The following is a 922,746-nucleotide window of genomic DNA, read 5'->3' as shown; positions in this document are numbered from 1 at the left end:
CGCCAGCGCCAGCAAGTCGGCCAGACGCTGCTCGTCATCCGCGCCGCGATGTAACTCCACGCCGAGCCAGAGGCGCTCGGCAAAGCGCTCACGCAACCAGCGTCCATGCGCCAGACAGGCTTGTGCGTCGCCTTCGATGTCCGGCAACCAGATGGCCAGCAAACCGTCCGGTGAAGGCTCGAAATCTTCACGCAACAGCCGGTATTCACCTTTTCTGGCTCTGCGGCGTGCCACCGTGATCAATTTGCACAGCGCCTCATAGCCTGTCTGGCTTTCCACCAGCAGCACAGCTTTCGGCCCGTTCTCGATGTGCATTTCGCTGCCAATGATCAACGGCAGGCCGGTGCTGATGGACGCCTGCCACGCACGTACGATACCGGCCAGCGTGCACTCGTCAGTAATGGCCAGCGCCTGATAGCCGTGGCGCGAGGCACGTTCGAACAGCTCACGGGCGCTTGAGGCACCGCGCTGAAAACTGAAGTTGGACAGGCAATGCAGCTCGGCGTATTCGCCTGTCATGCGAACCAGCCATGCAGCAGCAGTTCACCCTGCTCACCCACGCTGCGATAGGCCCAGGCGCGCTGGCCGCTGGAGGTTTCGACCAGATAGTAGTCACGACGTACATCGCCGCCGTCCCACCAGCCTGATTCGATTCGCTCGGGCCCGGCCACAATACGCGTTGCATGAAGCGGCAGCGGCTGGGGCTCTCGCAACAGCCAGCCCGGGCGCATACAACCTTTGGCCGGCAAGACCGGTTTGCTTGTGCTGTGCGGTTGCCAGGCGCATTCAGGGCGGTGATCTGCCTGAGCACGCAAGCCATTGACCGACTCGTCGCCCAGTCGCGCACGCAGGCGCTCGCGCAGTTGCTCCCAGGGCAAGGTCTGTTGCACGCGCTCATCAAACAACTGCCGGTGTGCCGGAACAAAATCCGGCAAATCCTGCGCCAGCAAGCGCACGGCACGTACCGGCGACGTCACCAGCATTTGCTCCAGCCTGCCGCGGGCCAGTTCGAACAACATCGACGCATCGCGCTCGGCACTCAGTAGCCCGACTGGCACCACAGTCTCCGGACCTTCCACGTGCTCCAGATGCAGGGAAAATCGCTGCACACCGCTGTCACGTCCGGCCAGAAACAAAGCCAGATCGGCGATCAGCCGCTTTAGAGGAAACAACAGGGCCTGATGCGACTCGACGTCGAAATTCAGCTCGATGCGTATATCGAAGAAGTCCGGCGGTGTGTAGTACTCCAGTGCCACCGGTCGCTCGCCGAGCAGTGTGTCGAGATGCTGCAGCACGCTGGCCGGAAACCGCCGCGCCAGTGTATCGCGCGGCAGGGCCAGCACCTGCCGCACAGAGCGCAGTCCCATGCGCGTCAGGGCCGTGGCGGCTTCGCGGCTCAGGCCGATGCGTTCCAGCGGCATCTGCTCCAGGCTGCGGCGCAACGCCTGCGGGCAATCGATGTTCAGCCCGTCATGCAGGTTGGCCAGCATTCGTGCGGCTATCGGGTTGGGCGCGACCACGATGCGATGCCGAAAGCCCTGCGCGGTCAGTTCTTCACGCAGGCGCGCTTCGAATACCGGCCAGGGGCCGAACAGCTTGAGGCTGGACTCGATTTCCATCAGCAGTACCCGAGGGTACTTGAGGCTGACATTGGAGCTGAAGCCGTACGCCCAGGCCGCGAGCAGTTGCTGCAAGCGCTCAATGTCGGCTGGATCATGCTCGACCGTGGTGAACTTCGACACCAGCGCCTGCGCGGCTGTCAGCGACTGCCCGGCTTTCAAACCCAGCGCGCGCGCCGCTGGGTTGGCGGCTTGCAACACGCGACGTTGAGCACTGCCGCTGATCAGCGCCAGAGGCTCATCGGGATCACTGCAACGACGCATGACGCCGTCGAGCGCCAGTTGCGGCAGCAAGACACAGGCCCAGAGCATAAGAACCTCAAGCGTCGGTCGGGAATGGAAGGGGAAAAGGCGGCGCAAGCCCGCCCCGGCACTTGAGCACCCGCAGCTGCGCAGGACGGGTATCGATAGCTATCCGCAGGGCTGCAGGTGAAGGGTTGGCGGCGGCCTGCTGCGGACGACAGGCAAAGGCCAGGGTCTGACCGGTTTCAGCAGCGACCTGCAAACGTCGCAGCGCGCGGTCATCAACCAGGCCGGGCCAGCACACGACCGCGCCACAACTGCCAGACCGCAGGCATTGTTCGGCGGCCCAAAGGGCATCGCGAGCACTGGCCTCGATGACGACAAGCTGGCGCAGGTCGACCCCCGCAGCCAGCCAGGCCTGCGGGTACGGAATATAGGGCGGTGCGACCAGCACGATACGCTCGCCCATGCCGGACAATCTTGCCAGGCTTGGCCACAGCAAGCGTAATTCGCCACTGCCATTGGCCAGGATGAGGATTTCCGTCAGCGCCGCCGCAGGCCAGCCGCCGGTGGGCAAGGCGCTGTCCAGCAACGCATGGCCACTGGGGTGCGGACTGACCTGCGGCGCGCCCTGCTGGCGCCCTTTCCAGACCCTGCGCTCATCCAGCAAGGCGTCCAGGCTGACCACCGCGCCCATCATTCGCGGCGAACCAGCCCGCAGAACACACCCTCGATGGCGAATTCCTGATCAGGCGTGACAACAATCGGTTCGTAGGCCGGGTTGCGCGGCAACAAGCGCAACTGATCGGCGCTGCGTTGCAGGCGCTTGATGGTGACTTCACCGTCCAGACGGGCGACGACAATCTGCCCGTCACTGGCCTGTGGGTTACGGTGCACGCCAACCAGGTCACCATCGAGAATACCGTCCTCGATCATCGAATCGCCCTGCACGCGCAGAAGGTAGTCAGGCACACGAGTGAACGTGCTGCGATCCAGATGCAGTGTGGTGTGTATATCGAGATCCGGCCCGATAGGCGCACCTGCTGCCACACGCCCCAGTACCGGGATTTCCAGCAATTCAGGCCGAGGCTCACTGTTCAGCAGGCGGATACCACGCGCCTGATGCGGTACGACTTCGATCAGACCCGCCTCAGTGAGGGCTACAATATGTTTGCGCGCCACGCTGCGCGAAGCAAAACCGAAAGCCTCGGAGATTTCCGCCAGGCTCGGCGATTGCCCTTGCTGCGCGATGCGATCGCGGATGAAGGTAAGAATTGCGCTGCGACGGGGAGATAATCTGCTCATGGAGTACATTTGTACTCCATTGGGAATTTTGTGACTAGTACGGTTTGTCGGATTGACGCCGCACGCTCTTGCGCTTCGTAGACGTCAATTATTCGGATTTTCACAACGGTGAAATAAGAAACTCCCGGTTTATTGCGCCAGCCAAAGCGTAGAGACTCAACGGCTCTTTCAACGCTCAGGAGCACTCATTGTGATCACGCGCCAATTGGGTCACCACGGTCCGCAGGTTTCTGCCATCGGGCTGGGCTGCATGGGAATGTCGGATTTCTACACCACCGGCATCGACGAGAAGGAATCCATCGCCACGCTGCACCGCGCACTGGAGTTGGGTGTCACCTTTTTCGACACGGCTGACATGTATGGCCCGCACACCAATGAGGCCTTGCTCGGTCGTGCACTCGAGGGCAAGCGCGAAGGTATTTATCTGGCCAGCAAGTTCGGTATCGTGCGTGGCGATGACCCGCATGCGCGTGGCGTGAATGGCAGCCCGGCGTACATTCACCAGTCGATCGACGCCAGCCTGAAACGGCTGAATACCGATTATCTCGATCTTTACTATCAGCACCGTGTCGATCCGAGCGTGCCCATCGAGGACACCATTGGTGCCATGGCTGAACTGGTCAAGGCGGGCAAGGTTCGCCATATAGGCATCTGCGAAGCCAGCGCAGCGACCATCGAAAGAGCCCACAACGTGCATCCGCTGGCGGCCGTGCAAAGTGAATATTCGCTCTGGTCGCGCGATCCGGAGCATGACAATGTGCTCGTCACTTGCCGTCGTCTGGGTATTGCTTTCGTGGCCTACAGCCCGCTGGGGCGTGGTTTTCTGACGGGGGCATTGCGCACCCCGGACGATTTTGCTGCCGATGATTACCGTCGCTTCAGCCCACGCTTTCAGGGCGAAAACTTCAATCGCAATCTGGCACTGGTAGAAAAAGTCAAAGCGCTGGCTGCGGCCAAGGGCGTCAGCGCATCGCAATTGGCGCTGGCCTGGGTACTTGCTCAAGGCAATGACATCATTCCCATCCCGGGGACCAAGCAGCGCAAGTATCTGGAAAGCAACGTGTCAGCTGCTTCATTAACGCTGAGTACCGATGAGCTGGCCCAACTGGATGCGATTTTTCCGCCGCAAGGGGCCGTGTCAGGCGAGCGCTACAGCGCGGAATCGATGAAGTCGCTCAACGGCTGAGGCTTATGAGCTCTGTGCGTGCCCAGCGTCAGGTTGTCGTGGGGCACGCCACAGTGCCATTGTTCAGGCCTTGCTTGTGATTCTTGTAATCCAGCGTGGCCTTGCCGTCGACCCACTTGAGGGTGACAACGACCACTGAGTCGAAATCATCATTCGTCCAGTCATCCAGCAAATTGGTGCTCTTGCCGGACGCTTCTTCAGCAACCTTGTTGATCAGTTCCGGCAGGTAGCCATGAGACCAGGCGGTGTAGATGATCGAGTTATGGTACTTGTCGCGCATCAGTTCGTCGGCCAGGTCGCTGGTGTCGTTGGCGCCGAAGTCGATGTTGACAGGCAGTCCCAGCTTGATGGCGCTAGGCCCCACTGTCATCAGAGGACGAACGTAGCTGTAGGACAGATCGCCCTCACCCTCTTCCACGTGCCGGCTTGGATTGGCTGCGAAGATGAAATCGGCCTTGCCGAACTCCCTCGGCAGGACCTCCGACAGTTCGATGGCCCGGTTGAGCCCCTGGCAGTTCAGTTGCCCCAGGCCCATGGCCGGTTTTTCCGCATGACGAAGAAACACCAGCGTCTGTGTGCCGTTCTTGGGCTCGGCATGAACGCCCTTGCCCATGGTGAACAGGGCCAGTGCAGAAGCCACCAGCAAAGATGGGAAAAAGCACCATGCGATGCGGCGCTGGAGTCGGGTAATAACAGGCATTTTCGGCATATTCATTATTTTCTGAGTCCGGTGCGTATTGAAAAGGGATCAGCCATCTGGCTTGTGCGAATACGCAGGCTTTGTACAGCTCGCCCCAGGAATTCTGCGGATCGGTCGAACGAAGGCGCGATCGGCGCACGCTCATGGATCACGCGCGAATCTTAGTGCGCACATGTTTCGAAATTAAGAATGTGGACGTTTAGGAGTGTCAAAAAACGATTCTGTTGCAAACCTTGCGAAAAAAAATCACTCGGCAAGCAGAAAAACTGCCAGAAAATCGTCGAAAGGTGCGTCATTAGCCGACTGCTGCTGTAGCAACAGCGATTCAACAGGCTGCTGCCAGATCAACATCATTCCAGCAGAGAAATCCCCCGAAACCGCGCTCGTTCAAGCTGCAAAGTGTTTGGCACAGAGCATGCAATATTCCATTTGTGAATTTCATGCTCTCCGGACTGCTTTTTTTGAAATATGCAAACCAGTCTGGCAGCCCTGTATCCCTGATCTGGATGCCCACTATGCCACAACCCTTTATCTCTTTTCGGTTGCAGACGCCTCGAGCCCTGATTCGCTGGATGACAGCCACCTGCGCATTGGCATTGAGCCTGCAGGGCGCAGCACAGGCCGCTGAAGCTGCACCTGCCGAAGTCCGTCTGGATTACGCCTATTATTCGCCGGTCAGCCTGGCACTCAAGCATTTCGGCTGGCTGGAAAAAGCGCTTCCAGATGCGAAAGTCACTTGGGTACTGAGCCAGGGAAGTAACCGTTCACTGGAATACCTGAACAGCGGCAGCGTCGACTTTGCTTCGTCGGCCAGCTTGTCTGCAGTACTGGCCAGAGCCAACGGCAGCCCGATCAAGTCAGTGTATGTATACAGCCGGGCGGAGTGGACGGCACTGGTCGTGCGTAAGGACTCACCTCTGCAATCGGTTAGCGAGCTGAAAGGCAAGAAAATTGCCGCCACCAAGGGCACTGACCCTTACCTGTTCACATTGCGCGCCCTGCAAAAGGCCGGTCTGAAAAAAGACGATGTCGAGCTGCTGCACCTGCAACATCCCGATGGCCGTACAGCCCTTGAGAAAGGTGACGTAGACGCCTGGGCCGGACTTGATCCGCACATGGCCGCCAGTGAAATCCAGTCCGGCTCGCGCCTGCTTTACCGTAACAAGGACTTCAACAGTTATGGCGTACTGAGCGTCACGGAAGCTTATGCCAAAGAGCATCCGCAGGCGATCAGGACGGTATTGGGCGCATATGAAAAAGCCCGTGACTGGGCCGTGAAAAACCCTGACGAACTGGCCAGGTTGCTGGCTACCGAGTCAGGCTTGCCGCTCGAAGTCGCCAAGCTGCAATTGACCCGCACAGACCTGAGCAACCCACAGTTGAGCGAGAAAGATGTGCAGGCATCCAAGTCTGCGGCGCCGATTCTGGTGTCCGAGGATCTGGTGCGCAAAGGCGTGAATGTGGAGCAGGTCATTGATCAGTTGATCACCCCCGAGTTTTCCAAAACCGTGATCACCGCCACATGATCAGCCGGAACGAGTCCTTGCCTGCTTCGGCGCAGGCAGCCTTGCCTGACAAGCAGCGCACGCTCTGGCAGCGCTGCAAAACGCCACTGAAAGGTCTCGTGGTGCCTGCCGCAATCATTTTATTACTGGAAGTTGTCGTACGCGTCGGCTGGCTGCCGTCCTACCAGATGCCTGCCCCCAGCGAGATCGTCCTGACACTGCGTGATCTGGCAGATGGCGCACTGTGGAAACACCTCAGTGCCAGTCTCTTGCGTGTGCTCAGCGGCTTTGCAATCGGCGCAAGCCTGGCCCTGGGATTTGCCGCATGGGTGGGGCTCAGCCGTGAGGCGGAGGCGTACCTTGAGCCGACGTTCGCCGGACTTCGCTCTATCCCCAGTCTGGCCTGGGTGCCGCTTCTGCTGCTGTGGCTGGGTATTGGCGAAACATCCAAGGTTGTACTGATTGCCATTGGTGCATTTTTTCCTGTCTACCTCAATGGCGTGGCCGCGATTCGAGGTATCGACCGAAAGCTGGTGGAAGTCGGCCAGGTGTACGGCTTCAGCCGCTATCGCCTGACCCGACGCATTCTCCTGCCCGCCGCCCTGCCCGGCCTGTTTACCGGATTGCGCAGCGGCATGAGCCTGTCATGGATGTTTCTGGTGGCTGCCGAGCTAATCGCCGCCACCAAAGGCCTGGGCTACCTGCTCAGTGACGGGCGCGAAACATCACGTCCGGACATCGTGCTGGCGGCCATCATCGTTCTGGCCACGCTGGGCAAGTTGAGCGACGGCTTGTTGGCGGGGCTGGAAAAACGCTTTCTGGCCTGGCGGGACACATTCACCGGTCAAAGCCGTGAGGGTTGATAAATGCCGGACTCATTGATGGACATACGCGTAGACCGCAAAGCGTTTGCTGGCCATACCGTGCTGCATGACATTGATCTGTCACTGCAGTCCGGTGAAATAGTCAGCCTGCTGGGCCCTAGCGGCTGCGGTAAAAGCACGCTGCTCAGAATCGTCGCCGGGCTGGAGCAGGAGTTTCATGGCTCGGTGAAACGTATTCAGGGCGAAGTCGCGTTCGTGTTTCAGGAGCCACGTCTGATGCCCTGGCTGACCGTCGAACAGAATATCGGCTTCAGCGACGATGACGGATACGACCGCAAGTGGGTAGGTCAGTTGATCGAGGAAGTGGGCCTGGCCGGTTTTGCCGACGCCCTGCCGAAGGCGTTGTCCGGGGGCATGGCGCAACGTGTGGCCATCGCTCGCGGCCTGTATTCTCATCCGACGATATTGCTGCTGGATGAACCGTTCAGCGCAGTGGACGCGTTTACCCGCATGAAGCTGCAGGACCTGTTGCTGCAACTGGCCGAACGTCATGCCATCACCCTGCTGCTGGTGACCCATGATGTCGATGAGGCGCTGTACTTGAGCGATCGTGTACTGGTGATGGGCAGCCGTCCTGGCACGATTACCCACGAACTGCCGGTCGGACTGCAAGCGCCAAGGGATCGCCGTGATCCGCTACTGGCCCGGCTGAAGGCTCAGGCACTGACCGAACTGCATCAGGCTCATATCATCTGACGCCCGTGATCAGTCGGGCTCCCTGCTCATTTACCGGCCAGCTTTGAACTCCTTCCAGAGTCCTTGACGCAATGCTTCGATATTGACCGGGACCTGAGACATCACGAACAAACGGCTCAACATGTCGGCGTCCGGGTACACCGTGGTATCTGTCCACAGACCAGGGCTGATCAACGCGTCTGCCTTTTCGTTGCCGTTGGCGTAATGCACGGTATTGGTGATGTTGGCGATCACTTCAGGGCGCAACAGGTAGTTCATGAACGCGTAGGCAGCCTTGGTGTCCGGAGCATCAGCCGGGATGGCTATCATGTCGAACCACATCAGCGCGCCCTCTTTTGGAACGACGTAGCTGACTGTGAAGGCGTTGCCACCTTTTTGTGCCTGCTCCTGCGCCAGTGAAATATCCCCGGAATAGCCCACCGCCACACAGATTTTGCCTGTAGCAAGATCGCCAATGTAGTCGGCAGAGCTGAAATTGCGCACATATGGGCGTACCTCATCGAGCTATGCCTTGGCCTTCTTGTAGTCATCCGGTGCCTCACTGTGCGCAGGCAAGTCGAGGTAATTCAGGGCGATGGGCATGAGTGCCGGTGCACTGTCCAGAAAGGCGACACCGCACTGGGCAAGCTTTTTCATGTTCTCCGGTTTGAGAACCAGATCCCAGGAGTCGAGCGGCGCATCCTTGCCGAGAATCGCCTTGACCCTGGCGACGTCATAGCCGATTCCGGTACTGCCCCACAGGTACGGGAAACCATGCTGATTGCCGGGATCACTGCCCTCCAGCGCCTTGAGCAGGACCGGGTTGAGGTTTTTCCAGTTGGGCAACTGGCGCTTGTCGAGGGTCTTCAGCAAACCATTCTCGATCTGTCGCCCCATGAAATGAATGGACGGAAAAACCAGGTCGTAGCCGGAATGGCCTGCGACCAGTTTTGCATTCAGCGCCTCATTGGTGTCATAGGTGTCGTAAGCTGTCTTGAAACCGGTGGCGGCTTCGAAATTTTTCAGGGTGTCCGGGGCAATGTAGTCCGTCCAGTTGTAGATATTGACCGTCTCTGCCGCATGGCCGGTCGAGGCCAGCAACATGAGTGCAGCAAGGGATTTTCTCAGCATGTGCAGTTCCTCGGGTCAATAGCGACAGCTTGCCCCAGACCGGGCATGAAAACCATCCTCGTCAAAGCAGATTCAGTTCATTGCAGGGGCTTTCGACAGAGCCTTGGCACATGCATGAAACCTGCCCATCAATACCTTCTGATGACGCGAGTCATATAATTGATTTTTTTGTGCTGCGTCATAAAAAATTTTTCCAGATCGGTGCTGGCAAGTGCTACTTTCAGTATTCGTCAGACCGCTCAGCGATCCTGCTGGAAAGCAACCCGATCGATCGATAGTCTTTTGCACGGATCTATCGCCTCGTCATCATGGCTTTACCGGACGAATTCTGGCTGTCTGCCTACCCATTGGAGCAAGGGAAGTGCTCGATTGATTCAGGTGGGCCATTGTCATGAACAAAGTCACATTCCCCAATGCATGCCAACTGATGCGCTGGCACTTTCATCCGGTGGGCTTTGAAGCTTCGATGGATGCGCCAGGCAGCATGATTGCGCGACTTTTCGACCGTGCCAGCGGTGAAACAGTCGTTGCCATTGCCGGTCTTCCCTGCTCCACCGTCATGAATGCCGCAGACGTAGAGCGCATCATCGAGGCAATCGAGGATGAGCTGGAACTGTTCGGCACCCAGGTCCATCAACAGGTCGCCGGTTTTTCCTGAAATGACAGCCTCAGCCTATGCGGACCCTGTTTCTCAAGTCTTCGAAGAAAGGCTTGTCCTGCGCGATCCTGTCTGACGCTTTGGGCATCTGAGCGCTTTCCCCTGCGCCTGTGCTTTCATCGATATACCAATAACAATGCCTCGCCGAACGAGTAATGGCTACATACGCCAGGCGCAAGACTTCATCCTTCTGTGCGGTATCGAATGGCTGAAGATCGTTCGCGTCACCCAGCCCTGCCAAACGGTAAACCTGATTCTTGTAAGACGAGACGGTCAGATGCTGGCAATCACCCAACAGAAATACGGCATCCGCCTGCAAGCCTTTGGAGCTATGGTAAGTCAGCGTCCTGATGCGACGGCCTTGCGCGCCCAGCGCTGTATCAGCATCAATCAATGCCTGCAGACGTTCCGGGAAGCGTGCTTTCTCGCTGCCTTTGCGGTACAGCAGCAAGATTGAGTCACCGTCGTTGTAATGCTCGGCTACACGCTCGGCAAGTTCGTCGTCGTCGCGATCCAGCACTTTGACCGGCAGCAGCTCCTGAGGCGCACCACTGGCACGAGCCTTTTTGCCTGGGATCGCTGGCGCTGCACGGACGACATGCTCAGCCGCGTCGATAATATGCTGATGACTGCGGAAGTTGTCGCTGAGCATGACCTTTGTGGTTGCCGGAGACGAGAACTCTTTGGTGAATTCCATGAAGTACTTCGGCGAGCTGCCGCGCCAGCCATAGATGGATTGCCAGTCATCACCGACGCACAGCAGCGAAGAGTGCTGAGCGGTTCGTCCCACATGCAGGGCCGGGCCACGACGCCTGATTTCGCGCAGACTGACCCGAATCCATGAGACGATCTGCGGCGAAACATCCTGAAACTCGTCGATCATCAGATGCGCCAGAGGCCTGAGCATCTGATCACTGACGTGCTTGAGGTTATCGGGTGACGTTTCACCGAACAACGCAAACATTCGGTTATAAGTCATGATGGGTGGCGATTGGGCCAGCAGGTGAGTTTCGAAGGCTTTCCAGAACAGGCTGAGCGCTTCGAAAAAGAATCGGTCCGGGTCATCGCTGGCAAAGCTCATTCCGGCCACGGCGCTCGGCACATCCAGCCCCAGGTTCTCGATGAAGCTCGCAGCTGTCACAAAACAGTCGAGCAGTGGTGCGGCGCCCAGCTCGCCCTTGACCCGATAGTCGAACCCGGGCCCGGCCACTGCGTCCCCCGCCAGAGACTGTAAAATCTTGCCGGCAGATTGATAGTTATCCATCCATATCAATGGCTTACTGCAGAAAGCTTGAAGCAGTGTGCGCTTTATGACCCCCTCAGCCCATACCGGTAATTTGGCCCCCGGTCGCTTGAGTTGCTGGTCTTCGCTGGCGTCCAGGCCCAGTACGACCCATGCATCCAGCTCAGCGATATAGCCATGAAAAAAGAATGGAAATCCATTTATTTCAACGACTTGTCGCATAGGCTCAATGCCTTTTATAGGCCAGGCACCGGCACGAATCCACAAGTCCTCGATGGTGTCACACCACTCTTCATCCCGTTTCGAGGATAGCTCGGTCACCGTAATGCGCTTCTGCACGTCAGGGTGATCGCGATCCAGTTCCTTGAGCTGCAAAGCATGGCGATAAAGCGGTGCCATAACCTCACGAAAACGCTGATTGTTGACGTAAAGGTCGCGATAGCAGAGGTTGAGTTGCTGACGCTGTGCATCGTTGATCCGCAGGTCGAAAGGATTGCTGTCAGCCTCCTCCAGACTGGATGGCTGACTGCTCAGGTTCTCGAACGCCCGCACTTGCTCGAACCCCGGAAGGCTGCGCACCAGTGGCAGAATACGCGAGTGAAAGGTGCGAACCAGATCCCGTGCCTGCTTCTGCCCCAGCACATGTCCCCACAAAGCCATGACATCAATCAGCTTGCCGATGAAGTCCTTGCGCGACTCGCGAGTGAAGGTCACGACCGTCATCGCGTTCAGTTCGAAGCCCAGGTAATGATGCAACAGCAAAATGCGCAGCACCAACGACGTGGATTTGCCCGCACCGGCCCCGGCAATGACATAGGTGGACGGTGTGTCGCTGAAAATCATCCTCCACTGCGCGGTGCTGGGCTGAGCATGTACGGGAAGCTTTTCGGCGACATCGGCTTTGATGCGCTTTTTCAGTTCTGGCGTGAGCGCCAGGCGCCAGTCGTCGAACAGATGATCGTCAACCTTGGGACCTCGATGCCGGGCTGGCCGGGTATCGTTGATGACCAGCACCTGACGGCTCAGCTCCTGGCCATCCAGATAACCGTCGGCATACCCTTCGCGCATGCCTTCGATGTGCCCGTTCAGGTAGCCGTCGGCGTGCCCCTGAAACCATGACGGAGTGTGTTGCGAGCCAAGACCGGTAAGGCCACGGCCTATCAGGCGCGATAACAGACGCTTGAAAAAAGGCAGTTGCCGGGGCGGCACGAGATCGACATCCAGGTCATGGGGAAGCGTAGAAGGAAGGTCGTCAGGCACGCAGACTCCGGCGGGTGGCTTGCAGGCAAAGGTCGCCTATGGTGGCCGGAATTGCGTACAGGTTCCAGCGAAATGCTTGCCTGTCAGTGTGTTAGCCGATCAACTGCATGTTCTGTGATAAGTGCTATCAGACTGGCATGACCGATTTTGGCACCAGCGCGCCTGGGTGCTGAATTACGATGCTGGCCAGACGGTGCCCTGCTTCGGCAGCCTGTCGCGGGTGTTCACCCATGAGCCGTGCGGCCAGATAGGCTGCGCTGAACGAGTCACCCGCAGCGGTGGTATCGACGACACGCTCTACCTGTTGCGAGGCGATTTCGAACCGTTCGCCGCCAGCCTCAACAAGGCAGCTTTGCGCACCGCGCTTGACGACCACCTCACCCATGCCGCGGTCCCGATAGGCCGCCAGCAAGTGCTCACTGTCTGCGTAGCCATACAGTGCCTGTTCATCGTCTTCGGTGAGCAAGGCCAGATCCACATGCTGCAGGCACGCCTGATAAGCCTCGCGAGCCTGCTCCACGCTGGCCCACAACCGGGGCCGGTAGTTATTGTCAAAAGCCACCCTGACGCCGCGCTGGCGAGCACGGCCAAGCGCCTCCAGCAATCGCGCCCGTCCCTGCTCGCCAAGCACCGCCAGAGTAATGCCGCTGAAATACAACACGTCGTAGCTGGCCAGCGCCGCGAGGATCGGCTCTGCCGCTGCGGTCATGAAACAGTCACGCACGGCGGCTTCGTTGCGCCAATAGAGAAAGCGGCGCTCACCGTTGGCATCGGTCTGGATGCAGTAAAGCCCCGGCAAGCGCCCTGGCAGGCGTTGCACTTTGCCCAGTCCAATGCCCTGGTCCGCCCAGACCCGGCACATCGCATCGCTGAAACTGTCATCACCCAGCGCCGTGACGTAGTCCACCTTGGCCCGTTCACCCAGCAGACGGGCAAGATAGACCGCGGTGTTGAGCGTGTCGCCGCCGAAGCTCTGACGCAAGCTGCCGTCGGCATGCTGCTGCAGTTCAATCATGCATTCGCCGATAAGGGCGACCCGTGGAAGACTCATGTGATGATGACTCCTGCAAATACCTGGACTAGAAATAGGTGCTGAAAGGCTCGATCACGCGCATTTCATTATCCACCAGACAACCTGAACGCCACTTGTCGAACGTCAGACACGGGTGTGAAGTGCCAAAGGAGATGATATCGCCGACCTTCAACTCGCATCCGGATGCAACCGTCATGAACGCGTGCTGGTCCATGACGGCGGTCACCTTGCAGGCACTGACATCATCGCCTGACGCAGGCAGCACACCCGCCTTGTAACGCAACAGAGGGTTGGGTAGTCCGGCATCGTAAGCGACATCGCGCTTGCCCATGGCGATCACCGCAAAACCCGGCTCCGGCATGGACTGTACATGCGCCCAGACCTCCAGCGCAGGACGCAGCGCTTCGCTCAATTCGGCACGTCGATCCAGCACGCAGCATTGTGCGTCCTTGTAGATACCGTGGTCATGCACCACATAACTGCCGGGTCGCAGCACGCTGAGGAATCGCTCGCGAACAGCCTGGGCGTCAAAGGCTTCGGCAATCAGGTCGTACCACGCCGAGCCGGAGGCGGTGACGATCGGGCGGTCCAGAGCGAAGGCGCCTTTGTCCTGCAGCTCGACAGCCAGGCGTACCAGTGAGGCCGCGAACGCCTTGATGCCGTCAATCGCGTGGTCGCCGTGGATAACACCTTCGTATCCCTCGATGCCCGTCAACGCCAGCGCCGGTTGTGCCTGAACAGCGTTAGCCAATGCCAACACCTGTTTTTCGGTACGACAGCCACAACGCCCGCCGGGCACGCCGTATTCGATCATTACATTCAGGCGCAAACCGCGTGCTGCGAAGAACTCGCCCAATGCCGCGACGTTGTCCGGATGATCGACCATGCAGTGAAACTCGAACATCGGATCAGCCAGCAGTTCGGCGATCACGGCCATGTTCGGCGCGCCGACGAGCTGGTTGGCCATCAATACCCGCCGTACGCCATGCGCATAAGCGGCCTGGGTCTGGACCGCTGTGGCGAGGGTCATACCCCATGCGCCTGCGTCCAGTTGCCGCCGAAACAGCGCCGGCACCATGCTGGTCTTGCCGTGTGGTGCCAGCTCCGCACCACTGTCGGTGACAAAGCGCTGCATCCAGCGAATATTGTGATCCAGTGCCTGGCGGTGAATGACCAGTGCGGGCAGGCTGATATCACTGACCAGGCTGTCACCCGGTTGTGCGGTGCCCTTGTCCATGACGGCGATGCTCATCGGTAATCTCCTGCAATTATTCGTTGATTCGGCGGGCCAGGCCATTGGCGCTGTCGATCAGCACCCGCCGATAGTCGTCGTAATGGGTCTTGGCGTCGGCGCGCGGCGCAACAATGCACAACGTCGCGATGCACTGACCGTGCTCGTTTTTCACCGGTGCGGCAAAACAATGAGTGAAGGTATCGGCCACGCTATCGAAGGAAAAGAAGCCCTCTTCGCCCGCCTTGCGGATTTCCCGGAGGAATGTTTCCAGTGGCAGACGCTCACCACCCGGCAGGATGAAGTCGTCTGGATCGATCAGGTCGACGATCTGTTGATCGCTCAGGTGACTGAGCAACAGCCGCCCTGAAGCGGTCCACGGGATGGGCGCGTTTTCACCGATGTCCGAAGAAATCCTGAAATGCCGCTCACCCTCTTTCATCAGCGCGACGGTGTATTTGCGGCCATTGAGCAGGCACATCTGCGCGGTTTCCCGTGTCTGGCTGACAATGTCGCCCAGGCAGGCCTCTGCCTCGCGAGTAAAATCGAAGTGCCGCAAATGCGCCTGCCCGAGAAAATACAATTGACGGCCAAGGTAGACGTGGCCGTCCTTGCCGACTGTTTCCAGAATACGCCGCTCCAGTAATGACGCCACCAGCTCGTAGACCGTCGACTTGGGACTGCCGATCCCGCTGGCAATTTCATTGGGGCGCATGGGCCTGGCCTTTTCCTTGAGAAAGTCCAGAATATCGAACGCCCGGTCCAGCCCACGCGCCCGGCGCTTGATTGTGTCTTCAGTCATGGATCATTCCTGATGAAAGCCTCAAGCCCACTGACCTGAGGCTGAAGCCTGCAGCTGTTATTTGCGCTTGTAGGCTATGCAGTCGATTTCAACCTTGCAATCGACCATCATGCTGGCCTGCACGCAAGCGCGTGCCGGTGCATGCTCGGGGCTGAAGTATTCGCCGAATACCTTGTTGAAACTCCAGAAATCCCGCGGATCCTCCAGCCATACGCCGACACGCACCACGTCCTCAAGCGCGTAACCGGCTTCATTGAGGATTGCGATCAGGTTACGCATGGTCTGGTGCGTCTGCTCGACGATGCCGCCGACGATGATCTCGCCATCCTGCGCGGGCACCTGGCCGGAAACGTGCAGCCAGCCGTCGGCCTCGACTGCTCGGGCGAATGGCCGCGGTTGGCCGCCCCCTGCGGTACTGCCTGCGCCATAACGGGTAATAGTCATGAGTTTTTCCTTGTCTTGAAGCATTGGACGTTGTGAAACGTTAAAAACGGATGTTCTTCAGAAACTCGCTCAAGCGTGCCGATTTTGGCTGCTCGAACAAGGTCTTGGGTGACCCCTGCTCCTCAATGCGACCCTGATTCATGAACACGATCTGGTCCGACACCTCGTAGGCAAAACGCATTTCGTGCGTCACCAGCAGCATGGTCATACCGTCCTCGGCCAAGTCCTTGATGACGCCCAGCACTTCGCCGACCAACTCCGGGTCGAGTGCCGAAGTGACCTCATCGAACAGCATCAGGCTTGGGTTCATGGCGATGGCGCGGGCAATCGCGACCCGCTGCTGCTGACCACCGGACAACTGGCCAGGAAAGTGATTGCGCCGCTCCAGAAGCCCGACGCGGTCCAGCCACTTTTCGGCCAGGGCAATGGCCTGGTCCCTGGGCATCGTCTTGACTTTGAGCAGCCCCAACGTCACGTTCTGCAGGGCGCTGAGGTGCGGAAACAGGTTGAATTGCTGAAACGCCATGCCGGTCATTGCCCGGTGCTGTGCAATCACTCGCTCCGGATGGCGGGTGCGCTTGCCGTCTACCTCGCTGTAACCGATGTCCTGGCCCTCAAGCCGGATATGCCCGCCCTGAAAATCTTCCAGCAGGTTAACGCAGCGCAGCAAGGTGGTCTTGCCCGAGCCGCTGGAACCGATCAGCGTCACGACGTTGCCTTTCTGCATGCGCAAATCGACGCCTTTGAGCACTTCCACTGCGCCGTAGGACTTATACAGGCCTTCGATGCTGAGCAGCGCCGGGCCGGGGGTTGCGGTATGAGTCTGTGTCATGGCAATGCCACCCGTTTTTCGATGTGCCGCCCAAGAAGTTCAATGGCGTAGTTGATGAGAAAGAACAGAAAACCGGCGAAAAGGTAGAATTCCAGTGTCATGAACGTACGGGCGATCACCTGCTGCGTACTCAACAACAGTTCAGCCACACCGATCACTGACAGCAGTGTCGACGCCTTGACGATCTCGGTCGAGGAGTTGACCCATGTAGGCAGGATCTGGCGCATGGCCTGAGGCAACAACACGTAACGCAGTGACTGGTTGAAACGCAGGCCGATGGCCTTTCCAGCCTCCAGTTGGCCGCGGGGAATGGCCTGCAGTGCGCCGCGTACGATTTCCGAAACGTGAGAGCCGCAGAACAGCGTCAAACCGATTGCCCCGGCCTGAAACGCGCTGATCTGCCAGCCCAGCGCCGGCACCATGTAAAAGACGGCCAGCACCAGCACGAATACCGGCGTACCGCGAATCAGATCCACATAGAGCCGGATCGGCAACCGTGCGAAAAATCCGCCGTAGGTCAGCACCAGACCAGCCAACATGCCAATCAGCGTTCCCGCAGCAATCGCCAGCGCCGAGCACTGGATGCTGGTCAGGAAGCCGGACCAGAGCACTTCTCGCGCCGTCCACAATTCCTGAAGCCAGCCAGGGGGTTGATACATTGCAGGCTCCTAGCGGCGAATCGCCAGACGTTGTTCGAGGGTGCGCAAAAGCAGGGCAATCACATAGCAGGCCACCACATACAGTGCGGTTGTCACCAGCCAGGTTTCGATCACCCGATAACTTTCGACGTTGATTTTGCGCGCGTAATAGGTCAGTTCCGGTACCGCAATGGCGGCCGCCAGCGAGGTGTCCTTGAACAGCGAAATGAAGTTATTGGAGAGCGCCGGCAACACATTGCGCAACATGACTGGCACAACGATGTACGCCCTCACCTGCCATTCCCCCAGGCCGATGGCCAGCCCGGCTTCGCGCTGGCCCTTGTGGATACTCAGCAAACCGGCACGGAAGACCTCAGTCAGATAGGCACCCGCGTACAGCGACAGCGTAACAATGAACGACGCCAGCTTGTCCAGGCGAATGCCGAGTCCAGGCAGGGCGAAATAGATCAACAGGATCAACACCAGAATTGGCGTGTTACGCACTACCGTCACGTAAATCGACGCCACGATTCGCAGTGCCTTGTAGCGTGACAGCAGCGCAAATGCATTCGCCAAGCCGATGACACAGCCAATGACGATCGAGATCAGCGCCAGTTCCAGGCCAAGCCCCAATCCCGCCAGCAAGCTGGGGAAGTCACGCCATACGGCATCAAAGTTCAATTGATAATTCATGCGTGCCCATACCTGGCAGGGAAAGCCCGATGGCCTGCCCTGCCCTCGAAGGTCAGAGTGGACTTATTTGTATTCCATTGGAAAACCGATTGCAGGCACAGGCAGGTCGACCCCGAACCACTGCTTGAAAGACGCAGCGTAGGCCGGGAACTCGACACCTGTCATCGCCTCATGCAGGGCAGTATTGACGAAGTTCAGCCAGTCCTGATCGCCACGCTTGACGGCGCAGGCATAGGTTTGCGGGCTCCAGGCAAAGGCAGGCGAACGGTAGCGGCCGGGGTTCTGCACCATCAGGTATTTCACCGAAGACTGATCGGTGGCGGCAGTGTCGGCGCGGCCCGAGTTGATTGCCTGGTACATCAGGTCGACGCTGTCGTACTGATCGACCTTGGCTTTGGGCAGCGCCTGGTGCACCAGTTCTTCGGCGTACACGTTTTGCAGCACAGCAACGGTCACATCGTCACCAGCGGCCTTCAAATCGTCGATTTCCTTGTACTTGCTGTTGGCAGGCAACAGCAGCGCCACGCCTTCGCGGTAGTACGGCAAGGTGAATGCCACCTGCTGTGCACGGCTGGCAGTGACGGTGATGAACTGGCAACTGATATCGACCTTGTCGGTCAGCAGATTGGGAATTCGAGCATCCGAGGACTGCACCACGAACTCGACCTTGGCCGGATCATTGAACAGGCCCTTGGCGATAATCCGGCCGATATCGATATCGAACCCCTGCAACTTGCCGTCCGCGCCTTGAAAATGCCATGGGGCATTGGTACTGCCTGTGCCCACGACCAGATTGCCACGTTTCAACACTGCATCCAGCTTGCTGCCTTCCGCAGCCTGAGCCGTATTGGCCAGCGCGAATGAGGCTGCAAGCAAAAATGCACAAGCTTTCACAAAGGAAGGTCCGCGATGCATGACATAAACTCCGCCGAAATATAGTTGTTCCGCTATAGCGGACTCTAGTATGTAACAACGGAATAGACAGCAGAAAGTGTGCCATACATGGCCTGCGAAAAACATCGACTTGAAATACCGAGACAAATCAAAAGGCTGGAGACAACGACGGTGATGGCTGTGTGACAGTGCGCTCCGAGAGCAGCGCTACCCTTTGTCACAAATGAGTGACAAGGCCCCACTCTTGTGCGAGCGCTGCAATTTGGAACGCAGCACGGATGCAGACGCGATGACCGACATCTGTCCGCGCAGCAGCAAGGACGAGACGCGAACTGTCACGGAATGCGTGCCAACGCGGGAACGTTGGCTCTGCAGTCAGCCGGGTAGATATGTGACGACCAGCCTGACTCAGAGGCAGGTCGCAATCGCTGCCGATCGCAAGGCCGCCTGAGAGTCGCCTTGCGGAGCGTAGAATTCGACAAGGGTGGCAGGACCTTTACCGTGCACGTCTGCGAAATACCTGGATTCAGTGGTAAACACAGTGAAACCGCCACCGGAAAGATCATGCAGGAACACGTCCGAAGAGGTACCGAACATGGCTTCGTTCTGCCAGGTCACCTGAATGCACTGGGCTACAGCGGCATCCTGCTTGGCGCTAGACAGGACCTTGAACGGCCCCGCCGCACGTGCAGAACCTGACGGCGCTGCGCACCCGGCCAGCATTGTTGCCGCAATCACGGTTGCGCTCGTCAAAAACAGAAACTTCATGTCGTGCCTTCGCTGATAAAAAAGCCGATTCTAGCACTGCACGGGTTTGTTACCCCTCGGCCAATTGCTCCTCGTACTCCTTGACGTATTCACCCGCCAGGCTTTGTTTCTGCTTTTCATCGAGCAGTTTGCCCGCCATCTGGAAGAACTTCTGCTCCTCTTCCTTCAAATGATGGTGCACTTTTTCCGACAGTTTTTTAGCCGTCGCCAGCCAGGCCGGGCTCGACATCTCGGTTTCATCGAGCTCTTCCATCATCTCGTCCATTTCATGATGCTCGGAAATGGCATGACGGCTCAGGTCCACACCATTGTCGTGGGCCATCAGAGGGATATAGAAAAAACGTTCTTCGGCGGTCTCGTGCGCCTGGAGCTCGTCCTTGAGCTGCTTGTAGGCTTTCTCTCGCTCGGTGCTGTCGCCGCTGGTCTGAATCAGTGCGTCAGCGTAGCCGCGTTGACGATCATGGCTTTCGCGCAATGCTTCGAAAATATTCAAGGTCTTGTCTCCAGGTCGGCTTCCGGGAGCTGGAAGCATTGTGGACTAGACCCCAGGCGAAGATCAGCAGTTCCGAGAAAAGCTGGCAAATGACTATTGCCCAGTACCGGAAGGTTCAGGCCAGCTCGAACAGCACATCCTGAGCGCCTTCCCAAAGTGTTTTCACGCCCAGTTTGCGCAGGTTTTCCTTGCCTTGGGTGATGGTCAGAAAATGATTGCCTGCCAACTGCCCCATCTTGCTGGCGAAACAGCATGAGCCATACGCCAGAATGATCTCCGTTTCGCTATAACCGCCTGGGTAGAAAAGGATGTCGCCAACCGATGGATGACTGGTCGCGTTCTCGAAACCGATCAACGTGTCACCCAGCTTCAACTGGTAATCGTCGAGCGGTACCCAGCAACCCTCGCCGCTCCAGCGTACATGGATGAATTTCTGTCGGTACGGCAGCAACTTGAAAAACGCTTCCACCGTTTGCGGCGCATCCGGATTGGCTTCAGCCAGAAACTCGTATCCGCCCGCGGTAATTTTAATGGTGGCCACTGCAACGACTCCTCACAGGCAACAATAATCAGAATGGTGCGCAAGGATAAACGCGCGCCTCGTCGGGCGTCACGGAGTTCCGTTTCTTCCATATAAAAGATAGCCGGGACGCTGGCTCAGGCGCTCATAGTAGGCATTGACCGCAGGCAGATCAGGGTGATCAAACGGCGTCTCGAACCAGCGATTGACCGAAAGCCCTATGGGAACATCGGCCAGCGTGAATTGCTCGCCGCTGACATAGGCACCTGTCGTTTCGAGCTGTCGATCGAGTATCCGCATATGCCTGGCCCACTGGGCGCACGATGTGGCCACTGCCACAGGGTCCTGATGTTCTGTCGAGCGCCTGACCAGCGACATGAAGGCATAAGCCCATGATCTGTTCAGGTCTGAGCCTTGCCAGTCGATCCACTGATCGGTCCGCGCCCTGGCGCGTGAATCGACCGGGTAAAGGTCGCTGCCATCATAGCGGGTAGCCAGATAGCGGATAATGCTGTTCGACTCCCAAAGCACGAAGTCGTCATCAACGATGACCGGCACCATGGCGTTCGGATTAAGCGCCATAAACTCCACAGTGTCGGTGGGTTTGAAGCCAGCCCCCCAATCTTCCTGAGTGAACGGTAACTGCAGTTCTTCACACGTCCACAGTACCTTTCGTACATTGATCGAGGATGTCTTGCCAAGTATGCGCAGCATTGAATGTCCTTGTCGCAGGGCAACATCTGTCGTTAGTCAATCGCCATCAACTGTTTGGAAAACAGCCGATTCTCATGTGTTTCACTCTGAAACACATAGTGTGGCGAGCCTTTTACTTCATAACCTCGACGAGGGTAAAAAGCCAGCGCCCGGGGGTTGCCAATCCAGACCGTGGCCCAGAGCAACGAAGCCCGGTCAGCAATCGCCAATTGCTCAGCAGCGTCGAGTAATCGTCGCCCTGCTCCACATCCAGTAAAGCGTTCCTGCACATAGAGGCGTTGCAACTCGGCAGCTGTCGATACGCCCAGCATCGGGTGAGCGGCGCGTAGTTTTATCTGGGCAAAACCAATCAGATGCCCCTGAGATTCGGCCACGATGATGGGTGTTGCCGGTTCGGCAAGTAAACGGGCAAACGCCTGAGGGGAAAAAGCGTCGAGGGCCTCGCGTGCGATGGGCTCCCGAATGCCCTGGGTTGCGTAGGTGTCGAGAAATACTTGAATGCCCAGCGCACTCAGGCAGACAGCGTCCGCAGGCACCGCGTCACGCAGGGTAATCGTCAATGAAGAAGGATTGATTATCAAACAGGCAGGTCCCGGGTCAGGTAGACAGACACGCGGATCATACCTGACCCACTGACAGGCCCGGCAACGAGGCCGGGCCGTCAGTTCAGTCTCAGCGTCCCGTCATCAGCGATTGCAGTCGACCCTGAGCTTGCTGGGCGTTTTTGCCCTGCTCGTTCAACTCTTGCAACAGCTTGTTGAGTTCGGTCTGTACGACCGGGTCTTTGACCGTTATCGCCGAGCCGGATATATCGATCTGCGACTTGTGGGCGTCTACATAATCGGCGACCTTCAGGCCACTCGAAAACGTGCCTTTTATCTGCGGCAAGACGTCACGAAACGTGTTGGCCGGTACGCTGACAGTCCTGTCATAGGCCTTGTCGTAAACGGCTTTCAAGTCATCGGGTTGCTTGAGTTTCGCATGTGCAGCATCTGCCTTGCCCTGCTCGATGGTCAACTTCTCACCCACCTCATCAAGACCTGTCTGCACGGCGGCCAGGTCAGCGCGGCGCTGAATGACATCGCTTACCGAACGAAAAGAGCCTTTCTGCATCAAGCCGGCAAGCGGCTGTACAGCAGCGTCCATGCCCGCGCCAAAGTCGGAGATGACGGCATAGTGCGAGGTGTAGTCGCCAAACGCTTTCTTTTCTTCATCCGTCAGCTTGGGAACATGCACGCCCGGCTTGTCGATGATGCGGCTTTGCAGGAATTGAGTGAACGCAGTGCGTTGCTCAGGCTCCTTGTCTCCGCAGCCAGCCAATAACAGGGGTAAAGCAACAGCCAGCAGCAAGACTGGACGAAAAAGGGACTTCATGTCAGGAACCTCCAGGGTGATGAAAATGTGCGATCAGAGGCACTGCCTGCCAAACGCGAGCGTGCTTATAGTCTCGTCATGACATCATGTAGTTCCGCACCACGTGAATGACGGGGTACGCCCTCACCGGTACGCCTGACGGAAAACCTTTCTGGTGATCGCTATTTGCCCCGTAAATCCGGGCACTTCGAGAAACCAGCACCGCCAGATCAAACGCGTCAGTGCTTCTCGGATCGGCCCGTTCAGAAGAGTTCATTAACATTTCTTCATGAGGTGAAACGTTTCAGCGACTAGTCTTCACCGGACCAACAAAGTGAACAACAGGAGTCAATCACTATGTTTGCACACGAGGGCCTGGGTCTGATCCTTGTCTCCATCGTCTTTCTGCTCGGAGCGGTTGCGATGTTCATTCACCCTTTCCATGCGCTGGGGAACTGGTTCAAGAGGAAAAGACAGGAACGAAAACCCGATTGACCATCGACCATTCACCAGAAAAGTAGGCCCGGTGGCGACCGGGCCTTGCAACAAATTCTTATCTACCTATCTCGATCTTTTCTCGATAGTGCTGAATGCTGATTGCCCGATATCAGGAGCATTCATCACGACCTTATAGTGGCAAATCAGTATTAAACAGTGCCACACATCGTGCGTTCCATCCGAAAACCCGCGGGTAAAAGAGTAAATTCTCAGATTTGAGCCACTTACCTGTAGCATGATGTTTCCAGTGTGATACGCTTTCGAGACTCTTTGATATTGAACTAATGGCCACCAGCCAATAGTATTGCGCGCAAAATGTCCTAACTAATTTGCCACTAGTGCTTATAGGGTAGTCATGACTAGTCACTCTATCAACGCCACCCGCTATCATCGAAACTCCGTCGACGCACACACATGGAAGTCGACGCGAGTACTTGATTTCAGCCAATGCAAGGGCATCAGAAAGGGCCCGGTTTTCCTGATAGGCTCAGGAAAATCTGCCAGGGACTTCCCGATCCGGGAGTTCTCGAACATCCCCATGATCACGATGAACGGTGCGTTCTCGATGTTCGCAGGGACAGACATCAAGCCGTTGTTCTACGTGTGCTCAGACAGGGACTTTCCCAACCAGCAGCCTGAGCTGTTCGCCGCCGCAATGCGCGGCAGCGAAAATGTAGGCCTCTGGGAAGACCAGTTGAGTTCCTGCGTTCCCCAGCCTTCGGGACGCGCTTATGCGCTGAAGAAATCGCCGAGGTTATCGACCGTTGCGGCGCTGTGTTCTCGAGAAGATGCACTGGTCAGGAAGCTGTCGTTATGGAGTAACAGAAGCAGAGACATCGGCTTCAGCAAGAACCTGGAGCTGGGCTTCTTCGACGCCCGCACTGTCATGTATCTGGCCTTGCAGTTGGCTTATCACCTGGGTTTCGAGAGTGTCTTTCTGGTGGGGTTTGATATGAATCAGTCTGCAGGCCGATTCTATGAATCGTCGACAGATGCCTGCTCGCCCTGTGGTCTGGACCAGCACTACGAATCAAGAATTCTTCCCTCGTTAGAGCTCATGTCGAAACACGTAGTCTGCAGTAAATTTCAGGTTTTCAACTTGTCCGACCGCTCAAGAGTTCCACATGAACTCATCCCCAAATTAAGCATTGATGAAGCTCGACACAGAATCAGTGCCGCCAGGAATAACGTCATTCAACGGTAAAAATCCGTCATGTCAGGTGCCCTGAATATGCGTTTTCTCCTCTTTAGCGCACCTTGAAACAGCACCTGCCTCTGCTGCTCACTTACTCTTTTTGAAGGTGCCTGCACCCGGATGACCCGGCAAACTCGGGAATCCTGCACCGTTCACCATGTCACTGCCGCCCGACCTATGCGACAATGCGCGCCAATGTCTGGCATGAACCCCCACATTCATATCCCGGCAACGCAGCCATGGCAGGCTGCCGTTGCTGTAGACGTATGCCCGTTGGATCAGCTCATGCTCAGGCGGAGCAGGCTGAACAGCTCCGGTCGGGTCCCGAACACGGCACCCGCTGACACCAGCGCTCCCCTGTTATTGCCCAAGTTATTGATAGGTAAAGTAATTGATCTCCACAGCTAACATCACGATGCAGTTCGGCCCTAAACCCTTGTTCGAGAACGTCTCGGTCAAGTTTGGTGCCGGTAACCGTTATGGCCTGATTGGCGCAAACGGCTGCGGCAAGTCCACCTTCATGAAAATCCTCGGTGGCGACCTTGAGCCTTCGGGTGGACAGGTGATGCTGGAGCCGAACGTGCGACTGGGCAAGCTGCGCCAGGATCAGTTCGCCTACGAAGAGTTCACGGTGCTCGATACCGTGATCATGGGTCACGAGGAGCTGTGGAAGGTCAAGGCCGAGCGCGACCGTATCTACTCGCTGCCGGAGATGAGCGAAGACGACGGCATGGCCGTGGCCGAGCTGGAAACCGAATTCGCGGAAATGGACGGCTACACTGCCGAATCCCGCGCCGGTGAGCTTCTGCTGGGCCTGGGTATCGGCATCGAACAGCACAACGGCCCGATGAGCGAAGTTTCGCCTGGCTGGAAGCTGCGTGTCTTGCTGGCACAGGCACTGTTCTCCGATCCGGAAGTGCTGCTGCTCGACGAGCCGACCAACCACCTGGACATCAACACCATTCGCTGGCTGGAAAACATTCTTACCCAGCGCAACAGCCTGATGATCATCATCTCCCACGACCGTCACTTCCTGAACAGTGTGTGCACGCACATGGCTGACCTGGATTACGGCGAGCTGCGCCTGTTCCCGGGCAACTATGACGAGTACATGACCGTGGCGACCCAGTCCCGCGAGCAGTTGCTGTCCGACAACGCAAAGAAGAAGGCGCAGATCTCCGAACTGCAGTCGTTCGTCAGCCGCTTCTCGGCCAACGCCTCGAAAGCCAAGCAGGCTACATCGCGAGCCAAGGCGATCGACAAGATCCAGCTGGCCGAGGTCAAGCCATCCAGCCGAGTCAGCCCGTTCATTCGTTTCGAACAGACCAAGAAGCTGCACCGCCAGTCGGTTATTGTCGACCGTATGGCCAAAGGCTTCGACGGCAAGACCCTGTTCAAGGACTTCAGCTTCCAGGTCGAAGCCGGCGAACGTGTTGCCATCATCGGTCCGAACGGCATCGGCAAGACCACTCTGCTGCGCACCCTGGTCAACGAATTGCAGCCGGATGCGGGCACGGTCAAATGGACCGAGTCAGCGGAAATCGGTTACTACGCTCAGGACCATGCGCACGATTTCGAAGATGAATCCACCCTCTTCGACTGGATGGGCCAGTGGACGCAAGGCGGCGAGCAAATGGTGCGCGGCACCCTGGGCCGCATGCTGTTCTCCAACGACGAGATTCTCAAGTCGGTGAAGGTGATTTCCGGTGGTGAACAGGGCCGGATGCTGTTCGGCAAGCTGATCCTGCAGAAGCCCAACGTGCTAGTGATGGACGAACCGACCAATCACCTGGACATGGAATCCATCGAAGCGTTGAACCTGGCGCTGGAGAACTATCCGGGCACGCTGATTTTCGTCAGCCATGACCGTGAGTTCGTGTCCTCACTGGCAACCCGCATCATCGAACTCAGCCCAAGCGGCGTGATCGACTTCAGCGGTACGTACGATGACTATCTGCGCAGCCAGGGCGTATCGTTCTAAGCCTGTCTGGCCCAGCAAAAAGCCCTGTCTCGCGACAGGGCTTTTTTGTTTTCAAACCGGCTACCGGCCCGGCTGGCTGAGCATTTCAATCCACAGTGCGCCTTTGCCCGACGGCGCCTCGCTGACCCGTTGCAGGGCGCCGTTTGCGCCGATGGCGTAACTGCCGACCTTGTCGCTTTTCTCACCGCTGACCAACAGCCAGCGACCGTCAGGTGACACCGCGATATTACGCGGTTGCTTTTCCTGAACCGGGTAGTTTTCGGCGAATGTTACCTTGCCGCTGGCCGGATCGACCTTGAAGACAGATACGCTGCTGGTGGTGCGCTCGCTGATGAACAGCCATTTGCCGTTGGGCGTGATGCGTATGTCTGCAGCCCAGATACGTGGCGTAGGGTCGTCCTTGAGATCATTGTTGCGTGCATCACGCGCCTGCCCCGGTGCCAGTTTCAAATGCTTCGGTATACCGTCTGCCTGGCTTGTCTGCTGCAGCGCACCGGTCTTCTTGTTGATCGCAAAGGCAGTAACAGTACCGCTCATTTCGCCGACCACATACAGAAATCTGCCATCAGTCGAGAATGCAAGATGACGCGGACCGGTATTGTCCGGAACGGCAACGTAGCCCTCACCAATGGGGACAAGCTTGCCGTCCTTGGGCTCCAGTCGGTATTGCAGTACCCGATCAACCCCCAGATTACCCGCGTATACAAAGTGGTTACTCGGGTCGGTGCGTACTGAATGCGCATGCATGCCGGTCTTGTAGGTCTGGATGCTGTCGCTTGGACGATGCTGCGCATCGATAGGCTGGACGCTGAGCAGGTCGGCACCGTAGGAAGCACCGAACAGGAAGCGTCCGCTGCGATCGGTAGACAGGTAAGCCAGACTCTCGGCCAGTGGTGCCTGGCTCAACGGCTTGAGATAACCTGTTGCAGGCTCGATGCTGAAACTCAGCACCTGATAAGGCTTGGAGCGCAACGCTGCGAATAAAGCTCTGCCGTCCGGTGAGATGGCCATCGGATTGACCTGCTCCCCGGCCCTTGTCTGTTCGACCAGACTGAGCGCGCCGCTCTGCTCGTCCAGGCGGTATTGGGAAATGAGTCCATCCACGGGACTGGAAATGTAGGCGAAGGTGGCTGCCTGGACGGACATGCCAAGCGAACAACCGACTGCAGCAGCCAGTAACCAGGTATTTTTCATGACGAACCTTTTTATTATTGTGTTGTGATCAGTCATCCTATGACCAACTTCGCGTAACAGCAACTGCCTGATAAAACCCACCACGTAAAACCGTTAGCCTGCTTTCTTTTATCCACCGCGCACGCCATGATGAGGCACTCCCACCGCCTGCCAGCGAAGAGCCCAATGCCTGCCGCACACTCCGGTTCCATGACGATCACCTTGCAGATCGTTTCCATCGTCTTCTACACGTTCATCGCGTTCCTGTGCATTGGCCTGCCCATTGCCGTATTGCCCGGTTATGTTCATGACCAGTTGGGTTTCAGCCCATTGATTGCGGGCCTCACGATCGCCTCGCAATACCTTGCGACGTTGCTCAGCCGACCGTTTGCCGGCCGGGCGACCGATACGCTGGGCAGCAAGCGCTCTATCGTGTTCGGACTCTGGGGCATCGTCATCAGCGGCAGCATGACGCTGCTGGCAACACTGCTTCAGGAAGTTGCCACGCTGAGCCTGTCGATTCTGATCGTCGCGCGGCTGTTTCTAGGGGTCTCTCAAGGACTGATCGGGGTCGGCACCATCAGTTGGTGCATCGGCAAGCTGGGCCCGGAACACACTGCCCGCTCGATTTCGTGGAATGGTATAGCTTCCTACGGTGCGATAGCGATTGGTGCGCCACTCGGCGTAGTTGTCATTGATGCCGTGGGCTTCAACAGCCTGGGAGTCGCCTTGACCGCCATGGCAGGACTGGCGCTGTGGCTGATCCGCAACAAACCATCGGTGCCGATCATTGTCGGTGAGCGCCTGCCCTACTGGTCGGTGTTCGGTCGAATCGCGCCTTACGGTCTGGGACTGACGCTATCCTCTATCGGCTACGGTACGCTTACCACGTTCATCACCCTGTTTTATCTGAACCGTGGCTGGGAAGGCGCGGCCTATTGCCTGAGCGTGTTTGGCGTGTGCTTTATCCTTGCTCGCCTGCTGTTCATCGGTGCTATCAATCGGCTCGGCGGCTACCACGCGGCCATGCTCTGCATGGCGGTGGAAATCTGTGGGTTGTTGATGCTCTGGCTTTCGCCAAGCAGCGGCATCGCTCTGGCAGGTGCCGGGCTGACCGGCGTCGGCCTGTCACTGGTCTACCCCGCCCTGGGCGTAGAAGCGATCAAAAGCGTGCCGACTCCCAGCCGCGGTGCGGGACTGAGTGCCTACGCCGTGTTCTTCGATCTGGCTCTGGCGATCGCAGGTCCGGTGATGGGCGCTATCGCTTCAGGTCAGGGCTATGACTGGATCTTCTTTTACGCCGCGTTGCTATCAGTCTGCGCATTGGCCCTGACAATCTGGTTATCACGCCGCGCCGTTCATCAACCAGATTCAGCATGAGCACTGCCTTTATTGCATAAGCTTTTATCTTGTAGTTCCAATAGTTAGCAGAAAATACTGAAAGCCTTCCATTGGTCGGTCAACTTCTTGACGCATCAATCAATGACCTCTTGACTTGATCCTGCAGGCCTTGAAACAGGTGTGCAATCCGACCGTCGCCAGCGTTGGTGCGACGTCACCGAGCGTGGCAGTCTGGCGCCTTGATCCGTTTCGATTGCCTCCCTGCTGCCCATCTGGCCGGGAGAGCTTTCATGAAAATTCGCTGTATTCATTTTTACCGTCCCCATAGTGTCCTGCCGGTCGTGATGCTGGCCATCATCCCGTCCTGTGCCGACGGAGCCTGTGTACTGTCTTCCTCGGCATCATCCGGTGTTCAAGTCTGTGACAGCGGTATCAGCGGGTCTTTTATCGGCCTGAGCGGCGATCACATGCTTGTATTCCCGGCAGGCGGAACAGGTATTGTTTCCGGCGACATCACTTACGGTACGGGAATGGACAACGTCGACCTGCAGTCGGGCCGTGTTTTAGGCAACATCTCGCAAGGTGCCGGAGTCGACCAATTCACGTTGTCGGCGGGCGAGATCAGCGGCGACCTGAGCCAGGGCGACGACCCGGACGACTTTGTCATGACCGGTGGCACGCTGGGCTCGTTGGCTCAAGGCGATGGGCAGGACACCTTTCTGATGACAGGAGGCACCATCACCCGCGCTTTCGAGGACGGGGATCAAGCAGTGATGACCGGTGGCAGCATCGGCCGCGTAGATATGAAGCTGGACAATAATGTGTTCGACATGTCAGGCGGCACTGTCATCAACAACCTGGTGACCGGCTTTGGCAGGGATACGATCAGACTGTCGGGCGGCATTGTGGGCGGCAACGTCAGTGTCAGTGGCGGCGACGACCAGATCAGCCTCAGCGCCGGCGAAATTCGCGGCGAAGTCCGTGCCAGCGCAGGCAATGACACCTTCAACTGGCTTACCGGAGGCTATGTACGCAATAGCGTGTTGATGGCCGAAGGTAATGACACGGCTCGCCTGTATAACCTGAGCGAATACTACCTGAGCGCCAACCCACTGCTTGACGGTGGCCCAGGCAACGACGTATTGACCTTTGACAACACCGTATCTTCGCGGCCGGGTCGTTATGCCAACTGGGAGACAGTCAACGTGAGCAACGGCTCGCAGCTAGGTCTGACCGGTACGCTTGTGCTCGGCGACAGTGTGACTGACACCGGCGTTCTGAACATAGACTCCAGCAGCAGGCTGATCTCGACCTCGGGCAGCGTTGTCCCCTTCAGCGCTGGATTCCTTGCCTCAATGCAGAATGCCGGAACGCTGGACTTGAGCGATGCAGGAACATCAACCGCTGGCACATTGACCGTAACCGGCGATTACACCGGCCAGAACGGGCGGCTGCTGTTGCTCTCGGCGCTGGGCGATGATGCATCCGCCAGCGACCGACTGGTGGTGGCACAGGGTCGTATCAGTGGTTCTACACGTATGATCGTCAGCAACTCGGGTGGGCTGGGTGCCCTGACCCGTGGCAATGGCATCGAAGTGGTGCAAGCCATCAACGGTGCAGCCAGCGACAACACAGCCTTCTCGTTGCAAAATCCGCTGTCTGCAGGCGCTTATCAGTATTACCTGTTCAAGGGCGGCGCTACTGCCGGCTCTGAGAACAGTTGGTTTCTGCGCTCTGCGGTGATCGCTCCGCCAACCCCAGCGCCGCTCCCTGTCGAGCCCGCCCCAGAACCTGCACAGCCAACGCCGCTGCCCGCACCTGAACCAGTTCCCGAGCCGACACCGACACCGCAACCTGTGCCTCCCCCGCCTCCAAACCCTGAACCAGGCAGCCCGCCCCCTGTCACGCCAGCAGCCACACTGCCAGTCCCGGCGATAGGAACCCCGCCACTGCCCGAACCCGTTCGCGGAGCCGCGACCATCGCGCTGTACCGCCCCGAGGTCGCCAATTACTCCGTTGTGGCACCTGCCGCTGCGGTCCTGGCCCTGAGCTCACTGGGCACGTTTCATGAGCGTCAGGGAGATCAGGCCTTGCTGACGCAAAACGGCACGACGTCGGCCGGTTGGGCACGCGTGTCCGGCAGCGACTTCAGGCAACGCTGGTCGGGAGACGTGAGCCCTGGCCTGGACGCTTCATTCAAGGGTTATCAGATAGGCCATGACCTGTATGCCTGGCAACGGGACAGCGGGCGGACTCAGCGCCTTGGCCTGTTCGTCGCGCACAACCGTCTGGAGGGCAAGGTGCAGGGTTTTGCAGAAGGTTTCAGCGACTACCAGACAGGGCGCCTGAAACTTCAGGGCGAGAGCCTGGGCGCATATTGGACGCTGACCACACCGAGCGGCGGATACGTCGACGCAGTAGCAATGGGTACACGCCTGGATGGCCGCAGCCGCTCGGTCAGGGGGATAGGTGTCGACACTGAAGGCCACGTCATGAGCCTGTCTGTCGAGGCAGGTTACCCGCTGGCGCTCTCGCAGCGCTGGGTTGCAGAGCCTCAGGTACAGATCATCTACCAGCGCGTAGATCTGCAGGATCAGCATGACGGCATTGCCCATCTCGGGTTCGACAGTCAGGCTTACCGCACAGGGCGCATCGGCATGCGCTTCAAGGGCCGCTATCATTTGAGCAGCGTACCGATAGAGCCCTATCTGCGGGGCAACCTCTGGCACACCGTTGACGGTCACGACACGCTGACCTTCAATCATGCAGAGCAGACAAGGACCGAGCATCGATCAACGACGGGCAGTGTTGGCGCAGGGATGGTAGCCACATTGAGCAGCAACGCCAGTCTGCACTGGATCGCTGATTACCTCGTTGATCTGGACGACCACGGAGCGCAGGGGGTGAACACCAGCCTGGGGTTCAGGCTGGCGTGGTAACGCGACCGTCAGCGCGGAGACGCGCCTTGATCAGTGTTTCTTCGGCTTGAGGATCAGCACCGCGAGTGGTGGCAGATTCAGTACCAGCGAATCCTCCATCCCATGCGCCGGCTCGGCTTCAGTCAGGACCTCGCCACCATTGCCAAAGTTGGAGCCCGCGTAGGTTTCCGCGTCACTGTTCAGCAGCTCTGTCCAGGCACCTCGCATCGGCGCGCCAAGACGATAGTCCAGGCGCGGCACCGGGGTCATGTTGGCGACCACCAGCAGCGGTTCGCCGTCGTTACTCCAACGCAGGTACGCAAACACGCTGTTGCCACTGTCATCGCCGACCAGCCACTGGAAGCCGGCAGGGTCTGCATCGCGCTCGTGCAACGCCTTCTCTTGTCGATAAAGGCGGTTCAAGTCGCCGACCAGTTTCTTCACACCCACGTGCTCGGCATATTGCATCAAGTACCAGTCCAGCTCCCTGTCGTGATTCCACTCGCGCCATTGGCCGAATTCGCAGCCCATGAACAGCAGCTTCTTGCCGGGGTGCGTCCACATGAAGGACAGGTAGGCGCGCAGGTTGGCAAATTTTTGCCAGCGATCGCCCGGCATCTTGTCGATCAGCGAATGTTTGCCGTGCACCACTTCGTCGTGCGAAATAGGCAGTACAAAACGCTCAGACCACGCATACACCAGGCTGAAGCTCAACTTGCCATGGTGATGCCCGCGGTTGATCGGGTCCTCTTCCATGTACTGCAGCGAGTCATGCATCCAGCCCATGTTCCATTTGTAATTGAAGCCAAGCCCACCTTGCTGGGTGGGCTTGCTGACACCCGGCCATGCAGTCGACTCTTCGGCAATCACCATGGTCCCGGGGGCTTCCAGCGCGACCACGTTGTTCAAATGACGCAGGAAGTCGATGGCCTCGAGGTTTTCGCGGCCGCCGAAGCGATTTGGCACCCACTCACCCGCATTACGCGAATAGTCGCGATACAGCATCGACGCCACAGCATCCACGCGCAGCCCGTCGATGTGGTAATGCTTGAGCCAATGCAGTGCCGAGGCCAGCATGAAGCCATGAACCTCGGTGCGTCCCAGGTTGTAGATCAGAGTGTTCCAGTCCTGATGAAAGCCTTCCTTGGGGTCGGCGTACTCGTACAGGCAAGTACCGTCGAACTGCGCCAGGCCATGGGTATCGGTCGGGAAATGCGCCGGAACCCAGTCGAGAATGACGCCGATTTCAGCCCGGTGACAGGCATCGACGAAGAAGGCGAAATCTTCCGGCGAACCATAACGCGCAGTTGGCGCGAACTGGGCCAGCAACTGATAGCCCCATGAACCACCGAACGGGTGCTCCATGATCGGCATCAGCTCGATGTGCGTGAAGCCAAGTTCCTTGACGTAAGGAATCAGGCGGTCAGCCAGTTCACGCCAGTTGTACTGCCGCCATTGGTTGTCGTCGACCTGCTCCATTTGCCAGGAGCCTGCGTGCAGCTCGTAGATCGACAGCGGTGCAGTGACTTCGTGGCGCCCTGCCCTTGATTGCAGCCACTCCTGGTCATTCCACTCGAATTGCAGCGGCGCAGAGATCTTAGATGAGGTATCGGGCGGCAATGTGGTGGCCAAGGCCATCGGGTCGCTTTTAAGCGGCAGAATGCCGTGAGCACCGAGAATCTCGTACTTGTAGAGCTCACCTGGCTGCAGACGCGGGACGAACACTTCCCATACGCCGGTCGGGTGACGCAGGCGCATCGGATGGCGACGGCCATCCCAACTGTTGAAGCTGCCGACCACCGAAACACGACGCGCATTGGGCGCCCAGACTGCAAAACGAACACCGTCCACGCCATCGACGCTGGTGACTTGTGCGCCCAGGCAACTGCTCAAATCGCGATGATTACCCTCGGCAAACAAGTAAAGGTCCATCTCGCCCAGCAATGGACCAAAGCTGTAGGGGTCCTCGGTGATCTGTTCACCGCCAGCCCAGTTGATTTTCAACAGATAGGGCTGTGGCTGCTCAAGATGACCGACAAAAAACCCCGGCACCTCGCTCATTTCCATCTCGCCCAGCTCGCGACCATCGTCTTTGGCCAGCAGGCGTACACTCAGCGCAGCAGGCAGATAGGCGCGAACGTACTGCCCGCTGCCGCCATCACCGTGCGGCCCGAGGATCGAGAACGGATCACGGTGTTCAGCGCGGATCAGCGCGTCCAGGTCCACGGCAGCGGGAATCGCGCGGCGACCTGTGCCGGTTTTGTCAGGCACATTCATACAGGTTCTCCATCAGACGGTTGCAGCAATCCACGCAAGCCTTGCAAGGGAACGGCCAACCAGGCTGGACGATTCTCGGCTTCGTAGATCACTTCATAGGCAGCTTTTTCAAGGGTGAACAGTTCCAGTGCGGCGTCCTCCCCTTTTGCATCTTTCCAGCTGTGGGCGATCCCGGCAGTTGCCGAGCGATAGCCTTCGATAAAGGCCTCCCGCGCCTGCGCAAGGTAAGTATCGGCGACACGTTTGCGAGCACCGGCAGCTTCCGGGGATGTATCGACGCTTTGTGCGCTGCGCACTGCCATCGCGGCAGCGTAGTCGAACGAGCGCAAAACACCGCTGACATCCTTGAAGGGGCTGTGCTTGGCACGGCGCTCTTCAAGTGCGCGGGCCGGCTCACCCTCGAAATCGATCAGATAAGCATCGCCCTTGACCACCAGCACCTGGCCCAGGTGCAAGTCACCGTGTACGCGGATACGCAGGCCACCTGCCGAACGCTTGGCCAGGCCATCGACACGCTGACGAATCTGTTTGCGTTGTGCAAGCAAGTCGCTGACCAGTTGCTGATCGTCCTTGTCCAGATCGCCCTTGCGCTGCTCAAGCAGTTGCATGGCGCGCTCGAGCTGAGCGTTGACACTGGCTGCAGAAGCTTTGCTGTCCTGGCTGCTGGTGACTTCAACGGCAAAGTCCGCATTATCGGTCGGCGATGCCAGAATCTGGTGCATTTCACCCAGGCGCTGACCAAGACTGCGAGAAAAATCCGCCAGCTCCAGCAACGCATTGTAGTGCTGTTCCTGACCGGAGACGCCGTGCGCCAACTCATCACGCACGGCGCGTTCCAGATTATTCTGCGTCCATTCCCAGGCGTCCCCCTGATTGCTCAGATAGCCCTGGGCGATCATCAGCAAGTTCGGCTGTCCGTCCTTGCCGACGCGTACCACAGAACCGAGCAGCGGCGAGATATTCTTGAAACCGGCATGGGTCAGAAATGCGCCCATTTCCAGCTCCGGATGCGTGCCGGCGCTGACTTTTCGAATCAGCTTGAGCACCAGACTCCCACCAACGACCACCGAACTGTTCGACTGCTCGGCAGACAGGTAGCGTACTTCCGACTCGTTGTTCAGGGCGAGTGGCGCAAGCTGCGAGCTCTGTTCGAAACGCAACTCGCCGTCGGCACACGGAATGACCGTATCCGCCTGCATGCCCTGAATCACCGCGCGAATAAAGGTTTCCAGGGTAAACGCGTCGGTGATCAGTCCGACGTCACGGCTGCGACGCACTCTGGCAAGCGCCAGTTGCTGTGGCAATGCACTGCTGATGTCGTCTTCGGCCAGCAACCCGAACGGCAACTGATAACGGTCAGTCTGACCACCTGCAGTCACCTCTACTTCGCTGAGCAATACGGGATGCGCATCGTCACCGAAACGTACTGCGTAAGCGATGTTGACCTGTTCGATGGCTTTGTCCTTGCCCGCAAACCAGCGGCGCTTGGGCAAATAGACGGCCAGTGACGTGTTTTCCATAGTGCTGCGCAGCGGCTCTTCGAGCAATTCCTCAAGACGCTTCTTGAGCACCAGGGTCGGGAAGTCCGGCATGCTTTGCGCAGGTTCAACGTGCCAGCTGGGCATTTGATTCTCCGAAGCCAGTAAAAACCAATAAAAACCATACGGCGGAAGCGTCAGCAGATAGCTCAACTGGCCGATAGGAGGGAATGCACTACCGCCCAGCATTTCCACCGGCACTGTGCCCGCATAAGCCGACAGCTCAAGCTCTGCAGCCTGGGCGGCACTGGAAACGTTGGCGACACACAACACCACCTCACTGTGACCGTCAGGTGCCGTGTACTCGCGGGTATAGGCGAGAATGCGACGGTTCGACGGCGACAGCATCTTCAGCGTGCCACGGCCGAATGCTTTCTGCTGCTTACGCACAGCCAGCATGCGTCGGTTCCAGTTCAGCAGCGAGTGTGGGTCGCGCTCCTGGATTTCGACATTGACCGACTGGAAACCGTACATGGGGTCCATGATCGGTGGCAGCACCAGGCTGGCCGGGTCGGCGCGCGAAAAGCCGCCGTTGCGATCGATCGACCACTGCATGGGTGTACGAACACCGTCGCGATCGCCGAGATAGATGTTATCGCCCATGCCAATCTCGTCGCCGTAGTACAGCGTCGGCGTGCCGGGCATCGACAACAGCATGCTGTTCAGCAACTCAACCCGCCGCCGATCCCGATCAACCAGCGGCGCGAGGCGTCGACGGATGCCCAGGTTGATCCGTGCGCGGCGGTCGGCGGCATAGTAGTTCCAGAGATAATCGCGCTCACGATCAGTGACCATTTCGAGGGTCAGTTCATCGTGGTTGCGCAGGAAAATCGCCCATTGGCAGTTCTCCGGAATCTCCGGGGTCTGGCGCAGAATATCGGTGATCGGGAAACGGTCTTCCTGCGCCAGCGCCATGTACATGCGTGGCATCAGCGGGAAGTGAAACGCCATGTGACACTCGTCGCCATCCGGGCCTTTACTGTCGCCGAAATACAGCTGGGTGTCTTCAGGCCATTGGTTGGCCTCAGCCAGCAGCATGCGGTCCGGGTAATTTGCGTCGATTTCGGCCCGGATACGCTTGAGCACCTGGTGGGTCTCGGGGAGGTTCTCGTTATTGGTGCCATCGCGCTCGATGAGGTACGGGATAGCGTCCAGGCGCAAACCGTCTATACCCAGATCCAGCCAGAAACGCATGACCTCGAGCACGGCATCAAGCACATGCGGATTATCGAAGTTAAGGTCTGGCTGGTGGGAGTAAAAGCGGTGCCAGAAATACTGACCGGCAACCGGGTCCCAGGTCCAGTTGGAGGTTTCGGTGTCAAGAAAGATGATCCGCGTACCATCGTACTTTTGGTCCGTATCTGACCAGACATAGAAATCCCGTGCCTTGGAACCGGGCTTGGCGTTGCGCGCTTTCTGAAACCAAGGATGCTGGTCTGACGTGTGATTGATGACCAGCTCGCTGATGACTCGCAAGCCTCGCTTGTGCGCCTGAGCGATGAAGCGCTTGGCATCGGCCATCGTGCCGTAATCGCTGTGCACATCACGGTACTCGGAGATGTCATAGCCATCGTCCCGGCGTGGCGACGGGTAAAACGGCAGCAGCCAGATGGTGTTGACCCCCAGCGCAGCAATGTAGTCGAGCTTTTCGATCAGGCCAGCGAAATCACCGATCCCGTCATTGTTGGAATCGAAAAACGATTTCACATGAACCTGGTAAATCACCGCATCCTTGTACCAGAGCGGGTCTTTGATAAACGTCGCGTCACCGGGCTTCTTGGCCATTACTGACTCCTTGGGAGTGTTATTGCGCAGCCTGGATACGCCAGATTCCAAACGGTTGTGATGGATCGAGACGCGTGTGCTGATACTTGCCGTACCAGGTCCAGCGGTGCCCAGTCATCAGGTCTTCACCCGAAGTCGCTGCGTCATCCGGCAGGCCCATTTCCCAAAGCGGCAGCTCGAAATCGGCTTCCTGTGCGTTGTAAGGATCCAGATTGACAGCTATCAGAATGAAATTGCTGCCATCCGCCGAACGCTTGCCAAAGTACAGAATGTTGTCATTCCACGCGTTATACAACTTCAGCCCCAGGTGCGTTTGCAGTGCTGGGTTCTGCCGGCGAATGCGATTGAGCTGGGCAATTTCGGCAATGATGTTGCCCGGTGCTGCATAGTCCCGGACGCGAATCTCATACTTCTCGGAGTCCAGGTACTCTTCCTTGCCTGGGATCGGTGCTGCCTCACACAATTCGAATCCTGAATACATGCCCCACAGCCCGGAGCCCATGGTCGCCAGCGCAGCACGGATCAGAAATCCGGGACGCCCGGACTCATGCAGGAAGCGCGGGTTGATATCTGGTGTATTGACGAAAAAATTCGGGCGATAACAATCACGCCAAGGCACTTCGTTGAGCTGGGTGAAGTACTCCGACAACTCTGCCTTGGTGTTGCGCCAGGTGAAGTAGGTGTAGCTCTGGCTGTAACCGACCTTCCCCAGGCGCGCCATCATGGCAGGCTTGGTGAAGGCTTCAGCAAGGAACATCACTTCAGGGTGCTGACTGCGCACCTCGCCGATCATCCACTGCCAGAATGGCAATGGCTTGGTATGCGGGTTGTCGACGCGAAAAATCTTCACACCTTCGCTGACCCAGCCCAGAACGATGTCACGCAACTCCAGCCACAGCCCGGGAATGGCATCTGGCGCGTAGAAGTCGACATTGACGATGTCCTGATACTTTTTCGGCGGGTTTTCTGCGTAACGAATCGTGCCGTCCGGGCGCCACGAGAACCAACCCGGATGCTGCTTGAGCCACGGATGATCCTGTGAACACTGAATGGCGAAATCCAACGCAATTTCAAGTCCGTGGTCGGCAGCAGCCTTCACCAGATTACGGAAATCCTCACGACTGCCCAGCTGCGGATGAATGGCCTCATGGCCTCCATCTTCGCTGCCGATTGCATACGGGCTGCCCGGATCATCCGGCCCGGCAGTCAGGGAGTTATTGGGTCCCTTGCGATGCGCGCGACCAATGGGGTGAATTGGCGGGAAATACAATACGTCGAAACCCATGTCGCGAATGATCGGCAGACGCGAATGGACATCGTTGAACGTGCCATGGCGCGACGGGTCGTCGGTGATAGAGCGAGGAAACAGCTCGTACCAGCTGGCGAACTGCGCCAGCTCACGCTCGACGTCCAGCGGAAACTCAACACTACGACTCAGGAATGCCTGATTGTCCGCCAGCTTCATCAGGTTGGCGGTCTCGCTGTGCAACAGCAACGCAACTTTCTCGTCTTTATCGCCCTGCGCCAATTGGCCCAACAGGCCTTCAATCTGCTGGCGCTGCTCGTCCTTGCTACGTTCTGCTGCGTGTACCAGATGAATACGCCCTTCTTCCAGCTCCAGGTCCACAGGCACGCCAGCTCCGAACTTTTTCTCCAGTTCATAACGGTAGCTGCCGAACTGGTCAATCCAGGCTTCCAGGCGAAACACGTAACGGCTGACAGAGGTCGGGGTGAACTCACCGACCCAACTGTCATTGCCCAATTCACGCATCGGCGCGCTGTGCCAGGTTTCTTCATCGGCAGCACGCCAGCGAATGTTTACCGCCATCTTGTCATGCCCGTCGGCGTAGACCTTGCTGGTCACGGTAACCGGTTGCCCGATGATCGCCTTGGCCGCAAACAGTCCACCGTCAATCACCGGCAACGTGTCTTCGATTACGATGCGGGGCAATTGCAGCGCCTGGGTCAGTGACAGCGGAAGGGTTGGGTGCGGGACATCGGTGGCCAGGGAATCCGGACCGTATGGCTGTTCATTCATCGAGCATCACTCCTCACGCCCCAGGGACGCTCCTGTGCATTCCATGCAATGGAAAAATTGACGGTATGGCAGCGGACGAGCAAAAAATGCAGAAGACTCGTCGAATTCGGCTGCTTAGGTTCCGAGCGGTCAACGAAGGTAAAGTTCAAAGGTTTTGCGGTTGTTTGGTGCGCATATGAAGATGTGCCAAATGCCGAGCGCAGCGATGGGGAGATCGGTGAGGACGTCGTTACGTGACGCTGCGTGACGCAAATCAATTGAATCATCAGTCAATTCGGCGGGTCGTAAAAAAGGTCGACAAGGAGGCTGCAACCATGACGTTACCCAATCCGGTAGAAGTACCTGATCCGAACATAGATGACCCTGCCCTGCCCGAACCTGTGCCCGAGCAGGAACCACCCCCAACAACACCACCCCCCAATGAAAAGCCGATAGGTGACCCGCCACCCGACGCCCCACCGGTGACCGGGTAACGTCTCAGCAAGAGAAACTGAAGGTGTCCGCCAACCCGTGAACGCCTTCAGCGCCCGCCTGCCAGATCAATGAATGTCCCCGTGGCATATGACGCGTTGTCCGAGAGTAACCAGAGAATTGCTTCAGCCACTTCCTCGGCAGTGCCACCGCGCCCCATAGGCAATGCGCCTTCAAGCTTGCTGACGCGGGAAGGGTCGCCGCTCAAGGCATGAAAATCAGTGAAGATGAAGCCTGGCCGGACCGCGTTGACGCGAATATTTTCTCCGGCTACTTCCTTGGAAAGCCCTATGGTAAACGTATCAAGAGCGCCTTTGGATGCTGCGTAGTCCACGTATTCGCCCGCCGAACCCAGCCGGGCGGCCAGCGACGATACGTTGACGATGCTGCCACCGTGCCCTCCATGACTGGGCAACATGCGCAGCAAGGCATGTTTGCTGCACAACATAGGCCCGACCACGTTGGTCATCATCATTTTGAGCATGCGAAACTCCGACATGTCCTCGACTCTTGAAGCCTGAGCCAAGGTGCCCGCATTGTTGACCAGATGAGTGACCCGGCCGAGTTCGGAATCGACTCGGGAGAACAGCCGCATGATCTCGTCTTCGTTGCTGACATCGGCCTGCAGGGTGATTGCCTGAGCCCCGAGCGCCCTGACCTGCCCGGCCGTGTTTTCCGCTGCGCCATGATCGGACAGATAATTGATACAGATCCGATAGCCCTGTGACGCAGCCAGACGCGCAGTGGCGGCGCCTATTCCGCGTGAACCACCCGTGATAATAAGGACTTTTTCCATGATTTTTCTCAGAAGCCAGCATCGAAGTGCAGCTACTACACGCAAGGTAGCCAGACACTTCTGATCGTGCCAGCCTTTATCGTCCAGCGCCATCCATGCGTTTCAGAAAGCCGGTTGTCCGGTATCGGGAAGGTTGGCTGCGGCTTTAGCTTCAGCAGCCCGGATTTCGTCGAAAAACTGCTGAGCAGGCAAAGGGGAACCGAGCAGGAAGCCTTGCAGCGAATGACATCCAAGGTGCGTCAGAAAGCGCTGCTGAACAGCGGTCTCAACCCCTTCAGCAACAATCCGCAGGTTCAATGCCTGCCCTACCGCCACGATAGCTGACACGATTGCGGCATCATCGGTGTCGTGTTCCAGGTCACGCACGAAACCTCGATCAATCTTGATTTCATTGGCTGGCAGGCGCTTCAGGTACATCAGGCTGGAGTAGCCGGTGCCAAAGTCGTCAATCGAAAGATCTACGCCCATTTCGGAAAGTTTCTGCAGGACAGCCAGACTGGCATCGGCATTATGCATAGCCGTGGTCTCGGTGATTTCAAGAGTCAGGCAGTTCGCCGGAAGCTGATGCCTGGCCAGGGTATCGGCCACCGCAGTGACCAGCCCGGAATGGCAGAACTGCAATGCCGAGAGGTTGACTGCAATGCGCCAGTGCGGGTAGCCCTGGGTGTACCACTCGCGCATCTGCCGGCACGCCTCGTCCAGCACCCACTCGCCGATCTGGATGATCAGGCCGGTTTTCTCTGCCATGGCAATGAACAGATCGGGACCCAGAACGCCTTGTTCCGGATGATTCCAGCGCAACAAGGCTTCTGCGCCCAAGGGCAGCCCCGTCAATGCGTCGAACTTGGGCTGGTAGTAAATACAGAACTGCCGTCGCTTGATCGCCTTGCGCAAGTCCTGCGACATTTGTAACTGATTACGTGCGTTGCTGTTCATCGACGCATCGAAAAAACTGTAGCCGTTCTTGCCAGCCGCCTTGGTGTGGTACATGGCGGCATCGGCATTGATCAGAAGCTCGTGCTGGGAGCTGCCATTACCGGGGTACATGCAGATGCCAATACTGAGCGAAATCTGCAACTGATGCTCGCCTATGGTAAATGGATTGCCTATTTCGTTGACCTGACGCGTTGCGACAGTCACTGCATCCTGGGGATCATGCAGTTCGACCAAAAGCACAAACTCATCACCGCCGACTCTTGCCAGAGTGTCGTACCGGTGCAGATTCTGGCGAAGGCGCAAGGCGATCTGGCGTAACAGCAGGTCACCCGTGTGATGACCGAATGCGTCATTGACTGGCTTGAAGCCATCAAGGTCCATGAACATCAACGCAAAACAGCCACCGTTCTCGCGGACCTTCTTCATCGCCTGCTCGATGCGATCCGTCAACAGCACGCGGTTCGGCAGCCCGGTCAGGTTGTCATGCAGAGCGAGATGGATAAGCTCCCGGTTGGCTTCAGTCAGGGAGTTGGCCAACACAGCGGTACGCGTTTCGAGGTGAGAGTCGAGAATACAGCTGAGCAGCGCGATACCCAGAATCGACAGACTGGTGACCACAACAATCCTGTCCAGTCTATTGCTGCTCAGCCCTGCGGGCAGCGAACCACAAACGCTGCCGTCGACGAAACCGGCCGCCGCCATGCCGGTGTAATGCATGCCGATGACGGCCATGCCCAGCATGAGCGCCACTGAAGCGCGCGTCAGGTATATCCTGGAACGTTGCTGACGAAGACGGAATGCTATCCACAATGCCGCAGCAGATGCTGCAATGCCGATGATCAGGGAGCAAGCGACCAGCCATGGCGTGTATTCGATGCCCGGCTGCATGCGCATTGCCGCCATGCCGGTGTAATGCATGGCACTGATGCCAAGGCCCAGCAACAAAGCACCCAGGCCTAGCTGCACTGCAGGCAATTGCGGCTGCGTGACCAGCCACAGGGCGAAACCCGCCGACAGGATTGCAATCAGCAGCGACAGCATTACCAACGGCACGTCATAGCCGAGATCGATGGGCAGCACGAAAGCCAGCATACCGATAAAATGCGTCGACCAACTGCCGACGCCCATCGCCAGCGCTCCTCCAGCGATCCATACATGAACAGCGCGCCCTTTCGCCGAAATGATGCGGCCCACCAGATCGAGAGCGGTGTAGGCAGCAAGAATTGCGACGAGAGCGGATATCACGACGAGCGAGGGGGTGTAACTGCCAATCAACATAAACGCACCTGGAGCCCAATGAGCGCGTCCATGCCAATACTGCGTGGGTGATTGTACCCAATAGCTGCCAAATGTCCCGGTACTTGGTCGAAAAGATGGCAACTAGCTATGTTTTTCTTTTATCACGCCCCACTGAGGGAAAACTGCACTGGCCGCTTGAAACCTTTACTCCCTGAGCGCCAGACCGGTGTCGGCGTTCCAGCCCCCGCCCAGTGCAGCAATCAATTGAACGCTGGCAACCAACCGGCTTTGCAGCACATTCAACACACTGCGCTCGTTGCTCAGCGCGGTGGCCTGTACGTTGACGACGTCCAGATAGCCGATCAACCCTGCCTTGTATTGATTATTGGTCAAACGCAGCGAATCACGAGCCGATACCAGTGCTTCCTGGCGCACAGCGGCCTCCTGCTCGTACACCTTGAGTTGAATGAGGTAGTTCTCGACTTCCTGAAAACCATTTAACACGGTCTGCCGATACTGGGCGACAGTCTGGTCATACACCGCCTCGGTGCGTTCGACCTCGGCCGAACGCCTGCCACCGTCGAACAGCGTCAATGCAAGTTGAGGTCCTACCGACCAGAAGCGGTTGGGCAGGCTGATCCAGTTCGCGAATGTACTGCTGTTGTACCCCCCGCTCATGCTCAGCGTGAAATCTGGATAGTAGGCTGCCCTGGCAACGCCGATGTTGGCATTGGCAACCATTACCGAACGCTCTGCCGCAGCAATGTCCGGGCGGCGCTCGAGCAATTGTGATGGCAGGCCTGGCGGGATCTGTGGCAGTTGCGGAATCGAAGTGCTGACGGGCAGGTTGAAATCTGCGGGAGCCATGCCCATCAGCACGGCGATTGCATTTTCGAATTGCGCACGCTGCCAGGCCAGATCGATCAGGTCGGCCTGAGTGCCTTTCAACTGTGTCTGCGCCTGCGCGACAGCGTCACTGCCGGAGATACCGGCGCGGTATTGATTCTGGGTCAACGTCAGTGAGCGCTGGTAGGCATCCACGGTAGATTCCAACAAGCGTTTTTGTTCGTCGATAACCCGCAATTGCAGATAATTCTGCACCAGCTCCGATTGCAGACTAAGGCGCATCGCTGCCAGATCGGCAAGGCTCGCCTGCGCATTGGCAGTGTCGGCCTCCAGCCCACGACGCAACTTGCCCCATACATCCGCTTCCCAACTAACACCCAGCTGCGCGTTATAGCTGTTTCGGATCCCCGAGACGCTGTTACCCGTCCCGGTGTTCGACGTCCCGGTGCCCTGCCCCGAACGGGTCTTGCCGGTGGTGAGGTCCAGTGTCGGCAGAAATGCGCCTCTGGAACTGCGCACCAGCGCTTGTGCCTGCCGGTACTGCGCTTCGTATTGGGCAACGGTCTGGTTGGAGGTGTTGAGCCGCTCGACCAGCGAATTCAGTTGCGGGTCCCTGTACACCTCCCACCATGCGCCTTTGGCCATCGCGTCACTTGGTGTGGCCGCGCGCCAGCCTGCGGCAGCCTTGAACTGGGAAGGCGCGGCCATGGGCGGCTTCTGATAGTCCGGACCGACGGCGCAGGCGCTCAGCAGCACAATGCAGAGCCCCAACGCGAGTGGACGAATCAGCCCTGTCGGGCGGGATGTAAAAACCAGGCGTTCGGTCATAGCGGAGTTTCCAGAGCAGCATCGGTGCGCACGCCACGCCATTTGTTGTAGCGATGGCGCAGACGGTCGAGATAAAGGTAAACCACCGGGGTGGTGTAGAGGGTCAGGACCTGGCTGAAGATCAGCCCGCCGATGATGGTCAGGCCCAGCGGCTTGCGCATTTCAGCGCCTTCTGCGGTGCTCAAAAGCAGCGGTAAGGCACCCAGAATGGCGGCCATCGTTGTCATCAGAATGGGGCGCAGACGTTGTAGACAGGCGCTGCGGATCGACTCTTGCGGCGTCATTCCCTGATCGCGCTCAAGGTGCAAGGCCAGATCGATCATCATAATTGCGTTTTTCTTCACCACACCAATCAACAAAAACAGCCCCAGGAGGGAAATCAGGCTGAATTCGCTACCCAGTATGTAGATCGTCAGCAGCGCGCCCACGCCTGCCGAAGGCAGCGTCGACAGGATCGTCAGAGGATGAATGTAGCTTTCATAAAGAATCCCCAGTACCAGATACACCGCCAGCAGCGCCCCGAGAATCATCCAAGGCTGGCTTTTCTGGGTGGAGGCAAAAGCGTTGGCGGTCCCGGCCATTTTTGAAATGATGTCGGACGGCAGCCCGATGGCGGCAATGGCGCGCTCGATCGCCACCGTTGCTTTATCCAGGCTGGCACCTTCGGCCAGATCGAAAGAGATGTTTTCGGCAGCGAACTGGCCGTCATGCGATACCCGGTCATTCGCCAGACTGCGCTCGTAATGAGCGATGCTCGACAGCGGTACGCGCTGCCCGTCGGCTGTAATCACCTGGACCTGCTCCAGCGTCACCGGATCCTGAGCGTATTTGGGATTGACCTCCATCACCACCTTGTACTGGTTGAGGCTGTCATAGATGGTCGATACCTGACGCTGGCTGTAGGCATTGTTGAGCACAGCCGTAACCATGTTCATATCGATACCCAGCCGTTTGGCGGTATCACGGTCAACCACCAGCGTTACCTGCTGCGCCCCACGCCCTTCCCGGGCGTCGATGGCGGTCAGCTCCGGTATCGACTTGAGCGCTGCGACGATTTTCGGATACCACAGCCGCAGGCTGCTCAGGTCTGCGCTTTGCACAATGTATTGGTACTGCGAGCTGGTCTGCTCGCGACCACCGCCCAGTTGCAGGTCCTGATCCGGAGCCAGGAACAGTCGACCGCCCGGCACATGCGGCATGTTCTTGCGCAGGCGTTCGACCACTTTCTCGGCGGACAGCTTGCGCTCGGCAACAGGCTTCAGGCGCACGATCATGAATGCGTTGTTGGTACCACCGCTGCCCCCGATAAAGCCGGCAACGCTTTCCACCGCAGGGTCTGCCAGAATCGAGCGGCGGAAGATTTCCATCTTCGGTTGCATGATCGAAAATGAAAGACCGTCGTCACCGCGCACGAAACCCATCAGTTGCCCGGTGTCCTGCTGTGGCAGAAAAGTCTTGGGCACGACCACATACAGCGCAATATTCACTACAACGGTGATCAGCAGGCTGAGCAGCGTGAGCCGCCGGTGCCGCATGACCCAGCCAAGCGAGCGGTCATAACCGGCGACCATGCGATCATTGATCCGCTCGCTCCAGCGTTGAAAGGCGTTCTCCCCGCTGGCTTCGCGTGGTTTCAGCCAGCGCGCGCACAACATAGGGGTCAGCGTCAGGGATACGATCAGCGAAACGACGATCGCCACCGACAAGGTAATGGAGAACTCGCGAAACAGGCTTTCGACCAACCCTCCCATGAACAGGATGGAAATGAACACCGCTACCAGTGAGACGTTCATCGACAACAGCGTGAACCCCACCTCTTTGGCACCAAGAAAGGCTGCCTTCATTGGGTCCAGACCGTTGTGAATATGCCGGGAGATGTTTTCCAGCACCACGATCGCATCGTCCACCACCAGCCCGGTGGCGAGAATCAGTGCCATCAGCGACAAATTGTTCAGGGAAAAGCCGAACAGGTGCATGATCGCAAATGTGCCTACCAGCGAGACAGGAACCGCCAGCGTGGGGATCAGCGACGCGCGAAAACTGCCGAGAAACAGGAACACCACCATCACCACCAGCACCACGGCAATCAGCAGGGTCATTTCTGCTTCGTGCAGCGTTGCCTTGATCACCGGGGAACGGTCCATCGCAACATTAAGGCTAACGCTGGCAGGCAGCACCGCCCGCAGCGCCGGCAACTGCGCCTTGATCTGCGCCACGGTTTCAATGATGTTGGCGCCCGCCTGCCGGTTGACGACCAGCAAGACCGCACGATCACTGTTGTAAAAGCCACTGTTGTAGCGGTCCTCTACGGCATCACTGACTTTCGCGACATCCTTGAGGCGCAAGGTCGCCCCGTCCTTGTAGCGAATGATCAGTGGCGCATAATCCTTGGCCGTTTCCAGCTGGTCGTTGGCCTGAACCTGCCAATTATGCTGATCGTCCTCGACGAAGCCCTTCGGTCGTCGAACGTTCGCACCCGTGATCGCGGTACGCACATCGTCAAGCGATACGCCGTACTGCGACAGCATCCGTGGTTCCAGCTCGATACGCACCGCAGGCAGCGAGCTGCCGCCGATCTGCACTTCACCGACCCCGGAAACCTGTGAAAGGCTTTGCGACAGGATGGTGGACGCCAGATCGTAAAGCTGACCTTTTTCCAGCACCGTCGAGGTCATCGACAGCACCATGATCGGTGCCTGGGACGGGTTGACCTTCTTGTAGGTCGGCATGCTGCGCATCCCGCTGGGCAACAGGTTGCGCGAGGCATTGATGGCCGCCTGCACTTCCCGCGCCGCGCCATTGATGTCGCGATCCAGATCGAACTGCAGAATGATCCGCGTCGTACCCTGGCTGGAATTGCTGGTCATGCTGTTGATACCGGCGATACTGCCCAGAGATCGCTCCAGTGGCGTTGCCACAGTGGAGGCCATGACCTCGGGGCTGGCCCCCGCAAGACTCGCGGACACCACAATCACCGGAAAATCCATGTTCGGCAAGGGCGCGACCGGTAACAAACGGAAGCTGACAGCGCCCAGCAGCATGATCGCCAGGCTCAGCAGAACGGTCGCAACCGGGCGACGGATAAAAGGCGCCGACAGGTTCATGCGTCAGCCCGCTCCAATCGGTCCGGGTCGGCAGGCTTGCGCCTCCAGCGACGGCCAAGCCGGTCGAAATACAGGTAGATGACCGGCGTGGTGAACAGCGTAAGGACCTGACTGACTAGCAAGCCACCGACCATCACCAGCCCGAGAGGTTGACGTAGTTCAGCGCCGGAGCCGCTGGCAAGCATCAGCGGGATGGCACCAAACAGTGCCGCCAGGGTGGTCATCAGAATCGGCCGGAAGCGCAGCAGAGCCGCTTCGTAGATCGCCGTTTCCGGCGCTACACCTCGGTTGCGCTCGGCATCGAGCGAAAAATCGATCATCATGATGGCGTTCTTCTTGACGATGCCGATCAGCAGAATAATGCCGATGATCGCAATCATGCCCAGATCGTTGCCGCTGATCAGCAAGGCCAGCAATGCGCCTACGGCCGCCGACGGCAGCGTCGAGAGAATGGTGATCGGGTGGATATAGCTCTCATAGAGCACGCCCAGGACGATGTACATGGTCACCACGGCCGCCAGAATCAGCAGCAGCGTGCTGGACAACGAAGCCTGAAATGCCTCGGCAGCGCCCTGGAACTGGGTTTGCACGCCAATCGGCATGCCGATCTCCTGCTCAACCTGCTCGATCACCTGCACGGCGTTGCCCAACGCGATCCCGGGCGCGAGGTTGAACGACATCATCACCGCCGGAAACTGCCCGAGATGAGCGATGGCCAGCTGTGCCTGGCGCTGTTCGACGCGCGCCAGACTCGACAGTTTTACCTGCGCGCCGTCGGTGGTCTTGACATGAATCTGGTCGAGCGCGGCAGGACCGAGTTCACTGCCGGACGCTGCCTGCAGGACCACGCGATACTGGCTGGCCTGCGTATAGATAGTGGAAATCTGCCGTTGCCCGAAAGCGTCGTACAGTGCATCGGTAATATTCGCAACGGTGACCCCTACCCGACTGGCCGCATCACGATCGATGTTCAGATAGACCTGTAAGCCCTTGTCCTGCAGGTCGCTGGCGACATCCGTCAGTTCGGGCCGTTTGCCGAGCGCGTCCACCAATCTCTCGCTCCACAGCGCCAGCAACTCGGCATCAGGCGAGGACATGCTGAACTGATACTGAGTGCGACTGACCCGGTCTTCAATGGTCAGGTCCTGCACCGGCTGCATGAACAGACGGATCCCCGAGAGTTTGTCGACCTCGGGCTGCAGGCGCTGGATCACCTCGGGCGCGGTGATATCGCGCTCCCCGTGAGGTTTGAGGTTAATCAGAAGACGCCCGCTATTGAGCGTTGCATTATCGCCGTCGACGCCAATATAGGAAGACAGGCTGACCACCGCAGGGTCCTTGAGAATGATATCGGCAAGCGCTTGCTGACGCTGGCTCATGGCAGCAAACGAAACTGACTGGGGCGCTTCCGAAATACCCTGGATCACACCGGTGTCCTGCACAGGAAAGAAGCCCTTGGGTACAACGATGTACAGCAGCACAGTCAACGCCAGAGTGGCCAGTGCGACCAGCAGGGTCAGAGGCTGATGCTTGAGCACCCAGCGCAACCTGCCTGCGTAGATATCGATCAGCCAGTCAATCCAGGCACCGCTGGCACGGTAGAAACGGCTCTGCTCTTCTTCCTTCGGCTCGCGCTTGAGCAACCGCGCGCACATCATCGGCGTCAGGGTCAGCGATACCACCAGCGATATGAGTATCGCGACCGCCAGAGTGATGGCGAACTCACGAAACAGCCGCCCGACCACATCAGCCATGAAAAGCAGCGGGATCAGTACCGCAATCAGCGACAAGGTGAGGGAAATCAGGGTGAAACCGATCTGTTTTGCGCCCTTGAGTGCCGCCTGCAAGGGGGTTTCGCCCTCCTCGATATGCCGGGAGATATTTTCCAGCATCACGATGGCGTCATCGACGACGAAGCCGGTCGCGATGGTCATGGCCATCAGCGTCAGGTTGTTCACCGAGAAGCCTGCCAGGTACATGATGCCAAACGTGCCTACCAGCGACAGTGGAACGGCAATTGAAGGAATGATCGTTGCACTGAAGCGACGCAGGAACAGAAACGTGACCAGCACCACCAGAACGATCGCGATCAGCAACTCGTGCTGAACATCAGTCACCGAGGCGCGGATCGTCTGCGTGCGATCCGTCAGCACCACCACATCAAGACCGGCCGGGAGGTTTTCGGTGATCCCTGGCAGCAGAGCCTTGATCCGGTCGACCACATCAATCACGTTGGCACCCGGCTGACGCTGAATATTCAGCAGCACCGCCTGACTGCGGTTGGCCCACGCCGCCAGCCGTTCATTTTCGGCCCCATCGACGATTTCGGCCACATCCTTCAGGCGCAAGGGAGCCCCGTCCTTGTAGGCCAGAATCAGGTTGGCGTATTCCTCCGGAGACTTCAGTTGATCGTTGGCATCCAGCATGGAAACCCGAGTCGGCCCGTCGAAGTTGCCCTTGGGCTGGTTGACGTTGGACGCGCCGATCAGCGTTCGTACATCGGACAGATTAAGGCTGTTGGCGGCCAGCGCCTCCGGATTGACCTTGATACGGACCGCCTGACGCTGCCCGCCGGCAATGCTGACCATGCCGACGCCGCTGATCTGAGAGATCTTCTGCGCCATGCGCGTATCGACCAGATCATTAAGCTTGGGCAGCAACATTGTTTTCGAGGTGATGGCGAGTGTCAGAACCGGTGTATCGGCGGGGTTGACCTTGTTGTAGACCGGTGGTGCCGGAAGGTCGGTCGGCAGCAGATTGGTGGCGGCGTTGATCGCCGCCTGCACCTGCTGTTCAGCCACATCCATATTGATATCCAGGCTGAAACGCAGCGTAATGACCGATGCGCCGCCCGAGCTGGTCGAAGCCATCTGGGTCAGTCCGGGCATCTGTCCGAATTGACGCTCGAGAGGCGCAGTGACGGAGCTGGTCATGACTTGCGGGCTGGCACCGGGGTAAAGCGTCATCACACGAATGGTCGGATAATCGACCTGAGGCAGCGCCGAGACCGGCAGCAAGGTGTAGGCGATCAGACCCGCCAGGACAATTGCCAGCATACTCAGTGTGGTGGCAACCGGACGCAGGATGAACAGACGCGACATGTTCATACGTTTGGTTTTTCCACCTTGCCGAGTGCTGCCGACTTGTCGGTCTTGCTGTCAGGCTTGCCTTGCAGTTTCTGAACCGGGCCTGCCGGTACATCCTTACTGTCGTTGACGACCTCGACTTCAGCACCGTCGCGCAGGCGATCGGTGCCTTCAAGCACCACCCGCTCGCCTGCTGCGAGCCCTTCGGTGATGACCGTTGAGGTCTCGTCGCTCGGACCGGTCTTCAACAGCTTGAGCTTGACCTTCCTGTCCCCGTCCAGCACATAGACAAAGGTCCCGTCGGTGCCGAACTGAACTGCGGCGGTAGGTACCAGCGTCGCCTGTTTCAGCGTATCGGCGCGCAGACGCACATTGACGAACTGGTTGGGGAACAGGATCTCGTCACCGTTATCGAAACGGGCCTTGAACTTCAGGGTGCCGGTCGTCACGTCGATCTGGTTATCGAGACTGGCAAGTACACCGGCAGCCTGCATTTTCGTATCGCCACGGTCCCAGGCTTCGACCGGCAGCTTGTCGCCGGTGCGATAGCGGGAAATGACTTTGGACAGGTCTTTCTCCGGCAGCGTGAAGGCGACCGAAATGGGTTGGGTCTGGGTGATCACCACTAAGGCGGTTGTGTCGTTGGCGGCAACCAGATTACCGACGTCCAGCTGTTTGAGGCCGACACGACCGGCGATGGGGGCGCGGATGCGGGTGAAATCCAGACTCAACCGGGCATCAGCCACGGCCGCCTGATTGGTCTTGATCGTGCCCTTGTACTGATTGACCAGCGATTCGGCCGTGTCGAGGGTCTGTTTTGCAATACTGTCCTCTGCATACAATCCACGGTAGCGCTGCACGTCGAGCTGGGCATTCTTGAGCAGCGCCTGATTGGTGGCCAGCGTACCTTCGGCCTGCTGCAATGCCACCTGATAGCTGCGCGGATCGATTTCAGCCAGCAGATCACCGGCCTTGACCATCTGCCCTTCCTGGAAATAAAGCTTGACCAGCTCTCCCGCCACCCGGCTGCGCACATTGATGGTGTTCATCGCCGTCACAGTGCCAAGCGCCTTGTAATAGATCGGAAAATCGCCTTCGGTTGCCGGTGCCACTCGCACCGGGACAGCAACAGCCGATCCACCAAAGCCTGGCCGCGCCATGCCGCCCGCACCAGGCTTCCTGCCCTCGGCGCCTTTCCCAGGGGTGGACGCAGGCCAGAGCCACCAGCACAGGGCAACAATGACCAACAGGATCAACAAACTGATCAACCAGCGACGGGATTTACGAGAGCCAGACGATTGCATGAATAAATCAACCATTACAGGTGGGGGCTTGTTCAGAAGGCTGAACAATAAGCACAGATGCGTTACAAGCAAAGCGCCTTTACCAAGCGCTTACTTTTGATAAACGTATGAAGCACAGACAAAAAAACGGCCTGAGCGGACTCAGGCCGTCGAGGTGTTGCGGGAAGTTACTTCAACACAGCCAATGCCGCGTCGTAGTCGGGTTCTTGAGCGATCTCTGCGACCAGTTCGCTGTGCAGCACATTATCGTTTTCGTCCAGAACAACCACTGCACGGGCAGTCAGACCTTTCAGCGGACCGTCTGCAATTGCAACACCATAATTCTTACTGAAGTCGGCACTGCGGAAAGAAGAAAGGTTCTTGACGTTCTCAAGACCTTCGGAGCCGCAGAAGCGCGCCTGGGCAAACGGCAGATCAGCGGAGATGCACAGTACGACGGCATTGCTCAGCTCGTTCGCCTGGGCGTTGAATTTGCGTACAGACGTTGCACAGGTCGGCGTGTCGACGCTAGGGAAAATGTTCAGTACCTTGCGCTTGCCAGCGAAATCCGCAAGGGTCTTGTCGGCAAGACCTTCGCCCACCAGCGTGAAGGCGTGTGCCTTGCTGCCGACTTCAGGCAGGTTGCCATCGACCTGAACGGGGCCGCCTTTGAGGGTCACTTGAGCCATGAAACACGTTCCTTTTTGAAATGAATAAAAGAGTTCGGAAGTTAAACACGAAAGTGTGCCGGGGCCTATATCGGATAATTCCGAATTTTTCTCAGGAAACCAGTCTGTCCCTGATATCAGGGTGGGCACATAATTCCACCAGCCAATCGACGAATACCCTGACCCGCCGCGACAACTGTCGATGAGGCGGGTAAAGCGCCGTCAACGGTAAAGGCGGCGGACGATACGCGCGTAATACTTCGATCAGTACTCCGCTGCGCAATTGCGCGGCGACATGATAACGCGGCACCTGTATCAGGCCGAAACCTGCCTCGCAAGCCGCCACATAACCATCGGCACTGTTGACGGAAATAGAACAGGCCAACGCTTGATCAACCTGAACGCCCTCGGCCATGAACTCCAGACCATAACGTTTGCCGGTACTGGTCGAAAAATATTCGATTACCTGATGTTGCATCAGGTCCGGCAGGTTCAGCGGCGTCCCATATTGCTGCAGATATTCGCGACTGGCACAGGTGATCTGGGTCAGATTGCCCAAAGGTCTTGCGACCAGCATTTCGTCCAGAGCCGCTCCAGCGCGCAATACACAGTCCACGCCCTCGCGGATCAGATCGACAGGCCTGTCACTCATGCCGATTTCCAGCCTGATTTGCGGGTAGCGCAGGGCAAATTCAGGCAAGGCAGGAATCACGATCATGCGCCCCAGACTGACCGGCAGGTCGATGCGCAACAACCCCCTGGGCTCAGCGCCCGCCGCAGAGAAGGAGGCTTCGGCGTCATCCAGATCGGCCAGCAGGCTTACGCAACGCTGATAGTAGGCCCGGCCGTCAGGCGTGGTGTTCACCTGGCGCGTGGTGCGTTGCAAGAGTTGCACACCCAAATGAGCTTCCAGCTGTTTGATCAGCATCGTCACTGATGCACGGGGCATGTGCAGGCTTTCGGCCGCTTTGGCGAAACCGCCCAGCTCGACGATACGGGTGAAGACGCGCATGGCGTTGAATCGGTCCATGATTACCGGCAGCCTGATAGAGAGGGTAGCGTGTGAAGGGTCACACTGTTTTGGCAGGGTAAACCGGTTGGCACAGGCCAGTGCCATGACAGCGGCTGGCCCGTGCTCAGAAGTCCCTTTTATAGAAAATATCCAGCGAACTGGCAACACCGCTTGCCGCCTCAAGGTACACACGCTTGCTGAGCAGATAGCGCAACGCAATGGTATTGGCCGGTTCAAATACACCGACACCATAGCGCAGACTGAGCTTCTCGGTGATCTTGCCGCTGGCAACCACATTGGTCTTGTCACCGGTGCCCGAGGTGTCCAGTTCGAAGTCCTTGATACCCAGATTGTCCGCGAGCTTTCCGGTTGTGGAAGAGCTGCCTGCAACGCCCAGCGCCAGCGCGGCCTGGGCGACCATGTTGTTGTCTTCGCCCGAAGTGCTTAGCGGCCTGCCCATGACCAGATAGGACAGCGCCTGCTCCTGGCCCATCGCGGGCTCGGAAAACACTTCAGTGGCAGGCTGCTCGGCACTGCCGGTCAGACGAATACCCGCGATTACGTCATCTGTCTGCCGAATCGCTTCAATATCCAGATAGGGCTGGTCAACCGGGCCTGCAAACAGCAGGCGTGCCTTGCGGATGGTAAGCCGTTGGCCATAGGCACGGTAACGCCCGTCATTGAGGTTCAGCTCGCCACGGGTGTCCAGATTGTCACCAATGTGTACGCGACCGACCAGGTTGGCGGTGAGCCCGAAACCGCTGAAACCGAGTTTTTCCTGGCCGACTTCAACATTTACATCCATCGCCACGGCCAGCGGTGGTGCACCCTCCTCGGTCTGCTGCCCGACGATCACCGTATCGCCTGACAACTTGACGGTGGAAGGCGGCAGCTCACGTACGGTGATTGTGCCCTTGGGCACCAGCACTTTGCCGGACACGGCCAATCGTTCTCCCTGCATGGAGATTTTCAGATCAGGTGCAATTTCCACAGCAACATAGGGCTCGACATTGATGGGCAGTCGCGCGCCCTTGAGGCTGACGTCGACGCTCGGACTCTGCCCCCAGGCCGCTTGGCCGCCTATGCTTCCCTGCCCGGTATCGCCACTTTTCCAGCCACCGTTGAGTTGTACGCTCTCTCCGGCGATAAGCGCCTGAACCTTGAGGTCATGCAGCTCCATCGGCAACTCGGCCCCTGCCACTTCACCGCCTTCCAGCGTCACGCTGCCGTTGACCAGAGGCGCGAGCAGGCTGCCTGACAATCGACCGTTACCGTTCAGGCGTCCGTTGAGTTTCTGCACCATTGGTGCAAATGGCCGGGCTGCCGAGATGTCCAGCCCGGAAAGGCTGAAGTCGCCTGAAAGGGGCTTGTCTTTGCCCAAGGGATCGATCTGCGCGTTGAGCAGCAACCGCCCCAACTTGCCACCCTCGAAGTTCAGACGCGTGTCGATACGTCTTGGTGTCAGGGAGGTGTCGAGCTTGAACGTCTGGTACGGGAAGTCCAGCCACTGCGCGTTATTGCGTACGCGCAGAGTGCCGCCTCCGGCATTGATCGTCACCTTGCCACTGGGGCCTGCTGCCGGAATGTCGAGCTGAACGTCGGCGTTCAGCGCACCTTTCCAGGCAAAATCCCTGGGCATCCATTGCCCCAGACTGTCGAGCGGGAAATTCTTCAGTTGATAACGCAGGCGTGGTTCCGGCATCAGCCGCTGATCGCCACCGCACAAGCTGGCCGAACCGGACAGCCAGCAATGTGCGCCGAAGTCGAGCCTGCCGTCAGCCAGGCGCTCGATCTTCGCTGGTTGCTGCAAGCGCCAGTTCTGCCCGCCGCTCTGCACCGAACCACTGGCCAGCCGACCCCGCCAGTCGCCTTTTTCCAGTCCCCCGTCCAGCCCGATGGCAAGCTTGAGCAGCGGTCCTTGCAGGTCCAGTTTCAACTGTTGCGTCTTGAGCGTCCCCTGGCCGTCCACCAGCAAGGTCCCAAGCCCGGTGTCGCCGACTTGAATACCGACGCCCTTGAGGTTGACGGTGGCACGTTGCGATTGATCCAGCCGGGCATTGAGCGACAGGGTTTGCAGGCGATTATCCTGCAACGCGAGCTGACTGCCCTGTAGCGCCAGTTGCCCTTGAGGTGCCTGCAGCGTTCCGTTCAGATCCAGGCGACCTTTGACCTGTCCCTGCAAACGTGGCCAGAGTTGAGCCAGACGCGGCAGATCGAGATCCAGCTGCCCTTTGAGACGCTCCTGCAAACTGCCAGCGCCCTGAATCCGGTTGTCGCCCAAACGCATGTTCAGGTTGCTGAGGCTCCATTGCTGATCACCACCCTCGGCCTTGGCTTGCAGCAGCGCAGGCTGGCCACGCAGACGCCCTTTAAGGTCGAGGTCAGCAGTGAGTTCGAGCCGCTCGTTGATGAGTTGCCCCCTGCTGCGCAAGGGTCCCGCGAGTGTACCGGGCAATTCAGCGACCCAGAATGAGGGGTCCAGCGCGATCAGATCCAGGGCCGTGTCCCAGCCAATGCCGTTGGCGAATTGCAGATTTAGAAAACCGCTGGCCTTGCCCTGCCCTGCAACCAGTTCCAATTGTGGCAGGTGGATCTCCTGCAAGTTGCCGCTGAAGGGGCTGACCAGCGTGAATGCACCGGCGGGCCCTTGGAGGCTGGCGTTGAAATTGCCTAGATAATGACCGTCGGTATAGGAAATCTCGCCCTTGAATGCGTGCAACGAGACCTGCGGTTCGGATTCCACGGGATAAAGACGATGCCAGGGGAAATCCAGCCAGTCGATGCTTGCATCGGCCGAGAAGCCATTCTGCCAGTTGAACGTGCCATTTACCGCCAGACGCTGTTGGTCATTGGCGCTGAGATCAAGCGCAGCGATGCTCGCACCATTGGCGTCGGCGCTGCCCCGCAAGGACAACGCCACGGGGCCTTTCTCTGCAGGCAGGCTGGCGGAGCCGTTGATCCGGTAACCCGAGTCGAGATTGCCCTCGGCAGTCAGCAGCAAGTGATCGAGTTGCAAGGTGTCGGGCAATGCAGCGCTGGGCTTGAAGCGTTCGGCAGTCAGTTTCAGTCGCGCGGGCACATGCTCAGCCAGCGGTTGCAACTCGCCAGTCAGCAGCCCTGGAAGGTAGCCGCTACTGTCAGCCTTGAGTTGCAGGGTCTTGAGCACATCCCCCTGAATATCCAGCGCCAGCGTCCAGGGCTGGCCGTCCTGCGGCGGAAGTTGCAATTGCCCGCCAATGCTCAGCGGCCAGTCGCCTTCGGGCTTCAGCAGGCCCTTGAGGTCCAGCACCAGCGCATCGCGCTGCAGGTGCGCGCTATCGATCTGTAAGCCTTCCGAGGTCCAGTACGCCGTCAGCTTGAGATCGCGCAACTGTTCGACGCCGTCCAGTTGCAGACTGCCCAGCTGTATATCACCCAGTTGCAGAGCCAGCGGCAGTCTGAGGGCTGGCAAATTGACAGGACCGCGATCGCTTGGTGCACCGCTCGGAGGAAAACGCAGGAGTACCTGTGCAGCATGCAAGCGATCGATACACAGGGTCATTTTCAGCAGGCAGGCGGGCGTCCAGGCGAAATCGACAGATTGCACCTCCACACGGTCTGCGCCTTGCTGCCATACCAGCCGCTCTGCACTCCACTGCCCGCCCAGTCGTCCCTGAAAGTTTTCCAGGTGTACGCCAGGCACACGTGCCAGCGCCCACTGGCTGCCAGCCTGGGTTCCCAGCACCAGGCCGACGCCGACAAGCGCCAGCAGCAGTAATGCGATAAGGCTCAATCCGGTAACCTTCAGGCCGCGCTTGATGTTCATCCTGTTCAAAGCTCCGGCCCCATCGAGAAATGCAGGCGAATACCGCCGTCGTCGTCCAGCGCGTGCGCCAGATCAAGACGCAAGGGGCCTACGGGAGAAACCCAACGTACCCCGAACCCGACTCCGGTCTTCAGATCCGGCTTGTCCAGATTGTTGAACGAGTTGCCCTGATCAATAAAAGTCGCCAGACGCCATTTGTCCGCGATGGAATACTGGTACTCGACACTCCCGGCAAACATGTAACGCCCACCGATAAGGTCGCCGTCGGAATTGGTTGGTGACAGATTCTGGTAGTCGTAGCCGCGAACGCTTTGATCGCCACCGGCAAAAAAACGCAGCGATGGGGGGATCGCGGTGTAACCGTCTGTAAGGTTGCCACCAAACTGCACGCGGCCCAGAAGACGGTGGTTCTGCGCGACTGTCGTCAGCCCCTTGAGCAACACGTTGGCATGCACCAGATTGGCGTCCGATAACATGCCTTCCTTTGCCACCTGGGTGTCGAACTGCAAGCGGTAGCCCTGGTGGGGGTCGATACGGTTATCGCTGCGCAGGTACGAGTAACTGATACCGGGCATCAGCAGGGTACTCAGGCCCGAATCGTCACCCAGTCGGTATTCTTCGCGTTGCCATTTCAAGGATATGACCCGTTCCCACCCGCTGGGCAGCTTGCTGTGCCATTCAGGCCCGGCAGTCAGCAGCTTGCTGAGGCTGTCGGTGCCGGCAATCTCTTCATATTGATAGCCCCCGGCATAACGCAATTTATCGGTCAGGGGCGGATCGAGCGGCACGTCGTACCACAATCCGATGTTCTGACGTGGCGCGGATATCTCCGATTCGAATCCATAGCTGTGACCCTGCGGATTGGCCCAGTGGCGGGTCCAGTTGGCCTTGCCACGCGGGCCGACATCGGTCGAATAGCCCAGCCCCAGCCCCATGGTGCGCGGTTTGCGGGTCTCAAGCTGGACGGTCACCGGAATAATCCGGTTTTCGGCTGCCGTAGGGGCGGCATCGACCCGTACACCTTCGAAATAACCACTGCCCTGCATGGCCTGGGTCAGTTCGGCGATGAGCTGTGAATCGTAAGGTGTATTTTCCTTGAACGGCACCATGCGCTTGAGCAGGTCATCATCGAAGGGGGCATCGCCGCTGAACATGACCTTGCCAAGCGAGTAGCGCGGGCCGCTGTCATAAACCAGCTCAATGTCGGCAACCCCGGCCCTTGGGTCGATCGCCAGGCGCTGGCTGGTGAAGTGGCCACTGAAGAAACCGTAGCGTGATGCCTGATTCTGGATCAGCCGCTTGGCATCTTCATAATTGCCGTGATTGAGCACCGCGCCGGTTTTCAGTGCATCGCTCCTGGGCACACGGAAAGCCTTCAGCGACGCTGCAGGTCCTTCGACCCGAATCACCACATTACGCAAATGGACGGGCTCGCCCGGCTGGATATTGATCACCAGACGTAGCGGGTCTCCGTCTTTTATTTCGCTGTCGATCTGCGCCTGATAATAGCCGAGCGCCTGAGCTGCCTTTTCCGCTTGCTGCTCGGCACCCAGGCTGTAGTTGCGCAATGCCTGAACGTCACGCTCACCCAAATCCCCCACATACCCTTCGACGTTGGCTTTGAGTTCCGGGTTGGCGGGCTTGATCCTGACGTCAAGGCGAGACTGCGCAAGCGCCGCTGCACTCATGGTCATCAGGAACAGGCTGCTGAATAGTCTGAAAAGCTTCATGGGCGTAGATGCTAACACGATCGACGGGCTGCACTGGAAGCCCACGAATTGTCGAATATTCAGACCGTTACATCAGGCACCGGCAGTGAAACCTGAGGGTTCGGATGAAAAAACACATGCTCTCGGACCGGGCCTACGGCAATCTCGCCGATTTCCTCGTAACCCTGTCGCTTATAGAACTCAAGATAGCGAGGATTACCCGTGTCTACGACGATGCCTTGGGACTGTTCGTCTACTGCGCACCAATCGTGCAGAGCCCCCAGCAGTTGCTCACTCAAATCCTGCCCCAGCTTCTGGCCCTGAAATTCCGGGTCGAGCCCTATCAAAGGCAGCACATGCACGGTTTCGGACGGTACACAGGCGAGCACAGCGTTGTAATAGGCAAGGTAGCGCTGAGTGCAGCCCAGACCGGTATCCATCACCATGCGCAGACGCCAGGCCCAGCTTTCGGTGACCCCAAGACGACGCTGAGGTGGCGCGATCAGCGCCACGCCAACCAGCCGATCATCCAGAAACAGACCAAGCGCCGGCTGATTTTGCAGGAAGTGTTGTTTGACCAGTTGGCGAATGGTCGCCAATACGCGTTGCTCATATCCCTCGCGCTCGGCATTGAACAGATAGGCGAAGGTCGGATCGTGCCGATAGGCCCTGAACAGCAAGGAGCGGGTTTCACGGGAATAACCACTGTCGAGTTGGCGAATTTCACCCGTGATGGCAGCAGGTAGGGACATAAAGGGCCTCGTGTTAACGGAACTGCGTTTGGCGCAGCAGTTTTGGCAAGCAGGCTTTCGAGTGATGGCACTTGATAACAGTTCCAACGATTTGTGCGTGCACGCAGCCGGGCAGTGTCGGACATGGCGCTGGTCCTGAAACGACAGGTCAGCTAGCATCGCTGTTTGTTTTTGCTCAGGACCGCTGTTTTATGAAAATCGTCTCGTTCAACATCAATGGTCTGCGCGCTCGACCTCATCAGTTGGCGGCATTGATCGACAAACACCAGCCGGACGTGATCGGTCTTCAGGAAACCAAGGTTTCGGACGAGCAATTCCCACTCGCGGACGTCGAAGCGCTGGGCTATCACGTGCACTTTCATGGCCAGAAAGGCCATTACGGTGTTGCCCTGCTGTCGCGCAATCCGCCAATAGCCCTGCACAAGGGGTTCGAGGGAGACGACGAGGAATCCCAGAAACGCTTCATATGGGGTACCTACGCTGACAGCAATGGCCAGCCGGTAACCATCATGAATGGCTACTTTCCGCAGGGCGAGAGCCGCGATCACCCCACCAAATTCCCGGCAAAACAGCGTTTTTACGAGAACCTGCAAACGCTGCTCGAAAGCCGCTTCAGCAACGACCAGCCGCTGATCGTCATGGGCGACGTGAACATCTCACCGCAGGACTGCGATATCGGCATCGGCGCCGACAATGCCAAACGCTGGCTGAAAACCGGCAAGTGCAGCTTCCTCCCGGAAGAGCGCGAGTGGATGGAACGCTTGAAAAACTGGGGCCTTGTGGACAGCTTTCGTTACCTTTACCCGGAGGTCATCGACAGGTTCAGCTGGTTCGACTACCGCAGCCGGGGCTTTGAAGACGAGCCCAAACGCGGGCTGCGCATTGATTTGATCATGACTTCTATCGGTCTGCAGCCGCGCATCAAGGCGGCCGGCGTGGACTACGACTTGCGCGGTATGGAAAAGCCTTCGGACCATGCGCCGATCTGGCTGGAGTTGAACTGAGCAGGCACCATGTCGCGCGACCCAGAATCGGGTCGCACGCAGCGGTCGAGCAATCGTCATGTTCCTGCAACCTTTCTGTCTTATTCTCCCGCAACCTCCCGTGACTCATGGTGACGCCGATGTTGCGCGCTTTGCTAACGGCGCTGACCCTGTCGAGCGCTACCCTGCCCGCCATTGTGCTGGCGGCACTGCCAGTGCCTGCTGGCGAGATACCTGCCTTGCGCATTCAAGGCTCCAACACCATCAATGCCCAGTTAGGTCCCGCGCTGGTTGAAGGGTTGATGCGTCAGCAAGGCCTGCAATCGGTACAGACTCTTGCTGGCAACGTCATCAATGAACAGCGTGTCGTGGGCACAACTGCAGCCGGGCAAACGGTCAGCGTCGAGATCGCCGCACACGGATCAGGCACCGGATTTGCTGCGCTGAAAGCAGGCAACGCCGATATCGCGGCCTCTTCCAGGCCGATCAAGGATCAGGAAGCCAAGGATTTGGCAGACCTTGGCGATCTGAAAAGCGCGGCAAGCGAGCAGACCATTGCCATTGATGGCGTTGCCGTGATTCTGCATCCCGGCAATTCGGTGAGACAGCTGGATACACTTCAACTGGCGCGTATTTTCAGCGGGGAAGTCAGGAACTGGAGCGAAGTGGGCGGCAATCCGGGCGTGATTCATCTTTATGTGCGTGATGAAAAGTCTGGCACCTACGAAACGTTCAAGGAGCTGGTACTGACCAAGTACGGCAAGAATCTGTCTGGCGCAGCCGCGCGCTTCGAATCCAGCGAACAGCTCTCCGACGAGGTCAGCAAGGATATCAATGGCATTGGCTTCACCGGACTGCCTTCCGTCAGGCATGCCAGAGCGGTGGCCATTGCCGATGGCGATTCCAGGCCCATGCTGCCGACCGTGAGCCTGATTGCCACCGAGGACTACCCGCTGTCGCGACGACTGTATTTTTATGTGCCCGCCTCGGCTCATCAGCGCTGGGCCCAGGCGCTTGTGCGTTTCGCGCAGAGCGCCGGGGGTCAGGACATCGTGGCGCAGAGTGGTTTCGTCGCACAGACTGTGCAGGCACTCAAGGTGCAGCCAACCGCACAAATGCCCGTGGATTATCAGGCGCTGGCGCGCAAGGCCGAACGCCTGTCAGTCAACTTTCGCTTTGCCCAAGGCAGTGCGAGGCTGGACAACAAGGCGCAGCAGGACCTCAAACGGGTAGCCGAGTACCTCAAGGCCAGCGACAAGCTCAATCAGCATGTGACGCTGGTCGGCTTTGGCGACGCCAAGAGTGACCCGGCACGCGCAGCGCTGCTTTCAAGGCTGCGTGCCATGGCCGTGCGTCGAGAACTGCTGAAAAGCGGCGTAACGTTCCGCGACATCGTTGGCATGGGTGACGAAATGCCAGTAGCCACCAATGATATCGACGACGGGCGGATCAAGAACCGCCGGGTCGAGGTCTGGGTGCAGTGACCGGCCAGCGGTTCAGGTCCGGCTACGCACCACATCAGTTGGCAGGTACTTGCCCAGCTCATACTTGCCGACTGCGGCCCGATGCACTTCATCGGGGCCATCTGCCAGGCGCAGTGTGCGTTGCATGGCGTACATATAGGCCAAGGGGAAGTCATTGGAAACACCCGCCCCGCCATGTATCTGAATCGCCCGATCTATGACCTTCAGCGCCACGTTCGGCGCGACGACCTTGATCTGCGCGATTTCACTCCGGGCGACCTTGTTGCCAGCCGTGTCCATCATGTAAGCCGCTTTCAAAGTCAGCAGGCGGGCCATGTCGATCTCCATGCGGGAGTCGGCAATCCTGTCGATGTTGCCGCCCAGCCGCGCCAGCGGTTTGCCAAAGGCAACCCGGTCGATAGAGCGCCTGCACATTAACTCGAGTGCCCGCTCGGCCATGCCGATGGAGCGCATGCAGTGATGGATGCGGCCTGGCCCCAGCCGCCCTTGAGCGATTTCAAAGCCCCGCCCCTCACCCAGCAATACGTTTTCAAAAGGGACCCTGACGTTATCAAACAGCACTTCTGCATGCCCGTGTGGTGCGTCGTCGTAACCGAACACCGGTAGCGGTCTGACGATCTTCACACCCGGCGTGTCGACCGGGACGAGAATCATCGAGTGCTGCTGATGACGCGGCGCATCGGGATTGGTCAGGCCCATGAAAATCAGGATTTTACAGCGCGGGTCGCAGGCACCGGATGTCCACCATTTGCGCCCGTTGATCACCCATTCGTCGCCCTCACGCTCGGCACGTGCAGCCATATTGGTGGCGTCCGATGAAGCGACTTCAGGTTCGGTCATGGCAAAGGCGGAACGAATCTCGCCGCGCAACAGCGGCTCCAGCCATCGCGCTTTCTGCTCCTCACTGGCGTAGCGAACCAATACTTCCATGTTTCCGGTGTCCGGCGCCGAGCAATTGAACGGCTCGGGACCGAGCAGCGAACGCCCCATGATCTCCGCCAGCGGCGCATATTCCAGATTGCTCAGCCCGGCGCCAAGGCCGGACTCCGGCAAAAACAGATTCCACAGACCCTCCGCTCTGGCACGCGCCTTGAGTTCTTCCATGATCGCAGTGGGCTGCCAGCGGTCCCCTTCGGCCACTTGCTGATCGAAAATCGGCTCGGCTGGGTACACGTAGGCGTCCATGAACGCTGTAACGCGCTCACGCAGGGCCTGCACCTTCGGGGAATACGCAAAATCCATGGGCCACTACCTTCTCGATCAGGGTGTCGAATTCATCAGCCTGATGCTAGAGAAACACCGTACATTTATCTAATCTATTCTCGGCGTGTATAAACATTTATAACCGATATATGATCCACCATCGTTGCGGCATCCCAGCCTGCCGAACAGCGAATCACAATAACAGCACGAGGCGCCCATCAATGAACCTGAGCAAGGTCGATCTCAATCTTTTCATTGTCTTCGACGCCATCTACACCGAAGCCAATCTGACCCGCGCCGGGCAGATCGTCGGCATTACCCAGCCTGCGGTGTCCAACGCTCTGGCGCGGTTGCGAGAAACCTTCAATGACCCGTTGTTTGTGCGTACAGCACAGGGCATGGTGCCTACCCCCATGGCGCAGAACATTATTGGCCCGGTGCGCAACGCGCTTTCATTGCTCAGGGTGTCGGTGCAGGAAAGCCGAATATTCAATCCGCTGCAGGCCAACAAGAACTACCGCATCAGCATGACCGATCTGACCGAGGCGGTAATCCTGCCGGTGCTTTTCCAGCGGCTGCGACGCCTTGCGCCCGCCGTCACTATCGAGAGTTTTCTGTCCAAACGCAGGGAAACTACCAAGGAGCTGGCGGCCGGTCGCCTCGACTTCGCCGTGGATGCGCCGCTCAATACCGACCCGCAGGTCCGGCATGTCAAGCTGATGGAAGATCGCTATGTGTGCGGCATGCGCAAGGCTCATCCTCTGGCCAACAAAGTCACCCTGACACTGGATGATTATCTGAGCCAGGCGCACATTCATATTTCCAGTCGCCGCAGCGGGCTCGGCCACGTGGACCTGGCGCTCGGCAAAATGGGCATCCAGCGCAGAATCGCGCTGCGCTCGCAGCATTACCTGATGGCCACACAAGTATTGCAGCAAACCGACATGGTCATGACAGTGCCGGAACGCTTCGCCCGGCGTAACGACTTGCACTATGTCCACCTGCCGGTCAACGATGTTCCGTCCGTCGAAACCCACCTGTACTGGCATGAAAGCACTGATCAGGATCCGGCCAATCGCTGGATGCGCGAGCAGATCATCGAGCTCTCACAACGGGTAGTGGCACAGGAACACAACCTTGAAAAATCATGAAATACAACCCCCAAGGTTATGTTTTTAAAGTAGTTATTGATCAATATTAAAGTGTTTTCGAGCCAAATGGGCGCGGCCAGACGCGCCCATTCACCACGACTTCTGCTTGACGCTTACGTAAAGCAACCTTTAGGTTTAGTGCCATGTACTCCGCCGAGCGATGCCATGAGCAGTCAGACCTACAGTATCTCCGAGCTCGCCCGAGAGCTGGATATCACCACACGCGCGATCCGCTTTTACGAGGAGCAAGGCATGCTCAGCCCTGAGCGCAAGGGTATGGAGCGTATCTACACCGCCCGTGACAAAGTCACTCTGAAATTGATTCTGCGCGGCAAGCGCATCGGCTTTTCACTGGCTGAATGCAAGGAACTGATCTCGCTTTATGACCCTGCCGGCGGCAACCAGAAACAGTTGCAGACCATGCTCGGCAAGATCGCCGAGCGCCGCGAGCAGCTTGAACAGCAGTTGCTGGATATCCGGCAGATGCAACTGGAGCTGGACACCGCCGAAGAGCGCTGTCGGGCTGAAATGGATAAGACTATTGCCACTGCTCACTGACCTCGTCCGCACTGACTGACTATAAGGCGCTGCCATGGCTTTTCCGCAAAAGGTGAATATCGTTGAGGTCGGTCCGCGTGACGGCCTGCAGAATGAAGCGCAACCCATCAGTGTTGACGACAAGGTGCGGCTGGTGGATGACCTCACGTCCGCTGGAATGGGCCACATAGAAGTCGGCAGCTTTGTTTCGTCCAGATGGGTGCCACAGATGGCTGGCTCTGCCCAGGTTTTTGAACGGATCCAGCGCCGTGAAGGCGTGATCTACTCGGCCCTGGCACCTAATCTGCGCGGGTTCGAGGATGCACTGGCGGCGGGTGTGAGAGAGGTCGCAGTGTTTGCGGCGGCGACCGAAGGGTTCTCCCGACGTAATCTCAACTGTTCGATCAGCGAAAGTCTGGAGCGCTTTGCGCCCATCATGGCTGCGGCGCAGATGCATGGCGTGCAGGTCAGGGGTTACGTGTCGTGTGTGCTGGGCTGTCCTTACGAAGGCAATGTCTCGCCTCGACAAGTCGCCGTCGTCGCCAACGAGCTGCACGTAATGGGTTGCTATGAAATCTCGCTGGGCGACACCATCGGTACCGGTACGCCGCAAGCGACCCGGGCACTGTTCGACGCTGTCGCTGCGCAGATCCCGCGCGGCAGGCTTGCCGGACACTTCCACGATACCTATGGCCAGGCGTTGGTGAACATCTATGCAAGCCTTGAGGAAGGCATCCAGGTCTTCGACAGTTCCGTCGCGGGCCTCGGTGGCTGCCCTTACGCCAAGGGTGCGAGCGGCAACGTCGCCACGGAGGATGTGCTGTACATGTTGCACGGTATGGGCATCGAAACCGGTGTTGATCTGGAACAGGTCATTGCGGCGGGCCAGCGCATCTGCGAAGTGCTGCAACGCGACAATGGCTCGCGCGTGGCCAGGGCTCGGCTGTCAGCGTAAGGAATGTCACCTGTCGGTAACAGGGTGCGACAACTTGTCACAGAGTGTTACCCTGCCGCCGCAGCACATCGAGACAAACGGGTAACACAGAAACACTCGACGACAGAATCAGATGGCCCGCTGCATTGCACAAACGCTCAGCCCCTGGCTTTACGGGAGGATTTAAAAACTGGCACGGGTCCTGCTATATCCTTTGTACAACAAAAATAAAAACACGCATCAACCCAATAAAAACAACACGTACCGGCTCTGACATAACAAGAACAACACGGACAGAGGCGTAGCTAACAGATTTTTTTGAAGTGGACAGCTTTTCAGAACTACGTGCAGTGATTGCAGGTTGTTCGCAGCCAGGCAGAGAACAATAAAACTGCCCTCAGGCAGCTCCGGAACTGGCTGGATCAATACGATGAAAGTCTGATCAGCGCTCAAAAAAATACGTTTGCTCTTGGTCCCGCCTGCGGACCGCTCGAAAAAAGAGATAAAGGGTCAGGTCGCCAAAAGCAACAACAGGCCTCCCGAAAAACAATAAAGAGCATAGCAATACACCTTGAAGGGGAGCCCAGGCTCCCCTTCGTGCTTTCCGCCAGCCAGACGCTCCCTCATTCCTTCGCCCCTCCCCCTGCCAGGCAGTCCTCGATCGTTTTGCGCATGCATTGGCATCAACGTTGACAGCTTAATCCGACAGGTTTACGTTAACGTAAAGGTCATGGCTTGTTCGCCCTCTATGCGCCTTCAAGAACAAACGCCACCCAAGAACAAAAAAAGGAACGTTCCATGAGTTACCCCAGCCTGAACTTCGCCTTGGGCGAAACCATCGACATGTTGCGCGACCAGCTGCAATCATTCGTTGCCGCAGAACTTGCCCCACGTGCTGCGCAAATCGACAAGGACAACCTGTTCCCCGTCGACATGTGGCGCAAATTCGGCGAGTTAGGCGTGTTGGGGATCACCGTCAGCGAGGAATACGGTGGCGCGGGTCTGGGTTATCTTGCGCACGTCGTGGCAATGGAAGAAATCAGCCGCGGCTCTGCATCCGTAGCGCTTTCCTACGGTGCCCACTCCAACCTGTGCGTGAACCAGATCAACCGTAACGGCACCCCGGCACAGAAAGCCAGATACCTGCCGAAACTGATCAGCGGCGAGCATATCGGCGCACTGGCCATGAGCGAACCCAATGCAGGCTCGGATGTGGTGTCGATGAAGCTGCGCGCCGACAAGCGCGGTGATCGCTACCTGCTCAACGGCAGCAAGACCTGGATCACCAACGGGCCCGACGCCAATACCTATGTGATCTACGCCAAGACCGATCTGGAAAAGGCTGCGCATGGCATCAGTGCGTTCATCGTCGAGCGGGACTGGAAAGGTTTCTCGCGCGGAAACAAGTTCGACAAGCTGGGCATGCGCGGCTCCAACACCTGTGAGCTGTTTTTCGACGATGTCGAGGTGCCCGAGGAAAATCTGCTCGGTGTACTCGACGGTGGTGTCCGAGTCCTGATGAGCGGTCTCGACTACGAACGTGTAGTGCTTTCCGGTGGGCCGACCGGGATCATGCAGGCCTGCATGGACGTGGTGGTGCCCTACATCCATGACCGCAAACAGTTCGGCCAGAGCATCGGCGAGTTTCAGCTGATTCAGGGCAAGGTCGCCGACATGTACACCCAGCTCAATGCCAGTCGGGCCTACCTGTACGCAGTCGCCCAGGCCTGCGATCGTGGCGAGACCACACGCAAGGACGCAGCGGGCGTTATCCTCTACAGCGCTGAACGCGCTACGCAGATGGCGCTGGATACCATCCAGATTCTGGGCGGCAATGGCTACATCAATGAGTTCCCGGCGGGACGGCTGCTGCGTGACGCCAAGCTCTACGAGATCGGCGCAGGCACCAGCGAAATCCGGCGCATGCTCATCGGTCGCGAACTGTTCAACGAAACCCGCTGATTGTGGAGCTGCCATGACTATTCTGCAGACCCGAATCAACGCCCGCTCGCCGGAATTTGCCCTTAACCGCGCTACGCTGCTCAAGCAGGTCGAAGAGCTCCGCACGCTGCTGAGCAAAGTCCGGCAAGGCGGCGGCCTCAAGGCCCAGGAGCGTCACACGTCACGTGGCAAGTTGCTGCCCCGCGAGCGTATCAACCAACTGCTGGATACCGGTTCACCATTTCTGGAAATAGGCCAGCTCGCCGCGCATGAGGTGTATGGCGAAGAGGTTCCGGCGGCCGGAGTGATTGCCGGTATTGGCCGTGTCGAAGGCGTCGAGTGCATGATCATCGCCAATGACGCAACGGTCAAAGGCGGCTCCTATTACCCACTCACTGTCAAAAAGCATCTGCGCGCGCAAACCATTGCCCAGCAGAACCGCTTGCCCTGCATCTACCTGGTTGACTCCGGTGGCGCCAACCTGCCCCGCCAGGACGAGGTGTTTCCGGATCGCGAGCACTTCGGGCGGATTTTCTTCAATCAGGCCAACATGAGCGCGCTAGGCATTCCGCAGATCGCCGTGGTCATGGGCTCCTGCACTGCGGGCGGTGCCTATGTTCCGGCGATGGCCGACGAGGCGATCATGGTGCGTCAGCAGGCGACCATCTTTCTGGCAGGCCCGCCACTGGTGAAAGCGGCCACCGGAGAAGTTGTCAGCGCTGAAGAATTGGGCGGTGCCGATGTGCATTGCCGCACCTCTGGCGTTGCCGACCACTATGCCGACAACGATGCGCATGCACTGGCGTTGGCACGCCGCAGCATTGCCAACCTCAACTGGCGCAAGCAGGGTCTGTTGAACGCCGCGCCCTCCACAGCGCCGCTGTACGAGGCTGAGGAGCTTTATGGCATCATTCCGGCCGACACAAAACAGCCGTTTGACGTGAGGGAAGTCATCGCGCGTCTTGTGGATGGCTCGGTGCTGGATGAATTCAAGGCGCTATTCGGCACCACGCTGGTCTGTGGCTTCGCCCGCCTGCATGGCTACCCGGTCGCGATACTGGCGAACAATGGCATTCTGTTCGCAGAGGCGGCGCAGAAAGGCGCGCACTTCATCGAACTGGCCTGCCAAAGGGGAATTCCGCTGCTGTTTCTGCAGAACATCACCGGCTTCATGGTCGGCCAGAAGTATGAAGCCGGCGGTATCGCCAAGCATGGAGCCAAGCTGGTGACGGCGGTGGCCTGCGCGAAAGTACCGAAATTCACGGTGATCATCGGGGGCAGTTTCGGCGCAGGCAATTACGGCATGTGTGGCCGCGCCTATGATCCGCGCTTTCTGTGGATGTGGCCCAATGCGCGAATCGGCGTGATGGGCGGCGAGCAGGCTGCCGGCGTGCTGGTGCAGGTCAAATGCGAGCAGGCAGAACGTGCCGGCCAGGCGTTCAGCGCCGAACAGCAAGCCGGGTTGAAGCAGCCGATTCTCGATCAGTACGAGCATCAGGGACACCCTTATTACTCCAGTGCCCGTCTGTGGGACGACGGGGTTATCGACCCGGCACAAACCCGCGACGTTCTCGCGCTTGCCCTCTCCGCCTCGCTCAATGCGCCTATCGAACCTACCACTTTCGGCCTGTTCCGGATGTGAGCCGGGAAATGACCATGACTTCGACTTCATTCGCAACCCTTGAACTGATCATCGACCCGCGCGGCTTTGCCACGTTGTGGCTGAACCGGCCGGACAAAAACAATGCCTTCAACGCGCAGATGATCCGCGAGCTGATTCTCGCGCTGGAGCGGGTACAAGCGGATGCCAGCCTGCGTTTCCTGCTGTTGCGTGGGCATGGCAGGCATTTCAGTGCCGGTGCCGATCTGGCGTGGATGCAGCAGGCAACTGACCTGGACTACAACACCAACCTGGACGATGCACGCGAACTGGCAGAGCTGATGTACAGCCTCGCCAGGCTGAAAATCCCGACGCTTGCGGTGGTACAAGGCGCGGCATTCGGCGGCGCACTGGGCCTGATCAGTTGCTGTGACATGGCCATCGCTGCGGTGGATACGCAGTTCTGCCTGTCGGAAGTGCGCATTGGCCTGGCACCAGCGGTTATCAGTCCGTTTGTGGTGCAGGCCATCGGCGAGCGTGCGACGCGACGCTATGCCCTGACTGCCGAGCGTTTCGACGGTCAGCGAGCACAGCAGATAGGTCTGATCGCCGAGTGCTGCCCGGCCGCCGAATTGCAAGCCCGCGCCCAGGACTGGATCGACAATCTGCTGCTCAACAGCCCGCAGGCCATGCGGGTCAGCAAGGAACTGTTGCGCGAAGTCGGCAGCGGCGAACTGACACCCGCATTGCGTCGCTACTGTGAAAGCGCCATCGCCCGTATCCGCACCAGCGCCGAAGGCCAGGAAGGCCTGCGTGCGTTCCTGCAGAAACGCACGCCCGGCTGGCAGGGAGGCGACGATCAACCTGTCGCAGAGCCCGCAGCCCGAAAAGCCTCCCAGAAGGACTCGCAACCATGAGCACGCCCGAGCTGACTTCATTGCTGATCGCCAATCGTGGTGAAATTGCCTGTCGCATCATGCGGACCGCGAAAAGCATGGGGCTGACCACGATCGCCGTGCACAGCGCCATCGACCGGAACGCACGTCATAGCCGTGAAGCCGACATTTGCGTCAACCTGGGGGGCAGCAAGGCCACAGAGAGCTACCTGGCGATCGACAAGCTTATCGACGCGGCCAAGGCTAGCGGCGCGCAAGCGATCCACCCCGGCTATGGTTTTTTGTCCGAAAATGCCGACTTTGCGCGCGCTATTGAAGAGGCCGGGCTGATCTTCATCGGGCCGCCCGCCTCTGCCATTGACGCCATGGGCAGCAAATCCGCAGCCAAGTCGTTGATGGAACAGGCAGGTGTGCCGTTGGTGCCTGGCTATCACGGGGATGAACAAGACATCGAGACGTTCCGCGCCGCCGCCGAGCGCATCGGTTACCCGGTGCTGTTGAAAGCCACGGCAGGTGGCGGTGGCAAAGGCATGAAGGTGGTTGAACACACCGGCGAACTGGCCGAAGCGCTGGCCTCCGCTCAGCGAGAGGCGCTCTCCTCGTTCGGCGATGCGCGGATGCTGGTGGAGAAATACGTACTCACTCCACGCCATGTCGAGATTCAGGTATTTGCCGACCGCCACGGTCACTGTCTCTATCTGAATGAACGCGACTGCTCGATTCAGCGTCGGCACCAGAAAGTCGTTGAAGAAGCGCCAGCACCCGGCCTGACACCACAATTGCGCAAAGCCATGGGTGACGCGGCGGTCAAGGCTGCTCAGGCCATCGGCTATGTAGGTGCAGGCACGGTGGAGTTCCTGCTGGATGCACGCGGCGAGTTTTTCTTCATGGAGATGAATACGCGCCTGCAAGTGGAACACCCGGTGACCGAGTACATCACCGGACTGGACCTGGTCGAATGGCAGATCAGAGTCGCCAGAGGTGAGCCGCTGCCCATTACCCAGGAGCAAGTGCCGCTGATCGGTCACGCCATCGAAGTCCGGCTGTATGCCGAAGACCCGGCCAATGACTTTCTGCCAGCAACCGGCACGCTGACGCTCTACAAAGAGCCTTTGCCCGGCCCCGGCAGGCGTGTGGACAGCGGCGTTGCCGAGGGCGACAGCATTTCAACCTTCTATGATCCTATGCTCGGCAAGCTGATTGCGTGGGGCGAAAACCGTGAACAAGCGCGCCTGCGCCTGTTGGACATGCTGGATGAGTTCGCTGTGGGTGGTGTCAGGACCAACCTGGCGTTCCTGCGCAGAATCATCGCCGATCCAGCGTTTGCTGCCGCCGAACTGGATACCGGCTTCATCCCTCGCCATCAGACCGCATTGTTGCCGCCAGCCAGCGAGCTGTGCGCAACGTTCTGGCAGGCCGCTGCCGAGGCCTATCGCCAGAGTGAACCGGCACGAATCGATAAGGCCGATGTGCACTCGCCCTGGGCCGTTGCTACAGGCTTCCGCGCCGGACTGCCTGCGGAAACAGATCTGCAACTGAACTGCAACGGCCAGAGGCGAAGCGTCTGCTTGCGCGACAGTAGCGCCCCGCTGTTCAAACTCGTCGGCGAGCATCTGCATGTCGAGCACGACGGAACGCGCCGCACACATCTGGCGATACGTCGTGGCGATAAACTTTATCTAGCCTGGCAAGGCGATCTGTACAGCGTCAGCAGGCTGGACTCCATTGCTCAGACAGATGCCGCTGAGGGTCAGCACGGCGGTCTGACAGCGCCGATGAATGGCAGCATCGTGCGTGTGCTGGTTGAAGTGGGCCAGGCGGTCGAGTGCGGAGCGCAACTGGTGGTGCTGGAAGCCATGAAGATGGAACACAGCATCCGCGCAGCCAGGGCCGGCGTGATTTCAGCGCTCTACTGCCGCGAGGGTGAAATGGTCACAGAGGGCGCAGTGCTGGTGGAGATGGACTGACATCCGCTGGCTGCCGAACATGAAAACGCCCTGAATAATCAGGGCGTTTTTTATGCAACAAGAACCCGCCTAGTAATAAGCGTTTTCTTTCTGCGTGTGGTCTGTGACATCGCGAACGCCGGACAGCTCGGGAATGCGCTCAAGCAACGTGCGCTCGATGCCTTCCTTCAGCGTGACGTCAGCCTGACCGCAGCCCTGGCAACCGCCACCGAACTGCAGGACGGCAATATTCCTGGTTTCTTCTTCAACCACATCGATCAGTGTCACCTGACCACCATGGCTGGCAAGGCCCGGATTGATCTCGGTTTGCAGATAATAGTTGATGCGCTCATTGATCGGGCTGTCGGCATTGACCATAGGCACTTTGGCATTGGGTGCCTTGATGGTCAGTTGGCCGCCCATGCGATCAGTGGCGTAGTCAACCACGGCATCATCCAGAAAGGCTTCACTGAAACCATCGATCCAGGCAGTGAAGCTTTTCAGGCCGATGGCCTTGTCTTCCGGCTTTTCTTCACCCGGTTTGCAGTAAGCGATGCAGGTTTCGGCATACTGAGTGCCGGGCTGGGTGATAAATACTCGGATGCCTATGCCCGGGGTATTCTGCTTTTCCAGCAGATCGGCCAGATAATCGTGGGCGGCGTCGGTAATAGTGATAGCGGTCATGAAAATTCCTCGCAGACGTGCCAGCAGTTTACGCCAATCGGCCGCGCCACACAAAGTCCCAGTATTTTTGTCAGGTTAATGCTTGCGCGCGACTGAGCGTTCGACGTCCATCCAGCCAGCCCTTCATCCGACGATAGAGGCCTTTCTCGATCCACTCGTAACTGACCCAGGCACCGATGGCGATGATCGGAACGCAGAACGCGAAGACCACATAGGGGCTGAGCCCAAAGCGCTGCGCCATCAGCAAGCCGCCGTACAGCACTAGCACGTGCAGCAGGTAGACCGAATAAGAACAGTCCCCCAGCACCTTGAGCAGACGATTGCCCTGGAAATAAGGCTCCAGCGAGATACACGACAACACAATCAAGGCGCTGGGCAGGCCCCAGTTGAGCAGGCGCTGCTCGTTGGTCAGGTGGTTGATCGCATACAGCCCTACCGCAATACCCGCCAGCGGCAGCCATCGCGCCTGCCTGATCCAGCCACGGCGGTAGAGAATGCCAATGCCGATACCCAACAGGAATTCGTAAATGATGTCATTGCCATAGAACCGGCTGATCAATCCGGCACGTGCCAGAACCTCGCTGACGGCAAACAGTGCGGCAGCAATGATCAGAGGTCGATGACGTTGCCGAAAAAGAAACACCATCGAGAACAGAAGGTAGAAAAACATTTCATAATTGAGCGTCCAGCCGACGTTGAGCGTCGGATACAGCCCGTAGCCCCCGGGATTCTCGGACGGAATGAACACCAGCGACAGGAGGAAGTTCTGCCAGCCGATCACCTGGTGCGGGAGCATCGGTGCAGCGATCAGCAACAGCAACGCCATGGCGGCGGTGTACAGCCAGTAAGCGGGAACAATGCGAATCAGACGATGCAGAATGAACCGCCTTGCAGGCATATCACTGTTCTGCGTAGACAAAAAGATAACCAGACCGCTGATGACAAAAAAGATATCGACCCCGACCGCGCCTTTTGACACAAAGAACTGGCCCACCGGGCCACTGGCCTTGAAATCGAAAAAAATCTGCATGAAGTGATGGCACACCACGACCCACGCTGCGAACGCCCGTAGGGCCTGAACTGAAATCAACATCACAAAAAACCTCTACTGCCTGACTTTCAATCATCGACGGTTCGACGGACCGGTCGATGACGCGCACCATTTCGGACCACTGTTTCAAAAAAAAGGTCGCCCAAGATACGTTTCGTTCAGGAAGTAACGATGGCTGCAGGCCATGTTCCACGTGGGGTCTGCGGCGCAAGTCCCCTGTTTTCAGAGGTTTTCGTAGCGATTCATGTCCAGTACACCTGCTTCGCGTGGTTCAGTTTCCTGAATATAGCGGTTCAGATCGTGAAAATAGATCCAGAACAGCGGATGAGTCCGACGCACACCCCAGCGCTGCACGATTTGCTCGAAGCTCGTCTGATCCTTGCTTTGCTCCATGGCATCGACAAAAGCAGGCATCTGGGCGACCGGAATGTTGAATATGAAGTTCGGGTAGCTGCTGAGTACCCCAGGATAGACAGTCAGTGTGTCCAGACCCGGTATATAGCGATACGACTCGCCCAGCAGAAACGCTACGTTGCTGTGCGCGCGGTTACGCAGCATGCTGTAGATCAAACGCTTGCCGTTGCTGCCCTCCATGCGCAATATGCTCGCTTCCGGCAATTGATCGATGACTTTCAGGGCCGCCGCCGGGCGTGACGTCAAACGGCTGAGCATCTGCTCAGCCTGGGCAAAGCCGCGGTCGAGATCCGGACGCGAGCAATACGCCCCGCTACAGCGATTGATCGGATCTGGCGCGGCGTTCAGGCTGCCCGAACGCTCGATCAGTTTGAACGCAAAGTCGCGCTGCGGTGCCTTTTCATTGAGCTTGATGCCGCTCGGCGTATCGTCATCGATCTTCTGGTAATCCAGCCACATCTTGATCTTGCCGCCGTCCTGGTAAAGATCGTCGAGCATGCCTTCACGCAGATCGGCAGGCATCAGGCGCAGGAAGTTGATTTCAGCACCGTTGCGAATCAGGTCGAAATACAAACGCGTCTGGGCTTGATGCGACACGTTGCCATAGACGTCGAAGTTCACTGCCAACTGGTAATAGGTGCGCTCCAGCAGCGGGAAGTCGAACAACCACATGGAGTGCGGCACATCGCCAATCAGGCCTTTATTGACAGACGCACTGTCGAAATGACGGAAAACAGTCAGCAAGGCGTTGTCATTGCCAGCCCACAGCGTACTCCACCCCGGCGCGGGCATTTTCGCGTAGTTGTCGCGACGCAGGTCTTCATACTGGTTGCGCCGGTCCCGATAAGACAGCCACAGGCTGAGCACGCTGCCAACGTCGTCGTTCTGACCTGGCATGGCCAGTAAAGGCGTCGCCTGCCCACGATAGCTAGCATCGGTGATATACCGGTCGCGCGACGGGTCCTGAAACAACACCCAGAACTGATCACGAATCACATCGGTCGCAATCTGCCCGCGACAGACCGGCCCGCGAATGAAGGTGCGGACAAAGTACTCAGCGTTATCGAGCATGAACTGATAACGCGCCGCTGCTGGAATCGCTTCGAAGGTCAGAAACGGATTGGCCCGATGACCCGGCCCGTAGCCCGGCAAGGCGTTGACTTTCCAGTCGCTGCCATAGAACAACTGCCTGACCCTCCCCAGCTTCTGCGGGCTCATGGCATAGGTAATGTGAGTCTTGTGAACGATCACACCCTGTACGGGGACGAGTCGGTAATAGACGTCACTACCCGGATCGTCGTCGGGACGCCGGGTCGCGATCAGATCGACAGGTTTGCCGCTTGGAGTACGCGAGCGTACCCACTGGAAAAAATGCCCCGCTTCACCGTCTTCGAAATAGATATGCGCCAGAAACAGGTGCTCGAACAGCCAGCGGCCGACCAGTGCCTGGTTCGCGCCTGGCTGATTGAGCAGCGCCTCCCAGGCATTGATTTGCGCTGTCTCGGCAACGCTCGGAGTAATAGCCTGTTGCTCGACTGGCGCACCGGCAGCCAGCCAGCGCTGCAGCGTCTGGTATTCGGCGTCGGTAAGGCCGGCCACGGCCAGCGGCATGCCTTGTTGCGCATGAGCAGCAGCATAGGCGTCGAATTCGCCGGGCAACGGACAGACATTTTCGCGATTGATGCCCAGTGCAATCTCATTCGGGATTTTGCTGTTGGCAGGTAACGGCGCGCTACGCCCGAGATCAATCATGCGCGCCATCAGTGCTGCCTGGCTGCCCTGAGCCTCCAGCACTGAGTAGAAGCCTTTACCGCGCCATGCATCGGTATCACGTGCGTCGTAAAACAGCCGGGTCGGCGCCACCGCCTCACTGCGTTCGCCCTGATACACCGGGGTTTTGCTCGCACCACGGCTCACGCCCTCTCCACTGCCCAGATTCAGTTGGCAGGGAGCATCGTTGCAGGCATGGCAAGCTACGCATTTCTGGGTGAGGATCGGCTGAATATCCTTTACGTAGGAGATGGCCGGGGGTGCAGGTGTAGCGGAGGGTGTCTGGGCCTGGGCAGCACAGCAGATAAAAAGCAAGATGACACTTGCCAACAAACGGTGCGGCATATCCCGTAGGCCCTGATATTAAAATGGCACAATTCTACTCGGGCCTCATTGCGATCAACATGAATGATTTTCATGCAAAAGGCGCAACACCACCAAAACCTTTCCGGTTTGCTATCATCCCGTCCTTTAAAGTATCGACCTTCTCAAGGTAGCCCCCATGTCTGACCGCAGCGCCCGCCATCAAGCCTTTCTCACTGCTCTGAAACAGAGGATCCTGATCCTCGATGGCGGCATGGGCACCATGATCCAGAGCTACAGGCTCGAGGAGCAGGACTACCGCGGCAAGCGCTTTGCTGACTGGCCGAGCGATGTCAAAGGCAACAACGACCTGTTGATCCTGACTCGCCCCGACGTGATAGGCGCCATTGAGAAGGCTTACCTGGATGCCGGTGCCGACATCCTCGAAACCAACACTTTCAACGCTACTCAGGTGTCTCAGGCCGACTACGGAATGGAGTCGATCGTCTATGAGCTGAACGTCGAAGGCGCACGCCTGGCACGCAGGGTCGCCGACGCCAAGACCCTGGAGACACCGGACAAGCCTCGCTTCGTCGCCGGCGTGCTCGGCCCTACCAGTCGCACGTGCTCGCTGTCGCCGGACGTCAATAACCCTGGGTATCGCAACGTTACGTTCGACGAACTGGTCGAAAACTACACCGAAGCCACCAAAGGACTGATCGAGGGCGGTGCCGACCTGATCCTGATCGAAACCATTTTCGACACCCTCAACGCCAAGGCGGCGATCTTCGCCGTGCAAGGAGTGTTCGAAGAGCTGGGCTTCGAACTGCCGATCATGATTTCCGGCACCATTACCGACGCCTCGGGGCGTACCCTCTCGGGGCAGACCACCGAAGCCTTCTGGAACTCGATCAGCCACGCCAAACCGGTTTCAGTCGGTCTTAACTGCGCATTGGGGGCCAGTGAGCTGCGCCCTTACCTGCAGGAACTGGCCAACAAGGCCAATACACATGTTTCCGCACACCCCAACGCCGGCCTGCCGAACGCCTTCGGCGAATACGACGAACTGCCGAGCCAGACGGCCAAGATCATCGAAGAGTTCGCTCAGAGCGGTTTTCTGAACATTGTCGGCGGTTGCTGCGGCACGACTCCGGCGCATATCAAGGCGATTGCCGAAGCGGTCTCGGGCTATGCACCGCGCGAAATTCCTGACATTCCCAAGGCATGCCGCCTGTCAGGCCTTGAGCCGTTTACGATTGATCGCCAGTCGCTGTTCGTCAACGTCGGCGAGCGGACCAATATCACCGGTTCTGCGCGCTTTGCCCGCCTGATCAGTGAAGACAACTACACCGAGGCGCTGGAAGTCGCCCTGCAGCAGGTCGAAGCCGGGGCTCAGGTGATCGACATCAACATGGATGAAGGGATGCTCGACTCGAAGAAGGCCATGGTGACCTTCCTCAACCTGATCGCAGGCGAGCCGGATATTTCCCGCGTACCGATCATGATCGACTCCTCGAAGTGGGAAGTAATCGAAGCAGGCCTCAAGTGCATCCAGGGCAAAGGCATCGTCAACTCTATCAGCATGAAGGAAGGCGTCGAGCAGTTCATACATCACGCCCGCCTGTGCAAGCGTTATGGAGCCGCCGTGGTGGTGATGGCCTTTGATGAGCAGGGTCAGGCCGACACTGAAGCGCGCAAAAAGGAAATCTGCAAGCGCTCCTACGACATACTGGTCAACGAAGTGGGTTTCCCGCCGGAAGACATTATCTTCGACCCGAACATCTTCGCCATTGCCACAGGGATCGAAGAACACAACAACTATGCCGTGGACTTCATCAACGCCTGCGCTTACATCCGTGACGAGCTGCCGTATGCCCTGACCTCGGGCGGGGTGTCCAACGTTTCGTTCTCGTTCCGCGGTAACAACCCGGTGCGCGAGGCGATCCACTCGGTATTCCTGCTGCACGCGATCCGCAATGGCCTGAGCATGGGTATCGTCAACGCCGGACAACTGGAAATCTATGACCAGATCCCTGCCGAGCTGCGTGACTGCGTCGAAGACGTGGTGCTCAACCGCAATGCCGAAGGCACAGATGCGTTACTGGCGATTGCCGACAAGTTCAAAGGCGATGGCAGCATCAAGGAAGCCGAAACCGAAGAATGGCGCAGTTGGCCGGTCAATCAGCGGCTGGAACATGCGCTGGTCAAGGGCATCACCACACACATCGTTCAGGACACCGAAGAGTCGCGCCTGGCATTCAGCCGCCCCATCGAGGTAATCGAAGGCCCGCTGATGTCGGGTATGAACGTGGTCGGCGACCTGTTCGGCGCAGGCAAGATGTTCCTGCCCCAGGTAGTGAAATCCGCGCGGGTCATGAAGCAGGCGGTCGCGCACTTGATTCCGTTCATCGAACTGGAAAAAGGCGACAAACCCGAAGCCAAGGGCAAGATCCTTATGGCGACGGTCAAGGGCGACGTGCACGACATCGGCAAGAACATCGTCGGTGTGGTGCTGGGCTGTAACGGTTATGACATCGTCGACCTTGGCGTGATGGTTCCTGCCGAGAAGATCCTCCAGGTGGCTCGCGACGAAAAGTGCGACATCATCGGGCTGTCCGGTCTGATCACACCGTCGCTGGACGAAATGGTTCATGTCGCCCGGGAAATGCAGCGTCAGGACTTCCATCTGCCCCTGATGATCGGCGGCGCAACCACTTCAAAAGCACACACGGCGGTCAAGATCGAGCCTAAATACAGCAACGATGCGGTCATCTACGTCACCGACGCGTCGCGTGCGGTAGGCGTCGCGACCCAGTTGCTATCAAAAGAACTGAAACCGGCCTTCATCGAAAAGACCCGCCTGGAATACGTCGAAGTACGTGAACGTACTTCGGCACGCAGCGCGCGCACCGAGCGCTTGAGCTACGGCGCAGCGGTGGCGAAAAAGCCCCGGTTCGACTGGGAAAACTACACCCCTGCCCGACCGACGTTCACCGGAACCCGCGTTCTGCAGGACATCGACCTGAACGTCCTGGCGCAATACATCGACTGGACACCGTTCTTCATCTCCTGGGACCTGGCCGGCAAATACCCGCGTATTCTCACCGACGAAGTGGTCGGCGAAGCAGCCACCGCACTTTATGCAGACGCTACGCAGATGCTGCGCAAGCTGATCGACGAGAAACTGATCAGCGCCCGCGCGGTGTTTGGCTTCTGGCCAGCCAACCAGGTCAACGACGATGACCTGGAAGTCTACGACGACGAGGGCAAGCCGCTGGCGAAGCTGCATCACTTGCGCCAGCAAACCATCAAGCCCGACGGCAAACCGAATTTTTCCCTGGCCGACTTTGTCGCCCCGAAAGGCAGTGGCCTGACCGACTACATCGGAGGCTTCATCACCACGGCAGGCATTGGGGCCGAAGAAGTTGCCAAGGCATATCAGGACAAGGGCGACGACTATAACTCGATCATGGTCAAGGCACTTGCCGACCGTCTTGCCGAAGCCTGCGCCGAGTGGCTGCACGAGCAAGTGCGCAAGGAGTACTGGGGTTACGCGAAAGACGAGGCGCTGGACAACGAGGCCTTGATCAAGGAGCAATACATGGGCATTCGACCGGCTCCCGGTTACCCGGCGTGCCCGGATCACACCGAAAAAGGCACCCTTTTCGCCTTGCTCGATCCACTGCCTGAAGGGTCGCCCGAGCACACGCCCGGCAAAAGCGGCGTATTCCTCACCGAGCACTACGCAATGTTCCCGGCTGCGGCGGTCAGTGGCTGGTACTTCGCCCATCCTCAAGCGCAGTATTTTGCGGTGGGCAAGGTCGACAAGGATCAGGTCGAAAGCTACACCGCCCGCAAGGGCCAGGATCTGAGCATCACCGAGCGCTGGCTGGCACCCAATCTTGGCTACGACGACTAAGCGCCGACCGGTTATCTGCCGCCCGAGCGATCAGGCGGCAGCATGCTTTTCAAGGAAAACGGTGATTCTTCGCCAAAAGCCCCCACATTGAACGCCTGGGTGTCGAGCCGATAGCGCTCGTCGCGAGTCGCGCTCAGAAAGCGTTGCGTGTCCTGTGGCTCGACCAGATGCAGTACGTCAATCGTGCGTGCGCCCACGTGTTGCCAGGCTTGTCGATAGGCCGTGTCATAGCGATGCAGCAGGATGATGGCCCATCCACCCAGGGTGAAATGCCCGGTAGCCACTACGCTCAGGCTGCCAGTCAGTTGTGCCTGCAGGGAAAGCGACGTGCCGTTGATGGCACTGAACAGCACTTCATTGCCCGGCTTTCCTCCTTTTTCCCGCAGTGCGTCCATCGCACCGAACGCCATCTGCTCGTTGGCAGCCCACACCAGCCGAGTGTTCGGGTAGCGCTTCAACAATACACGCGCCTGTTCAAGCGCGCGGTCACGCCGCCATCCCCCCAGCGCGATTTGCCGCAGGTGCACTTCGGGGTGTTCTGAAAGGGCGCGCAGCATGCCCTTTTCACGCAAAAGGGAAACCGGCGTAGTGTTGGTCCCGGAGAACGCGAGCATTTCGATTACCTGACCGTCTGCCGGCGGGTGAGCCAGACTGATAAGCCTTTTCGCGGTCAGGTAGCCGCCGTCTTCATCGTTGCCCACAAGACTGCCGATAAAATCCGGATAGCGTGACGGCAAGTCACCCAGGATACGAATCTGATCCGCCGTCAGCGTGTTGTTGACCGCAAACAGCTTTACCCCGCTGCCGGTAGACATACGCAGGATCTCGGGGGCGACATTCAGCTCGTTGGAAAACATCAGGTAATCCGGACGCACGTACCCTTGCAGCACCTCTCGCGCTATGGCGAGCAGCTTTCGGGTGTCGCGATCGGTATAGAGAATTTTCAGCGACATACCGGTGGTATCGGCTGCCGTCTGCATCACTCGGGCGTGGCTCTGCCAATAGCCATCGGTTTCCGAACCGGGACTGAGAAATATCACCGAGGCGGCAGGTGCAGACGCAGCCCATAAAAAGCTGCACAGCAACAGATACCGCGCAAATAGCACCTTCATATCAACGAACCTTGAAGTAGCACGAATTTGTCGCTACACGCAGGTTATCGGCTGCTACAGCAAGGTTCTGGAGACTCCGGCAGATTGTTTATTCAGCTTGTCACTGGCTACTGGCCCAGAACATTGCGGCGCCCACTGCCAGAATGACAATGAATAGAATGGCCCAAGTGTCCACGGATCTGCCCGGCTTGGTTACTTTCGGGTGCTTGCTCATCGCATCGCCTCTTGTCGGTCTTGTGGGTGATTGCATATGAAATGTAGGGTTACGACACTCATTCGGCATCGGTCAACGCTTAGTTAAGTCGAGTCTTGCCCACACGGCAAGCAGGGACATGAACAGCCCCTTTTTTGCTTATCGCTTTTAGTGATTTGCATATATGTAAACATCACTTTTATCGATATCTGCAAACTGCTATCGTCGCCTTCGCTCCCAGGGGAGTGCGCGGCCGTGCGCGCAGAATTGACCAGATGAAGCAGGCAACAGCGGGCTTGTGTCCGCAATGACGCCACCGCCCTGCTTCATGACGAAGCCTGAGAACAGGACCTATATGTACGTATACGACGATTACGATCAGAAGATCATCGAGGACCGCGTCAAGCAGTTCCGGGATCAGACCCGACGCTATCTGGCCGGGGAGCTGAGCGAGGAAGAGTTTCGACCGTTGCGCCTGCAAAACGGCCTTTATGTCCAGCGCTTCGCGCCGATGTTGCGCGTCGCTGTTCCATACGGCCAGCTGACATCGCGTCAGGCCCGCATGATGGCAAAAATTGCGCGTGACTACGACAAGGGCTATGCGCACATCAGTACCCGCCAGAACGTGCAGTTCAACTGGCCTGCGCTTGAAGATGTGCCAGACATTCTTGCTGAACTCGCGACCGTCCAGATGCACGCCATCCAGACCAGCGGCAACTGCTTGCGCAACGTGACCACCGACCAGTTTGCCGGCGTCGCCGCAGACGAACTGGTGGACCCACGGCCATGGTGTGAAATCGTCCGTCAGTGGACCACTTTCCACCCGGAATTTGCCTACCTGCCGCGCAAGTTCAAAATCGCAATCAACGGTTCGACCAGTGATCGCGCGGCCATCGAAGTGCATGACATCGGCCTTGAGCCGTTGCGTAACGAAGCCGGCGAGCTGGGTTTCCGCGTTCTGGTGGGTGGCGGCCTTGGCCGTACGCCGGTTGTCGGCGCGTTCATCAATGAGTTCCTGCCCTGGCAGGACCTGTTGAACTATCTCGATGCCATTCTGCGGGTCTATAACCGTTATGGCCGTCGTGACAACAAGTACAAGGCGCGGATCAAGATTTTGGTCAAGGCACTGACGCCTGAAGTGTTCGCCGCCAAGGTAGAGGCCGAAATGGCTCACCTGCGTGGCGGTCAGACCACCCTGACCGAGGCAGAAGTGCAGCGCGTTTCCCGGCACTTTGTCGATCCTGACTATAAGACCCTGAGCGACCAGCACACCGAACTGGCTGCGCTGGACGCTCAACACCCCGGTTTCGCTCGCTGGCGGCAACGCAATGTGCTGGCTCACAAGAAGCCCGGCTACATCGCGGTGACCCTGTCGCTCAAGCCCACCGGCGTTGCACCAGGCGATGTGACCGACAAGCAGCTGGATGCCATCGCCGATCTGGCCGACCGTTATAGCTTCGGTCAGTTGCGCACTTCCCATGAGCAGAACATCATCCTTGCCGACGTCGAGCAGGCCGAGCTGTTCACATTGTGGAACGAACTGCGCGATAACGGCTTCGCCACACCCAACATTGGTCTTCTGACCGATATCATCTGCTGCCCAGGCGGCGATTTCTGCTCGCTGGCCAACGCCAAATCGATTCCGATTGCAGAATCGATCCAGCGCCGTTTCGACGATCTGGATTACCTGTTCGATATCGGTGAGCTGGACCTGAACATTTCCGGTTGCATGAATGCCTGTGGTCACCATCATGTCGGCCATATCGGCGTGCTGGGCGTGGACAAGAAAGGTGAAGAGTTCTATCAGGTCTCATTGGGCGGCAGCGCGAGCCGCGATGCGAGCCTGGGCAAGATCCTCGGCCCTTCCTTTGCTCAGGAGGCAATGCCGGACGTGATCGAGAAGTTGATCGATGTCTACGTTGAAAAACGTACCGAAGACGAGCGCTTTATCGACACTTACCAACGTATTGGCATTGACCCTTTCAAGGAGCGCGTCTATGCAGCGAATCATTAAGAACAACGAAGTCATTGATGAAACCTGGCATCTGCTGCCCAAGGAAACCACCTTTGACAGCCTGTCGAACGCTGATGACCTGATCGTGCCCTTGGCACTGTGGCGTGAACACGCTCATGCGCTCAAGGCCCGCGACGGGGGCCTGGGCGTATGGCTGGACAGCGATGAAGAAGCCGAAGAGATCGGAGCGGACGTCGACCAGTTTCAGGTCATCGCTCTCAACTTCCCTGCCTTCACGGACGGTCGCAGCTTCTCGAATGCGCGCCTGTTGCGTGATCGTTTCGGCTACAAAGGTGAGCTGCGTGCCATCGGTGATGTGCTGCGCGACCAGCTGTTCTATATGCGCCGTTGTGGCTTCGACGCGTTTGCGGTGCGTGCCGACAAGGATCCGTACGAAGCACTGGAAGGCCTGAAAGACTTTTCGGTCACCTATCAGGCCGCGACCGACGAGCCACTGCCGCTGTTTCGCCGTCGCTGAGTCAGGCACCTGATACTTGGTCGACGTGCTCATGGCTGGGCACGAGACTTTGATTATCGTGCCGACGCTCTGCTTCGGAATGCAGTCGTGACGCTCTGCGTCACACAGCGGTTCTGTGGTGTCAGGGGTATTTGCGTTCGGCTCAGACCAGCTTTTCGCCCCTCGGCGACTCACTTTGAGGGACCAAAGTGAGCAAAGTCCCGGCTCCGTTTCCGGCCCGACTTCGTCGGGTTCCTTCGCCCCGGATCAGCGCCAGGACTCAACCGTCATGTACGTCGCATTCTGCGTCGTTTGTGCCATCGCGGTTGAAAAGCGTTTTAGAACAGTGTGGTTAAAGGCTCGGGGCGAAAGCTGATGTCTATCGTGCCGACGCTCCGCGTCGGAATGCAGTTCGTGACGCTCTGCGTCACACGGCGGTTCTGTGGTGTCAGGTGGATTAGGCGTCGACTCAGGTCAGTTTTTCACCCGCACCTACTTTTCACCCGCACCTACCAGAAACGCTGCTGGGTCAAACGCCCCCACCACTTCGCCGCCATCTGATCCGCTGATGTAGCCGCAGCCATACCAATGCGCTCCGGCAGGCTCTTGCGTTGCACGTAGTGCAGGTGGAACACGTCTGCCTCCCTGGCTCGCTCGGCCAGGTACTCGTCGCTGGTCTTGAGTTCGTCGACCAACAGTTTGTCTACGGCTGCCATACCCAACCACACCTCGCCCGTCGCTACTTCGTCGATGGACAATTGCGGGCGGTAGCTGGCAACGAAGTTCTTGAACAGGTCATGGGTGATGTCCAGGTCCTGCTGGAATTTCTCACGACCCTTCTCGGTGTTTTCGCCAAAAACGGTCAGGGTGCGTTTGTATTCGCCGGCGGTCAGCACTTCGAAATCGATGTCGTGCTTTTTCAGCAGGCGATTGACATTGGGCAACTGCGCCACAACGCCAATGGACCCGAGGATGGCGAACGGTGCGCTGATAATCTTGTTGCCGATGCAGGCCATCATGTACCCGCCGCTGGCGGCTACCTTGTCGATGCATACGGTAAACGGAATACCCGCCTGCCTAATGCGCGCCAGCTGCGAAGATGCCAGACCGTAGCTGTGTACCATGCCGCCGCCGCTTTCCAGACGCAGGACCACTTCGTCCTTGTCGGTGGCCAGCGTCAGCAGTGCAGTGATTTCATGACGCATGCTTTCAGTCGCCGAAGCCTTGATGTCGCCGTCGAAATCCAGCACGTAGACTCGGGCCTTGGGCTCGGCCTGCTTTTTGTCTTTCTTCAGGGCTTTGTCCTGCTCCTTGCGCAGCGCCTTGAGGCGATCCTTGTCGAGCAACGACTGCTCGAGCCGCTCACGCAGCCCCTTGTAGAAATCATTGAGCCGGGTGACCTGCAACTGCCCGGCCGACTTGCGACGCCCCTTGCCACGCAGGGAGGCAATTGCAACCAGCACCACCACAATGGCGATTACCAGCGTCACGGTTTTAGCCAGAAAACTTGCGTAATCGACAACGAAATCCACGGATATCCCTCATGTGCTTCAGGCCCTTACCAGTCAAGGGCCGCGATGAATGCAGCATACCGACGCCCGGTGCGGTGCACCAGCGACCGAGCCGTTACAAACCATTAAAACGATGATTTCAAACGAGCGTATGTTTTTTCATTGACAGTTCCCCGGCATCCCTCATAACCTCGACGAACCTTCAGCGTACCGAGAAGATACGGACGTGGGCAGCATCTACCTCATACGACATGGCCAAGCCTCATTTGGTGCAGACAATTACGACGTCCTGTCGCCTGTTGGCATTCGTCAGTCTCAAGTGCTGGGCGCCCACCTTGCCCAACTGGGCCTGACGTTCGACCGTTGCGTATCCGGTGAACTCATGCGCCAGAAAGACACCGCGCAGCATGTGCTGGGCCAGTACACCGAAGCCGGTCTTGAAGCGCCGCCCCTGCAAATGGACAGCGCTTTCGATGAATTCGACGCCGAAGGGGTGATCCGTGCTCTGATCCCGGCGATGCTCGGCGACGAACCCCAAGCGCTGGACATTCTGCGCGACGTTGTCGGCAACCCCGCAGGGTTTCAACGGCTGTTCAACCTGATAACCAAGCGCTGGCTCAGTGGCAGCCATGACACGCCGGGGCTGCAAAGCTGGCAGGGTTTTGTCGCCGGTGTTGAAGCAGGTCTGAAGAGAATCCTCCAGACCGCCGGCCCTCATGAGCGCATTGCTGTATTCACATCCGGCGGCACCATTACCGCCCTGCTGCACCTTGTTACCGGAATGCCCGCATTGAACGCATTGGCGCTTCACTGGCATATCGTCAACACTTCGCTGCATCGGCTTAAATTCAAAGGCAACGACGTTACCCTGGCTTCCTTCAACGGTTACACGCATTTGCAACTGCTGAAGACGCCGGAGCTCATTACCTATCGCTGAGCCCGGTCAATCGCGTCCCTACGGACGCAAGCACTCACCACAAAAGGATCAAGACATGACCTCAGTAGCAGACGCCGTACAGACCATGAAAAAGAAGTTCAACCCGGCTGCGGCTGCCGGGCTGGATCTGGTCTTCGGCTTCAACATCACCGACGAAGACAAACACTACGCCCTGATCGTCAAAGACAGCACCTGCGAATTGCAGGAAGGCGAAAACCCAGACGCCAACGTGACTCTGGTCATGGACAGCGAAACCCTCAAAGGCATCGTCAGCGGCGAGACAGATGGCATGCAGGCGTTCATGGGCGGCAAACTGCGCGCCGAGGGCGACATGATGCTGGCCATGAAGCTCAGCGAACTGTTCCCGGTTTAAACGCCTGGCGGGTCAGATGCTGCACCCCTGAAAGCCGAAGCCCGCCAGCTTCGGTTTTTTTGTACGTAACATTTAGCAATCAGAGCCACTGATTGCCCGGCAACACGCTAGCCTATAAAGCTGTCACCAGCTTGCTCAGGGCCTGGACGCTCATTAGATTAGTCAATAGTTTGAGCTGACCATAATAAACACCAGGGATACGTATGGCACTGACTGACCAGTCCACCGAGATTCGCGCCGGCGAAGAACTGTACGCTTCCCTGATAGATCCGTACCTGAAGATGCATATGCCGGATCTGCAAGGCGCTCCGGCAATCAGCCAGTTCCCGGGTGGAGCATCGAATCTGACCTATCTGATTCAGTACCCTGAGCGAGAGTTGGTACTGCGTCGCCCCCCTTTCGGACACAAGGCACGATCGGCGCACGACATGGGTCGTGAATACCGCATTCTCAACCAGCTAAAGCGTGCATTCCCGTATTGCCCCGAAGCTTATCTGTACTGCACGGACGAGTCGGTGATCGGCTCGGAGTTTTACGTAATGCAGCGCGTCAGAGGGGTCATCCTGCGCTCCGACCTCCCACCCGGGCTGGCTCTTGACGCACAGCAGACCGAAGACTTGTGCAAGAGCTTCATCGACAAGCTGGTAGACCTGCACCGCGTGGATTATCAAGCCTGCGGGTTGGGTGATCTTGGCAAGCCGCAGGGTTATGTTCAGCGGCAGATCTCCGGCTGGTCCCAGCGCTATGAAAAAGCACTGACGCCGGATGCCCCGGCATGGGACCAGGTCAAACGCTGGCTGGTCGACAAAATGCCCGCCGACTCGCCTGTTTCCAGCATCGTGCATAACGACTATCGCTTCGACAATGTGATCCTCGATCCTGCCAACCCGATGCGCATCATCGGCGTACTGGACTGGGAGCTGACCACGCTCGGCGATCCGTTGATGGACCTCGGCAACACGCTCGCCTACTGGGTCCAGGCTGACGATCCGCTACCGGTTCAGTTGACACGTCGCCAGCCCAGCAATGCCCCAGGCATGCTGACACGCCAGGCATTCGTCGACTATTACGCCGAACGCTCGGGCATCCGTATCGACAATTTCGATTTCTATTACACCTACGGCCTGTTTCGTCTGGCCGGTATCGTGCAGCAGATTTACTACCGCTTTTTTCACGGCCAGACTCAGGACAAACGCTTTGCCCGGTTCATCGACATGAACAGGCTGCTGGAGCAAATGAGCCTGAACGTGATCGCCAGATCGAGCTTGTAACAAACCGCACCAAGACAAGGAGATGACATGTCCAGAACCCAGCTTTTCGACCTTGATGGCAAGGTTGCATTCGTTTCAGGTGCCAGCCGGGGAATCGGCGAAGCCATTGCCCGACTACTTGCCCGACAGGGCGCACATGTCGTTGTTTCAAGCCGCAGGCTCGACGGCTGCCAGGCGGTCGCCGAAGCCATTGTCAATGAGGGTGGCAAAGCAACGGCGATTGCCTGCCACATCGGTGAGATGGAGCAGATAACCGCCGTCTTTGCCCAGATTCGTCAGCAATTCGGGCGCTTGGATGTGCTGGTCAACAACGCGGCCACCAACCCGCAGTTCTGCAATGTACTGGACACTGATCCCGGCGCCTTCCAGAAGACAGTCGACGTCAACATCCGTGGTTACTTTTTCATGTCAGTGGAGGCCGGTAAGCTGATGCGCGAAGGTGGTGGCGGCAGCATCATCAACGTTGCATCCATCAATGCGGTGTCGCCTGGTGCCTATCAGGGTGTCTATTCAATGACCAAGGCGGCGGTGGTCAACATGACCAAGGTGTTTGCCAAGGAATGCGCAGAGTTCGGTATCCGCTGCAACGCACTGCTCCCCGGGTTGACAGACACCAAGTTCGCCTCAGCGCTGGTCAAGAATGATGCGATCCTCAACATGGCGCTGTCGCAGATCCCGTTGAAACGCGTCGCAGCCCCCAGCGAAATGGCTGGTGCGGTCCTTTATCTGGCGAGTGAGGCATCCAGCTACACCACTGGCGTAGCGCTGAACGTAGATGGCGGCTTCCTGTCCTGAGAGCTTGATCTGAACGTCGCACCAAAAAAATGAATTAATTTTCCATATTCTATCCATATGGAATATATTTTCCGCATAACAACAATCCTCTCTGGAGAATGTCATGCGGGAATCCTCTTTTACATCTCAGCCGCAATTGGGCGTCGGGCTGATCGGCACCGGCTTCATGGGCCGCGCCCATGCCTTGGCGTTTGGCAATGCCAACGCCGCCCTTGAGCTGCCAGCACGCATCCGGCTGGTCGCCGTCGCAGATGCCGACAGCGCCAGGGCTGAACAATGTGCGAACGCCTGGGGCTTTGATCGCAGCCATGCGGACTGGCAGCAATTGATCCATGATCCGCACGTACAGATCGTGGCGATCACCACGCCCAATCATTTGCACTTCCCCATGGCAATGTCCGCCATCGCTGCGGGCAAGACAGTTTATTGCGAAAAGCCATTGGCGGTGAGTCTCGCCCAGGCTGATGAGATGCGCCAGAGCGCCAAAGCCGCCGGAGTCATCACTCAAGTCGGCTACAACTACCAGCACAACCCGATGATCGGCCTCGCCAGAGAAATGATCGAAGCGGGAGAGCTGGGCGATATCGTCAGTTTTCAGGGCGAGTTCAGTGAAGACTTCATGGGCAATCCGTCTTCACCATGGTCCTGGCGCTGTGAAGCCGCGCATGCGGGTGGCGCGCTCGCCGATCTGGGCAGTCACTTGCTGGCCATGGCTCGCCATTTGCTGGGCGATGTGCAAGCGGTCTGCGCCGACGCCAGCACCGTCCACCGCCAACGGCCTGCCAGCACCGGCAGTCATGAGATGCGTGCCATCGCCGTGGATGATCAGACCCATGCACTGCTGCGCTTCGCCAACGGTGCGCGCGGCACCTTCAGTAGCAGTTGGCTCAAACACGGCTACAAAAACCACCTGAGCTTCGAAATCAGTGGCACCAAGGGCACACTGGCGTTTGATCAGGAGCGCCTGAACGAGTTGCGTATCTACCGCACAGGTGCAACCGGACGCGATGGTTTTCAGCGTCTTCTGGCGGGCCCTGCGCAATCCGGTTACGCGGCATTCTGCCCTGCTCCCGGCCATCAGTTGGGTTACAACGAACTCAAGGCCCTTGAAGTACAGGCGCTCGTCCAGGCGGTATGCGGTCAAGGCTGCCGTGGTCCGGACTTCGAAGAAGCCTGGCAGATCGAGCGTCTGGCGACAGCCATTCGCCTTGCCGCCGCAGAGCAACGCTGGGTTGCACTCAGCGATATCTGACTTCCTGCAACGCTTGCCAGGGGGTAGAATGCGCCACATTCCGGCAGCCATTCTGCCCTCTCGCCTCTCCCTGCAAGCACGCCTGCAACCATGCCTTTTGAACTCAGCGTCGACCTGCCCACCCTTGCCATCCTTGCTGCTGTCGCCTTCATCGCGGGCTTTATCGACGCCATTGCCGGTGGCGGCGGACTGCTTACTACGCCGGCCTTGATGACGGCGGGCCTGCCGCCGCATCTGGTGCTGGGGACCAACAAGCTCAGTTCGACGTTCGGTTCGGCAACCGCCAGCTTCACGTTCTACCGCCGCAAGCTTTTCCATCCGCAGCAGTGGATACACGCGGTGGTGGGCACTGCGGTGGGTGCAGCAGCAGGTGCAGTCATCGCCCATTATCTGCCAGCGGAATGGTTGAACCAGATGTTGCCGGTGATCGTGTTTGGTTGCGGGCTTTACTTGCTGTTTGGCGGCACGCCCAAGGCACCGCTGGACAGCAATGCACCGATCAAAAAGAAATGGCAATTGCCGCAAGGGCTGGGGCTAGGTTTCTATGATGGCGTTGCAGGACCGGGCACCGGTGCCTTCTGGACGGTCAGCACGTTGCTTCTCTACCCGGTCGACCTGGTCAAGGCGAGCGGTGTTGCACGCAGCATGAACTTTGTCAGCAATGCCGTTGCGCTATCGGTATTCATCTTTTCCGGCCAGGTGGATTACATCATCGGCCTGAGCATGGGGCTTGCGGTGATGCTAGGTGCCTACTTCGGTGCAGGCACCGCGATCAAAGGCGGTGCAAAATTCATCCGTCCGGTGTTCATCACCGTCGTATTGGGCCTGACTGTGCGCCTAGCCTGGCAACACTGGTTCGGGGGCGCCTGAGCGCTCGGCCAGATAAGCCTCGATGAGGTAGCGAGCGATGGAACGGTTGGCCGGCAACGGCGGCAAGTCATCGACATGAAACCAGCGTGCATCTTCGATTTCTTCAGCCTGAGGCACGATTTCTCCGCTGTCATATTCAGCATGGAACCCGAGCATCATTGAATGTGGAAACGGCCAGCACTGACTGCCCATGTACTTCAGGTTCTTGATGCGTACCTGCACCTCTTCCATCACTTCGCGGTGCACACAATCTTCAGCAGACTCTCCCGGCTCCACAAACCCGGCCAGCGCGCTGTACATGCCGGTGACAAAACGTGGCGAGCGGGCCAGAAGGATTTCATCGCCTCGGGTGACCAGCACGATCATGCTTGGGGAGATACGCGGATACAGACGCAGGTTGTCGTGCTCGCAAAACATTGCCCGCTCTCCGCGGATCTGCACCGTCGCACGACCACAGGCCCCGCAAAAGCGATGCTCCCTGGCCCACGTGCTCACCTGAGCGGCGTACCCCAGCATCTGGAAGACCGCAAAATCGCCCTCAAGCATGAACTGACGCAAGCCTTGCCAAGAGCAGCCCTCGACCGTAACCGAACGATCAAGCACCAGCAAATACACCGGCTCACCTTCAAAATAGCCGATGCCATGCTCGCTCTGTACCGGCAGGTCCAGCCCCGCCAACCAGCCTCTGGGGAACATTGCCCCGTTGGCATCCAGTAAAAAACCCTGTTCGCTCTGAACCACGGCCAAACCACCATCGGCCTCGACATCCAGAACTGCAGTTGTCCAACGCTCCGGGCGTGCCATGGAAAAACTCCTCTGCTCAGACTTGAGCGCTGTCATGTATCAGTTATCGAAGACCGGCTTCTGCTTGCTCATCTGCGCAACCATTGCCAGTTTCAGGTCAGGTGATTGCAGCATGGCTGCGTTCCAGATGGCAACGTGTTCGAGGCCATCTTCCACTCGATGATCGCGCATGTAGCTGATCATCTGCTTGGTGCCTTCAATGGCAAGAGGGGATTTATCGGCTATTTCCCGGGCCACTGCGAAGACGCCCTGCAACAGACCTTCCAGGTCATCGAAGGTGCGATTGACCAGCCCGATCCTCTGCGCCTCTTCAGCACCCACAGTACGGCCGGTATAAGCCAGTTCACGCAGCATGCCGTCCCCAATGATCCTGGGCAGACGTTGCAGCGTTCCCACATCCGCCGCCATGCCCATGTCGATCTCGCGAATGGCAAATTGAGCGTCGGCGGCCGCATAACGCATGTCGCAAGCCGAAATCAGGTCAATTGCGCCCCCCAGACAATAGCCCTGAATCGCCGCCAGCACGGGTTTTCGGCAATTAGCCACTGCCGTAAAAGAAGCCTGCATATCCCGGATCTTGCGCCTCAACAGCCGGGCATTGCGACCTGCGTCCTTGCCCAACTGGCTGGCGACCGAGGCCAGTAATGCCAGATCGATACCTGACGAAAAATGCTTGCCCGCTCCGCTGAGAACGACCACCCGAACTTCGTCATTGCGTTCGATCCAGTCGAATATCGCAATTATTTCAGTCCAGAACGCTTCGTTCATTGCATTGAGCTTTTCAGTCCGGTTGATCTGCACGTGAGCAATGCTGTCAACCAGCTCGACCCGGAAACTTTGATAATCGGTCACGACTTGATCCTCAGGCAGATTGCGTGTTCAGGCGCTGGACTATAACAACAGCAGCGCAGACATCGTAACCGGACTGAAGTGACATTTGCCGGACCGCCCACCAACTACCTGTCTATTCTGGGCGTACCGGCTACCGTTAAATACTGTGAACGGTCAGAATGCCGGGAGGTCCAGTAATGAGCGACAGCAAAACCTATATGGGTGACTAGAGGGCGATACTTGAATACGTCAAAAGCGGCAACCGGGATTGAAGGTCTGGATGACATCCTTTCGGGTGGTCTTTCACGCAGTCATGTTTTTCTTCTTGAGGGAGAACCCGGAACCGGCAAGACAACCGTGGCACTGCATTTCCTGCAGGCAGGTGCGGCAGCGGGCGAAATATCGCTGTATATCACCTTGTCCGAGACCGAGAGCGAGCTGCGCTCAGGGGCTGCCTCACACGGCTGGGAACTTGACGATAAAATCAATATCTTCGAGTTGACGCCACCTGAAAGCCTCCTTGATGCGGATCATCATCAAAGCCTGCTGTATTCCTCGGACCTGGAGCTGGGGGAAGCAACGCGACAGATATTCGAGGTGGTTGAACGGGTCAAACCTTCTCGCGTGGTGATCGACAGCCTTTCGGAAATCCGCCTTCTTGCGCAAAGTTCATTGCGCTACAGGCGTCAGATTCTGGCCATCAAGCATTACTTCACCCGGTATAACGCAACGGTACTCCTGCTGGATGACCTGACGACCGAAGCGCTGGACAAAACCGTACACAGCGTCGCTCATGGCGTTATCCGGCTTGAAGCGTTGACGCCTACCTATGGTGCAGAGCGCAGGCGTTTGAAGATCGTCAAGTACCGCGGCCAGAAGTACCGCGGCGGTTTCCACGACTTCACCATCGCTGAGAACGGCATTCGTGTGTTCCCACGCCTGGTTGCCGCCGAGCATCGTTCCAATTACGCCCGCACCCAGGTCAGCAGTGGCATCAAGGAGCTGGATAACCTGCTGGGCGGCGGCATAGAGGGAGGCTCCAGCACCCTGATTCTGGGCCCTGCCGGTACCGGTAAATCCCTCATCTCACTGGTGTTCGCCGTGCAGGCGGTGGCCCGTGGCGAACGCGTGGGCCTGTTCATATTCGATGAAGAAATGGGATTGCTGTTCGAACGCATGCTCAAGCTCGGGATCGACCTGCGCGCGCTTCAGGAAACCGACAATCTTGTAGTGGAGCAGATTGATGCGGCGGAGCTTTCTCCTGGCGAGTTTGCGCATCGCGTAAGGCGCGCCGTGGACCGCAAGCAGATAAAGACAGTGATCATCGACAGCATCAATGGTTATCAGGCTGCCATGCCGGAAGAAAGCGCATTGGTTCTGCACATGCATGAGCTGCTGCTCTATCTCAATCGCCAGGGCGCATCGACTTTCATGACCGTCGCGCAGCACGGACTGGTCGGTGACATGCGCTCTCCGGTCGACATCACCTATCTGGCCGACAGCGTGATTCTGCTGCGTTACTTCGAAGCGTTGGGCCAGGTGCGGCGTGCGATATCCATCATCAAAAAGCGTACGGGCACGCATGAGTCGACTATTCGTGAATACCGCATCAGCTCCAACGGACTGAAGATAGGTGAGCCGCTCGAGGCCTTTCAGGGTGTGCTGCGCGGCGTGCCTGCCTACCTTGGCGACAAGAAACCACTGCTGGAGGATGACGACCTGTGAGTATTCCAGGTCTTTTATCAGAGCGTGCAGTCATTCTGGCACCCCGAGGGCGAGACAGCCAGATTGCCACACGCATTCTCAATGAAGCCGGTTATCCCGCGACGGTAGCCCGTGATCTGTTCGAACTGGTAAGAGAACTGGACACGGGCGCAGGCCTTGCGATCATTGCCGATGAGGCTCTGCGCAACGGGGACATCACGCCCTTGCTGGAGCTTCTGGGTCGCCAGCCGGCGTGGTCGGATTTGCCGATCGTCCTGCTCACCCATCACGGTGGCCCGGATCACAATCCGTCTGCACACATGGGCAACCTGCTGGGCAATGTGACCTTTCTCGAACGTCCTTTCCACCCTGTAACGCTGGTCAGCCTGGTGGTTACCGCAGTGCGCGGTCGCAGACGTCAATATGAAGCCCGGGCTCGCATGGAAGACCTGCATGAAAGTGAAGGCAGACTGCAAAACGCGCTGAAGGCCGGCAGGCTGGGTTCGTGGTTGCTGGAAGCGGAATATCTCACGCTGACCTGTTCGGCGATCACCAAAAGTCACTACGGCCGCGACGAGCAGGACACGTTCAGTTACGACGACTGGCTCGCGGCTGTCTATTTCGAAGATCAACCCAGAATGCAGTCGGCGCTCCAGCGCAGCCTGGATACCGGTGTCGACCTGATCATCGAGTACCGCAACGTCTGGCCGGATGGCTCGCTCAGTTGGGTAGATGTGCGCGCTCGCGCCATTCGCGCCAAGAACGGTTTGATCAGTTCTCTGGCCGGTGTCACCTCCGACATCACCGAGCGCAAGCAAGCCGAGTCGCAGTTACGCCGACTCAACGAAACACTGGAGCAGCAGGTCGAAGAGCGCACTTCCCAGTTGCGACACAAGGAAGACATTCTTCGCCAATCGCAAAAAATGGAAGCGGTCGGCCAGTTGACAGGCGGAATCGCCCACGACTTCAATAACATGCTGACAGGCATCATCGGCAGCCTGGAGTTGATAAGAAGGCGTCTGGCACGCGGCCATACAGAAGACCTGAACACCCTTATCGATCTTGGCGTGACCTCGGCGAATCGTGCTGCGGCACTTACCCACCGCTTGCTGGCATTCTCAAGGCGTCAGTCGCTGGACTCCAAGGCGGTGGAGATGAACCATCTGGTCAACGCCATGGACGAACTGCTGCAGCGCAGCGTCAACGAAAGCATTCATTTGCAGTTGCGCCTGGCAAACGATCTATGGACGGCGGAAGCAGACCCCAATCAGCTGGAAAGTGCCCTGCTCAATCTGGTGCTGAACGCCCGCGACGCCATGCCAGACGGCGGCACACTGGTAGTTGAGACCTTCAATCAGCAATTGGACAGGTCGTTCACCAATGCCCACGAAAACCTGCTGCCCGGCGACTACGTGGTGCTGAGCGTCAGCGACAACGGCTGTGGTATGCCTGATAACGTTATCAGCCGGGCCTTCGATCCATTTTTCACCACTAAACCTATCGGCCAGGGCACCGGCCTGGGTCTTTCAATGATTTACGGGTTCAGCAAACAATCTCACGGCCATGTGTCGATCAAGAGTGAAGTGGGCCTGGGCACAACTGTGCAACTGTTCCTGCCGCGGTTCAAGGGGCTTGCAGACGAAGTCGAGCAAAGCTTCCAGAGCAATGCCGTTTACGCCGAAAATGGCGAAACGGTGCTGATCGTCGAAGACGATCCAGCTGTCCGGGCGCTGGTCAGTGAGGTATTGAGCGAATTGGGTTATACCTTCATCGAGGCGGGCGAAGCGCTGGATGCCGTGCCTATCCTGGAGTCGGGTCAGCGCATCGATCTGCTGATCAGCGATGTAGGGCTGCCGGGCATGAATGGCCGACAGCTTGCAGAAATCGCAAGGAAACTGCGACCGGAGCTCAAAGTGCTGTTTATCACCGGTTATGCGGAACATGCCGCTGTCCGCGGAGGCTTCCTCGACACCGGCATGCAACTGATCACCAAACCCTTTGCATTCGACCACCTGACTTCGAAAGTGCGGGAAATGATAGAAGCCTGAGAAATGCTCAGGCTTCGGGCAGCGCGATCCTGCGAAGCGACCTGCTCGTCCGGCTGGCGACTTACATTCTCAGGCCAGCAATTCCTGAATTCGCGAATGCAGCGTTTCCATAGTGAACGGCTTGGCGAGAATAGGTGCCTTGAGCGCAATAGGGCTGCCTGAATCAAGGATTTCGGCGGGGTATCCACTGATGAAGATCACTTTCAATTCAGGTCGAAGCATCACCGCAGGCTCGGCAATCTGTACCCCCGAAATGCCCCCCGGCAGCCGATAATCCGTGATCATCAGATCCAAGTGAGGTTTTGTCGCCAGAATCTCGAAGGCCTGCTCGCCGTTCTCGGCTTTCAGGACACGATAACCCTCACCCGACAGATAATCTGCCAGAAGCATCAGGATCAGGGGTTCGTCTTCGACGATTAGTACGACGTTTTCTGCATCAGCGCTCATTGAACTGCCTTTGATCTTATAAATAGCTGCCATTACGACCACGGCATGCGTGGGAGGTTGCGCCAATGTGTGATTAAACTTGATTGCCAGTGGCTACCCTATGTATCGCCCACGGCTGTCATTTATAAAGGCAGACAAATACGGAACACAGAACCCTTGCCCTCTTCGCTTTCCACCTCGATACGGCCGCCATGAGCCATGACGATCTGGTCGGAAATGAACAGCCCCAGGCCAAGCCCGGCAACAGCATGGCTGCTCGATACCCGCTCGAATTGCTGAAAGATGCGCTTCTGGTTCTCGATCGTGATACCGATACCCTGATCGCGGACTTCAATGAAGGCCTCGCCGTCCTTGCTGTACACATGCACTTCAATCGGCTTGCGCGCACCGTAGCGAAGAGCATTGGTCAACAGATTGGCAACCACCTGCTCGATACGGAACTCGTCCCAGACACCGATGACAGGTGCATCGGCAAACAGCGTAATCGTGGAATCGGCGGCGGCGATCTGTGCGGCAAAACTTTCCAGCAACTGGCTGACGAGTTCGCTCAAGTCAAACGGACTCGGCCTGATCGACAGCTTGCCGGTACGGATTCTCGATACATCCAGCATGTCTTCGATCAGACGGATAAGACTCTGTATCTGTCGCTCGTCACGGTCGACCATCGCGCGTAACTTTTCCATGGTAAACGCCGATGCGTTGTCCTTGGCCAGGTGAAGCTTGCGTAACTGGGTTTCCAGAATCAGGCCGTTGAGCGGCGTACGCACCTCGTGGGAAACGATGGACATGAAGTCATCACGCATGCGGATCGCGTGCTCCAGCTCGCCCTGCGTCGACTGCAGACGCTTGAGCAAGGCTTCCTGTTCCTGACGGCTGCGCTCCAGCTCCTCAACCTGTATTTTCATGGCCTTGCGCTGTCGATACAGATCGACGAACACATTGACCTTGCTTTTGACCGCATGGATATCCAGTGGCTTGTGCAGGAAGTCCACGGCGCCGCTTTCATAGCCCTTGAAGGCATAATTGAGCTCGCGGCCGGCAGCGCTGACGAAAACAATCGGAATGCTCTTGGTTTTCTCGGTGCTGCGCATCATCTCGGCCAGCTCGAACCCGTTCATTCCGGGCATCTGAACATCGAGAATGGCCAGCGCGAATTCGTGCTGCAACAGCAGTGACAGCGCTTCGTCCGCCGAGAGCGCCTTGTAGACGATTCGATCGCCGCGTTTGATCAGCGCTTCAAGGGCCAGCAGGTTTTCCGGCAAATCATCGACGATGAGCAGTTTTGCCTGAATTTCACTTAACATGCGGTTCGTTCCAGCTCGACCAGCAAGCGGCCAATATCGTTCAGGGAAAGAAGGTAATCCGGCGAGTGCAGCGCCAGGCCAGCCTCGGGCATGGTCGACGCCTGGGCCTGCGAGGGGTCCTGTATCACCGTGAAACCACCATACTTCTTGATCTGCAGCAAACCCCGGGCACCATCATTATTGGCTCCGGTCAACAATACGCCAGCCAGTCGCGGGCCATAGGCATCGGCGGCCGAACCGAAAAGAATGTCGATACTGGGCCTTGAGTAAAACACCCTGTCCTCCTGGCTCAATGACAGGGAAAAATCAGACTCCACCGAAACGTGATAACCCGCCGGCGCGACATACAAAGTACCGGGCACAATGTCTTCCTTGTCGTCGGCTTCCTTGACCGGAATCGCAAGACGGTTCTGAAACACGTGGGCCAGTTGGCTACGCCGGTCATCCGGCAAATGCAAAACCATCAGGATCGGCAAGCGGAAACCCGGGCGCAGGTTGCCGAATATTCTAAGCAGGGCCTCTACCCCGCCTGCCGATGCGCCCACGACAATAGCATCGACCTCAGGCAACGGGGTGCCAGACACGTCGGCGTCGAACGTGGTTTTCATAATTTCCGGTAGATCCGCTCAGGTTTGACCAGCGCCTCGAAAGCACCGCCGTACGCAGAAAAGTCCAGGGTCTCCTTGCTGCCCAGCGCCAGAAAGCCACGATGACATAGCGAGTCGTGGAACAATCCAAAAGCGCGATCCTGAAGCTTTTTATTGAAGTAAATCAGCACGTTACGACAGGAAATAAACTGCGTTTCGGAGAATACACTATCCGTGGCCAGACTGTGATCGGCAAATGTGACGTTTTCGCACAGTGTCTTGTCGAAAATCGCGTAATCGTAGGCGGACGTGTAGTAATCGGCAAAATTGCGTTGCCCGCCCGAGTTACGGTAGTTCTCGGTATAGGTGCGCAGATTGTCCATTGAAAAGATGCCTTGCTTGGCTTTTTCCAGCGAGCTGGGATTGATGTCGGTGGCATAAATGATGGTCCGCTCCAGCAACCCCTCTTCGCGCAGCAGAATAGCCGTGGAATAGACCTCCTCACCCGTGCTGCACCCGGCAATCCACACCTTTATCGACGGGTAGGTGCGCAGCATCGGCACGACTTCGTTGCGTATCGCCAGAAAGTGCGAGGGATCACGAAACATCTCGCTCACCGGGATCGTGAGAATCTGCAACAGCTGCATGAACGCAGCTGGATCGTGAAGCACACGCTCCTGCAGCGCCGAGATGGTCGCACAGTCGAACTGACGCAGCGCATGGATCACACGCCGCTTGATCGATGCACCGGAATAGTCGCGAAAATCGTAGCTGTACTTGAGGTAAATCGCCTCGATCAACAGGCGCAGCTCGATCTCGATGCCTGGATCAAGGTGCATGATACCATCCGGTTTTACGCTCCAAGGCACGCCGCCATTGAGTCGTCATTCAAATACGCTCCATCTTAGGCAGCCAGACACGAATCAGTGAAAACAGTCGATCAAGGTCAATGGGCTTGGCCAGATAGTCGTTGGAACCTGCCTGCAGACAACGCTCCTGGTCATCCTTCATGGCCTTGGCCGTGACGGCGATGATAGGCAGTTTGCGCCAGCGCGGGTCTTTACGGATTTCGATAGTTGCTTCATAACCGTCCATTTCCGGCATCATCACATCCATCAGGACCAGATCGATGTCTTCGACCTCATTGAGCTTTGCAATCGCCTCAAGACCGTTGCGGGCAATTTCCACCACCGCGCCCTTGTGCTCCAGCGCACTGGTCAGGGCAAAGATGTTACGGACATCATCATCAACCACGAGGATCTTGCGCGCCTCGAAGACTTTGTCACGGCTGCGTGCAGTCTTGAGCATCTTCTGCCGTTCGTTGGACAGCTGCGACTCGACCTTGTGCAGGAAAAGCGTGACTTCATCGAGCAGGCGTTCAGGTGAGCGCGCTCCCTTGATGATGATGGAGCGCGAATATTTCATCAGCTCGGCTTCTTCATCGCGGGTCATGTTGCGCCCGGTATAGACAATAACCGGCGGGAAGGCGCAGATGTCTTCCGTGGACATGCGCTTGAGCAATTCATTACCGAGCATGTCCGGCAGTTTCAGGTCGATGATCATGCAGTCGTAGACATGATCGCGCAGCAGATCCAGTGCTTCCTGGGCAAAGCCCACCGCCGTGATTTCGATATCATCGTCGCCGATCAGACGCGCGATGCTGTCACGTTGCAGCGCATCGTCTTCGACCAGCAGGATACGCTTGACCTTCTGGGTCAGCTTGGCTTCCAGTTTGGCAAAAACGTCCTTGAGTTCCTCTCGCGTGGTCGGCTTGACGGCGTAACCGATGGCGCCCATATGCAGCGCAGCTTCCTGGCGATCCTCGACCGAGATCACATGCACCGGGATATGCCGGGTGGGTGCCAGCTCCTTGAGACGCTGCAGCACTGTCAGACCTGAGTGATCCGGCAGGCGCATATCCAGCAGAATCGCATCGGGCGTGTAGCGCGACGCCAGGTTGAAACCATCGTCAGCAGCATGCGCGACCAGGCAGTCATAGCCCAGTTCATGGGCCAGATCGAAGAGAATCTGAGCAAATCGCACTTCATCTTCGATGACCAGAATGCAGCGTCGCGTGAAAGGTGCCTTGTCCCGATCGTCGTTAAATACTGCGACGGGGATTTCCATCGGCGTCGGTTGCTCGATGACCGGTGCGGCCAGCACCGGCATGTGCGGTGCAGGGGGCACAGAAGGTGCGAGCACGACCGAAGAATCGCTGTCTGGCACCTGAGAACCTGACTCGACGTAGCTCTCTGGCAGTACCAGGCTGAAAATACTCCCCTGCCCGGGCGCACTGGTGACGCTGATGGACCCGCCCAGCAACGCTGCCAGGTCACGGGAAATCGACAACCCCAGCCCGGTACCGCCATAACGCCGATTGGTGGTGCCATCTGCCTGACGGAACGCCTCGAAAATACCCTGCTGATGCTCCTCGGCGATGCCGATGCCCGAATCGCGGACAATGAACACAATGCCTGCGCCTGGCTGGCGTGAGACAACCATGCTGACAGCGCCGGCTTCGGTGAACTTGATCGCGTTGGACAGCAGATTCTTGAGGATCTGTTCCAAGCGCTGACGATCCGTGAACAGCATGGTCGGTGCACCTGCCTGTATGTCGACCGTGAACGCCAGCTTCTTCTCGGCAGCCAGCGGTTGAAACAGGCTGCGCAGGCCTTCGACAAGACGGGACACGCTGCAGTTTTCCGGGCGCATTTCAAGCTTGCCGGCTTCGACCTTGGAAATGTCCAGAATATCGTTGATCAGATTCAACAGGTCATTGCCCGCCGAATAGATCGACTCGGCAAACTTGACCTGCTCGGCGGTCAGGTTTTCACCCGGATTTTCGGCCAGAAGCTTGGCGAGGATCAACGAACTGTTGAGCGGCGTGCGCAGCTCATGTGACATGTTGGCGAGGAATTCGGACTTGTATTTGCTGGCACGCTGCAGCTCGTCCGCTCGCGCCTGCAACTCGGCCTGAGCGATGCTCAACTCCTCGTTATTGCGGTCCAGTGCATCGCGCTGATCAGCCAGTGCCTGACTCTGATCGGCAAGTTGCTCGTTGGTCTGCTCCAGCTCCGCCTGCTGAGTCTCCAGATGCGCCTGGGACTCCTTGAGAATGCGCGACTGTTCTTCCAACTCTTCGTTGGCCGTGCGCAACTCTTCTTGCTGAACCTGCAACTCTTCATTGAGCTGCTGGGTCTCGGCCAGCACTTCCTGCAGACGCTGGCGATAGCGCGCTGCTTCAATGGAGGTGCCGATGTTGTCCGCCACCAGTTCAAGAAACTCAACATCCCGCTCAGTCAGGGGACGCAGGAAGCCCAGCTCGATCACGCCGTTGACCTGATCGTCATTGCTGGTCGGCACCACGACCACGCTGCGCGGCGAGCCATCTCCCAGGCCGGAAGCGACCTTGAAGTAGTTTTCCGGCAGATCGTCCAGCGTGATGATCCGGTCTTTCTGTGCGGCCTGCCCTACAATGCCTTCATCGCTGTGAATGGTCTGTTCCTGCTGCTCTTGCTCACGGGAGAAGCCGAAGGATGCAGCACGCGTCAAGCCGCCGTGATCCTGGCGAATGTAGACAGCCGCCACCGAAGCACCCAGGTACTGGGTCAGAAACTGAAGGATATTTCGACCCAACATGTTGAGTGTCAACTGGCCCAGTACCTGTTCGGCCAGTTCGCTCTGACCGTTGCGCAGCCACGCAACCTTCTGCAGGCGCTCGGAATTGACTTCCTGCAGCCTGAGGTTTTCGCTATAGGTCGTCGAAAGCGACAGCAAGTCCCGTCGGCCGATATAGGCCAGAATGGCGCTGACAATCACCACGAAGATCAAATACAGGGTGACAGAGAGAATGGTGCTGCGCGTGACCTCGGCATTGCGGGTCAGACGAAGTTGCTGCTCCATTTCCACAGCCTGATCATATTCGGTACGAATCTGGTCGGTGATTCGCTTGCCACGTCCGGCCATCACGGGCGTCTGAAAGTCGCCATTATCGCGCCGCAGGTCAATCATCTGCTGGGCAAATGCATTCCACTCCTGCTGCAGAGTGGCCAGGCGTCTGAACCGGTCCAATTGCGTCGGATTGTCGTCTACCAGCACCTTGAGACCTTCCAGTTCGGCCGCCAGCAAGGGCTTGGCGACTTCGTAAGGATCAAGAAAATGTTGATCACCGGTGAGCAGAAAACCGCGCATGCCGGTTTCCATGTCTATCGACAGTTTCATCGAGCGGTTGGTGTTATTAATGACCCGGTCGGTGTGCTCGACCCACTGTATGGCCGTGAGCAGGTAACTGATCAGCAGAATGAAGAAAACTGCGCTCAGTACACCGACCCCCAGTGGCAAGCCAACGTTACGCCCCAGCAATTTTCGAAAGCGTTGTTCATCGACAACAGACGTCCGATTCATGAAATATCCCTGACGAGTGGATCAAAACCATAGAGTTTGCCGCAAAGTCGCGAAAAACACTCTTATTTCTGACATAGAGGATTGAAATTTCACACATAAATCGGCGATAAGCTCACGCGCATATTGCGTTCCTGACGCAAAGTCCCGAATCGCTTTCACGATTTACGGTATTTGTGCGTCGATTGAACTTCCACCCGGTTTTTATTTACTGATACAGGGACAGTATTGAAAGTGGACAGGCTTGCGCTCGGTTACTCTGAGCTGCCGGAAAAGGATGCATGGCATTCCATGCTGTCTGCGCTATCACCATTTTTCAGGTTAAGGAGTCAACCATGCCGGACACAGCCCGCACCATTCTCGTGGTCGAAGACGACGCCATTGTGCGCATGCTGATTGTCGACGTGCTCGAAGAGCTGGAATACAAGGTACTCGAAGCCGAGGACGCCACCTCTGCCCTGACCTTCGTTACAGACGATTCCCATCACATCGACCTGTTGATGACTGACCAGGGATTGCCCGATATGAAGGGCACCGCACTGGCCAAAAAGGTCATCGAACATCGCCCTCAATTGCCGGTGTTGTTCGCCAGCGGCTACTCGGAAAATATCGACGTGCCGCCAGGCATGCACTCGATCGGCAAGCCATTCTCCATCGATCAGTTGCGTGACAAGGTAAAAAGCATTCTTGGAAGCAGCCTTGACTGACATCGACACTGTTTTGCGTAGTACTGACACGCCCGCCAGTACACGCTTGCTGATCATAGGTTACGTATGGCCCGAGCCTCGCTCTTCGGCCGCCAGCGGGCACATGATGCAACTGATTCAATGCTTTCTTGAGCAAGACTGGCAGATCACCTTTGCCAGCCCGGCTACAGAAGGCGAGCACCGGGCGGATCTGCTCAGCCTGGGTATCAAAGAAGTACGCATCGCCCTGAACGACAGCAGTTTTGACGTGTTTGTCAGCGAAATTCAGCCCGACGTGGTGCTGTTCGATCAATTCATGATTGAAGAGCAGTTTGGCTGGCGCGTCGAGCAGCAGTGCCCCGGCGCCTTGCGCATTCTGGAAACATCGGACTTCCAGAGCCTGCGCCACGCGCGTCAGCAACTGTTGAAGGACTCGCTGAACAGTGATCCGGCAAACGATCTGCAGGGCGTTTTCGACGAATCGGCACCCCGCCTGTTCAAGCAGATTGCGTCCAGTGACCTGGCGCAGCGCGAGGTTGCATCGCTGTATCGCTGCGACCTGAACCTGATGACATCCGACGTTGAAATGGCGCTGCTGACCGGCTCGTTCGGGCTGCCTGCCTCGCTGCTGCACTGGTGTCCGCTGATGATCGATGGCGTCCCGGACAGCTTTCGGCCTTTTGCGGAGCGCTCACACTTCCTCAGCATCGGCAACTTTCGTCATGCGCCCAACTGGGATGCAGTGCTGTGGATGAAAACCGCGATCTGGCCGCTGATCCGCCAGCAACTGCCTGAAGCACAGCTGCACATCTATGGAGCCTATACGCCCCCCAAGGCAACAGCGCTGCATAACGCGGCCCAGGGGTTTCTTGTAAAACACTGGGCCGAAGACGCACTGGAAGTGATGTCAACTGCGCGTATCTGTCTCGCTCCGCTGCGTTTCGGTGCCGGCATCAAAGGCAAGCTGATGGATGCGATGCTCTGCGGCACGCCGTCGGTCACGACCCCGGTCGGCGCAGAAGCCATGAGCGGCGGGCAAGCCTGGCCAGGGATTATTGCCAGTAATCCGAAGGATATCGCAGACGCTGCGGTCAGACTGCATCAAGACCAGAGTCTCTGGCTTGATGCGCAAAACGCCGGCCTGGCGCTGCTGCGCTCGCGCTATCAGCATCGGCAGCACTGTGCGAGCCTCGTCGAGCGTATCCAGACCCTGCGCGACAACCTGGCAGAGCATCGCCTGGCGAATTTCACAGGGGCCATGCTGCGGCATCATCACCACAAGAGCACCAAATACATGGCGCAGTGGATCGAAGCGAAGAATCGCAACAAGGATGAAAAACCGGCCTAAGCCGGTTTTCGCAGCAGATACGTATCCATGATCCACCCCTTGCGCTCGCGGGCCTCGCTGCGCAGCCGCATGATCTGCGCACAGACATCATCAAGCCTGCCCGCCACCAGCATCTCGTCCGGTGTGCCCAGGTACGCGCCCCAGTAGATGTCCAGCCCCTGTCCGATATAGCGTTCAAATGTGCACTGCGCATCCAGCATCACCACGACGTTGCGCGGCTGCTCCAGCGGGGCGGTCGCCAGGCGTCGGCCGGTGGTGATATGGATCGACTCGCCGATGCGATTGAGCGGTATGCGGTGCCGGGCGACCAGGCTCTGGACGCTTGTGATGCCGGGAATCACCTGATACTCGAAGACCGCCCTGCCCCGCGCCAGCACGCGATCAAGGATGCGCATCGTGCTGTCGTAAAGCGCCGGATCTCCCCAGACCAGAAATGCCCCGACCTGATCTGCGCACAGCTCGTCGCTCAATAATCGCTCGAACAATACCGCGCGCTGTTCGTGCCACCCCTCGATACCCCGCTCGTAAATGTCCGGGTCGTTTTCGCGTCGTGGGTCCTGAACCTGCACCAGACGGTAGCCCTGATGACTGATATAGCGCTGGCAAAGCTCTTTGCGCAGGCATAGCAACTCATCGTCGACATAGCCCTTGTCGAGGATGAAAACCACGTCGGTACGGTTTAGCGCAGCAATGGCCTGCAGGGTGATCTGCTCCGGATCTCCGGCACCCATGCCGATCAGCAGGATCTGTTTCATCCGACGAGCACTCCGCGGCGGCACCCAATACCAGGCGCTGATCGTAGTCGATTTTTTCCAGCAACCGGGCATTGAAGGAAAAAATCAGGCACATTATCGTTCTGGCAACAGCTGAATACGACATAGCCATGAGTAAAATAACAAGAATCGCCGACCCTTCCTACGAACTGATGGACGACCATAACGGTCTGTCGATCATCTATCGCGAGCATGGATTCCCTTGCCCGCTGGTACGTTGGCATTTTCACAAGGAATACGAGCTGCACCTGATTGTTGCCAGCTCCGGCAAAGTCTTTGTCGGCGACTACATCGGCAATTTCAACCCTGCCAGCCTGTTTCTGACCGGCCCCAACCTGCCACATAACTGGATAAGCCAGATCGACGAAGGTGAAGTGGTGCCCAAGCGCGACATGCTGGTCAACTTTACCGATGAACTGCTGGAAAGCGGCAATCAGGTGTTTGCCGAGCTCAGGACCCTGACGCCATTGCTGGAGCGCGCCCGCTACGGCATTGAATTTCGTTGCAAGCGCACGATTCGTCAGGCCATGAAACAGATGCAGAAGATCGCCGATTCAAGCGGCATCACCCGCCTCGGCCATTTTTTCATTCTTCTCGAGTTGCTGGCAGCCAGCGAAGATTATCAATTGCTGTCCGGTACTGCGGTTGCCCATACGGCTGACGAGCACAGCATCGATCGCACCAACCGGGCGGTGGATTACATTTTTGCCCACTATGGCCGAGAGCTGCCGCTGGAGGAAGTCGCCGAGTATCTGGGCATGAAGCCGACCTACTTTTCCAGAGTGTTCAAGCAGGCCACGGGACGATGCTTCGTGGAGTTCGTCAATCGGCTGCGCATCAGCAAGTCGTGCGAATTGCTGGCCGACGGCGACAAACCGGTCACTGACGTGTGCTTTGAATCGGGCTTCAACAACATTTCCAACTTCAATCGGCGCTTCCAGAAACTCAAGGGTATGACGCCTTCGCACTATCGCCGCCTCGCCGTTCAGCGTCTGACAGAACAAAACCTGTACTGATTCGCCTTGCTTGCGCGCCCATCGTCTACGCTGGAATTGCGGTGATGCCAGCCCATGGGCGACTCGGCGCTGTGGCCTGCTCATGCGCCAGTGCAAAATAGTATCAGTCACAGTGCTGTGCAGGATTTGTCTTTCAGATCGAACGCCGGTGTAATCAATCCACATCTTCCTCACCTCCGGAAGAGAAAAAAACAATAACCATCCTTCTACAGCTCATTGGGCGTGGAAGAGGAGTGATCAATGAAGAACTCAGCAAAACTTCTGCTCGCCAGTTCCGTCCTCAGCAGCTGTTTCGTGTTCAGTGGCAGCGCCAGCGCCGGGACCGTGACCATCGCCACGGTCAACAACAGCGACATGATTCGCATGCAGCGCCTCTCCAAGACTTTCGAAGAAAAACACCCGGACATCAAACTCAACTGGGTGGTGCTTGAAGAGAATGTCCTGCGTCAGCGCCTGACCACCGACATCGCCACTAAAGGCGGTCAGTTCGATGTGCTTACCATTGGCATGTACGAAGCGTCACTCTGGGGACAGAAAGGCTGGTTGCAGGAAATGAAGGACCTGCCTGCCAGTTACGAGCTGGACGATGTATTCCCCTCGGTGCGCGACGGCCTTTCAGTGGATGGCAAACTGTTCGCCCTGCCTTTTTACGCTGAAGCGTCGATCACTTATTACCGTACCGATCTGTTCAAGGCCGCCGGCCTGACCATGCCCGAGCGCCCTACCTGGACGCAGATCGCCGAGTTCGCTGGCAAACTGACTGACAAGTCCAAGGAACAGTACGGCATCTGCCTGCGTGGCAAGGCGGGCTGGGGCGAGAACATGGCGCTGATTACCACTCTGGCCAACGCCTATGACGGACGCTGGTTCGATGAGCAATGGAAGCCGCAGTTCGATCAGCCAGAGTGGAAGAACGCTCTGAACTTCTACGTCAACACCATGAGGCAGTCCGGCCCGCCGGGCGCATCCAGCAACGGTTTCAACGAGAACCTTGCGCTGTTCAACAGCGGCAAATGCGCCATCTGGGTAGACGCGAGCGTTGCCGGTTCATTCGTGACCGACAAGAAGCAGAGCAAAGTGGCTGACAGCGTCGGCTTCACCTACGCCCCGCATGAAGTAACCGACAAGGGCTCGTCGTGGCTTTATTCGTGGTCGCTGGCGATCCCGACCAGCGCCAAGAACACCAAGGATGCCGCCGAATTCACCCAGTGGGCCACCTCGAAAGAGTACGCCAAACTGGTTGCCGATACCGACGGTGTGTCCAACGTACCGCCTGGCACCCGCGCTTCGACTTACACCGATGAGTACAAGAAGGCAGCACCGTTCGCCAACATCACGCTGGAATCACTGAAAGCAGCTGATCCCAAGTCGCCGACGAAGAAAGAAGTGCCTTATGTCGGCATCCAGCTGGTCACCATACCTGAGTTCCAGGCCATCGGTACCAGTGTCGGTCAGCAATTCTCGGCGGCGCTCATAGGCCAATTGACTGTTGAGCAGGCTTTGAGCAACGCGCAAACCGCCACCGAGCGGGATATGAAACGGGCGGGTTACCTGAAAAAGTAATCGCAATGCGGCAGGGTGAAATGCCCTGCCGCCCATCTGCGCAACAACTCTGGTGCAACCGGTTCGGAGCTCCCAATGAATACCTCAGCCTCCCCTGAACGCACGGACCTGTCCGGCGAACAGCCACCGCTCAAAAACCGTCGATTCAAGCCCGGCTGGTTTCTGGTCAGTCCTTCAGTGGCGCTTCTGCTGGTGTGGATGATCGTGCCGCTGGGCATGACCATTTATTTCTCGCTGATCCGCTACAACCTGCTGTCACCTGGCGAAAACGAGTTCGTCGGGCTGGAAAACTTCCAGTATTTCGTCACCGACAGCGGCTTTCTGCCCGGTGCCGGTAACACTTTGTTGCTGGTCGGCAGCGTGCTGGCGATCAGTGTGATACTCGGCGTGTTGATCTCGGCGCTGCTCGAAGCCAGTGAGTTTTTCGGTCGTGGCATCGTCCGCGTGCTACTGATCTCGCCCTTCTTCATCATGCCCACGGTCAGCGCGCTGATCTGGAAAAACCTGATTTTCCATCCGGTGTCCGGCGTACTCGCGGCGGTATGGAAGTTCTTCGGTGCGCAGCCCATCGACTGGTTCGCCCATTACCCGATGCTGTCGATCATCATCATCGTGTCCTGGCAGTGGCTGCCGTTCGCGATTCTGATTCTGATGACCGCCATGCAGTCGCTGGACCAGGAACAGAAAGAGGCGGCGCGTCTGGACGGAGCCGGCCCCATCGCGATCTTCTGGCACTTGACCCTGCCGCACCTGGCGCGACCGATTGCCGTGGTGGTCATGATCGAGACGATCTTCCTGCTCTCGGTGTTTGCTGAAATCTTTACCACCACCAATGGCGGACCCGGCTTTGCCTCGACCAACCTGGCGTACCTGATCTACATCCAGGCGCTGCTGCAGTTCGACGTTGGCATGGCCTCGGCGGGCGGGCTGATCGCGGTAGTCATTGCCAACATCGCGGCGATCATCCTGATCCGGATGATCGGCAAAAACCTCACCGACAATTCATGAGGACCTTGCCATGATGACCCTCAAACAATCACGCCGCCTGCAAAGCCTGCTGCTCGGGAGCCTGTCCTGGCTGATCGCTGCGCTGGTGTTCTTCCCGATCTTCTGGATGGTACTGACCAGCTTCAAGACCGAAATCGACGCATTTGCGACACCGCCGCAGTTGTTCTTCACCCCAACCCTGGAAAACTACTTGCACATTCAGGAGCGCAGCGATTACTTCCACTTTGCCTGGAACTCGGTGCTGATTTCCTTCAGCGCCACGGCCCTGGCCATGCTGATCGCCATTCCTGCGGCGTATTCCATGGCGTTCTTCGAAACAAAGCGCACCAAAAGCACCCTGCTGTGGATGCTCTCGACCAAGATGCTCCCGCCGGTGGGCGTGCTGATGCCGATCTACCTGCTGGCCAAGACCTTTGGCCTGCTGGATTCGCGACTGGCGCTGATCATTATTTACACGCTGATCAATCTGCCCATCGTGGTCTGGATGATTTACACCTATTTCAAGGACATCCCCGGCGAGATCCTTGAGGCGTCCAGACTGGACGGTGCCAGTACACGTCAGGAGATCTTCCGCGTGCTGATGCCGATCTGCAAGGGCGGGCTGGCTTCCACGGCCTTGCTGTCGCTGATTCTGTGTTGGAACGAAGCGTTCTGGTCGCTGAACCTGACCTCGTCCGCCGCAGCGCCACTGACGGCCTTGATCGCGTCGTATTCCAGCCCCGAAGGGCTGTTCTGGGCCAAGCTGTCGGCGGTCTCGACACTGGCGTGTGCGCCCATCCTGATTTTCGGCTGGATCAGTCAGAAGCAACTGGTTCGCGGCCTGTCGTTCGGCGCTGTCAAATAGCCCCGGCCCAAAGAACAAGAAGGAGTCAAACATGGCTAACCTGAGCATCCGCAACCTGCAAAAAGGCTTTGATGGTCACCAGATCATCAAAGGTATCGATCTGGACGTGAAAGACCGCGAGTTCGTGGTCTTCGTCGGGCCTTCGGGCTGCGGCAAATCCACGCTGCTGCGACTTATCGCGGGCCTGGAAGAAGTTACCTCGGGCACCATCGAACTCGATGGCCGCGACATTACTCAGGTCACTCCGGCCAAGCGGGACCTGGCAATGGTGTTCCAGACCTACGCGCTGTATCCACACATGACGGTGGGCAAGAATCTGTCGTTCGCGCTGGACCTTGCAGGTGGCGACAAGGCCGAAATCAAGAAGAAGGTCGATGAGGCTGCCCGTATTCTGGAGCTCGGACCGTTGCTGGAGCGCAAGCCCAAGCAGCTTTCCGGTGGTCAACGCCAGCGTGTTGCGATTGGCCGGGCCATCGTGCGCAACCCGAAGATTTTCCTGTTCGACGAACCGCTGTCCAACCTCGACGCCGCGCTGCGCGTGCAGACTCGCCTGGAGTTGTCGCGCCTGCACAAAGAACTGCAGGCCACGATGATCTACGTGACCCATGATCAGGTCGAAGCCATGACCCTGGCTGACAAGGTGGTGGTGCTCAATGGCGGCAAGGTCGAGCAGGTCGGCTCGCCACTGGAGCTGTACCACCATCCGGCCAACCTGTTCGTCGCAGGTTTTCTCGGCACACCGAAAATGGGCTTCCTCAAGGGCAGGATCAGCCAGGTGGACAGCGCCCGTTGTGAAGTCGAACTGGATGCCGGTACGCGCATAAGTCTGCCGGTCAACGGCGCAGGACTGAGTGCCGGTGCACCCGTGACGCTGGGCATCCGCCCGGAGCACCTGAATCTTGCCCAGAACAGCGATTGCCAGTTGCAGGTCATCGCCGATGTCAGCGAACGCCTGGGCAGCGACACCTATTGCCACGTGCGCACCCGCTCGGGCGAAGCGTTGACCATGCGGATCCGCGGTGATCTGGCCAGTCAGTATGGCGAGACGCTGAACCTGCATCTCGATAGCGCCCAATGCCACCTGTTCGACGCGCAAGGCCTGGTGATTGCCAAAGCCTTGCAGACTGCCGCCGCCTGAGTTCCGGAGAGCCCGTCATGAAACTGAACAAAAATAATTTGTCACAGCTGGGCGCCGACATTGCCCTGCCCGCCTACACCGTCGATAACACCCGTCAGGGCATTGCCCACATCGGCGTCGGCGGCTTCCATCGGGCGCATCAGGCGTTTTACACCGATGCGCTGATGAACAGCGGCGAAGGCTTTGAATGGAGCATCTGCGGCGTAGGCCTGCGCCCTGAAGACAAAGCCGTCCGCGACGCACTGGCACAGCAGGATTATCTGTACACGCTCTACGAACTGGGCGACACGCCTGACACCGAAACCCGCATCATTGCCTCGATCAGCGGCATGCTGCTGGCCGATGACAGTCCACAGGCGCTGATCGACAAGCTGGCCAGCCCGGACATCCGCATCGTCTCGCTGACCATCACCGAAGGCGGCTATTGCATCGATGACAGCAACGGTCAGTTCATGGCGCATCTGCCACAGATCCAGCACGACCTGGCCAATCCTGACCAGCCCGGGACGGTATTCGGCTTCCTTTGCGCCGCACTGGCTCGCCGTCGCGCCGAAGGTACACCAGCCTTTACCTTGATGTCCTGCGATAACCTGCCCCACAACGGCGCAGTCACCCGCAAGGCGCTGCTGGCTTTTGCAGCCTTGCGCGATGCCGATCTGCATGAGTGGATCCAAGACAACGTGAGCTTCCCCAACGCAATGGTCGACCGCATCACGCCGATGACCAGTGCCGCTCACCGCCTGCAGCTGGCGGACGAAAAGCACATCGACGACGCCTGGCCGGTAGTCTGCGAACCCTTCGTGCAATGGGTACTGGAAGACAAGTTCGTCAACGGACGCCCGGCGTGGGAGAAAGTCGGCGTACAGTTCACCGACGATGTAACACCCTACGAGGAAATGAAGATCAAGCTGCTCAACGGCAGCCACCTTGCCCTGACCTATCTGGGGTTTCTCAAGGGTTACCGTTTTGTGCACGAAACCATGAATGACCCACTGTTCGTGCGTTACATCCGTACTTATATGGACCTGGACGTCACCCCACAGCTGGCGTCCGTGCCGGGTATCGATCTGGAAGTTTACAAGGACACTCTGATCGAGCGCTTTTCCAATCAGGCAATTGCCGATCAGCTGGAACGGGTCTGCTCGGACGGTTCATCCAAATTCCCCAAGTTCACCATTCCGACAATCAATCGTCTGATCGTCGATCAGGGCAATCTCGAACGCGCGTCTCTGGTGGTCGCTGCATGGGCGCTATACCTGAAGGGTGTTGACGAAAATGGCACCACTTACAAGATTCCCGACCCGCGTGCCGATTTCTGCCAGGCGCTGGTGGCTGATAACACGCTGATTACCCAGCGCCTGTTGCAGGTGGAAGAAATATTTGGCGTGGCCATTCCGAAATCCGCCGAATTCGTCGCCGCTTTCGAGCAGAACCTCAATAACCTGCGCGAACTGGGCGTCAGCGCCACGCTGGAAAAAATTCTGGCCAAAAGCCTGTGAGGTGCGTCCATGTTTCTTGGAGTTGACTGCGGCACACAAGGCACCAAGGTGCTGGTGCTGGATACCGGGAACGGCACTGTACTGGGCGAAGGTTCTGCCCCGCACAGTTTGATCAGCGACCATAACGGTCGCCGCGAGCAGGACGTGCAGCAGTGGCTGAGCGCCCTGCAGCAGGCTACCCGTGAAGCGTTGGCACAGTCTGGGGTTTCAGGGCAGCAGATTCTCGGCATCGGCGTTTCCGGCCAGCAACATGGTCTGGTGTTGCTCGACGCTCAAGGTGAGGTGCTGCGCCCGGCCAAACTGTGGTGCGACACCGAATCGGCCCCGGAAAACCAGCGTCTGCTGGATTATCTGGGCGGCGCACAGGGATCGCTGCAGCGCCTTGGACTGGTCATCGCGCCAGGCTATACCGTATCCAAACTGCTGTGGACCAAGGAACAGTACCCGCAGTTGTTCGAGCGTATCGACAAGGTGCTGCTGCCCCACGATTACCTCAATTATTGGCTGACCGGTCGCTGCTGTACCGAGTTCGGCGACGCCTCGGGCACCGGCTATTTCGATGTGCGCACGCGCCAGTGGGACCTGCCGTTGCTGGCGCACATCGAGCCTGGAGGCCAGTTGGCCAAGGCACTGCCAGAAGTGCTGCCAGCTCGCGAAGCGGTAGGTGTATTACGCCCTGAAATCGCCCGACTGCTGGATCTGAACCCTGAGGCGCTGGTGTCCAGTGGTGGCGGCGATAACATGATGGGGGCGATCGGCACGGGCAATATCCAGCCGGGGCTGATCACCATGAGCCTCGGTTCGTCAGGCACTGTCTACGCCTATGCCGATGAGGCGAGGGTCAGCGAGCATGAGTCGGTCGCTACCTTCTGCTCATCTTCTGGCGGCTGGCTGCCACTGATCTGCACCATGAACCTGACCAATGCGACCACGGCGATTCGTGAGCTGCTTGCACTCGACGTCGCCGGATTCAACGAAACCGTTGCCCAGGCACCGATCGGTGCCGAAGGCGTGTTGATGTTGCCTTTTCTGAACGGCGAACGTGTGCCCGCACTGCCCGATGCCACCGGCAGCCTTGTCGGACTGGACAGTATCAATCTGACCCAGGCCAACCTGTCCCGCGCCGTGGTCGAGGGCACCACCTTCGGCCTTCGCTACGGACTTGACTTGCTGCGCGACAGCGGCATCAAAAGCGAGAACATTCGCCTGATTGGCGGAGGCTCCAAAAGCGCGGTGTGGCGACAGATCGTGGCCGACATCATGGACACTCCGGTGATCTGCACGGATCACGCTGAAGCCGCCGCGCTGGGTGCTGCCATTCAGGCCGCATGGTGCTGGTCGCATGCCAATGGCAAGGTTCAGGATTTGCAAGCGTTGTGCGAGCGCTGTGTAAGTCTCGATCAGCGCAGCGAGACGCATCCGGTCGCGCAGAATGTGATCGCTTATGAGCAGGTCTATCAGCGTTATCAGGCACAATTACGCAAAATCTGACCCCTGTTTTTCATGGAGCACTTATGTTTCTGGTTTGCGGTGAAGCACTGTTCGATATATTTACCCGCGCCGACAATGGCGGGTCCCTGAACAGACTGGGGTTTGATGCCATTGCCGGCGGCTCGCCGTTCAACGTGGCCATCGGTTTGCGCCGTCAGGGGGTTGAGGCAGCATTTTTTGCCGGGCTGTCCACCGATTACCTGGGGCGACGTCTGCGCGCAGTGCTCGAGCAGGAAACCGTCAATACCGGGCACCTGATCGAATTCGATGCACCCACGACCCTGGCCATGGTTGCGGTAGGCAGCGACGGCTCGCCGACTTACAGTTTTCGCGGCGATGGCTGCGCGGACCGGCAGTTGCGCCTGGAACATCTCCCGGAGCTGGATGAGCAGGTACGCGGCATTCACGTTGGCTCGTTTTCACTGGTGGTCCAGCCGATAGCCGACACACTGCTGGCACTGGTCGCCCGTGAAAGCGCCACGCGCCTGATCTCGCTGGACCCCAACGTGCGCCTCAACCCGGCACCGGACATTCAGCGCTGGCGCACGCAGATTGCCTCGTTCGCCGAGCATGCGCACCTGATCAAGGTCAGTGATGAAGACCTGCACCTGTTGTATCCGGACAGCAACCCGCAAACCATCGCCGAGGGCTGGCTGGGCAAGCGAACCCAGTTGGTAATCGTCACCCGAGGCACTCAAGGTGCCAGCGTCTTTACCCGCCAGCACGGCACGTGGTCGGTGCCCGCCAAAACCGTAGTGACCGCTGATACTGTGGGGGCCGGAGACACGTTTCAGGCTGCGCTGCTGACCTTCCTGAGTGAGCGTCGGCTGGACACACCACAAGGTTTGTCGATGCTTTCGAAAGAAATGCTGAACGACATGCTGAATTTTGCCGTCGGCGCAGCCGCGTTGACCTGCACGAAGGTCGGGCCGGATTTGCCGTATCGGCATCAGCTGGGTGACAAGGCTTAAACGCTACCGCCATACATCCGCATTCTCAGCGGTATACGGACGATAGTCTCGGTGAGCAAGCTCAAGCCCACCCTGGCAGCGCACTGCAGTGGCAAGCGGGCCTGAGCCCTCTTGCCACTGGCTGTACGCTCCGATCGTGGGAACGGGCTTGCCCCGAAAGGGTCGTTAAAGCCGCTGGACAAGCCACTGAGTAGAGTGACTGATCAAGCCACCATCCCGGCCTTGATGCCTCTGATGCGGGTGTTGATGTCATCCGCAACATTGTTCTGCTTGTCCTTGAGCGCGTCCTGGACTTTCTGGTCGATGGCCAGTTGGTCCTGAGGTGCCATGGCGTCGTAGTCTTTCTGGGTGACGCCCGTCAGTTTCTCGCGCACTTTCTCTTCGGCTGTCTGCTTCAGAGAATCCATGAATTTCTGTTCTACCGAATCCGTCGATGAGGTGTCAGCGGTGCTGGTGGCGCTTGCCACTGAACCGATGAAACCGTTGTCCCGATCAGCCGTTTTTTCCGACAGTGACGTATCACCGGCAGATTTGAGGTTGATCATCATCCGCGCAAAGGATTCGTTGTAACCACCACTGTCCTGCTTGCTGTCCTGCGATGTCGAACTGCTGACCTGCCTGGTAACCGGTGCCGAACCTGATGTCAGGCCAGCGGCAGCGACCGAGCTGAAAGCGTCCTGAGACACCTCGTCTACGGTCTTGCGCCCAACGACAGCCCGAGAAACAAGCTGCTCAAGCGCACTTGTGCCAATAATCATCTTTCACCTCCTGATGAACGTGTTGCGCAGGTTCAAAAGCAAGTCCAGTGCCAAGTGTGCAATAAACTCATAACACCTTGATTTAAAACAGTTACAGTCAGATCAATCCAGCCTGCACCGTCAAAGAAACAGATACGCCCTGCCGTTTACGGCAAACATTTACCGCAAGAAACCGTCTTCAACCTGCCGCACGCCCGACGTTAATGCCCAACAGCTCGACCGGCAACGGTTCGGAGAAGTAGTAACCCTGGGCCTGTGTCGCGCCGATTTCACGCAGCAGCTCCAGGGTCTCCAGATCCTCGACCCCCTCGGCAACGACAGTCAGGTCGAGGGACTCGGCCATGCGCACGATTGCACGCACGATAGCCCGGCTGCGAATACTGGAGGCCAGGCCGAAGATAAACGACTTGTCGATTTTCAAACCGCTGAAATGGTACTGATGCACGTAGCTTAGCGAAGAGAAACCCGCGCCAAAATCGTCCAGCATGACCGACATGCCCTGCTCGGCGAGCTGCTTCATCGACAGACGTGCCTGTTCGGGGTCGGCAACCAGTGCGCCCTCCGTGAGTTCCAGGCACAAACGCTGAGGCGCAACATTCTGCTCGGCAAGCATCGCCAGCACTTCAGCGGCAAAAGCCGGGCGGGTAATGCTGTAGCTGGAACAGTTCACATGCACAGGCGGCCAATGGCTGTTTTCTGGTTGCGCCAGAATGTTCACCACACATTTGAGCATGTAGAGGTCCAGACGGCCTATCAGCCGCAACCCTTCCAGCGCAGGTAGAAAACTCTCTGGCGCAACGATCCGCCCATCCGGCAGGCGCCAGCGGATCAGCGCCTCGAACGCCAGCAACTGCCCGGTCTTCACACAAATCACTGGCTGGAAATAAGGAATCAACTGATCCGTGCGTTTCAGCGCCGCGCGCAACGCACCCTCTTGCTCAACCTGGTCAGACACTTCCCGGCGCAGTGCCTGATTGAACACCGCGAAACTGTCACGTCCCCCATTCTTGACCCGGTACATGGCGGTGTCGGCATCGCGCAGGAGGTCGGCCGGCTCCTGATGGAAGCGGCTGTCGGCACCTACCACACCAATGCTGCAAGAAGAAAAGACGCTGTGATCGTCGATCACGAACGGCTGCTCGAACGCTGCGAGGATCCGCTGGGCGATGTCGGCGCCGGTATGCAGGGGCGTATCGATGCTCAGCACCGCAAACTCGTCCCCTCCAAGTCTGGCCAGCAGGTCCCCTTCACGCATGCAACTGCGCAGTCGCTCGGCGGCCTGCACCAACAGGATATCGCCGCAATGGTGACCAAGGCTGTCATTGATCATCTTGAAACGATCCAGATCGATGAACATGACAATCAACTGCCGGCCGTCCAGACAGAAGTTCTGCCAGGCCTGTTTCAGACGATGTTGCAGGTGACTGCGATTGGGCAGCCCGGTCAGGGAGTCGTGGGAGTTTTCATGCTGAAGCCTGGCATTGGCCTGATCCAGCTCCCGGGTGCGGTCCCGAACCCTGGCTTCCAGAAGAACATTGGCGGTATGAATCGCCTCAGCCGCGGTGCGTCGGGACAGCGCGGTATCGATATGGCGTGAGACAAAGGTCAGCAGTTCCTGATCACGCAAGGTATAGCTGACATCCTTCGAATAACTCTGCACTACCAGCACGCCGCGTACCTGATCGCCATCGAACAACGGAATGCCCAGCCAGGAAGAAGAGCGACCGGTGTTTTTCTGCATTTCGATTTCGCCAAGGCTTTCCAGCCTGCGCGCATCGTCGTAATCGATCAGGCACGGTCGCCGCTGGCCTATCACGTATTCGGTGAAGCCACGTTGCCCACGCCGTGAGCGCGGCGGCGTGGGCTGATATTCATCTATGTAATACGGAAATGTCACTTCGCCCGTGGTGCTGTCGTACAGGGCAATGTAGAAATTGAGTGCCACCAGCAGCTCGCCGACAATCATGTGCAGGCTGCGAAAAATCTCATTCATATCGCCAGGCTGGCTGGAAAGCTCGGCAATCTGAAACAGCGTGCTCTGCAAATGCTCGGCGCGCTCGCGATCCCTCACTTCCTGGCGCAGCGCATCATTGGCAGCAGAAAGCTGTTGGGTGCGCAGCGCCACGATCTGCTCAAGGTCGGTACGGCGCAGCAACCGGTCCAGCGCCATCGCCACATGCCGCGACACCACAGAGAACAATGCACGATCCTGGGCACTGTAGACGCGAGAGACGTCATAGACCTGCATCGCAACCATCCCGAATACTTCGTCCGACGCATTTTTCAAAGGCGCGCCCATCCAGAACTCCGGAAGACATCCGACCCAGAAAAAACGACCTTCGGCTTTCGCCTGCTCAATACAGGAAGCATCGAGAAACAAAGGCTGTCCGGTGCTCAAGACATAGCCGGTGAGCGACATTCGATCAGCGTCGAGAAATTCGAATGTCTCATGCCCCATCGCTTCGTCATCGAAACGGTCGATGTAATACGGATACGTGATCTTGCCGCTCTGCCGATCATAAAGCGCGACATAAAAATTCTCGGCGTCGATCAGCGCACCCAGTTGTTCATGAATGCCCTGCAGAAAAGCACCGCGATCCAGTGTCGAACTAGCCAGCAGGCTGATCTCATACAAAACCCGCTGGGTGTTCTGCGCGCGTATCAATGCTGCGGTCTGTAACAGGGAGCCCAGCCTGGCAGCCAGATCCACCAGCACCGGGTGGTCCTTGTCGGCCATTGGCACCAGCACCCAACCGAGCACACCCTCGCCTTGCCCGGCGACTCTGCAGTGAAGCTGCAATTGAGCACAACACGTGTCGAAGTCCTCGGCAGCGATGTGGGCGGGCCAGACGACTGCGGCGTCTCCCTGTCCCAGCAGACATTTCAGCTCGCCCGCGGCGTATGCGGCCCAAGCGATATCCGGCACTTGCTCCCGAGCCGCGCTGAGCAGGGCATCGATGGGGGCATGACTGGAAAATCTGTCATGGTTGGCAGCCAACGTGGTGTCTGGGCTGGAAGCTACGCTCGGGCACAGGCCCGTGGCCAGGTGTGAGACTGTCATGGAAACACCAGATACATGAGCCGACGGCGGTCATCCTTAAAAACCATGACCAAAGGTTACAAGCATGTAGTGACGTTATTGCAAAGTTCATACCTTTTTGGCAGACCCTTTGAATCTTTGGTGAGACCTGCATGAGACGGATCAGAACCAGGCATGTCGCAATACCGGCACGGTAAGTGAGCGAGAGGCTTACTGTGCTGATATGCAGCAGTACACCTATCCCCCACAACTGCCAGCAATGTACACCCTATACAGAGGGTGACGCGCACTATCGTATTCCTGACCTTGGTCAGGTATCCCGACCAGTTCTCGCTGCTGCGTACAAGGCAGGGCCAGTAAAGGCGCTTGAAGCAAGCGGACCACACGTGACTGCATCACGGCCGCGCAGGCCTCGCTGAGTGCAGCGTTTAAGCCCTCAGCTCCATAAAAACAGACCTTTTCTGTTGCACAGGCGTCCAAACCCGGGATAGCCATTCCCCTATTGCTGACGCTCAGGACACTCCCTGACCTTCTTGATCTTTCTTCTGGCATGCTGCGCCGCCGGCGCAACCGGCATTATCTTCAAACCAGGTGCATGGTACGAATCGCTTCAAAAACCGAGCTTCACTCCGCCAGACTGGGCATTTCCGGTGGCCTGGACAACGATCTACCTGCTCCTCGCCTGGGCAGGCTATCGCTTGACCCTGATCCCCGGCAGCGAGACCGTGCTCGCCTTGTGGGCAGCCCAAATCGCGCTGAACACCTTGTGGACACCGGTGTTTTTCGGGGCAAACCGGATCGGCGCTGCGATGGTGATTCTTGCGATCCTGTGGATTGTCGTCGCCACGATGATCGTGATGGCATTGCAGCTGGATATCATTACGGGGCTGATTTTATTCCCCTATCTGGTATGGCTCTCGGTAGCAGCGGCGCTGAACGTTTCCATTCTGCGCCACAATAGATAAACGCCCTGGTTTATCGTCTGTCGGCGTCGTGCATAAAGCGCTACAGCGCGTAACGTCGACAATGCTCCAGATAGCCCTGCTCGTGGCTGCCCACCAGTTGCACGACGCTTGACCACAGCCAGGACGGAGCATCCAGGGTCTGGGACCGATTCGATTGCAGATCCCGAATCCATGCTGCCCGTGTCGCCAGATCCATCTGCCTTGCATGGGCATTGCCAACGACCTTAGCGAGATACGCTGCTGCTTGCATGGCCTCTGGCTGCGTTAGCTCATCCAGTTCCAGCTTCATATCCTGGGGAAGCAGTTCACGGATGAAGAATGAGTGATCCAGCATCCTGACGGCCACCATCCGGCTACCGAGGCCGGGCGATAGATGCCGGGCACCTTCCACGACCCTTTTGCCGTTATCTCTGGGCATGGCAGCTCGGGCGGTACGGGGTGCCGCTGCAGCTATTGCTTCCTTTACATCCAGCAGACAGAACTCTTGATCATCTTCATCGCCAACGCCCATCAGCACCGCGTAACGAAGCAGTCCCAAAGAACTGCATCCCTTTACCCAGTAGGCAGAGTCGAGTAATTGCACCCGGTCATCCTGGGATCTACCTTTGAGCGATGTCACCAACGCGTGAATCTCAGGCGTCGCACACAGCACTTTAATGGCGTCGCGTTCGGCACGGGACAGTGCCCAGAAATGCTTGCCCAGTGGAATGCTGGGCTGAATATCTTCGAAACGCTCTTTGGCAAGATGCTTCCACGTACGTTGCACGGCGCTGCGCATCCCGGCTTTTACCTGGGCCGGGCGAACAGGCTCTTCATCGTCGTTACTCAGAAAAGCCTCTTCGTAGCCTTGCATCATCTCTTCCAGCATACGTGCGGTCGTGACCCCAGGCAGATCCGAGCCACGAGCGGCCGTTGCCAACGACAATCCCAGCCTTACCAGGTCGTGGGCGGGATTACCGATAACGGCTTGATCAAGGTCGCGTATGTGCATGTCGATGCGTCCTTTCGAATCCCCCGTTGGACCCAGGTTGCCGGCATGGCAATCTCCGCAGATCCAGACCGGCGGGCCGCTGGGCAGACGCCTGCCGGACTGGCTGTGGAGCCATTCGTAAAACTGGGCGGTGTTGCCCCGAACGAATGCGTGTGCAGATCGCGCCATCTTTAGATTGCGCAGGTTTGTAAGGGATTTAAACCGTGCATCGGGGCGAGGCGTTTTCATTGGAAAACCTTGAAGAGAGTTATTCCATTGACTCGCGTTACTGCACGAATGTTTCAAGATATTTCAATATTACCAATCTCGCCCGCTGGCTCATCGGGACGCTATTTCAAACGCCAGATGCCCTCCACTTTATGCGCCAGCCCGCGCTCGCCGAGCGACTCGATGTACTTCTTCATGCCCTTTTCGCCCCGTTTCTACAGTAGACGAGTGGCTTCTCATCAATATCAGCCAGTACCAGTTGCATCGCCCTTTGGATCAACTGCGCACAGATCGCCTGGCCGATGCCGCCGGCCGCGCCGGTGATCAGGACGACAGCTTTCATGAACAGGTCTCCTGAAGGGCGACTGTCTGTTGTTGCAGGGGCGCCGGATGTAACCAGCGCCGTTGCGCAGGCTTTTGTAATACCCTTCGTCGACCGCTGGCCAACCCATATTATTGAACAGCTTGCGCAAGTATTTCTTGAGCGCATGCGCCTCCAGATAGACCTCATGTCGCTGGGATTTGACGAACTTGATGCCGCCGGACAGATCAGGATTGTCAGAAGCGATCAACTGATCAAATTGATGGGCCCGGGTCTTTTGATGCAATTGGTCGCGCAAGTAGCAGGCCACTGCATGCGCCTCGCTATCAAACAACTTATAGGCGCTGGAGTTGGTCTCGACGTACCCGATGCCGAACAGGCTGTGATGCGGCGTGCCACTTGATTCAGCAGTTGCTCGTCAGCGGCATGACCGTCAATACCACCGTTCGTAACCTTGCCCATACGGCAAAAGTGCTTCCTTTGTTTGCCTTGCAGAAGCAGTACCCGGGTCATCTGAATCTATTTGAGGCGGACCTGCTGGTGGACGGTGCATTCGACACGCCCATGCGCGATTGCATAATCGATCATCATGTTGCCTCACCTTTTCTGCTGCCTGAAAAAATCAAGGACGGCCGACGGGAAATGCTTGAGCCGGCACTGAGGGGCACTCGGAATGTGTTGAGCAGTGTCGATAAAACGCCCAGCGTCAGCCGCGTCGTCATGACCTCCACTGTCGGCGCAATCTTCGGCGATTACAGTGATGTCCTGCACATGAAGAACGAGACCCTGAGCGAAAGACTATTTCAACACCAGCAGCACACTTGAAACCAACCCCTATCACGACGCCGAGGTGGAAGCCGAGAAAGAGGCATGGCGTATCTGTGAGGCACAGTCTCGCTGGAGTCTTGCCACTATCAATCCCGGCATGATCCTTGGCCCTTCTCTTACACCCGCTTCGGATTCCGGAAGCCTCTTCCTTCTGGATGAAATGTTCCGGGGTTACTTTTTTATGGAATGCCTGATCTAAGCCTGACTACGGTCGACGTCCGGGACATCGCGGCCGCTCACATCATTGCGGCAAACAAGCCTGATGCACATGGACGTTAAATCCTTGCCGAAAAACGGATGATTTCTTTTGTGGAAATCGCCAGCATTGTGCGCCGCCTGCACCGACGTCCGTGGCTATTGCCCCGCTATCAGATCCCCGACGCTATTGTCAGGCTGATCGGGCCGTTCTTCGGGCTCACTCAGGATTACCTGAGCAAGCATCTCGGCATTCGTTTACCGTGGACAACCAGCGCAGTGTGGACGATCTGGGCATTCGCTATCGATCAATCGCGCAAACGCTGACCGATCATTATCATTGCTGGGATATACAGCGCCAACGCAAAGGCCAGGCAACTGAATATCCTCGGTACTGATCTTTCCAGTTGCGCCATCTCCAGTAACGGAATGGAACGTGCATGGGCCTCGTTTATAACGTTTCATGCGAGGTATTCCCATGCGCCATCTCGATACCGATTGTCTTGCCGCTTTTGTTGCTGTCATTGATTGCGGCGGGTTCACTACTGCTGGCGAACGCATTGGCAAGACTCAGGCAGCTGTAAGCCTGATGCTGGGACGACTGGAAGCCAGGGTCGGGCGCAAGCTGCTGGAACGTTCTCGCCGTGGCGTCACGCTGACCGAGCACGGTGAAAGGCTGATCGGCTATGCCAGGCGCATCCAGATGCTTGAAGACGAGGCGCTTGCCGCACTGGAGTGTGGTCAGGAAGCGACTCGCGTTCGCATAGGCATGCCGGATGACTACCTTGAGTCTCTGGGTTGCGAACTCATGCAGGCGTTTACCCTGCGCCACCCCCATTTGCAGGTGGAAATCATCTGTGATTTTTCTTCTCGCCTTGAAGCCATGATTACGGAAGGTAGCATCGACCTGGCGATAATCACGCGCTCTAACGCCAAGGTACGAGGTGAATTACTTAGGTGCGAACCCATGCTGTGGTGCGCAGCGCCGGGGCATTTTCCCGAACAACAGAAGGTGCTTCCATTGTCGTTGTTTACCGAGAGCTGCCGTGCCCGTCCGCAAATAATCGAGGCTCTCGATCTGCTTAGCACCCCGTGGCGGGTGATCAGTTCTTCATCTCACCTGCCGGGCGTGATGCATTCTGTCCGGCTGGGCACCTCGGTGACAGTATTGCCAGCGTCAGTCGTGCCCTCTGACTGGCGCATCCTGGAATGCGAGCAGTTGCCCGGATTGCCAAGCATCGAGCTGGAGCTGCTGGTGCCCGAGCATGCCCTGCTTAACACCCGACGCCTGGCGCATTTCGTTCGCGATTGCTTTCAGGCCGAGAACCGCTCTAAAAGTGAGTCTCAAAGCGAAGCGATGGCGGCCTTGTAGCCGTCAAGCAGCGCTTGCAGTGCGTGCTCCTCATGGGCAAAGGTCAGGTAAGTGCGGCCAAAGGCAAATGGCATGCTCATGACCCGCTCACGGCGCAGCGCCTTGTGCAGTGCGAGCGTCCAGTCGCTGTCTGCCATTTGCGCCGCATCGGCATAGGTCCTGGGTGGCACTGCCGAAGGCCATAACGTGAACACTGACCCATATCCGGTGCTGCTGACCGCCATGCCTTTGCTGGCAAAGGCCGCAACCAGTTGGGCGCGTAACCGGTCCCCTCGCGTCCGCAGTGCAGCATAGTTGGCTGTTGCCAATTGCTTGAGGGTCGCCAGCACTGCCGCGCACGCCGGCGGCGCTCCGCTGTAGGTGCCGGCGCGTACGATTTTTCCTTGCTCGAAAAGACTCATGTACTCGGGTTTACCGACCAGAGCCGCGACCGGAATCCCACTGCCGATTGCCTTGCCGACTGTCGCCAGATCAGGCTCGGCCCCCAGCAGCGTACCGGACAGCCCGGGGCACAGGCGCAACCCCATCAACACTTCATCCAGGATAACCAGTGCACCATTGCGATGGGCCAGATCGCTGAGGTGCTTCAAATACCCTGGTGCGGGCTCGATGCAGCCGGCGTTGGCCAGCACGGGCTCCACCACCAGCGCTGCAATGTCGCTGTAATCGCGAAACAGCTGTTCGGCATCCTCAAAATCGTTGTAACGCAATAGCAGCACGCCATCCTTTTCAGGACGCAGCGAAGCGTTCATCAATGCCGAGGCGTGTCCGGCATTGCCAAAGGCTATAGAGTCGTACCAACCGTCATAGCCTGCGGCAAACTTGACGATGCGCTGGCGTCCCGTTGCGATGCGGGCCGTCCGGCAGGCCAGGTGTACGGCTTCGCTGCCGGTGTTGAGGAATATGACTTGGCTGAGATCTCCCGTGAATGTTGCCAATGCAGCCGCCGCCGCCTCTTCGTTGGCGTGAGCGAAGGAAGGCATCGGGCCATTGAGCATTGCCGCGCTGGCCGCCGCCATAACGTCCACCTGAGCGTGCCCGAGCATGGTTGCACCAAACCCCATCGCTGTATCCACGTAACGCACACCGTGGCTGTCCCAGAGCCATGGCCCGCTGGAGCGCACGACGCTGAAGGCTTCACCATCGATTTCGGGCAAAGCGCGGCCACCGCTGGAAATTCCACCGATCAAATGTTTCATCTTTTTTTCTCAGGAAATGGGAAGGATCAATAGCCCATGACGCGGGGCAACCATTGCGTCAGGTTCGGGAAAAACACGAGCAAGGCGATGGCAAACGCCGTTGCAATCCAGAACGGTATCAATCGTCGTGAAACGGCACCGATGTCGATACGACCGACGTTGCACACCACAAAGATGTTGGTACCGATGGGCGGAGTGAACAGCCCCCAACCCAGGGTCATGGTGAAGATCAGGCCGATCTGGTAAGGCTCGAAGCCTGCTGCCTTGGCGACGGGGACCAGAATGGGCGCCAGGATGATCATTGCCGGTCCCAGGTCAAGCCAGAATCCGACCACTTTGAGTACCAGAATCACCAGCAATATAGTGACTAGCGGACCGGTATGCAGCCCCACGATCCAGGTAGCCACGGTATGCGGCACCAATTCAAAAGTCAGGATCCAGCCAAACGGCATGGCCACGGCCATGATGATCATGACTGACCCGGTGGTGGTCACCGCTTCGGTCACGGCCGGGAAAACGTCGCGCCAGCCCAGTTGCCGATAAATCACAGTGCCGACGAACAGCGCGTAGAGTACCGACAGGGAAGCCGCCTCGGTGGCCGTGGCAAAGCCGGTGACTATCGAGCCGAGTACCATGAACGGCATCAGCATTGCGGGTAACGCGCCACAGGTGTCGCGCAGGAAAAGGCCCCAGTCCATCTTTCCCTCGGCCTTTGGAAAACCCTCGCGAACGCCTACTACGTAGGCAGTAACCATAAACACCGCCGCCAGCATCAGGCCCGGGATCACGCCAGCCATGAACAGGCCGCCGATAGACGTATTGGTCAGTACACCAAACATGATCAGGATAACGCTTGGCGGGACGATGATGCCCAGCGTGCCGGAGGCTGCGGTGACAGCGGCGGCAAAGGCTCGTGGGTAGCCGCGCGCTTCCATCACCGGAATCATGACCTTGGCGACAGTACCGGTATCGGCGGTGGCTGATCCGGTCAGACCGCCATAGACGAACGCGGTAGCCACGTTGACCAGCCCAAGACCTCCACGCAAACGCCCGAAGCAGTGTTCCGCTACCCGCATGATGCGCAACGTAAGGCCGCCACGGTTCATCAGCTCGCCCGCCAGCAGAAACAGCGGTATCGAGGCCAGGGTAGACGAGTCGGCACCGCGTAGTGTTTGCTGGGCAAGCCAGGCCAGCGGCATGTGCAGATCGCCCCATAACAAGGCCGCGATACTGCCACCAGCCATTGCCCAGACGACGGGCAAACCCGCCATCAACAAACAGAAGAACGCCAGAAAAAGAATCAGCACGGTCATGGGCGTACTCCCTTGCGAATCAGGCGTGCCAGACGAACCACGGCCAGTAACGCAAGCATCGCGGCAGCGCTGATCAGCGCCAGTGAACTCAGCCCGGCAGGCCAGCGCAAGACCGGGGTCGGCATCCAGCCGGAACGAGAAATGAACGCGGCACCGCTGCTCAACAGCCATACGCTGATACCCAGCAAGGCAACGCTGGCGAAGGCATCGAGTGCTCTTTGCAGGGGCACGGGCAACATGCTCACCAACCCCTGGAATCGCACATTTTCGTGCCTGAGTTCGGCGATGACTGCACCAATGAATGTCACCCAGATAAAGCCGATGGTGGCTATTTCAAATGACCACTCAAAGCCATGCAGGTTGAAGTAACGGGAGAACACTCCTGCCAGTATGGCCAGGAAGGTGACGCCAAACATCAGCGAGCCGAACACGGCAAGGCAACGCTCAGCCCGACTGCTGGGCGGTTGATCCGGATGTGGGCTGATAGACATGGCCGTCACTCGCCTTGAGCGTCGCGTCGCAACTGGTTGACGAAATCCTCACCCCATACCTTGCCGAACTGCGCGTACACCGGATTGCTCAACTCGCGGAATGGCCGGGGGTTGACGTCGTTGAACTTCACGCCTTTGCCCTGCATTTCCTGCTGAATCTTGCTGTACACCGCCTCCAGTTGAGATCGATACCAGGCAGTGGTAGTCACGACAGCCTTGTCCAGGGCAGCCCGGTCCGTTTCACTCAGGCTTTCATACTTGTCCTTGTTGATGAACCAGAAGTTTGCCGACCACACGTAATTCGACAGCGAGACGTACCTGGCGACCTCGTACCACTTCTGATCGTAAAAATCGCGCAGTTCGGGCTCTACTCCGTCCACTACACCGGATTGCAGTGAGGTGTAGACCTCTCCGAATGGAATCGATTGCCCCAGGCCGCCCAGTTGCTTGATGGTAGCGAGGATCACCGGATTGGGCGGCGTGCGTATTTTCAGGCCACTGAGGTCCGCTGGCTGGAGTATCGGGTGCTTGCTGTTGGCGAACTGGCGAAAGCCAGAGTCCAGGGCTGAAAGCATGACGAAGCCATGATCCTGGCCCATGCTCAGGAATTTCTTGCCCGCCTCGCTATCGAGGTAGGCATGCACGGCGACCGAGTCTTCGAACAGAAATGGTAGCGACAAGGCATTGAGCCTTGGGTCGATACCGTCCGTTGATCCGCCCAGGCCGATATCGATCGCACCGGCACCGACCGAGTCGACAATAGGCGCTTCATCACCCAATTGGCCGTCGGGGTAGATCTGTACGTTCAGTTCGCCTTTGGTCTCGACGCTGACCTCTGCCGCAAAACGCGTCATCGCCTGATTGATCAGACTGCTGGAGCTAGAAGCATGAGCCAGACGCAGGGTCTGCCCAGCCATCGCCAGGTGGCTGCCGAGGAGCAAAGCCAGCCCGGCACAGGCCTGTAGAACAGCGGTTTTACGAGACAGAAATCTGAGCATGGCGGCGAACTCTCGTGGATAGCGTTGAAGCTATTAATCACGACGCGTTGGCTTAGCGTCAATCGAGAGATGGCGTTTTGCGATTAGGATGCGTAATGCATCCATACATTTATTTATAGGTACCACTTGCGCCCTCTTGCGCCTGGTCTGCCGGTCACTGATCGAAGGCATCAGGAGACTCAGGACCTGCCGGATTTCTGCGCCGAATACAGCATCGGTTTCGTCGTGGGATAACCATTACCTGCTGGCCCAAACGCTGCACGATGCAGCCTGAATGCGTCTGGCCTGCCTGGTGGCAGCGGAGCGCTGTACCTCCGAAAACACGCCGTACGTCGTATTACCTGAACCGATGACTGGCAATCGCCCCCTGATGTCCATAATCACTCAAAGCGTCGACACCAACACGACGTCTGCATTTGCGACTCGCTCATGCCGCTTCACAGCGCTGCCTGATTGTCGCGGTCGCAAAAATGAACTATTTATTACATTTTAGTGACTATTGCTGACTGCCCCTGAGTCTCAAGTTCACGAAGTCCTTGCAGATACTCATGTCAACGGACGTTTTAACAGGTGAACGAATCATGAAACAACGAGCGACAGTCATCTGCAAACGTGACGGCCAGGTCCTCTACGTGCGCAAACCCAAGTCCCGCTGGGCACTGCCGGGCGGCAAGATCGAAGCCGGGGAAACTCCTGCGCAGGCTGCAATGCGTGAACTCTGCGAGGAGACGGGGCTGGAAAACCTCGACCTGCTATACCTCGCGGTGTACGAAAAGGATCAGGTTGCCCATTACGTGTTTACAACGCAGGTTCCGGATTCAAGCGAGCCGTCGCCACAGAACGAGATTGCGGCTTGCAAGTGGATTGCGCCGGAAAAGCTCGCCGACCTTAAAGCCAGCAGCGCGACCAAGACCATCGTCAAGTCATACGCCCAAAGGTCCTGAGAAATGCCAGGCGCACGAAGTCATGCCACAACGTGATCAGGACGATCGGGTTGAACGGTATGGCCTGATGCTGTTCTGAAACAGCAGACGGTTCATTACTTTCACCCCCGTCTCAGGAGATCCCCATGACTCAGACCGCCCTGGTTGTTGGCGCAAGTGGCATTGTCGGCAGTGCAATCACACAGTTGTTACTGGAAAACGATTGGCAGGTTGCCGCTCTCTCCCGCAGCCCATCAGCGCGGCCCGGCGTGATCCCGGTGGCTGCAGACCTGCAGAACCGGGAGTCCGTCAGTGCGGCCCTGGCTGATTTGAAACCCACCCACGTTTTCATTACCACATGGTCGCGTCAGGCCACTGAGGCGGAAAATATCCGCGTCAATGCTGCGATGGTGCGCAATGTGCTGGACGCCGTGCGCCCCGCTGGCAGCGTGCAGCACGTAGCGCTGGTAACAGGGCTCAAGCATTACCTCGGCCCGTTCGAGGCCTACGGCAAAGGCACCCTGCCCCAGACGCCGTTCCGGGAGACGCAGGCGCGCCTGGACATCGAGAACTTCTACTATGCGCAGGAAGACGAGGTCTTCGCTGCCGCTGACAAGGACGGTTTTACCTGGAGCGTTCATCGTCCGCACACTGTAACCGGTGTAGCGGTCGGCAACGCGATGAACATGGCGACCACCCTCGCCGTGTACGCCTCGATCTGCAAGGCAACCGGGCGGCCTTTCTTGTTCCCAGGCTCGCGTGTGCAGTGGGACAGCCTTACCGACATGACCGATGCACGCCAGTTGGCCCATCAGCAGCTGTGGGCTGCGACGACACCTGCAGCGGCCAATCAGGCGTTCAACATTACCAATGGCGACGTCTTCCGCTGGAGCTGGATGTGGGGGCAGATTGCTGAATACTTCGGCCTGCAACCAGCCGCCTTCCCGGACCAGCCTGCTCCGCTGGAAACGCAGATGGCCAACGATCAGGCTGTCTGGACTGATATTGTCCGCGAGCATCAGCTCAAGGAAAGTGATATCAACCGCCTGATTTCGCCGTGGCACAGCGATGCCGATCTTGGGCGTCCCATTGAGGTGGTCACCGACATGTCGAAAAGCCGCAAGCTGGGCTTTACTGCGTTTCAGGCCAGTGACGATGCGTTCTTCGACGTGTTTGACAAGCTGCGCAAGGATCGACTGATCCCCTGAGGCTGCCCGCCCTCTCGTGCCAACGCTCGCATTGGCATGAGAGCTGGCACTGGCGATAGGTAGGGCAGGCACAACAAAAAAGGGTCAACCTCTCGGTTGACCCTTTTCTTACCGCCCAGCAGAGCGGATTTTGTCTGGTAGGCGCGATTGGACTCGAACCAACGACCCCCACCATGTCAAGGTGGTGCTCTAACCAACTGAGCTACGTGCCTGCTGTGGGTCGGCATTCTACGGATATTCGAATACCTGTCAAATTCTTTTTTGCAGTAACTCTCTGAATACGTGAATTTTTTAAGGCCGATGATCAGTGATCAGGCGGCATCAAAAATTTCGTTCGGCGTTGCCGGGGTAGTGCTCAAGCGATTCATGACATCGTTGCGCATCCACCCTCACTTTGTCCCGGCATCGTCCATGCCTTACCTAGCAAATTTAGCAGTATCACTCATCATCAAGTCGCCATAACCTTATTAACACACCTGTGCCTCGATCCTTGAATAGATAGGTGCATTAAACTGACCCCGCCTGGCCGTTAGCAGAGATAATTTAGCGAGTAAAGGATTGAGTTCATAGTTAACGCGCCCGGAGCCATCAATGACTACTGGGCTAAAATTTTATATACGTTACGCTGGAGAGAAATCATGGACGAAGAAGTGGCCGCAATAGTGGTTGATAACGAATCAGGCTCGGATCAGATCGGCAATGAAAGCAGGCCTGCCTCTCAAGAAAAACCAGCAAGCCCGAAGTCTTATGCAAAAGTAGGAGCTAACGGGATCGTCATTGCCATTAAAGACATCTCAGGCCCTCCCCCATCGCCTGATTGGAAACCATGCAAAGCAGATACAAAGGTAGGCTCAAAGTACTGATGAAACCTTTGAATTTTGTTTTGTCTCCCCCTTTGAAAATCTGTCGGCAATAGAAAGCATCCCGAGCACTGTTTATGAAGGAATCCAACCTGCTACCTGCAGAAATCCAGACAGAGCGCCTGCTGATTCGCGTTGCAAAGCCAGGTGACGGCATCGTGTTTAATCAGGCCGTTACCGAGTCGGCAGCGCATCTGAAGAAATGGCTGGCTTGGACTACACCTACACCAAGTATCGAGCAATCAGAACTGTCTTGCCGCCACGCCTATGCCCGATTTTTGATGAATGAGGACCTCATGGCATTTCTCTTCCTGAAAACCAACGGCGCATTGGTAGGTGGCAGCGGTTTGCATTATGTGAACTGGACCTTGCGTAGTTTCGAAGTGGGTTACTGGGGCAGGACTCAATACCTCGGTAAAGGTTTGATCAGGGAGGGCGTTGCTGCATTGGTCAGCTATGCAATTGAGCATTTACTGGCTCGTCGCGTGTTTTTAACGATGGATGAAAGAAATCTTGCAAGCCGGCGACTCGCTGAGCGCGTAGGATTTGAATATGAAGGCACTCTTCGACAAGACCGAACAAGTGTTGAAGGCGGGTTGCGCAATACACGAATCTATTCAGTCATCGGTACCTGAAAAACAAAAAAAGGGTCAACCTCCCGGTTGACCCTTTTCTTACCGCCCAGCAGAGCGGATTTTATCTGGTAGGCGCGATTGGACTCGAACCAACGACCCCCACCATGTCAAGGTGGTGCTCTAACCAACTGAGCTACGTGCCTGCTGTGGGTCGGCATTCTACGGATATCCACCTACGTGTCAATCGGTTTTTTTGCTAACCCTATGAATTAAAGCGTTTTTTGCCAGCTTGCAAGGAATGACTCTTTTGTCTGTTGCTGGCAGAGCTTTTATATCTCGGGTAGGATCGGCGCAATCGTCAAGAATATTAAACGGAGTCTCAGGATGGCTAACACGCCCTACCCTCAATCCTATTACGCAGCTTCGGCCAATCCCGCCCCGCAGCGTCCGGCATTGCAGGGTGAAGTCGAAACCGACGTGTGTGTCATAGGCGCTGGCTATACAGGCCTGTCCAGTGCTCTCTTCCTGCTGGAGAACGGATTTCGGGTCACGGTGCTGGAAGCCGCCAGAGTCGGCTTTGGCGCGTCGGGGCGCAATGGCGGGCAGATCGTCAACAGCTACAGTCGTGACATTGATGTAATCGAGCGCACCGTAGGGCCACGCCAGGCACAATTACTGGGACAGATGGCTTTTGAGGGTGCATCGATCATCCGCGACCGGGTTTCCCGTTATGGCATTCAGTGCGATCTGAAGGATGGAGGCGTGTTCGCAGCGTTGACCGGCAAGCAACTGGCGCATCTCGAAGCCCAGCAGCGGTTGTGGGAGCGTTACGGCCACACCAGCCTTGAACTGATGGACAAACGGCGGATAAATGAGGTCGTCGCCTGCGATCAATACATCGGCGGATTGCTGGACATGACCGGCGGCCACATTCACCCGCTCAATCTGGCACTGGGTGAAGCGGCCGCAGTCGAAACCCTGGGCGGCACGATTTACGAGCAGTCGGCGGCCATTCGCATCGAGCGTGGTGCCAACCCTGTGGTCCATACGGCGCAAGGCAAGGTCCGCGCGAAATTCATCATTGTGGCCGGCAATGCCTATCTGGGTAATCTGGTCCCGGAGCTGGCAGCGAAGTCTATGCCTTGCGGGACTCAGGTCATTACCACAGAGCCGCTGAGCGATGAGCTGGCCAAGGCACTTCTGCCTCAGGATTACTGTGTCGAGGATTGCAATTACCTGCTGGACTACTACCGCCTCAGCGCCGACAAGCGCCTGATCTTTGGCGGCGGCGTAGTCTACGGTGCCAGAGATCCGGCCAACATCGAAGCCATCATTCGACCGAAGATGCTCAAGGCCTTTCCCCAGCTCAAGGATGTCAAGATCGATTACGCGTGGACCGGCAACTTCCTGCTGACCCTGTCCCGCCTGCCTCAGGTAGGAAGACTCGGCGATAACATCTATTACTCGCAAGGCTGCAGCGGACATGGTGTGACCTACACCCACCTGGCGGGCAAAGTGCTGGCTGAAGCGCTGCGCGGTCAGGCAGAGCGTTTCGATGCCTTCGCCGACCTGCCGCACTACCCGTTCCCTGGCGGGCAAATGCTGCGCACGCCCCTGACTGCGTTGGGCGCCTGGTATTACAGCCTGCGTGACCGACTGGGTTTTTGAGTTCGCCGGCAGTTAAACGGCACCTCATGGGTGCCGTTTCGTTGACCGCGTTGATTTCATTTAACGCTGCGTGCCAATGTTCGCTTCGCCTCGCCCGCCGCTTGCTCCTGTCCCGATGCAGACAGGCTGTCGGCTGCCTGCAACCAACGCTGCCGGTCGACATTGGCCGGCAACTGTCGGGGCGACTGGATCAGCACCGCCCAACTGCCCGCGTCTTTCCAGGCCGACGCAAAGCTGCTGAAACTCATTGAGTAACGACGATCCATTCCTGCGTTGAGCAGAACAGTCTCTTTGATGCGGTTGTAGCCGATCAGCACGGCATAACGCGGTCCTTTCCAAAGCGCGGAGCCCTGGGCAAAACGAAGCATGACCGGATAGCCCGCCGAAACCTGAGTCAGCAGGTCCTGTAACTGGCTGTCGAGCGGATACACCATGAAACCGTATTCACGCGCGACTTTCTGCATGTTCTGCTCGAGTCGATCCTCGGCACCCGGCAGTTGCAACGGCTTATCGAGCAAACCAGGCGTCGTCTGCACCTGCTGGTTGGCCAGCATGCTTGCCAACACCATCGGCCCGCTCTGATACGCGTTACCCCGGAAGAAAGGCACCGATGTCAACTCGACCCGGTCCGGAAGGCGCTTGATTTCGGGGGTGACCATTGACGAACAACCAGCAAGACCCACCAGCAAGGCAGCGATCAGCCATGAACGCAGCGCACTGGCTTTACCGGAAAAGAAAGAAACCGACAACATGCTCACTCACTTCAACTGTTTCGGGCAACCCGCGACCCGACCTGAGCAGCGATGATAGAGCCGACAGCGTTCCGGGTATAGCAGCGCGCGAGCCCCCGCCCAGCGAAATGGCAAAAATAGTTCTCAGCCTTAAGCCACTGGTCAATTAACCGAAACATGCCCCGTACTAGACTGTCAGTTATCAAGACCGTGAGAAAAAGCAGGAATGTGGAGGCACTTATGAGCCTGGAATTGACAATAGTGATGCTGATCGCTTCGTGGCTTGCCGTCGCCAGCGCGATGCTGTGGGGAGTGATGCGCATATCCCGTCGCCATCATCAGCCGCGCAGTATCGAGCCACGCGTGGCCAAGCTGCCGGTCCTTGCAAAACACGTCAAGGCCCACGTTGTAGCAGCCAACTGACTTGTAAGGGCATGAGCAGCGTATTGCTGATCTGCCCTCTTCAGCGTATTTGTCAGCTCCTTGAATGCAAAAAGTCGACCCTGTTACCGGGGCCGACCTTTTTTACACCTTCGCCAGCAATCAGTGCGAAGACACCTGAGCAGCGGCTTTCTTACGTCTTGCCCTGCGTACCAGCATGTTCAGGCCCTCAATAGCCGCTGAGAACGTCATTGCCGCGTAGATATAGCCCTTGGGTACATGTGCGCCAAAGCCTTCAGCGATCAGCGTCATACCGATCATGATCAGGAAGCCAAGAGCCAGCATGACCACCGTCGGATTGTCGTTGATGAACTTCGCCAGCGGGTTGGCCGCGACAAGCATCACGACGACGGCAGTGATGACAGCGATGACCATGATCGGCAAGTGTTCGGTCATGCCCACGGCAGTGATGATACTGTCGATGGAGAACACCAGGTCCAGCATCAGGATCTGTACGATAGCCGCGCTCATGCTCAAGGCCACGACCGACCCCAAAGCTTTCTCTTCCTCGGTCTTGACGTCCATGCTGTGATGAATTTCCGTCGTCGCTTTCCAGACCAGGAACAGGCCACCGGCGATCAGGATCATGTCCTTCCATGAAAACGCCTGGCCGAATACCTCGAATACCGGCTCTGTCAGTTGCACGATGTACGCCACGGTACTGAGCAAGCCCAAGCGCATTACCAAGGCCATACCGATACCCAGTTTGCGCGCCTTCTCGCGTTGATGTTCAGGGAGCTTGTTGGTAATGATCGAGATGAAGATCAGGTTATCGATGCCCAATACGACTTCCATCACGACCAGTGTCGCCAGCGCGATCCAGGCTGCCGGACTTGTTACGAGTTCCAATAGGTATTCCATAGATCACTGCCCTGCCTGAGCCAATAGTTGTCAGTTAGATTTCTTTATCGGACGTGTTTTCAGTTTCAGCCGAGCTTGGTGGTGGCTCTTGCACCGAAAGTTCCTGCCTGGCCTCATCAAGCGCCTTGGTGGCGGCCTGGTGGGTCTCGTCGATGGCCTGTCTGGCAGTGTCAGCGGCAGCATTGACCAGCTGTTTGGTAGAAGACTCTATCTGATCGCATCCTGCCAGCACCAGTAGCGAACAGCTCAACAATGCGGCGTAAAAGGTTTTAGTCATGGCTTCCTCGGTGAGCAAGGCCGGGCGACATGTTCAGCCCGGCGTTGGAAGCGAATTCTAGACATCTTGAAACATAAGGAAAATTCGATTTTATAATGCTTATACTTCGGTTTTAACGAATCGGCAGTGACCATGCTCAATTATCGTCAACTTCATTACTTCTGGGTCGTGGCCAAAACCGGGAGCATCGTGCGCGCGTGCGAGCAGCTGAACCTGACCGCACAGACTGTCAGCGGTCAGATCAGCCTGCTCGAGGCATCGCTGGGTGTCGATCTGTTTCGGCGCGCAGGACGGCAACTGGAAATGACCGAAGCGGGTCGTCTGGCCCTGCCCTACGCCGAACAGATGTTCCAGTTGGGCAATGACCTCGAAAACCTGCTGCGCTCTCAACCGGATGAACAACAATTGCTGTTGCGCATTGGTGTGGCGGACGTCGTACCCAAGTCAATTGTGTATCGGCTGATCGCCCCGACCATGGGCCTGGATGAGCCTATTCGCATCACTTGCCGGGAAGACAAGCTGGAAAGGCTGCTGGCAGACCTTGCAATCCAGCGCCTGGACCTGGTGATTTCGGACAGCCCGATGCCACCGCATCTGGATATCAAGGGCTACAGCCAGAAACTGGGAGAATGCGGGGTCAGTTTTTTTGCGACCCGCGAAATGGCAGAACGTATCGGGACCGGCTTTCCGCAGTGCATGCACGCGGCACCTCTGCTGATTCCGGGTCAGGAAACGGTTGTTCGAGGCAGGTTGATGCGCTGGTTTGCCGAACAGAAAATCCAGCCGCGTATCATTGGCGAGTTCGATGACAGCGCGCTGATGAAGGCATTTGGCAAATCCGGCAGCGGGGTCTTCGTCGCGCCCAGCGTGATTGCCGATGAGGTGCAGAGCCAGTACGGCGTGCAGGTGATCGGCCACACCGACGCGGTAACCGAATCGTTCTACGCCATTACCGTGGAGCGCAAGGTCAGGCACCCAGGCGTTGTCGCCATCGCCGAAAGTGCCCGAAACCAGCTGTTTACCGATGCAGGCCAGAGTTGATGCTCAGGCCGCGAGCGGACCAGGATCACGCCTCATCAACAGCAGCGCCAGCACAATTGCAAGCACGATAATGCCGGCGGCGGCAAAACCGACGTTACCCAGGCCCAGATGATCGATGACCCTGCCGCCAATAACGGCTCCGATCCCGATGCCAAGGTTCGCTCCTGCAATGTTCAGCGAAGCCGCGAACGCGGGCGCTTGCGGCGCAGCCTTGATCAATCGGACATGACTGACCAAAAACAGGGCTGCCTGGGTGATCCCCCACAGGGCCAACGCGAATGGCAAGGCAAATACCGAGTGGATGCTGGGCACCACCGCGACCATGCCGACAACCATAAACACGCAGAACACCAGGCTGGCAATCAAGGGATGGCGGTCAACCATACGTCCGCCCAGCGAGTTGCCCAGCAGCCCGACCGCGCCGAACCCCATCAGGCACCAGCCGACCAGACTGCCGTCGAAACCGGCGAGACGCTCCAGCATGTCTGCCAGATAGGTATAAGCAGTGAACATGCCGCTGAATACCAGCACCGACAGCAGTACATGCCCCTGCATCATCCGGCTGCGCAAAATACCGAATTGTTTGAGAATCGACACCGGGTTTTGCTTCGCGACAGTCCGTGGCAGGTAGACCGCCAGCAGCAGTGCCTTGGCAAACGCCAGGCCGGCCAGCGCCAGAAACGCAGTGCGCCAGCCAAAGGCATCGGAAATCAGGGTGCCTATGGGTATGCCGAACACGGTGGCACAAACGATCCCGAAACCGATTCTGGCAATCGCCCGGCCGGCAAACTCCGGCCCGACGATGTCCACAGCGGTTTCGCTGGCCAGCGCCCAGAACACCGGCAGCCCCAGGGCGGGGATCAGCCGTGCCAGGCCCATCACGGCAATATTGGGTGCCAGCGCTGCGAGGGCATTTGAAAAGCCGAACAGCACCAGGATGCTGATAAACAGACGCTTGCGCTCGAAGCGTGAAAAATAGGCGGTTAGAAAAGGACCAAAAGCCGCAACGTTGAACGCGAATAGCGTGACCAGCAGCCCTGCCTGCGAGACCGTGACATGCAGATCGCGGGCAACGGCAGGCAGAAGACCGACAATGACGAATTCTGTGGTCAGCACGGTAAACCCGGCGGCTGACAGCAGAAGTATGGGCAACAACATGAACACTCCAGAACAACGATACAGACCGCTGCAACAGCGCGGCCTCTGGGAGGGGGTTAAAGCGGCTTGAAGATGACTGTCATGCCAATGCCGCGCACTGGCATGCATTTCGTGAGGCAGAGCCCGAAAAACAGGGCTGACACCCCGACAATTCTCGTTCCCACGCTCCGCGTGGTAATGCATTTCGTGACGCTCTGCGTTACCCACTAGATGCCAATGCAAGCATTGGCACGATAGTCAGTGGACTTGTGCATAACGCCGAGAGACAAGAACACTAGCGAGGCTTGAGCCCCGCACTGTTTAGAACTTGCCCATGAAGTCACGTTTGCCGATTTCAACGCCGTTATGGCGCAGCAGGTCGTAAGCGGTGGTGACATGGAAGAAGAACTGCGGCAAGGCGTAGCTGAGCAAATAAGCCTGACCGTTCAGGCGCTTTTCCTTTTCAGTGCCGGGGCGCAGGACGATTTCGATGCCTTCCTTGCCGTCGACCTGCTCGGGCGTGATGCTACCGATGAACGCCAGGGTTTTGGCAAGCAGTGCCTGCAACTCGGCAAAGGTGGTTTCGGTGTCTTCGTACTGTGGAATCTCGACGCCTGCCAGGCGGGCCGAGGCACCCTTGGCAAAATCGACGGCAATCTGCACCTGCCGGGTAAATGGCAGCATGTCCGGGAACAGACGCGCCTGCAGCAGCGCTGGCGGCTGGATTTTCTTCTCGGTCGCGTAGGCTTCAGCCTTGGTCAGGACGTCACTCAGCGCATTGAGCATCTGCTGAAAGACAGGAATGGAAGCGGCGTACAGGGAAATAGACATGTCATATCCTGATTGAGAAAGGCGCAATTATAGACCCACCTGACGTCAATCACCGTGACACTTTTCAGCGCCGATGCAGATGAGTGCAACTGAGACTGGCAATAATGACCGCCACGCCCTACGCTGATCCACCGCCATCACTCAGGGAAGCGTCATGTCCATCGAATCGTCCTCCTCCGAATCGTCCCCGACAGCCGAAGCGCTACAACTCAACAGTTCTGAGGCACGCGTTCTGGGCTGCCTGATCGAAAAACAGGCGAGCCATCCGGAAACCTACCCGCTGACTCTCAATGCACTGGTGATAGCCTGCAATCAGAAAACCAGCCGCGATCCGGTCATGAACCTGACTCAGGGCCAAGTCGGCCAGAGCCTGCGCGCGCTCGAGGGCCGTGGTCTGACACGTCTGGTGATGGGCAGTCGCGCCGATCGCTGGGAGCACAGGGCTGACAAAAGCCTCGAACTGGTCCCTGCGCAGGTAATACTGACCGGCCTTTTGCTGCTGCGCGGACCGCAGACCGTCAGCGAATTGCTGACTCGCAGCCAGCGCATGCACGATTTCGAGGACAGCGAACAGGTCATCCACCAGTTGGAGCGCCTTATCGCCCGAGGCCTGGCGATGCTCGTGCCGCGCCAGTCCGGTCAGCGGGAAGATCGCTACATGCACCTGCTGGGCGATCGCGAAGAACTGCAGGCGCTTCTTGCAGCGCGCCAGCAGACAACGGAACGTCACTCGGCAACTCCGGCTGCCAATCAGCGTCTCGATGAACTGGAGGCGCGCGTTGCGGCCCTTGAAGAACGCCTGGCCAGACTGGAGTAGTGCGGAAATTCGTCCCTCCCCGCCCGGCCGTGCGGTAATTAGCCGGCTCTGGCGAACGCCGCAGCCTGTTGATACTGCTCATCAGTCGGGCGAACGCCGGTATAGAGCACAAATTGCTCCAGCGCCTGAATGGCTGCAACCTCATCACCACTCACCAGACGCTTGCCCAGCCGTCGCGCAGCCTGGATCAGGGGCGTTTCGGCCGGGGTAGCCACCACGTCGAAAATCGTCTCGGCCGCACCGATGGCCTGCAGGTCAAACGCCAGTTCGTCAGCTTGCGCACCTTGCATGCCTAGCGGCGTGACATTGACCAGCAAGGGGGGTCGTGCGCTGCCCAGTGTCGCCTGCCAGCGAAAACCGCACGCGTCGGCCAGACGCCGGCCTGTCTGTTCGTTGCGAGCGACGATCAGCCCATCGGTGAAGCCTGCATCGCGCAGCGCAAACGCAACCGCCTTGGCCATGCCACCGCTTCCGCGCAAGGCAAATGCGCTGCGCGGGACGGCGTGACTCTCCATCAACTGGGCTACGGCAATGTAATCGGTATTGAACGCCTTCAGATGTCCATGGGTATTGACGATGGTATTGATCGACTGGATAGCGGCGGCTGAAGCGTCAAGCTCGTCGACCAGTTCAATGCAGGCCTCCTTGAACGGCATCGAAACCGCGCTGCCACGTATGCCCAGGGAACGTATACCCGCGACAGCAGCGCCAAGATCATTAGGCGAGAATGTCTTGTAATAAAAGTTGAGGCCCAACTGCTGAAAAAGATGGTTATGAAAACGCACACCGAAGTTTCCAGGACGTGCAGCCATAGACATACACAGCTGCGTGTCTCTGTTGGCGGTGACAGGCATTTAATTTCCTCCGGACGGTAATGGCTTGACTCTTCAGTAAAAGCGTATGCTACGCCGCATCGAATGCGAGTACAGGTGCAACGCCGTTGCCAGCGCACCTTACATAAAATTTACTCAGCACTTTCGCAGATTCTTACAATTTCGATGTCATAGTGTTATCCCGTGGCAGTGCTTGAGAGTGATGCAGGCGCGCGACAACGGGTTGAGAGCGAGGAACAGTCATGATTCGTCAAATCCCCAAGATCGCCTTGTTTGTAGGTGCCCTGGCCCTTGCTGGCCAGGCGAATGCTGACCGTGGCTGGGGTGGCCCTGCCGTGGTAGGTGCTATCGTAGGCGCTGCCGTTGTCGGGGCGGCGGTGTCTTCAGGTCGCGACAGAACGGTGTACGTCGAGCGCGAGCCGGTGTATGTGCAACAACAACCGGTCTACTATGCGCCACCACCGGTCTATTACCAGCCGGCCCCGGTTTATCAGGTTGTCGAGCGCTACCCACCGCCTCCACCGCCAGGCTATTACCATCGTTACGGGCCACCACCCGGCCCTGGCTACTACTACGGTCCGCCACGCGGCCGCTGGTAACAGTACAAAAAACCCGCCTCTCCAGGCGGGTTTTTCATGGGTTTGCTCACACTATCGCCTGCCAATGCAATCTGCCCGACCCTCGCTGTTGTCAATGACCACTATTGAGACTGTCGATTTCTACCGTGCCCGATCGGCCTCTACAGTAGCGGCATGGATTGAGGAGGCAGTTATGACCAAGGTACACATCATGTCCGTCGTCGGTAGTGCGGTTCCAGCGCCGCTCAGAGAGCGAGGCCTGCTGGCCTGCTGGTACCTGATTCAGGATGGCGAGCCGGTCAGCGGCCCTCTAGCGTCTTTGCCTGTGGCGCAAGCCTTGTCACGGCAGATGCAGTGCCAGCCCCTCAACAGTTGATTTTCCCTGCGAACCTCGTGCGTTGCTCCGCACATCCCCCTTGCCCGCCTCTTTGAAGGCGGGTTTTTTTGAGCTCGGGAAAGCAGGCGATCCGCCTCAGCTGCGCTCTGCCATAGCGGCATTGACCTGACAGCGATGCGCAAGCTTCTGCAGGCGCTTTTCCAGTGCCATGAACACCACACGATCAGTACGACCGCTGTCCAGTTCATCGATCAGGTCATTGGCGACCTGACGCAACTCGTGAGCAAGCACCACGCGATCATCGTTCAGGTCTTGTTTATGAGACTCGAAGAGACGATGCAGATAGTCCTGCAAGGTGTATTTCAGACTGTGCCGGTCACTGGCACGCAAATGCGGCAGGTTGAGACTGATACGCCCCTGCAACTCACTCAGTTCGCCACACAGATACTGCATTCGCCGAGCATAGCCAACTTCGCGGTCGCGCAGCTGCTTGCGGGCCTGTTCCGCCTCCTGCCTGCGTTGAATGGCCGGTACGGCCACAGCGGCCATCAACCCGACGATCAGGCCGATTGCCTGCATCCAGCCTGCCCAGTCACTGGGACGTGATGTAAAGCCGACACCGAGCAGCAAAATGACAACCAGTGAAGCGACAATCACCAGCACCGCATAATCCTTGCTGACAAACCCCTTGAGCATTGCGTGACTCCCTGAATCGCTGACCTGAATGGCATGGAATGCTAATCGGTGCGGACCTTTCACACCACGACTATTCAATGGTGCTCCGGTTTTAGGCAGATTCAGTATCAAAAAGCCACTTAACAGCAACTTAACGAAATCCCGATTCCTGCATTTATTGATCAATCGTCCTGCGCCCCCATCGACAGACCACAAAGTCTGCTCATAAAATGCAGCGTTTTGACGCGATCCCTTCCATTACCACCCTTTATCGAGTGAGCCTTGCTCTTGAAAATTCGTCTGTCTCTTCTGGGCCTATTATTTGTACTTACCGGCCCGGCGCTTTCCACTACTACGCTGGCAAACGAATCCGCTGTTCTGAATCGTGATCCTTCCAACCTGCACCTTGCCTCAGGCAGCGCAATGGTTATCGACCTGCAGACCGACAAGGTGCTGTACTCCAGCAACCCGGACGTGATTGTGCCGATAGCCTCGGTCACCAAGTTGATGACCGCAATGGTTGTCCTAGACGCCAGGCAATCGATGGATGAAGTCATTCCGGTCAATATTTCTCAGACGCCGGAAATGAAAGGCGTTTTCTCACGGGTCAAGCTCGGCAGCGAAATGAACCGCCGGGACATGTTGCTGATCACCCTGATGTCCTCGGAAAACCGTGCTGCCGCGAGCCTGGCGCATAGCTATCCCGGTGGCTATCCGGCGTTCATCCTGGCAATGAACGCCAAAGCCAAGGCGCTGGGCATGAAACATACGGCCTATGTCGAACCTACCGGGCTGTCGGTGTACAACGTATCGACCGCACGTGACCTCACCAAGCTGGTTATGGCCGCGCGCAAATACCCGATGCTCAGTGAATTGAGCACCACCGAGCAGAAGACGGTAACGTTTCGCAAGCCGACCTACACCCTCGGCTTCAGCAACACCGACCATCTGGTGCGCAAGGACAACTGGGATATCAAGCTGACCAAAACCGGCTTTACCAACCAGGCCGGCCACTGCCTGGTGCTGCTGACCAGCATGGCCAACCGTCCGGTTTCCGTGGTGATTCTGGATGCGTTCGGCAAGTACACCCATTTCGCCGACGCCAGCCGGATACGCAAATGGATGGAAACCGGTCAAAGCGGCCCGGCTCCTGAAGTTGCACTGCAATACAAGAAAGAAAAGAATCTGGTCATGAGACAGACCGGTATTCAAGCCAAGGACTGATGGGCAGGCGCAAAAAAACGGTCGCGATGCTTGCACATCGCGACCGTTTTTATTTACCCGAACCGCACTCAGCTGTATTGAGTGACCAGTTTGGTATTCAGGTAAGCCTCGATGGCCTCGGTGCCGCCCTCGGAGCCGTAGCCGGAATCCTTGATCCCGCCAAACGGAACCTCCGGCAAACCGATGCCCTGATGATTGATCGACAGCATGCCTGCTTCGATATGCGTACTCAGTGCCTGAGCCGTCTTCATTGAGGTCGTGAACGCATAGGAAGCCAATCCGAACGGCACGCGGTTCGATTCGGCAATTGCCTCTTCAACCGTGTCGAACGGCACCAGCAGGGCGACGGGCCCGAACGGCTCCTCGTTCATGATGCGCATTTGCGGTTTGAGGCCACTCAAGACGGTTGGCTGGAAGAAATAACCAGGCCCCTCGACAGCCTTGCCCCCGGCGGACAGCGTCGCACCACCGCGCACGGCGTCCTCGATCAAATCCACCAGCGCAGGAATGCGCCGATCGTTGGCCACCGGCCCCATGGTCGTGCCCGCTTCCAGACCGTTGCCAACCTTGATTTCGTGCGTCAGGCCCACGAACTTCTCGGTGAACGCGTCCAGCACCTTGCGCTGAACCAGAATCCGCGTTGGCGATACGCAGACTTGCCCGGCGTTACGGAACTTGGCGGTCGCCAGCACGCGAGCTGCGAGGTCGATGTCGGCATCGTCGAACACCAGTGCTGGCGCGTGCCCGCCCAACTCCATGGTCGCGCGCTTCATGTGCTTGCCGGCCAACGCAGCGAGCTGCTTGCCGACTGGCGTAGAGCCGGTGAAGGTTACTTTGCGAATGACCGGATGCGGGATCAGATAACCGGAAATCTCCGCCGGGTCGCCGTAAACCAACCCAATGACGCCCGCAGGAACACCTGCATCGGCAAAGGCCCGAATCAATTCGGCAGGTGACCCTGGCGTTTCTTCCGGGGCCTTGAGGATGATCGAGCAACCGGCTGCCAGCGCCGATGAGAGCTTACGCACCACCTGATTGATCGGGAAGTTCCAAGGCGTAAACGCAGCGACCGGGCCAACAGGCTCCTTGATGACCTTTTGCTCTATGGAAACCCCGCGCGACGGCACGATACGGCCATAACTGCGACGTCCCTCTTCAGCCAGCCAGTCGATGACATCAGCAGCAGACAGGGTTTCCATGCGCGCTTCGGCCAATGGCTTGCCTTGTTCCTGAGTCATGATGCGGGCAATGCTGTCGGCCCGCTCACGGACCAGGTTGGCAGCTTTCTGCATCAGTTTGTAACGGTCATACGCTGAGGTCGCTCGCCAAGTGGCAAAGCCACGCTCGGCTGCCTTTAGCGCCTCGTCCAGATCGGCAATACCCGCATGCGCCACGTTGCCCAGCGACTGGCCGGTAGCAGGGTCGATCACCGGAATGGAACGGCCATCACGGCTCGCGCGCCATTGGCCATCAAACTAAAGCTGTACGTCTGGATACATGAAAAATCTCCATAGATAGATAGTTGAACGGAATGGCGACAGGTCAGATGCGCTGATCGGCACCCGCCATTGGTAAAGGAGCATGAACATCATGCTCGCCGCCGATGGCCTCGTATTTCTTGCGCAAGGCCCTGAGGTCTTTCTGAGTGAGATCGTCAAGGTTCAACAGCGAATTCTGCGCATCCTTGGTCACACGCAACAACTCGTCCACCTTCAGGTGCAGGACATCATTGTCGCGGTTCTGCGTGTTCTGGATCAGAAACACCATAAGGAACGTAATGATGGTAGTCGAGGTATTGATGATCAACTGCCAGGTATCGTTATAGTGAAACCACGGACCGGTGACTGCCCAGAGGCAGATCAGCACAACGGCTGATGCAAATGTGGCCGGGCTGCCGGCCCATTTCGAAAGGGACTGCGAAAATCTGGAAAACTTCATCAACGGCTGCCTAAACACGGGAGACTTGAATGGACACCTGCAGGCCTTGAAATGTCCTGCTGTCAGTCAGCCGTTCAGGTTATCGACAGCTTTGTTTGATCAATCGCGCTTGCCCATCGCCCCATAGAAGCGGCAGCCCGCTTTGCGCGAGCTGTTTACACGACGTATCAGGAAGGCAAATTGCCTTGCCCACTTTCGATAATTTTCGCGAAATTCAACACATCAGCAGGGTAACTGCTGCCACCCACGCCTCCTGTGTCGCTGAGATCGGCTTTATTGACCTTGTCAGGCCCGGAGTTATACGCGCGCAGCGCTGCGCCGATGTCGCCGAACGCCTTGTTCTGGTCACGCAGGTACAGCGAGCCCGCCATGATGTTGGTGTGCGAGTCATTGACATCATTACCCAGTAACCCGGGGTTTTGTTGCTGCAATGATTTGAACGTATCAGCGTTGACCTGCATCAGGCCCGCATCGGCCTTGCCGTTGACGTTAGTGGTGGCTGCATTCAACTGACCACGCGACTCTGCCCATATCTGCCCGGCAATCACACTGGGCGGCATACCGGTGGCGTTGGCAGCGTCCATGATATCGCCTCGATATTGCTCAAGCTGCTGGGGCAAATGCAGCCCACCGCTACCACGGAGTGAAGTATCCGGGGGTACGCCATCAAGCGCGCTGGCGTTCGACGTACTGCCCTCGCCACCCAAACCACCCTCGCCACTCCCTATACCTGCCCCATCGTCGCCAGTGCCGCTGCCTGCAACGCTGTTTCCAGCACCGCCGCCTTGGGGTGACGGATCATTCTGAGGGTTGCTGGAAACATTCTTGTTTTGCGCAAGCATCTGCATCAATTGTTGCAACAGGCTCATAATTTGCTCAACCAACCCGGACGCACTGGTGCCTGACGCTGCGTTCACATCGCTGGACGAAGAGTCCGTGCTATTGGGCGGAGCAAAATTGACCTGCGTCTGCCCCTGATTGGCAAATAACAATGTGCTCGGATCGATAGTCGAGTTGCCTCCACTGCCCAGCCCGTTATATTCGCCACTCTTTGCGCTCAACGACGAAAAGTCGAGGGGTACGGAGTTTGAGTTACCAACAGGCGTAATACCCATAGTCATAGCCAATTACCTCACTCATGCGACAGATCAATACCTCCTGGCATGTGCCTTGGCGCGATAGAGGCATAATCGGGATAAAACAGACACAACTGGGTGATTCAATGAGCGACTCGGTTCCCACGTAATTGCGAACTTTCTGATACTGGATAAAAAACGGTGCCTGCTCGGGCACCGTTTCAACTGCGCTGACTTTCGTTGCAACTACAGAATCGGCTTGCCGCCCGTCACCGCATAACGCGAACCGGAGATGTAGCTGGCTTCGTCCGAGGCCAGCAGCACATAGATCGGCGACACTTCTACCGGCTGCCCTGGGCGACCCAGCGGCGTCTCGCTGCCGAAGCTTTTCACGTCTTCGTCGGTCATGGTCGCGGGGATCAGTGGCGTCCAGATCGGGCCTGGGGCCACGCTGTTCACGCGGATGCCCTTCTCGCCCAGCAACTGCGCCAGGCCACCGGTGAAGTTGGCGATTGCGCCTTTGGTGGTCGCGTAGGCCAACAGCGTCGGCTTGGGCATATCCGAATTCACCGAACTGGTGTTGATGATCGAACCGCCCTTTGGCATATGCGGCACCGCAGCCTTGCAGATACGAAACATCGCAGTGATGTTGATATCGAAAGTCTTGACCCATTCCTCATCGGAGATTTCGTCCAGGGTTTCATGGGTCATCTGGAATGCCGCGTTATTGACCAGCACATCGATGCGGCCGAACTCTGCAACGGTCTTGCTTACAATGTCTTCGCATTGCTGCTTCTGCGCCAGATCACCGGGCAGGAGAAGGCATTTTCTTCCAGCCTCCTCGACCCAGCGCCGGGTTTCTTCGGCGTCCTCATGCTCATCCAGATACGAGATTGCAACTTGGGCGCCCTCGCGTGCAAACGCTATGGCGACGGCACGACCGATACCGCTGTCAGCACCGGTAATCAGCGCAATCTTGCCCTGTAGACGCCCGGAACCCTTGTAGCTTTTTTCACCGCAATCAGGATACGGGTCCATTCTGCCCTGCAAGCCCGGAACCTCTTGCGGCTGACTGGCAAACGGCGGCGTTGGGTATTCTTCGTTCATCTGAATAAATCTCCCTGACTCAATAAAAGCGAAATCAATAAAAACTGGTTCAACACACATAGCGCCCCCTGTCGCCGGACTCGGCCGGACGCGACAGGGGGATTGATCACAGGCAGCGATCAGGCACCCGGCTTGAGCACCACTTTGGTCCAGCCGTCATCGCGTGCGTCGAAGTGCTGATAGGCCGCAGGACCTTCTTCAAGCTTCAGACGGTGGGAAATAATCTGCGATGGTTTGGCGCGGTCGTGGTGAATCAGTTCGGCGAGGCGGCGGTTGTAAGCCTTGACGTTGGCCTGACCGGTGCGGATCTGCTGGCCCTTGAACCAGAACGAGCCGAAGTCGAAGGCCATCTTGCCTTCTTTCGCCAAGTCGTTATGGGCCCCTGGATCCTGCGGCACGAACACGCCGACGACACCGATTCCGCCAGTCGCCTTGGTCGAGGCTACAAGGTTGTTCATGGTCACGTGATTGGCCTCATGACCATGACGGTCACAGCACTGATAGCCCACGCATTCGCAACCGCGGTCGGTGCCTTTGCCATTGGTCAGATTGAGGATCTGATCCACTGCGCCCTGCTCCAGCGAGTTGATCGGCGTCGCGCCCATTTTCGCCGCGAGCGCCAGACGGTCCGGGTGATTATCGACCACGAAAACCTGCGACGCCCCCTTGATCATTGCCGAGTGCGCAGCCATAAGGCCAACCGGGCCAGCGCCATAAATGGCTACGCTTTCGCCCGGCAGCAGACCCGCCAGCTCGGTGGCATGCCAACCGGTAGGAAAGATATCCGAGAGCATGACGTAGTCGTCTTCGCGCTCGGCGGCGTCTTCCGGCAACAGCAGGCAGTTGAAATCGGCATAAGGCACGCGCAACAGCTCGGCCTGTCCGCCTTCGTGGTCGCCCATGTCGGCAAACCCATAGGCCGCCCCGGCACTGCCGGGGTTGGCGGTCAGGCAATAACCGGTCAGGCCCTTTTCACAATTTTCGCAAAAGCCGCATCCAATGTTGAACGGCAGGCACACCCAGTCGCCAACCTTGATACGGTCGACACCCGCGCCGACCTCAATGACCTGGCCCAGATTCTCGTGGCCGAAAATACGCCCGGTCTCGAACGACGTACGACCTTCGTACATGTGCAAGTCCGAGCCACAGATGTTTGTGGAGGTCACTCTGACAAGAGCGTCTGTCGGCTTCTCTATTTTCGCATCCGGCACGTTTTTGACGCTGACGTCACGCGGACCGCTATAGACGATGGCTTTCATATTGGGACTCTCCTGAAGTGAAAATTCGGTGGAGCTTTTCATGACTCACCGAATGTCTGTCACAACGAGAACAGTCATGTTCAAAGCGATTGCCCTCGTACCTGACGAGTGGTCATCACCAGACGCTGCGCAGAGCGATGCAGACCTGACGATTCAAGCCCGATCAGCCGTTTCACGGCCCTCCTCGAGCCGTAAATAAAGCATTTGCATGCACAATCTTATGGTATACCATCATACGAAATACAATAGTGCTCGCCTCAGGAGTCGTTCATGAGCTTTGAAATTCGCAAGATCGTTACGTACACCGAAGAAACCTTCATCGAAGGCGCAAAGGCTACTGACAAACCAGTCACCATGACCGGGCTGGCGGCAGTCATCAAAAACCCCTGGTCGGGCCGCGGGTTTGTCGAAGACCTGAAGCCGGAAATTCGCGCCAATTGCTCCGAACTCGGCGAGCTGATGGTCAAGCGTCTTACTGATGCGATTGGCGGAGCGGACAAGATCGAGGCCTACGGCAAGGCTGCGGTCGTCGGTGCGGATGGTGAAATCGAACATGCGTCAGCAGTGATCCATACCTTGCGCTTTGGCAATCACTACCGTGAAGCCGTAAAGGCCAAGAGCTACCTGAGTTTTACCAACAAACGCGGTGGCCCCGGCACGTCCATTCAGATTCCGATGATGCACAAGGACGATGAAGGATTGCGCTCGCACTACATCACCCTGGAAATGCATATCGAGGACTCACCGCGCGCAGATGAAATTGTCGTCGTCCTCGGCGCGGCCAATGGAGGACGCTTGCACCCGCGCATCGGCAATCGCTACATCGACCTGGAAGAACTGGCCGCCGAAAAGGCTCAGTAATCCATAACGGCTCATTGATCCATTCCTCTGAATGTCTGTGCAGGAGCGATCCATGATTCAGCTCACCGCTGAACACACCTCGGCGGGTACCAGCTATCTGGCGACCGGCCAAGGCCACCCCGTGGTGTTGATTCACGGAGTGGGCCTGAACAAAGAAATGTGGGGTGGCCAGATCGTCGGACTGGCCTCGCATTATCAGGTCATTGCCTATGACATGCTCGGCCACGGTGCCAGCCCGCGTCCTGATCCGGATACTGGCCTGCAGGGCTATGCCGAACAATTGCGTGAGCTTCTGGAGCATTTGCAATTGCCCGGGGCGGCGGTCATCGGTTTTTCGATGGGCGGGCTGGTGGCACGTGCGTTTGCGCTGGAGTTCCCGCAGCATCTGTCGGCGCTGGTGATCCTCAATAGCGTGTTCAATCGCAGCCCGGAACAGCGTGCAGGCGTCATTGCCCGTACCAGCCAGGCCGCGGAGCACGGTCCGGACGCCAACGCAGGCGAGGCGCTGTCGCGCTGGTTCAGCCGTGAATATCAGGCGGCCAACCCGGCGCAAATCGCTGCCATTCGACAGAATCTGGCCAGCAACGATCCGCAAGGCTACCTGACCACGTACAAACTGTTCGCCACTCAGGACATGTACCGCGCCGAGGATCTGGGCGATATTCGCTTACCGACGCTGATCGCCACAGGCGAACTTGACCCTGGGTCAACTCCTGAAATGGCCCGCGAACTGGCCATGCGCATCCAGGGTGCCGAGGTCGCGATACTGCCCGATCAACGCCACATGATGCCGGTTGAATCACCGCGCCTGGTCAATCAGGTGTTACTCGATTTCTTCGAGAAAATCGGTCTCGACAAGTCGGCGACTGTCCAAAACTCGATCAAGGGGATTGTTGCATGAGCCTTACCCGCTTTCAGATGTGCATCGACGGTCAATGGGTCGATGCACTGTCCGGCAAGACGTTCGACAGCCTCAACCCGGCACTGGCCGAGCCGTGGGCTCAGTTGCCCGACGCCGACGAAGCCGATGTCGACCGAGCCGTGCAGGCTGCTCAGAAAGCGTTCGAGGGCGTAGCGTGGCGTAGCCTGACCGCGACCGCACGGGGCAAGCTGCTGCGCCGGTTGGGCGACCTGATCGCTGAAAACAAAGAGCAACTGGCGCAGTTGGAAAGCCGTGACAACGGCAAACTGATTCGCGAAACCCGAGGTCAGGTCAGCTACCTGCCGGAGTTCTTTCATTACACCGCAGGGCTGGCGGACAAGCTCGAAGGCGGCACCCTGCCCCTCGACAAGCCGGACCTGTTCGCCTACACCGTGCACGAAGCAATGGGCGTGGTGGCCGGGATCATTCCGTGGAACAGCCCGCTTTATCTGACCGCCATCAAGCTGGCCCCGGCACTGGCTGCCGGCAACACCATCGTGCTGAAGCCGTCGGAACACGCCTCGGCCACGGTGCTGGAGCTGGCACGTCTGGCACTTGAAGCAGGCATACCGCCCGGCGTGGTCAACGTCATCACCGGTTTCGGACCGACCACTGGAGCTGCCCTGACCCGCCATCCGCTGGTGCGTAAAATCGCCTTTACCGGTGGCGCGGCCACTGCACGCCACGTGGTACGCAGCAGCGCAGAGAATTTCGCCAGACTGTCGCTGGAACTGGGCGGAAAATCACCGAATATCATCTTCGCCGATGCCGATCTGGACAGCGCCATCAATGGTGCCGTCGCAGGCATCTATGCCGCTTCCGGACAAAGTTGCGTTTCCGGCTCGCGGCTGCTGGTGCAGGAAGAAATCTACGATGAGTTCGTCGAGCGACTGGCAGAGCGCGCCAGCCGCATTCGTATTGGCAATCCGCAGGATGAAACGACTGAAATGGGACCGATGGCCACGGCCCAGCAACTGGCCGTCGTGGAAGGTCTGGTGGCTGATGCGCTGGCCGAAGGTGCACGCCTGCGTCTGGGCGGCAAGCGCCCGGAGCTGGACAACAACGGCTGGTTCTATGAACCTACGCTGTTCGAGTGCGACCATAACTCGATGAAAATCATGCAGGAAGAGGTGTTTGGTCCCGTTGCATCGGTGATTCGTTTCAAGGATGAAGCCGAAGCGCTGGCCATTGCCAACGACTCCCGGTTCGGACTCGCCGCAGGAATCTGGACCCGCGACCTGGGCCGGGCACACCGATTGGCGCGCGATATTCGCTCGGGGATCGTCTGGGTCAATACCTATCGTGCCGTATCGGCCATGGCGCCTATCGGAGGTTTCAAAAACAGCGGCTACGGCCGTGAGAGCGGGATAGACTCTGTACTGGCCTACACCGAACTGAAAACGGTGTGGATCAACCTTTCGCAGGCCCCCATGCCTGATCCATTTGTCATGCGTTAACGAGGCCGCTGCGATGATCGAACCCGGTATTTACAAAGAAGTCATGGCGTCATTCCCTTCGGGCGTGACCATCGTCACCACGCTGGACCCACAGGGCAATCTGGTCGGTATCACTGCCAGCGCGTTCAGTGCGCTGTCCATCGACCCGGCACTGGTGCTGTTTTGCCCCAACTACGCATCGGACACTTACCCGGTGCTGCGTGACAGCAAAAAGTTCGCCATTCACCTGTTGTCTGCCGATCAACAGGTTGAAGCCTATGCATTCGCCAGCAAGGGCAAGGACAAAACCAAGGGCATCGAGTGGCACCTGAGCGAGCTGGGCAATCCGCTGCTGGGTAAGGCGACGGCCATCATTGAGTGCGAGCTGTGGCGCGAATACGACGGCGGCGATCACGCAATCATTGTCGGCGCGGTGAAAAACCTGATATTGCCTGCAATACCGGTCACCCCGATGGTGTATCACCGCGGCAAGATGGGCGCACTGCCAGCCATCGTCTGATGGCTGCGCGGGGCTGTTTTGGTGGTTGCAGGCATCGGCATGATAAACTCCGCCGCGATCCCGGTTTACACCTCCGGGCCATGCAGCAGCCTCGTGGTTCCAGGGCTGCCGACATGAGCGAGACATTGTTTCCAGTCACGTTTTTACTTTGACAGCCCCATTCCGAGCACACCCGATGAAACGCCTGCCTCTCGACGACACCTTCAAGGTCAACCGCAACCCCGTCACCCTGCGGGAGATCGTGCTGGACAAGCTGCGCAGCGCGATCATGAACTTTCAGCTGCTGCCGGGAGATCGTCTGGTCGAGCGCGATCTGTGTGACCGTCTGGGTGTCAGCCGCACCTCGGTACGCGAGGCGCTGCGTCATCTGGAATCGGAAGGACTGGTCGAATTCGCCGATGCCAAAGGTCCGCGTGTGGCCATCATCACACTGGCAGACGCATGCGATATCTATGAGCTGCGGTGCGTACTGGAGGGGCTGATCGTTCAACTGTTCACCCTGCGTGCCAGACCCAAGGACATCCGCGCACTCGAAAAAGCCCTGGAGGAGAATCGCCAGGCGCTCAAGGAAGGCGAACTGCAGCAAGTCATCGATTCGGTCCAGGGCTTCTACGATGTACTGCTGGAAGGCTCGGGCAATCACGTTGCCGCTACCCAGTTGCGGCAGTTGCAGGCGCGCATCAGCTACCTGCGCGCCACCTCGGTCTCACAGGAAAACCGTCGCGGTGCCAGCAACAAGGAAATGGAACTCATGGTCGAGGCCATCAAAAGCGGCGACCCTCTGGCCGCGCATCAGGCCTCGGTCGACCATGTCCGCAATGCTGCACGCGTCGCGCTGGAATACTTGAAATCCAAGCAGGACGAAGACACCAAAGTCCGCGACATCGTCGCGCCCGTCGCACTCAAAGAACCCCGCATAGGGCGCTGACATGGCCGCACCGCGCTTCTGCCCTCAGTGCGGTTGCGCTGACCTGATTCAGCGCGTCCCCGAGGGCGATACCCATACGCGGTTGGTATGCAGTGCGTGCCAGTACATTCATTACGTGAACCCGAAGATCATCGCCGGCTGCATCATCGAGCAGGAAGGCAAATATCTGCTCTGCCAGCGCGCCATACCGCCGCGCCCCGGCACCTGGACTCTGCCGGCCGGGTTCATGGAAAGCGGCGAAACGACCGAGCAGGCAGCGTTGCGCGAAGTCTGGGAAGAAACCGGAGTGCGCGCCGAAATTCTCTCGCCCTATTCCATATTCAGCGTGCCGCAAATCAGCGAAGTCTACATCGTGTTCCGCGCCATAGCGCTGGAAGTCACCGGCCATTTCGGCCCGGAAACCCTCGACTGCACATTCTTCGCCGCCGAAGACATCCCTTGGGACAGCATCTATTACCCCGCCATCCGCCAGATACTGGAACGTTACATCGAAGAGCGCCAGGCGGGGGTCTACGGCATCTACATCGGCAACGATGACACCGGCAAAGTCCACTTTATCAGGTAAAAGCGCAGCGCAACGGTAGCTAAAAGCGAAGCCGTCCGATGCTTGCCTGGATTGTGCTTCCGCCTCGTGATCAAGGCTGCCCTTCTACTATCACGATCTCGGCTTTTGCCGCGCCTTGCCGGTGGCTCATTGCATTCTGATACTCGGGCGACTGATAACAGGCCACTGCCTTTTCATACGACTCGAATTCGATGATCACCGTGCGCTGCGGTGTGTTGCGCCCTTCCGCCGCCTCGGAACGCCCGCCTCTTGCCAGAAACCTGCCACCAAACAGCTCGAACGCTGCTGGGGCACGCCGGGTGTATTCGCTGTACTGCAGAGGGTCGGTTACATCGACGTGTGCAATCCAATAAGCCTTCATCGCGATCTCACTGTTTCAATGATGGGGAATCTGTGAAATATTCTGTCTTATGGTATACCACGATCCATCCAATCATAAAACCGGGATACTGAACATGGCATTTGATCGTATCGAAGACATCATTGAAGACTACCGCCAGGGCAGGATGGTGTTGCTGGTCGACGATGAGGACCGGGAAAACGAAGGCGACCTGCTGCTCGCCGCCGATTGCTGTTCGGCACAGGCGATCAGCTTCATGGCCCGGGAAGCACGTGGGCTGATCTGCCTGACACTGACCGACGAGCATTGTCAGCGTCTGGGCCTGGAACAGATGGTGCCAAGCAACGGCAGTGTATTCGCCACTGCGTTCACAGTGTCCATCGAAGCCACAACGGACGTCACGACCGGCATCAGCGCGGCAGATCGCGCACGCACCGTCCAGGCCGCAGTCAATCCGGATGCAGTGCCTGAAGACCTGGTGCAGCCGGGCCATATCTTCCCTTTACGCGCGCGCGACGGCGGTGTGCTGACCCGCGCCGGACATACTGAAGCCGGTTGCGACCTGGCCAGGCTGGCCGGTTTTACGCCCGCGTCGGTCATCGTCGAAGTCATGAATGACGACGGCAGCATGGCAAGAAGGCCGGACCTGGAACTGTTCGCCGAGAAGCACGGCATTCGTATCGGCACCATCGCCGACTTGATCCATTACCGACTGAGCACCGAGCACACCATCGTGAGGATCGGCGAGCGCGAACTGCCGACAGTCCACGGCATCTTCCGCCTGTTCAGCTATGAAGACCGCATTGAAGGCGGCGTGCACATGGCGATGGTGATGGGCGATATCCGCCGCGACGAAACGACCCTGGTGCGCGTGCATGTAGTCGACCCGCTGCGCGACCTGGTCGGTGCCGAATACACCGGTCCGGCCAACTGGACACTCTGGGCCGCACTGCAACGCGTCGCAGAAGAAGGTCACGGGGTGGTCGTCGTGCTCGCCAATCACGAGTCATCCCAAGCGCTGCTTGAGCGCATTCCGCATCTTACCCAGCCGCCTCGCCAATACACCCGCTCGCAATCACGCATCTACTCCGAGGTCGGCACCGGCGCACAGATCTTGCAGGATCTGGGTGTCGGCAAGCTGCGCCATCTCGGTCCGCCACTGAAATACGCAGGCTTGACCGGCTACGATCTGGAAGTGATTGAAAGTATTCCGTTTCCCGGCTGACCTGAAAAAACTCCGCAGACAGCCCCTGTTACCTATCGTCAGCAGCTGCATGTATTTGCCATAAAAACACTCAGTGAAGGCATTTTGGCGGGGCAAAATGCTTGCAGAAAGTTTGGAATACCATAATATGACATTCCATAAATACAAGATTCGGTCAGACGCGCCCTGCAAAGGACAGCACTAATAACAGCACCTGACCCGTACCAGGTTTCAAGGCCCACTGGACCTACTGCTCCCGATTACGCGGGCAAGAAAAGCCCGCTCAAAACACAACAAATGAGGGCGTGAAAATGGTGTTGAACAAACGTGCAACAGCAGTCCTGGCGGCTAGCGTGCTGGCTTTTTCGAGCTTCGCCGCCGTCGCCGCCGAGAGCGTCAACTTCGTGAGCTGGGGCGGTTCCACTCAGGACTTCCAGAAAGAAGCCTGGGCGACTCCATTCAGCAAGGCCAGCGGCATCACGGTGGTGCAGGACGGCCCCACCGACTACGGCAAACTCAAGGCCATGGTCGAAAGCGGCAACGTTCAATGGGACGTGGTCGACGTCGAAGCAGACTTTGCCTTGCGCGCCGCCAGCGAGGGCCTGCTTGAGCCTCTGGACTTCAACACCATCAAGCGTGACGAGATCGACAAGCGCTTTGTAAACGATCACGGTGCCGGTTCGTTCTTCTTCTCCTTCGTGCTCGGCTACAACGAAAGCAAAGTGGGCGCCAAGCCACCGGTCGACTGGGCCGCCATGTTTGACACAAAAACCTACCCCGGCAAGCGCTCGCTGTATAAATGGCCGAGCCCCGGTGTACTTGAACTGGCCCTGCTGGCCGACGGTGTGGCACCCGATAAGCTGTATCCGCTGGACCTCGACCGTGCCTTCAAAAAACTCGACACCATCAAGAAAGACATCGTCTGGTGGGGCGGCGGCGCGCAGTCTCAACAATTGCTGGCCTCCGGTGAAGTGTCGATGGGGCAGATGTGGAACGGTCGGGTCTATGCCCTGCAACAGGACGGCGCCCCCGTGGGTGTGAGCTGGAAGCAGAACCTGGTCATGGCTGATTTTCTGGTCGTGCCAAAAGGCGCAAAAAACAAGGATGCTGCGATGAAATTCATTGCCAACGCAACCAGCGCCAAGGGCCAGGCCGACTTCTCCAACCTCAGTGCCTATGCCCCGGTAAACACTCAGAGCGTTGCGCGCCTGGACTCTACGCTGGCACCAAACCTGCCAACCGCCCATGTTGCCGATCAAATCACTCTCGACTTCGCATACTGGGCCAAGAATGGCGCTGACATTGCGACACGGTGGAACGAATGGCTGGTCAAGTAAAGATGACAGCGGCTGCTTCTCGTCCATCCTTACCGGCCAGTGGTGCGTCCGGCACCCCTGGCGCGGCGAGTCAAAAGGCGACGAGCATGCAGCGCCCCCCTTCCCTTGCTCAGCGCTGGCGGGGCAGCCGCAACCTGCTTCCGGCGCTGATCTTTCTCGGCCTGTTCTTCTTCGCCCCGCTTATCGGACTGCTGCTGCGAGGTGTTCTTGAGCCGGTGCCGGGCCTTGGCAACTATGAACAACTGTTTGCCAACTCGGCCTACTCGCGGGTGCTGCTCAATACCTTTTCCGTGGCCGGTCTGGTGACGCTGTTCAGCCTGCTTCTGGGCTTCCCGCTGGCCTGGGTGATCACGCTGGTGCCGCGCGGCTGGGGACGCTGGATTCTCAACATCGTGCTGTTGTCGATGTGGACCAGCCTTCTGGCCCGCACCTACTCCTGGCTGGTGTTGCTGCAGGCGTCCGGGGTCGTCAACAAAGCGCTGATGGCGATGGGCATCATCGATCAGCCTCTGGAAATGGTGCATAACCTGACCGGCGTAGTGATCGGCATGAGCTACATCATGATCCCGTTCATCGTCCTACCCCTGCAGGCAACCATGCAGGCCATTGATCCGATGGTGTTGCAGGCAGGCTCGATCTGCGGCGCAAGCCCATGGACCAATTTCTTCAGGGTGTTTCTGCCGCTGTGCCGTCCGGGGCTGTTTTCCGGGGGGCTTATGGTGTTTGTGATGTCGCTTGGTTACTACGTCACCCCGGCGCTGCTTGGCGGTGCGCAGAACATGATGCTGCCCGAATTCATCGTCCAGCAGGTGCAGTCGTTCCTCAACTGGGGGCTGGCCAGTGCCGCCGCTGCGTTGCTGGTCCTGATCACGCTGGTGCTGTTCTACTTCTACCTGAAGCTCCAGCCGGAATCCCCGGTCGGTGCCAGCAACGCGAGGTAAACCGCCATGCTCCTGACTCCCAATGCCATGAGCCCCGGACTGCGGACGGGCTTGTACCTCACTACTGCTCTGATCGCGCTGTTCCTGCTACTGCCGATCCTGTTCATCGTTCTGCTGTCATTCGGTTCATCGCAGTGGCTGGTGTTTCCGCCGCCAGGCTGGACGCTGAAGTGGTACCAGCAGTTCTTCTCCAACCCCGACTGGATGTCGGCTGCCATGTCCAGCTTCAAGGTCGCGATCCTGACCACCCTTGTGTCGGTAGCGCTGGGCTTGCCCACCGCGTTCGCACTGGTACGCGGCCGTTTTCCGGGTCGCGACTTCCTGTATGGCGTCTTTACGTTGCCAATGATCGTGCCGCTGGTGATTATCGCCGTGGCGGTCTACGCACTGTTTCTCAAGCTCGGTTACACCGGCACGCTGTTTTCCTTCGTCGTCAGCCATGTGATCGTCGCTTTGCCGTTCACCATCATCTCGATCATCAACTCACTGAAGCTGTTCGACCAGTCCATTGAAGATGCCGCAGTAATCTGTGGCGCCTCGCGCCTGCAGGCGATTTACAAAGTGACCTTTCCTGGCATCCGTCCGGGCATGATGGCCGGCGCACTGTTTGCGTTTCTGGTCTCGTGGGACGAAGTGGTCTTGAGCGTGATGATGGCCAGTCCGACCTTGCAAACCCTTCCCGTAAAAATGTGGACCACCCTGCGTCAGGACCTGACGCCGGTCATCGCTGTCGCCTCGACGCTGCTGATCGCCCTCTCGGTGCTGATCATGTTCATCGCCGCGACCCTGCGTCGTCGCAACGAAGCCAGGAGTACATCATGAGTGCCGTGATCAAAAACCCTGCTCATCAGGAGCAGAAAACGCTGGTCAGCCTGTGCAATCTGGACAAGCATTACGGGAATTTCGCCGCGGTAGACAACATTTCCCTGGACATCCAGAACGGTGAATTCCTGACCTTCCTGGGCTCCAGTGGCTCGGGAAAAAGCACCACGCTGTCGATGCTTGCCGGTTTCGAAACGCCCAGCTCGGGCGAGATACTGGTGGGCGGCCAGTCACTGGTGAACGTCCCGCCGCACAAGCGCGACATCGGCATGGTGTTTCAGCGCTACTCGCTGTTCCCGCACCTGTCGGTACGCGACAACATTGCGTTCCCGCTGGCGATCCGCAAGTTGCCTGCCGCCGAACGCGAGAAGAAAGTCGATGCGATGCTCAAACTGGTCCAGCTGGAAGCATTTGCCCATCGCCGCCCTTCGCAGCTATCCGGTGGCCAGCAACAACGGGTAGCCATTGCCAGAGCGCTGGTCTACGAGCCTCGCATCCTGCTGATGGACGAGCCGCTGGGCGCACTGGACAAGAAGCTGCGCGAAGACCTGCAGGACGAACTGCGGCAATTGCATCGTCGACTGGGCATCACCATTGTCTATGTGACCCACGATCAGGAAGAAGCCATGCGCCTGTCTCAGCGCATCGCCATTTTCAGTCATGGCAAAATCGTTGGCCTGGGATCGGGTTACGACCTGTATCAGGATCCGCCGAATGCGTTCGTTGCCTCGTTTCTGGGCAACTCCAACTTCCTCAGGCTTAAAGCCCAGGGCAACGCCGTGGCCACGTTTGAGGGCAACCCACTGGCGATTCGCCTGACCTCGGGCCTCAAGACCGATCAGGACCTGCTGCTGATGATCCGCCCGGAGAAAGCTCAGGCGCTGAGCGTTTCCCAGGCAGCGGCCACGCCACTGGAAGCAGGCTGGAACGAAGTCAATGCCAGCGTCACCGAAGTGCTTTTCCTCGGTGAAAGCCAGACGTGTTCAGTGCTGACCACTGGCGGCACCGCCATGACTGTCAAAGCGCTTTCAGCGACCGGCATGCTGCTCAGGGCCGGCGATCCGGTGCGGGTACGCTGGGCTGCTGCTGACGCGTGTATCTACACTGAATGGACAGACAGCGATCTGAACAAGGCGGCTGGTGCCCACTGACATTGATCTGCGCAGGTCAGCGGTTTGCCGGGGACGGATGCAGAGCAAGGTAATCGCGCAGAAACTCCACTGTTACACGGACCTTGGCCGAACTCATCAACGGCGAAGTATGCACCGCCCAGATGTCCGCATCTTGCCGGTATTCCGGCAGGACCTGTACCAACCGGCCTTCAGCCAGATCAGTGCGCACATCCCATAGCGAACGCAGCAGTACTCCACGCCCGTCCAGGCACCACTGGCGGGCGATTTCACCATGATTGCTGGAAAGGCTGCCCGTTACCTTGACGGTTTCAGCACCCTGTGGCCCATTGAGATGCCAGATGCCGAACGGCCGGTCGCGCTCCTTGATCACCAGACAATCGTGATTGGACAGCTCGCCAAGGTTCAGCGGCGTACCGTACTGCTTCAGATAAGCCGGGCTCGCACACAGAACCCGCCAGTTACTGGCCAGATGCCTGGCACGCAGATGCGGCGAAATTTCGTTGCCCACGCGGATGTCCAGATCGACGCCTTCCTCGATCAGGTCGACCAGACGGTCCTGAATATCCAGGCGTATATCGAGTTTGGGATAACGCGCCGCCAGTTCTGACAAGGCAGGTGCCACGAAACGGCGACCGAAACCCTGACTGCTGACCACGCGTAGCAGACCGCTGGGCTCGCCGTGCAACGCGGCGACCTCCTCGCCCATCTGCTGTACCGACTCCAGCAAGCCTCGGGCCCACTCGTAAACCCGCTCGCCGTCTTCGGTGATCGACACCTGCCGGGTCGAGCGGTGCAGCAGTACGACACCCATGCCCTGCTCCAGGACTCTGATGCGCTTGCTGACATAGGCAGCAGACATGCCCAGCTCGTCAGCCGCTCCGATGAAACTTGAACGTCGCGCCACATGGATGAACACATTCAAGTCATCAAGACTGGGATAATTATTCACGATTCGTGTTTTCTAAATCAATTAATTCACTGATTATCTTTATATCGTGTGCTTATAACATGGGCCGTCCCAAACAGCCCATGGATCGACTCAGCATATGAACAACAAGAAACTGCGTATTGCGGCCATTGCCGGTGACGGCATCGGCCTTGAAGTGCTGCCGGAAGGTGTGCGTGTGGTACAAGCCGCTGCCGCGAAGTACGGACTGGAACTGGAATTCGAATACTTCGAATGGGCCAGCTGCGACTACTACCTGAAACACGGCAAGATGATGCCGGACGACTGGTTCGAACGACTCAAAGGCTTCGATTCGATCTTCTTCGGTGCCGTAGGCTGGCCGGAAAAGGTCCCGGACCACATCTCCCTGTGGGGCTCGTTGCTCAAGTTTCGCCGCGAATTCGACCAGTACGCCAATATCCGTCCGGTGCGGCTGTTCCCAGGTGTACCCTGCCCGCTGGCCAATCGCGCACCGGGCGATATCGATTTCATCGTGGTCCGGGAAAATACCGAAGGTGAATACTCGTCGCTGGGCGGGATCATGTTCGAAAACACCGAAAACGAATTCGTCCTGCAAGAATCGGTATTCACCCGTCGTGGTGTGGACCGTATTCTCAAGTTCGCCTTCGAGATGGCCAGCAAGCGCGAGCGCAAACATGTCACTTCCGCGACCAAATCCAACGGCATGGCAATCAGCATGCCTTACTGGGACAAGCGCACCGAGGCCATGGCCAGCCAGTATCCTGGCATCAGTTGGGACAAGCAGCACATCGATATTCTGTGCGCGCGCTTTGTGCTGCAACCCGAGCGCTTCGATGTGGTGGTGGCGTCCAATCTGTTCGGCGACATCCTCAGCGACCTCGGCCCGGCGTGCGCGGGCACCATCGGCATTGCGCCGTCAGCCAACCTCAACCCGGAGCGAACATTTCCTTCACTGTTCGAGCCGGTGCATGGCTCAGCACCGGATATCTTCGGCAAGAACATCGCCAACCCGATTGCCATGATCTGGTCAGGCGCGCTGATGCTTGAATTCCTCGGTCAGGGCGATGAGCGCTTTACAGCCGCTCATGACGAGATCATCACCGCCATCGAGCAGGCTATCGCCAATGGCGAAGTCACGCCGGATCTGGGCGGCAAATGCTCGACACAGGAAGCGGGCGCAGCGATTGTCGGGCGGCTGTCTGCGGCCCGGTGAGGCCGACATTGCCTCATCCGGATTTCGACGGCCTGGCCTGCGCTTCCAGTAACTCCACAAAGCGGGTCAGGCTGCGCGATACGGTGCCTCGTCGCCAGATCAGCCAGGTGTGCAGGCAGCGAAATTTTTCGGACAACGGCCAGACACTGACCGTGGCACAACCGGGCATGCTTTCCAGCATGCTGCGTGGCATCAGCGCCAGACCGGCACCGGCGCTGACGCAGGCCAGCATGCCGTGGTAAGACTCCATTTCGTGGATCTTGCCCGGCACTGCAGCGTCCTCGGTAAACCAGCGTTCGAAATGGTGCCGGTATGAGCAGTTGGCACGAAACGCGTAGATGCTTTCCCCGCTCACATCCCGCCCGCGCTTGAGCGGGGCGTGGTTGAGAGGCGCGATGATGACCATTTCCTCTTCGAACACGGGCACGCCGTCGAGCGATGGATGCAGGACAGGGCCGTCGACGAACGCCGCCACCAAGCGTCCGGCGAGCACACCGTCAATCATGGTTCCGGACGGCCCGGTGGACAGGTCCAGCTCGACCTTCGCGTTTTGCTGGTTGTAAGCCGCCAGGAGCGCAGGAATCCTCACAGCAGCCGTGCTTTCCAGCGAGCCCAGTGAAAACGGTCCTTGCGGCTCCTCACCCGAGACTGCCAGCCGTGCTTCGTGTACCAGATCCAGAATGCGCCGCGTGTAATCGAGAAAATTCCAGCCCGCAGGTGACAGTCGTAAACGGTGTTTCTCGCGAATGAACAGGTCCACGCCCAGGTCTTGCTCCAACTGCTTGATGCGCGTAGTCAGGTTCGAGGGCACGCGATGAATATGCTGCGCGGCGGCGCTGATGCTGCCGTGCTCAGCCACCGCTTTGAATATCTCCAGTTGAACCAGATCCATTTCATTCTCCAAACATGAACGATACGGTCATTATTATTCAGTTTTTCAAAGTATTTCACACCTATATTCTGGTCCCACTTCCCACCTCAACAGGATGGCGCAATGACTACTGTCAACAGCAATACCCATGCAATTTCGATCAACCCTGCCTCAGGCGAACAGATCGGCCACTATGCCTTCGAGTCCGATGCAGCTCTGGACGCCAGCCTTTCGCGAGCGGCTGCCGGCTTTGCCGGCTGGAAGCGCACGCCGGTTCAGGAGCGTGCACAACTGATCGTTGCCATGGGCCAGGCTCTGCGCGACGACGTCGAAAACATTGCCCGGATGATCAGTCGGGAAATGGGCAAGCCCGTGGCGCAGGCCAGAGGCGAAGTCGAGAAATGCGCACAGTTGTGCGACTGGTATGCAGCCCAGGGCCCGGCGATGCTGGTGGCTGAGCCGACTCAGGTCGAAGATGACAAGGCACGCATCGAGTACCGCCCGCTAGGCCCCATTCTCGCCGTAATGCCATGGAATTTTCCGGTCTGGCAAGTGCTGCGTGGTGCGATTCCGACGTTGCTGGCCGGTAATACTTACGTGCTCAAACATGCCCCTAATGTAATGGGCTGCGCTTATCTGATGCTGGACGCTTTCAAGCGCGCCGGTTTCCCGGACGGTGTGTTTGAAGTGATCAATGTGACCGCACAAGGCGTCTCAAAGGCCATTGCCGACCCGCGCATCGCCGCCGTCACCCTGACCGGGAGTGTTCGCGCCGGCCAGGCCATTGGTGCTCAGGCCGGTGCGGCGCTCAAGAAGTGCGTGCTGGAGCTGGGAGGTTCCGACCCCTTCATCGTGCTCAATGACGCCGACCTGGATCAGGCGGTAAAGGCTGCGGTCATCGGCCGTTTCCAGAACACTGGCCAGGTATGTGCTGCCGCAAAGCGCCTGATCATCGAGCAAGGTGTGGTCGAGGAGTTCACCCGCCGGTTCGTCGAGCAAACGCGTCAACTGGTTACCGGCGATCCTCTTTCCAGCGAGACTTACATCGGTCCCATGGCCCGCTTCGATTTACGTGACGAGCTTGATGCCCAGGTTCAGGACACCTTGGCCGAGGGGGCAACGCTGTTGCTGGGTGGCAAAAAGGCAGAGGGCCAGGGCAATTACTACGAGCCAACGGTGCTGGGCGATGTCAGCGACCAGATGACCTCGTTCAGGCAGGAACTGTTCGGACCGGTCGCGTCGATCATTACCGCCCGGTATGCTCGGCACGCACTGGAACTGGCCAACGACAGCGACTTCGGCCTGACCGCAACGGTTTACACCCGCGACCTGAAACTGGCAGAGCGTATGACCGAGGAACTGGAAACCGGCGGTGTGTTCATCAACGGTTACAGCGCCTCAGACCCGCGCGTGACCTTCGGCGGCGTGAAGAAAAGCGGCTTTGGCCGTGAGCTTTCGCACTTTGGCGTACGCGAGTTCTGCAATGCACAGACCGTGTGGCGGGATCGTCACTGAGTGTCAAAAACGTTTGATCACAGCAGTCTCCATTCGCAAACAAGCTCGCTGCCACGAAATCCATTGGGTGCTTGTGCGGGAGTGAGCCTGCTTGCGAAGAGACCTTTATGGCCGGTGACGATATCCAGCGCTAGATACCGCAATCAATCCTCGCCAACGTCCACCACTGCTGGGTCGCCAATCGTGTAGAAATGCCCGCCCGCGACATAATGCAGGCTGCGCCATTTTGGGTCGGCTTTTTCAAACTCCCAGTGCCCGTCGTTGAACACACGGTCGTCGGCCCAGGCCCCCACTACCTCGCCAATGAACAGGTCGTAGGTCTGCTGGTTGTGCGGCTCGGGAATAACCTTGCAGACCAGCCAGGCCGAGCATCCTGCGACCAGCGGCGAGTCGTGACCGTCGATGCGGAACAGGTCTACATTCGCCTTGTCCAGCTTGTCCGGAGTGAAGACCTTGCTCTGGGTACCGACGTCGAAGGTCATCTGCAATTGATCCAGATTGGGCACCTGCAATGCAAAGTAGCCGCTCTTCTCCACCAGCCCGCGGGTCTTGGTCATCTTGTCGATTACCAGCGTGACCTTCGGCGGCGAAAAGTCCAGCGCACAGGCCCAGGCCGCAGCCATGACGTTGTGTGTACCCTCGTAGCTGGATGACACCAACACGGTCGGACCGTGGTTAAGCAGACGGTAGGCTTTTTCCAGCTCGACAGGACGAATGTGATTGTCCACTTGAAACCCTCGGAAAACATGATTCGTACCGCTACCGGCAGAGCAGCGAAATAAGGCATTCTGCGTACGCCAGCCGCACTGAACCGCGCGGCTGCAAGCATCCTTTCACCCACTCGAAGGCATCGGATTGAGCAGCATAGACAGCCAGAACCCCAAAGTGTTCGCCTTGGTCCTCGCGGCAGGCAGCAGCAGACGTTTTGAGGGGGATAAACGACAGGCGCTACTGCCCTGCGGACGTACTTTGCTGACGGCAAGTCTTGGTAACGCCAGAAAAGCATTCATTCATGTAGCGGTGATACTGCGTCCGGACGATGACACCGAATCACTCGGTATTCCCGCAGATGTAGCGATCATCCGCAGCGAACATGCAGCCCTGGGCATGGCCCACAGCCTGGCCAGCGGAACCGCCGCCGTGCTGGAGTCGTCAGCCGACGCAGTAGCAGTACTGCTCGCAGATATGCCGTGGATACGCCCGCAGACCCTGCAAGACCTGGCCGGAATGGCCAATCCTCAGCGCATCGTCTTGCCGATGCATGAAGGCCAGCGCGGCCACCCGGTAATCATTGGCCGACAGTTCTGGCCAGCGCTGCTGAAGCTGCAAGGCGATCAAGGCGCGAAGGCCCTGATCATGAATAACCCCGAAGCCTGTGACGCACTGCACTGCAATGACCGTGGCATCCTGTGCGACGCCGACACCCCGTCAGCGCTGGCAGAAGCCTGCCGGCATCACCTTACACCTCGGCACGACTGACACCGTTAGCCACCCGCAGGATGTCAGCCATCACCGCAACGGCGATTTCAGCAGGCGTCTTGCTGCCCAGGTTCAGGCCGATCGGGGCATTGATCCGGTCAAGAACCTCTGCATCCAGCCCGCCGATCCGGCCCAGACGTTCCAGGCGTTTGCTACTGGTACGCATCGACCCCATCGCCCCTATGTAGAACGCCTCGGTACGCACGGCCTCGAGCATGCTCAGATCGTCCAGTTTCGGATCATGCGTCAACGCCAGTACCGCCGTCGAACTGTGACAGCCCCCTTCGGCAATGAACACGGCAGGCAAGACACCACGAACCTCCACGCCCGGCATCGAGAACCCGGAAGTGACCTCGACACGCGGGTCACAGACAATGACTTCATAGCCCATCGCGACGGCAAAACTGGCGCAGAACTCCGCCACCGGTGACAGCCCGGCGAGCAGTACGCGATACACTGCGCCCATGCGAATACTGATGCGCTCGCCGCTCACGTGTATACGCGCTTCGCGCATAGTGGCCGGCCCGATCTCTCTCAGGCCAGTGCCCAATTGCACCTGCCTGCTGACCAACTCACGTCCGGCGAGCGCCTGCTCGATGGCCGCCAGATGTGCATCTGCTTCAGGGCTCGGCGCGATAGACTCGATCAGCACATCCAGCACACCGCCGCACGGCAAAGCCCGCGTTGGCGCGAACCCGCCGTCGCCGTAGCGAACCACCTGATTGATCGGCTGAAACTGTCCTGCAGCGACCCGTTCGAGAAAGTCCTCCTCCACGCAGCCACCCGACAGCGAACCACGATGCTCACCCGAGTTCAGGGCCACCAGCATCGCGCCCGGCCCTCGCGGTGCCGAGCCAAATGTGGAGAGAACCGTGCACAGCCAGACGGCCTTGCCGCTGGCCAGCCAGTCACGTGCCTGTTGTACGACCTGCAAATCAAGCTGTTTCATTGCTACAACCCTGCCATCAGTTTTTCCTTGCTGATCGGCAGGCTGCGCACCCGTTTGCCAGTCGCGTGATACACGGCATTGGCGACCGCCGCTGCGAGCCCGGCCACACCGATCTCGCCAATTCCCCGCGCTCCGAACTCGCCCAGGTTATAGTCCGGGTAATCGAGCAACATGACGTCGATGTCGGGCTGATCCGCATGCACTGGCACCACGTACTCTGCATAGTTGTTATTGACCGGCATGCCGCTGCGAGGGTCGTATTCACCGGCTTCGAACAACGCCATGCCGATGCCCATCACAATGGCCCCCTCCACCTGATTGCGCGCTGCCAGCGGGCTGACGACCTTGCCCATGTCGATGGCGCTGACGACCCGTGATACACGCAAGCTGGAGATGCCTGGATCCCAGCGCACTTCGACAAAGTGCACACCAAAAGAGCGGAATGAATACTTGCCCGCTTCTGGCATGCCGCTCTGGAAGTTGCCCTCGGCGCGCGACAGACGCTGGCGATTCAAAACATCGGCGAAACCGACGCGCTGCTCGCCCATCACCAGTTGCCCGTTCTCGACCTTGATCGATTCGGCGTCCTGTCCGGCAAATACAGCATCCTTGCTCACAGCGTACTGGCGAAGCTTTTGCAACGCTTCGCGCGTAGCTCCGGCAATTGCCGGCATCACGCTGGCGGTGACCCACGAACCACCGGACACAGGGCCCGCGGGGAAAGATGAGCTGCCCAGCTCCACCTCTACACGCTCTACGGGAATGCCGGTCAGTTGACTGACCGTCTGCGCGACGATCGTGTACGTCCCGGTGCCGATATCCTGCAAGCCACACTGAGCAAGGGCAGTACCGTCGGAACGCAGAATGACTCGTGCATCGGTGGGCACTTGATAGGCCTCCCAGTTGCACGCGCCCATGCCGTAACCAATGATTTCGTCGCCTTCACGCATCGAGCCGATATCGGCCTTGCGTGCGTGCCAGCCAAATCGCTCGGCAGCTTTGTCGATGGCTTCCGGCAAGTGGTTACTGGACCACGGCAAGCCGACGCTTTGATCCTTGTCGGCCAGGTTCAGCTTGCGAAATGCCAACGGGTCCATACCGCTGGCAAGGGCCATTTCGTCAATGGCCGATTCCAGCGCAAACAGCCCCGGTGCCGCCCCCGGTGCCCGCATGGAAGTCGGTGTCCCGCGGTTGATCGGGCTGATCTTGTGACTGACCAGCACGTTATCGCAGGCATACAGGCTTTTGGTCACGCCACCGCAGTTTTCAGTGTAGTCATCGAGCATCGAGGTGTTGTTGAACGACTCATGACGAATCGACACCAGCTTGCCGCTGGCATCGGTGGCCAGACGCAAGCGCTGGCGTGTTTCCGGACGATGGCCCACGGTGGTAAACATCTGCGCTCTGGGCAACACCAGTTGCACCGGTCGACCGGTGACTCTGGCAGCGGCACAGGCCGCCACAGAATGCGGCCATGGCCACAGTTTGCCGCCAAAACCGGAGCCTATGAACGGTGCCCGCACTTCGACGCGGTCGGGTGAAAGGTCGAAAACGTTGGCCAGCAGGTTGCGATGGTTGACCACGCCCTGGGTACTTTCATAGACAAACAGCTTGCCGTCCTGCCACCACGCGGTACTGGCGTGCATCTCCATCGGGTTATGCACTTCGACCGGTGTGGTGTAGGTCTGATCGACCTTCACTTGCGCGCCGTCAAATGCGCTGTCCGGTTTACCCCGGTTATGCCCGGCGCCACCGTCGAGAGCACCATTGACACGCATGCCTTCGTCGAGGTCCTTGACCGCCGGGCGCTCGTCATACTCGACCGTCACGCGGTAGGCAGCCGCCCTCGCCTGCTCGAAGCTCTCGGCCACCACCAGCGCCACAAACTGGCCAGGGTAATAAACCCGGTCATCCTCGAACGGCAGGCGATGCTCGTCTGCCTTGCTCGCCGAGAGCATCTTGGCAAAGCTCAATTTGGTGTTGGGGGTACGGTGCAACGAGGGAAAGTTGTCATGATGAAAGATATCGACCACGCCAGGCATCGCCTTGGCCTGCTGATCCTTTATGGCCACCACACGCCCGTTGGCGATGGTGCTGTAGACGCCATAGGCATAAAGCATTTTGCCCATCGGGTGATCGGCGGCATAACGCGCCTCACCACTGACTTTCTTGCCGCCGTCGATGCGACGCTGCGGCATACCAATAATGTTTTCGCTCATGAGAATGTCCTAGGCCGTGAGGTCGCGAAGATTGCGGACAATGACCTGCTGACCCAGCGGGATCTTGAAGGCGTTGTGCTCATAGGCGCGTGCGCACTTCATCGCCAGCTCTGCGACCTGCACAAAGGTGTTCATATCGGCACGCTGACCGATCAATGCGCGTTCGGCCTCCACGGCACGCCAGGGTTTGGTCCCCACACCACCTAAGGCGATGCGTGCATCGGCAATACGCTTGCCGTCCATCACCACAATCACTGCACTGGAGGCCAGGGCAAACTGGTAAGACGTGCGATCGCGCAGCTTGAGGTAAGAGGAACGAGCGCCTGACAGTGGCGCGTCAAGGGTCACGTGAGTGATCAGCTCGTGGGCTGCCAACGCATGTTCGCGCTGCGGCGTGTCACCGGGCAGCAGATGAAAGTCGGCATACGGGATGTCCCGAGAACCGTCGGCCCCCTGCACAGTGACCTGTGCGCCAATGGCTGCGATGCCGACACACATGTCCGACGGATGCGTTGCGATGCAGTGATCACTGGTGCCCAGCACCGCATGCACGCTGCGGTTCATGCCACCTATTGCCGCGCAACCGGAGCCCGGCTGGCGCTTGTTACAAGCTGAAATACCGTCACGAAAATACGGGCAGCGTACCCGCTGCATCACATTGCCAGCAGTGGTGGCTTTGTTGCGCAGTTGTGTTGAAGCGCCCGCGAGAATGGCTTCGGACAAGACCGGGTAGCGCTGCTGTACCAAGGGGTGGCTGGCCAGATCGGTATTACTGACCAGCGCGCCAATGCGCAAGCGGCCATCGGGCAGAGACTCGACCTGCTTAAGCGAAAGATGGTTGATGTCCACCAGTTGCTGCGGCTGCATCACATCCAGTTTGACGAGGTCTAGCAGCGTGGTGCCACCCGCCAGATAAAAGCGCTGCCCGTCAGCCGACGCGGTGCTGAATGCCTGCGCGGGCGACGCCGCCCTGGCGTAATCGAAGGTTCGCATCAGGCAGCCCCTCCCATCTTCGAACGTGCAGATTGCACAGCCGAGAGAATATTTTTATAGGCACCGCAGCGGCAGATATTGCCACTCATGGCTTCCCTGACACTGGCGTCATCGGAGGGAATGTTCGGATCCTTGAGAATCGCGACTGCGCTCATGATCTGTCCGGAAGTGCAATAACCGCACTGGTAGGCGTCGTGCTCCCAGAACGCTTCCTGAACCGGATGCAGCGTGCCGTTCTCGGCCAGACCTTCGATGGTAGTGATGCTGTCACCCTGATGCTGGACAGCAATGGACAGGCAGGAGTTGATCGCAATGCCATTGACCAGCAGCGTGCAGGCACCGCACTGGCCGTGGTCGCAGCCCTTCTTGGTGCCAGTCAGTTGCAGGCGGTCACGCAGTACATCAAGCAGAACCGCATTGGCCGGAACGTTCAGGGTATGCACCCGACCATTGACCTTCAACTGAATGCGCTGTTCACCCGCTGCAGGCGCGTCACTGTCTTCGACCACGGGCGCCACAGGAGCCGCCTGCAGCATGCCTTCGGAGGGTATCCAGGTAGACAGCGTGGCGGCAGCAATGCCGGAAGCACCGAATTTCAGAAAGTTTCGGCGCGAGGGCTGCACGGCACTGCTGTCCACAGCAGATTCCTTGTGCTTCTTGGGTTCACTCATCAGGATCACTCGGTAATAGCCGACGCAGCTGTAGAGCGACGGGCGTTATTGTGTGGTCGGCGGCCTGGCGCGTACTCCTGCTCACAGGTGCGCTGCCTTCATCTTTTTTCATCGGTCTTTCGGGGGTGATCAAAGCCAAAACGCTATCACCAGTTAAGTGTTTAACTGGTCAGCGCTTCTAAAGTTCCAACTGTTTGACGGGCGTCTGTATCCAGTGATTGCAGCCGCTGAACACGAAAGCTGTGTATCGACCCTAGCAGGTGGCCGGGACGCTGATTAGCCACGCAAATTGAAACGCTCTTATGAGAGCTGCTCATGAATGCACGCGAAGCACGTGCAAATGCTCGCACGCAAAGGGCTCAGTTCGACTGAGTTCCCCTGTTTTGAGCAGCGATTAAAGACTCGGGCAAAAAGGACGATATAGACAGAGGCTGGTTGTGAAGCGTCTAAATCAAGGCATTCGCGCCCGATTTGATGATGGCATCTCGCAACTGACGCACACATTATGCGAAAATGCTGCGTCTTTGCCGGTGTGCCACCGTGGGTATGACGCAGCACGCGCGTAAAAAATGCGCGTCAGGCGTGCCTCCATGCCCCGATGCGGCGTCTCAGACTCCGTGAACAGGCTGACCAGGTGTGTCTTCAGAATGTACCCAGGACAAGATTCCCGGGCATCGCAGTACACCAACAGAGCAAATGTCACTCATGACGCTGAATCCAATGATGATAAGAAGTCAGCGCAGCAGGACATAAATTGAGGTCTCGAGCGGTATTATATTGGCCTTGTATGTCCACCTCTAGTCCCTGTGGGTGCGAGCGTTTGTCGCAGGCTTCGATGCGTGTGACAGGCCTTTTTCTTCAGGAGTAGTCGGCGGATGGCGTTTATCAGATGGATGACAGAATGTTTAAACAAGTGAACACGGCCCTCCTGGGTCTGGCCATTTCCATGGGCTTGATGCCTGTGCAGGCGGCTGAAACCAAGAAAGTCGACGTCCTGCTCGTCGGCGGCGGCATCATGAGCGCAACCCTGGCGGTCTGGCTCAATGAACTGGAGCCAAGCTGGTCGATGGAAATGGTCGAGCGCCTCGATGGCGTGGCCGAAGAAAGCTCCAACGGCTGGAACAACGCCGGTACTGGCCACTCGGCTTTGGCCGAACTGAACTACACCCCGGAAGACAAGAACGGCAACGTCGACATCTCCAAGGCCATCGAGATCAACGAAGCGTTCCAGATTTCCCGTCAGTTCTGGTCGTGGCAGGTCAAGACCGGCGTCCTGAAAAACCCGCGTTCGTTCATCAACTCCACGCCGCACATGAGCTTTGTGTGGGGCGACAACAACATCCAGTTCCTGCGCAAGCGTTACGCGGCATTGCAGGCCAGCCCGCTGTTCAGCGGCATGCAGTACTCCGAAGACCACGAGCAGATCAAGAAGTGGGTCCCGTTGATGATGGAAGGTCGTGATCCGGCGCAAAAGCTGGCCGCAACCTGGAGCCCGATCGGCACTGACGTCAACTTCGGCGAGATCACTCGCCAGTTCGTCGCCACCCTGAAAGCCAAGCCTAACTTCAACCTGCAGCTGTCGAGTGAAGTCAATGACATCACTCACAACGACGATGGCACCTGGCGCGTCAAGTACAAGAACCTGAAAGACGGTACGGTCACCGAAACTGACACCAAGTTCCTGTTTATCGGCGCCGGCGGTGCTGCCCTGCACCTGCTGCAAGAGTCCGGTATCCCTGAAGCCAAGGAATACGGCGGCTTCCCGGTTGGCGGTTCGTGGCTCGTCACCGACAACCAGACCCTGGCCATGCAGCACATGGGCAAGGCCTATGGTATCGCGTCGACTGGCGCGCCACCCATGTCGGTTCCTCACCTGGACACCCGTGTCCTGGACGGCAAGCGTGTGATCCTGTTTGGCCCGTTCGCGACCTTCTCGACGAAGTTCCTGAAAAACGGTTCTTACCTGGACCTGCTGACCAGCACCACGACTCACAACGTGTGGCCGATGACCCGCGTTGGTATCGAACAGTACCCGCTGATCGAATACCTGGCGGGCCAGGTCATGATGTCTGACGACGATCGCTTCGCTGCTTTGCAGCAGTACTTCCCGAACGCCAAGAAAGAAGACTGGCGCCTGATGCAAGCCGGTCAGCGCGTACAGATCATCAAGCGTGACGAAGAGAAAGGCGGCGTTCTGAAGCTCGGTACCGAAATCGTAGCGTCCAAGGACGGCAGCATTGCCGGCCTGCTGGGTGCTTCTCCAGGTGCCTCGACTGCAGCACCGATCATGCTGGGCGTGCTTGAGAAAGTATTCAAGGACAAGGTGGCGACTCCGGAATGGCAGGCAAAACTGCACCAGATCGTACCTAGCTACGGCACCAAGCTGAACAACAACCCGGATCGCGTTGCCGAGGAATGGGCTTACACAGCCGAAGTCCTGCAACTGACTCCACCACCGCCGGTGAACAAGACAGGCAACGCTCCAACGCTTGCTGCACAGCCAGCGAAAAGCAATCCAGCCAGTGACATGGCGCTATAAGGCTTTCACAGCTTGAAGCGAAGCCCCGCCAGGCTCTGTCTGGCGGGGCTTTTTTGTGACTGTTGAATACCGGCCATAAAACACTTAAAGCCACACATCTGACTGGCACTTGTCACGTTGACCGGGCCAAACGATTTCTGCAGTCGGCTTTTCGACTAATCAGGGAGCGCCAAAGAGCATGGTCCAGTACACGCCGTAATCAGTGTCCGTGCCCGTCGCATAGGCTGCGCCGACTTCGGTGAACATCGGGTTCATCAGGTTGGCGCAATGTCCCGGGCTGGCCAGCCAGCTCGCCATCGCTTTGCTTGCGGTGCTCTGCCCTGCAGCGATGTTTTCACCAATCTGTCGCCCGCCGTAACCTGCGGCCCGAGCGCGATCGGCCGGTGAATCGTTATCGAAACCGCGATGCGTAAAGTAATTCTCGCTGGCCATCGACTGACTGTGCCCCTGCGCGGCCATTTCCAGAGTTGGGTTCCAGCTCAACGGTCTGGCCGACGGGAAAGGTCGCTTGCCACACAGACGCGGTTTGGCTCGCGCAGCATTCACTTGTGCCAGGAGCAATCGACCCGTTGATCGTGCATCTTCAAGGTTTTCGTCAATCAACGGCTTAGCCAGCACCACACGCCAGTTGTTACGCGCTTGAGTAACGCCGATGTCGGCGTATTGCGGATCAAGCAGAGCACTGCAGTAACGGTCCTTGAGCATATCGAACGCTTCATTGCCGCTCTGCGCGCCGACCAGCCTTATGGTGCGGACAGTCACCGCCTGATAGCCGGATGCCTTGAGCGCATCACGTGAATTGCCGGCGAAATCGATCGGCAGCGCTACAGCGGCATTGAGCGTCAGAGCTCTGGAGATTTTGCTTGTACGTGCGTCGCAACGCTGAGGCTGACCGCGAAAATCATTGATGGCCTGGACCAGTTGTCGCTCGTCACCGGCACTGGCATGGCTGACATACAGGGGCAACAAAGCCATGAAGTACAACGAGGTGCGCCAGGCAAAACGGGGTATATCAGGCATAAGGGCGGACTCGATCAGGATAAGACACGCCATGGATTTCAGGGCCCGGATAGGACCCTGAAAAGCTCTTATAGTTCCTGCTGCACTGTCCGAGACCGTCGCAGGGCAGGCTCAGAGCTTGCCTGTCTCACCCGTCGCTTCACCAATACTGGCAAGTGTGATCTCTATCTCATTGATGGACTGTTCAAGGGCGTCGAACGACTGTTGAATGACCTCCCTGTCATCTACCGTCTGATGGCCGCGCAGGCTCTCGACACGTTCCAGTTCGCTGAGCTGCAGATCACCAATCCCTTTGCGCAGCGATTGCAGTATTGCCCACACTGATCTGAATTGCTGCTGACTACTGTCCGTCATGCTCTGCTCTCCTGCCAAGTCGTCGAATGTGTTACTGAGACCCTTCGCGCGCAACATGTGCTCCACGCTGAGCAACGTGTTTATTCCAGCGTCGACCGGACAAAAAACCGCTGGTCCAGGCCATTTTCGATCACGTTGAATTTACCTGCGCAGCGATGATCTTTGTTTGACACCTGTATCTGCACAGAAAGGATTCTTTCGACATGACCACCGTTCCCGAAACTCCATCGCTGCGCCGGGCAATCACGGCGCCCATGCTGACATTGTTCATCCTCGGCGACGTGCTCGGTGCCGGTGTCTACGCATTGGCAGGCACAATAGCCGGACGGGTCGGCGGAGCCATCTGGGCCCCCCTGCTGATTGCCCTTTGCTTTGCCCTGTTGACCGCAGCGTCGTATGCCGAACTGGTGACCAAGTACCCGCGTGCAGGCGGTGCGGCGGTGTATGCCGAAAAAGCTTTCGGTAAGCCGTTGCTGTCATTTCTGGTGGGCTTTTGCATGGTCGCGGCAGGCGTCACCAGCGCTGCCGGGCTGGCGGTAGCGTTTGCCGGCGACTATTTCCAGGCCCTGGTAAACTGGCCCGCGCAATGGGTATGTGTCGGTTTTCTCATCGTCGTCGCGCTGCTGAACGCGCGCGGTATCAAGGAGTCGCTGTCGGCCAATCTGGTGATGACCTTGATTGAGTTGAGCGGGCTGGCGATGGTGATTGCCGCCGCAGCCTGGTTCGTCAGCCAGGGCAATGGTGTACCACAGCGCGTATTCGAACTGGACACAGGCTCACCGGCCACGGCGATTCTCGCCGCATCGTTGCTGGCGTTCTATTCTTTTGTGGGCTTTGAGACATCCGCCAACCTGGCCGAAGAGATCAAGGATGTGCGCAGGGTTTATCCACGCGCACTGTTCGGCGCATTGCTGATTGCCGGTGCGGTTTACATGCTGGTCGGCGCAGGCGCGGCAATGGTGTTGCCTGTCGAACAGCTGAAGGTTTCGCAAACACCCTTGATGGATGTCGTCAGCGCGTCCGGGCTGGGAATACCCGCGCCTTGGTTCGCGGTGATCGCACTGATTGCAGTTGCCAATGGTGCGCTGCTGACCATGATCATGGCCAGCAGACTGACCTTCGGGATGGCACGTGAAGGGCTGCTGCCTTCTGTCATGGGCTCTGTTCTGCCTCGACGGCGCACACCGGGCGTGGCCATTCTCGCGACCACAGCGGTAGCCATCGCGCTGTCGTTTACCAGCACCCTGACAACGCTTGCGGAAACCGTGGTGCTACTGCTGCTGTTCGTCTTTCTCAGCGTCAATATTGCGGTGCTGGTGCTCAAACGCGACAAGGTCGAGGCTGGTCATTTTCAGGTTCACTGGGTGATTCCGGTATTGGCAATCCTCTCCTGCCTGCTTTTGCTGACGCAGCAAGGCCCCGAAACCTGGCTACGTGCTGCAATGATGCTTGCTGTGGGAGCCGCGCTTTATGGCTTGGCCCGACTGGGCAGTTCCACGCTCGTTTCACACCCTCATTGAGGTGCGCAAAGGCCATGTCCGGCTCGTCGAAGACAGGTGAAAAGAGCAGCAGGAAACTTCGCCCAAGAGGGAGCACGCACACTGAGTGAAACTTTATTCACGTGCGGTACATCACCCCTTACTGTTATAAAACAGAGCCAGGATTCATCGGTCAGATACGCTGCCGTCCGGCAACCTCGGGCGCAGTTTATTTGCAGTCATTCATTCACTCAGAGGAACCTCCCATGAAGTCAATACTGAAAAGTGCAGTTGTGACTACTGTTGCAGTCATAGGCCTGCAGGGCATGGCGTTTGCGGCTGACCACACGCAAAACGCGCCTGCTGCGGATGGAAAAAATACGTTTGTACAGGTTTCGGGTAAAACCGCTGTTCCTGATACCAATACTGCCCAGACTCAGTTGGCCTCCAGGTTGAGCAGTGGCCTTCGCATCAACACCGCTTGTGACGACGACGGTCTTCCCTGCCGGCCTCGCGGCTGAGATAACCTGCCTCAAACGGCAGCCGCAAGGTCACGACCTTGCGGTTGCATTGATTTTTCATTCACTCATTCGCAGCTGCGCCTGAGTGATACACCTGCTTGTTTCATGACGGCCACGCTGTTCAGGATCAAAGTGCAGCCTCTCGATGACGCCCCAGCACTCGATGGTATTCGCTGCGCGCGGTCTGCTCGGTGAACTCACCCGACCATTTGGAAACCACCACCGTTGCCACGCTGTTACCGATGGTATTGCACGTCGCGATGGCCATGGACATAAATCGGTAGACCCCGAACAGCAGCGCCAGGCCCTCGGCGGGCAGCACACCGATGGCGGTCACTGTGGCGGCAAATACCACAAAGCTGCCACCTGATACTGCCGCTGCGCCCTTGGAGGTCACCAGCATGATGGCGATGATACCCAGCTGTTGCTCCCAGCTCAGCGGTACGCCGTAAGCGTTGGCTATAAACAGCACACACAACGACATGTAGATCGACGTGCCGTCCAGATTGAACGCATAACCGGTGGGCAGCACCAGACCGACGCTCTGTTTCGAGCAGCCGAACCTCTCCAGTTTTTGCAGCAGACGCGGCAAGGCACTTTCCGAAGACGCAGTACCCAGCACAATGAAGATTTCATCCTTGATGTACTTGAGGAAGCGCCACAGGCTGAATCCCGAAAGACGGCAGACAATCCCCAGTATGACAAAGATAAAAAATGCGATGCACAGGTAAAACATCAACACCAGATTGGCCAGCGACATGAGTACCGCAGTGCCGTTGCTGCCCACTGCGTAGGCCACTGAACCGAACGCACCCAGTGGCGCAAACTTCATGATCAGGTTGATGAACTCGAAAAAACACTCGGAAATCCGGTTCAGGCCATCTTCGATCACCGCTCGACGCTCCTCCTTGAGTGCCAGCAAGGCAAAACCGAAGAGTACGGAAATCACCAATACCTGTAACAGTTGCCCACCTGCGAACGCACCGACAAAATTGTCGGGAAAGATGCCGTAAATGAAATCCATGGTCGACGCTGGCGCATGCCCTTTGGCAACCGCTGCGGCCGATGCGGCAGCCGTTGCGCTGCTGGGGTGTGCGTCATGCATGCCCGAGCCGATCTGCAGCAGATTGCCCCACAGCAGACCGATTGCCAGAGCGATGGTCGAGACCACTTCGAAATAGATCAATGCGCGCAACCCGACCTTGCCGACACGCTTGATATCACCCGCCGAGGCAATACCGTGCACCACGGTGAAAAACACCAGCGGCGCAACGGCGGTCTTGATCAACTTGAGAAAGATGTCGCCAAGGATCTTGAACTTGGCGGCCAGCTCAGGCGCGATAAAGCCAAAGGCGATACCCAACAGCATGGCGGCGACTACCTGAAAAGTCAGGTCCCTGTAGAAAGGTTTTTTGCTGGATGAAGACATGTCTGCGATCTCGTTGTTGTTATTAAGAGCGGCTGCAGGACTGTTTGCCCCGGGCATGACCCGGAGCGAGATGATTCAACGCTGCACAGCACCCGGACGAGCCAGAGCGATGTCCACCATTTGCGGAGCAAGGCCCAGGTAATTGGCCGGGTCGGTCAGGCGCTTGAGCTCTTCGATGTCCAGTTGCGCAGTGGCCTCGCCTTGCGCGAGCAGCGCATCCAGCAGACTGACGCGTTGATCGTTGGCCATGCGGCAGGCGGCATACACCACGTCGTGGGCAACCTGGCGGCCGAGCGCAGGGGCAAGCCCCATCATCACGGCTTCGGCGACGATCAGGCCCTGTGTCATGTCCAGGTTTTCACGCATCCGTTCAGTACGCACTTCCAGCCCGGCCAACATGAATTTCGCCTGTCCCAAAGAAGCTGCGCTGAGGGCGAAGGCCTCGGGGATGGCAATCCACTCGGCCTGCCATGGGCCTGTGGAACGCTCGAAATCCTGGATCATGGCATCCAGCATCAGCCCTGCGTGCTGGCGTACCCCCTTGGCGGCGGCATACATCAGTTCACAGGAAATAGGGTTGCGTTTCTGCGGCATGGTGCTGCTGGCACCACGCCCCTTGACGAATGGCTCATACACTTCACCCAGCTCGCTGGTCATCATCATCATGACATCCAGCGCGACCTTGCCGAGTGAGCCGGTGACCAGTCCGAGAAAGTTGAGTGTTTCCGCAAGGCCGTCACGCGCCACGTGCCAGGTCGCCTGCGGCACGCCAAGCTGCAATTCGTCCATCAATGCTTCCTGAACGTCCAGCCCCCTGTCGCCCAATGAAGCCAGCGTGCCCGCCGCCCCGGCAAACTGACCCACTTCAACACGCGGGCGCAATTGCACCAGACGTTCAGCATGGCGATCGAGCATGCTCAGCCATACGACGCACTTGTAACCGAAAGTGATCGGCAGCGCATGCTGCAGGTGGGTGCGCCCCGCCATCGGTGTGTCGCGATAACGCAATGCAAGGTCGGCAAGCAGGCCGCGCACGGCCTGAATATCACGTTCGACAATGACCAACGCAGCACGCACCTGCAACACAACGGCGGTGTCCATGATGTCCTGAGTGGTCGCGCCCCAATGCACATAACGGCCAGCCTCGCCGCAGGTTTTTGACAACTGCTCGACCAGCGGCAGGATGGGGTAACCGACGATCTCGGTTTCGTGCTGCATCAGCGCCAGATCAAGCGATTCATAGTTGGCCAGTGCAGCGATCTGTTCGGCGGCGGCAACCGGAATTACCCCGCAGCGGGCTTCGGCACGGGCCAGCGCCACCTCGACTTCAATGTAACGTTCAATGAGGGATTTATCGGAAAACACAGCGCGCATTTCGGCGGTGCCGAACATGTCGCGAAACAGGGCGGAGTCAAAAACGGTGCTGGACATGAGCGAAGTCCTGAATATGTTGTTATTGATTGTACATATTTAATATGTCCGTACATAATTCTTACGCCTGCACTGATACACTGTCAACTCGCTTAATCGACAGAGCTGACAGAAGGCATGAACGAAACACGTTACGCAGTGGTTGCCAAAGATCTGATCGAGGCCATTGCCAGCGGTCGCTACCCGGTTGGCTCGCTGCTGCCGACCGAGTTCGAGCTGTGCGAGCTGTATGCCGTCAGCCGCCACACCGTGCGCGCCGCAATCACCCAGTTGCAGACTCAGGGCCTGGTGTCGCGACGCAAACGTGTCGGCACCCGGGTCGAGTCCGCGTCGCCCAGAGGCGGATATTCACAATCGCTGGCGACCGTCGCAGATCTGGCGCATCTGGCTGAAACCCAGGTGCGCAGCATCCGCAATGTCCGCCACTTCGTCGCGGACATTGCCGAAGCCCGTCGGCTGGGGCTGATACCGGGAGAGCATTACTTTTGCGTATCAAGCATTCGGGTCGACTGCGAAAACGTGCTCGCGCCACTGTGCTGGACGGACGTGTACGCCCAGGATAGCTATAGCGAGGTCATTGAGCTGGCGCGCGAGCAACCCGGCGAGCTGATCGCCGCGCTGATCGAACAGCATTTCGGTCGCCATATCGAGGTGATCGACCAACAAGTGCGCGCCGTACTGTTGACGAGCGAAATCGCCAAAAGCCTGAACGCCGAAACAGGTTCGCCGGGGCTGAAAATTCTGCGTCAGTATCGTGATGACACTGGCGGGGTGATGGTTGTGTCAGAGACGGTTCATCCCGAGGACCGCTTTACATTGGTCACACAGATGAAACGCGAGAAGGCCGTGAATCCAGTGTGAAGTCAAGGCGCTGGCGGGTGGGACCAGCGCCTTGTCGGTCAGCGACGTTTCAGCCGGTCGATGATCACCGCCAGCAACAGGATCGTGCCGCGAATCACGTACTGGTAGAAGGTGTCGATGTTCTTTAGATTCATCGCATTCTCGATAATCGCGAGGATCAGGACCCCTGCGATCACATGGCGGATCATCCCGATGCCGCCGCTGAGCGAAACACCACCCAATACGCAGGCTGAAATAATAGTCAGTTCGAACCCCTGACCAATCATCGGCTGACCCGAGGTCATGCGTGAAGCCAGTACCACGCCAGCCAGTGCACCGACGAGGCCGTGGACGGCGAAGATGATGATCTTGGTGCGATCAACATGAACACCGGCCAGCAACGCAGCTTCCTGGTTGCCGCCGATGGCCATGGTGTTACGCCCATAGGTGGTGTAGTTAAGCAGCCAGCCAAAGAACATGAAGCAGGCAATGGTGATCAGGATCGGCACTGGCACACCGTATATCTGGCCATTGCCGAAGACGAAGAAGTCCTCGTTGGAAACACCGACCGCCTTGCCGTTGGAGAAGATGTACGCCAGACCGCGCACAATCTGCATCGTCGCAAGCGTGGTGATCAACGCATTGATACGCAATTTGGCGATCACGATGCCGTTGATCAGGCCAACCACCAGCCCCAGCGCCAAGGCAGCGGAAACCCCCAGAAACACGCTGTCGGTATCGCGGATGACGATACCGGCGATGACTCCGGAGCAGGCCAGTACCGAACCGACCGACAGGTCGAAGTGCCCGGACGCCAGGCAAAACAGCATGGTGCAGGCGGCAATACCCACGGTGGAAATCGCAAGGCCGAGACCCCGCATGTTCAGCGGTGACATGAAGTTGTCGATGAACACGGCACACAGCAGGAAGATTCCCACGGCGGCCAGTAGCATCACCCAGTCATCGGCAAAACGACGCAGGTTCATGCCCTGACGGGGGGCCTGCAGGCTGGATTCGGTAGACATACGTACCTCTTTTTTATTGTTCATGGTCAGGGGACCGGTTATCAGCCGCGCGTGCGTGGCAGAGCCAATTGCAGGAGTCGCGACTCGTCAGCCTCGTCGCGGTTGAGTTCACCGGTGATCGCACCTTCGCTCATCACCAGAATGCGGTCGGAAATACCCATGACTTCCATCAGATCACTGGACACCACGATGACCGCAATTCCGTCGGCAGCCAGGTTGTGAATGATCTCGTAGATTTCGGACTTGGCACCGACGTCAATCCCGCGGGTAGGCTCGTCCAGCAACAGGACTTTCATCGGCATCGACAGCCAGCGACCGAGAATCGCCTTCTGCTGATTGCCGCCGGACAGAAACATGATTTGCTGCTCGGGCGATGGCGTCTTGACGTTCATCGACTTGATCTGGCTGCGCGCGTTATCGCGCTCCCAGCGCCCCTGAATCAGGCAACCGAGGTTCACATGCCGGGGGCGTGCACCGATGTTGATATTCTCCGCGACGCTGGACAGCGGCACGATACCTTCCTTCTTGCGGTCCTCTGGACACAACAGAATGCCTGCCTCGATCGAATCGCGCGGCGACTTGAGCGTCAGCGGTTTGCCGTCCAGTTGCAGAGTGCCCGCAGTGCTGCGGGTCAGCCCTGAAAGCAGGCGGAACAGCTCGGTACGTCCCGCACCGACCAGACCGAAGAAGCCCAGTACCTCGCCCTTGTGCACGGCAAAGGTGACCGGCTCGTGCAGACCTGGCCCCAACAGGCCGGTTACACGCAGGCTCGGCCCTTGATGCTGACGCGGTCGATAGTTGTAGATGTCCTGAATATCGCGGCCGACCATGCAGGTCACCAGCCGGTCATGATCGAGATCGGCCATCTGCTCGAAGGTTTTTACAAAGCGACCGTCCTTGAACACCGTCACGGCATCGCAGACGCGAAAGATTTCTTCCATGCGATGGGACACGTAGAGAATCACCCGTCCCTCATCGCGTAACCGCACAATGATCGCCATCAGGCGGTCAATCTCGCGCGCCGACAGGCTGCTGGTGGGCTCGTCAAAAGCGATGACGTGCGCATTGCGGGACATGGCCTTGGCAATTTCCACCAATTGTCGCTGGCCCAATGAAAGGTCGCCCAGACGAGTGCGCGGATTGATTTCGTCAGCCAGCCCTTTGAGCAGCTCGCCGGCCCGACGATACATCGCGCCGCGATTGATCAGGCCAAAACGATTGGGCATGTGCCCAAGCAGAAGGTTCTCGGCGACCGTCATCTCAGGCACCAGATGCAGCTCCTGATGAATCACCGCCACACCCGCCGCAATGCTCTCGGCGGTGGATTTGAACTGGTAGCTGTGCTCTCCGATCTGCAAGGTGCCACTGTTGGGCTGATAAGAGCCGCCGAGGATTTTCAGCAGCGTGGATTTACCGGCACCGTTCTCGCCCATCAAGGCGTGAACACTGCCGGGGCGCGCTTCGAAGCTGATGTCCGAAAGCGCCTTTACGCCGGGAAAGACCTTGCCGATGCCGTTGAAGCGCAAGGCACCGTTTATGGATGTTTGCTCGATAGCCTGTTGCATGAAACCAACCTCCTCGCACGTGCGAGGGGCCTGAAAATCAGGCCCCTCAGTCAACTCACTTCCACAGACCGATCTTGGTCAGTACTTCCTGGAAGTTGGCGCGGGTGATCAGTGTCACATCGTCCATAGCGGTATATTTAGGCGGTTCAACGCCCTCGGTGACCCACTTATACACATACAGCGCGGTGTTGTAGCCTTCCTTGTCCGGGCTTGGCAGCATGGAGCCAAAGAAACCACTCTCTTTTTTCTTCAGCTCATCAATGGCATCGGTGCCGTTGATACCGATCCCGATGACGTTTTTCGCGCTGAAACCATTGCTCGCCGTCGCGCGTACGCCCCCCAGCACGGTGTTGTCGTTCATGCCCCCGATGATCAGGTTTTTGGCATCGCCCGGCAGTTTTGGCAGCGCCGAGTTGGTGGCGTCCATGCTGCCTGGTACATCAAGGGTTTTCTGCGCGGTGAACAGGATGTGATCTTTCGGCAAACCGGCCTCTTCCAGCGCCTTCACAGAACCATCAGTGCGTTTCTTACCGGTGTCCAGCTCGTTGTAAGTGTTGATGATCGCGTAGGTGCCTTTCCACCCGCTCTCATCCCACTTGCGATTCTTCGCTTCGGTGGCCATGGCGGCACCTTGCTTCTGGCCCACTTCAAAGGCTGCCATGCCAAGATATGGCACGTCCTCCATGAAGTTGCCTTTGGCGTCGACAAAGCGATCGTCCACGGCCATGACCTTCAGGTTGTTAGCTTTGGCCTTGGCCACAATCGCAGGGCCGAGAGACACGTCAGGCGGGCAGATCACAAAGCCCTTGGCATCGTTGGCGGCCAGGCTGTCGATAGCGGAAAGGGTTTTTTCACCGTCTGGCACGGCGATCTTGAGCACAGTAAAACCATGCTCCTTGCCGGCTTTTTCGGCCGCGGCCCATTCGGCCTGGAACCATGGTTCTTCAGCCTGCTTGACCAGAAAGCCGATTTTGACTTCTTCGGCAGCGGAGGTGATGCCACTCATGCCCAGGATGGCGGTAGTGACGGCGGCACAGCACAGGGAACGAATCCCGTGACGACTCAACATAGCTAACTCCTTATTTTTATTGAATAGCTACAGCGACCAGCGAGGTGGCGGTTGCAAACGCGAAGGCGTCTGAAAACCGATTAAATAGTCATACCATATAATGAATGACCGCTATGTAACCGAATGTCACTCTGGATCTGCCGCCGCCCTGTCCGTTTCCGTAAAGCACGTCGACACTCTGATTTTCTCAACCGGCAAAACGCCGACAAGGCATTCCGGTCACGCCGACGTGCGCCATCAGTAGCGAGCCGTCGAACTGACCATGGGCATCGGCAGGTGCGGCACTGGTGACGTACAGCGTCTTCAGGTCAGGACCGCCGAACACACAACTGGTGGGATGACTGACGGGCAGTTCGACAATCCGGTCAACGCCGCCATTGGGGGCAAAACGGATCAGGCAGCTGCCGTCCCAGCGTGCATTCCAGACATACCCTTCGGCATCCATCGCCGAGCCGTCGGGTGAGCCTCGATCGTGTTTTGCCGCCCATACCTTGCGTGCCCCCAAAGCACCGTCTGCGAGCACCGGATAGCGATAAATGACGTCGTCGAGGGTATCGGCGCTGTACAGCACGCTGCCGTCCGTGTTCCAGAGCAGTGTGTTGACGATGCCCTGCCCGTCCAGCAAACGCGTTACGCGAGCGTCAGGGTCGACGCGGAAAAGCCCGCCCGAACGGCGAACCAGGGGCACATCGTCACCTTCGGCATCGATATTGTTCTGCATGCTGCCCAGCCACAATCGCCCACTCGCATCACAACGGGCCTCATTGGCTCGATTGCCGAGGGTCGGGTCTGCCACACAGAACAGCGCCAACGAAGTCTTTTCGGATTGCAGGTCAAGACGATAGACACCGCTGGCCAGTGTCACCAGCGCGTCGCCCTTCCCGGTTGGAATAAAAGCAGAGACCGGCTCGGGCATGCGCCATTGGCGATATTCTCCGGCAACCAGCCGGCAGACCAGAAAACCGGCAATATCGACCCAATACAGACCCTGCGTCTCGGCATCCCAGAAGGAGCCCTCGGCCAGCTTGAAACGGTGCTCGGAAACGGGCAGCCAATTCATGAAAAATGTCCTTTGTTATTGTTGTAAAGGCACTTTCGGATATTTGTGTCAACGTCTTGTCCAACCTGCGTGCCCGATCGACGTGCTACATAGGCATCCGTCGGATCGAACAGCGCTGAAGCCAGACGGCAGTGACGCTGCCACTACTAAATAGTATTACAATTTATTTTTCAAGTGGCATTTTATAGGCTATAAATCCATGCATCGGCTTGAATCCGATCAAATAGTCTTACCAATAAAAATAAAAGCAGGCAGATCAGATGAAAACACATGCTCTCCTCAGCACCCTCGGACTGTCCTTGATGATCAGCACCTTGACTGCACAGGCCGCTGCGCTCTCCAGCGAACACAGCCACTTCGGCCAACTGCCCGACGGCACCACCGTCGAGAAATACACCCTGCGCAACAGCCATGGCGTGCAGGCCAGCATCATCACCTATGGCGCAACGCTGCAATCGCTGCTGGTGCCTGACAAGGCCGGAAAGGTCGAAGACATCGTGCTGGGCTTCGACGATGTTCAGGGCTATCAGAACAACGGCACAGTTTATTTCGGCGCGACCATCGGCCGTTTCGGCAACCGGTTGGCGGGCGGCAAATTCAGTCTGAATGGCAAGACCTATCAGGTCCCGCTCAATGACAAGACCAACGCCTTGCACGGCGGTACCCAGGGTTTCGACAAGCGATTGTGGAAGGCCGAAGAAACTAAAAACGGCGATTCGGTCGGCGTAAAACTGACCTACCTGTCGCCGGATGGAGAGATGGGTTTTCCGGGTACATTGAAGACTGAAGTCACTTACAGCCTGAACGAGAAAAACGAGCTGAAGATCGACTACCGCGCCACCACCGACAAACCGACGGTGTTGAATCTGACCAACCATAGTTACTTCAATCTGGCAGGTGCAGGCAGTGGCGATGTTCTCGAGCAGGTCGCTACGCTGCACGCTTCGCACTACACCCCGGTCAACGACAAGCTGATACCAACCGGTGAACTGCCTGCCGTCGCGGGCACACCGATGGACTTCCTCAAGCCCACTGCGTTCGGCAAGCACATCAAGGACGATCATCAGCAATTGAAATATGCCGAACCCAAACAGGGCGGCTTTGACTTCAACTGGGTACTCGACAGCAAGGGTGATCTGAAGAAGCTGGCTGCGGAGGTCAGCGATCCGCAATCGGGCCGCAAACTGCAGTTATTCACCACAGAGCCAGGCGTACAGCTGTACACCGGCAATTTCCTGGATGGCAGCATTCACGGCAAAGCGGGCAAGGTCTACCCGCACTGGGGTGCGTTCACCCTGGAAACCCAGCACTATCCCGATGCGCCCAACCAGCCGAAATTCCCCAGCACACGGCTGGATCCCGGCAAGGTCTACACCCAGACAACCGTGTTCAAGTTCCTCAACAACTGATGCGTAGTGCCGCCCGGCCTCGGATACTCAAGAGCCGGGCGACTCACAAGCTTACTGGTTGCGCTTCATTGCCGTCGTCAACGTATCCACGTTGTAGCGGAACATCTTCGCGTAGGTTGGCGCAGGGCCGTCTGCTGGCGACAAGGATTCTACGTACAACTCACCACCCGGCTGCGCGCCGCTGGCTTCGGCAATCTGCTTGACCAGTCGCGGGTCACTGGAGTTCTCGAAAAAGTAGGCACTGACATGCTCGGCCTTGATCTGACGGATCAGTTTCGAGACATCGGCTGCCGACGCTTCCGATTCGGTAGACAGGCCCAACGGCGACAGGAACGTCACACCGTAGGCATCGCCGAAGTAACCGAACGCGTCATGAGAGGTGAGGATCTTGCGCTTGGCGTTCGGAATCGAATGAATCTGATCGCGGGCATAAATGTCCAGCTGCTGCAGCTCGACAATATAGCGATCGCCGTTGGCCTGATACACGCTGGCGCCTTCAGGGTCGGCTTTCTTCAGCGCAGCGATAATGTTGCGCACATAAATAACCCCATTGGCAGCGCTGTTCCAGGCGTGCGGGTCGACAATGCGCTTGCCATCCTCATCCATACTGCGGGTTTTGACGCCCTCAGAGAGCACCACCGGCTTGCCCTTGTAGCCTGACGCCTTGATGAGACGATCCATCCAGCCTTCCAGATGCAGGCCGCTGACAAACGCCAGATCGGCGTTTTTCAACGCCTGGGCGTCACTGGGCGTCGGCTCGTAGACATGCGGGTCGCCGTTCGGACCGATCAGCGATTTGACGTGAACACGGTCACCGCCGACGTTACTGACCATGTCGGCAATGACCGTGAACGACGCGACGGCTTCCAGCGGTTTGGCCTGGGCCAGGGTGGCGAATGCAGACAGCGCCAGTGCAGCTATGGAACTCAACACCATCAATCGTTTCATGACGTACCTTTTCAGTGAGCCAGGTGAGGTTTGGGAAACAGCCGACGCACGATGCCCGTGCGTCCGAACAACAGGGACAGGCCATAGAACGCGCTGGCGGTGAGCACGATGGCCGGCCCGGAGGCAACGCCAAGGTGGTAGGAAACGATCAGGCCGATCAGGCCCGACAACGTCGCCAGCAGCGTCGAAATCACCATCAGCCCACTTAACGAGTTGGTCCAGAAACGTGCGGCGGTTGCCGGCAGCATCATCATGCCCACCGCCATCAGGGTGCCCAGCGCCTGAAAACCTGCAACCAGGTTCAACACCACCAGCAGCAGAAATAAAACGTGGTACAGCGAACCACGACCGCCAACCGCCCGCAGGAAGCCCGGATCGAAACACTCCAGAACCAGCGGTCGATAAATCACCGCCAACAGAATCAGCGTGAAGGACGCGATGCTGCCGACCATATAGATAGCCGTGTCATCAATGGCCAGGATCGTGCCGAACAGCACATGCAGCAGATCGACGCTGGAGCCGTGCAGCGAGACGATCATGACCCCGGCCGCCAGCGAGGTCAGGTAAAAGCTGGCAAAGCTGGCGTCTTCACGCAACGCGGTCAGTCGACTCACCAGTCCGGACAGCAAGGCCACTGCCAGACCGGCGATCAGTCCGCCAAACCCCATTGCGGGCAACGACAGGCCGGCGAGTATAAACCCCACCGCAGCCCCCGGCAGCACCGCATGGCTCATGGCATCCCCGACCAGACTCATGCGCCGCAGCATCAACAACACGCCCACCGGCCCCGAACCAACGCCCAACGCCAGGCACGCGACCAGTGCGCGGCGCATGAAGCCGAATTCGATAAACGGCTCGACGACCAGGCAGTAGAGCATCATCAGCGCACGTCCTCGGCATCACACAGCATGGCGTCAGGGCTCCAGTACTCGGCCATATTGCGTGCCTTGCGCAGGTTGGCGACGCTGAGCACCTGCGATGTCTCACCCCAGGCAATGGCCTCGCGGGCCATCAGCAGCGTCTGCGGAAAGTGCTGACGAACCTGTTCGATATCGTGCAGAACGGCAATTACCGTGCGCCCCTGCCCGTGCCAGGCGCGCACCAGTTCCAGAAGATCACGCGTAGTGCGTGCGTCGATGGCGGTGAACGGCTCGTCCAGCAGGATCACCGAAGCGTCCTGCAGCAACAGCCGGGCAAACAGCACCCGCTGGAACTGGCCGGATGACAACGATCCGACACTGCGTCCTTCAAACCCGTCCAGACCGACCGTGTGCAGTGCCTCTCCGGTGAGTCGCGCATGATTGCGTGTCAGGCTGCGAAACGGCCCGATGCTATGCCACGCCCCCATCGAAACGGTGTCGGCGACACTCAGCGGAAAGCTGCCATCGATTTCTGCGGCCTGAGGCAGATAGCCAATCGTCCGGGTTGCCAGGCGGCCCCGGTCGACGTGCCCCTGAGCAGGCTTCATGGTGCCGGCGATGGCCTTGATCAGGGTCGATTTGCCCGCCCCGTTCGGCCCTACGATGGCCGTCAGGCTGCCCGCCTCGAAACGCCCGCTGATGTGATGCACCGCCGGCCGGCGCTCATACGCCACGGTGAGGTTTTCCAGAGCGATGGCGGCACTCATGGGATAGCCACCGACCAGCCGATGGCCAGCCAGAGCAATATCAGTATCGCCAGAGAAAACAGGACCCGTTTCCAGGCCGATTGAGCCAGCACGGAGCCCGCTATGGAAGAGCTTGCTCTTGAAGAGGTGGAAGAAGTCTTCACGCGAAAGTAACCTGCAACTATTTGTTACAGTATTACATACCAATCCGATAAATGTTATTAAATAACATTCATCCGTGAACGCCCTTGTCCAGACAAGCCTTGAACCCGTGTTGCAGGTCGTTGATCAGTGCACCTGCCAAGTGAATCTGTCCGGCGCACGACCTCCATGCTCCCGGCGAGCCGCTGCCGCTGATTGCGGTGAAAATGCCTGGCCCGAATAGGCGCGTGCCGGGTGAAAACGATGGTCTGCCACGCCTGCCGGATGTGACCTACCCCTTATGGATCAGGCCTAATACCCTGAAGGCCCATGAGCCGACAAGGACAAGCCCGGGCTTATAACTCCGCCGTGCGGTACTTGTAGAGCTGCACCCGACTCTATACTGTACATGCAAACAGTAAAGGGGCACTTCATGCAGCTTATCGACAAGCTCAGCATTCTGGCGGACGCCGCCAAGTACGATGCGTCGTGCGCCAGCAGTGGAGCACCCAAACGCAGTTCGCAGGACAAGTCCGGGCTGGGCTCCACCAACGGCATGGGCATCTGCCATAGCTACACGCCCGATGGGCGTTGCGTGTCGCTGCTGAAAATCCTGCTGACCAATTTCTGTCTTTACGACTGCCAGTACTGCGTCAACCGCCGCTCCAGCGATGTGCCCCGCGCGCGCTTCACTCCCGAAGAAGTGGTCACCCTGACCCTGGACTTTTATCGTCGAAATTGCGTGAGCGGGCTGTTTTTGAGTTCCGGAATCATTCGCTCTGCGGATTACACCATGGAGCAATTGGTCGAGGTCGCTCGGCTATTGCGCGAAGTGCATGAGTTTCGCGGCTATATCCACCTCAAGACCATTCCCGACGCCGATCCGGCGTTGATCGAAAAAGCCGGCCGCTATGCCGATCGTCTCAGCGTCAACATCGAGTTGCCGACCGACCTGAGTCTGCAGACCCTCGCCCCCGAAAAAGACGTGGCATCCATCAAACAGGCCATGCAGACGATCTATACCGGCGAGCAGACAGTGCGCAACGAGCCGCGCTCGCCGCGCTTTGCCCCGGCCGGGCAAAGTACCCAGATGATTGTCGGTGCCGACGCGACCGACGACAGCACCATCCTGCACAGCGCACAATCGCTGTACAGCAATTTCAAACTGCGCCGGGTCTATTATTCGGCCTTCAGCCCGATTCCCAACAGTCCCGACAGCGTACCGCTGGCAGCGCCGCCTTTGATGCGCGAGCACCGGCTGTATCAAGCCGACTTCCTGCTGCGCGGCTATGGCTTTACCGCAGGTGAACTGCTCAGCGGCCCGGGCGATCTGGCGCTGGACATCGATCCCAAGCTGGCCTGGGCACTGGGCAACCGGCAGGTGTTCCCGCTGGACCTGAACAAGGCAGACGCGGCACTCATTGCCCGAGTGCCGGGCATCGGAATCCGAACCACTCAGCGGCTGGTCGAGTTGCGCAGACAGCGACGCATCCGCTACGAAGACCTCACCCGTATGCGTTGCATACTCGCCAAGGCGAAACCGTTCATCATTACCAGCGATTACCACCCGCCGCATGCGGAAACCACCAGTGAGTTTCTGCACCACCAGTTGCGTGATCGGCCGCAGCCTCAACAAATGGGGCTGTGGGGATGATCTGCCTGGATTGCGACGACCTGTTCGACACCTGGCGGCAACAGGCGCGCTGGCTGTTGAGCCATGAAATAGACCCCAGCCAGGTCAGCTGGAAATCACCGGACGCTGCCGACCTGTTTGGCAGCGAAGAAGAATACCCCCGCGAATCAGGGCCCTTTCAGGCGCGGGTTCCGCTGGAGTTGTTGCAGTTGCTGGAAAGCGCCTCGCGTTATAGAGGTGATCAGCGCTGGAGCCTGCTCTACGAGGTGCTGTGGCGCGTGACCCACGGTGACCGTACCGCCATGATGGCTGGCGACAGGCTTGGCAGTGAGCTGCATCGTCGCCTCAAGTCCGTCAGGCGCGAGGCGCATCACCTGCACGCGTTTCTGCGTTTTGTCGCGTTGCCGCCTGTCGATGCAGCGATCATGCGTCCGCAATACGTGGCATGGCATGAGCCTGCTCACGATATTCTGCTCAGTGCCAGCGAGCACTTCATCGGCCGCATGGGCCAGCACCGCTGGATGATCGCCACGCCCCATGATGGCGTGTACTACGACGGCAAACAGTTGATTCACGAACGCCGCTGCCCCGAAGCGTGGCAAACCATGGCCCGGCAGGTCGAAGATCCGCACGGCGAATTATGGCTCACGTATTACAGCCACATCTTCAACCCGGCCCGCCTGAACCCCAAGGTCATGGAAGGCCACTTTCCTTCGCGCTTCTGGAAGAACCTGCCCGAAGGCCCGTTGATTCCTGCGCTCATTACCCAGGCGCGCACCGGCAAACAGCGGGATGGCCAGGCCAGCAATATCGCCGCCCGCCCTGGCAAAAAGATTGCCCTCAAGGATTGAGGGCACAAAAAGCTGGCCCGCAGCAGAGCGTCAAGAACGGTGGTGCTAGGCTTTCTAAATCGTCACCCGCCCCTCGATACAGGTGAGGGTCGATCCACCTACCCAGATATCCTCACCGGTACGCTGGATGAATACTCGCCCCTTGCGCCCGAGCGCAGCGCCCTGACTGACGATGTAATGGTCCGGGGCCAGCCCCTCCTCCAGAAACCAGTGGGCAATACCAGCGTTCAGGCTGCCGGTCACCGGGTCTTCAGCCATGCCGTCGCCCGGTATAAATGCCCGTACTTCAAAGTGGGCTTCTTCGCCATCTACCGCAGGATCCCATGGCCCTATGACACCGATCTTGAGGCCGCTCAATTGCGCATAATCGGGTTGCAAAGCCAGAACACTGGCGCGATCTGCCAGCCTGAACGCAACCCAGCCAGGACCGTTGTCCACCCAACGGGCACCGATAATATCGTCTGCGCCAAGCCCCATACCCAGACGAACCCGCTGGACAAGGTCAGCGTCTACAGCACCCGAACGCAGCAACGGCGGCGCAGTGAACGCCAGACCGGAGCCCTCACGGCGGATACGTACCAGACCGATGCCGCACTCCTGAATAATTTCTTCGCCGTCTGCCACACCACAACTTTCCAGCCAGGCATGGCAGCTGCCCAACGTTGGATGTCCAGCGAAAGGCAGTTCTCCAAGCGTGGTGAAAATACGCACGCGGTAGTCGGCTCGCGGGTCTGTCGGCTCGAGCAAAAACGTGGTTTCACTCAGGTTGGTCCAGCGTGCAAAAGCGGCCATCTGCTCATCGCTCAGTCCCTCCGCGCCAAGCACCACAGCCAGCGGGTTGCCGAGCAAAGGCTGATCGGTGAAGACGTCCAGTTGTTTGAAATCAAACGAGCGCATCAGGGCTTCCTGTCCGGGAATAAAAACCAAGATTGACACGCATCCTGCGGGGTGGACAACGGGAAATTGAACCAACGTCCGCGCTGACCGCTCACAGCTGTTGCAGGCACAAGCAATATTCACACAGCACCTGCTGTCAATGTTCACACACCAGAGGCAGGCTACTCGAGGTTCATCCATGCTCGACAGTCCAACCCGACATTTGCTCGGCACGTTATGCCAGACAATGGCCGACAAGCCGTTTCTGGTTGTGACCGGTGCAGGCATCAGTACCGCATCCGGTATTCCGGACTACCGCGACGAGCAAGGCGTGCGGCGTGGCAAGCAGCCGATGATGTATCAGGAATTTGTCGGCAACCCCGCTGCGCGTCAGCGCTACTGGGCGCGGGCGATGCTGGGCTGGCCGCGCATCTACGCAGCTCAGCCCAATGCAGCCCATCAGACACTGGCTGCGCTACAGGCCGATGATGTCATTACCGGCCTGATCACCCAGAACGTCGATGCGCTGCATACCCAGGCCGGAAGCCGGGACGTCGTCGAACTGCACGGCAGCCTGCACCGCGTGCTCTGCCTGGATTGCCAGCAGGGTAGCGACCGGGCAGCTATTCAGGAGCAGATGCTGGAGCACAATCCTTATCTGGTCGGCGTTCATGCCATTCAGGCCCCCGATGGCGACACCCTGCTGGACCCGACGTTCGAGGCGGGTTTCAAGGTGCCACGCTGTGCCTATTGTCGTGGCGACAGGCTCAAGCCGGACGTCGTGTTCTTCGGTGAAAACGTCGCTGCACAGACCGCAGCCAAAGCAACACTGAGCGTCGAGCAGGCTGAAGGTCTGCTGGTAGTCGGCACCTCACTGATGGCCTGGTCGGCGTTCCGCCTGTGCAAAGCGATGGTCGAACAGGGCAAACCGGTCATCGCTATCAACCATGGCAAGACCCGGGCGGACGAACTGCTTGAAATGAAGATTGAGGCGCCCTGCGAGCACGCACTGCCGTGGATTGCCGAGCAACTGGATGCCCGTTAAAACAACCCCAGTTGCCCGCCGATCAGTGTGCTGAAATCATCATCCACAAACGGCAGGATTGCGTCGGCCAGCGGTTGTAGCTGACGAGTCACGTAGTGATCGTAGTCAATCGGCGCATGACGGATCTCCAGAGGTTCCGGCCCGGCGGTGGTTATCACGTAGCTGATCCAGCCACCACTCTGATACTGCCGCGGACGCCCCTGCTGGTCGTTGTACTCGTCGGCAAGTCGTGCAGCGCGGACATGCGGCGGCACGTTGCGCTGGTAGTCATCCAGCTTGCGGCGCAAGCGCTTGCGGTAGATCAACAGATCATCCAGCTCGCCTGCAAGGGTGCGCTGCACGTAGTTACGCACATAGTCCTGATAAGGCTGACGCTTGAAAATGCGCAGGTACAGCTCCTGCTGAAACTGCTGAGCCAGTGGCGACCAGTCGGTGCGGACGGTTTCCAGCCCCTTGTAAACCATCTCTTCGGAGCCGTCAGCGCGTGTTACCAGGCCGGCATAACGCTTTTTGCTGCCCTCCTCCGCGCCGCGCACAGTGGGCATCAGAAACCGGCGAAAATGGGTTTCATATTGCAGTTCAAGGGCGCTGTTCAAGCCATATTCAGTGTGCAGATGCTCGCGCCACCACTGGTTGACCTGCTGCACCAGTGCCTTGCCAATGTTTGCCGCCTCTTCCTGCCCATGAGGACGGCCCAGCCAGACAAATGTCGAGTCGGTATCGCCGTAGATCACGGTATGCCCCTGCGCCTGGATAAGGTCGCGGGTCTTGAGCATGATTTCATGCCCGCGCAAGGTGATCGACGAGGCCAGCCGCGGATCGAAAAATCGGCATCCGCTCGACCCCAGCACACCATAGAAGGCATTCATGATGATCTTCAGCGCCTGCGACAACGGCGCATTCCGCTCGCGCTTGGCGGCCTCCCGACCTTGCCATACGCGCTCGACAATCGCCGGCAGGCTATGGCGAGTGCGGGAAAAGCGTGCGCCGCGAAAGCCTGGTACCGACGCGCTGTCCTCCGGATGGCGCATGCCTTCGATCAATCCCACCGGATCAATGAGAAAGGTGCGAATGATCGAGGGATAAAGGCTTTTGTAGTCCAGCACCAGCACTGATTCATACAGCCCTGGCCGGGAATCCATCACAAAACCGCCGGGGCTGGCCTCCGGCAAGCGCTCGCCCAGATTGGGCGCAACGAACCCCTGACGATGCATCAGCGGGATATACAGGTGACAGAAGGCCGCGACCGAACCACCGCTACGGTCGGCGGGCAGGCCCGTTACGGTGGCACGCTCGAGCAGAAAAGTCAGTAACTGGGTCTTGGCGAAGATCCGCGTCACCAGCTCGCAGTCCTTAATGTTGTAACGCGCCAGCGCAGGCTTGTCCTCAGCGAACATACGGTTGATTTCGTCCATGCGCTGGTAAGGCGTATCAATGGCCTTGCCCTCACCCAGCAGCGTCTGCGACACGTATTCGAGGCTGAACGACGGAAAGCTCCAGGTCGCCGAACGTAATGCCTCGATGCCATCGATGATCAGCCGCCCGCTGACCTCGGCAAAAAAATGGTTGTTGCGGCTGCCATGCTCACGCCAGCCCATCGTTTCACCGCCACGCCCGAGCCGCAACGGCACGTTCAGGCGCTGTGCATGCTCATGCAGCACGCGCAAATCGAACTGCACAACGTTCCAGCCGATAATCGCGTCAGGATCGTGCAGCGCCAGCCAGTCGTTCAGACGTTCCAGCAACTGTGCGCGGGTGTCGCAATAATCCAGCTGGAAATCCAGCGCCCCGTCGCCGCCGTTGACGGGCCCCAGCATGTAGACCTGACGCTGACCACAGCCTTCCAGCGCAATGGAATACAGCTCACCACGCGCGGTGGTTTCGATATCCAGAGACACCAGTTTGAGGCTGGGACGGTACTCGGGGGCTGGTCTGATCTGGGCATCGCAGATCAAGCCCCCGGCGTCTGGCGTGCCACTGAACTGCACCGGCGCAGTGATGAAGCGCTCCATCAGGTAGCGTTCGGGCGGTCGAATGTCTGCTTCGTAAACGTCTACATTGCCTCGGCGCAACAGTTTCTCGATGTTCATCAGCTGGCGGTGCTGCTGGCAATACACCCCGAGCACCGGGCGATGGCGAAAGTCGCAGAGCTCCAGCGGGCGCAACTCCACACCACGCTCGGCACGCAGCAATGACCGGGCGCGCTCGCCCTGCTCGGCGGGAATAAAGGCGACAGAGGGCTGACAAGGCAGGCGGATATGACGAGGCCCCTGATCGGTGGCCAACCAGAAGTCGACCTCGGTCCCGGCAGGCGTATCTTGCCAGTGCCGACTCAGAATGAAGCCCTGCTGTACATCCAAAGCTGTTACCTCGACCGCATGGTGAAACGGATGATTCTACTTGGCTATGGGTTTAAAGGCGCGCGTGGGGGGCGAATTCGAGGCATATTCCGGACACGGATAATTGATTCCTCCTATTCCCTTGATCTTTATTTACTTCTTGATCGATTCTGCGCACTGCACGATTCTGTAGTGCCCCTGAAAATGCACTACAGTCTTTCAGGTCCCGATCACGGAGAGCACCATGAAAACCGTCGCCCAGCTATTGAAGTTGAAAGACCTGCAAAACCAGCATGTGCATACCATCGGCCCGGATCAGATGGTCCTCGATGCGCTCAGGCTGATGGCGGAAAAGAACATTGGTGCATTACCGGTGGTCGAGGGCAACCTGGTGGTCGGTGTCGTCAGCGAACGCGACTATGCGCGCAAGGTCATCCTCAAGGGACGCTCATCGGTGGGCACGCCGGTCAGGGACATCATGAGCAGTAAAGTCATTACCGTCGACTCGCAACAGAGCGTTGAAGCCTGTATGGGGATCATGACCGACAGCCATCTGCGCCACCTGCCGGTCGTAGAAGGCGGCCAGCTGCTGGGCCTGCTGTCGATTGGCGACCTGGTCAAGGAAGCCATTGCCGAACAGGCCAGCCTGATACAGCAGCTCGAGCAGTATATTCGCGGCGAGTGACCTGAACGATGCGTCAGGCGCAGCGCGCGATTGCCGCGCGCTGCGCAGGTCATTCAGTCATCCAGCGTCTTGCCAGGTGCCCCACCCTTGACCGGCTTGCCCGGTTTCTCGGCCGGCGCAGGCTTGGCTTCCGGCTCAGGTGGTGGCGCAGATGCCTCTTTCTCGCGCATCGGCATCTGGTCAATAGTGGCAAAGATCTCTTTGGGGTCTATCGACTCTGACTTGCCGATGGTCTTATCAATCTTCTTCTCACCGTCCTTGCCCACCAGAATGACCTTGGTGCCTACCCCGGCACCCAGTTTCAACTCACGAATCAAGGCCATGGTCGACTGGGGGTCCATGCTCTTGCCGTTTCGTTCGCCGATAGTGTTGACCACCGTGAACAGCACCATATTGCGCTGCGCAAAGGCTTCGCGATTGGCAGGCTCGTCCAGCGCTTTCTTGAGGCTGACCAAAGCCGGATCGACCGGGCTGGGCGCGATGACGATCAAGGGGCGCGACTTTCCGCGCTCCTGCGCCAGAGGGTTGTCGCTGTCAGCGGCAAGCGCTGTACCGGCAGCGACAAGCAGGGTGGCAAGGGTCAGGGACCGGATCAACATGGTGGGCTCCTTTCAAATCCATTGGGTAGCCATCGCGTGCAGACAGACACGATGCTGTTCTGTTCTACCGCATATGGGTCATCCCGGTACAGCCCGATGTAGTCCTTTTCCTTAATCCCTTGCTTCAGCCAGCCCGTTCAGGCGACCGATAACAAGCACTGTCGAGGCTCGCCAGCAGGCGTTCAACGATCTGCTCTGCCTCTGCTGCGTCGAGCACCAGAGGTGGCAAAAGGCGGATGACCTTGCCCCGGGTGACGTTGATCAGCAAGCCGTGCTCTTCAGCCGCAATGCGGGTCAATGCAGGTATCGCCTGGCGCAATTCGATACCGATCATCAGCCCCAGGCCACGAATTTCCAGTACCTGCGGGTGAGCGCCAAGCGCCTCGCGCAGCCTGTCAAGCAAGTGCCTGCCTTGCAAGACGGCGTTTTCTACCAACGCCTGCCGCTCAATGATATCGACCACCGTACAACCGACCCGGCAGGCCAGCGGGTTGCCGCCGAAGGTGCTGCCGTGACTGCCAGGAGTGAACAGTTCCGCGGCTCTGCCGCGCGCCAGACAGGCACCGATCGGTATGCCGTTGCCCAGCCCTTTGGCCAGGGTCATGACATCCGGCACGATGCCTTCATGCTGAAAGGCAAACCACTTTCCGGTGCGCCCCATGCCAGTCTGAATTTCATCAAGCATCAGCAGCCAGTCGCGCCGCGTGCAGCGCTCTCTCAGTGCCTTGAGGTAGCCGCCCGGCGCCATCTGCGCGCCGCCCTCGCCCTGAATCGGCTCAACCAGTACGGCGGCGATCCGATGCCCGTGAGTCAGACAAACCTTATCGAACGCTACCAGATCGCCAAATGGGACTTTGACGTAATCCCCCGGCAAGCTGCTGAAACCCAGGCGCACGGCCGGTCCGTCGCTGGCCGACAGCGTGCCCAGCGTGCGGCCGTGAAAGGCGTTTTCCATGACCACCACCAGCGGCCGCTCGATGTACTTGTGCCAGCCATGCAGACGCGCCAGCTTGAGTGCAGTCTCATTGGCCTCGGCACCTGAATTGTTGAAGAACACCCGGTCCAGCCCCGACAAGCGGGCCAGCTTCTGCGCCAGACGCTGCTGCCAGTCGATGGTGTAGAGATTGGAGGTGTGCAGCAGCAGACCCGCCTGATCACGAATTGCCTCGACCAGCAACGGATGCGAATGGCCGACGTTGGTCACCGCCACGCCCGCCATGGCATCCAGGTATTCGCGCCCGCTTTCATCCCACAGACGCGTACCCAAGCCACGCGTAAAACTCAGGGCCAGAGGTTGGTAAGTGCTCATCAGGCAGGCAGTGGTCATGGCGTGAAGCTCCTTGGGTACGTTTCGGTTTTTGCAGTATCGTTAACCACCCCTTATGGATAAATATCAAAATACTTCAATCATTTTAAAGCAGGGCTTGATAATGGATTTGTTTCAGGCGATGCGTGTGTACGTAAAGGTCGTTGAGTCAGGCAGCCTGACGGCAGCAGCGCAGGGGTGTTCGATTTCCACCACTATGGTCGGCAACCACTTGCGCGCGCTGGAGCAGCGCCTGGGCGTCAGCCTCTTGCAGCGCACAACCCGGCGCCAGCGCCTGACGGAGTTCGGCACTGCGTATTACGAGCGTTGTCTGGAGGTGCTGGGGCTGGTGGCCGAGTCCGAACAGCTGGCTGAACAGGCACAAGGCGATCCCACCGGCACGCTGCGCATCACCGCACCGCTAACCTTCGGTTCCGAGGAGCTGGCCCCTGCCCTGGTCGAGTTCTCGCAACGCTTTCCCGACGTCAGGCTCGATCTGGTGCTGACCAATCAGCGCCTTGACATGATTGATAATGGTTTCGACGTCGCCATTCGCCTGGGCAACATTCCAGAGTCCTCGCCACTCATTGCACGCCCCCTGCAGGACTACACCCTGACCATCTGCGCCGCGCCGGATTATCTGGCTCGCCACGGAGCACCGGCGCACCCCGAGGATCTTTGCGCACACAATTGCCTGGCATTTGCTTACCCGGCAGGAGACGAGTGGCGCACAGCGGGTACCCAGTGGCGTATGACCGGGCCGAAAGGTGAAGTACTGGTGGATGTAAGTGGTTCGATGGTTGCCAACACGTCGGCCGGTCTTTATCAGGCGGCTCGTGCAGGAATGGGGGTGGTGATGCTCCCGGACGCGTTGGTTCAGAGAGACTTGCAGGAGGGCCGGCTGGTTGCACTGCTCCCGGACTACCATTTGCCCAGACGACCGATGAACCTGCTGTACGTGCAGGACCGTTACCGATTGCCCAAGCTGAGAAGTTTCGTGGAGTTCGCGACGGGGCGCTGGGGGCGGTAAAGGCTTACCGCCGGAATGTGATCAAAATCGACTCCGGTGCGCAGCGTTGCCCGCTGCACCGGAGTCTACCTGGGCTAGTATCAGACCTTGAATCGGCTGACCAGACTTTGCAGATGCACGCCCAGACGAGCAAGCTCTACGCTCGACGCGGCAGTCTCTTCACTGGCAGATGCGGTTTGTTCGGAAATGTCACGCACATTCAACACACTGCGATTGATCTCTTCGGCGACCGCACTTTGCTCTTCAGCGGCAGCGGCAATCTGGTGGTTCATCGTCTCGATCGTCGAAATCGCCTGGGTCATGTTATTGATGGAAGCGCCAGCATTGCGTGTCAATTCTACACTGTTTTCAGTCAGCGCCTGACTGTTGTCCAGAATCGTGGCCACCTGCGTTGTACGGGTGTGCAAGCCGCTGATCAATGCCGCGATCTCTTCTGTAGACGTCTGCGTGCGCTGGGCCAGGCTTCTTACTTCGTCGGCCACCACCGCAAAGCCTCGGCCCGCCTCGCCTGCCCGCGCCGCTTCAATGGCCGCATTGAGCGCCAACAGGTTGGTCTGCTCGGCAACGGCCTTGATCACGTCGAGCACGCCACCGATCTTGTTGCTTTCGCTCTTGAGCTCGTCCATTGCAGACTTGGAGTGCTTGACTTCAGTGGCGAGCCTCTCGATCTGGGCAACAGCCTTGGAAACCACGCCATCACCCTCGCGAGCTTCCTTCGAAGCGTTGACTGCAGCATGCGACGCCTGCTCTGCATTGCGGGCGACCTCCTGAACAGTCGCTGACATCTCGTGCATCGCCGTGGCGACCTGATCGGTTTCGTTCTTCTGGCTGTTGACGCCGGCGCTGGTCTGTTCGGTGACGGCCGACAACTGTTCGGCGGCACTGGCGATTTGTGTAACGCCGTCGCGCAGGCCACCAATCAGCTCGCGCAGGTTGCCGGTCATGCGCATCATGCTGCCCTGCAGCAGGCCTAACTCATCCTTTCGGGTGACCACCTGGTTGTGCGTCAGATCACCATCAGCGACACGCTCGGCCAGTTTCAGTGTTTCACGCAACGGGCCTACGATAAGGTTGGTAATTACCCATGCCGCAAGGGCGCTCATGATCAACGCTGCAATCAGCCAGACAGAGAGCAACATCTTGGCCTGACTCACATCCTCCACTCTCAGGTTAACCTGGTTCTCGGACAGCTTGTCAGCGCATTCAAACAGGATGCCGATGTCTTTGCTGATGCCTGCCTGAGCCAGATCAATCCTGGCCTGCGCCGCGGTAAACTGATTCAAGGTGTTTTGATAGCTCAGCATGGAGTCCACAAGGTGCGTGATGATCGCCGACTGGCCATCGAAACCTTGCAGATTTCTGACAAACTCGATAACCGTGTTCATCGATGTTTCCGCTGGAGCACGATTTTCCGGTTTCAGCGAATAGGTGTAGCCACGCAAGTCGAAGCGCATTTTCTGGAATAGCGTCATCGCCTGGACGATGGTGTCGCGCTGCGCGGGAGTGCCGTCATCGGATCGGGCAATGGCGTTCAGCTTTTGCAAATCGTCAGCGCCTGCATCGGCGTACTGGCCAAACACCGATCGGGTTGCCTCACGGGCAGCGGTTGCCTGCATGAGGTTGTCGTAGTGGATACGGTAATCCTTCAAGGCGTCTGCGGCAGTATTCACCAACGGTGTATTCAACGGCGAGTCAAACACCTGCTGCGCGTACTTCACATGATTTTCGAGACTTTCGAGTGCTTTCAGCCAGTTGCTGGCGCGCTCGGCGTCATAGTTGACCGAATAGGCCAGCCGGGCAATGCGGACATCGCGCGTGAGCGAGCCCAGCTTGCCGATATCGGCAATCCGCTCGCTTCGCTCGCTCAGTGAGGTGATGCCTGTCCAGCCCGTCAGCGCGATAAGCACCGTCAGTACGATGACCAAAGCAAACCCGAGCACAAGCTTGGACCTGACAGAAATATTGCTCAGCATAGTGTTCACCGTAATTCGCTCTTGTCGGGCCGTCGCGGGAGGTAAATAAGAGGCTTGCCCTTGCCCTTGATACAACTCAGAGATGTCGGCAGCGCCGCGTAAAACTTTAAAATTTGGCGTCAATATTTCTGCTCAAAAATAATCCGTGACCGGCCCAATAACCCCTGTGGCCTTTCAGGCGAGTCGGTTAGCATTAGCCGCTGCACACACACACATTGAGTATTTCGGAGAATTGCATGAGTTTGGAATTGACAGTTTCCAGCGGCGGCCTGACCACCGAGGAACGCTCTGCGATTGCCGAGATCGAGGCAACTACCAACGTTTTAAGGTTGGTCACCCGACTGACAGGCATGCGCTTCGCCGGTATTGCGAAGTTCACTGACGCAGACTGGATCGCCTGTTCTGTGTACGACCCGACTAATCTGGGTATCGAAGACGGAGACGTGTTCGAGCTGGAAACCACGCTCTGCAATGAGTTTTGCGTCAATCCGCACGCCTTGTTTGTACCGCAGATCAGTGACAACGGCAGGTACGCGAACCTGCCGGTCGTAAAGCGGTACGCCATCGAGAGTTATGCGGGTGTACCGATCTATCTTCCGGACGGTCAACTGTATGGCGCGCTGTGCGCCCTGGATTCGAGCATGACGCTGTTTGACGATCCTGATCTGGCGGAAACGCTGACCCTGTTTGCCAGACTGATCGGGTGTATTTTCTTCGCTAACATTAGCGAAACCGATTAACCAACGGCGTTGCTTGAAGCAGGTGAACAGCGGGCTTCATGCATGAAAAACGTTGATTTTGCAGGAAAGCATGAAGCCGCTTGACTGATAATTCTCCTCTCTCTGTGTGAAATTTCCGAGAAGGCTCAAGTCGGTTGCGCGAGGTGTATCGAGGATCTAAGGTGCGCCGTCGCTGCCCAACCAGCGGCCGGATTTAGCGATCCGAATCTCTATTCTCGACATCGCGTTTCATGTTGAATTTCTGCGCCACCGTTGCCTGTTGCGTGCCGTCGTCATGCACGCAGAAGCGTGGTTTCCGCTGGAAGACATTGCCCGCCTGATGGGCAAACGCCTGGACGAGCGCAACACTCGCAAGCTCGACGCCGACCAGCGCCGTACCGCGTGGTTACTGACCTACGGCGAATGGCAAAAATGCCTGCTGATCAGCGAGTCTGCAGTCTTCGCCCTGCTGATTCACCATTACATTCCGGAAAACCGCGCGTTGCGACGCTGGCTGACCCAGGACGTCCTGCCCGCCCTGTGCGCTCGTCCGGTGGATACCCATATCGACTGTCCCGTTCACTGCCAGATGAAATGGCAGGGCACCACACTGGGCACCTTGAAATGGCGCGGAAATATCTGGGTGAAGTTGCGCGAAAGGCTCTTCGCCCTGCAACTTGGTGCGGTGCATCATCCGTCCGCACTCAGGGTCGTAGGCTTCCGCACGGTGCATGGTGCCGGTGTTGTCCCATATCACCAGATCACCGACCTGCCACGCGTGGCTGTAACTGAACGTCTCGGCCGTGGCCCACTCGCGAAGGCCGACCAGAATCTGCGCACTTTGCGCCAGGCTAACGCCGACGACTTGCTGCGCAGTGCATCCCAGAATCAGCGACTTGCGACCGGAGCGATGCCGCCAGACCAGCGGCAACTCCTTCTCGCCGATAGCCTGCATGGCCTTGAGCATCGCAAGGCCAGGCTCCGGATTGTAATAGAGTAACGATGCCCATGGCGCGTGAATTACTCTTAAGCTTTCGTAACGTTGTTTATCAGCGCTCGATAACGCCTCGTAAGCCGCATAGGTATTACAAAACCCGGTATTGCCGCCCCAACTGGCGGCCACCTTGCAGGACAGCAGCGACGCCAGGATGGGTGAATCGCTACTCGTGCCGTCGATATGCCAATAGAGCGAGCCTTTAAGAAACTCGGCACCTGCCGGGTTCTCTTTCACATCGAGGCTGATCTTGGTGATGTTCTGCCCATCGCTGGCTTCCGGGCAGAACGTGCCCAGCGTACGAGTAAAAGCAATCTGCTCCGTATCGGAAAAATGGATCTGCGGAAACACCAGCACACCCCGTTGCTCCAGCAGTTCTCGGATTTCCCTGGCGAATTGACCCGACAGCAGCTCTTGCTTGCTGTTGAAAACGCGCGCGCCAATACCTGGCTTGATGGATTCCTGTGACAGCTGGGCGACCGAAGTGGCTAACATGACGCGACCCTCTTCATAAGTGAACACAACGGCACACTTATGAAGAGGCGGAAGCAATAGCCTGTTTTGCAGAATGGCAAGCGGTGGGCAAAACCGAATATATTGTCTGACCCGTATGACGCGGGGCAGCCGTGCCACAAGAATGCCCCTTTAACCTGAACGCCAAAACGCAATTCAAGGAACGAATCAACGTGTACGCCCCTGCCCCGCAAATTCTCATCCAGCGCATGTCCGAAATTCACCTCGAAGGTGTCACTGCACTCTATAACGAACCTGCGGTGTGCCGTCAGGTACTGCAAATGCCGTATCAGTCCATCGAAGTCTGGCGCAAACGCCTGGCTGCCAGTACCGAGCGACACGTGAAACTGGTCGCACTCAATGGTAACGAAGTGATTGGCAGCATTGGTCTGGAGCAATATTCGCGCAGTCGGCAAAGCCATGTCGGCGCTATCGGCATGGGCGTCGCATCGGCCTGGCAGAGCAAAGGCATCGGCTCGAACTTGCTGGCAACAGCATTGGACATCGCAGACAACTGGATGAACCTGCGCCGGGTGGAATTGACCGTGTATGTCGACAACGAAGCAGCCCAGGGTCTGTACCGAAAATTCGGCTTCGAAACAGAGGGCCGGCTGCGCAACTACGCCGTACGCGATGGCCTGTTCGTCGATGCCTTGAGCATGGCGCGGCTCAGATAAACCGTGTCCGTCAACACCGCTACTTGAGCGATGCGTTAAAGCGTGCAAGGATCAGGCATGAATCAATTTTTCCGAAACAACCGACATCACCACCACAGCCCGCTTCAAGGTGCTGCGGTTGCTTGTGCTCATCGATTGGCCAGATATAGGTCCACCTTCTGACCCATCAGTGAAACCGACCAAGGCGCCTATGGCGCCTTTTTTATTGCCTGAAAAAACTGGAGATCATCACCCATGACCATGCTACGCGGAACCCGCATCGTGACCGGAACAGAAGCTGCAATGCTGCGTGACACAGAAAACCGTTTCCGGAGCTATCTTCATCGAAGCCGGAGCTGAGGAAGCGATAGTGCCGGCCTTATGGGGCCAGGACACTTTTATCGAAAAAGCCGGCGGCAGCGAAATCATCGGCCAGATGTGGGCCTTCGAGGACAAGGCCGGGCGCGCCTGTTGCCTGATACCCGAAGCCACGGCGCTGTTTCAGGAACGCAGCGAAGCACTGCTGGACGGTCGTCGTGAGGCGCTGTTTTTCTACGTGGCACGCTGTTATCGCTACGAGCGCCCACAAGCCGGACGCTACCGCGAATTCACCCAGCTGGGGCTGGAAATCCTCGGCCCGTCACCGCAGCAGGCCTTGCAACGCAGCCAGACCATATGCACAGGTTTTCTGGACTCGCAGGGGCTGGACTATGAACTCAATACTGCCGTCAAACGCGGCCTGAGTTACTACCTGAACGGCAACGGCTTCGAGGTACGCTGCTCACGCCTGGGCGCACAGCAACAGGTGGTCGGCGGCGGAGCCTATCGAGAGGGGGCCGGGTTTGGCATCGGACTGGAGCGGCTGGTATTGGCGCTTGGCTCTGACTGACCTCACTCGACTGGAGCGCCTCAGTCAGGAGGCGCTTCTTTGACCGTTTCACTTGCTTCAGCGTACTTCAAACCAACACGGATGGAGCTTGGGAAAATGCTCCCTCAGCCAGTCCACAAATGCCTGAACCTGCGGCGCAAGATGCGTGCGGCTCGGGTGCAGCACAGAAACCGGACGCGGCGATGGAAGAAACTCTTCAAGCACTTCGACCAACTCCCCGCTGGCCAGAAACGACTCAACGGTAATGCCCGGGGCCTGAAGAGTACCGAACCCTGCAAGGCCGCACTGCACATAGGCGTTGGACTCGTTGACAGTAATACCGCCACGCGGCGGGACAGGAAAATCATCGCCATTCAACGAAAAATGCCAAGGTAACGGCCGGTTGCTCTGACCAGACAGAAAACTGACCCCGCAATGACCTGCAAGCTCGTCCAGCGTTTCCGGCGAGCCGAAGGCTTGCAGGTAGGACGGCGCGGCGCAGGTGACCATCGTGGCCTTGCCGATTTCCCGGACCACCAGACTTGAATCGGGCAGCTTGCCGATGCGCAGCGCACAGTCGATGCCCTCTGCGACCAGGTCCACCGTGCGGTCCGTTACTCCCAGCGCCAGCTCGATGTAGGGGAATGCCTGGGTAAAGCCTTTCAGGCTCTCCATAAAACTGCGCTGGCTGAACGCTGCCGGGATATCAATCCGAAGCCGCCCCCGCAGGGTCGAGCCATTTCGGTCGAACATGGAAGTAGTTTCGGCAAGATCAGCCAGATTATTCTTCACGCGCTCATAAAAACGCTGGCCCTCGGCGGTAAGTTTTACACTGCGGGTCGTACGTTGAAACAGCCGGACATCCAGCGACGCTTCAAGGTCCTGAGTGATCCGGGTCACATGGGGACGCCCTATCTGCGTGGCCTCCGCTACTTTAGTAAAACTGCCCAGCTCGGCAAGTTTCGCGAATACCTGCATTGACTGTAAAAGGTCCACCGACGATCCCTCTGAATAGGTGCCGAGCCATTGTTGCCTGGCAGGATAACAATCCTGTCGGTTTCCGCCCATTTATCTGCAACTGCGCTTTACCAACAATGACTTCAGCGCCCACAAGCCAGACAAGCTTTGCGTGCACCTACATGATCGCTGGAGACATCAAATGAAAGCATGGCTGTTAAACGACTTCGGTCTCGACAATCTGATGCTGGGAGAAACGGCGACGCCAGTTCCCAAAGCCGGAGAACTGCTGGTCAAAGTCGGGGCTGTATCGCTCAATTTCCGCGACAAAGCAATTGTCGACGGCATCTACGAACCGCATCGCGTACCCAAACCACTCATCCCGGTCAGTGATGCAGCCGGCACTGTCGTGGCGTCAGCCGCTTTGCAATAGGCGACCGAGTAAACTCGCACCTCTACTCGCGCTGGATCGACGGCCCGCCAGGCCCGGACGAGCCGGACTATTGCTTTGGCTCGCCTTTGCCGGGTGGTCTGGCTGAATACATGATCATCCACGAACACAGTGCCGTACGTGCACCGCATGCGATGTCGGATGAAGAAGCCGCCACATTGCCGATTGCCGCACTGACGGCCTGGTACGCACTGGTCGACTTCGGTCAGATCGAAGCGGGGCAAACCGTCCTTACAGGGCTCAGGCGGCGTATCGATCTTTGCTGTGCAGATCGCGACAGCCCTGGGTGCCAAGGTCATCGCGACTTCCAGCAAGGACGAAAATCTGCAAGCGGTGAAGAAGCTGGGCGCTGTCGCCGGGGTGAACTATCGAACCCATCCCGGGTGGGCAGATGAAGTATTGAAACTCACCGACGGCAAGGGTGTGGACCTGTTACTGGACGTAGCCGGTGGCGACGGCATCAATCAGTCGATTGCGGCCACCAAAGCGGGCGGGCGCATCGCGCAGATCGGTTTCTGACCGGCCAGACTTCGGCGCTGAACCTGATGCCGATGATCTTCCGCCAGACCACCCTTCGCGGTATCGCCGTAGCACCTCGCTCGTCGTTTGACCGGATGAACGCGTTTCTCAACGAGCACAGGATTCGTCCGGTGATCGATCACGTCTACCCGTTCGAGCAGGCTCGCAAGGCATACGAGCACTTGGCCAGAGGCGCGTTTGGCAAGGTGGTGATCAAGGTTGGTCAGGCCTGACACGGTCTTGAGGTTGCGACGCGCGGGTACTTCCTGAGCGTCGCACGCCACTCAACCATTCGAACTCAAAGGGTTACACTGCCTCCCTACTCTGCCCCTGACCCGAGGTCCCTGATGAAAGTTGGCGTGATTTCCGATACCCACGGACTGCTTCGTCCTGAAGCCGTTAAGGCGCTTGAGGGCTGCGAAGCCATCATCCATGCCGGTGACATCGGCAGCCAGGACATCGTCGAGCAACTCAGCGCCATCGGCCCGCTGCATATCGTGCGCGGCAACAACGATGTAGACGCCGAGTGGGCAAAAAACATTGCCGATCACCTGCGCTTCAACATCGAGGGCTGGCAAATCCTGCTGGTCCACGACATCGCCGACGTTCCAGCGCTGCTGGATGACAGCGTGAAACTGGTCGTGACCGGCCATTCACACAAACCCCTCATCGATTGGCGCGGCGACATACTGTATCTGAATCCGGGCAGCGCCGGACGGCGGCGTTTCAAACTGCCGGTGACCCTGGCAATACTTGAAATGAATTCAGATGGGATGAAGCCGAGTCTGGTGCAGCTGGTCGACTGACAACGGGGCTAACGCTGAGTATTTCTTCACGCAAAAACGGGGTTTCGATCACGGCGATTATCGTCCCCACGCTCCGCGCTCATCGTATACACAAGCCTTGAAAAGTCCGAAATACAGGGCTGACACTCCGACGATTCTCGTTCTCACGCTCCGCGAGCTAATGCATCTCGTGACGCTCTGCGTCACATTGCAGCCATGGTGCATTATTCAATCCTGCCCGAGATACCGGCAGCAAAGCCTGAGACTTCTTTGCATTTTATACCGCGCAAAGCGGCAGATTTATGACGCAGAGCGTCACCCGATATATGCCGACGCGGAGCATTGGCACGATAGTCAAGCCTCTGCCCGAGACTCATCCCCCGTGCCGATAAGCGCTCCAAGTGCCGATGAAGCCACAGCGCCATCGTCTCACTGTGATGCATGTGGTTGCCGAGCCAATTTAGAGTGAGCATGTGCAGACCTTGTAACGAGTCCGAGCTGCACCCTTACAGAACTTGCGGCACAGCAATAGACAAGTACCATTCCCAAAAGGCACGTCGTAATTTTGGATCTCCATCCTCAGACAATCCGCCTGCAAAAGCTGACGCGACTAGGTAACTAGTCTCGAAACTTTCGGGATCCAGGTCACGATCCATACGATGATCGTACGGATCGAATTTAAAATCATCAACAGCTGTTGCAATTGTATTAGCGGCAGCATGCCCAACAAACATTGCCGGATACTCTTCGGCCTCGTACTCTTGATCTTCAACTATTGAAACATAGAATTCATCCCTGAGACCAAGTGCTTTCGCCTCATCAAATTTTCCCTCAGCCGCTTCAAGAGCGATATTCAGAATATAATTTAACGGCTCGTTATCTCCGAACTTTTTTATCCAAAAATTCACACCCTGCCTAACGCACATCACCTCTAAAGCAGTCAAGATAACTTTTTTCTTAGCCGCTGTCTCATCTTCAGTAATGGCATTCCACAAAAGCTTTCTGAGAGGAAGTATCACCTCCCCCTCAGGCGACTTCGCAATTTCAAGAAGAAGTTTTTTCAATTAATACTTTACTTTTTTATTCATTCCGACCTCATAAGTGTTCCGACAGAACCATCGGTCTTAAAATACGTATCGCTTTAGGAGATTATTGGGCTTGCGGTTGCCCTTTCTTCTCTGCATGAGATGAGCAGTATTGACCTTTATAATTTCTGTTGTGTGGATGCGATTGAACCGAGATGGGTGTAGTTAGCTGACTGACAGGTCAGGTCGACGCCGAGCGCAAATGCCAACCTGAACGGCATCAAAGCTGAGCAGGCATACGAAAATCGCGCAATGCGGTCATATCGAACGGATTGGGTGCCCGCTGACCCGACAGCAAATAGTTGGCGCGCATCCCCCCCAAATCGGCTTTGAGCATTAGAACATCACGTCCCTTCACAGGCTCGGTCTGCATCAGGTCAATGAGGCGGAACAGCGACCATGGGCCGTTATTCTTTTCAATGCCTAAAGGCCGACCGACCATGCCTTCCATTACCAGACTTGCACGTCCATCTTCAGTATCGGCAGGCCATTTGAACAGCGTCGGCACGATGGGCCCGTGACGATACTCCAGCGACTGATCTCCCAACCGGAATTCGGCGCGACGCACACCTGGGTCGAGGGTGTGGGGTTGGAGGGTGAATTGCACCTGCGGCTCTGTCGTGCCGTGGCCAAAAAAACCTCTGCGAATTTTATAGACACCCGCCATTTGATCCAGATAGGCGCGACTCATCGGCAGACTATAGCCATCAATGGTGCGCAGTCGGTAACGACCGGGATCACCGCTGACAAAGGCCTTCAGGTAGCTATCGAAGAAGCGCTCTGCTACACCCTGAACGCCGAAGAACTCACGAAAATCACTGAGCGCAACATCGCTGCTGCTATGCGCATGAAATGGATAACGTTTGGCGAGAGACTGTTCGTAGAAACTGTAAAGTTCGGCCTTGTAGCGTTGGTTGAGGTACTGGTGAGACTGATACAGCACAAAGCTCCACGTATCTTCAGCCAAAACGTTGAACCAGCCACCCAGAGGCTGTGGCAGAACCGCTGCGGCGTTGCGCAGGTTGCTCAGCGCGTCTCGCTGCCCGGACATACGTCCCTTTGCCATCTCGTAGGCAGCCAAGTCAGGCTGACCGGAGCGGCCCAGAGCAGACATCTGCATCTGTAACTCATTGATGGCGTTCAATGCTGTAACCAGATCAGCGGCAGGGCCGTTGTCGTCATCCAGCAAGCGGTGTAACGGATCGAAGCGACGCTGCAATGACTGCTTTGCGGTGGCGGGCAGATGGTCGGTAACCGCCCGCTGCAACGTCTCGCCAATCGCAGCAACCCGGGCGAACGCTACAGGGTTCGATGCTGCCTCGTCAGCCTCGGCTCTCATAGTACCGGGACTGTCGGCGAGGACCGGGAAAAGAGTGTTGTCACGCACCTCGATCAGCAACTGCAGCAAAGGCGAATGGGCTGCCGTCAGACCAGCCATCTGCACTGCGGCCTGACTGGGTCCTTCAAAGGGTTGCAACGAAACCCGGCCGATCGCTTCGGCCCAATGATCAGCGTAATCACGAAAGTACAACTTTTCCAGTTCGACCATCAGTGCGCGCAGATGATGTGCACTGTACTGTGCACGTTCACCCAGAACCCAGTTGTCACGCATGATTTCAGTCACCACCCCTGTGCCACGGGCAATGAAATATTGCTCGTAGCCTTGGCGAGTATAGAGTCCGGGAATCCGGTAGTCAGTACCGGCCAACTGTTTTACCTGAGGCCCGGTATGATGGGCCAGACTGTAGTCCGGAAGTACACGCGCTTTTTCACGCAGTACGCGATAAACCACATTGGCGAAAGATTCGTTACGCAGCACCTGCCGAGCCTGCGCCACTAATGCCTCGTTTACCGGGTAGGCAAAAGGCTGTGCAAGCAAACGCCCAAAATGCTGATTCAGTTGCTGCTGAGCCTGAGCATGACCGACATAACGAATTGACCAGTCAGCCGCAACCCGCTCCTGCAACGCAGACGTTACCCGATGTTCACGCTGAACCAGCATCAGGTAGGCGCGCAGGTTGTCCAGCAATTGCTCGCGATCCTGCAGACTGGCCATTATGCGGGCTTCGAACATCCGCGCCACTCGTGGCAGCAACTGGTCGTGCAACTCGGCATGATAAACGCGCAAAAGGACGTCGTTGACAGGCTCGCCCTGATAAACGCCGCTGCGCTCATACGCAGCAACGTCATTACTGTCCGGAAATACCTGAGAGGCCTGGTGAAGAGTGTTCAGACTGTCGAGGATTGTCAGCAGATCATTCTCGGCGTTGAGCGATGAGCGTTGTTGCACCCACTGCTCACCCAGAAGACGAAGTTTTTCCAGCCTGTCGTGGTTGGCATTGAAACCGGTCGCCCATAACACACCGAATACAGATAAAAACAACAGCGCAGTAGAATACACTGCCCTCTGACGCCACATAATCGTTCTGCGCGCTTCTTTATTGAGGACAGCAAGATCGGATTCAGGGAAAATCACATGTCGCAACAGATCATGAATGAACCTTGCGTTTCCAACCTGGAATTCAGTATCGCCCTCCCCGCCAACATATGCATTGCGCTTAGCAAGTTGCGGCGCCCGGGTCAGGTAGAACCCACGAAACTGACTGGCGCGCTGATAGCGATTTCCGGAGAAGGCGAGCTCTACAAATACACCCAGTCGGTGTGCGATGCCTCCAAGCAGATTAGGGAATTCAAGCATTTTTCCGCGCCGCTGGCTGTCTCGTTCCTGGTGAATGCGAGTGATCACCTGACTGCCAAGCCGTTGCAACAAGGCCTCAAATTCCTGAAACAGAATATCGCTATCAGTGCCGCTTTGACCTCTTTGAAACGTGACTCCAAGGACCTGCTCACTTTCCTCACGGGACAGTTGATAAAAGAATTCATCGAAACCTGCTATCGAGTCAGCTTTGGTCAGCACGAGATAAATCGGCACATCAACGTGCAATTGCTGAAATACTTCGTCCAGGCGCGCGCGCACATCTTCAGCGACTTTTTCCAGACGCCTGTCACGCTCGTCAAACAGGAATTCCACTGGCAATGTGACCAGCACGCCACTCAGCGGATGTGCGCGTTGACGGCCTCGTAACAATCCCAGAAGGGTCATCCAGGCGCCGCCGTCCACTTCCGGTACAGGCTGATCAAGATAACGGCCCGATGTGTCCAGTAAAATGGCCTGCTCGGTAAAATACCAGCCACAACTGAGAGTGCTGCGCGTATCGTGCGTCAACTTGCGCCCGCGCCTGTCGAGAGGGAAGTCGAGCCCGGAAAAATCCAGCAGGCTGGTCTTGCCGCTGTCCTGCGGGCCGATCAGTGCATACCAGGGCAGCTCGGTTCGGCTCCGGGCATTCAATTCGCCATACAGAGCAGAATCCTTGAGCACGCGCAAGGCATCCTTGAAACGACTGACCAGTTCCAGACGCTCTTTTTCTACGGCAACGGACTTACGCAAACGCTCTTGACCTTCCGGGCTGTCTTGGGTCTTTTTTTTCTGTAAGCCACTGCGCCAGTTGGTAAAGACAACGCCAAGGCCCCAGATCAGAAACAACGCACTGATCGATACCAGGCGCGCAGTCGGGCTTGCCCAAAATCTTTTATCCGCCACCGCCAACAATGGACCGAGTACCCAGATACACGTGGCCAGTACACCTATCAACAACAGCGACCAGGCCCAAGTGCTGCACAGCAGCGTTATGAGTTTTTTGAACAGGATTTTCATTGCATCTCTCATTTCAGGACCGCAGCTCAAGCGCTGCCCGACCCACTGACTGATAGGGATTGAGCACGGCCTCACGCTGCTCGTCGAGCACCCAGGAAAATCCGGAATACAGCACGGCCAGGCTAATAACAGTGAACAGCACAACGAGCGACACAGGCACGATACGCAGTCGCTCAGAAGCCGTGGATTGTTGACCCTGCCAGCGAGGCGAGAGTCTGTGGGACACGTCGCCTCTCACATGCCGTATCTGTCGATAGAGGCTGTCGCGGATGTCCTCCAGCTCATGGCCGTTAAGCCGATGAGAGCGGTATTTCCCTTCAAAACCGAGCGCCAGACACAGGTACATCAGCTCGAGCATTGGCAGATGCCTGAAGGGGTTGGTGGAAAGCTTTTCGAGGAGCTGAAAGAATTTTTCGCCGCCAAATGTTTCCTTGTGAAAGCGGCTCAGCAGACTGATCTTCGACCAGTCACTCGCACTGCCCCAAGGCGTGTTCAATACAGCCTCATCCACAACCGTACACAGCACGTAGCGCGCAGTCAGCAACTGATCATTTTCTATTGCGTGGTGCCGCCCCTTGGCCTCGAACAGCTTGACCTGGTCCGATAGCTGTACGTTCAGCAGCGCAATATCGCCAACGTCTTCTGCTGCAGACAGCCTTGCCACCTGAGCCAGCAATTCGCTCGCAGCAGCAACCAGCGGATTGACATGGGTACTGACCCGCTTTTCGGATACCCGCCGGGTGTTGTTGATCAACCGCTCTTGCAGACCTTCGAAAAGATTCGCATCGTGGGTGCTTGTGAACGCGCTATCCACCGACCAGACACTGTCCGGGCCATCGGTCATGGCATGGTCTTCGCGACTGCTTTGTATGCCCGTCACACTTCTCAATTTCGGATCGCCCAAAACTGCAACTCAAGTCCAGGAAACTCACCTGATACATGGAAAGCAAATCCCCCGGACTTGTTGATTCCGGTCTGCTCCCGGTCATCGACATCAAGAATGAAATAGGTCTTTGCAGCATGAAAAGGTATCTGCCGCGGAGCCGCAGCCAGCGGCCTCAGCCGCATACCAGGCAAATGCAGACCCACCAGTTCGCGAATACTTTCCACAGAACCCACCTTGAGGTGCGATGGCAATCGCAGACGCAACTCTTCGGCATCGCAATCTGCGCGAGCGGCAATAACAAATGAGGCATCGCCCAGCAACTCACGATCCACCCGAGGCGACACCAGAACGCCATATTGCCTGGGCTGCAACTCGAGTTCTTGCGCATGCTGCTCGATAACCATCGACAGCATCTGTCGAATGGCGAGCATTAAACGTTTGAACGTTGCGCCCTGATCACTGTGCTGATAATTACCCGCCAGTCGAGGTCGCCTGCTGTCATCACCGAACGTCGACAGCTCGCCCAACAGAGACAACAGCGCGCGATACAGCTCCTCGGGGTGCACATGCGGGATATTGAGATAGTGTTGAAGCACCAACGCATTGCGATTGACCAGTTGCAGCATCATGAAATCGCCCATCTCAGCACCGCTCGCCTGGCCGTATGCGCCGATACGCTCTGCGATCACATCTCCTCGATGCTGTAGCAGACCCACGATTTCCTTGAGGCATGACATCAAGTAGCGTGAACCACTGACGCTGATGAAAGCAGGTGAAAATCCAGCGTCCAGCGTTATTGTCCTGTCAGGGCTGCAGATAAGGACATGACCCAGCTTGAGCAGGGTGTAGGCATATTCTCCCTGCGGCTCTCCGAGCAACAGACGGAACTCCGGACGCGCGCAAAACACCGGGGTAGAACAGTCTGCTCCAGCATTCGAATCCAGAACATCAGCTGCGTAGGCTGTAAAGCGTGCAACCACCTCGGGCTGTTCGAGACTGCGTGCCTCGATGCAATTGCCCACCATTGCCGGGAGTGCTATGTAAATCGGCATATTTGAAGTGTTTGCAGGAATATCCAGTGCCAATGGAGTGTTACGCTCACGTATGTCGAACACGCTGCCATCCGGGAGAATGCCCGAGGCCTGAGCAAGTACGATCTGCCCCGAGCCCAGAAATTGCGGATCAATTTCAAGGGTTGTAAACCCCCAGTTATAGGCTCCCGCCAACTGAGTACGAATCCGCAATTGATGGTCGTAATAACGATCATTATGTTGAAAGTGCTGCGGACGCAGCAGCATGCCTTCCTGCCAGATAACCTTGTGCGAATTCATGTCGGATTTCCTGCGTCATGCGGGGTGTCTGCCTGGTAAAAACCGGATTCACCCAGTACGAGAACGGCTCGATTCTGCTGTTTGGGGTGCACCTGAATCACCTGCCGCCATTGGGTTTCCGGCAGATTTCGATAGGCAGCCAGTACACCGATGTAATGACTGCTGTGATCCAGCTTCAGCTTCAGTTCAATACTGTCGCCGGGGAGAAGTTCAAACTCTTCGCTTGCAACCAGGTCCAGCCCGAGTACCAGATCAGTCCGTTGGTAAAGCGAAAAGAAATCCATATTCGCAAAGGTGACCGGACGCCTGAGTTCCAGCACCTTGAGAACAATGGGCGAGGGTCTGCCATTGACATCAGGATTAAGCTGATGGTCTGCATTCAGCCTGATATCCAGACGGGTTTGCGTTGAGTAGGGCGAAAGTGCTGAACAACCGTTGAGCATGAGCAACAGTAGTAACAGCAGTGACCGATTGACTTGGCTCATGCAGATACTCATTGAAGTCATTCTTGTGAATCCTGATGGAGACAGCGACAGAACAGAACTGCTACTCATAGCTGCTCACGACCATCGAGTGGGGTGGCAGATGCGCGGTCAAGGCCCGAGATATCAGCGCGCAATGAGTCTGTTATCTCGCTTCGGTTGCGCAAGCTCTGTTGCAATCCATCTATTAGTCTGGTGGGTTCCGGGCTGCCCAGGGCGCGATATTGGTCATCGCTGAACCTGAAATGGCCATTGCATCCCCCCACGCAAATCGCCGCAGCAAACATAAAAGGCACAGTGCGCCAACAATGAACGTTCATTGAAAAAAGTCTCCAGACAAGAAGTTAAGCAACGATGGTGATTCGGCGATTAATCTGGCCGTCCATGAGCGGCACCGATCTTCAGATGCGCCAGGCGATAAAGCAGGGTGCGCCGAGACACGCCGAGAGTGCGTGCCGCAAGACTCCGGTTGCCGTTGCTGTCACGTAAACACTCAAGCAGGACGCCGCGCTCGAACTGCTCGATGCGTTCGCGTAACGAGAGGCCGGCCGAATGGCTTATTGATTGAGCCGGGATGGGAAAGTGTTCAGGTTTCAACTCTCCGTCTTCGCACAGCAACACTGCACGTTCGACGAACCCCTTCAACTGCCGAACGTTCCCCGGGAAGGTGTATTCCGATAATGCACTCAACGCGGTTTGAGACCACTGCACCGGATCTCGCTGTGACTGCTGACAAGCGTTTTCGGAAAAATGCCGGGCTAATATTTCGATATCACCCACGCGTTGACGTAGCGGAGGGAGCTCAATGGGAAATTGCGCCAGACGGTAGTAAAGGTCTTCACGAAAGCGTCCTTCTGCAATCAGTTTCGGCAAATCACGATGAGTCGCCGCAATGATTCGCACATCTACCTTGCGAACCTTGTTGGCACCCAGCGGACGAATCTCCCCCTCCTGCAACACCCGCAAAAGCTTTGCTTGCAGCAGCATTGGCATATCGCCGATTTCGTCGAGTAAAAGCGTGCCGCCATGAGCAAGTTCGAACAGACCGGGCCGATCTCGATCAGCGCCGGTAAAGGCGCCCTTGCAATAGCCAAACAGCTCGCTCTCCAGTAAAGCTTCGGGAAATGCAGCGCAATTCTGTACAACAAATGCGTTGGACCGACGAGGTCCGTGCTCGTGGATAGCACGAGACACAACCTCTTTGCCCGTCCCGGTCTCGCCAGTGAGCAATACTGTGCACGTGCTGTCGAGGATCTTGCTCAGAAGATGGATTGTTCGGCCCAAGGCAGCACTGCGCCCTGTAAGCCCATAGCGCTCTGACTGTGCGGAGCGTCTGCGCGAATGATGAATTGCGCCTGCGGGCTTGGCTGACAACTCCATGAGGGACAGTTGTGAAATGACGAATGAGCCCAGTGCCGCTAGTGATTCTGTGTAACCTTCCAGCTCTCCAGGATGACTGCTCACACATACCAAAACCCCAACGGGCACCTGTCCGCGATTGTGCAGCGGAATGCACAACAGTGATCTCCACTCTCTCGCCTGGGCAGGTAGAAAGCTGGTGACGTGAGGACTGCTGCTGATTTCCGGTACGCTGACCGCCCTGTTCTGAAGTAGACAGAATTGCAGCAACGGCTGATCGTGGTAGTCATCCGCAGGGGCTTTTCCCTTGCCTTGCTGGATAACGCTGTCAACTACTTCAGCTACCAGACAGAGGCTTTTGTGGTTAGCGTCGAACAGAAACAACTGACTTGCTTCGCAGTTGCTGAGTCTGACAGCAGACAGTGCGAAATCATGCTGCAGTGACTGGCTGTCGGCAGACTGCGCGAGAACCGCATAATGCGAAATCAAGGTTTGCGCGTAATCTTGCGAATTCTGTAGAGAATTGAACGACGAGGTCATTTTATTCGAACTCACAAACAATTGCGCCCGAGCCGCCGAGCGTCGCATGAACCCTGCAGACGGGATCACCACTGTTCATGGTGCTGAGCAATCGATCTGCTATCAACGGGGTCAGGCGGGACTCTAGTAACTGATCGATAAGTCGGGCACCGCTGTCGCCTTGAGTGCAATGCTCGGCCAGATGACAAGCCAGATCAGGCGAGTAGCTGAAAGTCAGGCCACGGGATTCAAGTTTCTCTCCGAGACGACTCAGCTTCAGCTCGACCAGTTCGCGAAGCGCTACTCCAGTGACGGGGTAATAGGGCACCACGCGCATCCTTGCCAGCAATGCCGGTTTGAAATGTGCGCTCAATATCGGCTTGAGTTGCACTGCCAGTTCTCTGGCATCCAGACACCTGTTCTCGTGGCAACTGGCATGGATCAAATCAGCGCCAAGGTTGGAGGTCATCAGAATGAGCGTGTTGCGAAAATTGATTTCCCGGCCCTCTCCGTCGTTGGCTACACCCTTATCGAAGATTTGATAAAACAGGTTCATTACATCCGGGTCCGCTTTCTCTACTTCATCAAGCAGAATCACCGAGTAGGGCTTCTGTCGAACAGCGTCAGTCAACATGCCTCCCTCGCCATAACCGACGTAGCCCGGCGGTGCTCCGATCAAACGGGAGACGGTGTGTTTTTCCTGAAACTCGGACATGTTGATCGTGGTCAGAAAACGCTCGCCGCCGTACAGCAGATCAGCCAGAACAATGGCCGTTTCAGTCTTGCCGACACCACTAGGGCCAACCAGAAGAAAGACTCCGGTGGGAGCACCCGGTGTGTTCAGACCGGCAGCCGATGCCCTTACCGATTGTTCAATGGTCTGCATCGCCTGCTCCTGTCCCCTGATGCGCAAACGCAGCGCTGAGGAGAAGCAGTCAATTCCTTCACTGTGCTCCTGAGCCAACCGCGACACCGGTATCCCCGTCCAGGCACTTACCACTTCTGCGATCAGCCTGGGACAGACTTCAAAGCTCACCAGACGGTCATTGATCTGAGTATCGACCAGGGCCTTTCGAACCGTGGTCAACTCGAGCTCCAACGCGTGCGTGGATTGGGTGTCACTGACCTCGCCGGCCTGCTGCACTGCCCTATCAGCCAGTTGACTGCGCAGACCAAGAAGCCGCTCGACAACGGCCCGTTGATCAGTCCACTTGCACTCCAGCGCAACTGTCTCGCTCTGAATCCGTGTCAGGTCAGAAGCAAGTGAATCCATTACATTGCTATCAACCGTAAGTCCGGCATCGGCATCACGCCGTATTGCCTCAAAATGCCTTCGTTGCCGAGTAAGCTCACCTCGCAAATGCTCAAGACGTTCAGGCACGGCAGCCAGACCGATTCGCACACGAGCGCAGGCTGTATCAAGCAGATCGACTGCCTTGTCCGGCAACTGACGCCCGGAGAGATAACGTGCCGAAAGGCGGGCAGCGGCAACTACAGCGTCATCGCGCAGATAGACACCATGGCTCCGTTCGTATAACGGGGCTATCCCGCGCAGAATGGTGATGGCCTGCTCTACTGTAGGTTCCAGTACGCGTATGGGTTGAAAACGACGCGCAAGCGCCGGATCTTTTTCAAAGTATCTTCTGTACTCGGCCCATGTCGTCGCAGCAATGGTTCGCAGCTCCCCTCGAGCCAATGCCGGCTTTAATAGATTGGCTGCATCTGACCCTCCAGCCTGCACACCGGCTCCGATGAGTGTATGGGCCTCATCAATGAACAGAATGACGGATCTGGACGAAGAACGGACCTCCTCAATGACACCCTTCAGGCGACGCTCGAATTCTCCTTTAATACTGGCGCCTGCCTGAAGCAACCCCATATCCAGAGACAGCAACTCGACATTCTTCAAAAGATCAGGGACTTCACCCTGCGCGATTTTCAGCGCCAGGCCTTCGACAACTGCGGTTTTGCCGACACCCGCCTCCCCCACCACAATCGGATTGTTCTTGCGTCTGCGAGCCAGGATATCGACCATCTGGCGCAGACAGTCATCACGGCACAGCACCGGATCAATCAGGCCTTCTCTGGCCTGCTGTGTCAGATTATGAGTGAAGCGTTCGAGAAACGAATCACCTTGATTCACCACTGGCTTCGCTACGTCCGTCACCTGCTCGGCGAGGGCGTAATCGCGAAAGCGTTCAATATTGATCTTTCTCAATAACGGCTGGTATGGACGGTCCGCATAGCGCAAAGGGTTACGCAGCAAGGCGAGAATCAGCGCAGCTTGGTCAATAATGTTTTTGCCCAAATCCAGATTGGAGATCAACAGCGCATCCTGGAGCCACTGCACAAGCTCGGCAGAAAAGACCGGGTTAAGGAGCGCATGGTGCTCGACTGGCGGACGGAGAAAGCCTGCAAATTCGTCAGGCGCAACATTGGCGTCCAGTAGCGCACGTGCGAGCATCCCATCGGGCCGCTCCAACAGAGCAAGCAACAGATCATCAACCAGAATCTTGCTGCTCCCTCTGTAAACGCAGCGCTCGGCGGTTCCCTCAAGTTCTTTGTGTGTTGGGCCATCAAGGGCTTTGACGAGTTGCTGCAGGTCTACATCGATCATGAATAGTCCTTATGAATCGGTCTGTTGAGCATCATCAGACCCAGGGCATGCTCTCGCCCGAGCCAACTGGTCCAGCCCAGGTGACAGGTGTTCAACTCACCAATGCGTAGATCCCGGATATCCGCTTTCAGAAGCTCAAGGCAAACGTCGTAATCCAGAGGGTCGCGCAACGTGAAGCGGACAAGTGCACCTAGCGCCCGGTAACTCGAGCCGGAGGGTAAAAACTCGTGGAAGCGCGCCCAATCGAGCTGTTTTATATGAATGCGAAACTTGCCGCCCCGGTCTGGAACCCGAAGTCCCAACACCACATTCCGTCCTAGCTGGTGATTGGCTTTTCCGAGGCTACAACGCTGAGCGCTACTGACCTCAACCGTTCGCTCGACACATTGTTCGATGAACAACTGAGCATGCTTGAAGTAGTAACGAAGCACCGACTCGATCAGCGCGGCAGAATGGGCACGCAGGCTCAACAGTCCCAGATAGGGCAATAGCCGCTTCCAGTTCAATTCGGTGGTCTCGCGAATACGCTCGCCGTGTAACCCGATCAATGCAAAAAGATGTTCGGAAAAAGGATCTGTAGCGCCACTGGCGAACACAGCGTGATAGCGATACTTACGCCAGACGGGCAGCATCAGTTTTTGCAGACGCTGATTAAAAATATCCAGGAAATCACGTGTGGTATTAGGCTTGTCCCGCTCCCCCAAAGCCTGCTCGACATAAAAGGCCGGTAGCGGTGAGCCAGACCCGACCAGGCCCATCACGTTGAGATACAGCCGTACATACAGCTCAGCGTGCTCATAAAAAAAATCCAGGCCATCAATGTCGCTACACGGAAATCCAAGACTTGGATGTGCCCGTAGTTCAAGAAAGGCGTGCAGTTGCTCATCGCTGGCATTCGGGTGAACTTCACGTAAAACCCCGAGGATTAGAGGTATCGCCTGATAAACCGAATACTCGCGTATGTGCTGGCTGAGTGTGGTCAGAGCAGCGGCTGCTGTCCCATACGTGGCGTCCATTCGTAGCCACCTCCTTGAGCGGTTTTCACGTGCAGTTCATGGAAAGAATTCAAGCTGGCATAAAGCGCAAAAAATTCGTTGAGGACTGAAGCAAAAAGAAACAGACCGGCTTCGTCTGCGAGACCGTCGGGTGAAATAAGAAGCTCGGTCTTGACCCCTCGCACAGGGCGCCCATGATGTAACCGATCTACAGGCTGGTGCCGGATGGACTTGAGCCCATTCAACAAACGCTGGCTGACCTTCTCTGCGCGCTTGTCGTAATACCGCGGCAGATCATAAGTCTCGAGAATGACCTTTAACGCTTCAATACTCGCCAGGGAAAGATAATTCAGAGACATGTTACTGATGACACGCCATAGAAAGTCTTTGCCAATGGGAGGCGAATAGCTTTTCGTCGCAGGTGTAATATTTCTGAATCGCAGCAAGTCAGGGGTGCCCTCGCACGGCTTGCATATCCCACCTGCCCGAATCTGTTGCGGGAGGTTATTATTGGTGCAGGTCAATACAATCGAAATCGTTTCATCGTCACGATCGCCACGCTTATCGAAACTCAGAAATGTATCAAGGCCATCGTGCGCGATGGCGTCACGATGACGCACACTGTAGTAAGAGGAGCTGCTTTGAACATCGACAGCCGGGTCGTGTTCAAACGATTCAAAAGGCACATAATGCTGATAGCCCCTGCCGCCTGGCTGCCATCCGCTGACGTCATCAACCGAATAAACCCCACAGCCCTCATGACCATAGTGCGCAGGTATCAGTAGATATTCATCCTGTCGTCCATCGGCCAGAATGGGCAGCGCATCCTGTTTGAACAGATTGACCACAGGCGTGCAATATAACTTTATATGCTCGACCGTCGGCCTAAGGTGCTGCATATCCTCGCCGTGCATTTCAAAGACAAGTTGAAAGCCGCGAGCTTTTTTCAGCTGAGCTTCGTTCACTGACTTGATAATCTGAAGGCCATTAATATCAGAAAAAAGGAATTTATCCGGAAAACAAAAATATTCTTGCAGGTAGCGGTAACCCCGAAAAGTGTTCAGCGGATAAGGAATCAATGATTCTTCTTCCGCAAAACCCACTGGCTGCACCTGATCTGCCGAAATACTCAATTCGTGCGATGTGCCATCACCCTTCAAAAGCGGGGATCCCTGCTCATCCAGCAGTAATACCCTGACGCTTTTCAATTTACGCATGAGGCCGAGATACAGCAGATGGCTGATAGCGCGATCACCTGCAAAGTGCAGACGTAGTGTGTTCAGCTCCAGCGCCCCCAAGTGTCCCTCACCTGTCATTTCGAGAGACAACACCAACGTCACCGCCTCCCCGCTAACCGGGCAAGAAACACGTGCTAGCCTCAGTGGTAGGATTTCCGTTGAGAAACAGGTGCGAAATTGACACGTCAGCCCGTTAACAGGCTCACTTTCTACCGGCGTATGACGCTTCACCGTTACACCACCTCCCGAAGCAAATAGCGGGTCGAATTGCAACATACTCACCGCAGGCATCGGCCTCATGTAGTTGGGCCATAACAATTGCATAAGCGAATGAGTCAGTTCAGGTAAACCGTCGTCGAGCTTTTGACGCAAGCGTCCTGTCAGGAAAGCAAACCCTTCAAGTAAGCGCTCAACATCGGGATCCTGACCTGTCTGTCCTAAAAAGGACGCCAATGCCGGATTGCGTTCAGAGAACTGTCGTCCCGACTGACGAAGCGCCATCAGTTCCTCATGATAATAATGATTAAATGACACGCTTCACCTACCAGAATTTTTTCATGAATGGCAAACCGTTTTCAGGTAGAACCCGAAAACGGCTGATTCGAGATAACACTAACGACCTCAACTCACACTCACCTTTCCGGTGCCACTGACAACAGCAGTGAACCGGGCAGCTTTTTTAATTCCGCCAGACTTTACAATTGCGCGAATAGAAAACTGCAGACTTAATATGTTCTCCGAATACTCGCCAGACATAACATAAACCTCTGACAAGCGAGGCTCATAGGCCCTGATAGTTTTCTCGATGGCAGCCCGCGACTGCTTTAATGTCTCGTGAGCGCTCATATTCATATTATTCAAGTCAGGCAAGCCATAATCAGGCAGCATTTTCACACTTCCTGCACGGGTAGCCAGCACGTTCGATAAATGTGTCGCTATCGACGTCATTAACTGTTCTTCCTCAGAACATCCTGGCAGCCGTACCGTCTCCCCGACAAGGCGTTGAAAAAGGCTTTCTAGGGGGCTCATAGGGTTGTTTATTCCTTCTCCATCTTCCCGACCAGAGACAGCGTAAAATCAGCACCCATGTATTTAAAATGGGGGCGGACATTCAAACTGACGCGGTACCAGCCAGGATCACCTTCCACGTCACTGACGACGATCTGCGCCGAACGCAACGGGCGCCTTCCTCGCACTTCTGAACTTGGATTTTCCTGGTCTGCAATATACTGACGGATCCATTTATTAAGTTGATTTTCCAGATCCGCTCGCTCTTTCCAGGACCCGATCTGCTCTCGCTGCAGCACCTTGAGGTAGTGGGCGAGGCGGTTGACAATCATCATGTAGGGCAGTTGGGTTCCCAGCTTGTAATTCAACTCGGCTAGCTTACCCTCCGGATGGTTGCCAAATAACTTGGGCTTTTGCACCGAGCTGGCGGAAAAAAAGGCGGCGTTATCGCTTCCTTTGCGCATGCTCAACGCAATAAATCCCTCCTCTGCGAGTTCGTATTCACGGCGATCAGAGACCAGAACCTCCGTCGGAATCTTGGTCTCGACTTCACCCATGCTCCGAAAGCGGTGTAGAGGAAGGTCTTCAACTGCTCCGCCGCTCAATGGTCCGATAATGTTGGGACACCAACGAAACTTGGCGAAACTGTCTGTCAGCTTCGTCGCAAACGCATAGGCCGTGTTACCCCACAGATAGCACTCATGGCTATTCGTGACGTTTTCTTTGTAGGCAAACGTTTTTACGGGGTTTTCTTCTGGCTCGTAAGGGCTGCGCAAGAGAAAGCGTGGCACCGTCAATGCAAGATATCGAGCGTCTTCTTGCTGCCGAAAGCTTTGCCATTTGGCGAACTGTGGTCCCTCGAAATGATCTCTCAGGTCTTTGAGGTCAGGCATGCCGGTGAAATGCTCAAGCCCGAAAAAATCGGCACCCGCAGCGGCGATAAAGGGGGCATGCGCCATGCAGGCAACGCTTGAAACGTATTGCATGGTTTTGACATCTGGGGCACTTGGCGAAAAGAAATAGTTGGCGATGATTGCGCCAACGGGATTGCCGCCAAACTGACCGTATTCAGCGGTGTAGACGTGTTTATAGAGGCCAGACTGAACGACTTCAGGGGAGTCCTCGAAGTCGTCCAGGAGATCTTGTTTGGAGACGCTCAATAACTCGATTTTGATATTTTCTCGAAAATCGGTTCGATCAATCAGTAGCTTTAACCCACGCCAAGACGCCTCCAGCGCTTGAAATTCTGCGTGATGGATAATCTCGTCCATCTGACGACCCAGTTTGGTGTCAATTTCCGTAATCATCCGATCAACCAAAGCTTTCTTTACCGGCTCGTTGCGATTGTGCGGTTTAAGCAGCTCTTCGATAAAAGCGGCAACTCCACGCTTGGCGATATCGTAGGCCTCGTCATCCGGGCTCAATCTGGTCTCTGCGATGATCTGGTCAAGTATCCCGTATTGAGCTTCGCTGACACTGCCTTGTTGTATAGCATGGGTGGTCATACACTAACTTCCTGAAAGTACGATCAACGTAACGGTTGTTCTACTGCGCCGAGACCCAGCTCATCCAGTATCCGGCTATGCGAATCCTTGTCGACAAGGACTTTTTCGATTGCCTTGCGAAAGGCAGGCGTATTACCGAGGGGGCCCTTGAGCGCTATCAGTGCATTGCGCAGTTCCATCAATTTTTTCAGCTCAGGAATTTGCTCGACAAGACTGGCCGGATTGAAGTCTTTCATTGAGGCCACCTTGATGCTGACAGTCAGGTCGTCGACCTCGCTGTCAACCTGCAAACGATTAGGTACTGCCAATGAAAGTTTCAGCTCTTGCTTGGCCATCACGTCATCGAAATTATGCTTGTCGATATTGATCGACTTACGGTTTTCCAGTTTTCGTTCATCGGCGCGCTGTATAAAGTCGCCTAAAACCAGAAGCTTCAGCGGTAACTCTATCTCCTCCTGTACGCCTCCGATGGCTGGTTTGAATGTGACATTTATCCGTTCTTTAGGCGCAACAGAGCCTTCTCTGGCCATCTTATTTCCTCTCGATTAATTCGGACGTTAAACTGGCTAGGCAATCAAACCTTCAAGATCGTAGTGACACAACCTTTGATACACCTCCTCTTTACGCAGCGCTGACTTGCTGTTTTGAGGAATCTGTTCGTAGCAGTTGTGCAGCAAGCGCAATACATCAAGAAAAATCAAAGGCTCCCACGCATCCAAACCTGACGTTTGAAGTTCCCGATCAAGGAACTCGAGTTGAATACTGGCAAGCTCGTATTTTTTTGCCTGATAACACATCCGTGCCAGACACAATTTCCAGAAAAACATCTCCCGACCGCCCTTGGCATCGCTCATTCGCTGCGTCAGTACCTGGACGACGGCCTTTAAACCATTGTCCTGCAACGTCGGAAGGAGTTCTTCATAGGCAGAATCCCACTCCGGCGAACTTTGCCGTGAGTCGATATCAAAAGTGCGCTGGACAGGCGGTACAGGCGGAACGATCTGTGCCGAGATCCACTGAAGCGTTTGAGCATTGGCAAAGGGTGTACCGTCGCTAAAATAAAGTTGAACGACCTCTGGAATTCTTTTAAGGAGCACAGCAAATTGCGCTTCCACTTCCTGCTTTGCAGCGTCGTCCCCCAGAGCATTCAGACAACTCCATATCAGGTATTGACCATCGAACCAAAAAGGTGAGGTGGCGAGGCTTGCCTCCACATCCACGATCAAGTCGGCGAAGAGTCCCTGCTCGAATCGCGCCTGATAATTTTTCAGCCTGTCTACAGGCAGGCCTTTTTGTTGGGTTATTTTCTGCGCATTGCTCACGGGCAACTTGTCCACCGACAGCCATACCAACGTCCTCGCAAGACGGAACGCTCGCGGATCCGTGGTCTTTTTCCCCAACCACCATTTACAGAGGCTTTTCACAGAGTGCTCATACTGACTCAACGTTCGCTCTGCATCTTTTTCGCAGTCAATTTTGGCGGGACTGGAGAATAGCTGGGTTGCAACTTGCTTGACCTGCTGGACCACCGTAACGGGTGTTTTTTCGACCTGTAGGGCACGTTGAATCATGCGTGTCAGACGCCTCCGTAAAGGCAGCAGCAAGACCGATTCATCTACGAGGTACCGACCAAATAATTCATCCAGGCTATCGAGGTAATTGATCATCTCCTGAAAAACAGGAAGCTGACGGGAGATGGAGATGTCCTCCACCAGCAACTTATCAAGCCTGATTATCAACCACCCAATAGCGGCAGAACGGGTTCGTGGCTTTTCGGGAAACAGTGTCTGCCAATGCTGATCACAAAGATAATGGATAAGCCTCAAGCCGGCCAGCAAGCCGGGAAAAGACTCGCACTCGTACAGGGCCCAGGCCAGCCAGCTGGCAACACGCAGATCCTTGGACTGGCTGATGAGGATCTGCTCACTGCGCTCTCTGATTCTCGACCAGTCGATACTCAAGGGCTTCAGTACAGATTGCGCACCGCCCAGCTCGCTCTCCAACTGTTCAAAAGCCGTCGAGTATCGTATGTCATCGCCCGCGTAGTTGTGTTCTGCTATTGGATGCCGGGCAATATTCATATAACGAATGGACAACTCGTCTTTATCACTCATCTCCACCCCGGCATTATGACTATCGTAGAGTGCAAGGTATCGAACCTGGCAAGAAAGTAGCCAACACCTTATCTGCCGCCCACCGCATAAACAAGCGGATAAACATGCAACTGTTATATTTCAGAAATTTCCTACACGCAATGAGAATAAAATGTAGGAAACACGGACCTAGACTGCATGAATAACCCATTTTAACCATTGTCCTGCAAGCGCAACTTTTTGCACATCACTGCTTATTATTCAAGATAAAAACATGTGAGCGCCCCGCCAAACGGCATAATTGACGCTGCGCAAGAAGACACTAAAACCGCGCAATAAATTGCGCATTTTTCCTGATAAAACTCGCAGAAACTTATCTTCCGACAGCCATGATCACGCCAAACCCAAGCGCCGTCGGTCCTTGTCACTACATGGCATGGTATTTGTTATAGCGATAGCTCGCTGCGGACATATTCGGTTGCGCAGGGCTGATGCTTTTCAGGAGAACACAATGCCTACACCCGCTTATCTTTCCATCACAGGCACCAAGCAGGGCAACATTACAAAAGAGGCTGGTTCCATTAATTCTATAGGGGGCCATGGTCAGAAAGATCACCCGGACGAGTCAATTGTTCACGCATTCAGTCACGAAATCATATCGCCCTATGATCCTCAGTCGGGTGAAAATACAGGGCGACGCAGGCATAACGCTATTTGCATTACAAAAGTTTTTGACCGAGCGTCCCCGTTGCTGCTGGAGGCATTATGCAGGGGTGAAAAATTAACAGACGTTGTAATAAATTGGTACCGCACCAATGATGGCAAGGAACAGAACTACTACAGAACAACGCTTCACGGTGCTCTGATTGTGGCTGTAAAAGACCACATGCCAACCTGCGACGACCCTAACAATTCACATTCCATCCATCTGCAGGATGTGCACTTTACCTACCGCCAAATAGTGTGGGACCACCTGATAGCAGGCTCGACGGGTTCTTATGACCTGGATGACCTGGGTCTGGACTAATACGTTAACCCCATCGCGTCTGAGGACCGATGGGGATCACTCTTAGGCAAACAGGGAAACTCATGCAGTCCGAAACAATCCCCCTGCCCCATTTCAGTCTGAGCCTGGCCGTTGAAAACCATGATTTTCAAGTTCTTGCCTTCAGGGGCCATGAAGCCATCAGCCAGCCTTTTTCCTTTGCCCTGGATCTGGTCAGCGAATGCACATCGCTGAATCTTGAGAGTCTGCTGGGGCAGCCGGTTTTCTTGCAGTTCGCTTCCGATGATGTCGGTATTAACGGGTTGATCGATCAGATTGCCCAAGGCGATTCAGGGCATCGTCTGACCCACTATTCGATCACGCTGCGCCCGCAACTGGCACGACTTGAACATCGCACCAATCGGCGTATTTTTCAGAATCTGACGGTGAGCCAGATCATTGAGCAGGTCATGCACGATCATCGCCTGCGGGACTACGAGTTCAGACTCAACCCCGGGACTACGTACCCGAAACGCGAGTATTGCGTGCAGTACGGCGAGTCTGATCTGCACTTCATTCACCGGCTTTGCGAAGAGGAAGGCCTGCACTATCACTTTGAACACAGCCCGACTGCCCACAGGCTGGTGTTTGGCGACGATCAGACGGTGTTTCCGAAACTGGGTCCTGTGATCTACAGACAGGAAACGGCTTTGCTGGTCAGAGAGCCGGTCATAAAGCGCTTCAAGCTGCGTCTGGAAACCCGCTCCAATCGCTCGACTTGCCGTGATTACCATTTTGAAAAGCCGCATCTGACCCTGGATGGTTCGGCGCATGATGAGGCTTCTCTTGATCTTGAGCGTTACGATTATCCCGGCGGTTTTACACAGCGCGACCGGGGTGCTCATCTGGCGAAGCGCGCCCTTGAACGCCATCGTCATGACTACCGACTGGGTGAAGGGCAAAGCGACCAGCCCCGAATAGTCAGCGGTCACTTTCTGCAATTAAGCGGGCATCCCAACGAAGACTGGAATGCACTGTGGCTGGTGACCGAAGTCCGTCATGAAGGTCGCCAGCCGCAAGTTCTTGAAGAGTCAGCCCATGAAAGCCAGAACCTCGAAAACTTTCATCAGGGCTATCGTAATACCTTTTTCGCGACCCCTTGGAAGGCCCCGTATCGCCCATCTCTGCGTCATCCCAAACCGAGAATATTCGGCAGTCAGACCGCAGTAATCACCGGACCGAAAGATCAGGAAATCCACTGCGACCGGTACGGCCGGGTGAAGGTACAGTTTCACTGGGATCGTGAAGGAGCCGGCGATGACAAGAGCAGTTGCTGGCTACGCGTGTCGTCCAGTTGGGCTGGCAATCGCTACGGAGGCATGACCATCCCGCGCATCGGCATGGAAGTTCTGGTGACGTTTCTGGAGGGTGACCCTGACAGGCCGTTAGTCAGTGGCTGCCTGTACCACGCCGAACACATTCCGCCCTATGAGCTGCCCGCTCACAAGACACGCAGTGTATTCAAGACTCTGAGCAGCCCCGGCGGCAATGGCTCCAATGAGTTACGCATCGAAGACCGAACCGGTCAGGAGCATATTTACATCCACGCTCAACGAGACCTTGAGCAGAACATCGAGCACAAGCACACCACTAGAGTCGGCCACGAGCGGCATGACCGGGTCGAGAGCAATAGCTACAGCGAGTTCAAGGCCGAGAAGCATTGCACTGTCGATAGTAACCGGCTGACCGAAGTCAAAGCCGATGATCACCTGACGGTGGGCGGAACACAGCACATCTGGGTGGGCGATGGATTACTGGCACACGCCGGGCAGGAAATTCATCTCAAAGCCGGTAACAAGCTGATCATCGAAGCAGGGCTGGAGATCACTCTCAAAGCAGGTGGTTCCTTCATCAAAATCGACGCTGGCGGCGTGACGGTGATCGGGTCTCAGGTGAAACTCAACTCGGGAGGAAGCCCTGGGACAGGCTCAGAGGCGGCACCGCTTTTGCCGGGTTTCACAGAACAGCTCAATAAGGGTGAGTCGGGTGAGATGCTGACTCCCGCACAGAGACAGACAATGAGACGCACGCCATTTTGTGAGCAATGTGCACGGGTAACCGAAGAAGCAAAGAAATGAACCAGGCCAATTATCTGTTGATTGACGGAGCGTTACGACCTGACGCCATAAAGCAGCTTTATCAGCTCGAAGAGAGTCTTGAAATCGCTCCGCTGTATCTCGACACACCCTGGACAGAGGTCATGGGTCTAGGGCCGATACTTGTACATGCACCTCATCCCTCCAGTCTGATACAAGAGTGGCAGGGACATTCAGAGCAAAGGGCCGATGCCTGCGTTTTTTCCAGCAACGCATCTCTGAAAATCGTCTCGGCACATTTGCAGCAGTTTCTGAGCCCGACCGATGATCTGGGTAACTCGAGTCTGCTGCGTTTTGCAGATCCGTTGGTGATGCATTACTGGCTATCCAGCTATGGGGCTGAATATCTGAGCGCCGTGCTCGGGCCTATAGATCAACTATGGGTCCAATCCCCTTTTCGCAGTTGGCAACATTGCCCCGGCTCAACCATCACCACCTTTGTTAATCAACGTGCGCAGCAGGCTTCTCGAAAGGATTTCACCCTGCTGGGCGATCCGCAACTGAAAGCCTTCGCGCGCTGTTATCGATGGTTATTCGAGGAGCGCATTCATGGCTGGGTCAGTAGGCAATATTCACAAGCTTTCGTGGACCAAAGCGATGATCAGATCGAAGACTGGCTGAGCCGTGCTTTGGACAGCGCGCTCGAGTGGGGACTTACCAGTGAATACGCATTGGCGACCTGGGCCGATATTTGTGGCCACTGGGGTCTGGATTTTATCACTTCGCCGCAAGGTCACTACTTATCGTGGCAGACCCTGCACCCCGAGCATCAACGTTTGGCCCCGGAACTGCGCATAGACGCACTTGATGAATACCGTCAAAAAGTCCGCAACGGCAGAGGTGCCCCGCATGACCAATAAACACGGCACACACCGGCAACGACGTGCTGCACTGTTCCCCAAGACACCCGCCACGGCCACCAGCCTGTGCCCCTTCAGAGGCCCTAATGTCGCCATCGTACCGGTGCGCTACGCGCTGGATCGCTCCCGTTACGATGCCGCGCCCGATACGCTGAAACCGCTGCTCAAGGCCAGCAAATGGACGCTGATGCCGAGCCTGAAAACACGCAGCTATACCCTTCGCCAACTGTACGATGGCTATGTCTATGTGTTCGACGAAACGGCCGGGACCTTTCATGAGTACGTTTCGTCAGCCGCCAATGGCCATCTGAGCCGCATCGTCTGGACAGACGCGCAGATCGGCAGCGACCGGCGAAGCGGTGCCGACGATGGCAAACCCTTCCTGTTCTATCCGCGAAACAACCGGCTTCACATCGCTTTTTCGCCGCAGCAATGGACGTGGCGCATCTGCGAACACCTGCGCTCGAACCCTGCAAGCCGTGCGTCGTGGATGAAGTCCCTGGACCTGAAGCGCTACTGCACGACCATGGCCGAGCCGGATACCTTGCCGTTGAACCGTATCGCCGAAGCGGTGGCGGACATCGACAAGGAGTATGTGGTCGATGATGACCGGTTTGCAGACTCGGCGATTCCTGCATCGCAGGCCTCCAGCGAAAAAAACCAGCCGCTGTTTTCGCCAATCGGCGCTGACGTCTTCTGGCAAGGCAGCGTCGACGATCAGGACAGTTCCCTGCTCATTGCTTTGGATGACCCGCTGGCAATTTTCGACGATCTGGGCATGCAGCTGGCGGCCGATCAGGCCGCTTACCGCAACTGGCAAGCCGAGCACGAACACAAGGTACAGATCGCCCAGACCGTCACCACGCTATGTGGCGCAGAGAGCGAACCGGAGAAACTGCCTGCATCGGTGCGCGGCAATGCGGCGCTCACCCAGCAGTATCTGGGCGAGCTCGAAGCTTACTTCGAGCAGTGCATCCTTGAGCAAGCGCAGATCAACAGCAGTAACGTTCCCGGCGATTTTCTGCTGATGCCGGACATGTTCAAGAGCCTGGACATGCGCAGATCGATTGAAATGCGTTACGGCAGCGCGCCCTCCGACGAGGCCCTGCAAGCCTGGAAAGATCGCCACAAATGGCGGCGCGAGGTCGATCTGAGCGGTGCGCGTCAGTATCTGCAACAGCACCTGCCAGCCGGAGACGCATTGCTGCAGCAGGTGCGTGACACGCAAAGCGATTTTCAGCGTTGGGCAACCCATATCGGTACAGACCCGCTCAAGCTGTTTGTCGATACCACTCACCCTGAAAGCCTGCTGTACCTGCAAACGGTCATGCTCAACCTGCAGATCATCTACGCTCAGGACAAAGCCGCCAGCGCCTGGCTCGCCGAGCAGGAAGCCAACGCCACTACGCTGTTCGGCAACTTGCGCTACGGCTTCTCACCCGCGCTCAAACACGCGCTGCACCAGGAGGCCAACGCGCTGCTGAACGGCCTCGGCGACGTCACCAACCTGGCCACCCGCATCGGCGAACTTAACGGCGCACTCAATCACCAAGGTTTTGCCGACAAGCCGTGGATGAAGGCGCTGAAGCAGCCCGTTCAGGACACCTTCAAAGCCCTCGGCCAACTGGCCAGCGGCGCAGGCAAGGCGACGCTCGAAAGTGTCCTGCTGGCCTGGGTGCCCATCGACAGCCGCCTGACGATGGGCAAGCAGCAGAACACCGTTGCACTGATTCGCACCCTGTTGATCGGTCAGATCCTGCTCGACTCGAAGGCGCGTATTGCGATCGATCAAAAAATGCTCGCGAAACTGAAAACCTGGATCAGTGAGTGGCAGGTACTCAACAAACAGATCAGCGCAACCCGTCGCAGCTGGCTCTACCCAACCGCTTACAACCCCCGCAAAAGCATCGCCAAGCACCTGCGCGCCCTCGAGAACAAACTTCGCCTCCACGAACTGAGCATGCCCGCCCTGCTCGACTTTCAGAACAACCAATACGCCAAGCAGTTGCAGGACGAGATTCGCCTGCACTTCCAGTCCGGCAAAGCCATCGCCAAAGACTGGCTGAGCACCGCCAGGCGCTGGCTCGACGGACTGGGAGGGATTGCCGGCTCGATCACCTGGGGCGTGATCATGCTCAACTTCATCAACACCGCCTTCACCTATCGCGACCTGACTCGGGACGGAGACTTCAGCGCCAAGGACATCGGCAAGGTTGCGTATGGATTGGGGTATAGCTTCAATCTGTTGATGGCGGTGTTTGTTGAAGCGCCTTGGAGCGTGATCAGGGATGCAACGCCGGTACTGATTGATGGCAAGAATGTGGGGATTCTGGACAGGTCCAGTGCGTACTGGAGAGCCAAGGGCAATACCGTGTGGGGTGACGCGATACGTGGGTTCAGGGTTTCGATGGTGGCTATGGGTGGGTTTGGGCTGGCGGCGGTTACGCTTGAACTATTTGATGTCAAAAATGATTTTTACGCAGCGAAAACATCAGAGGAAAAGGACGCGATTATTGTAAAGGGCATTTCTATATTCGCAATGGGAGTAGGCTCAACTTTTCAATTGATGGCCGGGTTGTCCCCTGCAAGCGTCTTCACAATTGTTGCGATGAGCCCATGGTTCAGTGTGGCGCTGCTCGTAATAGGTTCTATATATCTTTTTACTACGATGGCTTTGAGTTATTTCAAGCAAGACAGCGTGGGCTGGTGGCTACGCAAGTGCTGTTGGTCAAGAACCTTAGACTATCGCTACCCCGAGACTGCCAAAGGCAAGAGTGACGAAGTACGCGCATTGATAGAAATTCAATTGTCTCCGCAGATTCATGTCAAAAGCACCGTGCACTATGAGAATCGTTATCTTGGCAAAGGCGATTACTACAACGTAGCGGTACAAAATGGCGCTGGAGTACAAGTACGCTTGCCAAATCTGGTACGCGGGGAGTCCGTGCACTTCAACATAGTGAGCAGCAAGCGACCATGGGGCGTGCTACCTATAGAAAAAATAGACGACGCACTGCATCAAGCTTTTCTGGACCGTGGGCAATTCAGGAAGGCCGAACAGTTCGGGATGCTTACCAACAAGCCAGCTGGCGAGGCAAGTGAAGATTTCACTTATCCTCTCATGCCACCTGAAAATGAAGACCTCATCTGGGAAACCTGGGTGCCGCTCGACAAGGACGCAACATATTTGGAGCTGCAAATATGGTACCCGGCCACTCTGATCAATCCTGGCGAGGACGATAGAAGCTATCTGTTTCAGATGGAGCTTGGCACAAGAGGCGATACTGCTATCGATGGTTTGGCTGCTGTGGAGCTTGAAGTGAAGGCATCAAGCAGAATTGGCACACCGACTCTGGAAGTAGCAGACGGTATACCTGTATGAATCAGCAAGAAAAAGCCTTGTATCTGTCGATAAGTAAAGACGTTCTGAACTGGAAAATCAAAACACTTGCGAGATCGCCCAGAGAAATGATGATAACTCAGTCAATATTTATCGCAGTCTACCTAACAGGAAGCACACTTTTCATTTGGGGAGGTTGGATAATGTTTTCAGACAGTCTCTACTCATTAGTGGGCACGATACTCGCGCTTGCGGGAATTCTTGCTTATTACCTATGCCTGCTCATCCGCCAAAAAACCATCTACAACTACACCATCACCACCAACCACGCCCTCGTAGAGTACTACCTTCACTACCCCGACTTCGCCTCTTCCTTTTTCAAAGGCATCGCCATTGCCGTGATTATGCTGTTCGTATTCGTAGCCATACTCACCGGCTCGCTGCTTTTCCTGGTCGGCCCGGTAGCCATGGCCTGTATCGCAGCCATCAAGCTACTCAACTGGGAAAATCCCATCCACCACGAACAAAGCCTGCCATGGGGCGAGTACAACTTTGTCACCGTCGACCGCAAACGCTTGATGATCATCACCCACCGCACTGACGTCACACTTGGCTTCGAAGCCCGCTTTCAGCACGAGGTACTGTTCAACAAGTACCTGAATTTTCTCCATACAGTGCTCCCCCCCACTGCCGAGTTCACTGAAAAAGCCTGGAAGTAGTAGCACGCCCAAGCTAACGTACACGCCGGAATTCAAGCCCTACCCACCAAGGCCTCACCATGATCCAGATTCGCCCCATGACACCGGAAGACTTCGAGCGCTTCTGGCCCACCTTTCAGGCTGTCGTCATCGCTCAGGAAACCTACGCCTACGACCCTGCCCTCACTCAGGAGCAGGCTCGCGATGTCTGGATGAAGCTGCCTCTGCATACCCTGATAGCCGAGGAAGATGGCCAGCTTTTAGGCAGTTATTACCTGAAGGCCAATGCGGCAGGCCCGGGCAATCACGTCTGTAACTGTGGCTACATGGTGACGGACGCGGCGCGTGGTCGGGGTGTGGCGCGGTTGATGTGCGAGCACTCGCAGCAACTGGCACGCGACAGCGGGTTTCTGGCGATGCAGTTCAATTCGGTAGTCGCCGGCAATGAGGTGGCGGTCGGGTTGTGGAACAAGCTGGGTTTCGAGACCGTCGGGCGGTTGCCGAAGGCTTATCGTCATGCCCGTTTGGGCCTGGTGGATTGTCTGGTGATGTTCAAGTGGCTGGCTAACGAGCCGGTGGCCGAAGAGCCTGCGCAGCCCAAGCTGATCGGCCGCAAGAATATCGAATCCGTGGTGTCGCGTCCGCGTCGAAAATAAGCATGACGCACACATGAAAACGGGGCCAGCTCACCATGAGAAGGCCCCGTTTTTGTTATTGCTCAGTGCTTATTTGCCAGAGCCTGCATCGGGCTGCTTCTGCAACAAGACCCGAGTCACTCGGCGCTCTTCCACACCAACAACGTGCAGGTCCCAGCCCTGCCAGCTGAGGCTGTCGCCGGTGGAAGGCAAACGATCCAGCAGGCTCATGACCAGTCCGGCCAAAGTCTGGTAGTCCTCGGTCGCCCTGGCCTGAAAGCCGGTGCGCTCGCGAATCAGACTCAAGTTCAGGGCTCCCGACACCACGAAGTCCTCGCCCTGCTCGACGATGTCCGGGCCTTCCACTTCGCTGGCGTCAGGCAGTTGGCCAGCGATGGACTCGAGAATGTCGGTCATGCTCAACACGCCGATGAAGTCACCAAACTCGTTGACCACGAAGGCAATGTGCGTCGATTCCTTGCGCATCTGCTCCAGGGCATTGAGGATGGTGAAGCTTTCCAGCAGGTTGATTGCCTTGCGCGACATCAGTTTCAAGTCGGGCTCGTTGCCGGACAGCAGCTCCTTGAACAGTTCTTTCTTGTGCACGAAGCCCAGCGGCTCATCGATACCGCGCTCGCCAATCAGCGGCAGGCGCGAGTAGGACGAGTGCATCAGTTTCAGACGGATCTTCTCGGCGCTGTCGTTCAGGTCGATATAGTCGATTTCGGCCCTTGGCGTCATCACCGTGCGAATCTGCCGCTCTGCCAGTTGCAGTACGCCACTGATCATCACTCGCTCACGACGATCAAACACCGGCTCGCTGCTTTCGCCCTCAAGCATGTCGGTGATTTCTTCATCCACATCACCTGACTCCAGCTTGCGTCCGCCCAACAGACGCATCACCGCATGGGCTGCACGCTCGCGGCGTGGCAGGTGCCCGTTAGCAGACTTCTTGCTGCGTTTGCGGGCGATCTGGTTGAACACCTCGATAAGAATCGAGAAACCGATGGCCGCATACAGATAGCCTTTGGGAATATGGAAACCCAGGCCTTCTGCAGTCAGGCTGAAGCCGATCATCATCAGGAAGCCCAGACACAGCATGATCACCGTGGGGCGGCTGTTGACGAATTTGGTCAGCGGCTTGCTGGCAATCATCATCAGGCCGATGGAGAAGATCACAGCGATCATCATCACCGACAGGTGCTCGACCATGCCGACGGCGGTAATCACCGCATCCAGCGAGAACACGGCATCCAGTACGACAATCTGCGCAACGATAGGCCAGAACAACGCATAGCCCGCATTACCGGCGCGTTGGGCGACATGGCCCTCCAGCCGTTCGTGCAGCTCCATGGTGGCCTTGAACAACAGGAACACACCACCAAAGAGCATGATCAGGTCACGGCCGGAGAACGTCTTGCCGAATACCTCGAACAGCGGCTCGGTCAGCGTCACCATCCAGGAGATGCTCGCCAGCAGGCCAAGGCGCATGATCAACGCCAGCGACAAGCCGATGACGCGCGCCTTGTCGCGTTGCTCAGGGGGCAGTTTGTCCGCAAGGATGGCGATAAACACCAGGTTGTCGATACCCAGTACCAGTTCCAGCACGATAAGGGTCAGCAGGCCAAGCCATGCCGTGGGATCAGCGATCCATTCCATGGTTTATGCAGCCTCACGATAAAAATGACAGGGGTTGGTATGGGTCACTGTAGACCAGCCACCATGGCTGAACGTCAGGCATGGCGTTGCAGCGTCAGGACGCGAAGGTCTGCCGGAATCCAGGCAGTACAGGAGGTTAAATAGAGAGAGGTTCGAATGAAGCGGCCTGCTCGGTAACAGTGAGATCACCGGCCAGCCATAAGCGATGGGAGGAGGACAACTCGGAGGCTCCTGGAGGGTATTCATACAGTCCTGAAAATTAATACGGGCGCTGATCGTACAATACCTGTAGATGTTTCGTACGTTGAGAAAGTATTACAAGACTTGACCGCGAGGCATGCTGCTTGCCGAGCAGCAAACGCACATGGGGCGACGTTTTGTCACACCTCCAGGCACTACCAGTTGTCTGACAACAGAATGTCGCGGGTAGATGCCCCCCGCCATTTGTTTTAAAATGTTTCCATAACGTCATGCATGCGCAGTGCTCCTCGCGATCAGCTTCACATCGCTATCCACTGCTCGCCTGAACAGAATCATAAAAAGAAAGCCCGTCATAGACGGGCTTTTTTCGTTTTCAGCTTTTGCATCTGATGTCTGGTTGGCATCCCGGCAACCCGTTTTCTTGACCTTTGAGGTGATTTACCCATGCTGCGCATCGTTGTTGTTCATTTTTTCCAGTGGCTCAAGCGCCTATCGTCCGCGCTGTTTTTTCGCAACGCAGAGGACAACTATTCGCGCAGCTTCACACGTGAAAACGATGATGAAGGCCGCTGGACCTTCGTTTCGATCATCATCGTTTTGACCCTCAGCCTTTATTGCCTGGCTGGCCTGGGTTACTACGCCAAGACCAACATCTGGGACGGCTTCACTCAGGAGCAGAAAGAGGACATCGCCCAAGCCATGGTCGTCAGCTCGCAGAATCTCTGACAGCTGCTGGGTTCAACTAAACGGGGGAAGCGAAAGCTTGCCCCATTTTCGTTTCAGCGGCTTGTCATGGGCACGCTTTTCTGCGAGAAAGCCCGCTCGCGCCAATGACAGAGCGCGCTGTAACCGGAAGCCGCGTAATGACCAGAGAATTACAAATTACCGATCTGCACCCCGGCGAGGGCAAGGCAGTGGTCAAGGGTGCGCTGATCACCACGCACTACACCGGAACCCTGGAAGACGGCACCGTCTTTGATTCCTCACACGAGCGCGGCAAACCGTTTCAGTGCGTGATCGGCACCGGACGCGTCATCAAAGGCTGGGATCAGGGCCTGATGGGCATGAAAGTGGGAGGCAAACGCAAGCTGTTCGTCCCGGCACATCTGGCTTACGGCGACAGAACCATGGGCGCGCACATCAAACCCGGCGCAGACCTGACGCTCGAGATCGAACTGCTTGAAGTGCTGACCCGCGACGATTGAGCACCACGCCTTGCAGATCGTCTTGAATCTGCCGATAACCTGGGAGATACAGGCACACGCCTGATTGCTTGTTATCGCGGAAAAAGCCATGCTCCGGGTATGGAATTCAAGGTCTTGGCACAGGAACACGTATGGCGCTCAATAAGTCGACTCAGGAGCTGAAGCGGCACCTGAAAGGGACAGCAACCAATCTGGAAAACACGGCGGAAGAAATTCTCAAACTGGCCTCGCAAATGAACGATGTGGACGTCACTGCAGTGCTGCAGATGGTCAACCGCCTCTACAGCGATGCCGATCAGCTCAAAGCCTATGCCGATGAGGTCAAGGCCAAGAGAATCGTGCGCGCCAAGCCGCTGTAAATCGCAGTACCCGAGTTCAGTCGTGCTTTCGGTCCAGAGGGCCTTCGATGCTGCCACAGCCCGCCAGAATCAGCGCCAGCCCACGGCACCTGAACATGCAGAAATGGCGTGGACGGGTCGGCATGTGTCTGGTCGCGAGCCTGTCGGTGCTGGCTGGCATGACCGATGCCATTGGCTTTATGGCAACCGGCGATTTCGTTTCATTCATGAGTGGCAACACCACCCGGCTTGCAGTCGCGATCAGTGATGGCGACCTGAGTGTGACGGTACGTCTGACCCTCGCAATCCTTGCTTTCATTGCCGGCAACGCGCTGGGCGTGGTAGTTGCGCGGCTTGGCGGCAGACGCGCCCTGCCCTTGCTGCTGGCGATCGCCACGCTGCTGTGCGCCGCCGCAGCGTGGCCACTGGAAAGCAATATGCTGGCATTGGTCTGGGCCATCCTGGCGATGGGCATGCTCAATGCTGCTGTCGAACAGGTCAACGGGTTACCGGTCGGCCTGACCTACGTGACCGGTGCACTGTCGCGTTTCGGTCGTGGTCTGGGCCGCTGGATGCTGGGTGAACGCCGAGATGGCTGGCGCGTGCAGCTGGTCCCGTGGGTCGGCATGTTTGTCGGCGCGGTGGTCGGCGCAATCCTCGAGCAACACCTGGGGCTCAATGCCCTGCTGATCAGCGCAGGCCTGTCGGCATTGCTGGGGCTGGTTTCACTGAAAATTCCCCATCGCTGGCAACGCCACTACATCCCACGCTGAACCCTGCGATTCCCATCCGCTGAAATACGTTTACCATACGCCGCCGTTCACAACCGACCTTCGTCATGACCTCTGAAGCACTCGCCATCCTGCAACAGCAGCTACTTGCCGCCTTGAACAACGTCCCGACTGAAACCCGCCGCCTGTTTCACGGCCGTGGTCGAGTATGGCCTGGACTGGAGCACATTACCGTCGACTGGATGCAGGGGGTGGTGCTGGTCTCGCTGTTCAAGGCCCCTCTTGAGCACGAACTGGAAGCACTGACACAGCTGCTGAATAAATTGATCGACACGTCGCAGTGGCAGCAAAGTCAGGCTCACACCCTGCTGCTGCAACACCGCTATCTGCCGCAGAGCACCACGCAATGGCTGACCGGCGAAGTCGTGGATGAATGGGTGATCACCGAAAACGGCCTGCGCTACAAAGTCGACTTCGGCAAGAAACAGAACAGCGGTCTGTTTCTCGATATGCGCTACGGCCGTGAATGGGTACAGGCTCAGGCAAAAGGCAAACGCATCCTCAATCTGTTTGCCTACACCTGTGGCTTCTCGGTGGCAGCCCTGGCCGGCGGTGCCGACCATGTGGTGAATCTGGACATGGCCCGGGCAGCCCTGAATCGTGGCCGAGAGAATCACCGGCTCAATGATCAGGACCTCAGCCGCGTCACCTTTCTCGGGCATGATCTGTTCAAGTCGTGGGCTAAAGTCACCCGTTCCGGCCCTTATGACCTGATCATCATTGACCCGCCGTCTTTTCAGAAAGGCAGCTTCATGCTCGACAAGGACTACCAGCGGGTATTGCGCCGCCTGCCGGAACTGCTCGATGAAGACGGGTCGGTACTGGCGTGCATGAACGACCCCGCGCTGGGGCCGGAGTTTTTGATTCAGCACACCGCAATCGAGGCGCCCTGCCTGCGCTTCGAACAGCGCCTGGAGAACCCGCCGGAATTCCCGGATGCTCGGGTCGACGGTGGTTTGAAAGCCCTGGTGTTCAAGGCAGAAGGGTTGAACCGCTCGGGATGGGCTTGACGGCGAAAATCCCGGCCAGCGGCACTCGGGTGCCGCTGGCGACTGCAACGATGCATGTAACGTGACGGGAAGTACACTGACAACCTTTTCTCACTCAAGAATATGCCTCTATAAAAGTCTGACTATTAACCAACTTTCCGCTCCTTGATACTTCCCGAATAAAGAGTAAAAATTTTTACGCTGGGCAGTAGTTTTTTTTAAACCACGCCACTAGAGTGATATCAAGTCGCCCACATTTGTACAATGGCCCCCGCCATGAAGTGGTGACACAAAGGGGATCCATAATGCCAATAAGAAATATCGGATTGAACCTCAGGGCGTTTCTCGGCTTCGGCATTATTTGCCTGCTGCTCGCCGGTCTCGGCGCCCATGCGCTCCTCAAGATGGACGGGCTTCACCAGTCCGCCAAACAACTGCAGAACGACTGGTTGCCCAGCGTAAGGCAGGCGGGCCGTATCGAGACCGCCGGTCTGCTTTATCGCCTCGACGCTCGGCGTTTTGTCATGGATGACGACAGACGGTCTGCCGAGTCAATGAACAAGCTCAATGGATTAAAAAACTCGTTACTGCAAAACGCTGACACTTACGGTCCTCTGGTATCGAGTCCGGAAGAAGAAGATGCCTACCGTAAAGTAAAGGCCGACGCCGTGGCCTATATCGCCAAAATCGATGAACTTGTTGAACTCAGTACGCGCAAATCCGACAGTGAATTATTCGTATTCATTCGCGACGTCACCAGCCCGCAGGCAAAGGCATTACAGGCCTCGATAGAAAAGTTGATAGAGGTCAATCTCAAAGGGGCCGAACAATCTGGCCTGGTGTCCGACAGGAATTATGAAAGCGGGCGAACCGTCACCTTCACGCTGATTATTCTTGCCGTCGTCATTACCCTGATCGTGGCAACAGTGTTCACCCGCAGCATCGCAAGACCGGTCAAGACACTGCTCGATTCCACACGCCGTATCGCCGAAGGTGATTTGCGTACGACGGTGGAAATCAACGGTGCCGACGAACTGACCGAATTGCAAAAAGCCAGCGCGGCAATGCTTTCCAGCCTGAAGGACACGATTCAGCATATTTCCGACGCTTCCGGCCTGCTCGCCTCGGCAGCCGAAGAAATGAGCTCGATCACACAGGATTCCACGCAGGGCATACAACGCCAGACCCAGGAAACCGAGCAGGCGGCCACCGCGGTCAACCAGATGACGGCGGCCATCGAGGAAGTGGCACGCAATGCCGTCGCGGCCTCGACCTCTACCCAAGCGTGTGAAAAGTCGGCGCAGACCGGCCAGGATTGCGTGGGCCAGACCATTGCCGCACTGGAAAAACTCAGTACTACGGTGGACAGAACCGGCGCTGAAGTTGAAGGGTTGGCCAGCCAGGCACAGAGCATCGCCAAGGTCGTGGACGTGATTCGGGCCATTGCCGAGCAGACCAACCTGCTGGCGCTCAACGCCGCCATCGAAGCCGCACGCGCCGGCGAACAGGGCCGAGGTTTTGCGGTCGTCGCCGATGAGGTGAGGGCATTGGCGCACCGCACGCAGACGTCCACCCAGGAAATTGAACAGATGATCCAGGGGATCCAGAAAAACTCCAATGAAGCCGTCCAGTCGATGAAGCAGAGTAATGCGGAAACCGACGCAACCCTGCTGATCGCCCAGCAGGCCGGCATCGCGATCAAGGACATCACCTCATCGATCAGCCACATCAATGAACGCAACCTGATGATTGCGACCGCCTCTGAACAGCAGGCGCACGTGGCACGCTCGGTCGACGAAAACCTGGTGAGTATTCGCGACCTGTCGGCGCAGAGTTCTTCAGCTTCCAGCCAGACTTCTACTGCGAGCCAGGAGCTGTCCCGCTTGGCCGTGGACCTGAATCGTATGGTGGCGAAGTTTTCAGTCTGACCAACAGCCGACTTGAGCTGCGCCTTTGCGCCTTACCAGGGCCGGAAAGGCGCAAGCGCATGCGAAGTGGATCACGCGAGATCACATTGTCGATGCGCGTTGACCGGTCTTTCAGCTCATGACCGGCGTTCTGGGTACCTTTGACGTTGTCCTGGCGGGTCGCTGCAATCGCGATAATTTCAGTCAGGCTGGGCGAGATATCCTCATCGCTGCGCTATTCCGCCTGCCCGAATACCTGGCTGGGTCGTCGCAGCGAAGGGTCGAACGGGTTGATTCTGGCACTGATCACTGCCGCTTCGCGCTTGAGCAACTCGACCACGGTCGTCAGGCGATCAGGCCCCAATCGATCAGCGATGGTCGCCACGCTGAGCGCCGCCACGGCCCGACCGCTGCGGTCCAGGATCGGCACTGCCAGCCCGGCCATGCCAGGCAGCGCCCCGGTATTACGCCCGGCGTAGCCGAGGCGGCGCACGTTTTCGACCTCCGAACGTAGAAACACCTCGTCGTACAGGTGAAAATCCTTGAGGCGCGGCAGGTTGTAGGCAATGACTGTCTCCCGCTCTTCCTCAGGCAGAAAAGCCAGAATCGCCAGACTCCCCTGCCCCACGCCCAACGCGACACGGCCACCAATGTCGCCGGTAAACGTGCGGATCGGGTAAGGACCTTCACTGCGGTCCAGGCAGATTGCGTCGAAACCGCTGCGTGCCAGTAAAAACAAAGAGTCCCCTAACGACGCAGACAGGCGCAGCAGGCTGGGCCGCACCACGTCGCGCAGATTACCGGTGTTGCCGGCTTTTGCAGCCAACGCAAAGAACTCGATACTCAACCGATAGCGCTTGCTGAGCAGGTCCTGCTCGACCATGCCTTCGTCCATCAGACTGCGCAGCAAGCGGTGTGTGGTGGGTTGTGACAACCCGACCCGCTGCGCCAACTGCGTGACCCGCTCGCCGCCTTCGTCACAATCGCCCAGGCACCGCAATACGGCGAACAGCCGGGAAACAGCGCCAACACCGACTTGCGCAGCGTCACTATTCCGATCAGTGAAATTTTTCATTTATACCGCCCGCTATTTTTTCACTGAGAGAATTAACTAAAAGAAAAATGTTATTCAGTGAAATTCCTTATTGAGCCCATCCTAGCCTTCGTCCTACTCTCAGTCCACAGGGGCGATTTGAACAATCATCGGTAGCCGACTCAGAGCGAGCACCAACGTCCACAGAGCTGTATGACTTCATTTCGCATCTGCCCATGACAAAAGCGTGCCTCGGCGCGCATGCATAAAGGTGGAAGCAGGTATGGCATTTCTGCAGCTCGAAGGTCTCTCCAAGCGCTACGGTTCCATAGACGCAGTGGTCGCCACGAATCTGGCCGTCGACAAGGGCGAATTCGTTTCACTGCTCGGCCCATCCGGCTGCGGCAAGACCACCACCTTGCAAATGATCGCCGGCTTCGTTGAAGTCAGTGACGGGCGCATCGTGCTCGACGGTCGCGATATCACTCACGCCAAACCCAGCAGTCGGGGGCTGGGCGTGGTTTTTCAAAGCTATGCGCTGTTTCCCCACATGACCGTCGCCAACAACGTTGCATTCGGCCTGCGCATGCGCAAAGTGCCTGCCGCCGAGTTGCAACAGCGAGTCAACCGGGTGCTGCAACTGGTGCGTCTTGGCCAGCATGCCGAGCGCTACCCGCGCGAACTGTCTGGCGGGCAACGGCAGCGCGTCGCATTGGCGCGGGCGCTGGTAATCGAACCGCCGGTGCTGTTGCTCGACGAACCGCTGTCCAACCTGGATGCCAATCTGCGCGAAGAGATGCAGTTCGAGATTCGCCGCATTCAGAATGAAGTGGGGATTACCACGCTGATGGTCACCCACGATCAGGCCGAGGCCCTGTCGATCAGTGATCGGGTGGTTGTCATGCAGGCCGGGCGCATCACCCAGATCGACGAGCCTTACACACTTTACGAGCACCCGCGTACACGCTTCATCTCGGGCTTTGTCGGCAAAGCCAATATGTTGCAGGGCGATCTGGACAGCACTGGCAGCCCACAGGTTCGTCAACTGCCCGGCAATGGCGCGCTGACCCTCAGCCTGCGTCCGGAGAAGATCGATCTGATGGCACCTGGCTGCGGACGGCTGTCCGGGCGCATCGTCATGCGTTACTTTATCGGCAGCCAGTGGCTGTACCGGATTCACACCGACATCGGCGAAGTGACCGTGGTACGCCGCAACGACGGCCAGGCACCGCTGGAACAAGGCGCAGCGGTCGACATGGACTGGCCCACCGAGTTGCTGCGCGTGCTGGATGCCGACGAGGTGCGCGCATGAGTCTGCTGACCGAAATGCGTCAGGGCGGCCGCGGTTACTGGCTGTCGGCCCCGGCACTGGCGTTGTATATCGGCTTGCTGGTGCTACCGCTGGGATTGACCCTGCTGCTGTCGTTCAACGTGTTCGACTACCAGGTCGGGGTGAAAAGCGACAGCTACACGCTGACCAACTATATGGCCGTGGTCAGCGACTCGTATTTCTATGAAATCTTCCTGCGCACCTTCTGGATCAGTGCGCTGGTGACCCTGCTGTGCGTGCTGATCGGTGTGCCGGAGGCCTACATTCTGAGCCGGATGGGGACACCGTGGCGCTCGATCTTCCTGATTCTGATCCTGACACCCTTGCTGATTTCAGTCGTGGTCAGAGCGTTCGGCTGGAGCCTGCTGCTGGGGGCGGACGGGTTGATCAATCAGGCTATCCAGTTTATGGGCGGGCGGCCGGTGAAGCTGCTGTACACCCCGTTTGCGGTGATCATCGCCCTGGTCCACGTCATGTTGCCCTTCATGATCATTCCGGTCTGGACATCGCTGCAAAAGCTCGACCCCACTGCCGAACAGGCCGCGCTGTCGCTGGGTGCCAGTCAGGCAAGAGTCATGCGTTCGATCGTGCTGCCGCAGGTCATGCCCGGCGTGCTGTCCGGCTCGTTGATTGTGTTCGGCCTCGCCGCCAGCTCTTTCGCCATTCCCGGCCTGCTTGGCGGTCGACGCCTGAAGATGGTCGCCACGGTGATCTACGACCAATACCTCTCGGAACTGAACTGGCCGATGGGTGCGACCCTGGCCGTGGCCCTGCTGCTGGTCAACCTGCTGGTGATGCTGTCCTGGAACCGCATGATCGAAGGCCGTTACAAAAAAACTCTGGGGGAATGATCCATGTCCAAGAACGGTCCTTTGGCCCTCTCGTTTCATGCGCTGGTGGTGATTTTCATGATGGCCCCACTGGTCGTGGTGTGTCTGGTGGCGTTCACCCCGGAAAACACCCTGAGCCTGCCCACCACCGACTTCTCGCTGCGCTGGTTCAAGGCAGTGTTCGAACGTGCAGACTTTATCGACTCGTTTTACAACAGCCTGATGCTGGCGTTCGTCTCCGCGACTCTGGCGACCTTGATAGCGGTGCCTGCCGCCTTGGCAATCACCCGACATACTTTCCCTGGCCGCAATTTTTTCAATGCGCTGTTTCTTTCGCCGATCATCATTCCGCATCTGGTGCTGGGAGTGGCCATGCTGCGTCTGTTTGCACTGATGGGCGTGAACGGCAGCTTCACCTGGCTGATTTTTGCCCATGTGCTGGTCATCACGCCCTATGTGCTGCGTCTGGTGCTCGCTGCGGCGATCGGTATCGACCGCAGCGCCGAACACGCCGCCGAGTCATTGGGCGCAAGCCGTTTCATCCTGTTTCGGCAGATCACCCTGCCGATGATCCTGCCCGGCGTAGCGGGCGGCTGGTTGCTGGCATTCATCAACAGCTTCGATGAGGTCACGCTGTCGATCTTTGTCACGTCACCCGCCACCCAGACCCTGCCGGTGCGCATGTACGTCTACGCCACCGAATCCATCGACCCGATGATGGCCGCCGTGTCGGCACTGGTCATCGCGCTCACCGCCGCCACCATGACCCTGCTCGACCGGGTCTATGGACTGGATCGCGTGCTGGTCGGCAAACACTAACCGGAGCTTTGACGTTATGGCATTGCTGAAACGACTGACCGAACATGACCGCCCGGTTCTGCCCTTTACCCTTGACGGCCAACCGGCCAGCGGTCTGTTGGGCGACACCTTGCTGACCGCCGTATTGACCGCCAGCGAGTACGTGCGAGGCAGCGATTTCAGTGCCGAGCCCCGCGCCGGGTTCTGCATGATGGGCGCCTGCCAGGACTGTTGGGTAAGGTTGGGTGACGGACAGCGAGTGCGTGCCTGTTCGACGCTGCTGGAAGCCGGCCAGGCGGTGATTCGTGAACCAGGGCGCTGCGTATGAGTGATCAGGCCATTGCCATTATCGGCGCAGGCCCGGCTGGCATTCGCGCCGCTCAGACCCTGCTGGCCCACGGTATCAAGGCCTGCCTTATCGATGAAGGCTTGCGCGGCGGCGGCCAGGTCTACCGCCGCCAGCCGGAAAACTTCCAGCGCTCGGCCAAGGCGCTTTACGGTTTCGAAAGCAGCAAGGCCGTCGCAGTGCACCAGACTCTCGACGCGCTCGCAGAGCAGATTGACTACCGCCCGCAAACGCTGGTCTGGAGCGCCGAGGGCCATCAGCTCGACACCCTGCAAAACGGAACAGCCGGGACTATCGATTTTACCCAGCTGATTGTCGCTACAGGCGCAACCGACCGAATCCTGCCAGTCCCCGGCTGGACCTTGCCTGGCGTTTACAGCCTGGGCGCCGCGCAGATCGCGCTCAAGTATCAGGGCTGTGCGATTGGCGAACGCGTGGTGTTTTGCGGCAGCGGACCCTTGCTGTATCTGGTTGCCTACCAATACGCCAAAGCCGGCGCAAACGTGCTGGCAGTGCTCGACAGCGCGCCGTTTTCGGCGCAGTGCAAAGCATTGCCTGCGTTGCTCGGCCAACCCGTAACCCTCGCGAAGGGCCTGTATTACCGCGCATGGCTGAGCGCCCATGGCATTCCGGTGCATCAAGGCGTACACCTCAAGCGCATAGAGGGTGAACAGCGTGCGACCGGCATTCAATGGCAACGTAATGGCCAATCTAACCTGCTGGCCTGCGACGCAGTAGCCTTTGCCCATGCGTTGCGCAGCGAGACACAACTGGCCGACTTGCTCGGCTGTGCATTCGACTGGAGCCCGCTCAACCGCGCGTGGCTGCCTGCTCGTGATAACTGCGGGCGCAGCAGCGTGTCAGGCGTGTATCTGGCAGGCGACGGCGCTGGAATCATGGGCGCGGACGCTGCGGAGATGGCCGGAGAACTCGCCGCCCTCGGGCTGCTGCAAGACATTGGCATCACTGTCGACGCCCTGCGTATCCGGGATCTGCAAGCTGCACTGCAACGCATCGAACGCTTTCGCCACGGACTGGAAACCGCCTTCCCGTTCCCAGAGGCCTGGGCCGCCCGCGTGGCGGATGACACCGTGGTATGCCGCTGTGAAGAAGTCTCCGCGGGTGAGATTCGCACAACCGTGCAGGATGGCCATTGGGAGATCAACCGGGTCAAGGCCCTGTGCCGAGTCGGCATGGGCCGCTGCCAGGGACGGATGTGCGGCCTGGCAGCGGCAGAGATCATCGCTCGCGAGAGCGGTCGGCCGGTGGAGCATATAGGCCGTCTGCGTAGCCAGGCCCCGATCAAGCCGCTGCCGTTCGGACTGGCGCTTCAATCAGTTGAGAAACAACCATGAGCACACTGATTGAAACCGATGCGATTGTCATCGGCGGCGGTATTGTCGGCTCGTCGGCAGCCTTGGCGCTTGCACTGAAGGGCAAGCGTGTGGCCGTGCTGGAGCGCGACTTTTGCGGCTCGCACTCCAGCGGTGTCAACTACGGCGGCGTACGCCGTCAGGGCAGGCCATTATCGCAGTTGCCCTTGTCGCAGCGGGCACACCAGATCTGGGGCAACCTGCGCGAACTGATCGGCATAGACGGCGAATACCAGCGCTCGGGCCACCTCAAACTGGCACGCAGCGAACAGGACATGAATGCCCTGCGCGCCTACGCCGAAGTCAGCCAGGTATTCGGCCTCGATTTACAATTGCTCGATCGCGATCAACTGCGCGCCCGCTATCCCTGGGCAGGCGACGTCGCGGTGGGCGCATCGCTGTGTGCCGACGACGGGCACGCCAATCCGCGCCTGGTATCGCCCGCCTTTGCCCGCGCTGCTCGACGGGCTGGGGCACAGGTATTCGAGCAGGCGCAGGCGAGCGAAGTCAGCCATGACGGCAACGCCTTCATCGTCACAACGGCCAGCGGCCTGAACCTGAGAGCTCCCTGGCTGCTCAACTGCGCCGGGGCGTGGGCTGGAGAACTGGCGGCGCAATTTCACGAACCGGTGCCTATGTATTCAGGACATCCGGCGATGCTGGTGACAGAACCGTTGCCGCTGTTCATGGACGTCAGCACCGGTGTCGAAGGTGGCGGCATCTACGCCCGGCAAGTAGCGCGCGGCAATTGCGTACTGGGCGGCGGACAAGGTTTTGCCATCGATCCGGCGCGCGCCCGACCGGGACAGGCGGCAGTACTGGACATCCTGCGTAACGCCGTCGAACTCTACCCGCCACTTGCCGGTGCCCAGGCCATCCGCACCTGGAGCGGCACCGAAGGCTATCTGCCGGACCGTGAACCCGTGCTCGGTCCGAGCCTCACCCAAGCGGGCCTGCTGCACGGCTTCGGTTTTGCCGGGGCAGGTTTCCAGATCGGTCCGGCGGCCGGCGAAGCGCTGGCCGAATGGGTTTGCGACGGCGCATCACTTATCTCGCTCGAGGCGTTTTCCATCGGCCGCTTCCGGCAGGCAACCGCTCAATTCAAGGCTATCGAATCCGCTACGAACATCATCCCATTGCACAGAGGAAGGTCGTCCCCATGAAAAACACCCAACGTCTCGCCCTCACCGGCCTGTCATGCCTGCCCTTGGCGGCTGCACTGTTTTGTATGCCTGCCCAGGCCGACACCACGCTGTACCTTGGCATGAACGGGGGGACCATGGAGCGCCTGTATGCCGATCAGGTGTTGCCCGCCTTCGAGAAGGCCAATAACGTCAAGGTAGTGATCGTGCCAGGCACGTCAGCCGATATCCTCGCCAAGGTGCAGGCATGTAAAGACAATCCGCAGATGCATGTCATGTTTCTCGACGACGGCATTATGTACCGGGCTATCTCCATGGGCCTGTGCGCCCCCCTGCAACCCAGCGCCAGCCTGGCCGATCTGCCTGCCAAGGCCAAAATCAAGGAGCAGGCCGCCGCCGTCAGCCTGGGTGTAACCGGCCTTGCCTACAACACGCGAATGTTCAAGGAAAAGGGCTGGAACGCGCCCACCTCGTGGATGGACCTGGCCGACAAGCGCTTCAAGGACAAGGTCGTGTTCCAGTCACTGGCCTCTTCGACCTTCGGCCTGCATGGTTTCCTGATGTTCAACCGGATCCAGGGCGGCAGCGAGAAAGACGTCGAACCAGGCTTCAAGGCCTGGCCGAAAACCATCGGCCCGAACGTGCTGGAGTACATCGCCAGCTCGGCAAAGATCTCGGAAATGGTCCAGACCGACGAAGCCGCGCTGTTCCCGTTGACGCCGACGCAGGTGACCGCCTTGAAGATCAAGGGCGTGCCAGTGGAGTACGCATCGCCCAAGGAAGGCGGTGTGGTGTTGAACGTGGCTGAATGCACAATCGCCAATAATAGCCAGCCGGAACTGGCCCAGAAGCTGGCCGCCTATTTGCTGACGCCGGAAGCACAGGCACCTGCGCTGGAGTTTGGCGATCAGATCCCGTCAAACCCGAAAACACCAACCACGGACAAGACGCGTGCCCAGGTCGAGGCCATGGAGAAATACCTGGAAACAGCCGTAACCATCGACTGGGATCAGGTCAATCAGATCCGCCCGGAGTGGAACGCGCGCTGGAGCCGCAGTATCGAGCGATAGACGTTTGCGGCGAGCTCGACAGGTATCGCCGCCTGCAAAACGTCACCCGTTGATTGCCACCTGGCAAATTATTTCAACTTATTACCGCGCAAGGGAGTCCCACCGTTACGCCCACTTTTTCGGGCGCATTCAACGGTGGTTCTTTCTGTATGAGTTTTATTGTCTGCATGGGCGTGCTTGGCGTGCTGTTGATGCTGTTGGCGCTCACCTCCTCCTATTTGCGCTGGATGCCGGTCACCACCTCGGCGGTATGCCTGGGGTTCGGTTTTGGCATCGGTCCGATGGGCCTGGATATCGTCGATCTGGATTTCGAAAAATCCTATGAGTGGCTGGAACGTCTGACCGAAGTGGCGGTGCTGTTTTCCCTGTTTGGCACAGGCATCAAGTTGCGCCTGCCCCTGCGTGGCAAAGCCTGGCACTCAGCCTACTGGCTGGCCGGACCGGTCATGCTGGCGACCATTGGCGGCGTGACGGTGGCAGGTCACTACATCATCGGCCTGGACTGGGGCGTGTCGTTGCTGCTCGGTGCGATGCTGTCGCCGACCGACCCGGTGCTAGCCGGGATGGTTCAGGTCAACAATGCTCAGGATCAGGACCGCCTGCGCTTCGGCCTGTCCGGCGAAGCGGGCCTCAACGACGGCACGGCATTTCCATTCGTGATCTTTGCCTTGCTGTACCTCAGTTCCGGGGGCGCGATGAGCGACTGGGTCCAGGGATGGCTGATCAAGGACCTGATCTGGGCGGTGCCGGCCGGTTTGTTGATTGGTTACGGCATGGGCCGTGGGGTCGGCCATCTGATGATCTTTCTGCGCATCAAGAACGCCGACAGCACCACCTCGCCCAATGACTTTCTGGCACTGGCGCTGATCGCCCTGGCCTATGTGGTCGCGCAAGGTGTCGGGGCGTTCGGCTTTCTCTCGGTGTTTGCCGCCGGATTCGGCCTGCGTCAGGCCGAAGTCAGGGTCACGCGTTCTGAACTGCCCTCTGAGCATGTTGCACAACCGGTCCTCGGGCATATGACTGCGTCCCTGGAACAGGGCACTGTCGCGCAAGGCGACGACATGAGCGGTTCGCAGCTGGCCGCCGGCGTGATGATGGGCGACATGCTGGCGTTCGGCAGTCTCGTCGAGCGCGCGATGGAAGTGTTGCTGATCACCCTGCTGGGTGCAGCGCTGGCGATGTACTGGGACTGGCGGGCCATTGGCCTGGGGCTGGCATTGTTTTGCGTCATTCGCCCCGCGAGTGTCTGGCTGCTGGTCAGCCGCCGCCTGCTCAACGTCAGACAAAAAGCGCTGGTGGGCTGGTTTGGCATTCGGGGCATCGGCAGTCTTTACTACCTGTGCTTTGCCTTGTCGCACGGCCTGGCGCACGATGTCGGCCACGTTGTGATCGGCATGACTCTCTCGGTCGTCGCGCTGAGCATCCTGGTGCACGGCATCAGTATTCAGCCTTTACTGGAGCGTTATGAGCGCAGTACCGCCGCCAGTCCTGATTGATTGCCCGTTACGGCAAAGGGCCATAGAGCAGCTCGATGAGCGTATTGGAACAAGCAATTGGACTGCGGCATTTCGACTCGGTAGCGTGGCCGCCATATAGCGATGCATGGCAAAGCGATAAACCGCAGATCAGTGCAAATCTGAAAGCGGCCAGCTAATATGCAAAACAGCTAAGGGCACTTTGCCAGCCTGCAAGCAGGCCTGATACACCAAGTCCTGGAAAAGAGCTGAACCCCTGTAGCCCGCTGTCCTCCAAACCCGATAATACAGCCCACTCGATCATTTAGAAGGTGAAATGTCAGAACCCGTCCTGATGGACCGCTTTGCACGTAAAGTCGATTATCTGCGCATGTCGGTTACCGACCGGTGCGATTTTCGCTGCGTGTACTGCATGGCCGAAGAGATGACGTTTCTGCCTCGGCAACAGATTCTGTCACTGGAGGAAATCCTTCAGGTGGCCGAGCGCTTCGTGGCGCTGGGCACGCGCAAAATTCGCCTGACCGGCGGTGAACCGTTGGTACGCTCGGGTATCGTCGGTCTGTGTGAAAAGATCTCTGCGCTGCCCGGCCTGCGTGAACTGTGCATGACCACCAATGGCTCGCAGCTGAAAAAACTGGCCGCGCCGCTGTTCGAGGCGGGCGTCACGCGTCTGAATATCAGCCTGGACAGCCTCGACCCGCACCGTTTCCGCGAACTGACCCGCACGGGCGATCTGCACAAGGTCATTGCCGGTATCGATGCGGCCAATGCTGCCGGCTTTGTGCACACCAAACTCAACTGCGTGGTCATGCACGGTCGCAACGACCATGAGATCAACGACCTGCTGGCGTTTGCCATCGATCGTAACCTCGATGTCTCGTTCATCGAAGAGATGCCGCTGGGCATCATCAGCGAACACAGCCGTGCCGAATCCTTCTATTCAAGCGATCAGGTTCGCGAACGTATTGCCGAACGTTACACGCTGGTGCCTTCCACCGACTCGACTCAGGGGCCGTCGCGCTACTGGCGTCTGGCCGAAGCGCCGGGCATTCGCATCGGCTTCATCTCCCCGCACAGCCATAACTTCTGCGGCACCTGCAATCGTGTGCGTCTGACGGTCGAAGGCCGATTGCTGCTGTGCCTGGGCAACGAGCACTCCGTGGACCTGAAAGCGGTACTGCGCGCCAACCCCGGTCAGCCCGAGAAACTTGAAAAAGCCATCATCGATGCCATGCAGATCAAACCGTGGAGCCACAACTTCACGCATGACGATGGCGTTCAGGTCGTGCGCTTCATGAACATGACGGGCGGCTGACCGCCGCCCTGAAGAAGAACGCCTCACACGAGGCGCTATTTATTTTCCGGCTTTGCGAAAGAACAAGGTGATCTGCCCTACTTCGACACCCAGCTTGGTCATCGACGAACGATTGGCCATGGTCTGCTCGTCGATCAGGTACATCCAGTCATCCAGGCTGACGTCATACTCGGTGCCGTCCACCGGCAGTCTGAGCACGTAGTTCCAGTGGAAGCTGTTGCCCGCCACTTCGCCGTAAGCCTCACCGACGACATCGCCTGCCGTGCCCTTCCAGCGTCCCGGACCGTCAGGACGCAAACGCCACTCGCGAACCTGTTTGGTCCCATCGCTGTAGCTAAAGGCCTCGTGCATAACCAGCACTTCGCCTTCACTGTGCCCGTCAATCACCACCGTAAAGCGCTTGGTGACCTCGCCAGAGCGCTTCTGGAACATTCCCCAGGCTTCGACGCGCCCCGTGAAGTATTTGCGAAGATCGAGTTTCGGTGCTTCCTGGCTGTAATGGGTCACCGGCACCCCACCGCAGCCGCTCAAAATCAGCCCCATACATAACATCAACATCCACTTTCTCAACATGCACCCTCCTTGACGGGTCATGAGCCTTTACTGCCGAGCAGTTGTTCACGAAGCTCGGGGTTACGGGTTTTCGGGTCAAGCCAGATAGAAAAGAAAGCCTTGGCGAACTGGCTGTCGGGCACTACATGCTGAAGCGTGTCGCCAACGTAGAAACGTGCTTCCCGTCCAGGCAGGTAGACACCGGTAATCTTCATGCCCGGCTGGACGTCGACAAATGACTGGTTCATCTGCTGACGCCATTCAGTCAGTTGCCGTTCGTTCACCTGATTACCGGAAATACGCTTGATCTCATCGATACTGGCGTCGACCAGATCTTCACGATCAATGGCGCGATGGTAAGTCAGCTCGAGGGCCAGCGGGGCATCGGCGACGAAGGGCCTGGAGGGACTGAGCAACCGGGCTGTATAGATACGAAAGCCGAACAGGCTGAGGTCCCCGCCGCCGACGACCTGAGCATTGGGCAGTGCTTCGCGCCAATCCGCCGAAGCGCTGCCGCTAAGCACAATCAGCAACCATAGCCATCGTGGCACGCGCATCGGTAACCTCTGTTAAGGACTGTACAGACGCTGCCGTGGCACGCGCGGCAGAGAGAATCAGAAAGGTCAGAGTAGCTGACTGATGGCCGGAATCTATACCACCAAAAACACTTTGTACAACTCATCAGACCATTACCCTTTCAGCGCCGAAAACCAAAAAGCCTGTTCCCGACCAGAATCGGGAACAGGCTTCAGGACTTGCGGTGCTTCGGGCTCAGGCCACTTGGGAATGCGCTTGCCGGCGAGCCTTCTGCCATTCGCTTTTCAGCGCCTGCAATGTGTTCTCCATGAATGCGCGATCGGCAGCGGCCTTTTTGCCGACATAACCCTGACCACGACGAAACATCTTCAGCGATGCCCGCACGTGCGGGTGCGCATCACGGAACTCACGCTCTTGGGTATAGGGCGACATGGCATCTACACGAACTTCGCCTGACTCGGCAATCCATACAATGTGGTCGTCGAGCGTGTCCTTGCGCGCGGCAAACAGACGAGCCAGTTCATCAATAGTCGGTTGGGTGTTGATATTCATGTTGATGCTCCTTCGCTCGCAGGCTGTTCAAAAATTGATACATCAAGTTCATGCGCCGGAGCCTCGTCAACGCAACACGGTCGAGTGGTCGTCGATTACAGTTCCAGCCCTCAAGGACATGCAGGTAGCCTTGATGAAAAGCCGCTACACAACGGCATCAGCGTAGAGAAAACAACAAGAAGCAGTCACGAAACCCAAAGACCCGGCCCAGGATCGGCAATCGATCCGTTACAAGCATCATGAGGACATTTCGCCAGCTTCTCGCCCTTATCGACGACAAATGCCAGTTCAGCTCCATCAATCTGCCTTGTGGGCAGCCTACATCCGGGAACATCTCGACGGCTTGCCGAGCCTGTTCATCACACCTTTTGCAGCGCTCCCGATCGGGGAGACAGCTGCATAATGCAAAAGGAAAAAGGGTACGTCAACGATTGTGTAGTGATTATTTTTAGTCACTACATAATTGCATGAGGGACCGGTAGTTACGTAGAAACCTGACTGAATAGTCACAGCCACCTGAACATATCGCGCAATAAAAAAGCCTGAAAGCTTTCGCTTCCAGGCCTTCCCACAACACAACTCCCTTACCGTCAGCTCACTTTAAAGCGTCCCACCAGCCCCTGCTGCTGTTCTGCCAATCGAGCCAGTTCGCGACTGGTCACGGCAGTCTGCTCGGCACCTGCACTCACCTGAATGACCAGCGAGTTGATGTCATTCACGTTGCGGTGGATCTCTTCAGCCACCAGGCTTTGCTCTTCAGCGGCCGAAGCGACCTGGATGTTGCGGTCGCTGATGGTCGCGATGCCTTCGGCGATTTCCTCCAGCAGCTCGCCAGCGCGTACCACGTTGCTGGCACCCTCCTGCGCCTTGCCCAGGGTTTCCTGCATCGACGCAGCTGCGCGTTCGGAGCCGGATTGCAGGTTGGCGATCATTTTCTGGATGCTGACGGTAGAGTCCTGAGTCTTTTTGGCCAGGTTGCGCACTTCATCGGCCACCACTGCGAAACCGCGCCCCTGCTCGCCTGCACGTGCAGCTTCGATGGCTGCGTTGAGGGCCAGCAGGTTGGTCTGGTCGGCGACACCACGGATGACATCGAGCACCGAGGAGATCGAGTTGCTTTCGCCCTTGAGCTCTTCAATGATCCGTGAAGTCTCTTCAGCCTGCACCGAAAGCCCCTGAATAAGACCGATGGTGTTATCGATTTCGGTCTTGCCCTGCACGGTGCTGTTGTTGACACGTTGCGACATCTCGGCAGCGTCGGTAGTGCTGCGCGCGACATCCTTGACCGTGGCGCTCATCTCGCTGATAGCCGTGGCGACCTGGTCAGTGCCCTGACGTTGTTGCGCCACGTTCTGACTGGTTTGCAACGCCACAGCGGAAGACTGCTCGGCGGCGGTGGCTACTTGCGCCGTGGCGCTGCCGATTTCGCTGATAACCTCGCTGATCTGCTGCGCCATGTTGTCCAGATTGCGCGAGATCTCGCCAAATTCATCCTTGCCGATATAGCGGGTTCGCGCGGTCAGGTCGCGGGTAGAAAGTGCCATCAATGTACGGTTAACATCGACGACCGCGATCTTGATATTGCGGATGATCACCGAAGCCAGCCACAGCACTACGATCAGCATCACGACGACAGTGGCAACCGCCACGTACAGGCTGCTTTGAGCGGAGCTGCGCGCGTTTGTTGCCAGGCCCACGACGTTCTGGCCGAGCTCTGCTTCTACCTGAGCCATCATGTCGATACGCACGGTTGCAAGGTTGAACCAGTCTTCCGGCTTGACGTTGAGCGGGTCGCCCAACGGTGTATCGAAACCCAGCCGTTGCAAACGGGCGACTTCAAGTGATCCCGGCTGTTGTAGAACATCATTCAACTTGGTTTTGAATGCCTCCGGAGACCAGCGCTGAAACGCTTCGAAATAACCGGAGAACTCTCCCAGGTTACGACTGAAACGTGATAACAGCGCCGCGTCAAAGCGGTTCTGGTTAAACGCCAGACCGAGCAATACACGTTCACGCCCTGCACGCTCCTTCATGTCCACGAATTGATTGAGCGAACTCAGGCCGCGCAGTATTTCCGGATCCTCGATACTCGCTTCCAGCGAATAAGTGAACCCGATAAGTGTTTTGATAATGTCAGTAAAACGCGTGCCGGATTCAGTGTTGTTGGTCGCCAACGCATCGACCTTGAGACGCAGCGCGATCAGGTCATCAAATGCATGGTTTACTTTTTCCGGGCCAGGGATACCGTCAGTCGTTTGAGCACGCATCTCGCTCATCGCCTTGTCGGTTTCCTGACGGAACAGCTTCAGTTTGTCTTGCATGGACTTGCCGCCGCTGCCCAGGAACACGCCGCTGGCTCCGCGTTCGCGCTGGATGGTAGTGACCACGTTGCTCAGTTTCTGTGCAGCACTGGTGGCTGTCACTGCGCGCCTCATGTCACCGAGGTTCTCGCTTTTGTCAGCCACGAAAATACCTGCAAAGGCAAGAAAGCCCAGCAGGGGAAACATTAAAATAAGCAGCAGTTTCATACTCAAAGGAGCATTTCTAAGCATTGCAGACCTCATGACATGCAGACTTTTCTATAAAGACTATCCAGGGCGTAACGTTCTGTAGCGTCGACGTTTTCTTGTCGCCAGGGACTGTTGGGTAATCAGCCTGCCGTAGCCGGCCTTGCTTCCGTATCACTGTCTCGGCTGTCTGCCGAGAAGCTTTACCAACTATTTGAATTTGTCAGTTCAAATAGCGAACTCAATAAAGCAGAGGGTGCGGGTAGTTTGGATCCACAAAGAGATGACCGCCTTGGGCAGTCATCCTGAGAAAAGAAATATAAAGACACCGAGAGGGTGGCCTGCAACAGCGGCGACAATCTCAGCAGATAGAAGTTGCAACTTTTTTATTCAACTCATAAGCTTTATGACGTATTAACGCAGGTTGGTCTTGGCCAGCTCCAGCACTTCACTGCCCCGCCCGCTCATGATCGCGCGCATCATGTACAGGCTGAAACCCTTGGCCTGCGCCAGCTTGATTTTCGGCGGGATGCCCAGCTCCTGTTTGGCAGTGACGACATCGATCAGCACCGGCCCGGGATGATCGAACGCCTTGCGCAGCGCTGCCGGAAGCTCTTCGGCATTCTCCACCCGCAGACCGAGAATGCCTGCGCCCAGCGCAATACCGGCGAAATTGGTTTCATGCAGGTCAGTGCCATGCGGCACATAGCCGCTGGCTTTCATTTCCATGTCGACAAAGCCCAGCGAGCTGTTGTTGAACACCACCATTTTGATAGGCAGGTTCAACTGACGAATGCTCAGCAAGTCTCCCAGCAACATGGACAGGCCGCCGTCGCCGCAAAGAGCTATGACCTGACGATCCGGATGTTCAGCCTTGGCCCCTAAAGCCTGCGGCAAGGCGTTGGCCATCGAGCCATGGTTGAACGAACCAAGCAGACTGCGCTTGCCATTCATGTGCAGGTAGCGCGCGGCCCACAGCGTTGGCGTGCCGACATCAACGGTGAAGATCGCATCGGCGTCCGCCTGTTCGTCGACCAGTCGGGTGAGGTATTGCGGATGAATGGGGGTGCCATCTGGTGTGGGCGTTGCCAGTTCATCAAGCTCCTCGCGGGCCTTGGCGTAGTGCTTCAGGGCTTTGTCGAGGAAACGACGATCTGCGTGGGGCTTCAGCTTGGGCTGAAGCGCCTCGAGGGTTTCCCGAACCCCGCCGACCAGTCCCAGCGCTACCGGCGTACGGCGGCCCAACTGAGTCGGGTCGAGGTCGATCTGAATGATATCGGCTTTCTCGGGATAAAAATTCCGATAGGGAAAGCTGCTGCCGAGGATCACCAGCGTGTCGCAGGACAGCATGGCGTGATAGCCGGAGCTGAAACCGATCAGGCCAGTCATGCCGACATCGAACGGATTGTCGTACTCGACGTGTTGTTTGCCGCGCAGTGCGTGAACGATCGGTGCACCCAGGGTGTCGGCCAGCGCGAGGACCTGCTCGTGAGCCCCGGCACATCCGGCACCGCACAACAGGGTTACGGACTTTGAGTCGTTAAGCATATCGGCCATCGACTGCAGGTCGCTTTCTGCCGGGACAACGCTGGGCGGCGTGGCCTCAATCCATTTCGCGGCAACTTCAGGTGCCTCGCTGAGTGCTACGTCGCCTGGCAAGACGATAACCGCCACACCTTTCTGGCTGATCGCCGCACGCATGGCTCGTTCCAGCACACGCGGAAATTGCTCGGGGTTGCTGACCAGCTCGACGAAGTGGCTGCATTCCTTGAACAACTCTTGCGGGTGAGTTTCCTGAAAATAGTCCAGGCCGATTTCCGAAGACGGGATATGTGCAGCAATTGCCAGCACCGGCACCCGATTGCGGTGGCAGTCATACAGACCGTTGATCAGGTGCAGGTTACCCGGCCCGCAGCTGCCTGCGCACACGGCAAGCTTACCGCTGGACGCTGCCTGGGCACCGGCAGCAAAGGCTGCGACTTCTTCATGACGGGTGTGCATCCAGCGAATCGAGTCGGTGCGTTCCAGGCTGTCGGTCAAGCCGTTGAGGCTGTCACCGGACACGCCCCAGATGTGGGAAACGCCTGCCGCTGCGAGGGTTTGCGCGAGATGGTCGGCAATGGTCTTGGACATTAGGGGTTCCTTGTCGAGGCAATAATGAGTTCGGTAGAACGCGCGCAGCGCTCTGCCACGCCTGTTGTGGTCGACCCGGCGGATTCTCGACAGTTCAGAAAACCTGAGCCCTGTTCAGGGCTCGGTCAAGCGGCTTGCATCGGCAAACGGCTCAGGCGTGCGGGTTGCCCGTTGCCTTGGCGGGTACGGCATATTGCGGCTTGAGCTTGCCCTCGCTGTCGAGCAGCCAGGCATCGAGAATTTCCCGGACCACAGGCCCCGCGACCCTGCCTCCGGCCTCGCCGTTCTCAATGGTCACCGACACGACAATTTTGGGGTGGTCGGCTGGCGCAAAGCCGACGAACAAGGCGTTGTCACGGTTACGCTCGAGGGTCTTGAGACGGTTGTAACGCTCGCCCTGTTTGATCGCGACCACCTGCGCCGTACCGCTTTTACCGGCGATACGGTACTGAGCACCCTTGGCGGCATCCCGCGCAATGCCGCGCGGGTCGTGCATGACCATCTGCATGCCGGTATTGACCTGATTCCATTCGTTGGGGTCGCGCAGCACGATATTCGGCATCGGATGCTCGTCGACGGGTGCCGTATTACCGACCTCCATCGCCAGGTGCGGTCGATGCCAGACGCCCTTGCTGGCAATCAGTGAGGTGGCCTGGGCCAACTGCAATGGCGTGACCTGCATATAGCCTTGGCCGATGCCGAGAATCACCGTTTCACCGGGGAACCATGCCTGTCGACGCGTGGCACGTTTCCATTCGCGTGATGGCATCAGCCCGGCCGATTCCTCGAACATATCCAGCGAGACCTTCTGACCGATGCCGAACATGGTCATGTAGTCATGCAGGCGGTCGATGCCCAGCTTGTGTGCCACAGTGTAGAAGTAGGTGTCGTTGGAACGCATGATCGCGGTATCCATGTCCACCCAGCCATCGCCGCTGTGGTTCCAGTTGCGGTACTTGTGGTCGAAGTCCGGGAGCTGGAAATAACCGGGGTCGAAGACTTTTGTGGAAGCTGTGACCACGCCGCTGTCGAGACCTGCAATCGCCACTTCCGGTTTTACCGTCGAGCCCGGCGCATACAGGCCACGCAGCACGCGGTTGAACAGCGGCCGGTCGATGGAGTCGCGCAGCGCCGCATATTGCTTGAAGCTGATGCCGGTAACGAACAGGTTGGGGTCGAAGCTTGGTTTGCTGACCATCGCCAGCACGTCGCCGGTTTCCGGGTCCAGTGCGACCACCGAGCCGCGTCGATCACCCAGCGCGTTTTCCGCTGCGGCCTGCAAATGCGCGTCCAGCGTAAGGGTGATGTTCTTGCCCGGCACCGGGTCAGTGTGTTTCAGCACGCGCAATACGCGGCCCTGGGCATTGGTTTCGACTTCTTCATAGCCGACGTGGCCGTGCAGCTCGGACTCGTAGAAGCGCTCGACACCGGTCTTGCCGATGGACTGCGTGCCGCGGTACTCGTTGTCGAGGTGGGCCGCTTCCTTTTCATTGATGCGCCCGACATAGCCGATCGAATGAGCGAAATGGGCGCCCAACGGGTAATGACGAACGAACTGCGCCGCCACATCCACGCCCGGCAGCAGGTACTGATTGACCGCCAGCGTCGCGATCTGCTCTTCGGTCAGTTCATACAGCAGTGTCGCCGGTTCGAACGGGTGACGAACCTGCTTCAGCTCCTTGTCGAACAGGATCCGGTCTTCGTCGGGCAACTCCAGCAGGGTCATCAGCTCATCGATCACCTTGTGCCAGTCGCCAGCGCGTTCACGGGTCAGGGTCAGGTTGAAACTGGGTCGATTGTCGGCAAGCACTTCGCCGTTGCGGTCAAAAATCAAACCGCGCTCGGGCGGGATCGGCAGTACATGCACGCGGTTGTTTTCAGAAATGGTCGAGTGATAATCGAACTCGGTGACTTGCAGGAAGTACATCCGCGCCACCAGGCAGGCGGCCAACAGCCCGACCAGCACAGCACAGGCAATCAGGCGCTGATTCACCAGCCGCGTTTCTTTTTCGTGGTCTTTCAGGGGAATTGGATTGGGCATTTCTACAGCTTCTCGGTGAAGGGCACACAGCGCAACTGAACGTGTAAACGAAGATTTCGGCGCGCACCATACCAAGAAGCGGCTGATTGCAGGCGATTGAGCGGACTATCGCAGGATGAAAAATCTGTCAGAAAAGACTCATTCAGGCGTGTTCTGCGCTGCATTCGATGCTTCTCGGGCCTGCATGATGCTGGGTAGATTGGTCTCGATCCAGGTGGCGAGCGTCTCGACCTGCAAGGCGACTTCCTCGCCCATCGGAGTCAACCGGTATTGAACATGTGGCGGTACCACCGGCAGCGACTTGCGGCTGACGAAACCATCATGTTCCAGATGCTGGAGGGTTTGCGCGAGCATTTTCTCACTCACGCCGCCAATCTTGCGTCGTATCTCGCTGAAGCGATGCATGCCACTGCGCAGTACGACCAGTACCAGCACGCCCCATCGGCTGCAAACATGGTTGAGCACAACCCGCGAAGGACAGTCTGCGGCCAGTACCCGCCCCTGACGAACAAACGCCAGCATGGATTCGGCCGTTTCGGAGCTTTGCGGTGATAGGCCTGGCTGCAAAACGCCGGATGAGACGGCAGATTCATTCATGATACTTACCTTTTTGTACGTACTTACGAAAGGTAAGCATCATGACTATGCTGGCGCTTCATTTCAATCTGATTCAAGGAATCTTTCCATGATCGTTGTCACCGGTGCCACCGGCCAGCTTGGCCGTATCGTTATCGAACAGTTGCTCCGCCGCGTACCCGCTGCGCAGATCGTTGCCGCTGTGCGCAGTCCGGAAAAGGCCGCCGATCTGTCGGCGCGGGGCATTCAGGTTCGTCAGGCCGACTATTCACAGCCCTCGTCGCTGGACAGCGCGTTTGCCGGAGCCGACAAAGTGCTGCTGATTTCTTCCAGCGAAATAGGCCAGCGTTTGCCACAACACCAGGCCGTTATTGATGCGGCCAAGCGCGCCGGGGTCAAATTGCTGGCCTATACCAGCGTTCTGCATGCCGATACTTCAGCATTGGGCCTGGCCAAAGAGCACCGTGAAACCGAAGATTACCTGCGCGCCAGCGGCGTGCCGTTCGCCTTGCTGCGCAATGGCTGGTACACCGAAAACTACACGGCAGGCATTCCGGGTGCACTGGCACATGGCGCAGTGATGGGCAGTGCAGATCAGGGCCGTATCAGTTCTGCTTCGCGTCTGGACTACGCAGAAGCGGCCGCGGTCCTGCTGACCTCTGAACAGGAACAGGCCGGTAAGGTGTACGAACTGGCTGGCGACAAGCCTTACACTCTGGCGGAATTCGCGGCGCTGTTAACGACACAGAGCGGCAAGGCACTGCCTTACGTCAACCTGCCGCAAGCCGAGTTTGAAGCCGCACTGATCCAGGCGGGTCTGCCTGATTTTGTTGCGCAGTTGCTGGCAGATTCCGACGCGGCCGCAGCCAAGGGTGCGTTGTTCGATGACAGTCGCCAGTTGAGCGCGCTGATCGGCCGCCCGACCACCCCGCTCTCTGCAACCATTGCCGAGACACTTAAAGGCTGAACACAGCAAACCCGATCGAATGATTTGCAACGGTGAGGGTCCGAGTCATTACGAGGCATTAAGCCATCGCCTGACACCAAAGACCGGGAGTCTTCACATGAATCGCAAATCGTTGATCGCCTGCATGACCTTGCTCGGCTGTTTTTCCGCCGTCACTCTGCCCGCTCACGCCGCAGAGACGGCGGACCCGAAAGTCACAGAATCGAAGGACAACGTCCATGAACTGGAGTTGGGCTCGCGCGTGCCGGAAAAATATCGCCGCAGCGATCTGGAAGTGAAGGACTGGAAGAGCAAAGGCCTGGAAGCGCCTGCCAAGGAAAGCGAATGGGTAAAAATCAACGATAAATACGTGCGATTCCAGAAAGTCAACGGCAACATCATGGATATCGTGCCGGTCAAGAAGTAAGCGCTACCCTCCTTGTTGCTCGCGCCCTGCGCGAGCACGCTCAAGTGACGCAGGCTTGAAGGCGAACATGCCAGCACAGACCCTGATTCGATAAATACCCCTGTCCAAACGCCTTCATTAACATGAGCAGCCTCATGACAACCTTCTTTAATACGGGCTAATGCCCGGATCAAGGGAGTGACGGCGGCCTACAGTGTGCGAAATGAATTACCCGCAATCGGCTTTTGCCGGAGCGCCCTCTGCTGTACATGACCAAAACCATTGCTTTTTTGTCCGCTTGGCTTACAAATGCATTGTCATCTGCATGTAATCATCACTGCCACCCTCTCTGTGAGTCCGCTCCATGTCCAGAACCCTCGCCATTGCCATTGCCTGCCTGCTTTCATCAACTGCCCACGCAGCCTGCCCTGCTGCGAACCCGACGGATACCGCGCGCTGGATTTATGACAAGCACCAGGATTTCTACCTGAACGGCAAAGGTGGCGCTGACTATCTGTCCAAACCCCTGTTGAGCCTGCTCAAGAAGGACTGGGCGTGCCAGAACGGCGATCAGTGCGCAGTCAGTGCCAACCCGTGGACCGATGCGCAGGACGGTGACGTGCAGAAGCCCATCGACTGGAAGCTGGTGTCCAACTCCGATAAACAGGCTGTCGTCGAGATGACCTACAACCTGGGTTACAAGGACGCCCCTCAGCAGCCGGTCACCAGCCAGACCACTCGCCTGCTGCTGGCCAAAAACGTCAATGGCTGCTGGGTGCTGGACAACCTTCAGGGACCACAGGGCGTCGCGTTGATGCAGACGCTGGAAGAATTTCCCTACGAAGGTGATTGATCGGCCTTGAAACAATCCTTCATTCTCGGTATCACAGGCACTTGAACCTTACGAGCGAGCATCATGAATACCTTTGAGCAATCGATTATTGAGGCTGCGCAGGCCGCCACGCCCAATAACACCGATGCCGAGCGCGAAGCTGCCAGAGTTGCCGCCACACAGGCCGTGGCCGAAATCATGTCCAGCCGCAGCGGACTCGACCGCACGCTGGCGTTGGCCGAGTTACTGGATTCTTACTCGGAACATGATGAGCAGGAGGACGATTAGGCGGGTCGACACAGCGCAAAACTTTATCGGCGTCTTTATTTACCTGCGGCATTAAAGAAAGCTAATCTAGCCGCCGATAACTCGATTGGGTGGACTCATGATAGCCACCCATTCATTTAGTGCGCTCGGATGCGACCTATAAGGGGAGCCATCCGTGCAAGTCGAACAGTTGGAAGACATCCAGGCCTATGTCAGGCGCGCCGCCGACGACCTTGAGCGCGTCTCGGCCAACATGGCCGGGCACCTCCTGTACCTTGAACGCACCTCTCGCCCGCACGAAGCGCAAGAAGTCAGCGAGCGGATCATCGGTTTGCGTGCATCGGTAGACGGCCTTCGCGGCGTGTTCGGTAACTGACCTTCTAGTTGTCCCCGGCGTGCGACAACGGCCTGGCTACCTCTTCCAGAGATTTGCGCTCGGCAGCCGCACCCCATATCGACTGCACCAACGCCGCCAGCAACATCAAGCCCGCCCCGATCAGATAGCCGATCAGCACATTGCTGCGTTCACCCGTTTCGATCAGTTCACCGAACAGGGTCGGACCGATCATTCCGCCCAGTCCTGTGCCGAAGGCGTAGAACACCGCAATCGCCAACGCGCGGATTTCCAGCGGAAAGGTTTCGGCCACAGTCAGGTAGGCCGAGCTGGCCGCTGCCGAAGCAAAGAAGAAAATCACCATCCAGGCAATGGCTTGCTGCGTCACGTCCAGCAAACCTTGCTGGAACAGATAACCACTGATCGCCAACAGCACGCCAGACACGCCATAGGTCATGCTGATCATCACCCGCCGCCCAATCATGTCGAACAGCCTTCCCAGCAGCAATGGACCGCAGAAGTTGCCCAGCGCCAATGGCAACACATACCAGCCAACGCGCTCGGCTGGCACGCCGTAGAAATCGGTCAGTACCAGCGCGTAGGTAAAAAAGATCGCATTGTAGAAAAACGCCTGCGCCGTCAACAGCGTGAGGCCTACCAGCGAACGCTGGCGAAACGTCACCAGCAACGTTCTGGCAACCTCACCCAGCGGCGTATGGTCGCGCACATGCAGGCGCAACGGTTTGCCCTCTACATGACGCAATACATGGCCGTGGCGGCGAAAATCCGCCTCTATCTGCTCGACGATCTTCGTGGCTTGCGCGGCTTGGCCGTGGATCAGCAGCCAACGCGGACTTTCCGGCAGCCACAGGCGCATCAAGAGCACCAGCAGGCCCAGTACCGCGCCGATTCCGAAACACAGCCGCCAACCCAGTTCGGCGCCGAGCCATTGCGGGTCGAGCAATACAATCGAGCCAATCGCGCCGAGAGCGGCGCCCAGCCAGAACGTGCCGTTGATAGTCAGATCCACCCAGCCGCGGTAACGGGCCGGGGTGAACTCCTGAATGGTCGAATTGATTGCCGTGTACTCGCCTCCAATGCCCATACCGGTCAGAAAGCGGAACAGCATGAAGCTCCAGACACTGAATGAAAACGCGGTCGCGGCGGTCGCCCCGACGTAAAGCAGCAAGGTGATGAAGAACAGCTTGCGGCGTCCGAGGCGGTCTGCCAGCCAGCCAAAAAACAACGCGCCCAGCACGGCCCCGGCGATATACGCAGCACCTGCCAGGCCAATGTCGCTGTTGGTCAGGTTGAGCGCCGGGCTGGCTTTCAAAGCGCCAGCCACCGAGCCTGCAAGGGTCACTTCCAGGCCGTCAAGCAGCCAGGTGACACCCAGCGCTACCACCAGCAAGGTATGGAACCGTCCCCAGGGCAGGCGGTCCAGACGTGCCGGCAAGTCGGTCTCGAACACTGCGCCCTTTTCACTCGTTGTGCTCATGACCGGCTACCTGACAGCTGACGTTGGTGTCAGGGTTGAGAGTCGCTTCCGGCGACCAAGTTCAGCTGACCCAGAACCACAGCAGCGTCAGATTGGCCGCCGAGATCAGACCGAACAGTGCCCAGGCGGCAGTCTTGACCAACCGGCTGTTGACGAACGGCCCCATCAACTGCGGATCACTGGTGAAGCGAATCAGCGGCCAGAGCGCAAAAGGCAATTGCAGGCTCAATACGACCTGGCTGAGCACCAGCATCTTGCCCACCGAGCTGTCGCCCAGCCAGACCACACCGATCAGCGCCGGAATCAGGGCCAGCGCCCGGGTGATCAGGCGTCGTTGCCAGCAGGGAATTTTTGCCTGGAGGAAACCTTCGAGCACCACCTGCCCGGCGATGGTCCCGGTAAATGTCGAGCTCTGCCCCGCCGCCAGCAAGGCGACGCCGAACAATACGCTGGCAATGGCACCGCCCACCAGCGGATCGAGCAGGTGATAGGCGTCCTGAATCTCGACCACTTCGGTATGCCCGGTCTTGTGAAACGCGGCAGCGGCAAGGATCAGAATCGCTGCATTGATCAGCAGCGCAAGGCTCAGCGAACCGATGGTGTCCAGTCGTGCGTAGCGGATGGCGCTGGCTTTGCTGGCCTGGTCCGAACCATTGACTCGGGTCTGCACCACCGACGAATGCAGATAGAGGTTATGCGGCATGACGGTGGCACCCAGAATACCGATGGCAATGTACAACGGCTCCTGGCTGCTCAGCACATCCCAACTCGGTTGCAGCCCCGCGACGACATCCGGCCAGAATGGCTTAATCAGAAACAACTCGACGGCGAAACAGCTGGCAATGGTTGCTATCAAGCCCAGCACGATAGCTTCCAGGCGCCGAAAATTGGCACCCTGCAAGGCCAGCACGATCAAGGTATCGAAGGCCGTCAGTGCCACACCGGTGGTGATGGAAACCCCCAGCAGAAGATGAAACGCCAATGCTGCCCCCAGCACCTCTGCCAGATCGGTGGCAATGATCGACAGCTCTGCAAGCAGCCACTGACCTTTGGCAACGTTACGGCTGTAGCGGGCGGCAGACAACTGTGCCAGATCGCGTCCGGTGGCAATGCCCAGACGTGAGCAAAGGTTTTGCAAGACCATTCCCGACAGGCTGGCCAACACCACCACAAACAACAGTGAGTAGCCGAAACGCGACCCGGCCTCAATAGCCGTCGCCCAGTTGCCAGGGTCCATGTAGCCAATGGAAACCAGCAGGCCAGGCCCCACGAACAGCATCATCTTGCGTAGCAAGGACGCATCCGGCGGAATGGTCACACTGTCGGTAGTCGCCGAGGGGCAGAAAGGAGCTGTTGCAGTGGTGGGCAGTTTGTACGTCACGGGAAACCGGCATGCAGAAGACGAAGACCGTCATCCTAAGGTTTTGCGACACATGTTGATACATCCTTGCTGGGTCCATGCCCCCTGTTTCGCACACGTGGAGCGACTCGAAGCTCACGCTGCTTTGTAGGTCACTGACCATATCAATGGCGTACAGACATAGCCAGACGGGATAAACCCTCAAAAACTCTTCTAACCAAACAATTATTCATCTTTTAAATAGAATTTTCTGCATTAAAAGACCAATGATTACAAATTGTAAAGAGTACCATTCAAGGCTTACAAGAACTCAGGATGGCCATCGATGAACTCAACACCTCAGTCAGGAGCACCCGCGTCCCATCAGTTGCGGGCAGCGTATATCTCGGCGCGTATTGATCGACTACCTGCGGTTGCCACTATCTGGAAACTGGTCGCCCTGCTGTCCATAGCTGGTTTTTTTGAGCTTTACGACCTGTTCCAGACGGCTTACATCAGCCCCGGCCTGATCGGCGACGGAATCTTTGCCACCGGCAGTCAGGGTCTGTTCGGCTTTTCCGATCAGGCGGCTTTCGCCTCGGCAACCTTTCTCGGCCTGTTTTTCGGTGCCAGCCTGATCAGTCCGATTGCTGATCGCTACGGTCGCCGCGCAATCTTTACCTTCGCCCTGATCTGGTACACCGTTGCCACAGTAATCATGGGCTTGCAGACTTCTGCTCTCGGCGTCATAGGCATGCGCTTTGTGGTAGGTATCGGCCTGGGCGTCGAGCTGGTCACCATCGACACCTACCTGTCGGAGCTGGTGCCCAAACGCATACGCAGTTCGGCATTCGCCTTTGCTTTTTTCATCCAGTTTCTATCAGTCCCCAGCGTAGCCCTGATGTCGTGGTGGCTGGTGCCACAGGCTCCCTTCGGTTTTTCCGGCTGGCGCTGGGTAGTGATCGGCAGCGCCGTGTTTGCGCTGTTTGTCTGGTGGCTGCGTTCCGCGTTGCCGGAATCACCGCGCTGGCTGGCACAGCAGGGCCGCTTCGACGAAGCCGAACGCATCATGGACGGAATTGAAGCACGCTGTATCAAAGACCAGGGCAAGCCGCTGGATGAACCTGAGCCGGAGAAGGTTGCACTGTCGGGCATCGGCCGCTTTGCCGATATGTGGCAACCACCTTATCGCCGCCGTGCATTGATGCTGATCGTATTTCACGTCTTTCAGGCGATTGGCTTTTTCGGCTTCGGCAACTGGCTGCCCGCCCTGCTCTCCGGCCAGGGCCTGAGCGTCACGCACAGCCTGGGCTACGCGTTTGTAATCACACTGGCGTACCCGCTCGGCCCATTGTTATTCGTGAAGTTTGCCAACCGGTTCGAGAACAAATGGCAAATCGTCGGCTCGGCGTTGGGCGCGATGATCTTTGGCAGTCTGTTTGCCTTCCAGACCAGTGCTGCGGGCCTGATTTTCTGCGGCATCATGATCACATTCTGCAATGCGTGGCTGAGCTTCAGTTACCACTCCTATCAGGGCGAGTTGTTCCCAACCAATATCCGCGCTCGCGCCGTAGGCTTCTGTTACTCATTCAGCCGCCTTTCAACGGTGTTCAGCAGCCTGCTGATCGGGATTTTTCTCGATCACTTCGGCACGCCGGGCGTGCTGGCGTTCATCGTTGGCAGCATGTTGATCGTAATCGTCACCATCGGCCGGTTCGGACCGCGCACGCGTAACCTGGCGCTGGAGCAGATCGCACACCGCTGAAGGCACGCGAGTGGAGTGTGCTCAGGCCTGAGCCCACTCCACATTGGTCACACCAAAATGTTCTGCGTAGGGTTTGGACACTTTGGCAACTTTCTCCAATCGGTACTTGGGTATACGCGCAAGGCCAGCGTCGACACTTGCGTAATGCCAGGCTTCAGCGTTGTCCATGTTCTCGGTGCGTATATAAAAACTCTTGAACGAACCATTCAGCAGATAATCAATGCGGTAGTGCTTTGGAAGTGCCATTGAAAGCCTGATCCTTTTTCAGCAGTGGCTTGAAGTATAGGTGACTCCATTCACTGCACAGAAATTCATTCTTTTTTACTGCCGGCGACCAACGAACACGGTGAGCCAACGGTATCAGCGAATCCCCAGCCGCCTGGCAAGTCGATTGAGATTAGCCCTGTCCACCGACAACTCGCGCGCCACTCGGGCCCATCGGCCTTGATGCCGCTCAAACGAATCAATAATCAAGGCACGCTGAAAAGCATCTACCGACGCCTTGAGCCCTGCCCCCTGTTCGGCTTCTGCAGGGGCTATCCCGGTCGTGAATTGCACTGTCGTCGCTGCCGGGCCGTCGAGCCCCAGTGCTGCGCCTTCGACGGTGAGGATGCGTGATTTTTGCGGACTGGCAGACAGCGCCTTGAGCACCGCCCGGCTGATCAGATGTTCCAGTTCACGAACGTTGCCCGGCCAGTGGTGGGCGAGCAGCAGTCGTTGCGCTTCAGCGTTCAGGCGCAATCCGCGCAGCCCCATACGAACGCGGTTCTGCTCGAGAAAGTACCCGGCCAGCAGCAACACATCGCGCCCGCGCTCGCGCAAGGCGGGTACGTGCAGCGGGTAAACGCTCAACCGATGATAGAGATCCGCACGAAACCGGCCATACCGCACTTCCTCGGCCAGGTCACGATTGGTGGCTGCGATGATGCGCACATCCACATGATGCTCCTGATCCGAGCCGACTCGTTGCAACTGGCCGCTTTGCAGCACTCGCAACAGCTTGGACTGCACCGGCAATGGCAGTTCACCCACCTCATCGAGGAACAGCGTGCCGCCATGCGCCAGTTCGAACTTGCCGCTACGCCCGTTGACCGCTCCGGAAAAGGCGCCTTTGACATGCCCGAACAACTCGCTCTCGACCAGCATTTCAGGCAGCGCCGCACAGTTGATGCTGATCAGCGGCTTGTGCGCCCGTGGCGAATGCAGATGGATCGACTCGGCCACCAGTTCCTTGCCGACGCCGGTTTCACCATTGATCAATACCGTCAGCGGACTGTTGCCGACCAATAGAATCTCCTGCTGCATACGCTGATGCACGCTGCTCTGACCGATCAGCTCTCGCGGTGCTTGCCCGCCTGCTGCCCGCTTGTAGACCTCCGCCAGCTGTCGCTGATCTTCAACGTTTCGTGCCAGCTGATTGATGCGCTCGCCCGCCATGACCGTAGCCGACGCAAGGCTGGCGAAGGCCTGGAGATTATCCGCGTCGACACTGCCGAAGCGCGCAGGGTCCAGCGAATCCAGGGTGATCAGCCCCCACGACCGGCCCTGGACAGACAGGACACAGCCCACACAATCATGCACTTCCAGCGCGCCGTAACCGTCGACCAGCCCGTCGTAGGGGTCAGGCAGGTCGCAATCGGCAGAAAACCTCACTGGCCCGTCGCTGGCGAGCAGCGCCTTGAAGCGCGGGTGCTCGCTGACCCGAAAGCGGCGCCCGAGCGTATCCGGACTGAGCCCGTCGACCGCCAGCGGAACCAGCACATCACCATCAAGCCTGAGCAGTGCCGCAGCATCACAGGGCAACCAGTGGTGCAGCGAGCGCAGCAGGCGCCGATAACGCTCTTCGTCCGGCAATTCTCTGGACAGATCGGCCACCAACGGTATCAGCTCACGCAACAGGAGATGGGTCATCAAGACTCCGGCAGACGGTCAGAAAAACGTCATTATGACTCGCCAGGTCGAAGGATTGTCCGGGTTCGTTTCATCGTGCGCTCACTTACAGGAGCACCTGTCCTTGCCCGATATGCCGGTGAGGCGTGATTGCAAGGTAGATGACACGAACATGGACGAACGCCTCGACGTTCATCCATGACTCGCTCATGCAGCCCTTCAAGGCTGCCAGAGCGCCTGCCCGCCACCCAGTTTGCGGTCCAGAAAACTGGCAGCACTGATCAGCGCAAGGTGACTCAATGCCTGCGGAGTGTTGCCGAGATGGCGAGCATGCCCATCGAACTCTTCGGCGTACAAACCCAGCGGATTGGCGTAACGCAGCAATTGTTCGAACTCCAGATGTGCCTGCTCGACCCGACCGGCACGGGCCAGGCATTCGACGTACCAGAATGAACAGGCCACGAACGCGCCCTCTTCACCCGCCAGACCGTCATCGTGATCATCATCGTTGCGATATCGGAACACCATTCCGTCTCGCACCAGCGCGGCCTCGATGGCGTCCAGCGTTGCCAGCCACTTGGGGTCATTGGCGCCGACAAAACGCACCAATGGCATCAGCAACATCGAAGCGTCCAGATTGCGACTGCCCTTGTGCTGTACAAAATGGCCTAATTCCTCGTTCCAGAAGTTCTTCCAGATATCGTTGTGGATCTCTTCACGCACTTTGGTCCAGCGCTCGAACGGCCCCGACAGTGAACGCTTGAACGCCAGGCGCAGCGCCCGATCAAGCGCCACCCAGCACATCAATCGCGAATGCAGAAAATGCTGATCGCCGCCACGCATTTCCCAGATGCCGACATCGCGATCGCTCCAGTGCTCACATACATAGTCGACCTGGCGCACGACATGTTGCCAGCCGTCATGAGAAATAGCGTCACCGTACTTGTTGGCCAGGTACACGGCGTCCATCAGTTCGCCGTAGATATCCAGCTGAACCTGCTTGTAGGCCTCATTGCCGATGCGGACCGGCTGCGCACCGCCATAACCGGACAAATGATCGAGATTGTCTTCGGGCAATTCTGCGTGCCCATCAAGGGCATAGAGAATGCCGAGTTTCTCGGTCTGCTCACAGCAGTCGTCGAGTCGCCCGCGTACCCACCCCATGAACGCATTCGCCTCATCGGTGTAACCCAGGCGCATGAAGGCATACACGGTGAACGAAGCGTCGCGGATCCAGGTGTAGCGGTAGTCCCAGTTACGCTCGCCGCCTTCGGTTTCCGGTAGACCGAACGTCGCGGCTGCGACAATGCCACCGTGCTTGCGCGAGGTCAGCAGTTTGAGTGCCAGCGCCGAGCGCGTGACCATTTCACGCCAGCGACCCTTGTACTGCGACTGCCCGGCCCAGCGCCGCCAGAATTTGAGAGTGTCATCGAAATAGCGTGAGCACTTGCCCGCAGCCACATTCGGGTCGTCGATTCCGCCAAGGATGAACTCGATGGTCTGGCCTTTTTGCATGTGAAACTCAGCCACTGCATCCTGCTGCACAAGGTGCAGCGGCGTCGCAGCCGACAAACGCATGCCCGGCTGTCCATCGGCCTCGAAACAGATATCCTGACCGTCCATACGCGCGGTGGTGTCGGCACGGCTGTAGTCCATGCGCACCCGGCAACGCATGCGAATCGTGGCTTCGCCAAAGCGCACCTGGACCCGGCGCACGATGCGCGGCAGATCCTCCTGATCTTCGCCAATCGGCATCAGGTCGGTGACTTCCACCACCGCGTCCTCGGAAATCCAGCGGGTTTGCAGGACGTTGGTGTCCGGCAGGTAGATCTGCAGCCTTCGGGCGTCAGGCAGATCGGGAGCCAACTGAAAGATCCCGGCATCGGGGGTGTCCAGCAGCGCGGTAAAAATCGACGGACTGTCGAAATCGGGCCAGCAGCAGAAGTCGATACTGCCTGTGTCGGCGATCAGCGCAGCACTTCGCATGTCACCAATGATGCCGTGGTTCTCGATACGGTTTTGCGCTTCTTCGGGAAAGTCAGCCATTGCCACGGAACTCCGGATAAAGGGTCATGCCGCCGTCAATGAACAGCGTGGTGCCATGCACATAATCCGAAGCGTCTGAGGCCAGCCAGAGCACCGCATTGGCGACGTCTTCCGGCTCACCGATACGGCCATAAGGGATCAGCTTGAGCATTTCCTTCTCGGCATCGCCCTTGCGCGCATCGGCATTGATCGGCGTGCGAATGGCACCCGGTGCAACGCTGTTGACGCGAATCTTCAGCTCGCCGACTTCCTGGGCAATGCTGCGCATCAACAGATCGACACCGCCTTTGGACGCGGCGTAATTGACGTGCCCGGCCCACGGGATCAACTGGTGTACCGAGCTCATATGGATAATCTTGCCCATCGCCCGCGATACACCGGGGCGCATACCCTGCTTGATGAACTGGCGCAAAGCGGCACGGGCGCAGAGAAACTGCCCGGTCAGATTGACATTGATGACTTTGTTCCAGTCTTCCAGGCTCATGTCGACAATGGACGCGTCTTTCTGCAGCCCGGAATTGGCGACCAGAATGTCCAGTGCGCCGAAGTGCTCGATCGTTTGTGCAAACAGCCGCTCTACTTCCTCTTCGCTGGACACATAGGCACCTACAGCCAGCGCCTGACCACCACCAGCGCGAATGTCCTCGGCCAGCTTTTCGGCAGGTTCAGCCTTGGAGTTGTAGTTGATCACCACTGCGGCACCGGCATCTGCCAGCGCTCGCGCAGCACCTGCGCCCAGACCGGAACTGGCTCCGGTGACGATTGCGACTTGTTGCTTGAGTGAGATGTGCATCGATTTTCAGCCTCGGAGTAAGCGTACTAGTGCTGACTGACGAGGCTGAAAGTAAGTTCAGTTCGGCTTAGGGGGCCGGGTTGGGTTGCGCGGTGTGGATGGCCTCGATGCCGGTAATGACCTCATCGGACAGCGTGACGTCGATGCTCTCCAGATTGATCTTCAGTTGATCGAGTTTCGTCGCACCGATGATGTTGCTGGTCACGAACGGACGGCTGGTCACGTAGGCCAGCGCCATCTGCGAAGGGTCCAGGCCGTGTTCGCGGGCCAGTGCAACGTATTTGGCAGTGGCACTGACGGCCTGCGGGTTGTTGTAGCGCTGGAAACGTTCGAACAGGGTCAGGCGGCCATCAGCCGGACGTGCGCCGTCCAGATACTTGCCGGCCAGTACACCGAACGCCAGTGGCGAATAGGCCAGCAGGCCGATCTGTTCGCGAATGGCAATTTCCGCCAGACCGACTTCAAACGTACGGTTAAGCAGGTTGTAGGGGTTCTGGATCGAGACAGCACGCGGCAGTTCAAGGGTTTCGGCCAGGTGCAGAAAACGCTGGGTGCCCCATGGAGTCTCGTTGGACAGGCCGAAGTGGCGAATTTTGCCTTCCTTGACCATATCAGCCAGTACCGACAGGGTCTCCTGGATCTCTACCGCCTGGTCATCCGGGTCATGGGTATAGCCCAGCACGCCGAAGAAGTTGGTCTTGCGATCCGGCCAGTGCAACTGGTACAGGTCCAGATAATCGGTGTTCAGGCGCTTGAGGCTGGCGTCCAGCGCAGCGGTGATGTTCTTGCGGTCCAGGCGCGGGTTACCATCGCGAATGTGCTCCATGCGCCCCGGGCCTGCAACCTTGCTGGCCAGCACCCAGTCACTGCGGTCGCCGTACTTCTTGAAGTATTCGCCAATGATGCTTTCGGTCTTGGTGTAGGTCTCGCCACGCGGCGGCACCGGGTACATTTCTGCGGTATCGAGAAAGTTGACCTTGGCATCCTTGGCCATACGAATCTGTTCGAATGCTTCATCCTGGGTGTTCTGCTCGCCCCAAGTCATGGTGCCCAGACAGATCGCGCTGACCGACAGGTCGGTTTTGCCCAATTTACGAAATTGCATCGATGTCTCCGTTTGATTCAAAAAAATAACGGCGTGAAAAACAGGGCTCCCATAAAACGCCGACTGGGCACTCACTGCAACACTTTTTATCTAGCGATAACCTTGCGCCTGCAGATCGAACAGCGTGGCGTAGCGCCCTGCGGCAGCGATCAGGTTGTCATGGTCACCGCGTTCAAGTACCCGCCCATGCTCCAGCACGACAATATGCTCGGCATTGCGCACGCTGGAAAAACGGTGAGAAATCAGCAGTGTCATACGCCCCTTGGCGTACTCGCGAAAATGCTCGAACACGGCAGCTTCCGCCCCGGCATCCAGCGCGGCGGTCGGTTCGTCGAGGATCAGAATATCGGCGTCGCGGCGCATATAGGCACGTGACAGCGCGATTTTCTGCCACTGGCCGCCAGACAACTCCTGGCCACCCGCGAACCAGCGACCCAATTGTGTGGCATAGCCTTTGTCGAGCTGTTCGATGAACTGTGCCGCCATGCCTTGCGCAGCAGCTTCGCGCCAGCGGGTTTCGTCGTGGAAGGCGTGTGTATCGCCCACCCCGAGGTTTTCACCGACCAGAAACTGATAACGAATGAAGTCCTGAAAAATCACGCCGATACGTGAGCGCAAGGCATCTTCGTCCCATTCCTGCAGATCGCTGCCATCCAGCAGAATACGACCTTGATCAGGCTGATAAAGGCGCGTCAGCAACTTGATCAGAGTGGTCTTCCCCGAGCCGTTCTCGCCCACCAGCGCCACGCTGCGGCCCGGTGCCAGATGCAGATCGATGTTTTCCAGTGCCGGGTGGCTGGTGCCCGGATAAGTGAAGCTCACGTTCTCGACACGCAGACCATCGCCGGGCAGCGTGCCCTGAGTCAGACTGCCGGCAGACGGTGCGACTGGCTGGCCCAGGTAAATGTACAGATCGGCCAGGTACAGCCCGTCTTCATACAGACCACTGATTGCACTGAGGCTGCTGCTGACCGCAGCCTGCCCTTGCTTGAAAAGCACCAGGTACATGGTCATCTGTCCCAGGGTGATCCGCCCGTGCACTGCGTCCACCACCACCCAGGCGTACGCCAGATAAAACGCAGCCGTGCCCAGCAGCCCCAACAAAAAACCCCATCCGTCACGGCGCACCGTCAAACGACGGTCCTCGGCGTACAGACGCTCGAAGGTTTCGCGGTAACGCTGAAGCAGCAGAGGTGCGAAGCCGAACAGCTTGACCTCCTTGATATAGCCCTCGTGGGAAAGCAGCGTTTCGATGTAATTCTGTCGACGGGTTTCCGGGGCACGCCGGGTAAACAGGCGGAATGCGTCGCCGGAAAAGTGCGCTTCCGCAAAGAACACCGGCAGCGCACCCAACACCAGAATCAACAACGCCCAGGGCGAGAAATGCACCAGCAACACCGCGAAACTGATCAGCGAAATCAGGTTTTGCAACAGCCCCAGTGATTTGGTCACCAGGGCCAACGGCCGCGTCGAGGCCTCACGCCGGACCCGTACCAGCTTGTCGTAAAACTCCGAGTCCTCGAACTGCGACAGTGACAGGGTCTGGGCCTTCTCCAGAATCAGCGTATTGACCTTTTGCCCCAGCAGTACCCGCAGCAGCGCCTGCTGCACCGACAGCCCGCGTTGCGCCCCCGCCAGCAGCGCCAGTACGCCTGCCTCCAGCAGCACATAGCGCAACACTGGCCAAAGCGGAGCTTCGCCTGTGCTGGCATGCAATTGCATGGCGCTGACCACGGCATCGACAATCCGCTGACCCAGCCAGGCCGCCAGCGCGGGCAGCAAGCCTGCGACCAGTGTGGCAATGATCAAACCGACGGAAAGCGCTCGGGAAGTGGTCCAGACCAGGTGCATGGCCCGCAAGGCCTGTTGCATGAACGACGTGAAACGTTTGAAAACCGGCATATGCTAAAAACTCTTGAGACAGGTCGAACCCCCTTGTCGGACGGCCATCATACGACCACAGGTTCGTTAAAAAACAGGACGCTGATCATGAACGATGCTTACAACCTGCAACGCTTTGTCGATGCTCAGCAGCCGGTTTACCCGCAGGTGCTGATGGAACTTGAAGCCGGGCAAAAACGCAGCCACTGGATGTGGTTTGTGTTCCCGCAGGTCCGGGGATTGGGGCGCAGCGACATGGCACGGCACTACGCAATCACTGATCTCGACGAAGCTCGGGCTTACCTGCAACACCCCGTGCTGGGCCCGCGTATGGAGCGTTGTGCCAGCATCATCGCGACTCACACAGAACGCTCGGCGAGACAGATATTCGACTCGCCGGATGACATGAAACTGCATTCGAGTATGACCCTGTTTGCCATCGCCGCACCTGAACGGCAGGTGTTTCACAAGGTGCTGGATACGTTTTTCGGGGGCGAGCGGGACGCAATGACGGTGAAATTCCTGTCACGATGATTCAACTTCACTTGGGCGCACGCTGCACGCAACGCTCGCGCCGGTCGTCTACGCGTTCGGCGAACCAGGCAGTCGTGAGGTTACGGGTGATTTTCGGGCTTTTCAGCGTGATGCCGGGCAGGATCGCTCTTGGCAGAGGCTTTCCCGCCGCCTTGTCCGCCAATGCGAACACCTTGCTGTACAGATCGGTTTCTTCGAACTCCAGGGTATCGCCCTGCTTGAGCTGGTTCCATATCTGCGACTTGTTCATGCCCAATCGATCACCCAGCGTGCGCACGGCCAGCTCGGTGGAGCCTGGCGAAGTGGAGTCAAAGCGGATCAGATCGCCGTCAAGCGCCAGCTCAATGCCGGTAGCACGACTCACTGCGTTCTGAAAGGCTGCATTTCGGCTCGCGTACCAGCCGGCATTGAAGTCGGCAAAGCGGTACAGCGACTCGGTGTAGTGCACCGGATAACCCAGCAGATGAGCAATACCGAAATACATACCGCCACGGCGGGTAAAGACTTCGCGTCTGATCGAGCCATCGACCGTGTAGGGATAATCCTCGGCGTGCTTCTCGGCAAAGGCGATGCTGACCTGCATAGGCCCGCCGGTCTTGACCGGGTTGAAGTTGCCGAACAGTGTCTGACCCAACGGCACCATGCCGATGAAATCATCGAAGATCGCGCTCAGGTCTTTCTCGGTGCGAGCCGCATCCAGCCGCTTGCCATAGGTTTTGCCATCCGGTGAGCGCACGCGCAAGGCGGTGGCTATCAGCGCGCCGGGGATATGCAGGCGCGCAGCACGGCGATTGATTTCGGCGCGGGCAATCCGGCCCATGTCCGGCACCGCAGGGTCCACCTGAAAGGTAGACTCCTGTTCGGTCACGGCCAATACCGAACACAGGTTTTCGGTGGTCATGGGGATTTTCTGCGCGGCAAAGGCGGCATGTATATCCGTTGCCCAGGCCTGCCGATCCGAGACAGCGGCAGGCATCAGCCGCACGATCTGCGCGCGCGCCTGTTCCGGGCTCAGTTCGGGTTCCTGGACACTCTGGCTGCCACAGCCTGCCAGCACCAACAGCCCGATGCTCAGGACGAGCGATTTGCCTAGCCTTCGATTCAATCCATGACTCCTGCCGGATTCGCACTTCAAAGCGCCGTTAAAGCACCGTTCATTTCCAAAAGGCTTTAAAAAACCGACCAGTCGATCCTTGCGCTCAGTTTTTCCAGCGCAGCCATACCGACAAGGGAATTGCCTGCTGCGTTCAACTCCGGGGACCACACACAGACCGAAGCGCGCTCCGGCACAATCGCAACGATACCACCGCCCACGCCGCTCTTGCCCGGCAGGCCGACGCGATAGGCAAAGTTACCGGCCTCGTCGTAAAGACCGCTGGTGGCCATGATCGAGTTGACCTGAGTCGCCTGGCGTGCGGTAAGTACCTGCTCGCCACTGTGAGTACAGACCCCCTGATTGGCCAGAAAACCGAACGCTTTCGCCAGATCAATGCAGTTCATGCTCAGCGCACAGTGGTGGAAATAGCTGCGCAGCACGTCTTCTACATCGCCATGGAAGTTATCGAAAGATTTCATCAGATAGGCTGCCGCGGCATTGCGCGAACGGTGCTGGTATTCGGATTCGGCGACTTTGGAATCGGAGGTGATCGCCCGGTTGCCGCACAGGCGCCGGACGAAGTCACGCATAGACAGCGACGGAGCTGCAAAGCGCGCCTGATTGATGTCACAGATCACCAGCGCGCCGGCGTTGATGAACGGATTGCGCGGCCTGCCCCGTTCGAACTCCAGCTGCACCAGCGAGTTGAACGGCTGCCCGGAGGGCTCATGCCCCAGACGCTGCCAGATGTCTTCGCCGGAGTGGCCGATAGCCTGCACCAGGCTGAACACCTTGGAAATACTCTGTATCGAAAACAGTGTTTCGGCATCGCCGGCGCTGAACACCTGGCCGTCGTTGCCATACACTGCAATGCCCAGTTGATCAGGCCGGACCCCGCCCAGCGCGGGAATGTAGTCGGCCACTTTGCCCTGACCAAGCAAGGGTCTTACTTCATCAAGGATTTCGTTCAGCAGGTCTTGCATAGGTGCGCCCCTTGTTTTGGCTGCGCACACTACACCAACCTCAAGCGCGTCGCATCACTGTGTTGCAGACTCAGGTCCTGTAGTCGGTGCCGCTGCGCTCCAGCTCGCGGATCAGCGCATTCCAGTGCCGTGCGACGCCCGGACCATGGCCATCCTTGATGGCCTTGGCCTGCTCCTCCACTTTGGCAATGACCTCCTGTGGCGGAAACACCAGCTCGGCGTTGCCGGCAGACTGCGCCGCAATCTGAATATTGCAGGCGTACTCAAGGGCATGCAGTTGCTGGAACGCATGCTCTACACTAACCCCGCCGGTCAATAGTCCATGGTTGCGCAGGATCATCACGCTCTTGTCGCCCAGATCGGCGACCAGCCGTTCACGCTCACTGAGGTCCAGCGCAATGCCTTCGTAACCGTGATAGGCCACACGCCCGGAGAAGGCAATGGAGTGCTGGGAAATCGGTAACAGCCCGTCTTTTTGCGCTGACACGGCGATGCCGTCACGCGTGTGGGTATGCAACACCGCCTGCAGGTCGTGGCGCGCAGCATGAATGGCACTGTGAATCACGTACCCGGCGTAGTTGATACCCAGCCCGGTCGGGTCATCGACAATCGTGCCGTCAATGTCGACCTTGACCAGGTTGGACGCGGTGATTTCATCGAACAGCAGACCGAACGCGTTGATCAGAAAGTGCTCGTCCGGCCCCGGCACTCGCGCCGAGAAGTGCGTATAGATGTGGTCGGTCCAGCGCTTGAGCGCGGCCAGACGGTAGGCGGCCGCCAGTTTGACCCGGACCTCCCATTCCTCCGGCGAAACCCTGTCGCGCACACTGCCGGTACTCGACGGCGTCGTACCTGACTGGAGTGGCAAAGTGCTGACGTTGCTCATGGTATTGCTCCTGAATGACTGCGAACTGATCAGTAAGACTAGGCGCATAACAATTCAATTAAAAATCACATTTACTTATAAGCTAATTATAAAAATAAGGAATATTAGGAGCAGTCAGCGTCCTCGCCTCGCAGGGCAACAGGCGGTCTATCCATATTCATTAAGGTTATTTAAATAAATTTTTATATAGCGATATGCTCCAGCGCATCTCAAATGTCTTGTTGGAGCACTGCATGTCCGGATCCACAACCGTTCTGCGCCGTATCAGCCGTCTGACCGCGGCCCTAGGACTTGGCGCCGCGCTGTTGAGCGCCAGTCTGGTCGCACCGGCCACCGCGCAGGCTGAAGGTGAAATTCGCATCGCCGAGCAGTTCGGCATTGTCTACCTGCTGCTCAATGTGGTCCGCGATCAACAACTCATCGAGAAACACGGCAGGCAAGACGGTGTGGAGATCAAGGTGGACTGGACGCAGTTATCCGGTGGCTCGGCGGTCAACGATGCGCTGCTGTCAGGCTCCATCGATATCGCCGGTGCCGGAGTTGGCCCGTTGCTGACTATCTGGGACCGTACCAAGGGCAGGCAGAACGTCAAGGCGGTCGCATCGCTGGGTAACTTCCCGTATTACCTGGTGAGCAATAATCCCGACGTCAAAACCATCGCCGACTTTACCGAAAAGGATCGCATCGCGGTGCCAGCAGTCAGTGTTTCGGTGCAGTCACGCTACCTGCAGTTCGCCGCCGCCAGACTCTGGGGCGACAAGGAATATGCCCGGCTGGACAAATACACCCTGAGCCTGCCACATCCAGACGCTGCGGCCAGTCTGATCGCTGGCGGAACCGAGTTGACCGGGCATTTTTCCAACCCGCCCTATCAGGATCAGGAACTGAAAAACCCCAACGTGCATGTGGTGCTCAATACCTATGATCTGCTCGGGCCTAACTCGCCTACCGTGCTGTTTGCCACCGAGAAATTCCGCGAGGAAAACCCGAAAACCTACAAGGCGTTCATCGAAGCGCTGGCCGAGGCAGAAGCGTTCGTCAGCAAAGACATCGGTGCCGCAGCGGATACCTACCTGCGCGTCACAAAGGCGAAGATCGACCGTGCCGAACTGCTGAAGATCATTGATCAGCCAAAGTTCCAGTTCACCATTACCCCGAAAAACACCTACCCGCTGGCCGAGTTCCTGTATCGCGTCGGCGCGATCAAGAATAAGCCAGCGTCGTGGAAGGATTACTTCTTTCAGGATGCCACCCCGTTGCAGGGCAGTTGAGTTCTCGCACTGATCCTTATACGCAACAGTCGCTCACACGCTTTGTGCTCAGCGTTATACACAAGTCCGCTCTTGATTCTGGCAGAAGCCCGTCATTCAGACTTGTGTATCACGCGAAGCATGGGGACAACAATCAGCAACAAATCAAATTACCAGTTGTACGTCACCTTGCCGTAGTAAAACGCCCCGCTATACCCGTAAGGCGAAAACGTGCTGTAGGCCAGGTTGCCGCCGCTGGACGAAAAGTCGTTGAGCTTCTCGGGGTACTTGTCGGTGACGTTGTCGCCGCCCAGGGTAAAGACCCAGCTCTTGAGTTTATAGTCCACCGCCAGGTCCAGCAGCCAGGCTGCGCTGAAGGTCTGGTCGTTGACCTTGTCGGCCTGATAGCTGGTGAACTCGCCGTAACGAACCAGATTGGAATGCAGCGCCCAGTTACCAAACGTCAGATCATTGCCCAGCGTCAGTTTGTGCTGAGGTGTCGTGTCACCCAGCAATCCGATGCGTTCCCTGCGGTCTACCCGAACCAGGTTCACGCCCAACTGATCGAGAATTGCAGGGTTGGCTTTCACGTCGGTGACTTTAGTGTGGTTGTAGTTGTAACCCAGCGTGCTGTTCCAGCGCACCCCGTTATCGAACTGGTAGCGATAATTGGCCACCAGGTCGACGCCGTCGGTGCTGGTGTCGGTAGCATTGGTGAAATAACGCGCGCTGGTGTAGTTGATGTCACCCACACCATTGCTGCGCAGATAGTTGATAGCCGTGTTGTTGAGCACCAGGTTGGAAGACAGCGAGATACGGTCCTGAATGTCGATATGGTAGACGTCGGCAGTTACGGTCAGGCTGTCCAGCGGCTGGAGCACCAGGCCCAGGCTGTAGTTGCGGGACTTCTCCGGCTTCAGATCTTCAGCCCCCAACAGTTGTGCAACGTTACTGCCGGCCGGGAACGTGCCCGCCTCCTGGATCGTATTGCCAATCAGCTGCGACGACGTAAACGTAAAGTTCTGCTGGGCCAGTGAAGGTGCGCGGAAGCCCGTCGACACGCTGCCTCGCAAAGCGACCTGAGGAGTGAAGTCGTAACGCGCCGAAAAAGAACCACTGACATTGGAGCCGAAATCACTGTAGTCCTCGTGCCGAACGGCCGCCGATACACCGAGTTTCTCGGTCAGATTGGTCTCCACATCCAGATACTGGGCAACGTTGTGTCGCGAGTAGCTGCCAGCATCGGCGGCGCGGAAGCCGCCGAGTCCGGAACTGCCGGTCTGGAAATACGACTCCGCCTGCCCTGCTTCGATCTGATAGCCCTGACGCAGGTATTCGGCCCCAAACGCGACCGACACTGGATAAGGCAGCCACGCTGCGCTGAATTCCCGCGACAGGTCGAGGCTCAGTTGCTTCTGGTCGTTGGTCAGCGTGCCGTTATAGAACGAACGCGGTGTGTTCAGGCCCAGTGACGTATTGATGGTCCTGGTGCGCAGTTCATAGGTATTTTTCCCGTAGTTGGCGGACAGGTCGTAGTGCCAGTCATCCGCCAGCTCGCCGCGCAGTCCGGCAACCAGCGAAGTGTCTTCAAGCGTGCCATTGATCAGCGGCAGATAGCCGTTGGGATAAATCGCAGCGATGTTGTTGGACGCGTTGCTCGGTCGATAGAACGCAGCGGTTTCGCCACGACGTTTACTGTAACCACCGAAGCTGTAGAACTCCGCCGCATCATTGAAGCTGTATTCGGCGTTGTACTGCAGCTTGCCCTCATGGGTTTGCGGCTCGCCCTGGCGGAATACCTGCTGACCATAAGTAGTGGAGCCCACACTGGAAGCGCGAAGGTCATCGCCGGCGCGGTTGGTGTAGTCGTTGTTGGCACCTTCACCCGAGAGGTTGAAAGTACCGTTGTCGCCCAGCGCAAAACCGGTATTGCCGGATACCTGACGCTGAATCCCGTCGCCTTTCTTGTACTGGCCATATTGGCTGGAAATCGAGCCGCCATGGTCGGCGCTCTTGAGGATAATGTTGATCACCCCGGCAATCGCATCGGAGCCGTAACGCGCCGACGCACCGTCGCGCAGCACTTCAATATGGTCGATGGCCGACAGCGGGATGGCGTTCAGGTCGGCAGGTGCCGAGCCACGGCCTACCGCTCCACCCAGGTTGACGAAGGCTGACGTGTGGCGGCGCTTGCCGTTCACCAGCACCAGCACCTGATCCGGCGACAGGCCGCGCAGTTGCGCCGGACGCGTCAGCTCTGCACCGTCCACCAGGCTGGGCCGTGGAAAATTGATCGACGGGATCAAGCGCGCCAGCACCGTGCCCAACTCGCTGGAGCCGGAACTGCGCAGGCTGTCACCGGAAATCACATCAATAGGCGAGAGCGAGGCGCTGGCGGTGCGCTCTTGTGCCCGGGTGCCGGTAACGATCACCGTACCCAGGGTGGATGCGCCCTGATTGTTTTGTTCATCCGTGACTTCTGCAGCATAAGCGCTTGCACTGATCCCGGCGACGCTCAGCAAATTGGCTGAAAAAACCGCCGTGGCCACTACACTTCGTTTGAAATTCCCCATACCACTACCCCTTGAAAATCCTTGATCCAGAAACTGTGTTCTGGTTACAACGAGCGATCCGTGCGGTGGACGGTGGCGATCATTACGGTGTCTGATTGGTATTCCGGTAGCCCGATGCGTTATAGCTTAATGACATTGATATAAATATTTAAATACCAATAAAGAATAAGCATCTGCATTTGTGTCACGACTGAAAAAGACCTGAAACGCGGACAAAAAAAGGCCGCACCTGCCTGAGGATGCGGCCCAAAACTGATGAAACCTTGGGAGACAAACCCACTACCTGGCGGTGATCACCGACAGTTTGGTAATCCCGGCACGCTCGATGGAGGCCATTGCTCGTGCCACTTCGCCATAGTTCACGCCATTATCCGCCTGCAACTGCACACGCACGTCCGGTGATTTGTCTTTGGCAGCCTTGAGGTTGGTTTCCAACAGGTCAGGCTGAATTTTATCCTTGTTGATGAACAACTTGCCCTGCCCGTCGATACTTACCACCAATGGGTCTTTCTGCTCCACTGGCGCAACCGATTCGGTCTTGGGCAGGTTGATCGGGATCGAGTTGGTCAAAAGCGGCGCGGTGACGATGAACACCACCAGCAGTACCAGCATCACGTCCACCAGCGGCGTGACGTTGATCTCGCTCAGCACTTCATCGGTGTCTTGTGTGGAAAAAGCCATTTCAGGATGCCTCCTTCACTTTCTGCCCGGCTTGCCCTGCGTTAGCGCCAGACTTGAGGACCGGGTGCAGCAGTACGCGGAACGCACTCTTCTGCGCCAGGCTGTAGAAATCGTGGGCAAAATCGTCCAGATCGGCGGCGGTCAACTTCAGACGTCGCAGGAAGTAGTTGTAGACCAGCACCGCAGGCACTGCGACGGCGATGCCGACACCGGTTGCCACCAGCGCGGCACCGATCGGACCGGCCACGGTTTCCAGGCTTGCCGAACCGGCTGCACTGATGCCCTTGAGCGCGGACATGATGCCCCAGACCGTACCGAACAGGCCGATGAAAGGCGACGTGCTGCCAATGCTGGCGAGAATCGCCAGACCGGTCTCCAGCGAGCGACGCTCTCGAACGATCTGCTGACGCAAGGCACGCTCAAGGCGGTCCTGATGGTTGATGGACTGACTGAGGTCGTTGGCCTGCGCGCCGTCCGGCACCTGAATGGCGGCATACCCGGCCAGAGCAACGCGCGCCGCAGCGCCCGGTTGTTCCTGGGCCAGTTGTGCAGCGGAATCCAGGCTCGATGCCGCCCAGAACTGCTTGTGGAACTTGCGATCCTGGGACTTCAGGCGCGAAAACTGCACGCCCTTGAGCAGAGCAAGCCCCCAGGTGGCAACGGAAAAGATAACCAGCAGCCAGATGACCGCGTGTTCGATGGATTCAAAAGGCGAAGCAATCAGGTTCATGGCGCAGCTCTCTGTGAACAAAATCGAAACAAGGCATAGGGTTTGTCGCGATGCGCCTTTGGTTCAGGTAGCTCGCCAGGTCAATCGAATTTCGGGTTATGGGATCTTGAAACCTCATTTGATCTTGAAATCAATGGGCACGCTGACCCAGCCGTCCTGGGCGACATCCCCCAGCTTGGCGGGGACAAAACTCCAGCGTTTAACAGCGGCCAGTGCAGCGTCATCCAGTTGATCCCGGCCACTGCTCTTCTGTATCTGTATCTCGCCAGGCTTGCCGCTGGCCAATACATGGACGCGCAGCAGCACAGTCCCTTCCCAGCCGCGACGCATGGCCAGCGACGGGTATTCCGGGGCCGGGTTGCGCAGGTAGCCAGCGCTCGCAGAAGCCGGAGTTACCGGTTTGGGCGCTGGCGGCGCGGGAGCAGCAGGCGCAGCGACAGGTGGTGCAGGCACGGGCGGCGCTGGCTGCTCGATCGGTTTTGCCACTGGTTTGACGACCGGTTTGACCACAGGCTTGGGTGGCTGCGGCTTGGGTTTCGGAATCGGTTTGGGCGGTGGCGGCTTGACAGCCAGTTCATCCTCGACCGGAGGTGGCGGCTCTACCACCGGCTGCACGACAGGCTCAGGCGGTGGCGTCTCTACAACCGGCGGTGCAGGCTGGGAAAATTCGATGGTCATCGGCGGAATTTCCGGCGGCACCACCGGCAGCACTGGCGTCGGGTTCTGGCTCAACCAGTAGATGACCGTGCCGTGCAACGCCAGCGCCAGCGCACCCAGCAGGATGGCTTCGCGCCGTTTGAGGATGGGCTTGGGGATACTTTGCAACCGCGATAAGGCCAGGGGCGCACGGAAAGGACGCCCCAGATCGACCAGGTCGCCGCTTGGCGTCTGGCGCCAAGGCACATCATGTGCACTGGCTGCGGTCTGGACATTGCCCATTGATACACTCCTGCATTTTCATGATAAAAATCCAGGTTCTGTTGGTATCAGTCACCTTTCCAAAGTTGATATGGCAAGGGAATCATCGCTGAAAGAGGCTTGTTCCTGAAAAGAATATTTGGTTAGCTGGTTAGATCCTAAAAGCATATAAGGATCTGGTTTATTGCTTCCCGGGACTGGCACGGAATGCGGCCTGGCCTGGATGCCCCTGACGTGACCATGCTCCGAGCCCGATTCTGCAGGCTCAATGGCCGCTGTGATCTCCATGCCCGCTGTGGTCATCTCCGGTGAGTGACCTGGCTACCGCCGTGACCTGTACTGACTCCTTCCCGCCTGTGGCGTTTTCCACGGTCAGGGTCAGGGGCACCTGATCACCCTCTTTGACCTGTGCTGCAAGGCCCATGAACATCACGTGATAGCCGTTGGAATCGAACACCACCGGTTTGCCTGCCGGCAGGTCGACCGACTCGACGCGCTGCATGCTCATCACATCGCCTTTCATGCTCATCTGATGGATCTGCACGGTCTTGGCCACAGGCGAGGCGACGTCGACCAGCTTACCGTCAACGGTCGAGGTAATGCGCATGAATGCGCCAGTGGCAGGCTGGCCTGGCACGGTGGCACGGACCCAGGCATCATCGACACGCGTTTCGGCAAGGGCCTGAGCGCTCAGGCCCAACAGCGAAAGGGTCAGCAACAGCGGCTTTACCGCATTACGAATCAGAACGGTCATCAGCATACTTCCATCAAAGTGAGCAGATCTTCAGTGCATTGTTGGGCGGACAGCCTGTGCGACAACCCCAGGCGCAATACGCCTCGAGTGTCGTAGACGTAACTGGTGGCGGTGTGCGAGATTGTGTAGGTATCCCCCAGCGGGACCTTTTCAAAGAATACGCCGAACTCCCTGGCCGTTGCGGCCGTTTCTTCAAGCGTGCCGGACAGCGCAACAAAGGTCGGATCAAAGGCCTTCACATAAGCGTCGATCACCTCGGGCGTGTCACGCTCCGGGTCCAGGGTAATGAACACCACCTGGAGTGTCTTGCCCTCCTCACCCATCAGTTTTCTGATCTGTGCAGCCCGCGCCAGGGCCGTAGGGCAGATGGCAGGGCATTGAGTAAAGCCAAAGAAAATCATCGGCATCAAGCCGCGAAAGCTGGACAAGGTCTTGACGTTGCCTTGCGAATCCTTAAGCCGGAAGTTACGGCCGACAATCTCGTTGCTCATGTCCTTGCCATGCTTGAACGGCAACGCATTGGAATTGCCGCAGCCAGCCAGCAGGCCCAGGCTCAGCAACGAGAGGCCAGCGACCACCTCGCGGCGGGTCAGATGTTGCGTCATGTCTTGCGTCCCCTGGAGGATAAGGCGCGTGAGTTCAGACAAATTCAAAGGCGGCGAATTTACCACTCAAGGGCAGTCGGGAATACCGCCAATCCTGTATCAAACCATGAGCAGGCGCGCAAACGCCGCCCTCAAGGGCCGCAATAGGCCATGCGACAAAACCGCACAGCCTGCGGGGCCCCATTGAAGCCATCTCCCCTGACGCTCATGCCCCCGACCAAAATGCAATAAATGCAATAAATGCATTTAAAAATAGAATGTAATTCATTAATTTCATAATTAGCATATAGCCAAAAGGCCTTTCACAGCCTTTTTTCATAACCTTATATTCGCCAGCAGACCGACCCTTGCCGTGTGGAGGTACCCAGGACTTTCTCAGCACTACCAAGGAACGCTCTGTTATGACCCCACCCGTCCATACTCCTCGCCGTTGCCTGCGCAACCCGCTGATCAAGAGTATCGCGTTCGTCGGCATGGGCCTGATGACCCCGGCCCATGCCGCCGACGAAACGCCCGACGATGAGGCTCGCCTGGAAAAAGTCACGGTGATATCCACCGGGCTTCGCGGTACCCAGCGTACCGTCACCGACAGCCCGGCCCCGGTTGATATCGTGACCAGCGATCAGTTACTGAAAACCGGTCGCGCCGACCTGACCGAGGCCATCGCCAAACTGTTGCCGTCTTTCAACTATGGCACCAATGTGGCGGGCTATAACTCGACCATTCGCCCCCTGTCCAACCGCAGCCTGGCACCGGCCTACACGCTGGTGCTGGTCAATGGCAAACGCCGCCATAACAGCGCCCTGCCCGCCAATGGTTCAACCGACAGCAGCGGCGCGAACTCGGTGGACATCGACATGATCCCGATCAGCGCGGTTGAGCGCATCGAGGTGCTCAAGGACAGCGCCGCCGCGCAATATGGCTCGGACGCGATCGCCGGGGTAATCAACGTGATTCTGAAGGCCAGCGCCGAGGGCGGCCATCTGGGCGTAACCTACGGCAAGCTGTACAGCGGCGAAGGCGACGTCACCAAGTTCGAAGGTGACACCGGCTTCGAACTGGGTGACGGCGGCTTTCTGCACCTTTCGGCCGACGCCCGCAAACGTGGCGATGCCAGCTGGAACGAGAAAGCCAGCAACACTGCTTATTTCCCCGGCGACCCTCGTGAGGCGAGCTGGGATCGGGTCGGCGTCAAGAACGGTGACCCGCAGATCAAAGCGTTCAACCTGGCGTACAACGCCGAACTGCCTCTGAATGATCAGACCGCGCTGTATTCCTACGGCACCTACGGACAACGCGAGGCCGTCATCAACAACTACTTCCGCTACCCCAACAGCAACGCCAACATTCCCGAACTGTTTGCCGATGGCTATTACCCGCTGAACAATCTGGACGACACCGACTATCAGTACCTGATTGGCGGCAAGGGCGAGTCTCTGGGCTGGAACTGGGACCTGAGCACCACATACGGGCGTAACAACAACCATCAGTACAGCGATCTGACCCTCAACCCGTCGCTGGGACCGACGTCCCCGACTTCGTTCGATGATCTGGCGACCTACCGATTCGAACAGTGGGTCAACAATGTCGACGTCACCCGCGCGTTTGACGGACTGTTTGGCGTGCCGCTGCAAGTGTCTGTAGGGCTTGAGCATCGCTGGGAACGTTTCCGGACCTTTTCAGGCGATGCGCAGGCCTATCAGGTCGGCGGCTATCGCTTTCCGGCAACCCTGCCCAATGGCCAGGCCAACCCGCTGGCCGGGCAACTGGCGTCGATAGCCGCTCAGGCCGCAGCGGTCATCTCGCCGCAGGACGCCACCAGCCTGCAACGTAACAATTATGCAGCTTACGTCGATTTTGGCATCACTCCGATAGAACCCCTGTTCGTCGATCTGGCGTTGCGCGCCGAGCACTTCGACGATGACTCAGGCAACACGCTCAGCGCCAAGCTCAACTCGCGTTACGAATTCACTGACACCTTCGCTGTACGCGGCACCGTGGACACTGGCTTTCGTGCGCCCTCGCTGACCCAGATCGGCTACAGCATCTCGGACAACCGGGTCGGCGCCGCGCCGGACGGCACAATCGTGCCCGCCGTGACGCGCATCGCGCCGGTCAACTCGGCGCTTGCCCAGGCGCTTGGTGCGACCACGCTGGACCCGGAGAAATCACGTAATCTGGGCGTTGGCGTGACCTGGCAACCGGCACCGCGCACCAGCCTGACAGCCGACGCCTACTGGATCGAGATCGCCGATCGCATCGCCCGCACCGAAAGCCTGTACGGCCCCGCCCTGGCACCTGTTCTCACCGCACAAAGTGTGGAAACCAGCACCTGGACTTCGTATTACGCCAACGCCTTCGACACACGGACGCGCGGTCTGGATATCGTCCTCGATCACTCCAGCCAGTATGGTGCATGGGGCGATGTGCGCTGGAGCGCCGGGTTCAATTACAACAAGACTGTCATCACTGACGTCAAGGATGCACCCGCGGCTCTGCAAGGCCTGGGCAGCAACCCCGGCGGCAGCCTGACCTGGGTAGGCCGCGCCCGCGAAGGCGATCTGACCGACGCGCAACCGAAGACCAAGTGGGTGCTGGGTGGCAAATGGACGCTGGGCGATCTGGGCGTAAACCTGCAGACCACTCGTTACGGCAAGGTCAAGACCCTCCAGCAACTGGAAAGCGGTGATCGCAGCTTCGGAGCGAAGTGGATCACCGACCTGGATGTGTCCTACACCCTTTACGACAACATCACCCTCAGCCTTGGCGGCACCAACATCTTCGATGTGCGTCCGGACAAGCACGCAATCCCTTCAGCCGTCGGACTCAACCTGTATGGCAACTCACCGTTCTATCCAGGCGGAGGGTTCTGGTACAGCAAAATTGCCTATGATTTCTGACGCGTCGGTGTGGCCACCGCGAGGTCGTGAGCATTCTCCACGGCCATCGCGCTGAAATGCAGCGGGTTTACGCCGTAATAGCGGCGAAACACCTTGGCAAAGTGGCTGGCGCTGGAATAACCCACCGCCGCCGCCACTTCACTGACCGCTCCCTGTCGCCGCAACAGTTGCGCCGCCCGCTCGATGCGGACTTTCTGCAGATAGCTGTAGACGCCACTGTCGTAGCTCTGACGAAACCCCTGTTTGAGCTTTTTGGTGTTGAGCTCCACCGACTGGGCCAGCGATTCGATGGTCCAGTCCTGCTCCGGGTGTGCCTCCAGCAGTTTGCGCGCCCGCTCGACGCGCATCAGGTCACGGCCTCCCGCGTTAAGCCCGGTGAAATGCGCCAGGTCCTGCATATGAGCAGTCAATTGGCCAAGCATTTCGTAGGCCTTGCCACGCAGCAGCAGATCCCTGGCGACACCCTCAAGCTTGCAACCCAGCATCTCTTGGCCGATCCGCCTTACCACTTGCGGCGCCGGGAACTGTACGAGCCGTGCCGTGCGGTCCCTGGAGCGGGTGTTTTCCCACGGCCCCTGATAATCGAACAGTTGCCCGGCCAGATCGAGCATGCCCAGCCGGTGCGCGGCAAAGCTGATATTCACGCCGCGCCAGCAGGTACCACCGGGCACGAAACCCTCGCCCCTGACAGGTACCGTCGAATGGAACAGGCAGCAGTGATCTTCACGCCAGCTCAGCGGCGAGGTATCGGCGAAATAGCGCCAGCCGGAGCAGTTGGCGTGGTACGACACTGTCAGTGACGCCTCACAGAAGGCGTCCAGATGCCGGTCTTCGTCGACCTGCCAGTCAATGAGTCGGATATCGAGTTCGTCACCCACATCATCCGTCAGGACCTTGGGCAGCTCATAGTCAGCGCAATAATGATTGAGGCTCATCGGGATGCACTCGTTTGGGAATCAGACTCAAATGATAACACTTATCAACTAAAGTACCGATTGCGCGCATTTCGACCCTGATCGCACGCGCAATGAAGCGGTTAAGTCCAGAGAATGCGCTCATTCCCTCTCACCCGAGTCTATTCATGCAACGTTCTCTACTCAGCCTGGCAGTCATGCTTGCAGTTTCCCATCAGGCGCTGGCCGACGATGTCATGACCTTGCCGGAAATGCAGGTTACCGCTGGCAAGCGCGTGCAATCCCAGGACCAGACCGACCTGGCGCTTTCGGTGGCAGAGCAGGCGGATCTGGAGCGTGCCAATGTCTATAACAGCGGCGACCTCGAGAGAGTATTTCCGGAACTGCTGATTCGCAACACGGGTGCCGGTGTATTTCCCAGCCTGAGTCTGCGCGGCGTGTCCTCATCGGACCCCTACAATGCGCCCGTAGGCATTTATGTGGACGGAGTGCCGCAATACTTGGGCACCTTCAATCAGCAATTGCTCAACATTGAACACATCGAGCTGTTGAAAGGCCCGCAAGGCACGCTCTACGGCCGTAATGCCCATGCAGGGGCACTCAATATCCTCACCCGTCAACCGGACAACACGCCGACCGCGACGCTGCAAAGCCGCTTCAGCAATCTGCACCAACAAGTGTCGGCGACGGGTTCGACGCCGCTGGTGGACGACACGTTATTCATTCAAGGCACCGTGTATCACGACGACACCGACGGCGAGCTGACCCGCAGCGAGCACCATGGTGACAGCGACAACGGCGGCGGCAATGTCGGCCTGACCTTCAAACCCAATGAAGACTTCAGCCTCAAGCTGGCTTATGCCCGGGATCGCCTGACCTCCTACAACGAGCAATACCTGGCAGACGCCACGTATGAAAAACGCCGGGCGAGCGTACCGTTGATGGAGTCGATCTACGTGCGGCGCGTTGAAACCAGCAGTGCAACCCTGGACTGGAACCTCAGCGACGCACTGAAACTGACCTCTATCACTTCTCTACAGAACTATCGCCATGAGCGGGTGTACGGCGATCTGGGTTTTCAATGGCCCGAAAGCCAGCGCACCGTCAGCCAGGAACTGCGTCTTTCCACCCAGGGCAACGACCGTGCCTGGGATGCGGTGGGTGGTTTGTACTGGCAGAAAAGCCGCAGTCACTCGGAGCGCGAACCGGACCGCAGCGCCCCGCTGTTCGGGGTTTATGGCGTGGCCGACAGCCGCATCGAAAGCACCGAGAAAGCCGTGTTCGGCGAGTTTACCTGGCACCTGGCGCCGCGCTGGGACCTGACGCTGGGCGCGCGCCACAGCGTTGAGAAAGCCGAAACCGACTACACCCAGATCGACGCAGCCTTTACGCCAGGCTTTGTCTACAGTGGCAACGACACGTTTACCAGCACCACCCCCAAGATTGCCCTGGGCTTCCAGGCCACCCCGGACACGCGCTTGTACGCATCGGTCAGCAAGGGCTACAAAGCGGGTGGTTACAACCGCATCGGTGCCATCACACCTGATGCCGTGGCGTATTCGCCGGAGAAGTCGTTGAACACCGAAATAGGCGTCAAATCCAGCCTTCTGGACAAGCGCCTGTGGCTCAACGCCGCGCTGTATCGCATCGATATCGACGATGTACAGCAATTCATCGGCGCAGCGGGCACCGGCACCCAGTCGCTAAGCAACATCGGCAAGGCCCGCAGTGAAGGCGCCGAGTTGTCCATGGACTGGCACGCGGATGAAGCGACCCTGATTCGGCTGGCGGGAACCGTCAACCGCAACCGTATGCTCGATTCCGACCGTCAGGGCAACAGGCTGACGTACACGCCGGGACGGACCTTGCGCGCATCGGCCGAACGCAGCTTCTACTTTGACGGGCTGCTGGGCGAAGTGCGGCCCAGTGTCGGGATCAGTTACACCGGCAAACACTATTTCGACGTCGACAACGAGGTATCGCAGAGGGGCTACAGCCTGGTGGATGCTCGACTGGCGTGGCTGCCCAAGCCTGATCTGGAGCTTGCCCTGTATGGCAACAACCTCGGCGACAAGGACTACCGCACCTATTCCTACCTGTCCGGCGGCGCGCAGTTCAGTCAGCCAGGGCAAGGCCGGGAACTGGGCTTGAGTACAAAAATCACTTTTTGACCCGAACCCCCTGGCCAGGCTCGCGCGCGATTGCACATGAGCCGGGTTCGAGAAAACCACCGGCTCCATTCATCGGCAACAACGCCGGTCGCCCACTGGGCGTCCGTCAGCCGCTGCATGGCGATATGACAGGTACGGACACCCAAGGAGTGCCGAATGACCCGCGATCATGATGCTGTCGACCCGAGCACAACCCGGCCACTCAGCCACACCGGACTGCTAAAGCTGGCTCCGGGGATGTTTGCCCTGGCAATCAGTTGTGCTGTGGTTTCCACGCTGCTGAGCCTTGTGCCGCTGTGGTGCGTCTACAAGATCGCGCAGGTTTTGCTGAGCCCCGTGCCTGATACACATGCCGCGTTGGTCTGGGGCCTTTGGGCATTGGCGGCGGTGCTGCTGCGCTGGCTGCTTATGACCCTCAGTCATGTTACCGCGCACCTGGCAGCGTTCGCGCTGCTGCGTCGGCTGCGCAGCCGGATTGCACGTCATCTGGGTGAGGTGCCGCTGAGTTTTTTCAGCCAGCACAGCAGCACCGACCTGCGCCGTACATTGAATGACGATGTCGCTTCGCTTGAAGGGTTCTTTGCGCACTCGCTGCCTGATTCGATCTCAGCCGCAGTCATGCCGCCACTGACACTGCTTGTCCTGTTCATCGTTGACTGGCGGCTGGCGCTCGCCTGTGTCGCCCCGCTGCCGCTGGCGTTTCTTGCGCAGATGCTGATGGTGAAAGGCTCGGCTGCGCGTATGGCGCAATGGCAAAGTCTGCAACAACGTATTTCACAAAGTTTCAGCGAGTACCTGCAAGGCATTCAGGTGGTCAAAAGCTTCGGCCTGACCAGCCTGCGCTTTGGCTCTCTGAGCAGCGATATACGTGGCGCAGCAGAGTGGGTAGCCGGCTTTGCCCGCAAGAGTTCACTGTTCTGGGTGGTGTTCTCGGGACTGCTGAGCGCCAGCCTGATGGTCGTAGCGCCGTTGGGGGCGTGGTTGCTGCTGGATGGCGACATCACGCTGGACACTCTGCTGCTGTTCCTATTGCTTGCACCCGCTGCCCTTTTGCCCCTGCTGCGCCTGACGTACATGCTCGGCGATCAGGTACAGCGCAACGCGGCGCTGGCAAGGATCAACAATGTGCTGCTCACCTCGCCACTGAGCGACAACGCCGGGGTGCAGATTCCCGACACACCGCTGGACCTGCGGCTGGAAAACGTCTGCCATGCCTACGGCGAAAGGCAGGCTCTGGATCAGGTCAGTTTCAGCGCTCAGGCGGGCCAGTTGACCGCGCTGGTCGGCCCCAGCGGTTCCGGTAAAAGCACCGTGGCGCAATTGGTCAGTCGCTTGTTCGACGCCGACAGCGGCAGCATTACGCTGGGCGGCACCGAGCTGCGCGACTGGCCATTGCAGGCGCTGCTCGATCGGGTCGCGACGGTGTTCCAGCGCGTTCATCTGTTTGACGGGTCCGTGCTCGACAATCTGCGTCTGGCAAACCCTGACGCCGATCTGGCAAGTGTCGAGGCCGCAGCACGTGCGGCGTGCGCCCATGACTTTATCGAGCGCCTCCCGCAGGGCTACCACACGCCCATTGGCGAAGGCGGCGCGCAGTTGTCAGGGGGTGAGCGTCAGCGCCTGTCGATTGCCAGAGCCCTGCTGAAGAACGCACCGGTGCTGATTCTCGATGAAGCCACGGCCTACGCAGACAGCGAAAACGAGGTACTGATCCAGCAGGCACTGGCCAATCTGTGCCGCGGCCGAACCGTCCTGATGATTGCCCATCGCCTGCACACCGTCATCACCGCCCACCGCATCGTGGTCCTCGATCAGGGGCAAGTACTCGGCATCGGTCGCCATGAGCAATTGCTCGAAAGCTGCGAGCTGTATCAGCAACTCTGGAAGGACCACACCCGCATTCGCCAATGGCAACTGAGCAGTGGAGAACCCGCATGATTTACAGTCTGATGCGCGCGGGCGAACGCCTGGCAGGGCAACGCGATCCACGCCTGAATCAAGGGCTGCGCCTGGCGGTCGTTGAGGGCCTGTTGAGCGCCGCTCCTTATCTGCTGTTGTACTGGCTGCTGGCAAGCCTGTTCGAGGGTAGGCTTCAGGGTTGGGACGTAATCTGGCTGACACTGGGCATGCTTGCCTGTCTGGCAGCACGAATCGCGGTTGGAGCCCTCGGCACACCGCTGATATTTACCGGTGCATACGCGATGATGGCCAATGCCCGTCTGCGTCTGGTCGACCATTTGCAGAAACTGCCGCTCGGCTGGTTCGCGACGGCCAACAGCGGCGAAATCAGCGCGCAGGTCACCAGTGATCTGGCCATGGTCGAACACCTGTGGTCGCACTTCCTCGGGGTGTTCGCCCTGTCGCTGGCGGAACTGACGTTTATTCTGATTCTGCTGTTCTGGCTGGAACCCTTCCTTGCCTGCGCGGTGCTGGCCATGTTGCCGCTGGCCGCGCTGACGATCTATGTGGCGATACGTAAAACGCTGCTCCACGCCGACCAACTGCTGGCCACCAGCAACCGCACTCAGTCAGCGTTGCTGGAATACATTCAGGGCATTGCGGTGATTCGCAGCTTCGGCCGTTTCGGCAGCGCTTTGCAGCGTCTGAATAAAGTCCTGGACGAGCAACACCAGGCCATGGTCAGCATCGAACTGAAACCGGCTGTGTGGGTCGGCCTGTTCGGCCTGGTCATCGAAGCCGGCTTCATCCTCATGGTGTTGCTGGGATGCAACCTGCTGCTCGACAGGCAGATAAGCATCCAGCACCTGATTATCTTCACCGTGCTGGCCTGGCCGCTATATCGCAAGAGCATCGACCTGGGTTTCTCCGTTCTGCTGCTGCGCTTTGGCCATCGTGCGCTGATGCGCACCGAACGATTGCTGGATCAGAAACCGATGCCAGAACCCATTCAGCCGCGCAAGCCCGCACACTTCGATATCGAACTCAGAGAAGTGCATTTCAGCTACGCCGAAGAGCAAGCGCCGGTTATCGATGGCCTTTCGTGCCGCCTTGCCGCCGGGACCCTGACTGCGCTGGTCGGCCCCAGCGGCGCGGGAAAAAGTACCCTGGCGCATCTGGTCGCCCGCCTGTGGGACATCGACAGCGGTGAGTTACGCATTGGCGGCATCGAGGCACGGGACATCGGCAGCGATTACCTGCAAAAGCAGATATCGATGGTCTTTCAGGACGTCACGCTGTTCTCCGGCACGGTGCTCGACAACCTGCTGGTCGGCAGACCCGACGCAACCGAGCAAGAGGTCATCCACGCTGCACGCCAGGCCCATGCCCACACATTCATCGAGGCGCTTCCCGAGGGCTATGCCACGCGCATTGGCGAGGGCGGCGGCTGGCTATCGGGCGGTGAACGGCAACGCCTTTCAATCGCTAGGGCGCTGCTCAAGAACAGCCCGATCCTGCTGCTCGACGAAGCCACCTCAAGCGTCGATCCGTCTTCGGAAGCCGCTATTCAACGTGGCTTGGACGCGCTGGTACGCGATCGTACAGTGCTGGTCATCGCCCATCGTCTGCACAACATCCAGCACGCCGACCAGATTCTGGTCATGGATCGCGGACGCATTATGGAACAGGGCCGCCACGATGAGCTATTGGCGCGGCAAGGGCTCTACGCCCGCCTGTGGAACCGCCAGAGCCAGGCAAGGAACTGGCACTTGCACACTTGAACCCCCTGCGCCGCGCCACCTTGAGCGCGGCACGAGTACTTGTCTGGATGGAGTCTTACCATGTACACATCGACCAGAAAAGCCTCGACTGCTCGCGGTACGCCACCTGAAGCATTCGACCCCGCCCTGCTGGCAGAGGAAATCGCCAGGCAACTGCGTCTGTCTCCCGAACTGCTCGCTGAAGACGCCAACCTGTTGAAGCTGGGCATGGACTCGATGCACCTGATGGCCTGGCTCAATCGGTTTCGCCGCCAGGGTTTCAAAGTGACCCTCAAAGACCTCTACGACCAGCCGACGCTGCACGGCTGGCAGCAATTGCTGGGCACTGCGGCCATTCATAACGATACCGCCGAGACTGTTCGGAAAGATCAGGCACTGCCGCTCATGAGTGACGGCCAGCCCTTCGCGCTGACCAGCGTGCAGCACGCCTATCTGGTAGGGCGCTCCAGCGAGCAGCCATTGGGGGGCGTCGGCTGCCATCTGTATCAGGAGTTCGATGGCTACGGCCTGACACCGCAGGTACTGGAAGCGGCGATCTATCGACTGATCGAACGTCACCCGATGCTCAAGACGCGCTTTCTGGCCAACGGTCGTCAACAATGGCAGGCGCGTTCGGCATGGCCGGGCCTCAAGGTTCATGATTTGCGTGACAAGGATGAAGCGTACCGCCAGCAAAAACTGTTGAAGCTGCGAGAACAGTTGGGGCATCGGCGTCTGAATGTCGAGAACGGCGAGACCTTCGATTTCCAGCTATGCCTGTTGCCAGACGGCCGTAACAGACTGCTGGTCAACATTGACCTGCTGGTCGCTGATGCCGCCAGCTTCAATCAGTTGTTCGAAGAACTAATCGCGCTGATCGACGAACGCCCGCTTGCGCCCTCGCCCATCGATTACGATTTTTGCAGTTACCTGGCACAGCTCGAACGCGATGGTCAGACGCGCGTCCAGCACGCCAGGGCCTGGTGGCTTGAGCGTCTGGACGACCTGCCCCTCGCACCGATCCTGCCACTGGCGCAGGACCCCGAGCGCATCGGACAGGTGCGCATCAGCCGCCGGCGCGGGCAGCTGAATGCCACGCAGTGGCAGGCGTTCAAAGACCACGCCGGAGCCGCCGGCGTTACCCCGACCATGGCGCTGGCCACACTATTCAGCGCGGTGCTGGGACGCTGGAGCGGGCAACAATCGCTGCTGCTCAACCTCACCCTGTTCGACCGCCAGCCTCTGAACCCTGCGGTCGCCAGCATGATCGCCGACTTCACCAATATCCTGACGCTGCCAGTGAGCTGCTGCGGACAAACCTTCGCTGAATTGGCGCGGGCCAATCAGCAGTCGTTTGCCGAGGTTTATGAACACAGCGCGTGGTCCGGGGTCGAGGTGCTGCGCGAGTTGAAGAAACGCCAGCGCCATCCGCACGGTGCGCCTGTGGTGTTCACCAGCAACCTCGGCCGCCCGCTGTTTGGCGAAGCCACGGAGGACACGCTGGGTGCACCCGGCTGGGGCATTTCCCAGACCCCGCAGGTGTGGATCGACCACCTCGCGTTCGAGCATCAGGAGCAGGTCTATCTGCAGTGGGACAGCAATGACCAGCTGTTTCCCGAGGGGCTGACCGACACGCTGTTCGACGTCTATTTCGAGCAGGTAATGGCGCTGGTGACAACCCCCGCGCAGTGGTCACGACCTTTGCCGGAACTGATGCCCTCAGCCCAGCGGGCTGTCCGCGAACAAGCCAATGCCACCAGGCAGCCTCTCCCTGAGGGTTTGTTGCACGACGCGATTTTCGCCCAGGCAGAACGTACCCCGCAGGCTACCGCACTGATTCAGGACCAGCGGCGGGTGAGCTTCGCCCAACTGGCCGATCAAGCCAGCCGGCTGGCAGGCAGCCTGCAGGCCCTGGGCGTCGAAGCGGGCGAAACGGTTGCTGTCAGTATGGCCAAGGACATTGGTCAGATTATCTGCGTACTGGGCATTCTCAAGGCGGGTGCGATCTATGTGCCGGTGCCACCGGACCAGCCATTGGCGAGGCGCATCGGTATCTATGAAGGGGCCGGGGTGAGGTGCGTGCTGACCAGCGCCGATGAGCCCGAGGAGCGCGACATCGGCAATGCCCTGACCTGGCAGCAGGCAATCCGCAGCGAGCCGCTTCGGCACCAGGTGCCGGTCAGCGCACAACAGCCGGCCTACATCATCTACACCTCGGGTTCGACAGGCGAACCCAAGGGCGTGGTGATCAGCCACCAAAGTGCATTGAACACCTGCGTGGACATCAGCCAGCGACATGGCGTCGGCCCCGAAGACTGCGTGCTGGCCCTGTCGGCGCTGCACTTTGACCTTTCGGTCTATGACATCTTCGGTGTACTCGGCGCAGGCGCTTCACTGGTGCTGGTCAACGAACAGCAACGTCGCGACCCGGCGCTGTGGTGCAGGCTGATTGATCAGCATCGCATTACCCTATGGAACAGTGTGCCCGCCCTGCTGGACATGTTGCTGACCTACAGTGAAGGCTTCGATCTGCACAGTCCGGCGAGCCTGAGGCTGGTCATGCTGTCCGGCGACTGGATCGGGCTGGACTTGCCGGAACGCTATCACCGGTACCGCGACGATGGCCGTTTTGTCGCCATGGGCGGCGCGACGGAAGCGGCGATCTGGTCCAATACCTGCACTGTGAATCGGGTAGAGCCGCACTGGCGCTCGATTCCCTACGGCCAGCCGTTGGCCAACCAGCACTATCGCGTGGTCGACGAACTGGGACGAGACTGCCCGGACTGGGTAGCTGGCGAGCTGTGGATAGGCGGTGTGGGTGTTGCCCAGGGTTATTTCAATGACGCCGAACGCAGCGCCCGCCAGTTCGTCGACGTGGCCGGTGAGCGCTGGTATCGCACGGGCGACATGGGGTGTTACTGGCCGGACGGTACGCTGGAATTCCTTGGCCGTCGCGACAAGCAGGTCAAGGTCGGTGGCTACCGCATCGAACTGGGTGAAATCGATGCAGCGTTCAACCGGCTCGAAGGCGTCAAGGCAGCCGTCAGCATGGCACCGGGCGAACGGGAAAGGAGTCTGGTGGCCTTTGTCGTGCCGCACGGTGCCAGCCTTTGCAGCGCCGTGGAAGCCGACCCGCTCACACCGTCCAGTTACGCTGACTGGCTGAGGCCCGAAACCGCAACGACGGATGCCACGGAGGGTCTGCTGGCCAATTTTCTGGTCCGGCACCTGGCACTTAATGGCGTACACCTCAACGATCCTGTCAGCACCGCGACGGTGGTGCAGTCCTACGGTTGCCAGGCACACTGGCAACCGTTGCTGAACCGCTGGCTGGAGTGGCTGGCCGCACAAGGCCACCTGCAGCGCGATGCCGAAGGCGCGTGGCGACTCAGCCACTCCAGTACGAACACAACGCCGCACGACGATTCTGCCTATGCGCTGACAGAAGCCCTGCATGCGCACCACGACACATTGCGCGAAATACTCCATGGCAAGCGCAGTGCTCAGACCCTGCTCGAGCATCCTTACTGGGCTCCCGAGCAATTGCTGATGCATGCGTCCGGCAGTCGCGAAGCCCTCGACGCGCTGGCAATCTCGCTGGCCGATCTGAGTCGTCGCCTGCAACGCCCGGTACGGCTGATCGAAGCCAGCGCCCGCAGCGCCGTGACCGGGCTGTTCTTGCTGGAGCGACTCGATGCATCGCAGGTGCAGTACACCGCCCTTGATGCGTCCCAGGCAATGGTCCTCAAGGCAGGCGAACGACTCGCAGGATTCGCGCATGGCAGTGCTCTCCGAGACACCGACGGTGCGCGTCAGACGCTTGCCCACAGCGCCGACGTGCTGCTGATCAACAATCAACTGCATCGCATTGAAACGCCGCAAGCAGCGCTCGCCCGATGGATACGACTCTGTGCACCTGGTGCTGCGATCTGCGTGCTGGAACTGGCTCATCCCACGGCGCTGAGCTTGATCAGCGCCGACCTGCTCAGCCACGGTCACAGTGCAGCAGAACAGTTGCGCGACCACGAACATTGGCAAGCGTTACTGACCCAGGCCGGACTGACCCCGCACGGAATGCACCGACTGGGCGACATGCAGCGCCTGATCCTGCGCGCACCCGACGCGCTGTATCGCCCTGACCCTGCCCGACTGGCCCAGGCGCTGGCCAACGAACTGCCCGGTTACATGATCCCGCAACGCCTGCACTTTCTCGACGCACTGCCACTCACCGCCAACGGCAAGATCGACCATCAGGCACTGGGGCAGCTGTGCAAACCAGCCAGTGCACATCCCGATCAGTATCAAGCACCCGAGACCGCTCGCGAACAGGTGGTGGCGCAGCTCTGGCAGGACCTGCTGCAAACCGGCGCACTGCATCGCCACAGCCACTTCTTTCAGCTTGGCGGCGACAGCCTCCTGGCAACCCGACTGATCGGTGAACTGGGCAGCCACGGCTACCGCGCCCGGCTCGATGATCTGTTCAACTTTCCCGCCCTGCATGCCTTTGCCGCGACATTGGTGGAAGAGTCGCTGCCAACGGCCACGCTTGAGCATGACCCGACAGGCCGCTATGAGCCGTTTGCCCTGAGTGAAATACAACAAGCCTATCTGGTGGGGCGTCAGTCAGGGTTTGTGCTGGGTGGTGTGGGCGCGCATTTCTTTGTCGAGTTCAGCGTCGAACGGCTTGATATCCCGTTGTTTGAAAATGCCTGGCAGCGGCTCATCGAGCGTCACGACATACTGCGTGCCGTGGTGCGTGACGGCATGTTGCAGGTTCTGCAGCAGGTGCCGGCGTTCATTCCTCGACGTCACCAGGTAGCGACGCTGGATGGCAGCGAAGCAATCGCACTGCGCGAACGATTGTCCCATCAGGTGCTCGATGCCGGGCAGTGGCCGCTGTTCGATGCGCAAATAGTCGAAGACGGCAGCTCGCACAGCCGGATTTTTATCAGCCTCGACAACCTGCTGCTGGACGGCATGAGCATGCAGATCCTGCTGGCCGAGCTCGAGGCGTTGTACCTGCATCCCGAGCAAGTGCTGGCCCCTGTCGATATCGGCTTCCGCGACTATCAGCGCCTGCGCGCCAGCCTGCCGCCCTCACCCGGTGCTCAGGCGTACTGGCAACGGCGTCTCGATGACCTGCCGCCAGCGCCGCGTCTGCCGCTGCGTTGCGCGCCGGGCGACGTCGGTACGCCACACTTTGTGCGCCTGGCCGAGCGTCTGCCCGCCGCCTGCTGGGAACGTCTGAAAGACCAGGCCCATCGGCATCAGTTGACGCCTTCGGGGCTGCTGCTCAGCGCTTTTTCCGCAGTGCTGTCGGCATGGAGCAGTCAGCGAGAGCTGAGTCTCAACCTGACCCTGTTCGACCGTCAACCGCTGCATCCGCATATCGACCGGGTGCTGGGTGACTTCACGTCGCTGTTACTCCTGGCCTGGCAGCCTGCCGCCGACTGGATAGGCAGTGCTCAGCGCCTGCAGCAGCGGCTGTGGCGCGATCTTGCCCAGCGCGATCACTCTGCGATCCGTGTCATGCGTGAACTGGCCAGTCGCCACGGCATGGCTGCGGCGCAAATGCCGGTGGTCTTTACCAGCGCACTGGGCTTCGACAAGGGCCGTTTCATGGCCCAATCGTCATGGCTCAAGCCGGTCTGGGGTATTTCGCAGACCCCGCAAGTCTGGCTGGATCATCAGGTATACGAGTCCGAAGGCGATCTATGCCTGAACTGGGACGCGGTCGAGGCACTGTTCGAACCGAGCGTCCTGCGCAGCATGTTCGATCAGTACCTTGCCCTGCTCAACCGCCTGGCCAATGAACCCCAGGCCTGGGCCCTGTCATTGGAACAATTGGTTACCCCCGGACAGCCTGATGCGGGTATGGCGATGTTGCCACGCATCCAGCCACTGCCTCATGAGCCTGAGCAACAGGCTGATGAACAGATTGTCGAACAGATCCGGCATGCCTTTCAGGAGGTGGTCGGTCTGAAGTTGCATGACTGCCGACAAAACTTCTTCGACGCAGGGGCCAGTTCGCTCAAGCTGGTGCAACTGCATGTGAAGCTGACCCAGCAGGGCCATCGGCATTTGCAGGCCACCGATCTGTTCGGCTACCCCAACGCCCGAGCGCTGGCGCGGCACCTGAGCCGGACGCAACCGGCAAACGATACGCGAGAACAACCCCGGCACGCCCAGTTGACGCAGAGAAACGCCAGAAGGTTACGGCGCACCGGAGGCGGGTCATGAGCCGCTACCTGCCCTATTGGTGTTACTACCTGCACCAAGGCATGCTCACCGCACTGATGTTGCAGGGTGTGGTCGGTTATTTCCGCCATCAGGGGCTGGATCTGGCCAGCCTCAGTCTACTGTCACTGACGTTCCTGCCCTGGATAGCCAAGTTTCTCTGGGCGCCCTGGTGCGAGCGTCATAGCCTGACACTGCGTAGCAATCACTACCTGGGCAGTCTGGTGCTGTTGCAACTGGGTATGGCGTTGACGCTGTTGGGGATAAGCTTTCTGGCCCCGGAGCGCTCACTCTATCCGATCATGGCCGGGCTGATGCTGCTGGCGCTATTGTCCGCCAGTCATGATATCTACGCCGATGGCATCACGATCACGACCTGCGACGCCGCCAGCCGTCCGTTTGCCAACACCGCGCAAGTGGGCGGCAGTTACCTCGGCATAGTGTTCGGTTCATTTGTGTTCCTGTTTCTGGCCGAGCGCTGGGGGTGGCGCATCGGTTTCATCGGCATGTCGATGGTCTCGCTGCTGTTGTTGCTGCCGACGGGATTGCTGCCCGCCAGCAATAGCATTGAAGAGCCGGCGGTCAAGCCAAGGCTGGATCGCAGCAGCTTCACTGCGCTGTGGCCGGCCTTGTGCCTGACAGCCATTTACTACCTGGCAATGCGCGGACTGATGGGGATTCAGACCGTGCTGTTGATGGACAATGGCCTGGGCCTCGCCGAGCTGGGTATGGCTTCGACGCTGTACAGCACAGTCGCCAGTGCCATCGGCGTATTGCTCGGCGGGTGGATGGCGAGGCGCTTCGGTGCCTGGCGGTGCCTGCTGCCAGCCATGTTGCTGCACGCGCTCATTGCTCTCGCGGCAGCACTTGGCGCACGTGTCTACGACCTTGCTGCATGGCTGACGCTGTTCAGTCTGGTCAATATCGCCGCCGCGATTGGCTTCGTCACCCTCTACAACCTACTGATGGGCGTGGTCCGCCCGCACCAACCGGCCTCCGATTACGCCCTGCTGCAGTCGGTCGATGCTGCAATTGCCATGCTGGCATCGATCGCAGCCCTGCAGTCGGCTCATTACCTGGGCTATCCGCCACTGCTCGCGGTACTGGCGAGCATTGCCTTCATCTGCCTGTGGCCTGCCCGGCACCTGTGTCGCCGCCTTGAACGCAGCACGCCTGCCAGCCCGTCTTCCACGCCTGCACACGAGGTCCTCCATGCCCACCTTTGAAGAAACCTACGGCACCAGCGAGCCCATTGCGGTCATCGGCCTGGCCTGCCGTTTTCCCGAAGCCCGCGACAGCGCCCAGTACTGGCAGAACCTGCTGACCGGCCGCGAGTGCAGCCGCCACTTCAGCCGTGAAGAGCTGCTCGCAGCAGGACTGTCCGCGGAACTGATCGATAACCCGGACTTCGTCAATGTCGCTGCAGTGATTGACGACGCAGACCGCTTCGATGCCGCGCTATTCGGCTACTCGCGTCAGGAGGCGGAATCCATCGATCCGCAGCAGCGGCTGTTCCTGCAAATCGTCTGGCATGCCTTGGAAGACGCCGGTTTCGCACCCCGCGAAGTCGCGCATAAAACAGGCGTATTTGCCTCGGGACGCATGAGTACATACCCGGGCCGAGACGCTATTCGCGTCACCGAAGTCGCACAGGTCAAGGGCCTGCAGGCGCTGATGGGCAACGACAAGGATTACCTGGCCAGCCGCGCCGCCTACAAACTCAATTTGCGCGGCCCTGCGATGAGCGTGCAGACAGCGTGCTCAAGCTCGCTGGTCGCGGTGCATATGGCTTGCGAAAGCCTGCGCAGCGGCGAATGCGAGATGGCCGTGGCGGGAGGCGTAGCCGTGTCGTTTCCGCAACAGGCCGGCTACCTTTACCAGCCAGGGATGATTTTCTCGCCGGACGGCCGCTGCCGCCCGTTTGACGCGAGTGCCCAGGGTACCTTTGCCGGCAACGGCGTCGGTGCCGTGACCCTGCGTCGACTGGAAGACGCTTTGCGTGACGGCGATCCGGTGCTGGCGGTACTACGTGGCAGCGCGATCAATAACGACGGTCATCACAAGGTCGGCTACACCGCTCCCTCGGTGGTCGGTCAACGTGAAGTCATTAAGGATGCCCTGCTGCTGGCCGATATCGACTGCGCCAGCATTGGCATGCTCGAAGCACATGGTACCGGCACCCCGCTCGGCGACCCCATAGAGGTTCAAGCGCTGCGCGATTCGTTCGCACGACGCACGGATATCGGTGGATGCGCCCTGGGCTCGGTGAAAGGCAACCTTGGCCATCTGGATACTGCCGCCGGCATTGCGAGCCTGATCAAGACCATTCTGGCGGTCAATCATGGGCGTATTCCGCCAAGCATCAATGTCGAGCAGATCAACCCGGCGCTGCAGCTTGAACAGAGTCCGTTTTATATTCCTACCCAGGACCGGGCATGGCCAGCAGGGCCGCGCCGTGCCGGTGTGTCGTCATTCGGCATTGGTGGCACCAACTGCCATGTGATCGTCGAAGCCCTGCCCGACGCATTGCGCGCACCAGGCCCGAAAGCGCAGGCCAGTACCCTGTTACTCAGCGCCGCCAGCCAGCACTCGTTGCGCCAGCTGGCGGGCCTTTACGCCGAACGTCTGCATGCCGCAGACGCTGCCGCTGACCTTGCACACACGGCGCTGCATGCCCGGCAACTGGAACTGCCGTTCCGTCTGGCGGTGCCTTTGCACGAAGAAACCGCCCCGGCGCTCCAGGCGTTTGCCCAGGGTGGCAGCGATGCCTTGCTGTATGAAGGCCAGCCAGGCCAGGGCGCGCAGGTCTGGCTGTGCAGTGGTCAAGGCAGTCAGTGGGCCGGAATGGGCAAAAGCCTTTACGGTCAGTCAAAAGCCTTCAGCGAGAGCCTGGACCGCAGCTTTGCAGTCTGCGCCGCGCACCTGCAACCCTCGTTGCAGTCGGTCATGTTCGGCGAGCATGAAGCGCTGATCGACCGCATGGATTACGCGCAACCTGCCATCGTTGCCTTTGAAGTGGCCATGGCAGCTCACTGGCGCGAAGCGGGTATGACCCCGGACCTGTTGATCGGCCATTCGGTAGGTGAGTTCGCCGCGGTGGTCATCGCCGGGATCTATCGGCTGGAAGACATTTTGCCGCTGGTGATCGCCCGTGGCCGTTTGATGAATCATTGCGCAGCGCAAGGTTCAATGCTCGCGGTATTCTGCGACGTGGCAACACTCCAACCTCTGGCGCTCGAACATGGCGTGGAAATCGCCGTGCACAACGCCGAACAGCATCTGGTGGCCTCAGGTGACCGTCAAGGCATCGATGCGCTGGCGCAAGCGCTGCAAGAGCGGCACGTTCGTCATAATCGCCTGAGCGTGGCGGGCGCAGCACATTCTCGCTTGCTGGAGCCGATTCTCGATGAATTCCAGCAAGCCAGCGCGGGGCTGCGCGCGGCCCCTGCGAAAATACCGCTGATCTCGACCCTGACCGGCCAACCCCTCGCCCAGGCTGAACTGGAACGCGGCGATTACTGGCGCAGGCACCTGCGAGAACCGGTGCGCTACCACCAGGCGCTGACTCATGCATTGCAAACGGGCGTGACGATCGCACTGGAGCTGGGTGCCGATGCACCGTTGACCGGGATAGGCACGCGTCTGGAACACGCCGGTGTGCACTGGATCGCCAGTGCACGCCGACACAAACCGCACACCGCCGTCCTGCATGACAGCCTGTTGCGCCTGTTCGCCGCCGGTGCCAGCTTGCCCTGGCGCACCCTGCTGCCCTCGGTCGGCACGCGTGTCCAGGCTCCGCTGTATGCCTTCGATGAACAACGCTACTGGTGCGATGCGCCGCAGCAGCCTGTCGCGACGACGCAGGATCTTTTGCTGGAAGCCGGTCGCAAGGTTGCGTTGCAGGAAGGTGCCCACCTGGACCTGCCACGCCTGGAGCGCCTGTATCAATGTGTGACCCGCCTGCATGCGATCTATGTTGACCAGATGGTTCGCCAGTGTGTGCAGGACACCATCGACCGGGGCGTCGACCCGCTGAGCATTCTGCGCGGCGGTCGGCTGTTGCCACGTCATCGGCAACTGCTGGTGCGGCTGCTCAATGCCTGTGTCGAGGATGGCTACTACGCTAATGAGCGCGGCCTTTATCGAAGCGCCAGACCCGTGCCGCACGGGCAGTACCCGACATTGCTCGCAGAACTGCGCAGTTGCTGCGAAGGGCTGGACGTGATCGCCGACACCGTTGAGCGGGCAGGCGAGCAACTTTTCGCCATGATGAGCGGAGCCGTCGAGCCAGTCTCGGTAATTTTCCCGGAAAGCGCCTCCAGCGGCGTGGAAGTGCTGTATCAGCAATTCAGCTTCGGCCGTTACTTCAACCAGATCGCAGCAGGCGTGGTCAGCGGGCTGATCCGCGAACACCAGCAGTCCGGACGCGGTCCGCTGCGGATTCTGGAAGTCGGTGGTGGCACAGGAGGCACCACGGCCTGGCTGCTGCCGGAGCTGAGCAGCGTCGCCGATGTACGTTATTGCTTCACCGATATATCAGCGTTGTTCAGCCGTCGTGCCGAAGAAAAGTTCAGCGAATACGACTTTGTCGAGTACGCCTTGTTCGATCTGCAAAAACCTGCCGCCGAGCAGGGTTTTCCAGCTGAACACTATGACCTGATCGTCGCCGCCAACGTGATCCATGCCACGCAGCATATAGGTCATACGCTGCAAAACCTGCGCCCGTTGCTCAAGCCGGGTGGCGCTTTGCTGATGCGTGAAATCACTCGCCCGATGCGCCTGTTCGATTTTGTCTTCGGCCCGCTGGTATTGCCGCTGCATGACGAGCAGGCACGCGGCGGCGAGTTGTTTCTGTCCACCGAACACTGGCAGCAACAATGTATGGAGCACGGCTTCGAACGCCTGGACTGGCTGCCTGACGATGGTAGTGCCACCTCCGGCATCAGCGAACACATCCTGCTGGCGCGGACTCAGGCAGCGAACATTGCGCGCGCCCCGCTCAGTGTCGGTCACGACAGCGGCAACGCGGTACTGGGCAGGCAGCTCGGCGAACACTTCTATCAACCTGACTGGACGGATTGCGCAGGCCAGCCGCAGCGCTGGCAGACCCGCTTGCAGCACGCATGCGAGCAACTGGCGGCGCGCCACGGCGATACCCGTCGCACGCCGGTATTCGCCCGGAGCGTACCGCTGCCCGAATCCTTGGCAGACCTGACCCTGCGCTGGAGCGCCGACCCGTTCGGGGTTGCACGGGTCGAACTCGGACATTGCAACAACCAAGGGCTTTGGCAGCTACTGGGCAGCGCCGATAATCAGCCTGCGCCCCGTTCTACGCTGCCCGCGCCGCAGACTGCCGTTGGCACCCATTACACCTGGCAGTGGGCAGCGACCAAGGTGCCCGATACGTCGAATGCGCCGCTGTGCATCGAACCGGCCAGTGTCCGGGCGGCCTTGGCCGAGGCTGGTATTGCCCATGACCCAAACGCCACAGCGTGCCTGCTGATCGTCGAGGACGGCACGCTGGCAGAAGTTGCCAGCCAGGTACTCAAGGCCTTGACCGCCACCGACCACCCCTTGCTGGTGGTAACCCGCAACGCCTGGTCACTGGGTACACATCGCACTGTATGCCCTGAGCAACGAGCGCTGTGGGGGTTGCTGCGGGTTGCCTGTGCCGAACAACCACAGCGCGCTCTGGCTGTCATTGACCTGGACGGCAGCGACTGGCAAGACCTTCTACCAGGCTTGAGCGCTGCGCAGAACGGTGAACGCTGGATTTCGGTGCGCCAGGGTGTCGCACAGGTGCAGACATTGATCGTTCAGCGTCACCAGAGCGCCAGCCTGCCCGCGCAAGGCTTCAAGGACACTGGCTGGCATATCGTGACCGGCGCATTTGGCGGATTGGGTCGTCTGAGCACCCATTGGCTGGTCGATCAGGGGGCATCGCGGATCGCCCTGCTCGCACCGCGCTGCCCGCATGATGGCGAACAATTGATCGATACACTGCAACAGCAATACGGCTGTGAAATACGCTGGGTAGCCTGTGATATCAGCGACCAGGCTGCGCTGGCGACCTGCCTCGACGAACTACACGCCGACGGCGGCCTGAGCGGCGCGATTCACAGCGCCGGCCTGCTGGACGACACCCCGCTGAGCAACCTCGACGCTGCGCGCATGCAACCGCTGTTGCAGGTCAAATGCTCGGCAGCCCGCCAGTTGCAGGCTGCACTTGCCGACCAGGGTCGCTACCTGCTGCTGTATTCCTCCGCAGCCGCCAGTCTGGGCGCAGCTGGTCAAGGGGCTCATGCACTGGCCAGTGCCTATCTGGACGGGCTCGCCGAATCGCAGGTCGACGCCCGCCTGCACACCGTCAGTATTGCGTGGGGTGCCTGGGGTGAAACCGGACGCGCAGCCGACGATAAACTGCATGCCCGGCTGGCGCAGGGCGGCATGGGTACGCTGACAACCGGCGAAGGCCTGTGGCACCTGGAACAGGCAGTCATGCGCGGTGTGCCGTGGCATCTGGCGATGCGCATAGACCCTGAACGCATCGACCCGCGCCGCCGACTGCTGGCGCAGACTATCGAGCAACCCGTGACTCGTTCGCCCATAAAAGGCTCTTCCCGGAACGATGCTCTCCCCGCACCCGGCATGACCGGCGATCGGCAGGTCGATCAGCAGGCGCTTAGCCAATGGCTAAGCGCCTGCATCTGCCGTCAGTTGCGCCTGAGCCCTGACGCTGCACCCGCGCAGCATCAGGATCTGATGCAGTTGGGTCTCGATTCGTTGCTGTTCCTTGAGCTGAGCAGCGACATCCAGCGCCAACTAGGCATTCGTCTGGATGCCGGAGAAGCCTATAGAGACCTGAGCATTCGCGGCCTGAGCGCACTGTTATTGTCGAGTACAGGGAAAACGGCGGCTGCCGACAGTGCCCCTTCAATCGTGCCGCAGCCTGACAGCCGTTTCGAGCCCTTTCCGCTGACGCCGATCCAGCATGCTTACTGGCTGGGTCGTACCGACCTGATTGATTACGGCGGTGTGGCCTGCCATGTGCTGTTTGAATGGGACAAGGCATATGCCGATTTTGACCTGGGCCGCTTCGAGCACGCCTGGAACGCTCTGATCGCCCGCCATGACATGCTGCGCATGGTGATCGACAGTGACGGCCGTCAGCGCATCCTGCAACACACACCCTGGTATCACCTGCCACGCAACGACCTGCGCGAACTGCCCGCGGAACAACAGCAACAACGCCTGCTCAGCATCCGTGAAGAGATGTCTTATCGTGTGCTGCCCAGTGACTGCTGGCCGCTGTTCGAAGTCACGGTCAGCGAACTGGACGCCGGGCGTTGCCGCCTGCACATGAACCTTGATCTGTTGCTGTTCGATGTGCAGAGCTTCAAAGTGATGATGGACGATCTGGCCATCGCCTACGCCGGTCAGGCACTCGATCCTCTCGAACTGACCTTCCGCGACTACGTAATGGCTGACCTGGCGCAGCGCGACAGCCTGCAATGGCGACAGTCCTGGCGCTACTGGCAGGACACCCTCGAGCAACTGCCTGGCGCGCCGCAACTGCCGCTGGCAGACGAACTGCCCAAGGGCCAGCCACGTTTCCGGACCGTTCAGGCCCGCCTCGACGCATTGCGATGGAACCGCTTCAAGGCGCACTGCCAGCACCTGGGCGTGACGCCGTCTGCCGCGCTGCTGGCGTTATTCGCGCAGACCCTGGAAAGCGTCAGCCGCACTCCGGAATTCACCCTCAACCTGACCTACTTCAACCGTAGAGCCTTGCATCCGCAGGTTCAGCAACTGATTGGCGACTTCACGTCAGTGCTGTTGATCGATTTCCAGTTGGGACACGGTGAAAGCCCGAGCCAGGTCATGATCGACACACAGGCACGACTCTGGCAGCGCCTGGCACACACCGCAGTAAACGGCGTAGAGCTCATGCGCGAGCTCGGACGCCGCCAGGGCCAGACCCGTCAACCAGCGATGCCTGTAGTGTTCACCAGCATGCTCGGCATGTCGCTGGACGGCAAAGCCATCGATCAGGCCATGACCTCGACCCTCGGCGACCCGGTGTACGTCTTTACTCAAACGCCGCAAGTCTGGCTTGACCATCAGGTGATGGAAATCGACGGTGAGCTGGTGTTCAGCTGGTATTGCATGGAAGACGTGCTTGCCGACGGCTTGATTGACAGCCTGTTCCAGACCTATTGCGACCTGTTGAAAACGCTGGCCGACCAACCGCAAGGCTTCGACCGCCCGCCCGAGCTGCCGCGTCACGACTGGTCGGTAAACCTGGACGGAGAGCGTTTTGACCCGCAACGGCTTGAAGCGCAATTGCGCCGTGCGCCGGGTGTGCAGACCGCGCGCATCAGTGTCGACAGAGAAAAACGCACCCTGCTTGGGGAGTTGCTCAGCCAGCAGCCGAGTAAGGTCGATGATGGCATTCATGCACCGCTGCCACTGCCTCTGAGCGAATTGCCGCGGCTGAGTGAAGGGCAACGCCAAGAGGTTGATCTGACCTGGCAGGCCCTGGAAAGCCGTGCTCGCCAGGGCATTCTGAGCACCCTGCAAAAACACGGGCTGTTCAGCGAAGCCGGTCAGCGTCATGACCTGGCGCAGGTGATGACGCGACTGGGAGCGATGCCGCAATTTGCGGGGCTGTTGCGCCAGTGGCTGGCGATGCTTTGCCAGCAAGGTCGCTTGCAAAAGGAAGGACAGCATTATCTGGCCCTGCCACATCAGGCTGCTGATGGCTACGGCGAAACACTTCCCGACGCCGAGTGGAGCCAGACACTCGGCACGTATCTGGACGTCTGTATCGAGCAGCACACAGAACTGTTGCGTGGTGATCGTTCGCCGTTAAGCCTGTTGTTCGGTAACAGCGATGCCGTTGTGAAGGCCCTCTACAGCAACAACCCGGTGCTGCACTGCCTGAACAGCGCACTGGCGCAGACCGCCAAAGCCCTGGCAGGAACGCGACGCGACCTGCGAGTGCTGGAGGTCGGTGCCGGCACCGGCGCGACAACCCGCCATGTGTTGCCGATGCTCGAAAGCCATCTGAGTGAATACCGCTTTACCGATGTTTCCAGCCTGTTCCTCACCCAGGCGCGGGAAGATTTCGCGGCCTGGCCGCAGCTGACCTGCTCGATTCTCGATGTCAACCAACCAGTGGATTTCAGCCAGCACCCGGCGCAAGGCTACGACCTGGTGATAGCGGTCAATGTGATGCACGACGCCGCGCATGTCACACGCTCGCTGAAGCGTCTGCACCGTCTGTTGCGCAGCGGCGGACATCTACTGTTGCTGGAGGCCACCGAACGCGACAGCGCGCTGCAACTGGCGAGCATCGGTTTTATCGAAGGACTGAGCAACTTTGCAGACGAACGCAGCGAGGACGACAAGGCCATGCTCGATCTGCCGCGCTGGCGCAGCGCCGTGCAGGCGTCGGGATTCAGCTGGGTCATGAACTGGCCGCAACGGGCTGACGACAGCATGCGTCAGCACTTCATGCTCGCTCGTGCCGAAGGCGTCAGCCATCTGGACTTGGCTGCCGTGGCTGAACAGCTGGAACCACATCCAGCGCAATGGCCCCTGACCTTGCATCAGGTTGAGCATGTGTTTACTGCGCCTGCAGCCAGACAAACCCCGCAACAGACCGGCGAATCCACGCCGCGTCAGGAAGTTGATCCGGTACTGCAGGATGCCGTCTTGCAACTCTGGCGGGAACTGCTCGGGCAAGACATTGACGCCGACAGCAACTTTTTCCTCAGCGGCGGCGACAGCCTGATTGCCACGCGCATGATCGCTCGCCTGAACCGCATGGGGCATTCCGCAAGCAGCATGCGCAACCTGTTCGATAACCCTCGGCTGAGTGATTTCTGCTCCACGCTGGTCAGCCCCAGCGCCCTGACCGATGACAACCCTCTGGCACTGGTCAGAGGTCGCAACGAACGTGCGCTGTTCGTGTTCCATGCTTCGGATGGCGAAGTCAGTGCCTATCTGCCGCTGGCAAAGGCGCTGGACATGCAGGTATTCGGCCTGCACGCGACGGATGCTCTGGGCAGCGACTCGCTGAAGGCGCTGGCCGCTCGGTATCTGCAGGCGATTCGTCGTCAACAGGCCAACGGGCCCTATGTGCTGCTGGGCTGGTCTTACGGCACCTTCGTGGCCGAAGAAACCGCGCGCCTGCTGCGGCACCAGGGTGAGCAGGTCCGCCTGATTCTCCTCGACCCGGTCTGCCGTCAGGACTTCAGTTTCGAGGATCGCCCGGGCCTGTTGCGCCTTATGGCCGAGAGCTCGAAAAGCATTGCACTGCCTGACGATCTGGAACGGTTGCCGCCCGCTGAACAATTGAACGTCTTCATGAACAGCGCCACGCAGGCCGGCGTGCTGAAAAACCCACCGCAACCGCAGCAGGCCGAACAGTGGCTGCAACGCATCGAGCACCTGATGAAGCTGCTGGCGCAACACCCGCAGCCACCACGGCTGGACCTTCCCTGTCTGTGGCTGAGCGCCGAAAGCCGTCCGCAGCACTGGCGACCTGCAGAGCAGGACTGGCAGGACCGGGCTGCGACGGCGCACCGCGAATCGATGCCTTGCGATCACTGGCAACTGTTGCTCGAAAGGGATCAGGTCCAGCGTACTGCGGCGTCGATCAGCGCCTGGCTGGCCGCCACTCAATAAGGAGAGTCACCCATGAATACACCATTGAAGGTGCTTATTGTCGGCGCCAAGTTCGGAGAGCTGTACCTCAACAGTTTTCTCGTCGAACAGCCCGGCTTGCAACTGGCGGGGCTGCTGGCCAACGGCAGCCCACGTGCCAGAGCGCTGGCCAATGCGTTTGGCATAGCGCTGTATACCGATGTCGAGCAACTGCCGGACGATCTGGATATCGCCTGCGTGGTGGTGCGCTCGGCCGTGGTCGGCGGGGCTGGCGGGCAATTGACCGACAGCCTGCTGCGGCGTGGGCTGCATGTCATTCAAGAGCACCCGGTACACCCGGATGAAATCGTCCGGCATCAACAACTGGCCGCCCGAATGGGCTGTCAGTACATCGTCAACAGTTTTTACCCGCACACCGATGCAGGCCGCTGCTGGACAGGGACAGCGCAGCGCATCTCGCGGCTGCTCGACGGCCGCAGGCCCAATCTGGCACAACTGACCACCAGTCGACAGCTGCTCTACTCGGGCCTGGACCTGCTGTTTCAGGCACTTGGCTGTGATCTGGCAGGACACGTCAGTGTCAGCCGGCTCGATTGCGACGATGACTTTCATACCCTGTCGCTGAACCTGCCGGACAGCCGCGTGCTGCTGCGCCTGCAAAGCTGGATGGCGGCCGATGATCCCGACCTGCACAGCCTGGTCATGCATCAGTTGAACCTGGCGTGGCCCAGCGGCTACCTTTCGCTGGATGCCAGCTATGGGCCGGTAAACTGGACACCTGTGCTGCATGCCGAAGCACATGACGATGATCGGCAAACCCTGTACACCAGCAAGGCCGACTATCTGCAGCAAGCCACCGCGATGCCTTTGCACCCGGCAGCGAGCCACTGGCGAAGCGCTCATGAAATCGAAGGCCCCGCCGGGGTCGGCTGGCTGCTGCAACAAATGTTGGCAATCCTGCAGGGCCAGCCCCGTATCGACGGGCTGCAGGCTGATTATCAGTTAGCGGTGGCCAGACTCTGGCAAGACATCCTGCGCTGCGCCGGACCTGCCGAACAGCGCACGGTCAGTAAGCCGCCGATCATCGATGCCGTGCAACTGCGGGCGGAGGGTTGATCGCATGGGGATGTTGCGACCCTTTCTGCAAACAGATCAGTGCCAAAACCACATACTGCTGTGCCCGTTTGCCGGTGCCAGCGGCGGAGCATTTCACAACTGGCGCGGGCTCGACGAACCGGGCCTGGACCTGACGCTGGCGATCTACCCGGGCCGCGATCAACGTATGCACGAGCCTTGTCTGCGTCATGTACAGCCTCTCGCCGAAAGCCTTGCTACCGAAATTCAGGCGATATCAGCCACACAACGCCAGCCCCTGATACTGGCCGGGCACAGTATGGGCGCGCAGGTTGCCTTCGAAACCTGTCTGTTGCTGGAACAGGCAGGCACGCCACCCGCAGGACTGGTTTTGTCGGCCTGTCATGCCCCCCATCTGAGCGGCAGGCGCCTGCTCAGTCACCTGGACGACCAGCATTTTATCGAACAATTGGTGGCCATCGGTGGTGTCAGCCAGGCGCTGCTGGCAAACCCGGACCTGCTGGCACTGTTCATGCCCTTGCTGCGTGCCGATTTTCAAGCCACGGAAAGCTATCACCGTCCGTTGCATCCGAGTCGTCAGCGCCTGCAGACGCCGACCCTGTTGCTGCATGGCAGTCACGACCCCGAAGCCGATCAGGACGAAGTCAGTGCCTGGCAGCACTGGCTGTGCGGCGAATCTCAGCAACACGTCATGGCCGGCGATCATTTCTACCTCACGCAACGCCCCAGAGCTTTCGCCACGCGCGTGCTGACGTTCATCGAGCAGAGCATCAGCCCTTTCCATCCGTAACGGGAAACGACCATGCACACCGAACATCTCTTTGCAGACCCGCTACACGCCTTCGCCGACCAGACTCTCCCGCAACGCCTGCGTCGATGGGCGAGCCAGCACGGCGCACGTACCGCGCTGGTCGCAGGTGCTGTGCGCCTGAGCTATGCGCAACTGGACCTGCAAGTCGACCGTCTGGCCGGAGGCCTTTCCACGCTGGGTATCAAGGCCGGTGACCGGGTCATGCTGCAACTGCCCAACGGCGTCGGCTTTGTCTGTGCATTCTTTGCCACGATGAGGATTGGCGCGGTGCCCGTATTGGCCATGCCCACCCAGCGTGCAGAGGACATCGCGGCCCTTTGCCGATTGGCCGAGCCGGTGGCCTACCTGATTCCCGATCGGCTTCGGGACTTCGATTTTCGAGACATGGCCGCCGGAATTATCGAACATCAGCCCTCACTGATGCATGTCATCGTCGACGGCGAACCAGGACCGTTCAAAGCGATGTCGGCGCTGGAGGCGCCCTGCCCGGCCGATCCCATGACAGACCCGCGCGACATGGCTCTGCTGCTACTTTCGGGCGGCACCACGGGCACCCCGAAACTGATCCCGCGCAGCCATGCCGACTACGCCTACAATTTTTCCCTCTCGGCCAGACTTTGCGAGCTGGACAACGACAGCGTATATCTGGCGGTGCTACCGACCGCACACAATTTCACCCTCGCCTGCCCCGGCGTGCTTGGCAGCCTGGCCGCAGGTGCAACCGTGGTGCTGAGTGACAGCGCCAGTTGCGACGTGGCCATGCCGTTGATACAACGTGAAGGTGTCACCCATGTGGCGCTGGTTCCGCCGCTGGCGCAGCTCTGGGCTCAGGGACGCGACTGGGAAGACAGCGACCTGTCCAGCCTGAAGCTGCTACAGGTCGGAGGATCGCGACTCGACCCGGCACTCGCTACACAGGTACTCGAGGCACTGGACTGCCAAGTGCAGCAAGTGTTCGGCATGGCTGAGGGCTTGCTGTGCTACACCCGGCCGGACGATCCGCTGGAGGTCGTGCTCAACACTCAGGGACGGCCGCTGTCGCCGTTCGACGAGGTTCGTCTGGTCGATGCCGACCTGCACGACGTTGCTCCCGGCCAGACCGGCGAACTGCTGACCCGCGGCCCCTACACCATTACCGGGTATTACCAGGCGGCAGAACACAACGCGCGCAGTTTCACCCGCGAGGGCTACTACCGCAGCGGAGACCTTGCGCGCTGGACGCCGGACGGCAACCTGATCGTCGAAGGACGTATCAAGGAGCAAATCCAGCGCAGCGGTGAAAAGATCTCGGCGACACATATCGAAAATCACCTTACAGCCCTGCCTGACATTGAATCGGCGGTGGTGGTCGCCGTGCCGGATTCGCTGTTGGGCGAGCGTATCTGCGCGTTCATTCTGGGCGACAAGCCAACGGGTGCAGCGCAGCACATTCGCGACCAGTTGCATCTGCACGGGCTGGGCGAAAACAGCCTGCCTGATCAGTTCGAGTGGGTTGCTGCGTGGCCACTGACGGCCGTGGGCAAGATCGACAAACGCCAACTCGCCGTTCTGGCCCAGTTAATCCGGGAGTAACCCATGAGTGTTGTGAAGTCTGCACCTGAATGCGAAAACCTCGGCGATATACGTCAGGGCATTGATGAGCTGGACCGGCAGATTGTGCACATCCTTGCCCGGCGCCTGACCTATGTGCAGGCCGCTACCCGCTTCAAGGCCAATCGACAGGCTATTCCGGCACCCGAGCGGGTGCGCGCAATGCTTGAAGAGCGACGCCAGTGGGCCAGCGATGCCGGCTTGCCCGTCGATGAGACTGAGGACTTCTTCAAGGATCTGATCCACTGGTTCATCAACCAGCAGATCACCCATTGGCAACTGCTGAACCCGGAGGATGAGTCATGAATCGACTGCCGTCGTTCAGCGGTCTGCAGGGGTGCCTGCAGACCGCCCGGGCGCAAGCCAGCTCCCGTCAGCTTCGAATCCTGGCGTCGTTTTCCACACCCTCGCCTTACGTCGAACCGCTCGGATTATTCGCCGCCAATCGCGAGCAGGTTCAACCAGCTTGCCTGTGGCGTGTGCAGGCACAGGATCGCTATCGTATCGGCCTTGGCCTGGCGCATGAGTTCAATGCCGGGCCTGCGGACAGTTGGCAGACGCTGGAAAAACGCTGGCGGGACATGGCAGCGACTGCGGTGGTGCACGGCGAACATCGCCCTACCCTGTTCGGCGGGTTTGCCTTCGACCGACGGCAGCCTGCGACACGGCTATGGCGCGACTTTCCCGAGGCGGCATTGACACTGCCGCGCTTCGAACTTCATGAATCCGATGGCCGGACTCAACTGATCGTCAATGTGCTGATTGATGAGCGCAGTGATTGCGGGCAACTGGCCAGAACGCTGGCAGACGAATGGACTGGCATTCTTCAACGGCCCTTGCCCGGTGGACCCAGGGCAATGGATCGATTCGTGCGTTTGTCCATGGCCCATCTATGGAAACAGGACGTGCTTCACGCGGTCGGCCGGATCAAGCGTGGCGGACTGAAAAAAGTCGTCCTGGCCCGCTCTCAGAATGTTCCCGTGGCCAATCCGCTGGAGCAGGTCATGCAATACCTGACGCTCAGGCAGCCCAATGCCTACCTGTTCGCGTTCGCTCGTGGCAGCAGTTGTTTTCTGGGTGCATCGCCTGAATGCCTGTTGACCGTGCAAGGCGACCAACTGCAGACCATGGCCCTGGCAGGCACCGCGCCACGCGGAACGACCAGCGCCGACGACGTGCGCCTGGGTGAACAACTGCTGGCCAGCGATAAAGACAATAGCGAACACGCCATGGTGATCGACTGCATCAGACAGGGTCTGGCTGAACATTGCCTGGAACTGGACATTGCCCGCCGGCCTCGACTGCACAAATTGCCGCATATCCAGCATCTGCTGACCCCTGTCAAAGCGACCCTCGCCTCGAATGCCAGCCTTTTGCAGATCGCCCAAAGCCTGCACCCGACTCCGGCAGTCGGCGGCCTGCCGCGCCGTGAGGCGCTGGACTATATCCGCAGCCATGAACAACTCGACAGAGGCTGGTACGCAGCGCCGATCGGCTGGCTGGACGACCAGGGCAACGGCGAGCTCGCGGTCGCCCTGCGCTCGGCATTGCTGAACGGACACAGAGCTACCCTGTTTGCAGGCTGCGGGCTGGTTAGCGGTTCCGAGCCGGAAAGCGAGTACCGGGAAAGCGATCTGAAAATGCAAACCATGAGGGAGGCATTGGGGGAGTCGTCCAACGAAGCGTTATGGATGTAACCGAACGCAGACTGCCTACCTGACCGACGCCGCGCCCTGCAGAAAAAACTGGATCAACAGCGCGCTCATCCCCGCGCGCGCCACGCGGCCACGGCGTTCGGCGTCGACCAGGCCGGACAGCAGCGACGCGAACATCTCGGTAAGAACAGTGGCACTGATGTCGATTCTGAACAGCCCTTCGCGCTGGCCGCGTAGAAAAAATGTGTCGAGGGCGTCGGAGTAAGGCAACCAGCGGCCACCGCCGGAGCTTTCGTCAAGCGAGTCAGGACGCCACTGAAACACCAGGAAGACCAGCATTTCGCGGTGCATGAGGTGGTTTTCCACCAGCCGCTGAAACGCTTCGAGCGGTGGAGCGTTCTGCAGGTCCGCGTCGACGACCATTTGATTCATCAGGTCCGAGGCGTGATTGAGCAGCATCTCCACGAGGTTGGCACGAGTACCGCAAAAGCGGTTGAGCGTCGCTTTGCTTACACCAGCCGCCTGAGCAATATCCTTGAGCGTACCGTTGGAGTGGTCAACCAGCGCAACGGCCAGGGCCTTCAGAAATTTATCGTCAGCAGCAGGTAATTCCATTGGGGTACGTCTTCAACTCGTATAAGTGGCGGGCAGCGCATTGTGCAGAAACATCGCTGAGTTCTCAAAGCCCCTACACAATTAGTCACCAAAGTCTCACATGAGTCAATATTGACTCACGCCTGTTCACAGTGGATCATTCGCGGCTTTAGCATCTGATGGGCTGCGGCCGGGTGAATGATGAGTAGTTTGAGCGAATGGCGTGTCATGCCTGCGATAGCACTGCTGGCCGCATTGGGTCTTGCTGGGTGCGAACAGAAACAGCCGCAGGATCATGCTGCCTCTGCGGCCCCCAAAGAAGTGGAAGCCATCACCACCAAAGCCGAATCTTTCACGGTCGTTGACGAACTGCCGGGCCGTATCGAGCCGGTTCGTGTGGCGCAGGTACGTGCCCGTGTGGCCGGGATCGTGTTGACCCGCAACTTCGAGGAAGGCGCCGACGTGAAAGCGGGTGCGGTGCTGTTCCAGATCGACCCGGCACCGTTCAAGGCCGCACTGTCCAAGGCTCAGGGGGACCTGGCACGCACCGAAGCCACGCTGTTCGAGACACAGGCCACGGTTAAACGCTACGAATCGCTGGTGGAAGTAGAAGCCGTGAGTCGCCAGACCTTCGACACGGCCCGCTCCGCACTGCAAAACGCCATCGCCGCTAAAAAATCTGCTCAGGCTGACGTGGAAACGGCCAGACTGGACCTTGGCTATGCCACGGTCAAGGCACCTATTTCGGGGCGGATAGGCCGCGCAATGGTCACTGAAGGCGCGTTGGTCGGTCAGGGCGAAACCACATTGCTGGCAACCATTCAGCAACTCGATCCGGTCTACGCCGATTTTACCCAGCCAGTCGCCGACGCCTTGCAGATGCGCGCCGCTATCCAGGAAGGTCGCTTGCCCAAAGGAGGAGAAGGCGCGTTGTCGCTGAGCGTCGACGGCAGCGATTATCAGAGCACCGGCACCCTGCTGTTTACCGATGTCGCCGTCGACCGAACGACCGGCCAGGTCTTGTTGCGGGCCCGTTTTGCCAACCCGGGAGCGGTATTGTTGCCGGGCATGTATGTGCGTGTGCGCACACCGCAACGTGTCGACAGCAATGCCATTCTGGTGCCCCAGCGGGCGGTCCAGCGCTCCAGCGACGGCGCAGCACGCGTGCTGGTGATTGCCCGGGACGGCACGGTCGAAGCCCGCCCGGTCAAAACCGGCGCGATGCAGGATTCGCGCTGGCAGATTACCGAGGGTCTGAAAGCCGGTGAACAGGTCATCGTCGGCAACATGACCGGGCTCAATCCCGGTGACAAGGTCGCCCCCAGATCGCCATCCGCTCAACAGCAGGCCAAAGCGCAATAAAAGCCGCCTTCAGCGCGATCGAGGATCACCGTCCATGTCTCTGTTTTTTATCAAACGACCCAACTTTGCCTGGGTACTGGCCCTGTTCATTCTGCTGGCCGGCCTGATGGCCCTGCCCGCCTTGCCGGTGGCGCAATACCCGGACGTCGCGCCGCCGCAGATCACCATCACTGCCACCTACCCCGGCGCATCCGCGAAAGTGCTGGTCGATTCGGTGACCAGTGTCATTGAGGAAGAGCTGAACGGTGCCAAGGGGATGCTGTATTACGAGTCGACCAGCAACTCGACCGGCAGCGCCGAGATCAACGTGACATTTGTACCGGGGACCAACCCGGACATGGCCCAGGTCGAAGTCCAGAACCGTATCAAGAAAGCCGAAGCACGTCTGCCACAAACCGTGCTCAGTCAGGGTCTGCAAGTCGAACAGGCCAGTTCCGGGTTCCTGATGATCTTCACCCTCAACTACACGGGCAACTCGGTCGACAAGGACACGGTCGCACTGGCCGACTATGCAGCGCGCAACGTCAACAATGAAATCAGCCGGGTGAACGGTGTCGGCAGGCTGCAATTCTTCGCCGCCGAAGCGGCGATGCGGGTCTGGATCGATCCGCAGAAGCTGGTCGGTTTCGGGCTGTCCATCGACGATGTAAATGCTGCCATACGGGCACAAAACGTACAGGTCCCAGCAGGCAGTTTCGGCAGCAGCCCCGGCTCGTCATTGCAGGAGCTGACCGCAACCCTGGCAGTCAAAGGTACGCTGGACAACCCGGAAGAGTTCGGTCGCATCGTCCTGCGCGCCAATGAAGACGGCTCAGCGGTGCATTTGTCCGATGTGGCGCGGGTGGCTGTCGGCAGCCAGGATTACAGTTTCGAATCACGTCTGAACGGCCAACGCGCCGTGGCCGGTGCGGTGCAACTTTCACCGGGTGCCAACGCAATCGAGACCGTCAAAGCGGTCAAGCAGCGGCTCACCGAGCTGTCAGCCAACTTCCCGGAAGGCGTCGAGTTTTCGGTGCCGTACGACACCTCGCGCTTTGTCGATGTGGCCATCGACAAGGTGATCTACACCCTGATCGAAGCCATGGTGCTGGTATTTCTGGTGATGTTCCTGTTTCTGCAGAACATCCGCTACACGCTTATCCCGACCATCGTGGTGCCGGTGTGTCTGGCCGGGACCCTGGCGATCATGTACCTGCTGGGCTTCTCGGTGAACATGATGACCATGTTCGGCATGGTGCTGGCCATCGGTATTCTGGTCGACGACGCGATTGTGGTGGTAGAGAACGTCGAGCGGATCATGGCCGAAGAAGGACTTTCACCGGCAGCCGCAACAGTCAAGGCAATGCAGCAGGTCTCCGGGGCGATTTTCGGTATTACGCTGGTGCTGGCCGCGGTGTTTCTGCCGTTGGCGTTCATGGGGGGCTCGGTGGGGGTGATCTACCAGCAGTTCTCACTGTCACTGGCTGTGTCGATTCTGTTCTCGGGCTTTCTTGCCCTCACTTTTACCCCGGCGCTGTGTGCCACACTGCTCAAGCCCATCCCGGCCGGTCACCATGAGAAGCGCGGTTTCTTCGGCGGATTCAATCGCCTGTTCGGTACATTCACCGACCGTTACGAGCGCGTCAGCTCCAGCATGATCAAACGCGCTGGGCGCTACATGCTCCTGTACGTCGGTATCGTCGGTCTGCTGGGCTTCTTCTATCTGCGCCTGCCAGAATCATTTGTACCCGTGGAAGATCAGGGCTATCTGATCATCGACGTGCAACTGCCTCCAGGGGCGACCCGGTCGCGTACCGACGCCACCGCGCAGTTGCTGGAAAACTACATGCTGTCACGCGAGGCAACCGGTGCAGTGACCATGCTGCTGGGGTTCAGTTTCTCCGGCATGGGTGAAAACGCAGGTCTGGCGTTCCCGACCCTGAAGGACTGGTCGGAGCGTGGCAAGGACCAGTCGGCGGGTGCAGAAGCGGCGGCCTTCAACCAACACTTTGCCGGGCTTGCCGACGGCACGGTGATGGCGGTGACACCACCGCCTATCGAAGGCCTGGGGACCTCCGGCGGCTTCGCACTGCGCTTGCAGGACCGCGCAGGGCTCGGCCGTGAAGCGTTGCTGGCGGCGCGCAACGAATTGCTGGGCAAAGCCAATGGCAACCCGAAGATTCTCTACGCCATGATGGAAGGCCTGGCCGAGGCGCCACAATTGCGCCTGAACATCGACCGCGAAAAAGCCCGTGCGCTTGGTGTCAGTTTCGAATCGATCAGCAATGCGCTGTCCACGGCGTTCGGCTCTTCGGTTATCAGCGATTTTGCCAATGCCGGACGTCAGCAGCGGGTGGTGGTGCAGGCCGAGCAGAGTTCGCGGATGACCCCGGAAAGCGTGCTCAAACTCTACGTACCCAACAGCAGCGGCACGCTGGTGCCGCTGGGTGCATTCGTTTCGACGCACTGGGAGGAAGGCCCGGTGCAGATCGCCCGTTACAACGGTTACCCCACGTTCAAGATCGCTGGCGACGCTCCGCCCGGTGTCAGCACCGGCGAGGCGATGGCGGAAATCGAGCGGATCGTATCCGAACTGCCGCAAGGCATCGGTTACGAATGGACCGGCCTGTCCTATCAGGAGAAGGTCGCCAGTGGCCAGGCCACCGGGTTGTTCGCCCTCGCTCTGGTGGTGGTGTTCCTGCTGTTGGTCGCACTGTATGAAAGCTGGGCCATCCCACTGGTAGTGATGCTGATCGTGCCCGTCGGTGCACTGGGTTCGGTGCTGGCAGTCACCGCCGTGGGCATGCCCAACGACGTGTATTTCAAGGTCGGATTGATCACCATCATTGGCCTGGCCGCGAAAAACGCGATTCTCATCGTCGAATTCGCCAAAGAGCTATGGGATCAAGGCCATTCGCTGCGTGACGCTGCACTTCAGGCTGCGCGGCTGCGTTTTCGGCCGATTGTCATGACCTCACTGGCTTTCATCCTCGGCGTTGTGCCCCTGACCCTCGCCACCGGCGCAGGTGCCGCGAGCCAGCGTGCGATCGGCACCGGCGTTATCGGCGGGATGCTCAGCGCCACATTGCTGGGCGTTATTCTGGTGCCGATATTCTTCGTCTGGGTCCTGTCAGTGCTGCGTCGCAAGCCACATGTGCAGCAGGTTGCCGACGATGCACACTTGGCGCAGAAGCAGTAAACGCCATTCTGACGTCGGGCCGACGGCATCAGTCCCATCGGTCCGCCGTTGGCCCGGGGCCGGATGGCCGGTCTGCCGATGCCTTGACGCGGGTCCAGGCCGGTAGTGTGCTGGTCGCTATTTCCGATGCCACATTCACCCGGTTGCGGCCCTGTGACTTGGCACCATACAGCGCACGGTCGGCAAGCTCGATCAGGCCGCGCTGGTCGAGTTGCCGATCAGTGCCGATGAATGTGGCCACACCGAGGCTGACCGTGACAATGCCAAACGGGCTGGCAGGGTGATCGATCCGCTCATTGCGAATAGCATGCAGAATGTTCTCGGCAACCTGACGAGCACTCGACTCATCGCTGCCGGGCAGCACCACCGCGATCTCTTCACCGCCGTAGCGGGCGGCAACATCACCGGGGCGGCGGATGCATTGCTCGACCACTCGGGCAAGGGCCACCAGGCACTCGTCACCGGCCAGATGACCGTAGTGATCGTTGTAGCGTTTGAAGTGATCGGCATCGATCAGTATCAGTGACAACAGGCTACGCTCACGTCTGGCGCGCTTGAATTCGACTTCCAGAAATTGATCGAAACGTCTGCGATTGGCCAGCCCGGTGAGCTTGTCTTCAGAAGCAATGAACTCCAGATGCTGATTCAACTGGATGAGGGCTGCCTGGGAGTCAAGCAGCTGGTCTTCCGCCCTTATGCGGCTGTGTATGTGCCCGATCAAGCGGATGCCGAGGCCTACCACCAGCCCGAGCAGCACCAGCATGACCAGAATCGACTGTCTGGTCTGGCCCAGCCAGTCGAGCATGGCCTCTTTCTGACCCAGCGCGACCACCGTGACAATCGGGTACACGTCGCTGCGCTTGAATGCATAAAAACGGGCAACACCGTCGATTCTGGAAACGAACTGAGTGGTGCCGAAGGGCCGGCTGTGTTCAGAGGTAAAAATCGGCGTGGATGAAAGGTCACGGCCGATTTCAGCTTCCAGGTGGGGATAGCGGACACGCAATTGTCCAGCTGTGGACGTCAGGCTGATGACACCGGTTTTTCCAATCTGAATATCCGAATAGAACTTCAACAGGTGATCGACACCGATGGTCACGACCATCAACCCGGCAAAACTCGAATCAGGGTGATTGATGCGCCTGCTGACCGATATGACCCACTTGCCGGAGGCTCGGCTGCGAATTGTCGGACCGATGTAAGGTGCCTTGCCAGCATTCTGCAAGTGATGCTGGAAGAACTCGCGCTGGGCACTGTTAACGCCAACAGCCTTGGGATTGGTTGAAAAGGTGCAAATCCCGTCGGCGTTGTACAGCGAAACGGTATCGATTTGCGGCAGCGCGCCCATTTCTCGGGCAATGACCCACCTGAGGCGCTCGATCTGCTCAGGCCCGGCACCGTCTTTTTCGACGCGCTCCGTCAGGCCGATCAGCATCAGCTCGCTTTGTTTGAAAATGCCGTCTGTGTAAGTGCTCAGCGCCCCAGCCAGATTGATCGTACTGGTCTGGATGTTCTCCAGCGTGTTGCGGCGCGCGGTCCATGCTTGCCAGGCCATCAACATCACCACGCAGGCGCACACTACGAAGATCAGCCATGACGCAAGCCGAAGGTCGCGTTTCAAAACTTGCCTCCACAACAGGTGAGAACCAGTGCATCTGGTTTTACTGAAAACCGCACCTGATTGCTCAGGGGCCATCGACAATCCTTTTCGCTATCAACTGCCATTGTCGGCAAGCGCTCGGCCATACCTGAAGGTCTGACATCGATAAAGCATGCCAGAGAGTGACATCATAATGCCACGCACAGCGATCTATTGGTTGATTGGGGTTCAACATACGCAGGCAGGCGCGCACTGGATCACAGTGGCACCTGATTTTCTGAAGGGGCTTTTTTTGCTGGAGTGGTAAGCGAAGCTCGCTTACCGGGCACGACAGGCTAAATGCGTTCGTCAGCCTCAGGCTGTGGCAGCGACGGGTTTGCGCAGTGTTGCGGCTTCCAGCTCACGCACTAAAGGCAGTACATGCTCGCCGAAATAGGCGACCTCTTCCTGGAAGTGCAGGAATGCGGAAAGCACCAGATCGACGCCCACGGACTTGAGTTCGACAATGCGCTCTGCAATCTGGCGTGGCGTGCCGATCAGGTTGGTCTTGAAGCCATCGTTGTACTGGACCAGATCCTGAAAAGTGGATTTGGCCCAGTTACCCTCGCCTTCCGGGCTGGCCTTGCCGGCCTGTTTCGCGGCATCGCCAAAGGCATTCACGGCCTCCGGATCGGCCTTGTCGACGATCTCGGCCAGCACGGCACGCGCCTCTTCTTCGCTATCCCTGGCGATAATGAAAGCATTGACGCCGATCTTTACCGAATGGCCGTTTGCGGCCGCCTTCGCCCGGATGTCATCAACCTGTGCCTTGATGCCTTCCACCGTGTTGCCGTTGGTGAAGTACCAATCCGAAACCCGGGCTGCCATGTCCCGCGCAGCGCGCGAGCTGCCACCCTGAAAGACCTCGGGATGAGGACGCTGGATCGGCTTGGGCTTGAGGGTGTAATCGTGAAAGCGGTAGAAGTCGCCCTTGAACGTAAAATTGTCGGTGGTCCAGATGCCCTTGAGGGCGCGTATGAACTCTTCGGAACGCCGATAGCGCTCGTCGTGCTCCAGCCAGGGTTCACCGATGGCCTGAAACTCGCCCTTGAACCAGCCACTGACGATATTGACCGCCACGCGCCCGGCCGTTAGCTGGTCAATGGTCGCCAGTTGCTTGGCGGCAACCGATGGCGTCCACGGCCCGGGCAATATCGCCGCAATTACCTTGAGCTTTTCGGTGGCCGCCAACAAGGCATGGCTGAATGCCACGGATTCGTGCTGGAATTCGGCACCATAACCCGCGGTGAAGCGGATTTGCGTCAGTGCATACTCGAAGCCGGACCGCTCGGCTATCTGTGCCAGCTTGCGGTTGTAGTCGATTGTCCAGCTGGTGCGCTGTTCGATCTTGCTGACGACCAGGCCACCGCTGACGTTCGGCACCCAGTACGCAAATTTAATGGAAGATTGGCTCATATCGGCACTCCTCTGACTGCGGCTTCCCGAGCGCATTAGTCGAACGGGCTTGCAGAACTGCAGAGCAGCAACCGTGCCAGATGATTAAATGTATATGCATCAATCAGTTAGCGTGGCTGTCTCGCAGCGTCAACTGTCCGTACATCGGCAAGGTGTAGAAGCACTGTTGGCAGGGCAACAGCCCCTGCTCGATCCGCTGACACGCGTGTCACCTTATCTCGGCAAAGACAAACCGACGGAAGGCATTCTGCTCCGCTATTCAGAATCGCTTGACCAGAGTAAATTTTGGATCCAATGAAACCGCATTCATCCGCAGGAGCACCGATGAAATTGCATGCCTGTTTTCTGGCCTTGATGATCCCCGCACTGTCGGCGCATGCCGAAGGCAAAACCATATCCGTACCTCATGATCCCACCGGGCAGCACGCGCTGGTCGAAAAAAGCGGCAACGCGAAAGAACGAGTAGTGATCACTCGGCGCGACGGCCTGCTTGGGGTGATCTACTCCAAGCGCGTCTACAACTGCGCCAATCACACGGTGAACCTGGTGGGCACCGGTTCTACTCTTGAGATCATGGAGCAGGCTCGCGCCGTCAGCGGCATGGGGCCGGTGATTCGCGATTCCACAGCCGACTACATCGAGTCAGAAGCCTGCAGTTGATCTCGCCCTGAACCGGTACATCGATAACCCTGACTGAATGCAAAGCGCCCGAAAGCACTTCATAAGGCAATACCGTTCACCTAGGCAGATTTGTATTTCAGCGCCGCCACGAACCGGCAGTGCAACCGGAAAAACATGAATCTTTTGTAATAACCCTGCCGAAATGCAATACATATTTATATCCAATCGGTTGTCGAGCTGTACTTAAATCGATTCCATTCACAACCAAGGATGGAATCATGAATATCTCCAACACGGCCAATACCTGGCTCAGTCAATTCAAAATAGAAGTCACCTCCAACGCCAACCGCATTTTCGGTAATGGCAGACAGCAGCTTGAGGCCACAGTCTCTGTCTCGCCTCGTGGAAATGGAACGATCACCACCGAGCAGCTCAACTCCATCACACTGGTCACCTTGGGCGATGACGGGGTTTATCGAGAGCTGACCCATGAACTTCACATGTCCCGGACCAGAGATACACTTTTTGAATACTATGCGGCGTCCGGTTCTGCCCCGCTTGCTCACCTGGAACTAAAAGGCGCCGTTCTTCGCCAACGCTTTTACATTTCCTCTTCCCGGGCCGGCGGCTCGCTGGACAGGGTCTATGCCCGTATCTCGAAGAACGCAGACACTCACCATGTTACTGACGGGGGCGCTTTCAACTCTTCGATCATCATCGAATCGCTTACTCCTTTGCGCTATGAACATGAGGACTTTGTTGTCACCCGTGAGGACACGGTATCCAAATATGATACTGACATAGATATCTATTACCTGTCATTCAAAGCCCCTGGCCGCCGAATCATTAAGTCGATCCCGTACGACCCGGTCTGGTCGAGCATAGACGTCTGGTCCACTCAGGCCAGCAGGCGCAGAAAATCGCGATGGCCCTCCGCTGCACAAGTCAGTCCATCCGGTGGTGAGCAGACACCACGGCACCACAGCTATTACAGTGACTGTTATTCACGGCAGACATCCGTCACGGGGACAGACTACCGCTTTTATTACATTCACTATGCGATAGAAATGGGCACCGCGCTAACGCTCAGAATTAAAGACAGCACCATTACCGTAAATAATAAACCGGGCCATATGAACTTTGTTCGAGCCAAGACGTACTACGGTCCTTTTGAAAGCCCGCCAAACGAATATCGTCAACAAAGCCGATGGGGATTACTGGACCCGTATGGTAATGAAACACGTATTGAGCTGACTCAGGGTGATAGTGGCAACACCATAGCGTTCAAACGCTACGACTGAATCCATAAGCACGCTAATAGTATGGAAATCATGCCGCCGCCTGATGCGTCTACGACACGCACCGGCGGTGCATTCATCACTGCGCGCTTTTAGTGCAGCGTCTGCATATAGGTGAACCATGTCAACTCAGGAAATCCATTCCCAGGCCAGCAACTTTCTGGGCTTCGTTAAAACAGGTGTTGATCCACGTACCGGGCAGTTCACGTTGGCAATGAGCCTGCCACTGGCACCCGCCAATCATCTGGCAGGCCCTTCCCTTACCCCGACATTGGCCTTCAGCCCACTGGGCTCGACACAAAACCGGGGGTTCGGTCTGGGTTGGTCGCTGAACCTGTCCGAGCTGAACCTCAATCCAGACGCCCCCATGTTGCGTTTGGTATCGGGGGAGCAATTTGCAGTGGACTGGGCAAACTCTGACCTGAACATCGGCGGGGAATTGGCGTTTCTCGACTACAAACTCCGCGCCATGCGGGTCATTCGGACCGCCGAAAACACCTTCAGAGTGGATCTGAAATCCGGAAACAGCGAAATACTCACCCGACAGGACAACGGCAACTATCTGCTCAGCGAAATGCGCAGCCCGGAAGGTCGTCGCCTGTTCATCGACTGGATGCCGTTCGGCGAGAGCCAGTGCATCGTCGACACTATTCGTGACGAAAACGGAACCTTGATGCAGGTCGTCAGTAAAAACGGCGAAGTGCACTTCATCAGCCACCCGGACAGTGACCATACCTGCACCGCCCTGCGCCTGATGCTGAGCAATGATCAGCTCAACGAGGTTTATCTGCCCGAAATCGACCGAGCATTCTCGTTCAGCTATCAGGCTCAACCGGTTGCCCCTGGTGCTGAGTTGCTGTTTCCCGTGGAGGTTTCCGGGCCCTTGGGAGCCGTGGATATCGTCCACTGGGCTACTGGAGAAAACGGGCATCAACTGCCGGAAGCCGCACCGTTTCGGCATTTGCCGCGCGTCGCGACCTGGACCCATTCTGCCGGAGGCGCAGGTGAACTGCATCGTGCCTATCAATGGATCGGCGATCATAACTTTCTCGGTTTCGGCAGCGATCAGGGCTTCGACTGGAAACACGGGCAGGACAACCTCTATCAGGTCGAGCGCGATTATGAGTATGAACTCATCGAAACCCAGCACGACAGCGACAATCAGCTGTTGGCGACCATTACCCGGACCTGGAACAGGTTTCACCTGCTGACTCTGGAAACTTCGCTGAAGGGAGACTGCGAAGTGCAGATCGAAACCCTCTATGGCATCGATCCCGCGCTGACATGGGAGCAGCAACCGGCCTGGTGTCAGTTGCCGCACAACACGATCACCACGTATATCGACCACGCCCACGACAATGCCCGCCGCAGTGAACAGACCGAGTACCGGTACGACGAGTACGGCAACGTCACGCACACCCGTTATGCGACCGGGGTACAGGAGCACAGCGAGTATTACCCGGCACAAGGTGCCGAGGGCTGCCCTGCCGATGCGCTGGGTATGGTCAGGTATTTGAAAAGTAAAACCATCGTTCCGGCTCCTGTCCACCAGAATACGGCGAACCAGGCCTCGGTCATCTCCATCGCGTACACTTACGAAGCGCTCGAGTCGCTGCTGGAAGACGGACTGTCGCAGTCGATCGTGGTCAGCGAACAAGCCCGTGACGTTACCCGCGACCGCTTGCTGGAAACCACTCGCCAGCACTACGTGTCCGCCCGCAACGCCTGCTATGGCAGCCTTGCCAGCTCGGTCAACACGCTCAATGGTCTGGATACCATCACTACGTACCGTTATGAAATCGACGGGGACCAACGGGTTACCTACGTGTCCGTTGAAGGCTTTGAAAAAAACGCGCAAAACCGCTCCGTCAGCAGCAGCTGCCAATCACTCATCACCGGCCTTACAACGCTGGAGCAAAGTGAATCAGGCGTACGTACCTGTTACGAATACGACCTGCTTGGCCGCATCAACCGAAAGATCGTCGCCCAGGGCAGCGACTTCGAGGCGGTCACCACCGCGGCCTACCACGTAGGCGACGCCGTGGCGCTTACTTTTCGTGCGGATGAAGCGATCAACCCCGTCATGGTCGAACAGACTGATGTCACCGGCCAACGCAAGCGCAATTGGCTCGATGGCGAAGGACGAGTGGTGTGCGTCGAACTGGACGACATCGACCAGGCCCCAGGGACGTTCCGCAAGATCGCGTACACTGTATACGACGCCTTGGGTCGCCCGGTTCTCCAGTCAGCCCAGGATTGGCTGCCCGGCAGCGAAACGCCGCTGAAGTCTACCACCGCCATTCGTTATGACGACTGGGGCAGTGTGTCATGCATCGAGACAGCCGACGGGGTCGTGGCACACACCCGGCACGACCCGGTCTCGCTGCGTACCGAGCAATGGCAACAGACTTCGCAACAACGAAGCCCGCGCAGTGTAACCCTGTGCAATATCGCCACGAGTCCTGTAGAGCAACAGCTGTATGACCAGAAAGACCATCTGGTCCGCACCACGGTGCTGATTCGCGACGGCCTGGACCGTGTGATCGAAGAGCGCGTCAAGGTGCATGGCCAAGCGGATATCGTCACCGGCTCACGCTTTGACGCCTATTCACGCGTCATCGAACGTCATTTGCCGGACGGCACGATCATCAATTGGACATTTGCCCCGCACAGCGATGGCCACCACCCCGAAACAGTTATCGTCACGCCCGCCACGGAGGCATCAGCATGACCACTTCCAGCACCACTCCAATGGTTATCGGACGCCAGTCGTTCGATGGACTGGGCCGTCAGCTCACCGTCGAAACGGGGGGACGTGTCACCCGGTTTCATTACCAGGCCGGACAGCTACCACCTGCTGCCAACACGTTGGCCGATGGTAAACGGCTCGCATTCATCTACGAACCTCAACTGGGTAACCAATTGCTCGGTACGCAGCTTGCTGGCCAGACACCCGATGAAATCAGCTATCACCCGCGTCTGGCTCAGCCGACCAGTGCCACAGGAGGGCTGGGGCGGCAGCAATGGAGCTACACCCCCAGCGGTCATCCCGAAAGCGATGTCTGGACAGTCGATGATCAGCAACACATTACCCACTGGCGGTATTCGCTCAATGGCCTGCTACTCGGTTTCGACGACGCCACAGGCAATACCCACGAACGCCATTACGATGGCGTAGGTCGATTGCAGCAATTGAACGTCGGGGCGCTTGAGACCGTCTTTGGCTACGACGACTTTTCACGCCCCGCCAGGGTCGTTACGCGTGATACCGACAATGGCAAACAACTGATCAAGACCTTTACCTACGACGTAATGGGGCGCGAACACACGCGAACCTTCAAGGTGATCGACAAGGACACTGCCCGCACAGTTACCCAAACCTTGGGCTACTGCTCTCTGGACCGGATGACATCGCGCTCATGGGATGACGGCCAAGAGCATGGCGAGGAAACTTTCGCCTACGATGATCGCGGGCGACTGATCCGCTATACCGCCGATCCAGCCGCGGCCCCTGCCGATCCATTCGGCAATCGTATCGTGGCGCAGGTATTTACCCTCAACGCGCTGGACGGCTACCAAAAGGTAGTCAGTCATTTCACCGATAGCAGCCAAGACGAGGCCGCATTCAGTTATGCCCCGACCGACCCGACCAGGGTAATAAAAGTCACGCACACTCACGCATCGTGGCCTGCGCGCATAGACCTGCGTTATGACGCCTGCGGTCGGGTTGTCGAGGACAGTCTGGGACGCCTTCTCGTCTGGGATGAGCAGGACCGGCTGGTCACGGTCAGCCGCGACGGCATCGCCTGCGAGTATGGCTATGATCCGTCGGGGCACCTCACCGACCGCCTTCTCGCTGGCGACCTGACGCGCAGTTTTTTCAGCGGCAACCAGATGACCCACGAGCAACGACAGGGCGAAACATGCGCTGTGATCAGTGACGGCCAGTCATTGTTTGCACTGACCCGACTCAGTGCCGCTGTCCGGGAAACCTTGCTACTGGGCACTGATGCTCAAGGCAGCGTGCGCGTAAAGGACGAAGAGCCTTTGCGAACCTATACGCCTCATGGTGCAGAACCCCGCCGTGATTCTCGCAACCCGTTCGGATTTGCCGGCGAACGCGTAGATGACTTCACCGGCTGGTATATCCCTGGGGACTATCGCCCATACGATCCGGTTCTCATGTGCTTCCTCAGCCCCGACAGTGCAAGTCCGTTCGGTCGCGGCGGCCTGAACCCTTATTCCTACTGCGGCGGCGATCCGGTAAACCGCATCGACCCGGACGGCCATAGCTGGGTGACCTACGCGCTGAGCGGCATAGGTATGGCCATTGGTGCAATGGCCACGATTTCCACACTCGGCGCTGCTGCGCCAGTCCTGGCCACGCTGTTTGCTGCCGGCGCTTCATCGCTCAGCGCAACAGGCGCCATGGCGATCGGTGCCGCCACACTGAGCGCCATTTCTCTGAGCACCGGCATCGCCTCCATGGTGCTGGAAGCTACGGGCCACGATCAGAAGGCCGCAAGCATTCTTGGATGGGTATCCTTGGGCACCGGCCTGGCCGGAATCGGACTGGAGATGACCCCGGCAATAATGGGCAAACTGGCAGCCAGAGCGGCCCGCTCATCCGGACGCGCTGGATCGACATTCGGAAGGTCGGTCGCGATCAAGCCGGCATACAGCTCAGGCAGGGCCGATATCTATTTTGAGAGAGCCGCAAGGGAACCCGATGTGGCCTTTATCAAGCGCATTTGGAACACCGACGATGCAGCATTCATGACCCATGGTGGTATTACCGGAAAACTCATGAACGCTGAGGGCGTGGGCGACTCGGCAAGGAACGTTGCCAGGGATCTGATTGCCCCTCAACTGGACGCAATCGGCTACCCGGCCAATCAGAAAATCGTCCTGCTTTCCTGCTGGGGGGCAGAAAACGGCGCCGCACAGACTGTCGCCAACGTGCTTAAGCGTCCTGTACAAGCCTACGCGGGCAAGGTCTATCCTGGAACAATTGCAACCATGCAAATCCCATTGAGTACATACAGAACGATGCAGGGCACGACTGCACCCTTGTCGAAAATATCAGCGTGGCAAAGGATATTCGCCAACAAGCGCGGGCCTTTTATCGACACACCCAAGTTCGAACTCGCAGTACCAAAAATGTTTTATCCCGTCTGAAGCAGCAGTCACCTGACAAGATAAAGACGTTACCAAGGGCGACGCGAATGGCATGAAAACCAGACGCTCGCCTTCACGGCCCTGACCAAGCATGGAAGCGATCGACGAATTCAAAGTCAACGTCATGCCGGTTACTGTCGCTGTCGACAGCAAGGGGCGAAATCGGTACACATCGCCCTCTGGCGGAAGAAGATCAGTGCCAGACTGGCGATGGAAGCCCGATAAACATGTCTCTAGCCACACTGCAAAGCCTGACATGCGCTTGTGATGCTGTGCGCTTAAAGCTGTAACACGATTACCACCCCATGAGGTGTTTTTCCTTTCGGCTGCCTTCTTGTGCGGCCACAACATCGGGCGCAAAAAACACTTGCACGTAAAGTATTACGGTATACCATCAGACAACAATAACTCATCACGCCCGTGCAGGCGCCAGGATTTAAGCGAGGTAAGTGTCATGAAGTTTTCGTTGTTCGTGCACATGGAACGCTGGGATGAAAGTGTCAGCCATCGTCAGCTTTTCGAAGACCTGACCGAGCTGACGCTGATGGCCGAGCAAGGTGGCTTCAGTACCGTGTGGATCGGCGAGCACCATGCGATGGAATACACCATCTCGCCAAGCCCTATGCCGCTGCTGGCCTATCTGGCCGCCAGAACCACTCGCATTCATCTGGGCGCGGGCACCATTATCGCGCCGTTCTGGCATCCCTTGCGGGTGGCGGGAGAATGCGCGTTGCTGGATGTGATCAGCAACGGGCGTATGGAAGTCGGCCTGGCACGCGGAGCCTATCAAGTGGAGTTCGACCGGATGGCGGGCGGCATGCCAGCCTCCGAAGGCGGCAAGGCGCTGCGTGAGATGGTGCCGGTAGTGCGTGCCTTGTGGCAGGGCGACTACGCCCACGATGGTGATATCTGGAAATTCCCCACTTCAACCTCGGTGCCCAAGCCGATCAACACTCCGCCAATGTGGATTGCAGCACGGGACCCTGATTCGCATAACTTCGCCGTGCAGAACGGCTGTAACGTGATGGTCACGCCATTGATGAAAGGCGATGAGGAAGTTGTCGACCTTAAGAACAAGTTCGAAGCGGCGCTGGTCAACAACCCGGACGTGCCCCGCCCGCAACTGATGGTGCTGCGCCACACGCATGTGCATGCGGCGGACGATCCTGAAGGCTGGAAGGTGGGCGCCACCGCTATCGCGAAGTTCTACCGCACTTTTGACGCGTGGTTTGGCAACAAACAGACGCCGGTCAACGGCTTTTTGGCCCCCAGCCCGGAAGAGAAGTTCAAGGAACGGCCGGAGTTCGAGCTGGAGAACATTCGCAAGAACACCATGATCGGTACTCCGGAGGAGATCATCCCGCGCATTCGCCACTACCAGGAGCTGGGTGTCGACGAGTTCAGCTTTTGGTGCGACAACAGCCTGCCGCACGCCGAGAAGAAAAAGTCGCTCGAACTGTTCATCAAGCAAGTGGTGCCGGTGTTTCGTTGAGTGTCGAGATTGTCTGAGGAGCACTGAAAATGCTGCTCAGAATTGATCTTGATCGTTCCCATGCTCCGCGTGGGAATGCAGTTCGTGACGCTCTGCGTCACACGGCGGTTCTGGGATGTCAGATGGATTGGGGTTCGGCTCAGGTCGGCTTTTCGCCCCTCGGCGAGTTACTTTGATGGGGCCAAAGTAACCAAAGCCCTTGGCTCCGTTTCCGGCCCGACTGCGTCGGGTTCCTTCGTCCTGTCACTGATCCGCGGGGCGCCGCAACGGGCCATCCATGGCCCGGTGCGGCTAGCCTGGCGTCCTGCCAGGCTACCCCCGGATCAGCGCCAGGACTCAGCCGTCACTTACGTCGCACTCTGCGTTGTCTGTGCCACCGGGGTTGAAAAGCACTTCGTTGGCAGTTACCACGATCAAGGCACGACCTTGTTTTGAATATCGTGCCGACGCTCCGCGTCGGCATGCAGTTCGTGACGCTCTGCGTCACACGGCGGTTTTGTGATGTCAGGGGATTAGGGTTCGGCTCAGGTCGGCTTTTCGCCCCTCGGCGAGTTACTTTGATGGGGCCAAAGTAACCAAAGCCCCTGGCTCCATTTCCGGCCCGACTGCGTCGGGTTCCTTCGTCCTGTCACTGATCCGCGGGTCGCCGCAACGGGCCATCCATGGCCCGGTGCGGCTAGCCTGGCGTCCTGCCAGGCTACCCCCGGATCAGCGCCAGGACTCAGCCGTCACTTACGTCGCACTCTGCGTTGTCTGTGCCACCGGGGTTGAAAAGCACTTCGTTGGCAGTTACCACGATCAAGGCACGACCTTGTTTTGAATATCGTGCCGACGCTCCGCGTCGGCATGCAGTTCGTGACGCTCTGCGTCACACGGCGGTTTTGTGATGTCAGGGGATTAGGGTTCGGCTCAGGTCGGCTTTTCGCCCCTCGGCGAGTTACTTTGATGGGGCCAAAGTAACCAAAGCCCCTGGCTCCATTTCCGGCCCGACTGCGTCGGGTTCCTTCGTCCTGTCACTGATCCGCGGGTCGCCGCAACGGGCCATCCATGGCCCGGTGCGGCTAGCCTGGCGTCCTGCCAGGCTACCCCCGGATCAGCGCCAGGACTCAGCCGTCACTTACGTCGCACTCTGCGTTGTCTGTGCCACCGGGGTTGAAAAGCACTGCGTTGACTATCGTCCCCACGCTCCCGCGTGGGGACGCAGTTCGTGACGCTCTGCGTCACACAGCGGTTCTGTGATGTCAGGTAGATTGGGGTTCGACTCAGGTCGGCTTTTCGCCCCTCGGCGAGTTAATTTGATGGGGCCAAAGTAACCAAATCCCCTGGCTTCGTTTCCGGCCCGAGTTCGTCGGGTCCCTTCGCCCTGACGCTGATCCGCGGGTCGCCGCACGGGCCATCCATGGCCCGGTGCGGCTAGCCTGGCGTCCTGCCAGGCTACCCACGAATCAGCGCCAGGACTCAGCCGTCACTTACGTCGCACTCGGCGTCGTCAGTGACATCGCGATTAAAAAGCGCTTGTAGCAACGCATGACATTGCGCTCCAGCACGGATGTGATGCCGAGCCTCAATGAATATATGGGCAGCCCTTTCAATGGTTGTAGGCGCGTTCGTTATGCTCGGCCAGGTCCAGGCCCATTTCTTCCACTGATTCATGCGCGCGCAAGCCGATCAGTGCCTGCACGGCCTTGAGAATGATCCAGCTGACTGCGAAGCAGTAGACCGTGGTGAACAGCACGCCTTTGATCTGGGCAATCACTTGGGTGCCCATGCCGACATCCGGCACCAGACCACCCAGTGAAGGCACGCAGAACACGCCGGTCAGCACTGCACCGATCATGCCGCCGATGCCGTGCAGGCCGAAGACGTCGAGGCTGTCGTCATAACCCAGACGCTTTTTCAGCACGGTCACGCTCAGGTAGCAGAACACTCCGCACAGCACGCCGATGGCCAGTGCCCCGCCGACTCCGACGTAGGCACACGCCGGGGTGATACCGACCAGACCCGCCAATGCGCCGCTTGCCAGACCCAGAGCGCTGGGTTTTCCGACCTTGAACCATTCGGTGAACATCCAGCCAAGTATCCCGGCGCATGCCCCCACTTGCGTATTGAGCATGACGATTCCGGAAGTACCGCTCAGGCCGCCACCAGAGCCAATATTGAAGCCGAACCAGCCGACCCAGAGCATTGCAGCACCCGCCATGGTCAGGCTCAGATTGTGCGCAGGCATCGGGGCATTCTGATAACCCTTGCGCTTGCCCAGCACCAGACATGCCGCCAATGCTGCAACACCCGCATTGATGTGCACGGCGGTACCACCGGCGAAATCCAGCACGCCCCAGTTATGCATCAGCGCCCCTGCGCCGCCCCAGACCATATGTGCGACAGGCGCGTACACCAGGGTGAACCACAGTGCCATGAACAGCAGCGCCGCAGAGAACTTCATGCGTTCGGCGAAGGCCCCGGCAATCAGCGCCGGCGTGATGATGGCGAAGGTCATCTGAAAGGTCACGAACACGCCTTCAGGGATGTCACCGACCAGGCTGTCAGGTGTCATGCCGGCCAGAAACGCACGGCTCAGTCCACCGACAAAGCTGTTGAAGCTCACCTGCCCTTCGACCATGTTGCTGGTGTCCACCACCATGCTGTAGCCGTAGATAACCCACAACACGCCCACGACCCCGGCAATGCCGAAACACTGGGTGAACAGCGAGAGCATGTTCTTTGCCCGTACCAGACCGCCGTAAAACAGTGCCAGCCCCGGCAGGCACATGAACAGCACCAGCACCGCCGCAGTAATCATCCACGCAGTGCTGCCGGTGTTCAGAACAGGCGTGTCAGCTGCCTGCACAATCGGAGCAAAGGCGCCGAGCGCGAATAACGCTTTAAGGGATTTGCCGAGTAGACGAGTGACCATGTTCAAAGCTCCCGCAAATGAATGGAAAGTGTCTGGCAGCAAAGAAGGTCATTCAGAAAGGCGAGGCTCTTCGGCCTCTTGAGGGTTCATCGTCGTGCACCCCGTAGGGATGTACTCAATTCTTGTTCCCACGCTCCGCGTGTTAATGCATTTCGTGACACTCTGCGTCACACAGCGGTTCTGTGATGTAACGTGGATGGGTGTTCGACTCAGGTCACCTTTTCGCCCCTCGGCGAGTTACTTTGATGAGGCCAAAGTAACCAAACCCCCTGGCTCCGTTTCCGGCCCGACTTCGTCGGGTTCCTTCGCCCTGACGCTGATCCGCGGGTCGCCGCAACGGGCCATCCATGGCCCGGTGCGGCTGACTCGGCGTCCTACCGAGTTACCCCCGGATCAGCGCCAGGACTCAGCCGTCACTAACGTCGCAATTTGCGTCGTCAGTGCCATTGCGTTCGAAAAGCACGGTATGGCGTCAGTAACCCGACCCTGAACCAGAACCCGGAATCCATGACGTGCCGGCCAAGGGCACACGGGCCATGGCTGCTGACTCGACAGTCAGTGCCACCAGATCTTCAGGGTCGAGATTGTGCAAGTGCGACTTGCCGCAGGCTCGGGCCATGGTCTGCGCTTCGAGGACCAGCACGCGCAGGTAGTTGGCCAGACGCCGTCCGCCCTCGACGGGGTCGAGACGTTTTGACAGTTCAGGGTCCTGAGTGGTGATGCCCGCCGGGTCGCGGCCGTTCTGCCAGTCGTCGTAGTAACCCGCTGCCGAGCCGATCTTTCTCAACTCTTCGTCGAGACGTGGATGGTTGTCACCCAGCGCTATCAGTGCAGCCGTACCGATCGCCACCGCATCAGCGCCCAATGCCATGGCCTTGGCGACGTCGGCACCGTTGCGGATCCCGCCGGAGACAATCAATTGCACCTTACGATGCATGCCCATCTCCTGCAACGCCTGCACCGCCTGCGGGATGGCGGGCAGAATCGGGATACCGACGTGTTCAATGAACACTTCCTGAGTGGCGGCAGTACCGCCCTGCATGCCGTCGAGCACGATCACGTCAGCACCGGCCTTCACCGCCAGCTTGACGTCGTAATACGGACGACTGGCACCAATCTTCACGTAGATCGGCTTTTCCCAGTCGGTGATCTCGCGAATCTCGGCAATCTTGATCGCAAGGTCGTCCGGCCCCGTCCAGTCCGGGTGACGGCATGCCGAACGCTGATCGACGCCGACCGGCAAGGTGCGCATGCCGGCCACACGCTCGGTCACTTTCATGCCCAGCAACATGCCGCCACCACCCGGTTTGGCCCCCTGCCCCAGGACGATTTCGATGGCATCGGCCTTGCGCAGATCGTCCGGGTTCATGCCGTAGCGCGATGGCAGGTACTGATAGACCAGATGCTGTGACTGACCGCGCTCTTCCGGGGTCATACCGCCGTCGCCGGTGGTCGTACTGGTGCCCGCGATGGTCGCGCCACGGCCCAGTGCTTCCTTGGCATTGGCCGACAACGCGCCGAAGCTCATGCCGGCAATGGTCACCGGGATTTTCAGGTAAAGAGGCTTTTTGGCAAAGCGATTGCCCAGTACCACGTCAGTGCCGCACTTCTCGCGATAACCTTCCAGTGGGTAGCGTGACACGCTGGCACCGAGCAGCAGCAGATCATCGAAGTGCGGCAGCTTGCGTTTGGTACCGCCGCCACGGATATCGTAGATCCCGGTTTCCGCAGCTCGCTGGATTTCCTGAATGGTCAGGCGATCGAAAGTGGCCGACTCGCGCAGAACCGGAGCAGGTTTATGGCTGATAGGGTCGCTCATGGTATTGCTCCTGGATCAGTACGCGGAGGCGTTATCGACTTTGAAGTTGTAAAGCTGACGGGCCGACCCGTAACGTTTGAAATCCGCAGCCTTCTCGTTGAAGCCCGCACGATTGAGCAACTCCTGCAGCTCCTGCAGATGTTCTTCACGCATCTCCTTGGCGATGCAGTCAGAACCCAGCGACTCGACCTTGCCTTTGACGTAGATCCGCGTTTCATACAGCGAGTCGCCCAGTGCATCGCCTGCGTCACCGCAGACCACCAGACGACCGGCCTGGCCCATGAAGCAGCTCATGTGGCCGATGCTGCCGCCGACCACGATGTCGATACCTTTCATGGAGATGCCACAACGCGCTCCGGCGTCGCCTTCAATCACCAGCAGACCGCCGTGCGCCGTCGCGCCGGCAGCCTGGGAGGCGCTGCCTTTGACGCGCACTGCGCCGGACATCATGTTTTCTGCGCAGCCAACGCCGACATTGCCGTGCACGGTGATCGAAGCTTTCTGATTCATGCCCGCACAGTAATAACCGGCATGCCCCTGAATATCGATGGAGATGGCTTCGTTGACGCCGACCGCCAGGTTATGCGCGCCGTCAGGATGGGTGACCAACCACTCACGGTCCTGCAGTTGCCTGACCTGATCGTGCAGGGCCTGGTTGAGATCGCGCACGGTGGCGCTGGAAAGATCGACGGTTTTCATGGGCGTGCTCCCTCGACTGACTCGCGTTCCCAGATGTACATGGTGGCCGGGGCCGGTTCCCAGACTTTGGCGTTTTCGATCCCCGGCAGGCTGGACAGCGCCTGATATTCCGAGGCCATGGCGACGTAATCGTCGGTTTCGGCAAGAATTGCCGGTTTGCAGGCAATCGGATCGCGAATCACCGCGAAGCCATTGCGGGTACCGATAGCGAAGGTGAAAAAGCCATCAAGGTCTTCAAGCGACTTGTCGAGCGCCTGTTCAAGGGTGTCGCCCTGCTGCAGACGCCAGGCCAGATAACCGGCGGCTACTTCGGTGTCGTTGTCGGTCTCGAAATGAATACCTTCGCGGCGCAGGTTCTGGCGCAGACGAAAATGATTGGACAGCGAACCGTTATGCACCAGGCACAGGTCGGAGCCCGTGGAAAACGGATGGCTGCCTTCCATGGTCACCGCGCTTTCGGTGGCCATACGGGTATGCCCGATAATGTGGCTGCCCTTCATGGACGCCAGGCCGAAACGCGCGGATATCTCTCTGGGCAGGCCCATGCCCTTGAGAATCTCGATACTCTGTCCGGCGCTCATGATACGGACGGTGGGTGCCAGCTCCGTCAGCACAGCACGCACCGGGCCTTCGTCTGCCTGAACTTTCAAGACCACAGCACTGGCGTTCTGAAACCAGTCAAGCGGCGCTTTCAACCGCCCCTGCAACGCAGTCATCAGCGCTTGAAAATCATACTGCTCAGTAGCGGCCTGCAAGGTCAGCTTGACCCAGCCCTGCACCACCTCATCACCGTAAATGGCAAAACCGGCGCTATCCGGCCCACGGTCCGTCATGGCTTCGAGCATCGGCTCGAACAATTTGCCGAGTTGCGACTCCAGCGCCGGGTTTTTCAGATACAAACCAACGATTCCGCACATAAGCCTCACCTTGTTCGGGAGCGGCAAGCTTTTAGATAAAGCTTCAAGCTAAAAGCCCACCGCATAGACAGAGAAATCAAATACGCCGCAATCCAGCTTCTTGTTGCAGCTTGAAGCCTGAAACATGCAGCTAGAAAAACTCGATATAGCGCTTCACTTCCCAATCGCTGACATGACGGCTGTATTCCACCCATTCCATGCGCTTGAGGCGGATGAATTCGCCAACGATCTCGTTGCCCAGCACCTCGGCGAACAACGGGTCGGCTTCCAGCGCGTCGCAGGCTTCCTTGAGCGACTGCGGCAGGGTCTCAATGCCCCGTGCGGCAATCTCTTCCAGGCTCAATGTGTAGAGGTTCTCGTTGCAGACGTGATCGATTTCCAATTGCCGGTCGATGCCATCCAGCCCTGCGGCAATGATCGCGGCGCTGACCAGGTACGGATTGCAACCGGCATCCGGCAGACGAAACTCCAGACGGCCATAAGGCACGCGCACCATCGCCGAACGGTTGTTGGCACCAAAGGCGATGAACGCCGGAGCCCAGGTTGCTCCGGACAGCGAATTACCGACCACCAGGCGCTTGTAGGAGTTGACCGTCGGGGCTGCGAAGGCACACAGCGCAGGGCCGTGAGCCAGCAAGCCTGCCGCGAAGTGATAAGCCATCTTCGACAGGCCCATGCCGCTCGGGTCACTGGCGTCGTGAAACAGGTTTTTATTGCTGGCGCTGGCAATCGACAGGTGAAAGTGCATGCCGTTGCCGGCGCGCTTTGGATCGGGCTTGGGCATGAACGAGCAGATCATGCCCATGTCATTGGCGATCTCCCCGGCTGCCATACGGAAAAAGGTAAAGCGGTCCGCCGATTCCATGGCCTCGCTGTAGGTGTAATTGATCTCGAACTGGCCGTTGGCGTCTTCATGGTCGATCTGATAAATGTCAAAGCCCACCGGCTGCAGCGCCTCGGTCAAGCGTTCGAGAAACTCACGCGAACGCGACAGTCCTTTGTAGTCATAGCAAGGCTTGTCGAGGTTATCGCTGGCATCGACCATCTGCAGGCTACCCGCGCCATCGCGTTTGAACAGGCTGAACTCGGGCTCCAGCCCGGTATTGAGGGTCCAGCCACGCTGGCTGAGGCGTTCGACCTGCTGCTGCAACACATAGCGGCTGTCATAGGGCCACGGTTTGCCATCCACATGACCGATGCACACCACACGCCCATACCCCGGCTGCCACGGCACCGGTGTCAGCGACGACAGCTCACCCCTGGCCATGAAGTCTGGCCCATGAGGCTCCATGCCCATGCCGCAGATCGCGAAACCGGCAAACCCGGCGCCGTCCTCTGCAACCATTTCCAGGCCTGTCACAGGAACCGATTTGGTCTTGGCCGAACCATGAATGTCCACGAACTGAGCCAGCACGTACTTGATACCGTGCTGTTCGATCAGACGCTGGGTTTCGGGTGGCAACATTGGGCGTGTCTCCTGGCATGAGCAAAACGTTTCAGGGAAGAGCCTTTAAGTGGATTGCCTGGCGAAACATATTCCGAACAGGAAATTTACTTTCCCATTAAGAATGCAAAGCGCTTGCCAAGCTGGTATGCCAGGAAACGAATACACACGCTTGGGGTAATTCAGCTGTTTATATGGGAAACTCGTTTTCTCACAGGGAATAATCAGCACCGGGCTGCTCAACGACAGCGTTGAAATGCACATTCCCAGTGCGAAATAAAAATTATTGAACGGAAACCGTGCAAAGCCGATGAATATGCCGACAGAACCGCATCCCAAATTGAAGCTTGAGCAATACCTGGGCATTCAGATCAAACGCCAGCGTCAGGCTCAGGAACTGAAGCTCGCCGACGTGGCGCGCATTGCCGGTATCAGTCAAGGCATGCTGAGCAAGATCGAGAATGCACAGGTGTCGACCAGCCTCGACAACCTCAGCCGTCTTTGCGACGTGCTGGGCATGCCAATGTCCAGACTGTTCAGCCAGTACGATCAGCAAGGCAGCGGTGCACTGCTGGTCAAAGCCGACGAAGGACTTGAGGTGGTAAGACGCGGTACCGAGAAAGGCCACACCTATCACTTGCTCAACCATACCCGGGGGCCGAAGAAGAGCTTCGAGGCCTACATGGTGACGATGGACGATGCCAGCGAGGAGTTCCCGACGTTCTCACACCCAGGCACCGAGTTTCTGCACCTGCTGGAAGGCGAACTGATCTACCGCCACGGCAACCAGTTGTACCCGATGCAGGCCGGGGACAGCCTGACATTCGACGGCGACATACCCCATGGTCCCGAGCAACTGGTGCAGGTGCCGATCAAGCTGCTGTCGATCATGAATTACGGAGCGCAAGGGGATTGAGCTCAGACCAACAGCGGCGTACCTTTTAGCGCGCCGCACTTGCGCTGGTTACAGGTATTTCAACCAACTGATATCCCGACGGCGAGCCTTGAGCGCAGCGAACCAGCGCACTGCGGGGAACAGCAGCACTGCCAGCACGATCGAGGTCAGCCAGACGCCCCACATGTTGTCGAAGCCGAAATACTTGCCTTGGTTGGTCCCCCAGATTGCCACGGCAATCAGGTATAGAATTTTCAGGACGTACAGGTGCAGCAGGTAGAAAAACATCGGTGCCGAACCCAGCACAACCAACGGCCGCAACCAGCTTTTCTCCTGACTGCGTTCGAAAGCGATGAGGATCAGCAGACCTGTCCCCAGCGTCAGGCTGATAAAAAGCAGCGATGGCGGGTATTTGGTGATGTTGAAGAAGCTCATGACCGTTTGTACATCGGTCTCGCCAACGCTCCACGGTTTTTCACCGTAGCCGTTGATCATGCGCAGGACCACAAAGCACGACAGCGCTCCCCCACCCCACATCCACAGGTTTGAACGTCGTTTCGCAGCGTCGTAACCACCGGCAAACCAAGGGCCTGCTGCATAGCCCAGCGCGATAATGCCGATCCACGGCAATAACGGGTAAGAGGTACGTAAACGCAGGTTATCGGACAGCTCGATCCAGCCCCGATCATGCAGGATTGCCCAAGGGATGTGCATGGCCGACTCGACGCCGAAGTGCAGTGAGTCCAACAGGTTATGCCCGGCAATGATCACCACGCCGATGACCACCAGCGCCCAGCGCGGAAGAAACACCATCAGCGACAGCGCAACCATGCTCAGGCCGATAGCCCAGATCACTTGCAGGTAGATGATGGTCGGCGGGAACTGGAAGGTCCAGGCGAAGCTCACCAGAGTGAACTCCAGCGCAATCAGGAACAGCCCGCGCTTGAGCAGAAACGCTGAAACGTCGGTTTTGCCCTGGTATTTTTCGCCGTACAAGTACGCTGAAAGCCCGGTCAGCAGAACGAACAGGGGCGCGCACAAATGCGCCAGCGTTCGGCTGAAAAACAGCTCGGGCTCAGTGCTTGCAACGTCCATCGGATCGAGGACCTGACGGTGCAGGAAGAAGGTTTCCCGCACATGGTCCAGCAGCATGAAAAGAATGATCAGCCCGCGCAGAGCATCGATCGAGCGCAGCCGTGATGCTGGCGCGCGGGTTGAGTGAACAGCTGTTGTCATGAAAAATCCAGATCCGTGGCCGGAAGTGCAGTGGGTCGAGGTTGCTCTGTGTCAGAACTCGTTCTGAAGTGCCTTGTAGCCACGCACCAGGTCAATATTGGTGTGTGCCACATCTTCGGAAAACTCCGAAGCCGAAATGCTCACCGGCGGGAATTGCGAAAGATCGGTGCCAGGCCCGATCCGGGTCGTGGACGGCACGTAAAAGTTCTCTGGCAGATCGCGACCATCGACCACCGAATTGTGCCTGACCACGCTGCCATTACCGACCTGGCAATTGAACAGCACACTATTGAAGCCGATGAACACGCGATCTCCGACCATGCAAGGTCCGTGCACGATGGAGCGGTGGGCGATCGAAGTGAACTCGCCAATGGTAACCGCTGCGCCCGATTTTGAGTGAATCACCACACCGTCCTGAATGTTCGAATTGGCGCCGATGACGATCGGTTCCATGTCTCCGGTGGCGTCGACTTCGTCGGCACGGATCACGGCGTATGGGCCGACAAAGACATTGTCCTTGATGATCACCTTGCCGCAGATGATCGCGGTTTTATCGATGTAGGCAGACTCGGCGATGACTGGCAAATGGCCGGAAGGATTTTTACGGATCACGGTATGAAGCCTCAGGACAGGTAGTTGGAAGTCTGCGCGGCTGCATCATGCGGATGCAGGCTTTCGAAGTGACGCACGCTGACGCTGGAGGCTGCATAACGGCCTTCTAGCGCTTGCTGGACCTTGCGTGCTGCGTCTTCGACGTACATCAGGTTTTGCCCGTTGAGCCGGGCGAATGCTTGCTCGTCAGCACGTTTGACGGCGGTTTGTACCGGTGTGCCCAATGCCTGCTCGGCGGTATCGATGAGCCTCATCAAGCCCAGCTCGGACGCCTGCTCCGCCACACGCACCTGGACCGTCGCAACGCTGCGCTGGCTGTGCGGCGTAGCGAACGAGGCGTTCTCGCGCAGCCAGGTCGCAACCTGCATCGGATCGACAAAGGACTGCCTGCCAAAGCGTTCAGTAAATGCTCCCTCCAGCAGCTGTCGAGACAATGCAGCCGAGCACGGGCAGGTAGACGAGTAGGTAATCTCGGCTGAAACGTCGAGGCACAGACGACCGGCGTGCCAAGTGGCGTCAAGTTTCACAGGGTAGGATTTCCAGCCGCTGAGCCCCTCGGTAACCAACGCCGGACGACGGCACAGCAGATTGAAGCTCAACGTGAGTCGGGCGCGGCTGGAATGACAATCAACGTGACTCTCGACCATCGCCTCCATCAAGGCAGACAGTGTATCGGGGCTTAGTATCTGGTGCTCGGCGTACCTGTCGAGCAGCCGGTAGAGCCGCGACATATGGATGCCTTTGACGCTCGGGTCGGCCAGATCGACTTGCAGATCGACATAGGCATGGACAGGGTAGCGAACGCCCGCTTCGGCCAGCCGGACCGGTACTTCGACGCCCTGCATGCCGACCCAGTCTAGTGAAACCAGGGCCGAGGAAACTTCCGTCAGGGCAACGTCTGGGAGGGGGTTGTTCATGTGTGTCGGTCATCTCGTTGGCGAGCTTCGCCGTATGGGCGAAGGCTGATATTGGCGGTTCACGGCTACAGCGTGCAGCCATAAATTAGTTACACTATAACATCATGCCTGTCAGCGTCATCAACCAGACGTTAGTCAACCGCATAGAGCAGCATCAACACTGCCTGCGTTTCAGGTCTTTGCCAGTTCCTCGATCAGAAAATCCCGAAAAGCCGCGACCGCAGCGGGCAGATTGCGCCCGGCCATGCTTTGCAGCTCGATACGACGCGCCTTCATGCCGTCGTCGCTGATAGGCAGCGACTTGAGCTGTTTTTCATGTGCGCGCTTGTCCAGCGTCATCTCGCTGGACAGGCTGATCCCGCCCTCCTCACGGACAAAACGCAGCAGCGCACCGATGTAATTGCTGGTCAGCACAGGATCGAACAACAGGCCCTGTACTCCGCAGCAGATATCAAACAGCTGGCGCAAGGTCGTGTCGGTATTGGTCAGAGCGATGGCATAAGGTTGCAGCTCAGCCAGGGAGACCTCCGTGCGTGAGGCCAATGGATGGTTATGACTGACCACCGCGCAGATTGCACCGCTGTGAATGTGCTCGACCTTGATCTCGTTCTGCGGCGTCAGGCTGAAGGTCAGGCACAGGTCCGCATCACCGGACCGCACCCGCTCGGTGGCCTGGGCCGGCGCGCAGACTTCCATCGAGAAATGGATGCCCTGATACAGCCGCCGGAACCGTGCAATGCACTGTGGCAGGAAGTCCAGGGCAAAACCCTCCGAGCAGGCAACCCGAACGTGACCGCGCTGCAAACCTTGCAGCTCGGTGATTTCCAGCACGACCTGCTCGGCCTCCAGCTGTGACTTTCGCGCGTAGGCTGCCAGACGAATGCCCGCCTCGCTGAGCATCATGCCGCGAGCCTCTCGCTCGAAAAGCAGCGCATCCAGCTCCCGCTCCAGCTTGCTGATTTGCCGACTGACCGCCGATGACGCCACATTGAGTCGGATCGACGCCTCACTGATCGACCCGCAACGTGCCACTTCGAGGAAGTAGCGCAAGGCGGTGGACTGTACGCCGTAGAGTTGCATCGCGTCTCCTGCGTTGCCTTTTCAGCAATGAAAGGTTCGAAATATTGTGCTTGTGGCATTGATACGCTTTGCCTAGAGTCATGTCGAGGCCCAACACAGTCAAAAGAACATGCCGGCCTTGTTGCTCCCCCCTCTTTTCGCATTTGCGACCCACTGCCCTTTGATACATCCACTTTGCCTATTGGAGACGACGGCATGGGAATCAAGGGTTTCGCTCGCAGCATCGCGCTATTGAGCCTGTTCAGCAGTTTCTCGGTCCTGGCCGGCAAGGCTGACGACACACTGGTCTACGCCTCCGACAGCGAACCGGAAAACATCAGTCCCTATCACAACGACCTGCGCGAAGGCGTAATCCTCGGTCGGTTGATCTGGGATAACCTGGTCTATCGCAACCCCGACAACGGCGAGTACCAACCCATGCTCGCCACCAGTTGGAAACAGGTCGACGATACGACCATCGATTTCCAACTGCGCCAGGGCGTGAAGTTTCACAACGGTGACCCATTCACTGCCGATGACGTGGTGTTCACCCTTAATTATGTGGTGTCGCCCGAGTCCAAGGTGGTCACGGTACAAAACGTCGACTGGATCAAGAGCGCCGAAAAATTGGGCGATTACAGTGTTCGTCTGCACCTGAAAAAGCCCTTCCCGCCTGCGCTGGAATACCTCTCCAACGCCGTACCGATGTTCCCGAAAAAATATTTCGAAGAAGTCGGGCTGGCAGGCTTCAGCCGTAAACCGATCGGCACCGGGCCTTACAGGGTGACGGCCATCGCCACCGGCGAAGGCGTGAAAATGGACAAGAACCCGGACTACTTCAAGGACAGCCCACAGGGTCAGCCGAAGATCGGTCACATCAACTTTCGGGTCATCGCCGATGCCGAAACGCGTCTGGCCGAGCTGATGACCGGTGGCGTCGACTGGACCTGGCGGGTGGCGCCGGATCAGGCGGAAAACCTCAAGGCCATGCCCAATCTGGTGGTCACCAGCGGTGCGACCATGCGCATCGGCTTTCTGATTCTCGACGCACGCGGCACGTCCAGCGCCGATTCGCCGATGAAACATCTGAAAGTACGCCAGGCAATCAACTACGCCATCAATCGTGACGGTCTGGCATCGCAACTGGTCGGCGGCGAAAGCAAACCGTTGCAGGTTGCCTGCTACCCCGGTCAGTTCGGTTGCGACACCACGGCGGCCACTGTCTACAACTACGACCCGGCCAAGGCCAAGGCGCTGCTCGCCGAAGCCGGTTACCCGAACGGCTTTGAGACTGAAATATTTGCCTACCGGGACCGCGACTACGTCGAAGCCATCATCGGCAACCTGCGCGCAGTCGGCATCAACGCCAAGCTGCGCTACCTCAAGTACGCGGCGCTGCGTGATCAGCAGCGCGGAGGCAAGGTGCCGATGTCATTCCAGGCCTGGGGCTCGTTCTCGATCCTTGATACCTCGGCCTCGGCCGGCACCTGGTTCAAAGGCAACCCCGACGACAACATCAAGGACCCGCAAGTCCAGGGCTGGCTGCAGACCGCCGATAACGCCCTGGACCCGCAGGTGCGCAAGGACAACTACCGCAAGGCGTTGCAGCGCATCAGCGAACAGGCCTATTGGGCCCCGCTGTTCAACTACTCGATGAACTACGCCTATGTCTCAGACCTGAACTTCAAGCCCTACCCGGACGAACTGCCACGATTCGTACTGTCGAGCTGGAAATAGGCGGTTCGTGAAGCCAATCGGCGAGACCGGCTGTGAGGTGCGTGAAGCACCTTGCAGTATCGGCAGCCAACCCGTCACCCCCTGAACACAAGGTCACTTGCCATGTTCGGATTTCTCTTGCGCCGCCTGGGTATCGCCCTGTGCGTAGCGATCACTGTCTCGGTGATCAGCTTTTCCCTGCTGCACCTGTCCGGCGACCTGGCCACCGCCATCGGCGGCCCGGAAGCCAGCAGCGAGCAGATCGAACAGATTCGCGTGCAATACGGCCTCAACAAGCCATTGGTAACGCAGTATTTCGAATGGCTGGCCGACGTGGTGCGCCTGGACCTGGGCGACTCGTTCTTCTTTCAGGAATCGGTCTACAACCTGATCGCCTCGCGCCTGTCGATCACCCTGGGGCTGGGCGCGATGGCCCTGAGCATTGCGTTGCTGATCGCCATTCCACTGGGCGTGCTGGCTGCCGTGAAGCGCGACACCTGGGTTGACCGCCTGGCACTGAGCATTGCCGTGCTGGGCCAGGCAATGCCGAGTTTCTGGTTCGCGCTGATGCTGATCGTGGTGTTCTCGGTCACGCTGAAATGGCTGCCGGTGTCGGGAAACTCGACCTGGGCACATTTTGTCATGCCAGCCATTGCGCTGGGCTACTACGCCACGCCCGCAATCATGCGCCTGACCCGGGCCGGCATGCTCGACGTGCTCAACTCCGATTACATACGCACCGCACGTGCCAAGGGCCTGCGCCCTGCCACCGTGCTGTTCAAGCATGCGTTGCGTAACGCATTGATCCCGGTGGTCGCACTGGCCGCCGTCGAGTTCGGTTTCATGCTCGGCGGCTCGGTGGTCATCGAAACGGTCTTCTCGCTGCAGGGCATCGGCCAACTGGCCTGGGATGCGATTGCCCGCGACGACTTCCCGGTGGTGCAGGCAGTCGTGCTGTTGATCGCGGTGATCTACATCGTCCTCACTCTGCTGGCCGACGTGCTTAACGCACTGCTCGACCCGCGCATCCGCGTGAAATAGGAGGCCCCATGAGCACAACCACCTCATCGCCGCTATCGATCAACGATTATCAGCCTCCGGCGCGCAGCGTCTGGCGCACGTTGCGCAGCAGCTTCGCACATCGTGGCTTCGCCATCGGCGCGGTACTGCTGCTGATCATCCTGCTCGGCGCGCTGTTCGCGCCCTGGCTGGCACCCTACGATCCTTATGAGCAGGATGTGATGCTGCGCATGAAACCGCCGGTATGGATGGCCAACGGCACTTGGGACTATGTGCTGGGTACTGACAAACTGGGCCGGGATTACCTGTCGCGCCTGCTGTACGGCGCACGCATCTCGCTGTTCATCGGCTTCTCGGCGGCGCTGATCTCTGGCGTCATCGGCACCATCATGGGCCTGTTGGCCGGCTACTTCGGCGGCAAGACCGACGCTGTGATCAGCTACTTGATCACCACACGCCTGGCGATGCCGGTGGTGATGATCGCGCTGGCCTCCGCATCGCTGATCGGCGGTTCCCTGAAGGTGGTGATCGTTCTGCTTGGCTGCCTGCTGTGGGATCGCTTCGCGGTGGTCGTACGTGCCGCCGTGCAGCAGATTCGTGATGCCGAATACGTCGCCTCGGCCCAGGCATTGGGCTGTTCGACGCTGCGCATTCTGGCCAGTGAAATCCTGCCCAACCTGGTCGGTGCCCTGATCGTGGTCGCCACCCTGGAGATGGCCCACGCGATCCTCCTGGAATCAGCGCTGTCTTTTCTCGGGGTCGGCGTACAACCGCCTATTCCATCCTGGGGACTGATGATCGCCGAAGGCAAACCGTACATGTTCTTTTCCCCGTGGGTCATCGCCATTCCCGGCGTCGCCCTGATGGTGCTGGTGCTGGGCATCAATCTGGTCGGCGACGGCCTGCGCGACCTGATCCTGCCCGACGGGCGCAACTGACAGAGGAGCTTCGCACATGGCGCTGTTGCATGTTGAAAACCTGCGTGTCGAGATCCCTCTCGGCCAAGATACGCTTCACGCAGTGCGCGGCCTGGACTTTCAAGTCGAGCGCGGCGAAATGCTGTGCATTGTCGGCGAATCGGGCTGCGGCAAATCCCTGACATCGCTGGCGCTGATGGACCTGCTGCCGCGCAAGGCCCGGCGTACTGCAACGACACTGCGCCTGGACGGCATCGATATGCTGACGCAGAGCGAGCGGCAGATGTGCGACCTGCGCGGCAACCGCCTGGCAATGATTTTCCAGGAACCCATGACCTCGCTGAACCCGGCTTACAGCATCGGCGATCAGCTCAGCGAAGTGCTGACCCGGCATCGCAAGGTGTCCCGCAAGGACGCCCTGCAACGTGCCGCGCAGATGCTCGAAAAAGTCGGGATCAGCAACGCAGGCGAGCGCCTTCGTCAGTATCCGCATCAATTGTCAGGCGGCCTGCGCCAGCGAGTGATCATCGCCATGGCACTGATGTGCGAACCCGACGTGATCATCGCCGACGAGCCGACCACCGCGCTGGACGTCACTATTCAGGCACAGATCCTGCGCCTGATCCGCGACGTTCAGAAAGAGCTTGGGCTGGCAGTGATCTTCATTACCCATGACCTGGGACTGGTAGCGCGCATCGCCGACCGGGTTGCGGTGATGTACGCCGGACAGATCGTCGAAACCGCCCCGGCCGTCGAGCTGTTCGAGAATCCGCAACATCCTTACACCCGCGGCTTGCTGGCAAGCATACCGATCCCCGGACGCACCCAGCCAGGCCAGCCGCTGGGCTCGATTCCGGGTCTGGTGCCCAGTCTGGTCGGCGAGCAACACGGCTGTGCATTTCGCAATCGCTGCCCACAGGCGATTCCGGCCTGCGCGGAAGACGTACCGCCGGTCAATAGCCACGACCACATGACTCGCTGCCTGTTTGCCACAGCGGGCACCGAACCCGTGTTTCACCGTGAGGGTGTACCGTCATGAACACAGCCGTGCAACAGGTCCCCACCACCAGCGTCAAGAAAGACATTGCTCTGGAGCTGTGCGACATCCGTCGCGAATTCAGTATCAGCCGTGGATTTTTCAAACCCAATGCCACGTTGAAAGCCGTCGATGGTGTGTCGCTGCGCCTGATGCGTGGCGAAACTCTCGGGCTGGTCGGCGAATCGGGCTGCGGCAAAAGCACCCTGGCCAAGATGCTCCTCGGCCTGCTTGCGCCCAGCAGCGGTGATGTACTGGTCAACGGCAAGCACTTGGCCGGGACTGACCGCAAGGAGATGGCGCGGCGTATCCAGCCGATCTTTCAGGACCCCTATTCGTCCCTCAACCCGCGCAAAACCCTGCGTGAGATCGTTACGCTGCCGCTGATCGTGCATGACATCGGCACCCACGCCGAACGCCGCCAGCGTGCCGAAGCGATGATGGACGTGGTTGGTTTGCCCAAGCGTGTGATCGACAGCTACCCCAGTCAGCTCTCCGGTGGTCAGCGCCAGCGCGTGGCGATCGCCCGAGCACTGGTGATGCGCCCGGATGTGTTGATCTGCGATGAACCGACGTCGGCCCTGGACGTGTCGGTGCAGGCGCAAATTCTTAATCTGCTACAGGAACTCAAACAGGAATTCGGCCTGACATACCTGCTGATCAGCCACAATCTGGCAGTCATCGAGCATCTGGCCGACCGCGTAGCCGTAATGTACCTGGGACGGATCGTCGAGGAACGCAGCCGCGAATCGCTGTTCGCCAGACCCGGTCATCCCTACACCCAGGCATTGCTCGACTCGGTATTGACCCCCGACCCGCATCTGGGCATTCCCGAACTGGGTTTGCACGGCACCTTCCCCAACCCGATGTCGCCGCCGTCCGGCTGCGCCTTTCATCCGCGCTGCCCGGCCTGTATGAGCGTGTGCAAAGAGCAGTCCCCACTGACAGGCCGCATCGAAGGCGGAACCGTTCGCTGCCACTTGCGCGATACCCCGAAAACCCTGGAGCTGATGCCCTCATGAGTAGCCGTTCGCACGCCATCGAAAACGTCACTGAACAGTTCGACAACGGCGCATTTTTCGCCCTGCTTGGCGAAAGTGTTGCCTATCCGACCCAAAGCCAGGAGGCCGAAAGTCTGCCTGAGCTGTACCGTTATCTTCATGAGTTCATCACGCCGCATGTCGAGCGTCTGGGTTTCAGCGTTGCCGTGCACCACAACCCGGTCGCCGGACGCGGGCCGCTGATGATCGCGACGCGCATCGAGGCCCCTGAAATGCCGACGCTGCTCAGTTATGGCCATGGCGATGTGGTTCGCGGCTATGACGCGCAATGGCAGCAAGGCTTGTCCCCGTGGCAAGTCGTCGAACGTGGCGAACGTTGGTACGGGCGTGGCACCGCGGACAACAAAGGCCAGCACCTGATCAATCTGACCGCCCTGGAACAAACCCTCAAAGCACGCGACGGCAAACTGGGTTTCAACGTTAAACTGCTGCTGGAGATGGGCGAAGAAGATGGCTCTCCCGGCCTCGGTGCGTTCTGCCAGGCCCACGCTGGAGAGCTTGCCGCAGACATTTTCATCGCCTCCGACGGCCCACGCCTGGCAGCGGCGCGCCCTACCCTGTTTCTTGGCTCGCGCGGCGTGTTCAATTTCGAACTGACGGTGAACCTGCGCGAAGGCGCGCACCATTCCGGCAACTGGGGCGGGCTGCTGGCCAACCCCGGCATCATTCTGGCCAATGCCATCGCCAGCATGGTCGATGAGCACGGCCGGGTGAAAGTCGCGGGGCTCATGCCCACCGCCATTCCCGAAGCGGTCAAAACTGCGCTAGCGGATATCGAGGTCGGCGGCGGCCCCGGCGATCCGGACATCGACCCCGATTGGGGCGACCCGGCGCTGTCGCTCAGCGAAAAAGTCTTCGGCTGGAACACCCTCGACGTTCTCGCCTTCAAGACCGGCAACCCGGACGCACCGGTACACGCCATTCCCGGCAAGGCGCATGCGCTGTGCCACATTCGCTTTGTGGTCGACAGCGACTACAACGCCTTTATCCCAGCGGTGCGTGCCCACCTGGACGCCCACGGTTTCACTCAGGTCGAGGTCCGGCAGACGCGCATGGACGTAATGCACGCCACGCGCCTGTCACCGAACAGCCCGTGGGTCGGCTGGGCATTGGAGTCGTTGGCCACCACCACCGGCAAGAAGCCTGCACTGCTGCCTAATCTGGGCGGTTCACTGCCCAACGATGTGTTCGCCGAAGTGCTGGGCCTGCCGACGGTCTGGGTGCCACACTCATACCCGGCGTGCTCGCAGCATGCCCCCGACGAGCATTTGCTGGCTCCGGTGGTCAAAGAAAGTCTGCAAATCATGGCCGGACTGTTCTGGGACCTGGGAACCGACGGCGCACGGCTGACCCGCGAGCATCGGGCACAGGGGCTGAGTGAATGAACGAGGCACAACGGCAGGCAACCGACTGGCTGAGCGGGCAGTACGAGGCGATGGAAGCGCTGTTGCAGAGCCTGGTCGACACCGACTCCAACAGTTACGACAAGGCCGGGGTGGATGCGGTCGGCGAACTGCTCGCCGCGCAATTGCAGGCCGACGGGATCAGCGTCGAACGTATCCCGGTTGAGGGTTTCGGCGACGTACTGCTCGCCGAGCTGCCCGGCGGCCCCGGAAAACCGGTGCTGCTGCTGGGGCACCGCGACACGGTATTTCCCAAAGGCACTACGTCCACTCGCGGCTATACCAAAGATGCCAAGCTGGCCTACGGCCCAGGCGTGGCCGACATGAAAGGCGGTCTGGTACTGAACTGCTTTGCGCTGAAAGCGTTGAAACGTGTCGTTCCGCTGCCGTTTCCGGTACAGATCCTCTATACCGGCGACGAAGAAATCGGCTCCGCCAGCGCTCGTGTTCACATCGAAAAGTACGCACGTCAGGCGCGCGCGGTGCTCAACCCGGAACCGGGACGTGCCAGCGGCAACGTGGTCAGTGCCCGCAAAGGCGGTGCCACGCTGATCATCGAAGTGAACGGCCGCGCGGCGCATTCCGGGGTCAATCACGCCGACGGTGCCAGCGCCATTCAGGCGCTCGCGCACAAGGTGATCAAGCTGCATGCGCTGACCGACTACGCAGCGGGCATTACCACCAACGTCGGCTTGATCTCGGGCGGCACGTCCAGCAACACCGTTGCGCCCACTGCAACGGCAAAACTCGACGTGCGCTTTGTCGAACTCCGCCAATGGGATGAAATTCTCGCCGCAGTCCAGGCCATCGTCGCCGAAGAGGAGCTGCCCGGCACATCGGCCAGGCTGCTGGAAGCCACGACCTTCCTGCCCATGGAAGCCCGCCACAGCACTGAACTGCTGAGTATCTATCAGGGCCTTGCACAGGAACTGGGCTTCAGCGTGGACGGCGAGTTCACCGGCGGCTGCGCCGATTCGGGTTTCACCGCCAGCCTGGGTATCCCCACTCTGTGCGGCCTCGGCCCGGTCGGCGGCAAGGTACACACCGACCGTGAGTATCTGGAGCTTAATACCCTGGTGCCCAGAGGCCAGGCGCTGGTGGCAACGATACTGGCGCTGGGGGATGTTTGAAGAGACTGCCCACGTGCGCCCGACCTGGAAAAAGAGGCGCGACGCAGATGTGTGACGCAGAGCGTCACGAAATGCATTCCCACGCGGAGCGTGCGGAACGATGACATTCGGGAGAACACTCCATGCAAAATTCGTCCGAGCTGCTCGGTAAATCCGCCACCGAACTGCGTGCGCTGATCGGCAACAAACAGCTCTCTCCGGTGGAATTACTGGACGCCTGTATCGAGCGGATTGAACGCCTGAACCCGAAGATCAACGCTTTTGCCGCGACCTGTTTCGAGCGCGCCCGCGACGAGGCGCTGCTGGCCGAGCATGCCGTGATGCAAGGCAGACCACTCGGGCTGTTGCATGGCCTGCCCATCGGCATCAAGGATCTGGAAGAAACCGCCGGCGTGCTCACTACCTACGGCTCACCCTTGTTCCGCGACAATATCCCTGCGCAGGACAACCTGTTCGTGGCCCGCCTGCGCGCTGCCGGAGCGATCATGGTCGGCAAGACCAATGTTCCGGAACTGGGCGCAGGGGCCAATACCCGTAACGTGGTCTGGGGCGCGACCGGAAACCCGTTCAATCCCGAGCTGAACGCCGGTGGGTCTTCGGGTGGCTCAGCCGCCGCGCTAGCCGTAGACATGGTGCCGTTGTGCAGTGGCTCGGACACCGGTGGTTCGTTGCGCATTCCCGCGGCACTGTGCGGCATCGTTGGCCTGCGACCTTCGCCGGGGCTGGTGCCGAGCGAACGCAAGAAACTCGGCTGGACGCCGATCTCCGTGGTCGGCCCGATGGGCCGCAACGTCGCCGACACGCTGCTGCAACTGCGCGCCAGCGCCGGGCTGGGGCAGTCCGATCCATTGAGTTATGCCATTGCCGATGACGAGTTTGCACCACGCACCGTCGACCTCAGCCAACTGCGGGTCGGCTATAGCGAAGACTTTGGCGCGTGCGCAGTCGATGACACAATCCGTGCCGTCTTTCGGGAAAAAATCAACGCCCTGAAATCACTGTTTAAATCCTGCGAAGCCATTGACCTGAACCTGACCAGCGCCCATCGCACCTTCGACGTACTGCGTGCCGAAGCCTTCGTTGCCGGGCTGCAAGACGCTCACGACCGGGATCCTGATGCGCTGGGACCCAACACCCGCGCCAATTTCGACATGGGTGCCGCGATGTCGCTGCAAGACTGCGTCAAGGCACATGGCGAGCAGAGCCTGATCTTTCGCGGCTTCCAGAAACAATTCGAACACTACGACCTGATCCTCGCGCCCACCACGCCAGTCTCGCCCTTCCCCTGGAGCGAACTGTACCTGCGCGAAGTCAACGGCGTGCCACTGGACAATTACTATCGCTGGCTGGCGCTGTGCTACACCATCACCCTGACCACCAACCCGGCACTGTCCCTGCCCTGCGGCACTGACCACAACGGCATGCCGTTCGGGTTACAGGTGATCGGCGGATTTCGGGGCGACGCTAAACTGCTCGCCTGCGCAGCGGCGCTCGAGCAGGCAACACTGAATGATCCACGCCTGTCACGTCCGCGTCCCGACCTGCAGAAACTGCTGGCCTCGGCGGTCGACCTGACCCACATCGTCACGCATCCGCCAGTTTATGGTGGGTCGAGAACGGGCAAGCCGGAGATTGGTGCGATGTGAACGTGGCGCAGCCAGGTTCGGAAAGATGAGGGGCAAAATCTGCCCCTCAACGTGGAAGCACGTTACTTGGGCAACGCGTAAGCAATCACGTAATCGCCACGGTCAGGCGATTGGCGGGCACCACCGGCGGTAAGCACAATGTACTGCCTGCCGGTCTTGGGCGATACGTACGTCATCGGGCCGGACTGGCTGCCCACGGGCAGGCGGGCCTTCCAGATTTCGTTGCCGTTGCCGCTGTCGAAGGCGCGCAGATAAAAGTCCTGGGTGCCGGCGAAGAACAGCAAGCCCGACTGTGTGGACAACGAAGCGCCCAGCGTCGGCATGCCGATCGGGATCGGCAGGCCCATGCGAATACCCATCGGGCCAGTGTCTTTCACGGTGCCGACCGGGACCTGCCACATGAGCTTTTTGGTCTTCAGGTCAATCGCTGACATGGTGCCGAACGGCGGTGCCTGGCACGGAATGCCGACGGCAGACAGGAAGCGCTGGCGCATGGCACCGAACGGTGTACCGGTCTGCGGCACGACGCCCATTTCGATACCGCTGGCACCGGCGGCGATCTTGTCGCGCGGGATCATGTAGTTAGCCAGGCCCAGACGCATGTCATTGACGAACATATAGTTGTTGGTCGGGTCGACTGAGACACTGCCCCAGTTCATGCCGCCCAGCGAGCCTGGGAACTGCAACGCAGGGTCCAGGCCTGGCGGTGTGTAAACGCCCTCGTGACGCATGCCTTTGAAAGCGATGCGGCACATCAACTGGTCGAACGCCGTAGCACCCCACATGTCGGACTCTTTGAGGGTCTGGTTGCCGATCGACGGCATGTCCACCGAGAACGGCTGAGTCGGCGAATAGCGCTCGCCCGGCACATTACCCTGCGGTACAGGGCGCTCTTCGACACGCGAGATCGGCACGCCGGTTTCGCGGTTGAGCAGGAAAATCTCGCCCTGCTTGGTGACTTGCGCCAATGCTGGCTGCGTACCGCCCTTGCCGTCCGGGATGTCATACAGCAACGGCTGGGCCGGAATGTCGAAGTCCCACAGATCGTGGTGGGTCATCTGGAAGTTCCAGCGCACCTGACCGGTTTTGACGTCCACCGCAACGACTGAGGAGGACCATTTGTCGTCCTGCTCGGTACGCGTCCCACCGAAAAAATCGGGTGTAGCGTTACCGGTCGGCAGGTAGATCAGGCCGAGCTTGTCATCGTAGGACATGGCCGACCAGACGTTCGGCGTGCCACGCGTGTAGGTTTCGCCTGCTGGCGGACGCTTGTTGGTATTCGGGTTACCCGGATCCCAGGCCCAGACCAGCTCGCCGCTATTTACGTCGAAAGCACGCACCACGCCTGGAGGTTCGCCGGTGGAGAAGTTGTCGGCAACACGACCGCCCACCACAACCACATTGCCCGCCACCAGCGGCGTAGAGGTCTGCTGGTAGTAGCCTTCCTTGACTTCGCCCATGTCGGTTTTCAGATCGACTACGCCTTGATTACCAAAGTCCTTGCAGGTCTCTCCAGTCCTGGCGTCGAGTGCGATCAGGCGAGCGTCGCCAGTCGGCAGAAACACGCGTGTGGCACACGCGGCAGTTGGCTGGGCAGGTGCGTCGGCTGCGGGTGCGGCGAAGTAGCCCAGGCCGCGGCAGCGCTGCCAGTTGGGCGCACTGCCCTGCGGGTCGAACTTCCAGCGTTGGGTGCCGGTGTCCGCATCCAGTGCAAAAACTTTGCCGTAAGCGGTACAGGTGTAAACCGTATCGCCGATCTGCAGCGGAGTGTTCTGGTCTTCTGCACCGGCACCGGTGCTCTGCGGAATGTCGCCGGTGTGGAAGGTCCAGGCAACCTGCAGCTTGTCGACATTGCTCTTGTTGATCTGATCCAGAGCAGCGAACCGGTTACCTGCCGGGGTGTTGCCCCAGTGTGCCCAGTCCTTCTGCTCGGCACCCGGCGCTACCGGGACAATAGGCGGCACGCTGCTGGCGCTAATCACAGGACTCGGTACAAACATGTAGCCAATGGTTGCCACAACACCAATGGCCAGCAAACCGGCCAAGCCATATGCGCCAAGACCTGCCTGAGCACCTGAGGCGCGAACCAGTGTCGGGTAGATCAGCGCAATCACCAGGCCGATCACGGCAAAGGTCAATAGGCGGGACACCAGCGGCCAATAGTGCAGGCCTGCATCCGAGATAGCCCAGATGAAGGTCAGTATCAGGGCGATGCCATACAACAAGGCACCTTTGGGTTTGCGCACAGCGATCAGCGCACCACTGATCAGCATCGCCAGCCCCATCAGCAGGAAGAACCAGCTGCCGCCCAATGTCACCAGGTAGCCACCGCCACCTGCCAGACCGAGCCCGATCAGGGCGATCAGTACTCCCAGCCCGAGCAGCAGCAACCTGCTGCCAGCACCTGTGTATTGCTTGTTTGTCATTTTTCAAACCTGTCGGATTTTTACAGCCGAACAGAATGTACCAAACGGTTCATAATGACAAATTGTCGCAGCCTGCTCGACGCCTGCAATACGCGTTTTCGGGCGATCAGCGAACAATTTTTCTGTTCGCATCTGTGTCTAAAATGTCATTCCATCCCGGCCGATCAGTACCTGAAGCGGCAGTTGCTTCGCTTGCCCCATCAACCATGCATCCAGCGTGTGACCGATGTGCGTCAATACGGCTTTACCTGGTCGTAAAAGGTCAATGGTTTCCAGCGCCAGGGTCAGGTCATTGTGATTACGTGGCGGCTGAGGCTGCGGGGGCATGGAGCAATCGAGAATCAGCACGTCCAGCGGATGACGTTGCAGGAATTCGCGGGTGTCGTCAGGCAAGCCGACGGTGTCGGTCAGGTAGGCAAAACGTTGCCCGTCGCCTTCGAACATGTACCCGAACGTGGGCTTTGAGTGCGCCAGCGGCAGCGCCGTAACGTGCAGTGCGCCCAGTGCTCGGGTTTCGAAGGCTGCAAACGGCTGGCTGAAATCGAGAATGCCAGGGTGCTTGTAAAGATCGGCCAGGCCTTCCGGGTCAGCAGGGCCGTGGACCGGAATCACCAGCCCCTGGCCCCAGCGCAGGTGCAGCAGGCCTTGGGCATGATCGGCATGGTAATGCGTCTGCAGGATGCCGCTCAGGCTGCGCGGCGGGAAACGTTCGGCAAGGTCGGTCAGACCACTGTCGATCAACCAGCGCTGATCGGCGCATTCAATCAGCGCGCTGCACGGCAAACGCCGCAGGTCCTGATTCGCCCGTGCCGCCGAGCAGGCCGGGCACTGGCAACCGTAGACGGGCACCTGCCGTGCATCACTGGTGCCCAGCAGGGTCAGGCGCATGCGTCACGCCGCTCCATCAGGTCGATAAGCGTGGCGACGGTCTGTTGCAGATCAGCAGAATTGTCCAGCGGGAAGACGTGCGGATTGTTCGCGAGTAAATCTCCGGCAAAGCGCGAGTTGCGCGCAAGACGCTCCTCGATTTCCGGCAGGGTTTCCCTGTTGCGCGCCAGCAGACGCTGGCGCAGCACGTTCTGGTTGACGGTCAGCAGCACCGCGAGCAACGTCGGGTAACGCATTTGCGCTTTCTGCAGATGCGCCCGGGAGCCGTTGATCAACACGTCGTGGCCCTCCAGCAGCCACTGATCGATCTCGACGGGAATGCCGTAGTGCAAGCCATTGGCCTGCCAGCTCAAGGCAAACGCGCCACGCTCGCGCATCTGCTCGAACTGTTCGACCGTCACCGCCTGCGCCGCCTCGCCCACCGCTTCGGCGGAACGGGTGATCACCCGCCGGACAACCCGGCAGTTGCGTTGCGCCAGCGCTTCACGGGCTGCATCCAGCAGGCTGTCCTTGCCTGAACCGGATGGCCCGATGAGATAGATCAACCTGCCAACCATCAAAACACCCTCTTGCCTTGTCGCCAGACCTTGTCGATAACCGGCAGGCCTGCATGATTGCGCGCCTGAATCAGATCAGCGCGCAGACCGATGCGAATCTCGCCACGATCCGCCAACCCTGCCGCAACAGCGGGCGTGCGGCTGACCATATTGATCGCTTGCGGCAGCTCGCAGTCATTGTCCTGTTCGGCCAGCATGAACGCGGCCTGCAACAGACTGGCCGGGTAGTAGTCGCTGGACAGAATGTCCAGCAGCCCGTTTCTGGCCAGCGATGCTGCCGCCACGTTACCGGAGTGCGAGCCGCCGCGCACGATGTTCGGTGCGCCCATCAGCACGCTCATGCCCAGTTGTCGACAGCCGCGGGCCGCTTCCAGTGTGGTCGGGAATTCGGCGATGTTCATGCCGAAACCTGCCGATTCCTCGACATGCGCCATGGTTGCGTCGTCGTGGCTGGCAATCGACAGGCCACGCGCCAGGCACAGTTCGACAATCGCGCGCCGGTAGCGGTCGGCGTACTCGGTGGAGTTGGCGACCTGCTCGACGATGAAGCGATCCATTTCCTCATGATTCATGTGGTACTTGCCCATGTAGTACTCGCGGTACTTGGACTCCAGGGCAAACTGACGCTGGCCGGGCGCGTGGTCCATCACCGAGACCAGTTGCACCAGCGGCTGGTCGACCAGGTCACGAAACACGCTCAGGGTATCCGGATGACTGACCTCGCAACGCAGGTGCAACAGGTGCTCGGCGCGGGTCAGGCCCGCTGCGTTGGCGTCGGCAATCGCCTGAAGCATCGCGGGCAGTTGCTGCATGCGCTTGCCTTTGGGGTTGATGTCGCCAATCGACAGTGCATCGAACACCGTGGTAATACCGGCCGCGACGATTTGCGCATCATGACTGATCACCGCCGACATCGACGGCCAATCGACACCCGGCCGTGGCGACAGGTGCTTCTCCAGGTTGTCGGTGTGCAATTCCACCAGCCCCGGCAGCAGGTAATCGCTCTGCATGTCCTGAGCCTGGCTCAGTTGGCTGCGCCCACTCTGAACCTCGGCAATCAGGCCGTCGCGGACCACAACTGTGCCGACGAACACCTGCTCGGCAGTCACCACACGGGCGTTACTGAAGATCTGTTCGTTCAGCATTGCAGCAACTCCTTGGCGGTGAGGTCCACCGGGCTCATGTCGAGTTGACGATTGGCGACTGCCTCGCGGGCGTCGCGGTCATGGAAAATACCGATCAGTGCGGCACCGGCCTGTTTGGCCTCATCGACCAGATCCAGCACCACCTGACGGTTGGCGTCGTCCAGCGAAGCAGTTGGTTCGTCGAGTAACAAAATCGGCCACGGCACCATGAATGCACGGGCGATGTTGATACGCTGCTGTTCACCACCGGAAAAGGTGCTGGGAGCCAGTGGCCAAAGGCGCTGGGGAATGTTCAGCCGGTTCAGCAGCAGCTGTGCGCGCTCCTGGGCCTGTTCGCGCGACCAACCGCGTGCGAGTGCTGGCTCCATCACTACATCCAGGCTCGATACACGCGGAATGACGCGCAAGAACTGACTGACGTAGCCGAGCGTTTTGCGACGTACTTCAAGCACCTGGCGCGGGGTCGCCCCGACCAGCTCGGTCCACTGGCCTTCGTGCTGCACGCGGACACTGCCAGCGGCAGGCAGGTAGTTGCCGTACAAAGTGCGCAACAATGTGCTTTTACCCGCGCCGGACTGTCCGCTGAGCACCAGGCATTCACCTGCGCGCACCGAGAAATTGAGCCCGCGCAGCACATTGAGAACCACGCCATTGTGCTGATGCAGGGTAAAGGTTTTCGAGAGGTCACGGACCTCGATCAACGTTGTCATCGGGCTCACCTCATCTGTACAGGCTGTTCGGACAGTGCGACTCATGGCTGCAATACCGAGGACACCAACAGTTGTGAATACGGATGCTGCGGGTCATCGAGAATCTGATCGGTCAGGCCGCTCTCGACCACTTCCGAGCGCCGCATGACCATCAGCCGATCAGCCAGCAACCGCGCGACCGCCAGGTCGTGAGTGACAATGACCACGGCCAGGTCCAGCTCTCGAACCAGACCACGCAACAGGTCGAGCAACCGTGCCTGCACCGACACATCCAGCCCACCGGTGGGTTCGTCCATGAACACCAGCCTCGGGCTGGACACCAGATTGCGGGCGATCTGCAGGCGTTGCTGCATGCCGCCGGAAAATGTGCGCGGCAGATCATCAATGCGTAGCGGGTCGATCTCGACCTGGCTCAGCCAGTCCACCGCTGCGCTGCGCAATTGCTGATAATTGCGCACGCCCTGGGCCATCAGGCGCTCGCCGATATTGGCTCCGGCAGAGACGCCCATACGCAGGCCGTCACGCGGGTTCTGTTCGACAAAGCCCCACTCGGTACGTAACAAGGTACGACGCTGCGCTTCGCTGGCACTGTACAAGTCGAACCAGTCACCCTCCTTGCCGCGATAATCGATGCTGCCGCGATCCGGCGGGCAACGTCCGCTCAACAGCGACAGCAGCGTGGACTTACCCGAGCCCGATTCGCCGACGATACCCAGCACTTCGCCGGGATACAGGTCGAAACTCACGTCCTGGCAACCCTTTTGCACCCCGTACAGACGGGTCAGGCCGCGCACCTTGAGCAGCGGTTGCGCAGGTTCGGGCTGGCGGTCGCCCGCCGGGTTCAATGAGAGAGCACTGATCATCGGGCGTTCTCCTGCTGTTTGACGCGTTGGGCGCAGTAATCGGTGTCGGAGCAGACAAAGCTCTGCGTCCCGGCGTCGTCAAGAATCAGCTCGTCGAGAAAGGAGTCATGGCTGCCGCAGATTGCGCAGCACTGCTCCCAGCGCTGCACTTCAAACGGGTGATCTTCAAAGTCCAGGCTTACCACCTGGGTAAACGGCGGCACGGCGTACAGACGCTTTTCCCGTCCTGCACCGAACAGCATCAGCGCCGGGCTCATGTGCAGCTTGGGGTTGTCGAATTTCGGAATTGGCGACGGGTCCATCACGTAACGCTCATCGACCATGACCGGGTAAGCGTAACTGGTAGCGATATGGCCGAAGGTAGCGATGTCTTCGTAGAGCTTGACGTGCATGACACCGTAATCATCCAGCGCGTGCATGGTGCGGGTTTCGGTTTCCGACGGCTCGATAAAGCGCAGCGGCTCGGGAATCGGCACCTGATAGACCATGATCTGGTCGGCGTGCAACGGTGTTTCCGGAATGCGGTGACGGGTCTGGATGACGGTCGCCTCGGGGGTGCGCTCGGTGGTGGCGATGCCTGCCGTACGGGCAAAAAAGCGTCGTATCGAGACCGCATTGGTGGTGTCGTCAGCGCCTTGGTCGATGACCTTGAGCACATCATCGGCCCCCAGGATTGCAGCGGTCAGTTGCATCCCGCCGGTGCCCCAGCCATAAGGCAGCGGCATCTCGCGTCCGCCGAACGGCACCTGATAACCGGGAATCGCCACCGCCTTGAGCAAGGCACGGCGAATCATGCGTTTGGTCTGTTCGTCCAGGTAAGCGAAGTTGTAGGCATCGTCCCGTACGGGCATTTGCTGTGCGGTGTTCATGGGTGCATTGCTCATTGGTCGCTCTCCGGATTCGGTGCGGACTTGCGCAGCTTGCGGATCAACTCCAGCTCGGACTGGAAGTCCACGTAATGCGGCAGCTTGAGGTGCGAAACAAAACCGGCCGCCTCGACGTTGTCGCAATGCGCCAGCACGAATTCCTCCTGCTGGGCCGGGGAGCGGACTTCTTCGTTGAATTCCCCGGCGCGCAACGAGCGGTCCACCAGTGCCATGCCCATAGCCTTGCGCTCTGCGTTGCCGAATGCCAGGCCGTAGCCACGGGTGAATTGCGCCGGTTCGCTGGCCGAACCAACGAACTGGTTGACCATCTCGCATTCGGTCACTTCGATGTCGCCGATCACAATCGGAAAGCCCAGCTCTTCAGGCTCGATCCAGACCTCTACCTCGCCGATGCGGATTTCCCCGGCGAACGGATGGTTGCGCCCGTAACCACGCTGGGTCGAATAGCCGAGCGCCAGCAGAAAACCCTCGTCGCCACGGGCCAGCGCCTGCAAACGCTGGGCACGACTGGACGGATACTCCAGCGGTTCGCGGGTAATGTCCGCGATGCTCTCGCCATCGTCCACTTCAGGTTTGATCAACCCTTCTTTGGCCAGCAACCCCAGCACTCGTGGGCAGGGTTGCAGCGTTGCATCCGGCGCCACGTCCGGGCCAGGGTGCTCGCCTTCGGCCAGCAAGGTGAAATCCAGCAGGCGGTGGGTGTAGTCAAAGGTCGGGCCCAGCAGTTGACCGCCGGGGACGTCCTTGAACGTGGCCGACAGGCGACGGTTGAGCTGCATGTTCGACGTGTCGATGGGCACGCTGGCGCAAAAACGCGTCAGCGTCGTGCGGTAGGCGCGCAGCAGGAAGATCGCTTCGATCAGATCCCCTGCCGATTGCTTGATCGCCAGCGCGGCCAGCTGCGGGTCATACAGCGAGCCTTCGCTCATGACCCGTGCAACTGCCAGTGGCAGTTGCTGACGGATCTGCTCGACGTCGAGCTCGGCAATGCCTGTATCGCCACGACGCTTGTTGGCCAGCAGACGGTGAGCATTATCGATGGCCTGTTCGCCACCCTTGACCGCGACGTACATCAGGCACACTCCTGCACGCGAGTGCTGCGTGGCAAGCCGAGCATCTGACTGCCCGACAGAAAAAACACATCCAGCCCGCAGGGGAAGACATTACGTGCTTCTCGCTCGGCCCAGAAACCTTCTTCCAGCGGCAAGGCCACCGGATTCTGCTGCTCGATACCGGGACCGCTCCAGCCAAGCGCACGCCCGCCTTCCAGGCCTGGCAGCTGGATCAACAAGGTGCAGGACTGATCCGGGTAGCGATCATTACCGGTATCGAAACCATGCAGATCGCAGGCAGTCGACGCATCGAGCAGCGCAAAGCGTGCAGCGTGCCGGTCGCTGACAATCGGGCTGCCGCAATGAAAGGCAATATTCGCGCGAATCGCCGGGGTATCAAATGCCGGGGCAAGCCAGAGCGGAGTGTCCAGGTCCAGTAGCGCCAGGCACAGGGCATGAGTTGCACTGTCCAGGCCCTGCAAGGCAGGTGGCTGGTGTCTGGCGGGCAGAGTCTGAATCACACCCGGGCCGGACAAGGCCTTGAGCGCCAGGCGAAAACTGCGCTGGGCATCCAGCACCGGATCGGTGAAGGCAGGTTGCAGAAGGACGGCATTCATCAGTCTTCTCCTCGGACCAGGGTAAAGAACTCGACTTTGGTTGCAGCAGCTTCGGCGTCCTTGCGCGCCCGACGTTCGGCTTGCGCACGTGCCAGCGGCTCGATCAGTTCGGACAGCCACCAGTTCTGTTGCGCCCCTTGCAGATGAGCGTCGGCCAGGGCTGCCAGTTCGGCATGGCGCTTGTCGCGCCCGGCCAGATAGCTGTAGCCGGTACGACCGTCAGCCAGGCGAACCACACAACGCGTCACGCTCATCTCGCCAAGATTGAAGGCCGAACCGGTCCCGCCCATACGGCCGCGCACCAGCGTCATGCCGATTTCCGGAGCGCGGATCATCTGGTAATCGGTATCGCGCAACGCCGCTTCGTGACGCTGCAACTGTTCGCGGCTCGGCTCATCGACCAGGGCGCGCGCCAGCACGCTCATCCAGTGCTGACGCGCGGCCGTTTCAGGGGTTGCTTGCATGGAACACCTCGGTGTCAGTCAGTCGGTTGGCTGCCAGCAATCTGCTTGCCGGCCATCGGGTTAAAAGCCATTTGATACTGGAAGCGGTCAGAGCGACTGACCGAGCGGGAAAGCTCGATCGGCCGCCCCGCCCGGTCACACGAGACCGTCAACACGGTCAGCGCAGGCATATGTCGGGGCATCAGCAGCAGCCCGGCCTCTTCACGGGATGGCAGGCGGGCACCGATCAGACTTTGCGCGCGACTCAACGACAACGTGCGCTCGGCCAGATACTGGCGAACCGAACCGCCCTGATAATCCGCCAGCACAGCGCTGTAGCTGGCACTGTAGCGATGGCAGATCAGGCTCACGGACTGGCCGTCCAGCTTGCGTAGCGTCTGCAGTTCGATCAACGGCGCGTGCTCGTCCAGGCCCAGGTACAACGCATCTTCGTGGCTGGCGAGGCATTCGCGACGCGCCAGCAGAATGGCCTCCACACCGATGCCTTGCGCCGACAGCGACTGGCTGTAGGCACTGTCGACCTGCATCGGATAGATCAGCGGACGTTCCAGCACCTGCGTGCCTTTGCCCTGACGGCGCAGCACACTGCCCTCACGCACCAGTTCATCCACGGCGCGGCGGATCGTGTGACGGTTGACGCAGAAACGCTCGGCTAACTGAAACTCGGCGGGCAGATAATCGCCGGGCCGATACGTGGCCAGTTCATCGCGCAGGGTTTCAGCCAGTTCCAGATACATCGGCTCGACTTGTCTAGACAACTGCATGGTTAAAAAAAGTGTTCATTGAACACCCCTCTTCTGTCAGATGAATTGCTTGCGCAGGCGCTGCGACATGATGTCGATGACGCTTACCACAACGATGATTACCAGCAGCACAGCGCTGGTCTGGACGAACGCAAAGGCACGGATGTTTTCCCAGAGAATGACGCCGATGCCCCCGGCACCGACCATGCCCACTACGGTCGCCGAGCGCACATTGGATTCGAACCGGTATAAAGCGTAGGAGATCCACAGCGGCATGACCTGAGGAATTACACCGTAGATGACTTCTTGTAAAGCACTGGCACCGGTGGCACGTACGCCTTCGACAGGACCAGGCTCTATCGCTTCGACCGCTTCGGCGAACAGCTTGGCGAGCACGCCGGTGGTGCTGATCCAGAGTGCCAGTACCCCGGCAAACGGACCCAGCCCGACCGCGACCACAAAGAGCATCGCAAAAACCATTTCGTTGATCGAACGACAAGCATCCATGCAGCGCCGCAGCGGCAGATGAATCCACCACGGCGTGATGTTTTCGGCGCAAAGAATGCCCAGCGGTATCGAACAGACAATCGCCAGCGCTGTGCCCCACAGAGCGATCTGGAGGGTCACCAGCATTTCCTTGAGGTAGCTGCGCCACTCACGAAAGTCCGGCGGGAAGAAGTCGGCGGCAAATGTCGCCATGTTCGACGAGTCCCGAACCAGCGCCATCGGGTTCATTTCTGCGCCCTGCCAGGCCCAGGCCAGTGCCGCGAGCAATAGCCCCCAGCCCAGGTAACGCAATCCGTTGGGCTTGCCTGCAATCCGGGCATAGGCAACTTGAGTGGTCATGGCAAACTCCTGATAGCGGACGGAACGCTCAACCTGCCGAACTGCCTGCGGTTTTCTGGTTCAGTTCGGTAATGCGCTCCTGCAATTTGCTCAGGCTGGCATCGATGTCCTTGAGCCGGGCAGCTTTCTCCTGAGCGTCCAGCGTGGTGCTGGCAACCACTTCAGTGCGCTGCTTGAACAGTTCAAGTTGACGAATGGGTAACAACTGGTCATCGCTGGACTTGAGGAACTTGCCCATCTGCATGTTCTTCAGAACGGTTTTCTCTTCGTCGGTATTACCGTAACTGGCGAAGAATTCACGAATCTTCGCTTTGTTTTCGTCTGACAGTGCCTTGCTCCAGACAATCGGATCGGCTGGAATCAACGGTGATTTCCAGATCACCTTGAGCTGCTCGACCTTGTCGGGCTGGGTCACCGCCAGGCGGTCCCAGCTTTCGGTATTGAAGGTTGCAACGTCCAGTTGGCCCTTGGCGACACTCAGGGCATTGACCTCGTGGCTGGAGTTCAAGGTGCGCTTGAAGGCAGTGGACGCATCCACATTGTTTTTGGCAAACACATAATAACCAGGCACCAGATAGCCCGAGGTAGAGTTCGGGTCACCGTTGCCGAAGGTCAGGCTCTTGGCGTTCTTGAGCATGTCGTCGACGGAATTGATCGGACTGTCCTTGCGCACGATCAGCAAGCTCCAGTAGCCGGCGTCGCCATTGGCGGCAGAGGTCTGGGCAAAAATCTCGCCGTTGGAGCGGTCAACCGCTTCCATGGCGGCCTTGTTGCCCAGCCAAGCCACATCGACCTTGTTGAAACGCATGCCCTGGATCAGACCGGCGTAATCGGAGGCGAACGTGGCGTTGACTTTAAGGCCGGTCTTGCGGCTCATGTCATCGAGAAACGGCTGCCAGATACTTTTCAGGTTTTGCGATGACTCGGTGGACATGATGCCGAAATTGATGGCTTTTTCTTCTGCCGCCTGGACCGTGCCCAACGCGCAGGCGGTCAGCAAGGCGGCAGAGGCGAAAAGACGACCGATACGCTTGAACATGCAGGCTCTCCTGATAATGGGTTGATGTCAGAACTTCAGACTTTAGCCAGCTCCAGGCGTGGCTTGTGGCGAACACGACGGCTTCGCTCGGTGATCATCAGGCTCGCGTCAGCGTCTGCGCCGTAAAGGTCATTGAGGAACTGTTTGCTGAGATCCTCTGCCTGGCCATCAAAATGAATCCGCCCTCCCTTGAGAGCCACAGCACGTGGGCAATAGCGCACGGCGTAATCCACCTGATGCAGGGTGACGACGACGGTCTTGCCGTCGCGGCGATTGATGTCGGCAAGAATTTCCATGACCCGGCGGGCCGATTCGGGGTCCAGCGAGGCAATCGGTTCGTCTGCCAGGATCACTTCGGCGCGCTGGGTCAAGGCACGGGCGATCGCCACGCGTTGCTGCTGGCCACCGGACAGGGTCGAAGCCCGCTGAGCGGCAAGATCCACCAGCCCTACCCGGTCCAGCGCGGCCATTGCGCGCTGTTTCTCCTCGCGATTGAACAACGCCAGACTGCCACGCCAGCGCGGCATCCGTCCCAGACAACCGAGCAGGACGTTGTCCAGCACGCTGAGGCGATTGACCAGATTGAATTGCTGGAAGATATAGCCAATATCGGCCCGCAGACGCCGCACCTGGCTGTTCAGGCGACCGGAAGACTGAACCTCGCGACCCAGTACCTTGACCTGGCCGCCATTGCTGCGATCACAGCACGCAAGACCTGCCAGATGCCGCAGCAAGGTTGACTTGCCGGAGCCGGAAGCACCAATCAGCGCAACCATTTCACCGGGTTGTATAGACAACGCGAGATCAATCAACGCCCCTTTATGTGAAAAGGTCTTGTTCAGGCCTTGTACATGAATGGCTTCGTTCATGAGGCTTCTCGGTCTGCGTACGACCCGGGACAGGTCGTATTCGGTTGTCAACCAAGTTGAACCTGTGTTGTTGCAGCCTCATGAACCGTGAGTGACGAGGTGATAACAGTTTGTCGCAGAAGGTGTTGCAGCGTAGAGATGACGCAGGGCGTCACAAACTGCATGCCAACGCGCGCCAAGGGTCCCACCGCCGAAGTTGGCACGATACTCATCTCGATACTGATGCATGCAACGTGCGCTACGAGAGGTGTCCAGGCGTCCGCCCCCAGAACAGCAGAGCGGCGCAGAGACAGGCTGGATCAGATCCGGAAGCTGCCGACCAGTTGCTGCAGGCGGGCGGCCTGCTCTTCCAGCGAGTTGCAGGCTTCCAGGGTCTGGCGCAGATTGTCGACACCCAGTTGGTTGAGGGTGTTGATGTGGGTGATGTCGACGTTGATGGACTCCACCACAGAGGTCTGCTCTTCTGTTGCAGCGGCTACCGACTGGTTCATGCCGTTGATCTCTTCGATGCGGCGGGTCACGCTACCCAGACGCTCACCGGCCAGGTTGGCGATGCCTACACTGTCCTCGCTCTGACGCTGGCTTTCGGTCATGTTGGTCACCGCCTCGCGGGCGCCGACCTGCAGCTCTTCAATCATGGTCTGCACTTGCTGGGCTGAATCCTGGGTGCGGTGTGCCAGATTGCGCACCTCGTCAGCCACCACGGCAAATCCGCGCCCTGCTTCACCGGCCCGCGCCGCTTCGATGGCAGCGTTGAGCGCCAGCAGGTTGGTCTGCTGGGAGATACTGGTAATCACTTCGAGAATCTGCCCGATGTTGGCGGTCTTGCCATTCAGGCTCTCGATGTTAACGCAGGACTCACTGATCTTGCCGGACAACTCGTTCATGGCCTTGATGGTCTGCTGCACCACGCCTTGGCCGTCACTGGCCAGGCCGCTGGCATCGCTGGACTGCTGCGACGTACGCGCGGCGTTCTGCGCGATTTCCTGCGCCGCAGCGCCCAGCTCGTTGATTGCAGCTGCAACACTTTCAGTGCGATGGGCCTGTTGGTCGGAGTTGTCCATCGACGCGTTGGAGACCCTGACCACCCGTGTGGCCACTTCCCCCAGTTGCGCGGCAGTAGAGGCGACTTCTCGAATCGATGTGTGGATACGTTCGACAAAATGGTTGAACGATTGCGCCAGTGCGCCGAACTCATCCTGCGAGGTGATTGCCAGACGCTTGGTCAGGTCGCCCTCGCCATCGGCGATATCACGCATTGCACGACCCATCTGGTGCAGTGGCTGCATCAGAACCCGGATCAACAGGCCCAGCAGCAGGATGATAACCATCACCACAACCACCATCGCGGTAATCGCCGAGGCACGGAACTCTGCAAGCATCGAATAAGCGGAATCCTGCTCCAGTACCAGCGCAACGTACCAGTTGGCAGTCGACACGCCTTGAACCGGTGTGAAGGAAATGATCTCGGGCTTTTTGCCAGAATCGATTTCCGTTACGCCAGTGGCGATCTTCGGTGTATTGACCGGATAAGCTTCGTTGATGTTCTTGAGCACCAGCTTACTGTCCGGGTGCACCAGAATTTTGCCTTCGGCGCTGACCAGAAACGCGTAACCATGCCCATCGAAGTTCAGGGAGTTGATGATTTTGCTGACGCTGTCCAGGGATATATCGGCACCGGCGACACCGGCGAACTGGTTCTGGATTTTGACCGGAGTGGCAATGGTCATGACCAGCTTGCCGGACGACGCTGCAATGTACGGCTCGGTAACAATTGTGCCAGGCGCGTTCTGGGCGGCCTTGTACCAGCCGCGTGCACGCGGGTCGTAGTCAGCCGGGCGATTGCCGGCCGGTACTGAAAACATGACGCCTTCAGTGCTGCCGAAATAGCTCAGCTGGAAGTTTTCGCTGTACGTCGGCAGGCCAATGGCGCGCTGCAGTTGCGGCAGTTCCTTGCCGTCCACAGCAACTTGCTGAGACATCGACTGCAGCAGTTGAATGCGGCTCTCCAGCCAGGTTTGAATATTCTGCGTGGTCAATGTACCCAGCTGCAACAGCTCGGACCTGACGCTGGATTTAAGCGACTGACGTTGTCGATAGTCGTTTATGACAATAAACACACTGAAGGCGACAACCACAATCAATGCAGCGGCGAGAAGGATCTTCTTGCTGAAACCCAGACTTTTCATAGCGGTTACTTCCACGGCAAAAACCAATAAGGACGATCTCTGGATCGTCAATCAAACTTCACAACTGTGCCGTCCTTTTCACGTTACCCCTGCAGGCCGTTCAGCAACCGGAGCCGATACATACCCGCCAGCGGAGTCGATGATCAGGCAGGTCCGGGTCTCGAAACCCACAGAGGCGCTTGTATCGCCATATCGGCCGCGACTGACCAGTCCTTGATTATTTTTTTCGGAGTGCGCCGAGACCTGTCTCCCACTCTCGAAAGCGAAACGTGCAGAGCGGGAAAAACTGGCTATGGTTGAATTCATCCCCGCCATGCAGAGGACGGTCTTGCCATGCTGAGTATCGAAAAGCTTTTTGACGATTTGCACAGTCTCCCGAGTATTCCCAAAGTGGCTCAGGACCTGATGCTGCAATTTGACAATCCCTCCTCCAACCTGGAAAGCATCGCCCGTAACATAGAGAAAGACCCGGTGATCGCCGCCAAGGTATTGCGTCTGGCCAACTCGGCGCGGTTTCGCGGCTCGCGCGAGTCGTCAAGTATCGAAGACGCGGCCATGCGCCTGGGTTTCAATACCCTGCGTACGCTGGTAATGGCCTCGGCCGTAACCGGAGCATTCAAGGCAGGGCCCAGTTTTGACCTCAAAGGGTTCTGGCTGAAAAGCTTTCAGGTTGCGGGGATCTGCCGGATGCTCGCGAAACAGACCGGCGTCGATCCTGAAATCGCTTTTACCTGCGGCGTGATGCACAACATCGGTGAGCTGCTGATCCAGACCGGCGCTCCTGAAGTTGCGGAGCGCCTGAACAATGCCGCCAGGGCCGGTACGCCGGGACGTGCAGCCAATGAAACCCTGCAACTGGGTTTCAGCTACCCGGAAGTCGGTGCGGAGCTGGCCAGCCGCTGGCATCTGCCCCAGGTGATCCAGCAGGCCATCGCCTACCAGGCCACACCGCTGAAGGCTCCGGCTGACGCACCGCTGCCCAGGATCGTCGCTCAGGCCATCACCCTCTCCGATGCGCTGGAAGCACACGGCGGCGCGACCCCGCAAGCGCAACAGGCTTGCGGTGGACCGCTAATGGAAGGCATCGATCTGGACGCACTGTTTGCCGGGCTGCCGGCTGTGCTGGAGGCCGACAAGGCGTTCTCCGACCTGTTGAGCTGAGCAGACGCGCTCTTCGCGGAGGGTAAGCGCGGTTATGGCGTGAGCGTTTCACCCCATGACCGCAACCCCGGACATCTGTATATCCATACAGATAAAACTTGCTCGTAGCGCATTCAACGTTCATCCTTGCAGCCCTTGCACCGGTAATCGACGACGGTAGTCATGCGGCTGTTTCTCTGCGAAAAACCTTCTCAGGCCAAAGATATTGCGGCTGCGCTCGGCGCAACCCGGCGTGGCGATGGCTGCTGGGTAGGCCCCAATGCCACCGTGACCTGGTGCATTGGCCATTTGCTGGAGACAGCCCCGCCCGACGCCTACGATGCGCGTTACAAGCGTTGGGTGCTGGAAGACCTGCCCATCGTTCCGGAAAAGTGGAAGATGCTCGTCAAGCCAAAGACCGCCAGCCAGTTCAAGGCGGTCAAACGGTTGCTGGGCGAAGCCCGGGAACTGGTGATTGCCACCGACGCCGACCGCGAAGGCGAAATGATCGCCCGCGAATTGCTCGACCATTGCCGCTATCGCGGGCCGATTCAGCGTTTGTGGTTGTCGGCACTGGATGACGCCTCCATCCGCAAGGCGCTGGCAGCGCTCAAACCCGGTGCCGACACGTTCAGCCTGTACCACTCGGCATTGGGTCGATCCCGCGCCGACTGGCTGATCGGCATGAACATGAGCCGCCTGTTTACCCTGCTGGGTCGTCAATCGGGTTATCAGGGCGTGCTGCCGGTGGGTCGGGTACAAACCCCGACATTGCGGCTGGTGGTGGACCGTGATCGCAGCATTGCCGACTTCGTACCGGTGCCCTACTGGGCGATTGACGTCAGATTGCTGTCTGACGATCAGGCATTTATCGCTCAATGGCGCGCCCCATCGGACGCCTGTGACGATCAGGATCGCTGCCTGAACCAGCCGCTGGCGCATCATGCTGCCGAAGCGATGCGCAATGCTGCCAGTGCACGACTGATCAAGCTGCGCACCGAGCGGATTCGCGAAGCAGCGCCGCTGCCGTTCGATCTGGGCACTCTGCAGGAAATCTGCTCGAAAAAGCTCGGGCTCGGTGCGCAGGAAACCCTTGATATAGCCCAGTCGCTGTATGAAACCCACAAGGTCATCACTTACCCGCGCAGCGATTGCGGCTACCTGCCAGACAGTCAGCATGGCGAAGCTGCGGGTATCATCGCAGCGCTCTGCAAGGCAGACCCGACGCTGGCCAGCCTGTCACCACACCTTGATCCGCAACGCCGGTCACGGGCCTGGAACGACAGCAAAGTGACTGCTCACCACGGCATCATTCCCACGGCTGCCGTGCGTGGCGTCGAGCGCCTGACCGGCAAACCCCGAGCGGTATACACCCTGATCAGGGCGCGCTATCTGGCCCAGTTTCTGCCCAACCACGAATACGACCGCACACAGGCGGATTTCGACTGCGCGGGCCATCCGCTTCGTGCGGTTGGCAAGCAGATCGTCGAACCCGGCTGGAAGCGGGCCATGCCCGAGGCACTGGCACCGGCCAAGGAGCGCGAAGCACCTGCCCCGCAGCCATTACCTGCGTTGTTTCAGGGTTGTGAGTGTGCTGTTGACGACGTCATCCTCAAAGACCTGTGGACCCAACCCCCCAAACCCTTTACCGAAGGCGACCTGATCAAGGCGATGAAGAACGTCGCCAGGCTGGTGGAGGACCCGCTGCTCAAGCAAAAACTCAAGGACACCACCGGTATCGGCACCGAAGCCACCCGCGCCGGAATCATTCAGGGCCTGCTCGATCGTGGCTACCTGACCCGGCAAGGCAAGGCTCTGTGCGCGACACCGGCAGCGTTCAGTCTTATCGACGCTGTGCCGCGCGCCATCGCCGACCCTGGTACCACGGCGATCTGGGAGCAGGCTCTGGACATGGTACAAAGCGGCGAAATGAGCCTTGAAGCGTTTGTCGCCAAACAGGCGGCATGGATGAGCAAACAGGTCAGCCGCTGCGTCGGCATGCGCATGACCATCAGCGGTCCGGCCAGCCCGGCAGGCGTTGCGCCGCCGTGGAAGAAAAAACGCAAGACTGCAAAGCGCAGTGCCACGTCGTCCGCTGCTGCAGCGGGCACTGCAGCGAAAAAACCGCGACGAACTGCCAAACCCGCCGCCAAAACGTAGGCCGGAGCAACCGCGGGCTCACGAACAAGCAAGTGGCTACACATTCAAGCGTTACAAACAGGTGTTACAACATGTCAGACCGAGAGCTCATCATTCCGCCCACCATGCAATCAATCATGGACCGTGCAGGCTATGCACCCGCCGTCAGGGTGGGCGACACCCTGTACTGCGCCGGGCAGGTGGGACGCACACGAGAAATGGAAGTCATCCTCAACCCGGAGGCGCAGTTCATTGCCTGCTGGGAAAACCTGCGCACGGTATTGGCCGAAGGTGGCTGCACATTCGACGATATAGTCGACATGACCACTTATCATGTCGCCATGAGTGAACACATGGCGGTCTTCCGTGAAGTGAAGAACCGTATCTTCCCGCGTGGCCAGTGTGCCTGGACCTGCATCGGCGTTGCCGAGCTGGCACATCCCGGACTGTTGCTGGAGATCAAGTGCGTTGCAGTCAGGCGCAGCGCCTGACCCGTTATCAAAGGCTGGAACGCAACGGGATCTCGTGCCGCGAAGCTTCTGCCTGAGCACCGTCCAGCCCGACCATTTCGTCGTGGGCCACGGCCTGGGTCATGAACAGCTTTACATCCGATACCGGAGAAAGCACCTTGCGCGCCTCTTCCACCGACGCAAGGTGCAGGGTCTTGCCACTCGAATCTTCCACTGGCACAGACTTGCCGTCCACCAGCGCGTGGAGCACGTATGAGCCGCCCTCCATTGAAATCAGATCGAGTTCGCGAACCGTTTTATCCTTTGCATGTTTTGTCAGGTCTTGAATGTTCAAAGTCACACCTCCGGTAGCGTTCTGAAAATCAGCGCCGTGTAGAAGTGGAGTTTTCATCTGCCTGAACGTTCCGTTATTTCAAATACGTACCGGACAATCAGCGTGAGCCCGCGCCAGGCGCAGGCCCTTATGCTCTGTTGCTTGCCCCACGGCTTATCTGCCCAGCAACAGCGCCGCGTCGAAGCCCATCCGCAAGTTGCCCCAGTGGCGCCCGTCAAAAAAGAACGGTACGTCGATTTCGGTCATGATCTCGCCGGTATCACGCAGGTAGGTCTGCAACAGAAAGCGCTGCTTGTTGCCTGCCGCACGCAAGCCTATCGGGTCGGAGAACATCCGTTTGTTACGACATACCGGCAAGTCGACGGCACGGTCGCCGGTAGGTTTCAGCGACACCCAACTGTTGTTGACCGGACAGTAACCTTTGTTGTCCACGATGAACGTGACTTTGCCGCCCCGGGTGCCCTTGGTGAGTTTGTCGCACTCTTCCTGACAGACTTGTGCGAAGCGCTCTGTGTAACCGGTCATGTATTGCTTGGGATCAGTACCGGGGATCAGCTTGTAGCTCTGATCAAACAGATTGACGCCTTGTTTGTGCAGCTCGGCCAGCCGCACCTGCAGGATATCCCGGCAATGACTCGCACGGGTAATGGCCGCGTCCAGCTCGCCATGTCCCAGTACGAAACGCCCCAGCAATGCCTGAACCTGCTCGGCCACACCCGACAGATCACGGGTTGCTGTGGCGGAGTGCTGCATGCGCTGATCGATGGCCTGACTGTCGGAGTAAATTCGCGTCACCCGCTCGTTGATGCCAGTGTTGGTGGTTGCAAACTGCTGAATATGCGCAGCGATGTCGGCCAATTTGTCATTGGTCGACTCGAAATCGCCGATCATGCTCTCGAAATGACCGGACGCCCGTTCCACCACCTGTTGGGTTTCGCGGGCGCTGTGGCTGATCTGAATGGTCTGCTCGTGGGTGGAGCTGACCTCCTGAAGCATCGCGTCGATGTTCCGGGAGATATCGTCAGTGGCTTTACTGACGTTCTGCGCCAGCGTGCGCACCTCATCCGCCACCACAGCAAACCCTCGACCGCTTTCACCGGCCCGCGCAGCTTCGATGGCCGCATTCAGTGCGAGCAGGTTGGTCTGCGAGGATATCTGCTGGATGAGCCCGACAATCGACTTGATGCTTGATGAACGCTCATTCAACCCGGATACCAGCCCACCGAACTCATTAAGGCTGCTGGATATCTGGCTGATGTTTCCGGTCACTTCCAGCAATTCGGCATAAGAATCGCGCGCCATACTCAGGTTCTGCGCGGTGGTACTCGAAATACCCTGCGTCTGCTGAGAGACGTCCTCGATGCTGCCCACCGCCATATTGCTCTGGTCCATCACCTCTCTGGCGAAACGCGCCTGATCGGTCGCGCTGTCACTGGAATCACTGATGTTTTTCAGCGAGCGTGCCGATTCGACTGCAATCTGCACCGTCAGCGCCTGAATACTGCTGATCACCTCGCGCTGCTTGGCCAGAAAGCGATTGCAGGTGCTGGCCAGCACTCGAATTTCGTCGTGCGTCAGCAATGGCAAGTCCCGGGACAGGTCGCCCTCGCCGTTAGCAATTTCTTCGAGGGCGCGCGTCATGAACATAACCGGACGCACAATCAGATGGCGGAAGTACCAGACCATGAAGCCGACCATCACCAGCGTAAACAGAGTGCTCAGCAGGATGGCATTGCTCAGGACATCAAGCTGGCCCTGAACCTTGCCCAGCACGGCCGCGTCCAGCGACGTGGCGTGCAATTGCTGCATGATGTCGGATCGGATATTCAGCGCCACCCAGTACAGCAGAGCGCTGACCAGAGCCAGCAGAAAAAGGCTTGAGAGCTTTTTGGTCAGTGTGTCGAAAAACTGCATTTCGACTGACTCGTATAAGGCCTTTAACGTCCGCATGCCGCTGCTCCTTGGGGTGAAAATGACGCATCCGCGAGAATTTAATGCTTGCCGGTACCCAGGATTCAAGGGTTTAACCGGCCAATACAGGCCTGTGATGGCTCCGTAGCGATTCGACCGAGGATCGAATGCGCCGGAGAGTACTGCAGGCTGGGGCTATTTGATATCAAAGACGGAAACGATCCACCGATTGCGACAGTTGCCCGGCCATTACCGAAAGTTCGTCGGTGGTGCTGGCAGTCTGGCCAATGACCCGGCTGTTGCCCTCGGACATACTGGCAATCATCTCCACCTGATGAGCGATTTCGTTACTGGCCAGGCTTTGTTCACCAATGGTGCGGGTGATGTCATTGACCAACTGCGTCGTGCTCAACGTGGCTTCCAGGATATCGCTGATTGCACGCTCCACTTCAGCGGTGACGGCCATCCCCTTGTCGACCTGGGCGACGCCTGCTTCCATGCTTGTCACCGCTTCTCGGGTGCTTTGCTGAATGCGCGCGACCATCGTAGTGATTTCCTGGGTGGACGTGCTTGTCCGCCCCGCCAGGCTGCGAACTTCGTCGGCAACCACGGCAAAACCCCGCCCCTGTTCGCCGGCACGGGCAGCTTCGATCGCAGCGTTGAGCGCCAGCAAATTGGTCTGATCGGCAATGCCCTTGATCACCTGAATAATATTGAAAATCCCTTCCGAGTCCTTGTCCAGCGTGCGGATAACCTGTGCCGACAGCTGCGCCGAGCGAGCAATGCTGTCCATGTCACTGACCACCTGATGAATGACCCGCCCCCCGTTTTTGGCCAGTGTCTCGGGCTGACTGGCCATCTCCAGTGCATGCCCGGCGTGCCGGGTGATTTCTTCGATGCTTGCGGTCATCTCGCTGGTCGCTGCCGACATGGTGCCCGCTGCCGAACTCTGCTGGCGACTGCTGTCGGCCACTTCATGGCAGCCGCTGCTGAGCTGGCGACTCATGCCACTGACGCCATGTGCATTGCTGCGCACGACTTCAATCATGCCGCGCAAGTCACGCTGCATCACCGCCAGGCTACGAATCAGCATGCTTGCCTCGTCACGGCCGCGAGGCTCGGCGATAGGCTCACCAAGATTGCCGTGGGCGATGCTGTCGGCAATGCGGCTGGCAGAGGCAAGCGGAATCATGATACTGCGGGTTACCCATTGGCCCTGGATCAGGAGCAGCAAAATGCTCGCCACCAGCACCACGACAAGGGCGATATTGGCACTGCGTATCGCTTGCCGGGACGCCTCGCCGCTTGCCTTGAAGTTGTCTTCGATCAGTTCGCTGAGACTGGACATCTGTTCTTCAAGCTGAGTGAAGGCGCTGCTGAATGTGCCCAGTCCTTGTTGCGCTTGCTCGGGATTATCCAGCGCCAGGCCGACGATACGTTCGCCACTGGCAATGTAGGTATCGAGGCTCGGCTTGATCCTGTTCAATTCCGCCTTTATGTCATCCGTAACGGGTAGTTTGAGGTTATCACCGAGCACGGCACGAAAATGCGCGGCGTGTTCATCAATGGATTTCTGTACTTCATCACGCGTGCTATCGCTCTTGCCCAGCCCGACCAGCATTGCCGACAACACATCCGCACGCAGCGCATCGTGCATCATGTCGGCCTCCAGATGATTGCGCAGCGCGGCCATGCTCACCTCGCTGTCGATCATCGCCGCTTCCGTCCTGGTATTACCCACATAATTGACCAGACTGATGATCAGAACTGTCAGCACGCTGGTGCCAATCAACAACAATAGACGTAGCTTTATCGACATCCTGATGTCCTCTGCGATCAATGAGATAACGCGAGCTGCGGAATGCTCTTATTCAGAGCTTATCGACGCCATTGGCCTGTTACTTGAACCTGTTTGCAGTTTTTTACTGCGCCATGGTCAGCGAGCGATCGTTTATCGGACCTGACGTCGACCTGTAACGCGGCTATGGTGAACTGTATGAACTCAAGCCCATCCCAGGAGCCAGTAAAGTGCCCGACAAGAAGCCCGCTATCGATCTAGCCTACCGACCACGCCTGGCCGACCTCAAGCCTCTGGTTCCATCGGCAGAACTGCTTGCACCGCAGCCCCTTGCATCGCCGCGTACTACGCCGGCGAGCGAATTGCAGAAGCGTAAAGGGTATGTCGAGAGTTTCCTCGGTGACTTCGTCGTACCATGGCCCTCAGCCGACGCAGAACTGGCGACTGATGTGTATCCGCTGGACAACGCCGGTAATCGTCTCGATTACACGCATTTTTCAATCACCATGTCGCGCAGTCGGCGTCTGGCGCTGTATGTCGGTGTCAATATCGATGGTTCCAGCAGTGTCGAAGTCAAGCGTAGCAAGGATTCATGGTCGTTTGATGGCAGACTGCCCGCAGAGGCGCAGATCGGTGAGAGCCTGTATGCCGACAACCTGCTGGATCGGGGCCATCTGGTCAGGCGTCAGGACCCTAACTGGGGCAAGGAAGCCGAAACAGCCAACAGCGATACCTTTCACTTCACCAACTGCTCGCCGCAAATGGCCGCATTCAACCAGAAGACCTGGCTGGAACTTGAGGACTACATCCTCGAGAACACGCGTCGCTGGAAATCCCGGGTAACCGTTTTCAGCGGCCCGGTGCTGCGCGATGACGACCGCAGCTACCGGAACGTCAAAATCCCTTCCGCCTTCTGGAAAGTCGTGGCATTTCTTGGTGACGACGGCAAGCCTTCGGCCAGCGCGTACATGATCGACCAGAGCCGTGAGCTGGGTAAGCTGGAGATCATATTCGGTCCGCTCAGGACCTGGCAGCGCAGCGTCCTGCAGATCGAACAGCTTACCGGCATACGCTTCGGCGACCTGGCCAGCTACGACGGCTTTTCCAACGAAGAACGCCTGACCGGCACACGCATCGAGGCACAGATCCGCGGTCCGCATGATATCCGGGTCTAGGTTACGCGCCTGTCGGGAAACGACCGTGGACGCTCGCCGACCCGGGTGTAGCGATAACAGCGTCTGCGCCCTATTCGAACTGCTGGCGATTCTCCGGGGTGATGAGTTTGAAGGGTACCCAGATAACCGGAGACTCCAGGGTCTCGCCGCGTGCCATGCGCAACGCGGCGTCTACCGCGCCGTTGGCCTGGCCGACGGCGTCCTGAAACACGCTCACTGCCATTTTGCCTTCGGCCATCAATTTCAGACCGTCCGGGGTGCCGTCGATACCGCCAACAAGGTAATCCCTGGCATTCTTCCCGGCTTTTTCCAGGCCCATGATCGCGCCAATTGCCATTTCGTCGTTGTTGGCGGCGATGATAGAGAAGTCCACGCCCTGTTTGACCCAGTCGATGACAATGGACGCGGCCTGACTGCGTTCCCAGTTGCCGATTTTCTTCTGTACAACCTTCATGTTCGGGTACTTGGCAACCACCTTTTCCACGTCCTCGGTGCGCATGACCGATGATTTGTTGCTCGGGTCGCCCACCAGAATCACCACGTTGCCCTTGTAATCGGCACGGCGAGCCAGTTCTTCCATTTGCAACGTGCCGGACTCCAGTTCATCAGAGCCTACGAACGCCGTCAGCGCAGGCCATTTGGCAGGTTCAGGATTGCGGTTGACGAATACCAGCGCAACCTTGGCCTCATTGGCCAGGCGCATCATTTCCGGCGCACTTTTGCCATTCACCATCGCGACCACGATGGCATCGACTTTTGAATTGACCAGATTGCGAAACTGACGCATCTGCAGCTCTACATCGTCCTGGCCGTTCTCCATGAAAAGGTCGGCATTCAGCAGCGCCACTTGCTTCTCGACGCCGTGGCGCAGGATGGTTTGAAAATTGTCGTTGTACTTGGCCATGCCCACGCCGATCAGAGGCGTCTCGGCCTGCGCCAGACCAGCGACCAGCAGGCTTGCACTCAGGGAAATCGATAACCACTGTTTCATGTTCTGACTCCCGGGCGTTAAACGCTGAAATGATGGAGCAGCTCGCGCTGATCCCTGGCCATTTTCGACAGGTCCTGACTGCTGCTCGCAGACTGTTCGGCACCGTCTGCGGCCTGCTGGGCAGAATCGTTGATGTGCGTGACCATGCGACTGGTTTCCTGCACCGTTGCGCTTTGCTGCTCTGTGGCGGCAGCGATCTGGATATTCATGTCGCGAATCGTATCCACCGCTTCACCCATTTCCACCAGCAACTGGTCGGCACCGGAAGCCAGCGTCACGCAGTGGCTGGACTGGATCTGGCTTTCGTTCATCACCTGCACGGCCGAGTGGATCTTGTTTTGCATCTGGCCGATCATTTCCTGGATCTCGCTGGTTGAGGTCTGGGTACGGCTGGCCAGCGAGCGCACCTCATCGGCCACCACCGCAAAACCCCGGCCCTGCTCGCCTGCACGCGCCGCTTCGATGGCCGCGTTAAGCGCCAGCAGGTTGGTCTGCTCGGCAATGGTGCGAATGGCATCGACAATGCCGTCAATGTTTTGCCCGTATTTCTGCAGCTCGTCGGTCACCGCAGACGCCTTGTTGACCTGTTCGGCCTGCTGGCGGATGTTGACGATGGTTTCAGCCACGCGCTTCTGAACCTTGTCAGTCAGTTCACTGGTGCTGTCCACCGCGCTGCGTGTGTCCTGAGCCCGACGGGCGACTTCTTCCACGGTACTTTCCATTTCAGTCATGGCCGACGCAGCAGAGTTGAGCCGGTCTTTCTGCTCGTCTACCACGCGGGTGGTCTGTTCACTGATCTGCGCGTTCTGGCTGGCAGTCAGCGCCAGGGTATCGGCGGAGCCGATCAACTGGCGAAACGTCTGTTGCAGCGACTGAGTGAATTCATTGAGATAGCCGCCCAGCTCACCGAATTCGTCACGACGGCTGACATCGAAACGCACGCGCATGTCGCCACTGGTCAAGGTCTTGAGTACCTCGCGAAACGCCGCCAGTGGACGCCGCAGACTGAACGCGACCCAGGTACCGATGACTGCCGCAGCGGTCACGGCCAGGAGGCAGGCGATCAGCAGCAGGCTGAGGCTGGTGGCGATGGTCGAATCCGCCCCTGCCTTGGCCTCGCTGGCCACTGCAAGTGACTGATTGCCGAACTCGCCGATCTTGTCCAGGGTTGCTTGAAGACGTGTTTCTGCCGCCTGGCGCTGTTTGCCAACTTGCTCGGCGAGCGCCGCCTCCTGCTTGTAGGCCTGATAGACGCCATCGCTGCCGGTAAGGTCGTTGAGCAGGCGGTTGACCATCACGCCGGCGATACGGCCACCGCGAGGATCCACCGCCGTGAGCTCCTGCGCCCGGGTGCTTATGACTTCATCCTGCAGGTTGAGCACACGCTGCAACGTCTGGATATCCGGCGTTGCCGCATGGGCAGCAAGGCCTTCATAGGATTTACCGACTTCCAGCAGCAATTTTTCCCCCGCCGCCACGTTGTCAGACGAACCCGCGCTGCGCTCGCGGGCAATGTAGTCACGCAGATAGCCTGTCAATTGTGCGCCCTGGCTGCTGCTGTAGCCCTGCAATACCCGGCTCTGGAGCACCTGCAACACATGTTGTCGATGACTGGCAATCAGGCTCTGTGCCTGCTCGGCGTAGGCAGCGCTCAACTGACGCTGCTGATTAAGGTTGTCGCGCAGTTCGGCACGGTCGCCGATATAGGCAGGCGTGCTATCCAGCAACTGATTGAAGCGGGCCATGCTGTCGTTGAAGGGCTGTTTGCCATCGTCAATCTGCCTGGGGTCATTGCTGACCAGAATCCCGAGCAATGCCTGGTTGGCACGTAGCACATGGACGTAAAGCTCGCTCGCCGCCCTGCTCAAGGGGGCCGACTGCCCGGTGATGATGCTGATCCGGTCGCTTATGGAATGCGTGCTTTGATAGCTGATACCTGCCATGGCGAGCAACAGTACAACCAGCACAGCAAACCCACCGATCACTCGCTGAAGAATGGTCATGGCTATCCTCTTTTATTTTTATTGCGTCGTATCTGATCCGGACCTGCGCAAAGCACGTCAGTCCGGAAAATGATCGGAGCTCAAAAGAGAATGTCGGCCGGGCCGGGGGCGACTTGAGGCAGTGTTCACACTATCTTTACCGGCCGGGGTCAATAAAAGAGGACTGCATGACCTGACGAGTCATGCAGTCCTTCAGACCTGCGCCTGGTAATCAGCGGAAATGACGTGCGACGGCCTCCGGTGCATCAGGCACATCCATGTTGATCTTCCGCCAGGCGGCCTCGGCGAAGCTGTACACCGAAAACGCAATCAGACCCAGCGCCACGATCAGCAGCACCAGCCCACCGGCAGGCAGATCCTGCAAACCGTTGAGCGCGTCTTTCATGCCTGGCGGATGCATGGCCTGATAACTGGAACCGCTTACGGCCAGCAACACCGCTACTTCGATGAATGCCACGCCGCGGGCGATCAGGCCGAAACGTGATACCGGACGCACGTACTTCATGACGTCTTCATCGGCCTCGAAATACTTCTCGAACGACGCCTTATAGCCCTTGATGATGTGCACAATGCCCAGGCCTAGGGGCACCAGTGCCACCACGTAGACCAGCAGATTGGAGTGATCCCAGGACAGAATGGTGGCCAACAGGTCCTTCGCCTGACCGCCACCCGATGAGCTTCCGGAGCTCTTGAACCCACTGACCAGCAGCCCCAGCGCAAAAAAAGCCAATGCCCCGTAAGTAAAACCGCCCACCAACAGGCCTCCTCGGATCACCAGGCCTTTGAATTCCCGGCCATGATGATCGACGTCCCGCGTAGCCTGCAGCACACGCCATGCAGCGAACGCCAGCAGGCCGACAATCACCACCCCCACCAGAACAATGCCGAATGGCTGGCTCAACAAGGCTTCAAGGCTGCTGTGGCTGTCGGCAGGCTGCGATGAACCCTGCGCCGCCAATACAGCGAACAGACCGATAATCAGATAAACAACACCACGGGCGGCATAACCGCCTCGTGCAAGTAGAACAAGGCCGCGTTGCGCCGACATAAATAACTATCCCTGAAAGTAATTACAGGAACAGACCCGACATGTCCGCAGGGGTTCGACCCGATTGACGGCGCGTGATGTCGTGCGCCGCCGATGCGGCTGATGCCTCTTCAGGCAAACGTTGCACCTCGCGCGTTCACAAACACTGAGTACAGCGAATGGCTGCTGGCCATGAATAAACGATTGCCCTCTCGCCCGCCGAAGCAGATGTTGGCGCAGCGTTCGGGCAGGCTGATGTGGCCGATGGCTTTACCCTGCGGGTTGAATATCCGCACTCCGTCGAGTTTCTCCAAGTCGGCCTTCGGGTTGCCGTTGCCACCCCAGCCACACCAAAGGTTGCCGCTCTCGTCGCATTTGATGCCGTCGATAGCCGCGTATTCCAGACCTTCGACGTGCTTGCGACGCTCCCCAAGCGAGCCGTCCTCATTGACCGCTACGGCCCAGATGAGCCCAGTGGGCTTAGCGCGCCCTTCGACCACGTACAGGGTTTTCTCGTCCGGCGAAAAACACAGGCCGTTCGGACCTGCCATGTCATCGATGACCCGACTGACCTTGCCGTTCTCAGGATCAATTCGATAGACCCCGAACGGCTGCTCCTGCTTGACCTTGCGGCCTTCATAGTCGCTGTTGGCTTGAAAAGTCGGGTCGGTGAACCAGATCGAACCGTCACGCTTGCAGACGATGTCGTTGGGGGAGTTGAAAGGCTTGCCGTCGAAGCTGTCGGCCAGCACGGTAATGCGTCCGTTGTACTCGGTACGTGTCACCCGCCGCCCTTCGCTGGTCGTGCTCGAACCCTCACAAACCAGCAACCGGCCCTGACGGTCGCGGCACATGCCATTGGAAAAATTGGAGTGCTCGCGGTACACAGACAGCGCCCCCGTCACCTCATCCCAGCGCATGATGCGGTTATTGGCGATATCACTGACCAGCAGATAACGACCATCCCCCACCCATACCGGCCCCTCGGCCCAGCGCATGCCAGTGGCGAGCTTTTCAACGCTGGCATTGAAGATGCGTATGTCCAGAAAACTGTCATCCAGCACACCCACCAGCGGGTCGGGATAACGCTGGGTCAACGGCTCGGCAATAGACAGGCGCGGCAGAGAGCCAATGGCCGCGACCGTTGCCGAAACAGCCAACGACTTTTTCAAAAAGCTCCGACGGCTCTGGTCTGCGGTGGTGGATGGGGGTGAGAAATCCATGATGCGTCTCCTTGTTGTTATTTTTGGAATGGCGCCCGCCTCGCGGCCGCAAGGCATCCTACAAGATATCTCCAGTCAAGTCGGGGCTCTGACAACCCTCCTGCTCTCATGCTCTGTGTTTATTACCGTACTGCTCTGAATCTACAGAGAGTTTTAGCCGCACCCCATACAATAAACGTTGATGGCACCAGCATCACCAATACCATTATGGCAAGAAGCATGAACTCTCCATCCTCTCCGCCGATTATGCCCAAGGCATTTGCAGCCGAAACATACATATCGAGGCCTGTTTCAGTTTGAAGCAGCCAGCCCATCAGGCCTAACGCGACAAGCCATTTAGTTAGCAGCGCAGCCAATACTAAAATTAGTGCGCCCTTCGTGATGAGTTTCATTATTTTTTCATTTAGATCTCTTCACTATTCACTAAAAGCAGAAACATCTATTACGCCGTAGTACTTCAGATTCGTCCCCGGAAGAATTCCGCCGTGTTGACTGCGAAGAAATTTTTTAAGCTCATCGAATCCAATCTGAGAGTTAAGAGTGATACGGCCTTGGCTTATGCCACGCGGCCCAACGGGATGGAGCCTAAACGCGCCTCGCCTTATATTGTCTCGATCCACTCTTTAAATATCGCATCAAGAGATTCGCCTGGAATGCCCTCAATCTGCATATAAGTGTCAAACGCCACAGTACAACCCCCTATCTAAAACTGAGAAAAATCTATATTAACTGAGCTTTTTACTTCTGAAAACCACTTATTAATCGCGCCAGACTCGCAAGCATTCACTCATAAATTGCAAGACTACATTAGCATCCTCGCCAAAACCATCATCTTTATCTGAAGATGATGAAAGAATGATCGTCAAAAAAAGTTTAAATACAAACATCTTTTTTCGTGCCGCGCGCGAACTGGTTAAGTCACCTGTCATCGCGGTATCCAAAAAAATCATGATTGCTCAGTACTGCGAAGCTGCCAACAATTCAGGTATCGTGCGCAGCCATCCCCTTTACTGCCCGAGCACACCAGATGCCCTCAAGCAAACGCGAGCAGGCCCGCACTGAGCGTCAGCTTGTTACATCGCTGACGCAAGCCTGTGAAACCGCGAAGTCTGAAATGCCCGGTTTTTGCTGGCTGACTCACGACGTCAATTACGCAGCCTTCCCGGCGAGCCTGGAGGTGGTCTGGGTGTTCGATACGCTGGCCAACAGGCATGCTGCACTGGCGGGCGGGCTGGATGGGCGGATGATCGAGTTGACCGCAGCGGCGCTTGAAGAGGCGCAGGTCAGTGTGTCGAGCGTCTCGGCCCATGTGCATGTCGACTGTGAAGAGCAATGCCGCCTGGAGAACGGCGGCGACTGGCAGCAACGTATCAAACGCAAATACGCCCGACGAGGTTGATATGGCCAAGGACATCGAAAACCCGTGCATTTCGGTCTGCCAGCTCAGTGGCGACCTGTGCATCAGTTGTGGCCGCACCAAGGATGACATTCGCAAATGGAAGCGCATGAAGCGGCCGGAGAAGATGGCCGCTGTGCAACGAGCGGCACAGCGCATGAAGAGCCTGCAAAAGAAGAGCGGGTGAACCTGCAATTTTCATGTTCGGTGCGGAAACTTCTGCAAAACGGCTTGGGTCAGTATTAGCCGTGACTCAGCTACCTGGAGTCTGACGAATTACGGGAATCCCGCTCTTGGCCATTCATGCAGATCGCCGCAACACCCTTTCGCTAGATAGCCTGAATTTTTTTCTCGCCGATGTGCGTGACGGGCTGGGGCCTTATCTGGCGATTTATCTACTCGCCGTGCATAAATGGGACCCGGCCAGCATTGGTGTAGTCATGACAATCGCCGGTATTGCCGGGCTGCTGACACAAACGCCAGCGGGCGCGCTGATCGATCGCACGCCCTACAAACGCGCCATGATCGGTGTGGCGGCCTTGCTGGTCACGCTGAGTTGCTTGATCCTGCCCTTCACGTCATCCTTCTCAATCGTGGCCCTGACTCAGGCATTGAGCAGCATTGCGGCCTCGGTGTTCGCACCCGCCATTGCTGCGATTTCACTGGGCATAACCGGGCCGAAGGCGTTTACCCGCCGTACCGGGCGCAATGAAACATTCAATCATGCCGGTAACGCCTGCGCGGCCCTGCTGGCCGGCGGCTTCGCCTATCTCTTCGGCCCTATTGCAGTGTTCTATCTGATGGCCGCGATGGCGCTGGCGAGCGTTGTTGCAATCAGCTTCGTGTCTGCAGATGCGATTGATCACGACGTCGCTCGGGGCTTCGATGCCAATCACGCTTCGCAGGGCAGCCAGCCTTCCGGGCTCTCCGCACTGTTGAGCAACAAGCCGTTGCTGCTGTTTGGCATCTGTTGCGCGCTGTTCCATCTGGCCAATGCCGCCATGTTGCCGCTGGTCAGCCAGAAACTCTCGCAAATCAATATGCAGATGGCCACGCCTCTGACTTCGGCATGTATCGTCGCCGCCCAATTGGTGATGGTTCCGGCAGCACTGCTGGTAGGCATGAAAGCCGATGCGTGGGGACGCAAGCCGCTATTGCTGGCCGGTTTTCTGATCCTGCCGATTCGGGGCGTGCTTTATACCCTGTCCGATGATCCGTATTGGCTGGTGGCGGTGCAGATGCTCGATGGCATCGGCGCAGGCCTGTTCGGTGCGCTGTTTCCATTGATGGTCAAGGACCTCACTCAAGGCAGCGGACGTTTCAACGTGAGCCTGGGTGCCTTGTCCACCCTGTTCGGGCTGGGCGCGGCGCTGAGTAACAGCCTGGCTGGTTTTGTGGTACACGCAGCAGGCTACGGTGCTGCGTTCCTCACCCTTGCGGGCGTGGCGGCGGTGGCGTTCTGTCTATTGTGGCTGGCGGTTCCGGAGACGCTTTCGCGTTCGCAGAATGAACCTGAGTTCAAACAGGATCATGCAGTAAGTACATGAAGCAGGTTATTTCAGCGTGGTCGCGCTGACCTGCCAGCCACTGTGCCGACGGGTCGCCACCACCAGTCCGTTGCCTGCGCCCTGCATCCCGCCAACCCACCGGCCCGCCTCGTCCCATAGACCGCTGCGCCCTGCCGATTGCCAGCCACCCGTGGGTCCGCCGTGGTTGGCCATCAGCACCGGTAACGTATGACGTCGGGCACGTCCCGCGAGCAGCCTGGCATCATGCTCATAGCCAGCTGGCGAAATCAGCACGCTTGCGGCGTACACCCCGGCACCGCTTTCAGCCATACGTCGCGCATGCTCGGGGTGAGTGAAATCGGCACAGATGCACAAACCGATCCGTTGCTGATCGAGTGCCAGAAGGCAGTCTCTGTGCCCGGCACTGAATACTGCGTCCTCGCCAGGATGAAGATATTGCTTGGCATAAGGGATGACATCACCCTGAGCGGTGAAGGTCAGTGCGCCGATCAGGACACTGTCATCCGGCTGTCTGAGCGGAATACCGAGGGTAGTCGTCAATCGCAGTATCTCAGCCAGGGCCATGATCGGTTGCAGGCGTGCGTCGTCCGGGCTTAACGCCAGCTCGCGAGCCAGATTCGGTTCGTAGCCTGTCAGGGACAGTTCTGGAAACAGCAGGTAATTCGCGCCCAGATCAGCGGCACGCTGCATGAATGCAAGGTGTCCGGCGAGGTTGCGCTGAACATCTCCCTTTGCAGAGCAGAACTGGGCAACAGCAAGTATTGGAAACTCCATCAGCACTCCAGAACAAACAGGCAGACCGAGGTCTGGTATTCGCTGACCTCTCCCCGTTCACACATAGTTACATTTTCACTCACCACCAATGTTGTACGACGTCTTATCTTAGTTGGCAGTGAATGACATCTCATTACAATAAAAACGGAGATTCAACGCATGCCTCATACCCCGTCCCTCAAAGAAGCCGCTGCGCCCGCAGCAGAACCTCGTCTGAAAAAGCTCGCCAAGCTGCTGGGCCCCGGCATTATTGCCGTATTGTCCTGGCTGGGCGCGGGCGACCTCATTACATCGTCCGTGGCAGGTGCCAGTTATGGCTACGCGATGATGTGGGTACTGGCGATTTCGCTGCTGCTCAGGTTTCTGATTGTCAACATCATTGCCCGCTTCCAGCTCTGCAACAACCAGGGCATGACCATCCTGCAGGGTTATGCGCAACTGCATCCACTCTTCGCCTGGTTCATGCTCGGCTATGCGTTGTTGATGGGTCATCTGATCAACGCCTACATGATCAAGGGTGCTGGCGAAGCGCTCGCCATGCTGCTGCACATCAATCAGCCGCTGCTCTGCTCTGCCGCAGTGGTCATTGCGGTGTGGCTGCTGGTGGGACGCAATATCTACGCGATGATCGAAGGCGTCATGAAGATACTGCTGGCAATCATGACCCTGGCGTTTCTGACTCTGGCGATCATGTCTGGCCCGGATGTTACCGGCATCATCAAGGGCACTATCGGTTTCAGCATCCCGCCCGACGAAGGCGTGCACGGCGCGCTGCTGGTGGCCGTTTCGGTGATCGGGGCCGTGGCAGGCTCCATCGCCAACTTCGTCCACCCTTACGTCATGCGTGAAAAGGGCTGGACCGGCCCCGAGCACAAGCGTATTCAGCGTAACGATCTGCTGTTTGCCGTGATCGTCGGCATTATCATCAATCTGGCCATCTGGGTCGTGGGCGTCGAAATCCTCAGGCCCAACGGCATTCAGGTCAATACCCTGGCCGATCTGGGCAAGGCACTGGAGATATTCTTCGGCCCGCTGGGCTGGTACATCTTTTTCATCGGTGTGTTCGCCACGCTGTTTGCCAGTATTTCCGGAAAAACCACAGCCTTTCCGATGCTGATCACCGATGCTTTCCAGCACATTCGCCCAAAGCGTCGCGAACGCTATGGCAAGGTGTTCCACAACGACCCGATGCATAAATGGTTCATGCTGTTCATTCTGGTCACCCCGCTGATCTGGTCGCTGCCCGGCATGCCGGACTTCGTGACCCTGACACTGGGCGTCAACGCGTTGAACATCGTCGGGCTGCCGGTTATCTCGCTGGGGCTGCTGATCATGTCCAACCAGAAATCGCTGCTGAACAAGGAATACCGCAACAACTGGTTCGAAAACATCGCGCTGACCTTCGCTACCGGACTGGCCTTGTGGGTGGCGTTTCAACTCGGAACGGAATTGCTCGCATAGCCAGGAAGGGCCCATTTCCGTTCAGGTAATGGGCTCTTCACGATGCCTGCCTTTCACTCTCCCGCACAGAAAGGACCGGCTACCTGATCACGGACACAACTGTTACATCTCGCCGCCAACAAACAGAAATAATTCTCAATGGAGATGTTATATTGTATCTATTATCATCAGGAAGTCTCATATGTCGTCTCGTAGAATCGCGTCTCTGGCAGGCTTTGCAATCGGGGTCATTGGCAATGCCGGCTACGCGGAAGAACATCCGTACACCCTTGAACTGGAAAACATCAACGTAAACTCCGACTATCAGTACGAGACGGCTACGAGCCCGGTCCAGGGCTATCGTGCGACGCGCTCGGCCACCGCTACAAAAACCGATACCGCGATCAGGGATATTCCGCAGTCAATCAGCGTGGTGCCTGCCTCGGTGCTCAAGGATCTGGGCAGCAACAGCGTCGAGCGTGCGCTGGAGTTTGCCGGAGGCGTGTCGAAGCAGAACAACTTCGGCGGTCTGACGCTCTACGAATACAGCATCCGCGGCTTCACCACTTCCGAATTCTACAAGGACGGCTTCAGCGCCAATCGTGGCTACCCGACCACACCGGATGCCGCCAACATCGAGCGTATCGAAGTGCTCAAAGGCCCCGCTGCCAGTCTGTACGGCCGTGGCGATCCAGGCGGAACCGTCAATATCGTCACCAAAAAACCCCAGCGTGACGCATTCACGACCTTGCAGACCAGCGCGGGCAGTTGGGACCGTTATCGCACCGCACTGGATGTCAATGCGCCGCTGGATGAAGAAGGCAAACTGCTGTCCCGAGTGAATCTGGCCGTCGAAGACAACAACAGCTTTCGTGATCATGTAGAGAGCAAACGGGTGTTTGTGGCCCCGTCATTCAGCTGGCAGTTGAATCCAGAGACAAGTCTGTTGGTGGAAACCGAGTTCGTGCGCCACACATCGACGTTTGACCGAGGCGTAGTTGCCCCCAACAACAAGTGGAGCGGCGTGTCGCGCTCGACCTTTCTGGGCGAGCCGGATGACGACATCGATAACGACAACAACAGGGTCCAGTTCGCGCTCGACCATCAGCTCAATGACGTGTGGTCGCTGCGCCTGGCCAGCCATTACAAGCAGGGTGAGATGTCGGGCTTTGCCAGTGAGGCGCGTCCGCTGAATGCGGATGGGCGCACCGTCAATCGTCGTTACCGGGAGCGCGACAACAATTGGCATGACAGCATCACCCAGCTGGAATTGCGCGGCCAGTTCGATGCAGTCGGTCTGCAACACGATGTGCTGATCGGCACTGAATACGAGAACTACCGCAAGAACGAGCGCGTTACCACGATTGCAGGCGGTCCTTACGCCATCGACATCTACAGCCCGGTGTATGGCCAACCGAAACCCGACGGCGCACGCTCCGGTACTGACTTTTACGAGCACATTGAAAGCCGTGCGCTTAACCTGCAGGACCAGATTGTCTTTACCGACAAGTTGCGCGGGATGATCGGCGCGCGCTACGAACACTTCGATCAACAGATCGATGATTTCACCACCAACGCCACCTCCGGGCAGCGCCAGGACGCTTTCACCCAGCGCGCCGGGCTGCTTTATCAGCTCACACCGCAGGTTGGCCTCTTCGCCAACGCATCCACCTCGTTCAAGCCGAACAATGGCCTGGACGCCGCGGGCAAAACCTTCGACCCGGAAGAAGGCGTCGGTTACGAAATCGGGATCAAGAGCGAGCTGTTCGACGACCGTCTGAGCACCACCCTCGCCGCCTTCCATATCGAAAAGGAAAATGTTCTGGCGCTGGATCCGGGCACCGACACCAATCGCGCGATGGGCAAGGCTCGCAGCCAGGGCCTGGATCTGCAATTGACTGGACAGGTCAGCGAAGCCATTCGCGTGATCGGTGCGTTCGCCTATATCGATGCCGAAGTGACCAAAGGCGACCGAACCATCCCGGCAGGCAGTCGCATTCTTGGTGTCGCTGAACACAGCGGCAGCCTGCTGAGCGTCTATGAATTTCAGGAAGGCGTGCTACGCGGCTCGGACGTGGGTGCTGCATATACCTACGTCGGTGACCGCTCCGGTCAGTCAGGAACTGATTTCGAGCTGCCCGCCTACCAGACTGTCGACCTGCTGGCCCACTACAAAGTCAGCGATAACGTCACCGTGGGCTTGAACCTGAACAACATTTTCGACGAAAAATACTACGAGCGCTCTTACAGCAACTACTGGGTCGCGCCTGGCGAACCGCGCAATTTCACGGTCAGCCTGACACTCGGCCTCTGATGTCGACACCCTCGATTCACACCACTAAGGATGCAACATGCTGTCAACAAAACCTTTTCTGACCTTGGGCCTGCTCGGCGCACTGTTTGCCACACAGGTCGGTGCCCACGGGCTGTGGACCGAACAACGCCGCGGCAACATCGAAGTGATCTATGGTCATGGCGCAGAAGACAACGCCTTCAAGGCTCAGAAAGTCAGCGGCGCATGGGCCTACGACCTGGGAGGCAAAATGATCCCGGTGACTGTACAGCGCCTGGAGGATCACGCGCGACTGGTGCCACTCAAACCGCCCGCCGTAATGACGGTAGCTCTGGACAACGGCATGTGGACGCGCAATGCCGAGAAGAAGTGGATCAATGAGGGCCGCAGCAAAGTGCCGAGCGGCACCGACTCGATTCATACCTTCAAATACAGCGTGGCTATCTACGCGCAAGGCGCTCAGTTGCCATCGTTCGGCAAGCTGAACTTTGTGATCGTGCCGCAGGCTGATCCGTTGAAAGTCGGCGTGGGCAAGCCATTACCGGTACGCGTGCTGATCGACGGCAAGCCCGCCGCCGGCATCAAGCTGATCGGCGATTACCGCAGCGCGCCAGACGTCGTCAGCGCCGAAACCGACGCCCAGGGCCTGGCCAGCGTCATCGTGCGCAACGCAGGGCTGAATGTCATCGCTGCCGAAGCCAAATTGCCCGTCAAGGACAACGTCGACATCGCCGAGCGGGGATTATTTACCTCGTTGACGTTTGTGGGTGAAGCGCACCACGACTGATCCCCTTCTGTATTCCGGAAAACGCCCGCCTCGGGTGTTTTCCGCCTGATGGCAGGTAAAACCAAATCCTGCGCACGCTACCGCCCAGCCCTCCATATTCCCGTTAGTAAACAAAGTTTCCAGAAACCTCTGGACGCTGCTTTTCCTTTCGCCTATAAAACAGCCTTTAAGAATATTAAATTCCTGTAGAGAATTTTATTCATCACTCAAGACCCTCTGTATCCGACTTTTTTGCCCTTTTGCCGAGCTGCCGCCACTTTCCAGAGGACGAGCCATGCAACACGAGAAAAACCATTTCATCCTGAAGATCAGCTGCCCGGCGACCTCCGGCATTGTCGCGGCGGTGACTTCCTATCTGGCCGGTAACAGCTGCTACATCGGTGAAATGGCCCAGTTCGACGACGAGTACAGCGGCACCTTTTTCATGCGCGCGGTGTTTCGTTTCAACGATGGACACGACGGCGATATCCAGCAGTTGAAAGGCGGTTTCGACGCCGTCGCCAAAGACTTTGCCATGCAGTGGGAGTTGCACGACACACGTCGACCGATGCGCGTACTGCTGATGGTCAGCAAGTTCGATCACTGCCTGACGGACCTTCTTTATCGCCATCACAAAGGCGAGATGGACATGACCATCACCGCCATCGTGTCCAACCACCTGGACCTGCGACCGATGGCCGAGCGTGAGGGCATTCGCTTCATTTATCTGCCTGTGACCAAGGAGACCAAATCGGCACAGGAGGCCGCGCTGATGAGGGTGGTCGAAGAAACAGGCACTGAACTGGTGGTGCTGGCGCGCTACATGCAGATTCTCTCTGACGATCTGTGCCAACAGCTTTCAGGCCGGGCGATCAACATCCATCACTCGTTTCTGCCGGGGTTCAAGGGGGCCAAGCCTTATCATCAGGCTTATGAACGAGGCGTAAAACTGATCGGTGCCACCGCGCACTACGTTACCAGCGACCTGGACGAAGGCCCGATCATCGAGCAGGAAGTGCAGCGCGTCGATCACGTCTACCTGCCCGACGACCTGGTTGCGGCAGGACGCAACAACGAAACCATCGCCCTGTCGCGGGCAGTGAAGTATCACTTGGAGCACCGTGTCTTTCTCAACACTGACCGAACGGTGATATTCAGATGAGCGCGCGAATCATCGACGGCAAGGCAGCCGCCGCTCGTGTTCTGGAACAGGTCAGAAACGATGTGAAAACCTTGAAGGCCGAGGGCATCGAGCCGGCCTTGGCCGTCATTCTGATCGGTAACGACCCCGCCAGTGAGGTGTACGTACGCAACAAAATCCTGCGCGCCGAGGAAGCAGGCATTCGTTCTCTGGAGCACCGTCTGCCTGCCCGGAGCAGCCAGGCACAGGTGCTGGCGCTGATTGCCGAGCTGAACACCAACGACTCGGTACACGGCATCCTCCTGCAACTGCCACTGCCGCCGCATATCGAGGAAGCGCGCGCCTTGCAAGCCATTGACCCGATGAAGGACGTTGATGGTTTTCACAGTGAAAACGTTGGCGGTCTCAGCCAGGGACGTACCGTACTGACGCCCTGCACTCCCAGCGGCTGCATGCACTTGCTTGAAGAGACCTGCGCAGATCTGAGCGGCAGGCATGCGGTGGTGATCGGCCGGTCCAATATTGTCGGCAAACCGATGGCTGCCCTGCTGTTGCGAGCGCATTGCTCGGTAACGGTGTTGCATTCGCGCAGTACCGACGCCAAAGCCTTGTGCCGCCTGGGCGACATTGTCGTCGCAGCGGTTGGCCGACCGCGCATGATCGACGCCAGCTGGCTCAAGCCTGGTGCGGTGGTGATCGATGTCGGCATCAACCGCGTCGAGGATCAGGGTCGCAGTCGCCTGGTGGGCGATGTCGACTTCGACAACGTTCTTGATGTTGTCTCTGCCATCACGCCGGTGCCTGGTGGCGTGGGACCTATGACCATCGCCTTTCTGATGAAAAACACGGTGATTGCTGCCAGACAGCAAGCCGACGCGCAACGCAGCCAATCGGAGGCCGTATGCCTTTCAATCTACTGAAATACGGGCTCAGCCCTGAATACCCGGTCGAGGTGGACCTGCCTGCGCCAAGGGAACTCAAGCCCTGCTACGACGTGGTGATCATCGGCGGCGGCGGTCACGGACTGGCAACTGCGTACTACCTGGCGAAATACCACGGTATCAGCAACATTGCCGTGCTGGAAAAAGGCTATCTGGGCGGTGGTAATACGGCGCGCAATACGGCGGTGATCCGCTCCAATTACCTGACCAGTGAAGGTGTGAAGTTCTATGCCGAATCGGTGAAGATGTTTCAGGGCCTGTCCAATGAGTTCGACTTCAACATCATGTACTCCGAGCGTGGCCAACTGACCCTCGCACACACCGATGCCACCGTACGCTCGTTCCGCCAGCGCGCCGAGGTCAACAAGCATTTCGGCGGCCGCACCGAGATGATCGACCGCCAGCAGATCCGCGAACTGGTGCCGAGCCTGAATCTGGACCCCGGCCATCTACCGGTGCTCGCAGGCCTGTGGCACATCGACGGCGGCACCGCCCGGCATGACGCGGTCGCCTGGGGCTACGCCAGGCAGGCGGCCAAGCGCGGTGTGGAGATTCATCAATTGACCGAAGTGCAGGAACTGGTCATCGAGAACGGCGCCATCACTGCGGTGAAGACCAATCGCGGCACCATCCAGTGCGGCTGCGCCGTGCAGGCGGTGGCGGGCATGAGTTCGCAGATGATGAAGAAGGCCGGAATCCGCTCGCCGATCCAGACCTTCCCGCTGCAAGCGATGGTCACTCAACCCTTCAAGCCTTTCCTTGACCCGCTGGTGAGTTCGTCCGCGCTGCACTGTTACGTTCAGCAGACCAGCCGTGGCGAGGTGGTGTTTGGCGGCGGCTCTGATCCCTACCCGCTGTTCAACACCCGCTCGACCCTGGACCTCAAGGAAAGTCTGCTGGCCCATGCCATCGAGATGTTTCCGTTTCTGGCCAACGCCAGACTGATGCGCCAATGGGCCGGGATCACCGACATGACCCCGGACTACAGCCCGATCATGGGCCTTTCACCGGTCAGGAATTATTACCTGGATGCAGGTTGGGGCACCTGGGGCTTCAAGGCAACGCCGATCTGTGGCAAGACCATGGCCGAACTGGTGGCAAGCGGCGGCAATGTGCCTGAGCTGATCAGACCCTTCGCGCTGGAGCGCTTCTCGACCTTTCAGCAAGTCAACGAAATGGGCGCGACAGCGGCCAGCCACTGACGGAGAGCGACACATGAAAATCATGAACTGCCCGCTCAACGGGCCGCGCAATATCAGCGAGTTTTCTTACGGCGGCGAATTCAAGCACATGCCCGACCCGCAAACCTGTAGCGACGCCGAGTGGGCCGATTACGTGTTCAACAGTGAAGACACCCTGGGCGTGGTGCGCGAGTGGTGGATGCACAATCCGTCCAGCTACTGGTTCCTGGCCGAGCGCCATACCGGCAGCGACGAGATTATTCGCACCTTCGACCCGCGGGAAATATTCACCGCACGTATCGAATTCGCTCCCCGCCCATCCAAGGAGATCGCAGGATGACCACCCCAGCCCGCCTGCCCGCGCCTATGGGCTTGCTGATCGATCGCAACCAGCCGCTCACCTTCAGCTTCGATGGCAAGACCTATCAAGGCCTGCAAGGCGACAGCATTGCCAGTGCCCTGCTGGCCAACGGGCGTTTTCTGCTTTCGCGTTCGTTCAAGTATCACCGCCCGCGGGGTCCGCTGAGCATGGCCGGACAGGACGCCAACAGTCTCGTCCAACTGCCTCGGGAGCCCAATGTGCTGGCCGACACCTTCGCTCTGCAGGAGGGCCTGGAGGCAACCGGACAGAACTTCAGCGGCTCGCTGGACCACGACAGGGATGCCTGGCTGGGCAAGTTCTCAAAGTTCATGCCGGTGGGTTTCTACTACCGCTCGTTCTACAAACCCAAAGGCATGTGGAAAGTCTGGGAGCCGATCATTCGCAAGAAGGCTGGCCTTGGTGTGCTGGACCTGAACTTCCAGCCCGAATATTACGACAAGGCCTACCTGTTTACTGACCTGGCCGTGATCGGCGCGGGTCCTGCAGGATTGCAGGCGGCACTGAGCGCAGCCAACGCCGGAGCCAAGGTGCTATTGATCGAACAGCAACCGATACTCGGTGGTTCACTGACCTACGCGCGCTTCGATATCGACGGTCAGCGTGCCGAGCAACTGCGACGTGAACTGAACGACGCGGTGCAGGCGCACGCCAATATTCGAGTCCTTACACAAGCCACCTGCAATGCCTGGTTCACCGACAACTACCTGCCGGTGATTCAGGGCAAGCGCTTGTACAAGGTGCGCGCCACACACTGCCTGGTGTGCAGCGGCTCGTTCGACCAGCCGGTTATTTTTCGCAACAATGATTTGCCCGGCGTGATGCTCACCAGCGCCGCCCAGCGCCTGATCAGGCTGTACGCCGTCAAACCCGGCAAGCGCGCTGTAGTGCTGACCGGCAACGATGACGGCTATCTGGCAGCGCTGGACCTGCACGATCAGGGTGTCGAGGTGGCTGCAGTTGCCGACATGCGCGCCCATCCCTCAGACCATGCATTACAGGTTGCGCTGGAAAAGCGCGGCATCGTCTGCCATATGAGTACGACGGTGTATGAGGCGCTGCACGAGAAAGGCATGCGCCATGTGAGCGGGGTCGAGCTGCGCACGATCACCGGCCAGGGTCAGGTGGCGAACACAGGGTCGAGTATCCAATGTGACCTGCTGTGCATGTCCGGCGGCTACATGCCGGTCTACCAGTTGCTGTGTCAGGCGGGCGGCAAGCTCGCCTATGATGATCGGCAGGCCGAGTTTGCGATCAGCAGCCTGCCACAGAACCTGAGTATCGCCGGTTCGGTCAACGGCTATCATGCGCTGGACAACGTGCTGTCCGATGCAATCCGTGCAGCCACCAGCGTGGTCTCGGCAATGGGTCTGGAATCGTTTGAGAACCCGACCACGCTGCGCAGCGAAGCGCAGGTCAACTTCCCCTGGCCGATCTTCCCGCATCCCAAGGGCAAGGATTTTGTCGATTTCGATGAAGACCTGCAGGTACGCGACATTGTCAACGCAACGCGCATCGGCTATCGCGACATCCAGTTGGTAAAACGCTATTCCACAGTCGGTATGGGCCCCTCGCAAGGTCGTCACTCGGCGTTACCGACCGCACGGCTGGTGGCCGCGTCGACCCAGCGCAGCGTCGGCGAAACTGGCGTGACCACTGCCCGGCCGCCCTTCGAGGCAGAGAAACTGGCGCACGTTGCGGGCAGAGCCTTCGATCCGTATCGCCAGACACCCATGCATCAGCGTCATGTGCAGGCAGGCGCGAAGATGATGCCGGCGGGAATCTGGCAGCGTCCAGCGTTCTATGGCGAGCCATCGCAACGCGATGCCTGCATGCAGCACGAAGCGCTGCATGTGCGCAACAAGGTCGGGATCATCGACGTGTCGACACTTGGCGGCCTGGACGTGCGCGGCCCCGATGCTGCCGAACTGCTCAACCGCCTGTACACCTTTGCGTTTCTCAAGCAACCGGTCGGGCGTTCACGCTATGCGCTGATGACCAATGAGCAAGGCGTGGTCATCGACGATGGTGTCTGCGCGCGCTTTGCCGAACAGCATTTCTACGTCACTGCCACCACCAGCGGCGTGGATCGCATTTACCAGCAGATGCTCAAGTGGAATGCCCAGTGGCGCCTGAACGTCGACATCACCAACGTCACAGCAGCCATTGCTGCGGTCAACGTGGCGGGCCCGGATTCACGCAAGGTGCTGGAGCAAGTCTGTACCGACCTGGATCTTTCGGCCGAAGGCTTCCCTTACCTCGGCGTACGCCTGGGCACCGTTGCCGGTATCAAGGCACGGCTGTTGCGGGTCGGTTTCGTCGGCGAACTGGGCTATGAAATTCATGTCCCGGCGCGGCATGCCCTCACGCTCTGGGACGCATTGACCGAGGCCGGCAAGGCGTTCGACATGCGCCCGTTCGGCGTCGAGACACAACGTCTGTTACGTCTGGAAAAAGGCCACGTGATCATCAGCCAGGACACCGATGGCATGACACACCCTGCCGAAATCGACATGGGTTGGGCGGTCAGCCGGAGCAAACCTTTCTTTGTCGGTCGCCGCTCGGTAGACATCCTCGAAGCGCAGCCGCAGAAGCGCAAGCTGGTGGGCTTTACCTTGCCCAAAGCCAGCCCGCTGCCGCTTGAGGGTCATCTGGTGCTCAAAGGTCCGGACATTACTGGCAACGTGACCTCCTGCGAGTACTCGTCGACGCTGGGTCTGATTATCGGTATGGCCTATGCCGCGTGTGACCAGAGCGCACCCGGCCAGCAGATTCCGATTCGCGTCGAAGACGGCGTAGTGGTTCAGGCGACCGTCGTGAAACTGCCCTTCTTTGACCCTGAAAACCAGCGCCAGGAGCTCTGATCCATGACCACTCTTAGCAAAGACCGCTCCGGCATGACCGAGGTGCGCTCCCTGTGCACACTGGAAGACCTGACCCATTTGCCACGCACAGGATTTCGCGGTTTGCACAGCGCCGAATACTTGGCGGCACGCGGTTTCAGCCTGCCAGAGACACCGAACCGCGCCGTTACCCAGGCCGACGGCAGCCATGTTGCACGCCTGTCGCAAACCGAATACCTGTTGCTGGGCAGCCCGCTCGACAACGGCCAGCGGATTGCCGATGAGGAGGCGCGCTGGGAGCTGGACCACAATGCCAATTATCTGTTGCCTCGCGAAGACAGCCATGCGTGGCTGCAATTGAGTGGCTCATGCATTCCCGAGGTGATGGCCAAACTCTGTGGCGTCGACCTGCGTCCCGAGGCCTTCAAAGCAGGTTGGGTGGCGCAGACCTCGGCAGCGCGCATCAATGTGATTGTGATCAACGTTGGCGCACAGCCCGAACAGTGTTTTCAGATTCTGTTCGATCGCGCTTCGCTGGCGTATTTCAAGGACACAGTGCTGGATGCCATGGCCGAGTTCGGGGGACGCTGCCTGTAATGGTTGGTGCTGACCTGTGATCGATATCTCCGGGTCAGGGATTGCGGACAGCCCTGCCCCAGAAACGACACGCATACCCATTACCGCCATGTGAGCTAAAGAACACGGACGACGAGCCGACTTTCTTCTGGTAGGCCACAAGACATAGCTCCGGGTCCTCGCCCGGCGCGACCGACTACGGGTAAGCAGCGCCAACATTCGCGGTAGTTATGGATATTCCGGAGCTCAAATGAACATCAAGCAGAAACTGACCTGGGCTTTTGCGGTGATTGCCTGTTTGCCCATACTCGTCGTGGCCGCCATCGTGATCGTGAACCTGCGTGACAAGGCAACCAGCGATTTCGTGGACAGCAGCGGGCGGGAGATTCGTCAGGTCGACAACGCCATGCAGCTGTTTTTCGACGGCATCACGCAGAACGTCAACTACATTGCGGCACACCCGCTGATTGCCGGCGCGGGCGATGATTTTCGTAACTACATGGGCGCAGCCGCTACCGCGCAATCCGAGAATGACCGGCAGGCCACCGAACTGTTCGCCAGTATCGCCAAGGCTCACCCTGCTTACTCCTACGTCTCTTACGGTCTGATCAACGGCAGCTACATCATGACGCCGGAAGACCCGAAAATGAGCAACTACGACCCGCGTGTACGCCCGTGGTACAAGACCGCAATGGCCAACGCCGGAAAGACCGTGCGCAGCGATGCCTATTACTGGGCCAACGATGATGCGGTACTGGTCAGCACCATCCGCGCGATTCCCAACAAGCTGGGTAACCCTGGCGGCGTGGTCAACATCGACGTATCGCTCAAGCAACTGACCAACATCGTCAAGCAGATCAAACTGGGGGACAGCGGCTACCTGATGCTGATGGAGAAGAACGGCACCGTGCTGGTCGACCCCAAGCAGCCAGAGCATAACTTCAAGAAGCTGGGTGATCTGGGCGACGGTTTCGCCGAGCTGGCCAAGACTGGCACTGGCCTGGTCGAGGTGACACTCAACGGCGAACGCTACATGGCCAACGTGTACCCGTCCGAGCAACTGGGCTGGAACTTCATCGGCCTGATCAAACAGGACGAAGTGATGGCCTCGGCCACCCGCCTCACTTGGCTGATCGGCATTATCGCTGCGGTACTTGCGGTGGTCTTTGCGATTGTCGGCGCCAGTTTTGCCAGCGTGATTGTCCGTCCGATCCACAGTGTTTCCAGCGGCCTGGAAGGCATCGCTGGCGGTGAAGGCGACCTGACCCGGAACCTCGCGGTGCGCGGCAAGGATGAAACCGCGCAACTGGCGGGTTGGTTCAACAAGTTTCTGACCGCCATCCGCAGCCTTATCCAGCACATCGGTCAGGCCGCCGGGAAGATTCTCGAAGCCTCACACAGTTCGACACGTGTCTCCAATGACATGGCCGAAGCCGCTGGCCGTCAGCGTGAAGCGGTAGACATGGTCTCCACCGCCTTCCATGAAATGGTCGCCACGTCCAATGAAGTCGCCCGTTCCTGCAGCCAGGCCGCCGACTCGGCTGACAGTGGTCAACAGCAGGCGCGTGAAGGTCAGCGGCAGATCGATGATGCCGTACGCAGTGTCGACCAGCTCAGCGAGGAACTCGCCCGCTCGGCCAAGGACATGACACAACTGGAAAAAGACAGCACCGGCATCCAGTCGATTTTGAACACCATCCGCTCGATTGCCGAGCAGACCAACCTGCTGGCCCTCAACGCCGCCATCGAAGCAGCCCGTGCAGGCGAACAGGGTCGCGGCTTTGCGGTAGTGGCAGACGAAGTCCGCGCACTCGCCAAACGCACCTCCGACTCGACCGCCGAAATCGACAGCCTGCTGGGCAATCTGGCCAAACGCACGGCTTCGGTGGCGCAACAGATGCACGCCAGTCTCGACGTTTCGCAGCAATCGGTGACCAAGATCGGGCAGGCGCGCAGCAGCTTCGGGCAAATCCGTGAGTCGGTGGATGTGATTCGCGACATGAACACTCAGATCGCAACGGCCGCCGAAGAGCAGCATCAGGTCGCTGAAGACATCAACCGGCACATCAGCCAGATCCATGGCGATGCCCAATTGATCGCCGACCTCTCCGACTCGGCCCGCGCCGACTCCAGAAGCCTGGAAATACTGTCCAGCGAACTGGACGGCCTGGTGCGCAAGTTCAAGACCTGATACTGCACACACGGAGCGTAAGGGACGATGGGCGTCTGTGTCCCCTATCGTACCCATGCTCCGCGTAGGCATGCCGTTCTGGACGCTCTGCGTCCTGTTCGCAGCAGGTGATCTAATCTGCGTCCCTCTCAAACCATTCAGTCAGAAAATCCAGAAAAGTGCGCAGCGTTGCCGACTGATGGTGCCTTGAGGTGTAGATCGCGTGTATCCCCAGTGCCTGTGGCTGGTATTCCGGCATCAGGGCGATCAGCTTGCCGCTGGCAATCAGCGGCGCTGCCGAATGCACTGGCTGCAGGCTGATACCGGCGCCAGCCACTGCGGCCTCCAGCAGCACCACTGAATCGTTGGCACTCAGGTTGCCACCGACCGGCACACTGAGCGGCAGCTGCTGGCGGGTGAACTCCCAGAGGCTCTTGCCGAAGTACGAATAGGTCAGGCAATTGTGGGCAGGCAGTTCCTGCGGTCTGGACGGCGTGCCGTGCACGGCAAGATAAGCTGGAGAAGCACACACTATCGAAGCGCATTGACCCAGCGGACGGGCAATGACGTTGGGGTCCAACTGATTAGTGATGCGGATCGCCAGATCGATTCGCTCGCTGACCAGATCCACCGCCTCGTTGCCGATAAGCAGGTCTGCCGAGGTGCCGGGGTAGCGTTGCAGGTAAGCCGTCACCGCGGGTGCCAGAACGGCCAGGGCCAGCGACTGCGAACAGGCGATGCGCAGCATGCCGCGTGGCTCGTCGACTTGCGTATCGGCTGCCAGTGGTACTGCGTCGGCCAGCTCGATCAACTGCTGACAACGCACCAACGTCATTTGTCCGGGCGCGGTCAAGCCGAGCTTGCGCGTGGTCCGGTGCAGCAATCGTGCTCCGGCCCAGCTCTCCATCTGCGCCAGATATCGCGTGACCATCGCCCGTGACATGTCCAGCGCCTCGGCGGCGGCAATGAGGCTGCCCCTTTCGTTAATAGCGATGAATACCCGTGCCGCTATGATCCGATCCACAATTCGTCCGATATGAGCAATCAATAGTTGCCAATACTGAGGCTTTTGTTTCACTTGAAGCAACCTAAGATAACGACCTCAGCCCTGCTCGAACAAAGGTCGTATCCCATGTTGCGTAAATCCCTGCTTGCCCTGTCCTTCGCTGCTCTTTTCCCTCTAGCAGCCCAGGCAGCCGCCCCCTTGGCAATCGAGGTGTACAACCCGGCCGAAAAAGCCGTCTTCCCGGTATCTTCCGAACTGATCACCGGCAAGCATGACGCGGTGCTCATCGATGCGCAGTTCCAGCGCAACGACGCCGAGGCTCTGGTGCAAAAGATCAAGGCCAGCGGCAAGCAACTCACCACGGTCTACATCAGCCACAGTGACCCGGATTACTACTTCGGTCTGGACGTCATCAAAGCCGCTTTTCCCGACGCGAAGATTGTCGCCAGCGCCCCTACCGTCAACGCAATCAAGGCTTCAATGCAGGGCAAACTCGCCTACTGGGGCCCGATTCTCAAGGACAATGCGCCAGCCAGCCTGATCGTGCCCGACGTGCTCAAGGGCGACCACCTGACACTTGAAGGCCAACCGTTGCAGATCAAAGGCCTGAATGGCCCGGCGCCCGAGCGAAGCTACGTATGGATTCCCTCCCTCAAGGCGGTAGTCGGTGGTGTCGTGGTCTCCAGCGGTATTCATGTCTGGGTCGCTGACACACAAAGCGCTAAATCGCGTCAGGACTGGCTCGCGACACTCAAAAGCATCGAGGCGCTGAAACCGGCCACCGTGGTTCCGGGTCATTACCTGGGCGAAATCCCGGCAGGCACCCAGGCTGTGACGTTCACCGCCGACTACCTGAAGTCCTTCGAAGAGCAGGCCGCCAAGGCCAAGGATTCCAGCGCCCTGATCGATGCCATGCAGAAAGCCTGGCCGCAATTGGCCGAACCGGCTTCGCTGGAGATGAGCGCAAAAGTCATCAAGGGCGAGATGAAGTGGCCGAATTGATCCGCTACCTGCAAGGCCTCGGAGGAGCGTTGCGAATATAAGGCAGGGACCAGGCTTTTACATGCGCAGCGCACATGCACTCAGGTATGGTCAGACGCCCATATCAGTCGCTATGCTGCGCCCATGAACGCCCCTCTGAAAATCCGTACCCCCTGTCCGCCCGGCGCTTGCGACTGCAAGCGCGAGCTGCTGGACGCGGAAGATGCAGACCTGCGGATTCTGCTGCTGACCCGCGATGCGGAAAAAGCCCTGTTGGATCGCTTGGAGCGTATCGAAAGTCTGGAAGATCTGGAGCACATGCAGCGCAAGATTTTCCAGCAATTGGGCGTGCGTGTCGACGTCGCGCCGGGCTTCAATGAAGTGCGCACCATGCGCGGCATCAGCATTGTCGTCGAAGAAAAGGTCGGGCTGTGTCGCAAGGCGCGCCAATCGATACCCGCCGCCATCCGCCGCGCCCTGGAAGCACGTCCACAGATCGCCTATCAGTTGCTCAACGCCAACGACCTGCTGCGCGACGCGTAAGTGAAGACCAAGCCGGCGCAGGCTTTCAGAAACCAGGACGCCCGGCCTGAACAGACCGGGCGTCACGTAAACACTCCCGCAGGCTGATCAACAAACCCCTGGCGGGATGCCGTCCTTGTTGAAGTCTTTCAGGCGTTCCTTTTCTTCGGGCGTCGAATGCGCGGGCACATAGCTTTGCGGTTCCGGTTTTTTCTCGTCTTTCTTGTCAGTCATGGTCATTGACTCCGCTGGTGGACACTCAAATAAGGCCACGCGCGGAGCATTCGGTTCAGACTGATTGCGCAGCGCGGCGCTGATCGACGCTGCATTCCAGTTGCCTGGCCAGGCCCTGCAGATCGAGCAGGGTCGCGCGCCAGCTGCGCTCCTGACTGCCGACGCTGACCAGCGAACGAACCCGGTCATTGACCGAAATGCCCTTGCCGGTACTGGCTTGCCAGCCTTGTTCCAGCATCGCCGGATCAAACTGATTGAACGCGTCGATCGCATCGACCCGGCTCACCGCAAAACCGAAGCACAGACGCTCGCCACGTACGATCAATACGCGTGAAGCGTCACTCTGGGTTTGCGCACCTTCGCCCAGCAGACTACTCAGGCAGATCAGCGGCACCTGCTCGCCACGCAAATTGAACTGACCCAGCAAATGTGTTTCTGGCTGTGAAAGCCCGATCAACTGCTGTGGCACGCTCATGATCTCGACAATCTGGCTCAATGGAGCGACAAAGCGAGTCGGTGCGTCAAACAGCAGGCAGGCATGTCGCAGCATCGCCTTGGTCACATCATGCGAGGCTTGCGCAGGTCTGACGTCATGCTGGTAGACCTGCGTATAACTTTTGACTTCCGGGCGCTGCAACAGCATCGGATGATCAAGCAGCAATGCCTGCTGCCCCTCCTCCAGGTTCATCACACCGGCCAGCAGTTCCGGGTGCGGCAGTCCATAACCCGGTGCAGCCAGCAATCTGCTCGGGTCCTGACGCTGAATGGCAACCATACGGTCATAACCAAACCCGCATACCCGACCATCCGGCGCGGTCAACAGCAGCAACTGCGGCTTGGACGTCTGGCGTGGGTGGTCCAGACCAAGGACTTCGGAAAGGTTGAGCGCCGGGACCTTGGTGCCACGTACCGACGTGACGCCAAAGCAGCAGTCACTGGCAAAGTCCGACGCCGAGATTTCCGGGCCATCCACCAACTCGGTCACAACGCTGGCATCGATACAGAAGTTGCGACCGTCACACTCGAACACCAGGTAATGAAGCAGACGGTTCTTGGCTGCCAGCGCCTCTTCCTTGAGAATCTGCGCGCCTGGATCAGCTGCGAACAGCACGCCCGGCAGGCTGCTCAAGAAGCCCAGATCCAGCTTGTAGATCATCCGCGACTCATCTGCGCTCAGCAGCAGCGCTGGCAGCAACCCGGCGCTGGTGCCGCCAGGCCCCAGCGGACTGAATTGCGAATCGCGGGCCTTGAGAATGTCACAGACCGCGTCAATCGCCAGGCCTAGATAACCGCCCCCGTATTTGAGGATAGCGACCAGTGGCGTGGGTGACGAAACGTCGCCTCCTTCCGCCAACTGGCTGCGCAGGTCGACCAACGGCACGGGTTTGCCGCGCAAGGTAAATACTCCACGCAACGCTCCCCGGGTCAGCGGATGGGGATGCAGATCAGCCGGCCAGTGCACGGCCTCCATCAATGCATCGGCAACCACCGCCAGGTACACGTCATTGATCTGCACGACGCCATAGGCATTCAGGCTGCTCATGCAGGTTGTCCGATGGATACCTTGTTCAGAGTTTCGGTGTAGCCGGTCAGGTTGGCTTTATGCAGCTCGATGATCAGCGCCTCTACTTCCTGAGCCGACAGGCGTTGTTTCTCGGTCGCCGTGTTGATCCCGTCGATCGCCTGAGTGGTCTGCATCACGCCTTCCACGATATGTTCGAAGGCTTCGCCGGCACTGCGCGAAATCTCGTTGCCTGACTCTATACGGCTGACGGTTTCCAGAATCAGCTTGTTGATTTCCTTGGTCGCGCGCGAGGACTTCTCGGCCAGCTTGCGCACCTCGTCGGCGACTACCGAAAAGCCCAGGCCATGCTCACCGGCCCTGGCCGCTTCGATGGCCGCGTTGAAGGCCAGCATGTTGGTCTGACTGGCGATCTCGCTGATCAGCTGAATGATGTCCTGAATGCCCTCGGCGGACTTGGCAATCATGCCCATCGCGTCGGACGCCTTGACCAGCGTCTGCGAGCCGGAACTGGCCTGCTCACGCGTCATTCTGGCCAGATCGGTGGCCGTCTCGGTACTTTGTGCGACGTAGGAAATGGCGGTCATCAGTGCTTTCACCGAGTCGCCCATGGCGCGGGTCTTGGCCTCTATCGCCTGCTCCATCTCGACCTGACGGGTAATGTCAGTGGCGAATTTCACCACTTTGAACGGCAAGCCGTCATGGTCGAAAATCGGGCTGTACGTCGCCTGAATCCAGATCTTCTGCCCATACTTGCTGACCCGCATGAAGCGCCCGGAGTAGAACTCGCCCTGCCCCAGCCCGTGCCAGAACTCACGGTACTCGGTGCCGCGCACGTACTCTTCCTCACAGAAAATACGGTGATGCTTGCCTTTGATCTCCAGCAGGCCATAACCCAGCGCTTTGAGGAAGTTGGCATTGGCGGTGATGATGTTGCCAGCCATGTCGAACTCGATAACGGCTTGGGCGCGGTCGATGGCATTCACCTTGCCCTGGTCCTCGACGCTGGTTTCCTTGGCGCTGGTCACGTCGAGCGCGAACTTGACGATCTTGTAGGGTTTGCCCTGCGCATCGAAGATCGGGTTGTAGGTGGCCTGAATCCAGATTTCCTTGCCGTCCTTGCGCTTGCGCTTGTACTCGTTGGCGTCGTATTCGCCACGCCCGAGCTTTTCCCAGAGTTCGCGATACTCAAGGCTGCTGACGAACTCTTCGGAACAAAACATCCGGTGGTGTTCGCCGACAACGTCTTCCAGGTCGTAGCCGAATACCGCCAGAAAATTGCGATTGGCATGCAGCACTTTACCGGTCAGATCGAACTCGATGACCGCCTGAGAGCGCTCGATAGCCGTGACCTTGCCAGCGGACTCGGCCTGACGGGCGCGACTCTCGGTGACATCGTTGGCAAACTTCACAACCTTGTAGGGACGACCGTCAGGGTCAAAGATCGGGTTGTAAGTGGCGCTGATCCAGAGCTCGCGACCGTTCTTGCCGATACGCTTGTACTCGCCGGAGTCATATTCGCCACGCTCCAGCTTGGCCCAGAACGCGCGGTAGGCAGGGCTGTTCAGGTAGTCTTCTTCGCAGAACATGCGGTGATGCTGGCCTTGTATCTCATCCAGACGATAGCCAAGCACCTTGAGGAAGTTTTCGTTGGCATTAAGCACCCGACCGTTCAGATCAAACTCGATGACGCCCTGCGAACGATCGATCGCCGCGACCTTGCCTTCATACTCGGCATTGGCTTTGCGCTGTTGAGTGACATCAGTGGCAAATTTTACGACTTTGAATGGATTACCCAGTTCGTCGAAGATCGGGTTGTAGGTTGCCTGCAGCCAGATCTCGCGACCGTTCTTGCCCAGGCGCTTGTACTGACCTTCGTCAAAAGCACCTTTGCCCAGTTTTTCCCAGAATGTCGCATATTCGACGCTGGAGGCATGTTCCGGCGTGCAGAACATCCGGTGATGCCGACCCTGAACTTCGTCCAGCCGATACCCGACGCAATCCAGAAAATTGGTATTGGCCCGCAGGATGTTACCTTCGAGATCGAATTCGATCATCGCCTGCGAGCGATCAATGGCCGTCATCAGCGAGTGGAGGTCCAGCTCTAGCGCGGCCCGATCCCCGGGGGTGTTCTCAATTGTGGTCGACATGTAAAAGTCTCTGCGAGTCAGCATCTATGGAAGTATTGTTATGAAGCGCCGGTCTCTGCGGGCCGCGTCGAACGCTTCTGCATGCGTGGACTATGGTGCCTGCCGATCAAGCCGGTTAATCGTCTTTCTCAATGCCTTCCATAGCGCAAACTCTCAGTTCATCAACGGCGGATGAAACAACGCAAGCTCATTGGCAAGAAGCCTTTGTATTCACATCGGCTTGAAACAGGTCAGCTTTAGCGCCACTATTTAGCCATCTTATGAATACAGACGTGCGGTCGGCCCGATCACCGGTAAAAAAATACTTCGTCCCCTCCTCCCCACGCTGAGCACCACCGCGCAATCAGGCGTAGAACCAGATGACGAGAATCACGGCACCGGTCCATCCCAGGGTGAGCAAAAAGGAAAGTCCAGCAAGGCGCGGGTCCATGGAACTCCTGTTCTAGAAGGCTTGGGTAAGCAGAGCGCTGCATACGTAGGGATATATCGGCTGGATCACCGATATATAAATTATTTTCGCCACCGTGGAACACAGTCAGTGCGCGGGTCTTGCCCTGAATCAATGTCTGATAACCTGTCTGCGATCACTTCGTTAGAAAACGCTCGTTACAGGGGCAGACATGGCCATCATTTTCTCAGCCGAACCACTGCGATCCGAGGATCGTTTCGACGTCTGGCAGGAGGTTGTGAGCTCGACGTACGGCCTGGTCGCAAGCCAGCCGCTGAGCGAAGCACCGTTCGCCGGAACCCTGAACGTCAGGGATCGAAGTGGCATTACCTTTACCCGGATTCAGTCATCTCCACTTCATTACCGGCGGTTGCAACAGGACAGGGAAAGTGATCACTTCCTCGTCACGCTCTCTTTGTGTCGCGACGCGCTCGTCGCCCAGAACGGCAGGGAGTCCCGGCAAGGCGCAGGCGATATCGTCCTTTACGATAGCGCCCAACCGTACGCTTGCCGTTACCCCGAAGGTGATGATCAAATCGTGCTGGCTGTGCCGCGCAAGCTGTTGCTGCAACACATCCCGAATGCCGAGCGACAGGTATGCAGAACACTGCCCGGTCGTTCGGCGTTGGGCCGTGTGGCCGGCACCTTGATGAGCGAAACCTGGAGCACAGAGGATTTATCGGACCCGCTGAGCAAAAGGCTCAATGCATCACTGCTGGACGTACTGGCCACGGCTTTCGACTCGGTGTTAGGCGACACTGATATCCGGCGTGATTCTCATCAACTGCAACAGTTGCGACGCATCAAGCAGTTCCTGCTGAATAACCTGTCCGACACGGGCCTGACGGCCGACAGCATTGCCCTGGCGACGCACGTTTCGCCACGCACGCTCAATCGATTGTTCGCACAGCAAGGCACGACAGCCATTCGCTGGCTCTGGCAGCAAAGACTTTCGGCGTGCCATGACGCATTGCTCAAGCGCCATGTTCGCCGAGTCAGTGATGCTGCGTTGAACTTCGGCTTTACCAACCTCTCGCATTTCAGCCGCGCCTTCAAAAATGCCTATGGCATCTCTCCTCAGCAGCTCTTGGGGCCACGATAAGGCGATTGGCGCTTTCGGCACAGCGATTGGCTGTCCTGGCAAAGCGCACTGCACCCACGCCAATCAGTATCACTGCCATGCTGACGGCGCTTGCTGCGCGCCGTACCCAGGAACGGTGACGAAGGAAAACCTCAATGAATACCCACTCCGATAAAACCCTGCGACTGATCTTTCCCCAATGGCAAGGCGGCAACAACGCGCCTTACCATTTTGGCGCACAGTTGCTTGCATGGCTGGCACCGGACGCGACAGGGCCTGTAGAACAAGTGGACGTAACCGAACCGGATGATCAACCACTGGAACTGCAAAACAACATTATTGCCCGCCATGCGCTGCTGGCGCAGCTTGACCTTGCGCGGCGACTGATCGACCGGCATCAGCAGGATCGGCTGGTGGTTCTGGGTGGCGATTGTCTGGTCGATCTGGCGCCATTCGCCTATCTGAACGAACGCTACGACGGCGACCTTGCAGTGCTCTGGGTCGACACCCACCCGGACGTCCTTACCCCCAAGGACTTCCAGCATGCGCATGCAATGGTCATGGGCAATCTGCTGGGCGAAGGTGACGAGGACTTCGTCAATGCCGTAAAACGCCCGATCAAACCAGCCAATGTGATGTATGCGGGCCTGCAGGACACCCTGGAGGCAGAAACCGCTTTCATCAAGCGTCTCGGGCTGCGCAGTGCCGGCGCACAGGCGCTGGCCCACACCAGCGCGCCGGTGCTGCAATGGCTAAAGGAAACCGGGGCCAGGCACCTGGCGATCCATCTGGATCTGGACGTGCTGGACCCGGCGCTCTTCCGTTCTCTGCTGTTTGCACAACCCGGTGTCCCGGCCGCTCACTTTGAGGGCGTTGCGCAAGGCAAGATGACTATCGAACAGGTTGTCCGCTTGCTGGCAGACGTTGCCAGCGTTGTGGACGTGGTCGGCCTTGGTATTGCCGAGCACCTGCCGTGGGACGCGTTGGCGTTGAAGAACATGCTGACAAAGCTGCCATTGCTGGGCGTCCGGGCTGCGAATCCTTGAGCCGGACACTTTGATAAACCCTTAAAATTTAATTTATGCATACTTTAATAAAATATAATCATTTAATTTAATAATTAACATATAACAAAATAGAATTTCACTGCGATTTTTTATAGGCATATCGTCGTCTTTATGCCGACCCCTTCTCCAGGCGGAGGTGCACCCACCTTTTTGAACCGTCCGGAGCAAAACCATGAGCAGACAACGACACCTTAAACTCGGCGCAATGGTCCACGGCGTCGGCCATGGTTGGGGCGAATGGCGTCACCCGCAAGCACTGGCCAATGCCAGTGTGAATTTAGGCTTTTATCAGCAGCAGACTCAGCTGGCCGAAGCGGCTCGATTCGATTTTGTGTTCATTGCCGACAGCCTGCACATTCACGAAAAATCCAGCCCGCATTATCTGAATCGCTTCGAACCACTGACCATCCTCTCCGCACTGGCGGCCACCACCCGGCATATCGGTCTGGTGGCAACGGTCACAGTTAGCTACACCGAGCCTTTCCAGGTGGCTCGCCAGTTCGCCTCGCTGGACCACATCAGTGGCGGTCGGGCTGGCTGGAACGTGGTGACGTCCTGGCTCAGCGGCACTGCCGATAACTTCAGCAAAGGTGAACATCCGCCCCATGCCGTACGCTACCGCATTGCCAGGGAGCACATCGAAGTGGTCAAGGGGCTGTGGGACTCATGGGAAGACGATGCGTTCGCCTACGACAAGCAAAAAGGCGAGTTTTTTACCCCTGGCAAACTGCATACGCTGGATCACAAGGGCGAGTTCTTCTCGGTGAAAGGCCCGCTCAACATAGCCCGGTCGAAGCAAGGCCAACCGGTGATTTTCCAGGCGGGCACCTCCGAGGCCGGGCGTAATTTTGCCGCTCAGAACTCCGATGCAATTTTTGTCCACGCCGAGAGCTTCGATGACGCGCGCACCTATTATCAGGACCTCAAGCAACGAGCCGAAGGGTTTGCCCGCGACCCGCACGCGCTATCGATTCTGCCCGGCATTCGCCCGATTGTCGGGCGTGATGAGGCCGAGGTGGAGAGCCGCTACCGCCAGGCCGTGGAGCTGGTCACCATCGAAGACGCTATCGTCGCCCTCGGACGTCCGTTCAATGACCATGACTTCAGCCAGTACCCACTGGACGCCCCGTTTCCGGAACTGGGCGATCTGGGCTCCAACAGCCAGAAAGGCGGTTCGGACCGGATCAAGCAACTGGCCAGAGACGAGGGTTTGAGCCTGCGTGAGGTCGCCTTGCGCTTCTCCCTGCCCCGCCGTGACTTTGTCGGTACGCCCGAACAGGTTGCCGACGCTATTCAGACGTGGTTTGAAGAAGGGGCCGCCGACGGCTTCATCATCAATAGCGTCCTGCCGGATGGTTTGCAGTATTTCACTGAGTGGGTGGTGCCGGTGCTGCAGCAGCGTGGCCTGTTTCGCACTGAATACAGCGGTAACACGCTACGTGAGAATCTTGGCCTTGAAGTGCCGGTCAATCGTCACGCAAAGGCTGTCGCCCACAAAAAAGACGAGGCATTGGCATGACTCGACTCGTGATAGCCAGCCAACTGGAAGAAGACTTCAACCAGGTCATCCGCGAGCGGCTTGAAGTGACCCATCCACAAGCCAGGGTCATCGGTGTACCTGCTGGAGTGCCGAGTGACCTGCCCGGCGAGGTCGGCATTCTGCTGGCGCGCCCGATCAACGTGCGTGGTTATGAAGCACCAGCCTCGCCGCCACCGGGTTGGCCCTATGGCCTGAAATGGATTCAGGTGGTGTCTTCAGGCATCGATTTCTATCCGGGCTGGCTGTTCGACGGACCGCCCGTGAGCACTTCTCGGGGCAGTGCGGCAGAAAACATCGCCGAGTTCTCGCTGGCCGCGATCTTTGCCGCTGCCAAGCATCTTCCGGACATCTGGGTGCATGACTCGCAATGGAATTTCACCACCCTGACGCCACTCAAGGGCACCACACTCGGCATTCTCGGCTTCGGCGCCATCGGCCGCAGTCTGGCCAGCAAGGCCCACGCGCTGGGTATCAACGTGGTCGCATTACGGCAAAGTTCGGCTCCGTTCGAGGTTGACGGTGTCGAAGCTGCTCGGGACATTCACGACCTGTTCGCGCGCGCCGACCATCTGGTACTGGCCGCGCCATTGACACCTGCCACCCGGCATATCGTCAACGCCGACGTGCTGAACAGTGCCAAACCCGGCCTGCACCTGATCAACATCGCCCGCGGCGGTTTGCTTGATCACGAGGCGCTGGTCACGGCACTGGATCAAGGCAACATCGGCCTCGCCTCGCTCGACGTCACCGAGCCCGAACCGCTGCCGGACGGCCATCCACTGTATTCGCATCCGCGAGTGCGTCTGTCACCGCACACCTCGGCGATCTCCAGCAATAGCCGTCACGAGATAGCCGACAGCTTCCTGGCCAATCTGGAGCGCTATATCAGCGGGCAGGCCTTGCACAATCAGGCTGATCGCCAGCGCGGCTACTGACTCTCAGCATCACTTACACATACCGAGCGTGCCATGTCGAACCCCATAAAAAACACTCGAATTCAACTCCGGCGTTCTCTGTTGGCAGGGCTGCTCGCAGCGTTGGCTCTAGGCTGCGCCCTGCCCATCGAGGCACAGGAAACGCTACGGATCGGTTACCAGAAGTCGTCCACGCTGATCACCCTGCTGAAGACCCAGGGCACGCTGGAAAAAGCCCTTGCGCCACAGCACGTCAACGTAACCTGGCATGAGTTTCCGAGCGGCCTGCCGCTGCTGGAGGCACTGAACGTGGGCAATGTCGACATCAGTGCGGACGTGGCCGACACCGTGCCGATTTTTGCTCAGGCGGCGCAGGCCAGGCTGACCTACTTTGCCCAGGAAGCGGCATCACCCTCGGCCCAGGCAATCATCGTGCATAAAAACTCGTCCGTGCACCAACTGTCGGACCTGAAAGGCAAAAAGGTCGCGGTTACCAAGGCTGCCGGCTCTCACTACCTGCTGATCGCTGCGTTGAAGAAAGCCGGTCTGGCGTTTTCGGATATTCAGCCCGCCTACCTGTCACCCGCCGACGGCCGTGCAGCCTTCGAGAACAACAAGGTTGACGCCTGGGTCACCTGGGAACCCTTCCTGACCAGCGCCCAACGGCAATTGCCGACCCGTACCCTGGCTGACGGCGTGGGCCTGTCCAGCTACAAGCGCTATTACCTGACCGGTACCAGCTACGCCAAGGACCACCCACAAGTGCTCAGCGTGGTTTACGAGCAATTGCACAAGGCGGGCATATGGCTCAAGGCCAATCCACGCGAAGCCGCACAGGTGCTGAGCCCTCTGTGGGGCAACCTGGACATCGAAACGGTTGAAATCGCCAACAGCCATCGCACTTATCAGATCCAGCCAGTCACACATGATCAATTGGACGAACAACAGCATATCGCCGAGGCCTTCTTCGCAGCCGGTCTGCTGCCCAAGGCGGTGGATGCGCAGGATGTGGAGGTGTGGAAGCCTTGAGAGACGAGGCGCATGCGCGCTCAAATCAAGCACATGCGCCCCTCTGTCAGCTGTCGAATTCAGATACCCGGCGGCGTGGGAAATACGCCGCGAGCGGTTTCATAAGCCTGCGCGACACGCAACGCCAGGGCATCCTTGAAGCGCGGTGCCACGATCATCATGGCGACTGGCAGTCCGTCGGCCAGGCCTGCCGGGATTGACGTGGCCGGGTGGCCGGTCAGGTCGAACGGCGCAGTGTTGGCGAGCATGTTCAGTGCGCTGTGCACATACTCTTCAATCGGCGCATCGGCGGCGGTCAACGGGGTCGCCACGAACGGCATGGTCGGCATCACCAGCACGTCGAAAGCCTTGAACGCTTCGTCATATTGACGGGTGAGTTCCGGCACCAGCATGCGCGCCTTGGCGTAATAGGCACCGTGCAGGTTCTTCAGGCTGTAATGCCCGGTCAGCGCCACGGCACGCACGCTGCTGGACAATGCGTTGGCATGCACACGACGCTTGGCGCCGAAGTAACTCATGATCTCGGGGTCGTAATAGCCGTCGACGTTCATGCCATAGCCGTTGCCTTGCAGCATCTGGTACGCCGCGCCATCGGTGGCGATGACGTTCCACATGTCCAGCGCCACCCCGCGATGCCAGGGGACGCTGGCCTCGCCGACCGTGGCGCCAAGGCTTTCAAGTTGTGCCGCGGCAGCTTTGACCAAGGCGTCTACCTGCGGCTCGGACATGCCGGGGATCGCAAAACCCTCGCGCAACAGACCGATTTTCAGGCCAGAAACGCCTTGATCAAGGGTCGCGACGCAGTTCACCGCTGGCGGGTTTTTCTGTCTTGAATCGAGGCCGTCGGCTCCGGCGATCACATCGAGCATGATCGCGCAGTCACGTACGTTGATGGCCATCGGGCCGACGTGGTCGATAGTCCGCTCAATCGGGAAAGCCCCGGTATAAGGCACCAGGCTGTAAGTCGGCTTGTGCCCGACAATACCGCTCCAGGCCGACGGCATGCGGATTGAGCCGCCCTGATCGCCGCCGATGGCCATATCCACCGCTTGCAAAGCAACCAGCACGGCACTGCCGCTGGATGAACCACCTGCGTTGCGGGTCAGGTCCCACGGGTTTTTCACCGCGCCGCTGGCCGAGGTGAAGCTGGCCCCGGAGAAACACAAGTCTTCGCACACCGACTTGCCGACCACGGTCGCGCCCGCCGCCAACAGGCGCTTGACCACGGTGGCGTCCTCGGACGGCACATAACCATCAAGGCTCAGCGAACCATTGGCCATCGGCACGCCGGCCACCGATACGTTGTCCTTGATGACCACCGTTCTACCTGCCAGCGGGCCGCTCTGGGCACCGGCAATATGCGTCTTCACATACCAGGCCCCGTGCAGGTTTTCTGCCTCTGTCGGCCTGCTGTGTTCACGCTGCGGGGTGGGTTGGGCGATGTGAGCGGCATATAACGCATCGATGGCCTCGTACGAGCCCAGGGTTTCGTCAGCCAGACTCAGGAACGATTCCATTTGGCTGTCTGAGAGGTCGTACCCGTGATCTTGAGCGGCAATCAGGAAGTCGGCTTTGCCGGGACGTTTTACGGACATGGTGTTCTCCAGATAACGGTAAGGGCCGTCCGGGGTCGGACAGGCGCTGACTGGAGCCGCCTGTGCAGGATGCGCAGGTCTGGGCTCGATCCGGAGGACGCCGTTGTCCCTGCCGGTCGCCACGCGGTGTTCCATACCTGCCGGGTCAGGGCGTATGGCAAGCGTCCACGCAGAAGAGGATCAGGCCCGCAGGCCGACACTCGTCGCTCGTCAAAACCTGCTCAGGAGCAGGACTGTTGAAACAATTCATGAGCCTTGACCAGCGCCTCGGCGATTTTCTCCACCGGCTCGCGCTTGGCCATGGCCTGATCGCGCAGCGCGTTGTAAGCGTCTATTTCAGACAGACCCTTGGTTTCCATCAGGATGATTTTTGCCTGCTGCACAGTGCGCATCACCGCCATGCGCCCTTCCAGGCGCTTGACGTGTTTTTCCCGCTCGCGGGTTTTGCGCGCCTGGCTGAGGGTGATGGCCAGCGCCGTCAGCAAGCCGAACGACCTGACCGGCGAAGGGATCACCGAACAGGCGTTGAGCTGCACCAGCGCCTCAACGATGATCGGGTTTTCATAGGCGATCACCGGGATGATCGGCGGCGTTGCGCTGTTCAACAGCCACGGCGTGTTGGTTGACAGACTCTCCGGTGACACCGCTAGCACGATCACGTCGGCCTCGCTGTGCAGTCGCTCGGGGATCGGCCACTGCACCCGCACCTGACAGCCGATGCGCTGCAACTGGGCGATCAGGTTGCGACCGTCTTCGTCATCCGGGTGGATCACCAGCACGCTGATGTCGCGCAGGTCCTTGATGCCGCCTGCGCTGTCATTGCGCAGGCGTTTCTTGGCGGCACGCAGGGTCATGGACGCCTCCCGGTCAGGCTGGACCAGCCGCTGAAATCCGGCGCAACGGCGTAAGGGTCGGGCTTCAGCGCTTTCTGGCTTTCGTAGAGAATGTCAAACTGCCCTTCGGCGTTGGCCCGGCCGATCCGCGAATACAGGTAAGTGTGATGGTTGTGTTCATCGATACGCACGCGCCCCTGCGGCGCGTCGTATTCCAGGCCGCGCATGGTCTGCAGCACATCTTCCACTTCGGTGCTGCCCGCCCGGGCTATCGCCTTGGCCAGCAGGTGAACCTGAAAGTAGGCAGCCTCCCAGCAGCGGTCGGTGACCTGATGCTGGCCAAACATCTCCCGGTATTGAGCAATACACTGGCGATTGAGCGGCGTGTCGATTGACTGGAAGTAAGTGGCCGCCGAAATGTGCCCGGTGCCCAGATGAACGCCCATCTGCTGAATGTCCGTTTCGCTGGTGGTCACACTGGCAATCGGCATGACGGTCGGGTCGAGGCCTGCGTCGGCATAAGCCTGATACAAATGAGCCATGGTTTCACCGACCACCGTGGAGAAGATGAACGACGGTTTCAGCTCCCGCGCCTTGACCATAAGCCTGGCGAAGTCTTCGGCCCGGGCGTTTTTCAACGGCAGGTAATATTCGCCCAGTTTGCTGCCGCCCCGCTCGTAGAGCAGGTCGCTCATCAGCCGATTGGTTTCGTAGGGGTACACGTACTCCGAGCCGATCATCAGCACGCGGCTGCCGAAGTGATCAAACATGTAACTGCCGAGCGGCACGGCGTTATGGTTCGGCGTGGCGCCGGTGTAAATGATGTTGCGCGAATACTCGAAACCCTCGTAGTAGACCGGATAGAGCAGTAACGCGTTGTAACGTTCGACGACGGGCAATACGGCCTTGCGCGCCGCCGAGGTGTAGCAGCCGAAAAAAAACCGCAGGTTCTCTTCGCGAATCAGCGATTCAACGTGCATGGCAAACAGCGCCGGCGTCGAATCGGGGTTGCGGGTAATCAATTCCAGAGGGCGACCCTTCACGCCCCCGGCCGCGTTGATCTGATGGATTGCAAACTGCGCGCCGCGCATCGTTGAGCATTCGCCAGCCGCGGTAACGCCGGTATTGGAAAACAGACCTCCTATGCGAATCGACGGGTCAACCATGTCTATAAACCTTGTTCAACGTGAGGTGAGACGCCCGAACCTGGCCGGGAGCCTGAAAGAAGACTGAGCGAATAACCGCGGATTCAAACGGTGGCTCTCAGGCGGTTGTGCCTGGGGCTGGCGTGACGACAGTGTCAGGACCAGTCATGCGAGGGGCCTTCCACACCTGCCGAGAATGGGCGTGTGGCAAGGGACCCTGCGAGGGTATCTGCTGGCAGTCATGCAGATAGCGGGCCATGCGGGGTGTGTGGGTGTTGATGATTTGTGTATCTGCTGGCTGGGGCGGTGCTGACGTAACAGGCATTTGTTCGCAGGGATGGGCGTACATTCGCAAGGGTTGTGTCGCATGACACATCGCTTTCGCGAACAAGTTCGCTCCCACAAAAGCGGCATACATCTCCTGCAAAGGCCTCAATACACTTCTCACAAAAGCATCGTATTTCAGCCATTGAAGGCGTGCGCATCCAAGGAAACAACGTGCGCAGTCTCACATTTTTGGTGCGCAAAAGCCTGATTCGCGCCAAAGCGGCGCAGGGTGATTTTTCGTGCAATAGATGAAGGGACGCCCTGCGCCCACACTCGATTTCTAGTGTATGAGGCTGTTTCTGCACTTGGCACTGTGCTTGCTAAGTCTCTTCTGAGACATCGCGCCAGCTGTTTGCCCTACGCCCCCTTGGCAAGTAGGGAGACACCTCGCGTACGACTGGATCGGACACAGTTTGTCCCGCCAGATTCGGCACAGAAGCCTGACCTCCCGCCCATTGATTTGGCCGGGACGTCGGGCTTTTTTTATTCCTGGGAGAGAAGTGAATGCACAACGACAAACGCCGTTTGATCAAGCATGCTCTGTTGCTGGGCGCGATCGGCCTGCTGCCGTTTTCCCTGATCGGCGAGGCGCAGGCAGCCGAGACTGTAAAGGTCGGCATCATCCATTCGCTGACCGGCACCATGGCCATCAGTGAAGCCTCGGTGGTCGACGCAGAAAAACTGGCCATCGAAGAAATCAACGCCAGTGGCGGCGTGATGGGTAAAACCATCGAACCCATCGTCGAGGACGGCGCCAGCGACTGGCCGACCTTCGCGGAGAAGGCCCGCAAACTGCTGGAAAACGATCACGTTGCAGTGACCTTCGGCGCGTTCACGTCCGCTTCGCGCAAAGCGGTGTTGCCGGTCTTTGAACGCAACAAAGGCTTGCTCTACTACCCGACCTTCTATGAAGGGCTGGAGAAATCTCCGGCCATTATCTACACCGGTGCCGAGGCCTCGCAACAGACCCTGGCAGCGGTCATCTGGTTGATGGCCAACAAGGGCAAGAGCGTCTATCTGGTCGGTTCCGACTACATCTGGCCACGCACCACCAACAAGCTGGCGCGGGCATCCGTCACCAAACAGGGTGGCTCCATCGTCGGCGAAGACTATCTGCCGCTGGGTGCCATCGAGTTTTCATCAGTGATCAACAAGATCAAGGCAGCCAAGCCGGACATCGTGCTGTCGACCATCGTCGGCGGTTCGAACGTGGCGTTTTACAAACAGCTCAAGGCCGCCGGTATCGACAGCAGCAATCAGACCCTGATGGGGCTGGCGATCACCGAAGAGGAAGTCACCGGTATCGGTGCGGAAAACCTCGTCGGCTTCCTGACCTGCATGAGCTACTTCCAGAGCCTGAAAAACCCGGTCAACGAGAAGTTCGTCCAGGCCTTCAAGGCGCGCTACGGGCAGCAACGCGTCGTCGGTGACCCGATGGCGGCGGCGTATACCGCGGTGTATTTGTGGAAAAAGGCTGTCGAAAAAGCCGGCAGCTTCGACGTGCCGAACGTGATTGCTGCGTCCTCGGAGCTGACCCTCGACGCTCCGGAAGGCGAAATCAAGGTTCACAAGGATAATCACCACCTGTGGAAGCGCGCCCGCATCGGCACCCTGAACGCGCAGGGCCAGGTCGATGTGATCTACGAGTCGGCGCCGATAGAGCCCAATCCCTTTCCGAAACTCTGATACCGGTCCGGGCGCGATCCGCTTCGCGCCCGCTTTCGTCAATGTGCAGCAACAGGTAGCGATGGCATGACTCTCGATACGCTGGTAATGCAAGTCTTCAGCGGCTTCTCGCTGTTTTCCGTGCTGGTACTGATGGCACTCGGGCTGACCATCGTCTTCGGCCTGATGGGTGTCATCAACATGGCTCACGGCGAACTGATGGCGATGGGCTCATACATGACCTATGTCAGTTCGGTGGTGTTCCAGCGCTACTTTCCCGAGTTGATGGGCTGGTATTTCATCGTCGGCATCGGAATGGCCTTTGTCGTGACGTTCGCCTTCGGCTTACTGCTGGAACGCTGCTTCATTCGCTTCATGTATAACCGGCCGCTGGACACCCTGCTGGCAACCTGGGGGCTGTCTCTGGTCTTGCAGCAACTGTTCCGTCAGGTTTTCGGCCCCAAGGAAGTCAGCGTGCCCACCGTGCAATGGCTGCAGGGCGCATGGAAAATCAGCGAAGGGCTGGAGTTGCCGCTCAATCGCATTTTCATCATTGGCCTGACGTTCGTGATTGCCGCTGCAGTGTTTCTGTTTCTCTACCGCAGCCGCTGGGGTCTGCGCATTCGTGCAGTGACTCAGAACCGCGCCATGGCGGGTGCGGCCGGTATCAATACGGCGCGGGTCGACTCGGTGACTTTCGCGCTGGGCTGCGGCCTGGCCGGCATCGCTGGCAGTTCGTTCACCATGCTCGCGTCCACCGGCCCGGTAAGCGGCCAGCAGTACCTGGTGGATACCTTCATCGTTGTGGTGTTCGGTGGCGTGGAAAGCCTGCTTGGCACCTTCCTTTCGGCGTTCGCCATCGGCCAGACGCAGGTTTCGCTGGAATACCTCACCACCGGATCCATGGCCAAGGCGATCACCCTGCTGGTGGTCATCGTGCTGCTGTTTTTCCGCCCCAACGGCCTGTTCGCCACGAAAGTGAGACGTTGAGATGAATGACATGACTGAAAAGCCGCCGCTCCGGCCACAGATTGCGGTGTCCAGACCCGTTCGGCTGAATGGCGGCTGGCTGCCACTGATCGAGCGCTACAGCCTGATCTGGCTGTCGCTGTTGTTGCTGGTGGTATTGCCGCTGGCGCTGGGCGATTTCCGCCTTGGCCTGGCCGGTAAATACCTGAGCCTGGCGTTCTGCGCAGTGGGCATGGTGATGATCTGGGGCTACGGCGGCATTCTCAGCCTCGGCCAGGGGATCTTCTTCGGTTTGGGCAGCTACATGATGGCGATGTACCTGAAGCTTGAAGCCACCGCCACAGACGAAGCTGCCAGCGCCCTCGCCGCTTTCTACGGCTCTGCGCTACCCGACTTCATGATCTGGAACAGCGTAGAAGCACTGCCCTGGTGGTGGAAGCCGTTCGAATCGGCGACCTTTACGTTGGCAGCGATCCTGATCCTGCCTGCGCTGCTGGCGTTCCTGTTCAGCTATGCCTATTTCAAAAAGCGCGTGGGCGGCGTGTACTTCTCGATCATCACCCTGTCGCTGGCCTCGATCATGTCAATCATGATCATCGGACAACAGGGCTACACCGGCGGTGTCAACGGCCTGACCGACTTCAAGACCGCCTTCGGCATGAGTTTGCAGACACCCCAGACGCCCTGGATTCTCTATCTGATCACCACACTGTTGCTGCTGGCCTGCGTCGCGATGTGCGGGTTCATCCTGCGCAGCCGACTGGGCAAGGTCGTCGTGGCGATCCGTGACCGGGAAGACCGGGTGCGTTTCTCCGGTTACAACACTGCATTGTTCAAGGCCTTCATTTTTGCCGTGGCTGCGCTGATTTCCGCGCTGGGCGGGGTGATGTTCACCTTGCAGGTCGGCCTGGCATCGCCTTCGCTGGTGGGCATCATTCCGTCCACCGAGATCGTGATATACGCCGCGCTGGGTGGCCGCCTTTCACTGGTCGGTGCGGTGTACGGCACGCTGCTGATCGGTGCGGCCAAAACCTGGCTGTCGGAGAATTTCGTCAGCTTCTGGCAATACTTCATCGGCTTTCTGTTCATGGCGGTGGTGCTGTTTCTGCCGACCGGGCTGGCCGGGCTGCTGCAACGCCTGAGCAACAAAGAGGTGCAGTCATGAGCGGGATGCTACTGAGCGTAGAAGACCTGACTGTCTCGTTCGACGGCTTCAAGGCAGTCGATAACCTCAACTTCTATGTCGAGGAGAACCAGGTGCATGTGGTGATCGGCCCCAACGGCGCGGGCAAGACCACCCTGCTCGACATGATCTGCGGCAAGACCCGCCCCAGCGCAGGCAGCATCCGCTTCAAGGACCTGCAACTGGCGAACATGATCGAGTACCAGATCACCCGCGCGGGCGTGGGCCGCAAGTTTCAGAACCCGTCGGTGTACGAAGACCTCACCGTGCGGGAAAACCTCGACATCTCTTCACCGGACAAACGCGGCGTCTTCAATTGCCTGTTCGCCGGCAAGAACGCAGCGCTGAACGCCGAAATCGAGCAGACTGCCGAGATGATCTTTCTCAAGGATCAATTGGGGCGCAAAGCCGGGCTGCTATCGCACGGCCAGAAACAGTGGCTGGAGATCGGCATGCTGTTGATGCAGCGTCCGGAGTTGCTGTTGCTTGATGAGCCGGTCGCCGGCATGAGCGCGGGCGAGCGAGAGAAAACCGCCGGACTGCTCAAGCTCATCGCCAAAGGCCGGGCGATGGTAATCATCGAGCACGACATGGAGTTCGTGAAATCGGTGGCTGACAAGGTCACCGTCCTGCATCAGGGCAAGACCCTGGCCTACGGCTCGATGGATCAGGTGCAGAACGATCCTCGCGTCATTGACGTCTATCTGGGGCACTGATCATGCTGAATGTCTCTAACCTCAACGTTTACTACGGCGACAGCCACGTATTACGTGACCTCAGTCTGGAGCTGGCGGCAGGCGAGTCACTCGCGGTGATGGGCCGCAACGGGATGGGCAAGACCACGCTGCTGAGAAGCCTGGTGGGCATGCTGCCGACCCGCAGCGGCAGCATAACGCTGGCCGGACAGGAACTGACCGGCAGCAAAAGCTATGAGCGGGTAGCCGCCGGGGTCGGTTTCGTGCCCCAGGGGCGGATGATATTTCCCTACCTGAGCGTCGAGGAAAACATTCTCACAGGCATCCAGGGCGCTCCCGCCGCGCCCATTCCCGACTACATCTTCGAGTACTTCCCGGTGCTGTTCGAAATGCGCCGACGCAAGGGCGGCAACCTTTCCGGCGGCCAGCAGCAACAGTTGGCCATTGCCCGGGCGCTGGTCTCCAATCCCAAGGTGTTGGTCCTCGATGAGCCCACCGAGGGCATCCAGCCATCGATCATCAAGGACATTGCCAAAGCCCTGAACCTGCTGAAAAAGGAGCGCGGTTTTTCGCTGATTGTTTCCGAGCAGGTGCTGTCGTTCGCCATGGCGGTTGCTGACCGCTATCTGATTATCGAAAAAGGCGAATTCGTGCACAGCGAAGTCCGCGAAACCGTCGACCGCGAGCGCATCCTGCGCTACCTGACCATCTGAACAGAGCACAGGAGCCATCGCCATGCTGATACTCGACCGTATTCTGGGCCAGGCCAGCGACCCTGCCCTTGCCGATCGCTTGCACGACCTGAGCCATGCAGGCCACGTGGAAACCCTGAGCCTGTCCGCCAGTGACATCCAGCGTCATCGCCTGCGCCTGGCCAGCGACCGGGGCACCGACTGCGCCATTCGCCTGGAGCGTCATCAGCAACTGCGCAACGGCTCGGTGCTGATGCTCGACAATCAACGCGCCATCGTCGTACAGATGCAGGATCAGGAATATCTTGACCTGCAGCCACGCGACCCGGCCGCTGCGCTGGAACTGGGCTATTTCGCCGGCAACATGCACTGGGCGGTACGCTTTGCCGGGGACATCCTGCAAATCCCGCTCAATGGCCCGCAAGCCGATTACCTTGAGCGGCTGGCACCCATGCTTACGGACGGCCGGGTGCGTCGCGCATGAATGCCTCGAGCAGCCTGCTGCTGGCGCTGCAACAGGCCGACAGCTTCTTTCCGGGGGGCGCGGTGGCATGGTCGTGGGGACTGGAAACCCTGCTGGCTGACGGGCATCTTGGCAACGACGAAGTCGTAATGATGCGACGCCGGCAACGAACCGATCGCTATCTTCGCAGTGCCCAGGTACATGGCTTCGTCGAGGGCCAATTGCGCCATCGCTGGAACAGCTTTGACCGCTTGTTCCTGCTCGCCGCCTGGCACGCATCTGACAACCAGCCCGAGTTGATGGCTCTGGATAAACAGATCGAAGCACTGACCCTGGCCGAGGAACTGCGCCAGGGCTCACGGCGTGTCGGCCAGGCTTTACTGGGCGTACACGTCGCACTGCACACGCCGGGTTCGGCAACTTATCAGCAACTGGTTGTGGCGGGTAACGCGCCGGGGCATCTGCCCGTGGTGCAGGGCTTGCTCTGGAAGGGTCTGGGCATGCACCGCGATCACTGCCAATTGGCTGCGGCGCACAGCCTGTGTACAGGGCTGGTCAGTGCCGCCGTACGTCTGGGCGTAATTGGCCATATCGATGGGCAACGAGTGCTGACCGATATCCAGCCGCTTATCACCGAACTGCTGGCGCAGGAACCGCCTGACACCGACGACGCCTGTGGTTTCACACCTATGGCCGAAATCGCCGTGATGCGCCATGAAACCCAGGACCTGCGCCTGTTCGCCAATTGAGCCAGCCACCCTACCGGGAGCCCCGACTATGCTGCTGACCCCGACCGAGCTTGAACGACTCACGCTGTACACCGCCGCCGAACTGTCACGCAAACGCCGCAGCAAAGGCCTGCGCCTGAATTTTCCGGAAGCCTCGGCGCTGATCGCCGACGAGATTCTTGAAGGTGCGCGTGAGGGTCGCAGCGTCGCCGAGCTGATCGGTTTTGGTTCGACGATTCTGAACAGCGACGACGTCATGCCCGGCGTCGCCGATCTGCTGCCGGTGTTGCAGGTAGAAGGCACCTTCCCGGACGGCACCAAGCTGGTCACCGTGCACCAGCCAATCAGACCGGGCCGACGGCCGCTGGCCGTCATGCCGACACCTGGCGAAATACTTTCGCCGGACAGTGATATCCAGCTCAATAAGGGCCGTCCGACCGCTACGTTGCGCGCAATCAATACCGGCGACCGACCCGTGCAGATCGGCAGTCACTACCATTTTTTCGAGGTCAACAGGGCTCTGGATTTTCCACGCGAACGCGCCTTTGGCATGCATCTGGACATCCCCGCAGGTACAGCCGTGCGCTTTGAGCCCGGCGAGCTGCGCGAAGTGCATCTGGTGCAGTTTGGCGGCAGCGGCGACATCCACGGCTTCAGCGGCCTGACCAACGGTAATCTGCACGACCCGGCCTGCAAATCAGCGGCACTGGAACGTGCCCGCGCCCAACTTTTCAAGGGAGCCTGAACCATGGCGACGATGACTCGCAAGGAATACGCCGCCATGTACGGCCCGACCACGGGCGATGCGGTGCGCCTCGGTGACACGTCGTTGCTGGCCGAAGTCGAATTCGATCATTCGGTGCCCGGCGATGAATGCCTGCACGGCGGCGGCAAGACACTGCGCGACGGCATGGGCCTGATGCCCGGCCACGACAGTGCCGAAGGGGCTCTCGATATGCTGATTTGCAACGCGCTGATCATCGACCCGGTGATCGGTATCGTCAAAGGCGACATCGGTATCAAGGACGGCAGGATCGTCGCCATCGGCAAGGCCGGCAACCCACAGATCATGGACGGCGTACACCCGCAATTGATCTGCGGCGTGGCCACCACCGTACGCGATGCCGAAGGACTGATCGTCACTCCCGGTGGTATCGACGTGCATGTGCATTTCGACTCGGCACAACTGTGCGATCACGCGCTGGCGGCCGGTCTGACCACGCTGATCGGGGGGTCGCTGGGGCCGATCACGGTCGGCATCGACTGTGGCGGCGAATGGAATGTCGGCAAGATGTTGCAGGCTGCCGAAGCCTGGCCGATCAACTTCGGCTTTCTCGGGCGCGGCAATTCTAGCAAGCCTGAATCACTGCTCGGGCAACTGCGTGGTGGCTGTCTGGGGCTGAAGATTCATGAAGACTGGGGAGCCATGCCAGCGGTGATCGACACGTGCCTGAAGGTCGCCGACGAATACGATTTTCAGGTTCAGTTGCACACCGACACACTGAATGAGTCCGGATTTCTCGAAGACACGCTGGCGGCCATCGGCGAGCGCACCATCCACATGTACCACACCGAGGGTGCAGGCGGCGGGCACGCTCCGGACATCATCAGCGTAGCGGGCAAGGCCAACTGCATACCCTCCTCCACCAACCCGACCAACCCCTACACCGTGAACACGTTCGACGAACATCTGGACATGATCATGGTCTGCCACCACCTCAACCCTGACGTGCCGGAAGACGTGGCGTTCGCCGAATCACGGGTGCGCCCGCAGACCATCGCTGCCGAAGACATTCTTCACGATACCGGGGCAATTTCCATCCTCGGTTCCGACAGCCAGGGCATGGGCCGCATCAACGAGGTGATCTGCCGTACCTGGCAACTGGCCTCGAAGATGAAAGACCAGCGCGGCCGCCTGCCGGAAGAAACCACCGCACTGGGCGACAACGAACGGATCAAGCGTTACATCGCCAAATACACCATTAACGCAGCGCGGGTGTTCGGCATCGACAGTTACATCGGCTCTCTGGAGCCCGGCAAGCTGGCCGATCTGGTGCTGTGGCGACCGGCGTTCTTCGGCATCAAGCCCGAGCTGGTGGTCAAGGGCGGCTTCATCGTGCATGGCGTGATGGGCGATTCCGCCGCCTCGCTGTACACCTGCGAGCCGTTGGTGATGCGCCCGCAATGGGGAGCTTTTGGCGAGGCGAAACAGGCGTTGTCGGTCAATTTTGTCAACCGTCTTGCCGTTGAAGCCGACACCGCTACTCGGCTGGGACTCAAGAAAAAACTGCTGCCAGCGTTCGGCACGCGCACCCTGCGCAAGTCCGACATGTTGCACAACGATGCCTGCCCGGACATCCGCGTCGACCCGCAGACCTTCGACGTGTATGCCGACGGCGAGCGTCTTCACTGCGAACCGGTCAGCGAAGTGCCTCTCGCCCAGCGCTACATGCTGCGCTGAAACCCTCCCGAACAGGAAAACCCGACCATGAGCCTGCCCCTGAATGCACCTGCCCTGTACACCAATGACCAACCTCATCCCGGTGCTGCACGCGTCGGGATCGGCGGACCGGTGGGCTCGGGCAAGACCCGCCTGCTGGAACAACTGATCCCGCGCTTCATCGAGCGCGGCATCGAGCTTGCGATCATCACCAATGATCTGGCCACCCGCGAGGACGCCGAACGCGTGCAACGCAGCGGTCTGATCGACCCGCAGCGGGTTCGTGCGGTGGAAACCGGTGCCTGCCCGCACACCGCCATTCGTGAAGACCCGACCCTCAACCTGCAGATGGCCGATGAGCTGGAGGCGCGCTTCGGCAACCTTGACTTGGTGCTGATCGAGTCCGGCGGCGACAACCTGGCCTCGACCTTTTCACTGGATCTGGTGGACTACTGGATTTTCGTCATCGATGTCGCAGGCGGTGACGACATCCCGCGCAAACGCGGCCCCGGCGTATTGAGCTGTGACCTGCTGGTGGTCAATAAATACGATCTGGCACCCTATGTGGGCGTCGATCTGCCGCGTATGCGGCGCGAATCGGCGGTGGCACGAAACGGTCGGCCCGTTCTGTTTACCAACTGCAACACCGGTGAAGGCGTCGACGCGGTGGTTGAAGCGATAAGCCGCGCCGTATTGTTCGACCGCCCATGAACGCCCATCAAACGTTACTGTCCGCAAAAGCCCCCACCACGGCGCGTATTGCCTTCAGCAAAGCGCCTTCGGGGGCCAGTTACGTGTCCCGTCAGGAAGTCGGCTACCCCTTCCACCTGGGACGCACCCTGACACTGCCACAAGACCCGCCCGGTATGGCGGCGATCTACCTGCAATCGTGCTCCGGCGGCCTGTTCGCTGGCGAAGCCTTGCACCTTGATCTGCACGCCGGGCCAGGCACGCAGGTACATGTCAGCACCGGCGCGGCAACGGTGGCGCACAGCATGCTGGAACAGTCCGCACGACAGACCGTCACACTGGTCGCCGAACCCGGCGCGCTGCTTGAATACCTGCCAATGGCCACCATTCTGTTTCCTCAGACGCGGCTGCACAGCCAGGTGAACGTAACCTTGCACCCTGGTGCGCGGGTCATGCTATGCGACGCATTCTGCCTGCACACTCCCCCAGGCAGCGAAGGCTTGCCAGACTTTTACCGCGCCGATCTGCAGATCCACTGCCCGGATGGAAAACTGCTGGCCGGTGATCGACTGGCAATGATCGGCGCGGACCTGCAACGCCGATTGCCCGGCGTCAGCGGACAACTGCAGGCCTTGGCGACCTTCATGCTGGTGGGTCAGGGTTTGCCTCTAGAGGGTTTGCAGCAGGCCTTGCGTGCAGCGTTAGCCGAGGTTCCCGAGAGCTATCCGGGCGTCAGCGCGCTGCCGAACGATTGCGGCCTGTCTGTGCGGATCATGACTGCCGATGCAGTCGCGTTGCGTAACGCCCTGCATCAGGCCTGGGCATGCGTTCGCCAGCAGCTGACAGGCGTTGCGCCGCGGGTGCGACGCAAATGAGCCATCCGGCTGTTGCAGCCTCGTTGAGACTCAAACCGCTCACGGCTTGCCTTGCCAATGGCGAAACAGAGCGCTGGCATTGACCCCACCGAAGCCGAATCCGTTTGAAAGTGCGTAGACAATCGGCGTCGCTCGGGCGGTCAAGGCCACCAGGTCGAGCCCCTCGGCAACCTCGTCGGGTTGATTGAGATTCAACGTCGGCGGGACGACTTGATCGTGCAATGCCATCACCGTAAAAACGGCCTCGATCCCGCCTGCTGCGCCGAGCAAATGTCCGGTGGCAGATTTTGTAGAACTGATCGCGACATTTGATCGAGTGCCAAACAGTGAACGAATGGCAGCCAGTTCGCCCTTGTCGCCGACCGGTGTCGACGTCGCGTGAGCATTGATGTGCTGCACGTCATCGACACTTACGCCAGCTTGCTGCAGTGCCTGCTCCATCGCTCTGCGGGCGCCGCTACCGTCTTCCGGCCCGGCTGTCAGGTGATAAGCATCCGCACTGGTGCCATAACCCACCAGTTCCGCGAGCGGCGTCGCGCCTCTCGCCAACGCATGTTCCAGCGATTCGATCACCAGCAAGCCTGCACCTTCAGCCATGACAAAACCGTCGCGGTTGCGGTCAAACGGGCGCGAGGCCTCCTCTGGCCGATCAGCAAAACCGGTGGAAAGCGCCCTGGCGGCGGCAAAACATCCCAGCGTGACGCGATCGATAGCGGCCTCCGTACCACCGCAAACGGCAATGTCGGCCTCGCCACTTCTGATCAGTCGCGCAGCATCGCCAATGGCTTGCACACCGGCTGCGCACGCCGTCACCGGGGCTCCCAGAGGTCCCTTGAAACCATACCGGATGGAAACCTGCCCTGCCGCCATGTTGGCCAGAAAGGAGGGAGCCGTGAACGGCGACAGCCTGCGAGGCCCGCGCGTATCAGTCACACGCACAGCTTCGGCAATTGCGCCAAAACCACCCACCCCGGACGCAATAACCGTTGCGGTCCGTTGCTGCTGCGCTTCGGCTTCAGGATGCCACCCCGCTTGCGCAAGCGCTTCGTGAGCAGCAACGAGGGCGAACTCGATAAATCGGTCCATCTTCTTGCGCTCTTTCATCGGGATGATGCTATCCGGGTCGTACCCTGCGACGGAGTCTTCTTCAAGGGTCGGCACCTGGCCTGCGACTGAAACACCGGCGCCCTCACCCACGCTGTCTGGCAGTGAGCGAATACCCGAGCGGCCGTCCAGTAACCTGCGCCACACTTCACCGACCCCGCACCCCAGTGGGCTGACGACGCCGCAACCTGTTACTACGATGCGTTTTTGAACATGCAGATTCATAATCAGACCCTCTTCGTCTCTGCGTCAGTCGACGCATGGCTGCTGAACGGTTGAGGTTGCGATCCACTGTCCGGGCGGATCCTGAACCAGATCGAATACATGGCTGGCAGGAAGACCAGGGTCATGACAGTCCCTCCGAGCGTGCCACCGATGAGCGTGTAAGCGAGGGTGCCCCAGAACACCGAATGGGTCAGCGGGATGAATGCCAGGATGGCCGCCAGGGCCGTGAGCAGCACGGGTCGCGCTCGCTGCACCGTCGCTTCAACCACCGCATGAAAAGGATCAAGCCCGTCTTTCTCGTTCTGATCGATTTGCCCGATCAGGATCAGGGTATTGCGCATCAGGATCCCGGACAGGGCAATCAACCCCACAAGCGCGTTGATACCAAATGGCTTGTTAAACAGAAGCAGTGTCGGCACGACGCCAATCAATCCAAGCGGCGCGGTGAGAAACACCATCACCATCGCCGACATCGAGCGCACCTGAAGGATGATGATCAGCAAGGTGATTGCGATCATGATCGGAAACAGCGGAGCCAACGCCACAGTGGCCTTTGCCGATTCCTCTATTGATCCCGCCTGCTCGATGCGATAGCCCTCCGGAAGGCTGTCGAGGATGGGCTGCAGCTGTTTCGTGATGCTGCTGGATACATCCGGTGGCTGAAGACCTTCGGCAATGTCACCGCGCACGGTGATGGTCGGTACACGGTCTCGACGGCGCAGAACCGGATCCTCCATGCGCACCTCGACCTCACCTATCTGGGAAAGAGGAATACGCTGGCCGGCAGCGCCAACGAGGGTGAAACCCGCTATTTTCGAAGGGTCCAGCCGGATATCGCCGGCTGCGCGCGCCATTACTGCCACTGAGCGGATGTCTTCGCGCACAGACGTGATCGGGATACCGGAAAGCAGGAACTGTAATTGCCGGGCAGCAGCGCTCGACGTCAAACCGACGGCCTGCAATCGGTCCTGATCCAGAGAGAAATGCAGGGTGGGCACTCGGGTGCCCCAATCACTGTTGACGGTCCGCATCATCGGACTGCCCAGCATGACGGTTTCGACCCGGCCGGCGATCTCGCGCAACACATCAGGGTCCGGCCCCCTCACGCGATACGCCACTGGAAAGGGTGAGTAAGGACCGAATACCAGTTGGGTGACCCGGACCCGGGCTTCAGGTGCAAGACCTTGGGCAACAGCCTCTCGAATCCTTGATTTGAGCGCCTCGCGCGCCTCCTGACTGTCAGTGAGCACAATGATTTTTGCGAACGAGGGGTCTGGCAGCTCCGGCGCCATGGCCAGATAAAACCGTGGCGAGCCCTGCCCGACGTAAGACGTGACGATCTTCGCGGCATCCTGCTTTTGCAGCCATGCTTCGATTTTTGCTGCAGTGACGCTGGTCTGCTCGATGGATGTGCCATAGGGCATCTGCACTTCGACCAGCACTTCAGGACGATCCGATGTCGGGAAGAATTGTTTTTTTACCAGCCCCATCCCCAGAATCGCTACCACAAACGTAGCGATTACCGCGCCTGCCACCCACCATTTCCGCGCAATAACGCGCGCCAGCACACGCCTGAAACGGTTGTAACTCGTCGTGTCATAAATAGCGGCATGCCCGCCTTCAACCGGCTTGATCTCAGGCAACATCTTCACACCCAGATAAGGCGTGAAAACCACTGCAACGACCCAGGAAGCGATCAAGGCGATGCCGACGATCCAGAACATGTTGCTGGTGTACTCGCCAGCCGTCGACTGCGCAAAACCGTTCGGCATGAAGCCGACAGCGGTCACTAACGTACCGGCAAGCATTGGAGCCGCGGTGTGACTCCAGGCGTAAGCCGATGCCTTGATGCGGTCATAGCCTTCTTCCATCTTCACCACCATCATTTCGATGGCAATGATGGCGTCGTCCACCAACAGACCCAGCGCAAGAATCAATGACCCCAGGGTAATACGGTCAAAGTTCTTGCCCGTGGCTTCCATCACTACAAAGACAATAGCCAGCGTAAGCGGAACAGCCGCAGCGACCACCACCCCCACTCGCCAGCCCATGCTGAGAAAACAGACCAGCATCACGACAAGCAGCGCGACGAAGAATTTGATCATGAACTCGTCAACGGCCGAGCTGATATTCACCGACTGGTCAGTGACTTTCGAAAGCGTCATGCCCAACGGCATGCCCTTATTGATCTTGACCGTCTCGGCATCCAGTGCCTTGCCAAGATCCAGACCATTCCAGCCGTCGCGCATCACGATGCCCAGCAACAGCGCCGGTTCACCCTGATTGCGGACCAGAAACGTCGCGGGATCTTCGTAACCGCGCTCCACTGTCGCCACGTCTGAAAGCTTCAGAGTTTTAGCCTGCACGACGATCGGTGTGTTGCGGATTTTCTCTAGCGTGTCGAAGGCACCGTCCAGACGCAGAAATACCTGAGGCCCGCTGGTTTCGATCGACCCGGCAGGCGTCAGGACATTCTGGTCGTTAAGCGCCGAGAAGATGTCCTGAGGCGAAATACCCAGTGTTGCCAGGCGCTCATGGGAGAACGAGACGAAAATACGCTCGGCTTGCTCACCGATGATATTGATCTTCTTCACACCCGGGACATGCAGCAGACGCTGGCGCAGCGATTCGGCATCGCGTACCAGTAACCGCTGTGGCTCACCTTTTGCCTTCAACGCAAAGAGCGCAAAGGTCACGTCCGAGAACTCATCATTGATCATCGGGCCGATGACGCCCTCAGGAAGCGACTTCGCTGCATCACCCAGTTTTTTACGCGCCTGATAAAACTCTTCCTGCACCTGGGAAGGCGGCGTCTTGTCCAGGAATGAAACCATGGTGAACGCAAGACCCGGTCGAGTGTAGGTCTCGCTGCGGTCATACCATTTCAGTTCCTGCATGCGTTTTTCAAGCGGTTCGGCGACCTGGTCCTGCATCTCTTGTGCCGTTGCACCAGGCCAGGCAGAAATAACCGTCATCTGCTTGACCGTAAAAGGCGGATCTTCCGCACGCCCCAGTTCGAAAAACGACAGCGTACCTGCCACGCCGATCAGAAAAATGAGAAACAGCGTGATGGACCGTTCGCGCACAGCGAGTGCAGAGAGGTTGAAACGGCCGCTCATGGTCGTTCCCCCGCGACACCGCCCCGTGCTTGCTGGACAGACACTTCTTCACCGTCGTGAAGCAAATGCGCGCCCAATGCAACGATCTGTTCGCCGGCCTTGAGAGCGCCGCTCACCCTTGCCGAATCATCACTGAGGCCAAGCACTTGAACAGCGCGCCAGGTTACTTTTGCAGGCGTATCTGCAATGACCCAGACACCAGGTCCCTGACCAGGGTCATGGATGGCCGCCATGGGTATCGTCAGTGCATGCCCGTTGTCCATGCGACCGGCGATATCGAGCGTAACCGTCGAACCCAGTGGCGCACTGAAGGTTCCGCTTTCAAGCACATACCTGGCTTCAAACGTACGCGTCAGCGGATCGGCAGCATCAGAGAGCAACCGCAGCCGTGCAGGAATAATGTTCGCGGGGTTGCCATAAAGCCTGGCTTGAGCCTGTTCGCCCACGACCGGCCGCAGTGTTTCAGGTAACTGGACAATGGCCTCACGCTGCCCGGCCTTTGCCAGCCTGACCACGGGCTGGCCTGCGCTGACAACCTGGCCTGGCTCTGCCAGGGTATCAACCACAACCCCGTCGGCGTCCGCCAGTAAAACTGCGTAGCCACTTGCATTGCGCGCCACGTTGGCCTGAGCTTGCGCAGCATTCAGCTCTGCCTTTGCCGTGTCGGCCAGTGATTTTATCCGGTCATAGGCAGAGGCGGACACAGCACCTGCCGCCACCAGATCGCGATTACGGGCTTCGTCATCGGCGGTCTGCCGGGCTCGCGCGCTGGCGGCTGCAACAGCCTGCTGCTGGGCTTGTGCCTGAAGGCCGAGGTCGACGGGGTCAAGACGCATAAGCGGCTGACCTTTCCTGACGGTCTGGCCGGTGTCGACCAGACGCTCCAGCACCTTTCCCGAGACGCGAAACCCCAGATCGCTCTGAACACGAGCGACCACAACACCGGTAAACGAGCGGTAGGTGTCATCAGCGCTCGCAACAATGGCGGCTCGCACTACAGGAGGTTGAGTACGCGGGTCGCGCACGCTCGACGACTCGCCGCACGCCGCCAAAACGAGAGGCAACAGAAATAAAGCAATGGTTACGCGTCTGGAGCGAAGCATGGGATCCCCTACCTGAAATCAAGTGAGCAGGGAAACGATTCTCTGCAAAGTGACCAAATTAGTCAATGGTCACAATATCAGGGTGCCAGACTTCGTAGCACCAACGCCGCAAGGTGGACCGGGGCCGTCGAGACGATGTCGAGGTTATATTGCAGTTGTACCGGGTTGATGTAAGGGCGCATCACCAGGTGGATTGCTTGAACAGCTTCATCCAGAGGTGTCTTGCGCTCAAACTCCCCGGACTCTCTGCCTTCGAGGACAATTTGCTGAATAAGCCGGTGAAGGCGTTCGTCATGCTCTGCAGCAGAAGGCCACCGATCCCGACCTGCCACTGCCGCTATGTCGTAGAGCTTGCGGTCGTGAAAAAACAGGTCACTGCCAGCCTCTGCAAGCGAGCGAAACAGGCGGCGCAGCTTCTCGGAAGCCGTTGGCGCATCGCTGATTGCCTCATTCACGATGCTCATGATCATCGCAAGCCGATTCGAGCAGATCACCTCTCCGATGGCTTGCTTGGAGTCGAAAAACTTGTAGATGTAGGCTTTGGAGAAACCAATGGCCTTGGCAAGATCGGAGACCGTGGTCTTCTCATACCCGTAATGTCCGAAATGCAGGGTTGCCGCTTCCACGACCTGATCGCGAACGCTGTGATCCGATGGGCCACGCGATGGCGGCGTCTTGATTTGATTAGTCATATTTCCAGCTTAACTCTGTGAACTCTCATTGACAACCAGTGACCAAATTGTAATATCGTCACAAGGCAGATCAATTCAAGGATTTTCAATGCGCCCGCTTTGTAGCTATGTATTGGTGGTAAGCACTGGCCTGCTGTCGGGCTGCATCTCAGGGCCGGATTACCACCGCCCGGATACGCCGCTGCCAGAGCACTATCTGATTCGATCCGGTGACAAGGCAAATATTAACGCGCCGACGACCGCTAATACCGTCTGGTGGGAAGGTTTTAATGATCCCCTCCTCAGTCGCTTCGTCTCAGACGCGCTTGCACAGAATCTCGATCTCGCTCAAGCCAGTGCGCAGCTTGCTCAGGCACGGGCAGGATTAAGTGCTGCTACGGCGGCGCTTCTGCCATCGGGGAACGTCAGTGCCCAGGCCGCCCGTGCCTATCAATCGGTCGAAACGCCACTTGGTCAGGTGCTGAACTCAAGACCTGGCTACGACCGCTACGGCAGTTCGTACGAAGCCGATCTGAATGCGAGCTGGGAAGTGGATGTTTTCGGCGGCTTGCGACGTGGTCGAGAGGCTGCACTGGCTGAATATCAAGCGTCGCAGGCGGGTGTTGCAGCCTCAAGACTCGCCGTAGCGGCTCAAACCGCTGATATCTACATCGCCATTCGTGGTCTGCAAACCAGGCTGGACATTGCAAACCGACAGGTCAAAACCCGACAGGACCTGCTGGAAAAGACTCAACTGCTTTACGACCAGGGGATCTCGGCGGAGTATGAAGTGCGTCAGATCGAAGGGGAGCTTTCACAGGTCCAGGCCACCGTGCCGAGCCTGCAAGCGGGTCTGGATGCCGCGATGAACGCGCTGGATGTGATGCTAGGCGTGCCGCCTGGCACTCATCGACACTCGTTGTCTGCACCGGCCAGCATTCCCCAATCACCTCGGCTTGTGTCCACGGGAACGCCTGCTGATCTTCTGCGTCGCAGACCTGATCTCATGATCGCCGAGCGGCGCCTCGCCGCCTCCAGTGCGCGCATTGGGGTGGCGGTCAGCGAGTATTACCCGAAACTCTCGCTGAGCGCATTGCTTGGGAGCGCCACCGCGGTGTCGAGCGGCAATCTGTTTACCGGGGGTGCCAGCCAGTACGCTGGCCTGTTGGGACTGCGTTGGAGACTTTTTGATTTTGGTCGAGTGAACGCTCAGATCAATCAGGCCAAAGGGCAGGAAGCTCAAGCCCTCGCGGTCTATCGCCAGTCAGTCTTGCGTGCCACGGAGGACGTTGAAAATGCCGTTTCTTCAATGATCAATGACGAAAACCGGATCACAGCGCTGAGCAAGGGGGAAGCGGCCCTTGCGGCAGCGCGACAATCTTCATTCGCAGGCTATCGGCAAGGTGCCGTCAGTTTGATTGAAGTCCTGCGCGCCGATGAGAAAATGCTGCAGATATCCGACGCCAACGCGCAGGCGAAAACCGAGTCAGCGCAAGCGGCGGTTGCGGTGTTCAAAGCACTCGGTGGCGGGTGGCAAGCGCCGCCCGACCACGTTGCCGAAGAAAAGATGCACCCTGCTGACGAGTACATCCCCTTCAGATCAAGCTGACTCAGCGATAACGCTCAAGCCAGTGGGCGTATGGCGCAGGCAGTGTCCAGGCAGACTTTTCGACGCCCAGCTCTTTCGCCGCGAAGTATGCCCAGTGCGGATCGGCCAAGTGGGCACGGCCGATCGAGACCAGATCGAGCTGCCCTGACTTAACCGCCTCTTCAGCCAGTTTCGGCTCGCCGAAACCCCAGGCGCTGGTCACTGGAATATCCGCCTCACGGCGTACTCGCTCGGCAATCGGCCCCATGAACGCCGGCCCCCACGGAATGTTGGCGTCCGGAGTGCTGAAACCGACGCTGACACTCAACAAGTCCAGGCCACCGGCCTTGAAGCGACGCGCCAGCTCTATCGATTCGGTGAGGGTCTGTTCGTCACGACCGTCGTACTCAAGAACGCCGAAGCGTGCAGTCAATGGCAGGTTCTCCGGCCAGACTTCGCGAACCGCTGCCAGCGTTTCGAGCAGGAAGCGGCTGCGGTTATCGAAGCTGCCGCCGTACTCATCGGTACGCTGATTGGAGTGCTCGGAGAAAAAGCTTTGCCCCAGATAGCCGTGGGCAAAATGCAATTCGATCCATTCAAAGCCGGCATCGCGGGCACGACGGGCAGCATCGACGAAGTTCTGACGAACGCGGGCAATGTCTTCCAGCGTCATCGCGCGCGGGACTTTGGGCAGATTGGCGCCGAACGCAATTGCCGAGGGCGCGATGGTGTCCCAGCCGCGCGAATCGGAAGCAACGATATGGTCATCGCCTTCCCACGGACGATTGGCACTGGCCTTGCGCCCGGCATGAGCAATCTGGATGCCCGGCACACAGCCTGCCGCCTTGATGGCTTTGACGACGGGCACAAATGCCTGCGCCTGCTCGTCGTTCCAGATACCGGTGCAACCGGGGGTAATCCGCCCTTCCGGTGCAACTGCAGTGGCTTCAACCACCAGCAAACCAGCGCCACCACGTGCCATGCTGGCGAGGTGAACATGGTGCCAATCATTGACAACCCCGTCGATTGCCGAGTATTGGCACATCGGAGGAATGGCGATTCGGTTGCGCAGCGTGACGTCTTTCAGTTTGAAGGGTTCGAACAATGCAGACATTGGAAAGCTCCCGTAAGCCAGATGACTTTGATTTCAATTGTTCGATGGTAATCGAACTATGGCAATAAACGGAAGCCTTGATATCATTCGCACCATGCGAACCTTCCAACACCCCGATCCTGAAGACCTCACACTCGAACGCGTGCTCTACGCCCTGAGTGATCCTGTACGCATGGGAATCGTGCGCTATCTGGCAGGCGTCGCCGAAGCCACCTGCGGCGAACTCGACGGCGGCCGTCCAAAATCCAGCATGTCCCATCACTTTCGGGTATTGCGCGATGCCGGGCTTGTACAGACGCGGAATATTGGTACCACGCACATGAACTCACTACGCGCTCAAATGCTGGAGAACCGGTTTCCAGGCTTGTTGGGGAGTATTCTGGCGCAACGGTAAAGCTGTCAGACACCCGTTTCGTGCCCGCCTGCGCTCGGCTTGCCAAACCTGCAAAGCAAAATGCCCGGTATCAGCCTATCGACTGATACCGGGCATTTTCAGCGCGGTGGCCCTGCTGTCGATCAGTTTTCAGAGCACTAAAGCTGAAATTTACCGACTTCCAGTTGCAGGCTGGTGGCCAGGTTCTTCAGGCCGCCGCTGGTCTTGAGCAATTCCTGAACCGACATGTTGTTTTGTTCGGCCATTTGCGCAGAACGCTCGACGTTACGCGCTACGTCCTGGCTGGCTGCGGTTTGCTCGCGCAAAGCGAAGGATATCTGGTCGACGACCTGCAGAACCTTGCCGGAACTGTCGCGAATCTCGACGATAGCCTGACCGACCGTGCCAGCCATCTCCACACCCTGATTAACTTCCAGAACGCCGCTGCGCATGCTCTCGACTGTCTCGCGCACACCTGCCTGAATTTTCTCGATCATTCCGGCAATCTCCTTGGTGGATTTACCCGTGTTTTGCGCCAGCAGGCGCACTTCATCGGCAACCACTGCGAAGCCGCGACCCTGCTCACCGGCACGCGCAGCTTCGATGGCGGCGTTGAGTGCCAGCAGGTTGGTCTGGTCGGCAATGCCTTGAATCACACTGATGATCGATGAAATGTGCTCCGAGTGCTGACCCAGGCCTGCAACCTGAGTAGACGAAAGCTGTACGGTCCTGGCAATGCCATTCATGCTGGACAGCGTATTTTCGATGACTTGCGCGCCATCCCTGGACTGCTGGCCTGAACGGCTCGCGAGTTGATGCGCCTCATCGGCATTTTCGGATACGTGGTGGATGCTGACGGTCAGCTCTTCAATGGTGGCGGCCATCATCGATGCAGACGTTGACTGTTCCTGGATTGCACCGGAAAGCTGCTCGGAGGCACCGGAAATCTGTTGCACGGCAACGACCAGTTGATTGGCTGCCTGGCTGATCTGTTGAATCATCTCGCGCAGGCGGTTCTGCATACGATCAAAGGCTTTAGGCAACTCGTCATGGCTGCTGGTATCAATGACGGTGTCCAGCTTGCCATTGACAATAGCGGTTGCCGCGTCGATAGCCAACTGCAGACGCGCTGTAGTGCTGCGCCCCAATGCCGTGGCCAGGATGGCAGCAAGCACAGCGGCTGCAAGGCCCCCGCACATCAGAATCATGATAGCGAGATGCTTGGCATCCACCATGTTCTGGGTTCTTGCTACCAGAAGCTTGTTCTCGGTGGCGCTGATTTCCGCCAGAATGGCACGCATGCTGTCCATCTTGGCCTTGTCGGCACCGGCGGTAATACGACTGTCCAACTCGTCATCGGCTATGTTGCGTGCGGTCAGGTCACGACGCAGGGCAATGATTGGATGGACATCTTCATCGAGCCAGCGCTTTTGAATTTCACCCAGCGAGGCCAGGCGGCGCTGCTGTTCCGGGTTATCGGCGGTCAGGCGCTTAAGCGAGTCGAGCTCTTCGTTAAAGCGTTTTTCGCCCGCTACCAGGGCTCAAGGAAAGCATCTTTCGAAGCAATGACAAAGCCGCGCATACCCGTTTCGATGTTGATCAGTTGCTCAAGGGCCAACTGTGCATCGCTAAGGACCGGATAGGTGTGAACGTTGCTGTTGGTAGCGTCTTCAACCTGCTCGAAGCCTCTGTAGGCACTGGCTACCAGCACGGCGATTAGCACGACTATAGCGACGAAACTGAAGTACAGCTTTTGCGAGATGCTGAGTTTGCTGAGTTTGCTGAGTTTGCTGAGTTTGCTGAGTTTGCTGAGTTTGCTGAAAATGATGGCGATCATGAGCCTTGCCTTTCCATGGCGTGCTATGGGCGTTTTTTGGTCGCAAGAATAGTGTTGGAACCTTCTCATGCGAGCGATATCACTTAGACATCCCTAGTGTCGTCCATCTGGATCCTAACTTGAGAAGCTCTTTTAAGCTGGCAGGGTTTAAAACAAATTTAATCAACTAACCATTTGATAATTAAAAATAATTTATTTTAAATTACTGTCGACATTTAAAACCGCTTAGTTCTGAAAAGACATTATTTTTACGAGACAAAGTGTCAAGTTTCAGTGACTATGGCTCGTGCAGATTTTGATGCGCCGGGCCTCCACCCTGCATGGGCCGCCCTGCGATTGTGATAAAGCAGACTCAGCAGGTGGGAAGACGCCAAGCCAATCAACGCACGGTACGCTGCAGGGACTTCTGCCATTCCCGATACTGACCCTCCAGCTTCAGCCCGGCAACCGGATCGAAGCGCTCACGCTTTCTTTCCAGGCCTTGGAGGCTGGCATCGTCGCGCCAGATGCCAAGGGCTTTACCGGCGAGGTGCGCAGCGCCCAGTGCCGAAACTTCCGGCGACAGGCTGCGGATTACCGGGCGTTGCAACAGGTCCGCGAGAAACTGCATGAGCCAGCGATTGCGGGTCGCCCCGCCATCCACCCAGAGCTCCTTGAGTGGAGTACCGGTATCAGCCTGCATGGCATCGAACACATCGCGAATCTGATAGGCGATGGATTCCAGTGCGGCCCGCATGATGTGTACGCCGCCAGCACCTTCAGTAAGGCCGCAAATCAGCCCGCGGGCGTCAGCCTGCCAGTGGGGCGCTCCCAGTCCGGACAACGCTGGCACAAAGTAAACACCACCATTGTCAGCCAGCTGTGCGGCCTTTTCGCTCAGTGCATCGAGGGACTCCCCGGGCATCAGTCGCGATGCCCACTGCACCGCCGCGCCGGTGTGAACGATGTTGCCTTCCATGGCGTAGGTTGCCGCAGTACCGTCGTGCCAGGCTAATGTCGTCGACAGTCCGTGGTCAGAGACCACAGGCCCGGGCATGGGCGTCATCAGCGAAGAGCCCGTCCCCAGCGTGGCCTTGACCAAGCCCGGAGCAAAACCGCCCTGGCCGTACAGCGCAGCGTGCGAGTCACCGATCATCGACAGAATCGGAATCCCGGCAGCGAGGCTGCCGTTGGCGACGGTATGCGCAAAAAAGCCGGCACTGGGTTGAATGGTTGCCAATGCGGCGACAGGAATCGCAAACAGCTCAAGCAACTCAGGGTCCCAATCGCCGGTGTGCAGGTTGAACAACTGAGTGCGTGCCGCGTTGGAGTAATCGGTGGCAAATGCCCCACCGCCGCTGAGGTTCCAGAGCAGCCAGCTGTCGATGGTCCCGAGGCAGATTTTGCCGGCGGCTGCGCGTGCATGACCATTGTCCAGATGATCAAGGATCCAGCGCAGCTTGCCGGCAGAAAACATCGGGTCCAGCGCAAGGCCGGTCTTGCCTAGAATCATCGCCTCATGACCTTGCGCATGCAGTTCATTGCACAAGGGCAGCGAACGTCGACACTGCCAACTGATGCAGGGCGACAGCGGTGCGCCGCTGGCCCGATCCCAAGCGACCACTGACTCGCGTTGATTACTGATGGCCAGCGCGCTCAGCGGGCGATCCAGACCGATCATGCAGTCTTCGATGGCTGCGAGGGTGCTCTCCCAGATCATCAACGGGTCCTGCTCCGAATAACCGGGCTGCGAATGACTGAGACACAAGGGTCGCGAACCGCGGGCGATCACTTGCCCCAACTCGTTGACCAGCACAGCCTTGGCATTGCTGGTGCCTTCATCAAGGGCCAGAATCAGCGGGGAGCATTCATTCATGGTCTGGTTACTCGATATACGGGAGCGCATCAGCGCAAACGTGCATAGGCGGCGACAATCCCGGCAGCATCAATGCCATGCAACGCGCGAGTCGGTTCGCGGGCACCCGCCGCTGCATACTCACCGTCGCCGATACCCAGACGAATAAGCGCAACACCCGCCCCGCCCTCGGCAAGCAGCTCGGCCACAAGGCTACCAAGTCCGCCATTGACGTTGTGCTCTTCGACGGTAATCACGCCACGGCTGCCGCTCAGGGCGTCGAATAGCGCATCACGCTGTAATGGACGAATTGAAGAGAGATTGATGACCTGCGCGTCGACACCCTGCTCCGCCAGTAGCGCCGCAGCGTCCACCGCTTCATGCACCACCGAGCCCAGCGCGACGATACTGACGTCCGAACCGTGACGCAGAATATCCACCTGACCGGGTACGAAGCGATAACTCCGATCGTGCAGCTCAGGCAGTGGTTTGCCGTCGAGACGTATATAGACCGGACCTTGATAACGCAAGGCATAGTCGATGATCTGACGGCACTCAAGCGGGTCGGACGGCGCAAAAATCTGTACGTTGCCAAAGCCGCGCATCACTGAAATGTCATCCAGGCAATGATGGGTGCTGGCCAGAGGCCCATAGCTGGTCCCCGCGTTAAGACCGAACATTTTGACATTGGCGTGGTTGTAACAGACATCGACCTTGACCTGCTCGTTAGCCCTGGAAATCAGGAACGGCGCAGCGTTGCAGGTCGCCGCGATTTTGCCGCCCAGCGCCAGACCGGCAGCTACGCTGACCAACGATTGCTCTGCAATTCCGACATTGATCACGCGCTCGGGGAAGCGCTGCACGAAGGGACCGATCTTCGCAGTCGACGTGGAATCGCTGACCACCGGCACCAGGTCCAGCCCGGCATCAACAGCGGCAATGAATGCTTCCACCATCACACTGGCAAAATGTTCACTCGACATGATTCAACTCCTCCAGTGCTGCGCCGACTTCTTCACCCTTGGGCACCCTGTGGTGCCATTCGGGTTTCCCTTCGATAAATGACACGCCTTTGCCTTTGACGGTATGGGCGATCAGTACCTGGGGAGCCCCCTTGCGGGCCTGCATCTGCTCCAGCGCGGGCACCAACTGGGCAACATCGTTGCCATCACATTCACTGACCGTGAAACCAAACGCCTTCCATTTCACATCCAATGGGTCCAGCGGCATGATCTCTGCCGTCAGGCCTGCCAGTTGCAGCTTGTTCTTGTCGACAATGACAAAGAGATTATCCAGACCGTACTTGGCGGCCGCCATCGCCGCCTCCCAGTTCGACCCTTCCGCCAGTTCGCCATCGCCGGTCAGTACGTAGATACGCCGTTTACTCCCGGACATCTTCGCAGCCAGCGCAAGGCCGACCGCGACCGGCAGTCCGTGTCCGAGTGCGCCGGTGTTGAGCTCGATACCTGGCGTCTTCTGGCGCACCGGGTGCCCCGGCAAGCGCGAATTGAAGTGCTGATAGTCAGGCAGCCACGCCTCGGGGATGTAACCCGCCTGGGCCAGGCAGCAATACAGCCCGCCCACTCCGTGGCCTTTGCTCTGGATATAGATATCGCGCTCCGGGTCCTCGATGCGCTGCGGACCGATGTCGAGAATACGAAAGTACAACGTGGCAAGAATATCGGTTTCCGAAAGGTCGGCCCCGGTATGCCCGCCCGCTGGCGACCCGGCATTCAGAAGGATGACATTGCGCCTGATCAGGCGTGCCTGTTCTTTGATTTGTTGGGCGTCGTACTGGAAGGCATTCATGCAACGGCTCCTGGGGGGCTCACACGCGTCATATCAAAGGCCTTGAAAGCAGTGCCTGAAAACACGGAATGAATATATATTCACACTTGAAAATATATTTATATTTAGACGCTGTTCGTTCTTCAGGTCAAGCGAACGCTGCGCCGAAATCGAAAAAAAGAACGTGGAGATGCCCGATTGCCAGCCCGATGGGTTATCAACGCGAGGCTCTGCTAAGAGGCTTTCAGGGCATTTATGGAGGCGAGAGCGGTGACTGAAGAAAATTAAACCGCTTGACTTTAGCGAGCCGGGGATGGAATCTGAATTAAAAGTCAGGCATGCATATATATTCATGCAACCAAAAAAACTCCAACAACAATAAATCCGGAGAACGCTATGGACGCCAAAGCCCCTGCTCATCAGGCCGTCGTAAAACCTTCGGGGCGTGCATGGCTGCTCAGGCTGCTGCCGAACAACATCGGTGGTCCGTTGATTGGTCTGGCGCTGCTGGTAGTGGTCTTCTCCTTCAGTTCCGAATTCTTTTTCACCCTGCGCAATGGTCTGAATATCCTTGATCAAGTCACCGTACTGGGCATCCTCGCGATCGGCATGACCGCCGTGATCGTGATCGGCGGGATTGACCTGTCAGTGGGCTCGGTGCTGGCGTTTTCGATGATGATGCTCGGCTGGTTGTATCAGGACCAGGGCCTGGCGCTGGGTGTGGCTATTCCGGTGGCGGTTGCGACCGGCATGCTCGCGGGACTGGTGTCCGGCCTGCTGATTACCTACGCCAGACTGCCCGCCTTCATCGCCACGCTGACCATGATGTCGGTCGCGCGAGGCCTGGCAAACATTCTTACCGAAGGCCGGCAGATCGTCGGTTATCCGGAATGGTTCACTCACCTGGCCACGGTTCGTCATTTCGGCTTTCTGTCGGCCACAGTCGGTCTATTTCTGATCATGCTGGTGGTGGCCTGGGTGTTCCTGCGCTTTCGTGCAGGCGGTCGTAACCTGTACGCCATTGGCGGCAGCCCCGAAGTCGCGAGGCTTTCGGGGATCAAAGTGCGAGCCATTACGTTATGGGTATACGCCATCAGCGGGGCACTTGCCGGTATCGCCGCGGTGACCATGGCTGCCCGCCTCGACTCTTCACAACCCAGCGCAGGTCTGACTCTGGAGCTGGATGCGATTGCTGCAGTCGTCATCGGCGGTGCCAGTTTGAGCGGCGGCGTCGGCAGCGTCGGCGGCACACTGGTAGGCGTGCTGATCATTGGTGTGCTGCGCAACGGGCTCAACCTGCTGGGCGTTTCCCCCTTCATTCAACAGGTGGTGATCGGCGTGGTGATCGCCCTTGCCGTGACCATCGATACCTTGCGTCGCCGTTCCAGTAGTGCTCATTAATTGACAGTAGTGCTCATTAAGCTGTGCTGTTTTGCGCTTGACCGCTGTTGACACCCCCAACAATAAAATCAGGAGTCACCGCCATGTTCATGACCAAAAAACTGCTGCTCGCTACCGCTCTGGCTGCCGCGACCCTCACTACCGCAGGTTCGACCTGGGCCAGGGAACTCACCATCGGCCTGGCCGTGGCCAATCTGCAGGCTGACTTTTTCAACCAGATCAAACAGTCGGTAGAGGCGGAAGGAAAAGCCCGTGGGGTGAAGATCATTACCGTTGATGCACAGGGCAACTCCTCCATCCAGGTCAGCCAGATCGAAGACCTGATCACCCGCCAGATAGATGCGCTGATCTACATTCCTGCGGGTGCCACTGCCGCCGGGGTACCGGTCAAGGCAGCCAAGGCTGCGGGGATTCCTGTCATCGCCGTCGATCGCAATGCACCCGATGCACCCGGCGACACCTTTATCGCCAGCGACAGCGTTGCCGGTGCACGCACCCTTGCTGAATACGTGGGCAAGGTGACTCGCGGCAAGGGCCGCATCGCAATCCTTCAGGGCCAGCTGGGCACCACTCCGGAAAACGACCGTGCCAAGGGCTTCCAGGAAGGCTTGAAGGGTTTTCCCGACCTCAAGGTGGTTGCCGAACAACCTGCCGAGTGGGCGCAGGACAAAGGCTTTGCGGTCGCCCAGGACCTGTTGCAGCGCGACCCGAACATCACGGTATTTTTTGGCCGCGCCGATGCCATGGCGCTGGGTGCCGCGCAGGCGGTAAAAGTCGCCAACCTGGCGCAGCCCGTGGTGGTGGTCGGTTTCGATGGCGACGTTGCGGGCCTCAAAGCCGTGGCCAGCGGTGTGCTGCAAGCGACCATGACCCAGCAGACCCAGAAAATGGGCCGCATGGCAGTCGCCTCTGCGCTGGACCTCAAGGCTGGCAAGCCCGTGCCCAAGGAGCAGTTGCTGGAAACCGTACTGACCACCAAGGATAACGTTGCACCCTTCCTGCAACAGCACCCTTGAGTCCGGGAGTTCGCCATGCAAGCTGCTCTGGATAACCAAGCTCTCCACGGTACCGAGACCGCACCGGCGGCGGTGCTGTGCCTGCGCAACATCGGCAAGTCCTACGGACCTGTGCAGGTGCTGTCGCAGATCAACGTCGATGTGCGACCGGGCGAAGTGCTCGCCCTGCTCGGCGAGAACGGCGCAGGCAAATCCACCCTGTCGTCGATCATCGCTGGCTTGGTGCAGCCCGAAGAAGGCGGCTCCATGACCTGGCTCAATCAGGACTACACCCCGGAATCGCCGGGGGCAGCTCTGAGTGCCGGTATCGGTCTGATCCATCAGGAGATTCGCCTGCTGGCGCAATTGTCGATTGCCGAGAACATCTTTGTCGGTCGCCTGCCCATGCGTCATGGCAAGGTAGACCGTGACTACATGGAAGCGCAGGCACAGAAGCAACTGCAGCGCCTGGGCCTGAATGTGCCGGCATCGCGCAAGGTCGAGGGACTGAGCGTTGCTGCACAGCAACTGGTCGAAATCGCCAAGGCGCTGACTCTGAATGCCAGACTGCTAATCCTCGACGAGCCGACTGCGGCCCTCGGTAGCGAGGAAACCGAGCTGTTGTTTCAGCAGGTAGAACGCCTCAAAGCCCAGGGCGTATCGTTCATTTACATCAGCCATCGCCTGGAAGAAATCGCACGCATCGCCGACCGTATTCTGGTCCTGCGCGATGGCCGACAAATTGCTCTGCACGCCACCGCCCAGGTACCGGTGCGCGAACTGGTCGAACAAATGGTCGGGCGCAGCCTGGAGCGTATCTTCCCCGCCCTGCAGGCACCGCAGGAGCGGGTAATGCTGCAGGTCAAGGACCTCGCCTGTCGGGAGTTCGCTCTGCACGGCATCGACTTCAGCGTACACGCTGGCGAAGTGTTCGGCATCGCCGGAGTAGTCGGCGCCGGCCGTACCGAACTGATCCGGGTGATCTCCGGGGCAGCCCGGGATATTCAGGGCCACATGCAGCTGGACGGCGAAACCGTTCATCTGCGTTCCCCCTCCCAGGCCATCCAGGCTGGCGTGGTGCTGGTGCCTGAAGACCGCAAGCAACAAGGCGTGGTAGTTGAACACCGGATCGAAGACAACCTGGTCTACGGCAACACCGACCTGCTGCACAGCGGCAGTTGGATACTGCCCAACGGGCTTCACGAATTTGCCCGCAATGCCATCTCCAGGCTGGGGGTAAAAGGCGCGCCAGAACAACGCATCGACAGCCTGTCAGGCGGCAACCAGCAAAAAGTCATCATTGCCAAATGGCTGGCACGTAACCCCAAAGTGTTCATTCTCGACGAACCGACGCGAGGCATCGACGTCGGCGCGCGCGCAGCTATTTACGAAGTGATCGCGGAGTTGGCAGCAACCGGCATGGCAGTGATTGTGGTCAGTTCCGACCTCGACGAAGTCCTTGGCCTGTCGCATAGGGTCATGGTCATGAGCCGTGGCAGACAGATGGGCATTCTCGAACGCGGCGCAGCGACCCCGGTCACGGTCATGGAAATGGCCACTGCCTGAAAACAGGCATCCAATCAGACGTTTATGACGTGGAGCGAAACATGCAACTTTTTCGTCTTGATGGCCAAGTGGCCTTTGTGACCGGCGCAGGCAGCGGCATCGGCCAGGCCATTGCAGTAGGCCTGGCTGAGGCCGGTGCCGATGTGGCCTGCTTCGACCTGCCGGGCAGCCCCGGCATCGGCAGCACCGTAGAGCGCATCCTTGCGCTGGGCCGCCGCGCTATCACCCTGAGCGGTACGGTGACAGACCGTGCAGCGTTGGATACAGCCGTAGCCCGAAGCGAAACCGAACTGGGCGCGCTGAGTGTGGCAGTCAACTGCGCAGGTATCGCCAACGCCCAGGCCGCCGAAGACCTGGAGCTGCAACGCTGGCAAACGATGCTGGACATCAATCTCACCGGTATCTTTCTCAGTTGCCAGGCCCAGGCCGCAGTCATGCTGCCTCGCGGCAAAGGGTCCATCGTCAATATCGCGTCGATGTCCGGCAGCATTGTCAACCGCGGACTGCTGCAAGCGCACTACAACACCTCCAAGGCCGGGGTCATCCACCTCAGCAAGAGCCTGGCAATGGAGTGGGCCGACAAGGGGCTGCGGGTCAACTGCATCAGCCCCGGCTACACCGCTACGCCCATGAACTCGCGCCCGGAAGTGGCCGAGCAAGTAAAAATCTTTGAACAGACCACGCCGATGGGTCGCATGGCCAGCGTAGAAGAAATGGTTGGGCCGGCAGTTTTTCTGGCCAGCCAGGCGTCGTCGTTCTGCACCGGTATCGACCTGCTGGTGGACGGTGGATTTGTCTGTTGGTAAGCCCGCCCATGCCTGTTACAGGAGCCTGAACATGTACCAACGATTCAGCGGAAAAACCGTGGTCATTACCGGTGCCTGCCGAGGCATCGGCGCAGGCATCGCCGAACGTTTCGCTCAGGAAGGTGCCAATCTGGTGCTGGCCTCAAACGACCTGGAGCGAGTGACCTTTACCTCCGGCCAACTGGCCGGCGAGTACTCGGTCCAGAGCATTGCCGTAGGGCTCGACGTCACCGACGAGGCCGACATACAACACCTGTACAGAACCGCCCATGAGCGCTTTGGCAGCATAGACGTATCGGTGCAAAACGCCGGCATTATCACCATCGATCACTGTGAACGCATGCCTCGCGCCGACTTCGACAAGGTCCTGCAGGTCAACACAACAGGTGTCTGGCTCGGCTGCCGGGAGGCCGCACGGTATATGGTCAAACAGGGCAGCGGGCGGCTTATCAACACCTCTTCAGGCCAGGGACGCCAGGGCTTCATCTACACTCCACATTATGCCGCCAGCAAAATGGGCGTGATCGGGATCACTCAGAGCCTGGCCCTGGAGCTGGCACGGCACAACATCACCGTCAACGCTTTCTGTCCCGGCATTATCGAAAGCGAAATGTGGGACTACAACGACCGGGTCTGGGGAGAAATCCTTGGCACCGAAGAGAAGCGCTATGCCAAGGGCGAACTGATGGCCGAGTGGGTCCGTAACATCCCCATGCGCCGCGCCGGAAAGCCCTCGGACGTAGCCGGGCTGGTCGCGTTCCTTGCCTCGGACGACGCCGCCTACCTGACCGGTCAGGCGATTAACATCGACGGTGGGCTGATCATGTCCTGACCGCCAGAGCAGGCACGACCCGCTGCCAGTTTGGTATCCTCGCCGCCACTTGGGATATCGCTATCATTTTTTTGGGGCCTGCATGAGCCAGATCGAAGAACAACGGCTGATGAGCAAAATCGCCAGCCTCTACTATGAAGAAGGACTCAAGCAGTCCGAGATTTCCACACGACTCGATTTGTCCCAATCATTCATCAGCCGCGCCTTGCGCCGCGCCTTGCAGGAAGGCGTGGTAAAGATCACCGTGATGCGCCCGCAAGGGCTGCATCTGGAGCTGGAAAGCCGGCTGCAGCAGAAATACGGCATACGTCAGGTGATCGTCGTCGAGGCCACCGAGCCGGACAGCGAAGAAAGCATCAAGCAGGCCATCGGCTCGGCAGCCGCCCACTATCTGGAAACCAGCCTCGGCCCTCAGGACCACATCGGTATCTCCTCCTGGAGCAGCACCATTCGCGCCATGGTCGGCCACATGCATGCCCAACCGGGCAAACAAGGTGCCCGGGAAGTGGTGCAACTGCTGGGCGGCGTCGGCAATAAAGGGGCATTTGAAGCCACCCTGCTGACCCAACGCCTCGCCACCCTGCTCAACTGCCCCGCTTTCCTTCTTCCGTCGCAAAGCATCGAACAATCGGTGGAAAGCAAACAGCGCATCGTCGAGATGGAAGAAGTAAAGGAAGTCCTCAACCGCTTCGACAGTATCACTCTGGCAATCGTCGGTATCGGCGAACTTGAGCCTTCACAACTACTGCGCAATAGCGGCAACTATTACACCGAAGACATGCTGCGCGTCCTCGCCGAACGTGGCGCGGTGGGTGATATCTGCTTGCGGTACTTCGATGCGCAGGGGACGCCGGTACTGGAAGAGGATGAAGAGTTCGTGGTGTCGATGGCGCTGCCCAGATTGCGATCGATTAACCGGGTGCTGGGGCTGGCCGGAGGAGCCAGAAAAGTACAGGCGATCAAAGGGGCTTTGTTGGGTGGGTACCTGGATGTGTTGATTACCGATGTGGAGACTGCGCGAGGGCTGGGGGGCGGGGAATAATTCAGTTTCATTCTGCGGAGTAAAGCGTGCAGGCCGCTACGGCAGCGTAGATGGAGTCGGCCAATGTCAGGGGCATACCAATTCAAGTGAACAGCCGATTGACGCCCGGCATCAAGCCGCGACAGGTCGCGGCTTGATGTGCGTTTTGCGACCCGACGTTAAAACTTCCAGCTGACAGACGCTGTGAAGTTACGCGGCTCGCCATAGTTGCTCTGGCCATACCGCACAGCTTGCAGGTACTTCTGGTTGGTAAGGTTATCGAGGTTGAGCTGGGTGCTCCAGTGTGGGTCGATATCGTAATGCGCCATCAGCCCCACTAGTGCGTAACCACTCTGATTCGCAGCCGGCGTATCGTCGTTCTGGATCTCGCTTTGCCATTTAACCGTGCCGCCGACCTTGACCTTCGGTGCCATCGGCAGTTTATAGCTCATGGAGGATGTCAAGGCATGGCGCGGGATGAATTTGCGTCCACGGTCGTTATCCGCATCCGTGATGTACACATAGGTGTAACCGCCGCTGATTTGCAGGCCCGGAGCCAGCTCACCAGAGGCTTCCAGTTCTATACCGTTGCTTTTGTAGGACATGCCCTCATACAAGTAACCACCCAGGCTGGCATCATAGCCGGAGTAAGTGGCGACGTTGTCCTGCCTGGTATGGAACACCGCAGCCGAGACGTCCAGCGTATTGTCCAGGAGATGGCCTTTAATCCCGGCCTCGTAGCTCTTGCCTTCCAGCGGGTCGAGTACCTTGCCCTGAGAGTCCAAGTAGTACTGCGGATTGAAGATCTCGGTGTAGCTGGCATACAGCGAATACTCCGGCGTCAGGTCGTAGACCAGGCCAGTATAAGGCGTCACCTTGCCGTGGACACGCACATCCCGGCCTGACCCGTAGTTTTCTCCATCGCTGTCGGCACTGAGCATGCGCGCCCCGGTGATCAAGTGCAGATCGTCGGTGAGGCTGAAGCGCGCCCCGGCATACACACTCTTCTGCCGGTCGGTATAGTTGGAGGTATCGGCAGCATTGGCGATGTCGTAAGTAGTGGGCTTGGCAATGGAGCCATTGAGTGCATCCAGCAACGCTACCGATGTGTAGTAAGACGACGTTCCGTATAGCGAGGATTCGTTGTTGCGCGAGCGGGCCACGTTGGCACCCACCGTCAACTGATGTTCACGTCCCCCCAGGGAAAAAGGCCCACTGAAAGACAGATCACCGTCCAGTTCACGGTTCTTGTCCTTGTACCTGGAAGCCAGGCCGGTATAGCCCGTAGAAGAAGTGCTGTCAGCGTAGATGTAGAACATCTCGGTGTCTTCCCTATGCTCCGTGGCGGTGAGGGTCAGGCGCGACTTCCAGTCGTTGGCAAAGCTGTGCTCCCACTCCGCAAGAGCACGAGTGGTGTGAACATCCCAATACACCCAAGGCTGGGCGATGTTGGCGCTTGTGCTGCTGTAATGCAGCGACTTGCCACTGGCGTCGGTCAGCGGTAACGCGCCCCAACTGGCGCCGTTGGAATTGCTTTTCTGGTCTTCGTAACCAACAGTCAAGGTATCGCTTTCGGTCAGGTCGAATGCCAGCATGCCGCTGAAAATGTTCTTTTCCCGGGAGTAACGATCCAGGTAGGAGTTACCCACCTCGTTGGCATAGATCAACCTCCCACGAACATTGCCCGTTTCGGTCAACGGGCCCGATAAGTCGATATCGACCCGACGCTTGTCCCAGGAACCAGCGCTTAGATCAATCTTGGCCTGAGTCTCGTAAGTCGGACGCTTGCGCACGAAGTTGACCGTTGCCGAGGGGTTGCCGCTGCCTGTCATCAGGCCATTGGCCCCGTGCAGGATATCCACCTGCTCGTAGGTAGCCATGTCGACATCGCCCACCAGCAGCCCGCCGGTCATCTGCATTCCCACGCCGTCATACTGAAAATTGGTGATATCGAAGCCCCGGGCCGTGAAGTAAGTGCGGTCGGTTTCTACTTTCTGGACATTCACACCCGGCGTGCTGTCGAGCACATCGCGGACACTGTCGAGTTTGAAATCGTCCATTTGCTCGCGCTTTATGCTGGTCACGCCCTGCGGGGTTTCCCAGGCTGTGAGGTTCAACCGTGTGGTGCTACTGTCGGGCTTGGCCTGATAGCCCGGCGGCGCGCTTTCCTGATCTTCGGCCGAAGTGCTGATGGTAGTGGACGGCAGATTCAGAGTGCTGTCATCCGCAAAAGCACTGTTAAGAATACCCAAAGCGATCAACGTGAGCGCTGAGTTGGGCAAGGAGGACGTTATGCGCATGAGTAGCTGAGGCTCCAAAAATTAAAATGCAAATGATGCTCATTTACAATTTTTACATTCAGAGATAACGAAAATCAATTTCATTCAGGTATCAACTGTGTAGTGAGCAGGATGACGACGGCCTGGCTACAGAACACAATCGACCTCGCACTGCCCATTGCCCACTGCACAGCGGCGCACGGATACTCTGGAAGCGCTTCAGACTGTAATCATTCGATGCGGAAATCACGTGGCTTCGCCCAATCTCGTTCACAGCCGCCCCGAGCACCTAAAGCAAAAACAGGCGCAGACCAAGAACCACTGGACGAAGATAGAAGAGCGTTATTTGACACACGCATTCAAGGCTGCGCGTGAGGATGCAGGGTGCTACGCGGGTTGGAGTGATGAGGAAATGCCAAGCGTCCACGAGGAGCAGGCGCTGTCACTGCACCTGTACAAGAAGGCCGAAAAGTACGGACAAAAGATCGCTGAGCATGCGAGCAGGGATATAAAGAAAAAATACCAGAAAGACCACGCTGCAGTTGTATGGCCAGAGTCAATTCCGGACCTTGATATAAGCCCTTTTTGAATTGGTTTTGCGCGGGCTTTGCGCAAGCCGGAAATTAAAAAGGGGATCAGCACCGTAAGTGACTGATCCCCCTTACAAAATATGGTCGGGACGGAGTGATTCGAACACTCGACCCCTAGCACCCCATGCTGGGAACCATACAACTCTAAGTCATTGAATTAAAAATAAAACACCCCCTAAAAACTGCTGCAAAAATCGGCCTTTTTTGTGGTTTCGCACACGTAAACACAAGGCCTACAGCCTGAGTTTTGCGCGTCAAACTCCAGGGTCAGTCAGAGCAAAACGCGCCCCTTCCCACCTCCCCCGGCGTCCTGCCGACGAACACCACTCCCCAAATCCAAAACACTCAACTACTGTATGCACATACAGCAATTGAGAATCACCCCCATGAACGAGAGCAATAGCTCGGAAGCCTTGGCCGAATGGCACAAGAGGCTAAACGACAGGAGGCAATGGACGAACCCTGCAGTCACCTATCGGTTTCTGGCCCGCATGGCCGAAGATATGCAGGCTGGCGGGTTGGTCGATCCATTGGAGCGCTTTGAGCTATTCGAACTGGCCAGCGCAGCTTTCTGCCACTTCACCGAGGAAGGCAACCATGAATGGCGGCATCAGGCGTCGGACTATCTGGCCTACAACAAGGGCGGCATTGTAGTTGGCAGCCTGCTGAACTCCCGATACGTGCTTCATGAGGCCGACCAATCGCCCTATCACGCCGCCCACTTCGCTTTTCTCGATGAGAAAAACAACCTCATCATGAGGGACTACAAGAAGTACGGCGTGCTTGAGGGTCGCTACATCTATACCGAAACCGGCCAGACGCTGACGCTGGTTGAGCAATCCAGGCAGATCAACGGTGTGAGCTACCAACGCCTGAGCGATGAAGATCAATATCGAGCGCTCGTCGACGCCTCAGCGGTAGCCCTCGACCAAGGCGACTTCAAGGCCTACGTTTCGCTGTGGGAGCGTCATAGCTACTCGATATTTATCAGATGCCTTCACTGCCTCGACGGATTCGCAGTGCGTGACGATTGCACGCACTGCGATGGACGAGGCTTTATCGAAGACCCGGAATGCCCGAACAAGCTGCCGCAGTCACTCAGCCGCCAACGAGCCGTTCCGACAGAGTAGCGGAGCGCCCCGCTCGCCCATCTATACCTTGCGTATCCCGAACTGCGCGGCCTTGACCGTCGAGTCCTGCGGCACGCCTGCTGCCAGGTACAGGCCCATGCGCGAGGTGATCACGGTTTCACTCAGGTCAATCGTGCCGCGCTGCGTTTCCAGCGCCCCGGAAAAGCTGGCCGGCATGGTGAACGCCTCTTGGTACTTGTCCATTGACCGATAGTAGAACGTGGACGACGCACCGTTGACCGTCTTGGTGATGGTCAACTCAGCCTCCCAAGCCAAAATGCCGAGCGACGACCCCATGATTTCCACCGCCGACACCATTTCGATAACGTCGCCGGCCGCCAGGTTGGTCTGTACCACGTTGGCCGTGGGCTGCATGTAGATGTAGCCGCCCGCCGCCGCCATGTTGCCACGCAGCTCGATGCACTGCGCCTCACCATAGTCGGCAGGCTCCTTGAACCAGCGCGTGGTGATACCGGTCAGGCCAGAGCCTACGGCCTTGTAACCGTCCGCCAGCACCGACCCGGCCACAGCATTCACGCCAGCCGGTAGCGTACCGCCAGTGCCCGCCAGCAGCGGGTTGGCATTGAGGCAACCGAACGGGCGGATGGCCGAGTAAACGTCGCCAGAGTCCGTGGGCAGCGGGATTCCGGGAAACTCGAAGTTGGCGGTGATGATCGGCACCACCCGCGAACTGATGAACTCGGCACCCAGGATGTTCGGGTGCAGGCCTTCCACTGTCATGGCTTCGGTGAAGCCGTCCCAGATGTTCACCACCGGCACGAACTGGCTGACATAGTTCAACACCCAGTCTTTGTAAGCGATCGCATCGGCCAGCGCCTGCCCGGTCAGAGCCCTGCTACCGAAACGCGGCGTACCGGTGCCGACGATCAGGTACTTGCCGGGCGTGTTCATGAACGCGGTGACGATCTTCATCACGTTGGCTTTCGTGTCGGCCAGGCTCATACCTGCCGTGGTGCTGTCGTTGGTGCGCGACAGCAGCAGCCACAGGTCGGCAGTGGATGACGCAATGCAGGCCGGCAGCCTGGCCAGAAACTGCCCGGTGTGGTCGCCGAGCTTGCCTTGGTTGTCTACGTAGCTCGGGAACAGGCCGGTACGCGCCGCGATCCAGGCCGCATAGCCATAAGCCTCGGTACCGAACGCTGTCGCGGCGATGGTATGGCAGTTGCCCGAGAAGCTATCGCCGAGCAGGCCCAGGCCACGCCGGATCGGTTTGCGGCGTGGGATTGGGTTGACCAGAAGGCTCATGCGTAGACCTCAAATGCAGCGCCAGCAGCGGGCACGTAGCGGATCGTCGCGGGCGGAATGCTCAGCTGATAGCCACCGTCTTTCCAGATCGTATCGGTGGTGATCCAGTTGTCACCGGCCTGGATCTGGACCGTCACGGACCCGCCGTTCGCCTTCACTGCCAACGTTACTTTCATCGTGCGGTCGTAGGTTTCTTGCTTCGTTGCTGTCTGCACAGTGCTTCCCCGACGGCCTACGGCCTGGCTGAATTGGTGGTGTTGGATAGCTCATCTACAAAGCGGTTACACGTCAGGCCGGCTATTCGGGCTTCGTCATAAGCCTTTGCCAGCTCTCCCGCTCGCGCGTCAGCCCGGCCGAGCAGGTCGGAGAGCACCATGGCGGCGCGGCTGGCTGCCTTGCCTCGTTCGGCAGCGCCGGTATCGCCGGGGGCGCAACTGGTGGTGGCTGCCAGCTTTCCGGCTTCGACACGCAGCCGGTCGCCAGCAGCGTCAGCGACAGCAGCATCAGTAAGCGCAGCGGTCTGTTCTTGTCTTGCATCGTTTGCCACCTGGTTGGCCGCTTTCTGGCGGCGTTGCTCTTCGGTTCGGTACTCGGTGGTCGTGATGGCCACCGCCTCGGATTGGGTGCTGACTTCCTCCGCCCACTTCGCCTTCCAGGCCAGATCGGTAACGGTCACGCCGTGCCGGTATGCCCCGTACAACGCACCGGCCAGCGCCAGCAGGATCAGCAGCAGGCCGACTGCCTTCCACGGCAGGGCCTTCACGCCAGCACCTCAAGCGCCCGCTCATAAAGCGCCTGCCGATCAGCCAGGCCGTTCGTGCCGCCGTTGATGCGCTTGGTGATAGTCAGGAAATCGCCCTTGTCGGCCAGCGTGTTGAGCGCGGCCCGGTGCCAGAACCACGCCGCCGACATTGCGGCGTGCTGCGCCAGCTCGAGCAATTCGGGATGGTTGATCAGATCCAGGCCCAGCGCTTCGGCGCACTCGGCATAGTTTGCCCGCCCGGTGATCTGGATCAGGCCGCGCCCACGGTATTTGGAGCCATCGCCCGGCACGGTATTGCCCAGGTCTTTGCGCCCTTCGTACCCCAGCTGCTGCGTAGTCGGCCCCCAGATCTCGCGCACGTAACGCAGCTGACCGGACTCATGGCCGACTTGGGCAATGAATGCCGCGATGCGCAGCGGTGTCACGATCTGGTACTTGCTCATAGCGGTGTTCAGGACAGGTGCAAAAACGCCGGCTCTCTGACCGGCGTTCGGGAGTATCTGCAGCAGCTGCTGTGCGGTGATCAGCATCGGTGTTTCTCCAGGCAAAAAAATACCCGCTGGATGGCGGGGTTCGGTGGCAGGTGTACGTCAGGCCAGTGGCTCTTCCTCCAGCATGGGTGCGGCGGCAATCTCTGGTATCGCGGGCGCGACCGGCCAGACTGGTGCCTGATACCACGTCGGCTGTGCGGTGACCTTGCCCAGCGCGAACTTGTAGGCCTTCCACGCCTTGAGGACTGGCGCGAGTGACGCAGCTTCCTCTTCCTCTTCTTCGGTTGCGACTCCCGCCTCGATTCCATAGCCCAGCGTTTCAATGCGGTCCTGAATGCGGGCTATCTGAAAGGCTGCTGCACTGTTTTTGCTGTTTAGCGCTGACTTCGCGTCAGCCAAGATGCGAGCAGCAACAGCCGCGTCCTTCATTTCTTTCGTGACTAACTTGGTCCAGTCAATATTGCTCATTATTACAAGACCTCATTCATAACGAATACGGGTGGTAGAACCTCTGGCAAAGGTTTGGGAAATTGTACAACCCCGTCAGGTACATCTATAAGGTCCACTGGATATGCTTGCTCTGGGCTATAATTTGCCGGAACAGGCATTATGATGTGGACAGTCAAATCATCCTCATATTCGACATCACCCGCAAACCATTCCGAAGTAATGGCAGATCGGGGAAGTGTCGATCCGGCAGGCATCGTAGAAAAGTCAAACTCCTCTCCATTAATAACCAAAACCGCTCCGTTTTTCTCTACCAAAAAGGCATCATCCCTACGCTGCGGCGCAAGTTTAATAATCATCAGAACCACCTTCCTTCCGCTACATAACATAAGTAAGAAGCTGCGCCATTGGCCGGGGATACAACTCTTCCTGTCACACCAGTAGTGCTCGCCGAGCCTTCTGCTGCGCCCCAACAAAAATAACCCGCTGTAGTTAGCGCCTGGATGACTACCGATGGAACTTCTACAAATGGTGCTGCAAACGTAAATCCAACCGCCCCAGAGTAGAAGATTGAGCCGCCCGCACTATTTGCGGTTGCTTGCCCAGGAGAAATACCTCGGCAAAGCATAGTGCCGTCGGCAAACTTTGTGTAAGTGCCTCCGTTAAGCGAGCCTCTTTCGATGACAGCGCCGGTCGGAACTCCGCCCGATTGAGAAACCGTACCGACTACGTTCCCTTCGTGGTACAGGGCTCTCGCGACGGCCCCCATGGAGAACCCTCCGAGCTTGAACTTGTTGTCGGTGTCCAGCCCTAAATGAACGCCGTAAATTGTGTCCCGGATAAACGTAATCACAGCCGATGCGTTGTTGTTAGCGTCATTGGCGATCCGCAACGCAGTTTTGCCATCGTTGTTGGTTGAACTGATGGAGGCGATACCGGGTGGCGCACCAGAAAACAGGCTTGTACCTATAGAAGGGTTGCCCGACCCGAGGCGGACACCGCCGAGCGCCTGGATTGCTTCGCCCGCGGTCTTCTTGCCAGTGCCACCCTGCTCTATTGTAAGAGCCGTGCTCAGGCCAGACAGGGAAAGGATATCGCTGTTGTTCCCGCTCGCGGCGGCCGCAAGTGCTGCGCGTACGCCCTCGCGCGTACCAGAAGTGCCCAGCACCGCAAGCGTAGATCCGAACTGGTTGACCAGCGCCCGGAGCGCATCAGCAGAATCCTTGACGTAGCCCTGCATCGGAGCCAGCGCGTACCCGCCCGCGTTGTTGGTGGCGCCCTGATAGTTCGGCGCAATCGACATCGCGGTATTGCTGGCGATGTTGGTCACCTCATACCAGCCACCATCAGGCCCGCGAAAACCATCACCTACCCGGCTGTTTGCAATGAATGCGGTATTGCTGCCAATGACCGCGTTCGAATTTTGGGTGACGGAAACCGTCCCCGACTTATACCAAGGCATTGCAAGCTCCTAATTTGAACGCCTTGATTCAGGCGGTAAGTTTTGCGCAGAGGAATGGGCGGTGCCCCTGGTCTGTCCATGCGGTAGTTGCGAGGCTGTAAAGCATGATCTTCGAGTTCGCGTAATCCACGGCGATGCCGCATCCACCACCGTTCGCGCCGTTGTGGCAGTGAAACGCAAACGAGTTGATCGATATGAATTCGCCTAATCCCAGCGCTTTATCGATGCTCCACCTATAGCGCTGGCCAACACTCAATTGCTCGCTGCCTACGTATGTCCAATTGCCTGCGGCGAATGTGACAACAACTGGTGGCGCCCCGCTGTCATACACAAGCTCACCGCCAGGCCCCCAGATACGCATCCCGAAAGATGCAGTTCCCATGGAAGCCCATGCCGCGATGAAGTATTGGCCGCTCAGCGTGCTCTGAACGTTTGATGCCTTCATTGAAAAGCCTGTCCAATTGCCAGGCCCGCCAGTAAACCAAACCGATATCGGCACCTGAACAATGCCGTTTTGATCCGGCCTTATGAACACCAGCGGCGGATCTGCACTTGTTACCGCGCGCGGAAAGCTGACGTTAGCGTTTGTGGTCCCGGAGTAACTCCCCTTCGTGAGCAAGCAAAGCCGAGGCGTTTCCGAATCAATCTGCACGAAAGAGCTGTCGTTGATGCTGATGACACCAAAACTCATGTTTTGAACCTCACTGCGAAGCCTCTAGCGACAATACGGGTCTGGTTGGTGTTGCCGAGATTTGCTGATGGGTTGGCCGATCTCAGCACTACTTGCCCCGCCGAGGTCGTCACGTAGGGGTAAGACTTGGTGTTGCCGGTCGCATCGCCCTCAGCTGACTGAATGTCTTGCGCCCTTGCGGGTATGACCATGAAGACGCAGTTGGCCGGATCAAAGCCAGGGATACTCAGCGTGATCACCTTTGCGGTTGATCCGGACGTGTCACTGAAATCAATAACTCCCTTCCAAATCACCTGATAAGTGAAAGTGGTCGTGTCCATGACCAAATTCCCATTTTCGTCCCAAACTCTGGCTCCGTAACTCATGCGGCCAAATTCCCCCACTGGTAGCGCAGTTGGCCCCTCTCGTCGTAAACCTTGCCACCTTGGCCGTTTATTGATTGCCTCCCTCCACCGGCAAGGGGTGAATTGATTTCAAGCGTACCGTCCTTGTTCAGAATCCATCCTGTTTGTCCGGCCACGTAGTTTGTCGAGCTGATATAACTTCCTATCTTGGCGTTGGTGATCGTGCCGTCCATGATGAACGTAGGGCCGAGGAACAGCTGGCCGTTCTGAGCAACGAACGGTGTCGATATCGCCCCTCCCGCCAACGTGTTCACCAGCGCAAACCGATCAGCCGACATGAGGATCTGGCTTTGCAGAATCCCGCCGACGTTCTCAATCCCCGCGCCGATTCCCGCCATGACGTACTGGCCGTTGGAATTGACCTGCAATTTGACGGTGTACAGCGCCGTCAGCTTGCCGTCGGTGGTCGCCTGTGCGGAGCTGACGGTTTGAACGGCTGCGCTCGCACCGTTGGCCGTGGCCTGCACCTGATCCAGTTTCGTGGACAGCGCACCATCTGCGCTCGACCTGGCCGTAGCCTCTGACTGGATGGCTGCCGAGTTGTCGCCCACCTTCGTGGTCAACTGCGTAATGGCCGTCGCCGTAGAAGCGAGATTGCTGGTGACGACCTCACGCAGGTCAGTAATCTGGCCGGTGTTTGCCCCCACCGACGCGGTCAGCTGCGTGACCGTCCTGGCCGTGGCTTCGTTCTGCGAGGCTCGAACTGTTGCCTCCTGCACGATGCCTGCCGCACTGTTGTAGCCATTCACGGCATCTGCCAGCTCACCATCCCCGTTGTCATCCCGAGACGACGCCTGCAAAGCCTGCATGCTGGATGCCTGGGCAATGATCGTGGCGCCCTGTTGACTCACACTGGAGTTGAGAGCCGCCACAGCAGACGAGGTCGCCGACTGCTCTGCACCCAACACTCCGTTGTTGTCTTTCCAGCCGGTGAGCGTGGTGCCTATTTCAAGCTGCGCCCGCGTGTACTCTGCAAAGCCCGCGCTGACAGTGTCCGAACCATATAGCCGGAAATAGACCTGCACGCCCGCCGTCCCTGCCGGTAGGTTTGGATAGTCATAGGTGATCCGCTGAGTGCCGCCAGTGGCAACGACCAGAGGGCCAGAAGGTGCGGAGATAGCCGCTCCTGCGGCGTCCACTGCCTGGATGAATATCTTGAACACCAGACCTGCGGTGGCGCGCACGTAGCACGAAGCAACAACTGACGCACCTGCCTTTGCCTTTGGCCAGTAGTTAACCCCCTGGGTACGAACACCCCGATAGATCGCGCTCTGGTTCACCCCGGTGACGTCTACCCGTTGAGCCTTTTCAGAGCCCACCAGCCAAGACGTGACGATCGAAGGCGAACTGGTGCCACCCGAAGCATTTGAGTCAACCGCCCAACCTTCGGCCAGTCCAGCCGATGCACTCTCCTTGCTGAATGTCGGGTTGAAAAACAGATTTTGCCCACCGGAGTTTCCAAGGTTCGCGGTAACGTTTGTTATGGCCTGGCCTTGAGCCGTTATCGTTTGGCCTTGCTGCGTGACAGTGTTATTCAGCGCCTGCACCGTGGCGCCACTAGCCTTTCCAGCCAGCTCAGTATTGATTCCGGTGATGGCCGAGCCTTGGCTGGTGAGCTTTCCTTCGGCATCGGTAACCCGGTTGCCGATGGATTGCACGCTGCTGGCCGATGCTTTGCCATCCAGAGACGTCTGTAGCCCGGTAATCTGCTGGGCTTGAGCGCTGTTGACCCCCTCAATGGACGTGACCTTTGTTTCTACGGTCTGCACCCGAGACGCCAACCCCACAGCCGTGGCCACCGCTTGGCCAACGTTCAGCCAGTAGGTGGTGTTCGGCGGCGGAGTGTTGACCGGTACGTTCTGCGTGGCCTGATAAATGATGCCGTCAGCACCCAGAACTCCCTGCCCGGCCGAATAAGTATCCCCCGGCTTGTAGGGCATTGAATCGGCAAGGTCGGCGATGCTATCGATCTGCTGCTGCAGTTCCGCCCTTACAGTGCCCAGCGCATCGTCAACGTCAGAAATCTGCTCGGCCAGTGCAGATTTTGCGGCGGCCAAGCGGTCGTTTACCGAGCCTGGACCGTCGCCGTCGATCAACTCGATTTTTTCCAGCACCTTCTGGCCGAGTTCGGTTTCGGTGATCTTCCCGGCTAGAGCTGCCAGGTAAGCCGACACGTCGTTCGACGTTGAAGCTGGTACATAGAGGAAAGCACTCTTCCCGTATGCATTGGACGATCGGATGAAATAGTAATAGTTGGTGTAAAACGCCAGGCCGTTGTGAGTGAACGACAAGCCCTGCCCAAGATACTCGGCCGTGCCTGATGTGGCCTTCGGATTGCTGCTGAAAAAATACTCGTAGGTGCCGCCGTTCAGCGCGTGATTCGGGTTTTGAGGAATCAGCACGATGCTGTCGAGCGAGGACTGCACTACGCACGATTCCGGTATTGGCGGCCCCTGAATGCTTACCGATATCGTCGCCTCGCCGGACCTGGCCATAGGCCCCAGAGCAGCCACACTCATTGTGTACGCACCCGACGGCAGACTGTTGATAGCCAGCGTGTTGGCAGTGGCAGGTACAGAGCGCGACTGCACGGCATTTGCGCCTTGGCGAACCGTGACTACATAGGAGGTGACGATGCCCTGGGGTGGAACCCACGACAGCACGCCCTGTACCACTTCGGCAACATCGCCAGCCGCCCATGCAAGCCCGGTAGGCGACCCGAGGCCGCCGCTTGGCAGGTTGATGAAGCCAAGCGGGTTGTAAGGCTGACCCACGGCGTCATCAAAGATTGCCGCCTCGTATTGCTTGACCTGAACAGTGCAGCCTTCGTTATCACCCATCGACCAGTCAGAGACGATGAATTCGCCAAAGATGTTCAGCGATGGCAGGTTGACGAGGACTACGCGGCCGGGGCGGCAGTTGTAGCCTGAAAAGTTCATCGGCAGGCTGATCGCCCCGCCTGCCCGGCGTTGGCGTAACGCGATGTTTGCCAAGCGCTGAGGCTGGTACGCGTCGTCCACATACGGGAACGTCATCGTTTCCGCAGCTTCGCCGCCGTCCTCAAGAATCCATTCGGAAACGCTCACCTCGGGGTAATCCGTCTCGGTCCAGGACTGCTCAGGATCGATGAATGTGCCGCGCACCGTGTTGATGGCCGAATCGTTGGTCGACTCGCTGCTGCCGACCACGGTGCCGACGATCATGTCTTCGGTGATTTCGAAGTCATACGGACCGTAATACGCCCCTGCCTGGAGCATCCAGCGGCCGCCGACGCGGATTAGCTTGCCGGCGCATGACGCTTCCAGCTTTTGCAGTACGCCCGGTCGCTGCTCGTCGGCACCGATCACGCATGAGGTACGGTAGCGCTGGCTGACAGAGCCGTCGGCATTGGTCAGTGCTTCGTCGCATACGTTTGCCGCACTCGCGAAGGTCTCAAAAATGATCTCGTCGTCCGGGACATTGCAACGGTTACGCAGGAACCAGAGGATGTGCAGCGCGGTGTTGGTGGTGTAGATGTTGTTGCCGGTGCGCGGGTCGTAAATGTCGTTTCGGCCTCGTAATACAGCGCGCATTTCGGGAATTCCCGACGGGAATTTCTCAGCGCTGTACTTCAGAGTGATTCGCAGGAACGATAGGCCACGCCCGATCTGGCTATCTTTCCAGTCGGGACAGTTGGCCTTCAAATACGGGTTAACTTCTGTCGGATTGACGATCAGTTCATAGCTGGCGAACTCGCCGTATGTGCTGATTTCCTCTTCGCCAAGGTAGATATTTTCAATCCCGTCTACCGCGCCCTCGCACAGCACATAGACCAAGTGCAACAGCTCGCCCTCGGTTGCGGTGCCAGACTGCTCCTGCGCCCAGACCAGCACGCCGCCGGTGGATACACGGCCGAGGATGAACCGGATAGGTGCTTTTGACGACCTTACCGTCTGAGCGGACGGCTCGTTATCGCGCAAAGGGGATTTGGTGTTCAGCTTCTCCTGCTGCGATGCCGCGTAGAAGGCCAGACCTGCGCCCACCACAGCGCCCGCAGGACCGCCTTGAACGAAGCCGATCACTGCGCCGACGGCGACCTGGGCAATCTTTTTAACGCCACTGGGCATTATTCAACCCTCCAGGCTGACAACGGCTCGCACACAACTCGAGCAACGCCGTCATCGGTCGTTGCCCAGTAATCACCCGCCCAGAACACGGCCATGCTGCGTCCTGCTGGTGCTTCGTACATCACGACATCGCCGCGCTGGATAAACGGAACGGCAACCCTTGCAAAGCAGGCATCCCATGCAGCTTCCAGGCTGCCGTGACGTTTCTTCAGCGCGCGCTTGGCTCCAGCCTCGGTCTTGTAGGTGCCTCGGTATTGCTCTGCAGGATCGACACCGCACACGGCGCTCGAGCAGTCGGCGGCGAACAGGCAACAGTCAAATTCGCCCCACGAAAAAGGCCGCCCTTGGGCAGCCTTGATCACGTCGTTCAGACGCGTAGTCCAGTCTCGATGGCGCATAGCTAATTTCCGTAGGTGAAGGTCGGCGCATCCTTGGCAGACCCCCAATAGATGGGCCATTCGGACATTTGCGCGATTGCGTAGAAGAACCGGTCGCCCTGGTGCCGGGCACGGTGGTTTTCGTCCGTCCAGCGCTCGGTGCCGGTTCGGCTCCATTCGGCCATGCGGTCGATGACCGGGACGGTGATTGTGTTGCCTTCCTGGCCATTCCCTGCGAACGAGAATTTGGCGGCGTCCATGCGGCCGGAAAACAGGATGTCCGCTGCGTAGTTACCGGCCTCGTCGAACACTACGAAGATGACCTTGGCCATTCGGCCCCGGCAACCGCGCACGTTCGTTTCGGAAAGGATGTAGGAGTCCAGCCCGCTCAGCGTCAGATCCACCGACATGGGAGAACCGGAGTTGTCGCTTTCTTTCGACTGGCTGACCTGACCGAAATTGCCCACGCCTTCGTAGGTGATACCGTCGACGACCAGATCGCCGGTTCCGGTGTGAGCGAAAACCATGCCGTCGGCGAAGTCCAGCTGCATGGCGTAGACCGGCATGAATTTGCCAGTGGCGATGATATCCACCACGCGCTGACTGAAAGGAAATGCTGAGGGCATCAGAACGCCTCCCTGAATTGCAAAGCACTGTTGGATACCAAGGGATCCTGAACCACCTGGTGGGTGTCGTCTAAACGGCGCATCTCCGAGTAGGGATTGCGATATTCAACGTGCGCGCCCACGGTCAGCGTTTTTCTGATGCGCTTGTTGAGCGAAACTTGCACCCTGCCCTCCGCGGTCGAACTGGCATCCTCTATCACCTCGAACATTTCACCGCCAACAGTGATGTAGTCACCCATTGAAAACACCTTGGCGCTGGGTATCACTCCGCCGATGGTCATAAACGTGGCTTGGGAAAAACCTGACACCACTACCGCAGCACCGATATCGTCGACTCGGGTACGGGTGATAGCGGGGATATTCACAGTCCCATACATGCCCTGCAGCTTCCCGATCAGAGAGGTGAGCTGTCGCTCGTCCTCATCAAACAGCACGCCGAAGGTCATCGTGCATATCCAGTACGCGCCGGGGTAGCCAAGGATTTGTTGTGAGTTCGACAGAATGGAAGTGAATGCGCGGTTGTTGTAAGTGACACCCCATGTTGTTTGCGATGGCTCAAGCGATTCAGGCCAATCGTGCGCCATGACGCCTCCTTATGCTGGTACTCAGCGGTTGATCAGTTGCCGGGCTGGCCCGTTGGTTTTGAAATCGTTAAGCACCATTTGATATGCCGCCTGTGCGCCCTCCTGGGCTGCGCGCCGAACCTCGGCTCTCGATACGGCGTCAGCGTTGCCCTGGAAGGTGAAGTGCTGGGTAACGCTGCCCAGAGCGGTCGAGGTTGTCGCCGTACTACCGCCAGCTGCATCACCGCCTACCATGCGGACACCCAACGAGCCGTCGGCAGCCCGCGTCAGGGGCATGATCGCCTCTGGCCCCGCCTCGCCCGCCATGCCGGTCTTGCCGCCAGCCATACCGAAAAGCGTCGGGGTGTTGACGATGGAGTTGGTGAAGGCGGCGCCCTTGGCGAACTTCTGAACGCCTCGATCCCAGACACCGCCATCAGCCTGAAACACCGAGGCGATACCTGATCCCAGGCCGCTACTGGCAAAAGATGACACGGCGCCGACCAGCGCCTTGCGCACCTGGATGCGGATCAAGTCATCGACGATGGAGTCAGCCAGGCTTTTGAACGACAGCTTTCCGGTTTTGACGAACTCGGTTAGAACATCCTCGGCGCCGTCGAAAGCGTCAGAAATCAGCGACTGGGTCTGTCCGGCGATATTGGCGACGTCGTCCCGGTAGTTCTGCCACGCAGCTTTAGCACCGTTGGTCCAATCACCTTGCGCCTGATCCACCTTTTTCCAGCCGTCCTGCATTGCTTGGGCGGTCTTAGCGCCGTATTGCTGAGTCAAGGCGATCTGTCTTTCCAGATCCTGACGCTGCTTGTCCGTCGTGGCCGTTGCCAGAGTTTCACGTAAGGCAAGTACCTTGTTGTTGGTGTCCTGTTCCAACGACAAACGAGCCTGCGCCCGCTCAGCTTCCTTGCTACCCATGCCGACTGCTGAGGCTGTCTGCTGGTAAGAAGCGGTAGCAATAGCGAGCTGACGCTGCAGGTCGGCCTCGTACTTCATGGCTTCAGCCATCCCGTTGGCGGACGCCACGGTCTGGTCATACTGCTGTTTCAGCCATTGCAGGCCTTTGCCGTACTCTTCCGTGGAAATCTTCCCGGACTTGTATAGCAGCTGCAGTTCCTCGGTTTTTTTCGTCTGCTCATCCGCCGCCGCGCTGACCGGATCGAAACTTTCCTTGAGCTTGGCGTAGGCGTCAGCAGCGGTCTTGAGCTGCTGCTCGAGCTTGTTCTGGGCCTCTTTATGTTTTTGCGCTGATTCTGTCGCAGACTTGTCCGCGTCCTTCTGGGCGTCATAGGCCTTGGCGGTATCACGGATCTGCTTAGCGAGCGCGCCCTGCGGATCAATCTTGTTCTCGGTAATGAACCGGTCGGCCTCCTCGAGCTTCGTCTTGTCCTTGAGCGCATGGATCTGCTTGTCGAGGGTCTGCTGATAATTCTTGCCGGCGTTGTCGGCGGCAATATCGACGTCGGTCTTGTCCTTCGTACTTTTGGTGCTGCCGTCGAGCTGCTTGGTGTACAGCGCCTGGCGGGCCGCCAGCAGGTTGGTATTAACGTCGAGCGTGCTGACCGCTTCGGACTGTTTGACCCAGCCGTCCAGCTGTTTCTGAGGAATGCCTAGCTGTTGGCCGACCTTGAGAATCGTGTCGGAAAGCGGTTGTCCCGCCTTCCTGGCTTCGTCCATGCTGCTCGCCAAAGCAGCGAATTGTTTGCCGCCGGCTTCGCTGGAGCGCGGCCCGATGAGCGCACGCTGCATCGAAGTGCGCAAGCCCTCAAACGCGTCCGCCGCTTCGTTGGCTGAGTCGCGTTGCTGCTCGGAGATACGCACCAGTGCGCCTTGCTGCTGGTCGCGTGTCAGCTGAGCGAACTCCTTGCGCACTTCCTCGACCGACCGCTTCAGATCGTTCACGTCCGTGCGGGCGGTCTGGGCATTGGACCCCATGGCCAGGAACGCCACGCCGACGCCGATCGCCAGCGCCGCGATCCCGGCCGGGCCACCCAGCAGCGCCAGCAGGGACGAGCTCGCCCGCGCCAGCACGTTCTTGGCCGCTGCGGCCTGAGCCTGGGCTGCAGCGTTCGCGACCGTGGCCGCCGTGTCGCGCGCCATGGCAGACGAAGACGCCGCAGTAGCGATTGCCAGGCGCTGGGTGGCAGCGGCTGCGGCAGTCTTGGCTGCCGCAAGTTCAACATCCATGGCGGCCAGCGCGGCGGTGTATCGCGTCTCTTCCACCGTACCGACGGCCAGGCTGGCCTGATAGGCGAGCGCCTGGCGCGCAGCTTGCACCTGGGCGAGACGCGCGATTGTCTCCGCTTCTAACGCCTGAGCTGCCGAGTATGCCGCGACTGATTCGCGTAGCTTGGCCGCAGAAGACGCTGCCGACGCCGCCGTTTCCTCGGCCTTGGCGATAGCAGATGCCTTGGTGGTGGCGATGTTGGTGAGAGTCGCCTTTGTAGCCGCGGCAGACGATGCCACCGCATCGATGGCGAACTTGGCAAAAGCCGCCGCCATCTTGCCGCCCAGCGCTGCGACCAGTACATCCACGTTCTCAGCCAGAAAACTGATCGTCTCGCCCAGGCGCTGAGCGCCGCCGTTGTCGCTCAGGCCCTGTAGAGACTTGGTGATGCTCTCGATACCTGGCAGCAGGCCGATGGTGATTTGGTTGGCTGCCCCGGAGAATGTTGCTTTCAAACCGGAAATAGCCTGCCCCGCAGCGACGAGGCGGTTGACGTTAAACTCTGAGATAACCGAGCCCGCGCGATCGGCCTGATCCCCCCACTCCTTAAACCCTTTGCCGTTATTGCGCAGCAGTGGGATCAGTGCCGTGGTTTCGTCGGCCATCGCCTCCATGTAGGTCGTCATCTGCTGCTGATTCAGCCCGGCCTTTTCGAGCGAGGTGTAGTAAAGCTGCAAGGCCTGTGGCCCGGACAGATTGGCGAACTGGCCAGCAGTTACCCCGATCTTAGGCGCGATTTCCTTGAAGAAATCAGACATCTCGCCGCCGCCGCGCTGCAGAAACTCGCCGACGCGGTCGTTGGTGTCTTTCAGGATGTCGCCCAGTTTGTCCTGCTCAACGCCGACAGTTTTTGCACCAAAGGCCATGCGCTGGAAGTCTTCGACCGTGGTGTTCGATAGCGCGGAAAGGTTCTTGACCTCTTTCGCGTAATCGATGGTGCTGGTCGTCAGCGCCACCAACCCAGCGATCGAACCAGCAGCGGCCAGGTTACCGGCGCCGATCTGATCGAATGCTGATGTGACCGCACGGCCCACGGTCTGGGCGCTGGCGTTCACTCGGTCGAAAGCGTTGTCGATCCGGCCCAGGCTTTGATCGATGTTATGAGCTGTGCTCGACACCGAACCTTCTGAGCGCGTCAGTTCCTGCCGCAGCTGCGCCGTGGTGGCTTCAATGCGGACAAGCATGCCTTGGACGTCGGTATCGGCCACGTAAGGAACTCCGGAAAAACGTTATGTGCTGCCCTTGCCGGTGAGCGCCATGCGCAGCTTCTGCGCGACAGTCGTCGGTTTGGGTTTGGATTGGGGGCTGGGCTGGGTGCTGCTGGGGAAAGGGCTGGTCATGCGTGCCCACTCGATCTTCGCGTCCATCGCGAGGAACAGTTCAGGCAGCGAGGTATGCCAAGCCACTTGCGGTGACCAACCGAGCCAGCCGGTGGCCACCGCGTAAAGCCGATCGACGTAGCTCCCCGCCTCTACGGCGCTGACTCCGTCGGCTGCTCCTTTCCCGGCTCGCCACCGCGCGGGTTGTACAGGGCTGCCAGGTAATCGTTCAGCTGCGGGGTCATGTCTGCTACGCCCGCCTGCCATACCGCCTCTGCCAGGCCTTCCGTTTGCTTTTCAGTCAGGTTGGCACCGGCAGCGATGATCAGCGCGGCACCGTCCACGCTGACCTGATGCAGCGCGCTGGCTGCGCCTCGGAGTCCGCCGAAACGCGCCTCGATAGAACGGACGGCAGCCAGGGTTGGCCGCAATTGATAGGTGGTCCCGCCAATGACAAGATCGATGTTGCCGTGCAATGTCTTGCTCATGGTTCACCCGATCAGGCGGCAGGGCCGGCAGCAATTTCGATGACATCGGAGTTGATGCCCATGGTGATGTTGCGGCGCACAACGTTGTCAGCTGCGCCAGGCGCAACGGTGTTGTTCATCACCTTCACGCGGAAGTAGAAGGTGGTCGGCAGCACGGCAGGCGTTGCTGTCGCGTCACCGTCGTTCAGTGTGACCTTGATGTTGTAATCGCCCTTGGAGCGGTCCTTGTGGGCAACCTTCACGGCCTTTTGACCCGCGTCGCCGTTGTCCAGGCCGACAGTCAGCGTCATGTCGCCAGCGTCAGCAGTGCCCTTGTACTTGCGCACGCGGCCATCCTTCAGCGACGTGAAGGTCACCGAACTGAAGGTATCGCCAAATTCGCCCAGGTCTTCGATTTCGCCGACCTCGACGTAAACGTCCTGTTTGTAATCGGCTTCGGTATCGGCGCCGGTTTTGGTGCCGAGGCTAAGTCGGCAGCCTGCAGCGGTGTTCAAATTGTCGTCGGCCATGGAAATTCCTCCAAAAGGCACATTGGATAAAGCCGCGAAGCGGCAGATGTTGAATCAGTGAGTGGTGATGACGCGGACCGTGATAGCGCCCATGTACGTGACGCCGTCTGCATCACGCTGTGAGTCGGCGCGCTCAACGCGCACAGACACTGCCCTGCCAACTTCCAGCGGCAAGGGGCGCTCATCCAGCGCGGCGATTACCTCAGCGTTAATGCGCTTGACCTCGGCCTGGCCGTGAGCATCTGACCAGACGGTAAGGTAGAGCAGGCGCTGTTGACGCTTGCGCCCGGCGATAGGGCTGGTGTTGGTCGAGATTTCGCGGTCAATCGAGACATACGGCATGGGCGTGTCCAGCGGTGCCCCATCGTAGATGGGGCATGACACCTCGGCCTGTAGCCGCTCGAAAAGTGCGACCTGCAGGGCAACGGACGGATCAGCCATCGTTTCCTCCCTGGCTGGCCTTCTTCAGCGTTCGATTCACGGCGGCGCGGATGTCTGCCATCACCACCTCCCGGTTCACGTCCAGCGAAGGCCGCAACCACGGATGAGCCGGCAGCGCAGGTATGCTCGGGTACTTGCCGAAAAACGTGGAGCCGTCCGACTTATTCTTGACCGAGCGACTACGGTTGCCCGCGCGCTTTTTCCCGTCGTAGCCCTTGGTGCCATATTCCAGAAACCGCAGGTAAAAGAATCGGCGGTTGTCCTTTTTGCCACGAATGCCGATCTGCGCATCCAACCCACTTTTGGAGACAAACGCCTTCAGGGCGCCAGCCGCTTCGCCAGTGTCCCGAGGGATGGTCGACTTCATGGTGGCCAGGATCTTGTTGGCGGCCTCCTGCATGGCCGGGCGCAGCTCGTTATCCACGTTCTGATGAATGTTGCGCAGCGTCCGGCGTAGCTTGAAGTCGCCGGACATATGGGACCGGCGCGCCATGGGTTACTCCTTTGCCTTGTCGGCTTTCGGCGCCGGGGTGTTCTTGACCTCTTCGGCCAGGCCTCGCTCAATCAGAGACTTTGCCGTAGCAGCGTCCACGGTGAATTCATCGCCTGTAGTCCGCTCGCCTACGGCGCCGGAGATGTTGGCAAGTGCTCTAACGTTCATGGGATTTCCTCAAGGGTTGGGGACATTGGTGCAGAGCAGACGGAGCATTGAAAGCTCGTTGTCTGGCAGTGCAGCCACAATCAGATAGGTGACGCCTCTGTTCACCAGGCGGCAGCCTGCAACCAGATCCGGCCGAGGCCTCACCCGGACTTCCGCGGTAACCACCGCTGCAAGCTTTTCAGCAACGGCCTCGATGCGCCCGGTAGGCAGCGTGATCTCGGCCCAAAGCTGGCCGGACGCTATCCAGGTGTCGTCAAAACCACCGGTTCGATTCTTGACCCGCGCAGGCTTGTAGAGCGTAGGACGGTGTCGCATTGAGCCTGCTCTCATCAGAATCGCTTCCTGTACCAAAGCAGGCGGTCTACCGCCAGCGGCACCTCAGCAGGCGCGCCTCCAATAACGACGGCTTCGCGGTTTGCATACCAGTGACCGACCATCAGCAATACGGCCTGCACGACGTCCGGGGTAAAACCCATCTGCTCTGGTCCGGCCGGATTTCCCTCGACCAGCTCCCGGTCACAGTGCATGGCGACGTGAGACTTGGCCGCCTCGAAGTAGCCAGCAATGAGCGTGTCTTCCTCTTCACTGTCCACCTTGAGGTGCAGCTTCACGCGTGCCAGGTCGATCATTTACTTGTTCTCTTCGGGCTTGGCCTGCTTGGTGGTCTTGGGAGCGGTTTTGCCGTCAACCTCCGTAGCCAAACCTTTGCCTACCAGGGTGTGCCCGTATTCATCGCTAACGTCGAACTCTTCGCCAGCGCGGGCCTGGCCCGTAGCGTTTTTCAACTCTGCCTGGATGCCCTTAAAGCCCCACAGCGCTCGAATTTTCATATTCGTTATCCATAAAAAAAGGGCCGTCAGGCCCTTGTGAATGAAGTGCTGCTTACTTGGCCGCGAAGCGACCTTTGACGAAGGCGTATGGACGGCGGACCGCCAAGCCAAGACGCTCTTCGACGAGCACGACGCGTTGGTTGCGTACGAAGTCGTCATTGATCATGCCGACCTTCACGGTGAACGCCATGCGGTCATAGATGCGCGCGCCCTGGGCGAACGAGCCGGTCAGGAACTCGCCACCTGTGGTGTCGCCATCGCCCTCGTCCATGCTGTCCGAAGCAACTACCGGACGACCCCAAAGGATTGGAGTGACCAGGCCTTGCAGGTTGGCGAACAGGTAGCGGTTTTCCGCATCCTTCTGCAGCTCGATGTTCATCCAGTCGAGGTCGGTCATGACCACGGCATCTGCGGCGCGCTTGGACTGCTTGCGGACTTGGTAGATCGCGCGGCGCACGGTGTCGATTGCCGTGTCGCCAGTCTTGGACAGAGCAGCGTCAAATGCTCTTGCCTGGGTCATGACGCCGTTGAGATTGTTGTCTTGACCGTCGCCTTTGAGGATCTGCCCTTCTTCTTCCAGCTTCAGGTCGTAGCGCAGCAGTTCCTGAATGTAGGAATACAGCTGCGGCACATCGTCCAGCGCTTCGTCGGTGATCGGCATCCAAACCGCCATCTTCTTGATGGTGTCGGTCTTTTGGGTGAACGTCACGTTGCTGGTGGGCTTCACACCGCCTTCAGCAACCATGCCAGCGCCCCGGGTGTGGACGTTCTCGACGAAGTAGCTGTAAGAATTTCCGTCTACCGGAGTGCTCGGGATCAGGTCGCGAATCAGCAGGTTCTGGCGTGGTACGTCCTGGATAGTCGGGTCGTACCGAGGGACCACCAGGCCGGAGCTGGTGACTTTCATTTCAGTCATCGACGCCATGTCGGACTTGGTGATCTCGATTTCAGCCTTATCCTGCTTTCGCGAGCTCACGGCCTTGTAGTCGTCATTGCCTTTGACGAAGTCAATAAAGCCTTTCTTGTCGCCGCCCTGGCCACGCAGCTTGATGCCCTTCTCTTCGAGAATTTGCACCTGCTCGATGATGCGCTCCAACTCACCTTTCTGGTTTTCGATCTGCTTTTTCAGATCTCCAGCCACAGCGTTGCCTTTTTCCAGCTCGCCAGAAACGGCGTCGTACTTCACTTGCAGGTTGCCGAAGCCCTCTTTGAGTTGCTTTTCGAGGGATTCGCGAATTTCTTTTACGTCAGCGGTCATGGCTGAACTCCGAATTGGGTATTGAACAGTTGGGAGATTGCTTTCAGCTCATCCACGATCACCGTGTCCGCTGCACCACCATCACGGTGGACGGCGGTATAGCCGAGCGAGGCGACCGCAGCCGCCTCCTTTTGCGAAAGGCCCATGCGTTCACGCAGGGCCTTTTCAAAAAGTCTGATATCCGACTTCACGTCGGTAATGGTCGCCTCGGGGTTCATGCCGAACGGGACGATTGAGGCTTCCCACAGTTCAGCCTCCTTGATGATGCGAATCTGGCGGCCTGCACGCTCTTCGTAACTCGACAGCAGCGTGTTGAAGCCAATGGACATGCTGTCCAGCGTGCCCTCCTTCATCAGCTCGTAGGCATCACGGGCATAGCTGACGGCAAGGTTGATCCTGCCTTTCAGGAACAGGCCGTGGGCGTCCTGGGTGAACTCGGCAGACCCAACCAGGCGAGTCAGGTCGTGAAACAGCGCCAGCTTCAAGCGCCCTCCCCGCGTTGCCTTCACCTTGGTGAAAGCGCCCGGCAGAATCACGTCATCGCCCAGATCAACGTTGTTGAACACCGAGGCATAACCTTCGAAGTTACCGGCGTCATCAACGGCCTTTACCTCGAAGGGAACTTCAATTTTTGTCAGCATTGGTCTGCATCTCCCATCGGGTGACCTGGTTGTATTGATCGCCCAATAGCGGGGGCAGGTTTTCTTTTTCGCGGACTTCGTTGATAGCCATCCAGCCAGAGCCGCCGGAGCCACCAAGGGCCGCTGTGTAGTAAGCCGATCGACCAGCGCTGTCAGCGCGCAGCAGGCCCTCCACGATGAACTCGACAAAGCGAGTCGTGCCTGCAAACAGCTTGTCGTTGAGCTCGTCCTCGATGGCGTCGAGGTACGGCTTGAGGCCGAAGGTTACGAAACCGCTGGTTTGCTGCTCCAGATTCGAACCCATGATTGAGGTTTTACCGGCCCGGTTAGCCAGATAGAGCGGAACGCCCCACACACCTGCAAGCGCCTCTTCCTGAAACTGCTGAGACTCAATGAACTGGCTGTCCTTCTGACTGAGGCCCGCCGGTATGATCTTGGGGTTGCCCTGCAAAATCGCCATCTTGCCGATGTCAGCGGCGTCACCTTTGCGCACGTCTGGGAATTTCTCCATGACCTGCGCCTGCTGTTCCTTGGTCAGGAACTGCTCGTAGATCACATAGCCGCCAGTGAATCCGCCCTTGCGCATGAAGTGCGCCGACCAGTCCTGCGCGGCCTTGGCCAACCCCATCGTTTCGGCTTGGTACTCGATAGGGGAAAGCCCAACGATGCCGTCGATGCTGAACAACTTGAAATGCAGCATGTTCTCGGGAGAAACCGGAAACCGCTCGCCAGCCAGGGTCACGAAATAAATCAGGTCGCCGTCTGTATTGACCTCAACCGAGTCAAACGGAACTGGCAGAAACGCTATCGGATCGCCGTTCGCCGCGCGCTCGATAAGGTTGTAGCTGTTCCCTCGCAACGCCATGTTCACGACGGCCGCTTTCAGGAAATTCAGCCGAGTCATATAGGGATTGGGCTTGCGCAGCACCCTTGCTGCCCGGTCCTTGTACGGGACCAACACACGCTTGCCGTCCTGGTCGTCATACAGTTTGAGCGGCAGCCCGGACACCGATTCGCACAGAATCTTCACGCAAGACCAGACAATGCCGATGCTCAGCGCATTTTTTGACGTGATACGCACGCCAGCCTTGGTGCGCTTGCCACCTATCTCAAGATCGACTTCGACGTAGTCACCGGTCAACGGATCGGTGTAGCCAAAGAAACGCCACGTCAGTGGGTTGTACCAACGAAATGACATAGTCAGCCTACAAGTCCGAAGAAACCATTATTCAAGTAGTCATCCATCCCGCCTTTGCTTTCAGGGTTGAGTGACATAAGGGATACCGCGTTGAAGGTGGCCATCAGCGGGTCAATCTTGGCCGAGCCCGAAGCCTGCTTGGTGATGAGGATCGAGTTGCCACGCGGCTCGACCCTGGCATTACCGCAGCACCAGGCCATCATGGGTTGGCCGCCGTGGATCAGCCCGCCCTCAGCCAGCTTGCGCTCGGTAGTCTTGATCGCGCCGCCCAGCTTCCAGCCCTGAGAGATACCGATGATCTTGTCCTGCGGTACGCCAGCGGCGACCAGCGCATCAAGCACACCACCAATGCCAGCCGGGTCAACGCCGACCTGATCCAGCAACCCGGCCTTCTCGACGCGGGCAGCCAGGTCCGCGACTTCCTCGAGGTCATCGCCAATGACTTGAACCATGGTTAGATGGCACTCTTTGGCGAAGTCATGAAGCCGTGGCGCCTCGCCCTTACGGCGCTCAAGCACCGACGGGTGAGCCCAGGCATGCGTCCACAAAAGCCACTGGCGCGTGTGCTTGTCACGCCCAATTGCCGCAAACCCAAGCAGGTCGTCCAGACCGCCGCCGTCGATGCCGATATCGATCACTTCGCAGCGCTCGATCAGATCGTCCAGCGTCAGGCCGGGGAGCTTGGCCTGCACTTCCCAAAACTCAGCACCGGCCCATCGATCAGAGCGCAGCGCCAAACCGATCTCGACGTTCAAGTGTTTGGCGAGAAAACCACGGAACGACTCTTCGCCGTCGATCTGCGCCTGGGTGAAGCCGCGTTCAATGAACGGCTCGTCTACCGACAGCCCCAGATTCGGGTTGGTGATGTACGCGTGTTTAACGTCGCGGTGGTCGCCCGCGTCGATCATGTGTTTCGGGAACTCGTAAAGCACCGGCAAGAACGACTTGTCGACTATGAGGCCGTCGCGCACCTGGCGTGCGTACAACAGCTTCTGCCGGAATACACCGGCTGGCGGTGCGTCGGACTGGGTCGTCGCCCAAATAATGAAACCCTCGGGCCTTGAGGCCAGTCCACCAGTAGCCTCGCGCAGCATCGCCTCGGCATTGGCTCGCTTGCCGAACACCCACAGTTCGTCGATGAATACGCCAATGGCTTTCTTACCCGATACCGTCTCGCTGTCGGCTGCCACCACCTTGAGGGTCGCGCCGGTCTGCATGTGCGTAACGGTGCGCAAGTGATCCTGCACTTTGAGCAAGGCCGATAGCTCTTCGTCGGCCTTCACCATGTCCCGTATAGGGATGTAGGAGTTGTCGGCAATCTCCTTGGTCGGCGCCAGGATGATGAACTCGCCAGAGGTGCGCCAGTTCAGTACCAGAGCAGTCAGCATAATGCCGGCGGCGATGGTCGATTTGCCGTTCTTCTTGCTGATCAGCAGCATGAATTCGCTGATCATCCGACGACCGCTGTACGGGTCGTATGCGCCGAATATCGCGGCGACGAATTCATTCACCCAAGGCCGGACTGTCTCGCACATCAAAGGGCTGCCGGTAGCATCCACCATGCGCAGGTCGCCGAAGACATTCAGAGCCTCAGCTGCTTGATCCGGGAACAGAGGTTCGAACGGAATCAGGCTTTGGCGAGCGACGATGCGCTGCTCCCAGTCTGTGCAGGACGTCGACCACTCCATTATTTCACCACCGACAGCGGGCCTTTACGTACACCGAACTTGCCTTGGGCGGCGCCTGCGGCTTTGTCTTTGGCCGTCTCCTTTTTACCGCTCTCCCCTTTGCGCGGATGAATGAACGGCATCAGCGCCTTCGCTGCGTCTACCCGCAGCTTTGCCTCCGCCGCAAAGTCATTCATCGTTGCCAGCAGGAAGTCTTTCGGGTCTGAAAAGCGCAAAGCCTTCGATAGATCGAAAGCCACGTCGGGCTGTTCTTCAGCCTGGCCATGCTCGCCGACAGGTGCCGCGGGTGACGCCGCTGCTGGGGAGCTGCCTTTAACAAATTTGTTAACTTTTTTGTTAACTGCCGAGCCTGTTAAAGCCTCCATCACGAACGGGTCTTTCGCCAGCCTCGCACCCGCCTGCGCAGCGCTGGAAGCCGCGTACCCTGCGGCTACGGCTGCATCTTTATTGGACGCACCTCCCCTGACCGCATCGACAAATGCGCGTTTTTTAGGGGTGAGGGCCATTAACAAAAAATCCTGAGCGGGAAAAAATCTGTACGTGCGGTCGAGGGCGGTCTAGTGATCGAAAAAACCCATATTTTTGACCCCCCCCTCCAAAACGCCTGATTTCGCACCAAAACCGTGCAAATCACGCCAAATCCGGTCAAAACGACCGAGTTTTCGCTTCTTCGCGCTGTTTCACGCTGTCGTGGCAGGTCTTGCAGAGGGATTGCCAGTTGGATCGTGCCCAGAACAGGGTTTGATCACCGTTGTGGGCGATGATGTGGTCGACTACCGACGCAGCTACGACTAGCCCAGCCCGGTCGCAGTAGACGCACAGCGGGTTGGCGCCCAGATGGACCAAGCGCGCTTTCTGCCATGCGTAGTTGTAACCTCGCTGGTTCGCAGTGGTCTTACCCGCTCGCCATGTAGCTGGCGGCGCAGTGCTTACCCGATCGCCTTGCGTAGCTACGCGGTTGCCTAGCGTCTTGAGTCGTGCCATGGGCTACTTGCTCTGGCTGCGCTTGATCTGCGCGTCAACCTGATCGGCGCATGTGTCCAGCAGATTGACGGCTCGGTCCTTCAAGGCCCATAGGTCACCGTTCAGTGCCAGGTCTTCGTCGCTATCGCTGACCCGTTCGCACGGCACCATTACCGGGGCTTCCAGGCTTACCGCTGATGTCTTTACCATCACTGGTCGCGGGCTTGCCGCGCAGGCCGTCAGGCAAAGGCTGATCAGCCCACTTACGAACAGCCGGGCTCTTACGCTTGAGGTCTTCAAAGTCTTTCCTCGCTTGTCGGGCCTTGTCTTCGCTGGCCTTTAGGCGCTGCTGCAGATCGGCCGTGTAGTTGGCATTACGCTTAGCCTCGGCCTGGAGCGTGGTGATTGTCTTCTGGCTTTCGGTATTGGCGTCCGTCGCATCCTTGGCGGTCTTCGTTTGCAGCGTCACCTGCCCTTCCAAAGCGATGACGCGGTACTGCTGGATACCCACCAGCAGCAGGCCCACCAAACTGATGATGATTGCAGCGGCGATAGCCTTCATACGGAATCCACCTTGCGGCCAATGAATCGGGTCACCAGCTCGCGAATGGCTGTTACGCCGAGAAAGCCGATGGTGCCACCGGCAGCGACTGACAGGCTGGGCGGCCAAGCCATCCATTCAATCAGGCTTGATGCCACCAGGCTCAACGCACCGCAGATCAAGGCTTCAAAGAAAATCCGGCGCTTACTGGTTTCTTTCGCGTCGTAGAGGACTCGCAGTAGAGAGACGATGATGGCCATGATCGCGCCCTGCCATAGTGGATTCGATAAGGCCATCCAGAGCTTGGCCCAGGTGTCTGGCTTGTCGGGCATAGTGCGCATCCGGTCTTGCCCTTTCGGGGTCTATAAACGAAAAAAGGCCCGCCAATGTGGCGTGCCTTTATAGTGTAGTAAGAAGGTCTAACTAATTTGCCGCGCTGAAATTCTTTTAACTATTCGAAAAACTATGCCATAGCATCGCAGTTACTACCTTGAGCCTGTAACTAATTTTTTCTTAATGTCAGGCCCGAGCGTTTTCAATACAAGCTCGCCGGCGTTCTCTAGCTTAATCACCTTGAAATCGCTGCCAAACGTTGCTCCATGCCTTGGCATCAGAAGGACATTCTCGCCATAGAAACCAATTATCACCCCTTCCTTAGACTCCCAAAATTCCTTCTGAGACTCTGCATCTCTAGCACCGGCAGCGGCGAAGATCCATGCGAACACGCATAACGGAATCGCACAAAAGAATGAACTGCGAAGCCGCCTAGCCGAAGAAAACACAGGATTCTCGGGTTCAGGCTCAATCTCATCTTCCAAATTACCAACGTCAGGAGCGCTGTAATTGATCAACAATCCGGGAATGATGCATAAGAACATTGCCGCACCAAACCCCCATTTCCAGGCGTCAGACGCAGAATAGATAGAGAGCATGCAGAGCGTCATTCCCAGCCCGGCAGATATTCGAACGAACCGCATCTTGCCTTTAACAGTAAAGGCAATTACAAACATACCAATAGTTGGCAGCATCATCACGGCGACCGGAAACAATTTTGAAAGCATTTGATAAATGCCAAATGACCCAAAGCTTATGAAATCTCTAGGTGCATCGAAATAATCAAGACGACCCAGTTCAAAAAGCGCAAGGCACAAATAACAAATAGGCCCAACTAGAGCAACCGCAGCTATCAAGGTGCCCGCTATTTCTAGTTTTGATTTATTTTGCATAGGAACCTCGAAAACTAAAAAGCCCAGTCGCTTGACCGGGCTTCACATCGTTCCTAGCACTCATGAAAGTGGCAGGATGGAGTTAATTTATGACCATTCCGCCACTACGTCAAGCGGCATCTATAAATATCTGTTCCCGGTCGAAAATCTCGGTTGCACGAATCACTGCTGCCTCTTCCAGCAACTCCAAACGCTTGGCAATGCCTGTCCTCCAACGACGGCGGGTTGACTCAGGCTTGCCCTCGGTGTCCCAGGTGTTCATGTCGTAGAACTGAGCTGGCAGAACGATCATATCGGTTGAGCGTTTGCCGGTCTGGATACCGCGCAGTTTGGGTATGGCCCATGCCGTAAGCGCCTTATAGATGAACAGCTGCGGCGCTGGCGACGTGGTGCGACTGACCAGGCGACCAATCGCCGCGACCTTATTCGCCTTGTGCGTGGAGTACTTCGCGACCAGCACGTCCCACTGTCCGGACTCCAACTCGCGATGCAGCAGCGCATACAGGCAGCAGTCGTAATCGAACTTGTCCCGCACCGAGATAGAACTGCCATTGCCGCCCAGGCGCAGATCGGCGTCGATAAGGTTCTGCCAGGACTGTTTCGTACTGTTGTCGATGTTGTCGGAAGCCAGTACTCGTACCAGGGTTCCCATCACGTCTTTATAGATGCCCATTGATCAGTCCCCTGTGTAATTCGATCCACCGGCACCGCGCCGGTTGTTCTGTTGGTAAATGGCGGCAGGCCCAGTCATCTGGGCCGGCCGCTTCAATTGTTCGATCTGCCGGTCAGCAGCCTGCAGGCGCATGCTCAGCTGCGTGACCAGCACGTCCAGCGGCAGCGCATCCCCTGTATCGGCGGCGACCCAGCCCGAGGCGTTGCACTGCTCGCAGGCCATTTCGTGAAAAACACCCTTGATCACAGCGCGGCCTCGGCAGGCCGGGCACTGGGCCAGGTCAAGTTGAGCGGCTCGGAACGCAGGGCCGTGACTCTTCTTCATCCTTCACCAACCAGCCAGTCAGCAGCGAGGTCGATATTGAACGTGACGTTGTCGCTGTCGATATCGAAACGGTGACCGCCATCCATTACGACCGTCAGCCGCGTGAAGTCGTCGAAGTTTTGCCTCATCACCATGAAGACTTTTGAGCGGTCGAACTCGCGACGGAAGGCCGACGGCGACGGCATTCCTGCATCGGTTTTCTGAAGCGCATAGGCAAAAGCCAAGGCGCTGTCGTGCGAAATCATCATTTTTAAACCTCGCCTTTTATGGATTCGTGATCGCGCTGGAAGCCGCGCCAGTATTGGCCTCGACGGCATTCTGCGAATTTTCGTTTCTAGTGAGGGTCGAGCGGTGAATGCGGCTAAAGCCTTTCCCGTCTAACCATTCGTGCCACTTGTTCAGCGCGTCACGCTTGAGCAGCTCAGCCGAGGTGTGGATATAGGTCTGCACGTTGCGGGTCAGTGTGTGGTTCACCAGCATCTCGCCGATCAGAAAGTCGACGCCCAGATCAGTCCAGCCGGTCCGGGCCACTTTGCGCAGGTCGTGGCTCGTCCACTCACCCTTGCCCAGGCGCGCGAATACGGCACATGCCTGGCTGTCGCTGATCGGCCCACGGTTGCGAGCCGGGAACATGTAGGCACCCTTGTAGCCCTTCGACGACTGCCAGTCCCGATACCTCTCCAGCAGCGCGCAGGCTTGATGGGTCAGCGGTAGTCGATGCTCACAGCGCGTTTTGGTGTTCTCGGCAGGAATGAACCACTCGCCCTGCTCACCCAGCGTCAGATGCGACCAGCGGGCCTGCCTTGTCTCGCCAGCACGCGTGCCGTGGCACAGCATCATCAGCGCCAGCATGCAGTCCTGCGGGTGCTGGTCGAACCCTGCAGCAAGGTCACAAAGCACCTCTTCCAGCTGAACGGCACGCAGCCGCGATGGTTTCGGCAGGATGCGGGCCTTGGTGAAGTCGGTGAACTTGAAACCGGCGACTGGGTTCTGGGCGATCAGACGCAGCTTTTCGGCCTGTCGGAACGCGACTACCAGCACGCCCCACATCAACCGGACGTAGGAGAGCGACATTTCGGCCTGCATGGGCCACATGACCAGCTTGTCCAAGGTGGACCGGTCCACGTCGGCAATGAGCAGTTCGGACAGACGCGGCTTGAGGTGGCAGGTGATGATCGATGTGTTGGTGGCGCGGCGCTTTGCCGAAAGACTGCGCTCGGTGGACTGGCGGACCATAAACCACTCCAGTAACTGGCCAACGGTCTGCAGCGTGCCGGCGGCGGCGGAAGCCTTCGGGTCAGTCGCAAGGCGCTCCCGTATCTTCGGCAGAGCGTTGATCAGCCCTTTCACCGGCAGCTCTGGGAAACCGGCGATCTTCTCCCACTTCTTGCCCACCACCAGGTGCCAGGTGCCGCGCTCGCGATTCTGGTGAAAGCGAAAATACACGCCCGGGTAACGAGCATCGCGCAGGTCGCGCACGTCTGAATTCGCTGCCTGCCGGCGGATTTCCGCATCTGAGAACGAAGTAAGCAGGGTCTGGCTCATGCGGCTACCGTGGTCTGAGGAAGTCGGAGGTATGCGCGGATCTGCTCCATCGCGTCGAAGTGACCGCGGCAGATGATCGCCAGATAGCCTTGCTCGCCGAGTTGGCGTATCCACTCGTACTGGCTGCCCGAGACAGCGGCATCGTGCGGCGGAGTGGCCTTGAATTCGATGTACAGGCCGAAGTACCCGCCGCGTGCCATCGGCAGCACCAGATCGGGAACACCGGCGCGCACACCCTGCTCTTTCAGCTTGATCGCAACCAGCTTGTGCCGGTGGCCACCGTTGGGAACGTGATAGATCAGCGCCGCCACCAAGGGCATACGCAGCTTGAGCTCGCGCAGCAGCGCGGCCTGCTCCAAGCCCTCCCGGTCGACCGACTTGGCGCGGGTGCGCTTGGGTTTGAACAACGTCATTTCGGCGGGCTTCATGGCGACACCTTCCCTTCACGAATCAGCGCGTCCTGGGTACGCATGACCCCCTCGGCGTGGAACAGGCGGACCTCGTCACGGCTCAGCACCGCCGGAGCTCGCAGGCGGCCATCGGCGATGTCGTGGCAGTACGCACACGCCCAAGCGGCCTGCAGGTCGTTTGGCTTGAAGCCCATGCCGCAAGTGCCAGCCAGCCGGTAATGGGCCAGCACCGTGGTCGAGGATTCGCTCGAGCAGCCTGGGTAACGGATCTGGCATTCGCGATCGCGCGCTGCCTTGGTGAGTTTGCTCATTGCGAGCCCTCGAGTTGCATGGTGAGAATTTCGATGGTTAATGCAGCGCGATGAATCCAGAGAGCCCAGGCGTGCTGGGTACCTTGATCGGCATAAAACCCGCCTGGGAGCTTGTCTAGCCGCATACTCATGGCGGCAGCAGCCCTCTCGAACATCAGGTTTTCTTGTGCAAAATCAAGTTGCATGCCCATGTCAGAAATCCTCCTTGCCGCGATGCGATTCCCACTCAAACGGGAGCACAATCACCCCGCCTTCACGCAGCCGGTCAACGCAGCGCTCGCCCATCGCCGCCGGCAGTGCTTTTCCGTCGAGGTTGGAAATAATCACGGTCGGGCGCATCTGCTCGTAACGGCCATTGATGATCGCGAACAACGTGGTCAGCTCGAAATCACTCGGTGCCTCTTTGCTCACGCCGATTTCATCGAGAACCAGTAAGGACGGCATGACGAGAGCCGCAATGATCTGCCCTTCGGTACGCTCGCTGCCCTGGCGATAGGTCGACCTGATGTCATGCAGGATCGTGCCGAGGGTTCGGTAGACGGCCGTGGCGTCAGTCTTGCGCATCAGCTCGTTGGCAATGGCAGTGCCCAGGTGGGTCTTGCCGGTGCCAGGCTTGCCGAGCATCAGCAGGCAACGACCCGTTTCGGATATCTCCGGAAACTTGTCCACGTACTTTCGACACACCCGTAGCGCCTCTTTCTGGCCGGCGGTATCGGCGATGTAACCGGTAAGGGTCTTCGTCGCGAACCGCTTCGGAATCAGCGCTGCGCCGAACTTGAGGGATAACTCGTATCGCTCATTGATCCTTGCACGCTCCGCGTCCTCATCCTTCGCGATACGCATGCATTCCGGGCAGCCGGTTTTGAATACCCTGCCGAAAATAACGTTTACGGTCTGAGGGAATTGCCCATGGTCATCGCAGATGCCGGTCGTCTGTTGCGGCGGTGGCGTGGCGCGGGGCATGGAAACGACGTTCTCAGATCGCATAGCTGCCATCCTCCCGAGTGATCAGTCCTGCGGTGTAATCGCGATCAGCAAAACCGTGGTGCCGGGAGTTGGGGAACTGATGCACGTTGGTTGCAGGCTGCACCTCATCCTCCCAGCGCTTGCCGTTGAGCCAAGTGGCTGGGTGCGGAACAAACTGTCCGCCGTCCTTGGTCCACGCCGGGGAAACACACTGTCTGGCCAAACCCTCAACGATCAGCGTGAACAGGTCGTCATTGACCTTGAGTTTCCGCCAAACCTTCTCGGCTGCCGCCTTCCCCTTCTTGTTCGGGTAAAGCTTCCAGAACTTTGGGAACAGATCGCCCGTCGTCGGCGACGATGCCGAAGGCGTCGGTATGTTGAGGGGATCAGGAATCAGAGAATCAGGAATCAGAGAATCAGCCGGAGCGCTACCGATAATGGCAGTAGCAGTACCGCCAAAATCGGTACTGATACAACCTTCTGATGCAGAAGGGATAACTGACTCCGGTTCATTACGATGCGGGTTCTGATGTTTGTCGAAATTCTCGACTTGGATATAGCGCTTGCCGGATACCGTATAGCGGACAATAAAGCCCTCGGCCGCCAGCCAGGCCAGCATGCCATCGACATCAAGGCCGTCACGGTACGGAAAGAGCTCGCCTTTGATCCGAAGAGGACGATCCTCAAGGCGGCCAGCTTTATCAGCGAGCAGCCACAGACCTTCGAACAGCAAGGTCAGCATGGGATCAGCCACGCCAAGCACTTCGTTCTTGAACAGCGCTGGTTTGATGTTGCGTGCGCGGGCCATATCACAGCCCTCCATGCGTGGGGGTTGAGAAATGACGCGTCAGATTTCGCGTTAACGACGAAGCTGACAACCCTTCGCAGGTATTGCTCGTCGCTGAATTGGTGGGCATAATTGACCTCGTTATGTTGTGAAGAAGCCGGTCTAGCCACCGGCTTTTTTTTGCCTGAAATTTGATACTGGATGAATCAACAGCCCATCCGCTGTACTACCTGCCCTTCCCGCCTGAGCGGATAATTCACGTCACGCCGCTGGCATGTGCAGCTGACGTATGAGAGGGAAATGGCCGCTGTTCCTGAGCTCGAAAGCTGCCGTCAGGCATCTCAAGAACGCGGATATCGCGCTTCGCAGTCAAAGCTTTGTGAATGGCCGGGGCAGTAACCCGAAGAAGCCTGGCGGCTTCGGACTGCCCTTTGTCAGCCACGAACTTGTCGAGGGAAGTCTCAATCATGGGTCGCGCCTCTGTTATAGATGAGGCTGATGTTAACCATCTGTTAATTTTTAATCAATACCGATGGTTTCTTCTTATTTTTAACCGTTGGTATACATTCGCGCGATGACGAAGAAACGCATCCTCCCGCCCGAGCTGCTCGCCGAGTGCGCAGACGCACACGACTTGTTCCTCTCGAAAAAAAACGAGCTGAAGCTGAGTCAGAAAAAAATCGCTGACGAGGCCGGCATGACTCCGGCTGCCGTGAACCTGTATTTCAAGGGCATCAATCCCCTGAATACGAGATTCGCAGCAGTGCTTTCGCGGATGCTTCAAGAGCCCGTAGAAAGTTTCAGCCCGCGGTTGGCAAAAGAAATTGCGTCGCTGACCAGCGCAGGGAAGCCTGCCGCCTCCCAGTCATCCGTCGATATCGTCCAGCAGATGATTGCCAAGCACGGAAAAAATCTGCCCGCTGACGCGCGCCAAAAGATTGCTGACGCGGTTGAGGAGGTAGCTGCCAGCGTCGCCGGAGCAAACGTAAAGGGAGCGGAGTATTCCCGGCCAGGCGTGGTTGGTGATGAGGTGTGGATTGCCCACTACGATGTCCGAGCAGCCATGGGCGGGGGGCAAATACCGAACGAATACCCTGAAATGCTTCAAGACATCAGGGTAAGCCCCAAGCATCTTCGCGAGATGGGCGTCACGTTCAAAGAGCACTTCCACCTCAAAATGATAACTGGCTGGGGCCAATCGATGGCGCCCACTATCAAAGATCGCGACCCTCTGCTGGTCGATGTCACGGTTCGGGAATTTACAGGTGACGGGATCTATCTGTTCTCATACGACGAAATGTTGTACGTGAAACGTCTACAGAAGAAAGGCAAGGATCGCTTCAAGATGATTTCAGACAACAAACATCATGACCCAGAGGACATTTGGGTCGACGACACTCACATTCTGGCCCGAGTGCTTTACGTGTGGAACGGTCAGGCGGTCTGATTTTCGGGGCGCCGCCCATCTAAAATATGACGCAGAACGATGGAGCGTGAGCTGGTTGCCAAGTGCAATAAAGGTAATATCAGCTTTCAATTACGGAGGGATGAGCAGTGCGAGGATGTGGACTTTTAATACTGGCTTGCGGAGTCGTAGGCATCATTCTAGCCATGAACATGGATGTGTCCGTGGTATCGGGTTTTGGACGGGTGAACAATATAGGGCTCATGTCCGAGCGTCAGAACTATACGATCATCGCTGGATTTATTGCTCTCGGCGGCCTGCTTATCGCACTCATGAGCAAAAAATCGCCAATCCAAAACGGCGCCCACGGCCCGGACGATCAATATCGCAACTGTCCTTTTTGCGCTGAGACGATCAAAAAGGCGGCAGTCAAATGCAAGCACTGCGGATCTGACGTCGAGCCACTAGAGGCCTCCAGTTCTGGATCGCCTGCGCCGATGGATGCGACAGGTGGATGGACAGTACGTTATGACTGCGGCAGCAATAGCGAAATGGATGCTGTCAGAAACAGGATCGCCGACATGCCGGGCGTGGTGTTGCCAGATGACGGTATGACCGTCGTTACTGGATTTTTCGTAGAAAAAGAAGATGCGAAAGAGTTCAGGAATCGCTACAGCATGAAAAACGGCGCAAACGGTGAATTGCACTTCCAATTTGCCAAGAGCGTTTAGCGCCACCAGTGACTGAGCCCGCCACCAGCGCGGGCTTTTTATTGAGCATCAGAAAGGTGCAGCCTGCTCTTCCCTCTCATCAATCATCTCGCCAGGTCGATCATCTATGGGTGTGGCCTCCCACCTCACGGTGACCGCTCCATCATCCTCGAAAGTCAAATCGAGCTCGTCCGTAGCGGACAGTACGCCCATCACCTCTTCCCACTCCCTGTCTCCGTCCGTATCCAGGCGATGAATCGTCACCCATCGCTGAATTTGAGCGACTGGATGGTTGATCATTTCCGAAACACGTAGGCCCAAACGCTCTACCCCGGACATCTCAATACGCCTTGCTGGTTTAACGCTTCCCATCTCCCCTCCACAATAAACTGTATATACATCCAGTAACGACAAAATCATAACGCACACCCAGCAAAAATAAATTAACCATCGGTATTGACCTATAAATATACCGATGGTTAACTGTGTCTATCGAAACGAGCAGGCGCCTCAGCAGGCCCTCTCAGATCGACCACAAGACTGGTGAAGCCGCCAGATAGCACGGGATCAGCGAAGTGATCTCCCAGCCCCGGATAACGGGACCGACTGGACGAAGCTCTTTACAGAGAACGGAATCACCTGTTGGACAGCATCACTGAAGCACCTGGCTTGCCGGGTGCTTTGGGATGACAACCACCGAGTAAAACGTAATGGATACCACCATCGTATGTGGGGCATGGAGAGGCCACCTCGGCCGTGGTCTTGCGCCGCGAGAGTTGCAGTTTTTGTTGTCAGCCGCCCAGGGCTGCACAGCCAAGGAAATCGCCCGCACGTTTGGCATCGCGCCGGGCACGGTCGTTAAGCGGCTGTCGGTCGCAATGTTCAAGCTCGGCGTGAATCGCCAAACAGCGATGATCGCCGAGGCCATGCGCCGACAGATCATTTCCCCGCTCTGCCTGTTGTTCATGTCGGTGATCGTTCTGCACGCGGTGCTGGGCGACGAATCGATGAGGCGCGAGCGCAGAGCCCCCGAGTCACGCCGGGGCGGGTATGAACAGAAGATTAGCCGTAAGGGCTCGGACAAGCTGAGGCCAGTGGCAGCGATCTGCTGAGCATCAATCCAACCATCAGGAGCAAACATGAACAAAGAACAGGTTTACGACGATCAGATCAGCCCTCTGATTAAGCAGATCGTCGACATTGCCAGGCAGAACGGTATTGCGATGGTCGCGAGCTTCAGCATTGCCCACGACGGCGAGGGTCCCAATGGCGAGGACTGCTCCACGCTGACCTGTACAACTCATCTGCCAGATGGCGATGACGTATTTGACCCTCGCTACAAGCGGTGCGCTCAAGCAATTCAACAGGGCCACCATCAGATGGTGGCGATGTCGATCACCAGCACTGCACCAGATGGCTCCAAGACCCTGACAGCGATTATCTGAAAAACAGCACCAGCGTCAGCCTGACGAAAACTGCCCGAACCCTGTCATAGCGCCAGGCTGCATCGGAGGTAGCAATCCCGCTAGGCGGTTCGATTCCGTAAGCCGAAAGGCGATCACCGGTATGGCCTGGATTGCTACCCCCGATGCGGAAGAGTTCAAACCGTTAAATCGGCCCCCTGCATCACCCCCCCCCAAATCAAACGACCGCATCGGCAGGTGCCAGGCCAGTCTCACGGCAGGGTTTGGTCACCCGCGCCTGGCATCTGGCCAATGCGGTCAAGGAGCCTCATATGCATCAGACAATCAGCCAGCGTCGTGCAATCCTCGAAGGCCTGCGCCAGCGCTGCAACCTTTCAACGGCCGAGTTTTACGACAAGGTCGGCCGCAAGAACCCGGCAGCTCTGCCGCGCTTCACGGTCGTGCCGAACGGCAATAACGAGTTCGGCATCGTCGAGCGTTCGACCGGCAATGTACGTGGCGTGCATCGAGGCCACTGCGCGGCGTGCAAAATCGCTGAGCAACTGGAAGCCCAGCCTGTACGTCAGCGGTCGTTCGCCACTCACACGCTGCGCTGGACTGCTGCCATCGCTACCGGCCTGGCGCTGTTCGCGCTGTACGGTGCCAGCTGATGATCAGTCCAGAGCTGAGCACGATTCAGCGCAACAAAGAGCGGTCCGCCGTCCTCGAAGCTGAGGTGGCTGCATTCCTCAAGCGCGGCGGCGTGATCGAAACAAAAAAAGGCTTTCCGTCGAAGCCCAAGCCAAAGCAGTACGGGCGGATGACTCCTGCGCCCGTTCGCCCGCCTGCACCTAAGCACCGAACCAAGGAAGCTCTCCGCGCAGCGGCGCCGAAAGACGCGATTGAAGACAGGTGCCACGCCCGCGCCGAGCAGGTGGAAGTCGTCCGCAAGCTTGCCGAGACGATGACGATCACCGATGTCATGCGCGAAACCGGCCTGAGCATCTACAGGCTTCGGAAAATGGCCCGTGTGCATGGCTTCGAATACAAAGCGTTCAGCCCGGCTTCCAACCTCATTCCGTATCGACACGATCCGGTAGCTGATGCGTTGAACGTGGTCCGGATCAAAGCGGCCCGCGACGGCGGTATATCGCGGAAGGCAGCCGTCGTTGAGCTCGGACTGAGTAACACGATGATCAATCGGCTGATTCGTGAATTCAACATCGACTACCCACTGAGAGTAAGAAACACACTCTGAACATATCGTTACCGCCTAGGGCAGCGAGAATTTTTACCAACGCGACTCGGGATTATCATACATAACTAAAACAGCCTCAAAACTCCTAAGCAAATGCCTTCTTATGTACAAACGATTTACACCATAGTATATGGCTATATCATCTGCATATTCGCACCCCATTTCTTTACCGTTTATGACAAAATGTTTAGGACCTACACCAGCGGCTACGCAAAATGTAAATTTCCCTGCGTCAATTTTATGTTCGCCGCTAGTGACATGGCATGCCGCGTTACGACATGCCCTAACTAAATCCGTCACATCTGTAACTGAGTCAGTAACTTCAACATCTTCAACAAACGAGATACGCCTTTTGTCTATATTTGCTTTTTGAAGCAAATCATTTAAATGAATCAAAAGATGGGTCACTGCCGATTCAAAAAGGACGCCGGCTTTGTTGCCGTCGTTGAATACACCGCTATTAAATATTTCCCTGCATCTAGATATGGAAGCCTGAATGTCGGCCGCCCTCATCCAAGCAGAAAAGTTCTGTGTTTCAGCTGCCATGAACATTCACCCCGTTCGGCCCTATGCCGGTCATCATCTATAGCTCACCCCCAACCAATTTGCCACCACCGGACACGGAGGGCGGCGCATGCCTGGAACTCGATATGAGCCAGCTCCACCAGATACTGGTAGGCGACTGCATCGACATGATGCGCACGCTGCCAGATGAAAGCGTGCATACGTGCGTGACCAGCCCGCCCTACTACGGTCTGCGTGACTATGGCGTAGAAGGCCGGATCGGCCTCGAGGAAACACCTGCCGAGTTCATCGCACGCCTGGTCGACGTGTTCCGCGAAGTTCGCCGGGTGCTCCGCGCTGAAGGCACGATTTGGGTGAACATGGGCGATAGCTACGCATCAGTCGCCGGCGGCTACGCTGAAGGCGGTTCTGCCGGCAAACACGACGTGGTGTCGGTAGCAACTCGCGGCGCCGTGCGTAGAGGTCATCGGCGCACTCCGCCGGACGGATTTAAGGCAAAGGACCTGATGGGCATGCCTTGGCGCCTGGCATTCGCCCTGCAGGACGACGGCTGGTATCTACGGCAGGACATCATCTGGAACAAACCGAACCCGATGCCTGAGAGCGTGCGGGACCGGTGCACCAAGTCGCATGAATACATCTTCCTGCTGAGCAAATCGAAGAAATACTACTTCGACCAAGCCGCCATCCTTGAGCCGTGCTCACCAAACACTCACGCCCGGCTATCGCAGGATGTTCAGGCGCAGATAGGCAGCGAGCGCGCCAACGGCGGAGCCAAGAGCAACGGCAACATGAAGGCCACCGTGCGCAAGTCGAACGGTGTCGGCTGGGGACACGGTACAGACTCCGACCAGCGCCAGCGCGGTAGGGTCAAAGACAACGAGTCAATGAACTCAGCCTTGGCGATCATGCCGACAGAGCGGAACAAACGCAGCGTTTGGACTGTGGCGACACACAGCTTCAAGGGCGCCCACTTCGCCACCTTCCCGCCCGACCTGATCAGGCCCTGCATCTTGGCCGGTGCGCCGCGCGGTGGTGTGGTGCTGGACCCATTCGGCGGTGCCGGTACTACGTCGCTGGTTTCAATGCAGGAAGGTCGGCGGTCGATCATCTGCGAGCTGAACCCCGAGTATGCCGCACTGGCACGCGCCCGGATCGACGCCGCATGGCTGGATGGCGCTGCACAGATGGACGTATTTCGCGACTCGGTACCGGCCGCTTAAACCGGAACCCCCTTCTCACTTCAACAACTCACGCCACCCCGGCGAGGAATCCCCATGTCCCCCTACAAAATGTCCGGGACGACGGTTGTCAGCTTTTCCGGTGGCCGGACCAGTGCCTACATGCTGCGCCAGGTGCTGGACGCCAACGATGATCTGGACGATCTGATCGTCACGTTCGCCAACACCGGCAAGGAAAACCCCGCCACCCTCGACTTTGTGAACCAATGCGCGCGGCGCTGGCAGGTGCCCATTGTCTGGCTGGAGTACCGCGATGATGATCGAGGCTTCGCCATCGTCACCTACGAAACCGCCAGCCGCGACGGCGAGCCGTTCGAAGCGCTGATCCGCAAGCGAAGCTATCTACCCAACCCGGTCACACGGTTCTGCACCATTGACCTCAAAATCAGGGTGATCCACAAATATCTGCGGATGGTTGGATGCTCCACAGAGGAAACCCCGGTCGACATGATGACCGGCATCCGAGCTGATGAACCGCGGCGGGTAGCCAAGATACGGCATCGCAAGACCACATCAGAGAGCAAGCACGCAACGATGGTGATGCCGCTGGCAGATGCCGGAGTCGGCGTGCAGCAGATCGGAGAATTCTGGAAGGCGCAGCCGTTTGATCTGGAGCTACCAACGATCAATGGCCGCACTCTGGAAGGCAACTGCGACCTGTGCTTTCTCAAGGGTGCAAAGCAGGTCTACTCGATCATCGCCAGCGACCGGAGCAAGGCCGACTGGTGGGCTCGGATGGAACGCACCGCCACCCAGAGCAGCACCGCCACAACTGACGGCGCGCTGTTCCGTTTCGACCGACCGAGCTACCAGCAGATGCTCGACTACTCGGACACCCAGTTCGATATGTTCGCCGACCACGACGAAGCCATAGCCTGCTTCTGCGGCGACTGAATCCTACTTCAACACTCACGCCAGCCCGGCGAGGTACCACCATGCTCAATCTCTTTTGGCGAATGTTCGCCAAGCTACTCGCGCGCCCGGCAATCGCTGGCTGGCTCATCACCCGCGCCAAGCGCACCCCATACCTACACATACAGTCAGCTGATGGCCAAGAGGTATACATGGGCCGCTGGTGGCTGTTCAACGCCTACGACCGGGAAACCCACCTCGGGCGCATCCGCTGGTGCCCTTGGTCGATCCGCGTACACCACATCATGCGGCCCGACGCCGACCGGGACTTGCATGACCATCCGTGGGATGCGCGCACGGTCATCCTGCGCGGCTTCTACAAGGAGCAGCGCCGTCACTTCTGGTTGGCTGGCGGGCATAGCGATCTCGAATACTGGCGGCGACCTGGCTCAACGGCCCAGCTCAAGCACGGCGAATACCACCGCATCGACGAAGTGTCGCCCGGCGGCGTGTACACGCTCTTCATCACCAGCCGCTGGAAAGGCGACTGGGGCTTTCTGGTCAACGGCGTGAAGGTCGCTTGGCGTGAATACACAGGGGAAAGATCATGAGCAGGCAATACAAGATGGTTCCGGCCGAGCCGACCGAGGAAATGATTGCGGCAGTAGAAGGCGACTCCTACACATTTGCAACTGGTGATGAAGAATGGATTGGCTGCCTCAGCTCCGACATGGCCGAAGAAATATATTCGAACATGCTCGCCGCAGCACCTCAACCGCCAGTCGAGCCAGTCGTATGGGGGGCTCCTAAAACAGTAGGCCAGCTGATACGACAGTTGCAAACTCTTGATCCTGCACTTGAGACCGTAGCGCTGTACCGCCTACCTGATGACATTCCGGGCGTAGGCGGAAAGGTAAAACAAGGCCATATCAGCACTTCCTATGAGCGAATGGAAGGGATCTGGCTCGGCCCTTACAAGGGCGATGGTCGGAAGGTTCTCGCGTTTTGGACCAAGCTCGACCCCCGGCCTGTTCCGGATGGGGAGTTTCTGATGCAGACGCCACCGCCCGACCGGGAACTCGTCACGAGAAGGTGCGAATGCCCTGTTTGCTGCCCTGACCACCCGGCGCACGCCAACCGCCCCAGATAACCCTGCCTCCCCCTCTCAATCAATTCAATGTCAGCCGCGTGTGCGGCAAGGACGAAGTCATGCCCGAAAGAATTCCTTGCTCGGAGTACGACGCAACGAACGATCGCTGCAAAAGCGGCTTCCCTGTGCTGCATTCGATATGTCGAGGCATGCCGAGCGGATGCCATGCCTGCGGCGTGCCTGGGACAATGCCGATGTGTTTGCGCGAAGACCTCCCGCCTCACTTGATGCGTGCTGACGGAATGCCGCTCGGCTGGCCCAACGATAGCCTCAACCCTACCGCACCATGAAAATCAGCTCTCCCCTGTCAGTCATCGCCATGCCGTACTTGAGCCGGCCCAGGTACTGCTCGTGCATTGAGTAGACCCGGTCATCGATGATTCTGAAAATCATCGTCGTGCCCGACCATATATTGCCATCCACCGCCCGCCTGCCGAGCCTGGCATTGCGCGGGCCGTAAACCTCATCCGCCGTTGTGGTGCATTCCATGACCTCTCCTTGGTGCCGCCCCAGCTCCTGCTGGCTGCGTGGACCATAGCAGTGAACTACAAAACCCGCCTGATAAACCCTTCCGCCGCGTAGCGCGGCCCGGAGCCAAGAAAATGAGAAAAGAACTGATCAAGATCAGTGAGTTTCAGCGTCGGCGCTGGGGCGAGAACGGCACGCCGCCGTGCCCCCAAGCGATCCGAAATTACATCCGCAACGGCCAGCTCCCAGGTGAGCAAATCGGCAAGCTCTGGTATATCGACTGGGCCGCCTACAACAAGGCAGCAGGAAATGACCTGATCGCGATGGTATTGAAAGGAGTTGCATGATGGTCCCCCGGCCGCGCAACAAATCAAACAAGGGCCTGCCCCAAAATCTGTACATGGACGACCGGCGCGGAACCTATAGATATCGCAGGCCGACTGACGGCAAGTGGTTTCAGTTTGGGACCGACCGAATCAAAGCGGTCGACGCGGCCAAGCAACTGAATCTAGCATTCATGCAGGGGGCCGATCTGGTCGAAACGGTACTGGGCGTGACCTCTGAATCGTTTGCTGGCTTCCTTGATCATTATGAAGCCACCGTACTGCCGCCGAGGGAGCTCGCGAAAGGAACGCTTCAGCTGTACGCGGTTCACTTTCGGCGATTCCGGAAAGCGTTTGAAGGCAAGGCCGTGGATCAGATCAGCATTCGCATGGTTGCCGTGATGCTCGACGAACTGACGCCGCGTACCGCCAATCAGTGCCGAGCCCTGCTCATCGACATATTCAACCACGCCGCGGCAAAAGGCTTGTGCCCTGATAACCCTGCGGCCAGCACCATCAACCGAATCGAAAAGAAACAGCGCAAGCGCCATACCGTCGAGGGGCTGAAACTGATTCGCGAGAAGTCGCCGGCCTGGCTACGGAACGCGATCGATCTGGCACTGATCACAGCCCAGCGCCGAACCGACATTTTGGACATGAAGTTTGAGGACGTGCGGGAAGGCTTTCTGTATGTCATCCAGCAGAAGACGGCCAAGGCCAGTGACGCAGCCTGGATTCGATTCCGAGTGACGCCAGAGTTGCAGGCTGTCATCAGTCGGTGCCGGGACAACGTGGCTTCGCCCTATCTCGTTCACCGGCGCCCGGAGCGCCTGAAGCAAAAGCAGGCCCAGACCAAGGACCACTGGACGAAGATCGAAGAGCGATATTTGACACGCGCGTTTAAGGCAGCGCGAGAGGATGCTGGGTGCTACGCGGATTGGAGTGACGAGGAAATGCCGGGCTTTCATGAAGTGCGGGCACTGTCACTGCACCTGTACAAGAAAGCCGGAAAGGACGGGCAAAAGATCGCCGGGCATGCAAGCGAGGATATGACGAAAAACTATCAGAAAGACCACGCCGAAATTGTCTGGTCAGAGGCAATCCCCGACCTCGATATCAGCCAGTTTTCGAATTAGTTTTGCGCAAGTTTTGCGCGGGTTTTGCGCAGGCCGGAAATTAAAAAGGGGATCAGCACCGTAAGTGACTGATCCCCTTAACAAAATATGGTCGGGACGGAGTGATTCGAACACTCGACCCCTAGCACCCCATGCTAGTGCGCTACCGGACTGCGCTACGCCCCGACTAGGCGTGTATCTGTTTTTGCAACCTGCGAAAACGTTGAGGAATATACCCTAAGCATTTGAATTTTGGAAGTATCCTGACTGCTCAATTACGCCTTGAGCATAACCAGTACGTCTTCCAGCTCGGCGATCATCTCCCGAATCACCTGCTTGTACTGCTGGGTTTCATCCTTCGGTTCGCCGCTGGTAAGACGAAGACGGGCACCACCAATGGTGAAGCCCTGATCGTAGAGCAAGCCGCGGATCTGACGGATCATCAGCACATCCTGGCGCTGATAATACCGACGGTTTCCGCGTCGCTTGACGGGGTTGAGCTGAGGAAACTCCTGCTCCCAATAACGCAGAACGTGCGGTTTTACCGCGCAGAGCTCGCTGACCTCACCGATGGTGAAGTAGCGTTTGCCGGGGATCGGCGGTAGCTCGTCGTTATGACTTGGTTCCAGCATATGCCTCAACTCGGGCCTTCAGCTTCTGCCCTGGACGAAAGGTGACCACACGGCGCGCCGTAATCGGAATCTCTTCACCGGTCTTGGGATTTCTCCCAGGCCGCTGGCGCTTGTCTCGAAGGTCGAAGTTGCCGAAACCTGACAACTTCACCTGCTCGTTATCTTCCAGAGCGTGCCTGATTTCTTCAAAAAACAGTTCGACCAGTTCCTTGGCTTCCCGTTTATTCAGGCCCAGCTCTTCGTACAGACGTTCGGCCATCTCAGCTTTCGTCAGAGCCCCCATACGCTACTTCCTTAACGTGGCGTTTAACCTCTCCTCAAGCGAGGTGAGGATAGCAAGTGTAGTTGCGTTTACCTCATCGTCATTAAGAGTGCGCGATGGATGCTGCCAGGTCAAGCCGACTGCAAGGCTTTTTCTATGTGGATCAATGCCTTTACCCTGGTAAACATCAAATAACCTGAGGTCTGTGAGCCACTCGCCTGCATTTTCACGAATAACGTCCAGAACCGCACTGGCCGAAACCGTTCGATCAGCCAGCAATGCCAGGTCGCGACGTACTTCCGGGAAGCGCGACAGCTCGTGGAATTTCGGCAGACGACCGGTCGACACTTCTGCCAGCACCAGCTCGAAAACAAACACCGGACGGTCCAGACCCAAAGCTTTCGACAGTTCCGGGTGGATGGCACCGAGGAAACCGACTTCACGGCCATCACGTTCGATACGGGCAGTCTGCCCCGGGTGCAAGGAAGAATGCTGACCCGGCGTGAAAGTGAACTCACCCAGCGCACCGGCAAAACCCAGAACCGCTTCGACATCAGCCTTGACGTCGAAGAAGTCGACCGCGTCGCGACCCTGCGCCCAGCCTTCCGGCAGGCGGCTGCCACAAACAACACCCGCCAGCATCGGCTCTTGCTTCAAGCCGTCGAGCTGACCGACGAAGCGCAAACCGCTCTCGAACAGACGCACGCGATCCTGCTGACGGTTGAGGTTGTGCTGCAAGGCCTTGACCAGACCGGGCCACAGCGAGGCACGCATTGCGGCCATGTCGTTGGAGATAGGATTGGCCAGCAACAATGGTTTGGCGCCCGGCGTGAACAGTTCGAACCATTTCGGATCAATGAAGCTGTAAGTGATCGCTTCCTGATAGCCGCGGGCAACCAGCAAACGACGCAGCTCAGGCAGATCGCCTTTGGCTTCAGCCTTGGCCTGAGGGGCCAGACGGGCCTGCGGGTAACGAACCGGTAGGCGGTTGTAGCCGTAAAGACGCGCCAGCTCTTCGATCAGATCGACTTCAAGGCTGATGTCAAAGCGATGACTTGGCACTTCAACACGCCATTGCCCGTCAGCTTCGGCAGTGACGGCGAGGCCAAGCCCGGTGAGCAGACGCTCGATTTCGGCGTTTTCGATAACCAGGCCGAGCATCTGCTCGACGCGGCTGGCGCGCAGCGTAACCGGAGCGATAGAAGGCAGATGCTGCTCGCTGACCACTTCGATCACAGGGCCCGCGTCACCGCCAGTGATTTCCAGCAGCAGACCTGTCGCCCGCTCCATCGCTTCACGGGCCAGTTGCCAGTCGACACCTCGCTCGAATCGGTGCGAAGCGTCGGTATGCAAACCATAGGAACGCGCCTTGCCAGCCACCGAAATGGTGTCGAAAAATGCGCTTTCCAGGAAAATGTCGCGAGTACCGGCAGTTACGCCGCTGTGCTCGCCACCCATGACACCCGCGATTGCCAGCGCTCGCTGGTGATCGGCGATGACGAGCGTGTCGGCACGCAGACTGACTTCCTGGCCGTCGAGTAGAACGAGCTTCTCGCCCTCTTCGGCCATGCGCACGCGAATCCCGCCGTTGATTTCAGCCAGATCGAACGCGTGCAGAGGCTGCCCCAGTTCCAGCATCACGTAGTTGGTGATGTCGACAGCAGCATCGATACTGCGCACGTCGGAGCGGCGTAGACGCTCGACCATCCACAGCGGAGTCGGACGTGACAGGTCAACGTTGCGGATCACACGCCCCAGGTAACGCGGGCAGGCTGACGGAGCCAGAACTTCAACCGGACGCACTTCATCGTGTACCGCGCTGACAGCAGCTACTTGCGGACGGGTGACTTCAGCGGCATACAGCGCGCCGACTTCACGTGCCAGACCAGCCACCGACAGGCAATCGCCACGGTTCGGGGTCAGGTCGACCTCGATACTGGCGTCATCCAGATTCAGATAGACGCGGATGTCCTGACCGACTGGCGCATCGGCAGCCAGTTCCATCAAGCCATCATTGCCCTCACCAGCCTGCAACTCGGCAGCGGAACACAGCATGCCGTTGGACTCGACGCCGCGCAGCTTGGCCTTCTTGATCTTGAAGTCGCCCGGCAGCTCGGCGCCGATCATGGCGAACGGGATCTTCAGGCCCGGGCGCACGTTTGGCGCGCCGCAGACGACCTGAAAAGTTTCGCTGCCATTACTGACCTGACACACGCGCAGCTTGTCGGCATCGGGATGCTGTTCGGTGCTCAGCACCTCACCGACCACCACGCCGCTGAAAACGCCGGCGGCCAGCGTCACGCTGTCAACCTCAAGACCGGCCATCGACAGACGAGCAACCAGCTCGTCGCGGGAAACCTGCGGGCTTACCCAGCCACGCAGCCATTGTTCACTGAATTTCATCCTGCTCTCCTGAAAGTTCGTTACGACTTAGCGAAATTGCGCGAGGAACCGCAAATCGTTGTCGAAGAACAGGCGCAAATCATTGACGCCGTAACGCAGCATGGCCAGGCGCTCTACGCCCATGCCAAACGCGAAGCCCTGAAACTGCTCAGGATCGATACCGGACATGCGCAGCACGTTCGGGTGGACCATGCCGCACCCCATGACTTCAAGCCAGCCAGTCTGCTTGCAGACGCGGCAGCCCTTGCCACTGCACATCACGCATTCCATATCCACTTCCGCCGACGGCTCGGTGAACGGGAAATACGAAGGACGGAAGCGCACAGCCAGCTCTTTTTCGAAGAACACCCGCAGGAACTCTTCGATGGTGCCTTTCAGATCGGCAAAATTGATGTCGCGATCGACCAGCAGACCTTCGATCTGGTGGAACATCGGCGAGTGGGTGATATCGGAGTCGCTGCGGTACACACGCCCAGGGCAGACGATGCGGATCGGCGGCTGCTGCGATTCCATGGTGCGGACCTGTACCGGCGAGGTATGAGTGCGCAGCAGCATGTTCGCATTGAAATAGAAGGTGTCATGCATCGACCGGGCCGGGTGGTGGCCTGGGATGTTGAGCGCCTCGAAGTTATGGTAATCGTCTTCGACTTCAGGGCCTTCGGCAATGCCGTAGCCAATGTGCGTGAAAAATTGTTCGATGCGTTCCAGAGTACGGGTAATCGGGTGCAGACCACCTGAGGTCTGACCGCGCCCCGGCAGGGTCACATCGATGCACTCGGCGGCGAGTCTGGCAGTCAGCTCTGCCTGCTCGAACGATGCCTTGCGTGCATTGAGAACCTCTGTGACACGCTCCTTGGCCACGTTGATCAGCGCGCCGACCTGCGGACGCTCTTCAGCCGGCAGGTTCCCCAGGGTCTTCATCACCTGAGTCAACTCGCCTTTCTTGCCAAGGTAGTGAACCCGGATTTGCTCCAGGGCATTGATATCTTCGGCGCTTTGCACAGCCTCAAGAGCTTGAGAGACCAGCGCGTCCAGGTTTTCCATGTACAGACTCCAGATACAAAATAGGGGAAGAGCTGAAGGCTCTTCCCCTATTTATGACGTTTAACACCGACCCCGGCGAACCGGGGCAAGTGATTGTCGGGGACTTAGGCCAAGGTGGCTTTAGCTTTCTCGACAATCGCAGCAAACGCCGCTTTTTCGTTCACTGCCAGATCAGCCAGAACCTTACGGTCGATCTCGATGGACGCTTTTTTCAGGCCGGCAATGAAACGGCTGTAGGACAGACCGTTAACACGAGCACCAGCGTTGATACGAGCGATCCACAGAGCGCGGAACTGACGTTTTTTCTGACGACGGTCACGGTAGGCGTATTGGCCTGCCTTGATTACCGCTTGCTTGGCAACACGGAATACGCGTGAACGCGCGCCGTAATAGCCTTTTGCAAGTTTCAGAATTTTTTTGTGACGCTTACGGGCAATGACGCCACGCTTTACACGAGCCATGAGTTACTTCCTCTATATCTTGATCAAAATTAACGAAGGCGCAGCATGCGCTCGACTTTTGCCACGTCAGACGGATGCAGCAAGCTGCTACCGCGCAGTTGACGCTTACGCTTTGTCGACATTTTGGTCAGGATGTGGCTCTTGAAAGCGTGTTTATGCTTGATGCCGTTGGCGGTTTTCAAAAACCGCTTAGCTGCACCACTTTTAGTCTTCATCTTTGGCATGTTCGGATACTCCGCATTCAGTTGATAAATATAACCGCAAGGCCTGCCGTGCCCTGGTGGTTATTTCTTCTTTTTCGGGGCGATGACCATGATCAGCTGGCGTCCTTCCATCTTAGGATGCTGTTCGACGGAACCGTATTCGAGCAGGTCACCTTCAACCCGCTTCAACAGCTCCATACCCAGCTCCTGGTGGGCCATCTCACGACCGCGGAATCTCAAAGATACCTTGGCCCTGTCCCCGTCACTCAGGAAACGTACCAGGTTGCGTAGTTTTACCTGGTAATCCCCTTCCTCCGTCCCTGGACGAAACTTGATTTCTTTAACCTGGATCTGCTTCTGGTTCTTCTTCGCTGCAGCCACCTGCTTCTTCTTCTCGAAGATCGATTTGCCGTAATCCATCACACGGCAGACCGGAGGGACTGCGTCGGCAGAAATCTCTACCAGATCCAGCTTAGCCTCTTCGGCAATACGAAGCGCTTCATCAATCGAGACGATGCCAATCTGCTCGCCGTCAGCGCCAATTAAACGAACCTCGCGGGCCGAGATATTTTCATTGATCGGGGCCTTGGGTGCAGCTCGTTTATCTTGTCTCATTTCACGCTTAATAATAATTACTCCGTATCTTGGCGACCACGCCGGGAAACCGCTTGTGCGAGGAATTCAGCGAATTGGGCGACCGGCATCGAGCCAAGGTCAGCGCCTTCACGTGTACGCACAGCGACAGTTTGCATTTCAACCTCCCGATCTCCAATCACGAGGAGATAAGGAACCTTGAGCAAAGTATGCTCGCGGATTTTAAAGCCGATCTTTTCATTTCTCAAGTCGGACTTGGCACGAAACCCGCTTTCAGCCAGAGTTTTTTCCACTTCAAGGGCAAAATCGGCCTGCTTGTCAGTGATATTCATGATCACTGCCTGGGTAGGTGCCAGCCAAGCCGGGAACGCGCCCTCGTAATGCTCGATCAGGATTCCGATGAAACGCTCGAAGGAACCCAGGATCGCACGATGCAGCATGACCGGATTCTTGCGACTGTTGTCTTCCGAAACGTATTCGGCGCTCAAGCGGATCGGCAAGTTGAAGTCGAGCTGCAAGGTGCCGCACTGCCATACCCGACCGAGACAATCCTTGAGGGAGAACTCGATTTTCGGACCGTAGAACGCGCCCTCGCCCGGCTGCAGGTCGTAGGGCAGACCTGCGCTATCGAGCGCGGAAGCCAGCGCCGACTCGGCACGATCCCAAAGCTCGTCGGAGCCTACACGCTTTTCAGGGCGAGTGGACAATTTGAGTTCAATGTCCTTGAAACCGAAATCGGCGTAGACATCCAGCGTCAGCTTGATGAATGCGGCGGACTCGGCCTGCATCTGGTCTTCGGTACAGAAGATGTGCGCATCGTCCTGGGTGAAGCCACGTACACGCATAATGCCGTGCAAGGCACCCGACGGCTCGTTACGGTGACAGGCACCGAACTCGGCCAGACGCATCGGCAGCTCGCGGTAGCTCTTCAGGCCCTGATTGAACACCTGCACGTGGCAAGGGCAGTTCATCGGCTTGATCGCGTAGTCGCGGCTTTCGGACTCGGTGGTGAACATGTTGTCGGCGTAGTTGGCCCAGTGCCCGGATTTTTCCCAGAGCGAGCGATCGACCACTTGCGGGGTCTTGATCTCGAGGTAGCCGTTCTCACGCTGCACTTTGCGCATATATTGCTCAAGCACCTGATACAGGGTCCAGCCCTGCGGATGCCAGAACACCATACCCGGCGCTTCTTCCTGGGTATGGAACAGACCGAGGCGCTTGCCAATCTTGCGGTGATCACGCTTTTCGGCTTCTTCGATGCGCTGAATGTAGGCAGCCAGCTGCTTCTTGTCAGCCCAGGCAGTCCCGTAAACACGCTGCAGCTGCTCGTTCTTGGCATCGCCGCGCCAGTAAGCACCCGACAGCTTGGTCAGCTTGAATGACTTCAGGAAGCGGGTGTTCGGCACGTGCGGACCGCGGCACATGTCAACGTATTCTTCATGGTAATACAGCCCCATGGCCTGCTCGTTCGGCATGTCTTCGACCAGACGCAGCTTGTAATCTTCGTGACGGGCGGTGAATACCTCGATCACTTCGGCACGCGGGGTGACTTTCTTGATGACGTCGTAATCTTTTTCGATCAACTGCTGCATGCGCTGCTCGATCGCCGCCATATCGTCAGGCGTGAACGGGCGCTCGTACGCAATATCGTAATAGAAGCCGTCGTCGATCACCGGGCCGATAACCATTTTTGCAGTCGGATACAACTGCTTGACCGCATGCCCGACCAGGTGAGCGCAGGAGTGACGGATGATTTCCAGTCCTTCCTGATCCTTGGGGGTGATGATCTGCAGGCTGGCATCGTTTTCGATCAGGTCACAGGCGTCGACAAGCTTGCCGTCGACCTTGCCGGCCACGGTGGCCTTGGCCAGTCCGGCACCGATTGAAAGCGCGACATCGGCTACGGAAACCGCATGATCGAATGAACGTTGACTGCCGTCGGGAAGAGTAATAGTTGGCATGGCGCCTCCTCTCCTAGTGGTGACCCCTACCAAAGGTCACGTGGGTTGGGATGAGCCAGTACGTGATCCAGTGGTATGCCTGCCTCACAGTGGCAGGAGCCTTGGGGCCAACCTTGAACCGGACCAGATGACTGGAATGTACGAAAAACCTGCCCGCGCGGCACCTTAAAGCCATTGACCAAGGGGCGCTTGAAAATAACAGGACGCGCATCCTACCACAGCCAAGCCGGTCAGGATGCACATCAGGGGAAATGAATCAGAAATAGCACGCCACCTGAACTGGCACGCGTGATGAGCGTCAGAACCCATCGAGACCCCCGTTCGTTTTTCCAGCAATAAGGAGAACACCATGAAGCTTTCAAATCTGACCAGCCTCCTCGTCTGCGGCGCCGCTTTGATCCCTCTGGGCGCTCACGCCGCGATGGACAGCGCCACACGCAACACCTTTACCAAGGAATGCGTTGCTGCGGCTACACAACAGGGCGTGAATGACAAAGCGGCAGTCGCAGCTCATTGTGAATGCGGTGCAAAACAGGTAGAGGCTCATTTCACCGACAAAGAGATAGCGTCGCTCAGTGATACCAACACTACCCCTCCTGCCGCCCTGACGGCGAAAGTAGAGAAACTGGTCAGAGAAAACTGCACCGGAACAAAATAATCATTTTTTTCAGTCGGGGTAAAACGAGCCCGTCAGACACCTGCAAGGCTCGACCCCGACTGGCCTGAAAGCCATTGAAATCATGGGTTTCGGAGCGAACGCCAGCGACCAGCCAGCGCTGTGTCCAAGGCACCAGACAGCCGTTTCCAGAGTATGACGCGCTGCATATACGGGACCTTTACTCAATACGCCCACCTTAGTAGCTGTTTTTTTGCGCATTTCGACTATGATAGCCCGGTGTGCCCAGTTGGCCTGAGCAGCACGTTATTGAAAATTATGTTTCTGGAGATACACCATGTCTAATCGCCAAACCGGCACCGTAAAATGGTTCAACGATGAAAAAGGCTTCGGCTTTATCACTCCACAAGGTGGCGGTGACGACCTGTTCGTACACTTCAAAGCGATCGAAAGCGACGGTTTCAAAAGCCTGAAAGAAGGTCAGACCGTTTCTTTTGTTGCTGCTAAAGGCCAGAAAGGCATGCAAGCAGAGCAAGTTCGGGTTGACTGATTCACCTGAAACAAAAAAACCCCGTCACTGACGGGGTTTTTTATGCGCAGACGAAACGTAACGATTCAGCCGCAATTGATACGCGTAACCTTTCCCGAAGCGTCGGTGTTGACATTTACCCGCTCGGATCGATATTCCAGCGTAACCATGTCGTCAGGGCCGAGAATGCGTGCATCCTGAGAGCCGGAACGGGCGCGCACTTGAGAAAGAAGGTCTATTGAGGCTGGCTTGCCGATTGCGAACTGGGCAAGTCCTGCATCACAGCGGCCCGGTATGGCATTGCTGGCCGGCGCGTCCGCCTTTACGGACACTTCAGCGCTCGAATCAGAGGCTGTGCTACTGCATCCGGCCATCAACGACGCCACGACCACAAAACCCAATGTTGCGAATTTCCGGGGCATACACCCTCCTCTGCCAATAAACATTTCCAGACCTGTCCGACCGCATTCAGGCGCGTTGGTTGCACGTCCGGGCATAGATGGTAGCTGTAACCTGTTGATCTGCCTGGGCCGAGAGTCTGCCTCGGCTTCACACAAGGCGTGCGACGAAATCGTCACAAAACGTTTACCGATGGCAGTCATCGAATGGGCTATCAAGATGAGATGTAAGTAGAAGTGTCAAAATGCGCGCGGAATGGTTTACTGCCAGAGACGCAAGCGCCGGGAAGCGAACAGCGTGGTGCGTGACCCTTCACTGGAGATCAGACAGACATGACAGCCATAACCCTGGACGCGGACATCAAGGCCAGGTGGCCTCAGGGCCACTGCTCGCACAGCCCCGGAAACCCGGAAGAGCTGATGATCATCGCAGTCGACCTGCTGATCAAGGAACTGGGCACCGAGGGTGCCCGATCCTTCATCAGTCAGGTGCTGAGTCGTTATGCTGCGGCAGGGCTAACAGTCTGAAATGCCCTGTCGTGCAGGCATGACGGGCTACTTCAGTCGCGCCAGACGCTCGGTCAGCAGATCGAAGAAACCCTGAGCATCGCCATTCTCGACCCAGAATACGTTTTGTGGCTGCTTGAGCGTGCCGTACCAGTCAGCCACCGTCTGACCGAAACCAATGCCCTCACGGGTATCGACCGCAACGTTGATCTGCCGCCCGGAAAACAACTCGGGTTTAAGTAACCAGGCCATGACACTGGCATCGTGCACCGGCCCGCCGGGCAGACCGTAATGCTCCATATCTAGCTTGACGTATTCGTTGAGAATTCCGTCGACCAGTTTGCCAGCGTTATTGCCCAATGCAGCGATCTGTTTGAGACGCTGTTCGCTGGTCAGTATCTTATGGGTCACGTCCAACGGTATGTACGTGAGTTTTACACCGCTGGCCAGGACGATCTGCGCGGCATGCGGGTCGGCGAACAGATTGAACTCGGCAACCGGCGTGATGTTGCCGCCGTTGAAATGAGCACCGCCCATGACCACGACTTCCTTGATGCCCTGAGTGATTTCCGGTGCCTGCACCAAAGCCAGCGCAAGATTGGTCTGCGGACCCAGCATGGCGATAGTGATGCTGTGCGGCTTGGCCTTGCTCAAGGTACGAATCAGGTAATCGACAGCGTTGCCTTCGGCCAGCCCCTTGGCCGGCTCATGCACGGGCACGCCCGGCAGTCCTTCCTGACCGTGAACATTCTCGGCGTAGATTGGCGTACGCACCAAAGGCTTGGGCGCTCCCGCATATACCGGCACTTCCTCGCGCCCGGCCCATTCGCGTGCCAGCCTGGCGTTACGCGATGTCTTGTCCAGACGGACATTGCCGGCCACAGTCGTGATGGCCATCACGTTCAGTTCTTCGGGTGACGCCAGCGCAAGCAACAGCGCAACGACGTCGTCCGCGCCCGGGTCGGTATCGATGATCAGATCACGCTTTTCTGCCGCCTGAACGGCCGCGGTACTCAGTATGGACAAGAGCAAGGCTCCACGAATGAACTGCCTGGAAAACTGCATCAACGTCATATGAAACTCCCTTTCTTGAATAGCTAGAACACAACTCCGGACACCAGCGCCACATTACTGTACGGCTGACATTCTCCGGTACGGATGATTGCCTTGGCCTTACGGCTCAGGACTTTCAGGTCTTCATGGCTTATCCAGCGCTGCTGACCCAATTGATCATCGAGGTTCAGACTTTCGATAACCTGCAATGCAGGCGGCTTGATCTCGGCCATTTCGCTGGCCAGCACATGACTTTGAACATGCATTTCACTCAGCACGACATCCAGCACACTGATGAAATCCGGCACGCCACGGGTGAGTGCCAAGTCGATCAGTTCGACGCCTGCCGGCACTGGCATTCCCGCGTCGACGATCATCAGGATGTCGCCGTGGCCCAGCGAAGCAATCACGCGGGACAAGGCAATATTGAGTAACGGCGTCTTTTTCATAGCGAATTGAATTCCTGTACTTCCTCGAATGCTGGGATGGACGGCTGCGCACCTGCCCGGGTGACGGAGATGGCAGCGGCAGCCTGGCCGAAACGAATTGCCTGCAACTCACTTTGACCGCCAGCCAGCGCTGCGGCAAAACCGCCGACAAAGGTATCACCTGCGGCGGTGGTGTCCACGGCTTGTACACGACGCGCAGGAATGTGCTCCACGCCAGCAGCACTGGCGAACAGGGTTCCGCGCTCGCCAAGGGTAATGATCACGTTGCGCGCCCCGGCCGCCAGCATCGCGGCTGCCGCCTTTTCAGCCGCAACCGAGGAGTCGACGGTCACGCCGGTCAGGGTCTGCGCTTCGCTTTCATTGGGGATCAGGTAATCGATCAGGCCATACCAGTTTGCCGGCAAGGGTTCACTGGCCGGAGCAGGATTGAGGATGACGGTCTTGCCCAGCGCACGAGCACGGGCCAGGGTGTGAAAGACTGTGTCGGTCGGCACTTCAAGCTGACAGATGACGATGTCTGAATCCGCCAGCAGCGCATCAAAGCGCTCGATCAGCGTCGGGCTGAGGCAGCCATTGCCGCCCGCAACAATAACAATGGCATTCTGGCTGCTGGCGTCGACCACAATCGAGGCAATCCCGGTAGGCACTCCCTCTACGACCGTCACGGCCTGGCAGTCGATACCCTCGGCCAGCAGCGCTGCGCGCAATTGCTCCCCGTAGGAATCGGCGCCCACACAGCCGATCATTGCCACGCGGGCGCCCAGACGTGCTGCGGCAACCGCCTGATTGGCCCCTTTACCGCCAGGCACGGTGTCGAATGTTTCCCCGCTCAGTGTTTCTCCCGGGCGCGGCAGACGCTGGGCGCGGATGACCAGGTCCATGTTCAGACTGCCCACTATCACTACTTTTGCTTGCATGGCTCATTAATCCGTTGCTGTGCGTGCGCGTCATTCGTTGGACAAAGCGTTCGGCGCTGCCGTGGACTCGCGCACCACGACGCAGGGCGTCACGAGTCTTTTTTCGACAGGAAGTGCATGAGGTGCGGCGATTCTGCCTAACAGCATTTCAGCGGCGGTTTCGCCCAGTTGCATGATCGATTGCCCCACAGTGGTAAGGGCCGGATAGACATAGCGGCTTATCTGGATATCATCAAAACCGATCACCGAGAGATCCTGTGGTACGCGAATCGAGCGCTCGGCTGCAGCGCGCAGCACACCAATGGCAATGACATCGTTCCCGGCAAAAATCGCTGTCGGTGCACGCCCGGCAAGCAGCAGCCCCGCAGCCTCGTGGCCGGCTGAACTGGTAAATTCGCTGTGCACCGCACAACCGGCAGCGACCTCTACCGAAGCCTGCTGCATGGCGCGCCGGTAACCGGCCAGGCGCATTTCGGCAACCATGCTCTCGCGTGGCCCGCCAATGCAGGCGATGTGACGATGCCCTAGGTCGAGCAAATGTCGGGTTGCCAGCCAGGCGCCTTGCTCATGATCGATGCGTACCATATCAGCTTCAAGGCCCTGCAACTCGCGGTCAACGATTACCAGCGGCGTACGCACCTCGGTCAGGCCACAGGCAACGCTGGCATCACCTGCCACAGACGAAACAATCAGCCCGTCGACGCGCTTTTCAAGCAAGACACGCAGGTAGCTGCGCTGTTTGTCCGGGTTATCGTCGGAGTTGCAGAGGATCACGCAAAAACCGTTGCGCTCGCAGTAGTCCTCGATGCCCCTCGCCAGCTCGGCGAAATACGGGTTCATGCCATTGGGAATCAACAGGCCGATGGTCGACGTAGTCTTGGCTTTCAGCGATCGCGCCACTGCGCTGGGCACATAATCCAGCTGAGCAATGGCGGCTTCGACCTTGAGCCTGACCGGCTCGCTCACCGGCCGGGTCTTGTTCAGCACGTGGGAGACCGTGGTGTATGAGATCCCCGCCAGCGCGGCGACATCCTTGATGGTCGCCATATCAGCCCTGGCGCCGTGCCCGATGGCTGCGATAGGTGTCCAGTATCACAGCAATGACGATAACGGCACCGGTGATGATGCGCTTGGTCGGCTCGGTCGCGCCGATCTGCGCCAGGCCTGCCGCGAGCACCGAGATGATCAACACCCCGAAAAAGGTGCTGATGATCGAACCGCGCCCGCCCATCAGGCTGGTGCCACCGATGACGACTGCGGCAATGACTTGCAGCTCCAACCCGGCACCGGCATTCGGGTCGGCAGCCTCCAGTCGGGAAATCTGAAACAGCGCCGCCACGCCGGCCAGCAGCCCCATCAGTGAAAACACCAGAATCTTGTAGGGTTTGGGATTGATACCTGCCAGACGCACGGCCTCTTCATTGGTGCCGATGCCGATCAGGTAGCGACCGAAAACGGTGCGGGTCAGCACTGCCTGGGCGACGAATATGACCAGCAACGCAATGATAAAGGACGGCGCAATGCCGAACGCGATCGGGTCGGACAGCCATGCGAATGAATCACCGATGTAAGCCGTGCGCGAATTGGTCATCTGGTAGGCCGCGCCACGAGCCATTTCCAGCACACCTAGCGACACGATGAACGAAGGAATGCGCCAAGCCACGGTGATTGAGCCGGTAATGGTGCCCGCCAGCGTCGCACAGGCGATGCCCAGCAACGCAGCCGGAAACACGCTCCAGCCCCATCCCAGAATTGCCACACTCACTGCCGAAGCAGCCAGCGCCAGCACAGACCCGACTGACAGATCGATACCGCCAATGATGAGAATCAGCGTCATACCGACCGACAAGACCATCAGGTCCGGGATCTGGTTGGCCAGCATGCTGAATGTCTGATAGGACAGGAAATGGTCGCTGAGCAATGAAAACAGCACGATCATCACCAGCAACGCACCCGCCAGCCCGAAGTAAGTACCAAGACCGAAGTAATTGCCGCCGCGACGGACCGGCACTGTCAGCGTCGGAGAAGGAGTATTTTTCATGAGTCGTTCCTGGGCGCGGCGTCATTGAGCAGCGCATCACGTTTCTGATAACCGGCGAAGGCAGCGGCAAGCAATTGGTCCTGGGTCCAGCTGTCACGCTCGAACGTATCGATCAGCCGACCGGCAGACAGCACGCCGATCCGGTCGCAGATCAACATCAGTTCGCGAAGATCACTGGACACCACCACCAGGGCCCTGCCCTGACGGGTCAATTCGGCCAGCAGCGTGTAGATATCGAATTTGGCACCGACGTCGATGCCTCGCGTTGGTTCGTCGAACAGCATCACCGGGCAATCACGCTCCAGCCAGCGACCGATCACAACCTTCTGCTGGTTGCCGCCTGACAGCTCGGAGACCAATTGGCCGGGACTGGAACTGCGAATACGCATGGCAGCGACCTGCCGCTGCGCCAGCTTGTGTTCGTCGTCGGTATTGACCACGCCTGCTTTGGAGATCGAATGCATGTTGCCCAGCGCGATGTTGGCGCTGATTGATTGCGACATCAGCAGGCCCTCGCCCTTGCGGTCCTCCGTGATCAGAGCAATGCCATGCTCCACAGCGTCCGCCGGCGAGCGGATGCTGACAGGTTGCAGCGGCCGCCCCACTTCAATAGCACCACTGTCGGCAACGTCTGCGCCGTAGATCAGGCGCAGCAACTCGGTGCGCCCGGCACCGATCAGCCCGGAAATACCGAAAATTTCGCCACGTCGCACATCAAACGAAACATCCTGAACCTTGCTGGCACGACTGAGCCCCTTGACTGAAAGCGCCACGTCACCAATCTGCCGGGCCCCCATGTCCATGTGCTCGCCAAGTTCACGGCCGACCATCAAGGTCACCAGTTGCTCGCTGTTGTAACGAGCAATCGGCTCGACGCACACCAGTTTGCCATCGCGCAGCACAGCGATGCGCTGAGAGACTCTGGCAAGCTCTTCAAGCCGATGGGATATGTAGATGATCGAAACGCCACGGGCCTGCAATCGAATGATCTGCTCAAAGAGCATTTCCACCTCGCGGGAGGTGAGCATGGCTGTCGGCTCGTCGAGGATCAGCACATGGCAGTCGCCGACCAGATTGCGAGCGATCTCGACCATCTGCTGATGACCGATCCCCAACTCACCGACCAGCGTGTCAGGATCGATGGCGTCCAGACCTACTTGAGCCATGGCCTTGATTGCGTTTTCACGCAGGCGTTTACGGTCGATCCAGCCAGCGCGCCGCGGCAGGTCGTCAAGAAACAGGTTTTCGGCAACGGTCAGGGTCGGTAACAGGTTCAGCTCCTGCATGACCATGCGGATACCGAGTTTCTCGGCCTGGGTACGACTCGCAGGCTCATATGGCCGACCCTGAAACTCCATGCGCCCGGTAGTAGGCGTCACCAGCCCGCCAATTATTTTCGACAAGGTGCTTTTACCGGCACCGTTTTCCCCGGTCAGGGCCAGCACTTCGCCGCGCATCAACGTCAGATCGACGTCGCCAAGCACGGGTTGAGCGTAGGTTTTACCGATGCCACTGACCGAAAGAACAGCTGTCTGAGCAGACGCTGACATACATTTCTCCCAGTGCCCGCCCTCTGCGGACGGGCACCTTTACACGGCGTGGTTCAAGGTTTGGTAACGAGCTCTACCGGTGTTTCGATCACGCCCTTGTCGTTGGTGTCGACCTTCTCGCCTTTGACTTCCTTGAGCGCGGCTTCAATGCCGAACACCGCTTGCCTGGCCGCATACTGATCGGCTGTGGCGAGAACGCGGCCGTCCTTGAGCATCGGCTTGATCGCGTTGATGTTGTCGTAACCCACCACCATGACCTTGCCAGCCTTGCCTGCTGCACGCACTGCGGAAACCGCTCCCAGCGCCATGCTGTCGTTACCGGCCAGCAAGGCTTTCAGGTTCGGGTATTCATTGAGCATCGCCGAAGCGACGGCGTTGCCCTTGTCGATTTCCCAATTGCCGGACTGCACGGACACAACCTTCATCTGCGCCTTGTCCATGGCGTCCTTGAAACCGGCGGTACGTTGCTGAGCGTTGGTAGTGGTCGGCACGCCTTCGATGATGCCGACTTCGTCACCGGCCTTTAGCTGTTTGGCCAGATAGTCTCCTACCAGCTCGGCCCCCTTGCGATTGTCCGGCCCCACAAACGGGATCAGCAGGTTTTTGCTTTTAAGCACATCAGGATCGAGCTGGTTGTCGATGTTGACGACCTTGATACCTGCGTCTGCAGCTTTCTTGAGCACCGGCACCAGAGCCTTGGAATCCGCTGGCGCGATCACCAGAGCGTCGACTCTGGAGACGATCATCTGCTCGACGATACGAATCTGGGCGGAAGTGTCGGACTCGTCCTTGATCCCGTTGGAGATCAGGTCAAATTCGTTGGCATGCTCTTTTTGATAAGTCTTGGCACCGTCTTCCATGGTCAGGAAAAACTCGTTGGCCAGCGACTTCATGACCAGTGCGACCTTGGGTTTTTCAGGCGTCTGGGCGTAGGCAGCAGAGAGGGGCATGACTGCCGTAACGGCAGCAAACATGGCGACAGCGAGAAGGCGTCCAGCAAATGGCAGCTTCATGAGTTCATCTCCGATCTTGTGATTATTGTTCGGGCGAACGACGCAGGGTCGATACAAAGCATCGACGCGCAAACGTTTGCGAGGAGCGAACTATGGAAAAAGCTGCAGGCTTTGTCAATCCGTCGAAAATGAAAATCTACGCGTAGTGCCTGTTCCCTGCGTGCAGGGAACAGGCACTACGCGGTCAGTCGGATTTCACTCCTCCGGCCTGACGGTGGCCACTTCGTCAGCCTTGATCCGGACCGTCTTGCCTGAGATATCCTCGAACTCGTAGAAACCATCACGCGTCTTGGTCCTGGGCATGTCTTTGGTAACGTACTGCGTACCATTCTGCAGAGTAACGACCGAGGGGGTAGAGCAGCCTGACAACAGTACCGCGGCTGCGACCAGTAACGGGAATGCCAGTGGCTTGATGTTCATATGCGACTCCGGGAAGGTTGGTTTTCAAGAAAATAATGTGCCACTTGAAGCGTTTTATCTTACATAGATATTGCGAAAGATCCGACACTGAAATACTGTATGCCCGTACAGCTAAAATCAGGAACCCTTTCCGTGGCCAAACAAACCGCAGCGACTGCTTCCATTCCCGGCCCTTACGAGCGCATGGGCATGCGGGTACAGAAGATCATCAACTCGCCTACCGCACAGAAGTCCAGAGCCGCCCTGCTTTTTCGTCAACCGGACGAGTCAGAGGACGACTGGGCACAGCTCCTTGAAGAAATAGCCGAGAACGATAATGTCACCCTCGCCTGGCGCGACGATGGTGGCGTGCAAATATTCTGGACGTTGCCGAAGGAAGACTGACGGCATGACGTTTCGATTTTCTGCACTGCTTTGCACTACCCTGCTCATCACCGCTTCATTCACCGCCCAGGCCGACGCCCCGCGTACCTTCAGCGAAGCCAAGAGAGTCGCATGGGGTTTGTATGCGCCACAGTCGACCGAATTTTACTGCGGCTGCAAATACACCGGCAACCGGGTCGACCTCGCTGGCTGCGGCTATGTCCCGCGCAAGAGTGCCAAGCGCGCCAGCCGCATCGAATGGGAACATATCGTTCCGGCCTGGCAGATCGGCCACCTGCGCCAATGCTGGCAGCACGGTGGACGCAAAAACTGCACAAAGACGGACGCCGTTTATAAACGCGCCGAGGCCGACCTGCACAATCTGGTGCCCAGCATCGGAGAGGTCAATGGCGACCGCAGCAACTTCAGTTTTGGCTGGATACCCGAGCAAAAGGGCCAATATGGTTCGTGCCTGACGCAGGTAGACTTCAAAGCCAAAAAGGTCATGCCTCGCCCGTCGATACGCGGCATGATCGCACGCACCTACTTCTACATGAGCAAGCAATATAACTTGCGTCTCTCGCGCCAGGATCAACAGCTTTATCAGGCCTGGGACAAAACCTATCCTCCCCAGACATGGGAGCGCCAGCGTAATCAGCAAGTCGCCTGCGTCATGGGCCGCGGTAACGATTTCGTAGGCCCTGTTGACCTCATGTCGTGTAAGTGAGGCTTATTTCAGGACAGAAATAACTTCGTTTGGATGATCGTCCGATCATCCATTCACGCGTTCGAATGAAGTGAAAACCACTCATCGGACAACTGTTAACCTAGCCTCGAACCGACGCTATTTTCGTTCTACGCTCTGAAAACACTGGCGTGATCGGGTGATATCCCGGTGCATGCAACAGTAAGAATAATCACATTCTTCATGGCATAACGTCATGCACGCGGGCAGGAAAGATGAATCACCAAACGGAATTTGAAATTCACTATCAGTTCAATGGCGAACTTCGATGCTTCCTGCACAAGACCCGGCAACTCTGCCAAAGCGACGCACTGCACTGTGCGACGCTGCATGCGGGTGTCGGGACGGTGAGTGGCAATGTGTCTGCTGGCCCGATAGCGATGGCGACATTGAAAGCCGAACGCTTTGGCGTGACGAAAGTGCACTGGAAAAGGTCTTCGCTCCAGGACTGAACCATCGCATTTCATGAAAAATGACTTTCCGAAGAGGCCATTTTTCATGCACACACATCACCAGATCATCTATAGCTAGATGGCGGGATAATCACCCGTCCCATCAGGCCAGGGCGTCAACAGCTCGAAACCTGTCGAGGTGACTGCGACCATATGCTCCCATTGTGCAGACAATGAAAGGTCGCTGGTCAGGACAGTCCAGCCGTCCGGCAAGGTACGAGTACCGGCCCTTCCCGCATTGATCATCGGCTCGATGGTGAACACCATGCCCGGCTTCAGCCTGAGACCTTTGCCCTGCGTGCCGTAGTGCAGAACCTGAGGCTCTTCATGGTATTTGCGGCCGATACCGTGTCCGCAATATTCACGCACCACACTGAAGCCTTCACGATGAGCGACGCTCTGAATGGCATAACCGATATCACCCAGCGTCGCACCCGGGCGCACGGCGTGGATGCCGGCGCGGGTTGCCTCATAGGTGGTCTCGACAAGTCGCCGGGCCAGAGGGCTGACTTCTCCGACCAAATACATACGGCTGGTGTCGCCGTACCAGCCATCCTTGATGACCGCGACATCGATATTGACGATATCACCCTCTTTCAGAATATCGGTGGCAGAGGGTATGCCATGACAGACGACCGCATTGGGAGAGATGCAGGTGGTCTTGGTAAAACCGTGATACCCCACATTGGCAGGAATCACTTTCAGCTCTTTGACGATGTATTCGTTGCATATATCGTCGAGCGCTTCGGTGCTGACGCCCGCCTTGACGTAAGGCGTGATCATCGCAAGTACGTCGGCAGCGAGCCGGCCAGCTATGCGCAACTGCACGAGATCCTGTTCGGTCTTGATACCGATTGCGCTACTCATGAGGCCGCCTTGGAAACGCTTGAGACAGATAGCTCCGAGACGTTGAAATTCGACGCGGTGAGCACAGTTTCACCGGCATTTTCGACACGGATCAGCATCTGGCAGATCTCGCTGTAATCCAGTGCCGGGTGCAACTCGGCGAGCATACCGATCCGCATCCAGTGCTCAGCCTGCGCATTGATGGAGCGACTGAGTGCAACACTGGCAGAACGCAGGTTGGCGTGCATGTTTTCGGAAATTTTTACCAGGCCCATGGTTCACCTCACATTGAATATATGAAGCATATACGTTACGTATACTCATAAGCAACCCGAGACGTGCCCTGCCCGATATCGACCCCCACTATTCCATCGCGCCGGCCTGCCGGTATTCGCCACCCGCGCGGGCTGCCACGATGGATATCGATACCTCCGGCTCGTAGGCATTGAACTGACGCAGACCCGCCGCCAGTCTGAGAAAATCCTCACGTTGCATTTCATTGACCGTGGAGAGAGTATGATGCTGCTGGGCAATCGGGCTCTGCACTGACTTTTGCATTGATTCAAGGGACATGACAGACCTCATTGGCTCTTTACTGTTCATGCATACAGTATTTAGAACCGGGCACCGATACAAGACTGACGGCGACGAATGGTCAGCGAATTTGTAAATGGCTCAATGGCCCGCAAGACCCTGCAAGCGCTCCAGGTCAGCCTGGGTGATCTCTATACCGTGCGCCATCGACCGTGCGCGCTCGAGGTAACGGCGATCCCCCGGCAAGCGCTCCTGCCCTGCCCCGCGGAGCTGCCGTACCAGCTCCTCGCTACGCTGTGCGAACTGCTGACCGCTGCCTTTATCCGGATCGATGACGATCAACAATTGGCCGGTCCAGGGCGTCTGCGCACCCGGGTGCTTCGACCAGTCGAACTCGAACGAAAAATGACCACCCGTCAACGCCGCAGCCAGCAGCTCGACCATCATCGATAAAGCCGAGCCCTTATGACCGCCGAAGGGCACCAGAGCCCCGCCATCGAGAATGGCGCGAGGATCTTCAGTCGGCTGACCGTCGCGATCGACCCCCGTCCCTGCCGGCAACAATCGCCCTTCGCGCGCTGCGATCTGTACATCACCATGGGCAATGGCGCTGGTTGCCAGGTCGAATACCAAAGGTTCACCCTCTCCTCGCGGTGCGGCGAAGGCAATCGGGTTAGTGCCGAACAAGGGCTGACGCGCACCATGAGGCACAACGCAGGTCATGCTGTTGACCATACTGAGTGCAACCAGTCCCTGCCTGGCGAACGGTTCGACATCCGGCCATAACGCGGCGAAATGGTGAGAGTTGCGTATCGCCAGAATCGCGATCCCGGCACTGCGCGCCTTGTCTATCAGCAATGATCGGGCCGCCGCCAGCGCTGGCTGGGCAAAACCGTTGGCGGCGTCGACCCGGACAAACGCAGCGCCGACATCCTCGACCAGCGGCACTGCCTTGCCGCCTACCCAGCCGCTGGAGAGCGATGAGACATAACCGGGTATGCGGAAGATGCCATGACTGTGCGAGCCGTCACGCTGAGCGTTTGCGCAGTTCTCGGCAAGGACGTCGGCCACCTCCGGAGAGGTGCCATGTGCCAGGAAGATTTGCCGCAACAAATCTGTCATTTCCTGGCAGGAAATAGTCCGGGTCGGCTGATTGATGGGGGTGGCGCGCATCTGAGGCTCCTGTGCATGGCAAGGCATCGGAAAAATGGCAGGCTTCGAGAGTAGCGCCACAGATCCTGCAAAGACACTCCCGGAGCATTACACTTACTTGATTGTCGCAGGCAATTTCAATGAGAGCAGCTTGCATTCACAAGGAAATACGCGGCACGTTGATGGGTAATGGCCTGCAAATGTTCTCTCTGCCTGAAATCAAAGGGTAGAATGCAAAAACGGTATAGGCCGGAGCGCCCATGAGCGACCCTCTTTTCAGCAAGGCAGAACACGACGCGATCACCGATGCCGCTGCGCATTGGTGCATGCGTCTGCATGCCGAGGACTGCACGGCCGCAGAACGAAAAGCGTTCGAGCAATGGCTGAACACACATCCGCTGCATGCAGTGGAATATGAGGCGATGCGCGAAGTGTGGGACATCACCGGGCAGATCGAACCGCTCAATCCGCTGCCTGAACTGCCGCCTCGGGCTGCACTGAACACCCCGTCAGGTACGCGCCGCACGCGTCGCTGGGCACCGCTCGCAACCGCCGCAGCCGTCATTGCCCTGGCGATACCGGTGGCCGGATATGTCGGCTGGAATCAGGGGTGGCTGCCGGACACCTACGAGACCTACAACGCCGATACCGCCACACGTCTGGTCGTATTGGCAGATGGCAGTCGCGCCGAGCTGAATCTGGGTACCGAGCTGACCTACGCCAACTACAGGGATCGACGCAACGTCACGCTGAAAAAGGGCGAAGCTTTTTTCGAGGTCAGCCACGACAGCACGCACCCTTTCCTGGTCGACGCCGGCGAGGGCAGCATCAAGGTCACGGGCACACGCTTCAATGTGTGGATGTATCAGGATCAGGTACGCGTGACGCTGGTCGAAGGCTCGGTTCAGGTCAACAGTGATCGGGCACATCCCTCTTCAAGTCACACGCTTGATCCTGGCATGCAGGCCAGCTACAAGTCGGGTGACGACGCGCCCTTGATCAGTCATACCGAGGCAAAAGACACGAGCCTTGCGTGGCGCAACGGCAAGCTGATCTTCAACGATCTGCCGCTCAGTCAGGCGCTGCCGCTAATCAATCGTTACCTGAAGACGCCTATTCTTCTGGCAGACAACGCAACCGGCACCATGCGCCTGGGTGGCAGTTTCAACACGCGTGACCTGGTAAACCTGCTGGCTTCTCTGCCCCGAGTGCTGCCGGTCTATGTGACGCAGAACCAGAACGGCAACCCGGTGCTCAACCGCCGGATATCCGACGCCCCGAAAGGCTGAGCGCTCTGGCGCACCCGGCTGACGCAATGCGATTTTGCATCCACCGGTAGCCGGATCAATCACCCTCGCGACCGGCTCATTTTCATCTAACCTGAACACGCACAACGTTGCGGTGATCCTGCGCGCGCTGGACTTTGTATTTTTTTTCTATTGATAGCTGAGGTTTTACGGCGCTCGTTCGTCTTAGTAATTGAGAGTGTTTAAAAAAGCCTGAAAAGGAGTTTGCGGATGTTCAATCGCCAAGGAGTCACGACTCGCACACTGCTGCGGCAAACAGCACTGGCTGCGCAGGCAGAGTCACCGGCCCTGGAGACAGAAAGGCCTGGAAACGAGCACATCCGGCTGCTCCTGAAAAGCTTTGGTCTGCGCACCAGCCTGGTCAGACTCAAGGTGCTTGATGCGCTTCTGGTCTCAAGCGAGGAAGGCCAGCCATTGGGAGTACGAGGCGTGCACAGCCAGTTGCTCAGGCTTGATGTGCCCCTCTCGTTTCTGAGCGTGCGCGAGGTGCTGAAGCGTCTGTGTGATGAAGGTGTGATTCACCTTAATGACGATAAAACCTACAGCCTGCATCCTCGCGCACAGGAATGGCTTGGTGAAGCGGGCAAAGATCGCGCCCAATGAAATCGGCTTCTTCACCCCCTGCCATCTTCAACGCTTATCGCTTGACCTTGCGACGCATGATCCCGTTGAGGATCACGACCAGAACGGCCACGCTGATGGCGATGTACTGAAAGGTCTTTTCAGTGATGGCACCACTGTTTTGCAGGTGCGACAAGCCCAGCATGATCGCCAGAACGCCGAGGGCGATCAGAATCGAGTAAATCAAACGCTGCTTGTTGGTCATAACGGTTTCCTGAATGCTCATGAGCGGGCAGTTTGCGCTGCCTGTTTGCGCGCATAGTTTACGCCGATGCGCGACGAATGGCATCGTCAGCCTGCCCTGCTACCCTCCTGCGCATCCGTCCTTCGCGCGCTCCATCAACCGCGTTGATTATTGTCATGCCGCGATGAACGTTGCCGTGTAAAACTCCCGTGCTTTAATAACGCCCTGCTTAAACAGTGTGTTCAATTATTACCAAGGAGTTTTACATGCCCCATGAAGGCAGCCTGCTGCAGGCCGCAGTAGTATTTCTGCTTGCCGCCGTGTTGACGGTACCGCTGGCCAAGCGTCTGAAGCTGGGCGCGGTGATCGGTTATCTGTTCGCGGGTGTGATCATCGGCCCCTCGGTGCTTGGGTTGATAGGCGACACGGAGAGCGTCAGTCACATTTCCGAACTGGGCGTGGTATTGCTGCTGTTCATCATTGGCCTGGAGCTTTCGCCCAAGCGCTTGTGGGTCATGCGCAAATCGGTGTTCGGCGTAGGCATGGCGCAGGTGTTGCTGACGGGCCTGGTCATTGGCGGGGTTGCGCTGTTTGCCTTCGGCCAGTCGCTGAACACGGCGGTTATTCTGGGTCTCGGCCTGGCGCTGTCGTCCACCGCCTTTGGCCTGCAGAGCCTTGCGGAGCGCAAGCAGTTGAACAGCCCACACGGCAGAATGGCCTTCGCCATCCTGCTGTTTCAGGACATTGCGGCGATCCCGCTGATTGCCATGGTGCCGTTCCTGGCCGGAGCCGATCACGCGATGGACACCGGCGAAAGTATCAACCACGGTCTGCGCGTGCTGGGCAGCATTGCCATCGTGGTGATCGGCGGACGCTATTTGCTGCGTCCGGTGTTTCGTATCGTTGCCAAGACCAAGATCCAGGAAGTCTCGACCGCCACTGCCTTGCTGGTGGTGATTGGTACGGCATGGCTGATGGAACAGGTAGGCGTTTCCATGGCGCTGGGCGCTTTTCTTGCAGGCCTGTTGCTGGCTGATTCCGAATACCGTCATGAGCTGGAAGCACAGATAGAACCGTTCAAAGGGTTGCTGCTGGGTCTGTTCTTCATCAGTGTCGGCATGGGTGCCAATGTCGGACTGTTACTCAGCTCGCCTCTGGCAGTGCTGGGCCTGACGCTGCTGTTGATCGGACTCAAACTGCCGATGCTGTTCCTGATCGGTCGCACCGCTGGCGGCCTCAATAACCGCAGCGCGCTGCAGTTAGGTCTGGTGCTGGCCGCAGGTGGCGAATTTGCCTTTGTGGTGTTCAAGATCGGCAGCGCGCAGGGGCTGTTCGAAGCGGGGCTTTACGACATGCTGGTGCTGACCATCACGCTGTCGATGGCAATCACGCCACTGCTGTTCATTGCTCTGGCGCGCTGGATAAAACCCAGGGTCAAGCCTGTCGATGTACCGGATGAGTACCGCGACATCCAGACCGACAAACCGCGAGTGGTCATCGCAGGGATGGGCCGTATGGGGCAGATCGTTGCGCGGATCCTGCGGGCGCAGAAGATCCCCTTCATCGCTCTGGATACTGCAGTGGAATCGATCGAATTCTCGCGCAGCTTCGGCAATGTCCCGGTGTTCTATGGTGATCCGCTACGCCCGGAAATACTCCGTGCAGCCAAAGTTGATGAAGCGGAATACTTTGTCATCGCAACGGATGACCCGGACACCAACATCAAAACCGCCGAGCTGATCCGCAAGCTGTATCCCCACATGAAAATCATCGCCCGTGCGCGTAACCGCCAGCACGTTCATCGACTCATGGACATCGGCGCTCATGCCGTTCGAGAGACGTTCTATTCAAGCCTGGAAATGAGCCGTCAGACCCTCATGGGTCTGGGTCTCAGCGAAACCCAGGCGGACGCGCGCATCAGTCGCTTCAAACGGCACGATGAACAGGTACTGGCCGCTCAGCACGAGGTGTATGACGACGACGCCAAGGTCCTGCAGACCGCCCGTGAGGCCAGAGCGGATCTCGCGCAACTGTTCGAGGCCGACCGTCTCGACGAAGAGGCTGCGAAAAGCTGACCTGCTCGCGCCGGGCGCCCAGCGTCCGGCGCACATCAGGCGTAAGGACTGTCCCAATAACGCTTGTACATCCCGAGTTTTTTCTTCAAGGACCGGGGCAGGCGCTTTTCCTGTTTGCTCAACTTGTAGGCCAGCAGCTTCAGCGCATTACGCACGAACGACATGGGCCACCAGAGAATTCGCCGAGGCCCGAGGAATTTCAACTCGGACTTGACGTAACGCATCCCCTCCCCGCCGATACCGCCAAAGGTTTCATAGATCCACGCCTCACGGGACTGGAACACACCGATATCGAAGTAACGGCAAAATTCTTCGCGCAGGCTGTAGTTGTGCGAATGACGGCATACAGCCGAACCTTCGTAGGCCGCCTTCCAGCCATCGATCAGCATTTTGGCAGTGACGTACATGTCTTCGGAAAGAATCACATGCCGGGGAAAGCCACCAATTGCCCGCAACGCGTCCCCCCGATAGGCCGCGAACGAGTTGGACATGAAGGGGGTCTTGATGCCCAGCGTACCGGCATCGTCCAGCGTCTTGATCTGCGACGTCGGCGGATAATTGAACAACCGCGCATGCTGGGCCAGCAGGTTGGCATCCTTGTGAGGCAGTTGCCGCCCGCACACTGCACCTACCTTCGGGTCGGCGAAAGGCAGCAGAATATTGGCAATGGCATTGATGTCCTCAACGTAAGCGTCCTGGGTCAGATAGACATAGACGTCATAGTCGGGATGCAGATCGATCATCATCTGCCGGGTGCCGCCATGGTTGAAGTCCTTGCTGTCGATGCGCATAACATTGGCACAACGGGCTTGCGCCAGTTCCAGCGTGCCATCCGAAGAACTGGAGTCCACAATCAGCGTATCGAAGTTCGCAGTCTGCTTAGCCAGTGAATCCAGCAGACGCTCCAGATCCTTGCGTCCGTTGTAGGTCGGGATCACACAAGCCACTCTCAATGGCGCCATAACAATACTCCAGGGCGAAGTCCGGTTGCCCAACTTGTCAGCGTTGTTGAGAGTAGCTCATGCGTACCCGTCCCACCATTCGAATGCACTCAGCCCAGCACTTCACTCAACGGGATGAAGGTGACCCAGTCCCCTTCGGCCACGGTTGTGCCTTCGCGCACCTCAATCAGGCCATCAGCCCACGCGGCGCTGCGCAACACGCCGGAACTCTGGTTGCGATAGACCACGGCCCGACCCTGCTCAAGACGTCCGCGCAGGTATTCGCGACGATTGCCCGGACGCATCCAGACGAACCCGGCGGGCACCGGAAACTGCAACGGCGCGACGTCGATCACGCCCTGACGGCGCAGCAGGTAAGCACGCGCCAGCAGAGCGAAGGTAACCAGCGTGGACGCAGGATTGCCGGGCAGCCCGATCACCGGCACACCACGAAAATGCCCGAAGGTCAGCGGCTTGCCTGGCTTGATTGCCAGCTTCCAGAGCGTCAGCTCGCCTTCTTCGCGCAAAGCGTGACCGAGGAAATCCGCTTCGCCCACCGACACACCACCGGTGGAAAGGATCAGATCGACATCGTGCAGATTCGCCAACGCAATGCGAGTCTTCGGCAGATCGTCCGGCAGAATGCCGGCATCCACTACCTCGCATTCGAGCCGCTTCAGCCAACTGCACAATAAAACGCGGTTGCTGTTGTAGATCTGTCCAGGTCCCAGTGGCTGGCCGGGCTCGATCAATTCATCGCCCGTGGATAACACCGCGACCCGCACGCGACGGATCACCTCAAGCTCGGCCAGCCCCAGCGATGCGGCCAGGCCCAGCTCGACAGGACCCAGCCGTGTACCGGCCGCCAGCACCGTATCGCCGACCCGGGTTTCCTGCCCCTGCGGGCGAATGTTCTGCCCGACGTTCAGCGGTTCGTTGAAGCGCACTCGCTGATCCGCCAGCACCTCGGCGTTTTCCTGCATTTCAACGCAATCGGCGCCTTCCGGCATCGGCGCGCCGGTGAAGATACGTGCACAGGAGCCAGGGGCCAGTGGCTCGGGAGCCTGTCCAGCAAAGATGCGCTGACTGACGGTCAGCGGCTCGCCGCTCCAATCCGCCACGCGCAAGGCATAACCATCCATGGCACTGTTCGGCCAGGGCGGCAGATCCAGCGTGGAGACCAGGTCCACCGCCAACACGCGACCTTCGGCATCGGCCAGCGGAACCCGCTGGCGATCATTGATCTGTGTAGCGTCAGCCATCGCCAACAGTCGCGCGATGGCTTCTTCAACAGGCAACAGGGTTTTCGGCTCGTTGTTCATGAGCACTCAACCACGGGTCGCACAGGGCTCGGCCTGCTTGAGGTGCGGCACGAAGTTGCAGGGCCGGAAACGCGAATCCAGTTGCTGAGCGAGAATACCGTCCCAGGCAGTACGCACCGCATTGGTGGAGCCCGGCAGGCAGCAGACCAGGGTGCCGTTGGACAGGCCTGCCAGCGCGCGTGACTGAATGGTCGACGTGCCGATGTCCGGCACAGAAATCTGCCGGAACAGCTCACCGAAACCATCGACCTGCTTGTCCAGCAGACATGCCACGGCTTCCGGCGTGCTGTCACGACCGGTAAAGCCCGTGCCGCCAGTGATCAGCACGACTTGCACCTCATCGTTGGCAATCCAGGTCGCTACCTGAGCGCGGATTTTGTACAGGTCATCCTTGAGCAGCACGCGTTCGATCAGACCATGACCGGCCTCGGTCAGGCGGTCGACGAACATCTGGCCCGAGGTATCGGTTTCACGGGTGCGGGTATCGCTGACGGTCAGCACGGCGATATTCAGGGGTACGAAAGGTGTGTCAGCCTTGGCTTTCATGGCCTCATCCAGTTGTTAAGGAAACAGGCCGGTGTTATATCACAGCACTCCTTTTGACTGCCCGACGAGTGTTCGATGATTGTTCCTGCCACGCTGCCTCCCTGCTCGATTCTGCTGCTGGCCGGAGGCCGCGGGCAGCGGATGGGCGGACGTGACAAAGGACTGATCGAATGGCAGGGCTCGGCGCTGATAGAGCACCTGCACCGGCTGACCCGGCCGCTGACTGACGACCTGATCATTTCCTGCAACCGCAATATCGAGCGCTATGCGCAATACGCCGATCAACTGGTGCAGGACCACGATAGCGAATTCAATGGCCCTCTGGCCGGGATTCGCGCCGCGCTGCCGCGCGCCCGGCATCAGTGGCTGCTGATCCTGCCTTGCGACGTGCCTTTGGTCGACGAGCCGTTGCTGCAAGCACTGCGCGAAAAAGCCCGTGAGCACCCGGAACGACCAATAATGGTGCGCGAAGGCCAGCACTGGCAGCCGCTTTTATGTATGATCCCCACCGCTCACGCTGCAACGCTGGAAGCCGCGTGGCAGGCCGGCGAACGCAGCCCGAGACGGGCCATGGAGCCGCTGCAGCCAGTTGCCCTGCAGCTGGAAGCAGGCGATCCGCGTCTGGCCAACCTGAACACCCCCTGTCTGTTGACCGGGATCAGCGAGAAACCATAGCAAGTAGCTGGCTATTGAACTTGCTGCGGGTGTATACGGAACTTTGCCGACGGTGTATCCGTCTGAGAGTTCAGTAAATCAAGAATCCATCTGGAGACACAGTAATGAAACAACGGACCCTTCCCGCTGCCTTCCTGCTTGCATTGAGCATTGCCTCCCTCGCCGGCTGCGCATCGCCCACTGTGATCACCTTGAACGATGGTCGTGAAATCCAGGCTGTCGATACGCCGAAGTACGATGAAGAGTCGGGCTTCTACGAGTTCAAACAGCTCGACGGCAAGCAGACCCGCATCAACAAGGATCAGGTACGTACCGTCAAGGATCTGTGATCCGGGCGTAACGTGACTGATTGAGAAAACCCGCCGAGTGCGGGTTTTTTTGGCCTGCCAGCTCAGTATCCACGGCTTACCAGTCAAGCTTGAGCAGGCTTTCGAAGTGACGCTGTTGGCCATTGAGCGGGTCGACGAAGCGCAAGCCCTTGGCCAACAGCTTAAGAGGGTTTTGATAATCGTCGACAGGGTCTTTTACCACGTCCGGATAGAACGGGTCGTTGCAGATCCCAGCGCCCAGTGCCGCCATGTGCACACGTAACTGATGCTTCTTGCCGGTCACCGGATAGAGCCCGTATCGCCACAAGTTATCCTGCCGTTCGAGTACCTCGATCTGCGTGCGGGTATTGCTGGTGCCTGCGCCTTCCTGCATGCGAAAAAACGGCTCGCCTTCGATCAGACGGCTCTCGTGCAAGCGCGGAAACGTCAGCCCCGGCAGTGCCGGCGCGATGGCTTCGTAGAACTTGTCGATCTGTCGGGCAGGAAACAGTGCCTGATAAGCCGAGCGCGTCTGCCGGTTGGCTGAAAACAGCACCAGCCCGGCGGTGTGCCGGTCGATGCGGTGCAGCGGCACCAGATCGGCGTTGCCCAGACGATGGATCAAACGACGCAGCAACGTCTGCTCGACGTACTCGCCTGCGGGTGTCACGGGCAAAAAGTGCGGTTTGTCAGCCACTACCAGATGATCGTCAGCGTAGAGGATCGTTTCGAGCACCGGAATAGGCGTTTCATGGGGCACCTCACGGAAATAGTGAATGCGCAGGCCCTCCCGATATGCGAGGTCTGGCGCTACGGGCTTGCCGTTTTCGTCCAGCACCCGCCCGCGGGCAATACGATCCAGCCATTGTTCGCGGCTAATGGCGGTGAATTTCGCACACAGGCAATCGAGCACAGTGGCCCACGCGCCCGGCGGCAGGTACAGCGTGCTGGCTTGCTGCTGTGCAGCATTGAAAACGGAATCGGACATGTGCGGCGTGAACTCTGGCTGATCTGAAGCGGCTGGCCGTGGATTATCCCTGATTAGGGCGATCACCGCACAACATCGCTGCGTAGCAATCACCTGCCACCTGCGGCACTATTAACCATCTGGTACATTCCGCTCAACACCTGCCCTGGACCGGGCAGTGGCACAAAAACAAGAGACGTATCCTATGACTCATGCTGAAAATACATCCGTCCTCGCCGGTCTTATCGGCTCGGGCATCCAGGCCTCGCGGACCCCAGCCATGCACGAGCACGAAGGCGATGCACAGGGTATGCGCTATCTGTATAGGCTGATCGATATCGACGCCCTGCAACTGGACATCAGCGCCCTGCCAAGACTGCTTGAAGGCGCTCGAGCGTGCGGTTTCACAGGCTTGAATATTACATTTCCCTGCAAGCAGGCAATCATCCCTTTGCTGGACGAGCTGTCCGATGAAGCGCGCGGTATCGGCGCGGTAAATACTGTGGTCTTCAAGGATGGTAAGCGCATCGGTCACAACACTGATTGCCTGGGCTTTGCCGAGGGCTTCCAGCGTGGACTGGACAAGGCGCCACGCCGCCATGTGGTGCAAATGGGGGCAGGCGGCGCTGGCGCTGCCGTAGCGCATGCGTTATTGGCCGCAGGCGTCGAATGCCTTACGGTATTCGAAGTCGAGCCGCAACGCGCTCAGGGACTGGTGGACAATCTCAATGCTCACTTCGGTGCCGCAAGAGCACAAGTGGGCCAGGACCTGGCGGCAGCAATGGCCCGGGCCGACGGGCTGGTCAACACCACGCCGGTCGGCATGGCCAAACTGCCGGGCACGCCGCTGCCGGTCGAGTTGCTGCGGTCAGAGCTGTGGGTCGCGGAAATCATTTACTTCCCATTGGAAACCGAACTGCTCAAGCAAGCTCGTGCACTGGGCTGCCGAACCCTGGATGGCAGCACCATGGCCGTGTTTCAGGCGGTGAAGGCCTTTGAACTGTTCAGTGGCCAGAGCGCCGATGCCGAACGCATGATGGCGCACTTCCACACTCTGTGAGCCTCAGCGCTTGAGATACCGCAATACAGCGTCGCAGATCATCGCTTTGTGACGCTGCTTGACCTCCTCGCTCCACAGCTCGATCTGGAAGATTTCACTGAAGGTATGGCGGTTGGAGATTCGGTAGAAGCAGAACGAACTGATCATTAGGTGCAAGTCCACGGGATGGACGCCATCGCGGAACAGGCCACTGGCCTCACCGCGACGCAGAATGCCGTCGAGCGCCTTGATGATGTTCTGGCTTTTGGCCTGGATCGAGTCTGACTGTTTGACATTCTCGCCGTAATGGATGTTTTCGATGCACACGATGCGGACGAAATCGACGTTGCTATCGTGGTGATCGAAGGTGAATTCAACCACCCGATGAATTGCCTCGACAGGCTCGAGTTCGCCCAGATTCAACTCGGCCTCGGTATTGCGAATGGCGCCGTAGAGTTTTTCCAGCACCTCGACGTACAGCTGCTCCTTACTGCCGAAGTAGTAATAAATCATCCGTTTCGAGGTCTTGGTGCGCTCGGCAATGGCATCGACACGCGCTCCCGACAGGCCATGAGCGACGAATTCGGCGACGGCTGCCTGAAGAATATCCTCGCGGGTCTTTTCCGGATTGTTCTTGCGCCCCTTGGGCACCACATCGGGCACGACATCGGGCACGACAGAGGCAGGTTCAACGGCAACGGCGGAGTCGATTGTTTTCATTATTGGCTCATGACCACGGGTGATACGCGAAGTATGAAGCCGACCGCAGATGGAGGGAAGCTGCGAGGGACGAGAACCCCTCGCGGCTGCTCTGCCGTCAGCGGGCGCTACAGTCGCGCCTGACGCGCTGCCACATTACGCGCCTTGGCCATCGCGGCCAGACGAACCGGCACGTTGGCCGCGCCATACCCTACGTAGCCATTCTTGCGTTGCAGAATCTCGAAGAAGAAGCGTCCGTCAAAAGCATCGGTGTAGACATGGAACAGCTCACCGCCTTGCGCGTCGCGGTCATAGAGCACGTTGTAATAAGCCAGTTCGCTGAGAAACTCCTCGTCGAAATCAAAGCGGGCTGCCAGGTCGTCGTAATAGTTGAGCGGGATGTCCAGCAATGGCACGCCAGCTTCCTTCGCACGGCTGACTTCGGCAAAGATGTCTTCACAGGAAAACGCGATGTGGTGCACCCCGGAACCGCGGTAGCTCGACAGCGCATGGGAAATGGCGGTGTTGCGATTTTCGGAAATATTCAGCGGCAGGCGCACAGTGCTGCAACGACTGCGCAGCGCACGGCTCTTGACCAGACCGTAGGGGTCGGGCAATACCACTTCGTCGTCAGCCTCGAAATCGAGAATGCTTTTGTAGAACAGTACCCAGCTGTCCAGGCTGTCGGCTGGCAGCGCCATGGCCATGTGATCGATGCGCTGCAAGCCGCCCTTGGCAACCGCTTGCGGATCGACGACAAAGTCGCTGTCGTAAATCGATTCTCCAGGCGCGGCTTTGTCAACCAGATAGATCAGGCTGCCGTCGGGCGCGCGGACCGATGGAATCTCCCGTTCATTAGGGCCGACCAGTCCACGATACGGCTGGCCCTTGAATGCACGCGCACGCTCCAGCGACTGATGACCATCGTCGACGCGCAAAGCGGTTGCGCACAATGAAGGCCCATGCGCCTCGAAAAAACTGTGGGCAAACGAATAGGGTTCGGCGTTGAGTACAATCTTGATGTCGCCCTGCCCCAGCAGACTGACCGCCTTGGACCGGTGCTGACCCAGCCTGGCGAAGCCCAGCCGTTGCAGCCAGCCCGACAGACGAGCACCGTGGCTCTCGTCGACCGCGAACTCGAGGAACTCGACGCCGTTGTAGGTGCTGGCAGACGGCGGATTGAACAGAATCTCGGGAGCTGCGGCAGACTTGTCACGTGCCATCAACTGACGGGTTTTTTCTTCGAGATAGAGCAGCGAACGCAAGCCGTCTGCAGCATTGGCGCGAGTCGGCGCGGCACGGAAGCCATCATTGAACACCTCCAGCGATAACGGACCGGCATAGCCGCTGCGCAGGATAGGTGCGAGGAAGCCGGCGAGATCGAACTCACCCTGACCGGGGAAGCAGCGAAAATGGCGGCTCCACTCCAGCACATCCATCGCCAGAATCGGTGCGTCGGCCATTTGTACGAAGAAAATCTTGTCACCCGGTATCTGCTCAATCGCACTCGGATCACCTTTCAGCGACAGGGTATGAAAACTGTCGAGCAACACACCCAGTGCCGGATGGTCGATCTGACGCACCAGGTTCCAGACCTGTTGCCAGGTGTTCACATGCTTGCCCCAGGCCAGCGCCTCATAACCGACACGCAGATTGCGGGCACCGGCACGCTCGGCCAGCAGGCTCAGGTCATCCAGCAGCACGTTTTCATCACCCACTGAATCAGCGGATGCATTGCTGCACACCAGCACCAGATCGGTGCCCAGTTCCTGCATCAGATCGAATTTGCGTTCGGCACGGTCTAGATTGCGCTGCAGGCGGTCACGGCGGCAGCCTTCGAAATCGCGGAACGGCTGGAACAGGGTGATGGCGATGCCCAGATCGGCACACATCTGCCTGACGTTGCGTGGGCTACCATCGTAATACAACAAGTCGTTTTCAAAAATCTCGACGCCGTCAAAGCCGGCTGCGGCGATAGCTTCGAGCTTTTCGGGCAGAGTACCGCTCAAGGATACGGTAGCAATTGAACGCTGCATGCTTTTCAGCTCCTGGATGAGCGCGACCTGTTCCGGGCGCGACTGGACAGCACCGCATTCCTGGCCTTTCCCGGCCTTATTCAGAGGTGCGAGTAAAGTATTTGCCTGTCAAAATACTACAGCAACATAAAGTGTACGAACCGGTTAGTTTTACGTTCGATTATCGAACAAAAGCCGTTTTACTCAATTGACGCTGTATCTCGCAATGCGCAACATCAGCATCACATTGCAGGATAGACCCGCAGTCAAACGTTTTGATCTTTTGCTTCATCAGCAGCAACCCATAACAATTCAAAAAACAGGAACATTGCTCATGTGCACCCTTCTCGCTTTGCTCGCCCGCTCTCCCGTCCGTCTTACCAGACGTCATGTTCGACGAACTCATCCGGCCAAAAGCCTGATCCGGGTACGCGTCGCCTGAAACATTCCAACACACTTGCGCGGCCCAACCTGTAAATTGTCGGCCCGACGGATCGTCTCGATGGGAACCTGAGTCACCAGGCCAGTCGAATCACGGTTCTACGACTTCACTTTACCTGCACAACGCCTGCATCGAGTGGACTTCTCAGTCCGACTGTTGCCAGCAGCACAGTCCTGGAACGGATGGTTAGAACATCATGCTTAACACCCAGACCAACCCAGTCGCCCAGGCCGCCCGTGCCGGGATGGGCGAAAAGATTCGCGGCGCGCTCGCCGTGGGCAAGACGCGCTGGGGCATGCTCGCCCTAGTGTTCTTCGCCACTACGCTGAACTACATCGATCGGGCTGCGCTTGGCGTCATGCAGCCCATCCTTGCAAAGGAAATGAGCTGGACGGCGATGGACTACGCCAACATCAACTTCTGGTTTCAGGTCGGTTATGCGGTGGGCTTCGTGCTGCAAGGCCGTTTCATCGACAAGGTCGGCGTCAAGCGCGCGTTCTTCCTCGCGGTGCTGTTGTGGAGCCTGGCGACCGGTGCTCATGGCCTTGCCACTTCCGCGGTGGGCTTCATGGTCTGCCGGTTCATCCTGGGCCTGACCGAGGCGGCCAACTACCCCGCCTGTGTAAAGACCACCCGGCTGTGGTTCCCGGCGGGTGAACGAGCAGTGGCAACCGGCATCTTCAACGCCGGTACTAACGTGGGTGCCATGCTCACCCCGGCATTGCTGCCGCTGATCCTCACCTTATGGGGCTGGCAGGCTGCCTTTGTGGCGATGGGTTCGCTGGGACTGATCTGGGTGATCATGTGGCGCCTGAAGTACTACAACCCCGAAGAGCATCCGACGGTCAGCAAGACCGAGCTGGATTACATCAATCAGGAAGTCGAACCGACCCCGGTCAAGGTGCCGTTCTCCGGCATTCTGAAAATGCGTGGTACCTGGGCCTTCGCGCTGGCTTATGCGATCACTGCACCGGTGTTCTGGTTCTACCTGTATTGGCTGCCGCCGTTTCTCAATCAGCAATACAACCTGGGCATCAGCGTGACGCAGATGGGCATCCCGCTGATCCTGATCTGGCTGACCGCTGACTTCGGCAGCATCGGTGGCGGCATCCTGTCGTCCTGGCTGATTGGTCGTGGCATGCGTGCGACCACTGCACGTCTGGTGTCGATGCTGATCTTTGCCATCACGATCTGCAGCGTGGTGTTCGCCGCCAACGCCAGCGGTCTGTGGGTGGCGGTACTGGCAATCTCGCTTGCAGTGGGTGCGCATCAGGCCTGGACCGCGAATATCTGGAGCCTGGTGATGGATTACACACCCAAGCACATGATGAGTACCGTGTTCGGCTTCGGCGGCATGTGTGCGGCCATCGGCGGTATGTTCATGACTCAGATTGTGGGGGCCGTCCTGACCGCCACCAATAACAACTACAACGTGTTGTTCACCATGATCCCGGCGATGTATTTCATTGCACTGATCTGGATGTACTTCATGGCCCCTCGCAAGGTTCCGACGCTCAGCGAGTAATCGTCTGACGCAGCCCGAAAACCCAGAATGGCTATCGTCCCCATGCTCCGCGTGGGGATGCAGTTCGTGACGCTCTGCGTCACACAGCGGGTTTTCTTTGTCAGGTGGATTGGGGTCCGACTCAGGTCACCTTTAACTCTCGTTCCTCACGCTCCGCGTGGGAATGCAGTTCGTGACGCTCCGCGTCACACGACGGTTTTTCTTCGTCAGGTGGATTGGCGTTCGGCTCAGGTCACCTTTTCGCCCCTCGGCGACTCACTTTGAGGGACCAAAGTGAGCAAAGTCCCCGCTCCTGTTTCCGGCCCGACTTCGTCGGGTTCCTTCGCCCTGACACTGATCCGGGGGTCGCCGCAACGCGCCATCCATGGCGCGGTGCGGCTAGCCTGGCGTCCTGCCAGGCTACCCCCGGATCAGCGCCAGGACTCAGCCGTCACTTACGTCGCAATTGGCGTTGTCAGTGCCATCGTGATCGAAAAGCACGTATGGCGGCCTCCTGCAGGCGCAACATGACATTGTGCTGCAGCGAAGACTTACAACGCAGTGCGCCAGGAGCGACATGCCAACCGAACATTGGCATCAGCGTCAAACGCTACCCACCCTTGCGGCGCTGTTGCCACGCCGCCGCAAGGCCGCTGAGGCAGATGATTGCAATACCTGCCTGCGCGGTCGGCGGCGGCATATGGTCGAACACCACGAAGCCCAGCAATCCAGCGAATACGATCTGGCAATAACTGAAAGGCGCAAGCATCGCCGGAGCGGCGAAGCGGAAGGCCTGGGTCAGCAGCAAATGCGCAGACATCCCGCACGCACCGAGCGCCAGCAGAAACGGCAAGTGCTTGAGCGCAGGCATTTCCCAGAAGAACGGCACCAGCGCACTCATCAACAGAGTATTGAACAGCCCTGCAAAAAAGTTGCTGGTGGTCGGACTGTCGAACGGGCTGACCAGCCGTGTCAGGAGTTGATACAGCGCAAAACACAAGGCTGACGACAGCGGCAGCAGGATCGCTGGCGTAAACAGCTCGCCACCCGGATGAATGATGATCATCACTCCGATAAACCCGACAACCACTGCAACCCACTGCCCACGCGTTACACGCTCGTGCAGCAGCGGCACCGACAACGCCGTGACCAGCAACGGCGCAAGAAAGTTGACCGCCGTCGCCTCCGCCTGCGGTATGAACATCAGGCTGCTGGTAAACAGCAGACTGGTACCCAACAGCGCCAGCGCACGCAATGCCTGCAGACCGGGACGCTTGGTGCGCAGCACGCGCAGCCCCGCCGACGGCATGAAGATGCAGGCCATGAGCAACGTGTGCACCAGATAGCGCGCCCAGACCACCAGAATGATCGGATAGAAGCCGGACAGGTACTTGGACAGTGTGTCGTGACTGGCGAACAGAAAGGTCGCCAGAAGGATGAAGCCAATACCCTTGAGGGGCTGGTTGACGCCGGACGACGGCGTGCTGGCAGTGCTCATCGCGCTTCCTTGTTGAAGTGTCGGCAGCCGGACGCTATGGCCGAAAGCGCCACAGCCCGCTACCCATGTTTACCGATCAGAGAGCATCGCACACGCGTTTGCAACGTCCCGCACAAAATGTTCGAACCAGTTCATTAACGTTCGATAATCGCCCGAAACAGCTGTTTCGCAATTGCAGGCCGTGCCTCGGCATTTCACTATCGCAGCCAGCTACACGACTCAATAACTACAAAAAAGGTCTGTTCCATGCGCGCCAATTCCTCCTGCAAACTCCTTTGCGGTCTGTCTGCGGCCATTGCCGCACACTTGACACCCATCAGCGGCAACGCTGCCGGATTCGTCGACGACGCCAAGGTCAATCTGAACCTACGCAACTTCTACATCAACCGCAACTTCGTCGACCCGGCCAACGCGCAGAACTACGCCGAGGAGTGGACGCAGAACTTCATCCTCGATGCCCGCTCCGGTTTCACCCAAGGCACCGTCGGCTTTGGCGTGGATGCGTTGGGTCTTTACTCACTCAAGCTAGACGGAGGCAAAGGTACGGGCGGCACACAGTTGTTGCCGATCCACAGCGATGGACGCCCTGCCGATGACTTCGGTCGACTGGCCGTGGCGGGCAAGGCGCGCTTTTCGAAGACCGAATTGAAGATCGGCGAGTGGATGCCGGTGCTGCCTATCCTGCGCTCCGATGACGGTCGATCACTGCCGCAAACCTTTCAGGGCGGACAGATCACCTCCAAAGAAATCGACGGGCTGACCCTCTACGGCGGCCAGTTCCGCGGCAACAGTCCACGCAACGACGCCAGCATGGAAGACATGTCCCTGAACGGCCGCACGGCGTTTACCTCCGACCGTTTCAACTTTGGTGGCGGCGAATATGTTTTCAACGAAAAGCGTACCCAGATCGGGGTCTGGTACGCCGAGCTGGAAGACATCTACCACCAGCAATACCTCAACCTGTTGCACAGCCAGCCGCTGGGCAGCTGGACGCTGGGGGCCAACCTTGGCTACTTTCAGGGCAAGGACGACGGTCAGTCGCTGGCAGGTGATCTGGACAACAAGACCTGGTCAGCAATGCTCTCGGCACGGTACGGCGGCAACACTTTTTACCTGGGCTTGCAGAAGGTCAGCGGTGACAGCGCCTGGATGCGCGTCAACGGCACCAGCGGCGGTACGCTGGCCAACGACAGTTACAACTCCAGCTTCGACAACGCGAGGGAGAAATCCTGGCAATTGCGCCATGACTACGACTTCGCAGCTCTGGGCGTACCCGGCCTGACCCTGATGAACCGCTACATCAGCGGTGACAATGTACACACTGGCGCAATCACCGATGGCGAAGAGTGGGCACGGGAAACCGAACTGGCCTATGTATTCCAGAGTGGCGCGTTCAAAAGCCTGTCACTCAAGTGGCGTAACTCCACCATGCGCCGTGACTACAACACCAACCAGTTCGATGAGAATCGCCTGATCGTCAGCTACCCGCTGTCGTTGCTCTGATTCAAAAAAACACCGCCGGGCTCGTATGGAGTGACGGCGGTGTCTTTCGCAAAAAGATTGTTTCAGCGCTCGCTCAATGACTCCACGCCCATCTCATCCCACACCGCTTCGGCCAGGTGAAACGTCGCGTTGGCTGCCGGAATACCGCAGTAGATAGCGCTCTGCATCAAGACTTCCTTGATCTCATCACGGGTCACGCCGTTGTTTTTTGCGGCTTTCAAGTGCAGGCGCAATTCGCCCTCGCGGTTCATGCCGATCAACATCGCGATAGTGATCAGGCTGCGGGTATGGCGCGGCAACCCCGGGCGTGTCCAGATATCGCCCCAGGCGTGGCGGGTGATCATTTCCTGAAATTCTTCATTGAACGGCGTCAGTTTGCTCAGGCTGTTATCGACATGCGCGTCGCCCAGCACCGCACGGCGCACGTGCATGCCGGCTTCGTAACGTTCGTCTTCGGTCATCGGGAAATCCTTGTGTGTTCGGCCACGGCGCGCTCGACCCACTGTCGAGCCTGACCAAGGTAATGGGCCGGATCAAGCAGGCGATCCAGCTCGTCGGAAGAAAATTGCTCACAGACCTGCGGGTTTTCGCCGAGCACTTGTCGCAAATGCGCCCCCTGCTCGACCGCACGACGGCAACATTGCTCTACGAGATGATGGGCAGCGTCACGCCCGATGCGCTGAGCCAGCGCAATGCTCACAGCTTCGGCCAGCACCAGGCCTTTGGTAGATTGCAGATTGAGCCCCATGCGCTCGGCATCTACCTGCAACCCGGGTATCACCTGCAACGCCTGTTGCAGCGAGCCCGACACCAGGCAGCACAACTCCGGCAGGGTCTCCCACTCGGCGTGCCAGAGGCCCAGACTGCGTTCGTGCTCCTGGGGCATGGCCGCAAACATCGTAGCGACCAGCCCTGGTGCACGGGTGGCCGCGCTGATCATGACTGCGGCACCCACCGGGTTGCGTTTGTGCGGCATGGTCGAAGATCCGCCCTTGCCGGGTGCCGAAGGCTCAAAGACCTCGCCTACCTCAGTCTGCATCAGCAGGCTGACGTCACGCCCCAGTTTACCGAGACTGCCAGCAATCATACCCAGCAGGCTGGCAAACTCCACCAGCCGGTCACGCTGGGTGTGCCAGGGTTGCTCGGGCAATTGCAGGTTCAATTCGCCCGCCAACGCTTCGGCCACCGAAAATGCCTGATCGCCGAGCGCTGCCAGGCTGCCGGAAGCACCACCGAACTGCAGGCACAGCAGGCGCGGCTGGATCTCGTGCAAACGCTGTCGATGGCGGGTGACAGCGCCCAGCCAGCCAGCAATTTTCATCCCCAGCGTGACCGGCGTGGCCTGCTGCAGCCAGGTGCGTCCCGCCAGCGGCGTGGTGGCATGGCGTTGCGCCTGTACTGCAAGCGCATCGGCCAGCCGGGTCAGATCGTGCTCCAGCAAAACGGTCGCTCGACGCAATTGCAGGATCAGCCCGCTGTCCATCACATCCTGGCTGGTCGCGCCCATGTGCACATATCGCTCGGCTTCGGCACTGCGCGCGGCGATCTGCCTGCCCAGCGCCTTGACCAGCGGAATCGCCGAATTGCCAGCACTGCCGATAGCGATCGCCAGCTCGCCGAAATCGAACAACCGGGCATGACAGCTGCGTTCGATGTCGGCCACTACGTCAGGCGGGATCAGCCCCACCCGTGCCTGCGCCCGCGCCAGCGCGGCCTCGAAATCGAGCATGCCTTGTACCCGGCCTTCATCCGAAAATATTTCACGCATCCCGGTTTGCGTGAAGTAAGTATCGAAAAGTTGATTGCTCGCTCTGTTCACATCACCGCTCCAGATTGAAAGGTTTCAGGTGGCGTCCGAATGACTGACCCAGCCCTTGATCAGGATCGCTATCGCGGCCAGGGCAGCCGGAACCACCAGTGCCGTCAGCACCTGCTCGAAACTCCAGCCCAGCCCCAGCAGCGTGGCACCGGCCCAGGCACCGAGAATGGCACCGAAACGGCCGATCCCGAGCATCCATGACACTCCCGTGGCGCGCCCCTGAGTGGGGTAGAAACGCGCGGCCAGCGACGGCATTGCCGACTGCGCGCCGTTGATACACATGCCGGCCAGCAGCACCAGCGTAGCCAGCAAGGCGACATTGCCCAGACTTTGCCCGACCAGCCAGGCGAACACACCCGCCAGCGCGTAGGCCAGGCCAATCACCTTGTGCGGGTTGTAACGATCCATTGCCCAACCGACGCCCACAGCACTCAGTACTCCGCCGAACTGGAACAACGCGCCAATGAACGCCGACTGCTCCATGCTCGCACCGCTGTCGCGCATCAGGGTCGGCAGCCAACTGGTCAACAGGTAGACGATGACCAGCCCCATGAAATACGTGAGCCACAGCAACAACGTACCCGCGCTGTAGGTGCCGGAGAAAATCACTTTCAGTACATTGCGGCTACTGACCGTTTTCTGTTCGGGCACACTGAAATCGGTGATACCGGCCAACGCCTTCGGCGCAATCGGCTCCAGCACTTTGCGAACCCGCTCTGCACCGCGATTGCGTACCACAAGAAACCGCGCCGATTCCGGCAGCCAGACCATCAGCACCAGCGCCAGTATCAACGGCAGGATACCGCCCAGCATCAGCAGGCTGTGCCAACCCATGCTGGGAATCAGTTTGGCCGACACGAAACCACCACAGGCCATGCCCAGATTGAACCCGCAAAACATGCTCGTCACCAGCAGCGACTTGAGCCGTTCGGGCGTGTATTCCGACAACAACGTGGTGGCATTGGGCATCGCTGCGCCAAGCCCCAGCCCGGTCAGCAGGCGCAGAACCAGCAGTTGATCGATGTTGCTGCTGTAGGCAGACGCCAGGCTGAAAAGACCGAACAGCAGCACCGCGACAACCAGCACCACTTTGCGCCCGAAACGGTCGGCCAGCGGGCCGGAACCCAGCGCGCCGAATACCATGCCGATCAGCGCAGCGCTCATCACCGGCCCCAAGCTGGCCCGATCGATACCCCAATCCTGACTGAGCGCCGGTGCAATGAACCCCATTGCGGCGGTATCAAGGCCGTCGAGAAAAACGATCAGAAAACACAGTGCGACCACTCGCCACTGATACCCGGACAACGGTTGCGCATTGATGAAAGCCTGAACATCGAGCGTGCCCGCCGCGGGCCTGCCGGCTGAAAGCGTCATGGAGGTGTCCTTCTATTTTTTTGGTCTTATTTTTATAGGGTCGCCTGCCGATGCAGGCACCGTGAAACGCACGCACATGATTCAGAAATCGAAAAACACCGTCTCCCCCTCGCCCTGCACACGGATGTCGAAACGATAGGCCGTTTGACCGTCATGCGTGCAGCGGCGTGCAATCAGTGTTTCACGACGGGGTGGCTGCTCGATCAGATTGAGCACCGGGTCCTGCGCATTGGCCTGCGCTTCGTCGTCGAAATACAACCGCGTCTGCAGATGTATGTTGATGCCACGGGCAAACAGCGAAACGTTGACGTGTGCAGCCATCGGCACGCCAGCTGCATTGCGCACCGTGCCAGGCTTGATGGTCTTCAGAATCCATTGGCCGTCGTCGGTGGTAGCCGTACGGCCGAAACCGTTGAACGGCCGCTCAGGGTCGAACTCGCGGTGATACACGCCCTGATGGTCGGCTTGCCAGAATTCCAGATACGCATCACGGATCAAATGACCGTTGCCGTCGAAAACATTGCCGACCAGCACGATGTGCTCACCCGGCGCATCGGGTCTGGCCATCTCGTTCCAGATTTCCAGCTCGCGGGTCGGATTGCCGGCCACCTGTGGTGCGAGACCGATATGCACATAAGGGCCAGCGGTTTGCGAAGGGGTTTCCTGCAGTAATTGAACGGGCATGTCGGGCCTCCTCAGCAGTTTTCGAAATGAGTCTTGCGCTGGCCGCGCAACACGATATCAAAGCGATAGGCCAGACAATCCATCGGATTGCCCATTCCCAGATCGAGCCTGGCAATCAGACTCTGCACCGCGTCCGGGTTGGCAATGGCCTTGACGATCGGGCAGATCGGAATCAACGGATCGCCTTCGAAATACAGCTGAGTGATCAGGCGCGTGGCAATCGACGGCCCACTGATCGACACATGAATGTGCGCCGGACGCCAATCGTTGGGGCCGTTGCGCCACGGGTAAGGGCCAGGCTTGACAGTGCGAAAGCTGTAATTGCCTTCGCTGTCGGTCAACGCACGTCCGACACCGCCGAAATTGGGATCGATGGGCGCCAGATAGGCATCGCGCTTGTGGCGATAACGCCCACCGGCGTTGGCCTGCCAGATCTCTACCAGCGTATGCGGAATCGGCTTTCCGTACTGATCACAGACCCGCCCGGCCAGCAGGATACGCTCACCGATAGGCAGCCCACCGTTGTTGAAATTGAGCAGCAGGTCGTTATCGTACGGGCCGAATTTCAAATGAGAGAAATCCGGGCCTGTGGTTTCGGAAATGGATTGCGGGATACTGACCAGCGCCTGGCGCGGCGAGCGCAGGATAGAGGTCTTGTAATCAGGTGTCAGCGCTTTGGGGTGCCAGTTTCGGTCACGGATGACGAAGCGGCTATTGTCCGCAGCAGACATGGCATTCTCCTTTTTCTTATAAGTAAGCGCGCAGGCGTCGATCGCTTGCGCTACAGGCTGCGGCGAAGTGTCGCGCGATTCATACTTACAGAGAAATGAAATAAAACCCGCCATCCATAACCGAATGGTTATGGATACTGCTCTTTGCGATACGCCTCTCCGACGCCTCGTAACTCATCCACACACCATTGCGCTGCGCGCGTCAGCGGCAAGGCCGGATTACTGCACAGGCCCACAGAACCACCCGGCTCGCGAATTCCCATGTCCAGCTCTACCAGCGTGCCGCCCTGCAACTCCAGCGACACGGCATCCAGCGGGGCGATCCAGATCGCGTCGCTGCACTGTACATAGCGACGGCTCAACGTAAGCGAAAGTGTTTCAAGGCGCTGACGCGGCATGCGGATACCGCACTGCACGAACAGGCTGTCGGCAAACTTGCGGATAGTCGTACCGGCAAGCGGCAGTACCAGCGGGAACTGCCCCAGACTTTCCGGCTTGAGTGGCGCGGCCAGTAACGGATGATCGCTACGTACCACCAGGGTCATCGACTCGTTGTACAGATGTTCGAAGGTCAGCCCCTGAATCTGCGGACTGTCAGTCATGCGCCCGACCACCAGGTCCAGCTCCCCTACCCTCAGTTGCGACAGCAAGTAAGCACTGGGGCCGGTCATCACGCTGACGATCAACGCCGGGTGCCGTTCGTGCAGGCGATGGACGACCTCCGGAACCAGAAGGCTTTCGGCCGTGGACAGCACGCCCAGCCTTGCCGTCACGGTTTCGTGCTCCCCGGAGCGCAAGCTGCTTACGCCCTCGCGCAGGGCCTGAACGCTGGGCCCGGCGAAGCGCATGAACGCCACGCCAGCCTCGGTAAGCGCCGCGCCGCTCTTGCTACGCACGAACAAGGTGGTCGCCAGCAGGCTTTCCAGTTCCTTGAGACTTTTTGACAATGCAGGCTGACTGATCGCCAGGATGTCGGACGCACGCGCCAGACTGCCCTGCCGGGCCACCTCGAGAAAGCAGACCAAATGGCGAAATTTGATGCGGGTATCGATATTCAATACGTGTCGGATCCGGGGAATAAAAAGAAACGCAGCTCAACGACTGAGAAAGGACGCCACTTGAGGGGCGTCGAAAGGCCAATCCAGTTCATCGCCAGTATCGACCCGGCGCAGCACCGGAACGCGCAACTCGTAACGCTCGAACAGTTGCTCATCCTCGCAGATGTCCACCAGCTCGACCAGCAGGCCATGTTCGATCGCAAACGGCAACAAAACGGATTCGGCAACCTCACAAAGAGGGCATCCCAGGGTGCTGAACAGCTGACATTCGGGTGGCATGAAAATGATCCTCGGCCAATCTGCAACCGAAAATTATTTTAGGCGCACCCAGTGATCACGTCGACACCCGGAAATGCGTCTTGCTGAAAGCGTTGGCGCGGTCCAGCACCGGCTTTTCGAAACAACGGTAACCGACCCAGCCGTAGCACACCGCTGCCGTCATCATCAGCAGTGCGAAGAACAGGTTGTCCAGGTAGCTTTCGGGCCAGGCACCCACCAGGCTCCAGACCCGCCCGATCACGCCCAGTACCAGCAGATGAGACAGATAAATTGTGTAGGACATATCGCCTACAGAGACTAGAAACCTCGGCACGACCAGCTGTCGACGACGCTCGAGTAAGGCGAGGTTCAGTACCAGCATGCCAAACGTCCCCCCGACGGCGAGCATGCGCAACAAGCCCTGACTGTCGTATAACCGGTAGTAACCGATAAGCGGCACGGCCAGCAACAGTGCGATCCCCAACGAAACCAGGACGGCAGCCGTCGGCACGCGTGCACTGTGACGACCGTAAAAGAACAAGGCCAGCGCTGCGCCGAGAATGAATTCAAGGGCGTAGGGGTGCAGAATAATCTTCAGTGCGGGGGAATAGTCCTGCCAGTCGGCCACCGCGTTGAATACGGTAATGGTCAACGCCCATCCGCCGAGCAAAAGCGGCAGGCTGCGCTCGTGAAATACCAGAAAACCGGAAAACACGACGTAGAACCAGAGCTCGAACAGCAGCGACCAGGCGACCATCACCAGCAGCACTTTATCGTTGGGCAACAGCAGGAAAGACATGATCAGACTGGACGACCCGTGCCCGCTATTGACCATGCCAGGCTGCACCAGATAGACCGCCAGCGTGATGAAAAAATACAGCCAGTACGTAGGGTAGATCCGCGACACCCGATTGAACAGAAAACGCCGGGCCTCGCCTGCGCTCTGAAACCGGCCACGGCTGACAATCACCATCACGAAGCCACTTATGACGAAAAACAGATCGACACCCAACTGGAAGAAATCGAGCAGTGGCGGGAGCAGAATGTCACCACCGGAAAACTTGCTCTCTACCGACATCATGTGAAACAAGACCACGCCAAGGACAGCTACGCCCCTGAGCCCTTGCAGGGAATACAGCCGCTCCATGCCTCTCTCCATTCAGCTCACCTGTCGCGCACCACGCATGCAGTCACGCGTGTGGAGCATAGCCAATGGCCAGAAATACGGAACCCCAATCTTCAACGTGTTGCGGTTTTTCCTGACCGATACTTTTGGAGTAAGGTGCAGCGGCACCGCCCAGCCCGATCGAACGATAGGGCAATCGAAGTGAACCTTCAGGAATCACCGGTACTCGAAACATCCATATGCCACCCAAACGGAGAAAATCATGGCCCGCCAAACCGCACAGAATGCTCAGGAAATCCTGAGAGCCGACTTCCAGGTACTGGTTGCCGACACTGAGAAACTGCTCGCGCATACCGCGTCTCTGGCAGGTGATCAGGCCGATGAACTGCGTGCCCAGATTCGCGAAAGCCTGCTGCGTGCCAAGGAAACGCTGAAGACCACTGAAGACTCGTTGCGCGAGCGTGGTGAGGCCGCTGTGATCGCTACCGAAGATTACGTTCAGAACAACCCCTGGCAGTCAGTCGGTATCGCCGCAGGTGTCGGCTTTCTGATCGGCCTGCTGGCTACAAGGCGCTAACATCATGACTCTGGGAACGGAATCAGCACCGCCCGAGGGAACTCCGGGCTCTTCACCGCGGCGTCTCGGCGCTGCATTCCTTGGCCTGCTGCACACTCACGTCGAGCTGTTCGGTATCGAACTGCAGGAGCAAAAGGCACGAACGGTCAGTCTGCTGCTGTTCGCGGGTCTGGCGCTGGTTTTCGGCCTGTTGCTGCTTACCGGTCTGTCGGCCTTGCTGTTGATCGTCCTGTGGGACAGCTACCGTCTGGCAGGTATCGTAGGCCTGTGCACGTTCTACCTGCTCGCCGCCATCTTCTGCGGATTGCGCTTGAAGGCAGCAATTTTCGACGAGTCTTCACCGTTCCACGCAACCCTCGAAGAGCTGGCCAACGACCGTGAGCGATTGATGCCATGAGTGAACCCAAGTCGCACCAGAGCAATACACGTCGAGAACTGCGCAAGGCACTGATCCGCCTGCGCATGGAGATGCATCGCCAGGAGATCCGCCACGAATCGACGCAACTGCTGCAGCCTTTGCAACGCTTCCGCGGAATTCGCCACGACTGGAAAAGCGCACTCGGCTTTCGCCACGCGCCACTCTGGGGAGTGGGTTCGGTTGCCCTGCTGGGCTTTCTGAGCGGCAAACGCGCCAAGACCGGCCGTACCAGCTTGCTGGGTCGTCTGTTGAAGCTGGGCATCACATTGACGCCATTGATCAAAGTCGCCATGCAGAGTCGTGCCATTCAGAATCGCAATCGCCGACTCTGATTGCGTCAGGTTGTTCGTGTGAATTATGCCTTTGACAAATGCCTGCCCCGGCCTGCCGGTGCAGGCATTTGTTTTTCCCGCGGGACTGTTTTCATCTGTCGACGCTTCAGGCCTTGCGACAGACGTGTCGAACCGGGAAGCTACGGCCACTATTACTGACGGAGTGAACGCCTTGGATTGGCAAACCCTGCTTAACCGCGAACGACTTGGCAAAACACTGCACAGCCCCGAAGAACTGGGACGCAGTCCGTTTCACAAAGACCATGACCGAATCATTTTTTCCGGTGCCTTTCGCCGTCTGGGACGCAAGACCCAGGTCCATCCGGTGTCCAGCAACGATCATATCCATACTCGCCTTACCCACTCTCTGGAAGTCAGCTGCGTCGGCCGTTCACTGGGCATGCGTGTTGGTGAAACCCTGCGCTCTGCCTTGCCCGACTGGTGCGATCCAAGCGACCTGGGAATGGTGATTCAGTCCGCCTGCCTGGCGCATGACATCGGCAACCCTCCGTTCGGCCACTCGGGCGAAGATGCGATTCGCAACTGGTTCAATCAAGCCGCCGGACGTGGCTGGCTCGACGCGATGAGCGAAACCGAGCGCAACGACTTTCTCAACTTCGAGGGCAATGCCCAGGGATTTCGGGTACTGACGCAGCTGGAATACCATCAGTTCGATGGCGGCACTCGCCTGACCTACGCCACGCTGGGCACCTATCTCAAATACCCGTGGACCGCTCGCCACGCAGACTCGCTGGGCTATAAAAAGCATAAGTTCGGCTGTTATCAGAGCGAGCTGCCGATCCTCGAGCAAATCGCCGGCAAGCTGGGTTTGCCACAGCTTGAAGAGCAGCGCTGGGCGCGCCATCCACTGGTCTACCTGATGGAAGCCGCCGATGACATCTGTTACGCGCTGATCGACCTGGAAGACGGTCTGGAGATGGACCTGCTGGAGTATGCAGAAGTGGAGTCGCTCTTGCTTGGGCTGGTCGGCGATGACCTTCCGGAAACCTATCGGCAGCTGGGCCCGGGCGATTCACGACGGCGCAAGCTGGCCATTCTGCGAGGCAAGGCTATCGAGCACCTGACCAACGCAGCCGCCAGAGCATTCGTCGAGCAACAGGATGCCCTGCTGGCCGGTACGCTTTCGGGGGATCTGGTCGAGCATATGCATGGGCCGGCCAAACGTTGTGTGCTGAATGCCAAGGACATGGCTCGCAAGAAAATCTTTCAGGACAAGCGCAAGACGCTGCATGAAATTGGTGCCTATACCACACTGGAAATTCTCCTCAACGCCTTCTGCGGTGCGGCGGTTGAACAGTTCGGTGGCAGAACGCCTTCCTTCAAGCACCGACGCATCCTCGACCTGCTGGGCAACAGCGCGCCAGATCCCAAGGCACCGTTGCATGCCTCCTTCCTGCGCATGATCGACTTCATTGCCGGGATGACTGATAGTTACGCCAGTGAAATGGCCCGGGAAATGACCGGCCGTTCCGGACAGATCTGACCCTGATCGACCAGTGTTGTACCTGAGCGCAGGCAGGTACAACGCTGGTCAGACGTGATTACCTCGTAAAACTCAGACACGCCCTACATGCATGTCAGACGAGTCCTATCGCAGCTTTTCTTGCATCCCTCAATAATTGCAGCCACTTCAACTGCCACCCCGGCGCATCCATCCATCCGCCTGCGATACCGACGAGTCCGCACGCTGCCTGCGGGGTTTGAACGCCTCGCCAGGGCCTTTCCGGAAACCACATGTCCACACACAGCCTGCGCATCCTCTTGGTGGAGGATCATCCGTTCCAATTGATCGCCACTCAGGTGCTGCTCAACAATCAGGGCTACTTCCTCCTGACTCCCGCCCTTACGGCCGCAGAAGCCATGGCCGCCATGCAGCGCAGCCCCGAGCCCTACGGGCTTTTGCTATGCGACCAGTGTCTGCCGGACATGTCAGGCCTGGACCTGATCGACGAGGCAGCCCGTCAAGGCTTGCTGCGCCAAGCCATACTTCTCAGCGGTTTGCCCGACGTACAGCTTGAAACCCTGAAGCAGCTCGCCAGTGAGCGAGATCTGCCCTTGCTCGGCTGCCTGAGCAAGCCCCTGCATGGCCCCGACCTCATCCAGCTGCTGACACACAGCGCTGACTGACGTCGGAAGGCCTGTCTACACGGTTTTAGAAACGCACGGCAACTATGAATATGCCCGTTGATGGAAAGACCGAGGCGATTGTGAATTTACAGTCGGATACGTAGGAAATCATCAACGCACACGACTGATGATTCCAGGAAGTAATAAACAACCCGTGCATCAATAACCAAACACACGCCGACATAAGCGTTAACGTTTAAACACGTTTGTGTTCAACGTAGGTTTTTACGTACTCCGATACGCTAATTATTGTAGGACTTTTCCTATATATGCCTGCCGAGCAAGTCTCTTTATGTGCCTGCCCGAACATCTGAGCTAAGGTGCGCGCTTTCTTCACCGCTTGTTATGGAATGGAATATGAACTCAGTTTTTATCATCGACGACCATCCGGTTATTCGGATGGCAGTCAAAATGCTTCTGGAAAACGAAAATTATGTAGTGGTGGGCGAAACCGATAATGGCGTCGACGCCATGCAAATGGTTCGCGAATGCATGCCTGACCTTATCATCCTCGACATCAGCATTCCCAAGCTCGACGGCCTTGAGGTGCTGGCCCGTTTCAACACCATGGGGCTGACCTCCAAGATCCTGGTGCTGACCTCGCAAACCCCCAACCTGTTTGCCATTCGCTGCATGCAATCCGGCGCTTCCGGTTATGTTTGCAAGCAGGAAGACCTGAGTGAACTGCTCAGTTCGGTGAAAGCGGTATTATCCGGCTACAATTACTTTCCCAGTCAGGCATTGACGTGTGCCGTTCGTGAAGACGGACAGACGAACGAGCTGGAACTGTTCAAGTTGGTCAATGATCGCGAACTGATGGTGTTGCAATTATTTGCGCAAGGCCGCTCCAACAAGGAAATAGCCAAGGGCATGTTTCTCAGCAACAAGACCGTCAGCACTTACAAAACACGACTTATGCAAAAACTGAAAACCAGAACCTTGGTAGAACTTATCGAGATGGCAAAACGCAACGCGCTAGTGTGAGAAACCGGATGCCCAAGCGCTTCAGACAATTATTAATACTGGCCACAGGCCTGTGCATGGGCTGGGGTGTTCAGTCCGGTATCCATGCGGCCGAACACTACACCCTGCTCGGTCGTTCGAGCCCTGCACACATGGATGTGAAGCTGGACGGCAGCCAATGGCAGTGGGTACGCGGTCAACGCGAACTTATTCTGGGCACCTCGAACCCCGATTATCCGCCCTTCGACATCACGATCTCGGGCAACGATTATGAAGGTATCACTGCCGATTACGCGGGCATCATTTCGGACGCACTGGACTTGCCGATCAGGGTCCAGCGCTTTGAAAACCGCGAGGCTGCGATCAAGGCCCTGGTCGCAGGCCAGGTCGACCTGCTGGGCACTGCCAACGGTTTCGAAGCGGTCGATCGCAATATCAGGTTGTCACAGCCCTACTCGGTGGACCAGCCCGTGCTGGTGACCCGGGTAGGTGAAACCCGCCCCCTGGACGATGGCTTGAAAGGCATGCGCCTGAGCATGGTCTATCACTACCTGCCGCCTGCAGAGGTCGAGGCAACGTACCCCGGTGCAACGCTCAAGACCTATCCCTCATTTCAGAACGCCATCAATGCTGTGGCCTTCAATCAGGCCGATGTCTTTCTGGGCGATACGATTTCCACACAGTACATCATCAACAAGGGTTATCTGAACAATGTGCAGATGTCGAACTTCGGCAAGCACGAGCCCAATGGCTTCAGCTTCGCTGTCAGTAATGGAAATACACAACTGCTCGGGGTCATCAACCAGACGCTGAAAGCGATCCCCGTCGATGAGCGCATCAATATTTCCAGACGCTGGAGCACGGGCAGCGATCTGATGCTCACTGACCAGAAGCTGCAACTGACGCAACGCGAGGAACGCTGGATCGCTCAGCACCCTACCGTACGCGTGGTGGTCAACGAAGCGTACGCTCCGCTGACGTTCTTCGATGCCAAGGGCAATTTTCGCGGCATAACCGCTGACCTGCTTGAACTGGTACGCCTGCGTACCGGGCTCAGGTTCGACGTCAAACGCTCGCCCAGCCTGACCGACATGCTGAGCCAGGTCGGCGAAGGCCGGGCGGACATGATCGGCGCGCTGGTGTCCAGCGATGAGCGCGAGGACCGCTTGAGCTTCACCCGGCCCTATATCGACAACTCGTTTGTGCTGGTCACCCGCAAGGATCAAGGCTCGCCCAGCTACCTGGAACAGATGGACGGCAAGCGCCTGGCAATTACCCAGGGCAGTCCGATGCTGGACTGGCTGCGCCGCAAATACCCAAGAGTCGTGCCACTGGAAATCGACAACCCGTTCCAGGCGCTGGACATGCTGTCGCTGGGCAGAACGGAAGGCGCAGTCATCTCGCTGCTCAGCGCAGACTACTTTCTGTCTTCCGGCATCTTTGAAGAGCGCCTGCAGATGACTGCCACCATTGGTGAGGATCCGGCACTGATCTCAATGGCAACCTCACGCAACGCCATCGAGCTGAGCTCTATTCTAGACAAAGCGCTATCGAGCATTGCCCCGCAGGATCTGGCAGCGATCAATAATCGGTGGCGAGTGTACACCCCTTCAAGTGCCAACTGGCATGACTACGAGCGTCTGATCTATCAGATTCTGATCGGTGCAGGCCTCTTGCTGCTCGGCCTGCTGGCCTGGAATGCCTGGATGCGGCGGCAGATCCGTCAACGCGAGGCAGCGGAGCGGGCCTTGGGCGATCAGTTCGAATTCATGCGGGCGCTGGTCGAAGGTACGCCTCATCCAATTTACGTGCGGGATCGCGAAGGCATGCTGCGCATGTGCAATGACAGCTACCTCAGAGTCTTCTCAGCACAACGCGAAGACATCATCGGCAAGAGTGCCACCGAAGGGGTACTGGGCAATGCCTTCGAAGCGCGGGAATACGCTGCCGACTATCAACGCGTCATGGCCAGCAATACCGCACTGATCCTTGACCGTCCGCTGCACATTGGCGACCGGCAATTGACCATCTACCACTGGATCCTGCCCTTTCGGGACTCGCTGGGCGAGGTACAGGGCATCATTGGCGGCTGGATCGATATCAGCGAGCGACGCCAGCTCATTGAAGACCTGCAGGCCGCCAAGGAACAGGCTGACGCCGCCAGTCGGGCCAAAAGCACGTTTCTTGCCACCATGAGCCATGAAATCCGCACGCCCATGAATGCGGTGATCGGAATGCTCGAACTGGCGCTCAAACGTGCCGATCATGGCGAGTTGGACCGTTCTGCCATCGAAGTTGCCTACAGTTCGGCCAACGATCTGCTGGACCTGATCGGCGACATTCTCGATATCGCGCGCATCGAATCGGGAAGGCTGTCGCTGAATCCGGAGCGCGCCAACCTGCGTCAACTGGTGGAGTCGGTACTCAGGGTATTCGACGGCCTGGCCCGCCAGAAGGACCTCGATCTAGTGTTGGAGCTGGACAGCAGGATCAACGCCGATGTACTGATCGACCCGCTGCGTTTCAAGCAGATACTGTCCAACCTGGTGAGCAACGCGATCAAGTTCACCCCGATGGGGCGCATCAGGATCGGACTGCAGGCCGCCGAGAGTCCGGACCCGCAAATGCTGCACCTGCACATTACCGTTCAGGACAGCGGCATCGGGATCAGCAGCGAGGACCAGCAGCGCTTGTTCGAACCCTTCGCCCAGGCTGACAACAGCGGGCAGATGGCGCGCACCGGTGCAGGTCTGGGGCTGGTGATCTGCCGCAGTCTGTGCATGATGATGGGCGGCGACCTCTCGCTCGACAGCACGCCAGGCCATGGCACACGGATCAGCATGAATCTGGTGCTGACCACACTTGAGCCGCTGACCGGACAGCCCGTTGCTGCGCCACCGGCCGCCGTGGCTCATCAGACGCTCAGGATCCTGATCGTCGACGACCATCCGGCCAACCGGCTGCTGCTTTGCCAGCAGCTCGGCTTTCTCGGCCATCACTGCGAAATGGCCGAAAACGGCGCACAAGGGCTTGAGCGCTGGAAGACCGACACATTTGACCTGGTGGTCGCCGATTGCAACATGCCGGTCATGAATGGCTATGACATGACCACTGCAATCCGCGCCCTCGAAAGCGCCGACGACCAGCCACGCTGTCCCGTCTGGGGCTTCACGGCCAATGCGCAGCCTGATGAAATCGAGCGCTGTCGTGCAGCGGGCATGGACGACTGCCTGTTCAAACCCATCAGCCTTTCGATGCTCAGCGAACGGCTGGCAGCCATTTCACCACTGGCGCACACGCCCCTTCCGTTCAGCCTCGACAGCGTCAGCAACCTGACCGGTGACCGGCCGGAAATGGTTGAACGCCTGCTTACACAATTACGGCAGAGCAACCACGAGGACCGGTTATTGCTGGCCAGACTGACGCCGGAAGACAATCGCGATAAAACTCGCGACCTGGCCCACAGGATCAAAGGTGCAGCGCGCATCATCAGTGCTTCGAGGCTGGTCGATGCCTGCGAGGCGCTTGAACAGGCCTGCGAACCTGGCATGCCGGATGAACAGTTGCGTCTCTGCCAACAGGTTGTCGAACTGGCAATGATAGAGCTGGAAGACGCGCTGATTCTGCAACAGGCAAAAGCTGATGACTAAAGGCGCTGCGGCGAAGGTGTAGCGAGGGGGACAGGCAGGGAACAGCAAGGGAAGCAGGCGTTGCCCGCTTCCCGTTACATCAGGCGGCCGGGTTGATTTCTTTTTCCGGGTACCAGACGTCGATCAGCGGGCTGACGGTGACTTCTGTCAGTTCGCTGCGGCCTTTGAGCCAGGCTTCAACAGCTGCACGCTGCTCTTCGCTGACCGAGCCACGCTTGCTCAGGCAAACCAGACCGAAGTCGTCGCCGCCCACATAACCAAGACCGTTGGCTTCCATTGCTTCTTTAAGGAAAGCGTCAAGGAAAGCGTCGATTGCCTTGTCATCCAGCTCTTGCTTGAAGTCCAGGTTCAGTTCGAAACCCAATTCCTGGAACTCGTCCACACACAGTTTTTTGCGCAGACGGCGGGAGCGGTTAGTGGCCATGGGACAATCCTCATCAATAAATATCGGGCGGCACTTTACCAGCTTGGCGATTTAAAAGCCCGACAATTACGGTCCGCAATGGACATCCGGTGTTGCGGCAGCGATGCGGACCCGATTGATAAAAAATACCGTTTACCCGCTTGCCCCCTATCACAAGCCTGCCCTGCTTGGGGCATAATGCGCATCGTTTCATGCGTGGCATCATGTGTTACAAAAAAGCCCGCCTCGCATTCACTACTATAGTTATCACCATCGCATCGAAATAGTTACCGAGGGAATTCATCCATGCCCTCTTTTTTATTTCCCTCTTTGCAGTAGGGTTTTATTCAATGATCAAGTCGCTACGTCCATTGTTGCTCGCGTCACTCCTTTTGCCACTGGCTCTACCCTCCTACGCTGCCGTCATCAACACCACGTTGCCCCCCAAGGTTCAGCAGGCTCTGAAAGCCAGCAAGCTCGGCGATGAAGCGCTCTCGCTGGTCATGTTGCCGCTTAACGGTCCAGGCACACCGACCGTGTTCAACGCCGACGTATCGGTCAATCCGGCTTCCACCATGAAGCTGATCACGACCTACGCCGCACTCGAAATGCTCGGCCCTACCCACCAGTGGAAAACCGAATTCTTCACCGACGGTACCCTGAGCAACGGCGTGCTGCGCGGCAATCTGTACCTCAAGGGCGGTGGCGATCCCAAGCTGAACATGGAAAAGCTCTGGCTGCTGATGCGTGATCTGCGCGCCAACGGGGTACAGCAAGTGACCGGGGACCTGGTACTGGACCGCAGCCATTTTGTGCAACCGCAATTGCCGGAGTTCAACGACGACGGCAATGACGATAACAAGCCGTTTCTGGTCAAGCCCGACGCGCTGATGGTCAACCTCAAGGCCTTGCGCTTCGTGACCCGCAACGACGATGGCAGGATTCTGGTTTCGGTCGAACCGCCGATTGCCAGCATTCGCATTGACAACCAGGTCAAGGCGAGCGCCTCCAGGCAATGCACCGGGGATGTCCGCTACAACCCGGTCACCCAGCCTGACGGCAGCGTCAATGTGACGGTGACCGGTCAGTTGGGCAACGGCTGCAATTCGCAGACCTACCTTTCCCTGCTGGACCATCCGACCTACGCTGCAGGCGCGGTGCGGGCCATCTGGCAGGAACTGGGCGGCACCATTCAGGGCAAGGACCGGGTGGGTGTTCTGCCCGGCAATGCCAAGCTGCTGGCCAAGGCGTTCTCGCCGGACCTGGTGGAAGTGATTCGCGACATCAACAAATTCAGCAATAACACCATGGCCCAGCAACTGTTCCTGAGCCTGGGCGAAGAGTTTCGCAACGAGGCTGATGGTGACGACGGCAAGGCCGCACAACGCGTCATTCGTCAGTGGCTGGCGAAAAAAGGTATCACCGCGCCGCACCTGGTCATGGAGAACGGCTCCGGGCTGTCGCGTGCAGAACGTGTCAGTGCCCGTGAAATGGCCATAATCCTGCAGGCTGCGTGGCGCAGCCCCTATGCTGCCGAATTCATGAGTTCGATGCCGCTGGCAGGTCTCGACGGCACGATGCGCAAACGCCTGAAGCGCACCCCGCTGCTGGGTGAGGCACACATCAAGACCGGCACCCTGAATACCGTCCGCGCCATTGCCGGCTTCAGCCGCGACAGCAACGGCAACACCTGGGCGGTCGTGGCGATCCTCAATGACCCGCGTCCGTTTGGCGCATCCTCGATACTGGACGAGGTGCTGGTCGATCTGTATCGACAGCCGAAACTGACCAACACCACGGTATCGATCCAGCAATAATGGGCCGAAGCAGACACTCGGCAGACCCGCTTGCAAAGCGGGTCCGTCTGCATCAGATCTGCTCGGGTTCGACGCGATCGCGGCCGGCCTGCTTGGCGGCATAGACACCCGAGTCGGCGCGCAACAGCATTGCGTCGATACCCTCGCCCGTTCGCCAGCTGGCGATCCCGAAGCTGGCCGTGACCACCTGATCGACGCCCTCGATGACCTGATTGCGCAGCCCCTCGCGCAGGCTCAAGGCCAGTTGATAGGCCTGAGAGCCGCGTGCGCCAGGGCAGATCACCATGAACTCTTCGCCCCCCAGACGACAGAACACGTCATCGCTGCGCAGACGCTGACTGATCTTTTCCGAAATCGCCTTGAGCACCTGATCGCCCGCGGCGTGCCCGAAGCGATCATTGATACGCTTGAAGTGATCGATATCGAGCATGATGACCGACAGGTTACCGCCGTGCCGATCGATCCTTTTCAGTTCAGCCTGCATCCGCTCCTGGAAATAGCGACGATTGTAGGCCCCCGTCAGCACATCGGTGACCGACAGTGCACGCAGCTCCTGTTCGACGCGCTTGAGGTCTGTGATATCCGAGACAAAGCCGTGCCATAACACGCTGCCGTCAGCCAGCCGTTCCGGCGTGGATGCAGAACGCAGCCAGCGCTGCCCCTTGCGTGGCAAATCCACCCGGTATTCTTCGCTCCAGGGGGTCAGATGCTTCGCACTGGCAAGAATCGAGCTTCTGACCCGTGTCAGGTCCGTCGGCTGGATACGTCGCAGAACAGTCTCGGCATCACCCAGCAACTGCGCGTCGTCTACTTCGAAGAGTTCGCACATGCCGGCGCTGGCGTATCTGAAACGTGCGCTGCCGTCCAAGGCCAAGTGGTATTGATAAATACCGCCAGGCACCTGCGAGCCCAGCTTTTTCAACAATTGCCCCTGCTCGGCAAGGGCTTCGTTGACACGCTTGTGCTCAGTCACGTCGATGCACACAGCCAGATACCCGGTCCATAGCCCCTGATCGTCCCGAACGGCGGTGACCAGCATATTCACCATGAGCGTGCTGCCGTCACTGCGCTGAAGGGTCCATTCCTGCGAGGGATGATTACCGTCCTGCACAGCGTCGAGAAACATCAGACGTGAAGCGGTAATCGGCTGCCCCCGCTCCTTGCTCAACACGCTCGCGCGGGCCTCCAGTTCGGCCGATTGATAAAGGTCCATAAGCCGAAACTTGCCCAGCACCTCTTCCTGCGAATAACCCAGCATTTTCTGCGCGCCGACGTTGAACGTCTTGATCAGCCCGTCCAGATCGGTTGCGATAATCGCCACTTCGGTCGCTGCGTCCAGCACGCTGCGCAATTGCCCGTGTGCAGCTCTCAGCTGTTGCTCGCGCTGACGCAATTCGCGGGTACGCTGCGCCACACGCTGCAAGGCTCGCTGACGCTGGCTGATCAGGCTGTAGAGCAAAGCGCTGAGCATCAGGCTCAAAAGCCCGCCAAGCCACAGTACCCGACCCGGCATGATGGTCTGGTTGCTCTGGTTGAAGATCTCCGTAGGACGAACCTCGACCAGATAATCCCTGTCGCCCAGGCTCAGCAGGCTGCTGGCATACAACTGATTATGTATCGCCGCGACTGGCGACTGATAAACCTGCTCCGGCTTTGCCGGCGAGCTGAGGTCAAGCATGGTCACGGCAAGATTGTCCTGTTCCGCTGTGCCGATGCTCATCAATTGCGCCAGGCTGATGACTGCAGTGACATAGCCCCGCAACTCCGATGGCGACTCGCCAATCGAGAACACCGGCGCCACCAGCAAAATTCCATAGGTGTCGGACGGGTCCAGCGCCAGCAGACTGATACGAGGCGTAGCGACAATGCGCTTGAGCAAACGCGCGCGCTCGAGAGCGACATGACGCACCGGCTCCGAGGCAATATCGAACCCTGACGGTGTGGGAATTTTGCTGAGAGTCTGAATGAACCGGACCGGAAAATACTCGCTCCGCATACCGGCGGCTTTCAAGGCACCGGTTTCATCCATCTCGCGTATGGCGTATCCGGCCGAGCCTTCCGCGCGTGCCTGCTCTTCGAAAGCAACCCGGTCGGTCGACAGCACTTTGGGGTTCCAGGCATACGCCTGGGTGCCGATCAGCAACGGCGCGACAAAGCCGTCGAACTCCGACTGTTCAACCTGATGGGAAAAAATAAAGAAACGGCACAGGGTATCCAGTCGCGTGACCTGCCGATCCAGACGTTCCTGGAGGCGGCTGAAGCGCTCCGCTGCAAGCATGTCGAAGCGCTGGCGCAGTTGCCGCTGGTACAGCTCATTGTCAGCCAGCGCCAGCATGACTGTCAGTGCCGCTCCGACCATTAACGCCAAAACGGCAACCGGCCACGCCGAGAGCTGGCCATTGATGAAACTCAGAATTCTGAGCCTGAACCGTTTCGCTGTCATACACAGAAACCCATGACGCCAACATGCTGAAGCGTCAAGCTGGCTATGACTTCTGTTATAGCTATTCGCCAGTAATTTTCATAGTAAGCGATGAGCAAACCCGTACAAAACTGTTACAAGTCGCCCATCGCATGCAGGGATCAGGCTCGCGCCATTATTTTCCAGGCGCGGTGAATCTTGCCGTTACGAGCAAAATCCGGATCGATGGTTTGTGCAGTAATATCCTCGACCGCATAACGCTGACTCAGGTTTTCATCCAGCACAAACTTGCGGAAGTTATTGGAGAAGTACAACACGCCACCTGGAGCCAGGCGCGCCATGGCCAGATCGATCAGCTCGACCTGATCACGCTGCACATCAAAAATACCTTCCATACGCTTGGAATTGGAGAACGTCGGCGGGTCGATGAAAATAAGGTCGTATTCGTCGCGGTTGGCCTGCAGCCAGGCCATCACATCACCTTGCTCCAGACGATTCTTGTCGGAAAAACCGTTCAGCGACAGGTTGCGACGCGCCCAGTCCAGATAGGTGCGGGACAGGTCGACGCTGGTGGTGCTGCGCGCGCCGCCCTTCGCGGCATGCACACTGGCGGTCGCTGTGTAGGCGAACAGATTCAGAAAGCGCTTGCCGGAAGCCTCGCGCTGGAGACGCATGCGCATCGGGCGGTGATCGAGAAACAGACCAGTGTCCAGATAATCGGTCAGATTGACCAGCAGCTTGACGCCGCCTTCGCTGACTTCCAGAAACTGGCCCTGGGCGCTTTGGCGCTCGTACTGTCTGGTGCCGCTCTGCCGCTCGCGACGCTTGATCACCACGCGGTTCTTGTCGATGTTCAGCGCCTGCGGGATGGCCGCCAACGCATCGAACAGTCGGGCCGAGGCCTTTTCCGGATCAATGGACTTGGGCGCTGCGTATTCCTGAACATGAACCCAGTCGTGATACAGATCGATCGCCAGCGAATACTCGGGCATGTCGGCGTCGTAGACACGGTAGCAATCGATCCCCTCGCGACGTACCCACTTGCCCATCAGCTTGAGGTTCTTTTGCAGGCGATTGGCAAACATCTGCCCGCCTTCGCTCAGGCGCGCCTGTTCGACCACCACTGGTTCCGGCTTGATCGGGTTGCCGTTCTTGTTGAGTTTCCTCTCAACGACCTCAACCTCGACAGGGTTTTCGCGCTCGATCTGACGCTGTTCGGGCGTGCGACGCTCGCCCGTCACGAACTGGTCGGGCGTGACCTTGATCAGCAACAGTTTGCACGGCAACGCACCGTTCCAGAATGAATACTGTTTGTGACTGCGAATCCCCATCCGCTTGCCCAGGTCTGGCGCGCCAGTGAACACCGCAGCTTCCCAGTTAAGACAGGCTTGACGGAGGCGCTCGCCCAGATTCTGGTAGAGATACAGCAGGCTGGCCTCATCCCCCAGACGCTCACCGTACGGAGGGTTACAGATCACCAGACCTTTCTGGTTCTGATCCGGACGCGGTTCGAAGGTCGCAACTTCGCCCTGATAGACCTTGATCCAGTCACTCAGACCGGCCCGCTCGATGTTGTTTCGCCCTGGCTGGATAAGCCGCGGATCGGCTTCGTAGCCCCGGATCCATGCAGGCGTTTTGGCCAGGCCTGCTTCTGCGCGTGCCAGCGCTTCGTCGTGCAGCTTGCGCCACAGCGCCGGAACGTGACCGAGCCAGGCAGAAAAGCCCCAGCGTTCGCGCTTGATGTTCGGGGCGATGTCGGCGGCGATCATGCCCGCCTCCACCAGAAACGTACCGACACCGCACATAGGGTCGGCCAGTGCACCGCCCTCGGCGGCAATGCGCGGCCAGCCGGCGCGGATCAGGATCGCAGCGGCGAGGTTTTCCTTCAGCGGCGCAGCGCCTTGCTGCAGGCGATAGCCACGCTGGTGCAGGCTGTGACCGGAGAGGTCGAGGGACAGAATGGCCTCGCCTCGATCCAGACGCAGGTGCACACGCAGATCGGGGTTGATCTTGTCTACCGACGGGCGCTCGCCATCCGGTGTACGCAGCTTGTCGACGATCGCATCCTTGACCTTCAATGCACCGAAGTGGGTGTTATCAATACCCGAACCATGACCACTGAATTCCACCGCGATGGTGCCATCGGATTCGAGATGATCCTGCCACTCGACATCGAGCACGCCGTGGTACAGGTCTTCGGCGTCCTTCATCGGGAAGCGCTTGAGTACCAGCAACACGCGATTGGCCAGCCGCGACCAGAGACACAGCCGGTAAGCCGTCTCCATATCGGCAGAGCCGCGAATGGCCGAAGTATGCTCGCGGGTCTCTTGCAGACCCAGCGCCGTGGCCTCCTCGGCAAGCAGACCTTCAAGGCCTTTGGGGCAAGTGAGGAAAAGTTCGTAGCGATCCGACATGTGTATTCCAGGGCCTGAGCCGTCAGCGGCGGGCAACGCATTGCCCTGCCAGATTTGAACAGGCGTCTTTCGTGGAGAACGCCTGCGTGGCACATATGTGTGCCGGTCCACCGCATGATCCTGTCATCTCATTGCGGCAGTTTTCGGGCGTATTAGAACAGATATCTGCCGGGACGATGTTGGCAATAAAAAGACGCAATTAAAAAGTCGTGCTGAAAAAGTCACATTTCCACTGCATTCGTTACGACCCTTCGTCGCTTAAGCGGCAAAGGCACTAGGCCACCATATGAGTCTGATAAGCGATCTCACCTGGCTTGCAAACCCCCACCTCAACGGGGCTGCAGCAAAAAACGCCTCTGAAGTACAGTCACGCTTATTGCTCGACAGACCTGAATGTGACGTGCTTATGACAAAACGATCATTCACACCGACCTGGGCTTTGGTTAGAAATCGTCTCAGGTCATCTCCGCAACGGTTATGACATCAAAGGCCCGTGACGCCGGCAACGGGCCCCAACGGCAGAAGACTCTGCCCGACCTCACCACGGGGTCTCAGGGATATTACAGTCAACAGACGAGGGCATTACCCTATGAGAAGACTTAAGCGTGATCCGTTGGAAAGAGCATTTTTACGCGGATATCAATACGGCGTTCATGGTAAATCCCGTGAGCTTTGCCCTTTTACTCTACCGTCAGTACGCCAGGCATGGATCAATGGCTGGCGCGAAGGACGCGGCGACAACTGGGACGGTATGACCGGCACTGCGGGCATCCACAGACTCAACGAACTTCACGCGGTCGGATGAGGCGATTCACATAAAGACTGTCAGGCCTCTGTCGGGCCATCAACATGATTGACTGATTCACACCTGTACCATGCACGCCCGACCCGGGCGGCGGGCCAACGCCCAGGGGCTCTCTCGAGGAGCCCCTTTTTTTTACCTTCTACTTATTCAACGCGCTGCCTGGCATTGCCGCAATGGCGTCCACCGACTCTCGAATCAGCGCAGGGCCCTTGTAAATGAAACCGGAATAGATCTGCACCAGGCTGGCACCCGCAGCGATTTTCTCGGCAGCGTGCCTGCCTTCTGTGATACCGCCCGCAGCTATGATCGGCAGACGACCCGCCAGTTCAGCGGCCAGCACCTTGACGATATGCGTGCTTTTCTCCCGAACCGGCGCGCCCGATAGCCCTCCCGCTTCGTCGCCATGCGGCAACCCTTCCACGCCCTGGCGGCTGAGCGTTGTGTTAGTGGCAATCACCGCATCCATGCCTGACTCGATCAATGCAGACGCCACCAGCACGGTTTCTTCATCGCTCATGTCCGGAGCAATCTTGATCGCCAGCGGCACGCGCCTGCCATGCCGTTGCGTCAGTTCCTGCTGACGCAGGCTAAGTGCCTCGAGCAGTTGCTTGAGCGAATCACCGAACTGCAGGCTGCGCAGCCCAGGCGTGTTGGGTGAACTGACGTTGACGGTAATGTAGCTGGCGTGCGCGTACACCTTGTCCAGACAGATCAGGTAATCGTCCACCGCACGCTCGACGGGAGTGTCGAAGTTCTTGCCGATATTGATGCCCAGAATGCCACGATACTTTGCAGCTTCGACGCGGGACACCAGATGGTCGACCCCCAGATTGTTGAAGCCCATACGATTGATGATCGCCTCGGCGTGCGGCAGACGGAAAATGCGCGGCTTGGGGTTGCCCGGCTGGGGACGTGGCGTCACCGTGCCGATCTCGACGAAGCCGAAGCCCAGTTGCGCAAAGCCGTCGATAGCCGCACCATTTTTGTCCAGACCCGCTGCCAGCCCTACAGGGTTGGGAAAGTCCAGCCCCATGACACTCACCGGCAACTTCGCCGGGGACTTGCTCAGCAGGCCATTGAGGCCCAGCCGTCCGCCTGCACCGATGAGGTCCAGCGACAGGTCATGAGAGGTTTCCGGGGAAAGTTTGAACAGTAACTGGCGGGCCAGGTTATACATGGCGGGATGGGCTCGTGAGCAGCTGAATTCAGGGTGGCGATTATAGACGTGTGCAGGCCTGTCAGGCGAGGCATGCGACAAACTTGTTGCCCGTTCCTCCCCGACGATGGCATATGCCTTGCTTGAAACCGCTATCAGCAAGCACTCACTCCAATGGCGGAGCGGTGCATGGACAATGGCGTCGCTTCGACACTTGCGCTGGCACTCAGCGTTATACATAAGTCCGAGAGAACCCGAACACAGGGTTTTTCACGCTTCTGCCCGAAGGGCGCAGGGGCGACCGGGGCGGCGATCCGCCTTGTTCGCTCGTACGACCTCCGGCCAGAATCAAAACAGACTTGTATATAACGAAGAGCGCACCGGCATCGGGTCGGACGACGCCTTTTTTCTGGATGGGCTTTTTATGAAATGCTGCTATGACTGAACGAACCAGCAATGCGCTGGACTGGGTGGCCGGTAGCGATGCCCCGGAAATGAACAGCCTGGACGTGGGCTTCATGGCTCTGACCGACTGTGCTCCGCTGGTGGTCGCTGCAACCCAGGGTTTCGCCCAGCCTTACGGGCTCAGCCTGAACCTTCAACGTCAGACCTCCTGGGCCGGACTGCGCGATAGACTGGTCAGCGGACAGCTCCAGGCTGCACACAGCCTGTATGGGCTGATCTATGCCGTCGAACTGGGGATCGGCGGCGGCGCCGCGACCGACATGGCCATCCTCATGGGCCTCAACCAGAACGGCCAGTGCATCAATCTGTGCCGCGAATTGCAGCAGGCTGGCGTGACCACTCCTGAGGCACTGGACAAACGTGCGCACCAAAGCGGTTCAAGACTGACCTTCGCCCAGACCTTTCCTACCGGCAACCACGCCATGTGGCTCTACTACTGGCTCGCCAGCCAGGGCATTCATCCACTTGATGATGTGAACAGTGTCGTGGTGCCGCCCACTCAAATGGCGCAACACCTGCGGGCCGGGCGAATCGACGGTTTTTGTGTCGGCGAACCCTGGGGAGCCCGTGCAGTGCAGCAACAGCTGGGCTTCACCATGGCGACCAGCCAGGCGATCTGGCCGGATCATCCAGGCAAGGTTTTAGGCTGCACCCGCGAGTTTGTCGAGCAGAACCCCAATACGGCCAGAGCACTGATCATGGCGGTGCTTGAAGCCAGTCGTTTCATCGAGCAAAGCGATCATAACCGGCGCAGCACCGCACAATTACTCAGCGGTGCCGATTACCTGGACACCTCGCTGGACTGCATCGAGCCGCGTCTGCTCGGCCAGTACAGCGACGGCCTTGGCAATCGCTGGCAGGACCCCCACGCCGTCAGCTTCCACGACCAGGGACAGGTCAATTATCCCTGGCTGTCCGACGGCATGTGGTTCATGACGCAGTTCCGGCGCTGGGGACTGTTGCGTGAAGACCCGGACTATCTGGCTGTCGCCAGCCGTGTCCAGCAGCTGGACCTGTACCGTCAGGCGGCTGGCGCGCTGGGCATCGACGCCCCGAGTGCAACCCTGCGCAGCAGTCAATTGATCGATGGCAGGATCTGGGACGGCAGTGATCCGGCTGGCTACGCACGTAGCTTCAAGCTCCACTCGCTGGCCGACAATGCGCCCGCGATGGCCAGTCGCTGACGGAGAACGTGACCATGCTGCGCATCCTGCTTATCAATGACACGCCCCGAAAGGTCGGCCGCCTCAAGTCTGCGTTGGTAGAGGCCGGTTTCGAGGTGATCGACGAATCCGGACTGACCATTGACCTGCCCGCCCGCGTCGAAGCGGTGCGCCCGGACGTCATCCTGATCGACACGGAATCCCCCGGACGCGATGTGATGGAGCAAGTGGTGCTGGTCAGCCGTGACCAGCCGCGACCCATCGTGATGTTTACCGACGAGCACGATCCGGGGGTGATGCGCCAGGCCATCAAGTCCGGGGTAAGCGCGTACATCGTCGAAGGTATCCAGGCCCAGCGGCTGCAACCGATTCTGGATGTGGCGATGGCTCGCTTCGAAAGCGATCAAGCGTTGCGTGCACAACTGCATGCCCGCGACCAGCAACTGGCCGAGCGCAAGCGCATCGAACTGGCCAAGGGGCTACTGATGAAGATGAAGGATTGCAACGAGGAGGAGGCCTACACGCTGATGCGGCGGCAGGCAATGAGTCGCCAGCAGAAGCTGATTCAGGTGGCCGAGCAGATTATCGCAATGAGCGAACTGCTGGGCTGAACGAACGAAGAACGCCTGCTCGCACAGGCGCTCTTCAGATATCACGCTGACGTGGCGTGTCAGCTCAGCCGCACATCTTTCATCGCCGGGATGTAGCCGTAGTCATACTCTTCCTGCACAAACGAGCGGTCGCCCTTCAACAGGATTCTGACCGTCGGCGCCTCGGTGCCGCCGATGCGATAGTCCTCACCCGTGGTGGGTACGCTGTCGATGAACGAGGTCACCAGACCGTTCGGCATCACGCAGTGTGAGTAAGTCTGGAATGGCTGGGCAGGCGGATTGCCAAGCACAAGGCCGGAAGCATTCATCGGCCGGTAAGGCCCGAACAGGTGTTCGCCGACAAACCCGTAAACGCCATCCGGCCCGGTAACACCGTCGGCATAGGTGAACTTGTGGCTGATGGTAAACAAGTAATACTTGCCGTCCTGAAAGACATAATGCGGGCGCTCGGTCTGGTCATTGACGCCAACGGCAGTAACCAGTGGCGGAAGTATTTCCCATTCATCGCCACTGAGGTCTTTCGCGACAGCCAGGCCGATACAACCCACCTGAAACCTGGCACCGCCCACTTCTTCATGACCCGGCGGCACAGGGCCAAGTTCAGTGGCCCCTATTGTATGCGAGCCGCGTTCGCCGGCGACATTACCTTCAAAAACCATGTACAACTTGCCATCCTGAGGATCAATAAACGGACTGGGGTCGCGGAAGTTCCAGGTCGCGTTCTGCGCTTCGGTCTGGTAATACTTTCCGTCGGCCTCGAACAAGGTATGGACTTGCGTAAAGTCTTTCAACTCCACGCCCTTGTCGGAAGTCACAATACGGCCACGTACTTTGGCAATCGCCGCCCCCGGCGTTACACACGTGTAGTACAGATCGATATCACCTTTATCGTTCAACAATACCGGTGTGCCCGCCCACTCGCGGGTGGTGGGTGATACGCCTTCGGCCATGACACGGCCACCGAAGATCCAGTCCTTACCGGTACGCGAGTACCAATAGCACATGCGTGCCCGGCCGTGACGATCTTCCCAGTCACGCTTGATGTCGTAGCGGCCATTGGCACCGACGTACTGAGGATCGTCGGGGTGGCGGTCGGCCGTCAGCGTGACGATCACCGACCAACCGTTGACTGAAACCACGGTGCCGTCGAGCTCTCGCAACGGCATGGTGTCCCAGATGAATACGGTATCACTCATGACCGGGAAATCAGCCCGTACCAATGGCTGCGTGGTGGTCGGATCATTTTCATTGACCTTCAGCGCATCAGCCCGGGACCAGACTGTCGCTGCGTAATTGATGTTACTCATGATGATGTCCTTTATGTATGAGCGCCTGTAGAAGCGGCGCAGAGAGGAAACAACACGGCACGCAGGGTGGCGATGCCGGGATGTATTCAGAGCAGGACTCTATTTCGCCAGGTGCACATTGCCGCGTGCAGAAAACCGGCAGAAAAGAGCGAGTAGTCGATTACCGTCACGGTAATCATGTCGCCAATGTGACAAACAGCCTGAACGTACCAGCCGTTATAGAGTGAAGAGTGGAATTGCCATTTCGTCATCGATGGCCCGCGTTGTTCGCGGCAATAAGGATGCTGTCAGAGATCATTTGGAAAGTAAATTAAATATTTACCGGGCACGTTCGGAGCGACAATAAAAACTGCATCAATCCTCTTTTAAACGGAATGATCATTGCTTATTAAGCCCGTCATACAAAGGCATCGAAACAGCATCATTACGACAGCACCGCACACCTAAAATAGTGGCACTTGGCAAATAATATATACATGCTCTGAACACCCGATAAATCATTCATCAATCCTGCCGTGCGCGGTCATTATCAAACCGGTTGATATTAACTTTACTCTTCCGGCAAGATGAGGTCCCGCCCGTTTGGCGCTACTGCAAGCGACCGAAATGGGCGCTGGCCTCAACGCCCTTTTTTGCAGCGCCTTTACCAGCCGTCGCCCGATTCAAGGTCATGGCATACGTTGCGAACGTCACTAAATTGCCCGAAGCTCGTGGCGAAGCGCTTGCCGCTCCATTGGCCCGTCTTTTGCTTTAGCAACCGCACCGATAGCCAACGGCGGCTATCACCTTGATTTACGACAAAGACGTCGCTCATCTCTTTTCGCTCACGTGGACAGAGAGGCGACGTCTTTTGCGTTTTGGCCCCGGTGAAGGGGGTCGGTGGGGTCGCCGTCATTCGGAACACTCCACCACAGCGTCTGGAATATCCCCTGTCGCGGTCATGGCCCGACTGACTAACTAGCAGATGATGAGGTGTGCACATGGATACAAGTTTCTGGAAAGCCGGCCATAAACCGACCCTGTTTGCGGCGTTCCTCTATTTCGATCTGAGCTTCATGGTCTGGTACCTGCTCGGCCCGCTGGCGGTACAGATTGCGACTGACTTGCACCTGACCACCCAGCAACGCGGCCTTATGGTCGCCACGCCGATTCTGGCGGGTGCGGTGCTGCGCTTTTTCATGGGCTTGCTGGCTGACCAGCTGTCGCCCAAGACCGCAGGCATCATCGGCCAGGTGATTGTCATCGGCGCGCTGTTGGCGGCATGGCAACTGGGCATTCATACCTACGGGCAGGTACTGCTGCTGGGGTTGTTCCTGGGTATGGCCGGCGCTTCATTCGCCGTCGCCCTTCCCCTGGCGTCGCAATGGTATCCACCGCAACATCAGGGCAAGGCAATGGGCATCGCGGGCGCGGGCAATTCGGGCACCGTACTGGCCGCGCTGATTGCGCCGGTGCTGGCCGCGAGTTTCGGCTGGGGCAACGTATTCGGCCTGGCGCTGATCCCGCTGGTGCTGACCCTGATTGCGTTCAGCCTCATGGCGCGCAACGCCCCAGAGCGCAGCAAACCCAAATCCATGGCGGACTACCTCAAAGCACTGGGGGATCGTGACAGCTGGTGGTTCATGTTTTTTTACAGCGTGACATTCGGTGGCTTCATCGGCCTGGCCAGCGCCCTGCCCGGCTATTTCAATGATCAATATGGCCTGAGCCCGATCACTGCCGGCTACTACACCGCCGCCTGTGTTTTCGGCGGCAGCCTGATGCGCCCCCTCGGCGGCGCGCTGGCTGATCGCTTTGGCGGGATTCGCACGCTGACCGTGATGTACGCCGTTGCGGCCATCGGGATCGCAGCGGTGGGCTTCAACCTGCCGAGCTCGTGGGCAGCACTGGCCCTTTTCGTGGCCGCGATGCTGGGGCTGGGGGCTGGCAATGGCGCAGTCTTCCAGTTGGTACCGCAGCGTTTCCGCAAGGAAATCGGCGTCATGACAGGGCTGATCGGCATGGCCGGCGGTATCGGCGGCTTCCTGCTGGCAGCCGGGCTGGGCACCATCAAACAGAACACCGGCGACTATCAGTTGGGCCTGTGGCTGTTTGCAGGCCTGGCGGTCCTGGCCTGGTTTGGCCTGCTGAACGTCAAACGCCGCTGGAGAACCACCTGGGGTTCGGCTGCCGTGACTGCGGCACGGGTCTGAGCCGCGCATGGCGCTGCAACTTCAGTTTGCCCAGTTCAGCGCCAGCGGTCCGCGAGCGGAGAACCAGGACGCTCTGCGCCTGGTAACTCCAGCCCCGGCACTGGCTGCCAGCAAAGGCTACCTGTTCGCCCTCGCCGACGGCGTCAGCCAGTGCGCCGATGGCGCACTGGCTGCGCAGTCTACGCTGCAGGCGCTGGCACTCGACTATTACGCCACGCCGGAAACCTGGGGCGTGGCCCAGTCGCTCGATCGCCTGCTACTGGCCCAGAATCGCTGGCTGCTGGCCAACGGCCTGTTGACCACCCTCAGCGCTCTGGTACTGCGCGGCCGACGCTTCACCCTCGCTCATGTCGGTGACTGCCGAGCTTATCGTTGGCAGGCCGGGACGCTGACGCGCATCAGTGAAGACCACGTCTGGGAACAGGCCGACATGCAGCATGTACTCAGGCGCGCGCTGGGCCTGGATCAGTACGTGGTCATGGATTATCTGGACGGCGAACTGTGTGAAGGTGAGCGGTTGTTGCTGGTCAGCGATGGTGTCTGGGCCACCCTTGGCGACGCGAGCATCCGCTCGATTCTGACCGAGCAAGACGATCTCGACTCAGCGGTAAAAACCCTGGTCAGCGCGGCGCATCTGGCGGGCAGCCAGGACAATGCCAGCGCGCTGGTCATTCAGGTCGACGGCCTCGGCGAGGACGATCTGGGCGATACCCTGCTGCAATTGCAGCAATGGCCACTGCCACCAGCACTCAAGGCCGACCAGCGCTTCGAAGGCTGGAAGGTCGGCAACATCGTGGCGCAATCGCGCCAGTCGATTGTTTATCGCGTCACCGACCTCCATGACCAGCCCTGGCTGCTGAAAACCCTCCCGGCCAGCCGGCATGACGAAGCCGGTGCCGGCCAGGGTCTATTGCTTGAAGAGTGGTTTTTGCGCCGGGTTGCCGGACGGTTTTTTCCCGAGATTCATCCGCTGACAGACCGTCAGCATCTGTACTACGTCATGCGCGAGTATTACGGAAGCACACTGGCCGAGGTCTTCACGCGCGACGGGCCATTGCCGCTGGCCCGGTGGCAGGACCTCGCCACTCGACTGTTACGGGCAGCGGGCCTGCTGCATCGACGCAATATCATTCATCGCGACATCAAACCGGAAAACCTGCTGTTGGCCGGCGATGGTGAGCTGCGCCTGCTGGATTTCGGTCTGGCGTTCTGTCCGGGTCTTTCAACCGCCAACGCTGAGGACCTGCCCGGCACACCGAGCTATATAGCACCGGAAGCCTTCAATGGCGCAGAGCCGCATTCGCAGCAAGACCTGTATGCAGCGGGGGTCACGTTGTACTACCTGCTGACGGGTCACTACCCCTACGGCGAGATCGAAGCCTTTCAGCATCGCCGCTTCGGCACACCGATACCCGCCAGCCGCTATCGACCGGATCTGCCGCAATGGCTGAGCCAGAGCCTGGACAAGGCTCTGCAGGCTGACCCGACCCAGCGTTACGAAACCGCCGAACAGTGGTTGCTGGAGCTGGAGCAGGCCGAGCATCGCCCGGTGGTGACAAAGCCGCGCCCGCTGCTGGAACGCGAACCGCTGAAAGTCTGGCGAACCCTGGCGCTGGTGTCGATGCTGCTTAATCTTGTGATTGTGATCTGGCTCATCGGCCGTCATTAAGGCTGGCCCGCCCTGCTTCTGTGCAGCACGCCTCAACGCAGTGCAGAAATAGGCTGAAGAATCGATTGCAAACCCTTGTCCCCGGCGAATGGAAGTTGGCACAAGCGCTGCATGGACTTGAGCAGATCATTCATAACGCGCAGCCCTCAACGATGAAGGTTGCGCCTCCCGAGATAACGGGACCGGACAAAGGCGTCCCCGTCAGGCAACTGGCGGGACGCCTTTTTTTGTTTGCGCGAAACGTGTCGAGCACGCGCTGTGGTGACTCGGAGGTAAGATGAAAAAACTCAAACTGGTGATGATCGGCAACGGCATGGCAGGCGTGCGCACACTCGAAGAGTTGCTGAAACTGAGCGAAGACCTGTACGACATCACAGTCTTTGGTGCCGAGCCACATCCCAACTACAACCGCATCCTGCTGTCCCCGGTGCTGGCAGGCGAACAGAATTTCGAAGACATCGTGCTCAACGATCTGGCCTGGTACGAAACCAACGGCATCCAGTTGTTGCTCAACCGTCGCGTGGTGAAAATTGACCGCATCAAACGTGTCGTGGTCGCCGATGACGGCACCCAGGCCCCTTATGATCGTCTGCTGATCGCCACCGGTTCGCGCCCTTTTATTCTGCCGATCCCCGGCAACACGCTGCAGGGCGTCATCGGCTACCGCGACATCGGCCACACCCGCCAGATGATCGACACTGCCGTCACGCACAAGCGCGCCGTCGTCATCGGCGGCGGGCTGCTCGGCCTGGAAGCTGCCAATGGCTTGAGCATGCGCGGCATGCACGTCACCGTGATTCATAACGGCCAGACCCTGCTGGAGCGCCAACTGGACAAGACCAGCGGGCTGATGCTGCAAGCAGCTCTTGAGAAACGCGGCCTGAGTTTTCGCCTCAACGAACAGACCGAAGCCCTGCTCGGCGACGATCAAGGCCGCGTAAGAGCCGTGCAATTCCAGAACGGCGATGTGATTGATACCGATCTGGTCGTCATGGCCGCAGGCATACGCCCCAACACCGAACTGGCCGAACAGGCCGGCCTGCCCTGCAACCGTGGAATTCTGGTCAACGACACCTTGCAGACCTACGACCCGCGCATTTATGCGATTGGCGAATGTGTCAGCCATCGAGGCATCGCTTATGGGCTGGTGGCGCCACTGTTCGAACAGGCTCGGGTCTGCGCCAATCACCTTGCGCAACTGGGCTTCGCTCGTTATCCGGGCTCGGTGACCTCGACCAAGCTGAAAGTCACCGGCATCGACCTGTTTTCCGCCGGGGATTTTCTGGGTGCCGAAGGCACTGAAAGCATCACCCTCTCGGACCCCGTCAGCGGCGTCTACAAGAAACTGGTGATCAAGAACGACGTTTTGGTCGGTGCATGCCTCTACGGCGATACCGCAGACGGCAACTGGTATTTGCAGCAGATCCGTGATGGACAAGGTATCGATGCGATACGCAATCACCTGATGTTCGGTAAACCCGCCGCACCAGAGGCCACCTGCGCATGACCAGCCTTGCCATTCAGACACCTCGGGTTACCGCGTCCACCTGCTGCTACTGCGGTGTGGGCTGTGGCGTACTGATCGAGCATGACGACGAGCATATTCTCGGCGTCAGCGGCGATCCGAAGCATCCGGCCAACTTCGGCAAGCTGTGCAGCAAAGGTTCAAGCCTGCATCTGACCGGAGACATCGACGCGCGCGCGTTATACCCGGAACTGCGCCTGAGCAAAGGCCTGGCGCGCAGCGTCACCGACTGGGATACCGCACTGGAGCACGCTGCCAATGTGTTCGCCGACAGCATCCGCGAACACGGCCCCGACAGCGTAGCGTTCTATATCTCCGGTCAGTTATTGACCGAGGACTACTACGCATTCAACAAGCTGGCGCGCGCACTGGTTGGCACCAACAATATCGACAGTAACTCACGGCTGTGCATGTCTTCGGCGGTCGCCGGCTACAAACGCAGCCTCGGCGCCGACGCACCGCCATGCAGCTATGAAGACATAGACCTGAGCGACTGCGTGATGATCGTCGGCAGCAACATGGCTTACGCACACCCGATTCTGTTTCGTCGCCTGGAGGAAGCGAAAAGCCGTCGCCCGCAGATGAAACTGATCGTCATCGACCCGCGGCGCACCGATACCTGCGAGCTGGCAGACCTGCACCTGGCGATTCAGCCAGGCACCGACGTTGCGCTGTTTCACGGCATCCTTCATGTGCTGATGAGCGAACACCTGATCGATTTCGACTTTATTGCCGAACACACGCAGGGCTATCAAGAGCTGGCAGCACTGGTGCGAGACTATTCGCCTGAACGCGTGGCGACCCTTTGCGGCATTACGCAGGAACAGCTGCACATCTGCGCCCGCTGGGTAGGCGAAGCCCCGGGCTTTCTGTCGCTGTGGTGCATGGGATTGAATCAATCCACTGCGGGCAGCGCCAAAAACAGCGCACTGATCAACCTGCACCTGGCGACGGGGCAAATAGGCCGACCCGGGGCAGGCCCCTTCTCGCTTACCGGCCAACCCAATGCCATGGGCGGACGTGAAACAGGCAGCCTGTCCAACCTGCTGCCCGGCCATCGCGACGCTACCAACCCCGAACACCGTGCCGAAGTTGCAGCCTACTGGGGCGTCGAAAGCCTGCCTGCCAACCCTGGCCTGTCGGCGATCGAACTGTTCGAGCAGTTACAGAACGGCACGATAAAGGCACTATGGATCGCCTGCACCAACCCGGCACAATCACTGCCCGATCAAAACAGGATCAGACAGGCGCTGGAAACCTGTCCGTTTGTGGTGCTTCAGGAAGCCTTCAAGACGACCGAAACGGCGCGCTATGCCGACCTGTTGCTACCTGCTGCAAGTTGGGGTGAGAAAGAAGGCACGGTGACCAACTCGGAACGGCGCATCTCCAATGTGCGTAAGGCCATTGCAGCGCCAGGAAAGGCGCGCTCCGACTGGGCGATCACTGTAGACTTCGCCCAGCGCCTGCAAAAGCGCCTGCAACCCGACGCACCCGCACTCTTCGACTTCACCACGCCCAAGGCCTTGTTCGATGAATTCAAGGGCCTGACGGCCGGACGGGATCTGGATATGTCGGGAATCGACCGCGAGCTCATCGATCTTCACGGTCCGCAGCAATGGCCCTTCCCCCGCGGTGCCAGCGTCGGCACGCCGCGCCTGTACACCAAGGGTATTTTCCCAACCGATTCGGGCCGTGCGCAGTTTTTATCAGAGCCCTACATCGCCGCCAGAGAACTGCGTGATGCTGACTACCCACTGACACTCAACACCGGCAGGCTGCGCGACCATTGGCATGGCATGAGCCGCACCGGCACCGCTGCACGCTTGTTCGGCCATGTCAGCGAGGCGCTGTTGAGCCTCAACCCGCAGGACCTTCTGCGCCATGACATACAATCCGGCGATCTGGTCAAACTGATCAGCCGGCGCGGCGAGTTGCTGCTGCCCGTCGGCAGTGATGAGAGTGTCGCGTGCGGTCAGGCCTTCTTGCCGATGCACTGGGGTGACAGGTTCCTCAAAGGCGGCATGAACGTTCTTACCCAACCAGCGTTCGATCCGGTCTCGAAACAACCGGAACTCAAACATTCCGGGGTCAGAATCGAAAAAGCTCACCTGCCCTGGCAGTTTTTCGCCCTTGTAGAGGGCAACGTACAGCAACAGATGGAAAAACTGCGCCCACTGTGCGATGCCTTTGTCTATTTGAGCATGGGCCTTGCGGGACGAGAGCGACCTGCATTGGTCATACGCGCCGCCAGCGCCGAAGCACCTGATCCGATGCTGCTGCATCGGATTGATCAGGTGCTGGGCCTGGATGAAGGGCCGGTAATGGTTTATGACGACCCCACGCGCTCGATCGGCAAACGGGTACGAATCGACAACGGCCGCATTACCGCCATCCGCCTGGCCGGTGAAACACTTGCAAGGCACTGGCTGCAGACGTTATGGCTGGAGGAGCGCGTCGATGCCTCTTTGCGGCGCTGGCTGCTCGCACCATTGAGCACTGAGCCCGGCAAAGACTCGACGCAGCCCCGCGACAGGACCTTGTGCAACTGCATGAACGTCAGCCAGCGCGCAGTAGTGAGCGGCATCGAAAGCGGCCTCGACCTGAATCAACTCAAGAAACAATTGGGCTGCGGGACCCAGTGCGGCTCCTGTGTGCCGGAAATAAAAAGGCTGATCAATACCGTGGCGGTTACAGAATGAGGAGTGCGGCATGAACGCAAAAGTATGGCTGGTGGGCGCTGGCCCCGGTGATCCAGAGTTGCTGACCCTCAAGGCAGTGCGTGCCTTGCATGAGGCCGATGTGGTGTTGATCGATGATCTGGTCAATACCGCAGTGCTTGAACATTGCCCGAATGCACGAGTGATCGCAGTCGGCAAGCGTGGTGGTTGCCGCTCAACGCCACAGGCGTTTATCCATCGCCTGATGCTGCGCTATGTCCGTCAGGGCAAATGCGTTGTACGCCTCAAGGGAGGCGATCCATGCATTTTCGGACGTGGCGGCGAAGAGGCGCAGTGGCTGCAGGAACGCGGCGTTACAGTGGAACTGGTCAACGGGATTACAGCGGGGCTCGCCGGTGCAACACAATGCGGCATTTCGCTGACCCTGCGCGGCGTAAGCCGTGGCGTAACACTGGTAACCGCCCATACTCAGGACGACAGTCGCCTTAACTGGCAGGCTCTCGCACAGGGCGGAACCACGCTGGTGGTTTACATGGGCGTGGCAAAACTGGCGGAAATTCGCGAAAGCCTTCTGGCTGGCGGAATGAGTGGCGAGATGCCGGTGGCGATGATCGAGAACGCATCGTTGCCCTGGCAGCGCGAGTGCCGCAGCACGTTGAATGGCATGCAGCGGGACGCAGCCGTTTTCGAGCTCAAAAGCCCAGCCATTCTGGTAATCGGCGCGGTGGCCGCAGGCAGCAATGAGCTGCTGAATCAAACGTTGACGGACCATGCCCAGCTGAATGCAGGCTGATGCCGACCCCGAAATTGTCGGCTGCCTGAGTAAATCGCAGGCAAAGAAAAGCCCGGCCTGAGCCGGGCTTTTCAGTACAAGCGGCTAATTACTTAGCTTGAGCTTCTACTTCTGCTTCTACGCGACGGTTAACTGCGCGACCAGCTTCAGTTGCGTTGTCAGCAACTGGGCGGGATTCGCCGTAACCAACCGAGTTTACGCGGCTAGCGCCAACACCGTACTGGTTAACCAGAACCTGTTTAACGGCGTTTGCACGACGCTCGGACAGTTTCTGGTTGTAAGCGTCAGGACCGACGGAGTCAGTGTGACCTTCAACAGTGGTGGTGGTTTGTGGGTACTGCTGCATGAAGTCAGCGAGGTTCTTGATGTCGCCGTAGCTGTTAGGCTTGACTACGGATTTGTCGAAATCGAACTTCACGTCCAGCTCAACACGAACCACTTCAGCAACGGCTGGGCAGCCATCAGCGTCAACAGTGACGTTGGCTGGGGTGTCCGGGCACTTGTCGACGTTGTCGCACACGCCGTCGTTGTCGCTGTCGGAGCACACTTCAGCTACTGGAGCCGGTGCTGCTTCAACTTTCTTGCTGCCGCCACCGAAGTTTACGCCGATACCGACGCTAGGCGCCCACTCGGTGTTGCCTTGGTCGATGTTGTACTGAGCTTCAACGCCTGCACGGGCATAGAAGTTGTCAGTGAAGTACAGCTTGGCGCCGCCGCCGATGTTGGCGAAGGTGGAACCGTCACGACCGTTGCGAGCGTCTTGACCGATGCTCTGATCGGAGAAACCGGCAGACAGGTAAGGACGCAGCATGTCGCCCGGATTGTTGAAGTGGTACAGAGCGTCCAGAGCGGTGTTGGCGCCCTTGATGTTCTTGCCACTGTCGCTACGGACGTTGTGGACTTCGTCGTAGCCCAGACGCAGCTCAACATCGTCAGTCAGGAAGTAGCCAACGGAGCCGCCGAACAGGTTGCCGTCGTTTTTGAAGTTACGATCGCTGTCGTAGTACTCTTTCTTGGCGAAGCCTTCGATTTCGACCGCGCCTTGGCCTTGAGCCAGAGCGCCGAACGAAGTTGCGGCAACAATAGTACCAATGGCCAAGCCCAAGGTGTTTTTCAGTTTCATCCGTTAAATCCCCATCTGATGATTATTAAGCAGTCCCACACAGGGGGACAACTCAGCGGCGAGTCTACCAGACCTTGCCAGTTTGTTAGAGATATTTGCACCGTATTAAGTTTCGGCGATTCCCGCAAATTTCTCTCGTAATTTATCTAATGCCCGCTTGTAACGCATTTTCGTTGCGCTCAAGCCCATGTGCATGATGTCAGCAATCTCCTGGAATTCAAGTTCTGCGACGAAACGCAGTACCAGAATTTCCCGATCGATCGGGTTCACATACACAAGCCAGCGATCAAGTCCGCCCCGCTCTTCAGGTTTGGGCGTCTTTTCTTCCGACGCTTCCTCAAGTGGATCCAGACTCAGCGCGTCCATCAAGCGACGCTTACGCCGTTCCTTTCTGTACTGCGTGATGCACTCATTGTAGGTGATGCTGTAGAGCCAGGTTTTAAATTTAGATTTACCTTCAAAATTTTTCAACCCATACAACACCTTAAGCATCACCTCCTGACAGACATCATCCGCATCGCGATCGTTCCCCAGATAACGTGCACAGACGTTAAAAAGTGTTCTCTGGTAACGGCGCATCAATTCTTCATAAGCCCGCGTCACATTGAACAGCTCAACATGGGCGCGCGCAACCAGCTCCTCATCTGAGAGCTCGCGGGGATCGTAGCGCGTCGAAAACGGTTGAGGTTTATTCAAAACAAATCTTGCCGACAGTCAGGTCAATGTCCGCCACGGCCTGTATCGGCAACCTGGCGGCATAGATTAGCAGGTTAGCCGCTTAACGGCTGCTTACTCTCTGCTCGAGAAGGATGCGATTCGAAAACGACACCAGCTCCCCCTCGTCTGTCAGCAACGTTGTTTTGACCGTACCGATTTCTTCGATCTGACCTTCCGTATCCCCCACGCGCACCTGCTGGCCCACCTGAAACAGCTCGCGAACATAAATTCCGGCGATGATCTGACCGGCAATTTCCCGACTGCCCAGGCCCAGGGCAAGCGCCACTGTCAGACCAACGGTAATCAGCGCTATCACAATAACGTGGTTCAGCAGGTCGGTCTTGACCTCGAGCTGGCTGATCGCAACCGAGATGCTGATGATAATCACCAGCCCCTGGGCAATTCGCCCAAGGCCGGCAGAGTAATCGATCCCTACGCCCTCGGCGGCGCCGCGTACCAGGCCATTGACCAATTGCGCCAGCAGCACGCCGACCAGCAAGACCAGTGCCGCACCAAATACCTTGGGCAGATACAACGCCAGCATGTCCAGCGTAGCTGAAACCCGCTGCAGACCGAGCGACTCGGCAGCCGATACAAGGAAGATCAACAGGACAAACCAGTAGACGATCTTGCCGATCAACGTGGAGATAGGCACCTTGACGCCGGCACGGCCGATGATCTTGGTCAGGCCGGTACCGCCGACCAGGCGATCCAGGCCCAGCTTGGCCAGCAGTTTGGAAAGGAGTGCATCGAGCAGCTTGGCGACGACAAAACCCAGCAGCACCACGACAAGGGCGCCGAACAGGTTAGGGATGAAGTTTGCGACTTTGGTCCACAATGCAGTCATTGCAGCAAGAAGGCTCTGGGTCCAGAGATTCAGTTCCATGCTCAATCAGCCTTATCGATAGAACGGGCACCCGTCGTGGGGCGGCGAGAAACAGGAGAGACGTGGGCAGAGCCGTTGTTCACGGCGATCATCAGCGCCTCTGACCAGCGGCCCAGCAACCCGAACAGCACACCGGCACCGACCTGGCGATTGGCGGTTTTCAGGACGCGTCCCAGACATGCGTCGTCATCCCGGCTGGAGGACGAAGAATTGAGCATGTCGCGTAAAGATTCTTCAAACGGATCGTGCATCAGGCACCTCACGTAATGTCAGTCAAAGACGCGACGCGAAAACAACAAGTCACACCGGCCTGTCAAAAAAACGCGCAAGTCCGACCTACACCCAGCGCAAACGCCTGAACAGCCACCACTGCCCTGCAGCCAGCGCAACAATGAGCAGGCAGGCCACCAGAAAGCCATATGCGCTGTCCGAACCGGGAATTCCGCCGACATTGATACCCAGCAGACCGGTGAGAAAACTCATGGGCAGAAAGATACCGGTAATGATCCCGAAGCGGTACATGGTGCGGTTCATGTGTTCCCGCAGGCGCCGGTCTTCGGACTCCAGCAGCAGCCCCACCCGCTCGCGGGTCAGCTCGAGCTCTTCCAGATAACGGGTCAGGCTGTTGTTCAGTTCATTCCAGTAATCGGCATCGTCATGCGCGAACCAGGACAGTTTGGTTCGCGAGAGCTGGCCATATATATCGCGCTGGGGCCCGAGAAAGCGGCGCAGACCGGCGGCGCGCCGACGGATATGCAGCAGCTTGCCGTGCTCGGGACTGTACCGCTCGTCGGCGTCGTTCTTTTCTTCCTCTTCATCGACCGATTCGGTCAGTTCGCCTACCAGATCCTGAACCTTGTCAGTGAGGTGCTGCGCCAGATACAGGATCAGCTCCGAGGCGCTCTTCGGGCCTTTGCCCTGCCCCAGCATCTCGATGAGTTCCTCAGTGGCGCGCAGAGGGCGCAGACGCAGCGAGATCACTCGCTGAGCCGAGGCGAAGATGCGCACCGACACCATGTCTTCCGGTTCGGCACCGGGATTCAGATTCACCCCGCGCAGAAACAGCAGCAGCTCCTGCTCCGGCAACGGCAGTAAACGCGGCCGGGTGTTCTCTTCCAGCAACAGGTCGCAGGCAAACTCGCTCAGACCGCTGCCGGTGCGCAACCAGGCATGGGTCTGCGGGTGACTGCGATCCCAATGCAGCCACAGACTCTCCTGCGGCTGCAGTTGAAGGTCCTGCAACTCGGTTCGAGCAATGAAGCGCGCCCCGCCTTTACCATCCAACACAAGGGCATGAACCAGCCCCCACTGCGCGTTTGCTTCATCGAACATGGATACTTCGCTTATTCCGGCATGGTCAGGGGCGATGGAGAAATAATGACGCCATTGTTGTCGGCATACAGGTACTCGCCCGGACGGAAGGTTACACCGCCAAAGGTGACAGGCACGTTCAGGTCGCCTATGCCGCGCTTTTCGGTTTTTTTCGGATGACTGGCCAGCGCCTGTACCCCCAGGTCGGTCTGGGCAATGACATCGACGTCGCGAATGCAACCATAGATCAACATGCCTTCCCAGCCGCTCTTTGCCGCCTTCTCGGCCAGCATGTCACCCAGCAGGGCGCACCGCAGCGAACCACCACCGTCGACGACCAACACCTTGCCCTCGCCGTCCAGTTCAACCTGCTCCTTGACCAGCGAGTTGTCTTCGAAACATTTCAGGGTGACGATCTGGCCACCAAACGAGTCGCGGCCACCAAAATTGCTGAACATCGGTTCCACGACCTGAATCAGGTCCGGGTAGGCGTCACACAAATCGGGGGTGATGTAATGCATGAGGTCAACTCCTGTCATCGAGGCATGAGGTCGCGATTGATACAGATCGGCCTATTGAAGCAGACGCGACCGGCTGACGCTAACCATAGCGACTTTAACTGCTAACTGCCCACCGCTGCCGGTAACTCTGCAACCTGTTCAGGAACGGACTGCTCGCCCAGCCACTCGATCACCCGCGGCCAGACCTGTTGTTGCGCCGTCTTGCTGACCAGCATTCGCACATGGTCGAAATCTTCGCTGAAGCCGTGCTCGCGGCCCAGGCAGAGAAACTGCTTGTGTTGCTCGCCACCAACCTGATCGAACAGCGTCCGGCAGGCCCATACCGGGTCCTGATGATCGCCAGCGGCAGCAACTGCCAGAACCGGTACCTGAACCTCCTTCAATCCGGCCCACCAGTTATTGTCACGCTCGCCAAAACGTCCGAACAGCCCGTGCCAGCGCATGCTTTCCAGGACAAGCCCTATCGGCTCGTCTTCAGGCCCGCGCTTGAAGCGCGGCCCGGAGATATGTTCGAAGGACCTCAGCAGCAGCCGCGCGGACCATTGCAGCGGCGGAATTTTCAGCGGCCAGTAAGTTCGGCTGACCTGACTGCCGAACAGCGCCACGGATGCCACGTTCTGCGCATCAAGGTACTGACCACCAAGGGCTGCCGCCAGGGTCCTGCCGCCCAGCGAGTGGCCGATCCAGTGTGGTATCTGGCCACTTTGCTCGCAGACGAAGGCCGCAATGGCAGGCAAATCAAAACGGGCATAATCGGCCACACAGTTGGCGCGATAGTTTTGGTTGCGCGCCGACAAGCCGTGACCGCGCATTTCCGGGATCCATACGTCATACCCGGCACGCGCCAGATAAGGCCCCAACCCCACACCTTTGGGCGAATACCAGAAACGCCGGTTGGAAAAACTGCCATGCAACAGAATCACCGGAATGCCGCGCACATCAGGCTGATCGACCAGCCCCAGTCGGGTCACCACCAGTTCGACACTGGGGTCAGGGCTGTTGGCTGGTTTCAGACGGTAGACGTCCTCGACAAGATCGCCGCAACGCTCGGCGCTGATCAAGGCAACGGGGAAAAGCTGGCTACTGCTCTGCATATCACTCTTTATCTGGCTGGACAGACTGGATGAAACAACGCGCTCCGGTGGCTTTCGCGGCACGCCATAAAAAAGGCGGCTTCCGAAGAAACCGCCTCTTTCAAACACCTGAACCACATGACGGCTCAGGCTTTCTTCGCGTCACATGAGCGCGACGTCACATCAGACCGGTGCCTGCGCCTCGGCGAGGAAGAACCAGGTCTCCAGCACCGAATCAGGATTGAGCGATACGCTCTCGATACCCTGATCCATCAGCCAGCGCGCCAGATCCGGATGATCGGAAGGGCCCTGTCCGCAGATGCCGATGTACTTGCCAGCCTTGTTGCACGCCTGAATGGCATTGGACAGCAGCTTCTTGACCGCCGGGTTACGCTCGTCGAACAGGTGAGCGATGACGCCGGAATCGCGATCAAGCCCCAGCGTCAGTTGGGTCAGGTCGTTGGAACCGATGGAGAAACCGTCGAAATACTCAAGAAACTCTTCGGCCAGAATCGCGTTGGACGGCAACTCGCACATCATGATGATGCGCAGGCCGTTTTCGCCACGCTTCAGGCCATTGGCGGCCAACAGATCGATCACCTGGCTCGCTTCGCCCAACGTGCGCACGAACGGCACCATGATCTCGACATTGGTCAGGCCCATTTCTTCACGCACACGCTTGAGCGCACGGCATTCCAGCTCGAAACAGTCGCGGAAGTTCTCGCTGATGTAACGGGACGCACCCCGGAAGCCCAGCATCGGGTTCTCTTCTTCCGGCTCGTACAGCTTGCCGCCGATCAGGTTGGCGTACTCGTTGGACTTGAAGTCCGAGAGGCGCACGATAACTTTTTTCGGGGTGAACGCGGCGGCCAGGGTACTGATGCCTTCGACCAGTTTCTCGACGTAGAACCCCACCGGATCGTCGTAGCCGGCGATCCGCTTGTCGACGCTCTCCTTGATCTCGGGTGGCAGCAGGGAGTAGTTGAGCAGCGCCTTGGGGTGCACGCCGATCATGCGGTTGATGATGAATTCCAATCGCGCCAGACCGACACCGGCATTGGGCAATTGGGCGAAGTCGAACGCACGGTCCGGATTACCGACGTTCATCATGATCTTGAACGGCAGTTCAGGCATCGCATCGACCGAGTTGGTCTTGATGTCAAAGCCCAGTTCGCCTTCGAAAATGTAACCGGTGTCGCCCTCGGCGCAGGAAACCGTTACGCCCTGGCCGTCCTGCAGGGTCTGGGTGGCATTGCCGCAGCCGACCACTGCCGGAATACCCAGCTCGCGCGCGATGATCGCGGCGTGACAGGTACGCCCGCCACGGTTGGTGACAATGGCGCTGGCGCGTTTCATCACCGGCTCCCAGTCCGGGTCGGTCATGTCCGAGACCAGCACGTCACCGGGCTGGACCTTGTCCATCTCCGACACATCCTTGATGATCCGCACCTTGCCCGCGCCGATGCGCTGGCCGATGGCACGGCCTTCGACCAGTACCTTGCCGGTCTCCTTGAGCAGATAGCGCTCCATGACGTTCGCCGAAGCACGGCTCTTCACGGTTTCGGGACGCGCCTGGACGATATACAGCTTGCCATCGTCACCGTCCTTGGCCCATTCGATGTCCATCGGGCACTTGTAGTGTTTCTCGATGATCATCGCCTGCCTGGCCAGTTCGGCGACTTCGGCATCGGTCAGACAGAAACGCGCACGCTCAGCCGGCTCTACGTCGATCACCTTGACCGATCGACCGGCCTTGGCCTCATCGCCGTAAATCATCTTGATGGCTTTGCTGCCGAGGTTGCGGCGCAGGATCGCCGGACGACCGGCAGCCAGCGTGTCTTTATGCACGTAGAACTCGTCAGGGTTGACTGCGCCCTGCACAACCGTCTCGCCCAGGCCATAGGCTCCGGTAATAAACACCACATCGCGGAAACCGGATTCGGTGTCCAGGGTAAACATGACGCCTGCAGTGCCGGTTTCGGAGCGCACCATACGCTGCATACCTGCCGACAGCGCGACCAGCTTGTGATCGAAGCCCTGATGCACGCGGTAGGAGATTGCCCGGTCGTTGAACAGCGAAGCGAAGACTTCCTTGGCAGCGCGGATAACGTTCTCGACGCCACGAATGTTCAGGAAGGTCTCCTGCTGACCGGCAAAAGAAGCATCCGGCAGGTCTTCAGCGGTCGCGGAAGAGCGTACCGCCACGGCCAGGTTCGGATTGCCGGCCGACAGTTCAGCGAACGCCGTGCGAATCTGCGCATTGAGCTGCTCGGGGAACTCGGCCTCCATGATCCACTGGCGAATCTGCGCACCCGTTCTGGCCAGCGCGTTGACGTCATCGACATCCAGTGCGTCCAGCGCTGCATGGATCTGATCGTTCAGCCCGCTGAGCTCAAGGAAATCACGGTAAGCCTGGGCGGTAGTCGCGAAGCCGCCGGGCACTGAGACACCAGCACCTGCAAGGTTGCTGATCATCTCGCCGAGGGACGAGTTTTTGCCCCCCACGTGCTCTACATCATGGACGCCGAGCTTATCGAGGGAAACTACGTACTCTACCAAGGTGATCTCTCCACTAACTGTGTTTGTTGTTGGGAAAAGCTCATTCACCCGGGCCACCTGTTCAGTGACCTCAGGCGTGTCTGGCCGGGCCTTCAAACCGGACCTTCAAAAAAGATGCACCTGCAGGCCCTCAGGACAGGCAGGCACGCCTATGATAGCCAGAATTCGTCAACTGCTTAAGGCCTGGGTCAAAAATGAAACGATCTGCTTTCTTCATCTCGGACGGCACCGGTATCACCGCCGAAACCCTGGGCCAGAGCCTGTTGGCACAATTTGAAAACATTACCTTCAACAAGTTCACCAGGCCCTATATCGACAGCGTCGAGAAAGCGCGGGCGATGGTACAACAAATCAATAATGCCGCCGACAAGGACGATGTGCGGCCGATCATCTTCGACACGATCGTCAATCAAGACATCCGCGAGATTCTGGCGACGTCCAACGGCTTCATGATCGATATCTTTTCGACCTTCCTTGCCCCGCTGGAGCAAGAGCTTAGTTCACACTCCTCCTACTCGGTGGGCAAATCGCATTCCATCGGGCACAACTCCAATTACATGGAGCGCATCGAAGCAGTCAACTTTGCGCTCGACAATGACGACGGCGCACGGACGCATTATTACGACAAGGCCGACATCATCCTGGTAGGCGTATCGCGCTGCGGCAAGACCCCGACCTGCCTGTACATGGCCATGCAGTTCGGTATCCGCGCCGCCAACTACCCGCTGACCGAAGATGACATGGAGCGTCTGCAACTGCCTGCGGCGCTCAAGGAGCATCGCAGCAAGCTGTTCGGCCTGACCATCGACCCTGACCGACTGACTGCGATTCGCCACGAGCGCAAGCCCAACAGCCGGTATTCCAGCTACGCGCAGTGTGAGTTCGAAGTGCGCGAAGTGGAGAGCCTGTTTCGTCGTGAAAACATTCCCCACATCAATTCCACACATTTTTCGGTGGAAGAGATCTCCGCCAAGGTGCTGGTGGAAAAAGGCGTGGAGCGACGTTTCAAATAGCCGCTGAAAGCGCCCGCTTCACTTAATTCTTTCAGCCGACTGTTGCAATCGTTTTACTGCGGCACGCGCACCCAGCCCTCCATCAGCACTCTGGCGCTACGGCTCATGAGTGCTTTGACAACCGTCCAGTCTCGCCCCTGCTGAACGGCCTCGGCGCCAACCCGCAATGTCCCGGAGGGATGGCCAAAGCGCACCGCGCTGCGCGCCTGCCCGCCCGCCGCCAGATTGACCAGCGTGCCAGGAATGGCAGCGGCAGTGCCAATGGCGACCGCAGCCGTGCCCATCATCGCGTGGTGCAGCTTGCCCATCGACACGGCACGCACCAGCAGATCGATATCCTGCGCCGCAACAGGTTTGCCACTCGATGAAAGGTACTCGGCTGGCGCGGCGACGAAGGCCACCTTGGGCGTGTGCTGGCGTGTGGCAGCTTCATCAATGCTGCGAATCAGGCCCATGCGCACGGCACCGTGGGCGCGGATTGCCTCCAGACGGGCCAGTGCCTGTGGGTCGCCATTGATGTCGCCCTGCAATTCTGTGCCGCGGTAGCCAATGTCGGCAGCGTTGACGAAAATCGTCGGAATGCCGGCGTTGATCAGGGTCGCCTTCAAGGTGCCGATGCCCGGTACTTCAAGGTCGTCCACCAGATGGCCAGTGGGGAACATGGAACCACCTGCGCCTTCTTCCTCCGCTGCGGGATCAAGAAACTCAAGTTGCACCTCTGCTGCTGGAAAGGTCACGCCATCCAGCTCGAAATCGCCGGTTTCCTGCACCTCGCCGTGGCTGATCGGCACATGGGCAACGATGGTTTTGCCGATATTGGCCTGCCAGATACGCACAATCGCAATACCGTCCTGCGGAACACGGCTGACATCGAGCAGGCCACTGAGAATCGCGAACGGCCCTACGGCCGCCGACAGATTGCCGCAGTTACCGCTCCAGTCGATAAAGGGTTTGTCGATCGACACTTGTCCAAACAGGTAATCGACATCGTGATCAGCCCGGCTACTGCGCGACACGATCACGCTCTTGCTGGTACTCGACGTCGCCCCGCCCATGCCGTCGATCTGCTTTTCGTATGGGTCGGGGCTGCCGATGATCCGCAACAGCAGCGCATCCCGCGCCGCGCCCGGAACCTGTGCAGCTTCGGGCAGGTCCGTCAGCCTGAAAAATACACCCTTGCTGGTGCCGCCACGCATGTAGGTGGCCGGGATGCGGAGCTGCGGTGAATGAGCCATGAATTGGTTGTCCTGTTCGATGAGCGCGCCGAGCGCTCAAAATCGGACGCAGAGCGTCCAGAAGTGTTTTTCCGCACGCTTATCGTGCCTCACGCAACGTGGGAAAGACTTGCGTGACGCTCCGCATCCAGGATCTGCGCCGCGCCGCACATTCAAGAGCGGACACTGCGCGTGAGTAACGGTCAAGCCACAGTCGTAGCCTCAAGAAAATCCTGAGCAAAACGCTGCAATACGCCGCCGGCCTCATAAATAGAGAGTTCTTCGGCGGTGTCCAGGCGGCACGTCACCGGCACCTCGACACGCTCGCCGTTACGGCGCCGAATGACCAGCGTCAGTGTCGCGCGAGGTGTCCGCTGACCGATCACATCGAAGGTTTCACTGCCGTCTATGCCCAGAGTCAGGCGACTGGTGCCCGCCTTGAACTCCAGCGGCAGTACGCCCATGCCAACCAGATTGGTGCGATGGATGCGCTCGAAACCTTCTGCGGCAATCGCTTCGACGCCCGCCAGCCTGACGCCTTTGGCCGCCCAATCGCGGGACGAGCCCTGTCCATAGTCGGCACCGGCAATGATGATCAGCGGTTGCTTGCGGGCCATGTAGGTTTCGATGGCTTCCCACATGCGCGTGACCACACCTTCGGGCTCGACACGGGTCAGCGAGCCTTTGCTGACCTTGCCGTCGATCACAGCCATCTCGTTGACCAGTTGCGGGTTGGCAAAGGTTGCGCGCTGGGCCGTCAGGTGGTCGCCCCGATGGGTTGCGTAGGAATTGAAGTCTTCCTCCGGCAGGCCCATTTTCGCCAGGTACTCACCCGCCGCGCTGTCAAGCATGATCGCGTTGGATGGTGACAGATGATCGGTGGTGATATTGTCCGGCAGTACTGCCAGTGCGCGCATTCCCTTGAGCGTGCGCTCCCCGGCCAGCGCGCCTTCCCAGTAAGGCGGGCGGCGGATATAGGTGCTCATCGGTCGCCAGTCATACAGCGGCTCGACTTTCGGCCCGGTGTGCTCTTCGATAGCGAACATCGGAATGTAGACCTGGCGGAACTGCTCCGGCTTGACTGACGCTTGCACCACGGCGTCAATTTCTTCGTCGCTTGGCCAGATATCCTTGAGGCGAATCTCCTTGCCATCGGCGATCCCCAACACATCGTTTTCAATATCGAAACGAATGGTGCCGGCGATCGCATAGGCCACCACCAGGGGCGGCGAGGCCAGAAAGGCCTGTTTGGCGTATGGGTGGATACGCCCGTCAAAGTTGCGGTTACCGGACAGCACCGCCGTGGCATACAGATCACGGTCGATGATTTCCTGCTGGATCAGCGGGTCGAGTGCCCCCGACATACCGTTACAGGTGGTACAGGCAAACGCCACAACGCCAAAGCCCAGTTGCTCCAGCTCGGCCGTCAGCCCTGCGGCATCCAGGTACAGTGCCACGGTTTTCGAGCCTGGTGCCAGCGACGACTTCACCCACGGTTTGCGCAGCAGCCCCAGGCGATTGGCGTTGCGTGCCAGCAGACCCGCGGAAATCACGTTGCGCGGGTTACTGGTGTTGGTACAACTGGTAATCGCCGCAATGATTACCGCGCCATCCGGCATCTGCCCCGGCACTTCCTGCCACTGACCGGCAATACCTCTGGCTGCGAGGTCCGCAGTGGCGACCCGCGCATGGGGGTTGGACGGCCCGGCCATGTTGCGCACCACGCTGGACAGATCGAAACTCAATACACGCTCGTATTCCACCTCCGCCAGGCTGTCCGACCAAAGACCGGTATGCCGGGCATACAGCTCGACCAGTTTGACCTGCTCGTCTTCACGCCCTGTCAGACGCAGATAGTCGATGGTTTGCGAATCGATGGAAAACATGGCTGCTGTCGCGCCGTATTCCGGTGCCATGTTGGAGATCGTCGCCCGATCACCAAGGGTCAGACTCGACGCACCTGCGCCGTAGAACTCCAGGTAAGCGCCGACGACTTTCTGCTGGCGCAAATATTCGGTCAGCGCCAGCACCACATCGGTGGCGGTGATGCCCGGCTGACGCCGTCCGGTCAGCTCGACGCCGATGATGTCCGGCAGCCGCATCCAGGAAGCGCGCCCCAGCATGACGTTTTCGGCTTCAAGGCCACCGACACCAATGGCAATCACGCCCAGTGCGTCGACATGCGGCGTATGGCTGTCGGTGCCGACCAGTGTGTCGGGAAACGCCACGCCATCGAGCACCTGCACCACCGGCGACATTTTCTCCAGATTGATCTGATGCATGATGCCGTTGCCCGGCGGGATCACTTCAACGTTCTTGAATGCCTGCCTGGTCCAGTCAATGAAGTGAAAACGGTCTTCATTGCGGCGGTCTTCGATGGCTCGGTTCTTTTCGAACGCCTGAGGGTCATTGCCACCCGCTTCCACAGCCAGCGAATGATCGACAATCAGTTGCACCGGCACCACCGGATTGACCAGCGCGGGATCACCGCCTTGCGAAGCGATCGCGTCGCGCAGACCGGCCAGGTCGACCAGTGCGGTCTGCCCCAGAATGTCGTGGCAGACCACGCGCGCCGGGAACCACGGGAAATCCAGATCACGCTTGCGCTCGATGAGCTGCATCAGCGAGGCATTCAAGGTCGCAGGATCGCAACGGCGTACGAGGTTCTCGGCCAGCACCCGCGACGTATAAGGCAGCGCGGCGTAAGCGCCTGGCTTGAGCGCCTCGACAGCCGCGTGAGCATCAAAATAATCCAGTCGGGTGCCGGGGAGCGATTTGCGAAATTCACTGTTCATTGCGGGACTCGATCACGGAATGTTCGGAATACGGGTGGGGAGCTCGTTGGCGGCTCCCCTGCCCTCTTTTCAGCGCTGTTCAATGGGCACGAACGCGCGCTGTTCGACGCCGGTGTATTCAGCGCTCGGACGAATGATGCGATTGTTGGCGCGCTGTTCGAAGACGTGAGCGGCCCAGCCCGTCAGGCGTGAGCAGACGAAGATCGGTGTAAACAGTTTGGTCGGGATGCCCATGAAGTGGTACGCCGAGGCATGGTAGAAATCAGCGTTGGGGAATAGCTTCTTCTGCTCCCACATGACCTTGTCGATGGCTTGCGAGACAGGGAACAGCACGCTGTCGCCCACCTCGTCGGCAAGTTTCTTCGACCAGCCCTTGATGACCTCGTTGCGCGGGTCGGACTCCTTGTAGATCGCATGGCCGAAGCCCATGATCTTTTCTTTGCGCTCCAGCATCCCCAGCGTGCCCCTGGTGGCCTCCTCAGCCGACGCGAAGCGCTGAATCATCTCCATAGCGGCCTCATTGGCACCACCATGCAGCGGGCCACGCAAGGTACCGATGGCTGCCGTGACGCAGGAATACAGGTCCGACAAGGTCGATGCGCAGACACGGGCGGTGAAGGTCGACGCATTGAATTCGTGCTCGGCGTAGAGGATCAGCGAGACGTCCATCACCTTGCGGTGCAGTTCGCTGGGGGCCTTGCCGAGCAGCAGGTGCAGGAAATGCCCGCCGATGGAGTCTTCAGCCGTAGTACAGTCGATACGCTTGCCATCGTGACTGAAGCGATACCAGTAGCACATGATCGCCGGGAACGCTGCCAGCAGTCGGTCGGTGGCGTCGCGCTGCTGATCGAAGCTACGTTCGGGCTCCAGCGTGCCGAGCATTGATGCACCGGTGCGCATGACGTCCATCGGGTGAGTGTCGGCGGGAATACGCTCCAGCACTTCCTTCAAGGCCTGGGGCAGATCACGCAGACTCTTGAGTTTGTCCATATAGGCAGACAATTCGGCCTGACTGGGCAGTTCGCCATAAAGCAGCAGATAGGCAACTTCTTCAAAGCGAGCCTCGGCGGCCAGATCACGCACGTCATAGCCGCGATAGGTCAGCCCGGCCCCGGCCATGCCCACGGTGGACAACGCCGTCTGCCCGGCAACCTGTCCGCGCAACCCGGCACCACTCAATATTTTTGCTTCAGCCATGGTTTTCTCCAATTTTGTTTTTTGGTGTTGGACTGACTCTGGCTATCGTGCCAACGCCTGAGCGCTCATCGGTGTACGCAAGCCCGCTTTATGATTCTGGCCGAAGGCCGTGGGAGCCCCGTTTCTGTGCCAATCAGCCCTTCTTCTGCGCAAAAAGCGCGTCCAGCTTCTGTTCGAACGTGTGGTAATCGATGGCGTCGTAGAGCTCCATGCGTGTCTGCATGCTGTCGACGACGCTCTTCTGGCTGCCGTCGCGACGAATGGCGCCGTAAACATTTTCTGCCGCCTTGTTCATGGCCCGGAAGGCAGAAAGCGGGTAAAGCACCAGTGATACGTCGGCCTCACGCAACTCATCAACAGTAAACAATGGCGTGGCGCCAAATTCAGTAATGTTGGCAAGGATCGGCACCCCCGCGCGGTTGGCAAATTGCTTGTACATTGCCAGCTCAGTGATCGCCTCAGGGAACACCATGTCTGCACCTGCTTCGATACAGGCGGCAGCACGTTCCAGCGCAGATTCCAGCCCCTCCACTGCCAGCGCGTCGGTGCGCGCCATGATCACGAAACTGTCGTCAGTTCGTGCATCCACGGCAGCCTTGATCCGGTCGACCATTTCCTGCTGCGAAACGATTTCCTTGTTCGGGCGATGTCCGCAGCGCTTGGCACCCACCTGATCTTCAATGTGAATCGCAGCCGCCCCGGCCTTGATCATCGAACGCACGGTGCGCGCCACATTGAAAGCCGAAGAACCGAATCCGGTGTCGACATCTACCAGCAGCGGCAGGTCGCAGACATCAGTGATACGACGCACGTCGATCAGCACATCTTCAAGACCGGTAATTCCCAGGTCCGGAATCCCCAGCGATCCCGCCGCGACGCCGCCGCCAGACAGGTAAATGGCCTTGAAACCGGCACGTCTGGCGAGCAGCGCATGGTTGGCATTGATTGCGCCGACCACCTGCAACGGCTGTTCGCCGGCGACTGCATCGCGGAAACGCTGGCCGGGAGTGCTGTTGTTGTCGCTCATTGTTCACCTCGGTCGGGAGCGGCCTGATAATGGCGCTCGATGTTGCGTCTGGACGCGCCGATGTGCCGGCGCATCAATAATTCAGCCAGTTCGCCGTCACGATCGGCGATGGCGTCGAGAATTCGGTGGTGTTCGGCAAAAGCCTGACGAGGCCTGTTGGGCGTAGTGGAATACTGGATGCGGTACATGCGCACCAGTTGGTACAGCTCGCCGCACAACATCTGGCTGAGGGTGCGATTGCCGCTGCCCTGGATGATCTGGTAATGGAAATCGAAATCGCCCTCCTGCTGGTAATAGCCGATACCCGCCTGAAACGCCGCATCGCGCTCGTGGGTATCGAGGACGCTGCGCAGTTCGTCGATCTCGGCCAGGGTCATGCGCTCGGCGGCCAGCCGACAGGCCATGCCTTCCAGCGACTCACGAATCTCATAAAGCTCGATCAGTTCGGCATGACTGAGCGCAACCACACGTGCGCCGACATGCGGCACGCGAACGACCAGCCGCTGCCCTTCAAGACGATGAATCGCTTCACGCAGCGGCCCGCGGCTGATGCCGTAAGTACGAGCCAGTTCCGGCTCGGAAATCTTGCTGCCGGGGGCAATCTCGCCTTTCACGATAGCGGACTGAATGCGCCGAAAAACGTTCTCGGAGAGCGTTTCCGACTCGTCGATGACCGGCACTCTTTTCTCGACCACGCCCAACATTGTCGACACCTAATGGTTGCACAAGCGCAAATCTAGCCAGAAAAGGTTATTCAGTCAAAGCAAAAGGAACCATTGTCGACAATCTGCCCATCAGGGGGTAGACCGGTATTGATCGAGCAACCTGAACAGACATACAGGTTGATCACTGGCAGGGCCGAGCCTTCATGCTAGAATGCGTCGCGTCCGTACAGCGCGCTCCGCACCGGAGCAAACGACTGCGAGCTGCCTGCCCCACTATCATCAGGTCAATTCCGTTTGCGCCCTGACCCTGAAGTTGTTCGCTCATCGCGCCAGGATTTATGAGACTGACTACCCTCCCCACACTGTTCTGCCTTCTGTTTTTGCCCGGCTTCAGCCTGGCCGCCAGCAAAACGGTCTATGGCCTCAACGAATACGCCAGGCTTGTCGAAATCGATGTCGAGATCGCTGCCAAACTCGACACGGGTGCCAAGACCGCCTCGCTGAGCGCCCGTGACATCAAACATTTCAAGCGCAATGGCGAAAGCTGGGTACGCTTTTATCTGGCCAGCGACAGCAAACACATTCACCCCATAGAACGCCCCCTGGCACGGGTCAGCAAGATCAAGCGTCGCGCGGACGATCTCGACCCGGATGACGACAACAGGTACTCGTCACGCCCGGTGATCAGCCTCGACCTGTGCATGGGCGAAGCGTTGCGCACCATTGAAGTGAACTTGACTGACCGAAGTGCTTTCCAATATCCGCTTTTGATCGGCTCCGAAGCCTTGAAACGCTTTGATGCGCTGGTCGATCCAAGTCTTAAATATGCGGCAGGGAAGCCCGGCTGCGCTTCCGTCGCTCAAAACGCAGAGTAAATCCATGCGCTCTCTTACACTCCATCTGAAAATCCTGATCACTGCCCTGGTGACCCTGGGCATCGCGATCACGGCTTATCAGATACTGGCGCTCGGCATACCCGTCACCGAAGACGAAACCGATGACCTGTGGAATATCGACGCCAAAGTCGAATTCATCGCCAATCCCAAGGATTCGGTGAAGGTCCAGATGTTCGTGCCGCCACTGGCCCACGACTACATCAGCCTCAATGAAAGTTTCATTTCGAATAATTACGGCGTCAGCGTCAACCGCGCCGACGGCAACCGCAAGGTCACGTGGTCGGCTCGTCGCGCCACCGGCAACCAGACGCTTTACTACCGCCTGGTGCTGACCAAACGCTACAGCGGTGAGAAACCCAAGGTCAAAGGGCCTATCTTTCGCGACAGCATGACCATCGAAGGCCCCGAAAAAATTGCAGCCGAAGCCCTGCTGGCCCCCATTCGCCAGCACTCGGCTGATGTGGAAACCTTCATTACCGAGGCCATCAAACGCGTCAACAACCTGAATGACGATAACGTCAAGCTGTTGCTGGCGGGCGATACCTCGGCCTCCAACAAGGCCCGGATCACCGAGCTGCTGCTGTCGATTGCTCACGTGCCGCTGGAGAAAGCCCATACCATTCGCCTGGAAGCCGAACAGCAGCAGGTGCCGGAACTCTGGCTGCGCAGCTTCAATGGCAAGGAATGGCTGTATTTCAACCCAGATACCGGCGAGGCCGGCCTGCCGGACGATCGACTGCTGTGGTGGACTGGCGAAGACAGTCTGGTGAGCGTCGAAGGGGGCAAGAAAGTACAGGTCACTTTCAGCCTCAATAACAGCGAGATGAACGCCATGCGTCTCGCCAAGCTGACCGACGCCAGCACCGACTCGGATTTCCTCGCCTATTCGTTGTACGGGCTGCCACTGCAAACCCAGCAGACCTTCATGGTCATGGTCATGATTCCGATTGGTGTGCTGGTCATTCTGATCCTGCGCAACCTGATCGGTCTGCAGACACTGGGCACGTTTACTCCCGTGCTGATTGCTCTGGCATTCCGCGAAACACAACTGGGCTTCGGCATTATTCTGTTTACGGTGATCACGGCGCTTGGCTTGTCCCTGCGCTCTTATCTGGAGCACCTGAAACTGCAGATGCTGCCGCGCCTGTCGGTTGTCCTGACCTTCGTCGTGGTGCTGATCGCGGCCATCAGCCTGTTCAGCCATAAGCTGGGGCTGGAGCGCGGCCTGTCAGTCGCATTGTTCCCGATGGTGATTCTGACCATGACCATCGAACGCCTGTCGATTACCTGGGAAGAGCGCGGCGGCAGTCATGCCATGAAAGTGGCCGTCGGTACGCTTTTCGCCGCGTCGCTGGCACACTTGATCATGAGCGTCCCGGAGCTGACCTATTTCGTCTTCACGTTCCCGGCAGTGCTGTTGGTACTGGTCGGATTCATGCTGGCGATGGGTCGATACCGTGGCTATCGCCTGACCGAACTGATGCGTTTCAAGGCTTTTCTGAAAGAGGAAAAGGCTAAATGATCGGCTGGTGGAAGACCTGGAAGGCACTCGAAGCCCGCGGCATCATGGGCATCAATCGGCGTAACGCCGACTATGTGCTCAAGTACAACAAGCGCAGCCTTTATCCGGTGGTCGATGACAAGATCATCACCAAGGAGCGAGCCATCGAGGCAGGCATTCATGTGCCGGAGATGTACGGGGTGATTTCCACGGAGAAGGAAATCGACCGGCTTGACGAGATCATTGGCGCGCACAACGACTTTGTGATCAAACCCGCCCAAGGCGCGGGCGGCGATGGCATTCTGGTCATCGCCGACCGTTTCGAGGAACGCTTTCGTACCGTCTCGGGACGCATCATCAGCCATTCGGAAATCGAGCATCAGGTGTCCAGCATCCTCACCGGCCTCTATTCGCTGGGCGGCCATCGTGACCGGGCGCTGATCGAGTACCGGGTCGTCCCGGACCCGATCTTCAAAAGCATCAGCTATGAAGGCGTGCCGGACATCCGCGTTATCGTGCTGATGGGCTATCCGGTGATGGCCATGCTGCGCCTTCCCACCCGACAGTCAGGCGGCAAGGCCAACCTGCACCAGGGCGCCATTGGCGTCGGTGTGGACCTGGCCACCGGCGTTACCCTGCAAGGCACCTGGCTGAACAACATCATCAGCAAGCATCCGGACACCACTCATTCGGTAGATGGCGTGCAACTGCCCAACTGGGACGGTTTCATGAAGCTGGCGGCCGAGTGTTACGAGCTGTGTGACCTGGGCTACATCGGCGTCGACATGGTATTGGACCAGGACAAGGGCCCGCTGATCCTGGAACTCAATGCACGTCCCGGCCTGAACATTCAGATCGCCAACGACGACGGCCTTACCCACCGCACCCAGGCCGTCGAGGCGCGACTGGAACAACTGGCACTCGAGGGTCGCCAGGAATCTGCGCAGGAGCGAGTAGACTTTGTACAGGAACTGTTCGGCCACATGGCCGAGCGCGTGAGTTCTGCACAATCCCGTCAGGCCTCATTGAACGATTCGGCACCCGGAACACAACCACTGGCCGCGTACTCAAAAACCAAGCGTCGATAATGTCCATCTGCTCGATACATCCCCTGCCCTACAGCGCCGACCCCGCCTCTTTTTTCTCGCGAATTCGCGAAGCGCCAGGTGCCGTGCTGCTCGACAGCGGCAGACCGGCAGCCGGGCGCGGCCGATACGACCTGCTCAGCGCCTGGCCGCTGGAGGAACTGACGGTCGCGGACGGCGAGACCGGCACAGCCTACCTGCAGCGTTTGCGCGAGAGCCTGAAGATCCTGGGGCCTGCCAGCCTGCCTGAAGGTTGCGCGCTGCCGTTTGCAGGCGGGCTGATGGGTTATCTGAGCTACGAGTTCGGTCGACGTCTGGAACCGCTTCCGGATCGGGCCATCGACGACCTGCAACTGCCTGAGGCGTGCCTTGGACTCTATGCCTGGGCGCTGGTCAGCGATCATCAGGAACAGACCAGCCAGTTGATTGCCCATCCGGCGCTGGCCGAGACCGAACGTAAACGACTGATTGAGCTGTTCTCTGTCGACATCACTCAGCCGCACACGGGCTTCAGCCTCAGCCAACCGTTCCAGGCCAGCATCAGTGGCGACGACTATCGACAGGCTTTCGAACGAATCCAGGCTTACATCCAGGCCGGAGACTGTTACCAGGTCAACTTTGCACAACGCTTTCAGGCACAGTACGCCGGCGATCCGTGGGTAGCCTATTGTGCGCTGCGCGCAGCATGCCCCACCCCGTTTTCCGGCTACCTGAGCCTGCCGGGGCACGCTGCAATACTCAGCCTTTCTCCGGAGCGCTTTGTCCGGGTCAGCGCCAGACAGGTCGAAACACGACCGATCAAAGGCACTCGACCGCGCAGCCCGAATGCCGCACAGGATGCCGCTTTCGCCAATGAACTGCTGGCCAGCGAGAAGGATCGCGCAGAAAACCTGATGATTGTCGACCTGCTGCGCAACGACCTGGGCCGCAGTTGCACGATCGGTTCGGTAAAGGTCCCCGAGCTGTTCAGCCTGGAAAGCTACCCCAATGTGCACCATCTGGTGAGCAGCGTGACCGGAGAGCTGGCCACCGGTCACGATGCGCTGAACCTGATTGCAGGCAGTTTCCCCGGCGGTTCCATCACCGGCGCGCCGAAGATCCGCGCCATGCAGATCATTGACGAACTCGAACCGACAAGGCGCAGCCTGTACTGTGGATCGTTGATGTACCTCGACGTTCGCGGCGAAATGGACAGTTCGATCGCCATCCGCAGCCTGCTGGCCAAGGATGGGCGCCTATCCTGCTGGGGCGGCGGCGGCATCGTGGCTGACTCGGACTGCGAAGCCGAATATCAGGAAACCTTCACCAAGGTCCGCGTGCTGCTGGAAACGCTTGAAGCGCTCTGAGATCCGGCGCGATATGCATGTCCAGCTCGCCTGCTCTGCGCTTGGCCTACATCACCAAATCCCGATTCGAGGCCTTGATGAACTCTTCTTTCAGGCCATCGAAGGTGTGCACCGCCGGGAACTGCGGGAATTCGCGAATCACGTTATCAGGCGCGTGGAACAGGATACCGGCGTCGGCCTCGCCCAGCATCGTGGTGTCGTTGTAGGAGTCGCCTGCAGCAATGATCCGATAGTAGAGGCTTTTGAACGCCAGTACCGACTGACGTTTGGGGTCTTTCTGGCGCAACTGGTAACCGACCACCCGGTCGGTTTCATCAGTGATCAGGCGATGGCACAGCAGGGTCGGGAACCCCAACTGACGCATCAGCGGCTGAGAAAACTCGTAGAACGTATCGGACAGGATAACCACCTGAAAACGCTCGCGCAGCCAGTTGACGAATTCCTCGGCACCTTCCAGCGGCTTGAGGGTGGCGATCACTTCCTGGATGTCCGACAGCTTCAGACCGTGCTCATCCAGAATACCCAGGCGCTGCTTCATCAAGACATCGTAGTCGGGAACATCCCGAGTCGTGGCGCGCAGTGCATGGATACCGGTTTTTTCGGCAAAAGCGATCCAGATTTCCGGGACCAGCACTCCTTCCAGGTCCAGACAGGCAATTTCCACAGCACGCTCCTCAAGGCCTTCACTGTCAACTGAAGCGGCACTCTAGCCTTTGGCAACGGCCACTGAACAGCGAATTTTGTTACCATTGCCGCTATCACGAGCGCCTAAGCGCCACCCTTGCATTCCAGGAAGCCGCCTGATGAGCCAACCTTTCGACGTCGCTGAACTGGCGATGACCTATGCGAACAAGTCTGCACAAGACATTCTGAAGCTCGCCTTTGAACACTTCGGCGACGACCTGTGGATCTCCTTCAGCGGTGCCGAAGACGTCGTTCTGGTCGACATGGCCTGGAAGCTGAACAAGAACGTCAAGGTGTTCAGCCTGGACACCGGTCGCCTGCACCCCGAGACCTATCGCTTTATTGAACAGGTTCGTGATCACTACAGTATCGAGATCGAAATCATCTCGCCGGACCAGCGTGCACTGGAACCTTTCGTCAAGGAAAAGGGCCTGTTCAGCTTTTACCGTGACGGCCATGGTGAATGCTGCGGCATCCGCAAGATCGAACCGCTGCGGCGCAAACTGTCTGGCGTCAGCGCCTGGGCCACCGGCCAGCGCCGCGATCAGAGCCCCGGCACCCGCAGCGCCGTTGCCGCACTGGAAATCGACAGCGCGTTTTCGAGCGCCGAACGCACGCTGTACAAATTCAATCCGCTGGCGCAGATGAGCAGCGAGGAAATCTGGGGTTATATCCGCATGCTGGAGTTACCTTACAACAGCCTGCACGAGCGCGGTTTCATCAGCATTGGCTGTGAACCCTGCACCCGTCCGGTATTGCCGAACCAGCATGAGCGCGAAGGTCGCTGGTGGTGGGAAGAAGCCACGCAGAAGGAATGCGGGCTGCATGCGGGCAATCTGATCGTTCGCAATTGACGTAGCAAGCTACAAGCTAGAGCCTTGCGTGCTTTTACTTGTAGCTTGCCGCCAAGCGCTTGCCGCTGCTACTAATGCACCGGCAACTCAACGTTGGCAAACAGTTCCTCCATTTCCTGTTTGTTGTGGCACTGAATCGCCTTGGCCATGACTTCGCGGGTCAAGTGCGGGGCGAATTTCTCGATGAAGTCGCACATGAAGCCGCGCAGGAAAGTGCCGCGACGGAACGCGATTTTGGTCACACTGGACTCGAACAGGTCGCTGGCGTCGAGCACCACCAGGTCGCTGTCGACTTCTTCGTCAACCGCCATTCTCGCGACGATACCGACACCCAGGTTCAGCCTGACGTAGGTCTTGATCACGTCGGCATCTGCAGCCGTGAACACGACTTTGGGCACCAGCCCCCGGTGGCTGAACGCCTCATCCAGCTTGGAACGGCCGGTAAAACCGAACACGTAAGTCACGATCGGGTATTCAGCCAGCAGCTCCAGGGTGAGCTTGGGTACCTTGGTCAGCGGATGGCCCTGCGGCACAACGACGCAACGGTTCCAGCGGTAGCACGGCATCATCACCAGATCACTGAACTGCTCGAGTGCTTCAGTGGCAATCGCGAAATCGACAGTCCCGTCAGCCGCCATTTCGGCGATCTGCATTGGCGAACCCTGATGCATGTGCAGCGCAACGTCAGGGTACTGCTTGATGAAATTACTGATGACCGACGGCAACGCATAGCGCGCCTGGGTGTGGGTGGTTGCGATCGACAGAGTACCCTTCTTCTCGTTGGAGAACTCCTGGGCAATCTGCTTGATGCTTTCGACCTTGCGCAGAATCTCGCCAGCGGTCGTGATGATGCGCTCGCCTGCAGGTGTCACACGTGTCAGGTGCTTGCCACTGCGGGCGAAAACCTCGACACCCAGCTCGTCTTCAAGCAGACGAATCTGCTTGCTGATGCCGGGCTGGGAGGTATAAAGGCTCTGGGCCGTCGCAGAAACGTTGAGGTCGTGGTGCGCCACTTCCCAAATGTAGCGCAGTTGTTGGAGCTTCATATGTATCCCTCAAAGCAGATAAACCCTATGGGTATCAGCGACGGTATATAACTGGATTAATGGTGAGGCGAATAATTCTAGAACTTTTTATCACCTTTGTAAGGTGATCGCACGCTCGATTTCACTAAAACCACCAATTGGACCTTCCTCTCCTTACCCTCACCCCTTTTTCAACATCATCGGAACCATGTAGACCGGCACATCGGAAAATTGCAGAACCCTTTCGGCGGTTCGACCTATCGAGGTGCCATCTTCTATCCGGCGGCTGTGGCTGCCCACCACCAGCAAATCCACCTCCAGCTTGTGCGCCTGTTCAAGGATCACAGTGGCAGGCTCTCCCTGGACGACACGCACCGTGCGGATCAGGGAGAGGTCCGCGTGGCCTTCCCCCAACTCTTCACGAAACCCGTCGAGCATTCGCTGCTCTATTCCCGCCATGAACGCACTTACACCCTTGCCGCGGAGTTCTTTTAACGCATCCTCGCCCAGATGGCTCTGCAGCACCGACTCGGCAAACAGACCCATTGGCTCTACCACATGAATAACGTAAAGCCCGGCGTTGAACGTTCGAGCCAGCGCCAGCGCGTGCTGCGTTACATAAGGCGCGTACAGACCGAGGTCTGTGGCGTACAGCATCGAACGAACCATACAACCTCCCGAACAACCGGAATGGCGGAGATTGAATCAGCGTAGCAGCGCATCATCGGCTGCGACGAAGGACTTCTCAGCCCCCGTCGGCCAGCGGCGTTATTTCATTGCTTATGCCATGCGGAACATGCCCGGTTGCCACCACGTCACGGGCCTTTTCGCAGTGCCCGGGCTGATCGTCGAAAAACACATCGGCGGCAAACGCCTCAAGGAAGGCCGATTTCTGCAGGCCGCCGAGAAACAGCGACTCGTCGAGGCGAATGTCCCATTCGCGCAAGGTACGAATCACCCGCTCATGGGCAGGTGCCGAGCGAGCTGTGACCAGCGCGGTACGAATCGGGCAACTTGCGTCGGGAAACTCGCGCTGCAATTGATTGAGCGCGGCGAGAAAAGGTTTGACGGGGCCGCCGCGCAGTGGCTCACGGGCCGATTCACGTTCACTGGCCTGAAAGGCAGCCAGGCCGCCGCTCTGATAAACCCGCTCGGACTCGTCGGAAAACAACACGGCGTCGCCGTCGAACGCAATGCGCAACTCGGCACTCGCTGCACGTCGTGCACCGCCTGAAAGAATTGTCGCCGCAGCAAACCCCGCATCCAGCGCGCTGCGCACATCCTCGGCATGGGTCGACAGAAACAGGTGGCAGCCAAACGCCGCAAGGTAAGGATACGGACTGCGCCCGCCGGCAAATGCGGCACGGCTGATGTCGAGCCCATAGTGCTGAATGGAATTGAACACCCGCAGGCCGGTATCCGCGCTGTTGCGCGACACCAGCACCACTTCGACATGCGCCTTGTCCAGGCTGGCATTTAGGCTCAGCAGCTTTTCCACCAGCGCAAAGGCATCGCCCTGCTCGAGAATCTCGTCCTCATGTTCAATCTGGTACTTGCGGTAGGCCTCGACGCCATCGGCCATATACACCTCATGGCTGTCACGCAGATCGAACAGTGCTCGCGATGAAATCGCCAGCACCAGTTTATGGCCATCAGCCTCTGTCATGAATCACTCCTCGCTTGCCGGACGGTTGCCGCGATCGATGAACGCCAGCGCCTGATAAAGCGCCCGGACGCGAGGCATGTCAAACCCCGCGGCAAGCGCGGCGGTGAGGGGGCGAGCATAAATGGCGTCCAGCTCCAACGGTCGTTTCTCGACCAGGTCGTGGTACATGCTGGGCCTGTAATCCGGCATGCCTTGGGTCACTGCGAGCAAATGCTCTGCGAAACCGGGTGGCAAGGCGTGGCCACAGGCCTCGGCACCCTGTACTACTTCGTCCATCAGCGCCCGCAGCAATGCCTGACTGTCAGGATCCGCCATCAATTGGCTCGTCCCCGCCTGCAACAGTGCCGAAAGACCATTGTAAGGTACGTTCCAGACCAGCTTCTGCCAGCGGGCCTGCGGCAGGCTGGCCATGACCGGAGCGTCGATGCCGGCAGTCTTGAACAGGGCAGCACAGGCCTCGACAATCGCCATGCGACTTGCCTCGTCGACTGCCGGGCCACTGTGATAGCCAACGCTGACCGCGCCGAAAGCCTGGTGGGCAATGACGCCGGGCGCCACCCGGTTGACGCAGACAAAACACAGCCCTCCCACTATATGCACGCTGTCAGGCAAGACCTTGCGCAGTTGGTCTTCGACGGCCAGGCCGTTCTGCAACAGCAACACTGTGGCGTTCGGCGCGGCGACCTGGCTGATGATCGGACCCAGCGCGGCATTGCCGGTGCTCTTGGTGCCGACCAGCAACCAGTCGCAAGGCGGCATGTCAGCCGCCGAGCAATAGGCTTGAACCGGCTTGAGATGCAGCTCGCCATGCACGGCGCTATTGACCAGCAGACCCTGACGCGCGACCGTTTCAAACTCGCTGCGCAGCAGGAAGTGCACGTCGTATCCGGCACGCGCCAGCATCAATCCGTAAAAACCACCAATGGCACCGGTACCTATGATGCCGACACGTGGGCGGCGGGACTCAACACTCATGAGCTCTCCCTTTGGCTGTCTCGGTAATGGGTCTTACACTATCCGTTGCAGCGGTTTGTCTTGCAATACGGCAGCGCAACTCGGCGGACAGCCGTGCGGAACCTGCCCGATACCTCGTTTACTTATTGTCGAACAGCGCGATAACGCGCTAAGGTTCGGCTCCCCGCTGCGCTCAAACCTGCTGGGCACCGCCGCACGGGGTACCGTTGGCGGCCAGTACCCGCGACCTGATGAGTAACACGATGGCTGATTTACCGATTGACGACCTCAACGTTGCCTCCAACGAGACTCTGATCACCCCGGATCAGCTCAAGCGCGACATCCCGCTGACCGACGCAGCCCTGCACACTGTCAGTCAGGGCCGCGAAGTGATTCGCAACATCCTCGATGGCAATGACCACCGCCTGTTTATCGTGATCGGCCCCTGCTCGATCCATGATTTGAAGGCAGCCAAGGAGTACGCCGAGCGCCTCAAGGCATTGGCGGCGGAAGTCTCCGACACGCTGTATCTGGTGATGCGCGTCTATTTCGAGAAGCCTCGCACCACAGTGGGCTGGAAAGGCCTGATCAACGATCCGTACCTGGATGACTCGTTCAAGATCCAGGATGGCCTGCACATCGGTCGCCAGCTGCTGCTGGATCTGGCTGAGATGGGTCTGCCGACTGCCACCGAAGCGCTGGACCCGATCTCCCCGCAGTATTTGCAGGACCTGATCAGTTGGTCGGCCATCGGCGCACGCACAACCGAATCCCAGACTCACCGGGAGATGGCCTCCGGCCTGTCTTCGGCAGTCGGCTTCAAGAACGGTACTGACGGCGGCCTGACCGTTGCCATCAACGCCTTGCAATCGGTCTCGAGCCCGCATCGTTTCCTGGGTATCAACCAGGAAGGCGGCGTGTCGATCGTGACCACCAAGGGCAACGCCTATGGTCATGTCGTGCTGCGCGGCGGCAATGGCAAGCCCAACTATGACTCGGTCAGCGTTGCGCTCTGCGAACAGGCCCTGAACAAGTCCGGCATCCGCCCGAACATCATGGTCGACTGCAGCCACGCCAACTCCAACAAGGACCCGGCCCTGCAACCGCTGGTGATGGAAAACGTTGCCAACCAGATCCTGGAAGGCAATGAGTCCATTATCGGCCTTATGGTTGAGAGTCACTTGAACTGGGGCTGCCAGGCTATTCCGAAAGACCTGTCGGAATTGCAATACGGCGTATCCATTACCGATGCCTGCATCGATTGGGCAAGCACTGAAAAAACCCTGCGCAGCATGCACGCGAAACTCAAGGGTGTACTGCCCGCTCGCAAGCGCAAGTAACTGCCTGACTGATTAACCTGCAACAACGAAAACGCCGAGCATATGCTCGGCGTTTTTCATGCTGACTGTCAGTAAGCTCGATGCATCAGAGCTTGGCCGCCTGCGACTGCAAGTCATGCAGTTCCATATAACGCTCGACATAAGAACAGGACGGTATGACGGAATAACCCATGCTATCGGCATAGTCCAGAGCCTCTTTGGTCAGGGCAGCGGCAATCCCGCGACCTCGCAAGGCGTCTGGGACGAATGTCCGGTAGAAATCCAGCGTCTGCTTGCCGAGATCCATGTACGTCAGATAGGCACGATGGCCGTCGATAATGATTTCGAAATGGTGGCCGACTTCGTCATGGTGGATGGACAACGCCTCGCTCATCGCTACTCCTCGCGGGTCTTGGAATTTGACCCCTACCTTACCGGTCTTTTTCAGGCGAAGGAACATCTACGCCACCCAGTGCCTGTTTTCGACACCGGTAAGAGCATTGCCGATCTCGATGCACATCACAGTGAGATAGTAGGCACCATTGCTGACTATGCTCAAGCGCAGTCAGAGTAAAAACACCCGGAAATGTTCACGCACCGACCGACAGTCAAACCTGTCAGGTTTTTGCAGGTGTGCGAGCGAGTTCTTCGGAACGCTCGATGCGGACAGCGGCCCAGTGAAAGTGGATAGTTTTTGTACAGAACGCTTGAGAAGTAACGCGGAACGCTTTCAAAGCGGGGAATTTTAGCAGCTTCTTGCGCTGGGTCCGTTTACTTACTACAAACAATGGGTACTATGTACGCCGGTCGTTTTCTCATTTTCGAGAGATGACTAATTTGAACAAAATTCCTTGAAGGTGAACACGATGAACAACGTTCTGAAATTCTCTGCTCTGGCTCTGGCCGCAGTTCTGGCTACCGGTTGCAGCAGCGTATCCAAAGAAACCGAAGCTCGTCTGACAGCTACCGAAGACGCAGCAGCTCGTTCGCAAGCACGTGCCGACGAAGCCTACCGCAAGGCTGACGAAGCTCTGGCTGCTGCTCAAAAAGCTCAGCAAACTGCTGACGAAGCCAACGAGCGCGCTCTGCGCATGTTGGACAAAGCCAGCCGCAAGTAATAATCCCTCCGGATTATTGAAAGCCGATCCGGTAACGGGTCGGCTTTTTTTTGCCTGTTGTCTGGCGAGGTGATTGCGTGCAAAAGTCTGAATGACTGTTCTGCTGCGTCGCGCGACGGTTCTGTGATGTCAGGTGGATTGGGGTTCGGCTCAGATTCTCGTTCCCACGCTCCGCGTGGTAATGCAGTTCGTGACGCTCTGCGTCACACGGCGGTTTTGTGGTGTCAGGAGGATTTGCGTTCGACTCAGATTCTCGTTCCCACGCTCCGCGTGGTAATGCAGTTCGTGACGCTCTGCGTCACACGGCGGTTCTGTGGTGTCAGGAGATTGGGGTTCGACTCAGGTCAGCTTTTCGCCCCTCGGCGAGTGACTTTGATGGGGCCAAAGTAACCAAATCCCCTGGCTCCGTTTCCGGCCCGACTTCGTCGGGTTCCTTCGCCCTGATCCGCGGGTCGCCGCAACGGGCCATCCATGGCCCGGTGCGGCTAGCCTGGCGTCCTGCCAGGCTACCCCCGGATCAGCGCCAGGACTCAGCCGTCACTTACGTCGCACTCTGCGTTGTCAGTACCTTCGCGGTTGAGAAGCGTTTTAGAGCAGTTTGGCTGAAGGTACGGATGACTATCGTGCCGACGCTCCGCGTCGGCATGCAGTTCGTGACGCTCTGCGTCACACGGCGGTTATGACGCAGAGCATTGGCCTGAAAGCACGCTGGACATCTGGCGACGCTTTACTGAAAAATCACCGGTTCTTCGGTACTCGCCGACGTGCTGCCCGGCACGGCAATTTCTACCGGCATGCCGTCTTCGGCTGCCACCACATCACGCACCACATCCCAGTTCATGCGCAGGTTGTTGGCCAGGTCGTCACGTTTGAGCAGCGCATTGATCACCGCAGTGTGCTTGTCGACCACCGACGGGTTACCCAGATCATCGACCGGGGTATGCGCTTCAAGGTAAACCTTGCCGCCGCTGATACCGAATTTGTAAGGCTCGCTGATGATGCGCACGGTCGTACCGACCGGAGCCATGTCGGCCAGTTCCAGCACATTGTTGTTGTACATGCGGAAACAGCCATGGCTGGTGCGCATGCCGATACCGAATTTTTTGTTCGAGCCGTGGATCAGGTAGCCGGAAAGCCCCAGACCGAATTTGAACGGACCCAGCGGGTTATCGGGACCGGCTGGCACCACATCGGGCAACGGGTCGCCGTCGGCAGCATGCTCGGCCTTGATCGAGGCCGGTGGCGTCCAGGTCGGGTTAGGCGTCTTGGCCGTCACCTTGGTCATACCGATGGGCGAACCCCAGCCTTCACGGCCGACACCCAACGGATAGGTGTGCACGACATTCTGCCCTTTGGGGTAGTAATACATCCGGTACTCGGCGAGGTTGATGACAATCCCTTCGCGCGGCCCCGGCGGCAGGATGAAGCGGGTCGGCAGTACGATGTCCTTGCCTGCCCCCGGCAGCCACGGATCGACACCGGGGTTGGCCGCGATCATTTCCAGGTAGCCCAGGTCATATCGGGTGCCCAGATCGGCGAAGGTGTCTTCGTATCGGGCCTTGATGACCTGTACCTGGCCCACGATGTCTTCGCCGGGCGGCGGCAACGGAAACTCCAGTGCATGGACAGAGCTCGCCGCGCACAGAGCAGCAAGCGACAGACAGCGGGTAACGGCTGGAATGCGCGACAACATCCGGGAAGATCCTTCGGGTAACGACATTGGTATGAAGACAAGAACTGAAGTGTACACGGCACTTGCAGGATCGGGGATATCTGCGGCTGGCCTGCAGGCAGGCGTGACAGCTAAAGTTCAGGCCAGATCGGATTCATTCCCCTGCGCTGCGCATCGAGAATTGCCTTGCACAGCGGGCAAAGACGCTCATCGCGCATGGCTTGCAGTTCGACTGCGCGCATTTGCGGCTGAGCAGGCAGCAGCGTGCCACACAATGTCCGGTCAATCGAGCCGCCCAGTTCCAGTTGACGGGCAATCAGATGAACGCGCACTTCCTGACAGGCGAACAGATCCAGCTGCTCATCGGGCTCAAGCATTTGATAGGCATACAGGGACCAGGCGGGACGCGGCATGGGGGGCTCCAGATCGGGGGCGCCACATTAGCCGAAAGCCCCCGCCCGGGAAAGCCTCAAAGCAGCGGTTTCAGGCTCGGCCAGACATTTTCCAGCAATTTCCCCTGAGCGGCCGCAGCAGGGTGAAGACCATCGGCCTGCATCAACTCAGGCACCCCGCCCACACCTTCCAGAAAAAATGGCACGAAGGGGACCTTCTTCTCTTTGGCAAGGTTGCTGTAGACCTCTTCGAAGGCCTTGGTGTAGCGCGGCCCATAGTTGGGTGGGATACGCATACCCAGCAACAGCACTTTGGCACCTGCAGCCTGCGAGCGATCTATCATCGATGAAAGGTTTTGTTGCAATTGAGCAGGCTGCTGGCCACGCAGCCCGTCGTTGCCACCCAATTCGAGAATGACCAGCGCTGGCTTATGCTCTGCAAGCAGCGCAGGCAGACGCGCCTGGCCGCCTGCGCTGGTGTCGCCGCTGATCGACGCATTGACCACCTTGTCGTCGAATCCCTCCTTGCTCAGACGCTGCTCCAGCAGACTCACCCACCCCACACGGGTATCCAGTCCGAAAGCCGCACTGATACTATCCCCGACGATCAACACCGTGCCCGCCAACGCGCCCTGTGACAGCAGCAGTAACCCCAGGCCAGCACTTAAAAACAACGCACGCATCGGATTCTCCATGAGTGAAAGTATTCTCAGTGCCCAAAGCCTCAGCAAAGTAGTCCCCAGCACCGAAGGTGACCTGACCATCCTGCACGAACTCTCCCTGGAACTAAACAAGGGCGACACACTGGCCATCGTCGGAGCCTCAGGTTCTGGTAAATCCACCCTCCTTGGCTTGCTTGCCGGACTGGACCTGCCCAGCTCGGGTTCGGTCATCCTCTCAGGCCGCAACCTGAGTGAACTGGATGAAGACCAGCGCGCCAGAGTGCGCGCCGAGCACGTCGGTTTTGTGTTTCAGTCATTTCAGTTGCTCGACAGCCTGAATGCACTGGAAAACGTCATGCTGCCGATGGAGCTTGAAGGCCGCAAGGACGCCCGTGACAAGGCTCGTGACCTGCTGGAGCGCGTGGGCCTTGGCCAACGCCTCACTCACACACCGCGTCAATTGTCCGGAGGCGAACAGCAGCGGGTCGCCATTGCCCGCGCTTTCGCCGCTGACCCGGACGTGCTGTTCGCCGACGAGCCCACCGGCAACCTGGACAGCCACACTGGCGAGCGCATCAGCGACCTGTTGTTCGAACTGAACAAGGAGCGCAACACCACGCTGGTGCTGGTGACTCACGATGAGCGTCTGGCACATCGCTGCCGTCGCCTGATCCGCCTTGAAGGGGGCCGACTGGTCGCCCCGCTGGAGCCTTGATGGCACGCCTGCCTTTTGTCCGCCTGTTAAACCTCGCCACTCGCCAGTTGCTGCGCGACGCCCGCGCCGGAGAATTGCGGGTGTTGTTCTTTGCGCTTTTGGTAGCCGTGGCTGCCAGTACCGCCATCGGCTACTTCGGTGCGCGCCTCAACGGCGCGATGCTGCTACGGGCGACCGAGTTTCTGGGTGCCGACCTGATTCTGGAGGGCTCCAGCCCCGCGCGCGCAGAGCAGATCGAGGAAGGCAAACGCCTGCAACTCAAGCACGCACAGATCGTGATTTTTTCCAGCGTGATCGCCACCGACACCGGCATTCAGCTGTCGAGCATCAAGGCGGTGGATGACGTCTATCCCTTGCGCGGCGAACTGAAAAGCGCAGCGGACCTGTATCAGACCGAACAGACTGGTAGCGGTCCGAAGCCCGGTGAAGCCTGGGCTGAGGCACGGCTGTTCCCGGCCGTCGATCTGAAGGTCGGCGATAATATCGATGTCGGTTCGAAAACCCTGAAACTGGCTCGCGTGCTGACTTACGAGCCTGACCGTGCGGGCAATTTCTACAGCCTGACCCCAAGGGTGATGATCAACCTGCAGGATCTCGCCGCCACTGGCGTTGTACAGCCGGGCAGCCGGGTGACCTACCGAGAAATGTGGAGCGGCCCGCCAGAGGCGCTGGCGGCTTACCGTAAAGCCATCGAGCCGGGCCTGGAACCGCATCAGGAAATCAAGGACGCCCGCGATGGCAGCCAGCAGATCGGTGGCGCCCTGGGCAAGGCCGAACGTTACCTGAACATGGCGAGTCTGGTGGCCGTGCTGTTGGCAGGCGTTGCCGTTGCACTCTCGGCCTCGCGCTTTGCCGCACGGCGCTTCGATGCCAGCGCTCTGCTTCGCTGCCTGGGCCTGTCGCGCGGCGAGGCGATGAGCCTGTTCAGTCTGCAACTGGCGATCATCGGCCTGCTGGCCAGCCTGAGCGGAGCGCTGCTGGGCTGGCTGGCGCAGTTGGGCCTGTTCGCGCTGCTGCAAAACCTGCTGCCAGCCACCGTTCCGCCGGGAGGCCTGCTTCCTGCGCTGGCGGGCATGGGCACCGGGCTGGTAGCGCTGGCCGGCTTTGCCCTGCCACCACTCGCTGCCCTGGGTCGAGTGCCGCCATTGCGCGTGCTGCGCCGTGACATGCTGCCGATACCCGCCAGCTCCTGGTTCGTGTATGGCGCAGCGCTGCTCGCGCTGGGCCTGATCATGTGGCGCCTGAGCCTGGATCTGGTACTGACCTTTGCCCTGCTGGGGGGAGGCATCGTCGCGGCACTGGTGCTTGGCAGCCTGTTGCTGCTGGTGCTCAACAGCTTGCGTCGTTTGCTGGCCGGTGCATCGCTGCCCTGGCGACTCGGTCTGGGGCAACTGCTGCGCTATCCACTGGCCGCTGCCGGTCAATCACTGGCCTTCGGCCTCATCCTGCTGTCGATGGGCCTGATCGCGCTGTTGCGTGGTGAACTGCTCGACACCTGGCAAAACCAGTTGCCAAAGGATGCGCCCAACTATTTTGTGCTCAATGTGTTGCCAGCGGAGAAGGAAAACTTCGCCCAGACCCTGACCAGGCTGTCCACCCATTCGGCTCCGCTCTACCCGGTAGTGCCTGGGCGCCTGACCAGCATCAACGGTGAACCGGTAGGCAATTTCGTGACCAAAGATTCGCGTGGCGAAAATGCTACTCGCCGCGACCTGAGCCTGACCTGGGCCGCCGATCTGCCCGAGGGCAACACCCTGACTGCCGGCAGTTGGTGGAAGAACCTGACTGAGTCAGGACAGGGCGAGGCAACGCCCGGCGTATCGATCGAGACCAAGCTGGCCGAGAGCCTGAAAATCAAGCTGGGCGACCGTCTGGGCTTCATCGTCGGGGGCCTGACCCGCGAGGCGGTGGTCACCAGCCTGAGGGACGTAAACTGGGACACCTTCCAGCCCAACTTCTTCATGATCTTTCAGCCGGGTACGCTGGCCGACCTGCCGACCACTTACCTGACCAGCTTCTACCTGCCGCCAGGTCAGGACAAACAGATTGTCGAACTGTCGCGGGCCTACCCGTCAATCAGCATCCTGGGGGTAGAGGCTCTGCTCGCGCAGGTGCGCAGCATCCTTGATCAAGTCACGCTGGCCGTGCAGTTCGTGCTGCTGTTCGTGCTGGCGGCCGGCATTGCCGTGCTGTTCTCCGGATTGCAGGCGACCCTGGATGAACGCATCCGCCAGGGTGCACTCCTGCGTGCGCTTGGCGCAGAACGAGCGCTATTGATCAAGTCGCGGCGGATCGAGTTCGGTTTGCTGGGGGCTGCCAGTGGAATGCTGGCGGCGCTGGGCTGCGAACTGGTGAGCTTCGTGCTGTACCGCTACGCCTTTTCCCTGGAATGGCAACCGCACCCGTGGCTGCTGTTGCTACCGGTAATAGGCGCCCTGCTGGTCGGCGGCGCAGGCGTGTTCGGCACACGCCGGGCTCTGAACGTCAGCCCGCTCACCGTGCTGCGCGAGGGTTGAGAACACCGCGATGGGGCTGAGGTAACAGGCCGGACTTCGACGCAGAGCGTCCGGCCTTACCGCTCGTAAACAATCGAATTCACAAACCAGAGCTTCTCGCCTTCAGGCGTGTTGACCAGCACTTCGTCGCCCACTTCCTTCTTCAGCAACGCGCGAGCCATGGGCGAGTCGATGGAGATATAGTCGTTACGCCCATAGATTTCGTCATAGCCGACAATGCGGAATTTCTTGAGATCACCCGCTTCGTTCTCGATCTCGACCCATGCACCGAAGAACACCCGCCCTTCCTGCTCCGGCGAATACTGCACGACACGCATGTCTTCGAGGCGTTTGCGCAAGTAGCGCACGCGCCGGTCGATCTCGCGCAAAAGCTTCTTGTTGTACTGATAATCCGCGTTCTCGCTGCGATCACCCAGCGAGGCTGCCCAGGCAACCTTCTGAGTAATATCGGGCCGGTGCTCTCGCCACAGGTAATCAAGCTCCTTCTTCAGGGCTTCATGCCCGCCCACAGTGATGATCTTTGTACTCAAGACATTCCTCCGGCCCTGCAAAAATCAATTCGACAGGCAATTGAAGATCAGCGACGCGCTACCTCATGCTGGATGCAGCCTTCGTAATACACCTTGCTGACCGCATCAGGCCTTAAACGCGACTCGCTGTCGTAGGTCTGTTCCGTGATACGCAATGCCATCGGCCGCATCCATTGTTTGGCGAACTTGCGAGCCTGCAGCTTCTGCCGCGCCCCGTAACGGGTAACGCCTGATAGCTTGGACGCCTGCGCACCGCCAGCAATGGTCGAGCCCCAGCGACACAGATAACGTTCGTTTTCGGTCGCATTTCTGGCCTGGACGGAAAAAGCCAGCCCGGAAAGCGTCAGGCACGCCAGAGCACAATAGACCAAACGCATGCAGAAACCACCTAATCCTTTGATAAGGCGGCGATTTTGCCTGTCCGCTCACGGGCCGGGGGCCAGCAATATGCCTTCTATCGCAATTGAATACGCCAGTGGCGTCAACCCAGCGTAATCAGGCCCTGCCGGGCAATGCGCGTAAGGTCACGAATGACCTGTTCGACGTCATCCGCCCGCGGCGATTGCACCACGGCCAGGTCGAACTGGTCATTGGCAAAGTGGCTGAGCGACGGGTTGGTATCGACAAACTGAATCAGAAATGCACAGGAACCACCCCGCCGGCGAGGCCAGCCGTCGAGATAACGCAGCAGTGTCGGCTGATGGGAACCGCTCAGAAGGATCTTTGGATTCTTGCGTGACAAGACCGTGCTGATCGGCGAAAGACGAATGAGGGGGCGCAGGTTGTTCATGGTTATATCTCTGCCTCGCAAGGTCCGCTGGGCAGCGGTGAGAGGCAACACCGAACCAACGTTTTAGCGGTATTTCGACAAGGTTCGAGCCTTGCCAGGCGCCCCGCAAGTAGTTGTTAAATCGGCGCTTGAGCACGCATCCTAGAGAAACGTCCCATTCATTGTCAATTGTCGTCCGTGATGCAAGCCTGCAAACGCACAAGGCCCGCCAGGAAGCGGGCCTTGCACAACAAGCGTAGCCGGTTATCGGGCGATGACGCGGTCCAGCGACAACCTGCCTGCGCCTTCGATAAGCACTGCCAGAGCGCCACCGAGCAATGCCAAGGCATATTCATAGCCGTTGTTGGCCATGAAAAAACCGTTGTGGATATGCACCGTAAAAATGGCCACCAGCAACAGCACCATGACCACAGCGGCAGCCGGACGGGCCAGCAGACCAAGGAGCAAGCCCAGACCGCCGAAAAACTCGGCGCTGCCAGACATCAACGCCATCAGGTAGCCCGGTGTCAGGCCCAGGCTTTCCATATAGTGCGCGGTACCTTCCAGGCCATAACCACCGAAAGCACCGAACAGTTTCTGACTGCCGTGAGCGATAAATGCGATGCCGACAATCACACGCAGTACCGTCAGGCCATAGCCGGCGCGAGTGGTGAGAACCGATTTGATTAATGTGTTCATGTAGGTGATGTCCAGAATTGATTAAGTGCGAGTGGCGCCATGATAATCAAATTCACTCATGTAAAAACCACAAATATCGGCACATAATAATCGAAAATATCGATTGCTCAACGTTTCACGGCAGGCTTTGGCCCGCTCTTTTCCAGTGAATCCCGCTCGCGATCAAATGCCAGGTAGTATTTATTCACGCTGTTCACGAACGCTACGACGTTGGCACCGCCCTGCTCCATCGCCACCCGCTCAGTCTGGAAAAACCACTGATTTGGATTGAGCCCGCGCCGTCGGGCTTCCTCGCGCATGCCCTGCACACGCTCCGGGCCCAGATTGTAAGCAGCCATCACGAATGCCATACGCTCGCGCTCATTGACTCGGGTACTGGAAAAATACTTGCGCTGAATAAGCGCCATGTAGCGTGAACCTGCACGGATGTTATCGTCGGCGCTCTGAATGCTCGGCACACCGACGCTCTTTGCCGCCGAAGGGGTAATCTGCAACAGGCCTGTCGCGCCGCCACTGCCCTTGGCTGTGGGGTCGAGTTTCGACTCTTTGAACGCCAGCGCCGCCAGGTCCAGCCAGTCCATACCCTGCGCATCAGCGTGGCGTTGCAGCATCGGACGCAGTTGCTCAAGACGTTGCAGGTTGTTGCGTACCAGCGGATTGTTGACCTTGTATGTATCTTTGTAAGCCTTGGCGAACACCAAGTCCTGCTGGGCCGATGGCTTATAACCTTTGAGGAAATCATCGACACTGGCGCGCAACTGAGTAGCGTTGTCGCGTACAAACCAGCTGATGTCGCCGTGGGTCTGCAAGGTCAGCCCGCGCTCGATACGTAGTCTGGGCATTATTCTGGCCCAGCGCTCGGCAATAGGCTGCTCGACCAGGGTCATCGGATAAATACCAGCCTGGACCATCTCCAGCACATCCTCCACCGCGAGGCTGGGGTCGACCCATTCGATTTTAGCCAACGGCAGCTTGCGCAGCTCCAATTGTCGATTGACCTGATGCAGGGCCTCATCGGCTGCGCTGCCGGTGGGCAGGCTCAGCGTCTTCCCGGACAGTTGATCCACACGCCGCACACTGCGCTGGCCACTCACACCGACCAGTACCAAAGGCACATCATGAATAATGGGGGCGCTGGCCTGAATCCCCTGGGCCTGACTGACATCCAGCAGCTCTCCGGGCGCGATCATATCGCCTTCGCCACGCTGCAATGCTGTCAGCAACTGGTTCTTGGCCTTGGGGATGACCTTGAACGTAACTTTCTGTCCATCACGGGAATGACTGTTGAGGTACTGTTCGAAGGCTTGCAGACGATGGTATTCGACGCCTATCTCTTGGCCCTTGACGTCACCGGAACTGTTGCGGCTTTGATTGACCAGTACACGCAACACCTTGCTGCTGCGAATCGCAGGCAGATCGCGCACCTTCGGATCGTGCTGCACGGCCTCAGGGCCGGTCTGACGCGCTGAGGCGTGCAGAGGCAGCAGCAGTATCAGACAGATAAAAGACACAAGCGCGGATCGGATCATTCACTTCCCCAGGGCAATGCCGGAAAAAACAGGAAAAAGGAAATCTTGAGGTCACGCAGCAGCATCGAACAGCGAAGGAAATCGTTGAACCATCAGGCCCAATCGCTTGAATACCCAGCGTTTTCTTATTGTGGCCGGAGCTCTGGTATGCTCGGCAGCCTTGAGCTGGAGATAGCACCATGCAACTCATCGACATCGGCGTCAATCTGACCAACGCAAGCTTCGCCTCGCAGCGACAGGCGGTACTCGACCGCGCCTATGCCGCGGGCGTCCAACAACTGGTGGTGACCGGCACCAGTGTCGAGGGCAGCGAACACGCCTTGCAGTTGTGTCACGAGCTTGATGAAAGCGCGCAACGCCTGTTCTGCACGGCAGGTATCCACCCACACTCGGCGAGCGATTGGACCGGCGACAGCGAGAAACAGTTGCATGCCTTGCTCAAGGAAAATCGCGTCCGCGCGGTGGGTGAATGCGGGCTGGATTTCAATCGCGACTTCTCACCCCGCCAGCAGCAGGAAAAGGTTCTCGAGGCGCACCTGGCCATGGCGGTGGAACTGCAATTGCCGGTGTTCCTGCACGAACGTGATGCCAACCAGCGCCTCCTGGAGATTCTGCGTGACTACCGCGACCGCCTGCCCGCTGCGGTGGTGCACTGCTTCACCGGCGAGCGCACTGCATTGTTCAGCTATCTGGACCTTGACCTGCACATCGGTATCACCGGCTGGATTTGCGATGAACGACGCGGCACCCATCTGCACCCGCTGGTGGGCAATATCCCTCGCGGCCGCCTGATGCTGGAAAGCGATGCGCCTTATCTTTTGCCCCGCAGCCTGCGCCCCAAGCCCAAAAATGGCCGCAACGAACCAGCTTACCTGCCAGAGTTGTTGCGCGAAGTGGCCTTGCACCGTGGCGAAAGTCAGGAAGATCTCGCACGTCACAGCACCGCCTGCGCGCGGGATTTTTTCGATTTGCCGGTCCTTGCACAGACACCGGATGAAAAACTGCAGCTTTCTTGACCCGTATCAAAGAGTTCTTTCATGGCTGAGGCATCGTGATGGCATCTTGCTGCTACTCCACACGATTACCAAAGAAGACCACTCATGGGCTCATGGCTTGGCAACCTGTCGCTGAAATATAAATTCTGGGCCGTCAATGCGGTCGCCTTCGTCACAACGCTGTTGCTGGTGCTTTACGCCATGCACACGGAGCAACAGGCACGCGCGGACACCTCGCGCCAGGCCGCGTACGCGCTGGCACAGTTGCTTGCAGCCTGGCCTGCCGACGCTCCCCTGCCCTCCAGCGATGCAGTGCTGACTTACAGCAAAGGGCAGACACCGTCCTTCAATACCCTTGCGCTGCCTGAACTGGCTGACGGCCGCGACTGGGTCAAACTGAGTCGAACCTTCGGCGATCGACTGTTGAACGGCGCGCAGGTCGTCACCCGTGACACTGGTCAGCAGATTGCGGCGCTGGTCTTTGTGCCGACCTTGCGACAGGTATTCGAGGATCGCTTCAGTCATTACGCAGTTGCCGTGTTCGTGCTGATGCTGTTAATGCTCGGCGCCTCGCAACTGCTGATCCGCTTTCTGCTCAGCCAGCTCAACGCGCTCAAGGACGTGATGCTGCACGTCGAGAAAAGCGGTGACTTGTCAGTCCGCGTGCCCAACCAGGGTAACGACGAGGTCGGGCAAATGGCCAAAGCATTCAACGCCATGCAGGCCGGTTATCAGCGGGTGGTCAATACGGTCTCGCAGACGGCTGGCCGCCTCGATCAGGGGGCTGCGTATCTGGCGGCGGGCATGAAAGATGTGCGTCAGGGAATGCTCGGTCAACAGGGCGAAACCGATCAGGTGGCCACCGCCATCAACGAGATGACCGCCACTGTCCACCACATCGCTCAGCACGCCACGGCGACCCGCGATCAGTCACAGACAGCCGACGCGCTGGCGGGCAGTGGCAAAGTGGTGGTCGACCGCGTCCAATTGTCCATCGCCGGGCTTTCCAGCGGCGTGCAGCAGACCGCCGAAATGATCCAGCGCATGGCCGAAGACAGCCATAAGATCAACGGAGTGGTCAGCGTGATCCACAGTATTGCCGAACAAACCAACCTGCTGGCCCTGAACGCGGCCATCGAAGCCGCACGCGCCGGGGAAATGGGCCGGGGCTTTGCCGTGGTAGCCGATGAGGTACGCAACCTGGCCAAACGGGTACAGACGTCGACCGACGAAATCACCACGATGGTCTCGACCCTGCAAAGCGGCACACGCGATGCGGTGGATTTCATGCAGGAGAGCTCCTTCAAGGCCGATGAATGCGTGCAACAGGCCAGGGAAGCAGGCGCAGCACTGGCGGCTATTGCCGGTGCCGTGGCGCAGATGCGTGAAAGCAATACGCAGATCGCCGTTGCAGCGCAGCAGCAAAGTCAAGTGGCCGAGGAAATGAACCGGGCCGTGGTCAGTATTCGCGATGTCACAGAACGCACGGTGGTCCAGACGCTGGAATCAGCGAACACCAGTGACGAACTCGCTACACTGGCAGGCGAGCTGAATGCCGCCATTGGCCAGCTCAAGCTGTAACAGGCTATCGCGGCGATAGACAGACTTGACTCGTGGTGATCGGGGAGCGGGCCTATGCTTCAGGCATCAAACGACGCTTCACGCGTTACCCTGAAGAGGACCTCAGCATGAACAAGCCACTTCCCGATCTGCAACTGACCCAATGGCATGACAGCAACGACAACCAGGAACACTCGGCGAGTCTGGCGTTGTACCTGATTGCCGTGCCGTTGTTCATTCTGGCCACCCTGCTGATACTCAACGGCCTGTTTTCCGAAAGCCTTTCGTCAATCGCCATCGGCGTGATCGGACTGGTGGCGGCGCTGGTTTTTCAGCGCAAGGACGCAGCCCGCTCTCATCAGAAACCCTAGCCAGTCCTGTCTGTCAGCCGAACACCGTTACCGTCTGGCGACTGATTGCAATCAGCTCGCCATCCGGGCCCCACAATGCAGCGGCGATATGGCCGTATCCGTCTCGGGCATGTTCGATGACTGCGCGGTAGCTGCACCATTGCACCGTGTCGAGCGACGGCTGTGGCTGAATGAACTCGATGGTCCAGGTCAACGAACTGCCCGGTGCCGGCGCGTTCAGGTGCGGCAATATTGCCGGCGGCCAAGTATCGACCAGCGCCAGAATATGAGCTTCGTTCATCGAGCTGGCGTACGGCTCATCGCGAAAGCGCACATGCCCGCCAATTGCCGGTGACGGCGTATTGCTGAACGGCATGCCACCCAATGCCCAGCGAATATCCATGAATCGCAAATAATCGGGCATCACCCCGCTGGCAAAAGGCAGCTCCGGGCATTGATCAACCGGCTTGAGAACTGGCGCGGCGTCTGCGGCAACGGCAATCATCGATTGCCGGGGTGCGCCAAAGCTGCCTTGTATCAGTGTCATCACCTGACCATTCTGCACGGCGCGTCCCAGCACCTGACTGACAGCCTTGCCATGACGCAGAATTTCGACCTCGAAGGCAATCGGCACTCCGGGCTCGGCCGGCCCGACAAAGGTAATCGCCAGCGAGCGCACCGGCCGCCCTTCCGGGACTTCGGCACGCATCGCGTCGTAGGTCAGCGCCGCCATCAATCCGCCAAAGCAGGCGCGCCCCTGGGACCACTCAGCAGGGATGTTGACAGCATGCGGATCGTGACGCACGGCATCGATCAGTTCGGAAAAGGTCATGCTTACTCCAGCAAGTCGGCTCACAAGTGGATGGATGATAACCATCCTCTTACTCCACGACATGCCGCATATTGGCCATAATTGCGGCCTGAATGACCTATTTCCTCATAGATCGTCAAGACTTTAAAAACACGCCTTGGCCAGTCGTTTGAGCGATGCTTCGGCCTTGCGCTCGGCACGTACGATGCCGATCTGCCAGCCAGGTACGCACGGTGCCAGATCCGCCTGTTCAGCAGCCTGCGCCAGCCATTGCAGGTGATCGTGCCAGTCGCCCAGTTCGCCCTGTGCGGACTTGAGCCGGGCCTGCATGTTTTTCGGCTGATGGCTGAGTTGCGGGTAGGCTTCGGCGGCATAACGTACGCGTTTGATCAGCAATCGAAGGTCATGCCGATCATGCCCCGGCTCGGCGATGGCCACGCGCAGCTTTTTCCACTGTTTGTCCATTCGTTTTTCGATGGTTTTGCGCAAACCGCGCAACGCTCCCTGGCGCTGTTGCTCACGCAACAACGCCGGGAATCGGTCGATCAGCTTGAGCAAAAGGATCAGTTCAGCCGACTTCGCCACCCCTGGACAAGTAGTTTCCAGGTACTGATTGCGTTTGAAAGCCGCTTCGTTCAAGCCCTGCTCTTCAAGAAACGCGGCGAGTACCTGCATATCACGCAACGGCGTGGTCAGTTGCCCCACCGCCCTGGCCGCCTCCTCCAGCTCTGCGGCAGCCGAATTCTCCCGCAGCGGCCGCAGTACACTGCGCAGGCGACGCACTGTCGTGCGCAAATCATGCAGCGCTTCGCTGTCCGTCGAAACCGCCAGACGTGCCTGGCACGCGAGCAATCTGACATCCAGCGCCAGCACTTCGGCAACCAGATGATCCACCATTGAAGACATGCAATTCCCCTTCGACACACTCATTCATGAATGCCTGTCCCTGACGGCTGACAACCTCCATGGCAGACCACGGCGCAGCGTGCTCAACGCATGCCTCAAGCGACTGGCCGAGGCGAGACGCCCAGCATATCGCTGCGCCTGAAATTCGCGGACGAACGCTTCGATGGCCTCGGCGTGCTGCGGAAAATACAACACCGCTCTGCGTCCGAATGCTTCAGCGCCTTCACCCGGCATACGACGCAGACCATGGCGGGCGAGCAAGCGTTCAAAGGCGTTGAATGCCCGCAGTTGCAAGTCGCTTTCGCGCTGCCAGGGTTTGAACAGCCACAACGCGATCAGGCCCAGCGAAAACAAGGTTCCCAAGGCGAAAACCGGTGCCTGAAAACCCGAAAACCAGCGGCCAAGAATTTGTAACTGCTGTTGTCCCTGATAGCCCAGCACCCAGCGCTGCCAGCCGTAATTGAGGTTATCCCAACTCAGGCGAACAGCGTTGATCCAGGGCACGTTGCGATAGCGCAAGGCTGACAGTGGCGAATCCTGAAGAAAGGCTTCGTCTGCCGCCAGCGCCTGCTCCAGCCCTTGCTCGATACGTTGCGGTGCCACGGTTGCAGTCGGGTCGACACTGCGCCAGCCGACACCCGGCTGCCAGTATTCCACCCAGGCATGCGCGTCGAACTGGCGCACGGTCAGGTACTGGCCGTCGGGGTTCAGTTCGCCGCCCTGATACCCGGCCACGACTCGCGCCGGAATACCCGCAGCGCGCAGCACAAAGGTCATGGCACCTGCGTAGTGGGCGCAAAAACCCTGGCGGCTCGCAAACAGAAACTCATCAATGCTGTCGTTGCCCAGCGGCATCGGTTTGAGGGTGTAGTGAAACGGCTGATCACTGAAATAACCGAGCATGGCAGCGACCAGAGCGTCCGGCGTGGTGTAACGACGGCGCAGTGCATCGGCCCATTGCCGGGCCTGATCATTACCCCTGGCTGGCAGTTGCAGGTTCTGGCGCTGGACCTGCTCGGCCGATTGCGGGTCACGGATGCCCTGCGGCCAGGACTTGGCGGCATACAGCAGCGACTGTTCGACGGGACGTCTGCGTTGCAGACGGAAGTCGCTCATCAGACGAACGTCCGGCAACGTGGTTTCAGCCACGTCGAGGCTCGGCAGCCAGGGCCGACCGCTGGCCTCCATGACAATGCTGTACGCCAGTGGATCGCCGCGTTTGTTCCACTGCGGGATCTGCACAGTCTGAGCGCGTGCCGACTGTGACCAGCGACGCCCATCGAACTGCTCGAGGGTCAGGCCACGCCAGTACAACTGTTTGCGCGCCGGTATCGGCCCTTCAAAGCTGGCACGAAACACCAGCGCTGGCGATTTGCTCAGCTCCGCCATATCGCCGGGTGCCATATTGTCGGACAGCCCGGTGACGCCCTTGTTACTCGGTTGCGGCAGCGACCAGAGCGGGTCCAGACGCGGAAAAAACAGGAACAGCAGAAGCATCAGCGGCGCTGCCTGTGCCATCAGTTTGAATGCCAGCTTGAGCGTGTCGGTTGACCTGCCAGCCAGATCCGATTGCTGCAGACCGATCAACGCGGCAAGCAACGCGCCGACCGGTAACAGACTGAAAAGCGCCCACAGCAGGTTGTCTTCAAACAGGTAGCCGACCGCCACGCAAAAGAAGCCGAGGAAGATCAGCACCCGTGCGTCTCGGCGGTTGTTCATTTCGAGCATTTTCAGAACGAAGGCAGCGACCAGCAACGCCGCGCCTGCATCCAGCCCGACCAGGCTGCCACGCGCCAGATAAACACCACCGGCAGTGCCCACCAGCAGGCCTGACTTGACCCAGGTGCCGGGCAGCCGGGCACGCATCCCGAACACCTGAACCCGCCAGAACGTACAGCCCAACCACAGCAGCATGATCGACACGGGCACGTGCAGCGCGAACGGCAACACCACCAGTGCCTGCGCCAATAGCAGCCAGGTGAGACTGACACGCCCGATCGGCGGGGCGGCAACCGCTTTGATCGTGTCGCTCATGCGCGATGACCGTACAGAGCGAGTGCCCGCAGGCAGGCCTCGCGATGTGCATCGCCGCTGTCCACCATCGACAGAAACCCCGGCAGACGCAAGGCGAATGGCTGGCGACGCCGGGACAGTTCCAGCACCCAATAACACAGGCGCGACAGCCGCTCTTCGATGTCACCGCCCAGCGCCATGAAGTCCAGGCACAGGTCATGACCACTCAAGTCAGTGAAGTCCTTGACCAGTAACCCTTGGCCTCGGGAATACGCTTTCCAGTGCAGGCGGCTGCGATTATCCCCCGTCTGGTAACTGCGCAACCCCTGGTAATCATCGACACCGGCCCCCTGGGTAGCCTGACCGTCATCTTCGGCATGGGGCTGTGCGCCCTTGAGCAATGGCATCGCACCGGACAATGGCCGAGGGTAGATCAAGGCGCTCTGCTCCAGATCCAGCCAGCTCCAGGCGCGGAAAATGCCCAGTGGAAAGACGCTCTCGATCCGCAGCCTTGGCGCCTGCAGCCAGCCACGCTTTTCGGCCGGCAAGGTCAGCTCCAGGTCGGTCAGCCCGCGAGACGACACATCGCTTGATTGCAATGCTGTCGCGGTCCAGCCCAACCCCAGTGCATGGTGGGCCTGGCCTGCGCTTTCCAGCCGCAGACGCAGTTGCACCGGCTCGCCGACGAATACCGAACGCGTCACGCCGGCACTGAGGATCAAGCCGCTGACGTTGCGATAGGTGTGCAAGATGGCCAGCACCCCTACCGACATCAGTAAAAAGGTCAAGCCGTAGGCCAGGCTGTTCTGGTAATTGATCGCCACCAGCAGCATCAGCACCAGCACCAGCGCGAAGGTCATGCCAATGCGCGTCGGCATGATGAAAATGCGTCGGTGGTCGAGCGTGATGCGTGACGCCGGAGGGATTCGTCTCGCCAGCCAGCGTTGCCAGAACGGTTTGAACGGTTCGATCAAAGCACCGGCACCTCGCGCAATAACCACTGCACCAGCGCACCGCCGCCATGTCCCGTAGGGTCACTGCGCTCGCGCAGCCGATGGCCGATCACCGAAGGCAGCACCGCCTGCACGTCCTCGGGAATCGCGTAGTCACGGCCCAGCAACATCGCCCAGGCCCGCGCAGCGGCCAGAATCGCCAGGCTCGCCCTGGGCGACAGCCCGTAAGCGAATTGCGGCTGACTGCGCGTCGCCTCGACCAGCCGCAGTACATAATCGACCAACGCATCGCTGGCGCGTACCTGCCGCGCGTGCATTTGAAGCTGGCCAAGCATGGCGTGATCCAGAATCGGTTGCAGACGGGGCAATAATTCGCGGCGTGACTCGCCGAGCAGCAAGGCCTTTTCTGCCGCTCTGGCGGGATAGCCCATGGAGATGCGCATCATGAACCTGTCCAGTTGCGACTCGGGCAAGGCAAAGGTGCCACCGGAACTGAACGGGTTCTGGGTTGCAATCACAAAAAACGGATCGGGCAACAGACGTGTCTCACCTTCGATGGAAACCTGCCCCTCCTCCATGGCTTCAAGCAACGCGCTCTGACTCTTGGGCGTGGCGCGGTTGATTTCATCGGCAAGCACCAGCTCGGCAAAGATCGGTCCGGGATGGAAAGTGAACTGTCCGCTGTCCCGATCAAACACCGACGTCCCCAGGATGTCACCCGGGAGCAGGTCGGAGGTGAACTGAATACGCTGATAACTCAGCCCGAGGATTTTCGCCAGCGCATGGCTGAGGGTCGTCTTGCCCATCCCCGGCAAGTCTTCGATCAGCAAATGCCCGCCACCGATCAGACAAGTCATCGCCAGCCGTACCTGTACTTCCTTGCCAAGTACCACTTCATTGATGGCGCTCAGGCACGCATCGAGTTTTCTACCCATCGAAAAGCCCCTTCCGGCAACTGCTTCATGACTGTGGGACTGCAAGCGATGCTAGTGTCCGAACACTTTAAAGTGAGCGTAGGCCGTTTCGCCAGAGTTGGTTAGGTCTACTGCCTCGACAGGCTGAAGATTTGTGACGCAGAGCGTCACGAACTGCGTCCGCACGCGGGAGCGTAGGGACGATAGTCATCTCATGACTTGCATGTGCTCCCTGCCAACGCAGTACTTTTCAACCACGATGGCACTGACGACGCAGAATGCGACGTAAGTGACGGCTGAGGCCTGGCGCTTATCCGGGCCATGAATGGCCCGTTGCGGCGACCCGCGGATCAGTGACAGGACGAAAAAACCCGAGGAAGTCGGGCCGGAAAGGGAGCCCGGGGGTTTGGTTACTTTGGTCCATCAAAGTAACTCGCCGAAGGGCGAAAAGCTGACGCGAATCGAAACCCGATCTTCCTGGCACCACAGAACCGCGGTGTGACGCAGAGCGTCAAGGACTGCATTCCGACGAATTGGTACGACAGTCAGACGGGGCCGGGACTTTGCTCACTTTGACCCCTCAAAGGGCACAGACACGATAGTCAACGCCACATGTGATCATCCACGATCAACGGCCAGCGCGCGACTCGCGGATGTAAAACCGCGCTTTTTCAGCTTTTTCGGTGCAGCCTTCAAACGCTTCGAACTGCTGCTGAGTCTTGGCACCCGTCAGCAACGACAAGGCCTTGGAGTAGCTGACGGTGCCGGCGAAGCCTTCGGCCTTGGCCAGATCAAGCTCATGCCAGGCAGCATCAAGCTGGGTGGCGCAGCTGTCCCGATACCCGGTCTTGCCAGCACAACCTGCAAGAACCAAGACAAGCAATGGCAGACAGATAAAGGCTTTCATGGGGGGTGTTACCTCAAGAGTGAACTGGGAGAGTGTGCGGCTTTGACGGTCCGGGCCGATAAAAGTGCCGTGCCACGGGCGTGTTACCGCTTTTTTCATCTAGTGGTCAGCCAGCAGACGATAGCCTATTCCAGGCTCAGTGAGGATGAACCTCGGAGCGGTCGGGTCATCTGCCAGTTTCTGCCGCAAATGCCCGACCACGATACGCAGATAGTGGCTGTCGTCGGTGTGTGTCGGCCCCCAGATATCCTTGAGCAATTGCTGCTGGGTAATGACGCGTCCGGGATGGCGTGCCAACTGCGCCAGCACCGCGTACTCCTTGCGGGTCAATGCAACCTCGTGCCCCTCGAGCAGCACACGACGATAAGCCAGGTCAATGGTCAGCGGCCCGAATTGAAGGGCAGACTCCGGTTTGTCGCTGCCCGAAGCCTGCCTTAGCAGCGCTCTGATTCTGGCCAGAAACTCCTGAATGCCGAACGGCTTGGTCACGTAATCATTGGCCCCGGCGTCCAGTGCCTGAACTTTCTGAGCTTCGCTGGCGCGCACTGAAAGCACCAGTACCGGCACTGCCGACCACTCGCGAAACTCGCTCAGCACCTGCTGACCGTCCATGTCCGGCAGCCCAAGGTCGAGCACCAGCAAATCCGGCTTGTTCAAGGCTGCCTGGGTCAGACCGTCCGTGCCGGTAGCGGCTTCCAGTACCTTGTAGCCCTGGGACACCAGACTGATGCGCAGGAACTTACGAATCTGAGGCTCGTCATCGATAACCAGAATAGTCGCCGCCTGGCTCAAGCTGACTCCTCCATGTCCACATCGGGCTGGGTCTGCAACGGCAGAAACAAAGTGATGCGCGTACCTTGCCCGTCAATGCCTTCCTCGACCGCAAGACGCCCCCCGTGCGCACCGATCATGCCCTGACAGATCGCCAGGCCCAACCCCGTACCCTGCCCGCCGCGATCGCCGCGTGCAGCGGTGTAGAACATGTCGAAAATCTTTGCCCGTTCATCCTCGGGAATGCCTGGCCCCTCGTCACTGACCGAAAAGAACAGCTCACTGCCGACCACGCCCGCCGCGACCTGCAAGCGCCCGTCGACGGGCGAAAAACGTGCGGCGTTTTCCAGCACATTGACCAGCGCCTGTTCGATCAGTGCGGCATGCACGTAGAGCAAGGGCAGCTCGCCGGTCACCCGAGTGCTGACCTGCAACGGTGCCAGCACCGCACGCAGCCGGTTGAGCGCACTGCCGACAATATCGGCAGGCGCCACCCAGTCACGGGCGAGTTTCAGCGCGCCGTGTCCCAGGCGAGTCATGTCCAAAAGGTTCTGGATGTATCGATCCAGGCGCTCGGCTTCATCACGCGTGCCTTCCAGCAGCTCGCGGCGATCCTCCAGAGGGATGGCTTCGCCCAGGGCCAGCAGGCTGTCGATGCTGCCGCGCATTGACGTCAGTGGTGTACGCAAGTCGTGGGAGACCGAGGCCAGCAAGGCACTGCGCAATTGCTCGGTTTCACCGTGCAGGCGCGCCGCCTCAAGCTCCTGCGCCAGTTGCGCGCGCGCCAGCGCCTGCGCCAGTGGCTGGGTCAGCGCTGCCAGCAGGCGTCGATGCTGCGCGGTAAACGAGTGGCCTTCGCGCGCGCTGACGCCCAACAAGGCCAATGGCCCCTCTTCTGCGGTGATCGGCCACCACCACCAACGCCCGGACGGTAGCGTACCGGTGCCGCTGCCAGCCGGTTGATCATGTTGCCAGGCCCAGTCGGCGGCGGCACGCTCGGCTTCCGAGAAGGTCAGTGGCCCACCGGTTTCGACCACCCAGCCGCCCTGCCCGTCACGATCGACCAGGCATAAATACAATTCCTTCCAGCCGGAAAAATGCTGCTCGGCGGCGTTGAGCACTGCCTTGCGGTCAGTGGCGGCGGTCATCTTGCGTGACAGGTCAAGCAGCTCGCTGGTCTGTTCCTGGGTATCGCGCAATGCCTGCAGCTGCCTGCGCTGGCGTGCCGCCAGTTTGCCGGTCAAGGCCGACATCAGCAGGAAGAACAGTAGCGTCAGGACGTCTTCCTCGCGCTGAATGTTCAGCGAGAAGCTCGGCGGAATGAACAGAAAGTCATAGGCCAGAAACGACAGCCCCGCACAAGCCAGCGCTGGCCCCATGCTACTGCGCACTGCGACCAGCAACACCGCAGCGAGGAAGATCAGGGAAATATTGGGCAGCGCCAGCACGCCCGACACCCCCCAGGCGACCAGACTGGCGATCAGCGTTGCCGCAAAGGCCAGCGCATAATCGAACCACACGACTTCGCGGGCCGGGCGTGCCCGCGGCGGCTGATCAGGCAGCGCCTCGCTGTCGTCGAGCACCGAGATTTCCAGCCCGTGCCCTTCGCGCAGCAAACGCGCTGCAACGCCACCGCCAAACAAACGCCGACGCCAGTGTCGGCGCGACTGGCCAACCAGCACTACGCTGGCCCGCCGCTCGATGGCATGCTGCACCAGCGTTCTGGCGACCTCCCCGGCGCGCAGTGAAACCGCTTCGCCACCCAGTCGCTCAGCCAATTGCTGAGCGCCTTGCAAACGCGCGCGGGACTGCTCGTCCAGGGTTTGCCCATCGTCCACATGCACCGCGCTCCACGGCAGATGGCGACGCTGGGCAACCCGACTGGCATGACGCACGAGGCGCTCGGCATGCACATCGCCATCGATGCCGACCAGCATCCGCCCGCGTACCGCAGGCGCAGACTGGCCCAGTTGCCGGTAGCCCTGCGCCAGATCGTTGTCAACCTGGGCAGCAGCCGTCTGCATCGCCATTTCGCGCAGCGCAGTGAGGTTGGTCTGGGTGAAAAACGCATCGATGGCCGCGCGCGCCTGTTCCGGCACGTAAACCTTGCCATCGCGTAGTCGCTCCAGCAGTTCGCGGGGAGGCAGGTCGATCAGTACCAGGTCGAAGGCTTCCTGCAACACCCAGTCCGGCAGCGTTTCACGCACCTGCACCCCGGTGATGCCGCGCACCTGATCATTCAGGCTTTCCAGGTGCTGAACGTTGACCGTGGTGTACACATCAATGCCCGCAGCGAGCAGTTCCTGGATGTCCTGCCAGCGCTTGGCATGCCGACTGCCGGGCGCATTGGTATGCGCCAGTTCATCCACCAGTACCAGCGCTGGCGCTGCCTTGAGCAAGGCATCAAGGTCCATTTCTTCGAGAATCATGCCGCGGTATTCGGTGCGCAGCAAAGGCTGTTGCGGCACGCCATTGAGCAGTGCCTCGGTTTCCGCACGGCCGTGGGTTTCCACGACGCCCGCCAGCACCTTCACACCCTGACGCAACTGCGCATGAGCTGCCTGAAGCATCGCGTAGGTCTTGCCTACCCCTGGAGCAGCACCGAGAAAAACCTTCAGCCTTCCGCGCCCTTCACGGGGCAACTGGGCCAGCAATGCGTCAGCTCGACCGGAATCACTCACCTTGGTTACCACCTCTCTCTGATAAGTCACAGCGTAGTGAATCTATTGCATGCGCGGCGCAGTTTGTTACAACTGTGCGTTGCGCGGTGCAGACGGTAACTGATTCAGGCTCATATTCAAGGCCAATACGTTGACCACTGGCGGGCCGATCAAAGAACGTTGAGTGTTGGCGTCGATCAGCGCCTGCACCTTGTCCAGCGGCAACTGACGCGCTGTCGCCACGCGACTGGCCTGCCAGGCAACCGCTTCCGGGGAAAGGTGCGGGTCAAGGCCACTCCCGGAAGTGGTCAGCAAGGCCAGCGGCACCGGGCCTTGAGAAGGGTTCGCCAGTCTGGCAGCCTCTTCCGTGACGCGTGTCGCCAGCGCCGGGTTGCTCGGCGCAAGGTTGCTCGCGCCACTGGCCACCGTGGCGAACGCGCCTGCCGACGGGCGCGACTGAAACCACTCATCACCGATGAACGACTGGGCGATTAGCGCCGAGCCGCGCACCTTGCCGGCCTCGTCATACACCAGGCTGCCATTGGCCTGCGCCGGAAACGCCACTTGCGCCACTCCGGTGACCACCAGCGGATACCCCACACCGGTAATCAGGCTCATCAACACGATCAGGCTCAAGGCCGGACGCAATACACTGGACATCTGCACATCCTCAATCAGGTGAGGCTGCACGCCGACCGGCATGCAGCACAGGCTTCAAACAAGGCCGAGGCCGACCAGCAGCATGTCGATCAGCTTGATACCGAGAAACGGTACGATGATCCCGCCCAGGCCGTAGATCAGCAGGTTGCGACGCAGCAGGTGAGCGGCGCTGGCCGCCTGGACACGCACGCCACGCAGGGCCAGCGGAATCAGCACCACGATAATCAGCGCGTTAAAGACGATGGCCGAGACAATCGCGCTCTGCGGGCTGGCCAGCTGCATGACATTGAGCACGCCCAACTGCGGGTAGATCGAAGCAAACAGCGCAGGCAGCACGGCGAAATACTTGGCCACATCGTTGGCAATCGAAAAGGTGGTCAGTGCGCCTCGGGTAACCAGCAATTCCTTGCCGATCTGCACCACGTCCAGCAGCTTGGTCGGGTCGCTGTCGAGGTCAACCATGTTGGCCGCTTCACGCGCGGCCTGGGTGCCGTCGTTCATTGCCATGCCAACGTCCGCCTGAGCCAGCGCAGGTGCATCGTTGGCACCGTCGCCACACATCGCCACCAGACGGCCTTCGCCCTGTTCCTGGCGAATGCGCTCCAGCTTCTTCTCCGGTGTGGCTTCGGCCAGCACGTCATCCACGCCTGCCTCGGCGGCAATCGCCGCAGCAGTCAGCGGGTTGTCGCCGGTCACCATCACGGTGCGGATACCGAGTTTGCGCAGTTCTTCAAAGCGTTCGCGAATGCCCGGTTTGACCACGTCCTTGAGATGAATCGCACCCAGCAGTCGACCATTGGCGCAGACCAGCAATGGCGTCCCCCCGGTCTTGGCAATCTTGTCGACCTCACGTGCCAGCGCGGGCGGCAGATCGCTGCGCTGCAGGTCGATGAACGCCAGCAGCGAATCCACCGCGCCCTTACGGTACACATGGCCCTGATAGTCCACACCGGACAGGCGTGTATCGGCGCTGAACGGCACAGCGGTTACCGAACTCAGGGTGGGCTCGTTCATCGGGTGCAGGTTGCGCAGGAACTCGACGATGGATTTGCCTTCAGCCGTGTCGTCGGCCAACGATGCCAGCAAGGCACCCTCGCCCAGTTCCTTCGGGGTCACGCCGGGCGCTGCGTAAACGGCAGCGCAACGCCGATTGCCGAAGGTGATGGTACCGGTCTTGTCCAGCAACAGCACATGCACATCGCCCGCAGCTTCCACGGCGCGACCGGACTTGGCGATCACGTTGAGGCGTACCAGACGGTCCATGCCGGCAATACCGATGGCCGACAGCAGACCACCGATGGTGGTCGGAATCAGCGTGACCAGCAGCGCGACCAGAAACACCAGCGGCAGGCTGCCACCGGCAAAATGGGCGAACGGCTGCAAGGTGATGACCACCAGCAGGAAGATCAGGGTCAGGCCGATCAGCAGGATGTCCAGTGCCACTTCGTTGGGCGTCTTCTGGCGTTTGGCCCCTTCGACCAGTGCGATCATGCGGTCGAGCGTCGATTCACCGGGGTTGGTGCTGATACGCACCAGCAGCCAGTCGGAGACCAGTCGGGTGTTGCCCGTGACAGCCGAGCGGTCGCCGCCGGACTCGCGGATCACAGGTGCCGATTCACCGGTAATAGCCGCCTCGTTGACCGCCGCGATGCCTTCGATGACTTCGCCGTCGCCGGGGATCATTTCCCCGGCCTCGACACGCACTATATCGCCCTTGCGCAATTCGCTGGCATTGACGGTACGAAGGCTGCCATTTTCGTCGCGGATACGCGCCTTGAGCCCTTCGCTACCTGCCTTCAGGCTATCAGCGCGTGCTTTGCCACGCCCCTCTGCCAAGGCTTCGGCGAAGTTGGCGAACAGCACGGTGAACCACAGCCACAAGGCGATCTGCACGCAGACCGAAGTGGGCACTTGCGGGTTGGGGATGACACACAGCACGGTGGTCAGAAGGGCAGTCAGCTCGACCACCAGCATGACCGGCGAACGCTTCAACTGGCGCGGGTCGAGCTTGACGAACGCCTGTACCAACGCCGGACGCCACAAGGCGGCAATGCCGGTCCTGACCGACTCGCCGGGGATCTGCGGTTCGGCGACTTTTACAGCATCACGTCTTGAAATTTCAGTAGTGCTCATGATCGGTTCCTCAGAACCCCAGGCTCAGGTGTTCGGCAATCGGCCCCAGTGCCAGGGTCGGCAGGAAGGTCAAACCACCCACCAGCAAAATGGTGACGGTCAGCAGGGTGACGAACAGCAGGCCATGAGTCGGGAAGCTGTTCTGACCCTGAGGGGCGGTTTTCTTCATGGCCAGGCTGCCAGCCAGCGCCAGCACTGGCAGGATGTAACCAAAGCGGCCGATAAAGATCGCCAGGCTGAGCATCAGGTTGTGGAATACGGTATTGGCACTGAAACCGCCGAACGCCGAGCCGTTGTTAGCCGTCGCCGAGGTGTAGGCGTACAGCAACTGACTGAAACCGTGCGCGCCGGGGTTGCTGAGAGCACCTGCCGGTCCGGGCAGACTGGCGGCAATCGCGCCCAGCACCAGCACGCCCACCGGCATCACCAGCAGGGTCGCGACCAGCAGCCTGACTTCCTGTGCCTGAAGCTTTTTGCCCAGGTATTCGGGCGTGCGGCCAATCATCAACCCAGCCAGAAATACGGCGATCAGCACGTTCAATAGCATGCCGTTGAGGCCTACACCGACGCCGCCGAAAATGACTTCGCCGACCATCATGTTGACCAGCGCAACCATGCCGGTCAGCGGATTGAGGCTATCGTGCATGCCGTTGACCGAGCCGTTGGAGGCCGCCGTGGTGGCAACCGACCAGAGAACGGTGCCGGTAGTGCCGAAGCGGGTTTCCTTGCCCTCCAGCGGTGCGGCCTGTTCAACGCCGGTGATGTTCAGCGCCGGATTGGGCTGGTACTCGGCCCACAGCGACACCGAACCGCCGATCAATAACAGGGCCAGCATGCAACCGAGAATGGCCCGGCTCTGGCGCATGTCCTTGACATAATGGCCGAAGGTGAACACCAGCGCAGCCGGGATCAGCAGGATCGATACCAGCTCGAACAGGTTGCTCAGGGCGGTCGGGTTCTCGAACGGGTGTGCCGAATTGACGCCGAAGAAGCCGCCGCCGTTGGTGCCTAGTTGCTTGATGGCTATCTGGCTGGCTGCCGGGCCCATTGGCAGGCTTTGATCCGCACCTTGCAGGGTCAGCGCATCAATGTAATGGGCGAAGTTCTGCGGCACGCCCTGCCAGACCAGAAACACGGCCAGTACGAGACTGACTGGCAACAGCCCATAAAGCGTGGCGCGGGTCATGTCAGCCCAGAAATTACCCAGGCTCTGCGAAGAACGACGGCTGATGCCACGACACAGCGCAACCAGCACCGCCAGACCGGTTGCGGCGCTGACGAAGTTCTGCACGGTCAGGCCAGCCATCTGGCTCAGGTAGCTGAGCGACGCTTCGCCGCTGTAGGCCTGCCAGTTGGTGTTGGCGACAAAGCTCATGGTGGTGTTGAATGCCAGGGACCACTCCATGCCCGGCAGTTGCTGCGGATTGAGGGGCAGTACGCCCTGCATCATCAGCATCGCAAACAATACGACAAAGCCCGCCAGGTTGAATGCCAGCAAGGCCCAAGCGTACTGCTTCCAGGATTGCTCGGTTTTCGGGTCGACCCCGGAGATCCGGTAACAGGCACGCTCGACCGGCCCCAGCACCGGGCTCAGCCAGGTGCGCTCGCCTTCAATGACCCGATAGTAGAACCGCCCCAGCCACGGCGCGGGTGCCAGCAACAGGACCAGAAAGGCCAGGATCAACAGATAATCGTAACTGTGCATGATCACTCCTGACTCTGATCGGCGCGCAACAGCGCCACCAGCAGATAGATGAACAGCCCGACTCCCATCAGCAGAGAGATACCATCCATAACGCTCATTGAAATTTCCCCCATCAGGCAACACCGATACGGCGCAGGCCGCGTGAAGAGATTGTCCGCAGGCAGGGCGTAAAGGCGCGATAGCGACAGTCGGCGCCGGGCGTAAAGAAGCTGTAAAAAAACGCTACAGGCCAGACGGCACGGCGTATGCGCACGCGCCAGCGCTGTCATTTCTGTCAGGTTCGCGATGTCGACTCTGGGGGTATCGTGGTGCGGCGATCTTCAGGGAAAGGACTTCACTATGCTTCGCGACAAGGGCAAACCGCCCGACACCGTACCACCCTCCCCGGCCACGCCCGCCGTTGTCCATCTGACTGTCAAGGAACGACAAGTCCTGGAATGGGTAGCCATCGGCAAATCCGCCTGGGAGATATCACGAATACAGGGGTGCTCGGAAGCGACCGTGCATTTTCATACCAGCAATATCCGCCGCAAGTTCGGGGTGACGTCGTTGAAGGCGGCGCTGGTGATGGCGATCAGGCAGGGGGTGATTTTGGGGGAGTGAATCATCTTTTATTTATATCGGAACGCAGTATGCAAAAAGCTCGAAATTAATTCCGAGCTTTTGTCCAGCTCTTATGAGTAAAACCTGATAGTAAAACTCGCAATTTGAATATTAGTATGTCCACCGTACACGGATGAGAGGCCCTTTAACGAGTTCTCAACCTTGTTGTTATTAATCGACGCTCGTATACCATTATCAGAACCCGGCTCAGACCCTGAAAAACTCTGTGCACTTCGTGCCGCTGTAGCGGTATTAGCGCTTGTCATGACAAAGGCCCCTCTTCGTCCATCAGGTAGCTGGGGAAAAAGAGAGGTATGTACATTTCCGCCCCCTCTCTCCAAAACAAAAGCTCCTCTTCGTCTACCAGATGCAAGTGGAGGAGCATAGGACCCAAGATTTTCGGAGTTTGATTGCAGATTGCTACTTGCCCCCAAGTGAATTTCTGCGTCACGCCGCCCTGGAAAACGCTTATTGCTAGAGTACATTTCCCATTTGCCGTTAAAGAATGTAGCGTTGCCCTCGGGGAAATTGAAATTCTCGGAAGGCTTAATAACGTTTGGGGAGCGTGTCGTTACCGCAGCACTTTGCTTTGAGCTCCCGACTACTCTGCCGGGCGAAGCTGATAGACTCTGAGGCCTTGCGCCATAACGACGGATAATCAACTGTTGAGCCGTAACATGCCCCGACGGATCCACCCCATTCACCGGATCCCCCCCAACATACACATAAGCATTCAACCCACCCTCCCCAAACGGGCTCAAACTGTCCGGGCTATGGAAGCGCATCAGCACCGGGTTATAAGCCCGGTAGCCATTGCCCAGCAGTTGCCAGCCAGTATCGCTCTCGGTCAGTTCGCCATTGAACCCTGTCCCCCCGGGAGGTTCATCGGAGCTGCGATAGCCATAGGCGGTATAAGCGCTGTCATGTTTTGCGCCGCAGACAACCTCGCTCAGAACGGTGTTGCTCAGAGTGGTTGCCAACAACCGCGTTGCCGCGCCAGCGCCACTTTGCTGATCGGCCAGCAGACCATCGCCACCGCGCATGAACGTGCGCTGCTGAGTGCCACTGATCTGATTGACGGGCTTGCCGTCCTGGTAGAAACGCTGCTCGACACCCTGTGAATTCTCACGCGCTGCGAGCACGTCCAGCGCGTCGTGACGATACTCGTGATCGCTGTGCTTGCCTGGTATCGACGGGACACTGACCTCCAGCAAGCGACCCAATGCGTCGTAACGCAGGGTACGGCCCTGTTCATCCTGAATCAAATTGCCGTCAGCATCGTAGCTCAGGACGAGCTCTGGATACTCGTCATGCGTGTTGGTAACGCCCAGCAATTGAGTAGGGTCGATCTGCCGGTCCGCGTAGTGATAAGTCGCCACATTAGTACCGCCTGGAAACACGGTCTGAACCTCGCTCAGATTGTCGAAGTTATCGAAACGAAATAATTGTCGCTGTATGGATTTGCCGTAGGGATCGACAGGCAGTTGGCTGCCAGAACAGGTGTACAGAGTCAGCCGCCCGCGAGCGTCATAGGTGTAGCCTTCATCGCGCAGCAGTGTGCCACCCTCAACTAGCGTGCGCTGCTTTATCCGGTCATTCGCATCATAGACCTGAGTCATGACTTGCTGTACGCCGCCAAGATCGAAGTCACGCTGCACCTCGCGGCCAAACTCGTCGTAGATGAGTTTGACCGCGACTTTATTGGGCCCCTCCAGCGTCTCGATGTCACACGTCTGGCCCAGCGAGTCGTAACTAAACGTCGACGTGATGTCCCCAAGCTGGGTTTCCGTCAGACGCCCTGCCCCATCGTAAGTGTAACTCTGGCCCTGCCCAAGCACATCGGTGTACTCCATAAGCAGCCCCATCAGGCTGTAGCGGTAATGCATGGTCCACGTCTGCGCGCCGACGGTGCGGGTTTCGCGTTTCAGTTCACCTATGGTGGAGTAATCACGTGTCAACCCCTGGCCCTGCTCCTCACAACTGCTCAGGCGTGCATCTTTTGAATCGTATGTATAAGTGGCAGAAGCTCCACTGCCCAGTATTTCGCGCTGTAACGGCTGATCGCTCAGTGATGGGAGGTACATATACTCGATGGTCTGTTCACTGGCTGTGCGCACGGTTTTAGGCTGGGTCTGCCCCGTTTCGAAGGTAAACATCTGTTCACGGCCTCCGGTGACCGACTTATATCGACGCTCAAGCCCGTCAAAGGATTGCCGACCCAAAATGTAGCCGTCGACGCTGATCGCCGTCGGAAGGTCCTCGATGCTGTGAACGGCATACTCACACGTGACCGATGCACCGCCAGGCAGCGTGGTTTTGATCATGCGATCAAACGCATCGTAGCCGTATCGGGTGACATGATTCAGCGCATCGACCTCTTCGACTGTGCGGCCGAGACCATCGTAACGGTAAATCTGTTTGCTGACCGTCGTCCCTTGTTGGGTAAAACGCTCGACGCTTTCAGGCTTTTCAAACGGGTTGAGCCGGGTGACCGTCAGGCCATATTGCTCAGTCGCCGCGAGGCTGGTCTGTCGCCATTCGTGCTGCTCAGGGCCTGAGGTGCCGAGCTGCTGGTAAGTCTGCTGAAATGCCACCACCCCGTCCGGTCCTGTTTCACTGACCTGCTGGCCCCAGTCGTCGTAGCCGAAGGTGCTGGTCAGGGTCAGCGTCTTTTGCTTTTCGTCCAGCCAGTCGTAGCGGGTTTCCGTCTGCAACTGGCCCCGGGCGTCGTACGTCGCTGCGTAGGTGTCACGCATGAGCCCATCACCTTCGGTGTTCTGACGCGTTTCGCGAAACACCCGGCCCAGCCCGTCCAGCTCACTGCGGGTGGTCACGCCTTTGACGTCGGTCACCTCCTGATGCGCCATCTGGCCATCGGCGGCCACCAGTCCATAGGCATAATGGCGAGTGGCTTCGTAGGAAGTGTCCGGGGCCACGGTTTCACTGGTGATACGCTCCAGCGCGTCATAGGTGTAGCGAATTTCCACCTTGGCGTCGTCGAGGGTCAGCAGCGGCTCGCCGTTGAGCAGCGAGTGTTCCAGATTGATGGTCCGGGTGTGGCTGTCCAGTGTGCTGCTCAGGGTCTGGGTAGTCTTGAGCACGGTTTCGGCTTGTTTACCTTTTTTCACCGCCCGACTCAGGGACTTGCTGTAGGCAAAACTGGTCAGGGTGCTGATGCCGTTGAGCGTGAACGTATCCAGCAAGGGGCGACCGTGGCTCAACGCATCCTCCGGCTGCTGAATGTAGAGATGGCCGGTGGTGTGCAGGGTCGTTTCCGAGTCGCCCTGCACCCTGAGCAGCGTCTCGCGGGTGAGCACCAGCCAGGGTTGTGATGCACCGCTGACCGGTGCCATCGTGTCATAAACAAAGCGGGTTCTCAGCACCGGCGCAGCTTCGCCATAAGTGGACGGCGCGGGTGTCACGGTGCGGGTCCGGACCTGGCGCACGAAGTCTTGCGGGTCTGGCGGGCACTGAAACTCGCCCTGTGTTTCGCCTTCTGCCGGGTACCAGGTGCTGGTTTCAACCACGCCGCTGGGCTGGACCTGACGCGTCAGGTTGCCAAAGTTGTCGTAGTCGCTGCTGACGGTTTCGTAACGCACCTGGCTGGCATTGCTGCGCAGCGACCAGCCTGTGGTCACGGTTTTGAGCAGTTGGAAGTAAGGCGGTTGCTGGTCGAAATCGGTTTGTTCGAGCGCGTGATAGACCGTGCGGGTCTTTTTCACGTTATCGCCCTGGGTGGTGGTTTCCTCGGTCAGCAGGTGAAAGCGGTTGAAGCTGCGCTCGACGTTGCGCACCACCTGATTGCCGACGATCAGGCTTTCGGTGGTGCCGTACTGATAGTCGCCACGGATGCGGTACAGGTTGTCTTCACCGTTGTCTTCCCAGATCAGCCCGGCGGCGTTGTTGCCGAGAAAATTGTGGGTATTGACCGTGTTGTGAGCGCGATAGCCATAGCGGGTCCTGATCGGCGGTTGACCTTGCCCCGGGTCGCTCACGTGTTCGGTGACTCGACGCAGGGCCGGACGCGCGAGGGTACCGGGGAACAAATGCCCGGCGTCGTCATAGCGCGCGGTTTCGTGAGCACCGCTGGGGGTCCAGGCGTCGATAATGCATAACAGGCCGTTCAGACGCTCGTAACGAAAACGCCAGCAGGCTGCGTCCTTGGTGGGCAGCACCACCTTCGCAACACGAAAATCATCCTCGGCCAGTTCCATGCTAAAGCGTGTGGGGAACAGGTCCGGATTGAGGGTGATTTCAACCCGCCGGTTTTCGCGCGTCAATCTGAGCAAGGTGCGCTGGCTATCGCTGACAGACGCAAGTATTTGCTGGCCATTGAAATAGTCATAGGCCAGGTACACCGCACGCCCGTCGGGCGAGCTGATTTCGTAAGGCAGGGCCAGTCGGTTATCAGCACTGCCACCGACCCGAAGCCGCTCCACAAGGCCGGACTTGTGGACGATCCTGAAGGTGTCGCCGCCGGTGTCATGAACGTGAAAACTGTCGAGTTTCTGCTCCTTCATCAACAACCGGTCACCGCCGACGCTGGTGTGGGTGACTTTGAACGACTCGCCGCTGCTCAGCGAGAGCATGCGTGTGACGGGGTCATACTGGGAGAGTTGCAGGTTCCAGCCAAAGCCGTAGCCGGAGTCCCGGGTATTGAGCGGGCTGAAGGCCAGCGTGATGGGTACGAAAGGGCCGGCCAGGTCATTGGCCTTGAGCTCTGGCAGGCTGATCGAGGCGGTGTACAACCCGGTACGTGGATCGACCCCGCTGCTGAGGAAACTCATGAAGTTGAAGGCGTTGGAGTGCAGTGAGGTGGTGGTGGACATGGGCATGCCTCAAATAAGCGATCAGGTTAAGGTTTTTTTACCGGGGGCAGCGGTGGAGCATCCACTTGGATCTGCACGCACGACGTGCGTTTTTTCATGGACTCCCCCGGCTTTTGATAGCGATCCATTAACTTGATCCCAGGGGCAACTACGTTGCCGATCGGTGTCGCAGCGATGTCATCAAGGTCGATAAGGTTAACTGTCGACACGTCTTCTTTTATGGTTCGCAGATAAACCCAGAAGTAATTGCCGTCATCGTTGCGGTCGCACGTGTAATCATCGAACAGCAGGATGTTTGAGGCAGAAGGCGCGTGTTCAAGCTCTAGCTTTATCGCTTCATCATTGTTGCAATAGGCATTGCCTTTGAATACGTAGTTTTGGGTCTTGAAATCAAGGGTGCAATGGTTTTCACCGTTGGCACCCTCGAGGGTGATTTTGGCGGGTTCTGCAAAGTTGGAAGGGACTTCGACTTTTGACAGGGGTGATATTTCGATAATTAAACAGTTCACTTGGTCCGGCTCTGTAGAACTAGCATAGACCTGATGATCCGTAAGCCTAAGGCCAGGAACCACGACATCACCGATGTTTAAGGTCTTCAGGTCAGCGATCCTGACTCGCCCTCCATTTATAGAGGGGTCAGTGGTGGTAGGGTTTTTAATGGTCGTCAACTGCCACCAGCTAAAAGCATCAGATTCAGATAAATGGCAAAGCCTTGGATTGACGGGGAGCTGCCCTATTTTTGGGCGTCCATTGACAAGCCATAATCGGGTGGCCGAAGGCAAATCGTTTAATCTTATATGACCACCGCCTTTCAGATACTTGCAAAGCCCGCTATCTGACAGGGGGGCCTCCGGAAACGCATGAACAGCCGACGCAGCCTGAAAAGTACATTGCGGCGTGCCATCATCAAAATATAAGGTCACGGTGCCAGCCGATGCTGCGGGGGGGGCTGACGCTTGAGTCAATCCGCTTGAACAGCCCACTAACAAGACCGAAAAAACAAAATAGTACACTACAGTGATTACGTGATTCATGCCGTGCCTCCCAGGTAAATAACGCACTTGTCATTCAGCGCAGTTCAAATTAACACCTTGCGTGAACGTGTATGACCTAGCATTTTTAGTAGGTTGGCAGCGTGGGTTTCAGACCTATACCTTGATTATCAAGAATCGTCACGCGCACCGAAGGTCGGTTCGCCGTACCATATGGATGGAACCCAGCACATGGACAGCTTTCTACCCCCAGTACAACTAAAAGAATCACATGCTCTGGCACTGGATGCTTGGGATATACCCGTCAAGGACAGTTATACACTGGTGATAGCACCTTCTGCGCGCACGACGCCAGGCGATACTGTGCACATCACCTGGCAGGGCTTTTTCCAAGACGGCGGCAGCGATGAGCCTTTCATCGGCGCGGATACCGTAGTCATCAAAGATCAAGTACTCAGCTGGGGTCTGGACCCGGTGTATGCATTGTTCATTGACGGCGGCACTGCGCAGATAAGCTACCGGGTGGAGTATGCAGACGCGCAAGGGGGATCTGTCGAATCCGAAAAGCAGACGATCGCCATCAAGCCCCCTCCTGCTGGACGCCTGACAGCGTTGAGTATCGAAAATCACACGGGCGGCCCGATTGACCCTGACGATTATCCGTTGGGGCTGGAACTGAACGTTGAAGTTTATACCGATATTCAGGTCGGTGACGGCGTGCTGTGCTATATCAAAGGCGGGGCTGGTGAGCCGCTGGTCATTGACTACCTGCTGGTCGACCAATCCATTATTGATAAAGGCACACTCCAGTTTACTGTCGAGCAGTCGTGGCTGGAAAATAATAAAGACGCGACAGCCGTCTTTGAATATCAATACGCCCGTTACGGAAAAGCTGAGTCCTCGTACGCACTGAGCATTCTGATTGAAAAGGCTTTTCACCCGCTTGCACCCATTATTGACGGTGCCCTTCCGGAAACTTCAGGTACTGGTCGTCCGCACACAAAGGCGCCCGCGCAAGGCTATATCGATGCACTGTCGTTAAGGGCCGGAGCGAGGGTCATGATCCCTGCAAGCGTCGAGTTGATCGACGGGGACACCGTAGAAGTTCATTGGCAAGGATTCGGTACCAGTGGACACTACATTGCCAACGTTTCCGACCCCAATGACGAACGCCTGTTTTTGATTCCAGCCAGCGCGGTGCCGGCCAACATGGACAAGCGCGTTAATGTGCTCTATCGGATCAATCGGTCGGCAAAAACCCTCATCACCTCTGAAGTATTTAGTCTGCGCATTAGGCCTTTGCCCACCCACAGCTACCCCACCGTACAATGCAGCTGTACCGATATCGGAAAGTTGCTGTTGAATTGTGTACCGGAATCCGGGGCAGTCGTGACGCTGGGTAAGTGGATATTCATGGCCCCCGGCCAACGCCTTACCATTGAAGCGAGCAGTTGGACGAGCGAACGGCTGTTGAGCGATTTTCCCATTACGCAAACGCATATTGACCAAGGCAAGGTCACGGCAACCCTGAGCAAGTCATTCCTGACGCAGCTGGGTGACGGTGCGCCTCTGACACTCAATGTGTCTGTCAGTTTTGATGAGGGGAATTCGCTTACCACGTTTCCTGCTCTGCCATTGGTACTGGCAATTAAACAACTCGACGATCACAATGTTGAGTCAAACGTTTGTATTCAACCACCCGATGATGCATCGCGTGATTATGTGGATCACGCCACGGTTGGCATGTCTAAAAATCAATTGATCGACTGGATGCGAGTAAAGCCGAGAACCATGGGGTGGGGGGCCATCCTGGCGTTCAACCGGAAAGACACCAACACTGTTTTGCTGCAGGAGTATATCAACCGCTTCAGCACGGGCGACTATCTGCGCCCTATTGAGCACTATATCGCCACGACCATGACAACCGGTCAGTTTATAACCGGTTATCAGATGGACTACCCACGGCTCTCATTTGAAACGGCCAACATTGATCTTGAAAGAGCAGACGCCAAACTGACGATGAGAGTCGTTGGTGGTACGCAGGTTACGTTTACCCACATCCCCGGCGGTAAAGAACCGATACTCATCAGTATCATCGACCCGCTTAACGGCCCAGTCCTGACATTGAACGTGGAGTTGGTTGACGTACCGGGAAGTATTAACAGTGCCGGGAAGGTCGTCTTGGACCTGAGTAAAAGCAGCGATTTCAGCCTGAGCTTTTCCGACTTTTTGCATGAGCAAGAACTCGGTGGACTTTTTTTCAGGGAGTTATTTGAGCGCCTGCCTGACAGTCAACGCAGGGTCACAATAAGTGAGATTACAAAGCACCCGGGCGACGTCATAAAACCCGCCGCTTTCAAGTTGCGTACTCAGGCAGCACCAGGAAGCAAAAAGCGCAACGCGAGCAATTATGGCGATGGATCAGTGCTGGTATTGGTTGCCATGGAAGGTGAAAACAATGGCGGCAACCCAGGTGCAGACTTTCCCTACCTGATCCCCACTGACACCAATAACAGTGCCATGCTGTTAATGAGTAACAAGTTGTTTTTGGAAGCGACCATTGGCGAAGCCATGGTCAGGCAAGGGCTTATAGCGCCTGGCGACTGGATACTGTTGCCAGAAGGTGCAGATGTGTTTAAGACACTGCACACTGGCAGCCCTACGTTTAGGAACATTCACTATGGATTTCGCTACGAAGATTTTCAGTGCGAAATTACATTGGCTGTCGACAAAACCAACCTAGAAATGGATTCCGGTGCAACGGGGCGTGTTCAAGACGGCAGGATAGATCTAGCGTTGAAACTTTCCGACATTAAAGCAGTGGACTCATCCATCAGAGCCGACACTTGGCCTGCGACCAAGAATGCTTATTTCAATGCAGCATTTAATATTGCCTTACACTGTAATTACGAGATTGCTTCTGAAACGCACGTCTTGACACCTGTCAATCTGAGAGTGGATGAATCCGAGATAGGTTTTCCAGTCCATCAGCCGCCTCCCCTCAATGATCCAGTCGCTGAACGTGCCTTCAGATCTACCGAGGCGCTTCTAGCGAGCCGGGCCAGCGGTGAACTAAATATAGTGTTAAGGTATGTGCTGGAAAAACTGCCTGATATCAATGTATTCGCGTTGCAATCCATTCTGTTCAAAAGCGGCGACTCTATTGTCTTCGATGACGTAGCCCTGCCTGGCGATATGGCACTGTTTGGTCATCTAGGAGCCTCCGTTACGCATTTCTCGATCAGTCCACTGGAGCAGGTGGTCGGTGTAGGTGACACAGTGGAATTTACCACCGACCCCATCATTACTGGCTTGACCTGGAGTGCTGAGAGGATCGCTGGAGAGACGGGCTATGCGGGGGCAATAAGCGCCGATGGGACTTACCTCGCTCCACTCAGCATTGATGGCGCGCCCTTCATTCGGGTCAGGATAACTGCCAGAGCAGGCAACTACAGCAGTTCGGCCCTCATATCGATAGTCATCAGCGACATTGCCGTCAATCCGGTTATTCAAACGTGTGGCGCAAACCAAGAACGCTCGCTGTCAGCAGGCAGCCGAGGCGACGGCACTTTGCAATGGTCACTGAAGACGCCTTCCAATGGCGGTGCTCTCTCAAAAAGCGACGGTTTTAAAAGCATTTATAAAGCACCTCCGGCCGCTGCGGAGGTACCTTACTTTATTGACGAGGTCGTCGTCAAAAATATCCAGACCGGGAAGGAGAGGTCGAGTTACCTTATGGTATTAAATGCTACATTCCCGCTTAACGTCATGAGAGATTTTTCCTATTCTTCTGTAACGTCTACAAGATTAATAGTGAAAACGGGCACCACTGTATTACCCATCGAATATATCACGTGGGAAATATTACTCGGCTCAGGCCACATTGAGAACGGCCTGTATACTCCGCCTTCACCACTCGAACATAACTTTGTTTTAATACTTGCCACGTATCCTCTACTCGTCGGCTTAGGCTTAACAGGTTACATACTGATCCCCCTGCCGCTGTTCGACTACCCGGAGGATACCGCCCCCATGACGCCTGAGTTTTCGCCAGCTTACCGGCCCCACTTAAAGTAGCCATTTTATTAACACAAGGAATGTGTCATGAGTCATTCAAAAAACGAGTTGCTGGTGTCCATGCAAGACCACCCTTCCACCTCCGACTGGGGGGCTATTTCTATTTTCGGTCGTACGCGACTCAATCGGCTGCTGGAACAGCAATTCGTCGCGGGTTTCGACGAACTCAGTTTCCTGCCGCCATTCAACATGTCGCATATTTTGCTGACAGAGAACGGTGACGAGTGGATGGATCTCGAAGCCGTTATTCTGAGTCAGCCGTTGCTATCGTTTGAAACCGCTTCTCTGGATAACTCGCAGGCCACATTGACCCTGTGGTTTATCGCCGGAACGGTCACCTCATTTTCAGCGTTTCCCGGTCGGCCGGCAATGATGACCTCCAGCTTCAAGCTCTCCGAGCAGCAAGGTTTCAAGCTGATCATGACTGTCAATCTGACAATGGCGGTGGGTGAAGTCGACAAGCGTGGACGGGTCACTCTGGATTTGAAGGACGGGTCTGAATTCACAACCAATCTCGCAAACCAGCTCAATGTCCAGCATCGCATTGGCCAGGCATTTGAGTCACTTATACAGGTTCTGCCACGTCACAAACGGGTATTCGAGCTTGGCATGCTGGACTTGAAAGGCTACAACCCGCTGACCCCGACAACCTTCCGTATCCTGACCCAGGCTGCGCCGGGTGCCAAGGACGCAAAATCCGCAAACTATGGCGAAGGTGGCGTGGTGATTTTCATTGCGTTGAGAGGCAAGCCTTCACCTGGCTATCTTCCGGGTGAAGGCAGTGGCTTTCCGTATTTCATTCCGGATGACAAGGACGCTGAGGGGCGTGACCTTTACTCGGCGGCGCTGGTGCTGTCTTACGACATGGTTCAATACGTAGAGCAGCAACGACTTGACTTGCTTAACAGCCTGTTGTTTCCCGGCCAGAACATATTTGTAGAAAGCTCCCGGCACAACCCGCACGATATGATTGTGTTTGGCAATATTGACCCGACGCTAACGACCGTTACGCTGGAGCCATTATTTAAAGTCATACAGGCGGCTGATACGCAAAAGTTTGACCTGATACAGGCCGGAAAACGGCTCAATCATGCCGACGTCACTTGGAGTGTCCACAGCATCAACACCACTCACAGTGCCGGAAGTATTTCTGCATTGGGTCTCTACAGGAGTGTCGCCCCTCAAAACCTTGGCAAGGAAACAGTACGCAATATTGTAACGGCCAGTTATTACGACATGGTCGCAGACAGGACTATTCAGGCATCTGCGCTGATTGCTGTGGTTTTTGACGGGATGACGGTCGCGCCTCAATCAAGTGTCAGCTATGCGGAAATCAATGCTCGTCCAGTCGCATTTTCAGCTTCGACGTTGGGCGGCGGCACGCTGGAGTGGTCGCTGCCGGGAGGGCGGTACGGCAGCCTTGTCGGTACCGGAAACACTGCCATTTACACACCGCCGAGCACATTGCCTGGCAGCGAAGTCATGGCAGTGCAGCAAATCAAGGTCCAGGACTTGACCACCGGCTCGGCCACAATGGCTTCTGTGGTGTTACTGGCAGCGATTCCGACGCTGGATGTCCATCCTCCTTACAGTTCGGGAATGAGCCGTTCGGCGCAGGTTCAACTTTCGGTCAGCCCCTACGACCCAGAGCATATTCGCTGGAGCATCGCCAGCGGTGGAGGCACTGTTACTCAGGACGGACTGTTCTCCGCCCCTGCACAGATTGACTCGCCGGTCAGTGTGGTACGGTGTGAATTTATAATCGATGGAAGCGTATATGCAGAAGGCTACAGCGTCGTACAACTGTCGGATTTCAGTGCAGAAAAGTCCTGGTTGAGACTTGCTAACTTCAAATTGACTGCACCTGCCGACCAGCGCTCCGCATTTGCCAACGGCTATCAACAAATTGCGGTGGATGTCGAGATTGAAACCGAGCCAGTCAATGGCCAGGATTATCCTGTGACACCGGAGGAAATGAGCAGCTTGACGATAGTGTACAGGAACAGTGGTCAGGAACTGGATTACCTGGCCACAGGTCAGGACGGTATCGAAGACGACGACTTTTATACATGGGTGGTCAATAGCGAGGAAAACCGTTTCAACCGGTATGCCCCCTTTTTGAAAACGGTCGATGAGCCTGTCCACGAGGTACAAAATCGCGTGACCCGCCGACGGGTGTATGTTCAGACGAAAGCAAAAAACCCTGAAACGTTCTTTGCGAAATTCGTTGATGAATATGCGGTACCGCATGCATCGAACGAAAACAGCCAGCAGGCGCCCTACACCATTGAACTCAGCCCTGTTACACCGCAAAAATTTCCGGCAACGAACTATCAGTTTTCACCTAGACGTGTTGCGGGCGGTGGCAACAATCCTCCTCAGCAGGAGGATTATGATTATTTCCTGACAACGACTGATTACTGGTTACTGGAGTTTGTCGGTACTGACGGGAAATCCGTGAGATTTGTAAGGTGTGAATTCGAGGGCAATCAATCGACCATTCAGTGGGAAAGCCGCCGATGTCACGAAACAATGTTCAGTTACACCGGCTACCTCTTTAACGATATGAGCATCGACGGTGAACAGGGCATTATCAAGTATGACGACCAGTTGGACGATGTCATGTCGGGTAAGGTGCTGGATGGCGATATTGTTTCAGGACAAAACGTGGGTGAGGGGCAATTGATGATCAGTTTATTTCGGACCGACGATGTCAAGTATTTTCAGACAACACCCTCACGCCTGATAACCCCACGTTGCCAGTTAAAGCTCGTCTGGTACGGAGACGATGACCGTCATCCCGACGAATCAAATTCCGGCGAGATCAATATCAGCGACGTCTTTTCTCTGGATGAATGCGTTGAAAGAAAGTGGATGATCGGATTGTTTAACATGGAGGATGCTCAGCCCGTTCAACGTGCTGATGCGCGTTTACTGGAGACGCCGTTGAAAATCCGGATGCTGGATATGAATGGCAATCAACATGCGCTTTCAATCGGTTTTCCCTCGATGGATATTGCGGACAGCCGCAATACATTACTCCTCAACGTTATCTGAATCCCTCAGCAGTCTGGGCGTTCGCAGCGTATCTGGTTTGCCGCGCCCTGCGAGCTGCCACCACAGCAACGGAGGCTCTCCCATGTCCACCACCACCTCACTGCACTCCAACGCCTTCAACTTCATGAGTTTCCTCAGCAGCGGGGTCGATCCACGTACCGGGTTGTACACCGCCTCGATCAGCCTGCCAGAGCTCAAGGCCAATGACCTGGCCGGCCCTTTCGTACCCATCACGCTGGCCTTCAGCCCGCTCAATACCCGGGACTCCGGCTACGGCTTTGGCTGGAACCTGCAACTCTCCCAGTATGACCCCGTCACACGCATGCTCTCGCTGAGCAGCGGCGAGTCGTTCAAAGTCACCCACACCAGCGTCGGCGGTGACCGGTTGTTGATGAAGGAGCAGAAACTCGACAGTTTTCACGTTCATGACACCGGCGGCGACACCTTCAGGATCGTCCACAAGTCCGGCCTTGTGGAGCGGCTTCGGGTCGGTGGCAGTGCTGATAACCGACTGGCCCTGCCTTACGAAATCAGCTCGCCCGACGGGCGTGCGGTGTACCTGGCCTATGACTATTTCAATGGCCAGCAAATACTTGCGTCTGTCAGCGATAGCCAGCGCACCTTGCTCAGAATGACGCGCGAAAACCGGCGGGTTGAAATCACCCTCAATCCGGACCTGTTCCCCACACGCTTTAGCATGGAACTGGCCGAGGATGATTTTCGTGTTGCGAAGGTGGTGCTGCCCACCAAGGACGCAGCCTGCTGGCGTTTTCGTTACGAGCGTCTGAACGGCCTGTTATGCATTATCGACGCCTGGACCCCCAGCGGTGCTCACGAAACCGCGCGCTATGACGACGCCGGGCATTTGTTCCCCGGTACCCTCTCGCGTCCGGCCCTGCGTCGAGTCACCGAACACGTGAGCGACCCGGGGCAAGGTCAACCGCCGATCACGACCCGCTATGGCTATCGCGCCCACGACACGGTCAATACCCAAAATTTCCTCGGCAACAACGCCGCCGGGCTGATCTGGGAAGACAACGGTGAAGACAACCTGTACCGCATCCGTGGCGACTATCAGTACGGCACCACCGAAAGCCTGATCATCGGCAATCAGGTGGTGCGCACCGTCGAGCGCAGCTTCAACCGCTTTCACCTGCTGACCGAGGAAACCACCACCCAGGGCGATAACGTGAAAAAGACCCGCACGGTCTATCACGCGCTCGAACAAACCGATTTCGACCAGCAACCGCCTTACTTCCAACTGCCCAAAACCGTGACCACAGGCTGGTCGCTGCGCAGCAATGCCAGCCAGGTGCGTTACGAAACCGTCAGCAGCGACTACGACAACTTTGGCAACCTGACGCGTCAGGTCCAGCCCAGCGGCGTGGTTGAAACCAGCACCTGGTACCCGGCAGAAGGCGAAACACAGGGCGAGTTTCAGTGCCCGCCAGACCCGCAAGACTTCGTGCGCCAGGTCCGGACCCGCACCGTGACACCCGCGCCGTCCACTTATGGCGAAGCTGCGCCGGTGCTGAGAACCCGCTTTGTTTATGACGCGATGGCACCGGTCAGCGGTGCATCACAACCCTGGCTGGTGCTCACCCGCGAGACGCTGCTCAGGGTGCAGGGCGACTCGGAAACAACCCTGCACACCACCGGCCATCTCTACATTCAGCAGCCGGAGGATGCGTTGACTCACGGTCGCCCCTTGCTGGATACGTTCACGCTCAACGGCATCAGCACCCTGACCAGTTTTGCCTACAGCAAGTCCCTGAGTCGGGCGGTGAAAAAAGGTAAACAAGCCGAAACCGTGCTCAAGACTACCCAGACCCTGAGCAGCACACTGGACAGCCACACCCGGACCATCAATCTGGAACACTCGCTGCTCAACGGCGAGCCGCTGCTGATGCTCGACGACGCCAAGGTGGAAATTCGCTACACCTATGACGCCCTGGAACGTATCACCAGTGAAACCGTGGCCCCGGACACGCCCTACGAAGCCACTCGCCATTATGCCTATGGACTGGTGGCCGCCGATGGCCAGATGGCGCATCAGGAGGTGACCGACGTCAAAGGCGTGACCACCCGCAGTGAGCTGGACGGGCTGGGCCGGGTGTTTCGCGAAACGCGTCAGAACACCGAAGGTGATGGGCTCATGCGTGACACCTACGCAGCGACGTACGACGCCCGGGGCCAGCTGCAGACGGAAACCCGCTACGACTGGCTGGACGAAAAGCAAAAGACGCTGACCCTGACCAGCACCTACGGCTACGACGACTGGGGCCAGCAGGTCAGTGAAACCAGGCCGGACGGGGTGGTGACCTGCAGCCTGATGAATCCGTTTGGCTGGCGAACCGAAGATGGCGACTATATGCCGACTCAAAGCAGTTGGCAGCAGACAGGTCCCGACTCAAGTAAGCACTACGGTTGGGTAGAGAGCCAGCTCAATCTGCTCGGCAAGCCTGACAAGGTGGAGCGCTTCGCTTTAGACAAGACGAGCATGGGCAAACAGATTTTTCGTTACGACGGCCTGGGTCGTCTGGTTGAGGAAGTCAGTACCCTGGGCCATGTCGGCCAGTATAGCTACGATGCTTTCGACCGCATGGTCGAGAGTACCCTGCCTAATAAAGATAAGGTTTTACGCAGTTACGCCGCGCACAGCCCCGCCGAACTGGCCAGTGAAATAACTGTTCAGTCTGCCAACGCTCGCCTGGCCGCCGTCATTGCCGGAGAGCAATTATTTGACGGACTTGGCCGCCTCATCCAGCTCCGTACGGGCGGACGCGTCGAGAACTATCGCTATGACAGCAGTCACCTGAGGATCAGCGAGCGCATCACGCCAAGCAATGCCTCCATTCATTACACCTATGATTTGGGCCTGACCGAAGAACCCATCCGCACTCAGTCACCCGATGATGACGTCAGCTTTGAATACGACGAAAAAAGTGCACGCATGCTGAAATCAATCAATGGACAAGGGGAACGCAGCTACACCTACGACGCAGCCGGGCATCTGCAGCAGAATATCTGGAAGGCCAACGGGCACACCTGGACCACTCAATACACACATTCTTTACATGGCAGGCAGCTGCAGCGCACGGATGTCAGCAGCCTGAGCACCGTTTATAGCCATGACAACTTCGGCAGAGTAAGCGGGGTCACACAGGGGAAACTGCAAGCCGTGTTCACGTACGACTCGCTGAGCCGCACAGCGGGCATACTCACCACCGACCTGATGTCCGGCGCCCATCTGGACACTGCTATCGAATATGACGAACACTCTCGGGAAATACTACGCACCCTGAGCCAGAACGGGCACCCTGCCCGCACTATTCATCAGGCATGGAGGGCGGACGACCAACTGCTCAGTCGGCACCTTCAGGAAGCTGGCAAAAGTCTGTTATTTGAAGAATTCACCTACGACAATCGCGGGCGGCTGATACTGTTCAAATGTTCGGGGGCGACGCCGCCGCGCAATAGGCAGGGCCATGAGATTATCAGCCAGCTGTTTCGTTTCGATGCGCTGGATAACATCATTGCCTCCATCACCACCTTTGCCGATGATTCCAGAGAAAGGGCAGACTACCGTTACAATTCGCCGGTTGATGCCTGTCAATTACGGGAAGTCACCTACACACTCATGAAAGGCACGCAGGCCTTTCCCGACTATCTACCCAGCCTACCCAGCGTCAGTTTTGCCTACGACAAGGACGGCAACATGCTCAATGATGAGCAGGGTCAACAGTTGATTTATGACAGCCAGAGCAGGCTGATGAGTGTCAGAAATGGCAGCGGTCTTTCGGTCAACCAGTTTGCCTATGACGGACACAACCACCTTACAGCGGTCACGCAAGGCAGTGACGCCGCCACGCTGCGTTTTTATGAAGGAGATCGACTGAGCAACACGGTACAGGGTCAGACCAGAACTCAATACCTGAGCGACGGCGATACACCACTTGGCCAGCAACAGCTCGGTGACTCGGCCAGCACAGCATTACTGTTGATGAGTAACGCGAGCAACAGTGTCATCGGCGAAATCCAGCAATCCGAATTGCGCACGGCCGTTTATAACGCTTATGGGGAACGCAGCAGCGATGACGAGCTGCAAAGTCTGTTGGCGTTCAACGGTGAAATACGCGACCCGTCCTGCGGCTGGTACCTGCTGGGCAAGGGCTACCGCGCTTATAACCCTGAACTGATGCGTTTTCACAGTCCGGACTCAATGAGCCCGTTCGGTGCAGGCGGGCTTAACCCTTATGGTTACTGCATCGGTAATCCTATTGCCTTTCAGGACCCGACCGGGCATAGCGTAGGCCAGCTTTATTACAACCAGCACGAGACCAATACGCTTGCCCTCGGGATTACCTGGGGGGCTGCAGCGCTGGGCATTGCCTTCTCGGCAGCCTCATTTGGCGCGCTCTCGCCCGTCATGATGGCTGTTGTGGGTGTGGGGATAGCCACTGATATCGCATCCGCAGGCCTGATCACCGCTGGTTTGACGAACAAAGACCCGGAGCAGGCCGATAAACTGATGCAATACGGTTATTTGCTGGGCATGCTCAATATCGCACCCGTTTTTGCGGGGATCGGCAAGTCGACTTTGAGAGTCATCTCTAGAAAAGCAATCAGTGTACAAACCCTCCCTGGAAAAGCAAGCAGTGCTTATAAACGTCTTTTCGAGCTTGAAAATATGCCTCCCAGTTACAACGGCCTGAAAATGGGCAAGAATGGTGTAGTGAAAAACAATGCTTTGTTGAGTGACGCGGGAGAGACACGTTTCCCCAATAGAACTGGTGAGATGGCCAACTCTATGAATAGCCTGCCTGTTGCGGTGAAAAATTCGACAGAAAAACTGAAAGTTTCATCCACGGTAACAACTCCTGTCGTTCAGCCACCGTCCAGTAATGTGAATTTCATTCCCACTCCACCCACTCCACCCACTCCCCCCCCTGCCTCATCCATCGCTGCACCACTGAAACAGCAAAACTTCGACAATACCTATATCGGCGCAGCACGACGTGCTGTTGACGCCTCTTTTTATGACGCGAGCAAGATCCGCTCAGTCACTTGAGCTAAAAAAGCTTGTGGCCACACATCCGGATCTACGCTTTCCTTGCTGTCGCCATGAAACTTTAATTTCACGGAGACGGCCAGGAAGAGCGTCCTTTCCGCCGACTCTTTGATAGTTAAAGTAACCTCCAGTCGTAAGACCCACTTCAAATACCTTCACACCAGCGCCAGTGCGCAGGTCATACAGACGCGAATAAAACCTATACAACAACCGGAAAATTCCCTACAAAAACAAGGAATTTTCCTATTCCACCACCCCACCAATCCCCCTAACCTGCACGCCGCCCGTAGGACCAAACCTACAAATATTTCGCAACGTCCCTACTGGCACTGCTGCGGTTTACCCAAACAACGGGTGAACCCGCAAATAGACCTACCACCTCGGTAACGCAGACGACATGCGCCATCCCGAGACATTCATTTACAAAGGAATTACAAATGAAACGCACTTTGCTCGCACTGCCATTGACACTGCTGATGGGCGCTGCTGCTCCTGCTTTCGCCAATACCGGCACGATCAACTTCACCGGTAACATCACGTCGGCCACCTGCAGCATTGAAGTAGTCGACCCGATTACCGGTAACGCGGGCAGTGGCCTGGTGAACATAGGCTCTGTCGCTGCCAGCCGCTTTACCGGCGCAGACCAGGAAGAAGGCGGCAAAGGCTTTGGCTTGCGTGTCACGCCGGGTGCCGGTTGCACCATCCTACCCGGCGCGAAGGCCGAGGTAACGTTCACCGGTACTCCGGATGCATCGGGTAAATACTTCCGTTTCAAACCTCTCGGCGGCTCGGCGACCAATGTTGTCGCCGTGCTGAAGGATGACCTCGGCACAACGATCGACCACGGTACTCCCTCCAAAGAGTACAACCTGCACGAAACCAACCCTACCGACATGCTGTTCTACGTCATGTACCGCTCTACCGCTGCCAGCGTAACAGCCGGTGCAACTGAAGCAGACGTGCGTTTCTCCGTCGCCATCAACTGACAGGCGTCCCTGCTCCCTGCCCTCGCCTGAGGTGCAGGGAGCACTTTTGATGACACAGGTATTTTCATATGTTTCCCGAAAAACCGACGGTTCGAGCCCGAGCCTTGCCCCTTGCCATCCTGAGCACATTGTTGGTGTTCGGCTATCAACCTGCCAGTAATGCGGCACTCGTGATCAGCGGCACCCGGGTGATTTTCAACAGCGACAAACGTAGCGTGTCGTTGATCATTTCCAACCCCGGCGACAAAACCTACGCAGCACAAACATGGGTCAATACCGCAGCTGACGACACCACTACCGCAGTACCTTTCCTGCCCTCCCCGCCGTTATTCAGGCTCGACCCGAAGAAAGAGCAACAGCTGAAGATCAATGGCTTGCCCAACGACCTGCCCAGAGACCGGGAGTCACTGTTCTACTTCAATGTTCAGGAAATCCCTCAGGCCGATACTCAGGGGTCTAGCAATGTCCTGAATATCGCGCTGCGGACCCGGATAAAGCTGTTTTACCGGCCCGTTGAACTCAAGGACAACCCGGTTGCACGCCTTAAAGATCTGCAATGGTCTGCCACACAGGTCGATGGCAAGACACAGTTGCACGTGGAAAACCCTACGCCTTTCCATGTGTCCTTCACACGCTTTGACGTGAAGACTGCGCAAACATCTCAGCGACTCAACAGCCCGACGATGGTGGGTCCGTTTTCCAGCCAGTCCTACCTGCTCGATAGCCTCAAACCAGGCCCTGGTATGCAGCTGACCTTTGCCACCATCAACGATTACGGCGGCGTCACGCCCGATATGACCATACCGGTCCCGCTCAAGCCATAACCCTCGCCGCACATTGCCAGGAACACCCCTCATGCTTTTCCACATCGGACCATCGCGTCCGGGTAGCCGCTTGCGTCTGACTTTTCTGTTTATTGTCAGTAGCGGCGTGCCCGCATTGCAGACAGCCGTCGCGCAGGCAGCACAACCCGTCAAGTTTCAGTCCGGCTTCATGCGTCAGGACGGCATGCAGAACAACGCCACCGCAGAGATGGCGCTGGCCAGTCTGAGCAATGAGCAAAGCCTGGCACCCGGACGCCATCTGGTCAGCCTGTTCGTCAATCTTGAATACGTCGACGAGCGCGAGGTCGAGTTCCTGGCCCACCCCGAGGATGGTCGCCTGATACCATGCCTGTCGCCCGAGTGGCTGGGCGAATGGGGCGTACGTCTGAACGGTCTTGTGGAGCCGCTTGACCCGCAAGCAGCCTGTTTCGATTTGCTCAAGCGCATACCCGGTGCACTGATCGACTTCGATACCGGCAAGATGGCAGTGTCTTTATCGATCCCGCAAATTGCCATGCGCCGGGACGTGGCGGGTCACGTCGATCCTGCACGCTGGGATTCGGGGATCAATGCTGCGTTCGTCAACTATCAGGTCTCCGCGCAACAAGGCAGCAGCCGGTATAGCGGCCGCCAAAGCAGTGATGACCTGTACCTCAACGGCGGGCTCAATCTGGGTGAGTGGCGATTGCGCAGCAGCCAGTCTCTGCGTCAGGACCCTGATGGCAAGCGCCAATGGACCCGGGCCTATACTTACCTGCAACGCGACCTGCCAGGGACCAGCGCCAACCTGACGCTGGGTGAAACCTCCACGCCTGGCGAGGTATTCAAGAGTCTGCCGCTCAAGGGCATGGTCGTGGCAACCGACCTGAGCATGCTTCCCGATCTGCTGCAGGGCTACGCGCCGATCATCCGCGGCGTGGCCCAGACCCGGGCCAAACTCGAGATTCTGCAAAACGGTTACCCTGTCTACTCGACCTATGTCAGCCCCGGCCCTTATGAAATCAACGACCTGTCGATTAACGGTGGCAGTGGCGAACTGGAGATTGTCCTGACCGAAGCTGACGGCATGGTTCGACGGTTTACCCAGCCCTATTCCACGCTGAGCAACCTGTTGCGCAAGGGCGTCTGGCGTTACAGTGCCGCCGTCGGCCGCTACAACGCCGCCAACGGCACGGACGACCCGCCGCTGTTGCAAGGCACGCTGTCCATGGGCCTTGGCCAGCGGATCACTGTGTACGGTGGCGTGCTGGCGAGCGATTTCTACCGTGCAGGCAATGTCGGCATTGCCCGTGATCTTGGCGCCTTTGGCGCCCTGGCGATTGACATGACCCACGCCAGCACCGATATCGATACCCTGCCCGACGGCAGCGTCAACGGCATGAGTTACGCCATCAAATACGGCAAGGCATTTCAAACCGGAACCAGTCTGCGCTTCGCCGGTTATCGCTATTCGACTGAAGGTTATCGTGACTTTGACGAGGCGGTTCGGGAGCGCAACCGTAATTCAAACTATCGTGGCAGTCGACGCAGCCGCCTGGAGGCCGCTGCGTCCCAGAATTTCGGGAATGCCAGCTCACTGAGCCTGAACCTGTCTCAGGAAGACTTCTGGAACACTACTTATCAGCAGCGCCAGTTCCAGCTCAATTTCAACACGCAACTCAAGGGTGTCAGCTACAGCCTGTTCGCCTCGCAGTCATTGAGCGACGATCGCTCCGGCAGCGACCGCCAAGTAGGCATCAGCGCTTCGTTTCCTCTGGATCTGGGGCACTCCAACTCCGCCAGCATGAGCTACACGGACAGCGGCGGCAAACATAGCCAGACAACGCGCCTGAGCGGCAGTGTCAACCACGGTCGCCTCGGCTACAGCGCAGCCCTGAGCAACGATCAGGACAGCAGACAGTCCGCCTCCCTCTCGGCGTCATGGCAAGCGCCCTTTGCCAGCGTGGGTGCCGGGGTCACTCAAGGCAACGACTACCGCAGCGTCTCGCTGAACGCCAGCGGCGCGGTATTGCTGCATGAGGGCGGTTTCGAGCTGGGGCCTTACCTGAGCGACACGTCGGCACTCATTGAGGTGCCCGGTATTTCCGGCGTCGGTGTGACCAACGCGTCCGGAGTCAAGACCAACCAGCGCGGCTTCGCACTGGTGCCTTACATGCGCCCGTATCGGGTCAATTACCTGGCATTGCAAACCGACGACCTGGGCCCGGATGTGGAAATCGAAAACGGCGCGGCACAGGTTGTCCCGCGACGCGGAGCCATCGTAAAAAGCACTTTTGCCGCTCGATCAGTCAATCGAATCGCCCTGACGACCTCATCCGCAGACGGTTTGCCACTGCCATTTGGTGCTCAGGTCACTGACCGGAACGGCATTCTGCAGGGTGTCGTGAGTCAAGGCGGGCAACTTTTGCTGTCCATCGAAAATGAGCCGCAGACGCTGGATGTGCGCTGGGGCGAGCACGACGATCAGCGCTGCGCGCTGGCACTGGAACCGCAAGCCATGGAGCAGAAACAGGGTTATCGCCTGCAATCACTGATATGTCGCTAGGCGAAAGCAGCCTATTTACGCACCGCTTCAATACAGGTTCTCATGCATGAAATTATTACTACGCACGGGGTGGGCTGCGCTCGCCTTGATTGCCGGCACGCAGACCGGACTCGTTCAGGCAGCAAGTTTCTGTGCGATTCGGCCGACGGGTGGGCTGATCAATTACCAGATCGACGTCGGTACGGTGTATGTCCCCAAAGACGCGAGGGCCGGGACGGTGATCGGTATGGCGGATCGACCGTTCTCCATTGCATCCAATGAGAGCACGGAGGTTTATTGCGATAACGACGGCAGCACATTGACCTTCAACGCCAGGACGGTCAACCCGCCCTTCGCAGGGGCGTTACCACCGGTAAACGGCGAGGACGTAACGGGTAAAATACTCGATACCGGCATCCCTGGCATTGGAGCAATCATCAAGCTCGCGCACCCCTACGACGGGGTAGCCTCTAACGCGTTCATTCCGCTCTGGGGACCACCCACAGTGCCCTTCAACGCTCAGATGAACCATGTCCTGCCCGTACCAATGATCATCCGCAACCTGCAGGGCCGCGTAACGCTGGTCAAGACCGGTGCGATTGCCGCAGGCCCGCACGTCATCAACAGTCATATGTTCTGGACCCGGTTCTCGGCGCTTTCGCGAGCTTTCGATGTACGTATGTCGGGCACGGTGCAGCAGGCCCAATGTGGCGTGTCGGCGGTCAGTGACAACCCGGTCAGACTTGGCGACTGGCGGGTTGCGGATTTCCAGGGACCGGACAGGGGCACGACCCCTGTGTTATTCAATATCAGGCTGGAAAATTGCGAAGTGGACCCGGGAGACATCAATATCGCCTGGGCGAACATTCGTCTCGATGGGGTCAGTGGTTCGGCACCTGTTCCGGGCATTCCGGGCGGCTTTACCCTGACCGGCGACTCGACAGCAAGCGGCGTCGGCATTCAGATCATGCGCAGTGATGGACGCACACCGGTGACGCTGGGTACGGATGTACCGATTGCGCCGATAGGGATGGGCACGACCGTACTGGACCTCAGCGCTCGCTATTTCCAGATTGACGACACCGTCGATATTCAGGCAGGTGAAGCCAACGGGTCACTGAGCTTCACCATCAGTTACCAGTAAAGCCTGCCACCGGCCTTTGTCTGAATACCGGGCCGCACCGGCCCGGTTCAAGGCACAAGTGTCAGATTCAGCGACGGGAAAGTGGCGGGAGCCGCCCCGCTTGCAAAACTGACTTTCACCTGTACGACAAGTCCTCTATTAATCGTAAAGGCCAGGAAGATATTTTTTTGTACATCCACCGTCACTTTCGAAGCCTCTACGTCGCCTGCCTGAACCGGATAGTCGTCGAGGATTACCTGCGTGTGACCCACCCCCTGCAACGTTATAGTCAGCTTTTGGCCGACTGCCATGAACGCCCAGCGGGCCAACGAAAACGTCGCAAAGTCGACGATGAGCGCCAGGCTCAGATTGTCCACAATGCCTTTAGGCCGGGTGCACTGAACAGTCGGCCACTTGTTGGTTGCTATGAACTGGACCGTCAGTTCATGCAGCTCCGAGGTCGCAGGATCGCTGCCGGCAACCTCATAATAAACCGGAATACGCTTGCCCATATGCTGACTGATAAACGCCGGCGGGATGCTGAACCGCAGACCACTCGCATCGGCATCTGTGGAGTGATACGCCCCCTCGGTGCCGGGGGTTGCCCACTGCACGGACAACACGTCATCTGGCCTGAACTGCGCATCGGCGGGTATGACGACAGTGGCACCTCGCAAAGCCTGTAAAGGGTCAAGCGTACTGCTGCTGGAGGAAGAGCTCGACGCCTCTGCGACACGGGGACTGGGCAGATAGCGCGGGAGCGGCCGAGCCTGTACCTGAAGGATTACAGGCAAGGAGACGCTCGACAAGTTGCCGGCACGGTCGCCAAGTCTATAAAAAGCGTAGCGTTCACCATCGCCACGTGCCCGGATCATGTCCCCTTCAAAGCTCAGCGTGATGGGGAAGACAAGGTCAGCCTTATAGAGCACGCGCTGCGAGACAATATTGCGGTCGTCCGTATCGAAAGGTGTTTCGCTCCAGTACCAGGTGACCACATCACCTGGCTTGCCGCCGCGGTAAGAATCAATCCACGCGTCGACCTTGTCGCCGTTACGCTCCAGGTACTCAGCCGTAATCTGCGAGGTATCAAATCGCAACCGCTCCTGATCACCTCCCAGTATCGGGGGAGTCAGATCAACGGTGACGGTCTGGGGTTGGGACTGCCACACGTTAGCGTCCCATGGACTCACTTCGTAGCTCATGTGATGTTCCCCGGGTACGAGATAGCTTGCTGGCATTTCAAACAGCAGATCTTCCGGGGGCAATGACGAGAGGTCTGAAAGCCAGGTCTTCTCATAGACCTGCGTAGTGGTATTCCAATAAACCTTAAGCACAGTAGCATAGCCGGGAAATCCGGGGTCATATTCCCATGCGGGTATCTCTACGGGCAGCGGATCGAATGCATAGTCTAGCGGCAATAACCCCTTTTCCTCCCACCGTGGATCGTCAGGAAGAAGATTGGCAATTTTTGGCGGTGGACCTTCAAACTGCTGCTTGAAAAACGGCTTGAATAGCCCGCCCAACCCGTTGAGTAACCATTTATACAATCGAGCCCATGTCATTTTCAGGTCCCTTGAAGTTCTGCCCTGCCCCGTGAACATCCATATTCACATCGGCTTACTCAAACACATCGGCGTGCGCGGGTGCGACTGGCAGAACTGCTAGTTGACAAACCCTGCCAGCAACCTGCAAAAAAAAGGAGAAGTCATTACTGACCTTCCCTTTTGCTTTCAGATGATTACCAACTGTACCGAATGCCCACGCTGGCCCCCCAGGGCTGCTCGACTCTGTCGCCCTTGCTGTGCTCGAAATCAGCGTTTATCTGCAAACGATCAGACAGCGATGCCGCCACGCCGATACCCAGTTCGCCACGCGATCCCGACAGATCATTATTGAAGTCATTGTCGTTGACCTGCACTCCATTGTTTTTGGCGAACTCGTGCGCCCAGGCTGCACGCACATATGGCTGGACCGTCCTGCCTTGCCCAAGATCGAAATTGCGCCCGGTCGTCGCACCGAGTTTGCCCACCAGCGAACGCGCCAGGTCGTTTTCGGCACGCATGCCATTGTCCAGTTCATAATCCTTGCCTTCGACGACCACGCCGGCCAACTGGCCGTAGGGCTCGACAAAGTAACCATTGTCCAGCTTGATATGGCGTCCGAACTCCAGCGACGCACCGACACCCGAGTTGCTGTAATCGCCTTTTGTACGGGTGCCATCGCTCAGATTGACGCGGGCTTTGTTATTGAAACGGTTGAACTTGAGTACGCCGTCGAAGTAGTAGCCCGTGTCGCTGTCGAGCCACGTGCTGTAGGCACCCACGTAGTAACTGCCGACCTTGCCGCTGGCACCACGGTCCAGACTCAGGTCTGAACTGCTTTGCCCTGCCATCACACCCGCCAGCCATTGCCCGTCACCCATCGGGACTTTGCCGTCCGCGCCCAACGAAAAGCCCTGCTGAGTTTGCTGATAGCCGAAACCCGACGCATCGGCAACGTTGAGCTTGTTACCGTAGGTACGCATCCAGACGCCCGATCGGCCACCGTTGTGACGCAGTTCGCCCATGCGCGTGCGCAGCGACGTCAGCTCGCCATACCATACAGTCGGTGCCGTATTGAACAGTGCGACGACCGTTGCGGCAGCAGGACTGACCTTGCGGGTCTGCGCGTCGAGATACCAGTCATTGGGACCCTGCTTGACCAGATCGTAAGACCAGGCGCCCAGATCCACTGCTCCGCCCATCAGGGAAAAGTCGGCATCGCCGGCAGCAGCGCGCACCACATGCAGGCTGGTATCGGCAGACGGATCAGTGCCGGTGCTGCCGATCAGCAGCGAGTGACTGCCCGTCGCGCTGTCTGTTATGTCGAGAAAATCCGTGCGACCGGCAGCAAAATCCACATCCATGATGAACGTACCGTTGCCGGCCAGGTTGGCTACCGACAGTGTGTAGAAACCGGCCGCGTCGCCAAAGCGGACCGCACCGCCATTCATGGTCAGATCGGCCAGTGCGCTGTTGCCGATCATGGCCCACTGCGCGCCATTGTTGATGGCGACGCTGCGGGTGTTCTCCAGGCGTCCGGTCAGCACTGAGTTGTTGTCGAGCAGTACATCGGCGAGCGCACCCGGCTCGGCAAGCACATCCCCCGCCATGCTGCTGTTGTCGAGATTGAGCGTGACGGTGCTCCCCGATTCCACCTGCACGTTGCCATTCAGGCTGCTTGCCGACACATTCATCACTGCCGCGGAGGTGCCGGTGACTTCCAGCATATTGCTGTTACCACCTGTCAGGCTCGATCCATTGTTGACATCTATGGCAACCGTGGAGCCCGGCAACCGGGACACCTGCAATCCAATCCGGATTGCGGCCCCTGTCTGCCCGACCACCTGAGTGCTGTCCAGTTTGAGTGACGCGTCTGTGTAAGCAGCCTCGGAGCTTATTGCAACGCCATTAACCGTGCCGACAATACTGCTGGCGCTGGCCTGCGCGGCGCCGGCGTTAAGGCGCAGACCTACGCCGTTGATGCCGGTGCCCGCCAATTGCGAGCCGATTAGCTCAAGCTGACTGAAGTGCGTAACAAACGCACCTGCCAGTGCGCCGCTGCTGGAGCTGTCAGTCAGACTTACGTCTGAGCCAGTGGTCAGACTCTGCTGGCGATTAAGGATCAGGCCATTGCCTGTGCTATTGGCAATGGTGCTCCCGGAAAGCGTCCCGGTGCTGTTATTGACCTCCAGACCGTCACTGACTGCCGCATCACTCATTCTGATCTCAGAACCATTGCGCACCGAGGAAGACGCAATTGTCGAACCGGCAGAGATGTTCAGCGTGGAATCCGTCGCGGTAAGCCTGCCGTGCTGGCTCCCACCATTCACATTCAGGGTTGCGCCCTTGGACAATGCGTAATCGTTGGCAGGACTGGATTGATCGATGCTCACCACACCAGCGATCACTGGAACAGGCGCGGCGACAAGCGCGTTGCTGATCAATAGCAGGGAAGCGACGGATGCGAATTGAAGGGTCAAGGGCATAGCGTTTGAAGGAACATACAGATCAGTCGACATAGGACGCTTCCTTTAATACGAAAATACTGTAGGTCAAATCACCATTCTCTGGCGTAACCCAGAAAGGACCTACAAAGAGGCTGTGCATCCTACAAACGTACTCCTAGATATAATGCCGGCTCTTTCCGAAAACGCTGTAGGACCATTCCCACAGCCTTTTCAGGTGCGCCAAACTGCAAACCTACCCATGCCCATACCATAGCGTTCAATCAAACAACCAGTCAGCAGGCTTGTCGTCAACTAACGCTTAACTTAACAATACGCTCTCTTAAAAAACCAAGCACACATGAATCACTGAAAGTACTATATATTGCCATTCTCCGCGCCGTTCTCAGATGCTGCAGGTAACATGTCGCACCTGCCAAGGGAATCTGCCGAACAGAGGGTTGTTCCTATTACCCGACTGATCATTACCCGTGTCGAGTGCTTACCGCTTTGCCCACTGGGTTTATATAATGTGTAGGAAAACTGCGCACTGCCTCGTGTGACTATCGGCTCCACGCGATCCTGATAAGGGACGAGGAAGGCAATCCCCGACGCCTCATGGTCCGCCGACAGCTTGAAACGCGAAAATTCAAAGTATGTTTCGTCTATGAGAATTGTTCCATTGGTGTCAGAATAAGCCTGCCACTCGATCACGACTTCATCGTCGACTGCCATAGCCTTCTTATCGAAGGGAATATTGACCCTTATGCCATCCCACGGCCGCGATGAACAATTGATGAGCGGAACGGGTGTAGGTGGATTGGGAGGGGCAGGTACAAAACGGTCAGGAAACGTGACATCTGGCAGCCCCTGTATATCGAGAATTCTGACATCTACGCTGATACGGCCGGATTCCTGTTCATTCACCTCGTTCCAGGTACTGTAATAAACAGGAAGATACTCGTTATACCCGCCCGCCTCTATGAACTCCCAAGGGATATCAAACGTTATAATGTCGCCAGGCCCTTCTGCCTCAATCATCTTCTCTACGACGTGAGGCCTTAGATCTCCCCAGTAGAGCCGCAAGATATCACCAGAGTTAAACGGATTATTGGGCAACTGCGCTCTCGCAGGCTGCCCTTTGTCGCCCTCGCCCAATACGTTGTCGACCAACGGGTTTTCGCGACTTTTCACCGCAATAACAGGGAGCTTGTCATTTATCGGCCCAGGGTTTGCCGGATCAGGCTCGGGACCGGCCACGGTGAAATCAACCTTGAGTGGAAGAACTGGCGAAGATTTCGATGAGCCAGAACGCAGCACGTTGTAACTCACGTCGACCTTACGTTCGGTCGCTGGCCCCTCTTTTGAAAGCGTGTCCCAACTGATCGGAATATACATAGGGAACGCGGAAAAAGGCACGGGGGCGACACTTATGCCTTCCCATATGACTTCTATCTGGTCATCTGTCTGGACATTATCATAGCCTAATATCACGACCGCAACGCCCAACTGAGCATCGGCCCTGTCGATTAAATTATCGCGCTCAGCGAGGTAAACCAATGGACCCAGAAGATTCTCTGGAGCAGGCCTCAAATCAAACAGCAGGTGCACGACCTCAGAGAATTGGCCCAGATTACCGGTCCGGTCAATATACCGGAAATAAATACCGATTTTTCCCTGGGCCAACTGCTGGATAACGCTGGAAGGAATTTGGACGACCGGTTTATCATTACCCGCAGCCTCGTTTTGACTGACAGTCTTGCTCGCTACAGGTGCCCAATTTTGTCGAGAAAATTGGGCAACGACAGGAACCCAGGAAATCTCGATCCTGTCTGCCTCAAGCATATCGCTGGAACGAGGTATTGTAACATCCAGATGACCAACGCTATCAAGATACGCCTGCGTCAAACCTGCGCGTACCACCTCATCCGGAAGCTCAGCCGCTGCTATCGGTTCTCCCTCATTGGGGGCGATATAATCTCTTTCCAATAAAAACCGTATCGACTCAACGGTATTGTAATCCGAGGGAGTGTAAAGATACCATAGACGGTACTCAGTCTTGCCACCAATATACTCAGGCTTGATTAAACAGATCAGTTGATCGGGCGTAGTGTAAGTGACCTTCCCGCACTCAACATCGTCGATAAAAAATGTAATTGTATCGCCCTGCTCCATATTCACAGTGGCTGAGGCAGGAACTTTGACAATCAGGTCCCCGCCCTCCTTTGGCAGCAGGTACCTTGGATCGCCCGGTATGGGCTTCAGAACGCCCTCAACCTCCAGAATCGGAAGTTCCAGGCCTTGCCGTCCGAAACGCTTCAAAAGCCAGGCGAGCCAGTCTTTACGAGACCTCTTGGCAGACTCTTCCTTGGGTGAATACATTTCTCGTTCTCCCTAACGATAGATTGCTGTCAAGTATTGACAGCAATAGGCAAGACCCTGGCGATAGCACGCTTCAAGGTTTTGCGTTATGCGTACAACCTAGATCATCATCGGCGCTGCTCGATACTACTAACTATGTTAGCTTGACACGCGTCGCTTTATGGACTATGCAAAGCATCGCTTTAAACATCACCCATTTGTATCAGCCGCGATACATTCACGACATTCGCCGGACATCGGCCAGCGTCACCCTACCGCCGAGCCTCACGGCGAAGTAGCATGAGCGGCAGCGTTGATCTTCAACAGCGGCCAGACCACCGCGGCACACGCAGGCGACAGAAGCACTATGCAAGCACTTCCCGACAACCCCCTTGATGCCACATCGGCCGAACAGCGCTGGAGCGTGCGGGCGCTGATCGTCGATGACGATGTGGCCATTCGCGAACTGCTCTGCGACTACCTGACACGCTTTAATATCAATGCCCGCGGCGTGACCGACGGCGCGCAGATGCGCCAGGCCCTGGCCGATGAAACCTTCGATGTGGTGGTGCTCGACCTGATGCTGCCCGGCGAAGACGGCCTTTCGCTATGCCGGTGGTTACGCAGCACGTCGGACATCCCGATTCTGATGCTGACCGCACGCTGCGAACCGACCGACCGGATCATCGGTCTGGAGCTGGGCGCCGACGATTACATGGCCAAGCCGTTCGAACCGCGCGAGCTGGTTGCGCGCATCCAGACCATTCTGCGTCGGGTACGCGACGAACGGAGCGATCAGCGCACCACCATTCGCTTTGATGCGTGGCGCCTTAACAGCGTCCTGCGTCAGTTGACTGCCGCCGATGGCCTTGTAGTGCCGCTGTCCAACGCAGAGTTCCGTTTGTTGCGCGTATTCCTCGAACGACCGCACAGGGTGCTGAGCCGCGAGCAGTTGCTGGACGCTGCACGAGGACGTTCGATAGAAGCGTTCGACCGTAGTATCGATTTGCTGGTCTCGCGCTTGCGTCAGAAGCTCGGAGACGACCCGAAAAACCCGCAACTGATCAAGACCGTGCGCGGTGAGGGCTACTTGTTCGATGCCAGGGAGTTGGGTTGATCCGCAGGTTCGATACTTTGTTTGCGCGCCTTTTCGGGGGTGCGCTGCTGGCCATTCTGCTGGCCCATTTACTGGCGTTTGCCTGGTTCACCCAATACGGCATGCGCCCCCCGCCTGATGAGCGTCCAGATGCACAACACGCGCAGGAGGATCAAGGGCGGCGTCACAGACCGCCGCCAGGTGGCCCATTGGTGCTGTTGTTCTCCCAATTCGTCACAATGATTATTGCCGCCTGGTACGGTGCCAAGGCGCTGGCACGACCGGTACAGCGCCTGAGCGAAGCCGCCGAGCGCTTGAGTGACGACCTCGACAGCCCGCCGCTGGAAATAAGCGGCCCTAGGGAGGCTCGCCAGGCCGCGCAGACATTCAACCTGATGCAGCGCAAGATCCGCGAACAGATGCAGCAGCGCGGACGCATGCTGGCTGCAGTATCCCACGACTTGCGCACTCCCCTTTCGCGACTCAAGCTGCGTGTCGAACAGATCGAAGAGCCCAGGCTGCACGGCCAGATGACCCAGGACCTCAACGACATGATCAGCATGCTCGACGCAACGCTCGCCTATCTCAATGAACATCGACGCAGCGAAAGCCTGCAGCAGTTCGATCTGCAGGCACTGATCGAATCACAGGCTGAAAATGCCCAGGACAATGGTGACGATGTTCAGTACGAGGGCCAATGCAAGCCGCTCAGGACGCAACCGATGGCGCTTCGCTCATGCCTGCAGAACCTGGTCGACAACGCCCTGCGTTACGCAGGCAGTGTACACATCGTGATCGACGACAGCGCCGAACATGTGCGCATATTGGTCGTTGATCACGGGCCAGGCATTGCACCTGAATTTCGCGAAGCCGTGTTCGAGCCGTTCTATCGCCTGGAAGGTTCTCGCAACCGCAACTCCGGCGGTATCGGCATGGGCATGAGCATTGCCCGAGAGGCTGCCCGGAGAATCGGCGGCGAGCTTTCGTTGACGCAAACTCCGGGTGGCGGCCTGACTGCAATACTGGACCTGCCGCGCCTCTGACGCACTCTGTATCACGGCGCGTACAAAGCTTAAATCTCCAGGACAACTGACACCCTGAGGCTGCAAAAGCCGGTACACCGCTACCGGACACATTCATCTCAGGGGAGTGAGACCGATGATCAACGGGATAAGCAGCAGCTCCTCCAGCTACACCAGTTCGACCAGTGCCACCTCGAGCACCGGCAACAAAAAGTTTCAGGAAGAGTTACTGGCAAAACTGGATACCGATGGCGACGGTAGCATTGGCAAGGACGAACTGAGTTCGGCTCTGTCGTCGAACAGCAAGGAGGGCATCACTGTCAGCCTGAGCAAGGCCTTCAGTGATCTGGACAGCAACGATGACGACAGTCTGGATGCCGATGAGCTGGCCGCCATGGCACCGCCCCCGCCGCCCATGCAATCCGTTACCGATATTGCCGACGACTTGCTCACGTCGCTGGACAGCGACGGCGACGGTGCGATCAGCAGCGACGAACTCAGCACCGGGTTGACCAGCGCAGGCAGCAGCGCCAACAGCAGCGAAGTGTTCGACGCACTGGACACCAACGAAGATGGCACGGTCAGTCTTGACGAACTCACCGCCAGCCTGCAATCGCAGCAACCTCCCGCCGGGCCACCGCCTGCACAGATGAGCAGCACCACAGATACTGACAGCGCCGCCCTGTTCAGCGCGCTGGACAGCGACAGCGATAACAGTATCAGCGCGTCCGAGCTGTCGGCCGCGCTTAAGCAAAGTGACAGCAGTGACAGTAGTAATGGAACGACCAATGCCAGTCAGATTGCCGCTCAGGCGCTGAGCAAGATGATCGCCGCACTCGGCGAGCGGTATGACACAGAGGGCAGCAAACCTGTCGGCCGCTATCTCAATACTGCCGCCTGATAGCACCCGCCGCCGGTCATTGCCGTGCGGCGGGAACGCTAACGCTGGAGGTCAGCGCGGGTTGCGAGCCCGTTCACTGCCGACCCAGTCAGTCAGCAGGCTGTAGGCTACGGCCAGCAAAGTCGGGCCAATGAACAGACCGATAAAGCCGAACGCCAGCAGGCCACCAAAGACCCCCAGCAACACGATCACCAGCGGCAGGTTGCCACCGCGACTGATCAGGTATGGTTTGAGAACGTTGTCCACACCGCTGATGACGAACATGCCCCAGATGCCGAGAAAAATCGCCATGCCGTACTCACCCTGCCAGACCAGCCACGCGGTCGCAGGCAACCAGACCAGCGGCGGGCCCATCGGGATCAGACTGAACAGGAACGTCAGAATCCCCAGCACCAGGGCACCGGGAATGCCTGCAATCAGAAAGCCGATCAATGCCAGCAACGCCTGCGCCGCTGCCGTACCGATCACACCATTGACGACCCTCTGTACTGTCCCGGCAACCAGGTCCAGATAATACTGGGCGCGATCACCGATAAGACGTTCGAGCAGACTAAGCACGAAGGCCGCCAGACGCGGACCATCGCGGTAGAAGAAGAACGCGAAAACGATGCTCAGGGTCAGCTCGAGGATGCCGCCGCCGATCTGCGCGCTACGCGCCAGCAGCCAGTTGCCGACTTCACCCAGATAGGGTTTGACCGTATTCATCAGCGCTGCGCCTTGCTGATCAATCGTGGTCCAGAACCCCACCAGCCGCTCGCCCACCAGCGGAACGCCTGCCAGCCATTGCGGAGGGTCGGGCAACCCGTCAACCTGGATATCCTTGATCAGCGCCGTTGCGTCGCGCACATGATCAGCAAGGTTGAAGCCCAGCCAGACCAGAGGTGCGGCGACCAGCAGCATCCAGCACAGGCTCATGACCAGGGCGGCCAGTGATTCCCTGCCGTTGAACCAGCGGGTCAGCAAGCGCATCAGGGGCCAGCTGGCAAAGGCCAGCACCGCCCCCCAGATCAAGGCCGACCAGAACGGTGCCATCACCCAGAGACAGGCACCGAATAACGCCAGCAGCAGAATCTGCACCAGCAAACGATCATTGTTGAACATGCTGCATCCACTAAAGAAGGTCGGAGGTAGCGAGCATAATGGCGAACTTGTCTGTTCGCCATCGCCATCCTAGGGGATAACGTCGATCCTGAGCCCCTTGCCTTCGAGGACACCTGCCTCAAGCCGGGCAGCGCGAACACCCTTGGCCACCAAAGCGTCACGCCAGGCATTGGCACTTGCTCCGGAGACCGTGGCACGCAAGCCACTGTCCAGGTTCAGAGCGCGAGAAACGAGGCTGACCCAGACCTCCTGTGGCTCGCCGCCAAGTCTGGGCAGGTCCAGCTTCCCGGTGCTTTTCAGTTGGCGCAGCAACGTGGCCGAGGTGGGTAGCAGCTCACCCAGCGGTGCGGCGGATTCAAACTGCTCGACATGCAGGTACGCCCGACGGTTGCCGCGAGTGATGCTGTATAGCGCGACGAGGGTTTCACTGCGCGGCTCTGCCAGGCGCAACAGCAGGTAAGCCTGCCGGTCGTCTGCACCATACAGCTTGGCGTTGCCGAACACTTCGTTGGCCCACAGACTGCTTTCTCCGCAGTCACGCGCCTGGCACCAGAACAGCAATTCTGCGCCCTGCTGCTGCAACGCTTCACGAGCGGCGGTAAAGGCATCGTCGGAAGTATGTTCGGCAGGCAACTGATAGGTGACCGAGGTCAGATTGCCGCGCGCGCTGACCTGGCCATCGAAACGTAACTGACCGCTGATCTTGCGAATGGCGCCCATCGGGTACACTCGCTCAAGCTCGGCCACAGGGCGGTAGTCGACGATCTCGGTATCGGGCAGACGAGGCACAATCTCCAGATCACGACTGCCCGGCGCATCGGCGGCGAACAGCGCAGCGCTGAACAGCGACACGCACAACGCAGCAACGGGAACACTTGATAAACGCATGAGTGCTCTCATTGGCAGACAAGCTGGGGGCAAAAATGAAAAACATCGCCGGTACGGCGGTCGCGAGCAGCTGCGGATTGATCCATCACGGTTGACTCCTGTTTCAACCCGCCCAGCGTCGGCAGTTGGCAGTCTCAAGTCAAGAAGCAGCGAAGAAGCGATTGATACAGTGTGCAACAGAACGCGCGCCGTCCTCATCGTTCAGGTGCAGATGATGCCCACCTGCCAGCCGTTCGACGTCAAAGGGCAGCCCTGAGAGCAGCTCCTGCCTTTGCGCCAGCATGCCATCGGAGGCAACCACCAATTGCGTCGGGCAACGGAGCCCGTGAACGAACGCCATGGCCTGTTGATCCGTGAAGCGTGTTGCGGAGGGCAAGGTCAGGCGGCTGTCGCTGCGCCACGTGTAACCGCCCGGCACCGGCATCAAACCCCGCTGAGCCAGCAGCTCGGCCGCCTCGCGACTGACCGCCACCGCGCCCTTCATCCGCGCCTCAACGGCTCGTTCCTGATCCTGATAAACCGGTTTTTTCTTGCCTGGCAGTTCGAGTTGCGCGTGCAGCGCCACGCGCATTTGCTCGGCGGCGGACTCGGCCTTGCCCGTCAGCGGCAACAGACCGTCGATCAGCGCAAGGTGAGTGACTCGCTCGGGGAGAGAACTTGCCAGCAGCACAGCAACGATAGCGCCCAGTGAATGCCCCAGCAGGGCAAAACGCTGCCAGCCCAACTGCCCGGCCACTTGCAGCACATCGAAAGCATAATCAGCCAGTGCATAGGACGCGCCCGCCGGCCGGTGATCGGAATGCCCATGCCCCGCCAGGTCCAGCGCCACGACTCGCAGCCCCTCCAGACACGGAGCGAGCCGGGCGAAGCTGTTGGCGTTGTCGAGCCAGCCGTGCAGCGCGATCACCGGCCGACCGTCCTCGGGACCGTACAGACGAGCAGCCAGTTCGATATGCCCCAGACTCAGACGGACCTCCTCCACAGCAAGCGTCATGCATGGGCCCTTGAGGCGCTGCGGGCATTCCAGCGAGCAAACAGCGTCTTGAGCAGCCGCGCCGTTTCATCCGGTCGTTCAAGTGGAAACATGTGCCCTCCGGGCATGGACAGGTATTCGCCTTCGCGCATGCGTCGGGCAAGGTAACCATGATGAGGCATGATCACCCGGCTGTGTTGGCCACGCACCATGGCCAGCGGCACCTTGAGCTGGCGCGATGGTATCGGGCTGGTGTGAGGAATGCTGCGGTAGATACTGATTTCGGTCGCAGGATCGAAACGCAGACGCAGTTGCTCGCCATCCTGCTGAAGACCGTGTTGCAGGTACGCGGTCAGACAGTCAGGATCGAAACGGCGAAACAGGGTCTTGCTGGCAAAATAGGTACGGGCTGAATCAAGATCGGCAAATGCCTCGCGACGCCCCAGGGTCCGGCCCGCTGGCGTTATGCGGTCAATGAAGCCCAAGCGTTTGGCAGCGCGGATGAAGAGCTGATCAGCCAGGCCCAGCACCGGCGAGTCGAGCATCACTACCCCCCGGTATAGCTGCGGGCAGCGCAATGCGGCATGCAGGTGCAGCACCCCGCCGAGCGAATGCCCTACTCCCCATACCGGGGCGGGCTGCTCACGCAGATGATGAATCAGCTCGTCGACCAGATTCAGCCAGTTGTCATCCACCGGAAAGCGCGGGTCATGCGCGTGCTGCTCAAGATGGGTCACTTCGTATTCCGGTGCCAGCGCGCAGAACAGCTTTCCGTACGTAGCCGATGGAAAACCGTTGGCGTGGGCGAAGAACACGGGTTGCGACATGCCAATCACTCCAGAGGCCAGGCGAGAGGCAATTGTGCGCACCTGCCCGAGGGAGCGGCAATGACTGGAACTGCCATCGCAGATGGCACTCCGGGCATCAACGAATCAGGTACATGAACTCAACGGGCAGGCGGCTCCTGGCCATGCGGCACTACGGCTACTGTCAGGCGCGAGATGCAGCTCAATTTGCCTTCGTCGGTGCTGATGCGGATGTCCCAGACATGGGTGGTGCGGCCGAGATGCACCGGACGCACGACTCCGGTTACGCGTCCGGCACGCACGCCACGCAAATGGTTGGCATTGACCTCAAGTCCGACACAGAAATACTTGCCCGGATCCACGACCAGATAGCTCGCCATAGACCCCAGCGACTCGGCCAGCACCACGGATGCACCGCCATGCAACAGCCCGAAAGGCTGATGAGTGCGCTGATCGACCGCCATACTGGCCGTCAGGGAGTCATCCGTGAACGATTCAAAGCGAATATCCAGCACCTCGCCTATGGTGTTTTTCTGAGCTGCCATAAGGGCTTCGATATCAGGAGCCTGACGCCATACACTCATGTTAAATCCTTTTTCAAAGAGGGCCGCGCTCGCGGAAATGGGTGATTCGAACAGACCGTTCAGACGTGCCGAACGCTGTTGAGCTGCATGCCGCCGGCCAGCACAAACTCGCCTTCCAGTTCGGCCAGACTGGCAGTACTCATGGGCTCGGCCTGCTGTGGGCTGCCATGCGCCAGCACCCCGATCAGTTCGCCCACCAGAGGCTGATGACTGACCAGCAGCACCTCGTCGACAGCCAGTCTGTCCAGCTGGGCCAGCACCTCACGCGGGCTGCTGTCGGGCGTCAGCCAGGGCACGGTCATGACCGGGTTATTGAAGCCCAGCGACTGCCGGACCAGTTGGGCAGTCTGCTGGGCGCGTACATAGGGGCTGGCGATGATCCGCTGCACCGGCTTGTCAGTCAGGTGCAGCGCGCTTTTCAGCACTTCTTCACGCCCGTGTGCGGTCAGCTCGCGCTCGGCATCGCTGCGCGCCCGCGACTGGGCTTCGCCATGGCGCAATACCCAGACCTTCACAGTTTTGGCTCTTCATCGCGCGCCGGATGAGGCGCTGGCGGGACATGATGAGGTGCCTCGCCTTCGGGGCTGCGCGGTGCAGGCCAGTCGGCGAAGGGCCAGGGCTTGTGATCGCTGTGAAACGTTCCGAAGCGACCTATCTGGGCCAGATACTGACTGATGCTGTCACCGAAATTCATCAGCCCGCCACTCGGCGCGCCATAGATCAGACGATAAACCAACTGCACAAGCACCACGCCCGCCAGAATAATCTGGGCAACGTGCCATACACCCAGAAACAGCAGCATCCACAGAATGCGCAGCAGTATCGATTCGTTATGCTGGATTTTCGACGCGTTCAAGACGTTCTCCCTGATCAGACTGAATTCAATTAAAGCCGGTAATCGAAATGAAATCGACGTCCGTCTTGGGCTCGGCACGCATCAACGCTTCAATGACCTGACTGAGCGTACGGCCTTCGAAAAGAATCGCATGCAGCCCGGCGACCAGCGGCATGTAGACCTGGACCTCCTGCGCCTTGACTTTGAGCACCTTGAGCGTATTGACGCCCTCGGCCACCTCGCCCAGGCGAGTGACCGCCTCGTCCAGCGTCAGGCCCTGCCCCAGCGCAAAGCCGACCTGATAGTTGCGGCTTTTGGGTGAGGAGCACGTGACGATCAGATCGCCCACCCCGGCCAGCCCCAGAAAGGTCATCGGGTTGGCACCCTGACTGACCGCGAAACGGGTCATTTCCGCCAGCGCGCGGGTGATCAGCATGCTCTTGGTGTTTTCGCCCATGTCCAGCGCCACCGCCATGCCGGCGATGATCGCATAGACATTCTTCAATGCCCCGCCCAGTTCGACGCCAAAACGGTCGTTACTGGCGTAGACCCGAAACGTTCGTCCATGCAGCGCAGCCTGGACCTGCTGACACAGCGCCTCGTCTTCGCTGGCGACCACAGTGGCGGTAAGCGCGTGCTCGGCGATCTCACGGGCCAGATTGGGACCTGAAAGGACGCCGATGCGCGCCTGGGGAACAATTTCTTCGAGGATCTGGCTCATCAATTTGAAGCTTTGCGCTTCGATGCCTTTGGTCAGGCTGACCAGCATTTTACCGTTCAGGCGCTCGACATGAGGCGACAGCACCGAACGCAGGGCACTTGAAGGCAAGGCGACGAAAATCAGCTCACTGGCCTCAAGCACGTGGGCGATATCAGTCACCGGCTCCACTTCAGGCCGGACCTTGATGCCCTTGAGGTAACGGGGATTTTCACGGTTGACGCGAATCGCCTCCGCCTGCTCCGGATCACGCATCCACTGGAGAACCTGATGGCCGTTCTCGGCCAGCAGATTTGCAATGGCAGTCCCGAAACTGCCACCACCAAGAACCGCAACGGGTTGCTGTGTGGTCATAAAACTATCCATCCAGAGCCATCCAAGTGGCGATGCCAGCATTATACGGCGCGGCACGATATCGGCCAGCAACAAAGCTGATCGGTTGTGCACGCGAGATGCCCGGGGACAACAAGTTCGCTGGAAACGCGCCCCATCTCGGTTACCATGCGCACACGGCATGAATTACCGCGACATCCGGCGCTGTCATCAGCAGCCGGAACGGGTCGCGACCACCAGGCGAACAGGCATGGACGCAAGAATGGAATCATCAGCGCATCACTTTGCGCGCAAGGCATGCAGCCGATGAAATTTCGGCACTGGGATATCAATACCCGCACGCAGATCATCAGCCTGGGCCCTGCCCTGTTACTGACGGCTCTGCTGATCAGCTTTTTCACCTTCGTGCGTATTCAGGACCTGCGCCAGGAGCTGAATCACACCGGGCAGCTCATCGCCAATCAACTCGCTACCGCTGTCGAGCCTGGTGTTGCGACAGGCGATATAGACGGGCTGAACGCGCTGATGCGCGCCACACTTTCCATGCCGAGCGTTCGTTATGTCGAGATTCAGGACAGCTCGAATACAGCGATGGTCTACATAGATCAGCCTCGCGAAAACGAGCAGCAGGCACGTCAGATGGAGATATTCCTGGCCCCTGTTCAGCCGCAGCGTGCGACGGCTCACAGTCATTCCGACACGTCTTCCGGACACAATCGCCAGCAGCCGCAGGGTGTTTCGCAGAGCTATCTCGGTCGAGTACTGGTCGGGATGTCCAGTGAAGCATTCAGTCGCCGTCAGCAGGAAATATTGCTCAAAGCCGGTGTCCTGGCGCTGGGTGCGCTGCTGTTCGCGTTTCTGCTGGCTCGGGGCCTGGCCCTGAGCCTGTCCAGACCCGTCAGAGAAATGGGCGAAGCGCTAAAGGCTATTCAGCAGGGTGACTATCACACGCCTCTGCCGGTCAGCGATGATGCCGAACTGGGCGCACTGGCCCGACACATCAATAACTTGGCGGAGAACCTGCACCGCACCAGCCTTGAGCAGCAACGCTCGGTGGCCCAACTGATCCAGACACGCGAAGAAGCCGAACAGGCCAACCGCGCCAAATCGGATTTTCTGGCAATGATGAGTCATGAGTTGCGCACGCCCATGAACGGCGTGCTGGGCATGCTGCAACTGCTGGAAACCACGCGCATGACCGCCGAGCAAAGCGAGTACGCAACGCTGGCGACCGAATCCACCGAGCACCTGCTTCGGGTGATCAACGACATCCTCGACTTTTCCCGAATTGAACGCGATGCCCTGCAAATGGAAGGCATTGCGTTCAATCTGGCCGAACTGGTCAGTGCATCTACTCATGCGTTCAACCACAGCGCGGTACAACGCAAGCTGCTCCTGGAACTGCAGGTTCAGCCAGGGCTGGAAACACTCACCGTCATAGGCGATCCGACCCGGATTCGGCAGATTCTGGTGAACCTGATCGGCAACGCACTTAAATTTACCGAGCAAGGCAAGGTCTGTGTCGTTGCCAGTTGGGCGATGCTCGACAATGATCAACTGCACTTCACCTGTGCGGTGCATGACAGCGGCATTGGTATCGACGCCGAGCGACTGGAATCGATGTTCGATGCGTTCAAGCAGGCAGACAGCTCGATTTCCAGACGTTACGGCGGTACGGGACTGGGTTTGCCGATTGCACGTACTCTGGCCGAACGCATGGGCGGTACGTTGCGGGCAGAGAGTGAGGAAGGCTCGGGCTCGGTTTTCACCCTGCAGATCCCCCTGCCCGTTGCGCGCGACGTGGCGGTCGATATTGCCAAGCCGCTGTCGGTACTCGATGCGCATGGCAGAGAGCGCAGCATATTGCTGGTCGAGGACAATCCGGTAAACCGCACCGTGGTTCAGGCCATGTTGCGTAATCTGGGTTGCGAGGTCGATGTGGCAGTCGACGGTGCTGAAGCCGTGATGAAAGCAGGCTCGGGCAACCACGCGTTGATTCTGATGGATTGCCGACTGCCGGTCATGGATGGCTACGAGGCCACACGTCGAATCAGGCAACTTTCCGGACTGGAACGAATCCCAATCATTGCCCTGACTGCCAACGCTTTACAGGGTGATCGTGACGCCTGTTTACAGGCAGGGATGGATGATTACCTGGCAAAACCATTCAAACACGCTGATTTACAGCAGGTTTTACAGCGCTGGCTGTCCTTTGAAGCACCTGTGACTGGCGATAAATGTTAAATTGCGGCAGTCTTGGCAAGCAAATCAGCCAGCAAAATCGGCTGAACGACGAAATTCAGTGTACAGGTGTACCTTGATTTCACCTGAGCTGTGACTTTCATTACAACGCAACAGTCTATGAGTAGGCTGCCGGACAGGGTCCTGGCGAAATAAGTGCGCCGGGACTGGCGTTCGGACCAGTGGCGCCACAACCTGCCGCACAAGATTATTGAGGAGCTCGCATGACCAAACAACACGCCTTTACCCGGGAAGACCTGCTGCGCTGCAGTCGTGGCGAGCTGTTCGGCCCAGGTAATGCGCAACTGCCCGCCCCTAACATGCTGATGGTCGATCGCATCACACACATCAGCGATGAAGGTGGCAAGTTCAGCAAGGGTGAATTGGTCGCCGAACTGGATATCAACCCGGACCTGTGGTTCTTTGCCTGCCACTTCGAAGGTGATCCGGTGATGCCCGGATGCCTGGGCCTGGACGCCATGTGGCAACTGGTCGGTTTCTATCTTGGCTGGCATGGCAATCCCGGTCGTGGCCGCGCCTTGGGTTCGGGCGAAGTGAAGTTTTTCGGTCAGGTTCTGCCTACCGCCAAAAAAGTCACCTATAACATTCACATCAAACGCGTCCTGAAAGGCAAACTGAACTTGGCCATTGCCGACGGTTCAGTGAGTGTAGACGGTCGCGAAATCTATACCGCCGAAGGCCTTCGGGTCGGCGTGTTTACTTCCACTGAAAATTTCTAAGGGTACTCGCATGCGCCGCGTCGTTATCACTGGTCTGGGTATTGTTTCCTGCTTGGGCAATGACAAAGAGACCGTCACCGCTAACCTGCGTGCTAACCGCCCTGGCATCCGCTTTAACCCGGAATATGCCGAAATGGGTCTGCGCAGCCAGGTTTCCGGCTCCATCGACCTGAATCTGGAAGAACTGATCGATCGCAAGATCTTTCGCTTCGTCGGCCATGCGGCAGCCTATGCCTACCTGGCGATGAAAGACGCCATTACCGATTCGGGCCTGACCGACGAACAGGTTTCCAACGTGCGTACCGGCCTGATCGCCGGCAGCGGCGGTGCGTCGACCCTGAACCAGATGGAAGCACTGGACACACTGCGCGAAAAAGGCGTCAAGCGCGTCGGCCCTTACCGTGTCACGCGGACCATGGGCAGCACCGTTTCGGCATGCCTGGCCACACCGTTCAAGATCAAGGGTGTTAACTACTCCATCTCGTCCGCCTGCGCCACCAGCGCCCACTGCATCGGCAACGCTGTCGAGCAGATTCAGCTGGGCAAGCAGGACATCGTCTTTGCCGGTGGCGGCGAGGAAGAGCACTGGAGCCAGTCGTTCCTGTTCGACGCCATGGGCGCGCTGTCCACCCAGTACAACGAAACGCCGGAAAAAGCCTCCCGCGCCTACGACGCCAAGCGTGACGGCTTCGTGATTGCCGGTGGTGGCGGCATGGTCGTTGTCGAGGAGCTGGAACACGCTCTGGCACGCGGCGCGAAAATCTACGCGGAAATCGTGGGATACGGCGCTACATCGGATGGTTACGACATGGTCGCACCAAGCGGTGAAGGCGCGATCCGCTGCATGCAGATGGCCCTGGGTGATATCAACTCCGACGCCATTGACTACATCAACACCCACGGCACCTCGACTCCGGTTGGCGACGCCAAGGAAATGGAAGGTGTGCGTGAGGTATTCGGTGCCAACGCGCCAGCGATCAGCTCCACCAAGAGCCTGTCGGGCCACTCGCTGGGTGCCGCAGGTGTTCACGAAGCGATCTACTGCCTGCTGATGATGGAAAACAACTTCATCGCCGGCTCCGCGAACATCGACGAGCTGGACCCGGTGGTCGCCGACATGCCGATCCTGCTCAAGACACGCGAAGATGCCAAACTCGATCTGGTCATGAGCAACAGCTTCGGCTTCGGCGGTACCAACGCTACGCTGGTTCTGAAACGCTGGGCGGGCAAGTAACACTGCTTTTGTCGCAAACAAAGAAGGCGCCTTTCGAGGCGCCTTTTTTGTGAGTCCGGCAAACGTGGCTAACGTTCTTAGGTATATCTGCGGGGATAGTGGAACTTCAGAACACCTCTCGGCCCTCACGCTCCAGCGAGGGAGTGCAGTTCACGACGCTCTGCGTCGCAAGGGAACGCAGAGCGTCCAGACCGGCATGCCTACGCGGAGCATGGACAGTTTAGGTGTTCCTTCAGCCAAACACTTCAGCCAGCAAATCATGCATCGACTTGAACGCGCGGTTCGACACTTTGGCGTCGTACATCATCATGCCGGGGACGTTGGCATGCGGGTCGGTGAATGAATGGAACGCACCGCCGTAGCTGTGCAGTTGCCAGTCCACGCCAGCAGCATTCATCTCGTCTTCGAAAGCAGGCAACTGTTCTTTCGGCACCAACGGGTCAGAAGCACCGTGAAGGACCAGCACCGGACCCTTGATGTTTTTGGCATCAGCCGGGGCTGGCGTGTCCAGCGTACCGTGGAAGGAGATGGCGGCTTTCAGTTCGGCACCGGTACGCGCTAGCTCCAAAGAGCAGCAGCCGCCGAAGCAGAAACCGAAGGTTGCGATTTTGCTGGAGTCCAAAGGCACATCCGTCTGGCTCGACAATTGATCGAGTGCTGCCTGCATACGCTTGCGCAGCAAACCACGATCGTCCTTGAGCGGCGTCATGGCAGCGCCCGCCTCGTCGTTGTTACTCGGGCGAATCTGCTGACCGTAAAGGTCAGCAAGCAGCACTACATAGCCCTTGGCTGCCACCGCTTTGGCGATGTCTTCGGCACCCTTGCTGACACCCATCCAGTTAGGTGCCATCAACAGACCTGGCTGCGCAGTGGTGGCGCTGCTGTCATACGCCAGTCGACTTTCATAAGACTGACCATCAATCTGATAGACCACAGAACGGATTTCGATATTGCTGCTCATTGCTGACTCCTGGTCATACGGAAGATGAGAGTTGGAGGTAACAGTCTCTAACAAAAAACCCGCCGAAGCGGGTTTCTTGTCAATCGGCTATCAAACCGACAGTTCTACCAACAACTTGTTCAAACGGCGCACATACGCGGCCGGGTCCTTGAGGCTGTCACCGGCTGCCAGCGCCGCCTGATCGAACAGGATGTGCGACAGCTCTGCGAAGCGGTCCTCGCTCTGCTCGGCGTCGAGCTTGCCGATCAGCGGATGGGCCGGGTTGAATTCGAAGATAGGCCTGGAATCCGGGACCTTCTGCCCGCTGGCTTCCAGAATCTGACGCATCTGCAGGCCCATATCCTGTTCACCAATGGCCAGAATGGCAGGCGATTCGGTGAGGCGATGGGAAACCCGCACTTCGCTTACAGAGTCACCCAGCGCCGCTTTCAGGCGCTCGATCAGCCCTTCTTTGTCCTTGGCAATCTCTTCCTGCGCCTTCTTGTCCTCTTCAGAGTCAAGATTGCCCAGATCGAGGTCCCCACGTGCAACATCCACAAAATCCTTGCCGTCGAAATCGCTGAGGTAGCTCATCAGCCATTCGTCGATACGGTCTGTCATCAGCAACACTTCGATGCCTTTCTTGCGGAAGACCTCAAGGTGCGGGCTGTTCTTGACCTGTGCGTACGATTCGCCAGTGAGGTAATAGATCTTGTCCTGACCTTGCTTGGCACGCTCCAGATACTCGGCCAGAGACACGATCTGCTCGCCGCTGTCATCGGATGTCGATGCAAAACGCAGCAGACCGGCGATTTTTTCCTTGTTGGCGAAATCTTCTGCAGGACCTTCCTTGAGGACCTGACCGAAGTTTTTCCAGAAGCCCTTGTATTGCTCGGGCTCGTTTTTCGCCAATTTATCCAGCATGTCCAGCACGCGCTTGGTCAGCGCCGACTTCATCGAATCGATGATCGGGTCTTTCTGCAGGATTTCACGAGAGACGTTCAGCGACAGGTCATTGGAATCGACCACGCCCTTGATGAAGCGCATGTACAGCGGCAGGAACGACTCGGCCTGATCCATGACAAACACGCGCTGCACGTATAGCTTCAGGCCTCGCGGCGCTTCACGCTGATACAGATCGAAAGGTGCACGCGCAGGCACATACAGCAGCGACGTGTATTCCAGCTTGCCTTCGACCTTGTTGTGGCTCCAGCTCAGCGGATTTTCGTAATCGTGCGCTACGTGCTTGTAGAACTCCTGATACTCCTCGTCCTTTACCTCGGTGCGAGGACGGGTCCAGAGTGCGCTGGCGCGGTTGACGGTTTCCCATTCCAGCGCTGGCGCTTCCTCGCCTTCAGCTGCCGGAGCCTGCTCTTTTGGCAGCTCAATCGGCAAGGCGATGTGGTCGGAGTACTTCTTGATGATATTGCGCAGACGGTAGCCGTCAGCGAACTCCTCTTCACCGCTTTTCAGGTGCAGCACGATGCGGGTGCCACGATCGGCCTTGTCGACGGTCGCAACTTCGAATTCGCCCTCGCCTTTGGAGGACCAGTGCACGCCTTCACCGGATGGCGTACCGGCGCGACGGCTGAATACTTCAACCTGATCGGCAACAATGAACGCCGAATAAAAGCCCACTCCGAACTGACCGATCAGGTGCGAGTCTTTTTTCTGATCGCCCGACAGATTTTTCATGAAATCAGCGGTGCCGGACTTGGCGATGGTGCCCAGGTGGGTGATCACATCTTCACGGCTCATACCGATGCCGTTGTCTTCAAGGGTAACGGTCTTCGCGTCCTTGTCGAAGCTCACGCGAATCTTCAGCTCGGCGCCGCCTTCCAGCAACTCCGGCGTGGACAACGCTTCAAAACGCAATTTGTCGACCGCGTCAGACGCGTTCGAGATCAATTCGCGAAGGAAAATTTCCTTGTTGGAATACAGCGAATGGATCATGAGGTGCAGCAGTTGCTTTACCTCGGTCTGGAAGCCCAGGGTTTCCTTTTGAGTTTCCACACTCATAATCATCAAACTCCGATCTGGATGGTATAAGCCGTCACGATCAGGTAATAGCCTGTGTGACAGCGGGTAGTCATCAAGGTGGGGGCTGGGTCGGGGATTTCAAGAGCCAATGATGCCTCGCCTCTGTTTCACCACCAGATCCGACGTGTACTGTGTTGATCGACACTCGCCCGAACTGTCCGCAATCGGCCTGACTCTTCTGGCTTGTAGCGACTACCACACTGCGCCTTCCTATATTGTGAACACGGGTGGAACTTAACTCATGGGGACAGGCTCTTAGGCTCGTGAACACTCAATAAGGAGAAACACCCCATGCGTAAATCTTTAGCCTATGCCTTGATGCTTTCTGCCACCCTGGGCCTTGCAGCCTGTGACAAAAAGTCCGAAAACACACAGCAAGATGCCAACAAGGCTGCTCAGCAGTCCCAGGAGTCGATGGAAAAGGCTCAGGAAAAAGTGAACGATGCGGCCAAGGAAAGCCAGGAAGCTGCTCAGAAGAACGCCGAAGCCGCTCAGCAGCGCACCAATGAGAACGCCAACAAAGCGCCAGAAGCTGCGCCAGCCACCAAGTAAGGCTGAAACGCTTGCAGAACTAAAAAGGCCCGCTGAACGCGGGCCTTTTCATGTGTATTGCATTGCTTGTTCAGCACATGCCTCATCGGCATTAAGACACAAAACCCTTCCGCAATTTCAAGCCAGCGCCTCGCTGCGCTTACCCATGACCCTGTCAACGGCCACGACACCCACGAGCGTGATGACCGAGGGCACCAGCCATGCCAGGCCCTGATCGCTCAACGGCAGACTGGTCAGCCCCTCTGGAAGATACTCAGAGAAACCGGCCCCCTTCAGCGCATCGATCAGACCAAAGACGAGGGAAACCAGCATCACGGGGGCAACAACCCGTCCCTGGCTGTGCCAGAGCCCTTTGCAGAAGCTCAGCGCGACGAGGACGATACAAGGTGGGTAAATGGCCGTCAGCACCGGAATCGAAAACTGGATCAGCTTGGTCAGCCCCAGATTGGATACCAGCAGCGAAAACACCGCCAGGATAATGACCAGCGTCCTGTAAGACAACGGCAGTACCTTGGCAAAGTATTCGGCGCAGGCACACGTCAGACCCACCGCAGTGACCAGACACGCCAGAGAAATCAGCACCGCAAGGAAGCCACTGCCCAGTGAACCGAATGTGTGCTGCACATAGGCGTGCAGAACCGCCGCACCATTGCTTGCACCTGCCGCAACTGCATGGCTGCCTGAGCCCAGACGAAACAGACTGACATACACCAGCGCCAGCCCGACACCGGCAATCAGGCCGGCAATAATTGCGTAGCGGGTAATCAGGCGCGGCGATTCGACGCCACGCGAACGGATGGCATTAACGATGACAATACCGAAAACCAGTGCCCCGAGAGTGTCCATCGTCAGATAGCCGTTGATGAAGCCCTGGGAAAACGGCGCAGCGGCGTACGCGGGCTCAGCCTCGCCTATCCCGCCTGCGGGCAGGGCGAATGCCGCGATCCCCAATACAGCCAGGGCGATGATCTTGAGAGGTGCCAGAAAGCGTCCGACCGTGTCGAGCAAGCGCCCCGGGTACAACGAAACCCAGAACACCACCAGAAAATACACCAGGCTGTAGAGGAATAACGCCATTGGAGTGTCGCCCGTCAGAGGTGCGAGACCCACTTCGAACGAGACCGTCGCGGTACGCGGAGTCGCGAAAAGCGGGCCAACTGCCAGATAGCAGACTGCAGCAAGCGCGCCACCGGCGATCCTGCCGATCGGACTGCTAAGCGCATCCATTGCGCCCCCCACCCTGGCCAGGGCGACTACCGTGACGACCGGCAGCCCGACCGCCGTGACCAGAAAGCCCAAAGCAGCCATCCATACATGTGGCCCCGCCTGCAGGCCCACGATGGGCGGAAAAATGATGTTGCCAGCCCCGACAAACAGGGCAAATGTCATAAAACCGAGCGCCAGGATGTCCTGGCCTTTCAACACTTTCATTACGAGGGACCACACGGAATCGAAATAAGGGATGGGACGTCGCCGATGAATGGGGCAGACGCAGCCCGTCGGCGTAAGACGTGGCAGTACCTTGCGAAACGCCCCTCGTGAGGGCAACGCAAAAACGGCGGACAGGGTAGCCAACTTCGACCGAAAATGCACTGTCTCAGGGCGACCCGACCGACGACGCACCGTTAACTGGCGGTTAAGCACGCTGCCGATTATTCGGAAATGCCTGACAGACCTGTTGCTCATCAATCGATAGATTGATGAGCAATCCGAGCCCGGCAGCCTACCTTGATGACTAAAACACCCCATGAATGCCTGATACCGACCCCTACCCTGTACACACCTCGCCTGGTCCTGCGGCCTGTGCAGCTTGAAGACGCCGCCGTCATGCAGACCCTGTTCAATCAGTGGGAAGTCGTGCGTTATCTGACCCATCACGTACCCTGGCCATATCCGGACGGAGAAGCCCTGCGTCATATACGTGAGGACGTCTTGCCCGCCATGCAGAATGGGGAAGAATGGCATTGGTCGATTCGCCTCTCCGGCGAGCAGGAACCTCTGATCGGTGCCGCGTGCATGATGGACGAGGAAGATAACAATCGCGGTTTCTGGCTCTCTACGCCCTATCAGGGTCTGGGCCTGATGTCGGAGGTCTGCGTGGCCATTGACAGGTTTTGGTTCGAAACCCTCAAACGCCCGGTGTTGCGTGTAGCCAAATCAGCCTTGAATGAGGCGTCGTATCGACTCTCTCAACGCGAAGGCATGCGCCTTGTGACCGTTCAGGAAGCACAATTCGTCTGCGGTACGACACAGGAACAGATATGGGAATTGACCCGTCAGGAGTGGCGGGCGAACAACGGTGTTCAATGAGGCCGGATGAACATCAAGGCCTTTTCAAGCGCCCAGACAAAAGCCACCCGAGGGTGGCTTTTGTCGATTGCCCGGGCAGGCAAGCAAAACTTGCCTGCCCGGCAAACAGCGAAGCTTACTTGGTCGGCCAGCCAGTCAGCTCGGCCAGGGCCTTGCCGATGTCTGCCAGAGAACGCACGGTTTTAACACCAGCATCCTGCAGTGCAGCGAATTTCTCGTCTGCAGTACCTTTACCACCGGAAATGATTGCACCGGCATGGCCCATGCGCTTGCCCGGAGGAGCAGTTACACCGGCGATGTACGAGACAACAGGCTTGGTCACGTGTGCCTTGATGTAGGCAGCCGCTTCTTCTTCAGCCGAACCGCCGATCTCGCCGATCATGACGATCGCTTCGGTCTTCGGGTCTTCCTGGAACAGCTTCAGGATGTCGATGAAGTTCGAACCCGGGATCGGGTCACCACCGATACCGACACAGGTGGACTGACCGAAACCGGCGTCAGTGGTCTGCTTGACAGCTTCGTAAGTCAGGGTGCCGGAACGCGACACGATGCCTACCTTGCCTGGCAAGTGAATGTGACCTGGCATGATGCCGATCTTGCACTCGCCTGGTGTGATGACGCCCGGGCAGTTAGGACCGATCAGGATCACGCCCAGCTCGTCGCACTTGACCTTGGCTTCCAGCATGTCGATGGTCGGGATGCCTTCGGTGATGCAGACGATCAGCTTGATGCCGCCGAACGCCGCTTCAAGGATGGAATCCTTGCAGAAAGGAGCCGGGACGTAGATCACGCTGGCAGTAGCGCCAGTGGTCTCTACCGCTTCTTTCACAGTGTTGAACACTGGCAGGTTCAGGTGCGTGGTGCCGCCCTTGCCTGGAGTCACGCCGCCAACCATCTTGGTGCCGTAGGCAATGGCTTGTTCGGAGTGGAAGGTACCTTGCGAACCAGTGAAGCCCTGGCAGATAACCTTGGTGTCTTTATTGATCAGGACGCTCATTACTTGCCCTCCGCGGCTTTGACGACTTGTTGAGCAGCGTCGGTCAGGCTGGTTGCAGCGATGATGTTCAAACCGCTTTCTGCCAGTACTTTAGCGCCCAGTTCAGCGTTGTTGCCTTCAAGGCGAACAACAACCGGGATTTTCACGCCGACTTCTTTCACTGCACCGATGATGCCTTCGGCAATCATGTCGCAACGAACGATGCCGCCGAAGATGTTGACCAGTACTGCAGCGACGTTGGTGTCGGACAGGATGATCTTGAACGCTTCGGTAACGCGTTCCTTGGTGGCACCACCGCCAACGTCAAGGAAGTTTGCAGGCTTGCCGCCGTGCAGGTTGACGATGTCCATGGTACCCATGGCCAGACCGGCACCGTTTACCATGCAGCCGATGTTGCCTTCCAGCGCTACATAGTTCAGTTCGAACTTGGCAGCGTGAGCTTCGCGCGGATCGTCCTGGGACGGATCGTGGAAACCTTTCAGCTTTGGCTGACGGTACATGGCGTTGGCGTCGATGTTGATCTTCGCGTCCAGGCAGTGCAGATCGCCGTCAGCCTTGATCACCAGCGGGTTCACTTCCAGCAGGGCCAGATCGTGGTCCTGGAACAGCTTGGCCAGACCGGTGAAGATCTTGGCGAACTGAGTGACCTGCTTGCCTTCCAGACCCAGCTGGAATGCCAGATCGCGACCCTGGAACGGCTGAGCGCCGACCAGTGGATCGATCGTGGCCTTGAGAATCTTTTCAGGAGTGTCGTGAGCGATTTTCTCGATGTCCACGCCACCTTCGGTGGAAGCCATGAACACGATACGACGGCTGGAACGATCGACCACAGCGCCCAGATAAAGCTCTTTGGCGATGTCGGTGCAGGACTCGACCAGAATCTTGGTCACTGGCTGACCGTTGGCGTCAGTCTGGTAAGTCACCAGGCGCTTGCCCAACCACTGTTGAGCGAACGCTGCAGCGTCTTCCTTGCTGCGAACCAGCTTTACGCCGCCCGCTTTACCACGACCACCTGCGTGAACCTGGGCTTTGACAACCCACTCGGTCCCGCCGATCTTGTCGCAGGCTTCTGCTGCTGCTTCCGGGGTGTCTACCGCGTAACCCTTGGATACTGGCAGGCCGTACTCAGCGAACAGCTGCTTACCCTGATACTCGTGAAGATTCATGCTTATTACCGTCTTCGTTTAGGTACTGCGCATTCGGTGCTGCACGTCAGCGTGCCGCACCACCTGTGACCGCTACTCCGGGGGACTTCGCAAGTGCCGTGGGACACTCATGAAGCCGCCTGAGAGGTCGAGTCCGACGCAGATTCCGCGGTAAGCCCTGCTTGCAAGGCCTACGACGGGCACTGCGCCGTGGTTTCTCTTGTTGTCTTAGCGTTTCTTGCGATTCTGGATATGGATGGCACCGCCATTCACAGCCAGTGCAGCTTCATGCAGCGCTTCGGACAGGGTCGGGTGCGAGAAGACCATCATGCCGATGTCTTCTGCGCTGCTGCCGAATTCCATCGCAATCGCGCCCTGCTGTACCAATTCGGCAGCGCTTGGGCCGATAACGTGAACACCCAGTACGCGATCGGTCTTGGCATCGGCAATGATCTTGACGAAGCCGCCGGTGTCGTTGGCTGCCATGGCACGGCCGCTGGCCGCGAACGGGAACGTACCGACATTGACTTCAACGCCTTCGGCCTTGAGCGTCTGCTCGGTCTTGCCGACCCAGGCGATTTCCGGGTGGGTGTAGATAACCGACGGGATCAGGTTGTAGTTCATCTGAGCCTTGTGGCCCTTGATGCGCTCGACCACCATGATGCCTTCTTCCGAGGCCTTGTGCGCCAGCATCAGACCACGAACCACGTCACCGATGGCATAGACACCCGGTACGCTGGTGGTGCAGTAGTCATCAACGTAGATGAAACCGCGCTCGTCCAGGTCGACGCCACTGTCCGAAGCCAGCAGGTCAGTAGTAACAGGACGACGACCCACGGCCACGATCAGGCGATCGAAGGTGATCGATTGTTCGCCAGCAGCGTCGGTATAGCTGACAACCACTTCTTCGCCTTCGACCTTGGAACCGGTCACACGAGCGCCCAGCTTGATGTCCAGGCCCTGCTTGGTGAAGGTTTTCAGCGCTTCCTTGGAAACCGCTTCGTCGGCGGCCGGGATGAACTTGTCCAGTGCTTCCAGAACAGTGACCTGGGCACCCAGGCGAGCCCATACGGAGCCCAGCTCCAGACCGATCACGCCAGCGCCGATGACGCCGAGACGTTGTGGAACCTGTTGGAATTCCAGTGCGCCAGTCGAATCGACGATGACTTTCTGGTCAACCGGAGCAGGCGGAATGTCAATTGGACGAGAGCCCGACGCCAGGATCACATGGTCCGCTTCGATGATTTCGACAGTGCCATCAGCAGCTGTCAGCTCGACCTTCTTGCCAGCCAGCAGTTTGCCATGGCCCTGCAGGGTGGTCACGCCATTGGCTTTGAACAGGCTGGCAACGCCGCCAGTCAGGCCTTTGACGATCGTAGACTTGCGGCCGATCATGGCCGGAACGTCCATGCTCACTTCAGATGTCGAGATGCCATGCACGCTGAAGCCGTTTTTGGCTTCGTAGAATTTCCAGGAGCTGTCAAGCAGTGCCTTGGAAGGAATGCAACCAACGTTCAGGCAGGTACCGCCAAGGGCCAGTTTGCCCTCCTTGTCCTGATACTTCTCGATGCAGGCAGTCTTGAGACCAAGTTGCGCAGCCTTGATGGCGGCAACATAACCGCCAGGGCCTGCGCCAATCACTACCACGTCGAATTTCTGGGACATAAAAAAAAGTTCCTCTTTAGCTGCTAGCTTTAAGCTGCAAGTTGCAAGCAGGCCTGTGATGCATTACAGACCTGCTTGCCGCCTGTTCATTAGATGTAACCCGCAAAACCCGAGTCGTGCGACACGCCGCTTTTATCGTGCAGCCTGCAGCTTGCAACTCGAGGCTGTCTCATCAGATATCCAGCAACAGACGAGCCGGATCTTCCAACAGGTTCTTGATGGTCACGAGGAAGGTTACCGCTTCCTTGCCGTCAATCAAACGGTGATCGTACGACAGCGCCAGATACATCATCGGACGAATCACTACCTGACCGTTGACTGCCATCGGGCGCTGAAGAATGTTATGCATGCCCAGAATTGCAGCCTGTGGCGGATTGACGATCGGCGTCGACATCATCGAACCGAAAGTACCACCATTGGTGATCGTGAAGGTGCCACCGGTCATCTCGTCGATGGACAGTTTGCCATCACGGGCCTTCTTGCCAAAGGTAGCGATGCCACCCTCGATTTCAGCCAGGCTCATGTGCTCTGCGTTACGCAGAACCGGTACAACCAGACCACGGTCGCTGGATACGGCAACACCGACGTCGGCGTAACCGTGATAAACGATGTCGGAGCCGTCGATCGAAGCGTTGACTGCCGGGAAGCGTTTCAGCGCCTCGGTAGCGGCCTTGACGAAGAACGACATGAAGCCCAGGCGTACGCCGTTATGCGACTTCTCGAACAGGTCCTTGTACTTCGAACGCAGTGCCATGACTTCGGTCATGTCGACTTCGTTGAACGTGGTCAGCATGGCCATGTTCGACTGAGCTTCGACCAGACGCTTGGCGACGGTCGCACGAACACGAGTCATCGGTACGCGCTTCTCGGTGCGGTCGCCAGCAGCGACAACCGGAGCAGCAGCGGCAGCAGGTTTGGCGGCAGGCGCAGCGGCCGGAGCGGACCTCTTCGCTTCAACTGCGGCCACTACGTCTTCCTTGGTGATACGACCGTCTTTACCTGTGCCCTTGACGCTGGCCAGGTTGATCGCATTCTCTTCGGCCAGCTTGCGTGCAGCAGGCGCGGCAATGGCGTCTTCTTCATCGGCGCCGGCTGGAGCCGCCGCAGGAGCAGAAGCAGGCGCGGCAGCTGGAGCAGCAGATGCAGTAGCACCGGCGTCCAGGGTTGCAATTACTTCGTTGGACAGGACAGTGCTGCCCTCGCCTTTCACGATCGATACCAGTACGCCGTCAGCTTCGGCCAGCACTTCGAGCACGACCTTGTCGGTCTCGATGTCGACCAGCAGCTCGTCACGTTTTACCGCTTCGCCCGGTTGCTTGTGCCAGGTGGCAATGGTGCCGTCGGCAACGGATTCCGGGAAAGAGGGGGCTTTGATCTCGATAGCCATTATCTGTAATTCCTTAATTCGGTTTCTAATGCTCGAAGGCGTTAAACAGTGAAGGCATCTTGCAGCAGTTTTTCCTGCTGCTCGGCGTGCATCGAAGCGTAGCCACAGGCTGGCGCGGCAGAGGCATCACGACCGGCGTACTCGAGAACGAGTTCACGTTTATGGTTGCCCATGCTGCGGCGCAGATGGTGCTGACTGCTGTACCAGGCACCCTGGTTCATCGGCTCTTCCTGGCACCAGACCACGTGTTGCAGGTTGATGTAGGGTGCGATGGTTTCCATCAGATCATCTTCAGGGAACGGATACAGCTGCTCGATACGAACGATGGCAATGTCTTCACGGCCTTCGGCACGACGTTTTTCCAGCAGATCGTAGTAGACCTTGCCGCTGCACAGCACCAAGCGCGTTACCTTGGCCGGATCGAGGGTGTCGATTTCCGGGATAACGGTCTGGAACGAGCCTTCGGCCAGATCTTCCAGGGTCGAAACAGCCAGTTTGTGACGCAGCAATGACTTGGGCGTCAGCACGATCAGCGGCTTGCGCAGCGGACGGATAACCTGACGGCGCAGCAGATGGTAGATTTGCGCAGGGGTCGTCGGTACGCAGACTTGGATATTGTGCTCGGCGCACAGTTGCAGGTAACGCTCAAGACGTGCGGAAGAGTGCTCCGGGCCCTGCCCCTCGTAACCGTGAGGCAACAGCATGGTCAGACCGCACAGACGGCCCCACTTGTGCTCGCCGCTGGTGATGAACTGGTCGACAACGACCTGGGCACCGTTGGCGAAGTCGCCGAACTGGGCTTCCCAGATAACCAGAGCATCAGGCTGGGTCGTCGAATAACCGTATTCGAATGCCAGTACCGCCTCTTCCGAAAGGAACGAGTCGTACAGGTCGAAACGTGGCTGGCCGGAGTACAGATTCTGCAGCGGGATATAGGTCCCGGCGTCTTTCTGGTTATGCAGCACGGCATGACGGTGCGAGAACGTACCGCGGCCGATGTCCTGCCCTGTCATACGGATCGGATGGCCTTCGAACGCCAGCGTGGCGTACGCCATGGTTTCGGCATAACCCCAGTTGATCGGCAAACCGCCGGCCTGCATCTTCTGACGGTCTTCGTAGATTTTCTGTACCTGACGCTGCACGACGAAGCCTTCCGGCAGCTCCATGAGCTTGGCGGACAGTTCCTGCAGGGTCTTCAGATCGAAACGCGTGTCGTGACGCGCAGTCCAGGCATGACCCAGGTACGGACGCCAGTCGACGAACAATTCCTTGTTCGGCTCCTTGACCAGACTTTTCACGACATGCAGACCGTTGTCCAGCGCGCTGCGGTAGTCATCGACCTTGGCCTGAACACGGGCCTCATCGAGAACGCCGGTCTTGATCAGGTGCTCGGCATACAGCTCGCGGGTGGTTCGCTGCTTGGTGATCTGCTGATACATCAGCGGCTGGGTACCGCTAGGCTCGTCAGCTTCGTTGTGGCCGCGACGCCGGTAGCAGACCAGATCGATCACGATATCGCGCTTGAACTGCATGCGGTAATCGATCGCCAGCTGGGTCACGAACATCACAGCTTCCGGATCATCCCCATTCACATGGAGGATCGGTGCCTGAATCATCTTGGCCACGTCGGTCGCGTACTCGGTCGAGCGCGAGTCCAGCGGGTTGCTGATGGTGAAGCCAACCTGGTTGTTGATGACGATATGGATCGTACCGCCCGTCTTGAAGCCGCGAGTCTGCGACATCTGGAAGGTTTCCATGACCACGCCCTGACCTGCAAAGGCCGCGTCGCCGTGGAGGGAAATCGGCAGAACCTTGTCACCGTTCGGATCGTTACGACGATCCTGACGCGCACGCACCGACCCTTCGACCACCGGAGAAACGATCTCCAGGTGGGACGGGTTGAATGCCATGGCGAGGTGAACCTCACCGCCTGCGGTCATGACATTGGAAGAGAAGCCCTGGTGATACTTGACGTCACCGGAACCCAGCTCCACTTTTTTCTTGCCTTCGAACTCGTCGAACAGGTCACGCGGGTTCTTGCCGAAGGTGTTGACCAGTACGTTAAGACGGCCACGGTGGGCCATGCCGATCACGACTTCCTTGGTGCCATAGGACCCTGAGCGCTGAATCAGCTCATCCAGCATCGGAATCAGGCTTTCGCCGCCTTCCAGACCAAAGCGCTTGGTGCCCGGATATTTGGTGCCCAGGTATTTTTCGAGGCCTTCAGCGGCGGTGACACGCTCGAGCAGATGGCTCTGGATGTCGGCCGAGAATGCCGGCCGGCCACGCACACTCTCGAGACGCTGCATGAACCAGTTGCGCTGTTCGGAATCCACGATGTGGGTGAACTCGGAGCCAATGGTGCGACAATATGTCTGCTGCAACGCTTCGTGAATTTCGCGTAGGCTCGCTTCCTCTTTGCCGATGAACAGGTCGCCGGCACGGAAAGTCGTATCCAGATCGGCATTGGTCAAGCCGTAATGATTGATCGACAGATCCGCAGGCGCAGGGCGCTGCCACAGGCCCAGCGGATCGAGCTGGGCAGCCTGGTGGCCACGCATCCGATAAGCCTGGATCAGTCGCAGCACTTCAACCTGCTTCTTCTCGTGCTCGCTGCTCACACTGCCGGCGGATACCGGTTGAGCGCGGCGCTGGTTTTTAGCCAGCAACACGAAATGATCGCGAATAGTCGAGTGCGATACATCAGTGGCAGAGCTGCCGTCTGCTGGCAACTTCTGAAAGTAGGTGCGCCATTCTTCTGGCACAGCGTTAGGGTCGTGCAGGTAAAGCTCATAGAGCTCTTCCACATAGGCAGCGTTACCACCGGATAGGTGGGCACTGTTCCACATGCGCTGCATCACGCTTTCTTGCATGCTTGGTCACCCTCGGTAAGGGGACACCACCGGCGAAGACACCAGAGCAATCCTGAAATAGTCGTGTGCAGCGACTGTATCAAGTCACCAGGGATCACGCAGATAGTCCGGGTACCAGCCCGGATGCCCCTGCTGGTCTCATTTCTTCAAAATAAGAGCGGCAGCTTTGCGAGCTACTGCTCAGGTTAAAACTACGGCGCCGGTTGAAGCCTGCGCCGCAGCCACTTCAGTGCAACGGTGTAACAGATAAAACGATGAATCAGACGCCGCTTTGCAACAGCATGTTGCGTACGTGACCGATAGCCTTGGTTGGATTAAGGCCTTTCGGGCACACGTTGACGCAATTCATGATGCCACGGCAGCGGAATACGCTGAACGGGTCATCAAGCGAAGCCAGACGCTCATTGGTGCGAGTGTCACGGCTGTCAGCCAGGAAACGGTAGGCTTGCAGCAGTGCAGCAGGACCCAGGAACTTGTCGGGGTTCCACCAGAAGGACGGGCAGGAAGTCGAGCAGCAAGCGCACAGGATGCACTCGTACAGACCATCGAGCTTTTCGCGCTCTTCCGGAGTTTGCAGACGTTCGATGGCCGGAGCCGGCGTGTCGTTCTGCAGGAATGGTTTCACCTTCTCGTACTGCTTGTAGAAGATGCTCATATCGACGACCAGGTCACGAATGACCGGCAAACCAGGCAGCGGGCGTACGATCAGCTTGTTCTTGGCGACAACGGCAGACAGTGGCGTGATGCATGCCAGGCCGTTTTTGCCATTGATGTTCATGCCATCGGAACCGCAGACGCCTTCGCGGCACGAACGACGGTAAGAGAAGCCTTCGTCCTGTTCCTTAACCAGCGCCAGCACGTCCAGCACCATCAGGTCCTTGCCGCCGGTATCGACCTGAAACTCCTGCATGAAGGGCGCAGCGTCCTGATCAGGGTTGTAACGATAAACACTGACTTGCAACATATCGGTCACCCCTTAATAAGTCCGAATCTTAGGTTCAAAAGTCGGAACAGTCTTCGGCGAGAAATTCACGGCACGCTTGGTCACACGCTTGTCACCCGGGAAATACAGGGTGTGGCACAACCAGTTCTCGTCATCGCGATCTTCGAAGTCTTCACGGGCGTGGGCACCGCGGGACTCTTTACGATGCTCTGCGGCGATCGCCGTGGCTTCGGCAACTTCCAGCAGGTTTTGCAGTTCAAGTGCTTCGATACGAGCCGTGTTGAACGCCTGGCTCTTGTCGTTGATCTTGACGTTGGCGATACGCACGCGCAGGTCAGCCAGCTGGGCAATACCCTTCTGCATGTATTCGCCAGTACGGAACACACCGAAGTAGTTCTGCATGCAGCTCTGCAACTCTTTACGCAGCGTGGCGACGTCTTCACCGGTGGTGCGCTCGTTCAGGCCGGCAAGGCGTGCAAGGGCAGCATCGATGTCGGACTCGGAAGCGCGCGCATAGTCGACGCCTTCGCGCAGCGCCTGCTCCAGATGGATACCTGCGGCGCGGCCGAACACCACCAGGTCGAGCAGCGAGTTACCGCCCAGACGGTTGGCACCGTGAACCGATACGCAGGCAACTTCGCCCACTGCGAACAGACCAGGAATGATCTGATCGACGCCGGCAGCGTCCTGAGTGATCGCCTGACCATGAATGTTGGTGGCAACGCCGCCCATCATGTAGTGGCAGGTTGGCACGACAGGGATCGGTGCGGTTGCAGGATCAACGTGCGCAAACGTCTTGGACAACTCCATGATGCCTGGCAGACGACTGTGCAGCACTTCTTCACCCAAGTGATCGAGCTTGAGCATCACATGGTCGCCATCAGGACCACAGCCGTTGCCGGCAATGATTTCCTTGACCATGGAACGCGCCACAACGTCACGACCGGCAAGGTCCTTGGCGTTCGGAGCATAACGCTCCATGAAACGCTCGCCGTGCTTATTGATCAGGTAGCCGCCTTCACCACGGCAGCCCTCAGTGACCAGTACACCTGCGCCGGCAATGCCGGTCGGGTGGAACTGCCACATCTCGATGTCCTGCACCGGTACGCCTGCGCGCAACGCCATGCCGATACCGTCACCGGTATTGATCAGGGCATTGGTGGTCGACGAGTAGATGCGGCCTGCACCCCCGGTCGCCAGCACGGTTGCATTGGCACGGATATAAGAGGTTTCGCCTGTTTCAATGCAGATTGCGATGATGCCGACAAAGGCGCCATCGTGATTCTTTACCAGGTCGACTGCGTAGTATTCGTTGAGGAATACAGTGCCGGCCTTCAGGTTGGCCTGATACAGGGTATGCAGCAGTGCGTGGCCGGTACGGTCCGCCGCTGCACAGGTACGCGCAGCCTGCCCGCCCTTGCCGAAGTCCTTGGACTGGCCGCCGAACGGACGCTGGTAGATGCGGCCCTGCTCGGTACGGGAGAATGGCAGTCCCATGTGTTCAAGTTCGAAGACAGCTTCCGGACCTACGGAACACATGTACTCGATAGCGTCCTGGTCACCGATGTAGTCGGAACCCTTGACGGTATCGTACATGTGCCAGCGCCAGTCATCGTTCGGGTCTGCAGACGCGATGGCGCAGGTGATGCCACCCTGGGCAGACACGGTGTGCGAACGGGTCGGAAACACCTTGGTGACCACGGCAGTCTTGTGACCGCCCTGGGCGAGCTGCAGCGCTGCGCGCATGCCGGCACCGCCACCACCAATGATGATGGCGTCGAAAGAAAGCGTATTTGTGTTAGCCATGAATCAGATACCCCAAAGAATCTGCACGCCCCAGACGAAGTAGGCGAACATCAGAACGCCGCATACCGCCTGAAACAGGAAACGTACTGCAGTGGCGGACTTGCCCAGCGCCATCGGCGTCAGGTAGTCGGTCGCGATGGTCCACATGCCGACCCAGGCGTGAGCGCCAAGGGCAACGAGGGCCAGCAGACTGAAGATACGCATCCCGTTGTGCGCGAACAGATCATGCCATTGGGCGTAGCTGAGACCCGGATGAAAGACCATGTAACCGATCAGGAATATGAAATAAGCCGCGAGCACGACCGCAGAGACACGCTGAGCCATCCAGTCGTAGAGGCCCGAACGTGACAGGTTGGTGACGTTGGTTACCATATCCATACTCCTGCCAGAAGAATCAGAATCACGGAAACCGCGATAACGATTTTGGAGCCCAGCTTGCCGCCTTCGAGCGTCTCGCCTACCCCCGTGTCCATGATGAGGTGGCGAATACCGGCCACCAGGTGATACAGCAGGGCAGACAGAAGCCCCCAGATGATCAGCTTGGCCAGCGGGCTGGTCAGACACGCCTTGACTTCACCGAACCCTTCTTCGGACGCCAGCGACTTGTCCATTGCATACAGCATGATTGCAATACCGACAAAGAGGATGACACCGGAGATGCGGTGAAGGATGGACGTGTAAGCGGTGACTGGGAGCTTGATGGTCCTTAGGTCTAGATTTACAGGTCGTTGGCTATTCACGGCTTTTTTTCACACTGAAGAGCCCCTAACAATCAGGGCAAGTTGTTGGGAAGTGCACTGGTCAGGTACCCACCACCCAGGAAGTGACGACCCCCTTGAAACAGGCCAAAAAGCCTCTGGCGGTCGGACGCCGAGTATAGACAGTTAGGTTACTAATGACAACGCGCAGACTTACCGCCAATGGCGCATTGCGTTGCCGGGACAAAAGGCGTAAACGGCAGGAAACGATGTGAAAAAATCAATGATTCAGGCCTTGCGGAACACGACTTTAGGCAAATTGACTTTAGAATTTATCTCACTATAGTGATGCGGGCCCTGCGTGGGGGGCCTGTCTGATGATTTGAAGCATAAATAGGAGGCCACATGGCTGACAAAAAAGCGCAGTTGATCATCGAGGGCGCAGCCCCCGTCGAGCTGCCAATTCTGACCGGTACAGTGGGTCCGGACGTGATCGACGTACGCGGCCTGACCGCCACCGGCCGCTTCACATTTGACCCTGGCTTCATGTCCACGGCCTCTTGCGATTCGAAGATCACCTACATCGATGGTGACAATGGAATTCTGCTGCACCGCGGCTACCCGATCGAACAACTGGCCGAGCAGTCCGACTATCTCGAAACCTGCTATCTGCTGCTCAACGGCGAACTGCCCACCGCCGAACAGAAAGCCCAGTTCGTGGCCGTGGTCAAGAACCACACGATGGTTCACGAGCAACTCAAGACATTTTTCAACGGCTTTCGCCGCGACGCCCACCCGATGGCCGTCATGTGCGGCGTAGTCGGCGCTCTCTCGGCGTTCTACCACGACTCGCTGGACATCAATAATCCGCAGCACCGCGAAATTTCCGCCGTGCGCCTGGTTGCCAAGATGCCGACCCTGGCAGCAATGGTCTACAAGTACTCCATGGGCCAGCCCATGATGTACCCACGAAACGACCTCAGCTACGCCGAAAACTTCCTGCACATGATGTTCAACACTCCGTGCGAGATCAAACCGATCAGCCCGGTGCTGGCCAAGGCGATGGACAAGATCTTCATCCTTCACGCCGATCACGAGCAGAACGCCTCGACCTCCACCGTGCGCATGGCAGGCTCTTCGGGCGCCAACCCGTTCGCCTGTATCGCAGCCGGCATCGCAGCACTCTGGGGCCCGGCCCACGGCGGTGCCAACGAAGCGGTACTGACCATGCTCGATGAAATCGGCGACGTGTCGAACATCGACAAGTTCATCGCCAAGGCCAAGGACAAGAACGATCCGTTCAAGCTCATGGGCTTCGGTCACCGGGTTTACAAAAACCGTGATCCGCGTGCCACCGTCATGAAGCAGACCTGCGATGAAGTACTGAAAGAACTGGGCATCAACAACGACCCTCAGCTCGAACTGGCCATGCGCCTCGAGGAGATCGCCCTCACCGACCCGTACTTCATCGAGCGCTCGCTGTACCCGAACGTCGACTTCTACTCCGGTATCATCCTCAAGGCTATCGGCATTCCGACCAGCATGTTCACCGTGATCTTCGCCCTGGCGCGGACCGTCGGCTGGATTTCGCACTGGAAAGAAATGCTCTCCAGCCCCTACAAGATCGGTCGCCCTCGCCAACTGTACACCGGCAACGTGCAACGCGATATCGTCGCTCTGCAAGACCGCAAGTAAGCATTAACGCAAAAAACAAAGGGCTGCCAGTGGCAGCCCTTTTTCATGCACCCCGCAATCACTGCGTCTGCGCGGCACGCTCTCTGAGCGCTTTCAACGTATTGAACGGCGCATCGACCACAAACTTGTTGGCCAGCATCGATGGCACACTGCCGCCGGGCTCCGTATGCACCTGATAGGTCACCTCGGTCTGATTCGACCCCTTGGGCACCATCTTCCAGAAACCCTTGACCTCGGTCACGCGCACATAGCCCTTCTCCTCGGGAATGTAATTCGGCTGCTCCTCAAGATTCCGGGTAATGCTCCCGTCAGCCCCTTCCACGGTAGTGATCAGCAAAACCGAGTCACGAGGCGTAACCGGCCATGGGGTTTTGAAGCGGCTATAGGTCCAGGTCTTGTTACCTTCATGCTTGAGTATCTTTTGCGACTCGCACTCGTGAATCCAGGCGCAAGCACCGGCAACATCCTCCTGAAGCGCACGCAGCTTGCTCACACTGGCATTGATGACTGCAATGCCCTGATAGGCCTTGTAGTCGGACCCAGGGGCGTCGCTTAACGAAACCTTGATTCCGTCCTCGTTCTTGACCACCTTCCAGTCATCAGCCTGCGCGGTCCCGGCAAGCATTACAGTCAAACCACAAGCTACAGCCATGCGATACAGCGGACTCATTGTTTTATTCCTTGTTTTGAAGTTCCGACAAAGCAATTGCGCTCAATAGCACCCTTTCATGCGGCTGCAGTAGCCTTTTCCCACCAACCGATCAGCCGAATGGCATCAGCCTGATCGACACCGCAGACATCCTCTGCCGCCTTGAACTGGCCACACACCGCCGGACGCTCCGCCCTGCCGAACAATGCGCATAAAAAATCAACCGACAGGTGCAGGCAACGCTCGCCTGCAGGCTTTCCATCAGGCATGCCAGGTATGGGAGACGTGATGGAAGGCGCTATGCAACACGCACCGCAATCGGAACGGCAGTCCATGACCAGACACCTTTACTGATAAGTGAAAAGAGGAAGGATATTAACCGTCAAAACGTCTGTTTGAAAACGCTGTATCGGACGACAAGCAGGGCTTACTGCTTGAATTTGAAGTCCAGCGCCGCACCCTCTACATCGCGACGGTTGTCATTGCGCATCTGCAACTGCATTTCGTTGGTCAGCAATCGCCCTTCAAGCTCGAAAGGCCCGGGATTGGCCGAGGCATTCTTATCGTTGAACATCTGCGGCAATATCGGTTTGCGCTTGCTGGTAATCACTTTTGCTGGCGGATCCAGTTCTTTGACCAGTTCAGGAGGCAGGCTCAGGTCAAGCTTGGGCGATTTGATCCGCACATCCTTGGCACTGGCCGCTTTGGCGTCTTTGGCGTTTTTGCGGGTACTGGCAGGCGCCTTGGCTGCCACCACCTTCGAAGAAGGCTTTTCAGAGGCAGCCGGTTTTGCGACAGGCAATGAAGGCTCTGATTTTTCCTTGCCGACCACGACTGGAACGACAGGCACGCCGGGCATCAACTGGTGCATGGTATCGGGCGCCTTGAGCTGCTTGGCGTCGGTCGCCGCCTCAGCAGGCGCTTCAGTCTTCAAATGCACCTCAGGCGACACCGGAGCAGTAACCACCACCTCAGTCCTGGGCTTGGGCACGGGCGTATCCTGAGCATCACAACCACTCAGAAGCACAACGACAAGCAATCCCAGACAGCGAAAAACATTCATAGGCAAAGAATCAGGCAAGACAGTGGCAAAAGGCCGGAAAGAAACACATGCTGTTCTTTTGAGGCCAACCTGACAAGAAAAGAGTTCCAACGAACTGATAAAAATCTTTATCAATCAATAGGCCTGGACTGCTTCCTGGCATAGCTGCTTGGCCAGAATCCCCAGCGTCATCAGTGCCCGCTCGGCCTCCCTGTTCCAGGGCATGCCACAGTTCAGGCGAATACAGTGATTGAATTGTTCAGTGTTACTGAAGATTAACCCTGGCGCGATGCTGATACCCTGCTCCAGTGCGCGAACATGCAGTTCCTGAGTATTGACCCGGCCCGGCAGGCTGACCCACAGGATAAAGCCCCCTGCGGGACGACTCATCTGCGTGCCGTCAGGGAAGAATTGCTGTACAGCCAGCTGGTAAGCACTCAGGTTCTTGCGGTATTCCAGACGAATGAAGCGCAAGTGCCGATCGTACCCGCCGTTTTCGAGGTAAGCAGCGACCGCCATCTGCGTGACGCTGCATGCAGAATGGGTACTGAAAGTCTGCAGACGCTGAATTTCAGCCTGGTATTTACCGGCAATCATCCAGCCGATGCGCACACCTGGCGAAAGCGTCTTGGAAAAGCTGGAGCAGTAGATCACCCTGCCCAGCCGATCAAACGCCTTGAGCGCCTTGGTTCGCCCCACTTCGAACATCAACTCGCCGTAGACATCGTCTTCAACCACCTGGATATCGAAGTCCGAGGCCAGACGCAGGAGGTTCTTCTGCCGCTCTTCCGGCATGGTGCCACCCAGCGGATTACTCAGGCGCGAGGTCAGCACCAGCGCCTTGATGGACCACTGATTGGCTGCCAGTTGCAAGGCCTCCAGACTGATTCCGGTGGCGGGGTCACTGGGGATTTCAATAACTTTCAAGCCCAGCAGATCGGCAAGTTGCAACAAACCGTAATAAGCAGGCGACTCGGCGGCAATAAGATCACCCGGCCGAGTCAGCACACGCAAGGTCATCTGCAGCGCGTCCACGCAGCCGTGGGTGATGACCACCTCGGACGGGTCGACCACGACACCGGCGTCGCGCATACGAATGGCAACCTGCCTGCGCAACGGCTCGAAGCCTGGACTGAACATATAGCTGAAGGCTCGCGGGCTGTGAAAGCGCGTCACTTTCGCCAGTTGCTGATGCAGCGCGCGCACTGGCAGGTAATCCACATGAGGTACGGCGGCACCCAGAGCGAACACGCCTTCGCGACGCGACTCTTCCAGCACTTGCTGGATGATACTGCTGCGCGTAACCAGCCCCGGCCTCTCCACCCGGGCGATATCCGGGGTAGACGCGGTCAGTGCCGGGGTCTGGTGAACATAATAGCCGGACTGAGGGCGTGCTCTGATCAACCCTTGATCTTCAAGGTTCGCGTAAGCCTGTAACACCGTTGCATGGCTGACGTTGAGCTGCGAACTCATCTTGCGAACAGAAGGTACGCGCTCACCGGGCTGATACACGCCCCGACGGATGTCTTCGGCGAGCTGCTGAGCAATACGCTGGTAGAGCAAAAGATTGGTCATGACACAGCCTCGAAAAGACCGGTGATTTATTGTTTTTAATGACAGATAAATAATTACCGGCACAGTCTTGAAGTGTACGGGAACAGTTTACGTTCAAGCCAGCGATCGACGTCGCTGCGCGAAAATAAACGCGGCCAAAAACGCCATATGCAAAGCGTTTAAAGCCAAAAAAGCCCGAGACCATTTCTGGCATCGGGCTTTTTGGCGTGTTTTGTATCAGCGAGCTGCGCCTAATTGACCTTTTTCATCAGAAAAGACGATCTCGACCCGCCTGTTCTGCGCGCGCCCTCGCTCGGAGGCATTGGCATCCACCGGAAACTGCTGACCATAGCCTTCGACCTGGATGCGTTTTTCATCGATACCCAAGTCCATCAGCACGTCTGCAACGGCTTGCGCGCGGTCTTTGGAAAGCTTCAGATTCTCCTGACGATCACCCGTGCTGTCGGTATACCCCTCGATCCTGACCACTCGGCGCGGATTGATCTGCAAAAACTGGACAACCTTGAGAATGGTGCGACTGGCCGAGCTCTTCAGTTCGGCATGCCCGGCATCGAACAGCACGTCCCCCAGCGTCATGACCAGCCCGCGATCGGTCTCGGTGGTTGCCAGACTGAGAATCTGGTCCTCCAGCCAGCGCCCCTGCTGCTGGGCACTGGCCAGCTTGGCTTCACGCAGTGCCAGTTGCAGACGCTGCCGCTCCATGTCCATTTTTGCCAGGCGCTCCTGGCTGAGCATCAGGTTGCTGTGCTCACGGGCGATCTCGCTGTAGCGACTGCTGAGGTAGGCGTAATGACTGACGTCAGCACCACTTCCCAGATAGCTGGACAGACGCTCGGCACGGGCCAGGGACTCACCCGCGCGAATAACATCCTTGGGCGCGCTGCGCAGCACATCGGTATCTTCCTTGACCTTCTGGAAATCGGCACTGGCCTGCTGCAAGGCTTGTCCACTGTCCTGATGACCGACGCAGCCGAAGAGACTTGCCGAACCCAGCAACAGGCAGACACTCAAAACACGGGGCATGCGATTCATTGCGCCTCCCCCAACTGCTTGCGCAGCCTGTTGAGACGGGTATTCAACTGATTGACCTGCTCCTGGCTCTTGAGGGTAAGCACGCGCGCTTCTGCCAGTCGGGCGTCAAGCTCGGCCTGCTCGGCTTTCATGCGCGCATCCTTGTAAGCGTGGGTTGCCATAGAGGCACGGGCTTCGGCAAATCCGGCCTGAGCAACTTCCATTTCGGGCTGGTCATCACCCGCGCCAACGGCTTTGGCCTGTTCCAGCGCCTGCTCGGTCAGCTTGAACTGCTCGGTCGGTACCGGGTCGCTGGCGCAGCCGGCCAGCGTGGCGATTGCCATGACGGCAATTGAAAAACGAATACTCACAAAAACATCCCTACTTGTTGGGTTCGCTGGCGCTGGCAGGTTGCAACAGTTGGGCTTTCCACAACTCCAGGTTGTGTCTGATGACTTCGCCCGCGAGGCCGGAGGCGGCCGATTCTGTCATCTTTTTCGCCAGCTGTCCGCGTAACCATGGCTCGTTGCAGGCCGAGTTGAACGACAAGGCCAGGAAAAAACCTGGCATATCGACCGGCAACGGCTGCGCAATCAGGTCAGAAGAAAGGCCCAGTGTCTGCACCATGACCATCCCGGCGTAACGACCGGCAAGCACATAATCCACCTCGCCCAATGCCAGCTTCTGGAAGGCTGGCGTCAGTCCCGACAGACGCTCCAGGGTCAGGTGCTGCCTGGCCACGGATTCGAATGCAGGCGTCAATCGGGTTTTTTCCGACATGGCACCGGGGTGGCCCTGCAGCTCGCTGACCGCATTGAACGGCACGCTGTGGCCGTGGCGCGTCCAGACCATGATCTCGTTCTGCACAATCGGCGGGTGGATGTAGTCCAGCGCTTCGAGTTGCGCGGCAGTGAACGGCGCGTCAGCCAGCAGGTCCATGCGTCCGGTGCGCACCTCTTCAAGTGCCTGACTGCGTTTTCCGCCGTACAGGAACTCGACCTTGATGCCCAGCTCGCCCGCCGCCTGAGTCAGCAGATCGGCATTTGCACCCATCAGGTGACGCGGGTCCTGAGGATCACGCCATAGATAAGGCGGCGCGTCCGGACTGCCGGTCACGATCAGACGCTCGCACTTGCCGGCAGCGGCTGCCAGCGTCGGAAGCATGACCAGCCCGAGAAAAAGCGAAGACAGCAGCCGGGAATGCACCATGAAAAGTCCTTTTGCTACGCAATAAAAAACCCGCTCGATCCGGGCAGGCGCACCGCGAGCAAACGCTGGTGCGCAACCCCCGAATGGAGCGGGTTCTCTTTATAGTGCAAGCGCGTGGGTTAAACCAGCTTCTCCAGCTCCGGAATGGCTTCGAACAAATCAGCCACCAGACCGTAGTCGGCCACCTGGAAGATCGGCGCTTCTTCATCCTTGTTGATCGCAACGATCACTTTGGAATCCTTCATACCGGCAAGATGCTGGATGGCACCGGAAATACCGACCGCGATGTACAACTGAGGCGCGACGATCTTGCCGGTCTGACCAACCTGCATGTCGTTGGGCACAAAGCCGGCATCGACCGCAGCGCGGGAAGCCCCCACTGCAGCACCGAGCTTGTCGGCCAGCGTGTACAGGTGCTTGAAGTTGTCGCCATTCTGCATGCCGCGACCGCCGGATACGACGATCTTGGCCGCTGTCAGCTCTGGACGGTCGGATTTGGCCAGTTCTTCGCCAACGAAGCTGGACTTGCCCGCATCATGAGCAGACGACACCGCTTCAACGACTGCCGAGCCGCCCTCGGCAGCCACAGGATCAAAGCCAGTGGCGCGAACGGTGATGACCTTGACCGCAGCAGTGGACTGCACGGTGGCGATGGCGTTACCGGCGTAGATAGGACGAGTGAACGTATCGGCGGAGATCACCGAAACGATCTCGGAGATCTGATCGACATCCAGTTGCGCAGCGACACGAGGCAGGATGTTCTTGCCATTGGAGGTGGCCGCGGCCAGAACGTGGCTACGCCCCGCAGCCAGTTCTACAACCAGCGGCGCAACGTTTTCAGGCAATTGGTGTGCATAGGCTGCGTTGTCGGCCACCAGCACTTTAGTCACACCCGCAATTCTGGCGGCGGCTTCAGCAACAGCGGTTACGCCGGAACCGGCAACCAGCAGATGAATCTCACCGCCGATCTTCTGCGCGGCAGCAAGGGTGTTGAGCGTAGCCGGGGCTACGGTCGCATTGTCGTGTTCAGCGATAACCAGGATCGTCATTTAGATTACCTTCGCTTCGTTTTTCAGTTTCTCGACCAGTTCAGCCACCGATTTGACCTTGATGCCCGCACTGCGTGCAGCCGGTGCTTCAACCTTGACAGTCTTGTTGGTCGAGGCCGTGGAAACGCCCAGTGCATCCGGGGTAAGCACTTCGAGAGGCTTCTTCTTGGCCTTCATGATATTGGGCAGCGAAGCGTAGCGTGGCTCGTTCAGACGCAGGTCAGTGGTCACGATGGCCGGCAGGCTCAGGGAAACGGTCTGCAGGCCGCCGTCGATTTCACGGGTCACGGCCACTTTGTCACCGGTCACTTCGACCTTCGAAGCGAACGTGCCTTGCGGATAACCGCTCAGTGCAGCCAGCATCTGGCCGGTCTGGTTGTTATCACTGTCGATCGCCTGTTTGCCCAGGATCACCAGTTGTGGCTGTTCTTTGTCGACCACAGCCTTGAGCAGCTTGGCCACGGCCAGAGAGGTCAGCTCTTCAGCGGACTCGACCAGCACGGCGCGATCTGCACCCAGCGCCAGAGCGGTTCGCAGTTGCTCCTGAGCGGTCGCCGGCCCGATGGTGACGACCACGATTTCCGTTGCCACACCCTTCTCTTTGAGACGAACCGCCTCTTCAACGGCGATTTCGCAGAACGGGTTCATGGACATTTTGACGTTGGCAAGATCGACGCCGGAGTTGTCCGCCTTTACGCGAACCTTGACGTTGTAGTCGACCACTCGTTTGACAGCTACAAGAACCTTCATGGATTCCTCACTCTCCGGTGAAAAGAAGTCGCCCGGCACACCGGGCGATCGATATGTGTCCTCAACAAGCAATCGTAATTCGTGCGGGCCATCCGCATGGCTTAAAAAGCCATATAAAAGCCGGGAGTCACCCGTCAAGCAGCGGCAGGGTGTGTAAAATGCGCCGTGCGACGTTGACCTGTTGACTGCACCGCGTCCGCCTGATGCCTTTTGGGAGACTCACTGCATTGCAGGAGCCTCGTTTCAGCCTACGGCAAACGCAAAACCGCCCGTATATTGACCGCAACGCCTTTTCCGGTCAATACGCCAAATCGGCCAGTTCCAGGTCGGGTGTCTTTGATTTATCTGGCCTGCGGCCAATTCAAACAAACGTTTGTATTGGACCCGTGCAGTGGTGTAGATATAATGCGTGCCATTAAAAGACGGGCAGTGTCCAACACTTCTATACGTCGGCCTGCAGCGACTCATAAAGCTGTGCCCATAAAAATACCGTGAGCCTTGAAAGTAGGAGATAGCCTGTGGAACGCGAATACATGGAATTCGACGTCGTCATCGTCGGAGCCGGCCCTTCCGGGCTTTCTGCCGCTTGCCGCCTTAAACAGAAGGCCGCCGAAGCCGGGCAGGAAATCAGCGTCTGCGTGGTAGAAAAAGGCTCCGAAGTCGGTGCACACATCTTGTCCGGTGCCGTTTTCGAACCCCGCGCCCTGAACGAGCTGTTCCCGAACTGGCAGGAACTGGGCGCTCCGCTCAACACTCCGGTCAAACGCGACGACATCTATGTACTGCGCGACGCCGAAAAAGCCCGGAAGATTCCCGATTTTTTCGTCCCCAAGACCATGCACAACCATGGCAACTACATCATCTCCCTGGGCAACCTGTGCCGCTGGCTGGCTCAGCAGGCTGAAAACCTTGGTGTGGAAATTTACCCGGGCTTTGCCGCTCAGGAAGCACTGTTCGACGAAGACGGCGTGGTACGTGGCATCGTCACCGGCGACCTGGGTGTCGACCGCGAAGGCAATCCCAAGGAAGGCCTGTATACCCCCGGCATGGAACTGCGCGCCAGGTACACGCTGTTCGCCGAAGGCTGCCGTGGTCACATCGGCAAGCAATTGCTCAAGCGCTTCAACCTAGACAACGAGGCCGATGTGCAGCATTACGCCATCGGCCTGAAGGAAATCTGGGAAGTCGACCCGGCAAAACACGAACAGGGCCTGGTGGTTCACACCGCAGGCTGGCCTCTGGATGACGCCAATCCCGGCGGCTCTTTTTTGTACCACCTGGAGAACAATCAGGTGGTCGTCGGCCTGATCGTCGACCTTTCCTACAGCAACCCTTACCTGTCGCCGTTCGACGAATTCCAGCGCTACAAGCATCATCCGGTCGTCAAGCAGTATCTTGAGGGCGGCAAACGCATCAGTTACGGTGCCCGAGCGATTGCCAAGGGCGGCCTGAACTCCCTGCCGAAGATGGTTTTCCCCGGCGGCGCGCTGATCGGTTGCGACCTTGGCACCCTGAACTTCGCCAAGATCAAGGGCAGCCACACGGCAATGAAATCCGGCATGCTGGCTGCCGAGTCAGTGGCGGATGCCCTGTTTGCCGGAAAGGAAGGCGGCGACGTGCTGACCTCTTACGTCGATGCCTTCAAGGCCAGCTGGCTGCACGAAGAGCTGTTCGCCAGCCGCAATTTCGGCGTGGCGATCCACAAATACGGTGCGATCAAGGGTGGCGCCTTCAACTTCATCGACCAGAACATCTTCGGTGGCAAACTGCCGTTCACGCTGCACGACACCACGCCGGACTACGCCTGCCTCAAGCTGGCAGCGGACTCGAAAAAGATCGACTATCCGAAACCCGACGGCAAGCTCAGCTTCGACAAACTAAGCTCGGTGTTCCTCTCCAGCACCAACCATGAAGAAGAGCAGCCTTGCCACCTCAAGCTGACCGATCCGAGCATCCCGATCAGCAAGAACCTGCCGCTTTACGATGAACCGGCTCAGCGTTACTGCCCGGCTGGCGTGTATGAAGTCATCACCAAAGAGGATGGCGAAAAACGTTTCCAGATCAACGCGCAGAACTGCGTTCACTGCAAGACCTGCGATATCAAGGATCCGTCGCAAAACATCACCTGGGTTGCACCGGAAGGCGCTGGCGGGCCGACCTACCCTAATATGTAACGGGTGACCCGGCTGCAAGTTACACGCTTCTGGCTTGTAGCTTGCGTCTACCCTCTGCAGCTCTCTTCGCCCGGATTGCGCTCAAAATAGCGTTTGTACTCCCTACTGAATTGCGACGCGCTCTGGTAGCCAACCCTGAGCGCGACTTGCGACACATTCAGGCCGTCAGCCACCAGCAGTTGCTGGGCCTTGAGCAGCCGCAGCCGTTTAAGGTACTGCACCGGCGACAACAGGGTGCTGCGTTTGAAATGCTCGTGAAAGGTGGACGTGCTCATGTTCGCGCAGCTGGCCAGAGTGTCGACGTTCAGCGGATGATCATAGTGTTCGTGCAGATAGGTCACCGCCGAGGCGATTCGCGCGAACTGCCCCTGCTGCTCCACCAACGCACGCAATACTCCCGATTGCGGCCCGCGCAGAGCGCTGTACAACACCTCGCGAATCCGTGATTGTCCCATCGCCTGACATTCCTGCGGATCATGCAGACATCGCAGCAGACGCTCGACGCTGTCACGCATTGCCGTGTCGATACGTACCGAAGTCATGGACTCGGGAGTCTGCGCCTGGCTTTGCTGCACGCTGGCTGGCCCCATTGCCTGCACCAGCTCACCCAGCACGACCCTGTCGATGGCCACCGACACGCCGTAAAGCGGCCTGTCCGGAGCGGCGAAGGTTTCGCACTTGAATGGCACAGAAAGCGCTTGAATCAGGTAATGCCCGGTACCGTACTCAAATGTACGCGGCCCCAGGCAGGCGACCTTGCTGCCCTGTACCACAATCATCAGGCTTGGCTCGTAAATCTGCGGGCTGCTGGCGACATAGCCAAACGCGGAAAGCACGCGAACCTCAGGCAAATGCGTTGCCACGAAGCCGGGATGCACCGCCAGCGGCTGGATCAAGGAGACAAGTGTGGCATTGCCATCAAGAACAACAGGTAAGGTCATGGGAGCAGCCTGGCAGAGAAACAGACAGCGACATCATCGCAGATTTGCGCTTCAGAGCCGACTCGGAAATGTCAGGCCGGAGTAATAGGCATGAAACACGTAGGATTCAACATAGCCAGGAAGCGCCTGCATCAGGACAATGGATCGCCTCTATTCCGTAACGCCTTGCGAGGTCAAACATGTACACAGTTATCGGTTACGCCGCACAGTCAGCTACCGCTCCCCTCGCCCCGATGACCTTCGAACGTCGCGCTCCGCGTGCTGACGACGTTGCCATCGAAATCCTCTACTGCGGTGTCTGCCATTCCGACATCCACCAGGCACGCAATGAATGGGGCATCGCCGTCTACCCGTTGATGCCCGGCCACGAGATTGTAGGTCGTGTCACCGCCACCGGCACCAACGCGACCAAGTACAAGATCGGCGACTTGGTTGGCGTTGGCTGCATGGTCGATTCGTGCCGCGAATGTTCGGCATGTAAATCGGATCTGGAACAGTATTGCCTCGAAGGCCCGACCATGACTTACGCCACGCCGGATCGCGTGGACGGCAGCAACACCATGGGTGGCTACTCCAACAGCATCGTGGTCGCCGAGCATTTTGTCGTACGCGTTCCAGAGAAACTCGACCCGGCTGCAGCTGCACCGATCCTGTGTGCAGGCATCACGACTTATTCGCCGCTCAAGCATTACGGCGTGAAAGCTGGCGATAAAGTCGGGATTCTGGGCATGGGTGGCCTGGGCCATATGGGCATCAAATTCGCCAAGGCAATGGGTGCCGAAGTGACTTTGTTCACCCGCTCCGCTGCCAAGGCGCAGGAAGCACGCCGTCAGGGTGCCGATCATGTGATCGTGTCCACCGACGCCGAACAGATGAAGGCCGCAGCCGGACATTTCGATTTTCTGCTCGACACCATTCCGGTCCAGCATGACCTGAACCCCTACCTGGAAACACTGCGCTTTGACGGGGTGCATATTCTGGTAGGCCTGATCGAGCCGGTCGAGCCGCCAGTCCATGCCGCTCACTTGGTGATGAGCCGCCGCGTGCTGGCCGGTTCGTTGATCGGTGGTATCGCGGAAACTCAGGAAGTACTGGATTTCTGTGCCGAAAACGACATCACTTGCGACATCGAAATGCTCGATATCCGCAACATCAACGAAGCCTACGAGCGCATGCTGGCCGGTGATGTGAAGTACCGTTTCGTGATCGACATGGCCACCCTGAAAGCCTGATCCTGCTCCGGATCAGCCGCCCAGATCGGCCGACAGTTGCGCTGCGATCTCCTTGATCAGCGGAACCAGCTCGGCCATCTTCTCCAGCGGCATGTAAGGCACGGTACTGGCAACACTGATGCCGGCAACAATCTGTTTGCTGGCATCCCGTACTGGCGCTGCGACACAACGGATCGACGGCTCGTTGTCCTCCAGATCGAACGCATAACCACCTTGCACGTACTCCTCCCTTCGCACTTGCAGCTGTTCCCAGGTTTGCTGCTCATGAGCAGGCCATAGCGGATTTCTGCCGGTGCCCGGCTGGCTGGCGTCATAAAGCTGCTGCCACTCCGTCAGCGAGCTGTCCAGCAGCAACGCCTTGCCAATACCGGTACGCACCAGCGGCATACGGTGGCCGACCCGCGAACGCATTTCCGGACCATTGCGACCGGGGTTCTTGTGCAGGTAAAGCACGTCGTCCCCCTCGCGCACCGCCAGATGCACCGTATCGCCCGTCAGCTCTGACAAGCGATCCAGATAAGGTCGGGCGAGAATTGCCAACGGTACCTCTTCACGCGCCTGAAACCCCAGCTCGATCAATTTCGGCCCGAGCAGATAGCCTACTTGAGGCACCACGCGCAGGTAACGCTCCTCAACCAGACAGCTGGCCAGACGATGCGTGGTGCTGCGCGTGGTGCCGATCAGCCGGGCGATTTCCTTCAGGTCCCGTGCGCCACCGGCTACCGCCTGCACCACGCCCAGCCCGCGCAGCAAGGTCTGGGTGCCGGTCGGCGCCGGTTCTTTGCCGGTGGTTTTTTCAGGAAGGGTCGAATCGTTGTGCATGACAGGCCATGTTCAAGTAAAAAGGTTCGGATCGAAACGAGCTGGCGGCATTATCGCCGCCAGCGTCTGGACACGTCGACATCACAGTTCGATGCGTTCCACTTTGCCTACCAGCAGGATGTACGAAAGCGCGCCCAGCAATGCCAGCACCGAAATGTAAGTGATGGCAGGTGCGAACGAGTCACCCGAGGCCAGAAAACCGATAACGATCGGCGTGGCGATGGCAGCCAGGTTGCCGATGAAGTTGAACGTGCCACCGGTCAGGCCCAGCAGGCGTGCCGGGGCCAGGGTCGACACCAGCGACCAGGTGATCGACGCCAGGCCGTTGCCGAAGAACGCCAGCGCCAGAAAGGTAATCACCAGCGGTGTGGAGTCAACGAAGTTGGCCCCGATGATCGAGGTCGAAATCAGCAATCCGGCAATGATCGGCAGCTTGCGCGCAAAGCCTACGGTATGCCCGCGACGGATCAGCCAGTCGGAGAAGAAACCCGAACACAGCACGCCGACAAACGCCGCAAGAAACGGCAACGATGCCAGCAGCCCGGACTTGATGAAGTCCATCCCCCGGTATTTCACCAGATAGGTGGGGAACCAGGTCAGGAAGAACCACAGCGTGGAGTTCAGACAGAACTGCCCCAGGTAGATGCCCCACAGCTTGCGCTGGCTCAACACAATACCGAGGTCCAGCCAACTGAAACCCTGCTTCTGTTTTTCCACATCCAACTGGATGTCTACCAGGCCGCCGCCCTCTTTGATCAGGTCGATTTCTTGCTGGTTGACGCCTTTGAAGTCACGCGGCTCGCGATAGACCGTGTACCAGATCAACGCCCATAACACGCCGACACCGCCTGTGACGACAAACACCATGTGCCAGCCATAGTGCGCCTGCAACCAGGCCAGCACAGGCGTCAGGAACGCCAGCCCGACGAATTGCCCCGAGGTATAGACGCCAATGGCAGTGGCCCGCTCGCGCTCGGGAAACCAGGTGGTCACGACACGACTGTTGATCGGATAGGCAGGCGCTTCAAGCGCACCGACCGCCATGCGCAGTACGAACAGCGCGATAAAGCTGGCAGCGAAACCCAGCATGATCGTTGCGACTGACCACAGCAGCAGCGCCACAGTGTAAAGGATGCGTGGTGGCACGCGGTCTACCAGCCAGCCCCCCGGAAGTTGCATGGCAGCGTAGGTCCAGCCGAACGCGGAAAAGATCAGCCCGATATGCACCGGATCAAGGCCCAGCTCAGACGTCAGCGCCGGCGCAGCAATCGACAGGTTACTGCGGTCCAGGTAGTTGATCACCACTGTGATGAACAGCAGGGCCATGATAAAGAAACGTTTGCGGGACGGCGTCACCAGGGATGCCGCACCCTCCAGAGTTCGAGTGCGCATGGAATGTAGCCTCTTGTTGGATTTATTGAGGTCTGTATTTCGATATAACCGAGCTGAAGACACGCTGATTCTCGTTCCCACGTTCCGCGTGCTGAGGGACCAGAATAAGCAAAGTCCCCGCTCCTGTTTCCGGCCCGACTTGGTCGGGTTCCTTCGCCCTGACATTGATCCGGGGGTGGCCCCGGATCAGTGCCACGACTCAGCAGTCACTCACGTCGCACTCTGCGTCGTCAGCGCTACCGCGATCAAAAATCACCTCTAAAGCACTTCTACAGTGGAGGAACACTTGTAAAAGAGCCCGTACATGTCTGTAGCACCTTGGAACGACAGCCTCCGCTTACCACTCTGCAAAACTGCCATCGGCATGACGCCAGATCGGGTTGCGCCAGCGATGGCCAATGGCCGCGCGCTCGATGACGTACTCTTCGTTGATTTCGATGCCCAGGCCCGGCCCGTTGGGAATCTTGACCATGCCCTTGTCGTAGTCGAAAACCTCCGGGTGTTTCACATAATCGAGCAGGTCGTTGCTTTCGTTGTAATGAATGCCCAGGCTCTGTTCCTGAATGAAAGCGTTGTAACAAACCGCGTCCAGTTGCAGACAGGCTGCCAGCGCGATAGGCCCGAGCGGACAATGCAGCGCCAGCGCGACGTCGTAGGCTTCAGCCATGTTGGCGATCTTGCGGGTTTCGGTGATACCGCCCGCGTGGGACGCATCAGGCTGGATGATGTCGACGTAACCTTCGCTCAACACGCGCTTGAAATCCCAGCGCGAGAACAGCCGTTCGCCCAGTGCAATCGGGGTGCTGGTCAGCGGTGCCAGCTCCTTCAATGCTTCGTAGTTCTCGCTGAGCACCGGTTCTTCGATGAACATCAGCTTGTACGGGTCCAGCTCTTTCATCAGCACCTTGGCCATGGGCTTGTGAACCCGGCCATGGAAGTCCACACCGATGCCGACGTTCGGCCCGACCGCATCGCGCACGGCGGCTACATTGGCCAGCGCCAGGTCGACCTTGTCGAAGGTATCGAGAAACTGCAGCTCTTCGGTGCCATTCATTTTCACCGCAGTAAAGCCACGTTCGACCGCCTCTTTGGCCGCACGCGCCGTGTCGGCAGGCCGATCACCACCAATCCACGAATAGACACGGATCTTGTCACGCACCTGACCGCCGAGCAGATCACTGACTGAAACCCCCAGCGCCTTGCCCTTGATATCCCACAATGCCTGATCGATACCCGCCAACGCACTCATGTGAATTGCACCACCTCGGTAAAAGCCGCCGCGGTACAGCACGGTCCAGATATCTTCGATGTTGCGCGGGTCTTTGCCAATCAGGTAATCGGAAAGCTCTTCCACTGCGGCAGCCACGGTGTGCGCGCGACCCTCAACCACTGGCTCGCCCCAGCCGACAACCCCCTCGTCGGTCTCGACCTTGAGGAAGCACCAGCGCGGCGGAACGATGAACGTAGTGAGTTTGGTGATTTTCATGGGTGCGGTTTCTCTTGTTGATTCTCTTGTTGGATAGCAAGTGCCGATGCCGGTCAGCCTGCAAGCGCCGCGCTGTGCTGCTTCCAGGCTGCGACATAAGCCTGGGCACGCTCGGTGACATCAGCGGCACTCATGCCGGGTTTGAACAGCCCGGAGCCCAGACCGAAGCCTTTCACGCCTGCGTCGAGGAACACCTTCATGTTGTCCGGCGAGATCCCTCCGACCGGCAGCAGAATCGTGCCTTTGGGCAATACCGCCAGCCACGCCTTGACCACAGCGGGTGACATTTGCTCGGCGGGAAACAGCTTCAGTACATCGGCCCCTTCGGCCAGTGCGGCGAAGGCTTCGGTGGGCGTCGCCACGCCCGGCGACAGGAACAGCCCGGCAGCCTTGGCTGCACGCAGCACCTTTGCGTCGCTGTGTGGCATGACGATCACCTGACCTCCGGCATCCTTGACCTGGGTCACCTGCTCCGGGGTCAGCACCGTTCCCGCACCGATCAGGCAATCGGCCGGCAGCTGCTGGCGCAACAGGCGGATGCTGTCGAACGGCTGCGGCGAGTTGAGCGGCACTTCGATAACACGGAAACCGGCCTCGTACAGCACATCACCTATTGCCGGTGCCTCTTCGGGCCGCAGGCCGCGCAGGATTGCGACCAGACCGTTTTCCTTCAATGCTTGCTTGAGCATGTCACACCTCTTGAATGTCTGGAGAAGGCAGGCTTGCGAGCAGCCCTGCCTGTTCAGCGACCCGCCACAGCCCGCGCTCGGTCGCCTGCTCGGCCAGTGTCACGCGGGAAAAACCGCAGACTTCAAGGCCTCGGGCGTAGCGCGCGCACAGCGACTCGCTGCCGATGAGAATCACTGCGGGCAGTTGTTCATGCGTCTGTAGATGCAGCCTGGCAATGGCCACCAGTTCGTGACCTATCAACAGGCCGGAGAGATAGTCTGGCTGGGCAGTGGCACCCAGTTGCCCGGTCAGCCCGAGCGTCCGGGTACTGAATATGGTGGAAAGCGGCCCGGCGGCACCTTCCTGCGACAGGGCAATCGATAGCCCGCGATCAAAGGCCTGACGGTCGAACACCTCGGCCTGCTGCATGGTGCGACCGAGAATGGTGTGCGCGCACAGGGCGGCGTAGACCTCACCGGTCATGAACGTATCGAAATGAACGATGCGACCGCGCACGACCTGAACCCACTTGGAATGGCTGCCGGGCAGGCCGATCAGCAAAGGCTCGCTGCCCTGCCCGGCGTTGAGACCTGCCAGTACACCCAGCACCTGGGTTTCTTCGCCACGCATGACATTGGGCAAGGTCGCTCGCTGCAAGACGCCAGGGATGATATGCAGCGTCACACCGCGCGCACTACGCACGGTCTGCAACGCTGCACTCAGCTCGTAGACGCTGGCCGGTGTTTCCCGATAAGCCGCCTCGCGCCAACCCTGCGCGCTGCCGACCATGCCGCAGGCAATCACCGGCAGGTCGGGCTGCGCATCCAGCCAGTCACCGCAGGCCTGGTCAAAAGCCAGCTCGAAACCGTCGCTGCACAATTGCCCGGCGATCAGGCGCGGTGTGGTCGGCAATTGCATGATGCCCGCGCTCAAGGCGCGCTGTTCCAAGACCTGGCCATGTTCGCCAAGTCGATAAGCCCGAAGCGAGGTTGTCCCCCAATCGAGTGCGATCAATTGCGCCTGCATTGCGTCACCTGTTGTTTTATAGGAAGTGAGTGCCAGACGACTATAAACCTGTTTTTACAGTTATCTCAATATGTAAATTTTAATCCCATATATAGGGATATGAGTTAATAAAAAATATCGGCCATAAAAAACCCGCCGTCCTTTCGGAGAGCGGGTTCCTGTGAGACCGGAGCCTCAACGCTCCAGCAGAATCCTAAGCATGCGGCGGAGCGGCTCGGCAGCGCCCCACAGCAGCTGGTCACCCACCGTAAAAGCGCCAAGGTACTGCGAGCCCATGTTCAACTTGCGCAGACGACCTACCGGCACACTCATGGTACCGGTGACGGCGGTCGGGCTCAGTTCGTGCATGCTCGCTTCGCGGTTGTTCGGTACCAGCTTGACCCAAGGGTTGTGCTGACTGATCAAGCCTTCGATGTCCGCGATCGGCACATCCTTGTTCAGCTTGATGGTCAGCGCCTGGCTGTGGCAACGCATGGCACCGATGCGCACGCAGATGCCATCGACCGGGATCGGGCTCTTGAAGCGACCGAGGATCTTGTTGGCCTCGGCCTGCCCCTTCCACTCTTCGCGGCTCTGACCATTGGGCAATGCCTTGTCGATCCATGGGATCAGGCTGCCCGCCAGCGGCACGCCGAAGTTCTCGGTCGGGAACGACTCGCTGCGCATGGCTTCAGCGACCTTGCGATCGATATCGAGAATGGCGCTGGCCGGGTTGGCCAGGTCATCGGCGACCGAGGCATGCACCGCCCCCATCTGTTTGATCAGCTCGCGCATGTTCTGCGCACCGGCACCGGAAGCCGCCTGATAGGTCATGACGTTCATCCACTCGACCAGACCGGCATCGAAAAGCCCGCCCAGGCCCATGAGCATCAGACTGACCGTGCAGTTGCCGCCGATATAGTTTCTGGTGCCCGCATCGAGCTGCTGATCAATGACTTTGCGGTTTACAGGGTCAAGCACGATGACCGCGTCATCCTGCATGCGCAGGCTGGAGGCCGCATCGATCCAGTAACCCTGCCAGCCGGCTTCACGCAGCTTGGGGAACACCTCATTGGTGTAGTCGCCACCCTGACAGGTCAGCACCACGTCCAGGGTTTTCAGCTCGTCGATGCTGTAGGCGTCTTTCAGTGGCGCAACATCCTTGCCCACCGAAGGCGCCTGGCCACCGACATTGGAAGTAGTGAAGAACACCGGCTCAATGAGATCGAAGTCCTGCTCTTCCCGCATCCGCTGCATGAGCACGGAACCGACCATGCCACGCCAACCGATCAGACCTACACGTTTCATCGCAACTACACCTTGAATAAAAGTGGGACCGCCGCTCTGCGTATACACAGCAGGCGGCGGGCCAGAGAGATTACAGATTCCGCAGCGCGGCGACTACTGCATCGCCCATTTCCTGCGTACCAACTTTGACTTTGCCTTCCGACCAGATGTCGCCAGTACGCAGCCCTTGATCCAGCACCAGACTGACAGCCTTTTCGATGGCATCAGCCGCATCGGTCAGGTTGAAGCTGTAACGCAGCATCATCGACACCGACAGAATGGTCGCCAGCGGGTTGGCGATACCTTTACCGGCGATGTCCGGCGCCGAACCATGGCAAGGCTCGTACATACCCTTGTTGGCGGTATCCAGCGAGGCGGATGGCAGCATGCCAATGGAGCCGGTGAGCATCGACGCCTGATCGGAAAGAATGTCGCCGAACAGGTTGTCGGTCACGATCACATCGAACTGCTTGGGTGCACGCACCAGTTGCATGGCAGCATTGTCGACGTACATGTGGCTCAGTTCGACTTCAGGGTAATCCCCGGCCACCTGCTCGACGATTTCGCGCCACAGCTGGCTGGACGCCAGTACGTTGGCCTTGTCCACCGAGCAAAGCTTTTTGCCACGCACCATCGCCATGTCGAAGCCGACCCTGGCAATACGACGGATCTCGCTTTCGCTGTACGGCAGCGTGTCGTAGGCCTGACGCTCGCCATTATCCAGCACACGGGTGCCGCGTGGCGCGCCGAAATAGATGCCACCGGTCAGTTCGCGGACGATCAGAATATCCAGACCGGCGACGATTTCAGGTTTCAGGCTCGATGCATCCGCCAGTTGCGGGTAAAGGATCGCAGGCCGCAGGTTGCCGAACAGGCCGAGTTGCGAACGGATTTTCAGCAGACCGCGCTCAGGACGGATATCACGCTCGATGGTATCCCATTTCGGGCCGCCGACGGCGCCCAGCAGCACCGCATCGGCAGCACGGGCGTGATCCAGGGTTTCATCGGCCAAGGGCACACCGTGCTTGTCGATGGCTGCGCCGCCGATCACATCGTGGGTCAATTCAAAACCCAGTTGATACTTCTGGTTGGCCAGTTCCAGCACCTTGACCGCTTCGGTCATGATTTCCGGACCGATTCCATCACCTGGGAGAATCAGAATCTGCTTGCTCATAACATCCTCGATTTTGTGCATCGGCGTTGTGAACAACGCCTGTTTATAACGCTCGCAGCGGCGAAAAATTTATCGCCTGTCTTAAACACTTTTGCCAGCAAGGTGCAGGGCCCCTTGCTGGCAAACAGGCATGTCGCAACGGCTGAATCAGTCGCGGAACAGCCACGGCTGGCTGGCGCGATGTTTGTTCTCGTAACTGGCGATGGCGTCGGCATCCATCAGCGTCAGGCCGATGTCATCCAGGCCGTTGAGCAGGCAATGCTTGCGAAAGGCATCGATTTCAAAACTCAGGACCTTGCCATCAGGACGAGTCACCGTTTGCGCCTGCAGGTCGATATTCAACTGATAGCCAGGTGCAGCTTCAACCTGCTTGAACAATTGATCGACTTCTTCCTCGGACAGAATGATCGGCAACAAACCATTCTTGAAGCTGTTGTTGAAGAAGATGTCGGCATAGCTCGGCGCGATGATCGCACAGAAGCCGTACTCTTCCAGTGCCCAGGGTGCATGCTCGCGACTGGAGCCGCAGCCGAAGTTCTCCCTGGCCAACAATACGCTGGCACCCTGATAACGGTCGTGATTGAGCACAAAATCATGGTTCAGCGGACGTTTGGAGTTGTCCTGGTAAGGCTGGCCCACGTCCAGATAACGCCACTCATCGAACAGGTTCGGGCCAAACCCGGTGCGCTTGATCGATTTGAGAAACTGCTTGGGAATGATCTGGTCGGTGTCGACATTGGCGCGATCCAGAGGAGCGACCAAACCATTGTGCTGGGTAAAGGCTTTCATGCTGGATTCCTCAGAGCTGGATCAGGTCGCGAACATCGATAAAACGGCCATTGACCGCTGCCGCGGCAGCCATCGCCGGGCTTACCAGATGCGTCCGGCCGCCAGCGCCCTGACGGCCTTCAAAGTTGCGGTTTGACGTGGACGCACAGTGCTCACCGGAGCCCAGACGGTCCGGGTTCATCGCCAGACACATCGAGCAGCCCGGCTCGCGCCATTCGAAACCGGCGTCGATGAACACCTTGTCCAGCCCTTCCTTCTCGGCCTGCTCCTTGATAAGGCCCGAGCCCGGCACCACGATGGCCTGCTTGATGGTCGCAGCAACCTTGCGGCCCTTGGCGACGTCTGCGGCAGCGCGCAGGTCTTCGATCCGCGAGTTGGTGCAGGAGCCGATGAACACACGGTCGAGCTGGATATCAGTGATCGGCTGATTGGCTTTCAGGCCCATGTACTTCAATGCACGCTCGATGGAACCCCGCTTGACCAGGTCCGGTTCTTGCGCAGGGTCCGGTACGTTCTGATCGACCGCCAGAACCATTTCAGGCGACGTACCCCAGCTGACTTGCGGCTTGATCTGCGCCGCATCCAGCCTGACAACGGTATCGAACACGGCGTCCGGATCGGACACCAAGTCCTTCCAGGCTTCGACTGCCTGGTCCCATTCCGCACCTTTAGGGGCGAACGGACGACCCTTGACGTACTCGACGGTCTTTTCGTCAGTGGCCACCATACCGACCCTGGCACCCGCTTCGATGGACATATTGCAAATGGTCATGCGGCCTTCGATCGACAGGTCGCGAATCGCGCTGCCTGCAAACTCGATGGCGTAACCGTTGCCGCCTGCCGTACCGATTTTGCCGATCACGGCCAGGACGATGTCTTTCGCCGTCACACCGAATGGCAACTGCCCTTCGACCGAGACCAGCATGTTCTTCATTTTCTTGGCCACCAGACACTGAGTCGCGAGTACGTGCTCGACCTCGGACGTGCCGATACCGTGCGCCAGCGCGCCGAACGCGCCGTGGGTCGAGGTGTGCGAGTCGCCGCAGACCACGCTCATACCAGGCAGGGTTGCGCCCTGCTCCGGGCCGATCACGTGGACAATGCCCTGGCGTGGGTCATTCATCTTGAATTCGGTAATGCCGTATTCGTCGCAGTTGTCGTCAAGGGTCTGTACCTGCAGGCGCGACACCTGATCTTCAATGGCATCGATACCGCCCTTGCGTTCCGGTGTGGTCGGCACGTTATGGTCAGGCGTGGCGATGATCGAATCGATCCGCCATGGCTTGCGCTTCGCCAGCCGCAGGCCTTCGAACGCTTGCGGCGAGGTCACTTCGTGGATGATATGGCGGTCAATGTAGATCAGCGCCGAACCATCGTCGCGCTGCTTGACCAAATGCGAATCCCAGAGCTTGTCGTAGAGCGTTTTCCCGGCCATCGGACGTACTTCCTCATCAGCTTGTTTCTATGCCCTGGGCAATCGTGATGATGACCCCTTGGCTTGTGCGGTCATCCTATGGAATATGCTTAAATAACTCAAATTCATAATTTTCATACTTTGGATAACCAAATGGAATCCGATCATGGACCTCGCCAACCTTAATGCTTTTATAGCAATTGCCGAGACCGGCAGCTTTTCCGGGGCGGGCGAACGCCTTTATCTGACCCAACCGGCGATCAGCAAACGCATCGCCGGTCTGGAGCAACAGTTGAACGTCCGCCTGTTCGACCGCCTGGGCCGGGAAGTCAGCCTGACCGAGGCCGGGCGCGCCCTGCTGCCGCGCGCCTACCAGATTCTGAATGTGCTGGATGACACGCGACGCGCGCTGACCAACCTGACCGGCGAAGTCACCGGAAGGCTGACTCTGGCGACCAGCCATCACATTGGCCTGCACCGCTTGCCCCCGGTATTGCGGGCATTTACCCGCGCGTATCCAAAGGTCGCACTGGACATCCAGTTCCTGGACTCGGAAATTGCCTATGAGGAAATTCTTCACGGACGTGCCGAACTGGCCGTTATTACACTCGCACCCGAGCCACATATGCTGATCCGTGCCGTACCCGTATGGGACGACCCGCTGGACTTTGTCGCAGCGCCGGAGCATCCGCTGGCCAACAGCGGGCCGATGAAACTTGAGGATGTGGTGCGCTATCCGGCAGTATTCCCGGGCGGTAACACGTTTACCCATCATATTGTCAGCGGGCTGTGCGAGGCTCAGGGCCTAAAACCCAACATTGCGATGAGCACCAATTATATGGAGACCATCAAAATGATGGTTTCCATCGGCCTGGCCTGGAGCGTTTTGCCACGTACCATGCTCGACGAACAAGTGGCGCGCATTCCGCTACCGGGCGTGCAACTCAATCGCCAGCTAGGCTACATCCTGCATACCGAACGCACGCTATCGAATGCAGCAAGAGCATTCATGAAACTGCTCGATGCGCAGACATAGTAAGTAGACCATGCTGCAAGCCGCAGACTGATCGCTCTATCGGCTTTATCGATTAAAGGCTCGTGATCACATGTCCAATCCACCGGATAACCCCGTGCTGAACGCCCTTGAACAGCCAGCCTCTATCAGTCTGCCGCTGACAGGCGCGGAGCGCGTCCTCCAGCAAACCCGGCATCGTCTCGAACTGGCACTGGAACTGGCGCAGATGGGCACCTGGGATCTGGACATCATCGGCAACAGGCTGCAAGCCTCGCCGCGAGCATCCGTGCTGCATGGCATGGAGGCGCAGCCCTTCGACGAGGATGGCAGACAGTTCCTCGACAGCCTGCCAGCCGAAGAACGCCATAAAATGCATGCAGCCTATGCTGCAGCTCTTGAAAGCAGGCAGGAATGTTTTCAGGTGACTTACCGGTTTCAGTTGAAGAACGGTACTTCACGTCTGCTTGAAAGCCGTGCACGAATCTATCGTGATGAACAGGGTCAGGCCGTGAAGTTGTCCGGAACCCTGCTGGACATCACTCAACAATGCGTCCAGGCCGCGCTGGAGGCCAGCGAGGAGAAGTTTGCCAAGGCGTTTCACTCAAGCCCGGACTCGATCACCATCACTGAAATCGAGTCCGGCCGTTATGTAGAGGTCAATGACGGCTTCTGTCGCCTGACCGGCTTCAGCGCTCAGGAAGTGCTTGGTCGTACAGCCCACGAAATCGGCATCTGGTCCGACATTGTGCAGCGCGACTACATGATTGACGAGCTGCGCCAGAAAGGTCGCGTGCATCATCGGGAAATGAACGGTCAGGACAAGCATGGCGCACCGTTGGTACTGGACATATCGGTCGAGTTCATCACGCTGAACAATACCGCCTGCCTGTTGATGAACGCACGGGACATCGGCCAGCTGAAAACAGCCCAGGCGCAGATTCAGCATCTGGCTTATCACGACCCGCTCACCGGGCTGCCCAACCGCGCGCTGCTGATGGACCGCCTGAGCCAGCAAGTATCACTGCTTCAGCACCAGAACTTGCGCGGTGCCCTGCTGTTTCTCGACCTGGATCATTTCAAGCACATCAACGACTCACTCGGTCATCCGGTAGGCGACAGCGTCCTGAGCATCATCGCCGCACGTCTGGAAGCCAGCGTACGCCACGAGGACACCGTTGCGCGCCTGGGCGGTGACGAGTTCGTGGTGCTGATCTGCGGCCTGGATGGCTCTCGCGAGGACGTCACTCGGCAGGTTCGCGTGCTGGCCGACAACCTGCGCGAACTGTTGGCCGAACCGATGTTTCTCGACGGTCATCGCCTGCAAGTCACGCCAAGCATCGGCATCGTGCTGATCCCGGATGATGGTCTGGCACCTGCCGACTTGCTCAAACGAGCCGATATTGCGCTGTATCGCGCCAAGGATGCCGGGCGTAATGCATCACAGTTTTTTCATGTGTCCATGCAACAGGCAGTCAGCCAGCGCCTGCGCCTCGAAAACGACCTGCGTCTGGCGCTGACCCGCAACGAGTTTCACCTGCACTTCCAGGCCCAGATCGACAGCCGCGACACTGGCATCACTGGTGCCGAAGCGTTGCTGCGCTGGGAGCATCCTGAATACGGGCTGCTGTCGCCTGACCAGTTTGTCCAGATACTCGAAGAAAGCGGAATGATTCTGGAAGTTGGCAGCCACATTCTGGACGAAGCGTGCAAAACCGGCGGCCTGCTCTTGAAACAGGGGCTGATCGCGAAAGATAAATTCCTGATGGGCGTCAATATCAGCCCGCGCCAGTTCCGCCAGAACGACTTCGTCGAACGTGTGCAACACAGCCTCAAGCTACACCAGTTGCCTGCATCCATGCTCAAGCTGGAAATTACCGAAGGCATCGTCATCCAGAATCTGGACGATACGATTCTCAAAATGCACAGCCTCAAGGCGCTGGGGGTGAGCTTCGCAATGGATGATTTCGGCACCGGATATTCATCGCTGACTTATCTCAAGCGCTTGCCGGTGGATACGCTGAAGATTGATCAGTCATTCGTCCAGGACGCCACCCGCGACCCCAATGATGCAGAAATCATTCGCGCGATCGTGGCCATGGCACAGAGCCTCAACCTGAACGTGATTGCTGAAGGCGTCGAAACCTCAGAGCAACTGGCGTTCCTTGAAAGAGTCGGCTGTTACAACTATCAGGGCTACCTGTTCAGCGAACCGCTGCCAGCACCGCAGTTCGAGAACCTGCTGCAGATCAAGCGGCAGGTGCAGTCAATCGCGCCCTGGGACTGATAACAGAAAAGGCACCCGAAGGTGCCTTTCTTTCAACACGTGCTGTCACCTGACAGATCAGCTGCCCAGCACTTTCTGGGTATTGAGCGGAATTCGCTTCGGTTTGGCTTCTTCCGGCACATTCCGCACCAGATCAATGCTCAGCAAACCATGGGACAGGTCAGCTCCCTTGACCTCGATATTGTCGGCCAGCCTGAAGGACAACTTGAATTCACGCCGGGCAATACCCTGATGCAGGTAGGTGACGTTGCTGTCCTCCTGCTCACGCTTGTTGCCGACGACGGTCAATACGCCCTTTTCAACTTGCAGGTCCAGATCCTGTTCTTGCATACCTGCTGCCGCGATCACGATTCGATAATGATCATCGGTATGCCGCTCCACGTTGTAAGGAGGGTAACCGCTGGCTGTCTCATTTCGCGCCGCCGACTCGAAAAGATCATTGAAGCGGTCGAAACCCACTGAGTTGCGAAACAGTGGAGCCAGAGAAAATGCAGTAGCCATAACAATTCTCCTGTTTATCAGCGAGTGGTTTATGCGACCCGTATTCGGCATCGCCTGATCAGCAAAATAAGGACGACCATTCGCTTTTCAAGAGGCTGTTTTCAGACTTTTTTTGACCGTTCGTCGGGGTTGGTTTCGGGCTCGCAACCCAGCAATACGCTGATGCGATCGCAGTCTGTTTCACGGCGCAGCGTGTTGAACATCAGGATTGCTTCCGGGTAGCTCTTGGTCAGCAGCACCAGCCATTGCTTGAGTCGGCCCGGCGCCTGAATGAGCGTCATCTTGATCAGACATGCCTGCCAGAAAGCACGCAGCATCGGCTGCAACTCGGCCCACGTCATCGGCACCACCTCTTCGCCCTTCTGCGCCGCAGCAATCTGCCGGGCCAGATCGGGACGTGCCACGAGCCCGCGGCCAATCATGATGTCCCGCGCCCCACAGATTTCGCGGCAACGCTGCCAGTCATCAACCGTCCAGATTTCCCCGTTGGCGACCACCGGAACCTTGACCACTTCCTGAATGCGCGCAATCCACTCCCAGTGCGCCGGCGGCTTGTAGCCGTCCACCTTGGTGCGCGCGTGAACGACGATTTGCTCTGCCCCGCCGTCAGCCAATGCCCGCGCGCAATCCAGCGCGCCATCAGTGTTTTCATAACCCAGGCGCATCTTGGCGGTGACGGGGATGTGTCTGGGCACGGCACGGCGCACCTGACTGACGATCGAGTGCAGCAGTTCCGGCTCTTTGAGCAGGATTGCGCCGCCGCGCGAGCGGTTGACGGTCTTTGCCGGGCAACCGAAGTTCAAGTCCAGTACCGGTGCGCCCAATTCGCAGGCGAACGCGGCGTTTTCGGCCAGACACACCGGATCGGAGCCCAATAGCTGGAGCCTTAAAGGCGTACCCGCATCAGTCTTCGCGCCGTTGTGAAACTCCGAAGCGTACTTGTAGAAGTAGTGCGCCGGCATCAAACGCTCGGACACCCGGATGAATTCGGTCACGCACCAGTCGATGCCACCCACTTTCGTCAGTGCATCGCGCAGGATGTCGTCGACCAACCCCTCCATGGGCGCCAGAGCAATTTGCATGGATCACACTCGAAAAAAAGTCCGGCAGTTTACTGCCCGGCGTACGGATTGGGAACGCCGCTTTCGAGAATGGCCGCGCCGTAGCCTTCGACGAACTCCGCGGGCATGCGTTTGGGCCGACCGGTGGACAGTTCGATGCAGACAAAGGTGGTTTGCGCGCGCAGCAGCGTCAGGTTGTCGGCAGGCCGCTTGAGCTGGAAGCAGCGGGTCATTTTCAAGCGTCGGTCCCATTCGACGATCCAGGTCGCCAATTGCAGTTCGTCGCTCTCGTAAGCGCTGGCCAGGTAGTCGATCTCATGCCGGACCACCGCCATTGCCCGGTCCAGACGCCGATACTCGGTCAGGTCCAGGCCCAGATACTGCGAATGCCGCCAGGCGCAGCGCTCCAACCAGGAAACATAGACAGCGTTATTGGCATGCCCCAGCCCGTCAATGTCTTCTGCGCCGACGTTCAGGTCAATGACGAAAGGCGTTGCCCGATCCCAGACCATGCGTGCTCCTGCTTACGTGAGTTCGATTTGCGGGGAGTGTAGCGAAGCCAGGATGGCTGTGTATGAAAGACTGGGTCGTGGGAGCGAACTTGTTCGCGAAGGGGCCGGCATGGTCGCCGAAAATGCGCCGTCTTGAACATTGTCTTCTCGAACAATGCGTACCGCCGTCCCGGTCGCTCCCACGCCCTTTGGCGCAGAAACAGGCGTGTGCACGGAGACGATAGGTGAATACCAGAAGGGAAGGGTTTTTCAAAACCTGAAAAACAAAAGGGCCATTCAATAATCGAATGACCCTTGGTCCCGCAGAGCGGGAAATCGTGGCGTCCCCTAGGGGACTCGAACCCCTGTTACCGCCGTGAAAGGGCGGTGTCCTAGGCCACTAGACGAAGGGGACGCAAAACCTTCAGTCAGGTTCATCGAACGATGAACCCTGGCAAAATTGGTGGAGCTTAGCGGGATCGAACCGCTGACCTCCTGCATGCCATGCAGGCGCTCTCCCAGCTGAGCTAAAGCCCCGGATTTACGCCTCTCGGCGGAGATCAACCTTGCGGCATCACTCGATGAAACTGGCGTCCCCTAGGGGACTCGAACCCCTGTTACCGCCGTGAAAGGGCGGTGTCCTAGGCCACTAGACGAAGGGGACATAACCTTCTCGAAAAGCAAACGGTCGCTGGATCCGTTTGCTTCACATCGCATCAGAGCCGTGCAGCAATACTCTGAAACGCTAGATTTGGTGGAGCTTAGCGGGATCGAACCGCTGACCTCCTGCATGCCATGCAGGCGCTCTCCCAGCTGAGCTAAAGCCCCACATCAGTGGACGGGGCGCATATTAAGCGTGAGTGACAGAGCTGTCAAATTTATTTTCTACAATTTGCAAACTTTTTTGTCGGTAATACAACCACTTACCCTTCTACCCCCGGAAAACCGGGGGCGACTGACAGGAACGGGGAATGCCTCAGGCAATCGAGCCCAGAAGCTTTTCCCATTCCTTGTTTTCTTTCTTGGAAACACCACCCAGCAAATCGAGGGCCTGACGCAGACGGAAGCGGGTCAGGTCCGGGCCGAGGATTTCCATTGCATCGGTCACCGACACCGAGTTGGCCTGACCGGTGATCGCAGCGAACATCAAAGGCATGGCGTCACGCAGCTTGAGCCCCAGATGCTCGACGACCGCCTGGATACACCCCATGATGCGGTCCTTTTCCCACTGACGCAGCGACTCAAGCTTCCACAGGATAAGCTGCATGACCTGACGGACCTGCTCCGGGGACAGCTTCTTGTGCTCGAACAGCTTCGCATCAGGGGTGACGCCACCTGCGAAGAAGAAGCCGGCCAGCGGTGCGACCTGACTGAAGGTCTCTACCCTGCCCTGCACATGGGGTGCGATCTTCATCATGTAGTCGGGGTTCAGTGCCCACGTCTTCAAGCGGCTGGCAAACTCCTCGACCGGCAGATCACGCAACCACTGACCATTGAGCCAGGACAGCTTCTCGATATCGAAAATCGGTCCGCCCAGCGAAACACGCGACAGGTCGAAGTGCTCGACCATTTCCTGCAGCGAGAACTTCTCGCGCTCGTCCGGCATCGACCAGCCCATGCGGCCCAGGTAGTTGAGCATCGCCTCGGGCATGAAGCCCATGCGCTCGTAGAAAGTCACTGAAGTCGGGTTCTTGCGCTTGGACAGCTTGCTCTTGTCGGGGTTACGCAGCAGCGGCATGTAGCACAGCTGCGGCTTGTCCCAACCGAAGTATTCGTACAGCAGGATCAGTTTCGGCGCCGATGGCAGCCATTCTTCGCCGCGCAGGACGTGAGTAATGCCCATCAGGTGGTCATCGACCACGTTAGCGAGGAAGTAAGTTGGCAGCCCGTCGGTTTTCATCAGGACCTGCATGTCCATGCGATCCCACGGGATTTCGACTTCGCCGCGCAGCATGTCCGGGACAACACAGACACCTTCGGTCGGCACTTTCATGCGGATCACGTGTGGCTCGCCCGCCTCCAGGCGGCGCTGCACTTCTTCCTTGGAGAGCAGCAAGGCACGACCGTCATAGCGCGGGGTCTCCCCCTTGGCCTGTTGCTCGGCACGCATCTCGTCCAGTTCTTCGGCGGTGCAAAAGCACGGGAAGGCATGGCCCATGTCGACCAGTTGCTGCGCGTACTTTTTATAGATGTCGCCACGCTCGCTTTGGCGGTATGGGCCGTGCGGACCACCGACGTCCGGTCCTTCGCTCCACTCGATGCCCAGCCAGCGTAGTGCGTCGAAAATCTGTTGTTCGGACTCGCGGGTAGAGCGCAGTTGATCGGTGTCCTCAATGCGCAGGATGAACTCGCCGCCATGCTGTTTGGCAAAGCAGTAGTTGAACAGTGCAATGTAGGCCGTGCCGACGTGAGGGTCGCCAGTGGGCGATGGCGCGATGCGGGTACGAACGGTGGTCATGGAAAATCCCGAAATTGGTCGATCAAGCGCGGAATGTTAACAGGCCGGAGGCATGAGGCTCCAGCACGGGCAATGTGATTGCATTCTTGCTCCGCGCTCGGCGCTGCTCGCAGGGCCCGATGGGTGCTTAAAAAGGCTTTTCCTATCGTGCGTGGGCATGCAGTTCGTGACGCTCTGCGTCACACGGCGGTTCTGGGATGTCAGATGGATTGGGGTTCGACTCAGATTCTCGTTCCCACGCTCCGCGTGGTAATGCCGTTCGTGACGCTCTGCGTCACACAGCGGTTCTGGGGTGTCAGGGGGATTTTCTCCTCCTCTGACTATCGTGCCGACGCTCCGCGTCGGCATGCAGTTCGTGACGCTCTGCGTCACATGGCGGTTCTGTGGTGTCAGGGGGATTGGGGTTCGACTCGAATCGGTTTTTCGCCCCTCGGCGAGTTACTTTGATGGGGCCAAAGTAACCAAACCCCTCGGCTCCGTTTCCGGCCCGACTTCGTCGGGTTCCTTCGCCCTGTCACTGATCCGCGGGTCGCCGCAACGGGCCATCCATGGCCCGGTGCGGCTAGCCTGGCGTCCTGCCAGGCTACCCACGGATCAGCGCCAGGACTCAGCCGTCACTTACGTCGCACTCTGCGTCGCTTGTGCCATCGCGGTGAAAAGCGTTTTAGAGCTGTTTGGCTAAAAGCACGGATGATTATCGTGCCGACGCTCCGCGTCGGCATGCAGTTCGTGACGCTCCGCGTCACACGGCGGTTCTGGGATGTCAGGGGGATTTGTGTTCGGCTCAGGTCAGCTTTTCGCCCCTCGGCGAGTTACTTTGATGGGGCCAAAGTAACCAAACCCCCTGGCTCCGTTTCCGGCCCGACTTCGTCGGGTTCCTTCGCCCTGTCACTGATCCGCGGGTCGCCGCAACGGGCCATCCATGGCCCGGTGCGGCTAGCCTGGCGTCCTGCCAGGCTACCCACGGATCAGCGCCAGGACTCAGCCGTCACTTACGTCGCACTCGGCGTCGTCTGGGCCATCGCGGTTGAAAAGCACTGCGTTGGCAGCGGCCAAGATTTTGCTTATCGTACCGACGCTCTGCGTCGGAATGCAGTTCGTGACGCTCTGCGTCACACGGCGGTTCTGGGATGTCAGATGGATTGGGGGCCGACAACGGCGTGCCAACGCGGAGCATTGGCACGAGGGTCGACTGTGTATCCGTCATACAAATCAAACCGCCAGCAACCGCTCGCGCAACTTGCCGATCTCGTCGCGCATCTGAGCGGCGGCTTCGAACTCCAGGTCGCGGGCCAGTTGGTACATCTTCTCTTCCAGTTGACGAATGCGTTTGTTGATCTCGCTCGGCGAGCGCAGTTCGTTTTCGTAACGAGCATTCTCTTCGGCGGCTTTGGCCATGCCTTTGCGCTTTTTGCTGCGCGAGCCGGGCACGGTCGCGCCTTCCATGATATCGGCAACGTCCTTGAACACGCCTTTGGGGGTGATGCCATGTTCCAGGTTGAACGCCAGCTGTTTCTCGCGACGCCGTTCGGTCTCGCCGATGGCTCGCTCCATCGAGCCGGTAATCCGGTCGGCATACAGAATCGCCCGACCATTGAGGTTCCGTGCCGCTCGGCCAATGGTCTGGATCAGCGAGCGGTCGGAACGCAGGAAGCCTTCCTTGTCGGCATCGAGGATCGCCACCAGCGACACCTCCGGCATGTCCAGACCTTCGCGCAGCAGGTTGATGCCCACCAGCACATCGAACGTACCCAGTCGCAGGTCGCGGATGATCTCGACACGTTCCACCGTATCGATGTCCGAGTGCAGGTAACGCACCCGTACACCGTGGTCGCTCAGGTAGTCGGTCAAATCCTCGGACATGCGTTTGGTCAGCGTGGTGACCAGCACCCGCTCCTCCAGCGCAGTACGCTTGTGGATCTCCGATAACAGATCGTCGACCTGCGTAAGCGCCGGACGGATCTCGATCTGTGGGTCCACCAGGCCGGTCGGGCGCACCACCTGCTCGACGATACGCCCGGCGTGCTCGGCCTCGTAGTTACCCGGAGTCGCCGAGACGAAAATGGTCTGCGGGCTGATGGCCTCCCACTCGTCGAACCGCATCGGCCGGTTATCCAGTGCCGACGGCAGGCGGAAACCGTACTCGACCAGGGTTTCCTTGCGCGACCGGTCACCTTTATACATCGCGCCGACCTGCGGCACGCTGACGTGGGATTCGTCGATCACCAGCAAGGCATCCGGTGGCAGGTAATCGAACAAGGTCGGCGGCGGTGCACCGGACGGACGTCCCGACAGGTAGCGCGAGTAGTTTTCGATGCCGTTGCAGTAGCCCAGCTCGAGCATCATTTCCAGATCGAAGCGGGTTCGCTGCTCCAGACGCTGCGCCTCCACCAGTTTGTTCTGGCTGCGCAGGTATTCCAGGCGCTCCTGCAGCTCGACCTTGATCCCTTCCATCGCCTCGATCAGCGTCTCACGCGGCGTGACGTAGTGGCTCTTTGGGTAGAATGTAAAGCGCGGCAGCTTGCGGATGACCTCGCCAGTCAGCGGGTCGAACGCCGACAGACTCTCGACTTCGTCGTCGAACAGTTCGACCCGGATCGCTTCCAGATCGGATTCGGCCGGGTAGATGTCGATCACATCACCGCGCACCCGAAACGTCGCACGGGCGAAGTCCATGTCGTTGCGGGTGTACTGCAGGTCGGCCAGGCGTCGCAGCAAGGCACGCTGATCGAGTTTATCGCCGCGATCAATGTGCATGACCATGCGCAGATAGGTTTCCGGACTGCCCAGACCGTAGATACACGACACCGTGGTAACGATAATCGCGTCCTTGCGCTCGAGCAGCGCCTTGGTCGCAGACAGGCGCATCTGTTCGATGTGATCGTTGATCGACGCATCCTTCTCGATGAACGTATCCGACGAAGGAACATAGGCCTCGGGCTGGTAGTAGTCGTAATAGGAAACGAAATACTCCACGGCATTATTCGGGAAAAACGCCTTGAATTCGCCATACAGCTGCGCAGCCAGGGTCTTGTTCGGCGCAAGCACCAGTGTCGGTCTCTTGATCTGGGAAATCACGTTGGCGATGCTGAACGTCTTGCCCGAGCCGGTCACCCCCAGCAACGTCTGGTGTGCGAGCCCTGCGTCGATCCCTTCGACCAGTTGACGAATGGCCTCGGGCTGATCGCCGGCTGGCTCAAAACGGGTAACGAGCTGGAACTCGGACATAACCTACCTCTTGATTCGTTCGCGACAGGATCGCGCAAGGGACTCGTCTGCACCTGCCAGACAGGCCATGACGAAATCATCGCCAACGCCCGATCCCGCCGGGAAAAGGCGTGCGATGTCTTGAAATGATGCTTACTAGATGGAGCCATATGCCAGCCTTTCAAGGCGCGCACTTAAAGCATTGAGGTTTGAACGGCACGATCGTTCTGAAAATATGCGCATATACCTCGAAAAAACCCGCCTGAACTGTCGCCCGTCGCAGTGATGCTCTCTATACTAGGCCCTGTTTATGCACCGCTTTGGCGCATTCGGCCGCAGCGTGCATCCCCTACCCACTCTTCATCAAGAGCCGCCGCACAATGAGCCTGTTTTCCGCTGTCGAAATGGCACCCCGCGATCCGATCCTGGGTATCAACGAAGCATTCAACGCCGACACCCGCACCACCAAGGTCAACCTTGGCGTAGGTGTCTACTGTGATGAAGACGGGCGCATTCCTCTGCTGCGTGCCGTGGCTGAAGCTGAAAAAAACCGCGTCGCCCAGCACGCACCGCGCGGCTATCTGCCGATCGACGGTATTGCCGCTTACGATCAGGCCGTGCAAAAACTGCTGCTCGGCACCGACTCCCCGCTGATCGCTTCGGGCCACGTGCTGACCACTCAATCGGTCGGCGGCACAGGCGCCTTGAAGATCGGTGCCGACTTCCTCAAGCAATTGCTGCCCGACGCCGTTGTGGCGATCAGTGATCCGAGCTGGGAAAACCACCGCGCACTGTTCGAAACCGCAGGTTTCCCGGTACAGAACTACCGCTACTACGACGCAGCCACGCACGATGTGAATCGCGCAGGCATGCTCGAAGACCTGCAGGCCCTGCCGGACAACTCGGTTGTCGTGCTGCACGCCTGCTGCCATAACCCGACCGGCGTCGACCTGAACCTTGAAGACTGGAAAAAGGTTCTTGACGTGGTCAAGGCCAAGGGCCATGTACCGTTTCTGGACATGGCTTACCAGGGCTTTGGTCAAGGCATTCAGGAAGATGCTCTGGCAGTGCGCCTGTTCGCCGAGTCGGGCCTGACCTTCTTCGCGTCCAGCTCGTTCTCCAAATCGCTGTCGCTGTATGGCGAACGCGTGGGTGCACTGTCGATCATTACCGAATCCAAGGAAGAAACCGCTCGTGTCCTGTCACAGGTCAAGCGCGTGATCCGCACCAACTACTCCAACCCGCCGACGCACGGTGCAATCATTTCTGCTGCGGTCCTCAACGATCCGGCACTGCGTGCGCTATGGGAACAAGAGCTGGGCGAAATGCGTTTGCGCATTCAGGGCATGCGCAAAGCCATGGTTGAGCGTCTGGCCGATAATCCGGCTGGCCAGGACTTCAGCTTCGTCGCCCGTCAGTGCGGCATGTTCTCCTACTCCGGCCTGACCGCCGAGCAGGCCCATCGTCTGCGCAGCGAGTTCGGCATCTACGCGCTGGACACCGGGCGTATCTGTGTGGCCGCGCTGAATCAGAAGAACATCGACGTAGTGTGTGACGCGATCAAAAAAGTGCTCTGATTGCGCTGCGCGTATCTTTAGCAGCAAACCTGTTCGCGAAGGCTATATTCCGCTCGATGCATCCCATGCGACGTACCGGCTCTTCGCGAACAGCGCTTACCCGACAGTTGCACACGCAGCACCCCAGCCAGCATCACCATTCGGCAACTGAATCGAACGATCCCCATTGTGCCCCCTCGAAACTGTGTCAGAACATTTTCTGAAACCGATATCGAGGTACTCATGTCTATCGAACCGCAACGTCAGAAAGAACCCACGCCAAATCAGGACGCACCTGCCAGCCCGGGCCCGGACCGCAACGATCCGGCAATCGAGCCGCAAGTCGGTGACGTCAAACCCGAGACTGAAAAGGGCAATGGCCAGAGCCAAGGCCAGACGCCTTCCCCAAGCCAGTCACAGACTCAGTCGCAGAGCCAGTCAACCAGCGACAGCGCCTATGTACCTGACCATGAGCCGGAAGAAAAAACCGAGGATTTGCGCAATCATCAGCCAACCACTGGCGTTGACGCCGATATCGATACACCCGGCGGCTGATTCCCGGCAAGCGCATTTGGGCCGCATGGCCCAAACGCTTTGCTTGCCGTTCTCAGCGATCAGCCTCTTCGCTTATCACTTGCACCTCATACGCAGGATCAGCCTTGATCTGCTGTTCAGTGAACGGCAATACCTGCCACTGCTTTTTTGAAAACGCTTCAGTCTGGTCGCTTGAATGGGGTGACCGTGGATTGCTCGATTCCGAGAACGCCAGTAACCCCTGCGCCTTGGGGCCCTGCTCGTCGAACGACACCACTTGCAGGTAGCTGGTGCCACTGACCACCTCGCGCTTACCGTCCTTGCCGGCCACCGTTTGCATGGCGTTGTAGACGCCGAGCCCGGCCGGACCGCCGTGAATCGGGATCTGCTTGCCGCTGATGCTGGAAACCTGAATGTCGCCCCATTTACTGCCTGCCGAGAGGCCTGCCCTGGTCAGTTCATCGACGGCTGCGAGCATGGCCGCGCGCAGTGCGGTGGCAACAGAAGGGTTTTCAATCGCCAGCCCGCTCGGCGTACGAGCCGGGTCCTGCGGATCGAATGCAACGCGCCACCGCGAGGCAACAGCCTGCATGGACGTCATGATCTTCTGGAAGTAGACGAAGCCGATGCCACTGTTCAGGTCAGCCCGTCCGTCCCAGTCTTTCAGTGCAGCGCACAACGGTGCCAGACGAGCAGTATCATCACCCAGCTCCGAGGCACAGAATTTGAGCAGATCCGGCAGCACTTGTCTGGCCTGATACACCTCGTTGTCCATGACCATCGCCTGCAGGTCTTCGACGCTGACTTTGCCAGCCTGCCGCAGGCTGCCCAGCCGATCCAGCGCAAAACGCGCCCGCTGACCCAGCGGCTGACCGTCCTGGCTGATCAGCGGCGAAAAGCCCTTCAGCGGTGCGGCGGGATTGACCATCCAGGCCGAGTCGTTGGAATGCTGCACAAAGTCGCTGCGCAACAGTTGCGGCTGGCGGGAGGACGGATAGATGCCTGGCTGTACCGCATCGGCGGAGACCTCCCAGTTGCACTCACCGCGTGAGCCGTCGAGTACGATCAGCTCCGTGCCGATGCGCGGATCACTGCACCTGGCGAGCCTGGCGGCGTCAACGTTCGGCACCACCGAGAGGTTCATGTACAGCGCCTGCCCTTTGGCATCGACTGCCAGGGTGTTGACCCACGGAATACCCTGAAGGCGGTGGACCGATTCCTCGAATGACTTGAGGCTGTCGGCCCTGTCCATCGAATACCACTGCTGCAGCACGCGGTCGTTTTCCAGATTGGCATCGCGCAGGCTGTAGGCAAACTTGCTGTCCCAGTCCAGCTTGCCTGGCCATCGCACCACCGGCCCGAACCTCGACGAATAGACAATGCGCGGCACAGACTTGAAACTGCCATCCGGCTGCTTCACCTCGATACTCACCGGCTGCTGACCCATCGCAACCGATTGGCCATCCAGCAGGTAACGCGTGGAGTCCTTCGGGTCGAGCTGCAAGCGATGCAAGGTGAAGTGTTTCGACGTGTCGACGGTATGGGTCCAGGCCAGATGCCGGTTGAACCCTATATTGATCAGCGGCAGCCCCGGCAACGCCGCACCCATCACGTCGAGCCTGCCAGGAATAGTCAGGTGCATTTGATAGAAGCGCATGCCACCGCCCCATGGAAAATGCGGGTTGGCCAAGAGCATGCCGCGCCCGTTGGCAGACAGATCGTGCCCTATCGCCACGGCGTTGCTGCCGCGCTCCAGAGCGAAGTGCTGGTTGCGCTGGGCGGCCAATTGCAGCGCCCGATCTTGCTGATGGCCGGCCTGAGCGGGCTTTTGCAGCGCAGGCGGCATGGCACCGGCCAGCGCCTCGGTGAATTGCCCCACGCCGCCCTCGACCAGCAAGCGACGAGTCAGGCGCACAAGATCATCAGTCGTGATCGGCCGAACCCACTCGGCGGCACACGGTTGCGGCAACCCCGTGGTTTTCTGTTCAGCCAGCGAACGGTTGTAACCCGCGACATAGCCCTGCATCAATTGGCGAATCTCGAGCGGCTGCGCTTTCCAGAAATCTGCCAGCGCCTCGGGCGCATTGAGCCACTTGAACAACAGGTCGCTGGCCATGTTACTGCGCTGTTCAAGGGTCGCCTTGTCCGGCCCGAAATAGCGCGAACGCTCGCCGTTGACGGTGACAATCTCATTGGCCAGCAGGCACAGGTTGTCCTGTGCATAGGCATAGCCGATGCCGTAACCCAGGCCACGCTCATTGGCCGCGACGATATGCGGCACGCCAAAAGCGGTACGCCGGATCTCGGCGCTGGCGGCCTGACGATCATCGCCAACCAGGGCATGCGCGGGCGATACCAGCACGAAGGAAAGACCTGCAAAGACAAAACTGCACAGGGGTCTGGAAATAATCACGCTGACTCCAACTCGACGAGACGACCCGAATTAGCCGCTCCCCTTAAACGAAGCTCAGGGTCGAAATTTACCCGCGCACTGCAACCTGCTGTCGACGCTAAATTCCCGCCTCCATCCCTCGTTTAAAGGGCAGCTCTCTATAAAGAGCCGTTCTGCAGCCCTGGTCCGTCGACCGGCTGATTTTTCCCACGCAGGAACCTGCATGAAACGCTCTCGCCATCCTCGACGCGCCCTTCTGTTGGCGCTGTGCCTGTTCCCGGTCATCGCTGTGTGTGCCTGGCAGATCATGCCTGACAGCAAGGACCCTGCATCGACCGTCACGGTGACCCGCAGCAATATCGAGAACAGCGTCACTGCGCTGGGCACCTTGCAACCCCGCAGCTATGTGGACGTCGGCTCACAGGCCACCGGGCAGATCATGAAAATCCATGCGCAGGTCGGTGATCAGGTCAAGGAAGGCGACTTGCTGGTAGAAATCGATCCGTCGACGCAAAAAGCCAGGCTGGACGCCGCGCGTTATGCCATTGAAAACCTCAAGGCCCAGCTTCAGGAACAGCGCGCGCTGCATGAACTGGCCGAACAGAAGCAGCAGCGTCAGAAGCGCCTGGCGGCAGGCGGGGCAACGCGGGCCGAGGATGTGCAGGCTGCGGAGTCTGAATTCCGCGCCACTCAGGCACGGGTCGACATGTTCAAGGCGCAGATCCTCGAAGCCCAGGCAGCGCTGCGCAGTGACGAGGCCGCGCTGGGCTATACGCGCATCTATGCACCCATGAGCGGCACGGTGGTCGCGCTGGATGCCCGCGAAGGTCAGACACTGAACGCGCAACAACAGACGCCGCTGATTCTGCGCATCGCCCGATTGTCGCCGATGACGGTCTGGGCTGAAGTCTCGGAAGCCGATATCGGCCATGTCAAACCCGGCATGACCGCCTATTTCACTACCCTGAGCGGCGGCAATCGGCGCTGGAGCAGCACCGTGCGGCAGATCCTGCCAGTGCCGCCCAGGCCGCTGGATCAGGCCAATCAGGGCGGCGGCAGCCCGAGCAGTGCGCGCAAGAGCGGCGGCGGCCGGGTCGTGCTGTACACCGTACTGCTGGACGTCGACAACAGCGATCAGGCGCTGATGGCAGAAATGACCGCACAGATATTCTTCGTCGCCGGCAGCGCACAGAATACCCTCACCGCGCCGTTGGCAGCGCTGCGAAGCGGACCGCAGACCGATGTGCAGACCGCGCAGGTGCTATCCGCCAATGGTGATGTGCACGACCGTCAGGTACGCACCGGCATCAGCGACCGCCTGCGCGTGCAGGTTCTCGACGGATTGAATGAAGGCGATCGCCTGCTGCTGCCTTCCTCTGTCGGCAGCGGGGGCTGAATGCACACGCCAATGATTGACCTGCGCGCCATCCGCAAATCCTACGGCGGTGGCGACAGCCCGCTGGTCAACGTGCTGCGCGGTATCGATCTGTCGATCCACGCAGGCGAATTCGTGGCGATTGTCGGCGCCTCCGGCTCCGGCAAGTCGACATTGATGAACATTCTCGGCTGTCTGGATCGCCCGACGTCGGGCGAATACCTGTTCGCCGGAGAGAATGTCGCCGAGCTGGGCAGCGACGAACTCGCCTGGCTGCGCCGTGAGGCGTTCGGCTTCGTGTTTCAGGGCTATCACCTGATCCCGTCCGGCTCGGCACAGGAAAACGTCGAGATGCCGGCGATCTACGCCGGTATGCCCGCCGCAGAGCGCCACGCCCGAGCCGCGGCCCTGCTCGACCGGCTAGGCCTGGCGTCGCGCACCGGCAATCGCCCGCACCAGTTATCCGGCGGTCAACAGCAACGGGTGTCCATCGCGCGCGCACTGATGAATGGCGGACATATCATCCTCGCCGACGAACCCACCGGCGCGCTGGACAGTCACAGCGGCGCGGAGGTGATGACGCTGCTGGACGAACTGGCCAGCCAGGGTCACGTGGTGATCCTGATCACCCATGACCGGGAAGTCGCCGCCCGCGCCAACCGGGTCATCGAGATCAGCGACGGCCTGGTGGTCAGCGACACCGCCCGCGATCTGTCCGGACCGCTGTCAGCCAACCCCGCTGCGCTGCAGGCGGTCGATCTGCGCAAGCGCCTGAACGAGGGCAGCGGCAACCGAGGCGCCTGGAAAGGCGAACTGCTCGACGCACTTCAAGCGGCCTGGCGAGTTATGTGGATCAACCGTTTTCGGACCGCACTGACGCTGCTGGGCATCGTCATCGGCGTTGCTTCTGTGGTGGTCATGCTGGCCGTTGGCGAAGGCAGCAAACGCCAGGTCATGGCGCAGATGTCCTCGTTTGGTTCCAACATCATTTACCTCAACGGCAAGGCCCCCAACCCGCGCGCGCCCAAGGGCATCATCACGCTTGAGGAAGTCGCGGCGCTGGGCGAGTTGCCCGAAGTCAAAATGATCATGCCGGTCAATGGCGGACAGGCCGGAGTGCGCTACGGCAACGTCGATCACTCCAGCTACGTCGGCGGCAACGACACGCACTTTCCGGCGATATTCAACTGGCCCGTAGTGGAAGGCAGTTACTTCAGCGAAGCGGACGAACAAAGCGCAGCGGCCGTGGCAGTCATCGGTTACAAAGTTCGGCAGAAACTGTTTGGCGAGCATGCCGACCCTTTAGGCCAGTACATTCTGATCGAAAACGTACCCTTTCAAGTGGTCGGCGTACTTCAGGAGAAAGGTGCTACGTCGGGCGATCTGGACAGCGACAACCGCATTGCCATTCCCTACTCGGCAGCCAGCATCCGCCTGTTTGGCTCGCAAGATCCCGAGTACATCACCATCGCCACCCGCGATGCCAACAATGTCAGACAGGCCGAACAGGCGATCCGCAACCTGCTGCAACGCTTGCATAACGGCAAACAGGATTACGAGCTGACCAACAACGCGGCAATGATCCAGGCCGAAGCACGCACCCAGAACACGCTGTCGCTGATGCTCGGGTCGATTGCTGCCATCTCGTTGCTGGTCGGTGGCATCGGTGTGATGAACATCATGCTCATGACCGTGCGTGAACGCACCCGTGAAATAGGCATCCGCATGGCCACAGGCGCACGGCAGAGCGACATCCTGCGGCAGTTCCTTACCGAAGCGGTCATGCTTTCCGTGGTCGGCGGGCTGGCCGGTATCGTGCTTGCACTGGGCATGGGCGCCGCGCTGTTGCTGAGCAAGGTGGCCGTTGCGTTCACTGTACCCGCCGTGGCCGGAGCATTTGCCTGCGCGCTGGTCACCGGCGTGATCTTCGGTTTCATGCCTGCCCGCAAAGCTGCCCGGCTCGACCCGGTTGCGGCCCTCACCAGTGAATGATCAATCAATGAAGCCGAGCCTTTCCCTTTTGACGGTCTGCCTGCTACTGAGCGCCTGCAATACCCCTGCCCCGCGCCTGGACGGCGGCATTCAGCCACCTGCAAGCTGGGCGTTTGCCAAGAGCGCTGCCGCCCAGCGCAGCGATGCCCGCTGGTGGCAGCAGTTCGGCAGCCCGCAATTGAATCGTCTGATCGAGCAAGCCAGTCGCGACAGCCACGAAGTCGCTGCAGCAATGGCACGCGTGCGTCAGGCTCAGGCAAGCGCTGTCATCGGCGGCGCGCCATTGCTCCCTGAACTGGCGTTTGACCTGCGCGGCGAACGTAACAAGTTCGTGCGCAACAGCGACCGCAAGGCCAACCCTTCCGACGACAACAACACCAACAACTTCACCAGTGACCTGACCGCCAGCTATGAAGTGGACTTCTGGGGCGGTATCGCAGCCGGACGGGCCAGCGCGCTCCAAAGCCTGCGGGCCAGCGAGTTCGATCAGGCGACTGTACAACTGACACTGCTCGGCAACGTCGCCGACCGTTATGCGCAAACTCTGGCGGCACGCGAGCAAGGCCGGATTGCCGGGCTGAATCTGGCCAACGCGCAAAGCGTGCTGCGCCTGGTGCAGACGCGCTATGAATCAGGCTCGGCCACTGCACTGGAACTGGCGCAGCAGAAGAATCTGGTCGCGACCCAACAGCGCGAACTGCCACGCGTTCAGCAACTGGCCAACGATCAGTTGATCACTCTGGCAGCGTTGCTCGGTCAGCCCGTGCAGAACCTGCACCTTGGCGATCAGCCCTTCGACACCCTGAATTGGCCGGACATTGGCCCCGGCCTGCCCAGCGATCTGTTGACCCGTCGCCCTGACCTCGCCAAGGCCGAGGCTGAACTGGCGGCGGCACAGGCCAATGTTACCGTCGCCCGCGCCGCCATGCTGCCCAAACTGACCCTGAGCGCCAGGCTGGGCACCGAAACCACCCGCGCCGAAGACTGGCTGCGTGCGCCGTTCAGTAGCCTGGCTGCCGGCCTGGTAGGACCGATCTTCAACAATGGTCGTCTAAGTGCCGAACGCGACAAAGCGACGGCACGCCAGGAAGAACTGCTGGAAATCTATCGCGGCGCGATCGTCAACAGCTTCGCCGACGTGGAAAAAGCCCTGAACAGCATCAGCGGACTGGACCAGCAGCGCTACTGGCACGAAGAAGAACTCAAACAGGCGCAAACCGCCTTCAACATCGCCCAGAGCCGCTATGAAGAAGGTGCCGAGGACTTACTGACGGTACTGGAAACCCAACGCACGCTGTACCTGGCGCAGGACGTGAGCGTGCAGTTACGGCTGGCACGGGTGCAGGCGAGCATCGCACTGTACAAAGCGCTGGGCGGCGGCTGGCAGGTGCGCTGAGCGTCACGCAAGGAACAATACTCTCACCACTATCGTGCGGCGCTCCGCGTCGCACGCCGTTCGGGACGCTCCGCATCCTCTTTGCGAGGCAGAGCGCCGCGAGCTGCATTCCCACGCTGGAGCGTGCGGAACGATAATCGCACCACCACTATCGTGCGGCGCTCTGCGTCGCATGCCGTTCGGGACGCTCCGCGTCCTCTTTGCGACGCAGAGCGTCGTGAACTGCATTCCCACGCTGGAGCGTGCGGAACAATAATCCCACCACCACTATCGTGTGGCGCTCTGCGTCGAATGCCGTTCGGGACGCTCCGCGTCCTCTTTGCGCAGTTGAGCGTCGCGAGCTGCATTCCCACGCTGGAGCGTGCGGAACGATAATCCCACCACCACCATCGTGCGGCGCTCTGCGTCGCGTGCCGTTCGGGACGCTCCGCGTCCTCTTTGCGACGCAGAGCGTCGTGAACTGCATTCCCACGCTGGAGCGTGCGGAACGATAATCCCACCACCACTATCGTGCGGCGCTCTGCGTCACATGCCGTTCGGGACGCTCCGCGTCCTCTTTGCGACGCAGAGCGTCGCGAGCTGCATTCCCACGCTGGAGCGTGCGGAACGATAATCGCACCACCATCGTGCGGCGCTCTGCGTCGCATGCCGTTCGGGACGCTCCGCGTCCTCTTTGCGACGCAGAGCGTCGCGAGCTGCATTCCCACGCTGGAGCGTGCGGAACGGTAATCCCACCACCACTATCGTGCGGCGCTCTGCGTCGCATGCCGTTCGGGACGCTTCGCGTCCTCTTTGCGCAGTTGAGCGTCGCGAGCTGCATTCCCACGCTGGAGCGTGCGGAACGATAATCCCACCACCACCATCGTGCGGCGATCTGCGTCGCATGCCGTTCGGGACGCTCCGCGCCCTCTTTGCGACGCAGAGCGTCGTGAACTGCATTCCCACGCTGGAGCGTGCGGAACGATAATCCCACCACCACTATCGTGCGGCGCTCTGCGTCGCATGCCGTTCGGGACGCTTCGCGTCCTCTTTGCGCAGTTGAGCGTCGCGAGCTGCATTCCCAAGCCGGAGCGCTGGGAACGATAACCTCCACTGCCGCTCGCTAAAACCACCTGTCCGGCAACAGATTGCGCGCATACCAGGGCCGGCGCGGCACGCGGCGCAGCAGGTTGCTCAGTTTGTCATCCGCCGCAAACGTGATGCGCAGCGCGAGCTTCATGACTTCCGGGTCCATTTCCATGGTCTTGCCGGCGATCTGTCCCGGCACAGTGCTGCAACCGTGAGTGTCCGGACCCAGCCACGGATCACTGACTTCAACCCAACGACCCGGAGCGAACCAGGGCACGCCGTTGACATCAAGGCGCTTCACCTCGCCGGGATGAAAGCGCTCGTGAGCACGGAACCAGTCGTCGATGCGGTCGTCGATCCAGCCGTGAAACATCCAGAACACAGGATTCACATGCGACGAAAAAGGATCGGCCAGAAAGTCGTTTTCAGGCTCGAACCAGCGCTCGGCGAAATCATCCGAGCGACGTGCCATCGGCACCGGCTGGCCGTTGGCGGGATCGCGGGCCACCGATGCCCAGCGCATATGCAGCCAGTCATGCAGCTCCAGCTCGACCTGCGAGCCAAACTGGCCAAGGGTCAGCCTCGACAGAAAGCGCGGATCGCGATACTGCGACTCCCAGACCTGAAAATGCGTATGAAACGTCTCATGGCTTTTGATATCACTGACCAGTTGGGTGTATTCCTCGTCACCGTGCGCCAGCCAGTCTGGCGGCAGTGAACAACCGTCGTGGTTATCGAAATAGCGGGCAAAGCCAAGGCGATCGCGCTCCAGCTCAGGCTGCGGCAACGGAAAACGCGGCCATGACGGCAGGTCCTGAATCCGGCGCGCCTGAATCAGCATGTGCCGGTGCATATAAAAGAAGTCCTCGCCCGACCCGTTACGATCCTTGTGCGGGCCACGGGCATCGCGCTCGTTCGCGCGCGGCCCCGGCTGCCAGCCGATCCCGCGCAGGGCGTCACGCTTGTCTTCGGGCAGCTTGTGCCATTTGTCCCGGGAGGCATGCCACAGTTGATGAAACAGGCGGTGCTCTCTGGAAACCAGCCAGGCCAGAAACGGTGGACTCAGACCGACCCGTTCGCGCGCCTCGGGAAACACCTGTTTGATCGCGATCAGGCGGTTTTCCAGCTCCGGCAGAGCCAACGGCCGGTCCAGACGTTCGATACGCCCGCTCAAGGTGCCGCTGCCCGCGTTGCCGAACGCACCCCAGACCTCATCGAGGGTCAGGCTGAATTCGTAATCCGGGGTATCGCTGTGCGGATCGTCGCCGGCATGACCGTCAATGACCCGCAGATAGAGCTTTGCCGCATTGGCCGGCTGCAGGTCGCCGATTACCCGAAAACGCGGCAGCGCATCGCTGCGCAGGTGCTCAGCCGTATCGATGTAACCGCGCAGGGCGCGACCGCGCGGGGCAATGTCGAGAAACATTTCCAGACCGTCGAGCGGTGCACCGGCCAGCCCGGCATCGCGCCCCTCGAAACGCAGGGTCCACACGCCACGCAGCTTGTCGGCCAGGCGCTGAGTAGCGGTATCGGCAGGCCCGGCCGTAGCTTCGCCCGGCGTCACGGGCTCGTCGACCCGCGTGAGTTCCCGATGCGCGTAATAAGCCGCCGGAACTGCCGCGCCGGTCAGCGCCAGACCCGCTATGAACCCTCGTCGAGAAATCGTCATTACCCTACCTGTTCCAGCACCGAGACAGCCTTATCCAAGCTAGAACGTAAACCCGACAGACAAATTTAGCGCGTCGCCCGCATCCACCACCTTGCGCTAAATTTTTTGCCTATCCGCTCGTTCTCCACCAGATAGCAACGGCCCTTGCAGGCTGCGCAACGGTTAACCAGACGAGACGGAAATGACAAGACCGCGTTGGAAAAAGGCTCTCTTCATCGGCCTGCCACTGGCTCTGGCCATCAGTGCAGGCGCGGGCTTTCTTGCCTGGAACTACTGGTCGCCGGCCGGCTACCCGGTCAAGGTCATGAAACAGGCCGACGACCTGCAAGAGCGGATCATTTCCTTCGACAGTCACATCACGGTGCCGATGAAATTCGGCAGCGAGGGCAACGAAGCCGACAAGGACGGCTCAGGGCAGTTCGACCTGGTAAAAACCGCACGCGGACGCTTGTCCGGCGCAGCCCTGACGGTGTTCGGCTGGCCGGAAATCTGGAACGGCGACAACGCGCCGCATCGTCCGACGCCCGGCTTTGTCGATGAAGCACGCCATCAGCAGGAAGTGCGCTACAGGATCATCACCGGCATGGTTCGTGATTTCCCCAATCAGGTCGGCATCGCCTACACCCCCGACGACATTCGCCGCCTGCACGGCGAAGGCAAATTTGCGATCTTCATCAGCATGCTCAATGCCTACCCGCTGGGCAATGACCTGAGCCTGCTGGACCACTGGACAGCGCGCGGCATGCGCATGTTCGGTTTCAGTTACGTGGGCAATAACAGCTGGGCCGACTCTTCGCGCCCCCTGCCCTTTCTCAACGACACGCCCGATGCACTGGGCGGCCTGTCGGAAATCGGCAAGCAGGCCGTGCAGCGCCTCAACGACCTGGGCGTGATCATCGATGTGTCGCAGATGTCGAGCAAGGCGCTGGAACAGGTCAGCCAGTTGAGCCGCACGCCGATGGTCGCGTCGCATTCGGCACCACGTGCGCTGGTGGACATCCCGCGCAACCTCAGTGACGAAGAAATGCAGCTCATCAAGCGCAGTGGCGGCGTGGTGCAGATCGTGGCGTTCCCGGCCTATCTGAAGCCGTTGAGCCAGAAGACCCAGGACAAGCTCAACGCCCTGCGCAAGGACTTCGACCTGCCGCCACTGCCGAATCTGGCCATGGCGCTGATGCCCGGCGACCCGATCATCACGGTCTGGCCGGAGCAGCGCTTTGGTGCCTACGCCAGCAAGCTGTACGCGATTCTCGAGGAAGAACCCAAAGCCACGGTCAAGGACTTCGTCGACGCCATCGATTACACCGTCCGCAAAATCGGCATCGACCATGTCGGCATCAGCTCCGACTTCAACGACGGCGGCGGCGTAAAAGGCTTCAACGATGTCAGCGAAATCCGCAACGTGACGGCCGAGCTGATCGAGCGCGGTTACGCGGAAGCAGACATCACCAAGCTCTGGGGCGGCAATTTTCTGCGCGTCTGGGAACAGGTGCAGGCGTCGGCACAGCCGGCGGCCAGACAATGACCCTTTCAGACGCCTCTAACCGACCATCAGGCAATATCGCTCATGACTGATCGCAGAACGTTCCTCAAACAGGCCGGAGTGGTGGCTGCAGTCTTGCCACTGGGCTCAGGACTTGCGTCCGCGGCCATCACGGCGGCACCCGCATCGGCATCAGCAGACAAATGGGTGCGCTTGAAGCAGCTCTTCGATCAGGACCCGGACTACGTCCACCTTTCCAACTTTCTGGTCACCTCGCACCCCAAACCGGTCCGCGACGCGATCGAAGCGCATCGCGCGCATATCGACCGCAACCCGGGCCTGGCCATGGACTGGGATTTGGGGGAAACCGAACGGCGCGAACATGAGGTTCGTGTCTGGGCAGGCAAATACCTGAACGCCCAACCCGGCCAGATCGCCCTGACCGGCAGCACCACCGAGGGGCTGGCGATCATTTACGGTGGTGTTCATGTGCGCCCGGATCAAGAGATCCTGACCACCGAGCACGAGCATTCCTGCACCCGCGACATCCTCAAGTTCCGCCAGCAGCGCGAAGGTACCCAGGTACGCAAGATCCGTCTGTTCAAAGACCCGGCAACGGTCTCGGCGGACGAAATCATCGGCTCCATCGCACGCAGCATTCAGCCGAAGACGCGGGTATTGGGCATGACCTGGGTCCAGTCCGGCAGCGGGGTGAAACTGCCGATCGGTGCCATCGGCGATCTGGTCGAAGAACACAACCGCAACCGCGACGACAAGGACCGCATTCTGTATGTGGTCGACGGCGTGCACGGGTTCGGCGTCGAGAACCTGGATTTCCCGGACATGAAGTGTGACTTCTATGTCGCCGGCACCCACAAGTGGCTGTTTGGCCCGCGCGGCACCGGCATCGTCTGCGCACGCTCGGAGCAGGTGAAAGACGTCACGCCGCTGATCCCCACGTTCTCGGAAGCCACCGGCTTCAGCACGATCATGACGCCCGGAGGCTATCACTCGTTCGAACACCGGTGGGCACTGAACGAGGCGTTCAAGCTGCACCTGCAACTGGGCAAGGCTGACGTGCAGGCACGTATTCATGAGCTCAACGGCTACCTCAAGCAGCGCCTCAAGGCTCAGCCCGGCGTCGAACTGGTGACGCCCATGGACCCTGCACTCTCGGCGGGTTTCAGCTTCTTCCGCCTCAAGGGCCAGTCCTGCGACGAAGTGGCTGCCTGGCTGATGAAACAACGCATGGTCGTCGACGCAGTAAGCCGCGACGTCGGCCCCGTGGTACGCACCGCGCCAGGATTGCTGAACAACGAGGCCGAAATCGATCGTTTCATGGCCCTGCTCAGCCAGCGCGCCTGATGCGCATGCACAGAATCAACTGTTTTTCCGTTTCCTATCGAGACCCGTCATGAAAACAACACTGCTGTCCCTTTCCGCCGTGCTCGGCCTGCTGCTCTGCGACGCCGCTCTCGCCGCCACGCCGACGCCCGCCCCCGGCAAGGTGTTCAAGGACTGCAAGGACTGCCCGGAGATGGTCGTGCTGCCTGCAGGCACCTTCACCATGGGTGCGCCCGAAGAGGAACTGGGTCGTCAACCGGACGAAGGTCCGCTGCATGACGTGACCTTCGCCAAACCCTTCGCCATCAGCCGTTTTCAGGTGCTGAGCGGCGAGTGGAATGCCTATATCAAGAGCTCCGGCTACACGATGCCGGATGGCGATACCCGGCCAGGACGCGAGTGTAAGGCTGGCAAGCCTCGCTATCCACTCGGTGCTCGCCAGCCTGCCGTATGCATGGACTGGAACGAAGCCAAAGCCTATGTCGAATGGCTGTCGAAAAAGACCGGCAAGTCCTACCACATGGTCAGCGAGGCCCAGCGCGAATACGCGGCACGCGGCGGCAGCAAGGGCTCGTTCCCGTTCCCGATGGACGAAGGCAAGCCCTACAGCATCGCCAGACACGCCAACACCTACGGCCCGGAAGACGGTTTCAGCTACACGGCACCCGCTGGCAGCTACAGCCCCAACGATTTCGGCATCTACGACGCCCACGGCAACGTTTATGAATGGACGGCCGATTGCGAGACCAGCAATTACAACGGCGCACCCACCGATGGCAGCGCATGGCTGGCCGGTGATTGCACCTGGAAAATGATTCGCGGCAATGACTGGACCGAAGCGCCGATCTTCTCCCGCTCCGGCAACCGCAACAGCCGTCAGCCGGATGTCCGCGGCGACTGGCTGGGTTTCCGGGTCGCCCGCGACCTTTGACGGACTTCATGCGCGCCTGTGGCCTGCGACCAGCGCGGGCCGCATTCACGGACACTGACGAGACACACCATGACCCGCAAAACTGAAAGCCTCGCCCGGGAAACCCTGAGAATCCTCAAGCCGTTCTGGTGGCTGGTGGCGCTGTCAACCGTGCTGGGGATCGTCAGCGGCCTGAGCGTCACCGGCCTGCTGGCCACCATCAACAATGCGATGAACATGCCCGGCGGTCCTGACACGCATACCGCGCTGCTGTTCGCCGGCTTGTGCGTGCTGACCCTGGCCTGTTCGACACTGTCCAATCTGTCGACCAACTACGTCGGCCAGCGAGTCGTTGCCAACCTGCGCCGCGAGCTGGCCGCCAAGGTGCTGGTCGCGCCCATCGAGCAACTCGAGCGGTATCGCGCGCACCGCCTGATTCCGGTGCTGCTCAACGACGTCAACACCATCAGCACCTTTGCCCTGTCGGTCGCGCCGATGGTCATCTCGTTCACTGTAACGCTCGGCTGCCTGACCTATCTGGCGCTGCTGTCCTGGCAGATTCTGGCGCTGACGGTACTGACCGTGGTACTCGGCACGGGCGCACAGTACCTGGCTCATGCATTCGGCATGCGCAGCATTCTGGCCGCACGCAACAGCGAGGACGAGTTGCAGAAGCACTACCAGGCCCTGTCCGCAGGAGCCAAGGAGTTGCGCATTCAGCGCAAGCGCCGTCAGCACATGCTCGACGAAAAGATTCACGGTGCCACCGAGCACATCTGCCGCTCGAACATTCGTGCCGCGAACATTTTTGTCAGTGCCGAAACCTTCGGCTCAATGCTGTTCTTTGCCGTGATCGGCATGGCCATTGCCTTTCAGGCGCTCTGGCCCACAACCGAAAAGACCGTGCTGGGCGGCTTCGTGCTGGTGATGCTGTACATGAAAGGGCCGCTGGAGCGTCTGATTACCGCCCTGCCCGGCATCAGCCGCGCGCAGATCGCCATGCGCCGCATTGCCGAGCTTTCGTGGAAGTTCTCCAGCCCCGAGCCGCACTTGCTGGTCAGCGACCGTCCCAGCTCGCTGGCCAATATGCATACGCTTGAGCTGTGCAACCTGCGCTATGACTACCCGCCTGTCGAGGGCGGCGACGCCTTCCACCTCGGCCCGGTCAACCTGAGCATCAAACAGGGCGATATCGTGTTCATCGTCGGTGAGAACGGCTGTGGCAAGACCACGCTGATCAAGCTGCTGCTGGGCCTGTACACGCCGCAGCAGGGCGAGATCCGCCTCAACGGCAAGACCGTCAGCCCGGAAAACCTGGACGACTACCGCCAGTTGTTCACCACGATTTTTGCCGACTACTACCTGTTCGACGAGCCACTGCAGGGCGAGGCCGCGCTGCCGGAAGACGCGGGCAAATACCTGGAGCGACTGGACATCGCGCACAAGGTAAGCATCAAGGACGGCGCGTTTACCACCACCGACCTGTCGACCGGGCAGCGCAAACGTCTGGCGCTGATCAACGCCTGGCTGGACGAGCGTCAGGTGCTGGTGTTCGACGAGTGGGCCGCCGACCAGGATCCGGCGTTCCGCCGCGTGTTCTACACCGAACTGCTGCCCGAGCTGAAGCAGCAGGGCAAGACCATCATCGTCATTTCCCATGACGACCGCTATTTCGACATCGCCGATCAACTGGTGCGCATGCAGACCGGCCAGATCCAGGTCGAGCAGGTTCACAACGACATCCACGGCAAAACCATTTCGGCCTGATTCATCCACGCCTTTAAAGCCCCGCCCGGTCAGTCCGCGAGCGGGGCTTTTTCCTGTATGGCAGACCCTGCCTGATCAAGCCGGATAGCCAAGAGCCATCTTTTTTCGGGATTTGTGAAAAATTCATTAAATAAACGTTATTCGCTTTCGTTCTCATTAACAGCGAATTGCGTGCACAGCCATCTCCCGCGCAACGCCTTATAAAAAAGTTGATCACGCCTGCCCGGTCGACGGCTGAAACCGACTGCGCAGACCTGAACAACGCTCTCAATCTCCTTGCCGATACCCACTGGAAAGAGCCAATTCATGCACAACCCGTCACGACTTACCCCGCTCAGCAAAGCGTTGATGCTCCGTCAGATGTTCCGCTCCCGGCCATCCATGGCGGCCATGAGTCTGGCGCTCTGCATGCCGGTGGCCGGCCAGGCACAGGAAACTGCCGCAGACGGTTCGACCACGACGGGCACGGTCAATCTGGCCCCGACTGCAATCGACTCGCAGTACCTGGGCACAGCCACCGACGGCACGGGTTCTTACACCACCGGTGCGGTCAGCATCGGCAAGGGTGCGCCGCAGTCATTGCGTGAAACACCGCAATCGGTGAGCGTGTTGACTCGGCAAGTCATGGACGACAACAACCTCAACAGTCTAAGCGAGGTGCTGGAAGACACGCCGGGCATCACGTTCCAGTACCGCAACTTCGGCGGTCACGTGTACACCTCGCGCGGCTTCTCGCTGCTGGCGGAAAGCTTCCTGGTCGACGGCATTGGCGGCCAGGGCTATCAGATCACCGGCTGGATGCAGCCGGACATGGCCATCTATGACCGCGTGGAGGTACTGCGCGGTGCATCAGGCCTTCTGGTCGGGGCCGGTCAGCCGGGTGGCGCAGTCAACCTGGTGCGCAAACGCCCGACCGCCGAGAACAAATTCTCGATCACTACCCGTGCCGGTTCGTGGGATCAGTACCGTGTCGATCTGGACGGCAGCGGCAAGCTCAACGACTCCGGCACGCTGCGCGGGCGCATGGTCGCAGCCTACGATGACAGCGGCTCTTATCTGGACGGTCGCGACAGCCGCACTCCGCTGCTGTATGGCATCGTCGAGGCGGACCTGAGCGATGACACCACACTGACCATGAGCCTGCGTCGTCAGGAACAGGTCATCAACGGCTACTCGATCTACGGCCTGCCGCGTTACAGCAACGGTCAGTCGCTGGGTCTGTCGCGCTCGACCAACCTGGCGCAGAAGTGGAACCGTCTCGAGAGCGACATGACCGAGGTCTTTACCGAAGTTGCGCATCGCTTCAATGAGGACTGGACCAGCCGCACCTCTTTGACGTATTCGCAGGGCGGGTTTGATCAGGCTATCGCTTACGCGCGGGGAGCAGTCAACCCTACGACGCTGGCAGGCTCGACCTTTCAGAACACACTTTTTCGCAGAGACGAAGTGGACAGCACCGGCCTGAACACTCAACTGGAAGGTAACTTCAACGCTTTCGGCCTCGAGCATCAGGTGACCTTGGGCGCCGACTGGTCGAAGCAGAACGCCAATACGCATCAGGCTACTGCACCCACCCGATCCGCGATCAACATTTTCGACGTCAACCAGAGTGCGTTCGCCAAACCAGCTCGTCCGGCCTGGACAACCGACATCGACACGACCGAAGAACGCGCAGGCCTGTACGCCAACACGCGTATTCACCTGAGCGAGCCTTTGAGCGTAGTTCTGGGCAGCCGCCTGAGCTGGTACGACTATAAATACGACGTCAAGACCGGTGCGGCAAACAGTTACGAATCCAAGCAGACTCAGGAATTCACACCGTTTGCGGGCCTGATCTACGATATCAACGACAACTGGTCGTGGTACGCCAGCTATGCCGATATTTTCACCCCGCAAGCCAACTATGTAACCGCAGGCGGCTCGCCGCTGGACCCGGCCATAGGTTCCAACTACGAAACAGGCTTCAAGGGTGAGCTGTTCGACAAGCGCATGAACCTGTCGATGGCGCTGTTCTACATCAAGCAGAAAGATGTCGCCGCTCTGGACGTGAACACCACCCAGACATGTCCGACAAGCTCTGACGGCTCCTGCTACCTGCAGGATGGCATCAGTCGCAGCAAAGGCGTCGATGTCGAAGCCAGTGGCGAAGTGCTGCCGGGGCTGCAAGTGTTCGGCGGTTACACCTACAACATGCTGCGCAACAACGGTGACGCGGATGTCGCCTACGAAACGCCGAAACACATGCTGCGCCTCAACACCAGCTACAACCTGCCCGGTGCATGGAACCGTCTGACCCTGGGCACCGGTGTCTCGGCGGATTCGGGCTATGAAGTGCCATCCAACAAACAGCTGGGCGTTTCCGGCAAAGCCGTCTGGGACGCCAGAGCGTCGTGGAAACTGGACGAAAACTGGAAAGTGTCACTCAACGCCGAGAACCTGTTTGACCGCAAGTACTACTCCACCTCGATCGCCACCGACCGGTCCAACGTCTACGGCGAACCGCGCAGCTACGTCCTGACCTTGCGGGGCGATTTCTGATCTGAGTCCACCTGCCACGGTCGCGCCCTCGCTGGAGGGTGCGCGAGGACAGGCATCCGGGAGAACACCATCGTGCCCATGCTCCGCGTGGGCATGCCTTTGCGGACGCTCTGCGTCCGATCCGGGGCGTGTGGTGCAGGGTAAATTTTGTGACGCAGAGCGTCACGAACGGCACTCCCACGCTGGAGCGTTCGCAACGACAGGTATCCGGAGAGACACTACCGTGCTCATGCTCCGCGTGTCGGAGCTGTCTCGGTTCGTGACACAGCGCTCTGCACGCGACCAAGCTGCCGCAAATGCATTATCCTTCGCCATTGATCTCAACGAGCCATCCCTCCCATGCAATCATCCTTCAGCCGTCTACGCACAGGCCGCGTGAAAACGCTCGGCTTGCGTCTGGGCGGCGTGGGGCTGTTGCTGGCAATGGTTTTTCAGGGCGAGGCGCTGGCTGAAGAATTCGAGTTCGATATCCCCGCACAAGCCCTGAACAGCGCTCTGAAAGAACTGGGGCGACAAGGCGATCTGCAAATTCTCTACAACCCCGATGATGTGGACGGCAAGTTCAGCAGCCCGGTGCGCGGCAGGCTCACGCCTGAACAGGCGGCCATCGACCTGCTGAAAAAAGCCGACGTAGCGCACAGCCTTGAAGACAACACCCTGACCCTGGGTGCTTCTGCCTCTGCACAAACCATGAACCTCGGACCGGTGGCAATCAAGGGCGATCAATTCGGTATCACCACCGAGGGCAGCGGTGCCTATGCCGCGACCGGCGTGAGCATCAACAAGACCGCTCAATCGCTGCGCGAAACCCCGCAATCGGTCACGGTCATGACCCGTCAGTTGATGAACGACAAGAACCTCACCGGTCTTGACGAGGTGATGGCGCAAACGCCCGGTATCACCTTTTCGCAACGCAACTTCGGCTCTCATGTCTTCAGCTCACGCGGCTTTGCCCTGGAGGACGAGAGCTACACCATCGATGGCGTGGCCGGTCAGGGCTACAGCGTGACCGGCTGGATGACCCCGGATATGGAAATCTACGACCGCGTCGAGGTGCTGCGCGGCGCGGCGGGGCTGCTGATCGGCGCGGGCAACCCCGGCGGCGCGGTGAATCTGGTACGCAAACGACCCACCACCCTGCCACAGCTCTCGATTACCACGCGTGCGGGCAGTTGGGACAACTACCGGGTCGATCTGGATGGCAGCAGTAAACTCAACGACTCAGGCAGCGTTCGCGGACGTTTCGTGACGTCCTACGAAGACCGCGGCATGTTCATGGACGGTATGAAAAAGACTGCGCCGTTGCTGTACGGCATTCTGGAAACCGACCTGAGCGAAGACACCACACTTACACTGGGCCTGCGCCACCAGAGTGCAGATACCCACGGTTTTTCGATTTTCGGCCTGCCCCGCTACAGCACTGGCAAGGCGCTCGACCTGCCACGCTCCACGTCGCTGGCCCAGGACTGGAACCGTCACCAGACCCGTACCGACGAAGTATTCACTGAGCTGGAAACACGTTTTGACGAGCGCTGGAGCGGCACACTGTCTGCCACCCACTCTGACGGTACATTTGACCAGAAGGTCGCCTACGCACAGGGGGCCATCGACCCTGCGACCCAGAGCGGCTCGCGACTGGTCAGAACATTGTTTCGCTCGGACGACATTCACAGCAACGGGTTCGACAGCCATCTTGATGGCCATTTCGACGCCTTTGGCCTGACGCATCAATTGACGCTCGGCGGCAACTGGTCCGAGCAGAAACGCGATTCCCGATATGCCACGGTGAATGCCAATCAGCCGCTGGACATTTTCAACGCCGACCACCATGCCCTCGCCGAACCTGCCCGACCGGCCTGGCGCAGCACCGACTACAGCGACAAGCGCTATGGCGTTTACAGCAACCTGCGTCTGAGCCTGACGGAATCATTGAGCCTGGTAACGGGCGGGCGAATAAGCTGGTATGACTATCAGAGCCAGTCCGCAGGCGTGACCACTCGCGCTCAGGAGGCCAATCAGGTCACGCCGTTCGTGGGTGTGATCTACGATCTGGACAAAGAGTGGTCGTGGTACGCCAGCTACACCGATATTTTCCTGCCACAAAGCGCTTATCGAACGGCATCCGGCGCTTTGCTTGATCCGGCTATCGGGGCCAGTCATGAAACCGGCATCAAGGGCGAGCTGTTCGACAAGCGCCTGAACGTGTCACTGGCGGTGTTTTACGTGAAACAGAAAGACGTGGCCATCGAGGATGAGGGCAACGCTGGCCAGTGTCCTGGCAACGACGCGTATGGCACTTGCTACCTGAACGGCGACATCCGGCGCAGCAAGGGTGTCGACATGGAAATCAGTGGCGAGCCGCTACCGGGCCTGCAGACCCTGGCCGGGTACACGTTCAACATCACACGCGGCAGCGACGGCCAGCCCGTCTCCGCCGAAACACCCCGGCACATGTTGCGCCTGTCCAGCAGCTACAACCTGCCCGGTACCTGGCGTCGACTGACCATAGGCGGCGGAGTGTCGGCACAGAGCGGCTACTCGGAACACCAGTCAACCCAGCCCATCGACAACCCTGGCCGCGCCATCTGGGACGCACGGGCCTCGTGGAAGATCGATGAACACTGGTCGGTGGCGCTCAATGGCAACAACCTGCTGGATCGCAAGTACTACAAGGCGACCGGCGACATCGACCGCGGCAATTACTACGGCGACCCACGCAACTACGTCCTGACCCTGCGCGGCGACTTTTAACAGCCCGACTCTGACCAGTTATAGTTATAAACAGGTCTTTTGGGGGCAGCCCACTTTTGTGGGAGCGGACTTGTCCGCGAAGACGATGTTTCAGACGACGCATTTTCGGAAAATGTACTGGCCTTTTCGCGGACAAGTCCGCTCCCACGGAGGTGTTGTGAACACCCTACTTACTGCCGGTTCCCAGCAGATCCCACAAAAACAGAGCGGCGCCCGGTCCACGCCCACAAGCGGGAACGCACCGCATCACGCCATCTGCACCATCACTCCGTCCAGAAACGCCTCGGCAATCACCACGTTGTCATGACGCTGATCAACCTTTGTCGAGCTGCGCAGCCCGTTCACCGAGCACTGTTCAAGCAGTACCGCTTCAGCTCTGGCAATCTGCCCTGGCGCGCGGCTCTGCCCGGCCCACCAGCAATCGGCCTGTACATTGAGTGTTTTCAACGTGAATGCCTGGCTGAGTTTTGCGTTGGCTTCCAGCAATTGGTAGCCCGTTTCGATTTCGTCCTGCACGGCGATGTCCCGGAAGATACTGCGCAGGTTATCGGCATTCATCCCGGCCTCCAGCGCAACGCTGTCAACTACCCGGTCGATGACTTCAGCCTCGCTGGACACCGACTTGCGGGCAGTTTCGATCAGACCCACAATCGATTCTTCCTGCAAGCCCGGCACAAATGCCTGCAGGCTCTTGATCAGGCTGCGCTGGTAGTTTTCGCCTTGCTTCTGGGTAGTCACCTCCGGCGCCTCTTCGACCCATTGCATCCCGACCGATGCAGGCAACTGGGTGTCGACCAGCCCGAGAAAGCTCACCGCGTCGCCCTCACGCTCAAGCACATGCGCAACCTCTATGGCCAGTGCGCCGCCCATCGACCAGCCCAGCAAGTTGTAAGGCCCGCTTGGCTGGGTGATGCGGATCTGCTCGACGTAGTAATCGACCATTTCCTGCCATGACGCATCGAACCAGCCCGGCACGACATAAGCCTTGTTGACCAGCCCGTAAACCCGGCGACTGTCGCTCAATCTGCCCGCCAGCGGGTAATAGGAGTACGTGCCACCGCCGCCCGGTGGCAGGCAGAACAGCGGCGTGTTGTCGGACCGGCTGGCGTTCATGGCGATGACGGCCGACTTGACCCGGGCCTCATCGGCGCGCATGAAATCAGCCAACTCTCCCAAGGTCTGCATCAGCAGGAAATCATGCAGCTTTATGGAGATATCGAAGGTTTCGCGGATCCTGCCCGCCAGCGAAACCGCCAGCAGGGAATGCCCGCCCAAGGCAAAGAAGTTGTCGTTGAGCCCTACCCGCTCGACCTGCAGCACCTGCTCCCACAACGCAGCAAGTCGTTGCTCGAATTCCGTGCGTGGCGCGACATGCCCCTGCTGTGACCGGACCAGGTCCGGTTTCGGCAGAGCACGGCGATCCAGTTTGCCGTTCGCGGTCAGCGGCATCACATCGATAACGACAAAGTGTGTCGGCACCATGTAATCCGGCACGTGAGCGTTGAGGTGCGCCTGCAAGGCTTCGCGCAGAACATCCGCTGGCTGACCCGCCTCGGTCGGCACCAGATACGCCACCAGTTGCTTGCCGGAAGGCCCGTCAATGTCGATCACGTTGGCTTCCCGCACCGCAGCATGCTCATGCAGACGCGCTTCGATTTCACCCAGTTCGATGCGCAGCCCACGGATTTTCACCTGATGGTCGATACGCCCGGCGTAATCGATCACCCCCGCGTCGCGGTAACGCGCCAGATCGCCGGTGCGGTACAGCCGTCCGCCGCCCTGCTCGTCGAACGGGTCCGGCACAAAGCGTTCCGCCGTCAGCGCGGCCCGCTGGTGATAACCCCGCGCCAGACCGACACCGCCCAGGTACAACTCTGCCGCCACGCCTTGTGCGGCAGGCAGCAAGCCATCGTCGAGAATGTGCGTTTTCAGGTTATCGATCGGCCGGCCGATCGGTACGCTGAGCACGTCGTTCGTGGTGCAGGTCCAGTGCGTGACGTCGATGGCCGCTTCGGTCGGGCCATAAAGGTTGTACAGATCGGCCTGCGGCAGGCGCTTGAGCACCTGACCGGCCAGTTCGGCTGGCAGTGCTTCACCGCTGCACACCACACGACGCAGACTGTTACAGCTTTCTACCTGGGGATGGGTCAGAAACGCCTGAAGCATCGACGGCACAAAGTGCAGGGTCGTGACCCGGTGCTCGCGGATGCTCTCTACCAGCCGGTCCGGGTCGCGATGATCACCCGGCAGCGCCACCGCCAGACGTGCGCCGGTCAGCAATGGCCAGAAAAACTCCCAGACCGACACGTCGAAACTGAACGGCGTCTTTTGCAGGACCGTATCACTGCCTTCCAGCCCGTAAGCCTTCTGCATCCAGTGCAAACGGTTGACCAGCGCCCGATGACTGTTGCCCGCGCCCTTGGGCTTGCCGGTCGAACCCGAGGTGTAGATCACGTAAGCCAGATTCTGCGGATGACTGAGGTTGACCGGGTTGGCGGTGCTGCAGGCTGCCAGCCAGTCGGTGTCCTGATCCAGGCACAGGCTCTGCACCTGCGGCGGCACCGGCAGGCGTTGCAGCAATGCGCGCTGGGTCAGCAACAAACCGATAGCGCTGTCCTGCATCATGTAGGCCAGTCGTTCTTCGGGGTAATCCGGGTCCAGCGGCACGTAAGCGCCTCCAGCCTTGATGATCGCCAGCAGGCCGATGACCAGCTCCAGGCTGCGCTCGACGCAGATACCCACCAGCACATCCGGGCCGACACCCGACTCACGCAGGCGATGGGCAAGCTGGTTGGCGCGGGCGTTGAGTTGCGCGTAGCTCAATTGCTCGCCGGCAAAGATCAGCGCCGGAGCGTCCGGCGTGGCCAGCACCTGGGTTTCGATAAGGCTGTGCAGGCAGTGCTCGCTCGGGAACTCGGCAGCCGTGGCGTTCCAGTCACGCAATACCTGTTGCTGCTCCGTGACGTTCAACAGCGCCAGTTCGCCAATCGTCGCCTGCGGATCACGTACCAATGCCTGCAAAACCTGCTGGAAATGCGCCGACAACTGCGCCATGTGCAGCTCGCTGAAAAACTGACGGGCGTAACTGAAGCGCAACGACAGGGTTTCGCCCAGATTGACCACCAGGGTCAGCGGGTAATGAGTCTGCTCCTGGGTGTGCAGGCCGCCGAATTCCAACCCCGGTGGCGCGGCCTGTTGCAAGGCTTCGGACACCGGATAGTTTTCGAACACCAGAATAGTGTCGAACAGCGCTTCGCCAGCGCTACGTGCCCAACGCTGAATGTCGTACAACGGTGTGTGCTCATGCTCGCGCAGGGCGATATTCTTCGCCTGCACCTGCTGCACCCAGTCCGCCACCCGCTGTTCCGGGCGTGGGCTGGCGATCACCGGCAGTGTATTGATGAACAGCCCCAGTTGCTCTTCGACGCCCGGCAGCTCAGCCGGACGTCCAGCTACGGTTGCGCCGAAGGTCACGCTGGATTGGCCGGTGTAGCGTTGCAGCACCAGCAGCCAGGCCGACTGCACCAGCGTGTTGAGGGTGACGCGCTGCTCACGGGCAAACTCGCTCAGCTGGCGGGTGCTGTCGGCGTCGATCAGTTGCAGGTAATCGCCATGCCCCTGCCCGTTCTCGGGCGCTTTGAACGCTTGAACCAGCCGGGTCGGTTCGTCCAGTTCGGCAAGCTGGTTGGTCCAGAAGCGTTCGCTGAGCCCGGCGTCCTGACGTTGCAACCACTCGATGTAGTCGCGATAACGGCTGACCTGCCTTGGCAGCGTCTGGCCGCTGTAGCGTTGCAGCACCTCGCCTAACAGACGCGAGCTGCTCCAGCCGTCCATGAGAATGTGATGGCTGGTGTAGACCAGTTGATGACTTTGCTCGCCAGTGCGCAGCACGGCCAGGCGCAGCAATGGCCCTTGGGCCAGATCGAAACCCTGCTGGCGATCGGCATTCGCCCAATCGTCAATCCACTCGCTTGAGTGCTCGCGTGCGTCCAGTTCGACAAACGGCATGCTGACATCACGCAACACCACTTGCAGCGATTGCTGCAGATGGCTGACAAAACCGCTGCGCAGCACTTCGTGGGCATCCAGCGTGGCCTGCCAGGCGGCGCGGAAACGGGACACGTCCAGGCCACTGACTTCGATGCGCATCTGGTTGATGTAGTTGCCCGCTTCCTGCTCGAACAGGGTGTGGAACAGCATGCCCTGCTGCATCGGGGCCAGCGGATAGATGTCTTCGATCTGTCCGGCAGGGATCGGCAAACCGCTCAGTTGCGACTGGCTCAGGCGTGCCAGCGGGAAATCCGAAGGCGTGACGCCGGCCACGCCTTCGGCGGTGCAATGGGCAATCAGTTGTTGCAGTTCAACGGCATATTCATCGGCCAGCCGTTGCAAGGTGTCACGTTCGAATACCGCGCCGCTGAACGTCCAGCTCAGGCGCAATTCACCGCCATACACCTGGCCATTGATGCTGATCGGAGCGGCCAGTGGCGCATGGGCACTCTGTGACGCGCCACTGCTGTCGGCCGAGGGCGTGAACAACGCGCCATGTGCATCAAAGCTGCCGTCGAACTGCCCCAGGTAATTGAACACGATGCTGCCCAGCGGCAACGCTTGCAGGGTCTGGCGAGCCGATTCACTGCCCAGATAACGCAACGCGCCGTAACCGATGCCTTTATCGGGCACTGCGCGCAACTGTTCCTTGATGGTCATGATCGAGTCGGCCAGGGTGGCCTGCGGGGTGAGCCTGACCGGGTACAGATTGCTGAACCAGCCCACTGTACGAGTGATGTCCAGCGCGTCGAACAGGTCTTCGCGACCATGCCCTTCCAGACGAATCAGTGCATGTGGCTGCGCGGTCCAGCGGCTGACCACTCGCGCCAGCGCGGTCAGCAACAGATCGTTGATCTGCGTGCGATAGGCCGCCGGGGCGTCTTGCAGCAATTTCCGGGTCAACTCGCCATTCAGTTGCGTGACCACTGAAACCGCGTGCTTCTGCTGCTGGGCGCCGTGCGGATGATCGCAGGGCAAAGCGTCGCTGACATCCTGCAACCGGGTTTGCCAATAATTCAGCTCCTGCTCCAGTGACGCGCTTTGCGCATAGGCCTGCAAATGCTCGGCCCAGCGTTGCAGCGATGTGGTTTTCGCTGGCAGCACCAATGGCTGGCCTGCTGCAATGGCGACATAGGCCTGTTGCAGGTCTTCCAGCAGCACCCGCCACGACACACCGTCGACGACCAAGTGATGAATCACCAGCAAAAGGCGTTGCTCGCCCTGCGGCAGGTTGACCAGCACGGCACGCAACAACGGACCGTTTTTCAGGTCCAGGCTGCGTTGTGCTTCGTCAGCCAGCTCGGTCAGGCGCTCGGCACTGTCCAGCGCGTGCGTCCAGAGCAGCTCGCGAGCGTTCAGCGTGCCGAAGGCAGCTTGCCACTGGCCGTCTTGCTGCGTGAACCCCAGACGCAGCGCGTCGTGCTGTTCGATCAGCGCGGCGAGCGCGGCCTGCAGGTGAATCGCATCCAGCGTTTGCAGCGGCTTGAGCATCAACGCCTGATTCCAGTGCTGGCGCTCGGGGATGTCCAGTTCAAAGAAGCGCGCCTGAATCGGCAGCAGCGGCAGCGAACCACTGACCTGCTCCGCCCCGGCAGCGGGCTTTTTCTGGATCAGTCTGGCTACTGAAGCCAGCTGGCCGATGGTCTGTTTTTCGAACAACTGCTTGGGGCTGAGCTTGATGCCCTGGCGCTTGGCACGGGCGATGATCTGCAGGCTGAGAATCGAATCGCCGCCCAGTTCGAAGAAGTTGTCGGTGCTGCCGACCTGCTCCAGTTTCAATACGTCGGCCCAGACGGCGGCGAGCTTTTCCTCGATCTCGCCCACCGGCGCGGTATAACGCTGTTTGACGACGCCGGGCTTGGGCAAGGCGCGCTTGTCGAGCTTGCCATTGGCAGTCACAGGCAGACGCTCCAGCAACACGATGTGTGCGGGCACCAGGTATTCGGGCAAGCGCGCAGCCAGTTGCTCACGCAGGCTGTCGACATTCAGGCGCGTACCGGCTGCCGCAACGCAATAGGCCACCAGTTGCAGGCGTGTTTCATCGCTTTCCAGCGGCTGCGCCAGCACCACCGCTTCGGCCACGTTTTCCAGCGCCTGCAGCCACCGGCCGACCTCACCAGGCTCAACCCGGTAACCGCGAATTTTCACCTGATCATCCGCACGCCCCAGGTATTCCAGCACGCCGTCCACCCAACGCGCACGGTCGCCTGCACGGTACAGGCGCTGGCCATCGGCATCCGGGTCCGGCACAAAGCGCTCAGCAGTCATCGCCGCACGGCCCAGATAGCCCTGTGCCAGCCCAGGACCGCCCAGGTACAGTTCACCGGCCACTCGCTCGGCGACCGGATTCAGATAGGCATCCAGCACCCGAGCCTTGCCATTGGCCAGTGGCTGACCGACCGGCACACTGCGGCAGGCGTTCATGCGCTCGGTCACTTCATGAGTCAGGACGCCGACCGTGGTCTCGGTCGGGCCATAGTGATTGACGATCCGGCAGCCAGGCTTCAGCGAACGCACCTGCTCGATCAACGCCCAGGAACTGGCTTCGCCACCCAGAATCAGCAATTGATTCGGCAGCACATCCGCTGGCCTGGCGGCTTGCAGCAAGCCCTGCAAATGGCTCGGCACCACTTTCAGCACGTCAACCTGATGGTCGGCCATGTAGCGGGCGAAGCCATCGGGGTCGAATGCCTGTTCATGGGACAGCAAATGCAATGTCCTGCCGGATGCCAGCGCACCGAACAGCAGGGTATGGCCCAGGTCGGCAGCGACCGTCGACACCATCGCCATGCTCGCCCCTTGCGTCAGAGCCAGGCGCTCGAGCACGCCCTGAACATAGTTGGCCAGCGCGCCATGGCTGATCACCACGCCCTTGGGCTGCCCGGTGGAGCCGGAGGTGTAGATGATGTAGGCCGGTTGCCCGGGCAGGACCTGAATACCCAGCGCCTGGCTGTCGAGATCGGCCCACAGCGCGGCATCGAACGCCAGCACCGGGCACACGCCCAACCGGGCGGCCTTGTCGTCAGCGTTCGCGTGGACCAGCAACACGGCACCACTGTCGCGGGCCAGCTGTTGCAGGCGCTCGGCGGGTTGAGCGCTGTCCAGCGGCAGGTACACAGCCCCCAGTTTCAGCACCGCCAGCAGGCTGACCACCCATTCCACTGAGCGGTCCAGGCACAACGCGACGGTCATGCCCGGCTTGATGTCCTGCGTGTGCAGATAGCGGGCGAACCGGTTACTGCGTTGTTCAAGCTCGTCAAAGCTCAGCACCTGCCGGCCCACGCGTAATGCGGGCTTGTCACGCCCACTGTGCAGGCCCTGTTGCCACAGGCTGAGGAAGTCATTGCAGGCAAAATCAGAGGAGTGCTCAGCGACTGGCAGCGACACCGCTTGCGGCTGATCGGCCAGACGCCGGTCAGTGTCCGCAACCAGTGCTTGCAGCACAGCGCGCAATGCATCAGCCATGCGTTCGATGGTCTGCGGTTCGAACAGGTCGGTGGCATAGGTGAAATAACCGCGTATCCCGGTGGGCGTGTCGGTAAAGTCGAACGCCAGATCAAAGCGCGCATCACTGCTGCCAATCGGAAACTCATCGACCGTCAGGCCCGATACACGTTGTCCGCTGTCATCTGCAGCCAGCACATGCTGGTTGATCTTGAACTGGAACAGCGGGTTATGACCCGAATTGCGCTCCGGTGCCAACGCATCCACCAGATGTTCGAACGGCAGCTCCTGATGCGACTGAGCCTGCGTCACCACCCGTTTGACCTGATCCAGCAGTTCGGTAAAGCGCTGCCGCTCGTCCACCTGCACACGCAACACCTGGGTGTTGATGAAGAAGCCGATCAGGCCCTCCAGCTCGCTGCGCGTGCGCCCGGCGTTGGGCGCGCCGATGCGGATATCGGCCTGACCACTGAAGCGCGACAGGACCACCGAAAGCGCGGCGAGGGTCAACATGAACAGAGTCTGGCCGCTGTTGCGCGCCAGGGTTTTCAGCTGTAGGGACAATGGCTCCTGGACGTCGACGCGCACCCTCGCGCCACGATGACTCGGCTGCAGCGGACGCGGGTGATCCAGCGGCAGGCTCAGCAACGGGTGCTCGCTGCCCAGTTGCTGTTTCCAGTAGTCGAGTTGCCGCTCGCCCTCGCCGGCTTCCAGCCAGGCGCGTTGCCAGATCGCATAATCGGCGTACTGAATGGCCAGCGCGGGCAATTGCGCCGGCTGCGCGGAAATCTGCGCCTGATACAGCTGCACAAACTCACGAATCAGCACTTCTCCGGACCAGCCATCGGACACGATGTGATGCATGCACACTGTCAGGACGTGCCCGGTTTCGCTCAGTTGGAACAGTTTGACCCGCAGCAACGTGCCGCTCAGCAGGTCGAAGGGCTTCTGCAGCTCGACACGCACCTGATCTTCGATATCGGCCGGCTCGACCGGGGCGAACTCAAGGGTGACTGTCGCCTGCTGAAGGATCTCCTGATAAAACGCGCCATCATCGGAAACAAAACGGGTGCGCAGGGTTTCGTGGCGTCGGACCAGTTCGTCCAGTGCTGCACTCAGTGCCTGCCGATCCAGCGGGCCGTTCAGACGTACCGCCATAGGTACGTTGTAGGCAGCGTTGTCCGGCTCCATCTGCCAGAGAAACAGCATGCGCTGCTGGGCGTAGGACAGCGGGATACGCGCGGCATCATGCCGGGTCACGGCGATGGGCAGCAGTTTGAAGCTCTGCCCGGTCTCGTTCATCTTGTTCAGAATCTGACGGCGCTGCTCAACGGGCAAACCGACGAAACGCTGGGCGATACGCTCTGCTGCAGACTTGTCCATGTCAGATACCCGCCATTTCATTCATCATTTTTTCAATATCGGACAAGCCGTCCTCGGTCAGCGACAGGCCGCTGCTGGCGAAAGCCTGAATAAAATCGTTCAATTGCGGTTTCTCGAAGATCAGGCGCAATGGAATGTCGACTCCCAGGCCGGTGTGGATTCTGGAAATCAGTTGCGTCGCCAGCAGCGAATGGCCGCCCAGCTCAAAGAAATCGTCGGTCAATCCAACCCGCTCGACTTTCAGCACGTCCGCCCAGATAGCAGCCATCTGCCGTTCCTGATCGGAGGCCGGTGCGACGTACTGGCGCTGTAGTTGCCCGGCGTCCGGTTTTGGCAGCGCCTTGCGATCCAGCTTGCCGTTGGCGCTCAGTGGCATTCTGTCCAGCACGATGAAATGCGTGGGCACCATGTAATCCGGCAGCGACGCCTTGAGATGCATCTTGAGTGCATCGCGCAGGTGATCGACACCCTGTTCAACCACCAGATACGCCGCCAACTGCTTGCCCGACGGGCCGTCAACGTCGATAACGACGGCTTCGTGAACGCTGTCGTGCTCCAGCAGGCCAGCCTCGATTTCACCCAGTTCGATGCGCAGCCCACGGATTTTCACCTGATGGTCGATACGCCCGGCGTAATCGATCACCCCTTCGTCGCGGTAACGCGCCAGATCGCCGGTGCGGTACAGCCGTCCGCCGCCCTGCTCATCGAACGGGTCCGGCACAAAGCGTTCCGCCGTCAGCGCCGCACGCTGGTGATAACCCCGCGCCAGACCGACACCGCCCAGGTACAACTCTGCCGCCACGCCTTGTGCGGCAGGCAGCAAGCCATCGTCGAGAATGTGGGTTTTCAGGTTATCGATCGGCCGGCCGATCGGTACGCTGAGCACGTCGTTCGTGGTGCAGGTCCAGTGCGTGACGTCGATGGCCGCTTCGGTCGGGCCATAAAGGTTGTACAGACCGGTCTGCGGCAGGCGCTTGAGCACCTGACCGGCCAGTTCGGCAGGCAGTGCTTCACCGCTGCACACCACACGACGCAGACTGTTACAGCTTTCTACCTGTGGATGGGTCAGAAACGCCTGAAGCATCGACGGCACAAAGTGCAGGGTCGTGACCCGGTGCTCGCGGATGCTCTCTACCAGCCGGTCCGGGTCGCGATGATCACCCGGCAGCGCCACCGCCAGACGTGCGCCGGTCAGCAATGGCCAGAAAAACTCCCAGACCGACACGTCGAAACTGAACGGCGTCTTTTGCAGGACCGTATCACTGCCTTCCAGCCCGTAAGCCTTCTGCATCCAGTGCAAACGGTTGACCAGCGCCCGATGACTGTTGCCCGCGCCCTTGGGCTTGCCGGTCGAACCCGAGGTGTAGATCACGTAAGCCAGATTCTGCGGATGACTGAGGTTGACCGGGTTGGCGGTGCTGCAGGCTGCCAGCCAGTCGGTGTCCTGATCCAGGCACAGGCTCTGCACCTGCGGCGGCACCGGCAGGCGTTGCAGCAATGCGCGCTGGGTCAGCAACAAACCGATAGCGCTGTCCTGCATCATGTAGGCCAGTCGTTCTTCGGGGTAATCCGGGTCCAGCGGCACGTAAGCGCCTCCAGCCTTGATGATCGCCAGCAGGCCGATGACCAGCTCCACGCTGCGCTCGACGCAGATACCCACCAGCACATCCGGGCCGACACCCGACTCACGCAGGCGATGGGCAAGCTGGTTGGCGCGGGCGTTGAGTTGCGCGTAGCTCAATTGCTCGCCGGCAAAGATCAGCGCCGGGGCGTCCGGTGTGGCCAGCACCTGGGTTTCGATAAGGCTGTGCAGGCAGTGCTCGCTCGGGAACTCGGCAGCCGTGGCGTTCCAGTCGCGGACTAACTGCTGCCGTTCGGCAGCGTCGAGCATAGGGATTTCAGCGATGCGCTGAGCGGCATTGGCACACAACGCCCGTAACAACGCCAGCCAGTGCCCGGCCATACGTTCGATGGTGCCGCTGTCGAACAAGGCCGTTGCGTAAGTCAGGCCAGCGCTCAGGCCACCGTCGTGTTCGGCGGTATTCAGGGTCAGGTCGAATTGCGCCGGGTAGCGGTCAGACACCAGCGCTTCGACCTGCAGACCGGGCAGCTCGCGAATGGCGGTGCTGGCCTGGCTCTGATGATTGAACATCACCTGGAACAACGGGCTGTGGCTGAGACTGCGTTGCGGCTGCAGGGCTTCGACCAACTGCTCGAAAGGCAACTCCTGATGCGCCTGGGCTTGCAGCGCCGTGTGTTTGACCTGTTGCAGCAGTTCGTTGAAGGTCGTGTGCAGATCGAACTCGGCGCGCAACACCTGCGTATTGACGAAGAAACCGATCAGGCCTTCGGTTTCCGCACGGGTGCGGTTGGCAATCGGCACACCGACGCGGATATCCGACTGACCGCTGTGACGGTGCAGCAGGCTTTGGAATGAGGCCAGCAACAGCATGAACAGCGTAACGCCCTGTTGTCGCGCGACCTGTTTCAAATCGTCGATCAACCCCGGCTCGAGCTCGACCGCCAGGCGCGCACCGGCGTGGCTCTGCACGACCGGACGCGGATGATCGGCGGGCAGCTCCAGAATGGGTTGGTGAGCACCTAATTGCTGTTTCCAGTACTCCAATTGGCGGTCCTGCTCGCCAGCCTCCATCAAGGTCTTCTGCCACAGCGCGTAGTCGGCGTATTGCATGGCCAGTGGGGTCAACATCACCCCGCGGCCCTGGCTGAAGGCTTCGTACAGACGTACCAGCTCATCGACCATGATCGGCATCGACCAGCCATCGGAGACGATATGGTGCTGGGTCAGAATCAACACGTGTTCGTCGGTCGCAAGATTCAGCAAACGAACGCGCAACAGCGGCCCTTGCTCCAGATCGAACGGACGCTGCATTTCCTGCTGCAGGCAGGCCTCGAGAGCCTGACCGGCATGCACGGTCTCGACCGTCAGGGTCAAGGCGCGTGCCGGATGAACAATCTGCACCGCGCTTTCGCCGTCCTGGCGGAAGGTCGTGCGCAACGTTTCGTGACGAGCGATCAACGCGCTGAAGCTCTGCTCCAGCGCGGCGATGTCCAGCGAGCCGCTCAGGCGCAGGGCCGCGGGAATAGTGTAAGCAGTGCTTTCAGGATCGAGCTGCCAGAGAAACCACTGACGCTGCTGCGCATAGGAAAGACCCAGTGGCTGAGTGCGGTCAGCCTTGATGAAGCGCGGAACGTCGTTGCCCTGACCCTCGCCCGCCGCGTGGGCGAATGCCGCCAGATCACGCGCTTCGAACAGGTCGCGTAACGAAAGCTCGACGGCCAGTTGCTGACGAATGCGCGAAATCACCTGAGTGGCCAGCAAGGAATGCCCACCCAGTTCGAAGAAGTTGTCAGCGCGTCCGACCTGCTCGATCTTGAGCACATCGGCCCAGATCGCCGCCAGTTGCTGCTCCAGCTCGCCCTGCGGAGCGATGTAGGTCGTCTGCAACTGGCTGGCATCCGGTGCAGGCAACGCCTTGCGGTCCAGCTTGCCGTTGGCGGTCAGCGGCATCTTGTCGAGGACGATGAAATGGGTCGGCACCATGTACTCCGGCAGATTCGCCCTGAGTCCGGTTTTCAGCGTTTCACGCAGGGTTTGCTGATCCTGATCAGGCTCGGTCGGCACCAGATACGCCGCCAACTGCCCGTCCAGGGCCAGCACGATGACTTCGCGAACGGTCGGGTGCGCTTGCAGTCGCGCTTCGATTTCACCCAACTCGATGCGGAAGCCGCGGATCTTGACCTGATGGTCGATGCGCCCGGCGTATTCGACCACTCCGGCAGACCGGTACCGGGCCAGGTCGCCGGTGCGGTACAGGCGGCTGCCGTCACTGGAAAACGGATCAGGCACAAAGCGCTCGGCAGTCAGTGCGGCGCGGTTGTGATAGCCGCGCGCCAGACCAGCGTGACCGATGTGCAGTTCACCGCTGCATCCCTGGGCGACCGGGTTGAAATCGGCGTCCAGCACGTACCACGACAGATCGGGGATCGCTTCGCCAATCGGGCTGACCGGATTGTGCGTGTCGGCCAGCGTGATCGGTCGGTAGGTCACGTGAACCGTGGTTTCGGTGATGCCGTACATGTTGATCAGTTGCGGTGCCTGATCGCCAAACCGTTCGAACCAGGGTTTCAGGCTGGCAACGTCCAGCGCTTCGCCGCCGAAAATGACTTTTTGTAACGGCATCGGCAACGGCGAATCACACGCCACACGCATCAGTTGCTTGAACGCCGACGGCGTCTGGTTAAGCACCGTGACCTGCTGTTCGACCAGCAGCGCGTGAAAATCTTCCGGCGAACGGGTCACTTCGCGGGGCACGATCACCAGTCGTCCCCCGTGCAGCAACGCACCGAAAATCTCCCAGACCGAGAAGTCGAAGGCGAACGAATGGAACAGCGTCCACACGTCTTTTTCGTTGAACGCAAACCAGTCGTCGGTGGCGGTAAACAGACGCATCAGGTTGTGGTGGGTGAGCAACGTGCCTTTCGGCTTGCCGGTCGAACCCGAGGTGTAAATCACGTAGGCCAGGTTGTCCGGCGTGGTCTGGTTGAGCGGGTTTTCCGTGCTGTAACCGTCCAGCGTATCGGCCAGATCCAGTGTCTGAACGTGCGCAGGAATCGGCAACTGACTGAGCAAACGGCTCTGGGTCAGCAACAATTCGATACCGCTGTCCTGCATCAGAAAGCTCAGGCGATCCTGCGGGTAATCCGGGTCCAGCGGCACGTATGCGCCACCCGCCTTGAGGATTGCCAGCAGACCGACAATCATGTCCAGACCGCGCTCGGCGGCCAGCCCCACCCGAACGTCGGGGCCGACACCCTGCTCGCGCAGCTTGTGGGCCAGTTGGTTGGCACGCTGATTGAGTTGCTGGTAGCTCAGTTGTTGGTCAGCACAACTCAGGGCAATGGCCTGCGGCGTGCGCTGGACACGGGCTTCAATACGCGAGTGCGCGCACTGCTCACTCGGGTAGACCGCCAGCTTGCGGTTCCAGTCGCGAAGGGTGTTCTGCCGCTCCTCGACGCTCAAAAGCGGCAGGTCGGCAATGCGCTGATTGACGTTGCTGCACATGCCGTTCAACAGATTGCGCCAGTGGCTGGCCATGCGCTCGATCGTCGCGGCGTCAAACAGGTCGGTGGCGTAGGTCAACGAGGCCGTCAGGCCACCCGGGCGCTCGCAGGTGTCCAGGGTCAGGTCGAACTGCGCGGTGTGCTTGTCGGATACCTGGTATTCCAGGCGCAGTCCTGCCAGCTCAAGGGCTTCGTTGTGGCCTTCGTTCTGATGGTTGTAGGCCACTTGAAACAATGGACTGCGGCTCAGGTCCCGCTCCGGCTGCAGGGCTTCGACCAGTTGCTCGAATGGCAGGTCCTGATGAGCCTGGGCCTGCACGGCGGTGTGTTTGATCTGCTGCAACAACCCGGTCACGGTAGTTTGCGTATCGAAGTCGGCCTTGAGCACCTGGGTATTGACGAAAAAGCCGATCAGCCCCTGAGTCTCACTGCGGGTGCGGTTGGCGACGGGCACGCCGATGCGTATATCGGCCTGACCTGTGTAGCGATGCAGCAGCGTCTGAAACGAAGCCAGCAACAGCATGAACAGCGTGACGCCCTGCTGACGCGCGAGCGCCTTGAGATTGTTCAGCAACGCGTTACCCAGTTCGACACTCAGGCGCGCACCGTCGTAACTGCGCAGGGCCGGGCGCGGCCGATCGGCAGGCAGTTCCAGCGTCGGCTGTTGCTCGCCCAGTTGTTGCGTCCAGTACGCCAGCTGGCGCTCCTGCTCGCCCATTTCCAGCCAGTTGCGTTGCCAGAGCGCGTAGTCAGCGTACTGAATCGGCAGCACTGGCAGTGCGATGTCGCGACCGAGGCTGGCGGCCTGATAGAACTGCATCAATTCTTCGACCATGATCGGCATCGACCAGCCATCGGAGACAATGTGGTGCTGGGTCAGCACCAGTACATGCTCCTGCGCGCTCAGCTTGAGCAAGCTGACCCGCAGCAATGGCCCGTTTTGCAGATCGAACGGCTGTTGCACGTGACGGTCCACCCAGCGTTCAATGGTCTCGCCAGCCGCCAGTTGATCGACGCTCAATGCAAAGGCCGCAGCGGGATGCACCACCTGCACTGCCTCGTCGCCCTGCTGCTCGAAGGTCGTACGCAGGGTTTCGTGACGCTCGATCAGTTGTTCAACACTGCGCCGCAACGCTTCGACCTCCAGCGCGCCATGCAGGCGTAGCGCCAGCGGAATGTTGTAGGCCGCGCTGTGCGGTTCCAGTTGCCAGATGATCCATTGCCGCTGCTGCGCATAGGAGAGCGCTGACGGTGCCTGCGTCTCCCTCGCAGCGATCGGCGTGACCCCGTAGAGATTCACCCCCTGACGCTTGAGCAGGACCGCCAGCGCCTTGCGTTCACGGGCGGACAGCGATTTAACGGAGTCAAGCAACTGTTGCACTGGGGTCTCTCCTGCTAAGCAATCAAATTATCAATTTCCTCCGCTGATAAACGTTTGAGTGCCTCCAGTGATTTAGTCAATTCGTCCTGTGCATGATCACTTTCACCGTTTTTTTCCTGCAGCGTGTTACAGAAGTCCGCCAGTGACGGTTGTTCGAACACATCCTTGAGGCTGACCTCGTGCTGCAACTGTTCGCGCACGCGTACCAGCATCTGCACCGCCAGCAGCGAGTGGCCGCCCAATTCAAAGAAACTGTCGCTGCGACCGACCCGTTCGACACTCAGCACATCGGCCCAGATCGCCGCCAGTTGCTGCTCCAGCTCGCCTTGCGGAGCGATGTAGGTCGCCTGCCACTGGCTGGCATCCGGTGCAGGCAACGCCTTACGGTCCAGCTTGCCGTTGGCGGTCAGCGGCATTTTGTCGAGGACGATGAAATGGGTCGGCACCATGTACTCCGGCAGATTCGCCCTGAGCCCGGTTTTCAGCGTTTCACGCAGGGTTTGCTGATCCTGATCAGGCTCGGTCGGCACCAGATACGCCGCCAACTGCCCGTCCAGGGCCAGCACGATGACTTCGCGAACGGTCGGGTGCGCTTGCAGTCGCGCTTCGATTTCACCCAACTCGATGCGGAAGCCGCGGATCTTGACCTGATGGTCGATGCGCCCGGCGTATTCGACCACTCCGGCAGACCGGTAACGGGCCAGGTCGCCGGTGCGGTACAGGCGGCTGCCGTCACTGGAAAACGGATCAGGCACAAAGCGCTCGGCAGTCAGTGCGGCGCGGTTGTGATAGCCGCGCGCCAGACCGGCGTGACCGATGTGTAACTCGCCGCTGCATCCCTGGGCGACCGGGTTGAAATCGGCGTCCAGCACGTACCACGACAGATCGGGGATCGCTTCGCCAATCGGGCTGACCGGGTTGTGCGTGTCGGCCAGTGTGATCGGCCGGTAGGTCACGTGAACCGTGGTTTCGGTGATGCCGTACATGTTGATCAGTTGCGGTGCCTGATCGCCAAACCGTTCGAACCAGGGTTTCAGGCTGGCAACGTCCAGCGCTTCGCCGCCGAAAATGACTTTTTGTAACGGCATCGGCAACGGCGAATCACACGCCACACGCATCAGTTGCTTGAACGCCGACGGCGTCTGGTTAAGCACCGTGACCTGCTGTTCGACCAGCAGCGCGTGAAAATCTTCCGGCGAACGGGTCACTTCGCGGGGCACGATCACCAGTCGTCCCCCGTGCAGCAACGCACCGAAAATCTCCCAGACCGAGAAGTCGAAGGCGAACGAGTGGAACAGCGTCCACACGTCTTTTTCGTTGAACGCGAACCAGTCGTCGGTGGCGGCAAACAGACGCATCAGGTTGTGGTGGGTGAGCAACGTGCCTTTCGGCTTGCCGGTCGAGCCCGAGGTGTAAATCACGTAGGCCAGGTTGTCCGGCGTGGTCTGGTTGAGCGGGTTTTCCGTGCTGTAACCGTCCAGCGTATCGGCCAGATCCAGTGTCTGAACATGCGCAGGAATCGGCAACTGACTGAGCAAACCGCTCTGGGTCAGCAACAATTCGATACCGCTGTCCTGCATCAGAAAGCTCAGGCGATCCTGCGGGTAATCCGGGTCCAGCGGCACGTATGCGCCACCCGCCTTGAGGATTGCCAGCAGGCCGACAATCATGTCCAGACCGCGCTCGGCGGCCAGCCCCACTCGAACGTCCGGGCCGACGCCCTGCTCGCGCAGCTTGTGGGCCAGTTGGTTGGCGCGTTGATTGAGTTGCTGGTAGCTCAGTTGTTGGTCAGCAAAACTCAGGGCGATGGCTTGCGGGGCGAGGTCGGCCTGACGCTCGATGCGCTGGTGGGCGCAGTACACGCTCGGGTAATGCTGCACGCTTTGCGTCCAGGCAGTCGGCAAGGCCAGTTCGCCGACACGCGCCGTAGCGCAAGCACCAAGGCTTTGCAGCAGGTGATCGAAATGCGCCGCCAGTTGCAGAATGCCTTCGGCACTGAAATGTTGCCGGTCGTAACTGAAACGCACCGATAGCACGTCATTGGCTTCGACTACCAGCGTCAGCGGGTAATGCGCCTGTTCCTGATTGTGCAGGCCGCTAAACACCAGACCATCGGGCGCGCGCTGCAAGGCTTCGGACACCGGGTAGTTTTCGAACACCAGAATAGTGTCGAACAGTGCCTCGCCACTGTTGCGCGCCCAGCGCTGGATATCATACAGCGGGGTATGTTCATGCTCGCGCAGCGCAAGGTTTTTCGCCTGCACCTGCTGCACCCAGTCGGCCACCGTCTGCTCCGAACGCGGGCTGGCGATCACCGGCAGGGTGTTGATGAACAGTCCGAGCTGCTCTTCGACACCTGGCAGCTCAGCCGGACGCCCGGCCACTGTAGCGCCAAACGTCACACTGGACTGACCGGTGTAGCGTTGCAGCAACAACAGCCAGGCGGACTGCACCAGCGTGTTGAGGGTCACGCGCTGCTCGCGGGCAAACTCACTCAAACGTCGGGTGCCCTCGGCATCGATCAGCTGGATGTAATCGCCATAACCATCTCCCTGCGCTGAAGACCTGAACGCGTGAAGCAAGCGGGTCGGCTCATCCAGTTCAGCCAATTCTGTGGTCCAGAAACGCTGACTGGCATCGGCGTCCTGATCCTGTAACCACTGAATGTAATCGCGATAGCGCCCCGGCTGTGTCGGCGGCGTCTGATCGCTGTAACGTTGCAGCACTTCACCCAGCAGCCGCGAACTGCTCCAGCCGTCCATCAGGATGTGGTGGCTGGTGTAGACCAACTGCCACGTGTCGTCGGCAACGCGCACTACCGCCAGGCGCAACAGCGGGCCCTGGGCCAGATCGAAGCCTTGTTGACGATCGGCCTGCGCCCAGTTGTCCAGCCAGCGTTCGGGCTTACCCCGCGCATCCAGTTCGACAAAGGGCAGCGTCACGTGACGCTGCACCACTTGCAGCGACTGCTCGCGCTGGCTGACAAAGCAGCTGCGCAGCACCTCGTGGGCGTCTACCGCTGCCTGCCATGCACGCTGGAAACGCGGCACATCCAGCCCGCCGATGTCCACCCGCAACTGATTGATGTAGTTGCCCGCCACCTCATCGAACAGCGAATGGAACAGCATGCCCTGTTGCATCGGCGACAGTGGATAGATGTCTTCGATGGTGCCCGCAGCAATCGACAAACCGTCCAGCTGTGACTGAGTCAGTCGCGCCAGCGGGAAGTCCGACGGCGTGACACCCTGGTGCCCGGCGGTACAGTGTTCGATCAGTGTGGTCAGTGCCTGCTCGTAGCGGCGTGCCAGGGTGTCGATGGTCGAGGCGTGATACACCTCGCGGCTGAAACTCCAGTCCAGTTGCAACTGCCCATCGAATACCTGACCGTTGAGGCTCAGCCAGTTACCCAGTGGCCCGTCCTCGCACAGAGCAGTGCCGGCATTGTCAGCGCTCGGCACGAACAGCGCACCCTCGCGCTCGTTGAAGCTGCCGTCGAACTGCCCCAGGTAGTTGAACGTGACCCGTGCCTGCGGCAGTGCCGCCAGTTGCAGCGCAAACGACGGCTCGCCCATGTGGCGCAACACGCCGTAACCAATGCCTTTGTTCGGTACGGCACGCAATTGCTCCTTGATCCCGCACAGGCTTGCACCCGGCATGATTTGCGGCGTGAGGCGAACCGGAAAGAGGCTGCTGAACCAGCCGACCGTGCGACTGAGATCGGTGTCGTCGAACAGGTCTTCCCGGCCATGGCCTTCCAGCTGGATCAACACTGACGATTGCTGGCTCCACTCGCACAGCACCTGCGCCAGCGCTGTCAGCAACAGGTCGTTGACCTGCGTGCGGTACGCGGCAGGTGCGACTTTCAGCAGCTTGTGGGTCAGGTCCTTGCTCAACCATGAAGACGCATGGGCCGCATCACGATGACGCATCGAGCCTTCGGGCTTGTCGCGCGGCAACGGTTGGTCCGCGCCCTGCAAGGCCTGCAGCCAGTAATCACGTTCGGCTGCCAGCGTTTTACCGCTCGCATACTGTTGCAATTGTTCGGCCCAACGCTTGAGCGAGCTGGTTTTCGCTGGCAGCACCAATGGCTGGCCTGCTGCAATGGCGACATAGGCCTGTTGCAGGTCTTCCAGCAGCACCCGCCACGACACACCGTCGACGACCAGATGATGAATCACCAGCAAAAGGCGTTGCTCGCCCTGCGGCAGGTTGACCAGCACTGCACGCAACAACGGACCGTTTTTCAGGTCCAGGCTGCGTTGTGCTTCGTCAGCCAGCTCGGTCAGGCGCTCGGCACTGTCCAGCGCGTGCGTCCAGAGCAGATCGCGAGCGTTCAGCGTGCCGAAGGCAGCTTGCCACTGGCCGTCTTGCTGCGTGAAACCCAGACGCAGTGCGTCGTGCTGTTCGATCAGCGCGGCGAGCGCGGCCTGCAGGTGATTAGCATCCAGCATTTGCAGCGGTTTGAGCATCAACGCCTGATTCCAGTGCTGGCGCTCGGGGATGTCCAGTTCAAAGAAGCGCGCCTGAATCGGCAGCAGCGGCAGCGAACCGCTGACCTGCTCCGCCCCGGCAGCGGGCTTTTTCTGGATCAGTCTGGCCACCGACGCCAGCTGGCCGATGGTCTGCTTTTCGAACAACTGCTTGGGGCTGAGCTTGATGCCCTGGCGCTTGGCACGGGCGATGATCTGCAGGCTGAGAATCGAATCGCCGCCCAGTTCGAAGAAGTTGTCGGTGCTGCCGACCTGCTCCAGCTTCAACACGTCGGCCCACACGGCAGCGAGCTTTTCCTCGATCTCGCCCACCGGCGCGGTATAACGCTGCTTGACAACGCCGGGCTTGGGCAAGGCGCGCTTGTCGAGCTTGCCGTTGGCAGTCAGTGGCAATCTGTCCAGCAGCATGATCTGGGCAGGCACCATATAGTCGGGCAAGCGCGCAGCCAGTTGCTCGCGCAAGCTGTCGACATTCAGGCCTGTGTCGGTTGCGGCTACGCAGTACGCCACCAGTTGCAGTCGGGTTTCGTCATCGTCCACCGGCAACGCCAACACGCTGGCTTGCGCCACTGCGGGCAATCCCAGCAGCACACGCGCCACTTCAGCAGGCTCGACGCGATAGCCGCGTACTTTGACCTGATCATCTGCGCGACCGATGAATTCCAGAAGGCTCTGATGATTGCGCCGCATGCGATCGCCGCTGCGATAAACGCGTGCGCCCTCTTGCGCGAACGGATCCGGCACAAAACGCTCGGCGGTCAGTGCAGGCTGGCCGATGTAGCCCAGCGCCACACTGTCACCACCAATGTACAGTTCGCCGGCAACCTGTTGGCCGACCGGGTTCAGCACATCATCCAGCACATAGGCACTGGCCCCCGGCAACGGCGCACCGACCGGCACGCTGCACAGAGGCTCGACAGAGCGCACCCCTGTGGATACACAGACATCCTCTGGGAGCGAGACAGGCACCTCATGGGTCAGCACGCCGACCGTGGTTTCGCTCGGGCCGTAGTGGTTGATCACCCGGCAATCCGGCTTGAGCTGACGCACGTGCTCGACCAGCGCAGGCGAGCAGGCTTCACCGCCGACGATCAGAGCATGCTGCGGCAGCACATCGGCCGGCTGGCTGGCCTGCAACAGCGCAGTCAGGTGGCCGGGCACTATTTTCAGCACGCCGACCTGATGTTCGGCCATATAGGCAGCAAAGGCATCCGGGTCGAAACCCAGTGCTTCGGTCAACACGTGCAGGGTTCGCCCCGAACACAGCGCGCCGAACAACACGGTATGACCAAGATCGGCGGCGATGGTCGAAACCAGCGCCATGCTCGCCTCGGGAGCCAGTTGCAAGCGCTCCAGCAGGCCGCGCACGTAACTGGCCAAAGCGCCCTGGCTGACCAGTACGCCCTTGGGCTGGCCGGTAGAGCCGGAGGTATGAATCACGTAAGCCGCCGAGTCGGCTGACGACCCGGTGTCGGGCCTGCTGACAGGCAACGCCTGCCAGTGCGCAGGCGTCCAGGCCAGGCCCTGACAACCGGCGATCGCCAGTGACGTCTGACGCACATCGCCCTCGGCACACAGCAACACCCTGGCCTGAGCATTGACCAGCATCTGTTGCAGTCGCGCGTCGGGAGCTTTGACGTCAAGCGGCATGTACACGCCACCCGCCTTGAAGATCGCCAGCACGGCCGTCAGCCAGTCCAGCGAACGCTCCATCAGCACCGCCACCGGCTGGCCTTCGCTGACCCCCATGCGAATCAATTGATGGGCCAGCTGATTGGCAGCCTGATCCAGTTGCAGCGTGGTCAGCGTGCGCTCAAGGCAGCGGGCAGCCTGTGCATCAGGCTGCCTTTCAACCTGCCGGTCCCACAGTTGCAGCAGGTGTGGCGCGGGTTCGCGAGCTGCAGGCGGCGGTTCGACGGTCAGCGCCCCCAACCTGAACAGCGGCGCCTGTGGCGCGTCGAGCAGGGTCTTGAACAACGCAAGCATTTCGGGGATGAAGCCTTCGACGGTAGAGCGTCGATACAGGTCGCTGGCGTACGCCATATCGCCATGGATCAGCGTGCCGTCGTCGGTGATGTCCAGGGCCAGATCGAAATGCGCGCCTTGTTTATCGAACGCGTACTCGCTGACCTCCAGCCCGGCCAGCTTGAGCGCGGTTTTCTGTTTGAGGATTACGTTCTGGTTGAACTTGGCCTGAAACAGCGGGTTATGACCCAGGCTGCGCTCCGGTGCCAGTTGATCGACCAATTGCTCGAACGGTACGTCCTGATGCGCCTGCGCGCCGAACGAGGTGTCGCGGATCTGCGCCAGCAGGTCAAGGTAGCTCAGGCGCTCATCAACCTCGCAGCGCAAGACCTGGGTATTGATGAAAAAGCCGATCAGCCCTTCGGTTTCAGCCCGACCGCGGTTGGCATTGGGCACGCCGATGCGAATATCGCGCTGCCCGGCCTTGCGCGACAGAAACAGCGAAAAACCGGCCAGCACCAGCATGAACAGGGTCACGCCCTGCGTACGCGCAAAAGCATTGAGCTGGCGCGACAGATCAGCGCCGAAATCAAAGCGCAGGTGCTCGCCCTGATAGCTCTGCGTGTGTGGACGGGGAAAATCCTGTGCGGCGTCGAGCAGCGGCTGCTCGTCACCCAACTGGTTACGCCAGTAATCCAGTTGCCGTGCGCCCTCGCCCGCCTCCAGCCAGCTGCGCTGCCAGATAGCATAATCGGCGTATTGCAACGGCAGTTCCGGCAGCGCAGGTTCGCGGCCTTCGCAGTACGCCTGGTAGCAGTGCACGAACTCCTGAATCATCACGTCCATCGACCAACCGTCGGAGACGATGTGGTGCATGCTCACCACCAACACATGCTCATCGCCGGCAAGGCGGAACAGGTGCGCGCGCAGCAGCGGGCCGGTGCGCAGATCGAACGGCTGGCTGGTCACCGTGACCACTCGTAACGCCAGCTCGGCATCGCGCAGCTCGACATCAGCCAGACCGGACAGGTCGATACTGTCCAGCGCCACTGTCTGATCGTGCAACAACACTTGCTGCGCCTGATCACCGTCGATATGGAACACGGTGCGCAGCACCTCATGACGCTCGATCAGATAATCGAATGCACGGCGCAAGGCCGTCTCGTTCAACGTGCCTTGCAGACGCAGGCCAGTGGTCATTTTGTAGGCGTCGCTCGACGGGTCGAGCTGCCAGAGGAACAGCAGGCGTTGCTGAGCGAACGACAGCGGAATGGCCGTGACATCATGGCGACTGACCGGCACCGGCAACAGGCTGAAATCCTTGCCTTCCTGGCGCAGCCGGGCAAGGAACTGTTGGCGTTGCTCCAGCGGCAGGCCGACAAAACGTTTCGCGATGCGTGCAGCAGTGGTCCCGGTCATGCGCCAAATTCCTCCAGTGAATCCATGAACTGGTCCATGTCGCTCCAGTCGTTATCCGTGGTGTTGTCGGTCAGCGCGGCCACTTCGACGGCAAGGTCGCTGAGCAGCGGTTTTTCGAACAGCGTGCGCAACGGCAGGCTGATGCCCAGTTGCGCCTTGATCCTGGCAATGACTTGCGCGGCGAGTAACGAATGGCCGCCCAGCTCGAAAAAGTGATCGTCCAGACCGACCTGTGGCGCGTGCAGGACTTCCTGCCAGATGGCAGCAAGGCAGATTTCCACATCGCTGCAGGGCGCGCGGTATCTGGCCTGCAACTGGCTTGAGTCGGGCTCCGGCAGCGCCTTGCGGTCCAGCTTGCCGCTGGGCGTCAGGGGCAGCTCCGGCAACAGCAGCACGTGCGTCGGCACCATGTAATCCGGCAGGCTGGCTTGCATCTGAGTGCGGATGCCATGACGCAACGCCTGTCGCCCGGCATCACTGAGCGCACCGCCTTCCGGCACCACGTAAGCGATCAGTTGGGTGCTGCCCGCCAGTAAAACGGCCAGCACCACCGCCTCGCGCACGTCAGTGCATTGCTGCAGGCGCGATTCGATTTCGCCCAGCTCGATGCGGAAGCCACGAATCTTCACCTGATGATCAACCCGGCCGATGTATTCGACAGCGCCGTCGACACGTAGCCGGGCACGGTCGCCGGTGCGGTACAGACGCTCACCGCTGACAAACGGATCGGCGACGAAACGCTCGGCGCTCAAGCCGGGCTGAGCGTGATAGCCCCGCGCCAGGCCGGGACCACCGATGTACAGCTCGCCCACCGCGCCCTGCGGCAACAGGTTCAGTTGATCGTCGAGAACATAAAGACGGCGTCCTGCCAGCGCACGGCCAATCGGCACCCCGCGCCAGGACACCTGTTCCGCAGTCAGCGCGCTGCAATCGTGAATGCTCGACACCACGGTCGCTTCGGTCGGCCCGTAGGTATTCAGAAGACGCACATGCCCCAGCCCGGCCTTGTGCCACAGACGCAGGCCTTCGACTGCCATGGCCTCTCCGCCGACGTGAACCTGTCGTAACGCGCCGTAATGCCCGGGCGGGCTGGCCGCGAAGTCCTGAACCAGGGTCAGCCAGTAGGCCGCAGGCAAATCCGCCAGCGTTACGCAATGCTCGACCACTGCCTGATGGAAGGTGGCGCTGTCCCACAGCCGCTCGTCACGCAGGACCACGGCCGCCCCGCGACACAGCGGCGGGTAGAACTGCTCGACGAAGCCATCGAAACTGTGGGTCGCGAATTGCAGGACCCGGTCGCCCTCGCGCAGGTCACTGTAGTTCGCGCCCAGTGTCACGAACTCAGCCAGTGCGGCATGACTGATCGCCACACCCTTTGGACGCCCGGTCGAACCCGAGGTATAGATCACATAGGCCAGGCTGGCCGGATCTGTCGTGCCGTCCGGGTTGTGCGGGCTCGCTGTCAGGCTGCCTGGTTGATCCATGCACAGGCACTGAATACCAGCCAGTTCAGGCAGCCTGACTCGCTGTTCGCTATGCGTCAGCAGCAGTTTCAGGCCACTGTCTTCCAGCACATGACGCAGACGCTCACTCGGCGCGCTCAGGTCCAGCGGCACATAGGCACCGCCAGCCTTGAGTACGGCGAGCAGCGCGACCGGCATGTCCAGCGAGCGGCCCAGCGCCACACCGACCAGCACGTCCGGACCGACACCCTGCTCGCGCAGATGCCAGGCAAGACGGTTGCTGCGCTCGTTCAGCTCGGCGTAAGTCAGGCTGGGCGATTGACCGTCAAGGGCGAGGAGCAATGCCGGCGCATTCGGCGTGCGCTGCACTTGCGCTTCGAACTGACGATGCGCAGGGGTGGTGACGTCAGCTTTGAGAACGCTGTCGACATCCAGCAATTGCGAGCGCTCATCGGCCGCGAGCATCGACAGTTCCGCGATGGTTTGCAGAGGATCAGCGCAGACCGAGGTCAGCAGATTGCGCCAGTGCCCGGCCAGACGCACGATGGTCGACTCGTCGAAAATATCGGTGGCGTAAGTAAAGGCGGCGTGCAGTTGCTCACCTTCGCCGCTGGTGGCCAGCATCAGGTCGCTGGCGGCGGCGTGGGTACGCTGCGCCAGCGCCTGTTGTTCGGCGGGCAGATTGGCCACGCGCAGGCCGCCGCTGAGGTGTTTGTCCAGCAGGTCGGCAACCACCGGCTGGTGATTGAACATCACTTGAAACAAAGGAGTGTGGCTTTGGCTGCGCTCGGGCTGCAGCGCATCGATGATGGCGTCAAACGGCAGATCCTGATGCGCCTGAGCACCGGTCGAGGCGTTGCGCACGGTATTCAGAAGATCGACAAAACGCGTCTGCGCGGTCACTTCACTGCGCAGGACCTGAGTATTGATGAAGCAGCCAATAAGCCCTTCGGTTTCGCTGCGCGTGCGATTGGCGATCAGGCCGCCGACACGAATGTCGGTCTGCCCGCTGTAGCGGTGCAGCAGGCTCTTGAAAGACGCCAGCAATACTACAAACAGGGTCACACCCTGGCGTTGCGCAAGATGTTTGAGGTTGCGCAGCAGTTCGGGCTCGAGCGCCAGCTCCAGGCGGGCACCCTCATGGCTGGGCAGCGCCGGGTACGGGCGATCCGTAGGCAGCTCCAGCACCGGGTGTTCGTCGCCAAGATGGCTGCGCCAGTAGTCCAGCTGACGCTCTTGCTCACCGGCTTCCAGCCAGCTGCGTTGCCACAACGCGTAGTCGCGGTACTGCACGGGCAGCGGCTGAAAGGGCAGCCGCTTACCGGCCAGCAGCGCATCGTAGCCGCGCAGCCATTCGTCGATGAGCACGTTCATCGACCAGCCATCGGTAATCATGTGGTGCAGATTCAGCAACAGCACATGCTCCTGCCCGGCCAGACGCAGCACCTGCACGGTGAACAGCGGCCCGCGCTGCAGATCGAACGTTTGCGCAGATTGTTCGGCCATCGCCTGACGGGCACTTGCCCAGCGCTGCTCGGACGGCAGCGCACTCAGGTCGATCAGGCGGATGCTCACGGGTGCTGGCGGCGCAACACGCTGAAACGCACGGTCGCCTTCCTGACCGAAGGTGGTACGCAGGCTTTCATGGCGCTCGACCAGCGCACTGAAGGCACACTCCAGCAAGGGCAGCTCCAGCGGACCATTCAGGCATACCGACATCGGCAGGTTGTACGCTGCGCTGTGAGGGTCCAGTTGCCAGAGAAACCACATGCGTTGCTGGGCATAGGACAGACCATCGCGTTCGGCCAGCCCTTCGCAGGAAGGGATCGGGAACAGCGCGAAATCCATGTTTTCCTTGCGCATGCCATCGAGAAACAGGCGACGTTTTTCAAGAGGCAACTCGACAAAACGACGAGCGAGTTTCTGGGCGTGTTCGGGGTTCATGGGTCGATCCTTGCTGAATGTGGCTGACCGTCGGGCGGGGTCGTATCAACAAGAACGAATTGGCGGAGAAATATTTAGAAAGGTTTGTGGTGGTGACAGCCGGACACCTGATAGTCCTCACGCTCCAGTGCGAATGCCTTGAGTGCCCCTGTGTCGCACCGGCTATTCAAGATCGGACGCGGAGCGTCCAGAACGGCGCACCGACGCAGAGCATCGGCACGATAGTTGAGATTATCGTTCCACACGCTCCAGCGTGGGAATGCAGCTCGCGACGCTCTGCGTCGCAAAGAGGACGCGGAGCGTCCAGAACGGCGTACCGACGCAGAGCGTCGGCACGATAATCAATCGGCGATAACTCAGACAACTACTTATCCGAATGCCCCTGCGCCATCGCCACCACGACTTTACGTTTGCCGGTAAACGGCGCGCGTGAGTGGGCGGTGAGCATGTTGTCGAGCATCAGCACGTCGTTTTCCAGCCAGGGGAAGCTGACGGTGCATTCGTCGAGTACGCCACGAATTTCGTCCAGCAGGCTTTCTTCGAGGGGCGAGCCGTCGCCGTAGTAGACATTGCGCGGCAGGTCTTCCTCATCCACTACGTCCAGCAGTGTTTCGCGCACTTCCGGTTGCAGGTTGGAGATGTGAAACAGATGAGCCTGATTGAACCAGACGGTGTCGCCGGTCACCGGGTGGCGCGACACGGCCTGACAGATCTGCCGGGTACGCAGTTCGCCGTCATCTTTCCATTCGCACTCGATGTTATGTGCCCGGCAGTAGGCCTCGACCACACGCTCATCTTCGGTGTTGAATACCTGGCTCCATTCCACATCGAGCCCGTTGCCGTAGTTGCGCACGTACATCAGCTTCTTTTCGATAAAGCGTTCACGAATGCGCGCCGGAATGCGCCGGTATATCTCGCGGCTGTCGGCGATCGGCGTTTCGCCCCCCGTCTGCGCGGCGATCATGCTGTAGAACCAGATTTTCATCGGCCAATCCAGCGTATAGGCCTGCTCATTGTGCAGCGGAATGCTCTGGTGAGCAGGGTACTCGGTCGAGGTGTACACGCCCTTGGTCACGTTGCTGCGCGGCGTGGAGCCAAACTCGTAGTTGAGCAACGGATCACCAAAGCCCGCCGCGAACTCACGAAACGCTTCGGCACCGCCGACCTCGAAGCCACGAAACAGAATGCCGCCCGCGCTGTACAGGTGTTCGGCGACCAGCAGCTTGAGTTCGCCCAGCGCTTCCATCAAGTCCAGACCGGGCTCGGGCGCCTGCACCAGCATGGGCAAGCTGCCCGCCCCTGCCAGCAGTGGCCGGATATCCAAACTCAACGCATGACTCATGATGTCTCTCCCTTGATGGCAAAAGCGCCCGAGCCCCTGCGGCCTGGCGCAACACCAATGTCCAGATTGAACGTACCTGGCGAGCAAAAAATTAGCCGATCATGCCCATTTCCCGCGCCGTGCGGGGCTTCCGGCAGCTCTGAAACAATTTTTTGCATTTAAACGCAAAAAATTCCTGCAGGAATCTCGTTCTCATTCGTCTTTAACTGAATGCGAGGCTTTATATCGCCCGCGCGTACAGACAGAGGGAGCCGCATTGCGGTTGCTCTACATCGTGAATCGAGATTGTTTACCCATGTCGAAGAAGTCCCGTTCAAAAATCTGGTTTCTCGTCCACAGCTGGCTTGCCCTGCCCATCTGGTTTTTTGTGCTGATCGTCTGCGTCACCGGCACGCTGGCAGTGGTCAGCAAGGAAATCATGTGGCTGGCCAACCCGGAAATGCGTGACAACCGCCCCTCGGACGATGCCCCGCGCATGAGCTTCGAGCAGATTCGCGCGACCATCGAGCGCAACGAACCGGACCTTATCGTCGGCACGATCATGCAGCCGGACGGCGACTACTTTGCCCTCAGCGTGTTCGTCACCTACCCGGACGGCCGCTCGGTGCCGGCCTACGTCAACCCTTATACCGGGGTGATTCAGGGCCTTACACCGTCGTTCGACTTCCGCCGCTTCACCCGCGCCCTGCACGGCTGGTGGCTGGTGCCGTTCACCAATGGCTATTCATGGGGCTGGTATCTGGTGTCGATTCTCGGCCTGCCGCTGCTGGCGTCACTGGTCACCGGGCTGGTGGTGTACAAGAAATTCTGGCGCGGCTTTTTCAAACCGGTGCGTTTCAGCCAGGGCCCGAGGATTTTCTGGGGCGATCTGCATCGTCTCAGCGGCGTCTGGTCGATCTGGTTCATCGCGGTGATTTCCGTCACCGGCACCTGGTTTCTGATTCAGGCAATTCTGGGCGATAACCAGATCAGCATTTCCAGTAAATCCCAGGTCGCCTCGATCATTGCGCACAACGCCGTACCGCTGACGGCCGACGGCAGCCCTGCACCGACCATCAGCCTGGAAAAGGCCGTTGAAATTGCCAAGGAGCGGATACCGGGCCTTGAAGCCAGCTTCATCACCCCGCCCTTCAACGCCTACAGCAACATGCAGGTTGGTGGACGAAGCTGGTACCCGCTGATGTTCCAGACCGCCGAAATCAACCCGTACAGTGGCGAGATAGCCGCTTCGCACCTGCTATCGGACCGCAACAAGCTGGAGTTCGTCACCGAGTCCATGCGCCCACTGCACACCGGCGATTTCGGTGGCATCTGGATCAAGCTGATCTGGGCATTCTTCGGCCTGCTGCTGAGCATGATGGTCCTCAGCGGCTTGCTGATCTGGAGCAAGCGTACCGCGCTGGCGACGCTCAATGCCCTCAAGCGTGAAGCCAGAACCGCCCCTGCCATCTTCACCCCGGCTTCGACCCCGGACACCACTCGCTCGCCGCTGGCGACCCGCACCCCGGAGAACAGCCTGTGAGCAAGGCCGCTGCCGCACAACCTGCATCGTCGCTGAGCCGTTTCTGGTACAGATGGCGCTTCCATATCAACGTGCTGCTGGTACTGATCCCGTTGGGTTTCATGCCCAAGTACTTCTCCGACAACGCGCTGGATCGCGGCGACCAGGGCCTCGGCCAGCGCGACGTCGGCGAGATTCAGGTCGGGCCGTGGAGCCTGCGTCTGGCAGAAGATCGCAACGAACCGCCACGTCTGTCCGGGCCGTCGGGTTACATGAAAAGCTTTAATGCGGCGCTGTGCAACGCGTGCATCGACCGGGTCAAGGCCACTTACCTGCGCATCGGCAAACCGCGCAGTCTGCGGACGGCCGGGGTGATTTTCTTCGGTGGCGGCTACCGCATGAGCGCGTTCATGCAGATTCCGGAAACCACCAGCGCCGATTCCGAACTGTGGATCACCATGGAAGGCTGGGACGGCGCCGTGCATCAGACTTCCATCCCCCTGCAACAGGCCTCGCCCACCACCGTGGCGTGGCTGAAAAAACAAGGAGCCAAACCATGAGTGCCCGCCCTTCCCTGCGCTGGCTGACGGTCAGCGCACTGTGCCTGCTTGGCCTGAGCGGCAACGCTCTGGCGCATAACCCGATGTGCGAATGCAAACAGATCGACAATGAGCAGATCCGCTGCACCGGCGGTTTTTCCGACGGCAGTGGTGCGCCGGGCGTGACCCTGGACGTGATCGGCTATGACGAAACCATCCTGGTGCCCGGCAAACTGGGTGAGGATTCGACCGTGACCTTCAAGCGTCCTGCCTCCGAGTTCTATGTGCTGTTCGATGCCGGCCCCGGCCACGTGGTGGAAATCGATCAGGCGGATATCCCCAGCCCATGAGTGCGCCAACCCGACAAATCGTCCGCCCGGCCGGTGCGGGGCATGAAACCCTGTATGTTCTGCTGCTGTGCCTGCTGATCCTCGGCATTGCTGCGGGCGTAGTCAGCCTGCACCGCGACACTCAGGAGACGCACAGCCTGGCCAGCCATCAACTGGATGCACGGCGCGACCTGAGCGCTGCCGAACAAGGCATCTACGCCGATCTGCGCGTGACTCTCGACGAGATTCGTTTGCTGACCGAAGAGCAGCAGACGCCGGTCACCGCCGAACAACTGGGCGAAGAAGGCTTTGCCCCGTTCGCCAGGGATGCCAGTTCGGTCAGCCGCGGCGATCACGCCTGGCACATGATCGACCGGTCTTATCTGGGACTGAGCCAGGCACCGAGCGTGGCCGGCTCGTTTCTGATGCGCGTCGATTCGGGCGAGCAGCCCGACATCTGGATCAACCGCAGCGCCTCGGTCGCGCCTCTCAGCGAGCTCGATGACAGAGCGCTGATGGACGCAGGCTGGAAACAGATCGTCGCGCAATTCGATGCAGGCGTGACCCGTCAGCACCCGCACTGAAACTCCGCATTCATTTGAAAGAAGACCGCTTGCCCATGCCTATTTCATTCAAACGCCGTCCCTTGCTGCGCATCCTGCTGGCAGGCTTGTTTGCTACCCTGCTGACACCGTCCAGCTATGCCACCGACCCGGCCAAGCGCCTGCGTATCGGCATCACCCTGCACCCGTATTACAGCTATGTGAGCAATATCGTCGGCGACAAGGCCGAGGTCGTGCCGCTGATCCCGGCGGGTTTCAACCCGCACGCCTACGAGCCGCGGGCCGAGGACATCAAGCGCATCGGTTCGCTGGACGTGATCGTGCTCAACGGCGTCGGTCACGACGACTTTGCCGACCGCATGATCGCCGCCAGCGAAACGCCGAACATCAAGACCATCGAAGCCAATGCCGACGTACCCTTGCTGGCCGCGACCGGGGTGGCAGCCAGAGGCGCAGGCAAAGTGGTCAATCCGCACACCTTCCTGTCGATCAGCGCCTCTATCGCCCAGGTCAACAACATCGCCCGCGAGCTGGGCAAGCTGGACCCCGACAACGCGAAAACCTACACCGCCAACGCTCGCGCCTACGGCAAACGCCTGCGACAGATGCGCGCCGACGCCCTGGCCAAACTCACCAAGGCCCCCAACGCCGACTTGCGCGTGGCCACGGTACACGCCGCCTACGACTACCTGCTGCGCGAATTCGGCCTGGAAGTGACCGCTGTGGTAGAACCGGCACATGGCATCGAACCCAGCCCGAGTCAGTTGAAAAAGACCATCGACCAGTTGCGCGAGCTGGACGTGAAGGTGATCTTCTCGGAGATGGATTTCCCGTCCACCTACGTCGACACCATTCAGCGTGAATCCGGGGTCAAGCTGTACCCGCTGTCACACATTTCCTATGGCGAATACACCGCCGACAAGTACGAAAAGGAAATGGCCGGCAACCTCGACACCGTGGTACGTGCCATTCAGGAGTCGGGCGCATGACTGTTGCGCAGCACCTCGATATTGCCAGCCAGGGCCCCGGCATCGAATTCAACGACGTGAGTCTGACACTGGGGCGCACCACGATTCTTGACCGTATCTGTTTCAACGTGCGCGCAGGCAGCGTACACGCGCTGGTCGGGCCGAACGGCGGCGGCAAGAGTTCGCTGATCAAGACCCTGCTCGGGCAGACGCCGCATCAAGGCCAGTTGAGTCTGCAATGGCGAGCCGCGCCGGGCCTGACGGGTTACGTGCCGCAGGCCCTGGAGTTCGACCGCGGCCTGCCGATGACCGTTGACGATTTCATGGCAGCGATGTGCCAGCGACGCCCGGCGTTTCTGGGTTTGTCGAAGCATTACGCGGCAGCAATTGGCGAGGCGCTGGAGCGGGTCGGCATGCAGGACAAACGCAAACGGCGCATGGGCGCGCTGTCCGGCGGCGAGCGCCAACGTGTGCTGCTCGCCCAGGGGCTCATCCCCGCGCCGCAATTATTGGTGCTGGATGAGCCGATGTCGGCCCTGGATGAAGCCGGGATTCAAGTCTTCGAGCGTCTGCTCGGTGACTGGCGTCGGAGCGGCATCACCGTGCTCTGGATCGAGCACGATCTGGACGCCGTAAGGCGCCTGGCCGATCAGGTAACCGGGCTCAATCGACGAATACTGTTCGACGAACCTGCCGCGACGGCACTGACGCCTGAGCGCCTGCTGACCTTGTTTTCCGCTCATCCGCGTGCTGCGGATGCCGGTCACGGGGGGCAGGCGTGATGGATTACGAAACGTTTCGTCTGTTCATTCAGGGCCTCGCCTCATCCGGCTATCTGCCCGAGGCGCTGGCCTACGGTTTCGTGGTCAACGCCCTGCTCGCCGGACTGCTGATCGGCCCGGTGCTGGGGGGGTTGGGGACGCTCGTGGTGGTCAAGCGCTTCGCGTTTTTCTCCGAAGCTGTGGGCCATGCCGCATTGACCGGCGTGGCAATCGGCATTCTGCTCGGCGAGCCGTACACTGGCCCCTACGGCGCGCTGTTCGGTTACTGCCTGCTGTTCGGCATTGTCCTCAATTACCTGCGCAACCGCACCGGGCTGGCACCGGACACGCTGATCGGGGTGTTCCTGTCGGTGTCTCTGGCACTGGGCGCAAGCCTGCTGCTGGTGCTGGCCGGCAAGATCAACGTGCATATTCTGGAAAACGTGCTGTTTGGCTCGGTGCTGACCGTCAACGGCAATGACCTGCTGGTGCTGCTGATCGTCGGTTCGCTGGTCATGGGCCTGAGCCTGCCGCTGTACAACCGCATCATGCTGGCCAGCTTCAACCCGCAACTGGCTGCAGTGCGCGGCGTGGCAGTGAAGCCCCTGGATTACCTGTTCGTGATTCTGGTGACACTGATCACCGTTGCCGCCGTAAAAGTCATCGGCGCGATCCTGGTCGGCGCATTGCTGGTGATTCCGGCTGCGGCGGCACGCCTGCTGAGCCAGTCGCTCAAAGGTTTTTTCTGGATCTCGGTGGCCATCGCGACGATCAGTACCCTGTGCGGCATCCTGCTGCCGATTGTCTTCGACCTGCCTGTGCCGTCCGGCGCGGCAATTATTCTGGTGGCCGGTGTTGCCTTCGCCCTCGCCGCCATCGCTCGCGGCACACTGCCGAGCCTGAAAGGGAATATTGGATAAATGCCTACGTTACGTACCTTAACCCTGGCGCTGGCCATGAGCGGCCTGTTCAGCAACAGCCTGTATGCCGCCAACGCCAACACCGACAGCGCGCAACCGGTACGGGTGCTGGCCAGTCTGCCGATCACTTATGGCCTGGGGGAGATTCTGCTCAAGGACAGTGGTGTCGTGCTGGAACGCGCGGCGGCTGCCAACCTGCCCGGCTCACGTCAGACGGCGTACTTCACCGGGCGCGGTGCCGACGCCTTACGTGGCCTGGCGAACAACGCCGACGCGGTAATCGGTTTGCGCTCGATCTGGGCAGATGACCCGCTCTACCCCAACGCCCGCCGCAGCAACATCCGCATCGTCGAGATCGACGCAGCACGCCCGGTGGATGGCAGCCTTGCGGGGATTGCCGTGCAACCGGGCCAGGGCGCTGATGGGCTGAACAGCCAGCCGTGGCTGGCGAGCAACAATATGGGACGCATGGCCGATGTGCTGGCGGCGGATCTGGTGCGCTTGGCACCGGCGTCCAAGCCGAAGATCGAGGCCAATCTGGCGGCATTCAAGCAGCAGCTGCTCAAGCTCAGCGCCAGCAGCGAAGCAGCGCTGGCCGGTGCCGACAATTTGAGTGTGGTGAGCCTGTCGGACCGCTTTGGCTATTTGATCAGCGGGCTGAATCTGGAACTGATCGACAGCCAGGTGCTGACGGACGAGCAGTGGACACCCGAGGCGCTGAGCAAGCTGAGCGCGACCTTGCAAGACAATGACGTGGCGCTGGTGCTCGATCACCGTCAGCCGCCCGCGCCGGTCAAGGCTGCAATCGAGGCGGCCGGCAGCAAGCTGCTGGTGTTAGGGATTGATGGCGCTGATCCGCTGGCGGAGTTGCAGGGCGATATTCAGGGGATTATCAAGGTGCTGGCTGGTAACGGGGAAGGTTAACGTTGCGCACGCTCCTGCGTGGGAATGCCGTTCGCGACGCTCTGCATGGCACGAGGACGCGGAGCGTCCAGAACGGCATGCCGACGCAGAGCGTCGCACGATAATTGAATTATCCATGCAGACCGGCGCAGAGCTTCAGCACGACAGTTGAGATTCTCGTTCCCTGCGCTCCTCCGCGTCGCGCGACAGGTGCGCAGAGTATTGGCACGATCGCTGGTCAACCAGCCAGTCAGGCCGTCTGGGCTTCCATTCTCTGCCGCAGGCTCAGGGGCCGCATGTCGGTCCAGACTTCTTCGATGTAGGCCAGGCACTCTTTCTTGAAGCCGCTCTTGCCCACGGTGCGCCAGCCGTTGGGAATCGCCTTGTAGTCGGGCCAGATGGAATACTGTTCTTCATGGTTGACCACAACTTGAAAGACGATGTCTTCCCGATCGAATACTGAAGTCATTGCTGCTCTCCGTGTATGTGTTCAGCGCTGCCGTGCCAATTCATGGCAGCGATAAGGATTGAACGTATCGCTACGTCGAAAAATTAAAGCTGTGCGACCGCGGCATTGAGCGCACGACCGAAGATATCTGCCACCTCGTCGACCTGCTCGGCGGTAATCACCAGCGGTGGCAGGAAGCGCACCACGCTGCCGTGCCACCCGCCCAGTTCAAGAATAAGCCCGCGTTTGAGGCATTCACGCTGGATCAGCGGAGCCAGACGGGCGAAGACCGGCGGATGCCCCTGCGCATCTCGCGCACCGGCCGGGTCAACCAGTTCTACGCCAAGCATCAGCCCGCGACCGCGAATGTCGCCCAACTGCGGAAAATCGCGCTGCAAAGCTTGCAAATGAGCGCACAGACGCGCGCCCATAGCCGTCGCGTGTTCGCAAATATTGTGCTCTTGAAGATAGCGCATTACCGCCGAACCGGTAGCCATCGCCATCTGATTGCCACGGAACGTCCCGGCGTGAGCGCCCGGCAGCCAGGTGTCGAGCCACGAACGATAGACCACCACCGCCAGCGGCAGGCTGCCACCAATGGCTTTGGACATGACCACGACGTCCGGGATGATCCCGGCGTGCTCGAAGGCGAACATCTTGCCGGTGCGCGCAAAACCGCTCTGGATCTCATCGACAATCAGCGCTACACCGGCCTTTTCGGTGATGCGGCGTACGCCACGCAACCAGTCGAGATCAGCAGGAATCACCCCGCCCTCCCCCTGAACCACCTCTAGAATGACCGCCGCAGGCAGTTGTACGCCCGCTTCCGGGTCGTTGAGCAGGTTCTCCAGATAATGCAGATTGGCGCGCACACCCTGTTCGCCGCCAAGTCCGAACGGACAGCGGTAATCGTAGGGGTACGGCAGAAACTGCACGCCTGTGCCGAGCAAGGCACCGAGGGGCTTTTTAGGCCCCAGGCTGCCCATCAGGCTCAACGCGCCCTGGCTCATGCCGTGATAACCGCCCTGAAACGACAGCACCGTGCTGCGCCCGGTAGCGGTGCGTACCAGCTTCAAGGCGGCTTCCACCGCATCGGTGCCGGTCGGGCCACAGAACTGAATCTTCGCGTCATTGGCCAGTGCCTGCGGCAGAAGGCCGAACAGGTCCTGAACGAACTGGTCTTTCACCGGCGTGGTGAGGTCCAGGGTATGCAGCGGCAATTCATCGGCAATAATTTGCTGGATCGCTTCGATCACCACTGGATGGTTATGCCCCAGGGCCAGCGTACCGGCACCGGCCAGGCAATCGATAAAGCGCCTTCCTTCGACGTCCTCGACATGGATGCCCTTGGCCCGCTTGAGTGCCAGCGGAATCCGCCGCGGGTAGCTGCGCGCATTGGATTCCTGGCGGCTCTGCCGGGCCAGCAATGGCGATTCATCGAACTGGTAGAGCGTTTCAGCCGCTGCCGGGGCAACCCGAGTCAACTGTTCATCGATAAGCCTGGTAGCGACTGACATCTGTGCAACCCTCAATACGCTGCGATAAGCGAGACCGTTGATGACCTGAGACACGAGCCTTGGCGCATGCCGGTTCAGGCGTTTGTTCGTTCCTTTGAAAACGCGCCAGCGAGCTGCGGATTTACACCCGGTAACGAGTTTTTTATCCGCAGCTCCAGCGCCCCGACGAGAGGCTGATCAGAGCCCTTCCAGTTCCGCCATCAAGTCAGCCAGACGATCAAACTTCTGCTCGTCGACCTGCGCTCCGCCCAGGCTTTCCAGATGCGCGGCCAACGCCTGTACGGTGTTGAATTCGAACATCGCCCGCAACGGCACGTTGCGCTGCAGCAGCTTCTGCGCACGTGTAACGACCTGGGTCGCGAGCAACGAATGCCCGCCCAACTCAAAGAAGTTATCGGTGATGCCGACCCGATCGACCTTGAGCACATCGGCCCAGATCGTCGCCAGTTGCTGCTCCATTTCAGTCTGCGGTGCCTGATAATCCTGCTGCACCTGACTGACGTCCGGGGCAGGCAGGGCCTTGCGGTCCAGTTTGCCGTTCGGGGTCAGTGGCATGGCCTCCAGAATCACCAGATGCGCAGGCACCATGTAGTCCGGCAGGCTGGCCTTGAGATGGGCTTTCAGCTCATCGCGCAGGGCATCGTGATCCTGAATTGCAGAGCGTGGCACCAGATAAGCCGCCAGCACTTTGCCCAGCGGGCCGTCGACATCCAGCACTACCGACTCGCGAAGCGCCGGATGCTCCTGCAAGCGGCTTTCGATTTCGCCCAACTCGATGCGATAACCACGAATTTTCACCTGATGATCGACCCGGCCAACGTACTCCAGCACCCCGTCCTTGCGTCGCCGCGCCAGATCTCCGGTGCGATACAGACGTTCGCCCGGCGCGCCGAACGGATGCGGTACGAACACCGGAACAGTGCGCAGTGGATCTGCGACATAACCGCGCCCGACCCCGGCCCCGGCCACGCACAGTTCGCCGACTGCGCCCAGCGGCACAAGGTCCAGCGTATCGTCGAGCAGGTACAGACGATTGTTGTCGGTCGGCGAACCGATCGGCAGATAAGCACTGCGTGTGGAATCCGCATCGACCCGGAAGAACGCCACGTCGTCGGAACACTCAGCCGGCCCATAAGCATTCACCAGCCCGATACCCGGGTAGCGTTGCAGCCACTGACTGGCCAGCTCCGGCGGCATGGCTTCGCCGGTCGGCAGCATCCAGCGCAGGCTGTCGAGCACTGCCTGCTCCTCGGCGAGCAGACCGGTTATCAGCGAAGGCACGCTTTCCAGCACGCTGATGCGCTGCGCTTGCACGTGCGCCAACAGGGCCTGCGGATCGCGGGCAATATCGTTCGGCACGATGTCCACCCGAGCGCCGAACAGCGGTGCGGCAAGGAACTGCCAGACCGAGATATCGAAGCTCTGCGAGGCCGTCTGAGCGATCACGTCGCTGTCGCTCAGGCTCAGATAAGGCACTTTACTCAACTGGTTATTGAGCATGCCGCGCTGCTCGACCATCACGCCTTTCGGTAGCCCGGTGGAACCGGACGTGAAGATAACGTAAGCGAGGTTGTCCGGCGCACTGTAGCGGCCCGGATTGTGCTGCGCAGAGTCGTTCTGCTGCACGTGCTCCCAGACCAGCAGCAGCGGACGGTGCGCTTCAGGCAACGCATCGAGCAACGCTTTGCCCTGCTCGATACATTGCACGCTGCAAACCAGCACCGGCGTACCGCTCTGGCCGATGATGCCGCTCAGGCGCGAATCAGGCAGCGCCGGGTCCAGCGGCAAGTAACCGGCGCCGGCCTTGAAGCTGCCGATGATCATGCCCAGCAATTCGGGCCCGCGTTCGGCCAGTACGGCAACCGGCTGATCGAAACCGATACCGGCTTTGATCAGCACGTGGCCCAGACGGTTGCTGGCGATATTCAGTTCGGCATAGCTGAGCTGGCGATCCAGGCAACTGACCGCTGTCCGTTGCGGATGCGCCTCGACCTGTGCCTCGAACAGCTCGACGTAGCTTTTATCCAGCGGGTAAGCGTGCTCGCTCTGGTTGCAGCCCTCGATCAGGAAACTGCGTTCCTGATCGCTGACCAGCGCCAGCTCGGCCATATCGCCGTGGAAGCCCTCGATCAGCGCCAGCAGGAGGCGTTTGAACTCGGCGAGCATGTTCTGCACGGTGGATTCGTCGAAGTAACGCTGATCGTAGGACAGGTGCAGGCCGAGGTCATCGCCCGGATAGCAAACGGCCGTCAACGGGTAGTTAGTGTGGGTGCGGCCGGAGTCCGAAGTGGCATTCAGGCTTTGTGCCCGGTCGAGCACCGAGACCTCCACCGGCGCGTTTTCGAACACGAACAGGCTGTCGAACAGCGGCTGGCCCTTGGGCAGCTCACTGTTTTCCTGAATAGTGACCAACGGCAGGTATTCGTACTCGCGCAGTTGCATGTTGCTGTCCAGCAACTGGCTAAGCCACTGACGAACGCTGCAACGCTGGTCGTCAGCCGGCATGCCGACACGCAGAGCGATGGTGTTGATGAACAGCCCGACCGTGCGCTGCATTTGCGGCAGTTCCACCGGACGACCGGCCACCGTGACGCCGAACACCACGTCGCGATCACCACTCATGCGCCGCAACGTCAGCGCCCAGGCCGCCTGGGCGAAAGTGTTGACGGTCAACTGATGCTGCTGCGCCAGTTCACGCAGGTGCGCGCCGTCGCGTTCATCGAGACGGGTGTAGCAGTCGCCGACCACCATGCCACCACTGTCACCCGCATGTTCACGCAGGAACGGCCGGTCGCTGGGTATCGGCGTAGGCCGCTCGAAGCCGCGAAGGTTGTGCTGCCACCAGTCACGCGCCTGGGCCAGACCACGACGTTGCAGCCAGCCGATATAGTCGCGATAACGCGGCGCGGGCGTCAGTTGCGCATCGCGGCCTTCGCCCAGCGCGGTGTAAATGTCGAAGAAGTCGTTCATCAGCAGCGAGCGACACCAGGCATCGATCAGGATGTGGTGGTTGCTCATCATGAACCAGTAGCGTGCCTCGTCGACACGGATCAGGCGCAGGTGGAACGGCGGCTGATCGAGCAGATTGAAACCGGCCTCGCGCTCGGACTTGAGCAAAGCCTGCAAACGCGGCTCCTGCTGGTCCTCGGGCACGTCTCGCCAGTCCAGGTAATCGATCGGCGTGCTGCCTGGCTTGTGAATGACCTGCAGCATGGTTTCACCGATATCCCAGCAGAACGAGGCACGCAGGGCTTCGTGACGGGCGATGACCGCTTGCCAGGCTTGAGCGAAGCGTTGCGGGTCCAGCGCGCTGTTGATGCGGTAGCGGTCCTGCATGTAATACAAGCCGGTGCCCGGCTCCAGCAGCGTGTGCAGCAGCATGCCCTCCTGCATCGGCGTCAACGGATAGACGTCTTCGATGTGGCTCGCCGGGATCGGCAATGCATCCAACTGCGCCTGATCCAGATCAGCCAGCGGGAAGTCCGAAGGCGTCAGACCGCCGCTACCATCGGCCAGGCAATGGGCAACCAGTGCCTGCAACCGGGCCAGATAATCCTGCGCCAATGCTTCGATAGCGCCCGGTTGATAGCGCTCGGCACTGAAGGTCCAACGCAACAGCAGTTCGCCACCATACACCTGGCTGTCGATGCTCAGTTCATTGGGCAACGGCGCGTGCGGATCGTGGGCCGCACCCGGCGACTCTTCCAGCGGACGGAACAACGCGTCGCTGGCAAAACTCTGATCGAACTGGCCAAGGTAGTTGAAGGTGATCGGTGCCACCGGCAGTGCCTGCATGGCAGCCCTGCTGGCGCTGTCGGCCAGATAGCGCAGCACGCCATAGCCCAGCCCTTTGTGTGGCACCTGGCGCAGTTGCTCCTTGATCGCCTTGATCGAATCGCCCGGCGTTGCGTCGGCAGCCAGCGCCGGGGTGAGGCGTAACGGATAGGCGCTGGTGAACCAGCCTACGGTACGAGTCAGGTCGATCTCGTCAAACAGGGTTTCACGGCCGTGGCCTTCCAGCTGGACCAGCGTCGACGGCTGCCCGCTCCAGCGGCAGATCACGTCCGCCAATGCGGTCAGCAGCAGGTCGTTGACCTGGGTGCGGTAGGCGCTTGGGGCCTGTTGCAGCAGTTGTCGGGTACGTTCCGCATCCAGCCGCACGCTGACCGTTTGCGCGTGGCGATTCTGCTGACCACCCGACGGGTTATGACACGGCAGTTGTGCCGCAGGACCGCCAAGCTGGCGTTGCCACACATGCAGCTCTTCACGTAACGATTCGTTACCCGCATAGGCCTGCAAGCGTGCAGCCCAGTCGCGCAAGGCACTGGTCTTGGCCGCGAAGCGCACCGGCATTGCCTCGCTTGATTGACGATAAGCGCTTTGCAGATCGTCCAGCAGCACACGCCATGACACGCCATCGACGACCAGATGGTGAATGACTAACAGCAGGCGTTGCCGGCCCTGCGGCCCGTCGACCAGCAAGGCGCGCAACAGTGGGCCGTTTTGCAGATCAAGGCTGCGCTGGGTATCGGCATACAAAGCCGCACATTCGGCCATGTCTGCGACACGCGCCTGAATCAGCAGGCTTTCGGCCGTCACTGCGCGATGTTCGGCCTGCCACTGGCCATTGTGCTCGGTGAAACTCAGGCGCAGGGCGTCATGCTGTTCGAGCACCGCACGCAACGCCTGCTCCAGCAGACGCGGATCGAGGGTGCTGAGTGGCTCCAGCACCAGCGACTGGTTCCAGTGCTGACGCTCGGGGATGGGGGTGTCGAAGAACCAGTGCTGAATCGGTGTCAGACCGGACTGGCCCTGCAGCAGGCCCTGTTCGGCCTGAATCAGTTCACTGGCGGTCGCCACGGCAGCCAGGGTCTGCACGGTCTGGTGCTGGAACAGGTCACGCGGGCTGAAATGAATGCCCACCTGACGTGCCCGGCTGACCACCTGAATAGACAGAATCGAATCGCCGCCCAGTTCGAAGAAGTTGTCGTTGAGGCCGACTTTTTCCACATTCAGCACTGCACACCAGATCGCCGCCAGCTGCTGCTCCAGTTCACTGGCCGGTGCCACGTAATGTTGACGATTGAGTTCAGGGTCCGGCGCCGGCAATGCGCGGCGATCAAGTTTGCCGTTGGCGGTCAGCGGCATGCTGTCGAGCAGAATCAGGTGGGTCGGCACCATGTAGTCCGGCAATTGCGCCTTGAGGTGCAATTTGAGCGATTCGCGCAGTCGGGCCTGTTGCGCATCGCCCTGCCCGGCCACATCACTGACCAGATAACCCGTCAGTTGCTTGCCTGACGGCGTGTCCAGCGCCAGCACGATGGCTTCGCGGATGGCTTGGTGCTCCAGCAGACGGGTTTCGATTTCGCCCAGTTCGATACGGAAGCCACGAATCTTTACCTGATGGTCGATACGCCCAAGGTATTCCACCAGCCCGTCCGCGCGCTGGCGCACCAGGTCGCCGGTGCGATACAGACGTCCGCCGTTGTCGGCAAACGGGTCGGCGACGAAGCGCTCGGCAGTCATGCCGGGGCGCTGATGATAGCCCTGCGCCAGACCTGCACCGCCGATATACAGTTCGCCGCTCGCGCCCTGCGGCACCAGCGCCAGATCGGCGTCGAGAATATAGGCAACCCGCGCCCCGACCACACGACCGATCGGTACGCTGGCTTCCCCCTCCTGCAGGTGGTGCGGGGCCAGACTGGCAAGCGGCATGACCACGGTTTCGGTCGGCCCGTAGGCGTTGAAAAACAGCTCCGGCTGGAAAACTGCACGGATGCGTTGCAGGTGCTCGCCGGTCAGCGCTTCGCCGCCCGTGATGCACATGCGTATCGGCAGGGTCTGGCCCTGAGTCGCCAGCCACTGGGCCAACTGGCTGCCATAACTGGGCGTGAAGCCAAGCACATTGACTTGCTGCTGACGAATCAGCGTGCAGATTTCTTCAGCGTCCCATTGCCCCTGAGCGCGCAGCACCACGCGCGCGCCGCTGAGCAACGGCACCAGCAGGCGCTCGGTGGCAGCATCGAAGTTGATTGAATAGAAATGCAGTTCGCAGTCATCGGGCTGCATGTCGAAGCGACGAATCACCGCCTGACAATGCATGGCGATCTCACCATGGGACACCACCACGCCTTTGGGTTTGCCGGTCGAACCAGAGGTGTAAATAAGGTACGCCTGATGCTGCGGCAGGCTGATGAAGGGCAGCTCATGGGTCGGGCAGGAAGCCAGCAGTGGCTGATCGTCTTCCAGGCACCAGCGGGCAACAGTGGCAGGCAATTCACCGAGGGCTGCAAACAATGCGCGGTCGCTCAGCAGCAGGCCGACGCCGCTGTCTTCGATCATGTAGTGCAGACGCTCCAGCGGGTATTCCGGGTCGAGCGGAACGTAGGCACCGCCAGCCTTGAGGATCGCCAGCAGGCCGACGACCATGTCCAGCGAACGCGGTAGCGCCAGACCGACGCGAACCTGCGGGCCGACACCACGCTCGCGCAGCATCCAGGCAAGCTGGTTGGCCCGAGCATCCAGCTCGGCGTAGCTCAGGGTTTCGCCCGCAAAGGTCAATGCCGGCGCCTCTGCACGCAGCCGGGCCTGCTCGGCGAACAGGCTGTGAATGCACTGATCGAGCCGTTGTTCGCCCGCTTCGACGCCCAGGCTTTCAAGCAAGTGCTGACGCTCGGCATCCTGCAACAGAGGTAATTCACTCAGACGCTGTTGCGGATCGGCGAGCAGCGCTTGCAGCAGGTTCAGCCAGTGTTCGGCCATCTGCGCGATGCGCGGCTCGTCGAACAGATCGGTACTGTAGGTCAGGCAGCAACCCAGGCGGTGATCGAGTTCGGTGACTTCCAGATTGAGGTCGAACTTGGTGGCACGCGCATCGTTGACCAGGTACTCGACGTTCATGCCTGCCAATTCGCGGCTTTGCTGGAACTCCCAGCGTTGCACATTGCACATCACCTGAAACAGCGGGTTGTAGGCCGCGCTGCGTGGTGGCTGCAACGCTTCGACCAGATGATCGAACGGCAAGTCCTGATGTGACTGACCTTCGATGACCGTGTGGCGAACCTGCTCGAACAGCTGTGCAACGCTCATCTGCCCGTCGAGCTGCACGCGCAGCACCTGGGTGTTGAGGAATGCGCCGATCAGGCCCTCGCTTTCCGGGCGAATGCGGTTGGCCACCGGCGCGCCGATGCGCAGGTCATTCTGGCCGCTGTAGCGGTAAAGCAGCACCGCCAGCGTAGCCGTCATGGTCATGAACAGGGTCAAGCCGTTGCGGGCGTTGAAAGCACGAACCTTCGCCGCCAGTTCGCTGTTCAGATCGAAGCGGTACAGTTCGCCCTGATGGCTTTGTACCGAAGGACGTGGCCGGTCAGCGGGAAGCTCCAGCAGCGGGTGCTCGTTGCCCAGTTGAGCAGTCCAGTAATCGAGCTGGCGCTGACGTTCGCCCGCCTCCATCCACTGGCGCTGCCAGACGCTGTAATCGAGGTATTGCACCGCCAGTGTCTCCAGCGGAGACGGCTTGCCCTCAAGAAATGCTTCATAGAGCTGGCCCAGTTCGCGGGCAAAAATGTCCATTGCCCAGCCTTCGGTGACGATGTGGTGCAGGGTCAGGACAAAGTAATGCTCGAGATCGGCAGCCTTGACCAGACAGGCGCGCAGCAGCGGACCGGTTTCCAGATCGAAGGGCTGATGCGCCTCGCTGTCGGCCAGCGCCTGAATACGCTGCTCACGGATCTGGGCGGGCAGCGCCGAGTAATCCTGCCATTGCACGCGCAGGCCGGTGTGTTCGCTGACCTTCTGGCAGGCAACGCCGTTGACGCTGGGGAAAGTCGTGCGCAAGGTTTCGTGGCGCAGGATCAAGGCTTGCAATGCGGCCTCGAAACGCTCGATGTTCAATACGCCTGTCAGACGTGCCATGCCGCCAACGTTGTAGGCCGGGCTGTCCGGTTCCATCTGCCAGAGGAACCACATGCGCTGCTGTGAGTAGGACAACGGCACCGGCTGGCTGCGGTCGACACGGGCAATCGGTTGCAGGCTGCTGCGCTCACCCGATTGTTGAATGGCCTCAACCTGGTCGGCAAACGCGCCCAGCTCGCTGGCTTCGAACAGCGCACGCAGTGGCAGGTCGATGTCGCAGGCCTGCCGCACACGGGAAATGATCTGGGTCGCCAGCAGCGAGTGCCCGCCCAGTTCGAAGAAATCATCACGCAAGCCGACACGCGGCACACCCAGCACCTGGCGCCAGATAGCGGCGATCTGTTTTTCCAGGTTGGTCTGCGGTTCGACATGCTCTCGGGTCTGCCACTGCGGTTCGGGCAAGGCGCGGCGGTCCAGCTTGCCGCTCGGGCCGAGGGGCATGCTGTCGAGGCGTACAAATTGCGCCGGGACCATGTAGTCCGGCAGCTCCAGTGCCAACGCTGACTTGATCCGCTCGGCCTGAACGTCCTGCCCGGCTTCGGCAGTGTAGTAGCCAATCAACTGCGGACCCGCAGCGGTTTCACGCACCAGCACGGCAGCATGACCAACGCCCGCCTGGGCCAGCAGCCGGGCTTCGATTTCCTGCGGCTCGACACGGAAGCCGCGCAGTTTGACCTGCTGATCCAGACGCCCAAGGTACTCCAGTGCGCCGTCGGCAGCCCAACGCACCAGATCGCCGGTGCGGTAAAGGCGTTCACCCGGCTGGCCCAGCGGATCGGCGATAAAGCGCTCTGCGGTCAGCCCCGGACGATTCAGATAACCACGCGCCAGGCCGATGCCACCGATACACAGCTCTCCGGCCACCCCGCGTGGCAGCAGGTTCAGTTCGCTGTCCAGCACACGGCACAGTACATTGCCCAGCGGGCGGCCTATCGGCGAGCGCAGTCCATCGGCAACCTGACATTGCCAGTGAGTAACGTTGATCGCAGTTTCGGTCGGGCCATAACGGTTGTGCAACTGCACGCCGGGCAGTTGCTCCAGCACCCGGTTGCGCAGCTCGCCCGGTAACGCTTCGCCACCGGAAAACAGTCGACGCAGGCTGGTGCATCGCTGCGCCAGCGGCTCATCAATGAACAGTTGCAGCAGCGGCGGCACAAAGTGCAGCGTGGTCACAGCGTATGCATCGACAAGCTGCGCGATGCGATGCGGATCGCGGTGTTCACCGGGACCTGCCAGCAGCAGGCGGCAACCGGTGATCAACGGCCAGAAGCATTCCCACACCGAGACATCGAAGCTGATAGGCGCTTTCTGCATCAGCACGTCGCTTTCATCCAGCGCGTAGGTATGCTGCATCCATTGCAGACGCTCGGCCAGAGCGGCGTGGGTATTGCCGACGCCCTTGGGCTGGCCGGTCGAGCCGGAGGTGTAGATCACATACGCCAAGTTGTCGCCGTGCAGATGCAGGCCCGGCGCGCTGACAGGCCAGTTGTCCAGGTGCAGCGTGTCCATCGCGACCGTGCAGACCCCTTCCGCACTCGGCAGGTCGCCCAGCAGGTGGCTCTGGGTCAACAGCAGCTCGACTTCGCTGTCTTCCAGCATGTAAGCCAGTCGCTCAATCGGATAATCCGGGTCCAGCGGCACGTAAGCCCCCCCGGCCTTGAGGATCGCCAGCAGACCGATCAACAGCTGCGGGGAACGCTCGGCGGCAATCGCCACCTTGACGTCCGGACCTACGCCCTTGTCGCGCAGGTAATGTGCCAGACGGTTGGACTGCGCATGCAGGCTGGCATAGTCGAGGCTGCCGCCGTCCCATATCAGCGCGGTACGTTCCGGAGTCTGGCGAACCTGATGATCCAGCAGTTCCGGCAACCAGAGCCGGGCCGGAGTACAAGGCGCGGCGCTCCATTGCGCCTGCTCGTCCTGCTCATCGACGCCGAGCAGTTGCACCTCTCCCAGTGCAACCTGCGCGTGCTGGCTGACCTGGGTCAGCAAGCATACGTAGTGCCGGGCCATCGCGACGATGGTGTCGCGATCAAACAGCTCATCGGCATAATCGAAGGACAGGTTGAGTCGACCATTGCGGTCCTCCTCGCTGTGCAGCTGTAAATCGAACTTGGCCTCGCGGCTGTGCCACGGCAGCTCTTCGGCCAGCAACCCCGGCAGGCGACGCAGCGCACCGAGGTCGCGTTGCTGATGGTTGAACATCACTTGAAACAGCCCGTGCTCACGCGCCTGCGGGAAGGCTTCGACCAGTTGTTCGAACGGCACGTCCTGATGGGCCTGGGCTTCCAGTGCGGCCTGGCGGGTCTGGGCCAGCAACGTCGAGAACGGCAGGCGCGGGTCCAGCTGTGCACGCAGCACCAATGTGTTGATGAAGAAGCCGATCAGGCCCTGGGTTTCATGGCGCGGACGGTTGGCACCGGGCACCCCGATGCGAATGTCGGTCTGCCCGCTGTAGCGATGCAGCAAGGTCTGGAACCCCGCCAGCAAGAACATGAAAGACGTCGACTGCCAGGCGTGCGCAGTGTTGCGTACGGCCGCGCTCAGCTCGGCACTCAGGCGCAGGCTGTAACGTGAAGCGCTGTGTTGCCGACGTAACGAACGCGGATGATCGGTGTTCAGCATCAGGGTCGGCTGCTCGTCGCCCAGTTGCTGCTTCCAGTACGCCAGCTGTCGCTCGGCCTCGCCGTTCGCCAGCCATTCCCGCTGCCACTGGCCGTAGTCGGCGTAACGCAGCGGTAAAGGTGCCAGTTCCAGGATCTGGCCCTGAACAGCCGACGCATAGAGCCGCGAGAACTCGTCGATCAGCACATTCAGCGACCAGCCATCGGCAATGATGTGATGCAACGTGACCAGTAATTGATGCTCTTCTTCGTCCAGTTTCAGCAACGTGACACGCAGCAGTGGGCCGTTTTGCAGATCGAATGGCCGACGCGCCTGCTCTTCGCGAACGGCAACGGCGCGCGCCTGACGCTCCTCGCCGGGCAGGTCGCTGATATCGATGGCGTCGAGATGGAACTCACTGGGCGTATCAATACGTTGCAGCGCTACGCCATCCAGCTCGTAGAAGCGTGTACGCAGCGATTCATGACGCTCGATGAGGCGCTGGAAGCTGGCATGCAACGCCGTGACGTCGAGTTCGCCACGCAGGTAAAGCCCGCCGGGAATGTTGTAGGCACTGCTTTGCGGGTCGAGCTGCCAGAGGAACCAGAGGCGGTTCTGGGCCATGGATTGCAGCAAATGCGCGTTGCCGGGCAGCCTGACGATAGTGTTCCGGGACGAGCTGTCACCCTGCAGTGCGGTGCCCTGCAGCGCTTCGACCTGTGCCGCAAAAGCCGCCAGCGTCGGCGCTTCAAAGAGCATGCGCAGGTTCAGATCGATGCCCAGCGTCTCGCGCAACCTTGCCACCACCCGGGTCGCGACGATGGAGTTGCCGCCCAGCAGGAAGAAGTGGTCGTCGGCGCTTATGTGTTCGCACCGCAACTGCTCGCACCAGATACTGGCGATCTGCGCTTGCAGGTCCGAACCCGCGTCAGGGACATCGTTTTGGGACGCTGTACTGGTTGCGGGGAACACCGCGTAGCTGTCAAGGCTGCCATCGGCCAGACGCGTGCGGCACGCCGAGCGTTGCAACTTGCCGCTTGACGTCTTGGGCAGCGCGCCCGGATTGAGCAGCACCACAACACTCGGCGCTTCCTGAAACGCTTCGGCAACAGACTGACGAATGACCTTTATCAGCGCCTCAGGGGAGAGGATTTTCTGCACGCTGCGACTGACTTCGGCGGCGATACCGATGCCTTCGCTACCGTCCTGATTGACCGCGAAGGCCGCGACACGGCCTTTGCGCACCACATCGACTTCGCACTCGACGACTTTTTCGATGTCCTGCGGGTACAGATTGTGGCCACGGACGATCAGCATGTCTTTCAAACGACCGGTGATGTACAGCTCGCCGTGGCGCTGAAAACCCAGGTCGCCGGTACGCAGCCAGGTCTGGCCATCGTGTTCGACAAAAGCCTTGGCGGTCGCTTCCGGATTGCGCCAGTAGCCGTGGGCGATGCTGGGGCCGCTGGCCCAGACTTCGCCTATGCGATTCTCGTCCAGCACCTGCAGAGTGGCGGGATCGGCGATCAATACGCCATGCCCTGGCTGGCCAGTGCCGCAGCTCATGACCGGCTGCCCGTCGCCAGGCTCAGCCACATTGCGCGCCAGCGCCTGTGCGTCCAGACGCAACGACGGGATACCCTTGCCGCGCTTGCCACCGGCGACATACAGCGTCGCTTCGGCAAGCCCGTAGGACGCCATGTAGCTGTCCGGCGTGAAGCCGCAGCTGGCGAATTTTTCGGCGAACGCAGTCAGGCTGTCCTCGCGGATCGGCTCGGAACCCGAGTACGCGACACGCCAGCGGCTCAGGTCCAGACGCTCCAGCGCCGAGTCACTGACCCGAGCACTGCACAACTGATAGGCAAAATCAGGCCCGCCGCTGATGGTGCCGCCGTACTCGCTGATCGCTTCAAGCCAACGCAGAGGACGCGTCAGGAAGTATGCCGGTGCCATCAATATGCACGGCACGCCGCTGAAAATCGGTTGCAGCAAGCCGCCGATCAAACCCATGTCGTGGTACAGCGGAAGCCAGCTGACAATGACGTCGTCCGGGTTGACGTCGATGCCGAAGCCATGACGGATCAACAGTTCATTGGCGACCAGATTGCCTTGCGTGACCTGCACGCCCTTGGGCAGCGCGGTCGAACCCGATGTGTATTGCAGAAATGCGATGTCATCGGCATGCAATGACGGCCCTTGCCAGCCTTCGGCCAACACGCTGTCCAGCCTGTCGACGCAGAGCAGTTGCGGCGCGTCGGCAGCGGCCAGCTCACCCATCTGCAGCAAGGCGGGCTGCAAGTCGGAACCGGTCAGCACCAGCCGTGGCTCGGCATCGGCGATGATCGACAGCAGCCGCTCCTGATGATGACGGCGATTGGACTCCGGCGGATAGGCCGGCACTGCGATGATCCCGGCATACAGACAGCCGAAGAACGCTGCCACGTAGTCCGGCCCGCTATGGAATAGCAGAATCGCCCGATCCCCAGGCACGGCCTGACGCTGCAACGCAGCCGCGATGGTCCGCGCACGCAGGTCCAGATCACGGTAGGTCAACACCAGACCCTGATCGTTCTCGTCGAAGAGAAAACGCAGGGCCAGCCGATCCGGCGTGTGCAAGGCGCGACGCTGAAGAGCCTGAGCCAGAGTGTCGGGGAGTTCAAACGCATCCATGATGGGGTTCCTGCTAGATTCGGCGTGCCGGATAAGATCTGAATTTCAAAAAAAAGCGCGCGCCCGTGAAGGGCGTTGCGCGCAAGACAAAAGAGCCAAAAACGCTCAACCGGTTGCCCGGTTCAGTTGCCGTGACGTGCTGTTGCGCCAGCGCGCCAGGTGCAGCTCGCAATAACGCCGCAAGTGCCGGAGCAGCTGTATTTGCTCATCGACCAGATAGAAGTGATGCCCCTCGAACATGTCCAGGGAAAAGCCGGTGCAGGTCTCTTCCTGCCAGTCGAGCAGTTGCTCGACGCTGACACTGTCTTGCTTGCCGCCGAAAACATGGATCGGCAGGTTCAGCGGCTCGCGCTGGCCGTAGACGAAGCTGCCGCAGAGCAGAAAATCGGCGCGCAGGATCGGCAGCATCAATTGCATGAGTTCATCATTGGCGATGACGTTTTCACTGGTGCCCTTGAGCGTGCGCAGCCGGGCAATCAGTTGCTCATCGGTCTTGGCCTGGGCGTATTCGCTGACATCGCGGCGCACCGGGCCGGCTGTAGCCGATGCGAAAAGCGCCAGCGGCGCAGGCAGCCCTCGCTCACGCAATGCATGCGCCAGCTCAAAGGCCAACAGACCGCCAAGGCTATGGCCGAACAACCCATAGGGCTTGTCGAGGTCAGCGCTGATTTCGTCGGCCAGGTGACTGGCCAGTTGCACGATGTCCGTCTGCAACGGCTCGTCCATGCGCATGCCGCGACCAGGAAGTTCCAGAGGTCGTATATTCAGCCACTCCGGCAATTTGCGACGCCAGGGACTGTAGAACATTGCGCTGGCACCGGAATAAGGCAGGCAGAACAGCGTCAGGCTCACCGGCGTGCTCATGTCGGAACCGTCCGTCGGTGGGCGCGGATGTAAAAGCGGCGATGCGCATGATCGAAACGCATGGGGTTCTCCTGGGGTGTTCCCTGGCCGCAACCGTGGTCGGGCCTGTCACCAATGAGAACGGATGGCGTCTGCAAATAATTAGGCGGGGATGCGCCTCACAGGAGCGTATGTGGCAAGACCGCACTTTTAAAGTGCGCTGATTGGCTTTCGCATTTGACAATAATTATCATTAAGGCTAATTTGTTGCCCCATGTGACGGTGCCGCCTCTTCTGCGGCCCTCCCCCTCCATTGTTCAAGCAGCAAGGTGAATTCCATGACGGAACACGTAATCACAAGTAAGTGCGACTCACCATTACTCCAGGCATTCGTCGACAACTACCTGCTGCTGGTCAAGATTGCGGCGCGCATCGTGGGTTGCCGGTCGCGGGCCGAGGACGTGGTGCAGGACGCCTTCTTCAGACTGCGCTCGGCACCTCAGGCGACGCTGACGTTCAAGGCCCAGCTCAGTTACCTGTTTCAGATCGTGCGCAATCTGGCCATCGATCATTACCGCAAACAGGCGCTGGAACAGAAATACACCGGCCCCGAGGCCGAGGGGCTGAACGTGGTAATTCAGGGTGCATCGCCGGAAACCTCGCACATCAACTTCTCCAGCCTGGAGAAAATTGCCGATGCCCTGACCGAACTGCCGCCGCGCACCCGCTACGCGTTCGAGATGTACCGCCTGCACGGCGTCCCGCAAAAGGACATCGCCAAGGAGCTGGGGGTCTCACCGACGCTGGTCAACTTCATGATCCGCGATGCACTGATTCATTGCCGCAAGGTCAACGGCGCCAACGCCGAGGCCTGACGGCAAGCGATCGGACAAAAAAATCCGGAGCAGTGGCTCCGGATTTTTCGTTTCAGCCTGGTGGACGACAAATCAGCGGCTGACCTGATATTCAGGCTGCACTTCCGGCATGGCCGAAGAGTGGTGGTTGAGGATCTTCCACTCGTTACCGACGCGGTGGTACAGAAAGGTGTAGCGCGCCTGCACCGTGCTCTTCTTGCCATCAGCGGCCGTCAGGGTGAAGGTGTAGACACCACTGTCCACTGCCGCATCGGGCCCCAGACGACGAATCTCGCGGTAGTTGATCTCACCTGCCGGCTTGAGCGCCAGGAAGTGATCGAAGTAGTCCTTGATCTCCGTCGGGGTCGCACGCACCTTGTTCGAGACCGTAGGCTGCAGGACCGCGTCCGGCGCATAAAGAGAAACCACCGTCTGCGAGTTCCCGGTTTTCAGGGCCTTGTTCCAGCGATCAAACAGACCAGCAATCTCCTTGTCGTTCACATTGCTTGGCTGCTCGGCGACCATGCGGTAGGTGTAGCCGGACGGCTCGGCAGCGGCCTGAACCATCGGCGCACTCACAGCAATCAACAGGGCCAGGGCGGTCAATTTCATTTTCATCGCTACTCTCCTACGGGGGATCTGTTCAGGGATTCAGTGAGTGCCACTTTGCCCTCCCCGCCACTGCGCGCCATCGGCCAACCGGGGTTAAGTGTGTATGCCAATCGGCAGATAGGCTTTATCTCCTGTTACAGTTCTAATAGCGTCACTTCTGTTATGCCCGCGCGGGCATCCACCCTCGCTGGAGCTTCCCATGCAAAGCCCCCCCCATGACCCGGCAAGCGCACTGGCCATCCGCAACCAGTATCGTCAGTCGCAAAGCCGCGCCGCACGCCTCCGCCTGCTGGTGGATACCGGCCAGGAACTGACCCAGCTGCCACCCGAAGCCATGCGCCGTCGAGTGCTGCAGCGCGCTTGCGCATTCGTGGCCATGGATCATGGCCTGCTGCTGGAATGGGGGATCGACAACAGCGTGCAAAGCACCGCCAGCCATGGCAGTGCGGAACGCCTGAGTACGCTCGAAACCGCTGCGGACCCGCTGGCCATCGGTCCGCAATGGCTGGAACGCAGCGGTCGCGACCTGCCTTGTGTGTTGCTGTTGCCTTTGCGCGGTGCCGACGAAGGCTGCTTTGGCACCTTGCTGCTGGCCAACAGCGTGAGCATCAATGCGCCGGACAACGAGGACATCGAGTCGCTGCAACTGTTGGCGACCTTGCTGGCGGCACACTTGGAAAACAATCGGTTGCTTGAAGCGCTGGTCGTCAGAGAGCGGACCATGTCTGAACTGGTTCGCCAGTTGTTCACCGCGCAGGAAGACGAACGCAAGCGCATGGCTTACGACCTGCATGATGGGCTGGCCCAGACGCTCGCCGGTCTGCATCAGAGGCTGCAGGGTTTTGCCGGTCGCTGCCCGGAACTGCCCGAACCGCTGGACGCCGACCTGCAAGCCATTCTCAAGCTGGCGCAGCACTGCGTCGGCGAAGGCCGACAGTTGATCAGCGGTCTGCGTCCGAGCGTCCTGGACGATTTCGGTCTGTTACAGGCAGTCGACAAAGAGGCCGACCGGCTGCGTGAAGCAGGAATCGCCGTGCAGTGGACGTCGCGCTCTCAGGCGCGTCTGCCCAGTCACCTGGAAATTGCGTTGTTCCGTATCGCTCAGGAAGGCATCAACAATGTGTTCAAACACGCCAGCGCCAGCCGCGTGGAACTGGCGCTGGAACTGAATAACGACACTGTCTCACTCAGCCTGGAAGACAACGGCCGGGGTTTCATCACCGAGAAGCCGCGCAACGGCAATGGCGTTCGAAAACTCGGGCTGGTTGCGATGCAGGAGCGCGCCAGCCTTCTGGGCGGCCGCCTGACCTGCATCAGCCGTCTTGAACGCGGCACCCGGCTACGCGCAATCGTCCCTTTTACCGCAGACAAGGCAATGACATGACTGACACTGTGCGACTGGTTTTGGCGGACGACCACGAGGTGACCCGCACCGGTTTCGTCTCGCTGTTGGCGGGGCATCCGGAATTCGATGTGGTCGGCCAGGCCGCCGACGGGCAGCAAGCTATCGATCTGTGCCTGGAACTGCAACCGGACATCGCGATTCTCGATATTCGCATGCCGGTGCTCAACGGGCTGGGCGCGGCGCGGATTCTTCAGCAGCGCATGCCGGACCTCAAAGTGGTGATTTTCACCATGGACGACAGCACCGATCATCTGGAAGCCGCGATCAGCGCAGGTGCGGTGGGATACCTGCTCAAGGACGCCAGCCGCGACGAAGTGATCGCCGGTCTGCAACGTGTGGCGCGTGGCGAAGAAGCCTTGAACAGCGCTGTGAGTGCGCGCCTGCTGCGGCGCATGACTGAGCGCAATACCAACGGCGCAACCCTGCCGGAAGCCCTCACCCCTCGGGAACGTCAGGTGCTCGGATTGGTGGCGGGCGGCTTCAGCAATCGGGAAATCGGCGAAAAACTCGGTATTACGACCGGCACCGCCAAGGCACACGTGGAAAAAGTCATCGGCAAACTGGGGGCCTCGGACCGTACCCAGGCGGCAGTGCGTGGCGTGGCGCTGGGCCTGGTCAGCCAGTCGACGAGCGACTGGCGATGACGGCAACCGGCAGCAGCCGCTGGGAAGACCTTCCTCTACGCGGCAAGGCGCTGGTGGCGATTTCTCTGCCGCTGGCGATTCTCATGTTTTCCCTCGTGCTCATCTACATCGCCGAACGCCAGACCGCTCAGGCAGAGGAAGATGTACGGCGGGTGCTGCTCGTGCAAGGCGATATCCAGACCCTTCACACCCAGATCGCAGAAGGTGCGGCCAGCGTACGCGGCTACCTGCTGACCCATCAGGAAGACTTCCTGCCCGGCTACCTCAACGCGCAACCGCTCATCGAGGCGGCGTTGACCCGACTCAACACCAATGTGCGCGACGAGCAGATGCGTGAACACCTCAAAGCCATCGAGCCGCTGATCAACACCAAGGTCGACGGTCTGGAAAAACTGCGCTCGATGAGCATGGAGGATCAACAAACCGTTGCCCGTATTCTGGTCGAAAACAAGTACGTTCTCGACCAGTTGCGCGAACGGATCGGCATCATGCGCGAACGCGAAGATGCACTGCTGGCCGAGCGTACCGAGGCTGCGGCGGCTACCCGCGAGCGTTTGCTGCTGTCCACCCTGCTGGCAGCCGCCTGCGGAATCTTCGGTGCCATTCTCGCCGTGCTGATGCTGTCCAAAGGCATCGTCGCCAGGGTGCATCAGGTGCAACGCAATGCCCAGCGCCTGGCACTCGGACACCCGTTGCTGCCCCAACCACCGGAAAAGGACGAGATCGGCCAGCTCGGCACCCGACTGGTCGAGGCCGGCCAGTTGCTGGCAGAACGCGAACGAGCGCTGCGCGACAACGAAGAGCGTTTGCGCTTGATCATTGAGGGCGTGAAGGACTACGGCATATTCGCACTGGACCGCGACGGCTATGTCATTACCTGGAACGCGGGTGCCGAGCGTATCAAGGGGTACACAGAACAAGAGATCATCGGCAAGCACTTTTCTGTTTTCTACCTGCCGGAGGAATGTCCGCAACATCCTGACATGGCGCTGCGTGAAGCTACGGTCAACGGCCGGTATACGGAAGAAAGCTGGCGCAGACGCAAGGATGGCAGTCGCTTCTGGGCCAGTGTGGTAATCACCGCTCAATATGACAGCCATGACGAACTGCGCGGTTTTTCCAAGATCACCCGCGACATCAGTGATCGCCGTGTCGCCGAAATTGCCTTGGGTACCGCGCGCGAGGAAGCCGAGCGTGCCAGCCGGGCGAAAAGCGAGTTCCTGTCGCGCATGAGCCATGAATTGCGCACGCCACTGAACTCGATTCTGGGATTTGCCCAACTGCTGGACATGGATTCGCCTGCGAGCCAGCGGCCGCACATCGGCCATATCCTGCGAGCTGGCCAACACCTGCTGAAGCTGATCAATGAAGTGCTGGATATCGCCAGAATCGAAGCTGGGCATGTTTCCCTGGTTCTGGAACCGGTCTCGCTGTCCGGCGTACTTGAGGAAGCACTGGTGCTGGTCTCGCCGATGGCCGCCGACGCCAACATCGAATTGAAGGCGTTACCACCGTTGCCTGACGCGCTTGGCGTGATGGCTGACCGCCAGCGTTTGATTCAGGTGCTGCTCAACCTGCTGTCCAATGCCATCAAATACAACCGCCCCAATGGTGAGGTGCGGATTGAAATCGAGCATTCGGAACAGCAGGTTACTGTAAGCGTAGTGGACACCGGCTATGGAATCGCGCCAGAGCGTATCGGCCAGCTGTTCAAGCCGTTCGAGAGACTGGACGCCAACCCGAGTGTCGAAGGCACCGGGCTGGGGCTGGCGCTGAGTAAGAGCATGCTGGAAATGATGCAGGGCTCCCTGTCAGTGCACAACACACCGGATGAAGGCTGCCGGTTCATACTGGAGCTGCCGCTTGCGCTGGTACAAGCTCCCGCCGCTGCGCCGCCACGTCAGACTGACATGCCCCCTGACACCGCACCTGCCGTCCGCCCGCCTGCTCGCCCCGCCTATCATGGCAAGCTGCTGTGCATCGAAGACAACCTGTCGAGCATGGCGTTGATCGAGACGCTGCTGCAACGCAGGCCCGGTATTCAGTTGCTGTCGAGCATGCAGGGTCAGCTGGGGCTGGATCTGGCCCGCCAGCATGCGCCACAGCTTATCTTGCTCGACCTGAACCTGCCGGACATCAAAGGGCTTGAGGTGTTGCAGCGTCTGCGGCGCTTGCCAGCGACTGCCCATACGCCGGTGCTGATGATTACTGCCGACAACAGCGACAAGGCCTGCTGCGAACTGAAGCGAGCCGGTGCAACGGCCATTCTGACCAAACCCATTCAGGTGCCGGTGTTTCTCGCCCTCCTGGACCAGTATTTACCGGAGCCCACATGACCGGAGACTTCCGCATTCTGATCATCGACGACCAGCGGCCCAATCTTGATCTGATGGAGCAGCTGCTTGCCCGCGAGGGGCTGACCAACGTGCTGAGCAGCACAGAGCCCTTGCGCACACTGGACCTGTTCAACAGCTTCGAGCCCGACCTTGTGGTGCTCGACCTGCACATGCCCGAATTCGACGGTTTTGCGGTTCTGGAACAACTCAACCGGCGCATCCCGACCAATGACTACCTGCCGATCATGGTCCTGACCGCCGATGCAACACGCGATACCCGCCTGCGCGCCCTGGCACTGGGCGCACGCGACTTCATCAGCAAACCGCTGGATGCACTGGAAACCATGCTGCGCATCTGGAACCTGCTGGAAACCCGCGCGCTGTACAAATCGCTGCGCAAGCTGGTGCCGCCGGAAAACATCGAGTTGCTCCGCCAGACACGGGTGCCCGCGCAGCCGTGAGGCGCAGGGTTTATTTGATGAGCGTCACTGGCACTGACACTTCATGGATAACGCGCGTGGCCACCGAGCCCAGCAACAGACCACCGAAGTTGCCAAGCCCGCGAGTGCCCATGACGACTGCATCGCAACCAAGCCGCTGAACTTCGGCTTCAACCTGCTCGGCAACGTTGCCCAGATCGACGTGGGCCTGGAACGGCACGCCCGCAGCGGTCAGCAACGCTATCGCATCATCCAGCACCCGTTTACCCTCATTGGTCAGCCCGACCTTCACGCCATCGATCATGTCCGGCGCCAGATAAAGGCTGTAATCGATGGGGCTGGCTTGCACGTTCAGCACATGCACCTCAAGCGCCTTGGTGAGGTCGCCAGACAGCTCGATGACATAGCCCAGAGCGCGCATGGCGTGCTCGGAGCCGTCGAAAGGAACCAGGACTTTGTGCATGTGCGTTTTCCTTGATGAGGTGTGCGATCAATATAATCCGTTGGCTGGCAGGCAACCACTGCTGAACGACAGCTTGTTGATTCAGGACAATAGGTGTCCACCTGCTGCGACGCTCAATACATCGAGCTGACCTGCCTGGCCCACGCCATCAGAAAGGATGGTATTGGTATAACCAGGTCTCGGACAGTGTCTGATCACCCAGACGCAGATACAGGCGTATGTCCACCGTGTCTGTGCCCTCTACGATCAGGTCGAACTGTGCCCGCCAATGCCCTGTCAGACCGTCGGATATTGCCTCGGTGTAAATATAGGAAAAATGGCCTCGTGAGCTGGACAACACCGCTTCAGGAAAAACACCGGGCGGCAGTTGCTCCAGAGAGCGGCCGAGGAATTCAACCATGAACTTGCGCACACCTTGCGGCCGGGGCTGTCCGGGCTGACCGCCATTACCGAGACGCGTCGCCACACAATGCGCCAATTCGCCGGGGTATGGCTCATCGGCCAGCCAGTGCAGGCGGTAACGCAGGCGATAATCTGTCCCAGGACCTGCCGGCTTTTTGGGCACCCACATGGCAACGATATTGTCGTGAATCTCATCGTCGGTAGGGATTTCAATCAACTGCACGGCACCCTCCCCCCAATCGCCCAGAGGTTCGACCCACAGACTCGGCCGCCGCTCGTAATGCACGCCATCCATATAATGGTCGAAATTGCGATCCCGCTGCAGGAGACCAAAGCCGCGCGGATTATTGTCGCTGAACGCCGATGCCATGGTTCTCGGCGGGTTGTTCAGCGGTCGCCATATACGCTCACCCGATCCGGTCCAGATCGCCAGGCCATCGGAGTCGTGGACCTCGGGTCGCCAGTCAACAGCTGTCTTCTTTAACTGCTCACTGAACCAGTACATCGAACTGATCGGCGCGATGCCGAACCTCTGCACTTCACTGCGCATGAACAGCGCTGCCTCGACATCCATGACGACCCCTTTGCCACGCTGCATGACAAAGCGATAGGCCCCACAGATACTTGGCCCATAGAGCAGCGCATACACAACAACGGCATCGGATTTTTCGCTGTCCGGCGTTTCAAACCAGAAGTGGGTGAAATCGGGAAACTCTTCCGGACGCTCGGCCTGCGCAACATCCAGCGCGATACCTCGCGCGGAAAGACCGTATTGATACAGCTCGCCTATGGCACGAAAGTAAGCGGCACCGAGAAACGCGACCCAGTCGTTGTTGCGCCAATCGAGCTTTTGCTGGCCCACCGTGCGGCTTTCCTGAAAGCGAAAACCAGCGAAACCGCCCCCGTTCGCCAACTGCCGCGCAGGGCTGTCGTCAGGCATATCGAAATAAGCCTTATCGTAGAGAATTTCTTTGGCAGCACCTTTATCGACTACATAGAGCCGCACCGGTTTGGGGAAGAATTTACCCGAATGAAAAAAGGTCACCGGGAATTGCCCCGGCCCCTTTGCAAACAAAGCGTACTCAGGCTTGAAGTGGATCTTGCCGTGAGCGTCATAATCCAGTTTCGCCAGCACGTCCGCCGAGGGGCTGGACGGGACGATGTAAGGTTGCGAGGCCGCTTCGCGTGCGCGCTGTACCAACAGATCAAAAGAAAAGGGCTCGACATCAGCCATTTTCAACCGCTCGTCGGCCTGTGAGGAAGAAGTGATACCTGATACGAACAACAGAGCAGATATCGAAGAAAACTCGAGAAAGTTTCGTCGATTCAACATGGTGGAGGGCGGCCTTATGGACAGTAGACCTGAGCATAGATCAGCCTGCCAAAGCCACCCGTTCAACTCGTTTGTTCAGACTAATGCCCCTCGAGAAACGCCGCGGCCTGATCCAGCAATATCATCGGATTTTCCGCCTTGTGGATATCAACCGACAGCAACTGACGAAAACGTCGTGCGCCGGGAAACCCCAGGCCGAGCCCGAGCATATGCCGGGTGACGTGGTGCATGTTACCGCCGCTTGCAATATGCGCCGCGATGTAAGGCCGCATCGCCTCCAGCGCAGCATGGCGGCTTATGACCGGTGCTGTGCTGCCAAACAATTGCTGATCGACGTGGGCCAGCAGATAGGGGTTGTGATAGGCCTCACGGCCCAGCATGACGCCATCAAACGTCTTTAAATGATCATTGCACTGCTCAAGCGTCTTGATGCCGCCGTTGAGCACAATCTCCAGATCGGGAAAGTCCGACTTCAACTGCGCAACAACGTCATAGCGCAGCGGCGGAATATCGCGATTCTCCTTGGGTGACAGCCCTTCCAGAATCGCGATGCGCGCGTGAATCGTAAAACTCCCACACCCCGCCTCATGGACCTTGCCGACGAAATCACACAGTTCGGCGTAACTGTCACGACCATTTATACCGATACGGTGCTTGACCGTAACCGGAATAGCCACCGCATCGCGCATGGCCTTCACGCAATCAGCGACCAGCTCCGGATGCGCCATCAAGCACGCGCCAATCATGTTGTTCTGCACCCGATCACTCGGACATCCGACATTCAGATTGACCTCGTCATAACCCGCCTCCTCAGCCAGCCGCGCACACGCCGCCAAGTCCGCCGCCGTGCTGCCGCCCAACTGCAACGCCAACGGGTGCTCAGTCTCGTCATGACGCAAGAACCGCTCACGGTCGCCGTGGAGCAAGGCACCGGTAGTGACCATTTCGGTGTACAACAATGCGTGCCTGGACAGCAGGCGCAGGAAGTAGCGACAGTGATGATCAGTCCAGTCCATCATCGGTGCAACGGAAAAACGCCGGGACAGTGTATGGCTTGAATCCCCAACAATTCCTAGGCTTTCTATTTTTTCTGCGGTCATCAATACTGATCTTTTATACAGCGGTTTATGGCCATTTTTGCTTGTTTTTCACGAGCAGTTGGTACAATGTACCAACCCTAATCAGCAATGTACCAATTCAAAATGGGCACGATCAGACCACGCAAGCGCAAGGACCACACTACTGCCTACTGCGCTCAAATACGGATCAATCGAGACGGTCAGTCAGTTTATCAGGAAACCCAAACCTTCGACCGCAAGCAGGTAGCTCAAGCGTGGATGAAACGACGTGAGGCCGAGCTGGCCGTGCCAGGTGCGATTGAGCGCATGAACCGCAAGACTGTCAGCGTCAAACAGATGATTGATCGATACCTTGATGAGTACGAGAAGGTTCGCCCTCTGGGCAAGACCAAGCGGGCAACGCTTACTGCCATCAGCGAGAGTTGGCTGGGAGAATTAGCGGACTCAGATTTGACCAGTCAGAGACTGGTTGAATACGCGCAATGGCGAATGGCCAAGGAAGGTGGAGGCGTCCAGGCGCAAACTGTGGGAAATGATTTGTCGCATCTGGGAGCAGTACTGTCCGTAGCAAAACCAGCTTGGGGATATGACGTTGCTCCTCATGCAATGTCTGATGCACGAATCGTTCTGCGTAAGCTGGGGATGGTCAGCAAAAGCAAGGAGCGCACTCGTAGACCTACTAAAGAAGAACTCGAAGCCCTGTTGACGCATTTTTTTGAAATACAGGCACGTAAGCCCTCTTCGATCAACATGCCCAAAGTGCTAGGATTCGCGATATTTTCTACGCGTAGACAGGAAGAAATCACTCGGATTCGCTGGGACGATCTGGATGAAAAACGCCAGGCTGTGCTGGTCAGAGACATGAAAAATCCCGGACAGAAGATCGGCAACGACGTCTGGTGCTACCTTCCTGACGAAGCCTGGGCGATTCTGCAGAGCATGCCTAAAGGGTGCGCAGAGATTTTCCCCTACAACTCAGATTCTATATCTGCCGCATTCACTCGTGCCTGTAAGTTTCTGGAACTTAAGGATCTGCACTTTCACGATATGCGACACGACGGCATCAGCAGGCTTTTCGAAATGGACTGGGACATCCCAAGGGTATCGAGCGTCTCAGGTCATCGTGATTGGAACTCATTGCGACGGTACACGCATCTACGAGGACGCGGCGACCCCTACCAGGACTGGGATTGGCTTCAGCGCATTGTGGAAGCTGAGGTCGACCTTGGCGCACGCACGAAACAAGGTTAGAGCAGGCAGGTCCGCGAGCCCACTCGGCGGGCTTTTCCCAGTTTGACGAATACTTGATTTCTAGGAAGAATCTTTTGTTAACAGATATAAAACGTACATCGTGACTCATTACAGCTCTACTGGAGAAAATGACTTACCTGTAGGGCTAATTGAAGATATTGAGCCAACATAGCGCCATTTATGGTCCTTCATCCCTAGCCAACTGGCATTTGGTCTCCGGTGGCTAGGTGAAACGCCCCTAACTTCCTAGACGCATCTGACTGACTCCTTTTGGCCGGTAGCTGCCCGTCGTCACCAACTGCAATTGGCCAAAAGCAGTCGCTCCCAAACTCAACGTTAGAAGCTAACGGGGGCGGATTAGCGAAGCACCAAAGGGGGCAGTCGCTTGCGTGGCGTAGGTGAACGGATAGAAATACAACACGAATACTTCGTGCTGCCTCCACTAATTCAGTGACCGCCTTTCCGCCTTTTTGTTAATCTTGTTTCTACTCGTTAAGCGCGTCCTATGTCACTGCATGCCTTGTGAGCATTACATTGCCATAGACCCGCATCGCAAGGGAGTACTGTGGGACCTCGCCTAGATTACCGGCAACCGCGTCGTTGGCTTTCTTAGTAGCGTTAAGGGCTGTGGCACCTGCTTCCCACTCCAGAAGGAAGGGTTCAAGCCAGTTGTAGGTCACAATCACATCGAGTGGCCACGGTGATGCTATGACTGCGCGCGTTCCGTTGTTCAGCAATTGCTTGGGGAGACTGGTTGTCGAATTGTCCCACGGATTTTTATCAATACGGCCTCCACTGCACACGAACAGGATGACCAGTTCGACGCCCGCCAACGCGGCAGCAAGAGCAGATGGTGCAACAAAAAGGTCGTCGTCATCGCGGATGCTGTGGAGGTAGCGACCCTCCCTGTTCAGCCCCCCGTGCGCTGTGATCACGGCCAAGCCCGCATCTTGCATGTCATTCGGTAGCCGGCGTCCGTTATCGACTGTAAAGCCGAAGTCCTCGAAGCATCCGCCAAGGTTTCTCAAAGCGATATCAAGAGTGGGTTCTCGTTCAGCTTCTTCTAGGCGGTATCCGCCGCTATCCATGCCCTCTGCTGCTTCTCCGAACCCAGATCTAGGATCAGCCGAAATCCACGCCTTGTAGGCGGTTCGGCCACTGGGTTCAAGATTACTTGCTGCCGAGAGCCAGCTTAGAGACGGGACGATACCGATAGACGTCTTCGTCCCCGCGAAAAAACCAAATGTTCCGTCCTCCGGTTGCACAACCACCAGATTGGCGGTGACCTGCTGCAGGAAAGGCTCCGCCACCAAGACAAGCCTTTCGCACTGGGGCAGGCGAATATTGAGCTCCTCCATCGTCATGTAGAAGATGTTATTTCCTTCGCTCCGGTCGACACGGCCATAGGCTCTTGTAGTGGTCTAATGAAACCGGACACCCATTTAGGCGAGAATGCTCGCCAGATCGAGGTGTCAGATGACCAAACAACGCCGCTCCTTTACTCCTGAATTCAAGCGCGAGGCTGCCGACCTTGTGCTCAAACAAAACTACAGCTACATCGAAGCCAGCCGTTCGCTCGGCATTGGTGAGTCGGCATTGCGTCGCTGGGTTGACCAGATTCAGAAAGAACATAAAGGCGTCACCCCGCAGAGCAAGGCACTGACTCCGGAACAGCAAAAAATTCAGGAGCTGGAAGCCCGGATTGCTCGGCTTGAGCGAGAGAAATCAATACTAAAAAAGGCTACCGCGCTCTTGATGTCGGAAGATCACGAGCGTTCGCGCTGATTGACCAGTTGAGGGCACATGAGCCGGTTGATTGGCTGTGCAAGGTGTTTGACGTCACTCGCTCGTGTTACTACGCCCAGCGCCTGCGGCGCCGCACGCCGGATGTTGAACGGCTTCGATTGCGGAGTCGCGTCAGTGAGCTGTTCTCGCAAAGTCGCAGCTCTGCGGGCAGTCGCAGCATCCTGTCACTGATGCGTGAAGACGGTGAGCAACTCGGTCGATTCAAAGTGCGTAGCTTGATGCGCGAGCTTGATTTAGTCAGCAAACAACCCGGCTCCCATGCCTACAAACGAGCAACAGTAGAAAGACTGGATATCCCGAACACATTGAACCGCGAGTTCGGCGTGCCTGCGCCCAATCAAGTCTGGTGCGGCGATATCACCTACATTTGGGCGCAAGGAAAGTGGCATTACCTGGCTGTCGTCCTGGATCTTTGTACGCGTCGGATCGTGGGCTGGGCGCTGTCGGAAAAGCCAGACGCTGAACTGGTGATCAAAGCGCTGGATATGGCTTACGAGCTGCGTGGCAGGCCTTCGGATCTGCTATTCCACTCTGACCAGGGATCGCAATATGCAAGCCGACTCTTTCGCCAGCGGTTATGGCGATACCGCATGCGCCAAAGCATGAGTCGACGAGGAAACTGCTGGGATAACGCACCGATGGAGCGCGTATTTCGCAGCTTGAAAACAGAATGGATACCGACCGTGGGCTATCGAACTGCGCAGGAAGCACAGCGCGATATCAGCCATTTTTTGATGCATCGGTACAACTGGATTCGGCCTCATCAATTCAACGATGGGTTGGCACCAGCGCGGGCCGAGGAAAAACTTAACGTCGTGTCCGGGATTAGTTGACCACTACATCTTGGGTAATCCTGCAGCCAGGAATGGAAGCGATCCCGGAAGCTACGGTCAGACTTAGGCTGCTCGACCGAGTGGGCCCGTCCGCCGAAGACATGGATCACCGTCAGCTCGCCGTCACTGCTCAAGGCGAGGAAGGCGACATCAAGACCCGCTTGGTTCAACTTCGCAGCGTATCGAATTGGCCACTCCAGTACCATCTCTGGTGTATCACCCACCGATGTAACGGTGTGGTCGGCGAGAAGCTCGATAGCGAATGCGTTCTCGGTAGGGGTGGGCTCGCCTTGCGGACCGAAGTCCAATAATCGCCTCGCCGTCAGTGCAAGGACTGCGTAGTCATGCGCCACATCCGAAGCATATGCTGCACGCTGCACGCCGTTGAAGATCGCCAGCACGGCCTCAGCACTTGGCTTCGCCGTCGAAACAGTCCGGACCATAGCGGCCATTCCTACGCCTACCTGCTCAAGCGCCTTGTCTAGCGTGGCTCGCACATCTGGCGAAATGTTCACTCCAGCGCCTTCCGCTTTGAGTACCGATTGCCCCAAAAGTAATACGAGAGGAAGCAAGCGATTCCGATCTTCAAGTTCGCTCCGACAAGCCTCTGCTACTTCGGCAAGAATTTCGCCGAGCGATCCGATCGCGGAGTCATCGGTTTCCATGAGTCTTAGGCTTAGCTGTGCGCTGAGATAGCGCGGATCCTTGTCTGCATTAAATCCAAGGTCTGACAAGATCGTCTTCATCGTCGAAAGGAACGAGCGCGAGAGCTCAAAAAGGCCCAGATCTCGCAAAACGCGATGGATGACATAGACTTCGTGCCAAAGGTCGGTTTTTTCGACTGGGACTTCGACAGCCAAAGCACAAGCCAAGCCGATGAGCGCAACGACGTGGTTCCGACAGCGGTGATAAATATCACCGAATGCCTGCCAGGCTAAGCGACGGCGATACAAACTGGTATGGCCCATCAGCAGGATTTGTTCGGCAAAATCACGCGCCTGTTGGAACTGTCCCGCTGTAGCAAACTGGCTGGCCAATAGCCTCATTAGCCGAATATCTTCGTCACATTCCTTTGTGGCATGAGGGCAAATCGTACATGCGATTAGCACCAGCTGCTGCATGTATGTCAAGTCTACGTTCTCGCCCTTCTGACCACTGGTGAGATGCACCATGCGTGCGATGGTACGTACGACGTCGTCAGGACTAGCGACCAATAGGTCGCGAGGTATCACCGTCACGCCGGGCTCGCCTAAACCGATGTCGGCCAGCCAGTGCATCGCACTCTCAATAGATGTACGAATCTTTCCATCAGGCTCCCCGGTGAGGACTTCATTGGCATCGTCAGTCGGCCGCACCAGGTCCACGCCCTGATCTGCGAGGTCAAGCATTGTGAGTGCCACTAAAGGGATGCCCATGTCACCACTGGACTCGACCGACAGTAGCGCAGTGAGGCCAGACCTGACGCCACGGTCGCCTGGGTGGAGTGCAAGGAATCGAAAAGCCGATTGGAATAAGTGGCGGTAGTCGTCACGTTCGTGGTCAGGGATGATCTCCTTGAGCATCATCGACTTGACGGACCAGATGAGAACTTGGGTGGCCTGGCGGCCATAGAGTTCGGATGAGGTGACAAGGCTTGCGACTTTGGCCGCGTCTCTTGGCTTGTCGACACTTCGTGCATGCATCGCGCAACAAACGAAGGCTAGCTCCTGCCAGTCCTTCTCCCATGCACTCGCCTCTTCAATAATCGCTTCATATTCCGGTTCTAAGGCAGACAGCCATGTTTGCAGAGCCAAATGATTGGCCGTGAACCCGGCGGTCGTGAAAATATGCGATTCGCCTGATTTCACCTTTTGGGAATTTATGAGTAGCCGGCGATCTCTGTTCTCCCTCACGCGCTCCGAATTGGGAAACAGTTCTGACAGCCGTGCGTCAAACCGAGAGATTCGATCGTTGTCTTCAAGATGCGTGGAAAGTTCGAGGCCTTCCTCGAGCCACTGTTGGTCTCCAATACCATCAGGTTCTTCAGGCAGTATATCGCGCGCCAGCTCATCGTTGCCTGCCTGGTGAGATAGTTGCGCCACCTGTACGGCCGCCTCAACTGTGAGCGTCGCGAGATGTGGCCGTAGCTGAGCGATGACTTCGAGAGTCTCGCTATCCCGTCCAGTTCCTCCTAGCAGCTGGACGAGAGCGTGGAGTCGCGCACCTTCCGGCAATGCTAGGCCCTCGAGTTCTGTCATTACGTCCGGTAATCGGCCTTGGAGTACCATGGTCCTCCAAGCCTGCGCGCGAGAGTTGATCACCTCCTCGGGAGCAGCTTCGTAATGCAACGTTGCGACATAGCAGTTGTCCACGGAAACCAGTAACTCCACATTGGCCGCCTTTCGAGCGGGGATTTCTGGGGCGTGAATCAGCCAGTAGCCCCCCAGGTCTTCCACAATGGGTATGAGCTGCCGGCAAATCGAAGTCACGTGAGGCACCCACCGGTCTTCGCCCACTCGGACTGCTGAAACACCGAAGGCTGTAGGTAGGTCGATGGAGGGGTCTCGATACTGGCTAGCGTCTGCGACCGCAACGAGACGTCGTTCTCCCTGTTCCTGCACAGTGCGTAGCAGGTCAGCGACTTCCAGCGATGGGCTATTCACGATGAGCACAAGTCGACGAAGAATAAGCATTTCTTGTTCGTCAAGCTCAAAGCCACGCAGTTCGTGTGTCGCCCGGGCCAAGGCAGTGAACACAGACTCCGCCGTGTTCTTGGCAATTGTAATCGGCGGCAGGATTATCGTCGCGCCCTTGAATATGCGGCGTCCATCCTTATCCAACAGGTGCAAGAGTAAAGCGGAAACGCAGCGCCCCACCACTTCCCGGAGCGAACCGCCTTGAATCAGGTCGGCAGTACCTAGATTGAAGCCTTTGCCGTATAAAGTGGCGGGGTTGAAGCCTTGAATAACATGCTTCGTGGCGGTGACTTGCTCATCCATGTGAAGATCCTCAAGCTCGATTTATTTCTTGGGGGATATTACCGGCTTCGTGATCATAACCGCCGCCAGTGATCAGGGGATGGTCGACATCCATGACCGGGGACCTTTAGTGCTCAGTCCGGAACTGGCCCGCGAATGGACAGACTCTGCAACTGACCCAGCGCGTGCAGCCGAAATTGCGCGGGAGTGTTGCACGCCAGTTGACGAGTTCGAGTGGTACAAGGTTGGCAAGGCTGTGGGCAACGTGCGGAATCAAGGGCAGGATCTTATCCGCTCCGACAGCGACACCGCCTAGCCACCTAAATGAAACGGAGTATTTGCAGCTACCTCTCCGGACGCCAGTTTAGATCATGCTGGCAATCGGGTGGCTCCATAAGCTAGTCTAAGCTCTCAAATTTTTAAAGCAGGAAGCTGATATGTCTTTTGACACATTTATGCAGGTGGACGGTGTAGAAGGAGAGTCTCTGGACGACGCCCACAAAGGCTGGATAGAACTACTGTCCTACCATTACGACGCAGTTCAGTCGGTAAGTACAACTGCCTGCTCTAGCGGCGGCGCGACTGCTGGAGGCGTGACTCTGGGCGACCTTAGGGTGAGTAAATACATAGATAAAGCAACACCCAAACTGTTTGAGCTTTGCTGCCGAGGCTCGCACATCAAAAAAGTAACTATACGCGTACACCGCGCAGGCACCGAGAAATTCAAATATCTAGACATAGTTCTTGAAGAAGTGTTGATATCAACGGTTAGCGGTAATGGCGCGGAACATGCTGGCCTTCCCAAAGAAACGATTACACTAAACTACGGCCGTATAAAACTCGAGTACTCACAACAGAGGCGCGCTGATGGTGGTAGTGCAGGGATAGTGTCCGGAGGCTGGGACAGAGTCGCCAAGAAACCTTTCGCATAACAGAGAACTATATTTAGCATAGCAACTCAGAGCAGGCCCGCAACTTTGCGGGCCTAACCATGCCTACCAGTAAAAAAACAACACTGAACACATCAAAACAACTGTAGATATAGCTTCTTTTCTAGACAAAGCCAAACCGATAACGACCTGCGAAACTATCAAGATAAAAACAAGTAAGCCTCGAAACGTTTCCCGATTACCGGAATCATCTTGTATTGGCATCACTGGTACATCTTGAGGTAACGGAGCCATTTCACTCGGCTCCATCCAATCATATGGCGACCCTTGAGTCCAAGCGTAAAACAGCAAACATGTAAGGAATATAAAATACAGAACAACCCTGAGTAAAATATATTTAATTTTCATGATCTCACATCATCAGTTTGTTAAAGCGAAGCCAATGAGTCAAAATAAAATTTCCATACCTAGTGTCTTTCTTTATTTCCTCCAGAGACAAACCCGTGCCGCGATTATAGCGAGCACCAATGACTCTAACCTCGTCCATACCAATGGATGTAAAACCATCATGATCAGCAAGCATACGCAAATGTTTAGCTGCGATATCGATATTATAAACATCATTCTCAATACAGTTTGCCAAACTCCGCAACTGACTGATATCCATTTTTTCAGCATCGAGCCCCAACGTGAGCGCCGCAGTGCGTAGCTGTATGCTAACCCAGCCAAAACTAGTCTTTCTTTCCGGAGTCGAGATATTTAACGGGTCGTGAGCCCTGACCTCAAATATTACTCTGTCGACTATATTTGGATCCCCCGCTGCTTCAATCCAACAAACCCCAGCTAACAACTCTACGGGAAGTGAGTATTTTTCTGCCGCAGCCCTTATATACTGTTTGTTATGAACCAACCAAGCATCCTTAAAACGCTGTATATAAGGAATCCCTCCCCCCAAAATCTCTGGCACGCCTTTCCATATTGCAAAATCAATAGGCGTCCAAGTCGGGCTATTGTTGGACTCTGGTGTGCAAAACTCGTTCATATCCACTCATCCTTGACTTAACGTGCGTTAGCATACTGTATCACCTTACTCAATCTTGAGTGTAGTGTCCGTTAGCCTACTTGAAGCTGGAGATCAGAACAAACCACCGAGTTCGGCAGGTTCCCAATTCATGATAACCAGCTCACCGCTGACATCAACCTTGCCTTTTCTCTGGTTTGCCGTGCTGTAGCGAATGTCCACCGTTTCAAAATGGAAGCCTTCAAATACACGCCGGATATCAGGGTGATCATTGATGCTCACCATCACCTTCCCTTTGCACCGTCGCATGAACTCCGCCATGCGCTCGTAGTTCTCAAACGGAAAATCCACACCATACCCAGCCGTCTGCCAGTACGGCGGATCCATGTAGTGGAATGTGTGGGGCCGGTCATAGCGCTCAGCGCACTCCAGCCAAGGCAGATTCTCCACGTACGTACCTGACAACCGCTGCCAGGCCGCAGAAAGATTCTCCTCGATCCGCAGCAGGTTGATGGCTGGTCCCGTCGTTGCGGTTCCGAACGTCTGGCCGCTGACCTTGCCCGCGAAGGCATGGTGCTGCAGGTAGAAGAACCGGGCGGCGCGCTGGATGTCGGTGAGGGTTTCGGGGCGGGTCATCTTCTGCCACTCAAACACCTGGCGCGAGCTGAGTGCCCATTTGAACTGGCGGACGAACTCTTCAAGGTGGTTTTGGACGACGCGATACAGCGTCACCAAGTCTCCGTTGATGTCGTTTAGGACTTCAACGGGGGCGGCCTGGGGGCGCATGAAGTAGAGGGCCGCACCGCCAGCGAACACTTCGACGTAGCATTCGTGGGGTGGGAAAAGCGGGATAAGGCGGTCGGCCAGGCGGCGTTTGCCGCCCATCCAAGGGACGATGGGTGTGGACATAAATAGCAAGACCTTTACTGTATATATAAACAGGTGCTAGGCTCACTCCGCTTTGTGCACGAAGCGAGAGCCTTGGCTGGACTTGCAGGCGTAATCTGCGGGGACAGTGACCAGGCGCGATGTTGGCGCATCTCGACTGGTCGCTCTTTTTCTATCTGTTGCGTTATTTCTTCAGCTCAATCAAACGAGTATCTTCAGAGCACGCGCATAAAGCTCCAGGCGTTCGGCAAGGCCGTTTGTGCCACCATTTATCCGTTTAGTAATTGTCAGGAAGTCGCTTTTATCTGCGAAGGTATTGAGCCCAGCACGGTGCCAGAACCAAGCGGCTGACATGGCGGCATGCTCCGGAAGCTCGAGGAGTTCAGGTTGCTGTAGCAGATCCAAGCCCAGTGCCTCGCCGCACTCCGCGTAGTTCGCCCGCCCGGTAATTTGTATGAGCCCCCTGCCCCGATATAACTGACCGTCGCCGTCGTCCTCTGGCGTGTTGCCCAGGCGTTCGGCGAGCCGCCCGGTATCATATTTTTCGAGGTAGGCATCACTGCCCAGTTCCCGCACATAGCGAAGCTGGCCAGACTCATGGCCCACCTGCGCCAAGAAGGCAGCTATACGCAGCTTCGTTACAATGGCGTACTTGCTCATCGCAACGTTTAAGACAGGAACAAAAACGCCAGCTCGGGAGCTGGCGTTGGGGAGGATCTGCAGCAACTGCTGCGCGGTAATCGACATTCAGAGATCTCCTGAATAAAGGTGATGTGTGGTGGTCAGAGTTGAATGACCTTGACTGGTTTTTTCTCTTTCTTTTTACCTTTGGCTTTCGCCTTGCCCTTGTTCCCACCATTGCACTCGGCCGTGGTGGACCAGCCGGCCTGAGTAAATACCTGTTCCACTGAATCGGTCAGGTAGTCGCCATCGAGGCCCACTTTGAAACCCTGCACGCTGATCATTCGCTCCGCGAAGAGGTCAGTACGCCCAACCATTTCAAGGCGGATGCCTGCAGTGCTGCGATTAAAAGCAGCAAGGCGCGCTTTGGCGGCCTGCTCCGCTGCAGTTTTGTTGGGGTAGATATGTCGGTCGGTATGAACAGGCGGGAGACCGTCTGGGGCCGCGTCGTTATTGAGGGTCACGATCTGGAGCTTCCCGGTTTTCTTGTCCTGATGCTTCGTCGACACAGCTTTGTGTGTCCAACGATCACCCAGCCTGAATTGCCATCGGCTGACGTCTTGGCGGGTGATAGCAAGAACGCCAAACGCTTTCCCTGAGGCGCTGACACCCTCTTGCCTGGGCATGACGAGCAACTTGCCATTCGCGACCTTAGCCGTGCAGTCGTACTTTTTTGCCAGCCGTGTAATGAAATGGTAATCCGACTCGTTGAGCTGGTCAGCACGCGGCACCTTCGTTGCTACGTTGCAAGCCGCAGTCCAGCCGTTACGGGCGGCAATGTCGCTGACAATCTTCGATAGCGGCACATCCTCCCAGCTGCCGCTTCGCGTGGTTTTGCCGCTTCCACGCATATCGCTCGCCTTCCCCTTGATGACCATCGTGTCAGGAGGACCAGACATCTCAATCTCATCAATGGTATATAGGCCGATCTTGGTCAGCTTCTGGCCTTCATAGCCCAAGTAGACCTCAACATCGGCTCCCCTCGCTGGCAATGCCACCGCGCCATCTCGATCATCAATGCGCAGCTCAAACTCGTCTGAGTCCATGTCAGGCTTGTCAGTGGTGCGCAGTTGAATCAATCGGTCGTTGATGAGCGCCGTGATGTCGGTGCCGTCGGCAACGATCCGGAAAGTGGGTTTCATTCGGATACACCAAAAGAAAGCCCCGCATTCGACGGGGCTGGACAAAAGAAAAGGTTCGTTACGCGTAACGCCGGGATCAGCCCCAGAGCATCACGGTCTCGTCAGAGGATGCGGGAAGGTCAGGCAACGTGATGATCAGCCCCCCTCGGAAAGGCTGAACCTCATCGGCCAGGCCTTGATTGGCATCAAGCACGGCCTCCACAGAGCCGTTCAAATGGCCGTAATGGTTGAAACAGATGGTATCGAGAATATCCCCGTCAGACGTTCTGCATATCGTCGCCATAGCGTGTGAACTCCAGCGTGAACGCCTGCTTGCGGGGTATGCCGCCTTGCATCAGAGCGCTCTGATCTTCCTGAATTTTCTTCAAGCACCAGTTACCCAGCACTGCCCCATAGCCCGTGGTCAGGGCAAGAGGCACGCCCAGGCCCGCGATGCCGCGTAAGGTATCGAGCTGCGTAATGCCGCCCCTGAAATTTGGGAATACAGCCCCCTTGAGCGTTAGTGAATCTTCACCCATACCGATGTTCTGCTGTGCCGGACGACGCGTTAGACGCTCTTGCGACGCCCAGCGGAACTCACTGGAACGGCTCAGTTCGTCGAACGCAGCGGTGTCCAGATTGAAGTAGTACGGCTCGGCTTTCGCGCTCAGAGGCTGCAAGATCAGCAGGTGTTCAAACGGCTTGACCGCTTCGACAGCAGGGGTTTTTTGCGCGGCAAATGACGAACTGGGCACCACGTTGGCCAGCGCGGGACTGATACTGCCAGCGACCTTGTTGATGGCCGTTCCGGCTTTGGCTGCCTGCTCTTTGAGCACTCCCAGGCGCTCGTCAATCTGCGTCGCCGCCCTTGATGCACGACTGTACGTCGACACGACGGCCCCAACCTTTGCTTGTGCTGCGCTCACACCCCGCATCACCCGTTGAAGCTTGGCCCCGATGGCGGGACCCACGATAGGCAGCCCCTCAATCTCGGCGGTCGCACCACTGATTTCGCTGATCGCACCATTGACTGGCGAGAGCATGCCGTCCAGATCGCGACGGCCTGTCTCGCCTGCAACCACCAGGTACTTCATACCTGACTGCAGCTGTTCCATGTAAGCCATGTATCCCCCTTACTCGACATGCGGAGCATCGAACAGATTAGAGCGTTGGGACTGCTGTGCCGAATCGCGCATAGCCCGCTGAATCATCGGTTCCAGATCACGCATCAGCTGTTGCGGATCTTTCACATCACCTTGAACGGTCAGTTGGATAGGCGCATGAATCGAAACCCGCTGTTCGTATTTGGGTGTCGGCATCTTGGGTGCATCGGGCTTGATGACAATCGGCGCGGCAGGACTTGCTGCAGGCTTTTCCGTCATGGCCCGCCCTACATCTCCCATCAGCGGCCCGGTCGGAGCCTGCGCTGGAGCTGGCCCCCGAGCCATCAGCGGCACCCGGTCGTTATCGAAAGTCTTGGCCGTCGCACCCAGCGTGGGCACTACTGGCCCAGGCATCGCGACCGGAACCGGAGGCGCTGCCAGCAACGACACAGGCTTGCTCTCTTTCTCAGGAGTGCCGAACAGCTCCTTGCCCAACAGCGCACCGATATCCCCGCCGCCCCAAGCCCCCAGAGCGCCACCAATTGCCGACCCAATCGCGGTACCCACGACCGGCAGAATCATGGTGCCAATCGCCGCACCTGCTGCCGCACCACCCCAGCCGCCCAGCGCAGAGCCCGCAACCTCCGTAGCCCCTTTGAGTGCTACGCATTCGCCGACCCATTGCGCGAAGGCATCATGGCCATATTCAACCTCAGTCCTGAAGACCTTGAGGGCGACAGGAAAGAGCAGCCCATTGACTGGCTGGGTCGCTCACCTCGCCAGTTGATGCAACTGCTCGGCACAGAGTGGGGCCGTCACATGATCAGTGCAAACCTATGGGTCGACCTCGCCGAACAGAACCTTGATTGCCTCAGTGCGGTGTTCGATAGCGTGCCGGGCTTTGTCGTGAGCGATGTCCGCTTCGAAAACGAGGCTGACTTCATCCGTAAACGCGGCGGGACCGTCATTCATCTGTCCCGCCCCGACGCAGCCGAAGTTAATCCCCACATCAGCGAAGCCGGTGTGTCAGTCCACCCGGACGACTTGGTACTAACCAACGACAGCGGCCTTCAAGAGCTGTATGGCGCACTGGACGAGCTGTATCGCGCCATCCGCTCACACGGTTTGCTGGCCGTGGCCTGAGGCACTCGTCATGAACAGAACCCTCGACGCTACAGCAACGATTCTGGGCATGAAGCCACGGACATTTCGAGCGAAGTTGCGAGAAATCGGCGTGCTGACCCAGGCAGGCGAGCTCGCACCCAAGCACCGCGACCAAGGCTACCTGTACGTAGATTCGCGCAGCCGCTGGAACAAGAACATTCACGCCTACAGCCACTATGCAGTGGTGATGGTCAAGGAGGCAGGTGTTACCTGGCTTTCGGACCAGCTTGGCATCACGACCACGAAGAAGGACGCCGCAGCATGACTCTGAATGCAATTACTCACGCCGTATGCGCGCTGAAACTGGTTCCTTTGCACCTGAACCACCCAACCATCGTAAGTCGCTCGACGTTGATCGGCGCAACGTCAGAGGCCCTCAGCATGCTGGACGGCTTGCCGCCTGTTACTGCCGAATTGGCGGAAGTATTTCGAGCTGTGGACGCTGTACTGCTTGAGGGCCAAGTCGCTTATGTGACCCCCACGCGATGCCCCGAGCGACCATATGGCGCAGTGGTGGCGGACGCAAAGGGACGGCTTTGCGCAACGGCAACCGGCAAATCGAAAGAGGGTCTCGCGGAGCTGATTCGCCTTCAGTTAGTGCCCCAAAAGGAGGGGCACGGGGAGGACGCTGCGTGAGTGAGACGTTGACTCAACTCCGGGAAGAGTTCGCCACGCCCTGCCCCACGCTGGGCACTGTGCGGGAACGGTATTTCTCGCACATATCGAGTGACCGCTACCTGCTTCGCAAGATCAACGCGGGCCGTATCGACCTGAAGGTTACTCGGCTGGGCGGATCGAATAAGGGCCAGCCAGTGGTGTACCTGCACGACCTAGCAGCCTATCTCGATGCACAGGCCAAGTTGAAAGCGGCCTGATTCAAAGGTGGTCACTGCCTTCCAGTGACAACCACCAAAGGCACAGGACAAGAACCCGTGGGTTTGGGTAACTGAATTCAAGCAGGTGAAGCCATGAATACCCTCTTTCTGCTGATGGCGCAGTATGACGGGCGAGCCGTGATCCCTTTAAACGAAGTATGCTCCGATTACATGCACTTAACAGTCGAAAAGTTCAAGCGTAAAAGACTGGACGGCGAGATAGACATTCCCGTTGTACGCCTTGGAGCTGACAGCCAGAAAGCGGCTCTCGGAATCCACATTAAAGACTTGGCTGATTACATTGATCGACAGCGGGAAAAAGCAGCCAGGGAACAAAATCAGCTGATGGGCAGAAATTATTGATAGCTATCACTCTGTGATATTTCATCATGCACCGCAGGCCACTTTAGCACTCTAAGCTTACATCGATTAAATGGTGCGTGATTTTGTTGGCGGTAAGATTGTACCTAGCCTGATAAAAGTTGAAGCTATTTCGATTATGGGCTTTACATAGAGCTTTCACTATCGAAATGGCCTTCATCTTTTCAGCGACAGGCGTTTTAATTCCGAAAATTAAGCCGTTTAAGCTATCAAAATCATACACACACTTTCTGGAGAGGTGATCTTTAAGATCTATCAAAAAAGGAGTAAGCAAAGCTCTGTACTCTTTCTCGTATTCCCAATCTTTAAGCTTGGTGGTATTAACCTCGACAACACTCCTCATATATTCCTGTCTCCAAGCTGACGTACCGACACCCATTCCGCAAGCGCTGAGATTGCCACTAGGATCAGAGTACCAGAAAGCGTTCAAGACAGGCACTGGCAAAGCGCCCAAAAAATTGAAGAAATCAATTTTTGGAAAGGACCTCTCATAGTCCACTTTATGCAAAGCAACAGAGAGCATTTCCTTAATAATACCATTCCCGCTTACACCTACCGGGACTTCAATACGGAGGGAAGGGCTTTGCTCTTCTAGATAAAGCAACCTTGGTGAAGCCTAAGGTTGCGCGGGATCAACTGGTGCCATTGATCGCCCAGCTGCCCCCGTGCTTGATTGGTATGGAGGCTTGCTCAGGTGCTCATCATTGGGCGAGGGTGTTCGCCGAGCACGGCCATACGGTCAAGTTGATGGCTCCTAAACTCGTTTCGCCTTATCGAATGTCGGGTAAGCGCGGCAAGAACGATGCGGCAGATGCGGCCGCGATCTGTGAGGCAGTGACCCGACCCAGCATGCGGTTTGTCCCTGTTAAAGACGAGCATCAGCAGGCCACTCTTTGCCTTCATCGAACCCGCCAGGGATTCATCGAAGAACGCACCTCTACGTACAACCGACTGCGCGGACTACTTTCTGAATTCGGCGTGGTCATGCCACAAAGCCCAGAGCGATTGAGAAAAGAGATTGGTCCCTTTCTGGACAGCTTGCCTGGCTGGGCAAGACGGTGCATGAGTGAGCTGTTGGAGCACACCAGCCATATCGAGGATCGGCTGGTGGAACTTGATCGGGCCATCAATCAGATCGCTCGCGAAGACGACCGCAGCCGTAGGCTGCTGCAATTGCGTGGGGTTGGCTCGACCACAGCAAGTGCTTTAGTGGCCACTATTGGAGATGGGCACGACTTCAGAAACGGTCGCGGGCTTGTGCTCAATGGGGAAGCCCTTGTAGTACGATTTTTTCCGAATTCTGCGGGCTCCCCTATCGGGCGGTTACGATCTGCGCGCCCGCCAGCAGCTTTGCTCACTGACGAGCATCATCAAAAATGGAACTCGATGCTGCTCAGTGACCACTCATAAAATGAAATTATGAGGAGATGCATTATGAAAAACGCATTTGACCTGCTTGTGGAAGGGCTGGCTAAGGACTACAACATGCCGCCCTTACCTGACAAGAAACATAACGATGAAGTCTATTGCTTTGAGTTCCAAAGTGGCATGGATGTAAAAGTCTACCAAGACGAATTTCGCTGGGTATATTTCACCGCTGACGTAGGGACATTTCAAGATAGCAGTATTGACAAATTAAACCACGCGCTCCAGCTGAACAACTTTAGTCTTAGAAAACCTTTCCTAACTTTCGGAATGACGAAAGAGAAGAATGGCGTACTGCATACACGCACCCCCTTGATTGAGGTAGACAACGTGCAAATGCGCAGGATATTTGAGGAACTTGTAGGCGCAGCAGCTGAAATTAGAAAAAAATTAAAGCTCAAATAGTAGCGAAGAAGTTTTTAGCCTTGTGAACTCTGGCAATGTCACATACATGCGTCAATATTACATTGGCACTATACATACACCAGAGAGTCGGGCAAAAAAAACGAAGCAATCTGCAGTTTTTAAAAAGAGGAAACTACTATGGGTAATATTTGCGGCACCTCGAGCTCACGCCATGTGTATCGCCCACCAGATACACAAAGAACAGCCTCAGCTCCCTCTACATCCACTCATATTGGTGGGGATACATTGACATCCATTCATCAGCTTTCGCATAGTCAGAGAGAGCGGTTTCTGGACATGCATGATCCAATGAGAGTAATGGGACTTGACCATGATACCGAGCTTTTCAGAGTAACGGATAGTAGTTATATAAAAAACGATAAACTCGCGGGCAATCCAGAATCCATAGCGAGCATTTTTATGCATGAGCAACTGCGTCCCAATCCTTATGCCAGCCGCACAGGTGCCCAAACACACGAAGCATCGGCGTACGTTCCGAAAAGAATAAAAGCCACCGACTTGAGAGTTCCATCATTGAACGTAATGGTTGGTTCGCAAGCTCAAGACGGCATTAAAGCTTATGATCACATGAGTAATGATCCGGTCCCTGTCAAGATGCGATTGGGAGACTTTCTCGATAGGGGTGGCAAGGTCTATTCTGATGTTATTAATGATGGGGGAGAATCACAAGCTTTGATCGTCACATTACCTAAAGGCCAGAAAGTGCCGGTCGAAAGGGTCTGAATATCGGTGCTCGTCTAAAATATAGATGAGCATCTGTACCAAAGCTGTATTTTGCGCAGATGGCCAAAGCCTTTCTAAACGTCGATCCGTTCCGCTGCGTGCTGTGTGGCGCGCGGATGGTATACACGGCGGCAATCAGCGGGCTGACGGTGCAGGGACTGGTCCTCAACGCTCAGGCGATCGCGCAGATGAGGTACGTGAAGCCCTGACAGGGGGAAGGTGCGTCCGCACCTAGGCTTCGCGGTGAAATAACCTGCATTAATGCTTGTTGATAGGGATTTTCACTGCATAAGTAACGCATCAGCGTCTTCCTACGCATTGCTATGAAGACATGACACCTCCTTCCAAGCGTCAGCTTGATGCATAGGCATTTTGAAATGCCTATGCATGAACCTGTATTATAAATTAGGCATATTCCTGTATGATTCGATCCGTATGAACCCCAAACAGAAGAGTTAGAGCATTCAGACATGAAACATGCTGTATACCAGGGTGGGTGCACAAGGCTTTCAAGAGCGCTAGCGAATGCTCCAGGAAATTCGACAACAAGGAAAAACCAATTAGAACGCTGTGGGTCATTCACATAATCTATTTTACTACCTAAAGTTAGTCCATAAGATTTCTCATACTCAGCTTCACTAAACCCCTTCGAGCCAGAATCTCTCAACGACTCAGCAGTCTTTTTGCAGACAACTAGATCCTTATCAACATTATCTACAACTTGATTAGCTGAAAAAGTTAAATATCCACATCTTTCAAACTCATAAAATATGGCATGCAAGATGATGCGGTGAAGCACCTTGAGATGAAACTCTAACTCTTGCACCCTAACCTGCCTGAAGTCAGCCAGAGCCTGCAAATAGCTAGACACCTCCGAGAAAGAGAAGACTCTATCCTGCACTGCCATTATTGATTCTTCTACCAAAAGAGGAATTGGGCAATCGTAATCCCTCACCAAAATTTCAATGGGAACAGGCTCATCAACGCCCAAATGCCCTAGGTGAATCACAGCATGTCTAAGCATAGACCTGATATAATGGCGAATCAAGTTCTCCCAAACAATGAATCGCCCCTGGTTTCCTAGACACTCTCCAAGCTCAGGAAATAACGTTTCTCATACTCTACTGGAGACAGCTGCATAGCACTGCTGTGCCGACATTTAGGGTTATAGAACATTTCGATGTAATCGAAAATATCACTTCGGGCGTCTTCACGCGTTGTGTAGATCTTTCGTCGTATTCGCTCCCGCTTCAAAAGCTGGAAAAAGCTCTCGGCTACGGCATTGTCGTGGCAGTTTCCTCACCGACTCATGCTGCTGATTACATTGTTGGCCTTCAAGAAGCTTTGCCAGTCTGAACTACTGAACTGACTGCCTTGGTCTGAGTGGATCATTACTTGCTGCTGTGGTTTGCGTCGCCACACAGCCATCAACATCGCATCGATAGCCAGGTCGCTGCACATCCTTGGCTTCATTGACCAACCAATTACTTGGCGTGAGAACAGATCCAGCACTACTGCCAGGTAGAGCCATCCTTCATAGGTGCGGATGTAAGTGATATCGGTCACCCAGACCTTGTTCGGCTCACTGACCTTGAACTGCCGCGCGAGGTGGTTGGGCGAGGCCACTGTTGGTTTTCCACCGTAAAACCCTGGACGCCGCCGATAGCCCGTTTGCGAACGCAGCCCCTCCGCCTGCATCAAGCGCCCGACCCGATTTCGCCCGCATGCCTCTCCCAGCTCACGTAGGTCATCGTGAATTTTGCGATAGCCGTATACACCTCCGCTTTCCAGCCAAGCGTGTTTGATCAAGCCAAGCAGACGTTGATCTTCTTTCGCTCGGGCAGATTGAGGCTCGGCCAGCCAAGCGTAGTAGCCGCTGGCGTGCACCTTGAGGGTTTGGCAAAGGCGCCGCACCGGGTAATCAGTCGAGTGCTTCTTGATGAAGGCGTACTTCAGCCGCACTCCTTGGCAAAGTACGCGGCGGCCTTTTTTAAGATGTCTCGCTCTTCAGTCACGCGCTTAAGTTCAGCGCGTAGATTGCGCAGTTCTGCCTGCTGATCGTCGTCTTGCTGACGCTGCTCTTGGGGCTTGCTGTAGACCTTGATCCAGGCGTAAAGGCTGTGCACGGACATGCCCAGGCGCTGGGCGACATCGGCGACAGGTTTGCCTTTTTCGGTCACTTGCTTGACCGCTTCGATCTTGAATTCTTCGGGGTAACGCTGACGACTCATGGCACCTCCTATTTGGGCCTCATTATGAGGCTTGGAGGTGTCTAGGAAACCAGGGGCGATTCAGATGCCAGAGGCACTGCGCGATAGACCATATCCCGTTTATAGGAAACGTCATCAGGAACGGTAATGGTCTGTACCAATAGATGCTTGAGCAATGCCTCGCTCTGCAAGACTTTATTGCCGCCCTCCGGCTCCAGAGCCAGGTTCAACTGTGCGGCATACGCCGGCACACCGGACAGCAAAATCCCGAGTAGCATCAGCATCTTCATGCTTGCTCACCTCCGCCTTGTGGATGTAACGCAGCGAATAGCCAAAGCGCCCAATATTAAACCGATGTTTTTAAAAGACTATTTAAATTTATTTCACCAAGGCATAGAAGCAGGGTCACCTTGGTTAAACGATAGGAAACATCTTGAGGGCGGATACGTCTCGATATTTGTGGGGCAAACGTATCAAAAATCTGCGTCACGCAACGTTATAGCCATGGCTATCAAGTCGACTGCCGCTGGATATGCATGAGTGGCCAGTGCCTGGCCGCAGGTTGCATCATCTGCTGCCGTCAAGCATCCCTCCCTCAGTTGTGCCGTACTCGCCGACGCTGAAGTACGAAGACCTGAGCCCTCCGCATGAACTGACATGGCATCGATATGGCGAGCTGTCGGCGGAGGGTTCGTTCGAAAGCGGCGGTTCAGCTTGAGTCAGGCTCGCCTGGATTCAAGCCAAGACCAAAACTGACAGAGCATCAACCCGCATTCAGAGGAATAGACACGGCAAACGTAGTGCCAAGATCCGCTTTTGACGTCACGTCGATATGCCCGCCATGAGCATCGACGATCTTGGCGACGATGAACAAACCCAGTCCCAGGCTCGAATAAGGCCCGTTGTCTGTCATCTTTTCGGGCGAGTAGCGGTCCATCGGGTTGAAGATGAACGGAAGCACGTCTTCGGGAATCGTACTGCCCGTGTTGTGCACGACGAACTGCAGCGCACCCTCGGAGACTGCCAGCGTTACCTCGACAGGATCGCGGCTGTTGCCGTGCTGTACGGCATTGCCAATAAGGTTGGAAAAGACCTGCTCCAGCCGATCACCGTCAAAGCTGCCAATAACCGGATAGTCAGAGGTCAGGTGGATATCCGCCTCTGGATTGACCGTACGGGATTCGTCAACGATCCGAGCGCAAATGGGCTGGATATCCGTCCGGGTCTTTTTCAACGGTATGCCGGGACCGATCTGTGAGCGTGTGAAGTCCAGCAGATCGCCGACGATCTGGTTGGCCCTTTTCACGCTTGAATAGATCCTTGACGCCACCTTGGTCGGTCGCGCGCCAAGGTCATTGGTGCGTAACAGCACATCCGCACCCAGCAATATGGCGCTTAACGGAGTACGCAGGTCGTGTCCGAGGATCCCGAGGAAAATATTGCGCGAAGCCTGAACCGCGCCGGTGTAGCTTGAGATGGATTCCGCGAGAGCCTGGTCTATTGCTTCGTTGAAGCGGATCATGTCCTCGATCTGCTGTTGAGTGTCCGAGGTCTCTCGGGTCATCCATTGCTTGATGACGCTCGCCCGTAATGCCCGGAATTCCGAGACCACCTGATCAATGGTGAAGCCTGACATCAGTCGCGTGATCGCGTGGCTTTTCGCTGCAGTGTCTTCCTGGGACACCACCTGACCTTGTGATTTTTCGACCTGTTGCTGCGACGACTGGTCCGTTCCCAGATCAGTGGCAATGGCCCTGAGCATGCGCTCGACATGATTCCTGAGCTCTCGGGTATCCAGAGGTTCGCTCAACGCGGACATGGTGCGCGCAAAATCGGTCCATTCCCGCACGATAGGCTCGATATTCTCAAGGATAAAGCCCGATAACCGCATAGCAATTCAAACCTGGAAATATCCCCGCAAATTACAGATTCACGGGGTGAGTTAAACACTGATTCCGATCAAAACGACGGAATATTCTGTTAGATAAACTTCACGCAGGCTGGAGGATTGGCCGAGTCCCGAGTCCCGAGTCAATCGGCAAGCGCCTGCAAACGCGCCTGAACTGCGTCGTCAAAAATGATGTAAAGCGCCTCGGCATCAGCAGGTCGCAACTTTCTGCTTGTCTCAAGACCGTGAATGTATTCGATCTGCAATGCCCCTTCGGCTTCCACGTCAGCGCGGGTACTGGTTGCGTCGAGCGCTCTTACCAGATCACTGACAGCCCCCTGGACAGCCTTGGGAAGTCGTAACTGGTCAAGTCGTTCCTGCATGCGCTCAATTTCCGGGTAAAAACCATAGGGTCGGCAGCAGATCACGCGAGCGCGTGCAATGCAAGGCCAGGTGCCTGTTCATCGATGAGCTGAAGATGCGGTGCGGCCTTCAAGAAGATTCTTCAGGCTGTAAGTCACCACGCCGAGAATGATCAGATCATCGTGATCAGTGACATGCAGCGACGGATAATCCGGGTTTTCGGATTTGAGGATCACGACATCGCCAAGCATGTGCAAACGTCGGCACAGCTGCCGCGTGTTGAGTGAAGCGACAACGACGTCACCGTGCTCGGCATACTGGCTACGGTCGACAACCAGCATGTCCCCCCTGCGCATGCCGCCACCTTGCATGCCCTCATCCTCGACCCTGGCCAGATAGACGTGGGGCTCACGGACCTCACAAAGCTCTGCGATAGAGACATGTTTCTCGACCACTGGCGACCTGGAGCCAACGGTTGACAGGGATAGCAGCGGGAGCTTGATGCCCCCTGCGGACAACGGGCCAAGGAAAGTGACACTCATGAGACGGGCCTTTTATGATTAACTGTATGCATATACAGTTAATCGTTTATCAGGCTTCAGGTCAATCTCGAATGCCTGACGCTTCGACCAATGGCGTGGACTCTACAGGGCGCACGGTTATCGCTCGCTGACTGTCAAGGTGCCTCACCTCCTCCCGACAGCTGCGTAATCAATGCCACTGTCAGATAGAGCCTGGGCGCAATGCTCGACAGTTCGATGTATTCATCATCGGCATGCAAGCCAGCGCCGACCACGCCCATTGTTTCAAGCACGGCAGGCTTTGCGCTACCCGGCACATAGGCGTAGCCCGCATCCGTACCAAAACGCATGGCAATAGGCTCTATCGTGCGACCAATCTTCTCGTAAAGCGCCTGTGCAGTTTTCGCCAGGTGTTCGGAACCAGGGTTCCTGGCGAGCGGCGGACGGCCTTTTTCCATACGCAAGGTCACTTCGGTACCGTCGATGAGTGTCTTCTTCACAATCCGCTGACCGTCAGCGAGCACCCGGTCGCTTTCGCTCGGATCGGAATAACGCATATCTGCTTCGGCTGAAGCGCTGGAAGGAATGATATTGCGCTTCTCCCCGCCTTTGATCAGGGTCCAGTTGACGGTCGTACCCTTGCCCGGATCGCCAAGGTCCTTGAGTTGCAGCAGCTGATGCGCCAGCTCGATGGCCGCGTTGCGCCCTGCTTCGGGAGCGGAGCCTGCGTGTGACGATTTGCCTTTGACATCGAGGAGCAGACCATTGATTCCGTTGGTGGCGACGGTTACGGCGTCTTTATCGGGGGGTTCGTACGAGAACACGTAATCATGCTGGCGAGCGAGTTCGGCGATGACTTTTTTCGATCCGCTGGAGCCGGTCTCCTCGTCCGGATTGAAGAGCACGGTGATCGTACCGAAATCCTTGAAGTTCTGGTCCTGCAGCAATTGCAGCGAGTGCAGAATCATCGCCACGCCCCCCTTGGCATCTGCCACTCCGGGACCATAGGCGCGTTCGCTGTCGAGCCTGAACGGACGTCTGGCGGCAGTGCCCGGTCCAAATACCGTGTCGTAGTGGACCATCAACAGGAAAGACCGGGTGCCATTACCTTTGAACGTGCCGACGATGTTGTCACCCGCTGAGGGATCTGCCAGCGAGGTAGTGACTTCGGCGCCAAGCGCCTTTAGACGCTCGACCAGCATTGCGCTGACGGTTTTCAGGCCAACTGCCTGGCCGGTACCGGTATCGATATCTACCAACTGCCGGACAGTTTCGAGGTAAGGCTTTTGTTCGGCCTGAGCTTTTTTCAGCAACTGACCGGATGACGGTTCGGCGGCGCTTGCCCCCATGCAGAGCAGGGAAAATCCGATAGCGGCAGTGATGGGGAAGCGTCGTGAATGCATGCTGGTTCCTTCAGATCATCGCGAGTTGAACTGTATCTTTACCCCAATGCACTGCTCAACGCCACCGGCGAACCTTCGGTACAAATATGTATGAGAATGTAACTGATAGTGATTAGCATTTATTGATTTGTGAAAATTTTGTTAACCTCGCCCTCCGCTACGGCCCGTCATGACTTATCGGGCAGCGCACCATCAACCCGCTTTCCCGTCACGCCCCAGTCCCAGCAGGAATGATCCTAATGCTTCGTCCGTTTCTACCTTCGTTGACCGGCCTTGTAGCACTCGGCCTGTCAGCCGCCGCCCTGGCCAGCTCCGTTCAACTCGATCTGCCTGCACAGCCGCTTTCCAGATCGCTCGCACAACTGAGTCAGGCGAGCGGTATGCAGATATCGGGTGATGAGCAGTTGCTTGCGAACAAGCAGGCACCGGCCCTCAAAGGCAGCCTTGAACCGGCTCAGGCGTTGAATCAGCTGTTGCTGGGCAGTGGCCTTGATGCACAGGTACAGGGCAATGCTGCGAAGGTATTCCTGCCTGCCAGCGGTGGCTCGATGACCTTGGGCAACGTGGACATCAGCGCCCAGGCCGGCATCGCCGGACTGGCCACCACAGAAGGCAGCGGTTCGTACACCACGGGCTCGATGAACAGCGCAACCGGGCTGCCCTTGTCGATCCGCGAGACGCCACAGTCGGTCAGCGTGATCACACGTCAGCGAATCGAAGATCAGGGCATGAACGACCTCAATGATATCGTTAAATATGCACCCGGCGTGACACTGCGCAAATTCGGCTCGGACCGTCAGCAGTTTCTGGCACGCGGCTTTACCATCGATAATCTGATGTATGACGGCCTGCCGACGATCGTCAGCACCTTTACACTGGACACCATTTCCGGCGCTGATCTGGCGCTATACGACCGCGTCGAAGTGGTCCGCGGCGCGACGGGGCTGATGACCGGTGCAGGCAGTCCGTCGGCAACGCTGAATCTGATCCGCAAGCGCCCGACTGCGGCTCCCCAGGTGAGTGTGACCGCCAGCGCCGGAAGCTGGGACCGCTACCGGACCGAAGTAGACGCATCAAACGCGCTCAACGATGCCGGAACATTGCGCGGCCGCGTGGTGACAGCCTATGAAACAGGCAACAGTTTTGTCGATGAGCGCGATAAAGAACGCCAGACTTTCTATGGCGTTCTGGAAGCCGAACTCAACGAATCGACGACCTGGACCATCGGAGCCTCGAAACAACGCGATGACGCGACCTCCGACTGGGGCAGCCTGCCGTCAGGCCCTAACGGTGAGAACCTTCATCTGCCGCGCTCCACGTTCCTCAGTAACGACTGGGCGTATTGGGACAGGGATAACGTCAGTGTCTTCACTGACCTGACCCATCGTTTCGACAATGGCTGGAGCAGCAAGCTGGCAGCGACCAGAATCTGGGCTGAGTCCGATATGTATTCCAACTACCTGACCGCCCTTGGCACCGGTTACGGCCAGGCGGCCGGTCAGTACGACACCACAGACGTGCAGACCAGCCTGGACGGCTCACTGTCCGGTCCATTCCAGCTACTTGGTCGGCAACACGAACTGATGCTCGGTGTCAGCCGTCGCGAAGAAAAGTTTGACCAGAAAGGTGGTTTTTATGGCTCCACGCCGGTCGACATCTATAGCTTCAACCCCAAACTGATTGCAAAACCTGACCCTGCCACGCGTACTGCTTACGTCAACCAGAACACAGCCACCGAGGAAGGCGTCTACGCTGCCGCGCGCTTCAACCCGATTGATCCGTTGCACGTTATCGTCGGCAGCCGCGTTAGCTGGTACGACTACCAGAACCGTTCGGCCAGCAATGGCGACTACAAGGTCATTCGGGAGGTGACGCCCTATGCAGGCATCGTCTATGACCTGAACGACACCTATTCCGCCTACGCCAGCTACACCGAAATCTTCAAGCCGCAGAACCAGCTGGACGCAGGAGGCGGCGTGCTTGAGCCGATGACAGGCGAAAGCTACGAAATCGGCCTGAAAGGCGAGTACCTCAATGGGGGGCTGAATGCTTCGTTGGCGCTGTTCGACATGACTCAGGAAAACCGCGCGTACGCCATCGTCAATCCGCCAGTCACCTGCCAGCAGCAGAATCGTACTTGTTACGAAGCGGCGGGCGAAGTGCGCAGCAGGGGGATCGATGCCGAGATCACTGGCCAGTTGACACCGGACTGGCAGGCATCAGCCTCCTACACGCTGGTGCTGAGCCAGTACGTCAAAGACCGGAACAACGACAAGGGCGACCTGTTTGCACCCAATCAGCCCAAGCATCTGTTCAAGGCGGCGACCTCTTATCACTTGCCCGGCAATTTGAATCAATGGCGTGTGGGCGCAGACGTCCTGGCGCAAAGCGATACATACAACAGAGTCGGCAACGGTCATTCCGTGCAGGACGCCTACGCTGTTGTGGGGCTAATGGCGGGCTACCGTTTCGACGAGCACTGGGATGCGCGGATCAATCTCAACAACGTATTCGACGAAAAATACTGGCAAGGCATTCCTACGGCCACGGGCAGCGGCGTATACGGTGACCCGCGCAACCTGATGGTCTCGCTAAAGTGGTCGCTTTGAATTTCGCAGTCTGCAGGCTGCCTGATAGCCGTTAATGCATATCAAGGGAACAAGCAGTCCGCGCGAGGCTCAAAAACAGTCTCGACAAAGGTATTCACGACAATGCCGTCACTCAGGGCCTATCATTGGCAGCAGGAAACGCTGCGGCCTTAAGTGGTCGGCAGCGCTCGGGTAATGTCATCCAACCGCACAGGACAGAGCACGCTCATGACTTCCAAGCTGGATCAACTCAAGAAATTCACTACCGTTGTTGCTGACACAGGCGACTTCGGCGCTATCGAAAGCCTCAAGCCGCAAGACGCCACTACCAACCCTTCCTTGCTGCTCAAGGCGGCATCGAACACAAGCAACAAGGCTATGCTCGAAGAGGCATTCAGTGGCAGCAAAGGCGACATTGGACTGGCCTGTGACCGCTTCGCCGTGGCCATCGGCCAGGAGATTCTCAAGGTCGTCCCAGGCCGTGTTTCTACCGAGGTGGATGCACGACTGTCTTTCGATAAAGACGCGCTGATCGAGCGCAGCGAGCGTTTGATGGGCCTTTACGACAAGGCAGGCATCAGCCGCGACCGGGTACTGGTCAAGCTCGCTGCTACCTGGGAAGGCATACGCGCCGCAGAACACCTCGAGAAACAAGGTATCCAGACCAACCTGACGCTGCTGTTCTCCTTCGCTCAGGCGGTGGCCTGTGCCGAAGCCGGCGTCTTCCTGATCTCGCCGTTTGTAGGTCGCATCTACGACTGGTACAAAAAGTCTTCAGGCACCGACTATACCGGCGCAGAAGACCCAGGCGTACAGTCCGTGACACGCATCTACAACTACTACAAGGCCAATGATTTCAAGACAGTAGTCATGGGTGCCAGCTTCCGTAATCTGAACCAGATCGAACAGCTGGCAGGCTGCGACCGCCTGACGATCAGCACAGAGCTGCTTAACAAACTGGCGGAAGACACCGGCACGCTGGAACGCAAGCTTGCTCCGGGCAACGCCGGTGAAGCCCGCCAGAGCCTGACCGAGAGCCAGTTCCGCTGGGCTTCCAACGAAGATGCAATGGCCACTGAAAAACTGGCTGAAGGCATTCGTCAGTTCGCTCGCGATCAGGAAAAGCTGGAAGCGCTGCTCTCCGCCAAAAAAGCCTGAAAATAAAAAAGGGCGACACCTTAATGGGTGTCGCCCTTTTTGCTGTCTGTCGTTCAAGGAAATGATCGACGGGACAGACGCAACGAACGTCTAGCGTTGACCTTCCAGCGCATTGACCAGATCGTGGAACGCTTCACGATTCGAGTCGTTGAGGCCCATGAGAATCTTGTGCGCCTCAAGCACCTTGGCCTTGACCACTTCTTCGCACTGATCCTGTGAAGGCAGGTCGGTAAGGGACTCAGGACGCGGCAGAGGCCGGTCAACGATGTTGAACACCTGATCAAAGCCCATGGACTGCAACAGGCGCGTGATGTCCTCGTGAGTGGTCACGAGCGTTGGCAAGAGCCCCACCTTCTGACGCGACAAAATGGACAGCTTGGCCAGCAAGCCAAGCGTAGTGCTGTCAATGCTGCGTGTCTCGGTAAGGTCGATGACCACCGCCGAGAAATTCAACGCAGTGAAGATGCGCTCGATAGTCGCATCCAGGGCCGAACACAGCGTCAACCGCACTTCACCCACGAACTTGAGAACGAAGGTGCCTTCCTGCTCGGCGAACTGGATTCTACCGGTACTCATTCAAGATTCCTGCTTAACACTAACAAGGCGATATCATCCGGCATCTCCCCTAGCGTTGCCAATTCAAAAACCTGCTGCAAGCCATCCAGGCTGCCGCCAGCCGTCTTGACCAACTCGGGAAGGACGGCTTCTTTCTCTTTGAGTGTATCACCGGGCAAGAGGTCCAGTATGCCATCAGACAACATGGTCAGACTGAAGGACGCTGGCAGGTCGATTTCGTGATCCTGATAGGTCGCTTCGTTGAACAGCCCGACCGGAAGGCCACGGCCTTCCAGATAGCGTGCCTGCCCTTCGGAATACAACACCGGCAATGGCAAATGACCACCCACTGCGTACGTCAGTTTACCTGACTCTTCATCGATGACACCGCCGACCATCGTGACATGCTTGCCCAGCTTGCAACTGATGAGTCCGCGGTTGATGTGCCCCAGCACGTCCGACGGCTTGAATTCCGGAAGCGTACCACCGCGTCTGGATTCAAACAGCAGGCGCGTGGTCATGAACTTCAGCAGCACCGTAATAAATGCCGAGGATGCACCGTGACCTGAAACATCTGCCAGGTAGAAAGCAACACGCCGTTCGTCGACCCTGAAATAATCGACAAAATCGCCGGAAAGATAAAGTGACGGGATAATCTGGTGAGCAAACTTGAACTCGTCAATCGACCACGGCGTAATCGGCAACATGTTCATCTGCACTTGCCGACCTGCGTCCTGGTCTTCCTGCAAGAGGTGAAGACTGGCTTCAAGCTCGCGATTGGCCTTTTCCAGTTTTTCCCGATAAACCTGGTTTTCAGTGAGCAAACGAGCCCGATCCAGTGCGCGGCGCACTGAATGCTCCAATACGGCAAGGTCCTCGAGGGGCTTGATCAGGTAATCGGCAGCGCCCAGACGCAACGCCTCAACCGCATCGCTCATCACGCCTGCACCGGAGACAACGATGACAGGCGTCTGCGGAGCGATGGAGGTGACCTGACGGATCAGCTCAAGCCCGCCCATCTGCGGCATGCGTAGATCGCAGACCACCAGGTCGGGATTCTCTTGCTCGAACATCTGAATTCCCTGCAAGCCATTACTCGCTTGCAGAACGCTGAAGCCACTGTCTTCAAGGTAGGCGGCGAGGCTTGCACGCACTACATCGTCGTCATCGATAATCAGCAGCTTGGCACTGGTTTTTGGCATGGGGGCAAACGGCGCCAGATCAGGTTGGCGTAGGCGGCCCGGTATTACCGGAACCCGCTTACTGGATTCGCTTCTAGCCTCTCTGTAATAACACGCGACAATTGAATATGCCTGTCGTGTTTCAGAGGTGCCCTTCAAGGCGCAGACGGTACTCCCATCCGACGGGTGTTTCAAGCATGCTCCTACCCTCACTTTGCGCTCTCTACATCGCAAATCACCCGGAGTTATAAGAACTCACAAATCAGCAACTAAAACGAAGGACTGTACATGAGTCGAAATGATCGCGACTACGAGGAAAAACGGGATTACATCCGCATGCGCGTCGATGCAGACGTCAATCTGATTCACGCAGGTCAGGTGATTCCCGCCGTATGCATTGACCTTTCCAGCTCGGGCATGCAGGTCCAGGCGCCACGCTCGTTCCAGGTCGGAGACAGACTCAGTGTGCGCATTGACTCTGACCACCCGGCACTCAAAGGCCTTGAGGCTGAAACCGAGGTGGTGTGGGTGAATGACGAAGAAGGCGGCGGACAGAAACTGGGGCTTTCGATCATCTCGATGAGCTGACCACGGGCGGAACCGGTTCACACTTTCACAAAATAATAAAGGCGACCCAGGGTCGCCTTTATGGATTCATACCGATACAAAAAAGCGATTAAAAATCGTCTTCGACCTTCCCGTCCTTAACCTTGAACTCGCGGTTCTGCAGGTAGGCATTACGGATGAAGGTGTAGCGGTCACCGCTGACCATACGCTCGGCAGACAGCAGACTGGCGCGCGTATCGATCAGGTTGACGCCCAGTGCCGTATTGCGGGTCGGTACATGATCGATGTAACGGTACGGAGAGGTATAGGTGTCCGGATATTTGGCGATAGCGTCACGCACGGTGCTGGGACCCAGCAGCGGAATCACCACAAACGGACCGCTAGGCACACCCCAATAGCCAAGTGTCTGGCCAAAATCTTCATCGTTGCGCTGCAGGCCCATGTGGGTACCCACATCAATGAAACCCAACAGGCCGAAGGTGGTGTTGACGATCAGACGCGCAGTATCAACACCGGCCGCTTCAGGTTTGGCCTGCAGCACATTGTTTGCCAGGTTGCCGACGTCGCCGATGTTGTTGAAGAAATTATGGATGCCGTCTTCGACGAATTGCGGAGCGATGTACTGATACCCCTTGGCCAGCGGCTTGAGCGTGTAAGCGTCAAGCGTATCGTTGAAGCTGAAAATGGAACGGTTGATGCCTTCCCACGGATCATCTTCGGCGGCCTGAACGGCCACCGGAACCAGCGCCATGCCGGCACACAGGGACAATTGCACCAAACGCTTGATAAAGCCTGCACCAGTCACGGGCATAGCTGACACTCCTGATCGAGATATCGAAATAATGACGCGGGTGCTACGCCCCACACGCTAGGACAGGAAGTATAAAGCCTTCTGTCACGAATAAGGCAGGTCTGTCAGCAAAGGGTTCCGGATAAACCTCGTCATCGCACATTCATCCAAGTGTCACAAAAGACCGGTAGCGTTTCTGGATATTTCAGAGAGATCCCCATGCTCGCGCCGGTCATTACGCCTCTGCCAACCTTCCCCGCCCTGCTGTTCGGCCTGAGCGGCTGCCTGGTGGACTTCGGTGCACAGGCCGCAAGCGCACGTAGCCCGGAGCACGAGCACACGCAGCTCACACCCGGTGCGCTGAATATTCTGCAGACTCTTCGTGAGCAGAGTATGCCGTGCGCCTGGCTTGATGAGTTGCCTGAAGCCGTCAGTGCCACACTGGCTGCACCGGTGAAAGACTGGATGATCCCCGCCCCTCGCCCAGTCGCCGGCTGGCCAGCACCGGATGCCTGCTGGATGGCACTGATGGCCCTGAAAGTCAGCCAACTGGACGGCTGTGTGTTGATCAGCGGCGACCCGCGCTTGTTGCAGTCCGGGCTGAACGCGGGCCTGTGGACCATCGGACTGGCGTCCTGCGGACCACTGTGCGGGCTATCGCCTTCACAATGGCACGCACTGAGCAATGCCGAACGCGAACAACGGCGCGCACAGGCCACGCTGAAACTCTATTCACTCGGTGTGCACTCGGTGATTGATCACCTGGGCGACCTGGAATCCTGCCTGGCCGATATCGCCCTGCGGCGCAGTAAAGGTGAAAAGCCGTGATACATATGCAGCAGGCTGCCGACTGGATTAGTCTTGAGTGATCATGGACCTTTAGCGCTCCGGCGAAGTCCATGAGACAGACTTATCAATCAAGGAGCACGTCATGCCCGCCCGCGAACTGCAAGAACAACTCGATACCCTGCGCGAGCAACTGGAGCATAATCCGCCGATGTCAGAGTCCGAGCGGGAGAACCTGCACGAGCTCATGCAACAAATTGAAACTAAAATTCAGCTGGAACAGGCCACTCACGAACAGGACAGCAGCCTGGCTGATGGCGTGAATCTGGCCGTCGAGCGTTTCGAGCTGGAGCATCCGACCATCGCTGGCACCTTGCGCAACATCGTGCAGACGCTGGGCAATATCGGCGTCTGATTGGGGGGTGCCGTTCTGCTGGCTCTGCGCTCGGTTGCCGATGCGCAGTGCGACGCAGAGTTTTGACGCAGAGCGTCACCCGATGCATGCCGACGCGGAGCTTTGGCACGATAATCCTGAGCCTGCCGTTCAGGATGCTCTGCGTCCACACCATGAACGCCAGACGATACTACTGGCGCGCCAGCCTGCGATTATCCACGGCCAATGTTTCAGTGCTGCGGTACGGGTTGATGTCCAACCCTCCGCGGCGCACGTAACGCGCATACACGGTGAGCTTCTCTGGCTTGAGCAAGCGCTGCAGGTCGAGAAAGATTCTTTCCACGCATTGCTCATGAAAGTCCGAATGCTGGCGGAAGCTGACGATGTACGCCAGCAGACTGCTGTGATCCAGCGCCGCGCCGCGGTATTCGACCACCACGCTGCCCCAGTCAGGCTGACTGGTTACCGGACAGTTGGATTTAAGCAAATGACTGTGCACGCTCTCTTCGGCAATGCGCGACTCATCACATCGCAGCAACTCGGGCTGCGGCCGATCATAGCTGCTGACCGAGATGTCCAGGTCGTCGATACACATGCCCGGCAACGCTGCGACACCTTCCTCCTCGATCGCCGCGAGACTGCGAATACGCACGCCGACCGGCTTGCCCGCAGCAGCCGACAGATCCTGCTCAAGGGTGGTTTTCAGCTGTTCGACGCTTGCGAAAGCTGTCTGATTCAGCGAATTGAGGTACAGCTTGAACGACTTCGATTCGATGATATTGGGCGATTCGGCCGGAATACTGAATTCACCAATGGCCACCACCGGCTTGCCGGAGGGCAGCAGCCAGGACAGCTCGTAGCAATTCCAGAAATCGACACCCTGATAAGGCAGCGTCTGAGCCGTCAGCCCTAGCTCGGCCCATTTTGCGGCACGAGGGATAGGGAACAGCAGAGACGGTGTATAGGTGGCGATGTACTCACTGGACTTGCCCAGCGGCGAGTGTTCGGCTGCGGGATGCATGGCGATACCTGGATCATGAATTAACGCGGCGAGTTTATAGCGTTTGCGTCGGGCTTTCAGCGAAAATCCGCCTCAGCCCGCTGCCATCGTAGGCCGCAACGCAACCCGGGCGAGCGCCATTCAGGCCTGATCACTCATAACGCAGCGCATGCGCAGGCTGGATCTGCGCGGCGCGCCAGGCCGGGTAGAGGGTGGCCAGAAAGCTCAGGATAAAACCGGCGCTGCAGATCAGCAGTACATCACCGCCCTGCAGCTCGGAAGGCAGGTTGCTGATGAAGTAGACATCGGAACTGAATATATGCTGGCCACTTACCCGCTCGACCCAGCCCACCAGACTGCTGACATTCAGCGCGGCAATGATGCCCAGCACGCCGCCGATCAGGGTGCCGACGATACCGATCACGGTGCCCTGGACCATGAAAATCGCCATGATCTGCCGTGGTGTAGCGCCGATAGTACGCAGAATGGCGATGTCCGCGCCCTTGTCGTTGACCACCATGATCAACGTGGCAATGATGTTGAACGCAGCGACTGCAACGATCATCAACAGCAGCAGACCGATCATGGTTTTTTCCATCTTCATGGCGCTGAACAGACTGCCCTGGGTATGGGTCCAGTCGTCGGCGTGGTAGCCGGCACCCAGTGCACCAGCGATCGCCGCAGACACCTGAGGTGCCTTGTACAGGTCCTTGAGCGCCAGCCGTATGCCCTGAACCTGATCGGGCTGCCAGCGTTGCATCTGCGCCGCGTCGGCAATGTTGATCAACCCCATCGAGCCGTCCAGCTCGGCACCCACCTTGAAAATACCTACGACGGTCAGACGCTGCATGCGCGGTGTGATGCCGCCAGGGGCGCTGCTGACTTCGGGCACGATCAGCGTCAGCTTGTCGCCGATGCTCAAGCGAAAGCGGCGCGCGGTGATATCGCCAAGTACCACGCCAAATTCGCCCGGTTTGAGGTCTTCGAGGCTTCCGCGCGTGATGTGCCGAGTGACGATCGACACCTCATGCTCCAGCGCCGGGTCGATACCACTGATCTGGATCGGCTGCATCGAGCCTTTGTAGGAGAGCATGCCCTCCATGTCGGTGAACGGCACGGCGGCGGTGACTTCAGGATTTTTCAGCGCAGCGTCGGCCAGCGGCTTCCAGTCGTCTACCGGCGTGGCACCCGCGATGACCGCGTGCGGCACCATGCCCAGAATCCGCGAGCTCATTTCCCGCTGAAAACCATTCATGACCGACAGCACCACGATCATCGCCAGCACACCGAGTGCCAGACCGATCATCGAGGTCATCGAAATGAACGATATGAAGCTTTTACGGCGTTTGGCGCGGGTGTAGCGCATGCCGATGAAGATGGGTAACGGTCTGAACATTCGCGAAGCACCGTGGGAAAAAAACACCGTATAAAAACGTAGAACCCGGCGCGATGAAGTGCGCCGGGCCGGTCAATCACGCCTCGACGAGGCGGCCGTCTTCCAGATGCAGGACACGGTCCATTTGCCTGGCCAGGCTCATGTCGTGGGTCACGATCAGAAACGCCGTGCGCGATGAAGTGCTCAATTCACGCATCAGGTCCTGAATGCCCTGGGCTGTGTGGTGGTCAAGGTTGCCGGTCGGCTCGTCAAGCATTACCAGGCCGGGCTGATTGATCAACGCACGGGCAATTGCCACACGCTGCCGCTCACCACCGGAAAGCTCCGAAGGCTTGTGCGCCAGACGATGGCCGAGACCGACACGTTCCAGCAATGCAGTGGAGCGTTTGCGTGCCTCGGGAATCGCGGTATTACCGATCAGCAAGGGCATGCAGACGTTTTCCAGTGCCGTGAATTCGGGCAGCAGGTGGTGAAACTGATAGACAAAACCCAGCGCCCGGTTACGCAGCAGGCCGCGGGCCTTTTCGCCCAGCGCCGACAGTTCTTCGCCTGCCAGCCAGACACTGCCTTCGGACGGCGTGTCCAGACCGCCCAGAAGATTGAGCAAGGTACTTTTACCCGAGCCCGAACTGCCGACAATCGCGACCCGCTCGCCAGGATGCAGCTCCAGTTGCAAGCCGGACAACACCACGACCGACTCCGGACCTTCCTCGTAGGATTTACCCAGGTTGCGGCAACTCAATACTGCTTTATCAGACATGCCCGACTCACTCATAACGTAACGCCTCCGCCGGCTGGGTGCGCGCAGCACGCCAGGCGGGATACAGGGTGGCGAGGAAACTCAGGACCAACGCCGCACCGCAGACCTGGAACACGTCCTGGGCCATCAGTTGCGAAGGCAGGTAATCAATGAAATAGACATCGGCGTTGAGAAACTTATGGCCGATCAACCCTTCGAGCGCGGAGATGGCAGCACTGACATTAAGCGCTGCGAGGATGCCCAGCGCCGCGCCGATCAACGTGCCGACCACACCGATCACCGTGCCCTGCACCATGAAGATAGCCATGATCTGCCTCGGTGTAGCGCCCAGTGTACGCAAGATGGCGATGTCGCCTTTCTTGTCATTGACCACCATGACCAGCGTGGAAATGATGTTGAACGCCGCGACAGCCACGATCAGCAGCAGCAACAGACCGATCATGGCTTTTTCCATGCGGATGGCCTGATAGAGGTTGCCATGGGTGCGCGTCCAGTCACGGGAATAGAAGGTGTTCTCGCCCAGTTTCCGGGCGATCTCCCACGAGGTACGTGGTGCCGCAAACAGGTCGTCGAACTTGAGGCGCAGGCCCTGCACCTGATTGGGCTTCCATCGATGCAGACGGGCCAGATCGTCGAGATTGGTCAATCCCAGAAAGCCATCGATTTCGCCGGCGCCAACGTGAAAGATGCCGGTCACTTCAAAACGTTTCATGCGCGGAAACATGCCCGCCGGCGTGACAGTGACTTCAGGCGCAACAAAGGTCAGTTTGTCGCCTACCACGACGCCCAGTTTGGCAGCCGCCTTGTCGCCGATCATGATGCCAAAACTTCCCGGAGAGAGGCTGTCCAGCTGGCCCTGCCTGATGAAGTGGTCAATGATCGATACCTTGCGCTCTTCGGTCGGATCGATGCCATTGAGCAACACCTTCTGGACCTTGCCGTCATGGGTCAGCAAGCCCTGCATCTGGGTGAACGGCGCAACGGCCAGCACCTGAGGGTTCTCCTGAACCCTGGCGGCCAGGCCCCGCCAGTCGGTGATCGGGTCAGCGGATTCGATGGTCGCGTGTGGCACCATGCCCAACACACGGGTACGCATCTCGTGATCGAAACCATTCATCACCGATAACACGACTATCATCACCACAACGCCAAGTGCGAGGCCGATCATGGACGTCAGGGAAATGAAGGAAACAAAATGATTGCGTCGCTTCGCACGTGTGTAGCGCGTGCCTATAAATACAAAAAGAGGTCTGAACATGTAGGAATTTGTTCGCAGGAATGAGGACGTCCATGTGGCGGGCCTTGACGTGCAGCTTTACACTCGAAACTCTCTGACCACCGCCGCTAGCTTGGGTTCGCCATGTCGACATTAGATGAAGCAGGACGCCGCGAATACTACCGTATCGACGACAGCGTCGCACTGGAAATTAACCCCCTGTCCGGTGCCGACCAGGCAAGCCAGGACGCCATGCAGGATACTTCGACGCTGTTCGACCTGCTCAGCGAGCTGCATGTCAGCGAGTTCGAATCACAGCATTTGATGCGCCAGCTCGATGAGCGCGACCGGGTGCTGAACAGTTTTCTCAAGTCGCTGAGCAAGCGTATCGACCTGCTGGGCGAAGTGGTCGCACACACTGCGCTGGGCAAACTGGGGGCTCCGCAACCGGTAAAGCTGTCCGAAGGCGGCATTCAATTCAATTCGCAACAAGGTTTTGCCGTGGGCGATCAACTGTCGCTCAAAATGGTACTGATGCCTCAGGCAGCAGGCCTGATGTTGCGTGCCAGGGTCAGCCAGTGTGACGCACGCGCGGATGGCGGTTTTGACGTCAGCACCGATTTCGTCAACCTGCCGGACGCTCAACGCCAGTTGCTCGCACGCCATGTGCTGCAGCGGCAGGCCCAGCATCGACGTCAAGCCCTTGAACAAGGACAGCCATCCGGCAACTGAGCGCTCGAAATACCTTGTTTCACCTAATCACTACACACCAGCAGTGAGCGCCTTAACGGCCAGGAGTAAACGTGACCCTTATCTACGGCCACCGCGGCGCCAAGGGCGAAGCACCGGAAAACACCCTGACCAGCTTTCAGGAATGCCTCAAGCATGGCGTACGCCGCTGTGAACTGGACCTGCACCTTTCGAGGGACGGCGAGTTGATGGTCATTCATGACCCGACCCTCAAACGCACTACCGACCGGCGCGGCAAGGTCAATGAGCATCTTGCCGCCGATCTGGTGACCTATGACGCACGCAAGGGCGGACCTGGCTGGGTCTCGCCCTGCCCTGTTCCGCGTCTGGAAGAACTCTTCGAACGGTGTGATTTCGAGCACTGGCAACTGGAAGTCAAAAGCGCATCACGTACCCGCGCAGCCAACACCGTGCTGGCGATTCGTGAAATGGCCCAGCGTCATGGCTTGCTGGACAAGATCACCATCACTTCCAGCTCACGTGAAGTGCTGCGCGCAGCCCTGGACCTGACGCCGGACATCTCGCGAGGACTGGTGGCCGAATATGCCTGGCTCGATCCCTTGAAGGTCGCGCAGAGTTACGGCTGTGAAATTCTGGCATTGAACTGGACACTGTGTACCCCGGAGCGCCTGCAGAAAGCACAGCGTCAGGGCCTGCATGTGTCAGTGTGGACAGTCAACGAGCCTGCACTGATGCGCAGGCTCGCTGATTTCGGCGCCGACAGCCTGATTACAGACTTTCCCGGTTTGGCCACCGCCACGCTCGGGAATCGCTGAAATCGGTCTCCCCGGCCGGCTCAGGCCACCGGCCGGAGTCGCTTAAAAAAGCCGGTTGAGGCCGTCGTATGCAGCAACCCGATAGGCTTCGGCCATGGTCGGGTAGTTGAACGTGGTGTTGACGAAATACTTCATCGTGTTCGCTTCACCCGGCTGGCTCATGATCGCCTGGCCAATGTGCACGATCTCGGACGCCTGGTCCCCGAAGCAATGCACACCGAGCACCTCGAGCGTCTCGCGGTGGAACAGGATTTTAAGCATCCCGACCCGCTCCCCGGAAATCTGCGCACGGGCCATGCCTTTGAAGAACGCCTTGCCTACTTCATACGGCACCTTGGCCTGGGTCAACTCATGTTCGTTCTTGCCGATCGAACTGATCTCCGGAATCGTATAGATACCGGTCGGCACGTCGTTGACATAGCGCCAGCTGCCATTGTCGACCATGCTGCCAGCCGCCGAACGGCCCTGATCGTAGGCGGCGCTCGCCAGACTTGGCCAGCCGATGACGTCACCCGCACCATAGACGTTGGACACGCTGGTGCGGTAGTTCTCGTCAACCTCGATCTGGCCACGACCGTTGGCCTTCAGACCGATGTTTTCCAGACCCAGCTTGTCGGTGTTACCGGTACGGCCATTGCACCACAGCAACGCGTCCGCCTTGATTTTCTTGCCGGACTTGAGGTGCAGAACAACGCCGTTGTCCAGTCCTTCGACCTTCTCGTATTCTTCGTTATGGCGAACCATCACGTTGTTGTTGCTGAAGTGATAACTCAGTGCCTGAGAGATTTCCGAATCCAGGAAGCTCAGCAACTGGTCACGGTTGTCCACCAGCTCGACCAGAACGCCCAGACCACTGAAGATAGAAGCGTATTCGCAGCCGATCACGCCCGCACCGTAAATGATCAGCTTGCGCGGCGTGTGCCCCAGACTGAGAATGGTGTCGCTGTCGTAGATACGCTTGTGACTGAAATCGATGTCGGCAGGCCGGTACGGGCGCGAACCGGTGGCGATGATGATCTGGTTGGCAACCAGTTTCTCCACCACGCCGTTGCTGCAGACCACATTGATGCTGGTTTCGTCGGCGAAACTGCCAGTGCCGAAAAAAACGTCGACCCGGTTGCGGGCGTAATAACTGGTGCGCGAGGCCACTTGCTTGGAAATGACCATCTCGGCGTTTTTCAAAACATCCGGAAACGAAAACCAGCGCGGCTCGCCAATGGCACGAAACATCGGGTTGGTGTTGAACTGAATGATCTGCTTGACCGAGTGACGCAGAGCCTTGGACGGAATGGTGCCCAAATGGGTGCAGTTGCCGCCCACCTGCCGACGGCTGTCGACCATGGCGACCTTGCGCCCCGCCTTGGCGGCATTCATTGCCGCGCCTTCTCCGGCAGGGCCGGAACCCAGTACCACTACGTCGTAGTTGTAGACAGCCATGCGTACTCCTTTAAACAGACCGAGGCGCCACTCTGGCATCTCTGGCTAAATCACGCGGCGCAGTCTAGCGCTGCACCGAGGCGGCGAACATTACCCCTTGGTCGCGTCGAAGGCCAATTTTTGTCTGTATCGGTGCGAGCAACCGGGCGATTCAATTACCGCGGCTGCTCCACAGCCAGACGATCAAACGACGCGTTGCTGCGGATGATAAAGCGCTTATCGGCACGAATCACAAAAAAAGCAGGGATTTTATGTTCTTGCGCATAACTCCAGCCCCGCTGCGGGCCGAGAATCAACAACAGCGATGACAGGCCGTCGGCCATCAGCGCCGAGGGGTGAATCACCGTTACCGATGCCAGGCCATGGTGGACGGGCTGGCCGATCACTGCATCGAGTGTGTCTGAAATACGCCTGCGCCCGCCCTCACCGTCCAGGTAGCGACGGTAATCCCCCGAGGTAGACAGCGCATAGCCATTCAGAGGGAATACTTTTTGCGCGACATTGCCATCATCGCGCGGCGCATCAAGGGTCACCCGCCAGGGCGAACCATCGGGCTTGAGTCCATTGACTTTCAGCTCACCTGTGGCGTGCACCAGATAGTCGTGCAGACCGAGCGCTTCCATGCGCTCGCTGATGCGATCGACCGCATAACCAGCAGCAATGCTGTTGAGGTCCACTTGCACAGCGGCGCTCTTGCACAACTGTTTCCCGACAATGCTCAGACTGCGATAGCCCACCATCGCCCGGGCTCGCGAGAGTTGGCGAACCAGCGGCATTTGTTCGAACAGCGCATGAGCCCCCAACCCCCACAGGTCCATCAGCGGTTTGACCGTCAGGTCAAACGCTCCGTCACTTTCCCGCGACAACTGCTCGCCCACATCAATCAGTTTCAGAACCGCTTCAGGCATGGTCCGGCAGCTATTGGCAGGCAATGCATTAAAGAGTTCGATGTCCGAATCACTGCGCCAGAGCGACATATGTTGATCGACTTCGGCCAGAATGGCCTCTACCTCCGGGCGCACGACCGCAGGCTCAGGCTGCCCGGAGGCACGCACATACACCACCGAATAGTGACTGCCCATCGCTGGCCCACCGAAGCTTTCAAGCTTGCGCTCCTGGCCGCAACCGCCGCACACCAGCAACACGAGGCATCCTGTAACCCTGCCAAACCCACGCAAACCCATGCCCCGCACTGTAAAAACCATTCCGAGTGACCTGCCGTGATCAACGGTCAAGCCAGAAAACTGTCCCTGAAAGCCTGCCCGGATAATCGATCAACCATCCCGATACGAGGCAGAGCAGAATATTGAGTGGTCGACGACGCACTTATGGTTCCCGCGCAGCATGTCTGCTCATCCGGTTTCATCCAGTCAACACGCCGTACGACGCTCAAGCCTCTCACCTGTCAAGCGTCTGTTAACTGATAGCAAATCGCCGAAACGGTTGTCTTTGAGCCCTGTTACACATACTGTTACAAATGTGCATCGCCAGTCGCACACACGTAATGGCGATGTAAACGGGATAACAACGACAACGGACTCCAAGCCGATGAGCCTGAGCGAGTAACTAAATGGCCTCCACAACAAGTAAGGGCAAAGCGATCTTTCGCGTTGTCAGCGGTAACTTCCTCGAGATGTTCGATTTCATGGTCTATGGCTTTTACGCCACGGCCATTGCCAAGACCTTCTTCCCCTCCGACAGCGCATTCGCTTCGTTGATGCTGTCTCTGGCGACCTTTGGCGCAGGCTTCCTGATGCGCCCGCTGGGCGCGATCTTTCTCGGTGCCTACATCGACCGTCACGGACGTCGCAAAGGGTTGATTATCACCCTCGCAATGATGGCAATGGGCACTTTGCTGATTGCATGCGTGCCGGGCTACGCCACGCTGGGTGTCGTGGCACCCTTGCTGGTGCTGCTCGGTCGCCTGCTGCAAGGCTTCTCGGCGGGTGTCGAGCTGGGTGGCGTTTCGGTGTATCTCGCCGAAATTTCGACGCCGGGTCGCAAAGGTTTCTTCGTCAGTTGGCAGTCCGCCAGCCAACAGGCGGCCGTGGTATTCGCCGGCCTGCTGGGCGTTGGCCTTAACCATTGGCTGAGCCCTGAGCAGATGGGCGAATGGGGCTGGCGCGTGCCGTTCCTGATCGGCTGCCTGATCGTGCCGGCGATTTTCATCATCCGCCGCTCGCTGGAAGAATCACCCGAGTTCGAAGCCCGCACACATCGCCCGACATTGCGTGAGGTGGTGCGCTCCATCAGCCAGAACTTCGGCCTGGTGCTGGGCGGCATGGCGTTGGTGGTCATGACGACAGTGTCGTTCTACCTGATCACGGCCTATACCCCGACCTTCGGCAAGAACGAACTGAATCTGACTGATCTGGAAAGCTTGCTGGTGACGGTCTGTGTCGGCGTCTCGAACTTCATCTGGCTGCCGATCATGGGTTCCTTCTCGGACCGTATCGGCCGCAAGCCTTTGCTGATCGCGGCAACCGTGCTGGCTATTGCCACCGCCTATCCTGCGCTGTCATGGCTGGTAGAGCACCCCAGCTTCAGTCATCTGTTGATGGTCGAGCTGTGGTTCTCGTTCCTGTACGGGTCATACAACGGGGCCATGGTCGTGGCGCTGACCGAGATCATGCCGGTCGAAGTCCGTACCACCGGCTTCTCGCTGGCGTACAGCCTGGCAACCGCGACCTTCGGTGGCTTTACGCCTGCGGCTTGTACGTACCTGATCCACGAACTGGGTAACAAGGCAGCTCCTGGCATATGGCTGACCGGTGCAGCTGTGTTGGGTCTGGTTGCGACGCTGGTGCTGTTCCGCAAGGGCGGGCAAAAGCTTGAGGCCCCCGGAGCCACTGCCACCGCTTGATTAAGGGCGGCATCGGTAATCTGTCACAGGTGAACGAAAACCCCGGAACGAGTTGAACTCGGCCGGGGTTTTGCTTTTTCAGACACCGCGTTTCCAGGGGCGGAAGCTAAGCCAGAGCAACACGCCGGGCAATTGCAACGCTACCATCAGGCCCAGCGACCACTGATAGGCCTCAAGCGGATGACCGGCACCCTGCGCCGCAGGCCACAGATTGAGTACCACGCCCATCAGCCACTGAAGAAAAAACGCCAGCACGAACACCACCAGGTTGAACGACGAACTGACCCTGCCCGCCAGTTCTGGCGACACCGATTGCGCCACGATGGCGTAGTTCATGGTCGTCGAGGTGCCGAAGAAGCTGAAGCCCATGGCAATCAGATAAGGCGATACCGGCAAGCCGCTGGCCATCAACACCTGGAAGCCGATGAAAATGACCATCCCGGTGCCACAGATCATGATCGGCTGTACGCCGAACCTGCGCAGGTAATCGGTGATTGCGCCGAACGTCAGAGACCCCGCCACCATCGCGATGGCCCCGAACAACAGCACACTGGCCATAGCGGAATCACTCAAACCTGCCATGTCGCGCAACCACGGTCCCATCCACAATGACAGCACCGACATGTAGATGGCGTGTGCGAACACCGAGTACAACGCCAGACGCCAGAACGTCCAAGACGAGTACAGTTTGCCGACCGCAGCAAACATATCGCTGTATCGAGTATTTTTGCTCTCGTAGGCTTTGGGAACGCTGAAATGTATGACCACAACCACACAAAAGGTCAGCAGCGCCAGAACCAGAAACGCTTCTCGCCAGGTCAACCAGCTCAGCAACGCATGCAATGGTGTGGTCGACGCCATCGCGCCCAGCCCGCCAATCGACAGCAGGCAAGCGGTGCTCAGCGGCAAACGCTCGACCGGCAACCAGATGGCACACGCCTTGATCGCACTCATCAGCGAACCCGCCACCCCCAGGCCGATCAGACCACGCCCGATCAACAGCCCGGTCTCGGTACTGGAGACACTGAAAATGACCGAACCGGCGACCGCGAACAACAGCATCGGCGCCTGCACGCTGCGCGGGCCATAACGGTCGAGCATCACGCCAAGCGGAATCTGCGCGGCTGCGAAGGTGAGAAAGTACACGCCGGTCAGCAAACCCAGACTGCTGGCGGGCAAGCTCAGGTCGGTTTGCAGATCGACGTAGATCACCGCATTGACGGTACGAAACAGGTAGGAAACAAAATGCCCCAGGCCAAAGGGGATGAAAATTGTCAGAAACAGCAAGAAGAAGCTGCTCTTGAGCTTTTGCTGCGAAGCGTCCAGAGCCGAACTGTTATTCATCACGCGTTACTCCATCGTCCCTAAAGGTTGTACGTATTTCACAACAGAAATGCCCGCGCGCTTCTTCGAGCCACAGTTGGTCCGGAGCAGGACACATCTCGGAAAACTTGACGTGCCCCGCTTTCTTCATCGAATTACTGACACCGTCGAGTGACAACGGGTTATCGAAATCAATGAAAATCGGCTTGGGTTCGATATCGATCTTGGCGAACACATAACGGGGCAAACCGTGCTCGAAGGCCCATGCTCGCCATGCCAGCACGTCGTCGAGCTTGTCCACACTGAATTCAGAACACGGAAGTTGCTCTGGACTGAACCGCCACGAAGCGCGTTTGTACAAGGTCTTGCCCAAGCCTATTCGGCGTCGGTCGTCCTTGGCCACGACGCTGCCAGCCAAGGCAAAACCCAGTCGGTGCATAGGAGTGGGATACACGCACACTAAGTCTTCGCTGAATTGGCCGGCAATATCCTCGACGCGCAAACGCCCCTCGCTCATGACAAGACGAGCACGGCCAGCGGCAAAGCGCTGATCCGCCGGCACGCAACCGCCGCCAGAAGGCAGTATCAGTTGCTGGTAGCACTCAAGCAAAGGCCAATCGATATGCGAGCGCTGATAACTGTCCGGCGAGTCGGCGAGCACCAGACGAGGTCCGTCGAATATTTGCCGAACCTCCCGCTCGATCTCTTTATTGAAAGGTCCGAAAGGCTCTGCTACCGGCTGGCTGAGGGTGTGCACGCCCGGATGGACCTCTCCGAGAATGATTGAGTAGTCGCCCTGGTTCAGCGCATCTGTCGAGGTACTGGAAATCAGGAAATCCGGAGAGTGAAAGTGGCTGCCGAATACGCTGAACGTCCGAACATCCAGACGCGTGTTCAGCTCGACGATCAGCCGCTCTACGTCCTCATGGGTCAACTGCACCTGTTCAGGGTCGTGTTTATCGCTCAGGACCTGCTGCCAGGCGTCTGCCAGCACTACGTCCAGTTCCTCGATAATGCCGGCCTCGGCGTGCGCAATTACTGGCTGCACAGCGCCAAGAAAGGCCAGGAAGTTCACCGGATTATGCTCGTCCTCTGCCTGCAGGCGTTGCCATACCTGAGCGTAAAAACCATGCAGTTGCCGGGCGCATGCCTTGATCAGCCATTGATGAATGCGCATCAACGGCGCCAGATCGGCATTGACCTGATCAAGCAAGGCGCCACCCAGACTGATATCGATATTGCGCGAGCAATCCTCGTAGACCGGGTAGCGACCCACATACATGGCGCCGCTCTCACGCGAAATATCCACGCCGGCTTCGCCAAGCAGCCGATTCAACTTGTCGAGGCTGGCAATGCGTACGGCCAGATCGCCTGTCGCATAGTCTTGCCGAATCGCTTCAAGGCCCGACAGACGTTCATGCCACTGAGTGCGAAAGTCATCCGACAGGCGCGCGTCGGCCAGAAAAGTGTGCAGCACCTGAACAGGATTTCGCTCCCTGGGGGAAATTTGCCAGCCGCGACGCACAATCTGCTGGGCGACCAGATGATCGATCAGGTCGCGCAATTGCCCGGCGCTGACATCCTGCAACTCGGCCTGCAACCCGAACAGGGTCGGTACCACAGTGCTCTGACACTGAATGTAACCCAGCACTCTGGAAGTCAAGGCACTGACCTGACGACGTTTGTTGACGGGCAGATGCAACGTGTCTTGATTCAAAAAACAGCCTGGGTTGAGGTGCAACGGCATGAACTGCACATCAACGCACTGGCAATTCAACTGTTCGACCAACCGCTGTACAACCCAGCTCTCGAAAAAGGTATGGCGTTCTCTGATCCAGCCAGGGCCGTGTTGCGTGATACGAACATGCTCGACCTGCGTACGATCAAACCGCCCCCAGGCCAGCGGGCCGAAAAAACTCGACGTATCATTTTTTGAACAGAATCGCTGCGCATAGCTCCAGGCCAGGCGCAGCTTCTGCTTCTTGCGGCTGTCAGTTCTTGCATGGCGCTCTTGCCTGAGCTCCTGAAGCCGGGTCAGCGCGGTCGGGTTGGAGATGAACAAGGCCTGCTCGACGTCTTCGTCGCCCACGAAATCAATCAGGGCCTGCCGCGCGCTTTCGAGAAACACGGCATATTCCTGATCCACTTCGGCACGTTGCTTGAGCCGGCCAAGCAGCTCGTTCCAGTGCGCCAATTCATCCACTGCGTCATCACGCAACGCCTCGGGAAGATCAGACACTTGCAGCGGCAGGTTTTCATTCAGCTTGCGGATCAGCTTGCGACAGGCCTGAGGAGAATGGCTTATGGACTTCTCCAACAGTCTGTCGCGTAGAGTATTCAGGGAGCGATAATCGGTTTCAAAATCCTTCAGCAACGGCAATGCGGCCATTCTCCCCAGGCGGGTCAGGTGATGCACCGCAAACCCGGTCGAGCGAAGCCAGAAATAGAGTGAGCTTTCCATAGGCTACAAAGGCTTCCTTATCGCGTTGAGCTGTTCCAGCCTGTCCAGCAGCGCCAGGTCTGCGCTACCCGGTACGGACGCCGAGTCCGAATTGATCAGCATGAACAGTCCGGCAGCCGACTGAGGTTGCTCCAGGCAGTTGTAAAGCCGGGCAGCCTGCGCGTTGATCAAAGTGAACTTGTGACGGGCCTGAAGCGTGGGAAGGTTGATCAGCACGTGCTCGGTATTCTCGGGCAGACGTGTCAGGCCCAACTGATCCTTCTGTCTGAGCCAGCCCGACAGGGCAAAACGTGTTTCGTAAAGACGAGCCATTGACGTGCGGTGATAACGGTTGTCTGCCGGCAATGATTCAGGATCGACCAAACCCCGATACAGCCGAACCGATTCGCGCTCCAGCCGCATCAGATCAAGAATTTCAGGATAACCCTGCAGCTCATGCGCCTCGGCAAGGAAACCCAGCACATCATCACAATAGGTATAGACCTGCGGCCCGTAATCGCGCCACTGCCTGTCACGCAGGAAAGCCTTCGATTGCGCATTCAGATCCACATTGATATGAAGCAACGCCCGCAACGACAAGGGTGCCCCGGTCTCCAGCGCGTTCAAAAAAGAGTTCACCAGCCGGAACTGATAGTTCTCGACGAACCATTTGACGCGGTCAAACTGCTGCGCATACACCGAGAGAATGTTGCTCTCGGACTCGCTGAAACCTGACAACCAGTGCGTGGCATCGGTAGCCGAAAACAACTGCGCCTGAAGGCGCTCATCACGCAGAACGCGCCGCCACAGTTTCCATACCTGTTCAGCTTCCATACTGACGCTCCTGCGGATGCCTGTTGTAACGATTCCAGATTGCCTGAGCACGCTGGACATCCCTGACGATCATCGACTCGTCGGACGCATCCATGACTCTCGTCTGGGCATGATGCGCCTGCCCCTGATACTCAAGAATCACAGCAGAGGGCTGTGCACGCGAAAGCAGGTCTTCGTACAAGTCCCAGACCGGCTCGGGCACGCAGGCGTCATGCCAATCGTGATACAGACCGCCGTGCCAGCTTCCTCCGGCCAGATGCACCGAAATCACCTTGTCCAGCGGCAGCGTGTCCATGTAGTCCTTCAGATCGAAACCTTTCAAATTAAGGTGGTTGGTGTAAATGTTGTGCAGGTCAAGGTGAAGAAAAGTCCCTGAGCGCTGCACCAGTCTTGCCAGAAACTCGGCCTCACGCATTTCGGCGCCTGGGCATTCAAGGTAGTAGGCGGCATTTTCATGAGCCAGCGGCATGCCATAAAGCGCCTGCAACGACTGTGCGCGATCGGCACAACGTGTCACTTCGGCTGCGGAGAACTGAATGGGGCTGCTCCAGATATCCAGCCAGGACTGGTCCCCATAGAAGCAATGGTTGGCCACCCACGGGCTGTTGAGCATTTTTGCCAGAGGTACATGACGCTGCACCGCCGCTGTTTCTTCGAGGGCACTGAAACCAAAATCGCAGCCGTAATTGGAGTGGGCCAGCAAGGTAAACTTTTGCCCTAGCCGCTCGATCATTGCCTGGGCAGAAGGCTTGATAATCTGCGGGCCATCCATGGGCGCCATGATGTTATCGAGCAAAATCTCCAGAATATCCACCTGGATATCCTCGAATGGAAACCAGTCCAGTATTTCGGGGTTGTACTGGATACCCACACCGATAGGCGCGGGCTTGACGAAATCAGGCATGGCTAACACTCGCACTGATGAAAGAAGCCCCCCTGCGCACCTCTACAATCCGGCACGCAGGAGGGCACGGCGCACTCAGGCGAAGACCTTGCTCTCGATGACTTCAATGTCATCCAGGTCAAACTCTTCAAACAACACCTCCTCTGTGGCCAGCGGAGTGTTTTCGAGATGTTTTACATCGTCAGGCGCTTGCTGGTTTTCAACGGACTGCACGTTGGGTTGTCCCATGGGTAAATCCTCACTGGTTATGAAATACACGAAAAAGCGTCTGCAGCACGAAGCCCCACACCAACACCCAGCCAAGACAGGTGATCGATACAGTGCTCAGATAAAGGCGTTGGAGCCGGACTGACGTTTCACAAGGTGCCCCGCGCAAGCGTGCTTTCAAGTAGTTGAAAGAGCGCTGCCTTAACCGGGGCTCGTTGATGAGTTCGGTGATCGCCAGGTAAGTATCGCCATTGAACATCGGCAACAAAGTTGGAATCAGAGAGATGAACGATGCCACGATCATCACGATCGACAGCGCAAGCAAGTTACCTTGCGCTTCACCGTAAGCAGCCCAGATCACAATGCCTGTATTGGCGTACACAAGGCTGACCAGTGGGCCGGCCAAAATGGTGACGATGCGCTGATACCTCGGCAACGAACTCCATTGTTCTTGAACCGGCCGCACCCACCCGGTGGCCAGCAACAGATAGATGCCGATCCCGAAATCACTGACCTGAACCTTGTAATGTCGACAGGCCAGGGCATGCCCGAACTCGTGCAGTGCGATAGAACTGAGAATGACCGGAAAATGCCACCACAGCCATTGATTGCTGTGCACATATACCGCGAGAACATCTTCTTGAAACGCGCCGAAGTGCGTCCCCAGGTAGACGTAGCTGACCAAACACGCCGCAAGCATCGCCAGACAAAACGGTACGCTGCATATCCAGCGCAGGCTGGGGTAAACACAGTCCAGGCCCGGCTGCGGATTCATCTTGACCAGGTTGATCAGCAGGTACTTCTTCAAAGGCCCATAGGTAATACCGGTCGCGGGATCACGAAGCTTTTCAAGATCGCCATCTGCCCTCGACAGAATATTCAGACTCAATAGGCGACTTTCAAACTGCACCAGTTTCGTCTGACTGACCTTGATGCGGTGCCGGGTTTCAGCGTATCGGGAGATCTCTTCGTGTGTGGATACACCATCAAAAAGACGGGCCAGTGCATACTCGGTTTTACCCAACTCAAAACCGATATCGTTACTGGGGTCGTAAAGCTTGTAGCGCAACCGGCCGTCTGCCTCCACACGCTCGCTGACAACAATATCGTTACGCAGGCAGGACGCGATTGGAGTCTGTTTCATGACCTCGGACACATCGGAAGCGTGAGTCATGATGGCAACACCAGCGCCCGGAAGCGCTCCCGGTAGTAACTGTCCAGGCGCTCACGCCCTTGCGCCTTGACACGTTCGAGCTGCACATCATCCGACGGGGCTGCGCATCGACCGAGGACGAAAACCGCGCCAGGTCGAGTAGGCCCGCATAAGGGTTGCTCGGTGATCAGCAGCGGCTCCCAGCCGTGCATGCGCGTCAGCAGTTCGATGCTGGTGCCGCTGAGATAACGCCGATGATTGTGGGTCAGCATGCCCTGCTCCAGGCCGTGACCCAGTGCGCGGCCTTCAATCAATAACAGACCGTTTTCCGACGATGCCTGCCGACAGCGCTGCATGACGCAATGCACGTCATACATATGTTCCAGCGAGCCATTGATGATAATCAGGTCGACGTCGCCTGCGGCGTCCATTTCTTCGGCCGCTGTCAGCTCGATATTCAGGCCGATCTGTTTTCCGTATTCAACATAAGCGCGATCAGGGTCATTGCCGGTGACAGACCAGCCTCGCTTGGCAAAAGGGATCATCAGGCCACCGGCTGAACATCCGACATCCAGCAGGCGACCACTCTCTGGCAGGTATTCGCGCAGGCTCTGGTGCAGGTATTGACCACGGCGAACCTGGTCGAGAAAAAACGCTTTTTCCGGCGCGCTGTTGCCGAACAGTTTCAAGCGATAAAACTTGTCGTAGTAGTCTTTGTAAAACTGCGCATCAAAGCGATATTTTTGAAAAATATGGCCGCATGCCTGACACCCCAGCACAGGCAAATCAACGCCGTGGGATTCAGGACCGCAAATACGTGGCAGCAACACTTCATGGTGTCCACTGCCGCAGAGTTCGCAGTCCAGTGCAACGGCTTGATAACCGCTGTCCATGTGCAACACATCCAGGTAATGACTGATCGCCCAATCGTTCATCGCAACGTCCCTGTTACTTGATGCAGAAGAAACCTTCAAAACAGATGTATTTGAAAATGCTCATGACGTCCTTGAAACCGGCGCGGGCGAGCATGTCCTGATTGCCGGCCGTGGAGAACGGCTCCAGCACACCTTTGAGACTACGCGTCTTGGCCAGGATCTCGCTCGGCGTATAGCCCTGCTGCATCTTGTAGTCGACATACAAACTGCTGATCACATCCTGAAAACGAGCATCCGGCCCCCTGACTTTCTCGAACAGCACAAACGCACCGCCCCAGTTCAGAGACTCGTAAATACGATTGAACAGCTCCTGGCGAACGCGGGGGTGCACAAACTGAACCGTGTAATACGCCACGATGAAATCGCTCTTCTCATACGGAAAGGTAAGGATGTCGTCGGTCACAAAGGTGACGTTACTGATCGGCGCACGGCCGAGTGATTGATTGGCTTGTTGAGTCATGGCCTCTTCGACATCAATACCCACCCATTTGCCTGAACGCCCGTGACGTTCTGCCAATTGCCGTGTCAATGTGCCGGTCGAACTTCCAAGTTCATAACAGACGCTGTCAGCCTTGATAAAAAAGTCGCTCAAGGAAAGAACGATATCGTGACCATCCTTGTACTTGGGAACCGACTTCGACACATGCGAGTCGAAATGTTTGGGGGTGTCACCACCAAAACTCCAGGCTGCGTTATTTGAAGCCAGTCCATCCCCGACCACTTCAAGACTTATTACTTCAGGCGCGTTAACAGGCACAATGAATCTCCTTACTTACCTTGCACGGAACACCGGAAACTGCAGTGCGTCACGCAATGCAGTTTGACTGAAACATTTAGGGTCAGGCGATGGCGGCGACAGCCACCTTGCGCCAGGCAAGACGGCCCAACGCAATGCACCCGTTTAAAAGGGCTACCGAGAGAATCGTGTACAGCAGTGAGGGCATGCCGTAAGCCACGATTATTTTTCCGGCCAACAGTGGAAAACCGAACACGCCTACAAAGTAGGACAAACTGAATAACAACAAGGACTGTGCGGTGAGTCCGCTGGGCGCTTCATTGGCCGCCAGGCCGTTGATCACCGAGTACGTCAAGCCGTAACCCACGCCGAGAATGATCGCGGCCAACAGATAACTGAATGGCGACTCAACCGAGAACACAAACATCAGTATCGAAACAATCATCAGGGATGTCAGTACGCAGGAAGACAGATAAGCATCACGCTTGACGATGAACCCGGCAATCAACAATCGGCAAGAGATGGCTGCACACATGAACCCGAGGAAAAACAGCGAATAGTCCAGATGATGCAATGCGGCGTAGGAGGTCTGAAAGCTGGAAAGCCCGCCGAATATTGCACCGCCCAATCCCACCATCACGATAGGAAAGAATGCCTTGGAGCGCAGTACACGAGCGGCGGCACCTGTAGTGATGCGGCACACGGTCACAGGACCGAGAACGGCCTGTTGCAGCCTGATTTTCGGAGCTATCAGGAAAAACACGACTGCACCCAGCAGGCTGGCAGCGGCCGCGACGACGAACGCCGATTCAACCGGATACCCCATTGCCACCGCACCGCGCCCTGCCAAAGGCCCGGTACCGATCCCACTCATCATGCTGCCGGACAGCAGAGCGAAATACTTCACCCGGCGCGCAGGCTCGATGATCATTGCCACAATGATCGGCCCCAGTGTGTAGAACACACCCCAACCGAAACCCAGTATCAGACCGAATATCAATAATGCCGGGCCATACGTCGGGGTCATGGCAAACCCGATGCACGCAATCATCAACGCCAGACCTCCGGCAGCGATAGCTCGGGGCGCACCGATGATATCGGTCAGGTGACCTGAAAAAATGACGGCGAGAAATGTGCTCAGCATGGCCACTGAAATCACTGTGCCTGCGTCAGACTCGCTTCCGCCATGAGAGCCCAGCATAAGGGCCAGTAGAAAAGTAGTGCCGTAAGACAGGGACAGCAGATAGCTGGCCAGGCAAAACAGGCCGAACAGCCCCTTGGTCGAAGGGGTATTTTCAGGCGCTTGCGAAGACATGTAGGACATTCCTTATCGTTTGATAACAGTGCCGCTCTCAATAACCAGCCACCGCGTGGTGTAAGGCATTGATCACAATTGCGACATCACTGCGTGTGGTCATCCAGTTACAGACAGCCAGACGAAATACCTTTTCCCCGTTGTACGTACTGGGCGTAAGAAACAGTGCACCCGTGGCATTGATTCTTTCCAGCACTGCCGCGCTGTGCGCGTCATGATCACGCCCGCCGACACGTCGGCAGCGAAACATCACGATGTTCAAATAGACAGGGCACAACACGTCGTAATATTTACACCCGTCCATCCACGAAGCGATCTGGCGTACAACATCACAATTACGCTCTACCAACTCGCGGTAACCCGACTTGCCGTAAGCCATAAGCGTCATCCATAACGGCAACGCACGATAGCGACGCGACTGTTCGACACCTCGGTTCATGAAAGCAGGAAGCTCGCCCCCCATGGGTACATAGGGCGCGTCAGCGGAAAAGCTCCGCTCATGAAACTCAGTATGTCGGGTCAGGGCAATTCCACAGTCATAGGGAACGTTAAGCCACTTGTGAGCATCCGCCGTTATCGAATCAGCACGCTCCAGTCCCTCGATCAAGTGTTCGTAACGAGGAGAACAACGAGCAAAGGCACCAAATGCCGCATCGACATGCAACCAGGCGTTGTACCTCATGCATAAATCAGCAATACCATTGAGGTCGTCGAAATCACCGCTGTTCACGGTACCGGCGCTCGCCACTACAATTCGAGAAGTAGAGGCACTGCTTTTCAGCGCTTCTTCCAGGTGTTGGATATCCATGGCTTCACGATCAGGCAAACTGCGTATCGCCACTATATTTTTGCGCCCGATGCCCAGCACACCCAGACTTTTAATAATACTTGAGTGGGCAGAGGCCCCGAATACTGCTATCGGAGGGGCTGCTGCAATGCCTTCATGCGCAATGCTGACTCCCGCCTGCTCACCGCACCACTCACGAGCGCTGGACAGCCCCACCAGATTTGCCGCAGTCGCTCCGGTCGTCAAAACGCCCTGAAACAAATCCGCCGGAAGCTTCAGCAGGTTACTGATGAACGTCAGCACTTGAGCTTCGATAAATGCAGCGATCGAATGGCGCTCAGTGGCGACGTTCTGGTCAAGGACGGAAACCAGCCAGTCTCCGGCAAGTGCAGCGGGGGTCACGCCGCCCGTCACGAAGCCATAGTATCGAGGGCCTGTGCTGCGACTGTGCCCATCAGCGTAGCGCTGCCAATAAGTCCTCAGAGCATCCAGGCAGCCGAGTCCCTCCTCGGGCATTTCCGCTTGCTGAGTCAGGACATCAAGACGCGTGTCGACCGCAGCAGCGGTCTGTGCGCCAGCCAGAAAGTCGAGCGACAAGCTGCGGAGCTGTGTCAACAGCTCGGGGATACAGCGCTCATCATCCAAAATGCACGACATTTCGAACCGTCCATGGCCTGCCTAATGAAGCCTCAACCGCGACTGAAACGCCGCCCGTCGATTTCTTGAATAAGCTTATAACTGCTATTCATTAGGCAGCGCAATAGGATCCAAAACAGTCACCACTTCTTGGAAAACCCGAAAAATTCGCTTTATTTTCGTTAAAATATTCGATCACCTTGAAATATGTAGAAATAAATCATTGGAGAGATAAATCCCATGTCGCAGGTGAATATCCCAATTACGACATGAGCGCATGATTTTCATGTAAATCACGAAGGTCAGGTGCAAAAGCAAAAAGGCCGAATCCCGTTCTCACAGGATTCGGCCCTTCAATTCTTTGCCCGGTCAGACCGGGCAACTCATACGCTTGATGCTTACTGCGGGAACGCCGGAGGATTGACGTCTGCCATGTCTTCCATCACGCGAACCACCTGGTGGCTGTAACCGAACTCGTTGTCGTACCAAACGTACAGCACAACGCGGTTATCGTTGACGATGGTGGCTTCGGCATCCACCACACCAGCGTGACGCGAGCCAACGAAGTCCGTGGAGACCACTTCCTGCGAGTTCACGAAGTCGATCTGCTTGTGCAGGTCCGAGTGCAGCGCCATATAGCGCAGGTACTCGTTCATTTCCTCACGAGTGGTCGGCTTCTCGAGGTTGAGGTTGAGAATGGCCATGGACACGTTCGGCGTCGGAACGCGGATCGCGTTGCCGGTCAGCTTGCCGGCCAGTTCGGGCAGTGCCTTCGCGGCAGCGGTGGCTGCGCCGGTTTCGGTGATGACCATGTTCAACGCGGCGCTGCGGCCACGACGATCGCCCTTGTGGAAGTTGTCGATCAGGTTCTGGTCATTGGTGTACGAGTGCACTGTTTCGACGTGACCGTTGGTGATGCCGAACTTGTCGTTGACAGCCTTGAGCACCGGCACGATGGCGTTGGTGGTGCAGGATGCTGCGGAAACGATCTTGTCGTCTGCGGTGATTTCACCGTGGTTGATGCCGTGCACGATGTTCTTCAGCTTGCCTTTGCCCGGCGCGGTCAGGACGACTCGGTCGATGCCAGGGCAGGCCAGATGCTGGCCCAGGCCGTCTGCATCACGCCATACACCGGTGTTGTCTACCAGCAGAGCATCCTTGATACCGTACTGGGTGTAATCCACCTCGGACGGGTTCTTGGCATAGATGACCTGAATCAGGTTGCCATTGGCAGTGATGGTGCTGTTGGCCTCATCAATAGTGATGGTGCCGTCGAACGGACCATGTACCGAGTCGCGGCGCAGCAGGCTGGCACGCTTGACCAGATCGTTTTCCGCACCTTTGCGGACCACGATGGCACGCAGACGCAGGCCGTCGCCACCACCCGTCTTCTCGATCAGGATCCGCGCCAGCAGGCGACCGATACGACCGAAACCGTAAAGCACGACATCAGTACCCTTGCGTGGGCTGGTGCCCTGCTGCCCCACTACAGTGGCCAGTTCTTCACGTACGAACTGCTCTGGCGTGCGGCCGTTGCCTTCGGTCTTGAACTTCACGGCCAGCTTGCCCAGGTCCACCGAAGCGGCACCCAGCTTGAGTTCGCTCATCGCTTTTACAAGCGGAAACGTCTCATGTACGGACAACTCAACTGCATCGGACTGACGATGACGCGCAAAGCGGTGAGCTTTGAGAATCGCGATCACTGAACGGTTGATCAGGCTGCGGCCATAGATCGAACTCACCACATTGTTATTGCGGTAGAGCTGACCGATGAGCGGGATCATCGCTTCGGCGAGGGCTTCACGATCGATCCATTCACCAAGACACTGGTCGGGCTTCTGAGTCACGGGAACCTTCCACATGTAGGGGCTGAAAAAAGGGGCTACATTATGACCGCGCCTTTGTTTATGAGCAATGCGCGACTGTCATATCGACGGGCACTACATAATTTTCGCCCGTAAACACGAGGTAATACTCTGGAAAACTGACAGCCACCGCCTTCCCCCGTTACAATCGCCGCCCCTGTTGCAACGCCTGGAGCCCGACCTTCCCGTGCCAGTTCTGCGTCTACCGCATCTTTCTGCCGCTGCAGGCAAACAACACTGGGGCAATCTGCCCGGTGCCGCACTGAGCCTGGCCATTGCCGAGGCAGCCAGCGCAGCCAAGCGCTTCACCCTGCTCCTGACCGCCGACAGCCAGAGCGCCGAGCGGCTGGAACAGGAGCTGAAGTTTTTTGCGCCCACGCTGCCGGTTCTGCACTTCCCGGATTGGGAAACCCTGCCCTACGATCTGTTTTCGCCGCACCAGGACATCATTTCCCAGCGCATCGCCAGCCTCTATCGCCTGCCGGAGCTGGAACATGGCGTTTTGGTAGTCCCCATCACGACCGCCCTACACAGACTTGCACCGACCAAATTCCTGCTTGGCAGCAGTCTGGTGCTGGATGTCGGCCAGAAGCTCGATGTGGAGGCGATGCGTACGCGCCTGGAAGCCAGCGGCTATCGCTATGTGGATACGGTTTACGAGCATGGCGAGTTCACCGTGCGCGGCGCACTGATCGATCTGTTCCCGATGGGCAGCAAGCTGCCGTTCCGCATCGATCTGTTCGACGACGAAATCGAAACGCTGCGCACGTTCGATCCGGACACGCAGCGCTCCATCGACAAGGTCGAGTCGGTACGCCTGTTGCCTGCCCGCGAATTTCCACTGCAGAAAGAGGAAGTCACGCGCTTCAAGGCGCGCTTTCGCGAACGCTTCGATGTGGATTTTCGGCGCAGCCCGATTTTCCAGGACTTGAGCAGCGGTATCACACCAGCTGGCATCGAGTACTACATTCCGTTGTTCTTCGAGGAAACCTCGACCCTGTTCGATTACCTTCCGCAGGACACCCAGGTGTTTTCCCTGCCTGGAATCGAACAGGCCGCAGAAAACTTCTGGAACGACGTGCGCAACCGCTACGAAGAACGCCGAGTCGATCCAGCCCGGCCGCTGTTGCCACCGGCCGAGCTGTTTTTACCGGTGGAAGACTGTTTTGCGCGCTTGAAAAACTGGCCGCGCGTGGTTGCCAGCCAACAGGATGTCGACGCCGGTGGCGGGCGCGAGCGTTTTCCAGCGCAGACCTTGCCGGACCTGTCCATTGAAGCCAAGGCCAGTCAGCCATTGGCGGCATTGTCTGGGTTTCTCGATGATTTCCCCGGTCGCGTGCTGTTCACTGCCGAGTCCGCCGGACGCCGGGAAGTGCTGCTGGAGTTGCTGGAACGCCTCAAGCTGCGGCCGAAGACTGTCGACAGCTGGCTGGACTTCGTCGACGGCAAGGACAGACTGGCAATTACCATTGCGCCGCTTGACGAAGGCTTGCTGCTGGAACAACCGGCGCTGGCGCTGATTGCTGAAAGCCCATTGTTCGGCCAGCGTGTCATGCAGCGCCGTCGTCGCGAAAAACGCACTGATGGCGGCAACAACGACGCCGTCATCAAGAACCTTACCGAACTGCGCGAAGGCGCGCCGGTGGTGCACATCGACCATGGCGTCGGTCGCTATCTGGGGCTGGCGACGCTGGAAGTCGAGAATCAGGTCGCCGAATTTCTGATGCTGGCCTACGCCGAGGACGCCAAGCTGTACGTCCCGGTCGCCAACCTGCACCTGATCGCCCGCTACACCGGCAGCGACGACGAGACCGCGCCGCTGCACCGGCTGGGTTCGGAAACCTGGCAGAAGGCCAAGCGCAAGGCTGCCGAACAGGTTCGCGACGTGGCGGCCGAACTGCTGGATATCTACGCGCGCCGGGCAGCCCGCGAGGGTTATGCCTTTGCCGACCCGAAAGCCGACTACGCCACCTTCAGCGCGGGCTTCCCGTTCGAAGAAACGCCGGATCAGCAGACCACCATCGAAGCGGTACGCGCCGACATGCTGGCACCCAAGCCAATGGATCGCCTGGTGTGTGGCGACGTGGGCTTCGGCAAGACCGAAGTGGCCATGCGTGCCGCGTTCATTGCCGTGCACGGCGGGCGTCAGGTCGCAATTCTGGTGCCGACCACCCTGCTCGCCCAGCAGCACTACAACAGCTTCCGCGACCGCTTCGCCGACTGGCCGGTGACGGTCGAAGTGATGAGCCGCTTCAAATCGGCTAAGGAAGTCAACGCCGCCGTGGCCGATCTGGCCGAGGGCAAGATCGACATTGTCATCGGCACGCACAAACTGCTGCAGGATGACGTCAAGATCAAGAATCTTGGTCTGGTAATCATCGACGAAGAACACCGTTTCGGCGTACGTCAGAAAGAACAGCTCAAGGCGCTGCGCAGTGAGGTCGATATTTTGACCCTGACCGCTACGCCGATCCCGCGTACCCTTAACATGGCGGTGTCGGGCATGCGTGATCTGTCGATCATCGCCACGCCACCGGCGCGCAGGCTGTCGGTGCGCACCTTTGTCATGGAGCAGAACAAGCCCACGATCAAGGAAGCCCTGCTGCGCGAGCTATTGCGCGGCGGGCAGGTCTATTACCTGCACAACGACGTCAAGACCATCGAGAAATGCGCGGCAGACCTGGCCGAGCTGGTACCGGAAGCCCGTATCGGCATCGGCCACGGGCAGATGCGCGAGCGAGAGCTCGAACAGGTGATGAGCGACTTCTATCACAAGCGCTTCAACGTGCTGATCGCTTCGACCATCATCGAGACCGGCATCGACGTACCCAGTGCCAACACCATCATCATCGAACGTGCCGACAAATTCGGCCTGGCCCAGTTGCACCAGCTGCGCGGGCGCGTCGGGCGCAGTCACCACCAGGCCTACGCCTACCTGCTGACCCCGCCACGCAAACAGATCACTCCCGACGCCGAAAAACGTCTGGAAGCGATTGCCAACACACAGGACCTTGGTGCGGGCTTTGTGCTTGCCACCAACGACCTTGAGATCCGTGGCGCGGGCGAGTTGCTCGGCGACGGCCAGAGCGGCCAGATCCAGGCGGTGGGCTTCACCCTCTATATGGAAATGCTCGAGCGTGCGGTCAAGTCGATTCGCAAGGGCGAACAGCCCAATCTCGATCAGCCGCTGGGCGGCGGACCGGAAATCAACCTGCGCGTGCCGGCACTGATCCCGGAAGACTACCTGCCCGACGTGCACACCCGCCTGATTCTCTACAAGCGCATTGCCAACGCGGCTGACGAAGAGGCCTTGAAGGATCTTCAGGTGGAAATGATCGACCGTTTCGGCCTGTTGCCGGAGCCGACCAAGAACCTAGTGCGTATCACGCTGCTCAAATTGCACGCCGAACAGCTGGGCATCAAGAAAATCGACGGCGGCCCACAAGGTGGCCGTATCGAATTCGCGGCCGATACGCCGGTTGACCCACTGACCCTGATCAAGCTGATCCAGAGCCAGCCCAACCGTTACAAGTTCGAAGGTGCCACGCTGTTCAAATTCCTGGTCCCCATGGAGCGCCCGGAAGAGCGCTTCAACACGATCGAAGCGCTGCTTGAGCGCCTGACCCCGAAAACTGCTTGAAGGATTCACGCATGCGTTTGCTTCGTTCATTGACCCTGCTGCTGACGCTGATCGCGCCGACTGCGTTTGCGGACGGTGTCTATCAGGTCGAGATTCTGCTGTTTCGCCAGAACGGCGAACCTGCCTCTACCCGCCAGCTTGTCCCGGAAAACTGGGACAAGGGCGCGCAGAAGATCGACGCGAACGATGAGCGAAGCCCTGCCCTCAACGACTTGGCCAGCAAGCTGCAAGGCAGCGGCAACTATGAAGTACTGATGCAGCGCGCCTGGCAGCAGACCATCGGCACCGAGCCCGGCAAGGTCGCCATTACCAGTGGTGAAGAGCGGCTCGGCCACTTCCCCATCGAGGGCACCGTGAGTCTGGCGATGGCACGCTTTACCGATATTGGTGCACAATTCTGGGTCAACCAGCTGGACCCGCATGGCGTGGTCATCAGCAGTGAACGATTGAAGCAGACCGCCCGGGTAAAAAACGGTGAGCTGACTTATCTGGACAATGGCAACCTCGCGTTGCTGATCAAAGTTTCTCCTCTTTGATCTTTACGTACGCAAGGGACGCCAAGGCGCCCCCTTTCTTTTGAGCATCGCTGCGGCGTAGGGCCTTTTAAAACTTGTCGTCCATTCTCGAAAAAGTCCTGGCCTCGGCCTGGACAGACTTATTCAACGATCGAACGCTTGAGCGAGGGCTTGACTACGCCCGGCAAAAACGCATCGTGCTGGAAGACTCCAGCCCGCAGATCATCCGTACCGCATGCCGTGGCTCGGATCTGGAAATCTATACCCAGACCCTGCTGTTCAAGGACCCGGATCGCTACAAGAATTACCTGACTTGCAAATGCACCTGCCCGGTCCGCAACGACTGCAAACATTGCGTCGCCGCGCTGCATTTCCTGCAGGACCCGCAGAACCGGCCACTGCTGCAAGCGGCGCTGGCTTCGCACCAGCAGGAAATGGAAAAGCCTGTCGAGCAAAAGCCGAAGCTGCCGGAACGCCTGATCGATGACTTGCAACCACGGCCGAGGCTGATTCTGGCGAGCATCGAATTCAGTGCCTACGAACCGCGCAACGGGCGCATGCAGCGGCATATTCAGCACCGTGCGGCACTGGCGTTTGCCTATGGCAAGCATTATGCGGTTGGCACCACCAACGTCAGTATTCTGGTCAGTTCGCTGGGCAGCGATCTGGTGAATCAGAAAAGCGACATCATCGAACACACCGAAACCGAAACCCTGCGCATCCGTCGTCAGGGTGAACGAGAGCGGCAGTTGCGCCAGGAACTGGCCGATCTGGGCTTCAAGGTCGCTACCCGGCAGAGCAAGGCCCTGCCCGACAGCGCGGGTGACATGTATGAACTGCCCAACGACAAGGCCTGGCTGCATTTCGTGCTCGATGACCTGCCACGGTTGCGCGAGCAAGGTTGGGAAATCGACATTCAGGACGAGTTCGGCTTCGACGTCACACCCGTGGAGGACTGGTATGCCGTCATCGACGAAGAAACCGAACGCGACTGGTTCGACCTGGAACTGGGCATCATCGTAAACGGCGAACGCCTGAGCCTGCTGCCGATCCTGATCAACCTGATCCGCAGCCATCCCGAACTGATGAGCCCTTCCGCCGTGGCCAAGCGCGGTGACGAAGAACAACTGCTGGTGCAACTCAATCATTTCACCCAGAGCGGCGGCAGTCCGGTACAGATCGCGCTGCCCTACGGCAGGCTCAAGCCGGTACTGGCAACGCTGGGCGATTTCTACTGGCGTCAGGATGGCAACAACGCGCTGCGCATGAGCAAGGCCGATGCGGCACGCCTGACCCAGCTCGAAGACCTGCCGCTGACCTGGCAGGGAGGTGATCGCCTGCGTCACTTTGCCGAGCGCCTGATCAATATAAAGGACGCGCCGGTCAGCCTGCCCGATGGCCTCAACGCCACGCTTCGCCCCTATCAGCTTGAAGGCCTGAGCTGGATGCAATCGCTGCGCGAGCTGGAAGTCGGCGGAGTGCTGGCCGACGATATGGGTCTGGGCAAGACGCTGCAGACCCTGGCTCACCTGCTGATGGAAAAACAGGCCGGGCGCCTCGACCGCCCCGCTCTGGCAGTCATGCCGACCAGCCTGATCCCCAACTGGCTGGACGAGTCCGAGCACTTCACTCCGGACCTCAAGGTGCTGGCCCTGTACGGTGCCAACCGTCATCAGGATGCCGGCAATCTGCAGGATTACGACCTGATTCTGACCACCTACGCGCTGTTGCCACGGGACCTTGAGCTGCTCGAAAAACAGCCTTTCCATGTGCTGATTCTCGATGAAGCGCAGTACATTAAAAACCCCAACAGCAAGGCTGCTCAGGCAGCACGCAACCTCAACGCCCGACAGCGACTGTGCCTGAGCGGCACACCGCTGGAAAACCACCTGGGTGAGCTGTGGTCGCTGTTCCACTTCCTGATGCCCGGCTGGCTGGGCAACAGCAAGGAATTCAACAGTAATTACCGCACGGCCATTGAAAAGCATGGCAATCAGGACCGCCTGCATCACCTGAACGCGCGCATCAAGCCATTCCTGCTGCGCCGCACCAAGGAACAGGTCGCCACCGAACTGCCGCCCAAGACCGAGATCATCCACTGGGTCGACCTCAATGACGCCCAGCGCGACGTGTACGAAACCGTACGCTTGGCGATGGACAAGAAGGTCAGGGACGAAATCACCCGCAAGGGCGTAGCACGCAGCCAGATCATCATTCTTGAGGCGCTGCTCAAGCTGCGTCAGGTGTGCTGCGACCTGCGGCTGGTCAATCATGATATGCCGTTCAACAGCAAACAAGGCACCTCGGGCAAGCTCAACAGCCTGATGGAAATGTTCGAAGAACTGCTGGCCGAAGGGCGCAAGATCCTGCTGTTCTCGCAGTTCACGTCGATGCTGAGCCTGATCGAAGAAGAGCTCAAGCAAAGGGGTATCGCCTACGCCCTGCTGACCGGCTCGACCCGTGATCGACGGACGCCGATTCACGACTTCCAGAGCGGCAAGCTGCCGATTTTCCTGATCAGCCTCAAGGCCGGCGGTACCGGTCTCAACCTGACCGCTGCCGATACTGTGATTCACTACGACCCGTGGTGGAACCCTGCAGCCGAAAACCAGGCGACTGACCGTGCCTATCGCATTGGCCAGGACAAGCCGGTGTTTGTTTACAAGATGATCGCGCGGGGCACTGTCGAGGAAAAAATCCAGCGTCTGCAACGGGAAAAATCAGCGCTGGCCGCCGGTGTGCTCGATGGCCGGACAACCGGTGACTGGAAACTGCGCGATGAAGACCTGCAAGCTCTTTTCGCCCCGCTTCCCGCAGCGCCAAAGAAAACCCGCAAGTAAGCCCGTCAGGCGCTTATTCGACAGCAACCTGCTGAAGAATCTGCGCCGTGGACAGCACCGTAGCGTACTCGCCATGCAGATTGGCCAGCGACATCGCGTGCACCTCTTCGGCACTGCGCGGCGTGCCGAAAAAGTCCTTTTGATCAAAGGTAAAACAGGCGTCGTGTGCGACCAGCACGTCAAACCCCAGATTGCCGCCACTGCGCGCGGTGGACTCGACGGAGTTGTTGGTGATAACACCGGCAATCACCACCTGCCTGATCCCGTCCGAGCGTAACCACATCTCCAGAAACGACCCGCAAAACGCGTCGGGCACCTGCTTGCTCAATTCCCGCTCATCGGTTTGCGGCAAAAACGCGGACTGGTACTCGACCCCTGACTGCTCTGGCCAGAACACTGATTCGGGCGACGTCGAGAAATGCCTGACGTGAATCACCGTCCGCCCGGATTGGCGCCACGTGCCAAGCAGTGCGCTGATGTTGGTCTCGGCCAGTGGATTATTACGCCGCCCCAGCTTGGGATGATTAATGCCCTGCTGCAGGTCGATCAGGATCAGCGCGCTGTTGTCTTGAATATCCATAACAAATAAGTCCGAACTTTTGGTTCAGGAAGACTATCGCAATCAGGGTCTATTCTGGTCGCAATCGTCGACAGACTCAGGCTTGTCCGAGACCTGCCCCAAGGAGAACATCATGATCGAACACCTTAAACTCGCTGGCAAAGTAGCGCTCGTGCAGGGAGGCTCGCGTGGTATTGGCGCAGCCATCGTCCAACGACTGGCCAAAGAAGGCGCAGCCGTAGCCTTTACCTACGTCAGTTCCGAAGTCAATGCCCTGGAGATTCAGGACAGTATCGTCGCCAATGGTGGCCGTGCATTGGCGATTCGTGCAGACAGCGCCGACGAAAAAGCCATTCGCCAGGCCGTACAGACCACCGCAGAGACGCTTGGCAGGCTGGATATCCTGGTTAATAACGCCGGCATTCTGGCCATTGCGCCCCTGAACGAATTCAGCATGCGAGACTTCGACAAAACCCTGGCGATTAACGTGCGCAGCGTGTTCATCGCCAGCCAGGAGGCCGCCCGGCACATGGAAGAAGGCGGACGCATCATCAACATCGGCAGCACCAACGCCGACCGCATGCCTTTTGCGGGCGGTGCCACCTACGCCATGAGCAAATCGGCGCTGATCGGCCTGACCAAAGGCATGGCTCGCGACCTGGGCCCGCAAGGCATCACCGTCAACAACGTCCAGCCCGGCCCGGTGGATACCGACATGAACCCGGCACACGGCGAATTCGCCGAAACCCTGAAGGCGCTGATGGCCCTGCCCCGCTACGGCACAAGCGAAGAAATTGCCAGCTTCGTCGCCTACCTTGCAGGACCGGAAGCGGGCTACATCACCGGTGCCAGCCTGACCATCGACGGCGGCTTCAGCGCCTGAGGCCGCTACCCTAAGCGGCTCTTTGCCCAAGGGCCGCATCCCTCGCCAGACCCTTTTACTGGCGAATGAGCGTTTATTTGCTTAAGCGCATGAAAAATCTGAAAAAAAGTTTTGCGTTAAGAAAAGGTTTCGACTACATTAGCGCGCCTCGGCAGACACAACGTTGTCGTCGAGATACGGTGAGGTGTCCGAGTGGCTTAAGGAGCACGCCTGGAAAGTGTGTATACAAGAAATTGTATCGAGGGTTCGAATCCCTCCTTCACCGCCATATTGATACAACGCAAAGCCCCTGAACTCCGAGAGGAATTCAGGGGCTTTGTGGTTTCTGGAGTCCGAGAAAATGGCCGTGGATTGCGATCGTGACAGGCGCGGGTACGGGGGCAGGCTATTGAGTCTGCGGGCTTTGACATCAAAGCCCGCCGCACTTAGCTCAGATCGATCACACCGGTCATGGCCGTGAAATGGCTTTGCTTGTGCTGAAGCTTGTCGAGAATCTGCGCAGGGGTCGACTCGCGGAAGACCACCATGTGCCCGACGTCCTTGCCGCCCTCGGTCACGCGTTCGATATCGTTGATCATCCAGGTGGTCAGCTCTTCGGCAGTAATGCCCAGTTCGGCCGCCACTCGCTGGTGAAGGCGCTCGGTGTCGTATTGATTGAATTGATCGCTGTTCATGGGGCTGGCTCCTTCAAGGGGTATTAAGTTCAGTCCCCGCGAGGGCTCCACAGTTCAATCGCATTCGAGCGGGCAGCAAACGACCTGTCACTCCGGCTTTGCACCAGGCTCCGACACACCGGGTATTTGCATATTTTTCTTGCGCCGGAAGGCTTCAGAGAAGTTGTAAACCGAGAAAGCAATCAGCCCGAAGGCCATCACCATCGAGCTCAGATCCGGCGCGAAGCCTGGAAACGAGGGCTTTCCGAACGGGGTCAGGTATTCCCCATCAAAACGTGAGCCCGTTCCCTACGCCAACCGTCTCATGGACAAATTCATCTGTCCCATCAAGTCTCTTTGCTCTCTGAGAGAGAGCACCAGCCGTGCGATGGATCGGCTGCTCTCTACCTCGGACAAGGACAGCCCCGTGACATAGAGCTGGATATCACCTGACTCGGGGTGGAGAAGCTTAACCGAGAAGGTTTCATTCGACGCTACGACGCAATCGCACCTGGAAGGCAGAAAAGCTGTTTCAAGAACTCGCTGAATATCGGGCTTTGAAAACATGGTGCGTGCGTCCTCTGGAGGGGGCCAAATTATGATGTGAAGTGTAGACGAGTTTTGGGCGAATAGGTTTCCGACCTGGGCAAGGGATGCACACGGCACAGGGGCTTTTTGTAACGAATGCCCAGAACCGTTTTTGCCTGATCAAGGAACTGCCTGCAACACCTCACGCTCTCTGGTCTAAAGTACCCTCTCCTGAACTCCCCGAGCCTCGACCTATATGAATGACCGCGCACGTGAACTGGCGTCTCGTCTGATTCGCAATTTCAACGAGGCTCCCCTAGAACATGAAGTTCGTGAACCTCTCTACGAAAGCTCGGCAGCACGCCTTGGCACCGGCACGGCCGCGCAAAAGCTGGGGGCGTCGATTGATGTCGTGGCGCCGGGCAAGCGCTCCTGCCCTTACCATTTCCATCATGTCCAGGAAGAGATGTTCGTGATCATCGAGGGCGAAGGCAGTTTGCGTGTTGCGGGCGAAATGCTGCCCATCAGGACGGGCGACATTTTATTCATTCCGGCCGGGGCCGAATACCCTCATCAGATTATCAACACCTCTCAGGCACCACTGAAATACTTGTCGATCAGCACACGAGAAACACCCGAAGTGTGTGAATACCCGGACTCTGGGAAGTATCAGGCGATGGTGTCAGCTAACGGAACGCGAGTGTTCACCGCCAATCAGCGGACCACGGAAAACCTCGATTACTGGGACGGCGAGCCGTGATTTGAATTGTTTGTAAATTGTATCCGGCAGTTCACGCTTTTTTCACGTTCGCGGGTTTATTGTTAACTCAATTCCCAGCAAGACCTTAAGCCCGCTACCCCCCATCGCGGGCTTTTCTTTGTCTGCGATTTGAGTGCGCTTCACCCTGCATTCACCAAGAGATATCAGGAACACGACGGCTTCAGCGGCGTCGGGCAGATAGGGAACATCATGCAGAATATGCTTTCCAAGCCCTACCTCCCGGAAGAAAAACCGCCCACCATGAAAGACACTCTCAAAAAACTGGCCCTTACTGTTGCGTGCCTGACGGCGGCTCCAGCCTTCGCTGCTTGCCAGATGACTCCCGTCTCCTATGACATGCCCTCACAGCGCCTGGATGAGGCGCTGCAGCAACTGGCTCATCAATCCGGCTGCCCGGTAAAGGTCGATCTGGGCGCGGACAGCAGCAGAAAGGTCAAGAAGTTCAAGGGCACATTTACCCCGGATCAGGCGCTTTGGCTGGTATTGAAAAAAACCGGGCTGGAAGGCTATGTCGAAAATGACGGGCTCACGGTTGACCGTCGAGGCCAGGATTTTGTAAACCAGCGGGCAACGGAAATACGCAAGGCTATCGATGAGGCGGGTACGCGGATGGAGGCCAGAAAGAAGAAACGCTTCCTTCACCAACTGGACACCATCGAGTCCGGAGCGAAGAAACTGGTGCTTGAACAGGGCTTTGTCAGCGCAGCCGAGATGGCGAGTTACAGGCGTGACTTCGACGAACTGTCGAGCCAGATACCGGCCAGCAAGTGAACCTCCGATAATTGCGCTAACATTCGTCGCTTTTTACCAGACGGCCGCACGCGCTGTGGGATATCGATGAGAAAAACTGTCTTATTCGTAGCGGCACTGGCGCTGCACCCGCTGGCTTATGGCGCAGGTGATGCAGAGGCCGGAAAAGCAGTCTTTACCCGCCTCTGCTCCGGCTGTCACAAGATCGGCCCTTCTGCACGCAACGCATTTGGCCCGCCCCTCAACGGCATCATTGGTCGTCAGGCGGGGCAGCAGGAAGGCTATGTATACACCGACGCAATGAAGAACTCGGGGCTGGTCTGGACGCGTGAAGAGTTGCGCACCTACATCAAGGACCCGAGCGAAGTTGTACCCGGCACCCGCATGAAACTGTGGTGGATGGGCAACGATGAGCGAATGGAAGACTTGCTTGAATACCTGGACGCAAACAAGTAATACAGGCCGATAGATAAACCGCCCTCGGTATACCGAGGGCGATCAGTCAGTTACTTATCCGGCGTGTAAGGCGGGTAATCATCCTTGCTGCCCTTGTCACTGGCAGGCGTCTTGGCGGGCTCGGTCGGATCGATTTGCGGATCCTGGGTTTTCGGTGACTCTTCGTCAAAACCCGGATCATTCTTGTCTTCGTTGCTGCCTGGCTGGATGCCGGTCATGTGCGCCTCCATTGGGTAAATTCAGAACCTGATATTCAGAAAGCGGATCAACACAGCCGTGCGATATGTCTGACGAACGGGGCCTGGCGGCAAGAGGACATGGCGGCATTCACAGGCAAATGGTAGCCTTGCGCCATGCAAGGAGAGAACCATGAAAAGGCTTTCAACCACACTGGCAGTGGCAGCGTTACTGAGCGCAGGTACGGCGCACGGCGAGATATTCAAATGCACATCAGCGCAGGGACAGGTGAGCTATGCTTCGATCCCCTGTGACAACGCTGCGCAGAGCGCACTGCAGCGCCAGGGCCCGCCGAACATGCGCCGCGAGGATGAACCGCTCGATTATGTTCACCAGACCAATCTCAAGGCCACTGAATACCTGAAAATCAGCGGCCGCACCCACGTGACGGTATACGAGACGGAACGCTACAAAGCGTATCAGCGAAACCGCCCGCCACCGCCGAACATCCCCTCGCAGTGCCAAAGCCCGCAGTACGACAGTCAGTGTTTCGATCCGTCGGGTGGAATGTCCTCGAAAACACGGGCGGCTTTTGGGGATAGCGCTCGATAACTTACAGAGCAGTTTTCACATCGGCGCGTACTTCACTGATCTGAATTTCAGGGATCAGGTCGGTGTAGTTGATGATGTCGGCGTTGATCTGCTTTGAATGCGGCCCCATGCCAGCTTCAAAGTCTTCAATGGAATCGCAATAGATGTGGCACATGCCGATATACATGGGGTCGGAGCCTGGCGTTGCCCCGCCTATGCCTCGGTCCACGCTGTAACCCTTGCAGTACTTGCCCATCAGTTTCTGCACCAGCGGCATGTGTTTGTCACGATAGTAATCGTGGTCGAAACGGGCACCTTCTTCATACGCATACAGCACGCTGACTTTGATCATCTCGATAGGCTCCTGAGTGAGGGTCATTAAATTCGCCTGGACACTCTAGCGATTATTGTCGCCAGGTGCTGACATCAATGACCTGCTCCCTCACAATCACGCCGTCCTGCCTCGCCACCCTTAAAACGGCCGGGCCATAGAAACGTTCGAGGAACCCCGCATGAATACACTTGAGTGGAACGAGGCCGCGCTGGCGAAGTACCTCGCGACCCATCCGACCCTGAAAGATGAAATCAGCGCATTGAGCCCGAAGGAGCAAAAGCAGCAATTGCAGTGGGCGTTTGAGGACGAGGCCGAGAGCCAGGGCATCGAGACCTGGGAACTGGCGCTGGAACTGATTGCCGAATCGCCTGAACAGTTGCAGAGCATGCGCCTGGAAGCGCACCGCCAGGTAGCCGAAGCTCTGGGGATGGACTGGGAAGAATATTGCGGGTTCAACGATATCCAGCCATGAATGGAGCCGCCATCAACGGCGAATCGGCCATTGACAGTCACACAGCTCAGTGACTCATCAGTCAGCTCTTTACCTGTTCCTTATGGATGAGTAACGTCTGCTCACTTCAATAAAGGAATCACGTCATGAGTGATCTGGTCTCGTATCATCTGGACGACGGTGTCGCCACGCTGACGCTGAACAACGGCAAGGTCAATGCCATCTCCCCGGACGTCATCGTTGCGTTCAACGCGGCGCTGGATCAGGCAGAGCAGGATCGGGCAATCGTTATCGTCACGGGGCAGCCCGGTATTCTTTCGGGCGGCTATGACCTGAAGGTGATGACGTCGAGCGCCGAAGCAGCCATCAATCTGGTTGCGCAGGGCTCGACACTGGCGCGACGCATGCTTGCGCACCCCTTTCCGATCATCGTTGCCTGCCCTGGCCATGCGGTTGCCAAGGGAGCCTTTTTGCTGTTGTCCGCCGATTACCGTATCGGCGTTGCGGGGCCTTTCAGCCTCGGGCTGAACGAAGTGCAGATCGGCATGACCATGCACCACGCCGGCATCGAACTGGCACGCGACCGGTTGCGCAAATCAGCGTTCAATCGCTCGGTGATCAACGCCGAGATGTTCGACCCTGAGGGTGCGATGGCTGCCGGCTTCCTGGACAAGGTCGTCAGCGTCGAGGAACTGCAGAGCGCCGCCCTCGCGGTCGCCGGCCAGTTGAAGAAAATCAACATGAGTGCACACAAGAAGACCAAGCTCAAAGTCAGAAAAGCCCTGCTCGATACGCTGGATGCAGCCATCGAACAGGATCGGCAGCACATGCTGTGACACCCGATCAAAGCCCGCACGTGCGGGCTTTTGTTTACTCGCGAACTCATACGCATTTGATCAATCTGATCAGCTACCGCGCATGTTTTTTGCGCCACTGACATATTGAAGAAGCGATAGCGCCATGGGTCGAGTTGTTGCAGCAGCGGTGTACAGCAAAGGCAAGAAAGTCCGCGATATTACCCTTGATGAAGGTGCCGCCTGGGCCGCAAAACCCGATCACTTTGTCTGGATCGGGCTGGAGCAGCCCAGCGATGAGGAACTCACCAGCCTCAAAGAGCAGTTCAACCTGCACGAACTGGCTCTTGAAGACGCCATGGAAGTTCACAGCCGTCCGAAGCTGGAGACCTTCGGCGATGCACTGTTCATCGTGACCTACGCGCCGGTACGCGACAATGGCAAGCTGCTGTTCATCGAAACCCACATCTTCGCCGGTAAGGGCTACATCATCACCTCACGCAACGGCCACTCCAAGTCCTACGGACTGGTGCGACAGCGCTGTGAAGCACGGCCATTGCTGCTGGAACACGGCGAAGACTTCGTGCTTTACGCCCTTCTGGACTTCGTGACCGAGAACTATCAACCGGTCACCGAAGCCATCCACACCGAACTCGAACTGCTGGAACAAAGTGTCATCGGTGGTTCACTGCGCGAGTCGGATATTCAGCACATTCATGCACTGCGTCGCGATCTCTTGCGGATGCGCCGTTACGTGGCCCCCATGGTGGAAGTGGGTGAGGAACTGCAGAGACTCAGCTTCCCGTTCATCGACAAGAACATGCGACCCTACTTCCGCGATGTCGAAATTCACGTCAAACGGCAGATGGAAGACCTTGGCAATCTGTGTGACATCGCCAGCCAGACAATAGAAATCGGCTTGCTGCTGGAGTCTTCGCGACAGAGTATCGTGCAGCGCAAGTTCGCCGGATGGGCAGCGATTCTGGCGTTCCCGACGGCCATTGCCGGTATCTATGGCATGAATTTCGAGAACATGCCCGAACTCAAGTGGCATTACGGTTACTTCATCGTACTGGGCGTAATCGTGGGCGGCTGTGCGGCGCTGTTTGCCAGCTTCAAGCGTTCTGGCTGGCTGTAGCAGAGCAGCCCCCTGCAAACCGCCAGGCGCATGACCACACATGACCACACGTCATGCGTCCGCTCACACCGACTGCGCGTGCGGCTTATGCGCCACAAAGCGCATCATCCACTCCGCAACCGTTGCTCCGTGGTGATCGTGGTCGAGGCTGGCAACCCCCTGTTGATAGATGTGCTCGCCCAATGCGTCCTGGCGAAGATCAAGCAAGGTGCGGGAAAACTCATGAATGAACTCGGGATGCCCCTGGAAACATAGCACCTGATCATTGATATGGTAGGCGGCAAACGGACAGAACTCGCTGGAAGCAAGGACCGTTGCGTTCTCGGGCAGCGCGGTAACCTGATCCTGGTGGCTGATCAGCAGCGTGAGTTTGTCCATCGCTGGCGTCATCCACGGCCTGGCGGGGGCCAGCTGGTAGTGATGGATACCGACTCCCCAGCCCTGCACGGCACGCTCGGTCTTGCCTCCCAGCAGCAAGGCCAGCAACTGGTGGCCAAAGCAGATACCCAGCAATTTTTCGCCGCGCTGATAAAGCTCCAGTAGATAAACCTTCAACGTCTGAATCCATGGATCGGTGCCAAATGAATCGGCTTTGCTGCCAGTCACCAGGTAGGCGTCGAACCGCTCGTCTGCAGGTGGGTAGTCCCCTTGCACCACGTTATAAACCGTCAACTCTGCAGCGATTGGCTGGCGCGCGAAGAGCAATTCGAACATCCGCCCGTAACCATGGTATTGCTCGACCAGTTCCGGTCGAAGGTTGTCGGTTTCCAGAATACAGATGCGTAAAGACATAAAAGAGACCCTGAAACAGTGATGAGGCAAAAGCGTATCGGCAGAGCCTGCCTTGAAGGCCGCAGCAAATCAAGCAACACCCTGCCCTGTCTCGGACGCGTAATTAGCGTAGAAAAATTCTGCCCCTGACGAACGGTGCAAAGCCGATGCTCCCCCACGAGGCGTCTAGAAAAGGCTTGTGCATTAAGCCATGCAGTTGGTAATAGCGTTAACTTCTAAACGCGCAACTTTAGATCCCCAACCGTTCTAAATTACAGGGCACCCCGGCTCTATGGTTAGATCTGTAACAGGAAGCGCGCAAAATCCTTTCAGCGCTCGGGCCGACGGTCGGATGATCGGGTCCACCTGTTCAGTGCGTACCCTTGTCGGCAAGTCGATCATCTGCGTCACAGAATCGATTTGCTTTGTCGCTCAGGAATAACAACAAAAGGCGGTCAGCCATGTTCAAGTTCAAGCAGTCCAAAGTACGTCAGGCGGGATTGATACTCTTTACCACTGCACTGTTATTGATTGTGCCTAACCTGAACCGGCTGTTCGGCTGATCACAGACGCTTTCGGTCCACGTATAACTGTGCCACTCTTTCCACTCGTACTGAGGGAGATGAGCCTATGCGCCAATGGATTGCTGTTTTTGCACTCGTCGGCAGCTTCGCTGCGCACGCGGGCATGGTGGATCAGGCTGCGGCCGTGGCAGCACTGAAAGAAGGCAAACTGGCGATGGATGTGCGCAGTCAGACTGACTACGACGCAGGCACGGTGTTGAATGCAGTGCGCGTCGATGACAGACGGCTGGTCAACCAGATGAAACAGGTACTCAACGACCGTAACGCGGTGTTCGTCATTTTCAGCAGCACTGACAGCAAGGCCGACAAGGCCCAGGACAAGCTTCGGGCTGCCGGCTACTACAGCGTCATTAATGGCGGTAACTACGAAGAGCTGCATAACGCGCTCTACGACATCACCGACGACCCTGCAGAATAGACAAAGGCCGGTGCTTTGGCTCCGGCCGTTTCGGTGATGCGCAGAGCAGTATTTACGAACTACTGATGCTGTGTCTGGACCTGCACACGGGTTTTCACTTTTGGCGTACCGGTCATGGGCGAAACCACAACCTTGGCGTGCATCTGTTCAGATCCGCCACCGCGGCGCATACCACGTACCGGACAGGCATCCAGATAGTCCAGCCCCACCGCCAGTTTCAAATGCCGTTCGGGAATGGCCAACTGATTGGTGACATCAAAACTGTACCAGGCGTCGTCTATCCAGGCCTCGGCCCACGCGTGGCTGGACAAATGCTCGCTGTCTTCGCTGCACAGATAGCCAGACACATAACGTGCAGGCACGCCAAGGCTGCGGGCGCACGCCAGAAAGGCATGGGTGTGATCCTGACAGACTCCCGAGCGCCCGGCGAAAGCCTGAGCAGCGCTGGTGTCCACTTCAGTCGAACCCTGCGTGTAGGTCATGTGCTGGTTGAGCGCCTGCATCAGATCGATCAGTGCGCTACGGTCCGCGCGCTTGTGGCATTCCCGCGCCGCGAAAGCGCGAATCGCTTCGTCGGGCTCGGTCAGCCGGGTAACGCGCAAAAACGGCAACGCTGATTGACTCTCATGCTCGGCCTCGCGGGTTTCGTCGATTTCCACCTGCCCACGCGCGCCGATAATGATCGCCTCGTGCGGCTCTTCCAGGCTCAGGACATGGAGGATATTGCCAAAGGGATCGATCTGCGCGCGTACCGGCCGCGGCAACGTCAGTTGCCAGCTGAGCACCTGCTGGCGCTCACTGTCGTGGGGTGTCAGGCGCAGATATTGAATACTCGAACGCACCTGATCATCGTATTGATAGGTGGTCTCATGACTTATGGAAAGTCTCATGCAGCCTCCAGATACGAAGTGTGGATGGCATCACCTAGTTGGGCCAGCATCGGGATGAATTCGTTCAACCACTCGTGCAGGCCCTCATCCAGAATCTCGTCGATACTGGTATAGCGCAATCGTGCATCCATCTCGGCGGCCATACGTTGTGCCGGTCGACCATTGACGCCGGGCAGACTGGCCAGGATGACGTCCATCTCTTCCAGACACGCCCGCAGTGAACGCGGAATGTCGGCACGCAGTAGCAACAGTTCAGCAACCTGACGCGCGCCGGGCGCATCCCGATAAACCTCGGTGTAGGCCTCGAACGAGGACAGTGCGCGCAACAAGGCGCTCCACTGGTAATAGCCAGCGGCCGAATTGTCCGCCGCGGCATTGGCCTGCGGCCCGCGCAATTCAAGCATTTCATAGCGGGCATCGAGCATGCGCATGGTGTTGTCAGCGCGCTCGATGAACGTTCCCAGACGGATGAAACGGAATGCATCGTTACGCATGATGGTGCCGTAGGTTGCACCACGGAACAGGTGAGAGCGCTCCTTGACCCACTCGCAGAAGCGACTCATGCCGTAACGGGTCAGGCCCTGCTGGGCGATGCCGCGAATTTCCAGCCAGGTGGAGTTGATGTTCTCCCACATGTCGGCGGTGATACGACCGCGCACCGCGTGCGCACTGGCCCTCGCGGCCCCCAGGCAGCTGTAGATGCTGGCCGGATTGGTCGCATCCAGAGCAAAGAAGTGCAGCATGCGCTCGGCATGCAGTTCACCATGACGCTCGACGTAGGTTTCCAGCGTTCCGGTAATCAGCAACGGCATGGCTATTTCATCCAGCCCATCGCCCCGCCCGTCTTGCGGCATCAACGACAGCGAATAGCTCACGTCCAGCATACGGGCGAGATTCTCCGCTCGCTCCAGGTAACGCGACATCCAGAAAAGATCAGAGGCAGTTCTACTTAACATTGGCAGGCATCCTTAATCCTCGACCACCCAGGTGTCTTTGGTTCCGCCACCCTGTGACGAATTGACCACCAGCGAGCCTTCACGCAAGGCCACTCGGGTAAGCCCGCCAGGTACAACACGGGTTTCGCGACCGGACAGGACAAAGGGGCGCAGATCGATGTGTCGCGGGGCTATGCCATTCTCGACAAAGGTCGGACAGGTCGACAGGCACAAGGTGGGCTGGGCGATGTACGCGTGTGGCTTGGCCTTGAGACGCGCCCGGAAGGCTTCGATCTCGGCGGCGGTCGCCGCAGGGCCGACCAGCATGCCGTAGCCCCCGGAGCCCTGGGTTTCCTTGACGACCAGATCACTCAGGTTGGCCAGCACATGTGACAGTTCTTCCGGCTTGCGGCACTGCCAGGTGGGTACGTTCTTGAGAATCGGCTCTTCGTCCAGGTAGAAGCGAATCATGTCGGTGACATACGGGTAAACCGACTTGTCATCGGCAACGCCGGTACCGATCGCATTGGCCAGAACCACATTCCCGGAACGGTAGGCTGCCAGCAGGCCGGGAACGCCCAGCATTGAATCAGGGTTGAACGCCAGCGGATCGAGAAATGCATCGTCAAGCCGTCGGTAGATCACATCGACAGCCTTGGGGCCGTCTGTGGTACGCATGAATACACGGTCATCGCGGACAAAAAGATCCGCGCCTTCCACCAGCTCGACGCCCATCTCGCGAGCCAGAAACGCATGCTCGAAAAAGGCGCTGTTAAAACGTCCGGGCGTCAGTACCACGACACTCGGATTGTCCAGATGACTTGAGCTCTTGAGCGTGTCGAGCAGCAGGTTCGGGTAATGATCGATGGGGGCGATGCGCTGGGCCGAGAACAGCTCCGGAAACAGACGCATCATCATCTTGCGGTCTTCGAGCATGTAGCTCACGCCGCTCGGGGTACGCAGGTTGTCTTCCAGCACGTAATACGTGCCGTCACCGTCACGCACCAGATCGACACCGGAAATATGCGAATACAGATCACGGTGCAAGTTCAAGCCCTGCATCGCCAACTGATACTGCTCGTTGGCCAGCACCTGCTCGGCAGGAATTATCCCGGCCTTGATAATGCGCTGGTCATGATAAAGATCCGCGAGAAACATGTTCAGCGCCTTGACACGCTGAATGCAGCCACGCTCGACAACACGCCATTCACTGGCCGGTATGCTGCGCGGGATGGTGTCGAAAGGAATAAGCCGCTCGGTCCCCTGCTCATCGCCATAGAGCGTGAACGTGATCCCGGCGCGATGAAACAGCAGATCGGCTTCGCGCCTGCGTTGAGCCAAAAGCTCGGGAGGCGTATCGCCCAGCCAGCGGGCAAACTCCCGATAGTGCGGGCGGACTACACCACCAGCATCGTACATCTCGTCATAAAAGGTGCGGATCATGCCGTACTCCTTGTCACCATGGACACCAAGACCATCGCAAAGCCCGTGCCACCGGCATAAACGCCTTATTATCAAATGGTTAGATAACTATCCAGCGCTCTGCGCACCATTCCTGTGCACTAAACGCCCAAGCCAATTCTTTCGCGCCTCATTCGGAAGCGTCATTCAACCGTGAAATCTATGATCAGCATAGTCAGAGTTGATTTCCGCCAACGATATTAGTTCGCCATACTCGCCAGCAACCGAGCAAACAGGGCACCAAACGGTACTTTTGCCTCACGCATTATTTTTTGGATCCGCTGGGCTGCCTGTGCGGATTTTAAACAGACTTCCCTTTGCGCCACTCATTTGAGTGGCTTTTTTTTGACCACTGTTTATGAACGAAAGCCGAAAACACAACCGGCTGATCCAGAACCTGTCCCGAATCAGCCGGTCGCGTATTGTCTGACAATAAACAAGTATCAAGCGTGCAGTCGTCTGATCTCCTGAGTGACACCCCAGCCTTCCACTTCACCGTCCATAGGTGAAATCACCGCCTGAAAGTCCTGTTCGAAGTCACCGATACCGTCATAGGTGGCGTACATCACTTTGCTCAATTGCAGGTGCCAGTTACCGTCGTCACGTATGTTGACCTGGGTGTTGAGGGATTCACCGCGAAATTGCTCTGCGGCCTGCCGTGCCCGCTCCTCGTCCGGGAAGATGGCGTAGAACTCGATAGGGTAGATTCGCGCGAAATCAAAACCGCCTTCTTTCATGCGGCGCAGTACGTTACTGCTGATGTCCTCTTGATAGGCTGTGCTCATGAAACGTCCTCCTATGCAACGATAGATAGAGTTTCAACTCTTCCAGAGCGACCGCCGAATCATCGGGGGCCGCCACACGACAGGTAATCCGGCGTGGGGAATCAAGCATGTAGCTGACCGGACCAGGCTTGGCACAGGTCGGATATCGAGATGTCAGAGGCCGCTTCAACGGCCTCATCTGCAGAGTAGACCCTTCACGGGGCAGATGCCAAGTGGTTGCCACGAAAAGCTTTTTGAATCACTTCAGGTCAGGCGACTTCTGTAATGGAAATGATCTGCACGCTGTTATGGTCCTTGAGCGTCTTCACGGTCGGCTCTTCGGTACGCCCGTCAAGATCATTCAGATTCAGCTCATCGGTGACCGGGTACAGGTCCTTGCGCAGAAAACGCGCGGCGTCCTCAGGGGTCGGGCACTCGTCAAAGCCAGCCTCAACACGCTGCTGCACACCATCCTTGTCCAGGTACAAAATGGCCCACTGTTTCATCAATGCCTCCAGAACGAAGCCAGGCACTCTGGCTTATGTGATCTGGACCTTTTGGCCCGCGCATTCGTTCCAACGAATTAAGCCGGACAGCCTGCCATCGCGGGCAAAACAAAAGGCCCTCGCAGTGGATGCCGAGGGCCTTTTGTCTGTGGACTGATCCGGCTCGCCGGTTACCCGTACGAGTCGGTTTTCATCAGTTGCGGTTCTTGCTGGCTTCTACACCTGCTGTGTTATCCAGAAGGCTCTTGGTGGCCGTCTGCAGGAAGCTTTCCAGCTTGCGCTTGAGCTCCTGAGCGTCAGGTGCATCAGGCACCTCCTCGGCATGCGGCTTGGCGCCAAGGCTATAGGTCAACAACTTGGCAGGCATTTCCGTCGGTTCGATCAGAATGCGGTTGCCGCTGATGATCGCGACCACCTGCTCGCTGCCCGACGGTTTGATCACGCCAAACCCCTTGTCGCCCTCTGGCAGATTGAGCAGATCGCGGCCCCAGCACTGGTTGCGGTTCAGGCCACCCAGACGCCCCATGATGGTCGGCACTACGTCGACCTGCGTACCCACGATGCTGCTGCGCTGACCGAACTTCTCCTGCACACCAGGACCGATCAGCAGCAGAGGCACGTTGAAACGGCCCAGGTCCATTTCGGTCAGTTGCTTGTCGTTACCAAAACCATGGTCGCCCAGTACCACGAACAGCGTGTTCTTGAAGTATGGCTCTTTTTTGGCCTTCTCGAAGAACTGGCCCAGCGCCCAGTCGGCATAACGCATGGCGGTCAGATGCTCGTCCAGCGAACCGTGGCCGGTCACGCGCTCGACCGGCAGCGGATCCGGCAAGGCATACGGCGTGTGGTTGGACAGGGTCTGCAGCAGCGCATAGAACGGCTTGCCGTCCTGACGGGCCTTGAGCTCCTGCGCACCCCGATCGAACATGTCCTGGTCGGAAACACCCCAGGTCGGATCGGAGAACACCGGATTGACGAAGTCCTCGCGACCGACAAAGTTGGTCATGCCCTGGTTGCTGAAGAAACCGGACTGGTTGTCCCAGGCAAAGTTGCCGTTATAGACGTAGACGTCATCGTAGTTACGCCCCGTGCTCAGCAGTTGCGGGAGGCCTGACAGCTTGTGACTGCCTTCCGGCGTCTGCATCAGGTACTCGAAGCCCGGCAGGTTCGGGAAGCACGCCATGGTGGCGAACATACCCTGGTGGGTGTGAGTGCCGTTGGAGAAGAAGTGATCGAACAACAAGCCTTCCCTGGACAACTTGTCGAAGTACGGCGTGATATTGGCATCGCTGCCCAGAGCCCCCACCGAATGGCCGGCGAAGCTTTCCATCAGGATGACCACCACATTGCGGATCGGCAAGGTGTTCTCTGCCGGCGGCGTGAAGTCGCGGCGCACAGCGGCAATATCCGGCTCGACCAGCTTGTCGTGCGGGGTCAGCAGCATGTCGCGCACGGTCTGCTGGGCCTCGTTCTGTGGCAGCGTGGCTTTCCAGATGTTGTCGCGATCTTCGGACATCCGGCTCTTGGCTGCAGTGATCAACGTCAGTGTGCCGTTGAGACCCAGCTGATTGGCGAAGTTGGAGTCAGTGGTGTAAGCGTCACCCCAGCGCAGCGGCGGGCCCTGGCGCAGGGTGCCACGGATGCAGACCACCATGACCAGCAACACCAGAACGAATACGCCGACGCGCATGTACCACGGCGCAACGGAGCGAGTGCCCGCCGAGCTGGCGTTTGCAGCAAGGCGTGGACGGGTTGCACGATCAATGCCCTTGAACACCAGACTCAGCAGCCAGGTCACCACTGCCCAGGCCAGCAGGTAGCGCACCACCGGAAAGCCGTACCAGAGCATGCTCAGAACGGTCTTTGGGTCTTCCTTGACATATTGAAACACCAGCCCGTTCAGGCGCTGGTGGAACTCACGATAAAAATCCATTTCCATCAAGCCGAAAAACAGCGTGATGCTGCCGACCAGGGTCAGCCAGAAACGGAAGAACCCGCGTGCCGCCATGGCCCGGGCGCTGAACAGCGACAGCACCAGCGGAATGAGCAGGTACATGGTCAGGCGCAGGTCGAAACGTGTGCCGTTGAAAAGCGCTTCAAGGAACGTCGAGGCTGGCGTGTCGCCAATCATCTCGCGGTTGTAGACCAGCAGACCGATACGCAACAGTGTGTACATCACCATCAGAGCGAAGCCGCTGAGCAGGATGTAAGCCAGATGCGATTTGACAGTCGGGTTTTGCAGGCGGGCTTGCCGATGAATCTGGGCGTCCGTTTTGGCCATGGTTGTCAGGATCCGGTGGAGTCAGGAGTAGGTTCAGGGTGCAGCACCGCCCTCCTTCAAGAGAGGGGCGGTGTGCGACAGGGCGCAGATATTACTTGATTGCGGGTCGTCAGGGGCCTGAGCAGCCCATGAAGACGCTTGCCTGTTCAGCTTCGCGCGCAATTCTGGGACAGAACGTGTGAAATTTCTGTCGCCAGCCGCGCGTATCAACGTCTTTCAGGGCCAACCCGGCTGGGCAACGCCGTATCGATGGTCAGTCGTTGCTGGCCTTGCTCACAGCCTGCAATACGTACTGCGGCAAGGCGAATGCGCCGATATGAACTTCAGGGTTGTAATAGCGCGTAACAATACCGCTGCCGGTGAAACGCTGACGCAGGGTTTCCACCGGCAGTTTGCGGTAGCTCTTGTCAGTTGCGCCCCACGCGAAGGTCATCGCCCCGCCGATATAGGTCGGGATGGCAGCCTGATAGAAGTGCCAGTCGGCAAACAGACCGTTCATGCGCCCGGCCGTGGTCTGCACACCGCTCAATTGCATGAATGGCGTGCCGTTCTGGGTCACCAGAATGCCGCCTTCGTTCAAGCAGCGATGGCAGGCCTGATAGAAGTTTTCCGAGAACAGCACTTCACCGGGGCCGATCGGGTCGGTGGAGTCGGAGATGATCACGTCGAATTTCTCGTCAGTCGTCGCGACAAAGCGCATGCCGTCGTCGATGACCAGATTCAGACGCGAATCGTCAAAGGCGCCGTTGGAGTGATTCGGCAAAAACTCTTTGCACATCTCGACCACCGTGGCGTCGATCTCGACCATGGTGATATGTTCGACCGTCAGGTGCTTGGCCACTTCACGCAACATGCCGCCGTCGCCACCGCCGATGATCAGTACACGCCTGGCGGCACCGTGAGCCAGAATCGGCACGTGGGTGAGCATTTCGTGGTAGATGAACTCATCCGCCTCTGTGGTCTGGATGACGCCGTCCAGAGCCATGACACGGCCCATGCGCGGGTTCTGGAAGATCACCAGATGCTGGTGTTCGGTGCGCACTTCGTGAAGCATTTTTTCCATACGAAAGCGCTGGCCGTAGCCTTCGTACAACGTTTCCTGATAATCGCTCATGGGTAAGCTCCCGCTGGGTACTGATGACAGGACGGCCGACCGCCCGCAACAAAGGCGCGCATTCTACGTCGAGGAGCATGACAGGTCGAACCTCTGTGCAGCTTATCCCATGCAGATGACTGCTCCCTTAAACGAAAAACGCCTGATTACCGGGGCAATCAAGCGTTCCTTTGCAGCCTGTCGACGTATCAGATGCGTACGTTGCCGCGCGGCCCGAGAATTGCCCAGATGATCAGGCCCACAACAGGCAACAGCACGATCAGCAATACCCAGAGGATTTTCTTGCCGGTCTCTGCGCCGCTTTTCAAGACATTGATGATGGCCCAGATATCGAGCGCCAGAATGATCAAGCCGACCAGGCCATTGAAGCTAGAACCCATGGTGTTGCCCCTAATTGAATGCTTACCTTCCTAGGATAGTTGCGCCGTTCGGGGGTTCCGTTGAACCAACCTTATATTCTCGGGCTCCCAATCGGGGTCAACTTCGCATTTCATCCGCCATCGCTTTCAACCCTCACAAAGGTAGCCGTTTTCATGCCAACGCCCGCACACCCCCGAACGCCCTGGGCGACATGGTCCAGCCATCTTCAGGGCAGCCCGCTGGTAAGCCTGGGCTTCGCGCTCGCTCTACTGATCGTCGCCGGCCTGATCGGCATCAGCCTCTACAACGCCTTCTACGGCACCAGTCAGGTCAACTTCAATCATGCATTGCTCGGCGGGACAGCCGGTTTTCTGGCCACAGCACTGGGCGCGATCATGGCCGTCGCCCTGCGCAACGTCTCGCAACGCGCTCAGGACATCATGCTCGGCTTTGCCGCTGGCATGATGCTGGCTGCCAGTTCGTTCTCGCTGATACTGCCGGGGCTGGAGGCCGCAAGGGACATTACCGACAGCGGACCATGGGCCGCTGCAACGGTTGTCGCGGGGCTTGGACTGGGCGTGCTATTGATGCTGGGTCTGGACAAGTTCACCCCGCACGAGCATGAAAGCGTAGGTCGTCAGGGGCCCCATTCGGAGCGCATCAGTCGGGTCTGGCTATTCGTCCTGGCGATCACCCTGCATAACCTGCCCGAGGGCATGGCGATAGGCGTCAGTTTCGCCAGCGGCGACATGAATGTCGGCTTGCCGTTGACCACGGCCATCGCCATTCAGGACATTCCTGAAGGTCTGGCCATCGCGCTGGCCCTGCGTGCTACGGGGCTGTCGGCATTCAAGGCGATGCTGGTGGCTATCGGTTCAGGCCTGATGGAACCGCTGGGCGCGCTGGTGGGCCTGGGGATTTCCAGCGGCTTTGCCATTGCCTATCCGCTGAGCATGGGGCTCGCGGCAGGCGCGATGATCTTCGTGGTGTCCCATGAAGTCATCCCGGAAACCCACCGCAACGGCCATCAGACCTCGGCAACGCTGGGGCTGATGGGTGGCTTTGCAGTGATGATGTTTCTTGACACCGCCCTGGGCTAACCGCGCAACGCTTGCAGTGCAGGGGCGGCATGGATGCCGGCCAGCGCTGCCAGTTCGAGCACACGCGCCTCGTCACGACCGTAAACCAGCACTGCTTGCAATTCGTCATCCAGTGGCTGGCTGAAATTCATCAAGACATAGCCGCCCATGTCCTTGTTCATGCTGCTCAATTGAATCTGAATACGATTGAGCGCTACGAGCGGTTCGACCTTGGCCAACTGTTTCGGCTTGATGTTGAACGTCACATCCTTGCCGAACGATTGCACGATCTGCTCGAACAGCTCCATGTAGCTGTCAGCCTGGAACAGTACTGTCTCCGGCAAACTCCCCACCACCACCCATTCGCCCAACGGGATCGGAAAGGTGTCGTCGTAGTTGATATCAGGATTAGCGGTCAGAAACGCCTGAGGGTCGGCATACGCCTGCGCCGCCTCATCGGCAATATGCACGATTTCATCGTCGCCCATGCAGCCGGAGCTGACTTTGCTGATTAATTCGACCAGAGAGTCTTTCATGATGGCGATCCTGATAACGGGCAAAAAAAGAGGCGCGAAGGATAACGGTAAATCCTTCGCGCCTCTATGTTCATGCCTGAGTACTTGCGCCCATGAAGAGCATGGCCTCATGACCGGGCTGGCTGTACACCCAGTTTCGTCAACTGCTCGATGGTGACAGTCGCACCCATCGCCTGAGCGGCACCCAGTGCGTTAATGCCCTTGGCATCAGTGGCATGCGGATCTGCGCCCTGACTGATCAGGTAATCGACTATCTCGTTACGATTGAACATGGCGGCCATCATCAGTGCGGTACGACCGTCGGCAGAGGCCCCGTCCACATTGGCACCCGCCTCCACCAGCAACCGGACCACTGCCAGATCACCTTTGAACGCGGCACCGGCGATAGGGCTCTGGCCATTGTCATTACGGATTTCCGGATCGGCCCTGAAACTCAGCAGCACCCTGACCGCATCCGCATGACAGTGATAGCTGGCCAGCATCAATAGCGTGTCGCCCTTGTGATTGCGCAAATCTGCAGGCAATCCCTTTTCAAGCAGGCGCTCGAGCATGACTGCATTTCCCTGACGAGCCACGTCGAAGACTTGCTCGGCGAACTCGGCTGCTTCGTCTTCGGTCATGGTTTTCGACGGGCTGATATCTGTATCGGTCATTAAATGGCTCCTTGGCGCACGGCACTCCGGGCATTTGATGGCCCGGCAGCGATAAACACACTGACCGCAAGTCTCGCTGGCTGTTCGATCGGCATCAGAGACAGCAGCGAAATCCTCCAATACTCCGTTCTGCCCGATTGACCACGGTCAGGAACCGGCAAAATGCAGGGCGCACGATGGGCGTTCATGCAAAATGCACGAGACCTGAAAATCGATAATATTTTAACTGCTTGATTTTAAAGGATTTAATTCAAGTGCAAATACTGGCACAGACACTGCAATAGTACTTGCAAGCTTATTATCCCATGAGCAATGGAGCCGCCTGACATGACCTTTATTCAAGAAAAATTCGCTTCCGTATTCTCCGACTACACCGTCACCACCCAGCCACGTCCTGATGGTGGTGTACTGTTGTCGTTGCGTACTCACGATGGCAAACAGATCCGTCGCTCCGTGTCTTATGCTCAGTTGCACACTCCGGTTCAACTGGAATGGGTAATCAGCGCTATCCGCCGCGACCTGGCTGCACAAGCCAGCGAGTTGCCAGCCATTTCGATGCTGCAAAGCCAGCACCGCTTCGATCTGCCGACTTACCACACCCGTTGATTTTCTCGCCACCCTTTGTGGGTGGCGTCCGCTGTACGCTCTCTCATCCCTTGTTTGCCGCGATTACATTTTGTTTTCGCGGCTTTTTTTTACCCACTATTTTGGCTGCCTGTGGTTGATGAGCTATCTGATCAGACCACGGCAAAGCGCCTCACCTACTGCCTGCGCCCGATTGGCAACACCCAGTTTGGAATAAATGGTCTTGAGATGATATTTCACCGTCGACTCCGACACATCGCGGATCATGGATATCTCCCAGGCGGTTTTTCCGTCTCTGGCCCACTGCAGCACCTCCAGTTCCCGATGGGTCAGACCACGAGAACAGAATTTCAAACCCCGCGCGACGCTATGCAGCACTGGCATGAGACTGCTCATGAGGTATTTTTGTTCAGCCGAGATCATGCGTTCCACCTCGCCCAGTGTGCAGACCGATGTGACACTGTCAGTACCGCGGCAATGGTTAGTGTAGCCGTAAGAAATAGCCGGAAGCAGTCCGCCCGCCTCGACGAGCTCGTCGTAACGTGCTGAGACCGGGTATTGCCTGAATGCGTCCTGCCAGTTTATGAACCCCAGCTGATTACGGTAACAACGGATGACCGGGTCCTGGGTGATCAACTCATGCTGGCGGTAGGCCTTGCCCCAGGCATCATCGACATTGGACGTAATGAACGTCAGCAACAGCGGCCCTTTGAACTGATAGAACATCGCCCGCTCACTGCCACATTCGCGTCGCAGCCACTGGAGGGCATTTTCGATGGCGGTCTGGCCATCGAGTTCGGTGATTGTGCTTACCATCTGCTGTATCAAAAGATCCCTGCTTGCGCTTTCTGTAATGGCACTGCCCATCGCTACCGCTCCTTCTGCGCCCGTGAACGGGTACACGTGTTGTCCCTGACTCGGGGGCGATGGCGCAGAAATTACACGAATAATCGCTTTGAAGAAGGATGAGCCAAACAAACAGATTCAACGCACTTTCAGGCAGGAAACGCCTTACTCGACAGCAGGAAACGCCCTACAGAAATGGCGCGCAAGCCTTGCAGCAGGCAGATTTTCAGGCCGCGCCACCAGGGCGATGGCGCGCGTAACAGACTGGAGTCGTCTAGAAAGAAGCAGGGTCGATGAGTGCAAAGCTGCTCACACAGCGGTGTCCAGCAAGCACCCCGCCCTCACGCGCCAGACCGCAAGTGGCCATCCCGGCGGCCTGGGCAGCGTCGAGTTCCTCGACGATATCGGAGAGGAACAGAATGTCCTGGGCGGGACAGCCAATTGCTTGTGCAATTGTCCGATATGACTGCGCTTCGCGCTTGGGACCGGACGTTGTATCGAAATAACCGCTGAACAGACCGGAAAGATCACCCGCTTCGGAACAGCCGAAGATAAGCTGCTGGGCTTGAATCGAGCCTGACGAGTAAACGTAGAGACCGTAGCCCTGCTGATGCCAGAGCTTCAATGCGTCGACGGCATCCGGGTAAACATGGCCTTTGAGCACTCCCGCGTTATAGCCCTGCTCCCAGATCATGCCCTGCAATGCCTTGAGCGGCGTGGCCTTGCGGTCCTCGGCAATCCATTCCAGCAATATCGCGATAACCCTTTCGACATCGGCGGCTGGCTCATTGGCCTCGGCGCGCACTGCGTGCAGTTGCGACGATACGAGCGGCTGCCCGGCATTTTGCCGAACAAATTCGGGCAAGTGTTTTCTGGCGAATGGAAACAACACCTCGAAAACAAAACTCACTGCACTGGTAGTGCCTTCGATATCCGTGAGGACAGCTTTGATGGGCATCAGAATCGGGCTCCTGTCAGTCTTCCAGCCGTGGAAAACGGCCGGCAATATCTTCACCGGTGAAATTCGCCACCCAGCCTTCCGGGTTGTTGAACAACCGAATGGCAACGAAATGCGGATTCTCACCCATATCGAACCAGTGCCGTGTGCCGGCCGGTACCGAAATCAGGTCGTTCTTCTCGCATAGCACGGCGTACACATAATCTTCGATGTGCAGCGTGAACAAGCCCCGTCCGGCCACAAAAAAGCGTACTTCGTCCTCGCCATGCCGGTGCTCTTCAAGGAATTTGGCGCGTAACTCGGCTTTCTGCGGATGGTCACTGCTGAGACTGATGACGTCTACGGTGACATAGCCACGTTCGGTCATCAGTTTGTCGATCTGGGTACGATAGGCGCTGATCACCTCTTCCTGACTGGCACCGGGGGTGATCGGCGTTGCCGCTTCCCAGCGGTCGAACGCCACGCCGTGCTCGGCCAGCGTCGAGGCAATGTCTTCCAGATGGGTCAGCACCTTATTGGGCGTGTCGGGGCTTGAAACGTGATAAACGGACAAGCTGCTCATGGCATGAATCCTCGGTTTGGGGCACCGCCTTCCGGCTTTTACAGGCCGGTCAGGCTCACAGACTGGTTTAATACGGCGTCTTTAACGGTTCAGTACCGCGCGCATTTTCAGCTCGCACTCGAACAGAAACTCGAACGCCTCGATCTGGCGCAATGCATCACTCATTTTCGCTCCCCAGGTGTAAAGGCCGTGACCACGAATCAGGTAGCCGGCGCAATCGGGATGGGCGTCGAGCCAAGGCTGCACTTTTGCGGCGAGACGGGCAATATCCTGATCATTGTCAAAAATCGGGACCACGACCTGTGACTGATGAGTGATCACGCCATGAAAAGCCTTCTGCAGTTCATAGTCCTCGAACACCAGATGATCGGCAGCGGTCAGCCTTGAAAGCACCGTTGCGTTCACCGAGTGGGTGTGCAATACAGCACCGACCTGTGGTCTGCAGCTATAAAGCTGGGTATGCAGCAACGTTTCGGCAGACGGTTTTTTGCCTGGTTCCAGGCTGTTGCCAGCCAGATCGGTAGCCAGCACATCGTCGGGACCCAACTGGCCCTTGTGCTTGCCGGATACGGTCAGCAGCGCTTCACTGGCCGAAAGGCGGGCAGAATAATTGCTGCTGGTGGCAGGCGACCAGCCACGGCCATACAGGAAGCGCCCGGCTTCGATGATTTCCAGGCTCAGTTGTTCGCGGCTCATACACCTTCCTCTTTCTTGGGTGTGACAATCATGACGGCTGCGGCAAAGGCTGCAAGGCTGGCGATGGCAAATGTCCAGGCAGGCCCCAGCGCGTTCCAGCTATAGCCGGAGTACAGCGCGCCCAAGGCTCCACCAACACCGGACAAGGCAGCATACAGTGCCTGCCCCTGCCCTTGCTGGCGCGGGCCAAAACTACTTTGCACGAAATGAATGGCAGCGGCGTGAAAGCTGCCGAACGTAGCGGCATGCATCACCTGCGCAATCAGCAGCGCAGTCAAATGATCGGCAAACATGCCCAACAGCAGCCAGCGCAGCGCCGCCAGCAGAAAACTGGCGAACAGCACCTGGCGCACGGAAAACCGCTGCAGAATACGGCTCATTGCCATGAACATCAGCACTTCAGCCACAACGCCGAGCGCCCATAACATGCCGATGAGACCGCGGCTGTAGCCGAGTGCCTCCAGGTGCAGGGTCAAAAAGGTGTAATACGGGCCATGACTGAGCACCATCAGCGCAACGCTGACGTAAAACGCCCACACACCGGGTCTTCCCAGTTGCCGAAGAAAACCGCCCGCCTCCGCTTCCCGCGTCGACGGCGCAGGATGCGCGTTCGGAACCCACCAGCTGCTGAGAGCGATACCCGACATGATCGCCAGCACGATGTAGGGGAACAGGTCCAGGCTGAACCACTCGAACACCCGCCCCAGCACCACCACCGCAAGAATGAAGCCGATCGAGCCCCACAGCCTGATCTGGCTGTAGCGCGAGGTCTGGCCTTGAAGGTGCGCGAGGGTGATGACCTCAAACTGCGGAAGGATGGCGTGCCAGAAGAATGCATAGAGCGCCATGACCATCGCCAGCCAGGGGTAACTTTTTTCCACCAGGATCAGCGAAAATGCCAGCAGCGTGCAGAGGGCACCAGAACGCACAATTATCAGCCGGCGCCCGGTATGGTCGCCCAGCCAGCCCCAGATATTGGGGGCTACACAGCGCATCAGCATGGGAATGGCGATCAGTTCGCCGATTCGTGCGCTGGAAAAACCTAAATGGTGAAGGTAAAGGGCCATGAACGGCGCGGACAGGCCGAGCAAGGCGAAATAACACACGTAGAACCCGGACAGCCGCCAGTACGGAAGCTGTCCGCCGCAAGCTTGCGCCACGCTAGCAATCCGCGACCGTGACGGCATGCATTACAACTGCCCCAGCACAGGCGTATTGACGCTGACATCGGCGTTCTGACCGCGATGACGCAGCAGATGATCCAGCAACACGATGGCCATCATCGCCTCGGCAATCGGTGTGGCACGGATGCCGACACACGGGTCGTGCCGCCCTTTGGTGATGACGTCGGCCGCGTTGCCATCGGTGTCTATCGAGCGCCCCGGTGTGGTGATGCTGGACGTAGGCTTGAGTGCCAGGTGCGCAATGATCGGCTGGCCAGAGGAAATACCGCCGAGAATACCGCCCGCCTGATTGGACAGGAAACCCTGCGGCGTCATCTCGTCGCGATGCTCGGTGCCACGTTGCACAACGCAATCGAAACCGGCACCGATCTCCACGCCCTTGACCGCATTGATGCTCATCAACGCATGGGCCAGTTCGGCATCCAGACGATCGAAGATCGGTTCGCCAAGGCCAGGCATCACGCCTTCTGCAACCACCGTGATTTTCGCACCGACCGAGTCCTGATCACGACGTAGCTGGTCCATGTAGGCTTCCAGCTCCGGCACCTTGTCAGGGTCGGGGCAGAAAAACGCGTTGTCTTCGACGCATTCCCAGGTCTTGAACGGGATCTGGATCGGGCCAAGCTGGCTCATGTAACCCCGAATGACGATGCCCTGGGTTGCCAGATATTTCTTGGCAATAGCCCCCGCCGCCACCCGCATGGCGGTTTCCCTTGCCGAACTGCGGCCGCCGCCCCGGTAGTCGCGGATACCGTATTTGTGGTGGTAGGTGTAATCGGCGTGAGCCGGGCGGAACAGGTCCTTGATGGCCGAGTAGTCTTTGGATTTCTGGTCGGTGTTGCGAATCAGCAAACCAATGGAGGCACCGGTCGTTCGGCCCTCGAACACGCCCGAGAGGATCTCGACCTCATCGGCCTCCTGACGCTGGGTGGTGTGACGGCTGGTGCCCGGTTTGCGCCGGTCCAGATCACGCTGCAGGTCTTGCAGGTCCAGCTCCAGCCCAGGCGGGCAGCCGTCGACGATAGCGACCAGCGCCGGGCCGTGGCTTTCGCCGGCGGTGGTGACAGTGAACAGCTTGCCGAAAGTGTTGCCGGACATGCGGGCGCTCCGAAAAATCAGCCAAAAAACCAGATCGTTAAACCAAGCGCGCCAGTATACGCAGGCTGGCGGTTCAGTTCATCCTCGAACCTTCTGCCGTGGCGTGCGTCCAAGCGAGACTCCCCCCCATGATGGCCTTGCGATGTTATCCGGTAATTCCCTGTCTCGAGTTCCAAAAGCGTTGCGTCTGCTGGCCCTGCCGATGACCCTGATCCTGAGCCTCATGGCTGGAATAGCCAGTGCAGCAACGCCCAGTGCGGTGCAGCGGCAGATAACGGTGGACACCGAAAACGGCAAGCTGTATGGCACCCTGCTCATGCCCCGGTCGGACAAACCGGTTCCGGTGGTGCTGATCATTGCCGGCTCCGGCCCCACAGACCGCGACGGCAATAACCCCGAGGGCGGACGCAACGACAGCATGAAGCGCCTGGCGGTCATTCTGGCCAGCAACAACATTGCCAGCGTGCGTTACGACAAACGGGGCGTCGCGGCCAGCAAGGCGGTCACCCCGGATGAGCGCAACCTCAGCGTCGAGCGTTACGTTGCCGATGTCGGGCTCTGGGCCAGGGCGCTCAAAGCCAATCCGCGTCTGGGCCAGTTGATCTTGCTGGGCCACAGCGAGGGCGCACTGGTGGCAACGCTGGCAGCTGAGAAGGTGGGTGCAGCGGCGCTGATTTCCGTGGCAGGCACCGGGCGACCTGTGGATCAGGTGCTGCGCGAGCAGTTTCAGGAACGCTTGCCACCAGACCTGCTGCAACGCAGCAATCAGTTGCTGGACGAACTCAAGGCTGGCAAAACCGATGACAACGTGCCCGCCGAACTGGAAGTGGTATTCCGCCCCAGCGTTCAGCCTTATCTGATCTCGCTGTTCCGTCAGGACCCGGCTGCAGCGTTCGGTGCATTGCACATTCCGGCGCTGATCGTTCAGGGCCGCAATGACATTCAGGTGGGCGTAGGCGACGCCCTGCTGCTGCAAAAAGCCAGGCCGGATGCCGAATTGGCCCTGATCGACGGAATGAACCATGTGCTGCGCATCGTCCCGGATGATCTGCAGCAGCAGTTGCTGTCCTACCGTAATCCGACTCAGCCGCTGGCCAGTGAAGTCACCAGGCGGATCCTGAGCTTTATCAAAGCCCTGCCCCACCAGGAAAAAAAGATCTGACGCCCGTTAGTCGCATGCCCTTCAGTCCTGGCGGATCTGGCCGATAGCGGATTGCTGGCCTTTTGTTCCGTGACCCGTGTGCCGGGGCAAGGCCCAGGAAAGGACACCATTATGACTGACGCGAATACCATGACTGAAACCACCGCAGCACCCGCAAGCACAGAAGCCGAGGTGCCGGCACCGCCACAGCCGTGGGAAGACGTTCTGCCCGAAAACTTTCAGATGTTGCGTCTGTCGCCACTGCCTACAGACCGTGCGACAGGTGGCCGCCCCTTGCGTTTTGTGCAGTTCGGCCGCGCCGAACGGCATAGCAAGGAATTGAGTCTGCTACGCATCAATGTTCAGTTGCCGGGCCAGCGGGTTCGCAAGGAACAGAACAATCTGGATGTCTGGGCCGACCACGAGAAACGCACGGTGCGTTTTGGTCCCGAGTCAGGCCTGCAGATCGAGCCGTGGAACCGTGGCATCGGTCGCTTCATGATTGCCCATGCGGTGCATTGGGCACAGAAAAGATGGTCGTCCTACAAGATTGAAGGTGTGGCCCTGGCGAGCAAGGACGGCCTGAACGAGGACACACGTCTGCGACGCGACCACTTCCTGCGCACCCTGGGCTTTGAGGTGGCTTACGCCGATGCCCAGCACATGAAAGGCACCATCAAGGACGTCCATGTCGGCAATCTGCACAGCACCTGGAACAATGACAAGGTGCAGATCATCGAGATTCTCGAAGCCTCGCAAATGCTCGAGAAGGCTGAAAAGAACCTGATCGAGCAGGAAGTGATCATTCGCCAGCATGAAGACCGGGTCGGCAAGTACAAGCGCGAAGACGCCGGTCTGCGCTTCACGATCGCCTGCCTGGTGACCTTCGCAGTCTTTCAGGCGGGCCTGTTGATCTGGATCGCGACCCATCGCTGATAAAAAGGGGCTCGTTTCAGCCCCGTCGACTTCAAATCCGCGACTGGAACAGTGCCTGGTGACTGCGGCACTGTTCTGCGGTCAGCATGAACACACCGTGACCACCCCGCCGGAAGTCCAGCCAGGCGAAATCGACTTCCGGGTATAGCGCCTGCACATGCACCTGACTGTTGCCTACTTCGACGATCAACAGCCCCTTGTCGGTCAGATGATCGGCGGCCTGAGCGAGCATGCGGCGCACCAGGTTCAGACCGTCGCTGCCACAGGCCAGCGCCAGCTCCGGCTCGTGCTGATACTCATCGGGCATGTCGGCAAAATCTTCGGCATCCACGTAAGGCGGGTTGGACACAATCAGGTCGAAGCGCTGGCCCGGCAAACCGTCGAAACCATCGCCCTGAACGGTGTAGACGCGATCCTCCATGCCATGACGCTCGATGTTCTGGTTGGCGACTTCCAGCGCATCGTAAGACAGGTCGGCCAGCGCCACTTCGGCTTCCGGAAACTCATCGGCACAGGCGATACCGATACACCCGGAACCCGTGCAAAGGTCCAGAATGCGCGCTGGCTCGCTCGCAAGCCAGGGCGCGAAACGCTCTTCAATCAGTTCGGCGATAGGCGAGCGCGGGATCAGTACCCGATCATCGACAATGAACGACATCCCGCAAAACCAGGCTTCGCCCAGCAGGTAAGGCGTCGGCACGCGGTCATCGATGCGGCGTTTGATCAGGCGTTGCAGTTCGGATATCTCGTCGACTTCCAGACGGCAATCCAGATAGCTGTCGGCGATTTCCCAAGGCAGGTGCAGTGCGCCCAGCACCAGTTGCCGCGCCTCATCCCAGGCATTGTCAGTGCCATGACCGAAAAATACGTCTTCCTCGTGAAAGCGGCTGACGGCCCACCGAATATGGTCGCGCACGGTACGCAAACGGGAAGTGATCATGGAAAAACTCCTTGGAAAGACGACGAGCTGCTGTGAGACGACTCACGGTGGAAAGTCCGGTTCCGGACAACGTACATTCTTCGTCCCCGGCAGGCGTGGAAGTTTCCATGATTAGTGTACTGTCATCAAGGCAAACCGCCAGCCACCTGCCCGCCCAACTGCCCTGCAGGCCATAAAAACCGTGGCCTGCGATGGTTACCATTCCCAGAACGCCTCAGCCAGAGGACAATGTCGCAAAAGCCCCACACCAAGGAGCCCGTGAATGTCCGATTTAAAGACCATGTTCCAACTCAGCGGCCGGGTGCATGCGCCCGCCAATCTGAGCAATGCGACGCTGATCATCATCGACGCCCAGAAAGAATACCTCAGCGGCCCGCTGGCGCTGACCGGCGTCGACGAGGCTCTGGCCAATATCTGCCAATTGGTCGATAAGGCACGCGCAGTCAAATGCCCGATCGTTCACATTCGCCATCTGGGCACCGTGGGCGGCCTGTTCGATCCACAGGGCGACCGTGGTCAACTGGTGCCCGAACTGGTGCCGCAAGGTGACGAACATCTGGTCGAAAAACGCCTGCCCAATGCCTTCAACGGCACCGGCCTGCACGAGCTCCTGCAAAAACTGGGTCATCTGGACCTGATCGTCTGCGGCTTCATGAGCCACTCGAGTATCAGCACCACGGTTCGCGCCACCAAGGACTATGGTTATCGCTGCACACTTGTCGACGATGCCTGCGCAACCCGTGACCTCCCTGGCCCGCACGGCGTGGTCAGCGCACAGGTCGTGCACCGAACCGAAATGGCAATCATGGCCGACAACTTCGCCACACTGGCACTGACCAAAGACCTTATCTGATCCCTGCCGGCCCCAGGCTCTGGACGAGAAATCGGCGAGAAGGTCAGGCAGGGCAAAAACAGGCGAGGAACGGCCGGGGTCGCGTTCGGCTTTACGAGTTTTACATGAGCATTCTGATCGGACTCGCGCTCGAGCCTGTTTTTAACGCAGCGTCATCAAGCGCAGCCACTTTAAGTACAGAGCCCAGGGGTTGTGTGAGCATACTCAGATAACCGCCCATCCCTTGCCGGCCTGGATCACCCCGGAGGCGGGAACAACCCCTTCTGATCCTGGTCAGAGCGCCGATACTCCATTGAGCCGATACCTGTTTGAGGAAAAGGCATGAAAACGTCAGATGGTTTCGATGCACGTCGCCTGCGCCCCAAGGGTCAGGGCAACTGGGGCAAGCGCATCGGCACGCTGATCGCGCTGCTTTTGCTAGCGTCGGGCGTGTTGATGACAGTAGCGGGTGTATCCAGCCTGACCGTTCATCCGCAGATGCTCGGGGAATTGAACGCCAGCCCGGGAGGTGCCGCCTTTGTCGCTGTCGGCGGGTTGCTGGTGCTGTATCTGGGCACCTGGCTCTGGCGTCGCTGCCGCCGCCAGCGCAGTGCCAGTGGCCTGAGCATCTCCGCGCACCTGATGAAAAAACACAACTGACCGTCTCGCTTGAGCGGTTAGAATAGCCCCCTTCGCGGAGGCCTCATGCAAGACGACGATTTTTCCCTGTTCAGAAGCGAGACGCGTGGCGTAAAGCCGCTCAAGCATGAACACGCCGATGTCGGCAAACCCAGAACCGATCGAAAAATGCTGGCCCGCCTGCGCCAGTCGGCCACTGTGCGTACCGATTCAGTCACCGTCGACGGTTTGTCGGATCAATTCGTCATCGACGTCGGTCCTGAAGATGTCCTGAGCTGGTCGCGCGACGGCGTGCAGGAAGGTCAGATGCGCAAGCTGAAACTCGGGCAGATCAGCTTCGAGGGCAGCCTGGACCTGCATGGCATGAGCGTGGAGGTGGCGCGCGAGACGCTGTGGGAGTTTCTGGCTGAAGCGACCCGTCTGGAAATACGTTGCGTACGTGTCACCCACGGCAAGGCGGTACGCCTGGATGGCAAACGTCCGATGATCAAGAGCCACGTCAACACCTGGCTTCGTCAGCATTCGCATGTACTGGGCTTTTGTTCATGCCTGGCCAAACATGGCGGCGCGGGTGCGGTTTACGTGATACTCAGACGCACGATGATGGAAGGACGCGACGAGTAGAACTCGCCGCGCCTGCACGTGACTCAGCGACCCGGGCCAGGACCACCCGGACCAGGGCCACCGCCTTCATGGTGCCCGCCGCCACCGCCGCCATGCCCACCCGGTCCCGGCCAGAACGGCCAGCATCCGGAAACGGACGACAGAACGATCGCGAACAACGCTATTTTTGCTACTCGACTCAACATCGGGCTTTACTCTCTCGACAGGCAATGAATGGATGACCTGCACACTCAGACAGCGCTGTCCGAAGGAAGTGGGTAGCGATCTGGTCGCCTGCGTGTAAGCGATACGATACAAAGCGCCAGCCGCACTGTTGATTTGCAGCGCTGCCGTGCACCCGTACTCTTGCGTAAGTTACTATGTGCGCATCCGCGAAGGGCCTGCCCTCGCACCCATCGAAACCCACACGGAAACACACTCCTGTGACACTGGAACAGAATTACACCGCCATACTCGGGCAACTGGGCGAGGACGTCTCGCGTGAAGGCCTGCTGGACACCCCCAAGCGTGCCGCCAAGGCCATGCAGTATCTGTGTCGCGGTTACGCGCAAACCCTGGAAGAAGTGACCAATGGCGCGCTGTTCAGCTCCGATGCGAGCGAAATGGTGATGGTCAAGGACATCGAACTTTATTCGCTGTGCGAACACCATCTGCTGCCGTTCATTGGCAAGGCACATGTAGCCTACATTCCAAAGGGCAAGGTACTTGGCCTGTCAAAGGTGGCACGGATCGTCGATATGTACGCCCGTCGCCTGCAGATCCAGGAAAACCTCAGCCGTCAGATCGCCGAAGCCATCCAGCAGGTTACCGGTGCGCTGGGCGTTGCAGTGGTTATCGAGGCCAAGCACATGTGCATGATGATGCGCGGCGTCGAGAAGCAGAACTCGGCGATGATCACCTCGGTGATGCTCGGCGAATTCCGTGAAAACGCCGCTACCCGTAGTGAGTTTCTCAGCCTGATCAAGTGACCGGTCGAGCCTGGGTTCACTTGCCTTCGAGCACGCTGAACGTCCGGCTGATCTGCGCCACTGCCCGCAAGAGGTATGACCGTGTTCATGAAAGCGTTAAGAACAGGCCTTGGCCAACTCGTCATCGGTATCGACTTCCTGACCCGACCAGGCAGGAAAAAACGTGATCCGCAGGCCCAGGCGGCTGTAGCCGAGGCGGCTCAAAACCTGACGCTGTATCAGTTCCACGCCTGCCCTTTCTGCGTAAAGACCCGTCGCACCCTGCGCCGTCTCAACGTTCCTGTCGCCCTGCGCGATGCGAAGAACAATGAACTTGATCGCCAGACCCTGCTCAACGAGGGCGGTAAAATCAAGGTGCCCTGCCTGCGGATCGAAGAAGGCGACAAGACGGTCTGGATGTACGAATCCAAGGTGATCATCGACTACCTGAACCAGCGGTTCGGGGCGATCTGAGCTCGACCTGCCCGACGTATCTCAACGCGGGCAACCGTCCTCGCGACAGGCGACATAGGCTTGCAGCTGCTTTAGCCGCACGCGAGTCTGGTCAGCCAGGCACTGCGACTGCAGCAACGGCCAGATGGAGCCTGAATCCTCGGGCTTGCCTGCCTGATACAGACAATCGGCATCACGCAAGGCTATCCACTTCAGTTGTGCATCCTTGAATGCCTGCTTTTTGGCAGGTGTCTTCAGCCATGCCATCTGAGCGTTGTACTGCTTGTTGAGATCGGCATCGAGCGCTGCCAGCTCATTGGCAGCGCACTCATTCATGCTTGCCTGATTGGCGTCGCAATCCTTCGCCTGGGCCGAGCAGCCGATACCCAGAGCAATGAAAGCGGCCAGCAAAACTATTGAAACGCGCATAGATGTCCTTTTTTGATCAACGGATACATCAATCCAGCATACCGACGTAACCTGGCTGTGCCTTGACGCGATCCAGCCAGCGCCGAATCCCGGTATAGGGTGCCAGATCGAAACCACCCTGATGAGCGACATGGGTGTAGGCATACAAGGCAATATCGGCGATGGAGAAATTGTCACCGACCAGAAACGGTGTGCGATCCAGTTGCTGTTCCATCACCGCCAGCGCGCGATAGCCGGACTTCTGCATGGCGCGATACTCGGCCATACGCTCGGCGGGCAAGCCCAGATAAAACTGGATGAAACGAGCGACTGCGACAGAAGGCTCATGGCTGTACTGCTCAAAGAACTGCCACTGCAGCACCTGAGTACGCAGCCGTGGTTCGACCGGCAGATACGAAGAGCCGTCGGCAAGGAAATTGAGAATAGCATTGGACTCCCACAGGCAGGTGCCGTCTTCCAGCTCCAGCACCGGGATCTTGCCGTTGGGATTCTTTTCCAGAAAAGCCGGGGTCTGGGTTTCGCCGTTGAGAATATCGACCGGCACCCACTCGTACTCACTGCCCAGCAGATTGAGCATCAGCTTGACCTTGTAGCAATTGCCCGAGTTGTAATCGCCATAAACCTTGTACATCGCCCTGCTCCCTTGATGTGTCTGCGTTGCCGGATCGAGTCAGGCGGCTTTTAGATTTTGTGCTGCCCGAACCACGGAAGCCAGTCGTTTTATGCCCTCATCCAAACGCGCCGGGTCGATATGACTGAAATTAAGGCGCAGATGTCCATGATTGGCGTCCGGATCAGCAAAAAAGGGTTCGCCCGGCATGAACGCCACGTCCTGCGCAAGCGCGGCATCCAGCAAGGTCCGGGTGTCCAGCGGCTGTTTCAGGGTCAGCCAGAAGAACAGCCCGCCTTGCGGACAGTTCCACTCGGCCAGATCCGAAAAATGCGTCTGCAACGTGCGTTCAAATGCATCCCGGCGACCGCGATAAAACTCGCACAGCGTCACCAGATGCTCACGATAGTGCTCAGTGCCAATCCACTGCAAGGCCTGCCACTGGCCAAGGCGGTTGGTATGCAGGTCGGCTGACTGTTTCAGCCGCAGCAAATGTGGAAACAGATCGGGACTGGCGATCAGATAACCCACGCGCAGGCCGGGTAACAGCGTTTTGGAGACCGTACCGGTGTAGATCCAGCTGGCTGTCTTCAAGCGGCTGACAATCGGCTGCGCACTGCCGCCGTCAAAGCTCAACTCACGATACGGCTCATCCTCGATCAGGGTGACGCCGAACTCGTCGAGCAAGGCCGCAACAGCCTCGCGACTGGCCTGGCTGTAGCGCACTGCGGAGGGGTTCTGGAACGTCGGGATCAAGTAGGCGAACGCTGGCGTGTACTGTTCAAGACGCTGCCGCATGGCCAGCAGGTCTGGACCTTCAGCCTGCAACGGCACCGTGATGCAGTCGGCGCCAAACAACTGAAATATCTGCAGCGCCGCCAGATAAGTGGGCGCTTCAAGCAGAATTTCGGTGCCTTTGTCGATGTACAGCTTGGCCGCCAGGTCCAGCGTTTGCTGGGAGCCACTGACCACCATCACCTGACTGGCATTACAGGCAATACCCATAGCGCGGGCATCGGCAGCCAGTGCTTCACGCAGTTCGGGCTCGCCCTCGCTCATGCCGTACTGGCCCAGGGCAACAGGCATGTCCGCCCACTCGACCTTGGGCAGCATCGACTCGGCAGGCAGACCACCAGCGAACGACATCACTTCCGGGCGTTGAGCGGCGGCGAGGATCTCGCGAATCAGAGAACTTTTCAGACGGCAAACGCGTTCGGAGAAAGCCATGACAGTTACCTGTAGCCGGGGCAATTGAAAATAAGTCAAACTGGTTGACTCAAATTACGACGATCAACCCGGACACGTCAACATGCTTGACCTTAAAAAACCTGCCAATCAACAAATGGCCATGGAAGCCTTCTTCTTCGGCTATCAGGCATTCACTGCCAAGGCAGATGAAATGCTCGACAGACGTGGCTTCAGCCGCGTGCATCAGCGCATCGTTTTTTTCATCGCTCGCTATCCCGGCCTGAGCGTCAAGGAGCTGCTCACCGTTCTGGGCGTGAGCAAGCAGGCGCTTAACGCCCCGCTTCGCCAACTGATCGCCATGGACCTGGTCCACAGCACAGCCCCTGAGACCGACAAGCGCAAACGGCTGCTGGGGCTCACCGAAGAAGGCACCCGTTTCGAGCAGGCGTTGCGGCGCGAACAGGTCAAGCTGTTGCAGCGCGTGTTCGCCGAAGCGGGTCAGGAAGCGGTGGACGGCTGGATGACGGTCAATCTGGCACTGGGGCAGACACTGCAATCCGGGGCCTGCCCCACCGGACCTGACGCCGAGTAAATGTCACTGTTGCAACTGTGCCGCCATTTACTCGCATCGCTGTATCGCAAGGCCGAGCGGCCATACGTTTAGGCTTGGCGGCCTTTGCTACCTGCCCGCTTCAAGGAACGCCCTGCATGAACCAGCCCCTCAAGGCGTCATTGCGCCCGCTGACAGACTCATCGCCGTCCTCGGTGGTTGCCGGCTTCATTGCCATGATGACGGGTTGCACCAGTTCACTGGTGCTGATGTTTCAAGCCGCACAGGCGGCCGGCCTGAGCAGCGTGCAGATTTCGTCCTGGCTGTGGGCTTTATTCATGGGCATGGCGGTGTGCAGCATCGGCCTCTCGCTGCGCTATCGCATGCCGATTACCGTGGCATGGTCGACACCCGGCGCGGCGCTGTTGATCACAAGCCTGGGTGGCGTGGCATACCCACAGGCAATTGGCGCATTCGTGACCAGCGCGCTGCTGGTCATCCTTTGCGGTGTGACCGGCAGTTTCGAGCGCATCGTGCGGCGCTTGCCAGCCTCGCTGGCTGCTGCCTTGCTGGCCGGAATCCTGTTCAGGATAGGCAGTGAAATCTTCATCGCCGCCCAACACCGCACCAGCCTGGTCCTGAGCATGTTTTTCACGTACCTGGTGGTCAAGCGTCTTTCTCCACGCTACTCGGTTCTGCTGGCACTGCTGGCAGGCGTCGGAGTATCCGGTGTGCTGGGCCTGCTGCACATTGGCGATCTGGCACTGGAAGTGGCCATGCCGGTGTGGACTACCCCCGAGTTTTCATGGGCAGCAACGGTCAGCATCGGCATTCCGCTGTTCGTGGTGGCCATGACCTCGCAGAACATGCCCGGTGTGGCGGTATTGCGCGCCGACGGTTACTACCCGCCTGCCTCACCGCTGATATCGGTGACAGGTTTTGCCTCTTTGCTGACCGCGCCGTTCGGATGCCACGGGATCAACCTCGCGGCCATCAGCGCCGCAATCTGCACCAGCCCTCATGCACACGAAGACAAATCCAGACGCTACACAGCGGCGATCTGGTGCGGAGTCTTCTACGCCATCGCAGGGGTCTTCGGCGCCACACTGGCAGGCCTGTTCAGTGCATTCCCCAAGGAGCTGATGATTTCGATTGCTGCACTGGCACTGCTTGGCTCGATTACCAATGGCCTGACCGTAGCCATGGCCGAGCCCCGCGAGCGCGAACCGGCACTGATCACCTTTATGGTGACGGCCTCGGGACTGACACTGTTCTCCATCGGCTCGGCATTCTGGGGCATTGTCGCGGGGTTGCTGACCTTGCTGATCCTGAATGCACGCAAGGCCGAATGAAGCAGCCTCAGGCAAACGGCAATAGAGCGATCAACTGCGGGCAGCCGCCGATACCAACAAGGTTCCGGCGTCTGCGTCGAGTATTGCCTGCGTTCCCAAAGGCACAGCCTGATTGAACTCCCCATGCCCAACCGGCAAGCCGCCGAGCACCGGAATGCCCAGACTGCCCAGCCGCTCCAGCAACACATCGGCCGGGCTGATGGTGCCGCCGGTGTTCGCGGCAGGGGTAAACTCGCCGATCGCAATACCTGCCAGATTCGCGAGGATGCCGCAGTTGCCCAGGTGGGTCAGCATGCGATCGACCCGATAGGCCGGTTCGTTGACCTCTTCGATGAGCAAAATCGCACCGGCCATGTCGGGCATGAACGGCGTGCCCACCGAGGTGTCGAGGATGCACAGGTTGCCGCCAAGCAGCAGCCCCTGAGCGCTGCCACCGGTTCTGACCCTGGCTGTCGGCGAGCCAGCATCGGCCTTGAGCAGCACCGGCTCTGTACTCATCAGCACATGGCGCAGGCCGCTGACGAACAGACCGCCACGTTCCAGCTGCGAAGCGACCGGCCCGTGAACAGTGGCCAGGCGCGCATGGTTCCACAACGCCCCGTGCAACGCGGTGATGTCGGAAAATCCGCTGACCAGTCTGGGATCGCGACGCACGGCATCCATGTCCACCTGCTGGACGATTCGCTGCACTCCATAGCCGCCACGGGTGCAGATAACCGCGCGAATCTCCGGATCGGCCAGCGCTGCGTTGAGGTCGGCGAGCCGTTCCTCGTCGGTCCCCGAATAGAACGAGTATTTGCCCAGTGCATGCGGGTAGACACGCGGGCGCAGGCCCCATCCCTTCAATACCGCAACCGCAGCGTCGATCTTGCCGGCGTCTACCGGCCCCGCAGGCGATACCAGGGCCACGGCGTCGCCAGCGCGCAGGACCTGAGGATGAAGCGTGGGTACAGAGATGGCAGGCATTACGGTCATCCAAGCGTTATCGAACGACGAATCTAGAACACCACCGCACGTGACTCAAGCCATATCGGCATCCACCTTTTTCGCAGGAAGATCAATCTGAACGCCAAAGCCGCAGCGGACTCCTATCAATCATATGGATCAAACGGCATTCGCTTGATGATCGCTTCTTGCCTGAGTATCGTTGTGAGCGTTTGATTCCACCCTTGAACCATTTTTGGAGACCCTGCCATGACTGATCTATCCAATCGCCAATTTCTGCTCGCCAAGCGTCCTTCGGGCGATGTGCGCCGCGATGACTTTACCTATCAGCAAGCCCCGGTCCCTTCTCTTGCAGACGGCCAGATTCTGGTCAGGAACAAATACCTGTCACTGGACCCGGCAATGCGCGGCTGGATGAACGAGGGAAAATCCTATATTCCGGCCGTAAAGCTGGGCGAAGCAATGCGCGCACTGGGCGTGGGCGAAGTGCTTGAATCGAAAAACCCGAAATTCAAGGTGGGTGATCATGTACAGGGCGCCGTCGGTGTGCAGGACTATTTTGCCGGCGAGCCGAAAGGCTTCTACAAGGTCGATACCAGCCTGGCGCCGCTGCCGCTTTATCTGTCGGCACTGGGCATGACCGGTATGACTGCCTACCTGGCGCTGCTGGATGTGGGTCAGCCCAAAAGCGGCGACACTGTAGTGATTTCCGGCGCTGCGGGCGCAGTCGGCAGCGTGGCCGGACAGATTGCCAAGCTCAAGGGTTGCCGGGTCGTCGGCATTGCAGGGGGCAAGGAAAAATGCCGCCTGTTGACCGAGGAACTGGGCTTCGACGCAGCCATTGACTATAAATCCGAAGACGTCATGGAGGGTTTGAAGCGTCATTGCCCGGACGGGGTAAATGTCTATTTCGACAATGTCGGCGGCGACATTCTGGACGCGGCGCTCAGCCAGCTGGCGGTTGGCGCACGCGTGGTGATCTGCGGTGCCATCAGTCAATACAACAGCACCACGGCGATCAAAGGCCCGGCCAACTACATGTCATTGCTGGTCAACCGCGCGCGCATGGAAGGCTTTATCGTACTGGACCACCCCGAGCGCTTTGCAGAAGCCGGTCAGGTGATGGCAGGCTGGATCAAGGAAGGCAAGCTCAAGAGCAAGGAGCATATCGTCGACGGCCTCGAGACTTTCCCGGAGACCTTCCAGATGCTGTTCAGCGGTGAAAATCAGGGCAAGCTGATATTGAAAGTGGAATAAACCGGCAAGGCAGACACCTCACGCTCCGGCGTAAAGGTGCCTGACGTGACGCGCGGCGTTCATCCGGTCAGGCCAGCTCGGCAACCACCGCCGCCAGGGCCTTCGCCGGATCAGCTGCCTGGCTGATCGGGCGGCCGATGACAAGGTAATCGGAACCCGCATCCAGCGCCTGGCGCGGGGTCAGAATGCGGCGCTGGTCGTCTTGCGCGCTACCTGCCGGACGAATGCCGGGCGTTACCAGCTGCAACGATGGATGAGCAGACTTGAGCGCCCGGGCTTCAAGCGCCGAGCAGACCAGGCCGTCCATCCCGGCCTTCTCGGCCAACGCTGCGAGGCGCAGCACCTGTACCTGCGGATCGATGTCCAGGCCGATCCCGGCAAGGTCTTCACGCTCCATGCTGGTCAGAACGGTCACGCCAATCAGCAATGGCTGGGGACCGGTGCGTTGCTCCAGCACTTCCCGACACGCCGCCATCATGCGCAGTCCGCCTGAACAATGCACATTGACCATCCACACCCCCATCTCGGCAGCGGCCTTGACCGCCATCGCTGTGGTGTTGGGGATGTCGTGGAATTTGAGATCCAGAAATACCTCGAAGCCCTTGTTGCGCAAGGTCTCGACAATGTCGGCCGCGCAGCTGGTGAACAGCTCCTTGCCGACCTTGACCCTGCACAAATCGGGATCGAGCTGATCAGCCAGCCGCAAGGCGGCTTCTCGGGTCGGGAAATCCAGGGCGACAATGACAGGAGTCTGGCAGGCGGACATGAGCGTGGTCTCAGGTAAGTCGAAATCGGCGCGCATTGTAGCCGAACCGGCGAGTCGACGGGACCCGTAGATCGGCATTTGGCAGAAGACCGTCTTCAATCGTCCTGATTCGCTGCCCCCCTGACGATCACCGCCGCGCCATTGCGCACCAAACCTGCACAACACTGTAAATCCTCGCGTGTCAGCATTCTGTAAACGACCCGTTTTGAAGCAACACGACAGTGATCCGTGCACTGGCACGGCCTCTGCAACAGGATGTTTCAACGATTATCGAATCTCAGGGAGATGACCATGAGCACGCAACTCAAGCCGACGCTGGGCACCATTCATTTATGGGGGATCGCTGTCGGGCTGGTGATTTCCGGCGAATACTTCGGCTGGAGCTACGGCTGGGGCGTAGCCGGTACATTGGGCTTTTTGGTAACAGCCCTGATGGTTGCAACCATGTACACCTGCTTCATCTTCAGCTTTACCGAACTCACTACAGCCATCCCGCATGCGGGTGGCCCGTTTGCCTACAGCCGTCGCGCGTTTGGCGAAAAAGGCGGACTGATCGCCGGCATGGCCACCCTGATCGAGTTTGTTTTCGCACCGCCGGCGATTGCCATGGCCATCGGTGCGTATCTCAACGTGCAATACCCGGGTCTGGACCCCAGACACGCAGCAGTCGGTGCCTACATCGTATTCATGGCACTCAACATCGTAGGCGTGAAGCTCGCGGCAACCTTCGAGCTGGTCGTCTGCATTCTGGCCGTCGCAGAGCTGCTGGTATTCATGGGTGTGGTTGCACCGGCATTCAGCTTCAGCAACTTCGCCCTCAACGGTTGGGCCGGCTCCCAGACATTCGGACCGCAAGCCATTGCCGGCATGTTTGCCGCCATCCCCTTCGCGATCTGGTTTTTCCTGGCCATCGAAGGCGCTGCAATGGCCGCCGAAGAAGCCAAGGACCCCAAGCGCACCATTCCGAAGGCCTACATCAGCGGTATTCTGACCCTGGTATTTCTGGCGATCGGCGTCATGTTGTTTGCCGGTGGCGTGGGTGATTGGCGCACCCTGGCCAACATCAACGACCCGCTGCCACAGGCCATGAAAGCCGTGGTCGGTAACAGCTCCGGCTGGCTGCACATGCTGGTATGGATTGGCCTGTTCGGCCTGGTTGCCAGTTTTCACGGCATCATCATGGGTTACTCGCGGCAGTTCTTCGCCCTGGCCCGTGCCGGTTACCTGCCTGCCTCACTGGCCAGACTGTCACGCTTTCAGACACCACACCGGGCAATCATCGCCGGCGGCCTGATCGGCATCGCCGCCATCTACAGCGACGGCCTGATCAATCTGAGCGGCATGACACTCACCGCAGCCATGATCACCATGGCTGTATTCGGTGCCATCGTCATGTACATCATGAGCATGCTCAGCCTGTTCAAGCTGCGCAAGACCGAACCGCTACTGGAGCGCAGCTTCCGTGCGCCAGGCTACCCGGTGGTGCCTGGTATCGCGCTCGCTCTGGCGGTCGTATGCCTGGTGGCAATGGCCTGGTTCAACATGCTGATCGGTCTGATCTTCCTGGGGCTGATGGCGATCGGCTTCATCTACTTCAGCCTGACCGCCAAATCGCGTGCAGACGCGCCATCCGATGCGATGCTCACCGGGCAATAAGTTTCGGGGTTGCGTGCAAACGCTTTTGCACGCAACCCGTTCAAGGCGCATACACTTGAACCATTGATCAGCCTCGCTGCTCAAACCGGTATCACAACAAGGAGAGCGCTATGCCCTGGTATGCCTGGTTAATTCTGCTCGTAGCCATCGGTTCGATCGTCGGCGGTCTTATGATGCTGCGCGATACGGCCAAGAAACTGCCCCTCACCGAAGAACAGCTCAAGCGCGTCCATGAGCGCAATGCAGAAATGGACGCCAAGGAAGCCAAGGACCGTTGAGCCCTTGCAGGTGGCAGGCTGAAAACCTGCCCCTGCCTAGTGACCGGACTGTGCGGTGCTGACCGGAAGCACCTTGATGTGGAGCGGCTGAAAAATCTTCGCCAGTTCCCCGTCGGCTCGCAAGGTTTCCAACAGCTGTTTGAAGTGCGGTACATCAATATTGCCGTTCGGGCGCAACAAGGCGTATTGACGATAAATCTGATCAACACGCTCGGAAACCATCAACTGCGCCGCTTCATCTTTGTTATGCGCCATGAAATCAATCAGGTAGGAACGGGTCACAGGCGCAATATCCGCTCGACCACGCACGACCATTAACAGGTTACTGTCGTGTGAGTACGTAGACGTAATCGTGAAGTGCTCGCTCAGGTACTTCTGATCGGTATTGAAGTTGGCAAATCCATAATGGTAGCCGCTGAACAATGCCAGACGTTTGTCAGACAGCGTATCGAAGTAATCCTGCCCACGGCCTTCGACTCGTCGCGCGACATAGACCTCGGCATCTTCAAGCCCCATATCCACGGTCTCGTGCGGAATATCCCTCCAGCCCCAGTCAGGGTTCTCGAAGATCGCCACGTCGAAACGCCCTTCAGTGAAGTCACGAAAACGCCGGGGCACCGAGGTGGGGATCATCACGAACTCGTAATCGTCCTGCTCGGCATTCAGGGCATCGATCAGTCTGGGCAAAAGACCGGCGTCCTCGCCTTTTTCGGGGCGCACCATATACGGAGGGAAATGGACCGCTGCCACGCGCACCACCTGCGCGGCAAATACTTGCGGCGTTGCCATGAACGGAACAAAGAGCAAGGCACCCGTTACGACCGTACGCGCGACGCCGTCGATTAACACTGCAAGTCTTTTCATAAAACACGACATCAATCAAAGCCCTCCACGCTATGCGGTTTCCTTGATTTAAACAACTGTCAAATCAACGGCGTCAGCGTTGCTCACTGTGACGGTGGTCGTGTGCATCGCCACGATAAACGTGCGTGAGGCACCAATGCGATTAACGGCGGTCACTGTAAAGGTCGTCATAAAAACGGTGATGCCCACTCGGCACATGGCGGGGGCGCAACAGGTTAATCTGACTACGCTGAAGCCGTTGATTATCGTAAGGGAGCGTGATGATGCCGCATTGGCTGGTGATTGATCTTGAGGCTACCACCGAAGAAGGTGGCTGGCCGGTCGCAGAAATGGAAGTCATCGAGATAGGCGCGACGCTGGTCAATCAGGACGGACGCGAGCTTGACCATTTCGAGCGCTTCGTACGTCCGGCACGCAGGCCGTTACTAACACATTTTTGCCGCGAGCTGACCCATATCAACCAAAGCAATATCGATAGCGCTGCGCCGCTTACTACTGTGTGGCCTCAGTTCGAGCGCTGGCTGAGCCATCACCGGGCGCGCATCGTGGGATGGGCGAGCTGGGGGGATTATGATCGCCAGCAATTGCTGGAGGAATGGCACCATCACCACCTCGACAGTGCGCTGTCGAGCATGCCGCACGTGAATCTCAAACAGCGGTTCGCCCAGGCTCGACAGTTACAAAAGCCGATGGGGCTGAACAGCGCGTTGCAACTGGCGGGCATGCAGTTTACCGGGCAGCAGCATCGGGCATTGGTCGATGCGCGTAATACCGCCCGGCTGTTGCCGTTGATATTGCCTAATTGAAGACGCCTGCACAGTCTCGTGTGTTCAGTATCAACGTGCATGGAGCGTGACGGGTTTTACCATGTTGGGCATACTGGCGGGCCATTTCCAGCCCTTTCAAAAGGAATCGCCCATGTTCAAGGTCAACGAGTACTTCGACGGCACCGTCAAATCCATCGCCTTCAGCCAGGCCGACGGTCAGGCAACCATCGGTGTCATGGCAGCGGGCGAATATGAGTTCGGTACTTCGCAACGGGAAATCATGCATGTGATCTCCGGCGAGTTGAACGTGAAACTTCCGGACAGCACCGACTGGGAGACTTTTTCCACCGGCAGTCAGTTCAATGTACCGGCCAACAGCAAGTTCCAGCTCAAGGTCAGCGTCGATACCGCTTACCTGTGCGAGTACCGCTGAGACTGACGAAGTGGGAGGCTCCGACCTCCCACATTGCCCATACCCTCCCTGCCCCGACGTCTTCCTATTCAACGCCAGTATTGAACTGCAATGCCGCCAGACGAGCGTAGAGCGGATTGCTGGCGATCAACTGCTGATGGGTACCGACCGCCACAAGCCGACCTTGATCCATCACTGCAATCCGGTCGGCATTCTGCACCGTGGCCAGCCGGTGCGCGATGACCAGTGTAGTACGGCCCAGCATCAGGCTGGGCAGGGCCTGCTGAATCAGGTGCTCGCTTTGTGCATCCAGCGCACTGGTGGCCTCGTCCAGTAACAGGATCGGCGCATCGACCAGTAACGCGCGAGCGATCGCCAGACGCTGCCGCTGTCCGCCCGAAAGACCCAACCCGCCCTCGCCCAGATGCGTTCGGTAACCGTCGGCCATTTCAAGAATGAACTCATGCGCATGGGCAATACGCGCTGCCGCCTGGACCTGTTCAAGACTGGCAGTGGCATTGCCGTAACGAATATTGTCTTCGACGCTGCCAAAAAATAACGCGGGCGTTTGCGATACCAGCGCAAAGCACCGGCGCAGATCATGAGGATCAAGCTGTGCGGCCGGTATGCCCTCAATCAGAATGCGCCCTTGACCGGGATCGTAAAAACGCAGCAAAAGGTCGAAAATCGTCGACTTGCCCGCACCGGAAGGCCCGACCAGCGCCAGGGTTTCGCCAGGCTCGACGGTCAGGGTCAGGTTATCGACTGCATTGCGCTGGGAACGCGACGGGTAGGCAAACGTGACACTTTCCAGCACCAGACGCCCGCTGATGCGCTGTGGCAGGCTCTGCAGGTCTGCAGCCGGCGCCTTGATCTCGCTACGCGCCTGAAGCAGCTCGCCGATCCGTTCGGCTGCCCCGGCGGCGCGCTGCAGATCGCCAATGACCTCGCTCAACGTACCAAACGCCATGCCGACCATCAGCGCATAAAATACAAACGCTGCCAGCTCACCGCTGGAAATACGCCCATTGATCACGTCCATGCCGCCCACCCACAGCATTACAGCCACCGCACCCAACACCAGAACGATCACCAGCGTGATCAGCCAGGAGCGCTGCAGGATCCGTTTGCGGGCGGTATCGAACGCCTGTTCCACCGTGCGCGAAAAGCGCTGTTTGTCCTGTTGCTGATGGTTATAGGCCTGCACCGTCTTGATCTGCCCCAACGCCTCGGCCACGTAACTGCCCACGTTGGCGACCCGATCCTGACTCTCGCGAGACAGGTTCCGCACCCGCCGCCCGAACATGAGAATCGGCGCGATGATCAGCGGCAATGCCACCACCACAATACTGGTGAGCTTGGGGTTGGTGATGAACAACAGCACAATGCCACCGATGACCATCAGTACATTGCGCAGGAACATCGACAACGACGAGCCAATCACCGACTGCAACAGCGTGGTGTCGGCGGTCAGTCGAGACTGGATTTCCGAACTGCGATTGTTTTCATAAAAGCCCGGATGCAGCTCTATCAGGTGATCGAAGACTTTCTTGCGCAGGTCGGCGACCACACGCTCGCCGATCCATGACACCAGATAGAAACGGGCGAACGTTCCGATAGCCAGGCCGAGTGTCAAAAGCATGAAGAATCCGATCGATCGTTCCAGCAGCTGCGGTGAGCGGGTCATGAAACCCTGATCGACCATCAGCTTGATCCCCTGGCCGATCGACAAGGTGATGCCCGCCGTGACGACCAGTGCCAACAATGCCCCAAACGCTTGCCAGCGATACGGTGCAATGAAACTCGCAGCCAGGCGGAGCGCCTGGCGGTGACGTCGGGTAATCCGTGAAATCATCAAAAATGAACCTGCCTGTCTGCACAATCTGTCTGAGTTGCGAAGCCTGCACCTGCAATGCATGGCGCGTTGTGCAGCATTTCGAGTGAACTTGCCCCCGGTTTCAGAAGTCATGTTATGACTGCTTTACAGAGGCGGCTATAAGACATCGATCTAAGCGCCTGCTGGCAGAATCGCATCATTTCTGTTGCACTGGAAACGCGTTTGAGCGGCTGACAGAACCTGTCACGGACCGGCCATCAAGCGCGGTTAATTTAACGCCGTTACCTGATGAAAGGAGAAACACCATGAGCCTGCAAGAGCGCAGCAACGAAGTTCAAGTCGTTCGAGCCACGCCCAATCTGCCGGTTGGCGGTGCAATTCTCGACCAGCACGGGCAAGAAGTCCTGATCACTGAAGAAATGGTTCAGGCTGCCTGCCAGGAATGCGACAAGAACTGGGTAACCCCGGAAAAATAAAACCGAGCATTACCGAATGTGTTTTGAAACCCGACCCTGGCGTCGGGTTTTTTATGCCCGACGCATCGCGGCCCCTCAGACCAGCACCGCCCCCAGTGCGTTCACGAGTTGCGCCAGCGCCTGCGACTCACCTTCAAGACGGACCTTCAGCCCTTCGATTTCCCGACGTGGCGGGTAATGTTTGCGCAGTGCATCGAAGGCCAGACGCTGACTGGCAGTATCGCCGGTCAGGCTGCGACGAAAATCCGCATCGTCACGGCGCGGGTCATACACACCTCGGCATAACATGTTCAACGCCCAGACGGGATCACAGGCAGCATCAAGGCTGACCTGCGCCAGCCAGGGTTTCGGCAGCAGATCGTCCAGTTTTATCACCGCAGGCTGATCAAGAAAGGCGCACAGCGCCTGATAGATCTGCGCAGTGCCTCGCTGCCTGCCATCCAGGCTGTAGCCGGCGATGTGCGGCGTACCGAGAACACACAGGTCGGCCAGCGGAACGTTGACCTGCGGCTCGCCTTCCCACACGTCCAGCACGGCCTGAAGGTCTTCTCGCTCAAGCAGCACGTCGTGCAACGCTGCGTTGTCGACCACCGCACCGCGGCTCGCGTTGATCAGCCAGGCACCCTGCCTGAGCTGACGCAAGCGGGCTTCGTCGAACAGGTGCCAGGTCGGCAACAAGCCGGTTTTGCTCAATGGCGTGTGCAGGCTGATGACATCACAGCGCTGCATGATCTCGTCAAGGCTGACGAAGTCACCGCCCTCGGCAGACTCACGTGGCGGGTCGCAGACCAGCACGTTCCAGCCCAGTGCTTTCAACACCGTGACCAGACGCCCACCCACCTGCCCCGCACCGACCACACCGTAAGTGCGCTGCGTGAGATCCGCACCTTCGATTTCCGCCAGGGTCAGCAGGCTGCCGAGCACGTAATCCACCACTCCGCGGGCATTGCAGCCCGGTGCACTGGCCCACTGGATACCGGCTTGCTGAAGCCAGTCCAGGTCCAGATGATCGGTGCCGATGGTGCAGGTTCCGACAAAGCGCACCGGGCTGCCTTCAAGCATCTCGCGGGTCACCGGTGTCACGGAACGCACCAGCAGAATGTCGGCATCGGCCACCGCAGCGCGATCCATGGCGCGCCCTGGCAAGCGGTGAATTTCACCGAAACGGGCAAAAAAAGCGTCGAGCAGGGGGATATTTTCGTCGGCAACAATGCGCATGAAAGGCTCTCAGGGTCTGGCGAACAGGGACCGGTCCCCATTGGGAACAGGCGCGTCGTGAACCGGCGCGGGTTGCAGCGATGTGACAATCAATCAGGCTTTTTACGGATCCAGTACAGGAACGTGCCCTCTTCTGCCCGTTCCGCCACCAGCTCGTGCCCAAGGAAGACACAGAATTTCGGAATATCACGACGAGTGGAAGGATCGGTCGCGATCACTTTGAGCAGCCCGCCCGCAGGCAGATCACGCACCTTTTGATGCAGCATCATCACCGGTTCCGGGCAAAACAGCCCGACAGCGTCCAGGACGGCGTCGACGGTGAGGTTTTCAGTGGGCTCAGACATGGGGCACTCCAGAGACGGGTGACGATTGTCGCTCAATTCAGTCGATCAGGCCAAACACTGATCGTTACCGAGCCGCGATGTTCGACCATTCAACGCGCGGGGTCATCCGTTCCTGACTGTTGCGTCTCCAGCCCTGAATGCTCAAGGACGACCAGCCAACCGTCAGACAGAAAAATGCCAGGCACATGGCCTGGCATCGATCATCACTCAGGCAATCGTCAGAACGGCAGTTTCATGCCCGGTGGCAGTTGCATGCCTGCGGTCATGGAAGCGGTCTTGTCCTGGCTGGCCTGCTCGATCTTGCGCACGGCGTCGTTGACTGCGGCGGCGATCAGGTCTTCCAGCACTTCCTTGTCTTCCTGCATCAGACTGTCATCCAGGTTAATGCGCTTGACGTCATGACGGCCAGTCATCACGACGCTCACCAGACCGGCACCCGATTGACCGGTGACTTCCGCGTTGGCCAGTTCTTCCTGCATCTTGGCCATTTTTTCCTGCATTTGCTGCGCCTGCTTCATCAGGCCAGCCATGCCACCTTTCATCATGGGATATCTCCTCGAAAATGGATGGTTCGTTTGCGTAGCGCCAATGGCGCCCTGTCTTCAGTTATTGAGCCTGCACCGCAGGCGCGTCCACGGGTTTGATCGTGTCTTCCCGGATTACCGCGCCGAACTGTTGCAGCATCTGCTGGATATACGGATCGGCCTGAATCGAGGCTTCGGCCTGGCGCTGACGCTCGGCACGCAACCGTGAAGCAGCCTGGGCCGGGGTTTCCTGCTCAGGCTTGATCAGTTCGATACTCAGATTGATCGTGCGTCCGTGGTACTGGTTCAACGCATCGTTCAAACGGCGCTGCTGGGTCGAGTTGAACAGCGCACTGTGTGCCGGGTCCAGGTGCAGCAGCCAGTCATCGCCATTGACTGCCATCAAGGTGCAATTGGCCGCAATGCTGCCGGTCATGCCGGAGATCGGCAGTTTGGGGAAGACTTCCAGCCAATCGGCAGCAAGGCCGGTGGCCGGTCTGGCGGCCGGAGCAGGTTCCGGCTCGACCGCCTCAAGCTCGACGACGCTCTCGTGTGCCAGTTCGTCCAGATAGCTGTAGGACGCCGGGTCTATGTCGATATCCGGCTCGACATAATCGTCGTCCGCCGGCGGCTCGTCATCACGCCCCATGGGGCCGGAATCAGAAGACATGGAATCCGTGTGCATGGACAGATACGCGGAATCCGGGATGGCTTCGAGCATCGCCGGGCTGACCTGCTGCACGGCAACCGGTTCCGGTTCTGGCTCCGCAGGCTCGGCCTCCGGTGCGGCTGGCACCGGGCTGGCGGGCGCGGGCGTCGGCATGGGCGTGAGGTCTGGCTGCTCGGAGACAGTCTCCAGCACCGGCTCTGCAAGGGGTTCTGTATCACGTGCAGATTCGGTGGTTTTTTCGGTAATCGATGGCTTCGGCTCATTCCACGGCAGATCGATGTCTTCGACCGGCTCAGGCCGGGCTTCTGACTTGGCTTGCGACGGTGCAGCAGCCGACTGTATCGGAGCGGCTGCAGGCGGCAGTGCCTCGAAGGCCGGATCGGGCGCAGCCATTACCGGCGCCACTGAAACGGCGGGCGCTACCGATGCAACAGGTGTTGCATCGACCACTGCCTTTCGGGAATCAACCGTGGCCTGGCTGATCCCCACCGGCTTTAGCGCCTGCCTCGGCGCGTCATCGCTGTCGGCGGGGCGGAACGCCAGCATCCGCAACAGAACCATCTCGAACCCGCCACGCGGATCCGGGGCCAGCGGCAGGTCACGGCGACCAATCAGGCCCATCTGGTAGTAAAACTGTACGTCTTCGGCGGGCAAGGCCTGGGCCAACGCCAATACCCGGTCACGATCGCCATGACCGTTGTCGACACCTTCCGGCAACGCTTGGGCAATCGCCACGCGGTGCAGGACATTAAGGATTTCCGAGAGCACGCCATTCCAGTCAGGCCCCTGCTCGGCCAGATGGCGTACGGCCTCCAGCACGCCGCGAGCATCGCCTTCCAGCAATGCAGTCAGCACATCGAATACCTGGCCGTGATCGAGCGTGCCGAGCATGGCGCGCACATCGGCAGCCATGACCTTGCCTTCACCGAAGGCAATGGCCTGATCGGTCAGGCTCATTGCATCACGCATCGAACCGTCAGCGGCACGCCCAAGCAGCCATAGCGCGTCGTCTTCGAACGGTACGTTCTCGACGCCCAGCACGTGGGTCAGGTGTTCGACCACGCGTTCGGGTGTCATGTTTTTCAGCGAGAACTGCAGGCAGCGGGACAGAATGGTCGCGGGCAGCTTCTGCGGGTCAGTGGTGGCGAGAATGAACTTGACGTAGGGCGGAGGCTCTTCAAGCGTCTTGAGCAAGGCGTTGAACGAGTGGCTGGACAGCATGTGCACTTCGTCGATCAGGTAGACCTTGAAGCGCCCGCGACTCGGTGCGTACTGCACGTTATCCAGCAGTTCGCGCGTGTCTTCGACCTTGGTCCGGCTGGCGGCGTCGATTTCGATCAGGTCGACGAAACGGCCCTCGTCGATCTCTCTGCACACCGAGCAAGTGCCACAGGGCGTGGAGGTAATCCCGGTTTCGCAGTTCAGGCACTTGGCGATGATCCGCGCGATAGTGGTCTTGCCGACGCCCCGCGTGCCGGTGAACAGATAGGCGTGGTGCAGGCGCTGGCTGTCCAGCGCGTTGATCAGGGCCTTCAACACATGAGCCTGGCCGACCATTTCGCGGAACGAGCGCGGACGCCATTTACGTGCAAGAACCTGATAACTCATTTAAAACCGTCGCAACTGGTAAGCGGAAGACCGCCAATGCTAGCCGAGCAGGGGCAAAATTGCATCTGGTGTCCGTCTCTATTGTGGCTAAGCTGTGCAAATGAATCTGTTGACGCGCTTTATCCAGGCTTTTGCGACACTACGGCTGCCTCACGCAGCCGTGGCGTGCATGCTCTTGATATCGACGCCAACCGTCGAAGCGGCCAAGGGTTCCCTGGACTTTGCGGTCAACGAAGGCTGGACCATGCCGATGATGCACATCACCGACTTTCGACCCGAATCCGGCATTCTATTCGACATCATGCAAAACCTTGCGCACCACATAGGCCTCGAAGCCCGCTACCACGTGATGCCGCGCCTGCGTATCCAGTCGGCGCTCGAACGCGGTGAAGTGGACATGCACTGCTACAGCGCCCAGGCGTGGTATCCCGACCTGTCCGGTGATTACCTCTGGAGCCTGCCGATTCTCTATCAGCGCGACTGGCTGGTCGCTTCCGCGGAAACGGCTGCCGGCCCATACCCCGAGCAGTTCGACAATGAGACCGTCGGCACGGTACTGGGCTACAACTACCCTGCTCTGCAGCATCTGTTCGACAACCATCAACTGATACGCGAAGACGCACGCACGCAGAACCAGACACTCGGCAAGCTGATGGCTGGACGCTACAACTACGCCGTGACCAACCAGTTGATCCTTGAATGGACCAATCGAAACCTGCCTGTGGGCAAGAAGCTCAAGCCTATATCACTGGTCGCCGAGCAGCCTGCGGCCTGTCTGGTACGCAACAACCCTGAACTTCCGGTGAGTAAAATTTTGCGCACATTGGTGCAAATGCGTCTGTCAGGTGAAATTCAGCAAATCATCGACCACTACACCGCGCCCATTACTCCGTGACCCTCCACTTGTGGTGTAGCAATAGCGTCATATTCCGCCGCTACCCTCCCTTGAAATCTTTGGTAATACATTAACCAGCGCGAGTATTTGGCGATGAGCGACAGACCAGACGACGAAGACACCAATAACAACCCCAGCCGCCGTCGTTTCCTGGGCGGGATGGCTGCCCTGGGTGCAGGCGTCACGATGAGCAGCTACGTTTCGGCCCACGAAAAACCGCCTGCCGACAACGAAAGGCACCATCATCTTGCCGGACCGGCGCTGGACCGAGCTCTGCGCGAAAATGTGAAGACCATTGTGGTGATCTACGCCGAGAACCGCAGCTTCAACAACCTGTTCGGCGATTTCCCCGGGGTCGAAAAGCCACTCTCGTCGCTCAGGCCTTCCGAGTACGAGCAGCGCGACCGCGACGGCACGCTGTTGTCAAAACTGCCGCCAGCCTGGGGCGGC

787 protein-coding genes, 8 tRNA genes and 18 pseudogenes (2 of these 813 cut by a window edge) are annotated in these 922,746 nt (G+C 58.5%); 348 read left to right on the top strand and 465 right to left on the bottom strand.

What is annotated here, in order from left to right; translation table 11 throughout:
• The 4 genes in view from MME58_RS13325 to lexA are tightly spaced (at most 7 nt apart) and all read right to left on the bottom strand, a layout consistent with a single transcriptional unit that may run on beyond the window.
• Window positions 1–519: the beginning of an error-prone DNA polymerase gene (locus MME58_RS13325; protein WP_055006301.1), read on the bottom strand. It extends 2,577 nt beyond the left edge of the window; only the first 519 of its 3,096 coding nucleotides appear in the window; it begins with the start codon at window positions 517–519; the stop codon falls past the left edge of the window.
• Complete coding sequence (locus tag MME58_RS13320) at window positions 516–1,931, bottom strand: Y-family DNA polymerase (protein WP_055006302.1); 1,416 nt, start codon at window positions 1,929–1,931, stop codon at window positions 516–518. The genes MME58_RS13325 and MME58_RS13320 overlap by 4 nt, the downstream gene beginning before the upstream one ends.
• Window positions 1,932–1,938: 7 nt before the next feature.
• Entirely contained in the window at window positions 1,939–2,559 is a 621-nt protein-coding gene (gene imuA / locus MME58_RS13315) for a translesion DNA synthesis-associated protein ImuA (protein WP_055006342.1), read from the bottom strand.
• Window positions 2,559–3,176 carry a transcriptional repressor LexA gene (gene lexA, locus MME58_RS13310; RefSeq protein ID WP_055006303.1) on the bottom strand — a complete coding sequence of 206 codons (618 nt, stop codon included), beginning with the start codon at window positions 3,174–3,176 and terminating at the stop codon, window positions 2,559–2,561. The genes imuA and lexA overlap by 1 nt, the downstream gene beginning before the upstream one ends.
• A 181-nt stretch (window positions 3,177–3,357) precedes the next feature.
• Between lexA and MME58_RS13305 the strand changes: the two genes are divergently transcribed.
• Window positions 3,358–4,353, top strand: a complete 996-nt coding sequence (locus tag MME58_RS13305; protein ID WP_054984143.1) for an aldo/keto reductase — start codon at window positions 3,358–3,360, stop codon at window positions 4,351–4,353.
• 28 nt (window positions 4,354–4,381) lie between these two features.
• Here MME58_RS13305 and MME58_RS13300 read toward each other — a convergent pair whose 3' ends face one another.
• Window positions 4,382–5,068, bottom strand: coding sequence for a hypothetical protein (locus MME58_RS13300; protein ID WP_054984142.1), 687 nt, complete (start codon window positions 5,066–5,068; stop codon window positions 4,382–4,384).
• A 190-nt stretch (window positions 5,069–5,258) separates the two neighbouring features.
• Between MME58_RS13300 and MME58_RS13295 the strand changes: the two genes are divergently transcribed.
• From MME58_RS13295 to MME58_RS13280, 4 genes are read left to right on the top strand one after another with little or no spacing between them, the layout of a single operon-like run.
• Window positions 5,259–5,681, top strand: a complete 423-nt coding sequence (locus tag MME58_RS13295) for a hypothetical protein (protein WP_162491461.1) — start codon at window positions 5,259–5,261, stop codon at window positions 5,679–5,681.
• Window positions 5,569–6,579 carry an aliphatic sulfonate ABC transporter substrate-binding protein gene (locus tag MME58_RS13290; RefSeq protein WP_055006304.1) on the top strand — a complete coding sequence of 337 codons (1,011 nt, stop codon included), beginning with the start codon at window positions 5,569–5,571 and terminating at the stop codon, window positions 6,577–6,579. Before MME58_RS13295 ends, MME58_RS13290 begins: the two co-directional genes overlap by 113 nt.
• Window positions 6,576–7,421: an ABC transporter permease gene (locus tag MME58_RS13285; protein ID WP_055006305.1), complete on the top strand. Its 846-nt coding sequence runs from the start codon at window positions 6,576–6,578 to the stop codon at window positions 7,419–7,421. Before MME58_RS13290 ends, MME58_RS13285 begins: the two co-directional genes overlap by 4 nt.
• A gap of 3 nt (window positions 7,422–7,424) precedes the next feature.
• Window positions 7,425–8,138, top strand: coding sequence for an ABC transporter ATP-binding protein (locus MME58_RS13280; RefSeq protein WP_054984139.1), 714 nt, complete (start codon window positions 7,425–7,427; stop codon window positions 8,136–8,138).
• 30 nt (window positions 8,139–8,168) lie between these two features.
• Here the strand turns inward: MME58_RS13280 and MME58_RS13275 are convergent.
• Window positions 8,169–9,248 (bottom strand): annotated as a pseudogene (locus tag MME58_RS13275) (polyamine ABC transporter substrate-binding protein).
• Between the two features lie 391 nt (window positions 9,249–9,639).
• Here MME58_RS13275 and MME58_RS13270 point away from each other — a divergent pair.
• The gene (locus tag MME58_RS13270; protein ID WP_055006306.1) at window positions 9,640–9,906 is read left to right on the top strand and encodes a DUF1652 domain-containing protein; all 267 of its coding nucleotides are present in this window, start codon (window positions 9,640–9,642) and stop codon (window positions 9,904–9,906) included.
• 10 nt (window positions 9,907–9,916) lie between these two features.
• Here the strand turns inward: MME58_RS13270 and MME58_RS13265 are convergent, their stop codons facing one another.
• From MME58_RS13265 to MME58_RS13195, 15 genes are all read right to left on the bottom strand, one after another.
• A complete protein-coding gene (locus tag MME58_RS13265) occupies window positions 9,917–12,409 on the bottom strand; it encodes a UvrD-helicase domain-containing protein (protein WP_055006307.1) in 2,493 nt (830 codons plus the stop codon).
• 127 nt (window positions 12,410–12,536) lie between these two features.
• The gene (gene kdgK, locus MME58_RS13260) at window positions 12,537–13,460 is read right to left on the bottom strand and encodes a 2-dehydro-3-deoxygluconokinase (RefSeq protein WP_055006308.1); all 924 of its coding nucleotides are present in this window, start codon (window positions 13,458–13,460) and stop codon (window positions 12,537–12,539) included.
• 28 nt (window positions 13,461–13,488) lie between these two features.
• Window positions 13,489–14,694, bottom strand: coding sequence for an amino acid deaminase (locus tag MME58_RS13255; protein ID WP_055006309.1), 1,206 nt, complete (start codon window positions 14,692–14,694; stop codon window positions 13,489–13,491).
• Between the two features lie 16 nt (window positions 14,695–14,710).
• Window positions 14,711–15,475 (bottom strand): IclR family transcriptional regulator, encoded by a 765-nt coding sequence (locus MME58_RS13250; protein WP_054984133.1) that lies wholly within the window; start codon window positions 15,473–15,475, stop codon window positions 14,711–14,713.
• 57 nt (window positions 15,476–15,532) lie between these two features.
• The gene (locus MME58_RS13245) at window positions 15,533–15,919 is read right to left on the bottom strand and encodes a RidA family protein (RefSeq protein WP_054984132.1); all 387 of its coding nucleotides are present in this window, start codon (window positions 15,917–15,919) and stop codon (window positions 15,533–15,535) included.
• A 40-nt stretch (window positions 15,920–15,959) separates the two neighbouring features.
• Entirely contained in the window at window positions 15,960–16,751 is a 792-nt protein-coding gene (locus MME58_RS13240) for an amino acid ABC transporter ATP-binding protein (protein ID WP_055006310.1), read from the bottom strand.
• Window positions 16,748–17,410 (bottom strand): amino acid ABC transporter permease, encoded by a 663-nt coding sequence (locus tag MME58_RS13235; RefSeq protein ID WP_055006311.1) that lies wholly within the window; start codon window positions 17,408–17,410, stop codon window positions 16,748–16,750. Before MME58_RS13235 ends, MME58_RS13240 begins: the two co-directional genes overlap by 4 nt.
• A gap of 9 nt (window positions 17,411–17,419) precedes the next feature.
• Window positions 17,420–18,082 (bottom strand): amino acid ABC transporter permease, encoded by a 663-nt coding sequence (locus MME58_RS13230; RefSeq protein WP_054984129.1) that lies wholly within the window; start codon window positions 18,080–18,082, stop codon window positions 17,420–17,422.
• Window positions 18,083–18,145: 63 nt separating this feature from the next.
• Window positions 18,146–18,997, bottom strand: a complete 852-nt coding sequence (locus MME58_RS13225; protein WP_054984128.1) for a transporter substrate-binding domain-containing protein — start codon at window positions 18,995–18,997, stop codon at window positions 18,146–18,148.
• 387 nt (window positions 18,998–19,384) lie between these two features.
• A complete protein-coding gene (locus tag MME58_RS13220) occupies window positions 19,385–19,744 on the bottom strand; it encodes a hypothetical protein (RefSeq protein WP_054984127.1) in 360 nt (119 codons plus the stop codon).
• Between the two features lie 49 nt (window positions 19,745–19,793).
• Window positions 19,794–20,237: a hemerythrin domain-containing protein gene (locus MME58_RS13215; RefSeq protein WP_044344658.1), complete on the bottom strand. Its 444-nt coding sequence runs from the start codon at window positions 20,235–20,237 to the stop codon at window positions 19,794–19,796.
• Window positions 20,238–20,352: 115 nt separating this feature from the next.
• Window positions 20,353–20,778 (bottom strand): DUF3830 family protein, encoded by a 426-nt coding sequence (locus MME58_RS13210; protein ID WP_055006312.1) that lies wholly within the window; start codon window positions 20,776–20,778, stop codon window positions 20,353–20,355.
• Between the two features lie 69 nt (window positions 20,779–20,847).
• Window positions 20,848–21,471 (bottom strand): glutathione S-transferase family protein, encoded by a 624-nt coding sequence (locus MME58_RS13205; RefSeq protein WP_055006313.1) that lies wholly within the window; start codon window positions 21,469–21,471, stop codon window positions 20,848–20,850.
• A gap of 32 nt (window positions 21,472–21,503) precedes the next feature.
• Entirely contained in the window at window positions 21,504–22,049 is a 546-nt protein-coding gene (locus MME58_RS13200; RefSeq protein WP_055006343.1) for a GNAT family N-acetyltransferase, read from the bottom strand.
• Window positions 22,050–22,143: 94 nt separating this feature from the next.
• Entirely contained in the window at window positions 22,144–22,845 is a 702-nt protein-coding gene (locus tag MME58_RS13195) for a DUF3053 domain-containing protein (protein ID WP_054984124.1), read from the bottom strand.
• 832 nt (window positions 22,846–23,677) lie between these two features.
• Here MME58_RS13195 and MME58_RS13190 point away from each other — a divergent pair.
• Together MME58_RS13190 and MME58_RS13185 are read left to right on the top strand one after the other, a co-directional pair.
• Complete coding sequence (locus MME58_RS13190) at window positions 23,678–24,526, top strand: hypothetical protein (protein WP_054984123.1); 849 nt, start codon at window positions 23,678–23,680, stop codon at window positions 24,524–24,526.
• A 382-nt stretch (window positions 24,527–24,908) separates the two neighbouring features.
• Window positions 24,909–26,498 (top strand): ABC-F family ATPase, encoded by a 1,590-nt coding sequence (locus tag MME58_RS13185; RefSeq protein WP_082427500.1) that lies wholly within the window; start codon window positions 24,909–24,911, stop codon window positions 26,496–26,498.
• A 60-nt stretch (window positions 26,499–26,558) separates the two neighbouring features.
• On the opposite strand, the gene MME58_RS13180 is transcribed toward MME58_RS13185, so the two are convergent.
• On the bottom strand, window positions 26,559–27,692 hold the full coding sequence (locus tag MME58_RS13180) for a lactonase family protein (protein WP_055006315.1): 1,134 nt from the start codon (window positions 27,690–27,692) through the stop codon (window positions 26,559–26,561).
• Between the two features lie 165 nt (window positions 27,693–27,857).
• Between MME58_RS13180 and MME58_RS13175 the strand changes: the two genes are divergently transcribed.
• Both MME58_RS13175 and MME58_RS13170 read left to right on the top strand, forming a co-directional pair.
• On the top strand, window positions 27,858–29,051 hold the full coding sequence (locus tag MME58_RS13175) for an MFS transporter (protein WP_055006316.1): 1,194 nt from the start codon (window positions 27,858–27,860) through the stop codon (window positions 29,049–29,051).
• A gap of 251 nt (window positions 29,052–29,302) precedes the next feature.
• Window positions 29,303–31,951, top strand: a complete 2,649-nt coding sequence (locus tag MME58_RS13170) for an autotransporter family protein (protein WP_055006317.1) — start codon at window positions 29,303–29,305, stop codon at window positions 31,949–31,951.
• Between the two features lie 30 nt (window positions 31,952–31,981).
• Here MME58_RS13170 and glgB read toward each other — a convergent pair whose 3' ends face one another.
• From glgB to MME58_RS13155, 3 genes are read right to left on the bottom strand one after another with little or no spacing between them, the layout of a single operon-like run.
• Window positions 31,982–34,207 (bottom strand): 1,4-alpha-glucan branching protein GlgB, encoded by a 2,226-nt coding sequence (gene glgB / locus MME58_RS13165; protein ID WP_054988694.1) that lies wholly within the window; start codon window positions 34,205–34,207, stop codon window positions 31,982–31,984.
• Window positions 34,204–37,530, bottom strand: a complete 3,327-nt coding sequence (gene treS, locus MME58_RS13160; RefSeq protein ID WP_055006318.1) for a maltose alpha-D-glucosyltransferase — start codon at window positions 37,528–37,530, stop codon at window positions 34,204–34,206. Before treS ends, glgB begins: the two co-directional genes overlap by 4 nt.
• Window positions 37,531–37,549: 19 nt before the next feature.
• Window positions 37,550–39,568 (bottom strand): alpha-1,4-glucan--maltose-1-phosphate maltosyltransferase, encoded by a 2,019-nt coding sequence (locus tag MME58_RS13155; protein ID WP_054988696.1) that lies wholly within the window; start codon window positions 39,566–39,568, stop codon window positions 37,550–37,552.
• 314 nt (window positions 39,569–39,882) lie between these two features.
• Between MME58_RS13155 and MME58_RS13150 the strand changes: the two genes are divergently transcribed.
• Window positions 39,883–40,041 (top strand): hypothetical protein, encoded by a 159-nt coding sequence (locus MME58_RS13150; RefSeq protein WP_082427502.1) that lies wholly within the window; start codon window positions 39,883–39,885, stop codon window positions 40,039–40,041.
• 47 nt (window positions 40,042–40,088) lie between these two features.
• Here the strand turns inward: MME58_RS13150 and MME58_RS13145 are convergent, their stop codons facing one another.
• The 11 genes from MME58_RS13145 to MME58_RS13095 form a co-directional block, all read right to left on the bottom strand.
• Window positions 40,089–40,835 (bottom strand): SDR family oxidoreductase, encoded by a 747-nt coding sequence (locus MME58_RS13145; protein ID WP_054988721.1) that lies wholly within the window; start codon window positions 40,833–40,835, stop codon window positions 40,089–40,091.
• A gap of 102 nt (window positions 40,836–40,937) precedes the next feature.
• Window positions 40,938–43,049, bottom strand: coding sequence for a putative bifunctional diguanylate cyclase/phosphodiesterase (locus MME58_RS13140; protein WP_055006319.1), 2,112 nt, complete (start codon window positions 43,047–43,049; stop codon window positions 40,938–40,940).
• Window positions 43,050–43,214: 165 nt separating this feature from the next.
• The gene (locus MME58_RS13135; RefSeq protein ID WP_055006320.1) at window positions 43,215–44,684 is read right to left on the bottom strand and encodes an efflux transporter outer membrane subunit; all 1,470 of its coding nucleotides are present in this window, start codon (window positions 44,682–44,684) and stop codon (window positions 43,215–43,217) included.
• On the bottom strand, window positions 44,681–47,788 hold the full coding sequence (locus MME58_RS13130) for an efflux RND transporter permease subunit (protein WP_054988698.1): 3,108 nt from the start codon (window positions 47,786–47,788) through the stop codon (window positions 44,681–44,683). Before MME58_RS13130 ends, MME58_RS13135 begins: the two co-directional genes overlap by 4 nt.
• Window positions 47,785–50,895 carry an MdtB/MuxB family multidrug efflux RND transporter permease subunit gene (locus MME58_RS13125; RefSeq protein ID WP_054988699.1) on the bottom strand — a complete coding sequence of 1,037 codons (3,111 nt, stop codon included), beginning with the start codon at window positions 50,893–50,895 and terminating at the stop codon, window positions 47,785–47,787. The genes MME58_RS13130 and MME58_RS13125 overlap by 4 nt, the downstream gene beginning before the upstream one ends.
• Window positions 50,892–52,193, bottom strand: coding sequence for an MdtA/MuxA family multidrug efflux RND transporter periplasmic adaptor subunit (locus MME58_RS13120; RefSeq protein ID WP_054988722.1), 1,302 nt, complete (start codon window positions 52,191–52,193; stop codon window positions 50,892–50,894). Before MME58_RS13120 ends, MME58_RS13125 begins: the two co-directional genes overlap by 4 nt.
• A 152-nt stretch (window positions 52,194–52,345) precedes the next feature.
• The gene (tpx, locus tag MME58_RS13115; RefSeq protein WP_054988700.1) at window positions 52,346–52,846 is read right to left on the bottom strand and encodes a thiol peroxidase; all 501 of its coding nucleotides are present in this window, start codon (window positions 52,844–52,846) and stop codon (window positions 52,346–52,348) included.
• 91 nt (window positions 52,847–52,937) lie between these two features.
• Window positions 52,938–53,855 carry a LysR family transcriptional regulator gene (locus MME58_RS13110; protein ID WP_054988701.1) on the bottom strand — a complete coding sequence of 306 codons (918 nt, stop codon included), beginning with the start codon at window positions 53,853–53,855 and terminating at the stop codon, window positions 52,938–52,940.
• 106 nt (window positions 53,856–53,961) lie between these two features.
• Window positions 53,962–57,642 carry a translocation/assembly module TamB domain-containing protein gene (locus MME58_RS13105; RefSeq protein WP_055006321.1) on the bottom strand — a complete coding sequence of 1,227 codons (3,681 nt, stop codon included), beginning with the start codon at window positions 57,640–57,642 and terminating at the stop codon, window positions 53,962–53,964.
• Window positions 57,643–57,647: 5 nt separating this feature from the next.
• Window positions 57,648–59,372: an autotransporter assembly complex protein TamA gene (locus MME58_RS13100; RefSeq protein ID WP_055006322.1), complete on the bottom strand. Its 1,725-nt coding sequence runs from the start codon at window positions 59,370–59,372 to the stop codon at window positions 57,648–57,650.
• A gap of 59 nt (window positions 59,373–59,431) precedes the next feature.
• A complete protein-coding gene (locus MME58_RS13095; RefSeq protein ID WP_054988704.1) occupies window positions 59,432–60,103 on the bottom strand; it encodes a GNAT family N-acetyltransferase in 672 nt (223 codons plus the stop codon).
• A 191-nt stretch (window positions 60,104–60,294) separates the two neighbouring features.
• Here MME58_RS13095 and xthA point away from each other — a divergent pair, with 191 nt between their 5' ends.
• Both xthA and MME58_RS13085 read left to right on the top strand, forming a co-directional pair.
• Window positions 60,295–61,107: an exodeoxyribonuclease III gene (gene xthA / locus MME58_RS13090; RefSeq protein ID WP_055006323.1), complete on the top strand. Its 813-nt coding sequence runs from the start codon at window positions 60,295–60,297 to the stop codon at window positions 61,105–61,107.
• 119 nt (window positions 61,108–61,226) lie between these two features.
• Window positions 61,227–62,570: a substrate-binding domain-containing protein gene (locus MME58_RS13085; protein ID WP_055006324.1), complete on the top strand. Its 1,344-nt coding sequence runs from the start codon at window positions 61,227–61,229 to the stop codon at window positions 62,568–62,570.
• 12 nt (window positions 62,571–62,582) lie between these two features.
• Here the strand turns inward: MME58_RS13085 and MME58_RS13080 are convergent, their stop codons facing one another.
• Window positions 62,583–63,812: an acyl-CoA dehydrogenase gene (locus tag MME58_RS13080; protein WP_055006325.1), complete on the bottom strand. Its 1,230-nt coding sequence runs from the start codon at window positions 63,810–63,812 to the stop codon at window positions 62,583–62,585.
• 182 nt (window positions 63,813–63,994) lie between these two features.
• Between MME58_RS13080 and MME58_RS13075 the strand changes: the two genes are divergently transcribed.
• The 3 genes from MME58_RS13075 (at window position 63,995) to MME58_RS13065 (ending at window position 66,416) form a co-directional block, all read left to right on the top strand.
• On the top strand, window positions 63,995–64,924 hold the full coding sequence (locus tag MME58_RS13075; RefSeq protein WP_055006326.1) for a LysR family transcriptional regulator: 930 nt from the start codon (window positions 63,995–63,997) through the stop codon (window positions 64,922–64,924).
• Window positions 64,925–65,089: 165 nt separating this feature from the next.
• Entirely contained in the window at window positions 65,090–65,482 is a 393-nt protein-coding gene (locus MME58_RS13070; protein ID WP_055006327.1) for a MerR family transcriptional regulator, read from the top strand.
• A 34-nt stretch (window positions 65,483–65,516) separates the two neighbouring features.
• Window positions 65,517–66,416 (top strand): hydroxymethylglutaryl-CoA lyase, encoded by a 900-nt coding sequence (locus MME58_RS13065; protein WP_055006328.1) that lies wholly within the window; start codon window positions 65,517–65,519, stop codon window positions 66,414–66,416.
• A 284-nt stretch (window positions 66,417–66,700) separates the two neighbouring features.
• Here the strand turns inward: MME58_RS13065 and MME58_RS13060 are convergent.
• Window positions 66,701–66,960, bottom strand: a pseudogene (locus tag MME58_RS13060) (hypothetical protein).
• A 233-nt stretch (window positions 66,961–67,193) separates the two neighbouring features.
• On the opposite strand from MME58_RS13060, the gene MME58_RS13055 reads away from it, so the two are divergent.
• Genes MME58_RS13055 through MME58_RS13040 form a run of 4 tightly spaced genes read left to right on the top strand, consistent with a single transcriptional unit; the run spans window position 67,194 to window position 72,799 of the window.
• Entirely contained in the window at window positions 67,194–68,357 is a 1,164-nt protein-coding gene (locus tag MME58_RS13055; protein WP_054988711.1) for an isovaleryl-CoA dehydrogenase, read from the top strand.
• 13 nt (window positions 68,358–68,370) lie between these two features.
• Entirely contained in the window at window positions 68,371–69,978 is a 1,608-nt protein-coding gene (locus tag MME58_RS13050) for a carboxyl transferase domain-containing protein (RefSeq protein ID WP_055006329.1), read from the top strand.
• Between the two features lie 14 nt (window positions 69,979–69,992).
• Window positions 69,993–70,853, top strand: coding sequence for a gamma-carboxygeranoyl-CoA hydratase (locus tag MME58_RS13045; protein ID WP_055006344.1), 861 nt, complete (start codon window positions 69,993–69,995; stop codon window positions 70,851–70,853).
• The gene (locus MME58_RS13040; protein WP_055006330.1) at window positions 70,850–72,799 is read left to right on the top strand and encodes an acetyl/propionyl/methylcrotonyl-CoA carboxylase subunit alpha; all 1,950 of its coding nucleotides are present in this window, start codon (window positions 70,850–70,852) and stop codon (window positions 72,797–72,799) included. The genes MME58_RS13045 and MME58_RS13040 overlap by 4 nt, the downstream gene beginning before the upstream one ends.
• Window positions 72,800–72,868: 69 nt before the next feature.
• On the opposite strand, the gene nfuA is transcribed toward MME58_RS13040, so the two are convergent.
• The 3 genes from nfuA to MME58_RS13025 all read right to left on the bottom strand — a co-directional run bounded on the left by nfuA (window position 72,869) and on the right by MME58_RS13025 (window position 77,042).
• Window positions 72,869–73,462, bottom strand: coding sequence for a Fe-S biogenesis protein NfuA (gene nfuA / locus MME58_RS13035; RefSeq protein ID WP_054988714.1), 594 nt, complete (start codon window positions 73,460–73,462; stop codon window positions 72,869–72,871).
• A gap of 70 nt (window positions 73,463–73,532) precedes the next feature.
• Entirely contained in the window at window positions 73,533–74,555 is a 1,023-nt protein-coding gene (locus MME58_RS13030) for an acyltransferase family protein (protein ID WP_054988715.1), read from the bottom strand.
• Window positions 74,556–74,735: 180 nt separating this feature from the next.
• Entirely contained in the window at window positions 74,736–77,042 is a 2,307-nt protein-coding gene (locus MME58_RS13025) for a fatty acid cis/trans isomerase (protein ID WP_055006331.1), read from the bottom strand.
• A 157-nt stretch (window positions 77,043–77,199) separates the two neighbouring features.
• Between MME58_RS13025 and metH the strand changes: the two genes are divergently transcribed.
• On the top strand, window positions 77,200–80,919 hold the full coding sequence (metH, locus tag MME58_RS13020; protein ID WP_055006332.1) for a methionine synthase: 3,720 nt from the start codon (window positions 77,200–77,202) through the stop codon (window positions 80,917–80,919).
• 11 nt (window positions 80,920–80,930) lie between these two features.
• On the opposite strand, the gene MME58_RS13015 is transcribed toward metH, so the two are convergent.
• Window positions 80,931–82,031, bottom strand: coding sequence for an ABC transporter substrate-binding protein (locus MME58_RS13015; protein ID WP_054988718.1), 1,101 nt, complete (start codon window positions 82,029–82,031; stop codon window positions 80,931–80,933).
• Window positions 82,032–82,579: 548 nt separating this feature from the next.
• Here MME58_RS13015 and MME58_RS13010 point away from each other — a divergent pair.
• Together MME58_RS13010 and MME58_RS13005 are read left to right on the top strand one after the other, a co-directional pair.
• Window positions 82,580–84,238 (top strand): nitrite/sulfite reductase, encoded by a 1,659-nt coding sequence (locus tag MME58_RS13010; RefSeq protein WP_055006333.1) that lies wholly within the window; start codon window positions 82,580–82,582, stop codon window positions 84,236–84,238.
• A complete protein-coding gene (locus tag MME58_RS13005; protein ID WP_054988720.1) occupies window positions 84,222–84,716 on the top strand; it encodes a DUF934 domain-containing protein in 495 nt (164 codons plus the stop codon). Before MME58_RS13010 ends, MME58_RS13005 begins: the two co-directional genes overlap by 17 nt.
• A 488-nt stretch (window positions 84,717–85,204) precedes the next feature.
• Here MME58_RS13005 and sohB read toward each other — a convergent pair whose 3' ends face one another.
• Complete coding sequence (gene sohB / locus MME58_RS13000; protein WP_054986031.1) at window positions 85,205–86,227, bottom strand: protease SohB; 1,023 nt, start codon at window positions 86,225–86,227, stop codon at window positions 85,205–85,207.
• Between the two features lie 205 nt (window positions 86,228–86,432).
• On the opposite strand from sohB, the gene MME58_RS12995 reads away from it, so the two are divergent.
• The 6 genes from MME58_RS12995 to MME58_RS12970 all read left to right on the top strand — a co-directional run bounded on the left by MME58_RS12995 (window position 86,433) and on the right by MME58_RS12970 (window position 91,704).
• Window positions 86,433–87,143 carry a histidine phosphatase family protein gene (locus MME58_RS12995; protein WP_054986030.1) on the top strand — a complete coding sequence of 237 codons (711 nt, stop codon included), beginning with the start codon at window positions 86,433–86,435 and terminating at the stop codon, window positions 87,141–87,143.
• Window positions 87,144–87,198: 55 nt separating this feature from the next.
• On the top strand, window positions 87,199–87,516 hold the full coding sequence (locus MME58_RS12990; protein WP_054986029.1) for an SCP2 sterol-binding domain-containing protein: 318 nt from the start codon (window positions 87,199–87,201) through the stop codon (window positions 87,514–87,516).
• 203 nt (window positions 87,517–87,719) lie between these two features.
• A complete protein-coding gene (locus tag MME58_RS12985; protein ID WP_054986028.1) occupies window positions 87,720–88,787 on the top strand; it encodes a phosphotransferase family protein in 1,068 nt (355 codons plus the stop codon).
• A gap of 27 nt (window positions 88,788–88,814) precedes the next feature.
• A complete protein-coding gene (locus MME58_RS12980; RefSeq protein WP_054986027.1) occupies window positions 88,815–89,582 on the top strand; it encodes an SDR family oxidoreductase in 768 nt (255 codons plus the stop codon).
• Between the two features lie 103 nt (window positions 89,583–89,685).
• Window positions 89,686–90,834 carry a Gfo/Idh/MocA family protein gene (locus tag MME58_RS12975; RefSeq protein WP_054986026.1) on the top strand — a complete coding sequence of 383 codons (1,149 nt, stop codon included), beginning with the start codon at window positions 89,686–89,688 and terminating at the stop codon, window positions 90,832–90,834.
• Between the two features lie 90 nt (window positions 90,835–90,924).
• The gene (locus tag MME58_RS12970; protein WP_054986025.1) at window positions 90,925–91,704 is read left to right on the top strand and encodes a TSUP family transporter; all 780 of its coding nucleotides are present in this window, start codon (window positions 90,925–90,927) and stop codon (window positions 91,702–91,704) included.
• Here the strand turns inward: MME58_RS12970 and nudC are convergent.
• Window positions 91,672–92,508 carry an NAD(+) diphosphatase gene (gene nudC / locus MME58_RS12965; RefSeq protein WP_055006334.1) on the bottom strand — a complete coding sequence of 279 codons (837 nt, stop codon included), beginning with the start codon at window positions 92,506–92,508 and terminating at the stop codon, window positions 91,672–91,674. The genes MME58_RS12970 and nudC overlap by 33 nt on opposite strands.
• A gap of 39 nt (window positions 92,509–92,547) precedes the next feature.
• Complete coding sequence (locus tag MME58_RS12960; protein WP_054986023.1) at window positions 92,548–93,360, bottom strand: crotonase/enoyl-CoA hydratase family protein; 813 nt, start codon at window positions 93,358–93,360, stop codon at window positions 92,548–92,550.
• 219 nt (window positions 93,361–93,579) lie between these two features.
• On the opposite strand from MME58_RS12960, the gene MME58_RS12955 reads away from it, so the two are divergent.
• Both MME58_RS12955 and MME58_RS12950 read left to right on the top strand, forming a co-directional pair.
• A complete protein-coding gene (locus MME58_RS12955; protein WP_055006335.1) occupies window positions 93,580–95,064 on the top strand; it encodes an ATPase domain-containing protein in 1,485 nt (494 codons plus the stop codon).
• On the top strand, window positions 95,061–97,091 hold the full coding sequence (locus MME58_RS12950) for a response regulator (protein ID WP_054986021.1): 2,031 nt from the start codon (window positions 95,061–95,063) through the stop codon (window positions 97,089–97,091). The genes MME58_RS12955 and MME58_RS12950 overlap by 4 nt, the downstream gene beginning before the upstream one ends.
• A gap of 69 nt (window positions 97,092–97,160) precedes the next feature.
• On the opposite strand, the gene MME58_RS12945 is transcribed toward MME58_RS12950, so the two are convergent.
• The 5 genes from MME58_RS12945 to MME58_RS12925 form a co-directional block, all read right to left on the bottom strand.
• The gene (locus MME58_RS12945) at window positions 97,161–97,538 is read right to left on the bottom strand and encodes a response regulator (RefSeq protein WP_054986020.1); all 378 of its coding nucleotides are present in this window, start codon (window positions 97,536–97,538) and stop codon (window positions 97,161–97,163) included.
• A gap of 122 nt (window positions 97,539–97,660) precedes the next feature.
• Window positions 97,661–98,842, bottom strand: a complete 1,182-nt coding sequence (locus MME58_RS12940; RefSeq protein WP_054986019.1) for a hybrid sensor histidine kinase/response regulator — start codon at window positions 98,840–98,842, stop codon at window positions 97,661–97,663.
• Window positions 98,836–99,450, bottom strand: a complete 615-nt coding sequence (locus MME58_RS12935) for a chemotaxis protein CheB (protein ID WP_054986018.1) — start codon at window positions 99,448–99,450, stop codon at window positions 98,836–98,838. The genes MME58_RS12940 and MME58_RS12935 overlap by 7 nt, the downstream gene beginning before the upstream one ends.
• The gene (locus tag MME58_RS12930; protein ID WP_054986017.1) at window positions 99,447–100,268 is read right to left on the bottom strand and encodes a CheR family methyltransferase; all 822 of its coding nucleotides are present in this window, start codon (window positions 100,266–100,268) and stop codon (window positions 99,447–99,449) included. The genes MME58_RS12935 and MME58_RS12930 overlap by 4 nt, the downstream gene beginning before the upstream one ends.
• A gap of 49 nt (window positions 100,269–100,317) precedes the next feature.
• Window positions 100,318–103,833, bottom strand: a complete 3,516-nt coding sequence (locus tag MME58_RS12925; RefSeq protein WP_054986016.1) for a response regulator — start codon at window positions 103,831–103,833, stop codon at window positions 100,318–100,320.
• Window positions 103,834–104,165: 332 nt separating this feature from the next.
• Here MME58_RS12925 and MME58_RS12920 point away from each other — a divergent pair, with 332 nt between their 5' ends.
• Window positions 104,166–104,537, top strand: coding sequence for a response regulator (locus tag MME58_RS12920; RefSeq protein ID WP_054986015.1), 372 nt, complete (start codon window positions 104,166–104,168; stop codon window positions 104,535–104,537).
• Entirely contained in the window at window positions 104,530–105,864 is a 1,335-nt protein-coding gene (locus MME58_RS12915; protein WP_054986034.1) for a glycosyltransferase, read from the top strand. Before MME58_RS12920 ends, MME58_RS12915 begins: the two co-directional genes overlap by 8 nt.
• On the opposite strand, the gene cobF is transcribed toward MME58_RS12915, so the two are convergent.
• Complete coding sequence (cobF, locus tag MME58_RS12910) at window positions 105,861–106,619, bottom strand: precorrin-6A synthase (deacetylating) (RefSeq protein ID WP_055006336.1); 759 nt, start codon at window positions 106,617–106,619, stop codon at window positions 105,861–105,863. The genes MME58_RS12915 and cobF overlap by 4 nt on opposite strands.
• Window positions 106,620–106,747: 128 nt before the next feature.
• Between cobF and MME58_RS12905 the strand changes: the two genes are divergently transcribed.
• From MME58_RS12905 to MME58_RS12870, 8 genes are all read left to right on the top strand, one after another.
• Complete coding sequence (locus MME58_RS12905) at window positions 106,748–107,653, top strand: AraC family transcriptional regulator (RefSeq protein ID WP_054986033.1); 906 nt, start codon at window positions 106,748–106,750, stop codon at window positions 107,651–107,653.
• A 240-nt stretch (window positions 107,654–107,893) separates the two neighbouring features.
• Window positions 107,894–109,216 carry an ABC transporter substrate-binding protein gene (locus MME58_RS12900; protein WP_055006337.1) on the top strand — a complete coding sequence of 441 codons (1,323 nt, stop codon included), beginning with the start codon at window positions 107,894–107,896 and terminating at the stop codon, window positions 109,214–109,216.
• Window positions 109,217–109,291: 75 nt separating this feature from the next.
• Window positions 109,292–110,224 carry a carbohydrate ABC transporter permease gene (locus MME58_RS12895; protein WP_054986012.1) on the top strand — a complete coding sequence of 311 codons (933 nt, stop codon included), beginning with the start codon at window positions 109,292–109,294 and terminating at the stop codon, window positions 110,222–110,224.
• Window positions 110,225–110,234: 10 nt separating this feature from the next.
• The gene (locus MME58_RS12890; protein ID WP_002553633.1) at window positions 110,235–111,068 is read left to right on the top strand and encodes a carbohydrate ABC transporter permease; all 834 of its coding nucleotides are present in this window, start codon (window positions 110,235–110,237) and stop codon (window positions 111,066–111,068) included.
• A gap of 31 nt (window positions 111,069–111,099) precedes the next feature.
• Window positions 111,100–112,206 carry an ABC transporter ATP-binding protein gene (locus MME58_RS12885; protein WP_054986011.1) on the top strand — a complete coding sequence of 369 codons (1,107 nt, stop codon included), beginning with the start codon at window positions 111,100–111,102 and terminating at the stop codon, window positions 112,204–112,206.
• Window positions 112,207–112,223: 17 nt separating this feature from the next.
• Entirely contained in the window at window positions 112,224–113,705 is a 1,482-nt protein-coding gene (locus MME58_RS12880) for a mannitol dehydrogenase family protein (RefSeq protein ID WP_055006338.1), read from the top strand.
• A gap of 9 nt (window positions 113,706–113,714) precedes the next feature.
• Window positions 113,715–115,196, top strand: a complete 1,482-nt coding sequence (xylB, locus tag MME58_RS12875; RefSeq protein WP_122239266.1) for a xylulokinase — start codon at window positions 113,715–113,717, stop codon at window positions 115,194–115,196.
• Window positions 115,197–115,219: 23 nt separating this feature from the next.
• Window positions 115,220–116,167: a carbohydrate kinase family protein gene (locus MME58_RS12870; RefSeq protein WP_054986008.1), complete on the top strand. Its 948-nt coding sequence runs from the start codon at window positions 115,220–115,222 to the stop codon at window positions 116,165–116,167.
• Between the two features lie 203 nt (window positions 116,168–116,370).
• Here MME58_RS12870 and MME58_RS12865 read toward each other — a convergent pair whose 3' ends face one another.
• Together MME58_RS12865 and MME58_RS12860 are read right to left on the bottom strand one after the other, a co-directional pair.
• On the bottom strand, window positions 116,371–116,925 hold the full coding sequence (locus MME58_RS12865; RefSeq protein WP_055006835.1) for a hypothetical protein: 555 nt from the start codon (window positions 116,923–116,925) through the stop codon (window positions 116,371–116,373).
• A 178-nt stretch (window positions 116,926–117,103) separates the two neighbouring features.
• Window positions 117,104–119,986, bottom strand: coding sequence for a bifunctional diguanylate cyclase/phosphodiesterase (locus MME58_RS12860; protein ID WP_055006834.1), 2,883 nt, complete (start codon window positions 119,984–119,986; stop codon window positions 117,104–117,106).
• A 503-nt stretch (window positions 119,987–120,489) separates the two neighbouring features.
• Here MME58_RS12860 and tspO point away from each other — a divergent pair.
• The gene (gene tspO, locus MME58_RS12855; protein WP_055006833.1) at window positions 120,490–120,930 is read left to right on the top strand and encodes a tryptophan-rich sensory protein TspO; all 441 of its coding nucleotides are present in this window, start codon (window positions 120,490–120,492) and stop codon (window positions 120,928–120,930) included.
• Between the two features lie 40 nt (window positions 120,931–120,970).
• Here tspO and MME58_RS12850 read toward each other — a convergent pair whose 3' ends face one another.
• Both MME58_RS12850 and MME58_RS12845 read right to left on the bottom strand, forming a co-directional pair.
• On the bottom strand, window positions 120,971–122,149 hold the full coding sequence (locus tag MME58_RS12850) for a DUF2252 domain-containing protein (RefSeq protein WP_055006832.1): 1,179 nt from the start codon (window positions 122,147–122,149) through the stop codon (window positions 120,971–120,973).
• 172 nt (window positions 122,150–122,321) lie between these two features.
• On the bottom strand, window positions 122,322–122,471 hold the full coding sequence (locus MME58_RS12845) for an SDR family NAD(P)-dependent oxidoreductase (RefSeq protein WP_122386532.1): 150 nt from the start codon (window positions 122,469–122,471) through the stop codon (window positions 122,322–122,324).
• On the opposite strand from MME58_RS12845, the gene MME58_RS12840 reads away from it, so the two are divergent.
• The 4 genes from MME58_RS12840 (at window position 122,470) to MME58_RS12825 (ending at window position 124,845) form a co-directional block, all read left to right on the top strand.
• Complete coding sequence (locus tag MME58_RS12840; protein WP_054986003.1) at window positions 122,470–122,853, top strand: hypothetical protein; 384 nt, start codon at window positions 122,470–122,472, stop codon at window positions 122,851–122,853. The genes MME58_RS12845 and MME58_RS12840 overlap by 2 nt on opposite strands.
• Window positions 122,850–123,275 (top strand): Rossmann-fold NAD(P)-binding domain-containing protein, encoded by a 426-nt coding sequence (locus tag MME58_RS12835; protein WP_233590992.1) that lies wholly within the window; start codon window positions 122,850–122,852, stop codon window positions 123,273–123,275. Before MME58_RS12840 ends, MME58_RS12835 begins: the two co-directional genes overlap by 4 nt.
• Before the next feature lie 300 nt (window positions 123,276–123,575).
• The gene (locus MME58_RS12830) at window positions 123,576–123,800 is read left to right on the top strand and encodes a hypothetical protein (protein ID WP_233590991.1); all 225 of its coding nucleotides are present in this window, start codon (window positions 123,576–123,578) and stop codon (window positions 123,798–123,800) included.
• A gap of 151 nt (window positions 123,801–123,951) precedes the next feature.
• Window positions 123,952–124,845, top strand: coding sequence for a LysR substrate-binding domain-containing protein (locus MME58_RS12825; protein WP_055006831.1), 894 nt, complete (start codon window positions 123,952–123,954; stop codon window positions 124,843–124,845).
• Here the strand turns inward: MME58_RS12825 and MME58_RS12820 are convergent.
• The 4 genes from MME58_RS12820 to MME58_RS12805 are packed head-to-tail and all read right to left on the bottom strand — an operon-like array spanning window position 124,818 to window position 128,846.
• Entirely contained in the window at window positions 124,818–126,044 is a 1,227-nt protein-coding gene (locus MME58_RS12820; RefSeq protein ID WP_054986001.1) for an aminotransferase class III-fold pyridoxal phosphate-dependent enzyme, read from the bottom strand. The two genes, MME58_RS12825 and MME58_RS12820, sit on opposite strands and share 28 nt — an antisense overlap.
• Window positions 126,045–126,070: 26 nt before the next feature.
• Complete coding sequence (locus MME58_RS12815; RefSeq protein ID WP_054986000.1) at window positions 126,071–127,357, bottom strand: TRAP transporter large permease; 1,287 nt, start codon at window positions 127,355–127,357, stop codon at window positions 126,071–126,073.
• Window positions 127,354–127,848, bottom strand: coding sequence for a TRAP transporter small permease (locus MME58_RS12810; RefSeq protein WP_055006830.1), 495 nt, complete (start codon window positions 127,846–127,848; stop codon window positions 127,354–127,356). Before MME58_RS12810 ends, MME58_RS12815 begins: the two co-directional genes overlap by 4 nt.
• Window positions 127,849–127,853: 5 nt before the next feature.
• Window positions 127,854–128,846 carry a TRAP transporter substrate-binding protein gene (locus tag MME58_RS12805; protein WP_054985998.1) on the bottom strand — a complete coding sequence of 331 codons (993 nt, stop codon included), beginning with the start codon at window positions 128,844–128,846 and terminating at the stop codon, window positions 127,854–127,856.
• A gap of 581 nt (window positions 128,847–129,427) precedes the next feature.
• Between MME58_RS12805 and MME58_RS12800 the strand changes: the two genes are divergently transcribed.
• Window positions 129,428–129,790 (top strand): NUDIX hydrolase, encoded by a 363-nt coding sequence (locus MME58_RS12800; protein WP_054985997.1) that lies wholly within the window; start codon window positions 129,428–129,430, stop codon window positions 129,788–129,790.
• 125 nt (window positions 129,791–129,915) lie between these two features.
• A complete protein-coding gene (locus MME58_RS12795; protein WP_054985996.1) occupies window positions 129,916–130,977 on the top strand; it encodes an SDR family oxidoreductase in 1,062 nt (353 codons plus the stop codon).
• Window positions 130,978–131,112: 135 nt separating this feature from the next.
• Here MME58_RS12795 and MME58_RS12790 read toward each other — a convergent pair.
• Window positions 131,113–131,189 (bottom strand) — tRNA-Val (locus MME58_RS12790).
• Between the two features lie 426 nt (window positions 131,190–131,615).
• Between MME58_RS12790 and MME58_RS12785 the strand changes: the two genes are divergently transcribed.
• Entirely contained in the window at window positions 131,616–131,840 is a 225-nt protein-coding gene (locus MME58_RS12785) for a hypothetical protein (RefSeq protein ID WP_082427582.1), read from the top strand.
• A 74-nt stretch (window positions 131,841–131,914) separates the two neighbouring features.
• A complete protein-coding gene (locus tag MME58_RS12780; RefSeq protein ID WP_055006829.1) occupies window positions 131,915–132,472 on the top strand; it encodes a GNAT family N-acetyltransferase in 558 nt (185 codons plus the stop codon).
• 66 nt (window positions 132,473–132,538) lie between these two features.
• Here MME58_RS12780 and MME58_RS12775 read toward each other — a convergent pair.
• A tRNA-Val gene (locus MME58_RS12775) sits at window positions 132,539–132,615 on the bottom strand.
• A gap of 181 nt (window positions 132,616–132,796) precedes the next feature.
• Here MME58_RS12775 and MME58_RS12770 point away from each other — a divergent pair.
• Window positions 132,797–134,080 carry an NAD(P)/FAD-dependent oxidoreductase gene (locus MME58_RS12770; protein WP_054985994.1) on the top strand — a complete coding sequence of 428 codons (1,284 nt, stop codon included), beginning with the start codon at window positions 132,797–132,799 and terminating at the stop codon, window positions 134,078–134,080.
• 56 nt (window positions 134,081–134,136) lie between these two features.
• On the opposite strand, the gene MME58_RS12765 is transcribed toward MME58_RS12770, so the two are convergent.
• Entirely contained in the window at window positions 134,137–134,832 is a 696-nt protein-coding gene (locus MME58_RS12765) for a hypothetical protein (RefSeq protein ID WP_054985993.1), read from the bottom strand.
• Window positions 134,833–135,051: 219 nt separating this feature from the next.
• Between MME58_RS12765 and MME58_RS12760 the strand changes: the two genes are divergently transcribed.
• On the top strand, window positions 135,052–135,234 hold the full coding sequence (locus tag MME58_RS12760) for a hypothetical protein (protein WP_054985992.1): 183 nt from the start codon (window positions 135,052–135,054) through the stop codon (window positions 135,232–135,234).
• 120 nt (window positions 135,235–135,354) lie between these two features.
• Here the strand turns inward: MME58_RS12760 and MME58_RS12755 are convergent, their stop codons facing one another.
• Window positions 135,355–136,113 carry a TerC family protein gene (locus MME58_RS12755; protein WP_054985991.1) on the bottom strand — a complete coding sequence of 253 codons (759 nt, stop codon included), beginning with the start codon at window positions 136,111–136,113 and terminating at the stop codon, window positions 135,355–135,357.
• A gap of 34 nt (window positions 136,114–136,147) precedes the next feature.
• The gene (locus tag MME58_RS12750) at window positions 136,148–136,390 is read right to left on the bottom strand and encodes a hypothetical protein (RefSeq protein ID WP_055006828.1); all 243 of its coding nucleotides are present in this window, start codon (window positions 136,388–136,390) and stop codon (window positions 136,148–136,150) included.
• 132 nt (window positions 136,391–136,522) lie between these two features.
• On the opposite strand from MME58_RS12750, the gene nhaR reads away from it, so the two are divergent.
• Window positions 136,523–137,431: a transcriptional activator NhaR gene (nhaR, locus tag MME58_RS12745; RefSeq protein ID WP_055006827.1), complete on the top strand. Its 909-nt coding sequence runs from the start codon at window positions 136,523–136,525 to the stop codon at window positions 137,429–137,431.
• Window positions 137,432–137,434: 3 nt separating this feature from the next.
• Here nhaR and MME58_RS12740 read toward each other — a convergent pair whose 3' ends face one another.
• Both MME58_RS12740 and MME58_RS12735 read right to left on the bottom strand, forming a co-directional pair.
• Window positions 137,435–138,589 carry an MFS transporter gene (locus MME58_RS12740; protein WP_055006826.1) on the bottom strand — a complete coding sequence of 385 codons (1,155 nt, stop codon included), beginning with the start codon at window positions 138,587–138,589 and terminating at the stop codon, window positions 137,435–137,437.
• A gap of 300 nt (window positions 138,590–138,889) precedes the next feature.
• On the bottom strand, window positions 138,890–139,399 hold the full coding sequence (locus tag MME58_RS12735; RefSeq protein WP_054985987.1) for a DUF1993 domain-containing protein: 510 nt from the start codon (window positions 139,397–139,399) through the stop codon (window positions 138,890–138,892).
• 154 nt (window positions 139,400–139,553) lie between these two features.
• On the opposite strand from MME58_RS12735, the gene MME58_RS12730 reads away from it, so the two are divergent.
• Window positions 139,554–140,216 (top strand): YceH family protein, encoded by a 663-nt coding sequence (locus tag MME58_RS12730; RefSeq protein WP_055006825.1) that lies wholly within the window; start codon window positions 139,554–139,556, stop codon window positions 140,214–140,216.
• Between the two features lie 38 nt (window positions 140,217–140,254).
• On the opposite strand, the gene MME58_RS12725 is transcribed toward MME58_RS12730, so the two are convergent.
• Window positions 140,255–141,070: a shikimate 5-dehydrogenase gene (locus MME58_RS12725; RefSeq protein ID WP_054985985.1), complete on the bottom strand. Its 816-nt coding sequence runs from the start codon at window positions 141,068–141,070 to the stop codon at window positions 140,255–140,257.
• 221 nt (window positions 141,071–141,291) lie between these two features.
• Here MME58_RS12725 and MME58_RS12720 point away from each other — a divergent pair, with 221 nt between their 5' ends.
• On the top strand, window positions 141,292–141,648 hold the full coding sequence (locus tag MME58_RS12720) for a hypothetical protein (RefSeq protein ID WP_003410180.1): 357 nt from the start codon (window positions 141,292–141,294) through the stop codon (window positions 141,646–141,648).
• A gap of 172 nt (window positions 141,649–141,820) precedes the next feature.
• Window positions 141,821–142,003 (top strand): hypothetical protein, encoded by a 183-nt coding sequence (locus MME58_RS12715; RefSeq protein ID WP_054985984.1) that lies wholly within the window; start codon window positions 141,821–141,823, stop codon window positions 142,001–142,003.
• A 96-nt stretch (window positions 142,004–142,099) separates the two neighbouring features.
• On the opposite strand, the gene MME58_RS12710 is transcribed toward MME58_RS12715, so the two are convergent.
• Complete coding sequence (locus tag MME58_RS12710; RefSeq protein ID WP_054985983.1) at window positions 142,100–142,660, bottom strand: hypothetical protein; 561 nt, start codon at window positions 142,658–142,660, stop codon at window positions 142,100–142,102.
• Between the two features lie 267 nt (window positions 142,661–142,927).
• Between MME58_RS12710 and pbpG the strand changes: the two genes are divergently transcribed.
• Window positions 142,928–143,863: a D-alanyl-D-alanine endopeptidase gene (gene pbpG, locus MME58_RS12705; RefSeq protein ID WP_162491471.1), complete on the top strand. Its 936-nt coding sequence runs from the start codon at window positions 142,928–142,930 to the stop codon at window positions 143,861–143,863.
• 68 nt (window positions 143,864–143,931) lie between these two features.
• Here pbpG and MME58_RS12700 read toward each other — a convergent pair whose 3' ends face one another.
• From MME58_RS12700 to MME58_RS12680, 5 genes are all read right to left on the bottom strand, one after another.
• A complete protein-coding gene (locus tag MME58_RS12700) occupies window positions 143,932–145,299 on the bottom strand; it encodes an NAD-dependent succinate-semialdehyde dehydrogenase (RefSeq protein WP_233590993.1) in 1,368 nt (455 codons plus the stop codon).
• Between the two features lie 106 nt (window positions 145,300–145,405).
• Entirely contained in the window at window positions 145,406–145,801 is a 396-nt protein-coding gene (locus tag MME58_RS12695; protein WP_054985981.1) for a low affinity iron permease family protein, read from the bottom strand.
• 167 nt (window positions 145,802–145,968) lie between these two features.
• Window positions 145,969–146,670: a transglycosylase SLT domain-containing protein gene (locus MME58_RS12690; RefSeq protein WP_455710553.1), complete on the bottom strand. Its 702-nt coding sequence runs from the start codon at window positions 146,668–146,670 to the stop codon at window positions 145,969–145,971.
• Window positions 146,671–147,123: 453 nt separating this feature from the next.
• Window positions 147,124–147,984, bottom strand: a complete 861-nt coding sequence (locus MME58_RS12685) for an SDR family oxidoreductase (RefSeq protein ID WP_054985980.1) — start codon at window positions 147,982–147,984, stop codon at window positions 147,124–147,126.
• A gap of 119 nt (window positions 147,985–148,103) precedes the next feature.
• A complete protein-coding gene (locus MME58_RS12680) occupies window positions 148,104–149,243 on the bottom strand; it encodes a glutathione-independent formaldehyde dehydrogenase (RefSeq protein WP_055006824.1) in 1,140 nt (379 codons plus the stop codon).
• A 270-nt stretch (window positions 149,244–149,513) separates the two neighbouring features.
• Here MME58_RS12680 and MME58_RS12675 point away from each other — a divergent pair, with 270 nt between their 5' ends.
• The 6 genes from MME58_RS12675 (at window position 149,514) to MME58_RS12650 (ending at window position 154,475) form a co-directional block, all read left to right on the top strand.
• Entirely contained in the window at window positions 149,514–150,104 is a 591-nt protein-coding gene (locus MME58_RS12675; RefSeq protein WP_054984826.1) for an amino acid synthesis family protein, read from the top strand.
• 52 nt (window positions 150,105–150,156) lie between these two features.
• Window positions 150,157–151,005 carry an alpha/beta fold hydrolase gene (locus MME58_RS12670; RefSeq protein WP_055006823.1) on the top strand — a complete coding sequence of 283 codons (849 nt, stop codon included), beginning with the start codon at window positions 150,157–150,159 and terminating at the stop codon, window positions 151,003–151,005.
• The gene (locus tag MME58_RS12665; protein ID WP_054984828.1) at window positions 151,002–152,483 is read left to right on the top strand and encodes an aldehyde dehydrogenase; all 1,482 of its coding nucleotides are present in this window, start codon (window positions 151,002–151,004) and stop codon (window positions 152,481–152,483) included. Before MME58_RS12670 ends, MME58_RS12665 begins: the two co-directional genes overlap by 4 nt.
• Before the next feature lie 13 nt (window positions 152,484–152,496).
• Entirely contained in the window at window positions 152,497–152,982 is a 486-nt protein-coding gene (locus MME58_RS12660; protein WP_054984829.1) for a flavin reductase family protein, read from the top strand.
• Window positions 152,983–153,157: 175 nt separating this feature from the next.
• Window positions 153,158–153,910 (top strand): GntR family transcriptional regulator, encoded by a 753-nt coding sequence (locus tag MME58_RS12655; protein ID WP_054984830.1) that lies wholly within the window; start codon window positions 153,158–153,160, stop codon window positions 153,908–153,910.
• Between the two features lies 1 nt (window position 153,911).
• Entirely contained in the window at window positions 153,912–154,475 is a 564-nt protein-coding gene (locus tag MME58_RS12650; RefSeq protein WP_054984831.1) for an NUDIX hydrolase, read from the top strand.
• A 70-nt stretch (window positions 154,476–154,545) separates the two neighbouring features.
• Here MME58_RS12650 and MME58_RS12645 read toward each other — a convergent pair whose 3' ends face one another.
• Window positions 154,546–154,836 carry a DUF1330 domain-containing protein gene (locus MME58_RS12645; RefSeq protein ID WP_055006822.1) on the bottom strand — a complete coding sequence of 97 codons (291 nt, stop codon included), beginning with the start codon at window positions 154,834–154,836 and terminating at the stop codon, window positions 154,546–154,548.
• 94 nt (window positions 154,837–154,930) lie between these two features.
• Here MME58_RS12645 and ribBA point away from each other — a divergent pair, with 94 nt between their 5' ends.
• The 5 genes from ribBA to MME58_RS12620 all read left to right on the top strand — a co-directional run bounded on the left by ribBA (window position 154,931) and on the right by MME58_RS12620 (window position 160,270).
• Window positions 154,931–156,040: a bifunctional 3,4-dihydroxy-2-butanone-4-phosphate synthase/GTP cyclohydrolase II gene (gene ribBA, locus MME58_RS12640; RefSeq protein ID WP_055006821.1), complete on the top strand. Its 1,110-nt coding sequence runs from the start codon at window positions 154,931–154,933 to the stop codon at window positions 156,038–156,040.
• 290 nt (window positions 156,041–156,330) lie between these two features.
• On the top strand, window positions 156,331–157,356 hold the full coding sequence (locus tag MME58_RS12635) for an ABC transporter substrate-binding protein (RefSeq protein ID WP_055006820.1): 1,026 nt from the start codon (window positions 156,331–156,333) through the stop codon (window positions 157,354–157,356).
• A complete protein-coding gene (locus MME58_RS12630; protein WP_082427579.1) occupies window positions 157,341–158,297 on the top strand; it encodes an ABC transporter permease in 957 nt (318 codons plus the stop codon). Before MME58_RS12635 ends, MME58_RS12630 begins: the two co-directional genes overlap by 16 nt.
• A 6-nt stretch (window positions 158,298–158,303) precedes the next feature.
• Window positions 158,304–159,119, top strand: a complete 816-nt coding sequence (locus MME58_RS12625; RefSeq protein WP_055006819.1) for an ABC transporter permease — start codon at window positions 158,304–158,306, stop codon at window positions 159,117–159,119.
• Entirely contained in the window at window positions 159,116–160,270 is a 1,155-nt protein-coding gene (locus MME58_RS12620; protein ID WP_055006818.1) for an ABC transporter ATP-binding protein, read from the top strand. Before MME58_RS12625 ends, MME58_RS12620 begins: the two co-directional genes overlap by 4 nt.
• A gap of 16 nt (window positions 160,271–160,286) precedes the next feature.
• On the opposite strand, the gene MME58_RS12615 is transcribed toward MME58_RS12620, so the two are convergent.
• Window positions 160,287–161,201 (bottom strand): LysR substrate-binding domain-containing protein, encoded by a 915-nt coding sequence (locus MME58_RS12615; RefSeq protein ID WP_055006817.1) that lies wholly within the window; start codon window positions 161,199–161,201, stop codon window positions 160,287–160,289.
• A gap of 97 nt (window positions 161,202–161,298) precedes the next feature.
• Between MME58_RS12615 and MME58_RS12610 the strand changes: the two genes are divergently transcribed.
• Window positions 161,299–162,393, top strand: a complete 1,095-nt coding sequence (locus tag MME58_RS12610) for a tartrate dehydrogenase (protein ID WP_055006816.1) — start codon at window positions 161,299–161,301, stop codon at window positions 162,391–162,393.
• A gap of 13 nt (window positions 162,394–162,406) precedes the next feature.
• Here the strand turns inward: MME58_RS12610 and ptrR are convergent, their stop codons facing one another.
• The gene (gene ptrR, locus MME58_RS12605; protein WP_054984840.1) at window positions 162,407–163,285 is read right to left on the bottom strand and encodes a putrescine utilization regulator PtrR; all 879 of its coding nucleotides are present in this window, start codon (window positions 163,283–163,285) and stop codon (window positions 162,407–162,409) included.
• Window positions 163,286–163,387: 102 nt separating this feature from the next.
• Here ptrR and MME58_RS12600 point away from each other — a divergent pair, with 102 nt between their 5' ends.
• Window positions 163,388–164,779, top strand: a complete 1,392-nt coding sequence (locus tag MME58_RS12600; RefSeq protein ID WP_055006815.1) for an aldehyde dehydrogenase family protein — start codon at window positions 163,388–163,390, stop codon at window positions 164,777–164,779.
• A gap of 143 nt (window positions 164,780–164,922) precedes the next feature.
• Here the strand turns inward: MME58_RS12600 and MME58_RS12595 are convergent, their stop codons facing one another.
• Window positions 164,923–165,507: a flavin reductase family protein gene (locus MME58_RS12595; protein ID WP_054984842.1), complete on the bottom strand. Its 585-nt coding sequence runs from the start codon at window positions 165,505–165,507 to the stop codon at window positions 164,923–164,925.
• 127 nt (window positions 165,508–165,634) lie between these two features.
• Here MME58_RS12595 and MME58_RS12590 point away from each other — a divergent pair, with 127 nt between their 5' ends.
• Window positions 165,635–166,258 (top strand): nucleotidyltransferase family protein, encoded by a 624-nt coding sequence (locus MME58_RS12590; RefSeq protein WP_054984843.1) that lies wholly within the window; start codon window positions 165,635–165,637, stop codon window positions 166,256–166,258.
• Here the strand turns inward: MME58_RS12590 and MME58_RS12585 are convergent.
• The 4 genes from MME58_RS12585 to MME58_RS12570 are packed head-to-tail and all read right to left on the bottom strand — an operon-like array spanning window position 166,239 to window position 171,090.
• Window positions 166,239–167,207, bottom strand: a complete 969-nt coding sequence (locus MME58_RS12585) for an XdhC family protein (RefSeq protein ID WP_055006814.1) — start codon at window positions 167,205–167,207, stop codon at window positions 166,239–166,241. The genes MME58_RS12590 and MME58_RS12585 overlap by 20 nt on opposite strands.
• 2 nt (window positions 167,208–167,209) lie before the next feature.
• Complete coding sequence (locus MME58_RS12580) at window positions 167,210–169,426, bottom strand: xanthine dehydrogenase family protein molybdopterin-binding subunit (RefSeq protein WP_055006813.1); 2,217 nt, start codon at window positions 169,424–169,426, stop codon at window positions 167,210–167,212.
• Between the two features lie 9 nt (window positions 169,427–169,435).
• Complete coding sequence (locus MME58_RS12575; protein WP_055006812.1) at window positions 169,436–170,419, bottom strand: FAD binding domain-containing protein; 984 nt, start codon at window positions 170,417–170,419, stop codon at window positions 169,436–169,438.
• Window positions 170,419–171,090, bottom strand: a complete 672-nt coding sequence (locus MME58_RS12570) for a (2Fe-2S)-binding protein (RefSeq protein WP_054984847.1) — start codon at window positions 171,088–171,090, stop codon at window positions 170,419–170,421. Before MME58_RS12570 ends, MME58_RS12575 begins: the two co-directional genes overlap by 1 nt.
• Window positions 171,091–171,991: 901 nt before the next feature.
• Here MME58_RS12570 and mqo point away from each other — a divergent pair.
• Complete coding sequence (gene mqo / locus MME58_RS12565; protein WP_055006836.1) at window positions 171,992–173,629, top strand: malate dehydrogenase (quinone); 1,638 nt, start codon at window positions 171,992–171,994, stop codon at window positions 173,627–173,629.
• A 159-nt stretch (window positions 173,630–173,788) separates the two neighbouring features.
• Here the strand turns inward: mqo and MME58_RS12560 are convergent, their stop codons facing one another.
• Together MME58_RS12560 and MME58_RS12555 are read right to left on the bottom strand one after the other, a co-directional pair.
• Complete coding sequence (locus MME58_RS12560) at window positions 173,789–174,649, bottom strand: CAP domain-containing protein (protein ID WP_054984848.1); 861 nt, start codon at window positions 174,647–174,649, stop codon at window positions 173,789–173,791.
• A 111-nt stretch (window positions 174,650–174,760) separates the two neighbouring features.
• A complete protein-coding gene (locus tag MME58_RS12555) occupies window positions 174,761–175,003 on the bottom strand; it encodes a hypothetical protein (protein WP_054984899.1) in 243 nt (80 codons plus the stop codon).
• 203 nt (window positions 175,004–175,206) lie between these two features.
• Between MME58_RS12555 and MME58_RS12550 the strand changes: the two genes are divergently transcribed.
• Together MME58_RS12550 and MME58_RS12545 are read left to right on the top strand one after the other, a co-directional pair.
• The gene (locus tag MME58_RS12550) at window positions 175,207–176,523 is read left to right on the top strand and encodes an APC family permease (protein WP_055006811.1); all 1,317 of its coding nucleotides are present in this window, start codon (window positions 175,207–175,209) and stop codon (window positions 176,521–176,523) included.
• Between the two features lie 236 nt (window positions 176,524–176,759).
• Complete coding sequence (locus MME58_RS12545; RefSeq protein WP_054984900.1) at window positions 176,760–177,002, top strand: hypothetical protein; 243 nt, start codon at window positions 176,760–176,762, stop codon at window positions 177,000–177,002.
• A 127-nt stretch (window positions 177,003–177,129) separates the two neighbouring features.
• Here MME58_RS12545 and dctA read toward each other — a convergent pair whose 3' ends face one another.
• A complete protein-coding gene (gene dctA / locus MME58_RS12540) occupies window positions 177,130–178,431 on the bottom strand; it encodes a C4-dicarboxylate transporter DctA (protein ID WP_055006810.1) in 1,302 nt (433 codons plus the stop codon).
• A 75-nt stretch (window positions 178,432–178,506) separates the two neighbouring features.
• On the bottom strand, window positions 178,507–179,862 hold the full coding sequence (locus MME58_RS12535) for a class-II fumarase/aspartase family protein (RefSeq protein ID WP_055006809.1): 1,356 nt from the start codon (window positions 179,860–179,862) through the stop codon (window positions 178,507–178,509).
• Window positions 179,863–179,979: 117 nt separating this feature from the next.
• On the opposite strand from MME58_RS12535, the gene MME58_RS12530 reads away from it, so the two are divergent.
• The gene (locus MME58_RS12530) at window positions 179,980–180,723 is read left to right on the top strand and encodes a GntR family transcriptional regulator (protein ID WP_054984852.1); all 744 of its coding nucleotides are present in this window, start codon (window positions 179,980–179,982) and stop codon (window positions 180,721–180,723) included.
• 38 nt (window positions 180,724–180,761) lie between these two features.
• On the opposite strand, the gene araH is transcribed toward MME58_RS12530, so the two are convergent.
• From araH to MME58_RS12510, 4 genes are all read right to left on the bottom strand, one after another.
• Window positions 180,762–181,727 (bottom strand): L-arabinose ABC transporter permease AraH, encoded by a 966-nt coding sequence (araH, locus tag MME58_RS12525; protein ID WP_055006808.1) that lies wholly within the window; start codon window positions 181,725–181,727, stop codon window positions 180,762–180,764.
• A 41-nt stretch (window positions 181,728–181,768) separates the two neighbouring features.
• Window positions 181,769–183,292 (bottom strand): L-arabinose ABC transporter ATP-binding protein AraG, encoded by a 1,524-nt coding sequence (araG, locus tag MME58_RS12520; protein ID WP_054984854.1) that lies wholly within the window; start codon window positions 183,290–183,292, stop codon window positions 181,769–181,771.
• A 55-nt stretch (window positions 183,293–183,347) separates the two neighbouring features.
• Window positions 183,348–184,361 carry a substrate-binding domain-containing protein gene (locus MME58_RS12515; protein ID WP_054984855.1) on the bottom strand — a complete coding sequence of 338 codons (1,014 nt, stop codon included), beginning with the start codon at window positions 184,359–184,361 and terminating at the stop codon, window positions 183,348–183,350.
• A 187-nt stretch (window positions 184,362–184,548) separates the two neighbouring features.
• Window positions 184,549–185,421, bottom strand: a complete 873-nt coding sequence (locus tag MME58_RS12510; RefSeq protein ID WP_054984856.1) for an SMP-30/gluconolactonase/LRE family protein — start codon at window positions 185,419–185,421, stop codon at window positions 184,549–184,551.
• Window positions 185,422–185,681: 260 nt separating this feature from the next.
• On the opposite strand from MME58_RS12510, the gene MME58_RS12505 reads away from it, so the two are divergent.
• Complete coding sequence (locus MME58_RS12505; RefSeq protein ID WP_055006807.1) at window positions 185,682–186,830, top strand: aldose epimerase family protein; 1,149 nt, start codon at window positions 185,682–185,684, stop codon at window positions 186,828–186,830.
• A 51-nt stretch (window positions 186,831–186,881) separates the two neighbouring features.
• On the opposite strand, the gene MME58_RS12500 is transcribed toward MME58_RS12505, so the two are convergent.
• The 3 genes from MME58_RS12500 to aztA are packed head-to-tail and all read right to left on the bottom strand — an operon-like array spanning window position 186,882 to window position 189,405.
• Entirely contained in the window at window positions 186,882–187,778 is an 897-nt protein-coding gene (locus MME58_RS12500) for a metal ABC transporter substrate-binding protein (protein WP_054984858.1), read from the bottom strand.
• Between the two features lie 11 nt (window positions 187,779–187,789).
• Window positions 187,790–188,659: a metal ABC transporter permease gene (locus MME58_RS12495; RefSeq protein ID WP_055006806.1), complete on the bottom strand. Its 870-nt coding sequence runs from the start codon at window positions 188,657–188,659 to the stop codon at window positions 187,790–187,792.
• Complete coding sequence (gene aztA, locus MME58_RS12490) at window positions 188,659–189,405, bottom strand: zinc ABC transporter ATP-binding protein AztA (protein ID WP_055006805.1); 747 nt, start codon at window positions 189,403–189,405, stop codon at window positions 188,659–188,661. Before aztA ends, MME58_RS12495 begins: the two co-directional genes overlap by 1 nt.
• A gap of 287 nt (window positions 189,406–189,692) precedes the next feature.
• Between aztA and MME58_RS12485 the strand changes: the two are divergent.
• From MME58_RS12485 to MME58_RS12475, 3 genes and pseudogenes are all read left to right on the top strand, one after another.
• Window positions 189,693–189,887, top strand: a pseudogene (locus tag MME58_RS12485) (LysR substrate-binding domain-containing protein); the annotation flags it as partial.
• A gap of 71 nt (window positions 189,888–189,958) precedes the next feature.
• Entirely contained in the window at window positions 189,959–191,179 is a 1,221-nt protein-coding gene (locus MME58_RS12480; RefSeq protein ID WP_055006804.1) for a putative DNA modification/repair radical SAM protein, read from the top strand.
• Window positions 191,176–192,009, top strand: a complete 834-nt coding sequence (locus MME58_RS12475; RefSeq protein ID WP_055006803.1) for a TIGR03915 family putative DNA repair protein — start codon at window positions 191,176–191,178, stop codon at window positions 192,007–192,009. Before MME58_RS12480 ends, MME58_RS12475 begins: the two co-directional genes overlap by 4 nt.
• Window positions 192,010–192,063: 54 nt before the next feature.
• Here MME58_RS12475 and MME58_RS12470 read toward each other — a convergent pair whose 3' ends face one another.
• Complete coding sequence (locus MME58_RS12470; RefSeq protein WP_055006802.1) at window positions 192,064–192,906, bottom strand: PhzF family phenazine biosynthesis protein; 843 nt, start codon at window positions 192,904–192,906, stop codon at window positions 192,064–192,066.
• A gap of 178 nt (window positions 192,907–193,084) precedes the next feature.
• On the opposite strand from MME58_RS12470, the gene MME58_RS12465 reads away from it, so the two are divergent.
• Window positions 193,085–193,930: an NAD-dependent protein deacetylase gene (locus MME58_RS12465; RefSeq protein ID WP_054984868.1), complete on the top strand. Its 846-nt coding sequence runs from the start codon at window positions 193,085–193,087 to the stop codon at window positions 193,928–193,930.
• On the opposite strand, the gene MME58_RS12460 is transcribed toward MME58_RS12465, so the two are convergent.
• Window positions 193,927–196,290 (bottom strand): DNA polymerase II, encoded by a 2,364-nt coding sequence (locus tag MME58_RS12460; RefSeq protein ID WP_055006801.1) that lies wholly within the window; start codon window positions 196,288–196,290, stop codon window positions 193,927–193,929. The two genes, MME58_RS12465 and MME58_RS12460, sit on opposite strands and share 4 nt — an antisense overlap.
• Before the next feature lie 223 nt (window positions 196,291–196,513).
• On the opposite strand from MME58_RS12460, the gene MME58_RS12455 reads away from it, so the two are divergent.
• A complete protein-coding gene (locus tag MME58_RS12455) occupies window positions 196,514–196,954 on the top strand; it encodes a CBS domain-containing protein (protein ID WP_054984870.1) in 441 nt (146 codons plus the stop codon).
• Between the two features lie 53 nt (window positions 196,955–197,007).
• On the opposite strand, the gene MME58_RS12450 is transcribed toward MME58_RS12455, so the two are convergent.
• Together MME58_RS12450 and MME58_RS12445 are read right to left on the bottom strand one after the other, a co-directional pair.
• Window positions 197,008–197,553: a DUF4174 domain-containing protein gene (locus MME58_RS12450; RefSeq protein ID WP_054984871.1), complete on the bottom strand. Its 546-nt coding sequence runs from the start codon at window positions 197,551–197,553 to the stop codon at window positions 197,008–197,010.
• A gap of 124 nt (window positions 197,554–197,677) precedes the next feature.
• Window positions 197,678–198,880 (bottom strand): aspartate aminotransferase family protein, encoded by a 1,203-nt coding sequence (locus tag MME58_RS12445; RefSeq protein WP_054984872.1) that lies wholly within the window; start codon window positions 198,878–198,880, stop codon window positions 197,678–197,680.
• Between the two features lie 103 nt (window positions 198,881–198,983).
• Between MME58_RS12445 and MME58_RS12440 the strand changes: the two genes are divergently transcribed.
• The gene (locus MME58_RS12440) at window positions 198,984–199,889 is read left to right on the top strand and encodes a LysR family transcriptional regulator (RefSeq protein ID WP_054984873.1); all 906 of its coding nucleotides are present in this window, start codon (window positions 198,984–198,986) and stop codon (window positions 199,887–199,889) included.
• A gap of 80 nt (window positions 199,890–199,969) precedes the next feature.
• Here the strand turns inward: MME58_RS12440 and MME58_RS27820 are convergent.
• Both MME58_RS27820 and MME58_RS27815 read right to left on the bottom strand, forming a co-directional pair.
• A pseudogene (locus tag MME58_RS27820) lies at window positions 199,970–200,569 on the bottom strand (methyl-accepting chemotaxis protein); the annotation flags it as partial.
• A gap of 255 nt (window positions 200,570–200,824) precedes the next feature.
• Window positions 200,825–201,862, bottom strand: a pseudogene (locus tag MME58_RS27815) (methyl-accepting chemotaxis protein); the annotation flags it as partial.
• Window positions 201,863–202,098: 236 nt separating this feature from the next.
• Here MME58_RS27815 and MME58_RS12430 point away from each other — a divergent pair.
• Together MME58_RS12430 and MME58_RS12425 are read left to right on the top strand one after the other, a co-directional pair.
• Window positions 202,099–202,602, top strand: coding sequence for a GAF domain-containing protein (locus MME58_RS12430; RefSeq protein ID WP_054984875.1), 504 nt, complete (start codon window positions 202,099–202,101; stop codon window positions 202,600–202,602).
• Between the two features lie 274 nt (window positions 202,603–202,876).
• Window positions 202,877–203,056 (top strand): annotated as a pseudogene (locus MME58_RS12425) (BRO-N domain-containing protein); the annotation flags it as partial.
• A gap of 180 nt (window positions 203,057–203,236) precedes the next feature.
• Here MME58_RS12425 and MME58_RS12420 read toward each other — a convergent pair.
• Window positions 203,237–204,070, bottom strand: a pseudogene (locus MME58_RS12420) (TauD/TfdA dioxygenase family protein); the annotation flags it as partial.
• 191 nt (window positions 204,071–204,261) lie between these two features.
• On the opposite strand from MME58_RS12420, the gene MME58_RS12415 reads away from it, so the two are divergent.
• Complete coding sequence (locus MME58_RS12415; RefSeq protein WP_054984876.1) at window positions 204,262–204,765, top strand: GNAT family N-acetyltransferase; 504 nt, start codon at window positions 204,262–204,264, stop codon at window positions 204,763–204,765.
• Between the two features lie 289 nt (window positions 204,766–205,054).
• On the top strand, window positions 205,055–205,633 hold the full coding sequence (locus tag MME58_RS12410; RefSeq protein ID WP_054984877.1) for an ATP phosphoribosyltransferase regulatory subunit: 579 nt from the start codon (window positions 205,055–205,057) through the stop codon (window positions 205,631–205,633).
• Between the two features lie 57 nt (window positions 205,634–205,690).
• Here the strand turns inward: MME58_RS12410 and MME58_RS12405 are convergent, their stop codons facing one another.
• The gene (locus tag MME58_RS12405; RefSeq protein WP_054984878.1) at window positions 205,691–206,590 is read right to left on the bottom strand and encodes a LysR family transcriptional regulator; all 900 of its coding nucleotides are present in this window, start codon (window positions 206,588–206,590) and stop codon (window positions 205,691–205,693) included.
• A 181-nt stretch (window positions 206,591–206,771) separates the two neighbouring features.
• Here MME58_RS12405 and MME58_RS12400 point away from each other — a divergent pair.
• Both MME58_RS12400 and MME58_RS12395 read left to right on the top strand, forming a co-directional pair.
• Window positions 206,772–207,772 (top strand): annotated as a pseudogene (locus MME58_RS12400) (zinc-dependent alcohol dehydrogenase family protein).
• A 114-nt stretch (window positions 207,773–207,886) separates the two neighbouring features.
• The gene (locus tag MME58_RS12395) at window positions 207,887–208,345 is read left to right on the top strand and encodes a metallophosphoesterase family protein (RefSeq protein WP_054984882.1); all 459 of its coding nucleotides are present in this window, start codon (window positions 207,887–207,889) and stop codon (window positions 208,343–208,345) included.
• 485 nt (window positions 208,346–208,830) lie between these two features.
• Here the strand turns inward: MME58_RS12395 and MME58_RS12390 are convergent, their stop codons facing one another.
• The 13 genes from MME58_RS12390 to tssA form a co-directional block, all read right to left on the bottom strand.
• On the bottom strand, window positions 208,831–209,388 hold the full coding sequence (locus MME58_RS12390) for an Imm5 family immunity protein (protein WP_233591012.1): 558 nt from the start codon (window positions 209,386–209,388) through the stop codon (window positions 208,831–208,833).
• A 241-nt stretch (window positions 209,389–209,629) separates the two neighbouring features.
• On the bottom strand, window positions 209,630–213,124 hold the full coding sequence (tssM, locus tag MME58_RS12385; protein ID WP_055006799.1) for a type VI secretion system membrane subunit TssM: 3,495 nt from the start codon (window positions 213,122–213,124) through the stop codon (window positions 209,630–209,632).
• Window positions 213,125–213,137: 13 nt separating this feature from the next.
• The gene (icmH, locus tag MME58_RS12380) at window positions 213,138–213,968 is read right to left on the bottom strand and encodes a type IVB secretion system protein IcmH/DotU (protein WP_082427584.1); all 831 of its coding nucleotides are present in this window, start codon (window positions 213,966–213,968) and stop codon (window positions 213,138–213,140) included.
• 41 nt (window positions 213,969–214,009) lie between these two features.
• Window positions 214,010–215,341: a type VI secretion system baseplate subunit TssK gene (tssK, locus tag MME58_RS12375; protein WP_054984885.1), complete on the bottom strand. Its 1,332-nt coding sequence runs from the start codon at window positions 215,339–215,341 to the stop codon at window positions 214,010–214,012.
• The gene (gene tssJ / locus MME58_RS12370; protein WP_055006798.1) at window positions 215,338–215,847 is read right to left on the bottom strand and encodes a type VI secretion system lipoprotein TssJ; all 510 of its coding nucleotides are present in this window, start codon (window positions 215,845–215,847) and stop codon (window positions 215,338–215,340) included. The genes tssK and tssJ overlap by 4 nt, the downstream gene beginning before the upstream one ends.
• Window positions 215,848–216,192: 345 nt before the next feature.
• Window positions 216,193–217,722 (bottom strand): sigma 54-interacting transcriptional regulator, encoded by a 1,530-nt coding sequence (locus tag MME58_RS12365; RefSeq protein WP_055006797.1) that lies wholly within the window; start codon window positions 217,720–217,722, stop codon window positions 216,193–216,195.
• 1 nt (window position 217,723) lies between these two features.
• Window positions 217,724–220,318: a type VI secretion system ATPase TssH gene (tssH, locus tag MME58_RS12360; protein ID WP_055006796.1), complete on the bottom strand. Its 2,595-nt coding sequence runs from the start codon at window positions 220,316–220,318 to the stop codon at window positions 217,724–217,726.
• Complete coding sequence (gene tssG, locus MME58_RS12355) at window positions 220,315–221,334, bottom strand: type VI secretion system baseplate subunit TssG (protein WP_054984889.1); 1,020 nt, start codon at window positions 221,332–221,334, stop codon at window positions 220,315–220,317. Before tssG ends, tssH begins: the two co-directional genes overlap by 4 nt.
• On the bottom strand, window positions 221,298–223,085 hold the full coding sequence (tssF, locus tag MME58_RS12350) for a type VI secretion system baseplate subunit TssF (RefSeq protein WP_055006795.1): 1,788 nt from the start codon (window positions 223,083–223,085) through the stop codon (window positions 221,298–221,300). The genes tssG and tssF overlap by 37 nt, the downstream gene beginning before the upstream one ends.
• An 87-nt stretch (window positions 223,086–223,172) precedes the next feature.
• Window positions 223,173–223,580: a type VI secretion system baseplate subunit TssE gene (gene tssE, locus MME58_RS12345; protein ID WP_054984891.1), complete on the bottom strand. Its 408-nt coding sequence runs from the start codon at window positions 223,578–223,580 to the stop codon at window positions 223,173–223,175.
• Window positions 223,581–223,588: 8 nt separating this feature from the next.
• Entirely contained in the window at window positions 223,589–225,064 is a 1,476-nt protein-coding gene (gene tssC, locus MME58_RS12340) for a type VI secretion system contractile sheath large subunit (protein ID WP_055006794.1), read from the bottom strand.
• A gap of 23 nt (window positions 225,065–225,087) precedes the next feature.
• On the bottom strand, window positions 225,088–225,594 hold the full coding sequence (gene tssB, locus MME58_RS12335) for a type VI secretion system contractile sheath small subunit (protein WP_054984893.1): 507 nt from the start codon (window positions 225,592–225,594) through the stop codon (window positions 225,088–225,090).
• Between the two features lie 36 nt (window positions 225,595–225,630).
• Window positions 225,631–227,178, bottom strand: coding sequence for a type VI secretion system protein TssA (tssA, locus tag MME58_RS12330; RefSeq protein ID WP_055006793.1), 1,548 nt, complete (start codon window positions 227,176–227,178; stop codon window positions 225,631–225,633).
• 490 nt (window positions 227,179–227,668) lie between these two features.
• Here tssA and MME58_RS12325 point away from each other — a divergent pair, with 490 nt between their 5' ends.
• The 6 genes from MME58_RS12325 to MME58_RS12300 all read left to right on the top strand — a co-directional run bounded on the left by MME58_RS12325 (window position 227,669) and on the right by MME58_RS12300 (window position 235,852).
• The gene (locus MME58_RS12325; protein WP_054984895.1) at window positions 227,669–228,184 is read left to right on the top strand and encodes an Hcp family type VI secretion system effector; all 516 of its coding nucleotides are present in this window, start codon (window positions 227,669–227,671) and stop codon (window positions 228,182–228,184) included.
• 62 nt (window positions 228,185–228,246) lie between these two features.
• Window positions 228,247–230,280 (top strand): type VI secretion system Vgr family protein, encoded by a 2,034-nt coding sequence (locus MME58_RS12320; protein WP_055006792.1) that lies wholly within the window; start codon window positions 228,247–228,249, stop codon window positions 230,278–230,280.
• Window positions 230,277–231,158, top strand: a complete 882-nt coding sequence (locus MME58_RS12315; protein WP_055006791.1) for a DUF4123 domain-containing protein — start codon at window positions 230,277–230,279, stop codon at window positions 231,156–231,158. Before MME58_RS12320 ends, MME58_RS12315 begins: the two co-directional genes overlap by 4 nt.
• Complete coding sequence (locus tag MME58_RS12310; RefSeq protein ID WP_241409130.1) at window positions 231,148–234,540, top strand: toxin VasX; 3,393 nt, start codon at window positions 231,148–231,150, stop codon at window positions 234,538–234,540. Before MME58_RS12315 ends, MME58_RS12310 begins: the two co-directional genes overlap by 11 nt.
• The gene (locus tag MME58_RS12305) at window positions 234,537–235,217 is read left to right on the top strand and encodes a hypothetical protein (protein WP_055005524.1); all 681 of its coding nucleotides are present in this window, start codon (window positions 234,537–234,539) and stop codon (window positions 235,215–235,217) included. Before MME58_RS12310 ends, MME58_RS12305 begins: the two co-directional genes overlap by 4 nt.
• Window positions 235,218–235,276: 59 nt before the next feature.
• Window positions 235,277–235,852, top strand: coding sequence for a GNAT family N-acetyltransferase (locus MME58_RS12300; RefSeq protein WP_054985400.1), 576 nt, complete (start codon window positions 235,277–235,279; stop codon window positions 235,850–235,852).
• Window positions 235,853–235,921: 69 nt separating this feature from the next.
• Here the strand turns inward: MME58_RS12300 and MME58_RS12295 are convergent, their stop codons facing one another.
• The gene (locus tag MME58_RS12295) at window positions 235,922–237,490 is read right to left on the bottom strand and encodes a TerC family protein (RefSeq protein ID WP_055005525.1); all 1,569 of its coding nucleotides are present in this window, start codon (window positions 237,488–237,490) and stop codon (window positions 235,922–235,924) included.
• A 645-nt stretch (window positions 237,491–238,135) separates the two neighbouring features.
• On the opposite strand from MME58_RS12295, the gene MME58_RS12290 reads away from it, so the two are divergent.
• The 6 genes from MME58_RS12290 (at window position 238,136) to MME58_RS12265 (ending at window position 242,942) form a co-directional block, all read left to right on the top strand.
• Window positions 238,136–238,417 carry a hypothetical protein gene (locus MME58_RS12290; RefSeq protein ID WP_055005526.1) on the top strand — a complete coding sequence of 94 codons (282 nt, stop codon included), beginning with the start codon at window positions 238,136–238,138 and terminating at the stop codon, window positions 238,415–238,417.
• A 137-nt stretch (window positions 238,418–238,554) separates the two neighbouring features.
• Complete coding sequence (locus tag MME58_RS12285) at window positions 238,555–238,896, top strand: FKBP-type peptidyl-prolyl cis-trans isomerase (protein WP_055005527.1); 342 nt, start codon at window positions 238,555–238,557, stop codon at window positions 238,894–238,896.
• 131 nt (window positions 238,897–239,027) lie between these two features.
• Window positions 239,028–239,255 carry a hypothetical protein gene (locus MME58_RS12280; RefSeq protein ID WP_003317903.1) on the top strand — a complete coding sequence of 76 codons (228 nt, stop codon included), beginning with the start codon at window positions 239,028–239,030 and terminating at the stop codon, window positions 239,253–239,255.
• A 47-nt stretch (window positions 239,256–239,302) separates the two neighbouring features.
• Window positions 239,303–240,007 carry a YoaK family protein gene (locus MME58_RS12275; RefSeq protein WP_055005528.1) on the top strand — a complete coding sequence of 235 codons (705 nt, stop codon included), beginning with the start codon at window positions 239,303–239,305 and terminating at the stop codon, window positions 240,005–240,007.
• A 65-nt stretch (window positions 240,008–240,072) separates the two neighbouring features.
• Entirely contained in the window at window positions 240,073–241,035 is a 963-nt protein-coding gene (locus tag MME58_RS12270; protein WP_055005529.1) for a class I SAM-dependent methyltransferase, read from the top strand.
• A gap of 383 nt (window positions 241,036–241,418) precedes the next feature.
• The gene (locus MME58_RS12265) at window positions 241,419–242,942 is read left to right on the top strand and encodes a methyl-accepting chemotaxis protein (RefSeq protein ID WP_233590986.1); all 1,524 of its coding nucleotides are present in this window, start codon (window positions 241,419–241,421) and stop codon (window positions 242,940–242,942) included.
• A gap of 214 nt (window positions 242,943–243,156) precedes the next feature.
• On the opposite strand, the gene MME58_RS12260 is transcribed toward MME58_RS12265, so the two are convergent.
• Complete coding sequence (locus tag MME58_RS12260) at window positions 243,157–243,996, bottom strand: IclR family transcriptional regulator (RefSeq protein WP_055005531.1); 840 nt, start codon at window positions 243,994–243,996, stop codon at window positions 243,157–243,159.
• A 241-nt stretch (window positions 243,997–244,237) separates the two neighbouring features.
• On the opposite strand from MME58_RS12260, the gene MME58_RS12255 reads away from it, so the two are divergent.
• From MME58_RS12255 to moaA, 9 genes are all read left to right on the top strand, one after another.
• Window positions 244,238–245,266 carry an ABC transporter ATP-binding protein gene (locus tag MME58_RS12255; RefSeq protein WP_054985082.1) on the top strand — a complete coding sequence of 343 codons (1,029 nt, stop codon included), beginning with the start codon at window positions 244,238–244,240 and terminating at the stop codon, window positions 245,264–245,266.
• The gene (locus MME58_RS12250; protein WP_054985081.1) at window positions 245,263–246,135 is read left to right on the top strand and encodes an ABC transporter permease; all 873 of its coding nucleotides are present in this window, start codon (window positions 245,263–245,265) and stop codon (window positions 246,133–246,135) included. Before MME58_RS12255 ends, MME58_RS12250 begins: the two co-directional genes overlap by 4 nt.
• Before the next feature lie 3 nt (window positions 246,136–246,138).
• Window positions 246,139–246,933 (top strand): ABC transporter permease, encoded by a 795-nt coding sequence (locus MME58_RS12245; RefSeq protein ID WP_054985080.1) that lies wholly within the window; start codon window positions 246,139–246,141, stop codon window positions 246,931–246,933.
• A 16-nt stretch (window positions 246,934–246,949) separates the two neighbouring features.
• The gene (locus tag MME58_RS12240) at window positions 246,950–247,240 is read left to right on the top strand and encodes a (2Fe-2S)-binding protein (protein ID WP_054985079.1); all 291 of its coding nucleotides are present in this window, start codon (window positions 246,950–246,952) and stop codon (window positions 247,238–247,240) included.
• Window positions 247,237–248,613 (top strand): FAD/NAD(P)-dependent oxidoreductase, encoded by a 1,377-nt coding sequence (locus MME58_RS12235; RefSeq protein WP_055005532.1) that lies wholly within the window; start codon window positions 247,237–247,239, stop codon window positions 248,611–248,613. The genes MME58_RS12240 and MME58_RS12235 overlap by 4 nt, the downstream gene beginning before the upstream one ends.
• Window positions 248,610–249,794, top strand: a complete 1,185-nt coding sequence (locus tag MME58_RS12230) for an NAD(P)/FAD-dependent oxidoreductase (protein ID WP_055005533.1) — start codon at window positions 248,610–248,612, stop codon at window positions 249,792–249,794. The genes MME58_RS12235 and MME58_RS12230 overlap by 4 nt, the downstream gene beginning before the upstream one ends.
• Window positions 249,791–250,843 (top strand): ABC transporter substrate-binding protein, encoded by a 1,053-nt coding sequence (locus tag MME58_RS12225; RefSeq protein ID WP_055005534.1) that lies wholly within the window; start codon window positions 249,791–249,793, stop codon window positions 250,841–250,843. The genes MME58_RS12230 and MME58_RS12225 overlap by 4 nt, the downstream gene beginning before the upstream one ends.
• Window positions 250,844–250,992: 149 nt before the next feature.
• Window positions 250,993–252,339 (top strand): cation:proton antiporter, encoded by a 1,347-nt coding sequence (locus tag MME58_RS12220; RefSeq protein ID WP_055005535.1) that lies wholly within the window; start codon window positions 250,993–250,995, stop codon window positions 252,337–252,339.
• Between the two features lie 295 nt (window positions 252,340–252,634).
• Entirely contained in the window at window positions 252,635–253,633 is a 999-nt protein-coding gene (gene moaA, locus MME58_RS12215; protein ID WP_055005536.1) for a GTP 3',8-cyclase MoaA, read from the top strand.
• Window positions 253,634–253,672: 39 nt separating this feature from the next.
• Here moaA and MME58_RS12210 read toward each other — a convergent pair whose 3' ends face one another.
• From MME58_RS12210 to MME58_RS12180, 7 genes are all read right to left on the bottom strand, one after another.
• Complete coding sequence (locus MME58_RS12210) at window positions 253,673–254,206, bottom strand: DUF3833 domain-containing protein (RefSeq protein ID WP_055005537.1); 534 nt, start codon at window positions 254,204–254,206, stop codon at window positions 253,673–253,675.
• A gap of 17 nt (window positions 254,207–254,223) precedes the next feature.
• Window positions 254,224–254,742, bottom strand: coding sequence for a chalcone isomerase family protein (locus MME58_RS12205; RefSeq protein ID WP_055005538.1), 519 nt, complete (start codon window positions 254,740–254,742; stop codon window positions 254,224–254,226).
• A 214-nt stretch (window positions 254,743–254,956) separates the two neighbouring features.
• The gene (locus MME58_RS12200; RefSeq protein WP_054985071.1) at window positions 254,957–255,274 is read right to left on the bottom strand and encodes a hypothetical protein; all 318 of its coding nucleotides are present in this window, start codon (window positions 255,272–255,274) and stop codon (window positions 254,957–254,959) included.
• 590 nt (window positions 255,275–255,864) lie between these two features.
• Complete coding sequence (locus tag MME58_RS12195) at window positions 255,865–257,781, bottom strand: methyl-accepting chemotaxis protein (RefSeq protein ID WP_054985083.1); 1,917 nt, start codon at window positions 257,779–257,781, stop codon at window positions 255,865–255,867.
• A gap of 414 nt (window positions 257,782–258,195) precedes the next feature.
• The gene (gene poxB, locus MME58_RS12190; protein WP_054985070.1) at window positions 258,196–259,914 is read right to left on the bottom strand and encodes a ubiquinone-dependent pyruvate dehydrogenase; all 1,719 of its coding nucleotides are present in this window, start codon (window positions 259,912–259,914) and stop codon (window positions 258,196–258,198) included.
• Between the two features lie 151 nt (window positions 259,915–260,065).
• Window positions 260,066–261,955: a penicillin-binding protein 2 gene (gene mrdA, locus MME58_RS12185; RefSeq protein WP_054985069.1), complete on the bottom strand. Its 1,890-nt coding sequence runs from the start codon at window positions 261,953–261,955 to the stop codon at window positions 260,066–260,068.
• A gap of 138 nt (window positions 261,956–262,093) precedes the next feature.
• Complete coding sequence (locus MME58_RS12180; RefSeq protein WP_055005539.1) at window positions 262,094–262,552, bottom strand: winged helix-turn-helix transcriptional regulator; 459 nt, start codon at window positions 262,550–262,552, stop codon at window positions 262,094–262,096.
• Between the two features lie 88 nt (window positions 262,553–262,640).
• Between MME58_RS12180 and MME58_RS12175 the strand changes: the two genes are divergently transcribed.
• From MME58_RS12175 to MME58_RS12155, 5 genes are all read left to right on the top strand, one after another.
• The gene (locus MME58_RS12175; RefSeq protein ID WP_055005540.1) at window positions 262,641–263,498 is read left to right on the top strand and encodes an SDR family oxidoreductase; all 858 of its coding nucleotides are present in this window, start codon (window positions 262,641–262,643) and stop codon (window positions 263,496–263,498) included.
• 97 nt (window positions 263,499–263,595) lie between these two features.
• Window positions 263,596–263,904, top strand: a complete 309-nt coding sequence (locus MME58_RS12170; protein ID WP_054985066.1) for an RcnB family protein — start codon at window positions 263,596–263,598, stop codon at window positions 263,902–263,904.
• A gap of 343 nt (window positions 263,905–264,247) precedes the next feature.
• Entirely contained in the window at window positions 264,248–264,736 is a 489-nt protein-coding gene (locus MME58_RS12165) for a DUF3828 domain-containing protein (RefSeq protein WP_054985065.1), read from the top strand.
• A 63-nt stretch (window positions 264,737–264,799) separates the two neighbouring features.
• Entirely contained in the window at window positions 264,800–265,003 is a 204-nt protein-coding gene (locus MME58_RS12160) for a hypothetical protein (protein ID WP_054985064.1), read from the top strand.
• A gap of 154 nt (window positions 265,004–265,157) precedes the next feature.
• Window positions 265,158–265,358, top strand: a complete 201-nt coding sequence (locus tag MME58_RS12155; RefSeq protein WP_055005541.1) for a hypothetical protein — start codon at window positions 265,158–265,160, stop codon at window positions 265,356–265,358.
• A gap of 4 nt (window positions 265,359–265,362) precedes the next feature.
• On the opposite strand, the gene MME58_RS12150 is transcribed toward MME58_RS12155, so the two are convergent.
• Window positions 265,363–266,814 (bottom strand): MFS transporter, encoded by a 1,452-nt coding sequence (locus MME58_RS12150; RefSeq protein ID WP_055005542.1) that lies wholly within the window; start codon window positions 266,812–266,814, stop codon window positions 265,363–265,365.
• A 61-nt stretch (window positions 266,815–266,875) separates the two neighbouring features.
• Window positions 266,876–268,183, bottom strand: coding sequence for an Nramp family divalent metal transporter (locus tag MME58_RS12145; protein ID WP_162491444.1), 1,308 nt, complete (start codon window positions 268,181–268,183; stop codon window positions 266,876–266,878).
• 316 nt (window positions 268,184–268,499) lie between these two features.
• Between MME58_RS12145 and MME58_RS12140 the strand changes: the two genes are divergently transcribed.
• Window positions 268,500–269,918: an MFS transporter gene (locus tag MME58_RS12140; protein WP_054985060.1), complete on the top strand. Its 1,419-nt coding sequence runs from the start codon at window positions 268,500–268,502 to the stop codon at window positions 269,916–269,918.
• Window positions 269,919–269,939: 21 nt separating this feature from the next.
• On the opposite strand, the gene MME58_RS12135 is transcribed toward MME58_RS12140, so the two are convergent.
• The 6 genes from MME58_RS12135 to MME58_RS12110 all read right to left on the bottom strand — a co-directional run bounded on the left by MME58_RS12135 (window position 269,940) and on the right by MME58_RS12110 (window position 277,654).
• The gene (locus tag MME58_RS12135) at window positions 269,940–270,164 is read right to left on the bottom strand and encodes a DUF6555 family protein (RefSeq protein WP_054985059.1); all 225 of its coding nucleotides are present in this window, start codon (window positions 270,162–270,164) and stop codon (window positions 269,940–269,942) included.
• Window positions 270,165–270,278: 114 nt separating this feature from the next.
• Window positions 270,279–271,829, bottom strand: a complete 1,551-nt coding sequence (gene norR / locus MME58_RS12130) for a nitric oxide reductase transcriptional regulator NorR (protein WP_055005543.1) — start codon at window positions 271,827–271,829, stop codon at window positions 270,279–270,281.
• 198 nt (window positions 271,830–272,027) lie between these two features.
• Window positions 272,028–273,854, bottom strand: coding sequence for a glycoside hydrolase family 15 protein (locus MME58_RS12125; protein WP_055005544.1), 1,827 nt, complete (start codon window positions 273,852–273,854; stop codon window positions 272,028–272,030).
• Window positions 273,847–274,647, bottom strand: coding sequence for an SDR family oxidoreductase (locus MME58_RS12120; RefSeq protein ID WP_055005545.1), 801 nt, complete (start codon window positions 274,645–274,647; stop codon window positions 273,847–273,849). The genes MME58_RS12125 and MME58_RS12120 overlap by 8 nt, the downstream gene beginning before the upstream one ends.
• 67 nt (window positions 274,648–274,714) lie before the next feature.
• Window positions 274,715–275,752: an NADP(H)-dependent aldo-keto reductase gene (locus MME58_RS12115; RefSeq protein ID WP_054985055.1), complete on the bottom strand. Its 1,038-nt coding sequence runs from the start codon at window positions 275,750–275,752 to the stop codon at window positions 274,715–274,717.
• A gap of 90 nt (window positions 275,753–275,842) precedes the next feature.
• The gene (locus MME58_RS12110) at window positions 275,843–277,654 is read right to left on the bottom strand and encodes an ABC transporter ATP-binding protein (protein WP_055005546.1); all 1,812 of its coding nucleotides are present in this window, start codon (window positions 277,652–277,654) and stop codon (window positions 275,843–275,845) included.
• Window positions 277,655–277,741: 87 nt separating this feature from the next.
• On the opposite strand from MME58_RS12110, the gene MME58_RS12105 reads away from it, so the two are divergent.
• The gene (locus MME58_RS12105) at window positions 277,742–278,167 is read left to right on the top strand and encodes a DUF1810 domain-containing protein (RefSeq protein ID WP_055005547.1); all 426 of its coding nucleotides are present in this window, start codon (window positions 277,742–277,744) and stop codon (window positions 278,165–278,167) included.
• A gap of 7 nt (window positions 278,168–278,174) precedes the next feature.
• Here the strand turns inward: MME58_RS12105 and MME58_RS12100 are convergent, their stop codons facing one another.
• The 3 genes from MME58_RS12100 to MME58_RS12090 form a co-directional block, all read right to left on the bottom strand.
• The gene (locus MME58_RS12100; protein ID WP_055005548.1) at window positions 278,175–279,272 is read right to left on the bottom strand and encodes a DUF1615 domain-containing protein; all 1,098 of its coding nucleotides are present in this window, start codon (window positions 279,270–279,272) and stop codon (window positions 278,175–278,177) included.
• Window positions 279,273–279,337: 65 nt separating this feature from the next.
• Entirely contained in the window at window positions 279,338–280,246 is a 909-nt protein-coding gene (gene glsB / locus MME58_RS12095; protein ID WP_055005549.1) for a glutaminase B, read from the bottom strand.
• A 70-nt stretch (window positions 280,247–280,316) separates the two neighbouring features.
• A complete protein-coding gene (locus tag MME58_RS12090) occupies window positions 280,317–281,132 on the bottom strand; it encodes a class II aldolase/adducin family protein (protein ID WP_054985050.1) in 816 nt (271 codons plus the stop codon).
• 233 nt (window positions 281,133–281,365) lie between these two features.
• Here MME58_RS12090 and MME58_RS12085 point away from each other — a divergent pair, with 233 nt between their 5' ends.
• Window positions 281,366–282,403 carry an ABC transporter substrate-binding protein gene (locus tag MME58_RS12085; RefSeq protein WP_055005550.1) on the top strand — a complete coding sequence of 346 codons (1,038 nt, stop codon included), beginning with the start codon at window positions 281,366–281,368 and terminating at the stop codon, window positions 282,401–282,403.
• Between the two features lie 149 nt (window positions 282,404–282,552).
• Here the strand turns inward: MME58_RS12085 and MME58_RS12080 are convergent, their stop codons facing one another.
• The 6 genes from MME58_RS12080 to MME58_RS12055 all read right to left on the bottom strand — a co-directional run bounded on the left by MME58_RS12080 (window position 282,553) and on the right by MME58_RS12055 (window position 288,643).
• Window positions 282,553–284,955, bottom strand: coding sequence for a TonB-dependent receptor plug domain-containing protein (locus tag MME58_RS12080; RefSeq protein WP_055005551.1), 2,403 nt, complete (start codon window positions 284,953–284,955; stop codon window positions 282,553–282,555).
• A 279-nt stretch (window positions 284,956–285,234) separates the two neighbouring features.
• Window positions 285,235–285,636 carry an ExbD/TolR family protein gene (locus MME58_RS12075; protein ID WP_055005552.1) on the bottom strand — a complete coding sequence of 134 codons (402 nt, stop codon included), beginning with the start codon at window positions 285,634–285,636 and terminating at the stop codon, window positions 285,235–285,237.
• Between the two features lies 1 nt (window position 285,637).
• Window positions 285,638–286,366, bottom strand: coding sequence for a MotA/TolQ/ExbB proton channel family protein (locus MME58_RS12070; RefSeq protein WP_054985046.1), 729 nt, complete (start codon window positions 286,364–286,366; stop codon window positions 285,638–285,640).
• 114 nt (window positions 286,367–286,480) lie between these two features.
• Window positions 286,481–287,305, bottom strand: a complete 825-nt coding sequence (locus MME58_RS12065) for an energy transducer TonB (RefSeq protein WP_055005553.1) — start codon at window positions 287,303–287,305, stop codon at window positions 286,481–286,483.
• 244 nt (window positions 287,306–287,549) lie between these two features.
• Entirely contained in the window at window positions 287,550–288,044 is a 495-nt protein-coding gene (locus MME58_RS12060) for a copper chaperone PCu(A)C (protein WP_122239244.1), read from the bottom strand.
• Window positions 288,038–288,643, bottom strand: a complete 606-nt coding sequence (locus MME58_RS12055) for an SCO family protein (RefSeq protein ID WP_054985043.1) — start codon at window positions 288,641–288,643, stop codon at window positions 288,038–288,040. Before MME58_RS12055 ends, MME58_RS12060 begins: the two co-directional genes overlap by 7 nt.
• A gap of 401 nt (window positions 288,644–289,044) precedes the next feature.
• On the opposite strand from MME58_RS12055, the gene MME58_RS12050 reads away from it, so the two are divergent.
• Window positions 289,045–291,543: a TonB-dependent receptor plug domain-containing protein gene (locus MME58_RS12050; RefSeq protein ID WP_055005991.1), complete on the top strand. Its 2,499-nt coding sequence runs from the start codon at window positions 289,045–289,047 to the stop codon at window positions 291,541–291,543.
• Here the strand turns inward: MME58_RS12050 and MME58_RS12045 are convergent.
• A complete protein-coding gene (locus MME58_RS12045; RefSeq protein ID WP_054985041.1) occupies window positions 291,531–292,478 on the bottom strand; it encodes a helix-turn-helix transcriptional regulator in 948 nt (315 codons plus the stop codon). The two genes, MME58_RS12050 and MME58_RS12045, sit on opposite strands and share 13 nt — an antisense overlap.
• 146 nt (window positions 292,479–292,624) lie before the next feature.
• On the opposite strand from MME58_RS12045, the gene MME58_RS12040 reads away from it, so the two are divergent.
• The 11 genes and pseudogenes from MME58_RS12040 (at window position 292,625) to MME58_RS11990 (ending at window position 320,388) form a co-directional block, all read left to right on the top strand.
• Window positions 292,625–294,628, top strand: coding sequence for a TonB-dependent receptor (locus tag MME58_RS12040; protein ID WP_055005990.1), 2,004 nt, complete (start codon window positions 292,625–292,627; stop codon window positions 294,626–294,628).
• A gap of 156 nt (window positions 294,629–294,784) precedes the next feature.
• Window positions 294,785–296,566 carry an ABC transporter ATP-binding protein gene (locus MME58_RS12035; RefSeq protein WP_054985039.1) on the top strand — a complete coding sequence of 594 codons (1,782 nt, stop codon included), beginning with the start codon at window positions 294,785–294,787 and terminating at the stop codon, window positions 296,564–296,566.
• Window positions 296,563–298,308: an ABC transporter ATP-binding protein gene (locus tag MME58_RS12030; RefSeq protein WP_054985038.1), complete on the top strand. Its 1,746-nt coding sequence runs from the start codon at window positions 296,563–296,565 to the stop codon at window positions 298,306–298,308. The genes MME58_RS12035 and MME58_RS12030 overlap by 4 nt, the downstream gene beginning before the upstream one ends.
• A 60-nt stretch (window positions 298,309–298,368) precedes the next feature.
• Window positions 298,369–304,527 carry a non-ribosomal peptide synthetase gene (locus MME58_RS12025; RefSeq protein WP_055005989.1) on the top strand — a complete coding sequence of 2,053 codons (6,159 nt, stop codon included), beginning with the start codon at window positions 298,369–298,371 and terminating at the stop codon, window positions 304,525–304,527.
• Complete coding sequence (locus tag MME58_RS12020; RefSeq protein WP_054985036.1) at window positions 304,524–305,750, top strand: MFS transporter; 1,227 nt, start codon at window positions 304,524–304,526, stop codon at window positions 305,748–305,750. The genes MME58_RS12025 and MME58_RS12020 overlap by 4 nt, the downstream gene beginning before the upstream one ends.
• A pseudogene (locus MME58_RS12015) lies at window positions 305,737–315,232 on the top strand (SDR family NAD(P)-dependent oxidoreductase). Before MME58_RS12020 ends, MME58_RS12015 begins: the two are co-directional and overlap by 14 nt.
• A complete protein-coding gene (locus tag MME58_RS12010) occupies window positions 315,229–316,311 on the top strand; it encodes a Gfo/Idh/MocA family oxidoreductase (protein WP_054988061.1) in 1,083 nt (360 codons plus the stop codon). Before MME58_RS12015 ends, MME58_RS12010 begins: the two are co-directional and overlap by 4 nt.
• A gap of 4 nt (window positions 316,312–316,315) precedes the next feature.
• The gene (locus MME58_RS12005) at window positions 316,316–317,080 is read left to right on the top strand and encodes a thioesterase II family protein (protein WP_054988060.1); all 765 of its coding nucleotides are present in this window, start codon (window positions 316,316–316,318) and stop codon (window positions 317,078–317,080) included.
• Between the two features lie 12 nt (window positions 317,081–317,092).
• Window positions 317,093–318,673 (top strand): yersiniabactin biosynthesis salycil-AMP ligase YbtE, encoded by a 1,581-nt coding sequence (ybtE, locus tag MME58_RS12000; RefSeq protein WP_055005987.1) that lies wholly within the window; start codon window positions 317,093–317,095, stop codon window positions 318,671–318,673.
• A gap of 3 nt (window positions 318,674–318,676) precedes the next feature.
• A complete protein-coding gene (locus MME58_RS11995) occupies window positions 318,677–318,997 on the top strand; it encodes an isochorismate lyase (RefSeq protein WP_054988058.1) in 321 nt (106 codons plus the stop codon).
• Window positions 318,994–320,388, top strand: coding sequence for an isochorismate synthase (locus MME58_RS11990; RefSeq protein WP_055005986.1), 1,395 nt, complete (start codon window positions 318,994–318,996; stop codon window positions 320,386–320,388). The genes MME58_RS11995 and MME58_RS11990 overlap by 4 nt, the downstream gene beginning before the upstream one ends.
• Before the next feature lie 15 nt (window positions 320,389–320,403).
• On the opposite strand, the gene MME58_RS11985 is transcribed toward MME58_RS11990, so the two are convergent.
• Entirely contained in the window at window positions 320,404–320,961 is a 558-nt protein-coding gene (locus tag MME58_RS11985; protein WP_054988056.1) for a TetR/AcrR family transcriptional regulator, read from the bottom strand.
• A gap of 180 nt (window positions 320,962–321,141) precedes the next feature.
• Between MME58_RS11985 and MME58_RS11980 the strand changes: the two genes are divergently transcribed.
• Together MME58_RS11980 and MME58_RS11975 are read left to right on the top strand one after the other, a co-directional pair.
• Window positions 321,142–322,302 (top strand): efflux RND transporter periplasmic adaptor subunit, encoded by a 1,161-nt coding sequence (locus MME58_RS11980; RefSeq protein ID WP_054988055.1) that lies wholly within the window; start codon window positions 321,142–321,144, stop codon window positions 322,300–322,302.
• A 34-nt stretch (window positions 322,303–322,336) separates the two neighbouring features.
• Window positions 322,337–325,480, top strand: coding sequence for an efflux RND transporter permease subunit (locus MME58_RS11975; protein WP_054988054.1), 3,144 nt, complete (start codon window positions 322,337–322,339; stop codon window positions 325,478–325,480).
• 28 nt (window positions 325,481–325,508) lie between these two features.
• Here the strand turns inward: MME58_RS11975 and MME58_RS11970 are convergent, their stop codons facing one another.
• Together MME58_RS11970 and sfnG are read right to left on the bottom strand one after the other, a co-directional pair.
• Complete coding sequence (locus MME58_RS11970) at window positions 325,509–327,101, bottom strand: sensor domain-containing diguanylate cyclase (protein WP_055006587.1); 1,593 nt, start codon at window positions 327,099–327,101, stop codon at window positions 325,509–325,511.
• Window positions 327,102–327,434: 333 nt separating this feature from the next.
• On the bottom strand, window positions 327,435–328,535 hold the full coding sequence (gene sfnG / locus MME58_RS11965) for a dimethylsulfone monooxygenase SfnG (RefSeq protein ID WP_055006588.1): 1,101 nt from the start codon (window positions 328,533–328,535) through the stop codon (window positions 327,435–327,437).
• Between the two features lie 88 nt (window positions 328,536–328,623).
• Between sfnG and MME58_RS11960 the strand changes: the two genes are divergently transcribed.
• The 7 genes from MME58_RS11960 to MME58_RS11935 all read left to right on the top strand — a co-directional run bounded on the left by MME58_RS11960 (window position 328,624) and on the right by MME58_RS11935 (window position 337,124).
• Entirely contained in the window at window positions 328,624–328,833 is a 210-nt protein-coding gene (locus MME58_RS11960) for a hypothetical protein (RefSeq protein WP_055006589.1), read from the top strand.
• A gap of 26 nt (window positions 328,834–328,859) precedes the next feature.
• The gene (locus MME58_RS11955; protein ID WP_054988051.1) at window positions 328,860–329,195 is read left to right on the top strand and encodes a hypothetical protein; all 336 of its coding nucleotides are present in this window, start codon (window positions 328,860–328,862) and stop codon (window positions 329,193–329,195) included.
• 239 nt (window positions 329,196–329,434) lie between these two features.
• On the top strand, window positions 329,435–330,457 hold the full coding sequence (locus MME58_RS11950) for a hypothetical protein (protein WP_055006590.1): 1,023 nt from the start codon (window positions 329,435–329,437) through the stop codon (window positions 330,455–330,457).
• Between the two features lie 118 nt (window positions 330,458–330,575).
• Entirely contained in the window at window positions 330,576–333,185 is a 2,610-nt protein-coding gene (locus tag MME58_RS11945) for a hypothetical protein (protein WP_055006591.1), read from the top strand.
• The gene (locus MME58_RS11940; protein ID WP_055006592.1) at window positions 333,182–335,632 is read left to right on the top strand and encodes an RHS repeat-associated core domain-containing protein; all 2,451 of its coding nucleotides are present in this window, start codon (window positions 333,182–333,184) and stop codon (window positions 335,630–335,632) included. The genes MME58_RS11945 and MME58_RS11940 overlap by 4 nt, the downstream gene beginning before the upstream one ends.
• A 91-nt stretch (window positions 335,633–335,723) precedes the next feature.
• Window positions 335,724–335,900: a fumarate hydratase C-terminal domain-containing protein gene (locus MME58_RS27810; RefSeq protein ID WP_122239248.1), complete on the top strand. Its 177-nt coding sequence runs from the start codon at window positions 335,724–335,726 to the stop codon at window positions 335,898–335,900.
• Window positions 335,901–336,086: 186 nt separating this feature from the next.
• The gene (locus MME58_RS11935) at window positions 336,087–337,124 is read left to right on the top strand and encodes an LLM class flavin-dependent oxidoreductase (protein ID WP_054988047.1); all 1,038 of its coding nucleotides are present in this window, start codon (window positions 336,087–336,089) and stop codon (window positions 337,122–337,124) included.
• A gap of 1,588 nt (window positions 337,125–338,712) precedes the next feature.
• Here MME58_RS11935 and MME58_RS11930 read toward each other — a convergent pair.
• From MME58_RS11930 to glnT, 5 genes are all read right to left on the bottom strand, one after another.
• On the bottom strand, window positions 338,713–340,038 hold the full coding sequence (locus MME58_RS11930) for an ammonium transporter (protein WP_054987613.1): 1,326 nt from the start codon (window positions 340,036–340,038) through the stop codon (window positions 338,713–338,715).
• 472 nt (window positions 340,039–340,510) lie between these two features.
• On the bottom strand, window positions 340,511–341,857 hold the full coding sequence (locus MME58_RS11925; RefSeq protein WP_054985321.1) for an FMN-binding glutamate synthase family protein: 1,347 nt from the start codon (window positions 341,855–341,857) through the stop codon (window positions 340,511–340,513).
• A gap of 15 nt (window positions 341,858–341,872) precedes the next feature.
• The gene (locus MME58_RS11920; RefSeq protein ID WP_054985322.1) at window positions 341,873–342,556 is read right to left on the bottom strand and encodes a GltB/FmdC/FwdC-like GXGXG domain-containing protein; all 684 of its coding nucleotides are present in this window, start codon (window positions 342,554–342,556) and stop codon (window positions 341,873–341,875) included.
• A complete protein-coding gene (locus MME58_RS11915) occupies window positions 342,553–343,473 on the bottom strand; it encodes a class II glutamine amidotransferase (RefSeq protein ID WP_054985323.1) in 921 nt (306 codons plus the stop codon). The genes MME58_RS11920 and MME58_RS11915 overlap by 4 nt, the downstream gene beginning before the upstream one ends.
• A 130-nt stretch (window positions 343,474–343,603) precedes the next feature.
• Window positions 343,604–344,938, bottom strand: coding sequence for a type III glutamate--ammonia ligase (gene glnT, locus MME58_RS11910; protein ID WP_054985324.1), 1,335 nt, complete (start codon window positions 344,936–344,938; stop codon window positions 343,604–343,606).
• A 289-nt stretch (window positions 344,939–345,227) separates the two neighbouring features.
• Between glnT and MME58_RS11905 the strand changes: the two genes are divergently transcribed.
• On the top strand, window positions 345,228–345,833 hold the full coding sequence (locus MME58_RS11905) for a helix-turn-helix domain-containing protein (RefSeq protein WP_055005880.1): 606 nt from the start codon (window positions 345,228–345,230) through the stop codon (window positions 345,831–345,833).
• A gap of 48 nt (window positions 345,834–345,881) precedes the next feature.
• Here the strand turns inward: MME58_RS11905 and MME58_RS11900 are convergent, their stop codons facing one another.
• The 4 genes from MME58_RS11900 to MME58_RS11885 form a co-directional block, all read right to left on the bottom strand.
• Window positions 345,882–347,048: an acetyltransferase domain-containing protein gene (locus MME58_RS11900; protein WP_055005881.1), complete on the bottom strand. Its 1,167-nt coding sequence runs from the start codon at window positions 347,046–347,048 to the stop codon at window positions 345,882–345,884.
• Window positions 347,049–347,099: 51 nt separating this feature from the next.
• Window positions 347,100–347,660 (bottom strand): gamma carbonic anhydrase family protein, encoded by a 561-nt coding sequence (locus MME58_RS11895; RefSeq protein ID WP_055005882.1) that lies wholly within the window; start codon window positions 347,658–347,660, stop codon window positions 347,100–347,102.
• Between the two features lie 11 nt (window positions 347,661–347,671).
• Complete coding sequence (gene folE2, locus MME58_RS11890) at window positions 347,672–348,577, bottom strand: GTP cyclohydrolase FolE2 (RefSeq protein WP_055005883.1); 906 nt, start codon at window positions 348,575–348,577, stop codon at window positions 347,672–347,674.
• Window positions 348,578–348,748: 171 nt separating this feature from the next.
• A complete protein-coding gene (locus MME58_RS11885; protein ID WP_055005884.1) occupies window positions 348,749–349,657 on the bottom strand; it encodes a LysR substrate-binding domain-containing protein in 909 nt (302 codons plus the stop codon).
• 195 nt (window positions 349,658–349,852) lie between these two features.
• Here MME58_RS11885 and MME58_RS11880 point away from each other — a divergent pair, with 195 nt between their 5' ends.
• From MME58_RS11880 to MME58_RS11845, 8 genes are all read left to right on the top strand, one after another.
• Entirely contained in the window at window positions 349,853–351,373 is a 1,521-nt protein-coding gene (locus MME58_RS11880; protein ID WP_054985330.1) for an ABC transporter substrate-binding protein, read from the top strand.
• 102 nt (window positions 351,374–351,475) lie between these two features.
• Window positions 351,476–352,393, top strand: coding sequence for an ABC transporter permease (locus tag MME58_RS11875; RefSeq protein ID WP_055005885.1), 918 nt, complete (start codon window positions 351,476–351,478; stop codon window positions 352,391–352,393).
• 8 nt (window positions 352,394–352,401) lie between these two features.
• Complete coding sequence (locus MME58_RS11870) at window positions 352,402–353,310, top strand: ABC transporter permease (protein ID WP_055005886.1); 909 nt, start codon at window positions 352,402–352,404, stop codon at window positions 353,308–353,310.
• 16 nt (window positions 353,311–353,326) lie between these two features.
• Complete coding sequence (locus tag MME58_RS11865; RefSeq protein ID WP_055005887.1) at window positions 353,327–354,328, top strand: ABC transporter ATP-binding protein; 1,002 nt, start codon at window positions 353,327–353,329, stop codon at window positions 354,326–354,328.
• Window positions 354,325–355,347 carry an ABC transporter ATP-binding protein gene (locus MME58_RS11860; RefSeq protein WP_054985333.1) on the top strand — a complete coding sequence of 341 codons (1,023 nt, stop codon included), beginning with the start codon at window positions 354,325–354,327 and terminating at the stop codon, window positions 355,345–355,347. The genes MME58_RS11865 and MME58_RS11860 overlap by 4 nt, the downstream gene beginning before the upstream one ends.
• Entirely contained in the window at window positions 355,344–356,771 is a 1,428-nt protein-coding gene (locus MME58_RS11855; RefSeq protein WP_055005888.1) for a M20 family metallopeptidase, read from the top strand. The genes MME58_RS11860 and MME58_RS11855 overlap by 4 nt, the downstream gene beginning before the upstream one ends.
• Window positions 356,768–357,919 carry a M20 family metallopeptidase gene (locus MME58_RS11850; RefSeq protein ID WP_055005889.1) on the top strand — a complete coding sequence of 384 codons (1,152 nt, stop codon included), beginning with the start codon at window positions 356,768–356,770 and terminating at the stop codon, window positions 357,917–357,919. Before MME58_RS11855 ends, MME58_RS11850 begins: the two co-directional genes overlap by 4 nt.
• A 122-nt stretch (window positions 357,920–358,041) precedes the next feature.
• Window positions 358,042–359,565 carry an amidase gene (locus MME58_RS11845; RefSeq protein ID WP_055005890.1) on the top strand — a complete coding sequence of 508 codons (1,524 nt, stop codon included), beginning with the start codon at window positions 358,042–358,044 and terminating at the stop codon, window positions 359,563–359,565.
• Window positions 359,566–359,627: 62 nt separating this feature from the next.
• On the opposite strand, the gene MME58_RS11840 is transcribed toward MME58_RS11845, so the two are convergent.
• The 16 genes and pseudogenes from MME58_RS11840 to MME58_RS27800 form a co-directional block, all read right to left on the bottom strand.
• The gene (locus MME58_RS11840) at window positions 359,628–361,991 is read right to left on the bottom strand and encodes a glucose/quinate/shikimate family membrane-bound PQQ-dependent dehydrogenase (RefSeq protein ID WP_055005891.1); all 2,364 of its coding nucleotides are present in this window, start codon (window positions 361,989–361,991) and stop codon (window positions 359,628–359,630) included.
• A 138-nt stretch (window positions 361,992–362,129) separates the two neighbouring features.
• Window positions 362,130–362,879 (bottom strand): phosphonate metabolism protein PhnP, encoded by a 750-nt coding sequence (gene phnP, locus MME58_RS11835; RefSeq protein WP_055005892.1) that lies wholly within the window; start codon window positions 362,877–362,879, stop codon window positions 362,130–362,132.
• Window positions 362,870–363,436 carry a phosphonate metabolism protein/1,5-bisphosphokinase (PRPP-forming) PhnN gene (gene phnN / locus MME58_RS11830; RefSeq protein ID WP_055005893.1) on the bottom strand — a complete coding sequence of 189 codons (567 nt, stop codon included), beginning with the start codon at window positions 363,434–363,436 and terminating at the stop codon, window positions 362,870–362,872. Before phnN ends, phnP begins: the two co-directional genes overlap by 10 nt.
• Window positions 363,436–364,581, bottom strand: coding sequence for an alpha-D-ribose 1-methylphosphonate 5-triphosphate diphosphatase (locus MME58_RS11825; protein ID WP_055005894.1), 1,146 nt, complete (start codon window positions 364,579–364,581; stop codon window positions 363,436–363,438). Before MME58_RS11825 ends, phnN begins: the two co-directional genes overlap by 1 nt.
• Entirely contained in the window at window positions 364,575–365,291 is a 717-nt protein-coding gene (gene phnL, locus MME58_RS11820; RefSeq protein ID WP_055005895.1) for a phosphonate C-P lyase system protein PhnL, read from the bottom strand. The genes MME58_RS11825 and phnL overlap by 7 nt, the downstream gene beginning before the upstream one ends.
• A gap of 41 nt (window positions 365,292–365,332) precedes the next feature.
• Window positions 365,333–366,154, bottom strand: a complete 822-nt coding sequence (phnK, locus tag MME58_RS11815; RefSeq protein ID WP_054985342.1) for a phosphonate C-P lyase system protein PhnK — start codon at window positions 366,152–366,154, stop codon at window positions 365,333–365,335.
• Window positions 366,151–367,023, bottom strand: coding sequence for an alpha-D-ribose 1-methylphosphonate 5-phosphate C-P-lyase PhnJ (locus MME58_RS11810; protein ID WP_162491453.1), 873 nt, complete (start codon window positions 367,021–367,023; stop codon window positions 366,151–366,153). The genes phnK and MME58_RS11810 overlap by 4 nt, the downstream gene beginning before the upstream one ends.
• Before the next feature lie 11 nt (window positions 367,024–367,034).
• On the bottom strand, window positions 367,035–368,114 hold the full coding sequence (locus MME58_RS11805) for a carbon-phosphorus lyase complex subunit (protein ID WP_054985344.1): 1,080 nt from the start codon (window positions 368,112–368,114) through the stop codon (window positions 367,035–367,037).
• Complete coding sequence (gene phnH, locus MME58_RS11800) at window positions 368,114–368,710, bottom strand: phosphonate C-P lyase system protein PhnH (protein WP_054985345.1); 597 nt, start codon at window positions 368,708–368,710, stop codon at window positions 368,114–368,116. Before phnH ends, MME58_RS11805 begins: the two co-directional genes overlap by 1 nt.
• On the bottom strand, window positions 368,710–369,174 hold the full coding sequence (gene phnG, locus MME58_RS11795) for a phosphonate C-P lyase system protein PhnG (protein ID WP_054985346.1): 465 nt from the start codon (window positions 369,172–369,174) through the stop codon (window positions 368,710–368,712). The genes phnH and phnG overlap by 1 nt, the downstream gene beginning before the upstream one ends.
• 14 nt (window positions 369,175–369,188) lie before the next feature.
• Window positions 369,189–369,938: a phosphonate metabolism transcriptional regulator PhnF gene (gene phnF, locus MME58_RS11790; RefSeq protein WP_054985347.1), complete on the bottom strand. Its 750-nt coding sequence runs from the start codon at window positions 369,936–369,938 to the stop codon at window positions 369,189–369,191.
• Between the two features lie 36 nt (window positions 369,939–369,974).
• The gene (phnE, locus tag MME58_RS11785) at window positions 369,975–370,763 is read right to left on the bottom strand and encodes a phosphonate ABC transporter, permease protein PhnE (protein WP_055005896.1); all 789 of its coding nucleotides are present in this window, start codon (window positions 370,761–370,763) and stop codon (window positions 369,975–369,977) included.
• 28 nt (window positions 370,764–370,791) lie between these two features.
• The gene (gene phnD, locus MME58_RS11780) at window positions 370,792–371,802 is read right to left on the bottom strand and encodes a phosphonate ABC transporter substrate-binding protein (RefSeq protein ID WP_055005897.1); all 1,011 of its coding nucleotides are present in this window, start codon (window positions 371,800–371,802) and stop codon (window positions 370,792–370,794) included.
• 35 nt (window positions 371,803–371,837) lie between these two features.
• The gene (phnC, locus tag MME58_RS11775; RefSeq protein WP_055005898.1) at window positions 371,838–372,671 is read right to left on the bottom strand and encodes a phosphonate ABC transporter ATP-binding protein; all 834 of its coding nucleotides are present in this window, start codon (window positions 372,669–372,671) and stop codon (window positions 371,838–371,840) included.
• 299 nt (window positions 372,672–372,970) lie between these two features.
• A complete protein-coding gene (locus MME58_RS27805) occupies window positions 372,971–373,735 on the bottom strand; it encodes a methyl-accepting chemotaxis protein (RefSeq protein WP_371904939.1) in 765 nt (254 codons plus the stop codon).
• A gap of 93 nt (window positions 373,736–373,828) precedes the next feature.
• Window positions 373,829–374,860, bottom strand: a pseudogene (locus MME58_RS27800) (HAMP domain-containing protein); the annotation flags it as partial.
• 333 nt (window positions 374,861–375,193) lie between these two features.
• Here MME58_RS27800 and MME58_RS11765 point away from each other — a divergent pair.
• The 3 genes from MME58_RS11765 to MME58_RS11755 all read left to right on the top strand — a co-directional run bounded on the left by MME58_RS11765 (window position 375,194) and on the right by MME58_RS11755 (window position 378,630).
• On the top strand, window positions 375,194–376,021 hold the full coding sequence (locus MME58_RS11765) for an HDOD domain-containing protein (RefSeq protein WP_054985352.1): 828 nt from the start codon (window positions 375,194–375,196) through the stop codon (window positions 376,019–376,021).
• A gap of 162 nt (window positions 376,022–376,183) precedes the next feature.
• Window positions 376,184–378,160, top strand: coding sequence for a DNA topoisomerase III (locus MME58_RS11760; protein ID WP_055005900.1), 1,977 nt, complete (start codon window positions 376,184–376,186; stop codon window positions 378,158–378,160).
• A gap of 71 nt (window positions 378,161–378,231) precedes the next feature.
• Entirely contained in the window at window positions 378,232–378,630 is a 399-nt protein-coding gene (locus MME58_RS11755; protein ID WP_054985353.1) for a RidA family protein, read from the top strand.
• 7 nt (window positions 378,631–378,637) lie between these two features.
• On the opposite strand, the gene MME58_RS11750 is transcribed toward MME58_RS11755, so the two are convergent.
• From MME58_RS11750 to MME58_RS11740, 3 genes are all read right to left on the bottom strand, one after another.
• Window positions 378,638–378,949, bottom strand: a complete 312-nt coding sequence (locus tag MME58_RS11750) for a DUF6482 family protein (protein ID WP_054985386.1) — start codon at window positions 378,947–378,949, stop codon at window positions 378,638–378,640.
• 147 nt (window positions 378,950–379,096) lie between these two features.
• On the bottom strand, window positions 379,097–380,893 hold the full coding sequence (locus MME58_RS11745) for a methyl-accepting chemotaxis protein (RefSeq protein ID WP_055005901.1): 1,797 nt from the start codon (window positions 380,891–380,893) through the stop codon (window positions 379,097–379,099).
• Window positions 380,894–381,059: 166 nt separating this feature from the next.
• The gene (locus MME58_RS11740; protein WP_055005902.1) at window positions 381,060–382,673 is read right to left on the bottom strand and encodes a methyl-accepting chemotaxis protein; all 1,614 of its coding nucleotides are present in this window, start codon (window positions 382,671–382,673) and stop codon (window positions 381,060–381,062) included.
• A 209-nt stretch (window positions 382,674–382,882) separates the two neighbouring features.
• Between MME58_RS11740 and MME58_RS11735 the strand changes: the two genes are divergently transcribed.
• Window positions 382,883–383,827 (top strand): DNA/RNA non-specific endonuclease, encoded by a 945-nt coding sequence (locus MME58_RS11735; protein WP_055005903.1) that lies wholly within the window; start codon window positions 382,883–382,885, stop codon window positions 383,825–383,827.
• Window positions 383,828–383,897: 70 nt separating this feature from the next.
• On the opposite strand, the gene MME58_RS11730 is transcribed toward MME58_RS11735, so the two are convergent.
• The 6 genes and pseudogenes from MME58_RS11730 to MME58_RS11705 form a co-directional block, all read right to left on the bottom strand.
• Window positions 383,898–384,818, bottom strand: a complete 921-nt coding sequence (locus MME58_RS11730) for a substrate-binding domain-containing protein (protein ID WP_055005904.1) — start codon at window positions 384,816–384,818, stop codon at window positions 383,898–383,900.
• Window positions 384,819–384,835: 17 nt separating this feature from the next.
• Window positions 384,836–386,821: a methyl-accepting chemotaxis protein gene (locus MME58_RS11725; RefSeq protein WP_055005905.1), complete on the bottom strand. Its 1,986-nt coding sequence runs from the start codon at window positions 386,819–386,821 to the stop codon at window positions 384,836–384,838.
• Window positions 386,822–387,032: 211 nt separating this feature from the next.
• Window positions 387,033–387,869, bottom strand: a complete 837-nt coding sequence (locus tag MME58_RS11720; RefSeq protein WP_055005906.1) for a DUF1206 domain-containing protein — start codon at window positions 387,867–387,869, stop codon at window positions 387,033–387,035.
• Between the two features lie 110 nt (window positions 387,870–387,979).
• Window positions 387,980–389,071 (bottom strand): SMP-30/gluconolactonase/LRE family protein, encoded by a 1,092-nt coding sequence (locus MME58_RS11715; protein WP_055005907.1) that lies wholly within the window; start codon window positions 389,069–389,071, stop codon window positions 387,980–387,982.
• A gap of 122 nt (window positions 389,072–389,193) precedes the next feature.
• The gene (locus MME58_RS11710; protein WP_017684954.1) at window positions 389,194–389,463 is read right to left on the bottom strand and encodes a hypothetical protein; all 270 of its coding nucleotides are present in this window, start codon (window positions 389,461–389,463) and stop codon (window positions 389,194–389,196) included.
• A gap of 24 nt (window positions 389,464–389,487) precedes the next feature.
• A pseudogene (locus MME58_RS11705) lies at window positions 389,488–389,682 on the bottom strand (tlde1 domain-containing protein); the annotation flags it as partial.
• 244 nt (window positions 389,683–389,926) lie between these two features.
• On the opposite strand from MME58_RS11705, the gene MME58_RS11700 reads away from it, so the two are divergent.
• From MME58_RS11700 to MME58_RS11685, 4 genes are all read left to right on the top strand, one after another.
• Complete coding sequence (locus MME58_RS11700) at window positions 389,927–390,133, top strand: hypothetical protein (RefSeq protein WP_054985362.1); 207 nt, start codon at window positions 389,927–389,929, stop codon at window positions 390,131–390,133.
• Entirely contained in the window at window positions 390,099–390,470 is a 372-nt protein-coding gene (locus MME58_RS11695; RefSeq protein WP_055005908.1) for a hypothetical protein, read from the top strand. Before MME58_RS11700 ends, MME58_RS11695 begins: the two co-directional genes overlap by 35 nt.
• Window position 390,471: 1 nt before the next feature.
• Window positions 390,472–390,654, top strand: coding sequence for a DUF1289 domain-containing protein (locus MME58_RS11690; protein ID WP_055005909.1), 183 nt, complete (start codon window positions 390,472–390,474; stop codon window positions 390,652–390,654).
• A gap of 106 nt (window positions 390,655–390,760) precedes the next feature.
• Window positions 390,761–392,014, top strand: a complete 1,254-nt coding sequence (locus tag MME58_RS11685; protein ID WP_055005910.1) for an MFS transporter — start codon at window positions 390,761–390,763, stop codon at window positions 392,012–392,014.
• A 6-nt stretch (window positions 392,015–392,020) separates the two neighbouring features.
• On the opposite strand, the gene MME58_RS11680 is transcribed toward MME58_RS11685, so the two are convergent.
• Window positions 392,021–392,770, bottom strand: a complete 750-nt coding sequence (locus MME58_RS11680; protein ID WP_055005911.1) for a carbon-nitrogen hydrolase family protein — start codon at window positions 392,768–392,770, stop codon at window positions 392,021–392,023.
• Between the two features lie 159 nt (window positions 392,771–392,929).
• Between MME58_RS11680 and MME58_RS11675 the strand changes: the two genes are divergently transcribed.
• The 11 genes and pseudogenes from MME58_RS11675 (at window position 392,930) to MME58_RS27790 (ending at window position 406,521) form a co-directional block, all read left to right on the top strand.
• Window positions 392,930–394,231, top strand: a complete 1,302-nt coding sequence (locus MME58_RS11675; RefSeq protein WP_054985367.1) for an Nramp family divalent metal transporter — start codon at window positions 392,930–392,932, stop codon at window positions 394,229–394,231.
• Between the two features lie 181 nt (window positions 394,232–394,412).
• The gene (locus MME58_RS11670; protein ID WP_055005912.1) at window positions 394,413–396,524 is read left to right on the top strand and encodes a TonB-dependent siderophore receptor; all 2,112 of its coding nucleotides are present in this window, start codon (window positions 394,413–394,415) and stop codon (window positions 396,522–396,524) included.
• A 37-nt stretch (window positions 396,525–396,561) separates the two neighbouring features.
• Complete coding sequence (locus MME58_RS11665; RefSeq protein ID WP_054985369.1) at window positions 396,562–397,290, top strand: DUF4198 domain-containing protein; 729 nt, start codon at window positions 396,562–396,564, stop codon at window positions 397,288–397,290.
• A 274-nt stretch (window positions 397,291–397,564) separates the two neighbouring features.
• Entirely contained in the window at window positions 397,565–398,431 is an 867-nt protein-coding gene (purU, locus tag MME58_RS11660; RefSeq protein WP_054985370.1) for a formyltetrahydrofolate deformylase, read from the top strand.
• On the top strand, window positions 398,428–399,330 hold the full coding sequence (folD, locus tag MME58_RS11655; RefSeq protein WP_054985371.1) for a bifunctional methylenetetrahydrofolate dehydrogenase/methenyltetrahydrofolate cyclohydrolase FolD: 903 nt from the start codon (window positions 398,428–398,430) through the stop codon (window positions 399,328–399,330). The genes purU and folD overlap by 4 nt, the downstream gene beginning before the upstream one ends.
• Window positions 399,312–400,553, top strand: a complete 1,242-nt coding sequence (locus MME58_RS11650) for an FAD-dependent oxidoreductase (RefSeq protein ID WP_055005913.1) — start codon at window positions 399,312–399,314, stop codon at window positions 400,551–400,553. Before folD ends, MME58_RS11650 begins: the two co-directional genes overlap by 19 nt.
• Before the next feature lie 13 nt (window positions 400,554–400,566).
• On the top strand, window positions 400,567–400,872 hold the full coding sequence (locus MME58_RS11645) for a sarcosine oxidase subunit delta (RefSeq protein ID WP_054985373.1): 306 nt from the start codon (window positions 400,567–400,569) through the stop codon (window positions 400,870–400,872).
• The gene (locus MME58_RS11640; protein WP_055005914.1) at window positions 400,869–403,775 is read left to right on the top strand and encodes a 2Fe-2S iron-sulfur cluster-binding protein; all 2,907 of its coding nucleotides are present in this window, start codon (window positions 400,869–400,871) and stop codon (window positions 403,773–403,775) included. Before MME58_RS11645 ends, MME58_RS11640 begins: the two co-directional genes overlap by 4 nt.
• Window positions 403,776–403,778: 3 nt before the next feature.
• Window positions 403,779–404,351: a sarcosine oxidase subunit gamma gene (locus MME58_RS11635; protein ID WP_055005915.1), complete on the top strand. Its 573-nt coding sequence runs from the start codon at window positions 403,779–403,781 to the stop codon at window positions 404,349–404,351.
• A 229-nt stretch (window positions 404,352–404,580) separates the two neighbouring features.
• Window positions 404,581–405,663: pseudogene (locus tag MME58_RS27795) on the top strand (cache domain-containing protein); the annotation flags it as partial.
• A 90-nt stretch (window positions 405,664–405,753) separates the two neighbouring features.
• A complete protein-coding gene (locus tag MME58_RS27790) occupies window positions 405,754–406,521 on the top strand; it encodes a methyl-accepting chemotaxis protein (RefSeq protein ID WP_395514956.1) in 768 nt (255 codons plus the stop codon).
• Window positions 406,522–406,633: 112 nt separating this feature from the next.
• Here the strand turns inward: MME58_RS27790 and MME58_RS11625 are convergent, their stop codons facing one another.
• Window positions 406,634–407,524, bottom strand: a complete 891-nt coding sequence (locus tag MME58_RS11625) for a LysR family transcriptional regulator (RefSeq protein WP_061447421.1) — start codon at window positions 407,522–407,524, stop codon at window positions 406,634–406,636.
• Window positions 407,525–407,632: 108 nt separating this feature from the next.
• Here MME58_RS11625 and MME58_RS11620 point away from each other — a divergent pair, with 108 nt between their 5' ends.
• Together MME58_RS11620 and MME58_RS11615 are read left to right on the top strand one after the other, a co-directional pair.
• Complete coding sequence (locus tag MME58_RS11620; RefSeq protein ID WP_054985378.1) at window positions 407,633–408,508, top strand: MBL fold metallo-hydrolase; 876 nt, start codon at window positions 407,633–407,635, stop codon at window positions 408,506–408,508.
• 123 nt (window positions 408,509–408,631) lie between these two features.
• A complete protein-coding gene (locus MME58_RS11615) occupies window positions 408,632–409,030 on the top strand; it encodes a hypothetical protein (protein ID WP_054985379.1) in 399 nt (132 codons plus the stop codon).
• Window positions 409,031–409,117: 87 nt separating this feature from the next.
• Here MME58_RS11615 and MME58_RS27460 read toward each other — a convergent pair whose 3' ends face one another.
• From MME58_RS27460 to MME58_RS11605, 3 genes are read right to left on the bottom strand one after another with little or no spacing between them, the layout of a single operon-like run.
• Window positions 409,118–409,243: a hypothetical protein gene (locus tag MME58_RS27460; RefSeq protein ID WP_082427297.1), complete on the bottom strand. Its 126-nt coding sequence runs from the start codon at window positions 409,241–409,243 to the stop codon at window positions 409,118–409,120.
• Between the two features lie 55 nt (window positions 409,244–409,298).
• Window positions 409,299–410,786 carry a chemotaxis protein CheW gene (locus MME58_RS11610; protein ID WP_055005718.1) on the bottom strand — a complete coding sequence of 496 codons (1,488 nt, stop codon included), beginning with the start codon at window positions 410,784–410,786 and terminating at the stop codon, window positions 409,299–409,301.
• Window positions 410,783–412,915: a methyl-accepting chemotaxis protein gene (locus MME58_RS11605; protein WP_055005719.1), complete on the bottom strand. Its 2,133-nt coding sequence runs from the start codon at window positions 412,913–412,915 to the stop codon at window positions 410,783–410,785. The genes MME58_RS11610 and MME58_RS11605 overlap by 4 nt, the downstream gene beginning before the upstream one ends.
• 620 nt (window positions 412,916–413,535) lie before the next feature.
• Between MME58_RS11605 and MME58_RS11600 the strand changes: the two genes are divergently transcribed.
• The 5 genes from MME58_RS11600 to MME58_RS11580 all read left to right on the top strand — a co-directional run bounded on the left by MME58_RS11600 (window position 413,536) and on the right by MME58_RS11580 (window position 418,994).
• Entirely contained in the window at window positions 413,536–414,465 is a 930-nt protein-coding gene (locus MME58_RS11600; protein ID WP_055005720.1) for an AraC-like ligand-binding domain-containing protein, read from the top strand.
• A gap of 134 nt (window positions 414,466–414,599) precedes the next feature.
• Entirely contained in the window at window positions 414,600–415,490 is an 891-nt protein-coding gene (locus MME58_RS11595; protein ID WP_054985382.1) for an arginase family protein, read from the top strand.
• A gap of 193 nt (window positions 415,491–415,683) precedes the next feature.
• Window positions 415,684–417,030: an LLM class flavin-dependent oxidoreductase gene (locus MME58_RS11590; RefSeq protein WP_054985383.1), complete on the top strand. Its 1,347-nt coding sequence runs from the start codon at window positions 415,684–415,686 to the stop codon at window positions 417,028–417,030.
• Window positions 417,027–417,986, top strand: a complete 960-nt coding sequence (locus tag MME58_RS11585; RefSeq protein WP_055005721.1) for a D-isomer specific 2-hydroxyacid dehydrogenase family protein — start codon at window positions 417,027–417,029, stop codon at window positions 417,984–417,986. Before MME58_RS11590 ends, MME58_RS11585 begins: the two co-directional genes overlap by 4 nt.
• A gap of 33 nt (window positions 417,987–418,019) precedes the next feature.
• Window positions 418,020–418,994: an aliphatic sulfonate ABC transporter substrate-binding protein gene (locus MME58_RS11580; RefSeq protein ID WP_055005722.1), complete on the top strand. Its 975-nt coding sequence runs from the start codon at window positions 418,020–418,022 to the stop codon at window positions 418,992–418,994.
• Window positions 418,995–419,053: 59 nt separating this feature from the next.
• On the opposite strand, the gene MME58_RS11575 is transcribed toward MME58_RS11580, so the two are convergent.
• The 3 genes from MME58_RS11575 to MME58_RS11565 all read right to left on the bottom strand — a co-directional run bounded on the left by MME58_RS11575 (window position 419,054) and on the right by MME58_RS11565 (window position 422,588).
• Window positions 419,054–420,724, bottom strand: a complete 1,671-nt coding sequence (locus MME58_RS11575) for an amidase (RefSeq protein WP_199727382.1) — start codon at window positions 420,722–420,724, stop codon at window positions 419,054–419,056.
• Between the two features lie 86 nt (window positions 420,725–420,810).
• Window positions 420,811–421,443 (bottom strand): ANTAR domain-containing response regulator, encoded by a 633-nt coding sequence (locus MME58_RS11570; protein WP_055005724.1) that lies wholly within the window; start codon window positions 421,441–421,443, stop codon window positions 420,811–420,813.
• Entirely contained in the window at window positions 421,440–422,588 is a 1,149-nt protein-coding gene (locus MME58_RS11565; RefSeq protein WP_054984548.1) for a transporter substrate-binding domain-containing protein, read from the bottom strand. Before MME58_RS11565 ends, MME58_RS11570 begins: the two co-directional genes overlap by 4 nt.
• 810 nt (window positions 422,589–423,398) lie before the next feature.
• Here MME58_RS11565 and urtA point away from each other — a divergent pair.
• From urtA to MME58_RS11510, 11 genes are all read left to right on the top strand, one after another.
• Window positions 423,399–424,580, top strand: a complete 1,182-nt coding sequence (gene urtA, locus MME58_RS11560; RefSeq protein ID WP_055005725.1) for an urea ABC transporter substrate-binding protein — start codon at window positions 423,399–423,401, stop codon at window positions 424,578–424,580.
• Window positions 424,581–424,646: 66 nt separating this feature from the next.
• Window positions 424,647–425,549, top strand: coding sequence for an urea ABC transporter permease subunit UrtB (gene urtB / locus MME58_RS11555; protein WP_054984550.1), 903 nt, complete (start codon window positions 424,647–424,649; stop codon window positions 425,547–425,549).
• 1 nt (window position 425,550) lies between these two features.
• Window positions 425,551–426,693 (top strand): urea ABC transporter permease subunit UrtC, encoded by a 1,143-nt coding sequence (urtC, locus tag MME58_RS11550; protein ID WP_054984551.1) that lies wholly within the window; start codon window positions 425,551–425,553, stop codon window positions 426,691–426,693.
• The gene (gene urtD / locus MME58_RS11545) at window positions 426,690–427,427 is read left to right on the top strand and encodes an urea ABC transporter ATP-binding protein UrtD (RefSeq protein WP_054984552.1); all 738 of its coding nucleotides are present in this window, start codon (window positions 426,690–426,692) and stop codon (window positions 427,425–427,427) included. Before urtC ends, urtD begins: the two co-directional genes overlap by 4 nt.
• A gap of 2 nt (window positions 427,428–427,429) precedes the next feature.
• Window positions 427,430–428,119, top strand: a complete 690-nt coding sequence (urtE, locus tag MME58_RS11540; RefSeq protein ID WP_055005726.1) for an urea ABC transporter ATP-binding subunit UrtE — start codon at window positions 427,430–427,432, stop codon at window positions 428,117–428,119.
• A 22-nt stretch (window positions 428,120–428,141) separates the two neighbouring features.
• Window positions 428,142–428,582: an urease accessory protein UreE gene (gene ureE, locus MME58_RS11535; protein ID WP_055005727.1), complete on the top strand. Its 441-nt coding sequence runs from the start codon at window positions 428,142–428,144 to the stop codon at window positions 428,580–428,582.
• On the top strand, window positions 428,579–429,310 hold the full coding sequence (locus MME58_RS11530) for an urease accessory protein UreF (protein ID WP_055005728.1): 732 nt from the start codon (window positions 428,579–428,581) through the stop codon (window positions 429,308–429,310). The genes ureE and MME58_RS11530 overlap by 4 nt, the downstream gene beginning before the upstream one ends.
• Window positions 429,311–429,338: 28 nt before the next feature.
• Window positions 429,339–430,034: an urease subunit beta gene (locus tag MME58_RS11525; protein ID WP_055005729.1), complete on the top strand. Its 696-nt coding sequence runs from the start codon at window positions 429,339–429,341 to the stop codon at window positions 430,032–430,034.
• A gap of 3 nt (window positions 430,035–430,037) precedes the next feature.
• Entirely contained in the window at window positions 430,038–431,750 is a 1,713-nt protein-coding gene (gene ureC, locus MME58_RS11520) for an urease subunit alpha (RefSeq protein WP_055005730.1), read from the top strand.
• A 27-nt stretch (window positions 431,751–431,777) separates the two neighbouring features.
• A complete protein-coding gene (gene ureG, locus MME58_RS11515) occupies window positions 431,778–432,440 on the top strand; it encodes an urease accessory protein UreG (protein WP_054984558.1) in 663 nt (220 codons plus the stop codon).
• Window positions 432,437–433,294, top strand: coding sequence for an urease accessory protein UreD (locus tag MME58_RS11510; protein ID WP_055005731.1), 858 nt, complete (start codon window positions 432,437–432,439; stop codon window positions 433,292–433,294). The genes ureG and MME58_RS11510 overlap by 4 nt, the downstream gene beginning before the upstream one ends.
• Window positions 433,295–433,333: 39 nt before the next feature.
• Here the strand turns inward: MME58_RS11510 and fabF are convergent, their stop codons facing one another.
• From fabF to MME58_RS11490, 4 genes are all read right to left on the bottom strand, one after another.
• A complete protein-coding gene (gene fabF / locus MME58_RS11505; protein WP_055005732.1) occupies window positions 433,334–434,623 on the bottom strand; it encodes a beta-ketoacyl-ACP synthase II in 1,290 nt (429 codons plus the stop codon).
• Window positions 434,624–434,625: 2 nt separating this feature from the next.
• Entirely contained in the window at window positions 434,626–437,742 is a 3,117-nt protein-coding gene (locus tag MME58_RS11500) for an efflux RND transporter permease subunit (RefSeq protein ID WP_055005733.1), read from the bottom strand.
• Window positions 437,739–438,845 (bottom strand): efflux RND transporter periplasmic adaptor subunit, encoded by a 1,107-nt coding sequence (locus MME58_RS11495; protein WP_054984562.1) that lies wholly within the window; start codon window positions 438,843–438,845, stop codon window positions 437,739–437,741. Before MME58_RS11495 ends, MME58_RS11500 begins: the two co-directional genes overlap by 4 nt.
• Window positions 438,846–438,922: 77 nt before the next feature.
• Window positions 438,923–439,537 carry a TetR/AcrR family transcriptional regulator gene (locus tag MME58_RS11490; RefSeq protein WP_054984563.1) on the bottom strand — a complete coding sequence of 205 codons (615 nt, stop codon included), beginning with the start codon at window positions 439,535–439,537 and terminating at the stop codon, window positions 438,923–438,925.
• A gap of 88 nt (window positions 439,538–439,625) precedes the next feature.
• Between MME58_RS11490 and MME58_RS11485 the strand changes: the two genes are divergently transcribed.
• Window positions 439,626–441,125: an efflux transporter outer membrane subunit gene (locus MME58_RS11485; protein ID WP_055005734.1), complete on the top strand. Its 1,500-nt coding sequence runs from the start codon at window positions 439,626–439,628 to the stop codon at window positions 441,123–441,125.
• A gap of 1 nt (window position 441,126) precedes the next feature.
• Here the strand turns inward: MME58_RS11485 and MME58_RS11480 are convergent, their stop codons facing one another.
• Entirely contained in the window at window positions 441,127–442,218 is a 1,092-nt protein-coding gene (locus MME58_RS11480) for an NADH:flavin oxidoreductase/NADH oxidase (protein WP_055005735.1), read from the bottom strand.
• A gap of 58 nt (window positions 442,219–442,276) precedes the next feature.
• Between MME58_RS11480 and MME58_RS11475 the strand changes: the two genes are divergently transcribed.
• The gene (locus MME58_RS11475) at window positions 442,277–442,612 is read left to right on the top strand and encodes an ArsR/SmtB family transcription factor (RefSeq protein ID WP_054984566.1); all 336 of its coding nucleotides are present in this window, start codon (window positions 442,277–442,279) and stop codon (window positions 442,610–442,612) included.
• Window positions 442,613–442,749: 137 nt separating this feature from the next.
• Here MME58_RS11475 and MME58_RS11470 read toward each other — a convergent pair whose 3' ends face one another.
• The 5 genes from MME58_RS11470 to MME58_RS11455 form a co-directional block, all read right to left on the bottom strand.
• Complete coding sequence (locus MME58_RS11470; protein WP_395514955.1) at window positions 442,750–444,078, bottom strand: methyl-accepting chemotaxis protein; 1,329 nt, start codon at window positions 444,076–444,078, stop codon at window positions 442,750–442,752.
• Between the two features lie 44 nt (window positions 444,079–444,122).
• Window positions 444,123–444,428, bottom strand: coding sequence for a CHASE3 domain-containing protein (locus MME58_RS27785; protein ID WP_371913013.1), 306 nt, complete (start codon window positions 444,426–444,428; stop codon window positions 444,123–444,125).
• A gap of 379 nt (window positions 444,429–444,807) precedes the next feature.
• On the bottom strand, window positions 444,808–446,283 hold the full coding sequence (locus tag MME58_RS11465) for an FGGY family carbohydrate kinase (RefSeq protein ID WP_054984567.1): 1,476 nt from the start codon (window positions 446,281–446,283) through the stop codon (window positions 444,808–444,810).
• Window positions 446,284–446,312: 29 nt separating this feature from the next.
• Window positions 446,313–447,245, bottom strand: coding sequence for a transketolase family protein (locus tag MME58_RS11460; protein ID WP_054984568.1), 933 nt, complete (start codon window positions 447,243–447,245; stop codon window positions 446,313–446,315).
• The gene (locus MME58_RS11455) at window positions 447,235–448,071 is read right to left on the bottom strand and encodes a transketolase (RefSeq protein WP_054984569.1); all 837 of its coding nucleotides are present in this window, start codon (window positions 448,069–448,071) and stop codon (window positions 447,235–447,237) included. Before MME58_RS11455 ends, MME58_RS11460 begins: the two co-directional genes overlap by 11 nt.
• A gap of 375 nt (window positions 448,072–448,446) precedes the next feature.
• Between MME58_RS11455 and MME58_RS11450 the strand changes: the two genes are divergently transcribed.
• The 6 genes from MME58_RS11450 (at window position 448,447) to MME58_RS11425 (ending at window position 454,692) form a co-directional block, all read left to right on the top strand.
• Window positions 448,447–449,451, top strand: a complete 1,005-nt coding sequence (locus tag MME58_RS11450; RefSeq protein WP_055005736.1) for an ABC transporter permease — start codon at window positions 448,447–448,449, stop codon at window positions 449,449–449,451.
• An 83-nt stretch (window positions 449,452–449,534) separates the two neighbouring features.
• Complete coding sequence (locus MME58_RS11445; protein WP_055005737.1) at window positions 449,535–450,467, top strand: sugar ABC transporter substrate-binding protein; 933 nt, start codon at window positions 449,535–449,537, stop codon at window positions 450,465–450,467.
• Window positions 450,468–450,482: 15 nt separating this feature from the next.
• Window positions 450,483–452,012, top strand: coding sequence for a sugar ABC transporter ATP-binding protein (locus MME58_RS11440; protein WP_055005738.1), 1,530 nt, complete (start codon window positions 450,483–450,485; stop codon window positions 452,010–452,012).
• Between the two features lie 41 nt (window positions 452,013–452,053).
• Window positions 452,054–452,818 (top strand): SDR family oxidoreductase, encoded by a 765-nt coding sequence (locus MME58_RS11435; protein ID WP_055005739.1) that lies wholly within the window; start codon window positions 452,054–452,056, stop codon window positions 452,816–452,818.
• 31 nt (window positions 452,819–452,849) lie between these two features.
• Window positions 452,850–453,650, top strand: coding sequence for an SDR family oxidoreductase (locus MME58_RS11430; RefSeq protein WP_054985108.1), 801 nt, complete (start codon window positions 452,850–452,852; stop codon window positions 453,648–453,650).
• Between the two features lie 82 nt (window positions 453,651–453,732).
• Complete coding sequence (locus MME58_RS11425; RefSeq protein WP_054985109.1) at window positions 453,733–454,692, top strand: sugar-binding transcriptional regulator; 960 nt, start codon at window positions 453,733–453,735, stop codon at window positions 454,690–454,692.
• Between the two features lie 158 nt (window positions 454,693–454,850).
• Here the strand turns inward: MME58_RS11425 and MME58_RS11420 are convergent, their stop codons facing one another.
• The gene (locus MME58_RS11420) at window positions 454,851–456,971 is read right to left on the bottom strand and encodes a TonB-dependent siderophore receptor (protein WP_055005740.1); all 2,121 of its coding nucleotides are present in this window, start codon (window positions 456,969–456,971) and stop codon (window positions 454,851–454,853) included.
• 229 nt (window positions 456,972–457,200) lie between these two features.
• Here MME58_RS11420 and MME58_RS11415 point away from each other — a divergent pair, with 229 nt between their 5' ends.
• Together MME58_RS11415 and MME58_RS11410 are read left to right on the top strand one after the other, a co-directional pair.
• A complete protein-coding gene (locus MME58_RS11415) occupies window positions 457,201–457,539 on the top strand; it encodes a hypothetical protein (RefSeq protein WP_054985111.1) in 339 nt (112 codons plus the stop codon).
• Window positions 457,540–458,031: 492 nt separating this feature from the next.
• Complete coding sequence (locus MME58_RS11410; protein WP_055005143.1) at window positions 458,032–458,670, top strand: hypothetical protein; 639 nt, start codon at window positions 458,032–458,034, stop codon at window positions 458,668–458,670.
• Between the two features lie 21 nt (window positions 458,671–458,691).
• On the opposite strand, the gene MME58_RS11405 is transcribed toward MME58_RS11410, so the two are convergent.
• From MME58_RS11405 to MME58_RS11195, 43 genes are all read right to left on the bottom strand, one after another.
• Window positions 458,692–459,936, bottom strand: coding sequence for an SGNH/GDSL hydrolase family protein (locus MME58_RS11405; protein ID WP_055005141.1), 1,245 nt, complete (start codon window positions 459,934–459,936; stop codon window positions 458,692–458,694).
• The gene (locus MME58_RS11400) at window positions 459,933–460,112 is read right to left on the bottom strand and encodes a hypothetical protein (protein ID WP_029573084.1); all 180 of its coding nucleotides are present in this window, start codon (window positions 460,110–460,112) and stop codon (window positions 459,933–459,935) included. Before MME58_RS11400 ends, MME58_RS11405 begins: the two co-directional genes overlap by 4 nt.
• A 56-nt stretch (window positions 460,113–460,168) precedes the next feature.
• On the bottom strand, window positions 460,169–460,699 hold the full coding sequence (locus MME58_RS11395) for a DUF2514 domain-containing protein (RefSeq protein WP_055005140.1): 531 nt from the start codon (window positions 460,697–460,699) through the stop codon (window positions 460,169–460,171).
• On the bottom strand, window positions 460,696–461,229 hold the full coding sequence (locus MME58_RS11390) for a glycoside hydrolase family 19 protein (protein WP_055005139.1): 534 nt from the start codon (window positions 461,227–461,229) through the stop codon (window positions 460,696–460,698). The genes MME58_RS11395 and MME58_RS11390 overlap by 4 nt, the downstream gene beginning before the upstream one ends.
• Window positions 461,230–461,289: 60 nt before the next feature.
• Window positions 461,290–461,658 carry a hypothetical protein gene (locus MME58_RS11385; protein WP_055005138.1) on the bottom strand — a complete coding sequence of 123 codons (369 nt, stop codon included), beginning with the start codon at window positions 461,656–461,658 and terminating at the stop codon, window positions 461,290–461,292.
• 2 nt (window positions 461,659–461,660) lie between these two features.
• Entirely contained in the window at window positions 461,661–461,996 is a 336-nt protein-coding gene (locus MME58_RS11380; protein WP_055005137.1) for a hypothetical protein, read from the bottom strand.
• Window positions 461,996–463,099 carry a hypothetical protein gene (locus MME58_RS11375; RefSeq protein ID WP_055005136.1) on the bottom strand — a complete coding sequence of 368 codons (1,104 nt, stop codon included), beginning with the start codon at window positions 463,097–463,099 and terminating at the stop codon, window positions 461,996–461,998. The genes MME58_RS11380 and MME58_RS11375 overlap by 1 nt, the downstream gene beginning before the upstream one ends.
• A gap of 28 nt (window positions 463,100–463,127) precedes the next feature.
• A complete protein-coding gene (locus tag MME58_RS11370; RefSeq protein ID WP_055005135.1) occupies window positions 463,128–463,790 on the bottom strand; it encodes a hypothetical protein in 663 nt (220 codons plus the stop codon).
• Window positions 463,787–464,155: a hypothetical protein gene (locus tag MME58_RS11365; RefSeq protein WP_055005134.1), complete on the bottom strand. Its 369-nt coding sequence runs from the start codon at window positions 464,153–464,155 to the stop codon at window positions 463,787–463,789. Before MME58_RS11365 ends, MME58_RS11370 begins: the two co-directional genes overlap by 4 nt.
• The gene (locus tag MME58_RS11360; protein ID WP_055005133.1) at window positions 464,152–468,300 is read right to left on the bottom strand and encodes a phage tail tip fiber protein; all 4,149 of its coding nucleotides are present in this window, start codon (window positions 468,298–468,300) and stop codon (window positions 464,152–464,154) included. Before MME58_RS11360 ends, MME58_RS11365 begins: the two co-directional genes overlap by 4 nt.
• Entirely contained in the window at window positions 468,300–468,698 is a 399-nt protein-coding gene (locus MME58_RS11355; protein ID WP_055005132.1) for a DUF6950 family protein, read from the bottom strand. Before MME58_RS11355 ends, MME58_RS11360 begins: the two co-directional genes overlap by 1 nt.
• 2 nt (window positions 468,699–468,700) lie before the next feature.
• Window positions 468,701–469,303 (bottom strand): hypothetical protein, encoded by a 603-nt coding sequence (locus MME58_RS11350; RefSeq protein WP_055005131.1) that lies wholly within the window; start codon window positions 469,301–469,303, stop codon window positions 468,701–468,703.
• Complete coding sequence (locus MME58_RS11345; RefSeq protein WP_003418871.1) at window positions 469,303–469,887, bottom strand: hypothetical protein; 585 nt, start codon at window positions 469,885–469,887, stop codon at window positions 469,303–469,305. The genes MME58_RS11350 and MME58_RS11345 overlap by 1 nt, the downstream gene beginning before the upstream one ends.
• A 21-nt stretch (window positions 469,888–469,908) precedes the next feature.
• The gene (locus MME58_RS11340; RefSeq protein ID WP_055005130.1) at window positions 469,909–473,313 is read right to left on the bottom strand and encodes a phage tail tape measure protein; all 3,405 of its coding nucleotides are present in this window, start codon (window positions 473,311–473,313) and stop codon (window positions 469,909–469,911) included.
• A gap of 21 nt (window positions 473,314–473,334) precedes the next feature.
• Window positions 473,335–473,511, bottom strand: coding sequence for a hypothetical protein (locus tag MME58_RS11335; RefSeq protein ID WP_233590971.1), 177 nt, complete (start codon window positions 473,509–473,511; stop codon window positions 473,335–473,337).
• Between the two features lie 65 nt (window positions 473,512–473,576).
• Window positions 473,577–473,912, bottom strand: coding sequence for a hypothetical protein (locus MME58_RS11330; protein ID WP_024670827.1), 336 nt, complete (start codon window positions 473,910–473,912; stop codon window positions 473,577–473,579).
• Between the two features lie 11 nt (window positions 473,913–473,923).
• Window positions 473,924–474,421: a hypothetical protein gene (locus tag MME58_RS11325; RefSeq protein ID WP_003313675.1), complete on the bottom strand. Its 498-nt coding sequence runs from the start codon at window positions 474,419–474,421 to the stop codon at window positions 473,924–473,926.
• Window positions 474,422–474,475: 54 nt separating this feature from the next.
• Window positions 474,476–474,862 (bottom strand): DUF3168 domain-containing protein, encoded by a 387-nt coding sequence (locus tag MME58_RS11320; RefSeq protein ID WP_055005129.1) that lies wholly within the window; start codon window positions 474,860–474,862, stop codon window positions 474,476–474,478.
• A complete protein-coding gene (locus MME58_RS11315) occupies window positions 474,855–475,355 on the bottom strand; it encodes an HK97-gp10 family putative phage morphogenesis protein (protein WP_055005128.1) in 501 nt (166 codons plus the stop codon). The genes MME58_RS11320 and MME58_RS11315 overlap by 8 nt, the downstream gene beginning before the upstream one ends.
• 3 nt (window positions 475,356–475,358) lie before the next feature.
• Window positions 475,359–475,523, bottom strand: a complete 165-nt coding sequence (locus MME58_RS11310) for a hypothetical protein (RefSeq protein WP_010416569.1) — start codon at window positions 475,521–475,523, stop codon at window positions 475,359–475,361.
• A 9-nt stretch (window positions 475,524–475,532) separates the two neighbouring features.
• The gene (locus tag MME58_RS11305) at window positions 475,533–475,853 is read right to left on the bottom strand and encodes a head-tail adaptor protein (protein WP_032634583.1); all 321 of its coding nucleotides are present in this window, start codon (window positions 475,851–475,853) and stop codon (window positions 475,533–475,535) included.
• Entirely contained in the window at window positions 475,853–476,152 is a 300-nt protein-coding gene (locus tag MME58_RS11300) for a head-tail connector protein (RefSeq protein ID WP_055005127.1), read from the bottom strand. Before MME58_RS11300 ends, MME58_RS11305 begins: the two co-directional genes overlap by 1 nt.
• A complete protein-coding gene (locus MME58_RS11295; protein ID WP_016568943.1) occupies window positions 476,153–476,353 on the bottom strand; it encodes a DUF7302 family protein in 201 nt (66 codons plus the stop codon).
• Between the two features lie 52 nt (window positions 476,354–476,405).
• The gene (locus MME58_RS11290; RefSeq protein ID WP_016568944.1) at window positions 476,406–477,611 is read right to left on the bottom strand and encodes a phage major capsid protein; all 1,206 of its coding nucleotides are present in this window, start codon (window positions 477,609–477,611) and stop codon (window positions 476,406–476,408) included.
• Window positions 477,608–478,252 (bottom strand): HK97 family phage prohead protease, encoded by a 645-nt coding sequence (locus MME58_RS11285; RefSeq protein WP_003418882.1) that lies wholly within the window; start codon window positions 478,250–478,252, stop codon window positions 477,608–477,610. The genes MME58_RS11290 and MME58_RS11285 overlap by 4 nt, the downstream gene beginning before the upstream one ends.
• Window positions 478,236–479,450, bottom strand: a complete 1,215-nt coding sequence (locus MME58_RS11280) for a phage portal protein (protein ID WP_003418884.1) — start codon at window positions 479,448–479,450, stop codon at window positions 478,236–478,238. Before MME58_RS11280 ends, MME58_RS11285 begins: the two co-directional genes overlap by 17 nt.
• Before the next feature lie 2 nt (window positions 479,451–479,452).
• Complete coding sequence (locus MME58_RS11275; RefSeq protein WP_003418885.1) at window positions 479,453–481,138, bottom strand: terminase large subunit; 1,686 nt, start codon at window positions 481,136–481,138, stop codon at window positions 479,453–479,455.
• Window positions 481,138–481,644, bottom strand: coding sequence for a hypothetical protein (locus tag MME58_RS11270; RefSeq protein ID WP_055005126.1), 507 nt, complete (start codon window positions 481,642–481,644; stop codon window positions 481,138–481,140). Before MME58_RS11270 ends, MME58_RS11275 begins: the two co-directional genes overlap by 1 nt.
• A gap of 139 nt (window positions 481,645–481,783) precedes the next feature.
• Window positions 481,784–482,122 carry an HNH endonuclease signature motif containing protein gene (locus MME58_RS11265; protein ID WP_020339935.1) on the bottom strand — a complete coding sequence of 113 codons (339 nt, stop codon included), beginning with the start codon at window positions 482,120–482,122 and terminating at the stop codon, window positions 481,784–481,786.
• Between the two features lie 3 nt (window positions 482,123–482,125).
• Window positions 482,126–482,311 carry a hypothetical protein gene (locus tag MME58_RS11260; protein ID WP_146099916.1) on the bottom strand — a complete coding sequence of 62 codons (186 nt, stop codon included), beginning with the start codon at window positions 482,309–482,311 and terminating at the stop codon, window positions 482,126–482,128.
• The gene (locus tag MME58_RS11255) at window positions 482,244–482,663 is read right to left on the bottom strand and encodes a hypothetical protein (protein WP_055005125.1); all 420 of its coding nucleotides are present in this window, start codon (window positions 482,661–482,663) and stop codon (window positions 482,244–482,246) included. Before MME58_RS11255 ends, MME58_RS11260 begins: the two co-directional genes overlap by 68 nt.
• Window positions 482,660–482,983, bottom strand: coding sequence for a phage holin, lambda family (locus tag MME58_RS11250; RefSeq protein WP_082427135.1), 324 nt, complete (start codon window positions 482,981–482,983; stop codon window positions 482,660–482,662). The genes MME58_RS11255 and MME58_RS11250 overlap by 4 nt, the downstream gene beginning before the upstream one ends.
• A gap of 144 nt (window positions 482,984–483,127) precedes the next feature.
• Window positions 483,128–483,868, bottom strand: coding sequence for a hypothetical protein (locus MME58_RS11245; RefSeq protein ID WP_055005123.1), 741 nt, complete (start codon window positions 483,866–483,868; stop codon window positions 483,128–483,130).
• 109 nt (window positions 483,869–483,977) lie between these two features.
• Window positions 483,978–484,541, bottom strand: a complete 564-nt coding sequence (locus MME58_RS11240; protein WP_055005122.1) for a hypothetical protein — start codon at window positions 484,539–484,541, stop codon at window positions 483,978–483,980.
• A gap of 3 nt (window positions 484,542–484,544) precedes the next feature.
• Window positions 484,545–484,865 carry a hypothetical protein gene (locus MME58_RS11235; protein ID WP_055005121.1) on the bottom strand — a complete coding sequence of 107 codons (321 nt, stop codon included), beginning with the start codon at window positions 484,863–484,865 and terminating at the stop codon, window positions 484,545–484,547.
• Window positions 484,862–485,113, bottom strand: coding sequence for a hypothetical protein (locus MME58_RS11230; RefSeq protein WP_055005120.1), 252 nt, complete (start codon window positions 485,111–485,113; stop codon window positions 484,862–484,864). The genes MME58_RS11235 and MME58_RS11230 overlap by 4 nt, the downstream gene beginning before the upstream one ends.
• 16 nt (window positions 485,114–485,129) lie before the next feature.
• Window positions 485,130–486,410, bottom strand: coding sequence for a tyrosine-type recombinase/integrase (locus MME58_RS11225; RefSeq protein ID WP_055005119.1), 1,281 nt, complete (start codon window positions 486,408–486,410; stop codon window positions 485,130–485,132).
• Window positions 486,407–486,838, bottom strand: coding sequence for a VRR-NUC domain-containing protein (locus MME58_RS11220; RefSeq protein WP_024645822.1), 432 nt, complete (start codon window positions 486,836–486,838; stop codon window positions 486,407–486,409). Before MME58_RS11220 ends, MME58_RS11225 begins: the two co-directional genes overlap by 4 nt.
• Complete coding sequence (locus tag MME58_RS11215; protein ID WP_055005118.1) at window positions 486,835–487,131, bottom strand: DUF1364 domain-containing protein; 297 nt, start codon at window positions 487,129–487,131, stop codon at window positions 486,835–486,837. The genes MME58_RS11220 and MME58_RS11215 overlap by 4 nt, the downstream gene beginning before the upstream one ends.
• Window positions 487,128–487,322 carry a hypothetical protein gene (locus MME58_RS11210; protein WP_055005117.1) on the bottom strand — a complete coding sequence of 65 codons (195 nt, stop codon included), beginning with the start codon at window positions 487,320–487,322 and terminating at the stop codon, window positions 487,128–487,130. The genes MME58_RS11215 and MME58_RS11210 overlap by 4 nt, the downstream gene beginning before the upstream one ends.
• A 1-nt stretch (window position 487,323) precedes the next feature.
• Complete coding sequence (locus MME58_RS11205) at window positions 487,324–488,118, bottom strand: ATP-binding protein (protein ID WP_055005116.1); 795 nt, start codon at window positions 488,116–488,118, stop codon at window positions 487,324–487,326.
• Window positions 488,108–488,905 (bottom strand): hypothetical protein, encoded by a 798-nt coding sequence (locus tag MME58_RS11200; RefSeq protein WP_055005115.1) that lies wholly within the window; start codon window positions 488,903–488,905, stop codon window positions 488,108–488,110. Before MME58_RS11200 ends, MME58_RS11205 begins: the two co-directional genes overlap by 11 nt.
• A 235-nt stretch (window positions 488,906–489,140) precedes the next feature.
• Complete coding sequence (locus tag MME58_RS11195) at window positions 489,141–489,353, bottom strand: Cro/CI family transcriptional regulator (protein ID WP_055005114.1); 213 nt, start codon at window positions 489,351–489,353, stop codon at window positions 489,141–489,143.
• A 105-nt stretch (window positions 489,354–489,458) separates the two neighbouring features.
• Here MME58_RS11195 and MME58_RS11190 point away from each other — a divergent pair, with 105 nt between their 5' ends.
• Window positions 489,459–490,331 (top strand): S24 family peptidase, encoded by an 873-nt coding sequence (locus MME58_RS11190; RefSeq protein ID WP_010439580.1) that lies wholly within the window; start codon window positions 489,459–489,461, stop codon window positions 490,329–490,331.
• A 164-nt stretch (window positions 490,332–490,495) separates the two neighbouring features.
• Window positions 490,496–491,020, top strand: coding sequence for a hypothetical protein (locus tag MME58_RS11185; protein WP_055005113.1), 525 nt, complete (start codon window positions 490,496–490,498; stop codon window positions 491,018–491,020).
• 48 nt (window positions 491,021–491,068) lie between these two features.
• On the opposite strand, the gene MME58_RS11180 is transcribed toward MME58_RS11185, so the two are convergent.
• Window positions 491,069–491,371 (bottom strand): DUF1654 domain-containing protein, encoded by a 303-nt coding sequence (locus MME58_RS11180; protein WP_055005112.1) that lies wholly within the window; start codon window positions 491,369–491,371, stop codon window positions 491,069–491,071.
• 338 nt (window positions 491,372–491,709) lie between these two features.
• Here MME58_RS11180 and MME58_RS11175 point away from each other — a divergent pair, with 338 nt between their 5' ends.
• The 4 genes from MME58_RS11175 to MME58_RS11160 all read left to right on the top strand — a co-directional run bounded on the left by MME58_RS11175 (window position 491,710) and on the right by MME58_RS11160 (window position 493,660).
• The gene (locus tag MME58_RS11175) at window positions 491,710–492,111 is read left to right on the top strand and encodes a helix-turn-helix domain-containing protein (RefSeq protein WP_003364229.1); all 402 of its coding nucleotides are present in this window, start codon (window positions 491,710–491,712) and stop codon (window positions 492,109–492,111) included.
• Window positions 492,112–492,138: 27 nt separating this feature from the next.
• The gene (locus MME58_RS11170) at window positions 492,139–492,444 is read left to right on the top strand and encodes a hypothetical protein (RefSeq protein ID WP_055005111.1); all 306 of its coding nucleotides are present in this window, start codon (window positions 492,139–492,141) and stop codon (window positions 492,442–492,444) included.
• A gap of 290 nt (window positions 492,445–492,734) precedes the next feature.
• Entirely contained in the window at window positions 492,735–493,073 is a 339-nt protein-coding gene (locus tag MME58_RS11165; protein ID WP_055005110.1) for a hypothetical protein, read from the top strand.
• Window positions 493,073–493,660: a hypothetical protein gene (locus MME58_RS11160; protein WP_055005109.1), complete on the top strand. Its 588-nt coding sequence runs from the start codon at window positions 493,073–493,075 to the stop codon at window positions 493,658–493,660. The genes MME58_RS11165 and MME58_RS11160 overlap by 1 nt, the downstream gene beginning before the upstream one ends.
• Window positions 493,661–493,693: 33 nt before the next feature.
• Here the strand turns inward: MME58_RS11160 and MME58_RS11155 are convergent, their stop codons facing one another.
• Window positions 493,694–494,206, bottom strand: coding sequence for a hypothetical protein (locus tag MME58_RS11155; protein WP_055005142.1), 513 nt, complete (start codon window positions 494,204–494,206; stop codon window positions 493,694–493,696).
• A 104-nt stretch (window positions 494,207–494,310) separates the two neighbouring features.
• Here MME58_RS11155 and MME58_RS11150 point away from each other — a divergent pair, with 104 nt between their 5' ends.
• From MME58_RS11150 to MME58_RS11135, 4 genes are read left to right on the top strand one after another with little or no spacing between them, the layout of a single operon-like run.
• Complete coding sequence (locus tag MME58_RS11150) at window positions 494,311–495,408, top strand: DNA-methyltransferase (RefSeq protein WP_055007248.1); 1,098 nt, start codon at window positions 494,311–494,313, stop codon at window positions 495,406–495,408.
• A gap of 54 nt (window positions 495,409–495,462) precedes the next feature.
• Entirely contained in the window at window positions 495,463–496,320 is an 858-nt protein-coding gene (locus MME58_RS11145) for a phosphoadenosine phosphosulfate reductase domain-containing protein (protein WP_055007246.1), read from the top strand.
• Between the two features lie 41 nt (window positions 496,321–496,361).
• Complete coding sequence (locus MME58_RS11140) at window positions 496,362–496,889, top strand: hypothetical protein (RefSeq protein WP_055007247.1); 528 nt, start codon at window positions 496,362–496,364, stop codon at window positions 496,887–496,889.
• Window positions 496,886–497,428, top strand: coding sequence for a hypothetical protein (locus MME58_RS11135; protein ID WP_025168061.1), 543 nt, complete (start codon window positions 496,886–496,888; stop codon window positions 497,426–497,428). The genes MME58_RS11140 and MME58_RS11135 overlap by 4 nt, the downstream gene beginning before the upstream one ends.
• Before the next feature lie 276 nt (window positions 497,429–497,704).
• Here the strand turns inward: MME58_RS11135 and MME58_RS11130 are convergent, their stop codons facing one another.
• Window positions 497,705–497,917: a hypothetical protein gene (locus tag MME58_RS11130; protein WP_024421391.1), complete on the bottom strand. Its 213-nt coding sequence runs from the start codon at window positions 497,915–497,917 to the stop codon at window positions 497,705–497,707.
• A 113-nt stretch (window positions 497,918–498,030) separates the two neighbouring features.
• On the opposite strand from MME58_RS11130, the gene MME58_RS11125 reads away from it, so the two are divergent.
• Complete coding sequence (locus MME58_RS11125) at window positions 498,031–498,243, top strand: hypothetical protein (RefSeq protein ID WP_055006741.1); 213 nt, start codon at window positions 498,031–498,033, stop codon at window positions 498,241–498,243.
• Entirely contained in the window at window positions 498,243–499,355 is a 1,113-nt protein-coding gene (locus tag MME58_RS11120; protein ID WP_055006740.1) for a tyrosine-type recombinase/integrase, read from the top strand. Before MME58_RS11125 ends, MME58_RS11120 begins: the two co-directional genes overlap by 1 nt.
• An 88-nt stretch (window positions 499,356–499,443) precedes the next feature.
• On the opposite strand, the gene MME58_RS11115 is transcribed toward MME58_RS11120, so the two are convergent.
• From MME58_RS11115 to thrS, 9 genes are all read right to left on the bottom strand, one after another.
• Window positions 499,444–499,520: transfer RNA gene (locus MME58_RS11115), tRNA-Pro, on the bottom strand.
• Between the two features lie 89 nt (window positions 499,521–499,609).
• On the bottom strand, window positions 499,610–499,966 hold the full coding sequence (locus MME58_RS11110) for a MerR family transcriptional regulator (protein WP_055006739.1): 357 nt from the start codon (window positions 499,964–499,966) through the stop codon (window positions 499,610–499,612).
• Window positions 499,947–500,249: an integration host factor subunit alpha gene (gene ihfA / locus MME58_RS11105; protein ID WP_002553164.1), complete on the bottom strand. Its 303-nt coding sequence runs from the start codon at window positions 500,247–500,249 to the stop codon at window positions 499,947–499,949. The genes MME58_RS11110 and ihfA overlap by 20 nt, the downstream gene beginning before the upstream one ends.
• A 3-nt stretch (window positions 500,250–500,252) precedes the next feature.
• Window positions 500,253–502,631 (bottom strand): phenylalanine--tRNA ligase subunit beta, encoded by a 2,379-nt coding sequence (pheT, locus tag MME58_RS11100; protein WP_055006738.1) that lies wholly within the window; start codon window positions 502,629–502,631, stop codon window positions 500,253–500,255.
• 27 nt (window positions 502,632–502,658) lie between these two features.
• Window positions 502,659–503,675, bottom strand: coding sequence for a phenylalanine--tRNA ligase subunit alpha (gene pheS, locus MME58_RS11095; protein WP_054985114.1), 1,017 nt, complete (start codon window positions 503,673–503,675; stop codon window positions 502,659–502,661).
• A 104-nt stretch (window positions 503,676–503,779) separates the two neighbouring features.
• Window positions 503,780–504,136, bottom strand: coding sequence for a 50S ribosomal protein L20 (gene rplT, locus MME58_RS11090; RefSeq protein ID WP_002553161.1), 357 nt, complete (start codon window positions 504,134–504,136; stop codon window positions 503,780–503,782).
• A gap of 29 nt (window positions 504,137–504,165) precedes the next feature.
• A complete protein-coding gene (gene rpmI, locus MME58_RS11085; protein WP_002553160.1) occupies window positions 504,166–504,360 on the bottom strand; it encodes a 50S ribosomal protein L35 in 195 nt (64 codons plus the stop codon).
• A gap of 60 nt (window positions 504,361–504,420) precedes the next feature.
• Complete coding sequence (infC, locus tag MME58_RS11080) at window positions 504,421–504,972, bottom strand: translation initiation factor IF-3 (RefSeq protein WP_170846037.1); 552 nt, start codon at window positions 504,970–504,972, stop codon at window positions 504,421–504,423.
• Complete coding sequence (thrS, locus tag MME58_RS11075) at window positions 504,972–506,894, bottom strand: threonine--tRNA ligase (RefSeq protein ID WP_010433481.1); 1,923 nt, start codon at window positions 506,892–506,894, stop codon at window positions 504,972–504,974. Before thrS ends, infC begins: the two co-directional genes overlap by 1 nt.
• A gap of 349 nt (window positions 506,895–507,243) precedes the next feature.
• On the opposite strand from thrS, the gene MME58_RS11070 reads away from it, so the two are divergent.
• Both MME58_RS11070 and MME58_RS11065 read left to right on the top strand, forming a co-directional pair.
• On the top strand, window positions 507,244–507,552 hold the full coding sequence (locus MME58_RS11070; protein ID WP_054985115.1) for a hypothetical protein: 309 nt from the start codon (window positions 507,244–507,246) through the stop codon (window positions 507,550–507,552).
• A 295-nt stretch (window positions 507,553–507,847) separates the two neighbouring features.
• Window positions 507,848–508,060, top strand: coding sequence for a cold-shock protein (locus MME58_RS11065; protein WP_002553156.1), 213 nt, complete (start codon window positions 507,848–507,850; stop codon window positions 508,058–508,060).
• A gap of 65 nt (window positions 508,061–508,125) precedes the next feature.
• On the opposite strand, the gene MME58_RS11060 is transcribed toward MME58_RS11065, so the two are convergent.
• Complete coding sequence (locus MME58_RS11060) at window positions 508,126–508,461, bottom strand: I78 family peptidase inhibitor (protein ID WP_054985116.1); 336 nt, start codon at window positions 508,459–508,461, stop codon at window positions 508,126–508,128.
• Between the two features lie 309 nt (window positions 508,462–508,770).
• On the opposite strand from MME58_RS11060, the gene MME58_RS11055 reads away from it, so the two are divergent.
• The gene (locus tag MME58_RS11055) at window positions 508,771–508,965 is read left to right on the top strand and encodes a hypothetical protein (RefSeq protein ID WP_054985117.1); all 195 of its coding nucleotides are present in this window, start codon (window positions 508,771–508,773) and stop codon (window positions 508,963–508,965) included.
• 27 nt (window positions 508,966–508,992) lie between these two features.
• Here the strand turns inward: MME58_RS11055 and MME58_RS11050 are convergent, their stop codons facing one another.
• The 8 genes from MME58_RS11050 to MME58_RS11015 form a co-directional block, all read right to left on the bottom strand.
• Entirely contained in the window at window positions 508,993–510,018 is a 1,026-nt protein-coding gene (locus tag MME58_RS11050; protein WP_054985118.1) for a nucleoside hydrolase, read from the bottom strand.
• 23 nt (window positions 510,019–510,041) lie between these two features.
• Entirely contained in the window at window positions 510,042–510,446 is a 405-nt protein-coding gene (gene rbsD / locus MME58_RS11045) for a D-ribose pyranase (RefSeq protein ID WP_055006737.1), read from the bottom strand.
• A complete protein-coding gene (gene rbsK / locus MME58_RS11040; protein WP_054985120.1) occupies window positions 510,443–511,363 on the bottom strand; it encodes a ribokinase in 921 nt (306 codons plus the stop codon). The genes rbsD and rbsK overlap by 4 nt, the downstream gene beginning before the upstream one ends.
• A gap of 30 nt (window positions 511,364–511,393) precedes the next feature.
• On the bottom strand, window positions 511,394–512,410 hold the full coding sequence (locus MME58_RS11035) for a LacI family DNA-binding transcriptional regulator (RefSeq protein ID WP_054985121.1): 1,017 nt from the start codon (window positions 512,408–512,410) through the stop codon (window positions 511,394–511,396).
• Window position 512,411: 1 nt separating this feature from the next.
• Window positions 512,412–513,404 carry an ABC transporter permease gene (locus tag MME58_RS11030; protein ID WP_054985122.1) on the bottom strand — a complete coding sequence of 331 codons (993 nt, stop codon included), beginning with the start codon at window positions 513,402–513,404 and terminating at the stop codon, window positions 512,412–512,414.
• On the bottom strand, window positions 513,401–514,954 hold the full coding sequence (locus tag MME58_RS11025; protein ID WP_241409129.1) for a sugar ABC transporter ATP-binding protein: 1,554 nt from the start codon (window positions 514,952–514,954) through the stop codon (window positions 513,401–513,403). The genes MME58_RS11030 and MME58_RS11025 overlap by 4 nt, the downstream gene beginning before the upstream one ends.
• A gap of 53 nt (window positions 514,955–515,007) precedes the next feature.
• The gene (locus tag MME58_RS11020) at window positions 515,008–515,928 is read right to left on the bottom strand and encodes a sugar ABC transporter substrate-binding protein (protein WP_371904942.1); all 921 of its coding nucleotides are present in this window, start codon (window positions 515,926–515,928) and stop codon (window positions 515,008–515,010) included.
• A 234-nt stretch (window positions 515,929–516,162) separates the two neighbouring features.
• Window positions 516,163–516,387: a YgdI/YgdR family lipoprotein gene (locus tag MME58_RS11015; protein ID WP_054984056.1), complete on the bottom strand. Its 225-nt coding sequence runs from the start codon at window positions 516,385–516,387 to the stop codon at window positions 516,163–516,165.
• A 132-nt stretch (window positions 516,388–516,519) separates the two neighbouring features.
• Between MME58_RS11015 and MME58_RS11010 the strand changes: the two genes are divergently transcribed.
• The 3 genes from MME58_RS11010 to MME58_RS11000 all read left to right on the top strand — a co-directional run bounded on the left by MME58_RS11010 (window position 516,520) and on the right by MME58_RS11000 (window position 517,947).
• On the top strand, window positions 516,520–516,771 hold the full coding sequence (locus MME58_RS11010) for a DUF1654 domain-containing protein (protein ID WP_082427560.1): 252 nt from the start codon (window positions 516,520–516,522) through the stop codon (window positions 516,769–516,771).
• A 4-nt stretch (window positions 516,772–516,775) separates the two neighbouring features.
• The gene (locus MME58_RS11005) at window positions 516,776–517,477 is read left to right on the top strand and encodes an endonuclease (protein ID WP_054984057.1); all 702 of its coding nucleotides are present in this window, start codon (window positions 516,776–516,778) and stop codon (window positions 517,475–517,477) included.
• 233 nt (window positions 517,478–517,710) lie between these two features.
• Window positions 517,711–517,947, top strand: a complete 237-nt coding sequence (locus MME58_RS11000; protein ID WP_061447412.1) for a DUF6555 family protein — start codon at window positions 517,711–517,713, stop codon at window positions 517,945–517,947.
• Window positions 517,948–518,022: 75 nt separating this feature from the next.
• Here MME58_RS11000 and map read toward each other — a convergent pair whose 3' ends face one another.
• From map to MME58_RS10980, 4 genes are all read right to left on the bottom strand, one after another.
• The gene (map, locus tag MME58_RS10995) at window positions 518,023–518,814 is read right to left on the bottom strand and encodes a type I methionyl aminopeptidase (RefSeq protein ID WP_054984059.1); all 792 of its coding nucleotides are present in this window, start codon (window positions 518,812–518,814) and stop codon (window positions 518,023–518,025) included.
• Window positions 518,811–519,068 (bottom strand): ParD-like family protein, encoded by a 258-nt coding sequence (locus MME58_RS10990; protein ID WP_054984060.1) that lies wholly within the window; start codon window positions 519,066–519,068, stop codon window positions 518,811–518,813. Before MME58_RS10990 ends, map begins: the two co-directional genes overlap by 4 nt.
• 88 nt (window positions 519,069–519,156) lie before the next feature.
• A complete protein-coding gene (locus tag MME58_RS10985) occupies window positions 519,157–519,366 on the bottom strand; it encodes a hypothetical protein (RefSeq protein WP_055006736.1) in 210 nt (69 codons plus the stop codon).
• Window positions 519,367–519,468: 102 nt separating this feature from the next.
• Complete coding sequence (locus MME58_RS10980) at window positions 519,469–520,500, bottom strand: Ldh family oxidoreductase (RefSeq protein WP_055006735.1); 1,032 nt, start codon at window positions 520,498–520,500, stop codon at window positions 519,469–519,471.
• Between the two features lie 239 nt (window positions 520,501–520,739).
• On the opposite strand from MME58_RS10980, the gene MME58_RS10975 reads away from it, so the two are divergent.
• The gene (locus MME58_RS10975; protein ID WP_055006734.1) at window positions 520,740–521,768 is read left to right on the top strand and encodes a FecR family protein; all 1,029 of its coding nucleotides are present in this window, start codon (window positions 520,740–520,742) and stop codon (window positions 521,766–521,768) included.
• 228 nt (window positions 521,769–521,996) lie between these two features.
• Complete coding sequence (locus MME58_RS10970; protein WP_055006733.1) at window positions 521,997–522,389, top strand: hypothetical protein; 393 nt, start codon at window positions 521,997–521,999, stop codon at window positions 522,387–522,389.
• Window positions 522,390–522,423: 34 nt separating this feature from the next.
• Here MME58_RS10970 and MME58_RS10965 read toward each other — a convergent pair whose 3' ends face one another.
• Complete coding sequence (locus MME58_RS10965; RefSeq protein WP_003393013.1) at window positions 522,424–522,612, bottom strand: hypothetical protein; 189 nt, start codon at window positions 522,610–522,612, stop codon at window positions 522,424–522,426.
• A 245-nt stretch (window positions 522,613–522,857) separates the two neighbouring features.
• Between MME58_RS10965 and MME58_RS10960 the strand changes: the two genes are divergently transcribed.
• Window positions 522,858–524,666, top strand: a complete 1,809-nt coding sequence (locus tag MME58_RS10960) for a monovalent cation:proton antiporter-2 (CPA2) family protein (RefSeq protein WP_055006732.1) — start codon at window positions 522,858–522,860, stop codon at window positions 524,664–524,666.
• Window positions 524,667–524,701: 35 nt separating this feature from the next.
• On the opposite strand, the gene MME58_RS10955 is transcribed toward MME58_RS10960, so the two are convergent.
• The 3 genes from MME58_RS10955 to moaB all read right to left on the bottom strand — a co-directional run bounded on the left by MME58_RS10955 (window position 524,702) and on the right by moaB (window position 527,475).
• Window positions 524,702–525,628 (bottom strand): glycosyltransferase family 2 protein, encoded by a 927-nt coding sequence (locus MME58_RS10955; RefSeq protein ID WP_055006731.1) that lies wholly within the window; start codon window positions 525,626–525,628, stop codon window positions 524,702–524,704.
• An 89-nt stretch (window positions 525,629–525,717) separates the two neighbouring features.
• Window positions 525,718–526,929 carry a molybdopterin molybdotransferase MoeA gene (locus MME58_RS10950; protein WP_055006730.1) on the bottom strand — a complete coding sequence of 404 codons (1,212 nt, stop codon included), beginning with the start codon at window positions 526,927–526,929 and terminating at the stop codon, window positions 525,718–525,720.
• A gap of 6 nt (window positions 526,930–526,935) precedes the next feature.
• Window positions 526,936–527,475: a molybdenum cofactor biosynthesis protein B gene (gene moaB, locus MME58_RS10945; protein ID WP_055006729.1), complete on the bottom strand. Its 540-nt coding sequence runs from the start codon at window positions 527,473–527,475 to the stop codon at window positions 526,936–526,938.
• A 75-nt stretch (window positions 527,476–527,550) separates the two neighbouring features.
• Between moaB and mobA the strand changes: the two genes are divergently transcribed.
• Window positions 527,551–528,150, top strand: coding sequence for a molybdenum cofactor guanylyltransferase MobA (mobA, locus tag MME58_RS10940; RefSeq protein WP_055006728.1), 600 nt, complete (start codon window positions 527,551–527,553; stop codon window positions 528,148–528,150).
• Window positions 528,151–528,254: 104 nt separating this feature from the next.
• On the top strand, window positions 528,255–528,479 hold the full coding sequence (locus MME58_RS10935; RefSeq protein WP_002553129.1) for a YgdI/YgdR family lipoprotein: 225 nt from the start codon (window positions 528,255–528,257) through the stop codon (window positions 528,477–528,479).
• A gap of 76 nt (window positions 528,480–528,555) precedes the next feature.
• On the opposite strand, the gene MME58_RS10930 is transcribed toward MME58_RS10935, so the two are convergent.
• Window positions 528,556–529,446 (bottom strand): pseudouridine synthase, encoded by an 891-nt coding sequence (locus tag MME58_RS10930; protein ID WP_055006727.1) that lies wholly within the window; start codon window positions 529,444–529,446, stop codon window positions 528,556–528,558.
• A gap of 184 nt (window positions 529,447–529,630) precedes the next feature.
• On the opposite strand from MME58_RS10930, the gene MME58_RS10925 reads away from it, so the two are divergent.
• Complete coding sequence (locus MME58_RS10925; protein ID WP_055006726.1) at window positions 529,631–530,485, top strand: shikimate dehydrogenase; 855 nt, start codon at window positions 529,631–529,633, stop codon at window positions 530,483–530,485.
• Between the two features lie 3 nt (window positions 530,486–530,488).
• Here MME58_RS10925 and MME58_RS10920 read toward each other — a convergent pair whose 3' ends face one another.
• Together MME58_RS10920 and quiC are read right to left on the bottom strand one after the other, a co-directional pair.
• Window positions 530,489–531,184 (bottom strand): TetR/AcrR family transcriptional regulator, encoded by a 696-nt coding sequence (locus MME58_RS10920; protein WP_055006725.1) that lies wholly within the window; start codon window positions 531,182–531,184, stop codon window positions 530,489–530,491.
• 107 nt (window positions 531,185–531,291) lie between these two features.
• A complete protein-coding gene (gene quiC, locus MME58_RS10915) occupies window positions 531,292–533,199 on the bottom strand; it encodes a 3-dehydroshikimate dehydratase QuiC (RefSeq protein WP_055006724.1) in 1,908 nt (635 codons plus the stop codon).
• Window positions 533,200–533,816: 617 nt separating this feature from the next.
• Here quiC and MME58_RS10910 point away from each other — a divergent pair.
• Window positions 533,817–535,145, top strand: a complete 1,329-nt coding sequence (locus MME58_RS10910) for an MFS transporter (RefSeq protein ID WP_055006722.1) — start codon at window positions 533,817–533,819, stop codon at window positions 535,143–535,145.
• 589 nt (window positions 535,146–535,734) lie between these two features.
• Here MME58_RS10910 and MME58_RS10905 read toward each other — a convergent pair.
• A complete protein-coding gene (locus MME58_RS10905; RefSeq protein ID WP_054985418.1) occupies window positions 535,735–536,622 on the bottom strand; it encodes a DMT family transporter in 888 nt (295 codons plus the stop codon).
• A 246-nt stretch (window positions 536,623–536,868) separates the two neighbouring features.
• Here MME58_RS10905 and MME58_RS10900 point away from each other — a divergent pair, with 246 nt between their 5' ends.
• Entirely contained in the window at window positions 536,869–538,125 is a 1,257-nt protein-coding gene (locus MME58_RS10900; RefSeq protein WP_054985417.1) for an OprD family porin, read from the top strand.
• 62 nt (window positions 538,126–538,187) lie between these two features.
• On the opposite strand, the gene pcaC is transcribed toward MME58_RS10900, so the two are convergent.
• From pcaC to MME58_RS27455, 9 genes are all read right to left on the bottom strand, one after another.
• Complete coding sequence (gene pcaC / locus MME58_RS10895) at window positions 538,188–538,586, bottom strand: 4-carboxymuconolactone decarboxylase (RefSeq protein WP_054985416.1); 399 nt, start codon at window positions 538,584–538,586, stop codon at window positions 538,188–538,190.
• On the bottom strand, window positions 538,583–539,944 hold the full coding sequence (locus tag MME58_RS10890; protein WP_055006457.1) for a 3-carboxy-cis,cis-muconate cycloisomerase: 1,362 nt from the start codon (window positions 539,942–539,944) through the stop codon (window positions 538,583–538,585). The genes pcaC and MME58_RS10890 overlap by 4 nt, the downstream gene beginning before the upstream one ends.
• A 24-nt stretch (window positions 539,945–539,968) precedes the next feature.
• Window positions 539,969–541,318 carry a 4-hydroxybenzoate transporter PcaK gene (gene pcaK / locus MME58_RS10885; RefSeq protein ID WP_055006458.1) on the bottom strand — a complete coding sequence of 450 codons (1,350 nt, stop codon included), beginning with the start codon at window positions 541,316–541,318 and terminating at the stop codon, window positions 539,969–539,971.
• A gap of 81 nt (window positions 541,319–541,399) precedes the next feature.
• Complete coding sequence (gene pcaG, locus MME58_RS10880; protein ID WP_055006459.1) at window positions 541,400–542,002, bottom strand: protocatechuate 3,4-dioxygenase subunit alpha; 603 nt, start codon at window positions 542,000–542,002, stop codon at window positions 541,400–541,402.
• An 11-nt stretch (window positions 542,003–542,013) separates the two neighbouring features.
• Entirely contained in the window at window positions 542,014–542,733 is a 720-nt protein-coding gene (gene pcaH / locus MME58_RS10875; protein ID WP_055006460.1) for a protocatechuate 3,4-dioxygenase subunit beta, read from the bottom strand.
• A 128-nt stretch (window positions 542,734–542,861) separates the two neighbouring features.
• Entirely contained in the window at window positions 542,862–543,791 is a 930-nt protein-coding gene (gene pcaQ / locus MME58_RS10870) for a pca operon transcription factor PcaQ (RefSeq protein WP_055006461.1), read from the bottom strand.
• 36 nt (window positions 543,792–543,827) lie between these two features.
• A complete protein-coding gene (locus MME58_RS10865) occupies window positions 543,828–544,070 on the bottom strand; it encodes a glutaredoxin family protein (RefSeq protein WP_055006462.1) in 243 nt (80 codons plus the stop codon).
• Between the two features lie 55 nt (window positions 544,071–544,125).
• The gene (locus tag MME58_RS10860; protein WP_055006463.1) at window positions 544,126–545,196 is read right to left on the bottom strand and encodes an acyltransferase family protein; all 1,071 of its coding nucleotides are present in this window, start codon (window positions 545,194–545,196) and stop codon (window positions 544,126–544,128) included.
• A 43-nt stretch (window positions 545,197–545,239) separates the two neighbouring features.
• Entirely contained in the window at window positions 545,240–545,371 is a 132-nt protein-coding gene (locus MME58_RS27455) for a hypothetical protein (protein WP_259641481.1), read from the bottom strand.
• 66 nt (window positions 545,372–545,437) lie between these two features.
• Between MME58_RS27455 and MME58_RS10855 the strand changes: the two genes are divergently transcribed.
• The 7 genes from MME58_RS10855 (at window position 545,438) to MME58_RS10825 (ending at window position 553,263) form a co-directional block, all read left to right on the top strand.
• Complete coding sequence (locus tag MME58_RS10855) at window positions 545,438–545,752, top strand: ElaB/YgaM/YqjD family protein (protein WP_002553118.1); 315 nt, start codon at window positions 545,438–545,440, stop codon at window positions 545,750–545,752.
• Window positions 545,753–545,756: 4 nt separating this feature from the next.
• The gene (locus MME58_RS10850; protein WP_002553117.1) at window positions 545,757–546,149 is read left to right on the top strand and encodes a phage holin family protein; all 393 of its coding nucleotides are present in this window, start codon (window positions 545,757–545,759) and stop codon (window positions 546,147–546,149) included.
• A complete protein-coding gene (locus MME58_RS10845; protein ID WP_002553116.1) occupies window positions 546,146–546,502 on the top strand; it encodes a hypothetical protein in 357 nt (118 codons plus the stop codon). Before MME58_RS10850 ends, MME58_RS10845 begins: the two co-directional genes overlap by 4 nt.
• Window positions 546,503–546,674: 172 nt before the next feature.
• Window positions 546,675–548,006: a deoxyguanosinetriphosphate triphosphohydrolase gene (locus MME58_RS10840; protein ID WP_055006464.1), complete on the top strand. Its 1,332-nt coding sequence runs from the start codon at window positions 546,675–546,677 to the stop codon at window positions 548,004–548,006.
• A gap of 251 nt (window positions 548,007–548,257) precedes the next feature.
• A complete protein-coding gene (locus MME58_RS10835) occupies window positions 548,258–548,650 on the top strand; it encodes a response regulator (RefSeq protein WP_054985407.1) in 393 nt (130 codons plus the stop codon).
• A gap of 357 nt (window positions 548,651–549,007) precedes the next feature.
• Window positions 549,008–549,634: a response regulator transcription factor gene (locus MME58_RS10830; protein ID WP_054985406.1), complete on the top strand. Its 627-nt coding sequence runs from the start codon at window positions 549,008–549,010 to the stop codon at window positions 549,632–549,634.
• Window positions 549,635–549,642: 8 nt separating this feature from the next.
• On the top strand, window positions 549,643–553,263 hold the full coding sequence (locus MME58_RS10825; RefSeq protein WP_082427527.1) for a transporter substrate-binding domain-containing protein: 3,621 nt from the start codon (window positions 549,643–549,645) through the stop codon (window positions 553,261–553,263).
• A 79-nt stretch (window positions 553,264–553,342) separates the two neighbouring features.
• On the opposite strand, the gene MME58_RS10820 is transcribed toward MME58_RS10825, so the two are convergent.
• Window positions 553,343–553,687, bottom strand: a complete 345-nt coding sequence (locus MME58_RS10820; protein WP_003346101.1) for a YggL family protein — start codon at window positions 553,685–553,687, stop codon at window positions 553,343–553,345.
• 329 nt (window positions 553,688–554,016) lie between these two features.
• Between MME58_RS10820 and dacB the strand changes: the two genes are divergently transcribed.
• The gene (dacB, locus tag MME58_RS10815) at window positions 554,017–555,483 is read left to right on the top strand and encodes a D-alanyl-D-alanine carboxypeptidase/D-alanyl-D-alanine endopeptidase (RefSeq protein ID WP_055006466.1); all 1,467 of its coding nucleotides are present in this window, start codon (window positions 554,017–554,019) and stop codon (window positions 555,481–555,483) included.
• 52 nt (window positions 555,484–555,535) lie between these two features.
• On the opposite strand, the gene MME58_RS10810 is transcribed toward dacB, so the two are convergent.
• Both MME58_RS10810 and rlmKL read right to left on the bottom strand, forming a co-directional pair.
• The gene (locus MME58_RS10810) at window positions 555,536–557,926 is read right to left on the bottom strand and encodes a sensor domain-containing diguanylate cyclase (protein ID WP_055006467.1); all 2,391 of its coding nucleotides are present in this window, start codon (window positions 557,924–557,926) and stop codon (window positions 555,536–555,538) included.
• 140 nt (window positions 557,927–558,066) lie between these two features.
• Window positions 558,067–560,319, bottom strand: coding sequence for a bifunctional 23S rRNA (guanine(2069)-N(7))-methyltransferase RlmK/23S rRNA (guanine(2445)-N(2))-methyltransferase RlmL (gene rlmKL, locus MME58_RS10805; RefSeq protein WP_054985913.1), 2,253 nt, complete (start codon window positions 560,317–560,319; stop codon window positions 558,067–558,069).
• A 589-nt stretch (window positions 560,320–560,908) separates the two neighbouring features.
• Here rlmKL and rmf point away from each other — a divergent pair.
• Window positions 560,909–561,124 (top strand): ribosome modulation factor, encoded by a 216-nt coding sequence (gene rmf, locus MME58_RS10800; RefSeq protein WP_002553055.1) that lies wholly within the window; start codon window positions 560,909–560,911, stop codon window positions 561,122–561,124.
• A gap of 139 nt (window positions 561,125–561,263) precedes the next feature.
• Here the strand turns inward: rmf and MME58_RS10795 are convergent, their stop codons facing one another.
• Window positions 561,264–562,301, bottom strand: a complete 1,038-nt coding sequence (locus MME58_RS10795; protein WP_055006468.1) for a quinone-dependent dihydroorotate dehydrogenase — start codon at window positions 562,299–562,301, stop codon at window positions 561,264–561,266.
• 416 nt (window positions 562,302–562,717) lie between these two features.
• Here MME58_RS10795 and MME58_RS10790 point away from each other — a divergent pair, with 416 nt between their 5' ends.
• Window positions 562,718–563,929, top strand: coding sequence for a CmpA/NrtA family ABC transporter substrate-binding protein (locus MME58_RS10790; RefSeq protein WP_055006469.1), 1,212 nt, complete (start codon window positions 562,718–562,720; stop codon window positions 563,927–563,929).
• Window positions 563,930–563,943: 14 nt separating this feature from the next.
• A complete protein-coding gene (locus tag MME58_RS10785) occupies window positions 563,944–564,519 on the top strand; it encodes an ANTAR domain-containing response regulator (RefSeq protein WP_054985917.1) in 576 nt (191 codons plus the stop codon).
• Window positions 564,520–564,578: 59 nt separating this feature from the next.
• Here the strand turns inward: MME58_RS10785 and MME58_RS10780 are convergent, their stop codons facing one another.
• Window positions 564,579–565,826 (bottom strand): glycoside hydrolase family 68 protein, encoded by a 1,248-nt coding sequence (locus tag MME58_RS10780; RefSeq protein ID WP_055006470.1) that lies wholly within the window; start codon window positions 565,824–565,826, stop codon window positions 564,579–564,581.
• A gap of 980 nt (window positions 565,827–566,806) precedes the next feature.
• Between MME58_RS10780 and MME58_RS10775 the strand changes: the two genes are divergently transcribed.
• From MME58_RS10775 to cobA, 5 genes and pseudogenes are all read left to right on the top strand, one after another.
• A complete protein-coding gene (locus MME58_RS10775) occupies window positions 566,807–568,018 on the top strand; it encodes a nitrate/nitrite transporter (protein WP_054985919.1) in 1,212 nt (403 codons plus the stop codon).
• A gap of 7 nt (window positions 568,019–568,025) precedes the next feature.
• Window positions 568,026–569,687 carry a bifunctional protein-serine/threonine kinase/phosphatase gene (locus tag MME58_RS10770; RefSeq protein WP_055006471.1) on the top strand — a complete coding sequence of 554 codons (1,662 nt, stop codon included), beginning with the start codon at window positions 568,026–568,028 and terminating at the stop codon, window positions 569,685–569,687.
• 277 nt (window positions 569,688–569,964) lie between these two features.
• Window positions 569,965–571,170: pseudogene (locus tag MME58_RS10765) on the top strand (NAD(P)/FAD-dependent oxidoreductase); the annotation flags it as partial.
• Between the two features lie 20 nt (window positions 571,171–571,190).
• Window positions 571,191–573,911, top strand: coding sequence for a nitrate reductase (locus tag MME58_RS10760; protein ID WP_055006472.1), 2,721 nt, complete (start codon window positions 571,191–571,193; stop codon window positions 573,909–573,911).
• A 10-nt stretch (window positions 573,912–573,921) separates the two neighbouring features.
• On the top strand, window positions 573,922–574,683 hold the full coding sequence (gene cobA / locus MME58_RS10755) for a uroporphyrinogen-III C-methyltransferase (protein ID WP_054985922.1): 762 nt from the start codon (window positions 573,922–573,924) through the stop codon (window positions 574,681–574,683).
• Window positions 574,684–574,771: 88 nt separating this feature from the next.
• On the opposite strand, the gene MME58_RS10750 is transcribed toward cobA, so the two are convergent.
• The 8 genes from MME58_RS10750 to ppsA all read right to left on the bottom strand — a co-directional run bounded on the left by MME58_RS10750 (window position 574,772) and on the right by ppsA (window position 582,873).
• Entirely contained in the window at window positions 574,772–575,806 is a 1,035-nt protein-coding gene (locus MME58_RS10750) for an OmpA family protein (protein WP_002553044.1), read from the bottom strand.
• 105 nt (window positions 575,807–575,911) lie between these two features.
• Complete coding sequence (gene sigX, locus MME58_RS10745; protein WP_002553043.1) at window positions 575,912–576,502, bottom strand: RNA polymerase sigma factor SigX; 591 nt, start codon at window positions 576,500–576,502, stop codon at window positions 575,912–575,914.
• Between the two features lie 82 nt (window positions 576,503–576,584).
• A complete protein-coding gene (locus tag MME58_RS10740; RefSeq protein WP_002553042.1) occupies window positions 576,585–577,409 on the bottom strand; it encodes a mechanosensitive ion channel family protein in 825 nt (274 codons plus the stop codon).
• 2 nt (window positions 577,410–577,411) lie between these two features.
• Entirely contained in the window at window positions 577,412–577,660 is a 249-nt protein-coding gene (locus tag MME58_RS10735; protein WP_054985923.1) for a hypothetical protein, read from the bottom strand.
• 85 nt (window positions 577,661–577,745) lie between these two features.
• Window positions 577,746–578,741, bottom strand: coding sequence for a zinc transporter ZntB (locus MME58_RS10730; protein ID WP_054985924.1), 996 nt, complete (start codon window positions 578,739–578,741; stop codon window positions 577,746–577,748).
• 11 nt (window positions 578,742–578,752) lie between these two features.
• The gene (gene rraA / locus MME58_RS10725; protein ID WP_055006473.1) at window positions 578,753–579,241 is read right to left on the bottom strand and encodes a ribonuclease E activity regulator RraA; all 489 of its coding nucleotides are present in this window, start codon (window positions 579,239–579,241) and stop codon (window positions 578,753–578,755) included.
• A 101-nt stretch (window positions 579,242–579,342) separates the two neighbouring features.
• The gene (locus MME58_RS10720; protein ID WP_054985926.1) at window positions 579,343–580,335 is read right to left on the bottom strand and encodes an alpha/beta fold hydrolase; all 993 of its coding nucleotides are present in this window, start codon (window positions 580,333–580,335) and stop codon (window positions 579,343–579,345) included.
• A 162-nt stretch (window positions 580,336–580,497) separates the two neighbouring features.
• Complete coding sequence (ppsA, locus tag MME58_RS10715; protein WP_055006474.1) at window positions 580,498–582,873, bottom strand: phosphoenolpyruvate synthase; 2,376 nt, start codon at window positions 582,871–582,873, stop codon at window positions 580,498–580,500.
• Here ppsA and MME58_RS27585 point away from each other — a divergent pair.
• Together MME58_RS27585 and ppsR are read left to right on the top strand one after the other, a co-directional pair.
• Window positions 582,820–583,053, top strand: coding sequence for a hypothetical protein (locus MME58_RS27585; protein WP_149036710.1), 234 nt, complete (start codon window positions 582,820–582,822; stop codon window positions 583,051–583,053). The two genes, ppsA and MME58_RS27585, sit on opposite strands and share 54 nt — an antisense overlap.
• Window positions 583,054–583,067: 14 nt before the next feature.
• Entirely contained in the window at window positions 583,068–583,886 is an 819-nt protein-coding gene (gene ppsR / locus MME58_RS10710; RefSeq protein ID WP_054985928.1) for a posphoenolpyruvate synthetase regulatory kinase/phosphorylase PpsR, read from the top strand.
• A 53-nt stretch (window positions 583,887–583,939) separates the two neighbouring features.
• Here ppsR and prpF read toward each other — a convergent pair whose 3' ends face one another.
• The 5 genes from prpF to MME58_RS10685 all read right to left on the bottom strand — a co-directional run bounded on the left by prpF (window position 583,940) and on the right by MME58_RS10685 (window position 590,823).
• A complete protein-coding gene (prpF, locus tag MME58_RS10705; RefSeq protein ID WP_054985929.1) occupies window positions 583,940–585,121 on the bottom strand; it encodes a 2-methylaconitate cis-trans isomerase PrpF in 1,182 nt (393 codons plus the stop codon).
• 182 nt (window positions 585,122–585,303) lie between these two features.
• On the bottom strand, window positions 585,304–587,895 hold the full coding sequence (acnD, locus tag MME58_RS10700; protein ID WP_055006475.1) for a Fe/S-dependent 2-methylisocitrate dehydratase AcnD: 2,592 nt from the start codon (window positions 587,893–587,895) through the stop codon (window positions 585,304–585,306).
• A 69-nt stretch (window positions 587,896–587,964) separates the two neighbouring features.
• The gene (gene prpC / locus MME58_RS10695) at window positions 587,965–589,092 is read right to left on the bottom strand and encodes a bifunctional 2-methylcitrate synthase/citrate synthase (protein ID WP_055006476.1); all 1,128 of its coding nucleotides are present in this window, start codon (window positions 589,090–589,092) and stop codon (window positions 587,965–587,967) included.
• A gap of 133 nt (window positions 589,093–589,225) precedes the next feature.
• A complete protein-coding gene (prpB, locus tag MME58_RS10690; protein WP_055006477.1) occupies window positions 589,226–590,119 on the bottom strand; it encodes a methylisocitrate lyase in 894 nt (297 codons plus the stop codon).
• Entirely contained in the window at window positions 590,116–590,823 is a 708-nt protein-coding gene (locus tag MME58_RS10685) for a GntR family transcriptional regulator (RefSeq protein ID WP_055006478.1), read from the bottom strand. The genes prpB and MME58_RS10685 overlap by 4 nt, the downstream gene beginning before the upstream one ends.
• 299 nt (window positions 590,824–591,122) lie before the next feature.
• Here MME58_RS10685 and rloA point away from each other — a divergent pair, with 299 nt between their 5' ends.
• The 4 genes from rloA to pabB are packed head-to-tail and all read left to right on the top strand — an operon-like array spanning window position 591,123 to window position 595,612.
• The gene (rloA, locus tag MME58_RS10680) at window positions 591,123–591,659 is read left to right on the top strand and encodes a retropepsin-like aspartic peptidase RloA (protein WP_054985934.1); all 537 of its coding nucleotides are present in this window, start codon (window positions 591,123–591,125) and stop codon (window positions 591,657–591,659) included.
• Window positions 591,660–591,663: 4 nt separating this feature from the next.
• Entirely contained in the window at window positions 591,664–593,202 is a 1,539-nt protein-coding gene (rloB, locus tag MME58_RS10675) for an osmotic stress tolerance membrane protein RloB (protein ID WP_054985935.1), read from the top strand.
• Window positions 593,199–594,269 (top strand): alpha-L-glutamate ligase-like protein, encoded by a 1,071-nt coding sequence (locus tag MME58_RS10670; protein ID WP_054985936.1) that lies wholly within the window; start codon window positions 593,199–593,201, stop codon window positions 594,267–594,269. The genes rloB and MME58_RS10670 overlap by 4 nt, the downstream gene beginning before the upstream one ends.
• Window positions 594,269–595,612, top strand: coding sequence for an aminodeoxychorismate synthase component I (pabB, locus tag MME58_RS10665; RefSeq protein WP_054985937.1), 1,344 nt, complete (start codon window positions 594,269–594,271; stop codon window positions 595,610–595,612). Before MME58_RS10670 ends, pabB begins: the two co-directional genes overlap by 1 nt.
• 46 nt (window positions 595,613–595,658) lie before the next feature.
• On the opposite strand, the gene thrH is transcribed toward pabB, so the two are convergent.
• A complete protein-coding gene (gene thrH / locus MME58_RS10660) occupies window positions 595,659–596,276 on the bottom strand; it encodes a bifunctional phosphoserine phosphatase/homoserine phosphotransferase ThrH (RefSeq protein ID WP_054985938.1) in 618 nt (205 codons plus the stop codon).
• Window positions 596,277–596,415: 139 nt separating this feature from the next.
• On the opposite strand from thrH, the gene MME58_RS10655 reads away from it, so the two are divergent.
• Complete coding sequence (locus MME58_RS10655) at window positions 596,416–597,150, top strand: phosphoadenylyl-sulfate reductase (RefSeq protein WP_054985939.1); 735 nt, start codon at window positions 596,416–596,418, stop codon at window positions 597,148–597,150.
• 71 nt (window positions 597,151–597,221) lie between these two features.
• On the opposite strand, the gene cysB is transcribed toward MME58_RS10655, so the two are convergent.
• From cysB to MME58_RS10635, 4 genes are all read right to left on the bottom strand, one after another.
• A complete protein-coding gene (cysB, locus tag MME58_RS10650) occupies window positions 597,222–598,196 on the bottom strand; it encodes an HTH-type transcriptional regulator CysB (protein ID WP_002553024.1) in 975 nt (324 codons plus the stop codon).
• A 159-nt stretch (window positions 598,197–598,355) separates the two neighbouring features.
• Window positions 598,356–598,844, bottom strand: coding sequence for a universal stress protein (locus tag MME58_RS10645; RefSeq protein ID WP_054985940.1), 489 nt, complete (start codon window positions 598,842–598,844; stop codon window positions 598,356–598,358).
• 76 nt (window positions 598,845–598,920) lie between these two features.
• Window positions 598,921–599,841: a 5'-nucleotidase gene (locus MME58_RS10640; protein WP_055006479.1), complete on the bottom strand. Its 921-nt coding sequence runs from the start codon at window positions 599,839–599,841 to the stop codon at window positions 598,921–598,923.
• Window positions 599,842–599,844: 3 nt separating this feature from the next.
• On the bottom strand, window positions 599,845–600,816 hold the full coding sequence (locus MME58_RS10635) for a putative 2-dehydropantoate 2-reductase (RefSeq protein ID WP_054985942.1): 972 nt from the start codon (window positions 600,814–600,816) through the stop codon (window positions 599,845–599,847).
• A 242-nt stretch (window positions 600,817–601,058) separates the two neighbouring features.
• On the opposite strand from MME58_RS10635, the gene MME58_RS10630 reads away from it, so the two are divergent.
• Entirely contained in the window at window positions 601,059–602,135 is a 1,077-nt protein-coding gene (locus MME58_RS10630) for a 3-deoxy-7-phosphoheptulonate synthase (RefSeq protein WP_055006480.1), read from the top strand.
• Between the two features lie 85 nt (window positions 602,136–602,220).
• On the opposite strand, the gene MME58_RS10625 is transcribed toward MME58_RS10630, so the two are convergent.
• Window positions 602,221–602,508 carry a GNAT family N-acetyltransferase gene (locus MME58_RS10625; protein ID WP_003315710.1) on the bottom strand — a complete coding sequence of 96 codons (288 nt, stop codon included), beginning with the start codon at window positions 602,506–602,508 and terminating at the stop codon, window positions 602,221–602,223.
• A gap of 472 nt (window positions 602,509–602,980) precedes the next feature.
• Between MME58_RS10625 and oprI the strand changes: the two genes are divergently transcribed.
• Complete coding sequence (gene oprI / locus MME58_RS10620; RefSeq protein ID WP_002553018.1) at window positions 602,981–603,232, top strand: outer membrane lipoprotei OprI; 252 nt, start codon at window positions 602,981–602,983, stop codon at window positions 603,230–603,232.
• Between the two features lie 727 nt (window positions 603,233–603,959).
• Here oprI and MME58_RS10615 read toward each other — a convergent pair.
• The 3 genes from MME58_RS10615 to MME58_RS10605 form a co-directional block, all read right to left on the bottom strand.
• Complete coding sequence (locus MME58_RS10615; protein WP_055005931.1) at window positions 603,960–604,925, bottom strand: L,D-transpeptidase family protein; 966 nt, start codon at window positions 604,923–604,925, stop codon at window positions 603,960–603,962.
• Window positions 604,926–605,035: 110 nt separating this feature from the next.
• Window positions 605,036–605,317 carry a hypothetical protein gene (locus MME58_RS10610; protein ID WP_054986766.1) on the bottom strand — a complete coding sequence of 94 codons (282 nt, stop codon included), beginning with the start codon at window positions 605,315–605,317 and terminating at the stop codon, window positions 605,036–605,038.
• A gap of 56 nt (window positions 605,318–605,373) precedes the next feature.
• Complete coding sequence (locus MME58_RS10605) at window positions 605,374–605,979, bottom strand: arylesterase (RefSeq protein WP_055005932.1); 606 nt, start codon at window positions 605,977–605,979, stop codon at window positions 605,374–605,376.
• 10 nt (window positions 605,980–605,989) lie between these two features.
• Between MME58_RS10605 and MME58_RS10600 the strand changes: the two genes are divergently transcribed.
• On the top strand, window positions 605,990–606,673 hold the full coding sequence (locus tag MME58_RS10600) for an ABC transporter ATP-binding protein (RefSeq protein WP_054986768.1): 684 nt from the start codon (window positions 605,990–605,992) through the stop codon (window positions 606,671–606,673).
• Window positions 606,673–609,189, top strand: coding sequence for an ABC transporter permease (locus MME58_RS10595; RefSeq protein WP_055005933.1), 2,517 nt, complete (start codon window positions 606,673–606,675; stop codon window positions 609,187–609,189). Before MME58_RS10600 ends, MME58_RS10595 begins: the two co-directional genes overlap by 1 nt.
• Before the next feature lie 56 nt (window positions 609,190–609,245).
• Here MME58_RS10595 and greB read toward each other — a convergent pair whose 3' ends face one another.
• The 5 genes from greB to MME58_RS10570 form a co-directional block, all read right to left on the bottom strand.
• Window positions 609,246–609,719 carry a transcription elongation factor GreB gene (greB, locus tag MME58_RS10590; RefSeq protein ID WP_054986770.1) on the bottom strand — a complete coding sequence of 158 codons (474 nt, stop codon included), beginning with the start codon at window positions 609,717–609,719 and terminating at the stop codon, window positions 609,246–609,248.
• 47 nt (window positions 609,720–609,766) lie between these two features.
• Window positions 609,767–610,096 (bottom strand): hypothetical protein, encoded by a 330-nt coding sequence (locus MME58_RS10585; protein WP_054986771.1) that lies wholly within the window; start codon window positions 610,094–610,096, stop codon window positions 609,767–609,769.
• Window positions 610,097–610,200: 104 nt separating this feature from the next.
• Entirely contained in the window at window positions 610,201–610,509 is a 309-nt protein-coding gene (locus tag MME58_RS10580; protein ID WP_055005934.1) for a hypothetical protein, read from the bottom strand.
• A 243-nt stretch (window positions 610,510–610,752) separates the two neighbouring features.
• Entirely contained in the window at window positions 610,753–611,187 is a 435-nt protein-coding gene (locus MME58_RS10575) for a DoxX family protein (protein WP_054986773.1), read from the bottom strand.
• Between the two features lie 107 nt (window positions 611,188–611,294).
• A complete protein-coding gene (locus MME58_RS10570) occupies window positions 611,295–612,716 on the bottom strand; it encodes an MltF family protein (protein ID WP_055005935.1) in 1,422 nt (473 codons plus the stop codon).
• A 179-nt stretch (window positions 612,717–612,895) separates the two neighbouring features.
• Between MME58_RS10570 and MME58_RS10565 the strand changes: the two genes are divergently transcribed.
• From MME58_RS10565 to MME58_RS10555, 3 genes are all read left to right on the top strand, one after another.
• The gene (locus MME58_RS10565; protein ID WP_054986775.1) at window positions 612,896–613,732 is read left to right on the top strand and encodes a TatD family hydrolase; all 837 of its coding nucleotides are present in this window, start codon (window positions 612,896–612,898) and stop codon (window positions 613,730–613,732) included.
• 84 nt (window positions 613,733–613,816) lie between these two features.
• Entirely contained in the window at window positions 613,817–615,292 is a 1,476-nt protein-coding gene (locus MME58_RS10560) for a methyl-accepting chemotaxis protein (protein WP_055005936.1), read from the top strand.
• Window positions 615,293–615,399: 107 nt separating this feature from the next.
• Window positions 615,400–615,642, top strand: a complete 243-nt coding sequence (locus MME58_RS10555) for a hypothetical protein (protein ID WP_054986782.1) — start codon at window positions 615,400–615,402, stop codon at window positions 615,640–615,642.
• Window positions 615,643–615,655: 13 nt separating this feature from the next.
• Here MME58_RS10555 and MME58_RS10550 read toward each other — a convergent pair whose 3' ends face one another.
• The 12 genes from MME58_RS10550 to kdpF form a co-directional block, all read right to left on the bottom strand.
• The gene (locus MME58_RS10550; RefSeq protein ID WP_055005937.1) at window positions 615,656–616,453 is read right to left on the bottom strand and encodes an acyl-CoA thioesterase; all 798 of its coding nucleotides are present in this window, start codon (window positions 616,451–616,453) and stop codon (window positions 615,656–615,658) included.
• Between the two features lie 123 nt (window positions 616,454–616,576).
• On the bottom strand, window positions 616,577–617,329 hold the full coding sequence (locus MME58_RS10545; protein WP_055005938.1) for a CHAD domain-containing protein: 753 nt from the start codon (window positions 617,327–617,329) through the stop codon (window positions 616,577–616,579).
• Window positions 617,330–617,362: 33 nt separating this feature from the next.
• Window positions 617,363–619,372, bottom strand: coding sequence for a transglutaminase TgpA family protein (locus tag MME58_RS10540; RefSeq protein WP_055005939.1), 2,010 nt, complete (start codon window positions 619,370–619,372; stop codon window positions 617,363–617,365).
• Complete coding sequence (locus tag MME58_RS10535; protein WP_054986780.1) at window positions 619,369–620,352, bottom strand: DUF58 domain-containing protein; 984 nt, start codon at window positions 620,350–620,352, stop codon at window positions 619,369–619,371. The genes MME58_RS10540 and MME58_RS10535 overlap by 4 nt, the downstream gene beginning before the upstream one ends.
• Window positions 620,322–621,239 (bottom strand): AAA family ATPase, encoded by a 918-nt coding sequence (locus tag MME58_RS10530; protein WP_054986781.1) that lies wholly within the window; start codon window positions 621,237–621,239, stop codon window positions 620,322–620,324. Before MME58_RS10530 ends, MME58_RS10535 begins: the two co-directional genes overlap by 31 nt.
• Before the next feature lie 607 nt (window positions 621,240–621,846).
• Window positions 621,847–622,125, bottom strand: coding sequence for a hypothetical protein (locus MME58_RS10525; RefSeq protein WP_054986263.1), 279 nt, complete (start codon window positions 622,123–622,125; stop codon window positions 621,847–621,849).
• Window positions 622,126–622,224: 99 nt separating this feature from the next.
• On the bottom strand, window positions 622,225–622,917 hold the full coding sequence (locus MME58_RS10520) for a response regulator (protein WP_054986262.1): 693 nt from the start codon (window positions 622,915–622,917) through the stop codon (window positions 622,225–622,227).
• The gene (locus tag MME58_RS10515; protein WP_055005943.1) at window positions 622,914–625,577 is read right to left on the bottom strand and encodes a sensor histidine kinase; all 2,664 of its coding nucleotides are present in this window, start codon (window positions 625,575–625,577) and stop codon (window positions 622,914–622,916) included. The genes MME58_RS10520 and MME58_RS10515 overlap by 4 nt, the downstream gene beginning before the upstream one ends.
• A 66-nt stretch (window positions 625,578–625,643) precedes the next feature.
• Window positions 625,644–626,216 (bottom strand): potassium-transporting ATPase subunit KdpC, encoded by a 573-nt coding sequence (kdpC, locus tag MME58_RS10510; protein ID WP_055005944.1) that lies wholly within the window; start codon window positions 626,214–626,216, stop codon window positions 625,644–625,646.
• 54 nt (window positions 626,217–626,270) lie between these two features.
• Entirely contained in the window at window positions 626,271–628,349 is a 2,079-nt protein-coding gene (gene kdpB, locus MME58_RS10505) for a potassium-transporting ATPase subunit KdpB (RefSeq protein ID WP_055005940.1), read from the bottom strand.
• A 10-nt stretch (window positions 628,350–628,359) separates the two neighbouring features.
• Complete coding sequence (gene kdpA, locus MME58_RS10500) at window positions 628,360–630,054, bottom strand: potassium-transporting ATPase subunit KdpA (protein ID WP_055005941.1); 1,695 nt, start codon at window positions 630,052–630,054, stop codon at window positions 628,360–628,362.
• A 2-nt stretch (window positions 630,055–630,056) separates the two neighbouring features.
• A complete protein-coding gene (gene kdpF / locus MME58_RS10495) occupies window positions 630,057–630,152 on the bottom strand; it encodes a K(+)-transporting ATPase subunit F (protein WP_003406089.1) in 96 nt (31 codons plus the stop codon).
• 187 nt (window positions 630,153–630,339) lie between these two features.
• Here kdpF and MME58_RS10490 point away from each other — a divergent pair, with 187 nt between their 5' ends.
• Window positions 630,340–630,657, top strand: coding sequence for a helix-turn-helix domain-containing protein (locus MME58_RS10490; protein ID WP_054986259.1), 318 nt, complete (start codon window positions 630,340–630,342; stop codon window positions 630,655–630,657).
• A 71-nt stretch (window positions 630,658–630,728) separates the two neighbouring features.
• Here MME58_RS10490 and MME58_RS10485 read toward each other — a convergent pair whose 3' ends face one another.
• On the bottom strand, window positions 630,729–635,486 hold the full coding sequence (locus MME58_RS10485) for an RHS repeat-associated core domain-containing protein (protein WP_241409128.1): 4,758 nt from the start codon (window positions 635,484–635,486) through the stop codon (window positions 630,729–630,731).
• A 26-nt stretch (window positions 635,487–635,512) separates the two neighbouring features.
• Complete coding sequence (locus tag MME58_RS10480; protein WP_082427469.1) at window positions 635,513–636,520, bottom strand: hypothetical protein; 1,008 nt, start codon at window positions 636,518–636,520, stop codon at window positions 635,513–635,515.
• Between the two features lie 189 nt (window positions 636,521–636,709).
• On the opposite strand from MME58_RS10480, the gene MME58_RS10475 reads away from it, so the two are divergent.
• The 7 genes from MME58_RS10475 (at window position 636,710) to MME58_RS10445 (ending at window position 654,161) form a co-directional block, all read left to right on the top strand.
• Window positions 636,710–640,555 carry a hypothetical protein gene (locus MME58_RS10475; protein WP_055006189.1) on the top strand — a complete coding sequence of 1,282 codons (3,846 nt, stop codon included), beginning with the start codon at window positions 636,710–636,712 and terminating at the stop codon, window positions 640,553–640,555.
• A gap of 27 nt (window positions 640,556–640,582) precedes the next feature.
• A complete protein-coding gene (locus tag MME58_RS10470) occupies window positions 640,583–643,612 on the top strand; it encodes a hypothetical protein (RefSeq protein ID WP_055006190.1) in 3,030 nt (1,009 codons plus the stop codon).
• A gap of 82 nt (window positions 643,613–643,694) precedes the next feature.
• The gene (locus MME58_RS10465) at window positions 643,695–648,683 is read left to right on the top strand and encodes an RHS repeat-associated core domain-containing protein (protein WP_241409127.1); all 4,989 of its coding nucleotides are present in this window, start codon (window positions 643,695–643,697) and stop codon (window positions 648,681–648,683) included.
• Window positions 648,684–649,120: 437 nt separating this feature from the next.
• Window positions 649,121–649,669: a fimbrial protein gene (locus MME58_RS10460; RefSeq protein WP_054985810.1), complete on the top strand. Its 549-nt coding sequence runs from the start codon at window positions 649,121–649,123 to the stop codon at window positions 649,667–649,669.
• 68 nt (window positions 649,670–649,737) lie between these two features.
• A complete protein-coding gene (locus MME58_RS10455) occupies window positions 649,738–650,493 on the top strand; it encodes a fimbrial biogenesis chaperone (protein ID WP_055005878.1) in 756 nt (251 codons plus the stop codon).
• A gap of 31 nt (window positions 650,494–650,524) precedes the next feature.
• Window positions 650,525–653,038 (top strand): fimbria/pilus outer membrane usher protein, encoded by a 2,514-nt coding sequence (locus MME58_RS10450; RefSeq protein WP_055005877.1) that lies wholly within the window; start codon window positions 650,525–650,527, stop codon window positions 653,036–653,038.
• 46 nt (window positions 653,039–653,084) lie between these two features.
• Complete coding sequence (locus tag MME58_RS10445; RefSeq protein WP_082427336.1) at window positions 653,085–654,161, top strand: fimbrial protein; 1,077 nt, start codon at window positions 653,085–653,087, stop codon at window positions 654,159–654,161.
• A gap of 47 nt (window positions 654,162–654,208) precedes the next feature.
• Here the strand turns inward: MME58_RS10445 and MME58_RS10440 are convergent, their stop codons facing one another.
• From MME58_RS10440 to MME58_RS10430, 3 genes are all read right to left on the bottom strand, one after another.
• Window positions 654,209–655,702, bottom strand: coding sequence for a hypothetical protein (locus tag MME58_RS10440; protein ID WP_055005875.1), 1,494 nt, complete (start codon window positions 655,700–655,702; stop codon window positions 654,209–654,211).
• A gap of 176 nt (window positions 655,703–655,878) precedes the next feature.
• Window positions 655,879–658,167, bottom strand: coding sequence for an autotransporter outer membrane beta-barrel domain-containing protein (locus MME58_RS10435; RefSeq protein WP_407075191.1), 2,289 nt, complete (start codon window positions 658,165–658,167; stop codon window positions 655,879–655,881).
• A 336-nt stretch (window positions 658,168–658,503) separates the two neighbouring features.
• Window positions 658,504–660,507: a hypothetical protein gene (locus MME58_RS10430; RefSeq protein ID WP_233590964.1), complete on the bottom strand. Its 2,004-nt coding sequence runs from the start codon at window positions 660,505–660,507 to the stop codon at window positions 658,504–658,506.
• A gap of 346 nt (window positions 660,508–660,853) precedes the next feature.
• Between MME58_RS10430 and MME58_RS10425 the strand changes: the two genes are divergently transcribed.
• From MME58_RS10425 to xopAW, 3 genes are all read left to right on the top strand, one after another.
• Window positions 660,854–661,603 (top strand): response regulator, encoded by a 750-nt coding sequence (locus MME58_RS10425; protein ID WP_055005879.1) that lies wholly within the window; start codon window positions 660,854–660,856, stop codon window positions 661,601–661,603.
• Window positions 661,600–662,625, top strand: coding sequence for a sensor histidine kinase (locus MME58_RS10420; RefSeq protein ID WP_054985803.1), 1,026 nt, complete (start codon window positions 661,600–661,602; stop codon window positions 662,623–662,625). Before MME58_RS10425 ends, MME58_RS10420 begins: the two co-directional genes overlap by 4 nt.
• A 115-nt stretch (window positions 662,626–662,740) precedes the next feature.
• Window positions 662,741–663,505: an EF-hand domain-containing protein gene (xopAW, locus tag MME58_RS10415; protein ID WP_055005874.1), complete on the top strand. Its 765-nt coding sequence runs from the start codon at window positions 662,741–662,743 to the stop codon at window positions 663,503–663,505.
• Between the two features lie 51 nt (window positions 663,506–663,556).
• On the opposite strand, the gene MME58_RS10410 is transcribed toward xopAW, so the two are convergent.
• From MME58_RS10410 to MME58_RS10375, 8 genes are all read right to left on the bottom strand, one after another.
• On the bottom strand, window positions 663,557–664,606 hold the full coding sequence (locus MME58_RS10410; RefSeq protein ID WP_055005873.1) for an AI-2E family transporter: 1,050 nt from the start codon (window positions 664,604–664,606) through the stop codon (window positions 663,557–663,559).
• A 69-nt stretch (window positions 664,607–664,675) separates the two neighbouring features.
• Window positions 664,676–665,494 (bottom strand): DUF4892 domain-containing protein, encoded by an 819-nt coding sequence (locus MME58_RS10405; protein WP_055005872.1) that lies wholly within the window; start codon window positions 665,492–665,494, stop codon window positions 664,676–664,678.
• A 139-nt stretch (window positions 665,495–665,633) separates the two neighbouring features.
• The gene (locus MME58_RS10400) at window positions 665,634–666,488 is read right to left on the bottom strand and encodes an alpha/beta hydrolase (protein ID WP_122239178.1); all 855 of its coding nucleotides are present in this window, start codon (window positions 666,486–666,488) and stop codon (window positions 665,634–665,636) included.
• Window positions 666,485–667,294, bottom strand: a complete 810-nt coding sequence (locus MME58_RS10395) for an alpha/beta fold hydrolase (protein ID WP_054985798.1) — start codon at window positions 667,292–667,294, stop codon at window positions 666,485–666,487. Before MME58_RS10395 ends, MME58_RS10400 begins: the two co-directional genes overlap by 4 nt.
• A 119-nt stretch (window positions 667,295–667,413) precedes the next feature.
• Window positions 667,414–667,857: a hotdog fold thioesterase gene (locus MME58_RS10390; protein ID WP_055005796.1), complete on the bottom strand. Its 444-nt coding sequence runs from the start codon at window positions 667,855–667,857 to the stop codon at window positions 667,414–667,416.
• A gap of 59 nt (window positions 667,858–667,916) precedes the next feature.
• The gene (gene sixA, locus MME58_RS10385; RefSeq protein ID WP_055005797.1) at window positions 667,917–668,372 is read right to left on the bottom strand and encodes a phosphohistidine phosphatase SixA; all 456 of its coding nucleotides are present in this window, start codon (window positions 668,370–668,372) and stop codon (window positions 667,917–667,919) included.
• Window positions 668,369–668,713 carry a DUF4389 domain-containing protein gene (locus tag MME58_RS10380; protein ID WP_054985795.1) on the bottom strand — a complete coding sequence of 115 codons (345 nt, stop codon included), beginning with the start codon at window positions 668,711–668,713 and terminating at the stop codon, window positions 668,369–668,371. The genes sixA and MME58_RS10380 overlap by 4 nt, the downstream gene beginning before the upstream one ends.
• Window positions 668,714–668,738: 25 nt before the next feature.
• Window positions 668,739–669,764, bottom strand: coding sequence for an NAD(P)H-dependent glycerol-3-phosphate dehydrogenase (locus MME58_RS10375; RefSeq protein ID WP_054985794.1), 1,026 nt, complete (start codon window positions 669,762–669,764; stop codon window positions 668,739–668,741).
• Between the two features lie 285 nt (window positions 669,765–670,049).
• On the opposite strand from MME58_RS10375, the gene MME58_RS10370 reads away from it, so the two are divergent.
• The 3 genes from MME58_RS10370 (at window position 670,050) to fabB (ending at window position 673,958) form a co-directional block, all read left to right on the top strand.
• Window positions 670,050–671,987, top strand: a complete 1,938-nt coding sequence (locus tag MME58_RS10370) for an ATP-binding protein (RefSeq protein ID WP_055005819.1) — start codon at window positions 670,050–670,052, stop codon at window positions 671,985–671,987.
• 221 nt (window positions 671,988–672,208) lie between these two features.
• Window positions 672,209–672,724 carry a 3-hydroxyacyl-[acyl-carrier-protein] dehydratase FabA gene (gene fabA / locus MME58_RS10365; protein ID WP_054985793.1) on the top strand — a complete coding sequence of 172 codons (516 nt, stop codon included), beginning with the start codon at window positions 672,209–672,211 and terminating at the stop codon, window positions 672,722–672,724.
• 10 nt (window positions 672,725–672,734) lie between these two features.
• Window positions 672,735–673,958, top strand: coding sequence for a beta-ketoacyl-ACP synthase I (gene fabB / locus MME58_RS10360; RefSeq protein WP_055005798.1), 1,224 nt, complete (start codon window positions 672,735–672,737; stop codon window positions 673,956–673,958).
• Between the two features lie 232 nt (window positions 673,959–674,190).
• On the opposite strand, the gene MME58_RS10355 is transcribed toward fabB, so the two are convergent.
• Window positions 674,191–674,919, bottom strand: a complete 729-nt coding sequence (locus MME58_RS10355) for a dienelactone hydrolase family protein (RefSeq protein WP_055005799.1) — start codon at window positions 674,917–674,919, stop codon at window positions 674,191–674,193.
• 90 nt (window positions 674,920–675,009) lie between these two features.
• Complete coding sequence (htpG, locus tag MME58_RS10350) at window positions 675,010–676,917, bottom strand: molecular chaperone HtpG (RefSeq protein ID WP_055005800.1); 1,908 nt, start codon at window positions 676,915–676,917, stop codon at window positions 675,010–675,012.
• A gap of 312 nt (window positions 676,918–677,229) precedes the next feature.
• On the opposite strand from htpG, the gene MME58_RS10345 reads away from it, so the two are divergent.
• Entirely contained in the window at window positions 677,230–677,490 is a 261-nt protein-coding gene (locus MME58_RS10345; protein WP_002552985.1) for a lipoprotein, read from the top strand.
• A 117-nt stretch (window positions 677,491–677,607) separates the two neighbouring features.
• Here MME58_RS10345 and brnQ read toward each other — a convergent pair whose 3' ends face one another.
• Window positions 677,608–678,921 carry a branched-chain amino acid transport system II carrier protein gene (brnQ, locus tag MME58_RS10340; protein WP_055005801.1) on the bottom strand — a complete coding sequence of 438 codons (1,314 nt, stop codon included), beginning with the start codon at window positions 678,919–678,921 and terminating at the stop codon, window positions 677,608–677,610.
• A gap of 300 nt (window positions 678,922–679,221) precedes the next feature.
• Between brnQ and MME58_RS10335 the strand changes: the two genes are divergently transcribed.
• Window positions 679,222–679,800 (top strand): GNAT family N-acetyltransferase, encoded by a 579-nt coding sequence (locus tag MME58_RS10335; RefSeq protein WP_055005802.1) that lies wholly within the window; start codon window positions 679,222–679,224, stop codon window positions 679,798–679,800.
• Window positions 679,801–679,915: 115 nt separating this feature from the next.
• Here the strand turns inward: MME58_RS10335 and sucD are convergent, their stop codons facing one another.
• From sucD to sdhC, 9 genes are all read right to left on the bottom strand, one after another.
• Entirely contained in the window at window positions 679,916–680,797 is an 882-nt protein-coding gene (sucD, locus tag MME58_RS10330; RefSeq protein WP_054985787.1) for a succinate--CoA ligase subunit alpha, read from the bottom strand.
• Window positions 680,797–681,963, bottom strand: coding sequence for an ADP-forming succinate--CoA ligase subunit beta (gene sucC / locus MME58_RS10325; RefSeq protein WP_002552981.1), 1,167 nt, complete (start codon window positions 681,961–681,963; stop codon window positions 680,797–680,799). The genes sucD and sucC overlap by 1 nt, the downstream gene beginning before the upstream one ends.
• Window positions 681,964–682,170: 207 nt before the next feature.
• Window positions 682,171–683,607, bottom strand: coding sequence for a dihydrolipoyl dehydrogenase (gene lpdA, locus MME58_RS10320; protein WP_054985786.1), 1,437 nt, complete (start codon window positions 683,605–683,607; stop codon window positions 682,171–682,173).
• Between the two features lie 172 nt (window positions 683,608–683,779).
• Window positions 683,780–684,994 carry a 2-oxoglutarate dehydrogenase complex dihydrolipoyllysine-residue succinyltransferase gene (gene odhB / locus MME58_RS10315; protein WP_054985785.1) on the bottom strand — a complete coding sequence of 405 codons (1,215 nt, stop codon included), beginning with the start codon at window positions 684,992–684,994 and terminating at the stop codon, window positions 683,780–683,782.
• A gap of 41 nt (window positions 684,995–685,035) precedes the next feature.
• The gene (locus MME58_RS10310; RefSeq protein ID WP_055005803.1) at window positions 685,036–687,867 is read right to left on the bottom strand and encodes a 2-oxoglutarate dehydrogenase E1 component; all 2,832 of its coding nucleotides are present in this window, start codon (window positions 687,865–687,867) and stop codon (window positions 685,036–685,038) included.
• A 259-nt stretch (window positions 687,868–688,126) separates the two neighbouring features.
• Entirely contained in the window at window positions 688,127–688,831 is a 705-nt protein-coding gene (locus MME58_RS10305; protein WP_054985783.1) for a succinate dehydrogenase iron-sulfur subunit, read from the bottom strand.
• Between the two features lie 12 nt (window positions 688,832–688,843).
• Window positions 688,844–690,616: a succinate dehydrogenase flavoprotein subunit gene (sdhA, locus tag MME58_RS10300; protein WP_054985782.1), complete on the bottom strand. Its 1,773-nt coding sequence runs from the start codon at window positions 690,614–690,616 to the stop codon at window positions 688,844–688,846.
• 3 nt (window positions 690,617–690,619) lie between these two features.
• On the bottom strand, window positions 690,620–690,988 hold the full coding sequence (gene sdhD / locus MME58_RS10295) for a succinate dehydrogenase, hydrophobic membrane anchor protein (RefSeq protein ID WP_003382006.1): 369 nt from the start codon (window positions 690,986–690,988) through the stop codon (window positions 690,620–690,622).
• Window positions 690,982–691,356: a succinate dehydrogenase, cytochrome b556 subunit gene (gene sdhC, locus MME58_RS10290; protein ID WP_054985781.1), complete on the bottom strand. Its 375-nt coding sequence runs from the start codon at window positions 691,354–691,356 to the stop codon at window positions 690,982–690,984. Before sdhC ends, sdhD begins: the two co-directional genes overlap by 7 nt.
• A gap of 363 nt (window positions 691,357–691,719) precedes the next feature.
• Here sdhC and gltA point away from each other — a divergent pair, with 363 nt between their 5' ends.
• Window positions 691,720–693,009, top strand: a complete 1,290-nt coding sequence (gene gltA, locus MME58_RS10285; protein WP_054985780.1) for a citrate synthase — start codon at window positions 691,720–691,722, stop codon at window positions 693,007–693,009.
• A 58-nt stretch (window positions 693,010–693,067) separates the two neighbouring features.
• Here the strand turns inward: gltA and MME58_RS10280 are convergent, their stop codons facing one another.
• The 9 genes from MME58_RS10280 to MME58_RS10240 all read right to left on the bottom strand — a co-directional run bounded on the left by MME58_RS10280 (window position 693,068) and on the right by MME58_RS10240 (window position 700,294).
• Entirely contained in the window at window positions 693,068–693,679 is a 612-nt protein-coding gene (locus tag MME58_RS10280; RefSeq protein WP_055005804.1) for an START domain-containing protein, read from the bottom strand.
• A 56-nt stretch (window positions 693,680–693,735) separates the two neighbouring features.
• The gene (locus MME58_RS10275; protein ID WP_054985778.1) at window positions 693,736–693,993 is read right to left on the bottom strand and encodes a YkgJ family cysteine cluster protein; all 258 of its coding nucleotides are present in this window, start codon (window positions 693,991–693,993) and stop codon (window positions 693,736–693,738) included.
• 92 nt (window positions 693,994–694,085) lie between these two features.
• Complete coding sequence (locus MME58_RS10270; RefSeq protein WP_082427315.1) at window positions 694,086–694,721, bottom strand: translation initiation factor 2; 636 nt, start codon at window positions 694,719–694,721, stop codon at window positions 694,086–694,088.
• A 114-nt stretch (window positions 694,722–694,835) separates the two neighbouring features.
• Entirely contained in the window at window positions 694,836–696,275 is a 1,440-nt protein-coding gene (locus tag MME58_RS10265) for an aminotransferase-like domain-containing protein (protein ID WP_054985776.1), read from the bottom strand.
• A 216-nt stretch (window positions 696,276–696,491) separates the two neighbouring features.
• Entirely contained in the window at window positions 696,492–697,307 is an 816-nt protein-coding gene (locus tag MME58_RS10260) for an OmpA family protein (RefSeq protein ID WP_054985775.1), read from the bottom strand.
• Entirely contained in the window at window positions 697,304–697,657 is a 354-nt protein-coding gene (locus MME58_RS10255; protein ID WP_055005806.1) for a DUF4398 domain-containing protein, read from the bottom strand. The genes MME58_RS10260 and MME58_RS10255 overlap by 4 nt, the downstream gene beginning before the upstream one ends.
• A 10-nt stretch (window positions 697,658–697,667) precedes the next feature.
• A complete protein-coding gene (locus MME58_RS10250) occupies window positions 697,668–698,495 on the bottom strand; it encodes a substrate-binding periplasmic protein (protein WP_055005807.1) in 828 nt (275 codons plus the stop codon).
• Between the two features lie 119 nt (window positions 698,496–698,614).
• Window positions 698,615–699,544, bottom strand: a complete 930-nt coding sequence (locus tag MME58_RS10245) for an electron transfer flavoprotein subunit alpha/FixB family protein (RefSeq protein ID WP_054985772.1) — start codon at window positions 699,542–699,544, stop codon at window positions 698,615–698,617.
• The gene (locus tag MME58_RS10240) at window positions 699,545–700,294 is read right to left on the bottom strand and encodes an electron transfer flavoprotein subunit beta/FixA family protein (RefSeq protein ID WP_054985771.1); all 750 of its coding nucleotides are present in this window, start codon (window positions 700,292–700,294) and stop codon (window positions 699,545–699,547) included. It lies immediately after the preceding gene.
• Between the two features lie 518 nt (window positions 700,295–700,812).
• On the opposite strand from MME58_RS10240, the gene MME58_RS10235 reads away from it, so the two are divergent.
• A complete protein-coding gene (locus MME58_RS10235) occupies window positions 700,813–702,468 on the top strand; it encodes an electron transfer flavoprotein-ubiquinone oxidoreductase (protein ID WP_055005808.1) in 1,656 nt (551 codons plus the stop codon).
• 47 nt (window positions 702,469–702,515) lie between these two features.
• On the opposite strand, the gene MME58_RS10230 is transcribed toward MME58_RS10235, so the two are convergent.
• Window positions 702,516–703,409: an AraC family transcriptional regulator gene (locus tag MME58_RS10230; protein WP_054985769.1), complete on the bottom strand. Its 894-nt coding sequence runs from the start codon at window positions 703,407–703,409 to the stop codon at window positions 702,516–702,518.
• A 179-nt stretch (window positions 703,410–703,588) separates the two neighbouring features.
• On the opposite strand from MME58_RS10230, the gene MME58_RS10225 reads away from it, so the two are divergent.
• Complete coding sequence (locus MME58_RS10225) at window positions 703,589–704,641, top strand: NAD(P)-dependent alcohol dehydrogenase (RefSeq protein ID WP_055005809.1); 1,053 nt, start codon at window positions 703,589–703,591, stop codon at window positions 704,639–704,641.
• Between the two features lie 12 nt (window positions 704,642–704,653).
• Here MME58_RS10225 and MME58_RS10220 read toward each other — a convergent pair whose 3' ends face one another.
• The 9 genes from MME58_RS10220 to leuC form a co-directional block, all read right to left on the bottom strand.
• Window positions 704,654–705,463, bottom strand: a complete 810-nt coding sequence (locus MME58_RS10220; RefSeq protein ID WP_055005810.1) for an IclR family transcriptional regulator — start codon at window positions 705,461–705,463, stop codon at window positions 704,654–704,656.
• A gap of 81 nt (window positions 705,464–705,544) precedes the next feature.
• On the bottom strand, window positions 705,545–706,855 hold the full coding sequence (locus tag MME58_RS10215; RefSeq protein WP_054988165.1) for an MFS transporter: 1,311 nt from the start codon (window positions 706,853–706,855) through the stop codon (window positions 705,545–705,547).
• Window positions 706,856–707,192: 337 nt separating this feature from the next.
• Entirely contained in the window at window positions 707,193–708,341 is a 1,149-nt protein-coding gene (gene dgoD / locus MME58_RS10210) for a galactonate dehydratase (RefSeq protein ID WP_003394509.1), read from the bottom strand.
• 53 nt (window positions 708,342–708,394) lie between these two features.
• Window positions 708,395–709,030, bottom strand: a complete 636-nt coding sequence (locus MME58_RS10205) for a 2-dehydro-3-deoxy-6-phosphogalactonate aldolase (protein WP_054988167.1) — start codon at window positions 709,028–709,030, stop codon at window positions 708,395–708,397.
• Between the two features lies 1 nt (window position 709,031).
• Window positions 709,032–710,036 carry a 2-dehydro-3-deoxygalactonokinase gene (locus MME58_RS10200; protein WP_055005811.1) on the bottom strand — a complete coding sequence of 335 codons (1,005 nt, stop codon included), beginning with the start codon at window positions 710,034–710,036 and terminating at the stop codon, window positions 709,032–709,034.
• 174 nt (window positions 710,037–710,210) lie between these two features.
• Window positions 710,211–711,323, bottom strand: a complete 1,113-nt coding sequence (gene asd / locus MME58_RS10195) for an aspartate-semialdehyde dehydrogenase (protein WP_055005812.1) — start codon at window positions 711,321–711,323, stop codon at window positions 710,211–710,213.
• A gap of 70 nt (window positions 711,324–711,393) precedes the next feature.
• Complete coding sequence (gene leuB, locus MME58_RS10190) at window positions 711,394–712,476, bottom strand: 3-isopropylmalate dehydrogenase (RefSeq protein ID WP_055005820.1); 1,083 nt, start codon at window positions 712,474–712,476, stop codon at window positions 711,394–711,396.
• Window positions 712,477–712,623: 147 nt separating this feature from the next.
• Entirely contained in the window at window positions 712,624–713,265 is a 642-nt protein-coding gene (gene leuD, locus MME58_RS10185; protein ID WP_055005813.1) for a 3-isopropylmalate dehydratase small subunit, read from the bottom strand.
• A gap of 10 nt (window positions 713,266–713,275) precedes the next feature.
• The gene (leuC, locus tag MME58_RS10180; protein ID WP_055005814.1) at window positions 713,276–714,700 is read right to left on the bottom strand and encodes a 3-isopropylmalate dehydratase large subunit; all 1,425 of its coding nucleotides are present in this window, start codon (window positions 714,698–714,700) and stop codon (window positions 713,276–713,278) included.
• 145 nt (window positions 714,701–714,845) lie between these two features.
• Here leuC and MME58_RS10175 point away from each other — a divergent pair, with 145 nt between their 5' ends.
• Window positions 714,846–715,715 carry a LysR family transcriptional regulator gene (locus tag MME58_RS10175; protein ID WP_055005815.1) on the top strand — a complete coding sequence of 290 codons (870 nt, stop codon included), beginning with the start codon at window positions 714,846–714,848 and terminating at the stop codon, window positions 715,713–715,715.
• 70 nt (window positions 715,716–715,785) lie between these two features.
• Window positions 715,786–717,978, top strand: coding sequence for a putative bifunctional diguanylate cyclase/phosphodiesterase (locus MME58_RS10170; RefSeq protein ID WP_055005816.1), 2,193 nt, complete (start codon window positions 715,786–715,788; stop codon window positions 717,976–717,978).
• Between the two features lie 57 nt (window positions 717,979–718,035).
• Here the strand turns inward: MME58_RS10170 and MME58_RS10165 are convergent, their stop codons facing one another.
• The 9 genes from MME58_RS10165 to uvrB form a co-directional block, all read right to left on the bottom strand.
• Entirely contained in the window at window positions 718,036–718,479 is a 444-nt protein-coding gene (locus MME58_RS10165) for an Hsp20 family protein (RefSeq protein ID WP_054988174.1), read from the bottom strand.
• A 101-nt stretch (window positions 718,480–718,580) separates the two neighbouring features.
• Window positions 718,581–719,561 carry a tRNA dihydrouridine synthase gene (locus MME58_RS10160; RefSeq protein WP_055005817.1) on the bottom strand — a complete coding sequence of 327 codons (981 nt, stop codon included), beginning with the start codon at window positions 719,559–719,561 and terminating at the stop codon, window positions 718,581–718,583.
• 29 nt (window positions 719,562–719,590) lie between these two features.
• Window positions 719,591–720,052, bottom strand: coding sequence for an acyl-CoA thioesterase (locus tag MME58_RS10155; RefSeq protein WP_055005818.1), 462 nt, complete (start codon window positions 720,050–720,052; stop codon window positions 719,591–719,593).
• A 318-nt stretch (window positions 720,053–720,370) separates the two neighbouring features.
• A tRNA-Glu gene (locus tag MME58_RS10150) sits at window positions 720,371–720,446 on the bottom strand.
• 46 nt (window positions 720,447–720,492) lie between these two features.
• Window positions 720,493–720,568, bottom strand: a tRNA-Ala gene (locus MME58_RS10145).
• 51 nt (window positions 720,569–720,619) lie between these two features.
• A tRNA-Glu gene (locus MME58_RS10140) sits at window positions 720,620–720,695 on the bottom strand.
• 88 nt (window positions 720,696–720,783) lie between these two features.
• Window positions 720,784–720,859 (bottom strand) — tRNA-Ala (locus MME58_RS10135).
• 148 nt (window positions 720,860–721,007) lie between these two features.
• Window positions 721,008–722,489, bottom strand: a complete 1,482-nt coding sequence (gene gltX, locus MME58_RS10130) for a glutamate--tRNA ligase (protein WP_054988185.1) — start codon at window positions 722,487–722,489, stop codon at window positions 721,008–721,010.
• Window positions 722,490–723,701: 1,212 nt separating this feature from the next.
• Entirely contained in the window at window positions 723,702–725,717 is a 2,016-nt protein-coding gene (gene uvrB, locus MME58_RS10125) for an excinuclease ABC subunit UvrB (protein ID WP_003366641.1), read from the bottom strand.
• A 359-nt stretch (window positions 725,718–726,076) separates the two neighbouring features.
• On the opposite strand from uvrB, the gene MME58_RS10120 reads away from it, so the two are divergent.
• Window positions 726,077–727,273 (top strand): amino acid aminotransferase, encoded by a 1,197-nt coding sequence (locus MME58_RS10120; RefSeq protein WP_055005856.1) that lies wholly within the window; start codon window positions 726,077–726,079, stop codon window positions 727,271–727,273.
• 222 nt (window positions 727,274–727,495) lie between these two features.
• A complete protein-coding gene (locus MME58_RS10115) occupies window positions 727,496–727,807 on the top strand; it encodes a hypothetical protein (RefSeq protein WP_003407694.1) in 312 nt (103 codons plus the stop codon).
• Between the two features lie 52 nt (window positions 727,808–727,859).
• On the opposite strand, the gene pvdQ is transcribed toward MME58_RS10115, so the two are convergent.
• Window positions 727,860–730,199, bottom strand: a complete 2,340-nt coding sequence (gene pvdQ / locus MME58_RS10110) for a bifunctional acylase PvdQ (RefSeq protein WP_055005855.1) — start codon at window positions 730,197–730,199, stop codon at window positions 727,860–727,862.
• A gap of 202 nt (window positions 730,200–730,401) precedes the next feature.
• On the opposite strand from pvdQ, the gene MME58_RS10105 reads away from it, so the two are divergent.
• The 3 genes from MME58_RS10105 to MME58_RS10095 are packed head-to-tail and all read left to right on the top strand — an operon-like array spanning window position 730,402 to window position 734,941.
• Window positions 730,402–731,574 carry an efflux RND transporter periplasmic adaptor subunit gene (locus MME58_RS10105; RefSeq protein WP_054986859.1) on the top strand — a complete coding sequence of 391 codons (1,173 nt, stop codon included), beginning with the start codon at window positions 730,402–730,404 and terminating at the stop codon, window positions 731,572–731,574.
• On the top strand, window positions 731,575–733,545 hold the full coding sequence (locus MME58_RS10100) for a MacB family efflux pump subunit (protein WP_055005854.1): 1,971 nt from the start codon (window positions 731,575–731,577) through the stop codon (window positions 733,543–733,545).
• 7 nt (window positions 733,546–733,552) lie between these two features.
• On the top strand, window positions 733,553–734,941 hold the full coding sequence (locus MME58_RS10095; RefSeq protein ID WP_055005853.1) for an efflux transporter outer membrane subunit: 1,389 nt from the start codon (window positions 733,553–733,555) through the stop codon (window positions 734,939–734,941).
• 1,102 nt (window positions 734,942–736,043) lie between these two features.
• Here MME58_RS10095 and pvdP read toward each other — a convergent pair.
• Complete coding sequence (gene pvdP, locus MME58_RS10090; RefSeq protein WP_055005852.1) at window positions 736,044–737,678, bottom strand: pyoverdine maturation tyrosinase PvdP; 1,635 nt, start codon at window positions 737,676–737,678, stop codon at window positions 736,044–736,046.
• A gap of 181 nt (window positions 737,679–737,859) precedes the next feature.
• Between pvdP and pvdM the strand changes: the two genes are divergently transcribed.
• From pvdM to MME58_RS10060, 6 genes are all read left to right on the top strand, one after another.
• Window positions 737,860–739,203, top strand: coding sequence for a pyoverdine-tailoring dipeptidase-like protein PvdM (gene pvdM / locus MME58_RS10085; protein ID WP_055005851.1), 1,344 nt, complete (start codon window positions 737,860–737,862; stop codon window positions 739,201–739,203).
• A 42-nt stretch (window positions 739,204–739,245) separates the two neighbouring features.
• Window positions 739,246–740,526 (top strand): pyoverdine-tailoring periplasmic protein PvdN, encoded by a 1,281-nt coding sequence (gene pvdN, locus MME58_RS10080; protein WP_055005850.1) that lies wholly within the window; start codon window positions 739,246–739,248, stop codon window positions 740,524–740,526.
• A gap of 49 nt (window positions 740,527–740,575) precedes the next feature.
• Window positions 740,576–741,436 carry a dihydropyoverdine dehydrogenase gene (gene pvdO / locus MME58_RS10075; RefSeq protein WP_054985906.1) on the top strand — a complete coding sequence of 287 codons (861 nt, stop codon included), beginning with the start codon at window positions 740,576–740,578 and terminating at the stop codon, window positions 741,434–741,436.
• A 69-nt stretch (window positions 741,437–741,505) separates the two neighbouring features.
• The gene (locus tag MME58_RS10070; RefSeq protein WP_055005849.1) at window positions 741,506–743,182 is read left to right on the top strand and encodes a cyclic peptide export ABC transporter; all 1,677 of its coding nucleotides are present in this window, start codon (window positions 741,506–741,508) and stop codon (window positions 743,180–743,182) included.
• 306 nt (window positions 743,183–743,488) lie between these two features.
• Window positions 743,489–745,720: a TonB-dependent siderophore receptor gene (locus tag MME58_RS10065; protein ID WP_055005848.1), complete on the top strand. Its 2,232-nt coding sequence runs from the start codon at window positions 743,489–743,491 to the stop codon at window positions 745,718–745,720.
• A 339-nt stretch (window positions 745,721–746,059) separates the two neighbouring features.
• Window positions 746,060–748,471: a TonB-dependent siderophore receptor gene (locus MME58_RS10060; protein WP_055005847.1), complete on the top strand. Its 2,412-nt coding sequence runs from the start codon at window positions 746,060–746,062 to the stop codon at window positions 748,469–748,471.
• A 246-nt stretch (window positions 748,472–748,717) separates the two neighbouring features.
• Here MME58_RS10060 and MME58_RS10055 read toward each other — a convergent pair whose 3' ends face one another.
• The 5 genes from MME58_RS10055 to MME58_RS10035 all read right to left on the bottom strand — a co-directional run bounded on the left by MME58_RS10055 (window position 748,718) and on the right by MME58_RS10035 (window position 776,437).
• Window positions 748,718–757,348 (bottom strand): amino acid adenylation domain-containing protein, encoded by an 8,631-nt coding sequence (locus MME58_RS10055; protein ID WP_241409126.1) that lies wholly within the window; start codon window positions 757,346–757,348, stop codon window positions 748,718–748,720.
• 1 nt (window position 757,349) lies between these two features.
• The gene (locus tag MME58_RS10050; protein ID WP_241409125.1) at window positions 757,350–763,814 is read right to left on the bottom strand and encodes a non-ribosomal peptide synthetase; all 6,465 of its coding nucleotides are present in this window, start codon (window positions 763,812–763,814) and stop codon (window positions 757,350–757,352) included.
• 14 nt (window positions 763,815–763,828) lie between these two features.
• Window positions 763,829–771,688, bottom strand: coding sequence for a non-ribosomal peptide synthetase (locus MME58_RS10045; RefSeq protein WP_241409124.1), 7,860 nt, complete (start codon window positions 771,686–771,688; stop codon window positions 763,829–763,831).
• The gene (locus MME58_RS10040) at window positions 771,685–775,095 is read right to left on the bottom strand and encodes a non-ribosomal peptide synthetase (RefSeq protein WP_055007221.1); all 3,411 of its coding nucleotides are present in this window, start codon (window positions 775,093–775,095) and stop codon (window positions 771,685–771,687) included. Before MME58_RS10040 ends, MME58_RS10045 begins: the two co-directional genes overlap by 4 nt.
• A gap of 364 nt (window positions 775,096–775,459) precedes the next feature.
• Window positions 775,460–776,437, bottom strand: coding sequence for a TauD/TfdA family dioxygenase (locus MME58_RS10035; protein ID WP_055007222.1), 978 nt, complete (start codon window positions 776,435–776,437; stop codon window positions 775,460–775,462).
• 295 nt (window positions 776,438–776,732) lie between these two features.
• Between MME58_RS10035 and MME58_RS10030 the strand changes: the two genes are divergently transcribed.
• The 8 genes from MME58_RS10030 to MME58_RS09995 are packed head-to-tail and all read left to right on the top strand — an operon-like array spanning window position 776,733 to window position 782,942.
• Window positions 776,733–777,959: a PepSY-associated TM helix domain-containing protein gene (locus MME58_RS10030; RefSeq protein WP_055007223.1), complete on the top strand. Its 1,227-nt coding sequence runs from the start codon at window positions 776,733–776,735 to the stop codon at window positions 777,957–777,959.
• Window positions 777,956–778,498 carry a hypothetical protein gene (locus MME58_RS10025; RefSeq protein WP_055007224.1) on the top strand — a complete coding sequence of 181 codons (543 nt, stop codon included), beginning with the start codon at window positions 777,956–777,958 and terminating at the stop codon, window positions 778,496–778,498. The genes MME58_RS10030 and MME58_RS10025 overlap by 4 nt, the downstream gene beginning before the upstream one ends.
• Window positions 778,495–778,827, top strand: a complete 333-nt coding sequence (locus tag MME58_RS10020; RefSeq protein WP_054986297.1) for a hypothetical protein — start codon at window positions 778,495–778,497, stop codon at window positions 778,825–778,827. Before MME58_RS10025 ends, MME58_RS10020 begins: the two co-directional genes overlap by 4 nt.
• Window positions 778,824–779,390 carry a DUF6162 family protein gene (locus MME58_RS10015; RefSeq protein ID WP_054986296.1) on the top strand — a complete coding sequence of 189 codons (567 nt, stop codon included), beginning with the start codon at window positions 778,824–778,826 and terminating at the stop codon, window positions 779,388–779,390. The genes MME58_RS10020 and MME58_RS10015 overlap by 4 nt, the downstream gene beginning before the upstream one ends.
• A 35-nt stretch (window positions 779,391–779,425) precedes the next feature.
• On the top strand, window positions 779,426–780,358 hold the full coding sequence (locus MME58_RS10010) for a metal ABC transporter substrate-binding protein (protein ID WP_054986295.1): 933 nt from the start codon (window positions 779,426–779,428) through the stop codon (window positions 780,356–780,358).
• Window positions 780,355–781,119, top strand: a complete 765-nt coding sequence (locus MME58_RS10005; protein ID WP_054986294.1) for a metal ABC transporter ATP-binding protein — start codon at window positions 780,355–780,357, stop codon at window positions 781,117–781,119. Before MME58_RS10010 ends, MME58_RS10005 begins: the two co-directional genes overlap by 4 nt.
• Window positions 781,119–782,018: a metal ABC transporter permease gene (locus tag MME58_RS10000; RefSeq protein ID WP_054986293.1), complete on the top strand. Its 900-nt coding sequence runs from the start codon at window positions 781,119–781,121 to the stop codon at window positions 782,016–782,018. Before MME58_RS10005 ends, MME58_RS10000 begins: the two co-directional genes overlap by 1 nt.
• Entirely contained in the window at window positions 782,019–782,942 is a 924-nt protein-coding gene (locus MME58_RS09995; protein WP_054986292.1) for a metal ABC transporter substrate-binding protein, read from the top strand. It begins immediately after the preceding gene.
• Window positions 782,943–783,171: 229 nt separating this feature from the next.
• Here the strand turns inward: MME58_RS09995 and MME58_RS09990 are convergent, their stop codons facing one another.
• From MME58_RS09990 to MME58_RS09975, 4 genes are all read right to left on the bottom strand, one after another.
• A complete protein-coding gene (locus MME58_RS09990; protein ID WP_054986291.1) occupies window positions 783,172–783,390 on the bottom strand; it encodes an MbtH family protein in 219 nt (72 codons plus the stop codon).
• Between the two features lie 83 nt (window positions 783,391–783,473).
• On the bottom strand, window positions 783,474–784,886 hold the full coding sequence (locus MME58_RS09985) for an aspartate aminotransferase family protein (protein ID WP_055007225.1): 1,413 nt from the start codon (window positions 784,884–784,886) through the stop codon (window positions 783,474–783,476).
• 177 nt (window positions 784,887–785,063) lie between these two features.
• A complete protein-coding gene (locus MME58_RS09980; RefSeq protein WP_122297179.1) occupies window positions 785,064–798,074 on the bottom strand; it encodes a non-ribosomal peptide synthetase in 13,011 nt (4,336 codons plus the stop codon).
• Between the two features lie 105 nt (window positions 798,075–798,179).
• Window positions 798,180–798,938 carry a thioesterase II family protein gene (locus tag MME58_RS09975; protein ID WP_055005512.1) on the bottom strand — a complete coding sequence of 253 codons (759 nt, stop codon included), beginning with the start codon at window positions 798,936–798,938 and terminating at the stop codon, window positions 798,180–798,182.
• A gap of 317 nt (window positions 798,939–799,255) precedes the next feature.
• Here MME58_RS09975 and MME58_RS09970 point away from each other — a divergent pair, with 317 nt between their 5' ends.
• Window positions 799,256–799,792 (top strand): RNA polymerase factor sigma-70, encoded by a 537-nt coding sequence (locus MME58_RS09970; protein WP_054986287.1) that lies wholly within the window; start codon window positions 799,256–799,258, stop codon window positions 799,790–799,792.
• A 72-nt stretch (window positions 799,793–799,864) separates the two neighbouring features.
• On the opposite strand, the gene MME58_RS09965 is transcribed toward MME58_RS09970, so the two are convergent.
• A complete protein-coding gene (locus tag MME58_RS09965) occupies window positions 799,865–800,389 on the bottom strand; it encodes an SgcJ/EcaC family oxidoreductase (protein ID WP_054986286.1) in 525 nt (174 codons plus the stop codon).
• 193 nt (window positions 800,390–800,582) lie between these two features.
• On the opposite strand from MME58_RS09965, the gene MME58_RS09960 reads away from it, so the two are divergent.
• The 4 genes from MME58_RS09960 to MME58_RS09945 are packed head-to-tail and all read left to right on the top strand — an operon-like array spanning window position 800,583 to window position 805,229.
• A complete protein-coding gene (locus tag MME58_RS09960; protein ID WP_054986285.1) occupies window positions 800,583–801,767 on the top strand; it encodes a sensor histidine kinase in 1,185 nt (394 codons plus the stop codon).
• Complete coding sequence (locus MME58_RS09955; RefSeq protein WP_054986284.1) at window positions 801,764–802,432, top strand: response regulator; 669 nt, start codon at window positions 801,764–801,766, stop codon at window positions 802,430–802,432. Before MME58_RS09960 ends, MME58_RS09955 begins: the two co-directional genes overlap by 4 nt.
• A complete protein-coding gene (locus MME58_RS09950; protein ID WP_055005513.1) occupies window positions 802,429–804,768 on the top strand; it encodes an ATP-binding protein in 2,340 nt (779 codons plus the stop codon). The genes MME58_RS09955 and MME58_RS09950 overlap by 4 nt, the downstream gene beginning before the upstream one ends.
• On the top strand, window positions 804,765–805,229 hold the full coding sequence (locus MME58_RS09945; protein WP_054986282.1) for a response regulator: 465 nt from the start codon (window positions 804,765–804,767) through the stop codon (window positions 805,227–805,229). Before MME58_RS09950 ends, MME58_RS09945 begins: the two co-directional genes overlap by 4 nt.
• A gap of 10 nt (window positions 805,230–805,239) precedes the next feature.
• Here the strand turns inward: MME58_RS09945 and MME58_RS09940 are convergent, their stop codons facing one another.
• From MME58_RS09940 to dusA, 3 genes are all read right to left on the bottom strand, one after another.
• Window positions 805,240–805,671 carry a universal stress protein gene (locus tag MME58_RS09940; protein WP_054986281.1) on the bottom strand — a complete coding sequence of 144 codons (432 nt, stop codon included), beginning with the start codon at window positions 805,669–805,671 and terminating at the stop codon, window positions 805,240–805,242.
• A 148-nt stretch (window positions 805,672–805,819) separates the two neighbouring features.
• Entirely contained in the window at window positions 805,820–807,307 is a 1,488-nt protein-coding gene (locus MME58_RS09935) for an OpgD/OpgG family glucan biosynthesis protein (protein WP_054986280.1), read from the bottom strand.
• A 179-nt stretch (window positions 807,308–807,486) separates the two neighbouring features.
• Window positions 807,487–808,506, bottom strand: a complete 1,020-nt coding sequence (gene dusA, locus MME58_RS09930; protein WP_055005514.1) for a tRNA dihydrouridine(20/20a) synthase DusA — start codon at window positions 808,504–808,506, stop codon at window positions 807,487–807,489.
• 102 nt (window positions 808,507–808,608) lie between these two features.
• Between dusA and MME58_RS09925 the strand changes: the two genes are divergently transcribed.
• Window positions 808,609–809,736, top strand: a complete 1,128-nt coding sequence (locus MME58_RS09925) for a site-specific integrase (RefSeq protein ID WP_055005522.1) — start codon at window positions 808,609–808,611, stop codon at window positions 809,734–809,736.
• A gap of 503 nt (window positions 809,737–810,239) precedes the next feature.
• On the opposite strand, the gene MME58_RS09920 is transcribed toward MME58_RS09925, so the two are convergent.
• Window positions 810,240–811,109 carry a CHAT domain-containing protein gene (locus tag MME58_RS09920; RefSeq protein ID WP_267898496.1) on the bottom strand — a complete coding sequence of 290 codons (870 nt, stop codon included), beginning with the start codon at window positions 811,107–811,109 and terminating at the stop codon, window positions 810,240–810,242.
• 103 nt (window positions 811,110–811,212) lie between these two features.
• On the opposite strand from MME58_RS09920, the gene MME58_RS09915 reads away from it, so the two are divergent.
• Window positions 811,213–812,375, top strand: a protein-coding gene (locus MME58_RS09915; RefSeq protein ID WP_122239112.1) for an IS3 family transposase whose coding sequence is annotated in 2 segments (ribosomal slippage) — window positions 811,213–811,468 and window positions 811,468–812,375 — 1,164 coding nt in all. Because the reading frame shifts where the segments join, the coding sequence is not laid out codon by codon here.
• Here MME58_RS09915 and MME58_RS09910 read toward each other — a convergent pair.
• Window positions 812,306–815,353, bottom strand: a complete 3,048-nt coding sequence (locus MME58_RS09910; protein WP_055005516.1) for a hypothetical protein — start codon at window positions 815,351–815,353, stop codon at window positions 812,306–812,308. The two genes, MME58_RS09915 and MME58_RS09910, sit on opposite strands and share 70 nt — an antisense overlap.
• Before the next feature lie 43 nt (window positions 815,354–815,396).
• Here MME58_RS09910 and MME58_RS09905 point away from each other — a divergent pair.
• Both MME58_RS09905 and MME58_RS09900 read left to right on the top strand, forming a co-directional pair.
• Window positions 815,397–815,648 (top strand): annotated as a pseudogene (locus MME58_RS09905) (SOS response-associated peptidase family protein); the annotation flags it as partial.
• A gap of 121 nt (window positions 815,649–815,769) precedes the next feature.
• Window positions 815,770–816,264, top strand: a complete 495-nt coding sequence (locus MME58_RS09900; protein WP_055005517.1) for an Hcp family type VI secretion system effector — start codon at window positions 815,770–815,772, stop codon at window positions 816,262–816,264.
• 63 nt (window positions 816,265–816,327) lie between these two features.
• Here the strand turns inward: MME58_RS09900 and MME58_RS09895 are convergent, their stop codons facing one another.
• The 8 genes from MME58_RS09895 to MME58_RS09860 form a co-directional block, all read right to left on the bottom strand.
• A complete protein-coding gene (locus MME58_RS09895; RefSeq protein WP_082427247.1) occupies window positions 816,328–816,630 on the bottom strand; it encodes a hypothetical protein in 303 nt (100 codons plus the stop codon).
• 4 nt (window positions 816,631–816,634) lie between these two features.
• Window positions 816,635–817,264: a hypothetical protein gene (locus MME58_RS09890; RefSeq protein ID WP_055005518.1), complete on the bottom strand. Its 630-nt coding sequence runs from the start codon at window positions 817,262–817,264 to the stop codon at window positions 816,635–816,637.
• Between the two features lie 93 nt (window positions 817,265–817,357).
• The gene (locus tag MME58_RS09885) at window positions 817,358–818,152 is read right to left on the bottom strand and encodes a DNA adenine methylase (protein WP_055005519.1); all 795 of its coding nucleotides are present in this window, start codon (window positions 818,150–818,152) and stop codon (window positions 817,358–817,360) included.
• Window positions 818,153–818,332: 180 nt separating this feature from the next.
• Entirely contained in the window at window positions 818,333–818,878 is a 546-nt protein-coding gene (locus MME58_RS09880) for a glycoside hydrolase family 19 protein (protein WP_055005520.1), read from the bottom strand.
• 35 nt (window positions 818,879–818,913) lie between these two features.
• Window positions 818,914–819,954 carry a phage late control D family protein gene (locus MME58_RS09875; RefSeq protein WP_055005521.1) on the bottom strand — a complete coding sequence of 347 codons (1,041 nt, stop codon included), beginning with the start codon at window positions 819,952–819,954 and terminating at the stop codon, window positions 818,914–818,916.
• 76 nt (window positions 819,955–820,030) lie between these two features.
• Window positions 820,031–820,237 carry a tail protein X gene (locus MME58_RS09870; RefSeq protein WP_054986234.1) on the bottom strand — a complete coding sequence of 69 codons (207 nt, stop codon included), beginning with the start codon at window positions 820,235–820,237 and terminating at the stop codon, window positions 820,031–820,033.
• Window positions 820,212–821,057 carry a phage tail protein gene (locus MME58_RS09865; RefSeq protein WP_054986235.1) on the bottom strand — a complete coding sequence of 282 codons (846 nt, stop codon included), beginning with the start codon at window positions 821,055–821,057 and terminating at the stop codon, window positions 820,212–820,214. Before MME58_RS09865 ends, MME58_RS09870 begins: the two co-directional genes overlap by 26 nt.
• Window positions 821,058–821,066: 9 nt before the next feature.
• Entirely contained in the window at window positions 821,067–821,618 is a 552-nt protein-coding gene (locus MME58_RS09860; RefSeq protein WP_054986236.1) for a flagellar biosynthesis protein FlhF, read from the bottom strand.
• Between the two features lie 114 nt (window positions 821,619–821,732).
• Here MME58_RS09860 and MME58_RS09855 point away from each other — a divergent pair, with 114 nt between their 5' ends.
• The 5 genes from MME58_RS09855 (at window position 821,733) to MME58_RS09835 (ending at window position 823,438) form a co-directional block, all read left to right on the top strand.
• Window positions 821,733–822,179, top strand: a complete 447-nt coding sequence (locus MME58_RS09855; protein WP_233590931.1) for a deoxynucleotide monophosphate kinase family protein — start codon at window positions 821,733–821,735, stop codon at window positions 822,177–822,179.
• Between the two features lie 49 nt (window positions 822,180–822,228).
• On the top strand, window positions 822,229–822,465 hold the full coding sequence (locus tag MME58_RS09850; RefSeq protein WP_054986243.1) for a hypothetical protein: 237 nt from the start codon (window positions 822,229–822,231) through the stop codon (window positions 822,463–822,465).
• Window positions 822,462–822,836 (top strand): hypothetical protein, encoded by a 375-nt coding sequence (locus tag MME58_RS09845; RefSeq protein ID WP_024659827.1) that lies wholly within the window; start codon window positions 822,462–822,464, stop codon window positions 822,834–822,836. The genes MME58_RS09850 and MME58_RS09845 overlap by 4 nt, the downstream gene beginning before the upstream one ends.
• Entirely contained in the window at window positions 822,833–823,075 is a 243-nt protein-coding gene (locus tag MME58_RS09840) for a pyocin activator PrtN family protein (RefSeq protein WP_054986237.1), read from the top strand. Before MME58_RS09845 ends, MME58_RS09840 begins: the two co-directional genes overlap by 4 nt.
• A 93-nt stretch (window positions 823,076–823,168) precedes the next feature.
• The gene (locus tag MME58_RS09835) at window positions 823,169–823,438 is read left to right on the top strand and encodes a pyocin activator PrtN family protein (protein ID WP_054986238.1); all 270 of its coding nucleotides are present in this window, start codon (window positions 823,169–823,171) and stop codon (window positions 823,436–823,438) included.
• A gap of 43 nt (window positions 823,439–823,481) precedes the next feature.
• Here the strand turns inward: MME58_RS09835 and MME58_RS09830 are convergent, their stop codons facing one another.
• The gene (locus tag MME58_RS09830) at window positions 823,482–824,060 is read right to left on the bottom strand and encodes a hypothetical protein (protein ID WP_147470807.1); all 579 of its coding nucleotides are present in this window, start codon (window positions 824,058–824,060) and stop codon (window positions 823,482–823,484) included.
• Between MME58_RS09830 and MME58_RS09825 the strand changes: the two are divergent.
• The 4 genes and pseudogenes from MME58_RS09825 to MME58_RS09810 form a co-directional block, all read left to right on the top strand.
• Window positions 824,054–824,707, top strand: a pseudogene (locus MME58_RS09825) (IS110-like element ISPsy16 family transposase); the annotation flags it as partial. The gene MME58_RS09830 and the pseudogene MME58_RS09825 overlap by 7 nt on opposite strands.
• A 183-nt stretch (window positions 824,708–824,890) precedes the next feature.
• On the top strand, window positions 824,891–825,286 hold the full coding sequence (locus MME58_RS09820) for a CesT family type III secretion system chaperone (protein ID WP_054986240.1): 396 nt from the start codon (window positions 824,891–824,893) through the stop codon (window positions 825,284–825,286).
• A 138-nt stretch (window positions 825,287–825,424) separates the two neighbouring features.
• Complete coding sequence (locus MME58_RS09815) at window positions 825,425–826,030, top strand: AvrPphF family type III effector (protein ID WP_054986241.1); 606 nt, start codon at window positions 825,425–825,427, stop codon at window positions 826,028–826,030.
• 41 nt (window positions 826,031–826,071) lie between these two features.
• Window positions 826,072–826,239 (top strand): annotated as a pseudogene (locus tag MME58_RS09810) (IS91 family transposase); the annotation flags it as partial.
• Here the strand turns inward: MME58_RS09810 and MME58_RS09805 are convergent.
• From MME58_RS09805 to MME58_RS09775, 7 genes and pseudogenes are all read right to left on the bottom strand, one after another.
• Complete coding sequence (locus MME58_RS09805) at window positions 826,203–826,937, bottom strand: hypothetical protein (protein ID WP_241409123.1); 735 nt, start codon at window positions 826,935–826,937, stop codon at window positions 826,203–826,205. The pseudogene MME58_RS09810 and the gene MME58_RS09805 sit on opposite strands and share 37 nt — an antisense overlap.
• Window positions 826,938–827,110: 173 nt before the next feature.
• Window positions 827,111–828,261, bottom strand: a pseudogene (locus MME58_RS09800) (IS3 family transposase).
• Window positions 828,262–828,323: 62 nt separating this feature from the next.
• Window positions 828,324–828,530 (bottom strand): annotated as a pseudogene (locus MME58_RS09795) (cytochrome c); the annotation flags it as partial.
• A 473-nt stretch (window positions 828,531–829,003) separates the two neighbouring features.
• Complete coding sequence (locus MME58_RS09790) at window positions 829,004–830,131, bottom strand: sensor histidine kinase (RefSeq protein WP_054984961.1); 1,128 nt, start codon at window positions 830,129–830,131, stop codon at window positions 829,004–829,006.
• A gap of 140 nt (window positions 830,132–830,271) precedes the next feature.
• Complete coding sequence (locus MME58_RS09785; RefSeq protein ID WP_054984962.1) at window positions 830,272–830,511, bottom strand: hypothetical protein; 240 nt, start codon at window positions 830,509–830,511, stop codon at window positions 830,272–830,274.
• Window positions 830,512–830,589: 78 nt separating this feature from the next.
• A complete protein-coding gene (locus tag MME58_RS09780; RefSeq protein WP_054984963.1) occupies window positions 830,590–831,033 on the bottom strand; it encodes a S24 family peptidase in 444 nt (147 codons plus the stop codon).
• Window positions 831,034–831,167: 134 nt separating this feature from the next.
• Window positions 831,168–832,415, bottom strand: coding sequence for a M20/M25/M40 family metallo-hydrolase (locus tag MME58_RS09775; RefSeq protein WP_055006530.1), 1,248 nt, complete (start codon window positions 832,413–832,415; stop codon window positions 831,168–831,170).
• 239 nt (window positions 832,416–832,654) lie between these two features.
• Here MME58_RS09775 and MME58_RS09770 point away from each other — a divergent pair, with 239 nt between their 5' ends.
• A complete protein-coding gene (locus MME58_RS09770) occupies window positions 832,655–835,024 on the top strand; it encodes a TonB-dependent siderophore receptor (RefSeq protein ID WP_055006531.1) in 2,370 nt (789 codons plus the stop codon).
• 207 nt (window positions 835,025–835,231) lie between these two features.
• Complete coding sequence (gene tal / locus MME58_RS09765; RefSeq protein WP_054984965.1) at window positions 835,232–836,161, top strand: transaldolase; 930 nt, start codon at window positions 835,232–835,234, stop codon at window positions 836,159–836,161.
• 90 nt (window positions 836,162–836,251) lie between these two features.
• On the opposite strand, the gene rssC is transcribed toward tal, so the two are convergent.
• Together rssC and rssB are read right to left on the bottom strand one after the other, a co-directional pair.
• The gene (rssC, locus tag MME58_RS09760) at window positions 836,252–836,737 is read right to left on the bottom strand and encodes an anti-sigma factor antagonist RssC (protein ID WP_002552898.1); all 486 of its coding nucleotides are present in this window, start codon (window positions 836,735–836,737) and stop codon (window positions 836,252–836,254) included.
• On the bottom strand, window positions 836,734–837,918 hold the full coding sequence (gene rssB, locus MME58_RS09755; RefSeq protein WP_055006532.1) for a two-component system response regulator RssB: 1,185 nt from the start codon (window positions 837,916–837,918) through the stop codon (window positions 836,734–836,736). The genes rssC and rssB overlap by 4 nt, the downstream gene beginning before the upstream one ends.
• Window positions 837,919–838,185: 267 nt before the next feature.
• On the opposite strand from rssB, the gene MME58_RS09750 reads away from it, so the two are divergent.
• Window positions 838,186–838,485, top strand: a complete 300-nt coding sequence (locus MME58_RS09750; RefSeq protein ID WP_054984967.1) for a PilZ domain-containing protein — start codon at window positions 838,186–838,188, stop codon at window positions 838,483–838,485.
• An 88-nt stretch (window positions 838,486–838,573) separates the two neighbouring features.
• Here MME58_RS09750 and MME58_RS09745 read toward each other — a convergent pair whose 3' ends face one another.
• Window positions 838,574–839,275, bottom strand: a complete 702-nt coding sequence (locus MME58_RS09745; protein ID WP_054984968.1) for an MlaA family lipoprotein — start codon at window positions 839,273–839,275, stop codon at window positions 838,574–838,576.
• Window positions 839,276–839,473: 198 nt separating this feature from the next.
• On the opposite strand from MME58_RS09745, the gene MME58_RS09740 reads away from it, so the two are divergent.
• Together MME58_RS09740 and MME58_RS09735 are read left to right on the top strand one after the other, a co-directional pair.
• Complete coding sequence (locus MME58_RS09740; protein WP_055006533.1) at window positions 839,474–840,082, top strand: HAD superfamily inactivated hydrolase PcrP; 609 nt, start codon at window positions 839,474–839,476, stop codon at window positions 840,080–840,082.
• Between the two features lie 103 nt (window positions 840,083–840,185).
• Window positions 840,186–840,455, top strand: a complete 270-nt coding sequence (locus MME58_RS09735; protein ID WP_055006534.1) for a DUF4404 family protein — start codon at window positions 840,186–840,188, stop codon at window positions 840,453–840,455.
• 169 nt (window positions 840,456–840,624) lie between these two features.
• On the opposite strand, the gene queF is transcribed toward MME58_RS09735, so the two are convergent.
• The 4 genes from queF to MME58_RS09715 form a co-directional block, all read right to left on the bottom strand.
• Window positions 840,625–841,455: an NADPH-dependent 7-cyano-7-deazaguanine reductase QueF gene (gene queF / locus MME58_RS09730; protein WP_055006535.1), complete on the bottom strand. Its 831-nt coding sequence runs from the start codon at window positions 841,453–841,455 to the stop codon at window positions 840,625–840,627.
• Window positions 841,456–841,585: 130 nt separating this feature from the next.
• Window positions 841,586–842,830 carry a lipoprotein-releasing ABC transporter permease subunit gene (locus MME58_RS09725; RefSeq protein WP_055006536.1) on the bottom strand — a complete coding sequence of 415 codons (1,245 nt, stop codon included), beginning with the start codon at window positions 842,828–842,830 and terminating at the stop codon, window positions 841,586–841,588.
• Window positions 842,831–842,906: 76 nt separating this feature from the next.
• Entirely contained in the window at window positions 842,907–843,590 is a 684-nt protein-coding gene (gene lolD / locus MME58_RS09720) for a lipoprotein-releasing ABC transporter ATP-binding protein LolD (RefSeq protein WP_183139104.1), read from the bottom strand.
• 7 nt (window positions 843,591–843,597) lie between these two features.
• Window positions 843,598–844,848 (bottom strand): lipoprotein-releasing ABC transporter permease subunit, encoded by a 1,251-nt coding sequence (locus tag MME58_RS09715; protein WP_054984974.1) that lies wholly within the window; start codon window positions 844,846–844,848, stop codon window positions 843,598–843,600.
• Window positions 844,849–844,950: 102 nt separating this feature from the next.
• On the opposite strand from MME58_RS09715, the gene MME58_RS09710 reads away from it, so the two are divergent.
• Window positions 844,951–845,538 carry a PilZ domain-containing protein gene (locus MME58_RS09710; RefSeq protein ID WP_055006538.1) on the top strand — a complete coding sequence of 196 codons (588 nt, stop codon included), beginning with the start codon at window positions 844,951–844,953 and terminating at the stop codon, window positions 845,536–845,538.
• A 71-nt stretch (window positions 845,539–845,609) separates the two neighbouring features.
• Complete coding sequence (locus MME58_RS09705) at window positions 845,610–846,332, top strand: glycerophosphodiester phosphodiesterase (RefSeq protein ID WP_055006539.1); 723 nt, start codon at window positions 845,610–845,612, stop codon at window positions 846,330–846,332.
• Window positions 846,333–846,374: 42 nt separating this feature from the next.
• Here MME58_RS09705 and sthA read toward each other — a convergent pair whose 3' ends face one another.
• Both sthA and MME58_RS09695 read right to left on the bottom strand, forming a co-directional pair.
• Window positions 846,375–847,769 carry a Si-specific NAD(P)(+) transhydrogenase gene (gene sthA / locus MME58_RS09700; RefSeq protein ID WP_055006540.1) on the bottom strand — a complete coding sequence of 465 codons (1,395 nt, stop codon included), beginning with the start codon at window positions 847,767–847,769 and terminating at the stop codon, window positions 846,375–846,377.
• Window positions 847,770–847,924: 155 nt separating this feature from the next.
• On the bottom strand, window positions 847,925–848,914 hold the full coding sequence (locus MME58_RS09695; RefSeq protein WP_054984978.1) for an FAD:protein FMN transferase: 990 nt from the start codon (window positions 848,912–848,914) through the stop codon (window positions 847,925–847,927).
• A 425-nt stretch (window positions 848,915–849,339) separates the two neighbouring features.
• On the opposite strand from MME58_RS09695, the gene tcuC reads away from it, so the two are divergent.
• Window positions 849,340–850,632, top strand: coding sequence for an MFS transporter (gene tcuC / locus MME58_RS09690; protein ID WP_054984979.1), 1,293 nt, complete (start codon window positions 849,340–849,342; stop codon window positions 850,630–850,632).
• A gap of 78 nt (window positions 850,633–850,710) precedes the next feature.
• On the opposite strand, the gene MME58_RS09685 is transcribed toward tcuC, so the two are convergent.
• The 11 genes from MME58_RS09685 to MME58_RS09635 all read right to left on the bottom strand — a co-directional run bounded on the left by MME58_RS09685 (window position 850,711) and on the right by MME58_RS09635 (window position 863,764).
• Complete coding sequence (locus MME58_RS09685; RefSeq protein ID WP_054984980.1) at window positions 850,711–851,976, bottom strand: MFS transporter; 1,266 nt, start codon at window positions 851,974–851,976, stop codon at window positions 850,711–850,713.
• A complete protein-coding gene (locus tag MME58_RS09680; RefSeq protein WP_055006541.1) occupies window positions 851,969–854,416 on the bottom strand; it encodes a lantibiotic dehydratase in 2,448 nt (815 codons plus the stop codon). Before MME58_RS09680 ends, MME58_RS09685 begins: the two co-directional genes overlap by 8 nt.
• 3 nt (window positions 854,417–854,419) lie before the next feature.
• The gene (locus tag MME58_RS09675) at window positions 854,420–855,229 is read right to left on the bottom strand and encodes a hypothetical protein (RefSeq protein WP_055006542.1); all 810 of its coding nucleotides are present in this window, start codon (window positions 855,227–855,229) and stop codon (window positions 854,420–854,422) included.
• Window positions 855,219–856,133, bottom strand: coding sequence for an MbnB/TglH/ChrH family RiPP precursor modification enzyme (locus MME58_RS09670; protein WP_054984983.1), 915 nt, complete (start codon window positions 856,131–856,133; stop codon window positions 855,219–855,221). The genes MME58_RS09675 and MME58_RS09670 overlap by 11 nt, the downstream gene beginning before the upstream one ends.
• 75 nt (window positions 856,134–856,208) lie before the next feature.
• Window positions 856,209–856,361 (bottom strand): 3-thiaglutamate biosynthesis pearlin carrier peptide TglA, encoded by a 153-nt coding sequence (gene tglA / locus MME58_RS09665; protein ID WP_162838979.1) that lies wholly within the window; start codon window positions 856,359–856,361, stop codon window positions 856,209–856,211.
• Window positions 856,362–856,371: 10 nt separating this feature from the next.
• Window positions 856,372–857,514, bottom strand: a complete 1,143-nt coding sequence (locus tag MME58_RS09660; protein ID WP_054984984.1) for a M50 family metallopeptidase — start codon at window positions 857,512–857,514, stop codon at window positions 856,372–856,374.
• Window positions 857,511–858,428: a class I SAM-dependent methyltransferase gene (locus MME58_RS09655; RefSeq protein WP_054984985.1), complete on the bottom strand. Its 918-nt coding sequence runs from the start codon at window positions 858,426–858,428 to the stop codon at window positions 857,511–857,513. Before MME58_RS09655 ends, MME58_RS09660 begins: the two co-directional genes overlap by 4 nt.
• A 13-nt stretch (window positions 858,429–858,441) precedes the next feature.
• Window positions 858,442–859,185 (bottom strand): methyltransferase domain-containing protein, encoded by a 744-nt coding sequence (locus MME58_RS09650; protein WP_054984986.1) that lies wholly within the window; start codon window positions 859,183–859,185, stop codon window positions 858,442–858,444.
• 82 nt (window positions 859,186–859,267) lie between these two features.
• A complete protein-coding gene (locus tag MME58_RS09645; protein ID WP_054984987.1) occupies window positions 859,268–860,479 on the bottom strand; it encodes an MFS transporter in 1,212 nt (403 codons plus the stop codon).
• A 37-nt stretch (window positions 860,480–860,516) separates the two neighbouring features.
• Window positions 860,517–861,911, bottom strand: coding sequence for a pyridoxal phosphate-dependent decarboxylase family protein (locus MME58_RS09640; RefSeq protein ID WP_233590977.1), 1,395 nt, complete (start codon window positions 861,909–861,911; stop codon window positions 860,517–860,519).
• A 389-nt stretch (window positions 861,912–862,300) separates the two neighbouring features.
• The gene (locus MME58_RS09635) at window positions 862,301–863,764 is read right to left on the bottom strand and encodes a glyceraldehyde-3-phosphate dehydrogenase (protein ID WP_054984989.1); all 1,464 of its coding nucleotides are present in this window, start codon (window positions 863,762–863,764) and stop codon (window positions 862,301–862,303) included.
• Window positions 863,765–863,954: 190 nt separating this feature from the next.
• Here MME58_RS09635 and mfd point away from each other — a divergent pair, with 190 nt between their 5' ends.
• The 3 genes from mfd (at window position 863,955) to MME58_RS09620 (ending at window position 870,762) form a co-directional block, all read left to right on the top strand.
• Window positions 863,955–867,407 (top strand): transcription-repair coupling factor, encoded by a 3,453-nt coding sequence (gene mfd / locus MME58_RS09630; RefSeq protein WP_122239208.1) that lies wholly within the window; start codon window positions 863,955–863,957, stop codon window positions 867,405–867,407.
• An 11-nt stretch (window positions 867,408–867,418) separates the two neighbouring features.
• Window positions 867,419–867,943 (top strand): CsiV family protein, encoded by a 525-nt coding sequence (locus MME58_RS09625; RefSeq protein WP_054984991.1) that lies wholly within the window; start codon window positions 867,419–867,421, stop codon window positions 867,941–867,943.
• A gap of 74 nt (window positions 867,944–868,017) precedes the next feature.
• Window positions 868,018–870,762, top strand: a complete 2,745-nt coding sequence (locus MME58_RS09620) for a DEAD/DEAH box helicase (protein ID WP_055006200.1) — start codon at window positions 868,018–868,020, stop codon at window positions 870,760–870,762.
• Window positions 870,763–870,775: 13 nt separating this feature from the next.
• On the opposite strand, the gene MME58_RS09615 is transcribed toward MME58_RS09620, so the two are convergent.
• Window positions 870,776–871,342, bottom strand: coding sequence for a cysteine hydrolase family protein (locus MME58_RS09615; RefSeq protein WP_054984993.1), 567 nt, complete (start codon window positions 871,340–871,342; stop codon window positions 870,776–870,778).
• A 112-nt stretch (window positions 871,343–871,454) separates the two neighbouring features.
• Here MME58_RS09615 and MME58_RS09610 point away from each other — a divergent pair, with 112 nt between their 5' ends.
• Together MME58_RS09610 and MME58_RS09605 are read left to right on the top strand one after the other, a co-directional pair.
• Window positions 871,455–872,204, top strand: coding sequence for a 3-oxoacyl-ACP reductase family protein (locus tag MME58_RS09610; RefSeq protein ID WP_055006201.1), 750 nt, complete (start codon window positions 871,455–871,457; stop codon window positions 872,202–872,204).
• A gap of 178 nt (window positions 872,205–872,382) precedes the next feature.
• A tRNA-Ser gene (locus MME58_RS09605) sits at window positions 872,383–872,472 on the top strand.
• Window positions 872,473–872,629: 157 nt separating this feature from the next.
• Here the strand turns inward: MME58_RS09605 and MME58_RS09600 are convergent.
• Complete coding sequence (locus MME58_RS09600; RefSeq protein WP_054987749.1) at window positions 872,630–872,878, bottom strand: hypothetical protein; 249 nt, start codon at window positions 872,876–872,878, stop codon at window positions 872,630–872,632.
• A 288-nt stretch (window positions 872,879–873,166) separates the two neighbouring features.
• Window positions 873,167–873,424: a DUF1652 domain-containing protein gene (locus MME58_RS09595; protein WP_055006202.1), complete on the bottom strand. Its 258-nt coding sequence runs from the start codon at window positions 873,422–873,424 to the stop codon at window positions 873,167–873,169.
• Window positions 873,425–873,641: 217 nt separating this feature from the next.
• Here MME58_RS09595 and MME58_RS09590 point away from each other — a divergent pair, with 217 nt between their 5' ends.
• From MME58_RS09590 to MME58_RS09580, 3 genes are all read left to right on the top strand, one after another.
• Window positions 873,642–874,145 carry a cupin domain-containing protein gene (locus MME58_RS09590; protein WP_055006203.1) on the top strand — a complete coding sequence of 168 codons (504 nt, stop codon included), beginning with the start codon at window positions 873,642–873,644 and terminating at the stop codon, window positions 874,143–874,145.
• A gap of 261 nt (window positions 874,146–874,406) precedes the next feature.
• A complete protein-coding gene (locus tag MME58_RS09585) occupies window positions 874,407–874,937 on the top strand; it encodes a hypothetical protein (protein WP_055006247.1) in 531 nt (176 codons plus the stop codon).
• A gap of 66 nt (window positions 874,938–875,003) precedes the next feature.
• The gene (locus tag MME58_RS09580) at window positions 875,004–875,372 is read left to right on the top strand and encodes a c-type cytochrome (protein ID WP_055006204.1); all 369 of its coding nucleotides are present in this window, start codon (window positions 875,004–875,006) and stop codon (window positions 875,370–875,372) included.
• A gap of 50 nt (window positions 875,373–875,422) precedes the next feature.
• Here the strand turns inward: MME58_RS09580 and MME58_RS09575 are convergent, their stop codons facing one another.
• Window positions 875,423–875,590: a DUF6021 family protein gene (locus MME58_RS09575; protein ID WP_061447438.1), complete on the bottom strand. Its 168-nt coding sequence runs from the start codon at window positions 875,588–875,590 to the stop codon at window positions 875,423–875,425.
• A 151-nt stretch (window positions 875,591–875,741) separates the two neighbouring features.
• Here MME58_RS09575 and MME58_RS09570 point away from each other — a divergent pair, with 151 nt between their 5' ends.
• Window positions 875,742–876,161 carry a DUF4124 domain-containing protein gene (locus MME58_RS09570; protein WP_055006205.1) on the top strand — a complete coding sequence of 140 codons (420 nt, stop codon included), beginning with the start codon at window positions 875,742–875,744 and terminating at the stop codon, window positions 876,159–876,161.
• 1 nt (window position 876,162) lies between these two features.
• Here the strand turns inward: MME58_RS09570 and MME58_RS09565 are convergent, their stop codons facing one another.
• Window positions 876,163–876,492: an EthD family reductase gene (locus MME58_RS09565; RefSeq protein ID WP_055006248.1), complete on the bottom strand. Its 330-nt coding sequence runs from the start codon at window positions 876,490–876,492 to the stop codon at window positions 876,163–876,165.
• Between the two features lie 160 nt (window positions 876,493–876,652).
• Between MME58_RS09565 and MME58_RS09560 the strand changes: the two genes are divergently transcribed.
• From MME58_RS09560 to MME58_RS09550, 3 genes are all read left to right on the top strand, one after another.
• Window positions 876,653–876,946 carry a DUF6388 family protein gene (locus MME58_RS09560; protein ID WP_004664517.1) on the top strand — a complete coding sequence of 98 codons (294 nt, stop codon included), beginning with the start codon at window positions 876,653–876,655 and terminating at the stop codon, window positions 876,944–876,946.
• Between the two features lie 125 nt (window positions 876,947–877,071).
• Window positions 877,072–877,761 (top strand): crotonase/enoyl-CoA hydratase family protein, encoded by a 690-nt coding sequence (locus MME58_RS09555; RefSeq protein ID WP_055006206.1) that lies wholly within the window; start codon window positions 877,072–877,074, stop codon window positions 877,759–877,761.
• A 124-nt stretch (window positions 877,762–877,885) separates the two neighbouring features.
• A complete protein-coding gene (locus MME58_RS09550) occupies window positions 877,886–878,857 on the top strand; it encodes a magnesium and cobalt transport protein CorA (protein WP_055006207.1) in 972 nt (323 codons plus the stop codon).
• A gap of 63 nt (window positions 878,858–878,920) precedes the next feature.
• Here the strand turns inward: MME58_RS09550 and MME58_RS09545 are convergent, their stop codons facing one another.
• Window positions 878,921–879,649: an amidotransferase gene (locus MME58_RS09545; protein ID WP_054987742.1), complete on the bottom strand. Its 729-nt coding sequence runs from the start codon at window positions 879,647–879,649 to the stop codon at window positions 878,921–878,923.
• A 609-nt stretch (window positions 879,650–880,258) separates the two neighbouring features.
• Between MME58_RS09545 and MME58_RS09540 the strand changes: the two genes are divergently transcribed.
• Window positions 880,259–880,630, top strand: coding sequence for a rhodanese-like domain-containing protein (locus MME58_RS09540; protein WP_054987741.1), 372 nt, complete (start codon window positions 880,259–880,261; stop codon window positions 880,628–880,630).
• A 59-nt stretch (window positions 880,631–880,689) separates the two neighbouring features.
• On the opposite strand, the gene MME58_RS09535 is transcribed toward MME58_RS09540, so the two are convergent.
• The 8 genes from MME58_RS09535 to MME58_RS09500 all read right to left on the bottom strand — a co-directional run bounded on the left by MME58_RS09535 (window position 880,690) and on the right by MME58_RS09500 (window position 888,961).
• Window positions 880,690–881,520: a transglutaminase family protein gene (locus MME58_RS09535; RefSeq protein ID WP_054987740.1), complete on the bottom strand. Its 831-nt coding sequence runs from the start codon at window positions 881,518–881,520 to the stop codon at window positions 880,690–880,692.
• Window positions 881,517–882,476 (bottom strand): alpha-E domain-containing protein, encoded by a 960-nt coding sequence (locus tag MME58_RS09530; RefSeq protein ID WP_054987739.1) that lies wholly within the window; start codon window positions 882,474–882,476, stop codon window positions 881,517–881,519. The genes MME58_RS09535 and MME58_RS09530 overlap by 4 nt, the downstream gene beginning before the upstream one ends.
• 12 nt (window positions 882,477–882,488) lie before the next feature.
• On the bottom strand, window positions 882,489–883,898 hold the full coding sequence (locus MME58_RS09525; RefSeq protein ID WP_054987738.1) for a circularly permuted type 2 ATP-grasp protein: 1,410 nt from the start codon (window positions 883,896–883,898) through the stop codon (window positions 882,489–882,491).
• Window positions 883,899–884,359: 461 nt separating this feature from the next.
• Window positions 884,360–884,701, bottom strand: a complete 342-nt coding sequence (locus MME58_RS09520) for a ribonuclease E inhibitor RraB (RefSeq protein ID WP_054987737.1) — start codon at window positions 884,699–884,701, stop codon at window positions 884,360–884,362.
• Between the two features lie 248 nt (window positions 884,702–884,949).
• Entirely contained in the window at window positions 884,950–885,186 is a 237-nt protein-coding gene (locus tag MME58_RS09515; protein WP_054987736.1) for a hypothetical protein, read from the bottom strand.
• Window positions 885,187–885,379: 193 nt separating this feature from the next.
• Window positions 885,380–887,467, bottom strand: a complete 2,088-nt coding sequence (locus tag MME58_RS09510) for an LTA synthase family protein (RefSeq protein WP_054987735.1) — start codon at window positions 887,465–887,467, stop codon at window positions 885,380–885,382.
• A gap of 253 nt (window positions 887,468–887,720) precedes the next feature.
• Complete coding sequence (speE, locus tag MME58_RS09505; protein ID WP_054987734.1) at window positions 887,721–888,581, bottom strand: polyamine aminopropyltransferase; 861 nt, start codon at window positions 888,579–888,581, stop codon at window positions 887,721–887,723.
• 188 nt (window positions 888,582–888,769) lie between these two features.
• Window positions 888,770–888,961 carry a PLDc N-terminal domain-containing protein gene (locus MME58_RS09500; RefSeq protein ID WP_002552853.1) on the bottom strand — a complete coding sequence of 64 codons (192 nt, stop codon included), beginning with the start codon at window positions 888,959–888,961 and terminating at the stop codon, window positions 888,770–888,772.
• Window positions 888,962–889,114: 153 nt separating this feature from the next.
• On the opposite strand from MME58_RS09500, the gene MME58_RS09495 reads away from it, so the two are divergent.
• Window positions 889,115–890,041 (top strand): ZIP family metal transporter, encoded by a 927-nt coding sequence (locus tag MME58_RS09495; RefSeq protein WP_054987733.1) that lies wholly within the window; start codon window positions 889,115–889,117, stop codon window positions 890,039–890,041.
• Here MME58_RS09495 and MME58_RS09490 read toward each other — a convergent pair.
• The gene (locus MME58_RS09490) at window positions 890,038–890,556 is read right to left on the bottom strand and encodes a hypothetical protein (RefSeq protein WP_054987732.1); all 519 of its coding nucleotides are present in this window, start codon (window positions 890,554–890,556) and stop codon (window positions 890,038–890,040) included. The genes MME58_RS09495 and MME58_RS09490 overlap by 4 nt on opposite strands.
• Before the next feature lie 107 nt (window positions 890,557–890,663).
• Window positions 890,664–891,209 (bottom strand): ankyrin repeat domain-containing protein, encoded by a 546-nt coding sequence (locus MME58_RS09485; RefSeq protein ID WP_055006208.1) that lies wholly within the window; start codon window positions 891,207–891,209, stop codon window positions 890,664–890,666.
• Window positions 891,210–891,536: 327 nt separating this feature from the next.
• Here MME58_RS09485 and MME58_RS09480 point away from each other — a divergent pair, with 327 nt between their 5' ends.
• Entirely contained in the window at window positions 891,537–891,815 is a 279-nt protein-coding gene (locus MME58_RS09480) for a DUF3509 domain-containing protein (RefSeq protein WP_002552849.1), read from the top strand.
• A gap of 123 nt (window positions 891,816–891,938) precedes the next feature.
• Here the strand turns inward: MME58_RS09480 and MME58_RS09475 are convergent, their stop codons facing one another.
• From MME58_RS09475 to aroC, 6 genes are all read right to left on the bottom strand, one after another.
• On the bottom strand, window positions 891,939–892,661 hold the full coding sequence (locus MME58_RS09475; protein WP_054987730.1) for a helix-turn-helix transcriptional regulator: 723 nt from the start codon (window positions 892,659–892,661) through the stop codon (window positions 891,939–891,941).
• A gap of 253 nt (window positions 892,662–892,914) precedes the next feature.
• On the bottom strand, window positions 892,915–893,598 hold the full coding sequence (gene mtnC / locus MME58_RS09470; RefSeq protein ID WP_055006209.1) for an acireductone synthase: 684 nt from the start codon (window positions 893,596–893,598) through the stop codon (window positions 892,915–892,917).
• 16 nt (window positions 893,599–893,614) lie between these two features.
• Window positions 893,615–894,160 (bottom strand): 1,2-dihydroxy-3-keto-5-methylthiopentene dioxygenase, encoded by a 546-nt coding sequence (locus tag MME58_RS09465; protein WP_055006210.1) that lies wholly within the window; start codon window positions 894,158–894,160, stop codon window positions 893,615–893,617.
• A gap of 81 nt (window positions 894,161–894,241) precedes the next feature.
• Complete coding sequence (locus MME58_RS09460; RefSeq protein WP_055006211.1) at window positions 894,242–894,856, bottom strand: methylthioribulose 1-phosphate dehydratase; 615 nt, start codon at window positions 894,854–894,856, stop codon at window positions 894,242–894,244.
• Entirely contained in the window at window positions 894,853–896,016 is a 1,164-nt protein-coding gene (locus MME58_RS09455) for an MFS transporter (protein WP_082427480.1), read from the bottom strand. The genes MME58_RS09460 and MME58_RS09455 overlap by 4 nt, the downstream gene beginning before the upstream one ends.
• A 30-nt stretch (window positions 896,017–896,046) precedes the next feature.
• Window positions 896,047–897,138: a chorismate synthase gene (gene aroC / locus MME58_RS09450; protein ID WP_055006213.1), complete on the bottom strand. Its 1,092-nt coding sequence runs from the start codon at window positions 897,136–897,138 to the stop codon at window positions 896,047–896,049.
• Window positions 897,139–897,280: 142 nt separating this feature from the next.
• Here aroC and MME58_RS09445 point away from each other — a divergent pair, with 142 nt between their 5' ends.
• Both MME58_RS09445 and MME58_RS09440 read left to right on the top strand, forming a co-directional pair.
• On the top strand, window positions 897,281–898,300 hold the full coding sequence (locus tag MME58_RS09445; protein WP_055006214.1) for an alpha/beta hydrolase: 1,020 nt from the start codon (window positions 897,281–897,283) through the stop codon (window positions 898,298–898,300).
• A gap of 111 nt (window positions 898,301–898,411) precedes the next feature.
• Window positions 898,412–899,215: a hypothetical protein gene (locus MME58_RS09440; protein ID WP_082427482.1), complete on the top strand. Its 804-nt coding sequence runs from the start codon at window positions 898,412–898,414 to the stop codon at window positions 899,213–899,215.
• A 31-nt stretch (window positions 899,216–899,246) separates the two neighbouring features.
• Here the strand turns inward: MME58_RS09440 and prmB are convergent, their stop codons facing one another.
• A complete protein-coding gene (prmB, locus tag MME58_RS09435; RefSeq protein ID WP_055006215.1) occupies window positions 899,247–900,155 on the bottom strand; it encodes a 50S ribosomal protein L3 N(5)-glutamine methyltransferase in 909 nt (302 codons plus the stop codon).
• Between the two features lie 262 nt (window positions 900,156–900,417).
• On the opposite strand from prmB, the gene MME58_RS09430 reads away from it, so the two are divergent.
• From MME58_RS09430 to MME58_RS09410, 5 genes are all read left to right on the top strand, one after another.
• Complete coding sequence (locus tag MME58_RS09430; protein WP_055006216.1) at window positions 900,418–901,008, top strand: cysteine hydrolase family protein; 591 nt, start codon at window positions 900,418–900,420, stop codon at window positions 901,006–901,008.
• 321 nt (window positions 901,009–901,329) lie between these two features.
• On the top strand, window positions 901,330–901,647 hold the full coding sequence (locus tag MME58_RS09425; RefSeq protein ID WP_054987721.1) for a hypothetical protein: 318 nt from the start codon (window positions 901,330–901,332) through the stop codon (window positions 901,645–901,647).
• A gap of 45 nt (window positions 901,648–901,692) precedes the next feature.
• Window positions 901,693–902,250 carry a Smr/MutS family protein gene (locus tag MME58_RS09420; protein WP_054987720.1) on the top strand — a complete coding sequence of 186 codons (558 nt, stop codon included), beginning with the start codon at window positions 901,693–901,695 and terminating at the stop codon, window positions 902,248–902,250.
• A gap of 422 nt (window positions 902,251–902,672) precedes the next feature.
• Entirely contained in the window at window positions 902,673–903,218 is a 546-nt protein-coding gene (gene folE, locus MME58_RS09415; RefSeq protein WP_054080221.1) for a GTP cyclohydrolase I FolE, read from the top strand.
• Window positions 903,219–903,293: 75 nt separating this feature from the next.
• Window positions 903,294–903,671, top strand: coding sequence for a glutathione S-transferase N-terminal domain-containing protein (locus tag MME58_RS09410; protein ID WP_082427483.1), 378 nt, complete (start codon window positions 903,294–903,296; stop codon window positions 903,669–903,671).
• A 21-nt stretch (window positions 903,672–903,692) separates the two neighbouring features.
• Here the strand turns inward: MME58_RS09410 and MME58_RS09405 are convergent, their stop codons facing one another.
• From MME58_RS09405 to MME58_RS09395, 3 genes are read right to left on the bottom strand one after another with little or no spacing between them, the layout of a single operon-like run.
• Window positions 903,693–904,079, bottom strand: a complete 387-nt coding sequence (locus MME58_RS09405; protein WP_055006217.1) for a lysozyme inhibitor LprI family protein — start codon at window positions 904,077–904,079, stop codon at window positions 903,693–903,695.
• A 28-nt stretch (window positions 904,080–904,107) separates the two neighbouring features.
• Window positions 904,108–904,710: a glutathione S-transferase family protein gene (locus tag MME58_RS09400; protein ID WP_055006218.1), complete on the bottom strand. Its 603-nt coding sequence runs from the start codon at window positions 904,708–904,710 to the stop codon at window positions 904,108–904,110.
• A gap of 39 nt (window positions 904,711–904,749) precedes the next feature.
• Window positions 904,750–905,916 (bottom strand): aminotransferase-like domain-containing protein, encoded by a 1,167-nt coding sequence (locus MME58_RS09395; RefSeq protein ID WP_055006219.1) that lies wholly within the window; start codon window positions 905,914–905,916, stop codon window positions 904,750–904,752.
• A gap of 82 nt (window positions 905,917–905,998) precedes the next feature.
• Here MME58_RS09395 and MME58_RS09390 point away from each other — a divergent pair, with 82 nt between their 5' ends.
• Window positions 905,999–906,469, top strand: coding sequence for a MarR family transcriptional regulator (locus MME58_RS09390; RefSeq protein ID WP_054987716.1), 471 nt, complete (start codon window positions 905,999–906,001; stop codon window positions 906,467–906,469).
• Between the two features lie 116 nt (window positions 906,470–906,585).
• Window positions 906,586–907,779 (top strand): benzoate/H(+) symporter BenE family transporter, encoded by a 1,194-nt coding sequence (locus tag MME58_RS09385; RefSeq protein WP_055006220.1) that lies wholly within the window; start codon window positions 906,586–906,588, stop codon window positions 907,777–907,779.
• Between the two features lie 30 nt (window positions 907,780–907,809).
• Here the strand turns inward: MME58_RS09385 and MME58_RS09380 are convergent, their stop codons facing one another.
• The gene (locus MME58_RS09380; protein ID WP_082427485.1) at window positions 907,810–908,745 is read right to left on the bottom strand and encodes a S66 peptidase family protein; all 936 of its coding nucleotides are present in this window, start codon (window positions 908,743–908,745) and stop codon (window positions 907,810–907,812) included.
• A gap of 228 nt (window positions 908,746–908,973) precedes the next feature.
• Here MME58_RS09380 and MME58_RS09375 point away from each other — a divergent pair, with 228 nt between their 5' ends.
• Window positions 908,974–909,981, top strand: coding sequence for an NADP-dependent oxidoreductase (locus MME58_RS09375; RefSeq protein ID WP_055006221.1), 1,008 nt, complete (start codon window positions 908,974–908,976; stop codon window positions 909,979–909,981).
• Window positions 909,982–910,048: 67 nt separating this feature from the next.
• Here MME58_RS09375 and pyrF read toward each other — a convergent pair whose 3' ends face one another.
• A complete protein-coding gene (pyrF, locus tag MME58_RS09370) occupies window positions 910,049–910,747 on the bottom strand; it encodes an orotidine-5'-phosphate decarboxylase (RefSeq protein ID WP_054987752.1) in 699 nt (232 codons plus the stop codon).
• Between the two features lie 291 nt (window positions 910,748–911,038).
• Here pyrF and eat point away from each other — a divergent pair, with 291 nt between their 5' ends.
• Window positions 911,039–912,403, top strand: a complete 1,365-nt coding sequence (gene eat, locus MME58_RS09365; RefSeq protein WP_054987751.1) for an ethanolamine permease — start codon at window positions 911,039–911,041, stop codon at window positions 912,401–912,403.
• 110 nt (window positions 912,404–912,513) lie between these two features.
• Window positions 912,514–912,681, top strand: a complete 168-nt coding sequence (locus MME58_RS09360) for a DUF2897 family protein (RefSeq protein WP_002552826.1) — start codon at window positions 912,514–912,516, stop codon at window positions 912,679–912,681.
• Between the two features lie 36 nt (window positions 912,682–912,717).
• On the opposite strand, the gene MME58_RS09355 is transcribed toward MME58_RS09360, so the two are convergent.
• Window positions 912,718–913,557: a substrate-binding periplasmic protein gene (locus MME58_RS09355; protein WP_055006222.1), complete on the bottom strand. Its 840-nt coding sequence runs from the start codon at window positions 913,555–913,557 to the stop codon at window positions 912,718–912,720.
• Between the two features lie 251 nt (window positions 913,558–913,808).
• Between MME58_RS09355 and MME58_RS09350 the strand changes: the two genes are divergently transcribed.
• Window positions 913,809–914,351, top strand: coding sequence for a 3'-5' exonuclease (locus MME58_RS09350; RefSeq protein WP_055006224.1), 543 nt, complete (start codon window positions 913,809–913,811; stop codon window positions 914,349–914,351).
• Window positions 914,352–914,463: 112 nt separating this feature from the next.
• Complete coding sequence (gene ppnP, locus MME58_RS09345) at window positions 914,464–914,745, top strand: pyrimidine/purine nucleoside phosphorylase (protein WP_054987750.1); 282 nt, start codon at window positions 914,464–914,466, stop codon at window positions 914,743–914,745.
• A gap of 64 nt (window positions 914,746–914,809) precedes the next feature.
• On the opposite strand, the gene MME58_RS09340 is transcribed toward ppnP, so the two are convergent.
• Window positions 914,810–916,579: an ABC transporter transmembrane domain-containing protein gene (locus MME58_RS09340; protein ID WP_055006225.1), complete on the bottom strand. Its 1,770-nt coding sequence runs from the start codon at window positions 916,577–916,579 to the stop codon at window positions 914,810–914,812.
• A 287-nt stretch (window positions 916,580–916,866) separates the two neighbouring features.
• Between MME58_RS09340 and MME58_RS09335 the strand changes: the two genes are divergently transcribed.
• Window positions 916,867–917,037, top strand: coding sequence for a PA1571 family protein (locus MME58_RS09335; RefSeq protein WP_003378668.1), 171 nt, complete (start codon window positions 916,867–916,869; stop codon window positions 917,035–917,037).
• 75 nt (window positions 917,038–917,112) lie between these two features.
• Here MME58_RS09335 and pdxB read toward each other — a convergent pair whose 3' ends face one another.
• The 4 genes from pdxB to dnaX all read right to left on the bottom strand — a co-directional run bounded on the left by pdxB (window position 917,113) and on the right by dnaX (window position 921,401).
• Window positions 917,113–918,255 carry a 4-phosphoerythronate dehydrogenase PdxB gene (gene pdxB, locus MME58_RS09330; RefSeq protein ID WP_055006226.1) on the bottom strand — a complete coding sequence of 381 codons (1,143 nt, stop codon included), beginning with the start codon at window positions 918,253–918,255 and terminating at the stop codon, window positions 917,113–917,115.
• A gap of 89 nt (window positions 918,256–918,344) precedes the next feature.
• Entirely contained in the window at window positions 918,345–918,599 is a 255-nt protein-coding gene (gene tusA, locus MME58_RS09325) for a sulfurtransferase TusA (RefSeq protein WP_055006227.1), read from the bottom strand.
• 218 nt (window positions 918,600–918,817) lie between these two features.
• Window positions 918,818–919,144 carry a YbaB/EbfC family nucleoid-associated protein gene (locus MME58_RS09320; protein ID WP_002552818.1) on the bottom strand — a complete coding sequence of 109 codons (327 nt, stop codon included), beginning with the start codon at window positions 919,142–919,144 and terminating at the stop codon, window positions 918,818–918,820.
• Between the two features lie 61 nt (window positions 919,145–919,205).
• A complete protein-coding gene (dnaX, locus tag MME58_RS09315) occupies window positions 919,206–921,401 on the bottom strand; it encodes a DNA polymerase III subunit gamma/tau (protein ID WP_055006228.1) in 2,196 nt (731 codons plus the stop codon).
• A 100-nt stretch (window positions 921,402–921,501) separates the two neighbouring features.
• Between dnaX and MME58_RS09310 the strand changes: the two genes are divergently transcribed.
• A complete protein-coding gene (locus MME58_RS09310) occupies window positions 921,502–922,296 on the top strand; it encodes a substrate-binding periplasmic protein (protein ID WP_055006229.1) in 795 nt (264 codons plus the stop codon).
• Between the two features lie 93 nt (window positions 922,297–922,389).
• On the top strand, window positions 922,390–922,746 hold the 5' portion of the coding sequence (locus MME58_RS09305) for an acid phosphatase (RefSeq protein ID WP_055006230.1). It continues 1,329 nt past the right edge of the window; only the first 357 of its 1,686 coding nucleotides appear in the window; it begins with the start codon at window positions 922,390–922,392; its stop codon lies beyond the right edge, outside the window.

It is taken from the genome of Pseudomonas syringae pv. tagetis (assembly GCF_022557255.1).
Lineage (GTDB): Bacteria > Pseudomonadota > Gammaproteobacteria > Pseudomonadales > Pseudomonadaceae > Aquipseudomonas > Aquipseudomonas caricapapayae.
This window is presented reverse-complemented; position numbering and strand designations above follow the sequence as displayed.

Bases quoted from the DNA above. Each gene is read 5' to 3' on its own strand.
- pabB (WP_054985937.1), top strand. From the start codon at position 594,269: ATGTCCATCTGCTCGATACATCCCCTGCCCTACAGCGCCGACCCCGCC.
- MME58_RS13290 (WP_055006304.1), top strand. From the start codon at position 5,569: ATGCCACAACCCTTTATCTCTTTTCGGTTGCAGACGCCTCGAGCCCTG.
- MME58_RS11600 (WP_055005720.1), top strand. From the start codon at position 413,536: ATGGCCATCATTTTCTCAGCCGAACCACTGCGATCCGAGGATCGTTTC.
- MME58_RS12495 (WP_055006806.1), bottom strand. From the start codon at position 188,659: ATGATGCTCTACTGCCTGGTCGTCGAGCCGTTTATCGAATTCGGCTTC.
- MME58_RS11885 (WP_055005884.1), bottom strand. From the start codon at position 349,657: ATGCAACTCTACGGCGTACAGTCCACCGCCTTGCGCTACTTCCTCGAA.
- MME58_RS10920 (WP_055006725.1), bottom strand. From the start codon at position 531,184: ATGAAAACAATCGACTCCGCCGTTGCCGTTGAACCTGCCTCTGTCGTG.
- glsB (WP_055005549.1), bottom strand. From the start codon at position 280,246: ATGCAAGACCTGCTGAACGAAATCCTTGATGAAGTAAGACCCTTGCTT.
- MME58_RS10625 (WP_003315710.1), bottom strand. From the start codon at position 602,508: ATGAGCGAGGCGTTGTCCATCCACCATGACGAAGTCGGCCACCATTTC.
- MME58_RS09395 (WP_055006219.1), bottom strand. From the start codon at position 905,916: ATGGCTTTCTCCGAACGCGTTTGCCGTCTGAAAAGTTCTCTGATTCGC.
- MME58_RS10105 (WP_054986859.1), top strand. From the start codon at position 730,402: ATGAAACGCTCTCGCCATCCTCGACGCGCCCTTCTGTTGGCGCTGTGC.
- MME58_RS11055 (WP_054985117.1), top strand. From the start codon at position 508,771: ATGACAGCCATAACCCTGGACGCGGACATCAAGGCCAGGTGGCCTCAG.
- tssA (WP_055006793.1), bottom strand. From the start codon at position 227,178: ATGAGTGATAAAGACGAGTTGTCCATTCGTTATATGAATATTGCCCGG.
- MME58_RS13220 (WP_054984127.1), bottom strand. From the start codon at position 19,744: ATGAAGTTTCTGTTTTTGACGAGCGCAACCGTGATTGCGGCAACAATG.
- MME58_RS13255 (WP_055006309.1), bottom strand. From the start codon at position 14,694: ATGAGCATCGCCGTCATGGACAAGGGCACCGCACAACCGGGTGACAGC.
- MME58_RS12005 (WP_054988060.1), top strand. From the start codon at position 316,316: ATGGGGATGTTGCGACCCTTTCTGCAAACAGATCAGTGCCAAAACCAC.
- tusA (WP_055006227.1), bottom strand. From the start codon at position 918,599: ATGTCTGAGCCCACTGAAAACCTCACCGTCGACGCCGTCCTGGACGCT.
- MME58_RS10865 (WP_055006462.1), bottom strand. From the start codon at position 544,070: ATGCCACCCGAATGTCAGCTGTTCAGCACCCTGGGATGCCCTCTTTGT.
- MME58_RS12860 (WP_055006834.1), bottom strand. From the start codon at position 119,986: ATGACAGTCTCACACCTGGCCACGGGCCTGTGCCCGAGCGTAGCTTCC.
- MME58_RS11985 (WP_054988056.1), bottom strand. From the start codon at position 320,961: ATGGAATTACCTGCTGCTGACGATAAATTTCTGAAGGCCCTGGCCGTT.
- MME58_RS09645 (WP_054984987.1), bottom strand. From the start codon at position 860,479: ATGTCTTCGCAAGCGCCTGAAAATACCCCTTCGACCAAGGGGCTGTTC.
- MME58_RS11525 (WP_055005729.1), top strand. From the start codon at position 429,339: ATGCTGCTGACCCCGACCGAGCTTGAACGACTCACGCTGTACACCGCC.
- MME58_RS09465 (WP_055006210.1), bottom strand. From the start codon at position 894,160: ATGAGCAGCTTGTCCGTTTATCACGTTTCAAGCCCCGACACGCCCAAT.
- urtA (WP_055005725.1), top strand. From the start codon at position 423,399: ATGCACAACGACAAACGCCGTTTGATCAAGCATGCTCTGTTGCTGGGC.
- imuA (WP_055006342.1), bottom strand. From the start codon at position 2,559: ATGGGCGCGGTGGTCAGCCTGGACGCCTTGCTGGATGAGCGCAGGGTC.
- MME58_RS11320 (WP_055005129.1), bottom strand. From the start codon at position 474,862: ATGGCTGATCCGTCCGTTGCCCTGCAGGTCGCACTTTTCGAGCGGCTA.
- MME58_RS12265 (WP_233590986.1), top strand. From the start codon at position 241,419: ATGGACGGGCTTCACCAGTCCGCCAAACAACTGCAGAACGACTGGTTG.
- MME58_RS10065 (WP_055005848.1), top strand. From the start codon at position 743,489: ATGCACAACCCGTCACGACTTACCCCGCTCAGCAAAGCGTTGATGCTC.
- ureE (WP_055005727.1), top strand. From the start codon at position 428,142: ATGCTGATACTCGACCGTATTCTGGGCCAGGCCAGCGACCCTGCCCTT.
- MME58_RS12165 (WP_054985065.1), top strand. From the start codon at position 264,248: ATGTCCAGAACCCTCGCCATTGCCATTGCCTGCCTGCTTTCATCAACT.
- MME58_RS12930 (WP_054986017.1), bottom strand. From the start codon at position 100,268: ATGCACCTTGATCCAGGCATCGAGATCGAGCTGCGCCTGTTGATCGAG.
- purU (WP_054985370.1), top strand. From the start codon at position 397,565: ATGCAACACGAGAAAAACCATTTCATCCTGAAGATCAGCTGCCCGGCG.
- MME58_RS12650 (WP_054984831.1), top strand. From the start codon at position 153,912: ATGGCCGCACCGCGCTTCTGCCCTCAGTGCGGTTGCGCTGACCTGATT.
- MME58_RS11690 (WP_055005909.1), top strand. From the start codon at position 390,472: ATGGCCAAGGACATCGAAAACCCGTGCATTTCGGTCTGCCAGCTCAGT.
- MME58_RS10905 (WP_054985418.1), bottom strand. From the start codon at position 536,622: ATGAGCACTGCCAGCACGCCGTCGTCCGGCGTCAACCAGCCCCTCAAG.
- MME58_RS10760 (WP_055006472.1), top strand. From the start codon at position 571,191: ATGACCAGCCTTGCCATTCAGACACCTCGGGTTACCGCGTCCACCTGC.
- MME58_RS09355 (WP_055006222.1), bottom strand. From the start codon at position 913,557: ATGTCGTGTTTTATGAAAAGACTTGCAGTGTTAATCGACGGCGTCGCG.
- MME58_RS09910 (WP_055005516.1), bottom strand. From the start codon at position 815,353: ATGGATGAGCAAGTCACCGCCACGAAGCATGTTATTCAAGGCTTCAAC.
- MME58_RS12690 (WP_455710553.1), bottom strand. From the start codon at position 146,670: ATGAGCCTGTTGCAACAATTGATGCAGATGCTTGCGCAAAACAAGAAT.
- ribBA (WP_055006821.1), top strand. From the start codon at position 154,931: ATGGCATTTGATCGTATCGAAGACATCATTGAAGACTACCGCCAGGGC.
- MME58_RS11170 (WP_055005111.1), top strand. From the start codon at position 492,139: ATGAACAAAGAACAGGTTTACGACGATCAGATCAGCCCTCTGATTAAG.
- acnD (WP_055006475.1), bottom strand. From the start codon at position 587,895: ATGAACAGTGAATTTCGCAAATCGCTCCCCGGCACCCGACTGGATTAT.
- MME58_RS10490 (WP_054986259.1), top strand. From the start codon at position 630,340: ATGTCGACTCTGGGGGTATCGTGGTGCGGCGATCTTCAGGGAAAGGAC.
- fabB (WP_055005798.1), top strand. From the start codon at position 672,735: ATGCGCCGCGTCGTTATCACTGGTCTGGGTATTGTTTCCTGCTTGGGC.
- prmB (WP_055006215.1), bottom strand. From the start codon at position 900,155: ATGATCACTTCCCGTTTGCGTACCGTGCGCGACCATATTCGGTGGGCC.
- MME58_RS13240 (WP_055006310.1), bottom strand. From the start codon at position 16,751: ATGACACAGACTCATACCGCAACCCCCGGCCCGGCGCTGCTCAGCATC.
- MME58_RS13005 (WP_054988720.1), top strand. From the start codon at position 84,222: ATGCAGCGAATCATTAAGAACAACGAAGTCATTGATGAAACCTGGCAT.
- MME58_RS10335 (WP_055005802.1), top strand. From the start codon at position 679,222: ATGACTAAAACACCCCATGAATGCCTGATACCGACCCCTACCCTGTAC.
- MME58_RS11845 (WP_055005890.1), top strand. From the start codon at position 358,042: ATGCAAAATTCGTCCGAGCTGCTCGGTAAATCCGCCACCGAACTGCGT.
- MME58_RS11245 (WP_055005123.1), bottom strand. From the start codon at position 483,868: ATGCAAAATAAATCAAAACTAGAAATAGCGGGCACCTTGATAGCTGCG.
- MME58_RS11840 (WP_055005891.1), bottom strand. From the start codon at position 361,991: ATGACAAACAAGCAATACACAGGTGCTGGCAGCAGGTTGCTGCTGCTC.
- ureC (WP_055005730.1), top strand. From the start codon at position 430,038: ATGGCGACGATGACTCGCAAGGAATACGCCGCCATGTACGGCCCGACC.
- MME58_RS11195 (WP_055005114.1), bottom strand. From the start codon at position 489,353: ATGATTGAGACTTCCCTCGACAAGTTCGTGGCTGACAAAGGGCAGTCC.
- MME58_RS12905 (WP_054986033.1), top strand. From the start codon at position 106,748: ATGAGTAAAATAACAAGAATCGCCGACCCTTCCTACGAACTGATGGAC.
- leuD (WP_055005813.1), bottom strand. From the start codon at position 713,265: ATGAAAGCCTTTACCCAGCACAATGGTTTGGTCGCTCCTCTGGATCGC.
- MME58_RS13155 (WP_054988696.1), bottom strand. From the start codon at position 39,568: ATGAATGAACAGCCATACGGTCCGGATTCCCTGGCCACCGATGTCCCG.
- MME58_RS09815 (WP_054986241.1), top strand. From the start codon at position 825,425: ATGGGTAATATTTGCGGCACCTCGAGCTCACGCCATGTGTATCGCCCA.
- eat (WP_054987751.1), top strand. From the start codon at position 911,039: ATGAGCACGCAACTCAAGCCGACGCTGGGCACCATTCATTTATGGGGG.
- MME58_RS12320 (WP_055006792.1), top strand. From the start codon at position 228,247: ATGCAGTCCGAAACAATCCCCCTGCCCCATTTCAGTCTGAGCCTGGCC.
- MME58_RS12760 (WP_054985992.1), top strand. From the start codon at position 135,052: ATGAGCCTGGAATTGACAATAGTGATGCTGATCGCTTCGTGGCTTGCC.
- MME58_RS10835 (WP_054985407.1), top strand. From the start codon at position 548,258: ATGTCCACACACAGCCTGCGCATCCTCTTGGTGGAGGATCATCCGTTC.
- MME58_RS12300 (WP_054985400.1), top strand. From the start codon at position 235,277: ATGATCCAGATTCGCCCCATGACACCGGAAGACTTCGAGCGCTTCTGG.
- MME58_RS09425 (WP_054987721.1), top strand. From the start codon at position 901,330: ATGAAAACGTCAGATGGTTTCGATGCACGTCGCCTGCGCCCCAAGGGT.
- MME58_RS10935 (WP_002553129.1), top strand. From the start codon at position 528,255: ATGAAACAACGGACCCTTCCCGCTGCCTTCCTGCTTGCATTGAGCATT.
- MME58_RS10250 (WP_055005807.1), bottom strand. From the start codon at position 698,495: ATGGTGCATTCCCGGCTGCTGTCTTCGCTTTTTCTCGGGCTGGTCATG.
- MME58_RS11380 (WP_055005137.1), bottom strand. From the start codon at position 461,996: ATGATTATTAAACTTGCGCCGCAGCGTAGGGATGATGCCTTTTTGGTA.
- MME58_RS10585 (WP_054986771.1), bottom strand. From the start codon at position 610,096: ATGCGTTTGGTCTATTGTGCTCTGGCGTGCCTGACGCTTTCCGGGCTG.
- MME58_RS09835 (WP_054986238.1), top strand. From the start codon at position 823,169: ATGAATACCCTCTTTCTGCTGATGGCGCAGTATGACGGGCGAGCCGTG.
- MME58_RS09570 (WP_055006205.1), top strand. From the start codon at position 875,742: ATGAAAAGGCTTTCAACCACACTGGCAGTGGCAGCGTTACTGAGCGCA.
- MME58_RS12625 (WP_055006819.1), top strand. From the start codon at position 158,304: ATGCTCCTGACTCCCAATGCCATGAGCCCCGGACTGCGGACGGGCTTG.
- MME58_RS13235 (WP_055006311.1), bottom strand. From the start codon at position 17,410: ATGTATCAACCCCCTGGCTGGCTTCAGGAATTGTGGACGGCGCGAGAA.
- moaA (WP_055005536.1), top strand. From the start codon at position 252,635: ATGTCAGAACCCGTCCTGATGGACCGCTTTGCACGTAAAGTCGATTAT.
- MME58_RS10060 (WP_055005847.1), top strand. From the start codon at position 746,060: ATGCAATCATCCTTCAGCCGTCTACGCACAGGCCGCGTGAAAACGCTC.
- MME58_RS12735 (WP_054985987.1), bottom strand. From the start codon at position 139,399: ATGTCTATTTCCCTGTACGCCGCTTCCATTCCTGTCTTTCAGCAGATG.
- MME58_RS11500 (WP_055005733.1), bottom strand. From the start codon at position 437,742: ATGAGCGGCCGTTTCAACCTCTCTGCACTCGCTGTGCGCGAACGGTCC.
- MME58_RS11590 (WP_054985383.1), top strand. From the start codon at position 415,684: ATGAGCAGACAACGACACCTTAAACTCGGCGCAATGGTCCACGGCGTC.
- MME58_RS13050 (WP_055006329.1), top strand. From the start codon at position 68,371: ATGACTATTCTGCAGACCCGAATCAACGCCCGCTCGCCGGAATTTGCC.
- phnP (WP_055005892.1), bottom strand. From the start codon at position 362,879: ATGCGCCTGACCCTGCTGGGCACCAGTGATGCACGGCAGGTGCCCGTC.
- MME58_RS09580 (WP_055006204.1), top strand. From the start codon at position 875,004: ATGAGAAAAACTGTCTTATTCGTAGCGGCACTGGCGCTGCACCCGCTG.
- MME58_RS09360 (WP_002552826.1), top strand. From the start codon at position 912,514: ATGCCCTGGTATGCCTGGTTAATTCTGCTCGTAGCCATCGGTTCGATC.
- MME58_RS11990 (WP_055005986.1), top strand. From the start codon at position 318,994: ATGAATCGACTGCCGTCGTTCAGCGGTCTGCAGGGGTGCCTGCAGACC.
- MME58_RS12830 (WP_233590991.1), top strand. From the start codon at position 123,576: ATGATTTCTTTTGTGGAAATCGCCAGCATTGTGCGCCGCCTGCACCGA.
- MME58_RS11420 (WP_055005740.1), bottom strand. From the start codon at position 456,971: ATGCGCATAACGTCCTCCTTGCCCAACTCAGCGCTCACGTTGATCGCT.
- MME58_RS09610 (WP_055006201.1), top strand. From the start codon at position 871,455: ATGATCGAACACCTTAAACTCGCTGGCAAAGTAGCGCTCGTGCAGGGA.
- MME58_RS12715 (WP_054985984.1), top strand. From the start codon at position 141,821: ATGACCAAGGTACACATCATGTCCGTCGTCGGTAGTGCGGTTCCAGCG.
- MME58_RS10955 (WP_055006731.1), bottom strand. From the start codon at position 525,628: ATGGCGCCATTGAGAGTGGCTTGTGTGATCCCGACCTACAACGGACGC.
- MME58_RS11240 (WP_055005122.1), bottom strand. From the start codon at position 484,541: ATGGGCATCTATAAAGACGTGATGGGAACCCTGGTACGAGTACTGGCT.
- folD (WP_054985371.1), top strand. From the start codon at position 398,428: ATGAGCGCGCGAATCATCGACGGCAAGGCAGCCGCCGCTCGTGTTCTG.
- MME58_RS11180 (WP_055005112.1), bottom strand. From the start codon at position 491,371: ATGGGAAGCGTTAAACCAGCAAGGCGTATTGAGATGTCCGGGGTAGAG.
- MME58_RS12800 (WP_054985997.1), top strand. From the start codon at position 129,428: ATGAAACAACGAGCGACAGTCATCTGCAAACGTGACGGCCAGGTCCTC.
- MME58_RS10565 (WP_054986775.1), top strand. From the start codon at position 612,896: ATGCAACTCATCGACATCGGCGTCAATCTGACCAACGCAAGCTTCGCC.
- MME58_RS12305 (WP_055005524.1), top strand. From the start codon at position 234,537: ATGAATCAGCAAGAAAAAGCCTTGTATCTGTCGATAAGTAAAGACGTT.
- MME58_RS12845 (WP_122386532.1), bottom strand. From the start codon at position 122,471: ATGAAAGCTGTCGTCCTGATCACCGGCGCGGCCGGCGGCATCGGCCAG.
- tpx (WP_054988700.1), bottom strand. From the start codon at position 52,846: ATGGCTCAAGTGACCCTCAAAGGCGGCCCCGTTCAGGTCGATGGCAAC.
- MME58_RS10280 (WP_055005804.1), bottom strand. From the start codon at position 693,679: ATGAGTCCGCTGTATCGCATGGCTGTAGCTTGTGGTTTGACTGTAATG.
- MME58_RS10575 (WP_054986773.1), bottom strand. From the start codon at position 611,187: ATGAACACATTAATCAAATCGGTTCTCACCACTCGCGCCGGCTATGGC.
- MME58_RS11060 (WP_054985116.1), bottom strand. From the start codon at position 508,461: ATGCCCCGGAAATTCGCAACATTGGGTTTTGTGGTCGTGGCGTCGTTG.
- MME58_RS12170 (WP_054985066.1), top strand. From the start codon at position 263,596: ATGAATCGCAAATCGTTGATCGCCTGCATGACCTTGCTCGGCTGTTTT.
- MME58_RS12840 (WP_054986003.1), top strand. From the start codon at position 122,470: ATGAACAGGTCTCCTGAAGGGCGACTGTCTGTTGTTGCAGGGGCGCCG.
- MME58_RS11955 (WP_054988051.1), top strand. From the start codon at position 328,860: ATGAAATTGCATGCCTGTTTTCTGGCCTTGATGATCCCCGCACTGTCG.
- MME58_RS10020 (WP_054986297.1), top strand. From the start codon at position 778,495: ATGAGTGCCCGCCCTTCCCTGCGCTGGCTGACGGTCAGCGCACTGTGC.
- pcaG (WP_055006459.1), bottom strand. From the start codon at position 542,002: ATGCCCGTTCAATTACTGCAGGAAACCCCTTCGCAAACCGCTGGCCCT.
- MME58_RS10540 (WP_055005939.1), bottom strand. From the start codon at position 619,372: ATGAGCGACACGATCAAAGCGGTTGCCGCCCCGCCGATCGGGCGTGTC.
- MME58_RS09520 (WP_054987737.1), bottom strand. From the start codon at position 884,701: ATGAGCACAGCCTATCAAGAGGACATCAGCAGTAACGTACTGCGCCGC.
- MME58_RS11875 (WP_055005885.1), top strand. From the start codon at position 351,476: ATGTTCGGATTTCTCTTGCGCCGCCTGGGTATCGCCCTGTGCGTAGCG.
- MME58_RS11260 (WP_146099916.1), bottom strand. From the start codon at position 482,311: ATGGTAAAGACATCAGCGGTAAGCCTGGAAGCCCCGGTAATGGTGCCG.
- MME58_RS11940 (WP_055006592.1), top strand. From the start codon at position 333,182: ATGACCACTTCCAGCACCACTCCAATGGTTATCGGACGCCAGTCGTTC.
- MME58_RS10240 (WP_054985771.1), bottom strand. From the start codon at position 700,294: ATGAAGGTTCTTGTAGCTGTCAAACGAGTGGTCGACTACAACGTCAAG.
- MME58_RS09530 (WP_054987739.1), bottom strand. From the start codon at position 882,476: ATGTTAAGTAGAACTGCCTCTGATCTTTTCTGGATGTCGCGTTACCTG.
- MME58_RS09635 (WP_054984989.1), bottom strand. From the start codon at position 863,764: ATGTGGAAGGTTCCCGTGACTCAGAAGCCCGACCAGTGTCTTGGTGAA.
- MME58_RS11215 (WP_055005118.1), bottom strand. From the start codon at position 487,131: ATGAGCAAACTCACCAAGGCAGCGCGCGATCGCGAATGCCAGATCCGT.
- MME58_RS10305 (WP_054985783.1), bottom strand. From the start codon at position 688,831: ATGTTGCAAGTCAGTGTTTATCGTTACAACCCTGATCAGGACGCTGCG.
- MME58_RS12685 (WP_054985980.1), bottom strand. From the start codon at position 147,984: ATGAACGAAGAATACCCAACGCCGCCGTTTGCCAGTCAGCCGCAAGAG.
- MME58_RS11675 (WP_054985367.1), top strand. From the start codon at position 392,930: ATGCCTCATACCCCGTCCCTCAAAGAAGCCGCTGCGCCCGCAGCAGAA.
- MME58_RS11030 (WP_054985122.1), bottom strand. From the start codon at position 513,404: ATGAAAAATACTCCTTCTCCGACGCTGACAGTGCCGGTCCGTCGCGGC.
- MME58_RS09485 (WP_055006208.1), bottom strand. From the start codon at position 891,209: ATGACCGATACAGATATCAGCCCGTCGAAAACCATGACCGAAGACGAA.
- pdxB (WP_055006226.1), bottom strand. From the start codon at position 918,255: ATGCGCATTGTTGCCGACGAAAATATCCCCCTGCTCGACGCTTTTTTT.
- MME58_RS11650 (WP_055005913.1), top strand. From the start codon at position 399,312: ATGCCTTTCAATCTACTGAAATACGGGCTCAGCCCTGAATACCCGGTC.
- MME58_RS12580 (WP_055006813.1), bottom strand. From the start codon at position 169,426: ATGAGCGAAAACATTATTGGTATGCCGCAGCGTCGCATCGACGGCGGC.
- MME58_RS09515 (WP_054987736.1), bottom strand. From the start codon at position 885,186: ATGAAACAGTGGGCCATTTTGTACCTGGACAAGGATGGTGTGCAGCAG.
- sfnG (WP_055006588.1), bottom strand. From the start codon at position 328,535: ATGAGCCAATCTTCCATTAAATTTGCGTACTGGGTGCCGAACGTCAGC.
- speE (WP_054987734.1), bottom strand. From the start codon at position 888,581: ATGAGCGATTATCAGGAAACGTTGTACGAAGGCTACGGCCAGCGCTTT.
- MME58_RS12365 (WP_055006797.1), bottom strand. From the start codon at position 217,722: ATGACCTCGTCGTTCAATTCTCTACAGAATTCGCAAGATTACGCGCAA.
- MME58_RS09660 (WP_054984984.1), bottom strand. From the start codon at position 857,514: ATGACTCACGCTTCCGATGTGTCCGAGGTCATGAAACAGACTCCAATC.
- gltX (WP_054988185.1), bottom strand. From the start codon at position 722,489: ATGACCACCGTTCGTACCCGCATCGCGCCATCGCCCACTGGCGACCCT.
- dusA (WP_055005514.1), bottom strand. From the start codon at position 808,506: ATGACCGCAGAAAAAATAGAAAGCCTAGGAATTGTTGGGGATTCAAGC.
- MME58_RS09865 (WP_054986235.1), bottom strand. From the start codon at position 821,057: ATGGCTTACATGGAACAGCTGCAGTCAGGTATGAAGTACCTGGTGGTT.
- MME58_RS11755 (WP_054985353.1), top strand. From the start codon at position 378,232: ATGTCAGACCGAGAGCTCATCATTCCGCCCACCATGCAATCAATCATG.
- MME58_RS11220 (WP_024645822.1), bottom strand. From the start codon at position 486,838: ATGAAGCCCGCCGAAATGACGTTGTTCAAACCCAAGCGCACCCGCGCC.
- MME58_RS10275 (WP_054985778.1), bottom strand. From the start codon at position 693,993: ATGGACTGCCGTTCCGATTGCGGTGCGTGTTGCATAGCGCCTTCCATC.
- MME58_RS27805 (WP_371904939.1), bottom strand. From the start codon at position 373,735: ATGGACAACTCCGACCAACAGGCCCATCGCACTGAAAGTGTTGCAGCT.
- prpF (WP_054985929.1), bottom strand. From the start codon at position 585,121: ATGGCTCATTCACCGCAGCTCCGCATCCCGGCCACCTACATGCGTGGC.
- MME58_RS09385 (WP_055006220.1), top strand. From the start codon at position 906,586: ATGAACCAGCCCCTCAAGGCGTCATTGCGCCCGCTGACAGACTCATCG.
- MME58_RS11265 (WP_020339935.1), bottom strand. From the start codon at position 482,122: ATGGCACGACTCAAGACGCTAGGCAACCGCGTAGCTACGCAAGGCGAT.
- tssG (WP_054984889.1), bottom strand. From the start codon at position 221,334: ATGGACGCCACGTATGGGACAGCAGCCGCTGCTCTGACCACACTCAGC.
- MME58_RS09950 (WP_055005513.1), top strand. From the start codon at position 802,429: ATGACGGCAACCGGCAGCAGCCGCTGGGAAGACCTTCCTCTACGCGGC.
- MME58_RS10525 (WP_054986263.1), bottom strand. From the start codon at position 622,125: ATGAAAGCCTTTATCTGTCTGCCATTGCTTGTCTTGGTTCTTGCAGGT.
- MME58_RS11255 (WP_055005125.1), bottom strand. From the start codon at position 482,663: ATGAAGGCTATCGCCGCTGCAATCATCATCAGTTTGGTGGGCCTGCTG.
- MME58_RS11725 (WP_055005905.1), bottom strand. From the start codon at position 386,821: ATGACCATTCTTCAGCGAGTGATCGGTGGGTTTGCTGTGCTGGTTGTA.
- MME58_RS09625 (WP_054984991.1), top strand. From the start codon at position 867,419: ATGCGTTTGCTTCGTTCATTGACCCTGCTGCTGACGCTGATCGCGCCG.
- MME58_RS09475 (WP_054987730.1), bottom strand. From the start codon at position 892,661: ATGGGCAGTGCCATTACAGAAAGCGCAAGCAGGGATCTTTTGATACAG.
- MME58_RS13170 (WP_055006317.1), top strand. From the start codon at position 29,303: ATGAAAATTCGCTGTATTCATTTTTACCGTCCCCATAGTGTCCTGCCG.
- MME58_RS11565 (WP_054984548.1), bottom strand. From the start codon at position 422,588: ATGGTTGACCCGTCGATTCGCATAGGAGGTCTGTTTTCCAATACCGGC.
- MME58_RS11640 (WP_055005914.1), top strand. From the start codon at position 400,869: ATGACCACCCCAGCCCGCCTGCCCGCGCCTATGGGCTTGCTGATCGAT.
- MME58_RS11370 (WP_055005135.1), bottom strand. From the start codon at position 463,790: ATGAGTTTTGGTGTCATCAGCATCAACGACAGCTCTTTCGTGCAGATT.
- MME58_RS13010 (WP_055006333.1), top strand. From the start codon at position 82,580: ATGTACGTATACGACGATTACGATCAGAAGATCATCGAGGACCGCGTC.
- MME58_RS10750 (WP_002553044.1), bottom strand. From the start codon at position 575,806: ATGAAACTGAAAAACACCTTGGGCTTGGCCATTGGTACTATTGTTGCC.
- MME58_RS12285 (WP_055005527.1), top strand. From the start codon at position 238,555: ATGACCAGAGAATTACAAATTACCGATCTGCACCCCGGCGAGGGCAAG.
- MME58_RS11715 (WP_055005907.1), bottom strand. From the start codon at position 389,071: ATGGATTTCTCACCCCCATCCACCACCGCAGACCAGAGCCGTCGGAGC.
- MME58_RS10230 (WP_054985769.1), bottom strand. From the start codon at position 703,409: ATGACCTTACCTGTTGTTCTTGATGGCAATGCCACACTTGTCTCCTTG.
- MME58_RS11235 (WP_055005121.1), bottom strand. From the start codon at position 484,865: ATGAAGAAGAGTCACGGCCCTGCGTTCCGAGCCGCTCAACTTGACCTG.
- MME58_RS10930 (WP_055006727.1), bottom strand. From the start codon at position 529,446: ATGTCCGATTCCGTTTTCAATGCTGCACAGCAGCAAGCCAGCACGCTG.
- icmH (WP_082427584.1), bottom strand. From the start codon at position 213,968: ATGACCGATGGCCCGGACAGTGTCTGGTCGGTGGATAGCGCGTTCACA.
- pheS (WP_054985114.1), bottom strand. From the start codon at position 503,675: ATGGAAAACCTGGACGCGCTGGTCTCTCAAGCTCTTGAGGCTGTGCAA.
- MME58_RS12275 (WP_055005528.1), top strand. From the start codon at position 239,303: ATGCTGCCACAGCCCGCCAGAATCAGCGCCAGCCCACGGCACCTGAAC.
- MME58_RS10010 (WP_054986295.1), top strand. From the start codon at position 779,426: ATGCCTATTTCATTCAAACGCCGTCCCTTGCTGCGCATCCTGCTGGCA.
- MME58_RS09540 (WP_054987741.1), top strand. From the start codon at position 880,259: ATGCGCCAATGGATTGCTGTTTTTGCACTCGTCGGCAGCTTCGCTGCG.
- MME58_RS12195 (WP_054985083.1), bottom strand. From the start codon at position 257,781: ATGTTTCCCCTGCTGGGCTTTCTTGCCTTTGCAGGTATTTTCGTGGCT.
- MME58_RS13250 (WP_054984133.1), bottom strand. From the start codon at position 15,475: ATGACTGAAGACACAATCAAGCGCCGGGCGCGTGGGCTGGACCGGGCG.
- MME58_RS09460 (WP_055006211.1), bottom strand. From the start codon at position 894,856: ATGAGCCGCGAACAACTGAGCCTGGAAATCATCGAAGCCGGGCGCTTC.
- MME58_RS09725 (WP_055006536.1), bottom strand. From the start codon at position 842,830: ATGTTCAGACCGTTACCCATCTTCATCGGCATGCGCTACACCCGCGCC.
- MME58_RS11580 (WP_055005722.1), top strand. From the start codon at position 418,020: ATGTCGAACCCCATAAAAAACACTCGAATTCAACTCCGGCGTTCTCTG.
- MME58_RS11975 (WP_054988054.1), top strand. From the start codon at position 322,337: ATGTCTCTGTTTTTTATCAAACGACCCAACTTTGCCTGGGTACTGGCC.
- MME58_RS11745 (WP_055005901.1), bottom strand. From the start codon at position 380,893: ATGCGGACGTTAAAGGCCTTATACGAGTCAGTCGAAATGCAGTTTTTC.
- norR (WP_055005543.1), bottom strand. From the start codon at position 271,829: ATGACCCATCTCCTGTTGCGTGAGCTGATACCGTTGGTGGCCGATCTG.
- sthA (WP_055006540.1), bottom strand. From the start codon at position 847,769: ATGGCTGTCTACAACTACGACGTAGTGGTACTGGGTTCCGGCCCTGCC.
- MME58_RS10785 (WP_054985917.1), top strand. From the start codon at position 563,944: ATGCTGCGCATCCTGCTTATCAATGACACGCCCCGAAAGGTCGGCCGC.
- MME58_RS11150 (WP_055007248.1), top strand. From the start codon at position 494,311: ATGAGCCAGCTCCACCAGATACTGGTAGGCGACTGCATCGACATGATG.
- MME58_RS11145 (WP_055007246.1), top strand. From the start codon at position 495,463: ATGTCCCCCTACAAAATGTCCGGGACGACGGTTGTCAGCTTTTCCGGT.
- MME58_RS11595 (WP_054985382.1), top strand. From the start codon at position 414,600: ATGAATACCCACTCCGATAAAACCCTGCGACTGATCTTTCCCCAATGG.
- MME58_RS11250 (WP_082427135.1), bottom strand. From the start codon at position 482,983: ATGCGCACTATGCCCGACAAGCCAGACACCTGGGCCAAGCTCTGGATG.
- MME58_RS12535 (WP_055006809.1), bottom strand. From the start codon at position 179,862: ATGTCCAGCACCGTTTTTGACTCCGCCCTGTTTCGCGACATGTTCGGC.
- MME58_RS11330 (WP_024670827.1), bottom strand. From the start codon at position 473,912: ATGAGCAAGACATTGCACGGCAACATCGATCTTGTCATTGGCGGGACC.
- MME58_RS09550 (WP_055006207.1), top strand. From the start codon at position 877,886: ATGGGTCGAGTTGTTGCAGCAGCGGTGTACAGCAAAGGCAAGAAAGTC.
- MME58_RS12270 (WP_055005529.1), top strand. From the start codon at position 240,073: ATGACCTCTGAAGCACTCGCCATCCTGCAACAGCAGCTACTTGCCGCC.
- MME58_RS12150 (WP_055005542.1), bottom strand. From the start codon at position 266,814: ATGAGCACAACGAGTGAAAAGGGCGCAGTGTTCGAGACCGACTTGCCG.
- MME58_RS12570 (WP_054984847.1), bottom strand. From the start codon at position 171,090: ATGAGTGAACCCAAGAAGCACAAGGAATCTGCTGTGGACAGCAGTGCC.
- tssM (WP_055006799.1), bottom strand. From the start codon at position 213,124: ATGAAAATCCTGTTCAAAAAACTCATAACGCTGCTGTGCAGCACTTGG.
- MME58_RS10460 (WP_054985810.1), top strand. From the start codon at position 649,121: ATGAAACGCACTTTGCTCGCACTGCCATTGACACTGCTGATGGGCGCT.
- MME58_RS09895 (WP_082427247.1), bottom strand. From the start codon at position 816,630: ATGAAAATTAAATATATTTTACTCAGGGTTGTTCTGTATTTTATATTC.
- MME58_RS10595 (WP_055005933.1), top strand. From the start codon at position 606,673: ATGGCACGCCTGCCTTTTGTCCGCCTGTTAAACCTCGCCACTCGCCAG.
- map (WP_054984059.1), bottom strand. From the start codon at position 518,814: ATGAGTAGCGCAATCGGTATCAAGACCGAACAGGATCTCGTGCAGTTG.
- MME58_RS11695 (WP_055005908.1), top strand. From the start codon at position 390,099: ATGCCCTCAAGCAAACGCGAGCAGGCCCGCACTGAGCGTCAGCTTGTT.
- MME58_RS11285 (WP_003418882.1), bottom strand. From the start codon at position 478,252: ATGCTGACAAAAATTGAAGTTCCCTTCGAGGTAAAGGCCGTTGATGAC.
- MME58_RS12325 (WP_054984895.1), top strand. From the start codon at position 227,669: ATGCCTACACCCGCTTATCTTTCCATCACAGGCACCAAGCAGGGCAAC.
- MME58_RS12295 (WP_055005525.1), bottom strand. From the start codon at position 237,490: ATGGAATGGATCGCTGATCCCACGGCATGGCTTGGCCTGCTGACCCTT.
- MME58_RS11935 (WP_054988047.1), top strand. From the start codon at position 336,087: ATGAAGTTTTCGTTGTTCGTGCACATGGAACGCTGGGATGAAAGTGTC.
- MME58_RS12210 (WP_055005537.1), bottom strand. From the start codon at position 254,206: ATGTTGAGAAAGTGGATGTTGATGTTATGTATGGGGCTGATTTTGAGC.
- ihfA (WP_002553164.1), bottom strand. From the start codon at position 500,249: ATGGGGGCTCTGACGAAAGCTGAGATGGCCGAACGTCTGTACGAAGAG.
- MME58_RS13105 (WP_055006321.1), bottom strand. From the start codon at position 57,642: ATGAACATCAAGCGCGGCCTGAAGGTTACCGGATTGAGCCTTATCGCA.
- MME58_RS13180 (WP_055006315.1), bottom strand. From the start codon at position 27,692: ATGAAAAATACCTGGTTACTGGCTGCTGCAGTCGGTTGTTCGCTTGGC.
- MME58_RS09880 (WP_055005520.1), bottom strand. From the start codon at position 818,878: ATGTCGATTACCGCGCAGCAGTTGCTGCAGATCCTCCCCAACGCCAGC.
- MME58_RS11495 (WP_054984562.1), bottom strand. From the start codon at position 438,845: ATGCTTCGCTCCAGACGCGTAACCATTGCTTTATTTCTGTTGCCTCTC.
- MME58_RS10740 (WP_002553042.1), bottom strand. From the start codon at position 577,409: ATGGAACTGAATCTCTGGACCCAGAGCCTTCTTGCTGCAATGACTGCA.
- MME58_RS11185 (WP_055005113.1), top strand. From the start codon at position 490,496: ATGAACATGGATGTGTCCGTGGTATCGGGTTTTGGACGGGTGAACAAT.
- MME58_RS11295 (WP_016568943.1), bottom strand. From the start codon at position 476,353: ATGAAAATTCGAGCGCTGTGGGGCTTTAAGGGCATCCAGGCAGAGTTG.
- MME58_RS09990 (WP_054986291.1), bottom strand. From the start codon at position 783,390: ATGACTTCAGTATTCGATCGGGAAGACATCGTCTTTCAAGTTGTGGTC.
- MME58_RS10790 (WP_055006469.1), top strand. From the start codon at position 562,718: ATGACTGAACGAACCAGCAATGCGCTGGACTGGGTGGCCGGTAGCGAT.
- asd (WP_055005812.1), bottom strand. From the start codon at position 711,323: ATGAAACGTGTAGGTCTGATCGGTTGGCGTGGCATGGTCGGTTCCGTG.
- MME58_RS12110 (WP_055005546.1), bottom strand. From the start codon at position 277,654: ATGCCGGTTTTCAAACGTTTCACGTCGTTCATGCAACAGGCCTTGCGG.
- MME58_RS10580 (WP_055005934.1), bottom strand. From the start codon at position 610,509: ATGAACAACCTGCGCCCCCTCATTCGTCTTTCGCCGATCAGCACGGTC.
- rraA (WP_055006473.1), bottom strand. From the start codon at position 579,241: ATGCATTACATCACCCCCGATTTGTGTGACGCCTACCCGGACCTGATT.
- MME58_RS09585 (WP_055006247.1), top strand. From the start codon at position 874,407: ATGAAAGACACTCTCAAAAAACTGGCCCTTACTGTTGCGTGCCTGACG.
- MME58_RS09410 (WP_082427483.1), top strand. From the start codon at position 903,294: ATGACCGTGTTCATGAAAGCGTTAAGAACAGGCCTTGGCCAACTCGTC.
- MME58_RS09710 (WP_055006538.1), top strand. From the start codon at position 844,951: ATGTCGACATTAGATGAAGCAGGACGCCGCGAATACTACCGTATCGAC.
- MME58_RS11570 (WP_055005724.1), bottom strand. From the start codon at position 421,443: ATGACCCTGCGTGCCGCCAAGAAACGCCTGCGCAATGACAGCGCAGGC.
- MME58_RS11435 (WP_055005739.1), top strand. From the start codon at position 452,054: ATGCAACTTTTTCGTCTTGATGGCCAAGTGGCCTTTGTGACCGGCGCA.
- kdpC (WP_055005944.1), bottom strand. From the start codon at position 626,216: ATGTCCAGTGTATTGCGTCCGGCCTTGAGCCTGATCGTGTTGATGAGC.
- dctA (WP_055006810.1), bottom strand. From the start codon at position 178,431: ATGTCTTCATCCAGCAAAAAACCTTTCTACAGGGACCTGACTTTTCAG.
- MME58_RS11275 (WP_003418885.1), bottom strand. From the start codon at position 481,138: ATGGAGTGGTCGACGTCCTGCACAGACTGGGAGCAGCGCATCGTCGCT.
- MME58_RS10170 (WP_055005816.1), top strand. From the start codon at position 715,786: ATGTCCAATCCACCGGATAACCCCGTGCTGAACGCCCTTGAACAGCCA.
- MME58_RS13080 (WP_055006325.1), bottom strand. From the start codon at position 63,812: ATGGATTTTGCGTATTCCCCGAAGGTGCAGGCCCTGCGTGAGCGCGTT.
- MME58_RS11490 (WP_054984563.1), bottom strand. From the start codon at position 439,537: ATGACTAATCAAATCAAGACGCCGCCATCGCGTGGCCCATCGGATCAC.
- MME58_RS12260 (WP_055005531.1), bottom strand. From the start codon at position 243,996: ATGAAAAATTTCACTGATCGGAATAGTGACGCTGCGCAAGTCGGTGTT.
- ppnP (WP_054987750.1), top strand. From the start codon at position 914,464: ATGTTCAAGGTCAACGAGTACTTCGACGGCACCGTCAAATCCATCGCC.
- MME58_RS11510 (WP_055005731.1), top strand. From the start codon at position 432,437: ATGAACGCCCATCAAACGTTACTGTCCGCAAAAGCCCCCACCACGGCG.
- MME58_RS12160 (WP_054985064.1), top strand. From the start codon at position 264,800: ATGAATACCTTTGAGCAATCGATTATTGAGGCTGCGCAGGCCGCCACG.
- MME58_RS11915 (WP_054985323.1), bottom strand. From the start codon at position 343,473: ATGTGCGGAATCGTTGGTTTGTATCTGAAAAACCCGGCGCTGGAGTCG.
- MME58_RS11070 (WP_054985115.1), top strand. From the start codon at position 507,244: ATGAAGCTTTCAAATCTGACCAGCCTCCTCGTCTGCGGCGCCGCTTTG.
- MME58_RS12810 (WP_055006830.1), bottom strand. From the start codon at position 127,848: ATGTCTATCAGCCCACATCCGGATCAACCGCCCAGCAGTCGGGCTGAG.
- MME58_RS09775 (WP_055006530.1), bottom strand. From the start codon at position 832,415: ATGCATTCACGACGCTTCCCCATCACTGCCGCTATCGGATTTTCCCTG.
- MME58_RS11465 (WP_054984567.1), bottom strand. From the start codon at position 446,283: ATGAATGAATGCTCCCCGCTGATTCTGGCCCTTGATGAAGGCACCAGC.
- lexA (WP_055006303.1), bottom strand. From the start codon at position 3,176: ATGTACTCCATGAGCAGATTATCTCCCCGTCGCAGCGCAATTCTTACC.
- MME58_RS11455 (WP_054984569.1), bottom strand. From the start codon at position 448,071: ATGAATGCCTTCCAGTACGACGCCCAACAAATCAAAGAACAGGCACGC.
- MME58_RS12610 (WP_055006816.1), top strand. From the start codon at position 161,299: ATGAACAACAAGAAACTGCGTATTGCGGCCATTGCCGGTGACGGCATC.
- MME58_RS09975 (WP_055005512.1), bottom strand. From the start codon at position 798,938: ATGAGCACGCCGGTGAGCCTGACGCTGTTCTGCCTGCCTTATTCCGGT.
- mtnC (WP_055006209.1), bottom strand. From the start codon at position 893,598: ATGCCCATCAAAGCTGTCCTCACGGATATCGAAGGCACTACCAGTGCA.
- MME58_RS13125 (WP_054988699.1), bottom strand. From the start codon at position 50,895: ATGAACATGTCGCGTCTGTTCATCCTGCGTCCGGTTGCCACCACACTG.
- MME58_RS12515 (WP_054984855.1), bottom strand. From the start codon at position 184,361: ATGTTGAGTCGTCACGGGATTCGTTCCCTGTGCTGTGCCGCCGTCACT.
- MME58_RS11355 (WP_055005132.1), bottom strand. From the start codon at position 468,698: ATGCGCCATCGAGACTGGACTACGCGTCTGAACGACGTGATCAAGGCT.
- pvdN (WP_055005850.1), top strand. From the start codon at position 739,246: ATGACTGATCGCAGAACGTTCCTCAAACAGGCCGGAGTGGTGGCTGCA.
- fabF (WP_055005732.1), bottom strand. From the start codon at position 434,623: ATGAATCTGCATGTTCAAAAACGCATCGTAGTAACAGGTTGCGGCGTC.
- MME58_RS11425 (WP_054985109.1), top strand. From the start codon at position 453,733: ATGAGCCAGATCGAAGAACAACGGCTGATGAGCAAAATCGCCAGCCTC.
- pyrF (WP_054987752.1), bottom strand. From the start codon at position 910,747: ATGTCCGCCTGCCAGACTCCTGTCATTGTCGCCCTGGATTTCCCGACC.
- rbsD (WP_055006737.1), bottom strand. From the start codon at position 510,446: ATGAAAAAGACGCCGTTACTCAATATTGCCTTGTCCCGCGTGATTGCT.
- MME58_RS09595 (WP_055006202.1), bottom strand. From the start codon at position 873,424: ATGTTTTCAAAGCCCGATATTCAGCGAGTTCTTGAAACAGCTTTTCTG.
- MME58_RS11175 (WP_003364229.1), top strand. From the start codon at position 491,710: ATGGATACCACCATCGTATGTGGGGCATGGAGAGGCCACCTCGGCCGT.
- MME58_RS10990 (WP_054984060.1), bottom strand. From the start codon at position 519,068: ATGGGCCTGGTAAAAATTTCCGAAAACATGCACGCCAACCTGCGTTCT.
- MME58_RS12480 (WP_055006804.1), top strand. From the start codon at position 189,959: ATGCAGCTTATCGACAAGCTCAGCATTCTGGCGGACGCCGCCAAGTAC.
- rlmKL (WP_054985913.1), bottom strand. From the start codon at position 560,319: ATGTCGGATCGCTACGAACTTTTCCTCACTTGCCCCAAAGGCCTTGAA.
- aroC (WP_055006213.1), bottom strand. From the start codon at position 897,138: ATGTCCGGCAACACTTTCGGCAAGCTGTTCACTGTCACCACCGCCGGC.
- rssC (WP_002552898.1), bottom strand. From the start codon at position 836,737: ATGAGTACCGGTAGAATCCAGTTCGCCGAGCAGGAAGGCACCTTCGTT.
- ptrR (WP_054984840.1), bottom strand. From the start codon at position 163,285: ATGGATCTGGTTCAACTGGAGATATTCAAAGCGGTGGCTGAGCACGGC.
- MME58_RS12030 (WP_054985038.1), top strand. From the start codon at position 296,563: ATGATTTACAGTCTGATGCGCGCGGGCGAACGCCTGGCAGGGCAACGC.
- thrS (WP_010433481.1), bottom strand. From the start codon at position 506,894: ATGCCAACTATTACTCTTCCCGACGGCAGTCAACGTTCATTCGATCAT.
- MME58_RS12890 (WP_002553633.1), top strand. From the start codon at position 110,235: ATGATGACCCTCAAACAATCACGCCGCCTGCAAAGCCTGCTGCTCGGG.
- MME58_RS11700 (WP_054985362.1), top strand. From the start codon at position 389,927: ATGATCGTCAAAAAAAGTTTAAATACAAACATCTTTTTTCGTGCCGCG.
- MME58_RS11615 (WP_054985379.1), top strand. From the start codon at position 408,632: ATGAACGCCCCTCTGAAAATCCGTACCCCCTGTCCGCCCGGCGCTTGC.
- tssC (WP_055006794.1), bottom strand. From the start codon at position 225,064: ATGACCACCCATGCTATACAACAAGGCAGTGTCAGCGAAGCTCAATAC.
- MME58_RS12710 (WP_054985983.1), bottom strand. From the start codon at position 142,660: ATGCTCAAGGGGTTTGTCAGCAAGGATTATGCGGTGCTGGTGATTGTC.
- MME58_RS12070 (WP_054985046.1), bottom strand. From the start codon at position 286,366: ATGAACCTGATTGCTTCGCCTTTTGAATCCATCGAACACGCGGTCATC.
- phnD (WP_055005897.1), bottom strand. From the start codon at position 371,802: ATGTTCAAGCGTATCGGTCGTCTTTTCGCCTCTGCCGCCTTGCTGACC.
- MME58_RS11930 (WP_054987613.1), bottom strand. From the start codon at position 340,038: ATGGTCACTCGTCTACTCGGCAAATCCCTTAAAGCGTTATTCGCGCTC.
- phnK (WP_054985342.1), bottom strand. From the start codon at position 366,154: ATGATCAGTGCTCTCTCATTGAACCCGGCGGGCGACCGCCAGCCCGAA.
- MME58_RS09310 (WP_055006229.1), top strand. From the start codon at position 921,502: ATGAATCTGTTGACGCGCTTTATCCAGGCTTTTGCGACACTACGGCTG.
- MME58_RS12720 (WP_003410180.1), top strand. From the start codon at position 141,292: ATGATTCGTCAAATCCCCAAGATCGCCTTGTTTGTAGGTGCCCTGGCC.
- MME58_RS11280 (WP_003418884.1), bottom strand. From the start codon at position 479,450: ATGTCATTTCGTTGGTACAACCCACTGACGTGGCGTTTCTTTGGCTAC.
- MME58_RS12530 (WP_054984852.1), top strand. From the start codon at position 179,980: ATGAACGAAACACGTTACGCAGTGGTTGCCAAAGATCTGATCGAGGCC.
- leuC (WP_055005814.1), bottom strand. From the start codon at position 714,700: ATGGCCGGGAAAACGCTCTACGACAAGCTCTGGGATTCGCATTTGGTC.
- MME58_RS12660 (WP_054984829.1), top strand. From the start codon at position 152,497: ATGATCGAACCCGGTATTTACAAAGAAGTCATGGCGTCATTCCCTTCG.
- MME58_RS09805 (WP_241409123.1), bottom strand. From the start codon at position 826,937: ATGGCAGTGCAGGATAGAGTCTTCTCTTTCTCGGAGGTGTCTAGCTAT.
- MME58_RS09750 (WP_054984967.1), top strand. From the start codon at position 838,186: ATGAGTCGAAATGATCGCGACTACGAGGAAAAACGGGATTACATCCGC.
- MME58_RS12180 (WP_055005539.1), bottom strand. From the start codon at position 262,552: ATGAATGAATCTGCCGTCTCATCCGGCGTTTTGCAGCCAGGCCTATCA.
- tssE (WP_054984891.1), bottom strand. From the start codon at position 223,580: ATGAGCCCCCTAGAAAGCCTTTTTCAACGCCTTGTCGGGGAGACGGTA.
- treS (WP_055006318.1), bottom strand. From the start codon at position 37,530: ATGGCCAAGAAGCCCGGTGACGCGACGTTTATCAAAGACCCGCTCTGG.
- MME58_RS09525 (WP_054987738.1), bottom strand. From the start codon at position 883,898: ATGATCCGCACCTTTTATGACGAGATGTACGATGCTGGTGGTGTAGTC.
- MME58_RS11925 (WP_054985321.1), bottom strand. From the start codon at position 341,857: ATGAGCGACCCTATCAGCCATAAACCTGCTCCGGTTCTGCGCGAGTCG.
- pvdO (WP_054985906.1), top strand. From the start codon at position 740,576: ATGAAAACAACACTGCTGTCCCTTTCCGCCGTGCTCGGCCTGCTGCTC.
- MME58_RS12825 (WP_055006831.1), top strand. From the start codon at position 123,952: ATGCGCCATCTCGATACCGATTGTCTTGCCGCTTTTGTTGCTGTCATT.
- MME58_RS11865 (WP_055005887.1), top strand. From the start codon at position 353,327: ATGGCGCTGTTGCATGTTGAAAACCTGCGTGTCGAGATCCCTCTCGGC.
- MME58_RS09555 (WP_055006206.1), top strand. From the start codon at position 877,072: ATGAGTGATCTGGTCTCGTATCATCTGGACGACGGTGTCGCCACGCTG.
- MME58_RS10685 (WP_055006478.1), bottom strand. From the start codon at position 590,823: ATGTTGGGCGTGGTCGAGAAAAGAGTGCCGGTCATCGACGAGTCGGAA.
- MME58_RS09405 (WP_055006217.1), bottom strand. From the start codon at position 904,079: ATGCGCGTTTCAATAGTTTTGCTGGCCGCTTTCATTGCTCTGGGTATC.
- MME58_RS09850 (WP_054986243.1), top strand. From the start codon at position 822,229: ATGAAGCCACGGACATTTCGAGCGAAGTTGCGAGAAATCGGCGTGCTG.
- MME58_RS10560 (WP_055005936.1), top strand. From the start codon at position 613,817: ATGGGCTCATGGCTTGGCAACCTGTCGCTGAAATATAAATTCTGGGCC.
- MME58_RS13040 (WP_055006330.1), top strand. From the start codon at position 70,850: ATGAGCACGCCCGAGCTGACTTCATTGCTGATCGCCAATCGTGGTGAA.
- phnF (WP_054985347.1), bottom strand. From the start codon at position 369,938: ATGCAGTTGTCTAGACAAGTCGAGCCGATGTATCTGGAACTGGCTGAA.
- MME58_RS12500 (WP_054984858.1), bottom strand. From the start codon at position 187,778: ATGAAACGATTGATGGTGTTGAGTTCCATAGCTGCACTGGCGCTGTCT.
- MME58_RS10630 (WP_055006480.1), top strand. From the start codon at position 601,059: ATGGCTGATTTACCGATTGACGACCTCAACGTTGCCTCCAACGAGACT.
- MME58_RS10245 (WP_054985772.1), bottom strand. From the start codon at position 699,544: ATGACGATCCTGGTTATCGCTGAACACGACAATGCGACCGTAGCCCCG.
- urtD (WP_054984552.1), top strand. From the start codon at position 426,690: ATGAGCGGGATGCTACTGAGCGTAGAAGACCTGACTGTCTCGTTCGAC.
- MME58_RS12035 (WP_054985039.1), top strand. From the start codon at position 294,785: ATGACCCGCGATCATGATGCTGTCGACCCGAGCACAACCCGGCCACTC.
- rpmI (WP_002553160.1), bottom strand. From the start codon at position 504,360: ATGCCAAAGATGAAGACTAAAAGTGGTGCAGCTAAGCGGTTTTTGAAA.
- MME58_RS09955 (WP_054986284.1), top strand. From the start codon at position 801,764: ATGACTGACACTGTGCGACTGGTTTTGGCGGACGACCACGAGGTGACC.
- quiC (WP_055006724.1), bottom strand. From the start codon at position 533,199: ATGCAGCGTTCAATTGCTACCGTATCCTTGAGCGGTACTCTGCCCGAA.
- uvrB (WP_003366641.1), bottom strand. From the start codon at position 725,717: ATGTCCGAGTTCCAGCTCGTTACCCGTTTTGAGCCAGCCGGCGATCAG.
- MME58_RS10310 (WP_055005803.1), bottom strand. From the start codon at position 687,867: ATGCAAGAAAGCGTGATGCAGCGCATGTGGAACAGTGCCCACCTATCC.
- MME58_RS12585 (WP_055006814.1), bottom strand. From the start codon at position 167,207: ATGAAACAGCTTGATTTGCAGGTCGTACAACAGGCACGTGACTGGCTG.
- rloA (WP_054985934.1), top strand. From the start codon at position 591,123: ATGAGACTGACTACCCTCCCCACACTGTTCTGCCTTCTGTTTTTGCCC.
- MME58_RS11345 (WP_003418871.1), bottom strand. From the start codon at position 469,887: ATGGCGCACGATTGGCCTGAATCGCTTGAGCCATCGCAAACAACATGG.
- MME58_RS11765 (WP_054985352.1), top strand. From the start codon at position 375,194: ATGCTGAGTATCGAAAAGCTTTTTGACGATTTGCACAGTCTCCCGAGT.
- MME58_RS11135 (WP_025168061.1), top strand. From the start codon at position 496,886: ATGAGCAGGCAATACAAGATGGTTCCGGCCGAGCCGACCGAGGAAATG.
- MME58_RS10960 (WP_055006732.1), top strand. From the start codon at position 522,858: ATGCCCCATGAAGGCAGCCTGCTGCAGGCCGCAGTAGTATTTCTGCTT.
- MME58_RS11385 (WP_055005138.1), bottom strand. From the start codon at position 461,658: ATGAGCAATATTGACTGGACCAAGTTAGTCACGAAAGAAATGAAGGAC.
- MME58_RS10610 (WP_054986766.1), bottom strand. From the start codon at position 605,317: ATGCCGCGTCCCGCCTGGTCCCTGTATGCCTATCAAATGCTTGAGCCC.
- MME58_RS11440 (WP_055005738.1), top strand. From the start codon at position 450,483: ATGCAAGCTGCTCTGGATAACCAAGCTCTCCACGGTACCGAGACCGCA.
- MME58_RS10215 (WP_054988165.1), bottom strand. From the start codon at position 706,855: ATGCGCACTCGAACTCTGGAGGGTGCGGCATCCCTGGTGACGCCGTCC.
- MME58_RS11810 (WP_162491453.1), bottom strand. From the start codon at position 367,023: ATGAACACCGCACAGCAAATGCCCGTACGGGACGATGCCTACAACTTC.
- MME58_RS12065 (WP_055005553.1), bottom strand. From the start codon at position 287,305: ATGGGCAATGTCCAGACCGCAGCCAGTGCACATGATGTGCCTTGGCGC.
- MME58_RS09545 (WP_054987742.1), bottom strand. From the start codon at position 879,649: ATGTCTTTACGCATCTGTATTCTGGAAACCGACAACCTTCGACCGGAA.
- MME58_RS10435 (WP_407075191.1), bottom strand. From the start codon at position 658,167: ATGCCCTTGACCCTTCAATTCGCATCCGTCGCTTCCCTGCTATTGATC.
- MME58_RS13075 (WP_055006326.1), top strand. From the start codon at position 63,995: ATGAACCTGAGCAAGGTCGATCTCAATCTTTTCATTGTCTTCGACGCC.
- MME58_RS09965 (WP_054986286.1), bottom strand. From the start codon at position 800,389: ATGAAAATGAAATTGACCGCCCTGGCCCTGTTGATTGCTGTGAGTGCG.
- MME58_RS10980 (WP_055006735.1), bottom strand. From the start codon at position 520,500: ATGCGCGCCACCCCCATCAATCAGCCGACCCGGACTATTTCCTGCCAG.
- MME58_RS10395 (WP_054985798.1), bottom strand. From the start codon at position 667,294: ATGTCGCAACCCGTGTTCTTCGCCCACGCCAACGGTTTTCCATCGGCT.
- MME58_RS12290 (WP_055005526.1), top strand. From the start codon at position 238,136: ATGCTGCGCATCGTTGTTGTTCATTTTTTCCAGTGGCTCAAGCGCCTA.
- MME58_RS11210 (WP_055005117.1), bottom strand. From the start codon at position 487,322: ATGGGCATGCAACTTGATTTTGCACAAGAAAACCTGATGTTCGAGAGG.
- tglA (WP_162838979.1), bottom strand. From the start codon at position 856,361: ATGGGACAACCCAACGTGCAGTCCGTTGAAAACCAGCAAGCGCCTGAC.
- MME58_RS12600 (WP_055006815.1), top strand. From the start codon at position 163,388: ATGACTACTGTCAACAGCAATACCCATGCAATTTCGATCAACCCTGCC.
- MME58_RS11310 (WP_010416569.1), bottom strand. From the start codon at position 475,523: ATGAACGTTAGAGCACTTGCCAACATCTCCGGCGCCGTAGGCGAGCGG.
- MME58_RS09900 (WP_055005517.1), top strand. From the start codon at position 815,770: ATGTCTTTTGACACATTTATGCAGGTGGACGGTGTAGAAGGAGAGTCT.
- MME58_RS10115 (WP_003407694.1), top strand. From the start codon at position 727,496: ATGTCTATCGAACCGCAACGTCAGAAAGAACCCACGCCAAATCAGGAC.
- MME58_RS12940 (WP_054986019.1), bottom strand. From the start codon at position 98,842: ATGTTAAGTGAAATTCAGGCAAAACTGCTCATCGTCGATGATTTGCCG.
- MME58_RS12990 (WP_054986029.1), top strand. From the start codon at position 87,199: ATGACCTCAGTAGCAGACGCCGTACAGACCATGAAAAAGAAGTTCAAC.
- MME58_RS12235 (WP_055005532.1), top strand. From the start codon at position 247,237: ATGAGTGATCAGGCCATTGCCATTATCGGCGCAGGCCCGGCTGGCATT.
- urtB (WP_054984550.1), top strand. From the start codon at position 424,647: ATGACTCTCGATACGCTGGTAATGCAAGTCTTCAGCGGCTTCTCGCTG.
- MME58_RS09510 (WP_054987735.1), bottom strand. From the start codon at position 887,467: ATGGCCAAAACGGACGCCCAGATTCATCGGCAAGCCCGCCTGCAAAAC.
- MME58_RS10910 (WP_055006722.1), top strand. From the start codon at position 533,817: ATGCTTAACACCCAGACCAACCCAGTCGCCCAGGCCGCCCGTGCCGGG.
- MME58_RS09445 (WP_055006214.1), top strand. From the start codon at position 897,281: ATGTTATCCGGTAATTCCCTGTCTCGAGTTCCAAAAGCGTTGCGTCTG.
- MME58_RS12405 (WP_054984878.1), bottom strand. From the start codon at position 206,590: ATGCAGGTATTCGCGAAACTTGCCGAGCTGGGCAGTTTTACTAAAGTA.
- MME58_RS10405 (WP_055005872.1), bottom strand. From the start codon at position 665,494: ATGCGTTTATCAAGTGTTCCCGTTGCTGCGTTGTGCGTGTCGCTGTTC.
- sdhA (WP_054985782.1), bottom strand. From the start codon at position 690,616: ATGGCTAACACAAATACGCTTTCTTTCGACGCCATCATCATTGGTGGT.
- MME58_RS09885 (WP_055005519.1), bottom strand. From the start codon at position 818,152: ATGTCCACACCCATCGTCCCTTGGATGGGCGGCAAACGCCGCCTGGCC.
- MME58_RS10545 (WP_055005938.1), bottom strand. From the start codon at position 617,329: ATGGTGGATCATCTGGTTGCCGAAGTGCTGGCGCTGGATGTCAGATTG.
- xthA (WP_055006323.1), top strand. From the start codon at position 60,295: ATGAAAATCGTCTCGTTCAACATCAATGGTCTGCGCGCTCGACCTCAT.
- MME58_RS12730 (WP_055006825.1), top strand. From the start codon at position 139,554: ATGTCCATCGAATCGTCCTCCTCCGAATCGTCCCCGACAGCCGAAGCG.
- MME58_RS11155 (WP_055005142.1), bottom strand. From the start codon at position 494,206: ATGGCAGCTGAAACACAGAACTTTTCTGCTTGGATGAGGGCGGCCGAC.
- MME58_RS10400 (WP_122239178.1), bottom strand. From the start codon at position 666,488: ATGACGCTTGCTGTGGAGGAGGTCCGTCTGAGTCTGGGGCATATCGAA.
- rssB (WP_055006532.1), bottom strand. From the start codon at position 837,918: ATGCCAAAAACCAGTGCCAAGCTGCTGATTATCGATGACGACGATGTA.
- MME58_RS12750 (WP_055006828.1), bottom strand. From the start codon at position 136,390: ATGACTAAAACCTTTTACGCCGCATTGTTGAGCTGTTCGCTACTGGTG.
- MME58_RS10015 (WP_054986296.1), top strand. From the start codon at position 778,824: ATGAGTGCGCCAACCCGACAAATCGTCCGCCCGGCCGGTGCGGGGCAT.
- MME58_RS09340 (WP_055006225.1), bottom strand. From the start codon at position 916,579: ATGATTTCACGGATTACCCGACGTCACCGCCAGGCGCTCCGCCTGGCT.
- MME58_RS12560 (WP_054984848.1), bottom strand. From the start codon at position 174,649: ATGCCTGATATACCCCGTTTTGCCTGGCGCACCTCGTTGTACTTCATG.
- MME58_RS12050 (WP_055005991.1), top strand. From the start codon at position 289,045: ATGACCCCACCCGTCCATACTCCTCGCCGTTGCCTGCGCAACCCGCTG.
- phnH (WP_054985345.1), bottom strand. From the start codon at position 368,710: ATGAATGCCGTCCTTCTGCAACCTGCCTTCACCGATCCGGTGCTGGAT.
- MME58_RS11200 (WP_055005115.1), bottom strand. From the start codon at position 488,905: ATGGCCCGCGCACGCAACATCAAACCAGCGCTGTTCAAGAACGAAGTG.
- MME58_RS11880 (WP_054985330.1), top strand. From the start codon at position 349,853: ATGGGAATCAAGGGTTTCGCTCGCAGCATCGCGCTATTGAGCCTGTTC.
- MME58_RS11205 (WP_055005116.1), bottom strand. From the start codon at position 488,118: ATGCGATCTGAGAACGTCGTTTCCATGCCCCGCGCCACGCCACCGCCG.
- MME58_RS27790 (WP_395514956.1), top strand. From the start codon at position 405,754: ATGGCCGAAGCCGCTGGCCGTCAGCGTGAAGCGGTAGACATGGTCTCC.
- MME58_RS13135 (WP_055006320.1), bottom strand. From the start codon at position 44,684: ATGACCGAACGCCTGGTTTTTACATCCCGCCCGACAGGGCTGATTCGT.
- nhaR (WP_055006827.1), top strand. From the start codon at position 136,523: ATGCTCAATTATCGTCAACTTCATTACTTCTGGGTCGTGGCCAAAACC.
- MME58_RS09820 (WP_054986240.1), top strand. From the start codon at position 824,891: ATGAAAAACGCATTTGACCTGCTTGTGGAAGGGCTGGCTAAGGACTAC.
- MME58_RS11270 (WP_055005126.1), bottom strand. From the start codon at position 481,644: ATGGCCCTCACCCCTAAAAAACGCGCATTTGTCGATGCGGTCAGGGGA.
- urtC (WP_054984551.1), top strand. From the start codon at position 425,551: ATGAATGACATGACTGAAAAGCCGCCGCTCCGGCCACAGATTGCGGTG.
- lpdA (WP_054985786.1), bottom strand. From the start codon at position 683,607: ATGTCCCAGAAATTCGACGTGGTAGTGATTGGCGCAGGCCCTGGCGGT.
- MME58_RS11410 (WP_055005143.1), top strand. From the start codon at position 458,032: ATGGCCGAAGATATGCAGGCTGGCGGGTTGGTCGATCCATTGGAGCGC.
- MME58_RS12470 (WP_055006802.1), bottom strand. From the start codon at position 192,906: ATGCGCTCGTTTGATTTCAAACAACTGGACGTCTTCACCGATCAGCCT.
- MME58_RS10165 (WP_054988174.1), bottom strand. From the start codon at position 718,479: ATGGCTACTGCATTTTCTCTGGCTCCACTGTTTCGCAACTCAGTGGGT.
- oprI (WP_002553018.1), top strand. From the start codon at position 602,981: ATGAACAACGTTCTGAAATTCTCTGCTCTGGCTCTGGCCGCAGTTCTG.
- MME58_RS13120 (WP_054988722.1), bottom strand. From the start codon at position 52,193: ATGGTTGATTTATTCATGCAATCGTCTGGCTCTCGTAAATCCCGTCGC.
- MME58_RS12175 (WP_055005540.1), top strand. From the start codon at position 262,641: ATGATCGTTGTCACCGGTGCCACCGGCCAGCTTGGCCGTATCGTTATC.
- MME58_RS12105 (WP_055005547.1), top strand. From the start codon at position 277,742: ATGAACGATGCTTACAACCTGCAACGCTTTGTCGATGCTCAGCAGCCG.
- MME58_RS11165 (WP_055005110.1), top strand. From the start codon at position 492,735: ATGCATCAGACAATCAGCCAGCGTCGTGCAATCCTCGAAGGCCTGCGC.
- MME58_RS12240 (WP_054985079.1), top strand. From the start codon at position 246,950: ATGGCATTGCTGAAACGACTGACCGAACATGACCGCCCGGTTCTGCCC.
- MME58_RS13150 (WP_082427502.1), top strand. From the start codon at position 39,883: ATGACGTTACCCAATCCGGTAGAAGTACCTGATCCGAACATAGATGAC.
- MME58_RS10770 (WP_055006471.1), top strand. From the start codon at position 568,026: ATGGCGCTGCAACTTCAGTTTGCCCAGTTCAGCGCCAGCGGTCCGCGA.
- MME58_RS09590 (WP_055006203.1), top strand. From the start codon at position 873,642: ATGAATGACCGCGCACGTGAACTGGCGTCTCGTCTGATTCGCAATTTC.
- MME58_RS11350 (WP_055005131.1), bottom strand. From the start codon at position 469,303: ATGCCCTCAGCATTTCCTTTCAGTCAGCGCGTGGTGGATATCATCGCC.
- MME58_RS10355 (WP_055005799.1), bottom strand. From the start codon at position 674,919: ATGAGCAGCAATATCGAAATCCGTTCTGTGGTCTATCAGATTGATGGT.
- MME58_RS12645 (WP_055006822.1), bottom strand. From the start codon at position 154,836: ATGAAGGCTTATTGGATTGCACACGTCGATGTAACCGACCCTCTGCAG.
- MME58_RS10035 (WP_055007222.1), bottom strand. From the start codon at position 776,437: ATGAGTCATGCGTTGAGTTTGGATATCCGGCCACTGCTGGCAGGGGCG.
- MME58_RS12465 (WP_054984868.1), top strand. From the start codon at position 193,085: ATGCTCGACAGTCCAACCCGACATTTGCTCGGCACGTTATGCCAGACA.
- glnT (WP_054985324.1), bottom strand. From the start codon at position 344,938: ATGTTGCCACCCGAAACCCAGCGTCTGATCGAACAGCACGGTATCAAG.
- MME58_RS11020 (WP_371904942.1), bottom strand. From the start codon at position 515,928: ATGTTTGCTGCCGTTACGGCAGTCATGCCCCTCTCTGCTGCCTACGCC.
- MME58_RS10555 (WP_054986782.1), top strand. From the start codon at position 615,400: ATGAACAAGCCACTTCCCGATCTGCAACTGACCCAATGGCATGACAGC.
- MME58_RS12205 (WP_055005538.1), bottom strand. From the start codon at position 254,742: ATGCGCGTGCCACGATGGCTATGGTTGCTGATTGTGCTTAGCGGCAGC.
- MME58_RS12620 (WP_055006818.1), top strand. From the start codon at position 159,116: ATGAGTGCCGTGATCAAAAACCCTGCTCATCAGGAGCAGAAAACGCTG.
- MME58_RS09600 (WP_054987749.1), bottom strand. From the start codon at position 872,878: ATGAACAGCGATCAATTCAATCAATACGACACCGAGCGCCTTCACCAG.
- MME58_RS12795 (WP_054985996.1), top strand. From the start codon at position 129,916: ATGACTCAGACCGCCCTGGTTGTTGGCGCAAGTGGCATTGTCGGCAGT.
- MME58_RS11670 (WP_055005912.1), top strand. From the start codon at position 394,413: ATGTCGTCTCGTAGAATCGCGTCTCTGGCAGGCTTTGCAATCGGGGTC.
- MME58_RS10120 (WP_055005856.1), top strand. From the start codon at position 726,077: ATGAGCCTGTTTTCCGCTGTCGAAATGGCACCCCGCGATCCGATCCTG.
- MME58_RS10030 (WP_055007223.1), top strand. From the start codon at position 776,733: ATGTCGAAGAAGTCCCGTTCAAAAATCTGGTTTCTCGTCCACAGCTGG.
- MME58_RS12505 (WP_055006807.1), top strand. From the start codon at position 185,682: ATGAAAACACATGCTCTCCTCAGCACCCTCGGACTGTCCTTGATGATC.
- MME58_RS10260 (WP_054985775.1), bottom strand. From the start codon at position 697,307: ATGAATCGCATGCCCCGTGTTTTGAGTGTCTGCCTGTTGCTGGGTTCG.
- MME58_RS12815 (WP_054986000.1), bottom strand. From the start codon at position 127,357: ATGACCGTGCTGATTCTTTTTCTGGCGTTCTTCTGTTTGTTGATGGCG.
- MME58_RS09960 (WP_054986285.1), top strand. From the start codon at position 800,583: ATGCAAAGCCCCCCCCATGACCCGGCAAGCGCACTGGCCATCCGCAAC.
- MME58_RS11605 (WP_055005719.1), bottom strand. From the start codon at position 412,915: ATGTCGACCACAATTGAGAACACCCCCGGGGATCGGGCCGCGCTAGAG.
- MME58_RS09500 (WP_002552853.1), bottom strand. From the start codon at position 888,961: ATGGGTTCTAGCTTCAATGGCCTGGTCGGCTTGATCATTCTGGCGCTC.
- MME58_RS12225 (WP_055005534.1), top strand. From the start codon at position 249,791: ATGAAAAACACCCAACGTCTCGCCCTCACCGGCCTGTCATGCCTGCCC.
- MME58_RS10670 (WP_054985936.1), top strand. From the start codon at position 593,199: ATGATCGGCTGGTGGAAGACCTGGAAGGCACTCGAAGCCCGCGGCATC.
- MME58_RS12895 (WP_054986012.1), top strand. From the start codon at position 109,292: ATGAATACCTCAGCCTCCCCTGAACGCACGGACCTGTCCGGCGAACAG.
- MME58_RS12120 (WP_055005545.1), bottom strand. From the start codon at position 274,647: ATGCACATCTCACTCAAGCAACAAGTCGCAATCGTCACCGGAGCCAGT.
- MME58_RS12740 (WP_055006826.1), bottom strand. From the start codon at position 138,589: ATGTTGTTGCCCATACTTCTGCTGTCAGCCGCCGGGTTTACCGTGCTG.
- MME58_RS12655 (WP_054984830.1), top strand. From the start codon at position 153,158: ATGAAACGCCTGCCTCTCGACGACACCTTCAAGGTCAACCGCAACCCC.
- ppsR (WP_054985928.1), top strand. From the start codon at position 583,068: ATGAAACGATCTGCTTTCTTCATCTCGGACGGCACCGGTATCACCGCC.
- MME58_RS10720 (WP_054985926.1), bottom strand. From the start codon at position 580,335: ATGCAGAGCAGTAGCCAGCTTTTCCCCGTTGCCTTGATCAGCGCCGAG.
- MME58_RS10730 (WP_054985924.1), bottom strand. From the start codon at position 578,741: ATGTTCGATGAAGCAAACGCGCAGTGGGGGCTGGTTCATGCCCTTGTG.
- MME58_RS12440 (WP_054984873.1), top strand. From the start codon at position 198,984: ATGGATTTGTTTCAGGCGATGCGTGTGTACGTAAAGGTCGTTGAGTCA.
- MME58_RS10455 (WP_055005878.1), top strand. From the start codon at position 649,738: ATGTTTCCCGAAAAACCGACGGTTCGAGCCCGAGCCTTGCCCCTTGCC.
- MME58_RS09735 (WP_055006534.1), top strand. From the start codon at position 840,186: ATGCCCGCCCGCGAACTGCAAGAACAACTCGATACCCTGCGCGAGCAA.
- MME58_RS10200 (WP_055005811.1), bottom strand. From the start codon at position 710,036: ATGCAGGCGCAATTGATCGCACTCGATTGGGGGACAACCTCGCTTCGG.
- MME58_RS12200 (WP_054985071.1), bottom strand. From the start codon at position 255,274: ATGAATATCAACACCCAACCGACTATTGATGAACTGGCTCGTCTGTTT.
- MME58_RS10270 (WP_082427315.1), bottom strand. From the start codon at position 694,721: ATGAATGTTTTTCGCTGTCTGGGATTGCTTGTCGTTGTGCTTCTGAGT.
- MME58_RS11405 (WP_055005141.1), bottom strand. From the start codon at position 459,936: ATGAGCCTTCTGGTCAACCCAATCCCACGCCGCAAACCGATCCGGCGT.
- MME58_RS10855 (WP_002553118.1), top strand. From the start codon at position 545,438: ATGGCCCGCCAAACCGCACAGAATGCTCAGGAAATCCTGAGAGCCGAC.
- MME58_RS12125 (WP_055005544.1), bottom strand. From the start codon at position 273,854: ATGGCTGACTTTCCCGAAGAAGCGCAAAACCGTATCGAGAACCACGGC.
- MME58_RS10845 (WP_002553116.1), top strand. From the start codon at position 546,146: ATGAGTGAACCCAAGTCGCACCAGAGCAATACACGTCGAGAACTGCGC.
- MME58_RS10605 (WP_055005932.1), bottom strand. From the start codon at position 605,979: ATGCGTGCGTTGTTTTTAAGTGCTGGCCTGGGGTTACTGCTGCTGTCA.
- MME58_RS27460 (WP_082427297.1), bottom strand. From the start codon at position 409,243: ATGACTGACAAGAAAGACGAGAAAAAACCGGAACCGCAAAGCTATGTG.
- MME58_RS10975 (WP_055006734.1), top strand. From the start codon at position 520,740: ATGAGCGACCCTCTTTTCAGCAAGGCAGAACACGACGCGATCACCGAT.
- MME58_RS09985 (WP_055007225.1), bottom strand. From the start codon at position 784,886: ATGTCAGTCGCTACCAGGCTTATCGATGAACAGTTGACTCGGGTTGCC.
- MME58_RS09320 (WP_002552818.1), bottom strand. From the start codon at position 919,144: ATGATGAAAGGTGGCATGGCTGGCCTGATGAAGCAGGCGCAGCAAATG.
- MME58_RS10225 (WP_055005809.1), top strand. From the start codon at position 703,589: ATGTACACAGTTATCGGTTACGCCGCACAGTCAGCTACCGCTCCCCTC.
- MME58_RS11000 (WP_061447412.1), top strand. From the start codon at position 517,711: ATGAATCACCAAACGGAATTTGAAATTCACTATCAGTTCAATGGCGAA.
- MME58_RS10055 (WP_241409126.1), bottom strand. From the start codon at position 757,348: ATGGACAAGTCTGCAGCAGAGCGTATCGCCCAGCGTTTCGTCGGTTTG.
- urtE (WP_055005726.1), top strand. From the start codon at position 427,430: ATGCTGAATGTCTCTAACCTCAACGTTTACTACGGCGACAGCCACGTA.
- MME58_RS13095 (WP_054988704.1), bottom strand. From the start codon at position 60,103: ATGTCCCTACCTGCTGCCATCACGGGTGAAATTCGCCAACTCGACAGT.
- MME58_RS11460 (WP_054984568.1), bottom strand. From the start codon at position 447,245: ATGTCGAGTGAACATTTTGCCAGTGTGATGGTGGAAGCATTCATTGCC.
- MME58_RS13320 (WP_055006302.1), bottom strand. From the start codon at position 1,931: ATGCTCTGGGCCTGTGTCTTGCTGCCGCAACTGGCGCTCGACGGCGTC.
- MME58_RS11315 (WP_055005128.1), bottom strand. From the start codon at position 475,355: ATGGCGCGCCGGTCCCATATGTCCGGCGACTTCAAGCTACGCCGGACG.
- MME58_RS10820 (WP_003346101.1), bottom strand. From the start codon at position 553,687: ATGGCCACTAACCGCTCCCGCCGTCTGCGCAAAAAACTGTGTGTGGAC.
- aztA (WP_055006805.1), bottom strand. From the start codon at position 189,405: ATGAGTGCCGCCATCGCTCTGGAAAACCTCACCGTGGCGTATGAGCGC.
- MME58_RS11920 (WP_054985322.1), bottom strand. From the start codon at position 342,556: ATGAAAACCGTCGATCTTTCCAGCGCCACCGTGCGCGATCTCAACCAG.
- tcuC (WP_054984979.1), top strand. From the start codon at position 849,340: ATGGCCTCCACAACAAGTAAGGGCAAAGCGATCTTTCGCGTTGTCAGC.
- MME58_RS10825 (WP_082427527.1), top strand. From the start codon at position 549,643: ATGCCCAAGCGCTTCAGACAATTATTAATACTGGCCACAGGCCTGTGC.
- MME58_RS10175 (WP_055005815.1), top strand. From the start codon at position 714,846: ATGGACCTCGCCAACCTTAATGCTTTTATAGCAATTGCCGAGACCGGC.
- MME58_RS12630 (WP_082427579.1), top strand. From the start codon at position 157,341: ATGGCTGGTCAAGTAAAGATGACAGCGGCTGCTTCTCGTCCATCCTTA.
- MME58_RS12555 (WP_054984899.1), bottom strand. From the start codon at position 175,003: ATGACGGACAGTAGTCAGCAGCAATTCAGATCAGTGTGGGCAATACTG.
- MME58_RS11450 (WP_055005736.1), top strand. From the start codon at position 448,447: ATGGACGCCAAAGCCCCTGCTCATCAGGCCGTCGTAAAACCTTCGGGG.
- rloB (WP_054985935.1), top strand. From the start codon at position 591,664: ATGCGCTCTCTTACACTCCATCTGAAAATCCTGATCACTGCCCTGGTG.
- MME58_RS10100 (WP_055005854.1), top strand. From the start codon at position 731,575: ATGCACACGCCAATGATTGACCTGCGCGCCATCCGCAAATCCTACGGC.
- MME58_RS10440 (WP_055005875.1), bottom strand. From the start codon at position 655,702: ATGACATGGGCTCGATTGTATAAATGGTTACTCAACGGGTTGGGCGGG.
- MME58_RS10775 (WP_054985919.1), top strand. From the start codon at position 566,807: ATGGATACAAGTTTCTGGAAAGCCGGCCATAAACCGACCCTGTTTGCG.
- MME58_RS09790 (WP_054984961.1), bottom strand. From the start codon at position 830,131: ATGCGGTTATCGGGCTTTATCCTTGAGAATATCGAGCCTATCGTGCGG.
- MME58_RS09780 (WP_054984963.1), bottom strand. From the start codon at position 831,033: ATGAGTGTCACTTTCCTTGGCCCGTTGTCCGCAGGGGGCATCAAGCTC.
- MME58_RS09575 (WP_061447438.1), bottom strand. From the start codon at position 875,590: ATGACCGGCATCCAGCCAGGCAGCAACGAAGACAAGAATGATCCGGGT.
- pcaK (WP_055006458.1), bottom strand. From the start codon at position 541,318: ATGACGCTTTCAGCCGGCAGGCCCGCGGCGGGCACGCTCGATGTTCAG.
- sucD (WP_054985787.1), bottom strand. From the start codon at position 680,797: ATGAGCGTCCTGATCAATAAAGACACCAAGGTTATCTGCCAGGGCTTC.
- MME58_RS12140 (WP_054985060.1), top strand. From the start codon at position 268,500: ATGAACTCAACACCTCAGTCAGGAGCACCCGCGTCCCATCAGTTGCGG.
- MME58_RS10530 (WP_054986781.1), bottom strand. From the start codon at position 621,239: ATGGGTAGAAAACTCGATGCGTGCCTGAGCGCCATCAATGAAGTGGTA.
- MME58_RS10550 (WP_055005937.1), bottom strand. From the start codon at position 616,453: ATGACCTTTTCCGAACTGATCGATGCCGTGCGTCACGATCCGCATGCT.
- MME58_RS09430 (WP_055006216.1), top strand. From the start codon at position 900,418: ATGTCCGATTTAAAGACCATGTTCCAACTCAGCGGCCGGGTGCATGCG.
- MME58_RS10445 (WP_082427336.1), top strand. From the start codon at position 653,085: ATGAAATTATTACTACGCACGGGGTGGGCTGCGCTCGCCTTGATTGCC.
- glgB (WP_054988694.1), bottom strand. From the start codon at position 34,207: ATGAATGTGCCTGACAAAACCGGCACAGGTCGCCGCGCGATTCCCGCT.
- MME58_RS11620 (WP_054985378.1), top strand. From the start codon at position 407,633: ATGTTGCGTAAATCCCTGCTTGCCCTGTCCTTCGCTGCTCTTTTCCCT.
- MME58_RS13205 (WP_055006313.1), bottom strand. From the start codon at position 21,471: ATGCTGCGCATACTTGGCAAGACATCCTCGATCAATGTACGAAAGGTA.
- MME58_RS10830 (WP_054985406.1), top strand. From the start codon at position 549,008: ATGAACTCAGTTTTTATCATCGACGACCATCCGGTTATTCGGATGGCA.
- MME58_RS09970 (WP_054986287.1), top strand. From the start codon at position 799,256: ATGACGGAACACGTAATCACAAGTAAGTGCGACTCACCATTACTCCAG.
- MME58_RS13230 (WP_054984129.1), bottom strand. From the start codon at position 18,082: ATGAATTATCAATTGAACTTTGATGCCGTATGGCGTGACTTCCCCAGC.
- MME58_RS11995 (WP_054988058.1), top strand. From the start codon at position 318,677: ATGAGTGTTGTGAAGTCTGCACCTGAATGCGAAAACCTCGGCGATATA.
- araH (WP_055006808.1), bottom strand. From the start codon at position 181,727: ATGTCTACCGAATCCAGCCTGCAGGCCCCCCGTCAGGGCATGAACCTG.
- MME58_RS12010 (WP_054988061.1), top strand. From the start codon at position 315,229: ATGAATACACCATTGAAGGTGCTTATTGTCGGCGCCAAGTTCGGAGAG.
- MME58_RS12085 (WP_055005550.1), top strand. From the start codon at position 281,366: ATGTCCGGATCCACAACCGTTCTGCGCCGTATCAGCCGTCTGACCGCG.
- MME58_RS13110 (WP_054988701.1), bottom strand. From the start codon at position 53,855: ATGGACCGATTCAACGCCATGCGCGTCTTCACCCGTATCGTCGAGCTG.
- MME58_RS11050 (WP_054985118.1), bottom strand. From the start codon at position 510,018: ATGACGTTGATGCAGTTTTCCAGGCAGTTCATTCGTGGAGCCTTGCTC.
- pcaC (WP_054985416.1), bottom strand. From the start codon at position 538,586: ATGACCGAAGACGAACGTTACGAAGCCGGCATGCACGTGCGCCGTGCG.
- nfuA (WP_054988714.1), bottom strand. From the start codon at position 73,462: ATGACCGCTATCACTATTACCGACGCCGCCCACGATTATCTGGCCGAT.
- MME58_RS12080 (WP_055005551.1), bottom strand. From the start codon at position 284,955: ATGGGGAATTTCAAACGAAGTGTAGTGGCCACGGCGGTTTTTTCAGCC.
- MME58_RS13175 (WP_055006316.1), top strand. From the start codon at position 27,858: ATGCCTGCCGCACACTCCGGTTCCATGACGATCACCTTGCAGATCGTT.
- MME58_RS12250 (WP_054985081.1), top strand. From the start codon at position 245,263: ATGAGTCTGCTGACCGAAATGCGTCAGGGCGGCCGCGGTTACTGGCTG.
- MME58_RS12575 (WP_055006812.1), bottom strand. From the start codon at position 170,419: ATGCGAACCTTCGATTACGCCAGGGCGGCGTCGCCCGCGCAGGCATTC.
- cysB (WP_002553024.1), bottom strand. From the start codon at position 598,196: ATGAAGCTCCAACAACTGCGCTACATTTGGGAAGTGGCGCACCACGAC.
- MME58_RS09565 (WP_055006248.1), bottom strand. From the start codon at position 876,492: ATGATCAAAGTCAGCGTGCTGTATGCGTATGAAGAAGGTGCCCGTTTC.
- MME58_RS12680 (WP_055006824.1), bottom strand. From the start codon at position 149,243: ATGAAAGCCATCGTCTATAGCGGTCCGCGTGACGTCAGCGTCAAAAAC.
- MME58_RS11305 (WP_032634583.1), bottom strand. From the start codon at position 475,853: ATGAGAGCAGGCTCAATGCGACACCGTCCTACGCTCTACAAGCCTGCG.
- MME58_RS12280 (WP_003317903.1), top strand. From the start codon at position 239,028: ATGGCGCTCAATAAGTCGACTCAGGAGCTGAAGCGGCACCTGAAAGGG.
- pcaH (WP_055006460.1), bottom strand. From the start codon at position 542,733: ATGTCTGCTGCGGACAATAGCCGCTTCGTCATCCGTGACCGAAACTGG.
- MME58_RS09560 (WP_004664517.1), top strand. From the start codon at position 876,653: ATGAATACACTTGAGTGGAACGAGGCCGCGCTGGCGAAGTACCTCGCG.
- phnL (WP_055005895.1), bottom strand. From the start codon at position 365,291: ATGACAACGTTGATCGAGGTCCGTGACCTCTCGAAAACCTTTACCCTG.
- MME58_RS09785 (WP_054984962.1), bottom strand. From the start codon at position 830,511: ATGCAGGAACGACTTGACCAGTTACGACTTCCCAAGGCTGTCCAGGGG.
- MME58_RS11945 (WP_055006591.1), top strand. From the start codon at position 330,576: ATGTCAACTCAGGAAATCCATTCCCAGGCCAGCAACTTTCTGGGCTTC.
- MME58_RS11740 (WP_055005902.1), bottom strand. From the start codon at position 382,673: ATGTCGATAAAGCTACGTCTATTGTTGTTGATTGGCACCAGCGTGCTG.
- MME58_RS13100 (WP_055006322.1), bottom strand. From the start codon at position 59,372: ATGAAGCTTTTCAGACTATTCAGCAGCCTGTTCCTGATGACCATGAGT.
- MME58_RS13190 (WP_054984123.1), top strand. From the start codon at position 23,678: ATGACTAGTCACTCTATCAACGCCACCCGCTATCATCGAAACTCCGTC.
- MME58_RS11950 (WP_055006590.1), top strand. From the start codon at position 329,435: ATGAATATCTCCAACACGGCCAATACCTGGCTCAGTCAATTCAAAATA.
- MME58_RS13070 (WP_055006327.1), top strand. From the start codon at position 65,090: ATGAGCAGTCAGACCTACAGTATCTCCGAGCTCGCCCGAGAGCTGGAT.
- MME58_RS12920 (WP_054986015.1), top strand. From the start codon at position 104,166: ATGCCGGACACAGCCCGCACCATTCTCGTGGTCGAAGACGACGCCATT.
- MME58_RS10735 (WP_054985923.1), bottom strand. From the start codon at position 577,660: ATGCACGATCCGTTTGAAGAATCTTTACGCGACATGCTCAATTCTTCG.
- prpB (WP_055006477.1), bottom strand. From the start codon at position 590,119: ATGAGCGACAACAACAGCACTCCCGGCCAGCGTTTCCGCGATGCAGTC.
- MME58_RS11575 (WP_199727382.1), bottom strand. From the start codon at position 420,724: ATGGAACACCGCGTGGCGACCGGCAGGGACAACGGCGTCCTCCGGATC.
- MME58_RS10005 (WP_054986294.1), top strand. From the start codon at position 780,355: ATGACTGTTGCGCAGCACCTCGATATTGCCAGCCAGGGCCCCGGCATC.
- rmf (WP_002553055.1), top strand. From the start codon at position 560,909: ATGAGAAGACTTAAGCGTGATCCGTTGGAAAGAGCATTTTTACGCGGA.
- MME58_RS12765 (WP_054985993.1), bottom strand. From the start codon at position 134,832: ATGTTGTCGGTTTCTTTCTTTTCCGGTAAAGCCAGTGCGCTGCGTTCA.
- metH (WP_055006332.1), top strand. From the start codon at position 77,200: ATGTCTGACCGCAGCGCCCGCCATCAAGCCTTTCTCACTGCTCTGAAA.
- leuB (WP_055005820.1), bottom strand. From the start codon at position 712,476: ATGAGCAAGCAGATTCTGATTCTCCCAGGTGATGGAATCGGTCCGGAA.
- MME58_RS09675 (WP_055006542.1), bottom strand. From the start codon at position 855,229: ATGGAAGCTGAACAGGTATGGAAACTGTGGCGGCGCGTTCTGCGTGAT.
- MME58_RS12455 (WP_054984870.1), top strand. From the start codon at position 196,514: ATGAAAACCGTCGCCCAGCTATTGAAGTTGAAAGACCTGCAAAACCAG.
- MME58_RS12450 (WP_054984871.1), bottom strand. From the start codon at position 197,553: ATGTTGATCCGGTCCCTGACCCTTGCCACCCTGCTTGTCGCTGCCGGT.
- MME58_RS10220 (WP_055005810.1), bottom strand. From the start codon at position 705,463: ATGCACAACGATTCGACCCTTCCTGAAAAAACCACCGGCAAAGAACCG.
- MME58_RS10985 (WP_055006736.1), bottom strand. From the start codon at position 519,366: ATGTCCCTTGAATCAATGCAAAAGTCAGTGCAGAGCCCGATTGCCCAG.
- MME58_RS11980 (WP_054988055.1), top strand. From the start codon at position 321,142: ATGAGTAGTTTGAGCGAATGGCGTGTCATGCCTGCGATAGCACTGCTG.
- MME58_RS09350 (WP_055006224.1), top strand. From the start codon at position 913,809: ATGCCGCATTGGCTGGTGATTGATCTTGAGGCTACCACCGAAGAAGGT.
- MME58_RS09535 (WP_054987740.1), bottom strand. From the start codon at position 881,520: ATGAGACTTTCCATAAGTCATGAGACCACCTATCAATACGATGATCAG.
- MME58_RS11665 (WP_054985369.1), top strand. From the start codon at position 396,562: ATGCTGTCAACAAAACCTTTTCTGACCTTGGGCCTGCTCGGCGCACTG.
- MME58_RS11730 (WP_055005904.1), bottom strand. From the start codon at position 384,818: ATGAAACAGTGGTTATCGATTTCCCTGAGTGCAAGCCTGCTGGTCGCT.
- MME58_RS12770 (WP_054985994.1), top strand. From the start codon at position 132,797: ATGGCTAACACGCCCTACCCTCAATCCTATTACGCAGCTTCGGCCAAT.
- MME58_RS10850 (WP_002553117.1), top strand. From the start codon at position 545,757: ATGACTCTGGGAACGGAATCAGCACCGCCCGAGGGAACTCCGGGCTCT.
- MME58_RS09390 (WP_054987716.1), top strand. From the start codon at position 905,999: ATGCTTGACCTTAAAAAACCTGCCAATCAACAAATGGCCATGGAAGCC.
- tssK (WP_054984885.1), bottom strand. From the start codon at position 215,341: ATGAATTCGCACAAGGTTATCTGGCAGGAAGGCATGCTGCTGCGTCCG.
- MME58_RS09770 (WP_055006531.1), top strand. From the start codon at position 832,655: ATGCTTCGTCCGTTTCTACCTTCGTTGACCGGCCTTGTAGCACTCGGC.
- MME58_RS10070 (WP_055005849.1), top strand. From the start codon at position 741,506: ATGACCCGCAAAACTGAAAGCCTCGCCCGGGAAACCCTGAGAATCCTC.
- MME58_RS11375 (WP_055005136.1), bottom strand. From the start codon at position 463,099: ATGCCTTGGTATAAGTCGGGGACGGTTTCCGTCACCCAAAATTCGAAC.
- MME58_RS11530 (WP_055005728.1), top strand. From the start codon at position 428,579: ATGAATGCCTCGAGCAGCCTGCTGCTGGCGCTGCAACAGGCCGACAGC.
- poxB (WP_054985070.1), bottom strand. From the start codon at position 259,914: ATGTCCAAGACCATTGCCGACCATCTCGCGCAAACCCTCGCAGCGGCA.
- MME58_RS09855 (WP_233590931.1), top strand. From the start codon at position 821,733: ATGGCCATATTCAACCTCAGTCCTGAAGACCTTGAGGGCGACAGGAAA.
- MME58_RS13285 (WP_055006305.1), top strand. From the start codon at position 6,576: ATGATCAGCCGGAACGAGTCCTTGCCTGCTTCGGCGCAGGCAGCCTTG.
- MME58_RS11190 (WP_010439580.1), top strand. From the start codon at position 489,459: ATGACGAAGAAACGCATCCTCCCGCCCGAGCTGCTCGCCGAGTGCGCA.
- MME58_RS10640 (WP_055006479.1), bottom strand. From the start codon at position 599,841: ATGACAGAGGCTGATGGCCATAAACTGGTGCTGGCGATTTCATCGCGA.
- MME58_RS11125 (WP_055006741.1), top strand. From the start codon at position 498,031: ATGAGAAAAGAACTGATCAAGATCAGTGAGTTTCAGCGTCGGCGCTGG.
- MME58_RS11870 (WP_055005886.1), top strand. From the start codon at position 352,402: ATGAGCACAACCACCTCATCGCCGCTATCGATCAACGATTATCAGCCT.
- MME58_RS12850 (WP_055006832.1), bottom strand. From the start codon at position 122,149: ATGAAAACGCCTCGCCCCGATGCACGGTTTAAATCCCTTACAAACCTG.
- MME58_RS09685 (WP_054984980.1), bottom strand. From the start codon at position 851,976: ATGAATAACAGTTCGGCTCTGGACGCTTCGCAGCAAAAGCTCAAGAGC.
- pvdP (WP_055005852.1), bottom strand. From the start codon at position 737,678: ATGACGATTTCTCGACGAGGGTTCATAGCGGGTCTGGCGCTGACCGGC.
- MME58_RS12945 (WP_054986020.1), bottom strand. From the start codon at position 97,538: ATGAGCGCTGATGCAGAAAACGTCGTACTAATCGTCGAAGACGAACCC.
- MME58_RS09375 (WP_055006221.1), top strand. From the start codon at position 908,974: ATGACTGATCTATCCAATCGCCAATTTCTGCTCGCCAAGCGTCCTTCG.
- MME58_RS13065 (WP_055006328.1), top strand. From the start codon at position 65,517: ATGGCTTTTCCGCAAAAGGTGAATATCGTTGAGGTCGGTCCGCGTGAC.
- pvdM (WP_055005851.1), top strand. From the start codon at position 737,860: ATGACAAGACCGCGTTGGAAAAAGGCTCTCTTCATCGGCCTGCCACTG.
- sucC (WP_002552981.1), bottom strand. From the start codon at position 681,963: ATGAATCTTCACGAGTATCAGGGTAAGCAGCTGTTCGCTGAGTACGGC.
- MME58_RS09890 (WP_055005518.1), bottom strand. From the start codon at position 817,264: ATGAACGAGTTTTGCACACCAGAGTCCAACAATAGCCCGACTTGGACG.
- MME58_RS13045 (WP_055006344.1), top strand. From the start codon at position 69,993: ATGACTTCGACTTCATTCGCAACCCTTGAACTGATCATCGACCCGCGC.
- MME58_RS11445 (WP_055005737.1), top strand. From the start codon at position 449,535: ATGTTCATGACCAAAAAACTGCTGCTCGCTACCGCTCTGGCTGCCGCG.
- lolD (WP_183139104.1), bottom strand. From the start codon at position 843,590: ATGTCTGATAAAGCAGTATTGAGTTGCCGCAACCTGGGTAAATCCTAC.
- MME58_RS10965 (WP_003393013.1), bottom strand. From the start codon at position 522,612: ATGACCAACAAGCAGCGTTTGATTTACTCGATTCTGATCGCCCTCGGC.
- gltA (WP_054985780.1), top strand. From the start codon at position 691,720: ATGGCTGACAAAAAAGCGCAGTTGATCATCGAGGGCGCAGCCCCCGTC.
- MME58_RS12510 (WP_054984856.1), bottom strand. From the start codon at position 185,421: ATGAATTGGCTGCCCGTTTCCGAGCACCGTTTCAAGCTGGCCGAGGGC.
- MME58_RS11850 (WP_055005889.1), top strand. From the start codon at position 356,768: ATGAACGAGGCACAACGGCAGGCAACCGACTGGCTGAGCGGGCAGTAC.
- MME58_RS11110 (WP_055006739.1), bottom strand. From the start codon at position 499,966: ATGCTGGAACCAAGTCATAACGACGAGCTACCGCCGATCCCCGGCAAA.
- MME58_RS13300 (WP_054984142.1), bottom strand. From the start codon at position 5,068: ATGAATATGCCGAAAATGCCTGTTATTACCCGACTCCAGCGCCGCATC.
- MME58_RS12445 (WP_054984872.1), bottom strand. From the start codon at position 198,880: ATGACCACTGCCTGCCTGATGAGCACTTACCAACCTCTGGCCCTGAGT.
- MME58_RS10370 (WP_055005819.1), top strand. From the start codon at position 670,050: ATGAAATTTCGGCACTGGGATATCAATACCCGCACGCAGATCATCAGC.
- MME58_RS11390 (WP_055005139.1), bottom strand. From the start codon at position 461,229: ATGCTGATCACCGCACAGCAGCTGCTGCAGATACTCCCGAACGCCGGT.
- MME58_RS11760 (WP_055005900.1), top strand. From the start codon at position 376,184: ATGCGGCTGTTTCTCTGCGAAAAACCTTCTCAGGCCAAAGATATTGCG.
- MME58_RS09860 (WP_054986236.1), bottom strand. From the start codon at position 821,618: ATGATTCTGCCGGTCGTGGGTACCGCGATTGGGTCGGCAATTGGTGGC.
- MME58_RS11720 (WP_055005906.1), bottom strand. From the start codon at position 387,869: ATGTCGGCGCAACGCGGCCTTGTTCTACTTGCACGAGGCGGTTATGCC.
- MME58_RS11585 (WP_055005721.1), top strand. From the start codon at position 417,027: ATGACTCGACTCGTGATAGCCAGCCAACTGGAAGAAGACTTCAACCAG.
- MME58_RS11120 (WP_055006740.1), top strand. From the start codon at position 498,243: ATGGTCCCCCGGCCGCGCAACAAATCAAACAAGGGCCTGCCCCAAAAT.
- MME58_RS10780 (WP_055006470.1), bottom strand. From the start codon at position 565,826: ATGAGTAACATCAATTACGCAGCGACAGTCTGGTCCCGGGCTGATGCG.
- MME58_RS12695 (WP_054985981.1), bottom strand. From the start codon at position 145,801: ATGAAGTTTTCCAGATTTTCGCAGTCCCTTTCGAAATGGGCCGGCAGC.
- MME58_RS10465 (WP_241409127.1), top strand. From the start codon at position 643,695: ATGTCCACCACCACCTCACTGCACTCCAACGCCTTCAACTTCATGAGT.
- rplT (WP_002553161.1), bottom strand. From the start codon at position 504,136: ATGGCTCGTGTAAAGCGTGGCGTCATTGCCCGTAAGCGTCACAAAAAA.
- MME58_RS10615 (WP_055005931.1), bottom strand. From the start codon at position 604,925: ATGTTGTCGCGCATTCCAGCCGTTACCCGCTGTCTGTCGCTTGCTGCT.
- ureG (WP_054984558.1), top strand. From the start codon at position 431,778: ATGAGCCTGCCCCTGAATGCACCTGCCCTGTACACCAATGACCAACCT.
- MME58_RS10390 (WP_055005796.1), bottom strand. From the start codon at position 667,857: ATGAGTGTATGGCGTCAGGCTCCTGATATCGAAGCCCTTATGGCAGCT.
- MME58_RS12025 (WP_055005989.1), top strand. From the start codon at position 298,369: ATGTACACATCGACCAGAAAAGCCTCGACTGCTCGCGGTACGCCACCT.
- MME58_RS12885 (WP_054986011.1), top strand. From the start codon at position 111,100: ATGGCTAACCTGAGCATCCGCAACCTGCAAAAAGGCTTTGATGGTCAC.
- MME58_RS10450 (WP_055005877.1), top strand. From the start codon at position 650,525: ATGCTTTTCCACATCGGACCATCGCGTCCGGGTAGCCGCTTGCGTCTG.
- MME58_RS12805 (WP_054985998.1), bottom strand. From the start codon at position 128,846: ATGCTCAGATTTCTGTCTCGTAAAACCGCTGTTCTACAGGCCTGTGCC.
- MME58_RS10040 (WP_055007221.1), bottom strand. From the start codon at position 775,095: ATGAACCCCGAACACGCCCAGAAACTCGCTCGTCGTTTTGTCGAGTTG.
- phnG (WP_054985346.1), bottom strand. From the start codon at position 369,174: ATGCAAGCAACCCCTGAAACGGCCGCGCGTCAGCACTGGATGAGCGTG.
- MME58_RS09495 (WP_054987733.1), top strand. From the start codon at position 889,115: ATGCCAACGCCCGCACACCCCCGAACGCCCTGGGCGACATGGTCCAGC.
- MME58_RS10860 (WP_055006463.1), bottom strand. From the start codon at position 545,196: ATGGAGCGGCTGTATTCCCTGCAAGGGCTCAGGGGCGTAGCTGTCCTT.
- MME58_RS10160 (WP_055005817.1), bottom strand. From the start codon at position 719,561: ATGCAAATTGCTCTGGCGCCCATGGAGGGGTTGGTCGACGACATCCTG.
- kdpF (WP_003406089.1), bottom strand. From the start codon at position 630,152: ATGAGCGTTATGGATGGTATCTCTCTGCTGATGGGAGTCGGGCTGTTC.
- MME58_RS10480 (WP_082427469.1), bottom strand. From the start codon at position 636,520: ATGAATCACGTAATCACTGTAGTGTACTATTTTGTTTTTTCGGTCTTG.
- MME58_RS11365 (WP_055005134.1), bottom strand. From the start codon at position 464,155: ATGAGTTACGGAGCCAGAGTTTGGGACGAAAATGGGAATTTGGTCATG.
- MME58_RS10600 (WP_054986768.1), top strand. From the start codon at position 605,990: ATGAGTGAAAGTATTCTCAGTGCCCAAAGCCTCAGCAAAGTAGTCCCC.
- tssH (WP_055006796.1), bottom strand. From the start codon at position 220,318: ATGATCGATGTAGACCTGCAGCAACTCGTCAAAGCCCTTGATGGCCCA.
- MME58_RS12635 (WP_055006820.1), top strand. From the start codon at position 156,331: ATGGTGTTGAACAAACGTGCAACAGCAGTCCTGGCGGCTAGCGTGCTG.
- MME58_RS11855 (WP_055005888.1), top strand. From the start codon at position 355,344: ATGAGTAGCCGTTCGCACGCCATCGAAAACGTCACTGAACAGTTCGAC.
- nudC (WP_055006334.1), bottom strand. From the start codon at position 92,508: ATGGCACGCCCGGAGCGTTGGACAACTGCAGTTCTGGATGTCGAGGCC.
- htpG (WP_055005800.1), bottom strand. From the start codon at position 676,917: ATGAGTGTGGAAACTCAAAAGGAAACCCTGGGCTTCCAGACCGAGGTA.
- MME58_RS11860 (WP_054985333.1), top strand. From the start codon at position 354,325: ATGAACACAGCCGTGCAACAGGTCCCCACCACCAGCGTCAAGAAAGAC.
- MME58_RS09680 (WP_055006541.1), bottom strand. From the start codon at position 854,416: ATGGAAAGCTCACTCTATTTCTGGCTTCGCTCGACCGGGTTTGCGGTG.
- MME58_RS11025 (WP_241409129.1), bottom strand. From the start codon at position 514,954: ATGTCAGCGTCTGCTCAGACAGCTGTTCTTTCGGTCAGTGGCATCGGT.
- MME58_RS13030 (WP_054988715.1), bottom strand. From the start codon at position 74,555: ATGTTGATTTCAGTTCAGGCCCTACGGGCGTTCGCAGCGTGGGTCGTG.
- cobA (WP_054985922.1), top strand. From the start codon at position 573,922: ATGAACGCAAAAGTATGGCTGGTGGGCGCTGGCCCCGGTGATCCAGAG.
- MME58_RS11900 (WP_055005881.1), bottom strand. From the start codon at position 347,048: ATGACAACAGCTGTTCACTCAACCCGCGCGCCAGCATCACGGCTGCGC.
- MME58_RS10925 (WP_055006726.1), top strand. From the start codon at position 529,631: ATGACTCATGCTGAAAATACATCCGTCCTCGCCGGTCTTATCGGCTCG.
- MME58_RS12900 (WP_055006337.1), top strand. From the start codon at position 107,894: ATGAAGAACTCAGCAAAACTTCTGCTCGCCAGTTCCGTCCTCAGCAGC.
- MME58_RS09655 (WP_054984985.1), bottom strand. From the start codon at position 858,428: ATGAACGATTGGGCGATCAGTCATTACCTGGATGTGTTGCACATGGAC.
- MME58_RS11140 (WP_055007247.1), top strand. From the start codon at position 496,362: ATGCTCAATCTCTTTTGGCGAATGTTCGCCAAGCTACTCGCGCGCCCG.
- MME58_RS11360 (WP_055005133.1), bottom strand. From the start codon at position 468,300: ATGCCCAGTGGCGTTAAAAAGATTGCCCAGGTCGCCGTCGGCGCAGTG.
- cobF (WP_055006336.1), bottom strand. From the start codon at position 106,619: ATGAAACAGATCCTGCTGATCGGCATGGGTGCCGGAGATCCGGAGCAG.
- tssJ (WP_055006798.1), bottom strand. From the start codon at position 215,847: ATGACTTCAATGAGTATCTGCATGAGCCAAGTCAATCGGTCACTGCTG.
- MME58_RS11400 (WP_029573084.1), bottom strand. From the start codon at position 460,112: ATGAAAGTAACGTTGGCAGTGAAGGCGAACGGCGGGTCCGTGACGGTC.
- MME58_RS12055 (WP_054985043.1), bottom strand. From the start codon at position 288,643: ATGACGCAACATCTGACCCGCCGCGAGGTGGTCGCTGGCCTCTCGTTG.
- MME58_RS09940 (WP_054986281.1), bottom strand. From the start codon at position 805,671: ATGCACAAAGTCCTGGTTCCTTTCGACGGCTCCGAGCACGCCATGCGC.
- MME58_RS10485 (WP_241409128.1), bottom strand. From the start codon at position 635,486: ATGTCCACCACCACCTCACTGCACTCCAACGCCTTCAACTTCATGAGT.
- MME58_RS11290 (WP_016568944.1), bottom strand. From the start codon at position 477,611: ATGACCGCTGACGTAAAAGAAATTCGCGAATCCCTCGAAAAGCAACTC.
- MME58_RS09875 (WP_055005521.1), bottom strand. From the start codon at position 819,954: ATGAAACCCACTTTCCGGATCGTTGCCGACGGCACCGACATCACGGCG.
- tssB (WP_054984893.1), bottom strand. From the start codon at position 225,594: ATGGCCAGAGAAGGCTCTGTTGCGCCTAAAGAACGGATAAATGTCACA.
- MME58_RS09745 (WP_054984968.1), bottom strand. From the start codon at position 839,275: ATGCCCGTGACTGGTGCAGGCTTTATCAAGCGTTTGGTGCAATTGTCC.
- MME58_RS10795 (WP_055006468.1), bottom strand. From the start codon at position 562,301: ATGTATAACCTGGCCCGCCAGTTACTGTTCAAACTTTCCCCGGAAACC.
- MME58_RS10000 (WP_054986293.1), top strand. From the start codon at position 781,119: ATGGATTACGAAACGTTTCGTCTGTTCATTCAGGGCCTCGCCTCATCC.
- MME58_RS10155 (WP_055005818.1), bottom strand. From the start codon at position 720,052: ATGGTCTGGGATCGGGCAACGCCTTTCGTCATTGACCTGAACGTCGGC.
- odhB (WP_054985785.1), bottom strand. From the start codon at position 684,994: ATGGCTATCGAGATCAAAGCCCCCTCTTTCCCGGAATCCGTTGCCGAC.
- MME58_RS13140 (WP_055006319.1), bottom strand. From the start codon at position 43,049: ATGTTGATTGGCAGTTACACCCCCTCGCTCGTCGTGATATCCGCTCTC.
- MME58_RS10810 (WP_055006467.1), bottom strand. From the start codon at position 557,926: ATGACAGCGAAACGGTTCAGGCTCAGAATTCTGAGTTTCATCAATGGC.
- MME58_RS11905 (WP_055005880.1), top strand. From the start codon at position 345,228: ATGAATATGCCGACAGAACCGCATCCCAAATTGAAGCTTGAGCAATAC.
- MME58_RS11475 (WP_054984566.1), top strand. From the start codon at position 442,277: ATGGCAATAAACGGAAGCCTTGATATCATTCGCACCATGCGAACCTTC.
- MME58_RS09935 (WP_054986280.1), bottom strand. From the start codon at position 807,307: ATGGCTGATGTCGAGCCCTTTTCTTTTGATCTGTTGGTACAGCGCGCA.
- MME58_RS10345 (WP_002552985.1), top strand. From the start codon at position 677,230: ATGCGTAAATCTTTAGCCTATGCCTTGATGCTTTCTGCCACCCTGGGC.
- MME58_RS11430 (WP_054985108.1), top strand. From the start codon at position 452,850: ATGTACCAACGATTCAGCGGAAAAACCGTGGTCATTACCGGTGCCTGC.
- MME58_RS10475 (WP_055006189.1), top strand. From the start codon at position 636,710: ATGGACAGCTTTCTACCCCCAGTACAACTAAAAGAATCACATGCTCTG.
- MME58_RS12045 (WP_054985041.1), bottom strand. From the start codon at position 292,478: ATGAGCCTCAATCATTATTGCGCTGACTATGAGCTGCCCAAGGTCCTG.
- MME58_RS11160 (WP_055005109.1), top strand. From the start codon at position 493,073: ATGATCAGTCCAGAGCTGAGCACGATTCAGCGCAACAAAGAGCGGTCC.
- kdpB (WP_055005940.1), bottom strand. From the start codon at position 628,349: ATGAGCACTACTGAAATTTCAAGACGTGATGCTGTAAAAGTCGCCGAA.
- MME58_RS13280 (WP_054984139.1), top strand. From the start codon at position 7,425: ATGCCGGACTCATTGATGGACATACGCGTAGACCGCAAAGCGTTTGCT.
- mobA (WP_055006728.1), top strand. From the start codon at position 527,551: ATGATTGTTCCTGCCACGCTGCCTCCCTGCTCGATTCTGCTGCTGGCC.
- MME58_RS10970 (WP_055006733.1), top strand. From the start codon at position 521,997: ATGTTCAATCGCCAAGGAGTCACGACTCGCACACTGCTGCGGCAAACA.
- MME58_RS13145 (WP_054988721.1), bottom strand. From the start codon at position 40,835: ATGGAAAAAGTCCTTATTATCACGGGTGGTTCACGCGGAATAGGCGCC.
- phnC (WP_055005898.1), bottom strand. From the start codon at position 372,671: ATGAACGAAGCCATTCATGTACAAGGCCTGAACAAGACCTTTTCACAT.
- moaB (WP_055006729.1), bottom strand. From the start codon at position 527,475: ATGAAAGCCAAGGCTGACACACCTTTCGTACCCCTGAATATCGCCGTG.
- MME58_RS11680 (WP_055005911.1), bottom strand. From the start codon at position 392,770: ATGGAGTTTCCAATACTTGCTGTTGCCCAGTTCTGCTCTGCAAAGGGA.
- MME58_RS12040 (WP_055005990.1), top strand. From the start codon at position 292,625: ATGCAACGTTCTCTACTCAGCCTGGCAGTCATGCTTGCAGTTTCCCAT.
- MME58_RS09400 (WP_055006218.1), bottom strand. From the start codon at position 904,710: ATGTACAAGGTTTATGGCGATTACAACTCGGGCAATTGCTACAAGGTC.
- MME58_RS11645 (WP_054985373.1), top strand. From the start codon at position 400,567: ATGAAAATCATGAACTGCCCGCTCAACGGGCCGCGCAATATCAGCGAG.
- MME58_RS12755 (WP_054985991.1), bottom strand. From the start codon at position 136,113: ATGGAATACCTATTGGAACTCGTAACAAGTCCGGCAGCCTGGATCGCG.
- MME58_RS10635 (WP_054985942.1), bottom strand. From the start codon at position 600,816: ATGAGTGTTGAGTCCCGCCGCCCACGTGTCGGCATCATAGGTACCGGT.
- MME58_RS11225 (WP_055005119.1), bottom strand. From the start codon at position 486,410: ATGAGCCAGACCCTGCTTACTTCGTTCTCAGATGCGGAAATCCGCCGG.
- MME58_RS09740 (WP_055006533.1), top strand. From the start codon at position 839,474: ATGCTCGCGCCGGTCATTACGCCTCTGCCAACCTTCCCCGCCCTGCTG.
- fabA (WP_054985793.1), top strand. From the start codon at position 672,209: ATGACCAAACAACACGCCTTTACCCGGGAAGACCTGCTGCGCTGCAGT.
- MME58_RS12395 (WP_054984882.1), top strand. From the start codon at position 207,887: ATGAAAGTTGGCGTGATTTCCGATACCCACGGACTGCTTCGTCCTGAA.
- MME58_RS10470 (WP_055006190.1), top strand. From the start codon at position 640,583: ATGAGTCATTCAAAAAACGAGTTGCTGGTGTCCATGCAAGACCACCCT.
- MME58_RS12865 (WP_055006835.1), bottom strand. From the start codon at position 116,925: ATGATTATTGGCACAAGTGCGCTTGAGCAGCTTGTTTCTCGGGCTGTC.
- MME58_RS09845 (WP_024659827.1), top strand. From the start codon at position 822,462: ATGACTCTGAATGCAATTACTCACGCCGTATGCGCGCTGAAACTGGTT.
- rbsK (WP_054985120.1), bottom strand. From the start codon at position 511,363: ATGCAAGCAAAAGTAGTGATAGTGGGCAGTCTGAACATGGACCTGGTC.
- MME58_RS12880 (WP_055006338.1), top strand. From the start codon at position 112,224: ATGAAACTGAACAAAAATAATTTGTCACAGCTGGGCGCCGACATTGCC.
- MME58_RS09995 (WP_054986292.1), top strand. From the start codon at position 782,019: ATGCCTACGTTACGTACCTTAACCCTGGCGCTGGCCATGAGCGGCCTG.
- prpC (WP_055006476.1), bottom strand. From the start codon at position 589,092: ATGGCTGAAGCAAAAATATTGAGTGGTGCCGGGTTGCGCGGACAGGTT.
- MME58_RS13025 (WP_055006331.1), bottom strand. From the start codon at position 77,042: ATGCCGCACCGTTTGTTGGCAAGTGTCATCTTGCTTTTTATCTGCTGT.
- MME58_RS10655 (WP_054985939.1), top strand. From the start codon at position 596,416: ATGAGCCAACCTTTCGACGTCGCTGAACTGGCGATGACCTATGCGAAC.
- MME58_RS12315 (WP_055006791.1), top strand. From the start codon at position 230,277: ATGAACCAGGCCAATTATCTGTTGATTGACGGAGCGTTACGACCTGAC.
- MME58_RS10645 (WP_054985940.1), bottom strand. From the start codon at position 598,844: ATGGTTCGTTCGATGCTGTACGCCACAGACCTCGGTCTGTACGCGCCT.
- MME58_RS12820 (WP_054986001.1), bottom strand. From the start codon at position 126,044: ATGAAACATTTGATCGGTGGAATTTCCAGCGGTGGCCGCGCTTTGCCC.
- MME58_RS11325 (WP_003313675.1), bottom strand. From the start codon at position 474,421: ATGGCCGACGACAATTTGAACACCGCTGCAGGCTGCCGACTTAGCCTC.
- sdhD (WP_003382006.1), bottom strand. From the start codon at position 690,988: ATGGTAACCAACGTCACCAACCTGTCACGTTCGGGCCTCTACGACTGG.
- MME58_RS11230 (WP_055005120.1), bottom strand. From the start codon at position 485,113: ATGATGATTTCGCACGACAGCGCCTTGGCTTTTGCCTATGCGCTTCAG.
- MME58_RS12725 (WP_054985985.1), bottom strand. From the start codon at position 141,070: ATGCCTGTCACCGCCAACAGAGACACGCAGCTGTGTATGTCTATGGCT.
- ybtE (WP_055005987.1), top strand. From the start codon at position 317,093: ATGCACACCGAACATCTCTTTGCAGACCCGCTACACGCCTTCGCCGAC.
- MME58_RS12970 (WP_054986025.1), top strand. From the start codon at position 90,925: ATGCCTTTTGAACTCAGCGTCGACCTGCCCACCCTTGCCATCCTTGCT.
- MME58_RS09490 (WP_054987732.1), bottom strand. From the start codon at position 890,556: ATGAAAGACTCTCTGGTCGAATTAATCAGCAAAGTCAGCTCCGGCTGC.
- MME58_RS09440 (WP_082427482.1), top strand. From the start codon at position 898,412: ATGACTGACGCGAATACCATGACTGAAACCACCGCAGCACCCGCAAGC.
- MME58_RS11825 (WP_055005894.1), bottom strand. From the start codon at position 364,581: ATGCTGAACGAACAGATCTTCAGTAACGCCCGTGTGGTGACTGCCGAG.
- MME58_RS11065 (WP_002553156.1), top strand. From the start codon at position 507,848: ATGTCTAATCGCCAAACCGGCACCGTAAAATGGTTCAACGATGAAAAA.
- MME58_RS11635 (WP_055005915.1), top strand. From the start codon at position 403,779: ATGACCACTCTTAGCAAAGACCGCTCCGGCATGACCGAGGTGCGCTCC.
- MME58_RS12870 (WP_054986008.1), top strand. From the start codon at position 115,220: ATGTTTCTGGTTTGCGGTGAAGCACTGTTCGATATATTTACCCGCGCC.
- MME58_RS13195 (WP_054984124.1), bottom strand. From the start codon at position 22,845: ATGAAGTCCCTTTTTCGTCCAGTCTTGCTGCTGGCTGTTGCTTTACCC.
- MME58_RS12020 (WP_054985036.1), top strand. From the start codon at position 304,524: ATGAGCCGCTACCTGCCCTATTGGTGTTACTACCTGCACCAAGGCATG.
- MME58_RS12550 (WP_055006811.1), top strand. From the start codon at position 175,207: ATGACCACCGTTCCCGAAACTCCATCGCTGCGCCGGGCAATCACGGCG.
- dgoD (WP_003394509.1), bottom strand. From the start codon at position 708,341: ATGAAAATCACCAAACTCACTACGTTCATCGTTCCGCCGCGCTGGTGC.
- kdgK (WP_055006308.1), bottom strand. From the start codon at position 13,460: ATGAGTCTTCCACGGGTCGCCCTTATCGGCGAATGCATGATTGAACTG.
- folE2 (WP_055005883.1), bottom strand. From the start codon at position 348,577: ATGAACAACCCCCTCCCAGACGTTGCCCTGACGGAAGTTTCCTCGGCC.
- queF (WP_055006535.1), bottom strand. From the start codon at position 841,455: ATGCATCCCGCAGCCGAACACTCGCCGCTGGGCAAGTCCAGTGAGTAC.
- MME58_RS09335 (WP_003378668.1), top strand. From the start codon at position 916,867: ATGAGCCTGCAAGAGCGCAGCAACGAAGTTCAAGTCGTTCGAGCCACG.
- MME58_RS12090 (WP_054985050.1), bottom strand. From the start codon at position 281,132: ATGAGCAACGTCAGCACTTTGCCACTCCAGTCAGGTACGACGCCGTCG.
- phnE (WP_055005896.1), bottom strand. From the start codon at position 370,763: ATGACCACTCAAGTTGCCTATGCCCGGATTGCAGGCAAGCCCAACGGA.
- MME58_RS11130 (WP_024421391.1), bottom strand. From the start codon at position 497,917: ATGGAATGCACCACAACGGCGGATGAGGTTTACGGCCCGCGCAATGCC.
- MME58_RS11480 (WP_055005735.1), bottom strand. From the start codon at position 442,218: ATGTCTGCATTGTTCGAACCCTTCAAACTGAAAGACGTCACGCTGCGC.
- MME58_RS12675 (WP_054984826.1), top strand. From the start codon at position 149,514: ATGAGCTTTGAAATTCGCAAGATCGTTACGTACACCGAAGAAACCTTC.
- MME58_RS09980 (WP_122297179.1), bottom strand. From the start codon at position 798,074: ATGGATGCGTTTGAACTCCCCGACACTCTGGCTCAGGCTCTTCAGCGT.
- MME58_RS12975 (WP_054986026.1), top strand. From the start codon at position 89,686: ATGCGGGAATCCTCTTTTACATCTCAGCCGCAATTGGGCGTCGGGCTG.
- MME58_RS13270 (WP_055006306.1), top strand. From the start codon at position 9,640: ATGAACAAAGTCACATTCCCCAATGCATGCCAACTGATGCGCTGGCAC.
- MME58_RS12670 (WP_055006823.1), top strand. From the start codon at position 150,157: ATGATTCAGCTCACCGCTGAACACACCTCGGCGGGTACCAGCTATCTG.
- dacB (WP_055006466.1), top strand. From the start codon at position 554,017: ATGATCAAGTCGCTACGTCCATTGTTGCTCGCGTCACTCCTTTTGCCA.
- MME58_RS13245 (WP_054984132.1), bottom strand. From the start codon at position 15,919: ATGACTATTACCCGTTATGGCGCAGGCAGTACCGCAGGGGGCGGCCAA.
- MME58_RS10095 (WP_055005853.1), top strand. From the start codon at position 733,553: ATGAAGCCGAGCCTTTCCCTTTTGACGGTCTGCCTGCTACTGAGCGCC.
- MME58_RS12255 (WP_054985082.1), top strand. From the start codon at position 244,238: ATGGCATTTCTGCAGCTCGAAGGTCTCTCCAAGCGCTACGGTTCCATA.
- MME58_RS12780 (WP_055006829.1), top strand. From the start codon at position 131,915: ATGAAGGAATCCAACCTGCTACCTGCAGAAATCCAGACAGAGCGCCTG.
- MME58_RS09480 (WP_002552849.1), top strand. From the start codon at position 891,537: ATGACCTTTATTCAAGAAAAATTCGCTTCCGTATTCTCCGACTACACC.
- MME58_RS12135 (WP_054985059.1), bottom strand. From the start codon at position 270,164: ATGGCACTTCCAAAGCACTACCGCATTGATTATCTGCTGAATGGTTCG.
- MME58_RS09870 (WP_054986234.1), bottom strand. From the start codon at position 820,237: ATGGCGACGATATGCAGAACGTCTGACGGGGATATTCTCGATACCATC.
- MME58_RS13055 (WP_054988711.1), top strand. From the start codon at position 67,194: ATGAGTTACCCCAGCCTGAACTTCGCCTTGGGCGAAACCATCGACATG.
- mqo (WP_055006836.1), top strand. From the start codon at position 171,992: ATGTTTAAACAAGTGAACACGGCCCTCCTGGGTCTGGCCATTTCCATG.
- MME58_RS12475 (WP_055006803.1), top strand. From the start codon at position 191,176: ATGATCTGCCTGGATTGCGACGACCTGTTCGACACCTGGCGGCAACAG.
- MME58_RS12980 (WP_054986027.1), top strand. From the start codon at position 88,815: ATGTCCAGAACCCAGCTTTTCGACCTTGATGGCAAGGTTGCATTCGTT.
- MME58_RS11485 (WP_055005734.1), top strand. From the start codon at position 439,626: ATGCGCCCGCTTTGTAGCTATGTATTGGTGGTAAGCACTGGCCTGCTG.
- MME58_RS12115 (WP_054985055.1), bottom strand. From the start codon at position 275,752: ATGCAATTTCGTAAATTGGGCAAAACCGACCTGTCGGTCAGCGCGATC.
- MME58_RS12785 (WP_082427582.1), top strand. From the start codon at position 131,616: ATGGACGAAGAAGTGGCCGCAATAGTGGTTGATAACGAATCAGGCTCG.
- MME58_RS13015 (WP_054988718.1), bottom strand. From the start codon at position 82,031: ATGAAGGTGCTATTTGCGCGGTATCTGTTGCTGTGCAGCTTTTTATGG.
- MME58_RS11960 (WP_055006589.1), top strand. From the start codon at position 328,624: ATGTATATGCATCAATCAGTTAGCGTGGCTGTCTCGCAGCGTCAACTG.
- MME58_RS11805 (WP_054985344.1), bottom strand. From the start codon at position 368,114: ATGTACGTCGCGGTCAAGGGTGGCGAACAGGCCATCGATAATGCTCAC.
- araG (WP_054984854.1), bottom strand. From the start codon at position 183,292: ATGCAACAGGCTATCGAGCAAACATCCATAAACGGTGCCTTGCGCTTC.
- MME58_RS12060 (WP_122239244.1), bottom strand. From the start codon at position 288,044: ATGCTGATGACCGTTCTGATTCGTAATGCGGTAAAGCCGCTGTTGCTG.
- MME58_RS12220 (WP_055005535.1), top strand. From the start codon at position 250,993: ATGAGTTTTATTGTCTGCATGGGCGTGCTTGGCGTGCTGTTGATGCTG.
- MME58_RS12430 (WP_054984875.1), top strand. From the start codon at position 202,099: ATGAGTTTGGAATTGACAGTTTCCAGCGGCGGCCTGACCACCGAGGAA.
- tal (WP_054984965.1), top strand. From the start codon at position 835,232: ATGACTTCCAAGCTGGATCAACTCAAGAAATTCACTACCGTTGTTGCT.
- kdpA (WP_055005941.1), bottom strand. From the start codon at position 630,054: ATGCACAGTTACGATTATCTGTTGATCCTGGCCTTTCTGGTCCTGTTG.
- MME58_RS10410 (WP_055005873.1), bottom strand. From the start codon at position 664,606: ATGTTCAACAATGATCGTTTGCTGGTGCAGATTCTGCTGCTGGCGTTA.
- MME58_RS10375 (WP_054985794.1), bottom strand. From the start codon at position 669,764: ATGACCACACAGCAACCCGTTGCGGTTCTTGGTGGTGGCAGTTTCGGG.
- MME58_RS10900 (WP_054985417.1), top strand. From the start codon at position 536,869: ATGCGCGCCAATTCCTCCTGCAAACTCCTTTGCGGTCTGTCTGCGGCC.
- MME58_RS10570 (WP_055005935.1), bottom strand. From the start codon at position 612,716: ATGATCCGATCCGCGCTTGTGTCTTTTATCTGTCTGATACTGCTGCTG.
- MME58_RS12665 (WP_054984828.1), top strand. From the start codon at position 151,002: ATGAGCCTTACCCGCTTTCAGATGTGCATCGACGGTCAATGGGTCGAT.
- MME58_RS09925 (WP_055005522.1), top strand. From the start codon at position 808,609: ATGGGCACGATCAGACCACGCAAGCGCAAGGACCACACTACTGCCTAC.
- MME58_RS09670 (WP_054984983.1), bottom strand. From the start codon at position 856,133: ATGCCTGATTTCGTCAAGCCCGCGCCTATCGGTGTGGGTATCCAGTAC.
- MME58_RS12245 (WP_054985080.1), top strand. From the start codon at position 246,139: ATGTCCAAGAACGGTCCTTTGGCCCTCTCGTTTCATGCGCTGGTGGTG.
- pheT (WP_055006738.1), bottom strand. From the start codon at position 502,631: ATGAAATTCAGTGAACAATGGCTGCGTGGCTGGGTAAGCCCGCAGGTT.
- xopAW (WP_055005874.1), top strand. From the start codon at position 662,741: ATGATCAACGGGATAAGCAGCAGCTCCTCCAGCTACACCAGTTCGACC.
- MME58_RS27785 (WP_371913013.1), bottom strand. From the start codon at position 444,428: ATGATCGCCATCATTTTCAGCAAACTCAGCAAACTCAGCAAACTCAGC.
- MME58_RS13225 (WP_054984128.1), bottom strand. From the start codon at position 18,997: ATGCATCGCGGACCTTCCTTTGTGAAAGCTTGTGCATTTTTGCTTGCA.
- MME58_RS13130 (WP_054988698.1), bottom strand. From the start codon at position 47,788: ATGAACCTGTCGGCGCCTTTTATCCGTCGCCCGGTTGCGACCGTTCTG.
- MME58_RS09380 (WP_082427485.1), bottom strand. From the start codon at position 908,745: ATGCCTGCCATCTCTGTACCCACGCTTCATCCTCAGGTCCTGCGCGCT.
- MME58_RS10205 (WP_054988167.1), bottom strand. From the start codon at position 709,030: ATGCTCAAGCAAGCATTGAAGGAAAACGGTCTGGTCGCAATCCTGCGC.
- MME58_RS09420 (WP_054987720.1), top strand. From the start codon at position 901,693: ATGCAAGACGACGATTTTTCCCTGTTCAGAAGCGAGACGCGTGGCGTA.
- mrdA (WP_054985069.1), bottom strand. From the start codon at position 261,955: ATGCCCAATCCAATTCCCCTGAAAGACCACGAAAAAGAAACGCGGCTG.
- MME58_RS13085 (WP_055006324.1), top strand. From the start codon at position 61,227: ATGTTGCGCGCTTTGCTAACGGCGCTGACCCTGTCGAGCGCTACCCTG.
- dnaX (WP_055006228.1), bottom strand. From the start codon at position 921,401: ATGAGTTATCAGGTTCTTGCACGTAAATGGCGTCCGCGCTCGTTCCGC.
- MME58_RS11300 (WP_055005127.1), bottom strand. From the start codon at position 476,152: ATGATCGACCTGGCACGCGTGAAGCTGCACCTCAAGGTGGACAGTGAA.
- MME58_RS09615 (WP_054984993.1), bottom strand. From the start codon at position 871,342: ATGGATATTCAAGACAACAGCGCGCTGATCCTGATCGACCTGCAGCAG.
- MME58_RS10045 (WP_241409124.1), bottom strand. From the start codon at position 771,688: ATGACCGGGACCACTGCTGCACGCATCGCGAAACGTTTTGTCGGCCTG.
- phnN (WP_055005893.1), bottom strand. From the start codon at position 363,436: ATGGTTGGCAGGTTGATCTATCTCATCGGGCCATCCGGTTCAGGCAAG.
- MME58_RS09945 (WP_054986282.1), top strand. From the start codon at position 804,765: ATGACCGGAGACTTCCGCATTCTGATCATCGACGACCAGCGGCCCAAT.
- MME58_RS10430 (WP_233590964.1), bottom strand. From the start codon at position 660,507: ATGTATTCACCCAAGGAAGAGTCTGCCAAGAGGTCTCGTAAAGACTGG.
- MME58_RS12925 (WP_054986016.1), bottom strand. From the start codon at position 103,833: ATGAATCGGACGTCTGTTGTCGATGAACAACGCTTTCGAAAATTGCTG.
- MME58_RS11035 (WP_054985121.1), bottom strand. From the start codon at position 512,410: ATGGCGACCATCAAGGATGTCGCCGCGCTGGCGGGGATCTCATACACC.
- MME58_RS12985 (WP_054986028.1), top strand. From the start codon at position 87,720: ATGGCACTGACTGACCAGTCCACCGAGATTCGCGCCGGCGAAGAACTG.
- MME58_RS12230 (WP_055005533.1), top strand. From the start codon at position 248,610: ATGAGCACACTGATTGAAACCGATGCGATTGTCATCGGCGGCGGTATT.
- MME58_RS10950 (WP_055006730.1), bottom strand. From the start codon at position 526,929: ATGAACAACGAGCCGAAAACCCTGTTGCCTGTTGAAGAAGCCATCGCG.
- MME58_RS10265 (WP_054985776.1), bottom strand. From the start codon at position 696,275: ATGACCAATCTTTTGCTCTACCAGCGTATTGCTCAGCAGCTCGCCGAA.
- MME58_RS12935 (WP_054986018.1), bottom strand. From the start codon at position 99,450: ATGAAAACCACGTTCGACGCCGACGTGTCTGGCACCCCGTTGCCTGAG.
- MME58_RS11005 (WP_054984057.1), top strand. From the start codon at position 516,776: ATGACGTTTCGATTTTCTGCACTGCTTTGCACTACCCTGCTCATCACC.
- MME58_RS27810 (WP_122239248.1), top strand. From the start codon at position 335,724: ATGGAAGCGATCGACGAATTCAAAGTCAACGTCATGCCGGTTACTGTC.
- MME58_RS09715 (WP_054984974.1), bottom strand. From the start codon at position 844,848: ATGTTCAGACCTCTTTTTGTATTTATAGGCACGCGCTACACACGTGCG.
- MME58_RS11710 (WP_017684954.1), bottom strand. From the start codon at position 389,463: ATGAAACTCATCACGAAGGGCGCACTAATTTTAGTATTGGCTGCGCTG.
- xylB (WP_122239266.1), top strand. From the start codon at position 113,715: ATGTTTCTTGGAGTTGACTGCGGCACACAAGGCACCAAGGTGCTGGTG.
- MME58_RS12310 (WP_241409130.1), top strand. From the start codon at position 231,148: ATGACCAATAAACACGGCACACACCGGCAACGACGTGCTGCACTGTTC.
- MME58_RS11610 (WP_055005718.1), bottom strand. From the start codon at position 410,786: ATGAGCAGCCTGAATGCCTATGGCGTCGTGCAGATCAATGACGTGTAC.
- MME58_RS10425 (WP_055005879.1), top strand. From the start codon at position 660,854: ATGCAAGCACTTCCCGACAACCCCCTTGATGCCACATCGGCCGAACAG.
- brnQ (WP_055005801.1), bottom strand. From the start codon at position 678,921: ATGAAAGTGTTGAAAGGCCAGGACATCCTGGCGCTCGGTTTTATGACA.
- MME58_RS12075 (WP_055005552.1), bottom strand. From the start codon at position 285,636: ATGGCTTTTTCCACACAAGACACCGATGAAGTGCTGAGCGAGATCAAC.
- MME58_RS11015 (WP_054984056.1), bottom strand. From the start codon at position 516,387: ATGAACATCAAGCCACTGGCATTCCCGTTACTGGTCGCAGCCGCGGTA.